The 922,746-nt window shown below is 39.4% G+C and carries 826 protein-coding genes, 5 tRNA genes, 2 other RNA genes, 7 pseudogenes, 1 CRISPR repeat array, 2 riboswitches and 2 other annotated features (2 of these 845 running past the window's edge); of the genes and pseudogenes, 199 read left to right on the plus strand and 641 right to left on the minus strand.

Going from position 1 to position 922,746, the window contains the following annotated elements; all coding sequences use genetic code 11:
* The 4 genes from wecB to A5888_RS02805 form a co-directional block, all read right to left on the minus strand.
* On the minus strand, positions 1–302 hold the 5' end (the start) of the coding sequence (wecB, locus tag A5888_RS02790; RefSeq protein ID WP_086347726.1) for a non-hydrolyzing UDP-N-acetylglucosamine 2-epimerase. The gene continues 796 nt to the left of window position 1, outside the view; the window shows 302 of its 1,098 coding nt (coding positions 1–302); its start codon is at positions 300–302; its stop codon lies beyond the left edge, outside the window.
* Positions 303–444: 142 nt separating this feature from the next.
* Entirely contained in the window at positions 445–783 is a 339-nt protein-coding gene (locus A5888_RS02795; RefSeq protein WP_086347727.1) for a hypothetical protein, read from the minus strand.
* On the minus strand, positions 773–1,657 hold the full coding sequence (locus A5888_RS02800) for a cellulose biosynthesis cyclic di-GMP-binding regulatory protein BcsB (protein ID WP_086347728.1): 885 nt from the start codon (positions 1,655–1,657) through the stop codon (positions 773–775). Before A5888_RS02800 ends, A5888_RS02795 begins: the two co-directional genes overlap by 11 nt.
* The gene (locus A5888_RS02805) at positions 1,630–1,890 is read right to left on the minus strand and encodes a hypothetical protein (RefSeq protein WP_139843796.1); all 261 of its coding nucleotides are present in this window, start codon (positions 1,888–1,890) and stop codon (positions 1,630–1,632) included. The genes A5888_RS02800 and A5888_RS02805 overlap by 28 nt, the downstream gene beginning before the upstream one ends.
* A 362-nt stretch (positions 1,891–2,252) precedes the next feature.
* Here A5888_RS02805 and rpsT point away from each other — a divergent pair, with 362 nt between their 5' ends.
* Positions 2,253–2,507: a 30S ribosomal protein S20 gene (gene rpsT, locus A5888_RS02810; protein WP_086347730.1), complete on the plus strand. Its 255-nt coding sequence runs from the start codon at positions 2,253–2,255 to the stop codon at positions 2,505–2,507.
* Between the two features lie 201 nt (positions 2,508–2,708).
* On the opposite strand, the gene holA is transcribed toward rpsT, so the two are convergent.
* From holA to A5888_RS02830, 4 genes are all read right to left on the minus strand, one after another.
* Positions 2,709–3,740, minus strand: a complete 1,032-nt coding sequence (gene holA / locus A5888_RS02815) for a DNA polymerase III subunit delta (protein ID WP_086347731.1) — start codon at positions 3,738–3,740, stop codon at positions 2,709–2,711.
* A 49-nt stretch (positions 3,741–3,789) separates the two neighbouring features.
* Positions 3,790–6,117: a DNA internalization-related competence protein ComEC/Rec2 gene (locus A5888_RS02820; RefSeq protein ID WP_086347732.1), complete on the minus strand. Its 2,328-nt coding sequence runs from the start codon at positions 6,115–6,117 to the stop codon at positions 3,790–3,792.
* Positions 6,089–6,598, minus strand: coding sequence for a ComE operon protein 2 (locus A5888_RS02825; protein WP_086347733.1), 510 nt, complete (start codon positions 6,596–6,598; stop codon positions 6,089–6,091). Before A5888_RS02825 ends, A5888_RS02820 begins: the two co-directional genes overlap by 29 nt.
* 217 nt (positions 6,599–6,815) lie before the next feature.
* Entirely contained in the window at positions 6,816–7,442 is a 627-nt protein-coding gene (locus A5888_RS02830) for a helix-hairpin-helix domain-containing protein (protein WP_086347734.1), read from the minus strand.
* A gap of 93 nt (positions 7,443–7,535) precedes the next feature.
* Here A5888_RS02830 and A5888_RS02835 point away from each other — a divergent pair, with 93 nt between their 5' ends.
* The 3 genes from A5888_RS02835 to A5888_RS02845 are packed head-to-tail and all read left to right on the plus strand — an operon-like array spanning position 7,536 to position 8,496.
* Positions 7,536–7,658, plus strand: coding sequence for a hypothetical protein (locus tag A5888_RS02835; protein ID WP_283160560.1), 123 nt, complete (start codon positions 7,536–7,538; stop codon positions 7,656–7,658).
* Positions 7,659–7,712: 54 nt separating this feature from the next.
* Positions 7,713–8,078, plus strand: a complete 366-nt coding sequence (locus A5888_RS02840) for a sigma-70 family RNA polymerase sigma factor (protein ID WP_249274432.1) — start codon at positions 7,713–7,715, stop codon at positions 8,076–8,078.
* Positions 8,062–8,496: a hypothetical protein gene (locus tag A5888_RS02845; protein ID WP_086347735.1), complete on the plus strand. Its 435-nt coding sequence runs from the start codon at positions 8,062–8,064 to the stop codon at positions 8,494–8,496. Before A5888_RS02840 ends, A5888_RS02845 begins: the two co-directional genes overlap by 17 nt.
* Before the next feature lie 348 nt (positions 8,497–8,844).
* On the opposite strand, the gene A5888_RS02850 is transcribed toward A5888_RS02845, so the two are convergent.
* The 15 genes from A5888_RS02850 to A5888_RS02920 form a co-directional block, all read right to left on the minus strand.
* Entirely contained in the window at positions 8,845–9,897 is a 1,053-nt protein-coding gene (locus tag A5888_RS02850) for a SepM family pheromone-processing serine protease (protein ID WP_086347737.1), read from the minus strand.
* Entirely contained in the window at positions 9,887–10,381 is a 495-nt protein-coding gene (coaD, locus tag A5888_RS02855) for a pantetheine-phosphate adenylyltransferase (protein WP_086347738.1), read from the minus strand. The genes A5888_RS02850 and coaD overlap by 11 nt, the downstream gene beginning before the upstream one ends.
* The gene (gene rsmD / locus A5888_RS02860) at positions 10,374–10,937 is read right to left on the minus strand and encodes a 16S rRNA (guanine(966)-N(2))-methyltransferase RsmD (protein WP_086347739.1); all 564 of its coding nucleotides are present in this window, start codon (positions 10,935–10,937) and stop codon (positions 10,374–10,376) included. Before rsmD ends, coaD begins: the two co-directional genes overlap by 8 nt.
* Positions 10,938–11,142: 205 nt before the next feature.
* Positions 11,143–11,493, minus strand: coding sequence for a YlbG family protein (locus tag A5888_RS02865; protein WP_086347740.1), 351 nt, complete (start codon positions 11,491–11,493; stop codon positions 11,143–11,145).
* A complete protein-coding gene (locus tag A5888_RS02870; protein ID WP_086347741.1) occupies positions 11,483–11,914 on the minus strand; it encodes a YlbF family regulator in 432 nt (143 codons plus the stop codon). The genes A5888_RS02865 and A5888_RS02870 overlap by 11 nt, the downstream gene beginning before the upstream one ends.
* A 5-nt stretch (positions 11,915–11,919) precedes the next feature.
* Positions 11,920–13,065 (minus strand): CAP-associated domain-containing protein, encoded by a 1,146-nt coding sequence (locus A5888_RS02875; RefSeq protein ID WP_086347742.1) that lies wholly within the window; start codon positions 13,063–13,065, stop codon positions 11,920–11,922.
* Positions 13,066–13,084: 19 nt separating this feature from the next.
* Positions 13,085–16,513, minus strand: coding sequence for a pyruvate carboxylase (locus A5888_RS02880; RefSeq protein WP_086347743.1), 3,429 nt, complete (start codon positions 16,511–16,513; stop codon positions 13,085–13,087).
* Positions 16,514–16,550: 37 nt separating this feature from the next.
* Entirely contained in the window at positions 16,551–17,747 is a 1,197-nt protein-coding gene (locus A5888_RS02885) for an FtsW/RodA/SpoVE family cell cycle protein (RefSeq protein ID WP_086347744.1), read from the minus strand.
* A gap of 3 nt (positions 17,748–17,750) precedes the next feature.
* Entirely contained in the window at positions 17,751–18,053 is a 303-nt protein-coding gene (locus A5888_RS02890; protein ID WP_170924683.1) for a YlaN family protein, read from the minus strand.
* 434 nt (positions 18,054–18,487) lie between these two features.
* A complete protein-coding gene (gene recQ / locus A5888_RS02895; protein WP_086347746.1) occupies positions 18,488–20,260 on the minus strand; it encodes a DNA helicase RecQ in 1,773 nt (590 codons plus the stop codon).
* A gap of 169 nt (positions 20,261–20,429) precedes the next feature.
* Positions 20,430–21,209 (minus strand): ABC transporter ATP-binding protein, encoded by a 780-nt coding sequence (locus A5888_RS02900; protein WP_086347747.1) that lies wholly within the window; start codon positions 21,207–21,209, stop codon positions 20,430–20,432.
* Positions 21,210–22,094: an ABC transporter permease gene (locus tag A5888_RS02905; protein WP_086347748.1), complete on the minus strand. Its 885-nt coding sequence runs from the start codon at positions 22,092–22,094 to the stop codon at positions 21,210–21,212.
* Positions 22,095–22,231: 137 nt separating this feature from the next.
* On the minus strand, positions 22,232–23,230 hold the full coding sequence (trpX, locus tag A5888_RS02910; RefSeq protein ID WP_339101899.1) for a tryptophan ABC transporter substrate-binding protein: 999 nt from the start codon (positions 23,228–23,230) through the stop codon (positions 22,232–22,234).
* 447 nt (positions 23,231–23,677) lie between these two features.
* The gene (locus tag A5888_RS02915; RefSeq protein WP_249274402.1) at positions 23,678–24,256 is read right to left on the minus strand and encodes a GNAT family N-acetyltransferase; all 579 of its coding nucleotides are present in this window, start codon (positions 24,254–24,256) and stop codon (positions 23,678–23,680) included.
* A 123-nt stretch (positions 24,257–24,379) separates the two neighbouring features.
* Positions 24,380–25,054, minus strand: coding sequence for a hypothetical protein (locus tag A5888_RS02920; protein WP_086347750.1), 675 nt, complete (start codon positions 25,052–25,054; stop codon positions 24,380–24,382).
* Positions 25,055–25,455: 401 nt separating this feature from the next.
* On the opposite strand from A5888_RS02920, the gene A5888_RS02925 reads away from it, so the two are divergent.
* Positions 25,456–27,105 carry a phosphoenolpyruvate carboxykinase (ATP) gene (locus tag A5888_RS02925; protein WP_086347751.1) on the plus strand — a complete coding sequence of 550 codons (1,650 nt, stop codon included), beginning with the start codon at positions 25,456–25,458 and terminating at the stop codon, positions 27,103–27,105.
* Between the two features lie 33 nt (positions 27,106–27,138).
* On the opposite strand, the gene A5888_RS02930 is transcribed toward A5888_RS02925, so the two are convergent.
* The 3 genes from A5888_RS02930 to A5888_RS02940 form a co-directional block, all read right to left on the minus strand.
* Complete coding sequence (locus A5888_RS02930) at positions 27,139–27,399, minus strand: hypothetical protein (protein WP_086347752.1); 261 nt, start codon at positions 27,397–27,399, stop codon at positions 27,139–27,141.
* Between the two features lie 52 nt (positions 27,400–27,451).
* Positions 27,452–28,039: a TetR/AcrR family transcriptional regulator gene (locus A5888_RS02935; RefSeq protein WP_086347753.1), complete on the minus strand. Its 588-nt coding sequence runs from the start codon at positions 28,037–28,039 to the stop codon at positions 27,452–27,454.
* 144 nt (positions 28,040–28,183) lie between these two features.
* The gene (locus A5888_RS02940; protein ID WP_339101900.1) at positions 28,184–29,128 is read right to left on the minus strand and encodes a haloacid dehalogenase-like hydrolase; all 945 of its coding nucleotides are present in this window, start codon (positions 29,126–29,128) and stop codon (positions 28,184–28,186) included.
* A 219-nt stretch (positions 29,129–29,347) separates the two neighbouring features.
* On the opposite strand from A5888_RS02940, the gene efbA reads away from it, so the two are divergent.
* Positions 29,348–31,045, plus strand: coding sequence for a fibronectin-binding protein EfbA (gene efbA / locus A5888_RS02945; protein WP_339101901.1), 1,698 nt, complete (start codon positions 29,348–29,350; stop codon positions 31,043–31,045).
* A gap of 60 nt (positions 31,046–31,105) precedes the next feature.
* On the opposite strand, the gene A5888_RS02950 is transcribed toward efbA, so the two are convergent.
* Both A5888_RS02950 and A5888_RS02955 read right to left on the minus strand, forming a co-directional pair.
* Entirely contained in the window at positions 31,106–31,666 is a 561-nt protein-coding gene (locus A5888_RS02950; protein ID WP_086347754.1) for an ECF transporter S component, read from the minus strand.
* A complete protein-coding gene (locus A5888_RS02955) occupies positions 31,653–32,033 on the minus strand; it encodes a DUF4430 domain-containing protein (protein WP_339101902.1) in 381 nt (126 codons plus the stop codon). Before A5888_RS02955 ends, A5888_RS02950 begins: the two co-directional genes overlap by 14 nt.
* Positions 32,034–32,604: 571 nt before the next feature.
* Here A5888_RS02955 and A5888_RS02960 point away from each other — a divergent pair.
* The 4 genes and pseudogenes from A5888_RS02960 to A5888_RS21470 all read left to right on the plus strand — a co-directional run.
* Positions 32,605–32,699 (plus strand) — tRNA-OTHER (locus A5888_RS02960).
* Positions 32,700–33,378: 679 nt separating this feature from the next.
* Positions 33,379–33,672, plus strand: coding sequence for a hypothetical protein (locus A5888_RS02965; RefSeq protein WP_086347759.1), 294 nt, complete (start codon positions 33,379–33,381; stop codon positions 33,670–33,672).
* 563 nt (positions 33,673–34,235) lie between these two features.
* On the plus strand, positions 34,236–34,751 hold the full coding sequence (locus tag A5888_RS02970; protein WP_339101903.1) for a hypothetical protein: 516 nt from the start codon (positions 34,236–34,238) through the stop codon (positions 34,749–34,751).
* Positions 34,752–35,474: 723 nt separating this feature from the next.
* Positions 35,475–35,624, plus strand: a pseudogene (locus tag A5888_RS21470) (tyrosine-type recombinase/integrase); the annotation flags it as partial.
* Between the two features lie 528 nt (positions 35,625–36,152).
* Here A5888_RS21470 and A5888_RS02980 read toward each other — a convergent pair.
* From A5888_RS02980 to A5888_RS02990, 3 genes are all read right to left on the minus strand, one after another.
* Positions 36,153–36,320, minus strand: a complete 168-nt coding sequence (locus A5888_RS02980) for a hypothetical protein (protein WP_212647159.1) — start codon at positions 36,318–36,320, stop codon at positions 36,153–36,155.
* Positions 36,321–36,705: 385 nt separating this feature from the next.
* Positions 36,706–37,104 carry a transcriptional regulator Spx gene (gene spx / locus A5888_RS02985; RefSeq protein WP_339101904.1) on the minus strand — a complete coding sequence of 133 codons (399 nt, stop codon included), beginning with the start codon at positions 37,102–37,104 and terminating at the stop codon, positions 36,706–36,708.
* Between the two features lie 319 nt (positions 37,105–37,423).
* Positions 37,424–37,678, minus strand: a complete 255-nt coding sequence (locus A5888_RS02990) for a hypothetical protein (protein ID WP_339101905.1) — start codon at positions 37,676–37,678, stop codon at positions 37,424–37,426.
* A 180-nt stretch (positions 37,679–37,858) separates the two neighbouring features.
* Here A5888_RS02990 and A5888_RS02995 point away from each other — a divergent pair, with 180 nt between their 5' ends.
* Positions 37,859–38,506, plus strand: a complete 648-nt coding sequence (locus A5888_RS02995) for a DUF998 domain-containing protein (RefSeq protein WP_339101906.1) — start codon at positions 37,859–37,861, stop codon at positions 38,504–38,506.
* A 144-nt stretch (positions 38,507–38,650) separates the two neighbouring features.
* Here the strand turns inward: A5888_RS02995 and A5888_RS03000 are convergent, their stop codons facing one another.
* The gene (locus tag A5888_RS03000; protein ID WP_086347761.1) at positions 38,651–41,416 is read right to left on the minus strand and encodes an ABC transporter permease; all 2,766 of its coding nucleotides are present in this window, start codon (positions 41,414–41,416) and stop codon (positions 38,651–38,653) included.
* A gap of 10 nt (positions 41,417–41,426) precedes the next feature.
* Entirely contained in the window at positions 41,427–42,128 is a 702-nt protein-coding gene (locus A5888_RS03005; protein WP_086347762.1) for an ABC transporter ATP-binding protein, read from the minus strand.
* Positions 42,129–42,258: 130 nt separating this feature from the next.
* Here A5888_RS03005 and A5888_RS03010 point away from each other — a divergent pair, with 130 nt between their 5' ends.
* Positions 42,259–42,840 (plus strand): TetR/AcrR family transcriptional regulator, encoded by a 582-nt coding sequence (locus A5888_RS03010; RefSeq protein ID WP_086347763.1) that lies wholly within the window; start codon positions 42,259–42,261, stop codon positions 42,838–42,840.
* A gap of 114 nt (positions 42,841–42,954) precedes the next feature.
* Here A5888_RS03010 and fucO (A5888_RS03015) read toward each other — a convergent pair whose 3' ends face one another.
* The 7 genes from fucO (A5888_RS03015) to A5888_RS03045 form a co-directional block, all read right to left on the minus strand.
* Positions 42,955–44,106, minus strand: coding sequence for a lactaldehyde reductase (fucO, locus tag A5888_RS03015; RefSeq protein WP_086347764.1), 1,152 nt, complete (start codon positions 44,104–44,106; stop codon positions 42,955–42,957).
* Between the two features lie 134 nt (positions 44,107–44,240).
* The gene (locus A5888_RS03020; RefSeq protein ID WP_086347765.1) at positions 44,241–46,331 is read right to left on the minus strand and encodes a BglG family transcription antiterminator; all 2,091 of its coding nucleotides are present in this window, start codon (positions 46,329–46,331) and stop codon (positions 44,241–44,243) included.
* A gap of 227 nt (positions 46,332–46,558) precedes the next feature.
* A complete protein-coding gene (locus tag A5888_RS03025; protein WP_086347766.1) occupies positions 46,559–47,605 on the minus strand; it encodes a 2-hydroxyacid dehydrogenase in 1,047 nt (348 codons plus the stop codon).
* On the minus strand, positions 47,605–49,026 hold the full coding sequence (locus tag A5888_RS03030) for a PTS galactitol transporter subunit IIC (RefSeq protein ID WP_086347767.1): 1,422 nt from the start codon (positions 49,024–49,026) through the stop codon (positions 47,605–47,607). Before A5888_RS03030 ends, A5888_RS03025 begins: the two co-directional genes overlap by 1 nt.
* A gap of 15 nt (positions 49,027–49,041) precedes the next feature.
* The gene (locus tag A5888_RS03035) at positions 49,042–49,335 is read right to left on the minus strand and encodes a PTS sugar transporter subunit IIB (protein WP_086347768.1); all 294 of its coding nucleotides are present in this window, start codon (positions 49,333–49,335) and stop codon (positions 49,042–49,044) included.
* A gap of 16 nt (positions 49,336–49,351) precedes the next feature.
* Positions 49,352–50,188, minus strand: coding sequence for a rhamnulose-1-phosphate aldolase (gene rhaD / locus A5888_RS03040; RefSeq protein WP_086347769.1), 837 nt, complete (start codon positions 50,186–50,188; stop codon positions 49,352–49,354).
* A gap of 12 nt (positions 50,189–50,200) precedes the next feature.
* A complete protein-coding gene (locus A5888_RS03045) occupies positions 50,201–50,674 on the minus strand; it encodes a PTS sugar transporter subunit IIA (RefSeq protein WP_170924685.1) in 474 nt (157 codons plus the stop codon).
* Positions 50,675–51,018: 344 nt separating this feature from the next.
* Between A5888_RS03045 and A5888_RS03050 the strand changes: the two genes are divergently transcribed.
* On the plus strand, positions 51,019–51,252 hold the full coding sequence (locus A5888_RS03050) for a YtxH domain-containing protein (RefSeq protein ID WP_086347771.1): 234 nt from the start codon (positions 51,019–51,021) through the stop codon (positions 51,250–51,252).
* An 89-nt stretch (positions 51,253–51,341) separates the two neighbouring features.
* On the opposite strand, the gene A5888_RS03055 is transcribed toward A5888_RS03050, so the two are convergent.
* Positions 51,342–53,174: a glycerophosphoryl diester phosphodiesterase membrane domain-containing protein gene (locus A5888_RS03055; protein ID WP_339101907.1), complete on the minus strand. Its 1,833-nt coding sequence runs from the start codon at positions 53,172–53,174 to the stop codon at positions 51,342–51,344.
* 684 nt (positions 53,175–53,858) lie between these two features.
* Here A5888_RS03055 and A5888_RS03060 point away from each other — a divergent pair.
* Entirely contained in the window at positions 53,859–54,671 is an 813-nt protein-coding gene (locus tag A5888_RS03060; RefSeq protein ID WP_086347774.1) for a YdcF family protein, read from the plus strand.
* 142 nt (positions 54,672–54,813) lie between these two features.
* Here the strand turns inward: A5888_RS03060 and A5888_RS03065 are convergent, their stop codons facing one another.
* Positions 54,814–54,978, minus strand: coding sequence for a hypothetical protein (locus tag A5888_RS03065; RefSeq protein WP_170924688.1), 165 nt, complete (start codon positions 54,976–54,978; stop codon positions 54,814–54,816).
* A 154-nt stretch (positions 54,979–55,132) separates the two neighbouring features.
* The gene (locus A5888_RS03070; protein ID WP_086347775.1) at positions 55,133–55,690 is read right to left on the minus strand and encodes a GrpB family protein; all 558 of its coding nucleotides are present in this window, start codon (positions 55,688–55,690) and stop codon (positions 55,133–55,135) included.
* A 241-nt stretch (positions 55,691–55,931) separates the two neighbouring features.
* Here A5888_RS03070 and A5888_RS03075 point away from each other — a divergent pair, with 241 nt between their 5' ends.
* A complete protein-coding gene (locus A5888_RS03075) occupies positions 55,932–57,284 on the plus strand; it encodes a 4Fe-4S dicluster domain-containing protein (protein ID WP_086347776.1) in 1,353 nt (450 codons plus the stop codon).
* Entirely contained in the window at positions 57,281–57,838 is a 558-nt protein-coding gene (locus tag A5888_RS03080; protein WP_086347777.1) for a BMC domain-containing protein, read from the plus strand. Before A5888_RS03075 ends, A5888_RS03080 begins: the two co-directional genes overlap by 4 nt.
* Before the next feature lie 644 nt (positions 57,839–58,482).
* On the opposite strand, the gene A5888_RS03085 is transcribed toward A5888_RS03080, so the two are convergent.
* Entirely contained in the window at positions 58,483–59,085 is a 603-nt protein-coding gene (locus tag A5888_RS03085) for a YitT family protein (RefSeq protein WP_086347778.1), read from the minus strand.
* A 197-nt stretch (positions 59,086–59,282) separates the two neighbouring features.
* Here A5888_RS03085 and A5888_RS03090 point away from each other — a divergent pair, with 197 nt between their 5' ends.
* Entirely contained in the window at positions 59,283–59,663 is a 381-nt protein-coding gene (locus tag A5888_RS03090; protein ID WP_086347779.1) for a hypothetical protein, read from the plus strand.
* An 80-nt stretch (positions 59,664–59,743) separates the two neighbouring features.
* Here the strand turns inward: A5888_RS03090 and A5888_RS03095 are convergent, their stop codons facing one another.
* Positions 59,744–61,525, minus strand: a complete 1,782-nt coding sequence (locus A5888_RS03095) for an ABC transporter ATP-binding protein (RefSeq protein ID WP_086347780.1) — start codon at positions 61,523–61,525, stop codon at positions 59,744–59,746.
* Positions 61,526–63,268, minus strand: coding sequence for an ABC transporter ATP-binding protein (locus tag A5888_RS03100; RefSeq protein WP_086347781.1), 1,743 nt, complete (start codon positions 63,266–63,268; stop codon positions 61,526–61,528). It abuts the gene before it with no gap.
* 150 nt (positions 63,269–63,418) lie between these two features.
* Here A5888_RS03100 and A5888_RS03105 point away from each other — a divergent pair, with 150 nt between their 5' ends.
* The gene (locus tag A5888_RS03105) at positions 63,419–64,240 is read left to right on the plus strand and encodes a helix-turn-helix transcriptional regulator (protein ID WP_086347782.1); all 822 of its coding nucleotides are present in this window, start codon (positions 63,419–63,421) and stop codon (positions 64,238–64,240) included.
* A gap of 157 nt (positions 64,241–64,397) precedes the next feature.
* Here A5888_RS03105 and A5888_RS03110 read toward each other — a convergent pair whose 3' ends face one another.
* The 6 genes from A5888_RS03110 to A5888_RS03135 all read right to left on the minus strand — a co-directional run bounded on the left by A5888_RS03110 (position 64,398) and on the right by A5888_RS03135 (position 70,789).
* Entirely contained in the window at positions 64,398–65,945 is a 1,548-nt protein-coding gene (locus A5888_RS03110; RefSeq protein WP_086347783.1) for a bifunctional metallophosphatase/5'-nucleotidase, read from the minus strand.
* Between the two features lie 110 nt (positions 65,946–66,055).
* Positions 66,056–66,871: a metallophosphoesterase family protein gene (locus tag A5888_RS03115; protein ID WP_086348338.1), complete on the minus strand. Its 816-nt coding sequence runs from the start codon at positions 66,869–66,871 to the stop codon at positions 66,056–66,058.
* 2 nt (positions 66,872–66,873) lie between these two features.
* Positions 66,874–67,656 carry a phosphonate ABC transporter, permease protein PhnE gene (gene phnE, locus A5888_RS03120; RefSeq protein ID WP_086347784.1) on the minus strand — a complete coding sequence of 261 codons (783 nt, stop codon included), beginning with the start codon at positions 67,654–67,656 and terminating at the stop codon, positions 66,874–66,876.
* A complete protein-coding gene (gene phnE, locus A5888_RS03125; RefSeq protein ID WP_086347785.1) occupies positions 67,653–68,432 on the minus strand; it encodes a phosphonate ABC transporter, permease protein PhnE in 780 nt (259 codons plus the stop codon). Before phnE (A5888_RS03125) ends, phnE (A5888_RS03120) begins: the two co-directional genes overlap by 4 nt.
* Positions 68,433–68,434: 2 nt before the next feature.
* Entirely contained in the window at positions 68,435–69,196 is a 762-nt protein-coding gene (gene phnC, locus A5888_RS03130) for a phosphonate ABC transporter ATP-binding protein (RefSeq protein ID WP_086347786.1), read from the minus strand.
* Between the two features lie 666 nt (positions 69,197–69,862).
* Positions 69,863–70,789, minus strand: a complete 927-nt coding sequence (locus tag A5888_RS03135) for a phosphate/phosphite/phosphonate ABC transporter substrate-binding protein (protein ID WP_086347787.1) — start codon at positions 70,787–70,789, stop codon at positions 69,863–69,865.
* Positions 70,790–71,077: 288 nt separating this feature from the next.
* On the opposite strand from A5888_RS03135, the gene A5888_RS03140 reads away from it, so the two are divergent.
* On the plus strand, positions 71,078–71,755 hold the full coding sequence (locus A5888_RS03140; protein ID WP_086347788.1) for a cyclic nucleotide-binding domain-containing protein: 678 nt from the start codon (positions 71,078–71,080) through the stop codon (positions 71,753–71,755).
* Between the two features lie 146 nt (positions 71,756–71,901).
* On the opposite strand, the gene A5888_RS03145 is transcribed toward A5888_RS03140, so the two are convergent.
* A complete protein-coding gene (locus A5888_RS03145; protein ID WP_086347789.1) occupies positions 71,902–72,255 on the minus strand; it encodes a hypothetical protein in 354 nt (117 codons plus the stop codon).
* A gap of 330 nt (positions 72,256–72,585) precedes the next feature.
* Positions 72,586–74,076: a helix-turn-helix domain-containing protein gene (locus A5888_RS03150; RefSeq protein ID WP_086347790.1), complete on the minus strand. Its 1,491-nt coding sequence runs from the start codon at positions 74,074–74,076 to the stop codon at positions 72,586–72,588.
* A 204-nt stretch (positions 74,077–74,280) separates the two neighbouring features.
* On the opposite strand from A5888_RS03150, the gene A5888_RS03155 reads away from it, so the two are divergent.
* Positions 74,281–75,102: a sortase domain-bontaining protein gene (locus A5888_RS03155; protein ID WP_249274404.1), complete on the plus strand. Its 822-nt coding sequence runs from the start codon at positions 74,281–74,283 to the stop codon at positions 75,100–75,102.
* Positions 75,103–75,289: 187 nt separating this feature from the next.
* Here the strand turns inward: A5888_RS03155 and A5888_RS03160 are convergent, their stop codons facing one another.
* The 7 genes from A5888_RS03160 to A5888_RS03190 form a co-directional block, all read right to left on the minus strand.
* On the minus strand, positions 75,290–76,123 hold the full coding sequence (locus tag A5888_RS03160) for a HAMP domain-containing sensor histidine kinase (RefSeq protein ID WP_339101908.1): 834 nt from the start codon (positions 76,121–76,123) through the stop codon (positions 75,290–75,292).
* Between the two features lie 73 nt (positions 76,124–76,196).
* Positions 76,197–76,940 carry an ABC transporter permease gene (locus tag A5888_RS03165; protein ID WP_086347792.1) on the minus strand — a complete coding sequence of 248 codons (744 nt, stop codon included), beginning with the start codon at positions 76,938–76,940 and terminating at the stop codon, positions 76,197–76,199.
* Positions 76,933–77,847 carry an ATP-binding cassette domain-containing protein gene (locus tag A5888_RS03170; RefSeq protein ID WP_086347793.1) on the minus strand — a complete coding sequence of 305 codons (915 nt, stop codon included), beginning with the start codon at positions 77,845–77,847 and terminating at the stop codon, positions 76,933–76,935. The genes A5888_RS03165 and A5888_RS03170 overlap by 8 nt, the downstream gene beginning before the upstream one ends.
* 88 nt (positions 77,848–77,935) lie before the next feature.
* Positions 77,936–78,601 carry a response regulator transcription factor gene (locus A5888_RS03175; RefSeq protein WP_086347794.1) on the minus strand — a complete coding sequence of 222 codons (666 nt, stop codon included), beginning with the start codon at positions 78,599–78,601 and terminating at the stop codon, positions 77,936–77,938.
* Between the two features lie 227 nt (positions 78,602–78,828).
* On the minus strand, positions 78,829–79,575 hold the full coding sequence (locus A5888_RS03180; protein WP_086347795.1) for an SDR family oxidoreductase: 747 nt from the start codon (positions 79,573–79,575) through the stop codon (positions 78,829–78,831).
* Between the two features lie 22 nt (positions 79,576–79,597).
* Entirely contained in the window at positions 79,598–80,125 is a 528-nt protein-coding gene (locus tag A5888_RS03185; protein WP_249274405.1) for a cyclophilin-like fold protein, read from the minus strand.
* Positions 80,126–80,175: 50 nt separating this feature from the next.
* Positions 80,176–80,739 (minus strand): DapH/DapD/GlmU-related protein, encoded by a 564-nt coding sequence (locus A5888_RS03190; RefSeq protein ID WP_086347796.1) that lies wholly within the window; start codon positions 80,737–80,739, stop codon positions 80,176–80,178.
* Positions 80,740–80,849: 110 nt separating this feature from the next.
* Between A5888_RS03190 and A5888_RS03195 the strand changes: the two genes are divergently transcribed.
* Both A5888_RS03195 and A5888_RS03200 read left to right on the plus strand, forming a co-directional pair.
* Entirely contained in the window at positions 80,850–81,716 is an 867-nt protein-coding gene (locus A5888_RS03195) for a LysR family transcriptional regulator (RefSeq protein WP_339101909.1), read from the plus strand.
* A 162-nt stretch (positions 81,717–81,878) separates the two neighbouring features.
* The gene (locus A5888_RS03200) at positions 81,879–82,541 is read left to right on the plus strand and encodes a phage head-tail adapter protein (protein ID WP_086347798.1); all 663 of its coding nucleotides are present in this window, start codon (positions 81,879–81,881) and stop codon (positions 82,539–82,541) included.
* A 184-nt stretch (positions 82,542–82,725) separates the two neighbouring features.
* On the opposite strand, the gene A5888_RS03205 is transcribed toward A5888_RS03200, so the two are convergent.
* Complete coding sequence (locus A5888_RS03205; protein WP_086347799.1) at positions 82,726–83,706, minus strand: DMT family transporter; 981 nt, start codon at positions 83,704–83,706, stop codon at positions 82,726–82,728.
* Positions 83,707–83,993: 287 nt separating this feature from the next.
* Between A5888_RS03205 and A5888_RS03210 the strand changes: the two genes are divergently transcribed.
* The gene (locus A5888_RS03210) at positions 83,994–84,887 is read left to right on the plus strand and encodes a helix-turn-helix transcriptional regulator (RefSeq protein WP_086347800.1); all 894 of its coding nucleotides are present in this window, start codon (positions 83,994–83,996) and stop codon (positions 84,885–84,887) included.
* Between the two features lie 76 nt (positions 84,888–84,963).
* Here the strand turns inward: A5888_RS03210 and A5888_RS03215 are convergent, their stop codons facing one another.
* Entirely contained in the window at positions 84,964–85,962 is a 999-nt protein-coding gene (locus tag A5888_RS03215; protein WP_086347801.1) for an aldo/keto reductase, read from the minus strand.
* 71 nt (positions 85,963–86,033) lie between these two features.
* Between A5888_RS03215 and A5888_RS03220 the strand changes: the two genes are divergently transcribed.
* Positions 86,034–86,456 (plus strand): MerR family transcriptional regulator, encoded by a 423-nt coding sequence (locus tag A5888_RS03220; RefSeq protein WP_086347802.1) that lies wholly within the window; start codon positions 86,034–86,036, stop codon positions 86,454–86,456.
* A 15-nt stretch (positions 86,457–86,471) separates the two neighbouring features.
* Here the strand turns inward: A5888_RS03220 and A5888_RS03225 are convergent, their stop codons facing one another.
* The 13 genes from A5888_RS03225 to A5888_RS03285 all read right to left on the minus strand — a co-directional run bounded on the left by A5888_RS03225 (position 86,472) and on the right by A5888_RS03285 (position 104,655).
* Complete coding sequence (locus A5888_RS03225; RefSeq protein WP_086347803.1) at positions 86,472–87,683, minus strand: glycoside hydrolase family 28 protein; 1,212 nt, start codon at positions 87,681–87,683, stop codon at positions 86,472–86,474.
* Between the two features lie 66 nt (positions 87,684–87,749).
* Positions 87,750–89,342 (minus strand): glycoside hydrolase family 43 protein, encoded by a 1,593-nt coding sequence (locus A5888_RS03230; protein ID WP_170924689.1) that lies wholly within the window; start codon positions 89,340–89,342, stop codon positions 87,750–87,752.
* Positions 89,343–89,415: 73 nt separating this feature from the next.
* On the minus strand, positions 89,416–90,219 hold the full coding sequence (locus A5888_RS03235) for a hypothetical protein (RefSeq protein ID WP_086347804.1): 804 nt from the start codon (positions 90,217–90,219) through the stop codon (positions 89,416–89,418).
* Entirely contained in the window at positions 90,213–92,396 is a 2,184-nt protein-coding gene (locus A5888_RS03240; protein ID WP_086347805.1) for an alpha-galactosidase, read from the minus strand. The genes A5888_RS03235 and A5888_RS03240 overlap by 7 nt, the downstream gene beginning before the upstream one ends.
* Positions 92,397–92,433: 37 nt before the next feature.
* Positions 92,434–93,564 carry a glycoside hydrolase family 88 protein gene (locus A5888_RS03245; RefSeq protein ID WP_249274406.1) on the minus strand — a complete coding sequence of 377 codons (1,131 nt, stop codon included), beginning with the start codon at positions 93,562–93,564 and terminating at the stop codon, positions 92,434–92,436.
* Positions 93,565–93,610: 46 nt separating this feature from the next.
* Positions 93,611–94,021 (minus strand): PTS sugar transporter subunit IIA, encoded by a 411-nt coding sequence (locus A5888_RS03250; RefSeq protein WP_086347806.1) that lies wholly within the window; start codon positions 94,019–94,021, stop codon positions 93,611–93,613.
* Between the two features lie 179 nt (positions 94,022–94,200).
* Positions 94,201–95,043 (minus strand): PTS system mannose/fructose/sorbose family transporter subunit IID, encoded by an 843-nt coding sequence (locus A5888_RS03255; RefSeq protein WP_086347807.1) that lies wholly within the window; start codon positions 95,041–95,043, stop codon positions 94,201–94,203.
* Positions 95,036–95,893 (minus strand): PTS mannose/fructose/sorbose/N-acetylgalactosamine transporter subunit IIC, encoded by an 858-nt coding sequence (locus A5888_RS03260; RefSeq protein ID WP_086347808.1) that lies wholly within the window; start codon positions 95,891–95,893, stop codon positions 95,036–95,038. The genes A5888_RS03255 and A5888_RS03260 overlap by 8 nt, the downstream gene beginning before the upstream one ends.
* A 3-nt stretch (positions 95,894–95,896) precedes the next feature.
* Positions 95,897–96,388: a PTS system mannose/fructose/N-acetylgalactosamine-transporter subunit IIB gene (locus tag A5888_RS03265; protein ID WP_086347809.1), complete on the minus strand. Its 492-nt coding sequence runs from the start codon at positions 96,386–96,388 to the stop codon at positions 95,897–95,899.
* Positions 96,389–96,455: 67 nt separating this feature from the next.
* A complete protein-coding gene (locus tag A5888_RS03270) occupies positions 96,456–97,292 on the minus strand; it encodes a Cof-type HAD-IIB family hydrolase (RefSeq protein WP_170924690.1) in 837 nt (278 codons plus the stop codon).
* A 161-nt stretch (positions 97,293–97,453) separates the two neighbouring features.
* The gene (locus A5888_RS03275) at positions 97,454–100,207 is read right to left on the minus strand and encodes a sigma 54-interacting transcriptional regulator (protein ID WP_086347811.1); all 2,754 of its coding nucleotides are present in this window, start codon (positions 100,205–100,207) and stop codon (positions 97,454–97,456) included.
* A gap of 585 nt (positions 100,208–100,792) precedes the next feature.
* The gene (locus A5888_RS03280; protein WP_086347812.1) at positions 100,793–102,019 is read right to left on the minus strand and encodes an L-lactate MFS transporter; all 1,227 of its coding nucleotides are present in this window, start codon (positions 102,017–102,019) and stop codon (positions 100,793–100,795) included.
* A gap of 605 nt (positions 102,020–102,624) precedes the next feature.
* The gene (locus A5888_RS03285) at positions 102,625–104,655 is read right to left on the minus strand and encodes a penicillin-binding transpeptidase domain-containing protein (RefSeq protein WP_086347813.1); all 2,031 of its coding nucleotides are present in this window, start codon (positions 104,653–104,655) and stop codon (positions 102,625–102,627) included.
* Positions 104,656–105,028: 373 nt separating this feature from the next.
* On the opposite strand from A5888_RS03285, the gene A5888_RS03290 reads away from it, so the two are divergent.
* On the plus strand, positions 105,029–106,075 hold the full coding sequence (locus A5888_RS03290; protein ID WP_086347814.1) for a BtrH N-terminal domain-containing protein: 1,047 nt from the start codon (positions 105,029–105,031) through the stop codon (positions 106,073–106,075).
* 143 nt (positions 106,076–106,218) lie between these two features.
* On the opposite strand, the gene A5888_RS03295 is transcribed toward A5888_RS03290, so the two are convergent.
* From A5888_RS03295 to A5888_RS03370, 16 genes are all read right to left on the minus strand, one after another.
* The gene (locus tag A5888_RS03295; RefSeq protein ID WP_170924691.1) at positions 106,219–106,629 is read right to left on the minus strand and encodes a pyridoxamine 5'-phosphate oxidase family protein; all 411 of its coding nucleotides are present in this window, start codon (positions 106,627–106,629) and stop codon (positions 106,219–106,221) included.
* Between the two features lie 208 nt (positions 106,630–106,837).
* Positions 106,838–109,258, minus strand: a complete 2,421-nt coding sequence (locus tag A5888_RS03300; RefSeq protein ID WP_086347816.1) for a glycoside hydrolase family 2 TIM barrel-domain containing protein — start codon at positions 109,256–109,258, stop codon at positions 106,838–106,840.
* A gap of 37 nt (positions 109,259–109,295) precedes the next feature.
* Complete coding sequence (locus A5888_RS03305; protein ID WP_086347817.1) at positions 109,296–110,999, minus strand: glycoside hydrolase family 3 protein; 1,704 nt, start codon at positions 110,997–110,999, stop codon at positions 109,296–109,298.
* 102 nt (positions 111,000–111,101) lie between these two features.
* Positions 111,102–112,397 carry a PTS sugar transporter subunit IIC gene (locus A5888_RS03310; RefSeq protein WP_086347818.1) on the minus strand — a complete coding sequence of 432 codons (1,296 nt, stop codon included), beginning with the start codon at positions 112,395–112,397 and terminating at the stop codon, positions 111,102–111,104.
* 18 nt (positions 112,398–112,415) lie between these two features.
* Positions 112,416–113,780: a glycoside hydrolase family 1 protein gene (locus A5888_RS03315; protein WP_086347819.1), complete on the minus strand. Its 1,365-nt coding sequence runs from the start codon at positions 113,778–113,780 to the stop codon at positions 112,416–112,418.
* A gap of 113 nt (positions 113,781–113,893) precedes the next feature.
* A complete protein-coding gene (locus tag A5888_RS03320) occupies positions 113,894–114,697 on the minus strand; it encodes a MurR/RpiR family transcriptional regulator (RefSeq protein WP_086347820.1) in 804 nt (267 codons plus the stop codon).
* Between the two features lie 195 nt (positions 114,698–114,892).
* On the minus strand, positions 114,893–115,381 hold the full coding sequence (locus A5888_RS03325) for a hypothetical protein (protein ID WP_212647163.1): 489 nt from the start codon (positions 115,379–115,381) through the stop codon (positions 114,893–114,895).
* A 709-nt stretch (positions 115,382–116,090) separates the two neighbouring features.
* Positions 116,091–117,563, minus strand: coding sequence for a DUF1958 domain-containing protein (locus tag A5888_RS03330; protein WP_249274407.1), 1,473 nt, complete (start codon positions 117,561–117,563; stop codon positions 116,091–116,093).
* Between the two features lie 1,087 nt (positions 117,564–118,650).
* Positions 118,651–120,447, minus strand: coding sequence for a penicillin-binding transpeptidase domain-containing protein (locus A5888_RS03335; protein ID WP_086347821.1), 1,797 nt, complete (start codon positions 120,445–120,447; stop codon positions 118,651–118,653).
* Between the two features lie 248 nt (positions 120,448–120,695).
* Positions 120,696–121,145 carry a GNAT family N-acetyltransferase gene (locus A5888_RS03340; RefSeq protein WP_086347822.1) on the minus strand — a complete coding sequence of 150 codons (450 nt, stop codon included), beginning with the start codon at positions 121,143–121,145 and terminating at the stop codon, positions 120,696–120,698.
* Between the two features lie 239 nt (positions 121,146–121,384).
* Positions 121,385–122,269, minus strand: coding sequence for an ROK family protein (locus A5888_RS03345; RefSeq protein ID WP_170924692.1), 885 nt, complete (start codon positions 122,267–122,269; stop codon positions 121,385–121,387).
* Positions 122,270–122,322: 53 nt separating this feature from the next.
* The gene (locus A5888_RS03350) at positions 122,323–123,885 is read right to left on the minus strand and encodes a family 78 glycoside hydrolase catalytic domain (protein WP_086347824.1); all 1,563 of its coding nucleotides are present in this window, start codon (positions 123,883–123,885) and stop codon (positions 122,323–122,325) included.
* A gap of 7 nt (positions 123,886–123,892) precedes the next feature.
* Positions 123,893–124,531: a hypothetical protein gene (locus tag A5888_RS03355; RefSeq protein WP_086347825.1), complete on the minus strand. Its 639-nt coding sequence runs from the start codon at positions 124,529–124,531 to the stop codon at positions 123,893–123,895.
* 5 nt (positions 124,532–124,536) lie between these two features.
* The gene (locus tag A5888_RS03360) at positions 124,537–125,364 is read right to left on the minus strand and encodes a carbohydrate ABC transporter permease (RefSeq protein ID WP_086347826.1); all 828 of its coding nucleotides are present in this window, start codon (positions 125,362–125,364) and stop codon (positions 124,537–124,539) included.
* Positions 125,361–126,308, minus strand: a complete 948-nt coding sequence (locus tag A5888_RS03365; protein ID WP_212647164.1) for a carbohydrate ABC transporter permease — start codon at positions 126,306–126,308, stop codon at positions 125,361–125,363. The genes A5888_RS03360 and A5888_RS03365 overlap by 4 nt, the downstream gene beginning before the upstream one ends.
* 246 nt (positions 126,309–126,554) lie before the next feature.
* The gene (locus tag A5888_RS03370) at positions 126,555–127,835 is read right to left on the minus strand and encodes an ABC transporter substrate-binding protein (protein WP_086347827.1); all 1,281 of its coding nucleotides are present in this window, start codon (positions 127,833–127,835) and stop codon (positions 126,555–126,557) included.
* Positions 127,836–127,946: 111 nt separating this feature from the next.
* Between A5888_RS03370 and A5888_RS03375 the strand changes: the two genes are divergently transcribed.
* On the plus strand, positions 127,947–129,689 hold the full coding sequence (locus A5888_RS03375) for a sensor histidine kinase (protein WP_086347828.1): 1,743 nt from the start codon (positions 127,947–127,949) through the stop codon (positions 129,687–129,689).
* Positions 129,682–131,139, plus strand: a complete 1,458-nt coding sequence (locus A5888_RS03380; protein WP_339101913.1) for a response regulator transcription factor — start codon at positions 129,682–129,684, stop codon at positions 131,137–131,139. The genes A5888_RS03375 and A5888_RS03380 overlap by 8 nt, the downstream gene beginning before the upstream one ends.
* A 286-nt stretch (positions 131,140–131,425) precedes the next feature.
* Here the strand turns inward: A5888_RS03380 and A5888_RS03385 are convergent, their stop codons facing one another.
* The 3 genes from A5888_RS03385 to A5888_RS03395 are packed head-to-tail and all read right to left on the minus strand — an operon-like array spanning position 131,426 to position 134,496.
* Positions 131,426–132,265, minus strand: a complete 840-nt coding sequence (locus tag A5888_RS03385; RefSeq protein ID WP_170924693.1) for an MBL fold metallo-hydrolase — start codon at positions 132,263–132,265, stop codon at positions 131,426–131,428.
* Entirely contained in the window at positions 132,265–133,077 is an 813-nt protein-coding gene (locus tag A5888_RS03390; RefSeq protein WP_086347831.1) for a ChbG/HpnK family deacetylase, read from the minus strand. Before A5888_RS03390 ends, A5888_RS03385 begins: the two co-directional genes overlap by 1 nt.
* A gap of 12 nt (positions 133,078–133,089) precedes the next feature.
* Positions 133,090–134,496, minus strand: coding sequence for a PTS transporter subunit EIIC (locus tag A5888_RS03395; RefSeq protein ID WP_086347832.1), 1,407 nt, complete (start codon positions 134,494–134,496; stop codon positions 133,090–133,092).
* A 192-nt stretch (positions 134,497–134,688) separates the two neighbouring features.
* Here A5888_RS03395 and A5888_RS03400 point away from each other — a divergent pair, with 192 nt between their 5' ends.
* Positions 134,689–135,402: a GntR family transcriptional regulator gene (locus A5888_RS03400; RefSeq protein WP_339102074.1), complete on the plus strand. Its 714-nt coding sequence runs from the start codon at positions 134,689–134,691 to the stop codon at positions 135,400–135,402.
* A gap of 303 nt (positions 135,403–135,705) precedes the next feature.
* Here the strand turns inward: A5888_RS03400 and A5888_RS03405 are convergent, their stop codons facing one another.
* From A5888_RS03405 to A5888_RS03435, 7 genes and pseudogenes are all read right to left on the minus strand, one after another.
* Entirely contained in the window at positions 135,706–136,617 is a 912-nt protein-coding gene (locus A5888_RS03405; RefSeq protein ID WP_086347833.1) for an alpha/beta hydrolase, read from the minus strand.
* 13 nt (positions 136,618–136,630) lie between these two features.
* Positions 136,631–137,722 carry a GDSL-type esterase/lipase family protein gene (locus A5888_RS03410; RefSeq protein ID WP_170924694.1) on the minus strand — a complete coding sequence of 364 codons (1,092 nt, stop codon included), beginning with the start codon at positions 137,720–137,722 and terminating at the stop codon, positions 136,631–136,633.
* A gap of 224 nt (positions 137,723–137,946) precedes the next feature.
* A complete protein-coding gene (locus tag A5888_RS03415; protein ID WP_086347835.1) occupies positions 137,947–138,825 on the minus strand; it encodes an alpha/beta hydrolase in 879 nt (292 codons plus the stop codon).
* Positions 138,826–139,170: 345 nt separating this feature from the next.
* Positions 139,171–141,003, minus strand: coding sequence for an alpha/beta hydrolase family esterase (locus tag A5888_RS03420; RefSeq protein WP_249274434.1), 1,833 nt, complete (start codon positions 141,001–141,003; stop codon positions 139,171–139,173).
* 73 nt (positions 141,004–141,076) lie between these two features.
* Positions 141,077–142,972: an FAD-dependent oxidoreductase gene (locus tag A5888_RS03425; RefSeq protein WP_086347837.1), complete on the minus strand. Its 1,896-nt coding sequence runs from the start codon at positions 142,970–142,972 to the stop codon at positions 141,077–141,079.
* A gap of 16 nt (positions 142,973–142,988) precedes the next feature.
* Complete coding sequence (locus A5888_RS03430) at positions 142,989–145,586, minus strand: family 78 glycoside hydrolase catalytic domain (protein ID WP_249274435.1); 2,598 nt, start codon at positions 145,584–145,586, stop codon at positions 142,989–142,991.
* Between the two features lie 67 nt (positions 145,587–145,653).
* Positions 145,654–146,943 (minus strand): annotated as a pseudogene (locus A5888_RS03435) (PTS sugar transporter subunit IIC).
* 146 nt (positions 146,944–147,089) lie between these two features.
* On the opposite strand from A5888_RS03435, the gene A5888_RS03440 reads away from it, so the two are divergent.
* From A5888_RS03440 to A5888_RS03450, 3 genes are all read left to right on the plus strand, one after another.
* Positions 147,090–148,085 (plus strand): AraC family transcriptional regulator, encoded by a 996-nt coding sequence (locus A5888_RS03440; RefSeq protein ID WP_086347839.1) that lies wholly within the window; start codon positions 147,090–147,092, stop codon positions 148,083–148,085.
* 434 nt (positions 148,086–148,519) lie between these two features.
* A complete protein-coding gene (locus tag A5888_RS03445; RefSeq protein WP_139843800.1) occupies positions 148,520–149,326 on the plus strand; it encodes a hypothetical protein in 807 nt (268 codons plus the stop codon).
* An 864-nt stretch (positions 149,327–150,190) separates the two neighbouring features.
* Positions 150,191–150,835: a CatB-related O-acetyltransferase gene (locus A5888_RS03450; protein WP_339101915.1), complete on the plus strand. Its 645-nt coding sequence runs from the start codon at positions 150,191–150,193 to the stop codon at positions 150,833–150,835.
* An 843-nt stretch (positions 150,836–151,678) separates the two neighbouring features.
* Here the strand turns inward: A5888_RS03450 and A5888_RS03455 are convergent.
* The 5 genes from A5888_RS03455 to A5888_RS03475 all read right to left on the minus strand — a co-directional run bounded on the left by A5888_RS03455 (position 151,679) and on the right by A5888_RS03475 (position 155,642).
* The gene (locus A5888_RS03455; RefSeq protein WP_086347842.1) at positions 151,679–152,539 is read right to left on the minus strand and encodes an NAD(P)H-binding protein; all 861 of its coding nucleotides are present in this window, start codon (positions 152,537–152,539) and stop codon (positions 151,679–151,681) included.
* Between the two features lie 18 nt (positions 152,540–152,557).
* Positions 152,558–153,010 (minus strand): pyridoxamine 5'-phosphate oxidase family protein, encoded by a 453-nt coding sequence (locus A5888_RS03460; protein WP_086347843.1) that lies wholly within the window; start codon positions 153,008–153,010, stop codon positions 152,558–152,560.
* A gap of 106 nt (positions 153,011–153,116) precedes the next feature.
* Positions 153,117–153,959 (minus strand): SIR2 family NAD-dependent protein deacylase, encoded by an 843-nt coding sequence (locus A5888_RS03465; protein ID WP_086347844.1) that lies wholly within the window; start codon positions 153,957–153,959, stop codon positions 153,117–153,119.
* Positions 153,934–154,716: a protein-ADP-ribose hydrolase gene (locus A5888_RS03470; protein ID WP_339101916.1), complete on the minus strand. Its 783-nt coding sequence runs from the start codon at positions 154,714–154,716 to the stop codon at positions 153,934–153,936. Before A5888_RS03470 ends, A5888_RS03465 begins: the two co-directional genes overlap by 26 nt.
* An 80-nt stretch (positions 154,717–154,796) precedes the next feature.
* Positions 154,797–155,642, minus strand: a complete 846-nt coding sequence (locus tag A5888_RS03475) for an SDR family oxidoreductase (RefSeq protein ID WP_339101917.1) — start codon at positions 155,640–155,642, stop codon at positions 154,797–154,799.
* A gap of 119 nt (positions 155,643–155,761) precedes the next feature.
* On the opposite strand from A5888_RS03475, the gene A5888_RS03480 reads away from it, so the two are divergent.
* Together A5888_RS03480 and A5888_RS03485 are read left to right on the plus strand one after the other, a co-directional pair.
* Positions 155,762–156,229 carry an Rrf2 family transcriptional regulator gene (locus tag A5888_RS03480; protein WP_339101918.1) on the plus strand — a complete coding sequence of 156 codons (468 nt, stop codon included), beginning with the start codon at positions 155,762–155,764 and terminating at the stop codon, positions 156,227–156,229.
* A 345-nt stretch (positions 156,230–156,574) separates the two neighbouring features.
* Entirely contained in the window at positions 156,575–157,147 is a 573-nt protein-coding gene (locus A5888_RS03485; RefSeq protein WP_339101919.1) for a TMEM175 family protein, read from the plus strand.
* A 327-nt stretch (positions 157,148–157,474) separates the two neighbouring features.
* Here the strand turns inward: A5888_RS03485 and rplS are convergent, their stop codons facing one another.
* The 8 genes from rplS to A5888_RS03525 form a co-directional block, all read right to left on the minus strand.
* A complete protein-coding gene (gene rplS / locus A5888_RS03490) occupies positions 157,475–157,822 on the minus strand; it encodes a 50S ribosomal protein L19 (RefSeq protein ID WP_086347846.1) in 348 nt (115 codons plus the stop codon).
* A 269-nt stretch (positions 157,823–158,091) separates the two neighbouring features.
* Positions 158,092–158,904 (minus strand): RnfABCDGE type electron transport complex subunit B, encoded by an 813-nt coding sequence (locus A5888_RS03495; protein WP_086347847.1) that lies wholly within the window; start codon positions 158,902–158,904, stop codon positions 158,092–158,094.
* 17 nt (positions 158,905–158,921) lie between these two features.
* A complete protein-coding gene (locus tag A5888_RS03500) occupies positions 158,922–159,512 on the minus strand; it encodes an electron transport complex protein RnfA (RefSeq protein WP_086347848.1) in 591 nt (196 codons plus the stop codon).
* Positions 159,512–160,201 (minus strand): electron transport complex subunit RsxE, encoded by a 690-nt coding sequence (gene rsxE, locus A5888_RS03505; protein ID WP_086347849.1) that lies wholly within the window; start codon positions 160,199–160,201, stop codon positions 159,512–159,514. Before rsxE ends, A5888_RS03500 begins: the two co-directional genes overlap by 1 nt.
* A 21-nt stretch (positions 160,202–160,222) precedes the next feature.
* Positions 160,223–160,786, minus strand: coding sequence for an FMN-binding protein (locus tag A5888_RS03510; RefSeq protein ID WP_086347850.1), 564 nt, complete (start codon positions 160,784–160,786; stop codon positions 160,223–160,225).
* Positions 160,770–161,735 (minus strand): RnfABCDGE type electron transport complex subunit D, encoded by a 966-nt coding sequence (locus tag A5888_RS03515; protein ID WP_249274410.1) that lies wholly within the window; start codon positions 161,733–161,735, stop codon positions 160,770–160,772. Before A5888_RS03515 ends, A5888_RS03510 begins: the two co-directional genes overlap by 17 nt.
* Positions 161,732–163,060 carry an electron transport complex subunit RsxC gene (gene rsxC, locus A5888_RS03520; protein WP_212647166.1) on the minus strand — a complete coding sequence of 443 codons (1,329 nt, stop codon included), beginning with the start codon at positions 163,058–163,060 and terminating at the stop codon, positions 161,732–161,734. The genes A5888_RS03515 and rsxC (A5888_RS03520) overlap by 4 nt, the downstream gene beginning before the upstream one ends.
* Positions 163,061–163,482: 422 nt before the next feature.
* Entirely contained in the window at positions 163,483–164,559 is a 1,077-nt protein-coding gene (locus tag A5888_RS03525) for a YeiH family protein (protein ID WP_086347851.1), read from the minus strand.
* Between the two features lie 133 nt (positions 164,560–164,692).
* On the opposite strand from A5888_RS03525, the gene A5888_RS03530 reads away from it, so the two are divergent.
* Complete coding sequence (locus A5888_RS03530; RefSeq protein ID WP_249274437.1) at positions 164,693–165,526, plus strand: LysR family transcriptional regulator; 834 nt, start codon at positions 164,693–164,695, stop codon at positions 165,524–165,526.
* 436 nt (positions 165,527–165,962) lie between these two features.
* On the opposite strand, the gene trmD is transcribed toward A5888_RS03530, so the two are convergent.
* Together trmD and rimM are read right to left on the minus strand one after the other, a co-directional pair.
* Complete coding sequence (gene trmD / locus A5888_RS03535; protein ID WP_086347853.1) at positions 165,963–166,700, minus strand: tRNA (guanosine(37)-N1)-methyltransferase TrmD; 738 nt, start codon at positions 166,698–166,700, stop codon at positions 165,963–165,965.
* Positions 166,690–167,214, minus strand: a complete 525-nt coding sequence (gene rimM, locus A5888_RS03540; protein WP_086347854.1) for a ribosome maturation factor RimM — start codon at positions 167,212–167,214, stop codon at positions 166,690–166,692. The genes trmD and rimM overlap by 11 nt, the downstream gene beginning before the upstream one ends.
* Positions 167,215–167,728: 514 nt before the next feature.
* Between rimM and A5888_RS03545 the strand changes: the two genes are divergently transcribed.
* Positions 167,729–168,328 carry a TVP38/TMEM64 family protein gene (locus A5888_RS03545; protein WP_170924696.1) on the plus strand — a complete coding sequence of 200 codons (600 nt, stop codon included), beginning with the start codon at positions 167,729–167,731 and terminating at the stop codon, positions 168,326–168,328.
* 96 nt (positions 168,329–168,424) lie between these two features.
* A complete protein-coding gene (locus tag A5888_RS03550) occupies positions 168,425–170,227 on the plus strand; it encodes a glycerophosphoryl diester phosphodiesterase membrane domain-containing protein (protein WP_086347857.1) in 1,803 nt (600 codons plus the stop codon).
* Positions 170,228–170,319: 92 nt separating this feature from the next.
* Here the strand turns inward: A5888_RS03550 and nth are convergent, their stop codons facing one another.
* The 7 genes from nth to A5888_RS03585 all read right to left on the minus strand — a co-directional run bounded on the left by nth (position 170,320) and on the right by A5888_RS03585 (position 176,161).
* Positions 170,320–170,973, minus strand: coding sequence for an endonuclease III (gene nth, locus A5888_RS03555; RefSeq protein ID WP_086347858.1), 654 nt, complete (start codon positions 170,971–170,973; stop codon positions 170,320–170,322).
* A 10-nt stretch (positions 170,974–170,983) separates the two neighbouring features.
* Entirely contained in the window at positions 170,984–171,700 is a 717-nt protein-coding gene (locus A5888_RS03560) for a DnaD domain protein (RefSeq protein ID WP_086347859.1), read from the minus strand.
* A gap of 92 nt (positions 171,701–171,792) precedes the next feature.
* Positions 171,793–173,292 carry a carboxypeptidase M32 gene (locus A5888_RS03565; protein ID WP_086347860.1) on the minus strand — a complete coding sequence of 500 codons (1,500 nt, stop codon included), beginning with the start codon at positions 173,290–173,292 and terminating at the stop codon, positions 171,793–171,795.
* Between the two features lie 2 nt (positions 173,293–173,294).
* Positions 173,295–174,464 (minus strand): THUMP domain-containing class I SAM-dependent RNA methyltransferase, encoded by a 1,170-nt coding sequence (locus A5888_RS03570; protein WP_086347861.1) that lies wholly within the window; start codon positions 174,462–174,464, stop codon positions 173,295–173,297.
* A 257-nt stretch (positions 174,465–174,721) separates the two neighbouring features.
* Positions 174,722–175,090, minus strand: an RNA gene (gene rnpB / locus A5888_RS03575) — RNase P RNA component class B.
* 23 nt (positions 175,091–175,113) lie between these two features.
* On the minus strand, positions 175,114–175,527 hold the full coding sequence (gene gpsB / locus A5888_RS03580; protein ID WP_086347862.1) for a cell division regulator GpsB: 414 nt from the start codon (positions 175,525–175,527) through the stop codon (positions 175,114–175,116).
* A 94-nt stretch (positions 175,528–175,621) separates the two neighbouring features.
* Positions 175,622–176,161: an SLOG family protein gene (locus A5888_RS03585; RefSeq protein WP_086347863.1), complete on the minus strand. Its 540-nt coding sequence runs from the start codon at positions 176,159–176,161 to the stop codon at positions 175,622–175,624.
* Positions 176,162–176,223: 62 nt separating this feature from the next.
* On the opposite strand from A5888_RS03585, the gene recU reads away from it, so the two are divergent.
* Entirely contained in the window at positions 176,224–176,838 is a 615-nt protein-coding gene (recU, locus tag A5888_RS03590; protein WP_086347864.1) for a Holliday junction resolvase RecU, read from the plus strand.
* 32 nt (positions 176,839–176,870) lie between these two features.
* The gene (locus A5888_RS03595; RefSeq protein WP_086347865.1) at positions 176,871–179,147 is read left to right on the plus strand and encodes a PBP1A family penicillin-binding protein; all 2,277 of its coding nucleotides are present in this window, start codon (positions 176,871–176,873) and stop codon (positions 179,145–179,147) included.
* Positions 179,148–179,305: 158 nt separating this feature from the next.
* Here the strand turns inward: A5888_RS03595 and A5888_RS03600 are convergent, their stop codons facing one another.
* The 6 genes from A5888_RS03600 to rhaB all read right to left on the minus strand — a co-directional run bounded on the left by A5888_RS03600 (position 179,306) and on the right by rhaB (position 186,516).
* Positions 179,306–180,910 (minus strand): CTP synthase, encoded by a 1,605-nt coding sequence (locus tag A5888_RS03600; protein ID WP_086347866.1) that lies wholly within the window; start codon positions 180,908–180,910, stop codon positions 179,306–179,308.
* A 239-nt stretch (positions 180,911–181,149) separates the two neighbouring features.
* Positions 181,150–182,301, minus strand: a complete 1,152-nt coding sequence (gene fucO, locus A5888_RS03605) for a lactaldehyde reductase (protein ID WP_086347867.1) — start codon at positions 182,299–182,301, stop codon at positions 181,150–181,152.
* 263 nt (positions 182,302–182,564) lie between these two features.
* Positions 182,565–182,876: an L-rhamnose mutarotase gene (rhaM, locus tag A5888_RS03610; protein ID WP_086347868.1), complete on the minus strand. Its 312-nt coding sequence runs from the start codon at positions 182,874–182,876 to the stop codon at positions 182,565–182,567.
* A 14-nt stretch (positions 182,877–182,890) separates the two neighbouring features.
* A complete protein-coding gene (gene rhaD / locus A5888_RS03615; RefSeq protein ID WP_086347869.1) occupies positions 182,891–183,718 on the minus strand; it encodes a rhamnulose-1-phosphate aldolase in 828 nt (275 codons plus the stop codon).
* 47 nt (positions 183,719–183,765) lie between these two features.
* Complete coding sequence (rhaA, locus tag A5888_RS03620; protein ID WP_086347870.1) at positions 183,766–185,049, minus strand: L-rhamnose isomerase; 1,284 nt, start codon at positions 185,047–185,049, stop codon at positions 183,766–183,768.
* Positions 185,050–186,516, minus strand: a complete 1,467-nt coding sequence (gene rhaB, locus A5888_RS03625; RefSeq protein ID WP_086347871.1) for a rhamnulokinase — start codon at positions 186,514–186,516, stop codon at positions 185,050–185,052.
* A 634-nt stretch (positions 186,517–187,150) separates the two neighbouring features.
* Between rhaB and A5888_RS03630 the strand changes: the two genes are divergently transcribed.
* The 4 genes from A5888_RS03630 (at position 187,151) to bglX (ending at position 192,605) form a co-directional block, all read left to right on the plus strand.
* The gene (locus A5888_RS03630) at positions 187,151–188,020 is read left to right on the plus strand and encodes a helix-turn-helix domain-containing protein (protein WP_086347872.1); all 870 of its coding nucleotides are present in this window, start codon (positions 187,151–187,153) and stop codon (positions 188,018–188,020) included.
* A gap of 158 nt (positions 188,021–188,178) precedes the next feature.
* Complete coding sequence (locus A5888_RS03635) at positions 188,179–189,000, plus strand: AraC family transcriptional regulator (RefSeq protein WP_339101920.1); 822 nt, start codon at positions 188,179–188,181, stop codon at positions 188,998–189,000.
* A gap of 92 nt (positions 189,001–189,092) precedes the next feature.
* On the plus strand, positions 189,093–190,364 hold the full coding sequence (locus A5888_RS03640; RefSeq protein WP_086347874.1) for a PTS sugar transporter subunit IIC: 1,272 nt from the start codon (positions 189,093–189,095) through the stop codon (positions 190,362–190,364).
* 21 nt (positions 190,365–190,385) lie between these two features.
* On the plus strand, positions 190,386–192,605 hold the full coding sequence (bglX, locus tag A5888_RS03645) for a beta-glucosidase BglX (RefSeq protein ID WP_086347875.1): 2,220 nt from the start codon (positions 190,386–190,388) through the stop codon (positions 192,603–192,605).
* A 120-nt stretch (positions 192,606–192,725) separates the two neighbouring features.
* Positions 192,726–193,148: a CRISPR direct-repeat array (repeat unit 30 nt; unit sequence ATTTACATTACACTCTGTTTAGATTAGAAC).
* 204 nt (positions 193,149–193,352) lie between these two features.
* Here the strand turns inward: bglX and A5888_RS03650 are convergent.
* The 5 genes from A5888_RS03650 to A5888_RS03670 all read right to left on the minus strand — a co-directional run bounded on the left by A5888_RS03650 (position 193,353) and on the right by A5888_RS03670 (position 198,480).
* On the minus strand, positions 193,353–194,183 hold the full coding sequence (locus tag A5888_RS03650) for a sugar phosphate isomerase/epimerase family protein (protein WP_086347876.1): 831 nt from the start codon (positions 194,181–194,183) through the stop codon (positions 193,353–193,355).
* A gap of 211 nt (positions 194,184–194,394) precedes the next feature.
* Positions 194,395–195,690 (minus strand): TRAP transporter large permease, encoded by a 1,296-nt coding sequence (locus tag A5888_RS03655; RefSeq protein WP_086347877.1) that lies wholly within the window; start codon positions 195,688–195,690, stop codon positions 194,395–194,397.
* Between the two features lie 2 nt (positions 195,691–195,692).
* Positions 195,693–196,178 (minus strand): TRAP transporter small permease, encoded by a 486-nt coding sequence (locus A5888_RS03660; protein ID WP_086347878.1) that lies wholly within the window; start codon positions 196,176–196,178, stop codon positions 195,693–195,695.
* A gap of 11 nt (positions 196,179–196,189) precedes the next feature.
* Entirely contained in the window at positions 196,190–197,206 is a 1,017-nt protein-coding gene (locus A5888_RS03665) for a TRAP transporter substrate-binding protein (RefSeq protein ID WP_086347879.1), read from the minus strand.
* 167 nt (positions 197,207–197,373) lie between these two features.
* Positions 197,374–198,480: a glycoside hydrolase family 88/105 protein gene (locus A5888_RS03670; RefSeq protein ID WP_086347880.1), complete on the minus strand. Its 1,107-nt coding sequence runs from the start codon at positions 198,478–198,480 to the stop codon at positions 197,374–197,376.
* Between the two features lie 216 nt (positions 198,481–198,696).
* Between A5888_RS03670 and A5888_RS03675 the strand changes: the two genes are divergently transcribed.
* Positions 198,697–199,593 (plus strand): AraC family transcriptional regulator, encoded by an 897-nt coding sequence (locus tag A5888_RS03675; protein ID WP_422389733.1) that lies wholly within the window; start codon positions 198,697–198,699, stop codon positions 199,591–199,593.
* 227 nt (positions 199,594–199,820) lie between these two features.
* Here the strand turns inward: A5888_RS03675 and A5888_RS03680 are convergent, their stop codons facing one another.
* The 10 genes from A5888_RS03680 to A5888_RS03725 all read right to left on the minus strand — a co-directional run bounded on the left by A5888_RS03680 (position 199,821) and on the right by A5888_RS03725 (position 209,003).
* Entirely contained in the window at positions 199,821–200,624 is an 804-nt protein-coding gene (locus A5888_RS03680; RefSeq protein ID WP_086347881.1) for a gluconate 5-dehydrogenase, read from the minus strand.
* Positions 200,625–200,769: 145 nt separating this feature from the next.
* Positions 200,770–201,609 (minus strand): 5-dehydro-4-deoxy-D-glucuronate isomerase, encoded by an 840-nt coding sequence (gene kduI / locus A5888_RS03685; protein WP_170924697.1) that lies wholly within the window; start codon positions 201,607–201,609, stop codon positions 200,770–200,772.
* 82 nt (positions 201,610–201,691) lie between these two features.
* On the minus strand, positions 201,692–202,702 hold the full coding sequence (locus A5888_RS03690) for a sugar kinase (RefSeq protein WP_086347882.1): 1,011 nt from the start codon (positions 202,700–202,702) through the stop codon (positions 201,692–201,694).
* 2 nt (positions 202,703–202,704) lie between these two features.
* Positions 202,705–203,352, minus strand: coding sequence for a bifunctional 4-hydroxy-2-oxoglutarate aldolase/2-dehydro-3-deoxy-phosphogluconate aldolase (locus A5888_RS03695; protein WP_086347883.1), 648 nt, complete (start codon positions 203,350–203,352; stop codon positions 202,705–202,707).
* A 318-nt stretch (positions 203,353–203,670) separates the two neighbouring features.
* Entirely contained in the window at positions 203,671–204,432 is a 762-nt protein-coding gene (locus A5888_RS03700) for an IclR family transcriptional regulator (protein ID WP_086347884.1), read from the minus strand.
* 229 nt (positions 204,433–204,661) lie between these two features.
* A complete protein-coding gene (rpoE, locus tag A5888_RS03705) occupies positions 204,662–205,282 on the minus strand; it encodes a DNA-directed RNA polymerase subunit delta (RefSeq protein ID WP_339101921.1) in 621 nt (206 codons plus the stop codon).
* 75 nt (positions 205,283–205,357) lie between these two features.
* Positions 205,358–205,792, minus strand: a complete 435-nt coding sequence (locus A5888_RS03710) for a DUF1934 domain-containing protein (RefSeq protein ID WP_086347886.1) — start codon at positions 205,790–205,792, stop codon at positions 205,358–205,360.
* Positions 205,793–206,063: 271 nt separating this feature from the next.
* A complete protein-coding gene (locus A5888_RS03715; RefSeq protein WP_086347887.1) occupies positions 206,064–207,011 on the minus strand; it encodes a sugar-binding transcriptional regulator in 948 nt (315 codons plus the stop codon).
* Position 207,012: 1 nt separating this feature from the next.
* Positions 207,013–207,996 (minus strand): alpha-ketoacid dehydrogenase subunit beta, encoded by a 984-nt coding sequence (locus tag A5888_RS03720; RefSeq protein WP_086347888.1) that lies wholly within the window; start codon positions 207,994–207,996, stop codon positions 207,013–207,015.
* Positions 207,996–209,003, minus strand: a complete 1,008-nt coding sequence (locus tag A5888_RS03725; protein ID WP_249274411.1) for a thiamine pyrophosphate-dependent dehydrogenase E1 component subunit alpha — start codon at positions 209,001–209,003, stop codon at positions 207,996–207,998. Before A5888_RS03725 ends, A5888_RS03720 begins: the two co-directional genes overlap by 1 nt.
* Before the next feature lie 553 nt (positions 209,004–209,556).
* On the opposite strand from A5888_RS03725, the gene A5888_RS03730 reads away from it, so the two are divergent.
* From A5888_RS03730 to yidA, 4 genes are read left to right on the plus strand one after another with little or no spacing between them, the layout of a single operon-like run.
* Entirely contained in the window at positions 209,557–209,916 is a 360-nt protein-coding gene (locus A5888_RS03730) for a hypothetical protein (protein WP_086347889.1), read from the plus strand.
* A complete protein-coding gene (locus A5888_RS03735; RefSeq protein WP_086347890.1) occupies positions 209,909–210,766 on the plus strand; it encodes a lipoate--protein ligase family protein in 858 nt (285 codons plus the stop codon). The genes A5888_RS03730 and A5888_RS03735 overlap by 8 nt, the downstream gene beginning before the upstream one ends.
* Positions 210,766–212,139, plus strand: a complete 1,374-nt coding sequence (locus A5888_RS03740) for an HD domain-containing protein (RefSeq protein ID WP_086347891.1) — start codon at positions 210,766–210,768, stop codon at positions 212,137–212,139. The genes A5888_RS03735 and A5888_RS03740 overlap by 1 nt, the downstream gene beginning before the upstream one ends.
* Before the next feature lie 22 nt (positions 212,140–212,161).
* Positions 212,162–212,977, plus strand: a complete 816-nt coding sequence (yidA, locus tag A5888_RS03745; RefSeq protein ID WP_086347892.1) for a sugar-phosphatase — start codon at positions 212,162–212,164, stop codon at positions 212,975–212,977.
* 60 nt (positions 212,978–213,037) lie between these two features.
* Here the strand turns inward: yidA and A5888_RS03750 are convergent, their stop codons facing one another.
* From A5888_RS03750 to A5888_RS03785, 8 genes are all read right to left on the minus strand, one after another.
* Complete coding sequence (locus A5888_RS03750; RefSeq protein WP_249274412.1) at positions 213,038–215,125, minus strand: BglG family transcription antiterminator; 2,088 nt, start codon at positions 215,123–215,125, stop codon at positions 213,038–213,040.
* 113 nt (positions 215,126–215,238) lie between these two features.
* Complete coding sequence (locus A5888_RS03755) at positions 215,239–215,856, minus strand: ketohydroxyglutarate aldolase (RefSeq protein WP_086347893.1); 618 nt, start codon at positions 215,854–215,856, stop codon at positions 215,239–215,241.
* Between the two features lie 21 nt (positions 215,857–215,877).
* On the minus strand, positions 215,878–216,759 hold the full coding sequence (dapA, locus tag A5888_RS03760; protein ID WP_086347894.1) for a 4-hydroxy-tetrahydrodipicolinate synthase: 882 nt from the start codon (positions 216,757–216,759) through the stop codon (positions 215,878–215,880).
* 15 nt (positions 216,760–216,774) lie between these two features.
* Positions 216,775–217,374: a KpsF/GutQ family sugar-phosphate isomerase gene (locus A5888_RS03765; protein ID WP_086347895.1), complete on the minus strand. Its 600-nt coding sequence runs from the start codon at positions 217,372–217,374 to the stop codon at positions 216,775–216,777.
* Positions 217,375–217,557: 183 nt separating this feature from the next.
* Positions 217,558–218,820 carry a PTS ascorbate transporter subunit IIC gene (locus A5888_RS03770; protein WP_086347896.1) on the minus strand — a complete coding sequence of 421 codons (1,263 nt, stop codon included), beginning with the start codon at positions 218,818–218,820 and terminating at the stop codon, positions 217,558–217,560.
* Between the two features lie 264 nt (positions 218,821–219,084).
* A complete protein-coding gene (locus A5888_RS03775) occupies positions 219,085–219,366 on the minus strand; it encodes a PTS sugar transporter subunit IIB (RefSeq protein ID WP_086347897.1) in 282 nt (93 codons plus the stop codon).
* Entirely contained in the window at positions 219,359–219,826 is a 468-nt protein-coding gene (locus A5888_RS03780) for a PTS sugar transporter subunit IIA (protein WP_086347898.1), read from the minus strand. Before A5888_RS03780 ends, A5888_RS03775 begins: the two co-directional genes overlap by 8 nt.
* 547 nt (positions 219,827–220,373) lie before the next feature.
* The gene (locus tag A5888_RS03785) at positions 220,374–220,823 is read right to left on the minus strand and encodes an NUDIX hydrolase (RefSeq protein WP_086347899.1); all 450 of its coding nucleotides are present in this window, start codon (positions 220,821–220,823) and stop codon (positions 220,374–220,376) included.
* 206 nt (positions 220,824–221,029) lie between these two features.
* On the opposite strand from A5888_RS03785, the gene A5888_RS03790 reads away from it, so the two are divergent.
* Both A5888_RS03790 and A5888_RS03795 read left to right on the plus strand, forming a co-directional pair.
* Positions 221,030–221,407 (plus strand): VOC family protein, encoded by a 378-nt coding sequence (locus A5888_RS03790; RefSeq protein WP_086347900.1) that lies wholly within the window; start codon positions 221,030–221,032, stop codon positions 221,405–221,407.
* A 193-nt stretch (positions 221,408–221,600) separates the two neighbouring features.
* Positions 221,601–222,323, plus strand: a complete 723-nt coding sequence (locus A5888_RS03795) for a gamma-glutamyl-gamma-aminobutyrate hydrolase family protein (RefSeq protein ID WP_086347901.1) — start codon at positions 221,601–221,603, stop codon at positions 222,321–222,323.
* Positions 222,324–222,380: 57 nt separating this feature from the next.
* Here the strand turns inward: A5888_RS03795 and A5888_RS03800 are convergent, their stop codons facing one another.
* Positions 222,381–223,205, minus strand: coding sequence for an aldo/keto reductase (locus tag A5888_RS03800; RefSeq protein WP_086347902.1), 825 nt, complete (start codon positions 223,203–223,205; stop codon positions 222,381–222,383).
* A gap of 178 nt (positions 223,206–223,383) precedes the next feature.
* Positions 223,384–224,394 (minus strand): branched-chain amino acid aminotransferase, encoded by a 1,011-nt coding sequence (locus A5888_RS03805; RefSeq protein ID WP_086347903.1) that lies wholly within the window; start codon positions 224,392–224,394, stop codon positions 223,384–223,386.
* A 149-nt stretch (positions 224,395–224,543) separates the two neighbouring features.
* Here A5888_RS03805 and A5888_RS03810 point away from each other — a divergent pair, with 149 nt between their 5' ends.
* On the plus strand, positions 224,544–225,476 hold the full coding sequence (locus A5888_RS03810; RefSeq protein ID WP_086347904.1) for a mechanosensitive ion channel family protein: 933 nt from the start codon (positions 224,544–224,546) through the stop codon (positions 225,474–225,476).
* A 384-nt stretch (positions 225,477–225,860) separates the two neighbouring features.
* Entirely contained in the window at positions 225,861–226,511 is a 651-nt protein-coding gene (locus A5888_RS03815; protein WP_086347905.1) for a type 1 glutamine amidotransferase family protein, read from the plus strand.
* Between the two features lie 105 nt (positions 226,512–226,616).
* Here A5888_RS03815 and A5888_RS03820 read toward each other — a convergent pair whose 3' ends face one another.
* From A5888_RS03820 to racE, 6 genes are all read right to left on the minus strand, one after another.
* Positions 226,617–227,744, minus strand: coding sequence for an N-acetyldiaminopimelate deacetylase (locus tag A5888_RS03820; protein WP_086347906.1), 1,128 nt, complete (start codon positions 227,742–227,744; stop codon positions 226,617–226,619).
* Positions 227,745–227,918: 174 nt separating this feature from the next.
* Positions 227,919–228,620 (minus strand): 2,3,4,5-tetrahydropyridine-2,6-dicarboxylate N-acetyltransferase, encoded by a 702-nt coding sequence (gene dapD / locus A5888_RS03825; RefSeq protein ID WP_086347907.1) that lies wholly within the window; start codon positions 228,618–228,620, stop codon positions 227,919–227,921.
* Positions 228,621–228,743: 123 nt separating this feature from the next.
* The gene (gene cbpB, locus A5888_RS03830) at positions 228,744–229,238 is read right to left on the minus strand and encodes a cyclic-di-AMP-binding protein CbpB (protein ID WP_086347908.1); all 495 of its coding nucleotides are present in this window, start codon (positions 229,236–229,238) and stop codon (positions 228,744–228,746) included.
* A gap of 368 nt (positions 229,239–229,606) precedes the next feature.
* Positions 229,607–230,122 (minus strand): metallophosphoesterase, encoded by a 516-nt coding sequence (locus A5888_RS03835; RefSeq protein ID WP_086347909.1) that lies wholly within the window; start codon positions 230,120–230,122, stop codon positions 229,607–229,609.
* A complete protein-coding gene (gene rph / locus A5888_RS03840; protein ID WP_086347910.1) occupies positions 230,119–231,477 on the minus strand; it encodes a ribonuclease PH in 1,359 nt (452 codons plus the stop codon). Before rph ends, A5888_RS03835 begins: the two co-directional genes overlap by 4 nt.
* Positions 231,470–232,291, minus strand: coding sequence for a glutamate racemase (gene racE / locus A5888_RS03845; protein ID WP_086348352.1), 822 nt, complete (start codon positions 232,289–232,291; stop codon positions 231,470–231,472). Before racE ends, rph begins: the two co-directional genes overlap by 8 nt.
* An 825-nt stretch (positions 232,292–233,116) precedes the next feature.
* Between racE and A5888_RS03850 the strand changes: the two genes are divergently transcribed.
* The 4 genes from A5888_RS03850 (at position 233,117) to A5888_RS03865 (ending at position 236,170) form a co-directional block, all read left to right on the plus strand.
* Complete coding sequence (locus A5888_RS03850) at positions 233,117–233,848, plus strand: amino acid ABC transporter ATP-binding protein (RefSeq protein WP_086347911.1); 732 nt, start codon at positions 233,117–233,119, stop codon at positions 233,846–233,848.
* A gap of 70 nt (positions 233,849–233,918) precedes the next feature.
* Positions 233,919–234,728, plus strand: a complete 810-nt coding sequence (locus A5888_RS03855; RefSeq protein ID WP_086347912.1) for a transporter substrate-binding domain-containing protein — start codon at positions 233,919–233,921, stop codon at positions 234,726–234,728.
* 45 nt (positions 234,729–234,773) lie between these two features.
* A complete protein-coding gene (locus A5888_RS03860) occupies positions 234,774–235,499 on the plus strand; it encodes an amino acid ABC transporter permease (protein WP_086347913.1) in 726 nt (241 codons plus the stop codon).
* An 11-nt stretch (positions 235,500–235,510) separates the two neighbouring features.
* A complete protein-coding gene (locus A5888_RS03865) occupies positions 235,511–236,170 on the plus strand; it encodes an amino acid ABC transporter permease (protein ID WP_249274413.1) in 660 nt (219 codons plus the stop codon).
* 82 nt (positions 236,171–236,252) lie between these two features.
* Here the strand turns inward: A5888_RS03865 and A5888_RS03870 are convergent, their stop codons facing one another.
* From A5888_RS03870 to A5888_RS03900, 7 genes are all read right to left on the minus strand, one after another.
* Positions 236,253–237,455: an ATP-grasp domain-containing protein gene (locus A5888_RS03870; RefSeq protein WP_086347915.1), complete on the minus strand. Its 1,203-nt coding sequence runs from the start codon at positions 237,453–237,455 to the stop codon at positions 236,253–236,255.
* A 21-nt stretch (positions 237,456–237,476) separates the two neighbouring features.
* On the minus strand, positions 237,477–238,145 hold the full coding sequence (locus A5888_RS03875) for a helix-turn-helix domain-containing protein (protein WP_339101922.1): 669 nt from the start codon (positions 238,143–238,145) through the stop codon (positions 237,477–237,479).
* 184 nt (positions 238,146–238,329) lie between these two features.
* The gene (pheT, locus tag A5888_RS03880; RefSeq protein ID WP_086347917.1) at positions 238,330–240,753 is read right to left on the minus strand and encodes a phenylalanine--tRNA ligase subunit beta; all 2,424 of its coding nucleotides are present in this window, start codon (positions 240,751–240,753) and stop codon (positions 238,330–238,332) included.
* 194 nt (positions 240,754–240,947) lie between these two features.
* A complete protein-coding gene (pheS, locus tag A5888_RS03885) occupies positions 240,948–241,991 on the minus strand; it encodes a phenylalanine--tRNA ligase subunit alpha (protein ID WP_086347918.1) in 1,044 nt (347 codons plus the stop codon).
* Between the two features lie 472 nt (positions 241,992–242,463).
* Positions 242,464–242,808, minus strand: coding sequence for a winged helix-turn-helix transcriptional regulator (locus A5888_RS03890; protein ID WP_086347919.1), 345 nt, complete (start codon positions 242,806–242,808; stop codon positions 242,464–242,466).
* A gap of 106 nt (positions 242,809–242,914) precedes the next feature.
* Positions 242,915–246,712, minus strand: a complete 3,798-nt coding sequence (gene addA / locus A5888_RS03895; RefSeq protein WP_086347920.1) for a helicase-exonuclease AddAB subunit AddA — start codon at positions 246,710–246,712, stop codon at positions 242,915–242,917.
* Positions 246,705–250,280, minus strand: coding sequence for a PD-(D/E)XK nuclease family protein (locus A5888_RS03900; RefSeq protein ID WP_086347921.1), 3,576 nt, complete (start codon positions 250,278–250,280; stop codon positions 246,705–246,707). Before A5888_RS03900 ends, addA begins: the two co-directional genes overlap by 8 nt.
* A gap of 400 nt (positions 250,281–250,680) precedes the next feature.
* Here A5888_RS03900 and A5888_RS03905 point away from each other — a divergent pair, with 400 nt between their 5' ends.
* Positions 250,681–251,967 carry an ISL3 family transposase gene (locus A5888_RS03905; protein WP_086348158.1) on the plus strand — a complete coding sequence of 429 codons (1,287 nt, stop codon included), beginning with the start codon at positions 250,681–250,683 and terminating at the stop codon, positions 251,965–251,967.
* Between the two features lie 361 nt (positions 251,968–252,328).
* On the opposite strand, the gene lepB is transcribed toward A5888_RS03905, so the two are convergent.
* Entirely contained in the window at positions 252,329–252,871 is a 543-nt protein-coding gene (lepB, locus tag A5888_RS03910; protein WP_339102075.1) for a signal peptidase I, read from the minus strand.
* 443 nt (positions 252,872–253,314) lie between these two features.
* Here lepB and A5888_RS03915 point away from each other — a divergent pair, with 443 nt between their 5' ends.
* Entirely contained in the window at positions 253,315–253,983 is a 669-nt protein-coding gene (locus A5888_RS03915; protein WP_339101923.1) for a hypothetical protein, read from the plus strand.
* A gap of 36 nt (positions 253,984–254,019) precedes the next feature.
* Here the strand turns inward: A5888_RS03915 and A5888_RS03920 are convergent, their stop codons facing one another.
* The 10 genes from A5888_RS03920 to A5888_RS03965 form a co-directional block, all read right to left on the minus strand.
* A complete protein-coding gene (locus A5888_RS03920; RefSeq protein ID WP_086347922.1) occupies positions 254,020–254,199 on the minus strand; it encodes a hypothetical protein in 180 nt (59 codons plus the stop codon).
* Between the two features lie 289 nt (positions 254,200–254,488).
* A complete protein-coding gene (locus A5888_RS03925; protein WP_086347923.1) occupies positions 254,489–254,839 on the minus strand; it encodes a hypothetical protein in 351 nt (116 codons plus the stop codon).
* Between the two features lie 27 nt (positions 254,840–254,866).
* A complete protein-coding gene (locus A5888_RS03930) occupies positions 254,867–255,850 on the minus strand; it encodes an ADP-ribosylglycohydrolase family protein (RefSeq protein WP_170924698.1) in 984 nt (327 codons plus the stop codon).
* Between the two features lie 75 nt (positions 255,851–255,925).
* Positions 255,926–256,258 (minus strand): hypothetical protein, encoded by a 333-nt coding sequence (locus A5888_RS03935; protein WP_086347924.1) that lies wholly within the window; start codon positions 256,256–256,258, stop codon positions 255,926–255,928.
* A gap of 39 nt (positions 256,259–256,297) precedes the next feature.
* Positions 256,298–257,260, minus strand: coding sequence for a GNAT family N-acetyltransferase (locus tag A5888_RS03940; RefSeq protein ID WP_086347925.1), 963 nt, complete (start codon positions 257,258–257,260; stop codon positions 256,298–256,300).
* A 193-nt stretch (positions 257,261–257,453) separates the two neighbouring features.
* Entirely contained in the window at positions 257,454–257,966 is a 513-nt protein-coding gene (locus A5888_RS03945) for a hypothetical protein (RefSeq protein ID WP_086347926.1), read from the minus strand.
* A 51-nt stretch (positions 257,967–258,017) separates the two neighbouring features.
* A complete protein-coding gene (locus A5888_RS03950; protein WP_139843804.1) occupies positions 258,018–258,263 on the minus strand; it encodes a DUF1871 family protein in 246 nt (81 codons plus the stop codon).
* Between the two features lie 53 nt (positions 258,264–258,316).
* A complete protein-coding gene (locus A5888_RS03955) occupies positions 258,317–258,607 on the minus strand; it encodes a barstar family protein (protein WP_086347928.1) in 291 nt (96 codons plus the stop codon).
* 467 nt (positions 258,608–259,074) lie between these two features.
* Positions 259,075–259,608: an O-acetyl-ADP-ribose deacetylase gene (locus A5888_RS03960; protein WP_086347929.1), complete on the minus strand. Its 534-nt coding sequence runs from the start codon at positions 259,606–259,608 to the stop codon at positions 259,075–259,077.
* A 56-nt stretch (positions 259,609–259,664) separates the two neighbouring features.
* Positions 259,665–260,432 (minus strand): MurR/RpiR family transcriptional regulator, encoded by a 768-nt coding sequence (locus A5888_RS03965; RefSeq protein WP_086347930.1) that lies wholly within the window; start codon positions 260,430–260,432, stop codon positions 259,665–259,667.
* Positions 260,433–260,598: 166 nt separating this feature from the next.
* On the opposite strand from A5888_RS03965, the gene A5888_RS03970 reads away from it, so the two are divergent.
* From A5888_RS03970 to A5888_RS03980, 3 genes are all read left to right on the plus strand, one after another.
* Positions 260,599–261,981, plus strand: a complete 1,383-nt coding sequence (locus A5888_RS03970) for a glycoside hydrolase family 1 protein (RefSeq protein WP_086347931.1) — start codon at positions 260,599–260,601, stop codon at positions 261,979–261,981.
* Positions 261,982–262,257: 276 nt separating this feature from the next.
* Positions 262,258–263,562 (plus strand): PTS sugar transporter subunit IIC, encoded by a 1,305-nt coding sequence (locus A5888_RS03975; RefSeq protein WP_086348354.1) that lies wholly within the window; start codon positions 262,258–262,260, stop codon positions 263,560–263,562.
* Between the two features lie 78 nt (positions 263,563–263,640).
* Complete coding sequence (locus A5888_RS03980; protein WP_086347932.1) at positions 263,641–263,877, plus strand: hypothetical protein; 237 nt, start codon at positions 263,641–263,643, stop codon at positions 263,875–263,877.
* A 54-nt stretch (positions 263,878–263,931) separates the two neighbouring features.
* Here A5888_RS03980 and A5888_RS03985 read toward each other — a convergent pair whose 3' ends face one another.
* The 25 genes from A5888_RS03985 to A5888_RS04105 form a co-directional block, all read right to left on the minus strand.
* Entirely contained in the window at positions 263,932–264,624 is a 693-nt protein-coding gene (locus tag A5888_RS03985; protein WP_086347933.1) for an endonuclease V, read from the minus strand.
* Positions 264,625–264,713: 89 nt separating this feature from the next.
* Entirely contained in the window at positions 264,714–265,220 is a 507-nt protein-coding gene (locus A5888_RS03990; protein WP_086347934.1) for a DUF2247 family protein, read from the minus strand.
* A gap of 312 nt (positions 265,221–265,532) precedes the next feature.
* On the minus strand, positions 265,533–266,006 hold the full coding sequence (locus A5888_RS03995; RefSeq protein WP_339101925.1) for a hypothetical protein: 474 nt from the start codon (positions 266,004–266,006) through the stop codon (positions 265,533–265,535).
* A gap of 397 nt (positions 266,007–266,403) precedes the next feature.
* Positions 266,404–266,877 carry a hypothetical protein gene (locus A5888_RS04000; protein ID WP_339101926.1) on the minus strand — a complete coding sequence of 158 codons (474 nt, stop codon included), beginning with the start codon at positions 266,875–266,877 and terminating at the stop codon, positions 266,404–266,406.
* A gap of 205 nt (positions 266,878–267,082) precedes the next feature.
* Positions 267,083–267,562, minus strand: a complete 480-nt coding sequence (locus A5888_RS04005) for a hypothetical protein (RefSeq protein ID WP_086347935.1) — start codon at positions 267,560–267,562, stop codon at positions 267,083–267,085.
* Position 267,563: 1 nt separating this feature from the next.
* On the minus strand, positions 267,564–268,871 hold the full coding sequence (locus A5888_RS04010) for a PAAR-like protein (RefSeq protein ID WP_086347936.1): 1,308 nt from the start codon (positions 268,869–268,871) through the stop codon (positions 267,564–267,566).
* Between the two features lie 57 nt (positions 268,872–268,928).
* Entirely contained in the window at positions 268,929–271,844 is a 2,916-nt protein-coding gene (locus A5888_RS04015) for a DUF6531 domain-containing protein (protein WP_339101927.1), read from the minus strand.
* Between the two features lie 42 nt (positions 271,845–271,886).
* On the minus strand, positions 271,887–272,387 hold the full coding sequence (locus A5888_RS04020; protein ID WP_086347937.1) for a hypothetical protein: 501 nt from the start codon (positions 272,385–272,387) through the stop codon (positions 271,887–271,889).
* Complete coding sequence (locus A5888_RS04025; RefSeq protein WP_339101928.1) at positions 272,384–273,481, minus strand: pentapeptide repeat-containing protein; 1,098 nt, start codon at positions 273,479–273,481, stop codon at positions 272,384–272,386. The genes A5888_RS04020 and A5888_RS04025 overlap by 4 nt, the downstream gene beginning before the upstream one ends.
* A gap of 10 nt (positions 273,482–273,491) precedes the next feature.
* Positions 273,492–275,312, minus strand: a complete 1,821-nt coding sequence (locus tag A5888_RS04030) for a contractile injection system protein, VgrG/Pvc8 family (protein ID WP_086347940.1) — start codon at positions 275,310–275,312, stop codon at positions 273,492–273,494.
* On the minus strand, positions 275,296–275,934 hold the full coding sequence (locus A5888_RS04035) for a hypothetical protein (protein ID WP_086347941.1): 639 nt from the start codon (positions 275,932–275,934) through the stop codon (positions 275,296–275,298). The genes A5888_RS04030 and A5888_RS04035 overlap by 17 nt, the downstream gene beginning before the upstream one ends.
* A gap of 18 nt (positions 275,935–275,952) precedes the next feature.
* Positions 275,953–277,440 (minus strand): vWA domain-containing protein, encoded by a 1,488-nt coding sequence (locus A5888_RS04040; RefSeq protein ID WP_170924701.1) that lies wholly within the window; start codon positions 277,438–277,440, stop codon positions 275,953–275,955.
* A gap of 55 nt (positions 277,441–277,495) precedes the next feature.
* Positions 277,496–278,272: a hypothetical protein gene (locus tag A5888_RS04045; RefSeq protein ID WP_086347943.1), complete on the minus strand. Its 777-nt coding sequence runs from the start codon at positions 278,270–278,272 to the stop codon at positions 277,496–277,498.
* Between the two features lie 398 nt (positions 278,273–278,670).
* Entirely contained in the window at positions 278,671–281,586 is a 2,916-nt protein-coding gene (locus A5888_RS04050; protein ID WP_086347944.1) for a hypothetical protein, read from the minus strand.
* 219 nt (positions 281,587–281,805) lie between these two features.
* Entirely contained in the window at positions 281,806–282,264 is a 459-nt protein-coding gene (locus A5888_RS04055; protein WP_086347945.1) for a hypothetical protein, read from the minus strand.
* Between the two features lie 314 nt (positions 282,265–282,578).
* Complete coding sequence (locus A5888_RS04060) at positions 282,579–285,215, minus strand: hypothetical protein (RefSeq protein WP_086347946.1); 2,637 nt, start codon at positions 285,213–285,215, stop codon at positions 282,579–282,581.
* 25 nt (positions 285,216–285,240) lie between these two features.
* Positions 285,241–285,930, minus strand: coding sequence for a hypothetical protein (locus A5888_RS04065; RefSeq protein ID WP_086347947.1), 690 nt, complete (start codon positions 285,928–285,930; stop codon positions 285,241–285,243).
* Positions 285,927–287,192, minus strand: a complete 1,266-nt coding sequence (locus A5888_RS04070; RefSeq protein WP_086347948.1) for a hypothetical protein — start codon at positions 287,190–287,192, stop codon at positions 285,927–285,929. Before A5888_RS04070 ends, A5888_RS04065 begins: the two co-directional genes overlap by 4 nt.
* A 67-nt stretch (positions 287,193–287,259) precedes the next feature.
* The gene (locus A5888_RS04075; protein WP_086347949.1) at positions 287,260–289,107 is read right to left on the minus strand and encodes a PP2C family protein-serine/threonine phosphatase; all 1,848 of its coding nucleotides are present in this window, start codon (positions 289,105–289,107) and stop codon (positions 287,260–287,262) included.
* Between the two features lie 68 nt (positions 289,108–289,175).
* Complete coding sequence (locus tag A5888_RS04080; protein WP_086347950.1) at positions 289,176–289,997, minus strand: hypothetical protein; 822 nt, start codon at positions 289,995–289,997, stop codon at positions 289,176–289,178.
* Between the two features lie 4 nt (positions 289,998–290,001).
* Complete coding sequence (locus A5888_RS04085) at positions 290,002–290,529, minus strand: FHA domain-containing protein (protein ID WP_086347951.1); 528 nt, start codon at positions 290,527–290,529, stop codon at positions 290,002–290,004.
* Positions 290,530–290,558: 29 nt separating this feature from the next.
* Positions 290,559–291,086, minus strand: a complete 528-nt coding sequence (locus A5888_RS04090; RefSeq protein ID WP_339101929.1) for an FHA domain-containing protein — start codon at positions 291,084–291,086, stop codon at positions 290,559–290,561.
* A complete protein-coding gene (locus A5888_RS04095; protein WP_086347953.1) occupies positions 291,086–291,523 on the minus strand; it encodes a J domain-containing protein in 438 nt (145 codons plus the stop codon). Before A5888_RS04095 ends, A5888_RS04090 begins: the two co-directional genes overlap by 1 nt.
* 110 nt (positions 291,524–291,633) lie before the next feature.
* On the minus strand, positions 291,634–292,059 hold the full coding sequence (locus A5888_RS04100; RefSeq protein WP_086347954.1) for a membrane-associated protease 1: 426 nt from the start codon (positions 292,057–292,059) through the stop codon (positions 291,634–291,636).
* A gap of 65 nt (positions 292,060–292,124) precedes the next feature.
* Entirely contained in the window at positions 292,125–294,296 is a 2,172-nt protein-coding gene (locus tag A5888_RS04105; protein ID WP_086347955.1) for a transcriptional regulator, read from the minus strand.
* Between the two features lie 866 nt (positions 294,297–295,162).
* Here A5888_RS04105 and A5888_RS04110 point away from each other — a divergent pair.
* The 3 genes from A5888_RS04110 to A5888_RS04120 all read left to right on the plus strand — a co-directional run bounded on the left by A5888_RS04110 (position 295,163) and on the right by A5888_RS04120 (position 298,164).
* Positions 295,163–296,461, plus strand: coding sequence for a sensor histidine kinase (locus A5888_RS04110; protein WP_086351133.1), 1,299 nt, complete (start codon positions 295,163–295,165; stop codon positions 296,459–296,461).
* A gap of 82 nt (positions 296,462–296,543) precedes the next feature.
* Positions 296,544–297,191 carry a LytTR family DNA-binding domain-containing protein gene (locus tag A5888_RS04115; RefSeq protein WP_339101930.1) on the plus strand — a complete coding sequence of 216 codons (648 nt, stop codon included), beginning with the start codon at positions 296,544–296,546 and terminating at the stop codon, positions 297,189–297,191.
* Positions 297,192–297,450: 259 nt separating this feature from the next.
* Positions 297,451–298,164, plus strand: a complete 714-nt coding sequence (locus A5888_RS04120) for a B3/B4 domain-containing protein (RefSeq protein ID WP_086351135.1) — start codon at positions 297,451–297,453, stop codon at positions 298,162–298,164.
* A 105-nt stretch (positions 298,165–298,269) separates the two neighbouring features.
* Here the strand turns inward: A5888_RS04120 and A5888_RS04125 are convergent, their stop codons facing one another.
* The 4 genes from A5888_RS04125 to A5888_RS04140 all read right to left on the minus strand — a co-directional run bounded on the left by A5888_RS04125 (position 298,270) and on the right by A5888_RS04140 (position 300,753).
* The gene (locus A5888_RS04125) at positions 298,270–298,452 is read right to left on the minus strand and encodes a ribbon-helix-helix domain-containing protein (RefSeq protein WP_086351136.1); all 183 of its coding nucleotides are present in this window, start codon (positions 298,450–298,452) and stop codon (positions 298,270–298,272) included.
* Positions 298,453–298,550: 98 nt separating this feature from the next.
* Complete coding sequence (locus tag A5888_RS04130) at positions 298,551–299,579, minus strand: SPFH domain-containing protein (RefSeq protein WP_086351137.1); 1,029 nt, start codon at positions 299,577–299,579, stop codon at positions 298,551–298,553.
* Positions 299,580–299,791: 212 nt separating this feature from the next.
* The gene (locus tag A5888_RS04135) at positions 299,792–300,181 is read right to left on the minus strand and encodes an SRPBCC family protein (RefSeq protein WP_086347956.1); all 390 of its coding nucleotides are present in this window, start codon (positions 300,179–300,181) and stop codon (positions 299,792–299,794) included.
* Between the two features lie 104 nt (positions 300,182–300,285).
* The gene (locus A5888_RS04140; RefSeq protein WP_086347957.1) at positions 300,286–300,753 is read right to left on the minus strand and encodes a VOC family protein; all 468 of its coding nucleotides are present in this window, start codon (positions 300,751–300,753) and stop codon (positions 300,286–300,288) included.
* Positions 300,754–301,009: 256 nt separating this feature from the next.
* Here A5888_RS04140 and A5888_RS04145 point away from each other — a divergent pair, with 256 nt between their 5' ends.
* The 4 genes from A5888_RS04145 (at position 301,010) to A5888_RS04160 (ending at position 305,854) form a co-directional block, all read left to right on the plus strand.
* Positions 301,010–301,690 carry a response regulator transcription factor gene (locus A5888_RS04145; RefSeq protein ID WP_086347958.1) on the plus strand — a complete coding sequence of 227 codons (681 nt, stop codon included), beginning with the start codon at positions 301,010–301,012 and terminating at the stop codon, positions 301,688–301,690.
* Positions 301,687–302,598, plus strand: a complete 912-nt coding sequence (locus tag A5888_RS04150; protein WP_086347959.1) for a sensor histidine kinase — start codon at positions 301,687–301,689, stop codon at positions 302,596–302,598. Before A5888_RS04145 ends, A5888_RS04150 begins: the two co-directional genes overlap by 4 nt.
* Positions 302,599–302,685: 87 nt before the next feature.
* Entirely contained in the window at positions 302,686–303,357 is a 672-nt protein-coding gene (locus tag A5888_RS04155) for an ABC transporter ATP-binding protein (RefSeq protein WP_086347960.1), read from the plus strand.
* Between the two features lies 1 nt (position 303,358).
* Entirely contained in the window at positions 303,359–305,854 is a 2,496-nt protein-coding gene (locus A5888_RS04160) for an ABC transporter permease (RefSeq protein ID WP_086347961.1), read from the plus strand.
* 266 nt (positions 305,855–306,120) lie between these two features.
* Here A5888_RS04160 and A5888_RS04165 read toward each other — a convergent pair whose 3' ends face one another.
* From A5888_RS04165 to A5888_RS04185, 5 genes are all read right to left on the minus strand, one after another.
* The gene (locus tag A5888_RS04165) at positions 306,121–307,623 is read right to left on the minus strand and encodes a DUF1846 domain-containing protein (RefSeq protein ID WP_086347962.1); all 1,503 of its coding nucleotides are present in this window, start codon (positions 307,621–307,623) and stop codon (positions 306,121–306,123) included.
* Positions 307,624–307,988: 365 nt separating this feature from the next.
* The gene (locus A5888_RS04170; RefSeq protein ID WP_086347963.1) at positions 307,989–310,472 is read right to left on the minus strand and encodes a polysaccharide lyase 8 family protein; all 2,484 of its coding nucleotides are present in this window, start codon (positions 310,470–310,472) and stop codon (positions 307,989–307,991) included.
* Between the two features lie 216 nt (positions 310,473–310,688).
* Complete coding sequence (locus A5888_RS04175) at positions 310,689–311,489, minus strand: PTS system mannose/fructose/sorbose family transporter subunit IID (RefSeq protein WP_170924702.1); 801 nt, start codon at positions 311,487–311,489, stop codon at positions 310,689–310,691.
* Complete coding sequence (locus A5888_RS04180; protein ID WP_086347965.1) at positions 311,482–312,273, minus strand: PTS mannose/fructose/sorbose/N-acetylgalactosamine transporter subunit IIC; 792 nt, start codon at positions 312,271–312,273, stop codon at positions 311,482–311,484. The genes A5888_RS04175 and A5888_RS04180 overlap by 8 nt, the downstream gene beginning before the upstream one ends.
* An 18-nt stretch (positions 312,274–312,291) precedes the next feature.
* Positions 312,292–313,221, minus strand: a complete 930-nt coding sequence (locus A5888_RS04185) for a PTS mannose/fructose/sorbose transporter subunit IIAB (protein WP_086347966.1) — start codon at positions 313,219–313,221, stop codon at positions 312,292–312,294.
* A gap of 238 nt (positions 313,222–313,459) precedes the next feature.
* Between A5888_RS04185 and A5888_RS04190 the strand changes: the two genes are divergently transcribed.
* Positions 313,460–314,167: a GntR family transcriptional regulator gene (locus A5888_RS04190; protein WP_086347967.1), complete on the plus strand. Its 708-nt coding sequence runs from the start codon at positions 313,460–313,462 to the stop codon at positions 314,165–314,167.
* An 18-nt stretch (positions 314,168–314,185) separates the two neighbouring features.
* On the opposite strand, the gene A5888_RS04195 is transcribed toward A5888_RS04190, so the two are convergent.
* The 8 genes from A5888_RS04195 to A5888_RS04230 all read right to left on the minus strand — a co-directional run bounded on the left by A5888_RS04195 (position 314,186) and on the right by A5888_RS04230 (position 324,855).
* Entirely contained in the window at positions 314,186–315,967 is a 1,782-nt protein-coding gene (locus A5888_RS04195; RefSeq protein WP_086347968.1) for a glycoside hydrolase family 35 protein, read from the minus strand.
* Positions 315,968–315,979: 12 nt separating this feature from the next.
* The gene (locus A5888_RS04200; RefSeq protein ID WP_086347969.1) at positions 315,980–317,143 is read right to left on the minus strand and encodes a glycoside hydrolase family 88 protein; all 1,164 of its coding nucleotides are present in this window, start codon (positions 317,141–317,143) and stop codon (positions 315,980–315,982) included.
* A 214-nt stretch (positions 317,144–317,357) separates the two neighbouring features.
* On the minus strand, positions 317,358–318,182 hold the full coding sequence (locus A5888_RS04205) for a hypothetical protein (RefSeq protein ID WP_086347970.1): 825 nt from the start codon (positions 318,180–318,182) through the stop codon (positions 317,358–317,360).
* Positions 318,148–319,914 (minus strand): DUF2264 domain-containing protein, encoded by a 1,767-nt coding sequence (locus tag A5888_RS04210; protein ID WP_086347971.1) that lies wholly within the window; start codon positions 319,912–319,914, stop codon positions 318,148–318,150. Before A5888_RS04210 ends, A5888_RS04205 begins: the two co-directional genes overlap by 35 nt.
* 306 nt (positions 319,915–320,220) lie before the next feature.
* On the minus strand, positions 320,221–321,117 hold the full coding sequence (locus A5888_RS04215; RefSeq protein ID WP_170924703.1) for a D-alanyl-D-alanine carboxypeptidase family protein: 897 nt from the start codon (positions 321,115–321,117) through the stop codon (positions 320,221–320,223).
* A 182-nt stretch (positions 321,118–321,299) separates the two neighbouring features.
* Positions 321,300–322,850: a hypothetical protein gene (locus tag A5888_RS04220; protein ID WP_086347973.1), complete on the minus strand. Its 1,551-nt coding sequence runs from the start codon at positions 322,848–322,850 to the stop codon at positions 321,300–321,302.
* Positions 322,843–323,556: an ABC transporter ATP-binding protein gene (locus tag A5888_RS04225; RefSeq protein WP_422389744.1), complete on the minus strand. Its 714-nt coding sequence runs from the start codon at positions 323,554–323,556 to the stop codon at positions 322,843–322,845. Before A5888_RS04225 ends, A5888_RS04220 begins: the two co-directional genes overlap by 8 nt.
* A 177-nt stretch (positions 323,557–323,733) precedes the next feature.
* A complete protein-coding gene (locus A5888_RS04230) occupies positions 323,734–324,855 on the minus strand; it encodes a helix-turn-helix transcriptional regulator (protein WP_339101932.1) in 1,122 nt (373 codons plus the stop codon).
* Positions 324,856–325,223: 368 nt separating this feature from the next.
* On the opposite strand from A5888_RS04230, the gene A5888_RS04235 reads away from it, so the two are divergent.
* A complete protein-coding gene (locus tag A5888_RS04235; protein WP_339101933.1) occupies positions 325,224–325,991 on the plus strand; it encodes a CAMP factor family pore-forming toxin in 768 nt (255 codons plus the stop codon).
* 108 nt (positions 325,992–326,099) lie between these two features.
* Here A5888_RS04235 and A5888_RS04240 read toward each other — a convergent pair whose 3' ends face one another.
* The 5 genes from A5888_RS04240 to licT all read right to left on the minus strand — a co-directional run bounded on the left by A5888_RS04240 (position 326,100) and on the right by licT (position 332,470).
* The gene (locus tag A5888_RS04240; RefSeq protein ID WP_086347977.1) at positions 326,100–326,924 is read right to left on the minus strand and encodes a hypothetical protein; all 825 of its coding nucleotides are present in this window, start codon (positions 326,922–326,924) and stop codon (positions 326,100–326,102) included.
* Positions 326,925–327,142: 218 nt separating this feature from the next.
* A complete protein-coding gene (locus tag A5888_RS04245; protein WP_086347978.1) occupies positions 327,143–327,946 on the minus strand; it encodes a PrsW family glutamic-type intramembrane protease in 804 nt (267 codons plus the stop codon).
* A 191-nt stretch (positions 327,947–328,137) separates the two neighbouring features.
* Positions 328,138–329,586 (minus strand): glycoside hydrolase family 1 protein, encoded by a 1,449-nt coding sequence (locus A5888_RS04250; RefSeq protein WP_086347979.1) that lies wholly within the window; start codon positions 329,584–329,586, stop codon positions 328,138–328,140.
* 21 nt (positions 329,587–329,607) lie between these two features.
* Positions 329,608–331,491 (minus strand): beta-glucoside-specific PTS transporter subunit IIABC, encoded by a 1,884-nt coding sequence (locus A5888_RS04255; protein WP_086347980.1) that lies wholly within the window; start codon positions 331,489–331,491, stop codon positions 329,608–329,610.
* A gap of 136 nt (positions 331,492–331,627) precedes the next feature.
* On the minus strand, positions 331,628–332,470 hold the full coding sequence (gene licT, locus A5888_RS04260) for a BglG family transcription antiterminator LicT (protein ID WP_086347981.1): 843 nt from the start codon (positions 332,468–332,470) through the stop codon (positions 331,628–331,630).
* Positions 332,471–332,834: 364 nt separating this feature from the next.
* Here licT and A5888_RS04265 point away from each other — a divergent pair, with 364 nt between their 5' ends.
* Entirely contained in the window at positions 332,835–333,212 is a 378-nt protein-coding gene (locus tag A5888_RS04265; RefSeq protein ID WP_086347982.1) for a hypothetical protein, read from the plus strand.
* A 105-nt stretch (positions 333,213–333,317) separates the two neighbouring features.
* Here A5888_RS04265 and A5888_RS04270 read toward each other — a convergent pair whose 3' ends face one another.
* From A5888_RS04270 to A5888_RS04285, 4 genes are all read right to left on the minus strand, one after another.
* Positions 333,318–335,321, minus strand: coding sequence for an ABC transporter permease (locus tag A5888_RS04270; protein WP_170924704.1), 2,004 nt, complete (start codon positions 335,319–335,321; stop codon positions 333,318–333,320).
* Complete coding sequence (locus A5888_RS04275) at positions 335,314–336,069, minus strand: ABC transporter ATP-binding protein (protein WP_086347984.1); 756 nt, start codon at positions 336,067–336,069, stop codon at positions 335,314–335,316. The genes A5888_RS04270 and A5888_RS04275 overlap by 8 nt, the downstream gene beginning before the upstream one ends.
* A 91-nt stretch (positions 336,070–336,160) precedes the next feature.
* Positions 336,161–337,171, minus strand: coding sequence for a sensor histidine kinase (locus tag A5888_RS04280; protein ID WP_086347985.1), 1,011 nt, complete (start codon positions 337,169–337,171; stop codon positions 336,161–336,163).
* Positions 337,168–337,830, minus strand: coding sequence for a response regulator transcription factor (locus A5888_RS04285; protein WP_086347986.1), 663 nt, complete (start codon positions 337,828–337,830; stop codon positions 337,168–337,170). The genes A5888_RS04280 and A5888_RS04285 overlap by 4 nt, the downstream gene beginning before the upstream one ends.
* A gap of 482 nt (positions 337,831–338,312) precedes the next feature.
* Here A5888_RS04285 and fabF point away from each other — a divergent pair, with 482 nt between their 5' ends.
* Positions 338,313–339,551, plus strand: a complete 1,239-nt coding sequence (fabF, locus tag A5888_RS04290) for a beta-ketoacyl-ACP synthase II (protein WP_086347987.1) — start codon at positions 338,313–338,315, stop codon at positions 339,549–339,551.
* A 1-nt stretch (position 339,552) separates the two neighbouring features.
* On the plus strand, positions 339,553–339,987 hold the full coding sequence (gene fabZ, locus A5888_RS04295) for a 3-hydroxyacyl-ACP dehydratase FabZ (protein ID WP_086347988.1): 435 nt from the start codon (positions 339,553–339,555) through the stop codon (positions 339,985–339,987).
* Positions 339,988–340,132: 145 nt separating this feature from the next.
* On the opposite strand, the gene A5888_RS04300 is transcribed toward fabZ, so the two are convergent.
* The 13 genes from A5888_RS04300 to A5888_RS04360 all read right to left on the minus strand — a co-directional run bounded on the left by A5888_RS04300 (position 340,133) and on the right by A5888_RS04360 (position 350,880).
* Entirely contained in the window at positions 340,133–341,383 is a 1,251-nt protein-coding gene (locus tag A5888_RS04300) for an L-lactate MFS transporter (RefSeq protein WP_086347989.1), read from the minus strand.
* A gap of 10 nt (positions 341,384–341,393) precedes the next feature.
* Complete coding sequence (locus A5888_RS04305) at positions 341,394–343,340, minus strand: FAD-dependent oxidoreductase (RefSeq protein WP_086347990.1); 1,947 nt, start codon at positions 343,338–343,340, stop codon at positions 341,394–341,396.
* A gap of 95 nt (positions 343,341–343,435) precedes the next feature.
* Positions 343,436–344,317, minus strand: a complete 882-nt coding sequence (locus A5888_RS04310; protein WP_086347991.1) for a LysR family transcriptional regulator — start codon at positions 344,315–344,317, stop codon at positions 343,436–343,438.
* Between the two features lie 232 nt (positions 344,318–344,549).
* Entirely contained in the window at positions 344,550–344,873 is a 324-nt protein-coding gene (locus A5888_RS04315) for a hypothetical protein (protein ID WP_086347992.1), read from the minus strand.
* 66 nt (positions 344,874–344,939) lie between these two features.
* Positions 344,940–345,272 (minus strand): hypothetical protein, encoded by a 333-nt coding sequence (locus tag A5888_RS04320; RefSeq protein WP_339101934.1) that lies wholly within the window; start codon positions 345,270–345,272, stop codon positions 344,940–344,942.
* Positions 345,273–345,431: 159 nt separating this feature from the next.
* Positions 345,432–345,656, minus strand: a complete 225-nt coding sequence (locus tag A5888_RS04325; RefSeq protein ID WP_339101935.1) for a hypothetical protein — start codon at positions 345,654–345,656, stop codon at positions 345,432–345,434.
* Positions 345,657–345,686: 30 nt separating this feature from the next.
* A complete protein-coding gene (locus tag A5888_RS04330) occupies positions 345,687–346,145 on the minus strand; it encodes a hypothetical protein (RefSeq protein WP_339101936.1) in 459 nt (152 codons plus the stop codon).
* A 268-nt stretch (positions 346,146–346,413) separates the two neighbouring features.
* The gene (locus A5888_RS04335; RefSeq protein WP_339101937.1) at positions 346,414–347,013 is read right to left on the minus strand and encodes a recombinase family protein; all 600 of its coding nucleotides are present in this window, start codon (positions 347,011–347,013) and stop codon (positions 346,414–346,416) included.
* 351 nt (positions 347,014–347,364) lie between these two features.
* Positions 347,365–348,279: an amidase domain-containing protein gene (locus A5888_RS04340; RefSeq protein WP_339101938.1), complete on the minus strand. Its 915-nt coding sequence runs from the start codon at positions 348,277–348,279 to the stop codon at positions 347,365–347,367.
* Between the two features lie 101 nt (positions 348,280–348,380).
* Positions 348,381–348,653, minus strand: coding sequence for a hypothetical protein (locus A5888_RS04345; RefSeq protein ID WP_339101939.1), 273 nt, complete (start codon positions 348,651–348,653; stop codon positions 348,381–348,383).
* Positions 348,654–348,880: 227 nt separating this feature from the next.
* Complete coding sequence (locus A5888_RS04350) at positions 348,881–349,210, minus strand: hypothetical protein (protein WP_086347993.1); 330 nt, start codon at positions 349,208–349,210, stop codon at positions 348,881–348,883.
* 85 nt (positions 349,211–349,295) lie between these two features.
* Positions 349,296–350,369 (minus strand): hypothetical protein, encoded by a 1,074-nt coding sequence (locus A5888_RS04355; RefSeq protein ID WP_339101940.1) that lies wholly within the window; start codon positions 350,367–350,369, stop codon positions 349,296–349,298.
* Positions 350,370–350,373: 4 nt separating this feature from the next.
* On the minus strand, positions 350,374–350,880 hold the full coding sequence (locus A5888_RS04360) for an RNA polymerase sigma factor (RefSeq protein WP_339101941.1): 507 nt from the start codon (positions 350,878–350,880) through the stop codon (positions 350,374–350,376).
* Between the two features lie 215 nt (positions 350,881–351,095).
* Between A5888_RS04360 and A5888_RS04365 the strand changes: the two genes are divergently transcribed.
* From A5888_RS04365 to A5888_RS04375, 3 genes are all read left to right on the plus strand, one after another.
* Entirely contained in the window at positions 351,096–351,746 is a 651-nt protein-coding gene (locus A5888_RS04365; protein ID WP_339101943.1) for a hypothetical protein, read from the plus strand.
* Positions 351,747–352,281: 535 nt separating this feature from the next.
* Entirely contained in the window at positions 352,282–352,971 is a 690-nt protein-coding gene (locus A5888_RS04370) for a toll/interleukin-1 receptor domain-containing protein (RefSeq protein ID WP_339101944.1), read from the plus strand.
* 256 nt (positions 352,972–353,227) lie between these two features.
* A complete protein-coding gene (locus A5888_RS04375; RefSeq protein WP_339101946.1) occupies positions 353,228–353,494 on the plus strand; it encodes a hypothetical protein in 267 nt (88 codons plus the stop codon).
* A 490-nt stretch (positions 353,495–353,984) separates the two neighbouring features.
* Here A5888_RS04375 and A5888_RS04380 read toward each other — a convergent pair whose 3' ends face one another.
* The gene (locus tag A5888_RS04380; RefSeq protein ID WP_086348003.1) at positions 353,985–354,755 is read right to left on the minus strand and encodes a carbonic anhydrase; all 771 of its coding nucleotides are present in this window, start codon (positions 354,753–354,755) and stop codon (positions 353,985–353,987) included.
* 197 nt (positions 354,756–354,952) lie between these two features.
* Here A5888_RS04380 and A5888_RS21475 point away from each other — a divergent pair, with 197 nt between their 5' ends.
* The 4 genes from A5888_RS21475 (at position 354,953) to A5888_RS04400 (ending at position 357,483) form a co-directional block, all read left to right on the plus strand.
* Entirely contained in the window at positions 354,953–355,066 is a 114-nt protein-coding gene (locus tag A5888_RS21475; protein WP_422389745.1) for a conjugal transfer protein, read from the plus strand.
* Between the two features lie 79 nt (positions 355,067–355,145).
* Positions 355,146–355,766, plus strand: a complete 621-nt coding sequence (locus A5888_RS04390; RefSeq protein WP_339101947.1) for a Crp/Fnr family transcriptional regulator — start codon at positions 355,146–355,148, stop codon at positions 355,764–355,766.
* A gap of 270 nt (positions 355,767–356,036) precedes the next feature.
* Positions 356,037–356,963 (plus strand): hypothetical protein, encoded by a 927-nt coding sequence (locus A5888_RS04395; protein ID WP_339101949.1) that lies wholly within the window; start codon positions 356,037–356,039, stop codon positions 356,961–356,963.
* A 13-nt stretch (positions 356,964–356,976) separates the two neighbouring features.
* The gene (locus A5888_RS04400) at positions 356,977–357,483 is read left to right on the plus strand and encodes a GNAT family N-acetyltransferase (RefSeq protein ID WP_086347995.1); all 507 of its coding nucleotides are present in this window, start codon (positions 356,977–356,979) and stop codon (positions 357,481–357,483) included.
* Positions 357,484–357,904: 421 nt separating this feature from the next.
* Here the strand turns inward: A5888_RS04400 and A5888_RS04405 are convergent, their stop codons facing one another.
* From A5888_RS04405 to A5888_RS04425, 5 genes are all read right to left on the minus strand, one after another.
* A complete protein-coding gene (locus A5888_RS04405; RefSeq protein WP_086347997.1) occupies positions 357,905–358,576 on the minus strand; it encodes a methyltransferase family protein in 672 nt (223 codons plus the stop codon).
* A 182-nt stretch (positions 358,577–358,758) separates the two neighbouring features.
* Positions 358,759–359,856: a glycerol dehydrogenase gene (locus A5888_RS04410; RefSeq protein ID WP_086347998.1), complete on the minus strand. Its 1,098-nt coding sequence runs from the start codon at positions 359,854–359,856 to the stop codon at positions 358,759–358,761.
* Between the two features lie 23 nt (positions 359,857–359,879).
* The gene (locus tag A5888_RS04415) at positions 359,880–360,560 is read right to left on the minus strand and encodes a fructose-6-phosphate aldolase (protein WP_086347999.1); all 681 of its coding nucleotides are present in this window, start codon (positions 360,558–360,560) and stop codon (positions 359,880–359,882) included.
* 50 nt (positions 360,561–360,610) lie between these two features.
* On the minus strand, positions 360,611–363,052 hold the full coding sequence (locus A5888_RS04420) for a glycyl radical protein (RefSeq protein ID WP_086348000.1): 2,442 nt from the start codon (positions 363,050–363,052) through the stop codon (positions 360,611–360,613).
* A 291-nt stretch (positions 363,053–363,343) separates the two neighbouring features.
* The gene (locus tag A5888_RS04425; protein ID WP_086348001.1) at positions 363,344–364,087 is read right to left on the minus strand and encodes a DeoR/GlpR family DNA-binding transcription regulator; all 744 of its coding nucleotides are present in this window, start codon (positions 364,085–364,087) and stop codon (positions 363,344–363,346) included.
* A 148-nt stretch (positions 364,088–364,235) separates the two neighbouring features.
* On the opposite strand from A5888_RS04425, the gene A5888_RS04430 reads away from it, so the two are divergent.
* Positions 364,236–365,012, plus strand: a complete 777-nt coding sequence (locus tag A5888_RS04430; protein WP_086348002.1) for a glycyl-radical enzyme activating protein — start codon at positions 364,236–364,238, stop codon at positions 365,010–365,012.
* A gap of 72 nt (positions 365,013–365,084) precedes the next feature.
* On the opposite strand, the gene A5888_RS04435 is transcribed toward A5888_RS04430, so the two are convergent.
* The 12 genes from A5888_RS04435 to A5888_RS04490 all read right to left on the minus strand — a co-directional run bounded on the left by A5888_RS04435 (position 365,085) and on the right by A5888_RS04490 (position 378,581).
* Positions 365,085–366,146, minus strand: a complete 1,062-nt coding sequence (locus A5888_RS04435; RefSeq protein ID WP_086348004.1) for a PTS fructose transporter subunit IIC — start codon at positions 366,144–366,146, stop codon at positions 365,085–365,087.
* 22 nt (positions 366,147–366,168) lie between these two features.
* A complete protein-coding gene (locus A5888_RS04440; protein ID WP_086348005.1) occupies positions 366,169–367,146 on the minus strand; it encodes an ROK family protein in 978 nt (325 codons plus the stop codon).
* Between the two features lie 16 nt (positions 367,147–367,162).
* Positions 367,163–369,223, minus strand: a complete 2,061-nt coding sequence (gene ptsG / locus A5888_RS04445; RefSeq protein ID WP_339101954.1) for a glucose-specific PTS transporter subunit IIBC — start codon at positions 369,221–369,223, stop codon at positions 367,163–367,165.
* A 25-nt stretch (positions 369,224–369,248) separates the two neighbouring features.
* Positions 369,249–369,668: a hypothetical protein gene (locus tag A5888_RS04450; RefSeq protein WP_086348006.1), complete on the minus strand. Its 420-nt coding sequence runs from the start codon at positions 369,666–369,668 to the stop codon at positions 369,249–369,251.
* 325 nt (positions 369,669–369,993) lie between these two features.
* Positions 369,994–370,956 carry a sugar-binding transcriptional regulator gene (locus A5888_RS04455; protein WP_339101956.1) on the minus strand — a complete coding sequence of 321 codons (963 nt, stop codon included), beginning with the start codon at positions 370,954–370,956 and terminating at the stop codon, positions 369,994–369,996.
* A gap of 170 nt (positions 370,957–371,126) precedes the next feature.
* Entirely contained in the window at positions 371,127–373,124 is a 1,998-nt protein-coding gene (gene tkt, locus A5888_RS04460; protein WP_086348007.1) for a transketolase, read from the minus strand.
* Between the two features lie 175 nt (positions 373,125–373,299).
* Positions 373,300–373,989, minus strand: a complete 690-nt coding sequence (gene alsE / locus A5888_RS04465; RefSeq protein ID WP_086348008.1) for a D-allulose 6-phosphate 3-epimerase — start codon at positions 373,987–373,989, stop codon at positions 373,300–373,302.
* Between the two features lie 509 nt (positions 373,990–374,498).
* Positions 374,499–375,599: a PTS fructose transporter subunit IIC gene (locus A5888_RS04470; RefSeq protein WP_086348009.1), complete on the minus strand. Its 1,101-nt coding sequence runs from the start codon at positions 375,597–375,599 to the stop codon at positions 374,499–374,501.
* A gap of 276 nt (positions 375,600–375,875) precedes the next feature.
* Positions 375,876–376,325 (minus strand): fructose PTS transporter subunit IIA, encoded by a 450-nt coding sequence (locus A5888_RS04475; RefSeq protein ID WP_086348010.1) that lies wholly within the window; start codon positions 376,323–376,325, stop codon positions 375,876–375,878.
* A 25-nt stretch (positions 376,326–376,350) separates the two neighbouring features.
* Complete coding sequence (locus A5888_RS04480) at positions 376,351–376,665, minus strand: PTS fructose transporter subunit IIB (RefSeq protein ID WP_086348011.1); 315 nt, start codon at positions 376,663–376,665, stop codon at positions 376,351–376,353.
* A 13-nt stretch (positions 376,666–376,678) separates the two neighbouring features.
* On the minus strand, positions 376,679–377,101 hold the full coding sequence (locus A5888_RS04485; protein WP_086348012.1) for a PTS sugar transporter subunit IIA: 423 nt from the start codon (positions 377,099–377,101) through the stop codon (positions 376,679–376,681).
* Positions 377,091–378,581, minus strand: coding sequence for a BglG family transcription antiterminator (locus A5888_RS04490; RefSeq protein ID WP_086348013.1), 1,491 nt, complete (start codon positions 378,579–378,581; stop codon positions 377,091–377,093). The genes A5888_RS04485 and A5888_RS04490 overlap by 11 nt, the downstream gene beginning before the upstream one ends.
* A 392-nt stretch (positions 378,582–378,973) precedes the next feature.
* Between A5888_RS04490 and A5888_RS04495 the strand changes: the two genes are divergently transcribed.
* Positions 378,974–379,810, plus strand: a complete 837-nt coding sequence (locus A5888_RS04495) for an SDR family oxidoreductase (RefSeq protein WP_086348014.1) — start codon at positions 378,974–378,976, stop codon at positions 379,808–379,810.
* A gap of 128 nt (positions 379,811–379,938) precedes the next feature.
* On the opposite strand, the gene A5888_RS04500 is transcribed toward A5888_RS04495, so the two are convergent.
* Genes A5888_RS04500 through A5888_RS04530 form a run of 7 tightly spaced genes read right to left on the minus strand, consistent with a single transcriptional unit; the run spans position 379,939 to position 388,079 of the window.
* Positions 379,939–381,261 carry a PTS sugar transporter subunit IIC gene (locus A5888_RS04500; RefSeq protein ID WP_086348015.1) on the minus strand — a complete coding sequence of 441 codons (1,323 nt, stop codon included), beginning with the start codon at positions 381,259–381,261 and terminating at the stop codon, positions 379,939–379,941.
* 12 nt (positions 381,262–381,273) lie between these two features.
* A complete protein-coding gene (locus A5888_RS04505; RefSeq protein WP_086348016.1) occupies positions 381,274–382,548 on the minus strand; it encodes a DUF4038 domain-containing protein in 1,275 nt (424 codons plus the stop codon).
* Positions 382,523–383,431: an alpha/beta hydrolase gene (locus A5888_RS04510; protein WP_086348017.1), complete on the minus strand. Its 909-nt coding sequence runs from the start codon at positions 383,429–383,431 to the stop codon at positions 382,523–382,525. The genes A5888_RS04505 and A5888_RS04510 overlap by 26 nt, the downstream gene beginning before the upstream one ends.
* Before the next feature lie 15 nt (positions 383,432–383,446).
* Positions 383,447–384,904 carry an FGGY-family carbohydrate kinase gene (locus tag A5888_RS04515; RefSeq protein WP_086348018.1) on the minus strand — a complete coding sequence of 486 codons (1,458 nt, stop codon included), beginning with the start codon at positions 384,902–384,904 and terminating at the stop codon, positions 383,447–383,449.
* 1 nt (position 384,905) lies between these two features.
* On the minus strand, positions 384,906–385,847 hold the full coding sequence (locus A5888_RS04520; protein ID WP_086348019.1) for a transketolase family protein: 942 nt from the start codon (positions 385,845–385,847) through the stop codon (positions 384,906–384,908).
* Complete coding sequence (locus tag A5888_RS04525) at positions 385,834–386,670, minus strand: transketolase (RefSeq protein WP_086348020.1); 837 nt, start codon at positions 386,668–386,670, stop codon at positions 385,834–385,836. The genes A5888_RS04520 and A5888_RS04525 overlap by 14 nt, the downstream gene beginning before the upstream one ends.
* A gap of 2 nt (positions 386,671–386,672) precedes the next feature.
* Positions 386,673–388,079, minus strand: a complete 1,407-nt coding sequence (locus A5888_RS04530; protein ID WP_086348021.1) for an L-fucose/L-arabinose isomerase family protein — start codon at positions 388,077–388,079, stop codon at positions 386,673–386,675.
* A gap of 272 nt (positions 388,080–388,351) precedes the next feature.
* Between A5888_RS04530 and A5888_RS04535 the strand changes: the two genes are divergently transcribed.
* The 3 genes from A5888_RS04535 (at position 388,352) to A5888_RS04545 (ending at position 392,080) form a co-directional block, all read left to right on the plus strand.
* Entirely contained in the window at positions 388,352–389,374 is a 1,023-nt protein-coding gene (locus tag A5888_RS04535; protein WP_086348022.1) for a LacI family DNA-binding transcriptional regulator, read from the plus strand.
* Between the two features lie 436 nt (positions 389,375–389,810).
* A complete protein-coding gene (locus A5888_RS04540) occupies positions 389,811–391,082 on the plus strand; it encodes a RidA family protein (RefSeq protein WP_086348023.1) in 1,272 nt (423 codons plus the stop codon).
* A gap of 314 nt (positions 391,083–391,396) precedes the next feature.
* Positions 391,397–392,080, plus strand: coding sequence for a phosphoribosylaminoimidazolesuccinocarboxamide synthase (locus A5888_RS04545; protein WP_086348024.1), 684 nt, complete (start codon positions 391,397–391,399; stop codon positions 392,078–392,080).
* Positions 392,081–392,152: 72 nt separating this feature from the next.
* On the opposite strand, the gene A5888_RS04550 is transcribed toward A5888_RS04545, so the two are convergent.
* The 4 genes from A5888_RS04550 to lepA form a co-directional block, all read right to left on the minus strand.
* Positions 392,153–392,887 (minus strand): GntR family transcriptional regulator, encoded by a 735-nt coding sequence (locus tag A5888_RS04550; protein WP_249274415.1) that lies wholly within the window; start codon positions 392,885–392,887, stop codon positions 392,153–392,155.
* An 80-nt stretch (positions 392,888–392,967) separates the two neighbouring features.
* Positions 392,968–394,323, minus strand: a complete 1,356-nt coding sequence (gene celB / locus A5888_RS04555; RefSeq protein WP_086348025.1) for a PTS cellobiose transporter subunit IIC — start codon at positions 394,321–394,323, stop codon at positions 392,968–392,970.
* 6 nt (positions 394,324–394,329) lie between these two features.
* Positions 394,330–394,827, minus strand: coding sequence for a hypothetical protein (locus tag A5888_RS04560; RefSeq protein ID WP_086348026.1), 498 nt, complete (start codon positions 394,825–394,827; stop codon positions 394,330–394,332).
* Between the two features lie 371 nt (positions 394,828–395,198).
* Positions 395,199–397,034: a translation elongation factor 4 gene (lepA, locus tag A5888_RS04565; protein WP_086348027.1), complete on the minus strand. Its 1,836-nt coding sequence runs from the start codon at positions 397,032–397,034 to the stop codon at positions 395,199–395,201.
* Positions 397,035–397,320: 286 nt separating this feature from the next.
* On the opposite strand from lepA, the gene A5888_RS04570 reads away from it, so the two are divergent.
* From A5888_RS04570 to A5888_RS04595, 6 genes are all read left to right on the plus strand, one after another.
* Positions 397,321–398,541 (plus strand): GNAT family N-acetyltransferase, encoded by a 1,221-nt coding sequence (locus A5888_RS04570; protein ID WP_086348028.1) that lies wholly within the window; start codon positions 397,321–397,323, stop codon positions 398,539–398,541.
* 62 nt (positions 398,542–398,603) lie between these two features.
* Complete coding sequence (locus tag A5888_RS04575) at positions 398,604–399,104, plus strand: AAA family ATPase (protein ID WP_086348029.1); 501 nt, start codon at positions 398,604–398,606, stop codon at positions 399,102–399,104.
* Between the two features lie 19 nt (positions 399,105–399,123).
* On the plus strand, positions 399,124–399,603 hold the full coding sequence (locus tag A5888_RS04580) for a nucleoside 2-deoxyribosyltransferase (RefSeq protein ID WP_086348030.1): 480 nt from the start codon (positions 399,124–399,126) through the stop codon (positions 399,601–399,603).
* A gap of 26 nt (positions 399,604–399,629) precedes the next feature.
* Entirely contained in the window at positions 399,630–400,307 is a 678-nt protein-coding gene (locus tag A5888_RS04585) for a hypothetical protein (RefSeq protein ID WP_086348031.1), read from the plus strand.
* Between the two features lie 394 nt (positions 400,308–400,701).
* Positions 400,702–401,646 (plus strand): alpha/beta hydrolase, encoded by a 945-nt coding sequence (locus A5888_RS04590; RefSeq protein WP_086348032.1) that lies wholly within the window; start codon positions 400,702–400,704, stop codon positions 401,644–401,646.
* A gap of 154 nt (positions 401,647–401,800) precedes the next feature.
* Positions 401,801–402,151, plus strand: coding sequence for a hypothetical protein (locus tag A5888_RS04595; protein ID WP_086348033.1), 351 nt, complete (start codon positions 401,801–401,803; stop codon positions 402,149–402,151).
* Between the two features lie 122 nt (positions 402,152–402,273).
* Here the strand turns inward: A5888_RS04595 and A5888_RS04600 are convergent, their stop codons facing one another.
* On the minus strand, positions 402,274–403,293 hold the full coding sequence (locus A5888_RS04600) for a hypothetical protein (protein WP_086348034.1): 1,020 nt from the start codon (positions 403,291–403,293) through the stop codon (positions 402,274–402,276).
* Between the two features lie 494 nt (positions 403,294–403,787).
* Here A5888_RS04600 and A5888_RS04605 point away from each other — a divergent pair, with 494 nt between their 5' ends.
* Together A5888_RS04605 and A5888_RS04610 are read left to right on the plus strand one after the other, a co-directional pair.
* On the plus strand, positions 403,788–405,143 hold the full coding sequence (locus A5888_RS04605) for an MATE family efflux transporter (RefSeq protein ID WP_086348035.1): 1,356 nt from the start codon (positions 403,788–403,790) through the stop codon (positions 405,141–405,143).
* 91 nt (positions 405,144–405,234) lie between these two features.
* Complete coding sequence (locus A5888_RS04610; RefSeq protein WP_086348036.1) at positions 405,235–405,681, plus strand: hypothetical protein; 447 nt, start codon at positions 405,235–405,237, stop codon at positions 405,679–405,681.
* A gap of 53 nt (positions 405,682–405,734) precedes the next feature.
* Here A5888_RS04610 and A5888_RS04615 read toward each other — a convergent pair whose 3' ends face one another.
* Positions 405,735–406,664: a TMEM175 family protein gene (locus tag A5888_RS04615; RefSeq protein WP_086348037.1), complete on the minus strand. Its 930-nt coding sequence runs from the start codon at positions 406,662–406,664 to the stop codon at positions 405,735–405,737.
* Positions 406,665–407,024: 360 nt separating this feature from the next.
* On the opposite strand from A5888_RS04615, the gene A5888_RS04620 reads away from it, so the two are divergent.
* Positions 407,025–408,311 (plus strand): ISL3 family transposase, encoded by a 1,287-nt coding sequence (locus tag A5888_RS04620; RefSeq protein WP_086348038.1) that lies wholly within the window; start codon positions 407,025–407,027, stop codon positions 408,309–408,311.
* A gap of 275 nt (positions 408,312–408,586) precedes the next feature.
* Here A5888_RS04620 and clpB read toward each other — a convergent pair whose 3' ends face one another.
* The 11 genes from clpB to A5888_RS04675 form a co-directional block, all read right to left on the minus strand.
* Complete coding sequence (gene clpB, locus A5888_RS04625) at positions 408,587–411,205, minus strand: ATP-dependent chaperone ClpB (protein WP_086348039.1); 2,619 nt, start codon at positions 411,203–411,205, stop codon at positions 408,587–408,589.
* A gap of 433 nt (positions 411,206–411,638) precedes the next feature.
* The gene (locus tag A5888_RS04630; protein ID WP_086348040.1) at positions 411,639–412,115 is read right to left on the minus strand and encodes a hypothetical protein; all 477 of its coding nucleotides are present in this window, start codon (positions 412,113–412,115) and stop codon (positions 411,639–411,641) included.
* 159 nt (positions 412,116–412,274) lie between these two features.
* Entirely contained in the window at positions 412,275–413,204 is a 930-nt protein-coding gene (dnaI, locus tag A5888_RS04635) for a primosomal protein DnaI (RefSeq protein ID WP_086348041.1), read from the minus strand.
* 2 nt (positions 413,205–413,206) lie between these two features.
* Entirely contained in the window at positions 413,207–414,616 is a 1,410-nt protein-coding gene (locus A5888_RS04640) for a replication initiation and membrane attachment family protein (protein WP_086348042.1), read from the minus strand.
* A gap of 12 nt (positions 414,617–414,628) precedes the next feature.
* Positions 414,629–415,114: a transcriptional regulator NrdR gene (gene nrdR / locus A5888_RS04645; protein WP_086348043.1), complete on the minus strand. Its 486-nt coding sequence runs from the start codon at positions 415,112–415,114 to the stop codon at positions 414,629–414,631.
* 150 nt (positions 415,115–415,264) lie between these two features.
* Positions 415,265–415,855 carry a dephospho-CoA kinase gene (gene coaE, locus A5888_RS04650; protein ID WP_086348044.1) on the minus strand — a complete coding sequence of 197 codons (591 nt, stop codon included), beginning with the start codon at positions 415,853–415,855 and terminating at the stop codon, positions 415,265–415,267.
* Positions 415,852–416,697 carry a DNA-formamidopyrimidine glycosylase gene (mutM, locus tag A5888_RS04655; protein WP_086348045.1) on the minus strand — a complete coding sequence of 282 codons (846 nt, stop codon included), beginning with the start codon at positions 416,695–416,697 and terminating at the stop codon, positions 415,852–415,854. Before mutM ends, coaE begins: the two co-directional genes overlap by 4 nt.
* 131 nt (positions 416,698–416,828) lie before the next feature.
* Positions 416,829–419,474 (minus strand): DNA polymerase I, encoded by a 2,646-nt coding sequence (polA, locus tag A5888_RS04660; RefSeq protein ID WP_086348046.1) that lies wholly within the window; start codon positions 419,472–419,474, stop codon positions 416,829–416,831.
* 1,120 nt (positions 419,475–420,594) lie between these two features.
* Entirely contained in the window at positions 420,595–421,302 is a 708-nt protein-coding gene (locus A5888_RS04665; protein ID WP_086348047.1) for a hypothetical protein, read from the minus strand.
* A 16-nt stretch (positions 421,303–421,318) separates the two neighbouring features.
* Positions 421,319–422,230 (minus strand): aldo/keto reductase, encoded by a 912-nt coding sequence (locus A5888_RS04670; protein ID WP_086348048.1) that lies wholly within the window; start codon positions 422,228–422,230, stop codon positions 421,319–421,321.
* A gap of 59 nt (positions 422,231–422,289) precedes the next feature.
* Positions 422,290–423,759, minus strand: a complete 1,470-nt coding sequence (locus A5888_RS04675) for a helix-turn-helix domain-containing protein (protein WP_339101963.1) — start codon at positions 423,757–423,759, stop codon at positions 422,290–422,292.
* Between the two features lie 390 nt (positions 423,760–424,149).
* Between A5888_RS04675 and A5888_RS04680 the strand changes: the two genes are divergently transcribed.
* On the plus strand, positions 424,150–425,436 hold the full coding sequence (locus A5888_RS04680; protein ID WP_339101964.1) for an ISL3 family transposase: 1,287 nt from the start codon (positions 424,150–424,152) through the stop codon (positions 425,434–425,436).
* A gap of 384 nt (positions 425,437–425,820) precedes the next feature.
* On the opposite strand, the gene A5888_RS04685 is transcribed toward A5888_RS04680, so the two are convergent.
* Together A5888_RS04685 and A5888_RS04690 are read right to left on the minus strand one after the other, a co-directional pair.
* The gene (locus A5888_RS04685; RefSeq protein WP_086348050.1) at positions 425,821–427,917 is read right to left on the minus strand and encodes a heavy metal translocating P-type ATPase; all 2,097 of its coding nucleotides are present in this window, start codon (positions 427,915–427,917) and stop codon (positions 425,821–425,823) included.
* A 105-nt stretch (positions 427,918–428,022) separates the two neighbouring features.
* Entirely contained in the window at positions 428,023–428,586 is a 564-nt protein-coding gene (locus A5888_RS04690; RefSeq protein ID WP_339101966.1) for a hypothetical protein, read from the minus strand.
* Between the two features lie 222 nt (positions 428,587–428,808).
* Between A5888_RS04690 and A5888_RS04695 the strand changes: the two genes are divergently transcribed.
* The 3 genes from A5888_RS04695 (at position 428,809) to A5888_RS21480 (ending at position 431,555) form a co-directional block, all read left to right on the plus strand.
* Complete coding sequence (locus A5888_RS04695; RefSeq protein ID WP_086348051.1) at positions 428,809–429,405, plus strand: helix-turn-helix domain-containing protein; 597 nt, start codon at positions 428,809–428,811, stop codon at positions 429,403–429,405.
* A gap of 408 nt (positions 429,406–429,813) precedes the next feature.
* On the plus strand, positions 429,814–431,127 hold the full coding sequence (locus tag A5888_RS04700) for a murein hydrolase activator EnvC family protein (protein WP_339101968.1): 1,314 nt from the start codon (positions 429,814–429,816) through the stop codon (positions 431,125–431,127).
* A 143-nt stretch (positions 431,128–431,270) separates the two neighbouring features.
* Positions 431,271–431,555: a GNAT family N-acetyltransferase gene (locus A5888_RS21480; protein ID WP_422389746.1), complete on the plus strand. Its 285-nt coding sequence runs from the start codon at positions 431,271–431,273 to the stop codon at positions 431,553–431,555.
* Between the two features lie 410 nt (positions 431,556–431,965).
* Here A5888_RS21480 and A5888_RS04705 read toward each other — a convergent pair whose 3' ends face one another.
* Positions 431,966–432,202 (minus strand): hypothetical protein, encoded by a 237-nt coding sequence (locus A5888_RS04705; RefSeq protein ID WP_339101969.1) that lies wholly within the window; start codon positions 432,200–432,202, stop codon positions 431,966–431,968.
* Positions 432,203–432,261: 59 nt separating this feature from the next.
* The gene (locus A5888_RS04710; RefSeq protein ID WP_202063182.1) at positions 432,262–432,462 is read right to left on the minus strand and encodes a cold-shock protein; all 201 of its coding nucleotides are present in this window, start codon (positions 432,460–432,462) and stop codon (positions 432,262–432,264) included.
* 347 nt (positions 432,463–432,809) lie between these two features.
* Between A5888_RS04710 and A5888_RS04715 the strand changes: the two genes are divergently transcribed.
* The 3 genes from A5888_RS04715 to A5888_RS04725 all read left to right on the plus strand — a co-directional run bounded on the left by A5888_RS04715 (position 432,810) and on the right by A5888_RS04725 (position 434,362).
* Positions 432,810–433,004 carry a hypothetical protein gene (locus A5888_RS04715; protein ID WP_339101971.1) on the plus strand — a complete coding sequence of 65 codons (195 nt, stop codon included), beginning with the start codon at positions 432,810–432,812 and terminating at the stop codon, positions 433,002–433,004.
* A 187-nt stretch (positions 433,005–433,191) separates the two neighbouring features.
* Entirely contained in the window at positions 433,192–433,758 is a 567-nt protein-coding gene (locus A5888_RS04720; protein WP_339101972.1) for a DUF4950 domain-containing protein, read from the plus strand.
* Between the two features lie 184 nt (positions 433,759–433,942).
* On the plus strand, positions 433,943–434,362 hold the full coding sequence (locus A5888_RS04725) for a GNAT family N-acetyltransferase (protein WP_086348053.1): 420 nt from the start codon (positions 433,943–433,945) through the stop codon (positions 434,360–434,362).
* Between the two features lie 464 nt (positions 434,363–434,826).
* Here A5888_RS04725 and A5888_RS04730 read toward each other — a convergent pair whose 3' ends face one another.
* From A5888_RS04730 to A5888_RS04770, 9 genes and pseudogenes are all read right to left on the minus strand, one after another.
* Positions 434,827–435,594: a hypothetical protein gene (locus A5888_RS04730; RefSeq protein ID WP_339101973.1), complete on the minus strand. Its 768-nt coding sequence runs from the start codon at positions 435,592–435,594 to the stop codon at positions 434,827–434,829.
* 1,085 nt (positions 435,595–436,679) lie between these two features.
* The gene (locus tag A5888_RS04735; RefSeq protein ID WP_339101974.1) at positions 436,680–437,696 is read right to left on the minus strand and encodes a hypothetical protein; all 1,017 of its coding nucleotides are present in this window, start codon (positions 437,694–437,696) and stop codon (positions 436,680–436,682) included.
* Between the two features lie 17 nt (positions 437,697–437,713).
* A complete protein-coding gene (locus A5888_RS04740; protein ID WP_139843809.1) occupies positions 437,714–438,163 on the minus strand; it encodes a hypothetical protein in 450 nt (149 codons plus the stop codon).
* 129 nt (positions 438,164–438,292) lie between these two features.
* On the minus strand, positions 438,293–438,706 hold the full coding sequence (locus A5888_RS04745; RefSeq protein WP_422389747.1) for a lytic exoenzyme target recognition domain-containing protein: 414 nt from the start codon (positions 438,704–438,706) through the stop codon (positions 438,293–438,295).
* Positions 438,692–439,507: pseudogene (locus A5888_RS04750) on the minus strand (peptidoglycan amidohydrolase family protein); the annotation flags it as partial. The gene A5888_RS04745 and the pseudogene A5888_RS04750, both read right to left, overlap by 15 nt.
* A 191-nt stretch (positions 439,508–439,698) precedes the next feature.
* Positions 439,699–440,055, minus strand: a pseudogene (locus A5888_RS04755) (hypothetical protein); the annotation flags it as partial.
* Positions 440,045–440,538, minus strand: a pseudogene (locus tag A5888_RS04760) (terminase large subunit domain-containing protein); the annotation flags it as partial. The pseudogenes A5888_RS04760 and A5888_RS04755, both read right to left, overlap by 11 nt.
* Before the next feature lie 267 nt (positions 440,539–440,805).
* A pseudogene (locus A5888_RS04765) lies at positions 440,806–441,012 on the minus strand (antA/AntB antirepressor family protein); the annotation flags it as partial.
* An 11-nt stretch (positions 441,013–441,023) separates the two neighbouring features.
* Positions 441,024–441,206, minus strand: a complete 183-nt coding sequence (locus A5888_RS04770; RefSeq protein WP_086348058.1) for a hypothetical protein — start codon at positions 441,204–441,206, stop codon at positions 441,024–441,026.
* Between the two features lie 119 nt (positions 441,207–441,325).
* On the opposite strand from A5888_RS04770, the gene A5888_RS04775 reads away from it, so the two are divergent.
* From A5888_RS04775 to A5888_RS04785, 3 genes are all read left to right on the plus strand, one after another.
* Positions 441,326–442,843 carry an XRE family transcriptional regulator gene (locus A5888_RS04775; protein WP_086348059.1) on the plus strand — a complete coding sequence of 506 codons (1,518 nt, stop codon included), beginning with the start codon at positions 441,326–441,328 and terminating at the stop codon, positions 442,841–442,843.
* Positions 442,844–442,944: 101 nt separating this feature from the next.
* Positions 442,945–443,889, plus strand: coding sequence for an exonuclease domain-containing protein (locus tag A5888_RS04780; protein WP_170924706.1), 945 nt, complete (start codon positions 442,945–442,947; stop codon positions 443,887–443,889).
* Positions 443,890–443,948: 59 nt separating this feature from the next.
* Positions 443,949–445,094, plus strand: coding sequence for a tyrosine-type recombinase/integrase (locus A5888_RS04785; RefSeq protein WP_086348061.1), 1,146 nt, complete (start codon positions 443,949–443,951; stop codon positions 445,092–445,094).
* Positions 445,095–445,184: 90 nt separating this feature from the next.
* On the opposite strand, the gene ssrA is transcribed toward A5888_RS04785, so the two are convergent.
* The 6 genes from ssrA to A5888_RS04815 form a co-directional block, all read right to left on the minus strand.
* Positions 445,185–445,551, minus strand: a transfer-messenger RNA (tmRNA) gene (gene ssrA / locus A5888_RS04790).
* A gap of 353 nt (positions 445,552–445,904) precedes the next feature.
* On the minus strand, positions 445,905–447,023 hold the full coding sequence (locus tag A5888_RS04795; protein ID WP_086348062.1) for an aminotransferase: 1,119 nt from the start codon (positions 447,021–447,023) through the stop codon (positions 445,905–445,907).
* A 15-nt stretch (positions 447,024–447,038) separates the two neighbouring features.
* Positions 447,039–448,460, minus strand: a complete 1,422-nt coding sequence (arcD, locus tag A5888_RS04800; protein WP_086348063.1) for an arginine-ornithine antiporter — start codon at positions 448,458–448,460, stop codon at positions 447,039–447,041.
* A 683-nt stretch (positions 448,461–449,143) separates the two neighbouring features.
* On the minus strand, positions 449,144–449,566 hold the full coding sequence (locus tag A5888_RS04805; protein WP_086348065.1) for a VOC family protein: 423 nt from the start codon (positions 449,564–449,566) through the stop codon (positions 449,144–449,146).
* A 77-nt stretch (positions 449,567–449,643) separates the two neighbouring features.
* Positions 449,644–450,120, minus strand: coding sequence for a GAF domain-containing protein (locus A5888_RS04810; protein ID WP_086348066.1), 477 nt, complete (start codon positions 450,118–450,120; stop codon positions 449,644–449,646).
* Between the two features lie 118 nt (positions 450,121–450,238).
* Entirely contained in the window at positions 450,239–450,676 is a 438-nt protein-coding gene (locus tag A5888_RS04815) for an EbsA family protein (protein ID WP_339101975.1), read from the minus strand.
* A gap of 82 nt (positions 450,677–450,758) precedes the next feature.
* Here A5888_RS04815 and A5888_RS04820 point away from each other — a divergent pair, with 82 nt between their 5' ends.
* On the plus strand, positions 450,759–451,184 hold the full coding sequence (locus tag A5888_RS04820; protein WP_086348067.1) for a ribonuclease HI family protein: 426 nt from the start codon (positions 450,759–450,761) through the stop codon (positions 451,182–451,184).
* Positions 451,185–451,215: 31 nt separating this feature from the next.
* On the opposite strand, the gene ybaK is transcribed toward A5888_RS04820, so the two are convergent.
* Together ybaK and A5888_RS04830 are read right to left on the minus strand one after the other, a co-directional pair.
* Positions 451,216–451,710, minus strand: coding sequence for a Cys-tRNA(Pro) deacylase (ybaK, locus tag A5888_RS04825; protein WP_086348068.1), 495 nt, complete (start codon positions 451,708–451,710; stop codon positions 451,216–451,218).
* A gap of 122 nt (positions 451,711–451,832) precedes the next feature.
* Positions 451,833–453,005, minus strand: coding sequence for a class I SAM-dependent rRNA methyltransferase (locus A5888_RS04830; protein ID WP_086348069.1), 1,173 nt, complete (start codon positions 453,003–453,005; stop codon positions 451,833–451,835).
* A 465-nt stretch (positions 453,006–453,470) separates the two neighbouring features.
* On the opposite strand from A5888_RS04830, the gene A5888_RS04835 reads away from it, so the two are divergent.
* The 4 genes from A5888_RS04835 to A5888_RS04850 all read left to right on the plus strand — a co-directional run bounded on the left by A5888_RS04835 (position 453,471) and on the right by A5888_RS04850 (position 458,532).
* On the plus strand, positions 453,471–455,585 hold the full coding sequence (locus A5888_RS04835; RefSeq protein WP_086348070.1) for an LTA synthase family protein: 2,115 nt from the start codon (positions 453,471–453,473) through the stop codon (positions 455,583–455,585).
* A 211-nt stretch (positions 455,586–455,796) separates the two neighbouring features.
* A complete protein-coding gene (locus A5888_RS04840; protein WP_086348071.1) occupies positions 455,797–456,501 on the plus strand; it encodes an FtsX-like permease family protein in 705 nt (234 codons plus the stop codon).
* A gap of 4 nt (positions 456,502–456,505) precedes the next feature.
* The gene (locus A5888_RS04845) at positions 456,506–457,051 is read left to right on the plus strand and encodes a hypothetical protein (protein WP_086348072.1); all 546 of its coding nucleotides are present in this window, start codon (positions 456,506–456,508) and stop codon (positions 457,049–457,051) included.
* A gap of 263 nt (positions 457,052–457,314) precedes the next feature.
* A complete protein-coding gene (locus A5888_RS04850) occupies positions 457,315–458,532 on the plus strand; it encodes an IS110 family transposase (protein WP_086348073.1) in 1,218 nt (405 codons plus the stop codon).
* 655 nt (positions 458,533–459,187) lie between these two features.
* Here A5888_RS04850 and A5888_RS04855 read toward each other — a convergent pair.
* From A5888_RS04855 to A5888_RS04865, 3 genes are all read right to left on the minus strand, one after another.
* Positions 459,188–460,654, minus strand: a complete 1,467-nt coding sequence (locus tag A5888_RS04855; protein ID WP_086348074.1) for a sensor histidine kinase — start codon at positions 460,652–460,654, stop codon at positions 459,188–459,190.
* A complete protein-coding gene (locus tag A5888_RS04860; protein ID WP_086348075.1) occupies positions 460,651–461,370 on the minus strand; it encodes a response regulator transcription factor in 720 nt (239 codons plus the stop codon). The genes A5888_RS04855 and A5888_RS04860 overlap by 4 nt, the downstream gene beginning before the upstream one ends.
* Before the next feature lie 242 nt (positions 461,371–461,612).
* A complete protein-coding gene (locus A5888_RS04865) occupies positions 461,613–461,801 on the minus strand; it encodes a hypothetical protein (RefSeq protein WP_086348356.1) in 189 nt (62 codons plus the stop codon).
* A 189-nt stretch (positions 461,802–461,990) separates the two neighbouring features.
* Between A5888_RS04865 and A5888_RS04870 the strand changes: the two genes are divergently transcribed.
* Both A5888_RS04870 and A5888_RS04875 read left to right on the plus strand, forming a co-directional pair.
* Positions 461,991–462,752, plus strand: coding sequence for a threonine/serine exporter family protein (locus A5888_RS04870; protein ID WP_086348076.1), 762 nt, complete (start codon positions 461,991–461,993; stop codon positions 462,750–462,752).
* A gap of 12 nt (positions 462,753–462,764) precedes the next feature.
* Positions 462,765–463,214 (plus strand): threonine/serine exporter family protein, encoded by a 450-nt coding sequence (locus A5888_RS04875; protein WP_086348077.1) that lies wholly within the window; start codon positions 462,765–462,767, stop codon positions 463,212–463,214.
* 87 nt (positions 463,215–463,301) lie between these two features.
* On the opposite strand, the gene A5888_RS04880 is transcribed toward A5888_RS04875, so the two are convergent.
* The 15 genes from A5888_RS04880 to A5888_RS04950 form a co-directional block, all read right to left on the minus strand.
* Positions 463,302–463,784: an SRPBCC domain-containing protein gene (locus A5888_RS04880; protein WP_086348078.1), complete on the minus strand. Its 483-nt coding sequence runs from the start codon at positions 463,782–463,784 to the stop codon at positions 463,302–463,304.
* Between the two features lie 237 nt (positions 463,785–464,021).
* The gene (locus tag A5888_RS04885) at positions 464,022–464,477 is read right to left on the minus strand and encodes a hypothetical protein (protein ID WP_139843811.1); all 456 of its coding nucleotides are present in this window, start codon (positions 464,475–464,477) and stop codon (positions 464,022–464,024) included.
* A 218-nt stretch (positions 464,478–464,695) separates the two neighbouring features.
* Positions 464,696–466,537, minus strand: coding sequence for a translational GTPase TypA (gene typA / locus A5888_RS04890; protein WP_086348080.1), 1,842 nt, complete (start codon positions 466,535–466,537; stop codon positions 464,696–464,698).
* Between the two features lie 155 nt (positions 466,538–466,692).
* Positions 466,693–467,472, minus strand: a complete 780-nt coding sequence (locus tag A5888_RS04895) for an inositol monophosphatase family protein (RefSeq protein WP_086348081.1) — start codon at positions 467,470–467,472, stop codon at positions 466,693–466,695.
* A gap of 5 nt (positions 467,473–467,477) precedes the next feature.
* Positions 467,478–467,753 carry a UPF0223 family protein gene (locus tag A5888_RS04900; RefSeq protein ID WP_086348082.1) on the minus strand — a complete coding sequence of 92 codons (276 nt, stop codon included), beginning with the start codon at positions 467,751–467,753 and terminating at the stop codon, positions 467,478–467,480.
* 57 nt (positions 467,754–467,810) lie between these two features.
* A complete protein-coding gene (locus tag A5888_RS04905) occupies positions 467,811–469,085 on the minus strand; it encodes a voltage-gated chloride channel family protein (protein ID WP_086348083.1) in 1,275 nt (424 codons plus the stop codon).
* A gap of 60 nt (positions 469,086–469,145) precedes the next feature.
* Positions 469,146–469,216, minus strand: a riboswitch (Fluoride riboswitch).
* 118 nt (positions 469,217–469,334) lie between these two features.
* The gene (locus A5888_RS04910; protein WP_086348084.1) at positions 469,335–470,651 is read right to left on the minus strand and encodes a phosphodiester glycosidase family protein; all 1,317 of its coding nucleotides are present in this window, start codon (positions 470,649–470,651) and stop codon (positions 469,335–469,337) included.
* Positions 470,652–470,827: 176 nt separating this feature from the next.
* A complete protein-coding gene (locus tag A5888_RS04915; protein ID WP_086348085.1) occupies positions 470,828–471,331 on the minus strand; it encodes an HD domain-containing protein in 504 nt (167 codons plus the stop codon).
* 162 nt (positions 471,332–471,493) lie between these two features.
* On the minus strand, positions 471,494–472,021 hold the full coding sequence (locus A5888_RS04920) for a GrpB family protein (RefSeq protein ID WP_086348086.1): 528 nt from the start codon (positions 472,019–472,021) through the stop codon (positions 471,494–471,496).
* Positions 472,022–472,099: 78 nt separating this feature from the next.
* Complete coding sequence (locus A5888_RS04925; RefSeq protein ID WP_086348087.1) at positions 472,100–472,786, minus strand: M23 family metallopeptidase; 687 nt, start codon at positions 472,784–472,786, stop codon at positions 472,100–472,102.
* An 11-nt stretch (positions 472,787–472,797) separates the two neighbouring features.
* Positions 472,798–473,430, minus strand: a complete 633-nt coding sequence (locus A5888_RS04930) for a TetR/AcrR family transcriptional regulator (RefSeq protein ID WP_086348088.1) — start codon at positions 473,428–473,430, stop codon at positions 472,798–472,800.
* Between the two features lie 214 nt (positions 473,431–473,644).
* On the minus strand, positions 473,645–473,872 hold the full coding sequence (locus A5888_RS04935; protein ID WP_086348089.1) for a hypothetical protein: 228 nt from the start codon (positions 473,870–473,872) through the stop codon (positions 473,645–473,647).
* A gap of 45 nt (positions 473,873–473,917) precedes the next feature.
* Positions 473,918–475,609, minus strand: a complete 1,692-nt coding sequence (gene argS / locus A5888_RS04940) for an arginine--tRNA ligase (RefSeq protein ID WP_086348090.1) — start codon at positions 475,607–475,609, stop codon at positions 473,918–473,920.
* Positions 475,610–476,085: 476 nt separating this feature from the next.
* Positions 476,086–478,371, minus strand: coding sequence for a glycoside hydrolase family 65 protein (locus tag A5888_RS04945; RefSeq protein ID WP_086348091.1), 2,286 nt, complete (start codon positions 478,369–478,371; stop codon positions 476,086–476,088).
* Positions 478,372–478,443: 72 nt separating this feature from the next.
* Entirely contained in the window at positions 478,444–479,283 is an 840-nt protein-coding gene (locus A5888_RS04950; protein WP_086348092.1) for a helix-turn-helix domain-containing protein, read from the minus strand.
* Between the two features lie 232 nt (positions 479,284–479,515).
* Here A5888_RS04950 and A5888_RS04955 point away from each other — a divergent pair, with 232 nt between their 5' ends.
* The 4 genes from A5888_RS04955 to A5888_RS04970 all read left to right on the plus strand — a co-directional run bounded on the left by A5888_RS04955 (position 479,516) and on the right by A5888_RS04970 (position 484,438).
* Entirely contained in the window at positions 479,516–480,676 is a 1,161-nt protein-coding gene (locus A5888_RS04955) for a galactokinase (protein WP_086348093.1), read from the plus strand.
* Between the two features lie 272 nt (positions 480,677–480,948).
* A complete protein-coding gene (galE, locus tag A5888_RS04960; RefSeq protein WP_086348094.1) occupies positions 480,949–481,944 on the plus strand; it encodes a UDP-glucose 4-epimerase GalE in 996 nt (331 codons plus the stop codon).
* 4 nt (positions 481,945–481,948) lie between these two features.
* The gene (gene galT, locus A5888_RS04965) at positions 481,949–483,430 is read left to right on the plus strand and encodes a UDP-glucose--hexose-1-phosphate uridylyltransferase (RefSeq protein ID WP_086348095.1); all 1,482 of its coding nucleotides are present in this window, start codon (positions 481,949–481,951) and stop codon (positions 483,428–483,430) included.
* 15 nt (positions 483,431–483,445) lie between these two features.
* Entirely contained in the window at positions 483,446–484,438 is a 993-nt protein-coding gene (locus tag A5888_RS04970; RefSeq protein ID WP_086348096.1) for a LacI family DNA-binding transcriptional regulator, read from the plus strand.
* 98 nt (positions 484,439–484,536) lie between these two features.
* Here the strand turns inward: A5888_RS04970 and tsaD are convergent, their stop codons facing one another.
* The 4 genes from tsaD to tsaB all read right to left on the minus strand — a co-directional run bounded on the left by tsaD (position 484,537) and on the right by tsaB (position 487,372).
* Positions 484,537–485,556 carry a tRNA (adenosine(37)-N6)-threonylcarbamoyltransferase complex transferase subunit TsaD gene (gene tsaD / locus A5888_RS04975; protein ID WP_086348097.1) on the minus strand — a complete coding sequence of 340 codons (1,020 nt, stop codon included), beginning with the start codon at positions 485,554–485,556 and terminating at the stop codon, positions 484,537–484,539.
* A 115-nt stretch (positions 485,557–485,671) separates the two neighbouring features.
* Complete coding sequence (gene rimI / locus A5888_RS04980) at positions 485,672–486,118, minus strand: ribosomal protein S18-alanine N-acetyltransferase (protein ID WP_086348098.1); 447 nt, start codon at positions 486,116–486,118, stop codon at positions 485,672–485,674.
* Positions 486,115–486,672 (minus strand): ribosomal protein S18-alanine N-acetyltransferase, encoded by a 558-nt coding sequence (gene rimI, locus A5888_RS04985; RefSeq protein ID WP_086348357.1) that lies wholly within the window; start codon positions 486,670–486,672, stop codon positions 486,115–486,117. Before rimI (A5888_RS04985) ends, rimI (A5888_RS04980) begins: the two co-directional genes overlap by 4 nt.
* Complete coding sequence (gene tsaB, locus A5888_RS04990) at positions 486,647–487,372, minus strand: tRNA (adenosine(37)-N6)-threonylcarbamoyltransferase complex dimerization subunit type 1 TsaB (RefSeq protein ID WP_086348099.1); 726 nt, start codon at positions 487,370–487,372, stop codon at positions 486,647–486,649. The genes rimI (A5888_RS04985) and tsaB overlap by 26 nt, the downstream gene beginning before the upstream one ends.
* A gap of 187 nt (positions 487,373–487,559) precedes the next feature.
* On the opposite strand from tsaB, the gene A5888_RS04995 reads away from it, so the two are divergent.
* From A5888_RS04995 to A5888_RS05005, 3 genes are all read left to right on the plus strand, one after another.
* Positions 487,560–488,837 (plus strand): SPFH domain-containing protein, encoded by a 1,278-nt coding sequence (locus A5888_RS04995; RefSeq protein WP_086348100.1) that lies wholly within the window; start codon positions 487,560–487,562, stop codon positions 488,835–488,837.
* 199 nt (positions 488,838–489,036) lie between these two features.
* A complete protein-coding gene (locus A5888_RS05000) occupies positions 489,037–490,143 on the plus strand; it encodes an ATP-binding protein (protein WP_086348101.1) in 1,107 nt (368 codons plus the stop codon).
* Positions 490,140–490,958 (plus strand): TPM domain-containing protein, encoded by an 819-nt coding sequence (locus A5888_RS05005; protein ID WP_086348102.1) that lies wholly within the window; start codon positions 490,140–490,142, stop codon positions 490,956–490,958. The genes A5888_RS05000 and A5888_RS05005 overlap by 4 nt, the downstream gene beginning before the upstream one ends.
* A gap of 55 nt (positions 490,959–491,013) precedes the next feature.
* Here A5888_RS05005 and A5888_RS05010 read toward each other — a convergent pair whose 3' ends face one another.
* The 8 genes from A5888_RS05010 to A5888_RS05045 form a co-directional block, all read right to left on the minus strand.
* Positions 491,014–492,243 (minus strand): zinc-binding dehydrogenase, encoded by a 1,230-nt coding sequence (locus A5888_RS05010; RefSeq protein ID WP_086348103.1) that lies wholly within the window; start codon positions 492,241–492,243, stop codon positions 491,014–491,016.
* Between the two features lie 105 nt (positions 492,244–492,348).
* Positions 492,349–493,209: a mannose/fructose/sorbose PTS transporter subunit IID gene (locus A5888_RS05015; RefSeq protein ID WP_086348104.1), complete on the minus strand. Its 861-nt coding sequence runs from the start codon at positions 493,207–493,209 to the stop codon at positions 492,349–492,351.
* Between the two features lie 11 nt (positions 493,210–493,220).
* The gene (locus A5888_RS05020; protein ID WP_086348105.1) at positions 493,221–494,033 is read right to left on the minus strand and encodes a PTS mannose/fructose/sorbose transporter subunit IIC; all 813 of its coding nucleotides are present in this window, start codon (positions 494,031–494,033) and stop codon (positions 493,221–493,223) included.
* Positions 494,034–494,047: 14 nt separating this feature from the next.
* Entirely contained in the window at positions 494,048–494,536 is a 489-nt protein-coding gene (locus A5888_RS05025) for a mannose/fructose/sorbose PTS transporter subunit IIB (protein ID WP_086348106.1), read from the minus strand.
* Positions 494,537–494,950, minus strand: coding sequence for a PTS sugar transporter subunit IIA (locus A5888_RS05030; protein WP_086348107.1), 414 nt, complete (start codon positions 494,948–494,950; stop codon positions 494,537–494,539).
* 9 nt (positions 494,951–494,959) lie between these two features.
* Positions 494,960–495,754 carry an SDR family oxidoreductase gene (locus A5888_RS05035; protein ID WP_086348108.1) on the minus strand — a complete coding sequence of 265 codons (795 nt, stop codon included), beginning with the start codon at positions 495,752–495,754 and terminating at the stop codon, positions 494,960–494,962.
* A 220-nt stretch (positions 495,755–495,974) separates the two neighbouring features.
* Positions 495,975–496,045, minus strand: a tRNA-Cys gene (locus tag A5888_RS05040).
* A 245-nt stretch (positions 496,046–496,290) separates the two neighbouring features.
* Positions 496,291–497,232 (minus strand): sugar-binding transcriptional regulator, encoded by a 942-nt coding sequence (locus tag A5888_RS05045; RefSeq protein ID WP_086348109.1) that lies wholly within the window; start codon positions 497,230–497,232, stop codon positions 496,291–496,293.
* A gap of 197 nt (positions 497,233–497,429) precedes the next feature.
* Here A5888_RS05045 and A5888_RS05050 point away from each other — a divergent pair, with 197 nt between their 5' ends.
* The 3 genes from A5888_RS05050 (at position 497,430) to A5888_RS05060 (ending at position 500,369) form a co-directional block, all read left to right on the plus strand.
* Positions 497,430–498,278 carry a MerR family transcriptional regulator gene (locus A5888_RS05050; RefSeq protein ID WP_086348110.1) on the plus strand — a complete coding sequence of 283 codons (849 nt, stop codon included), beginning with the start codon at positions 497,430–497,432 and terminating at the stop codon, positions 498,276–498,278.
* 500 nt (positions 498,279–498,778) lie between these two features.
* Positions 498,779–499,252 (plus strand): GNAT family N-acetyltransferase, encoded by a 474-nt coding sequence (locus tag A5888_RS05055; protein WP_170924707.1) that lies wholly within the window; start codon positions 498,779–498,781, stop codon positions 499,250–499,252.
* 190 nt (positions 499,253–499,442) lie between these two features.
* Positions 499,443–500,369 carry an oligosaccharide biosynthesis protein Alg14 gene (locus tag A5888_RS05060; RefSeq protein ID WP_249274417.1) on the plus strand — a complete coding sequence of 309 codons (927 nt, stop codon included), beginning with the start codon at positions 499,443–499,445 and terminating at the stop codon, positions 500,367–500,369.
* Between the two features lie 41 nt (positions 500,370–500,410).
* On the opposite strand, the gene A5888_RS05065 is transcribed toward A5888_RS05060, so the two are convergent.
* Positions 500,411–500,893, minus strand: a complete 483-nt coding sequence (locus A5888_RS05065; protein ID WP_086348112.1) for a SprT family protein — start codon at positions 500,891–500,893, stop codon at positions 500,411–500,413.
* 1 nt (position 500,894) lies between these two features.
* Complete coding sequence (locus tag A5888_RS05070; protein WP_086348113.1) at positions 500,895–503,087, minus strand: Tex family protein; 2,193 nt, start codon at positions 503,085–503,087, stop codon at positions 500,895–500,897.
* 379 nt (positions 503,088–503,466) lie between these two features.
* On the opposite strand from A5888_RS05070, the gene A5888_RS05075 reads away from it, so the two are divergent.
* Positions 503,467–503,760 carry a hypothetical protein gene (locus tag A5888_RS05075; RefSeq protein WP_249274418.1) on the plus strand — a complete coding sequence of 98 codons (294 nt, stop codon included), beginning with the start codon at positions 503,467–503,469 and terminating at the stop codon, positions 503,758–503,760.
* A gap of 489 nt (positions 503,761–504,249) precedes the next feature.
* On the opposite strand, the gene A5888_RS05080 is transcribed toward A5888_RS05075, so the two are convergent.
* The 3 genes from A5888_RS05080 to A5888_RS05090 form a co-directional block, all read right to left on the minus strand.
* Positions 504,250–504,984 carry a metallophosphoesterase gene (locus A5888_RS05080; protein WP_086348114.1) on the minus strand — a complete coding sequence of 245 codons (735 nt, stop codon included), beginning with the start codon at positions 504,982–504,984 and terminating at the stop codon, positions 504,250–504,252.
* 133 nt (positions 504,985–505,117) lie between these two features.
* Positions 505,118–505,525, minus strand: a complete 408-nt coding sequence (locus A5888_RS05085; protein ID WP_086348115.1) for an EVE domain-containing protein — start codon at positions 505,523–505,525, stop codon at positions 505,118–505,120.
* 8 nt (positions 505,526–505,533) lie between these two features.
* Positions 505,534–505,956 carry a pyridoxamine 5'-phosphate oxidase family protein gene (locus A5888_RS05090; RefSeq protein ID WP_086348116.1) on the minus strand — a complete coding sequence of 141 codons (423 nt, stop codon included), beginning with the start codon at positions 505,954–505,956 and terminating at the stop codon, positions 505,534–505,536.
* 163 nt (positions 505,957–506,119) lie between these two features.
* Between A5888_RS05090 and A5888_RS05095 the strand changes: the two genes are divergently transcribed.
* Both A5888_RS05095 and A5888_RS05100 read left to right on the plus strand, forming a co-directional pair.
* Positions 506,120–507,058, plus strand: a complete 939-nt coding sequence (locus A5888_RS05095; RefSeq protein WP_086348117.1) for a helix-turn-helix transcriptional regulator — start codon at positions 506,120–506,122, stop codon at positions 507,056–507,058.
* Positions 507,059–507,219: 161 nt separating this feature from the next.
* Positions 507,220–507,783, plus strand: a complete 564-nt coding sequence (locus A5888_RS05100) for a YdeI/OmpD-associated family protein (protein WP_086348118.1) — start codon at positions 507,220–507,222, stop codon at positions 507,781–507,783.
* A gap of 128 nt (positions 507,784–507,911) precedes the next feature.
* On the opposite strand, the gene A5888_RS05105 is transcribed toward A5888_RS05100, so the two are convergent.
* The 40 genes from A5888_RS05105 to A5888_RS05300 all read right to left on the minus strand — a co-directional run bounded on the left by A5888_RS05105 (position 507,912) and on the right by A5888_RS05300 (position 552,505).
* The gene (locus tag A5888_RS05105) at positions 507,912–508,484 is read right to left on the minus strand and encodes a GNAT family N-acetyltransferase (protein WP_086348119.1); all 573 of its coding nucleotides are present in this window, start codon (positions 508,482–508,484) and stop codon (positions 507,912–507,914) included.
* 243 nt (positions 508,485–508,727) lie between these two features.
* Positions 508,728–508,892: a hypothetical protein gene (locus A5888_RS05110; RefSeq protein WP_170924708.1), complete on the minus strand. Its 165-nt coding sequence runs from the start codon at positions 508,890–508,892 to the stop codon at positions 508,728–508,730.
* Between the two features lie 17 nt (positions 508,893–508,909).
* Entirely contained in the window at positions 508,910–509,335 is a 426-nt protein-coding gene (locus tag A5888_RS05115; RefSeq protein WP_086348120.1) for a GNAT family N-acetyltransferase, read from the minus strand.
* 63 nt (positions 509,336–509,398) lie between these two features.
* Positions 509,399–510,121: a MarR family winged helix-turn-helix transcriptional regulator gene (locus tag A5888_RS05120; RefSeq protein WP_086348121.1), complete on the minus strand. Its 723-nt coding sequence runs from the start codon at positions 510,119–510,121 to the stop codon at positions 509,399–509,401.
* Positions 510,122–510,475: 354 nt separating this feature from the next.
* Complete coding sequence (locus tag A5888_RS05125; protein WP_086348122.1) at positions 510,476–511,435, minus strand: transketolase family protein; 960 nt, start codon at positions 511,433–511,435, stop codon at positions 510,476–510,478.
* The gene (locus A5888_RS05130; protein WP_086348358.1) at positions 511,428–512,288 is read right to left on the minus strand and encodes a transketolase; all 861 of its coding nucleotides are present in this window, start codon (positions 512,286–512,288) and stop codon (positions 511,428–511,430) included. The genes A5888_RS05125 and A5888_RS05130 overlap by 8 nt, the downstream gene beginning before the upstream one ends.
* A gap of 36 nt (positions 512,289–512,324) precedes the next feature.
* Positions 512,325–513,686 (minus strand): PTS ascorbate transporter subunit IIC, encoded by a 1,362-nt coding sequence (locus tag A5888_RS05135; protein WP_086348123.1) that lies wholly within the window; start codon positions 513,684–513,686, stop codon positions 512,325–512,327.
* Between the two features lie 22 nt (positions 513,687–513,708).
* The gene (locus A5888_RS05140) at positions 513,709–513,990 is read right to left on the minus strand and encodes a PTS sugar transporter subunit IIB (RefSeq protein WP_086348124.1); all 282 of its coding nucleotides are present in this window, start codon (positions 513,988–513,990) and stop codon (positions 513,709–513,711) included.
* Between the two features lies 1 nt (position 513,991).
* Positions 513,992–516,037, minus strand: a complete 2,046-nt coding sequence (locus A5888_RS05145; protein WP_086348125.1) for a BglG family transcription antiterminator — start codon at positions 516,035–516,037, stop codon at positions 513,992–513,994.
* 330 nt (positions 516,038–516,367) lie between these two features.
* The gene (dnaJ, locus tag A5888_RS05150; RefSeq protein ID WP_086348126.1) at positions 516,368–517,540 is read right to left on the minus strand and encodes a molecular chaperone DnaJ; all 1,173 of its coding nucleotides are present in this window, start codon (positions 517,538–517,540) and stop codon (positions 516,368–516,370) included.
* Between the two features lie 301 nt (positions 517,541–517,841).
* Positions 517,842–519,671: a molecular chaperone DnaK gene (gene dnaK / locus A5888_RS05155; protein WP_086348127.1), complete on the minus strand. Its 1,830-nt coding sequence runs from the start codon at positions 519,669–519,671 to the stop codon at positions 517,842–517,844.
* Positions 519,672–519,734: 63 nt separating this feature from the next.
* Positions 519,735–520,262 carry a nucleotide exchange factor GrpE gene (grpE, locus tag A5888_RS05160; RefSeq protein WP_249274420.1) on the minus strand — a complete coding sequence of 176 codons (528 nt, stop codon included), beginning with the start codon at positions 520,260–520,262 and terminating at the stop codon, positions 519,735–519,737.
* A gap of 62 nt (positions 520,263–520,324) precedes the next feature.
* Positions 520,325–521,368: a heat-inducible transcriptional repressor HrcA gene (gene hrcA, locus A5888_RS05165; protein WP_086348129.1), complete on the minus strand. Its 1,044-nt coding sequence runs from the start codon at positions 521,366–521,368 to the stop codon at positions 520,325–520,327.
* 144 nt (positions 521,369–521,512) lie between these two features.
* The gene (gene hemW / locus A5888_RS05170; RefSeq protein ID WP_086348130.1) at positions 521,513–522,679 is read right to left on the minus strand and encodes a radical SAM family heme chaperone HemW; all 1,167 of its coding nucleotides are present in this window, start codon (positions 522,677–522,679) and stop codon (positions 521,513–521,515) included.
* A gap of 301 nt (positions 522,680–522,980) precedes the next feature.
* Positions 522,981–523,472, minus strand: coding sequence for a YbhB/YbcL family Raf kinase inhibitor-like protein (locus tag A5888_RS05175; protein WP_170924709.1), 492 nt, complete (start codon positions 523,470–523,472; stop codon positions 522,981–522,983).
* 53 nt (positions 523,473–523,525) lie between these two features.
* Positions 523,526–524,071, minus strand: coding sequence for a DUF1697 domain-containing protein (locus tag A5888_RS05180; RefSeq protein WP_086348132.1), 546 nt, complete (start codon positions 524,069–524,071; stop codon positions 523,526–523,528).
* A 345-nt stretch (positions 524,072–524,416) separates the two neighbouring features.
* Positions 524,417–524,953 (minus strand): PIN domain-containing protein, encoded by a 537-nt coding sequence (locus A5888_RS05185; protein WP_339101976.1) that lies wholly within the window; start codon positions 524,951–524,953, stop codon positions 524,417–524,419.
* Between the two features lie 508 nt (positions 524,954–525,461).
* Positions 525,462–525,797, minus strand: coding sequence for a DUF7006 family protein (locus A5888_RS05190; protein WP_086348133.1), 336 nt, complete (start codon positions 525,795–525,797; stop codon positions 525,462–525,464).
* 4 nt (positions 525,798–525,801) lie between these two features.
* Positions 525,802–529,701 carry a pectate lyase-like adhesive domain-containing protein gene (locus tag A5888_RS05195; RefSeq protein ID WP_086348134.1) on the minus strand — a complete coding sequence of 1,300 codons (3,900 nt, stop codon included), beginning with the start codon at positions 529,699–529,701 and terminating at the stop codon, positions 525,802–525,804.
* 145 nt (positions 529,702–529,846) lie between these two features.
* Positions 529,847–530,464 (minus strand): hypothetical protein, encoded by a 618-nt coding sequence (locus A5888_RS05200; protein WP_086348135.1) that lies wholly within the window; start codon positions 530,462–530,464, stop codon positions 529,847–529,849.
* Positions 530,457–531,071 carry a hypothetical protein gene (locus A5888_RS05205; protein WP_086348136.1) on the minus strand — a complete coding sequence of 205 codons (615 nt, stop codon included), beginning with the start codon at positions 531,069–531,071 and terminating at the stop codon, positions 530,457–530,459. The genes A5888_RS05200 and A5888_RS05205 overlap by 8 nt, the downstream gene beginning before the upstream one ends.
* 3 nt (positions 531,072–531,074) lie before the next feature.
* Positions 531,075–532,109 carry a type IV pilus biogenesis protein PilM gene (gene pilM / locus A5888_RS05210; RefSeq protein WP_086348137.1) on the minus strand — a complete coding sequence of 345 codons (1,035 nt, stop codon included), beginning with the start codon at positions 532,107–532,109 and terminating at the stop codon, positions 531,075–531,077.
* A 44-nt stretch (positions 532,110–532,153) separates the two neighbouring features.
* Positions 532,154–532,900, minus strand: coding sequence for a prepilin peptidase (locus A5888_RS05215; RefSeq protein WP_086348138.1), 747 nt, complete (start codon positions 532,898–532,900; stop codon positions 532,154–532,156).
* Between the two features lie 38 nt (positions 532,901–532,938).
* Positions 532,939–533,415, minus strand: coding sequence for a type II secretion system protein (locus A5888_RS05220; protein WP_086348139.1), 477 nt, complete (start codon positions 533,413–533,415; stop codon positions 532,939–532,941).
* A 160-nt stretch (positions 533,416–533,575) separates the two neighbouring features.
* Entirely contained in the window at positions 533,576–534,787 is a 1,212-nt protein-coding gene (locus A5888_RS05225) for a type II secretion system F family protein (RefSeq protein WP_086348140.1), read from the minus strand.
* On the minus strand, positions 534,787–535,989 hold the full coding sequence (locus A5888_RS05230) for a type IV pilus twitching motility protein PilT (RefSeq protein ID WP_086348141.1): 1,203 nt from the start codon (positions 535,987–535,989) through the stop codon (positions 534,787–534,789). The genes A5888_RS05225 and A5888_RS05230 overlap by 1 nt, the downstream gene beginning before the upstream one ends.
* A 28-nt stretch (positions 535,990–536,017) precedes the next feature.
* Entirely contained in the window at positions 536,018–537,580 is a 1,563-nt protein-coding gene (locus A5888_RS05235; protein ID WP_249274421.1) for a GspE/PulE family protein, read from the minus strand.
* A 73-nt stretch (positions 537,581–537,653) separates the two neighbouring features.
* Positions 537,654–539,654: a hypothetical protein gene (locus A5888_RS05240; RefSeq protein WP_086348142.1), complete on the minus strand. Its 2,001-nt coding sequence runs from the start codon at positions 539,652–539,654 to the stop codon at positions 537,654–537,656.
* The gene (locus A5888_RS05245; RefSeq protein ID WP_086348143.1) at positions 539,641–540,330 is read right to left on the minus strand and encodes a hypothetical protein; all 690 of its coding nucleotides are present in this window, start codon (positions 540,328–540,330) and stop codon (positions 539,641–539,643) included. The genes A5888_RS05240 and A5888_RS05245 overlap by 14 nt, the downstream gene beginning before the upstream one ends.
* Positions 540,331–540,340: 10 nt before the next feature.
* Entirely contained in the window at positions 540,341–541,042 is a 702-nt protein-coding gene (locus A5888_RS05250; RefSeq protein ID WP_170924710.1) for a type IV pilus modification PilV family protein, read from the minus strand.
* 56 nt (positions 541,043–541,098) lie between these two features.
* The gene (locus A5888_RS05255; RefSeq protein ID WP_086348145.1) at positions 541,099–542,364 is read right to left on the minus strand and encodes a glucosaminidase domain-containing protein; all 1,266 of its coding nucleotides are present in this window, start codon (positions 542,362–542,364) and stop codon (positions 541,099–541,101) included.
* Positions 542,357–542,662, minus strand: a complete 306-nt coding sequence (locus A5888_RS05260; RefSeq protein ID WP_086348146.1) for a hypothetical protein — start codon at positions 542,660–542,662, stop codon at positions 542,357–542,359. The genes A5888_RS05255 and A5888_RS05260 overlap by 8 nt, the downstream gene beginning before the upstream one ends.
* 179 nt (positions 542,663–542,841) lie before the next feature.
* On the minus strand, positions 542,842–543,555 hold the full coding sequence (locus A5888_RS05265; RefSeq protein ID WP_086348147.1) for a helix-turn-helix domain-containing protein: 714 nt from the start codon (positions 543,553–543,555) through the stop codon (positions 542,842–542,844).
* 46 nt (positions 543,556–543,601) lie between these two features.
* On the minus strand, positions 543,602–544,828 hold the full coding sequence (locus A5888_RS05270; RefSeq protein ID WP_086348148.1) for a hypothetical protein: 1,227 nt from the start codon (positions 544,826–544,828) through the stop codon (positions 543,602–543,604).
* Positions 544,758–545,690 (minus strand): hypothetical protein, encoded by a 933-nt coding sequence (locus A5888_RS05275; RefSeq protein WP_086348149.1) that lies wholly within the window; start codon positions 545,688–545,690, stop codon positions 544,758–544,760. Before A5888_RS05275 ends, A5888_RS05270 begins: the two co-directional genes overlap by 71 nt.
* A gap of 220 nt (positions 545,691–545,910) precedes the next feature.
* Positions 545,911–547,026 carry a tyrosine-type recombinase/integrase gene (locus A5888_RS05280; RefSeq protein WP_086348150.1) on the minus strand — a complete coding sequence of 372 codons (1,116 nt, stop codon included), beginning with the start codon at positions 547,024–547,026 and terminating at the stop codon, positions 545,911–545,913.
* Between the two features lie 652 nt (positions 547,027–547,678).
* Positions 547,679–549,085: a PTS transporter subunit EIIC gene (locus A5888_RS05285; protein ID WP_086348151.1), complete on the minus strand. Its 1,407-nt coding sequence runs from the start codon at positions 549,083–549,085 to the stop codon at positions 547,679–547,681.
* A 42-nt stretch (positions 549,086–549,127) separates the two neighbouring features.
* Entirely contained in the window at positions 549,128–550,561 is a 1,434-nt protein-coding gene (locus A5888_RS05290; RefSeq protein WP_339101977.1) for a family 1 glycosylhydrolase, read from the minus strand.
* Positions 550,562–550,796: 235 nt separating this feature from the next.
* Positions 550,797–551,498, minus strand: a complete 702-nt coding sequence (locus tag A5888_RS05295) for an alpha/beta hydrolase (protein ID WP_212647170.1) — start codon at positions 551,496–551,498, stop codon at positions 550,797–550,799.
* A gap of 149 nt (positions 551,499–551,647) precedes the next feature.
* The gene (locus tag A5888_RS05300) at positions 551,648–552,505 is read right to left on the minus strand and encodes an AraC family transcriptional regulator (RefSeq protein WP_086348153.1); all 858 of its coding nucleotides are present in this window, start codon (positions 552,503–552,505) and stop codon (positions 551,648–551,650) included.
* Positions 552,506–552,726: 221 nt separating this feature from the next.
* Here A5888_RS05300 and A5888_RS05305 point away from each other — a divergent pair, with 221 nt between their 5' ends.
* Positions 552,727–552,912 (plus strand): hypothetical protein, encoded by a 186-nt coding sequence (locus A5888_RS05305; protein WP_086348154.1) that lies wholly within the window; start codon positions 552,727–552,729, stop codon positions 552,910–552,912.
* Positions 552,861–553,327 (plus strand): annotated as a pseudogene (locus A5888_RS21485) (DUF3885 domain-containing protein). Before A5888_RS05305 ends, A5888_RS21485 begins: the two are co-directional and overlap by 52 nt.
* A gap of 114 nt (positions 553,328–553,441) precedes the next feature.
* Here the strand turns inward: A5888_RS21485 and ribF are convergent.
* The 4 genes from ribF to A5888_RS05325 form a co-directional block, all read right to left on the minus strand.
* Positions 553,442–554,389 (minus strand): riboflavin biosynthesis protein RibF, encoded by a 948-nt coding sequence (ribF, locus tag A5888_RS05310; RefSeq protein WP_086348363.1) that lies wholly within the window; start codon positions 554,387–554,389, stop codon positions 553,442–553,444.
* 19 nt (positions 554,390–554,408) lie between these two features.
* Entirely contained in the window at positions 554,409–555,329 is a 921-nt protein-coding gene (gene truB / locus A5888_RS05315) for a tRNA pseudouridine(55) synthase TruB (RefSeq protein ID WP_086348155.1), read from the minus strand.
* 238 nt (positions 555,330–555,567) lie between these two features.
* Positions 555,568–556,917 carry a DEAD/DEAH box helicase gene (locus A5888_RS05320; RefSeq protein WP_086348156.1) on the minus strand — a complete coding sequence of 450 codons (1,350 nt, stop codon included), beginning with the start codon at positions 556,915–556,917 and terminating at the stop codon, positions 555,568–555,570.
* 61 nt (positions 556,918–556,978) lie between these two features.
* The gene (locus A5888_RS05325) at positions 556,979–558,160 is read right to left on the minus strand and encodes a VanZ family protein (RefSeq protein WP_086348157.1); all 1,182 of its coding nucleotides are present in this window, start codon (positions 558,158–558,160) and stop codon (positions 556,979–556,981) included.
* Between the two features lie 286 nt (positions 558,161–558,446).
* Between A5888_RS05325 and A5888_RS05330 the strand changes: the two genes are divergently transcribed.
* Both A5888_RS05330 and A5888_RS05335 read left to right on the plus strand, forming a co-directional pair.
* Entirely contained in the window at positions 558,447–558,779 is a 333-nt protein-coding gene (locus tag A5888_RS05330) for a hypothetical protein (protein ID WP_339101978.1), read from the plus strand.
* Between the two features lie 171 nt (positions 558,780–558,950).
* Positions 558,951–560,237: an ISL3 family transposase gene (locus A5888_RS05335; protein WP_086348158.1), complete on the plus strand. Its 1,287-nt coding sequence runs from the start codon at positions 558,951–558,953 to the stop codon at positions 560,235–560,237.
* A 289-nt stretch (positions 560,238–560,526) separates the two neighbouring features.
* Here the strand turns inward: A5888_RS05335 and A5888_RS05340 are convergent, their stop codons facing one another.
* The 5 genes from A5888_RS05340 to A5888_RS05360 form a co-directional block, all read right to left on the minus strand.
* On the minus strand, positions 560,527–560,868 hold the full coding sequence (locus A5888_RS05340) for a zinc ribbon domain-containing protein YjdM (RefSeq protein WP_086348159.1): 342 nt from the start codon (positions 560,866–560,868) through the stop codon (positions 560,527–560,529).
* A 1,029-nt stretch (positions 560,869–561,897) separates the two neighbouring features.
* Positions 561,898–562,860 (minus strand): DHH family phosphoesterase, encoded by a 963-nt coding sequence (locus tag A5888_RS05345; protein ID WP_086348160.1) that lies wholly within the window; start codon positions 562,858–562,860, stop codon positions 561,898–561,900.
* Positions 562,861–562,872: 12 nt separating this feature from the next.
* A complete protein-coding gene (locus A5888_RS05350; protein WP_086348161.1) occupies positions 562,873–564,207 on the minus strand; it encodes a DRTGG domain-containing protein in 1,335 nt (444 codons plus the stop codon).
* A 9-nt stretch (positions 564,208–564,216) separates the two neighbouring features.
* Positions 564,217–564,897 carry a metal-dependent hydrolase gene (locus tag A5888_RS05355; protein ID WP_086348162.1) on the minus strand — a complete coding sequence of 227 codons (681 nt, stop codon included), beginning with the start codon at positions 564,895–564,897 and terminating at the stop codon, positions 564,217–564,219.
* A 206-nt stretch (positions 564,898–565,103) separates the two neighbouring features.
* Positions 565,104–565,703: a TetR/AcrR family transcriptional regulator gene (locus tag A5888_RS05360; RefSeq protein ID WP_249274422.1), complete on the minus strand. Its 600-nt coding sequence runs from the start codon at positions 565,701–565,703 to the stop codon at positions 565,104–565,106.
* A gap of 1,116 nt (positions 565,704–566,819) precedes the next feature.
* On the opposite strand from A5888_RS05360, the gene A5888_RS05365 reads away from it, so the two are divergent.
* From A5888_RS05365 to A5888_RS05385, 5 genes are all read left to right on the plus strand, one after another.
* Positions 566,820–567,950, plus strand: coding sequence for a hypothetical protein (locus A5888_RS05365; RefSeq protein WP_086348164.1), 1,131 nt, complete (start codon positions 566,820–566,822; stop codon positions 567,948–567,950).
* Positions 567,951–568,222: 272 nt separating this feature from the next.
* Positions 568,223–568,624 carry a hypothetical protein gene (locus tag A5888_RS05370; RefSeq protein ID WP_086348165.1) on the plus strand — a complete coding sequence of 134 codons (402 nt, stop codon included), beginning with the start codon at positions 568,223–568,225 and terminating at the stop codon, positions 568,622–568,624.
* A 490-nt stretch (positions 568,625–569,114) separates the two neighbouring features.
* Entirely contained in the window at positions 569,115–569,315 is a 201-nt protein-coding gene (locus tag A5888_RS05375) for a cold-shock protein (RefSeq protein WP_086275065.1), read from the plus strand.
* Between the two features lie 263 nt (positions 569,316–569,578).
* Entirely contained in the window at positions 569,579–570,883 is a 1,305-nt protein-coding gene (gene rsxC / locus A5888_RS05380) for an electron transport complex subunit RsxC (protein WP_086348166.1), read from the plus strand.
* A gap of 8 nt (positions 570,884–570,891) precedes the next feature.
* Positions 570,892–571,893: an RnfABCDGE type electron transport complex subunit D gene (locus A5888_RS05385; RefSeq protein WP_086348167.1), complete on the plus strand. Its 1,002-nt coding sequence runs from the start codon at positions 570,892–570,894 to the stop codon at positions 571,891–571,893.
* Positions 571,894–572,032: 139 nt separating this feature from the next.
* On the opposite strand, the gene icd is transcribed toward A5888_RS05385, so the two are convergent.
* From icd to A5888_RS05415, 6 genes are all read right to left on the minus strand, one after another.
* Positions 572,033–573,295 (minus strand): NADP-dependent isocitrate dehydrogenase, encoded by a 1,263-nt coding sequence (gene icd, locus A5888_RS05390; RefSeq protein ID WP_212647182.1) that lies wholly within the window; start codon positions 573,293–573,295, stop codon positions 572,033–572,035.
* Positions 573,296–573,315: 20 nt separating this feature from the next.
* Positions 573,316–574,458: a citrate/2-methylcitrate synthase gene (locus A5888_RS05395; RefSeq protein ID WP_086348169.1), complete on the minus strand. Its 1,143-nt coding sequence runs from the start codon at positions 574,456–574,458 to the stop codon at positions 573,316–573,318.
* Between the two features lie 13 nt (positions 574,459–574,471).
* Positions 574,472–577,174, minus strand: coding sequence for an aconitate hydratase AcnA (gene acnA, locus A5888_RS05400; RefSeq protein WP_283160580.1), 2,703 nt, complete (start codon positions 577,172–577,174; stop codon positions 574,472–574,474).
* 447 nt (positions 577,175–577,621) lie between these two features.
* Positions 577,622–578,158, minus strand: a complete 537-nt coding sequence (locus tag A5888_RS05405; protein ID WP_086348171.1) for a GNAT family N-acetyltransferase — start codon at positions 578,156–578,158, stop codon at positions 577,622–577,624.
* Between the two features lie 276 nt (positions 578,159–578,434).
* Positions 578,435–578,878 (minus strand): hypothetical protein, encoded by a 444-nt coding sequence (locus A5888_RS05410; RefSeq protein WP_086348172.1) that lies wholly within the window; start codon positions 578,876–578,878, stop codon positions 578,435–578,437.
* A 209-nt stretch (positions 578,879–579,087) separates the two neighbouring features.
* On the minus strand, positions 579,088–579,468 hold the full coding sequence (locus A5888_RS05415; protein ID WP_086348173.1) for a PH domain-containing protein: 381 nt from the start codon (positions 579,466–579,468) through the stop codon (positions 579,088–579,090).
* Between the two features lie 213 nt (positions 579,469–579,681).
* Between A5888_RS05415 and A5888_RS05420 the strand changes: the two genes are divergently transcribed.
* Both A5888_RS05420 and A5888_RS05425 read left to right on the plus strand, forming a co-directional pair.
* Positions 579,682–580,905, plus strand: a complete 1,224-nt coding sequence (locus tag A5888_RS05420; RefSeq protein WP_086348174.1) for a YdcF family protein — start codon at positions 579,682–579,684, stop codon at positions 580,903–580,905.
* A 239-nt stretch (positions 580,906–581,144) separates the two neighbouring features.
* Complete coding sequence (locus A5888_RS05425) at positions 581,145–581,582, plus strand: hypothetical protein (protein WP_086348175.1); 438 nt, start codon at positions 581,145–581,147, stop codon at positions 581,580–581,582.
* Between the two features lie 210 nt (positions 581,583–581,792).
* Here the strand turns inward: A5888_RS05425 and lpdA are convergent, their stop codons facing one another.
* The 5 genes from lpdA to mgtA form a co-directional block, all read right to left on the minus strand.
* Positions 581,793–583,199, minus strand: a complete 1,407-nt coding sequence (gene lpdA, locus A5888_RS05430) for a dihydrolipoyl dehydrogenase (protein WP_086348176.1) — start codon at positions 583,197–583,199, stop codon at positions 581,793–581,795.
* Positions 583,200–583,206: 7 nt separating this feature from the next.
* Positions 583,207–584,847 (minus strand): dihydrolipoyllysine-residue acetyltransferase, encoded by a 1,641-nt coding sequence (locus tag A5888_RS05435; RefSeq protein WP_086348177.1) that lies wholly within the window; start codon positions 584,845–584,847, stop codon positions 583,207–583,209.
* Positions 584,848–584,871: 24 nt separating this feature from the next.
* The gene (locus tag A5888_RS05440) at positions 584,872–585,849 is read right to left on the minus strand and encodes an alpha-ketoacid dehydrogenase subunit beta (protein ID WP_086348178.1); all 978 of its coding nucleotides are present in this window, start codon (positions 585,847–585,849) and stop codon (positions 584,872–584,874) included.
* Between the two features lie 2 nt (positions 585,850–585,851).
* Entirely contained in the window at positions 585,852–586,961 is a 1,110-nt protein-coding gene (gene pdhA / locus A5888_RS05445; protein WP_086348179.1) for a pyruvate dehydrogenase (acetyl-transferring) E1 component subunit alpha, read from the minus strand.
* Positions 586,962–587,524: 563 nt separating this feature from the next.
* The gene (gene mgtA / locus A5888_RS05450; RefSeq protein ID WP_086348180.1) at positions 587,525–590,137 is read right to left on the minus strand and encodes a magnesium-translocating P-type ATPase; all 2,613 of its coding nucleotides are present in this window, start codon (positions 590,135–590,137) and stop codon (positions 587,525–587,527) included.
* A 239-nt stretch (positions 590,138–590,376) separates the two neighbouring features.
* Positions 590,377–590,545: riboswitch (M-box (ykoK) riboswitch) on the minus strand.
* Between the two features lie 382 nt (positions 590,546–590,927).
* Between mgtA and A5888_RS05455 the strand changes: the two genes are divergently transcribed.
* Positions 590,928–592,298: a DUF3329 domain-containing protein gene (locus A5888_RS05455; protein WP_339101979.1), complete on the plus strand. Its 1,371-nt coding sequence runs from the start codon at positions 590,928–590,930 to the stop codon at positions 592,296–592,298.
* A 204-nt stretch (positions 592,299–592,502) separates the two neighbouring features.
* Here A5888_RS05455 and trxB read toward each other — a convergent pair whose 3' ends face one another.
* The 8 genes from trxB to A5888_RS05495 all read right to left on the minus strand — a co-directional run bounded on the left by trxB (position 592,503) and on the right by A5888_RS05495 (position 600,744).
* Positions 592,503–593,438 carry a thioredoxin-disulfide reductase gene (gene trxB / locus A5888_RS05460; RefSeq protein WP_086348364.1) on the minus strand — a complete coding sequence of 312 codons (936 nt, stop codon included), beginning with the start codon at positions 593,436–593,438 and terminating at the stop codon, positions 592,503–592,505.
* 223 nt (positions 593,439–593,661) lie between these two features.
* The gene (locus A5888_RS05465) at positions 593,662–594,237 is read right to left on the minus strand and encodes a GNAT family N-acetyltransferase (RefSeq protein ID WP_212647172.1); all 576 of its coding nucleotides are present in this window, start codon (positions 594,235–594,237) and stop codon (positions 593,662–593,664) included.
* Between the two features lie 103 nt (positions 594,238–594,340).
* Positions 594,341–596,122 carry an ABC transporter ATP-binding protein gene (locus A5888_RS05470; protein WP_086348181.1) on the minus strand — a complete coding sequence of 594 codons (1,782 nt, stop codon included), beginning with the start codon at positions 596,120–596,122 and terminating at the stop codon, positions 594,341–594,343.
* Positions 596,122–597,873: an ABC transporter ATP-binding protein gene (locus A5888_RS05475; RefSeq protein ID WP_086348182.1), complete on the minus strand. Its 1,752-nt coding sequence runs from the start codon at positions 597,871–597,873 to the stop codon at positions 596,122–596,124. Before A5888_RS05475 ends, A5888_RS05470 begins: the two co-directional genes overlap by 1 nt.
* Before the next feature lie 192 nt (positions 597,874–598,065).
* On the minus strand, positions 598,066–598,287 hold the full coding sequence (locus A5888_RS05480; RefSeq protein ID WP_086348183.1) for a YneF family protein: 222 nt from the start codon (positions 598,285–598,287) through the stop codon (positions 598,066–598,068).
* Between the two features lie 266 nt (positions 598,288–598,553).
* Positions 598,554–599,444 (minus strand): deoxyribonuclease IV, encoded by an 891-nt coding sequence (locus A5888_RS05485; protein ID WP_086348184.1) that lies wholly within the window; start codon positions 599,442–599,444, stop codon positions 598,554–598,556.
* A gap of 170 nt (positions 599,445–599,614) precedes the next feature.
* Positions 599,615–600,067 carry a DUF1801 domain-containing protein gene (locus A5888_RS05490; RefSeq protein ID WP_086348185.1) on the minus strand — a complete coding sequence of 151 codons (453 nt, stop codon included), beginning with the start codon at positions 600,065–600,067 and terminating at the stop codon, positions 599,615–599,617.
* Positions 600,064–600,744: a YdeI/OmpD-associated family protein gene (locus A5888_RS05495; protein WP_086348186.1), complete on the minus strand. Its 681-nt coding sequence runs from the start codon at positions 600,742–600,744 to the stop codon at positions 600,064–600,066. Before A5888_RS05495 ends, A5888_RS05490 begins: the two co-directional genes overlap by 4 nt.
* Before the next feature lie 305 nt (positions 600,745–601,049).
* Between A5888_RS05495 and A5888_RS05500 the strand changes: the two genes are divergently transcribed.
* Positions 601,050–601,388 carry an iron chaperone gene (locus A5888_RS05500; protein ID WP_086348187.1) on the plus strand — a complete coding sequence of 113 codons (339 nt, stop codon included), beginning with the start codon at positions 601,050–601,052 and terminating at the stop codon, positions 601,386–601,388.
* 254 nt (positions 601,389–601,642) lie between these two features.
* Here A5888_RS05500 and tyrS read toward each other — a convergent pair whose 3' ends face one another.
* Positions 601,643–602,905: a tyrosine--tRNA ligase gene (gene tyrS / locus A5888_RS05505; protein ID WP_086348188.1), complete on the minus strand. Its 1,263-nt coding sequence runs from the start codon at positions 602,903–602,905 to the stop codon at positions 601,643–601,645.
* 205 nt (positions 602,906–603,110) lie between these two features.
* On the opposite strand from tyrS, the gene A5888_RS05510 reads away from it, so the two are divergent.
* Positions 603,111–605,702, plus strand: a complete 2,592-nt coding sequence (locus A5888_RS05510; RefSeq protein ID WP_086348189.1) for a transglycosylase domain-containing protein — start codon at positions 603,111–603,113, stop codon at positions 605,700–605,702.
* A 94-nt stretch (positions 605,703–605,796) separates the two neighbouring features.
* Here A5888_RS05510 and ccpA read toward each other — a convergent pair whose 3' ends face one another.
* Positions 605,797–606,798: a catabolite control protein A gene (gene ccpA, locus A5888_RS05515; RefSeq protein WP_086348190.1), complete on the minus strand. Its 1,002-nt coding sequence runs from the start codon at positions 606,796–606,798 to the stop codon at positions 605,797–605,799.
* 211 nt (positions 606,799–607,009) lie between these two features.
* Here ccpA and A5888_RS05520 point away from each other — a divergent pair, with 211 nt between their 5' ends.
* Positions 607,010–608,110, plus strand: coding sequence for a M24 family metallopeptidase (locus A5888_RS05520; protein ID WP_086348191.1), 1,101 nt, complete (start codon positions 607,010–607,012; stop codon positions 608,108–608,110).
* 60 nt (positions 608,111–608,170) lie between these two features.
* Here the strand turns inward: A5888_RS05520 and A5888_RS05525 are convergent, their stop codons facing one another.
* The 6 genes from A5888_RS05525 to hprK all read right to left on the minus strand — a co-directional run bounded on the left by A5888_RS05525 (position 608,171) and on the right by hprK (position 613,311).
* Positions 608,171–608,746 (minus strand): YtxH domain-containing protein, encoded by a 576-nt coding sequence (locus tag A5888_RS05525; protein ID WP_086348192.1) that lies wholly within the window; start codon positions 608,744–608,746, stop codon positions 608,171–608,173.
* A gap of 26 nt (positions 608,747–608,772) precedes the next feature.
* Positions 608,773–609,192 (minus strand): DUF948 domain-containing protein, encoded by a 420-nt coding sequence (locus A5888_RS05530; RefSeq protein WP_086348193.1) that lies wholly within the window; start codon positions 609,190–609,192, stop codon positions 608,773–608,775.
* Between the two features lie 358 nt (positions 609,193–609,550).
* Complete coding sequence (galU, locus tag A5888_RS05535; protein ID WP_086348366.1) at positions 609,551–610,459, minus strand: UTP--glucose-1-phosphate uridylyltransferase GalU; 909 nt, start codon at positions 610,457–610,459, stop codon at positions 609,551–609,553.
* 13 nt (positions 610,460–610,472) lie between these two features.
* Positions 610,473–611,483 (minus strand): NAD(P)H-dependent glycerol-3-phosphate dehydrogenase, encoded by a 1,011-nt coding sequence (locus A5888_RS05540; RefSeq protein ID WP_086348194.1) that lies wholly within the window; start codon positions 611,481–611,483, stop codon positions 610,473–610,475.
* A 44-nt stretch (positions 611,484–611,527) separates the two neighbouring features.
* On the minus strand, positions 611,528–612,364 hold the full coding sequence (lgt, locus tag A5888_RS05545) for a prolipoprotein diacylglyceryl transferase (protein ID WP_086348195.1): 837 nt from the start codon (positions 612,362–612,364) through the stop codon (positions 611,528–611,530).
* Positions 612,365–612,375: 11 nt separating this feature from the next.
* Positions 612,376–613,311 (minus strand): HPr(Ser) kinase/phosphatase, encoded by a 936-nt coding sequence (gene hprK, locus A5888_RS05550; protein WP_086348196.1) that lies wholly within the window; start codon positions 613,309–613,311, stop codon positions 612,376–612,378.
* 221 nt (positions 613,312–613,532) lie between these two features.
* On the opposite strand from hprK, the gene A5888_RS05555 reads away from it, so the two are divergent.
* Positions 613,533–614,435 carry an excinuclease ABC subunit UvrC gene (locus tag A5888_RS05555; RefSeq protein WP_170924711.1) on the plus strand — a complete coding sequence of 301 codons (903 nt, stop codon included), beginning with the start codon at positions 613,533–613,535 and terminating at the stop codon, positions 614,433–614,435.
* Positions 614,436–614,467: 32 nt separating this feature from the next.
* Here the strand turns inward: A5888_RS05555 and A5888_RS05560 are convergent, their stop codons facing one another.
* The 10 genes from A5888_RS05560 to cls form a co-directional block, all read right to left on the minus strand.
* A complete protein-coding gene (locus A5888_RS05560) occupies positions 614,468–614,824 on the minus strand; it encodes a phage holin family protein (RefSeq protein WP_086348198.1) in 357 nt (118 codons plus the stop codon).
* Complete coding sequence (locus A5888_RS05565; RefSeq protein ID WP_086348367.1) at positions 614,824–615,135, minus strand: PspC domain-containing protein; 312 nt, start codon at positions 615,133–615,135, stop codon at positions 614,824–614,826. Before A5888_RS05565 ends, A5888_RS05560 begins: the two co-directional genes overlap by 1 nt.
* Positions 615,136–615,297: 162 nt before the next feature.
* The gene (liaX, locus tag A5888_RS05570) at positions 615,298–616,908 is read right to left on the minus strand and encodes a daptomycin-sensing surface protein LiaX (protein WP_086348199.1); all 1,611 of its coding nucleotides are present in this window, start codon (positions 616,906–616,908) and stop codon (positions 615,298–615,300) included.
* A 263-nt stretch (positions 616,909–617,171) separates the two neighbouring features.
* Positions 617,172–617,843: a phosphate signaling complex protein PhoU gene (gene phoU / locus A5888_RS05575; protein ID WP_086348368.1), complete on the minus strand. Its 672-nt coding sequence runs from the start codon at positions 617,841–617,843 to the stop codon at positions 617,172–617,174.
* A gap of 124 nt (positions 617,844–617,967) precedes the next feature.
* The gene (gene pstB, locus A5888_RS05580; protein ID WP_086348200.1) at positions 617,968–618,726 is read right to left on the minus strand and encodes a phosphate ABC transporter ATP-binding protein PstB; all 759 of its coding nucleotides are present in this window, start codon (positions 618,724–618,726) and stop codon (positions 617,968–617,970) included.
* A 10-nt stretch (positions 618,727–618,736) separates the two neighbouring features.
* Positions 618,737–619,546 carry a phosphate ABC transporter ATP-binding protein PstB gene (gene pstB / locus A5888_RS05585; protein ID WP_086348201.1) on the minus strand — a complete coding sequence of 270 codons (810 nt, stop codon included), beginning with the start codon at positions 619,544–619,546 and terminating at the stop codon, positions 618,737–618,739.
* A 17-nt stretch (positions 619,547–619,563) separates the two neighbouring features.
* Positions 619,564–620,448, minus strand: a complete 885-nt coding sequence (gene pstA, locus A5888_RS05590; protein WP_086348202.1) for a phosphate ABC transporter permease PstA — start codon at positions 620,446–620,448, stop codon at positions 619,564–619,566.
* Positions 620,448–621,368, minus strand: a complete 921-nt coding sequence (gene pstC / locus A5888_RS05595; RefSeq protein ID WP_086348203.1) for a phosphate ABC transporter permease subunit PstC — start codon at positions 621,366–621,368, stop codon at positions 620,448–620,450. Before pstC ends, pstA begins: the two co-directional genes overlap by 1 nt.
* 116 nt (positions 621,369–621,484) lie before the next feature.
* Positions 621,485–622,342: a phosphate ABC transporter substrate-binding protein PstS gene (locus tag A5888_RS05600; protein WP_086348204.1), complete on the minus strand. Its 858-nt coding sequence runs from the start codon at positions 622,340–622,342 to the stop codon at positions 621,485–621,487.
* Between the two features lie 160 nt (positions 622,343–622,502).
* On the minus strand, positions 622,503–623,951 hold the full coding sequence (cls, locus tag A5888_RS05605) for a cardiolipin synthase (protein ID WP_086348205.1): 1,449 nt from the start codon (positions 623,949–623,951) through the stop codon (positions 622,503–622,505).
* Between the two features lie 388 nt (positions 623,952–624,339).
* Between cls and A5888_RS05610 the strand changes: the two genes are divergently transcribed.
* Positions 624,340–625,626 (plus strand): ISL3 family transposase, encoded by a 1,287-nt coding sequence (locus tag A5888_RS05610; protein WP_086348158.1) that lies wholly within the window; start codon positions 624,340–624,342, stop codon positions 625,624–625,626.
* A gap of 287 nt (positions 625,627–625,913) precedes the next feature.
* Here the strand turns inward: A5888_RS05610 and ftsX are convergent, their stop codons facing one another.
* From ftsX to A5888_RS05650, 8 genes are all read right to left on the minus strand, one after another.
* The gene (gene ftsX / locus A5888_RS05615; RefSeq protein WP_086348206.1) at positions 625,914–626,798 is read right to left on the minus strand and encodes a permease-like cell division protein FtsX; all 885 of its coding nucleotides are present in this window, start codon (positions 626,796–626,798) and stop codon (positions 625,914–625,916) included.
* A complete protein-coding gene (gene ftsE, locus A5888_RS05620) occupies positions 626,791–627,477 on the minus strand; it encodes a cell division ATP-binding protein FtsE (protein ID WP_086348207.1) in 687 nt (228 codons plus the stop codon). Before ftsE ends, ftsX begins: the two co-directional genes overlap by 8 nt.
* A gap of 106 nt (positions 627,478–627,583) precedes the next feature.
* Positions 627,584–628,682 (minus strand): peptide chain release factor 2 gene (prfB, locus tag A5888_RS05625; protein WP_139843812.1). Its coding sequence is split into 2 segments (ribosomal slippage): positions 627,584–628,609 and positions 628,611–628,682, totalling 1,098 coding nucleotides; the frame shifts between segments, so codons are not numbered across the junction.
* A 205-nt stretch (positions 628,683–628,887) separates the two neighbouring features.
* Positions 628,888–631,416: a preprotein translocase subunit SecA gene (gene secA / locus A5888_RS05630; RefSeq protein WP_086348209.1), complete on the minus strand. Its 2,529-nt coding sequence runs from the start codon at positions 631,414–631,416 to the stop codon at positions 628,888–628,890.
* A 366-nt stretch (positions 631,417–631,782) separates the two neighbouring features.
* Entirely contained in the window at positions 631,783–632,334 is a 552-nt protein-coding gene (hpf, locus tag A5888_RS05635) for a ribosome hibernation-promoting factor, HPF/YfiA family (protein WP_086348210.1), read from the minus strand.
* 139 nt (positions 632,335–632,473) lie between these two features.
* A complete protein-coding gene (locus A5888_RS05640; RefSeq protein WP_249274423.1) occupies positions 632,474–632,905 on the minus strand; it encodes a ComF family protein in 432 nt (143 codons plus the stop codon).
* A 220-nt stretch (positions 632,906–633,125) separates the two neighbouring features.
* Positions 633,126–634,472 (minus strand): DEAD/DEAH box helicase, encoded by a 1,347-nt coding sequence (locus A5888_RS05645; protein ID WP_086348212.1) that lies wholly within the window; start codon positions 634,470–634,472, stop codon positions 633,126–633,128.
* An 83-nt stretch (positions 634,473–634,555) separates the two neighbouring features.
* Entirely contained in the window at positions 634,556–634,858 is a 303-nt protein-coding gene (locus tag A5888_RS05650; protein WP_086348213.1) for a DUF7662 domain-containing protein, read from the minus strand.
* Between the two features lie 147 nt (positions 634,859–635,005).
* Here A5888_RS05650 and A5888_RS05655 point away from each other — a divergent pair, with 147 nt between their 5' ends.
* Positions 635,006–635,656 (plus strand): YigZ family protein, encoded by a 651-nt coding sequence (locus A5888_RS05655; protein ID WP_086348214.1) that lies wholly within the window; start codon positions 635,006–635,008, stop codon positions 635,654–635,656.
* A gap of 25 nt (positions 635,657–635,681) precedes the next feature.
* Here A5888_RS05655 and A5888_RS05660 read toward each other — a convergent pair whose 3' ends face one another.
* From A5888_RS05660 to A5888_RS05670, 3 genes are all read right to left on the minus strand, one after another.
* On the minus strand, positions 635,682–636,152 hold the full coding sequence (locus A5888_RS05660; protein WP_086348215.1) for a GNAT family N-acetyltransferase: 471 nt from the start codon (positions 636,150–636,152) through the stop codon (positions 635,682–635,684).
* Positions 636,153–636,278: 126 nt separating this feature from the next.
* Positions 636,279–636,986, minus strand: a complete 708-nt coding sequence (locus tag A5888_RS05665) for a GntR family transcriptional regulator (protein ID WP_086348216.1) — start codon at positions 636,984–636,986, stop codon at positions 636,279–636,281.
* A gap of 308 nt (positions 636,987–637,294) precedes the next feature.
* Positions 637,295–641,539 carry a 2-hydroxyacyl-CoA dehydratase gene (locus tag A5888_RS05670; protein ID WP_086348217.1) on the minus strand — a complete coding sequence of 1,415 codons (4,245 nt, stop codon included), beginning with the start codon at positions 641,537–641,539 and terminating at the stop codon, positions 637,295–637,297.
* Positions 641,540–641,732: 193 nt separating this feature from the next.
* Between A5888_RS05670 and A5888_RS05675 the strand changes: the two genes are divergently transcribed.
* Positions 641,733–642,338: a TetR/AcrR family transcriptional regulator gene (locus A5888_RS05675; protein ID WP_086348218.1), complete on the plus strand. Its 606-nt coding sequence runs from the start codon at positions 641,733–641,735 to the stop codon at positions 642,336–642,338.
* A gap of 69 nt (positions 642,339–642,407) precedes the next feature.
* Here A5888_RS05675 and A5888_RS05680 read toward each other — a convergent pair whose 3' ends face one another.
* From A5888_RS05680 to yidD, 15 genes are all read right to left on the minus strand, one after another.
* On the minus strand, positions 642,408–642,560 hold the full coding sequence (locus A5888_RS05680) for a hypothetical protein (RefSeq protein WP_170924712.1): 153 nt from the start codon (positions 642,558–642,560) through the stop codon (positions 642,408–642,410).
* 91 nt (positions 642,561–642,651) lie between these two features.
* Positions 642,652–642,723, minus strand: a tRNA-Gln gene (locus tag A5888_RS05685).
* An 11-nt stretch (positions 642,724–642,734) separates the two neighbouring features.
* Positions 642,735–642,815: transfer RNA gene (locus A5888_RS05690), tRNA-Tyr, on the minus strand.
* 83 nt (positions 642,816–642,898) lie between these two features.
* On the minus strand, positions 642,899–643,132 hold the full coding sequence (locus A5888_RS05695; protein WP_086348219.1) for a DUF2969 domain-containing protein: 234 nt from the start codon (positions 643,130–643,132) through the stop codon (positions 642,899–642,901).
* Positions 643,133–643,339: 207 nt separating this feature from the next.
* On the minus strand, positions 643,340–644,194 hold the full coding sequence (locus A5888_RS05700) for a hypothetical protein (protein WP_086348220.1): 855 nt from the start codon (positions 644,192–644,194) through the stop codon (positions 643,340–643,342).
* Between the two features lie 18 nt (positions 644,195–644,212).
* The gene (locus A5888_RS05705; protein WP_086348221.1) at positions 644,213–644,896 is read right to left on the minus strand and encodes a class D sortase; all 684 of its coding nucleotides are present in this window, start codon (positions 644,894–644,896) and stop codon (positions 644,213–644,215) included.
* Position 644,897: 1 nt separating this feature from the next.
* On the minus strand, positions 644,898–645,476 hold the full coding sequence (locus A5888_RS05710; protein WP_086348222.1) for a hypothetical protein: 579 nt from the start codon (positions 645,474–645,476) through the stop codon (positions 644,898–644,900).
* Positions 645,477–645,646: 170 nt separating this feature from the next.
* On the minus strand, positions 645,647–646,303 hold the full coding sequence (locus A5888_RS05715; protein WP_086348223.1) for a CBS and ACT domain-containing protein: 657 nt from the start codon (positions 646,301–646,303) through the stop codon (positions 645,647–645,649).
* A gap of 3 nt (positions 646,304–646,306) precedes the next feature.
* Positions 646,307–647,008, minus strand: a complete 702-nt coding sequence (locus A5888_RS05720; protein ID WP_086348224.1) for an ABC transporter ATP-binding protein — start codon at positions 647,006–647,008, stop codon at positions 646,307–646,309.
* Positions 647,008–647,784 carry an ABC transporter ATP-binding protein gene (locus A5888_RS05725; protein WP_086348225.1) on the minus strand — a complete coding sequence of 259 codons (777 nt, stop codon included), beginning with the start codon at positions 647,782–647,784 and terminating at the stop codon, positions 647,008–647,010. Before A5888_RS05725 ends, A5888_RS05720 begins: the two co-directional genes overlap by 1 nt.
* A complete protein-coding gene (locus tag A5888_RS05730) occupies positions 647,765–648,733 on the minus strand; it encodes a branched-chain amino acid ABC transporter permease (protein ID WP_086348226.1) in 969 nt (322 codons plus the stop codon). Before A5888_RS05730 ends, A5888_RS05725 begins: the two co-directional genes overlap by 20 nt.
* Before the next feature lie 10 nt (positions 648,734–648,743).
* A complete protein-coding gene (locus A5888_RS05735; protein WP_086348369.1) occupies positions 648,744–649,622 on the minus strand; it encodes a branched-chain amino acid ABC transporter permease in 879 nt (292 codons plus the stop codon).
* Between the two features lie 276 nt (positions 649,623–649,898).
* Positions 649,899–651,071 carry an ABC transporter substrate-binding protein gene (locus tag A5888_RS05740; RefSeq protein ID WP_086348227.1) on the minus strand — a complete coding sequence of 391 codons (1,173 nt, stop codon included), beginning with the start codon at positions 651,069–651,071 and terminating at the stop codon, positions 649,899–649,901.
* A 399-nt stretch (positions 651,072–651,470) separates the two neighbouring features.
* A complete protein-coding gene (locus A5888_RS05745) occupies positions 651,471–652,340 on the minus strand; it encodes an ROK family protein (protein ID WP_086348228.1) in 870 nt (289 codons plus the stop codon).
* Between the two features lie 19 nt (positions 652,341–652,359).
* Entirely contained in the window at positions 652,360–652,644 is a 285-nt protein-coding gene (gene yidD / locus A5888_RS05750; RefSeq protein WP_086348229.1) for a membrane protein insertion efficiency factor YidD, read from the minus strand.
* A 130-nt stretch (positions 652,645–652,774) separates the two neighbouring features.
* On the opposite strand from yidD, the gene A5888_RS05755 reads away from it, so the two are divergent.
* Both A5888_RS05755 and A5888_RS05760 read left to right on the plus strand, forming a co-directional pair.
* Complete coding sequence (locus A5888_RS05755) at positions 652,775–652,915, plus strand: SPJ_0845 family protein (protein WP_086348230.1); 141 nt, start codon at positions 652,775–652,777, stop codon at positions 652,913–652,915.
* A 296-nt stretch (positions 652,916–653,211) separates the two neighbouring features.
* Entirely contained in the window at positions 653,212–654,420 is a 1,209-nt protein-coding gene (locus tag A5888_RS05760) for an esterase/lipase family protein (protein WP_086348233.1), read from the plus strand.
* Between the two features lie 90 nt (positions 654,421–654,510).
* Here A5888_RS05760 and yihA read toward each other — a convergent pair whose 3' ends face one another.
* Both yihA and clpX read right to left on the minus strand, forming a co-directional pair.
* Complete coding sequence (gene yihA, locus A5888_RS05765; RefSeq protein ID WP_086348234.1) at positions 654,511–655,092, minus strand: ribosome biogenesis GTP-binding protein YihA/YsxC; 582 nt, start codon at positions 655,090–655,092, stop codon at positions 654,511–654,513.
* Positions 655,093–655,390: 298 nt separating this feature from the next.
* Positions 655,391–656,641, minus strand: a complete 1,251-nt coding sequence (gene clpX / locus A5888_RS05770) for an ATP-dependent Clp protease ATP-binding subunit ClpX (RefSeq protein ID WP_086348235.1) — start codon at positions 656,639–656,641, stop codon at positions 655,391–655,393.
* A gap of 485 nt (positions 656,642–657,126) precedes the next feature.
* Between clpX and A5888_RS05775 the strand changes: the two genes are divergently transcribed.
* On the plus strand, positions 657,127–658,158 hold the full coding sequence (locus A5888_RS05775) for a lactonase family protein (protein ID WP_086348236.1): 1,032 nt from the start codon (positions 657,127–657,129) through the stop codon (positions 658,156–658,158).
* 47 nt (positions 658,159–658,205) lie between these two features.
* Here the strand turns inward: A5888_RS05775 and A5888_RS05780 are convergent, their stop codons facing one another.
* Positions 658,206–659,456: a DUF3114 domain-containing protein gene (locus A5888_RS05780; protein WP_086348237.1), complete on the minus strand. Its 1,251-nt coding sequence runs from the start codon at positions 659,454–659,456 to the stop codon at positions 658,206–658,208.
* A 223-nt stretch (positions 659,457–659,679) separates the two neighbouring features.
* Here A5888_RS05780 and A5888_RS05785 point away from each other — a divergent pair, with 223 nt between their 5' ends.
* Together A5888_RS05785 and A5888_RS05790 are read left to right on the plus strand one after the other, a co-directional pair.
* A complete protein-coding gene (locus A5888_RS05785) occupies positions 659,680–660,504 on the plus strand; it encodes an ATP-binding cassette domain-containing protein (RefSeq protein WP_170924713.1) in 825 nt (274 codons plus the stop codon).
* Complete coding sequence (locus A5888_RS05790) at positions 660,488–661,219, plus strand: hypothetical protein (RefSeq protein ID WP_086348232.1); 732 nt, start codon at positions 660,488–660,490, stop codon at positions 661,217–661,219. The genes A5888_RS05785 and A5888_RS05790 overlap by 17 nt, the downstream gene beginning before the upstream one ends.
* A gap of 405 nt (positions 661,220–661,624) precedes the next feature.
* Here A5888_RS05790 and A5888_RS05795 read toward each other — a convergent pair whose 3' ends face one another.
* The 15 genes from A5888_RS05795 to A5888_RS05865 form a co-directional block, all read right to left on the minus strand.
* The gene (locus A5888_RS05795) at positions 661,625–662,449 is read right to left on the minus strand and encodes a prenyltransferase (RefSeq protein WP_212647183.1); all 825 of its coding nucleotides are present in this window, start codon (positions 662,447–662,449) and stop codon (positions 661,625–661,627) included.
* Between the two features lie 48 nt (positions 662,450–662,497).
* The gene (locus tag A5888_RS05800; protein ID WP_086348240.1) at positions 662,498–663,583 is read right to left on the minus strand and encodes a threonine aldolase family protein; all 1,086 of its coding nucleotides are present in this window, start codon (positions 663,581–663,583) and stop codon (positions 662,498–662,500) included.
* A gap of 101 nt (positions 663,584–663,684) precedes the next feature.
* The gene (locus A5888_RS05805) at positions 663,685–664,518 is read right to left on the minus strand and encodes a Cof-type HAD-IIB family hydrolase (protein WP_086348241.1); all 834 of its coding nucleotides are present in this window, start codon (positions 664,516–664,518) and stop codon (positions 663,685–663,687) included.
* Between the two features lie 498 nt (positions 664,519–665,016).
* Entirely contained in the window at positions 665,017–667,950 is a 2,934-nt protein-coding gene (locus A5888_RS05810) for a right-handed parallel beta-helix repeat-containing protein (protein ID WP_170924714.1), read from the minus strand.
* Between the two features lie 206 nt (positions 667,951–668,156).
* On the minus strand, positions 668,157–669,458 hold the full coding sequence (locus tag A5888_RS05815) for an MFS transporter (RefSeq protein ID WP_086348243.1): 1,302 nt from the start codon (positions 669,456–669,458) through the stop codon (positions 668,157–668,159).
* 379 nt (positions 669,459–669,837) lie between these two features.
* A complete protein-coding gene (gene essC / locus A5888_RS05820; protein ID WP_086348244.1) occupies positions 669,838–674,295 on the minus strand; it encodes a type VII secretion protein EssC in 4,458 nt (1,485 codons plus the stop codon).
* Complete coding sequence (gene essB / locus A5888_RS05825; RefSeq protein WP_086348245.1) at positions 674,296–675,552, minus strand: type VII secretion protein EssB; 1,257 nt, start codon at positions 675,550–675,552, stop codon at positions 674,296–674,298.
* Positions 675,539–675,814, minus strand: coding sequence for an EsaB/YukD family protein (locus tag A5888_RS05830; protein ID WP_086348246.1), 276 nt, complete (start codon positions 675,812–675,814; stop codon positions 675,539–675,541). Before A5888_RS05830 ends, essB begins: the two co-directional genes overlap by 14 nt.
* On the minus strand, positions 675,814–676,278 hold the full coding sequence (locus A5888_RS05835; RefSeq protein ID WP_086348247.1) for a hypothetical protein: 465 nt from the start codon (positions 676,276–676,278) through the stop codon (positions 675,814–675,816). Before A5888_RS05835 ends, A5888_RS05830 begins: the two co-directional genes overlap by 1 nt.
* Positions 676,275–679,853, minus strand: coding sequence for a type VII secretion protein EsaA (esaA, locus tag A5888_RS05840; RefSeq protein ID WP_170924715.1), 3,579 nt, complete (start codon positions 679,851–679,853; stop codon positions 676,275–676,277). Before esaA ends, A5888_RS05835 begins: the two co-directional genes overlap by 4 nt.
* A gap of 137 nt (positions 679,854–679,990) precedes the next feature.
* Positions 679,991–680,287 (minus strand): WXG100 family type VII secretion target, encoded by a 297-nt coding sequence (locus A5888_RS05845; RefSeq protein WP_086348249.1) that lies wholly within the window; start codon positions 680,285–680,287, stop codon positions 679,991–679,993.
* Positions 680,288–680,766: 479 nt separating this feature from the next.
* Positions 680,767–681,873: a hypothetical protein gene (locus tag A5888_RS05850; RefSeq protein WP_086348250.1), complete on the minus strand. Its 1,107-nt coding sequence runs from the start codon at positions 681,871–681,873 to the stop codon at positions 680,767–680,769.
* Positions 681,874–682,038: 165 nt separating this feature from the next.
* A complete protein-coding gene (locus tag A5888_RS05855) occupies positions 682,039–683,349 on the minus strand; it encodes a PTS sugar transporter subunit IIC (RefSeq protein WP_086348251.1) in 1,311 nt (436 codons plus the stop codon).
* Positions 683,350–683,878: 529 nt separating this feature from the next.
* Positions 683,879–686,269, minus strand: a complete 2,391-nt coding sequence (locus A5888_RS05860) for a glycoside hydrolase family 9 protein (protein WP_086348253.1) — start codon at positions 686,267–686,269, stop codon at positions 683,879–683,881.
* Positions 686,262–687,224, minus strand: coding sequence for an ROK family protein (locus A5888_RS05865; protein ID WP_086348254.1), 963 nt, complete (start codon positions 687,222–687,224; stop codon positions 686,262–686,264). The genes A5888_RS05860 and A5888_RS05865 overlap by 8 nt, the downstream gene beginning before the upstream one ends.
* A gap of 185 nt (positions 687,225–687,409) precedes the next feature.
* Here A5888_RS05865 and A5888_RS05870 point away from each other — a divergent pair, with 185 nt between their 5' ends.
* The 6 genes from A5888_RS05870 (at position 687,410) to A5888_RS05895 (ending at position 691,935) form a co-directional block, all read left to right on the plus strand.
* Positions 687,410–688,468 (plus strand): LacI family DNA-binding transcriptional regulator, encoded by a 1,059-nt coding sequence (locus tag A5888_RS05870; protein WP_086348255.1) that lies wholly within the window; start codon positions 687,410–687,412, stop codon positions 688,466–688,468.
* A gap of 3 nt (positions 688,469–688,471) precedes the next feature.
* Entirely contained in the window at positions 688,472–689,281 is an 810-nt protein-coding gene (locus A5888_RS05875) for an HAD family hydrolase (protein WP_086348256.1), read from the plus strand.
* A gap of 61 nt (positions 689,282–689,342) precedes the next feature.
* On the plus strand, positions 689,343–690,443 hold the full coding sequence (locus tag A5888_RS05880) for an SIS domain-containing protein (protein WP_086348257.1): 1,101 nt from the start codon (positions 689,343–689,345) through the stop codon (positions 690,441–690,443).
* Positions 690,444–690,608: 165 nt separating this feature from the next.
* Positions 690,609–690,875, plus strand: a complete 267-nt coding sequence (locus A5888_RS05885) for a hypothetical protein (RefSeq protein ID WP_086348258.1) — start codon at positions 690,609–690,611, stop codon at positions 690,873–690,875.
* Positions 690,876–690,914: 39 nt separating this feature from the next.
* Entirely contained in the window at positions 690,915–691,484 is a 570-nt protein-coding gene (locus A5888_RS05890; protein ID WP_086348259.1) for a GNAT family N-acetyltransferase, read from the plus strand.
* On the plus strand, positions 691,456–691,935 hold the full coding sequence (locus A5888_RS05895; RefSeq protein ID WP_086348260.1) for a DNA-deoxyinosine glycosylase: 480 nt from the start codon (positions 691,456–691,458) through the stop codon (positions 691,933–691,935). The genes A5888_RS05890 and A5888_RS05895 overlap by 29 nt, the downstream gene beginning before the upstream one ends.
* A 48-nt stretch (positions 691,936–691,983) precedes the next feature.
* Here A5888_RS05895 and A5888_RS05900 read toward each other — a convergent pair whose 3' ends face one another.
* The 8 genes from A5888_RS05900 to A5888_RS05935 form a co-directional block, all read right to left on the minus strand.
* The gene (locus A5888_RS05900; RefSeq protein WP_086348261.1) at positions 691,984–692,724 is read right to left on the minus strand and encodes a cyclase family protein; all 741 of its coding nucleotides are present in this window, start codon (positions 692,722–692,724) and stop codon (positions 691,984–691,986) included.
* Positions 692,725–692,735: 11 nt separating this feature from the next.
* Positions 692,736–693,842, minus strand: coding sequence for a 5-methyltetrahydropteroyltriglutamate--homocysteine S-methyltransferase (locus A5888_RS05905; RefSeq protein ID WP_086348262.1), 1,107 nt, complete (start codon positions 693,840–693,842; stop codon positions 692,736–692,738).
* A gap of 58 nt (positions 693,843–693,900) precedes the next feature.
* Positions 693,901–694,146 (minus strand) — a binding site (T-box leader).
* Positions 694,147–694,254: 108 nt separating this feature from the next.
* A complete protein-coding gene (locus tag A5888_RS05910) occupies positions 694,255–694,716 on the minus strand; it encodes a phage tail protein (protein ID WP_086348263.1) in 462 nt (153 codons plus the stop codon).
* A gap of 135 nt (positions 694,717–694,851) precedes the next feature.
* Positions 694,852–695,385 carry a TetR family transcriptional regulator gene (locus A5888_RS05915; RefSeq protein ID WP_170924716.1) on the minus strand — a complete coding sequence of 178 codons (534 nt, stop codon included), beginning with the start codon at positions 695,383–695,385 and terminating at the stop codon, positions 694,852–694,854.
* 63 nt (positions 695,386–695,448) lie between these two features.
* A complete protein-coding gene (locus tag A5888_RS05920) occupies positions 695,449–695,748 on the minus strand; it encodes a hypothetical protein (RefSeq protein WP_086348265.1) in 300 nt (99 codons plus the stop codon).
* Positions 695,749–695,761: 13 nt separating this feature from the next.
* Positions 695,762–697,567, minus strand: a complete 1,806-nt coding sequence (locus tag A5888_RS05925) for an ABC transporter ATP-binding protein (protein WP_422389734.1) — start codon at positions 697,565–697,567, stop codon at positions 695,762–695,764.
* Positions 697,560–699,323, minus strand: coding sequence for an ABC transporter ATP-binding protein (locus A5888_RS05930; RefSeq protein ID WP_086348266.1), 1,764 nt, complete (start codon positions 699,321–699,323; stop codon positions 697,560–697,562). The genes A5888_RS05925 and A5888_RS05930 overlap by 8 nt, the downstream gene beginning before the upstream one ends.
* 82 nt (positions 699,324–699,405) lie before the next feature.
* On the minus strand, positions 699,406–699,843 hold the full coding sequence (locus A5888_RS05935) for a MarR family winged helix-turn-helix transcriptional regulator (RefSeq protein ID WP_249274424.1): 438 nt from the start codon (positions 699,841–699,843) through the stop codon (positions 699,406–699,408).
* Positions 699,844–700,226: 383 nt separating this feature from the next.
* Here A5888_RS05935 and A5888_RS05940 point away from each other — a divergent pair, with 383 nt between their 5' ends.
* The 5 genes from A5888_RS05940 to A5888_RS05960 all read left to right on the plus strand — a co-directional run bounded on the left by A5888_RS05940 (position 700,227) and on the right by A5888_RS05960 (position 705,636).
* Entirely contained in the window at positions 700,227–700,901 is a 675-nt protein-coding gene (locus A5888_RS05940; protein ID WP_086348267.1) for a response regulator transcription factor, read from the plus strand.
* Position 700,902: 1 nt separating this feature from the next.
* Positions 700,903–701,910, plus strand: a complete 1,008-nt coding sequence (locus tag A5888_RS05945) for a sensor histidine kinase (protein ID WP_086348268.1) — start codon at positions 700,903–700,905, stop codon at positions 701,908–701,910.
* A gap of 133 nt (positions 701,911–702,043) precedes the next feature.
* Positions 702,044–702,727: an ABC transporter ATP-binding protein gene (locus A5888_RS05950; RefSeq protein ID WP_086348372.1), complete on the plus strand. Its 684-nt coding sequence runs from the start codon at positions 702,044–702,046 to the stop codon at positions 702,725–702,727.
* Positions 702,724–705,270, plus strand: coding sequence for an ABC transporter permease (locus A5888_RS05955; RefSeq protein WP_086348269.1), 2,547 nt, complete (start codon positions 702,724–702,726; stop codon positions 705,268–705,270). Before A5888_RS05950 ends, A5888_RS05955 begins: the two co-directional genes overlap by 4 nt.
* 138 nt (positions 705,271–705,408) lie before the next feature.
* Positions 705,409–705,636 (plus strand): hypothetical protein, encoded by a 228-nt coding sequence (locus A5888_RS05960; protein ID WP_086348270.1) that lies wholly within the window; start codon positions 705,409–705,411, stop codon positions 705,634–705,636.
* A gap of 53 nt (positions 705,637–705,689) precedes the next feature.
* Here the strand turns inward: A5888_RS05960 and A5888_RS05965 are convergent, their stop codons facing one another.
* The 8 genes from A5888_RS05965 to A5888_RS06000 form a co-directional block, all read right to left on the minus strand.
* Positions 705,690–706,466, minus strand: coding sequence for a sulfite exporter TauE/SafE family protein (locus tag A5888_RS05965; protein ID WP_086348271.1), 777 nt, complete (start codon positions 706,464–706,466; stop codon positions 705,690–705,692).
* Entirely contained in the window at positions 706,466–707,578 is a 1,113-nt protein-coding gene (locus A5888_RS05970) for a radical SAM/SPASM domain-containing protein (protein ID WP_086348272.1), read from the minus strand. Before A5888_RS05970 ends, A5888_RS05965 begins: the two co-directional genes overlap by 1 nt.
* Before the next feature lie 110 nt (positions 707,579–707,688).
* Complete coding sequence (locus A5888_RS05975; protein WP_086348273.1) at positions 707,689–708,561, minus strand: ROK family protein; 873 nt, start codon at positions 708,559–708,561, stop codon at positions 707,689–707,691.
* Positions 708,562–708,580: 19 nt separating this feature from the next.
* Positions 708,581–709,879 carry a glycoside hydrolase family 125 protein gene (locus A5888_RS05980; protein WP_086348274.1) on the minus strand — a complete coding sequence of 433 codons (1,299 nt, stop codon included), beginning with the start codon at positions 709,877–709,879 and terminating at the stop codon, positions 708,581–708,583.
* Positions 709,880–709,989: 110 nt separating this feature from the next.
* Complete coding sequence (locus A5888_RS05985) at positions 709,990–711,474, minus strand: sulfatase-like hydrolase/transferase (protein ID WP_086348275.1); 1,485 nt, start codon at positions 711,472–711,474, stop codon at positions 709,990–709,992.
* 52 nt (positions 711,475–711,526) lie between these two features.
* Complete coding sequence (locus A5888_RS05990; protein ID WP_086348276.1) at positions 711,527–712,774, minus strand: ABC transporter substrate-binding protein; 1,248 nt, start codon at positions 712,772–712,774, stop codon at positions 711,527–711,529.
* Between the two features lie 21 nt (positions 712,775–712,795).
* Positions 712,796–713,665 (minus strand): carbohydrate ABC transporter permease, encoded by an 870-nt coding sequence (locus tag A5888_RS05995; RefSeq protein ID WP_086348277.1) that lies wholly within the window; start codon positions 713,663–713,665, stop codon positions 712,796–712,798.
* Between the two features lie 15 nt (positions 713,666–713,680).
* Complete coding sequence (locus A5888_RS06000; protein WP_339102077.1) at positions 713,681–714,571, minus strand: sugar ABC transporter permease; 891 nt, start codon at positions 714,569–714,571, stop codon at positions 713,681–713,683.
* A gap of 372 nt (positions 714,572–714,943) precedes the next feature.
* Between A5888_RS06000 and A5888_RS06005 the strand changes: the two genes are divergently transcribed.
* A complete protein-coding gene (locus A5888_RS06005) occupies positions 714,944–716,029 on the plus strand; it encodes a LacI family DNA-binding transcriptional regulator (protein WP_086348279.1) in 1,086 nt (361 codons plus the stop codon).
* 304 nt (positions 716,030–716,333) lie between these two features.
* On the opposite strand, the gene A5888_RS06010 is transcribed toward A5888_RS06005, so the two are convergent.
* The 11 genes from A5888_RS06010 to A5888_RS06060 form a co-directional block, all read right to left on the minus strand.
* Positions 716,334–717,620: an ISL3 family transposase gene (locus A5888_RS06010; protein ID WP_086347253.1), complete on the minus strand. Its 1,287-nt coding sequence runs from the start codon at positions 717,618–717,620 to the stop codon at positions 716,334–716,336.
* A gap of 292 nt (positions 717,621–717,912) precedes the next feature.
* A complete protein-coding gene (locus A5888_RS06015; RefSeq protein ID WP_212647175.1) occupies positions 717,913–718,584 on the minus strand; it encodes a hypothetical protein in 672 nt (223 codons plus the stop codon).
* A gap of 170 nt (positions 718,585–718,754) precedes the next feature.
* Complete coding sequence (locus A5888_RS06020; protein WP_086348281.1) at positions 718,755–719,330, minus strand: GNAT family N-acetyltransferase; 576 nt, start codon at positions 719,328–719,330, stop codon at positions 718,755–718,757.
* Between the two features lie 290 nt (positions 719,331–719,620).
* Complete coding sequence (locus A5888_RS06025) at positions 719,621–720,763, minus strand: peptidoglycan-binding protein (protein WP_086348282.1); 1,143 nt, start codon at positions 720,761–720,763, stop codon at positions 719,621–719,623.
* A 268-nt stretch (positions 720,764–721,031) separates the two neighbouring features.
* Complete coding sequence (locus A5888_RS06030) at positions 721,032–722,870, minus strand: ABC transporter ATP-binding protein (RefSeq protein ID WP_086348283.1); 1,839 nt, start codon at positions 722,868–722,870, stop codon at positions 721,032–721,034.
* 15 nt (positions 722,871–722,885) lie between these two features.
* Positions 722,886–725,267, minus strand: coding sequence for an ABC transporter ATP-binding protein (locus A5888_RS06035; protein WP_086348284.1), 2,382 nt, complete (start codon positions 725,265–725,267; stop codon positions 722,886–722,888).
* On the minus strand, positions 725,267–725,713 hold the full coding sequence (locus A5888_RS06040) for a MarR family winged helix-turn-helix transcriptional regulator (protein WP_086348285.1): 447 nt from the start codon (positions 725,711–725,713) through the stop codon (positions 725,267–725,269). The genes A5888_RS06035 and A5888_RS06040 overlap by 1 nt, the downstream gene beginning before the upstream one ends.
* Before the next feature lie 381 nt (positions 725,714–726,094).
* Positions 726,095–726,937 (minus strand): carbohydrate ABC transporter permease, encoded by an 843-nt coding sequence (locus tag A5888_RS06045; protein WP_086351149.1) that lies wholly within the window; start codon positions 726,935–726,937, stop codon positions 726,095–726,097.
* Between the two features lie 17 nt (positions 726,938–726,954).
* Entirely contained in the window at positions 726,955–727,872 is a 918-nt protein-coding gene (locus tag A5888_RS06050) for a carbohydrate ABC transporter permease (RefSeq protein WP_086351150.1), read from the minus strand.
* A 208-nt stretch (positions 727,873–728,080) separates the two neighbouring features.
* Positions 728,081–729,343: an ABC transporter substrate-binding protein gene (locus A5888_RS06055; protein ID WP_086351151.1), complete on the minus strand. Its 1,263-nt coding sequence runs from the start codon at positions 729,341–729,343 to the stop codon at positions 728,081–728,083.
* 24 nt (positions 729,344–729,367) lie between these two features.
* The gene (locus A5888_RS06060; RefSeq protein WP_339101981.1) at positions 729,368–730,870 is read right to left on the minus strand and encodes an alpha-N-arabinofuranosidase; all 1,503 of its coding nucleotides are present in this window, start codon (positions 730,868–730,870) and stop codon (positions 729,368–729,370) included.
* Between the two features lie 132 nt (positions 730,871–731,002).
* Here A5888_RS06060 and A5888_RS06065 point away from each other — a divergent pair, with 132 nt between their 5' ends.
* Positions 731,003–731,875, plus strand: coding sequence for a helix-turn-helix transcriptional regulator (locus A5888_RS06065; protein WP_086348286.1), 873 nt, complete (start codon positions 731,003–731,005; stop codon positions 731,873–731,875).
* A gap of 58 nt (positions 731,876–731,933) precedes the next feature.
* Here the strand turns inward: A5888_RS06065 and A5888_RS06070 are convergent, their stop codons facing one another.
* Together A5888_RS06070 and A5888_RS06075 are read right to left on the minus strand one after the other, a co-directional pair.
* Positions 731,934–734,288: a hypothetical protein gene (locus tag A5888_RS06070; protein ID WP_086348287.1), complete on the minus strand. Its 2,355-nt coding sequence runs from the start codon at positions 734,286–734,288 to the stop codon at positions 731,934–731,936.
* Between the two features lie 199 nt (positions 734,289–734,487).
* Positions 734,488–735,522, minus strand: coding sequence for an SDR family oxidoreductase (locus A5888_RS06075; RefSeq protein ID WP_086348288.1), 1,035 nt, complete (start codon positions 735,520–735,522; stop codon positions 734,488–734,490).
* Positions 735,523–735,639: 117 nt separating this feature from the next.
* On the opposite strand from A5888_RS06075, the gene A5888_RS06080 reads away from it, so the two are divergent.
* Positions 735,640–736,077 (plus strand): MerR family transcriptional regulator, encoded by a 438-nt coding sequence (locus A5888_RS06080; RefSeq protein WP_086348289.1) that lies wholly within the window; start codon positions 735,640–735,642, stop codon positions 736,075–736,077.
* Between the two features lie 43 nt (positions 736,078–736,120).
* Here A5888_RS06080 and msrA read toward each other — a convergent pair whose 3' ends face one another.
* The 3 genes from msrA to A5888_RS06095 form a co-directional block, all read right to left on the minus strand.
* Positions 736,121–736,927, minus strand: a complete 807-nt coding sequence (gene msrA, locus A5888_RS06085; protein ID WP_086348290.1) for a peptide-methionine (S)-S-oxide reductase MsrA — start codon at positions 736,925–736,927, stop codon at positions 736,121–736,123.
* A 237-nt stretch (positions 736,928–737,164) separates the two neighbouring features.
* Positions 737,165–738,778, minus strand: a complete 1,614-nt coding sequence (locus A5888_RS06090; protein ID WP_086348291.1) for an ABC transporter permease — start codon at positions 738,776–738,778, stop codon at positions 737,165–737,167.
* A 23-nt stretch (positions 738,779–738,801) separates the two neighbouring features.
* Complete coding sequence (locus A5888_RS06095; protein WP_086348292.1) at positions 738,802–739,683, minus strand: ABC transporter ATP-binding protein; 882 nt, start codon at positions 739,681–739,683, stop codon at positions 738,802–738,804.
* A 322-nt stretch (positions 739,684–740,005) separates the two neighbouring features.
* Between A5888_RS06095 and A5888_RS06100 the strand changes: the two genes are divergently transcribed.
* A complete protein-coding gene (locus A5888_RS06100) occupies positions 740,006–740,599 on the plus strand; it encodes a TetR/AcrR family transcriptional regulator (RefSeq protein WP_086348293.1) in 594 nt (197 codons plus the stop codon).
* A gap of 137 nt (positions 740,600–740,736) precedes the next feature.
* Here the strand turns inward: A5888_RS06100 and A5888_RS06105 are convergent, their stop codons facing one another.
* Positions 740,737–742,257, minus strand: coding sequence for a hypothetical protein (locus tag A5888_RS06105; RefSeq protein ID WP_212647176.1), 1,521 nt, complete (start codon positions 742,255–742,257; stop codon positions 740,737–740,739).
* A gap of 294 nt (positions 742,258–742,551) precedes the next feature.
* On the opposite strand from A5888_RS06105, the gene A5888_RS06110 reads away from it, so the two are divergent.
* Together A5888_RS06110 and A5888_RS06115 are read left to right on the plus strand one after the other, a co-directional pair.
* Positions 742,552–743,691 carry a restriction endonuclease subunit S gene (locus A5888_RS06110; protein ID WP_339101982.1) on the plus strand — a complete coding sequence of 380 codons (1,140 nt, stop codon included), beginning with the start codon at positions 742,552–742,554 and terminating at the stop codon, positions 743,689–743,691.
* A gap of 90 nt (positions 743,692–743,781) precedes the next feature.
* Positions 743,782–744,711 carry a site-specific integrase gene (locus A5888_RS06115; protein ID WP_339101983.1) on the plus strand — a complete coding sequence of 310 codons (930 nt, stop codon included), beginning with the start codon at positions 743,782–743,784 and terminating at the stop codon, positions 744,709–744,711.
* 340 nt (positions 744,712–745,051) lie between these two features.
* On the opposite strand, the gene A5888_RS06120 is transcribed toward A5888_RS06115, so the two are convergent.
* Genes A5888_RS06120 through A5888_RS06130 form a run of 3 tightly spaced genes read right to left on the minus strand, consistent with a single transcriptional unit; the run spans position 745,052 to position 750,796 of the window.
* Positions 745,052–746,197 (minus strand): restriction endonuclease subunit S, encoded by a 1,146-nt coding sequence (locus A5888_RS06120; RefSeq protein ID WP_339101984.1) that lies wholly within the window; start codon positions 746,195–746,197, stop codon positions 745,052–745,054.
* A complete protein-coding gene (locus tag A5888_RS06125; protein WP_086348294.1) occupies positions 746,194–747,783 on the minus strand; it encodes a type I restriction-modification system subunit M in 1,590 nt (529 codons plus the stop codon). Before A5888_RS06125 ends, A5888_RS06120 begins: the two co-directional genes overlap by 4 nt.
* A gap of 31 nt (positions 747,784–747,814) precedes the next feature.
* Positions 747,815–750,796, minus strand: a complete 2,982-nt coding sequence (locus A5888_RS06130) for a type I restriction endonuclease subunit R (protein ID WP_086348295.1) — start codon at positions 750,794–750,796, stop codon at positions 747,815–747,817.
* A gap of 238 nt (positions 750,797–751,034) precedes the next feature.
* Here A5888_RS06130 and istA point away from each other — a divergent pair, with 238 nt between their 5' ends.
* The 4 genes from istA to A5888_RS06150 all read left to right on the plus strand — a co-directional run bounded on the left by istA (position 751,035) and on the right by A5888_RS06150 (position 754,495).
* Positions 751,035–752,489 (plus strand): IS21 family transposase, encoded by a 1,455-nt coding sequence (gene istA / locus A5888_RS06135; RefSeq protein WP_086348506.1) that lies wholly within the window; start codon positions 751,035–751,037, stop codon positions 752,487–752,489.
* Positions 752,486–753,217, plus strand: coding sequence for an IS21-like element helper ATPase IstB (gene istB, locus A5888_RS06140; protein WP_086347227.1), 732 nt, complete (start codon positions 752,486–752,488; stop codon positions 753,215–753,217). Before istA ends, istB begins: the two co-directional genes overlap by 4 nt.
* Before the next feature lie 604 nt (positions 753,218–753,821).
* Positions 753,822–754,004 (plus strand): type II toxin-antitoxin system HicA family toxin, encoded by a 183-nt coding sequence (locus tag A5888_RS06145; protein WP_086348296.1) that lies wholly within the window; start codon positions 753,822–753,824, stop codon positions 754,002–754,004.
* Positions 754,005–754,039: 35 nt separating this feature from the next.
* Positions 754,040–754,495: a type II toxin-antitoxin system HicB family antitoxin gene (locus tag A5888_RS06150; RefSeq protein ID WP_086348297.1), complete on the plus strand. Its 456-nt coding sequence runs from the start codon at positions 754,040–754,042 to the stop codon at positions 754,493–754,495.
* A 530-nt stretch (positions 754,496–755,025) separates the two neighbouring features.
* Here A5888_RS06150 and A5888_RS06155 read toward each other — a convergent pair.
* From A5888_RS06155 to A5888_RS06180, 6 genes are read right to left on the minus strand one after another with little or no spacing between them, the layout of a single operon-like run.
* Positions 755,026–757,593 (minus strand): hypothetical protein, encoded by a 2,568-nt coding sequence (locus A5888_RS06155; protein ID WP_086348298.1) that lies wholly within the window; start codon positions 757,591–757,593, stop codon positions 755,026–755,028.
* A gap of 26 nt (positions 757,594–757,619) precedes the next feature.
* Positions 757,620–758,447 (minus strand): carbohydrate ABC transporter permease, encoded by an 828-nt coding sequence (locus A5888_RS06160; RefSeq protein WP_170924717.1) that lies wholly within the window; start codon positions 758,445–758,447, stop codon positions 757,620–757,622.
* The gene (locus A5888_RS06165) at positions 758,434–759,360 is read right to left on the minus strand and encodes a carbohydrate ABC transporter permease (RefSeq protein ID WP_086348300.1); all 927 of its coding nucleotides are present in this window, start codon (positions 759,358–759,360) and stop codon (positions 758,434–758,436) included. The genes A5888_RS06160 and A5888_RS06165 overlap by 14 nt, the downstream gene beginning before the upstream one ends.
* A 19-nt stretch (positions 759,361–759,379) precedes the next feature.
* Entirely contained in the window at positions 759,380–760,612 is a 1,233-nt protein-coding gene (locus A5888_RS06170; RefSeq protein ID WP_086348301.1) for an ABC transporter substrate-binding protein, read from the minus strand.
* Positions 760,596–761,522 carry an ROK family protein gene (locus tag A5888_RS06175; protein WP_086348302.1) on the minus strand — a complete coding sequence of 309 codons (927 nt, stop codon included), beginning with the start codon at positions 761,520–761,522 and terminating at the stop codon, positions 760,596–760,598. The genes A5888_RS06170 and A5888_RS06175 overlap by 17 nt, the downstream gene beginning before the upstream one ends.
* A 15-nt stretch (positions 761,523–761,537) precedes the next feature.
* Positions 761,538–763,235 carry a class I mannose-6-phosphate isomerase gene (locus tag A5888_RS06180; protein ID WP_086348303.1) on the minus strand — a complete coding sequence of 566 codons (1,698 nt, stop codon included), beginning with the start codon at positions 763,233–763,235 and terminating at the stop codon, positions 761,538–761,540.
* A gap of 135 nt (positions 763,236–763,370) precedes the next feature.
* On the opposite strand from A5888_RS06180, the gene A5888_RS06185 reads away from it, so the two are divergent.
* Positions 763,371–764,093 (plus strand): GntR family transcriptional regulator, encoded by a 723-nt coding sequence (locus A5888_RS06185; RefSeq protein ID WP_339101986.1) that lies wholly within the window; start codon positions 763,371–763,373, stop codon positions 764,091–764,093.
* Between the two features lie 292 nt (positions 764,094–764,385).
* Here A5888_RS06185 and tnpA read toward each other — a convergent pair whose 3' ends face one another.
* The gene (gene tnpA / locus A5888_RS06190; protein WP_339101987.1) at positions 764,386–764,859 is read right to left on the minus strand and encodes an IS200/IS605 family transposase; all 474 of its coding nucleotides are present in this window, start codon (positions 764,857–764,859) and stop codon (positions 764,386–764,388) included.
* A 395-nt stretch (positions 764,860–765,254) separates the two neighbouring features.
* On the opposite strand from tnpA, the gene A5888_RS06195 reads away from it, so the two are divergent.
* Positions 765,255–765,377 (plus strand): hypothetical protein, encoded by a 123-nt coding sequence (locus A5888_RS06195; protein ID WP_269160903.1) that lies wholly within the window; start codon positions 765,255–765,257, stop codon positions 765,375–765,377.
* A gap of 19 nt (positions 765,378–765,396) precedes the next feature.
* Here A5888_RS06195 and A5888_RS06200 read toward each other — a convergent pair whose 3' ends face one another.
* From A5888_RS06200 to A5888_RS06220, 5 genes are all read right to left on the minus strand, one after another.
* Positions 765,397–766,719, minus strand: a complete 1,323-nt coding sequence (locus A5888_RS06200) for an ATP-binding protein (protein WP_339101988.1) — start codon at positions 766,717–766,719, stop codon at positions 765,397–765,399.
* A gap of 45 nt (positions 766,720–766,764) precedes the next feature.
* Positions 766,765–767,433 carry a hypothetical protein gene (locus A5888_RS06205; protein ID WP_339101989.1) on the minus strand — a complete coding sequence of 223 codons (669 nt, stop codon included), beginning with the start codon at positions 767,431–767,433 and terminating at the stop codon, positions 766,765–766,767.
* 448 nt (positions 767,434–767,881) lie between these two features.
* Positions 767,882–768,109 (minus strand): hypothetical protein, encoded by a 228-nt coding sequence (locus A5888_RS06210; RefSeq protein WP_339101990.1) that lies wholly within the window; start codon positions 768,107–768,109, stop codon positions 767,882–767,884.
* Positions 768,102–768,584, minus strand: coding sequence for a hypothetical protein (locus tag A5888_RS06215; RefSeq protein ID WP_339101991.1), 483 nt, complete (start codon positions 768,582–768,584; stop codon positions 768,102–768,104). The genes A5888_RS06210 and A5888_RS06215 overlap by 8 nt, the downstream gene beginning before the upstream one ends.
* Before the next feature lie 320 nt (positions 768,585–768,904).
* Entirely contained in the window at positions 768,905–769,114 is a 210-nt protein-coding gene (locus A5888_RS06220; protein WP_339101992.1) for a helix-turn-helix transcriptional regulator, read from the minus strand.
* A gap of 129 nt (positions 769,115–769,243) precedes the next feature.
* On the opposite strand from A5888_RS06220, the gene A5888_RS06225 reads away from it, so the two are divergent.
* A complete protein-coding gene (locus A5888_RS06225; protein ID WP_339101993.1) occupies positions 769,244–769,576 on the plus strand; it encodes a helix-turn-helix transcriptional regulator in 333 nt (110 codons plus the stop codon).
* Between the two features lie 48 nt (positions 769,577–769,624).
* On the opposite strand, the gene A5888_RS06230 is transcribed toward A5888_RS06225, so the two are convergent.
* Both A5888_RS06230 and A5888_RS06235 read right to left on the minus strand, forming a co-directional pair.
* The gene (locus tag A5888_RS06230; RefSeq protein ID WP_339101994.1) at positions 769,625–771,028 is read right to left on the minus strand and encodes a DNA primase; all 1,404 of its coding nucleotides are present in this window, start codon (positions 771,026–771,028) and stop codon (positions 769,625–769,627) included.
* Positions 771,029–771,093: 65 nt separating this feature from the next.
* Positions 771,094–771,372: a helix-turn-helix domain-containing protein gene (locus A5888_RS06235; protein WP_339101995.1), complete on the minus strand. Its 279-nt coding sequence runs from the start codon at positions 771,370–771,372 to the stop codon at positions 771,094–771,096.
* Between the two features lie 301 nt (positions 771,373–771,673).
* Here A5888_RS06235 and A5888_RS06240 point away from each other — a divergent pair, with 301 nt between their 5' ends.
* A complete protein-coding gene (locus A5888_RS06240; protein WP_339101996.1) occupies positions 771,674–772,363 on the plus strand; it encodes a helix-turn-helix transcriptional regulator in 690 nt (229 codons plus the stop codon).
* A gap of 68 nt (positions 772,364–772,431) precedes the next feature.
* Positions 772,432–773,568 carry a tyrosine-type recombinase/integrase gene (locus A5888_RS06245; RefSeq protein WP_339101997.1) on the plus strand — a complete coding sequence of 379 codons (1,137 nt, stop codon included), beginning with the start codon at positions 772,432–772,434 and terminating at the stop codon, positions 773,566–773,568.
* 100 nt (positions 773,569–773,668) lie between these two features.
* Here the strand turns inward: A5888_RS06245 and sufB are convergent, their stop codons facing one another.
* The 14 genes from sufB to A5888_RS06315 form a co-directional block, all read right to left on the minus strand.
* A complete protein-coding gene (gene sufB, locus A5888_RS06250; RefSeq protein ID WP_086350226.1) occupies positions 773,669–775,063 on the minus strand; it encodes a Fe-S cluster assembly protein SufB in 1,395 nt (464 codons plus the stop codon).
* A gap of 83 nt (positions 775,064–775,146) precedes the next feature.
* Complete coding sequence (sufU, locus tag A5888_RS06255) at positions 775,147–775,608, minus strand: Fe-S cluster assembly sulfur transfer protein SufU (RefSeq protein WP_086350228.1); 462 nt, start codon at positions 775,606–775,608, stop codon at positions 775,147–775,149.
* Complete coding sequence (locus A5888_RS06260; protein ID WP_086350229.1) at positions 775,595–776,830, minus strand: cysteine desulfurase; 1,236 nt, start codon at positions 776,828–776,830, stop codon at positions 775,595–775,597. The genes sufU and A5888_RS06260 overlap by 14 nt, the downstream gene beginning before the upstream one ends.
* On the minus strand, positions 776,827–778,113 hold the full coding sequence (sufD, locus tag A5888_RS06265; RefSeq protein WP_086350231.1) for a Fe-S cluster assembly protein SufD: 1,287 nt from the start codon (positions 778,111–778,113) through the stop codon (positions 776,827–776,829). Before sufD ends, A5888_RS06260 begins: the two co-directional genes overlap by 4 nt.
* A gap of 14 nt (positions 778,114–778,127) precedes the next feature.
* On the minus strand, positions 778,128–778,901 hold the full coding sequence (sufC, locus tag A5888_RS06270) for a Fe-S cluster assembly ATPase SufC (RefSeq protein WP_086350233.1): 774 nt from the start codon (positions 778,899–778,901) through the stop codon (positions 778,128–778,130).
* Positions 778,902–779,266: 365 nt separating this feature from the next.
* On the minus strand, positions 779,267–780,301 hold the full coding sequence (locus A5888_RS06275; protein ID WP_086350234.1) for an amidase family protein: 1,035 nt from the start codon (positions 780,299–780,301) through the stop codon (positions 779,267–779,269).
* 156 nt (positions 780,302–780,457) lie between these two features.
* Complete coding sequence (locus tag A5888_RS06280; RefSeq protein WP_086350236.1) at positions 780,458–781,672, minus strand: phosphopentomutase; 1,215 nt, start codon at positions 781,670–781,672, stop codon at positions 780,458–780,460.
* A 5-nt stretch (positions 781,673–781,677) separates the two neighbouring features.
* Positions 781,678–782,829: a YhfX family PLP-dependent enzyme gene (locus A5888_RS06285; protein ID WP_086350238.1), complete on the minus strand. Its 1,152-nt coding sequence runs from the start codon at positions 782,827–782,829 to the stop codon at positions 781,678–781,680.
* 8 nt (positions 782,830–782,837) lie between these two features.
* Entirely contained in the window at positions 782,838–783,188 is a 351-nt protein-coding gene (locus A5888_RS06290) for a PRD domain-containing protein (protein ID WP_086350239.1), read from the minus strand.
* An 11-nt stretch (positions 783,189–783,199) separates the two neighbouring features.
* Positions 783,200–784,123 carry a GntR family transcriptional regulator YhfZ gene (gene yhfZ, locus A5888_RS06295; protein ID WP_086350240.1) on the minus strand — a complete coding sequence of 308 codons (924 nt, stop codon included), beginning with the start codon at positions 784,121–784,123 and terminating at the stop codon, positions 783,200–783,202.
* 21 nt (positions 784,124–784,144) lie between these two features.
* Positions 784,145–785,236 (minus strand): PLP-dependent transferase, encoded by a 1,092-nt coding sequence (locus A5888_RS06300; RefSeq protein ID WP_086350241.1) that lies wholly within the window; start codon positions 785,234–785,236, stop codon positions 784,145–784,147.
* A 58-nt stretch (positions 785,237–785,294) separates the two neighbouring features.
* A complete protein-coding gene (locus tag A5888_RS06305) occupies positions 785,295–786,179 on the minus strand; it encodes a phosphotriesterase family protein (RefSeq protein WP_086350242.1) in 885 nt (294 codons plus the stop codon).
* Positions 786,180–786,200: 21 nt separating this feature from the next.
* Positions 786,201–787,511 (minus strand): YhfT family protein, encoded by a 1,311-nt coding sequence (locus tag A5888_RS06310; RefSeq protein ID WP_086350243.1) that lies wholly within the window; start codon positions 787,509–787,511, stop codon positions 786,201–786,203.
* Positions 787,512–787,526: 15 nt separating this feature from the next.
* Positions 787,527–787,895, minus strand: coding sequence for a DUF2620 domain-containing protein (locus A5888_RS06315; RefSeq protein WP_086350244.1), 369 nt, complete (start codon positions 787,893–787,895; stop codon positions 787,527–787,529).
* Positions 787,896–788,260: 365 nt separating this feature from the next.
* On the opposite strand from A5888_RS06315, the gene A5888_RS06320 reads away from it, so the two are divergent.
* The gene (locus A5888_RS06320) at positions 788,261–789,145 is read left to right on the plus strand and encodes a hypothetical protein (RefSeq protein ID WP_086350245.1); all 885 of its coding nucleotides are present in this window, start codon (positions 788,261–788,263) and stop codon (positions 789,143–789,145) included.
* A gap of 58 nt (positions 789,146–789,203) precedes the next feature.
* Here the strand turns inward: A5888_RS06320 and A5888_RS06325 are convergent, their stop codons facing one another.
* From A5888_RS06325 to A5888_RS06430, 22 genes are all read right to left on the minus strand, one after another.
* The gene (locus A5888_RS06325; RefSeq protein WP_086350246.1) at positions 789,204–790,049 is read right to left on the minus strand and encodes a MetQ/NlpA family ABC transporter substrate-binding protein; all 846 of its coding nucleotides are present in this window, start codon (positions 790,047–790,049) and stop codon (positions 789,204–789,206) included.
* An 18-nt stretch (positions 790,050–790,067) separates the two neighbouring features.
* On the minus strand, positions 790,068–790,754 hold the full coding sequence (locus tag A5888_RS06330) for a methionine ABC transporter permease (RefSeq protein ID WP_086350247.1): 687 nt from the start codon (positions 790,752–790,754) through the stop codon (positions 790,068–790,070).
* On the minus strand, positions 790,747–791,781 hold the full coding sequence (locus tag A5888_RS06335) for a methionine ABC transporter ATP-binding protein (RefSeq protein ID WP_086350529.1): 1,035 nt from the start codon (positions 791,779–791,781) through the stop codon (positions 790,747–790,749). Before A5888_RS06335 ends, A5888_RS06330 begins: the two co-directional genes overlap by 8 nt.
* A 99-nt stretch (positions 791,782–791,880) precedes the next feature.
* Positions 791,881–792,150, minus strand: a binding site (T-box leader).
* 60 nt (positions 792,151–792,210) lie between these two features.
* The gene (locus A5888_RS06340; RefSeq protein ID WP_170924851.1) at positions 792,211–792,531 is read right to left on the minus strand and encodes a glycine cleavage system protein H; all 321 of its coding nucleotides are present in this window, start codon (positions 792,529–792,531) and stop codon (positions 792,211–792,213) included.
* Positions 792,528–792,887, minus strand: a complete 360-nt coding sequence (locus A5888_RS06345; RefSeq protein WP_170924852.1) for an arsenate reductase family protein — start codon at positions 792,885–792,887, stop codon at positions 792,528–792,530. The genes A5888_RS06340 and A5888_RS06345 overlap by 4 nt, the downstream gene beginning before the upstream one ends.
* A gap of 25 nt (positions 792,888–792,912) precedes the next feature.
* A complete protein-coding gene (locus tag A5888_RS06350; protein ID WP_086350248.1) occupies positions 792,913–794,091 on the minus strand; it encodes an FtsW/RodA/SpoVE family cell cycle protein in 1,179 nt (392 codons plus the stop codon).
* A gap of 455 nt (positions 794,092–794,546) precedes the next feature.
* Positions 794,547–795,371, minus strand: a complete 825-nt coding sequence (locus A5888_RS06355; protein WP_086350249.1) for a peptidoglycan amidohydrolase family protein — start codon at positions 795,369–795,371, stop codon at positions 794,547–794,549.
* Positions 795,361–795,606, minus strand: a complete 246-nt coding sequence (locus tag A5888_RS06360; RefSeq protein ID WP_086350250.1) for a phage holin — start codon at positions 795,604–795,606, stop codon at positions 795,361–795,363. The genes A5888_RS06355 and A5888_RS06360 overlap by 11 nt, the downstream gene beginning before the upstream one ends.
* A 2-nt stretch (positions 795,607–795,608) precedes the next feature.
* Positions 795,609–795,938 (minus strand): hypothetical protein, encoded by a 330-nt coding sequence (locus tag A5888_RS06365; RefSeq protein ID WP_086350251.1) that lies wholly within the window; start codon positions 795,936–795,938, stop codon positions 795,609–795,611.
* 19 nt (positions 795,939–795,957) lie between these two features.
* On the minus strand, positions 795,958–796,917 hold the full coding sequence (locus tag A5888_RS06370; protein WP_086350252.1) for a hypothetical protein: 960 nt from the start codon (positions 796,915–796,917) through the stop codon (positions 795,958–795,960).
* A gap of 18 nt (positions 796,918–796,935) precedes the next feature.
* Positions 796,936–798,411: a hypothetical protein gene (locus A5888_RS06375; RefSeq protein ID WP_086350253.1), complete on the minus strand. Its 1,476-nt coding sequence runs from the start codon at positions 798,409–798,411 to the stop codon at positions 796,936–796,938.
* A complete protein-coding gene (locus A5888_RS06380) occupies positions 798,408–798,887 on the minus strand; it encodes a hypothetical protein (RefSeq protein WP_086350254.1) in 480 nt (159 codons plus the stop codon). The genes A5888_RS06375 and A5888_RS06380 overlap by 4 nt, the downstream gene beginning before the upstream one ends.
* A complete protein-coding gene (locus tag A5888_RS06385; RefSeq protein ID WP_086350255.1) occupies positions 798,877–799,068 on the minus strand; it encodes a hypothetical protein in 192 nt (63 codons plus the stop codon). The genes A5888_RS06380 and A5888_RS06385 overlap by 11 nt, the downstream gene beginning before the upstream one ends.
* Before the next feature lie 4 nt (positions 799,069–799,072).
* The gene (locus A5888_RS06390) at positions 799,073–799,735 is read right to left on the minus strand and encodes a hypothetical protein (RefSeq protein WP_249274525.1); all 663 of its coding nucleotides are present in this window, start codon (positions 799,733–799,735) and stop codon (positions 799,073–799,075) included.
* Positions 799,732–802,314, minus strand: coding sequence for a phage tail tip lysozyme (locus tag A5888_RS06395; protein ID WP_086350256.1), 2,583 nt, complete (start codon positions 802,312–802,314; stop codon positions 799,732–799,734). The genes A5888_RS06390 and A5888_RS06395 overlap by 4 nt, the downstream gene beginning before the upstream one ends.
* Before the next feature lie 13 nt (positions 802,315–802,327).
* A complete protein-coding gene (locus A5888_RS06400; protein WP_086350257.1) occupies positions 802,328–803,248 on the minus strand; it encodes a hypothetical protein in 921 nt (306 codons plus the stop codon).
* A 126-nt stretch (positions 803,249–803,374) separates the two neighbouring features.
* Positions 803,375–804,292: a hypothetical protein gene (locus A5888_RS06405; RefSeq protein WP_086350258.1), complete on the minus strand. Its 918-nt coding sequence runs from the start codon at positions 804,290–804,292 to the stop codon at positions 803,375–803,377.
* A gap of 459 nt (positions 804,293–804,751) precedes the next feature.
* On the minus strand, positions 804,752–805,522 hold the full coding sequence (locus A5888_RS06410) for a hypothetical protein (RefSeq protein ID WP_086350260.1): 771 nt from the start codon (positions 805,520–805,522) through the stop codon (positions 804,752–804,754).
* 2 nt (positions 805,523–805,524) lie between these two features.
* Positions 805,525–806,130, minus strand: coding sequence for a hypothetical protein (locus A5888_RS06415; protein ID WP_086350261.1), 606 nt, complete (start codon positions 806,128–806,130; stop codon positions 805,525–805,527).
* 245 nt (positions 806,131–806,375) lie between these two features.
* Entirely contained in the window at positions 806,376–807,458 is a 1,083-nt protein-coding gene (locus A5888_RS06420) for a hypothetical protein (protein ID WP_086350262.1), read from the minus strand.
* A 254-nt stretch (positions 807,459–807,712) separates the two neighbouring features.
* Positions 807,713–808,192 carry a hypothetical protein gene (locus A5888_RS06425; protein ID WP_339101998.1) on the minus strand — a complete coding sequence of 160 codons (480 nt, stop codon included), beginning with the start codon at positions 808,190–808,192 and terminating at the stop codon, positions 807,713–807,715.
* Between the two features lie 232 nt (positions 808,193–808,424).
* On the minus strand, positions 808,425–808,901 hold the full coding sequence (locus A5888_RS06430) for a hypothetical protein (protein WP_339101999.1): 477 nt from the start codon (positions 808,899–808,901) through the stop codon (positions 808,425–808,427).
* 292 nt (positions 808,902–809,193) lie between these two features.
* Here A5888_RS06430 and A5888_RS06435 point away from each other — a divergent pair, with 292 nt between their 5' ends.
* Positions 809,194–810,474 (plus strand): IS110 family transposase, encoded by a 1,281-nt coding sequence (locus A5888_RS06435; protein ID WP_086349540.1) that lies wholly within the window; start codon positions 809,194–809,196, stop codon positions 810,472–810,474.
* A gap of 325 nt (positions 810,475–810,799) precedes the next feature.
* Here A5888_RS06435 and A5888_RS06440 read toward each other — a convergent pair whose 3' ends face one another.
* The 4 genes from A5888_RS06440 to A5888_RS06455 all read right to left on the minus strand — a co-directional run bounded on the left by A5888_RS06440 (position 810,800) and on the right by A5888_RS06455 (position 818,090).
* A complete protein-coding gene (locus A5888_RS06440; protein ID WP_339102000.1) occupies positions 810,800–811,312 on the minus strand; it encodes a hypothetical protein in 513 nt (170 codons plus the stop codon).
* 226 nt (positions 811,313–811,538) lie between these two features.
* Entirely contained in the window at positions 811,539–812,033 is a 495-nt protein-coding gene (locus A5888_RS06445; RefSeq protein WP_339102001.1) for a hypothetical protein, read from the minus strand.
* A gap of 233 nt (positions 812,034–812,266) precedes the next feature.
* On the minus strand, positions 812,267–812,773 hold the full coding sequence (locus tag A5888_RS06450) for a hypothetical protein (RefSeq protein ID WP_339102002.1): 507 nt from the start codon (positions 812,771–812,773) through the stop codon (positions 812,267–812,269).
* Between the two features lie 121 nt (positions 812,774–812,894).
* Positions 812,895–818,090 carry a hypothetical protein gene (locus tag A5888_RS06455; RefSeq protein WP_339102003.1) on the minus strand — a complete coding sequence of 1,732 codons (5,196 nt, stop codon included), beginning with the start codon at positions 818,088–818,090 and terminating at the stop codon, positions 812,895–812,897.
* A 211-nt stretch (positions 818,091–818,301) separates the two neighbouring features.
* Here A5888_RS06455 and A5888_RS06460 point away from each other — a divergent pair, with 211 nt between their 5' ends.
* Complete coding sequence (locus A5888_RS06460; RefSeq protein ID WP_339102004.1) at positions 818,302–819,039, plus strand: hypothetical protein; 738 nt, start codon at positions 818,302–818,304, stop codon at positions 819,037–819,039.
* A gap of 387 nt (positions 819,040–819,426) precedes the next feature.
* On the opposite strand, the gene A5888_RS06465 is transcribed toward A5888_RS06460, so the two are convergent.
* The 11 genes from A5888_RS06465 to A5888_RS06515 all read right to left on the minus strand — a co-directional run bounded on the left by A5888_RS06465 (position 819,427) and on the right by A5888_RS06515 (position 825,514).
* The gene (locus A5888_RS06465) at positions 819,427–819,741 is read right to left on the minus strand and encodes a hypothetical protein (RefSeq protein ID WP_249274526.1); all 315 of its coding nucleotides are present in this window, start codon (positions 819,739–819,741) and stop codon (positions 819,427–819,429) included.
* Positions 819,738–820,295, minus strand: coding sequence for a hypothetical protein (locus A5888_RS06470; RefSeq protein ID WP_086350266.1), 558 nt, complete (start codon positions 820,293–820,295; stop codon positions 819,738–819,740). The genes A5888_RS06465 and A5888_RS06470 overlap by 4 nt, the downstream gene beginning before the upstream one ends.
* A 129-nt stretch (positions 820,296–820,424) precedes the next feature.
* A complete protein-coding gene (locus A5888_RS06475) occupies positions 820,425–821,744 on the minus strand; it encodes a hypothetical protein (RefSeq protein ID WP_086350267.1) in 1,320 nt (439 codons plus the stop codon).
* Positions 821,745–821,760: 16 nt separating this feature from the next.
* On the minus strand, positions 821,761–821,904 hold the full coding sequence (locus tag A5888_RS06480; RefSeq protein ID WP_170924854.1) for a hypothetical protein: 144 nt from the start codon (positions 821,902–821,904) through the stop codon (positions 821,761–821,763).
* A 295-nt stretch (positions 821,905–822,199) separates the two neighbouring features.
* A complete protein-coding gene (locus A5888_RS06485) occupies positions 822,200–822,442 on the minus strand; it encodes a hypothetical protein (protein WP_086350268.1) in 243 nt (80 codons plus the stop codon).
* A 28-nt stretch (positions 822,443–822,470) separates the two neighbouring features.
* Entirely contained in the window at positions 822,471–822,776 is a 306-nt protein-coding gene (locus tag A5888_RS06490; RefSeq protein ID WP_086350269.1) for a hypothetical protein, read from the minus strand.
* Positions 822,777–823,904: 1,128 nt separating this feature from the next.
* Entirely contained in the window at positions 823,905–824,324 is a 420-nt protein-coding gene (locus A5888_RS06495) for a lipase chaperone (protein ID WP_086350270.1), read from the minus strand.
* Between the two features lie 136 nt (positions 824,325–824,460).
* Complete coding sequence (locus A5888_RS06500) at positions 824,461–824,805, minus strand: hypothetical protein (RefSeq protein WP_086350271.1); 345 nt, start codon at positions 824,803–824,805, stop codon at positions 824,461–824,463.
* Positions 824,806–824,845: 40 nt separating this feature from the next.
* Positions 824,846–824,992, minus strand: a complete 147-nt coding sequence (locus A5888_RS06505) for a hypothetical protein (RefSeq protein WP_170924855.1) — start codon at positions 824,990–824,992, stop codon at positions 824,846–824,848.
* Entirely contained in the window at positions 824,993–825,241 is a 249-nt protein-coding gene (locus A5888_RS06510) for a hypothetical protein (protein WP_086350272.1), read from the minus strand.
* A 39-nt stretch (positions 825,242–825,280) separates the two neighbouring features.
* On the minus strand, positions 825,281–825,514 hold the full coding sequence (locus A5888_RS06515; protein ID WP_339102005.1) for a hypothetical protein: 234 nt from the start codon (positions 825,512–825,514) through the stop codon (positions 825,281–825,283).
* Positions 825,515–825,665: 151 nt separating this feature from the next.
* On the opposite strand from A5888_RS06515, the gene A5888_RS06520 reads away from it, so the two are divergent.
* The 3 genes from A5888_RS06520 to A5888_RS06530 all read left to right on the plus strand — a co-directional run bounded on the left by A5888_RS06520 (position 825,666) and on the right by A5888_RS06530 (position 827,521).
* A complete protein-coding gene (locus A5888_RS06520; protein WP_086350274.1) occupies positions 825,666–826,055 on the plus strand; it encodes a helix-turn-helix domain-containing protein in 390 nt (129 codons plus the stop codon).
* A gap of 404 nt (positions 826,056–826,459) precedes the next feature.
* Complete coding sequence (locus A5888_RS06525) at positions 826,460–826,822, plus strand: helix-turn-helix transcriptional regulator (RefSeq protein WP_339102006.1); 363 nt, start codon at positions 826,460–826,462, stop codon at positions 826,820–826,822.
* A 12-nt stretch (positions 826,823–826,834) separates the two neighbouring features.
* Positions 826,835–827,521 (plus strand): ImmA/IrrE family metallo-endopeptidase, encoded by a 687-nt coding sequence (locus A5888_RS06530; RefSeq protein ID WP_086350275.1) that lies wholly within the window; start codon positions 826,835–826,837, stop codon positions 827,519–827,521.
* A gap of 641 nt (positions 827,522–828,162) precedes the next feature.
* Here A5888_RS06530 and A5888_RS06535 read toward each other — a convergent pair.
* From A5888_RS06535 to A5888_RS06575, 9 genes are all read right to left on the minus strand, one after another.
* Positions 828,163–828,235: transfer RNA gene (locus tag A5888_RS06535), tRNA-Thr, on the minus strand.
* 157 nt (positions 828,236–828,392) lie between these two features.
* Positions 828,393–829,022, minus strand: coding sequence for a uracil phosphoribosyltransferase (gene upp, locus A5888_RS06540; protein WP_086350276.1), 630 nt, complete (start codon positions 829,020–829,022; stop codon positions 828,393–828,395).
* A gap of 182 nt (positions 829,023–829,204) precedes the next feature.
* On the minus strand, positions 829,205–829,621 hold the full coding sequence (locus A5888_RS06545; protein ID WP_086350277.1) for a PTS sugar transporter subunit IIA: 417 nt from the start codon (positions 829,619–829,621) through the stop codon (positions 829,205–829,207).
* 19 nt (positions 829,622–829,640) lie between these two features.
* A complete protein-coding gene (locus A5888_RS06550; protein WP_086350278.1) occupies positions 829,641–830,624 on the minus strand; it encodes a serine hydrolase domain-containing protein in 984 nt (327 codons plus the stop codon).
* Entirely contained in the window at positions 830,625–831,524 is a 900-nt protein-coding gene (murQ, locus tag A5888_RS06555; RefSeq protein ID WP_086350279.1) for an N-acetylmuramic acid 6-phosphate etherase, read from the minus strand.
* 4 nt (positions 831,525–831,528) lie between these two features.
* Positions 831,529–832,380 carry a MurR/RpiR family transcriptional regulator gene (locus tag A5888_RS06560; RefSeq protein ID WP_086350280.1) on the minus strand — a complete coding sequence of 284 codons (852 nt, stop codon included), beginning with the start codon at positions 832,378–832,380 and terminating at the stop codon, positions 831,529–831,531.
* Positions 832,381–832,399: 19 nt separating this feature from the next.
* A complete protein-coding gene (locus A5888_RS06565; RefSeq protein WP_086350281.1) occupies positions 832,400–832,876 on the minus strand; it encodes a PTS system mannose/fructose/N-acetylgalactosamine-transporter subunit IIB in 477 nt (158 codons plus the stop codon).
* Between the two features lie 213 nt (positions 832,877–833,089).
* Positions 833,090–833,908: a PTS system mannose/fructose/sorbose family transporter subunit IID gene (locus tag A5888_RS06570; protein WP_086350282.1), complete on the minus strand. Its 819-nt coding sequence runs from the start codon at positions 833,906–833,908 to the stop codon at positions 833,090–833,092.
* Positions 833,901–834,698, minus strand: a complete 798-nt coding sequence (locus tag A5888_RS06575; RefSeq protein ID WP_086350283.1) for a PTS mannose/fructose/sorbose/N-acetylgalactosamine transporter subunit IIC — start codon at positions 834,696–834,698, stop codon at positions 833,901–833,903. The genes A5888_RS06570 and A5888_RS06575 overlap by 8 nt, the downstream gene beginning before the upstream one ends.
* A 280-nt stretch (positions 834,699–834,978) precedes the next feature.
* Between A5888_RS06575 and A5888_RS06580 the strand changes: the two genes are divergently transcribed.
* Positions 834,979–835,761 carry a sulfite exporter TauE/SafE family protein gene (locus A5888_RS06580; RefSeq protein WP_339102007.1) on the plus strand — a complete coding sequence of 261 codons (783 nt, stop codon included), beginning with the start codon at positions 834,979–834,981 and terminating at the stop codon, positions 835,759–835,761.
* 47 nt (positions 835,762–835,808) lie between these two features.
* Here the strand turns inward: A5888_RS06580 and A5888_RS06585 are convergent, their stop codons facing one another.
* The 7 genes from A5888_RS06585 to A5888_RS06615 all read right to left on the minus strand — a co-directional run bounded on the left by A5888_RS06585 (position 835,809) and on the right by A5888_RS06615 (position 843,829).
* The gene (locus A5888_RS06585; protein WP_339102008.1) at positions 835,809–836,771 is read right to left on the minus strand and encodes a helix-turn-helix domain-containing protein; all 963 of its coding nucleotides are present in this window, start codon (positions 836,769–836,771) and stop codon (positions 835,809–835,811) included.
* Positions 836,772–837,636: 865 nt separating this feature from the next.
* Positions 837,637–838,875 (minus strand): serine hydroxymethyltransferase, encoded by a 1,239-nt coding sequence (gene glyA, locus A5888_RS06590; protein ID WP_086350284.1) that lies wholly within the window; start codon positions 838,873–838,875, stop codon positions 837,637–837,639.
* 72 nt (positions 838,876–838,947) lie between these two features.
* A complete protein-coding gene (locus tag A5888_RS06595) occupies positions 838,948–839,973 on the minus strand; it encodes an L-threonylcarbamoyladenylate synthase (protein ID WP_086350285.1) in 1,026 nt (341 codons plus the stop codon).
* A gap of 26 nt (positions 839,974–839,999) precedes the next feature.
* On the minus strand, positions 840,000–840,833 hold the full coding sequence (gene prmC, locus A5888_RS06600; RefSeq protein WP_086350286.1) for a peptide chain release factor N(5)-glutamine methyltransferase: 834 nt from the start codon (positions 840,831–840,833) through the stop codon (positions 840,000–840,002).
* Complete coding sequence (gene prfA / locus A5888_RS06605; protein WP_086350287.1) at positions 840,826–841,899, minus strand: peptide chain release factor 1; 1,074 nt, start codon at positions 841,897–841,899, stop codon at positions 840,826–840,828. The genes prmC and prfA overlap by 8 nt, the downstream gene beginning before the upstream one ends.
* 613 nt (positions 841,900–842,512) lie before the next feature.
* The gene (locus A5888_RS06610; protein WP_086350288.1) at positions 842,513–843,088 is read right to left on the minus strand and encodes a thymidine kinase; all 576 of its coding nucleotides are present in this window, start codon (positions 843,086–843,088) and stop codon (positions 842,513–842,515) included.
* A 204-nt stretch (positions 843,089–843,292) separates the two neighbouring features.
* Complete coding sequence (locus A5888_RS06615) at positions 843,293–843,829, minus strand: helix-turn-helix domain-containing protein (protein WP_086350289.1); 537 nt, start codon at positions 843,827–843,829, stop codon at positions 843,293–843,295.
* 333 nt (positions 843,830–844,162) lie between these two features.
* Between A5888_RS06615 and A5888_RS06620 the strand changes: the two genes are divergently transcribed.
* The 3 genes from A5888_RS06620 (at position 844,163) to A5888_RS06630 (ending at position 847,902) form a co-directional block, all read left to right on the plus strand.
* Complete coding sequence (locus A5888_RS06620) at positions 844,163–845,563, plus strand: TrkH family potassium uptake protein (protein ID WP_086350290.1); 1,401 nt, start codon at positions 844,163–844,165, stop codon at positions 845,561–845,563.
* A gap of 313 nt (positions 845,564–845,876) precedes the next feature.
* Positions 845,877–847,229 (plus strand): Mur ligase family protein, encoded by a 1,353-nt coding sequence (locus A5888_RS06625; RefSeq protein WP_086350291.1) that lies wholly within the window; start codon positions 845,877–845,879, stop codon positions 847,227–847,229.
* Complete coding sequence (locus A5888_RS06630; protein WP_086350292.1) at positions 847,222–847,902, plus strand: type 1 glutamine amidotransferase; 681 nt, start codon at positions 847,222–847,224, stop codon at positions 847,900–847,902. The genes A5888_RS06625 and A5888_RS06630 overlap by 8 nt, the downstream gene beginning before the upstream one ends.
* 306 nt (positions 847,903–848,208) lie before the next feature.
* On the opposite strand, the gene manA is transcribed toward A5888_RS06630, so the two are convergent.
* The 5 genes from manA to A5888_RS06655 all read right to left on the minus strand — a co-directional run bounded on the left by manA (position 848,209) and on the right by A5888_RS06655 (position 852,786).
* Positions 848,209–849,183, minus strand: a complete 975-nt coding sequence (gene manA, locus A5888_RS06635) for a mannose-6-phosphate isomerase, class I (protein ID WP_086350293.1) — start codon at positions 849,181–849,183, stop codon at positions 848,209–848,211.
* Positions 849,184–849,191: 8 nt separating this feature from the next.
* On the minus strand, positions 849,192–850,256 hold the full coding sequence (locus A5888_RS06640; protein WP_086350294.1) for a serine hydrolase domain-containing protein: 1,065 nt from the start codon (positions 850,254–850,256) through the stop codon (positions 849,192–849,194).
* Between the two features lie 11 nt (positions 850,257–850,267).
* Positions 850,268–851,050 (minus strand): VOC family protein, encoded by a 783-nt coding sequence (locus A5888_RS06645; protein ID WP_339102009.1) that lies wholly within the window; start codon positions 851,048–851,050, stop codon positions 850,268–850,270.
* 302 nt (positions 851,051–851,352) lie between these two features.
* Positions 851,353–852,006: an HAD family hydrolase gene (locus tag A5888_RS06650; RefSeq protein ID WP_086350296.1), complete on the minus strand. Its 654-nt coding sequence runs from the start codon at positions 852,004–852,006 to the stop codon at positions 851,353–851,355.
* 186 nt (positions 852,007–852,192) lie between these two features.
* Positions 852,193–852,786, minus strand: a complete 594-nt coding sequence (locus tag A5888_RS06655) for a guanylate kinase (protein ID WP_086350297.1) — start codon at positions 852,784–852,786, stop codon at positions 852,193–852,195.
* A gap of 313 nt (positions 852,787–853,099) precedes the next feature.
* Here A5888_RS06655 and A5888_RS06660 point away from each other — a divergent pair, with 313 nt between their 5' ends.
* A complete protein-coding gene (locus A5888_RS06660) occupies positions 853,100–853,720 on the plus strand; it encodes an FMN-dependent NADH-azoreductase (protein ID WP_086350298.1) in 621 nt (206 codons plus the stop codon).
* 293 nt (positions 853,721–854,013) lie between these two features.
* On the opposite strand, the gene A5888_RS06665 is transcribed toward A5888_RS06660, so the two are convergent.
* The 25 genes from A5888_RS06665 to A5888_RS06785 form a co-directional block, all read right to left on the minus strand.
* Entirely contained in the window at positions 854,014–855,189 is a 1,176-nt protein-coding gene (locus tag A5888_RS06665; RefSeq protein WP_086350299.1) for an AI-2E family transporter, read from the minus strand.
* A 13-nt stretch (positions 855,190–855,202) separates the two neighbouring features.
* Positions 855,203–855,556, minus strand: coding sequence for a PTS glucitol/sorbitol transporter subunit IIA (locus A5888_RS06670; protein ID WP_086350300.1), 354 nt, complete (start codon positions 855,554–855,556; stop codon positions 855,203–855,205).
* A gap of 624 nt (positions 855,557–856,180) precedes the next feature.
* Positions 856,181–856,357, minus strand: coding sequence for a DNA-directed RNA polymerase subunit beta (locus A5888_RS06675; RefSeq protein WP_086350301.1), 177 nt, complete (start codon positions 856,355–856,357; stop codon positions 856,181–856,183).
* A 17-nt stretch (positions 856,358–856,374) separates the two neighbouring features.
* Positions 856,375–857,673 carry a UDP-N-acetylglucosamine 1-carboxyvinyltransferase gene (gene murA, locus A5888_RS06680; RefSeq protein WP_086350302.1) on the minus strand — a complete coding sequence of 433 codons (1,299 nt, stop codon included), beginning with the start codon at positions 857,671–857,673 and terminating at the stop codon, positions 856,375–856,377.
* Positions 857,674–857,776: 103 nt separating this feature from the next.
* Positions 857,777–858,013, minus strand: a complete 237-nt coding sequence (locus A5888_RS06685; RefSeq protein ID WP_086350303.1) for a DUF1146 family protein — start codon at positions 858,011–858,013, stop codon at positions 857,777–857,779.
* 498 nt (positions 858,014–858,511) lie between these two features.
* Complete coding sequence (locus tag A5888_RS06690) at positions 858,512–858,934, minus strand: F0F1 ATP synthase subunit epsilon (RefSeq protein WP_086350304.1); 423 nt, start codon at positions 858,932–858,934, stop codon at positions 858,512–858,514.
* 13 nt (positions 858,935–858,947) lie between these two features.
* Positions 858,948–860,354: a F0F1 ATP synthase subunit beta gene (gene atpD / locus A5888_RS06695; RefSeq protein WP_086350305.1), complete on the minus strand. Its 1,407-nt coding sequence runs from the start codon at positions 860,352–860,354 to the stop codon at positions 858,948–858,950.
* A gap of 268 nt (positions 860,355–860,622) precedes the next feature.
* Positions 860,623–861,537: a F0F1 ATP synthase subunit gamma gene (locus A5888_RS06700; protein ID WP_086350306.1), complete on the minus strand. Its 915-nt coding sequence runs from the start codon at positions 861,535–861,537 to the stop codon at positions 860,623–860,625.
* 14 nt (positions 861,538–861,551) lie between these two features.
* Complete coding sequence (atpA, locus tag A5888_RS06705) at positions 861,552–863,111, minus strand: F0F1 ATP synthase subunit alpha (RefSeq protein ID WP_086350307.1); 1,560 nt, start codon at positions 863,109–863,111, stop codon at positions 861,552–861,554.
* A gap of 28 nt (positions 863,112–863,139) precedes the next feature.
* Positions 863,140–863,682 (minus strand): ATP synthase F1 subunit delta, encoded by a 543-nt coding sequence (atpH, locus tag A5888_RS06710; RefSeq protein WP_086350308.1) that lies wholly within the window; start codon positions 863,680–863,682, stop codon positions 863,140–863,142.
* Entirely contained in the window at positions 863,669–864,196 is a 528-nt protein-coding gene (gene atpF, locus A5888_RS06715) for a F0F1 ATP synthase subunit B (protein WP_086350309.1), read from the minus strand. The genes atpH and atpF overlap by 14 nt, the downstream gene beginning before the upstream one ends.
* 146 nt (positions 864,197–864,342) lie before the next feature.
* Complete coding sequence (gene atpE, locus A5888_RS06720; RefSeq protein WP_086350310.1) at positions 864,343–864,564, minus strand: F0F1 ATP synthase subunit C; 222 nt, start codon at positions 864,562–864,564, stop codon at positions 864,343–864,345.
* Between the two features lie 52 nt (positions 864,565–864,616).
* The gene (gene atpB / locus A5888_RS06725) at positions 864,617–865,333 is read right to left on the minus strand and encodes a F0F1 ATP synthase subunit A (RefSeq protein WP_086350311.1); all 717 of its coding nucleotides are present in this window, start codon (positions 865,331–865,333) and stop codon (positions 864,617–864,619) included.
* 785 nt (positions 865,334–866,118) lie between these two features.
* A complete protein-coding gene (locus A5888_RS06730) occupies positions 866,119–867,399 on the minus strand; it encodes a trypsin-like serine protease (protein ID WP_086350313.1) in 1,281 nt (426 codons plus the stop codon).
* A 276-nt stretch (positions 867,400–867,675) separates the two neighbouring features.
* Positions 867,676–868,140: an SsrA-binding protein SmpB gene (gene smpB / locus A5888_RS06735; protein ID WP_086350314.1), complete on the minus strand. Its 465-nt coding sequence runs from the start codon at positions 868,138–868,140 to the stop codon at positions 867,676–867,678.
* A gap of 15 nt (positions 868,141–868,155) precedes the next feature.
* Positions 868,156–870,540 (minus strand): ribonuclease R, encoded by a 2,385-nt coding sequence (rnr, locus tag A5888_RS06740; protein WP_086350315.1) that lies wholly within the window; start codon positions 870,538–870,540, stop codon positions 868,156–868,158.
* Positions 870,540–871,313, minus strand: a complete 774-nt coding sequence (locus A5888_RS06745; protein ID WP_170924856.1) for an alpha/beta hydrolase — start codon at positions 871,311–871,313, stop codon at positions 870,540–870,542. The genes rnr and A5888_RS06745 overlap by 1 nt, the downstream gene beginning before the upstream one ends.
* Positions 871,314–871,510: 197 nt before the next feature.
* Positions 871,511–871,747, minus strand: a complete 237-nt coding sequence (secG, locus tag A5888_RS06750) for a preprotein translocase subunit SecG (protein WP_086350317.1) — start codon at positions 871,745–871,747, stop codon at positions 871,511–871,513.
* A 181-nt stretch (positions 871,748–871,928) separates the two neighbouring features.
* Complete coding sequence (locus A5888_RS06755) at positions 871,929–872,420, minus strand: hypothetical protein (RefSeq protein ID WP_339102010.1); 492 nt, start codon at positions 872,418–872,420, stop codon at positions 871,929–871,931.
* Positions 872,421–872,700: 280 nt separating this feature from the next.
* Positions 872,701–872,976: a GNAT family N-acetyltransferase gene (locus A5888_RS06760; RefSeq protein WP_086350319.1), complete on the minus strand. Its 276-nt coding sequence runs from the start codon at positions 872,974–872,976 to the stop codon at positions 872,701–872,703.
* 2 nt (positions 872,977–872,978) lie between these two features.
* Positions 872,979–873,251 (minus strand): (4Fe-4S)-binding protein, encoded by a 273-nt coding sequence (locus A5888_RS06765; protein WP_086350320.1) that lies wholly within the window; start codon positions 873,249–873,251, stop codon positions 872,979–872,981.
* 231 nt (positions 873,252–873,482) lie between these two features.
* A complete protein-coding gene (gene nadE / locus A5888_RS06770) occupies positions 873,483–874,310 on the minus strand; it encodes an ammonia-dependent NAD(+) synthetase (RefSeq protein ID WP_086350321.1) in 828 nt (275 codons plus the stop codon).
* 15 nt (positions 874,311–874,325) lie between these two features.
* Complete coding sequence (locus tag A5888_RS06775; protein WP_086350322.1) at positions 874,326–875,801, minus strand: nicotinate phosphoribosyltransferase; 1,476 nt, start codon at positions 875,799–875,801, stop codon at positions 874,326–874,328.
* A gap of 447 nt (positions 875,802–876,248) precedes the next feature.
* Entirely contained in the window at positions 876,249–876,875 is a 627-nt protein-coding gene (locus tag A5888_RS06780; protein WP_086350323.1) for a response regulator, read from the minus strand.
* The gene (locus A5888_RS06785) at positions 876,872–877,981 is read right to left on the minus strand and encodes a sensor histidine kinase (RefSeq protein WP_086350324.1); all 1,110 of its coding nucleotides are present in this window, start codon (positions 877,979–877,981) and stop codon (positions 876,872–876,874) included. Before A5888_RS06785 ends, A5888_RS06780 begins: the two co-directional genes overlap by 4 nt.
* Positions 877,982–878,403: 422 nt before the next feature.
* Here A5888_RS06785 and A5888_RS06790 point away from each other — a divergent pair, with 422 nt between their 5' ends.
* The 3 genes from A5888_RS06790 to A5888_RS06800 all read left to right on the plus strand — a co-directional run bounded on the left by A5888_RS06790 (position 878,404) and on the right by A5888_RS06800 (position 881,726).
* On the plus strand, positions 878,404–879,339 hold the full coding sequence (locus A5888_RS06790) for an ABC transporter ATP-binding protein (protein WP_086350325.1): 936 nt from the start codon (positions 878,404–878,406) through the stop codon (positions 879,337–879,339).
* A 70-nt stretch (positions 879,340–879,409) separates the two neighbouring features.
* Positions 879,410–880,552 (plus strand): ABC transporter permease, encoded by a 1,143-nt coding sequence (locus A5888_RS06795; protein WP_086350326.1) that lies wholly within the window; start codon positions 879,410–879,412, stop codon positions 880,550–880,552.
* Positions 880,539–881,726: an ABC transporter permease gene (locus tag A5888_RS06800; protein ID WP_170924857.1), complete on the plus strand. Its 1,188-nt coding sequence runs from the start codon at positions 880,539–880,541 to the stop codon at positions 881,724–881,726. The genes A5888_RS06795 and A5888_RS06800 overlap by 14 nt, the downstream gene beginning before the upstream one ends.
* A 99-nt stretch (positions 881,727–881,825) precedes the next feature.
* Here A5888_RS06800 and A5888_RS06805 read toward each other — a convergent pair whose 3' ends face one another.
* Positions 881,826–883,499 carry a hypothetical protein gene (locus A5888_RS06805; protein ID WP_212647222.1) on the minus strand — a complete coding sequence of 558 codons (1,674 nt, stop codon included), beginning with the start codon at positions 883,497–883,499 and terminating at the stop codon, positions 881,826–881,828.
* A gap of 378 nt (positions 883,500–883,877) precedes the next feature.
* Entirely contained in the window at positions 883,878–884,231 is a 354-nt protein-coding gene (locus tag A5888_RS06810) for a DUF1827 family protein (protein ID WP_086350328.1), read from the minus strand.
* Positions 884,232–884,392: 161 nt separating this feature from the next.
* On the opposite strand from A5888_RS06810, the gene A5888_RS06815 reads away from it, so the two are divergent.
* Positions 884,393–885,151, plus strand: a complete 759-nt coding sequence (locus A5888_RS06815) for a MerR family transcriptional regulator (RefSeq protein WP_086350329.1) — start codon at positions 884,393–884,395, stop codon at positions 885,149–885,151.
* Positions 885,152–885,226: 75 nt separating this feature from the next.
* On the opposite strand, the gene A5888_RS06820 is transcribed toward A5888_RS06815, so the two are convergent.
* The 4 genes from A5888_RS06820 to A5888_RS06835 form a co-directional block, all read right to left on the minus strand.
* Positions 885,227–887,230 carry a HelD family protein gene (locus A5888_RS06820; protein ID WP_086350330.1) on the minus strand — a complete coding sequence of 668 codons (2,004 nt, stop codon included), beginning with the start codon at positions 887,228–887,230 and terminating at the stop codon, positions 885,227–885,229.
* Positions 887,231–887,298: 68 nt separating this feature from the next.
* Positions 887,299–887,667, minus strand: a complete 369-nt coding sequence (locus A5888_RS06825) for a MerR family transcriptional regulator (protein ID WP_086350331.1) — start codon at positions 887,665–887,667, stop codon at positions 887,299–887,301.
* A gap of 158 nt (positions 887,668–887,825) precedes the next feature.
* Positions 887,826–888,542 carry an ABC transporter permease gene (locus A5888_RS06830; RefSeq protein ID WP_086350332.1) on the minus strand — a complete coding sequence of 239 codons (717 nt, stop codon included), beginning with the start codon at positions 888,540–888,542 and terminating at the stop codon, positions 887,826–887,828.
* 1 nt (position 888,543) lies between these two features.
* Positions 888,544–889,275: an ABC transporter ATP-binding protein gene (locus A5888_RS06835; protein ID WP_086350333.1), complete on the minus strand. Its 732-nt coding sequence runs from the start codon at positions 889,273–889,275 to the stop codon at positions 888,544–888,546.
* A gap of 191 nt (positions 889,276–889,466) precedes the next feature.
* Between A5888_RS06835 and A5888_RS06840 the strand changes: the two genes are divergently transcribed.
* Positions 889,467–890,243 carry a MerR family transcriptional regulator gene (locus A5888_RS06840; RefSeq protein ID WP_249274527.1) on the plus strand — a complete coding sequence of 259 codons (777 nt, stop codon included), beginning with the start codon at positions 889,467–889,469 and terminating at the stop codon, positions 890,241–890,243.
* A gap of 188 nt (positions 890,244–890,431) precedes the next feature.
* Here A5888_RS06840 and A5888_RS06845 read toward each other — a convergent pair whose 3' ends face one another.
* On the minus strand, positions 890,432–891,289 hold the full coding sequence (locus tag A5888_RS06845) for an HAD-IIB family hydrolase (protein ID WP_086350334.1): 858 nt from the start codon (positions 891,287–891,289) through the stop codon (positions 890,432–890,434).
* Positions 891,290–891,524: 235 nt separating this feature from the next.
* Between A5888_RS06845 and A5888_RS06850 the strand changes: the two genes are divergently transcribed.
* Positions 891,525–892,283, plus strand: coding sequence for a TraX family protein (locus tag A5888_RS06850; RefSeq protein ID WP_086350335.1), 759 nt, complete (start codon positions 891,525–891,527; stop codon positions 892,281–892,283).
* 132 nt (positions 892,284–892,415) lie between these two features.
* The gene (locus tag A5888_RS06855) at positions 892,416–892,643 is read left to right on the plus strand and encodes a hypothetical protein (protein ID WP_086350336.1); all 228 of its coding nucleotides are present in this window, start codon (positions 892,416–892,418) and stop codon (positions 892,641–892,643) included.
* Between the two features lie 89 nt (positions 892,644–892,732).
* Here A5888_RS06855 and A5888_RS06860 read toward each other — a convergent pair whose 3' ends face one another.
* The 12 genes from A5888_RS06860 to A5888_RS06915 form a co-directional block, all read right to left on the minus strand.
* Positions 892,733–893,698, minus strand: coding sequence for a D-2-hydroxyacid dehydrogenase (locus A5888_RS06860; protein ID WP_086350337.1), 966 nt, complete (start codon positions 893,696–893,698; stop codon positions 892,733–892,735).
* Position 893,699: 1 nt separating this feature from the next.
* A complete protein-coding gene (locus A5888_RS06865) occupies positions 893,700–895,016 on the minus strand; it encodes an APC family permease (RefSeq protein ID WP_086350338.1) in 1,317 nt (438 codons plus the stop codon).
* 247 nt (positions 895,017–895,263) lie between these two features.
* The gene (locus A5888_RS06870; RefSeq protein WP_249274534.1) at positions 895,264–896,748 is read right to left on the minus strand and encodes a response regulator transcription factor; all 1,485 of its coding nucleotides are present in this window, start codon (positions 896,746–896,748) and stop codon (positions 895,264–895,266) included.
* On the minus strand, positions 896,748–898,481 hold the full coding sequence (locus A5888_RS06875) for a sensor histidine kinase (protein WP_086350339.1): 1,734 nt from the start codon (positions 898,479–898,481) through the stop codon (positions 896,748–896,750). The genes A5888_RS06870 and A5888_RS06875 overlap by 1 nt, the downstream gene beginning before the upstream one ends.
* Positions 898,471–899,085, minus strand: a complete 615-nt coding sequence (locus tag A5888_RS06880) for a YesL family protein (protein ID WP_086350340.1) — start codon at positions 899,083–899,085, stop codon at positions 898,471–898,473. Before A5888_RS06880 ends, A5888_RS06875 begins: the two co-directional genes overlap by 11 nt.
* A gap of 200 nt (positions 899,086–899,285) precedes the next feature.
* Positions 899,286–900,758, minus strand: coding sequence for an ABC transporter substrate-binding protein (locus A5888_RS06885; protein ID WP_086350341.1), 1,473 nt, complete (start codon positions 900,756–900,758; stop codon positions 899,286–899,288).
* A gap of 120 nt (positions 900,759–900,878) precedes the next feature.
* Positions 900,879–901,802 (minus strand): carbohydrate ABC transporter permease, encoded by a 924-nt coding sequence (locus tag A5888_RS06890; protein ID WP_086350342.1) that lies wholly within the window; start codon positions 901,800–901,802, stop codon positions 900,879–900,881.
* Positions 901,803–901,815: 13 nt separating this feature from the next.
* Positions 901,816–902,754: an ABC transporter permease gene (locus A5888_RS06895; RefSeq protein WP_086350343.1), complete on the minus strand. Its 939-nt coding sequence runs from the start codon at positions 902,752–902,754 to the stop codon at positions 901,816–901,818.
* A gap of 623 nt (positions 902,755–903,377) precedes the next feature.
* Positions 903,378–904,775 (minus strand): glycoside hydrolase family 1 protein, encoded by a 1,398-nt coding sequence (locus A5888_RS06900; RefSeq protein WP_086350344.1) that lies wholly within the window; start codon positions 904,773–904,775, stop codon positions 903,378–903,380.
* 93 nt (positions 904,776–904,868) lie between these two features.
* Positions 904,869–905,729, minus strand: a complete 861-nt coding sequence (locus A5888_RS06905) for an ROK family protein (protein ID WP_086350345.1) — start codon at positions 905,727–905,729, stop codon at positions 904,869–904,871.
* Entirely contained in the window at positions 905,729–908,410 is a 2,682-nt protein-coding gene (locus A5888_RS06910; protein ID WP_086350346.1) for an alpha-mannosidase, read from the minus strand. Before A5888_RS06910 ends, A5888_RS06905 begins: the two co-directional genes overlap by 1 nt.
* A gap of 31 nt (positions 908,411–908,441) precedes the next feature.
* Entirely contained in the window at positions 908,442–909,731 is a 1,290-nt protein-coding gene (locus A5888_RS06915) for a glycoside hydrolase family 125 protein (protein WP_086350347.1), read from the minus strand.
* Between the two features lie 165 nt (positions 909,732–909,896).
* Between A5888_RS06915 and A5888_RS06920 the strand changes: the two genes are divergently transcribed.
* The 3 genes from A5888_RS06920 to A5888_RS06930 all read left to right on the plus strand — a co-directional run bounded on the left by A5888_RS06920 (position 909,897) and on the right by A5888_RS06930 (position 913,768).
* Entirely contained in the window at positions 909,897–910,925 is a 1,029-nt protein-coding gene (locus A5888_RS06920; RefSeq protein WP_086350348.1) for a GntR family transcriptional regulator, read from the plus strand.
* Positions 910,926–910,940: 15 nt separating this feature from the next.
* Positions 910,941–913,079: a GH92 family glycosyl hydrolase gene (locus tag A5888_RS06925; protein ID WP_086350349.1), complete on the plus strand. Its 2,139-nt coding sequence runs from the start codon at positions 910,941–910,943 to the stop codon at positions 913,077–913,079.
* 257 nt (positions 913,080–913,336) lie between these two features.
* Positions 913,337–913,768: a hypothetical protein gene (locus tag A5888_RS06930; RefSeq protein ID WP_086350350.1), complete on the plus strand. Its 432-nt coding sequence runs from the start codon at positions 913,337–913,339 to the stop codon at positions 913,766–913,768.
* Positions 913,769–913,909: 141 nt separating this feature from the next.
* On the opposite strand, the gene groL is transcribed toward A5888_RS06930, so the two are convergent.
* Both groL and groES read right to left on the minus strand, forming a co-directional pair.
* On the minus strand, positions 913,910–915,538 hold the full coding sequence (groL, locus tag A5888_RS06935; RefSeq protein WP_086350351.1) for a chaperonin GroEL: 1,629 nt from the start codon (positions 915,536–915,538) through the stop codon (positions 913,910–913,912).
* 58 nt (positions 915,539–915,596) lie between these two features.
* On the minus strand, positions 915,597–915,881 hold the full coding sequence (gene groES / locus A5888_RS06940; RefSeq protein ID WP_086350352.1) for a co-chaperone GroES: 285 nt from the start codon (positions 915,879–915,881) through the stop codon (positions 915,597–915,599).
* Between the two features lie 316 nt (positions 915,882–916,197).
* On the opposite strand from groES, the gene A5888_RS06945 reads away from it, so the two are divergent.
* Together A5888_RS06945 and A5888_RS06950 are read left to right on the plus strand one after the other, a co-directional pair.
* A complete protein-coding gene (locus A5888_RS06945; protein ID WP_170924858.1) occupies positions 916,198–916,371 on the plus strand; it encodes a hypothetical protein in 174 nt (57 codons plus the stop codon).
* Between the two features lie 162 nt (positions 916,372–916,533).
* Positions 916,534–917,199: a CPBP family intramembrane glutamic endopeptidase gene (locus tag A5888_RS06950; protein ID WP_086350353.1), complete on the plus strand. Its 666-nt coding sequence runs from the start codon at positions 916,534–916,536 to the stop codon at positions 917,197–917,199.
* A gap of 67 nt (positions 917,200–917,266) precedes the next feature.
* On the opposite strand, the gene A5888_RS06955 is transcribed toward A5888_RS06950, so the two are convergent.
* Entirely contained in the window at positions 917,267–917,926 is a 660-nt protein-coding gene (locus A5888_RS06955) for a redox-sensing transcriptional repressor Rex (RefSeq protein WP_086350354.1), read from the minus strand.
* 197 nt (positions 917,927–918,123) lie between these two features.
* Here A5888_RS06955 and A5888_RS06960 point away from each other — a divergent pair, with 197 nt between their 5' ends.
* The 3 genes from A5888_RS06960 (at position 918,124) to A5888_RS06970 (ending at position 922,393) form a co-directional block, all read left to right on the plus strand.
* Positions 918,124–920,058: an ABC-F family ATP-binding cassette domain-containing protein gene (locus A5888_RS06960; protein WP_086350355.1), complete on the plus strand. Its 1,935-nt coding sequence runs from the start codon at positions 918,124–918,126 to the stop codon at positions 920,056–920,058.
* 167 nt (positions 920,059–920,225) lie between these two features.
* Positions 920,226–921,002: a DeoR/GlpR family DNA-binding transcription regulator gene (locus A5888_RS06965; RefSeq protein WP_086350356.1), complete on the plus strand. Its 777-nt coding sequence runs from the start codon at positions 920,226–920,228 to the stop codon at positions 921,000–921,002.
* Positions 920,999–922,393, plus strand: a complete 1,395-nt coding sequence (locus A5888_RS06970; RefSeq protein ID WP_170924859.1) for a M24 family metallopeptidase — start codon at positions 920,999–921,001, stop codon at positions 922,391–922,393. The genes A5888_RS06965 and A5888_RS06970 overlap by 4 nt, the downstream gene beginning before the upstream one ends.
* Before the next feature lie 67 nt (positions 922,394–922,460).
* Here A5888_RS06970 and A5888_RS06975 read toward each other — a convergent pair whose 3' ends face one another.
* Positions 922,461–922,746, minus strand: partial view of a choline/carnitine O-acyltransferase gene (locus A5888_RS06975; RefSeq protein WP_086350358.1) — the end only. The gene runs 1,481 nt beyond the window's last position; 286 of the gene's 1,767 nt are visible here — the last part of the coding sequence; the start codon falls outside the window, past its right edge — the gene reads right to left on this strand; it ends in the stop codon at positions 922,461–922,463.

The raw sequence follows: 922,746 nt of genomic DNA on the forward strand, positions 1-922,746 counted from the left end.
AAGGTTGTAGTTGTGTCTCCATGAACCAAAACAACGTCTGGTTTTTCCAGCTCAAGTATGTCTTTTATGTTCAATAAAATAGCGCTTGTTACATCAAAAAGCGTTTGGTTTTCTTTCATTATCGCCAAATCATAGTCGGGCTCGACATTGAATACCTTCAACACCTGATCCAACATTTCTCGATGCTGCCCAGTGACACAAACCTTGACTTCGAAAGCCCTTCGTTTCTTCAGTTCATTGACCAAAGGACACATTTTGATTGCTTCTGGTCTTGTACCAAAAACAACAACGATTTTTTTCATCTCTGCCCACTCCCTATCTTCAGATTCTTCTACTAGTATTACTTTTTTTCATGACTTTTTCAACTTTTTCTATTAATAAATAATAGACAAGCCCTTCATTCATCGGTTTAGCGTTGAACAGCTACTTTATCGCTGCTACACATCATATTGAAGCTCTCGAAACCCTGCAGATAAGCACACATAAAATAGGTGGTACGATCACCAAAAAAATGTAACCTAAGGAAAAAACATCACCATACATACTGATATAGAAAACATACCCTAGTTGGGCAAAGAAAAATAACAGATTAAAAATCAAGCCCGTCACAATATTAATGAAATACGTAATGATTACAAGGATAAACGTGACCATCAAGCAAATCAAATTAAAGAAAAAAGTATTTGGCCCAACAGCCATAAATACAGCTGTCAGAAGTACGACTGTCAAAAACCCCAGCAATGAGAGATCCATGATCACGCTTCGATTCTTACTATTGATCATTCTGTTCGCCCCCCTTTTCTTTCGCAGTCGGTGTTGGGTAGTAGCGCTTGATAACAAAGTATAGAACTAAAACAACTATTACTACTGCCAGAACAAAGACTATTCCGTAAATTACCGCATCCTTCTGACTGATAATCCTTGAAAGAACAGACTCATCTTCATCTGCAGAAGCTTCTTTTTTGAAGCGGTAATCATAGCGACGGTAATTCGCATCAACTACCACAGCATCCCCTTGATAAATCGACGCGTTCGCCTGTGATTTTAGCTGAGTAGAAGCCAGATAGACCGCTTCGGAATCGACCCCTGTTAAAACAAGAGAAACAGCATCTCTATTGTAAGGAGAAAATAGCAATTGCGCCGTTCCTATGCTCTTTCCATAATCGGATTCAATGCTCAACTTTTCATTCGAAATAAATGTGTCAAAATCATCCGAATACTGGAAATAAAGATGTTCATTTAGTTTCTTAATCAACGAATTGTCCTTTGGCGTACCGAGAACAATCAGGTTATGAGAAACCAGTTCATTTTTATTGGGTTCATTTCTATAAAAAGTAATATCTCCCGTGTTACTTTGGGTATAGTTTCCAAGTAAATTAAGAACATTTGTCAAAGCTTTAAAATAATCGGTAGTCAATTTTTCAGGTAAAACTATCCCCAAATCCGCGTAAGTCTGATTTTGAATAGAGATGTTCAGATAATTTGAAAAGATAGCTTCATCTTGAAACGGCTGCGTAAATGTATGGTTGCTCTGTTGCTCTGTTCTTCTGTTTCTGCATGAACTACCTCCGGAATGCCTATCAATAAACAAGCCACTATAAATACAAGTATTTTTTTCATCGTCTTCCCTCACTTGAAGCGTTCTGTTTTGTACCATTTTGTTGCATTCTCTTTATGAAAAACCTTTTCTTTGATATACATAAACATACCATAGGCTACAACGTTTTGCTGCTCTTCATCAGGCAGATAGTTCGTGATGATATTCCCATCCTTCATCAGCTTCTGTTGAATAAATGTTTTCAAGATGGAGCGGCGGTTTTTATTTTCAGCATCAGAGCGTCCCGTTTTTATTAAAAAATCTTCTGGATTATCCGTCATTACTTTTTTCACACTTTCATCAATTGATGATACCTCTACAGTTGTTTTTTGATTGCTGCGCCAAAAAAAAAGCCCCCTGCCCCAGCTAATATAACAACAATAAAAAAACAATCCACTTTTTCATACAGCCTCATACCTTCACAATAGTTTTCTCCATTCTACAATCATGTGTTCTTTTTTACTAATAATACTACCTAACGAAGGATTAAAAATAACCACACCAAAACACTCGATAGAAAAACAAATTAACTGTTAAGGAAAAAATCTTGTCATCTTTTATTGCAATGACTGAGCGGATTCGGTATAATGATTACTGTTGAATTACATTTTGGCTAACCAAGATGTAAGACCTTATTTTATCGGAGGTGAAAGAAATGCCAAATATTGAATCTGCAATCAAACGTGTACGTACTAATGCAAACGCGAATGCTAAAAATTCATCTCAAACAAACGCTATGCGTACAGCTATCAAAAAATTTGAAGAAGCTGTAGCTGCTGGAGCTGACAATGTAGATGCACTTTATAAAGACGCTGTAAAAGCTGTTGATATGGCTGAAACTAAAGGTTTAATCCATAAAAACAAAGCGAACCGCGATAAATCTCGCTTGAGCAAACAATTAGTTAAATAATTGACTTTGTAGAAGCTGACTTCTGTCAGCTTCTTTTTTGCACAAAAAGAAAAAAGACTGAACCAGAAGCTACTCCTAAATCATCGGAAGTGCATCTGGTTCAATCTTTATATTCACGACTAGAGTACGAACAAAGCATCTTATTGTTCTACCTACTCTTTTTTATTATTCATAAATAGCCATTAATTCTTTGCTCCATGTTCAGCGCTGTTTTTGACCGGAAATTTTTAGTATGAATAGCTCAAACAACAGCTCTTTATCCATTTTCCCTGTCTTTACCAAGAAATCATTTTCGACCAATTCATCAAAAATTTTTTCCAGCCGAGCTAGCTCAAATCGTTTGCTTTGTTGCATCCCAAGTTTGATACGATACGGATGAATACTCAACGCTTCGGCAATATTTGCTTGCTGATACCCCAGCTGTGCCAAAATCTTGATTTGTAATAGTAAGCGAAGCTGACTTAATAAGATTGCTGACAGCTTGATCGTCTCTTCTCCCTGTAAAAGTAAATCCTCATAGGTTTGAAGTGCTTTTCCGCTATTCCCTGAAAGAATTTCGGCACTCAGGTCAAACACATTGTGCTCCAACGATTTAGGAACTAATGCTTCAACCGTTGTCAAAGCAATTCGTTTCTCCTCAGATGAAAACAAATACAGCTTTTGTAACTCTCCCATGACCTTCGTTAGCTGGAAATCAGATAAATGAAGCAGCAAATCAAATGCCTTCGGCTCTATCTCATAGCCTTCATTTTGTATTGCTTGTTGCACATATGTCCTCAATGCTTTTTCATCCATCGGCGAAACATCAACGACTACCGCTGATTTTTTCAAAAGCTTTGTGACTTTTTTTCTTTCATCAAGCTTTTCCACTGCTGCATGGAAAACAACAATGGTCGATTCTGATGGCTGTTCTAGATACGCTGTCAGCTCTTTCATGTCGTGCTCGAGACCATTTGATTTTTTTTCACTGGTCAAGAAATAAGGATTCTCGATAAATACCAAGCGATGGTCGCCAAAAAAGGGTAATGTCTCGGCTTCTCCCAAAGCGACAGAAAGAGTTGTCTCCTCCATGTCATAAGAAGTCACATTGAATTCATCATCACCCGGTTCAAAAAGCTGAGACAGTAATTCTGTCTTAAATAGCTCACTAAGGTAAATCTCTGTTCCTAAAACCAGATAAACCGGAGCAATTTTTTTCTCTCTAATGTCTTTCAAAACTGTCTGCAAACTCATGTGATCCCTCTTTTCTCCTATCCATCCTACCATTACTGTGAAACAAAATCTAGTCAGAATCTAAAATCGTTTGAGCTTCTGATAAGGCTATAAATGGCAGCCATTCATAGTAAATCATACCAGATTCAGCTGTCTGAAAAACGGCTACATCACTCTCTGATAAAGTAGCCAATGTTTCACTATGCGGGTGGCCAAAACGATTGTTTCTCCCACTGGAAATAATTGCCTGCTTTGGTTTCAACTGTGTGATGAACGCTTTGCTTGTAGATGTCTTGCTCCCGTGATGCGCAATCTTCAAAATATCGACCGGCAGCTGCGGGTATTTTCTTATCAATTCCAACTCCCCTGTTTCCTCTAGATCTCCTGTAAACAGAAAATTAGCGGCGGCTATCTTCGTATGAATAACTAAAGAATCGTTGTTGCCGCCCTCTCCCACGGACGATGGCGATAACACACGAAGCTGGAAAAGGCTATCGATCTTCTCTCCTGCTAGTATCGGTGAAACTTCCGTTCCCCTCTGAGCAAGCTGCTGCAACATATTTAGAAAAGGCACATCAGCCTCTGCTCCTTTTGGGAAATAGACCTGCTTAATAAACACCTTATCACTAATAGAAAGAAGATCACCCATGTGGTCTGTATCTGCATGAGTGATAATAACCTTATCTAAATTGTCTATCCCCCTACTTTTCAAGAAAGGAAGGACCGTATAGTCTGCATTATTTTTCTTGTTTTTCCGCTCTCGCCATTCCTCTTTAGAAAAATCTAGCTTCCCACCTGTATCGATCAATATGGTTTCTCCATGAAACGGCGCCTGAATCAAAATACTATCTCCCTGACCTACGTCGATATAAGCGATAATTCCCTTTTGTAGCACGTATTTCTGATTAATGAGCAGGAGCAATATCCCCAAGAAAATGACTGAACGTTGCCATTTCTTTTCTAAAAAAAGCAACACTAAAAAGATCAATAAGAACTCAATGATAAATAGCCCCGTAGAAATATGCCCTATCGTCGCAGAAAAAGGATTCATTCTTCCCAGCCAATGAAAAAAGTCGTTCAAAATCTGAAGGAGCTTCTCCATCAACGGTTCTGCCAAGGGCACTCTTATAAAAAAGGACGAAACAAATAAAATCGTCAAATTGGGCAACAATACCTTTTCAAATAAAGGAAGGAGAAGAAAGGTTAACACAATCCCAACCGGCTTCCAATCATAGGAACTAACAGCAAGTATGGGTAACGTAAAGATAGACAGCAACATAGAAAAACATAACTGCTGAACAGACCGTTGCTTTATCCCATTCAATGCTGGACCAATGAATAAAATGAAGAAAGAAAGTGAATAGCTGTACTGTCCTGCTAATGTGAACAAGGAAAACGGCTGGCAGATAACACCACAAAAAAGTGTCAGACTCCAAGTATCTAGTGATGAGAACTTCAATTGAAAACGTCTGTTGCATTCTGAAATATTTGTTTGAAGCAAGGAACGACTCACACTTATTGAGAAGCCTGTAAGCCCACCAAAAATAAAAGACAGCACCAGCTGCAGCCAAAACCATTGTTCGATCGTTACGCCCAATTTTAAAGCAATAAGGCGAAAGAACTGAAAGAAGAACACCACATGCATCCCAGATAAACTAAATAAATGAAGAATTCCCAACTGGTTGAATGTATCAGTCAACTCAGAATCGGCACTCTGTTCTCCTAGCAAAAGAATCTGGATATAGGTCGCTATTGCAGGTGAAAATTTCCGTTCGCAATACAGTAATAGGCGTCTTCTAACAATCGACAGATGCGTAATAACATCATACCAAGATACCTTTCTTACTTTTAAATCATGAAAAGACTCAATCGTCAGAATTTGATTGATGCTACTATTTCTTAAATTGCTTCGATAATCAAACCCATTCAAGTTCGTTTTCACTGAAGGTCGTTCTAAAACACCCGAAACAGTAGCTAGAAGCGCTTGATCAACATTCTGCCACCTCGTCTGCTCTTCTTCCGATCCAAGAGAGTAGACAGCCCGCACACGCTGTCTACTATCATCAAGGTAGACATGCCCCTCCAATTGCAGATAATCACCATCAACTTTGATATTATCTGTATCTACTTGAAAAGCAAGCATCTTTACAGGTCCAGAATTTAGCGTCTCCGGATATTCCTTCAAGCGTACAAAAACTGCACAAAATAACACCAACAGGCTGAATACAATCGCCCAAATGATTAAATCTCGGCGCTCTGTTTTAAACAAGCGAATGAGGCAAATTAACCAGAATAAACCTGTCACACCATTAAAATTCAAAACAATACAATGGGTGGCAATAGCAAAAAGAACTGGAAAAAAACAAAAGTTAGTCAGTTTCTGAAATTGGTGTCTCACCTAAGCTGCTTTCTTCTTCTCCAAGTTGAAGCTCAGAAAAATATTTTTTGGATAAGGTCACCTTATCAGCTGTAGCTCCAGCTTTAGATATTAACTCGACGGCATAAGGATCATTTCGATAATCCTTTAAATAGTGAATCTTTTTGATCCCAGCCTGCAGAATCATTTTCGTGCATTGTAAACAAGGGAAATGTGTTACATAGATTTCTGCTCCATCTGTTGGGATACCAAATTTCGCACATTGCAAAACTGCATTCATTTCTGCATGAATCGTTCGAACACAATGTCCATCCACAACATAACAATCCTCATCAATACAATGAACATCCCCGCTGACAGAACCATTGTAGCCTCCGGCAATGATTCGCTTATCGCGGACGATTGTTGCTCCAACCTCCAAACGGGTGCATGTGCTTCTTAATGCCAACAGCACACTTTGTGCCATGAAATACTGATCCCAAGGAATACGTTCTAAAGTCATTTATTTTCTCCTTATCATCTCTAGGAACAGGTTCAAATCAATTGCCCCTTTCCAGAATTTAATCACTCAGTTGCGCAAGTTCTTTACACTCACCAAATAAAGACATGCCTTCATCCTCTTTGAAGGAGGAATGTTTTATTTTAAATGAAAAAGTGAGTTATACAAATAGTACGTGAATTCAAAATTGCCGTCAATAGCCTTTCCAAAATAAATGATCCTAAGAAACACAAATAAACTCTCTGAGCTTTTCAACAGTCTTTTCACCAAAACCAGAAATCAGCGCTAAATCCTCGACAGCAGTGAACTTACCATGTACTTCTCTATAGCTGATAATTTCCTGAGCCTTTTTTTGACCGATGCCCGACAAGGTCATCAGCTCTTGCTCTGTTGCAGTATTCAAATTGATTTTTCCGGAATCCACTCCTTTTTCAGAAAACTGTTCAACTGGTACAGCATCTGTCTCTTCCCCTATTTCTGGAACGTAAATAACCATTTGATCTTCTACTTTCTGAGAAAAATTGATTTTGTTTTCATCTGCCAGTTCCGTCACTCCGCCTGCCAGCTCCAACACATCCCAGACTCTCATCTCTGCTTCAACAGGGTAGATTCCCGGTTTCATAATTGCTCCCTTAACATCTACATACATAGATTTCAGCGCCTCCTCTGAGCTCGCTGTCAGCAGATTGTCCTCGCTTATCGTAGAAGAAGTAAGCCACTCCTCTGAGGTTGCCTCCGGCATTCTATTTGAAGCAAGGATAAACCGTAAACAAAAAAAGGCAATAAGAGTAACAATCAAAAAAACGCTTATCAGCCAGTAGCGATAGTGCATTATTTTCTCTTTCATTTCTTTCCTCCTAAAATATACTACGCAAAATTTTTCTAAAAGATAGAAAATTGGTTTCTTCAACGTATAATATTATGAGAGAGGGGGAATAGCATGGATGATACGATTGTCAAATTATTGAAAAATCGGGACTATAAAGGATTGGAATTGTTGATTGATCACTTGGGAAATGACATTATAAAGACGATTTGTGCCGTGTTAAACCGCCCGGAGTAGTATAGCTATCATAAAGATACAGAAAATGAAGTTTTTTATAGTCTATGGAAAAATATTTCCCAATTTGATGCAGCTAAAAGTAGTTTGAAAACGTGGACACTTACCATTGCACGAAATGCGAGTATTGATAAAAAAAGACAGATCCTTCGAAAACAAGATATTCTACCTCTTGATCAAGCAAAAGAACAGGCAACCTATGACCGATATTTGGAAAAAGAACAATTTTTAGTATTGATTGGCTCATTAAGTGCGGAAGATCAATTGATTTTCTTAAACCACTATTTCTATAAAGAAACACCGCAAGAAATTTCAACCTTATTAAGCATAGATGTCTCTCAGGTATATAATCATCTATCAAGAGGCCGAAAAAAATTAAAAGCTGTATTGGAAAAGGAGGGGTATAATGGGGAATACTTTTAGAAAAAATACTAGAGACATAAATCAGACATACCTAAACAAAACTAACGAGGACCTGACAAAAAAACAAAAAAAAGCACTTTTTCAGCAAACTAAAATGTATATCTTTTTGCAGGAACTTCTTGAATCACTGGAAGAAAATCATTTAGGAAGTAATGAAGTGATCCGCTCTATCTTACCATTGACAACAGACGGGGCAAATTTGTCTTTTATGAATACAGGTATCATGGGTCTTTATCATCCCAAAAGTGAAAAAGCGAGGCAATATGTGAAAGATTTTCATGATTTACGAGGCAATAGATTATTTGTTTTTACCGATCAACGTATCATTTTTATGACGATTATTGAATACATTGACCTATTTGGATTGGTCCAGTGGATTCCCTCCTACTCGCAAAAAAATGTACACATACTTCATTGATTTTGAATGTGAAAACGCCATTTTCTCCGAGCTATTCAGTGAAACGGATGGGGAGATCATTCTAGAACGACTAAAAGAAATTGAAGAAAAGAACTCGATTACTATTTCCCAACAGGTTTATCGTCAAAGAAGATTTGATTCATTGCTGAATAATCCATTGTTCAGTTACAGAGTGACTAAGTTTATCTCTTTCGGGTTGATTCTATTATTCTTACTCTTTTTTATCGGTTTATTTTTTGACTTTGGACCATTTACACATTATTTAAATCGTTGATAAAATATCCTAACTACATTTCTCTCAAAGAATAGACCGTCGAACAGCTCTCTTTTGTCCGACGGTCTATCTCTTTATTTTTCCTCTAGCTTATCTAAATAATCTAACGCATCCTGTACAGTTTTTACAGGAACGATTTTCATTTTCGTATTGATTTTCTTTCCAGCTGCTACAGCTTCTTCGTAATTTGTTTTGATATCTGGGTTCTCTTTTCTAATTTCATCGGAAATTTCGTCGTCCGGAGCAAAAAATATTTCTGCGCCGTTTTGGCTAGCTGTAACGATTTTTTTGTCAATACCGCCAATTCTTCCAACCACTCCTTCAGAGTTGATCGTTCCAGTCCCGGCAATCTCGTGACCCTTTCGAATATTCTTTCCTGTCAACAGTTCATAGGTTTCCAGTGTAAACATCAACCCGGCAGACGGTCCGCCGATACTACCAGCATCAATTTCTACAGAAACATCCGAAGATATTTCGGTATGATCTGTCAATCCAATGCCGATTCCAGGTTTTTTAGTCGAAAGCTCAATCAGCTTCCCAGTGGCTTCTCTTTCTTCTCCATTATGGGTAAAAGACACAGTCACTTCTTCCCCAACCTTTTTACTCTTTATATAGTTGACAAGTTCTTCACTGCTTTTAAATGTTTTTCCATCCGCGCCGGTGACCGTATCTCCTACTTTGATCTTTCCTTTAAAATCCGACTTTTCATCGATCGTCAAAACATAAACACCTTTAAATGCCATTTCATAGTCAACACCCGCCAGTTTCATGGCTTGCTCAATAGCAGCATTCTGCGAGGAATCCATGTAATATTTTTGGATTTGCTCATATTCCTCGTTGGTGCTGCCCCCCATTAAGTCCTCTTTACTGATGAGCTCATTGAAATCTGAAAAATGAGCAAAGAGCGCAGAGGCAAGTGTTGCCTTTTTTACACCTACAGTCGTCAAATAGAAACCACCTGAGGACTTATCGGTTTTTCCATCTACAGTCACAAAATCTTTTAGATTCTCTGTTGAACCCGGCCCTTCAATATAGTAAGGAATCCTAATAACAAAGACCAAAATAAATGCAGCAATCAGAAGATAAGGAATAAATGTTTTAAGTGAATATTTTCTTTTACTCTCCATGCGACAACCCTCTATTTTGCAAGGCTTGATTGACAGCTTCCGGTAAATACTCGGAAACATCTCCACCAAACGCTAAAATTTCTTTCAAAATACTTGAGCTGATATGCCCATATTTTTCATCTGCCAGCAGAAAAATCGTGTCCATCGCTGTATCCAAATGGCGATTCATCAAAGCAATATTTTTTTCATATTCGTAATCCTGCGTGTTCCGAATCCCACGAATCAAGAACTTCGCACCCAGCTCCTGTGCAACCTCCACAGTCAGTTTACGCTCTTGTTGAAGAACGTCTACATTTCCAAGATGCGTCGTCGCCTCGCGAATCATCTTTTCTTTTTCAGCCGCATCAAATAGAGCCTTTTTTGTGGTATTTGTAAAGACACCAATGATTACCCGATCAAAAATCAGCGCAGCTCGTTCAACGGTATTCAGATGCCCCATCGTGAATGGATCGAAGCTGCCAGGAAAAAGAGCAATTTTAGTCATCAGATTCGTCCCTTCTGTAAATCGTGATTTGAGTGATTCCGTAAACTGTTTCCTTCGCTTTATATAAGAAACCAATTTCCTCTGGTAGGTTGACCATTTTATCCGTCTCACAAACTATAACACTTCGATCCGTCAGCATATGATTTTTCTCCATCATTTCTAGCTGTTTTTCGATTTTTTGCTGCGCATATGGCGGGTCTAAAAGGACAATATCAAATGTTTTTCCTTCCTCAGAAAATGCCTCAAGTGCCTTATCTGCATCCATTTTTTTTATCGTGAATTTCTCTGGTTCTTTTGTAACTGCAATATTTTCCTTGATTACTTTCAGTGCCGCAAAGTTTTTTTCAATACAAAATGCGTGTCTGGCCCCTCGAGACACTGCTTCAATAGCTAAGCCTCCACTACCAGAATATAAATCCAACACGCTTTCTTCATCAAAATAAGGACCGATCATATTAAAGATGGATTCTTTGACCTTGTCCGTTGTTGGTCGAGTATTTTCACCATCTAACGCTTTTAAACGACGACCTCTATATTCTCCTGCAACTACCCGCATACGTTTCACTCCTACTCACTATTGGTATCTTCAATGCCTCAACAACATACCAAAAATTTGCTATTATTCCCCAGATTATTATGTTTGTGTACCAAATCACTCTTATACCTATTCAATAGTCCTATTTTATCCTCAGTTCATGGAAAAAAGATGAAAAATGTTTGAAATTCCTCCACATTCTTCATCTTCTCATCTTAAACTATGATCAAACGTTTTCTGCCAAACGAATCTGAGTATTGATTTCTTCTACTTCAAATCCTTCTTCCTCTACATATTGGTAAGCTGCTTTCGTACCAATCTTCTCAGCAAAATTCATTTCCACATCCGGACGATAAGAACGTTCTACCTTACGAACAAAATGCAGGCTGTTGATTTTTTCTTCCGCAGTCTCAATGTTTTCTTCATTCATATACAAAACGACATACTTCATTCTTCTGGAAACATACTGAATAAATCCATGACGCTTCAGTGTTTTCAACTGCTTTAACGAATAGACCCATACCACTATTGATCTTCGTTTTTGAATAATCAATTCTTTTTCCTCATCAACTTGCATGACAACTACCCCCGCATCCATGGTTATTTCCTTTTGTAAAGAATGGATTTCCAGCATCTACTTTGATGTCTTCGGAAATCGTCTTTGCTATCGCAGTACTGACAATATCAAGAATATCCTGCACCTCTGTCTCTGATACTCTAAAATCAGCGACTTCTTCGCACATATCCAGTTGTCTTTTAGCCTGTCTCAACGCTCGTTGCTTCGTTCTAAAGTCAGGCGCATGAGAACCATAATTCTCAATCCGCTCAAATTCTTTTTTTGATGTTAAAAAGTTGACCAGCTTTGTCTGCACACTTTCTGAACATCTCATTTTTTCTTTATTCCTTTTATATTGATCCACAGTTTGACTACTCAATACTGTCTGAATCAATAGTTCTGTTTGATCTTCTATATCAAAAAGTGATTCATTCACTATCATTTTATCTACCTACTATCCTCTGTTTCTTCTGTAATATTTTCAACAGCCTGTATTAAGACTAACACATCCTCTTTAGAAAAAGCAACGCCAATGGCTTCATTTTCATCCCTAGAAAAGCGGGAGTAGTATGCGCTGTCTGAAAACCAATAAAGTGCTGTAAATGAAAGGTCATAAACAGGTGTCATAAAAATCCCCTGAGATTTACGTAAATCCAACTCACTTTTGGCAAGCATTGATTCAAATTCTGAATTTGTGAAAATAAAAGAAGTGGCAATTTCGCCTAAACTCTCACTTTTCACGCGAGACAATGACTCTAGCCGCTCAACGGAAAGAAAATCTACCGCATTTTCTTCATAGAACTTCTCTTCATAAAATTGATAGAGCTGTTCTGCATTTTTTTCAGCAGATATATGGAAAGAATAAGCGGGCAATGCCTCGTTTATTCGAATCATATTGATCATACGAATCATTGTTTTTTGTTTCTCGTCAATCATTTCAGGTAACAAATCACTGATTGTGATCGGCAATGCTTCTCCGGCTATCAGCTGATACGGCATGACCGTCAACAAGTATTCTTTGGATAAATAAACTACACCAGACAGAACATCTTTTCCTTGCGCAAAGAAGAGCACCGCAAACGTTTCGTTATCAAAAGCAAATAGCGGTCGATAATTCATGTCCTCCTCCATCAATTCAACAGAATAGGCCATATCCTTATAGCCTATTTCAAAATTTGAAAAAACCGTGGTGATATCAGATACCTCAGAAAGAGTCATCCCTATTTCAAACGGGTGCATAGCCTCTGTTGTATTAAAGGCCTTTACTGCACATATCTTCTTATCCTTCACACTTACTTCCATATATTCACTATCTTCTTCACCAAATGTCCAAAGCTCATAACCTAGTCCAGTATCATAAGACGTCAGTGGTTCTCCAAACACATCGGTAAATTCATTGATTTTTTTTCCTATGTATAGAGCATACCCGGAAGCGGGCAGCTCTTCATGTGGCAATGCCGTATGAAAGACATCTGCTCTGTTAATGTCCTCTATGTCGATCTCAGCTTTTTCAGGAGGAAAAAATACAGGTTGAAGATAGCCAATGACCAATACCGAAATGAGTACTGCTAAAAAAGCTAAAAATCGTTTCATTTGTTCCTCCTGATTCACCTTATTTTTCTGTTAATTCAATCAATAGGTCCCCAGAACTGATGGGTTCTCCTTCAGTCACATAAATATGGTCAACCGTTCCGTCAAAATGAGCATCCAGACTGGTCTCCATCTTCATCGCCTCAGTGATCATCAGCGGATCACCTTTTTTGACCTTGTCTCCTTTTTTAACCAGTATTTGTAAGACTGATCCGGACATCGTTGCACCAACCTGCCCTTTGTTCGTTGGTTCCGCTTTACGCTTCGTCTGAACACTGGATATGATTGAACGATCTTTGATGACAACTTCTCGTCTTTGTCCATTTAGGTTGAAGAAAAGCGTACGATTTCCTTCAATATCTGGTTCACCAACTTCGTCAAGACGAATAATCAAGGTCTTTCCCTTTTCGATCTGTACTTCCACTGACTCCCCTAAGCGAATGCCGTGGAAGAATGTCGGTGTATCCAATAACGTAACATCTCCATATGTTTGATACGATGTTCGATAATCAAGAAAAACTTGTGGGTACATCAAGTAGCTCAGTACCTCTTCCTGTTTTGGCTCATAGCCGATTTTCTCTGCCAGCTCTTTACGAACTTGATCAAAATCAACGGGTGCTGCCAAGCTTCCTGGTCGCTCTGTAAATGCTGGTCGTCCTTTAAGAATAACTTTTTGCAGTTCTTTAGGAAACCCGCCTACAGGCTGACCTAGATCTCCTTGGAAAAACGTCACGACAGATTCCGGGAAGCTTAATTCGCCACCACGATCGTAAATGTCTTGCTCTGTCAAATCATTTTGAACCATAAACAACGCCATATCTCCAACTACTTTAGAAGACGGTGTTACTTTGATGATGTCGCCAAACATCAAATTCACTGTTCTGTACATTTTTTTGATATCATCCCATTGATCCCCAAGGCCAATAGCTTTTGCTTGCTGCTGTAAATTGGAATACTGACCACCAGGCATCTCATGCATGTAGACCTCTGTTTGAGGGGCATTCAGCCCGTTTTCAAATGGCGTATAATACATCCGCACATCTTCCCAGTAATGATTGATTTTTTGCGCATTGTCTACATCAATGTCAGGCGTACGTGCCCCATTGACCAGTGCGTAATACAAGCTCGTCATACTTGGCTGACTAGTCGCTCCACTCATAGCGCTCGCAGCCACATCAACAATGTCAACACCTGCTTTTGTTGCCGCAGAATAAGTGATGATCCCATTCCCACTTGTATCATGGGTATGAAGATGGATAGGGATATTCACAGTATCTTTCAATTCACTGATCAGGCGGTATGCAGCCTGAGGTTTCAGTAAGCCAGCCATGTCTTTGATTGCAATGATATGACTACCTAGTTGTTCCAACTCTTTTGCCATATCTTTGTAATATTGAACATTGTATTTTGCTCTCTCCGGATCATTGATATCCCCAGTATAGCAAATTGCTGCTTCTGCAATTTTCCCTGAATCACGAACCGCTTGAATACTTTTTTCCATTTGAGGAATCCAGTTCAAGCTATCAAATATCCGGAATACATCGATCCCCTGAGTCGCAGCCTCCTTAATGAATTCTGCAATCACGTTATCGGGGTAATTCTGATAACCAACAGCATTAGAACCTCTAAATAGCATTTGGAACAGCATATTTGGCATCAATTTTCTTAGTTTTCTCAACCGCTGCCAAGGATCTTCATTTAAGAAACGGTAGGCAACATCAAAGGTTGCTCCGCCCCACATCTCACTGGAGAAAAGCTCTGGAAGTCCTTCTGCTGTCAGCTGTGCGATTTCTTTAAAATCTTGCGTCCTCACTCGGGTTGCAAGTAAGCTTTGATGAGCATCTCTAAAAGTTGTATCTGTCAATAGAACATTTTCTTGTTCTTTGACCCATGTAGCTACTGCATCTGCTCCTTTTTCATCAAGAATATTTTTAGCTGTCACAATATCCTTTTTCACAGCAAGTGTCTTTGGCACTCTAGGTAGTTCAAAGAATTTTTTCGTCGTCTTTTCAATGCCTGGAAAGCCATTAACTGTCACTTCTCCGATAAACTTCATTGTTTTATTTCCGCGGTCTCGCACCTTTGGAAATTCGAACAAGTCAGGTGTGTTATCAATAAATGTTGTATTCGCTTCACCAGAAATAAAGACCGGATGACTAACAACATTCTGTAGAAATGGAATATTCGTCTTGACCCCTCTCACACGGAATTCCTTCAAGCAGCGTTGCATTTTCTGCACCGCCTTTTCAAAGCTAAAGCCATGTGTACACACCTTAACAAGCAAAGAATCAAAGTAAGGCGTGACTGCGTAACCAGAATAAGCATTTCCCACGTCTAAACGAACACCAAAACCACCTGGCGAGCGGTAGGTATCGATTTTCCCTGTATCAGGCATAAACTGATTCAACGGGTCTTCCGTTGTGATCCTGCATTGGATTGCAGCACCATTCAATGTCAGATCCTTTTGTTGCGGAATCTGCATCTCTTTATGCATATCCATTCCTTGTGCAATTTGAAGCTGTGAAACGACAATGTCGATATCCGTGATCATTTCCGTAATCGTATGCTCTACCTGAACACGAGGATTGACTTCAATAAAATAGAAACGATCCCCTTCAACCAGGAACTCTACCGTTCCGGCGTTCACATAACCAACATGGCGCATCAATTGAACTGCTGCATCACAGATTTCATGACGCATCTTCTCATCCATTGAAACGCAAGGCGCTACTTCGACTACTTTTTGATGACGTCGTTGAACAGAGCAATCTCGCTCAAATAAATGAATCACATTGCCATGTTGATCCCCTAAGATTTGAACCTCTATATGTTTAGGATTTGAAATGTATTTTTCTACATAAACTTCGTCTGAACCAAACGCAGCTTTTGCTTCACTTTTTGCTCGATCATACCCTTCACGTGCTTCCTTTTCATCATGCGCAACACGCATACCACGTCCGCCGCCGCCCAAGGCCGCTTTGATCATGACAGGAAACCCATGGCTTTCTGCAAAGCTCAGAACCTCATCCACAGTATCGACAGGTCCATCAGAACCTGGAATAGAAGAGATCCCTGCAGCTACAGCAGCTTCTTTTGCCTTTATCTTATCTCCAAAAATATCCAAATGGTGGGATTTAGGTCCGATAAATGTTATACCTTCTTCTTCACAACGTTGTGCAAATTCAAGGTTTTCAGATAGAAAACCATATCCCGGATGAATTGCATCAGCGCCACATTTCTTAGCGATACTCAAAATACCTTCAATATCCAAGTATGCCTCAATTGGTTTCTTCCCTTTTCCGGCTAGATAAGCTTCATCAGCTTTAAAGCGATGGACAGAATATTCATCTTCTGCCGCATACACTGCTACTGTTCTGATACCCAGCTCAGTACACGCTCGAAAAATACGTACGGCGATTTCGCCTCGGTTTGCTACTAAAACTTTCTTCATTTTCCCACTCCTACCTCTTAATTTTTACCTTCAGTAATTATCTATCAGTTTCAATCATCTGATATTCGTCAACAAGTCTCTGTCTTTTTTCATCGGCACTGATATTCAATACAAAGCCAATTGAGACAGAAATAATCAATAAGCTGTTCCCGCCATGACTTAGGAATGGGAATGTAATACCTGTCAAAGGAATAATCCCTGTAATCCCGCCCAGATTGATGAAAACCTGGATTAGCAACATTGCTCCAATACCTATACACAGTAAGGAGTTAAACGGCTTTCTAGAACGAACGCCAACTAAAATAATACGTGCTATCAAGAAAAATAGAATGACAAGGATGATCAATGAAACAATTAATCCTAGTTCTTCCACTGTAATTGCAAAAATAAAGTCAGAATGAGCCTCTGGTAGAAATCCTTTTTTCTGGATGCTGTTCCCCAGACCTCGACCAAACCAACCACCGTTGCTTATAGCATAATATGAATTTACTAACTGGTGTCCTGTATCTCGTTCATCAATAAAGGGATTTAAAAACACTTCAAACCGCTTATAAACATATTGGAGATTTGCCGGAATAAAGCTTCCTTTAGTGAGTAGCAATGCTTCTATAAAACCAATACTTCCTAAAATCCCTAGACCACCAAACAAATACGTGTACATATAATTAATTCCACTTGATAATAGCATGACCATTGCAATCAACGTCAACACTGCCGCATTTCCCAAATCGGGTTGGATAACGACTAGAAAAATCAAAAAGCCAACTAGCAGCATGGGCCGCAGTACAGCCTTTTTAAATTCTCTATCAATGTATTTTTGTCTCCTTGCCAAAATATAAGCCAAGTACCAAATAACCATAATTTTCAGGTATTCCGCCGGTTGCATAGAGAAGCCACCGATTCTGATCCAGCCTTGAGCACCATTGATCGTGACCCCAAGATTTGTGAAACGAACAGCTAGCAATAAGGCTGAAATAACAGCAATTGCTAACATAATAAACCCTTTATTCTGGTAAACAGATGTTTTCATTTTATAAATGAAGAACATCGCAACAAGGCTTAACACCCAAAATTGCAACTGATTAATGACCATTCCTGCAGCAGGCAGTCCCTTACTCATTTGATTAGCTGAAGTTGAGCTGTAAACCATAATCAAGCCTACACAGCTTAAAATCAAATAGGGAATCAAAATACTGTAGTCAAGCAAATGCCTCTTCTTTACTTTCTTTGGCAAAGCTTAAACCTCCTTGCCACTCTCTTTTTTATCTTGTGTTTCTTCGTATACTTCAGTATATAAACGATTAAGTTCTTTTTCCAAATTACTCAATAGCTGATGTCCTTCTTTTGAGCTCAAGATTCCAAGACGAATAGCATAGGTCATTTGTCTTGAAAAACCATACATTTGTGTATCTACCACTTCTTCAAATGCTTTACATTGAGAGATACAGAGACTGTTCTTTTGGTTGCGGATCAACATTTTGATTCTGTCCGCGTCTTCTTTCAGCAGTTCTAATGCAAACTCTTTTGAAATAGGTTCCATCTGTATTCAACCTCCTATCTTAATTAAACAATTATAGCATATTTTCTAACTTTATTAATAGAAATTTTCTGAAAATCAATGGACTAAACCAATTTTTAATTTTCATAATTGTTTGCTTCGCAAAAATACGGATGTCTTCGCGTCTGAATGTACTTTTTTTCAACTTCTTGGGTAATATTCCTAAAAAATCAATTGTAAATTATCACTGAAGCCAAGTAGTACCAACACAGTCACACTAAACAATAGGGCGAAACTCACAAAAATTACTTTATAAATTTTTGTTGAATTCCATTTTATTGCCAAAGGAGCCACTTCTATCTCACCATTTATTCCGTTTTAGATGCACAGAAAGTATGGGGGTTGACCTATGTTCCATGTGCTTTTCCTTTAACCCATAGTAGCAAATTTTGACATTTTCTGCATGGTATTCTATCTTACTGTTTTTGTGCTGAACGGTATTCCTCGATTGCAGATAGAAAAATCTCACCATACTTATCCAATTTGTTTTGCCCCACACCTTTGACCTGCAGTAGCTCGATTGGATTTTTAGGTAGCTTCTCACAGAATTCCTTCAAGGTACTGTCAGAAAAAATCAAATATGGCGGAACATTCTCATTTTGGGCAATATCCAATCGCAACGCACGCAGTGTTTCAAATAATTGATCATCAACTGCCAATCTTCTAATTTTCTGATCTTCTTTTCGATACACTTCCTGTTTTCCAAGTAGCACCTCAATGCCTGATCCGGAAACTGAAAGCAAAGGAAATTGCCCATCTGACGGAGTCAAATAGCGTTCTGCAGTTAGATAGTCAATGAGCTGACTGACTTCCTTTTGTGTACGATCCTTCATCAAACCATAAGTAGGTAATCGATCAAACTTCCATTGATCGATTTTCTGATCCTTTGAACCAGTCAATACCTTGGCTACAAGCCCTTTTCCAAAATGCTCGCCCATTCGTTTCACACAGGATAAAACCTTTTGTGCGTCCACGGTTATTTCAACAAGGTCTCGATCATCCAGACAGTTCGAACACTGACCGCAATCTGTCCCCTTTTCACCGAAATATCGAAGAATGAACTTTTGCAAACAAACCTGTGCATTCGCGTATTGGGACATTTCCCGAAGCTTCATATATTCTTTTTGCTTATACTCGATAGGGGAATCTGATTGATCAATAAAGTATTGCTGAACCTGTAAATCCTGAGGCGCATAAAAAAGCACAGCATCACTTGGCAGACCGTCTCTTCCGGCACGACCTGCTTCCTGATAATAAGATTCAATATTTCCTGGTATTTGTGCATGAATAACAAACCGTACATTACTTTTATTGATCCCCATTCCAAAGGCATTTGTTGCCACCATCACTTGTACTTCATCAAACAAAAACTGCTCTTGATTCTGATTTCGAAGACTCTCGTTCATCCCACCATGATACATCCCGACAGCATGATTCTTACTTTTTAACAAATGATAAATACGCTCAACTTCTTTTCTTGTACTGGCATAAATAATTCCGGATTGATTCTTGTTCATTTTCAAATATTCCAAAAGAAAAACGTCTTTATTTTGATCTTTTATCACTTGAAAGGATAGATTTTCTCTAGCAAAACCTGTCTTTATTTCATTGTTTTCCGGAATATCCAATTGCGCTATTATGTCTTCAGCTACTTGAGGTGTAGCTGTAGCTGTCAATGCAATGATTGTCGGCGTTTGCTGAAACTTGCGAATAACCTCTGCCATTCGTAAATAGCTTGGGCGAAAATCGTGTCCCCATTGTGAAATACAGTGGGCTTCATCTACAGCTAATAAATCGATATCGATGTGCATCAGAAGCTGTTGGAATTCAAAGGATTCTAAACGTTCCGGCGCTATATAAAGCAACTTAATTTTCTTATCTACAGCTAGTTGAATTCGCTGGTTGATTTCTTGAGAGGATAAGGTGCTATTAATAAACGTTGCCGGAATTCCCATCAAACTGAGAGCATCCACCTGGTCCTTCATCAGAGAAATCAAAGGTGAAACAACGAGCGTTAAATTGTCCATTAAAAGGGCCGGCAATTGGTAACAGATCGATTTCCCACCACCTGTGGGCATGATTCCCAGCACATTTTCTTTATTTAATATATGGTCAATGATTTCCTTTTGACCTGTTCGAAATTCTTCATATCCAAATACTTCTTTTAATACCTTTTGACTGTCGACCATGAATACTGTCTCCTATCCTTTTCACTGTTAGCCATTTTAACACGAGAAGAACTTTTCATTCAAGGGAACACTGAAAACAGTGATGGAAACTTCCATATAAATAGAAAAAACTAGAAAAATCAGGTCATTCTCGACTGATTTTTCCAGTTAACATCAATAATTGATAGGGTTATTCAACGGCCAGTTCTTCTCCATCTTCAAAGAACATCAGGAGATCCTGTAAACTAAGACTAGCTTTTTCTTCATTTTTCAAGTCTTTGACAATCCGGCCTTTCTGCATAACGATCAACCGATTGCCATATTTCAGGGCATCCTCCATGCGGTGAGTAATCATCAAGCAAGTCAAATTCCCATCTTGAATCCTTTGGTCCGTCAGCTTCATCAGCTGCTTCGAGGTCTTTGGGTCCAAGGCTGCTGTATGCTCATCCAATAATAGCAAACGCGGCTTCGTTAGTGTAGCCATTAATAAGCTCAAGGCTTGTCTTTGCCCCCCGGAAAGATGACCCGTCGGCGTATCCAGGTGTTCTTCAAGCCCATTTCCGACCTCACTACATATTTCTTCGAACAAAGCACGCTGCTCATTCAATTTTCGCGGTTTTAATGATCGTCGCTGCCCTCGATACAAAGCTAGGAGTAAATTTTCTGCTACCGTCATCCGTGGTGCAGTTCCTTGCTTAGGATCTTGGAATACTCTAGAGAAATAATGTGCGCGCTTCTCTTCAGAATAGGAAGTGATCTCTTTTCCATCAATGATGATTTTCCCATCCGTTAGGCCCAAGGTTCCTGAAATACTATTGAACAGCGTGCTTTTTCCGGCACCATTCCCACCCAATACAGTGATAAAATCTCCTTCTTGAATATCAAGGGACACATCATTCAAAATAACTTTCTTTTCGTTCATCCCGTTATCAATAATTTTTTTAGCGTGGCTGATTTGCAAAACAGTCATCTATCTCTCCTCCTTTCCAGAAAATCCTCTGAGATTCAATGCTTTTCTTAGCTGAGGAATCATCAGACAAACGGCTAAAATTGCTGCAGAGAAGATTTTCAAATAAGTGGTATCGAATCCAAGCTTAATCACTGCCAAAATTAGCAACTGATAGATAATGCTTCCAATCACGATTGCCACCAAGCGTTCTGCAAATGTCAGTTCTCCAAAGAGCACCTCACCAATGATAATAGAAGCCAAGCCAATCACGATCACTCCGATCCCTTTATTGACGTCTGCATACCCATCATTTTGAGCAATCAATGCACCTGAGAGGGCAATGATGCCATTTGAAAGTGTCAGCCCCAAAATCTTCATCGTATCTGTCTTGATTCCGATCGAACGTGCCATATCTTCATTATCCCCTGTAGCGATATACGCTTGTCCAAGAACTGTATTGAAGAAAAAGAGCAGCAATCCGATGATCAATGCTAAAACAATGACTCCTAAAAAGATAATATCAAAATAATTAGGTAATTTTAATGAAGAAAAGATATCCTGTATCTTTGGTTGATTTAATAAAGATAGATTCGGTGTTCGCATTACATAAAGAATCACTGAATTTAGTCCGGACATTACCAGTATTCCAGATAAAATTACCGGGATTTTTCCTTTGGTAAAGAGCAAGCCAGTAACCAATCCTGCCCCCATGCCCGCAAGAACACCTAGTATCGTTGCTACTATAGGAGATACACCATGTGTAATGGCTGTCACACAAACCGCACCACCAAGAGGAAATGATCCCTCTGTTGTCATATCGGGAAAGTTTAAAATCCGATACGTCATAAATATTCCTAATCCCAAAATCGCCCACAGCATGCCTTGCCCTATCGCTGAAACAATCATTTTATCCACTCCTGTCATTTTCTATTTATCTCGAACTATTTTTTCTCTTATAAACAACTGTTTCAAAAACAGCTCCACTTCATTTCTTTAGCACACCATACATATTCTTTTTTTTAATATTTGGAATAATTTTCGTCTTAATCTGATCCTGTTCCGACAAGCTTCGCTTCACTCAAAATATCCTCCGGAACAGTTATACCCAGTTTCTTCGCCTGCGCTTCATTGATGATAATGTCTCCTGTTTCAAAGGTATAGATAGGTGTAGTTGCTGGATCTGATTTCCCAGATAAAATATCAGCAGCCATTTTCCCAGTTTGTATCCCTAACTCATATTGATTGATGCCCACAGTTGCCAAACCACCTTCTTCGACCATTGTGTCAACGGAAGGGATAATTGGTGTTTTTGTTTTATCCGCTTCATTGACTACAGTCTGCATGGCATTCGCAATCGTGTTATCTGTAGGAATATAAATAACATCCACTTCACTGGACATTACTTGAACAGTTTGCGCAATCTCGTTACTAGAAGGAACAACATAAGATTTCACTGTAAGTCCAAGTGCCTTCGCCGCTTTTTCAGCTTCGGCTGCCTGATATTTTGAGTTTTCTTCCGCGGAGGAGTATAGAATCCCAACAGAAGCTGCTTTTGGCAATAGCTTAACAGCTAAATCAAATTGTGCTTCCACAGGTGATTTATCACTTACCCCTGTGATATTTCTACCTGGTTTTTCATTTGACTCTACTAAACCGGCACTTACCGGATCCGTAATTGCACCTAATACAATCGGTAGTTTACTCGTACTATTCGCTAATGCTTGTGCAGCAGGTGTCGCAATTCCGATCAATACATCTGATTGCTTATCGATCAGCTGTTGACTCATCGTTGAGAGCTTACTTTGATCTGCTTGACCGTTTTGAAAAACAATCGTCATATTCTCCCCATCTTTATAGCCGCTTTCCTTTAATCCATCTTGAATCCCTCGATAGATTTCATCTAAAGCCGGATGACTGACAAACTGTAACACCCCAACAGTTGGTCGATCTTCCTTTACCTCCTCGTTTTTTTCTGTAAAAAATGAAACAATCAAAAATAGAACAAGGACAGTGAGTACTGCTAATAATTTCTTTGATTTCATTATTTTCCCTCCTATGCTGAATAAGTGCTCATTATTTTTCTTATCAATTATTATATTAATTACACAAAAAGAACAGTGACGGACTCATAGGAGTGGTCACTGCTCTTACACAAAAACCACATAGATAGTTATCTATGTGGTTTGATATCTTAATCAATCAAAAGAACCAGCATAGATACAAATTTTAGAATCCATCATTTGTCTTCTAAAGCTGTATCTATGAAGAATCATACATACAACTTATCTACGCCAGTTTTGCCATGTTTGGTTTTTTAGGTTAGATAATTGTTTCATGTCTGATTCCTCCTGTTATTTTTTCGTTAAACGTAGTCTACACCTAAGTAAATAGTCCTGTCAAGAAAATTCTGAAAACTAACACATATTTTTTATCATTTCCATCGCAGGATCTTGCTGGTAACAAAATAAGAGAGTCCACATCAAGTGAACCTATTTTCTCGGAGATACGTTCAATCGTTTCCGATAGCTCCAACTATTTTTATGTTCCTTGAACGGATAAAATTTCAAGCTGGTAAACATCTTTTGTGACGCTTTATTCCAATTGAAAATCTCGCTTACAAACATAGTGTCCCAGCCGTTTTTCCTTGCTCTATAAATAAAGTATTTGGTAACCTCACGACCAATATGACGATTACGATACTTTTGATCTATAACGATCGCATAGTCATTTTTTGCAAGCCAGACATCTCCGATCGTTCGATAAAAACCATCTGTTAAATACTCTATATAAAATAGCTCACCATGCTTGTTTTGCCAGTCATACATCTGTATGATCTTTTCTCTATCATAAGTTATAGGTTTGCCGACAATACTCTTCATACTCTTTTCATCCTGATACCAAGCCACAGATTCTTCTCTCATCTGGTCAAAAGCAACCAATCGCAATCGCTCATTCAGACAGATTGTTTTCTTTTTAGACCACTTGAAAGAGGGCTCCTGCTTCTTTGCCGGACCCCTCTTTCTATTAAATAACACTGCTGCCTTCTTCTTCCAATCAATAACGATCACGAGAATTCCTTCTTACATAAACAGGGACCGGTGCAGGCTTCCTATTTGCGTTCATTATTAGATAAAAGATACTTAAAGCGAATAAAATCATCGTTCTCATCTTAATCCCTTCTTTCCGTCAGCTTACTGAATTGTCTGTAATTTCTCTTGATGTAACTGCTCCTCATTTGGTGCAACTTCACCTGTTTCTTGCGGCGCATTCTCTTGTGGTGTCGTATCCTGTGTTTCTGTCGGCGTTTGCTCTTGGGTTGCAGGATCTACAGCAGCTAAAGGCAGCTCATTCAACTTAGGAATAAATGCTGTTTTCACATCCATGCTCTCATCGACAGTAAAGCGATTTTTCTCTTTTCCACCTTCAAAAAAGATGACTGTAATTTCATCCTTTTTTACATTATACTTCTTTTCTGTATTTGCTGCATCATATACGATTGGGTAAATGGTCATACTCCGGCTGAATGACTGCATTGTTGGCTCATCCTTGAATAAGGAAATCAACTGATCATATTTTTTTCCACTTGGCACGGCGAACATTACGGTTGCAGCTCGACTCTCTTTGATTTCTTTATCGATTGTTTTTGAATCAGCGAATTTTACTTTTTTTGTTGAAAATGCCACATCTACCAATGAATTGATCTGTGATGAACGAATGTTGGCTTGTGCGCGCGGAATAATCAGAATAAGCGCTAAAACCACGACAACTGCTGCAATTCCCACTCGTAGCAACAATTGTTGCTGTTTATTCAATGTACTTCCTGTATTTTTTGGTTCATTAGTATTTCCTTGTGGCTTCTTTTCCAATATTTTCTCTCCTTATTTCCAGAACAATTGATTATTATGATTGTTCCGTCTTTCTCTTCGGTTCCTCAACATCAGCTGCTGAACTTCCCGCATAATATTTTCCTTATCTCTCCTCTATTATACTAATAGATTCTTTTTTTGCCTAGCAAAACTGATGAAATTCGTTATAGAAAACGCATTCAATATAAAAACAACTATGGTACACTATAGAAAACGAATATGAAAGTCAGCAAGTTCACACTTGAGGCAATTTGGGTGAAAAAAAGCGATATCCATGATTGCATGTTCAATAGTACACATATTTCTTCTTTCGTCTATTCTTAGAAGGACTATCTTTCGCATGTCTTCCCTTCAAAAAGCTAGTACATACTAGTAAACAATAAAAGTCAGGAGTGTTGTTTATGAGTTCAATCAAGCAGTTTTCCCACAAGGAGATCAACAAATCAAATCCACTTTTTTCTCCTGTAAGAAATACCCTGGAAACCATGTTTTATGGAAACAATGTTTCCTTTATCCAATCCATCGCAGAAGCTTATCAGCTAGCGAAGATGGCATCCAGAACCATAGTGACCGATCTTTTCGTTTGTCAGCCGGAACTACTTGGACTGCCAACAGACAGTCGTGTTTTAGTCACAAATGACGGCTCTGTTGTTGGTAGAACGGCCACTGCGCGTCGCATTATTGGACAGCCTGGGGTCGATGAGAACTATTACAGTGGGATATTACGGGAAGCTATGTATCAACTTTCAAAAAAGAAAACCCGCGCAGCGACAATTGGTATTGGGTTATCAGGCGACTTTATGCTCCGTGGACATCTTATGCTGCCAGAAGGATTTGAAGGAAATCTTTATTCCTATTTGTTAAATTTCCAATTTTTTGATACTGCTTTTCATAAGAAATTTGTTGCTTCTACTGCTTATAACGAAGGCGATCTTTATATTGTAGCTGATCCTGATTGGGTCCATCCTGATTTCCCGCAAGGACTTGTCCTTATCGATCCGCTTCACAATTCTGCGGCTATTTTGGGTTTACGGTATTTTGGAGAATTGAAAAAGGCTACCTTGAGCTTGACTTGGGCTGCTGCACATCGTAACGGCTTCATCGCTTGTCATGGAGGGATGAAGCAATACGAAAAAGAAGACAGCACCTATACCATGGCTGCCTTCGGTCTATCAGGTTCTGGAAAATCAACGATTACATTGGCAAAGCACCACAACGAACAAGCTGTTACTGTATTACATGATGATGCTTTTATCATCTCCAAGGAAAATGGCTCATCTATAGCACTTGAGCCTTCCTATTTTGATAAGACGCAGGACTATCCTATGAGTGATCCTGCCGTCACTTACTTTCTGACCTGTCAAAATATCGGGGTTACCTTGGACGATGAAAACAATAAGGTGCTGGTTACAGAAGACATTCGAAACGGAAATGGACGCACGGTAAAATCTTCGCTTTCTACGCCGAATCGAAAAAATCATCTAACGGAAAAAATCGATGCTGTATACTGGATCATGAAAGACGATAGCTTGCCACCTGTTGTTAAAATTGAGGACCCGGTTTTAGCTGCATTGTTTGGTGTAACCTTGGCAACAAAACGATCCAGCGCTGAAAATCTCAGTATCGCTTTTGATCAAGAGCAGCTAGTGATCGAGCCCTTCGCTAATCCTTTTCGCTGTTATCCTTTAGCAGAAGATTACGAAGACTTTTTAGCACTTTTCCAAAAGGGAACCGACTGTTATATTTTGAATACCGGTTATTTTAACGGCGTAAAAATTCAACCGACAGAAACCTTAAGCAGCATAGATAAAATTGTAGAACAACAAGCAACGTTTCTCTCATTTGGTTCATTCGATTCTATGAGTTACTTACCTGTAAATGAGCACATCCCAGACTTTAGCAATCCTCATTATCTGGAAAAGATAAGACAGCGATTGACTGCTCGTTTAGATTTTATCAAAAAGCAACAGACAAGTTTTGAAGGTTACAACGCACTCCCTAATGAAGCTGAATCCGCTCTTTCTGCGTTAATCACTAAAATCGATCAATAGAATTTAGTAAATCAAAAAAACTGCGGTTAAAAATCAATCGCAGTTTTTTGATTCATTATGTGAAACTACTGCGCCGGCAATACTTGCTGCGCCTAAAATCAATGTCCATTTATGTGGACTTAACAACCCATAGGCTACCAGACCTACCCCAATAATGCTATTTGTCGTTGCGCTCATGCGCATTGACCGTTTACTTGGTTTAGGTAAGGTTATCTCAATTCCAGAGGTCGCTTCTATCAGCTTCTCTGTTGATCCTAATACCTTATGAAGCATTGGTTTTTCCTGTTTTGTCATCTTCTCTTTCCTCCTAAATATAAAATAAATTCAACGGTAATCAGTTTTCTTATCACTTAAACAACGCATCCATTACATTACTCACTAGAAACTCAAATACCCATCCCGAATCATATGGCGCACGCTTTTTCAGTTCTACTGTATACAAAAGTGTATTGATGACCTCATATACTTTTTCTTGATCGATCTTAAATGTTAAATTGGAGGCATCAACCATTTCAAAGAAAAATGCCTTACTATCAAATTGCATTTCATCTACACGATCTTTTGGTATTTTATTTAAAAAAGCCATAAAATCAGGGGAACCTAAATCATAAAGAAATGGCGCTCGCTCAAATTCCTGAAAATGCCATTTTAATGCGGCTGCAAATCCCTCTTTGCTTCTGTTAGTCTGGATGATTTCCATGATTTTTTGTTTCAAATGAGTCCTGACTCGTACCAGTGTTTCACAGAAGAAATCTTCTTTCGAAGAAAAAAGCAGATAAAATGCCCCGGCAGAAATACCCACTGCCGAAGTAAGCTCCCCAATACTGGTTTTTTTGTACCCGAATAAAGCCCAGCGCTTTTCGCATTCTATGCAAAGCTTTTCTCTTAAAACAGTCTTTTCTTCCTCAGAAAAGCCTTTGGGTCCTCTTGCCAAATCGTCCCCTCCTTTATTATGAACGAAATTATTTTTTTATTCATAATAATTATACAACAGTTATTATTCTTGTCAATAAAAAAAGAATCACCTGACGAAAAGCCGTCTTTCGGTGATTCTTTTCTCACAGTGCTCTCTCTATTTTTAGCGGTTGACCGAACGAGCCATGCGATTGATAGTATGACGCATCCCACGAATCGCTACAGACATTTCATAAATATTTTCAGCAGGTGCCAGACCACCATAGCCTGCATCACCGATATGTTGAATATCTACGCCACAGATTTTGTTGATTAACGCGATTTGTCGAATTGTTTCTTTATTGGCACTTTCCTGACTTGTTCCAATGGCAGACATCGTCAGCAGATCATATTTTTTCGCAATCGCTACAGCTTCTTTTAGATTATCCTCTGTAAAGCCTTGAACAGTACCAACAGCTGGCAGAAGTAGAATGTCTGCACCAGCTTTGGCATAATCTTCTACTGCCTCAGTTGAGACTACAGGTTCATCTGACCCGGCACTGTGCATCTTCCCAGCGATTATTAATCCAGAGAAATTCTCTTTTGCTACCGCTACAGCCTTAGCTATCTCTTTGTTCGTTACACCTGTTCCAGGGTTACCAGTCAAACAAATGAAGTCAAAACCTAGTTCCTCCGCTTTTTGAATCGCTTCTTTCGAACTTATTCTTCCTTTAGAGATTTCTAATTTTTCACTGAACATTGCAGATTGCTCATCAACAGGCTCTAAATTCACGCCTACTGGACGACCAACAAGTTTTTTTAATTCAGCAACTGGATTCTCTTTATTTTTTTCAGGATGCTGAAGATACTCCATCAATTTTTCGATACTCATTCCCGGCAATCCCTGAATGATTGGATTGAAACAATCAAAAACATTCAGTAAAATCAAGTCTGCACCGAATGCAGTCGCAACTTCTGCGTTGGTGATATCTCCCGCTTGAGGAGACGCCATCACAACATTCTCAGATAAAATCGTCCGACCTTCACTCGCTTTAATTGATTGCTTCAGCTCTTGTGCTGACATTTGAGCAACCTCACTATAACTTGCACTGATTAATCGTTTTACCATTTGTTAGCCTCCTAAAAATTTGTCTATACCTATTATACTCTATCCAACAAATAAAACGAAAGCAGAAACGGAAAATAATTATTTTTCTTTGGTTTTAGCATCTTGTCAGTTTAAAGGCATAGCATTTTTCTGCCGCGTAAATTATGAGTATTTTCTTTATTATTGATTTCTTATTCGTTATAATGAAACTATTATGGACTATAGAAATGAGGGAATATCATGTCCTTTGATGGAGTTTTTACCCATTCAATCATCACTGAACTATCGGAACAATTAGTTTCCGGGAGAATATCGAAGATTCACCAACCTTATGAAAATGAGGTTGTTTTAGTTATTCGTTCCAAAGGAAAGAACCACAAACTACTTCTTTCCGCACATCCAAGCTATGCTAGGATCCAATTAACTGAGATGGTTTATGCCAATCCGGATAATCCGCCAAATTTTGTGATGATGCTGCGGAAATTCTTAGATGGGGCAATTTTAGAATCCATCAAGCAAATTGAGAATGATCGTATCATCCATTTTTCCTTTAACAAACGCGATGAACTGGGAGACTTGCAGAATATCCTTCTAATCGTTGAATTGATGGGACGTCATAGCACGATTGTTTTAATGAATAAGGAAACCGGAAAAATTCTTGATGCAATCAAGCATATTGGGAGCTCTCAAAACAGCTATCGTTCGCTACTTCCTGGCGTTGATTATCTCGCACCTCCAGCAAAAGACCAACCAAACCCTTTTCATGTTTCCAAAGAAAAAGTATTTGAGTTACTCTCTACTGCTGATGAAATAAATAGCGGATATTTACAACAAACCTTTCAAGGACTAGGTAGAGACACAGCTGAGGAATTAGCCTTTCGTTTAAATGAACAGCCAAGTAGAAAAATTCCTGTTTGGGAGGATTTTTGGAAGGAACTGATCAAACAACCGAATCCAACACTTACGCAAACAAATAAAAAAGAATTTTTTACTCCCATTGCGTATCACACATTGAGTGGAGAAAAAACAAGCTTCGCTTCATTGAGTCAGTTATTAGATGCTTTCTATAGTGGGAAAGCGGAGAAAGACCGTGTGAAGCAACAAGGCGGCGAGCTGATTCGAAAAATCGAGAATGAACTGAAAAAAAATCAATCGAAGCTTTCAAAACTGAGAAACACGCTGGATGATACAGAGAATGCTGAGTTTTATCGAAGAAACGGTGAGCTGCTAACTACATTCATGGCGCAAGTACCAAAAGGGGCTTCTGAGGTAACGCTCGAGAACTATTATGAAGAAAATCAGCCTATCCTCATCAAGTTACGACCTGCATTGACGCCTAATCAAAATGCTCAAAAGTATTTTCAAAAATACCAAAAATTGAAAAATGCTGTACGGATCGTTCAAGCGCAAATCGAGCAAACAGAGCAGGAAATTACCTATCTTGAGTCGGTTCTGTCACAGCTGGAACTGGCTAGTCCGATTGATCTTAGCATTATTAGAGAAGAATTGATCAGCCAAGGCTATGTAAAAAAACAAAAAAGCAAGAAACAGAAAAAAGAAAAGCCCAGCAAACCAGAAGCCTTTCTTTCTTCCGAGGGAGATACCATTTTAGTTGGTAGAAACAATCTGCAAAATGATCAACTGACACTCAAAACAGCTAAAAAAACAGACTATTGGCTCCATGCCAAGGATATTCCAGGATCACACGTCATTATCAAAAACCCTGATCCTTCAGAAAAAACACTCTTCGAAGCAGCCTTACTAGCGGCCTATTATTCAAAATTCCGCTTATCTGCTCAAGTCCCAGTCGACTATGTTCAGGTCAAGCATGTGCATAAACCGAATGGTGCCAAACCTGGATATGTGATTTACGAAAACCAGAAAACACTTTATGTCACACCCGATGAAGAAGCGATTCAACAGCTGAAACAAACATAAAACACGACTTTATCAAATGGGCGGTTAGATAGAGAAAAACACGACGAATGCAGGAAACCTTTATTTCCCATTATTCGTTGTGTTTTTTTGATTCAACTCACTGTTTTCTAATAATCGTTGAAAAATAGGTGTAAGCAAAAAGAAAAAGACAACATTCCCTATAGCGTGTAAAAAATCAAAGGTCAAGCCTTGAAGATAGTAAGGAAAAAACGCTGGCATTCCATAAATCTGAACATCAATGATTGAAATGACGAAGCCATAAAAGAATCCTGCGAAAAAGCTAAACATCACTTGTACAAAGAACGAGCGACTAAGTACCGGTATCTTAAGTAACCCACTGAACAAGAGCAATAGCGAAGCATAACTCAATAGCTGTGCAATCGTCCATACACCCATCCCCATGTATAAATTGGTAATAATGACAGAAAGCAAACTGACGATCAAGCCTCTCCTAAGCCCAAAATGACTTGTTATAATCAAAAATATTGCGGTCATCGGTTGAACATTTGGAATCGGTTGAAAGAGGATTCGTCCGATAACACAGGCTGCCACAAGTAACGCCAGATAAGCCAGCTCTTTGACTGAAAAGCTCATTTTTTCCGGAGACTCAGAATTTTTCATAGGTGAATTCAATTTGATCCCCCTGTTTCAGATTCGTTTCGTTGGCACCGGTATTGATCATTTCATTATTGATTCTATACACCCAGTAATAACCCTGTGCTTCATCTTGAGTGATTCCATCTATAGAAGTAATCATACCCTTTTCTTCTTTCAAGTCGAATTGTTCCTTCATCGCTTCCATCAAGGTTGTTTCTTCCGTTGTAGAAAACTCTTTTTCTTCAATTACTTCACTGCCTTTTATCAATGAGACGGTCACTTCTATGGCTTTGTTCGAGCTTGTATCTGACGTATTTTTAGTAGCTGAACACCCACTGATAAAGGATAAGCTTAAAACCAGAACACTCGAAAATCCTATCAATTTTTTCATTCCTATTCTCCTAATTTCTTCTATAGGCTTAAGTAAAAGTCCTTTTCTTACAGTTCAAACGTATACCTTTTTCCTATAGATTCTATTTGTGTAAACCTTATTTAGTGTACCATAGCCATTAGAATTGTTCATTTCATCTATATCAGGATGTCCTTTTCCATTTTATTATGACAAGAGAACCAACTATCGATTAATAGATAAAGACTTGTTTCATACTCTTTACTTCTTTTTAATCACTTTCACAATTCCTTCATGAAAAGTATTTTTTTCTTCTTACTTTTTTATGTTCCATTTAACTTGTAACAGTTATGATGAACTCAGCAAACAAGAAAGGGGCTGTTTCAAGGAATTGGATTTTCATTTTTGGGTTTTGTCTTCAAGGTCTACAAAGAAAGCCAAAAGCAAAACCCTGATTACTAAACAGGAAAGCAGTCAACATGTTTCGTTCCGACAAATGAACAAAAACAAAAGCAGATACTCACTATTATCAGCTATTTGAAAAATCGGAACGAAACACACTACTGCTTTATACAATCAAAAAATAAGCTTTTGCTTTTTCTTATATTATTAAGTGGATGAACGTGGTGTTTCAACTCTCCTGAGGCTTAACAGATGTTTATTCTCAATCCATAGATAGAGGTGTAGGTTCGAATCCTACCGTCCACGTAAAACACCCTTTTAAATTAAGGGTTTAACATATATTTGCCCAAATTAAGAAAACTTATATAAACTAGGAAGGATGATGCTCATGAAATTAATACTAAGTGTTGGCTCTCTGATTTTAATCGCTGCATTCGCTTTAACTAGAAAACATAATTACGCATATGCAAAAGTTACAAATCGATAACTAGATATCTAAAAGAGTCCTACTATCAACATAGTATGGGCTTTTTTTAGTAAATGCAACATTGTCTTCCTTACCGTGAATATTTTCTTTTCATAAACTATCCTCTTTAACTCTCAACAAAACGAATGAATGTTCTTACAATCATTTTTAAGGTGATTTTATGAGATATGTAAAAACTATTCATCTCAAAAAAGGCAACAGCTTATACTTATTTCTACAAAATGGAAGTTCATCCGTTTCGTCGTTTATCAGCGAATAGATTCAAAATCGATGATACTTACTATCAAATCTGGACTTTCAACTTTAAAACTGAAAGGAACTACATTGCTACTTTCCCTGTCACTCGTGCTGACCATTTTCATATATTTGAACTGGCGATTGAGGAAACAGGACACACACAATTCAAAAGAGAAAGTAAGCTATCAGATTTTTCAACTACAAAAATTATGCGATATAGCGATCTAAGAGAAGAGATATTCAAGAAAGAAGGTATTTCATATGAATAAAAGAGCTGCTACCGGTATTGCAGATAAAATCAGACTCGTTTCTGCATTTCCTGAGATGTTAGTAAGATTTACACTCCACACTCATAACGAGAACATCAACTGCTTTGTTGCACGTCGTGACTTAGCTAACTTGATAATGTTCTTAGATGATAATACTTTCGAATTGTCAGTGTTCGGACACTACAACAGTAGAAATCAATTAATCATTGAGAAATTCGCTGTTAGAAATCCAAACAGCTTTATAAGGGAATTTGTGAGTAAGCCTTTCAAAGCGATTGCTCAATGAACCTGATAGATGAATACGAGGCTCATTTGATTAGCTATGAGGAGTTTCAACATCATTTATGGGAATCAGGACAACAATTGATAAACGCAGTAGGTCTTGAGAAGTTTATCTTCTATTTAAATGCTAAAGAAAACCAGTACTTTAAAAAAGAGGAAATAAAGAGATCCTGAAACTCACTTGAGTAACAGGTCCTCTTTTATTTTCTACAGTTATTTCACAATAAATTAACGATTTTTGACAACTGATGTCGGTGCAAACAAAATACAATTTTTGTTTGTGCTTTTTTTATGTACACATTCGTTCTTAAACTAAAATACACATTCTTTCAAAAAGAACATCAATTTCTAAACTTTCATATTTTTCGAAAATCAATTTATTTGTTATTCAAAACAAATAGTCAAAATAAACATATTTTATTGGTTAAACTGATAAAAAAATACAAATATCCTAACAACTAAACAGCACAACATATATAACATTTGTTATATTTTAACCTTCCAAAAGAGCATAAGAAAACGCTTTTATGGTAAAATTCAATTATAAAAAGTAAAGGATGTGTAATTATGAAGAAAGTGAAAGTTTTATTGATGGGGTTCCTTATGGTAATTGCGTTTTCTGTATTCTTTTCTAGCAAAGCAGAAGCTGATATAAATGGGGGCGGGCCTGTATATAGGCTATATAATCCAAAAAACGGCGATCATCTGTATACTCAATTCGAAAGTGAAAGAGATCATTTAGTAAGAAACGAATGGAGAAATGAAACATATGGAAAAACAAATTTTTATTTTCTTTCTGCACAAATGTATACTTCAAGAAAACAGGCTTGGCGACTGTACAATCCCAAAATGGATAGGCATATGCTAACCACTGATTCATCCGAACGAGCTCATTTAGTAAAGAACGGTTGGAACAGTGAAAGTACTGCAATGTTTATGGTTTACACATTTGGCGAACCTATATATAGAATGTATAACCCTAATAATCCTGCCTGGGTTTATGTGCGCTCCGCTGAGGCAAATAATCTTGTCAGAGCGGGCTGGCAAAGACAACGAATTGAGTTTTATGTAGAACCTATGTAATCTGTTTGTGGTATAAAATCCCTGTTGTTCATTAAGAGTGACAGGGATTTTTATTTTTACTTACTTTAGCTGTCCTCTTTTATGTATCTATAAGTAACATTGACCAACTTAAAAAAACATCCATTCTTCCCAGCTCCTTGTAATTATTATATTACAAGAATACATTAATATAAATCAATAATCTACAATTATTTATAAATAACCATATTATTATTGCGAGAATAGAACAATACCGATCACAGACTGTTGTAAAAGTGTAGTTTAAACAAGGAAGGATGATGGCCCTCCCTTCTGGAATAAGTTTATTTTCAATCTGCGAGCGACGTAAGTTAAACATCGAAAGAGCTTTTCTTGTTTTGTGCGATCTCCCGTGATGTTTAAACTTTTCCATACTATCATAATAACAGCGATTTCCTTTCTTGTACGCCTCAGCGAATTCAATCAAGGCAATAGCTTTCATTTTCTCAATGTTCTTATCTGAGTAATTCAGTGCCATGCCTATCTAGCACACAGAACGTTTCTCAGCATCACAATACGAGTAATAGAGTATTTGGATTGACAGAGAATTGGAAAAACTTGGGATTATAAGCATTCAAAAAGTTTTTCAACTACTAAAACTGAATCTAGCATTCGTACTCTATCAATCCATTCAGAAACAATGAGATTATTGAAAGAATACCTTAAGTCAAACCGCTTAACAAACTCATTTTTACGGACAGCTCTTTGACACCCATCTCTTCAAATGCAGCAAATAAGGCATTAAAAAAAGCGCTTAAGCGTGCCGGTATAGATAGAGATCTCACTTTTCATGGTTTAAGACACACTCATGGCAGTTTACTGCTTTTATATGATACAAACCTATTCTACGTTTCTAAACGCTTAGGACATGCAACAATGGAAACGACAGCAAATATATACTCTCAACTAACAAAAGAACTTAACGAGAAGGGAAATCATGTTTCAGAAGAAGTCATGGGAAATATGTATCATGCCCAAAATATTGCCCAAAAATAATTGATTTGAGGTAAATACAGATAAACTGAAAGTCTAATCTTACAGTTATTCTAAAGTCTTATAAACCATGAATAAGTTTACCGTCCACGTATCCCCTATTTTTTTATAGGGTTTATCATATAGTTACTCTTAACAAAGTTAACTCTCTTAAATCAGAAAGGATGATTGCCAATGAAAGTACTACTTACTGCTGGTTCCCTCATTTCAATCGCAGCTATTACAGCCATTACACTGAACAGAAAACACAGTTATGCGTATGCAAGAGTGTCGCATCGTTAAAGCATAGACCAGCCTGAACGGGTTGGTCTTTTTATTGCTCCCGTTCCTCAACTGTTCTGAGCTACTCCAACCAATTTTTCACCTTATATTTCATAGTGGGCTGTTTTATCAAGGCATTTCCAGCAAGTAATTCACTTCGGCTCTAATTTCCGGTTCGATTTCTTCAAATCCTTCCTTCAATTTGTCAAAGCTATCGACGCCATAATCTGTTAATAATTGAAGTGCTGATTCTTTCACCACCAAGCTATTTGACGCCAGTATAACCTCTTCCAACAAGCTATTTATGTCTTTTTTATAAGCTAACCTATATCCAAACCACGGATCTAAGTATCTATCTAAGCAAAAAAGAAGGCGTTTCTTCTCCTTTGAAGTCCCATGCTCAAGTACTTTTTAGATTGCCTCTATTCCTGCTTCAACGATTCTCATCTCGTACTCTGAATAAGTAGTGTCCCCTCTTTCCTTCATAAAAAAACATCTCATTGTTTCCTTTTCACATAAAATTATAGCAGAAATTACTCGTCCCTCCATGCTTTCACTCAAAAACAGCAAGTATCGTTCTCGCTGATTATATAGATTACGAATACCAACACGAAAAAGTAAAAATTTTTCAAAAAAAATAGTAAAAAAGAAGGCCTCAGCAGCCTCCTTTATTTCTTTAATTTTATAATCCTGTCAGTAACAAGGCGTGTGTGAGTTCCTGTTTCCTAACATTTTTAGGTAGGAACACACGAATTTCGTCTTCGTTGAATCCAACCTGCATCCGGTAATCATCCAAAATGATTGGACGTCTCAAAATTGATGGCTCTTCTTTGATCAGCTCAATCAACTCACTTATAGATAATTGACTGATTTTATCCTCGTAATCTCGGTAAATATTCGAACGTTTTGAAAGGATATCCTCCGTCCCATTTTCAGTCATTTGAAGCATCTTCCTTAATTCATTATCCGTAAGCGCCTCATTGAAAAAATTCTTTTCTTTGAACGGAATTTGATGCGAAGCAAACCATTTCTTTGCTTTTCTTGATGATGTACTGCTTGGGGAAGTGTACACTTTGATCATAACTATCTCTCCTTAGATTTCATATTTCATTATAAATTCTATCCTTTTTTCATAATCCAAGCAAAAGATTTGTTTTACATTCCTTTTTGTGAAAAAATAATTTAAATTAAATATTTTCCTAACTTAATATTTGAAATATAATTTTAATCATAGAAAAATTCAAGCTGATTTCTTTCTAGCAACTTCTCTCACTTTCATTTTCTCTTACGTTATTCCTTTCAAAGCCAGTATCTTATATTTTTTTCCTACTTTTTTCCATCAGAGCTTACAAAAAAGCACAAGCAAAAATAGCTTGTGCAAAATAATTCAAATTCATTTTTTATCGCGATTGATAATAATGTGATTTTATAATCTTACGAATAATCAGAACTAACCAGACGATGGTAACTGGAATCAACCCGATTCCTATAACTAAGGGAATCCAGCCAACAAATAATAAAGGAAGCCCATACTCATAAGTTCCAGCCAAGGCACCTCCCCAATAGATGCTGTAACCAAAAGAAATTAATCCGTATGTCAGCTTACCAAGGACCAATACACCTATCAACGAAAACCACAACTTCTTTTCTTTCACCACTTTTCCTCCATCAATTAATCTATCATTCTATTATAGCAATTTTTTTACTGACACTGCATCCCCTTTTTTCTTAGGTAGCTTAAAAGAAAATATCTCTCATATAAGAATCCTTTCACGTGTGAAAATCGCAAAACCATATTACAATAAACACGACTAGTTAGAAAAGAGGCAACAATTATGACATTTCTAAAAAAATACGGCTTTTATTTTATGGTACTGGCAATTCTAAGTGAGTTGATCCTTCCTTTTATTTTAGGTAGCTTTTATCTAAATTACGACTCCTTTACTATGTTAATCAGTTCTTTTGGAGAAGACGGCAGCCCTGTGAAGCTGGCTTTTAAGATTTGGGTGAGCATTAATGGGGTTCTTTTCTTGCTGGCAATCCCTAGCTTTTATCAGCGTTTCAAGCAAACTTCTAGACCATTAGCTAAATGGTTATCTATTATGATTGCGGCTTTCGGTATTGGAGATTGTATTATCACGGGTCTGTTCGATCAATCAACCAACCATTCCGAGATAGATATCGAAGGTATGATTCACAACTATGCTTCCGGAATAGGCTTTGTGGCGTTACTGATAGGAACTGCGTTACTATTTAGGCTATATTCCTTAGAAAATAAGCATTTTATGGTAACGATCATTCCAATTATTTTCATTATCTCATTATTATTTATGTTGCTTTTTGCACTCCCAAAGATCCCTATACTTAATCAGGTTCATGTGCCTTATCGCGGCTTATGGCAAAGAGGCAATTTACTTTTTCTCTATTTACCCTTCCTTTTTGTTGCATTAGAAGGCCTTTTCACTAGAATCGAGAATCGGTGAAAAAGCCTTCTTTTTTATTAATTCAATATAACCTCAGATGATTTTTTGGTAGTTCGATTATAGGATGGTTATTGAACACTCTTGCCTTATTAAAAATTAAAAGACAGCGACGCCTTTATTAATGACGTCGCTGTCTATTCTAGTTTAATCAATAGATTTCAAAGCATCCAGCATGTTGACAGATTTGATTTTACGATGCATCACACCCATGATAATAAACGTGATAGCTAGCGTAATCACTGCCGAAAGAATAAAGTTCATGCCCATCAGCTCCGGATTAAACATAGCTTCGTCTGGTGGGAGAGAAACCATGATAAAGCTGTGTAAAAAGAACCCCAACACATAGCCTACCAAGGTGCCAAAAATTGATAGAATAATCGTCTCTCTATAAATATACAAAGTGACCTCTTTATCATAGAATCCCAGAACCTTGATGGTAGAAAGCTCTCTGATTCGTTCAGATACATTGATGTTGGTTAGGTTATATATAACCACTACCGCCAACAGAATTGCACAAACGATCAATACAACAATCACACTATTCAAGCCATCCATAACTGCAGCAATTTTTCCACTCAATTCTTTGGATTGAACCACGCCTTTCACACCGTCAATATCCATTAGCTCAGTTGCCATCTGATCACTGTTAGATGCCGAGCGATCATCCAATGTCATCAGCTTTCCATTCGTGTTCAGCTCCCTTTCGAAAGCCTCAGCATAAGCGGTACTACCCATAAAAATATAATGGCCCATGTACATCTCAGATATATCTGAAACAAGAAATTCCCTGTTGATTTGCTCGTCGTCCTGAACAATAACTGAATCGCCACGCTCGACATCAAGCAATTTCGCAAGTTTTTCAGAAAGTATTACACCTTTATTAGACAGCGATATTGTTTTTTCGGTTGTACGCTCTCTCAATTTTACGAACTTGGAAAAGTTGTCCGGATTGTCCGAAGCAAGCAAGGTAATAGACTGCTTATCATCGTTCTCTCCTGCAACGACAGAGACTTCTTCATATCGAACATCCGCCGATTCCATTTTCTCAGCAATCTTTTTCTCCGATAATTTCTGGTCAATATCTTCTTCTTCATCGTATATAGTAATCAAATCATAATTGATTACTTCGCCAAACTGCTTATCAACGATGCCTGATAATGAATCTCTAATCCCGAAGCCAGTAATCAGTAATGCCGTACAGCCAGCAACACCGATGATCGTCATAAACATTCTTTTTTTATAGCGAAACAGGTTACGCGCTGTTACTTTATAAGTAAAGCTCATTCTGTTCCAAATCGGCTTGATTCGCTCTAATAGAATCCGGGCACCGGCTTTTGGTGGTTTAGGTAAAAGCAGACTTGCTGTTCGTTCCTTTAGCTCTCCTGTAGCAAGCAAATACGCTGGAACAACGGTACATATGACTGCTGTCAAGACCGCAAGCACTGTATATTTCAAGGAAAAGAGCAACATGATTTCAGAAAATGTAGATGTCGCAGCATACGCATTGAAAATAACGATTGGCAATAATGTATGACCCAATAAGGTCCCTGCTATTGCACCTAGACTGCTTGGAATTAGTCCATATACAACAAATTTTTTCTTGATGTCTCGGTTGCTGTAACCTAATGCTTTTAGCGTCCCCATATTAATCCGCTGTTCATCCACAAACCGAGTCATTGTTGTTAAACTGACTAAAGCAGCTATCGCAAATAGAAAGACAGGAAACACATTCGACAGAATATCGATCCGCTGTGAATTTTCTAAATATTGCTTGTACCCTGGATTTTCCTTACGATCATTAACCGTATACACAGGTGCCGCCAAATCTTCCAAGTCTGCTTGTCGATCAGAAAGCTCCTTTTCTCCATCTGCGATTTCTGTTTCAGCCTCAGATTTTTTCTTATTAAACGCAGCCAATTGCTCATTATACGTTGCTTCTTGAGAGGCAATTTCTTGACTAAAATTCGCATATTGCTGTTGCAGTTCCGGTATGCCAAGGCTGAGGCTGCTTTCACTTTCTGTAAGCTGCTCTTTTGCTGCATCAATTTGCTCACGTGCCTCTACAAGCTTTGTTTCAGCCTCCAACAGCTCATTCTTTACATCAGTGATTTCTTGGTAGCTGTTGTCGATCAATTTCTGCTTTTCAGTTTTCAGATCCGTCAACCGTTGTGAGGGACGGTTGGCTGTGAGCTGCTCAATATCTTCCTTGTGCCTTCCACTAATTTCATTATAGTCATCACTGTAGGCATCTATTTTTTGCATATCTGTAAAGGATAGTCTGGCGATCATGAACAGCTCTGAATCGAATACTTCTGGGAGAACAACCCCATAGCTGTCCAACTGCCCTCGACCGACAGTCGTTTGACCAATGGAAGTCTTATCGATGAGTTCACTGGATTTGACAAATCCAGTGATTTTGAATGTTTCTTGTTTCAAAATGGTTTCATCATCTGCATTTTTTTCTTCCGAGAAATGGATCTCATCACCAAGCTTATAATCTTTCTGTTGTTGATAATCCACAGCGATCTCATCATCTCGAGAAGGCAGCTCTCCTTCTACAACTTCATATTTTGACAAATTTTTGGGAGCAGAGAAAATTCGAAAGCTTGTATCTGTATTTTTCACAACAACATCTTTCAAATAGCCAAACTCTATCTCATCCAGCTGTTCTGCCTTCTTCAAGGTCTCTTGATCCTCTTCATCTAACCCCCATGTTGACGTAACTGTCAGAAAGGCCAACTGGTTCTCTGCATAGAAATTTTCTGCAGTCGTCCGCATATCCGGCCCGGTCACTTTCAATCCTACAAAGGCAAATGCCCCTAGCAGCATCAAACTAAAAATAGATAAAAATCGCCCATAAGAGCCTGCAATCGATCGTCGGATATCTTTCCATAGCTGTTTCTTCTTCATACTCTGCCACCTACCATTCAATATTCTCGATCAGCTCAGGATGTGTATTGACCTCTATCGTTTTCGCTTGACCATCATGCATATGAATCACTCGATCTGCAATCGGCGCAATCGCTGCATTATGGGTAACAATAACCACTGTTGCCCCTTTTTTTCTGCTCATATCCTGTAGAATTTGCAGCACCTGCTTGCCGGTTTCATAATCCAAAGCCCCTGTTGGTTCGTCACACAATAATAGCTTCGGGTTCTTCGCTACAGCACGAGCAATTGCAACACGTTGCTGCTCACCACCTGAGAGCTGTGCCGGAAAATTATTGATACGTTCACCAAGTCCGACTTCTTTCAATGTTTCTTCCGCATCCAATGCCTCTTCAACGATTTCAGAAGCTAACTCCACATTTTCTTTTGAGGTCAAGTTTGTGACCAAATTATAAAATTGAAAGATGAAGCCTACATCTGTTCGTCGGTAAGCGATTCGTTCCTTCGATGAGTAGTCAGAAATTTTCTGCCCATCAATCAGAACTGTTCCCCCATCATTTGTATCCATTCCACCAAGAATATTCAATACAGTGGATTTTCCAGCACCCGAAGCGCCTAATATTACGACTAGTTCGCCCTTTTCAATAGCAAACGTCACCCCATTATTTGCAGTGACAATTGTATCACCGACTTGATAACGCTTGTAGCTTTCGATCATTTCTATATATGACATAGCCTTTCCTCCTTAAATGAACAACGCGTTGATTTAAATATAGGAATATTGTAGAATGAATGCAGAAAGAATTCAATAAACAGTTTTTCGAAGTCTGTTCATTTAATTGCCACAGAAAGGGAGTGACACCATGCCCAGCCTAAGAAACACAGAGACAAAGGCATTAATAAAAAAAGCATTTACGCAACTACTGTCGGAAAAGGGAATTGAAGGGTTGACTGTAAGTGATATCACGAGAACCGCTGGAATCAATAGAGGGACCTTCTATTTACATTACCTTGATAAATACGACCTTCTTGGCAAAGTTGAGACAGATATTCTTTCTCACTTACGAGGAATCTTCAATAAACATGGGAACACGGACGATCCGATGGAGCTGATCCCTTACGAAGCGATATTGGAAGCGCTGAATTATGTTTTAACAGAATTTGAGCTGATCAAAGCATTGATCGGTAAGGGTGGCGATAAGAAATTCATCGATACCTTCAAAGACTTAGTTGAAGAAACCATCAAAGATAAAATCAAAAAAGCTGATTTTTTAAGCTGTGATCATGAAGGCTTACCAAAAGTATACGCTCACGAAATCCTCTTATCCAGCATTGTTTCAGTGATTTTATTGTGGATCGAACGAGATGCGAAAGAATCTCCTGAAGAAATCGCGAAAATCATCAATCAGACAAAACAGCTGTCACCGATTACGTTGCTAAAGTAGATCCCGCTTTTGTTGGGTTCATTAAATTGAACTAAGCAGAAAACCAGATACACACGTTGTTTCTCGAAACACTTACGTTTGAGAAGCTCCGGTATATCTGGTTTTTTTGTTGTACTACATCAAACTTTGATACAAGGCAATGATCTCTTCTACTGACGCATCACGTGGATTCCCCGGAGAACATACATCCTTGAACGCATCCTCTGCGATTTGTGACAGGTCTTCTGCTTTTACCCCCAGCTCTGAAATCGTTGCCGGAATGCCGACATCTTTGCTTAGCTGGTCGATCGCTTCACACGCTGCATCACGTACCGCTTCGATGCTCATCGTTTCTGCACCTTCCAAGCCTAACGCAAACGCAATCTCACGGTATTTCTCACCAGTAAAGTCCTTGTTGAATTTCATGACTGTTGGCAACAGCGACGCACAGGCCACGCCATGAGGAATGTTGTACCACGCACTCAGTGGATGTGCCATGCCATGAACTAAGCCTAAGCCGACATTTGAGAAGCCCATTCCAGCGATATATTGGCCTAATGCCATATCTTCTCTTCCTGTTTGATCGCCATTTACAGAGGCTCTCAAGGAACGACCAATGATTTCAATTGCTTTGATATGCAGCGTATCGGTCATTTCCCACGCTCCCTTGGTAATGAAGCCTTCGATTGCATGCGTCATCGCATCCATTCCTGTTGCTGCAGCCAAGGCTTTGGGCATCCCCATCATCATGTCGCTATCTACGAAAGCCACAATCGGGATATCATGAGGGTCAACACACACGAATTTACGATGGTTTTCTTCATCTGTGATCACATAATTGATCGTTACTTCTGCTGCGGTCCCTGAAGTGGTTGGGACTGCGAGAATCGGCAGACAGGGATTTTTCGTCTCTGCTACGCCTTCCAGACTACGGACATCCGCAAACTCAGGATTTGTCACAATGATTCCAATGGCTTTTGCTGTATCGATCGGTGAACCTCCACCAATCGCAATAATACAATCTGCTCCGGCCTCTTTGACTGCCGCAACACCGTCTGTTACGTTTTTGATCGTTGGATTTGGCACGATACCATCATAAGTACTATATTCAATTCCAGCTTCGTCTAATAAAGCTGTGACCTTCGTCGCTACATCAAATTTAATCAAGTCCTTGTCCGTGATCACGATTGCCTTTTTAAAGCCGCGTTTCTTGAACTCTCCTGTAATCTCAGCAATTGCTCCTTTACCAAAATAAGATGTTTCGTTTAATACCATTCTGTTTGCCATGTATAAACCTCTTTCTTCATTATTATTTCACTGTAACCAATACCAATTGAATAAACAGAGTTATTCCATCAGACAAAAAATTGACTCTTCCCTATCAGCGCTCTTTCAAATCTACTTGCTCTTTCGACAAAAAACTAGTTGACTAAGGGGGTTGTTCCCTCACTTCCCATTAATGCTTTATAAAACAACTCATATATTTCCTGTTCATATTTCACTGTTAACAGCTGCTCTCTGAATGTTTGGTCGTTGACTAAATTGTATAAGGAAGTTACTGCATTTAAATGGCTTTTTTTATCCTTAGGTGCAATCATGACCAAAATGCGGACAGATAATTTAGTCGAAAAAGGAATAGGCTGTTTCACTCTCAGTAACGACATCCCGAGCTTATAGACACCGTCTTCCGGTGCTGCATGTGGAATCGCTACCTCTGGGGCAATGACAAAATACGGGTATTCAGGATCGTAGTTTTGAATAATCGTTTCCAAATATTTTTCGTTGATAAAACCATTTTGAAGTAACGGTTTCCCACATAAACGAATCGCTTCTGCAAAGAGTAGCGGCTGGTTATAAATCTGAATATGCTGTTGCGGCAAAAGAGGAACTAAGTCCGTTTTTTCTTTAAAAAGATTCGTTAGCTGTCCTTCTTTTTCTTGGAAAAACAGTTGCTCCAGCTCCTCCTTCAACAACAGTTGCGAGTGAACCGTTGCATGCCTTTCAATGACTGCAACTAGCTTATCCATACTGACTTGATTTCCTGACCCAAGATACGTCTGGCGGCCAAAAATCTCCGTCTCTACTTTATATTTCAGCAGCTGCTTTTCCTCTTCTGTCAGAAAATGCTTGATAAAGAAGGAAGGAATATCCGTATCTACAGCAACTGTCGAAAAAATGATGTCTACTTTTGGGTCAAACTCATAAAACTCTCGTAATGAGAGATAGCGAATAAAACAGATTTCCGGTAATAGCTCCTTCAAATTTTCCAGTAAGAGCCGTGAAACTGAAACGCCATGCATACAAACCACAACAGCCGTTTTTTTCTCCTGCTCATGAAACTTATCTCCCTTTAAAAAGCTTAGAAAAATAATTAAGAGATAGGCCAACTCTTCCTCCATGAATTCAATAGTCAGATGCTGCTCGATTGGTTGCACTGCCTTCTTTACAATAGAGTAAAATTCTTGATATTCTTTTTGGATCGAACAAGAAAGCTCGTTCTCATCAGGAACACCAAAGCGAATCCGATAACTTGCCGGTACAATATGCTGATAGAGGATATCACACAATTCCTGTTTATTTTCAAAAAAAGTAATGCTTGATTTTTCAAATCGATCGATGCTTGTTTTTATCGCTTGTTGGAGGGCCTCATCCTTCCTAAAAGACGTTCGTTTCACAACATTGATGCTTAAAATATGCATGGTGATAAAGCGTAGCTCTTGATTGCATCTCACTTGTTTTCCAGTTGCATAAAGCTCGGCAAACAAATCTGAAACGACGCTGTATGTCTCTTGATTCAGCAGCTTTCCATACCGATCGATCGTCGCCGTATCAATGGACTCGTTTAAAGAAAATCGCTGGATAGATAGGTAAATAATCATGCTGAGATAGGCGATCTTCATTTCTGAGAAAAACAACTGAAGCTTATTTTCAAGCTGCGCAATTCTTTGGTGGATCGTGTGCAATAGTTGTGTGTCAATTGTCAGCAAAGTCTTGAACACAGACAGCGAGTATTCTTTTTCAATTTCTCCTTTTACCAGATACAACCATAACTTGCGAATGTTGATTTCCTGTCCAACCAAAAAATACCCTTTTGTTCGTGTTGACTTCATCTTTAAGCCTCGTTCGGGCAACCAGCTATTCACGATTTTCATATCAGCTAAAATAGTATTTCGACTCACACTCAGTTTGTCAGCTAGATTTCCCAAGGTCATGTTCTCATATAAAATAATCAAAAAAACGATATACTGCTGCCGCTCATCGCTTTGAAGACGGGGCAAGGATGCCCTGTTTTCTAAGATAGATCGCTTCTGCTCTCGGCTTAATACCAGCAGGTAGCGATGATTTTCTTTTTTTATCAACGGCAGCTGCTTTTCACTCAGATGATCATTGATTTTTTTCACTCGATAATCCAGTTGGCTTTTACTCAAACCCAGCTCATCCATCAAACGACGGGAAGAAACATCGTTACCCTGCAATACCCGCTCAATCACTTGTTTCATCATTGAATCCATAGTCAAGCTCCTTTTTTTAGAAAATCAGTGAAACAGTTATCTAGCTTCTACATTTTATCGATAGTGATTCGTTTCAACTGTTGTCAGTATGAAAAGAGACAGTTAAAAAATGCCATTCCTTTCTCAACGGTATAAAGCTTTTGCATTCCTACTTGAAAAACCAAGCAGACTACAAGAAATATTCTTTCTCATAGTCACAAGGTTCTTTCTTTTTTCTTACTGATTCGTTATAATTTAATCAGCATATCACTTATGCCAAGTTTAAAATACGCATTGATCACGTCTCGTAACAAATATGGAGATTTTGGAATTGCATCGATCGTGTCGCCTGCTATATGTGGGGTGAGAGTCACATTATCTAGCTGTAATAAAGGATCATCCTTTTGGATCGGTTCTTTCCATATTACATCTAAGGCGGCACCGGCAATTCTTTTTTCCTTTAGAGCCTTGATCAGTGCGTTTTTATCTAATACGGCAGCTCTCGCTGTATTTATCAAATATGCGCTCGGCTTCATCAAAGATAATAGATGATCACTGACCATGTTTGTTGTCTCCGGTGTGACCCGCATATGCAGAGAAATCACATCTGCTTCCGCAAATACTTCTTCCAACTCTTTGAAGGTCACAATTAAGCCCTCTTTTTTTATTTTCTCCTGATCGACAAATGGATCGTAGGCGATAACCTCTACGCCCAAGGCATTTAGTCGTTTCACTACGAGCTTACCGATATAGCCTAACCCTATCAAACCCACTGTTAAATTACTCAATGTGGTTTTATATAAATCATTAGGGAATGCCTTTGTCCATTTTCCAGTCATAACGTCTTTATGTCCGCGAGCAATATTTCTTGTCTCTGTATAAATTAACCCGACCGTGAAATCTGCAACTGGTTCTGCATTACGAATAACATGGAGCAACGGGATGTTCTTTTCTTTTACGGTTTCCACAGCAATATGCTCTAAACCGCCGCGACACGTACCTATCAGCTTTAAATTTGGTGCATTTTCCAACATCTCTTTTGAAACAGGTGCGATATGCACCAACAGATACTCTGCATCCTCCATCGCTTCGACGACACCATCTGGGACGTCCACTGCCTCAGGTCCCCCGTTTTCAATGAGCAGGATTTTCTCCTGAAACTGATCCTTGGTCAAATCTGCATGCCAATTGAATGCTACTACCTCGATATCTGTACCCAATTCTAATTGCTGCGCTGCTTCTTTCAATGTTTCACTGCTTACCAAGCGGTCACCGACAACGACTACTTTTGTCATTATGCTGCCTCCTCTTCTAGCGTCATCTGAGCATTTGCTTCCAACTCAGCTTGTCTTTCTAAATAATCATGAATGGCTTCTCTTTTTGTTCGAACAAAGACATACATCACAATATAGACAACAACCGATAAACCGATCCAAATAGGATTTTGGGTCATAAAAATCAAGAACAGTCCACCCATGATATGATTTGTCATTACAGCAAAGCTACAAATGAGCAACGCTCCTTCCGGCAAGTTGACACCAACATCCAGAGCTACATCGGTAAAGATTGGCGCAACGGCTGTGATCATATAAAGACCGCCAACACACCAAATCGTTCCTGAAATCAGTGATTTAAAAATATTGCCATTTGAAACACAGATAATCAATTCTATCATATATGGAATCGCTATCAAATCAACCATCGGTAAGGTTTCATTCCCCGGTAAAATGATGGCCATAACTAAGATGATCGGCATCAACAGCATCCCTGTCAGTAATGTTGCTGTTTCACCATAGCCTGCAGCATCATTGATTGCCAAATACCAGACACGGTCCTTGCCGCCTGTTTTAGCTGTTCGTTTTGACGCATCTGTAATAGTTGTGAACGCTGAAGCAAATATCCCGGCAATTTTTGGAAAGATTGCCATAATGGCTGCCGTTGCAATCCCTACTGTTACGATTTCACCCCAGCCTTCCATTGTATTCAAACGCATGAAGTTACCGGCAAACCCCAGCAACAGTCCCAGCATAAAGCCCAGAGACGTTGGTTCGCCCAAAAAGCCCAGCTTGTCCTGTATTTTTTCAGGGTTCCATTGTACTTTATTCGCACCAAGCTTCGTTAAGATCCAATCCATCCCAATCGCTAAAGGAACGGAGCAAATATGGTGAGGGGCGGTCATCGTACATTTCGGGTAGCCATAATAGGTTGACCAACGCTTTGCCACGATTTCAGAAAAGACAAGGCTGTACATATTAGACAATACCATCAAACCAATTGCTAACCACAGATTGCCCGTTGCAATATACAGCATCGATCCCCACAGCATAAATGAAAAGTTATTCCATAAATCAGAGGGCATGAAGATGTTGGTATATTTCAAAACAAAGAGAATCAGCTGTAACACCAATCCTAACCCTAAAAAGATCATCCCAACTTGAGTCGAATATGCCACTACACTTGTTGCTTGCCAACCCGTATCGAGAATGCGAAGGTTCACGCCGGTTTCCTCGACCATCCGCTGAACAACCGGTGTAACAATTGGTGAATAGGCACCGATGATCATATTAAAACCAGTCAATCCAATCCCTGCATTCAGCGCAGCTGTAAAAGCCTTTTTCGGTTTTACCTTCATGATCAGCGCAATAAAGAAAATAATAACTGGAACGACGATCGCCGCTCCAAAAGACTCCATGATACTAGATAATAGTTCTAACAAGGTTTCCTCCCCCTTTTATAATGTTTTTACTGTCGCCAGCAGCTCTTCATAAAACTCATCTTCCTCCATCCCCGTCAATAAACCGACAGAGTTGATCGTAGGAACTTCATATTTTCCTTTCAAGGGGCTTGTATGAACAATCAAATCCCACTGACCAGAAGCCAGTTCACCTTCTACACCACCAGGATTTACCTCCACAGTCTTTGCTCTATAGCCGTTTTCCTCCAAAAAATCCTTAACTTTTCCAGCAACCATTGAACTTGTCACTGTTCCCGATCCACAGACTGAAATGACATTAACTCTTTTCATTTTTGCTTCCTCCTATCTATTTTCTTGGTGCTAAAATGCCGTCTTTTGGTACTACACCGAAGCGATCCGCCAAATCCCAAAGCTGCTGATCCGTGATTTTCTGAACGATGCCTGTAGGTGTAGAAATTGCACGCATATAAATATCCGCCGCTTTTTCCGCTGTTTCAACCAACCCAAAGGCATCATCCATTGATTGACCCGCGCCCATGATTCCATGATGGGGCCATACAACGATACGAGAATACTCCATCTTCTCAGCAGAAGCCTCGCCTAATTCAACTGTTCCTGCGACCATCCAAGGCAGTACAGCCACACCATCTGGGAAAACAACCAAGCACTCTGTAATCATTTCCCATAATGATTTCGTAAATGTATCCTCATCAAGCTCATGGACAAAGGTCATCGCTGAAATGGCGATTGAATGCGTATGAAGAATGACACGATGTTCAGAATCTTGTTTCAATCTCACGGCATGACATTTCAAGTGAGATGCCAGTTCGCTTGTTGGGACACCGCCTGTTTCCAAGCCCCAAAGAATTTGGTATTTCTTCCCTTGTTGGTCTATTTTTAAAATGACCAAGTTATCCGCTGGATTTTGCCAAACATTTTTAAAGTATTTTCCGGAACCTGAAACAAGAAAAATCATTCCGGCCAGTTCAGGAATTTCGAAACCTAAATCAACCTCAGCCAAAACTCTGTCTGTGTCAAGATAGAACTGTACCTCTGCTTCATCCAAACGATAGCTGATGTTGCCGCCATTTCGTTCTGCCCAACCATTGTTCCATAAATTTCTTGTTGCTTCACACATTTCTTTAATAAACGGTGCTTCATAAATATTGTGAATCTTTCCCATTAGTAAAAACTCCTATCCATTATTGATATAGTATTGCTTGACAATTGCATACATTTCTTTTTCTGAGACATCCTCAGATAGTTGGTTCATCGTTCCTTCATCCGAAAACATGGCCATCAGATTTTGCAGTAAAACCAGCTGCTGCTCTCCCTTTTCAAAGCCCAAAACAAAGGTATAATGCACCTCTACTTTTTCATCGACTGAACCCATCTGCCCAAACTGGATGGGCTTTTTCAATTTCGTAATAAAAATAAACGGTTTTTTTATATGCTGAGGATCTGTATGAGGAATGGCAACACCCATAAAATGTGTTTTCAAGCCTGTTGGGTAGTCCTTCTCTCGTTCCTTCAAAGCATCGAAAAAGCTTTCTTCCACGTAATCCTTTTGCTTTAGCTTCTGAAAGATATAAGAAAAGAATTCATCCTGGCCTCCTTCTACGTCAATGATATCTGCCAAATCCTCACTAAAATACTCATCAATCGTCATTCGTTTTCCCTCCTTTCTTTCCTTTGTTATCCATAGTATATAAAATTCCATCCTCGAAATGTTATCGCTTTCATCACAATTTTTATTTTTTTCCCGTTGTTTACTTGGCTCATGTCAACTAGATGTCTGAATCCACTCATACTCTAATGATAGTAGTAATCACTTGCTGTAAGGCTATTTCCAACTAAAGTCTGAGAAATTTGACGAATAACTTAGGGCTGCGGATGGATGAAAGCGCATAGCAATTTCTATAGAATAAATGGTGAGGATATGGCATGTCTCACAAATTCAGAAACGACTGAGTTATTCAGAGATGTCACAAAAACAAGATGGAGGAAAATGAAATGAGAAGATCAAAGAATAGACTATTTTGGGGTGTTGCACTATTAGGATTAATTTGCTTGGCAGGAGTAAATCATATGACTCGCCCAGCAGACTGGCGCGAAAGAACCCGCCAAGAAATAAGAGAAGCCGCGAAAGAAATCAAAGAAGAGACAAAAGAGTTAAGTGACTCATTAAAACATTCCTTTAAATCAGGAAGAAACAATATAAAAGAAGGGTTGAAAGAACTACGTTAAATTCTAAAATGAACCGTCCAAAGGTAGTCTATTGCTCTACCTTTGGACGGTTCATTTTTATGACAAGCTTCCATTTAGACCTGAAAAAATCATTCGATGGCTTTCCTTGCCTCTTTTGGTAAATCGGTAATGATCCCAATCACCCCATCATTGACATAATTACTGACAGCAAGTGGATCATTAACTGTCCAAACATAGACAGAAACCCAGCCGCGTCCACATTCTTGAATCATCTTCTTGGTAACCATCGATTCTTCGACCGACAAAAAGTCTACCTCTAAATCAATGATTTTATCTGTATTCAAGACGCCGATACTTCCATAGGTTGTATAACCAATCAAGTAATCCGGGTAATCCTTTTTCATTTTCTTAATATAGGAAAAATCCATTGCTTGAAAAATACAGCTTTTTTTTGCTTGATTCTCTTCAACAACTTCCATGACACGCGACACTAAATCTACTTTTTCATGACCATGACTTTTATATTCGATCAACAACTTGATTTTCTTATCGGTATATTTGATGACTTCATCAAGTGTTGCTATTTTGCCTTCGTATTCATTTTGAGACAATGTTAGGCTTTGTAATTCTTTTGCTGTTAAATCATACACGTTTTTATTTACACCAGCTAAACGCGTGAGATTTTCATCATGAATAACCATAGGGATGGAATCCTTCGACAATAGAATATCGATTTCAACATAATCTGCTTTCGCATCAATTGCTCCGTCGATCGCTTCGAACGTATTTTCCACTCCGGTTAAGCTGCCTCTATGCCCAATAATGATGGGTTCTTCTTGTGGTGCTCCGCCAATGCTATTGATAAATAACCATACTACAATGATTCCCGTAATGACTTTTATTTTTTTATGATGCTTTTGATAAAAAACTTTTTGATTTAACCAAGCTCTCAATGAAATCAGCTTCCGTTTTAACCATCCATATACCTTGATGGAATGGTCATAGGTTTTCTGTAACTGTTCGTCCACTTCCGGTAACCGTCCCTCTTCTATGTAAACAAGGGGAGCTGTTCCCAAATAGATGTAGACAATCCAAGCATAAAGCACGATTGGATAGAGCACCTTCAAGAGCAATAAGAGCAACTGAAAAATTGTTGTAGGATTGATTGCCACAAATTGAAAAATATCCCAAACTGTATCAAGTACCGGAATAGTAAATAGATAGTCCTGCGCTACCTCCGGCAAGTACACTCCGATAAAATGGATCAATAAAAAAAGAATTCCTATGCCCGCTAACGCCTTCCACTGATGCCTTATAATAGAGCCGTTCGCCTTTACTGCACCAAAAAAATTCCTCTTCTCCAAAACAAAACTAGGCAAAGAAAAAATCAATAACCAAGCAAGACAAAAAATTAACCCATAAAAAATCAGAACAGCAGCATTACCCATTGCTGTTTTTTGCAGCTCTCCAGTGATGAAGTTTGGAACAACAAAGTGAGGGAATATAGAAGAAGCAATCCCCACCCTTGCTATCGGTAAAATCACTAACATATATAGGCCGAACCCTAACGTACCTATATGCTTCAGTTGTCGAAGCTTGGTCAATGACACTTTCATCACATGTTCCAAATCGGTATTTTTACCAATCCACGCATAATAAACCAATAAGGTCACAACAGAAAGTTCAAAGTAAATACCCACACTCACAACTCCGAAAAGCAGAATACTACCTATTATCCCAGACCAGCTGGTAAAAAAATAGAGAATCCCTTCATTAAAAACGATCTCTTTGTCATTCAACTCAAGCATCAGCTCAATAAAAGCTTGAATCATAGGAATTCCAACCAGTACGACTAATAGTTTATAAACGAATTCAAAAATAAAAAGCTGTGGTAAGCATTTTTTTATTAAATCCCTCAACGTCGGCTTTTCTTTTTCTCTTTCAGATAGCTGTTTGTTCATTTTAGCTTTCACTCCCCATTTTGCATACCGTACATAAAACAACATACCCTTTCATGTATCAGTCCCTAAAAAACATATGTTATTTTTAGGTAACTCTATAGTACGCTAACTGTAAGGCTTCTTCAATCTAAAATGACTATAAAATAACTAAATATTTATTGATGAATCCCTCTCTATTTATCCTGCCTATTTATTACTATAAATTGATATATAGAAAAAAAGAAGTATTCTAACTAAAAAAAAAGACCCTGACAGAAATCTATCATAGCCTTCAAAATAGAAACAATCACCTTTGTTTGTTGGTGGAAACGCTTGAAGAAGGTGCTTCTTGATTTTCACTTATAAAAACAAAAAAAACTACCTCTTTTCAGAGATAGTTAAAAGGAGTATTACTCAAAAGAGTAATATGAAAAATAAAAAGGTTGTTGTTGGTAATTTCATAATATCAGAATGAGAATATTTGTCAACTGCTAATTGTCTTTTTTGCTCAAATTTTGTTCAGAAAATATCGAAACAAGAAAAAGAGCCCGCTTTTTCCTTCTTAATTACCTATTTTATCCTCAATTTTCTTAGAATAAATTACTTTAACTGATTTTCTACTGAATGATTGAATCAAATTAAAAAAAGCCGTCTCCATTTTTACTTGTCTTTCCCCTTCGCTAACTGCTATTATTAATAGAGAAAATGAAGAGAAAAGCTGGTGATTTCGTGAAGCCGACAACTGTAAACAATATCAATATCTTAAGTGCTTTTTGCGGAAAAAGAGACTTGGATTCTCTTGAAAAAAAGGAACTGGAGCTGAAATATGGGATCAAACAAGTCGATGTACTTGTTCTCTTTGGCGGGAGTGTTCTTGCAGGTGGGGATGTCCTCGCAGAGGCAATCAAAAATCAGATTGCCAAGCGATATATTATTGTTGGGGGGCACGGGCATACCACCGATGGATTGCGCAATGAGATTCAGATGTATTTGCCTGTTTTAGACCAAATAGATCAGTTATCCGAAGCGGAGCTCTTTAATATGTATTTGAAAAGCAACTATGGTTATGAAGCAGATTATCTGGAAACTAGGTCAACTAATTGTGGCAATAACGTCACCTATCTTCTTGATTTACTGGAACAAGAAGCGATTCCTTTTGATTCAATTATCTTGATACAGGATGCTGCTATGCAACAGCGTATGGATGCAACCTTTAAAAAGTTCAATGATTCCGCTACTGTTATCAATTATGCGGCTTATCAAGCGAGGGTCAAAAGTGAACATCTACAGTTGGCTTATAAGAAAAATATTATGGGCATGTGGACAATCGAACGTTATATTTCTCTCCTTATGGGTGAAATTCCCAGATTAACTGATGATAAAAACGGCTATGGCCCCAATGGGAAAAACTTTCTTGCACATGTAGATATCCCAGAAGAAGTCTCCCGTGCCTTTTCAGAACTCCAGCTAGATTTTCCGGATGCAGTTCGTGTGGCAAACCCAGATTTTTCTTCCTAATAGAATTTCAAAAACACGTAAACGACTTGCTTAAACAGCTGGCCTTTCACGTGTTTTTCTATTTCCCTGCAACATAGTAACTCATTGGCATCGAACAATAAAAAGTAGTTGCTGATGGTCACTTAGTGACCGAAGCTTAGCACTATTTCTTAAATAGTTCCTTCAATGCCCCTATCAAAAAGCCCGTTCTACGTGCTTCCTCTTCTTTTTCCCTTGGTGTTTTTTTTCTTGTTGCTGCTTTCTTTCCAGTCCTTAGCTCCTTGGACGCTTGCGCCCAATTTTTCACAAATCGATTTCTATTTGCCATTGACTGACTCTCCCCCTTTTGCATACAAAAACTCGTCATTTACACTTTCCCACCTCAACAAAATCGTTGAATAGTCAGCACGTATTTTCTTTCTATTATCTTCTGAAATAGGAGCAGACCAGCCTTTGCTTACCTCTTTTTTCAATCCGTTCATTTAGATAGCCTGTGTTTTAGCTACAGCTGTCCACTTTTTTATAAAGTCGCCTTTTGCATTCGTATAGCCATCTCGGTCATGTTCAAATTCTTTGCTTAGTCTAATTTTCAACGCTTCATATTCTGCTGCTATAGCAGGATGAATATTGAGATAGTCTCTGAAAAGGACCTCCTCGTTATCTCCGAGAAATCGCAGATGGATATGGTAGACTTTTTCTGCAAAGCCAGAGGTTGTATAGCCCTTATTTAACGATATCCGCTCATTTTCAGCTGACATGATTCTATAGTCATGCGTCGCCAAAATATCCGCGATTTTTGTCATTTCAAGCTCAACGGGTAATTCAACTAACACATCCACAATATTTTTTGCCATGATACCATCGATAGCCGTACTCCCAATATGGTGAATTGAATAGGAGGCATCGTTTGGCAGCAATACAGATAATTCCTGCACTATTTCTTCGTACCACTCCTGCCACACTTCTTTTTCCTTTACCAAAGAAATTGGAAATAATTGCCAAAGTTCTTCCAGTGTCATCTCAGATAAATCTTTTCCCATCTCGTTCACCACCCTCTTTTTTAGTATAACACCTAATCGAACTTTCGAATATCTGTAGACTTCCCCACCCACTAGATTGAAAAATCATGACTAGATAATTGCATTATTTTGTCATCTCAAGACTCTATATTGGACTTATTTGTGAACCATTCGTTGACCAATTGTTTTTCTCCTTTATTTCAAGTAAATTAATACTTATAGTGACAGCGTTTTCTTTCGTTGTATTAAATGGAGGTCTATTATGCTATTAGAACAAATAACTGAGGCGGGGATCGTTGGATGCGGCGGTGCAGGTTTTCCTACTGCAGTCAAGCTCAACGCCAAAGCAGAGTATCTGATCGTCAATGCTGCGGAATGTGAACCGCTGTTAAAAACGGATCATTATATCATGAATCAATTTGCAGATGAATGTATTGAAGCTATCTACGCAGTTGGAAAAGCGATTCAAGCGGACTCAATCATTATTGCAACCAAAGCGCACTATTTCAAAGAGATTGCAGCACTAAACACAGCAATTCAGCGTGTGGGAGTGCCGATTTCAATTTTTGAAATGGACAATTTCTATCCTGCCGGAGATGAGCAGGTCATGGTCTATGAAGTGACAGGCAGAGTCGTTGAACCAGGTGGGATTCCTTTAAGCGTAGGATGTATCGTTTCGAATATCGCAACCATGTTGAATATTTATCAAGCTGCCCAAGGTACACCTGTTACACATAAGTATTTGACAGTTACTGGTGCGGTCGCTAGGCCCACGATTCTTCATGTGCCGATCGGTACTTCCTTTACAGAGTGCCTCCGTCTCGCCGGCGGCAGTATTATCCCTTCCTTTATGTATATCAACGGCGGCCCAATGATGGGCAAAGCCGGAAAACAAGAAGATTTTGACCAGCAATTAGTGACAAAAACAACGTCCGGAATCATCATCTTGGAACCGCGGGATTTCATCCACGAGCTGCTAGAAAAAGACCTCAAACAAGTCATCAACACCGCACGCTCGTCCTGTATTCAATGCCGACTTTGTACAGAGCTATGTCCTCGTTTTCAACTGGGCCATCCCATCCATCCCCATCGTGTGATGCGCCATTTAGCGATTACTGAAATGCCGGAGGATATCGAAGACGACCCGATTTGGCAGGAAGCCTTACTTTGCTGCGAATGCGGAGTCTGTGAGGTCGTTGCCTGTCCGATGGGCTTGATGCCTCGCCAGGTAAACACTTACGTAAAAAAGAAGCTGGCAGAAAAGGGCATTCGTCGAACCGCAACAAATGTAGCCTGTACACCAGCACCTTTGAGAGAGTATCAAAAAGTACCTCCGAGAAATATTTTGCTGAAAAACGGACTTAAAGAATATGAAGGACTTCAAATCAATGACTGTATCAGCTATGAGCCGGAAAAAGTAACGATTCCGCTCGCTATGCACATTGGTGCACCGTCCATACCGACAGTGACCCTTGCTCAGACCGTTACTGTTGGTACTATTATCGCTACTGTCCCAGAAAAATCATTGGGGGCACAAATACATGCGAGTATCAGCGGCACTGTGACAGCTATCAGTGACCAGCAGATCACTATTGAAAGGATGAGTACACGATGAAGCAAATGGATACAATTGGTTTTTTAGAACTGAATAGTATTGCCAAAGGAATTGAAACTGTTGATTCTATGCTGAAGGCCGCTGACACTCAGCTGATCATGGCAAAAGCAAGCTGTCCCGGGAAATATTACACCATGATTTGCGGCAAAGTAGATGCTGTTGAGCGTTCGATCGAAACCGGAATGTCAATTGGCGGCAGATATGTAGTCGGGCATTTAGTGATTGCCCGCATTCATCCTGAGGTGGTACGAGCGATTAATATGTCTCGTATTCCAGATCAGATTCATGCACTTGGTGTCATTGAATACTACTCTGCTAGTGGTTCGATCATCGCTGCAGACTTTGCAGTAAAGGCTGCAGATATTCAACTGATTTCCATTCAATTAGGAACAGGTATTGCGGGCAAATCCTTTGTTGTTTTCACAGGCGACGTTGCTTCAGTGACTGAAGCCGTCGCTGCTGGAGTTGAAGGAGCTAAAGATGAAGCTGTATTGATCAATAAGCTTGTACTTCCTAATCCAAGCAAAGAGCTTATCGACAGTTTGATTCAATAATCCTAGGAATAAACGCTTTATTGAAAAGAGCTAAATAGGATACAAAAAAGAGTCCGGGACATAAATAAATTTCCGGACTTTTAGCATGCCTAATTCCGAATAAACGGTGGATCAGAAAAGCGGTTCAAATGTCCTGCTTTGCCTCGAGTTGCCAGTTCTACTTTTCTTATTTGCTAGATAGGCTAGACATTCTTTCCACCATTCATCTACTTGAAAATTAGTAGACTGGAAAGATAATAGTAGAATGGTATGCGTAAGGATAGTTAAAGGAATTTGAGAAAATTCCTCCCTTAATAAGAATTAGCTAATCGCAGAGGCAGCAACTACTAGCAGCGAGCTGCGTCGATGTCCGCTCAACACTCGTAGGCCCTAAACTGCGACGAGCCACAAGCGAGAATGCATCAGTGGTAAACCACTGTGTTTCAAGGCTCTTCGACAATAAGCCGAAATTGTTGAGAATCACTAGTTTGTACGCAAAATAGATGATGAACAATACCTACTTGGTTAGCAAAAATTTGTGGAACAATTTTCGTAAATTCCGTCTTATTGCTTAGAATCACTGTGACTGCTCTTTCGAGCAGAACAGATGATGAAAAGTACCTACTTTTGGTGCTTGAAGCTAACCGCTTCGGTCCCAACCTCTTTCATTTAGAGATGCCTTTCTTCTTACTACCTACCTCTTGGAATTGAAGCATTTTTCTCATAAAAAAAGCAATCAAATAAATCGAGATAGCAGACACAAGGGCCGCTTGAAAACCAAAAACCAACTGATTTAAAAAGATAATAATAAGATTTGTCAGAAAGACCCCTGTTGCGCGATCTATACCAAAATAGCGATTGAAAATCAACGGAGGCACTGTTACGCCACCATTGGAAGCACCGATTTGATACAAAATAAATATTCCCAAGCTAAACAAGAAGCTGCCCATGATCAATGCTACTCCGAAAAAGCGTGTCACAGCAAAAACCGGAACACTGTTCAAGATAATAGGAAACAGCAAACTACCTACCAATGTTTTTAAGAAGACCTCTCTTTCCAAAAATAGAAAGGCCAAACAGAGCATACTCACATTTACGCCCCAAACAACGATCGTGCGATCTATGAATAGCAAGGTTTCAATAAGATAGCCGATAGACCCTACTCCAGCTGAAGCAATACTATGGGGAAGTAGAAAAAAGTTTAATCCTATAGTGATAATGAGAATACCTGCAAGTATTCCCGGAAATTTTTTCAGCTCAGCCTTCATTCGATCCCCTCTTTCTAAAAATAACGCGTCTTTTCAACTTACTTTAACAGAAGTTTACTCCTTAGGAATGCCAACTTTTTCATAGCAGTATGAAAAGAATGATTGCTGAGAATAAAAAAAGGTCAGTTATGTAAGACCATCTACGTAAGTAACGTTTCCCTCTGATATGCTTGATTGAAATCAGGAGGAGTGATACCATGCGGCAACAAGAAATAGACTTCATTTCTTTTTGTAGAGGTGAAAGAAAAAAACAGTATGCATTAACTAGAAACTACGATCAGGTAGAAAAAATATTCCAACCAGTATTTGAGAAAAAAAGAAGCGAATTAAAACAGCAGATCCATTCTATTTCAAAAGAAAACTTTCACGACCAACTCATCAAAATTATTCGATTAGACGCTGAGCTAGTACAAATTATGCGTATGCTTGTCTTATTTGAGGATGAAAATTTGACAGAAACATTCATGTTTAAACAATTAAACGATTTTGCTATCCATGATTATTATCAGTTTCTCCAGACCCCTCACGCAGTCGATCAAACGAGTCTGCTTTACCCCACTATAGCGTGGGATCGGTAGCTATTGATGCCACTAAAACAAAAAAAGAAGCGTCTGAGTTATGAAAACCTCAGATACTTCTTCTTTTTATTTTGTCTATTTCAGCCTACTTGCAATAAATCATATTGAGACTGATAAAGATGATGATACAAACCTTTTTGAGCCATCAGCTCCTCGTGAGTTCCTGCCTCAGCAATTTGCCCGCCATCGACATAAAAAATCATTGAGCTGTTTTTAATCGTCGATAAGCGATGGGCGATAATGAAGGAGGTTCTATCCTTTAGCAGTTCCTGCAATCCCTCTTGCAGCAATGTCTCTGTTTTCGTATCAATGCTTGAGGTCGCCTCATCCAGTATCAAAATTTTAGGATTCGCCAGCAAAGCCCTGGCAAAGGAGATCAGCTGCCGCTGACCGGCTGATAAGGTGCTGCCTCGCTCCTCCACCACTGTCTGATAGCCATCCTTCAAGTCTTTGATAAATGCATGTGCTCGAACAATTTTTGCTGCTTGAATCACTTCGTCTTCCGTTGCATCCAACTTACCATAACGGATATTCTCATAAATCGTACCGGAAAAAACAAAGGTATCTTGTAGCATGACACCCATCTGCTTTCGTAGCGAAGCCAATGTTACCTCACGAACATCGTGACCATCAACAGTGACTTTGCCCTCATTGACATCATAAAAGCGACTGAGTAAATTAATGATTGTTGATTTACCGGCACCTGTTGGCCCGACCAATGCAATACTCTGTCCGGGCATGACCTCAAAGCTAACATCCGTCAGAATGTTTTTCCCTGGTTCATATCGAAATGTTACGTGATCAAAGGCTACCTGCCCTGAGATTGTCGGCAAGTTTTTGGCATCTGGCAAATCTTGAATATCAGGTACTTCATCTAATGTTTCAAAAATCCTTTCTAAATAGGCCGTCGCTGTAATTAATGAATTATAAAAATTTCCAATATTGATAACCGGATTCCAAAAATTGTTGATGTACCCGATAAAGGCAATCAAGGTTCCTGTACTGACCGAAACACCCACCTGACGAATTCCAATAAAATAGATCAAGCAGGTCGTCATGACAGCAATATTTTGAACACCGGGCCACAGTAAGAATTGAATTTTCACAGCCTTCATCCAAGAGCTTCGGTATTCCTCACTTACTTCATTGAAAATCTGAAAATTTTCCTTTTCTCGCGCAAAGGATTGAGTAATTTTGATTCCTGAAATACTTTCATGGATGTATGCATTCAGATTAGACTGCTTATTACTGAGTACCTGATACGCTTTTCGTTGCTTCGTTGTAATGACCATAACAATTACAAATAGCAACGGAAGCAGCACTAAGCTATACAAGGTCAGCTTAACATCGATAAAGAACATGAAGATCAACGTAATGATGACATTAAAAATATCAGAGATCAGATTGATCAGCCCGTTACTCAACAAATCACTCAACGTATTGATATAATTCACGACGCGAATCAAAATTTTTCCATGTGGGCGATTATCAAAGTAGGAGAATGGCAGTCGTTGCAGCTGTTCAAAAATGGAAGACCGCATATCTTTCAAAATATCCTGACCAATTTCCGTAATTGCATGAATACGATAGCGCAATAGCCATCCCATAATAATTAGTGACACTAGAAATACCCCACTCAACAGCCAGAGCAATGAGCTATTTTTTTGAGGTAAGGCCTCATCGATCGCAAGCTTCGTAAAATACGGGCCTAGCATGCCTAATACGTTAGCAACAATAATTGCAAGTAGTACTTTTCCTATCGCCTGTTTGTGCGGTTGGATGTAGGCTGCAACTCGCTTATAATGTCCCCAATTGAATTCCTCTTTTAGTGTTTCATCCTCATCAAAACGATTTCGTGCCACTTAGCTCACCTCCTGCTTTTCTATACCCAGCTGCTTCTTATACACCTCGTAATACTGGCCTTTTTGTGCAATTAGCTGCTGATGGGTTCCTTGCTCGACGACATGTCCTTTTTCCATCATCAGGATCATATCCGCTTCCCGTACAGATGAAATCCGATGAGCAATAATAAAGGTCGTCTTTGCCTCAGTCAGCTTTGTAAGTTCTTTTTGAATCTTGGATTCTGTCTCCATATCAACTGCCGATGTCGTATCATCCAGAATTAGAATAGCCGGGTCCTTTGCCAAAGCCCGTGCCAGTGAAATCCGTTGCTTCTGTCCTCCGGATAGACCCACACCTCGTTCTCCAACAACCGTGGCATATCCTTCCGGCATTTTTGAGATGAAATTATGTGCATCGGCAATTTCTGCCATTTGCTGAATATAGTCTGTTTCTGCAAATGGGTTACCAAAAGCGATATTGTCTTCAATCGTGTTAGAAAATAGAAAAACATCCTGCATAACCATAGAAATACTCTCTCTCAGCTGACGAACAGGGTACGAGCGCGCATCCTTACCATCAATCAAAACCTGCCCTTCTGTCGGATCATAAAAGCGCCCGACCAAATTGACCAGTGTCGTTTTTCCAGCGCCTGTTTCCCCTAGAATACCAATTGTCTGACCTGGTTGAATATCAAAGGACACATCACTTAAAACATTTGTATTAGGATCATCCGAAAAATGGAATGAAACATGTTGAAATGAAACAAAGCCTTGAATCTTTTCTTCTGTTGATCGAATTTCAACAGGAATCTGCGGTTCAGTATTGAGCATCTGACGAATTTTGATGCATGCTGCAGAGAAGCGTTGGGCATCATTGATCAGCCAACCACTCATTCGCATCGGTTGATTCAGCATCCATAAAAAACCATTGAAGGCGATCAACTCACCCAATGTTAATTTACCTTGAATCACAAATAGGCCGCCCAGCAACAACGCAATCACGTTCAAACTGCCTGCCAGACCATCCAGCCAAGGTAGATACGTACCTGACACTCTCGCAGCCGCCATATTCTGCTGCTTGTAGTCCTCATTATGGGTATTGAATTTCTCAATTTCATACGCTTCTCGTGCAAAAGCTTTGACCACACGGTTGCCGCCGATATTTTCTTCAACCATCGAGTTCAAGCGGGAAAAGCTTTCACGAATATCAAAAAAGACCGGATGTGCTTTTCTTGCCATGTTTTTCGTCAAAATGAAAATCAGCGGTGTAACTGCAACTAGTGCCAGCATTAATGGTAAACTGATGCTGCCCATCACAACGACTGCACAAGTGAACCATAGGATACACTCTAAAATGTTATACACGACCCACGAAACAAAGTGGCGGATCGCATCCGTGTCCCCTGTCATACGCGCCATGATGTCTCCCACTCTCGTATGATTGAAAAAATCAAAATCCAACTCCTGTAGCTTTTGGTACATGTCCTGACGCAGTTCAAATAGTGTGTTCTGCCCAATTCGTTCAAACATCATCTGATACGCATAGCGGATTATCGTTCGAAACAATGTGATCCCTACCATGACCCCTAAAAGTGGTACGAGAAGTTCTGCTTTTTTCTGTGTGATGACTTGGTCTACGATTTGTCCAGCGACCAACGGATTGACAACAATCAATCCTGCATTCAATAAAAGTAATATAAGAGCTAGAACAGCTTTACTGCCGTATTTTCGCGCATACTGCCAAATCCATTGATAATTATTCATTTTCTCCCTCCTGACATTCAAATTCCAACAAATAAATAGGTTGCTTATTGACTCATTCGAAGTATAGAATAGTCTTCAAGGAAGTAAAATGAAATGGTCATTATTACTCAAAATGATGGATAATATTACTAGAAAACACGGAGGGTTCACATGGCTTATACAAATGTTCAGTTATTCAATCCTGACATTCTTTATGCCTTTGATCCTTGGAATGATGCCACACATTATTCCAAGAAACATGCGCATGAGTTCATGGAAATCAGTATTATTTTAGAAGGAGAAACAGACTACGTGATCGAAGACGAGGCCATTCGTCTTGGCCCCGGTCGAATCATGCTCTTCAATCCGGGGGTTCAACACTCAGAATCTCAAGCAGAGGGTACTTATTCTCATCAGTTGCATATCGGAATCAATAATGTTTCACTGGATGGCTTGCCCAGAAACCACTTTCCTAATAAAAAAGCATTGATCGATCTCGGTGAATATCATAGTCAGTTTCTGGAAAAAGCGTGGCGACTGGCTCAGGAATTCAATGATCGAAGGGCAGAATTTCAATTGATGGGGAAAGCTCTAGTGATTGAGATGCTCGTGTTGATCCTGCGAAGCCTTGATCAAAAACGGGAAGAAATCATTCCCCAAACACTCTCAAATTCTGCCAAACGCAAACAAAATCTAGTTAATCAGACCATCTATTTTTTAGAAAACTGCTACACTGAAGAGATCACACTCGAACAATTAGCGACGACCTTTTATGTCAGCCCCACTCATTTATCAAAGGTTTTCAAAGAAGTCACCGGTAGTAGTCCTATCAATTACTTGATTCAAATTCGGTTGAAGCATGCAAAAAATCTATTGGAAAGTGAAGCAATGACTAGCATCAAAGAAGTCGCTCAAACAGTGGGATACGAAGATGCCTATCATTTTAGTAAGCTCTTTAAAAAATATTACGGGATATCGCCCTCAAAGGTTTAAGCGTTGCCCCAGATAATGAATTATCCTACCTATGTTTCTTTGAAAGACATACAACAAAGCTATGCAAAAAAACAATGACGGCCGCAAACAAATGGCTGTTCATTGTTTTTTTGAAGTGTCACTTTTTAGCGATAAGCCGCTCAGAAAAAAATGGCTGCTACATAATCACTTGAAAATTCTGATTTGTTTCTGCTTGAATCACCGGGTGCTGTTTTAGATAGTCTGCAATCAATTCGGTCATATCGATTTGAATTTCCCGTATTATTTTCTCCGCTGTAAACATCGAGTAGTTTCCACCACCAACTGCACGGTATTGATTCGTAACGACCTCCAGCTCTTGTTCTGGCTGAATCACCTCATCCTGAAACAACAGGCGTGTGATGCGTTGCCCTTCTGGCTTACTAACATCAATGGTATAGTCGATTCCTTCATATATGTCATAATTATAATATTGTGGTTTGGGGTCAATAAAGGCTGGGTTAAAAACGATTTTGTCATCCACGACCGCCAAATATTTTGCAGTTTGCTCTAATGCTGCGCGCAACTCTGCTCCAGTGACTTTCACAACAGCTAAGGTATTTGGATAAACATAGTTTGTGATGATATCACGCATCGTGATGCTTTCATTGAACCCTTTTCCTTCATTATTGAATAATGCTGTGCCAGATATCGCAGCACCACTGGCTGATAGCTGTACCCGATTAATGAATTCTATATAAGGATGTTCAACTATTCGGGCCTGCATCGGATCAATGATCGTCATATTGCCTGTAACCTTCCCCAATGGCTGGTCCAGCCATTCTTCCAAGTCCGCCTCAAGTGCTTCTGCAAGTGCCAGAATTTCTGGGTCAGCAGCCGCCTCAGCAACCGAATGAAGCCGGGCATCCGCTTCTGTAATAGCGACCTGACCGTCTCTTTTTTCAACGGTCAACTGGATTTCACCTATATGACTGCCGCGATATCCTGGCTGAACAACAGGGACGCCATTGACAACTGCAGCAATTTCTCGATGTTGATGTCCCGTAAATAGCGCATCAATACCAGCAACTTCGTGCAACAATTCATAGCCTTCGTTTTCCCCGGTCAGTAATTCGGTTGCTTCTCCTGTCTCAAGATTCTTTTCAAAGCCGCCATGATAGCTCACTACGACGATATCCGCCTGCTTTCTCAGATCGGGAATAATTTTTTGCGCTGTTGTTACGACAGATTCAAATCGCAGCCCCTGAATAGAAGCTGGATGTTCCCAATGTGGAATATATTGTGTCACTAACCCTAAAACAGCAATTTTGATTCCTGCTTTTTCAATGATTGTATAGCCTTTGCCAAAATAAGGCTGTCCTTCTTCATTCAGAATATTAGCGGCCAGAACGGGTGCATTATAATTGTCGATCACTTTTTTCAAATAATCCAACCCATAATTGAACTCATGATTCCCTAGTACTTGCACATCATACGACATCGCATTGATGACACCAGTCAATTCGCTCACCCGTTGTTGATTTTTTGCAGCATAATAGCTTAGCGGAGAGCCTTGAATAAAATCCCCATTCTCAATCATGATTACCGGACCATTGTTTTTTTCTTTTAATTCTTTTAGCTTTGCTGCGACTTTTGCAGCACCTATGCCTAAATTATACTCATCCGCATAATTTGTTGGCGACACATAACCATGTATATCACTTGTTTCAAAAAAGGTAAGCTTCATTTTTTACTACTCCTTTTTAAATACGTCTATTATGATCGCTTAATAAAAAAGAGCGGGCAATGCAGCCTCCCGCCTCTTTTTATACACATGTATTTGCAGAACTGATAGAATTAGTCATCGAGTCCGCTTCCCATATCCAGTACCTTCAATACTTGTCCTGAAAAATTTGTTTCAGAGCTTTGGTGCAGCATCTTCCCTTGTTCAAAATGATATAGATTGTACCCATAACACTCTTCAAAACGAACGATTCCTTCGCCTAGATCCTCTCCGGCAAAGGACATACTCGCAACAGTAAAATACGGAATCCCATTGATATTCCCTATGAAGGAATGATGGGTATGTCCATTTAAAATGCAGAGGATATTCGAAGAAGCAAGTAAGGTCAAAAATCGCTCAGCTCCCGGCCAGTTCGCTATGCTGCTTTGGTAAGACAGTAAATGGTGGTGTGTTACTAAAATAATCGGCTCATTGCCTAACTCTGCCAATGTTTTTTCTAACCACTGAAACTGCTCTTCATCCACTACACCATCTGCCTGCCCATAAGAGGAATTATCAAAGGATACTATGGTAAAATCCGGATACTTCCTCACTTGATTGTAAGGAAGATCAGAAGCTGCTTCTTCGCACCAGCCTATCCGAAAATTCCTTTTAATATCATGATTCCCTAGAGTAACAACGATCGCTGTATCACCGAGAACAGACTGTAACCAGTTTCTTAAAAAACGGTAGTCCTCAACCTCGCCATCATCTGTTAGGTCACCACTGATAATCACAAGATCGATCGTTTCTTGTTGTAGAACCCGTTGCAAACACTGCTCCAGCTGAATCAATGGGCTCTTCATTTTTGCCAGCATTCCCTTATAACCTTCGTCACAAGCTTCGTATTCTCTACGAAAATGTATATCTGATATATGCAATAAATTCATTTTCATCTCAATTTCTTTCTTATTATTCCCGTCACCTGATCCAAAAGGAACACGGTGATTACAACACCAATCAAAATAATACTTACTTTGCTCCACGTACGAGTCTGAATGGCAAAAATCAATGGTGCACCGATCCCACCAGCACCTACCAATCCAAGAGTAGCGGCACTTCTGACCGCAATCTCAAAATGGTTTAACGCAAGTGAGCTATATATCGGCAGCAAATGAGGCACTCTTACAAAGAAAATGGTTTGCCAGAAGTTCGCACCAATTGCTTCTGCTTCCTCAACTAAGTCCTCATTCATTGCTTCCATTTCCTCAGTAAATAGCTTTCCAAGCATCCCTACTTGATGAATACCGATAGCCATGACTCCGGCAAATGGTCCCGGACCAACTACCTTTACGAAAATAATTGCAAAAACTAGTTCCGGAAATGCGCGTAACACATTGCAAACAAATTTCCCTATTTTCGTCACCCATGGATAATTTTCCCACAAATTTACTGCACTAAGCAGTGTCAGAGGAAGAGCTAAAACAGTTGCCAACATGGTACCTAGACAAGCAATACCAATTGTCAACAGCAGTAGACTAACGAGATCCTCTCCACTTCCGTCATAGAAAAAGCGCCAATCTGGCTGACTTAATCCCCGCAAAACATCCAGTCCCATAGAAACAGAGAAGGTGCTTAATCCAGAATAATCAATACTCAAAGCAGACCAAACCAGCAAAACAAGCAATAGTCCTAAAAAGCCCCACGTTTTTTTACTTACCTCACGGAGTATCATAAAAAGGACCTCCTAACTCGTTCACTTAATTTATCGACAATCGATACAGTCACTAATATCGTCAAAATAATGATCGACACACGTTCATATTTTAATAGTGCCAAAGAAGAATTTAAAATCACTCCAATCCCTCCAGCACCAACATAACCAAGGACCGTTGAAGCCCGTACATTTACTTCAAACGCATAAAAAGCATAGCTGGCAAATTGACTCATCACCTGTGGCGCAACGGACCAAATGGCAATTTGTAATTTGTTCGCCCCCACCGCAGCGGCTGCTTCAATAGGACCAAAATCGATGGTCTCGATGGCTTGAAACATCAACTGTGACACCATACCAAAAGTAAAAACAGCAATCGTCAATACCCCGGTCGCCTCGCCAATACCAAAAACAGCAACGAACAATGCTGCCAAAAGTAACGTAGGAATCGTCCGAACTACTCCTAAAAAAAAGCGGAAAATCGTTGATACCCAGCGATTTTCTGTGATAGTTGTTGTCGCAAGAAAGCTTACCGGTATCGCAATAAGCACACCAATCGTTGTCCCAAGTAAAGACATCTGTAGTGTCTTGATCATAGGAGCAATCAGCTTGTTCAAGTAACTAAACTCAGGATGCACAAAGCGTGATAAAAAAGCGGTGACTTGACTAGAGTTTGTGAATACTTTTGAAAAATCAGCCCCTGTGATCCGCATGCTGCTAAAAAAGCAAGCCAGCAAAATAATTAGAAGCAGCAGGTGCTTATACCAGTTGAAATGAACCGTCTCTTTCAATTTCACAGTTATTCCCCTGCCCTTTCTTCAAAGATCGCTTTACCATAGATTTCTTCTAATCGTTCATCTGTTAAAGCGACAGGTGAACCGTCGAAAACTATCTCTCCGGCTTTCAAAGCAATGACTCGTGTGGAAAATTCACGGGCAAGCGGGACCGAATGAAGATTGACAATAACTGTTTTATTCGTCGTTTGATTGATCGTTTTCAAGTCCTGCATGACCTTTTGGGTAGTGATTGGGTCTAATGAAGCAACAGGCTCATCTGCTAAAATGATAGATGCTTGCTGAACTAAAGCTCGAGCAATGGAGACCCGTTGTTGTTGTCCACCACTCAATTCATCGCTACGAGAATGCAGCTTATCTGATAATCCAACTGTTTCCAAAGCATCTTTTGTCCGTTGGTAATCTTCAGCTGTGAATAAACCGAAAATACTTTTTAAGGTTGTATAATAACCCAATCGTCCAGATAAAACGTTTTTCTGAACGGTACTGCGTCTCACAAGGTTAAAGCTTTGTGAAATTAGGCCGATCTGCCGGCGAAGTAAGCGTAGCTCCTTTTTACCGGCACGAGTAATTGACATCCCATCGATCCGGATATCCCCTTCTGTAATCGGAACCAGTCGATTGATCGAACGCAGCAGTGTACTCTTTCCTGCACCGCTTAGCCCAATAATAGAAACGAACTCACCCGCTTCAATCGTCAAATTAATATTTTGTAATCCTTTTACCCCATTGGGATAAACTTTCGAAACATTCTCAAAAATAATCATTAGCTATCTCCATTTTTAACGACAAGGTCGGAACAGAAGTGTTCAGTGTCAAGCACCAAAAGTAGGTATTGTTCATCAGCTATTTTGCTTACAAACTAGTGATTCTCAACACTTACAGGAACTTAACTGTGACGAGTTGCCAGTTCCACTAATATAGGATTTTCTAGTGGAATGGTATGTCCAACGACAATACCATGAATTTGTAAAAATTCATTTCCTAACAGGAGTTAACCGTATTTAACAAGAAAACAATTTCGACTTATTATCGAAGAGTCTTGAAACACAGTGGTTTACCACTGATGCCTTCTCGCTTGTGGCTCGTCGCAGTTTAGGGCCTACGAGTGTTGAGCGGACATTGACGTAGCTCGCTGCTGATAGTTGCTGCCTCTGCGATTAGCTAATTCCTATTAAGGGAGGAATTTTCTCAAATTCCTTTAACTATCCTTACGCATACCATTCTACTATTATCTTTCCAGTCCACTAATTTTCATGTAGATGAATGGTGGAAAGAATGTCTAGCCTATCTAGAAAATAAGAAAAGTAGAACTGGCAACTCGAGGCAACGCAGGGCACTTGAACCGCTTTTCTGTCCCGCCGTTTATTCGGTTTTAGGTGTATAAAGGAGTGTGGGATTGGGTTATATGCCCCACACTCCTCTCCAAACTCTTATTCTGCTGCTTTTTCAGTATATTCTCTGATAGTGTCATACGCGGAGTCGGCGGCCTCTTCGTACCCCTGATGCCCCCACAATGACATAGCTTCTGCGCCATCTTCGTCATCTTTCATTCCAAGAAAGACTTCTTTGATTTCTTCTTTCAGTTTGTCATCCATCTTCGGCTGTACTGCAATAGCATCATTCGGGATATCTCCTTCAGTAAGATAAAGCACTTTTAATTCTTTGAACAAATCATTATCAGAGAAGCTTGATCCAAAAACATTTCTTGCTCCTTCGAATACAAAAGCCGCATCCATCTGTCCGTTTAATACAGCGGTGATCTCACTTGGAATATCATTAACAGTTGTCAAGGTTGCATCTGTCGTTGGATCCACACCAGCATCCTTTAGCTCTGCAACGGGATAGATATAACCGCTTGCTGAATTTGGACTTAGCGTGGCAATCTTCTTCCCTTTTAAATCCGTTAGCTTGTTCAACCCACTATCCTCACGAACCAAAATTTCTCCTTTGAAGGTATTCGTCAATTCACCCTCTAATGGTAAGCCTGTTTTTTGATCGTAATCGCCAAGCTGAGAGGTCAAAATTGCTTCAGCTGCATCCATATCCTTCGCTTGAACATAGGCAGCCGGTGGCATGATCCCCACATCAACTTGCCCGGAAGACATCGCTTCAACGATGGTAGAATAGTCTGTTGCCAGAGTTACTTCCACTTCACGATCCAGCTTTTTAGAAAGATATTCAGCAAATGGTTTTGCTTTCGCTTCCATCGTGCCATCATTATTCGTTGGTACAAATTGAACGACTAGCTTTTCTTTTGCAGCCTCATCAGATTTGCCTGAATTACCTGAACCACATCCAGTTAATGCTGCTAACAACATAACACCCATAAACCCTTTTACCAATTGCTTGAACTGCATCTTTTCTCCTCCTAGGAAATTAATTTCTTTTTATATGAATACCGATAAACAGTCTTTCTTATATTATGTACACTTTTCAGCCTACATAAGTAGAAGAGAGAAAAATAGTTAACAGGTTTCATATCGTACGTCTAAATAATAGCAAGGATTTAAAATTTTGGAAGTGACTTGTGTCCTATTTTACACAATTTTCACAAACAATTTACGAAAACTGTCGAATATCGTTCGTGTTGAGTGAGGAGAGATTCTACGTTATAATAAAGCAAAATACATAGGGAGTGGCTGTTCATGAAAAAAATAAAGAACGACGAACGCTTAGCAGCTTACATAAAAAATCATGATTTACAATCTTATATGGATACAGACCTTTTAGCTATGTCTTCTCTATATTCATTTGAAAAAGAAGACCATCTTATCCATGCGGAAACAGCTTCGGATTTTCTTTATTTCTTAGTCGATGGTGTTGTGATGGTCTACTCCTACACCTCCGGTACACAAAATATTTGTATTGATTATACAAAACCCGGCACCCCTCTTGGAGAAGCATCTTCTTTGTGGGGGTTGCTGCCTAAAAGCAGCGTGAAGGCCGTAACACCATGTGTCTGTGTCGCAGTTCCATTGAATCAACACAGAAAAACGTTACAACGGGATGTTCGGTTTTTACAAAATATCTGTCAAATCCTGAGCTATCGTCTAAATTCAGGAATCAATCTAGCCAATTCGTTAACAGAGCCTGTCGAAACGCGCTTAGCAAAATTCATTTTGACTCACCACAAAGAAGGAGTCTTCTCTTTTCAGCTGACGACCTGTGCAGCGATCTTAAATGTGAGCTATCGTCACCTTTTACGAACAATTACTAGCTTTCGTGATGCTGGAATTCTTGAAAAGAAAAAGAACACTTATTTAATTCAAGACATGAGTGAATTAGAAAAGCTAGCCGAAAACATGAGCCAGATAAAAAAATAGTAGGCATAGACGTTAAAAAAAAGAAACAAGCTCTTGTTGAAAAGCAACTGTACACTCCAATTCAGAGACTACTCTTAATAGATGGATTCACATAAAAAAACAAACACCGGCCTCAAATTAAGTGCCGGTGTTTTATAATGATTGTCTTAATAGTTTTCTATAGCTAAGATCGTTTCATCATCATGAACGGTCAAAAATACTTTCTGCTGGTACTTATCCGATAACTCTTTGATGGAATCAACGAGGTGATGTTCACAGTTTACGTACAAAACGATCGCCTCAAAACGACCCCGAATCGATTGCATAAATTGCTCTACACCTTTGAGCAGATCGTCTGACTCCAATGTTTCATAGGCATGCATCTGTTTTCCGCGTACAAAATTATGAGGAATGCCGCCTTTTTGACTGACAATTGCCACCTTGTTTCCAGAGTGTTCCTTTTTTACTAAGTCCCAAATATTTTCAATCTTTCTTGAATCGTTTCCTTTAACTATGATCATGTCTATTCTCCTTCATCTTTTATTCATTCGCGAATAAGACACAAAGAAGCCTCATGACGACTGGCACTTCCGTGTGTCCAGCTCATTCATGCAAGATAATCCCCTCCCAATAGCATAACTCTCTCAACCATAACATAGAAAAATTAAAAAGCAATAGGTTGTGACAAAAGTATACCCAACTCCAAGAACCCGAATAAACGGTGTTCCCAAAGCAATCTCAAAAAGCTTAACAAGCCCACAAAGTATGATACCGATTCACCTTTAATGAAGTCTCACTTCTTAAAGATCCTTTGATATATTTCTAGACATGACTCTTCATTCGACAACCAATCATTGTTGCAAATAAGGTATATCCTTTGGCAATATCAGACGTGCTCGGTCAATGAAATCACGTAGATCATTCAAATCTTTGGATGACAATACATCTTCAACAACAATCAACTGTGTTTCCGGTAGATTGTCCGGCGAAAAATTAGCAACATATAAATCTGTACTCCCCTTCGCCATACTCATTCCTTCAAACAATGCGTGCTCCAGATAGGACACAGCAATTTTTTTCTGAAACGCACTGTTTAATTGATTAACCAACGATCGCGCATGCTCACGCCCTAGATCACTCATAACCAACACGGTAACGGTTTTCCGTAAGCTGTCCATATGGGTAGGCAAATCTTCCCAATAAATCATGACCTCATGGAGCATCTCATCCAGATACAAGCTTTTCCATGGAAACCGTTGCTGCTCCTCTGCTGTATCTAAGAGCTTCTCCACGATTGCTGTAAAAACAACATAGTTTTGACGAATCGATTTACTTGAATAGGAAAAACGATCATAAATCATATACTTTTTATAAGGATACATTTTATGAAGGGCATAAATATTCTGAAACAAGCGAGTGATTTTTCGTTGACTCCTTAAGGTGATTGAAATCGTCAAGCTTTGCTGTATAGTTTGGACAAACATCTGACCGGTTTCTTTAATTTTTTGCTTTTCCTGCATAGAATCCCAGCCGAAATTCCACCAAAAGAATGTATAGATAAAATCCTCATATCTGAACTCAGGTATATCTCCAGGATGAACTCCTGTAAAAGCATATATCTCTGCTTGGTATCCGAGCAATTGCTCTTGTTCCTTCAAAAGCTCTTCACGATCCTGCTGAGGAATCTGCACATAATAGCCCTGTTGCTGCCGAATAATCGTTACTGCAATAGAAAAAACAAGATGAATCACTTGGATATCCGTCAAATCAAGCTGAAACTGATGATCGATTTTCCGAACAAAATCTAAGATTTTTTCTTTGTCCAGAGAAAATGGCCAGTAATGAATACCGTAGACCTCAAGAAAATATGCGGCAAAAAAATACCGAATCTGCCGTTCTTTTTTACCAGATAAATAGAATGGTTTTTGTGATAATTTTAAGTTTCGATCTCTTAGCGAAATATTTATTTTTTTCGTCAAGCGGTATAACGTCGATTTGCTCATAAACATCTTCTCTTCGAAATACTCTGACTCATGATTTGGATGAAAAAAAACTGCCTCTAATAACGTAAACGCCGGTGCCTCCTTGATAATTTCTGCATAAATATCATGAATGGAGTGATGGGGCGCTGTAATCATCTTAATGCCGCTCTTCTTCGATGTCTCGATCGTCAGATAATCTCCCCAGCGTTCTTCCAAATACTGGCAGTCCAAAAACAGAGTCTTGACAGAACAGTCTAAACTCTTGGCAAGCTTTTCTGAAGTCAACCAATCTGTTGCACTATACAAATCATTCAATAGTAGTACGCGACGATTCATTTCATTTGATAATAGACGCTCCATTTCCTTTCTCTCCCTTACTTCAACTTTTTCCAAGTCTATAGTAAAACATGAACACCCCTTAGTATAACAATAATTATACCATTTTCTGCTCCTTTCTATAAACAGGGAATTAGGTGAAATCGGGCAAAATCATTATGATGAAGTTGTGAAAGCAAGAGTCACATTTATCGATAGATGATGATCTCACCAATTGGAGGGATTCTCATGAAAAAAAGAACATGGACATTATTATTACCAATAGGAGTGGCTGTTTTACTAAGCGGCGCCGCATTTTTCGATCATACGATTGCAGCAGAAAATACAGAGATGATTCAATCAACGGTGGAAGAAATGGCTTCTCAAGAAAAAACAGGTGCATCAGCAACAGAAACGAGCTCTTCTGAAGCGAAAAAAGCAAGTACTGAATCCACAAGAAACTCTACTGAAAGTGAAGATTCTGTAGCACCAGAACCTGTCTCTGCAGAAGTCTCCGCTCCTGTAGAAGCAGCACCAGTAGCGGAAGAACCTGCCATAGAACCCGTAGCTACACCAGCAGAAACAGAAGTCATTTCAAATGACTTAACTGCTGAACAACCAGCTGCAGCTGCGGAAACCAGCACTGCACAAGCTTACCAAGCAATGACACTTTATATCGCCGGACAAGCGATTCCTTATCAAAACGGTGGAACAGGTAGTGGTCAAGGAATCATTGACAGCAATCCCAACGGCGTTGCTGCTACATGGGGCGGTGCGCCCATTCAATCCGGAGACGATGGCTTGAACACCCATATTATCGGACACAATCCTGGTGCGTTCTCTGCACTGTTTAGTGTAGGAGGCGGTAGCCAGATCGTTGTCACTGATAGCGCCGGAACACCTACTACTTACACCGTTCAATCCGTCATGCAGGTAGATGACTATGGTAAAGAAATAGGATCTGGACAAGATGTCTGGGATCTGACTGTTGGTACAGGCGGTGGTGAACGAATCACGTTACAGACTTGTATTAATGATGATGTGAATCTATTTGTTTTAGCTTATAAATAAAATGTGCGAATGCATTGAAATATAAAACAAAAAGGCAAGGTCCGTCTGATGGTGGTCCTTGCCTTCTTGCTATTTCCAATGACTCGTCATCACCCTTTCCTCGATAGCATCTAATAGCTGTGACCAATACCCTTGCTAACAGAATAATCTTGCCCTCTTCACTTGGGTGCAATTGAATAACTTACTCCTAACTTTCCGGAAATCGTACACAGATACTCAGCTTATTTTCCTCATATTCAGCAGAAATTTGACCATTCATTTGTTCTACAAAAGTACGGGCAATTCCCAATCCCAGACCAGTCGCATACTTTGCAGTATTAACTGTGTAGAAACGATCAAACAGCTTACCTACCTGAACAGCATCCAAAGCAGTGGTTGTATTCGTAAAAGTAAGCTCTCCCGTTTCCAATAATGTAATCATTAAATCTCCATCACTATATTTGACTGCATTATTTAAAAGGTTGGCGACCATCCGAGAAAGCAAAGTTCGTGGTAGACAGCGACTCACTTTCTGCTCCGGCAAGTGAATAACCGGCTCAATGCCTCGTTCTTTGAGTACACCATAAAAGGCGGCGATACTCTCTTCCAAGATATCATTGAGTATGACCCTTTCCTTCGTTGCCTCATTTTCGGAGCTGATAATCACAGAGTAACTAAAAAGCTCCTCTGTCAGCGTTTCCATCATATTTACTCTATTCCTGATAATCTCGAGGTAACGAGTAACATTAGCTGCTTTCTCTTCAGTTTCCAAAAGCTCAAGATACCCACAAATGGCGGTGAGCGGCGTACGTAAATCATGTGAAATATTGGTCACAGCTTCCTTGAGTTCCCGGTCCTTACTTAAGTATTCCTGTCGCTGTTTACGCACTATCCGAAGTTGGTGGTTCAGCGCATTAGCTAACCGTTTTACTTGTTTATCACCCGTAGACACAGAAAGAAGCGTATTGGATTGTGTTGATACAAGAGTACTAAGCTCCTGACTGATTTCATTCAGATTTTTTTTCAAAAGACTATTTTTCAACGCAAGAACACCTACGATAACCAGTAAAACAACACACAGGATTAAAGAAAGGGACAACTTTTTTCACCAGCCTTTATTTTAAATCTTTTTTATTGAAAATGACCATGCCGCTTCCTGTGAGGATAATGGATAGCAGCAAGGAATATACACTAAGTTTCAACAATACCTCCGTTCCAACTGCCATCATTTGGAAGGTCTGTCCAAATGGGTTGACGTCCAACAAAAACTGAAAGATAGCCATTTCCAGCTCTGAAAGAAAACCGGGTTGGGATAATGAGTAACAAAGTAAACCACCAAATAGTAATAGAAACGCAGTCAGTATAGAAAAAATCGATGTTTTCGCTTTACTTGATGAAAGGAGACCAATCAGCGTGAAAATCGCACTATATAACACGCAGGCCAACCAGCCCACAAGTCCAGCCAAAACAATTTGACCAATTGGGCTATCTATCGATGCCTGTGTGAAAAGGATAAACAGACCTCCTGTAACAAACCAAGCAAAATACACAATCGTGATGGCCGTGATTGCTGTAACCAGACTTGCCAAATAAATATGGCTTCTCTTGTGCCCAACAACAATCTTATTGCGAATCGTTCCATCATTGTATTCGGTCCCTAAAAATAGACTTAGGAAAACAGAGGTGACTATTCCGATGATTTGCAAGGACATGAATAAAAGGATATCCATGCGTATAGACTCCTGTCCCAATATAAGAATACCCAAGAAGCTCTCCAGAAGAACCATGAAAGCAATTGTCATCCAAAAAGAAGAAGTGAGCCGCAAACGACTTAAATTAGCAGATATCAATCTATACATAGCTGCCACCTCCGATAAGATTCATATAGTAGCTTTCCAGATTCTCATCGCGTTCACTCATAGTGATGATCTCGCCATTCAATTTTTCCAAAGCGGCCGCTAATTGTGAAACATTTACCTTTGCATAAATATCTGCCTGAACAGTCGAAAGGATTTTATAATCGATGTGCATTTCGTCTAACACTCTTGCAAGGAGCATTGTATCATTTACTTCTATTCGAACACATTTCCGACTGACTGCCTGTAATTCTGCAGCATCCATTTCCTTAACAATTTTCCCTTCATGAATAAATCCATAATGTGTGGCAAGCTTGGACAGTTCATTTAACATGTGGCTTGAAATCAATACTGTTATTTGCTGTTTTTGGTTAAGCGTCAAAATCAATTCACGGATTTCAATGATTCCCCCAGGATCCAGTCCGTTTACTGGTTCATCTAATATCAAAAAATCCGGATCACCAACAAGCGCTATAGCAATCCCCAATCGTTGACGCATCCCCAGAGAAAAATCCTTTGCCTTCTTTTTCCCGGTATTCTCCAGTCCTACTAATTTCAAAATATCTAGTAAGCCTTCAAAGGAAGGCAGACCCAAGATAAGGTATTGCTGTTTCAAGTTTTCTTCAGCTGTTAAATCAAGATAAATCGACGGTGTTTCCACTACTGCGCCAATCCGCCTTCTAGCTTTGAACACTTCATCTTCCGTACTCTTTTTTCCATAAAGCGTATAGGTCCCGGAAGATGCCTGCTGCAATCCGCAAATCAAACGAATCAAGGTTGTTTTCCCCGCGCCATTTTTGCCTACAAAGCCATAAATCGCCCCTTTCGGTACATTCATTGATACACCGGTCAATACTTTAAATGTTCCGTACTCCTTAAATAATTGATGGGTTTGAAGCACATAATCCATCTATTTCGCCTCCTTTAGTTGATACTTGTATTCTAATGAAAAACTGTAAAGAAAGCGGTAAAGAAAATAGTAAAGAAAAGGTAAATATTTACTCTGCTTGCAATTTGAACCCAATCCCCCAGACGGCCTCGATATACTCCTTACCAGTCACTTCCCGAAGCTTTTTACGTAAGTTGCTGATATGCATCTTGAGCGAACTTTCTGTGCCATCCGGCGTATCACCACTTATCCGTTCCAACAGAAGTGATTTTGTCAGAACCTGTGTGGGATTTTGCATCAACAGCTTTAAGATCGCAAATTCTGTACGCGTGATTCGTAATTCGGTGTCGTCAACTGTTAATTTACGGTTGTTGCAATCAAGTCTCAATTCTCTAAAAGTTAAGAATGAGCTTGTGTTGATTTGTGCTGTCTGTCGAAGTTGTACAGCAATTCGCGCCAACAACTCTTTTCCATTAAAAGGTTTCGTCACATAATCTGCTGCACCATCCAATAATAGGCTGACTTTGCTATCTATGCCTATTTTCGCACTGACAACGATCACGGGAATTCCCTTAAGCTTCGGTAAGACCTCTTCCCCGTTCAATCCCGGAAGCATTAAGTCAAGCAAAATAAGGTCTGGCGCAGATTGCGCCAACAGTAGCAAAGCCTCCGTTCCTGAATACGCACGTGACACACTGTACCCTGCTTGCGTAAGCATTTCTTCAAGCAGATTGCTAATATGTATATCATCATCAATAACCAGTATATTTTTCACTTGCTATTCCCCATTCCCACTAAGCATTTCAATAAATAAACCATCTGTAATCAGAAAACTCATCTTAATCATAAGCCAGTTTATCCATATGGTTGTCCTTTTTTGAAGAAAAATAGTCATTTCTTAACCTTTCATACGCACTAGCGTGAATCAAATACACACCTAACTAAAAAATAGTCGCATCCTTTTTTACGGGATACGGCTATTTTTAGTCACTCCTTAGTTTCTTACCACGGTTGCGTTGTTGGTCCTACAGTAAATTCGCTAACATTCACATCTTTCGGCTGGTCGATTGCATAGGCAACAATGCTGGCGATTCGATCCGGTGTAATCCCATGTTGCTGATACAGGCTAGTCATTCCTTCTGCTGTTTCCTTATCTGTAATCGTATCTAACAGCTCTGTATTGATTGCAGCCGGATAGATAGTTGCTGTTCGAATATTGGTTCCTTCCTGTGCGGATTCTATCCGCAAGACCTCCATCAAATCACGAACGGCCCATTTCGTTGCGCCATAAACCCCGCTGCCAGGATAAGCCTTGAGTCCTGCAACAGAAGATGTGGTAATCACATGTCCCGATTTTTGTTCAACAAAGAATGGCAGAACAGCAGCTAGCCCATTTAGGACCCCTTTGATATTGATATCGATCATCTGATCCCACTCCTCAACCTTTAGAGCAGATAGCGGAGAACTCGGCATGATGCCGGCATTTAGAAAAATAACATCGACTTTTCCGTAGGTTGTTTTGGCAAATTCCACTAAACGTTGATTGTCTTCCTGTTTTGTCACATCTGTTACTTGATAAGCAGCTTCACCAGACTGTTGCTTGATATCCTCAACTATTTTACTGAGCTTTTCTTCTCTGCGTGCTGCAAGGACCAATTTAGCGCCTTTTTCCGCTAACAGTCTAGCAGTTGCTTCTCCAATTCCTGATGATGCACCTGTAATTATAACAACTTTGTCTTTAATAGCCATTTCTATCTCTCCTCATATATGTTTATTCTATGTGTAACTGTATCGTATCTCTATCCTTAAGAAAATCCAATGCATCGGCTTCTCTAATTTTTCCTATTCGAGTGTAGACGTAATCTGTAGCAAAGCTTTCATAAAAAATCACTAGACAATCCGTACCAAACAGCAGTACATCTCCTTTTTCGATCCATCCGATCGTTTCTGGTGCTGTAGGCAACTCCTCTGATAAATAGACATATTTCTCATTTCGATGTAAATCTTCCATTGATAAAGAAATTGGAAGCATTTCTTCCAGCGTCTTCGCAGTCTCAGTTGAGACCATATCCAGTTGAAAAACTTTTTCTTCGATTCTCAAATGTTTTGTGGTCATTTGCGCCGCTTCTTTCTCTTGATTCATCGATTGTCGAAACATGGTTGATGCTTCAGTTGATTCTGAAACTAGTGGTTCTAAGCTATTTGTCGTATAACTCGATGTGCAGCCAACAAAAATGAAACTGCCAGCTAGAAGTAGGAATGGAAATATTTGACGTATACTAGCTTTTGATTGATTCATTTCTTGCCTTCCTCACTCTCTCTGTTCGAGCTTTTAAGCTGTACACTTTGCTAATCGACTTTGCGCATTTCTTTTGCCGGACTACCAGCCACGATCACATTATCAGGAACATCCCTTGTTACTGTAGAATCCGCTGCTATCACCGAATTCTCTCCCACAGTGATCCCCGGCAGAATAGTCACATTGGCACCGATCCACGCATTTTTCTTGATCAAAATAGGTGCAACACTCAGACCGCGACGTTTTTCAGGCGCTAGCAAATGATTGACCGTGATCAGTCGTGCACTCGGACCAATCAATACATGGTCTTCGATTGTGATTCCACCTAAATCAACAAAGGTAACATTTTTATTGATGAAGACATCTTTTCCAAGTTTGATATGTCTGCCAAAGTCACTATAGAAAGGTTGTGAAACAGTTGTTGATGCATCGATTTTCTGACCAGTGATCGTTTCAAGATAACGCAGCATTTCTTCATTGGTATGATAGTGCGTGTTGATTTCTACCAATAAGCGTTCATTGTTTAGCTTTACTAAGTGAAGCTCCTTATTCAAGTGTGAATCAGGTAGGATCTCTTTATCGAGCAACCGCTGCTGCAAACTAAAATCTGTCATTTCGTTTCCTCCCTTGTTTTACTAGCCTAATTATACAAAAATCCGTTATACTTAACTAATACTTATATAGAATAGCCAACTATAATAAAAAACTATAGGAAGTGATATAAATGGAATTGAGAGTGTTAAACTATTTTTTAACGGTTGCTCGAGAAAAAACAATCAGTAAAGCGGCTGAAGCGCTCCACCTTTCCCAACCAACCCTATCAAAACAGCTAAAGGAGCTTGAAGAAGAGCTTGGTGTGACCCTATTTACACGAGGAAATCGGGCAATCACATTAACCGAAGAAGGCATTTATCTGGCAAATAAAGGAAAAGAAATCTTATCCTTGATCGATGCAACCACTGCAAATCTGATGTCAGAAGATGTAATCAGTGGTGAAATAGCCATCGGAGGCGGTGAGACACAATCGTTTGAGTTTGTAGCTCTTCTTTTACAGGAGCTAAGAGAAAAACACCCGGATATCAACCTTCGCCTTTATAGTGGAAATGCAGATGATGTACTGGAGAAAATAGACAAAGGCTTACTGGATTTCGGTCTCATCATCGATCCTGTTGAAAAGCAAAAATATGAATACCTTCGATTGCCCTTATCAGACCACTGGGGCATATTAGTAAACAAGCAGCATCCATTAGCGCAAAAAGAAACAGTGACGCCGAAAGACATTCGCAATACGCCACTATTAGTCTCCAATCAATCCATGGTTGATAATCAGCTGTCTGAATGGCTGGGTGGGAATCTCGATCATCTTACCGTTATTGGAACATACAACTTACTATACAATGCTTCAGTATTGGTCAAACAAAACGTCGCCAGCGCGCTATGTATTGATGGGATCGTTGCAACAGAAAATACTAATTTATCCTTCATCCCTTTCTCACCGCCTTTGACTGCATCCATTAATATCATTTGGAAGAAAAATCAGATTTTTTCGAATGCAGCTAAAGCTTTTTTACAATTATTGCAGGCGGATTGACTCGTAACGCAAAAGCTGGTTTTGGGAAATCATTGGCTTCCCAAGGTCTAGGAAAAATCAATTTTGATTATGCTGTGCTAAATTTTTTATAAAAAGTCAAGACTGTTCCTTTGATTGACACATGCTATACTTTACTAAATGAATCATTACGAGGTGGGGAAAATGAACAAGGAATGGTCTGTGCAGCATAAAATCATACAAAACCAATTGAAAAAAGAACAAACATTTGACGCCGGTATTCGTACACTTTTGGACCTGCGCCACGAGTTGATGGAGGTATTATATCAGCTTAAAGCTGAGCTTGTCGAAGAGGATTTCCACGCGATCCCTTTTATCAATGCCAAGGGGTATCATAACAAAACGATTGCTTACTCTATCTGGCATATTTTTAGAATAGAAGATATTGCGGCACATTCACTTATTAATGGCGATGAGCAGATTTTCTTTGCCAAAAATTATAAGGAACGTATTGGGGCACCCATTATTACAACAGGAAATGAGCTAGTAAAGCAGCAGATTGCAGATTTTTCTGAGACATTAGACTTGGAGGAATTGTATCAGTACAGCGCAGAGGTAAAAGAAAGCACTGATACTATCCTGAAAAAGCTTGCTTATTCCGACTCGAAGCGGAAAATGACAGATGAACATAAAGCTCATCTCAAGGCTTTACAGGTGGTTAGTAGGAATGAAGAGGCGGCTTGGCTCATAGACTATTGGTGTAAAAAAGATGTTAAGGGCTTGATTCAAATGCCTTTTTCACGTCATTGGATCATGCATATTCAAGCCAGCCAGCGCATTCAAGATAAACTCTATCCAAACAAGTAACGATATATTTAATAAACGACAAGCAAGAAGCTTATTGCCACTTCTTGCTTGTCGTTTCTATAAAAACTGCGTACTCAAATCGATCAAAAGTATATTACGTGAAAATGCTGATATATGATCAAAGAGGTCGAGACAGAAGTGTTTAGCTTCAAGCAATAAGACGGAATTCACGAAAATTGCCTCATCACAAATTTTTGTTGAATTTCGACTTATTGTCGAAGAAGTTGCTTCTGTCTCGCCGTTTATTCGGTTTTGGGTGTATAAAGGAGGGTGGAATTAGGTTATATGTCCCACACTCTTCATGTGGTTCCTCTTCCGGCTGGCTTTTTATCTTTCTATCAACGAAACTAAGCAACGTAACAGCTATCAACACAAGGGCGATACCCAATAATTCCAGAAAGCCAAAGCTCTTACCAAAAATCATGACCGCCAGTAAAGAGGCAACTAATGGTTCTAATGCGGTCAATACACTAGCAAGCGGTGCTTCGATGTATGCCATACTGGATAAATATGAAATAAAAGCGACTGCTGTACCTAAAACAATAATGCCCAAAAGCAGTAGAATACTAGGGAGGGTCACTTCAATGCTCAACTGCCAAAATGGATGAATGAACTGAAACGCAAGACCGCCAAATAACATGCCCCATCCGACAATCACAGGGGAACCATATTTTTTTAACAACATACGCGGTTGTACAGTATAAAACGCCGCACCAAACGCTGAAGCTCCTCCTATCAATAGCCCTAAAATAGAAAATACACTAGCTGAGCCAGTAGTTAAAATCAGCATCACACCAAAAAAAGTCAAGAAGATCAGGAAAATTTCAACAACATTCAGCTTATTTTCTTTTCTCAAAAGTAAATAAAAATAAATCACGATCGGTGATGTAAATTGAAGAATCGTCGCTAATGAAGCCCCATTGATAGCGATGGATTTAAAAAAGAAAAATTGACAACCGACCATCCCAACAATTCCAAATAATAGCAGAGAGATGGTATCAGATTTATTCTGAAATACAGCAAAAATTTTTTCCTTGCGTACAATCGTGGTATACAGCAAAATAAGCATACCCGCAAACAGCATCCGCATACTGACCAATGCTTCTGAGCTGATTGAATAATACCGAAATAGAATATCCGCAAATGTATCTGATATCCCCCACATACAGCCTCCTAAGGAAGCAAGAAAGATCCCTTTCACCTTATGACTCACAAGCCTCACCAACCCTTTTTGTATTTCTCTATCAAGTAATCGTTTGTCTCAACTTATTTAGCTAATTCTTTATAATAGAATAATAGATGATTCCAGATGACTATTCTATCTGATTTCACTTCAAAAATATCAGATTTATGTAAATATACATTGCGTGTAAACTATGCTATTCTCTATTTAACAATAGTTTAGTCAGTCTGAACTATCAAATTACTTTATGATTTAAAGGAGGTATCGCTTTGGAAAATAGCATTGCGAAAAGTATTCTACAAGGCCAAATAACACAGCTTGAGGTCGATGACCAGTCCAAGGAGCATATTACTTATGCATCTCCTGATTTTCCGTTATCGATTTTCACCCAGGAATACAGCCATTCAAAAATGGACATCATCCCCTTTCATTGGCATCCTGAATTACAACTGACATGGGTTTATCGGGGATGTCTTGCTTACACGATCAACGGGGAAAGCTTTGTGATCGACCGTTCAGAAGTAGTCATCATCAATAGAGAACAGCTACATAGTTCCGCAACTGTGACCCAAGATGCAGCTACCTTATGTATCAACTTTGATCGTTCTATTTTCAGCCCGGCTATATTGGAAAATTACTTACTCCTTTTAATCGAAAATCCAGCATTCACTCATGCAATAGTTCCTCTTTCGAAGGAACAAAAAGAGCGATTAGAGAACTACCTTGAGAAACAAGAAACTACTGCTCTATACTTCTCTGTCAGCAATACCCTTGCACTACTATTCGAAGATATTTTGGCTCATTTTGATCTATCTACAACCTATCCGGTCAGTGATGATTTAGAATTATTCAATCAATTATTGCGATACATGGAGAACCATTTCTATGATCCAGTAACTATTACTGAGCTATCAACCTATGCATTGATAAATAAAAATAAATGCAATGATATCTTCAAAAAATATACCTCCTATTCTCCAATAAGCTATCTTAACCGTTATCGCCTAAACATTGCTAAACAGAAATTATTGACCTCTGACGCATCAATTTCTCAGATAGCTGAATCCGTAGGCTTTCCCCAAGTCAGTTACTTTATTGAACGATTCAAAAAAAACTATCAGCTATCTCCCCTTCAATATCGGAAGAAATATAAAGCTGAATAGGCTTCAGTATATAAAAAGAGTATTACGCTGTCGCAACGTAATACTCCTTGGTTTCAAAAGGGTTTAGCAAAGTAGATTATCCCACATATTCAGATAGTACTGCTTCGATTTCTTTCAATTCTTCTCCAGAAAAATCAAGATTGTCCAAGGCCTTCAAATTATCCTCTAGCTGACTCAAACGGGAGGCACCAATTAGGACACTGGCAACTGTTTGCTGACGTAGATTCCAAGCCAATGCCATTTCAGCAAGTGTCTGGTACCGCTCTTTGGCAATCGTATTCAACTTCGTAGCTAGTTGAATCGTTGGCTCTACATTTTCTGCTGAAAGGAAACGACTATCGGATCTGGCAGCACGCGAATCTGTTGGGATACCATTCAAATAGCGATCAGTCAAAATCCCCTGAGCCAACGGGCTAAACACAATAGCACCCATTCCTTCTTCTGCCAGCACATCAGTCAAGCCGTCTTCGATCCAGCGATCCAACATATTATAACGTGGTTGATGGATAATGAATGGTGTGCCCATTTTTTTGAAAAGTGCTGCAATTTTTTTTGTTTGCTCAGCTGAATAATTAGAAACACCTACATACAGAGCCTTTCCTTGTCTTACTAATAAATCCAATGTATGAGCAGTTTCCTCTAATGGGGTATCCGGGTCCGGACGGTGATGATAAAAAATATCGACATAATCCAATCCTAAACGCTGTAAGCTCTGGTCACAACTGGCAACTAAATACTTTTTAGACCCCCATTCGCCGTAAGGACCATCCCACATATCAAAGCCTGCTTTTGAAGAAACAATCAGCTCATCCCGATAGCTGCTCAGCTCTTCTTTCAATATTCGACCAAAATTCTTCTCTGCTGAACCATAAGGAGGTCCATAATTATTTGCTAGATCAAAATGAGTGATCCCTCTATCAAATGCGCCCAGCACGATTTCCTTTTGGTTCGTCATTGGATCGACATCCCCGAAATTATGCCATAAGCCTAAAGAAACTGCCGGAAGTTTTAATCCGGACTTGCCAACTCGACGATACTCCATGTGTTCATAACGTTTTTCATTTGCTTGATACATTCTCTTCACCTCTTTACAAGAGCATAACACTTCAAGTACACTTGAAGTAAAGTAGAAAAGAGGAATGACTGATGAAAACTTATTCAATCAGAGAATTATCTGAGTTATTTGCTTTACCAGCCTCCACCTTGCGTTATTATGAAGAAGTCGGCTTATTGACTGATATTAAACGCGATGGAAAGCACCGAGTCTATGAGGAATGTCACTTTCATCGATTAAAGGCATTATGCTGTTTCAAGGAAACGGGTATGTCGATTGCTCAACTACAGACCTTTTTCTCTTATGAAAAGGATACAAATAAAAACGAGGAGATGGTCGAGCTTTTAGCCGAACACACGGAGAAAGTCTCCGCCCAAATCGAGAATCTTCAAAAAAATATGCAGCATGTGCAACGCAAGCTCGCTTTCTATCAGGACATCTGCCAAGCTAAGCAAGCGCAGCAACCCTTGCCTGAGTGGGATGAATACAGAGATAAAGTGTTTCCAAGGATTTGATTTTCTATGGGACCTCTAGGTCCTGGCTGACCATTTGAAAGTAGTCACCCCTTCACATATGATGCGATTGCTACCGCAAATAATCGTTGTCTCTTGCATGAAATCAACATTGTCTACTTCCAGTTCTATTGAGTCATCAATTTCCAAAAAGGGAAGGATTGACGGATGATCAAGTGTGCTATTTTGAATGATCAATCGACCTTGCTCTCCGTTTCCTTTAAAAATGGAGGTCTTCCTCATATTGGAGATTGTAGTGTCCCTGATAGTTAATGATTTTAGTGGAACATGGTTCTGCATCAACGTTTTTTTCCCATAATCATAGACAAAAAGCTTTTCTGCATCATCAATTTTGCAGTCGCAAATGGAAATATTCTCCGCTTGACCAGCGATCATATCCGCATCTATTGAGTAAAATTTGAAAAAAGCGTGCGTATAGTAACTGTTTTCTGATAGATGAGGATATTTCCCCGGTCCAAGAAATGTACATCCCTCAAAGCTCAGATTTTGACCGCCCAATCGTAGGCTGTTACATGCTGTATTCAGTTGACACTTTCGAACAACTAGGTTCTTGATATCATATCCTGCAAAGCAGTCATCGCCTGTCTCTACTATACAGTCGCTAACCTGTATGTTCTGAGAATGATGAAAATTGAACCCATCATGACCGGCTTTGATAGTCAATCCATTGATTTCTATTCCATCACAGCCATCAAGCGTGTGACTCCAATTGGCACTATTCTGAAATGTATAACCCTCTAGCTTCAGATTTTTCACACCGGACATAATGATTCCCATCGGTCCACGAAACTGTTCTTCCCCATTGGCATCGAAAGTATCTTGTCCATCGATTTTCGCCCCAGATTCTCCAATAATCGTGATATTTTCCTCTTGAAATGCTGTGATCATTCCATAAAAATAGTAGTCTGGTAAATGCCATTCTTTTTTATAAAACGGATCATGAAGATAGGCAATCGTCGTTGGAACGTTAAAATCTTCATAGTCATTCTTGTTTTTACTTCCTATCAAACAAGCATTCTTTTCCAGATATAACGTAATATTTGAATACAATCTTAAAGAGCCGATGAGGTAGTTCCCCTCTGGAATACGGACTTCACCACCTCCTACTTTGACGCACCAATCGATTGCCGACTGGATTGCTTGTGTTTGTAGTATCTCTGTTGACGAAATCGCTCCAAAATCATGAACACTAACAACTACATGCCTCATTTTTTCCTCCTCACTTCGTTCTCTAGTCTGCTATTTCAAAAAATAGACAGCCGCAAAAATAATTCTTTAATGTTTTTCCTGATAGCTGAAATAATCAAACTCTGCGTATGAACTATGATCATCCATATCCTGCGCACAAATTCCAACCATTGCTCCTGTGAAAGCTAACTTTCCATTCGCCTTGATATAATCATCGCTCAAACGGTCTGCAGCAACGACCTCACCAATTTTTCGTAACGTCTCATCCTCCGCTAAGCCAAAATAGAACTGAGCGTGTTCTCTATCAACTCGAACAGCCAACCTGATGTCCTCATCTGAAGAAATTGGAATACGTTCTGAGGCATAGCGAAAGCGATTGATTTCTGCTGTTTCCACCTGAATGTACTTCTGTCCAAGCGTCTCATCATAAGATACATGGAGATAATGCCAGTTTTCTGTATCATAATATAAAACCAAGCCCGCCAACTGTTGAAAGCTTTTTGGCTGGAACGTCATTTTCGTCTCAGCGTAAAATGCCATATGCTGCCAACGTCTGGCAATCAAGGTTTGACGATGCACGCTGCTCAAGCTCTGTTCTCCGTAAAGTCGAAGCCAACCAGGACGCTCGTTTAGACTTGTTGCTTCACTAAATGGACGACGTAAAGATTTAAACGTTTTAGGCAACTCCTTCTCTTCAAAATCGGTAAAGCTACTGAAATCATTCTGCTGGATCACACCTACACCAATACTTGGTCTTTCCACCTGCACATCCGGATACATCGTTCCATTTGCTAATCGAGGCCAATCATCGATCCATTCAAGCTTTTGTAATGCAGTTTCTCTACCTAAGGGGCAATACCCCCTCTTCGTCAGTGGTCGAGCGCAAATGTGAACGATATACCATTCTTCTTCACTGATCTCTACAAATGAGGCATGCCCACTTTTTTGTAGTGGATTGTCGGGATCAGTTTTTGTTGTCAGTAATGGATGATATGGAGAAATCTGATACGGACCCATCAATTCTTTTGAGCGACAAATCGTCGCAGCATGAGAATACCCTGTTCCTCCAGCGGCACATAAAAGATAATACCAACCATTTCGTTTTAATAGCTGAGGTCCTTCACAAACGCCTAAATCAGTTCCATCATAAAAATGGCGTCGCTCTCCTACCAGTTTCATACACTGCGTGTCAAATTCCTGAATAACCAATCCAGAAAAATTCGGCTTTTCCAAACGATGATCGAACAGCATGCTCATAATATAATGCTTGCCATCGTCATCATGAAAAAAGGCCGGATCAAACCCACTGGCTGTTACAAAAACCGGCTTTCCCCAATCACCATTGATCTGTTCACTACTCATGACATAGTTCAAGGTATCTTTGAATGCTGTTCCAGTCTTCACATCTGTTATCAATAGCCAGAATCGTCCCTCCGAATAGCTCAGATGTGGTGCCCAGATGCTGCCGGAATTATAATTGCCGATCAAATTTGCCTGATCTACAGTCTGCAACGGCTCTGCAATCAGTTGCCAATCCACTAAATCGCGTGAATGATAGATCTCAACACCTGGCATCCACTCAAAGGTCGAAGTTGCCATATAGTAGTCCTCATCCACTTTTACCACACTGGCATCTGGATGAAACCCACGTAAAATCGGATTCATGATTCTGTTTGTCATTACAATCACCTCCTCATTCTTAATAATCAACGCTTCAAAGCCAAACACAGCTATTTTTTATTTACTGATTCTCTTATCGTTGTTCTTCAACTTCCATACCGAATATTTCTAGCTGTGTCAGTGCCGGAAACGGTGACTCATCCTGATGCTTGATTAAGTTTTTTAAAATGACCCGTGTTGTTTCTATTTTTGAGAAAGAGAAATATTGACGATCTACCTTATTTGTCAGTTTTAACTGCTGCTGTTTTTCTCCATCAAATACCAGTGTTGCTTCTGTCCAGTAGCTGTCATGGGGATAATCCGCACGTAAAATCAGTGCCACTTTATCAAGCCGTACCTTACGTCCAAAATCAATCGTAAGCTGTGCATCTGCTTGTTGGTTGATACCCCAAGATTGATAAGGAAACGAGCCATGACTCTCGTTTGCAATCAGCCCATCAATCGCATTTCGAGCAAAAAAAGTCGAATCATTTCGTGTTTCCACATTCGCGAAAGCATGAGGATAGGCCTGTGATTGTTGCTTTTGGTCATGAGCATTGAAGGCTAAGTTACGATAGCCATTGACCTCATCCTCTCGAGGAAGCCACGCTCTAATATAATGACGGGTGCCGCTAAATACTTTCGGTGAGTATGCTCTACGCAGCTCCTCGGATAAGACCACTGGAAATTCCCAACGCTTCTCTTTCAGATAAAGCAAGCTTGGTGCGAGTGCTTCATCTACCTGAACCCAAACAAAGCAATCGACTTTCGACGTTTCCAAAATGATTGTGTCTCCGGGCTCATAAACTCTATTTTTGAAAGCCAAATAGGCTTCTTGCTCATGCGCTCGTTCACTGACACTTTCCCCGTCCTTGTTCAATAATTTCAGTGTCAACATAACGGTTGCTCCTTTTTTATTTTCTCTAATCGCCACTGCGTAGCAAAAAAATCCTCTGAGGGTCTTGGCACCGCTAACCCAATCGACATCAGTTCTGCACCTGTCCTTACGACCCGATCGATCTGATAATGAGCATGAGGCTCTAAACCAAGCAGCTTCAACCTTTTGGGTATAGTATTAGGCTTAGATAAGCAGTTGATGTGGGTGACAATACTAGCGCCAGTTTGATCATTGATTTTTTGCCAAGCAACCTCATTCTTCGGATCATAAACAGCTAATCGTATCTGTCGGCCAAACTGCAATGTCTGTCGATCCTTCTTATATTGTGCGATAATTGCTGATAATTTCTGCTTTTCCGTAGCTGTCAGCTTCATCAAATCTAGCTCCAATCCGAAATTCCCTTGTTGAGCTACAGCAGCTCGACTAGCAAGTGGTGTATAGCGTCCTACCTGATGGTTCGGACTTGCTGAGATATGCCCGCCCATTGTCACCGGAGGATAAATCAATGACGTTCCCTGTTGGATACTCAAGCGAGCAATGGGGTCCGTATCATCACTGGTCCATATTTGCGGCGTATAATAGAGCATTCCTAAATCAAAACGCCCACCACCTCCTGCGCAGCTTTCAAAGAGCACTTTTGGATGACGCTTGGTTATCTCCTCTAAAACATGATAAAGCCCCAAAATATAGCGATGAGAAAATTCCGGTTGTCGTTCCGGTGATAATGTTGAGGAATAGTTATCCGTAATATTGCGATTCATATCCCATTTGATATAGTCAATGGGATGATTTACCAACAGCTCATCTATTGTTTGAATCAAATAATTTTGAACATCGTTTTTGGTCAAATCCAACACATATTGATGACGAACGGACTGCGGTTTGCGATTTGGCACCTGGATTGCCCAATCTGGATGCTGTCGATACAGCTGGCTATTTTCAGAAATCATTTCCGGTTCAAGCCACAGCCCGAATTTTAACCCCAATTGATGAATATCAGAAATCAGTGCAAGCAGATCACCACCCAATTTTTCCTCATTCGGGTACCAATCCCCTAATGAGCTAGTTTCATCCTCTCTGTTACCAAACCAGCCATCATCTAACACAAACAGCTCCGCCCCAACCTCGGCAGCTTCTCCAGCTAATGAAAGAAGCTTCTCTCGGTCATAATCAAAATATGTAGCCTCCCAATTATTGATTATTATTGGTCGCTCTTGTTGCTTCAGAGGACTTTGAATTACACAGTCTTGAACAAACCGATGGAAAAGCTGACTTAGTTGGTTCAACCCTTGATCCGTGTAGAGAAAAACAGCCTCTGGGGATTGAAAGCTTTTTCCTGGAAGCAGCTCCCAAGAGAATTCAAACGGATGGATTCCCAATTGTAACCGTGTATTTTGGTGCATATCGACTTCTGCAGTCGCTTTAAAGTTGCCACTGTAAATCAAGGCAGTGCCAATGACCTCCCCAACCTGTTCAGTTGCTTGTGGAGAAGCCAATGCGACAAATGGATTTTGCCCATGACCACTAGCCCCTCTTCTGCTTTCTGTTCCTTGAAAGCCCTGAGTCAACGGTCGTCGATTGAGTTGGTTTTCTCTACCCCAAGCACCATTCAGTGTAATCAAGTTCCATTGATCTGTTAAAAGACTCAAATGTAACGAAGATAACTCTTGAAGAACGACTGGCTGGCCGGATAAATTATGATACTCTACTGATTGAGAAAATACATCTTGCTCAATAAAGGCGGTGAATTTCAAATATAACTGATTTTTTGTTAGCGTGTCTTCTAAAACAACGACCAAGTAACGAACATTCGAGGAACAAGAAAAGGGGAGACCCTTAATTTCTTCTTTTTCTGATTCATAACGATGAGAAAGATAACGAAAATCAGAAATTCGACTCCCATCGCCATAAACCTCCTGATGGGCAGGTAGTCCTAGGTCTGGATTACCGAATCCCGGATAGATCAAGGGCATTTGTTCCAGCTTATAATCTTTGATACGATCAGCATCCGCTAAATAACTAGCCCGTGGAATTTCTGAAATCAAATAGCTCAAGTCAGTAGTCGGAATTTTTTTTCCTAGATAAGCTAGTACTACATGTCCAGTTTCTAAAACAACGAGACTAAGCTGCGTATTTTCGGTCTTTAAATGTAACGTTTCTAAGCCTTTGACATTCATCTCATGACACCCTTTCCTCTTCCAAGTTATTCTCCTACTACCAAATCAAGAAATCCTTATCTAGCAAACGTAAAACAGCTTCAACAAAATAGTAATCCGAATAAATGATCGGCACCTCTGTCCAATTTTCAGAATGATAGTCTCCCGTAGCTCCATCAATCAAGCCATCTTTTGCTTTATCCCAAATCGCATAGCTACCTTCCGTCGCTTTCAGAATGTTCAGTGCTGCTTCGCTATATAAATCTTTTTCATACTCGCCAACATGCTTGGCAATTTCTAACAAACCACAGGCAGCACATAAGCCAGCAGAGGTATCAATCATGACAGGTTCTTTTGGTGCGCGAAAATCAACAACAGGTATCCAGCCCGTCTTAGATACTTCTGAGATAAAGTAATGAGCCACTTTTTTTGCCGTATCTAAGTAGTCCATTTTCCCCGTATGCAGATAGCTTAATGCAAAACCATAGATCGCCCATGACTGTCCCCTAGACCAAGAAGAGCCTGACGCGTACCCTTGTCCACCAGGGGTTTCCAATAATTCTCCAGTCATCGGATCGAACACACCTATATGATTCACTGAGCCATCTGGTCGGACAATCGCTGACATGACCTTATCCGCATGATCTTCTGCGATAAAACCAAAGCGAGGATCACCAAGCGTTTCCTTTGCCCAGTACAAAAGTGGAATATTCAACATGGAATCAACAATGACCCAACCGGAACGATCACGATTCCACGAACGAATAAACTTTCCTTTGGGGTTATAACGACCTGCCAAAAGATGAGCGGCATGAAGCCCCCTAGCTTTTGATCGTTCATTTTCAGTCAGCCGAAAATTTGCTACTGCTGTGTGTAGCCACATAAAGCCGACATCATGGTGGAGCCCTGTATAAATATCAAAAGCTTGATCCAATCGTTCTTCATTTGCTTGTGCTGTTTGCTTATAAATTTCTTTTCCTGTTGCATGATACATCTGCCACATCATGCCAGACCAAAAACCGTTGGTCCACCAAACCGGATCAGATTCCCCCATATCTTCCTCATACTTACCGGAAATCCCATCAGGTATGTAAGGAATTCGATCGCCTAAACGCTCTGCTTCCAGGGTCAGCTTGTGATCGATTTTCTCAAAAATTGCTTTTGCCCATTGCTGTTCCTTATTGATCAATGTACTCTCTCCTTCTATTTGATAATTTCTGTCATTTACTTCTAGCTTAAAAGAAATCACTATCGGTTTCTTTTTGGATCGGTGAGACTGTCACAATTTTCATGCTTTGTCGTGTTCTCTCAACCAAGGAATCAATTGCTTGTTCTTCCGTTACTTGAGAAATAATGATTTCCATCGCAAGAGGGAGATTGACCCCTGTTATAAGAACCACATTTTTCATGGTCGTTAGTCGCATTGCTGAATTACAGACACTACCTCCGGCAATGTCCCCTAAAATCACAGCCTCAGTTTCATCGCTAAGCTGTGATTCGATTTCAGCAATAATATCGTCCGGATGTTCACCTGGCATGAGTCCGTAAGCCCATAAATTATCTTGTTTTCCAACAATCATTTCCAACGCTTTTTTCAAACCAAAAGCAAATTCATTATGAGATATCAAAAAGTATTTTTTATTCATTCGTCGCCCTCATTTCCTTAATATCATTTGTCTATAAGCAAAAAGCGTGCCATTTTCTGTCGAACAAGTTATCTGTCTGATTTCCTTATTATTCCATTCGTTTTCCGTAGAACTTTAAGAAAAAAGAAAAGAGTCAGCCAGATCGACTTATCTGTCGAACCGACTCAACTCTTTCATTTTTAACCAGCAATTCCTAAAACAGTCATCAAAATCGCCAGAACAAACATTGCAACTAGTGCACGAACCGGACGATTGTACTTTCTAAGGTATGCAAAACAAATCATCGTGATTCCTAATGGCAACAAGCCGGGCATAATTGAATCAAAGACATTTTGCAGATTAAATGTCGTTCCTGACAATTCAGCCGTAAATGTTGTTTTGAAGGTGACAAATTGTGCAGTCATTGCCCCAGTCATAATCAACCCAAGAACTGCTGCACCTTTCGTGATTGCTGCAAAGGTACCAGATCGCATTGCCTCAGAGATAAATTGTCCACCTGCTTTATACCCAATGACCGTTGTGTACCACCGAATCAACATATTCGGAACATTCACGATCAATAGAAACAGAATCGGGCCCAAAATATTCCCCTGCTCGCTTAAGCCAAGCGCCACACCTGTTGCAATGACCCGCAAGACCGATAAATAAATGGCGTCGCCGATACCAGCCAAAGGGCCCATCAATGACGTTTTCAATGCCGAAATTGCTGTCGTATCAAAGCTTTTCCCTTCATCAAGTAATTGTTTATTCTCTTCTTCCATTGATAAATTCAAGGCTGAAATGAATCCGTTCATTGCCGGAGCTGTATTGAAAAAATCTAACTGTCGTCCCATCGCTTCATAAAATTCTGGTGTATCCTTCCCGTAAACCTTCTGTAAAAACGGGGCCATCAGCCAACCGTATGTGATCCCTTGTTGCTTCGTATAGCTTGTACAAAACATCAGATACTGATTACGCCAAAACATTTTTGATACCGTTTTTCGCTCATCTTTTGTCAGCTTAAACATTTCATTTTTAGTCATTGAAGAAATCCTCCTCATCGTTCCCCGTCTCACTCATGTTATTCATCGCTGTATTCGTTGCCTGTTTGTTGCTTTTAAGCTCTGACATAACAACTAGTGCTGCGACAATAAATCCTACAAATGCGATTTGCACCAAGCTCAAGATACTTGAAGATTGTGTTGTGATCACACCGTCTTTCACCTCTGTGACTTTTTGGTAAAAGAAGAATGCACCTAACGCAAAGCCTAAGAAATAATAAGGCGCAAGTGATTTCTGCCATAACATTTTCAATAGTAGGGCAAGGCCAATTGCAGGAAGCATCGTAGAAGCGACCGTCATCGAGCTTTGTACCCATTCAGGCAGCCAATCCACAAAGGCTTTGACCGCATCTGAGCCTACCAGAATAACAATGAAACCTAGTAAAAAGTAAACCAATTCAAAGCCCCAAAACTGCAAGTTCCACAATCGATTAAAGCCTTTATAATTCTTATCTTGAATGTACTTTTCAAAACGCGGAACCAACGAAGTAATGACCATTTTCATAACAGAATATAATAATGTTCCTAGCATAGAAATAGGTACAGCAAGGGCAATCGCTACGTTCAAATCAGAGCCAACGATCATCGCAAAAGCCGCACCAAAGATTGAGCCTAGTGTGATATCAGAAGGCATTACTCCACCTAAGCTGACATTTCCAAGGAAAATCAACTCCAACTGAGCACCCATAACGATCCCTTCTGTCGGATGACCCAATAAAAATCCTAAAAGTGCCACAATAAAAATGGGGCGAGCAAGCTGCGTAGAACCCCACCAATCGACAAATTTGGCAAAAGCAACAACAAATCCTACAATTAATGCATTCACTAACATTTTTTATCCCCCGATCAATTGTTTTAGCGATTGTGGTGCATCATCCGGTAATGGTTGATAATTAAAATCATGTCCTCCTGAGAAAACAGTTCTCAGTACTTCTTTATCCGCTTCTGACAAATAAACAGTTTCAGTAATTTTTTCTTTATCTGATAATGTTCCACCAATCCGTCCATAATTTGCCATATTTAAGGTTGGCGTTTTTTCTTCCAAATGGGGCAACAAACCTGCAACATACACTGGATCATTCGTCACCACTAAAATTTTTAAGCTTTTCGAACGTGGATCATTTAAAATACTGATTGCTTTCTCAAGTGATAATACAGCAACTTTAACCCCTGATGGCGCAGCCATTTTTAATGCACTTACCTGAATTTCATTTTGAGCAATTGAATCACTCACCACGATGATACGACTAATTCCCAATTGCTTTGACCACTTCACCGCTACTTGTCCGTGGACTAGACGATCATCAATACGAATCATTGAAATCATTTGTTCCTCTCCTCCTTTGTTCTTCCCTTTACTTATAAGCAAGTATCATGCCAATATTCTGTCGAAACTACGGTGTTTCTGAAAAATCAGTAGATATCTGCAAGTTTCTTAGTATTTCTGCTACACCATTCTGGTCATTTGTCAAAGTGACGTGATTCGCTACATCTTTCACATGAGGTGCTGCATTGCCCATTGCAATTCCTAAACCGCTTTTTAGCAGCATTTCGATATCATTTTCCTGATCTCCGATAGCAATCGTTTCCTGTAATGAGATCCCCAGATGATTAGCAAGATATTCGAGCGCCCACCCTTTGTTGATTCCGTCCGACATATATTCTATATAATAAGTATCGGAAAAAATTGTGTCGATCCCAATCTCTGCCAAAGCTTTTTTAAGCTCATGTAGCTTCTCTCTATTACGATTTGTAAAAGCTGCTTTTAAATAAGTTGTGGATGTATCCATTAGCTTTTCTGTCATATCCTGTATCGACAGTCTTTGTAAATCTGGTCTTTCGATGAAAAATTCTTGTACCAGCTCAGTCCCATCATCCACAACGACTCGATCACTTTGGTGTTCATTACTGGCAATAAAGGTTACTCCCAGCTTTTGAGTAACCTGAAAAGCGCGTGCAAGCTTTTCTTTATCAAGTATGCTTCGTCTCAACTCTTTCTGCTCACCATACCTATCTACTTCAATAATATAAGTGCCATTCAATGCCAATATATATGCTGAGATACCAAGCTGAGACACGATTTCTTTTGCTGAAACAACTGAACGCCCCGTTGCAATCACTATCTTTGCTCCTGCTTTTTCTGTGGCACGAACCGCTTTTACATTCTCTTTTGAAAGCTTATGTTGACTGTTTAGCAGCGTGCCATCTAGATCGATTGCGACTAATTTCATTTTTTCACCTCCTGCTTTATATAAAGCAAGAACTGTGCCAACTTGTGTCTGTATAAGCAAACTTAAGAGTGAAAAAGAAGTAGTATACCTCAAGCAAAAGGAAGTCTGAATCGTTGTCCAGACTTCCTTCATAAATTCCCAAGAGTTCATCCACTCCATTATCAATTATCGTAGATAATGTCATAGAGATAATTCAGCTCATATTCACTGATTTTAATACTGTATGAGATTTCGACAATTTCTAATGCTTCAGCAATAATTTGTAGTATTTCTCGTCGTCCCGCATCAGCCATCCCTTGGTAGGTCAACACTTCTTGATTTCGAATCAATCGTTCAACCAGACTTGCGATATGAACATACACTATTGCCTTTTTGCTATTAGTCAATTCGATTTTCAATCTTCGTTCCATTATCTCTATGGCTTCATCAATATAAGCAATCACTCGCTTCACATCAAGAATCGTAATAGCAGAGAGTAAACGCTCGATCGATAAATTCCGAACCAAATTGTTGTTGATTTCTCGTCTGACCTGTTCATCTTGAATACCATGAAAGATTTTATCTACGCTTTCATGTCCTTGACCGGAAATCAAATCCTCAAAAGCAACAAACGCTACTTCAGCAATCCCCGGATCGGCCGTTCCGACAATTCCCTGGATATCATACTGCTTGAATAAAGTATTCTCACTACCATACTTTTTTAAATAGTGATAATCTACAGCTTCTACTTGATAGCCAAGTGATTCTGGTAAGCTGCTCTCCAAGAATTCTTTCAGCTGCTGCGCTGCACCTAAACCTGTATGGCAAACAGTAATAATCAACGGTTGTTTTGCGATAGCTGGGTAGACGACTTTGTAATCCATATGAATCGCTTCGCTCAATCGCTCACCAATCACTTCAAAATCTATCCCCTTTTTGATCATTTCTGCGGTAAAAAGCGCTTGTTGTGTCGTCACATTATTGATAATGAGCATTGGTCCGGTCAGCTCGTCTTCAAGACTTTCAGTCAATGCCATCAAAGAGCCCATATCTGCCAAAATCACCAACCCTTTGCTACAGTCATTACTACGGATATAATGACGCATATATTCTTCCACCTTATCCAAATGAACATTGAAGGGCATATCAAACGAATCAAACAAATGCTCTTCCATAAAGCGGTTGACTACATCGGCAATACTACTGGCCGTTGAAAAGCCGTGTGCTAGAATCACACTACGAATCTCCGGTTTTCTCACCTCGAGATCCAGACCTTTCAAATAGAAGGCCAGTAAAATCTTTTCAGATTCATTCAGCACTACATCAAGCTTTGACTCAATCAACTCCAGTAACGCGTTGAGTATCTTTTGTTCCATCAATAGATTGACCAGAATAAAATCCTGAATGGTTTCCAGCATTTTGGGCTTAAAACTTAGCAGTTCAACAGAAAAGCTATTGCGTTTATATAAGTAACTCGTCAGCGCTACAATTGAGTTCCCACTAATACGGACAAAGAAATTGGTTTCGAGAAAGCTGACCAGTTCTTTGATGGTACTTCGCAACAGCTTCAAGGTATGGCCTTCTTTCCCATCCTCGTAGACCAACTTCTCAATCACCGTACTAACTTCTCTGGCAAGCTGTTGAATAACCTCTTCAGCTGTCATGCGTTGCTGCTGATAGTGCTCAAATACGCGTTCAACAACTTTGAAAATACTTTTAAACATCAAGGTGTCCGCATTTTCCGTTCGCATAAAATCATTGACCTCACTTTGAGGTTCGATCAGAATATCCTGCTTTTCAGTTGAATCAATTTCCTTCAGCGCCAAAAATTTTGACAGTAGACTACTTTCCAAAATTTCAGCATTTATAGTAATTAGTGCCCCACTGTTCGCCTGTTTACTATAGGCATTTGCGCAAATAATTTTGATTAGGTTTTTCAACTCTCCGACATTGTCGCGGTAAGTCAATGCCAACAATCGATTCATGATCCAAGGTGTGATCAGAAGTGGGCGATCAAATTTTCGACTTTCTCGAATAAAGAAGGTATAAATGTATTCCATTGTTTCCTGCTTTGTTCGTTCCTGTAATGTAGGGATGTTGATGGTTATTGGCACACGTCGGGTGAATGTTCGTAAAAAATTAGCATGAATATCTTCTGTCGTCGCAAAAACTAGACGAACCTTAGATTTTCTTCTTCGATTGTTCTCGCCAAGTCGCGAAAAGCTTTGCGTATCCATGAAGGTAAACAGTTTCTCTTGGCTTTCCGGCGAAAGGCGGTGACACTCATCCAAAAACAAGATACCACCATCTGCAGCTTCAAGCAGTCCGACATTATCTTCGTCAGCTCCTGTAAAAGCTCCTTTTTTATAGCCAAAAAGAATACTACTCAACAACTCTTGGTTATGATAATACTGCGCACAGTTCAGCTCTAAGAAAGGCGCATCCGATGCAATCAACTGTTGATCAACAGAAAACGCATAGGTTTTTCTTGCCAATAAACTTTTACCCACACCAGTATCTCCATAAAAAATCATCGGCAGCCCAATTCCCGGATAAAACATAGAAGACTTGATCTGGTCAATAGCTGGCTGCAAGCTGGAAAAAGCCCCAATCACATCGTCAAATACATGACTTTCCACAGACGCTTCTCCCCTTCCTTTTTCCTTGAGGAGCTGCTCCAGACTCTCGTATATCTCATGATGCACCGGAAAAAATTTTTCTTCAAATACTGCCTTATGAAAGTAAATTGCCGGACGGCTCTTCACTTTGAATGCCAGCTGCTCTCGAATAAATTCATTCAAATATTGACTTGCCGTGTTTCGCTGAATACCAACTTCTTCACAAATCCCTTCGGTCGTCAGTCGATCATCGGCAGAAACTTTGGATAGTTCTTTTGTCGCTTGCTCCAATGCGTGTAATATTTCCTGTTTCGACATGGTTCTCCTCCTGATTTTCACTCTAATTATACTAAAGGCGTTGCTACAAACAAGTTTTTTTTCACAACAGCTATAAACATTTTGCGCACCTCTGCTTCGTGATAACAGGAATCAAGATATCCCTATCAAAAAGTCAGCGATCTCAGAACGAGAGGATTTAAAAAAGGAAATTTTTGATTATCAACTCGATCTACTTCTCTTTTTTATAAGCAAGAATCATACCAATAATGTGTCGAAGAGAAGTTTCGTACTTTGTTCCCTGTTTTACAAAAGAACAAGTACCAAAATACTGGATTCGACCGTTACTTGTTAGTAAGGATACATGATGCTTGAGTAAGAAGCAGATGAGACAAACTAATTTTTAATCTGCCATTAATCTGTCGAAGGTTGACTATTTATGTATGAAAGCCAGGAGAAGCTTATCTAATTTTATATTGGTTTCTATATTATTTAGCTGAAAACACGCGGTATAAAAAAACTTCTTTCAATCAGAAAGTGGCAATCACCATTTTTCTAATGAAAGAAGTTCTTATTTTGATACAAGTCAATCAAAACCTTATTCCATACTTTGTTGATTTTTATCTACTACTTTTGCGCAAGCTTTCTACGCATAATCAATGATACTGTAAACGCAATTGCTGACAAAATAATGAAAATCAACAAAGTTGTCGTGTATCCGTCTGTCATCTGCTTAACAGTAGACAATAATACAGGTCCGACGACGCCAGCTGCTGCCCAGGCTGTCAAAATATAGCCGTGGATCGCGCCGACCTCTTTCATTCCGAAAACATCACCAATGTATGCTGGAATTATTGAGAAGCCAGCGCCATAACAGGTCATGATGATGCAAACCAATGCCGCAAAGAATAGTGCCGAGCTTGAAAAATACAGTGCAGTCAATGCTAAAGCATTGACGACAAAAATGGTAGAATACACTATCGGTCGGCCAAATTTATCAGAAATCGTTGCCCAGAACAAACGACCCAAGCCGTTGAAAATACCCATGATCCCAACCATAGCAGCAGCCATGGGACCTGACATCCCAGTCATTTCCTGTGCCATTGGTGATGCAGCAGATACAATCCCGATACCACAAGTGATATTTAGGAACAGCATGATCCACAGCATCCAAAATTTCTGTGTTCGAATAGCTTCATTGGCAGTAAGCCCATCTGAAGCTTCTATCTTTTTACCGGAAAATTCTTTCTTCTCTTCAGTCATACCAGCCGGCGTCCAGCCTACAGGTGGTTTTTCAAGGTAGCGTGACGCAAGAAACATCACACAAAAATACATTGCGCCCAAAATATAAAAAGTATTGGAAATCCCTACTTTACCCATCAAAAATTGTGCAATCGGACTGGTGATCAGCGAAGCAAAACCAAAGCCCATGATCGCCAAGCCAGTAGCTAAGCCTCTTCTATCTGGAAACCAGCGAATCATTGTAGATACAGGCGTCACATACCCTGAACCTAAACCAATTCCGCCAATAAGACCATATGTCACATATAGTAACGGCAGTGACTGAAGCTGAATTGCCAGGCCTGTTGATGCAATACCGACACCAAAGAAAATGGAGGCCACAGTTCCGGTCGTTTTAGGACCAAAACGCTCAACAAATTTCCCCATAAATGCAGCAGATATACCCAGACAAAAAATGGCTATACTGAAAGCAAACGAAATGGAGGTCGGTGACCACCCTGTCAATTCATTGATTGGTTTCGTATAAATGCTCCAAGCATACGCAGACCCTATCGACAAGTGTACAGATACGCCTGCCAGCGCAATAAGCCACCGGTTTTTCACTTTACTCACTTAACTCTCTCCTCATCATCATAGCGGCATACAGATTGTAAATGTTATATTCTAAAATCATGCAACATAATTACACGATCGATCAAAACTCTATCCATTCGTATGTCTTCTATTCATTATCAATTTTTATACTGCTTTATGGAACAACCTCGATTTATTGTTCCAAAGAAAAAATAGAAGCGCTTACCAGATTTCTTTGGCAGCTTCCTCCTCATTACTTATTCTCTATCAGCAAATACCCCCTCAATAGTTTTTCACTATTCATTTGTTTGCACAAATGTCATAAATCCCCATTCTCTGATATCGACCATAGAAGCCCCCTTTTATATAACAATTATTATTTAACATTCATTGTACCAGTACAGGTAAATAAGTCAAATACAAAAATACTGTTTTAAAGGGATTCTCAAACGATATTGACAGTCCTGACTGTGTGACTTGAACCTTCAATATAAGAATACTTTTTCTCTTATATAGACCAAACAATGAAGTTTTCTCTGCTCTCTCTTATTTCTTATCAAAAAAAGATAGGACCATCATCGAAATGAATGTGTCCTATCTTACAAACCAAAATAACTAACAAAACTTATTCTATTACTGATCCATTACTTATAGTGCTGCTCCAAATATTGAACTAGACTTCCTGCTTTCTCTGTTGCAGTTCCGTTGTCTCTTGAGTTTTCAGACATGATCAATCCCATAAAGTTACGATTATTCACATCGAAAAATAGTAAGAAGCTATTTTCTGTCCCCAAGGTATCCTGCTTTTCTTTTATTTCAGCTGTTCCTGTTTTCGCAGCCAAAGTGAAATCAGGATTGTTCAAGCTATACACATAGCCTTCCGGTGAAGCGACACTATCGATCAAGTCGTTCAGTACCGTATTTGCAGCATCTGAACTAACTACATCTTTTTTCGTTTTTACCTCTTGGTCCTTTACGATTTGAGGATAAACAATTGCACCGTCATTCATAAACACGCTATACATTGCCAGTTGAGAAATTGGCGAAATCATCAGCTCGCCCTGTCCGTACGCTGTATCTGCTAAATGAATCTCTGAATTGAAGGTCGCTTCATTGGATATACTCGCAGGCTCAACGTAAATTGGCAAATCCAGTTCTTCGCCAAAAATGAACTTATTCAGTCCGTTACGAAATACCTCTTCCCCCATCTCCAAGCTTTTTTGTGCAAAGAAAATATTATCTGAATAGACCAATGCCTTTTTCAAATCAACAACCGGCGTTTCCTTTACTCGAGTCGTCCAGAATCCGCCCCAGCTTTCATCCTTTTGCCATTTCAGTCCGTCGATATTTCTTTCTTCTGTCGTCGTGATGTGCCCTGAGTCCAAACCTATCGCAGCCGTAATCGTTTTGAAGGTCGAGCCGGGAGCATATCGATTAGCAAAACGTGCCATAAAAGGTAAATTCGTATCATCCGCATAGCTCTTATAGTCCGCTTCCGAAATACCTAAGACCATTTTATTCGGATTATAGGAAGGCGCACCTGTTGCAACCAGCAACTCTCCCGTTTTAGGGCTTGAAATTACAGCTGTTGCAGGCTTTCCGCCTAAAGAATCATAAGCGATCTTCTGCGCTTCGCTATCGATCGTCAAAGTAATCGTCGCAGGCTCTATTCGCTCTGCTTTTAAAAGAGTTTTCTTCACTAGTCCGTCTTTATCAACAATATCGATACTTGCTCCATCTTTTCCCCTCAGCTGTTCGTCAAAAGCTGCCTCCAACCCTGATTTCCCAATCGAATGATTTTCCGACAACTCCGGATTCTTCTCAATATCTTCTGCGCTGACTTTACCAACATAGCCTAATAGATGAGCCGTCGCTTCGCCAAAGGGATAATGCCGCTGATTTGTACGACCGATGACCGCGCCTGCCGGTAAAGAAGCAACCTCGGCAGCGCTCAGTTCATTTTCCAATGTCTTGATCGGTACAAATAAATCCTCTTTTACCCACGCCTGATTCAATTTCTCATTGATGATCTCTGTTGAAACGCTGAATTTTTCACTTATCGCCTGTATATTTTGCTCTCGCTCAGCACCTTCACCTAGCTGTCCTGTGGTTATTCCTAGCTGCTGATAGTCGTAGTTCTCAGCAAGCTTCACACCATTTCTATCCAGTATTTCTCCCCGTGCTACTTCATCTGTCGCAACTTTGACTGTATCATCTTCCTCCATCTCCGGAAATAGCAACGACGGCTTCCAATCAAAAGAGTAGCTCGTTTCATTTTTATTCATGGCAACTGTGTATTTTTCTGTAGTGATCTCTCCAAATTCTGTATCCAGCTTTAGCTCATAAGAAATCTCATAACTATCGCCTTCTTTTTTATTTGTCGAGACATTTTCAACTGCTATCTTATTTACACCAATTCCTGTAAAAACATTCGTATATCTTTGTGCTACATCTTCTTTTGTTGTTGCCAGATCAGCGAATGACTTTTCTGAAAAAAGCGCACTATACTTAGAAAAATCCTGTTTTGTTAATGCTGCTGTGTATTTATCTACTGCGCTGCTTACTTTCTTTTTCTCTTGTTGATCCTTCACTACAAAATAACCTGCCACTGAGCAAGCAATGATACCAACAGTGACAACGCCAATAATTACCTTCTTATTTCTTATTCCCGCCATGCCAGTTCTCCTTTTCATTAGCCCAATAATATAAATGTAATTGCTTCCTTCTATAGTTTACAGTGTTACTGTACGTAAGAAAAGCTTAGCGAATAAAAAGTTATCATTTATTTAGTAGATTCTTAAGGTTCTGATAAAATCAGCTGTTTTATCGTCTGAAAAAAATGATTACAGCATTATATAAAGACTACGGTCTATTCATTTGTTCAAACAAAAAATGCTGTATTGTCAACATCCGTATATTTATGTATCAGCTTTTTTTCTTTCATATCTCAAGCCGCTATTTCCCCTTGACTCTCTCCTTACGTATGAGTTTATACTAAATTTACAGAGCAGCTGGCTGTATCAACTACTATTTTTGGAGGGTATCACGATGAAACATATTATAGAAAATTTTACACCAACCGGTGGACAACATTGCATTACCCACGCACTAAAGCAATTATTTAGTTACCATCATTGTCCTCTTTCCGAAGAAATGCTTTTCGGATTAGCTGAAGGGCTCGATTTTACGTATATCAATCTGCAGCATTCACCAATGGTCTCAGGTCGTTCGAAAATTCTTGAGTTTGAAAAGAAATTAGCTGCTAATTTAGGACTTTCTTTGACTGTTCGAAAACCAAAAAATAATGAACGAGCTTTTGAAGAGGCGCAAAAAAGTATCCTTGCAAATCAGCCAGTGCTAATTTATACCGATATGGCTTTTCTTCCTTATTTTGCACTGGATGAAAACACTCACTTTGGTGGACACGCCGTTATTCTAGCCGGTTTTGATGACAGAGAAAACGTCTTTTATCTGAGTGATCGTGATAACTCTGATTTCCCTATCCGGACTCCGAAAGGCCAGATGAACAACGACTATCATCGGATTTCTTATGAGGATCTCGCTCTTGCCAGAGGGAGCAATTATCGCCCTTTTCCGGCAAATAATAAGAGTATTCGCTTTGATTTTTCAAATTACCAGCCTCCGAGAAAAGAACCAATCACTATCGCCATAAAAAACACTATTGAAAAAATGCTATACCCAGCCGCAAAATTAAAAGGCGTACAAGGTATTGAAAAGTTCTCCAAGCAGATTCTTAGCTGGAAAAAATTTGACGATGATAAGCTACGAACAGCCGGAGCAACCAACTATTTCCAAATCAATAAGGATGGCGGAACCGGAGGCGGAATTTTCCGAAATTTATTTGGCAAATTTCTACTGGAGGTCGCCCCGACTCTTGAGAATCATGAACTAGAAATAATCGGAGCAGCCTTTACTGAGCTTGCTGCTCTCTGGGACGACCTCGCAGATACTATGTGGACACTACATACAACCGCAGATCGTGCACTACTTCCCACTATGTCCGAAGGAATCCAACAGTTGTATAGGACAGAGGTTAAGCTATTAGTAGCATTGGAGAAGAGCATTAGCCTGTAATGAAACGAACTAAAAAACAAGCGTCCACCAGTTACTTCCGGTAGACGCTTGTTCCTCGTTTCTATAGAAAATGAAAATTCAATGATATTCTTAGTGATTACCTAGGTTCGATCAAAAAAACCACTAAACAGAACTCAGCATTTTCAAAGGTTATCTTCAATTTGCTCAAAGTCTGTCACTCCATTTTGATGTACCTTCGCTGTGTAAACATCAAAAGAAACAATGACAGGATTCTTATGATCCAATAATTTTTGATAATCATTTAGTCTGTCTTCGATCACTGTATACCCATCGATTGGATGGATCGAGAAGACCCCTTTTAGTAATAAGCTTTGATGCTCTGCTTCATTGTAACAACAAACATTCCCTTTACTGTCCTGCTTAATATTCTTTACCGTACCGCCGTCTCCATCTACATAGAACTTCAGCGTATAAAAATCAAGTCTGGCAATTGGCTTCGATACAACAATCGTATTTGGAAAACCATTTCTATCAATAGTGGAGAGCAAAAAAGAACTACTACTTTCTATCAGCTTGCGAATTTCTTCAATCACAATTGCTTCCCCCTTGATGTTTTTCTTCATTATACACAATACGATAAGAATGCGATACAATAATCAACTTCACATATCCATCAATCAGACATATTATAAGTTCACACTAACACAGAAAGAGAAATAGTTGTTTTCATCGTACATCTACCTACAAAATTGAAGCCCAAAATTTATTTTACCATCATCGCCAATGTTAACACTAGAAATATCATTTATTATCACTTACTTTCAACCAAGTGCTCAATTCTGGCTCTATTCCCTCATCTTCCTGAACAATCACCATCAGCTTTCCGGAAAACAGGCATTTTTCTTGTATATTATACCCCGATAAATCAGCTGGATTTCCATTGGCTAGGCCAATAATCGTTCCGCCGCTTACTGAAACCACTACCTCAGACTCTGCTGTCGGTACAAAATTTCCTGCTCGATCCACACCATTGATTTCAAATAACCTATATTTTTCACCGCTATAGCGTTCATTGATCGTCACATCTGCTATTCGTCCACTCGTTATCCTGAAATCTTCAACACGCTGATTCGCAGCATAGCCTACAGCTTTCAAGCAACCCGCTTCAAAGGGAACCTGCCATGTCGTATACTCTTTTCCTGCTTGTTTTTTCCCATAGCTTTTCTCATTGATAAACAGCTCAACCTCCGGGCAATTTGAGAATACCCGAACTTCTGTCCGACCATCCTCAGTCAAAATTAATCCTTCTATATTCCAATGAGGCATGACATGAATCATCGGTGTAGCTGACCATTTCGATTGGTAATAGTAAAAATAATCCTTCTCGAATCCAACTGTATCGGTAATACCAAACTGCGAGCTGATACCCGGCCATGAAAACGGTGCAGGTTCACCATAATAATCCATAAACGTCCATAAAAAAACACCGCCCATAAAAGGATACTTTTCCAAAAACTGCATAACCTCTTCCGGATATGCCGTACCACCAACTCCCGGCTCTCCTCGTTTTCGCTCCCCAGGAAGCACCATCGAATACAACGAACCAAAATTGGAGGTCTGACAATTTTCACCAGCATCTTTATACTTTCCTCTAGTTGAAAAATAGGAAGCACTTTCCGTGCTGAGGTAAGCGTATTTCGGATGCTTTTCCTTTACTGCGATTAAGCCCGTTCCATTAACTCCGGCTTCCGGATAGTTTACACCCTTGATGTCAAAGTTGCTCATATAGCTTTCGTTCACGACACCCTCCGGATTCAGCAGCTCAGCAGAGACGATCAGACTTTGTGTGGTTGCTTTACGGAGAACCGCTGTTAACCTTCGAGCGATTCGATCAGCAAGTGGTGTATTGCCGATCACCTCTTCATTGCAAAGCGACCAAAAACAAACAGAAGGATGATTGCGTGTCTGCTTGACCATTTTTTCCAGTTCAGCGACCCGCCATTCACTGGATTCAAGAATTCGGTTTTCATTCATTACAATCATTCCCAGTTCATCACACAGCTCTAACAATTCTTTCGATGCAAAATGATGCGCGCTGCGATAGGCGTTTACACCCATCTCTTTCATTTTTAAAAGCTTGTAACGCAAGATGTCTTTGTTCAGCGCGACCCCCACACCACCAAAATCTTGATGCTCACAGACACCTCTCAGCTCTGTTCGTTGTCCGTTTAGATAGAAACCAGTTGTCGTATAGTCGATCGTTCGGATGCCAAATGTTTGTCGATATATATCGACCACTTGATTTTCCAACAACAATTGGATTTCAGCAGTGTATAAATGAGGCGACTGTACAGACCACAGCTTGGGCTCACTCACTGTTTGAGAGTAGGTAAAATCTGTTGTGGTCAATGCCTCAAGTGTAAAATCGAATCCCTCTGTTTGACCAACAACACTAGCTCTGACACGTAGATTCCGTTGATCGATAAAGCTTTGATTGGTGACTCCAAGCGTAATTTTCAGCTGCGCTTGGTGCTCTGTTATGGCAGTGGTTTCTATGAACGTCTCAAGTCGGTCGATTCGAATTTCCGGTAAAAATTCTAAAAAGACCTCTTTATAGATACCGGCACCTTCATACCACCACCCCTCGGCTCCCGTTGTTGTATCCACTTTTACCAACAAAACATTGGTCCCTTCTTCTCCATATCGGACCAGTTCTGTGATATCAAACGAGAAGTCTGAATAGCCGCTATAATGATCGCCCAGAAATACGCCATTCAGCCATACAGAAGCCATTCGCATCACACCCATAAAATGGATAAAGACCTGTTTATCGGCTACCTGCTCTTCGTCTAATGTGAAGGTTTTACGATAATAGCCGATACCATCAGGCTTAGAACCACTCATCAACAGTGCCGGCTCATTGACGTAAAGAAGCTCATTCTTCCAGTCATGAGGCAAATCGACCATCGTCCATTTCTCAGCAATACTGCCAGTCAGCTTTGTCCCCGCCAGTATTTCCAGTCCCTTGTCACGTTCACCTTGTGCAATCAAGCGTAAGAAATGCTCTCCACCTGCTCCGGTTAGAACCACTTCGCCCTCTTCATTCGTAAGAGGTGCCGTTAGTCCGCCAATCGCCGCAGCTTTTCTAACAGTTTTCATAGGCTCCTCAATTGCACCTAAATGAAATTGCCAGCCCTCATTTAACAACTGCTTTGTTCTCATTTTTCTTTCCCCTCTCTTTTCTCGTTTCATCTCTTGCTCAAAACTGCGATAAAAACTCCCCACAAAAAGGATCGATTGGACTGATCCCTTCAAAGGCCTCTTGACCAGTGATTTTTCTGACTGTTGCTTCAATCGTTGCCGGATTTCCCGTATAGGCATTGATAAATGTTGAAACATAAGGGATGTCAAATAGATGATACGGATTTGCAGTGGAAATAAAAACCGTCGGAATATCCTTTTCATACCAAGGTGCGTTAGCAGCCATCAAATGATTCCAGCTTAATCGTGTAACAGTTTGATTGCTTGCTGTTTCGATATTGGCAACATACAAGGCCAAATCAAATTTATTTTGGAGGTCTTCGATTCCTTCCTCAAACACCTCATGAAAATCCAGCTTTTTATTGTCATAAAGCTGTACCTCAAAGCCTGCTTCCTCTAGCTGACGTTTAAAAAGCGGCCCAACTTTTCCCCCTTCTTTAAAGCCCCCATCGTCTAAATCGCCAAGAACAACTAACCGAATCCTAGGATAGCGTTGTGGTGATATCGGTAAATACTGTTCACGATCCTTGACCAGTGTAACCGATTGTTTCGCTATGGCTTGCGCTACCTGTTGATGTCCTTTTACATCCAACTTAGAGGGTGCCTCAGAATCAGCAAGTCGCTCACTTTCGTCAGACAATACACCTTGCGCCAGCTTTGTTGCCAAGATTCGGGTAACGGCCTCCTCCAATCGTTCCATACTAAGCCGACCATCTTCCAGCGCCGCATAAATCGCTTGATAATCCTCGTCAATATTCTTATTAAAAAGCAACATATCGATTCCGGCGTTAATAGTGGTTACCAATAGCTCGCTACGAGACATGATCGTCGTGTAGCCCAACATCGGAGTCGCATCTGTGATAGCAAGACCATTGAACCCCAGTTTTTCTCTGAGTAATCCCTCCACCAATAATTTGGAACAAGAGGCCGGTAGCAGTTCGCTATCTTTGATTTTGGGCGAAAGCTTCCGTTCCCATGCTGGCTGATAAATATGTCCCACCATGATACAGCTGACGCCTGTTTGAATAAAGTCATGATAAAGCTTCCCGTAGCTGTCCATCCACTCCTCCGCAGAAAGCGAATTGACCGAACTCAATAGATGCTGATCTCTTTCATCTACCCCATCTCCTGGAAAATGCTTGATGACCGAAAGAATGCCGTTGTCTGAAAACCCTCTGATTTGTTCCTGTGCCATCACTCGTACCCTCTCAGAATTATCTCCAAAGGTTCGTGTATTTGTAATAGGATTTCTGAAATTGTAATCAATATCAACGATTGGTGCAAATGCCATATTAACGCCTACTTGATGAGCTTCAGCGCCAGCAACATGGCCTAGATGATACGCATTTTCCGGATTATTTGTTGCAGCAATTTGCAGCGGCATCCCAACCCAGGTTCCCTCTGTAACAATTCCATTTCCACCAGACTCTATATTAGCAGCGATAAACATCGGAATTGAACTGGCAGTTTGCGCTGTATCAATTTGACGTTTGATTTTTTTATACGTAGCAGGACGATACATCATTCCTCCCGGCTGATATTTTTGAACAAAAGCCGCAATATCCACCATTGATTCATCCTGCCCAATGACAAAAAAGAGCTGGCCAATTTTCTCTCTGACAGTCATCGTTCTAACCATTTGTTTGATTTTCATTGTTTGACCCTTCTTTAAATGATATGGTGCCTTCATTAATTCAACCATGTGTATTCCTCCTGCACTCTTCTTAATGAAATGAGCGCAAGACGATGCATTGTGCCTTGCGCTCATCCCTATTATTTTGTTATGTCCTAACCGCTCTTTTAGCTATTGCTGCACCGCTTCTTCCTGTGCTAGATTTTCTTCCTTCACAGCTTGATTGTCTAGTGTTTTAAAGAATGGGAAGTAAATCAGCATGGATATCGCTGTTGCAAACAGTTCATATATACCAAATGAAAGACTGCCTTGAACCAGCCCATGAACAAGTGGCGGTAGAGCCCCTGCACCCAAGATGCCTATTGGTGCTGTGATAATTCCCAAAGAAATCAATGCATACCCAAGCGCAGTGATTACTAATGGTGTTAATAAGAACGGCACAAGCAGCATCACATTCAGCATGATCGGCATTCCAAAGACGACAGGCTCGTTGACACCAAATAAGCCGCTAGGAAATACAATTTTAGAGAACGCTTTGTATCGTTTACTTTTTGAGAAAAAGAACATGTTCGTCACTAGTCCAATCGTCGCACCGCTTCCTCCCAAACAAGCCAAATCATATAATCCAAAGTTGATTGCATTTGGTACCGCTTCGCCCGCAGCTACAGCGGCGCTATTGTCAGCTAAATAACCTAAGAAAATAGGCATCAGGATCGGTAACACGGTCATTGATCCATGAATACCGAAAAACCATAATAAGTTAGAAACTAGAATTAGAATCAAAAAGGCTGGCAATGAGCCTGTTAACGACTGTAAGGGTTCTTGAAGTAGCGTATAAATGAAATCCGTCGCTGTATCAAAGCTAGATAAGCTAAACAGAAGCTTGACGATGCCAAAGAATGTAGCGATCACTACAGCAGGAATCAATGAAGTAAACGACTTCGTTACCATTTCCGGAACCCCTTCCGGCATCTTGATCGTAAAGTTCCTATTAACAAACACCTTCATCAGTTGAATCGTGATCAACGAGACAAAGATTGCCACAAAGACGCCTTTAGCTCCTAGGTAACTGGTATTGAGAAACGCAGTTCTTTCTTCCGGATTTTCAGTAAGTGGACTCAATAACAGAAAACTGACCAATGAAATCAAGCCTGTTCCCAAGGCCTGTTCCTTAATACCAAAAATTCCTGCACCGCAATAAGCTATACTAAATGCCATATATAGTCCTAAAAGATCGATCGTAAACGCTGGAATATAGTTCAACACGGTGCCAATATTGGTACTGACTAAGAAATTCTGATAGGGTTCCCAACTAAAGCTAGAGATAACTGTAAAGATAGACCCCAACATAATGACACCCAATAAGGACATCGACCCCGTACTCACACTTTTCAAATATCTATTGGAAGAGATTTTATTAGCAACTGGAATAAAGCGTTTTTCCATAAAACGAATAAATGCATTCATTAGACTTGCTCCTTTTTATTAGTAATTTTCTTTTATTTTTTTCTGGTACCAGTAGTAACTGTCTTTAGGAATTCTGCGACATTCTTTCACATCTGTATCGGTTCGATCCACATAAATCAGACCATACCGTTTTTTGAAGCCTTGATGGGAGCTGACCAAATCTAATAAGGACCAAGGACTATACCCTAACAAAGGATAGCCTTCTTCGATAAAGCGTTCACATTGCTTGATATGCTGGTTTAAATAATCGATGCGGTAGTCATCATGAACCGTTCCATCTTCCAACACATCAGAAAAAGCAAGACCATTTTCAGTGACGATCATCGGCAATTTGTATTTTTCATAAATAGCTCGCATCCCAATATACAGACCTTCCGGATCAATACCAAATTCCATCCATTTTGTTTTAACTAAATGCGGGTTATTCCCCAAAGTAAATAACTCATTACGATAAAAAGGTGGCAGTTTGCTTGTATCTTCACCTTTTTCAACTGCGCGGATACAGGTACTGCAATAATAATTGATCCCGATGATATCAGGCTTGTTACTCTTTAGAATGAGTCGATCTTCTGGCTTTGTTTTCGGAAACCAGCCCTTAGTATGCAGATAATTGCTATAGCTTTTAGGATACTCGCCGTTCATTGACATATCAAGGAAACAATTTTGCAAAAAATCCTCTGCGTTTTTTGAAGCCAAAATATTTTCCGGTGAGGGGCTTTCTGGGTAAACGACTTGCATCGAACAAACCGGTCCGATTTTTCCATCCTTTACGATTTCTCTAAACCGCTGTATCGCTTTTTTCTCTGCTAAAGACATGTGATAGCTCATTTGATACATCTGTTTCATTTTTTCGTCCACGTCTGTTTCATGGTTACCATTCAAATCTGAGGCCGCACTGACAATCAGCTGTTCATTGATCGTTCCCCATAGCTTCACTCGATCTCCGAAATTTTGAAAGCAAACTTCTGCATAATCCACAAACCGATCGACGCATTCTCTTGATTTCCAACCACCAAAGGCTGTAACAAAGGCTTGCGGCATTTCAAAATGATAAAGTGTAGGAAACGGGGTAATCCCTTTCCCTATACACGCATCAATCAATTGATTATAAAACTGAATCCCTTCTTGATTCGGTTCCATTCCTTCTCCCATTACCCGTGTCCAGTTGAACGAAAAACGATAAAGATTGATTCCCAACTCTTCCATGAGCGCAATATCCTCTAACATATGATAGTAATGATCTGAGGCAATTTTTGAATCAGCGATCCCATCAGGTACATTTCGGACATCGGTTGTCGCCACGCCCTTTCCTCCTTCACCGAAACCTCCTTCTACTTGAAATGCTGAGGTTGAAGCGCCCCAGTAAAAATCTTTTTTTCCCATTCGTACATCCGTCCTTTCTTTATAAGAAAACGATACCATGATTGATTTACTCGGACGACAGCAAAACAAGACCTCTGGTTTCAAATCCAGAGGCCTTGTTTCAAAATATGAAACTATGTCGTTAAATAAATATTTCGCATATAATAATAAATCAACAGCTCCATCATATATAAGATAGAAATTCGCCCTTCCGTATTATCATTGATTTCTCCGCAAACAACGATTTCATCTGCACTTCGCTCAATGATTGGCGAATTTTTGAAAGTAAATGCAATAATGGTGACATTCTTTTTCTTTAACGCAGAAATAACTTTTTCACTAAAATAGAAGAAACCGCCCTCCATTGAAAAAATCAGCGCCAAACCGTTTGGTTGGATATTTTCCACGAGTTCTAATTGCTCCTCCATCGTAAAGCCCATTTGGATAAGCTTATCCATACTTGCCATTTTACTTTGAAAATGTTGCCCCATAAAAGCCGCAAACTCCAAGCCTAATACAGCCACATTCTCTGCCGAATGAATCGCCGACACGATTGTTTCAATTTGTGAAACTGCGACATGCTTCTTCACATATAGCAAATTAGTGAGAATGTTTTCCGTATAGTCATTGATAAACTCAGCTGTTTCTCCTTCAGAGGGCTGCACCAGCTTTTTCGAATAGTCACTGACAATATCGATCTCCTTTTCGACCGCGCTCTTGAACTCTGTATAAGAAGAGAAATCGATTAAACGGATAAAACGTGAAATAGCTGACGTAGAGACAAAGCATTTCTCCGACAAATCATAAATCGTCATCTGAGGAATTTCCGTAAAGTTTTTTAGAATTGCTTGTGCAATAAAGTAATTGTTGTCCTGCTTCTTTTGATTATTTATATAACGCAGTACAATACTTCTGACAGAGGTCCCTCGATTATCCAACCTCTCCACCTCCAAAATGTATTCTCTCCTAAATATACAATGAAAAAAGTGAGATTTAAAGCCTTATCTCTATTTCATGAAAAATTCAAACAGGAAATGTAGGTGCGCTCATGAGAATTCAAACAGAAAAAAGACCTCTGTAAGAGATCTTTAGACTGTTAAAATATGAATTTATTGGACATAACTTTTCTGCCGCTATGAAACTGACTTACGCACAGAAACCTCTGCACAGACTAGATCAGCTATATGTTTCGCACTTTCATTCGTTAGCAGAAAAAACATTCCGGCATTCCGGCATTTTTTATGTATATCTCCATTCAAGACATAAACAAAACCTTTAACACAGGTAGGGCTACAAGCACTAGGGTCAATAAGTCTCTTGCAGTCACGAGAAGCAGTCATTTTATTCTGCATATCAGCAGGCAAAGAAGCGATTATGTCCTCATACTTGCTTGCATGATCCCCATAAACTCTTGCCAAAATACCTGACTTGCGAAATACCCAATTCATGACTGTTTTTTTCTTCAGTTGGTATGAAGCAGTATAACCGCTTTTTACTTCTTTAATTACAAGGTCACATCCCTGTTTAATAAGTATGTTATTAAGCTTCTCCACAAACCTTTGGTGTTCCGGCGCAACTGCCAGTAAAAAGTCTTTAAATGCCCCCTTTTCTTTTGCCATCATATTTTCCCATCCTCAAATTTTAATTTAGTAAATTGTAGCATGGTTAAAAGCGAAAGAACAATTTTGAATAATTATTACTGTTCTTTATAGTTTGATTTTGTCTACAGTCTGAAGGCCTCAATTAAGAGGCCTATACTATTTAGCTATTTCACTTTTGCATTTTGGGCATCGAAACACCCATTTATCTCCGTTTCGCTTACATGACACCACATCAATCTCTCGAGAAATAGCATTCCTAGATTTTTGTACTTCAAAAAGGTTGACTCCAGTAAAATTATGTCCACAATTACATTTAATTTCCATGCACATCAAATCCTTCTTTTTTTGATTTGATTATACCACCAAATGAAAGCGTTTCAAACATAATTTTTAATCAAATTATAATCTTTAGATTAGAAATAGTTATAGCTTCAACTTGAATAAAGAAATTGAATACACTAACAGTGACTTATTGAAGATGAAATGCTTTCTTTACAGCTAAAAAACAATTAATTGAACACTAAAAAAACTAGTTAACATCAGCTAAAGTAAAATATGCCAGGCATCTCTTTCTGTGTATTCTTCAACAAAAAACTTCTGATTTAGTAGTAGCCGTTGGATCTGGCCTCTGCTAAATCAGAAGAAATTCTTTTTATTCGAGCAGTGACTTTTGTTGGTTTAGCTGAATAAAGGATTACTATTAGTACAAATAATAGCTTTATACTAGTGCTTAATGCAACAAATTATTGAAAATGAACCAGATAATACCACCAAGAATACTTGCTGCTCCTAAAAGTCGACCAATTAATTTAAATCGTGAGTTTTTACGCCGTCTGCGAGAATAGCTTCCATCCTTCGAGGTTGAACGCATCGACTGAGCAATTAATAATAGAATGCCCCCTAAAACAACCAATGCCACACTTATAGCATTTTCAATAGTTAGTAAATCTGTTAACTTAGATTTTGAAGCGGGCTTTGCGACACTTTCTTTTGAATCAGAAGCTGTTGGCTCACCCTTGTCCTCTGCAAGTGGTTGGTACGTAATTGCTAATGTTTGTAGCTTATCCGAAACGATTTGCAGACCGTTATCAACAATCATTTGATTATCCGCTACTCTTAAATTTGGTGTACTACCCTTCTTGGCAACACCATATAAATCTTGATCCAAGGTAACTTTTTGTCCATCCACTTCATGCAAACCAGCTGGTACTAGCTTTTGGTACTCATATTCTGCAAACATTTTTTCCAGCAACGCATTTCCGAAAGGATGACGATAATATTCTCCATCTTGATCAGACCAGTCACCTACACCCATGATGACCTCGATCAATCGAGTCTCGCCACGCTTGGCCGTAGCAATATAGTTAAATCCAGCAGCCGGACTAGACCCCGTTTTCAGTCCATCAACACCTTCTACCCCGTATTGAGCTCCCGGAATGGAATAATTATACGTTTCAAAAGTCTCTTCATAAGGTGTTCCTTCCATCGTCTTGACAACTGGTTGACTGGTAAATTCAAGAACCTCAGGATAATTGTTGATCAAATGATAAGTCATTATCGCTAAATCACGAGCAGTTGTCTGGTTTCCTGTAGATTGATCATAGCCTTCCGGGGTGTAGTAGCCCATAAAGCTTTGAGCAGAAGCCCCACTACAATTGAAGAATTTCGTATTCGTCATGCCCAACTCTTGTGCCTTCGCATTCATCCTATCGATAAATGCACCGGCATTTTGCTCAGAAATCTGATTTGCCAACATCACTGTAGCGACATTCGATGATGGCACTGTCACCATATAAAGAAGATCACGGACTGGATAAGCAACTCCGGCAACAATATCATTATTGCTTATTTCAAAAATTTGACCAATTGCCTGATCCGTCTCACTAGCAACAATTTCTGTTTCCATGGACAACTGTCCTTGCTTAATTGCCTCCAAAACTAAATAAACCGTCATCATCTTCGTAATGCTGGCTGGGTCACGAATTTCATCCGGTTGATTCGCCCATAAAATCTGACCATTACTGCCATCAATCACAATCGCTGCTTTCGGCTTATTAATATCCAAAACATCGTAGCCTGCCTGTCGAGTGATATCTAAAATATCCTCAAACTCTTCTCCGTGTACAGGTATAGGCAGAGCTAATAGAATCAAACTAACAATAACAACATAAAACACCCAAAAACCATTTCTTATTTTTTTCAAACTGACTCTCCTTTTATTTTTTGTGGAAAGTAGCCAAGTAATTGTCTACTTTCTTCATTTTGGTGGTTCGATGTCCATTATTCTAGCATTCTTAGTAAAAGAATAATGGCTCTCCTTTTATTTTTTGTAGCAAGCAGTCAAGTAATTGTCTACTTTCTTCAGTTTGGTGGTTCGATGTCCATTATTCTAGCATTCTTAGTAAAAGAATAATGGCTCTCCTTTTATTTTTTGTAGCAAGTAGTCAAGTAATTGCCGGCTTGCTTCATTTTCATGGTCCGATAGCTATTTCCCTAGAGTTCTTGGTAAAAGGGAAATAGTCCTCCTTTTATTTTTTGTAGCAAGCAGTCAAGTAATTGTCTACTTTCTTCAGTTTGGTGGTTCGATGTCCATTATTCTAGCATTCTTAGTAAAAGAATAATAACTTTCCTTTTATTTATTGTGGAAAGCAGTCAAGTAATTGCCGGCTTGCTTCATTTTCGTGGTCCGATAGCTATTTCCCTAGGGTTCTTGGTAAAAGGGAAATAGTCCTCCTTTTATTTTTTGTGGAAAGTAGCCAAGTAATTGTCTACTTTCTTCATTTTGGTGGTTCGATGTCCATTATTCTAGCATTCTTGATAAAAGAATAATGGCTCTCCTTTTATTTTTTGTAGCAAGCAGTCAAGTAATTGCCGGCTTGCTTCATTTTCATGGTTCGATAGCTATTTCCCTAGGATTCTTGGTAAAAGGGAAATAGTTCTCCTTTATATTTGTTGAGAAAAGTGGTCAGGTAGCCGGTTACTTTTTTACGTTTATCCTTTGTATCCATTATTTTTGTATTCTTGATAAACGAATTGCTAACTCATTTATACTATATCGAGCAAAAAAACTCACTTATTAGTTTAGCATATTCCGTATGATAATAGAACATGGTTTTAGCCAAAAATCCACTAGAATATCAGAAAAAATGAGCTAAAAAGAACAACATTGTGATTCGAATTTCTATTAAAAATATCCTTTTTCATTCTTGAGGATGTCTATTTTTCTTAGGTATTCAACACAACTAGACGATCTCGGTATGTTGTCTCTATCATTTACTTTAAAGGAAGATTTAATGATTCTCTCTGAGAGTCATAGCACGTGTCAACAATTGATTAGAAACAGTTGAAATAATATCATTTGCTGTTGTGCCATCTAAAGTCGGTGCTTTGATTGTCATATAAAAAATGTATTTAGGATTTTCTCTTGGCGCAATTTGCACTACAGAGTGAAGGTAGCTTTGTTTGTTGTAAATACCGTTTTCGGAGAATTCGGCTGTTCCGGTTTTAGCAGCAGTGCTTATTCCATCAATAGCGTACTGTTTCCCCGTTCCATATTCAGAATCATTGACCACATCGCCCATGTATTCTAACACCTTGTTTGAAACCTCTTTTGAGATTGGTGTTCCCACAATTTCCGGATTAGTAACCTCTTCCGTGCCATCCGGATAAATGATCTTGTCTATCAAATAGGGCTTCATCATATTCCCATCATTTGCTATTGCTGTGTAGGCTTGCTGCATCTGTAAATGTGTTACCCCAATTGCCTGACCGTAAGAGGTCATTGCTCTGTCAACCGGTGTTCCAGTCTGAATTGTACCAGAAAGTTCATTAGTCACTTTAATATCTGTCGGTTTCAAAAAGCCAAATGCCTGAATATACTCTTGCCATTTTTCCGGCATACGCTCTTCAAGCGTAACCATACCAACATTACTTGACCAAGCCAGTGCTTGTCGAAAGGTCATTTCCCCTTTTCCCTCACCATTATTCCAATCATTAATTAAAACATCATAGAACTCTAAATCCCCTGAAAGAAAGCGTTCATTCTCATCATAGATCCCTTCCGACATTGCTGCAGCAATTGTAAAAGGCTTCATCGTTGATCCAGGTTCATACTCATCCTCTGTCAATAGGTTCAGCCATATCGCACTTTCTTCATCTAATCCTTTTAATGTTTCCGGTTCAAAGGTTGGTCGTTGTGACAAGGCTAATAGTTTGCCCGTCTCAGCTTCCATTAAGCTTGCTGTAATTAGTTGAGGTTCATATTTTTCTGTTGTTTCTTGTAATAGCTCCTCCAGCTTAAGCTGCAAAATACTATCTATAGTCGTGACGATCTTAGCACCGTCTTGAGCAGGCTCTATCACTTGCTCTGTTCCCGGTATGCTGTTTTGATTTTTATCTTTTTTATAAATTACGGAGCCTTCCTTTCCCTTTAGTACCTCATCATAAGTCGCTTCAATCCCCATCATCCCTATTTCTTCTTGTTCCACTATGCTTGTATAGCCCAAAAAGTAAGAAGCGAATCGGCCATTTAGATATAAACGCTTTTTGCCTTCTCTAAAGTAAATACCAGAAATCTCTTTTTTCTCCAACTCATCCTCGATTTTATTTTTTACCTCAAAGTTAAGGCCGTTTCCTTTCTCGCCAAACTCCACCGTTGTAATCAGCTTTCCCTCTTCATTCTTTTGAGGAGTCAGCTGCTTTAAAACCAAATTTTTTTCAATCAGAGCTTGCTCATGAAGAATAGTCGCAATTGCTTCTTTATGTTCTTCTTGCACGTATAATTTTGTGCCATCTACTTGTACATACTCTTCATCTAATACCGCATACACAGAAAATGAAACAGAGTCTTCCGCCAATATATTGCCAGAAGCATCTAAAATACTCCCTCTTTTCGCTGAAATCTTATCCATCCCATTATATAAATCTTTCGTTTTTTCTTTTAAAGATACCCCTGCAACCTTCCCGCTACCAACGATCTTGATCAACCGACCAGCGACTAAGGCAAACACCAACAACGTAGCCCCTAATAAAATAATTCCTACCATCTTCCTATTTTTCTGTGGGCTATACTTATTTTTCAGTTTCATCCATACACCTCTAACCTTTTTATTTTCATTCACTTTTTTTAGGGCTTATTTCTATTCTATCATTAACTACAAGGGAAAGAACACCTCAAAATAGTAGTCATTTCCAGAATATTCTATTATTGATCGACAGCCAAAAAGTTATATAAAAACATCCTCTGAATTTTTATAGCGAATGACACACAAATAAGCAGGTCTCAAAATCAGAGAGACCTGCTGTCAATTTTTCTTCTGTTCTATAGACGTACTGTCTAAATATTCCTTAGTTCTTTTCTATAAACAACCATTCTTCGTCCAAAAATATCTTCTGCTTCACCTATTTTTTTATAATCCATCCGCTCATATAACCCTTGATGCTGAGAAACGATGTATACTTTTGAAAAACCGGCTACTATCAATTGCTCTTCTGCTTTAGAAACTAAAGCTTGACTAAGGTGCTGTCCTCTATACTTTGGATCAACATAAACAGTTGCAATATATGGCGTGTATGTCAACGTTTCTACGATATCCTGCTTCACATACGAGCAAAAACCAGCCAACTCCTCTTGATCGAATACAGCAATAACGCCTTCCCAATCATTAAAGGCCTCTTTGCGCATAGTACCTGCTAAATAATGAGCAGCTTCCCATTCTTTTTCATCGATCTTTTTAGCTATACTCTGCCAAGCTTGATCCTTCGGTCGAACATTCTGCCAGTCCATTTTTGCTTATCTCTCCTTTGTTACTCTCTCTGTCATTCATTTAATCATACACCTGACTAAGAGTGGATAACTAATGAAAAGCATACAGTTCGTCCCAATCAAGATGTCTTTCATAAGGCGAACGACAGCACCTCCATTCCACCTAATAAACGGGATTAAGAAACTTGATTCGTTCACATGTTTCTCACAAAGAATAGGAGTGGAAACTAAAAAGGCAATGTGCATGTTCTCCAACGAACTTACCTATCATGATGTTCATTCACTAACTCATAAATCGCACCCAGTAAGTTGGATTTATTAGCAAAGCAACAGGGTTCAATGTCTATCTCCGATAACGTTTTCTTCATCAAAGGATTGTTCTCTCTAATTTTCAAATACTGTTTATTGACTTCCTTTAGCAATAACGGCTGTGAGCTGATCCCTCCGCCAATTACCACTTTTTCACTATCTAATACCGCTTGAAGATTAATGACTAAACCAGCGATTTTGCGGCAATATTCCTCAAATAAAGAAAGGATTTTCGGATTCTTTTTTTCCAATTCAGCAAATACAAGCCGACCATCATGCTCATTCGTATTTCCCAGTATACGGCATGCCTGTTTAACAAATTTTACAGCAGAAAGAGAGGCACCGACCAACGGGTAGTTGTCTGCTCCATCTGAACTATTTACCATAAAACTCAACTCACCTGCTTGAAAGTGGCTCCCGTTCAACAATCTCCCATCAACAATAATACCGCCACCAACACCAGTACCCAGAACAATGGCTGCACCATTGCGAATGTTCCTAAGATTTCCCAGCCAAAGCTCTGCAAGAACAGCCGCTTTTCCATCATTCAATACACAACAAGGCAACTGATAATGTTCTTCTATATATTGCTTGAGTGATAGACCGTGTAGATAGGGAAGTGATCCGCCATAAGAAATTTCTCCTGTCTGACCATTGATTTTCCCAGGACAGCTGATTCCAACCCCAGAAAAGGAGACAGCTGTTGTCTTTAATAAGTGATCAATTAATGCATAGAGCGCTGCAGCATCTTTGGGTGTCTCGATTTTATCGGTCGTCCTTATCTTTCCTTCTTGATCGATGATGGCAGATTTAGTAAATGTTCCACCAATATCCAAACTTAAGTAGTTATCCAGTAGGAGTCACTTCCTTTCTCCTCAAAAAAATTCCTTCATTCAAACTCGTACGTTCTTAATAAATAACATGGCGTACAGCTCCATGCATGGCAATAGCTGTTGATCATTGCATCTCCATAGGGGGATAGATCAGGTGCTTCAGGATTGTACACCTCCCAAAATGTATCAGCCCCCGCATGGATCATGCCGCCCCAATAGCTTTTCAGTAGTTCAACTGCTTGTTGTTGAAAGCCTTCTTGGAACAGTGCCTCTACGTAGTGATGATACATATAAGGGGTGTTACAGCCAACCATCTTATTAGCTCTCTCTAAGGTTTTAATCAGCACACTCCTTCTAAATGTCTCATCCCCTACCTCAGCTAGGACCATCCAAGTTTGAGAGGCAATGGATCGTTGGTTGGTCTTAGGATCAATAAATAATTGTTGCTCCTCTTGATAATACTCCTTCAAAGCATACTGTTCCAGAAGTTCTATTAAGCAATTCGTCTCAGCAAATAAGTCTTTGTCTCTTTTTAGTTCTGCTAATTTTCTTAACTTTTTATAGGAATAGATAAAAATCCCTTGAATCGCTACTTGTTTATCCAGCTCATCATTCCAATCAATAAATGCCCACCAGCCCGAAGGAGGTTCCACCTTTCCAGAGGAGTGTATCGCTTTTTGTAGTAAGCTTCCCTGTGCAACAGCGATTGGATAAAGTTCGTCTAAGGTTTCAGCATCCTGTGTTTCTTGGAAGTACTGCAACAGCGTATCAATGAAAAATAGACTATAGTCAGCTAGAAATGTATCATCCGGAATCAATACCGGTTCCGTAAAAACATTAGCAGAAACTTGTCCCTCATCCGTCGTTTTTGCAGCAAAAAGATAGAGGCATTTTTTTACCAGTTCCGTGGCATGAAAAGTTTTATAGTTAGCTAAGGCTTGTAACCGCAGATCCCCTAACCATAAACGCCGATCCCGCTTTGGCCCATCCTCGAAAACCTCCTGCATACATTGCGCCAACGTTTTTTGAGCTACTAAATCAATTTTTTTCAGCAATTCATCCTCTGTTTCCAACGACTTGAATGCATCCGGATCAGCAGAGCTTTCCGTTTTACAGGTCAACGATAACCAGATATGGTATTTAGGTGACGTATCTATCACTTCTATTTTAGCAAAACGAAAAGCGAAGCGGCGTTTCAACTCCAAAGTACTTGGTAAAACATCCAATGTTAACAGCTCTTCTTGAAGCCACGAAGAACTCAGTTCCCCATGATAGCTTTCAAAAGGCCGCTGGACCTCTTCCAGTGTTTCTCCAAAAGAGAGCTTTAGCTTCACTGGTGCATCAGGCGGACTCCCTACAGAGCGAATCGATAAAGAAACACGTCCTACACAATGGTCTCCAAAATCAAGAATCGTTGTACTTTTGCGCTGTAGCTCCAGACCCGTCGCAGAATCATAATGAAGCCCTTTTTCCGAAAGTCGATTTACGGTAGATTCAATAGCATAAGCTTTGTTTGGTGCCACTGTTCGATGGTATTTTTCTATAGGGATCTGAGTCAATTTTTGCATAAATAGCTCGTTAGTGGTAAATGAAATATCCGTATTTTTTTGAAACTCCATTCTATTTCTATCCCTTCCTCGGTTTAATAAAAAATCTGTACATGATTTCTAGCAAGACGCCAAAAATGAAAATGATCATTGTAAAAGAAAGCCGGAACCCACTGAACAAGCTCAGGACAATCATCACTAACAATAGGCTATTTTTCCCCGCATTGGGCAAGAAAGAGGCAATTAGCTTTTCGATCAAGGATGATTTCTTATAGTGCAATCCGTTGCGCAACAAATTGATAAACAAAAGTCCTTCACAGACAAGCAATACAATGTTTAAACTATAAAAAATGATAGTCAGCGGGCTATTGATCGTTGAAGCGTACAATGCCGTGAGTGTCAAAAACACTGCAGCTACTAGGCTTCCCCAGATGCGGTACTCGTTCCTAAGTGTGAAACGAAGTTCCCGAAAGTATGTAGCAGCCAACTTGACTTCCCTGCCCGCTTTTAGCTCACCGATAGCACGAAGTAACGCAAGTAAACTAGGAATAAGCGGCAAACTGACCACAAAATACAACGGAAAAAAAATAACTTGAAAATCAATAAAGAAAAAAATTTGAAAAAAGAAACTGTTGGTGATCAAAAAAAGTGTATTAAGCAAAATGATGTGATAAACCGTATCAAATATAGTTAATAGCTTACTAATTTTCTCTGTCATAGAAATCAGCCTTTCACTGCACCGGCAGAAATACCACTTACAAAGTATTTTTGCAGTAGAGAGAATAGAAGAATCAAAGGTATTGCGCATAAGATACATGCCGCAAAGAGAATACTCCACTGTGCCGGATTCTCTTTATCCCCTAAAAAGTTCAACATCGTAACCGGTAAACTCATCTCTGATTGCTTGTTAACAAAAATCAGCGGATAGAAATAGTCATTCCAAATCCAAATGCCTTGCGTAATGACAACGGAAACAGTTGCCGGAGCCAGCAACGGAAAGACGATTCGGAAAAAACGTGTGAACAAATTTGCCCCATCAAGATAGGCAGATTCTTCGATTTCAACAGGAACGGTTCTCATAAAGCCAGTGTAGAGAAATGTTGAAAAAGGAATACTACAGGTGATAAACATGATCATCGGTGTAAAACGTGTGCTTGGAATACCCAGTGTACTGAAAACCTGGGCAATTGGAATAACGACCATTTGCCCTGGTATGACCAAACCGGAGATAAACAAAATATATAGAAACTTGCTTAATTTTCCATTGATTCTCCCCAAAGGATACGCCGCCATCGAAGCCAGCAAGACAACCACGAACACACTTCCTAACGTAGTGATTAAACTATTAAAAAACGATGAGCCAAAGTTCATCTTTTGAAAAGCCGTTGTGTAGCTTTCCAGAGTAAATGCTGAGAACAATTCCAATGGTGAGGATGTGTCTCCCGGGGCTTTGAAAGAAGTGGATAATGCGATAAGAAGTGGAGCCAAAGTAATGATTAGAAATGCGATAATCCCACCATGTATCGCAAGTTTACTAAGTTTATCCTTCATTCCATTTCCCTCTCTTTCTTATTCATAACTACCAATAGTATTGCAGTGATCAAAATAATCACCACAAATGAAACAACTGAAAACGCCGCGGCTTTCCCAAACTGCTGCTCTGTAAAAGCCATCTTATAGATGGAGAACATCAATGTGTTGGTGGAGTCTCCCGGTCCACCATTCGTCATAATGAATGGATAGTCGAAGGACTTTAAGCCATTAATGACAGATAAAATAATATTTATTGTGATCGATGGCGCCAACAATGGAATTTTTACATAGCGGATCAGCTGAAGCTCTTTACAACCGTCCATCCTAGCTGATTCAAGAACAGAATCATCGATCGTCTGTAAGCCAGCAAGATAAATAATCATTGTCTGTCCGACATTTTTCCAAATATCAACAATGGTGATACCATATAGCGCTTTGCCATAATCTCCAAGAATGTTGAAGCTGCTGCCATCCATTCCAAAGAAATCCATCACAGAAGCGATCAGCCCTGCTTGTGGCATATATACGTAGCTCCAGATAAACCCAATAACAATCGCACTGAACAGCGCCGGAATATACGCAGCTGAACGGTAAAAGCCCATCCCCTTTATTTTACTGTTCAATGCAAATGCCAAAAGTAGTGCTAATACGTTTCCACCAATAACCAGCAATGCCGTATAAATCAATGTATTTTTTATTGAACTTGTTAAGATACCTGATTCAAAAATCGTAGAAAAATTACTAAACCCGACATTGTTATAATTTTGGTTAAATCCATTAAAATCTGTCACACTGTATGTAAACAACTTTAAAAATGGCCAAATCCAAAAGATACCAAAAATGACCAGTGCCGGAATAACAAATAGGAATAATCGGTTATTCATGACTAACGATTGGTTCTTTTTGAAAAAAGAAACGCGACTACGCTTCTCTACCTTCACTTCTTCATTGCGAAGCTCCATTTTATCCACCCTTTCTTGTTAACGGAGGTTGGGACAGAAGCGCTAAGATCAAGCACTAAAACTGACATTCACGAAAATAGTGCCACAAATTTTTCTGACTTTCGATTTAGTGTCGAAGGAGCTGCTTCTGCCCCACCGTTTATTCGTCTTTAGGTTTAGAGAGCGCACTGGACTTGAGTTATGTCCCACGCTCGAAGACTCGCCACTCAATATTATTTACTTTTTAGCAAGTCTTCTCTCGCTATTTTATTGCTTCAGTTCATCAAATTTCTTCTGCATTGCTTCCGCCATCTCTTTCGGAGTCACTTTGTCGGTCCCAATCATTTCACTGAATTTCGCCTGCATTTCTGTTTCTGTCCCGGAAGGCCAAGCTTGGTTACACCAATAGAACGAACGCCCTTCTTCAAATGCCGGAAGTACTTCACTAAATACATCGTTACTCAGTTCAACGCCCTTATATGTGGTAAAAGAGGTAGCCGTTTGTATCCATGCATCAAATAATTCTGATTCCCCATCTGTCATCTGATTGAATACATCCTTAAGCAGTTCCTTATGCTCACTCTTTGCACTCATCGCAAAACCAGCACCCGTAGCTGCCGCAATATATGTCTCACCAGAATCATTTGCCGGTAATCCCATAAAGCCTAAGTCAAAATCCATATTTTCGAACGCGGGATAACTGAAGTCGCCATCAAAAATCATCGCTGCTTCTTGATCCTTAAAGGTCTGTTGGGCCTGTGGTTGTCCCAATCCTAATGAATTACTGCTAACATAGCCTTTATCATATAATTCCTTATACATCGTAATTGTCTTGATCCACTCCGGATCAGTAAAGCTTGTATCGCCTGTATATAATTTTTCGTCGAATGCTGCATTTTCAGGATATACTTGATTGGCTGCAACTTGATACATCCCGAACTGAATCATGTAGGAATCCTTGTCGCCCATCACGATAGGCGTCACACCGGCTGCTTTTAATTTTTCACACGCATCCAAAAATTCTTGCCAATTGGTTGGCAGTTCGATATTATTTTTGCTGAAAATATCTTTGTTGTACCAAGTACCCAAGACACCAATTGTGCTGGAAAGCGCGTAAGGCTTACCCTCGTAAGACATATCCTCTTTTCCTTGGTCAACTAGCTTATCCCAATTTTCCAAATCCGATAAATCTTCAATATATCCAGCTTTGGCCATTTCCTCTACAGAGCTGGCACTCGCTTTTTTAGGCTGAACAAGAAACAGGTCAGGCGCTTGTCCCGTTGATAGTTTACTTTTCAAAGCAGTATAGTATTGATCATCTGGTAACAGTGTGGTTTCAATCGTATAATCAGGGTATTTCTTTTCCACTAATTCTTTAAATGATTCCAGAAAAACGCCCTGCGTTCCATCTTTTACACCAGATGCCATGACTGTAATTGTCTTGTCACTACTAGCTCCCCCGGAGTCCTCTGTTCCGCCGCCTCCACACGCCGATAGTAAAAATAATGCTGCCGATGCCGCTAACACTGTACGAAGAATCTTTTTCATTTTTTAAGTCCCTCACTTTCTTTATAGTCCTATCATACGCAAAATGAAGTTATCTTTTTTTGTATTTCGTGGTATACTTTTTTTGGATATTTAACGAACGGGGGACATCAAGTGAGCATAAACAGACAATTACGTTTCTCCACCTTTTTTATCACAGGATTTGCTTTGCTGTTGATCAGCTTGCTTTCTTATTGGACATTCTTTCAATCTTCCTACAACGAATTGAAAGCGAATACAATCAATTCGTTGAATCGAAGTGCTTCTACCATTGAACAACGAATCAATGAACTTGATATCTTAACGGAAAAAGCCCAATTCTTCTCAAAAAATTCCTATGATTTGATGTCGGATCTACGTAAATACGCTGTTGGCTCTGACTTTTCCAATGAGGAGCTATTTAACTCTGAGCAAGAGATAAAAGGTATTTTCCGAACATTGATTTATCGTATGGATCAGCTAAATTTTCTGGCAATTGCCTTGCCAAATGGACGGATTATTTCGTATTCAAACACACAAAAAGACTTTTCTTACGGCTATGATCCTCTACAAGCACAATGGTACCAACAAGCACTTGCGGCAAAAGGTGCATTGAATATTTCGGCAATCGAAGATGAATCGATCATTGTCAATGGTGGTGAAGAACGAACCCTCCTTTTTTCCAGAGCGATCTATGATTTTTACTCAAAGGAGTTCTTAGGTATCTTTGTTGTGAACTGTGAACCTTCATTTTTTGATTTTATTTCAAAGGATTTCCCAGATAAAATCAGCGGCTTTCAGCTGATGGACAAACAAAATGACACAATCTTTTACGAGGCGAATCCCATGGTTGATACTCAGCCAAAGGATATGGTCAGCAAAACGATCAACGCGAACAGGCAACCACTAAAATTATCCGTTTCAGTGGATAATCAAGAATACGTTCAGCTTCTTTGGACCACCTTACGGAATATGGCCTTGATTTTTATTGGTATTCTTCTCTTGAGCTTGCTTATTTCCTATCGATTTGCCAATCTCTTTACTGCGCCCATCGTCAAGCTCTCAAAAATAATGCGCCAGCGCTCTCAAGAAGACATCATTTTTGATACGCAAGATGATGAGCAAAGAAACGATGAAATTGGTATTCTCTATCAGGAATACCAACAGATGCTTCGAGCAATCAAGCAATATACCCAAGAACAGATCAACTTTGAACAATCCTTACTAAAATCAGAGCTGAATGTCTACAAAAACCAAATCGACTCTCATTTCCTATACAACACGTTGGAGTCGATCAATTCGTTGGCCGAGATTGAAGAAATTGACGAGATTTCCACAATGACTCTGTCCCTATCTAACATGTTTCGCTATGCATCAAATGGCTTCGTGAATGAAGCGACCCTTGCTGACGAGTTGCATAACGTGGAGGATTATCTAAATATCCAAGAAATCCGTTTTCAGAAAAAAATCGACTACTTAGTTATTAATAACAGTGACAATTTACTACAGGCCCATATCCCTAAAGTCATCATTCAACCACTCGTGGAAAATGCGATTTATCATGGCTTGAGCAAAGGCGGGATCGACGGGAAAATCCGACTATTTATTTCTAAAACGAAGAATACCGTTCTGATTCGAGTGTATGATGATGGTCTGGGGATGGATGAATATACATTAGCACAAATCACCAACAATCTGGCTGATGCAACAGATATTGTTAGAAAACGAACCAATCATATTGGTTTGATAAATATTGAAGCACGGATAAAAAATACGTATGGCAATGACTATGGGTTAGCGATTTTCAGCAAACCAGGACAAGGAACCTTCGTTGAATTGAGATTGCCGATCTTATTGAAAGGAGAAAACGATGTATAATTTTTTACTTGTAGATGATGAAGCATTGATCCGAAAAGGAACATTGAAAAAAATAGAAAAATTGGATTTACCCATTCGTTGTGCAGCTGAGGCGGCAAACGGAAAAGAAGCGATTGCTCTATTAGAAACCGAGACCATTGACTTCATCATTACAGATATGGACATGCCCGAAATAGATGGTATTGCCCTACTCGATCATTTAAAAATCAACTTTCCCCTACTCCCAATTATCGTCATAAGTGGGTATGAAAACTTTGACTACGTAAAAAAAGCGTTGCAAGCCAACGCCATTAATTATATTCTGAAGCCCTTCAGCAAGGAGGATATTTTGAAAGCCCTCAACGAAGCATTAGCGAAACTGGATTCCAGCGTCGCTTCAAAGGAAAATGAAGAGGAAATGATTCTCAATACAATTCTTGGTCATAAAACACAGCTGGCTATAAATGCTTTGACTGCTAAAATCAAGCCTGGAAAAAGCTATCTACTCGTACTAGTATCCCTTAGCGAAAAGGACGCTCTTCCTACGAATGCCATTAAGCAGCTGGCAATTTTTGTTGCTCCAATAAAAGCAGAAGCACAGCTTTTTATTGCCGTTATTGAACAAACCAATCTTCCCGCTTTACTTGAACAGGTCGCAGACAATGGCCTGTTAGGTATCAGTAAAGAAGTCATTGATTTTTCGGAGATTCATCACTATTATCTGCAATGTATCGATGCTCTCAATACTCGAACAGCAACTTCTTCAAATGCAGCGACATTTATAGATGAGTCATTTAAAACAGGAACCTACACTTTTGAAAAAACAGCCGAAATAATGTATTTGATTGAAGCTGGAAAAGCGGTGGATCTGCAGGAAAAGCTAACTGAGTATTTTCAGCATCTAATAGAATCCCAAAATCCGTCGTTATATACGCTCAAACAGATTGGTCTGTCACTCATTGAAAAATCAAAGAATTTACTAGATGACTTTTATCATACAAAGAGCAACTATACGTTTCCCGAAGTCTTTAAGGAAGTGATGGAACAACACTTTATTTTTCCAGAGGTCCTCTCCTACTTCATCAACTTTCTGAGTACAATCGCTAAAGGAATGGCTTATGAAAAGGTTTATGCATCCAATGATATTATTGAAAATATTCAAACCTATCTGAAAAAACATTATAAAGATCCTATTAATCTCGATTTATTAGCCGATTTGTTTTACATCAATCAATCCTACCTGTCTTCCCTATTCAAAGAGAGAACAGGCAGCAAATATATCGATTACTTGAATCAATTACGGATTGAGGAAGCAAAAATAATGCTTAGCAATACAGATAGAAAGTCTGGATTAATTGCAAAATCGGTCGGCTATGAAAACGAAAAATATTTTTTCAGAGTGTTCAAAAAATATACCAACACAACACCCGAACAGTACCGGCTAGAGCATAAAACAAAGAAAAAAACATAGCAGCTCTATGTAAATTTCATTTCTGTAAAATATGCCTATCAATTTTGAACAACATTTCCCGGATAATTGTTATATAATTTTACTTGCTAAGAAACCCTTAGTATATGTGTGTGGACTCCTTCCTAAGAGGAGTCCTATTTATTTTTTATAAGAGTTATTTAAAGACGATTTGAAATAACTGACTTACAGCTGTATTTAATAACAGCAAAAAATACTAAGCCAAAAATGAACATCCTTTTCTTTAATAAAAGATGTTTTTTTGGCTTAGTACTACGTATTTAGACTACTAATTCGTTTCACGAATGCCATCTAACAACTGATCATTCCTGTAAGAAATTTTTGCGTTCTCTTTCGAATAAAACAAGATTTCATTCACACTCTGATTTGTCAAATCGCTTGTCTTCCCAAGTTCAATCAGCTCACTCACACACTCAAGATATTTCTCTACCCATTCAATTGTCAACGGGCTTAGTTGATGCCCCGAGAATAGTCGATACTCAGGTGTCATCGCAGAATGAATGACTTCTAGGCTTTGTTTGTAAACGTTGATAGTTGTTGCCTCAGCAAAATGCATTAATACGCCCATTTCACAGACCATGTCCCCCGTGTAAATGACCTTTTTATCTACGTCAACCAGAGAGATACACCCTTGAGTATGTCCCGGTGTCTCAATGACCTTGAGCTTTCGTGTGCCAAGATCAACAACCATTCCCTCAGTTAATGGCTTCAAAGCAACAGTCTGATTGATCGTTTGAAACTGTTTTATTGCAAAAGCTTCCGCTTTATCCGGATCATTTTGTTTCATTTCTTCATACTGTCGTTTGAAAAATTCTCTTCTAAATTCTGCTGAGGAATGCAGATGATATAAATCAACGTCTCTCGGATGAAGCATTACCTCTTCAAATTGTTGATCATTACCAATATGATCGATATGACCATGCGTATGAATGACCACGATTGGTTTATCCGTTATAAGGCTAACAAATGCTTGTAGAGTCTCCTCTTCAAGACCTGTATCGATCAATGCTGCCTTATGCTCACCAACAAGAAGATAATTGTGTATGGAAGATTGACCTTCTCCACGAGTGATCAGCCAAGTGTTTTCATCAAGTTCTTTTGCCTTCACTATTCCCCCACCTCCTGTGATAGCTTAGTAAGATGTTTTTCGGCATAGTCGTAGGAAACACGCATGATTTGGTTTTTATCACACCATTCGTCGAGTTTGCCAGACATCAACAGCTCATATTCATTTGCTCGATATTTCCCTACCATTCCAATAACTGATTGACTATTAGCAAAGGATAACGCTTCACGACTTGGGGTCATTGGATGCATTAAAGTCAGTCGATAATCCTCAGTTAAACCCTCAAGCCATTCCGTCCAAAGCTTCAGCCCTACTTCTATCGAAGGATAACTATGCGGCCCTAATTTCTGCTTTAAATCATACCAATCAAGATGATTGATCAATCCTTTTCTATTCGCCCATTCTTTTAGGATAGGGATTAACTCTGGATAATACATCTCTGGCATCATATGCGTGTCAAAGTAACTGATTTTTAATCCAAACTTCGTTAATTGATCCAGCTGTGCATTAAATTCTGTTACTACCTCATCAGGATCGATGCTCTGATTTAGCAAACCAAATTTAGGTGGAAAAACCCCATTCTCCCCGATCAATGAAGGAATTCGGGACGTATCTGACATTGGGAACCATTTCAGATATGTCCATTCAGCGGTCAGAGTACCATGCATACCGATTGAAAAATCACGAGTTGGCAAAGACTTTAAAAGCTCTGCTCCTGATTCCATCATCGGGCCAACCGCCATACAGGAGACATTTTTAATGTAATCCTTCTCTTTTAACACTTGGTATATCGCCTGATTTGAAGCGTTACTTGATCCAAAATCATCGGATCTGGTGATTAGTTTTGAAATCATTCCATTCACTACCTATTCAAAAGTTTCTTGTTCTTTCTCTTTAAAACCAAGTACCCAGACGAGGGCAAACGTCACAACAAAGGCAATACTGCACCCAATAATGGCATTAATAAAATTGGCTGAGTCTTCATGAATGAAGCCGGCCAAAATAAAAATATTTGATCCTGTTAAGGCATATGCTTTAACATGCATGAAACCCATATACACAGCCCCACAAAATGCACCAATAGCTTGTGCAGCGAAAGGCTTGATATAAGGAATCATTACGCCATATAGTGTAGGCTCAGCAACGCCACCAACAACTTGCAAAACAAAGCTAGAAAGGCCTAAGCTACGATTGGCTGTTTGTTTCGCCTTCAAACCGAAAGCTAGAGCCGTTGCTGCAATGGAGACTACTACAGGGGCAACAGCTACGAAAACCACTTCATCGTATCCGTTAGCAGTTAGAGTAACCAATACCGCCATATTGATAGCATGGTGCATACCTGTGACAATCAATAGAGCAAAGACAGCAGCAATCAAACCGATCCCAAACGGACCGAAAACTTGATGCGTCCACAGTAGAAAGGCGCTAATATAGTTTCCTAGGATACTCCCTAAAGGCCCTAAAACCACCAATGCCAAAGGTACCATAACCAAAACAGTAAGAACTGGAACAAAAATCATTTTGAAACTGCTCGGAATGTAGTTGTCGAAAAAGACTTCGACATACGACATGACCCAAACAATTAGAATGATTGGAATTACTGTACTAGCATAATTGACTGGGGTAATTGGTAGTCCATAGACACTAAGTGCTGTCCCAGCAGTAACGCTTTCTACAAAGGCTGGTGAAATCAGGATACTCCCCATCAGCATACCGAGAAGAGGATTGGCCTTAAACTTCTTGGCACTAGTGTAGCCTAGAAAGACTGGTAAAAAATAGAATCCTGCGTCACCTACGAAATTGAGCACTTGATAGGTGCCGCTTTCCAGTGAAAGTACACCAATCAAACTAGGACCCAGCAGCATTAGAACCATCTTGATCATTCCGGCACAGATGATTGCTGGTAAAGCTGGAGTAATACTCCCTACTAAAGCATCTAAAATACCACTCCCAATTGATTTCAGTGTCATTTTTTTCTTAGGTGAGTGATCACTTTTGGTATCAGCATCACCACTGTCCAGCTCGCTTTCAAGCTTCAATTTATTGAAGACCACACCGACCTCCGGACCAATAATTACCTGGTATTGATCACCTGTCTTTTGAAAACCTAATGTGCCGGGGATACTTTTAATTTTTTCCAGCTCCACCTTACTATCATCTTTTAAAATAAAGCGTAAGCGAGTGACACAGTGAAAAGCAGTCGCAATATTTTCTTTCCCACCAATCGCTTCTAAAGTACGGTCTGCAATTTGTTGCGCTTGTTTCTCTTGCATAAATGATTCCTCCCTAGTACAACCTCTTATAAAAAACGGAATTAAAGCTAACGTTAGAAACCCCTTACACACATTATATATTTGTTTAAACAAATATTCAATAGTAAATTAACCATTTATTTCAATTATTTGTTCAAACACATTGGTTTAATATGATATAATAGATTATGCAAGGAGGGATTTTTTTTGGCAGTGAACAAATTTTTTGATATCTATACACAGCTTAAAGAAGAAGTCAGAGAAGGTATCTACAATGATACCATGTTGTTACCTACTGAATTAGAATTGGTCGGCCGCTTCAAAACTAGCCGAAATACCATTCGTCGTGCGATTGCACAGTTAAACGCTGAAGGATTAGTTTATAGTGTTAAAGGCCGAGGTGTTGTTATTTTAGAGACGTCAAAAGTAGACAAAGTTTTTTTCAAAACCGGAAACTTTCATGGCTTGAAAGAGCTTTCCAATTATAATGAAATAAGCACCTCCTCCAAACTAATTGATTTTAAAGAATTAACTGTTTCTGAGGAGCTGGCAAAAGTCATTTCATTTCATGAAGGAGAGCGAATTTATAAAATCAGTCGTTTAAGGGTCATTAACGGTGCATCGATGATGTATGACACTAGTTACTTCAAAAAAAGTATCTTGGGCCCTATTGATGAGAAAATTGCAGCAGGCTCGATTTATGAATATATCGATCAAAAATTAGAGTTTAAAATTGTTGCATCTAAATCAATTATGAAAGTCGTCTCAGCAAAAGCAGCTGATTTTGAAAATCTAGATCTAGGTGAAAACAATTGCGTGGGAGAAATTGAGAATATTGCTTATACAGATAATGGTCGCCTCTTTGAACATACGTTTATTCGCTATATTCCTAACGAATATGTTATGGTTTCCTTCGCTCAACGATGAGACTTGAACGCTAAACCTCAATAATCATACTCTATAGAAAAAAGGCAATTACGAGAAATGAAGTGACACCAAAAAAGTCTAACTTTTTGAGGTCGATACAACGCTTCTTCTTAGTTGCCTTTTTTGTTTTATAGCTTTTTACCAAATCAATTTGACGCAGTGTGTAGATTTTATTCAGATTATTGACATACAGACTGGATCAGCAACAATCCCAGTCAATCCCTTCAATGAAAAGCATCCTCATTTCCTACAGAATCAGCCTTCTAGTTATTTGCAGAAAACTATGGCTGCTCTGTTCTCCCCTCAACATGACTTTTCAGCAAGGAAATCTGCTATTTGCTTCAAGCTTTCTTTGGTGCATGACCGACTATAGTCAACCATAAACCCATGAACAGCGTCTTCTCGCTCTTTATCAAAAAATACTTTTGTGACTGGTACGTTCATTTCCTCAAGACGTTTTGCAAATTCTAACGTTTGAGATTTATGCAGTCCATCTATTTCACCTGAAAGTAAAATGCTTCGAGGAAATTGTTCATTCACGTAATAAATCGGTGATGCCTCGATCATCAAGTCACGGTCTTTTTCATCGTCCATAGTACCTAAAAATGATTCGTAGCTCACTTTTATAAACGGAAACGTTGCATACTTCGCACTGAGAAAATCATAGGCTCCGTAAAATAAAACCATTCCGGCAATCTGCTCTTTATCTAATGGCGGCTCAACACCAAACACTGCCGCTGCTTTAGGATTTGTACATACATTCGCTACAGTAGAAGCCAGGTGCGCGCCGCCCGAATCTCCTGATAGAAAAAGTTTTTGTGGATCTCCTCCATAGTTTCCTATATTCTCTTTGATCCATTTGAAAGCCTCAAAGACAATTTTTTCTTGTTCAGGATGAGGAGCTTTAGGTGCTAATGTATAATTGATCGCAACACTGACATACCCTTTAGAAGCGATGAACTCACAATAGCCGATGTTGTCATCCTTATCTCCAAGCGTCCACCCTCCACCATGAATTTGCACAAAGACTGGGTAATTTCCTTTTCTATCTGGTGTATAAATATCAAGAACTTGCTTTTTATCTCCTTTATCGGCATAGCTCACATTCCTAATTTTTTCAACAGGACTAGTGATTGGAAAAGATTGATTGTATTTGCTTCGGTTAACACTCATAAGTTGATACAGCATTTTTGTTAACATAATGGTCAATTTCATCGTTCGCACACCCTTACTCTATTTTCAGCAATTCTGCTATCTGCTCTGCCATATAAGCGCCGATTTTTGTGCCGCCTTCCTCAGAAAAATGTAAATGGTCTCCCGAGTCATAATATTCTGCTAACCTACGAGGATCTGATCTATCACAAACATATTGGTCCAGATCGATCATTTTTTCATTTTTCCTGATCCATCGATTGATTTCTTCTCGAATCAACTCTTTCTCCGGCGACCAAGCTTCGACTTCACGAGAAACTGCCCCTTTGAATGGTGTCAATGTGACAAGAATAGGCTGAATTCCAGCAACGATCGTCTCATTTTTGATTCGTTCTAAAGCTGTAATAGCTTTTATGGCCGTTGGCAGTTCATCCATGTTTGTGGCCCTGACTTGATAAAGATCATTATCTCCAATCATTACCACCACAACATCTGGTCGGTAATTGACTAAATGGCTAAAACGTTCAACTGCCGCTTGTCCAAAGCTGTTGTTCCATTCAGAATCTGATGTCCCCGGTAAAAGCAATCGGTTTCCGGAAATCCCTTCATTAATTGCCGTAACCCCTTCCATATGGTCATACAGCCATTGCGTAGCTGAATCCGTATAATAACCTTGATTAGTCAAAGAATCACCAAAGAAGGCAACAGTGATGCCTTTTGTTTCCGTCAGAAGAGCTACCGTAGTGATTCCATAAACAAAGTTCATATCAAGATCAGCTACATTCGTTTGAAATATCTTATCCGAGAATGTGTGAGCGGAGGTCGCTAAATGATTGGAGTTATTCTTTATCTCCAGCTCGAGATACAAAGATGATTTCAATGGCACGTCAATTTTTGAAAAATCAGACCATAGCGATTGTCCAGCGGGAATTTCGAATGAATCCTGATTATTCAACGTAATTGGACTAGCATTAACCATTTCCGGATCTGTTGAGATTCTAGCACGGATAACCTTCATACTCTCATGATCGTATTTGTTTGAAAATTCTACACGAGCGCCTTTACCAGAAATATTTTGTTTGATAGTCATTTTTTCGATTCTATCGTTGGGTTTAAAATTTAGATTTCCATAGTTAGAAAAGACTTGATGCCAAATCATTCGAAACATATTTATCATTCCTTTACATAGGTATAAACCAAAGAGAGTGGGTCAAAAATACTCTATTTCATTCCGAACGCCTTCGAAAAATCAGCTCTTAGAACGAGCTTAGAATAGAGTTTCTACGGTTCTTTTACTACTACGACTTTGGGAACATGCAGAGAGCAGCCCATCATTTCGTCGTGTTACAAATATCAAACGATTTTTGAGTGCTCATCTCCCATTCGCTAAAATCACTTGACCAACGACTTGAAGAAAGCAAGAATTGGTTGAATGTTTTCTTTTTCTAAAAATTCAGGTCCTCCTCCTGCATGACCTGTTTCAGGCATAAGATCAAGAATAACCTTTTCTTCACCAATTTCTTTTATCAAGCTTCGGGCAAAATTAATCGATTGTTCAACCGGTACAGCCGGGTCCATTGTACCATGCTGAATATAGAATGGCGGAGCAGCATCGGTGATCACATAGTCGATGTTCGCTTCTTTTGCTGCAGCGACGTTAATTGCTGGATCAAAGCCTAAATACTCAACCATCGTATCACGATTTTGCTTGATATAGTCGGGAGCGATTGCTTCAAAAATTTCAAGATACGCAGCTTCATTACTAAAGTCAAGTAACGGACATAATGCAGCAACCCCTTTGACTGGTTCTCCTTTAGCTACATTACGCAACGATACTTGGGACACTAGATTGCCACCTGCTGAGGTACCATAAAGAAAAACATTTTCATTATCCAGTTTAAATTGTGCTGCATTCTTTTTTATAAAGGCTAATGCCTCTGTTAAATCGTCAATAGGATCCATTCGTTTAATGTTTGGCAGTAGACGGTAGTTTACAGAAACAAGAGCAAAACCTTCTTGTAATGCGAAGAAGCCAGGATAAAGATGCCAATCCCGTTTATCACAGTAGGCAAAGCCGCCTCCATGAACTAAAACCACAACAGGAAATGGTCCCTCTCCTTCGGGAAGATAAACGTCAAACTTTTGAAGTTCGTGATCGCCATAGCAAATATCAAGTTGTTTATTCTTGATCCAGTCGATTTGAGGAATCACTTTCTTGTCAATAATAGATACCCATTCAGGTACAAAATTTGTGTCCAGTAAGCTTCTCATCGGTATAACCTCTTTCTGTATTTGACTTTACAGCTCCTATATTAACTTATACGTTTATGATAAATTTGTTTAAACACATTGTCAATAGTTATTTAATAAACTCAACCTACTCCGGGTACAATCTAAGCAATCGTTATAAAACGTTTACCTTATTCGATGACTGTATTAAATGAGTCTGTGACACCTCGCTTTCACACTCCGTCTACTTGGTCTTTGTTCTACTATATAAAGAACCTGCAAGAACTTTTCTAAGTATCTCGCAGGTCTATCTCTGATTTATACTGATCATCCAGCTTCGACTAATGAAGTCAAGCTACCAAACACATCGTTCCTCAATTATGCGCCTTATTTCTTTTTGTACTTGTATATTACAGCACCAGCAATGACAGCGATTACTACAACAATCACTAAAACGATGTTAATAAATTTACTCTCGCTTTTATCAGCTGTTGAAGCAACATTACCAGTTGGAGAATCATTGAATTCCAATGAACCATCGGTAGTATTTCTTTTGTATTGCTGGAAAAATGCCCAAACAAATGCAGCTTCAGGACGATAGTTCCAATGCGCCAAATCCTTAATTGCTACTAACTCAATGAGCGTTTGGTCATCATCAGTTGTGAGTGTTCCAGATAAAATATCTTTATTGCCTAGTTTGGTTTCCTTTTGGTTTGTCATTTTTACACCATAATAGGGATTTAATGCCAAATCAGGTTCTTCAGAAATTTCGAGTTGGTTGATTCTTTGATATGCCTGAATAAACTCAAACATCGATACATTTGGATCATCAAAGAAAATATTCGGCATACCATTCGGGCTACTACCATCTACTGGAATCATTTGGAAAAAGTCGTGATCCCCGCATATATAGAGATAAGGTACTTGCCCACCGCTATATTTTTCTGAAATAGCGGTCAGTTCCTCTTTATCGACACCAGGCGACGAAATCGATGCGGCGGCAGCAAAAATTTCTGAATATTTTGCTCCCCATAAAGCCGCTTTAGAACCACCTGCTGATAAACCAGTTATATAGACTTGACTAGGATCGATTTGAGGATATTTCTCTTTCAGCATATCTATCAGTGACAAAATACCTGCTTCCCCTAATCCATCGTTTCCTGAAAAATTGTCTGCCTTATCTTGCCATTCCGGAGAGACGACAATCAAACCTTCGCTTGCTGCAAGCTCTACCCAACCACTTGTATCGCCTTGTATCCGTGGATCATTTCCAAAACCATGTAAGGTTACGACAAGTGGGATGCTATCCTTCTCCTTTATTTTGGCGGGTATGTATTCATACCAAGTATACTCGCCCTTACCTTCTATCGGTTCTTTTTCCATTTGATTGTACGTAACATCCAATGCTTCAAAATCGATAACCGGCTCTAAATCATAATCACTGGTAATTTGCGTAACATCTGCCATATAGAATTCTGTTGTTTTGTTATGCATTCGGTAATTTTTTGAAAGAACCTTATTCCAAGCATTGCTAAATGCTTCTGCTAAAGTTTCTTCCTTTTGTGACACGATGACTTGCTGAAGCTCCGCCTTTGAATTCGCGTAATACTTAAATTCTTTCTCCTCTTCCACTAGCTCACTCTCATTTGCTTGAGTATATAATTCGGCTACTTGGTCTGATGAGTTACTAACATAGGCTGGAACTGGAGAATGGATTGCGCTATCCTCACCCACTGTCCCGCCAATAGTCATTACACCTGCCACCGGATACATCAAATCTGCCAATTCTTCATTGACAAAAGTTGCTCCTTGATCGATGCCAATAATTTTTATGTTTGAAACGCCATTCGGCACGCCATGAGTACTAGCTAATAATTGAAGAAATGCTTTGCTATCTTCTTGTGTGTACTCTTTTTTGTCTAAAGGATTTACCACATAAATTTGAGCAGCCCATTCTTCAACCACTTGCTCCATTTCTAATTGGGCAATCAATTCATCTGCCTGCTCAGCAGTAATATTTCCCGCATAGATGTAGAAAGTAGGGCTCAAAATGGAAGAACGCGAACTGGTATGACCATGTTCACTCGCATCATAGAAAGAGTAAGTAATAGCCTTATTTTTCTCATCATTTTTTTGCACTGTTTTGATTTTTTCTGCATGTCCAACCATCGGAAAAATCAATAAACCAAGTAACAAAGAGCTGATCAAGAGCGCCATCATTTTTTTCAATCAAATCACTCCTTTAATTTTATACATATATCTCCGTTTCATTTCTTCAACTTTCTATTCTCTATCAATAATCAAACAGATTTTGAACAACAGTATAGCCTTCGAAAGTTGCATCCATAATCTTACCTATACGATTGCAATCGCCAAGCATGACCGTCTGTTCTGCGATACCATAGAATGTTTCCGCTAGATTTCGCTCCGGCCTAAGTCCGGTACAGACAATTAAGTTATCAAAAGGAATATGTTGCTCTACTCCTTCTTTGGACGCCACAATACAGGAATCTTTTTCTATTTTTTTACAGATCGTTTCCAGTAGAACATTTAAGGTTTCTGCTTGATTTATTTTTTGTCTTAACGCAATTTTGTACAATTCATTTCCTTGTGCAGCCAGTTCATTATTCATCTCTACAATTGTGACAGCTTTATGATGAACCAACGCTAGTTCCATGCCAATCTCAGCACCGATTGTTCCACCACCAAGGATAACGATGTTTTCGCCCAGTTCTTTTTCATTCTCAATTGATTGAATACCTGTCACGACATTCTCACCATCGATTCCCGAAATCGGTGGAACTATTTCTCGTCCACCAACTGCTACGATAAGAGCATCTGGATTAAACTGTCTGATATTTTTCGGAGTTGCCTCAAAGTTCAGTCGAACATTTACCTTTGATTTACCTATTTGTACTTTATAAAATTCCAATAAACGAGCAATCTCAATTTTAAAATGTTCTTTTGCGACATATTTTAGTTGTCCACCTAGCGCATCGCTTTTCTCTAAAAGAGTCACCCGATGTCCTACTTTATCAGCAGTGATTGCCGCATTTATACCGGCTGGGCCGCCACCAATGATGACAATATTTTTAACTATTTTTGTGGGTTTTACTTCTTTGGCTACAAATGTTTCATTATTGTATCTTGGATTAACTGAACACCCAACATTTTTATGATTCGTCGCAATATGGTAGCACTGTAAGCAGCGAATGCACCCATGAATGTCTTCCGGATGCCCTGCTAATGCCTTCTTCGGCCAATCCGGATCTGCTACGAAGCTCCGACCAAAAGCAACCATATCTACGACTCCTTTTGCAATCAAATTGTTGGCCTCTTCCGGAGAAAGTACCGCACCAACAACGCTCACCGGAATGTTGACACGCTGTTTCACTTCTTTTGCCCATTCCACATTAGGCATAAGTGGTTCGAAATTCGTTGTCGCCATGTGTACATTTGCTTCACGATTCATATCAAGTCCTGCTGAAATTTGAACCATATCAATATACTTTTCTGCTAGTTGAATGAAGGCCACAACATCTTCAAATTCGATCGATCCGTCTACCCACTCATACGCACTGATTCTCATATCGATTGGAAACTCTTTCCCAACTGCCGCTCGGACTGTTTCCAATATCTTTAGTGGAAACTTGGCACGATTTTCAAAGCTGCCACCATATTCGTCCTCACGATGGTTAAAGTAAGGGGAAAGGAACTGTGCTGGCAGCCAGCCATGACCAAAGTGCATGAAAATAGTATCGAAACCAAGTTCTTTTGCTTCTTTTGCAGTATCGTAGTAATAATTTAGCGTTTCCTCCATCATCGCTTCATCCATTGCTCGCACTTCAATACCATCTTCTCGTACATAAGCTGATGGACCCTTGGCATATTCATAACATCTAGCTTCTCTGCCCCCATGAAAAATTTCAATAGAAGCCTTGGCACCTGCCTGTTGAATTTTCAAAATTTTCCTGCGTGTTTCTTCGTATTCGTACTTACTGAAAACAGACAGCTCATCCGGGCTTTTAAAGCTAGAACGATAGGGTTCCACAATCGTGTGCCCCGCAATGACGATCCCGGCGCCACCCAAAGCTTTTTCTTCAAAAGTATTGTTGAGTGGTGCTGCGACAATTCTGTTTTTGACCATCATTGTGTTGATTTTGATTGGTGAAAATAATTCTTTAAACATTCCCGGTAGTCTCCCTTCAGTTTTTTATTTCAAACGTGATTATTTTATATTCATCCTTCTCTTTCAAATGAAGCTTACTGGATCGATGCTTTTGACTAACTTTTTCTATATAAGCCAGTTCGTTTGGGATTTCCACCACTATCTTTGTCTGTTGTTGATTCTCCTTTTTCCAGTTTATCGTCACTTTTCCCATCGGTGTTTTGAGGCTTCCACTTACCCAGTCGATCGGTAAATCAACAGCTGGATCAATGATTAATTGTTTATTTTCAATCCTCAGTCCCAGTAAAGAGGAGACAAACCAACTGGAATAGGAGGAAAACATGGCATGGTTTAAAGAACCCGGTTGTGTCTTTTGTTGACCGGGAACACTAAAATATTCTGCTAAAGCCAGATTTCCATTTTTTAACATATCCTGATAGCTTGGGCCCTCTTGGCGAAGTAACCAATCATAGATTAAGCGATTCTCACCGATTTCTGAAAACAGTTCATAGGCCCAAGACATACCAAAAATCCCAAAAGAAAAAATAGTCCCATTCTCCCTAATTTTTTTGATCAGATGACGAATTCGCTTGTCTCTGTCCTCTCCTGAAATCAGCCCTGCTTGAATGGCAAATATATCACTAGAGATTTTCCCACTAGAAAAATTACCCGTCTCCCTATTGAATTCTTTCAACAATTCACTTTTAGCAATCGCTATTTTTTCTTTTACTCCATCTAAATGGCTGGTTGAGCAAATTCCTTCATCCATTAACTCAAGGTATTCATTCAACAAGATCACATACATACATCCCGAACAGAAAGACTGATCTGGTGATGAAATGACCCACCCCTCTTCTTTTCCATCAACAGAGCCCCAGTCCCCCAAACAACACGAGCGAATCATTGAAAAATCAAAACATAATAAATACTGCAAATGTTTTTCCAACTGAGCTTGATACTGTTTGACGAAATCTGCTTCTTGATAGGTCGTGGACAAGGCTTTAGCAAGTGTGGGTAAAACCAATTGCCAACCTAATGATCCTGCTTTATTGGATGTACCATTCGTCATAATTCCTATGAAAGGTGCAGTTTGCGGGATACCACCATCCGCTATTTGAGCATCTACAAAATCTAGAAAAACCTTTTTAGCAAACTCTTTTATATCACTCGTCGCAATATGAGAAGATAGAAGTGCCACGATATCCCCGCCATAACCAAAGCGTTCTCGTGTGCAATCCTCAAAATAGGCGTGCATGTTATTTTGGCGTGTATTTATTCCTGCTTGCCACAGCTGATTCAAGTCTTCTGAAGATGAATCGAAGTCAACCAGTAGTTCTACATCTGAAAATAGGCGATAGGCAATTACATTTTCTAATGGAAGTTTCGTGAACTCAGATGTTCCTTTCACAAAAACATATCTAAAGGAATGATAGGTGTATTGATTACTAAAATGCAAAGGGGTTAATTTTTCCTTCATTACTTTGTCTGTTTGAATGACTGGACTTTCTGGTTCCCGGTCACTTGTTTTTACGCCATATTTCCCACTGATCGTTGTTCCATAAGCCGGATTTCCTTTATCATCGGTCACTTCTGCGTAGCTTAGTTCAATACATCCGATCGTTTCAGCGGCTAAATCAAACGCAATTTGTCCGCTAATAATCTGTCCAAAATCGATAATCCAGCCATCTGCAAGCCTATCGAATGAAACTGGCAGAATTTTTTCTTTCCGGACAATTTTTGGAATAAAGCTTGGAACCAGTTTTCCCGTCGGACCAGGAATACACACCGTCTGTTTTCGAACATTGTCAGCTGGTTGAACATTGTCTGTGAATACTTCACCTACAAAGAGATTGTTTTGCAGAAATTGCCCACATGAACTTTCCCACTCGGCATCTGAGAGGATATGTATGGACTGATTTGTTGTTGTCAGTTGGATATCACAAATCATCGTCGGCTTACCAATAGAAAGCTGTTTTCGAATATTGTACTTACCCAAAATCAAAATTGGTGCAGGATTATACCAGCCATTTGCCAATTCAACCGTAAATTCATTCGTTCCTTCCGTCAGGAAGCTTTCTATTTGATAGGTATCGTAATAAACTCTCTGGTCATAGCTGGTGACATCTGAATTCAAATACGCATCTGAAACCCGTTGCCCATTTATTCGCAATGTATAATAGCCCAAACCGCAAATATCAATGAACGCTGATTCGATCGTTTCTTTGACCACCACTTGCTTTTTCAAAATTATCGTTGGCTTATCATCAAAATACACGTGTTCTTTTTCAATAGGATTATCCAACCTTGTAATCCAGTTCGCAAGATTGAGATCATGGTTTTGAGTATAGAAATTCATCGTTTCCTGCACAATTTTTTGATTGCTGTTATAAACACTTAGTTTTACCGAATATTTCTTTCGTGCGAAGTGTCTAGGTAGCACGATTGATTGGCTTTGTCGCCTTGAAACCTCTTCAAAATCAAAAATGCACTGCTCCTTTTCATCAAAGACTTCCAATCTATAGCTTGTTTGCTTTGCCGCTTTCCACGTAACTGAAATCGCCTCATTTAGGTCGACATTTATCGGCGTTGATTGACCGTTAATTTCTAATCGACTATTGCTCAACATTTTCACCACTTTCAACAAAATTGTCTACTCACGATCATTTCTATCAGAGACAAATGACTGTGAATAGACAACTTTTTTATTCTGTAATTGCTCCTTGTTCTTCTTGATAGATTTTTTTATCAACCATTTTCACAAATGGAATCCATAGTAGTACACACACAATCAATTGAACCAATTGAAGCACGGCTCCCCAGATACTTCCGGTTACAAAGTACCCGCTAATCAAAATTGGTGTCGTCCACGGCAATTGTGCAACACCCGTAGGAATCGGTACTAATCCTAGTGCAAAAGCAGCATAGGCGATAACTGTACTCACTGCATTTCCTAAACAGAATGGAATGATATAGCTCACGTTCAGCATTAACGGAACACCGAACAATGTGGGCTCACCAATATTGAATATATAAGGTGGACCTGCTATTTTACCAACCTCTTTATACTGACGACTTTTTGCTATGAGGATAATTGCAATAATGGACCCTATAATACCGATTGACGTAAAATGGTTCTTAAACCCCATATTGATAATGTTCTGAGGAACTTCTCCTGCAATCGTAGCTGCTCTGTTTTGATCTTCCAATACCTAATGGATCGGGTCTGTCACGGCTTGAACGATCGAACTACCATGTAATCCAAAGAACCATAAGAATTGTTCAAAAATCTTGATGAAAACCATGCCGAACAATGAACCACCAACCATGGTCAACGGAATACCTAACGTACCATTAATCAACGCCATCGCTTCCGTGTTCAAACCAACTTCCAACATGAGACGAACAATAAAGAACAGTGTCACCACAATAAATGAAGGAATGATCGATTCAAAAGGTTTAGATACTGCGGGTGGAACAGTGCCGGGCATTTTTATCTTGATGTCTTTTTCGTCAATTTTCTTATAAACAAGCACCGTTACAATACTGACAATAATTCCTAAAAACATCGCTTGTGCACCAATTTTCGTCATGTTAATGAAGCTTCCTGTTTCATTAACATCAAGTGGCGTTAAGAGTAAAAATGATACGAGTGCCGTTAAAATACACTGCAATACATCTGTTTCTAACTTTTCCGCCAAGCTTTTTGCTAAGGAAATGACAACGATCAAGCCGCCAATGGCAATGGTCGCATTATTCACATAAAGTAATTTATCCACCCATGTTGGGCCAAAAATAGACGTAATAAAATCTGTCACCTGTACAATTGGAAAAAATGCAATAATTAGGAAAATGGACCCAATAAAGGTGAATGGCATATAAGCAAGCATTGCATCACGAATTGCCGTTACGTAAATATTTCTATTTACTTTGTCAGCAAAAATTCCTAGTTTATCTTGAAACTTATCACTGAAGGTCATCTTTTTGTCATTCATAATTTTCTCCTTTGACTTTTTTTGCTAAATAGACTAGTATTCTGGTAGCGCCACCATAATTATATTATAGGGCATTGAGCGATAGATACAATGACCATTCATATCCTGATTACTGACCATTTATTACTTGTTAGAAAGGAGATACAATGAATAAACAACAGATAAGAGAATTTCTTTTTACATACACGGATACAGAGCGCAAACATATCAATCAGCAGGACGATCCATTTCATTTACAAGAGAATGAACGGATTTCATACAATAAAACGTTGGCGTACGCCATCTCAAAAAATGAAAAGATAACCGACTTTTTAAATGATAGTCAGCTTTTACTAGTGAAGCATGCGCGATTTTCACCTATGCCTCCACATGCTCATGATTACATCGAGATGTGCTATGTGTATTCCGGAAAAATAGATATGATCATCAACTCTGAGGAAATTTCTTTGAACCAAGGTGATTTTTGTCTATTGGATACTGGAGTTATCCATCAGATTCTTGATACTGGGGAAGACGATATCCTTATCAATTTCCTAATAAAAAAAGAGTATTTCTCCACCAAAATGTTGAGTCAAATCGCACATAATGATACGCTCTCAAAATTTGTTATCGATGCACTTTCCGAGGACCAAAAACACAATCAGTTTATTGTCTTTGAAACAGTGAATAACGAATTCATAGAAGATGCCGTCATTGGGATTTTATCTCATTATTTAGGACCTTCCTTTTTTTCGAAGGAGATCATTGATTCTTATATGCTCATTATTTTTTCCGAATTATTACGGTCATTTCATGAAAAAAAAGCCCAATACTATCAAGAAAACAATCAACTATATATCGGAAACATTCTAAGCTATATTGAAAAAAGGCAAGGAAATTGTACCTTAAATGACCTTGCCGAAGCATTCAATTTTAACAGCAACTACCTTAGTCGCTTCATCAAGAAAAACGCGGGCAAATCATTTATCGATCTTGTCCAAGAAATTCGTTTGACCCACGCTACGACCTTACTAAGAAACACGGACCTACCAATTGAAAAGATCATCCAACAAGCCGGCTATAGAAACATCAATTTCTTTTATAAGAAATTCCAAGATATCTATCATGAGTCACCGAAGGAATATCGGAAAAAGTTTCAATAGTTAGTTGATTGGGGTTAGGATGCATCTCAAGAGCTCATAGGAATCTAAGCTCTTGATTTATTTCAGATGATCAAGCAATACCCACTCAGTGCTTGAAGTTAACCCCTCTTGGTCCAATCTTTCTTTCCATTTTATGGGTCCCAACCATTACAAGCAAAATAAATACCATCACTTCAGATTTCTTTTGCTGCAAAAGATTCTTGGTCTTCAATTATTTTGCACCATTCCCATTACGATTGGCGTCCAACTGGTTGAACTATTTCTAAATCACTTTCTCCATCGCCAAATACTGAGGATGCTCATATAGGGATTTTTAATTCTATAAACCTAGGCAATTGCTACTCTTAAGGCATTACCATGGGAGGAAATGCTCTTAACCAGACCTTCTCTAGCTGCCGTGGTAAACTGAGAGAGTAGATGGGAGATGAATGATTGTGAAAAAAGATCGACAACAGCTCTTCTTTATCTTTTTATTGTTTGTTCTATTTGCTTTAACAAATTTGCTACTGCTATTTTTAGGCGAATCACCTCGTGGAATATTGTTGAACCTCATCGCCGGCTTAGCCTTTACCCCTGTAGAAATTTACGCTACTGTGTTTTTTTTGGAAAATTTTTTACGAAAACGAGAAGAAAAAATAGAAGAACTACGAGAAGATACCGACTATTTTTCAATAGCCAAGGAGGATCAACTGCAGCTTATTTGGACAATCAAATATTGCTTGCTGGAAAATTTCTCAACAAAGAACTATGAAGATGTCGATAGCGCTTTTTATAACTTATATATGGATCGTGAAAATGCTCTTTCTGCTGAATTCTGGAAAAATGCTTTATTAGAGGAGCACTTGACTCCTTCTGTTAAAAAATATAATCTAAACCTCATTGGAAAAGATACCTCTTACCATTCAGCTTTAGAGCTTTCAACAGAAATTGGGGATTATATTCGGACAGAGATCACTGATTTTTACGCTATTTACTTAAAGTTTATCCCTTTAGATATCTTCAAAGAGCTTCATGGTATTTATAAGTCAATTGAAGTCAGCGTTTTGTTCAGTGACAATGCCTATCTTCTTCAACACAAACAAGAATTGATAGAAAAACAAAAGAAAAAAGAACTTCAGCCGGAAGAATACGAGAAATTGGCTCAACTCTCTCAAAACCTATTAGTAGATATCTATCAGCATATGCAAAACATCTCTGCAATGACACTGGAACATCATACGAAGTTGTTGGAGGATCAATAGTTTTACATAATATAAAAACAACCAACAGAATAGTAAGACACCTGCAAAAATAAATTGAGGCGTCTTACTATTGTTGTTTCTTCTTCTCTATGGCAAACACTTTTGGTATTTGCTTTTTATTTCAGATATCACATGTCAGCAATCACCAAGATAAATAATTCCGCTCGGTTAAGAAAATTTCGTTTATACAGTAATCCCTCCAGCTATGAGTAGTTACCTAATTTCATCAGCTGATTGGTATCGTTTAATCCTAACTCCTAATTTTCAACATCACGATAGCTCTTGCTTACTTTGGTCAACACTCTAAATCTGAAAGGTTTTTTCTGAAAATAATTACAGTCTTCTTTATTTACTGTCCTTGTTCTACTTAAAATCGTTTGGAAAATAGACCGCCCTTTTTATTTTGGTAACAATAAATCTGTCTATCAACCCGTAAATATAGTTAAATTATATACATACTCTAACTTGTGGTGGCAATCTTCCAAAATTTCATCTGCTTTAATCGGTTGTTCTCTAGTATTACTAGCTCCTGAAAAAAAAATACACAGTTAATTGTGTTCAAATATGAAAAGGAATTTTTGGAAACTGTAGGCACTTAAGCCAGTCTCCATATCTTTCATAGAACTATGTCTGTTTTTCATAGCCTCGTTCCTGAATTTTTATCCGAGTTTAGGATAAACCATCAATACATTCTAGTGAAAATCAAATGAAATGTTGCTTCAATATCGCTGAGGTAGAGAGAGGTTGCAATGCATTCGGAAATCTATTACCATAAACCTACGAGGAAGGTGATCAATGTGAAATGTTGCATTGTATTTTCTGAGATAGTCTTTTAAAACGAATACTAAAAAAGGTGGAAGCAATATGACTATTTCAGATAAAAAAATATATCCAAGAACAAATGATTTAGAAACAGTGTATTTAAAAAATGTTATTACAAAACCAAATATCAACGTTGGAGCATATACATTCTATAATGATTCTGCTAAAAATCCATCAGATTTCGAAAAGAATAATGTATTGTACCATTATCCATATGTGAATCATGATACGTTAGAAATTGGGAAGTTCTGTTCCATAGCAAGCGGAGCAAAATTTATTTTCAACAGTGCCAATCATGCACTTGGTTCACTTTCAACCTATCCTTTTCCCATTTTCTTTGAAGAATGGCAGCTGCAGGCGGAAGATATCTCTTCTGCTTGGGATAACAAAGGGGATATCATTATAGGTAATGATGTTTGGATTGGTTATGAAGCGGTCATTCTTGCAGGCGTTCATATTGGCAACGGCGCAATTATTGGCGCCAGATCAGTAGTGACCAAAGATGTGCCTCCTTATTCAATTGTCGGAGGGGCACCAGCCAAACAAATCAGACAGCGATTTGATGCGGAAACGATTAAACAGCTCGAAGCGCTTCAATGGTGGGATTGGTCTGTTGAGAAAATTGTAGAAAATATTTCGTTTATTCAGACAGGGGATATTGGTAAACTGAAACTAAGTATCAAATAGAGATAATGATAGTAGAAAATAATGGTACCTTGTCAAAATATTATAAAGTCGGATAAAATCACAAAAACCCCTTGATTTTTCAAGGGGTTAAATTTCGGTATATTACTGTTGCTATTTTATATACATGTCCAAGACGCGCTTTCGAACATCCTCCAACAAATAATACTCTTACCTGGCTATATGTCTGGCTAAGTATGTGTAATACGATTTGTTGATTCCTCATAGATGCTCCTTTTTTCTGCGCTATCATTTCGTAGGAAAAAAACAGCCTAAATGACACAAAAAATTAAAATAGGTTAAAAACATCCTAGCCTTACTATAAAAATCAAAAAATGCATTTTCTAATTACAGCATTCTTTTTTAACTTTCAGAAATCTACAACAACTTTTCGAAGTTTCTTTGTATTAAATGTAAATGAAACTGGTCGGCGTCATAGAACTGTAAAAAATTGAAATCCATTGATAAACTCTTCCGTTGAGCAAGTTTGTTTATGAGTTCGTGCTAAAACGTCATTTTTTGATTTAAATGGCACAGTTTCTTTCGACTTATTTGGCGCGACACAAAAATAATGTTTATCAAATAGCTATTTTTCTGTCAAAAGTCACTAAAGATGGACGATTTTGTCATTCACAAGAAAAATTACCACACGTTTGGATACAAAGTCTCTGAATGATTTTTTTGTTATATGCAGAATGGATGTACTTAAGGACTTGCCTCAAATACATCCATTTAACATAGTCCTTTTTTAACAGAGATACTATTATTAATATCCCACTTGTTCAAGTTTGGATCAAACATTATGGATCCTTTGAGATTTCCAATATCAGCCAGCCCCGTTTTTGTTTATCTCTTACTATTTTTTTGTAAAAATTGCTCCATTCCCATAGGTGCATGACCCGTAATTTTTTCGAAGTCAGTCGTAACTTCACTTAACATTCCCAAAGCTCCACCCTGATACATAGAAGCTAATTCTTTTCCATCACCATCGCCCTTGTAAATTTCCACAAATTCATCTAAGGTGACTGGTTGATACCCAATATCTTTCCCTGTTACTTCACTCATTACACGACCCAGCTCTACCATAGAATAATTTTTTTCTTGACTCAATAGGTATATTTGTCCGTTGTCTCTTAAATGGGGCTGAATGGCTAATCTTGCTAATGCTTCTGCACTGTCATCCAAAGTAATAAAAGACAATTTTTCATACCCGATTGGATAAATAATATTTTTCCGCTCAATTAATTCTGGCAGATATGGAACCAGTGGGTCTGCGTATAATGAATTTTTGACAATGGCATAATCAAGGTCCAACCCTGCCAAACGTCTTGGAGCATAACCATAATACGGAGACATGGTGAAGGGATTGCTTTCCTGATCTGCAAAAAAACTAACAAAAATAACTTTCTTCACTTTTGACGTTTTCATTGCACTGAGCGTATTTTCCAGTTCCACCACTCGTTGAAGAACATCGTAGGTTTTACTTGGTACATAGATTAATAGATCAATTCCCTGCAAGGCCGTGGCCATATTGTTTACATCAGAATAATCTGCCTCTCGAACAGAAATACCTTGTTCTCTTAGCTTCTCTGCTTTTGATAATGTATGTACAAGTGCAAAAACATCCTCTACTCCTACTAACTTCACCAATTCCTTCACAATTCTACTACCTAAATTTCCTGTAGCTCCTGTTACTGCATAATTCAAGCTGCTCCCTCTTTTCCTTTATTCGTTGATGACGAAGCTATTTTGATAGATTGGTTTTGTTCCCAAATCAAAGACAGAAACCGTTCCTTTATAAACTTCAAATACACGCAAAATTTTCTTGCTTTCCTCCGTCTCATAAATTTCATTCATATACGCATTTTTATCAAAAATCTCATCCAGATATTTTGTCCCTACTTCTCTTACTTCTCCATTGACGGTTATCGAAACAGAAGACATTGAGTCCTCCCCTTTCATTCCAGTAATTGAAACATAAGGCTTTTCCAATAACTGAATATAAAAAGGTTTTGTCGTGGCAGTCAAAAAATAAAGTTTATTTTCTTTTACCAGCATAATATCAATCACACGAGACATCGGTTTTCCATCATTATCTACCGTCGAAAACACCGTAGAATGGATTTCCTCATTCAGAAACTGCAAATAATCTTCTATTTTCATCTGTTCATGCTTCATTTGGTTATCACTCCCGTTAGTATAGTTTATAAGCACACTGAATACTAATATTAGAGATAAAAGTGCAATGATCACATTCTTTTTCATTCTGTTGTATTCAGCCCTTCTACAAATTTACGATTTTTTCTAAAATTTGCCGGATATCTCCCTGCAGGTCAATTGTTTGTTCTTTGATTTCATCCGGTACTACCAGCTGCTCCTGATTAAAATAAACATAGGATGCCTTATCATTCTGATAGGTCATTTTCCAGAAAGGATACTTAATGATAACCGGTGTATTGTACCCCACTCCCAATTCGAGAAACAAAATCTCTTTCCCTTTGTTTTCTTCTAAAAAATTTTGGTAACGCTTCTGAGCTTGCTGCCAACCATTATCTTCAACAAAATACTGATCAACCCGAAGATCAACCGCAAATGGCTCTCCACATTTGGGACAGTGAGGAACCAGCCAACTCGGAATTTTAAAATCTTGTTGATACTCAACCATTTTATTGATGATTGATTCATTTTCATACGTTTTTTTATGGCAGGCTTTAGAACATTGAAATAATCCATAATCTCCTTGCGTATAAAATAGTCGTTCTTTATCAAATCCTGCTTTTTGAAATTGATGATCGACATTCGTAGTTATGACAAAATAATTATTCTTCTTTAGAAGTTTCAACAAGTCTTTATAAGGCTGCCCTATTTCTAGAGCATAGCGATTATAGTAAATGTGTTTACTCCAATAAGCCCAATATTCTTCCAAGGAATCAAAGGGGTAAAATCCAGCAGAGTACATATCTGAAAAATGATAGTGTGAAATGAAATCGTCAAACAGCTCTTCAAATCTCGGCCCTGAATATGTGATGCCTGCTGCTGCTGATAATCCTGATCCAGCACCGATAACTATTGCTTCAGCCGTACTTAACAAGTCAACCGTTTTAGCTAATTTTTTGTAGATAGTCATGATATAACTCCTTATCTGTATCGTTAAAAACATTAAAGATGACCTTTAAATGACTGGATTTTTCCTTGATAAATTTTTGTACAGTTGTTATGGCAATCTTCGCAGCCAAATCATTTGGAAATCTAAATTCTCCCGTTGAGATACAGCAAAAAGCTAACGTTTCCAGCCCCATTTCCTGTGCTTTAGCCAACACACTTTCATAACATTGGGCCAATTGCTCTTCATTTTTTTCAGTTACCACACCCGAAACGATCGGTCCTACCGTATGAAATACATAGTGTGCCGGCAGATTATAGCCAAATGTTACTTTTACTTTTCCTGTTTCTTCCGCTTCTTTTTGTTCCTCCATTAAATCAAAACAGGCCAATCGTAATTGAACACCGGCTGCTGAATGAATTGCATTATCAATGCAACGATGTAATGGGACAAAACAACCTAATAGTTGGTTATTTGCAGCATTCACAATTCCATCAACAGCCAATAATGTAATATCGCCTTGCCATAAAAATAAATTTTGCGAATAAGAGGAGCTATCAGATAACCTGAACACTTGTTTTGCCGATAGCTGTTTTTGCAAATAACTATTTTGAATAACTAGAAATTCCTCATCGATTGGTTCAGGAGCTCTGACATTCATCAAGCTACGAAATAAAGCTCTCTTATCATCAATCGAAACAGGTACAACTAAGTCTCTATATGACTGATTTTCTTCTATCAAATAATCAATCAACCATGACAACTGTTTCTCTTCTCCCATTTCCTATACCAACCTTTCATATTAAAATAAAAACTCCCCGAATTGCAGCTTATATAAGCAATGGGGAGTTTTATCGGTTTTTAGCTCAACAGCTCTCTCAATCCGGCTTCCAGACTTGTCAGAGGTTTACCTAATGCTTTTTCGAAGTCGTCAGAAATAACATCTAATTGATTATTTTTTATATCATATTGGAAGGACAGGAACATTTCTGCCACTGGTTGAGGCAGACCTCCAGCAACTAAATTGTCAATGAATCCCTGATCATCTGATTGCACAATGTCAAACTCTTTGCCAGTTGCTTTTCTCAATGATTCTGCTAGAACATCATAAGTTACAGGAGTTCCTGATAGCTCAAGAATGGAAGGATAATCAGTGCCTGAGACAGCTTTTGCGGCAACTTCAGCATACTCACGCTTTAATGCCCAACCCGTTTTGCCATTTTCTGCTGCATAGACAAATTTTCCGCCATTTAATGCAGCACCAACGATTGGCATTTCGTTTTCTAAATACCAGTTATTGCGTAAAAATGTATGAGTAATCCCTGCTTCTTCAATTAATTTCTCTGTAAAAATATGATCAGCTGCCAAAGGGCTTACTGCTTTATCCGCTCCTGCAAAACTAGTATATGCAATATAAGAAATCCCTGCTTCTTTTGCAGCTTTCACTACGTTGCCATGTTCTTCCTGACGATTGCCAGGTGCACCTGAAACAAATAATAATCGATCTATTCCCTGTAAGGCCTTTTTCATTGATTCTGCATCAGCATAGTCACCAATTCTCACATTAAAACCTGCTTCTTTCAATGCAGCCCCCTTTTCCTCACTGCGAACTAAAGCATAGATATCAGAAACCGGAACAAGTTCTTTCAAGAACTTTAAAGCATATCCACCAAATCCACCTGTTGCACCTGTAACTAAATAAGTCAATGAAACCACTCCTCTAATTTTAATTTATACAGAATTTAGCTGTACATTTATAATTTACACCTTTATAATAAACAGTATGGTAAGATAAGTCAAGAAAGAAATGTGAAAGGAAGAAAAAAATGAAGTACTCCATACAATTCAGTGATGCTATCCATATTTTGGCATATATTGAGATTTATAAAGATACCAGCTACCTATCAAGTGAGATGATAGCTAGTAGTGTAGAAACAAATCCAGCAAATGTTAGACGAATCATGAGCAACTTAAAAAAATCAAATCTAATTATTACTCAGACTGGAAAACCAAAACCTGCGCTTGCAAGAAATCCTAAAGAAATATCCCTGTTGGATATCTACAAAAGTATCGAAGGAAATACTAATCTGATACAAGTTGATCCGAAAACGAATCCAGATTGTATTATTGGAGCCAATATTCAAGCTGTTTTAGCAAACAATTATGAAACATTGCAAAAGAAAGTAGAAGCAGAAATGGCCAACATTACACTAGATACATTAATACATGATATTTCCGTACTTGAGCTTAAAAACAGACCGGAAAACAAGGAATTATTAAAAGAGTATTTGTAATTCCTTCACAAGTCAGCCGCGCCTGAGAAAAATCTTATAAATACTCTTAAAATAATCTTCCTATTTTGTTCTAAAGCTAAACAATAGTGATACTTTCCTTTAATCAAGAAACATGCTCTTCCTCGCTTTTATTTGCATGAGTCAGTAGTAAAAGATAATTAAAATCCTCTTTTTCTGACGTAGGTTAAGGTATAATCCACTGTTACTGACAATTTTGAATATAGACTATGTTCAAGCAAGGAAAGAATCATTTAGCCATGATTCATAAAAAAAAGCGTAATATTTTTCTTTTCAATTTTTTTTATTTACTATTAGATTCATAAAGTGAAGAAAAGAGTTGGTTTTATGAAAAGTAGAATAGAAGCTTCGAGTGATGCTGTGATTGCCATAGTCGTAACAATTTTGGTTTTGGAGTTCAAATCACCGGACAGTCCAGATATTCGTTTAGTGTTCGATGAATGGCAGAGCTTTTTAGTTTATGTGGTTAGTTTTCTGTTGATATTCATAACTTGGTATGATCACTATCTACTATTCAAACTATCAGAGAAGATGTCTAAGAAAATTTTTTGGAGCAATGGCATTTGGCTCTTTTTTCTATCTCTAATCCCTTTTACAACCTCTTTTGCTGGAAAATTCCCGACGTATCGAGGAGCGTCATTACTCTACCTGGCGAATACCTTTTTGTGGGTAGTTAGCTATATTTATTTGAGTTATGCATTAGCTGAGTCGAACCCTGTGAATGCAAAACGAATCAAAGCAATCGGTTTTTTGAATAAACAAGATTTCACTATTTTTGTTGGAGGCGGCTTGCTTTCATTCATCATTAGTTGGTATTTCCCTATTTTTACTTGGATTGTGCTATTTTTTGCTGGAATATTTACAATCGTTTTTAATCGTAACGGGCATGCAACGATTTAGTTTTTTTATTGACGAAAGCACATTTTTCATTTCGATAAATAGCATTTTTCCAAATTTGTAAATCGATCTATTGATAACAGAGTAAAGCAAGAGCTATTAAATTTGTATTAAAACATTTGAACCTAAGAGCACCCCCTAATTTGATTAGGTCGATGCTTTCATTTTAACGAGAGTGTTCTTTTTTATAGACAAGAACGGCAATGAATTCATTTTTTCTGAACGCATTGCCGTCTTCTATTTTTAACTCATGTCCCGAATGCTTTCAGAACATACAACAAAAAACCCCTTGATTTCTCAAGGGGTTCAATCTCATTCGATAATAATGAATTAACGACGGATTTCTTTGATACGAGCTGCTTTTCCGTGTAATGCACGTAGGTAGTACAATTTTGCACGACGTACTTTACCGTAGCGAACTACTTCGATTTGCGCAACACGTGGAGTGTGTAATGGGAATGTACGTTCCACACCTACACCGCCAGACATTTTACGTACTGTGTAAGTCTCGCTGATTCCAGCTCCGCGGCGTTTGATTACAACACCTTCAAAAATCTGGATACGTTCACGAGTACCTTCGACAACTTTCGCGTGAACACGTACTGTGTCCCCTGGGCGAAACGCTGGAATGTCAGAACGTAGTTGTTCCTTTGTTAATTCTTCGATCAATGGATTCATTTTATCCTTCTCCTTATACAAAACATTCTTATGAGCAATCTGTCACAGCGGAATATCGTAATAGATGAGCACTTTTGCACTCACCAAATCATTTTAGCACAGACCATTTTTACTGTAAAGGAAATTTTCTTTATATCCCAGATAAACCCTGCATTTATAGTATTTCCTATAATTATTATAATCATTTTTACATTATCTATGCATTTGACCTCATGAATGTCAGTGATAGCTAAAACGCAGACTACTCTCTCTCAGCCTATTCAAAGCTCCTAGCCTGCTTTAGCACATGTTCCTACTTCTACGATACAGTTTTGCGGGCACACCTCAATACAATTCCCGCAATTTGTACATAACTCTGGATCGATCACTGCCAATGAATCCTCCATTGTAATTGCTTCAACCGGACAGCTTCGAACACATTTATTGCAGGAAATACAGCCGACTTCGCAAAGCTTCTTGACCGCTCCGCCACGATCATGATTCGCACAGACAACAGCCGAGGTTTCTGCCGCTGGAAGCATACGAATCAGCAGTTTTGGACACGCTTCAATACACTTTAAGCAACCCACGCAGTTAGCTTCATCCACTATAGCGACGCCGTCTACAACATGAATTGCATCATACGCACAGACAGCAACACAATCGCCATAGCCCATACAGCCTGACTGACAACTGCTTGGACCGCCAAAGATCTGGCTGGCACCGTAGCAAGTCTCCGCCCCTGTATAATTCATTTTCTCTTTCGTATGGCTACAGGTTCCATTACAATGAACAAAGGCAGCGGTTCGGCGATACTCTCCAACAGCAGTGCCTAAAATTTCAGATAAACGCGTTTGGACATCGATTCCACCAGGTGTACACAGAGTGGCACCCGCTTCTTCACCAGCCATCGCTTTTGCATACCCATCACAGCCTGTAAATCCACAGGCCCCACAGTTGATGCCTGGAAGAATTTCTCTCAACGCCTCTTCTTTCTTATCTGCAGGCTTATCAAAGATAATCGTAGCGATCGACAAGCCCACTCCTGAAATCAACCCTATTCCTGACACAATAAGGATAGGTGCAATAATACTTTCTAGCATAGTCTTCCCTCTCTCTACTAATTGAACAGTCCTTCTGCCAGACCGGCAAAACCAAGGAAGGACAGAGAAACAATGGCAGCGGAAACAAGTGTGATCGGCATCCCTTTTAAGGCTTCTGGAATATCATTTCCTTCCAATCGTTGTCGGACACCGGCAAAGATGACCATTGCGAGCAAAAAGCCTAAGCCACCCGCAAAAGCGTTAACGATTGCTTGTAAAAAGGTATAATTCTTTGCATGATGAAGCAATGTGACACCTAACACCGCGCAGTTTGTTGTAATCAACGGTAAGTATATGCCTAACGCATTATAAAGTGATTCCATGTAGCGTTTCAGCAAAATTTCCACTAGCTGAACAAGAGCAGCTATTCCTAAAATAAAGACGATCGTCTGCAAGTAATCCAATCCCATAGGAACGAGTATCCATGTATAAATTGGATAAGTGACTAATGTCGAAATGACCATCACAAAGGTCACGGCTAAAGACATCCCTACCGCTGTATCCAACTTCTTAGAAACACCAAGGAATGGACAGATACCCAAAAACTGTGCCAAAACAAAATTATCTGTTAAAATACCAGCGACTAAGATTGTCAGCATCATCTGCATTAGCGTTCTCCCCCTTCCTCTTCAATTTCACATGAGTCAACGCTTGGACAAGCCTCTGCAATAGGGCAAGCTGAGCAATCCAACTCTCTCCCTTTTTGTTCACCAAGCTTATTAACGAGCATGATCAACATTCCGAACACAAAAAACCCGCCAGGTGGCAACAGCATCACCGTCATTGGGGTGATAAAGTTAGACGTAACGGCAAACCCAAGTATCGTCCCACTGCCAAGCAACTCGCGAATCCCGCCCATGAGCAGCAATGCAGAAGTAAAACCGACACCCATACCCAAGCCATCTAAAGCCGAATGCACGACTGTATTATTTTTTGCGAAAGCTTCTGCCCGACCTAGAATGATACAATTTACAACAATCAATGGTAAATAAATACCCAAGGTCGCATCCAAAGCGGGGGCCAACGCTTTGATCAGCAGCTGAACAACCGTTACAAAACCAGCAATAATCGTGATAAATGCCGGAATCCGCACACGGTCAGGAATGACTTTTCGCAAGGAAGAAATCACCACATTTGAGCCTAACAAAACAACGGTCGCAGCAATCCCCATCCCTAAGCCATTCATAGCGGAAGTCGTTACTGCTAATGCCGGACAAGTACCTAAAACCAGCTTTAATACGGGATTTTCTTGAATAATTCCTTTAGTAAAAATAGGTAGTAATTTTGGTTTTTCCAACAGATTTCCCTCACTTTCTCATTACTCCACTGAATCGATATAGGTTCGATATAAGTTCATGGCCTCGCTTACTGCGTCTGCCACTGCTGTCGAAGACTTTGTTGCCCCGGTTACTGCTTCAATCTCATTCTTTGACCTAGCTGCTGTTTTCGTGACTATCGGTGGTTCTGTCACACCTTTGAACTGCTTGCTAAAGGAAGGCTCTGCCACATTCTGTCCTAATCCGGGTGTCTCACTCGAACAGTCCAAAATCTCAACACCTACGACTTGCTCCTCCGAAATACCGCTCATTACGCTGATCATGCTTCCATAACCATACGCTTCTGTAACAAAGATATAGCCCAATGTTTTACCACTTTCATCTAGTGCAAGATACGCTTGCTCTCCCTCTTCTACAGGTAATTCCTCGTAGGTGTCTGCTTTGATGATCCGACTCATGGATTCCTGTTGCTTCAGCCATTCCTGTTCTGCAATCTTATCTTTGAAAGCAGCCCTTGTTCCCGAAACAGTTAGTGTCACGACAAAGCAGATGATCAGCAAACAAACTGTACCTGAAATCACGGCTCGACTATTTGACTGTTTCATTTACATCCCCTCGCTTTTCCCCAAATGCTTTTGGTATCGTCAAGGTATCAATGTGTGGTACTAAAATATTCATCAGTAAAATGGCATACGAAACACCTTCCGGCAAAGAAGCATAAAAACGAATGAGAACGGTGATCAAGCCACAGCCGACAGAGAAAATGATTTTGCCCTTCGTCGTAATTGGCGACGTTGTGTAATCGGTCGCCATGAAAATAGCTCCTAAAAGTAGCCCACCGGACAATATTTGATACACTGGATCACCACCGAGAATAAAGCTCAATACTGCAACTGTTCCGATGAAGCATAACGGAATCAAAGGGGTAATTACTTTTCTGAAAATCAAATATAAACCACCTAAAATGAGAGCAATGGCACAAGTTTCCCCCAGACTTCCTGTTCGAATTCCTAAAAACATATCTGTGATAGAAGGAAGCTTTCCTTCTGCTGCATCGGCAAAATAAGTAGCTGCAGATATGGCGTCCGTTGAATCAGCTAAATAGTAAAAAGGTTCCTTCCAGACATTCATCTGAGAGGCAAAAGACATGAGTAAAACGATTCTTGCTGTGATTGCCGGATTAACAAAATTTTGCCCGACACCACCAAAGAATTGCTTCACAATAATAATAGCAATAGCTCCGCCTAACGCAGCCATCCAAAAAGGCAACGTCACAGACAAGTTCAAGGCCAACAAAATGCCAGTGACAACAGCTGTCAAATCACCAATGCTTTGCGGTCGTTTCAGTAACCGTCGAAATACATATTCACTTAGAACACAAGAAAGAGTTGTCACGACAATTAGAAAGATCGCTCTGAAACCAAAAATAATTCCTGAAGCAATAATTGCAGGAACCAATGCAATGATCACATCTAGCATGATGCTCCTACTCGTTCGGCCACTATGAAGGTGAGGAGAAACCGAAACCTTTAGCATTTCTGTCGATTGATTCATTTTCCAGTTCTCCCTTCCAACATTTTTCCTTGCTTCATGTATTGTACTAATTTTCGACCGGATGGACAGACAAAAGAACAACATCCGCATTCCATACAAGCTGAAGCATTCAATTTTTTCAACATCTCCTTGTCCTCCATTTTTACCGCTCGCTCTATTTGAAGCGGCAATAAGGACATAGGACAAGCAGTCACACAACGTCCACAACGAATACAAGGAGATTCTTCCGGCAGTGCATGACTTTCGCCTAATGCAATCAACGCATTGTTTTGTTTGGTGATAGGAATATCTAAGGTGTACTGAGCAATCCCCATCATAGGACCTCCTAAAATAAGCTTGTCAGGAGTCTGAGAAAAACCGTCACAAAAATCAACGATATCCTTAAGTGAAGTACCTAATGGAACAGAAACATTCTGAGGAGAAACAAAGCAGTCGCCTGCTACAGTGATTCTTTTTCGGGTCAATGGCATGCCTGTTTCTAAATAATGCTCAAGTAGAGAAACCGTAGAGACATTCAATACAAGACAGCCTGCCTGTGCAGGAAGCTTACCCTTTCCTACTTTCCTACCTGTTGTTGCATAGATCAGCATCTTCTCAGCACCTTGAGGGTATTTCGTTGGAAGTGTCATTATCTCGATTTGTGCGGATGTATCTGATCTATTTTCCAAACACGCACGAATTACTTTTACTGCCTCTGGTTTATTTTCTTCAATTCCAATAATTGCTTTTTCAATGCCTAAATATTTCATGACTGTTTCTATACCGGCAAGAATACGCGCTGGAAATTCGATCATTTCCCGATAATCAGAGGTAATATACGGTTCGCATTCTGCGCCATTGATCACTAGCCGATCAATTGGATGGTTTTCTTTGTTTGCTAGCTTTACATGCAATGGAAAGCCAGCTCCACCAATTCCGACCAAACCACTATCATAAGCAGCTTGCAGCAGCTCATCCTTGCTCGTTACAGCAATCGGCTTTAAGTCTGGATCCGGGGTATTCATGTCATCATTCTCAATATGAATGGCTTCACACATCTTTCCGTTTGACAGTAAAATGGGCTTTATATTTTTTACTTTACCAGAAACCGAAGCATGGATCGGTGCTGATACATAAGCAGTGGATCGTCCAATCACTTGACCAACCTTAACTAGATCCTTTTTTTTGACTATCGGTTGACACGCCCCACCAATGTGTTGTTGCATGGGAATGATGACCATAGAAGGTTCATTAATGATAGCGGTTACATTATCAGCCGTATCTTTTTTATGGGAAAGACTAATCCCTCCTCGAAACTTTGCAAACACTTGAACAATTTTACTCACATTCAAACCTCCTTAGTTGATAAAAAAAGAGTCAACGACCTAAAGATTGTGAAAATATTTTTTTAGTTTAAAATTTTATAATTATTACATGTCCCATTCACCTATTGAAAAATAATAATCAAACCAATTAAACCCTCTATTTCATTATACTTTTCTATTCTTAATTAAACAATAATATTTTCAATAAAATACATCAAAAACTGAAAACTCATGAGCAAACATAAAAATTATTTTCACAATCTATAGTTAGTATCATTAATTGAATCACAAAAAAAGTTTGACGAATCACTTACTGGATTAACAGTGATAAGCATCCATCAAACTGGTATTATTTTATCAAAACTTATTAAGTTGATTTATTCTATCAAAAAATCTAGCCATTTTTTGAACTACTTATAATCAGATAGTCAATGAGTATCGAACTACCCTTTCAACAAAAGAAAAATCAATAGGATTGCGCCAATCGTTTGAAAGGCTCCTACAGAAAGACCATAAATCATGAATTTCGATCCTTCCTTCAAGAATTTTTTTAAGTTCAAGCGCAATCCGATGGCCGCCAGTGCCGTTACTTCACACCAACCACTGATAAAGTGAGCAGATTCTGATAAAAATTCTGGAATGTGAAAGAGGCTATTCACAATACAAACAATTAGAAAGCCTGTGACATACCATGGTAAGCTTTTCTTTTTAGCAGTACGACCAACTGTAGCTTCATGCGTAGTTTTAGTTCGAGAGACCATTTTTTCAAAAATAAAGACAACAACGACCAATAGTAGAATACGCATAATCTTAAATAGCATGGCGAATTGAACAACCGTTTCATCTAACAGACTTGCCCCCGCGACAACCTGCCCAACAGATTGCAATGTTCCACCAAGTAACGCACTTTTAGCAATAAGATCTGTTTCAAATAAGGCCAGTCCAATAAACGGCAAGGTCAACATCATGATTGTTCCCAGCAAATTGACTAGCGTAATAATCTGTCCTTTTTCCTCATCCTTCGCACCAATAACTGGTGCAATCGAAGCAATCGCCGAAGAACCACAGACAGCATTCCCACCGGCCATCATTAATGCCATTGATTGGTTAAAGCCCAGATGTTTTCCCATCCTGTAAGTAAACAAGATAGTACCTGACATCAGGATGACAATAAAAATTGCTCCTTTGAGGCCCATCTCAGCAACGGTTTGAAAGGTCACCGTCGCACCTAATAATACGACTGAGATTTCCAACAGCCTACTCTCAGAAAATTTCGTTCCTTTCTCAAATCGTTCTTGATGTCCCATCGCATTTCCTAAAACGATCCCTAAAAGAATCGCTATCGTCGCGCCACCTAGTTGAGGCAAAAAAATAGCCAGCCCTTTACTGATCAAAGCAACAAAAAAAGATAAACTCACTCCCGAAACAAATGAATTTTTAGTAATAGATTCAAACAATTGACGAAGCTTCACTTTATTTCCCCCTTCTACTGTATAAAAATCGTTCACTACTTGATTCATCTAATCACCTGTCTATCCCACGATGAATCGAACGATCACTTATTTACTTTGCTTCACACAAGCTATTATACACCTCACTTTTCATTCTTTTTATTTATTGTTATGATAGTTAATATTAAAAAAACAGATGGAAGTGATTTCTTTGTTTAAATTACTGGAAACATTTAAAACAGTTTATGAGACACTAAATTTTTCAGAGGCGGCAGAAATTCTTTTCGTTTCTCAACCTACAGTATCTGCTCAGATCAAGCAACTGGAAAATGAGTTGGAAACCTCGCTTTTTTCAAGAAACGGAAAAAAGAAAATCATTCCTACCCCTCAAGCTGAACTACTGTATAAGCAGTCCTTAAACATTCTTGAAGAATGGGAGACAACAAAACAGCTAGTTGTGAATCAAGCAACTTTTAAGGAAACAGTAAAAATTGCTGCTTCACTGACCTTTGGAATGAAAATTTTGCCGGAACTTCTTAAGGAGCTGCTGGCTATCTTTCCAATGATCGACTTCAAAGTGACGCTCTGCAATTCACTGGACGTACTGAATGCCATGAACAAGCATGAGGCTGATCTTGGTTTTATTGAAATGCCTCTGCAAACAGGTACTCTAAAACGGACAACCTTAATGTCAGATGTGCTTGTGGCTGCGGGAGACCCAAATGAAGAGTTATGGTTGATTCGAGAATCGACATCGGGTGTCTATCATTACACAAAACGTTACTTTGAAGAAAATAATATTACCGGACCGTTTTTAGAAATCAACAGCAATGAATTGATTTCGAAGCTGCTGCGAATGGGGATCGGTCGCTCAATCATTTCAGCTTTAGAAACAGACGGCCTCCATACTGAGCCGTTAACGGAAAATTATGAACGGAACTTCTATCTTCTTGAAAGAGATGCCCATGAATCAGAAACCATTGCTCAATGCGCTCGTTTCATCACACGGTGGGTTAACCAAAAATATAACGACTGATTTCTCTTCAAAAGCAAAATCAGAATCATTTGGGAACCTGAAGATCGTGATTTTTCTTAAGTGGTAAAAAGTGTGTCTATTCGCAAACAGCTGCTTTAAAAGCACCGTATATTCAGTTTCAAGACTCTGGGACCAACTTGTGTCAGCGTTTCATGCTCGTTGATTTCACAGCATTAGAAATTTCCTATATACATCAGCTTCAACATGATTTTTTTGACTTATGAACGTAAAAAGTGTGTGGGACATAACTCAATCCCACACACCTCTATACATCTAAAACCGAATAAACGGTGGGACAGAAGCAACTTCTTCGACAATAAGTCAAAATTCAACAAAAATTTGTGATGCAATTTTCGTGAATTCCGCCTTATTGCTTGAAGCTGAACACTTCTGTCCCAACCTCAAAACAGTCATGCTCTTTTAGAGACACTCCTATTTAGGCTTCTTCTCTTTTTATTTCATCCAACATCTTCTTCATTTGATCTGTCAGTTCTAATTTCTCAAGCATATCAGGTCTTCGTAAATAGGTCCGACGAAGCGATTCCTTTAACTGCCATTCTTCGATCAGCTTATGATTGCCATTCATCAGTACTTCCGGCACCATCATCCCGTTAAACTCAGCAGGGCGTGTATACTGTGGATGTTCCAACAACCCAGTAGAGTGAGAATCCGTCTGGGCAGAAAGATTGTTTCCTAACACCTCAGGCAATAAACGAACCGTAGCATCCACCATGACCATCGCTCCCAACTCACCGCCAGTCAGCACGTAATCTCCTAATGACACTTCATCAGTCACCAACTGTCGAATTCGTTCATCATAGCCCTCGTAATGCCCACAAATGAACACTAAGTGTTCTTCTTTTGAAAACTCCTCTGCCATCCTTTGATCAAACTGTTTCCCGGCAGGGTCTAACAGAATCACGCGTTTCTTTGTTTCAGGCGCTTGCTTCTCGATTGCTTCCATTGCCGAAAAAATCGGCTGTGCTTTCAATAACATCCCCGCACCGCCGCCATATGGATAATCATCGACTGTTTGATGCTTATTATCTGAGTAATCTCGAAAATTATATACCTGAATAGCCAACAGTTCTTTTTCAACTGCTTTTCCTATGATCGATTCCCCAAGAGGTCCTTCAAACATTCTTGGAAACAACGTCAGAATGTCAATCTTCATCGTCAATCAATCCTTCTGGAATTTCTACAATAACCTGTTCGTTCGTCAAGTCAACTTTCTTGATCACTGATTCAATATATGGAAGCAGCACGTCTTTCTTCTTAACTCGTTGAACGACCCAGACATCGTTGGCACCAGGTGAGAGAATTTCTTTTATTTTCCCTAGCTCATTTCCCTCTTCATCAACGACCTTCAAGCCAATGATTTCATGATAATAGAACTCATTATTTTTAAGCGAGCCAACCTGATCCTTCTCAATTTTCAAGATGCCGTCACGGTATTTTTCAACATCATTGATGTTCGGATGCTCTTCAAAGCTTACAATATCGAAATTTTTATGCTTTCTATGACTTTTTATCACAAGCTGATTTGGCTGTTTTCCATCCTGAAACAGGGTCAGTACAGAACCCTTTTTGTAACGAAGCTCCGGAAAATCTGTTTGAGAGATGACCCGTACTTCCCCCTTGAGCCCTTGAGTGTTAACAATTTTTCCTACATTTAAATATTCAACCATGTAAAGACCTCATTTCATTCATAATCTTTTTTATTTTATCATTTTTCTCCATTGAATACTACAAACGAATAAAACCAGATGTGACAAAGCTGTTCGCCTGATTTTTTCTCGTTTTTACTATAATTCCTCAGCACAAAATATAAGGGTGTGACATTAGCCTCAATCCCATGTTTCAGAAGCAGCTTCTGTTACAAGCTCACTTACTCCCGTTACCACTGGATTCTCTCATTTTTATTTCTCTTCATTTTGCGGAGAATCTTAAAATTTCATTTTTCAGGCTAAAGTTTGATGTACGGGATGAAAAAACAGGCTATAATAAACGTGTAAATGCGACAAGAGAAGTAGTTGTTACTATTCAAGCAGCAAAATCTTTTGTCTGTGCCCTACATTACGCTTCCTTACAATATTGTTATTCATTTTATATGCGAAACAATGATAGAATAAATGTAGCTTCAACAGAACTAGTTAAGTTACTTGAATAGATTGAAATTACAACTACAAGGGGATGAAACAGATGAGTATTGCTCTTTCAAGAAAGATTATCCAAATGGTTTCCTTCATAGGAATCGTTGCTACTATAATCGTAACTATCTACTTTTTAAAACTGGGGGTTTTCCAAGATACAAACGCCTTGAGAGGCTTGGTTGGAGATTCTGTTATCCTCGGACCGGTGATTTTTATGTTCATTCAAATCATTCAAGTCGTAATCCCGATTATTCCAGGTGGGATTAGTTGTGCCGCAGGCGTTCTGATTTTTGGTCCGGTTGCCGGTTTCATTTACAACTATGTTGGCATCGCAATTGGCTCTGTTATCATTTTCATGTTAAGTAAAAAATATGGTAAACCACTAGTACTTAGCTTGATTAGTGACAAAACCTATAACAAATACATTGGCTGGCTAGACAATGAAAATCGGTTTGAACGATTGTTTATTCTAGCAATTCTGTTCCCATTCTCGCCAGATGATGCTCTTTGCTTATTAGCTGGGTTGACGAAGATGTCTCTTAAAAAATTCACAGCCATCATCATTTTAGGAAAACCATTGTCCATCGCTATTTATAGCTTGGCACTGATCTACGGCGGTTCTTTCCTGAACTCTTTATTAGGCTTTTAGACCAGAAATCTTTATAATGAAACTAAGGTCGGGACGTTATTCTGTCCCGACTTTTTCAATCCATGAATAATGAAATAACAGATAGGATGAACCACGATGAATTATTTTAAAAACAGTCTAGTAAATATTATTGATTTTTTGAAGAGCACCACTGCCTATTTTCGTGATGTGTTACTGCTTCACGGCTTTATGCTCTTTATTTTACTCCCGTTTCTTTCGAGCCTAACACGTTTTATTCTACGTCAAGGAAAAATCGATTATCTATCCTACGATTCTATCGGAATTATTTTGAGCAAGCATCCCGCTGTACTCATTGCACTGCTGCTTGTTCTGGTAGCCATTCTGATCAGTGTCTTTGTAGAATTTACCTTCCTCCTTTTGAGTGTCTTCTTTATCAAAAAGAAAGAGCCGATTTCTTTGAAGCAGCTACTGGTCGGAACAATCAGTCAGCTGAAAAAAGTGAAACCAAGTACGATTCTTTTCTTTCTATTTTATTTCTTTCTCGTACTACCTTTGAGCGGGTTAAGCTTTAACTCTGATTTGCTTTCTAAAATAAAAATCCCAGCGTTTATCTTGGATTATATTTTTGCTAATCGTGTAATTATTATCGCTTCTGTGATTGTCGTTTATCTCCTATTGATTTATCTCTCTATCCGACTAATCTTTGCGCTACCAGAGATGATTCTAAGAGATTTGAGCTTTAAGGATGCGGTAAAAGAGAGCTGGAGCAGCACCAAGGGGCAGTTTCTAAAGGTACTTGGACAGTTCATTTTTATTGGTGGAACGATCTTAGTAGTCGCTGCTCTAGGTTATTCCCTGATTTTTCTTGCTCAAGCGGGAATAGAAGCCTATTTACCATCCTATGCACTCACCGGAGCAGTCGCCGCAATGACTTTGCTTCAAGCTATGTTTTTACTGAACATTGTATTATCGACCGTTGGGATTTTTTATATCACGATTGATTTTATGGATGATGAGGGCTTTCTCCCTGATCTTCCTTCTTGGTACAAAAGAGAAGAAGCCTTACCAGGCAAACCTTGGACATTTGGTAAAGTTGCGGGCTTTGCTTTCATAGCAACCCTTTTTGGTATCGGTGTCGGAACTTACAACACCAATTACTTGAGTAATTATTCCATTAAGAAGCCCTTGACGATTTCTCATCGCGGCGTAGATAATAGCAATAGCGTACAAAACAGCCTAGATGCTCTAAGAAAAACAAGCAAGTTAAACCCTTCGTATATTGAAATGGACATTCAAGAAACAAAGGATACGCAATTTGTCGTCATGCACGATTTCAATCTAAAAAAACTAACTGGGGTAAATAAACGACCAAACCAATTGACTCTAGCCGAACTTGAACAGCTGACTGCCAAAGAAAATGGCATGGAAGAAGCCGTTGTTTCTTTTGACGACTATCTGAGTGAGGCAAAAAAACTGGAGCAACCACTTTTGATTGAAATTAAAGCAACACCTCAAGACAGCCCGGATATGGTCGATCGTTTTGTCGCCAAGTATGGCGAAACGATTCTAGCAGAAAAACATATTCTTCATACCTTGACCTTTGATGTTGCAACAAAGCTGAAGGAACTGGAACCTCGATTTTATGTTGGGTATATCCTGCCTTTCAATATCGTAGGTCCGCCTATATCAACCGTTGACTTCTTTACAATGGAATTCACGACCCTGAATAGAAACTTCATTGACGCTGCTCATAACGACGGGAAAAAGGTCTATGCATGGACGGTAAATGATGAAGACACGATGACACGTATGATGTTCTACGGAGTTGATGGAATCATTACGGATTACATGGAGCTTTTAAATGATACAATCAAAACTGATTTGAAGGAACCAACCTATTCTGACAAGCTCTTTTACTTTGTTACAGGAATTGGGTAATCTGAGCAAGCAACACCTTCAAGCGAACGTATGAAATAAAAAAGACCTTCTGATGATCAACAGCTTTTGCTGACTATCAGAAGGTTTTTTCACTAGTTATTTTTCCCTTGCATCCGACTCTTACCGTCCTGACACATATAAAGCAACGGACAAATCTCACATTTTGGATTTCTTGCCAGACAATGGTATCGGCCAAAGAAAATCATCGTATGATGGGTTTTTACCCACAGTTCCTTAGGTACTTTCTTCATCAAGGTTTCTTCGACCTGAGTTACATTGGCATCTAGCTTACAGATACGCAATCGTTTGGAGACACGTTCAACATGGGTATCAACAGCAATCGCAGGTTCTCCAAATGCATCACCCATAACAACATTTGCTGTCTTTCGGCCTACGCCCGGCAGAGTAATCAACTCTTCTCGTGTTTTAGGCACCTCTCCCCCAAAACGTTCAATCAGCTGTGCTGCACAAGCCTTGATATTCTTACCTTTGTTACGATACAGACCGATCGTTTTGATTTTATCGATCAAGTCATCTAATGGCGCGGCAGCCATTGCTTCCGGAGTTGGATAAGCTGCAAATAATGCCGGTGTCGCTTTGTTGACCGACACATCGGTTGCCTGAGCACTGAGAATGACAGCAATCAGAAGTTCAAAAGGATTTTTATGCTGCAATTCCCCTACAGCTTCCGGAAACATCTCATACATGATCGTAATAGCTTCCATTGTTTTTTCTTTTGAAATCATATGAACCCTCCTATTCACTGTCCTCAGGATTCAACCAGTTATGCAAGGTCACTCGTGGCAGTTCCTCCTGTGTCTGACTTTCTTCCTCAATTTCCTTTTGAAGCAACGCTTGTTTGCGTTTCTTCTGATCATCAGCAACCTGTTCTTTCGTTGTGATGTTTTTTCTTTCCCAAGCCAAAAGAATTCTATCAATGTACTTCAAGCTATATGCTTGATTCAACACAGCCTCTTTTAGTGCCAGACGAATCAGCTCTGGTTTATAGCTGTCTGTTTCCAACCACTGACCAATCATTTCCAATTCTATTGGAGACAGCGGTCGAGAGAACTCCTTTTCAAAGCCCTGATAAAGCTCTTTGATCGCTTCTTCCTCTGTTTGCAGCTGCTTTTGAACTGTTTGCTTTTTCTGAACAGCTTCTATCTTCTGAAAGATTGGCAGCAAATCATAAGAATCCATCATCTGTCCCTGTTCGTTCTGCTTGGTATCAATTCGAACACAGCCTTTGATTACTAGCTCATTCAACAAGCGATAGATTGCTTCCTTGGGTTTCCCCATGATCTCACTGATTGCCATGAGATCCGGAAACAAATCTCCTTTGGACTGGGAACGATACAGCTGCAGCCAGAAAAGAAACTCTTCATCACTTAACCCGATTTTCTGGTAATGTTCAATTACCAGATTGGAAATCGTTGTTTCACCGGCTTCTAAATACTCTTGAATTGACAGCATGACCGCTCATTCCCCTCTTATACATTTATTCAGCAGTTTTACCGCTTCTTCTTCAACTCTCTCCAAGCTTCTTTTCAGTAAACCAACAGAAATTATTCTTTTATTTGATACACATCAAAATATACGGATTTCATATAGTCAATCAAGTAGCTTGACCGCAACGCTTCACCCGTTGCATTGACAATTAACTCATTTGGCTTCTTAGAAGCACCATAACGGTGAATTTTTTCTGTCATCCAATTGTAAATCGGCGCATAGTTATCTGACAAAAGAACATCGTCCATATTTATTTCTTGCTTCAACGTATGGTTCAATTGCGCTGCATACATATACCCTAGAGCATAAGATGGGAAGTAACCAAAGCTTCCGCCGGACCAGTGGACATCTTGAAGGATGCCTTCCAAATCATTTTCAGGACGAATCCCCAAATACTCTTCATACTTATCTGCCCAGATTTTTGGCAGCTCCTCCAAAGAAACTTCTTCATTGAAAATCATTTTTTCTATCTCATAGCGAATGATAATGTGCAACGGATAGGTCAGACTATCGGCTTCGATACGAATCAAGCTAGCTTTGGTTTCTTTCAAGCCTCTATAAAATGTATCAAAATCAATATCATCAAAAGTACCCTCTGTATATTTTTGGAACAGCGGGTATTGTTTTTTCCAGAAGCTTCTATTGCTACCTAAAATGATTTCATTAAAGAGTGACTGAGATTCATGGATCCCCATAGAAGCACCTGTTGATAATGGTGTGTAGTCGTATTTAGGATCGATGTTCTGCTCATAAATACCATGACCGGCTTCATGAATAACACCAAAAACAGCCATCGAGAAATTGTTCTCATCCCAACGTGTCGTAATCCGTGCATCGTTTCTGTTCAAATCCAGCATAAATGGATGAACTGTGTCGTCCAGACGACCTTTTGAGAAATCATAGCCTAATTGCTGAGCTACATCAATGACAAATCGTTTCTGTTGTTCTTTCGAAACATGACGCGATAGAAAATCAGTGCGAGGAACTGTCCCTTTTTCTGCAATCTCTTGTCTGATAGTCATAATCCCAGTCTTCAGCTCTGAAAATAGCTGATCCAACTTCTCAACAGTTAATCCTGGTTCATATTGATTCAGTAATACATCATAGGGCGTCTTTTCTTCTTTTTGCCAATGAGGGATGAACTCCTTCAAAAAACTAATCAGATTCCCAATCGCTGTTTTCATCTCAGCAAAGTCTTTCTTGTCTCTCGCATTCAACCACGCCGTATGCGCCTTAGAAATTTCTCCATGATAGGCTTCCATTTTCTCTGGTGCAATACTATAGTTGCGCTCATACTCTTCCTTGACCTCATTGAATACTTCACTGCCAACCTCAGATAACTCATCAGGATGTTCAGAAAAATAGGCAACCGCCTCTTGGATGACCGGACCCGTATTTTTTTCGAAAGCCAGCTTGTTCAAATAACCGACAACATCGCCTCGAAAACTACTTGATACATCCGGCATTCCTGTCTGTCCATCCCACTCCAACAGTCCTAATGCCTGATTCAGCATATCGATTTCTTTTATCTCTCTTAGAAATGATGTTTCATTCATGATTATCCCTCGTTTTCTGTTCTTGGTTTTCTCGGTGGGCGCTGCCCCCAAAATTGGAATAGATCTGTTCGCATAGCACCGTTATAAAGCTTTCTCTTCTTCGTTGCTTTTTCCCCATAATATTGCTCAAAGGTTAAATCACTCGTCAGGATATATTTACTCCAGGTTTTCAACGGACGGAAGACCTGTCCCATTTCTTTATATAGTTCTCTTACTGTTTCTTCATCGCCTAGACGTTCACCATAAGGAGGATTAGCCACAATGACGCCATACTCTTTATCCGTAGAAAAATCCTTGAGTGCCAGCTGTTTAAATTGGATTGAATCGCCTAAGCCGATTTCCTCCGCATTTGCTCGTGCAATTTCAATCATTCTGCCATTGATATCTGAACCGGTAATATCCAATACAACATCGTAATCCGCTTGCTCTTCTGCTTCAGCGCGCACTTTTTCGATGACGGATGGATCGAACCAATCCCATGCTTCAAACGCAAATTCACGATTGAAGCCCGGTGCGATATTATGTCCCATTAACGCGGCTTCGATACAGAGTGTACCCGAACCACAAACCGGATCATAAAACGGACGATCTTTCCGCCAATTCGTCAGCGTGACCAATGCTGCAGCCATGTTCTCTTTCAAAGGTGCACCACCTTTCTCCAAACGATAGCCGCGTTTAAAGAGACTTGGTCCCGTTGTATCAAGCGTGATCATTACATGGTCTTTTAATAAAGCAACTTCCAATTGGAAGAAGGCACCACTCTCTGGCAACGGAACACTGGCCGGACGATGGTATACCTCACGCAATCGATTAACGATTGCACGCTTCGTGATTGCCTGACAATCCGGCGTGCTGTATAGTTTTGATTTAATCGATTTTCCTGCTACAGGAAATTCTGCATCAAATGGCAGGAAATCCTCCCAGGGCAATGCCTTAACCTGTTCAAATAACTCATCAAAACTGTAAGCATCGAATTCACCAACGACAATTTTGACACGGTCCGCTGTTCTCAGCCATAGATTTGCAGTCGCGATGGTTTCCATAGTTCCTTCAAAACGTGCTCGACCATTTTCTACCTGACACGGAATCCCGAGATCCTTTAATTCTTTTCCGACCAATGCCTCAAGTCCACTGGCTGCGGTTGCAACAAGCTGGTATTTTTTTTCCGTCATATTTGTTCTCCTATCTGTTTATTGATTCTTGCCATTACGTCTATGTAATGAAGCATCATTATTTATTTGTCTCTTCTATGTTACCTATTCACTGATACTAAACGTAAAGCTTAAGCAACGAATACACCATGAACAGTTCTTCGCCAATGATGACCATTTTGAAGCAGCAGGAGATGTACACTCTTGCTCCAATCATCCCTATTCGTAAAAAAAGCCTTCACAACAATGTTGGAAGGTCAGCCTGATTGCCTGTAATTTTCTATAAGCCATGTTCTGTATCAGAATTTTCTCAGGTAAAAAAACTGATGGTTACCATCTATCTGCAGAAGTATTCTGCCTCTCCTACTCGTTCATTTCCTTTAGAAGAGTGCCCCTACCAAAATTTGGGTTGCTCGCTCGAGGGGTTTACCGCGTTCCACCAGTACGGTTTCCCGTACTGCTTCGTCACTGTGGCACTTTCAAGGATACTCAGACATAGCCGAAGCCTTAGCCGTTTTTTCCTGCCGTTACTCTGAAAGAGTACCTTAGCTTATGGTTTCGCTAAGCACGAACACTACAGACATCTCAGTCTGTGCGAGCATGGACTTTCCTCAGCCTGATTACTCAGACCGCGGTAACCCGAAAATTACAGGAATCTTATCCTAAAAAATTAAAATTGACGTGTTTCAGAATTATCAGCTTGTTGCTGAGGTGCTGGTTCATACGATGGTGCAGCTGCACGTGTTGGTGCCGGCGTGTCATCTAGTTTTTTACCAAAGACTTCTCTTTCAAGATTAGACAATCTCTTCAAAATATCAAAGTTTGTCACCGCTGCACTCTTAGGAGCTTCTTGCATACCAGCGCTTCTTGAAGGCATTGTTTGTGATACCTTAGATGCTTGCTCAAGCTTTGCAGTCAATCGACTGTTTTCTTCTTGCAAAGCCAAAATATCTTTATTGAATGCCTCATAGTCTTTAATGACGTTGTCTAAAAACTCATCTACTTCGATTGGATCGTAACCACGCATTTTTGATTTAAATTCTTTTTGTAAGATTTCCTTTGGGTTGTATATTAAATTTGCCATATCTACACCTCATTATATTCTTTACTCGTTATCCCAATTCATAATTCAACATTTTCATTGTATCTAAAAATAGCCGGAAAATCAAACAGATTCTTTATTCATGAGAAAAATTTTGTAAATCGTCCATGGAAATTAATCGATTTTCATAAAAGTGCGTTTCTGAAAAGGCTTCCGCTTCCTGTAGAAAGAACATGTTCTTTCCCGGATACTCTTTATCATAGATCATCAACGCTGCTTGAGAGTGCTCTAAAATGAATTTCGTGTGCCCTTTTAGCTGGGCAGGAGACTGATATGGCTTACGGCTAACAAAATCAACATAATCCGCTTGCCTTACTATTTTTTCTAATAATAGCTTATTTTTCTCGTTCCAGTTCTCTCCGAATCCCTGAAAAGGAAACAAAATGCCTAATTTGACCTCATACTCCTTTTTCATTTCAGCAATAACCTCGCCAGCCCAAAGCTCTGTCCCAAGATTTCCGGCAATTAAAAACCACTCGACACCTTCTTCAAGAAAATTAATCAATTCACTTTTTAACACTTTTTTAATAACCGCTACTTTTGGATCATTTTCTTGGAAAACATTCAACTCAAAGCTACGATATCCCGTGACAAAAACTGTTTTTACGACTTCCATAAGACTTTCCTTTTCTTTCATGTACATTTTTTGATATAATATTCGCTAGGAGTGTGATAAATATGGTTTTTCATTATCCAAATGGAACCCCCTTTAACAATAATGAAGCATTGAAGAAGAAAAAACAAGAAAAAAAGAAGTCAATCGATTTTGGTAAGCGGGGCATGGATTTTGAAGAGGAGATCAATCAGAGCAATAGCTTCTATTTGAACCGTGGACTCGCAGTCATCCATAAAAAGCCTACTCCTGTTCAAATCGTAAAGGTGGATTATCCACGTAGAAGTGCTGCTGTTATAAAGGAAGCGTATTTTAGACAAGCTTCCACTACAGACTATAATGGTGTCTATAACGGTCTCTATTTAGACTTCGAAGCAAAGGAAACAAAAAATAAAACATCTTTTCCTTTCAAAAATTTTCATGAGCATCAAATCATTCATATGAAGCAATGTATTGCACAGCAGGGAATTTGTTTTGTTCTGCTGTGGTTTTCATCTTTAAACCGTTGCTTTTTTCTAAGCGGTGAGCGCCTGATTCATTACTGGTCAGAGCAACAAACTGGAAAAAAATCTCTGCACCTAAGTACGTTGGAAACAGAAGGAATCGAGATCAGTATTGGTCTGGCACCTAGAGTCCCTTATCTGGAAGCAGTTGATAAATATATTCGAACAATGAAGTGAAACATGTTCAAACAAAAAGGAGCAATTAAAATATGGCAAGCGAATTCGGGACACGATCCCAAAAACATGGTAATTTCTCACCAACAGAAACCCCTGGTGGAACGGGAAAACCAAAAAAGAAAAAAAGCATTTTTGTGAAAATATTAATCGGTCTTGTTGCGTTGGGTTTCATCGGGCTTTTAAGTGGTGTCGGTCTCTTCTGGTTTTATGCAAAAGACGCGCCGGAGCTTGATGAATCCAGATTAAGCGATACAGTTTCTTCTAAACTTTACGATATCAACAATGAAGTTTTCGAAGACCTAGGATCGGAAAAACGTGAAATCATTCAGCCAAACGATGTGCCTCAGCTATTGAAGGATGCCGTTGTATCCGTCGAGGATAAACGTTTCTATAAGCATAATGGCGTCGATCCAATTCGAATCGCCGGCTCTCTTTTCTCAAATCTAAAAACCGGTGGTCTGCAAGGTGGTAGTACGCTGACCCAGCAGCTGATCAAGCTCTCCTTTTTCTCAACAAAGGCTTCTGACCAAACGTTGAAAAGAAAAGCACAAGAAGCTTGGATGGCCTTAGAATTAGAGCGAGAAAATTCAAAATCAGAAATCCTTACCTATTATATAAATAAAGTGTATATGGCAAATGGCGTTTATGGTATGGAGACGGCTTCACAAACCTATTTTGGTAAACCTTTGGCAGAATTAAACCTACCACAAACTGCTCTTCTTGCTGGTATGCCACAAGCACCGAATGATTACGATCCTTATACCAGCCCTGAATTGGCGAAAGAGCGACGCGATGTCGTCCTTTTAACAATGAAACAAAATGAAAAAATCACAGAGGATGAATACAATCAAGCGGTTGCTGCACCCGTTGAAGATGGGTTACAACCACTTAACCAAACAACAGCCGATCGTAAGGTCATCGATAACTATGTAACAGAGGTCATTGCAGAGGTTGAAGAAAAGACTGGGAAAAACGTTTATACTGATGGGTTAGACATCTATACGAATCTGGATATGAAGGCCCAAAAATATCTATTTGATATTATCAATACAGATCAGTATGTAGAATATCCTGATGCAGATATGCAAGTTGCCTCGACTGTTATTGATGTCAAAACCGGGCAAGTGAAGGCGCAAATTGGCCGACGAAACATCCCTGATGACGCACAGTTAACGAACAATCTTGCAGTTAATACCGGAAGAGATATTGGCTCAACTATGAAACCAATGGTTGATTATGGTCCTGCAATTGAATACCTGGATTATTCTACAGGGAAAATATTGGTTGATAAGCCGACAACTTATGCTGGAACCTCTACTTCTGTATACAACTCAGACCTGCTTTATTCTGGTGCTATGACGATGCGAAAAGCCATCGTCTACTCAAGAAATACAACAGCGGTCCAAACCTTTGATGCTGTTGGTGGAGAAAAAGCTGCTGAATTCTTAAAAGGACTCGGGATTGAATTCAATCCTATTGAGCAAGCCAACGCAATTTCAAGTAATACCAGCGATTTAGGTGATGGAAAATATGGCGTTTCTTCATTAAAGCTGGCGGCAGCCTATGCGGCATTTGGTAATGGTGGAACCTATAACAAACCTTATTATGTCAGTAAAGTCGTCTATCAAGATGATTCTGTCGATGAGTTTACTACTGAAAGTTCACGAGCAATGAAAGACTCTACTGCCTATATGATGACAGACATGTTGAAAGACGTGATTACTGAGGGATACAACAACGCAGCGATCGATGGACTGATTCAAGCAGGTAAAACCGGAACCTCTAACTATTCTGATGAAGACCTTGTACGAATGGGTAGAGTCGGAGAAACAGAAATCGCTCCTGACAGCAGCTTTGTTGGATACAGTACACATTATGCTATTTCTGTTTGGACGGGATATGAGGAGCGCGATACCCCAATTCCTTCTGAATATTGGGGCACTGCCTCTGATATCTACCGAGAAATGATGCTTTACCTTTCTCAAAATGTACCAAACGATGATTGGGAAATGCCTGACAGCGTGGTTCGTATTGGTTCTGAACTGTATGTCAAAGGCGCGCAGACACAAGTACCGGTTTATACGAGTGAACTACCTGCGAGCACATTCAGTTCTGAATCCAGTGTTGAGAGCTCATCTAGTTCATCCAGTTCAAGCACTTCAGTAGAACCAACGCCGACTCCAACTCCGGAGCCGTCATCTGAAGAACCTGAACCAGAGCCATCGTCTGAAGAACCGCCCGCATCAAGCGAGGAACCTGAACCAGAGCCAACACCTGATCCGACACCAACTCCTACTCCAACACCTTGACGGATCAGCAGGAATTAAGAATTAGAAAAACCTCTGAGGCACTTCTTTTGAACGTGTTTCAGAGGTTTTTGTCATGCAAAAAACACATCTAGCCTCAATTAGCTAGATGTGCATTCATTTTTCAATCACGTGATTTCCTTATTGACCTATCAGCGTTGCTATTTCTGATTTTCTAAAGCGGCACCAACAAATCCTTTGATTAGTAGCTGTGGACGGTTGGGACGGGATATCAATTCTGGATGGAATTGACAGCCAACAAAGAATTTCTTTTCAGGTATTTCAACGATTTCAACTAAGCGGTTGTCTGGCGACACGCCTGAGAATACCAGTCCGTTATCTTCAAAAAGCTGACGGTATTTATTGTTGAACTCATAGCGGTGACGGTGGCGTTCTTGTACAACCTCTTGTTCACCATATGCCTGTGCTGTTACACTGCCCTTTTTCAACTTACATGGATATAAGCCCAAACGAAGTGTACCACCGAGGTTTTCAATATTTTCCTGATCAGCCATTAGATCAATGATATTGTTTGTGATATCCGGATTTGTTTCAGCAGATCCGGCATCTTCCAAGCCAACGACATTACGTGCAAACTCCACACAGGCCATCTGCATACCCAAGCAGATACCCAAGAATGGCACATCTTTTTCACGCGCATAACGGATCGCCTCGATCTTACCCTCGATCCCACGGTCACCAAAACCACCGGGAACTAAGATGCCATCTGCTTCACCAAGAAGCTCGTCTACATTTTCTGCAGTAACGTTTTGCGAATCGACCCAGTTAATGTCGATATCTGAATCAAACGCAAAGCCCGCGTGTTTCAGTGATTCAACCACTGAAAGATAAGCGTCAGGCAATTCAACATATTTTCCAACCAAAGCAATGGTTGTTTTCTTCTTCAGATTTAACACTTTTTCTTCTAATGCACGCCAGTCTTCCATATCTGCCTGCGGAACATCTAATTTCAAATGATCACAGACGATCTGATCCATATTCTGCGCTTGTAAAGCTAAAGGAATAGAGTAAAGTGTCTCCACATCTCTGGACTCAATAACTGCTTCTGGTGCAACATCACAGAATTGTGCCAATTTGTTCTTTGTGTTTTGAGATACTGGAAGCTCTGTTCTAACAACCAAAATATTCGGTTGAATCCCTAAACTACGCAGCTCTTTTACACTATGTTGTGTTGGCTTTGTTTTCATTTCTCCTGCTGCTTTTAAATAAGGAATCAAGGTCGTATGGATGTACATCACGTTATCCGCACCAACATCAGCCTTCATTTGGCGTAGTGCTTCAAGAAATGGCAATGATTCGATATCCCCTACGGTTCCACCAACCTCAGTGATGATGATATCAGAATCCGTCATCTTTGCTGCACGCATGATTTTTTCTTTGATTTCATTCGTAATATGAGGAATCACCTGTACCGTTGCACCAAGATATTCCCCTTTGCGTTCTTTTCTTAACACTTCTGAATAAATTTTTCCTGTTGTTACATTTGAATACTTGTTCAAATTGATATCGATGAACCGCTCGTAGTGACCCAAATCCAAATCAGTTTCAGCGCCATCATCTGTAACAAACACTTCTCCGTGCTGGTAGGGACTCATTGTTCCCGGGTCCACATTAATATATGGATCAAACTTTTGAATCGTTACTTTCAAGCCACGATTTTTCAATAAGCGTCCGAGAGAGGCAGCTACAATCCCTTTTCCGATTGAAGAAACAACGCCGCCGGTAACAAAAATATATTTTGTCATAATTACAAAAACCCCTTCGTATAAGTTATTTAGAGAGAACATTGAATAAATTTACTCTTATAAAAAAAGAAAACGCCCCTATCCAAAAGAATAGGGAGCGAGTAACATTCAAATTCTGACCTTTTAAAAGGTGCCCAAGTAGTATAATACAAGCAAAAGCTTTCAAGGTCAAGTGATAATATGAAGATAACGTTTTCGATTAATCATCATCTCATTTTAAGTAAAACTAGCTTCGCTTCTTACATCAAACTTTGATACAAGGCAATGATCTCTTCTACTGACGCATCCCGCGGATTTCCCGGAGAACACACATCCTTGAACGCATCCTCTGCGATTTGCGGCAGGTCTTCTGCTTTTACCCCCAGCTCTGAAATCGTTGCCGGAATGCCGACATCCTTGCTTAGCTGATCGATCGCTTCACACGCTGCATCACGTACCGCTTCGATGCTCATCGTTTCTGCACCTTCCAAGCCTAACGCAAACGCAATCTCACGGTATTTCTCACCAGTAAAGTCCTTGTTGAATTTCATGACTGTTGGCAACAGCGACGCACAGGCCACGCCATGAGGAATGTTGTACCACGCACTCAGTGGATGTGCCATGCCATGAACTAAGCCTAAGCCGACATTTGAGAAGCCCATTCCAGCGATATATTGGCCTAATGCCATATCTTCTCTTCCTGCTTGATCGCCATTTACAGAGGCTCTCAAGGAACGACCAATGATTTCAATTGCTTTGATATGCAGCATATCGGTCATTTCCCACGCTCCCTTGGTAATGAAGCCTTCGATTGCATGCGTCATCGCATCCATTCCTGTTGCTGCAGCCAAGGCTTTGGGCATCCCCATCATCATGTCGCTATCTACGAAAGCCACAATCGGGATATCATGAGGGTCAACACACACGAATTTACGATGGTTTTCTTCATCTGTGATGACATAATTGATCGTTACTTCTGCTGCGGTCCCTGAAGTGGTTGGGACTGCGAGAATCGGCAGACATGGATTTTTGGTATCCGCCACCCCTTCCAGACTTCGGACATCCGCAAACTCAGGATTTGTCACAATGATTCCAATGGCTTTCGCTGTATCGATCGGTGATCCTCCACCAATCGCAATAATACAATCTGCTCCGGCCTCTTTGACTGCTGCAACACCATCTGTCACATTTTTGATGGTCGGATTTGGCACAATACCATCATAAGTACTATATTCAATTCCAGCTTCGTCTAATAAAGCTGTGACCTTCGTCGCTACGTCAAATTTGATCAAGTCCTTGTCCGTGATCACGATCGCTTTTTTAAAGCCGCGTTTCTTGAACTCTCCTGTAATCTCAGTGATTGCTCCTTTACCAAAATACGATGTTTCGTTTAATACCATTCTGTTTGCCATGTATCCTTTTCCTCCTCATGTGTTCTTTTTCACAAATATATTTTAAGTAATGAGAGCATAATTTCTGCTCTTATTACTTAAGTGTTAAACTTTATATAGTCTTCATGCATTCTCAACAGCATTTTTGTAAGCGCTACATACCATTTATTTCAGCTTACCATACTTCTATTGTTGGAAACATGTCCGTTTAATAAAAAGTCCCTCTATCTTCCTATTAAATAGACTAAATGTCTTCTTCAAAAATATGCTGACTATCTCTCAGTCTACAATTCAAAAACAGGTACTAAATCAACAGCTACCGGTGAATGATCTGGATTCGTCTCCATGACATCCTCCATGTAATCCCACCATTTTTTATTGATTTCAGTCTGAGCGGTTTGAGACCAACGCTCTTCATCTTGAATTTCAAGATACCCAAACAGTGTACTTGTCTCTGGATCAAGGAAAATGGAATAGCTTAGTGCGCCATGTTCTTTTAGCATTTGCTCCATCTTCGGCCATAGTTCATCATGACGTCTCTTATACTCCTCATGCTTCTCTGGATAGACCTTCATTCTCACAGCTTTTTTTATCATTTTGGCTTGTACTCCTATTTAGCTTTCAGATAGCCAGCTTTCGGTTCAACACCAAAAGCATCCGCTAATGCCCAGAGATTTTCATCGGTGATGGTTTGCTTTACACCACCTTGAGCACAGACATACGTATACACTTCCGCTGCTTTTTCTGCTGTCTCGATCAAACCAAATACTTCATCCATGTCCTTACCGGCACCGTAAATACCGTGCTGAGGCCATAAAACTAAGCGAGTTTCTTTCATTTTGGCAGCAGTCGCTTCGCCGATCTCATTTGTTCCGGGAACCAACCAAGGAATGATTGAAACGCCTTCCGGAAAGACGACCAGACATTCCGTACACATTTGCCATAATGTACGTGTAAATGCTTTTTCGTCTAAATCATGCGTAAAGCTCATTGCCAATAAATGACTAGCATGGTTGTGCATGATGATACGGTTTTCAGGATCGACTTCCAGACGAGCAATATGACTCATGAAATGGCTTGGCAACTCACTTGTTGGTACCGCGCCATACTCTAATCCCCATAAAAGCTCAACGGCTTTTCCATCTTGGCTTACTCGTACAACACCTAAATTTTCTGAAGGAGCATCACACACATTTTTGAAGTATTTTCCTGAACCGGTAACAATAAAGTATTTTCCGGCAAGCTTGCTTCCATCAAAAATCATCGGAATCGTTCTTACTACATTTTCCGGATCAAGAAACGGCAAGATTTCTTCCTCATTCAATAGGTAGGAAATATTTCCTCCGTTACGCTCATCCCAGCCCAAGCGATAAAGATTAGCCGTTGTAGCTACCATTTCTTGCACAAAAGGTGCTTGTAAAATATCTAATTTTTTCATTATTCGATCACTCTCTCCTCAGTCATTCGGTTCTATTCAACAGCTGTTTAAGAAAAACGGCAGCTGTCTTTTCCAGTTGATGCTTCGCGTTTGCCCAAAATTCCCTGCTCATATTCTTTGATTTGCGGTAACCAGTCCAACCCAACTGGAACACCCTTCGATTCACAGTAATAATTCCAAACATCTGCAAATGGGAAATCCTTCAATTCTTCGATCATTGCTAAACGTGTTGTAAAATCTCCTGACAATTCGATTTCTTTTAGTGATTCAATCGGTTCAAGCATCGCCTTCAAGATTGCTTTCTGCGTATTTCGGGTACCAATGACCCAAGCAGCGACACGGTTAATTGTGGCATCAAAGAAGTCTAAACCAATATTGGTCATCGGTAGTAAATCATTACGAACCAATTCTCTGCCGATCTCTTGAAGCTCATCATCCATGATTACCACATGATCGCTATCCCAACGAATCGGACGACTGACATGCAATAAGATTCCTTCGCTGAATAAAGACAGTGAAGATAATTTATTTGAAATCACTTCTGTTGGATGGAAATGTCCGGCATCCAGACAAACTAGTTTGTTGCGTGTTAAGCCGTAACCCATATAAAACTCATGGGAACCTACCGTGTACGCTTCCGCACCAATTCCAAACAACTTGCTTTCTACTGCATCTAAGGTATAGTTTTCATCTAATTTTTCAGAGAAAATTTCATCTAAAGATTCCATCAATCTTTTTCTTGGTGCAAGACGATCGATTGGATTGTCCTTGAAACCATCTGGTACCCAGAAGTTATTGACGCAAACTTGACCTAACTCTTTCCCAAAATATTCCGCTACTTTTCTTGAGCGTTTTCCATGTTCGATCCAGAAATCACGAACCTCTTTATCTGCTGAAGCTAATGTAAAACCGTCCTTGTACATTGGGTGTGAAAAGAATGTCGGATTAAAATCTAGGCCTAAACCTTGCTCTTTTGCCCAAGAAACCCATTTTTCAAAATGTTTTGGCTCGATTTCATTTAAATCCACCTGTTCTTCTGTATCAAGGTAGATAGCATGTAGATTCAATTTATGATTCCCTGGGATCATTGCGTAGGCTTGCTCAAGATCACTCCGCAATTCTTCAGGAGTGCGAGCTGCGCCCGGGTAATTTCCGGTTACTGAAATACCACCGGACAATTCTGCATCACTTAAAAATCCTTTGACATCATCCCCTTGCCAGACATGCATAGAGATTTTGACATCCTCCATTTTTTTCATTACTGCATCTGTATCAACACCAAGTGCTGCGTACTTTTTTTTTGCCTCTTCATATCTTTGTTTAACTGTCATTTAACTGTTCGCTCCCTTTAAGAATTTTTTATAGTTATCGATTATTGTTCTATCAAATGTCTCCGGTTGATGTATTGAAATATCAAAGGAATGTTGAATAACTTTTCGTGCTTCCTTCAAATCTGCGAAAACACCTGTTGTGATCATTTGTAATAAAATATTTCCAATAGCTGTTGCTTCTCCCGGGCCTGCTTCAACTGTGATGCCCGCAATATTGGCTGCCAGCTGATTTAAGAAACGGTTATTCGAGCCTCCTCCGACAATATGCATCTTATCGATTTTACGCCCTGTTCCTGTCAATTGTTCCATTTTTTCAAGCTCGACTGCATAGCACAGAGCTAAATTATCATAGATACAGCGTGCCAGTTCTCCTGCTGTTTGTGGAACCTTCTGCTCTGTTTTTTCGCAATACCCTTGAATCGCTTCGATCATGTTTTCCGGATTAAGGAAGCTCGGGTCATTGACATCAATAAACTGTTGGAATGCCGGCGTTGCTGCAGCCATCTCTGCTAACTCAGCATAGCTGTAACGATATTCTTGCATACGAGCAACTTCCTGAATCAACCACATTCCCATGATATTCTTCAAGAATCGAATGGTATTGTGTGCACCCCATTCATTGGTGTAATTTTCAAAAAAGGCTTCCCTCGATACATTGAACAAGGTGGTTTCAATCCCCAACAGTGACCAAGTGCCGCTGCTGATATAAGCCCAATCGTCTCCCTCACCCGGTGTTCCGATTACCGCCGAAGCAGTGTCATGTGTGGCAACAGTGATAAATGTTGCTTCCGGCAAATCAAAATCCGAGAACTTGTCCCTCTGTAAGCTACCCAAGATTGTCCCGGAATCAGTCAATGGCGGTAGTTGCTCCTTTTGGATGCCTGCAAGTGTCAGCAGTTCTTCATCCCAGTTCTGTGAATCAGGATTTAGCAACTGCATCGTTGAAGCATTGGTCTTTTCTGTTACTGCCTTTCCAGTAAAAACATACCCCAGATAATCTGGAATCAGCAATAACATTTCAGCAGCAGCTAGCTTCTCTTGTTTTTCCACAAATAACTGAAAAATCGTATTAAAAGGTTGGATTTGAATTCCTGTCTTTTCATACAGCTTCTCTAAAGAACACGTTTCTGAAAATTTACTTACAGCCATCTCTGTTCGTGCATCTCGATAAGAAATCGGTTCTTCCAATAACTCACCCATTTGATCGATCAAACAATAATCAACTGCCCAAGTATCAATTCCAACATAGCATTTTGTAATTCCAGATTTTTTTAGCTTTTCCAAGCCTATCAAGATTTCCTTGGTCAATCGGTTGATATCCCAGCGGTCATGTTCATCCTTCATACGAAAACCGTTTTTGAAGCGATGAATCTCCTCTAATGTGATTTGTCCATTTGGCTGAAGCTCACTTCTCATCAAACGTCCGCTAGAAGCACCGATATCCACAGCAATATAGGTTTCTGTCATTTTCCCACCCTCTGTTTCACTTTTTTGATAAAAAATGAAGCGATATCATTTCTTTTGAATAAATCGTTATGAATAACTGATTACAAAGTAATGATAGTCTCTATCCAACACTTTTACATCACACATTTTTGATATATAATTGCACTATATTGGTATATAATTTCGAAGTTGGCCCAGAAGCGTTAAGTATCAAGCACTAGGTAGATATCCTGCATCATCTGCTCTGATAAGTCACTCACAGTGATTTACGCCAATAGGATGCTATTCACGGAAATGACAAGAAACATAGAATGTTCCATTCCGATGTTGATTGATTCCCGCTTGGTGCTCCACCAATTTTTGCCGATCAAGTAGCTATTATTCCTCATCTATTCTGCATACAAATCAGTGATTCTCAACACTTTCAACCTATCGTCGAAGAACCTTGAAACATAGTTGATGCATTCTCGCTTGTGACGAGTCACTGTTTAGGGCCTATGTTTATTGAGCGGATATTGATGTAGTTTTTTACTAAAATTGCTTCTGTCTACCGTTTTTTCAGGCTTAGTCATAGATTGAGCGTAGGACTTGAGCGATGTCCAACTCACACTTCTACGATAAATCCCCTACAAAAAACAGAGAAAGGAATCAACGTATGAGCTATTGGGAAAAAGCAAATCATTCATGGAGCCCGGACTCCACACGTTACATCGATACACCCGACCAAAGAAGCAAAGAACTCTTTTACTACGTGCAGGAGATCGGCCACTTCAAAGCCCACCGTCCTTACTATACAGAAAGAGCAAATCTTCCTTCTTTTTTGATGAAATTTACGCATTCGGGTGAGGGACGACTGGTCTATAATAATCAGAAATTTTTAATCAAATCCGGTGATATCTTCTTCATTGACTGTCGGGAATACCAGCATTATCAAACAGTTAGTGATGAACCTTGGGAAATGGATTGGGTTCATTTTTTTGGTGGCACCTCCGAAGCGTTTTATCAGGAATTTATGAAAAATGGATCAAATGTCTTTCACACAACGACAGCACCTTTGGAGAATCCGATTCATCTGATCGTTAACCAACTACTGCTCTTGCAAGAAAGCCAACATGCACAAACTGACTACCAAAGCTCTGTGTTACTTCATCAACTACTAAACGAGCTGCTGCTTCAAAAAAATCAATTGGATTTCACCTACGAAGAAATCCCAGATCATGTATTGGCAATGAAGGACTTTCTTGATCAGCATTTCAAGGAAATCATTACGATGGAGCAGCTGGAAAAACTGTTTCATGTGAATAAATACCAGCTGAACAAAGACTTTTCACGTTACATTGGTCAGCCGCCTATCAATTATCAAATCAACAAAAAAATATCTTATGCGAAAGACCTCCTGCGCTATTCAAACCAATCCATCAAAGAGATTGCACTTGAAATTGGTATGGATAACTTTGCCTATTTCAGCCGACTATTTAAAAAAAGAACTGGGCTCTCACCAAGTGTCTATAGAAAAATAGGTTAACAGCAGACTTTACATTTGTTTAGACCATTCAATTATTTGATAATAGAAGAAGCAAAACTACTGATTTAGAGAGGAAAACAATTAGCATTGCCAATGATTGTTCTACCCTCTAATTATTTTTCTGCATAATTTTATCCATTCATCAGGAGGTCCTATAAATGAAGCACGAAAAAATTATCCCTAGTAAAAAATATCCCTTTAAAATATTTGAATTCCATTCTCGAGATACTGAAAGACTGATACTCCCTCATTGGCACAGCAGTATGGAATTACTTTTTTGTTTAAGCGGTCTACTAGAAATCAGATACCCTCAATCTGTTCATCAAGTCCGGAAGAAGCATCTTTTTCTGATCAACAACAATATCATCCATTCAACCAAAACACCTGAGCCCAGTCAGGTATTCGTTATTCAGTTTCCTTTAACCTTTATTAAGCGAATCACCGAGGAAACGTATGCTCAGTCGATTTATTTTGAGAAAGATTTATCAGAAAATGCAGAACTGATCAAACTAGTCAAAGAGATTCGTATGATTTACCAACAGGATAGTATCGCAAGCCGTGCGCTGGTAATGAGTAAAGTTTACGAAATCCTCTCGATTTTGCTGACAGCTTTTACTATCCCAACAGTCGAAATTAAAGAGATTCGTTCTGTTAAAAATCTAGCTCAGCTCGATCAAATCAATCAGTTTATAGAAAAAAATCATAATCGAAATCTAACCTTAGAAGAAGTTGCTACAGCATTTAATTACAATACTTCCTATTTTTCAAGATATTATAAACAGTTCATGGGTATCACCTTCCTGGCCTATTTGCGGTCGGTCCGTTTAGATAAGGCCTATTCTATGCTGAGAGATACAGATTTGACCATTTTATCTATTTCCAATGAATGCGGATTCGGAAATGTAAAATCCTTTTATCTCGCGTTTAAAGAAGAATACGGTCTTTCTCCAAAGCAATACCGGCAAACATATTTAAAGTAAAAATATGACCGATTTTTCGTAAAAATCCGAAAAGAAAAGTTAAGCGCTTCCGAATATAATACAAGTATCAAAGCGAAAAGGAGAGGTTCATTTTGAAAGCAAAAATCAGTCACTTATTTGATCGGTTGAGTCCCTTTTTCGATAAAATGGGAAACAGTCCGTATCTAAAAGCAATCTCAGGAGCAATGATGGCAACCTTGGGCCCGGTACTTATCGGATCAATCGCCGTGTTGTTAATGATATTGCCCGCTTCATTACCATTTCTATCATTTTTAGGAGATTTTTCAGATTTATTTGTAAAATTGAATACAGTCACAATTGGTGCCATGGCTCTTTATGTAGTTGTGTTGATGGCCTATCAGCTCGTAAGAAATCTTGATGAACACGAAGACGGGATTTCTGCAGGTATTATTTCTTTATTATGTTTTCTGATCATCACACCACTTGGGATTACTACAGATGAGGTAGCAGCTATACCCACTACTTGGCTAGGTGCGCCCGGCGTTTTCTCTGCTATGTTTGTAGGACTAGTCAGCGCTCGTCTATATCTAGGCATCAAGCGAAAAGGCTGGACAATTAAGATGCCTGAAGGTGTGCCGCCAATGGTAACAAAAGTATTTGAGTCCATTCTTCCTACAATTTTGATTGGATTAGTATTTATTCTTATTTCTTCACTGTTTGAAATGACTTCATTTGGAAATATGCATGAATTTGTCTACACAATCATTCAAAAACCGCTACAAGGAATTGGCGGATCGATCGGAGCAGTCATTCTTATCTCCTTGATTCAGCAAATCCTATGGTTCTTTGGGATTCATGGAACAAACGTTGTTATGCCCATCGTTACGGCCTTATGGATGGCAATGGATGTGGAGAATTTGAATGCAGTCGCTGCAGGTCAGACACCACCAAACATCACCGGTCTAGCCTTTTTCAATATTATCACTTGGGGTGGTATGGCCCTTGGCTTAGTACTTTTAATGCTACGAGCAAAAAGTAAGCAATTTCGAGAAGTCGGAAAAGTATCTATCGTCCCTGCGTTGTTTGGCATTACGGAACCAGTTATTTTCGGGACACCCCTCGTTTTAAATTTCAGATTAGCCGTCCCTTTCATTACAAATAACTCGATTGCATTATTATTAGCTTATCTGTTGACCAAGTCTGGTTTAGTTGCACATTTCTCTGGTGTACAGGCAATTTTTGGTTTACCTATCGGTTTTCATGCCGCTGTCCAAGGAAGTATTTCCATCATTCTCTTACAGCTCTTTATCCAATTGATTTTATCTCCCTTGCTTTGGTACCCATGGTTCAAAGCGATGGATAACGAAACCTATCGCTTAGAACAAGAAGCCGAAAAAGAATAATCATAACCGGGAGGCCTTATCATGAAAGAAGAAAAATTACAGGAGCTGCTCCATTCCTTGACATGGACAGAAAAAGTCGGGCAGCTCGTTCAATTGTCCGGGGAGTTCTTTAATACCTCTGCATTGACTGTCGGTCCTCAACAAAAGCTGGGTATTTCAGATGATATCCTAAAAAATGTCGGTTCCGTCTTGAATGTTGCCGGCGCAATTAAAACCAGTGAAATCCAACAACAGTACCTTGAAAACTCCAACCATAAGATCCCTTTACTGTTTATGGCAGATATCATCTATGGCTATCGCACTGTCTTCCCTATTCCACTTGGACTAGGCGCAACGTGGAATCCCGAGCTTATAGAGGAAGCCTATACAGTGATCGGCAAGGAATCTCAAGCCGGTGGGGCCCATGTAACCTTTGCTCCGATGGTTGATTTGGTCAGAGATGCACGTTGGGGGCGTTGCTTGGAATCTACTGGCGAGGACAGCCTGCTAAATTCAGCCTTTGCTTCATCCATGGTCCGTGGTCTTCAAAAGGATTTGGATAAGCAAAAAGGAATCGCTTCTTGCGTGAAGCACTTTGCTGCTTATGGTGCAGCCGAAGCTGGGAGAGAATACAACACTGTTGATATGTCTGAAAGAAAATTACGACAAGACTACCTTCCAAGCTACAAAGCAGCGATAGATGCCGGTTGCAAAATGGTCATGACTTCATTCAATACCTATGATGGGGTTCCTGTTACCGGAAATGAATTCATTTTAAAAGATATCCTGCGCGATGAATGGGGCTTTGACGGGGTGCTCATTTCTGATTATGCAGCAGTCAGAGAACTAATCGATCATGGCATTGCTGAAGACAATAAAGAAGCCGCTTATCTAGCGATCAAAGCGACAAATGATATTGATATGAAATCGCCCTGTTACGCTAATGAATTACAACCTTTACTCAATGAAGGTCGTATTGATGGCGCTTTAATCGACCAAGCTGTTCTTCGCGTATTAAAGCTCAAAAATGACCTTGGACTTTTCGATGATCCGTATAGAGGAACAAATGAAGTGATAGAAAAAGAAACACTACTTAAAGAAGAGCATCGGACACTAGCAAAACAAGTAACGGCCGAATCAATTGTATTATTAAAAAACGACAATGAGCTTCTGCCACTTGATCCTCAAGCTAATGAAAAAATCTTGTTGGTTGGGCCTTATGGAGACAATCAAGAACTCATTGGTTTATGGGCAGTTCATGGCAAAACTACGGATACAATTTCCATCAAAACAGGAATCGAAGCTTATCTCAAACCAGAAAACTTTCAGGTCGAAAAAGGTTGTGATATGCTGGAAAGCTATGAATTTTTAGGAGAATTCGGTGCCACAAAAGATATGATCGACAGCTTGTCTATGTCTGACAAGGAAAAAGCCCAATATTTGACTCAAGCGCTAACTGCGGCAGAAAAAGCAGACATCATCATTTTTGCGATGGGTGAACATACTATGCAAAGTGGTGAAGCTGGTAGTCGTACGGACATACGTCTTCCTCAGATTCAACGAGATTTCATGAAACAATTAGTGAAGCTTGGTAAAAAGACGGTCTTGTTATCCATCAGTGGTCGCCCTCTTATTCTGACAGAAGAAGCGGACACAATCGATGCCATCTTACAGGTCTGGTTCCCGGGAACCGAAGGCGGACATGCAATTGCTGATATCCTATTTGGGAAATCTAATCCATCCGGACGATTAAGCATGAGCTTCCCCTATTCTGTTGGACAGTTACCCATTTATTACAATGAGTTCAAAACAGGACGTCCGTTGACTAGCTCGACACATTCCGGTCGCTTTGTTTCTAAATATCTTGACAGCCCAAACACACCACTTTTCCCATTTGGTTATGGACTGAGCTACAGTGATATTCAATACACTGAGCTGACAGTGAGTGATACAATAATGACCGACGAGCTAACTATCAGCGTACAAATCAAGAACAACTCCACAAGAGATTGCTTGGAAACCGTCCAGCTTTATATCCAAGATGTTGTCGGTTCAGTTGTTCGACCTGTTAAGGAATTAAAACAATTCAAGAAAATAACAGTAGCCGGAAACAGCACAACTACTGTATCATTCACATTAACTAGAGACGAATTAAATTATTATACTCGCTCAATGCACTACGCTGTCGAGAATGGCACATTCCTTGTTTTCGTTGGTCCAAATAGTCAAGATACACTGGAAGCCTCATTTGAATTAGTTTAAAATACGTAAACGAGCCTTGCATCGAAAAAATGCAAGGCTCGTTTTTTATTCGTTTTTATGCTTGTACACTTTGCTTAGAAAAAAACGAAGTCCGGAAGTAAAAGACGATATCGTAGTGGAATTTACATTACACAATATTTAGATTAGAACCTCGGAGGACAACCAGTTAGAGATTACAGCTAAAACATTTACATTACACTCTGTTTAGATTAGAACCACACGATTTCAGCAAGGTTGGGACATGCTGATGTATTTACATTACACTCTGTTTAGATTAGAACGAGGAGTATGTAGCTCGAAATAAACGTTTTTCGTATTTACATTACACTCTGTTTAGATTAGAACAAAATATCTTCTAATCCACTGTTTAGAGACACCCGTATTTACATTACATTCTGTTTAGATTAGAACATGTATGCTGGAATGCTTATTATTGCATTAGCTGCATTTACATTACATTCTGTTTAGATTAGAACGCTTATAGGAGATATTTATTGTTTTTCATCAATTTTCATTTACATTACATTCTGTTTAGATTAGAACCCCACTCCATTTTCTCCCTTGTGTAGCAAGGGATTGAGGGGCCATTTCTGTCGACCCCTCATTATTTCTCTTCTTCTTAACTTATTTTATCCAATCAATTGAGCAAAAGTCAATGCTATCAAGCTTTTTTCTATCTGTCGATCTCCCCGTATTTTTACACGATTGGAGTTCGACAGATATGTTATTCTCAAAATCATTTCCTTCTTACAATGTCTCGATCAGTTTCTTCGCTTGAGCGATTTTCTCATCTTTCGTTTCTTCCAACACAATGTTGATCAAAGGCTTGTTCTTATTGATAATGTCCAACATGCCTTTGACATCCATCAAACCTTCACCAACAGCAGTTGGAACGATCTTCCCCTCTTCTATCACAAAATCCTTCAAATGAATGGCTACAATTTTTTCACCGAAAAGGTCAAACGCTTCTTGCAGAATCTTTGTTTGATCTTTGTAATTATCTGCTGTGATCAAGTTGGTTGCATCCAAAATCACACCCAAATAATCGGAATCGATGCGTTGAACAAGTACATTCATTTTTTCTACGGAATAAACTGGATGATTCAAGCCTGGTTCGATACCGACCATCATGCCATATTTCTCACCACAGTCTACTAATCGTTGGATTGAGACAACCGCTTTTTCAAATGCTTCTTCTGTAAAGTTTTTTTCCGTATAAATGATTTCTTCTAAAACATTCCCTGTTTCTGAAGCAACCATCGAAGCCCCAAAATACTTTGCATATTTTAGATAGCTTTCAAATTTCTGTAAAGCTTCTTCACGTATCACTTCATCGGGATGAATCATATTGATATAGCAGCTCAAAATGGCAATCTGCACCTCTTGTTTCATAAATGTATTTTTCATATAAGTACCAAAGCCCGGTGACAGATGCTCTTTGCCACTCGGCAGTTCAGGGAACGACATAGCTAAAGCGAGTTGAACATTGCTGATTCCAACTGCTTTTATTTTTTCAGGTAATTCAGTATAGGTATGATTTCCTGATATATCATGCCCTCTAACGGTTAAATTATACAAATCGACACTCCTCTTCGTTTTCATTACTTTCTGATTATAAAATAGGAAACAGGCTGCTGACAATCAATGATTATCAGTAGCCCTGCTTCTTTATTTTTTAACTGTTAACTGTTTGACCTCCCCCTTTGATCTATAGAAAACTGCCTTCTCTGGTTATTCTATCGTTTTTCGTGAAAGTTTGGGGTGATCACGAAAAACTGATTTTATGTGATTAAGAAGCGAGATTTGGCAGCCACATAACAACATCTGGGAAATAGGTAATCAAGAGTAATACTGCTAAGATAGCAATATAGAATGGGACGAGGGGCTTGAGCATCTGTTCTGCTTTGACCCCACCGACACTGGCTCCAACATACAGCCCTGAACCAACTGGCGGTGTGATCGAACCCACACATAAGTTCATGATTGCGAACAATCCGAAATGAACAGGATCAACACCAACACTCGTTACAACCGGTAAGAAAATCGGTGTAAAGATCATGATTGCCGGACCAACATCCATAAACATTCCTACAATCAGCAACACAATATTTACTAACAATAAGATAATGATTTTATTATCTGTCAAACCTAGGATCGCTGCGCTGATCGCCTGTGGAATCCCTGTAAAGGCCATCGCAAATGACATCATGGAAGATGTTGCCAATAAGAAAGCAATCGTACCTGTAGTTAATACAGCATCTTTTAGCATTCTCGGAATATCCTTAACAGTCACTGTCTTATAGAAGAAAATTGCGATAAACAGTGAGTAAGCGACAGCAATCGCTGATGCTTCAATTGCTGTAAATAAACCAGACAAAATCCCGCCGATGATGATAACAATCAGCATGACACTTGGTAATGCCTCTTTCAAAACAGTTCCAACTGAACCTAGTTCTGAACGACTAATTGTTTTGTAGTTATTTCTCTTTGCATGTACAAACGCGACAAACATGATACTTAATGCCCATAATGCCCCTACTAAATAACCACCTAAAAATAGAGAAGAAATCGATGCTCCACTGGCAACCAATGAATACATGATAAACGCAGTACTTGGAGGAATAACCATTCCTGTCGGTGCCGAAGCAATATTGGCAGCTGTCGCAAATTTACGATCATAGCCGGCTTTGACCTGTTGAGGAATCAATACGCCACCAATTGCTGTTGAAGCTGCAATCGCTGAACTGGACATTGAACCAAACAAAGCATTACCCAGAATATTCGTATGTGCTAATCCGCCTGGCACACGGCCAACAAACAACATGGCGAAATTCACGAGCTTTTCAGCGATTCCGCCGCCATTCATAATAATCCCCGAGAGGACAAAGAACGGAATGGCTACTAAAGAGAAACTATTTAAACTGGACACCATTTTCTGTGCAGAGGTAAAGACTGCAATATCAAATGGAACAACTAACAACAACGTTGCGATCGAGGAAACAGCTACACTGATTGCAATAGGCATTCCCAAAATCAACAATATGGCAAAAACGATGAATAAAATCAGACCTGCTTCTAACGCCATATCTACCCCTCCTGTTCACTTTCTTCTTTGACCGGCTGTTCCAATAGGTTCAGCAGACTGTAGATAAACATAATAACTCCTGATACAGGAACAGCTAGATAGACATACCCCATCGGAATAGAAAGGGATGGTGAAATCTGTCCCATTGTTACAGTTACTGCTTTCCAGCCTCCAAAAACCATGATAACTGCTGCGAACACTAAGAATAAGACCTGTACAACAATTTCTAACAACCGTTTATTGCTTCCACTAAGGTGATCACTCAGCATAGTTACAGCTAAATGGCTTCTTTTCCCAACAACGTAGGCAGAAGCCAGCATTGACAACCAGACTAAGCCAAAACGAACAAGTTCTTCTGTTACGGTATTCGGACTATTCAATACAGTTCTGGTAAATACTTGATAAAGAACGACCAGAATCATCACTGTCAAAAGAACAGAACCGAAAATCTCCAAAAATTTATCTAAAGCATTTCTTACTGCTTTCATTCTTACTCCCCCTACTCCATTTCATCCGCTACAGCACGAATCTTCGCATAAAGCTCGCTGTAATTCTCGTCATTCTTGAACTGATCATGCAACGGCTGAACCGCTTCTTGGAAAGGTGTGCTGTCAACATCGTTGTAGACAACGCCGTATTCTTTTTCCGCAATCGCCTTTTCTTCTTCGACCGCTTTTTTGAACACTTCCTTTTCAAATTCTGTCGATTCTTTCGCCGCATCAACGATTGCTTCATATTGTTCATCTGAAAGGCGTTCTTTCACACTATCATTCATGATTACAATATCAGGAACACGTGTATGCTCGTCATAAGAGTAATATTTCGCCACGCCACCATGACCAGCTGTGTGCAGTACAAATTCATTGTTTTCTGCTCCATTGATTAGATTAGACTGTAACGAGGTGTATACCTCAGAGCTTCCCATAGGAACAGGTGAGCCGCCTAACAATTCAACCATCTTGATTGCGGTTTCACTTTGCATAACACGAATTTTTTTCCCTTTTAAATCAGCTGGGCTATTGACTGGCCCCTCTGTCATGTAAAAGCTTCGCTGACCTGAATCATAGTAAGTCAATCCAACGAACCCTAACTCTTCTGTAGAGTTATAGATGCCATCCATGATCTCTTCATCTTCCATCACTTCAAAAAAGTGTTCTTCATGATCAAAGATATACGGAACTGCGAAAATGGAGTAATCTTTTGAGAAGCTTTCCAACGCAGACCCGCTGACTTTTGTAAAATCAATCCCACCAGTCTGAGTCAACTCAATCAATTCTGTTTCTCCACCAAGCTGTCCATCCGGGAAATATTCAATGGTTACTTTTCCATCTGTTTTTTCTTCAACTAACCTGCCAAATTCATTCATCGAATCAATAACAGGCTGACTATTGCTGGCATATGCATAGCGTAAGATGATTTTTCCGTCTGAAGCTGCATCTGAACTACTGCAACCACTTAACAAGGCCAATCCAGCTGCTGAAAGCATTAATCCAGAAATAACATGTCTTTTCTTCATTCTTTTTCCTCCTGGTTTTTCTATTTGCATAATTGCTTCATTTTCTTCTTGAAATGTTGCTTACAACTAACACCCCATGACGTCATTTCAATAACGGTCAGGTCTATCAGCTATGACACAACAGGTCACAGCTGATGAAAACCGTACCCTATTTCTATTTGATTGTTTTAGCAATAAGAAACAAGTAATTCTGTCAGGCATAGAATGGTTAATGATTGTCCATAAGGCATTGCTGTCATGCCAATATTTTTGTAGAAGTCTAAATCATCACCCATCCCTGTTCCGATAGAGACATGCTGCACTTCCCCTTTGTCATCGATTTCTTCCAAAAGTCCAGCCATTGCTTTGTAAGCAACCTCTTCGTACTCACTGCTGATATATTTTTTGTGAACAGCTTTCAAGATACCGTAAGCAAACCCAGCTGTTGCAGAAGATTCCAGATAAGAGCTTGGATCATTCAATAATGTATGCCACAAGCCTGATTCATGTTGATATTTCGCTAGAGAAGCAACTTGAGCGTTCAATGTATTGATCAAGAAATCTCTCAGTCCGTCTCCTTTAGGAAGCTCAAGGATTTCAATGATTTCAGGAATAGCAATCGTAATCCAACAATTTCCTCTAGCCCATAACGCTTCCGCGTAGTTATGATTGCCTTCAAACGTCCAACCGTGATACCACAAGCCCGTCTTCTTATCCATCAAGTATTTGATATGAATCAGGAATTGATGTCTTGCTTCTTCCAGATATTCCGGACGATTTAGTAATTTACCGATTTTAGCCAAAGGTAAAACGGTCATCATCAATGTATCATCCCAAAGTTGATTTGTATTTGGCGGACCATAGGTAGCATGTTGTAAGCCATTCTCATTTGTTCTAGGCATATCATGCATTACCCATTCTGCCCATTGTTCTAGGTACGGTACATATTTTGAGTCCTTTGTATCTTCATAGAGATACGCCATTGTCAATAACGGAGCCATCGTATTGACGTTTTTCGGTGGAGCGCCTTCTTTCATACGGCCGTCAAACCAATCATTGACGACCTTCAATGCTTTTTCATTTTTTGTGATTCGATAATTTTTGTACATACCATATAAACCAACACCCTGTGGCCAGTTCCAAATTGTCCAGCTTTTATCGTCAACCTTCAACCCATCGAAGTCCAAGAGAAATTCTCCGCTGTTATCTTTGATCGTTGTCAGATTGTTGATCATCAAATCTATTTTCTCTTCTACTGTTTCTTTCGGCACGAATAATTCTTGTTTAATAATCATTTTGTCATTCAATCTCCTTTAGCATTTATACTATTCTCGAGTTTTATTTCAAAGCGCTTTCAATCTTTTATCATGTTCTTAGTTTAACAATATATCAAAAATGAATATATAGTAAAAATTGCCTAATTACTGTCAAAAATTGCACATAAAGCCTTTTCATTCTATTTTTGGTGTATTATAGTTAGCATAGAAATGATTATTTAGGAGGATATTTTGATGAAAGAGTCAACATTGCTCAACACTTCACTAGTGAACACCATGCTATCTAATGACTATGAACTCTTCCATGTAAAGGATTTCGTGATTCAAGAGAAAACGCTTTATCACTACCATGACTTCTATGAGATACATTGCACATTATCAGGAACAGCAGAATTCTATTTAGATGGAAAACAGTATCTTTTGAAGCCTGGTTCTGTTATTTTTATCCATAATTTAGACTTACATCGCATTGTCAAACAGGACTCAGAAATTTTTGAACGTGTCTACATGTTCATCACACCAAGCTTCTTACGAAACCGATCGAGTAAATATACAAATTTAGAGCGCTGCTTCCACCCTACCGGTACGACAAAAAGCAAAATCATCCAGACAGATCCAGAACGGCTAAGATACTATCTTTCATTGATTGAGGCACCGGCTGATAAAAAAATTTACGGAATGGATTTAATGTATGAGCAGCAGTTCATCAATTTCTTAATTTATTTGAATAAGCTAGTGATGAGTGAGGAGAAAGAGGTACAACCGAAAGAAATTATGGAAAACAGCTTGATTGAAGAGTTGATGGTTTACGTTTCAGAAAACTTAGAGGCCTCGTTGACCCTTGAGGATGTCGCGAAAAAATTCTTTGTCAGCAAATACTATATTGCCCGGACGTTCAAAAGTACGACCGGTTTTACGTTTCACAGCTATGTCTTGAAAAAGAGATTGCTGTATGCAAAACAACTGTTAGTGACCTATAAAAATTCAAATGAAATCTATTTACAATGCGGCTTCAAGTCCTATCCTCATTTTCTCAAATGCTTTAAAAAGGAGTTCGGACTGACACCAAAAGAATATTTGAAAAAGCATCAGAATCAGGAAATCATCTTTTTCGACCACCATCAATCCTAAACAAGATTACAGTTCATGAGCTGGAATAAATAGCAGATCTAGATACATCAACCGGCTTCTTGAATCTATTAGCTGGTTGGTGTATATTTCTGCACATATTCTTTCTTCTCTTATCGCCTAAACAAAAAAGCGGGTTCTACTTCACTCACGCATGTGAAGCAGAACCCTTTATATTATACTTAGGAATTTTTTATATACAGTTATTTACTTAGGAGGCCTTTAAAGACTTAAGGTTGTTTTCCGATGTATGCTAGGATTCCTCCATCAACATACAAGATGTGTCCATTCACGAAATCTGAAGCTTTTGAAGCTAAGAAGACTGCTGGTCCAGCTAAATCATCCGGTGTACCCCAACGAGCTGCCGGCGTACGTCCAACGATAAACTGATCGAATGGGTGACGAGAACCGTCTGCCTGTTCTTCACGCAATGGAGCCGTTTGTGGTGTTGCAATATAACCAGGGCCAATGCCGTTACATTGGATGTTGTACTCGCCATATTCAGAAGCAATGTTCTTCGTCAACATTTTCAGTCCGCCTTTAGCAGCTGCATAAGCACTGACTGTTTCGCGACCAAGTTCACTCATCATTGAACAAATATTAATGATTTTCCCACTGTTTTGTTCCATCATACCAGGGAGAACAGCTTTAGCCATAATGAATGGACCATTCAAGTCGATATCGATGACTTGACGGAAATCGGCTGCAGCCATTTCATGCATTGGTGTACGCTTGATGATGCCCGCATTGTTCACAAGAATATCGATTACGCCAACCTCTTCTTTGATTTGTTTCACCATTGCTTGTACTTGCTCTTCATTGGTTACGTCACAAACATAACCTTTTGCATCAATACCAGCCTTTTTATAGTTCTCAACGCCATCATTCACTGATTGTTGATCAATGTTATTGAAGACGATTGTAGCACCTGCCGCTGCCAATGAGCTGGCAATTTCAAATCCAATTCCATATACTGCTCCAGTAACCAGAGCAATTTTTCCGTCTAAGCGGAAGTTATCCATAGTAAAATCCATGAGTTCATTCTCCTCTTCATTTTTATTTGTCTAACATCATGAACTAGCTCCTCTCAGCAATAAGTTGAAATTGTCTCATGGTAAAGGACACCATGTGGCAATTCCCCCTTATTGTTTGGGAGCTGTCGAGTTCATTCAGCTTTTCTTATTTCAATTGATCCATTGGTACCATATCCATATCTGTATAGGTGATGTTTTCGCCACACATTGCCCAGATAAACGAGTAATTACTTGTTCCAACACCTGAGTGAATAGACCAGCTTGGTGAAATTGCTGCTTGTTCATTGCCCAATACCAAGTGTTTTGTTTCGTCTGGTTTACCCATCATATGGAATACGCGAGTATCTTGTTCCATGTCAAAGTATACATATGCTTCCATACGACGTTCATGCGTGTGGCAAGGCATTGTATTCCATGAGCTGCCTGGTTCTAAGATTGTGTAGCCCATTTGTAGTTGACAGCTTTCACACACATTTGGGTGAATGTATTGATAAATTTTACGCTCATTCAATGTCAGGGGCTCACCAGTTTCCATTGGCTTAATATCATCGATACTGATTTTCACATTTGGGTATTTGTGATGCGCCGGCGCAGAGCTGATGTAAAATTTTGCAGGGTTCTCAGGATTTTCGGAAGAGAAAACAACATGACGTGTTTCTTTACCGATATAATATCCGTCTTGTTTTTTCATTGCTTCTTTTTGTCCATCGATTTCGATGAAGCCTGGTCCACCAATGTTGATTACACCCAACTCGCGACGCTCTAAGAAATAATCTACACCTAATTCTTTATCTAATACAATTTCTAACGCTTCCTTTGCAGGAGTTACGCCACCGAAGATCATACGGTCATTGTGTGTATACGTTAAAGTAATCGTACCCGGTACAAAAACCTTCTCTACTAAAAATTCGTCTCTCAGCTGCTCTGTTGAATAGTGACGGATATCCTCCGGACTGTGTGTGTAACGTGTTTCCATGTTTTGCATAGTAATGGTGCTCCTCTCTATTTTTGACATGATCGAAACAATTGTTTCAACCACCTAACTCTATTTTTTGATAATGACTAGATCAACGAATGATCTTTCCTGAACCCATAGCCAAAAAGCTTTCAACTTCCTGTTGACTAAATTGATTGCAATCGCCATGCACTGTATGCTTCAGGGCAGAGGCCGCTGTTGCAAAGTCAATTACTTTCTGATAGTCTTCCTTATTCAACAGACCGTGCAGAACGCCCCCTGCAAAAGCATCTCCACCGCCAACACGATCAACGATTGGATCGATCAAATGGCATTGGGATTCATAATAATTGCCTTCCGCCCAAAGTGTACCGATCAAATCATTGGCACTGGCAGAATGAACCTTACGTTTGGTTGAATAAAAAACAGAAATGTTTGGGTATTTCTTTTGCATTTCTTGGTAGTAATAGGTTGTTTCCTCATCTTCAGAAGTTCCGTTATACGCCGGAACTTCGAGAAAATGCTGTGCATCCAGTTTTCCAGCTGAACAATAGTCTACAAATGGTAAGATAGCACGAATCGTTTCTCCCGCTTCCTTTTGGCTCCATAGCTTTCCACGATAATTGACATCAAAACTAATTAGACAGCCAGCTTGCTTCGCTGTTTTGATCAATTCAAGGGTCAGCTTTTTCCACGCTTCAGACAACGCAGGCGTAATACCTGAAATATGGAAAATATCACATCCTGCAAACATTTGTGTCAGATCCCATTCAGCTGTTTCCATCACGGCAAAGCTTGAGCCGGCCCGATCATAAATAACACTTGCTGCACGTTCGCCAATTCCCGCTTCAAGGTAATAAGACCCCAGACGAGGTCCACCTTTTAGCAAATAGCTTGTATCGACACCGTAACGATTGAGATGCTTCTTCACCGCTTCACCCAATGCGTTATCCGGAACTTTACTGGCAAATGCTACTTGATGACCATAGTTTGATAGGGAAACAGCGACATTTGCTTCGCCACCACCATAATGAGCTGTGAATGTTTCAGTTTGTGCGATACGTGTGCCACATTCAGTAGAAAAGCGCAGCATGATTTCTCCTAAAGTTACTACTTTCCCCATGGCTATGCTCCTTTTATTTCATGGAACTTCGCCATATATTGCGCAGCCACCTCTGTTACTTTATCGAAATCACCGACAGCAGCCGGTGCCAATAAATTACCACCTACACCTACTGTAATGACACCCGCTTTGAACCATTCGTCCATATTATCCAAGCTCACGCCACCTGTTGGCATGATATTCAAATGAGGCATTGGTGCTTTGAAAGCAGAAATGATGCTTGGACCATAGGCGCTTCCCGGGAATAACTTGATAATGTCTACTCCGCTCTTCAATGCTTCCTTCATTTCAGTGATCGTCATACATCCAGGCAGATAAGGAATCTGATACAAATTACAAATTTCTGCTGTTTCACGATCGAAGGTTGGACTCACAATATAATCTGCTCCAGCCATGATAGCCAAACGTGCAGTCACTGCATCTAAAACCGTACCGGCACCGATAACAACTTCCGGTTGGTCTTTGTAGAACTCTGCCAGCTCTCTGATTACTTCATCAGCCCGAGGCACTGTGAATGTCAGCTCCAATCCATGCATGCCGCCTTTTACGATTGCATGACTTGCTTTGATTGCCTCTTCTTTGTCTTTCCCACGAACAACAGCAATAACACCAGCTGTTTCCAATCGTTGAAGAATATTTACTTTTTTCAAGCACACCACTCTTTTCTTATTTGGAAATTTTATTTTATTATTAGGAAATTTATACTTTCATTATACATAGAAAATAAGAAATTGCAAACGTTTTTTAGGAAGATTTTACTCAAAAACAACAAAAAAAGAGCAGATTATTTCCTCTATGGTATTTCTCCTGAAAAGTGAGCAAAGGAATGATTCAAAAGAAAGAAACATTATTGGATTGTTAATGTCCGAGTTCACGCGTTTTTTCGCGCGAATGTATAGTATTTCGCCGCTCTTACTCACAAAAAAAACGGAAAAACAGTTGGTTCCTGTTTTCCCGTTTTATTCGTTTCACTTGTTTGTTAGCACCTGTTCAAGCTCTTTTTTAGTTTTTAATACTGCTTGAATAATCAGTTCTTTATTCTTTTCATTCAACCGATATTTAGGCATACTGACACTAAATGCACCAATGATTTGATCCTCTTTTTCAATAGAGGCCCCGATACAAAAGATGTCCATTTCCATTTCTTCATCATCAAACGCTACATCCGTTTTTTGGATTTCCTCTAGTTCTTTGGCCAGTCTAAGCGGATTCGTAATTGTATTTTCCGTATACGGTGTCAACACATGGCTGTCCAAATAAGCTTCAAACTCAGGCTGAGCAAACTTCGCCAACACTGCTTTTCCCATTGCCGAACTATACAACGGGCGAGTAATCCCCACCTTCGAAGACATCCGAATCGTCTGATGCTTTGGCTCAAGCTTATTGATATACAATATTTCATTATCATTCAAGATACCGAGATGAATCGTTTCATCGATCGTCTGTTGCAGGCTCTCTAAATAAGGATAAGTGATCTCAGCCAAATCAAGCTGTTCCAATCGTTGGTTTGCATAGCGAATCAATTTCGAACCTAGGCGATAGCTTTTGTCCTCATTTTTTTGAACATAACCGATCAGCACAAGCGTATCAAGAATCTTGATGGTTGTTGATGCCGTCATTTCGGTACTATTCGCGATTTCTTGTAGAGAATGATTGGGATGCTCTGATAAATGATCCATAATTTTTGCTGCTTTGATCAGCACAGTACCATAAGGTTTCGCTTCTGCCATCTCCCTCATCCTTTCTATATAAGAAATTATATAATATAAATAAGAAAAATCAACTGTTAATTCTTAATTTTTAGTGGATACATCCATTTTTCACGATTTCTCGTTACTTTTAAGAAGAAATATATTCCTTTGTTGAAACTATCCATACATCAACTGATGTAAAAACAGAAAAAAGCTGAGACAACCTGTGTCCCAGCTTCACTATTCTGCCTACACTTGCTAACGCTGACTATTCTTCTTCAGACTTGTACTCTTCTTCTTCCTCGTCCTCATCATCAAAATCACTGTCAACATCTTCATCGTCGATGATTGTCAATTCTTCCAATTCATCGTCTTCTTCATCTTCATCTGCACCGATTTCCTGCAGATCACTGTTATATGCTTTGATTTCTTCATCTTCGTCTTCTTCGTCATCATATAGATCTTCATCATCGTCAGCAGTCAATTCTGCATCTTCCGGATCATCATCATTGTAATCAATGACATCCTCATCATTTGTACTCATGATGAACGCATTGACTTTTTTACGTTTTCTACGACGTGGTGTTTCATCTTCGTCTTCATCAAGGCCATGTGTTACTTCTTCATCGATTGAATCGATTGGATACCATGAACGGAGGCCCCACTGATTGTCCCCTAAAGAGATGAAACTTCCATCAATATTCAGGTCAGTATAAAATTGCGCTAAAGAATCGCGGATGTTGCCATCAGACGTTCCAAGATAGTTTTGGATTTCATTTACCAAGTCTGAGAAATCCATGACATCTCCCTTTTGCTCTAAAATTGCATGGGCAACTTCAATCATGGATAATTCGCTCTTGTTCAATCCTTCAAATACATTAATTTCCAAGTAGTACACGTCCTTTCACAGTCTACACTTTATCATACAAAATCACACCAGAAAAAGCAATTGATTCTTTTACAATTATGCAGTAAATTCCAACTCTAAATGGTATTCTCCAACTCTTTCACTTTGAGAATAAAGATCGTAGTCAATAACGATCGATCCTGAAACAGGCTGGTCCTTCAGGCTAAATCTCAAGTTATGTGTAAATGTAGTGATTTCAAAGAGTCCATAAGGTGTCCGATATGTAGTTTCCAGCCGCTCGCGATAGCCAAATTTTAAGCGCATCCGCAACTCTCCTGAGCGAATCAGTTGAATTTTCCCATCTGGTTCGACTTTGATAGTTACAGGTGTTTCCTGGCCTTCTTCCAGCACTTCTTTATAGCGGATATAAAGTGTATCGCCAATCTTTACGATTTGACCAGTCAAGTCAAAGAAGAAATCTTTCGTTTCTCCCCCTTGCTTTACTTCTGTTTTCAATTGAATAGAAACATCTGTTCCTTGTGTTAAATCCATGATAATAAACCTCCTTTTACCTATTGAAACCTGAACTGCTTGTATTCGGTTCCTTCTATATGACTATCCGCCGCTTTCATATGGCGACAGAGAGTTACTCATAGTGTTTGCGCAGCCTCACAAGGCAGCCTGAGCGTTGCAACTTCTTCAAATACCAGAGCCTCAGTTGCTACTCAATAAATGTTTAGCAATGAACACAATTTATTTACTGATATATTGTAGTGTACTTCTTATTGGATTTCAAGTTTTCCCTACCCAATTTTCTCAGTCTTCACATCGCAAGCAATGCTTCGGCGGCAATTTGATCTGTGACTAAAATCGAACAGTAGTTGCCCATTAACAACGGATGGATACTTTCCGCTTTTTCTTTCCCACTGCCGATCACCATGACTTTAGGAATACCCGTTAGGTCTTCCACCTTTATTCCAAGCATGCGTCTACTAATTGTATTGTTCACTGTTTGACCATTTTTGTCAAATAATGATGCTACTGCATCACCTTTGATGCTGTCTTGCTTGATGTTCAACATATTCTGTTCATCAAAATAACCTAACTCGTTCCAAGTTGAGTGCTTTGTTGGATTTCCCACACCAATAATTGCCAAGTCAACCTTCATTGCATGATTCATTGCGGTTTGCAGCATCTCACTTTTGTTTAGGACATCCGCCAACTCTCCACTTTCTGCTAATGCCGGAAAATAGGCATACTGACAACGACAATTCAGCTTTTCAGATAAACGAAAAGCCAAATGATTCGTATCATAGTACAAATGTTCACTGGATACACCGCCAACAAGCGGACACACATCAATCATTGGAAACGAATAAAAAGGCAGTGCATCGATCACATCTGCCAATGTAGTCCCCCAAGATAAGCCAATGGACATATTCGGTTCTAAAATGCTTCCCAAATAATCAGCAGCTACTTCACTGACTTTTCTTTTTATTTTCAATTCAGGACTATAATCATTGTCAGGAACAATGATCACTTCATCCAACTGATAGCGGTCAGCCAGCTCTAAGCTGAGCTTGACCGCGTATGCAGAGTCATCGTGAATCGATACCTTGACGATACCGTCCTCTTTTGCCTGTTGCAGCATTTTGGAAATCACCGGACGGGAAATGGACATTTTTCTGGCAATTTCTGCCTGTGTCAGTCCAGTATCATAATAAAGGGTCGCAACCTTCAATAATTTCCGACGATCTTCACTGATTCTCATGTTATCCCTCTTTCATCATTTGTCTGACTGCCTGAACAATCGTTTCTACTTGCGGTGTCGCCATTTCTTCAAGGATTCGCTGAGCCGGCATTGGGACAAATTCACCTCCAAGTCGAACAATTGGGTGAAGCAACTGTCTGCTGATTTCGGATTCAGCAATCACCGCGGCAAGCTCTGCGCTGAATCCGCTATTCTTGACTGCTTCTGTCGCAACGATTACGCGCTTATTTTTTGCGACAGAAGACAAAATCGTCTCTTTATCCAAGGGGACTAAAGTCCGCGGATCAATGACCTCCAAGCTCATTCCTTCTTTTTCTAAAATCGTAGCGGCCTCCAACGCCTTCTCTACCATAATTCCCGTCGCAACTATAGTTACATCTTGGCCTTCATGTTTAATAGCTGCTTTGCCGATCGGCAGAGTATACTTCGCTTCAGGTACGTCCATTTCTGTCTTATAAAGTAGTTTATGTTCATAGAACATCACAGGATTCTCGTCTTCGATTGCGGCATGAAGCAAGCCCTTTGCATCATAGGCATTCGACGGTTGAATCACCTTTAATCCGGGAATATGTGCCATCCAGTTTTCCAAACTTTGAGAATGCTGTGCTGCTGCACCGGTACCAGAGCCTCCGGCAGTGCGCATCACCATTGGAACACTGGCTTTCCCTCCATACATATAATGAATTTTCGCTGCTTGGTTAACTAGCTGGTCCATAGCAACCGTAATAAAATCAGAAAATTGCAGTTCCATAATCGGTCGCATTCCAGTCATTGCCGCTCCCACAGCTACACCAGCTATAGCACTCTCAGAGATTGGTGTTTCTCGAACTCGCTCTGCACCATATTTTTCTTGCAGCCCTTGAGTTGCACCAAAACCGCCACCATAAACACCAATGTCTTCCCCTAATAAAAATACCTTTGGGTCAGCTTGTAGCGCTTCATCTAGTGCTTCATTTACTGCTTCCAGATAGGTAATAGATCGCATCAAGCCTGACCTCCTTCTTTATAGACATCCATCCAAAGTTCTTCTGGAGTAGGCTCAGGGTCAGTCAATACAGAACGAACCATTTTATCCGTCTCATAACGAACAGTTGAAGCTATTTCTTCTAACTCAGCTTTTTCAGCTAAATTTTCTTTTACTATATAATGTTCCAATCGCAAGATAGGATCATGGTTTTCCATCCAATAGCGGCATTCCTCTTCCGAACGATAAACCAATTTGTCTGATTTTGAGTGGCCTTTATAACGATACGTGATTGCTTCGATCAAGGTTGGGCCACCGCCTCTGCGAGCCTTCTCAACTGCTGCACCGACCGCTTGATTGACTTCAAATAAATCATTGCCATCAATCGTTACTCCCTCGATTCCATAGCTCTTACTACGCTCAGATAAACGATCGATATTGATCATTCGCTCAATAGCACTACTCATTCCATACTGATTATTTTCAATCAGATAAACGACCGGCAGCTGCCAGATAGAAGCCAAGTTCAGCGCTTCATGGAAGCTTCCTTCATTGGTCGCACCGTCTCCGGCGTAACAAAGAACCACCTGCTCTGTATGGTTCATCTTTGCACTAAGAGCTGCACCGGCAGCAATAGGAAAGTTGCCGCCAACAATACCGTTCGACCCAAGATTCCCTACATCAAGATCAGCAATATGCATGCTGCCGCCTTTCCCTTTGTTTGTCCCGGTTTTCTTTCCAAGCATTTCGGCGAACATCGCGCGACGATCCGTTCCCTTGGCAATCGCATGTCCATGATTGCGATGAGTAGATAACATCCAATCACTCTCTCTTAACATCCCTGCTCCACCGACCGCAGTTGCTTCCTGTCCGATACATAAATGCATCGTGCCATACATTTTTCCTTTATCAAATAGTTCTTGAATAGCTTCTTCAAAAACACGTATTTCCCACATCTCTTTATATGCTTTCAAAATATTCACAGGATAGACATCTGCATTTTTTGATTGACCCATTAGATATACCATAATTAATCTCCTCATATTCTCTGACATTAAGACACTGTGACACCTGTCAAGCGGATGCTTCAACGCCCATTTTAGACGTTGTGACTAAGCAGCAATTCTTAGAACCCTCTTCTCCAGTCAAACAACGCCATCACATGAATAGGCTTTGTCACAAACTTAATGTCCTTTGATGTTTAGATAACCGATTCATCGCTCTTTTTGCGGCTATTACTCATAAAAGCTTCTATTCTGATATCACCGCATTTAAATCATAACGGCTTCATTTTTTTCTGTGCTATATAAAGCTCGCCAAATAAATGCTTTTTAACGCTCTTAACACAGATAGCTCTATTGTTAAAGTAACAAAATACGTCAGTCGTTTTTACATTTGTTCTCCATAAAATCATTTGTAAACAGTCATGTAAACATTTTATAACATTACTCTTGTACTTGCAACCATAAAAAAGCATTTAATCCAATTCTATGGAAAAAATAAAACTTTCTTTAGACTTTCTAGTTTTCTTACGTAACTTTTGCTATAAATAGTTTATAATAGATTACGGGGGTGGAAGCAATGTTGTTTCATGATGAGGAAGCAATGCTTTTTTGTATGCATTGTCAAAAAGAGACACTTCACGACATTCAGTATATGAATGAAGTCATTTCAAGTATCGAGTGTGAAGAATGTCATAGTCAAATGAGCATCGATGTTGATGCGATGAAAGAATTTTATCATTACTTGTATGAACGTCTGATTTCCAAACCTGGACGTTTATCCGAAGAAGCACGAAAAGATTTCAGTAAATTCCTTTCTTCAATGCCCATGAGACTCATCAGTAAACCAGTCCGGTTTACCAATGAGTATTCGCAAATGAATAAGGAAGTCAAAGATTATGTGTCTAAAGGCAAACAGGATGATGAACCAGATGAATGAATTGGCTCAGTTTTATTCTGAAAAAAATGTCCTATTATTGAATCAGGAACTTCTGACAGCAGAGGACAAATTAGCACCTTTTGCTTTAACAGATGCATTGGTTGCTTTTTCAGAGCAGCACCAGCAACCGATTTTGCATTTCTGGCAACTAGATCAGACTATGATATTAGGGATGAAGGATACCCGTGTCCCTTTTCTTTCTGATGGGCTATCTTCTCTGAGAAACAATGGCTATGATGCGGTTGTCCGTAACTCAGGAGGTTTAGGAGTCATCGCTGACAAAGGGACCTTGAATGCTTCACTGATTCTTCCACAGCCTTCCGATCATAAATTTACGATCGATGAAGGCTATATTTTTATGTGGCAATGGATTCGATTAGCTTTCGAACAAAGTGGAAAAGACATTGAGGCCTACGAGATCAGTACCTCCTATTGTCCAGGCACCTTTGATTTAAGTATCGGAGGGAAAAAATTTGCTGGAATTGCTCAACGTAGAGTAAAAAACGGATTGGCTATTATGGCGTACCTTAGTATTGAAGGTGAGCAGCAGCTCCGCGGAGAAACCGTTCAGGAATTTTATCGTTCAGGATTGAAAAACGAGTTCGGGACAAACGGCTATCCGGCTGTTGACCCTACTGTCATGAAAAATCTAGCAAGCTTGTTAGAGATACCTTTGACTATAAAAACAGCAAAAGAAAGATTATTGACAGCTTTTCAAGCCGCTGCCAATCTGACCATAGAAAAGCGAGGACTTTCTGACTGGATGGTTCTTCCTACATTCAAACAGGATTACCTCAAACAATTAGAAAAAATGCGCCAGCGAAATCAGCAGCTTAAGGAGGATCACTAATGACATATTCTTATAAAAATCAGTATTTACCGATTGAAAAAGTCTTTCGCGATCCAGTCCACAACTATATCCATGTGCAGCATCAAGTGATTTTGGACCTAATTGACTCCGCAGAGTTTCAACGCTTACGTAGAATCAAGCAGTTGGGAACCTCTTCTCTGACCTTTCATGGGGCAGAGCATAGTCGATTTGCTCACTCTCTTGGCGTGTATGAAATAACCAGAAGAATTTGTGATATTTTTCAACGAAATTATTCTTCTGAACAGCTAGGAGAAGATGGCTGGAATGATGAGGAACGGCTTGTTGCATTATGTGCAGCCTTACTGCATGATGTCGGACATGGACCATACTCTCATACCTTCGAACACATTTTCCAGACAGATCACGAAAAATTCACAGTAGCAATTATTACTTCACCGGAGACTGAGGTCTTTCAGATTTTGAATCGCGTTTCAGCGGATTTTCCTGAAAAAGTTGCCAGTGTGATCACGAAAGAGTACCCAAATCCTCAGGTTGTTCAAATGATTTCAAGTCAGATTGATGCGGATCGCATGGACTACCTTTTACGGGATGCTTATTTTACCGGTACAGAGTACGGAACGTTTGATTTAACCCGGATTTTGAGAGTGATTCGCCCGTATAAAGGCGGGATTGCTTTTACTATGAATGGAATGCATGCAGTTGAGGACTATATTGTTAGTCGTTATCAGATGTATGTCCAGGTCTATTTCCATCCCGTTTCCAGAGGAATGGAAGTGATTCTTGACCATTTGCTCCATCGAGCAAAAGAGCTTTATGAAGAACAACCAGAGGATTATCTGCTTCATTCCAGACTATTGGTCCCTTTTTTTAAAGGAAGCTATACACTTCAAGAATACTTAAGATTGGACGATGGTGTTTTAAGTACGTATTTCACTCAATGGAGTGAGCTTGGAGATTCTGTTCTGACAGATTTAACGAAGCGATTTTTGATGCGTAAACCATTAAAGTCAGCCAAATTTTCAAAAGAGAGTGATAAGAAAATCATTGAACATTTGACAACGCTCATTGAAAAAGTTGGCTTCAATCCAAAATATTATACCGCGATCAATTCAAGCTATGATCTTCCCTATGACTTTTATCGTCCGGAAAAGAACAGTCACCGAACACAGATAGAAATCATCCAGAAGGACGGCACCTTAGTAGAGTTGTCTAAAGTCAGTCAGCTCGTTGCTGCTCTGGCGGGACAAGGACAGGGAGATCAACGGTTCTACTTCCCGAAAGAAATGCTGCAGCCGACAAAGGAACAGCATTTGGATCTATTCGAAGAGACCTATAGAGAATTTCAGTCGTTCATCCGTAACGGCGCAATCATCGAACAGACAGACAATTAAGCACAGGAGGCAATTGAACATTATGGCAATTAAACTAGTAGCAATCGACATTGACGGCACACTGCTGGATTCCAACCGAAACCTGACTGGCGGCGTAAAAGAAGCGGTCAGAAAAGCAAACGAACAAGGTGTCTACATCGTATTATGTACAGGCCGCCCGTTACCGGGGGTAGAACCGATTCTTAAGGAACTGGATCTTTATAAAGAAAATGATTATGTCATCACCTATAACGGTTCATTGGTTCAAGCAACAAAATCTAAGGAGGTTATTTCTCAATACACGCTTCCTTATGAAGACTTTTTAGATATTGAATTGATGTCTCGAAAAGTTGGCAGTCATTTACACATGAGTGATGAGCACTCAATTTATACCTTCAACAGAGATATTGGAAAATACACTGTTCATGAAGCTTATCTAGTAGATATGCCGCTAAGATATCGCACAGTAGAAGAAATCACGCCAGATATCAATGTCATCAAAATGATGATGATCGATGAGCCTGAGATCCTAGATGTTGCTATCAGTAAAATCCCGGATAGCTTCAAAGAAAAATATACGACTGTTAAAAGTACAGAATTCTATTATGAAATTCTAAACAAAGAAGCAAGCAAAGGAGCCGCTCTTCAGAAGCTGGCTGCCCATCTGAATATTCCGATTGAAGAAACAATGGCAATCGGCGACAATGAAAACGACCTGTCTATGATTGAAGTAGCCGGTGTAGGAGCTGCAATGGGCAATGCAACAGAATCAATCAAGGACGCAGCAGATATCTTATTAGGAACTAATGATAAAGATGGTGTCGCAGAAGCGTTGAATAATTATGTATTGAACGATTAATAGAAAAGAAGGTCACGAAGTAAGAGGCATTTCGTGACCTTCTTTTTTTATAGCAAAACCTCAATCTTCACTATGCAAAAGCTCCGATTGTTTGCATATATACGCATAAATCTTCTGAGGATCACTCGTAGAATCCAGCAATTCATAGAAATGCTGATCATCTAATAAATTCACCAGTTCAGCCATCGCGTTCAAATGACGATTGTTTCTTGGCGCAGACAAGCAAAATATATATTTGACCGGATCGTTTTCTTTACTGCCAAAAATGATGGGATAATCCAATACTGTGATACTGATACCTAAATCCAATGCTCCTTCTTCCGGACGGGCGTGCGGTAGTGCTACATGCTTGGCAATAACCATGTATGGTCCCTCATCTTTTGCAGTTTGGATCATTGTCTCTATATAGTCACGACTGATTTTTCGATTTTTCAACAACGGAGCAGCCGAAAGTCGGATAGCCTCCTCCCAGTTTCCTGCCTTTACATTGGTCTGGATCATGTCCGGAGCTGTAATCTGATCTAAGCGTGGACCCTCATCAGGCACCTCTACTGAGGGCTCTTCCCCTTGAATCAAGTAATCGGCCAGCTCCTTTTCAAGCCCATCCCTATTCTCAATCTGGCCATATTTATCAATGATCGTCAACAACTTGTCCACTCGAGGTATTTTAAAATTGAAATTACCAATATGGGTATAGACATCACTGATTAATCGATATTTTTCTGTTGTGCTCATAATTGGGCTTACGACATACACCAACTTTTTTGTATAAAACAGACGCACATTCGGAACAGTGGAGAAAATCAAATCATATGAATCATCCAGAGTTTCTACTTTATTCGTCTCAACAGGTCCAATAAATGACAGCTCCGGAAACAGAGCTTTCAATTCAGTATAAAGAATGGATGAGCTACCAATACCATTGGGACAAACGATCAATGCGACCTTTTTAGAATACTGGCGGTCTTCTGCGCTTGAACAGAGAGAGGCAAAATGCATGGTCAAAAAAGCAACTTCATCTTCCGGAACAGGTTCTTCAAATAGAGAGGCAATCGGCTTCAACGCTTCCTCCACAATCCCATATAATTCGTTGTACTCTTCCTTGATTTTCACATTTAAAGGATTAATAATCGGCAGCTTGAACAGCAATCGATAATAGGCTGGCCGAAAATGAGCATACAGTTGACGTACTACCTTTTCTTCATCCGAAAAACGAATACCCGATAACGCTTCAAAACGGATACTGATTCGTTTAACCAAATCCATGATCGTTTCATAATCCTTTGTCATTTTATCCGGTTTTCCAATCGAAAGACCTAAGATCCACGAGCAAACATATAGAATAGCTTCTTGATTGGAAATGCCATAGCTTTTTAGCAGTTCATCGGAAAATTGGTATTCCTTCATAGGAATCATCGCAGCTGCTTTGTATTGCTTCTCAGTAACTAGCTCCTCAGAAGAAATACGCTGTTTCAAGAAAATGAACGTATAAATGAATTCCGTCAGACGGTTTTCTACAAATGTGATCGAGTACTTCTCCAGCTTTTCTTCTACCAACTGTTTCGTTTCCTTGAAATCTGCTAGATCATTTTTTTCAATAAATAGATCATAAATGAAGGTAGACTGATGTTCCGTGAAATCCCAAAGAATCATCTTCATTAGGTAATAACGGATACTTGCTTCACTGCCGACAAGATGGTACCCCATTTTCCTTGAATACTCGACTGAAATAGCTTGTTGGGCCAACTCCATATTCAACTTTTTTAAGTCATTGATGATCGTCGTTTTCCCGACACCGAAAGCATCAACGAAATGGTTCACAGAAAAATAGTCCTCATAAAAATAGAATAAGAGCAAAAATAAGTATTTGATTCGTTCTTCACTGTTCATCCAATAATCTTTGGCAGGAAGCCGTTTTTCAAGATGTGTAAAAAAATGTTCTCTGTTTTTCTCGGACACGACAATTCGATTATTCTCGATTTTGAGCGGCATCTCGCCATTTTCACTTAGCCATTCATTGATCTTGTCTAAGGAATACTCCAATTGCCTTCTGGTAAGCTTCGTCTGAGTTTCCAATTCTTCCACATTATGTATCGATCGTTCAAGCAAATAGTTTACTACCCTTCTCCCCCGTTCGTCACTAATCATTGGTGCACCTCCTTTGCTTTTTTCATTATAATCAGGGTCTACCTGAAAAGCTAGTCTTGATTTTGACTACTGGAAAAGAATGACCTCTCCCAGCAGCCCAATCGTATTTTCATCTAAGAAAAAGCTGCTTTCAGCGCTTTGGCATTCGCTGCAATTTCTTCAACCGTTCCCTTCGTTAATAGACTTCCCACGCCAATACAGTCGATGGCTGTTTCTGCCCAGGTTTTGACATTTGCCAAAGTGACTCCACCAGATGATAAAATCGGCATATACGGCAATGGAGTTTTTAGTGTCGGCACCAGACTTGATCCGTAGTAACCAGATATCGGAAAGGCTTTGATCATAGCCGCTCCTGCTTCCATCGCCTCAACCATCTCTGTCATACTGGTACAGCCAGGCATGTAAGGAATCTGGTACCTGTTACACAAGCGGCAAACTTCTTCCTTGTAATTCGGTGCAATCACAAACTTTGCTCCGGACAGTATCGCCAATCGGGCGGTTTCACTATCTAACACAGTTCCGGCACCTATTACCAACCGATCACCATATCGTTCGTTAAGCGCGGCGATCACTTCACCGGCATTAGGTAATGTATAGCTGATTTCCAGACAATCCACGCCGCCAGCCAAACACCCTTCCGCGATCTCTACCGCACGTTCAATTGTTTCTACACGGACGATTGCCATGATTTTCGTTTTTAAAATACGAGCCAATATGTTGTTTCGATACATCAAATCCCTCTCCTTCATTCGTTATTCTTCATAGTGCATTTTCATTACTGATTCAACCTGCTGAAGAGACGCAGGTGATAGTGGTTGAACGGGTAATCTCGCACCGCCAACATCAATTCCTCTTATTCCAACAGCAGCCTTGAGAACAGACGGGATCGTTCCTAGCTTCAGGACTGTTCGAAAAGGGTCGATTCGTTGTTGCATCGCTTCCGCCTCTTCTAATTCCCCATCCTTCCAAAGCTGGTAGATAGCCTTGTCAATTTCAGGAAGTGCATTAGATGTAGCTGCAACAGCCCCCGTAGCACCAGATTTTAATCCTGATAAAATCAGTGAATCCGAACCAGATAGAACATTAAAGGTTTGCCCTTTTGCTGCATGAATATAGCTCACCATATTCTCCAACTTACCGCTGCTATCTTTGATTCCGGAAATATTTTCATGTCTGGCTAGAACCGTAACAGCTTCTTTGGTAATATTCACTCCTGTATTTTTCGGGATATTATACATCAGAACAGGAATCGTTACCGCATCGGCAATCGATGTATAATGAGCCACTAGCTCATGCTCTGTTGGTGGAACGAAATATGGAGAAATGACAGATAAAGCATCTGCACCCAATTGCTCCATTTGTTTTGACAGAGTAATGACTTGCTTTGTACTATTACCGCCCGTCCCAACATAGACTGGAACCTGACCGCTGACTTCATCAATCACATATTGTGCAAATGTCAGCTTTTCTTTTTCCTCTAAAACATGAAACTCTCCGTTCGTTCCTAAAATAAACAATCCGTCGATCCCTTTTCCAAGTAAATAACGGATCAAGTCCTTCGTTCCTTGCTCACTTATTTCTCCTCTAGCATCAAAAGGTGTGACCATCGCTGTAATGATTCCCTTTATTTCCAACTGATTCCCTCCTATTCATTTTTCTGAAACGAGTGATTTCCCTAAAGTGCCGCCCGGATGCCACTGAACATATTCTCTTAACGTCAATTTTTTCGCTTCCTGAAGCAATATACTTAAGGATTGTAGAACAAATACTTCAATGATGATCGACGCTCTTGGCGGTTTATTTAAGCTATCGCCTTCCTGCTCAACTTTTGCAAACAGAACACAGTCACTGTTTTTTGAGAGCCACGACTCTTCGCCTCCTGTAACTGAAATAATTCTTGCTCCGTTGTTTTTTAAGGTCGTGATTGTTCGTTTCAGTTCTTCCGTCTCTCCGCTATTGGAAATGGAAATAACGATATCATTTGGCATAACCTGCCCTGATGATCCATGAATCGCCTCGGTCGCATCTAAAAAGTATGCCGGCGTTCCTACAGAGGAAAATAGGGAAGCAATATACTCTGCCACATGGCCCGGTTTGCCAATCCCAGTGATGTGAACGCGACCACCCTTTTTTTCGGCTTCCAGAACCATGTCTTTTGCTTTATGCAGTTGCTCCGCCGAAACATCCTGCATAAATCGTTGAATTTCTTCCGAGGTTGTATCAAAAAAGCTTTTCAGTGTTTGATCCATCGTTTTTCTCCTTTACTTGAAAGGCTGAAAGAATGAGGCTGTGACAAAGTTACTCCATATTGCAAGCTTTGCATAAGAATGAAAAGGTTTCTTTTACTTTAAAATGCTAAATCAACCGTCTATCACAGCGTTCATTTCTGACAGCCTTGTGGCTTTTAATCCTATTTTTCTTCCATCAATTATCTAAAATGAGAACAAGCTTAAAATCTTTTCAAGGAAAATCCCTACAACGTTATAGTCAATATTTGGGAAGGTAGAGCCCTCTAAGCCCATACTTCCATAGACTGGATAAAGAATGGTTGGTAAGAAGGCCAATAGTAAGCCGATGACAAATGAACCTACTACAGCACCACGCCAACCACCTGTTGAATTCCCAAACACACCTGCGGTCCCGCCTGAGAAAAAGCAAATGTGCGCAGCTGGAATGATCACAACCGGAAATTTGAAAATAACCATGATTGCTACACCTAGTAGTCCAGCAGCATAAGAAGAAAGGAAACCTACAATAACAGCCGTTGGTGCATACGGAAAGACAGTTGGAACATCCAACGCAGGACGTGAATTTGGAATGAATTTTTCAGAAATCGATACGAAAGCTGCTGTGATTTCAGCAAGAAACATCCGAACACCTGTCATTAAGATCGACATCCCAGCAGTAAATGTGAACGCCTGAATCATTGGAAATACCAGCCAATGTGTTGTTCCCGCAAGCTCCTGTGTTACATCACGCCCAGCCTTTAACGCAGAAACATAGAAAAGAATCAGCATGATAACTGCAACACCCATTAGAAAATCTCTGAAGAAGGATAACCATTTAGGGAAATTGATATGCTCTGTACTTTTATCTTCATGTTTGCTGAATAATTTTCCAATGTAGCCTGAAAGTGAATACCCAATCATATTAAAGTGACCGATTGCTGCATCGTCACTACCCGTGATCTTACGCATGAAGGGCTGACAAAGCTGAGGCAGCGCTGCTGAACAAAAACCTAAAATCAACCCGCCGGCAATAATTGCAGCAATATCAGAAATGCCATGGGACTTGAGAATCAAGGATAGGACACAGGCAAAGAACAAGCTATGACCCGTCGTGAAGAAAATATTTTTCATCGGTGTGATTCGTGCAAATACTAAGTTCATCACGAACCCTAAAATCAATGTACAAGACGTTACCAACGCATATTGATCCTGCGCCATGGCTGTTGCCGCCTCAGGTGAAGCTACAACACCAACAATATTGAATCCTGTCTGAAACAGCTTATTGAAATTCTGCAATGCGCCGGTCATCAAGCTTCCACCGGCACTAAACACCATAAAACCAATGATGGTCTTAAATGTACCGGTCAACACCTCTGTCCCGGTTTTACGCTGAGCAACTAATCCTATAAGAGCTACAATCCCTAATAAAACTGCCGGGGTACTTAAAAAACTAATAATAAAATCCATGGTGTTCCTCCTTGTATTTGTTGGCAAGACAAAGCAGCTGATGGCTTTGTTCTTTCATTTTGGTCATCTGTTAACTAAAGTAGATCAAGTGTGATGCTTTGTCTCAAGAATCCCAGCATAGTGCATAGCATAAAGACATTTATCTACTCTAATTGTTCAAAAAACAGGACTTCCTTTATGTTTTTGAGGAAACCACTCAAACGATTTACCGGTTTCCTCAAGCCTTTAAAATTTTCAAAATACGATCTCTTTTGCTTACACTGTTTAGTTTTGTTCAAGAAATGCAGATAACTTGGTTTGAATTTCATTTTTATCGACAATATTGTTGATCCCAATGATTGTTTGCTTCAGCCCTTTCGTACTCAGTTCTTCTGCAACATCTGATAATGTGATCAATAGGTCGCCATTGAACCCATGAACTGCATCCAATGAAGAATGCTCCACCTCGATAGGAAATTGATTTTCTTTTATTACCTGTTCTGTTTTGATCTTTAACATTAAACTTGAGCCTACACCTGCACGGCAGGCAATTAGAGCTTTATGCATAGTTGTCTCCTCCTTGTTCGTTACTTTTGATATACGTCAAGATTTCAGCAGGCGATTCCGCTGAATCCAATAGGTGATAAAAATCATCATTACTCAGTAAATCAACGAGTTCAGCCATTGATCCAAGATGTGATTCACTGTCAGTAGCGCTCATACAAAATAAATATTTGACTGGATCATTGGCTTGATTCCCAAAAGCAATCGGCCTTTTCAACGTTGCGATTCCCATCGCCAGATCCAATGCGCCAAATTCTGAAGGGGCATGAGGCAATGCAACATGTTTTGTGATGACAATATAAGGACCTGTGTCCCGAGCAATCTCGATAATTTTATCCACATATCCTTGTGTCATTTTCCCTCCTATTACCAGAGGTTCTGCGGATTGCCTGACTGCTTCTTCCCAGCTGCTGACCTCTATGTTCAGCTGTATAAATTCTTCGTTAATCATTTCACTTAACAATATGCAACACCTCTTTCAAAAATACTCAAGCGTACGACTTGTATCGAAATCCTTATAAATAATCGCTCTTCTGACAAGAGAAGCTTGAGTAAAATAATGTTTACTCATTTATTTAATCGGTTTCTATAGTTAAACTATAGTATGGAAAGAAAGCATTTTCAAACTGTTTTGACAGCTCTTTTTGTAGCTTGCTGCCACAAACATTGTTCTATAATTCAGTGGAAAAAGACGAAATTTTGACAAAAACAACCAAGTGATACGTAAATGATAAAAAAACATGTCATAATCGAACAATTCCTATACCTTCTACTCACTAAATGTTTTTGCAACTAATTGATGGTCGGTGTCAACTTGCTTCATTTTCTATTTATTTTCATTTTTTCTGAATCATTTCACTATCTCTTTCATTCTCTTTTTACCCTACTGCATAGACTCATTACATTTCTCCCGTTTATTTCTGTTTAACTCATAGAAGAGAACAACAAAAAAGACATCCATTCAATTATGAATAAATGTCTCTTTATTTTTGTTTCTCAATCATTTTTTATTAAGATTTTAACTGCTGTTGCCAGACTTTAACAGCCCATTTATGACTGCCGCGTTTTAACAACTCAATTCCTTCATCAATACTGACCCAACGGATCGTATTGCATTTTTCCAACGGCTCACAGACTTGAGTCCAACTGGCCGCAACAAAAAAATAGCCGGGGTTATGATAATCCGTCGCACGATGTCTTGAATGGAAGTATTCATCTGCCTGTCCAAGATAACAGTCGATCACAACTTCGATCCCAAGCTCTTCAAGCATCTCTCGAGCAATAGCTTGTTCTTTTGTTTCATCCTTCTCAATTTCTCCACCGGGAAGAAAATAAGCCCCATTTGGTGCCTGAACCAATACCATTTCTTGTAAGTTATTTCTGGTGACAATAATATACGCACCCAATCGCTTTTTATAGTCCCTTTGGTTTAACTTTTCTCCAAAAGTAGGGATTTCCATATGAACAACTCCTTTAAATCTCTTTAATTTTACATGAGAATATTCTAATAAACAAGTATAAAAAAAGAAGCTCCACTTTTTTATCCAGCAAATACAGCCTCTACTATTTACCTAGCACAAAATACTTATCATTTTCAATTGTCTATGCTAGTATTGAATGGAAAGATGTTCATTTTATATGAGCAGAATGAAAGGATGATTTATTGATGAAAATGGCACACACTTGTGTTCGTGTAAAGGATTTGGATGCTTCATTGACTTTTTACCAGGAGGCTTTCGGGTTTGAAGAGAGTCGCAGAAGAGATTTTCCTGAACATAAATTTACATTGGTTTATTTAACTCTACCAGGAGACGAGTACGAATTAGAATTAACGTATAACTATGATCATGAAGCGTACGATCTTGGAAACGGCTATGGGCATATTGCAATCAGTACAGATGAAATCGAAACGTTGCATGAAAAACAAAAAACTGCCGGTTTTAATGTAACTGATATGAAGGGACTTCCAGGAACACCACCTTCTTACTACTTCATCACTGATCCAGACGGTTACAAAGTAGAAGTTATCCGCACAAAATACTGAGCATAGGAATTCAAAGCTGGGGCAGTTATTTTGCCCCATTTTTTTATGACTCTATTTAGCTAGTAAAGCTTATCTATAGATTAAAAAGAAATAACTGCTAGAATAAAATCAGGATTTAGGTCCTACTGGTTTTTAAAGGAGCAATTCTACCCATTTTTAAGAACCATTATAACAACTAAAAAGGAGGACGATCATGTCTAAACCCATTATCGGAATTGCCGGAAACCAACTGGTACACGCCGTTGAAACTTTTAATGGCAATCAAGTTTCGTATACACCTCAAGGATTCGTCACAGCTGTTCAGCAGACTGGTGGAATGCCGCTGATCATTCCGATCGGAGCACCTGAAACTGCTGCGGATTATATCACTCAAATCGACAAATTACTTCTTGCAGGGGGACAGGATGTATCTCCGGACTTTTATGGCGAAGAGCCACATCCCAAGCTCGAGGAAACAAATAGAAACAGAGATGCATTTGAACTAGCACTGATTGAAGAAGCAATCAAACAAAAAAAACCTGTTTTCGCAGTATGTCGCGGCATGCAGCTGTTGAATGTTGCATTGGGAGGTACACTTTATCAGGATCTTTCTCAATATTCTGAATGGAAAGTGAAACACGGACAACAACCAACTGCACCAGGATTCCCGACGCATTCAATTACCATTGAAAACAACACGATTTTGAATCAGTTATTTGGTGACACCTATCAGGTAAATTCGTATCATCATCAAGCAATACGCAGAATTTCTACTCAGCTGAGCGCTACCGCCTATTCATCTGACGGTCTGGTAGAGGGTGTAGAAGCTAAAAATCCTGAACAACGATTATTAGGTGTACAATGGCATCCTGAACTGATTTTCCATAATGACACCAAAGAATTGGAACTGTTTCGTTATTTTGTTGATCAACTTTAAAAGCAAACAACCACTCCTCCTTACATTACATCGGAGAAGCGGTTGTTTATTTTTTAATTAAAAGTCGAAGCTATCAGGGTTTGAGCCTAATCGTTCATCACTGTTCAGCTGATTGATCGCAGCAATGTCTTCACTGCTTAGCTCAAAATCAAAAACATCAAAGTTTTCTTTGATTCGTTGTTCATGTACTGATTTAGGAATGACTATAATGTCATTTTGCAGGTGCCAACGAATAATCACTTGAGCAGCAGTTTTGCCATATTTATTTCCTATTTCCACCAAAACAGGCTCTTTGAGAATCGTTCCTTGTCCAAGAGGAGACCATGCTTCTACTGCGATATCTTCCTGTTCCAAATACGCTCTCAAAGGTTCCTGTGTCAGTGTCGGATGAATCTCAATTTGATCCACCATCGGTTTCACTTTAGCAGTAGTTAACAAATCTTCTAAATGATGCTTATGGAAATTAGATACTCCAATGGCTTTTGCTCGCCCACTCGCGTAAATTTCTTCCATCGCTCTCCATGAATCCTTATACTTATCTTTAACCGGCCAATGGATCAAGTACAGGTCAACATAATCCAAGCCGAGTTTGTTCAAACTTACCTCAAAAGCTTTCAGTGCAGAATCATAGCCTTGATCTTCATTCCAAAGCTTGGTTGTAACAAAAATTTCTTCTCTTGGAACACCTGATTGCCGAATTCCTTCGCCTACACCCTCTTCATTTTTATAGACAGCAGCTGTATCAATCAAGCGGTAGCCTGCCTGTAGAGCCCATTTTACAGAATCAATGACCTGATTGCCATCCTCTACTCGCCAAACACCTAATCCTAAACGGGGAATCTCATTACCATTTGCCAGTTTCTTTGTTTTTTCAAATGCCATTATACTACTTCACCCTTTCTAGAAATTCATTACTCTTTTATTATACGCCAAAAATAGGATTTCATGAAAAATTTTGTTTAATGGTTCTCACTTTTCGTCCTTCTTGTAATCAGATTACACGCATTTTCTTTTCCATATAAAAAGACTGATGACAAAGTGCCACCAGTCTTTTTTTTATTTAAACTTTTTGAATCCAGCCTTCCGGTGCTTCTACGTCACCAAACTGAATCCCAGTCAACTCATCATAAAGCTTTTGCGTCACCGGACCTACTTCTGTCTCACTATAAAACACGTGGAAAGAATCAAAGGTCTGAATTCCACCAATTGGCGAAATCACGGCTGCCGTTCCACAAGCTCCCGCTTCTGTGTACTGATCTAGCTGATCTAAGTAAACATCCCCTTCAATAACTTCCAAGCCTAAACGATGCTCCGCTAAATATAGGAGGGAATACTTGGTAATGCTTGGCAAGATCGATGGAGAAAGTGGTGTAACAAATTGGTTCTCCTTTGTGATCCCGAAGAAATTCGCAGAACCAACCTCTTCAATTTTTGTATGGGTTGCCGGATCTAAATAGATACAGTCAGAAAAATGTCTGTCATGCGCTTCTTGTCCCGGATATAAACTAGCAGCATAATTTCCACCAACCTTGATTGCTCCTGTTCCCTGAGGTGCAGCACGGTCATAATCTGAAACGATAAAGTTTGTCGGTGTCAAACCACCTTTGAAATAGGCGCCAACCGGCGTACAGAAGACTGTAAAGAGATACTCCGGTGCCGGATTCACTCCGACTCCTTCACCTATCCCGATCAGTAAAGGACGAATATAAAGTGTTGCCCCTGTGCCGTATGGGGGAACGTATTCTTCATTCGCTTTCACGACCTCTTTGACCGCGTGGATAAATTTTTCTTCTGGTATTTGTGCCATCAGCAGGCGTTCCGCACTGCGATTCATACGTCTCGCATTCTCTTCTACCCGAAAGAGATTGATTGAACCATCCTTACAACGATAAGCTTTCAATCCCTCAAAACTTTGCTGTCCGTAATGAAGTGCTGCAGAGCCCTCGTGTATATGAAGTGTATTATCTTCTGTTAGTGTGCCTTCGTCCCATTCACCATCCTTCCAGATTGATAGGTAGCGATATGGTGTTTTGATATAATTAAATCCTAGATTATCCCAATCGATCATCATGTGATCCCCCTTCATTTTTCTGATTATTGTACCATACTATTTCTTTAGTTGTTAGAATTTTTTGAAAATTTCAATGAATAATACATCAAAACTGGCTAGAATTCCATTTTTTAGGTAAAATAAAGGAAATGCTTTAAAAGGGTGATCATATGTTTTTGCTACAACAATCTACATCTACACTAGAATCTACGCTTGATTCCTCTGTAGGGGACTTAACTCAAGAAACCGTAAAAAAAGTCAATGCTTTCCAGCGTTATTGGGCTTCGATCAATTGGGATCAAATCACAACATTCATTATCGAAAAGGCCATTTATATTCTATTTCTATTCCTACTCTTTGCTTTGATTAATAAGATAGGGAAAAGCTTGATCAATCATTTATACAAAAGCCAAATCAGTAAACGGCAGACCATCAGTGACAGTCGCGTCAGTACGCTTCATCTGCTAACACGAAATGCTTTTCAATATACCCTATTCTTTTTCTTCCTATACTCATTGCTGAGTGTTTTAGGTGTTCCAATTGGTTCGCTTTTAGCTGGAGCAGGAATTGCCGGTGTAGCGATTGGTTTGGGCGCACAAGGCTTTATGAATGATATCATTACGGGTTTTTTCATCATCTTGGAACAGCAGATGGACGTTGGCGATTATATCCGCTTAATTGCATTGGATATTGAAGGGACAGTTACTTCAATCGGCTTGAGAACAACACAGCTGAAATCGTTGGATGGGACAGTCCATTTTATCCCAAACAGGAATATTACGACTATCAGCAACCTTTCACGTTCCAATATCCAAGTGATCGTTGATATTCGCATAATCCCGGAGGAGGGCATCGAGAAAATACAGGAAATTCTGTCAGAGGTCAACCAACGCTTAGCCGATAAACACAAAGAGGATATTCAAAGTGGTCCTACGCTTTTTGGAATGGTTGATTTAGGAAATGGTAATTTTGCTGTTCGAACAACGATGTATGTGCTCAATGGTAAGCAAGCGGTCATTAAAGAAGATTTTCTGGCCCAGTCCGTTACAGCACTTTCCGCTGAAAGTTTTACGATTCCCAATACACCGATTGTTATGCCTTAATTCAATTCTAAACAAAGCCCAGTTAGTACTATAAAAAAAGGTGCTATGTAACTACACGCTAAGATGTATTAGTACAAAGCAACCTCTTTCAAAACTACGTTTTTAAGTTATACTTTTTCCTCTATTGATCCTTTTGATTGGTCTTAGGTATGTTATCTAAGAGTAATCAAAAGGTTTTTTATTTGATTCTCGCCAAATAAAGTTTTGAACAAATGCATCATTTTTACACCATTAGTGGTAAGCGTACGAAAGTTCTTCTATTTTCATAAAGTAACTATCTTTCAAAAGTTTTTTTATAATTTTCCTATTGTTGCCATACTGCTGTCAACAATCTGTTGCTATAATGAACTAGTAATTATCTAACAATGAAATGGGGAAAAATTTATGTTTACAATCTATATTTATATTCTTGATACTTTAGCTGACTGGGAAATGGGGCATGTTATTTCAGAACTAAACTCTCGTCGTTTTTTCAAAAAAGAGGCCCAACAATTAACCATAAAAACAGTTAGCTACTCAAAAGAACCCATCACTACAATGGGTGGTGTAACAATCATTCCTGATTGCCTTGTTGATGATATTACAACAAACGAAACAAGCATGTTGCTATTGCCGGGTGCAGATACCTGGAACGATCCAAAGCATCAGGCTATTATTGAAAAAGCAGCTGAATTTCTTTCTGCTGGCTCTATCGTTGGTGCAATCTGTGGGGCTACTGTCGCGCTCGCTAGCTCAGGACTACTAGATAATCGTTCACACACAAGCAATGGGGCAGGATTTCTGGAAATGGTTTCTCCAAGCTACAAAGGGACCAGCTTCTATATAGACGAAGCATCAGTAGCGGATAATAATCTTATTACGGCAAGCTCTACTGGCGCTTTATTATGGACAAGACAAATTATCGAACAATTAGATGTTTTCCAATCGGATACACTAGAGTATTGGTATCAGTATTTTAGCACAGGCAAAGCTGAACATTTCTTTGCCCTGATGCACACTTTACCAATCAACGATGAAAGTAAATCTATTTCCTAAAAATAATGTATCACGTAAAAACAGCTAACGATTAATGGTCGTTAGCTGTTTTTATAGGATAGCAAGTCATTTATATCTGATTTGAATACCGCCCATCTCTATTGATTAGTCGTCCAAAGATTTGAGAAATGTCCCAACCTGTTCAACCGCAAATGGTAAAGCAGCTTCATCAGGATCAAATTTTTCTGAATGCAGGCCATATAAGCTATCAACACCTAACCAAAACATTGTTCCAGGAACCTTGGAGAGCAAATAGCCGAAATCCTCACCAGTCATCGCAACCGGTGCTTCTTCAAATGCTACGGCAGGATTCTCCTCCATAAAATGAATGAATTTTTCTGTTGTCTCCTTATCATTCACTACCGGCAGATAGCCTTTTTGATCCAGAACTACTTCTACTTCACAATTGAAGGAATAGCTGATTCCTTTCGCCAGCTCTCGGATTCTTCGCTGTGTCAGCTGATTCGTTTCCTCTGTCAACGTTCGAATGGTTCCGGTAATGCTCGCTTCTCCTGCAATAGCATTGTTTACTGTCCCAGCATTGAAGGTTCCAAAGGTTACAACTCCGCCCTCTACGGGATTGACGTTTCGACTAATGATCGTCTGAGCTTGCTGCACAAAGCTGACTGCGGCAATGATCATATCATTGGATTCATTCGGAAAAGCAGCATGTCCACTCTTTCCTGTGAAATATACCCGAACTTCACAGGTTGCCGCGAACAATGTCCCCGGCCTTGTTGTGATTTTCCCTACCGGAAGCTCCGGATTGACATGCAGAGCATAAAACTCATCCGGCAACCAATCACCAAAAGCCCCGTGTTCATACATCAGCATGCCTCCTGCTTCATTTTCTTCAGCAGGCTGGAACAAAAAGAGATAGTTATTCTTTGGCTGCTTCTCAGACAACTTCTCCAAGAGTCCCAAGCCGATCGTCATATGAAAATCATGACCACAAGCGTGCATTTGACCTTCATGCACAGACTTAAATCCTGATTCTACTGCCTCTGTAATCGGCAGTCCGTCAATATCTGCACGCCAGCCAATCGTTTTTTCCGGATCAACGCCTTGTACAAACACTAAAGTTCCGGTTTGCCAACATTTAATTTCGATATAGTCCTTTTTTATTCGTCCAATTTCATCCAATAAATAGCTTTGCGTCTTAACTTCCTTCAAGCCTATCTCAGGGATTTGATGAAGCGCCCTTCTTATTTCACTCAATCTTTCCTGTATCATTTCTTATGATCTCCCATTCCATTTTTCACTTTTCAAGTAGAATACACCAAAAAACCAAGAAAAGAAAGCTTACAAGCAAACAGAAACATTCTCTGGATTCCCATGATTTCACAAAGCCTATGGAAACTCATTTTTGCCTTATCGCTTGACTCTCTCATCTCAGTTTTTCACTGATTATAATTTACGTAATTCGTCCATCATATTGGTTTTGCCTTTTGTTTTTTCATCAATATCCTTGATTTTTCTAGCAGGCACTCCAGCAACCACAGTATTTGGTGCTACATCATCAACGACTATTGCCCCTGCGGCCACTACTGCTCCTTTACCGACACGAATTCCTTCCAATACAACTGCATTGGCACCGATCAATACATTATCTTCAATAACAACAGGCTCAGCACTCGGCGGCTCAATGACCCCCGCCAACACAGTTCCGGCTCCAATGTGGCAATTCTTACCCACAGTCGCTCTGCCCCCAAGAATAGCGCCCATATCGATCATTGAGCCTTCACCGATGACAGCACCGATATTGATGATAGCCCCCATCATGATTACCGCATGGTCGCCGATTTCCACTTGGTCACGAATGATTGCTCCCGGTTCGATTCGAGCATTGATCTCTTTTGTATCAAGCAATGGAATCGCAGAATTTCGGCTGTCGTTTTCCACAACATAATCTGCAATCACAGATTTATTCTCTTCTAAAAAAGCGTTGATTTCTGCCCATTCACCGAACAGCGTCCCTGTTTTACAGTTTGTAAACGCCTTAATTGATTCAGGATATTCCAGCCCTTTCAATTGACCCTTCAAGGTCACTTTCACTGGTGTCTTTTTTGTTGCGTTCCCGATATAACTAATAATTTCATATGCATCCATCGCAGTAACTCCCTTCAATTTCTACCAAATATAAATAAGACGAAATAGTTCACTCACCCAGCTATCTATTTCGTCGATTTATATAGCATATCAAAAATTCAGTAAAATGTGAACACAGGTGTTTTAAATCGCTTGGTTCTCCTGTGTTTCATCTACTTTTGGTAGAACAAGGTTGTGTTTTTCCAGCTCATGGGCCATATGATTGATGGCTTTCAGTAGTTCTTTTCTCGTAATGATTCCCTTGAAGCACTGATTATCATCAACAACTGGAAGAAACGGCGAATCTACAAGTAAATGCAGCACATCCTCCAAATCCCAATCCTCGCCAACAACCGTCACGCCCACTTCCATAACATCAGCAACAGTGAACTCCTGCAGTTTTTCTAAGTCGATTTCAGTCAAATCAAACATTTTATCTACAACATCCGCCAGACTGATCAGCCCAACAAATCGATCGCCTTTATCTAAAACAGGGATTTTTGAATATCTTACTTGTGATAACACCAGTAACGCATGATTCAACGGATTCAAACACATCACGTTTGCAACATTTTCAGCTGGTATCATAAATGTATCTTGTTTCTCCATTAATAATTCTTTTACAGCATTTCCAATCATTGGAGTGCCTCCATTTCGTTTTTTCACTACATTCTTTATTGTACAGAAAAGACGCTCGAATGTCTCTAAATTCGCAGTTTTTTCATAATAGTTTAAAAAATTTTACATTTAAGTTCGCCTTATTTTTCTGGGATAGTTAGTAAAGATGTTTCCGCTTTCATTTCCGCAGTAAAAAAGCCCCACACATGGTACAGAACTCAGATTCTATGCTCCATCTGTCCCTAAATCCAAATAAACGGTGGGAGAGAAGCAACTTCTTCGACAATAAGCTGAAATTCAGCAAAAATTTGTAATGAAGCAATTTTCGTGAATTCCAGCTTATTGCTTGAAGCTTAACGCTTCTGCCCCAACCTCAAGGAACAAATTCTTTATTTTGAAAATTTGAAATGAAGTTCTTTGACTGGTTCAAATGTTCGATCATAATATTGTACGTCGAACTTCTCCTTTGCGCTTTCAATGATCGCATAGGATTGTATTTGGATAGGACCACGCGGTTGGCGAATGCTTCCTGGATTCAAAAAGAGACATCCTTGATGCATCTCACAACCAATTTCATGTGTATGCCCAAACAAAGCAATTGTTGCACCCACCTCTTCTGCTTGCAAGCCCAGCTGTGTCAAACCAAAACGAACATTCGACAAATGACCATGCGTCATGAAAACTACATCTTCACCTGTATCTTTTACAGCCGTTTCAGGATAGCCTGGACCGTAATCACAATTTCCTTTTACAGCAGCAGTAAAGTCATCCCATAGATGATCTGTTGCTTCTAACTCAGAATCACCGCAGTGAAACATTGCATCAACTTTCCCTTTATAATGATCGACCAATTGTACCAGAATATCTCGATCACCATGATTATCACTTACAACTAGATACTTCATTCTGCCGCCTCCTGTCCATTCAACCAGCTTTCCCATTCTTTTTTCAGCTTTTCAACTGCTTTGCCTCGGTGACTGATTTTGTTCTTCACTTCTCTTGGAAGCTCGGCAGAAGTTTTTCCTTCTTCCGGAACGTAGAATAACGGATCGTAACCAAAGCCATTGTCCCCACGAGGAATTGTTCCGATAAGCCCTTCCCAATCTCCTTCGACAACGAGACTCTCTTTATGAGGAGCGGCAAAAACTAATGTACAATGGAATCGAGCGGTTCGCTCCTCTTTAGGAATTTCCGTTAACTCATGAAGCAACTTGGCATTATTGGCAGCATCACTTTTAGGTTCGCCGGCAAAACGAGCAGAATAAATCCCCGGCATCCCCCCTAACGCATCAACAATCAAGCCTGAATCATCTGCAAGAACAGGCTGTTGCAGGATCGCTGCAATCGTTTCAGCTTTTAAGCGCGCATTTTCCTCAAAGGTCGTTCCTGTTTCTTCTACTTCCGGCAGTTCAGGATAATCGAGTAAGGTTTTCACCTGATACCCTTTGGCACCAAAGAGCTCCTTGAACTCTGCTGCTTTCCCGGCATTTCCTGTTGCAATCACAATTGTATTTTCTTCTGTCTTATGTTCAGCAAAGGAAGCCAATAACGTATTCTTTTGCTCTGCAATCAATTCACTGATCCCACTCTTTCCATAAAACAGCATAGCATTCAATTCGTCTCCTGAAAAAGTCGCTTCTTCTCCTGTACCTTGGATTTCCACAAACTCTCCTGACTCCGTCATCACGATATTCATATCGACCTTTGCAGCAAAATCTTCTTGATAGTCCAAGTCTAATACACAGTCACCTGATGGCAATATCCCAACACTGACAGCTGCTAAGTGTTCCTTAATCGGATCTTCTGTCAATACGCCTTTGACCATCAGTTTTTCGACGGCTAACTTCATTGCTGTAAACGCACCTGTAATACTTGCTGTTCTTGTTCCGCCATCTGCCTGGATAACATCACAATCAACAACAATGCTTCGTTCACCAAGCTTCTCCAAGTCAATTACGGCACGAAGAGATCGGCCAATCAATCGCTGAATTTCCATCGTTCTTCCTGATAGCTTTCCTTTCGCACTTTCACGAATATTTCTAGTGTTCGTTGCTCGTGGCAGCATACTGTATTCTGCTGTGACCCAACCTGTTCCCTGACCACGTAAAAAAGGCGGAACCTTTTCTTCTACAGTTGCTGAACAAATCACTTTTGTATCGCCAAAAGAAATCACAACTGACCCTTCCGGATGCTTGAACACATTGGTCTCTATTGTTACATTTCGTAATTGTTTTGGACTTCTTCCATCATGTCTAATCACTAACATTTCCCCCTATTTTCGCATGTTCTACATTGATTGTTTCCAGCTCAAGCCAATCATTGGCTATTTCCTTGAACATATTTGCTGAGCCTGTGGTATAAAATTCATTGATCGGCGCAATCTTTTTCGGTTCTGCCGCCAAGTTAAAGTAGTCCAACAAAACACTAACTTCACTGATTGTTTCTGCGCCTGAATCAATTAGCTTGATTTGACTGCCCATTTCATTTTGAATCAGCGGTCTTAATAAAGGATAGTGAGTACACCCTAAAATAAGGGTATCCAATCCTGTTCTAGTTTTTAGTGGTCTTAGCGTCTCAGACACCACCTTTTTCGCAACAGATGAACGATATTCGCTACTCTCTACGATCGGTACAAACTTTGGACAAGCTAAGCTCTGTACCTCAACAGAAGGAACCTTACTTTTTAATGCTTCTTTATATGAGCCACTTTTTATAGTTCCTAATGTCCCGATAACGCCAATCTGATTGGTCTTCGTTGCTTTCAAAGCGGCTCTTGAACCAGGTAGAATAACGCCCACCACTGGTATATCCAGCCTATCCTTGATTTCATCCAGAGCAACTGCAGTAGCTGTGTTGCATGCGATCACCAGCATCTTAATATTTTTCTTCAATAGGAAAGAACTCATTTCCCACGTAAACTGAACAACTTGTTCTGCTGGTCTAGGGCCGTACGGGCACCTCGCTGTATCGCCTAAGTAAATCAGATGTTCATTCGGCAGCTGCTTTAATGCTTCCTTGACCACCGTCAAACCACCAACACCTGAATCTATAAAACCAATTGCTCCATTATTCACACTTATCAAACCTTTATAGTTTATTTCAATACACTTATTTTCTACTTTTTCTAAGACTTTTTCAAGTCTTATTCCTTTTCTTATAAACCACTTATCAATTACCTATACTCGCTAAATTAGAGTTTTTTACAAAAAACTAGCATTCGACCGAAACATATGTTATAATTTCTAACATTAACAAAAGAAAAGAATTATTATAAATGGATTAAAGTTTAGGTATAAATGTTTTTACAATACGAAAAACAAGGTAGATATTACTCAATTACTTGATTTATCTGCTATTCCTTTCGCTAATCCACCTATTTCTTTTATGAAAATAGGACTTAGCAATTCTATTTTTCTTTTTCCGACAGGTATTCTCTACATACTATAGCATATGATGGGACATAACCAGACATGTGAAACTTTTTCTCTATACAAAAAAATTTCATGTCCAAATGAAACAACTCATCATCATGCTTACCACCTAAACAGAGCATCCGCACTCTCCATACTTAAATGATGTCCTCTATCAGGAACATCCATCATGTAAATGAATGGTATGAAATCATTCACTGCACAAAATATGCTTGGACTCTCCATAACAATGATGGCGATTCTTTTCCTTGCTATTTTCGCGCATAAAATCAGCTGTTATCTTTACAAACAACAGCATTTCTTTTACTGATTTCATCATATTCATTTACCTTCACTATTCGTTAAAAGAGAACCTGCATTCCCTGTTTTAACGCTACAGGAATGAAACAATCGGATCATAAAAAACGAGGAAACCGTCTAACTGGAAAAGATACAGACTGGTTCCATCATTAAAAAAGGAGCGCGACTATGATATCTTTGGAACATGTAAACAAATATTTCGGCGACCACCACGTACTAAAAGACATCTCATTAACAGCAGACCATGGAGAAAAAATTGTCATTATCGGACCATCCGGTTCTGGTAAAAGTACCTTGATTCGCTGTATCAATCGCTTGGAAAAAGTAACCGACGGAAAAATAACGGTCGATGGTGTGGATATCACTGAACCTAAGGCACCCATTCAGCAAATCCGGCAAAAGGTTGCGATGGTCTTTCAAAATTTCAATCTCTATGCCCATAAAACAATTATTGAAAATCTGACCCTTGCCCCTATAAAGGTCAAAGGTGTCAGTAAAGAAGAAGCCACTCGCACAGGTATGGAATATCTGGAAAGAGTCGGTTTAGCAGATAAAGCAAAAGCCTATCCGGCACAGCTTTCCGGTGGACAACAGCAACGGGTAGCAATCGCTCGAACATTGAACATGCACCCGGAGGTCATTCTTTTTGACGAACCGACTTCGGCTCTTGATCCGGAAATGATCCAGGAAGTATTAGACGTTATGGTTGATTTGTCTAAGCAAAACATCACGATGATCTGCGTGACACATGAAATGGGCTTTGCCCGTCAAGTGGCAGACAGAGTCATCTTCATGGATGATGGACAAATCGTCGAAACAGGAACACCTGAACATTTCTTTACTAATACACAAAACGAACGTGCGAAAGAATTTTTGAGTAAAATCATCCATAATTCGTAGGTGGGAATATGCACAGCTTATAAAACTATGCTCGACTATAAATAAAATGACTATATTGGGAGGAAAATCTATGAAAAGCATGAAAAAACTAATTGGCGGGTTATCATTATTGGCAGTATTGGGACTATTTACAGCATGTGGCGGCAGCGAAGATGCAGCAACATCAAGCGGCTCAGCCCTTGATAAAATCAAAGAAGCCGGCGTTATAAAAGTTGGAATCAAAGAAGATATTCCAAACTTTGGCTACATGAATCCTGATTCAAATAAGAATGAGGGAATGGAGCCTGATATTGCACGTAAAATTGCAAAGGAACTGACAGGCAGCGAAGATAATGTCGAGTTTGTTGGTGTAACAGCTAAGACACGTGGACCGCTATTAGATAACGGAGAGTTGGATATGGTCATCGCGACATTTACCATTACTGATGAAAGAAAAGAAACCTATAACTTTACTACCCCTTACTATCAAGATGAAGTTGGCTTCCTAGTAAGAAAAGAAGATGGTTTTACTGATACTGCTAGCTTAGATGGAAAAACTATTGGAGTTGCGCAATCCGCAACAACAAAAGACGCAATCATTGCTGAAGGTGAAAAAATAGGTGGAATCACGTTTAAATTCCAAGAGCTTGGCTCTTATCCAGAATTGAAAACGGCACTGACTTCTAAGCGAATCGATGCTTTTTCTGTCGATAAATCGATTCTAAGCGGATATGTAGATGAAAAAACAGAAATCCTTGCAGACGGTTTCTCTCCGCAGGAATATGGTGTTGCAACGAAAAAATCAAATAGTGATTTAAATGATAAGCTGGATGAATTGATCAAAAAATGGGAAGACGATGGTTCTCTAGAAGAAATTTATAAAACTTGGAATTTGGATTAACCTCTCTAATTCTACTGTACAATAAAAGAAATTAGGAGGGATTTTATGTCATTTTTAGCTACGGCCTCCTGGCTAGATGAAGGGCCATTTGCTCTTCATCGCTGGCGAGCGCTTTTAACAGATTGGCGACTGTTCGCGGATGCTTTTCTGTATACGATCATGATTTCAATTGGCGCACTTGCGCTCGCTCTTATTCTCGGCATCCTTTTTGGAAGCATGTCTACCACACACAATAAGCTGCTAAAAGCTATTAGTCGGGTGTATGTTGAAATTTTTCAAAACACGCCACTCTTGATCCAGTTTGTAGTTGTCTACTACGGATTTCCATTGATTCAAGTTAACGGGCAACCAATTTTTGTTTTTTCAGCAGCCACAACAGCCATTCTATGTGTTGGTCTATACCATGGGGCTTACATTGCCGAGGTCGTCCGTTCAGGAATCGGTGCTGTACCAAAAGGCCAGTTTGAAGCAGCCTATTCACAGGGCTTTACTTACAGTGAAACTATGCGTTATGTCATTTTACCGCAAGCTTGGAAAATCATGTTACCGCCATTGACAAATCAATTAGTAAATTTAATTAAGAATACAGCTACTGTAGCGATTATCTCTGGTGCAGATGTTATGTTTGCAGCAAACAGCTGGTCTTCTGCTAATTTGAATTACATTCCGGCCTTCACATTAGCCGGCCTGCTCTACTTCATTCTTTGTTTTCCGTTGGCAACCTTTGCACGTAGAATGGAAGAAAAAAACAAGAAAGCCTATAGCAGATAAGGGGGTAAATGATGTCAGAACAAATCAGTCAAATTTTTACAGCAAATAACATGAAGTTCCTTTTTGATGGTCTGAAGCTTACTTTGTATATCTCATTTATCGCTATTGTATTGAGTACCATTTTTGGAACGATTTTAGCTGTTTTTCGAAATCAAAAGCGAGGCCCTTTAAAGATCCTCGCAAGCATTTATATTGAAATCGTCCGTAACATTCCAAACTTACTTTGGATTTATGTCATCTTTTTGATTTTCAAAATCAAGTCAACTCCCGCAGGCATTGTCAGCTTTACTGTCTTTACTTCGGCGGCACTTGCTGAAATCATTCGTGGTGGTCTAAACGGTGTAGATACGGGACAAAAAGAAGCTGCTCGTTCTCAGGGCTTCAGTAAATTTCAAATCATTTGGTACATCGTACTGCCTCAAGCAATCAGAAATGTATTGCCGGCAATCGTTTCTCAGTTTGTAACGGTTATCAAAGATACCAGCTTCTTGTACTCCGTTATTGCCTTACAGGAGCTTTTCGGGAAATCCTATATCCTTATGGGCCGTTATGGACAAACGGGGCAAGTATTTACAATCTACGGCATCGTTGCTCTTATATACTTCACCATCAACTTTGCAATTTCACAATTCTCAAGATGGTTGTCGCGTAACTGGGCAAAGGGGTATTAATAATCAATAAAGATGAATAGCTACCAAAAGTTGATTTCAACCTTTGGTAGCTATTCATCTTTATGCTATTTTTTCCTATACATTATGAACCTTCCAACATTTCTCTTAACTTTATAATCGTGTCTCTATCGATTTGATAATGAGCAACTGCATCCTCTGTCATGCGCTTTACATCTGTTGGCTGTACCAACAAACGGATAAATCCTACAGCTAGAGGAATCACACTCTTCCAATCCTTCCAAATCGGCGTTAACACTTCGGTGCTATCCTTTCTCTCTGCTAAATGAAATATACAGTCAAAAAAGGTTTTCAGAATTTTTCTTCTTTTTCCTGTTTGCTCTGCACAGCCCATAAGCAATCCTAAGGTGCTATGTGTTTTTATCCCCGATCGTCCGACAAGAAGATTCGGTAAGGTAGGTTTGGCGCGTGTTAAATCTATTAAAATCAGAGGGAAGTTAATACCCGCTGCTGCCGCATTTCCAGGCTCTACCATTCTAGGATTACATTCGATAAAATAAAAACCGCTTTCATTTTTTATGAAGTCAAACGTGATTCCTCCATTCCATTCAATAGTTTCCCCAATTTTACTAACCGATTCTATAAACGGTGAACTATCGATACTGATTCTGGCAGCTGCTGATCCCCCAACCCCTGTGCCAATCTTCAAACTTGAGTGTATTGCTATCAATTTTCCTTTTTGGAAAGCCGCTTGCACTTGGCCGTAATCTCCATCAATATTTTCCTGTACCATCAGTTCGTCAGGCGTTGCATTCTCAAAAAAATGCAATGCTTGAGCCATTTCTGACTCACTCTTGACCTTTAGAACACCACGTCCTGCGGTTCCATAGTTGGCTTTGACCCAACTTGGATATAAAGTGAAGTTTTTATTTTCAGGGTATAAGCACCAGCTTGGTTGAGAGATTTCCAGCTTGTCTAATAGACGAGCAAAAGAAATTTTCCCCTGAACCTGTTCATAGGATTCGGGGGAAGAAATCAGTAAGGGTAAAGATTTTATCCTTTCCTTTCCCCAAGATAACAGCCATCCTTCTTCATGTATTGGTAATACGACTGTATAGTTTCCCGTATCATTCAGCGTCATTATTTGATTAAGATAAGCTCTTATATCATTTGATGCATTTCCTTGAATATAGTTTCTACAAAATTTACTGAAACGACTGATCCCATATTTAGAAGAGCTGAAAATATCTATTTCACTATTCTTTCCTAAAACAGTCACTGTTTCTCTAGAAGTCAAACTTGCCCCATCTAATAGTAAAATCTTCATGCTGATTTCCTCCCTCCATGATCATTCTCTCACCAGATATGCATGTTCAAAAGTATCAACTAACACTGCTACTACAAGCGATGTATCTATCTCTTCTATCTCAAAAGAGTCGTATTTCTTATGGATCGTCAATCGAGAAATACTATCAATGACAAGTTCAACATGACAATCCAAGTGTTCTATTTTGCGGAAAACTGCATTGTCTATTTGTTTAGCGAAGAATTGATGCACATAGGAAAATAATTTCTTCCGATATAGCTGATAATAGTCAGTCATTTTTTTATCAACCTTCTGATTCTTTTCAATCAGTAAAAAGAATTTTCCATACTTATCCATGAGCCTCACAAGTAATTCAATGATTGACGCTAATTCAATGTTTTCACCTAATATTTCCCGTTCCATCAGCTGATCTATCTGTTGAAACTTTTCTAGAATTACTTGATGTTGTTTCGATATGTCGGAAAAATTGATAGGGTATTGCGATACCAGTAAATCTTTTCGTTCCTCATCTAAAAGTGCTATAGGTATCGTTATCCAAATGTCTTCTTTGCTTTGAAAATATTTATAAATTGACCCTGTAGCAATTTCTGCTTTCTCAGCGATATCTTTGATTTTAGTTAATTGAAACCCCTTAGTGATAAATAAAAAAGCTGCTGCATCAATTATTTCATCCAAATGATCTTTCTTCATGAAAAAAACTCCTTTCAATTACCGAAAATGAATGAACCGTTCATTCACAATTATAGATTAACATTTAATCGATTCCAAATCAACAAATATTTAGCACGAAAACAAAGGAAAACTAAAAAAAGACCATTCAAAATATGAATAGTCTTTCTTTAAGCATTTTCTGTTATTATAAGGCTATCGTCTCTTAACGAACCTCTGCACTTAATTTTTCAACCAGTGCTTTTTCAATTTTCTTCATTGCACCATTAATCTCTTCATCAACTAAAGTTGCTTCAGAATTAGCAAATGTCAGGCTATAAGCCATTGACTTCATGCCATCCTCAATGTTATCTCCTTGATAGACATCGAACAAATGCACCTGCTTCAAGAAACGTCCGGCATGACTCCAAATACACTCTGTCAGCTCTTGATTGGTCACGTCTTCCTTAACAAGCAATGCAATGTCTCGATTGACTTCCGGGAATTTCGACACAGTTTCGAAAACAAACGGTTCTTTCTCTCCATTCAATAAGCCATGCAGATTCAATTCAGCGACATACACTTGCGGAATATCGTATGCCTTTGCTGTCAAAGGATGGATTTGTCCGACAAAGCCGATCACGTCATCGTTCAATTTGATATATGCCGTTCTGCCAGGGTGCATTTCCTTCATCTCTTGTGTCGCTTCATAAGTGATGACACCTTGATAGCCAGTCGCTTCAAACAGATGATCCATGATACCTTTGATCGTGTAAAAATCAACGGCCTCGGCTTTTGTCTGCCAATCTTTCTCTTCGCGATTTCCTGTTAACGCTAAAGCTAGATGATTTTCTTCATATGGTAAATCCTTTAATGGATCATTGTCCTGATAGAAAACATGACCCACTTCGTATAAAGCTATATTGCTGTTTTTACGAGCAACATTGTAGTTCACATCATCCAACAAGCCTGAAATCAAATTCATTCTTAAAACAGAACGCTCTTCACTCATTGGCCAACTTAGTCTTGTAGCCTTACTTTTTCTCATAGAGAATTGAGCAGCTTTTTCTTCCGTAGTCAACGCGTAGCTGATAGCTTCACTGACACCGTAACCTTCTAGCATGCCTTTCATATTACGTACAAAACGCTGTGTATCTGTTAAACTTCCAGCAACAGTTTCTCCCTTTGGTAAAGTAGAAGGCAATTTATCATAGCCGTAAATTCTGGCAATTTCTTCAATCAAATCTGCTTCAATCGTAATATCCCATCTTCTTGAAGGAACTGAAACGGTATAAACACCTGCCGCCACAGTATACTCAAACCCAAGGGCTGTAAAAATTTCTGCAACGTCTGCTTCTGTCAAATCGGTACCTAAATATTCATTGGCACGATCAACAGATACACTGACAGAAACAGGAGAAACAACCAACTCACTTCCAGTACTTTCTCCGGAAACTACTGTCCCACCAGAAAGCTCCGCAATCATTGCTGCCGCAGCGGCTCCTGCCTCACTGACAGTCCCTTTATTGATACCTTTTTCAAAGCGACTAGATGATTCACTACGTAAATTGAACTGTTTGGACGTTTTTCGGATAGATAGACTATTGAATAAAGCTGACTCCAAAGCCACAGTCGTCGTCCCGTCGGTAATTTCAGAATCCGCTCCCCCCATTACACCAGCCAAGGCAACAGGTACTTCGCCATTTGTGATTACAATGTTTTCAGGTGAAAGCTTACGCGTTTCCCCATCTAAAGTAACAAGCTCTTCCGTGTCGTTACTGCGTCGAACCAAAATATTTTTACTACCAAGTTTATCATAATCAAATGCATGTAATGGCTGACCGAAAAGCAACAAAATATAGTTTGTCACATCCACTACATTGTTGATTGGACGAATCCCCTCGTTCATAAGACGCGTTTGCAGCCAAAGAGGACTCTCTTGAATTTTTACGTTTTTGATAATTCGAATTTGGTATGTCGGAGCATCCGATTCATCTTGAACCTCAACAGAGATATAATCGGTTGCTTTTTCAGTTGTGTCTTCCTGCAAATTAATTTCTTTAAATTTTGGTGTTTGACGATAAATCGCTCCTGCTTCGTACGCAACCCCTCTCATGCTCAATGCATCTGCACGGTTTGGCGTGATCGATAATTCAATAATCGAATCATCCATATCCAAATAAGAGAAGACATCCTCTCCATTTACGGCATCCTGAGGCATATAGTAAATACCATCAGCATATGCTTTTGGAATCACGTTGTCTGAGTAACCAAGCTCTTGAAGAGAGCAAATCATCCCATTCGAAACTTGACCTCTCATTTTGCCTTTTTTGATTTTTTGATTGCCTGTAATTCTTGATCCAGGAAGCGCAACAATCACTTTGATCCCAGCTTTTACATTAGGTGCTCCGCAAACAATTTGAGACAGCTCATCTTCACCGATGTCTACTTGACAGATCGACAGATGATCAGAATCAGGATGAGGCACACATTCCTTTACTTCACCGACAACGATTTTTTTCAAGCCTTCTTCCGGCACTTCAATTCCTTCGACTTCAATACCCGTCACTGACATTGTATCCGCCAGTTCTTTGGGTGTTACTTTTGACAAGTCTAAATATTCACTTAGCCATTTATATGAAACTAACATTCGTCATAACTCCTTTACAATTTTTGTTGAAACAAGGCAGGTAACTGTCTTGTTTCTTCTTTTTGGAGGTCCGATGTCCTCTATCTCTAGGTTCTTTTCTATACCAGAATAGAGGCGCTCCTTTACGTTTGTGGTAGAAACAGGTCAAGTTATTGTCTTGTTTTCCATTCACTCTTTGCTCTTTTATCTATCGTCTACTGCTCTTTGAACTGATTCAAGAAGCGTAGGTCGTTTTGATAGAAGTTACGAATGTCATTTACACCGTAACGCAGCATTGCAACACGATCGGGGCCTAAGCCAAAAGCAAAACCTGTGTACTCTTCTGGATCGATTCCTGACATTTTCAATACATCTGGATGGACCATACCAGCGCCTAGAATTTCTATCCAGCCTGTGTGTTTACATACGTTACAGCCCTTACCACCACATTTAAAACAGCTTACATCTACTTCTACAGATGGCTCAGTAAATGGGAAGTAGCTTGGACGAAGACGAATCTTACGGTCAGCGCCAAACATTTTCTTCATAACAACTTCTAGTGTCCCTTTCAAATCACCCATTGTAATGTTTTTATCAATAACCAATCCCTCGATTTGATGGAATTGGTGACTATGTGTCGCATCGTCGGTATCTCTACGGAAAACTTTTCCTGGTGAAATCATGCGTAATGCGCCTTTAGAAAAGTCATGTTTTTCCATTGTTCTTGCTTGAACCGGAGAAGTGTGTGTACGAATCAGAATCTCATCTGAAATATAAAAGGTATCCTGCATATCTCTTGCTGGATGATCCTTCGGCAGGTTCATTCGTTCGAAGTTATAATGATCAGATTCCACTTCATAGCCTTCAACGATTTGATAGCCCATCCCCACAAAAATATCTTCAATTTCTTCCATTACTTGTGACAGGATATGTCTTGTGCCACGCGTCATTTGTTCGCCTGGAAGCGTCACATCGATTGTTTCCTGTGCTAGTGAAGCATTCATTGCTTCCGCCTCCAATACTTCTTTGCGTTCTTCGATCGCCTGATTCAATTGGTCTCTGATCTCATTGGCAAAGCTTCCGACAACTGGACGTTCTTCAGCTGAAAGATCTTTCATCCCTCTTAGTACTTCAGTGATCGGCCCTTTTTTCCCCAGTGTTTCTACACGAATTTGATTCAGTGTTTTCAGATCATCTGACTGATTGATCTTTAAAAGTGTTTCTTCTTTCAACACTTCAAGCTGTGTCTGTAATGACATAATATTCTCCCTTTCTTTTTATAAGTCCTCTGTAGTCAAATACCCACAGTAATAATCCCTTTTTCGACTCATTTTCTTAACCAAAGCTGGCAAAATGATAGAGCATGGGGCTGTGACAGTAGCATGTCTCAGTCTCTTAAAAGCGGATAAACGGTGTTCCAGAAGTAACTTCTATCACAACCGCTTTCCAATAAAAACAAAAAAACCCGTTCCTAAAAAAGGAACGAGCTCTCGTGGTACCATCCTCATTCACAGTGAAAAAACACTGTGCACTCTATTTTTTAACGACAACTGCCGGTCAAGTCAACCAAGACGAAACAAACTCCGGAAGTGAAATGTTCATTTTTCGATTTCGTGACCTGCTTTCAGTCTATGACAGGTTTTCCCTTTTACGAATCAGCCAAATTACTTGCTTCCATCAACGTTCTTAATTATTCAATTGACTCTAGTGTACAAGAACTTCCGAATTTGGTCAACCGCATTCTTCCTCGGTCACCCATTTTTCTGCCCAAACCTGCAGCTGATTCATTGCCAGCTTCAAATCCTGACCTTTATCTGTCAGAAAATATTCTAACCTAGCTGAATCCTCACAACGTGCAGCTCTCGCAACGATTTGCTCTCGTTCCAATTCGCGCAACCGTTCAACAAGCAAGCGGTCACTTAACATTGGAATCTTGTTCTTCAGTTCACCAAAACGCTGAGGTCCATCTTCCAGCAACACATCAATGATCAAGCCGTTCCATTTCTTACCTAGAATGCTGAATGCTTTTTCAAACTTGGGACACAAAGAAAAGTTGGTTGTTTTTACTTGTTCCATTTTTCCTCACCTCATGGCATGAGTATAGCACAGAACTTACTATTTGTAAGTTCATCTGCTTTCTATTTTTCATTTTTTTAATCTACTAAGAATGCAATGATTCAAATTATTTCTTAATAGGAATCATTTCTCCAGTTACCATGTCAATAATTATCTCTGCAAGCAGTAACACCATATAAACATGAGTTACTGGTTTGTCGATCGTTAAGGACAACGCTTGCTTATACAGCTTCAATTGACCTCGATAACGTTTGACGATTTTCTCAAGCTCAGATGGATCATTCACATTTCTTATATAATCTGTCTTATAATCGAACAAAATACACTCTTCATCCAACTCGATATAGCCATCTATGATTCCGTGGATAAGCAGTTCATCGTCAGACTTTTCGGGATAATCTTTAATGATTTCTTCTGCATCAAGCAGCATCGAAAAAGGCTGCTCTCTTCTCACTCGATCAGGATGAGCCAAAAGCATTCGTCCTAACTCAGATTGAAAGAAATCTAAAATTTTAGTCAAATCGATACGACTTCCAGTTTTTTCAGCAATCAGCTTTTGAGAAACCAGTTCGTCTAAGAGCGCCTGTAGACTTTCCAAGGTAGGTTCTTTTGATAAATCAATCAGCTGTAAAAGATGGTGTGTTGCTGTACCGATCTCTACAGCTGCCGGTTGCTGAACTTCCTGTAGGAAGCTTGGTCTACTCAATTCCTGACTTGCCATACGGTGCACGATGCCTTGAGTACTTCGTGCCTGACTATCTCCGATTTCTAACTTACCGATTGAACGATCATCCGGATCTTCAAAAATGCGCTTGATCTCTGAAACAGATTGATAATTCGTTGTTTGAGCTGCAAGCTGATAAGGATAATCAAAATTCAATCGTTTCAAGCCTCTAGTCAATAATACCTGATCCTCTTTTTCAGATGATTGAACTGGAGCTGTTTCTATATCAGCACTTTGCTGAAGCATAGAAAAGCCGGTCTCCATTTGTTGATCATCCATAAAGGAAATCGTAAATCGACCTGGATGGTTCTGTAATTCTGTTACCTTAGATGCTTGATAAAAATCATTGAATTTCTCTGCATCGTTATGTCGAATCAGTGTCATACCGATCCAATTCATCAAGCTGCTTTTTCCTTGCAGTCGACTTTCCTGAGGCAGTACGAGTGTCTCCACATCTTTTGCCTTGCCCCATTCCTTCCAAGCTGCTTCGCGGTCATTATAAGAACCAATCAAAATCAATTTTTGCTCTGCCCGTGTCAGCCCGACATACAGTTTACGCATTTCTTCTGAGAGAAGCTTATTCATCTTGATTTGTTTTAATGCAAGATAAGGTAATGTATCATACAAAATACGCGTCTCTTCTTCAAGAAAACGAATTCCCGCACCTAAACGATCATCAAAAATACATCGTTCTTTCAAATCAGATAGATTAAATTCTTTGGTCATATCCAATAGGAAAACAACTGGAAACTCCAGTCCTTTACTGGCATGGATCGTCATGACCCTCACGGCATTTTCATCCTCAAGAATCACAGGCTCTGCTAAATCCTTATCTTTTTCCTGCATTTTTTCGATAAAACGAATGAACTGAAACAGCCCTCGGAAGCTAGTCTTCTCATAGTTTGCGGCTCTATCGACTAACGCATACAGGTTGGCCTGTCTTTGTTGTCCAGCCGGCATACCTCCAACATAATCAAGGTATGCTGTGTCTTGATAGATTTTCCAAATCAACTCAGACAAACTGACTCTGCGAGCCAGCTCGCGCCACAGTTCTAATTGATCAGCAAACGCTCGCGTTTTATCTATTGTTTTTTGGACATTGTTCGACGGTTTTGTCTGCTTATTGAATGCTAGAAAAGCTTCATAATATAATCCTTCTTTTTTAGCAAGACGAACGTTGACAAGTTCAGTTTCTTTGAGTCCAACCATTGGTGAGCGTAAAACAGCAGCCAACGGAATATCCTGATAAGGATTGTCAATGAGTTGAAGCAACGAAATCATCGTGCGAATTTCAGTTGCTTGGAAATAGTTCTGAGCATCATTGACTTGTAACGGAATATCAAAGCGTTTGAAAATATCTAGAATGGTCAAATTATTTTTCTTTGTAGGTGTCAACAGAACAATATCTTGGTAACGTACCGGACGACTTTCCTTTAGCTTTTTATCGTAAATTAGGTAGCCTCGGTCAATCAGTTCACGTATTTTCAGCGCGGTCATATGCAGTTCGCCTTCGGTTTTATCCTCGATTTGCAGCTCTGGATCTAACAAAAAGCCGTCTTCTACTTCTTGACTCTTTTTCTTTTCATAAATCAGCACTTCTGTCGTATAGTCATCTGCTTCTAAAAACTGATGAAAGCCGTTGACAAGCTGTGCATCTTTATCATAAGGAATCTGCCCAACTCGTTCATCCATCAACTGCTCGAAAACCAAATTGGTGAAATCAAGGACGTTGGAACGAGAACGGAAATTTTCTGCTAAAACGATGCGTTTCCCATCTTCTTGCTGTCCGTAACGCGTATATTTCTCAATGAAAAGACTTGGGTCCGCTAGACGGAATGAGTAAATCGACTGCTTGACATCACCCACCATAAAAAGGTTGCCCTCATTGTTTTCCGGACGACGCAACCAGAAAAGAATACTTTCCTGCAAACGGTTGATATCTTGGTATTCATCTACAAGCACTTCATCAAATTTACTACGGAAATAAGTTGATGCCTCTGTCGGAAGCCACTCACTACCTTCTCGGTTAGAAAGAATCGCTAAGGTAAAGTGTTCTAAATCGTTAAAGTCCACCAACCCTTTGCGCAGTTTTTCATTTCCGTAATCAGTCATAAACTGCTTGCCGACCTCGGCCATATTCCGAACGACAACCGCTGCTTGATCCATGATTTCTTTCATTTTTTTAGGAGCCAGAGTAAAAAGCGATGCGGTGATTTCTTTTAACGTTTTTTTATTCTGTTCACGAAGAGCCTTGATTTGTTCCATAACTTCTTTCAGCTCAGGAACCCTGACTGTCGGAAAACGATCAAAGCCCAGCACTTCTGTCAGCTGGTATGCTGCTTCTAATTCATTATCGGATAATCGTTGGCAAAATTGCTTCGTCCAATCCAGCTCTTTTTGGGCTAACGCAGCAACTTTCTCCATTTTTTCCTGACCGACAGAAAGCTCTAACATCTTTTCATATCTGTCAATGGTCATTTGTAAGCTTTCAATTGCCGGAGGCTTCAAAGTATCCTGATACAAAGACGACTCTCCGATGTCTCCATCGATTTGATAGGATTTAGGCAGATCGATCAACCATTCTTCCGGATCGGGATTAGCTTTGGCAAACTCATATAACGAGAACACCAGATTCGTCAGCCCATCATCTGTCCGATCATTGGAGAAGTTACTTGTCAATTGATAAAAGGATTCTTCTTCCTGCTCATAAAGTCGTTCTCTTAAATCATCCCAGACATCCTCTTTTAGCAACAGCATCTCTGTCTCATCTGTCAAAAGACGAAACACCGGGTCCATATCAATCAGATAGTAAAAACGGCGAATTACTGAGAGACAAAAGGAGTGCAGCGTACTGATACTGGCAGTTGGCAGTAACGAAAGCTGACGAACAAAATGCTGCTTCTGTTGTGGGTCTGTTTCTTGCGTCAGCGCCTTTTGCAGCTCTGCTTGAATCCGTTCCTTCATCTCTCTGGCCGCAGCTTCTGTATAGGTTACAACAAGCAAGCGATCAATATCCGTACCACTCTTGATTTTCTCAATCACTCGACGAACCAAAACCGTCGTTTTTCCGGAACCGGCTGAAGCAGAGACCAGTATATTCTGCCCCTCATCAAAAATTGCCTGCCACTGGTTATCGGTAAATAACTCATGGGGCGGTCTCAATGGAATATTTTTACTCATTCTCAGACTCCCCCTCATCCTCTTCGTTTCTCATTCGATCAAATATTTCTTGTTTCCCCATCGATTCTATCCGATGGTAGTCGTTTTCTTTTAGCATCACATCAAAAGTACAGACACTACGGAAGGGGCAATACTTACAGGCAATCCGCTCTTTTCCTTGATAGGCTGGATCAAGGTTCACTTCTCCACTGATCATTTTATTACCAGCTTCTGTAAATTTATTCCGATTATGTCTTCGCAAGGTATCAAATTCTTCGATCGTCACGAACTTATCGTCTTGTCTTCTTCCTGGTTTGATGATTTCCTTCGCAGATTCCTCAATAGGGAAAACGAGCGAGCTTTGCTTCGGTTCTAAAGAGCGATCCAAGTGTTCTAAAATTTTCGGATCATTTAACAGTAAACCATCAAACTGAAATTTCTTTAGCAGTTGCTTCTCTTGTTGCTCCTCCCCATCAAAACCCAAGATTGGATTATGAACATGGAGGTACAAGGAACCTGCTGCCTTGGCCTCTTGCCCGACTAAGTCGACTGCATCCATCAACGCGACATCGAGATATGTCAGCATTTGCATTGCTAATCCATAGTAAGCTTCTGTCAGATTGAATTTTCGATGACTAGATTTATAGTCAATGACACCCAGATAGGTTTCACCATCAATTGATAGCTGGTCGACCCGATCGATTTTCCCACGAACACTGATCTGTCCGTTATTTTGTAACGGCAGCTCCAAGCCGCGAATGCCCTTTTTCCCAGCAATTTGGCCAAACAAGACCTCTGTCTGAACAGTTGAAAGTCCACTCCGTTCACTTTGTTGCTTCAATGCCCAGCTCACCTTTTTAATGGTTTGACGCAGCTGATACCGAATAAAATTCATACGATGTGAAGAATCAAGAATACCAAATCGCTGATCACCTAGCACATTGATCAACACTTCTTCTGCTACCTCGTTCAGCTGTGCATCTGTCAATTCTGAAAGCTGCTGATTATTCTTTATCAATACCTTGAAAAGCTGATCCAACGCTTCATGGAAGAATTCCCCGGTCGCCGCCGATGAAAGCCCAAATACATCCCGTTCTCTTAGCCGCAAGCCAAACCTTGAAAAATACTGGTACTGGCATCTGTAAAAACTCTCTACACGAGAGACAGAGGTGTAAATATGCTTGCCATAGACCTCTTCAGCCAACTCTGGTCCCAATGATTCAGGAATGTTTTTATGATTTAAGCTTTCAAAAATCTGAGCTGCTAATGGAGCCAACGGCTGATTGCTTAAAGAACGCTCAAGCATGTGCCAAAAACCAGATAGTCCTTGCTGTGTCTCGTTTCTTTGTCGTTTCAGATTCGTTAAATCCCCGATCAAGGTGCGATAGGTTCCTACGTGCTGCAAACTAGTCTGTTCATCATCAGCAATACTCAAACTGTTTTTAAAAATAAACGATAGCTTTAAATTTTTCCGTAGTATCGATAAGTAGGAAGATGGCTTGACGTCATGTGCCGTATCTGACATCCTTGGATAGGTCAAATACAGCTTTTCAGAAGCGGATAATAACATGATATAAGCTGTATACGGCTCTTGTGCCATTCGCTGACCCACACCTTGCAAAAAGAATTTTCCCTCTGATAATCCGTCATTCATCCGACTTCTTTCCTCATCCGAAAGCAAGGTTTTATTCTCAACTTTTTTTGGAAAGACCTGATCTGTCAGCCCTAGAGCAAAAGTGATTTTGGCTTGCCCAGACTGTAGGGTGTCAATAGGACGAATTTGGACTTGGTCGATCGCTGTTGGTATCTTACTATAACGCAATCCTTCTAATCCACTAGAGAAAATTTCTTGAAAACTGTCAAACTCAAATACTTCATCTTTATAAATCATGACATATTCATCTAGTAACGCCATCAATGCATCCCAAGTCTGCTCGTGGTTTCGCGCTTCCTCCAGCTCACCTGCAGCGATCGCCTGATTCCGCCACATTCTCATCTGTTCCTCGACACCACTACTAATCAAAAATCGGTAAAAGATTGCCGCTGCTTCTTCTCCATTACCAGCTTCTTTAAGCGCTGAAAAAAGCGCTGGGAGAATGTCCCGTACGGCATGTCTGACCTCATTGGATTCTCGCTCTAATACAGTCGTCTCATCCTGTTTCTCTTCCTCGAAATCATAGCGAATAAACGTCCAATCCTTTTCTCTTGTCCAGTGACTACCTTCATAACCATACGCTAGAATGATATTTTCTGTAATATCTATTTTCCGTCGCCAATCATCCCGTTCAGCGCGCCAATCCATTTCATCTGAATAAATCGCTCCTGGAAGGAACAGCTCTGTTCTCAAAAAGCGCAGGACATCCCGGTACCGAAAATGATAATTGTCGATTGCGAATAGTGAATGGATCAATTCAACTAATGGGTGTTGCTCCATAGACATATCTTGATCGATATAAATAGGAATATCATGCAGCTTAAAGATTGGTTTTAAAATAGGCTGGTAGCTATCGAAATCTCTAGTTGCAATTTGAATATCCTTATAACGATACCCTTCTTCCACAACCAGTCGACGAATTTCCTTCGCTATCGAAGCAAGCTCTTCTTTTGGTGTTTCAGCACACCATAATTGGATATCCTCTGCTTCTGCTAATGAGGGGCCGTTCTTGTAAAAGTGTTTCCGTGTTTGCAGCCAAAAATCGCCAAGCTGTGTGATTTCCTTTGATTGAATCAACGGGTGGCTCTTTTCAACATGATCGTTCAGTACAGCTACTTGAGATTGTCTTGCCAGCTGATAAAGTTGAAAATACGTGCTTCCTGTTTCAAAAAACAAATCTACTCCTTCAGGCTTCCTATCTGGATAAGGATGGTCTAATGTCAACGCAATTTTTACTTCAGCACCTTGTTCCATAAGTGTTTGAAGCAATAACTGTTCCTTTGCGTTAAATCGATTATAGCCACTCAAGACAAATAGGACATTGCCTAAATCTTTCGTCTTCAAGTAAGAGCTCAAGACTGTCAAATACTCGGTTTCATTGATTCCATGTCTTTGAAGCTCCCCCTCAAATGCCGCAAAAAGCCATTGGATATCTTCCAGCTTTCGCGCCATATCTTGATCATCGGGTGATTGATCGTCAGTAGCAATAGCTGCCAGATCTGACAGCTCAACATTGCCTTCCTTCATCTCCTGATATAACGCATAAAGCTGCTGAATAAATCCGGATTTATTGATTTCTCCACGAAAAACAGTTAATCTCTCCTCGTTTTCACTCAAAATCTTCCGGAAGATCATTGCCGCACCTACCTCAGACAACTGGTCTTGCTGATAATAGTGTGTATGCTGTAAAAAATACCATGCAAGTCGCTGGAAACTGAATACCTGTAAACGCATCGTTGCCATCATGTTATCCGTAACAGTCATTTTTTTCTTGATTTCTTTTAAGAAAAGAACTTCCTTTTCAAACTTGATATTATTGGGAACCAGATAAAATACTTCATTATTCGAATCGGCATCTAACCATTCAGATGCTTTATCCACCAATATTTTCTCCAGATTTTTTTCTCCAGTTCCTCGAATAAATTGTAGCGACATGTTCCCACATCCTTTCCATTTCTTTTATATTCTACTGATAAATAGCGAAAGCTAACGCTTTAACTATTTCATAAGATACATACAAACATAAGTAAATTTTTTTTCTGGCAAAGTACAAGCAGCCTATTCTTCTTGAAGGGATCATCTATTATTTTTGAATCAACGAATCGGTCAAAGTATGATCTCAACCTTTTTACTCACTATAAATCATTATAATCGTGACCAACGATTTCCACCACAAAAACCTGTTTAATTTGGTTCTATAATATTTTGTGTTGGTGGAAATTCCTAAAGGAAAAACCACCAGCACTTTTTTGAGTGGTCAAACACAAAAAAGGAACAACAAACTGATAAAATGAAATCGACAAAAACCACAAATCATCAGAAAGGTTGTTCCTCTATGGATAAGAATACCAGATTATTGCTTGGACTAACAGATAAACATCTCTCCTTTGGAGAGGATTGGCTTGAATACAGTCATTCAAAAGGTGTTAAGGCTCAGGTCATCAAAGCAACACTTACGTATATACCTACACATTGTAGAAACTGTGGCATTAAAAATCAAGGACAGATCATCAAAAACGGTTACCATCGGACATATACTCAATTACCTGTTTTTAATGGTCGCTTGACATTATTGGAGCTGAAACGTTCACGCTTTCGTTGTCATGAGTGTCACGCTACTTTTCATGCTCAAACAGAGTTAGTTGAAGAGCATCATCATTTATCGAAGCAGCTCTGTCTCCAAATCATGCTTGATTTAAAGAAAAATGTTTCTAGGAAAGAGATTGCCCAAAAACATTTCGTTTCAGACGTGACGGTTCTTCGCTTAATGGAAGAGCTAGCTACTTCTTATTCTCCAAACTGGCGATTTCTTCCAAAAATTTTATGTATTGATGAATTCAAATCAATGAAATCTTGTGAAGGAGCCATGAGTTTTATTTGTGTTAATGGAGAAACCAACAAGATTCTTGAAGTCCTTGAAGACCGACGGTTAACACACTTAACCCGACACTTTATGCGTTACACAAAAGAAGCTCGAGAAAACGTAAAGTACCTGGTCATGGACATGAATGCGAGCTATGATCAATTACTCAAGTCTGTGTTTCCAAATGCCCAACTCGTCACTGACCGATTCCACATTGTCCAACAGATGAATCGAGCGTTAAATCAACTGCGGATAAAGACAATGAATGCCTTTCGGCATTCCTCACCGCTAGAACAGAAGCAATATCGTCGACTCAAACGGTATTGGAAGTTACTCTTAAAAGATTCCTCTGAGCTTGATAGTCAACATCGTCCCTATCATTCACTGTTCAAACGTCCATTAACTCAAACAGATATTGTCGATGAATTACTCAGCTATGATTCAACCTTGCGCATTGCTTACGATACTGTTCAGTTTCTCAAATATGCCTTTACTCATCGAGACGCCAAGCGTTTCTTTGAAGAACTTGATACACTAGATCCCCGACTGCCTTTCTGGTTCAAAAAGAAATTGAGATTCTTCAAGAAGCACAGACAAGGAATTACCAATGCTTTCAGTTTTTCTTTTTCTAATGGCATTACAGAAGGGTTGAACAACAAGATTAAGGTAATCAAACGAGTGGCTTATGGCTACCGCAATTTCTATCATTTTCGTTCACGTATTTACATTGTTCAAGGTCTTGTTTTTTCTCAAGATTAAAAGGGGGCTCACAACCAATATCTCTGCAGCTATAAAGGTAAATCGGGAATTAGTAGCTGTTATCCAAGTACATGTACAGCTACTTTGACTCGATTTAGGAATGGAATTGGCGCTTTTTGCCAAGTCGCTTCCGGCCAGCTGCCCAGATAATTGGCAGAAGTCCTCCTATTTCTAAAAAAGAACTTGAAACAAAACCAGAATGTCTCTGATTTTTATTCCAAGTTCTACGATTTTATTCAGTTTTTTGTCCTACCAACACAAATTGACATAGAACCTTTAATTTCAGCGTAACGAACTTTTTTTCAAAAAAATAAAAAGCTAGGACATGCTATCCCAGCTTTATTTTTTACTTTATCAGAATTTAAATTGTGCCAAAACGATCTAAGGGCCATAAAACAAATTTGACATCACCCAAGATTTTATCTTCGTTGACAAACCCAATCATTCGTCCGTCTTTGGAATTTCTGCGGTTATCTCCCAAAACAAAGTATTCACCCTCTGGAACTTTTTGAGCGCCTATTTCCTCTAAAGAAAAGTTATAGGTCAGCGGACCGCCGTCCGTCAACGCAGCTTTGAACTCATCTAAATAGGGTTCATCTGTTTCTTTTCCGTCAATATACAATACATCATTTTTATACTCAATCGTTTCACCCGGTAAGCCGATTACCCGTTTGATGTAGTTCTTGTTTGGCTCATCCGGAGCTGGAAAAGTCACAATATCAAAACGTTCGATCTTCGTATTTTTAAATGCGATTACTCGTTCTCCATCAGCCAATGTCGGGTCCATAGAATGTCCCTTCACGACTACCGGAGTAAACACAAATTGTCTAAGTAAAAATAGGACTGCGGCAAGTCCGACAAAAAATAGGATAGTTTTTAACATCTCTTTTGATTTCAATAGTATTCCTCCAAAAAGCTTGCTTAATACAGTTTACCACAACCAATTTATCTATCCAAACATAATTGATCGTATTTATAAATAATTAACTTTGAATAGACGCCTAAAAAATCTGCTTTTTCGATGATAAAATCAATCAATAAGATATTAGAACATACAATACGTGAGGGAGCGTCTCTTTACTTCTAAATAGTACAGCTATTGAAATGCCTTGATTGCTTAGCGTCATATCATTTCATTACTATATAAAAGAAATACCATACATTTTTTTCTTCTATTAGCCAAGCATTTTACTAAAATGCTTAAGACTTTGAAATTTTCCTGTAAAAAGGATGACGGAAAAAGAAACATTTGATAAACTGTATAAATACGAATAAAGAAGCAAGAACGAAGAGAAGTACTATTCCTTTTTGCTCTATATAAAAAATCAAATGACTAGGGAGGTCACCATGTTTATATCTTTTGGCCAGTACATCGGGCTGATTATCCTAACGATCATCATGATCGGTTTGATTATTTACTTAACCTTAACTGGAGATAAGGATCAAAAGCAATCAAAGCTCAAAAAGAAAGTCGAAGAGCAAATTGCCCAGACTGCTACACCAGCCACATCTCAAGATCAAAGTTTTGTTTATCTAAATAATACAGATGCATCGTCCACTCAGACAGAGGAATCAAACACTTATTCTTCAAACCAAGATGCTTACTATACAAATCAGACAACAAATAATTATCAAGATACTTACGGCGAACAAAACAATGGCTATAACTACGATCAAAACTACCAAGAGCCAAATTATTATCAAAACGACAATCAGTATAACGAAAATCAATCGCAAGATAATACCTATTCACAGCCTGACTATTATCAAGAAAATGCGAATGGTTATCCTGTAGAAAACAATTCGTACACAAATAATCTGGAAAACTCGCAACAGAACACATACCAAGATCCGTCAACTGACTATTATTCACAAAATGAATATGCCAATGACTACACGAATCAACCTGAGTCCTACACAGAGCAATCAACTAATACGTATCAACAACCAGAGCAAGCACCAGAGCAAGAAAGTGCTTCTTCGGAAGAAAAGAATACGCAAGATAATAAAGAATGAAAAAATCCTTGAAGCCGCACAGCTTCAAGGATTTTTTCATTCTTTATTATACAGACTTCGACCATTTCCCGGTAATTCCTCTTCAAACCCACAAGCGATGACAACCTGCCATCCTTCCTCTCGTAAACAACAAAATAAACGAGCAATCATTTCCTTATACTTTTTGACAGATGCTTCTTTAGGGATATCAACATCTAAGAAATAAGGAAAATACAAAAAATCAGCACAAGGTTGTGACAGAAGCGGTTAGCTTCAAGCACTAAGCCGGAAATTCACAAAAATTTATGAAGCAATTTTGGGAATTTCCGGCTTAGTGTCGAAGGAGCTGCTTCGGGAACACCGTCTATCCAATTTCAAACGGTTGATTATCGTAAACTATCAAATGTCCAATTGAACCACCGACTGATTTTATCAGCAATGACTCTTTTAGATACTGAGGTTTGAATAAATATTTTACACTAAAAATCCATCACTTCCCCCTTAATTGCAAGTAGGCAATCGCTTCTCAATAGTCAAAAGTAGGAACTACAATAAAGCCAATCCGCTGCTCCTCCAACTTTTCTTTGACCGCTAGTACCTCTGTTGCCAGCCCTTTAAAAATTAGGTACTCGCTTGCATCACATGTTTTTTTCACTTGAAGAACATTCATTCCGGAAATTTTCGCTACAACAAGAAGCTGTTTAAAGTGCAACTGCTGGTCCTTCTCCAGATATAATGTGTAAATAGTCGTATCTTCTTCAAGAGATGAAATGGACGTTGTTGCTACGCTCCATTCACAGCTTATACAAGAAATTACATATGTTTTTTGTCCTTGAATCCTTGCTTTTACTGTACCCCCGCATTCCGGACAAGTCATCTTTTCTCCATCGCCTCTCATCAAACATTAAACACAAAGTTTCACTAATTGCTGAATACGTGTATCTAAAATTTCCTTGTTCGCAATAACTTCCAACCATTCTTTAGGGATCGCCTGATAGGTATAATACAGACCAGCAAGACTTCCAGTGATTGCACCGATTGTATCTGTGTCTTCGCCCAAATTCACCGCGACCAATACAGCCTCTTTATAAGAACTCGTCGTTCCCAGACACCAAATTGCTGCTTCTAAGCTATCAATTACATATCCACTAGAACGAATCTGATTCTCTGGTATCTCAAAAAAGTTCTCTTGAAAGATACGTGAATAGTGCACCAGTTCTTTTATATAGTCATCCGTCTCAGAAAGATACTCTGAGAAACACTGCTCAACAAGCGGCAATGACTGTTTCAATGAATGGCCGGCACTCATATTTCTCAACAATTCGATATAAATGAGTGAACCGACGATTGAGCGAGGATGGGCATGAGTGATTTCGGAATAACTTTTCACCACCTCTACCCTCCTTTGAAACGATTCTTCTTTCTGTAAAATAAAAACAAGAGGAGAGATTCGCATCAATGCTCCATTGCCATTTTCACGTTCTCCTGTTCCACCGCATTTCTCGGCAGGTACGCCTTTTTTGAAGCGTTCGATCGCTTCAACTGTTGTGATACCAATATCAAACATTTCATTAAAAGGTGTTAGATACCCTTCATCTCGGTAACGAACAAACTTATCCATTAAGGTGCTTATATTGCCTGACTCTACCAAATTTTCAATCAGACAAAACGTCAACGAAGTATCATCCGACCAAGTCCCCGGCGGTTGATTATACGTGCCATAACCAATCATTTCATTGACCAAAAACGTCCCTCTTTTTTTAAACTCGACAGGAACACCTAAACAATCACCAACGATAAACCCATACAGCACAGATTCGATTTGATTTTTTCTATTCAGATCCATTTTCTTGCTATCATCTGCAACTCTAATCAACTCATTTTCCATTCCTTTTCCTCCTCTATAAAACATAGTTAGTAAGCTTCAACTTGCGTATAGTTTCACTCTCTTTTGGTATACGCATCAGCCAATAAAAATACGCAGCTCTTTTTCAGTGAATATCTCTTCTATCGCTTTTATGACCTGATTCACACGCAAACCCAACCATTGCGCCCTCTCTTGATCAGCAATAGTAGTCAAGAACCACTCTTTCACTTTTTCGAGTTCTTGTATGATTAACGGTCCCTGTTCATAACCGAACACTACCCCAAATTGAAAATGCTGTACCCATTCCAGCTCTAGCTGTTTTGCTGCATTTTGCCATTCGTCTTCAAAAGTTCGTTCAGTAGCCACAGGTACATAAAGTCGATCCTCAGCATCCGTTCTCGGATTATCGATCATTAATGCGACGGACATTTTCCAGGTCTCCTTTAATTAGTAACTTCTCTTTCCTTATCATTTTTCTTTTACAATTGGCTCAATCTCTCTAATCATAGAAAAAAGGATCGGCTCAAAATGCTTATCCCAGAATAGGCGAGCATTTATATTTGCTGTGCCATGCTCAACATGAAGCCACTCTACACCAGCCTCCATACTATCTGCTTCTGCAAAATGCAGCAGCCTTTGAGCAACACCCAAATTACGAAATTCAGGTTTCACGTAGATATCTCCAACATCGTATAGCATCACCTCAGAGAAAATAGGGTCTTCATTCTTCGAAGCATCAAGCATTCCAATGATTTCACCATTTGCTCGTGCAACATAAAATCGGCTTTCTTCTGTCAAAATATATGCCATAAAGCTCTCATCTGTAAATTCTGTTCCTGGATAAAAAACAGGCGAGCTTTGCAAATGTCTTATTAGCTTATGGTACATGGAGAGGATCGTTTCTTGTTCGTTTTTGATTTCATTTGTCGAAAGTCTAGTACAAATTACATCGGGATTCTTAGAAAAATCTACATAGTTGTTTTTTCTAATTGCTTCAAGGCTGATTAAACCAAACTGTTCATAGAAAAGAGCCTTCACTAATTCAGTGTCATTTTCAAAAACCTTCATTTCATAATTTGTTTTTAGATTCTCAGAAAGCTCCACATCCAAATGCTTTTTTAGCAATAGCTGCAACACAGTTATTCGGTCACAACCTTCTTTTATACCTAGACCAAACGCAGGGATATATACATGCTTGACAGCGTCCTCTTTCCAGATGTGCCCTTCAATTAAAAAACCTAGAATTTCATTCTCTTTTTCTGCTACATATCCTTTCCCGCTTTCGCAAATCGAAGTCAGTAATCCTATCACTGCGGTTTCGCTTGTCTCAGGATACCCCACAATTCTTTCTGACACTCCTTTTTTAAAAGAAGCTTGAGCTATTTCAATACATTCATTTCTATCTGAAGCTGTTATATTACGAATAATCATTGATTATTGTCCTCCTCGCTTAAAACAGAGATTTCTTCTTTTTATACGATTTAGCTGAAAAAACTAAATCTTCAAACCAAATTGATGCAACCGCTATCTTAAGGAAATAACTTCCACATCATTTACTACTCTGTCTCTTCCATTTTACCAAAAAAAGCCGGGAGTGGACGATCTTTATCCCACTCTCGACTAACTATTCTAACGTGAAAAGAACGCTTTCCGGTCGTTCTACTTTTCTATGTTCTTTCAAATTTTCTTCCCAATAGTCCTTTTGACTATCGCTACCGCTTCCAATGCCTTGAAGGAATGAAGGATCAAGAAAAATATGTTGCCCACTTCTCAGCCATAAACTCAACGCAACACAGGTAATTTGCACTTCTGAAACGTTTAAATCATAAACAACTATTTTAATGATTTCATTGGTTTGACTATCTGGGACATCCAAAATCAAGTCACCAGCTCTGGAAATCCCCGCAAACATGTCCTCATCGATCTCAAAGTCGTGTTTGACTGAGTCAACGATCTTAAGCTGTAATCTCGAATATTGTTCAATTGATAGGCATTCAAGAAATCCAGAAGCAAACTCAAAATAAAGGAACCGTAAGTCTGGACAAAATTCCAATTGACCATCCACTTCATCAATAAAGCCCGTCAAATAAACTTCTTTAAGCCTGTTGCCTTTCACTAACTGTATGATTCGATCCATCCTATGAACCACCACTTTTCTAAAATTTAATCATTTCCTTGTAAATGAGAACTAAGGCAAACTTTGTATTATCTGCCTTGCAATAAGCTTCTTCTCCGCTTGACTGTTTGAGATACCAAATGCAGTATTAAAAATAGTGTTTATTGCTTTGTCCAACTCTTGCTCACTAATGTCAGGCTGCTGTTCCAATACTTTCATGATTCTTTTTATTTCAATACTATACTCATCCTCCGGTGCATGAGGAAGCAAGCCGATTGGATTCCACTCATTGATGACTTTCTCAATTTTTTTGTACATAAATGCTCCCCTTTCTTTGTTTTCTTCCTTCTCATTTTCTACATCATTTCTTTTCAATTGTATATTACTTCTGTTTTCCACTCTGGGTGCTTGTGATTAAAATCCGCCAAAATTCGTTTAAGATACTCTGCTTCCTCAGGTAGGTTTTGTACAAACGCTTGCCAATTTTTAAAAACTATTTTTTCCGGCAGCTCAACTAGTCCTGTGATTGCATCCCAAAAGGCAGCCCAATTTTTACCATAGAAATCGGGAAATGCCAACGCTTCTTTTAGAGTTACATGAAGTGCCACACGACTAGTTATTTTTTCAACATCAATAAAAACGAGTTTTTTTCTAGCTTCCATTATCTTTCCCCTATCTGCATGATTAAACAGCAGAAACAGTTAGCTAGACCATTTCTGCTGCACTCCTTTTTTACAGGGCGCTCATTTTCACATTCTCAGAAAAGAGTAGGTTTTTTTGTTTGCTGTAGACGCCCTTACAAGACACACTTTGTCTATTTTAAGTAGATAGATTGGTAGTTGGTTTGCTGTTTGTGTCTTTAAAAGTAACACAGGAATCGAACCTGTAAGCTGTTCCGTTACCGTCTCAGCTTGTTGACCAATAAACAAGTTACCTGATGAGTCTTATTATAGGAAAGATCCACTCATTCATCTTTTAAAAAAGGTTGCGCAAAGTCGAAATGGCAAAAAAAGACGAAAAAAATTGGCTGTTGTTTCCCAATTCTTTTCGTCTATAGGCTGAGAGATCAACCGACTATTACTATTTAGTAGTCAATCTGGCTTGGTAAAAACAATATTTACAGTGATATCTAAAGCTCAACGATTATAGATGGCTCATTGATCTTTTTCAATAAATCCGAATAATGCGTATAATTCAATTGATCATTACAGATAAAAATGACTTTTTCTAACTTACTGGTTTCATTGGCGTACCTCACAACTGTTTCTATTGCCGTTTTTGCTGCAAGGTCCAAAGGAAAGCGATACCTCCCTGTACTGATACATGGAAAAGCAATTGACTGAAAGCCATTTTTTTCTGCCAACTCCAAACTATTAAAATAGCAATCCCGTAACAGCTCTTTTTCCCCCTTACTTCCACCATTCCAAACTGGTCCAACAGTATGAATGACGTGTTTAGCGGGCAGGTTGTAGCCCTTTGTCAGCTTCGCTTCACCAGTACGACAACCATTCAGTGTTCTGCATTCTTCTAATAATTTCTTGCCGGCAGCTCGATGAATCGCTCCATCGACACCCCCACCGCCTAATAAGGAACTATTGGCTGCATTCACAAGTGCATCTACTGATAATTGAGCAATATCTCCTAAAAGCACTGTTATCTTCATCGTATCCCCCTTACTTTATGTGGCGTTCAAACCCTGACTTGACGTTTCACTATTGACTAGATATTTTTGCGCAGTCTCAGGCGCTTGGCAATTTTTTCGATTAGAAAGAGAGCTGGCAGCTGAGAGGTCAGCTCGATCGTCTTATCATGATTGTCACTTGTTTTATAAATCGTCTCTCGGTTAATCGTATAAGGAATATTCAAATCAGACATGCGACTAATCGTTGAGCTGTCACTATTTGTAATCGAAATAATCGGACATTTTTTTGTATTTAATCGTTTGATGTAATGGATGATTTCCTTTGTCTCTCCAGTAACGGATAGCGCAATGATACAGGTATTCTGCAAGACATCATCCGGAAACCATTCGATCGGATAGTTTGATGGGTCCTCAATCCGCAAGGCTGTTTGAGATAAATTCGTGAAATATAAGGTGCCATATCCAGCAATCATTTCTGACGAACCGGAGCCAAGAAACAACACCAGCCCTTTGTCACAAAGAATATCTACAGCTTTTTCTATCTTATCTCTCAAGAAGGGCTCATTCACTCGCTCAAGAAAATGAATATATTGTGTCTCATCGACATCCGCAACTTGGGCTTTATGAAGCGAATCTGCGTAAAGCTGTAATTTCACTTTGAATTCCGCAAATCCACTACATTCAAATTTATGGCAAAAGCGCTGAATGCTGGCTGTACTAGTGTGTGTTTCCTCGGCAAGATCCCTAATTCGCATATAAGAGACTGATTTAAGATTTGTTGCGATATAATGGTAGATCTCGTATTCTAACGGGTTCAATTCAGGAATGTAATCTAAAAAAAGCATGCTCGTCCCCCCTTGTCACAGGCTGTGACAAATTTGTCAAAAATATCAACCTGTCGATACAAATGACAACAGATTGTAAGCGCATAACATTATGAAATCAATGATGCTATACTCCATTATAGAGGGCGCTTACACAAACTGCAATACACAATCAAGGAGGAACAACATGACAATTGACTTTCCGAAATCCTTCTTCTGGGGAGCTGCCAGTAGTGCCACCCAGGCTGAAGGTCGAGAAAAAAATGATGGCAAAGGAGAAAACATCTGGGACTATTCATCCAAGGAATTCAACTTCCGTTTTTACGATGGCGTAACCACAGAGCATACCTCCTATTTCTATCGAGATTTTAAAGAAGACATTCAACGAATGAAAGAGATCGGCTTCAATTCCTTTCGAACCTCTATTTCCTGGTCCAGATTATTTCCTGACGGAATTGGGGAACTCAATCAAAAAGGCGTCGATTTTTACAATCAAATGATCGATGAACTACTAGCACAGGGAATCGAACCCTTCATTAATCTTTATCATTTTGACATGCCGATGAAGCTGCAGGAAATCGGGGGCTTTGAAAATCGCGAAGTCATTCAAGCCTATGCCATCTATGCAAAAACCTGCTTTAAGCTGTTTGGTGATCGGGTAAAATACTGGTTTACATTCAATGAACCAATGATTCCAGCTGAAGCCGGCTATCTCCATGACCGTCATTACCCTTACATCGTTGACTTCAAAAGAGCCGCAACGGTACTACACCATATTGTTCTCGCTCATTGTGAAGCAGTCAAAATATACCGTGAGTTGAAGCTTTCAGGAAAAATCGGCATCATCATGGATGTGCTCCCTGTCTATCCACGCAGTCAAAACCCTGCGGATTTACAAGCCGCAGAAATGGCGGATCTTTTCTATACGAAAAGTATCAACGACGCCATCCTAAAAGGGCAGTATCCGGTTCAGTTAAAAGAGATCCTCCAGAAATATGACCAGATGCCTGAGGTGACAACGACCGATACTACTCTTATTGCTTCAACAAAAATCGATCTTTTGGGGATCAATTATTACCGTCCACGTAGAGTAATGGCGAAGGAGTGTTTGCCGAATCCGAAAGGGGTCTTCTCACCGGAATGGTTCTTTGACAATTATGAAATGCCGAATCGTAGGATGAACACGTCGAGAGGAATCGAGATTTATCCAAAAGGAATCTACGACATCGCTAAGAAAATTCAAAATGAATATGGCAATATCGACTGGTTCGTTTCTGAAAATGGGATCGGTATTCAAGGGGAAGAGCAGTTTATCAAAGATGGTATGGTACAAGATGACTACCGGATTGATTTTCTTAAAGAGCATTTGACTTATTTGAATCAGGCAATGAATGAAGGCGCTAATTGCTTAGGTTATCATATGTGGACCTTTGTGGATTGTTGGTCTTGGGGCAATGCGTATAAGAACCGCTACGGCTTCTACCGCTTAGATGTCGAAACAGGAGAAAAAACCTGCAAGAAATCTGGAAAATGGTTTAAGCAAGTCACAGAAGAACATGGATTTGAATGAAGTAGTATAACGAAGAGAGTAGACAACCATACTAGTTTCTTCAATGATTAAAAAGAAAGACTGTTACTCTTTTGTAGGAAGCTTTAAAAGTAATGAATAACGAACCACCAAAACGAGGAAAGTAGGCGAACCTGACCACCTTCCTCAACAAATAAAAGGAGGACCATTACTCTTTTATAGGAACCTCTAGAAGTAATGGATAGCGGACCTCTAAAATAGAGAAAGTAGTCGAACTCGCCTACTTTCTACAACAATCAAAAGGAGCGATACCACATGATGAACGTTTTTGATAATCTTGCTACAAAGCTGTTACCAATTGCAAACGCTATTGGTAACCAGAGACATTTGCAAGCAATTCGAAATGGACTGATTTCTATTCTGCCACTAACAATCGTCGGCTCATTTTTCACGATATTGCTGAATCTGCCCATTGATGGCTACTCAGAAATGATTGCCCCCTATATCCAAGCGCTGGATGTCCCCTTCCGTTTTACGGTTGGCTTGATGTCTCTTTATGCTTCATTTACAATTGGTGCATTTTTAGGAAATACCTATAAGCTGGATAAAATCACAAGTGGATTTCTGTCCATGCTTGCCACATTGCTGATGGTGGTTCCAGTGAATATCCAAGAAGGAATCGATACAGTTGGCAATGCAGTTACTGCCGGTCGTTATATCCCAATCACACCACTAGGCTCTCAAGGCCTTTTCGGCGCAATTGTCGCGGCACTTATCTCTGTTGAAATTTATCGTTTCACGAAAGAAAAGAATTTGGAAATCAAGATGCCTGAAGGGGTACCACCCGTTGTCGGTGAATCCTTCGCGGCGCTATTGCCAACATTGATCGTTATTCTATTATTTTGGATTCCCAGACATTTCTTGAATTTCAACTTGAATGAATTACTGAGTTTGGCAATTTCACCGCTAAAAGGCTTTCTTACCGGAAACAATCTGTTTGGCGGCGTCATCACTCAGTTTATGATTTGTCTGTTCTGGGCATTAGGGATTCACGGCCATGCCGTACTTGGTCCAGTGATCCGTCCTTTTTGGGATCAAGCGATCATCGAAAATGCAGAACTGTTTCAAAATGGCGTGAGTGCTTTTGACTTACCTAATCTTTTTACTGAACAATTTTACCAATGGTATGCTCAAATGGGCGGTACTGGATCAACGCTTGCCCTTGTTGTATTATTCCTGTTCTCTCGCTCAAAATACTTGAAGCAATTAGGACGACTCTCTATCCTTCCGGGAATTTTCAACATCAACGAACCAGTGATTTTTGGCGCACCAATCGTTATGAACCCACTCTTGGCTATTCCATTTATTTTGGTTCCTATTGTGAATACCATCCTCGTTTACATTGTAACGATTCTTGGTTGGATGCCAAAAATGATGGTCAAACCACCCTTTTCAATTCCAGCTCCGCTGGGTGCTCTGATTACTTCAAACTGGAACTGGGTTGCCTGTGTCATGGTATTTGTCTGCTTCGCTGTTTCTTTGATGATCTATTACCCTTTCTTCAAAGCATTTGAAAAAATGCAGGTAGAGCAAGAATCAGCAGCAGATACAACACTTGACTAATTGCCTTGGCATTGCTGAAAATGTCGTATGCGCTAAACTGAATCTTTCAAATCTATTTAATAAATAGGAGGATTTTCTATGAATTATTTATTATATGCCAGTGTTATCTTTCTAGCTCACTTTCTCTTCAATCGCTATCAAAAACGGATTACACTGTCTTTTGGTAAGATTTTAGGCTTAACGATTTTGCTATTACTTTTCTCAGCAGTCATCAGTACAATCATCGGAACACTGGTACCGATCATTCTCAGCACTCTTGTGACTGCGGTGCTATTACAGAATACTTATCTACGCAATCTCAAAATAAGTAAATAGTCATCATAAAAAACCTGTGGCATCGTTCTTCTAAGCGCCACAGGTTCTGCTTTTTTATAGAGATTTTATAGAGCTGTACTCTTTCCTCTTTGTATGTGTTTCCAAATCAGCATAGCGAGTGGTGATAGGTAACCGACTTTCTTTCTCGACAAAATGCATGGTGATTGCTTTTGCTGTTTCTAACTCGATTCCATTGCCGCAGGAAATATAGATAGGTTTGACATTTTTTCTGGTTCTTAACACCAAACCATATTCTTCTCCACCAACTTGGATAGATTCAGATGCACCAACCTCATCCTTCGGCATATTAACTATTGCCTTTTCAATTTTAAAGTATGTCTTAGCTACTCCGATCGTTGGCTTATTTAAATAAAAAGATGCGTGCGTTGCTATGCCCATATGTCGAGAATGCAGATACCCATTTCCATCAAACATATATAGGTCTGGTGATTGTTGAAGCTTTTCAACTGTTTTTAAAACCAACGGCAGCTCTCTAAATGCTAAAAATCCAGGAATATATGGGACCATTATTTCTCCATGATAATCGACTTTTTCAATAATTTCTTTCGTCTGATAATCTACAACTACGATGCAACATACACCATACTCTTTTCCGGCTTCTGTCCAATAGGCAAGATCAACTCCCGCAACTAAGCGGAGAGCATTTAATTTAAATGTATTTTTTAACGATATTTCTGACAACCACTTTTCTTGTTCTTTTCTAAATTCACTCTCTATATTAGACATCTCTACTCAAACTTCCTTATCATTTTTGTCAAACTAAATAATTTGTTTCTAATGTTTCCGCCCAAAGCTAAACATTCTGCAGATTCAAATCATCTTATTTGCTCACAATTTCCTTTTAACTCGCTGATTAACTTCGTCTTCTCAGATCTCAAAAAATCATAGAACCTATTTACCATATCTTGGTTTGTCGAAGCAAATTCTTGTGGCATATATGGGATAAAGCTTGCCATTTCTTCTGGGTAATCATGGTCATCATAAAACTTTGTAATCTCTTCTAACAGTTCTTTTTCATCTAGATTTTTTTCTTTTAGATCAGTTAAATGGATCAAGCGCAGTTTTCGCTCTTCTTGCTTTATCTCTTCCACTTTTAAATTCGGAAAAAAACTATTTTTTATGTCAGACAATACCTGATCCAAATCATTAGAATCTACTTGCCACGCTAAATCGCAAATTATTTCGCTATCGTCCCCCTTTTCCATCAGCTCTACAGCGTAGTCTGAAATGGCTTCTTCGGTAAGAAAAAATTGAGTGATACCCACGTAAATAGTCTTCCAACTATACTTTAGTCCTCTTTTTCTAAAATCTGCTAATTTCAACGTATTTTCCTCTATCTTTCTATAGTTAGCATTGACTCTATAGTGATCTCTATCCAGAAAAGAAATTTATATAGCCAATGCAATGTTTTGCTCGTTAACCACTTGATTACTTTATAAAACACTCGTTATTCTAAATCTAGTATTTATTATTTCTCGCCTGTTGTCCAGCATTTTTTTTGGGGGAATCTCTTGTAATTCTTCTCTATATAACCACAAATGTTTACTTAAAACTTATTTCAATACTTCACTCTCTATGGAATATAAAAAATGGTATCAGTTAATGCAACCAATACCATTCCGTAAATCTATCCATTATTTTTCATTTTCCTCTGGTTCATTTGGCTCTACCCAGATAGCATTTCGTTCTAACGGTCCACCACATTTTCGACAGCATACTTGTTCCAATTTGCTTGCTTCTCTCATAAGTTCAATATCGTTTGATAAAAATTCGTATAAATGCGGTAGTGTTGGGTTCGCTATAGTTCCAAGCCAGTCGCAATTTTTGCAAACTGTATTTTCTAATGCTATTCTTTGCCAACCCTTAGGTAACTCATAAAACAATATTGGATCCCAATAATAGGAATCTTTTCCAGATTGTCTTTTTTTAATACCACATATAAAATCATCAGCTGCTTCAGCAAACCTTACCTTACCATCAGTGAGCTTATACATAAAAGACTCATAGTTTATACCCTTGTACTCTCCTAGCTGTAGTATTTCTTCCCATAGTCTTAAGTCCAACAATTCAAATTCTTCGCTACAATTTATAAACTTCCTAGTTTCCATTTTCTTTTGCTCCTATTCCATGAATAATTAAGTATTCGCTCTCTGTTGATCCAGATAATGTCTGAAGAAGTAAGTCTTTCTTCGGAACTTTAATCTCAAAAACTATTCCATTCTTACCTGCGTAAAACTGAGCCCTACTTTTATCTGCGGTAAAAGAGACCATGCTTTTCTCTAAACCAAATCCTGTTCTTAATTCTGTTCCAAAAGCCCCATGTGCTTGAATATACTCACCTAAACTACTATACCATATCGAATGTTACCGACCATAAACCGTTTAAAAATTTCTCAGTATTATATCTGCATTACAATTATTATTATATTAAAGACAGTTTGATAATTTAAAGTCTAAGAAATGGTATCAGTTGATGCAACCAATACCATTTTGTAAACCTATCCATTATTTTTCATTTTCCTCTGGTTCATATGGCTCCACCCAAATAGCTTCTCGCTCTAATGGACCACCACATTTTGGGCATCTTACTTGTTCCAATTTACTTGCTTCTCTAGCTAATTCAAATCTATTTGGAAGAAAAAAATATAAATCTACTAATCCTGGATCAGCAATCTCGCCCATCCAATCACAGTTTCTACATTTTGTTGTTTCTAAGTTTACTCGTTGCCCCCCTTGTGGTAGATGATAGAACAATATCGGATCCCAATAATAAGATTTATTTCCAGATTGTCTCTTTTTTATGCCACATAAAAAATTATCATTTCTTTCAGAAAATCTAACTTTATAATCCGTATATTTACACGTTACAGAATCATATTTTACCCTCTTGTACTCTCCTAGTTGTACTATTTCTTCCCATAGTCTTAAGTCCAACAATTCAAATTCTTCGCCACAATTCATAAACTTCTTAGTTTCCATTTTGTTTTGCTCCTACTTCATCTTCACCCGCTTCTTCAAAGGAAGAACCTTTACCCGGTTTTTGAAGATGTTTCCATATTCTTTCCAATTCAAGTTAACCATATTGTCACTTCAATCTTAAAATCTTTACTTTTTTTTCAATATGTAAGCTCTGTAAAAAATGGTATCAGCTTAGACAGCCAATACCATTCCATGAATCTATCCATTATTTTTCATTTCCCTCTGGTTCATATGGCTCTACCCAGATAGCGTCTTGATTTAATGGGCCACCACATTTGGGACATCTTACTTGTTCCAATTTACTTGCTTCTCTCGCCAACTCAAATCTATTTGGAAGAAAAAAATATAGATCTACTACTCCTGGATTTGCAAGTCTTCCCAGCCAATCACAATTTTTACAAATCGTGTTTTCTAATTTCACGCGTTGCCAACCTTTAGATAGTCGATAGAATAGTATAGGCTCCCAAGTATACCCACGTTTTACAAAACGCCTTTTGATTATACCGCATTTGAAACCATCATATTTTTCTGCAAATCTCACTTGCCCATCGGTAAAATCAATGACAAAAGACGAGAAGTATTCCACACCTTTATATTCTTTAGTTACTAGAATTTTCTCCCATAACTTTATATCTAACAAATCATACTCTTCCCCACAATTTAGAAAAGGTTCAGCCTCACTCATTTCATTTCCCTCCAATTCCATTTATTATCAAATATTCGCTTTCTCCAGCTCCATCTAATGTTTGAGGAAGCAAACCATTTTTTTGAACCTTAACCTCAACAACTATTCCCTTTTCTCCAGCATAAAACAAAGCCATATTTTTATCAGCAGTAAAAGATACCATACTTCTTTCTAAACCAAAATCTTTCGGTAGTTCGATACCAAACCCACCATGAGCTTGAATATATTGATCAAGATCATTGTACCATATTGGAAGCCATTGCTCATGAACAATTTGAGAGTTTTTTATTGCTATATCTATATTAGAATTATTTTCAAGATATGCTCTTATTCCAGCATCACTCAAGATTACTCCAGTTTCTTCAAATATCTGCCTTTCCATCATACGATCCGTCCCCCTATACAAAGTCATGTACTCATCTGCCATAATCGACTGCTTTTGCGTGGTAGGGGGTGTTTTCTTGTTCCCCCCAGAATAGCCATACTCATATCGAGCACCATAGTACCCAGCAACCATATATGGTGTTATCCAACCTGCTAAGGATGACAATCGATCGTACCATTTCAGTTCTTCTCCGGTAAAATAATTTTTCCCGGTTATCGCCTGATACATCACTACTTCTTCGTACGAAGGGATCTCTCCTGATTTTTCAAACTGATACTTACTTAAGACATCTCGAACAAACTCATTATACATTCGAGTTGCTGTGTAATCCTCACCAGTAGCTCCCGTCCCTTTTAGCCACATCCAGATAGTCTCATTACCGGCTATAGTAATGCTACCGTATCTTTTATCCGCCAAATATTCATAAATATCTGCAACCTTTTGCAAATCACCAAGACTGCCTAAACCACCAGTCTGTCCATTGGAAGTTACCGTTATTGTATCAGGTTTTCCTGCCTCTTCACAAGTCAAGCGACAATTGGCGTGAAGCGCATCTTTCGTTCCAATTGTCGTTTTACTGTCTCCACCTGTCCATTTGTCTTTGAGTTTTGGCTTGCACTTTCCTTGTGCAGGACCTGCTTTTCCTTCTTTTTTCAGTTTTTCTTTTTCTTTTTTTAATAGCTTCTCACAGACACCAAAATCTTTTTCCTTGATTTCTGTATCATTTATAGTCAAAGTAATATCTGACCCAACAGAGTTTCCAGCTCCACTACCCGAGCTTAACAAAGTGGCAGGCTTATTACCAAGCTCACATTCCACTGTTGCTCCATCTACAACTAACAAAGCCGCTTCTAATTGTTGCTTAGTAACTGCTAAGTCAAAGGTTTTACTAAAACTATTCATCGCATCAGTCAAATTGACCAACTTCTTCACTCCTTATACACAACTACACCTTTATACAACAACTCGCTCTTTTTACTGCTATCTATTAAAATAATTATTCATCCTACAACGAATATTTTCTTCTAGTAATTCTTCTAAAAGTAAAATCCCAAACTCTTCTAGTCCACTGATCCCCTGCTCTGGAATAATTGCCAGTTTTAAATCAACTGCCTCTTCATTCTCATATTCTTTTGCGATATTTTTCAAAAAGAAGCGTTTCGCAAACATTGTCAGGAAGATGTTTTGTTTCTCAAAAAAAGCTAGATTGTTTGATGATTCTAATGGATTTTTTTCTAAAGATGCCTTTGAGAGCTGGATAAAGGAAAAGTGATTTAACATGCCTTTTACGTTGTTAATAGAGAAGTTATTAGAATAATTTTCTTGTGCTGATGGCTGTAATTTTTGATAAGAGTAATAAACACCTGTATTGGGTAGGTGTACTTCCTTTACAGTTTTCAATGCACATCCTATGATGACAGCTTCATTCTCCAGCATCTCCTTCCTGAAGATCTCAGTTTGATTTCCTTTGCCATCTTCAATGTAACAATTACCAATGGTTAGATTGTTTTTCATAAGTAGTTGCTTCGATTCATACTCGCTACACCAATGGATTATCTCCATTTTATTTTCTTCAAGAATGACAATTTCAAAAATTATTCGATCTTGAGCCCAGACATATATTGACAGCGCCTCTGCAGAATATACTTCAATTAACCGACCGAAGCAGTCATATTGGAATACAACAGGTTTATTGTTTTTATCATCTGCAATCGAGAGTAATCCCGATCCATAAAACACTGGCTTTTTCAATGACCTCTTCTCCAATACCTTTTCTTGATTTTCCGGTATAACAGTTACTGTTACTTCTTTGCTCTTATTCTCCAAAACATAATGACTCGATTCCGTATCTTTAACTTGAATTTTTATAGGTTCGTGCTTAGTTGGATTGCTTTTCACTACTCTTTGTGTCCCTTGCTTCCAGTAGTATTCTTTCAGAAGTTGCCCTATAATCAATGTATCTATGTTATCGTCTCTATCATATTTATAAAAAGTTGGAACCTTCATCATTTTTAAATCTTCAAAAGAGATTCTTTCCCCAGCCATTTGATGCGATTGATTGTAGGTCATTTCTAATTTACTCGATAGATTAGCAGCTGAACGTATTTGGCCAAACGCATCATATTCATACCGTTCCCAGGTCTTATCGCTAAAAATAATTTCCAGAATATTTCCGAGATGATTGTAATCTGCAACTAGCCACTCTTCCTCCGAATAAAGAACTTTGCTGACTCGCCCCTGCAAATTATACTCAAATTTCCGATGCCCGGATTCCCTTGAAATCTCTTCAATAATCTGTCCTGCTTCGTTTCGAATAATACTCAAAACCGTTTCATTACTGTCTTTCATTCTGAGAAGTCTGCCATTGAAATCGTGGGAAAGACGAAAGGTCTTATGACCATTTTTAAGCATTGTAACCTTGCCATTTTTATCATAGCTAAGCGAAAGAACTATATCTGGTGTTGCAAGTTCCACAATTTGATCCGCCGTATTATACTTATATTTTCTAAATAATTGATTATTTCTATTTATTACAAGTAACCGATTCCTTTTGTCGTACAAGTACGAAAAGAACTCTTCCTTATCTCCACTAACCCTTCTTTTCTGAATGATTAACCCTAAAGAATTATAAGAAATCGAAACCTCTACATCTTTTTCTTTTACATAACTAACTCGTCCAAATTCATCTGATTCAATAATTTTAGGCTGATAAAAATCACTTCTATATTTCTCTTTTTCATCTGGTGGCGGAGCAGCTAAGGTCCCGTCCTCTTCGTAACGATAGCTTTCCTTCTGACCATCGTTACTCTCTTTCTCAACTAACCAACCACGCTCATCATAGATATAGCTCATGATTCGACCTTCAGCTGATTGAAACCGAGTAATCAAGTTCTGCTTATTATAAAAATAACGTTCGAAACCACCTTGGGCGAAAGCGATTTCTTCTACAAGCCCCATTTTGTTATAACGGTACTTCGTCTGCCCGCCATAATAGTCCGTCACAAGATTATAGCCTTGATCTTGGTGGTACTCGATCCATCCTTCTTGAATATGACCGTCTCCCCAGGTATGTGTTACCCGTCCCAAGTCATCATATTGCCAATGGAATTTCATCCCATTTTTATCTTTCCGTTGAACCATCAGATAATTATCATCATAGGTGAATGTCACAGCGTATCCATCTACATCTGTTACAGAGATCAAATTCCCCATTTCTGAATAATCATAGTAGCTTACGACTGAGTCATTTACTGACAGAGACTGAATAAAGCCCAATAAATTATAGTTAACTATAAAAATTTGCTGATTCGAATCAATAAGTTGTTTCAAGCGTCCCTGTTCATCGTATAAAAGTTGCAGCTTAAATCCTGATTGGTTGCTGATTTCACTCATGTTATATAGCATTGGATTCTGTTTGTTTGGAACAAAACGGCATATCTGCCCTTGCTCTGCTTTTTTTAAAATATATTCCTTTTGTTCACAAATTAAGTGTAGTTTACTTGCTGTATCGAAATGTTCTAAATCATCAAATAACCATGGAAATTCTGTTTTTTGACCGTTTCCATCAATATGAAAGAGCAATTGATTTTCTGCATCAATTTCCAAATGTTCATCATAAATAAACAGAATCCGATTACCTAAAGAGCCAACCCAGTTACTATTACTTGTCCATTTCCAAGACCAATTGAGAGGAATTTGCCCTTTCGTTTCAAAATCTGTTTGATGGTACGTATAAGCCCCACTTATCAAATCAACTGGATCAAATCCAAAATGACGTTGTTCAGATTTTAGTTGATGCGTGCTAACTCTTTTCTCTTTTTTTACCGTGTCATCAAGAAAACGAAACCCTCTCTTCAGTTCTTTATACCTTTTACTTTTTTCATTCTTACGCTTCATTGTTACATTCCTCCTTTCTTAAAAATGGATTTTCGCCAACAATCACTCTTCAAGCCTCACCTCTTCTCCCACAAACCCATTCAATCCTCGTCTAAGCAGACTTTCCATAACGTCTAAACTGACGATCCAGCAATCTTCCGGCAGACCTTGAACGGAGAAAAATTTTTCGTAGATGATGCGTTCTTTCTTTAGCACCAAGGTCTCTACTATTCCTTGATTATCAAAAATTGTTTCGGGATGCAGACAATCAACTCCCCTAGGCTTGACTGCCCAATAGAATAAGTCTCTTTCCAGTTGAGAGCTACTCACCGTCACAAACTTTTTTGGTGGAGTCTTTGTATAGATGTTTATTGTATTTAGAAATTCCTCCGATATTATAGGAAAGGGTTCATGAAAATAATCGGTGATGCTCTCTATCTGTAAAGTTTTGGTAATAGCATTAAGTCCATCTTTGAAAATAATCTCCTTATAATCTTCCGGTAGATAGTCAAAGCTCAGGATATTTTTTTTGACTTGTTTTGGTTTGATTTGATAATAGATCATCGACTCACCCACTCAATTTCAGCTCGTTGTTTTTGTGACAAAGCAAGATACTTCTTCTCTGACTCAAAGAATTTCGTCCCATTCATTTTGGCACCCAAAAACACAGCTCCCTGTATTTTTGCTCCTCGAAAATCTGTATTCGTAAGGTTTGCGTAAGAAAAGTCCGTACCAAAAAAGCAAGGAATTGCCTCTATCCCCAAAGCAACAGCTCCTTTTACAAATCGAAAATCAGCATTGGAACAATCCGCTGAACGAAAGCTTGCGTCTTGAAGGTAGCTCCCGCTGAAATCACTATCAGACAAGGAACAATGTTCGAAACGACTCCCTACTAACAGACTCTCTCTAAACAATGCTTGTTCAAAATGACAAGATTCAAAATGTGCCCAAGTGATCACTTCTTTACTAAAATCAAATTGATCAAAAATAATCTTCTGAAAAATTTTATATTCATCAAAATCGAGTTGTCCCCCGACTTTTAATTGATCTACCACTGTTTGTGAGAGACCTTCTTCTTGCCATTCCATAATGCGTTCACTCGCATCCTTATACTCTCCTGCATATACATAGAGACTTTTACCTGTGACGATACCTTCGAATAACTGTTTTCCTCTCTCTCGAAATAGATAACGGAGTAAGGCAATAAAATACTGATGAAATACATCGTAGTAGCTACTCAGAAAATAATTTGTTTGCTTCTGTAAATGAGGATTTTGGCACGCATTGATTTCTTCTTCTAACCGACTTTTGAATGCTTTCAGATAGGGAGATAACCAATCGAATTGAATAACTGATTCTGCCTGTTTCGGACTGTAGTACCATTGTTTTCCATAGCTGTGGATTTCATAACAAAGACGCTCGTCAAAAAGATATGGCGCTCGTAACCATGAGAATACAAAAAAAGAAGTTGGCGATGCCTGTCCTACTCGTTGCTGCTCTTGAAGATCAGTAAAGAAAGGTTGCAGCTTCTTCTCCAAATATACGATCAACTCATTTTTTTCCTGACGAAATGCCTCATCTAGTTCTTGGATAAGTGATTTAACTAAAGGCTCGACAAACTCTAATTGAAATACTTTTATTGGTTCAGTCACAATCATCTTTGTTCTCCTAATTCATTTTGATTTCGCTACCATTCAACACGATTTTGTCATTGACAGAAATCGTATTACCGCCAGAGCTGATATTCACACTATCTGAAGCATCCATGACAACATTTCTCCCCTTCAAGCTCAACGCGCCACCAGCAGTCACACTAACATTTCCACTACTTGTGATATTGATTCCCTCACCATCGTTCAGAATGATCTCAACACCATTGCCGACGATCGTGATTTTGTTTGGTTCCAATGTAATAGTTTTTCCAAATTTATTTCTTAGCGTTTTGATTGCCGGATCTAATCCGCTTGCTGAATCATCGTCTGTTCGAACTGTCGACATCGCAACGGCATCTTTTTCATCTCGAGTTGGATAATATAAGCGAACCAGTTCGCCCACTTCGGGCATCATATACCAGCCTACATTGTCATCAGAGGTATAGTTTGTAGAATAAGGAAACCAATATGCTGCTGCATTCCGACCTTGGTCTATCGCTAGATCCAACAATACTTTATCTCCTGCTACAGATTTCACTGTTCCATTGATCGAACTACCTATCAGCTGTTCATTGTATTCCTTTTCTACCAAAACACCTTGAGCCTTTGTCAAGATATAATGATTCTGCAACGCGCCTCGTTCAATGACACGTATCAGGTCAATAATCTGCCATTCTTCATCTAGAAACCTCACTTTATCCCCTAAAATAAAAACTTGATTCGTTTTCACTTTATAACGAAGAAATGCTTGTTCGTTCGCAGTTATGCCTTGATTGTCTCGAATCTGACGGTAACCAGCCAAGTCTTTTTCTATTTGAAAATCTGCTGAATGTACTTCCCCGGCGACAGAAGCATTAGGTAAACCAAAATAGAATTTCGGGGTATTGTATTGATCAATCGCTACTAATTGACGATTAAAATGAGAAGCTAAACGCTTAATAAAAGCCCAATCTGTCTCATCAAACTGTGTCAAAAATTGATTCACAGTCTGTCCATTGGAGACTGTATCCAGAAATCCAGCGCCATTGTAGCTCCCTAATACCTGACTGACGATCTGTTCATAGCTCTGCGTCTTGAGTTGAAATGAGCGTCGTTTTCTTTTGATATCCATTAAATAGGTATGAGAATAGCTTTCCCCGTGGATATAATAGACATCACCTTCATTAATCAGCTCTATAGAAACAGCAATTCCTTCATAAAAAGAAAAGGTCTGTCCGGCTTCAGTTCGTTTGGAAATACTGATAGGAAGTAAACTGTCTTGCAACTGCAAAATTCGGTTCGCTTCTTCTTTAGAGACAACGCCTTTAAACTCAGCTATGCCATGCTCTCCTTGAGAGTGACTGATTTTCAGCTCCAATAAAGAAAGAATTTTGAAAGGCTTGATCTGAATGTTTTCGCTTAAAATCTGATCTCCTTTTGTTGTGACACGATAGAAACGCATGCTCTTTTCAATCATTTGGTGCCCTTCTACTCCTGACGTTGAAAATGCACTAGTAGGTCGAGTGAGTTGTTCTTTTACTGAAGAAGTTGGACGTTTCACCTTCTCTTTATCCTTCGTTTTTTCTGCTGGAATGATTCTATATGCATCTTTACTGTCAAAATTAAACGTTGCCATTCGATTCTGTTTTAACGGATTTCTGTTATTACTGTTCAATGGTTTAGCAGGACTTTCCTTCGTTTTTATTGGATTCGGTATTATTTCAGCAAAAGTACTTTTATCTGCCTTGAAGGACTGACTATTCATCATAGAACGGTCATTCCTATTCCTCTCACTGCTGTCTACCTTTTTCGTTTCTTGTTGATCTATCTTTTTCCATAGTTTAGTTTTCTTCGTCATCTACTCTTTCCCCCTCTAATGTATTTTCAATCGTCCGTAACATCGCTTCACAAACTGGTCCCCACACTTCTCCGCCATCCTTAGGACAGGTATAAGAGAAAAAGGCAGGTTCGTTTTGAGCAAGAACGATTCCGAAAAATAAGTACAATTCTCCATCCAAGCTAACGGTTTCACTATCAAAATAGCTGTAAAATAGACCGTCTTCTTCTCCGGTTCCCTCATTTAACAGAACCATTTCCGGGTGTATTTTTTTGAGTCCACTGATGACACCATTAGCAAATCCAGCAAACTGAGATTCATCGATTTTTTCGTCTAAACGGTTAAATGTAATATCATGAAGTCCAAAATCAATAGTAAAAATATAGTCTGGTCTCTGCGTATACGGATATTTTTGTTCTATTTCTTCTTGGTCCATCAAATCATATTCTTCAGGAATAAATACAAGAAAAGTATCTAGCTGCATTCTCTTAAAAGAAAATTGCTGTTCGCCAATATGAATAGATGCACCTTCTTTAAGCGTTTCTATAAAATTCTCCACATCTAATTGTTCACGCCATTGCTTTCGTTGTTCTTGCAATACCATTAATTGTTCCATTAGCGCGATCTCACGATCCTGTTCCATCCTTTTCCCTCCCTCGTCTTATATACTCTTCTTTCTAATGTGAAGATCTATTTCCAGTTCATCCTGTTTAAAAATCAGATAGGCTCCTTGTCGAACACTTAAGGTGACCCAAACCCCTTTTGGTATTTCTCTTCCCTGTTGAATCCCTTCAACAGAACCTCTAATTCTCATTTTTAATGTATTTTCTACACCTACCTGAAACTGGACCTTTTTACTGTCAGGCATTTTCTCACGAATTTCTTCTTCATAGAGCAAATCATAAAGAGTGACTGTTTTTTGCCTTTGAAAAATATTAGCCGGCCAATTCTGAATCGGAATATCTTCTTGATCGAATGCTTTCGTGAAGCATCCTTCCAGAGCATCTGCAAAGAAATATTCTACTTGTTTTTCCTCAGTAGGATGCTTACGTTTGAATAAAAAGAACATGATACTTCCTCCTATAATCAAGCCAATCGCTACAAGTATGCTATAAAAAAGAGTTTGTTTTTCCAGAGGCTTCTTTTGTAGTTTTTTCTCGCTTGTATGCAGCTTGATTTTAGTCGTTGCTTCTGCTGGGTTATTGGATTCGGTTTGATAGTTGAATACATACTCCGTTTTTGTTGGATTCCTAAGAGTAATGACTAGTTGATTTCCCTTACCATCAATCGAAACGTCTTTTTCTTCTTGTGTATTTTGCTCGCTTGCTTCAGCGGTCTGCTTGATTTCAGATATCTCGTCATCTGCTTTCAGAGTAACGACAATCTCTTTTATTGGCTGTTTTTGATTTTTAGGTACTGGAACAGCTAATGTAAAAACTTTCTTTTTTTGCTCCAACTGTTCGACTTCCTGCTGATACTTTTCAGCAATTTTTTTCGTCTGCAGCTCATAGATTTCATTGACTACTCGTTGTAATTCTTCAGTAGTCTGAACACTATATGTCCGTCCACCTGTTTGACCGGCCCATTGATTCATCGGCCCCTTATCACGGTATTCTAGCTCACTATATTGGATAACATACAGTGGACATTCCAATGTATCCAAAGCTTGACGAACATCTAAATTGATTGCCTCCTGATTACGATTGGGGTTTCCACTATCGACTTCTGTGTCTCCATCAGAAAGAAGGATAATCATTCCTTGTCCTGTTTTTGCTTGCGACACTTTCATGATTCGCTGTGCTGTCTTTAGACCTAAACCGACATCCGTTCCTTTGATAGGTGTTACTGCCTTGATTTCCTCCATCCATTGATCTAAAAGCTCTGGCTTGTTGAGCTCAGTCAGATTTTGATCCTTCACAATACTATCGTTGTAAAGAACATACCCTAATCGATTTTTTCCATTAATACTCTTTGAGCCTAGTAATTGAATCGCTTCAAAAATATGCTTTTCAGGATCATGGGAAGCCATAGAGTAGCTCACATCTGCAACAAATAGAATATCTTGTTCCTTCTCCTCACCATACGCCCACTCATTTCCAAAAATTAATCCGGAAATCAGAAACAAAAGAACTATTATTGCCTTCTTCATTTTCATCCTCCTTACATGTGCTACTGAATTTTATGCCTTAACGTCTTCAAAATAGTTAATCAACAATCAATTTACGATTCTTTCTCTGCTGATTGACCTCTTGGTTTCGATTTCTTTTTATATCTAGAAGAATACGGTTCAACTGGTGATGGACTACTTCTGCTGTCGTCTTTTCAGTTGTCTCTTTCAACCGCTGTTGAATATAATACATAAGTGCTTTCTCGCCTATCACGCCATTATTTTGCAAAGCCTGCAGGCAGAAAGATTGATCTAACGGATGCTGACTATTCAATTCCTGAACATAATGACAAAATAGTTGAATCATCGTTGGTGACAATGCGTACTCCTTATGACGTGCCACGCATTGATAGACTGTATTCACTGTATTGTATTCTGTTACCAAGTCTTCAAAGCTTTGATACTCTTTTCGCAAATACGCACCTTTTTTCAGCTTAAATCGCATCAACTCCCAGCTAGATTCTCGATTAGCTTCCTGACTTGTTAATTCAATAGCCGCTTCTTTAAGGGAAATATCCGTTGACTCCTGATTTTCAGGTACGGTTATATTTAGGAACATCAATCTGTCTGTAGCAAAATAGGGAATTGCTAGTGCTTCATCCAATACAAGGATATATTTGCCTACTTTCAATATTCCAGGCTGCACAACAATTCGTTCATTTTCGATCAACAGTTCAAAGCCTTGAAGAATACCGGAATTATAGCCAACAAAAGAGGTCTGAATGAATGATAGAGGGGTGTCTCTAAGCGCCTCCAACATCGCTATTTTTAAAATTCGACCTTTTTGGAAAATAGGATACTTTAGTTGAAACATGGTAACCTCCTTAAAATATGTCTGTGTATTTCTTTAGCAGTGAATAGATAAAAACACGAAATAGATACATTTACAAAACTAAAAGAAATAAATACTTTACTATAAAATACCAGAATTAACAGGCTAACTATCTACATAGCTCCCATTGAATTCTGGAATCACAATTTTTTTTGTTTCCAGCAATGAAAAAAAGACAAACTTACGTCAGATTTCCCAATGGAGCTACACATTTTGATAATCAGCTATTTTGGACAATAATATACGGTCTTTTTGACTGTAAAAATCCATCAATAAGCAAAATTTATTTCTGTCTTTTTGCAGCCAATTTTTATCCTTCTCTGCATGATTTTACTTAACTGATCTATAGCTGCTTTTGTATTTGCGCTATACTTATTACACTATTTGAAATGAGCATATTCCTTTGACACTTTTTCATAAGGTGTTTCCTCATGCAGGTTCATGGAAGCTTGATTATTGAAAATGGGGAGCTTCCAATCAACCTCTATTACCTCTGTATTCGATAAATCCAAAGGTCGTACCATTCGATTGTGTGAAAAATTTGATGAAACAGATAGCTGATCTGTATTTGTACTGCCGACTGCTGCGAAAATTCCAGTAGTAGAAGACGTAGTTGTCTTGTAATCTGTCTTATTTCCTAAGGCAGCTCCATTCATAGAGGTTGCCATTCTATTAAACGGTTGCATATTTCCCGGTTGTACAATTGTGTTTGTACTAGAGTTAGCCTTATTAGTTCCTATTGCAGTGGTGGATAAGCGATTAAATGAAGCTTGCCTTGTCAGCAATCCCTTAGTTGTAATATTCTCTACGTACTTCTTGCTTTTCTGTTGGTTACTTTGCTTCACAAATTGCCCCGCTTTAGCTGTGATTTGTGCAACAGGACTGATAGATGAGCTGGCACCTTTATTTACGACACCAAAACCGCCACCAGCGCTTGCTCCACCACTTCCACCAGCACCGCTTTTTGCCAAAGAGCCATTTTTAGCTGGTCGAATAGCATTCATTGTTGCAGATTGGTTACTTTTTATTTTTGTGTCAACCTTTTGCCAGCTAGCTGCTGAGGTTTGAACGGCTTTAGCTAGTTGGTTTTTATCAGTTTTAGAAGAAGCGACTTTTTTTGAGCTGATCTTCGGTCTCTGATCAGCTGTTGCCAGTTTCTTTTTCAACAGAGAATTACCAAAAATACTTCTATCTGATGCAGATGAATGTCCAACTGGCTGACTATTCTCTGTTTGTAGCGAAAAGCTATTAGCTGATACCTGATTAACTGCTACCTCTTTGTTGTTTTTAACTAATCGATTATCAAACGACTTAGCTCCTTGTGTTAACTCGGAGCGATTGCTAGTTCCTTTTGGTAGATTACTTTGTAAATTTGCAGTAGTACTTGATGAATTAAAAGGTTTAATGACTGATGAACAATCACTCATCCTATCAATCTTCGATTTATTTTCAGTCTGTCGCGTTTCTCGCGTCATTTGCATCCGATTTCCATTAGGTGTTACTTGTATTGGCAGCGGCAGCTTATGAAGAGTTCCTCTCTCCCATGACTTAGCCCTTTTCTTAGACGGGTTAAGTGTTTGCTTCCTCAAATTGCCACGGAAGTTCCCAGTGTTTTTTATGGCTACTTGTTTATTTGTATCTTTCTCCTTTGATCTTGATTTCATTGTTTTTGTTGCACTAACACTTTGAAAAACACTAGTGGCTATAAGTGTGGCACGTGATTGAAATTTCTTCTCAGGAGCTCCTTGAGAACTTAATAGAGGTGGTATGACACTAAGGGCTTGTTGCGTAATAGCAACTGCATCCACATCTTGTATTGACTGAGTAGCAACTTTTCGTTTTTTCCGTCTATTTTTTCCATTTCCCTCTAATGATTTATGTACTGCCTTTACGCCAGAGCCTCCTGTATATTGCAAATCAGGACTAGCTAGCTGAATATCTGAGGCAATAGCAATCGAACTGATACTTTTCCCCTGCAACGTGACGCCACTATCACCAGTCACCGAAATTGATTGTCCGCCCGCCAAGCTAACATTTCCTGATGCATGCATATTGATAGAGCTGGGACTACTTATAGCAATGTTGCTGCTATCGGTCATTGTGATTGCTAGCCCTTCTTTAGAAATAATTGATAGATTATTTGTTGCTAATGAGATGTTCTTTCCTTGAACATTACTTAAAATTTTTGTGGACGGATCACCCATTTCATCACTGTATGAATCGGGATTCACACGGATACCTTGTGTCGCCATTGCTTGACTCTCGTCTGTTGTTGGAAAATATATCTTGACCCGTGAACCGATTTCCGGCATATAATAAGAGATGTTGCTTCCCTCTGTCACATAAGGCAACCAGACTGCTTCATTTTTTCGTTGTTCTTTATCAATGGATAGATGAACCTTAACCATATGCCCCTGAACCGCCAACACTTGCCCTTCAAGTGTCAAGCCGACGCCTTCAATTCGCTCCAGCCAACGATTTTTTAAAGAAGCCATTGGAACGGCTCGGTAAGAAAACTGTAGAATTCCCCTTTGGAGCTGAGCCTTCTTTTCCATAACGATGTAGTTTATTCCTTTGTAATTGACATAATCGCCTAAAAAAGCTTCATTCATAGTGGAAAATGTCAGTTCCTGAAAATCCTTAAGTCCAATTGCTTCAAAATTCTGATTATTCTCTTGGAAACTTCGATAACCTTTTCCCATAGTAAATTGCGTTTCAGGCAAAGATAGAGGCTTTCCATCCTTCAATCCCGTCCAAAAACGAGGTCTTCCTTCTTCAACATCCGGAACCAAAAACGTCTTATTTCGAGCCGCCAACCGCTTCAGCAATTCCCAATCCGTTTCATCGTATTGAAGGATCATCTGACCGGTTGTCCGACTAAGGCTATCCACATTGATCATTTGACTATTCGCATAGCTCTTCAGAACACTCCCATACAAGCGTTGATACGACCAGCTGATATTCTGAAAAGAACGTTCTTTTCGTTTGATATCCAGCTGTTTTGTACCGGAGATCACCTTTAGGCTCGCACGCCAGACTTGATTGGTTTGAAAAATACGGATTGTATCGATCATGCCAACAAACAACGAGGCCTTATTCTCACTGTTTTCAAGACAAATCACTTCGTTTTCTATGGAAGTATTCATTAGTTTTCTTGCAGCAGCTTCCTCAAGACTGAGGTCGATCGTCATTGTTGCATGTTGGTTGATTGTTTGAAAATAGGTCACTGCTTCGATGTGCAGATACGGAAATCCACACCTCAGTTTCATGTTCGAAAAGCTGATTGTCTGACTCATAGGCTCACTCCTCTGTATGGCATCTTATTAGTGTATTTATCGCTTGTGATTGGTTTACGATCAAGGCACAGCTTCCTTTTATCTCACCAATTATTTTTTAAGAAAAATCTGATACTCGTTTTCATCAACTGCTTCAACTACCTCGTTTACCTCATGCTTCGATCATATCCAGCTTATTCCACTTGCTGCTTGACTTTCTGGTAACAAAAACGCAGCGAATTAGTCTGTTGTTTCTGTTTGAACTGGATATACTTCCTTATCGAAAAGATGAAAATATTGTTTCGTTTCTGTTTTTGGTAAGCTTACGCCAAACCAAAGCAAGCCGGCAGCACTGATGGCTGTTTTTGCTAAAGTAGCCGGGATTCCAAAAATTGCTAATTGAAGGATGAATTGTAAAATATTTAATCCGTAAACTACCTTTAGTCGTTGATACATCGCTGGTGTTTCTTTCAGGAGACAGGATTCTCCAGAAAATTTAATAATGATAGTAAATAGTAAAAAAAGAGCTCCGATAATACTTACAGAACCATATTGGATGCCATCAAAGATAGCCCCTCCTAAAGCAATGATCGTTATGATTCCGTCCAACGCCCACCATAAGCTGACCAAGCGAATCCCTCTCGGCAATTTGATCCTAGCTACTTCTTCATTCGTTATCTCTTTGTTTGTTTTTTCCATTTCCATAAACTCCTTTTATTTAGCTGACTCCTTTTTACATTTTTCTTATTGGATAGTTTACTGACAAGTCATCACAGGTTTCCTTTTTTAATTGACCCTTTCTGTCAGAATCAGCCCCAGCTTTTACCCTTATCACTTCTAAAAACCTAGCTTCTTCAAAGCATCCTGGATTTGCCTGTTTCTTTGAATTTCTTCTTCATTTCAGATCTATTTGGTTTGCATATCCAAATTTTTGTGCTTATTTTACACGTATTGAACTGCTTAATCGTTGGATCGAGCTGAAATCAAATGGAGCCTGTAAAAAGGATAGTTTCTCATTTCCTGCCATCAAAAAAATTGATTTCCCAGCTTTCATTTTCAAAGGCGAAAAATTGTTCTCCTCCGCGATACAAGCTGCCCTCTTTGCGCGTGATCGGCAAAACATAAAAGCCCCAGCTGTTTTCGTTGGCATAAACGAAAAATTTGATTTCCTCATTTTCGATAGTATCGACGTCGTCCTGACGAATGTAGCGGGTATAGCTTGTATTGATTTCCTGATAGGTCACTGGTACGTAGCGCTCTGTTTTATTGTGGTACAAGAAGCTAGTATGGGCCTCCTCTCCATCGCTGCGAAGGTAAAAGCGAACCTCTTTCACGTTATAGTCTTTAGAGATAAAGCCGCTGACTTGCGTGAGCTTGTCCTTGCGTAAAAGCAATTGAATGATTTCTCCGTGATGATCCAAAGCGTAGACTGTATAAGGAATTTCTGGAATCGCATTGATCAGCTTCGGCCGAATCACAGCTGTCTTACAAGATTCCAAGTAGCGGATCGAGCCATTTAAGCAAGATAGCTTCAGATCCATCAACGGGTTCTCCTTTTGGCGAAACTCAATGTTTTTCCCAGCAATGAATTCCTTCAGCGCTTCTCTGAACAACGGGATTTTACAGGACTGTCCAGTCATTTTGATGATAGAAAAATTCTGCAGCTCCCCCCTTTCATACAGCTCTTCAAAGAATTTTTTGACAATAGAATAGATGTCTCCTCGAATCAGGCTATTGATCTCATTTCGATTGATACTCATTTCCGGAATCTGATACACATAATCCAGCCTGCCCTTGTCAAACAGTGATAGCTTGAAGCTTTTACTATCATCCACTATTGATTCGCCAGAGTATTGTTTCGAGCTCCCCATATTCAGCTGCCATGTATCTGACAATTCAAAAAAGCGATGTTTGATTGTTTCTGCAAGCTTCCAAAGGAAATAATAGTTATTTTGTACTCGTTTATACATGTCGTAATTTTGGTTGCGGTAAGCACTGAATTGAGTTGGAAGCAATTGTTCGGCTTCTTGATAGATGGCTTCAAACTGCTGGTAGAAAGCGTCACGTCCATACCCATCAATGTAGCGATAGCTGTCATTCATATCTCCCGGAAACCACTCATCGACTCGAGCAAATGCTTCCTTTTGGTAATACGCCGCAAATCTAATTTTCAGAAGTTGCAAAATACGATAGGTTAGATTGTTCCCGCCAAAATTGACATCCCCATTTTCAAAGGTCGTTTGAATCGTCACCTCATAAGAAACTCGACTGTCTTCAATTTTGAAAATACAAGAAGACAAATCTGTAGTTCCCCCTCCACAATCGAAGATCAACGCTTGGTACTCTTCTCCATCCATAAAGTTCTTTTGATCGATCTGATTGGCTATCGTGTTGTAAAGCACTGAAATGCCTTCGTCCAAGGCTTTTTGGTGCTCGATTTGATACGTTGGAAACAGTTCACGAAACATCGTAATAAATTGATGCTTCATTTTTACCGGGCTAGACACATGAAGATGGGTAAAGCGGCACTTGAATTGCTGCTCAGCATGCTGGATCATATATGTAATAAATGCTTGGATAATGGCTCCTCTAGTCACAGATGCGGTGTTTCCAATCAGGTCTACAACAGTCTCTGTGCGATCGTACGAGTGGACCCAACGTTTCAGCTCATAAAATGTCGTGCCAAAATGTTCATCGATACGTGAAACGCTGTCCCCATTCAGTGCCTGATAGCCAAACTGATAGGTCACGTCCTTTTCGGATGAACAGCTGCTTATCCCAGCAACAGTAGGCAAAAGCGGAGACCAGCTGCTTTCACTTGCATAGGTCGTGCTAGTTTCAAAGGTCACATAATTGATCTTATCCTGTTGCAAGCTGCCATTTAACAGCTCATGCGTGTTCATCAACTCTTGATAGTCACTGCCGATATAAACACCGGCTGTAGAATTACTTGTGCCAAAATCGATAGCCAGGACTTGATCCGTCTGCGGTACCTCCAGAATCTCTAAATCCAGTAACGGGACATCAAAATAATCGACCGGGGCATTCAACATCTGTTCATGCCCCATATATACATCAAAGAGATACTCTGATTCCAACGGTTTAAAATAAAGCAAATGGTATACCTTATTTCTTGAAGGCTCGATTTTCATTCCTTTGTTCATGCATAAAGCAAACCGCTGATTCGTCTCATCCACTGCACGCAGGTTGAAAATGCCGCATAGCTCTCGTTGATCATTGATCAACAAAACATTCGATGTCTGCAAAAATGGCGATGACGTTTCGACAATATATTGATCTCTTGCCTCTACTGCCAAGCATTCATATACAGTTAGCTTTGCCGGATTAAGGATGGTGTCTCTCTTCGTCAGCTCATTGCCAAGATGTCTGTCCACTAGCTTCTTTACTCGTGAATAACCAGCCTCATCAGGGGACAGAATCAAGGTGTCTTCATTCAAGCCGCGAAAATGCAGAATGGTTTCGATAAAACGCTCCCGGTCTAAGGTACTGGCAATTCCCTTGACTAATTTTTCCTTATAGCAAATGTCCCGCAGCTGTAAAGTCGTTAGGCGTTCAAGAGACTGTCTTGAATAACGATTAAGGTTTCTTTTTTGATAGACTTTTTCTAAATGTGACTGATACAAACTCATTGCTTACACCTCTTGGATTAGTTGATTAGAATAGAACCAGTTCGTCGATTTTCATAAAAGCATCCACGGCTAGAATACCGATCATATGCTCATAATAAATGGCTAAAGAAAATTTAAAGGGCAAAAACAACTCCTTCAGCACAGCAATTTTCTTCTCCTCTAGTGCCGTTTTCCTTATTTGTAAAAAAATCGTCAGCTCATTTTTTTCGTTCAAATGAACAAATTGAATGGCTTTTGGGTAAACATATTGAATGGTTTCCTTAAAAATTAGAATCCCTTGATTGGTCTGGTAAAGTCGTAACAAATTTTGGGCAATATGCTTTTGTTCCAAAAAGGAAAAATGCGCATAATTTTTTTGAACCAGATGCCCAAATAAACCCTTACGGATATCTTCCTGAACAAAAGAAATCTGATATTCTTTCTTATTCATTCCCTGATTCGCATCTAATCGAGCTATATAATGGAAAAACAAGTCAAAAAGAATACGTTTTACTTCTTGATTGTCATGATCATCTGGTAGAAACATCTGGTTAAAGATCTTAGAAAAGCGATAATAGGGATTGATTTCAACTTCCTGATCGATGTCGTGCCCATTTAAGTGCTCAAAATTCACCTCTAGGTAAGGAGAAAAACGTTTCGGGTAGCAATAATTGATCTCCGCTTCAGTTAGTTGATTTTGATTGGCTTTAACGACCAACTCCCACAAATAATTCATAGCAGCTCTCCCAGACAAGTAAACTCCGGAAAATGAAGCTGGATTTCGGAGACTAAAAAGCTCAACTCATCTCTTGTCGTTAGGCCTTGTTTTTTTGTAGTAAAAGATAAGAGCATCGGTGTTCGATGGACTTCTTCTCGGATATAATCCTTTAAAAATGTGTTCACCTCATAGGTCTCTTTTATTGGCGGCAGCTGCTCCAATAGTTCAATTTTTTCCAATGAAAAATTTGCCATCATAGAGTATGTGTTAATAATTCTGGAAATTTCACACATCGATCGAACGGTAAAATTTTCTCTTCGGGCAAAACGATCCGTGAAAAAATCCTGCTTATGATTGCTTTGTAAATCAAGTGCTTCTACTCGTTCGCCCAGCTGTAAGAATTGGTAAATCTGCCAACTCAATACCTTTTCATTTGGTGAGATGACCGTCAATGAATCGATTGATTTTCTGACATAATTGATGTTTGCTGCCTTAGTGTCCACTAGATAGCCATGATTGATGCCATATTTTTCAATATTTATGGTATGTTGGTAATTGATGTGGTCTCTCGCAGGCACTGCGAAACTCTCATTACGTATTTCCAGTAAACGGACATTCCACAAGGGTACATGATCAATTTTCTGATAAGGCTCCATTTCCTGTAGATCAAAGCTGATTTTTTTGACCTTTTCCCCCTCAGCTAAGGTCAGATTTTCAATCAAATGAACCCCAATGAACTTATAAATATATGGATGAAGAATGGTCTTCCATGCTAGACTATTATCTGTAAAATTGATGTACATCTGTTCGAGCTTCTCTAAGTAACCACTGTAGGGCTTGATTTTAAAATCGACAGGGTAGGTTTCTTGATTAGTTTCAACCGTTCCTTTAAATACTCGCTCGCGACACTCACGCATAAATTTTTGAAATTGAAGATAGTCACACGCAAGATAAACCTTGGAAATCAATACCTCCGGCGTAGACTGGATCGCTTCTGTCAGCTGCTCCATTTCTTCAAACTCTCGTAAATCATTTTCGTCTATCGGAAAAAAGAAATCGGCGATTGGATCTACCTCATCTTTCGGGAGAATGTGGTAATACACATCAAATTGATCCGTATGGTCTTCGATTTCATTGAAAACCTGCTGCTGAATCGCTTCAAACTGATCCTCGGTATATTCCACCAATCCATTGAACACACCATTGATTATCTGTTTTAAGAGCTTACGGTCATTCAAATCATCGATTCGATCCAGACGACTTTTCAATAAATCCTTCATTCACACATCCTCCTTCTTTAGAAAATTGACGACATCTTATTTTGATGAAAACTTGCCTCTTCATGGGTCAATTGCTCCATGCTCCGGCATTCTGGTTCTGTTGCGGTTGTGCTTGAGCGGCTTGAGCCGCTTCTGCTTCCTGCGCCGCTTTTTCAGCCTCTTCCTGAGCTGTTTTTGCCGCGGCTTTCAGCCCAAGAGCTGTCTCGATTTTTCGTTCTACCTGCAGCACTCTGGTATTATTATTTGCCTCTTGGAAAATCAGCTGTGCCCCGCGATAGTACTCGACAGCTAAATCATATTCTGATTTTCCTAAGGCTGTATCGCCCTGTGCTTCCAGACTGATCGCTACATCTTCCTGTTTGGCATTCTCTGCCTTGCTTTGCTCCGCACGAATTTTTTCCGCCTGCGCACGCATTTGACTGGCTTTATCCGAGAACCCGGCAGCATCATATTGATCGGCAATACCATCATAGCGATCCGCTAAATCTTTATCTTCGCCATTTTCTCCTGCTTGCTCTGCTTCGCTCGCTGCTTTATCTGCTTCTGCTTTCGTTGCATCCTTATTCGCTAAATCTTGCTTCGAACGAGCAGTATCCAGCTTCACGTTCAGATCCTTGACCTTATTTTGATCCCCCAATTCAACAGCAGCCAGCTTCGCTTCCTGATAAGAAGCGATTGCCGCTTCATACTGCTCTGCCTCCAGCTGCGTATCGCCCAGCTTTTCAAGGTCGTTGATATAGACCTTCTTTTTGAAATAGTCCAAATGCGTGTTCACGTATTCCAAGCTAAAAATGCTTAGCACTTTTTCATGATCGACTAAGTAATCTCGGGCAGATGTATAGCGTTTTTTCGCTGTATCGATATCCTCTTTTTCCGCACTGGCATCGCCATCTACTAAAAACTGAGACATTTTTTCTTTTTTATCCAAACGTTTCAACGGATAATTATTGACCTTTTCCCGCTCCTTAATTGCGGCAGCATAGCTTTCTAGCGCCCGTTTGTAGTTTTCCTCTACAACAAAATTATCTGCCTTTCGTTCAACAGAAAGCACCTTTTGAATCTGCTCCTCACGCTTCACTCTGTTCCGATGGGCAACAAATAACAGGATGCTAATGACGATGACAATCGGTAAGGCTATGAGTAAAATCTTTTTGGCTTTCTTCCACCCATCCTTATTTTTCACAAACAGCTTGTTGATCATCACGATCGCTGCTGAATAGTTACTTAACTGGTCTGGCTGTTTACTCAGAAGCAAGTCTTCCAGATTGTCGATTACCTCCTGAGAGCTTTTGGCTTCATGAAGCGCGTCTAAAATCTCTATATCTGTGATATACTCCCACATGCCTACAGTCGTAAGGACCAGAGTATCCATCTCGTGCAATTTTCTTTTTTCAGATATGAACGGCTTCAATCGTCTGGCCATCCCCAAATAGCTGGTTAAATTATTTCGTTCTTCAAAACCAAGAGAGCGATCCAACGGAAAGACTTCCTGATCAACCAATTCCTGATAATAGCTTTGATCTTTACTGGCAAAACGAATTTTTCCGTTGTAGACACATTGCAAATGAACATTACCGGCACTGGCCCAGCGAACATTCATATAATCCGAAACAACGATCATGATGCTGGCTTGAAGGTGATCGCGAACACTGTCACTGATCAGAACATCATGCGCTTCTTTGATCAACTCCATCATTATTTTTCTCGACATACCAGGGTTGATAATAAAGGAATTTAAAACAGATTTTACTGCCAGTTCCGCACTATTCGCACTTTCACTATCATCGATTCCTGAGGCCATTACCCAGCAAGCGAAATCATTTTCTTCTACAAAAGCGAAATAATCCTTATTGTCCAGCCGTCTGCCTGATTCGGATAAATAACAGGTTTTAAAATTACTATTTTCTTTCCTCACGATTTAACTCCTTCACTCTTTTCCCAGCTGGTGGTTCTTTTTTACCTCTCACCATCCAACGACCTACTTTATGAAAACCATCTGAATTTTTCGATTGCTAAAAATTTCACCGGTTCTGTCTTGTTGTGTTTTTTTTGCAGGCTCAATTGAATATCCACAACGATTTCAGTTAGTTTCTTTGATTGGTTCAACAACGCTTCCTTTTCGATTTGCGAAAGCAGCTCATCTACCTGATGGTTACACAAAAATAGCTGATCTCTACGTTTCAACGAAATCGCCTGTTGACTCATTTCGATTTTTTTAAGATTTTCAAAGCCCAAATAGCTCGTTAATTCATTTCTCAAGGTATTCCCTTGAACTCTGTTTTCTGAAATCTGACCAGATAAAATCTTCTCTCGTAAACGGTACTTATATAAATCTCTTTGGTTCAGCCTGGTCAACTTCTCTCGATTTAAGTAAATAGAGATATTTCCTGAGCTAGCCCAATAAAGTTTTTGATTTGTTATGTAAACAAGCCCCAATGAACAGCCGCCGCTCTGTGCATTACTATGTTCACTAATTTTTTTATGGCTTTCTAAAAAACAGCGTTTTATAAAATCCTGAGGCGCTTCAAAGCTTTCCTTCTTTTCAAAAAAATCCAAAATGATTTTTTCTGCTAGCTGAGAAGATTGGTCTCCAACCCCCGTTGGCCCCACACCAGCTGTTAAAAATGCTAAGAAACCCTGCTCATTTTCTACAAAAGTTGTCACATCAACGCTTTCCTGACTTTGAATAGAGCGACCTGCACCAACCATTTTTTTATGCTGGATACGAGCCAGCCAAATCCTAAGAAGAAGAAGTAAGCCAATGAGTGAAACCAACAGCACTAATGGATCATTTAGTTTCATCATTTGTTCAATCCTCTGATTTCAAGCTTTCCCATTCAAAATGTTCTCCACATAAAGGAATAAATAGAAACTGGCTGTTTCCAAGCTGGATGACATCATATGGATTCAACTCCACCGGTGTATAGACCGCTTCATTATTCAAATAAACCAGTCCTTGTGAATCCCCTGGTAGAATCAATGTACTTCTTTTTAAAGGATCGTAAGCTACGATGGCATGGTTTCTCCGAGCAATGCGATTGTCTCCCAAAATTTGGATTTGCATATCATCGGAACGACCAATAAAGTTTTTCTCTGCCATGATACGGTAGTCTCGTCCCATTTGAGGTCCCTTGATACATACCAACCAGCCCACGACCGGATCGATCAACTCAAGCTCATCCATGTATTCGCTCTCTTCATCAAATGTGGCATCCGTGGCATCTGCCGTCTTTTTCGATGTGTCCTCCTTTACATGCATATTGCAGTAAGGACAAATATTCCCATATCTTCTGGAACTAAAAATGTGCCCATTTCCACAACGAATCAATCCACCCATTCTCTCCAACTCCATTCTTCTTTGTTCTTTTATTGAATAATCAATTTTGTTTTTCCAATATAAATCCAATCGTTTTTCTTCAGCTTGTATGGTTGATTTTTCAATTTATAGATATCTGCTTCTATTTCTGATTTGACTCCTGTCCCATTCCGACTCCCTAAATCCTCCAAATACCATTCCCCCTCAACAAGGTTCATAATGGCGTGTTCTCGGGCAATCAGTACAGCATATTCCGTCTCGCCTAAATCAATATCTACGGACTGATTCTTATAAGTTTTTCCAATAACCAACGATTGCTCTCCGGCGATATGCCAATTTTTTTTCACTTCTCCGGCATCATTGACTAGCATCAGATGGTTGACTGCTGCTCTTTTCGGAAACAGCTTTCTGTTCTTAAAACCGTACCAATAAATAAAAAGAATAATAGCAAACACTGTACAGCCTAAAAGAGAAAATACTGTCCACGATGGATACTTGTAGTAAAATGCGATGAAGCACGCTGCTGATAATAACAGGAGAATACTGATTTCTAAAATGACTACTTGTTTTTGTCTCATCACTTACCTCTTTTTTTACCAGTAAAATAATTTTCAAACATAGCGGCAGCATTCAAGGTTTCCTTGGATGTTGCCTTCTTTATTTTCTGACCATTTTCTCGAAAACCAAAAAACTGCTCGAAATCTGATGTTGCTCGGTAAAAGCGTTCACGTTCTTCTTGAGAAAATGAGTTGTCTTCTGTTTTTGTTTGTTGTTCAGTCCAATGCTCCGCTGATTGTGTATTACTTTGACGCATCCGCTGCTGGTCATACAGCTTTCGTTTTTCTACGTCACTCAAGACTTGATAAGCTTCAGATACCTGCAAAAATTTGGCTTCTGCTTCTTTATCTCCAGGATTTCTATCTGGATGAAGCTTTTTTGCAAGTTGACGGTAGGCTTGCTTGATTTCCTTTGAATCCGCCTGTGGTGAAACGTTTAATAGTTGATAATAGTCCAATCCCTTTTCTCCTTTCAGCAAATGAAGAAGAGGCTGAGACCAAACTAGATCTCAGCCTCTCAATCAGATCAAGCCTTGCTCATACAAGCAGCAGCTTATTCTGTTTAGGATTACATTCCGTATCCGCCTTCTAGCTTCACATTCGCAATCTTATCTTTCTTCTGTTTCACACGAAGTGTGAACTCTCCAATTCCTTCTGTGTTGCCGAAGTCCTCAATGTAATCTACGACAAATGCATTTGGGAAATTGATTTGACGGACAACTTGCTCCGCACTGATCACTGATACAACTAAATTACGGTAAGAGTCCGCTGCCTCTGCAGGTACTACAGACCATTTAGCAATATTTAACGTACTGTCAGCAGCTTCGCCACCGATGGCAGTCAAGATTTTCCCACGAATAACCAGGGATGTCCCAACATCTGTACTACGTGCATTTGAATCATTTGGCGTATCCATTTCAAATTGAACAGATAAAATATGCTCAATTCCTAAATCAATTTTGTCCGGTCCTTCGACCATTAGTTTGAAACCCATTCGTTCCAACTCCTTCTATTTTTATTTATTACATTATCGAGAATTTTCTCTCAAAGTAACCATGATCAGACTGCCGCATTGACGGTTTTATTTACTTCAACTTCCAGATTTTTCACATTTCCATTGAACATTAAATTGACACGGCAGCGATTTGTTTCTTCATTGATCAAGTAGTCGACATCATCGCCATCTTGAATCACTGAATTGACAAATCCTTTTTGTTCCATCCAACGACTTCTCGTACTCTCAGGATTGTTACTAAAGAAATGCATGATGTTATCCATCTTGAAGTCATTACTTTGGAATCTTAACAATCGCTCGACATACGTACTCACCAAAGTCTTATATGTTTCTTCAAATCCATTAGCACCTTCGTTCAAGCTCCTCGCCTTATAGACAGTCACATTGTTGATTTCTCTATTTTTATAGCTGGCATTTTCAGAAGCAAAACAGAAACCAAAGTTTGTTCGATTGATTTCATTTTTCACATTGTTAGTAAAGCCACTGATTTCCTTGGTCAATGTTGTCAAGGTATGAAGCGAATGATCACGTGCTTCGATGTCATAACGAACACCAGGCATATCCTTCAACACACGATCAAAATGGGTATTCAGATAACTTGGGCATTGACATGCGGCAGTGGTTCCTGCAGCAATATACGCAGCACCAACATATACACCCTCTAACCAAAGCTTCATCATGTCTTCCTTTTCTTTAGAAAGCATCGCGGCATTTTCACCTGCAACCACCATCTTGCTATCAAGAAGAACACCGGATTTATTTTTTGGTATGATCGTGAAATTCGGATAACAAGGAACCGCAAAGGCACTATACTCTTTCTTCATTAACGGCTTACAATGCTCAATGTATTTACTGACTCCATTAGTTGCTAGATCATCAAAGGTCGTTTCTTCTCCGGTCTCAAAGCTGAAATACAACTGGACGTTGTAGTCCTTCAACAGATTAAGCAGAATCGCAAGAGATTCCATCGTATTATCATTACTTTTCTCGATCTTCGCATTCCCTTTAAATCGGTGACGTGACAAATTGACTTCGCTACCACTCGCTAAAGCGATGTTTGCAGCAATCCCCATCCAGATTGTATTTTCAAAATCATTCTTGCTATTGACGGTATTCAAATATTTTTCCAGACGAACAATATTGCTGGATTTTGTCAGCATTTCCAGTCTTGTATTCGTTATTAGTAGCGTCGGCTGCATTTCTTTGTTCTTAGATTGGTACTGGTCAAAGAATAATTTCACTCCAACGATTTTTTCAATCAATGGTTTTACTACTTTCACAAACTCTGATTTTGATTCTTTATAGAAGTTGAGGTAATTATTGAAGTTATTTACTTCAAGACCATAATTGATTTCCGCTTGAGCATCCATAGGTAGTGGACAGAAGGTACGAACAACTAAGTCCATTACATAATCGTTACTTTCTTCTGAAACAGCTTCGTAATCCTCTTTAAAGAATAGAGACAGCTCTTGAGAATTATTTCCTTCTGTAAGGGCAAGCTCTGTGGTTTGCTCTTTTGGCGCTTCAATAATTTTCAATTCTCCATTTTCAGCCATCGTTAGTTTTCCAAGCGTCACCTGCTCCGGTTCACCACCATCTTCGGGCTGGCCCAATAGTAACCGTGTTTTTATATCTTCGATTGCTAACGGCAGCATCGCCATAACATTGTTGTAATTTCCGGAAGCCATTTCAAACTTCTCATTCAATTTGTCGCCAACATCCAGCTTCTTCGGATCTTCTTCCTCTAAGCCTTCATACTGGTCATATAAATAATGAATTTCTTTCCGTACCTGACGGATGTCATCCATCACTTTTTTAGGTGAAATCATGGTTGTAATATTTTCGAAATTGAAGTCGCTGTTTTTCAGGCCGTTCGCATTTTTCGCATCTAGCATCGTAATGATCATTTTGACAAAATCATTTTCTTCGTTAATGGGGATTTCCGTGATACTATCCTCAGGAATTCCTTCCGGCTTTGTTAACGTATAGATGATTCGGCCATTGGCACTATTGAAGAAGGAGTAAACAGTTGGTGAGAATTTTTTCATGAACTCATCAAAACTGCTGACGACCAGCTTCTCGTTAATTTCTTTGACTTTATCATCGCTTAAACTGTCAATTCCTTTTACTTCACCAACTAACGTCAGCAAGTCAGGTTTTTCAGGGTTGATTTCCTGAAAATCAATGGTTCTATTGGTCTGCTCAATAATCTTCATTTTTTTCCTCCATTATTGATAAAACTAGTTATAATTTTATGCCTTTTTATAAATTGAAGATTATCATATTTTTAACAAAAAAAAACAAATTTACCCTAACTTGTCATCTAACAGACCTAAAATGCATTTTCCTACAAAATTACAATCCACGTTTCTCTTCTAAAAACCCTTTCTTCCTACATTCTTTATTTATTCAATTTTTTTATGATTCCAGAAATGCACTCGAAACACCCTTAAATGCACTTTATCCGCTTTATTTTTTATAAAATGTCATTTATAATAATAGAAACATCATAATTTTATGCGATATATATATAAACCAATCTCTAATGTAAAGTTATTTGTTTTTCCGGGTGAAATAGATAAATCTCTTTCTTTATTTTCAAAATAAAATAAGAAAAATTTCATTTATTTTAGTTGTGGTACCTAGAGGAATGAGTAACAAATGAAAAGTAGCAATTAGAGGCTGACTTTAATTATTAGGTCATGAATAAAAAAATAGTGGGCAGATACTTGTGGTTAAACCCTTAGGAATATCTGACCACCCTCCCATGATAAGAGCTGGTTGTCTTTTAATTAGTGTGTAAAATAAGTTTTCTGGTTCGTTGTACGCTACACTCATCTACCAAAAACTCCTCTTATCTTTTTAGATATACCTAGTATTGGAACTATATTTCGCAAATAAAAATGATGTTTGGTTTGTTGTTAGAAATAAAAAGGAGAGAAATTTACATGAACATTTTAAAACACCTATTGACCCCTCATCACAAAAGGAAAAGTAACTGTCACTTCGCAGCTAAAAACATAGAAAAAAACTTTTCTATAGTTGGTATTTGTTCCTTGCAACGTAAAAACGAAACAGTAAAATGGATACAACATTAGCCATTCTGCTGATAGAATTATGCTTGGTTTATCTATTTTTTCCTCGAATAAAATTATTCGGCTATTCACAAAGAAATACACTCATCATATACTTCGGCATCCTACTTTTCTCAAACCTAGGACTTATTGCCGTTGATGATCTTTTAAGTATCTTTGTACTTTTCTTTGCTTGTTTTCTCTTGAATAAACTTGGCTACCTACCGCATTCCTATGTACACTTAGGATTAATAGTTTTTTGCATGTTCGTCTTGTTGCTGATTCTATCTTTTCAAGTGCATAAGTTTTTATCGTTTATTTGGGTATACCCAAATAAACTAGCTAATAGGTATATTATTGTACTCACTAGAATGAGTGTAGGTATTATTCCGCTTTTGTTCTCTCTTGTACAGTCAACAAAGTATGGTTGGATTCGTCGTTTCGAGAAAGGACTCCTACGGGTTGTCCGCACTCTTTTTTTGAGTCCGTTTCACTTGTTGTCTATCTCGTTAGTCGGCACAGCACTTTGCTCGCTTTTTTCTTTTGCCAATAAAATAACACCAGTTTTCTATCTCTTTTTTTTATCATTGCTGGTGATAGTGAGCTTGAGAAGTGATACAAAGAAAATACAGCATGATTCTGATAGAAAAAGGATAGAAACAGATGGCCTTAAGCTTTATTCAGCAACTTTAGAAAACTCACTTTTAGATTTACAAGGATTTCGACATGATTATTTGAATATATTGTCTAGCTTGGAACACGCAATCTATGAAGAAAACATGGATGAATTAAAGCATATTTACGAACAAATTATTTTACCAACAAGAAAGCAACTCACTGAAAACAAGGACTTTCTTTTACAACTCAATGTGCTTGAGCCTGAATTAAAGGCACTACTTGCTAAAAAAATAGTCGAAACAATCGAAAAAAAAATAACGATTAGACTTTCTGTCTTAACCGATCTAAAAAAATGTCCCATTGATTCTCTTGATCTCATCAGAATTTTTTCTATCCTACTGGATAATGCGATTGAAGAAGCTGAAAAATCGGAAAATGGCTCTATTTATTTGTCTTTGTCAGAAAATAGCTGCGGCTATCAACTAGAGATTACTAATAGCTTGCATAGCGACATCACAAATATTCAGTTACTTGCTTCAAAAAATTATTCTACTAAATCGAAGCATTCAGGTTTGGGGCTAACCATTTTAGCTAACCTATTGAGTAAATACCCTTTCACTTCTTTAAAAACAAGTATTTCTGATGATAGATTTACGCAAAGTATTTCAATTTTTTTAAAGGAGAATTAATTGTATGAACGTTTTCGTTTTGGAAGACCAGCTCTATCACCATAATCGGATTGCGTCTCTCCTCAGTAAACTGCAGAGGCAGATGAATTTCATGTTTTCCAGCTTAAACTATTTTGAATCTACTGAAGCTTTTCTTGCAAATAAAGGACTTTTCACAGAGTATGATATTTTTATTTTAGATATAGAAATCCTAGGTGACAAAAAGGCTGGTCTTAAGTTGGCAGCCACCATTCGCAGAGAATTTAAACAAGCTACCATTATCTTTTTAACAGCCTATGGTATGTTAATGAAAGAAACCTTTTTATACCGCATATTTGCCTTAGACTTCATTGAAAAAAATTTATCTGATGAGCTGCTCCTACAACGCCTATGTGATTGTATCCAGTATGTAAAACAGGGGCAGGATAACACCAATGCGGAAGAGCTTTTTATCTTTTCAAATAAATATGCACAAATCAAGTTACCAAAAAATGATATTCTTTATTTTGAAACACTGCCTTATAAGCACAAGATTCGATTAATCGCTAAGAATGAGGTTCTTGACTTTACAAGTAGTCTAAATGAAATAGAAAACCTCGATTCCTCATTTGTCCGTTGCCACAAAGCATTTGTTGTTAACTGGGCGAACGTTGTGACCCTTGATAAATCAGAAAAACTACTTTATTTATCGGGAAACCACAGCTGTCCAATCTCCAGAGCCAACTACAAGAAAATCGTGCAAATGTTTTGAAAGAAAACAGCAGGCACAAAAACTAACATTTTTTTATCAGCTAAAGCTATAAAGGAAAAACAATCAAAAAAAGCAGGAATGATTATTTTCATTCCCTGCTTTTTTGATTGTTGCTCGTTTGCCTAAGTTCAACACTATTCAAAATTGCTTATATCTTTCCTGTTTCCTTCCAAAAAACGATTTCTTCAGAAGCATTTTCATTCCACATTGCCTTCTTTCTTAGAAACCGATACAATCATCATAGAGGAGGTTGATCACAATGAAAAAAGCGATCATCAACAAGGAGTTTTGGGCCATTTTCCCAGAAGCTCAAATCAATTTTTTAGTTATAAAAAATATCGATAACCATATCAAAGAAGCAGACACATCGTATTTTACCGAGTTACTAAGTCATGCTGGAAAAGATGCTGAACAGTTTCTAACGGAGGAGACTTTCAGTGATAACGCTGTTGTCGCTCAGTGGCGTGAGGCATTCAGCAAATTCAAAACGAAAAAAGGCGCACGGTCTTCCATTGAAGCCTTATTGAAAAGGGTAAGTCAGCAACGAGAGTTCCGTCCAATCAATCCTCTTGTTGATATCTACAACAGTATCTCTTTAAAATACGGCGTGCCTAGCGGTGGTGAAGATATCGATAAAATAGAAGGAAATTTATCTTTAGGAAAAGCTCAGGGCGGTGAAAACTTCTTTCCGCTTGGTGCTGAGAAAGATGCGCCAGCCTTACCAGAAGAGCTTATTTACTTTGATGATAATGGTGCGATTTGCAGATGCCTCAACTGGCGCGAAGCTCAACGGACGATGCTGACTGAGGAAACGAAAAATGCCATTCTTGTCATCGAATCTGTGAACGAAGAGCAACGCGAACGAGCAAATCAGGCAATCGAAGAACTGAAGAATCTAGTAGATGACTATTTCAATACAAACAGTATCGCTTATACTGTATCTGAACAAGCAGCAGAAATTGAAATCGGCTAAAGAAAGCAACGAGCACAATGAAAAAAATCCCCGTTAGACGTCATTTTTACAGCTGACATTTAACGGGGATTCTATTATCTGGAAACACTTATAGAAACAGGTTTCCTACTCTTTCTTCTCTTTTGTATCGGTGCCTTTTCGCTTTTTGACGGCCTCCGTTAATAGGTATTCTATTTGCCCATTCACACTGCGGAATTCATCCTCCGCCCATGCTGCTAACTCGTTATATAGTGCGGTAGAAAGGCGCAGCGGTACTTGTTTTTTTGTTTTCTGCTCTTTTCCTTCCATGATAACAATCCTCTCCGCAGAAGCTGTAACAATTATATCATAGCTTCCAAAATCTGACGAAACGGTGCTCTCAGAGCCGCCGCTTTTATCACAACTTCCTAGTACAACGAGCCACTATTTACGATAGGCTGAGCATCTCGATTCCCACAAAGAACGACCATTAGATTGCTGACCATCGCAGCCTTACGTTCATCATCCAATTCGACGATTTCCTGTTCACTCAGTTTTTCTAGTGCCATTTCTACCATTCCAACAGCTCCTTCAACGATCAGTTGACGAGCATCCACAACAGCAGAGGCTTGTTGACGTTGCAGCATTGCAGCCGCAATTTCAGGGGCATAAGCCAAATGAGTGATACGAGCTTCGGTGATTTCCAGACCAGCTACAGTTACTTTTGACTGGATCTCTTCGGTTAAACGATTACTGATTTCCTGACTTGAACCACGAAGACTTTTTTCATTGGCATCTTCATTGTCTGCCGCATCATAGGAATACAAACGTACGATATTTCTCAGTGCTGAATCACACTGGATCGACAAATATTCCGTAAAATTATCAACATCGAACATTGCTTTTGCTGTATCTGCCACTCGCCAGATAACGACAATACTGATGATAATTGGATTCCCCAGTTTGTCATTGACTTTCTGTTTGTTGTTGCTCAATGCCATTGTTTTTAATGACAGCTTGCGTGATGCTCGTTGTTGATGGGCATTGGCGCCTTTAGCTGTTGTTTCCGGCTCTAGAGCAGGTGCATTTTCAGCAGAAGATAAAGCTGTTGGCATTGGTACAGCAGTTGTGAAAGGGTTGACGAAATAAAAACCTTCGCCCTTCAATGTCCCAACATAGCGTCCAAACAACGTCATGACCATTGCTTCGTTAGGTCGAATAACTTTAAGACCCATAAACAAAAGTGGCATAGGTATACACCAGTAAAAGATACTCAGTCCCAACAACGTACCACCTAATGCAAACGACTCACTATCCAGATAAACAACACTGAATATAAACGCAGCAATCGATAAAACAATGCCTAAAAGATTCAATAACAGCATTGGCATACCACTCATTGCTTTTAATCGAACCTCCTGTGAAGGTGCTTTACTTTCCAATTTTTGATTTTCCATTTTTCTCCATCCTCCTAATGATATCAAATTGATATCACTTAAATATTACAATAATATTACCAGATAAATAACTGAATGTCAAAGAAGTGTTGTAACTATTTTTTTCTATATGAAAATCCGTTGCTCTCTAACTGATCAATCACACCAGCTTTATAACAACGGATTCTTTTCTTTCTATATATGTTCATTCAATGGAATACTTTTTTGTTCTCCTAAATTACAGCCCGGAGATCCTTCATGTATTGTGCCTGTTGCTTTTTTAGATAGGCTTTAACAAAGGGCTTCATCCACAGTTTTTTCGCTGTCACATTTTCAGTGAACACAATTTCAGTTTTCTCTCCTTTTCGGGAAAACGACCCTGTCCAGCTCCCCTTAATGTTGTCGTTTTCTAAATCAAAGGACCAATAGTTAAGATAGTCTGTTGCAGTAATCGTGAATGTTGTTGTATAACCTTCTGGTGTATATTCAATGAACTTCGTATTGCTGATAATTTCTACTCTATCTAAATCACTTCGCCAGGAATAATCCGTAAGCGATGTAACGATGGACCAAATCTGCTCAATCTCACAATCAAAAACGGCTTTCACTGTAGCTGTTGCCATCTTGTACCTCCTATAAAATTATTTCTAAATACGAATACTTCTATAAATAACTTCTAACAGTGTAATCAGAACACTCTGTCTTTTCAACATGCCTCAGCTAATCATTATCCTTGAATAATTTTTTCAACCATTCCTTTTTTCATATAGGTTTTCTCAACTAGCTCGTCTACAGTCAGCCCCTCATTATACAGGCGTTTGACCATTACTTTCAAGTCTTCCCCCACTTCAACAATGTGTCCATCTGGATCATATACCCGAACGACCTTCTGGCCCCACGGCATAATTAAATCTGAACCGACCATTTCAACATTTTTTGTCTTAAGTCGTTCTAAAAAGCCATCGAAGTTCTCTTCTTCAAAGTACATTTCCGTGACATTGCCGCGATAGCTGAAAAAATCCTGTTCACAATTGGTAAAAGCCATCCATGAGCTTTCGGTTTGAAGTCCCATTCCTCCAGTTAATGTCACATTTTCTCCCAGATCAGCGATCACTCTTACTCCAATAGTCTGTGTATAAAATGCTTTTGATTTTTCTATATCCTTTACAACCAGCATTGGTCCTCTAAATTTCATCGATTTTCCTCCTATATTCCTATTTCCATCTATTATACCAAAGGAAGAAAAAGCAAATCGCACACTTTCTGCCCAAAAATGAATGGTACTCATTCCTATGTCATACAGCCAGCTTTCATTGCTCCTGTTTTAGAACAGCAACATCGCTTAATTGTTCTATGACTTTCTACAAAACTCACGCAAGCTAGAAAAAGGTACTTTCCATCCCTTGAAAATATTGTATGATAAAAGAAAGACAATCGAAAGGACTATCCGTATGAAAAATATTCTACTATTAGAAGACGACAGTGCACTAAGAAAAGGAATCGTCTTATCCCTATCGGATGAACGCTATCACTTTATCGAGTGCTGTACCATTCAAGAAGCACGTGAGCATCTCCAACAAAAAAAAGTGTTTGACCTTTTTTTACTGGATGTGCAGTTACCAGATGGAAATGGTTTTGACTTCTGTCAAGAGCTTCGAGCTGCGCTGCAAACGCCCATCATCATGCTGACTGCCAATGATTCCGAGTTTGATATCGTCACTGGATTTGCTTCAGGAGCAGATGATTATATTACAAAACCATTCAACCTCTCCATCTTACGCGCAAGGGTTGCCGCGGTGTTGAGACGGACTGGTGGGATGGTTTCTATTTATGAACAAAACGGTTTTGTGTTCGATTTTGAACAAATGATCGTGAAAAAAGACTCTGTCTCGATGGACTTTAGTAAAACAGAGCTTCGCTTGCTCAAATTATTTGTTAGTAATCCCAATCGAATCTTGACCCGAGAGCAGCTAGTTGACGCATTATGGTCGATCGATGCCAATTTTGTAGATAAAAATGCCCTATCAGTGACAATCAACCGCCTACGAAAAAAGCTTGAAACAAACACGACAAAACCAACGTTTCTAAAAACTGTCTACGGTATTGGCTATCGTTGGGAAGTGAAGCTATGAGCGTCCTTTCTCTCGGTGGAATGATAACTCTTTGGATCCTCGCAAGCGCTATTGCTGTTTTTGGGATCGTTCAACGCTATCAAGCAAAAAAAGTGATGGCACGTTTGGACCACACATTAGAAAAAGCAATCGCAGGAGAACCACTCCAAGCTCACTTTAATGAGGCCTATACATCAAAAATCGAGGAGCAACTCCAGCAATTTTTAGCGATTCAACAGCAACAAACTGAAAAGAGTCAGACAGAAAAAATCGCTGTTAAGCAGTTGATCGCCAATATCAGCCACCAAACCAAAACACCATTGGCTAATATTCTTTTGTACAATCAACTGATAACAGAAAAATCACAGGAACCCCAAATACAGGCATTCTCAGCTGAAATCATGCGTCAATCTGAAAAAATGCAGTTTTTCATTGAACGTTTGACAAAAGCTGCTTATTTAGAAGACGACCTGATTCAGTTAACGAAAAGTGAACAAGCGGTGATGTCGTTATTGACTGAAGCTGTAGATTCTGTCAAAGCGAAAGCCGAAGAAAAGCAAATCAAGCTAGACTTACAAGCGACCTCCCTCTCTATCTTCTACGATTTTCGTTGGACTTTGGAAGCTGTCGTGAATGTCTTGGATAACGCGATCAAATACTCCCCACCCCACACAACTATCACCATTAACTGCGAAAGCTATGAGTTTTTCTTCCGAATCACAATCTCAGATGAAGGGCCAGGCATTCGGGAAGAAGAACAAGCGCAAGTCTTTGAACGATTTTATCGCGGAAAAGCTGCTCAAGCATCAGAAGGTCTAGGCATTGGTTTATTTCTGGTAAGAGAAATCCTTTTTGGTCAAGGAGGCTTTGTCAAGCTGGCAACGAACAAAAAACAAGGAACCGCTGTTAGTTTATTTTTGCCAAAATAGAATCTTGCATGATTGTTAGATTTAAGAAAGAAGTCTGAAAGAATGATTCTGTATCTTAGAGTTATCAAAAGTTAAGGAGAATGAAAAATGGATAGTTTAAGAGCAGAACATCTAAAGAAATATTATGGGAATGAGAAAACACGGGTCAAAGCATTGGATGATGTCTCTCTCGTTGTTACTCAAGGAGAGTTTGTTGCGGTCGTCGGAACATCCGGTAGTGGAAAATCCACACTCCTACATATGTTAGGCGGACTGGATCGATTGACAGAAGGAAAAATCTGGATCGATCAACAGGATATTTCTCAGCTATCAGAGGATGAGCTGACTATTTTTCGAAGACGGCGTATCGGATTTATCTTTCAAAGCTTTCATCTGCTACCTCTAATGAACGTCTACGAGAACATCGTTTTACCTATTGAGCTAGATGGCGGGACAATTGATGAAGCATACATTGATGCAGTGTTGCATACATTGAACTTAACTGAAAAGAAGTTTGAACAGCCAAACAATCTTTCTGGAGGACAGCAACAGCGTGTAGCGATTGCCAGAGCGTTGGCTGCCAAGCCTTCGATTGTGCTGGCTGATGAACCAACAGGGAATTTGGATAGTAAGACGACGATCGATGTTCTCGGTCTTTTGAAAACAACAAGCGAACGTTTTAATCAAACCATCGTCATGATCACCCATGATGAAGAAATTGCCCAGCTTGCTCATCGTATCATTCGTATTGAAGACGGCAAAGTGATTGGTGGTGTCTAAGATGATACAGGTGAATAACAGAAAAATCATCCGTAAGCTGGCACACGATCAATTGAAAGGGCAAAAAACTCGTAGCATTCTGTTGACCCTAGCCATTTTTTTATCGGCATTTATGTTGACGACCGTCTGCAGCTTGGGAGTTACCTACTATACCTCGCTCACAGATTTTAACCTCTCAATCAATGGCAGTGATTATGATGGCTTGATCAGCGGTCCTACGCCAGAGCAAATTGAAGCAGCTAAATCATTGCCCGAGGTTACTCATGCCGGGATTATGGTCGGCTGTGTAACCATTACCGAGTATAATGAAATGCCTGTATCTACAGCACTTGCTTGGTCAGACGAAACCAATTGGTCCATCCAATTGAAGCCGGCCTTTAAATCGTTGGAAGGAAACTATCCGGAAAAGCGAAATGATGTGCTCCTTTCCAAAGTCGCGTTGAAAAAAATGGGTATCACTGACCCAAAGCTAGGAATGTCTCTTGATCTAACATTTGCTGCCTACGATGGGATAAAACAGGAAACCTTTGTCTTATCCGGCTATTTTAACGATTACTCTAATAAAGATCGCGGCTTCATTTCAAAAGTCTTCAATGAAGCTTATGGTACTGCTACAGATGATTTGGATCGCGGACGTCTTTATCTTAATTTCACAACCCCTTTTATCAGCGAAAACAGAGTGCGTGAGATGGAAAAACAATTGAAATTAGGTGATTACCAAAGGCTTTATACAGATACTGAACGCGGTGGTATTATAATGCAAATGCTACTGGCCCTTGCATTGGTCGTCTTATTGATCATGTTGACAGCTTACTTGCTGATCCACAACATTTTATTGATTTCTATTAGCAAGGACATTCGATTCTACGGTCTTCTAAAGACGATTGGAACGACCACTAAACAACTTAAGCGAATGGTTTATCGTCAGGTCTTTGTGTTAACTGTTATCGGGCTTTCTCTAGGGTTATTCTTAGGTGGGCTAGTCTCACAGCGACTTGTACCGAGCATGTTGTCAGCTTTGTCCGTCTATGATATCCCCATGACAACCAGTTTCCATTATTCGATCTATCTTATTGCAGCATTATTTGTATTACTTACTGTTTTCAGCAGCAGCTATCAACCTGCTAAGCTTGCCGCCGCCATTTCTCCTATTGAAGCAGCTACTTATGAAGGCAGCCGACAACGTAAAAAGCAGAAAGCATCTAAAAATGGTAGTAAGATCTGGGGGATGGCGCTAAACAATATTTTTCGAAACAGAGTACAGGCTTTCCTTGTATTCTTATCACTCTTTGTCGGAGTCACGTCCTTCATGGCTGTTGTCACGATCATTTCAGGAAATGAAGCAGATAAAATTTTGAATACACTCGACCTTCCGGATATGGCGTTGATCAACAAAACCTCGGGCGAGGACGAGCAGACACATCTCTTCACAGATGAGACTTTAGCTGAGATTTCCGCTATTAAAGGGGTAGCAACTATTTATCCGATTACAGCAGTTACTGTACCAATTGAAAAACAAACGGTTTTCACGCCCTATTATGAGCAAGCCTTCGATAGGTTCTATCAATATGAGTTTGAGAAGGGGATGGAAGAAATGGAGGCGTATCCGAAGAATTTTAGGTTGACTTTTATCGGAATTGATGATGAACACTTTGATAAGCTGGCCAAAACACAGCCACTCACCATTGACCGGGAAGCATTTATTGCCGGAGATGTTGGAATCCTCCATACACTTCCCTTATTAGCAGATTCGTTAAGCGGGGTACTCTCTCAAGAAATCAGCTATCCGGCATTTGATGATACTCAAGAGATAACTGTTGGCGCCATAGAAGAACGTCTCGTTTCTGCCCAATATAGCGAATTCTATCCAGAACTGATTGTGTCTAACCGTTTTCTTAAACGAATGATGGAAAATGGCGCATTTGAGGCTCATGAAAAAATGCATGGGAAAACACCGTTTATCGACCATTTAGACATCCAATTTAAAGAGACCTATGATCGAAAAACTGATCAAGCGATCTTACATTTGATTCAAGAAAATAAGTATATCGATCATGAATCAAAAATCAGCCGCTATGACAATATGAAGCAGTCTGAAACACAGCTTATCTTTATTGGAGGAAGCGTCGCCTTTATTCTCGCCTTTCTAGGTTTAATGAATTACATCAACTTGATGGCTACAAGTATCAACAGTCGGTTGAAGGAATTTGCCATCCTCCAAAGTATTGGCATGACAACGAAACAGCTTAGAAAAATGCTGCTTTTGGAAGGCTTAGGCTACAGCTTGATTTCTCTGTTACTGACCACAACGTTTGGTCTGGGTATCACCTACGCAATTTTTACTGCGACCAATGAATATGGTGTACCCTTTGAAATCCCTTGGCTTTTTGTTAGCATCATCTACGCTGTCGCTCTTTTGATCTGCCTCAGCATTCCGTTGCTTACACTTAACTATTTCAAACAAAGTAGCATTGTTGATAAACTAAAAAAGGACTAAACTGATTGCTTTTATACGCAAGCTAGCCCAGCAAGTGATACTGGGCCGTATGCGCGACGGGTAGGCGTTAGAGCAACTAATTAGAGTGAACTAGCGGAATCCTCAAAATTAACCTAAAAGTGAACCTCAATAAGCGAGCGACCTACAAGCCGCTCCTGTCAGTTTTATACTGAGAGGAAATGGCATATAGGTCGCTTGCTTGCGCTTCTATTCAGTTCGGCGGCAATACTACTATTTAGTATTTGATCCGCTTTTTTGGTATTCTCTTATTGATGATACAGTTGCTCAGATGGGTAAGCCGCTGTAGAAGTAATATCAATGCCCAGTTTTCTTAGGACCTGTTCATTATTTTTGCTTAATATAACAGTCGAATGGGCTTGCGCATCCTCTAGCTCTACCAGCTTTTCATACGCTCGTTGTGCGGTCGGATTTGTAACTGCGCTAATAGCCAACGCGATTAGGACTTCGCTGACATCAAGAGAATGATCCTTCATATGCATCTCATTTTTCTTCAGCTTTTGAATCGTCTCAAGAGTAATTGGTGATAATAAATGGATATCATCGTCAATTTTTGCCAGTGCTTTTACTGCATTCAAAATAACAGAAGCCGGTGCCTCCATTAAAGGGGTTGCTCTTCCTGTGATGATTTCCTTTGATGGTAATTCCAAAGCAATAACCGCTGCCGGATCTTTCGTCAATGATTCAAACTTCTCTGCATAGGCATGTGCCGGAGCAACTACTTTCCGATCTTCCGGCTTTAAGCCAACCTCTTCCATAATCAGGCTGATTCGATTCACGGCTTCTTCATTAACCAATCCCTTTTTGAAATCACATTCCGTCTGAAAATAACGGCGAATGATTTCTTGCCGAGCTGCCTCTTGAATCACCTCATCATTGATAATACCTGCCTCAATTCTGTTAACGCCCATATCTGTCGGAGATTTATAAATGGATTCCTGATTCGTGATTTTTTCAATGATTCGTTTGATGACCGGAAATGTCTCGATATCCCGATTGTAGTTGACTGCCATCTCTCCATAATAATCTAAATGGAAAGAATCGATCATGTTTACATCGCCTAAATCCACTGTGGCAGCTTCATATGCGATATTCAATGGATGCTTCAAGGGAACATTCCACACAGGAAACGTCTCAAATTTCGAATACCCTGCCGCATGCCCTTTTTTACTTTCATGATAAAGCTGATTCAAACAGGTAGCCAGCTTGCCACTTCCAGGACCAGGTGCCGTTACAATTACAATCGGTTTTTCCGTTTTAATGTATTCATTTTTGCCGAAGCCTTCGTTCGACACAATTTTTTCAACATTCAATGGATAATTTTCAATCGCTTCATGCTTGTATACTTTGATATTTCTGCGTTCCAGCTTATTGATGAACACTTCTGTTGCTGGCTGATTGTTATAGCGGGTGATTACAACACTATTGACCAGTAACCCATAACCTCTCAGCTCATCGATCAGACGTAAAATGTCCATATCATACGTGATTCCATAATCGCCACGGATCTTATTCCGCTCAATATCTCCAGCATACAAGCAAATCAGGATCTCCGCCTGATCTTTCAGCTTTTGCAAAAGCTTTACCTTGGCGTCTTCTTGAAAGCCCGGCAACACACGTTTTGCATGCTTATCATCCACTAATTTTCCACCAAATTCCAGATACAGCTTATCGTATTGATTTACCCGTTCTAAAATGTACTGAGATTGTTCTGTAAGATATTTTTCCGAATCAAATCCAATTTCTCTCACCAAGACTCCTCCTTATAGTTGAGACTGTCTCTTATCTATACCCTGAGCCAGTTTCCTTGCGAGGCTCGTTCTTCTCATTCCAAAAAAATAAGAATCGCACCTTCTATCCTCGACCATTCCATAACATTCTTCCATTAATCGATGCATTCGTCAATAAAAAACTTCACTAAAATCCTTGAATCACAAAATTTCAGCAAAATGCCCGAATTCTTTTTCTTTCATAGTGTTCGAGTAACATAAAAAAGAAATTCGATCGTTGTCAAAAGGACAAAGCGATCGAATTTCCAGACAAACAATCTATCGCCTGAAATGCACAAGCTCTTTATTGGTAATCCATAACCTAGTTCTTCTAAAACAAGTTTGGTTTATTCCACAACAATCTGTTTGCTGTCGCCGTTTCTGTTTAGGAAATCGATGGTAAAAATATCTTGGGAACTATCATAGGTGATCCCTTCACTCATTGTCAGAATCTCTGCATAATCTTTCGGAAGCTTTATTTGCATCTTCACATTGGATTGTGTCGGTTCAGACAAGACATACGCCTTTTTTACGCCTACTTCTTGCTTCACTAAAGATACTGGTTTATCCGAGCTGATTCCAGCCACTGTCCCACCATCGGCTTTCCAGATATTGATCCCTGTATATCCTTGCTCCTTCAGCGTGACCGCCTGAATATTGGCAGAGTTTTCCAAGATTTTTACTGGTTTTTCTTCAGCATAGGTCTTTAGCTGTGCTTCATCGATTCCTGGTAGAACGACGTACGCGTACGTTGCACCGGAAGGCTGTGAGCCATGATTAATCAAAAACTTCCGATACTCGCCTGTATAAACATCATTGCTTGGAAATGCCTCATTGATTTCTCGGTACGTACCCGTCCGTGTCTCACTGACTACATCAACCATTTCTTCATTCGGGAAGTAATAGCCAATCGAAGCAGTGGCATGATCTGAGTTCAAAAGCAGCCACTCTTTTCGACTTTTTTCTATCGGTTCAGTAATCGCCCCAACATTTGAGAGAACTTGATACTCATAGGCCTCATTTAACAGACGATTGTCAACTACCGTTTCTATAGAAGCAGTGGTATTCCCTGTTATCCCAGCTCCTAAAGCAACGATCTGGCCATCAAGAACAAACCATGATTTTTTCCCTTGCAGATTCATCGGTAAAACCTGTCCGTTATTCTTCGTACCCGCTTTGTTTAGCGCCATTCCGATAACTGCTTGATCATCCAGCGCAACGCCTCCGACCCATTTTTCTTTCGACGTCACTGTTGTAAATGCAGAAATTTCATCCTGTAAAGAAACGGTGTCAACAGTGGTTCCCGGTAATCGATAGGGATCGACTGTCGGCCAATAAGCTTGATTAAATTGCACCTCATCATCATTATAGAGGTACAGCATACCATCAGCCGTATGCCAGCCTCGTTTATTTTCCTTATTCCCAGCTTCAAAAGAAGAAACACGATTAGAATACATGCTCAGACTTGCCATATAACTCGACGTTCTTTGAACAAATCGATCCATTGATGCATATAGTTTCGTTCCAACAAATGGCAACTGATTTCCAATAACAGAAGAATCTTCAAATAGGGAGAGTGTCATCAACAGGTCATTATAGTCTCTTGTATTGGTTAAATAGTACGCTGGATTTTCGTTCATCCAGTATTTTACTGCTTCCTTTAGCTTCTTTTGACTTTCTTGCGGTGCAAATTTCGCCACGATCAGTAAATTATACATGGTTGTCGAGCCATACCCGGTTTTGGTTTTTGAAGGCGCTCTGGAAATTGAACGTCCATTCACTCCTGGCAACATCTCACCTTGATAGATCAACGGCAGAAACGCTCGTTCGACATTTTCAACAAAAGCCTGAATAACCTCAGGTGCCATCTCAAACTCTGAATCTTGTGTAATGCTAAGGATTTGCCCTACCCCTTTTACTAGGACATTCCCATAAGAACCAGTATACGGGATCGTGTTATGCTGAATAAATGACCCATCCGCGTAAAATCCGTCTCCTTTAGTTACTAATTCAAACACATCAACTATACTTTCCGATGCCTGACGAATCTTTGCAGCATCCTGCTGTAAAATCCCCAACCCCAACACTGTTTGTGCCAAATCTGTTCGATTCGCGCCAGAAGTTACAAAGTTGGGAATAAAAGCGAGATCGATGAAAACACCCTGTGGTTTTGTGTAAAGCTGCTTAAACGGGTCAGGAACATAGCCGCTGATCGCTTCTGTATATGTCTGCATTTTCCCGGCAGACAACTCGTCTCCAAGGACCATCAAAATACTGGTAAATTTCTGTGGAACCCCAATTTGCCAATCCCACCAATTGCCATGATACTTCTTTCCATCATAGCCCTTTTTGGTAACCATAAAATCCAAGCCCTCTTCAATTGCCGAAAGAACAGTTGCATCCTCATAGAAGCTAGTCCCTTTCGTTCCATAGGCTAACGCCAGCTTTTGAAGCTTAGTAAATTGAGTCGTCAGATCAGCAGAAGCTGTATTCCCTGCTTCAAGAGGCCAAAGATAAGTCCGATCCGGACTCTTATCCATTTTCTGATATAAATCCTCCGCAGCTGATGAAAGTGTTTGGACATAATTGACGATTTCGGGGGTACCTTCATCATACTGATCAGAAACCAGCTGCGCTCGCCATTTCTGTTGAAGCTCTTGATAGCTTGATGCCCCTTCTTGATAAGTCTGGTCCATAATTTGCTCCGCATTCACTTGAATCGGATAGTCGAACGTTTCTTCTGCTGATACAACTGTACCGTTCGAAAGAGCCGCTCCTGCCAAGATAGAACAACCAATAAATAAGATAGCGCTTTTGTAACCTGTTGTCATTTTTCCACGTCCTCTTCATTTAATTGTTTCCCCTATTCCCCGTTACTTAGCTGCTCAGCCCGACCACTTCTTTCACTCCTCCTTCCAAGACCGGCAACCGATTATCAAAACCTCAAACTACTGATCCAATACAGTAGTTTGGAGACGTACGCCAGATTATTTCACAAAAAAACTGTAGAATTCACAAAGAATGTATTCTACAGCTTTTCTCTCACATTACCCTAATATACCTAATGCGCTAAGCACGATAGACAGAATCAAAATCAACCAGATTACGCGTGTTGAATTCAATTTTTTCTGTCCCAACATCCAGTAAGTCAGCATTACCAATAGGATTGGAACTAATGATGGCAGGATTGCATCCAATGTATCTTGAATAACCAATTCTACGCCATCTTTTTTATAAACAAATGGAACCGTCGCTTTTACTACAGATGGAATCAAAGCCCCGATAACAGTAACTCCAAGAACAGTTGCCGCATTTGTAAAGGCAGCCAATTTATCCTTCAAAGTCGTGACTAGCTTCACACCTTGTTTGTAGCCTAGCGGCAGTAGAGCCGCGCGTCCAAACAGCAAAGCGATATTAGCAATGATCCAAATAACACACCCTACAACAGAGCCATTTTGTGCCAATGTACCGGCAATCGACCCAAAAATCGTTCCCCAAATGACATGGAATAAAGAATCACCTACACCAGCCAGAGAACCCATCAAAGCTGTTTTCAAAGCAACGATCGTGTCTTTCGCTTTGTAACCATCTTGTTCCTCGATTGCTACATCGATCCCCATGATCAAATTACCAAAAATTGCGTTAGTATTAAAAAACTGATTGTGCGTACGGAGCATATCTTGTAACTGTGTTTCATCATGGCCATAGAATTTTTTCAGCACAGGTAAGATACCATATAGATACCCGGTACTCATCATCCGTTCATAGTTCCAGTTCAATTGACTTCCCAAAATATAGCGCCAACTGATGGCATTTAATTCCTTCGTCGTTAATTTTTGATTACTCATCCCCGTCATATCCTCCTTCAAAAGTTTCTGAGCCTGAAGCTGATTGTGTCACAGGCTTCGCACTGTCGCGTTTGAAAACCAACATCGCTGCGACTACACCAATAATTGAAACACCTAGCATCGGTACTTGTAGATAGGCAGCTAAAAAGAAACCTAGTAATAAATACGGAATGTATTGTTTGGTTGGTAAGTAGCGAAGTAAGATCGCCACACCGACTACTGGTAGAACGCCACCAGCTGTTTTCAGTCCTGTCATCAGCCATTCCGGCGTGTTTTCAGTGATTGTTGTTACTGCCGCATCACCAACCAGAAGCATCAGAAGGATTGGAATGGCACGAGATAATCCCCATAGGAACGAACCTGATAAAACGAAACGCGGGATACGATTGACCTGCATGTTGTCGATGGCTTTATCTACACGGTGTAACAGATAAACATTACAAAAACGTGCAACAACATCCAGTTGAAGCATCAGCAGAGAAACGGGAACAGCTAAACCAATGCCATATTCTGCCCCTTTTCCGGAAATCACTGCAAACGCAGTCCCCATTACAGCACCTGTGAAATAATCTGGTACTGAGGCACCACCAAAGGCTGCAATCCCAAGGCGCATTAGCTGTAATGTTCCTCCGACCATCAAGCCTGTCTTGATATCCCCCATGATCATTCCTGAAATCATTCCGGCTATTGCCGGCTGTGTCAAAGTATTTGAAATAAGTGAGTCATTGATTGCAATAAATGCATAAACCGTAATAAGAATGATTTGATACGCAGCTAAATGCATGATGTTTTCCTCCTGAAATTAATTTCTTAGCTTATCCATAAAATCGATTGATGGATCGTTTGGTACAAGTTGCGCGGTGATTTTTACACCTTTTGAAGTGATGACTTCAAAGACCTGTTCTTCTTCTTTCAGCACCTGAATACTCTTTGTCACTTCTCTGGCGCCTTCTTTGTAGCTCATATTCCCAACATTCACAGTTTCCAGCATTCCCCCTGCTTCCAGATATCTCAGAACATCGGTCGGATTCTTGAATAGTAAAAATAGTCTTTGCTTCCCATACTTTCCTTTTTGAATGTTCTCTGCTGCTTCTGCTACAGGTAATACAGATAAACGCATAGATGTTGGCGCTGCCATTCGAAGCGATGATTTTTGCAAAGGATCAGCTGCTGCTTCATCATTGGCAACAATAATACGCTGTGTATCCAAACTTGTTGACCAAATACCAGCCACTTGACCATGAATCAACCGCTCATCGATTCTAACATTTACAAGATTGGCCTTTCCTTCATACGCCTCGTAGTTAGACAAATCTACTTCTGTTGACTGCCCATCGGTAGACGCTTGATCTACTTGCTTCATTTTTGCTTTAACGTCTATCAAACTGTCTTTTGAGAGCTTCACTAACTCTTCCGCAGTGATTTGTGGATTGACAGCCGCCTCGATGACTAAAGGAAGTGACATCCCCGCAACGATTTCGACCTGTTCATTGTCTAAAAAGTTTTTTACCGCCACATTACACGGGGTTCCACCAGCCAAATCTGCAATAATCAACGTTTTCCCGTTAAGGGCTTTCATTTCCGCCAATAAATCATTTTCAAACTGGATATTGTCTCCATCCGGTTTCAGTGAAACAATACTAACTTGTTCCTGTCGACCAACAATCATTTCCAGACTGCTTTTGACCCCCTCAGCCATTTTGCCATGACTGATCAATAAAATATTTCTCACTCGTTTTCCCTCCTTAAGTGTCGATTGTTTTCACTTAACATGTTATATCGCTTACAAACATACTATATCACATGTTAATTCATCCGTAAACCTAATATCTTAATATATTGAATTTTTCTTGAAATTTTAGTTACACGTTATTATATTTTAGAATGGCGTAAAAATAAAGCGATTGCTAAAGTTAAGTTGACATGTTATCCTTGGATAGACAATAGTTATAGAATTGGAGGAACTTTTTGTGATCCCTAAATATGAACAAATCAAACAAGATCTTTTACGTGAAATCAAAAACCATACATTTATTCCTGGCGATAAGTTTTATTCTGAAGCAGATATTAAACGAAATTATTCTGTTAGCTCGATCACAGCTGTCAAAGCATTGAACGAGCTGACCAATGCGGGTTATCTCTACCGTGTTCAAGGAAAAGGAACCTTTGTGTCTAAATCAAAAATTTCTCAAAGTGTGAAATTCTCCGATATCGAGCTGCATGCTATCGATACAGAAAAAGTTGAGGTTCTTTCCGTTAAGGAGGAGCAAGAACCGGCAATTTTGAAAGAACTGGGGTTGCCAAGCAATAGCTCTTATTACAAAATCATCCGTGTTCGCTCATTTGATGCCGTTCCTTTTCTCATTCATATTACTCACTTACCAAAAAAGCTGGTCAAAGAACCGATTTCGGATGATCTCTCTATCTATTCCAGTATTTATGAACGTGTCCGTAAGGATTTTGGTATTGACCTGTTTTCATTATCCTCTACTGAAACAAACGAAATCGTCTTTCCAGATGATCCTGAGTTATTGAATTTACTAAATCTAAGCTTCAGAGAGCCGGCGGTTAAACAAGTGAAGCACTCTTACCTGCCTGATCGAAGTGTAGCGGAGTATATCATCAGCTACAAGCATTGGAAATACTTTAAAACCAAAATAGAAGTAGAAGCTGAATAGGCTTCTACTTCTATTTATTTATACGTTAAAAGTCGGTACAGCCGAAAAGCTCAATTGGTGAATTTCAACACCTTCTGTTTCAAAAATTACAAACTCATTCTGTCCATTTTTCAGTAACTCTTTAGGACAGTATAATGAAGTATTTGGTCCGCAATTCCAGTAACGCCCCAGATTGAACCCATTCACACAGATGATCCCCTTTCCATAGTCAGAGCAATCAATAAACGTATCTTCTACTTCGTTTAATTCAACCATTATTTGATAAAAAGATGGTTGCTTCGGGTTACTACCTGCTTGATAGTCGATTTTTTCCAACTGTTCCTTGTTCAGCATTAGTGGATACTGTTTATACCCTTGATGAAAGTGGATATCCTGCATGATCCCGCCTCGTATTCCTTTTGACTGCGTTGGACTATTCAATTTGAAGCCATAGTTTACTCGTCCTAAGTTTTCAACCAATACGTCTAGTTCCATAACCTCTTGTTTCATCTGCCCACTGATCAACAGCTCTTCACCCACAGTTGCTTGATACTGCGTGACCTGATGCTCTCTGTCTACAAAGATGTGCAAACGATCGCTCGCCTCTACAAGCTTCAATTTGCTTTCATGGTGGTAGTTTTTGAGCGTTGCTGAATACAGCATATACCCGTAACCGGTCCCCGCTTCTTCCATTGTTAATGGATAAGCACTTTCTTTCGCATCTATCAATTGATCCTTGATTTGAAATAGAGACACGTTAGCTGAAACTGGATATGTACCCAAGTCAATCGGATTTTTTTGACGGGGCTCCGCTTGCCATACATCAGGGCAAACCTCTTTGATCGCCTTTTGTACCGTAAAATATTTCTCTGTTGGTTGCCCCCATTCCGTCAGCAACGCATCATAGTCATAGCTAGTCACTTGGGGCAAGTCAGTTGTTCCTCTAGCAGAACAGCCATTATAAAAGCCAAAGTTTGTCCCTCCGTGGAACATGTACAAATTCAAAGAGCCCAGCTCCAGCATTTCTTTTACCTCTGCTGCTAAGTCTGCTGCCTCTCGTTTGATGATTGGCTCATTCCAACGATTGAACCAGCCGTCCCAATACTCCATACACATAATCGGCCATTTTTTTCCGTATCTTGCCATAAAATTTTTCAAAACCGCTGCATTCTCTTTCGAGTGGCTACCAAAGTTTCCCGTAACAAAGACGTCGTCTTCAATCAATGTCCCTGCATCCAAAACTTCCTCCCATGCACCATCGGAAGTGAACAAAGGGACATCCACACCAAATTCTTCCATCAATGCTCTAGTTTGTCTAAGATAGTCTTTTTCCATCCCATATGAACCATACTCGTTTTCAATCTGCATCATGATCACAGGACCACCATGTGTGATTTGTAGTGGAACAAGCCTCGGTATTAGTACCTGAAAATAATTACGAACCTTCGCCATGAAACGTGGATCAGTCGATCGCAGCCGTATCCCTTTTTCTTTCAACAACCAGGCAGGCAATCCACCAAACTCCCACTCTGCACAGATATAGACAGAAGGGCGCAGAATGACCATTAAGCCCATTTTCTCTGCTACTGCAACAAAGTCATTAATATTTTTCATGCCCTCAAAATCGAATTGCCCTTCGATCGGCTCATGAATATTCCATGGAATATACGTCTCGACTGTATTTGCACCCAAGGCTTTCAAATTATACAAGCTATCTTCCCACTGTGCAGGCGTCATGCGAAAATAATGAATCGCACCACTAATCAACTTGGTTGGCTGACCATCCACTAAAAAATCTTCTTTTATTTCAAACGTCTTCATGCGTCTCTCTCCTCACCAATATCTCTTCCATTCCGGTTTTGCTAATCGAGTCAATGCTTCCAAATAGAAATAATCTCCCCATAAGTTTGGCTCATCGATTCCTTTGCCTTCAGCATGCGCATACACACCATGCAAAAGCAGTCCTTCGTTTTCAGGAGAATATTTTGCTGAATATAACTCGCCCAACTGATAAATCATCCCAGCGGCAATCGCTTTTGCCTCTGGATAAGCAGCCATTTTTTCAGCTTCCAACAACCCACAAGCAGCAATAGCTAAGGCTGAGCTGTCTTTATCTGATGGCTCTTCATCGTTGAAGTCAAAATCCCAATACGGAACTAAATCTGCCGGGAGCTGTTCAAGAAAGACATCTACGATTTTTTGATAAATTTTTGGAACAGATTGGGAACCTAAACAGCTTTCATTCAGTGGGATGCCTAAAACTGCCCAGCTTTGTCCTCTTGCCCAAATCGAATCGTCACTATTTCCTTGATGCGTCGCTCCATAGGTTGGTTTTCCACTTTCAGAATCAAAATAATACGTATGATACGTCGTGGCGTTTTCTCTTATTACAGTGTTTAGTACTGTTCGGTAATGGGCTTCAGCAACCTCTGCATAGGCTGAATTTCCAGAAATTTTTGCTGCTTCAAAAAGCAAAGGAAGATTGATCAATGAATCGATGATCAATCGATATTCTTTGGGGTCGCCATAGGCTCCCCACGCCTGAATGAAGCTGCCTTGCTCTTGAAAACGAGCCATTAATACATCTGCCGCCTGTATAATTTCCTGTTTACAGGTTTCATCCCCAGTAATGCGATAGCCGGCACCTGCTGAAAGACTATATAAAAAACCAATGTCATGATGATCTAAAACAAAATGATCATCTAAGCGTTGCTGAAAGCTTTGAATGTTCTCCATCGCTCTGTCTAGGAAATCCTGTCCACCAGTCCATTCATAAGCAAGCCATAACATCCCTGTCCAAAAACCATTGGTCCAATCATCATTGGCCTTAATCCGGTATTTTCCATTTGTTGCAGAGGCTGAAGGAAAATCGGTGCCGAAACGCTCCATATTTTTCTCGATTTGCTGAATACAGAAATCGATTTGAGCTGTTAACCAGCTTGTTGTTGCCTTTTCACCTAAATCAATCAATCGTCTTTTATTCTTTTCAAGAGTCATTTACCCAGCTCCTTAACTTGTTAACATATTAACTTAAACTTATTATAGCCTAAAAGAAGAAAAAAAGCGAATGTTCTTTGAAAACGATTGATTAATGTCGTTCCAGACACATTATCTTGATAGAGAGTATGTTCTAAAATACATGATTTAGCCTATAAAAAAGAGCTTGGCGTACTGCACCAAACTCTCCATTTTTTTATTTTTTAATTACAGTTTATTCTTTACCAAATACTTCAATTTGTGTCAATGCAGGGAAAGGAGATTCGTCGTCGGCCTTTATCAGCGCTTTCAATGTAATCGACTCTGTTTCCTTTTCCGGAAAGCGAACTTCTTGAAAATCAAGCGAGTTCGTCGTTGGTACCGTCAACTCTTCGCCATCAGAAAACTTCAAGGTCACTTCTGTCCAATAACTATCATGAGGATAATCAGCTCTGAAAAGCAGACGAACCCAATCTACCTTGACCTTCCGCCCAAAGTCAATTGTTAAAGCAGCGTCCTTCTGCTGGTTGATTCCCCATGAAGCAAAAGGATACGAGCCGTGTGAAAGATGTCCGAATTTTCCATCGATTGCATTCTTCGCAAAAAATACTGCCTCTCCTCTTGTCTCCACATTGGCATGCGCATGCGGAAAGACACCGGAGGCTTCTTTTTGATCATGCGAGTTAGCAGAGAGGTTTTGGTACCCAGCCACTTCAAACTCATGAGCCTTTCGAACCATCAGGTGGTGTCTTTGAGATTTAAACGCCGTATCTACTGAAGCGGTTCCTTCTTCTTTTGTTGTAGGAATCTGATACTCCCATGTTTTTTGCGGAAAATAGATCAAGGCAGGTGCCAATGTTTCATCTAACTGCACAACAAAATAACGATCAGATTCCTCCGTTGTTACAACAATCTTGTCTCCCGCTTCATAGCTGTAATCCTTGATTGCCAAAACAGCCATTTCATCTCCCTTTGCCATAAACGCCTCATGGGCTTTTTCATGATCGATCCTTCCTGTAATTGGTTCATTTTGCTTGTTTTTCAATTCTATTTTTATCATTTATACGCTTCCTTTCTTTATCAACTGTTCCACCCACCAAAGAAATCAAGCGATGGGTGCCAGCAGGTAGTGCCTTTTTTAGACAGGGTAAACTTGTTCTTTGGAAAAATAGAGAGGTATTGACCTCCGGACGAATAATTGCAGCTTCATCATAACCTTCGATGCCAATAATCTGTGAGGTCAGTCCATCTTCGCTAATAAAAGCTGTGTTCCCTTGAACAACTCCTTGGAAGTCTTGCCCGGTAATACCAAGACTAAATCCGCCCTCTCTCAGCTCCAAGGCATGCAAGGTATCAATTTCGTGTACCCGTACATGCCACTCGCCAAATGGATAAATCTCTGTAGATATTTTTACGCCAGAAAACGGAGACCACTCATGTGTGATTCTATTTTCGGAAAACTCAAACGTAGTTGTCTCTCTTTTCGTACGAAAATAACGGCCATCAATCGAAACAGCCAGCGTATTATCAAACGCCCCTTCCTCGTACGAAACCCCTGCTTTCGGAACACTGAACCCAAACTTGGTTGAATACACAAATTTACTATATTTTGCTTCCGCATGTGCTTGCCCCTCAACCAACATACCGACCGGATAGCCAAGTACATGGTGACTTTCTTTGGCATGGCAAAAGACCATCTGTCCATTCTTTATTAATTTTTCGGGCATTCTTTTTACCGCTAAAGGTTTCGCTTGCCAAAACGGATGCTTGTCTGGTACTGCCAGCAGTAAGAATGTCTTTAGCGCCCAATAAGGGGAACCAGACGCATTGTAGCCCTCAGCCATCACCAGATTCTCATAATGGTAACCGATTGAAAGACGACCATCAAAAGTAAAAATGGGGTGAGTCACCCAATTACTCAAATGGCTCGAGAGAATTGTTTTTATCTCGCCCCAAGGACGCGCTTCGACATCCGCAAATACCAAAGCTGAGAAAAATGCTCCTTGAGCAAAACGATAGGTTAGGCTTCGACCATATGGAAGAGCCTCACCCGCTTCATCAAAATAGTAAATGAAATCCTGCGCAAAGCGTTTTGCCCGCTCCACAAATCGTTGAGACCAAGTAGGATCTTCTTCTTTCATGTAGACAGAATAAATCAAGCCATAATAATGAAAAGCAAAAGGAACATAATAATCTCTCTGGGTTGTTTTTCCATCCACATACCAACCTTCCCCCACATACATGGAATCAATCAGCTGCAGCTCTTGCTCCAATGCTTTGCGATCCAAGGGGGCACCGCAGTGAAACAACGCAACACGAATCAACACTTTGAAAAAGGTCCAATTATTTTTAGGTATTTTCCGCTCCAACGCTTGCTTCATCCACGAAGCAAGGTTTTGTTGCTGATGATGAGAAAGCTTCTCCCAGACATATTCTCTATGCAATAATAGCGTTAACGACAATGCTGCCATTTCCACGATATACTGATCATAATTTTCAACAGTTCCCCAGTATTGCTCGTTCATCGGATCGGTTCCAATCGAAAGCTTCTGCAGGTATGCCTCTCTTAACGCATCATCCTCTCTATATGTCCAGTAAGGGGCAATCCCCCACAACGGCCTGATAAGCGCTTCCATATCTGAGCGCTTCTGATCATAGACTGCACCACTACTCCCGAGGTGAACTCCCGGTGCTTCTGCTGTAATCATCTCATTTCTTAATGGACGAAGCAAGCATTCCAATGCTTCTGCATAATCTTTTCTTGTTAAAAATCGATTCTCATGAATAGACATCTCTTGTCCTCCTTCATTTACAGAAAAGAATAACAAGAGTGCATTTGGTTTTCAAGAGATTTTTTCTAATCAAATGAAAATCAGCTGTGTAAATTTTAATAAACAAAAAACAAGTTACCCTCTATTTTTCTTAGAAGAGTAAGGAAAACAAGAGGGATAGACAGATTAAAAAATAGAATCCTTTTAATACTTAATATAAATTACATGAAAATTAAAGGAGAATCCTATCGCATAGGTCAAAAACTTTTTTATTATCTTTCTTTAACTACTTCTTTCCCTCAAACAATTTGCTTAGCTAAATTTGACTTAAATCTGATTATACAATAAGCGACTTTCGATAATATTGAACTGTTCTGTCAGACTGTCGCCTTTGCTTCCAGCCAGTACTAATAAGTATTCTTCCCCATTTATATCTGCCAAGCTCGCCAAACATAAGCCGGCAGCGACTGTATACCCTGTTTTCCCACCAAGGATACGTCCATTTCTTAGGTCTAGCGACTCATCTCGACTGATGATCGTACTTGTAAAACTCAGACCCTCTACATGTAGATTTGTTCCTTGTGTTTGATAAGATAACGTAGTGAAAAGTTGATAAAAAAACTCATTTCGCAGTGCGTACTCTAGCAAGAGCATGATATCTCCAACACTTGAATAATGTGCTTGCTCATCCATTCCAGTAGCGTTAGAAAAGTGTGTATTCGTCATACCTAAAGCTGTTGCCACTTCGTTCATCCCCTGTACAAAAGCTTCTTCACTGCCACTAAGTGCTTGTACAGCAGTCAATGCGGCATCCGCTCCTGAAGGAAGCATAATCCCATAAAGCAGCTCACGATAACTGAGGACTTCTCCTTGAAGCAATCCCGCTGTAGCTAATCCTTGCTCCTCAATCTCCTGAAAAATGGCCATCGGCACTTCGACTAGTTGATCCAGATTCTCCACATGCTCGATTATATAGAGAGCAGTCATGATTTTTGTCATAGAAGCCACAGCTATCTTTTCATCTTGCTTTTTACTTTTCACTACCTGCCCTTCTCTTTTTTTCAGCACATAATTTTTTCCTGAAATCGGTTCGCCTTGTTCCTGTACAAACGGCAATGCGCTGCTGTCTGCCAAACCGCGGAACAAAAAGAAATTGACCACGATCAACAGACCAATCAACGCGAAAAGAATGGTTATATTTTTTCTAAATTTACTTTTTTTCATCATTAAACCTCCCTGCACATTTATTTAATCATGTACAGGAAGGCGATGTTTTAATATTCACTTAGCGATGCCTTAAGAAATCTTAAGGAGTATAGATTGGAGGAAGTCGTTTTTTATATAAAACGTCACATTTTGTGCTTTCACTGGATTAAGTGCCTGTCTCTCAGCTATAATCAATCCTTTTATCCGATAAATACATTCTTCTTTCTTAATGAGCGCCAGCAAAGTACACTAATCAAAAGAAAGAGGATACTAATTGAAATAACTGAAATCGCTGGATTATTTATCAAAACCGCACTTCCTAGAGCAAACGTAATAGAAACGAAACCGATGAGCATCGTTACGAGCACAGGTAAACCTTGCTTAATGACCTGCTGTTCATTCAGCCAAGAGAAATTCGGGTACAATTGATTGAGCTTCAAACTTACAGTTAGAATAAACACGCAAAAACAGGTTGGTAGTAATACGAGTAAAAATGCGGAAAGCAAGGACTGTTCAAAAGTAAAAATCAACGCAACGCAACCAATCCAAAGTGGTGGTAAAAAAAGTAAAAAGCTTAGAATGAGCTTCGCACCATATATTTTTACAGTTGAAATCGGCAAGCTGGCATACAACCAACGATTTTTTCCTTCCATACTGATCGCCGCACTTGTTGGTGTAGCGATACCTAAAAAGAAACAGGCAGCATAAGGTAACCAAGGAATTGCTTGAGTAATTGTAAAACCAGCTGGAAGTGCTGCTGTCATCTGATCCAATACAAAAGGAAGACTCAAGGCTGCCACCAGAAACATGATGACCCCAAGGATTGTATTCGTAACATACAGCGCGCTTGAAAAGTATAGTCGAGCTTCCCGGCTAAGCAAGCTGAAAAAGACCCTTCGCTGCTTAAATTTTTCGATTGCAAACACACTTTTCTTCGTACGTAACGTTAATTTTGTATTAATCTGTAAATAATAATGTGTAAGCACAAGCCAAAATGCTAGAGCACTTACGGTAGATAGCGCAATATAGGCTAAAAGAAATAATGGTTGCCCCGCAAACCCATTTCGAATCAGTACAAGCAATGGATATCCTTGTTCCAGATGATTCAAGCTTTGCTTAAGCAATTGGCTCATTTCATTATTTGTATAATTAGTCAATGACAGCGACCCCAACATAAGCCCGATCACAAGCCCTATGCTCAACAAAACAACTATTAGCTGTTGATATCTGAAGTTTGCAGCAATCAATGAAATCACTGTCGTTAACAAAATACCCAGTATCAACGGGAGCAGCGGAATAAATGGCACAAGAAAAATTGCACCCAACACGGCCCAATAATTTTGGATATGCCAACAATACAGTAACATCGCCGGAATATTCGCCAAAAAACTAAACAGCAAGTTTAACAGATAAAGACCGAATATTTTACTGGTTATAATGACTTTTATAGAAATTGGCAAAGACATCAAAACATCAAAATCACGATAACCAAAAAGATGATTACTGCCTTTCATAAAGGTCAAAACAAGACAGATGACAGAGGATAAAAAGACCATCACAGTTGGGATATAACTTGCCAAATCCAGCTGAATCAACATAAAGGCAATACCCAACAAATAACTAAGAGCTAGCAGGACTAATAGAACAGCGCCTATCCACACACCAAGCTGCTTCTTTTTACTTTGATGGCGTAATTTGTTAAGTCCATACCCTCTCAATTGGAGCTGCACAAGGGCTTTAAACTCATTCACCTCCAACCACCTCCAAGAATACTTCTTCAAGGCTGCGATCGCCACGAACCTCTTTCGTTGTCCCGCATTTCTTCAATTGCCCATGATCGATCAGGGCAATTTTATTACACAGATTTTCAGCCACCTCAAGGACATGCGTTGAGAAGAAGACCGCACCACCGGCTTCACAAAGCTCATGAAGCATTTGCTTCACATGATACGTCGCCTCCGGATCTAAGCCAACGAAAGGCTCATCCATGATCAACAGCTTTGGCTGATGGACGAAAGCCCCAATAAGTGCCAGTTTTTGCTTCATCCCATGAGAGTAGGTACTGATCAAATTACCTAGCTGATCTGTTAATGAGAGCCGTTGAGAAAAACTCTGGATTCGCTTTTGTCGTAATTCTGTCGACACACCAAAAATATCAGCAATAAAATTGATGTATTGGTAACCCGTCAAATAATCGTATAAATCTGGATTGTCCGGTAAGTAAGCCATCTGCTTTTTACATTCCAGCGGTTCTTTTACTATGTCATGTCCGTCAATCAGGATTTCTCCTTGATCAAAATGAAGCGCGCCTACAACGGATTTCAGCGTTGTGGTTTTCCCCGCACCATTGTGTCCGATAAAGCCAAATATATCTCCCGCCTCAACAGATAAGCTAATCCCATCAACAGCGACGAAACCGCCGGAATAAATTTTAGTTACTTCTTTAATTGATAAAATAGTCATAACAACAACCCCTTTGATAAACAATTTCGATACTAAATCTCTTGTCTCTATTATAGAAATTATTTTTAACAGAAGCAAAGGAGTTGCAGGAAACTAACAAGAATAAAAGTTTCCTGTTGCGATACCTTGGAAGGCGAAAATAGTTTATCAAGTAGAAAAAACTGAGGCTATTCACGCATTTTCTTCTTTTAATCGCAGGAGTTGATCGTGGATTTTTTTGAATGTTTCTTCTTCTTGAAACACTAAAAACTGGGGATTACCTAAAACATAATCAATTAAATCGATTGGAACTAAGGTAGACTCTCTCGGCAGTTGATTGCCTGTTTCCAAGACATCAAACCATTGATCTATCTGATCAAAATAATGATCGCCATGAAGCGTCAAAGGAAATTGCGTTTGTGTCAATACATCGGTAAAGTCTTCGAGCAGCCTCAATGCCTGCTTATCCCTCATTTGAGCTAAACCAAAGGCAGCCGACAACTGAAAATTCATCAACAAAACCGGATTCAGCTGTTTCAAATCAAAGGCTTCTGCAAATAGTTTCCCTCTGCGAATCGTCTCCTTAAATTTTTCCGGTGCCTCAAGCAACAATTGAAGATAGTTAGTAAGCAGACTCATTATCACACCCAAATATTGGAATAGAGCACTTTGAAGGATTTCGACTGCTCGCTGATTTTCCCCTTTTATCTGAAAAGCCCCCGCAATCAAACTTTCTACCGGAAAACTAACTGGAACAGATTCGCCTAAAATAGCGAGCACTTGATCTGCCTGTTGCATAGTTAATAAGGTATATGCCTCAAGCTTTGTTGCTTGAATAATTAGTTCCGGCTCCTTTGACTGTGTTCGAACATGAACAAACCACTCGCGTGCTTCCACCACATACAGTTGTTCCTTTTCTTCCTTACTCTCACCTGGCAACTGATCAAAATGATTCAACAACAACTGTCCCATTTGTAAGACGAATGAATGGCAAGAATAGTAACGATGAACAAAGCTTCTGATAGAAGTTAAGACCTCTTCAGCCGGCTTTGATTCAAAGGAATTTTTTAATGAAGTATAAATATGTTGGATTTCTTTATTTGTCAATTGAGGCTCGTAATTCAACAGGGAATCAATGCTTACGTCAAAATAGGCAGCCAACAATGGCAGTAAAGTAATATCTGGATAAGTCAAGCCGGTCTCCCATTTTGACACAGCTGCTTTAGAAACACCGACAAATTCTGCCAGCTCTTGTTGTGTGATTTTTTTCTCTTTTCTTTTCTCAGAAATAACCGAACCAAGATTCATTTTCATCCTCGCACATCCTTTCAGTTTACTATTTTACGTTTTTTTTTATTTAGCTTCAATAGCAGCATATCTCTTAAAGCGATTCATAATCAACCAAAAGAATACCTTTATACATTGATTTTCTAAAACCATCATTTCCTATTTCTTACTATATTTAACATTTGAAAAACAGTGTAAAAACTAAATAAAAGAGAAAGAATCATTTCATATTCACTAGAAAGAAACAAACATAATGTAATGATTGTTTTCAGATACAGATTATATACAGACAACATATAGTTATCTAAATGTAAGAAAAACTTGATTTAAATGACCTTTTCGCCTATAATTACCCTTTATAGAAAAAAATCACTAAATAGAAAGAGGAGATTTAAATGAAAAAAGTAACATTAGTAAGTGCATTGGCATTGACATTATTGGGGGCAAGTGTCATTGGCATAGCAGGCGATTCGGCTTATGCACAAACACAAGAAATCAGCCAAAGTACTACAACAGCAGTTCAGAACGAGAAAGCAAAGTTAGATGAGTTAGAAGAGAAAGTAGCTGGTACGGCATTTGAAGAAGCTTTCAATCAATTGGTTCCAGTGTTGAATACTCTTGAAAAAGATCTGACTGCATCATCAAGCAATGCTCGTTTCAATCCTGTAACTATCTATGATCTTGATAGCATCGGTGTACGTTTACAGCTAATCACTGAAATCAGTAATGCCATTGCATTCTCTGTGGAACAGCTAGATAATAAAGTAGAGCAAGCTCATCGCGAATTAGGCGTAGAAATTACTAAGGCTGTTATTGCAGTTGCCGATCCTTTTGCCTCTGTATCAAAACTTGAACAGCAAATTATTTCTCTAAAACAATTGATGGAGAAGGTACTTACTTATCCTGATTTGGATTTAGACGCGAAAGCAACACATGTTGTCAAACAAAAACTAGATGCTGCTATCTGGGCAACTCGTTTTGAACGTGACAAAAAAGTGTTGGGAAAAGTTCCCTTTGCCGTTTACAATGATTTAAACAAGGTAATCACAAAAGCAGTTGGTGTTCAGCTTAGTTTGAAATCAACAGTCAGAGATGTAAATACTGCAATTGCTAATCTCGAAAAAGCTTTAGCTACTGCTATAAGCTACACAACAACAAAATAGTTTTTACTATACAAAGAGCAGCACAGATTCGACCTGTGCTGCTTTTTTGTAATAAATCACTAAGAGAAGCAACAATAATTTTTACTCTTCTTTTCCCTTACCTAGTTATCACTCATCATATGCGTTGAAACTCTTCAAATCCTCGATTTGTCGCTGGTACGCTTCTTTTCCATCGGGTAACAAGTTCAGCAGCTGTTCTAATGCGGCTAACGTTCTTTGCTTAAGAAGAGAACTGATCCCTCCTGTGATTTTTATCAAACCAAATCCGACTGCTATTGTTATTTGGCTTGATTCAAAAATATCTACTTCATTTTCAGAAATAAATGATGCGTCAGTCACTGTTTTCAAAGGGTCCATATAATCAAGTCCCCATGATTTTGAGATAAACATAGGAAGACTGTCAAAATCTTCCAGCTCATCATCCTCAATCAATTTTCTTTCTAACATATATAAGGTATCATTTCCTGTATCATTCCCAAACGGCGCATAGTCATCGGTGCTATCATAATACAAGTCATTGATAAAGTGATTGACAAAGAATGGATGTGACGTTTCTTTTGCCACACCTTCGTCTTCCCTATCATCAAAATAATAGATGATTTCAGCTGTCACGTCTCGCCAGCCCTCTCTGTCAGGGAGTATGCCTGAAAAATAATCTAAGAATAGCTTTTGGCATACTTCTATGTCGTCTGTCTCTTTGCGGAACTGCTGAAGTGTTCCTCCTCGATCAAACTGAATCTCAACAATATACACACCTTCACCACGTGCCAGTTGAATAAAGGGGCTGTCTTCGAGCATCGGTGTTGCTTCCAGTATCAATATGTGAAATTTTCCTGCATCTAATCCTTCAAAGGCTGTTGCGATCGTTTCAGGGGTTACAGGCTCGATCAATTCATGCTCGTTAAATAGCTCAAAGCTTCTCTTTTCTTTCATAAGTGTGCTCCTGACTTTTCGTTTTAGGATTGATTATATTTTATCTCTTACGAAACAATCAACCTCTTCTAGTATCATAACAAAGAAAGAATCCTCAAGCTAGATTCTCTTTCGAAGATGTAGCACTGTACCTTCTATTGCCTTCATAAAACCTAATAAAAAGGCTGTGCAAGGTTCTTTTATCCCCCTGTTCAGCCAGTCGTTTTCTATAATTATCTTTACTGTAAAAACACCTTTTTTCGGTCTGCTTCTATAAATTGGATCATTTGAATAATGATCATGATCGTCACCGCTGACAAAACAGCACTGACTACTGGCAAATCGTTGATTGGAGAATTCCAGATAAAATGCATACTTATCGGAGAAACAAGCCACAATCCTTTCGTCCTCTTATGAATTGTTTGATTTTTGGAAAGTACACAGAATATTGCTACTGTAAATATACAAGTCAAGGACCAATGAGAGCTGATACTACCTGAAATACGATCGATAGTTGTTGGTACAATCTTTTGAAATGAATCCAATGCTGCCTCAATAATATACGATATATCTTCGATGATCTGAAAGCCCAAGCCAACACTGACTCCAACTACAAAAGCTGATTGAATATTTCTTTGATTTAGCAAATATAGAATAATAAGTGCACAGCACAGCTTGATCGTTTCTTCAACAAAAGGCGCAGTCAAAGCTGCAGACCAGTCTTCCAATGCCTTGGAGTTACCGAATATCCGTTTGATTCCCTCCAGCAAGTAATCATTGCCATAGCCTGCCAGCCAACCAGTAGCATATGCGCCACTGACGATCGATAATGAGATGATATATTTGGGTACCTTCCATCGTCCTGCGACTATTACCAACAGAGAACAGATTGGAATAATGTAAACTGCCAGTAACGCGAGGCTACTTAGAAACTCTAAATATTTCCCTGTAGATAGCTCTAATCCGGATAAGCTGCTAAGCTCATACTCTACTCCAATTGCTATGGATAATAAAATGAAAAATAATAGACTATTTCTTTTCATATTCTATTCCCCCTCTTCATGTCCAACAGTCAAAAGTAAGTAGGCCATTGATTCTTTTCCATATTCAACTATAGCATGATTTGCTTTATGAGAAAAATAATATCCTACTTGATCAAAAAAACGCTTGGAGCTTTCATTGTTGTGCGAAAGCTTCAAGCGTCTCATGCTATTTTTTCTGAATATTTTTTAGCCTAAGCTAGATTCTTTCCATTTGACTCAATAACTTGCTTGTACCAGTCAAACGATTTTTTCTTATAACGATTCATCGTTCCTTCACCTTTATCATCTAAATCGACGTAGATAAAGCCGTAGCGTTTGCTCATCTCACCAGTAGAAGCACTAACTAGATCGATACAGCCCCAAGGTGTGTAGCCCATTAGGTCCACACCATCTTCAATGGCTTTTTCCATCGCCTGAATATGCTGGCGCAAGTAATCGATGCGGTAATCATCCGCCACATAGAAATTTTCGTCAACCTTATCAATGGCTCCCAAGCCGTTTTCAACGATAAACAACGGTTTTTGGTAGCGATCATACAACTCATCTAAAGCAATCCGCAAACCTTCCGGATCGATCTGCCAGCCCCATTCACTCGCTTCAAGGAATGGATTGCGTACACCACCAAGTAAATTGCCGCCTACCTCTTCACTTTGTTCCGTAATTGTCACTGCTGTTGACATATAGTAACTAAAGCCAATATAATCAACTGGATATTTTTTTAACAGCTCCAAATCACCATCAAGGATTTCCAGCTTGTCAGCATCCACACCATATTTATTGAAAATGCGGCTAGTGTAGGCTGGGTACTCTCCTCGAACCTGTACGTCTGTACAGAAAAAATTGAACTCTTGATTTTGCTCCAAAGTAGCCATCTGATTAACAGGATTCGCATCCAAGCTATATGTTGTAGCATAGATAATCATACAGCCAATCTGCAAGTCAGAGTCAAGCTCATGACCGATCTTAACTGCCAGACTACTCGCGACAAATTGATTGTGCCATGCTTGGAACAGATTTTGTTTGTCTCCGGCACCCGTTTGCTTGATCAGCCCTTGGCTCAATACAGGCATATGGAAAGCAGAATTGATTTCATTAAAAGTCATCCAGTATTTTACTTTTTGGTGGAAACGTGTCAGTACGACCTTTGCATAACGCTCAAAAAATGCAATCAGCTGACGATTTTTCCACCCACCATATGCTACTGCCAAGTTCAGAGGAAGTTCATAATGAGAAATCGTAATGACAGGCTCGATATTATACTTCAAGCACTCATCGATCATCTCCTCATAAAAAGCTAAGCCCGCTTCATTTGGTTCTAATTCATCCCCTTGTGGAAAGATACGTGCCCAAGCAATAGAAAAACGGTAACACTTAAAGCCCATTTCCGCAAATAGCTTGATATCTTCCTTAAAGCGATAATAATGATCGATCCCACGATGATTGGGGTAAACATACTTGTCTTCATCGATCGACCAGTCAAACGCCTCACTGCTCAACACAGCTAGACGTTCTTTTCCGCCCGGCATTGCATCTGCTACGGAAAGACCTTTACCTGCTTCACGATAGCCACCTTCCAATTGATTGGCGGCAGTTGCTCCGCCCCATAAAAAGCCTTCAGGAAAACCAGTGATTTTTTTCATGCGTCATTTCCTCCACTTCTGTTATTTGACTACTACTAGAAAATCTTCGCCATGCAAAACATTTTCCTGTGATAAATCCAATACATCCAGAAAATCATTGCTATTTGTTACAACAATCGGTGTTTCTACAGAATAGCCTTTCCCTGTGATCAGTGCTGCATCAAATTTGACCAAAAGATCTCCTTTAGTAATTTTATCACCTGTTTTTACAAAAGTCTCAAAACCTACGCCATTTAGTTCTACTGTATCCATACCAATATGGATCAATAGCTCGATCCCTTCTTTTGAAGTAATACCGATTGCGTGACCTGTCGGGAAGATCGTTGTGATTTCTCCATCAATTGGTGCATAGACACTACCGTCGTTTGGACGAATCGCCAAGCCTTTCCCCATTGCACCAGAAGCGAAAACATCATCCTTTACGTCTGAAAGGGGAAGAATATCTCCACTGATTGGGCTTGCTAAAACGATTTTTTGTTCACCAAGAGTTGCTGTTCCTTTTTTCAATTCATCTTCCTTTACCTCAGCCGCATCTGCTTGTACAGGATCATCAAAGCCTAATACATATGTTAGAACAAACGCTAAAATAATCGCAATCCCAGTTCCGATGGCTGCTGAAACAACACCAGAGGTATCATTTGTTCCAGGAGCAATAAAGCCCGGTAAGCTAAAGACACTAACTAAACCAAATACATAGTTCTTTGCCCCACTGAATGCCACAAAAGCGCCACCAACTGCACCACCGATACAAGCTGCAATAAATGGTTTTTTCAATGGCAAGGTTACACCGTACACCGCTGGTTCAGTAATACCAAAAATAGAAGTCAGGGCTGCAGATAATGACAAACCTTTCAGCTTCACATCTTTACTCTTCAAGAAGACAGCCAAGGCTGCGCCACCTTGAGCCATAACTGCCGGTAAAAGCATAGGCATCATAGAGTCGATCCCACCGCCTGCTTCTGACAGATTCAGCATCATGATCGGCACAAAGCCCCAATGCATCCCGAACATAACAAACACTTGCCACAAACCACCCATAACAGCTCCGGCCAATAGCGGACTCAAACCGTAAATAGAATTGTACGCACCACCAAGAAGATTTCCTGCTACTGTCCCGATCGGTCCAATCAAAATAAACGTCAGTGGTGTCATCACTAAGAAAACTGCCAAAGGAACAACGATGATCTGTAAAGCATTAGGAATCACCTTTTTAAAGAAACGCTCAACATATTGCATAACAAAGACTGCTAAAATAATCGGAATAACCGAAGAAGTATAACCGCTGGCACCTAAGATAACTGGAATACCAAAGAAGCTTAGCTCAGTTCCCGCCAATGCATTGATACTTGGATGAACCAACGCCATTGCCAGACAGACGGCCAAAAACTGGTTTGTATTGAATTTTTTTGCAGCAGTGAATGCAAGCAAAATAGGTAAGTAGGTAAAGATTCCATCTGCAACAGCAAACAATACCAGATATGCACCTGAATCAGCCGCTAACCAGCCCATCGTTAATGCAAGTGTCAGGAACCCCTTCAAAACCCCGGCACCGGCCATTGCACCCAAGAATGGTGTAAAAATAGAAGAAATAATATCAATCAGCTGATTAAAAATATTGCCCTTTGGTGCATCTGATTTTTCGTCTGTTTCATTGCCTAAGCTACTTTGTGCCAATAGCTCTTTATAGACATCACTGACATGACTGCCGATAACCACTTGATACTGCCCACCACTTTGAACGACCTGAATAACATCCGGATCATTCTTCAATTCCTCTGTTGCCGCAGCGCTTTCATCTTTCAAATTAAAGCGCAGACGTGTTGCACAGTGAACAACACTGTTGACATTTTTTTCTCCGCCGACAAGCGAAAGAACACGCTTAGCTGTTTCTTGATTTTTACTCATTTTTTTCCCTCTTTCCATTTTTATATATAAGAAAAACCCAAATTGAAAAAATAGCAGTACAAAACAGTGTTGTACTCACTTATCTTTTCAATCCGGGTTTAGCCTGCATTACCAGTAACAATCCTATGATTGAGTGTTATTCATTTTTTTCGCCAACCAGCCGTTGAATATGGATGGTTAGGTATGTCTGTTCTGCTTTGCCGACAGGCTTATCATACTTTGTGATCAAATATTGATTGATACGCTGTACTGCCTGAAAGGCTTTAGGATATTTCGACTGAATCAGCTCATACAAGAACTCGTCCTCATCACCGTTCAGTTCATTCTTTAAGTATCGTTGACTAAAAAATTGTAAATGGGTGACCATTCTCTGGTAGTTCAAAGAATCTTCATCAAAAGGTAATCCAAAGTATCTGCTGATGATCGTCAAAACGTTCCCAACAATTTCCGTTGCCGTCATTGTTTCTTCCATCGAATTATTGCCTTGCTCTGCATTTACAATATGAAAAGCGATAAATCCAGCTTCATCATCAGCAAAAGAGACTTTAAACTCTTCATTGATCAACTGAATCCCTTGTCTCGCGATTTCAAATTCTTTTGGATAAAACTTACGTGTTTCATATTTCAATGGATTAGGTAATTCTATGCCCTCTTTTGCACGAGCAATTGCATAATGAATGTGATCCGTCAATGTCAGATAGATATTGGATGAAAGCTCTGTACCTAACTTTTCTTCAGCCAGATCAACAATTTTTTTTGCAACCTCAACTTCTTCAGAAGGTAAATCAGAAAATACCTGCTGAAATTGAGTGGATAAAACAGAATCTTTCAGTATAAATTCTTTTTCAACAAATTCCTGTTGAATCTCATCACCGACTCTTTTCTTAAAGGCCAACCCTCGACCCATATAGACTGTCTCTTCGCCTGAGCTGTTTCGCGCCATCACTACATTGTTATTCAAAATTTTTTCAATAATCATAATGAACGCTCCTCACTCCAAAATAAAAAAACCTAGAATCCGCCTACTGCTCCGACCAAATAAAGTCTACATAAGTTGATTCTGGTTTTGCCTGCCTAACAGTAACAATCCATTAACGTAATCAGAATACCACGTATTTTTTGAATTGACAAGCCGTAAAAACGATTTTATTGATTTTTCTGAAAACCCTGTCATAAAGAAAATAATAACGATTGTTATAAAACTATCTACCGATGATACAAACATATGCTATATTTAAAGAAGGATGACAGACCTTAACTAAATCGAGCGACTTCATAGTCTGTAATCATCCTTTGTTGGTAATATAACACTATACGAAACAACAAATAAAGGAGGAAAAATAATGATTATCACACTCATCGGAAGTACGTTACTTGGCTTAGTGGCTGCTCTTTATGCTCTACTTGCTTTAGGATTTCCACTAGGAGAATTTGCTATGGGCGGAGCAGATCGAATCATGCCCAAAAAGAAAAGAATCGCGTGTGCACTCTCTATACCGATCCAACTTTTTGCAGCGCTTGTTCTTTTACAGGCGGGTGGTCACCTATCTATCGGTTTACCAAGTACAGTAGCTAAAAATATCTGTATCGGCTTTGGCATCTACTTTGGATTTAACGTGTCGATGAATCTGATGTCTAAAAACAACAAGGAGCGATTTGTTATGACGCCACTCGCTGCAATAACAGCCTTTAGCCTTTTATATACAGCTTTTCAGATGTAACATTTTTCATTATACAACCGTAAAAGAGGCAAGAAGGGTGCGATTACCATTATTCCTTGCCTCTTTTTTATATAGAGAGAAATGCTAATAAATTCTGTATAATACTTATTTCTCCACAGCTCTAACAAAGCTGATGTAGGTGATCATGAAGTAAATCAGGAAAATCGCGCTAAACATGACCAAAGCAATCAGGTAATAATAAATTCCCGGTGTGCTCAATCCTGTGTAGTACGCAAAGTTTTCACTAGCAAATACACCTGTGAATGCGCTGATAACAGCGGCCATTACAACCGGACACAAATAATAAAGCCCCAGCTGTTTCAGTATCACGCGATTTCTTTCCCGACGATTCATCCCAAGATTTTTTAATATTTGGTATCGGTATTTGTATTTTGCCGCATCTGAAAGCTGTTGAATCGCCAAAATACTCATAGCAACGACTAAGAAGACGATGCCGACATACCCCAGAGTAAAACTGGCCCCAGTGGTCACACTATCCAGCTCAGCAATCAGACTTTCCCTTACCAAAATCGGTGTGCTGAAGGTAATCAACTGCTCACTGCTTGTTCCATATTTGATAGCCAAAAGCTTATCCTCTATATCACCATCTTGCAAATAACCGGAATTCTTTTCTAACGCCTGTTCAATCTCATACATCGAATCACTGTCTGCATTTGCAGCAAAAATACTGAAATATGGTGTTAGTATAGCTTCACTTGCATCAGGTACGACAAGAATATAATCGGCCCCATTCATACCACTTTGACTGAAAGGATCGGTAATAACAGCTTGACAAGAAAAGGAGTTTCCACTGATAAGAAGGTCGTGATTCTCACTATATTCAGAAAAAGTCTTTGCCAGCTTTTCTTTTCCCTGAATCAGGTACTTCCCTTCCTCCAGCTGAACGGCTTCAAATCCTGCCATCCTTCTCAATTGATTATAATCAGATAACAACATATACGTATCATAATCAAAATAAGCACTACGGCCTTCTGAATCATAGGCTCCTTTGACGTTTTCATATAAATATGTGTTCAACTCTTTCTTCTGCGCATTTTCATAGATATGGTAAATATGCGTCTCTTCTATCTCACCATATTTTTCAATGATCGCCTGTTGCTCACTAAAATCAGTTGTTACATGATCCTTTAAATAAAAAATATCAATAGCCATGAGGTTCCCATCAAACACTTCTTTTTGATAGCCTGAAAACAAGAGGACAAACATCCAGCTTAAAATAGTCGCAGCAAATAAAATCGTCAATGTTCCCATGGTAAAACGCATCGTCTTTATTTTGGAAGCTAGCTGTCTGAAAATAAAGATGCTGGCTCCCCTTTTTATCCCAGGTCCTTTCTTTTGGATATAGCTGGTCAGATAACCGGACATTCCGATGAACAAGCCATAAATTGCAACAAACAACCCTAATAACAAAGACCAAATCGTCTGAACATTCGCCTGTCCTGTATAAACAATCAAGTGAAAAAGAACCAGATAAACGAGACTGATATAAAACAAGCTTTTGCGCTTCGTACTGCCTTCATTGTTGCTCTCCAAATACAGTAAATCACGAATCTCCATCTTTTTAAACTTTCGATTGATGCGTAACAGTGCTAAGCCATATGCAACACTATACACTGAAATAGTTAGTAGATAAGTATAGATGTTGATGTCGACCACATAGTGATACTGCGAATCAAAAACAGCAAAAAAAATGTTGATCAATGCAATATGCAGTAAGTATCCTGGTAATATCCCCAGCAGAAAAGTCAAACCGCCCAAAAGGATATGCTCACGTTTGAACATCCTTGCAACTTGCCGTTTGTCCATTCCAATCAATAGATAGGTTCCAAACTCTTTGCTTCGTCGTTCCAGCATAAAGTTAATGATATATTTTGTCAGCCAAATAACGATCAATATAATAAAAAAGGTCGCCAATCCTACGAAAACTGCAATAGAAGTAATCTCGTTCAGCAGCGTTTTGATAGAGTCAGAAAAGATCAACCCATTGAAGGCAAACATCAAGGACGAGATGATCGTCATCGTAATAATATAGACAAGGTAATCTTTTATAGAACGTCGTGCATTTCTTAGAGACAGTTTGTTAAGCATGACCATCGCCTCCAATGACCGCCAACACATCAAGAATCACATTTAAAAATTCTCGTCTTGTCTGCTCCCCTTTGTATAGTTCTTGAAATACCTCCCCATCATTAAGAAATAAAATACGATTGCAATAGCTGGCGCTAAAAGCATCATGCGTCACCATCAGGATGGTTGCATCCATCTCTTTGTTCATTTTTTCCATCGTTTCCAGCAGCATAGCAGAAGATTTCGAATCCAAAGCACCTGTCGGTTCATCTGCCAAAATCAGCTTTGCATCCGTGATCAATGCTCTGGCACAGGCACAACGCTGCTTTTGTCCTCCGGAAACTTCATAAGGAAATTTGTCTCTGAACTCATAAATACCCAACTGCTTCATCATTACTTCAGCTGTATTTCGTTTCGTTTTATTTTCTTGTAAACTCAAAGCCAATGTAATGTTTTCTTCAAGAGTCAGTGTGTCCAATAGGTTGAAATCCTGAAAAATAAACCCTAGATTTTCCTTGCGAAACTTTGCCAGTCGATCCTCATCAAACTGCGTGATGTCTTCCTTGTTAAAGAAAATATGACCGGCACTCACACGGTCGATCGTCGCCAGCATATTCAAAAGCGTTGTCTTTCCGCTCCCGCTGGTTCCCATGATCCCTGTAAATTCACCTTCGCTTACAGAAAAACTCACACGATTCAACGCCTTAGTCGTACTTCCTTTGTTGCCGTAATATTTTTCTACATTATCGATTTTTATTAGTTCGTTCATTTTCAGCATCCTTCCTTTGCGAGATATCCCTTTATGGATCAAGTATATTCCTAATCAAACTTCGGAGGTATTGCTCTTGATTTCATTAAAGTTACAACTCTGAAAGATAACTGTTTTTCGGAAAAGCAATCACAATTTCTGTATAGTCATTTTCAACAGAGTCTCCAGTGATCGTTACACCTAACTTGGCACATAACTTCTTACACAGGTACAAACCAAAACCAGTCGCTTTTCCACTCTCTCGACCGTTCGTTCCTGTAAAGCCTTTGTCAAAAATTCGCGGTAGTTCATGCGGTTTTATGCCAATACCGTCATCTTTGATAACCAACTTTGTTTGATTCTTCATCGACAGTGTCGTGAAGGAAAGACTGCCGGTCCCTTGTTTTTTGTATTTGACAGCATTGACAATCAGTTGATTGATGATAAAGGCCATCCATTTTTTATCTGTATGTACATGATCGTCACAGTTGATTGTGATGTTCATCTGATTTTGAATAAGCAGGTACTTGTTCTTTTTAATCAGCTCACTGATAATTTCCTGTAAGCTGACCTCCTTAATCAAGTAATCTTGATGGACATAGTCACTTCGAGCATAAAATAGGGCTTGATCAACCTGATTCTCCAAATCCAGTAGATGCGTTTGAATTTTCGCTGCGGATTCCTTTGCTAATTCAGCTGTTATCAGATGCAGACTAGTCAACGGCAGCTTCACCTCGTGAATCCAGGCCTCAATGAATTCTTTGTACTCATTTTGCTCTTCTTCGAGCCGAATAATAGCTTCCATCGCAGAGGTGTTCGACTTTCTAATAATCTCCTTGTAAAGCTCGTCCTCCCAGCGCCACGTCTTTTCCAACAGCTCATGGATCAGATATGGCTTATCCAGTTGATTCATCTGCTCCATGATCGTTTTGAAATATCGTTTTCTCTTGTAGTAATCTATCCCGTAAAAAACACTTAAAACAAGCAACCAAAATAGACCGATCAAGAGAACTGTCAATAGGGTATTCCCCACCATCAAGAGATAGAAAGTCAAGAATAGCAGACTGGAAAAATTGAGGAGTAGGACCAGTGACTTGTCCTGCAAATAATGAAAAATACTCATATTTTATAGCCCACTCCTCTTTTCGTTTGAATAAAGTCGGTCAGTCCCAGATTTTCAAGCTTGTTTCGTAGCCTTGTCATGTTGACACTTAACGCATTATCGTCAATAAACACATCGTTATCCCAAAGATAAACAATGATATCCATTCGCGGAATCACTTCTTCTTTGCGCTGGAATAAATAATGCAACAGCTTGAATTCTGTTTTTGTCAGCTCTGCTTCTATACCGTTGAAATGAACTTTATACGTACTGATATTCAAGGTCAGTTCTTTATGTGTTAACTCAAAGGACTCATTTTTTTGGATCGTTCGTTTCAAAACTGCCTGAATCCGCGCTAAAAGTAAGGATGGGGTATAGGGCTTTGTAATAAAATCATCCCCACCCATCAAGATGCAGTCCAGCTCTGTCAGCACATTGTTGTCACTTGTTAAAAAAATCACCGGAACAGTCGATACCTGTCGCAGCTCTCGACAAATAACCTGACCATCCTGACCAGGTAAATTCAAATCTAATAGCACCAAGTCAGGCACACACGCCGTAATTTGCGCTGTCACCTGTTCAAAAGTTTCAATGACTGACACCTCGTAAAATGCATGCTCCAGCAGCTGCCTCAACTCATTTCGTACATTCTTTTCGTCTTCTATAATTAAGATTTTCATAATTCCCCTCGCTTCAGTCACAGACAATCGGGAATGTTTTCATAGAAAATTTCTTCTTTTTTCCCTTCGATTTCCGTGGTCTTCTCTTCATTATAGCATGGAATAAAGTGAGAGAAGGAGACGGGTTTGACACTCTTTTCTTTAGACTTTAAGACGTTAGGATATAGGTGATTTCATCCCTATCAATAACAACTGTTTTTATAATAATTTTTGTTTGTGAAATAGATAATAATCGTAACTGTTCATAAAACCACAGAATAACTTTAAGTTGACGAATAAAATGACAACTGGTATTATCTGTTTGAGAATGATAATACCATTCCATAATTGAGAATCAAAGAAAAGAGACAGACATTTTCGAATGTCTGCATTATTAACTACAATACTTTGAAAGTCAAACTATTTTGCTTTAACTTATCAAAAAAGTATTTGTTAATAACACATTCATTACTTTGATAATCAAAGTAACTAGGAGGAATTAGATGAAGCGGGTAGTCATAACCGGCCTGGGAGCAGTAACTCCCCTCGGTAATACAGTAAAAGAATATTGGCAACGCCTGAAAAGCGGTGAACTAGGCATTGGAAAAATCACAAAATTTATTTCTGAGGAAATCGGCGTCTCTTTAACCGGTGAAGTAAAAGATTTTGATCCGAGCCATGTATTAGATCGAAAAGAACAGAAACGGATGGACTTATTCTCGCAATATGGCTTAACAGCTGCTTTAGAAGCTTGGGAAATGAGTGGTTTGACAGATGCCTCGATCGACCCTAAACGGTTGGGTGTTATTGTCGGCAGCGGCATTGGAGGCATGACGACCCTCCAAGACCAAGTTCGCGTGATGGACAACAAAGGCCCAAAACGTGTTACCCCATTTTTTGTTCCTATGGTCATTGCAAACATGGCATCTGGAAATATCTCTATTCGTCTAGGCGCCAAAGGCACTTCACAGACGATTGTCACAGCTTGCGCTTCCGCAACTAATGCAATAGGTGAAGCGTTTCGGGCAATCAAGTATGGAACAGCAGATATCATGGTAACAGGTGGAACTGAAGCGACGATCTGTGAAATCGGTATCGCCGGCTTTGCCGCATTGAATGCGTTGAATACAACAGATGATCCGACACGTGCTTCGATTCCTTTCGATAAAGAGCGCAAGGGCTTTGTGATGGGTGAAGGTGCGGGTATGCTTGTATTGGAAGAACTGGAACACGCGAAAAAGCGCGGCGCTACTATTTTAGGTGAAATCGTTGGGTATGGCAGCAACTGTGATGCCAGTCATATGACGGCACCACTAAAAGATGGCAGTGGTGCAGCAGATGCGATGCTGATGGCCATAAACGAAGCAGGAATAACAGCGGAAAACATTGGCTATATCAATGCCCATGGCACATCTACACCAGCAAATGATGCGGCTGAAACCACAGCGATCAAACGTGTATTTGGCGCGCAAGCAGCTCAAGTCCCTATTTCAAGTACAAAAAGTATGACTGGTCACCTTTTAGGAGCTGCTGGCGGAATTGAAGCAATTGCCTGTGTGAAAACATTACAAGAGGGTCTTGCCCATCCAACTATCGGTTATGAAGTACCCGATCCTGAATGCGATTTAGACTATTTAACGGAGGGTGCTCGTACTGTTCAAGCTGAATATGCAATCAGCAATTCATTCGGATTCGGCGGTCACAATGCCGTAATTTGCTTAAAGAAATGGAGAGACGAATAAGATGGAAAAAGTAATGACTGTAACAGAAATTATGGATTTGATTCCTAATAGATACCCAATTTGTTTTATTGACTATGTGGATGAAATCATTACAGATAAGAAGATTGTCGCAACCAAGAATGTGACGATCAATGAAGAATTTTTCCAAGGACATTTCCCTGGAAATCCAACGATGCCAGGTGTTCTAATTATCGAAGCACTTGCGCAGGTAGGTTCTATTTTGATTTTGAAAATGGATCGATTCAAGGGAGAAACTGCCTATATAGGAGGCATCAACAAAGCGAAATTCCGACAAAAGGTCGTTCCCGGTGATGTCTTGAAGCTTCATTTTGAGATCGTAAAAATGCGTGATTTCGTTGGAATCGGTCAGGCAACTGCTTATGTAGACGATAAAAAAGTTTGTGAATGCGAGCTGACATTTATCGTAGGTAGATAATTAATTCAATTTGCCTTTCAATTAGATAGTTGCTAACAGCTTCTATCCCCTTTAGCAAAAGAGTTCTTTTATACCACAAAAAAGTCGGAAGTGGCTGCCTTAAATCACGCAGCTACTTCCGATTTTCATTTTATTTCAAGCTAATTTAAATTGTCTCTTCTATTCCCTGACTTTTTTTGCTCATGACCTTATATACACCACATAACAGCAAACCAGCAATATTTAGCGCAGCTGCAATCAGGAAAGCATTTTGATAAGAACCATCCTGCTGTAAAACACTTCGCATGACCGTTGGGCCAAAATAGCCCGCTAATGCAAAGCCAATAAACATTATGCCATAATTGACACTATTGTTCTTCCCACCAAACTGATCTGCGGTAAACCCAGGGAAAATCCCCATAAAGGCGCCAAAACAACTTCCCACAATAGATACACCCACATAAAACAAAATGGTTGCGCCTTCTACTGTAAAATAGAGACAGGTAACGCCTACAATCGAAAACAAGCAAGCAATCAGCAATGTATTGATGCGACCGATCCGGTCAGACAAGTAACCAGCGATGATTCGACCAAAGGAATTGAAAAGTGCAAGAATAGATACTGCTGAACTGGCAGCTAGCATATCCAAGCCTACCATACTTTGAGCAATTCCGGAGGCTTGAGAAATCACCATCATTCCACTAAATGCGCCACAGGTCAGTAAAATGATCATCACATAAAACACAGGTGTCTGCATCATTTGGCGCCAATTTTTATCTTGGCTGTTTGCCTGTCCCCCCATTTTAGGCGGCTGCCAACCGGCCGGAGTATATCCCTCTGGCGGACGACTGACAAAGAATGAACAGCCTAAAATCAAAACTAGAAAAACACCACCAATCAGCTTGAAGGCTGTTGTCGCACTTGATTGTTCAACGATCAAGGTTACTAGAGGGGATATCACAACAGCGCTTAATCCATAAACCGCTGTGGCAAGACCACCGACTAGTCCACGCTTGTCTGGGAAATATTTAACAACAGTAGAAATCGTGCAGCCATATGCCATCCCCAAGCCCAAACCGCTGACCAAGCCATAACTTACTAATAAAAATCCGACACTGCCAGCAAAACCGGATAAAACCAAACCGCCTGCAAACAGAAAACCACCAATAAAAATAACATTTCTAGGACCAAAGCGGTCGTTAAACCAACCACCGGTAATCATGGTAATCGGACCAACAGAATTTGCTACCGTGTAAACCAATGCTAAGTCAGCAGAAGTGACGGAGGCACCCGTTAATGTCGTTAAATACTCTGCCATTGAGGAAGCAAATACACTCCATGAATAGATAGAGCCTAAGCAAAGATTGATAATACAACAAGCAATTAAAACCAGCCATCTTTTTTTCTCAATAGTCATTGTGCCCCTCCTAAATATCCATCGCAGCATGATAGCCTTGATAAACCGCAGTAGTAATCGTTGATGCTCGTACAACATCGCCTATTTCAACAACATACGGAGCTGCGTCGATCAACTCTTCTGCGACTGAACGGTTTGGACGCTGACCAACGGCAACCACCACTGATTCTGCTGGAATCAATACTTCGTTGCCTTCTGGATCTTTACACACAAGACCTTCTGACGTGATTTTCATTCCTTGATAACCTGTCTTGATCGTCACATCTTTTGCTAGTTCTTGAAGAAGCAAGGGACGATAACGAACATTGGCATCCGGTGCTACTTCTGCTCTCATTTCAACAACAGTCGCTTTTTTTCCTTGGCGAGCAAAATGAACAGCCGCTTCACAACCTGCTAGTCCGCCTCCCAAGACAACAACTGTATCCTTTATTTTGTTCGTTTGCTTATGATAATCGTTGATCAACACAACATTTTCCCCTGAAATCCCTTCAATAGCTGGAATAATTGGTGAGGAGCCAGCCGCTACAATCAACGCATCCGGTGCTTCCGCTTCAACGATTTTCTTAGTTGCCGGTGTATTCAAACGAATAGTCACGCCAAGATTTTCCGCTTGTTTGGCAAAAGTTTGTCCTAATTGATACATCTCATACTTAAATGGAATCGCTTCTTCACAATTCAGAATTCCACCAAGTTCATTTTCCTTCTCAAACAGGATAACTTCGTGTCCACGCTGAGCAGCAGTCTTAGCAGCCTCCAAGCCGCCCGGTCCACCTCCGACAACAACGACCTTTTTCTTTTGTGGGGCAAGACCAATCTCTGACCCTTCCAATTCCCGACCAATCAATGGATTAACAGTACACCGGCGAGTCGTCGTCTGCGCGCGTTCTGCCATACAAACAAAACAGCGTAAACAATGAACAATATCTTCTTCCTTGTTTTCCATGACTTTTCTTGGTAAAAACGGATCAGCTAACAATGCGCGTGCCATTTCCACTATGTCTGCTTTTCCAGAAGCTATGATTTCTTCCATATGCTCCGGATCATTTAATCCACCGATTGTTGCAACTGGTTTCGATACATGCTTCTTGATTTCAGCAGCTAAATAAACATTCGTTCCATGTTCTGTAAACATGGATGGATGTGTAATACCAAAGGTCCCTTGATATGTTCCAGCAGATACATGAATCAAGTCCACGTAATCCTCAACCATTTTGGCAATCTTAACCCCTTCGTCTAGCTCATAGCCGCCCTCAACAAATTCCGATCCGCTCATTCGGAACTCAATAGGGAAGCCTTCGCCAACTGCATTTCTGACACTTGTCAACACTTCAATGGCAAAACGACAGCGGTTTTCCAAACTTCCACTGTACTGATCGTCTCGTTTATTGAAAAGTGGTGAAAGGAATTGATTGATCAACCAGCCATGACCGCCATGCACCATCACCATTTCAAAGCCGGCCCGTTTCGCTAAGCCTGCTGCTTCTCCATAAGCAGCAACGATTTCATCGATTTTTTCCTGAGTCAAAGGTTGAACCTTGACACCATCTGCTCGAACAGCTGGTGAAACACCCCATTGTGCTAAAGATTGTTTCTTATTTTTATCAGCCAAATAAGTACCGGCAAATTGTCCGGAATGTGACAGCTCGACACTTGGAATCGATCCATGACGTCGAATGCCATCTGCAGTATAAGTCGCACTTGCCAATGATCCAGGGATACTCAAGTCCAGATGATACGCATGGGAACCGTCTGTTTCCCCGTGTACCATTACTTCTGAGACCGTCACCGCGCCGGCTCCCCCTTTTGCACGCAACTCATAAAATGCTTTTGAAGCTGGTCCGATACAGAAATCAGCAGTAATATCAGTCCCTCCCATCGGGGCCGAAAACATTCGGTTTCTAAAATTCACCTTCCCAATTTGAATCGGTTTTGATAGATGAGGATATTTTCTTTTCATAACTCCACTCCTTGCTTGTTAAATACTTAACAATATTTTCACTTTAACAATAGCATAGAAATGGTTCTGTTCCGTAACAACAAAAACAATGTACCTTACCGCTTTTCGTTACAATCAAGTAAGTGTTTTTTTAGTAATTCAACATGTTGAAACTTCTCAACAGACTGAGGATAAATCATGTATATATCCCAGTTTATAGGATATTCGAGAGGGATCAAACGTAAGTCATTCATCTCAAAATCATCCACCGAAAAATCAAGAACAATTCCTATTCCCTGCTTGCTTTGGCATAATTTATAAAGTAGGTGACTATCCTCGGTTAATCCAACAATCGATACTTCTATGTTATGTTTTTCACAATATTTTTTAAACTCATGATAGATTCGATAATTTTGGTTTAGGATAACAATGCGCTCATTTTCTAAGTCTCTTGGCGTGATCCTTTCTTTCATGTATAAAGGATGTCCATTGTATACCAGCACTCTAGTATCCTTTCTAGCAATAAAGACCTCTTCCACACCTTCCAGTTCAGTTTTTCCAATCACTAGTCCAGCATTTGCCTGACGCATATGAATGTTGCTTTTTACCTTGTCATTTGCCATTTCACTCCACGATATTTCAATTTCCTGATGTGCATTGATAAAATCAGCAATTTCACCAAAAGGCAGTGCATTAAGTGAACCTCTGGCACAATGAAGGGTCAATTTATTCTCTCGTTCATTTTCTCGTTGGATCGCCGCATCAATAATGCCGAACTGCTCCAATAATTCTTGGCTATGCTCATAAAGAATATCTGCGCTTCGCAACGGAGCGACACCTTTCGCACTCCGTAAAAAAAGTGAGGTATTTAGCTCATTTTCCAACTTATTGATGATCCTGCCAACTCCTTGTGCAGTCAGATACAGCTCTTTTGCAGCTTGATTCATACTTTTCAACTGATAAACCTTTTGGAAACACTTTAGTTCCTCAAAATTCATTTTTCCACTCCTTTTAGATATTCTTTCTTTATCCTATGATTCTTGTTCGATTTCTCTACTTATAATTATACCTGATGCCTCACATGATAACCTATTCTAACAGAAACATACAAATAAGATCGAGATTATGATGATACTCTTTCATGCACTGATGAGCTTTAGTTTATCTGAAGAACGTTCTATTACTTTTGAAATTCCTCTAGACTCATCGTTTTTGAGAATACAAATTGGTTTATACGGGATCAAAAGGATTTTCATTAGAAACTATTTCCTGTATTATGACTAATGGATCTGAAATCAGTTCATATTTTTCATCCTCTGGGTAAGTAACAGCGATTTCAGGATTATTTCCAGCAAAGTATTTCATGGACTCCATATCTTCCCATATCGAACATAAAAAGAAATGGCAGTATTCTCCTTGATCAACAACTTTTAAAAAGGTGTTTAAGTTCCCTCTCGTATTTTTTGTTTCTTCCACTCCAGTGATTAATTCATATTCATAAAATCCTTGTTTGTGCTTTATTGGGACAGCTCCATGCCATGTTCTTGAAATCATTTTTTCTCCTTCCTTCTTATCGTTTTTGGTTTTGGATCATGCTGCTGGTCCAGCTGCCAGATTCGATTACTGATCGTTTTTGATAATTTCTTCTATATGCTTTAGTACGTCTACCAGAACCTCACCTGTCCATCCTTCTTCTTCTTCAGAACCATCCAGTCTAGTAGTAGTTTTAAAATTTTTTTTAAATGCATTCAATCCATACTTTTCATGATTCTTTTTACCCGTCACCATTCCTAAATTATCATTACTTCCAAATTTATAATATATATTGTATCCATTTTCATCATTCAATGAACCTTTATATCTATCTGTTTTCAAAAAATTATACTCAGAAAAATCCTTACATATTCCTTTCATCAATTCTATTATGTGTAATTCATTTTCAGAATGTTCCATAATACTACTCCTCCTTCAGTTACTGATCGTTTCTAAGAAGCCGAACTATTCTCAGCTTCAGGGAATTTCACAGTTCGTCTTTATAAAAATTCTCCTGGAAGATCCGCAGCTGCTTCCGGAGAATTTTCTTCCATTTTACGAACGATCCTTTTTGAGAAACTAATTTCTATTTTGAAATTCTAGCACGATTAGTCCACCTTGAAACAAAATAATAATTATTACACCAACAAAACTTAGAGTGGCTGAAGATAAGAGCAAAAGAAAATTTATTACAACCGCTGCTGACTGAATGACTATACCCTTATTATTGTTGTTCAATTTATAGCCATAATAACTACCTGTAACACCTAAAGTAATTGAAACTATAAATAGTACTAAATTCATTTTAATAACTCCTCCTATTGATTGATTTTCTTACGGTTTCATGTTGTTCTCTATAAATGAAAATTCTTCTGGCTTATTTTTTTCAAGTATTCTCTTTGCTACATTCGCGTTACCATATTTCTTAGAATAATCTTCAATATAATGTACGAAAAAATCTACAGGCTCTTTTTCTTTTTGAACATCCAAATAGCTCCCTTTTCGTACTACAACTATTAAATCATCAAATTTTTGTGAATCATTTATAATTATGTTTGTACGTATTTTGGAATCAAATAGCTTTACCTCTACCTTTTTCCCCTCTTTTTTTCCATCAAATCCTTCATTCCTCTTATTTTTTTCTAACACCAAATCTTTATGGATCTGGCAAGCTATCCATTCACCAATAGCACCACTTCCATTTCTATTTTGAACTACACCTTCGAGTTCATCTAATGCATCAAAATATTTTTTTACTATTTCCATTTCATTCTTCTTAACACGTTTTGCCATTTTTTCCTCCTAACCAGTTCTAATGCATGCAGCATTGACAATATATCATTTATAAATTACCATTAAAGTAGTTATTACTCTACTCAAACTGAGTAATACTCCTTTTTGGCTGTCTCAATTTTGAGAGAGCCTTTTTCTGTTCTCAAAAACGACGTTTTTGAGAACATTCCCTCAGAGTTATCAACCTTAGTTGCTCGAAATGAGCTTAGAATCCTTCTCTCACAAACGTAAGTTTACGAAATTTTGATAATGCTATAAGTTTTGGTCACTATTCCAGCTGCTTCCTTATTTTATAGATAGTTGGTCGCGACACGCCTGTTTCTTCTGAGATCCTTTTTATTGGACGCCCATCTTCTAACATTTCTAGAATTTTGAAATACGTTATTCTCTTTTGTGGATCTTTTGCATCATGAGTATATGTTGTCGGTCTGCCCTTATATACCCCTTTTTCCTTAGCAATCTCTATTCCTTGTCTCTGCCGTTCTCTAATCGACCGACGTTCGCTTTCTGCCTGGTACTTGTATAATTCCAGAATTAAATTATTCAGCAGCTGGCGTAAGTTTTCATCTTGTATATCTTTAAAAGAAGGAAGGTTGAGAATTTGGACAGTCACTCTTTCCTTCTTTAGAGTATCCATTGTTTCTGTCAATTCTCTACTATTCCTTCCCAGCCGGTCCAATTCTGTTACAACAACGATATCGCCTTTTCTAATATATTTAAGCAGCTCTTGAAATTTTGGCCGGTTGGTATCTTTCCCACTTAACTTGTCTTCAAAAATCAGATCCACATTTTCAGCTTTTAATTTTTCATGCTGACGATCAAATTTTTGATCCTTGGTCGATACTCTGACATATCCGATTTTTGCCATTTTTTATCCCTCAATTTCAAACTATTTATTTTACACTTAAATTTTACATTAGAAAGACTGATATAGCAATGCTGCCAACAGCAAAATATGAGTATACCCTATTTTTACATAGAAAGGATAAATTAAAAGGATTATTCTATCCTTTCTGTTTACACCCATACACTTCATCCTGACACTTGCAAAGGTTGTCCCTCACTTGTCACATTTATGACGCTAAGTTTTGATCTGCCAGCAGCTTTACTTCTGTTGCTAGATTTTCTTCTACTCATACTCTTAAGTTTTGATAGCTTATTAAATTGAAAAATAGGTAAATGATCATTAAAAAACAATCATTTACCTATTTTTTTTAAGTTAAAATCTCAATACAATAAATGAAGAGTAACTATCTGTATTTATACTATTCCAACTAGTATCTTTACGATCTGTTGTATGTTGTGTAATATACGCTGTATTTCCAGATTTTTTGCTTACATAAGCTATGTGAGTAATTTGGAATGTATTCTTCTTAAAGTAGCCAACAAAGTCACCTTCACGAACATATCCTTGTGCTTCATTTTTTGTTGTAAATTGACGAGTGCTACATCCATCTGTAGTCCAAAACACAATAAAATTGTGTGCTAGTTTCCAGGGAGAAGAAGCGGTTACTCCTGCTGTGTGCGTCCAAGTCATTCCACTAGCATTTGCAGAGTTTCTTAACCCTTTATCACCATAGAAAGCTATTTGTGAAGCAAAGTTGGTACAATCGCTTTCGTATAATGGAAAAAGTACATTTCTTCTGTTCCACCAGTCTCTAGCATATTTGGTTGCATTAGTTACATTAAAGCCAGCTCTCGCCATTCTTGGTTTCACAGTATTCTCTGTTCCTAAAATTAGAGAAATATTTTCTGTTCTTATGTCGTTAAACGTTCTTTCCAATAGATATTCCTTTTCATGCAACAATGCTACTATCTCTTCATCAGTAGGTTCCACGGGAACAAGGGCAGCAATTCTTGTCAAATAGATAGAGGCGAATTCACTATACATTGCATTTTCTTCCCCTGAATTGCCTAATGTTAGATTGCCTGCTTCGATTGCTCCTAAAACATTGAAATATTCTCCCTCTAGCTGAGTATCAAATTCTTGGCCAATGTTCTCTTTAATCGCTGAAAGCAAATCCTTCTGGGCATTTTCTAATGTTATTTCCAAATTGAAATCAATTTCATTTTCTTGAATTTCTTCTTTTACTGCCGTAACTATATCTGTTCCGTCTATTTCATCTGCTGACACAGACGTAGCTCCAACAATACTAAAAGTGAATACCCCCAACACAATTGTACAATACTTAACAATGTTCCTTTTCATAATCAAATCCACACTCCTTATTTTTATTAAACTTCCCCATCATATTCTGCAAAATATAAGATACCATATTTTTTTACACGGTATGTTTTCAGCTCTGCTAAAGTTTCTTCCTCTATCGGTGCAGGGGAAATAACGAATAAATCATCACTGATTTTTTCAACTTTTGAATTCATTCCTACATCAAAAAATCCAGAAGAAAAAACTTCTGTTCGAACAGCAATAACAGGGTCTTTATGGACATACCAAAAAAGGAGAATAGAAAGAAATGCCAATACTGCTACAAATCTTTTTAATTTCATAAATACACCTTCTTGCAAAATATTAGTTAAAGTTAACTAATTATACTTTATAAATCGCTTAATTTCAATATTTTTATCTTTTTAAATAGTTATTAGGTCTCAAAAATATATTTTTATTTCTCTATTCCTTTTTATTAAAAATCCTAAGTTTTGATAGCTTATAAACAATAAAAGAATGAGCAAAATTCAAATTTACTCATTCTAATGGATCTACCTTGCCAATATGATTATTTTCCTGATTGTTCTTTAAGTACTTTTACAGCAAACTCCAACCCTTCAATAAATGTTTCTAATTCCGTGTCCCCACCTAGTTCAATTTCTACTGCACTTACAGTTCCATATACATCCTTTTTTACGTCAGCTTCTAAATCGGTAGCAGCTAAATCTCTAATAGCGAAGTATGTTCGACCTCCATGACCAGTGTCGCCACCTCGGTATCCAGTTGTACCAACTTCAACTTGTAGTATATTTGCATTAGTTATTTCTAGTACTTTTGTTGATACTTGTTTTCCATTAACATTTTTTCTAGAAGAACTTAGATCATGATTTTTATTCATTTCTGTCACTCCCATATACTGTTTTAATTAACTACACATTAATTATAGCTCAAATAGAAAAAAGTTCACAATAGCGATTTTTTCATTAATTATGAACATCAAAATGACCAATTTCATTAATTGCATTTCCAGTATACTGATCAATTTCGTTAACTTGTACCTGGAATGTGGACGATTTATCTAGTATACTCAAATTGAAAACGATAGTCATTTCTCCGGAATCTTCATCATAAACTTCAGAAAAAAGACTTTCTTGCGCACTTTCTCCATCTTTATATAAATCGACTCTTATTAAATGATTATTCCTTAATGAAGTATTAAAGTTCACAGTTGTTTGCAAAGCATCGCTGTGTGCTTCTATATTAGTGATATTTGCTACATTACTTATTTTGGGAACACCTATTTGAGATAACAATTTGTTTTCAATATTAAAAGACCAGTCTCCTTCGTATTCTAAAGCAGACTCAACACCAAATGGTTTTTTTTCTAAATCTGATAATGCATTCCTTTTTGCTTCCTCAAATTCATCTCTATCTTGCCACCATAATTTATAAATATGTAGAATTAAATTAGCATCATTCGGAATTTTTTTACTCATGGAACTAGCGATTACAGAACCATAAAATGTATTTCCTTCTAAACGAAAAGTTGATTTAAATGCCATCCCTCCATTCAAGTCTTTATCATCTTCTTCAGTCTTGAGACCAAAGTCAATAAATTGGGCATCTGATCCTGACTTCATTTCTTTTTTCAGCAGCTCCAATAACTCCTCACTTTTAATTTCAAATTGGTAGTCAAACGCATATTTTTGGTTTGTTGAAACAAATTTAGTTAATGATATTGTAATGCCATTTTGGCTGCTTTCCGAATTTTGCTTAATAGGTACCTTTTTATCCTCTGTGATAGATACAGCCAAATCTTGACTAATTCCGAACACATTCTTTATTGCAGTAGTAACATCTGAATTCATCATTAAAAACAATATAATCAATATTACTGAAGATAATGTAATGACATATTTTCTATACTTTTTAGCAAAACTATTGTCCTGTTCAATTTCATAATTAAGAATTTTACTTCTGTGTTTCGCTATTTCTTTCTTCACTTCTTCTGGAACCACACTTTCTTCCTTAAGAAAATCGAGATTATCTTTTTTCATTTTGTCAATCCTCCAATAAACATTTTAATTTTTGTCTCCCACGTGAAAGTCTCGTCTTTACGGTGTTTTGTGGAACATCCAATTGGTAGGCAATCTCTGTAATAGTAAAACCCACATAGTAATATAAAACAATTGGAATTAGATATATTTCTGGTAATTTATGAAGCATCTCATTCATGTGCAATTTTTCATGCACCTTTTCTTCATAATTTCCATAGCTATCGTTAAATTCAATAACTTTATCTTTTTTTCTTAAAATTTTCTTAGCACTATTTATCATAATTTTAAAGAACCATGTATTAAATGCTGTTTCATTTTTCAAATTTGATATTTTTTTCCAAGCTATAATTTCTGTTTCTTGTATGCAATCTACGACGTCTTCATTATTTTGGAGTAATTTATACGCCGAATTATAGAGTACTTCTTCATAGGATTCACAAAGTTTTATAAAAGCTGCAGCATCCCCGTTTTTCGCCCTCTTAACCAACATAATTTGTAAAGTTTTTTCCATAACTTCCTCCTTCCTTTATTACCTATTAGAGTCATTTTTTTTAGAAAAGGTTTCAATTTTTTTTATTTATTACTTAAAATCCCTTTGACACATCCATATTATTTATGAAACATAGTATCCTAAAAAGTCGAATAAAATTACTAAATGCATTAATATTATATAGACATCTTTATACGATATAGTGTATCATTATTTCAGAAAGGAAGTGTTAGATTTTGAAAAAATTGTTATTGGTAGTTGCTTTTAGTTTGTTTAGTTTTACTCTCATGTCAAGTAGTGCACAGGCCGCATCTTTCGAAGATATGAAGGAACATGTACAATCAGGTGAAGGGGCAATTTTCAACCCTATATCAGAAGAAATTATGACCGAAGACGACGCATTGGATTATATTGAATTCATTGAATCTAAACAAGAAAATCTGAATACTACAGAAGTGTTACCAGAAGTAAACATCGCTGCATTTGAAGCTGTAACTGATCCAGAAGATATACAATCAAGTGATATTTTTGATGATATAACAGCCTCTATGATTCAGCCATTTGGGGCTCATGTACCAACACAGTTTTATGACTTAGTGGGACCTATCTATCCATCAAATGGGTTTTCTGGTTCTGGATGGAGATACAGCGGCTTTCATTTCAGATTTAGAGACTACGCTGCTAACCCCTATTTTGGTGTAAGAGCTGAAAAGGATTCTTTCTATTTTAATAATCGTAGAAATGGCGACAACCGTGGTCTAGCCAGATATGTAATTCCAGCAAATGGACAGTTCTTGTACTATTCTTCAAGTTTCAATGGATATACATTAAATGGGTTCTTTTCAACTCTTGATCCTGTTTCAGGATCGAGATACTTTATCTATTAATAACAGTAAACTTAATATTTACAATCATTATTTGAGCTCTCAAAAGAAGTTTTTAGAGCTCTTTTTTTACTCATTAAAATGTTCATTATCTTACATGAAAAAATGATATTAGAAACTATCCGGTTTCACTATACTTTTTCCAGCTCTCACAAATCCTCATTTTTGAGAATCAATTTTTTTTACTTAAAACTAACTTCCGGTTTATCTTTTAACATATCCATTAAATGAACATAGATTATTTTACGAGTTATTGAACAGCATATTTGATCAAATCAATGGAAATTTTTGAAAAATAAAAAATGTCCAGAAAATAACCATTTTCTGGACACTCTCTGTTAACCTTTTCTTAAATAAAAAACTAGTCAATGTAATTTCTTTAATTAGTAAATAAAAATAATGAGTTTCCGATAATTATGTTCTATGATAATGAAACATCGTCTAATATTGGTATTCTATTCCAGATTGAAGTGTAGTTAAATTAATGCTAGAATTAATTTAACTAATACATGTATTTATATTTTGGAGGCGAAAAATAATGGCACAATGTACAGCACCGGTTCACGGGCACCGCACAGAGAGTGGAAGAGCTGCATGCCCTGTATGTGGGGGACGTGGTAGAAGCTACAACTATTACTCTTCAGATTCTCCGACCTACTACACACCTTCTACAAGTCGAAGTTCCAACAGTAGCCAACGAAACAAGAAAGCACGTTGGGCTTCGTCTGGTTCCACTATCTTATACACCCCTGAAGAAATTCGGACACTCACTCCAGTACGACAAAAAGTTGAGGAGAGATCGGAACTGCCCGACTTACGAGATGTTTTTCTTTGCCATGCTTGGGACGATCGCAAATATGCTGCAAAAGAACTACATGATTTACTAGAAAAAAAAGGTGTATCTGTTTGGTTCAGTGAAAAGGATGTCCTTTTAGGTTCACCTTTACTTCGTGAAATTGATAAAGGGTTAGTGAAGTCTCGTGTTGGTATTGTTTTAGTTACTCCTTTATTTCTAAAGCGCATCAAAGGAGAAGGCGTGGCAGATAAAGAACTTTCAGCCTTATTAGCTCGTGATTTACTTGTTCCGATTGTTCATAATACAACCTATGAGGAATTGCGGGAAGTAAGTCCACTACTTGGTTCAAGAAGTGGCTTGAGTACTATTGAGGAGTCAATGGAAGAAATTGCAGCGAAATTAGCAGAGTTAGTTACTCCAGAAACAATATAGAAATTTGTACAAAAGACAGATTCGAGTTAGAATCTGTCTTTTTTTTAACTATAGAATATAATCTGTTCGATTTAAAGATTAGCAATGGAATCTGCCATTTATCGAAATAAAAATCGTGCCATTTAAATCAAAAAATGACAAGATAAGTAACTAAAAAAGAAAACAATCTCTATTTGGATAAAAATCCTTCCATTTATAGACGAAGTGTTGTATTACGTATATAATGAATGAAATAAATTAAACAGGAGGTAACAATATGAAATTGAAAAGGGGAATACTTATCTTATTAACAACAATCACTCTTGGTGCATCTATAAGCTTAGTTCCAGTTGGTGATAACACTACTGCTGAAGCTACTTCACGTCCATATCAAACTTGGACAACAATTAAGGGAAACTGTTGTCCAAATCCCACTCGATCAGGTACTTTATCAAATGGTGAGACTTACTTTCTATACTTGATAGATTACTATTATTCTAATGGGTACACTCATGCTTATTACTCTGGTTATTATTATTACTAATAAGAATTACATTCGAAATTAATAGTATAAAGAAGGGATTCTCCTCTCATTAGAATTAGGAGAATACCTTCTTTATAATGAAAATCCTCTCATTTCTAAAAATCGTCATCCCTGGTAAATTTTGATCTCACCTTTCTTGCCTCCAAAACCCTCATTTTTGAAAATCATTATTTTGCATCCGAACTATCTTCAGATTGTAAGCAACTGCATGAAAAATTCCCTATACTCTAATTTCACAGAGGAAAAACGAAACTCTCTTATCACAAAGCTACTTCTCTTTATGCTCATGTCTTGTTTAAAGATATAATCTCCAGTTAGCACCCTGCCAAAAACTCCAAACGACCCAAAAATAATGTTCCAGCAACCCGAAATATAAGCATTCCAACAAAATATCTTTTTTTCAATCCATCCTCCTCAACTTATTAAAAAATGGGTTCAACTATATACAAATACTACCTCTCAATTATAAATAAAGCTTTTTCTATCTTTTTTACTCCGAATACTTCAAAATCACACGATCATTTAGCGGTTGAACTTCTCGATTATTATGCGAGTAAAGTTCTTTAAAAGATTCGATTTGTTCAGTAGAAACCTGTACTGGATTTTCCAATACATACCATTCCACGTTTTCATTTAAAGGCGGCGTAGTCAATGAACCTAAATAATGATAATAGCTTTTATTGCTTGGCAGCATATCGTCTAAATCAGTGATTGGATCGTCCTTTTCATTGTGGACATCATCCAACACTTCCTGAAAGCCTTTATTCTCTTTCCCTTCTTCAAAAAAGACACCGACAACTGCGATTCGTCCATCCTGTGCAGTGTGAACAAAATGGGCCTCCATCGGGTAGTGCTCTCCATCTACAGTATGTTCACTTTGCGCGTGAAAATGAAATTGCGTCAATGTGAAATTTCTACCGTTGATTTGTGCCTTACCACCATCGGACACTTGAATACTGTGCCCATTGTTTTCTACACTGCTCACGTCTGCATCGTAATCCAATGCCAGGGTTCCCGTGTCTTCAGTCATCGCTTCTGCTTTCGCTGTCGGAATATCGATCGGTGATTGCATTTGTCCTGCGGTGAATTCCCACTCTTCCTGATTGTCATAATCAATGTGTTCACCAGAAGCTTTTGATTCTGTCGTACTTGTCTCACTGGTCTCACTTGATTTTTCTGTTTGGCTTTGATTATTGGCTGTACAACCGCTGACCACCAAACCAACACTAAATAAAACAGCGAACTTACTTAATCTTTTCACTACATCTCTTCCCTTCAACAGTAACAATTGTTCAACAAGCTAACTATTCCATTTTGTTTTTCATTCATTTAGATGATACCACCAGACAAAATCGTTTTCTAGTTTAATTTTAAAAATATACTAAGTAATCAAGTACTTGATGTAATTATGTATTTGTGGAACTTATGAATCCTGTTTATACACAAGTTAACAATCAAATGAACGCTATTGTAACAGTGAAATACCTTGATAAGGAAACCACAGTTACACAGCTTTCCCAGTTTGAGCTTACTTTGCAAAAAAATGACAACTGGAAAATAATAATGGAATAGTATATATTTTTTTACTATCTAACCTAACTAATTGAAAGATGATATAATTTAATCAAAGATTTGGTAAGGAGGGATGAATGTGCATTTAATTGATTTTATGAATGAAGATATTAAAAAGAAGCTTGTTAAAAAAACGTATAAAAAGAAAGAGACTATTCTTTTTGCTGAGCAAGAAAATGAATATGTAATTCTTATGATTGACGGTATTGCAGAAGCATTCATCTTAAACGTGAAAGGAAACATCTCAACTATTCATCTTTATAGAAGTGGTAGTTTTTTTGGAGAAATGGAACAATTTAATGATGGAAAAAAACCCGTTGAAATTGTCGCTTTCACAGATTGTAATGTATATAAACTTCATAGAAATGATTTTTTAAACTGGTTAAAGGGAGATTTTGAAGCTACGAAATTTCTGATTCGAGAAATAACTAGTAAATTAGTTGTGAATGCTGAATTAATTGAAGAATTATCCTCTTTAAGTGTTAAAGAACGACTTCTGAGGTGTATATCCTTACATTATTATAGAAATGAATTAAATCTGCTTACCAAAAAACAGCTTGCTAGTGAAGTAAACGCTCCAATTAGAAGCATTAATCGTGCTATAAATGAATGTGTACAAGAACATCTCATTGCTTATGAAAACAAAAGATTTAGTGTAATTAATCAGCGCGAGGTATTAAAGAATCTTCCTACAACATAAGTATAATTTCAAAAAGAGGTTGGGACCGAAGCGGTTAGCTTCAAGCAATAAGCCGAAATTTACGAAAATTGCTCCACAAATTTTTGCTAAATTCCGGCTTATTGTCGAAGAAGTTGCTTCTGTCCCACCGTTTATTCGAGTTTAGATACGCTAAGTATCTGGGCATTTAATTTATGTCTCAGATACTTTTTCATTTTGGGTCAAACGACCTAGATTAGTTGTTGTAACCATTCTATAATTATTTTGAAAGTAACAGTATGGAGGATAACTATGAGTGATATTTTAAGTAGAATTACAAATAAAATTGGGGATAAGAATATAGTTGATAAGTTATCAGCTCTATCAAAATCAGATTTGAACTCACTTCTATTAGAAGTGTTTGATAGACAAGCAAATACTTTAACTGCAACTGATATTCTAAAGTCATACCAACTAAATAGATTTACCATCCCTAGCAGTATAGATCCAAAAGAAATTCATGCTTTGGAATCAAAATTATTGAGAAAGGCATTCAATATGGATATCAAGACGATTATGCTTTCTCCCTCTGCTCCATTAGGTAGCTGTAGCGTTTTTGGCTCCGTAGATCAATATAACGTAGTGAGTGCTCTACGAGGGACAGAAATACTTGCAGACCCTTCAAATATGTTGGCAATAATTATTGCTGATAAATTAAAAAGAAAAGAAGAAAATAATACCATACCTATCCACATGGCTGCTACTGCTAGGGCAATAAGAGCACAAAATGTTGTAGGTAAAGGTTTATATTCACATTTTGGCTTATATTGTATGGTTTCGTCTGGTATAGATACAGGGTCTTACACTTGTGAAAAAATGTTGTTAGAAAAGCACTTGAACTATTATAAAGATATATTAAGTGAAATAGAAAATGTTCGTTTCTCTGTTATTCTACGCAAAAGAAACGGATACAAAGATAATGACGGATTTTTCGACAGAATGGTTGAAACTATCAAATTTATTTTTCCTAATATAGAGTTATCCATTCATAATGATGATGTTGATAATAATTATTATAAAGGTATCAATTTCAAATTATCGGTCAAACAAGGAAATGAAACCGTTGAAATGGTTGACGGTGGATTTGTTGACTGGACGTATCAAATGCTTGGAAATAAAAAAGAACGCTGTTTGATAAGTGGTATTGGCTTAGAAAGATTTCTGGCAGCTGTTTCATAAAAGGAGAAGAAAAATGGAACTTATAGAGTGGAATTATGCTTATATTACCGATTTAGTTGAGTTTGCAAATGATAAAGAAATTGCAAAGAATCTTCGTGACAACTTTCCCCACCCTTATACGGAGCAGAACGCTAGGGATTTTATTAGTTTTTGTTTGACAACTCCAGATGATAAGCAACTTAGCTATGCTATTTTTTATCAAGAAAGGGCTATTGGAGGTATCAGCCTAACATTTGAAGAAGATACCTCTATTAATAAAAATGCTGAATTAGGTTACTGGCTTGCTAGGAACTATTGGGGCAAAGGGATAACAACAAATGCAGTAAAAGAAATATGCAAAATCGCCTTTGAAAAATACAACCTTAGCAAAATTCATGCTAGTGTATATTCCTACAATAGAGGGTCAAGTAAAGTATTGGAAAAATGTGGTTTTAAAATTGAAGAATACTGTCACAATTCCATAATAAAGAACAGAAACAGGATTGAGTGCCATGTCTATAGCTTAATTCGACCGCAATAGTATTTATTAGAATTAACCTACTTTTTAATAACAGAATAAGTTTTTCCCTCTATTAATTTCTTATGCATCTTTGTATTTTTATGAAAAGCTGGCCAATGCATATTTCCATAAATCAATATGGCGGTGGTTTACAACCAATATAAATTAAATACGTTTTAAAGAATACACATTTTTGCCCTATAGGAGAGTGTGTATTTTTTCTCTTTTTTGAAATTTATCGAAGATTCAACGCCCTCCCATTATGATAGGAGTAAGCAAGGTTATTTAACTCCTTGTAGATACAGGGTATATCAACATTTACCAACTTATGAAAAGATAATCAATTTAATATAAGTTTTTATAGATAAAAAAATACAGACACACATCGATCGACATGGTGTCTGTACTTCTTCGTTTTCATATTCATTAAGCCTCACTTCTTTTACCAGATAAACGGGAGCAATCGGTAACGTACCTTTTGCTTGTATTGTGCATAACCAGGTAGATCCTGTTCAAGCACTTGCTCTTCATTTCTGATTCTTTTTACTACTAACAAAGGGTACAGCAGAAAGATCAAAAATGCAGGAACCGACCCTAAAACAAGTGGCATTGCCAAAAAAAGAATGATCGTCGCTGTATACATTGGGTGTCTGACGATCCCATACAAGCCTGTATCGATTACTTGTTGATTTTCCTGTACTTCAATTGTTCGTGACAGATACATGTTTTCACGCATGACCTCCGCATACATTCCATAAGCAGCCAATAGCAGAACAGCCGCAAGAATGATCAACCATAAAGGTAAGGGACTCCAACCAAATCGATAATCCAAGCCTGCGATAATAAATCCAGTGACAAACATCAGCAATGACAGAGAAACCACCTGCTTTTGTTCCGTTTGTTTTTCTTTTGTATTCAAACGTTTGGCTAAGAGCTCCGGAGCCTTGATCCACAACACGATGCCTAGTAATAGCATAGGAATGAACAGCACGCCGATCAACAACCATGCATTCCAGAAATAGATCGTCCCAGCCGGAAGAAACAAAAGCAGACTGATTACCGCCAACCCCAAAAGAAATTTGATTAGTGTTTGAAGCAGAAGTTTCCTGTTCATAGCAATCACCTCAATCAGCTTTTTCTCAACTATAACAAAATTGGCATAGATAAGATAGACGGAGCATGAGGAGTTGAGGATGGACAAAAAAATTGATCGATCCTATAGCTTTTATAGGAATCGATCAATTTGAATAAACTTGTTTCTTACTAATGATCGTAGTTAAAGGATAAATTTCTGCTTCATCCAGCTAATGAACAGACGTAAGCATCCACTGCAAACAAGGCATCTGTCACATCTTCTGCTGTAAAATCGGCAGCCATCTGATGAATCGTTTCACCCTCTTGTGTGGCCAGTTTTCCAACTTTTAGTAGTTCGTCATAAGAAATATCGGCTAGTTTCAATGCTTTTAATGTTGTTGGTAATTCCAGCGCTTGATAAAAGGAGATGAACTGATCGATCATTTCTTTCGGTTTGTTTTCTAGGAACAGTTGGGTTAAGGTACCATATGCAACCTTTTCCCCATGAGTCAAGGTATGAATATCGCCATGCAGGGCTGTAAAGCCATTATGAATTGCATGAGCTGCTGCCAGACCGCAGCTTTCAAACCCAATCCCACTAAGAAGCGTATTTGCCTCTACAACTGCTTCCAAAGCCGGTGTGACAACTTTTGCTCGACATGCTTCCATCGCTTGTAATCCGTTGGCAAACAAAACTCTTTCACATTTTTCTGCAATCGCTTCTGCTGCTAAAGTTGGTGCAGCACCGCCCATAGTTTTCCCATGAGAGGAGATGATCGAGCGCCCTTCCACCCATGTTGCTAAGGCATCTGCAATACCAGATGCAAGAAGTCGACAAGGTGCTTTGGAAATGACTGCCGTATCAACCAGAACCAATTCAGGATTCTTTTTGTAAAACAGATATTGTTCAAAGACGCCCTCTTCCGAGTATATTACAGATAAGGCAGAAGTCGGTGCATCCGTTGAAGCGATGGTTGGAACTACGGCAACCGGTACATTCAATGTATCACTGATCGCCTTTGCAGCATCGATGGTCTTTCCGCCTCCTAGACCAATGACCACATCACACTGATTTTTACGCCCAACCTCACTCACTCGGCTGATTTCTGTCGTAGAAGCTTCACCGTTGAATGGAACACGCGTAGCCGTCAACCCGCCATTCTCTAAATCTTTGTAAAATACTTCTCCCACAATTTCCCAAACAATGTCATCGCATAAGAGAAGTGCCTTGCTTCCTAATGCTTTGATATGTGAAATCCCAGTGGATAAAACATTTTTTCCTTGAACATATTTGGCCGGACTTGCAAAAATTTTTTCCATAATAAACCTCCCAATAGTAGTGATTATAGTGAAGAAATAGACGTTCCTTCACCAAAACTTGCTTCCCAATCTAACGTAAAGTCAGCAACTGCTTTTTCAATAGATGGCATATCGAACGCTTGTCCAATAATATCAACGCCCATTGTAGCTGCTTGTGCACCACATTCCAATGCTGCATTGACTTGTCCAACATTTTTAAAGCTGGCAGCAAGAATCTTTGTGTGGCTGTTGGTACGTGCGATTTCTTTTGCCATTTCAGAAACAGCTTCTCTGGGATCGATATTTAGATTCTCCATCCGATTGAAGTAAGGGGCGATATAATCAGCACCAGCTGCAATAGCTAAATATGCTTGAAATTTTGTGTAAATCGCTGTTGCAGTCACATTGATTTCTCGTCTCTTCAGCTCCTTGATTACCTTCAAGCCAACTTCACTTACTGGAACCTTGATAAATACCTGTGCATCGATTTTTTCTAAAATCGTCTCTGCATCTTTGATCATTCCCTCGTAATCACTTGCAACGACCTGTACATGCAATGTTTTATCCATCCCGATAATTTCTCTGATTTGATTCATATGAGAAAAGAAATCGATTTTCCCTTCTTTTTTTACAATAGAAGGATTAGAGGTCACACCTGCTAACGGAAGTATCTGTTCATATTTTTTTATTTCATCAATATTCGCTGTATCTAACATAAATTCCATTGTTTACACTTCACTTTCCTCTTTAGTTTCATTAAAATGACATTTGCTTTTTACAATACATGCTCTGTTCGTTCGATAATATCGTCCTGCGTCGCTTTTGATAAGACATTGAAAAATGCGGAATATCCAGCCACACGAACAATTAAATCTCTGTGTTTTTCAGGATTTTTTTGTGCATCGATCAGTGTGTCGCGAGAGACAACGTTGTATTGAATATGATACCCATGCAACTTATTGAAAAATGCACGAAGCATCATGATGAGCTTTTGTTTATCTTCTTCTTTTGCCAAAGTTTGCGGGTTCACTTTTTGATTTAGCAATACACCACCGATGATTTCGTCTGTTCTCAATTTGGACACAGATTTCAATACAGATGTTGGTCCATTTTTATCCATATTATGAGAGGGAGAACAACCTTCTGCAAGAGGAACCCAGGCATTACGTCCATCTGGTGTTGCCATCGTTCCTTTCCCTTGCCCGACATTCGCAGAGATAGATGATGTTCCTGAGTAACGAGTACCACCAATAGGTCCACGACCAAAACGTGTACTCGGATATTTTTTCACTTCTTCGATATAGCTGTCGTAAGCTTTTGTCACCAACTGATCTGTATAGTCATCATCATTCCCGTATTTAGGAACATCATGAAGGATCATTTGTTGGATTTCTTTACTGCGTTCACTCGCGTAATCCGTCATTAAGGCTTCCCATAGCTCCTCTTGAGTGACTTTTTCTTCCTCAAACACTAATTTTTTGATTGCTGCCAGAGAATCCGCAAGATTGGCGATCCCCACCTGTAGACCGGAAATGAAGTCATACACCGCTCCACCTTCTTTCAAGGTTTTCCCTCGACCAATACAATCCTCTGTTAAAGCGGAGCATAAGATATCCGGAACATCACGTTCAAGACCTAAATCAATGGCATTCTCGACGATGACACTCATACGCGTCAATTCACGTACAGTTTTATCCCAAACATCCTGCAGCTCTTCAAAAGATTTCATTTCTTTAAAGTGCCCATATCCTTTTACAAAACGTTTCCCTGAAACAGGATCAATGCCGTCATTCATTGCGATCATCAGTATTTTAGGGAAATTCATGTAACTCATCCCAGTACATCGATAGCCCCACTTACCAGGGACAGCCGTTTCTACACAGCCAATTGCACTATAGTCGTAAGCATCTTCTTCTGTGACACCGATGCGAATAAATGAAGGAATGATGATCTCATCATTGTTGAAAGCCGGCATACCAAAGCCCAGTTTCATTACTTCAATACACTCATTCATAAATCGACTGTCTAAGCCAGAATGATAGCGAACACTCAAGTTCGGCTGCGGCAATTTTGTTTGAGCAACACTGCGTAATACAAGATACGATAAATCATTTACTGCATCCTTCTTATCTTTCGTTTGCCCACCGATCGTAACATTTTGGTAAAGAGGGCTTCCTGCACTACTGAATGTATGCGCCTGACTTCGTACCTTATTGATCGTCAATGTCTTGATCCAAAGATTTGTCAATAATTCAACAGCCTTCTCTTCCGTGATAGTTCCTTTTTCCAAATCAGATTTCAGATATGGATACATATATTGATCAAAACGTCCATATGACAAAGAATGCCCATTGGATTCAATCTGCAAGATAAGCTGGATAAACCAAACCGATTGAACAGCCTCAAGAAATGTTTCGGCTGGTTGATTTGGGACTTTTGCACAAACTCGGCTGATTTCCAACAACTCAGCTTTTCTTGTAGGCGAGGCTTGTTCAGCTAACTCTTTGGCTAATTCTGAAAAACGCTCTGCATAAGTCTTTACAGCATCCAAAACAATCAGTATAGCATTATAAAATTGGTATTTATCAATGCTTTCCGGCTCCGTCAAATCCAACGCTGCTTTTTCTTTAAGAGTCCGTTCTTTATACCCAGCAAGACCTACTTCAAGCACTGTTCTGTAATCCACAGCTAAGTGAGCATCCCCAGAATTCATTTTCCCTTCCATTCCAAAAAATCCTGTTTCCATAAATACAGAGACCTCATCAGGAAGTAATGCACCAGCTTTTGCTCTAAGATTATTATTTTCCCAAAAATCAGCAATGGAACGCAGGTCATCTTTCGTCTGTTCTGTGATATAGAAGACATCTCCATCTCTTTTCTCAAAGAGATCCAATTCATTAAGAACAAATTCTAATGTATACTCCGGAAAAATTGGCGCATCTTTATTTGAAGCTGCTTGGTTACCGACGATCATCGTTTCATCCTCAATATAAATCGACATTTTTTCTAAAATATTTTTCAGCATCAACGCTCGCTTCATAACACTTGGCTGGTTTAGGTGCTCTTTATACGCTTCGGTAGCCAATAATGCTCTTTCGGCACAAATATACGGTTTTTTATTGAGTACCGACTCACGGTACTCATTCATTCGATGGGTCAACTGTCCAAAATACGGCTGGTCACTTACATGCTCTCTTGTCTTCATTTGAGTATTCATAATAGCCCTCCTGTTTTTTCGTTCGTAATTAAATAATGTTTCTTTCGTAAAAATCATAACATATATGAATAAATGTCGTCAATATAAACAAGGCAATAAAAAAAAATAAACCAAAAATGCACATACGTGCATTTTTGGTTTACGTTCATAGAAAAAAGACGAGAGCTAACCTATTCACCTTCAAGTAATACAATACTTCTGACCTACTATTTCTTCGATTTTAGATAGTAAAAGTAGCTTGGTTAGGTTGCGCGTTCCACTCACCTTAGCTTCTAGACTGAGTTGGTTCGTTTAAACAGTAACTACTTCGATATTTCTTTGTTTTAAAAAGGAGCGTGTCTCCTTAGGAATACCTGAATCAGTGAACACCTTGCTTATTTCATCAAATCCAAATTCTGAAATGACCCCGTTTTGCATAAATTTACTGGAGTCTGTTAAAACAATCGTTTGATTGGCTGCTGTAGCCAGCGTTCGGGTTGTATCACATCTTGTGATATCACTTCCTGTAAAGCCTCTCTTCTGATCGAAACCGTCAATCCCAACAAACAATTTATCAACAAAAAATTCACTGATTACTTGTTTGACTAAAGGTCCAACATTGACTTGAGATTCCTTTTGGTATTCTCCGCCAATCAGAATAACCTTCACCGAATCTGCTTTTCTTACATAAGAAGCAATAAAGCAAGAATTTGTAATGATCGTTATATCACTTCTATTGAACGCCAGCTCTTCAGCTAGTAAAGCACAGGTAGAGCCCGATTCAATCATGATCACGTCACCATCATTAACGATTTTACTGGCTTCAACCGCTATTTTCATTTTAAGATCATAATTTTGAGCAAGTCTATAATTAATGTCATCTGAATTATTTAGTAAAGCATATCCATGTTGTCTATGCAATAATCCTCTTGATTCAAGCTTATCAAGGTCTTTTCGAATGGTTACTTTTGACACATTCAGCAACTCAGAAAGCTCGTTGACTTCTATTTTTTTCTTTTGGCTTACGATAGCAATAATTTCCTCTTCTCTTGACATACGCTACCTCCTTATCTCTAACAGATTACCATACTTTTCCTATTCCAACAATATTTAAAACTGGAAAATAGTTTCGTACGTAATTAATACCATTTACGTAAGATTATTTTTCTGGTAAAATACAAGTGAATAAGAAAGGAGCTTCACAATGATCGATAAAGCATGTATATTCAATATCCAAAAATTTAGTATCCATGATGGTCCCGGGATTCGTACTGTGGTATTTTTTAAAGGCTGTCCCTTGAGATGTTTTTGGTGTTCCAATCCTGAATCTCAAGATGGAAAACCGGAAAAGATGTGGGACAATCAAAAGAAGGAATTTACAACTGTAGGGGAATATAAATCTATGGAAGCTATCATAGATGAAGTAATGAAAGATGAAGTATTTTATGAAGAATCAGGTGGCGGTGTCACGCTTTCAGGTGGAGAAGTCCTTTATCAAGCTGAGTTTGCTACAGAGCTGTTGCGTCAATTGAGGGAAAAAGGAATTCACACAGCTAGTGAAACAACGGGTTTTGCAAAGGAAGCCGTGTTCAAAAAATATATCGACCAAGTAGATATGCTTTATTTCGATGTAAAGCATCACGACGAAGCAAAGCATAGAGAAGGGACGGGTGTTCCATTAGCACCAATAGTAAATAATTTATCCTACGCATTAAAGGAACATGACAACTTAATCGTTCGGATTCCGGTAATACCTGCTTTTAATGATGGGATCGAAAATGCAAAGGCCTTCGCAGCATTCTTCAACAAACTTGGAATAACCAAGGCTGAGTTACTTCCCTTTCATCAATTTGGTGAAAAAAAATATGCTTTTTTAGTAAGAGATTACACCATGCAGGATATTCCTCAGCTACATACAGAAGAATTAGATTATTTTAAAACTATTTTTGAAGAACACAACATTTCCTGTCATGTTCATTAAATAGTGTAAAAAATTTTCTTATATAAATAAGTAGGGACCAGGACACGCGAATGTCTTAGTCCCTTTCTTCGTTTAATTAGCCATTTCTGCTTCTGCTTTCGTTTCACTTATTTCCTTTTTTGTTATTCCTAATATAACTACCCCAACTGTAACACCGAGTACGACCGAAATGACAAATCCAAATGGATTGGCATTTAATGGTAAGATGAAAAAACCACCGAATGGTGCCATCACTGAACATTTCAATAGGACAGAACCGCCGCCAGCAATAGCTGAACCTAGCATACATGCCCCACCAACTCTCAGTGGATCTTTCAAAAGAAAGGGGATTCCGCCTTCAGAGATTCCGGCCAAACCCATGATAATGTTCGTAATACCTTGACCACGTTCTTCATCGGTAAATTTCTTTTTGAAGATCAGTGAAGAGATTCCAGTCACATATGGGGGAATTAACGCACCGGCTAAAACTGCAGACATCAAGACATACTGACCATTAGCTAAGGCTGCTGTTGCAAACAAATACGCAGTTTTATTAATAGGCCCGCCCATATCGGCTGATTGCATCAATCCTAAAATAGCACCTAATATAATTTGACTGGAGCCATTCATGGATTGCAAACCTGAATTCATCAATAGGTTTAATTTTCCTATAACGGGCTCTACCAAGAATTGTGCTACCAAAGCAGTAGAAATGACCGAAATAAGTGGTATGATCAATAAATCTTTAAGAATAGTGAAGTTTTCCGGGAGCTTAGCCAATATTTTTTGCAGAAAAATAACCAAATATCCAACTACAAAGCCTAGAAGTAAGGCTCCAAGAAAACTGGAATCGCCATCTCGACATAAAGCTCCGGCCATCAATGCCGCGGGAATTGCTGCTATTCCACCAATATAAAAAGCAATTCCTGCACAAAATACCGGTAACATGAAGCTAAACATGGCATTGCCATTGTTGTTAAAAAATGCTGCTAACGGCAAATTTGTTCCGTACGTCTCCGGATTAATGGATAGATCATCAAGTAAAAAACTTACGCCCAGCATAATTCCTCCTGCCACCACACAAGGCAGCATGTAATTTACGCCTGACAAAATCGACTCAAGAAACTGATTTTTCTTTTTTTCAGTTGACTCCATTGCAAATCCTCCAATCATTTATTTAGATGCTGCTTTGCTCTAAAGCAATTAGCTCCGTACTGCAGTTTGGGCATAGGATTGCGTTATGCTCCTCATACTCATCCGCTTTTTCAATATATTCTTCAAAGAAGTGATACAAGGCTCCATAGAGATTCGCATCATTATTCAATTTAGAGTTTTCGATCACCGGCATGAGCAAATACATTGGATTTTCTTTATAGATTTTTTTTACTTCGTTCATAATTTGATTTCTTACGAGCGGTTGAGCACTCACCCCTCCACAGATAATGAAACGCTCAGGATCAAGGATATATTGAAGACTTATAATCATCCTTGCTATTTTATGGCAGTACGCTGTGAAAATCTTCCATGATTCACGATTTTCTGCGTGGATATATTCGAAGACCACTCGACCATCTGTATCAGCTGACAGGCCATTTACTTCTGCGATTTGTCCAATCATTTTTGGTGCACACGCATCAAAGCCGCACATTTTATATACGCCTGGTTCCTTTGTTGGATCTCCTACCATGTAGCTTACTTCGCCCGCAGAGAAATGTTTCCCTCGATGAAGCTTCCCATCGATCACAATTCCTCCACCTATTGCGCTTCCAAGAACCATGATCACAGCGTGCTTGGACTCATTTACTCCACCACGCCATAATTCTGCAAGTGCAGCTGCTTTGCCATCATTTTCAATCGAAACTGGTACGTTGAATTTTTCTATAAATTTTTGCTTTAAATTTACTTCATGCAGATAAGTCAGACAACCGCCATAGTAGACGACCCCTTGATAGGAGTCGACCACACCGGGACAACAAATAGAGATCCCCCTCACTTCATATTCTTCATATCGCTCGATTATGGTATACATTTCAACCAGCAAATCATTTAAAGAACTTGGAGGAGTTGGAAACTTCCCTTGGATAAAGATATTTCCTGATTTATCTAAGATAGCGTATTTTACGAATGTTCCACCAATGTCAAAAACCATGTACATTTTCTCTCACTCCTTCTTAAGCTAAATCAACGATCGCTGACTGATTTGCAGAAACTGATTCTCCTGAAATAATTTTAATTTCTTTATTAACAAGGTTCGTGAATGCAATAATCGTCATCGTGTTTTTTTCTTGTTCTTTTAAGTAATCAAAATCAACAATGAAAAGCTTTTGACCTTTATGAATCTGATCTCCTTCATTAACCAATACTTGAAATCCTTCCCCTTTAAGAGCAACAGTATCCAAACCGACATGGACTATCAGTTCGATTCCGCAATCAGTTTTTAAGCCCACCGCGTGTTGTGTAGGAAAAACATTTACAACTGTTCCATCAATTGGAGAAACAATAACTTTGTCTTCAGGAATAATAGCAAAGCCATCACCCATCATTTTTTGTGAAAATACCGGATCTGGAACGTCACTCATAGGAATAATTTTTCCTGCTACCGGAGAAACTATCTTATCTTTGAGGGCTGCACAAGCGTTTTGAAGCTGGATTTCTACCGGTTGCTCGACCGTAACATTTTTTTGCAGTTCGCTTTCAGCGGGTCTCTCCATGTTAGAATCAATGATTTCATTGATTGTAGTCGCATAGATATCCGATTTTGCGCCGAAAATTGCTTGGAATCCATCGCCGACATGAACAACGCCTACTGCACCAAGTCTTTTCAGTGCGGCTTCATCGACAATAGAATTATCTACCAAAATCGTTCTCAAACGAGTGATGCAAGCTTCTACAGAGCGAAGATTTGCTTTTCCTCCCAACGCATCAATGATGTTCCAGCTGACTGCCAGATTATCTCCGTTAGCTGTGACTCCACCCGTGTCTTCATCTGTATTTTCCTCACGTCCCGGTGTTGGTAAATTCAGCTTCACGATCATAAATCGAAAAACAACATAATAGATTACTGCAAAAGCAGCGCCCACAGGGATGACCAACCACCAGGCTGTACGATTGACTAAAACACCAAATAATATGTAATCGATCAACCCACCGGACAATGTCATACCGATTTTAACTTGCAATAGATTCATCACTGCAAAGGAAACACCTGCCAACAAACAGTGGATTCCATAAAGTGCAGGGGCAATAAATAAGAACGAAAATTCAAGTGGTTCAGTAATTCCAGTCAAAAATGCTGTCAAAGCACCTGATAGCAAAATTCCACTCGCCAGCAATTTACGTTCAGGCTTGGCTTCTTTATACATTGCATAAGCAGCTGCCGGTAAACCAAACATCATGAATGGGAATTTTCCTGTCATAAAGGCACCTGCGGTCAAAGTAACACCATCACGCATCTGTTGGAAGAAAATCTGTTGATCGCCATGGATGATAGCGCCTGATGCTGAGGTATAAGAACCAAACTGGAACCAGAATGGCGCATAAAACACATGATGCAAACCAAATGGAATCATCGCTCGTTCAATAACACCAAATATAAATACTGCCAATGTTTGATTGGCTTCGATCACTGTTGCGGAAAAACCGTTCAAGCCATCCTGAATCGGCGGCCAGATGAAACAAAGAACGCCTGCTACAAGCAAAGAAAATACAGCTGTTACCATTGGGACGAAACGTTTACCCGAAAAGAATCCTAGATATGGCGGCAGTTCGATCTTGTAGAACTTATTGAAACAGTTAGCAGCGATCACACCTGCAACAATCCCTCCGAACACACCGGTTTGAAGCGTGGGAATTCCCAATACGGTAGCGTATTTCTGCCCATTTTCAGCGACCATTTCTGGGGTGATGCCCAATACTGCCCCCATAGCCATATTCATCATCAAGTAGCCCACGACACCAGCAAGTGCTGCACTACCATCATTTTTAGCAAGACCTATCGATACAGCAATGGCAAAGAGTAAAGGCAGATTTCCAAAAATAATCGAACCCGACTGCTCCATCACATCTGCAATAACTTGAAACCAGTCAGCCTGCAAAAAAGGAAATTGATTCAATACTGTTTCCTGATGAAACAAATTTCCAAAAGCCAACAAGATACCAGCGGCCGGCAAGGTTGCAACTGGCAGCATCAAAGACTTTCCTACCTTTTGTAAAATACCAAATAATTTTTTCATGATTCTTTCCATCCCTTTCTATAAATCATTTTGACTCCTGATTGATCATTACTCGTGAAAACAACTGGTCTCCAATGGTCGCACCATCTTTTCTCCAGATAAGAAAAAATAGATTTACAGCCAATGGGATACCTAAAAGTACAATATTCAGTAATAATTGCGAGAAAAAGCGCAAAACTAATACAATGACCTGTTGGCTAGTGCTACTTTTCACAAAGCTATAAACAAGACCGTTCATTTTCATACCTAAGGTTTGTTTGTTTAGATAGAACGGAACCAAGATATAATTGATCGAACCACCAATCATCAAGCCTGCAAAAAAAGAAATTTCTGAACTGACTCCTAGCTGTAAACAGCCATAAAGTATGATTCGAACAAAGATAGAAAAAATAAACATATCTGTGATTGCAGCAAAAATTTTTCTAACCTTTATACTTCTCTTCATAAAAAAACCTCCTGACATTCTTTCGAAAGATTTTTAACGTCTTTCGTAAGTAAAAAATTATCATTTGAAAGCGATTTCGTCAACGCCTTTTGTGAAACTAACTAGAAAAATGCACATTCGTGCTAGTTTGAGATTTTTCCAGAAATTTCTGCTTTGCACACTTGTGCTCTGCATTACAATCAATTGACTAAAACAATTTTTAGGAAAATTCAGAAGCTAGAAAACTGTTTATTTTCGTAGAGAGAAGTGGGTTTAATAGAACAAAAAAAGCACTGTTGATCATTCGACCATAGATACTATGGTGACGAATGATCGACAGTGCTTTTTAAAATGAGTAGTCATTATCTAGCTGCAATATTTCAATGATTGTTTCCCTATCGCTCACCAAACAATTAATGTACTTTTTTCGAATCATTGCTAGTAGAGCTTGGGCTTTTTTAGAACCTCTAGCTATAGCCACAGATTTTGAAACCTGAGCTATTTTTTCCAACGATATTCCGATCGTCCTCTTTTGCAGCTCGCTGTGAACTAGATTGCCTTCGCGATCAAAAAAGCGACAGGAGCATTCACCAATAGCCTGCTCCCTTTCTAAAATATAGTAATCCTCTTTTGTTAACAAATCCCGCCATTGGCTATCGCTTTCATCCAAGCTGCCACCTACACCAACTATAGCGACATCCAGAGTTTGCCAATACTCAAGCGTATCTTCAAAATACTTGGACTGAAGGATTCCCTGTGCCAGCTTTTCTGATTCTTGTACGACCGTTGCGTTTACAAAAGAACTCTTGCCATAAAATTTTCTGGCCATCTCATAGACTAATGTATTTACGTGATACCTTGAATTGATGTGACTTGGGCCTCCCGCTAAAGGAAAAAAGATGGTATTTTCTACGTGCCTACTTTCCAGCTTTTCAATCATTTTACTTAAAGTAGAGCCCCATGAGATACCAACCTTTTGATTATCCGTAATGATAGCTCGAATAAAATCAGCTGCCGAATCAGCCAAGGCCTCATTCTTCGCGTCCTCAGTGTCATATTGATTATTCATCGAGATATCAACATGGAGTAAATCATATTTTTTTCTAAAATATTCTTCTAAAGCAAAAAGAGTGGAGTCAAATCCTAAAATATCGATTTTTACGATGCCTTCTCGCTTCGCCTGAGCCAGCATGCGGCTGATCGTTGTTCGATAAATACCCAACATTTTTGAAATTTCAGCTTGTGTTTTATTATCGACATAATAAAGATAAGCTACCTTCGCCAACAGTTTTTTTCTCTTATCGTTCATCGCTTCTCCTTTCAACTACTCTCTTCATTGCCATTCTATCATGTTTTATAGCTATAACAAACAGATATTTTCTTACGTAACAAAAATATCATTCTTTCGAAAAAAACTGCAACTAGTTATACTCGAAAAAAATACCACCACAGTTAGTTCTGTGATAGTATTTTTTCATTTTATATAATTTTATTATAAGCAGCTTTTACCATCTCCACAGTAAAGCCGTACTCTTTAATGATCGTATCCCCTGGTGCACTAGTACCAAAGCGATCAATCGATATAATCGCCCCTTCACTACCGACATAACGTTCCCAGCCAAAGCCAGATGCCATCTCAATGGATACACGCTTTTTGACAGCTTTTGGAAGTACAGCTTCTTTATAACTGTCAGGCTGTTTCTCAAATAAATCAAAGCTTGGTAAAGAAACGACAGAAACATCTTTGCCTTCTTTTGCCAATGCTTTTTGTGTCTCGATCGCCAAAGTGACTTCTGAACCGGTAGCAATCAAAATCCCTTCCGGCATCTCACCTTTTTGAGATGAAATCACATACCCGCCTTTTTCGACAGTCACATCAGCAGCTTCATTCGTTCCTTCAATAACAGGAAGATTCTGACGACTCAGAACCAATACAGTTGGCTTGTCAGCAGTTTTCATCGCAATCCTCCATGCTGCTCTAGTTTCATTGCCATCAGCAGGACGAATGACCTGTACATTCGGCATACACCGCAAGCTCGCCAATTGCTCGATTGGCTCATGAGTAGGTCCATCCTCTCCTACTGCAACTGAATCATGAGTCAAAACATAAACTACTGGAGCCTGCTGAAGCGCGGACAGACGAACAGCTGGACGCAAGTAATCTGTAAACACGAAAAATGTTCCGCCATACACTTTTGTGCCACCATGCAGCTGAATCCCATTCATTGCTGCAGCCATCGCAAACTCACGAACACCAAACCAAATGTTGCGTCCTTCATATCGTCCGGGCTCAAAATCCTTTTCTGCTGCGACCATCGTATTGTTCGAGCCTGAAAGATCGGCAGAGCCACCCCAAAAATAAGGAACAGCTTTTGATAACGCCTGAATCATTTCTTTACTGGAAACCCGACTGGCCTGGCTAGTGCCTACTTCATAGTGAGGTAATTCAGCCGCCCAATCAGCAGGAAGCTCTCCGGAAAACGCTTGAGTGATCTGCTGTGCCAGCTCAGGATACTCCTCTGCATACGCGTTGAACCGCTCCCGCCAAGCTGCTTCCGCTCGCTCCCCTTCTTCGATCATAGTCTCAGTGAAGCGCTGCTTCGCCGCTTCCGGCACTGAGAACGCCGGTTGCTCCCAGCCATAGGTCGCTTTCGCTGTTGAAATCCCTTCAGCCCCCAAGGGTGCTCCATGAACCGCTGATGTCCCTTGATTTGGTGCGCCATAGCCAATAACAGTTTTTACCTCGATCAATGTCGGCTTCTCCGTTTCAGCCTTAGCTGCCTCGATCGCTTTTGAAATAGCTTCAAGGTTGTTGCCATCCTTTACAAGGATATGCTGCCACCCATACGCTTCAAATCGTCCCCCTACATTCTCAGTAAAGGCTTTAGACGTCGGCCCATCCAATGAAATATCATTAGAATCATAAAGAACGACCAGCTTTCCTAGCTTCATATGTCCTGCCATTGAAGCCGCCTCCTGAGAAACGCCTTCCATCAAATCGCCATCACCACATAACGCATAGGTGTGATGATCGATAATCGCATGATTTTGTCTGTTATAGGTTGCAGCTAAATGCGCTTCAGCCATTGCCATACCGACAGCCATTGCGATTCCTTGCCCCAATGGTCCAGTCGTAGCTTCAACGCCATCCGTATGATGAACCTCCGGATGCCCAGGTGTTTTACTCCCCCATTGACGGAAGCTTTTTAAATCCTCCATTGTGACATTATACCCTGAGCAGTACAGCAAACTATAAAGCAAAGCCGAGCCATGTCCAGCCGATAAAACAAAACGGTCCCGATCGACCCATTTCGTTGAAGTCTTCGGGTTCACTTTCAAGTGCTTGGTCCATAAAGCATAAGCGATTGGAGCTGCTCCCATAGGCAGCCCAGGATGACCAGAATTAGCAGCTTGGATCGCATCAATGCTTAATGTTCGTAGTGTATTAACTCCTAGTTCGTCAATTGTATCAAACATAATTTTCCTCCATAAAAACAATCGGGGCAACATACGCTCCTTCGGAAATCACGAGCTCTACTCTTTGGTTTTCCTCTCCATACAGCTCTATTCTGAAGAAACAGTATCTGCCCCATCATTTATTTTTTTGTCAGCTGATGAACACCTACCTCATTTTTTCCATTAATCAGCTGGTCTATTTCACTAATTTCCCTGTCATTTCCTCGTAATCCTTGACCATGATCGCCCAAGCTTTTGAAATATTCTCGTCTAGCCCGAACAACCCACTGCGCCCTACGATATAAATATCCGGACCGGCTGCATCGATTCGTTTGAAGGATTTCCGGTTGGAAGAACCATCCATCTCGATCACATAATTATAGTCTTTTTCTTCACGCAGCTCTCTCAATGCAACGATTTTATCTAGCGTACTCTCTATGAAGCGTTGTCCGGCAAAACCCGGATCGATTGTCATGATCGTGATTTTATCCACTAATTCGATATAAGGGAAAATCGCTTCGATCGGTGTTTCCGGATTCAATACGATCCCAGCCTTCAAGCCTGCATCATGGATCTGATCGATTAGTCGGAATGCCAGACCATCCAACACTTCTGCATGCATACAAATCCATTCACAGTTTAAATCGATCAACTGCTGTACCCACATACTTGGATTTGTCACCATCAAATGTGCGGACATTGGCAAAGTCGTTATTTTACGAAGTTCCTCGATAAACCAAGGAGATAGTGTGATATTCGGCACATAATGTCCGTCCATGATATCGATATGGTATGAATCGACATGATCATTCAAAAAGGTGATTTGTTCTTTAAACTTATCTAAGTCCATCGTCATCAATGATGGGGAAAATTCTACTTTATTCATGTTCGTCCTCGCTTCTTACTGTTAAATTTTTTTCGTGTTTCCCTGATCTTTCGATAATCGATTCATTGTTCTTTGGTTTAAACAGTGTCCTCAAAACAGCTACTAGCAGCGAGCTGTGTCGATGTCCGCTAAGCACCAGTGGTAAACCACTATGTTTCAAGGCTCTTCGACAATAAATCGAAAATTCACAAAAATTTTCGAAACACCAAGTAGGAATCAATCAACATCGGAATGGTACATTCCGTGTTTCTTGTCATTTTCGGAATTTCCGACTTATTTATTCTCGCTGAGCACAGTTAACTCCTGTTAGGAAATGAATTTGTACAAATTCATTGGATTGTCGTTGCACATACCATTCCACTTTCTTACTTCTATCAAAAGTTTCTTGTATCTGCGAGTCGTTTATCCTTCGATTCTCGATACAAACGCGTTTCAATTAGGCGCGTTGGCAACTCGTCACAGTTTAGGTCCTACAAGTGCTTAAAGCTGAGCACCTTAGTCACAACCTCTTAAAAGATTTGGATATCGTCCAAATTGATGTCTTCTTCTTCTTTCTCTACGATATTCTCCATATCTTCCGCGGAAACATTCTTCTTGATAACGGCTAAAACAAGAGCTGTAACGATCACATTGACCACTATTGCAATGACACCTGCCCATGGCTTAGACATCGTTGGAATCATTAGAACACCACCGAATGGTACTGTTGCATCTGCACCAAGAATCATTGTTGTAGCACCACCGGCAAAACCACCGATTGCAGTTGCTACGACTCCTCGAACGATATCATTCATTACTAACGGGATAACGCCTTCAACAATGTTGATGACACCCATTGGTACTGCGGATTTCAAGGTTTCAACTTCCACTTTGGTATAGATATTTTTGCCAAATAGCTTAGCGATGAAATAAGCTAAACCAAAGCCGATCGGTGTTGCTGTATTGACCAATTGTAATGCAGTGATCGGTCCATTCAGCCCTTCTGCCTGCATTGTCAAAACAAAGGCGAATACTGTTTTGTTGATCGGTCCGCCATAATCGACACCACTCAATAGACCAATGACTCCACCAAAAATCAACAGAGAAGAGTTACCCAACCCATCTAAGAAGTTCGTCAATAGAGAAGTCAGCCCAGCAATCGGTGCACCAATGATGTAAACCATGATCAAGCCACCTAAAATCGATGAAATAAATGGAATGATCAGTGTCGGCATCAAGCCTTTGGCCCAGTTTGGAACCTTTACATAGTTTAAAATTGCTATTACAAGATAACCAGCCAGATAACCGCCTAAGATTCCGCCAATAAATCCGGCACCAATGGCATTTGCTGTCAAGCCGATGATGAAGCCTGGTGCGATCCCAGGTTTTCCACCAATAGAAAAGGAAATACCTGTCGCGATAACTACTGGAAGCAGCCCTAATCCAGCGCCACCCATAGTTGCCAAGGCATCCCAAATCGAGAATTCCCCTTGAACCAGCTGTCCTTGACTAGTACCACCAAATGCCATACCAATGGCAATCAAAAATCCGGCACCGCAGACAATCGGAATCAAATAGGAAATCGCTGTCAATAAATGCCCCTTCAAATTCAATTCTTTTATTTTTTTCATTCTTATATCCTCCTAGTCCTGTGTTCAACAATGTTTCTTTCAATCGATCTGCTTCGTTCTGTTGCTTTGATCAACGACCGAAATCTGCAGCCTTCAGCCGATAGATCAATACTTAAGCCTCGTTTATTCGTCGACAAACAGAAGCTCTCTTCTAGCAGGATCGATACTTTCCAACGATCCGATTTCATGATCGTTTATCCCATGTATTTTCTGACACTGTTTCAGCATTTGTTACTCAGCGCCAGTCCACATAGGTACAGTTGATTCACTGCATTCTTAAGAAAAAGCAGTAACAACATCCTCTGGTTTTTCTGCGTGGAGCAGATTGCTGACGACCTCATCATTTCCAAGCTTTCTCGCAAATAATGCCAAAAGCTTCAAATGACTGTTCGCCCCTTCATTGTCATTTCCGACAGCAAAAAGGATGATCCCTTTTACCCCGTTGCCGTCCAGCGATTCCCAAGGAATTTCTTCTTTTGAGATACCGATCGCTACACCAATTTTATCGACAAAAGCACTTTTACCGTGAGGGATAGCAATATAGTTGCCGATTCCCGTCTGCCCTTCTGCTTCACGTGCATAAATATCTTTGATAAATCCATCTATCTCTGAGATATAGCCATTTACCAATAGTTCATTCGCCAGCTCATGCAAAGCTTCGTCTTTTGTCTTCGCATTCATCTTCGTTTTTACTGTATTCAAATCAACGATATCTTGTACTTCCATTCTTCATTCTCCTCTACTCGGCTCTTTATCCCTGTTCGACAACTTCCTTTGCCTTTTCGATCAGTTTATTCGGTGATTTTACAGCGACCTCTGTCGGCACCTGAATCACACGTTTATCATCAAAACGTTCACGACCGGAGATTTTTACATCTACTGCCAAAATCACGATGTCTGCCTGATCGATTTCTTCCTGTGTCAATTCATTCTCGATGCCGATCGTTCCTTGTGTTTCCACCTTCATCTCAAAGCCGGCCTTTTTGGCTGCATTCTCTAATTTTTCCTGCGCAATATATGTGTGTGCGATTCCTACTGTACACGCTGCTACTCCAACTATTTTCATGTTGTTTCCTCCTCTAAAATTCTCTTATTTTTTTGTAAAACGACGCAAGTTCTTTTTCATTTGCTAAATCTTCAAGATACTCTTCATCGGCTAATGTTCGTGTAAACCGAGTGATTTGTTGTTTGATTTCCTGTTCCTCATCAGACTTTAGAAGAATGGCAATTGCCAGCTTAACTTTTCCCGTTGCTTCATCCCAATCAATCGGTTCTTCTAATGAAATAAATAGGATTTGACTCTTTTCAACCTTGTCACTTTCTAAATGAGGCAAGATGATCTGATCTGCAATCAATGTACTTCCTACCGTTTCTCTGTTGACCAAAAGCTCTGTCAACAGCTCTTGCTCTACCCCATTCGCCTGACCTGCAATAAAATGAAACAGCTCCGCTTTACTGCTGACCCTACTATCTAAAAAAACCTGAATAAATTTATCGTTCATTGTAAATCTCCTCGATTTTCTTCTGTAGTCTGTTCTGGTCATCCGCAGTAAACATCGCACTCACTAATAAATACGGAATTGGGATCGCATCACTAAGCATGATCGTCGATAAAATCAAGGCTACATCCGGGTATTTATCAGAAAAGTTCTTTGCATCTCTGGACGCCAGTACATCAACGATCTCCAGCTCCGGAAATTTTCTCTCCACCTTTACCTTCAGCAATTCAGATGTACCAACGCCAGTCGTACACATGATGACTGTTCGGATCGGCAGCTGATTCGTCTCAATGATTCGAGCAAAGTATAACGTAATAAAGCCATTTTCGTCTTCATTGATAGGCGGTAGCTTGAACTTGTCACTGATCACTGCAGATACCTGCTCTACTTGGAAAAAGATCGTGTCATAGGTCATTTTTATCTGACTAAGCAAGCTATTTTTCACCTTGATTCCATGTCGCAGACGATTCAGCATCGGCTTGATATGATTCGCCAAATCAAGGAAAATCGATTCATTTTTGATTGGAATATTCAAGCGAACGGCCATCTCATCCAGATAAAGCTGAGTGATGGTCATGACCTCCGGTGAAAAGCTGGTGATTCGACCAAAGCTGCCCTGCATTCTGGAAGAAACCAAGTATTGATACAAGTAATGTGTCTCACTTTCCGGCATTTCCTCCATCAGATACTTCTCTATATTTCGAATCGTCGCTTTGGCAACCTTATACAGTGGCAAATCCTTTTCACCGTTTTTCAACTCTTCAAACCAATTTTTACTTCGTTCAGATAAGGTCGCACTACCGACCTTTCTCGAACGGCTGATCAGAATATACAAATGAGAGAAAATATTCACGTTGTAAGGATACGGAATCGTAATCTCCAGTTGCTTTTCCATGTGTCTCAGCTGTTCCAAAATAAATAATACATCGTAATTATTGAAATTCAGGTCTTCATTGGTCCGCAAATCATCAATATCAATAATGTTCAGCATCTGAATCCGATCAGAAATTGCCTTTCTGATATCGGCTTCTTCTCCTTTGATAGCGACGGTTCGCTTTTTTCTTTCTAAACGCAAGCTGTATTTCTGTAGCTGTTCACTGATGTATTGTTCATCGTTGAAAATGACACTTTCTCCTACATAGTATTCCTCGTACAGATCATAGACATTTTTAGCTTTGGGTGAAGAAAGCAATAGCTCCTCCATGATGCGGTTGCGTCGTTCAGCAGGTGAAAAGTGGCTTTTTTTGCTGAGCTGAATCCTATTTTGTCCAATAAATTTTTCGTTATCTAGCTTATATCCTCTTCCCTTCTCAGATAAGATAAGCATGCCGTCGGAATAATCATCGTTTATTTTTTTCACTAAACGGTAGACTGTCTTCTGAGAAGTAGCCAGCATCTCTGCCAGTTCCTCTGACGTCACATACTCTTGGTTTTTCGAGAGAAACAGCAATAGCTTTTGTTCGCGGTCTTTTTTTGAACTCACAGCTATCCCTCCTTTGATAGTTTTATCATAACCGATAGTTTAGAAAACGCTTCACTTAAAAGTGACCGTTGCAATGGACACTTTTTACTCGTTCATAAAAAAAGCAGCTGTGACATGCTATGTATTATTTCTTTTATCCTTAGAACTGCTTGACTTGAGCGTCACGCTGCACTCCCTTATTGTATTTCCAATAGGGAGCAGTTACAAGCTTTGACTTTTTGACATTGGGTACATTCAACGGTTGTTTTATTGTGCAAGTATCTAGCTTCCTTTATATAAAAAATGACTGAACACAGTGAGACAGGAAATTCTTTTCATTTTTTTATTGACTTGGAGTTTACTCAAAGGATTATGATTTAGGCAGATAAAAACCAACGAGGAGGACAAAGAATATGACACAACAGACATGGTTGATTACAGGTATAAGCAGCGGCTTTGGTTTAGAAATGACCAAGCAGCTATTGGAAAAAGGAGAAAAAGTCATTGGGACTGTGCGACAAGATAAAAATGTGCAAGACTTGCTGACGCAATACCCGGATACCTTCTATTGCGAATTTTTAGATGTCACTGATGTCCCTTCAATAGAAGAGCTAGTACAACGAATCATCCAAGCACACGGTACGATCGATGCAGCTGTAAGTAATGCCGGATACGGACTATTCGGTGCTGCCGAGGAATTATCTAATGAACAAATCGAGCAAATCATCGCCACGAATTTGACAGGATCGATTCAGTTCATTCGAGCAATCATCCCATCTATGCGAAAAAATCGAGCAGGACGAATCATCCAGCTTTCCTCTTATGGCGGGCAGGTCGCATTCGCCGGCAACTCCCTTTATCATGCAACCAAATGGGGGATCGAAGGCTTCTGCGAAGCAGTCGCTCAGGAGTTAGCCCCCTTTGGTGTCGGCTTGACGATCGTAGAACCCGGTGGAGCCAGAACAGAATTTCGCTATGGAAGTGCACAGGTGGCTCAGTTGATATCCGAGTATGACAATACTCCAGCTCATTCTTTCTTATCCATGCTTGACCCTACTAATGGACTTGCGGCAGGAGATCCTAAAAAAATGGCTGCTCGTATTATAGAAAGTGCCTCGATCACACCTGCACCATTACGGCTAGTATTAGGATCACAGGCGTTAGACAGTACGATCGTTGCATTGGAAAAAAGAGTTGCTGATTTCAAGACACAAACCGAGTTGGCAGCCTCAACAGATTTTGCTGACTGATCGCCATAAGTGACTAAAAAACAATAAAGGAACTTTACCCGTATACCAGTTTCAATAGAAAAACACACTGGACAATAGTTCTTGTCCAATGTGTTTTTTGGCTATTTTTAGCAACTCTCTATTTTTCCTTATACTGTTTCCCCATCAGCAGTCAGCTTGCCGCCTTCTGTTTCAGCCGCTTCCATCGCTTCTGCCTGCTCTTCACTTTTTACTTTCTCCTTATCCATGACTTTTACAAATGGCAGATACAACAGACAGCCTGCCAATACACAAATGATTTGCAGTAAGGCAATTTGCCAACCGCCTGCTAAAAAGCCGTTCAAAAAAATCGGTGTGCCGAATGGTACTTGAATACCACTCAATCTAGGGAACAAGCCACTCCAAATCGCCAGATAAGCAACTAAGGTCTGAACAAGTGGTGTCAAAATGAATGGAATCGCCATAATCGGGTTCAAAATCAGCGGCAATCCGAAAATCATTGGTTCATTGATGGTGAACATTCCTGGTACAGCACTTAGATTGGCGACTGTTCTTGACTGCTTCGACTTCGCCAACAATAAAATCACAATGATCAGAGACAGGGTACCTCCTGCTCCTCCGATACCGGCAAACAAATCATAGAAGGATTTGCTCAAGATGTTCGGCAGCTCTGAACGAGCGACACCTGATGCTAATGCATCCATATTTTGAACATCCATCGGTAGATACAACGCTGTGATGAAACTTCCAACAACCAATGAACCATGGATTCCAAAGAACCACAGAACCATTTGAATCAAGACGATGAAAACCAATGAGCCTACGCTGGAAGACAAGCTTTGCAATGGAGAAGCCAACAGCTGATACACAAAATCTGAGAAGGAGCCATACGCCGTAAAGCTGAATAACCAGCTGATGATGATTGCAATAAACCCGACAATGATGGCTGGAATCAAACCGGCAAACGTATCCGTCACAAACTGCGGAACACCGGCTGGCATCTTGATCGAAATATTTTTTTCCAAAATCAGGCAATAAATTCGGGCAAAAACAAGTCCACAGATCATCGCTGTAAATAAGCCTTCAGCACCTAGCTTACTCATATCCAATGTTGTTGTTTCCTCTAACGTCGTCAAAGGGGTCATCATCAAAAAGGCAAACAACGAAACGATTCCTGCCGGTACAGCAGATTGATTGAACTCTGTTGCCAAACGGTGGCCCACCAGAAAAGCGGCGTACACTGAGATAACACCCACAGTCATACTATAGCCGACAGAAAGGTAGCCGCCAAGATTGATGGACGTGATGAAGTTCTTCCAGCCTTCAATCGGCAGTACAGCCAGCAGTAATGCGATCGATCCAATGATGTTGATTGGCAAGGTGGCCATCAAACCATTCGAAATAGCTTTTAAATATCTATTATTCGAGATTTTATCCGCAAAAGCTAAAACATTATCCATATATTTATCCATTTTTTTCACTCCTTATTTCTGTGCAATAATCAGGACATCTTCCAAACAACAGTGTGCTCTAAACAACGTTTCATTTCCTGTAACTTCGTAGCATGGCTTCAATAAACGATTTTCTTTCAAGTCGATCAATGTGAGCTGATACTCAGATAGATCAACACTAAGCTTGATCGTTGTATTACTTGGGATATAGATAAGGTAATGTGTGTCGTTGGCTGTTTTCGCCAGACGAATCTGCTCATCCCCTTTTACCAGCTGTTCATTACAAGGTGCTAGATTTTCGATATGCAATAAATCAAATAACTGCTTCATAAATCCATAATCATTGGCTCCGGGAAATTGTAAGGCTTCCTGCCAAGCCATCGGACTGTCAAACGCTTCCCCGATATCTTCAGCAAAGACGGCTGAATCTCTATGCCAGCTCCAAATCCCATGGGCGCCATAGGTAATTCCTGCACAACCACCGGACAAGACAGACTGCCATGCTGCTTTCCGAACATCTCTTTGGCTGAATCGTCCATACACTTGTCTTGCAAAGCCCATTTGCTCATAGCAAGGCTCCGAATTGATGATGGGTCGCTGTCGTCCCAACTGATAAAAATGCTCCGCAAGTACATAGGGAATATTCGGAAAAGAACTATTATGGCCGGACTGATACAGATAAAAATCTAAATGTTTGATGATTTCCTCCGGTATTTCCTGTAAACGTCCTTTTATATGAATCGTTTTCAAAGTATTGACTGAATGCTTTTCAAAAAAATCAAACGCCTCCAAATAGGTATCAATGGTCGCCTGTGTTGGAAAGTCTGTGTCTCCTCCAATAAAGTAGATAGGATCGAAGGAATCAAAGGTTGCAATCACTTTCTCAAAATACTGTTGACGGTTTTCTTTTGGAAGGATGTTCTTTCCTTTATCCAGCTCACTGGCCCAAGTTCCTGAGACATAGTTTGACCACAAGACAACTAATGCCAAGGTAAAGCCATGCTCTTGTGCGATTCGACAAAGTGTTTGAGCTCGTTCAAAGTATCGGTCCTCCCAGACAGAAAAATCATAGCAGCCATTTTTTTGTTGGAAAGGCAGCAAATCAAATGCACCGTGACTGCGATCCCATTGCGGTAGAATATTGATCTGCAATGTATTGAAGCCCTGTGACTGTCTTTTCTTTAGGTAAACGAGCCACTCTTCTTCCTTAATACTGGTAAAAGCACTCCAGCAAGTATCTGCCAGATAGAAAAAATGCTCGCCTTCACGAAGTAAGGTACGATTATTCGCGCTGATTTCTAGTTTCATCACACGCACTCCTTTCTTTATTTTCATGATCGATATATGGCCGCAGCCAGCCCTCACATAACTCAAACCATTTTGCGACATGGTTATTCAAATGACTGGGTTTTCTTGCTGTCGTTCGATCCCCTAAAGCTAACCCATGCTCACCTTTTTCAAACACATGCATTTCAAAAGGGATAGCCGCTTCATTTAAAGCCTGTCCCAATTGCAACGAATGAGCTACTTCTACTAGCTTGTCTTCTGTCGTATGCCAAATGAACATCGGTGGTGTCTGTTCATCGATATGGGTGAGAATATTTAGAGTACTTATCGCTTCCTCTGAGGGTTCCCTTTCTCCGAAAAATCGTTCATTGGCAGTCAACGGTTGTGAAATCAGCGATGCGCCAAACCCAAAATCATCTATTGAAAATGCTTTTTCCTGATAAACCAACGGATAGCCGACAATGGCTAAATCAATCTTCAAGCGTTCACTTGAAACACCAACTCTTTCAGCTAGATTCAAATCATTCCAGCGTGTTGCCAGCTGTAAAGCCAAATGCCCTCCTGCTGAAAAACCGCAAATTAGTACATTCTCTTCATCTATCAACCACTCCTCCGTTCGTTCACGAATATAATTGACTGTTTGAGCCGCTTCGATCAAAGCGTTATCAGGAATATTTTTTACCTTATCACCTGTTGTATACCATAGAACAACACTATTCAAACCGATACTATTGAATTTCAGTGCAATCACTTCCGCTTCTCTGTCACTGGTAAAGGCATAGCCGCCACCCGGACAGACAATAACGATCGGTCGTTTCTTACCACGATTATATTCCTTAGAATTATGAAGTAAATACGTATCAAAATAGGCCGTGTCGTTGATTCTTATTCTTTTCGTCTGCATAGACACCTTCCTCTCCTATTCGCCTGATTCTCCGTCACTATCACTGAGCTCTTGCTCAATCAACCGCTTCCATTTTTGGTAAGTCCCATATACCTCTTTTTGTTTTATGGATGGTTGAAATCTTTCCTGTGGGATTTCCCATTGGATAGTGGGCTCAGCCAGCATTGCTACACCCAATGCCGAAAATTCCTCCACTTCGCTTACGATAACTTCCTTATTTAATAATGTCGCCAGCAAGCTCATTAAAGGTCTGTTTTTAGATACACCACCATCAATAAATACTTGATTGATAGGTTGATTGGAGACCTCCTCCATCACATCAAGTACTGCTTTGATTTGAAAAATGATACTTTCGAGAACTGCCCGCAGCAGCTCTTCTTGTGTCGTCGTTCGTGTGATACCATTAAACGCAGCTGTCTCTGTATTCTTCCAAAAAGGAGCGCCTAAGCCCTGCAATGCCGGAATAAAAAAGACAGACTCTTCTTTACGCTTTAATAATACCTTATTACACCGCTCAGAGATATCATCTGTTGCAGTGATTGCTTGGGAAAACCAGTTGATTGCATCACCACAGGAACGAATGATTCCTTCTAAAGCATAGGCCTCGTCCTTTTTCTGCTGCCACGCTGTCGTCGTTAAAATCCGAAGGTCCCTCAGGCTATTTTGCTTATTGATTTGCATCATGACAGAACATCCCGTACCCATTGTGATTTTCACATCGCCAAATGCTCTACAGCCTTCACCCAGCAATGCCGCCTGCGAATCTGCCATAACACCGATGATGGGGATTCCTTGATACGCACCAAATACGCTATCTGCTTTTCTGATTTCGGGAAGGTCTTTGTGATCGATACTAAAAAGTTGGAGTAGCTCATCATCCCATGTCTTGGTGTTGATATTGTATAACAATGTACGACAGGCATTGCTGGCATCCGTTGCAAAAACAGCGCCTTCCGTCAGCTTCCAGATCAGCCAACTGTCGATCGTACCTATGGCCAGCTCACCGGTTCCAGATTTTTCTGCAACTTCCGGAAGCTCATCATACAGCCATTTGACCTTAGTCCCTGAAAAATAAGGATCGATCCGTAAACCAGTTTTTTGATTGATCAGTTCTTCCATTCCTTGTTCGATCAATGACTCACAAAGTGCAGCGCTTCGATTGCACTGCCAGACGATTGCATTGTAAATCGGCTCGCCTGTTGTCTTATCCCATGCCAAGATCGTTTCCCGTTGATTGGTGATTGATAATGCTGAAATATCTGAATATTCCAAGCTGTTTTCCTGAAAGAGCAACGTCAGCAATGCCTCCACATTATCCCAGATTTCGAGCGGGTCATGCTCGACCCACCCGTTCTGAGGATAAAATTGTTTATGCTTTTTATCGTAGCGCTGCACTATCCTGCCATCTTTCAATAGCAACAGCTTCGTTCCTGAGGTACTCTGATCAAGGACCATCTGATAGTTTCTTGCCATATCAGCCACCAATGAATTCGCTGGCTGTTTTAGTCAACGATTTCCCATCTAAGCCGTAATAACGGAATAACTCTGGTCCCGAACCTGTAATCAACGCTTCATCTGGAAAAGCGACGATTTTCTGCTTGATGCCCGTTTCCTCTGATAACGCTTCGGCCACTGCTGCCCCGAGCCCGTTATACAAGCTGTGTTCCTCCACTGTAATGACATAGCCTGTTTTTTTAGCGCTCTGAAGAACAGCCAAAGTATCAAATGGTTTCAAGGAATGAACATTCAGAACCTCTGCTTCAATGCCTTGGACCTTCAATAATCCTGCTGCATCCATTGCCTGTCTTACTGTCTCACCTGTTGCAATGAATGTGACATCTTTTCCTTCGACCATCGTCACAGCCTTACCGATTTCAAACGTATAATTCAGTCCTTCATAGCAATCCTGAACTGGATTGCGACCTAAACGGATGTAAGCCGGCAGCTCTGAATCAACTAAAGCTTGAAACATGCGAACCGTTTCAAATCGATCGGCCGGCTGCAGGACCTGTAAATTAGGGATCGCACGTGTCACGGCAATATCCTGTAATGAATGATGACTCATCCCTAACGCTCCATAGCTGACACCACCGCTGATACCTACCAGCTTCACATTTTTATTAGAATAAGCAACATCCACTTTGATCTGCTCGATACTCCGCATACTTAGAAAGCATGCCGGAGAAGCTACGAAGGGATGCTTGCCCATATGAGCCAGTCCTGCAGCAATACTGACGATATTCTGTTCTGCAATACCAACCTCCACTAGCTGCTCCGGCAGTTCTTGTCCAAACGCCCCAAGTGAAGCTGAGCCCCGAGAATCACTGGTCAAAACCAGTAAAGACGGATCTAGCTTGGCTGCTTCGATCAAGACCTCACACATTGCTTGCTTATTTGCTGTATTATTTTTCTCCATGGATCAACACCTCCATTTGCTGATCAAGCTCTGCTAACGCTTTTGTCAGCTGTTCTTCTGTCGGCACCTTATGATGCCAGCCGGCTTGATCTTCCGCTTCCGAGAAGCCTTTGCCCTTGATCGTTTTCGCAAGGATCATTTTAGGTTTTCCAGGCTGATTGGGTTCAGAAAGTACCCGTACAAGCTCAGTCATGTCATTCCCATCTAGCACCTGTACATCCCATCCAAAGGCGCGCCATTTCTCATCTAATGGTTCGATCGACATAACATCTTCTGATCGCCCGCTAATTTGTAATCCATTCCGATCGATAATCGCTGTCAAATTATCCAGTTGATAATTTGCTGCGGCCATCGCACCTTCCCAGACAGAACCCTCGGCAAGCTCCCCATCACCTAACAAGGTATACGTGTGATACTTTTTTTTATCCATTTTTCCAGCTAAAGCAATCCCTACAGATACCGGTAGACCATGCCCAAGAGAGCCTGTGTTCATTTCAACGCCGTCCACCTTATTATTGGGATGACCGATGAGACGAGAACCAAAGCTCGAAAAGGACTGCAGCTCCTCTTTGCTCAAAAAACCTTTATCCGCAAGCACTGCCCACAACACCTCTGCTGCGTGCCCTTTGCTTTGGATATATTGATCTCGATCAGCCATTTCCGGCTGATTTGGATCGACAGTCATAATATGATAATAAAGAGCTACCAGAATGTCTGTACAAGATAAATCAGAACCTGTGTGTCCTGTTTTTGCTTTGTAAATCAGTTGAAGGACATCCTTTCGAATCTCGATCGCTTTCTTTTTCAGCTCAATGATTTCCATCTTTAGTCTCCTCTCAAATAAGCTTTGACTTCTTCTTCGATTGGATCATAAAAATCTGGTTGAATCCCTAAATACTTGCTGGCTTCATATAAAATCGGCACAACATTTTTTCTTACTGCCGCCACATGATGGATATACGGCCCTTCTACCAGCTTGAATTCCAATCGATTCAGATTCTCAAATTCTAAATAAAGATAGGTCCCTTGATTATAGGGTCCATCGATCCCTTTTCCAGTTCCCATCAAAAGAGAATAGTCCCCATGGTCCCCATCAAAACGGCACAAGGTATACTCATCTTTGATTGCACGAAACGCTACAGAACCAGGATAGTCAAAAACGAAATGGCGTGGCGGTAAAATGGGCGTTGTTTCTGCCGTTGAGTAGGCAAAAACACCTAAATGCTGCAGCAGCTCCCCATTCTCATTCTCCGGATGACGACAATTCACATCTGCGAAGATTGCTCGATGCTCTCCAAGTGATGCTGCCTCGATCAACAATTCCGAAATAGCGCCATGAACATCCGTCTCACAAACAAAAGGAATGCCCTCTTCTTGAAGTAATGACAGCGATGCATACGGCAATATGCCGATTTCATCCTGCAGTGCCGTCCAGCATTGAATAACTCCGGCATTACAACCATATGCCGTACAAAGATTTTGCAACGCTACCTTTAAAGCTGCGACCATTTCCAGCTCTTCCTCCGTGATTTGCACCTCCGTATTTTTCTTGAAGTAATCGATCACAGCTGCGATTTTTTCATACTCCTCTGTCTTAGTCCGTTCAATCTCTTGGACAACTTCCTTAATTGGAACTGGAGAAAGTGAAATATTGAAGCGTTCCAATAGCTCGCCTTCATTACAGATCACTGTCCAAAAATCAAAAGGCCGCGGACCAACCTGCAAAATCCTCGTTGCTCTGAAGGTTTTCACTACATTACATACCTTGATGAAATCGTTCAGGCCTCGTTCGAACTCAGGCGTATCGATATCAGAGTTCTTGATATAGGTAAATGGGACATTGAACCTTCGCAAAACCTTGCCGATCGCAAACAATCCACATTGTGTATCTCTCAAGCGTGAGCCGTCTTCTGCCGGTGTTTCGTCCTTCGGTCCCCATAACAGTACCGGAACATCAAGCTTTTTAGCCAGACGGGCACAGGCATATTCCGTCCCAAAATTCTCATTGGCCAAAAATAGGCCATCGACACCTTCTGCCTTAAACTTCGCTGCGATTTTTTCTACCCCTTCATCATCGTAAAGTAAACCGTCCTGATTGATGTCTTGAATATCGATATAGGAAATGCCCATATCCTCCATTTTTTTTCGTGTTAAATCTGCATATTCAATGGCTGCTTCCGCACTGAATAAGTTTCTTCTTGTCGGGGCAAAACCGATCGTGACTTTATCCATTCTTTCCAACTCCATTCCAACGATAATAATTATGAAACGCTTTCTTCAAAATCAGAATAGCATCGTTCAACTGAACAAACAATAAATAAAACGAAATTTTATTAAAAATAATTTTTAGTTTACTAAACTAAGTGTTTTATCGCCTTATCTAACGAATAAAAATCCGAAATTAGCGATATACTGTTAGAGATAACTAAAATAGATAAACTATTCTACTAAATTTATTTGCTTGTTTTTCGGTTGTATGATAAATTGAACATGCGGAGGAATGAATGATGAAATTAGAAGATGTAGCTAGACTCGCTAAGGTATCAAAATCAGCTGCTTCTCTGGCATTGAATGGAAAGCCGGGAGTAAGTGATGAAACAAGACAATATATCTTGGAGATTGCTGAAAAATATGACTACAGTCCATTAAGAAAACGAACAAAAAAAGAAGAACACAAATTGAAGATTCGCTTTATCGCCTGTACTAATGAGGATGTCGTTCCTGAAAATTATGATCAGCTGCCTTTTTTCAAAGAGTTGTTGTCCTATATTTCCACTGAAATAGGAGCAAAAGGACATGTTTTAACGACCAACAGCATGCCGAAGGAGCTCCTTTTCAACGAGCTTTCTAAAATTGAAGAACATGATACCAGCGATGGCATCATCATTTTAGGAACCAACCTTACAGCTTCTCACATCAAGACGGTCAATGAACATTTTGATAATCTGGTTATTCTCGATACACAATGCAGCAGTCTTGATTGTAATACGATTACGATGAATAATTTTCTCGGTGCTTATGATGCAACACAACATCTGCTGGAAATGGGGCATCGAAAGATCGGTTATATCAAGGGCATTCAACGAATCAATAACTTTTATGATCGCAGACGTGGCTTTAAAGCAGCAGTCAGCTCTTTTGGGCTCTCCCCTGCAGATATGCCTAAATTCTATTTGCCTGGGATGGAAATCAATCCGATTCAAAACAAACAGGAGCAATTTTTGGAATTCATCCAGAATATCACTGCTGTCTTTTGTGAAGATGACTATATTGCGATTAGCGTAATCAAAACATTGTCCAAATTGGGCATCAACGTACCGGAAAAGCTTTCTGTCATCGGCTTTGATGATATCTCTGAAAGCCGAGTGATCACACCAGAGCTGACAACTGTCCATGTGCCAATCAAAGAAATAGCTCAAGAAGCCATTTCTTTGATTGAACAGGGAACAACAACATCGCTAGTAAAAAAACAGCTCTTCCTCAACACAAAGCTTGTGTGTCGGGATTCTGTGAGAAAGCTGAATTGATCCGAGATAGAGCGCAATTCCAAAAAAAACTCTTGCTACAGACTAAAAAGCTGTGGCAGGAGTTTTTTTTGGAGTATAACGATCTGTTCGTTCATCCAGTTTCGCCGTTTCAGTATGATTTCTCATTGACCAAAACAATACAATCAGGCAATTGCTGTGTTCCACCATTTTTCCTGCAGTATGACATATCAACTGAGTCTTGGAACGTCAACTCACTTGCGTAGAATTTAACATAACTAATGACGATTTTCCCACAGCCAGCTATCGATGATTTTCACGTTAATTATCCTGCCGATCCGTCATAATAAAAAAAGTTTTCCAAACGCTTAAAAAAACCTTTAAAAACAACAATGAAAGCGCTTGACTAAACTCATGCAATAGATTAGACTTTTATCTTGAACGACAAATAAAATGATAATCAAAGGAGTACACAAGTATGACAAAAGATAACATCGTATTAGCGAGAAACACGGATAAAGCACCTCACCATCCTCTAGCTTCCCAAACGGTCGCATTCTCTCACTATAATAATTTTTCAGCTCAATTACCTTTAGATCCAGAGACTGGTAAATTAGTAGACGGCGGGATTAAAGGGCAAGCGGAGCAATGCTTCAAAAATATTCAAGCAATCATAAATAGCATCGATCATGTAATGAGTGATATCATCAGAATCACTGTATTTGTGACAGACATTAAGAATGTCGAGGTTGTAGATGAGGTCTATAAAACATTTTTCACAACCTATCTCCCTTCACGAACGGTCGTTGCAGTCGCTGCTTTACCCATGAATGCTCTTGTTCAAATCGAAGCTCTGGTTTCAAATGGTGAGGGGACGATCCCTAATGCGCCACAGGCTGGAGACCTGATAAAGCTGACGAACAATACAAATAAAGCGCCAGTTAATGCTCTTTCTACGCAGACAGTTTCTTTTTCTCACTACAATAATCTTTCTGCCCAGTTACCGATCGATCCTAAAACAAACAGGCTAGTCGTTGGCGGCATCAGAGAACAGACCAGTCAATGCTTGAAAAATATTAAGACGATTTTAGAAAGCATTGATGTGCCATTTGATGATATTGTTAAAATTACTATTTTTGTAAAAAAACTTGCTGATATTGATGTTGTAGACGATGTGTATAAGACATTTTTCCCTGATTCAGCAATTGCCAGAGCGGTAGCCTATGTTCCAGCACGATCTGTTGTTACAGCCGCTGCTTTACCTATGGATGCTTTGGTGCAAATCGAAGCCGTGGTTTCGCATGGTGATGGTACTCCTCCACAAGCAATTGAGGATAGACATGGCCTTATCATTGAAGCCAACAATACAAAAGCGGCACCTGCTAGCTCTCTCTCTACACAAACAGTCGCTTTTTCTCACTATAATAATATCTCAGCTCAACTGCCTATAGATGCACAAACTGGTGAGCTCGTAGCTGATAGTATCAAAGAGCAAACAGAGCAATGCCTGAGAAATATCCAAGCGATTATCGAGAGTGTTGATCATGTTTTGGAGGATTTAGTGAAGGTAAATATCTATCTTAAAGATATCGCAGACCTTACTGCAGTGGATGAAGTTTATGGCACCTTTTTCCCTAATGGCACACCTGCCAGAAGAGTCGTAGCTGTCTCTGAGTTACCTAAAAATGCGTTGATCCAAATCGAAGCAATTGCCGGAAATGCGGAAGGAACTCCGCCGATCGTAAAATAGAAAATCAAAACTCCCAGTTATGATGTCAGCGAGAAATCACTGGCATCTTCTTTTATGACACTGTATAGAAAATACGTCTTTTCTTTCTTCAAAACAAATCGTATGAACTCTGCTTTGAAACAATTCTATCGAACGGAAAACACGAACAATAACAATATTTCTAAACATTTAATACGATTTAACCATATATAAAAAGCTAAACACGAACTTTATTCATTTTTTAAATACCAAAAGACGAAAAATAATCGACAGTTAAAATATCCAATGGTATCATTAGTGAAAACACTAGAAATTTTAGAGAAGGCGGGAAAAGCATGAAGGAATTGTACGACGGCAAAACAAAAACAGTCTTACTAGATGAAGAAAACAAAGAGGTTTACTTATTATTTAAGGATAGCGCAACTGGTGAAGATGGCGTCTTCGATCCAGGCTCCAACACGGTCGGCGGCAGCGTTGACGGCAAAGGAAAGGTTGGCTTGACTATTTCCAAATACTTTTTTGAATTGATGGAAAAAAATGGTATTCCTACTCACTACTTAGATGCAGATATTGAAAAAGGAATAATGAAGGTTCGCCAACTGACTGTTCCAAATCTAGAATTTGTTTTACGTTATTTCACAGCAGGTAGTATGTGTCGCCGTTTCACTTTACCGGAAGGACTCCCTTTTGACCCGCCTTATTTGGAAGTGACTTTGAAGGATGATGAACAGGGCGACCCATTGATAACTGACCGCTTATGCCAGATGAAAGACATTTTAAAGCCAAGGCAATATGATGAAGGTTTAAATATTTTAACTAAAGTCGGTGTTGTTCTTAAGGATGCTTTAGCTGAAATGAAACTGACCCTAATTGATTTCAAAATTGAAATTGGTTATGATGCAGATGGAAAAATGTATGTCGTTGATGAAATCACACCTGATATTTGGCGTGTCAAAGATGAAAATGGCAACATTCCCAACCAAATCGACTGTGCACAATTGATTTTGGATAAAATTTAAACGACATAAATTAAGGATGGAACAAACACTCGCAAGTGTTTGCTCCATCCTCTTTCACTAACCAATCTTATATCAATACGTCTTTTTGAACATGAACAATTCTGCTTTACGGTAGTCATAGTAAATTTTTGAAAAAGCCAACAATTTTCCTGAACTCAAAAAGGTATCATCCCTTACTACTAAAGTAGGCGCACCAACTGGTAAGTTGAAAAAACTCGCGCCCGGCTCAGAAAGTTCTTCACTACTGATGACCTTATCTATAAAACCAATCTTGATCTCTTTATCCTGTTCAAAATAATTGAACACCGAATCATATAAGGAGTCTTCTGGAATCTCTTTGATGACAGACTGCAAATAATACGATTTTTCAACCAAATAAGGCGCACCGTCAAGAGCTCTGAAACGTTCAATCTCAATAAGCGGCACATCATGCGGAATGTTTCCATTTTTAGGAAGAAAATCGGCCTCTCCAACACTGACAATTCGCTGACTAGCCTTGACTGTTTCAATTGTATGCCCTGGGCGAGCGATTTCTTCTGTAATCCCCAGGTTATTTTGCATATTTTTGATTGTTTCATGGCGCTCAGGACGAACAAAAGAGCCAATGCCTTGAGATTGATAAATGAATCCCATATCTCCTAATTGTGCCAAAGCTTGTCGTAAAGCATAACGTGATACTTTATAATAAGCCATCAATTGATGCTCACTTGGCAACTTGCCATTTTCATCTGCTAATGTGCCCTCTTGAATTTCAGTTGCTATTTCTGCGACCAGCGTTTTAATATCAATTGGTTTCTTGCGCTCCACTTCGAACACTCCTTTTCAGACTATGATTACCCTCATATCTTATATTAAACCAATCATACCAAACTCTCAATCGTATATTTCTAATTGATAGCTTTCGCTTTTTCCTGTTCGTCATGATACAATTTTCCATCATAAAATTTAATGAATGGGAACCAAATAAGAAAGGCAACCAATGCACAGATAACGGCTAAGAGAAACGCCCGCCAATCCCCACCTGAACCAATAAACCCTGATAGTCCCATAGGTGTTGGCCAAGCAACTTGGGCAATTGGCGGATTCACCAATCCTAGTTTAATAGCAAAGTAAGCGACTGACATCGAACTCATAGGTGCCAAGAAGAAAGGTATCGCCGTATATGGGTTATAAACGACTGGCATCCCAAACAAGATCGGCTCATTGATATTAAATAAAGAAGGTACTACCGCAGCTTTACCTAGCGCACTCAATTGTGCTGATTTTGCAAAAAATGTGATGAAAATAACCATCCCCAAGGTAGCACCAGACCCGCCGATTGTAACAAAGCTGTTGTTAAATTCTCCGGCAAATGGCAAGTTCGCTCCAGCTTGATTTTCAACCATATTAGATAAAACAATCGGTGTCAAAAATGACGTAACGATCGTCGCTCCATGAATACCTACGATCCAAAGTGCATGCATCAAGAAGTAAATAACTAGCAAACCAATCCATGTATTTGTCAAATTCGTTACAAAACCAAATGGTACCGCAATTACTTTAAAAATATCCGTTCCAGCAGCAATCAGCAACCCATTGATAACAATCACCGTCAATGCGATGAGAACGGTTGGAATTAGAGCAGTAAATGAATTGGAAACACCTGTCGGAACAGTCTCAGGCATCTTGATCACCCATTTACGTTTTACGCACAACACATAAATTTTCACAGCTATAATCGACATAATGATCGCCGTGAAGATCCCTGTTGTTCCCAGACGAGTCACGCCTCCAGCCATTGACCACCCATCGATAATTTTTTGATCATCAGTAACCACGTTTACTAATGTAGCGACTCCACCTTCAAAAATCAATTCTGGTAAGCACATAAAGAAAGCCATCATTGACAATAATGCACCATTCATTGGATTCAGATTGATTTTTTCCTCTTGTGCTTGAATCTTTGTATATTCATAACCAAATACAATACAGAAATATAAAGCCAGAATCCCCATGGTTGCCATATTTGCTAACATATATAAGCTTTCAATACGTGCAAATGAAACATCCCAAATCCCTTGTAGTGCTGGAAAACTTTGTGGTAATACAGCAATAATCAAGAACATTGAGCCCACTATTGTAAATGGAATTGATGCCATCCCTGCAGCCATCACGCCACGTACAATTCTTAATTGAGATAATTTTCCCATCGGTCCCATTAAATAGTTATTCAAAAATTTAAATAATTTGTTTTCTGATTCCATTTTCTATCACCCTTCTTTACGTACACTTTTTTCAAACACAGCCATATGTTTCAAATAAGCATCTTTATTGTGTTCAATTTGCCATATGCGCCATTCCACAAAACCACCAACAATACTTCCTATAGTAAGTAACAGAAGAAGCAACCCACGCCCACTACTATTAAGAAAAGGAAATAATACCTGCTGATAGCCAAATAGAATCATTAGCATAGCCAATAAATTACTAAATATCTGTATAGCATAACCTGCTTTAGTTACAAGTAACGTACTAGAAGGCTGCCAATACTTCCTTGTTTGTTCAATAATGATAGCGATATCAATTAGTAATAACCCTAACGGCATCATTATCCCCATAGTTAAATTCGAAAAAGATAATATACTCCAATATAGATTGATAAAGAAAAAAATTGCAGTAAGATAACGAAATAGTAGGAAGCGATTAAAGTGAATGCTTCTAAGTTTGGTTTGTTGGATATTTTCTGATTTGATTGCTGTACTTTTCATGCTTTGTCTGTTCCTTTCGCGTACTTACGGGTATTGATTTAATGCTATATTTTATATCTCACCCCTCTCTTTTGCTTGCAATGACTTGCAAAAACAACTTGTTCGAACAAGTGAATATTAACACAGTATTTTCCATTTGTAAACGCATACGTATTCGGCAATAAGATATTTTTTAATTATTATCTTGTTTTTTTCGTAAGTCAGCATTTACAAAAAAATGTAATTTAATCGAAATTGAACTAGCCCTTTTCAAGTTTTTACTTGTACCTACGACTTTATTAAACTTCAATGTTCTTTTCCAGCATCTCTATTATCAAATCACTCCACAAAAAAAGTACCCCCTTTCGGAGATACTTTTACACGACCATGTCTTATTTCTTCGGTTCATCCTCGTCCATTTTCAGTACGGCCATGAAGGCTTCCTGCGGTACTTCAACAGATCCAATCTGCTTCATCCGCTTCTTCCCTTCTTTTTGCTTCTCTAATAGCTTACGCTTACGGGAAACATCCCCGCCATAACACTTCGCCAATACGTTTTTACGCAAAGCTTTGATATCGGAACGGGCAACGATTTTCTGTCCGATCGCGGCTTGGATCGGCACCTCGAATTGTTGACGAGGAATCAGCTTCCGCAGCTTTTCAACGATTGCTTTTCCACGTTCATACGCAAAGTCTCTGTGGACGATAAAGCTCAGCGCATCCACTTTCTCTGCATTTAAAAGAATATCCATCTTCACTAGACGACTGGTACGATAATCGCTCATTTCATAATCCAGTGACGCATAGCCTTTCGTACTTGATTTCAGCTTGTCAAAGAAATCAAAGACGATTTCTGATAGTGGAATATAATACACCACATTTACACGATAATCATCCAGATAATCCATTGTGATGAACTCACCACGTTTTCTCTGTGAAAGCTCCATAACTGCACCAACATAGTCATTTGGTACCATGATCTGTGCTTTTACATAAGGCTCCTCCACTGAGTCGATCACACCCGGATCAGGGAAATCTGCCGGATTATCTACTACTACCAGCGAGCCATCTGTCTTGTTCACATGATAGATAACAGACGGTGCTGTTGTGATCAGTTCAAGATTGAATTCTCTTTCCAATCGTTCTTGAATAACATCCATATGCAATAACCCTAAGAAACCACAGCGAAAGCCAAAGCCTAAGGCCTGTGATGTTTCCGGTTCAAACTGCAATGCCGCATCATTTAACTGCAGCTTTTCAAGTGCTTCTCTCAAATCGTTATAACGAGAATTATCGATTGGGTACAACCCACAATAGACCATCGGATTCATTTTCCGATACCCATCCAGCGCTTCTTCTGCTGGATTTTCGGCTAAGGTAACAGTATCCCCAACACGCGTATCTTGTACGGTTTTGATACTGGCAGTAATGTACCCAACATCGCCTACCATCAGAAAATCTCTGGCGACCCCTTTTGGTGAGAACACACCAACCTCAGTAACATCAAAGGTTTTTCCGTTACTCATCATCTGAATTTTATCGCCTGGCTTTACTACGCCGTCCATGATACGGACATTCAATACAACGCCACGATAGCTGTCATAAACAGAGTCAAAAATCAACGCTTTTAATGGTGCTTCAACATCGCCTGCTGGTGCCGGAACATATTCTACGACCTGTTCAAGAATATCTTCAATTCCAATTCCTGCTTTAGCACTGGCAAGAACCGCTTCACTGGCATCGATCCCGATCACGTCCTCGATTTCCTGACGGACACGCTCCGGGTCAGCTGCAGGTAAATCGATTTTATTAATGACTGGTAAAATTTCTAAATCATTATCTAGCGCTAAATACACATTGGCAAGGGTTTGTGCTTCGATTCCTTGAGCTGCATCGACAACTAGAACAGCTCCTTCACAAGCAGCCAAACTACGCGACACTTCATAAGTAAAATCGACGTGTCCCGGTGTGTCAATCAAGTGAAAAATGTATGTTTCTCCATCCTTCGCTGTGTAAGTCAGCTCAACGGCATTCAGTTTGATGGTGATTCCACGTTCCCGCTCAAGATCCATCGAGTCCAGCAATTGTGCCTGCATTTCACGAGAAGTGACCGTGTTTGTTTTTTCTAGTATTCTATCAGCAAGCGTCGATTTCCCATGATCGATATGCGCGATAATGGAAAAATTACGAATTTTCTCCTGCCGTTTTTTCATATCATTTATATTCATTGTCTTCCTCATTTCTTTTCAATCAGCAATTCTCATTATAACAAGGTTTTTTGCAGATTTAAAGAACTTTCATCAAATGAAGCGATGATACAATAAGAATCCGTTTTTCTTCCTAGAATAAAGCGAACTTACTGAGAAAGATAGCTGCTCCTCCCTTTCTTCCTTTACTTTTTTACACTATTAGTAGATTTTTCCGCACAGTCTTTTAAAACCCTAGTCCATCCCTGTATGTTTTCTTATTTTTTGATATACTTGTTATAAAATATGAAAAATGGAGAGGAAAAAAATGGATCAGAACGAATTTCGAAAACAATTGGAGCTGAAGCCTGTTGGTGAAGAATACCTTGATCAGTTCAATGAGCTGCTCAGCTATGTCTTCCAATTTACAGAATCTGATCTGGAGGAAAGCGGCTTTGACAACAAACGAGAATTTGTCCGTTCAAAACGACCGATTCTGGAACTGTCCAAGGTGTTTGGCTGGTTTCACGAGAATAAACTGATTTCACAGATATCGATCTATCCTTGTCGGGTAAATATTCACGGAACGATTTACGAAATGGGTGGGATCACAGGAGTGGGCACCTATCCTGAATATGCTAATCATGGACTGATGCAAGATTTAATCCATGTTGCATTGAAAACCATGAAAGAAGAAAAGCAGTGGATCTCCTATTTATATCCCTACAGTATTCCTTACTATCGCCGAAAAGGCTGGGAAATCATGTCGGATAAGCTGTCCTTCAAAATTCGGGATACTCAGCTGCCAAAAACAATTGATGTGCCAGGAATGGTCGAACGAGCAGCTGTCGATCATGAGGATGTCTTTACAGTTTATGACCAGTTCGCTCTGCAGAATCATGGTGCGATGATTCGCAGTAAATTCAACTGGAAGGAATACTGGCGCTTTGAAAATGAAGAGGAACGAACAGCAGCCATCTATTACAACGCAGAGCAGCAGCCTACTGGTGTCTTGTTTTATTGGGTAGCCGAGGAGGTTTTTCACATCAAGGAAATGTTTTATCTGGACCAAGAGGCCAGAAACGGATTATGGAATTTCATCACTGCCCACTTTTCTATGATTTACTGGGCGCAAGGAAGTATCTATAAAAACGAACCGCTGGCCTTTCTTTTGGAGGATAGCCAAATCGAAGAAAAGATCGAGCCTTATTTCATGGCACGCATCGTCGATGTCAAAGGATTTCTTGCTTCCTATCCGTTCAAACGAACGACAGAACCTTTTCATTTCATTGTTGAAGATCCTGTGGCAGAATGGAACAATGGTATTTTTTCGTTGGCATGGGAGGAAAATGGTCTATTAACAGTCAGTGACCAGCCTATCGGTCAGTCTGTCAGCTTGAACATTCAGACGTTGACCTGTTTGTTTATGAATTACCGCAGACCGAATTATCTTTATCGGATCGAGCGCTTGAAAACAGATCAGGAGACATTGGATGCATTGGAACGAATCCTGCCAGATCAGGAAGCCTACTTTAGTGATGATTTCTAAGGTCTGACTAAAAAGATCAACAGCAGTATTTTCCGCCACATCTAAATCGAAGGAGCAAGCAAATGAAACAGATTATATTTATCGGAGGCCCCATGGGCATCGGCAAAACTGCCGTCAGTAAAAGACTAGTAAAAATACTGGACCATTCAGTCTTCCTTGACGGTGACTGGTGTTGGGATCTCCATCCTTTTGTTGCGAATGACGAGAACAAACAGATGGTTTTAAAGAATATCATCTTCTTGCTTAATTCCTTTTTAGAAAACACGACGATTCAAACCATCGTATTTTGTTGGGTCATGCATGAACAGTCCATCATTGATGAACTGCTCGCCGGTTTGACTGAGCCTTTCTTATTTCATTCTTTCTCGCTAATCAGTGATGAACAGACATTAGCCGCACATTTTATGGCAGATGTCCATCAAGGGTTACGTAATTCAGAGAGATTGGAAAATAGTCTTGCAAGACTACCCCTTTATCAAAAACTTGACACAATCTGTATCGACACCTCCGCTTTATCTATAGAAGAAACAGCGGATCAATTATTACATCTTATTTCAACTTAATTTTGGGAGGATATCTATAATGAAAATTTATTTCGCCGGTCCAATGTTTGCTAAGGCTGATTTACTTTATAATGAATATTTGGTAAAAGAAATACGTGCATTGGATGAACAGCTTGATGTATACTTACCTCAAGAAAACGAGGCTATCAACGATAAGGCAGCTTATGCCGACAGTAAGATGATTGCTCTGGCAGACACGGAGAAGGTGCTCGAAAGTGATCTCTTGGTTGCTGTTCTGGATGGCTTGACTATTGATGCCGGAGTAGCCTCAGAAATAGGCGTAGCTTATGCCAAAGGAATCCCTGTATTAGCCTTGTACACAGATACCCGTCAGCAAGGAGCAGATAATTCACAAAAACTGGCTGCGCTTCAAGAAACAGCCGAAAATCAATTTCACTACCTAAATCTTTATACAGTAGGCTTGGTTAAGCTAAATGGTGCAGTATTCAATACCGAAGCGGCATTTTTAGAAGCAATACAGGAATTTATTGAAAAATAATCATTCACTATTCAGGAGGAGAAAAAATGAAGTTACAATTTGAGGACAAACAGGAACGAGTCGCCTTCTTCTTCCTGCTAATTTTCGGAGTCATCACGTTAGGCGTAAATATTGTTAAGATGTTTATCATGGAACCGGTCAGCCAATATCAGCTATTGACAGTAGAAATGATTGCTGGTATCGCTATTATTTTTCTACCGTTTGTCTTTACTCGTTTTACCGGACTGGTTTTTCCGAAAGTCGTTCGCTTATACTACTGGTTCTTTTTATGGATCTCAGTCTTTTTAGGAACAGGTCTGCGAATGATTATCGTGATTCCATTCTGGGATAAGATTCTTCATGCGGTCAGCCCGATCTTATTGGTTGCAGTTGGATATGCATTGATTGGTTACTATATGAAGGACAGTGATTTCGCAAAAGTCAGTCCTTGGCTATTCATCGTGATGGGCTTTGCTTTTGCAGGGCTGTGTGGCGTCTTCTGGGAATTCTGGGAATTCCTGTGTGACAGTATTGGAAATATGAATCTGCAACGCTACATGACCGAAGCTGGTCAGCCTTATATCGGGCGTGAAGCACTGATGGATACCATGGGCGACCTTCTGACAAACACTTTAGGTGCATTGATTTTGACCGTTTATAGCTTTACTCAACGCCATAAACCGGAATATTTTAAATCCTATGCTTTTAGAAAAAAGGAGAAGTAAAAACTTCTTTTTCTGTAAAGCTTCTTCTATTGATCGATCCGCAAAACATCTATTTTATAGATGTGCGGATCGTTTTTTTATTGCTGTAATAGCACATCTCATCTGATACAACTTTTTCCCTTTTACCATCATCCCCTTCGAAAACTATTCTCAGTTTCAAGCCCGGTTTTTGATAAGTAAACGAACAGACTGTCTACCAATAATTAACTTTAAAAAAAGGATAATCTCTCTTTAAATAACAAAAAAACTAAATATCTTCCGCTTTATTTGCAAAAATTTTTATATCTTTCAAATATTATTTTATACCATTTTATTAAGTTTTATTAACTAAATATAGATATTTATTCAAAAGAATGATAGAATGTAAGCAATTCCAAAACAAAGGAGCGTTTCTATGATAAAAAAACATGATTACCATCCAGATTTTGATAAAATAAGTGAGGAGTATGCCTTCCTAAATACGGCAACTATTGAGGATTATGCAGCATTGAATGTAGAGTTGCGCAAATTATGGGCAGCTAACGAAAGCGATGATGAAGTAAAGATCACTAAAACACAGTTTGAAAGCTCTGATGGCTATATGTGTGACATTCAAATCATTGAACCGCACACATTGGTAGATACTAAGGATGCCCCTTGTCTATTGTATTATCATGCTGGTGCATTTTTAATGACAGGTATGGCTCACCACATTGGTTTACTGCGTGAATATGCATTGAAAATTCCTTGCAAGGTCATCTATGTCGACTATCGCTTGTTACCAGAGCATCCATTCCCGGCAGCATTGACCGATTGCTATTCTCTTTTGGAATGGGCTGTAAAAAATGCAGAGACACTTGGCATCGATACGAATCGAATCGCTATCGGTGGCGACAGTGCTGGTGGTTGTATGACGGCAGCTGTTGCTCAAATGGCAAGAGATAAAAATGGACCATCGATCGTTGGCCAAATGATGTGCTTCCCAACAACAGATGCACGTATGAATACAGAATCAATGAAGGCATTCACGGACACACCTATTTGGAATTCTACACTTTCCGATAGTATGTGGGCACTTTATTTGAAAAATGGTGACTTTGGTACACCTCAGTATGTTTCTCCTGTCGAAGCAGAATCATTTGAAAACCTGCCTAAAGCGTATATGGAAACAGCAGAATTCGACTGTCTACGAGACGAAGGACGTAACTACGCACTGGCAATGAAAGAAGCTGGCGTACCCGTTCAATTGAACGAAACAAAACGAACGATTCATTGCTATGATGCTGAACCAAACAGCAGCCTTACGCAAGAAAATATTGCGAAAAGAATCGACTTCTTAAAGAGCGTTCTATACAACTAATTCCGATAATTGATCTAGCTAAAACCAGTGAGGACCGAAGTAGTCTTTGCTGGTTTTTCCTATGAATGAGCCTCTCCATCATTCGATCTATTCTTGACCACGCAATCTACCAAGTGCTAAACTAAAAGGAAATAAAGCAAAAAGGAGTGATAAAATGGCAGATTTGTTTATGAAAAAGGGATTGTTGGTAAGAGATGTACTAGGCTCATATAAAAATGGTGACGTTTACAAAAAGGATGGCGTTTCTAAAAAACGACTAGGTCATTATAAGAATGGTGAAATCTATACGAAGGAAACACTTTTCTCAAGAGACGTTGTTGCTTACTACAAAGACCATGAACTCTATAAGAAAAAAGGGTTACTCTCAAAAGAAATCCTCGCCTATTATAAAAGAGGAAGAATTTATAAAAAAACCGGTCTACTCTCTGAAGAGGTACTTGCCTACTACGATGAAAAAAATGAAGAAGGTGCGGCAGCTGCGGCTTTCTTCTTGTTGAAGCTATAAAAAAGCCTGAATCCTATGTTTCAAACAAAAGTCGCTCAAGCCTTTGTTTTATTCATTTGATTCAAGCTTTTTTCTCTATTTAAAGTAATTGAACCATTTCATGCGCTAGTCCATCAAACAACTCATGAAATAATTTTAGCAACAGCTTCAGTAAAAAGTTGATCTTTCCGCTTGGTCGACATTTCAAATAAATTCGTAGCATGAATCAATGGATTAACCTGAACCTCTTTGCCCTCTTTTTTAAGACTTTCAGTCAGCTCATCAATCAGGCTGTCTCCTTTTCCATAGGAACCACAAACAATGGTGCGAATCCGATCGATCAGTCGCTCCTCCTCACACCCTAAAAACAACAGATGTTGTTGCGTCAATCGCTCATGCTTTTTATAATCATCCAAAAGATTGACAATCGTCCAATCAGGCCATAGTATCTGTAACTGCTCATCAGAAATTTCCGATGAATCAGCCAGCCAATAAAATAGCGTACGACTCGCACAGTCCATATGAATACCTGCTCGAGCAAAATCCGGATAACTTTCTGTAGATAAATCTGGAAACTCAAAATGAACTTGTCCTTCATAGTTTTCTACCACTGTTATAAGTATTTCTCCGGAATTTAGCACCTTACTACCAGCATCGTAGCCGTATAGAGGATAGATCAGCAATGTCCCCTGATCAACAATACTCAGAGCACCTTCCAACTCCTTTCCATCCCCGCAATCGAAACATTCCTTCCACTCTACATTACGAGGTGAAGCACTTGATTCATTAAGCTCCTCAATTTTACTGTACCCCACATATTCCGCTAAATCCAGCACACCATGATGGGCCCACTTGATCAGATATTCTGGCCACATCTCTGATAGCAGTTTCAAATATGTATTGCGAAGGTGAATATCATAAAAAATATCCTCTCCTCCAAAGAACAACAATACCTTCAAATCTAAATCAATGACTGCGCCCCCCTCACACCAAACTGTGTCCAGCCAATATTCTTCTCCTGATTTTTCATGATTTTTGAAAAAAGTAACCGCCTTTTCCGGCCCCCAAAACAAATACGCATCCAATGAGTTCGCTGCCCAATGATCATAATACAGTGTGTACTCACTGTTCTCCATAATAATCAAATTCGCTCGTTGTCCCATATTATTCTCTCCATCTGCCCCTACTCAAAATAGAATATTTATACTAAGGGATTTTTTTGTCTACAACTGTTATGTCCTCACAAAAACAGCAGTCTATATTTACTATAAATAATGATAACAAATAAAAAGAGAAAGAAATAGGAAAAAAGTACTTTGCTGATATTGATGTTATCAAACAAAGTACTTCTATTAATTGATTCATCAAGGCTTAAATTCAATAATCTGTTTTTAGTTTAGCAGAAGCTCTAACTCGTGCTCCCTGACGAACAATCAACTTTGGTAAAAACAATTCTTTATTAAAGAACACTATCAATCCAGCATAAATGAAGATTACTGCAGTTTGAATACAGCTGGTAAACTCGGTCATCTGTGTCGATGTTTGCATAAAATTCAGAAAAAAGAACGCCCTTTCATTTCTCATCTTGACGAGGCTACAGACTAATGCTAGACTTTAAAAGAACGTAAGTTCGATTAAAAAAGGATTGAGGAGTATTATGGAAAAGGACTTAACACGAGGAGAACCAATTAGAAAAATTTTATGGTTCATGGTACCAATTTTCATTGGTAATTTGTTTCAACAATTTTATAATTTTGCAGATACGATGATCGTCGGCCGTCTGCTTGGTGTAAGTGAATTGGCTGCTGTGGGCGCAACAGGAAGTCTGATGTTTGTTGTACTAGGCTTTACGCAAGGTTGCGGAGCAGGATTTTCAATTATTTTATCTCAGCATTTTGGTAGTAAAAATGAGAAAAAAGTCAAGGAAAGCTTTGCGGTTAGTATTTTACTGAGCTTGTTTATTGCGGTTGTTGTTACTGTGATCAGCTTTCTATCTATCCGACCACTCCTTACTTTTATGCAGACGCCACCAGAAATCATGGAGCTGTCTTATCAATACTTATCCGTTATCTATTTAGGAAGTATCGCCCCTTTTGCATTTAATCTATTAAGTAATATGCTGCGAGCCTTAGGTGACAGTCGAACCCCCCTCTATTTTCTGATCGTTGCTTCTATATTGAATGTCTTTTTGGATTGGTTTCTTATCCAAATCATTCCAATGGGGGTTCGTGGTGCCGCAATTGCAACAGTCATTGCCCAAGTTATTGCTGCAATGGGTTGCGCATGGTTCATCAAATACCGCTTTCCTTTACTGCAAATCAGGAAAAAAGATTTCAAGATGGAACAACAGGAAGTACGTAGGCAACTTGCTTTAGGCATTCCGATGGGCTTTCAGTATTCCATTATTGGCCTGGGACAAGTCGCATTACAATATTCCCTAAATCAATTAGGTACGGCAGCAGTTGCCGCATTTACTGCAGCAGGAAAAATTGAGTTTTTCTCATCCATGCCTGTTCAGGCGTTGGGAACTGCTCTCGCTACCTTTGCCGGACAAAATCTGGGGGCAAAAAAAATCGAACGCATCCGCTACGCCTTCAAGAGACTTCTTTTCATTTCATTGGTTATTGCCATAGTGATGGGGGCAATCAACTGGCTGTTCGGAGCTGAGCTGATTGGTCTGTTTGTCAATCGCAGTGAAAATGAGGTCATTGATCTAGGCATTCAAGTTCTACAAGTCAACGGTTTGAGTTACTGGCTACTTTCGATCCTGTTCATTTGCCGTTTTACACTTCAAGGCCTGGGACAAAGTCTCATTCCTACAGTATCAGGGGTGATGGAATTGATCAGTCGTTTTGTCGCGGCCTTTCTTCTGTCCGGACAGTTTGGTTTCTTCGGATTGACTTTAGCAAATCCGTTAGCATGGTTACTTGCCGCAGTTCCACTCTCGGTTGCCTGTTTCCTAACCTTCCGTCAACTAAAATCCGTTGAAGTCGGTTCCTTATCTGTTGAATGATCACTGAATTGCTGGATGTTTCAACCATCAATAATAACCACATAATTTTATTATCTGCTTGAGTATTTAACTATTAAAAGGAGGCTCTATCATGGGTGAGTGCAAGGAATGCTACAGTAAAAATAACAGAATTACTCCGTTAAGTGGTGTGAGAGATTGCTTAGAAAATCATGATCAGTATATTTGTGGAAGTTGTGGCCGTTGTATTTGTATTCAAAAAGATGAAAAACGCGGGGTACAACGTTGGTACTTTCCCTTCCGCTCTCTTGAAATAGCGATTCTTTATTTGAGAACAGCGGATGTTTCTGAAAAAAGAGCGTGTGGTATTTATTGTCTCACTGATAAAAATGGGCGGGAGTCCTTCAAAATTTTTCCAACTAGAGATGCACTTAATAGTTATCTGCATAAAAACAAGAATAAGGAATGTTTTGATAATGTCCCTATCTACCAAGTCACACCATATCAAACATTTACAGACACAGAAATTCGTAGATTAACTGCTGAAGAAGTCAATCAGTATTTAACAGAAATCAGTTAAAAACAAGCCCATAAATCAGTACATTGAACTGATTTATGGGCTTGTTTTTTAGTTTATTTACCTCTTGAATGATTGATTCGCTCATTGGTTCTATTTCTTATTCGCTGGATTTTCTGTTGTTCCATCAGCAGACGTTGTTTTTCTCTTTCAAAGCGCTGCTTTTCTGATGGATTCGCTGCGTTTTTTATTTTTTCATCCAACGCTTCAGATTGCCTTTCCAGCTCATTTTTCCATTGATCATTGAAGTTGACCCACCACTGTTGCTTGTCTGTCTTACTTTTCGAGTCATCGCCCAGAGAAGAACGCAGTAGTTCCATATACTTTCGAACATTACTCCCGCGATCCCTTCGTAGATCATCAACATAGTAATCTTTTTGTTCCTCATTCATTTGTGACACATAACGGTCTTCTTCTTTATCGATAATATTTTGCATAAAGCCAATGATTGGCAATGCCAAATAAACAACTAAACCTAATCTAGGCGAGAAATAAGCGATCACTAGCAGAACCAAACGGAACCCCAGTAAGACCTTCTGCCGCTTATTTTCACGTTGGCGGAAAAATTCAGGCATTCGATCTTTCTCTTCTATTTGTTTCCCTAAAGAATAAACAAGACGTGTCCATAAAAATGTCACAATAAAGCTCAGGATTCCATAGAAAAAAACGACCTGTCGATTTGTATCTTCAATCAACAATCGAGTAAATGTAGGAACTAAGGATAGCGTAAAAAGAAATAGCATATAGATAACAAAATCCTTGTTTTTTACCTTTTTGATTTGATTAAATTTTTGTGCTCCTTGATACCACAAATCAGCAACGAAACAGAAGCTGATAAAATAGATACCAATGGAGCGAAAAAGGATGTACATATCTACTTCACCCGCCGCTGAGAGCTTGATGGGTAACTCCAACACAATGATCGTAATAATTATTGCAATAATTGCATCTCCAAACGCAACGATTCTCTCCTTCATTTTTTCCATGCTTACGCTCCCCTTCAACCAATAGTCAATTTAACTTTAAAGATTTTTAGTAGTATTAATCATTTGTCGCAGCATTCTTCTCACTACGATTCTACAGTTTCAAGTATAGCACGATTACAAACCAGTGCCATTTGTTATGCCTTCTCAAAATGATACAAAAAAGAGCTTAAGATAACACTCAAATGAATGCTTCCTAAGCTCTACTGTTAGTTATTTGGGTTCTATAATATATTGTGTTGGTGGAAAATCCTTAAGGAAAATCTACCAACACTTTTTAAGTGTTTAAACACCAAAAAGGAACAACAAACTGATAAAATGAAATCGACCAAAATCACAAATCATCAGAAAGGTTGTTCCTCTATGGATAAGAATACCAGATTATTGCTTGGACTAACAGATAAACATCTCTCCTTTGGAGAGGATTGGCTTGAATACAGACACCTAAAAGGGGTTGAAGCTCAGGTCATCAAAGCAACACTTACGTATATACCTACACATTGCAAAAACTGTGGGATAAAAAATCAAGGGCAGATCATCAAAAATGGTTACCATCGGACACACACTCAATTACCTGCATTTAATGGTCGTCTGACTTTATTGGAACTGAGACGTTCGCGCTTTCGTTGTCATGAGTGTCACTCAACTTTTCACGCTCAGACAGAGTTAGTTGAAGAACACCATCATTTATCAAAGCAACTCTGTCTCCAAATCATACTTGATTTAAAGAAAAATGTTTCTAGGAAAGAGATTGCCCAAAAACATTTCGTTTCAGACGTGACGGTTCTTCGCTTAATGGAGGAGCTAGCTGCTTCTTATTCTCCAAATTGGCGATTTCTTCCAAAGATTTTATGTATTGATGAATTCCAATCAATGAAATCTTGCGAAGGGGCCATGAGTTTTATTTGTGTTAATGGAGAAACCAACAAGATTCTTGAAGTACTTGAAGACCGTCGACTGACGCACTTAACCCGACACTTTATGCGATACACAAAAGAAGCCCGAGAAAACGTAAAGTACCTAGTCATGGACATGAATGCGAGCTATGATCAATTACTCAAGTCCGTGTTTCCAAATGCCCAACTCGTTACTGACCGATTTCACATTGTCCAACAAATGAATCGAGCATTAAATCAACTACGGATAAAGACAATGAATGCCTTTCGGCATTCCTCACCACAAGAACAGAAGCAATACCGTCGACTCAAACGGTATTGGAAGTTACTTCTAAAAGATTCAGTTGAATTGGATAGTCAACATCGTCCCTATCATTCACTATTCAAACGTCCATTAACTCAGACAGACATTGTCGATGAATTACTTAGCTACGATTCAACCTTGCGTATTGCTTACGATACCATTCAGTTTCTTAAATATGCCTTTACTCATCGCGAAGCTAAGCGTTTCTTTGAAGAACTTGATACACTAGATCCCCGACTGCCTTTCTGGTTCAAAAAGAAGTTGAGATTCTTCAAGAAGCACAAGCAAGGAATTACCAATGCGTTCAGTTTTTCTTTTTCTAATGGGATTACAGAAGGGTTGAATAACAAGATTAAGGTAATCAAACGGATTGCTTATGGCTACCGTAATTTCTATCATTTTCGTTCTCGTATTTATATTATTCAAGGTCTTGTTTTTTCTCAAGATTAAAAGGAGGCTCACAACCAATATCTCTGCAGCTATAAAGGTAAATCGGGAATTAGTAGCTGTTATCCAAGTACATGTACAGCTACTTTGACTCGATTTAGGAATGGAATTGGCACTTTTTGCCAAGTCGCTTCCGGCCAGCTGCCCAGATAATTGGCAGAGGTCCTCCTATTTCTAAAAAGAACTTGAAACAAAACCAGAATATCTCTGATTTTTATTCCAAGTTCTATGATTTTATTCAGTTTTTTGTCCTACCAACACAAATTGACATAGAACCGTTATTTGGTGACAACGACTTCTTCAATCGCTTCATTTTCAAAAACTAACTGATCATTTAGCAATGTAACAGTCACTTTCGTTTTTGGCATAACTCGGCCTGACACAATTTCCTTCGCCAATGGTGTTTCGACTTCTTTTGTCAGGAATCGTTTTAATGGCCGTGCGCCATATGCCGGATCATACGCTTGCTGCGCAATCCAATTCTTCGCATCATCGGAAATCACCAACTCGATTTCCTGATGTTCCAAACGTTTGGATAGCTGAGCCGTCATCTTCATGATGATTCCTTTAACATTATCCAAGCTCAATGGCGTGAACAAGATCGTATCATCAATTCTATTCAAGAATTCCGGCTTGAAATTGCCTCTTAGAATGGTTCTGACCTGTTCTTCTACAACTTCCGGTATCTCACCATCAGCAGTCACTCCTTCTAGCAAAAGCTGTGACCCAATATTACTGGTCATGATCAGAACAGTATTTTTGAAATCTACCACTCTTCCTTTAGAGTCAGTCAAGCGACCATCATCTAGCACTTGAAGCAGAATATTGAACACATCAGGATGTGCTTTTTCAATCTCATCCAGCAAAACGATTGTGTAAGGATTTCTGCGTACAGCCTCCGTTAGCTGACCGCCTTCCTCATACCCTACATAGCCTGGAGGCGCACCGACCAAACGAGAAACACTATGCTTCTCCATATATTCGCTCATATCGATACGAACCATATGATCTTCTGAATCAAATAAGTTTTCTGCCAAGGCTTTAGCAAGTTCTGTTTTACCTACACCCGTTGGACCAAGGAATAAGAACGAGCCCAACGGTCTGTTTGGATCTTGAAGTCCTGCTCGGGAGCGAATCACTGCATCACTGACAGCGTCAACTGCTTCATGTTGACCAATCACCCGTTTATGAAGCGTCTCATTCAGCTTCATTAATTTTTCCCGTTCGCCTTCAACCAACTTCGTTACTGGAATTCCAGTTAACCGTCCAACAACCATCGCAATCTCATTTTCCGTCACAGCTTCCTGCACCATTTTGACGTTGTTCGATTGATTCTTCTCTTCCAGTTCCTTCAGTTCGTTTTCCAAATCCGGAATCGTTCCATGCCGTAAGACAGCTGCTCGCTCCAAATCATAGTTGTTTTCTGCATCCTCTAGCTCATGCTTTGCTTTATCGATTTCTGCACGCTTGTTGCTGACAGCGTTGGCTTCCTCTTTTTCTGTCTCCCACTGCAGCTTCATACTATTGGCTTCTTCTCTCAAATCCGCCAGCTCTTCTTGGAGATTACTCAGACGTTTTTTACTAGCATCATCTGATTCTTTTTTCAACGCAGCTTCTTCGATCTCCAGCTGCATCAAACGCCGCGTCACTTGATCCAACTCTGTCGGCATTGAATTCATTTCTACTCGAATCGTTGCACTCGCTTCATCCACTAAATCAATTGCTTTATCCGGTAAAAACCGGTCTGTGATATAACGATCTGAGAGAGTCGCCGCTGCAACTAAAGCATTGTCATGGATGTTTACCCTGTGATGGATTTCAAAGCGTTCTTTCAAGCCTCTCAAAATACTGATTGTATCTTCAACCGTCGGCTCTTTCACCAACACCTTTTGGAAACGACGTTCCAACGCTTTGTCCTTTTCCATGTATTGACGGTACTCATCAAGAGTTGTCGCACCAATCAAATGTAACTCGCCACGAGCAAGCATTGGCTTCAAGAGATTTCCGGCATCCATACTGCCTTCCGTCTTTCCTGCGCCAACAATATTATGAATCTCATCAATGAAAAGAATGATACGGCCATCACTCTTTTTCACTTCCTTCAAAACACCCTTTAATCGTTCTTCGAACTCTCCACGGAATTTAGCCCCGGCAATCAGCGCACCCATATCTAAAGAAAAAATGGTCTTATCTTTCAAGTTTTCGGGTACATCCTTACGCACGATCCGCTGCGCTAAGCCTTCAACGATTGCGGTCTTACCGACACCTGGTTCACCCATCAAAACAGGGTTGTTCTTCGTTTTTCTGGATAAAATACGGATCACATCACGGATTTCCTCGTCACGACCAATGATTGGATCTTGTTTGCCACTTCTGACCTGTTGAACCAAGTCCACACCATATTTTTCCAATGCTTTATATTGTTCTTCCTGATTTTGAGAAGTCACTTTTTCCCCACCTCTCATATCTTCAATATTTTTTCTCAATTCTTTTTCTGTTATTCCCTGACGTTGCAAATATTTCGTCAATCGATAATTTTTCAGCTTCATCAGCGCCAATACAACAATTTCTGTTGAAAGAAATTCATCTTGAAAGGCTTCTCTCAATTTATCCCCTTCGCTGAACAAGCTAAACAAATTCTGACTCATTGTCTGACCATACTGAACATTTCCACCCTCAATACTTGGGTATTCATCCAGTGCCAAATCGACCTCTCGTTCAAAAGCATCGACATCCAAGCCGGCATCCGTATAAAAGTTACGTACAAAATGATTGGGCTGTAAAAATATTTTCCACAGGTGAGCTATATCTATTTCCTGGTGACGACGGGTAACAGCGATCTGTTGTGCTTCAGCAATTGCTTCCTGCAAAGTCGTAGTCATTTTTTCAATCTTCATAAAGGTTTCCTCCTAAACATGGTGATCTATATTCATTCTATAACATTTCCTATTCTTCAATTTAAACAAAGGGATAGCTAGTATAAACCTATCACTTCTACAAAATTTTCGTTTGACTATCTTCGATTTTATTATGAGCTTCTCTCCCATAAAATTCAAAGATAATGAATGTTTATGATTAAATTATACCCAATTGGTCAGTAAAGGTCAAACGTTATCTACTCTTTTTTTCATCCTTCTTTTCCACTCGCTCATCATTGATTTCCCTGCTATCCAGTGTAACAAATCCTTTCTTAATAAAAATCAGTCTGCAGGACTAAAACAAGTCATTTAGTACATTCTTTTGCTCTTGCTTGATTATGCACCACTGTTAATGCAAAAAAAGACTGCCGATACTCAGTTTGTTTTACTAAGTATCGACGGTCCTATCTATTTACTCTTCTACTTTTTCAATTAACGTGATGGAATTCCCCGGTATTTGAGGCGGAATCGACATCGTCATTATCGGCAATTCCGCTAATGTGAAACGAATCTTATCACCGGATTTTAATTGCTCCACTGTTAACCCTTCAGCTAATTGCTTTTCTTGCGCATTCAATATCACGCCATTATTTTGAAAATTCGGCAACATTTCTTCCGGATCGGAAACGGCTCCTATTTCATGTAAGGTTATCCGTATACTGCCATCACTTTCCGTTTCAGTAGCATCTTCTGCTAATACACCCGTAAAGACAGAAGCTTCAGATACTTCATCCCCTGATCCAGATGTACTATTTGTCGATTGGTTCGTTGATTGTTCTGTCGACATATTCGTCTCACTACTTTCCTTAGTGTTATTCTTTTGTTGCCCACACGCACCAAGTAAAACAAGCATAGTAGCAGCTGCAATAACCATTTTCAATTTCTTCATACTTCCACTCTCCCACTTTTTGTTATTATAAGAACTAACACTAGTTTAAAAGGAAATCCCACTCATGTAAATCAACACGCTGGAATGTTAAAGAAAATTAATCAAAATTTTGAAAAAGGCAGCACAAGATATTTTTCTATCTTGCACTGCCTTTCATTTTTAACCATTCCTACGGTCTTGTCCACTCAAGGTAATTTCCTTCGCCAAATAACGGATACGCTCCATCAGACGCTTCGCCTTCAAAGGTTCCTGTTCACCACGTTGAGATATGGTCAAGTGCTCCTCTAAAGCTCTCATATCCAAATTGGAGGAGAAGAAGGTTACCAACTGCTCCTGCATACGGTACTGGAGAATCACACTTAACACATCATCTCTAATCCAGCTCGTCATTGATTCAGCACCAATATCATCGATCATCAAAACTGGTGCTTTCTTTACCGCATCGAGTTTTACACCCACAAGATCTTTGGCAATCGCCTGCTTCATCTCAACAGTAAATGTTGGAAAATGAATGATCGTTGTCAAAACGCCATCTTTCGCCAACTCATTGGCCACTGCACCTAAAAGGTAGGATTTCCCTACACCAAAGGTTCCTTGTAAATATAGCCCTTTATGAAACTCACGAGGATTGGATACATACGCATCAATAAATTTTGTTGCTTCGCTTAATGCTTCAAAACGTCCACTTGACGATCGGTCAAATTTAGCAAAAGTAGCTTGACGAACATCTTTAGGCATCGTTACTGCACTGACACGTTTGCGCAATTCTTCCTCTTTCTGTTTTGCAATAAGTATCTCAGTCGGAACATATGTGACGTCAATATAATGGAAATTCAAGGTCAATCTAGGTTCATAGCCAGGTGCAATCATTGAAGGATCGTTCAAATGAAACTTCTTTTTCTCCTGTACAAACTCATACAGCTTTGAATAACTCTTCTCAATATCCTCATCTGTCAGTTGCTCTCGATGATCGGCAATGAATTTTTTTACATCTGAATCATCCATCACAGTTTGAATCAACTCGTTAAAACGATCATTCAGTTCTCTGCTTCGGATGATTTTTGACATTTCTTTTCCTACATCTTCCATTATCACTCACCTCGTCTCCGTAAAAATTCTTCCATTTCTCTATCCAGCTTTTCCTGTACTTCTTTTGACAATTTTTCTTCCGGCACTGGATTATCGACCCAATCCGGCAGCTTTTCCTGTCGCACGACTTGCTGGCGTTTATTCGATGAAAAGTTTTTGTTCTGTCGTTTCTTTTGATTGTCTGCTTGTTTTTCTTTTAGATACGTCATCGCTTTTTCCGGTGAAAAAATCCCTTTTTTCGCCCAGTCATTGGCAATGGTATTGACATAACTGCTTGTGAGAGTCGGCTGTTTTTGGATGATCAGCACATACGAAATCAAGATATTGATCACACTATTTGGTAAGCCGGAACGCTTAACCAGATTTTCAACGATCCTCTCTTCTTGTCCTGTCCCAAATCCGCCAGTTTCTTTCTGAACAGCTGCTAAATACCGCAACGGAGGAATACTTTCACTATCAATGATTGAACGAATATCAGCATCTGAAAACCCATCTTTTTTCAATGAATTAAAACGATAAGAACGTTGCTCCTCCTCTGTCAAAGCAACCTGTTCATTTCTTCGTACTTGGCTGTGCTTTTGTTGTCGATTCTCACGATACGAACGATCAACAACCTGTCGCAAAGCTCTTCGATTGATTTCATTGGTATGGTAATCAAAAGAGGATTTTACAAATTCCAACATTTCCAACTCATCTGTTCCGTACATGCGGTTATAAAGGTAGATTTCTTCTTTCAAACCATTAGCGTCTTTAGGCAGCTTAAGACCAAAATGTTCGAGCTGCAATAGAAAGAAGTCCCAGTCAAACAACGTAGGATCAACGACCGAAAGCGTTCGTTTGGTCACAGGATCATCAAAGGCGCTTTTGATAGCTTGCAAGCGAGAACCTTCTGTAATTAGCTGTTCCTCTCTGAACGAATAAACCTCTTTAAACCCAGAGGAAATATTTTCATAGCCGTTCAACGGGAAATATTCTGGTCGGAAGCGATCAAACAATTGATCGAATTTCTTTTCTCCAACCCGATTAAAAAGCGTCAATGACAGAATTTCATCTTTAAAAAAACTTTCCGTGTTTTCCGGTTGATTCAAACGATATATATAAGTCAAACCTAACTCAGGTTCTTCTTTAACAAAGGTATCCAGTAATCCGATACCTTCTAATTTGGCCCGTGCTTCTTCTAGCTGTCGACTCCCCATATCCAATAATAGAATCAGGTCCTTATGAAACAACGCTTCACTTAAGCCTGAGGAATGAACTTCTGACAGTAGAGTTAAAAACAGACTATACGCACTAGCGCCTACAATTGGCTGGTATAAAAAAGTTAAAATTTCTTTTTCCTGATCAGAAAAAGGACGATTGACTAATACCTTAAACACCTGTTTTGGTTGGATCTCTTTCCTGTTGTTTTTCACGGAAAGACCTCCCTATTCTTGCTCCGCATCTTTTTTCTCAGAATTCGCCTTATCAACGATTTCCTGCAATTCCTTCAAGAATACACTCATATCCTTGAACTGACGATATACGCTGGCAAAACGAATGTAAGAAATCTCATCTAAAGTAACCAGATCCTCCATCACATACTCACCGATTAATGTTGTGGACACTTCATTTTCGCCCAATTCTCGTACACGATTCTCCACATTATCAACGATTTTTACCATTTGTTCCATAGTAACAGGTCTCTTCTCCGCTGAACGAATCAACCCTCTCAAAATTTTCTCTCTATTGAATTCTTCACGATCACCATTTTTCTTAATGACTAACAGGGGAGCTGCTTCGATCCGTTCGAATGTCGTGAAACGATTATGACAACTCTCGCACTCTCTTCTTCTTCTAATGGCTCTTCCATCATCAGCCTGACGACTGTCGATTACTCTGGAATTGTTATGATGACATCTTGGACAACGCACAGTGATCACCTCGTTTTTATTTATTTTAGTAGTAGTTATATTATAACATGAAACATTTGATATACCAGTGATTCAAAGGGATTTCTTCCTACCTGAGCTTTCAAGACAAGAGAAGCGATTCTCCTAGCAAAAAATCACCTTTCTTCTCTATTATTTTTTCTTTTTTAACCAATCATGAACTTGATTTTCCAACTGTACCATTGTTCCTTGATTATCAAATACAACATCGGCTTTTGCTTTTTTTAGCTCAATTGATTCCTGACTTTTTACTCGCTGGATTGCTTCCGCTTCAGTCAATGCATCTCTTTTCATCAGCCGTTTAACTTGTAAAGACTCTGGGATATAGACGACTGCCACCTGATCTACATGGCATTCATACCCTTGCTCATATAAAAGTGGAATATCTGCGATTACCAGGTCACTTTCTTTTGTCGCTAACTGGATGTCACCAATTATAGCTTCTTCTAAAAATGGCGCTAATAATTGATTTAATTTTTCTCGCTGTTTCTCATCAGAAAAGATCAATTTTCCTAATGCTTTTCGGTTCAACGAACCATCTGAGTTCAGCATCTCCTCACCAAACACATTGACAATGGCTTGTAGTCCAGGTGTTCCTGGCTCTACGACTCTACGAGCGATTTGATCAGAATCAACGATTGGATAACCGGCTTTTCTAAACACCTCTACAGCAGTACTTTTACCAGTTGCAATACTACCTGTTACTCCCAATATTAGAGTCATTTGGTCTTCCTCACTTTCACTCTTTGACAGTTTGGACAAAAGTGCGTACCACGTTGAGCCACTTTTATTTTTTGAATCGGTGTTCCGCAACGAAGACATGGTTCTCCTGTTTGCCCATATGCATGAAGAGAAATCTGAAATTTCCCAGCTTCTCCCAATGCATTCAAATAGCTGCGAATCGTCGTGCCGCCAGCTTCCACTGCACGTGCCAACACATCAATGATCGCTTGATATAGAAGTTCGGTCTCTTTTTTTGTCAATGTGTTTGCGGGCTGCTCCGGATGTATTTTCGATTCCCATAACGCCTCATCTACATAGATATTTCCCAGCCCAGTGACAAGTTTTTGATCCAACAAAAGTGGCTTGATTGCTTTATGGTGCTTTTTCAGATTGGTTTGAAATGGTTGCAATAGAAACATTTCTGGAATTGGTTCGGGTCCTAATGCTAAAATCCCTTTGTATTCATTTGATTTGTCCTTTTCAACAAGAACCATTCGACCAAATTTTCGTACATCCAAATAGCGTAGCTCGGTATCATCTGTAAAGGTAAAGCGGACATGCGTATGTTTCATCACAGGATCATTTTTAGATTCATGAAATTCATATTTTCCCTCCATCCGAAGATGGGAAACCATATCAAAATCTGTCAGCTTGAAAATCAAAAATTTCCCTCGCCGTTCCATTTTTTCTATCGTTTGCCCTTGAAGAGAGAGCGAAAATAATTCTTTTTCCGGCTGTTCGATAATCCTTCCCCACAGCACCTCTACCGATGCTATCGTCTTACCAGTAACCAATTTCTCCAACCCTTTTCGAACTGTTTCTACCTCTGGTAATTCTGGCATATTCTCTGCCTCCAATCCGTTGTCTTCTTTATATGATTTACTCAAAATGCTTTTTTATTCATACTAAGTAAAGCTGCAAAATGGGACATTAGCCGAATTGCTAACATCCCACTGTACTTCTTTACTATTACTTATTTCGCTTCATACCATGTCTTCCCCCAGCTACTGTCTGTAACTAGCGGCACATGAAGACTTACAGCATTTTCCATTTCCTCTTTAACAATTTCCTCCAGTTTTTTCAGTTCCGCTTCCGGCACTTCAAAAACCAGCTCATCGTGAACCTGTAACAGCATGGTTGCTTCAAGATTTTCTCTCTTCAAGCGGTCTGCCATATTAATCATCGCCAACTTCAAAATATCAGCTGCGCTTCCCTGAATCGGCGTGTTGATGGCTGTTCTCTCGGCGAAAGACCGAAGATTGAAATTGCGTGAATTGATATCATTCAAGTAACGTCTACGATGATACAAGGTCTCAACATAGCCCTTGTCTTTCGCTTCACGTACGATTTCTTCCATATATTTTTTGACCCCTGGATATTTTTCGAAATAGGTGTCAATATACTGCTGCGCCTGTTTTCGAGTGATACCCAAATTTTGGGAAAGTCCATAATCACTAATACCATAAACAATACCAAAGTTTACAGCCTTAGCCTGACGACGCATATTCGGTGTCACATCTTCTGCTTTTTCCAAGCCAAATACTCGCATAGCTGTGCTGGCATGGATATCCTGTCCCTCAATAAATGCTTGCTTCAAATGCTCATCATCTGAAATATGCGCTAATACACGTAACTCGATTTGAGAATAATCCGAAGAAAAAATCAACCAATTTTCATCTCTTGGTACAAAGGCTTGACGAATTTTACGCCCTTCATCCAAACGAATCGGAATATTTTGCAAGTTTGGATCGACAGAACTCAAGCGCCCAGTCTGAGTTAATGTTTGAACATAACGCGTGTGGATCTTGTTGTCTGGTTGAATAACCTTCAGTAAGCCTTCAATATATGTTGATTGAATTTTGGCAATTTGTCTGTATGTCAAAATATCTTCAACGATTGGTGCTTGTTCCTTCAACTGTTCCAGTACATCTACAGCTGTTGAATAGCCAGTCTTTGTTTTCTTGATAACTGGAAGCCCCATTTTTTCAAATAGGATAACTCCAAGCTGCTTCGGTGAATTCAGATTGAATTCTTCTCCAGCTTCTCCATAGATTTTTTGTTCAATCTGAGTAAGACGCTCAGAAAATTCTTGCCCCATTTCTCTCAGACGCTGTGCATCTACTCGGATACCTGTTATTTCCATGTCCCCCAAAATTTTAGACAATGGCAACTCCATTTTATAGAAAAGATCAGCTTGATCCTTTTCAGCCAACTCTTTGTCCAGCTTATTCGATAAGATTGTAATTGCCTTTACTTTTCTAGCTAAGTGGCTGAAGAATTTTTCTTCATCTTCCGGCAAACCTTTTTTGGCGCCTTTACCGTAAACTGCTTCATCAGATTGGATATCGGTATAGCCATAATGCTGTGCCACACCTTCAATATCAGCATTGTTGTCGTTAGTGTCCAGTAAATAAGCGGCTAACAAAACATCAAAAGTGACACCTTGCATTTTACCAGTATAGCGATTCAAGGCAACATATGTCCGTTTCATGTCGTAAACTTTTTTCTTGTAGCTATCTGATAGCAGCCAATCAGTAAATGCAGGTGCTTCAAACAAGGACAAATCATTTGTTGTATAAATCTGGTGGTCATTTCCCCACGCCACGCCAACGATCGGTGACGTATGATAATTATCCTCCATCATTTCCACGTAGAGAGCCATATCATCCGTAAACATTTCTTTAGTAAAGTCATTCACTACCTTAAAGTGAACATCCTCCATCGGCTGAACCTCTTCCTCTATGTTCAGCTTACTCAAGAACTGTTTGAATTCCATTTCTTTATAGAAAGGAACGAGCTTATCCAAATCTTTTCCTTCATATTTTAAGCTATTTATATCAACATCAACTGGCGCATTTACCTCGATAGTTGCCAATCGTGTGGACATAAAGGCGTTCTCTTTATCATTGATCAGATTTTCTTTCATCTTGCTCTTTTTCATTTCATCTATATGCTCATAAACGCCTTCAACAGAGCCGTATTCCTTCAATAGCTTGATTGCTGTTTTCTCGCCAATTTTTGTTACACCTGGAATGTTGTCTGAAGTATCACCAGCCAAGCCTTTCATATCAATAATTTGAAGAGGTGTCAGACCATCATATTTTTCAGCAACATACTCAGGGGTATAAGATTCAATGTCACTAACCCCTTTTACCGTGATATCCACTTTAACTGAATCAGTTGTAAGCTGAGTTAAATCTCGATCTCCGGAAAGAACGACAACATCAAATTCTTCTTTTGGTACCTTGTTTGCCAAAGTACCAATGATATCATCTGCTTCATAATTATCTAATTCATAATATTGAACACCTAAACCTGTCAATAGTTCGCGAATATAAGGCATCTGCTCCTTAAACTCACCCGGTGTTTTCGAACGACCTGCTTTATACTCCGCATAAAACTCCGTTCGAAATGTTGTTTTACCAGCATCAAAAGCAACCAATACATGTGTAGGTTGTTCTTTAGCCATCACATTTTCAAACATTGTATGGAAAGCATATATTGCATTTGTGTGTAGCCCATTCTTATTTACAAATCGATCTAATGAATTGTGTAGCGCGAAAAATGCTCGAAAAGCCACGCTATTTCCATCTACTAATAATAATTTATTTTTTGCCATGTGCGCACTCCTTTTATTTGTGGAGGAAAAGAAAAAAGTGATTTCTTCTTTTCTCCATTTTGTTGGTCCGATGTCCATTATTCTAGCATTCTTAATAAAAGAATAATGGCTCTCCTTGTTAGTTGTGGTAGAAACAAGCTAGGTAACTTTCTTGTTTCTCTATTCTGGTGGTCCGATGTCCTCTACTTCTAGGTTTTTATGTGTGCCAGAGTAGTGGCTCTCCTTTTGGTTGTTGAAGTAAAGAAGAAAGTGATTTCTTCTTTTCCTCCATTTTGGTGGTCCGATGTCCATTATTCTAGCATTCTTAATAAAAGAATAATGGCTCTCCTTGTTAGTTGTGGTAGAAACAAGCTAGGTAACTTTCTTGTTTCTCTATTCTGGTGGTCCGATGTCCTCTACTTCTAGGTTTTTATGTGTGCCAGAGTAGTGGCTCTCCTTTTGGTTGTTGAAGTAAAGAAGAAAGTGATTTCTTCTTTTCCTCCATTTTGGTGGTCCGATGTCCATTATTCTAGCATTCTTAATAAAAGAATAATGGCTCTCCTTGTTAGTTGTGGTAGAAACAAGCTAGGTAACTTTCTTGTTTCTCTATTCTGGTGGTCCGATGTCCTCTACTTCTAGGTTTTTGTACTTACCAGAGTAGAGGCCCTCCTTTTGGTTGTTGAAAAAAATGATGAAAGGTATATCTTCATTTTTTTCTGCTATCTTACTTTTTGATTCTCCTTAAGAAATAGCTGATTAGTATCAAGTAAAACTCTTCTCTGTTCGTAATCAGACTCTGTTTCATTTTAACAAATATTGGCAGAAATTGCAGTAAGAAGAGTTCCTTTCTACAAAACATGATTTTTAATTTCACGTAGAATAGGAATTTTTTTCTTATTTCATAAACGCACTGTTTCAAATCATAAGGGACGCAAAAAAAGAATCTCTGAAGCCCACACATTAGCTAAAGAGATTCTTTATTTTAGACCACTACAGTTTAGGAGTACTGCGTTAGTCATTGGAGTTCACACAAAATGAAATTCACACTTAATTTCATTTTCTTATTTGATTACATTCTACCGCCCAATTTTGAATTTTTTATGACCGAAAATTTTTCATTCTGTAAACTTTTAACGATAGATCAATGTCTTTTTGAAATAACGATCGTTCTTTCTATTTCCCGTTGTATCGCTTGTTCGGGGAACTCCTTGCTTATTGCAGCTAATGTTTTTTCGACAAAAGCATATGGAAATGCTGAACTGAAAATAACAAACTTCCATACAAAAAGCTTATCCGTCTTGTATTTTAGATAGTACACTTTAGCTCTTTCATAATTAGAGATTGTCTGAAGCGTGGGATTATTGGCAATCAAATACCCTAATCCATCTATCATTTCTCCGGTGTATTCTTTTTGGTTAAGATTATCTAATAAAATATCCGCTACAGATAGATCCATACGACCAAAGGTACGAGCAATAATTCCTCGAGGCAAAGGATAACACTTCTTTTTCGATGTTTTCGCATCTGTAAGTGAGCGATACTGATTGTTCCCCAGTTTATTTAGATAAGGGATCATCGCATGAACTGTAAGAGTATCTCCTTTAGCCAAGGCATCACATATTTCTATACGAGTGTAGAGCTTTTTTTCAATGCACAAATGTTCCAACAGTCTCTCAGCTGTACCAGCCAATAGAATATAGTATGTGCCTAGACAACGTGCTGCGATGGATCGTTGCACAGGGTCAGAGCTACTTAATTGTGTGAATAAATCATTTTTCTCAAGCTTTTCAAGAACCGTTTCTTTTGGTAGAAAGCCTCGAGAGGAAAGTTGTTGCTGTGAAGATTTCATTTGTGTCTCCTATTCATTAAGGTAAGATATTGCCTGCCGCAAGGTAAATCGCATACCAGTCTTCACGACTTAATACGATTTCTGATGCCTTGGCGATCTCTTCAATCCGACCAAGATTCATCGTTCCAGCAATGACCTGCATGTTTGCAGGATGTCGTAAAATCCAAGCCGTAGCAAGCCCTGTCGGCGTTGTGTTATATTTTTCAGCGACTTCTTCCATTTTTTTATTCAGTTCCGGGAATTTTTCATTGCCAAGGAACACACCTTCAAAGAAGCCATATTGGTATGGTGACCATGCTTGGATGGTCATTTTCTTTAAACGAGAATAGTCGAGAACGCTCCCGTCATGGTCGAAACTTCCTGTGTCGGTCATATTGACATGAATCCCTTGATCTACCATCTCTGTATGCTTGATACCAAACTGCAATTGGTTAGCTACCAATGGTTGCTTCACTGCAGTTTTCAATAATTCGATTTGCATTGGTTTCTGGTTACTTACACCAAAATATTTCACTTTTCCTTGTTGCTCCAACTGATCGAAAGCGGCCGCAACCTCTTCCGGCTCTACTAATGTATCTGGGCGATGGAGAAGTAACGCATCAACATAGTCAACACCTAATCGCTTCAAACTTTCTTCTACAGAAGTAACAATATGTTCCTTTGAAAAGTCAAACATCCCTTTACGAATACCACATTTTGTTTGAAGAATAATATCATCTCTGGAAATACTGCTATCTCTCAATGCTTTACCGAAAATCGTTTCGCATTCGCCGCCGCCATATATATCTGCGTGATCATAAAAATCAATCCCCTGATCAAAAGCTGTCTCCAACACACGTTGAGGATCTTCCGCATTATTCATTCGCATACATCCCAAAATAACTGAAGCTGCATTCAAATCGCTTGTACCAAACTGAATTTTTTTCATCAAAAAGCCTCCCATTCATTAATACATCTATTCTATCATAAAAAGCTGAAAGGGTTTTATTATATCCCTGATAAAATCTGCTCTAATTGCTTCAAAAGAACCTCCTCAGGTATTTCCGGAATCGTCAGCACAGGGCAGTGCACGTCTTGTTCTATAAAAAACGGATGGATTAAGTTAGTTAAAATCACATCTGCATTTTTATATTCACTATAGATTTTCCCTTCAACGAAACGGATGTTTTTTCTATTTTTGAAATGCGATGCTATCGTCTTTGTTAACTGTTTTTTCTGCTCCTGTTTCCAATTCAATACGAGATAAATATTTTTTTGTGGTTCGATTGACACTGGCGAAAGCATTTCGGAAAAAATAAAAAAATACCGGAAAAGAAACTGTAATTTCGTTATTCGTTGAAAATGCAAATTTTCTTTTTTGACCTTTTGAAAGCCATCACTCAACTTATGAAACAAGACTGGGTAAGTGCTGAAGGATTGCTCTATTAGCGAGATATCCTCATATAGCATAGTGCTTATCAGGTCATAATATAAATGGAAGCTTAATAAGGATGTGTACACGTCCTTATCAAAAAGAAAATCACATTCTTTAAAACTACTCTTTAGTAATTCTGCCCCATAAGAGGTTTGGATGTAGGCGGTTGTTTTGTTTATATAATTTTCATGGATAAATTTTTCTTTTATCCTTTGATTGAAATTGTCAGAAAACTTTGCTTGGACCATCAGAAATAAGTACATATATTCTTCAGTGGAAAGAGCCATTCCTGTTCTTTGTTTTAACTGAGACAATAAAGAAGCAAAAAGCGAACTATTTAAACAATAGCTTCTGTGTGATTCATTGAATACCACAGATTTCCTCCTGTTGATTCGATCAAGTTGAATAGAAATAATCGAAAACAACTGTTGTTCCTGCAAAAAGTTTAACCTCATATGAAAAAACAAAACAATCTTTCGATAAACGAACTCTGCTTCTTCAGAAAAAGAAGAGTACTCACTTTCATCAAGAGGATACGAAGTGATTTGGTAAAATTGATGTATAAATTCTCTTATTTGCACCTCTTCACCTGTTAACTCAAATGTATTCCGCCGCAATGTCAGCTGTAAGGGCTGAAGCCATCGCCTAATCCTTGTCACTCTCTTTTTTACCTGTGGAATACTCTCTTTCAATTGAGCTGAAAACTCTTTGATTGTAAAATTGTTGCGAATGATTCTATTAAGCATTGTTATTGCTGGAGATCTTTGAATCAAGCAAATACGAAGTTTCTCCAAATACCACGGATTCTCCATCTCCAAGGTTAGACTATCCCGTCCCTGAACAGATAAAACCAACTGTCTACTCAAATGATAGTCACTAACTAGGTGTCGTAATTTCCCTACATATTTTGTAAGTGTTTTTACGTGTACTGATAATCTATCAGCAAGCTTCTTAAGTGATACCCTTCTTGATTGTTGACGAAGAAACGTCACTATTTCCAACATTTTTCTTGTTTCAAAATCTAATATTTCTGTTATGTCCATAAAAATCCCCACATTTTATTTATCAATTCTAAGACATGTTCAAAAAATTTCGTGGTAGTCAAAATTCTCAAGAAGTAAGTGATTAAATAGAGACTATTTAGAAAGACAACATAACTTATGTCGTAACCTAAGCGAGTATTTCTGATATGGTCTGAAAAATTTTTAAACATGCCCTTACTATAGATTACTCCAAAATTAGTATTTTCTCTTTTTTTTAATAAAAAAAAGAGAGATTAACACAATAATGGTTCTATAATATTTTGTGTTGGTGGAAATTCCTAAAGGAAAAACCACCAGCACTTTTTTGAGTGGTCAAACACAAAAAAGGAACAACAAACTGATAAAATGAAATCGACAAAAACCACAAATCATCAGAAAGGTTGTTCCTCTATGGATAAGAATACCAGATTATTGCTTGGACTAACAGATAAACATCTCTCCTTTGGAGAGGATTGGCTTGAATACAGTCATTCAAAAGGTGTTAAGGCTCAGGTCATCAAAGCAACACTTACGTATATACCTACACATTGTAGAAACTGTGGCATTAAAAATCAAGGACAGATCATCAAAAACGGTTACCATCGGACATATACTCAATTACCTGTTTTTAATGGTCGCTTGACATTATTGGAGCTGAAACGTTCACGCTTTCGTTGTCATGAGTGTCACGCTACTTTTCATGCTCAAACAGAGTTAGTTGAAGAGCATCATCATTTATCGAAGCAGCTCTGTCTCCAAATCATGCTTGATTTAAAGAAAAATGTTTCTAGGAAAGAGATTGCCCAAAAACATTTCGTTTCAGACGTGACGGTTCTTCGCTTAATGGAAGAGCTAGCTACTTCTTATTCTCCAAACTGGCGATTTCTTCCAAAAATTTTATGTATTGATGAATTCAAATCAATGAAATCTTGTGAAGGAGCCATGAGTTTTATTTGTGTTAATGGAGAAACCAACAAGATTCTTGAAGTCCTTGAAGACCGACGGTTAACACACTTAACCCGACACTTTATGCGTTACACAAAAGAAGCTCGAGAAAACGTAAAGTACCTGGTCATGGACATGAATGCGAGCTATGATCAATTACTCAAGTCTGTGTTTCCAAATGCCCAACTCGTCACTGACCGATTCCACATTGTCCAACAGATGAATCGAGCGTTAAATCAACTGCGGATAAAGACAATGAATGCCTTTCGGCATTCCTCACCGCTAGAACAGAAGCAATATCGTCGACTCAAACGGTATTGGAAGTTACTCTTAAAAGATTCCTCTGAGCTTGATAGTCAACATCGTCCCTATCATTCACTGCTCAAACGTCCATTAACTCAAACAGATATTGTCGATGAATTACTCAGCTATGATTCAACCTTGCGCATTGCTTACGATACTGTTCAGTTTCTCAAATATGCCTTTACTCATCGAGACGCCAAGCGTTTCTTTGAAGAACTTGATACACTAGATCCCCGACTGCCTTTCTGGTTCAAAAAGAAATTGAGATTCTTCAAGAAGCACAGACAAGGAATTACCAATGCGTTCAGTTTTTCTTTTTCTAATGGCATTACAGAAGGGTTGAACAACAAGATTAAGGTAATCAAACGAGTGGCTTATGGCTACCGCAATTTCTATCATTTTCGTTCACGTATTTACATTGTTCAAGGTCTTGTTTTTTCTCAAGATTAAAAGGGGGCTCACAACCAATATCTCTGCAGCTATAAAGGTAAATCGGGAATTAGTAGCTGTTATCCAAGTACATGTACAGCTACTTTGACTCGATTTAGGAATGGAATTGGCGCTTTTTGCCAAGTCGCTTCCGGCCAGCTGCCCAGATAATTGGCAGAAGTCCTCCTATTTCTAAAAAAGAACTTGAAACAAAACCAGAATGTCTCTGATTTTTATTCCAAGTTCTACGATTTTATTCAGTTTTTTGTCCTACCAACACAAATTGACATAGAACCACAATAATCAAAGTGAAAATTGTATTAATCTCTAAAAAAATTCAAATTTCGTATCGCAGTCCTTCGCAAAGACTAGTCAAACATCATGGATAATTACTTTCTGCCTTATCTATTCTCCCTTGATTCTCAATGTCATGGCATTAGATGCAACAATAATTGTGCTTAGGGACATCAACACAGCACCAATTGCCGGATTCAAGATAAAGCCAATCGGCGCTAATATTCCTGCTGCTAAAGGAATAGCCAATATATTATACCCTGCTCCCCACCATAAATTTTGAATCATCTTTTTTCTCGTTTGCTTTGCAAGATCCAAAAATCTTAAGATGTCTATAGGATCACTATCAGCAAGAACAATATCAGCTGACTCAATTGCTACATCCGTACCTGCACCTATCGCTACACCTATCGTTGCTCTTGCAAGACTCGGTGCATCATTGATTCCATCCCCCACCATCATTACTTTTTCGTTTTTTGCTAAATACTTTTTAACTTTTTCTTCCTTATTTTCCGGCAACAACTCGCTGTAGAACTCGGTAATTCCTAAATAATCGGCCACAGATGCAGCTGCTGTTTGATTGTCTCCGGTAAGCATGACAGGAATAATTTCTTGCTTTTTAAGTTCAGTGATAAATGCCTTAGCCTGAGGTTTTATCTTATCGCCCAGAGCGATTAAAGCTACAAGCTGATTATCAATAATTAAGTAACTTAGTGTATTTCCCTGCTGCAAATAGCTTTCTTTTCTTGTAGCTTCTACATCTAAGTTTAAACGATTAACTTCTTTTTCATTAACAATTTTCACTTGTTTATTATTGATTTGACCAATTAAACCTATTCCTGAAAGACTTTGTAGTTCCTCCACCTTGTATGGTTCAATTTGCTTTGCTTCGATATAGTTCATAATCCCTAGCGCTAATGGGTGATTGGCATTTGCCTCCAAAGCTCCAATATATTTGAGTACTTCATCTTCATTATAAGCACTGTCAAAAACATCAAGTCCTGTCACAGTGAATTTTCCTTCTGTTAATGTACCTGTTTTATCTAGTAATATATAGCGAAGATTCTCTGTCTGTTCCATTGCATTTCGATTTTTTATCAAAAGACCATGTCTGGCTCCAATGGATGTGGAACGTGCGATAACCAATGGAATTGCCAATCCTAACGCATGAGGACAAGCAATGATAAAAACTGTGACCATCCGTTCAAATGCCATACTTAGATCGCCAGTCAACAAGAGCCAAAGAAGGAATGCCCCGATCCCCACCGCTAGCGCAATGTAGAAAAGCCAGCGTGCAACCTTATCAGAAAGTGACTCAAGCTTTGATTTATCTGACTGAGCCTGTTGTACCAACTGCATGACTTTTGATAAGTAGCCTGATTCACCCACTCCTGTCACTTCGATTTCAATCGTTCCACTACCGTTGATAGCTCCACCAATGATGGTATCTCCTTTGTGCTTCATAACCATTTTCGATTCACCTGTTACCATAGACTCATCTACGGAAGTAGCGCCGGAAATGATTTTTCCATCAGCAGGAATTTTATCTCCTGAACGAATAATCAAATGGTCTTTTTCTTGCACTTCGTTGATAGAAACCTCCTCTTCACCATTTGCAGACAATCGTTTCACCGTATCCGGTAGAAGAGCAGCCATTTTATCAAGGGCATCACCAGCATTTGATATCGCGTTCATTTCTAACCAATGCCCTAGAAGCATAATAACGATCAATGTTGCCAATTCCCAGAAAAAATCCATAATATGATTATGTGGATATAAATGATTCATGGCAAAAGCATATAGACTATATAAGTAAGCGACTGTTATCCCCATAGAAATCAACGTCATCATTGCAGGCGCTCGTTGCTCTAATTCCATTTTTGCACCTGATAAAAATGGCTTTCCTCCATAGAAAAATAAAACGGTTGCCAAAACAAGCACAAGCCAATCTGAACCTGGAAACGTAAACTGAAACGGTAAATCAACACCCATCATAGGTGATAGAAAAATGATAGGCGTAGCTAGAATCAGTGAAAGCCAAAATTTTTGTTTAAAATTCCCCATATGCATGGAGTGATCCATACCAGTCATACCATGCCCACCTGAGTGGTCATGCATTGGATGTTCGTGTTCTTTCATGGAATGGTTCATCTCCCCATGTTCCATCTCCATTTTCTCATGCTCCATATGCATATCCTCTTTTTTCATAGTAAGCCATCCTTCCTTTCGTCTTGATTTGAAAGACTTTTCTCACTCAATTACAGGATAGCATAAGATTAAAATCCTTCACACTAATTCACTCCTACATTATTATTACTGCTTGATACAGGAACGTAATTCCCAGAGAAGATGATTTCTTATGTAGGAAGAGAATCGCAGAAGCTTTTGTCTCCAAAAATAGATTGGGTATAGCCGCACTTTAGATGTCGAAACAAGCTCATCATACATCTGTCCAACTGCTTTTCGGTCTTGCTTGTATTTCTTTCTAAAGCCTCCTGTCAAACTATAAAAAATTTCAAACCCAGCTGTCTTTTCTGAGGTAGAAGGTGCCGTTCTTAACAGCTGATTTCTCTTTTTCCTCATACTAAGTAAAATTTGTTCCCTTATTGGTTCATCAGCAACTTTCTTAATAAGTAATACACAGAATCGTCTATACTCTACTTTGACAATGTGCTTATACATGCTACAAGCATAATCCATTCCTCTATAGAATATCGTCGCACTGAACATTCTATTAACTACTTGCTCGTATTCCTGAATATACAAATCAAAAATTACTTCCTCTGAACAATCGGTTGGTATTCGTTTTGATAATTCATTTAGCATTCTATAGACCTGCTGTCGATTTCTCTCTTCAATCGTTGCTATCTTTTTCATAAGCCCTCCTATTTAATGAATAAATTTCGGTAAATTTACTATAAAGAAATAATTCGAATTAAATCCTTTTTCATATTCTACCAAAAAATAAATGAATAAATTTCGGTAAAACCATCTTATCACTAAAAGGAAAAAGACTCAAGAGAAAATGAATAAAAAACGGGATGAATTTATGAACGTTTTATGGTATATTATAAAAAACACATTTAAGGAGGAACATCTGTGTCTGTTAATCTGATTGAAGTCGGAAATCGCATAAAACATATTCGAAAAAAACACAATTATTCAATGGCCGCTTTCGCTAAATTAGTAGGAAATTCCAGTGCTAGTACTGTGAACAACTGGGAAAAGGGGAACAATCTGCCAAAAGCGGATCGTTTGGAAAAAATTGCTCTTTTAGGCAATACTAGTTCAGATTGGATCAAGTATGGCGACTTTAATGCGTACATTCAAACACTTCTGAATAACTCTGCAACAATCACCCAACTTTCTGATAAAGAACTGGACCAATTGAGTAGGCATCTCCAAAAAAAAGATATCTCTTATGAAGATGATGTCCAAATACTAATAGAAGCCAAAAATGAATTTCCGAAACTGTTTGCTCATCGCTATGAGGAAGCGGTTCAGGAATCAACTGCATTGATTGCCGAAGAAGAACCACTTTATCTTGTTGAAAAAGAAAACGATTATCGGGATCATCTACTTCCCCTTATTGATGAACTGGCTAGCAAATCAACCTACTTTAGCTTATTAACTAAGACTGCTCATCTTCTTATCAACGAGGATGTAGAAACGATTTCATTTCTTGAGGGAAAATAGCTTAAATAAAAAGGAAGTTGATTTTGGCGTGTGGGACAAAGCTCAAGCTCGAATAGACGGCGGTAATAAGCAACTATTAGCAGCGAGCTGGGGCGAGGTCCGCCCAACACTCGGAGGGTATAAACTGCGACGAACTCCAAACAAAAATGCATTAGTGGTACGTTACTATGTTTCAAGACTCTTCTACAATCCAACTGTTTTCTTTGTTCAAATTTTTAAATGCCATTATCTTATGTTACAATAATGTTTTCTCTTTGCATTCTGATTAAAAAAGGGTAAAGAGGATTCTTTTTTTCTTAATCTATTGTATACTTGTACTTAGGTTTCATTCATTGTTCCTTAATGATTTGACAAGAAATTATAAAAGAATAGTTGACTATTTATCAATAAAAAAGTGAGGATTACGGTTTGAAGAAAAAATTAATTTTGACTCTTTCATTTGTTTTGCTACTTGGTAGTGCACCAATTTCTGCCTTTGCTGAAACAATTGACGAAAAAATCGAAGCACAGAATCAAAAAATCAATGACATCATCAGCACCCAAGAAGATGCTAAAGCATACAAAAATGAATTAGAAGCTGAGATCAGTGCTTTGGAAGAAGAGTACAACACTGTATTGAATGAGAAGCAAGGTGTTGAACAAAAAATCAATGATTTAAACACAGAAATCACTGACCTCGAAAAGAAAATAGAGAAGCGAAATGATCAATTAAATGCACAAGCTCGTGCAACACAGACAGGACAAGATACGTCTATTCTTTCTGTCATGCTGAATGCTACGTCTATTTCTGACGCGATTTCAAAAGTTTTAGCTGTTAATACGATCGTCAGTGCCAATAATGACATTATCAAAGCTCAACAGACAGACAAAGAAGAATTGAATACATTAAAAGACTCTTTAGTGCAACAAGCAAAAGTTTTAGAAGAAAAAACAACTGCTTTAGCTGAGCAAGAGGAACAATTAGCTCAGGCAAAACTTGATCAAGAGGTTAAATTGAACGAGTTGGCAGCTAGTCTTTCAAAAGAAACTGCCGAGAAAGAACAGTTTGAACAGCAAAAAGCGGAAGCTGAACGAAAAAGACAAGAAGAGCTGAAAGCTATTGAAGAAAGAAAACAAAAAATGGCTGAAGCACAAGCTTTAGCTGAAAAAGAAGAAAAAGAACGTTTGGCTCTGGAAGCGGCTAAAACAGCTGCAGCCGAAAAAGAAGCAGCCGAAGCAACCCAAGCACCTGTAGAAACTGCAGATGTAGAAACTGATAGTACAGAGGATGTTGTTTCAGTTCCTGAAACCTCAATCACTACCCCTGAAGCACCTGTGGACACAAGCAGTGGTTGGGGATTACCTGTCAGTAGCGTTATTGTGACAAGTGGTTTTGGTTACCGTGAAGATCCTACAGGTATTTCCGGAACTTTCCACGAAGGAATCGATTTTGGCGGAAGCTCCTCAACAGTAATTATGGCTGTTAAATCTGGGACAATTGCAGATGCGGGTTACGATGGGATGTCTGGAAATTATGTCATCATTGACCATGGAGATGGCTATTACTCTCTTTATGCCCATCTAAGTAGTGCAACTGTTAGCACTGGACAGGCTGTTTCAAAAGGCCAACAGGTCGGCTTTATGGGAACAACTGGAAATTCAACAGGCGTCCATCTTCACTTCGGAATTTCTACCGGACTTTGGTCAGGATATGTAAATCCAGCGCCCCTATTAGGAATATAAAATAAATCAGCTGAAGCTTGGAACTTACCCATTTTGCTTCAGCTGATTTTTGTTTTTGGTTCAGATGAAAAAAATCTTCTCTATGTTCCTTCTGCAGAGCTAATATATTTTAATAAGCACATCAATACTGACTTATGATTGAAATGTTCTTTCTTGATCCTGCTTTTCATAAAAAAGGATACAGTGTAGAAATCCTTCCTTTTCTTGTTAAGAATCACTCCACCTGTTCCGTTGATGTCAATAAACAGAACATTTCTGCTACTCAATTTTATAGAAAAAATGGGTTTGAAGTTGTTCGGGAAATGCAGATTGACGGACTAGGTTCCCCCTTATCCGATGCTACATATAAGGCGATCGTAGTAATCCATAGCAAAAAAACCGAGATGATTCTGTATAATCATCTCGGTTTCCTCATGGTCGGTACATAAAAAGTAGCACTTCTACCCTTCAAGAAGATGCCACGTTAGGAACAGATAGTGCTGATCAATCTATATCATTCCCCTGTACTCAACTTCAGAAAGATATCTTCAAAAATCTCTCTTCACATAAATATTAACAAAGATCATATAAAAAATAAATATTTATTTACAAAAAATAATCTTTTCGGCAAAGATACACCCATTTTTCATACAAAAAATTAAATAATCTCATTTATTCTAATAGAAATTTGATTTAACACCCATTTATACGGGGATTTATACAATAAATCAGTTTTTTTAGAAAATCTTTCTTTTAAACTAAAAAAACTACTCAAAGAGCTATAAGTAGTTTTTCAAAGAGTATGAGTATTTTCTGTTTTGTCTTTTCAACTATAATTGCTAAACAAATCAGAACAAACTTATCGTCGCTGTAGCTCACTATAATTGATGACTGTTCGGTCTTCTGAATGAGAGAACTCATCGACAAAATCAATTTCCACAACAGCTGCATATTCCAATTTTTTGACAATTGTTCCTGTTCGGCTTTCATTTTTATAGATAAATGAAACGGACTGATCGATATCAAACGACTTTTTTATTTCCGAATCTTCTTTGCTTTTTTTTCCATACGCTCTAGTTGGTTTTGATTCAGACATGCTTAGCCCCCCTTTATATAGAAAAACAGCCCAGAAGGCTGTTTTTTGACGAGTGTTAACTAGTTTTTGACAATATTAACTGCTTGAGGACCTCTTTGTCCATCTTCTAAGTCATAAGTAACTTTTTGACCTTCATCAAGAGATTTGAATCCATCTCCTTGAATAGCTGAAAAATGAGCAAAAACGTCTGTACCGTCTTCTCCAGTAATAAAGCCAAACCCTTTATCTGCATTAAACCATTTCACTGTTCCTGTATTCATAAAATAAATCCTCCAAGTGCTTCTTGCACAAATTATTTGCAATATGTTCGCGATAATGTAAAAGGAATTATTCTAGAATACTCGTCAGGATAAGGCCGATTAAATTAATCAAGAATGATACTACTCTTCTATGCTATCACACTTCAAACCTAAAGTACAATTTGAATCTCTAACAATCAACGTTTTATTTTCCCTTCTAAAATCTTTCATTTTATCACTCTTTTTTCTTAGAAAATCAGAAACAACTATGGATTTTTTTCAAAATGCTCTAATCTTCTCTCCATTTCATTAAGCTGTAGACTTTTCCCCCAGATTTTGCTACGCTAGTCACATAAAGGGGTGGAAATATGAGAACGTTTTTTAAGTGGGTATTTTTAGTTTTAGCAATTTTTTTATTGGTTTTAGTCTTTCCGGCGATTGTTGACGTTATTCCTGTATTTTTTGATGATACTGCTTATAATTTTGGCCAATTTCTTGTTTATTTAGGCATTCCAGCCTTGTTGTTTTATCTCTTTTTGCGATTATCAGAAAAGAAAAGATAGAAGATTGCTCTACTACATCGTTTCCTACAAGTTAATGAATATTATAGAAATAAGTTTGGCCAAAATTACCAAAAAGTAGACTATTGATGTATACTTTTACCAAAGACAACAGATGAATGGTCGCTCCTTCAAACACATACTTGGAAGAATGGTAAAAATCATTAGCCACAATGAAACGGGGTATTCTATGAAAAAAATTTGGTCATTATTCATTTTCAAACTTGGAAGAGATAGAAAATTTCGAAATGATACAATTTTACTGTCATTATCGATCATTATACTGTTACTATTTGCCGGATCAATGGTTATTTTCAATCCCCAGAAACAACAAGCAGAGAAGCTAGAAGGACAGCCGAATTCGTCTAAAAATAGGAGTGAGTCTAGCACCTCTTCCAGCAATTCTCAGCAAACTACTGTCAGTAGTGCAGTTGAAACGTCCAGTTCTTCAGAGGAATCGCAGCCATCAATCGAGGAATTTTCTGGTGGTTGGGGGATTTCGCAAATAGAAAACATCTTTTTTATAAATGCTGACATGTCCATATCAACTATTGCTTTAGATGGTACTGTAGCAACTATTCCTATGGAGAACCTTTCCTTATATTACACTGAGGATGGAAGAAGTGCCCTCTCCTATGTTGAAAACGACGTTCAAAAAGAATGGATCAAAACAGCAGAGGGTACTCTAACAAGCAGAGATCAGATTTTTCAATCACTCGGAGATTTGACAATCGAACAATATCTCAATGGGAATTAATCAAAGAAGCAGAGACACTGGAGCCATTTTATGCTTTAGTGTCTTTTTCATATTTATTGAAAGACGGTCTTTCATTTTCTATAAATAAGCATTTATAATTCGCTATCATCTGCGAAAGAACGCACATGGTAAAATGAGGATCTATGATAAAGAACTTTTCCCATCAAACTATAAGGAGATTTACATGAAAACTGAACAACTAAGAAAAGAAGATATCCTACAATACAAAATCCTAATTGATGCGTGTTTTGGAAACAGTAACCCAATAGATTCGTATAATCGGTATGAAGAAAATTCCCCCTATACCATTTGGGTTGTAAAAGATAAGGGAGTTATCGTTGGCAGTATTACTCAATATTCCATCGACCTGTTTACTTTTTCATTTCAACCATGCTTAATGCTGTTTAATGTTGCTGTAAAAAAGGAATACAGAAAGCAGAAAATTGCCCAAACACTTCTAGAAAAAATAATCGAAAAAGGGCGTGATGATGGCTATCGTTCTATCAACCTGACCTGCTTAGATGATGCCTTCCCTGCTCATTACTTATATGAGCACGTAGGATTTAAGCGCACTAACAGTCTAAAATACTCACTCGAGCTGTAAAATTATTTCTTAGTTCATTATTTTTTAGACCAAGCTCCAATAGCAACGACATAATAGCTAATTGCTTGCAAGCTACACCGGAATCAAAATGGCTTTTAATACAAAAAAGCAGACAGTAGAAACACTGTACAATCCCCTGTACAATCACGTTTCTACTGTCTTACATTAAAAAACTTATGGAGACGGCGGGATTAGAAAATCCAATTTCACCCTTCATCATTAAATTTCATTATCAATGAAACCAGCTATTTTATCATTTCGATGATATCATCAAGTTTCACTCTATTGAATGTAAATCGTATTCAATATCGTATTCAATCAATTCCCATAAGCGTAGGGCGCTCATACATAACACAACGATGGAAATCATCATGTCAAGCATATAACTATTTAATAACTCATCTATAAATCAATTGGCTATAGTAACCTTATACTATCATTTCAACTTCTGATACATTTTCAGACTAGACATACTGCACTAACAATTGAATTGCTAACGCGAAGCTTAAAAAGAGTAAAAATAGAACTGCAAGCATCCTTTTTACGAAAAATGAGATTTTCCAAATATTATTGCCTACTATGAATTGAAACATTAAAGATTCCACATAAGCTGAAATCAAATACAAAATCACGAATATATAAATAGAATCTAAACCGCTTATTTCTTTGGGAACTTGTAGTATAGAACTTCCTATGTTGAATACAGATATCAAAAAAATAACTAAAGGAAATAGAAAAAATTCGATTCCCCTTATCATTTTACTAAGAACGTCCTCTTCATGACCTCCATTTTTTATTTTTCTTACATATCGTTGATATACGTATCTAAAATATAGTGAAATTGAATACGAACAAACAACTATTATGCTAATGCGAATGGCGTAATCAACTGATTCAACCTTTTTAAAGTAAACTAAAAAGAGCATTATAACTGGTAATGTTATTAAAAAGAACTTATTATAGCCCTTTAACCTTGAGAGATTCTCTTTAAAATGCTCATCTTTTATTTTATATTCTTGATGTTTTTTTACAACTACAGATTGCTGAATTTGAGTTGCATTAATATTTATAGCTGAGTTATCACCTTGTGTAGTTATATTACTAAATCTTTGATCTTGATCATTTATTGATTGTTCTGTCTTTTCTATAGCTTTCTTTTCTTCAAATACACCTAAGATTGTTGTAAATAAAGTTATAGCTGCACTAATTAAAGTTAAAATGGGTTCAATCACTTTCGACTCTCCTTATTTTTTACTTAATCATACCAGGAGTAATAAAAAATAGCTATAGTATTCAGTAAAGAGTCAATCAAAACAGATAACCAGTTATAACACGATCATTTAGCGCTTTCTGTTGACCATAAATTTTACATATGCTATATTTTATTTAACTAGAAGGGTGTATCCCTATCTCGTGGCAAAAATAAGAACCGTTTCCATTTATAAAATGGGAAACGATAACTACTATTATATAGTGGGTATCTCGGCTCTGTTTGAAATTAAATAGAAAAGTAAGAAACTTTAAGCTTTTTTGTTGATTTCAGATAGAACTCGAGATACCCACTATTTTTCTTTATTAAGGAGGAAAAAAATGAATATTATTCCTATCTTGGCTTTACTAGTCCAAACCAGTAACTTTATTCTTCTACTTATTAAATTTATCCGTGAATCAAAAATAAAATAATACCTACTCCCTTCTAGTTAAACTAAGTCTTGCTCCTTGATTGGGGCATGGCTTTTTTAGCAAATGGTTCAAACCCATCTGTTTTAAATCTTGGGTATCAGCCAGCTCGACACCTAGCAACGAGGGAACTTTAAAATACCATCGTTCCCAACGATCTGGGAAATCACTCAGCGCAATTTTGCTCTCGGCTCAATGTGCCAACGGGCGCACCTTAAGATACACCTGTTTCTTGAGCTGTTAGTCATTTTTGACTAACCAATCCAATATTGGCTTCGTTAAGATATTCACTCAATCCATTTTTGGCTTCGGCTATTCGGCGGCGCAATTTTGTGCTCTCCACATTTTTGTGGTGGGCTATTTTAGGACTGCGTACGAAATTCTTCGCCTGTAAGCTAACCCAATATTTTCGATGGAATCGATTTAACCGACCTCATAGCTTCGCTATCACACAGAGTGATAACAACCGTAGTTGTAGCTACACTTGCCATAACGCAAATCTGCGTTTTCATAAATATCGGACGGATTTCAAATCCAAGCGTAACAAAAATCCCTGTCACTCCATTTTTAAGAGTAATAGGGATTTTCTATTTTTTTACAACTATTTTACAATACTAATCTAAAATATGAAATTATCTTACTTAAATGAATTAACTATTGTATATCTCAATTTTACAAATCTAGACGTCTTGCCATCCTCGGAAATATTTGAATTGATCCCAATTATACGGTTAGAATTATCAAATACGGGACCACCACTCATTCCGCCTCGCAAAGGCATTATACTCCATGTAGCTTCATATATATTTCCATAAAAAAGGGTTGAGGTCCTTAGTTGTCCCACCGCTTTAGAAAATGAGACTTCATTGACTCCACCATTATATCCATAAGATGTACCACTAACACTTTGAGGTACTGTTCCAGTATGCAATTTTAAGTTTGCCGGTGCTGTACCAAAAGATAACTTGGCTTTAATATGTCCAAAATCAGATCCCCAAGCCTTGTGGTAGTCCGGAGTGTCTGTCCAAGCTGAATTAGTTGATAAAGAAGTCACTCCATAAAGTGCTTTAGTATTTATTCCGCCATTGGCAGACCTAGTGCAGCCAAATAATATGCTCCCTTGACCCGCCCAGCCGTATCCATTTGCTCGATCATAAACAACATGTCCTGCAGTTCCGAATACATTATCAGAAACTTTAAATACAGTTCCTGAGGCATGTTTTACCACACCGTTACTCAAAAACCAATAAAGTTTTACTTTTCCAATACTACTATTTGGAGTTCCTGTAGTTGGAACTCCTGCAAAACTTCTAGATAGCAAGTTTCCGCCATCTAATGGTAATTCTCCAAAAGACTCTTCAAAACTAATTTCTTCAGTATTAGTTTCATCATTGATATCAACTATTTTTACTTTTCCATCATAATCTGGGTACTTCTCTTTGTATGCATCCTTAATCGTTTGATCCCATTGTTCTCCATCAATATGAATACTTTGATCACCACTTCTAGTTCTGATACTTGATATGCTGTCACTAAAATCAATTTGTTCTGGAACATTATTTTCTACATTTTCATCAACACTATTAGCATAAGCATTATTACTAAATAATATTTGAACCATAACACAAATCACTAAAACTGTACTTTTTTTCATTCTTACTCTCCATTCTTTCAATAGATATAACTGACTTCAAAAGACAAAATCTCATCCAGATTAGATTCCTTTTGATAGTAAAAAATTATTTTCATTTCTGTTCCAATTTCCGGCTCTGGGGTGATTGCTGCTAAGTCATAAGAAAGATCGTATTCTATTTGTTCTTTACTCTGAATACCCGAACTAAAAGCTAAAAGTCCTTTGTTTATCCAAACTTTTATCCATTTTCCTTCTGCTTTAATAAAATATTCTGTATCACTATCCAGTAGCGTAATCAGCTCAGATGATATATTGCAAATTGAAATTTCATTCTTTCTCACAACATATTTAACATCTCCAACCTGAGTGTTGACAGAATTAGAATTACCACTAACTTCAATTTCACTCTCCTTTTCCTGTTCATTCCCTTTTTCTGTATTATCACACCCAACTAACAACACAGCTAATAGAATAATCATACGCTTCACAAAATCACCCAATTCAAATAATTTAATAATCTAAAGATAACATATATGCACTTTTATGGATATATTTTTTTAAATTCTACCTCAGTTGGTTTTTAGTTCAACAAAGCGAGGAAATCAGCTTGAAACGTTTTATCCATAAATTAAATGCTTCTTATCCCAGGCACTGAGCCACACACGGCCGCCGTTTCTAAACTGTACCGGCAACCAATAGTAGTTGCCACTGCCCTTTTGAGTTTCTCCAACGTTGTTCACATTGATTTCTGGAATAATGAAGTAGCTACCTTTTGAAGTAATCTGGTTAGCAGTAATATTTCCTTTTGCATCAGTTAAAGTGATATCACCACAAGCAATACCGTTATCAGTCCAGTCAAACTCTACCGGCACAAGGTTATTACAGCAAACTTGCCAAATGCCATTGACGAATTGCAGATCATCTACACGATAAACTTTGTTTCCTTTCGTATTAGGTATATTAGGAAGTACATTTGTGTTCGTTTCTCCGCCGTTTATATTTGCTTCCCCACTACCACTGTACCTATAAATCGTGACTACAGGCTTCCTGTTGAATCCCCAAATCACATCGTGATCGTTTATCGTAATCCCATTGTAGCCGAAGTTGCAATGAATAATTAAATCTGTTGCAGACTCTAGTTTTTCATCCATGAAACCAAATTGGGTATTTACTTCCCCAATTGCTTCTCCTACTGTCTGTAACTCCAAATGGGTGTTACCAGCGACGTTCTCAAACGATTCCGCTAATCGATCGGCTTGTTCTCCTGTAGCTCCTGTTTTTACAATGATTGTGTCTAGCGCTTCATCGACTTCGCTAAACGCTGCCAAGGATGCTGCGCCGATCCCAACGATGCCAGCTGAAAGAATACTAAGCTTTTCTCCTACGCCTTTTACTTTTTCGCCAGCATCCTCAATTTTTTGGAGTTTTTCAGCAGTATCGACAGATAAATTTCCTTGTTCTTGCAGCGCTTCGTTGGTTTGTTCCAAAGCTGAACGAAGTTTATTTTCGCCTGTCTCAGAATTAAGCAGCTGCTTATATAATTTTTGCGATTGCTCTGAGTATTCGCCAGTCTCTCGGACTGATTTCTCATACTCTTCACGGAGCAAAGCTGTCCGACGTTCCGCAAGCCCTAGCTGTTTCTCTAGCTTTTCCTTTGTTGCTCTCAGCTTTTCTGTTGCAGTTGCATCACTATCCATTGCAGAAACATGTCGTTTATACTCTGCAGCAGCTAAATTCATTTCATTATTGATTTGTTTAACTGTCTTTGCATACTCAACTTGTCCGTCCATCCGGAAATTGAGAACTACATCCGACTCATTACCACTAGCCATTCAATTCCCTCCTTCCTACCAAAACGGACTCTTGTCTAGCGTGAGTGTTTCCGGTTGTTCGAAATCAGTGTCGCTCTCTAAATATTGTATATAAGATTTTAGCCACAAATTCGGTGTAGACTTCAAAAAGAAACCCTCACTCCAATTTAAAAGAGTGACGGCCACATAAAGGTAGAACGCCCATGGCGTTCCTATCTCTTGTATTTTTTCTTTTTGCTTCCCTTTTTGCTTTGTTTCTGAAAGTCTTGTGGCTTCTTCGATTTTTTTAAGTCTTCCACCTGAAATGCCTGATTTGTAAAAATTTCCATGCAAGTCGCATATACCTTCAATACATCGTTTCCCATGCCTAGTAATGCCATGATGGTCTCCACATTTTCTTCAAGTCCTCCGGTTCGTAGCATTCCATAAATAAGAGACCTCATTATTTTCAAATCTCCGGAAGCCAGACTACCAGACGTAAGACGACCACTTGATTTCTCAAGCATGGCATTCATGTCTTTTTCAAAAATAGAATAATCGCCAGCGTAACAATCCGCAATAAATTCCATTCGGTTCGTAAATCAAAACGAAAACAGAATCGTTATCGTCTCGCTTAAGAACTTCTTTCGCTTCTCTATATACACGCATCCCAACGCTGCTACTACCTTTTCCGGCTGTTGATATATTGAAAAGCAATGGCTCTGATAGTGATATTTGAGCTGATTTAAAATTATCGTATTGTTCCATTTTTTCTTGTTTGTGTAGTTCATCATTCAAAACAAAAAAGGATTTGATCCCTCGATGTTGTCGATGCTCTTCGATTGAACAATGAATCTGTTTTGGTATGCCATCCCTTGATAATTGTAGTCATAAGTAACGCTAGCTACAGTACCTTTAGCACCTCTATAAATTTTTGTTCCTTCGGTTAAAATCGGGTTGTTCATGATTGTACTTGCGAAGGGCTTCGCTGAATACTGCGCCTGTGCAAAATCAGAAGCACAAGCATAGCAATCGATAGATAGCGCGCCTTCTCCATACATCGCATAACCTAAGCAACTGTTCGTACTGCCTCTTACAGCATCCGTAAATAGCGCTTTAGGCTTCATCTCAGCATTTTCTAGTTGTAATCGTTCTTTTTCTTCTGCCTCATCTGCTGCTAATCTCAAAGCTTCTGCAAGCGTCGTGGGTATTGAATGTTGTTGCTTGTTATGTTGCTTCTCGATTTCAATAAAATACCGGCGTGTATCTCGCCCTTTTTGTGTGTTTTCGGTCATAGCCATTTCTTTAGCGGTGTCTATCGTTAGAGCATGATCAGTAATTTCAGTGAATGGATTTTTAGGATTATTGGTTGGTCTTTTTTGACTAACCAATACAAAGTCAGTATTTTCAATAAATCCATATTTTTCTATTTTTCGTTCAATCCATTTGGTGTATTGTGTTTTCACCATCAAACCTTCATGTAACTCTCGACCACTTACTAACAAATCGCCGTTTTCATCTGTAGTCACTTTAATTATTTCATTCATTCTTATTCCTCCTATCTGATTTTGTAATAAGAAATAATGTCCGTCATTTGTTTCAAGTGCTTATCCGGATTGTTCAAAATCTTTCTTAGATACTGCTCTGTAATACCCAACGCACTAGCAACATCAGGTATATCCCATCCGTTCTTTCTAAAGTGTGCTAGAATCTTCTGTTGTGTTTCCTGAGTGTTCGCCATTTTTTCACTCCTTTCTTTTTTTGCAAAACAAGTTTAACAACTGCTTTCTATACTACGTTGACAAAAATAGAGTTTTATTCTATGTTTTTTCTTGTCGACTTAGAAAGGTTGACTTATCAATGAATCCATACGAAAAAATTAGAGAATTAACAAGGGAACGCGGACTTTCTGTAAGAGAATTGGAAAAAAGATTAGGTTTCTCCAACGGGTATTTCAGTAAGTGGAAAAACGTATCACCTAACTCGGAAGGACTACAAAAGGTCGCTGATTATTTCGACGTGTCAGTAGACTATCTTCTAGGACGTACCGATAATCAAGTAACTCAAAAAGAATCGTCTCAAACTAAACCAAAAGTAAAAATCTTATCTCGAAAAATGGAGAACCTTGATGATTCTCAATTAGATGCTTTAGATGGGTTGATTGATCAATTTTTCGATAAAAATTTGGTAAAGGTTCTGATGACAATTAAGAAGCCAGATTATAACACAGCCACTTTCATTGCACACAGAGTTTTCGGTTCTTTCACTGATTGTTCTTTTCCAGTCAATATTCTTCAATTATGCAATAACCTTTATAAAACCAAGTTAGCTACATATGAAGAATTTGCAGATGAAATAGGTAAAAGTATTGATTATGTAGCTAAAACTATCGGTAAAAACAATGATGCATTTACGCTCAACCGGGGTGGAGAATTTATTATAGTTTTCAATGATGATATAGTTGACAATGTTGTGAAACGTATTCGCTTTTCAATAGCACATGAAGTCGGGCATATCATGTTAAGTCATTTCAATGATGGAGATTTAGTTTTAACTCGAGGTGGCTTAACAGAAGAAAAATACAAAGTATTAGAAATTGAAGCTGATAAATTTGCTCAAGAATTATTGTTGCCCACATTTCTTGTCAACGAAGACAGTTCAATTGAAACCTTAAGTAAAACTTTTGATGTTAGTAAACAAGTTGCGAAAATCGCTCTTAATGCCAAACAAAAATACCCTTGGATAAAAGCAACGTTACCCTATAGAGCGCTTTTTAGAAGCAAACAAAATCGAATAAAATTCATTTCGTTGAAAAGCGCACGTCTAATTGAAGCTAGAGACTCCATGAATTTTCATTCATTTATTCAACGACTATGGATAAAGCCGAATTACTATTTTTGCATTCATTGTAAAAATGTGGACAAAACATTGGAAACAGAAGTATTTTATTGTCCAATTTGCGGGTCTAAAGAATTGGAAGTCGTTTCAGAAAAAAACTATTTTTTATTTCACGAACAGAAAGAGAGAGAAATGATGTCCTATTCATCTTTAGAAGTAGATAATGAAGGTAGATTAACAGAAAATTGCCCAATATGTAGCAATGATCATGTAAGTGATAACTATTGTTCCGTTTGTGGTATTGGAGTTATTAATTCATGTTCAGGAATGAGAAAAACCAATGATAATTGGAATAATGGCTATGAGGAAGAAGAAGCCTGTGAAGGTCCGTTGTTGGGCTCTGATAGATACTGCCCAAAATGTGGCTGCGAGTCAACATTCTCCTTTAACGGACTACTTAAACCTTGGGACTATGTATCAACCAATCCTTCTGCTTCAACATTTCAGATTGATATCGCAGATGATCAATTACCCTTCTAAAAAGCAAACTAACCAGCACCACGAATGCTAGTTAGCCTAATGTCCTCATTTTCATGAGTATTGATATAAATACATTATATCATAGAAATGAGGGCTCATATATGTCAATTAGTTTTGTAGCGATCGATTTCGAAACTGCCAATAGTAAACGTGCATCAGCTTGTTCAGTGGGATTAGTAAAAGTAATCAACGGTCAAATAGTAGATACTTTCTACAGCTTGATTGATCCTGAAGATGATTTTGATGATTTCAATATCATAATTCATGGAATTCTACCAGATGATGTGATTAACTCGCCTACATATCCATCAATAATAAAAAGTATAGAACGTTTCTCAGAGGACTTGCCCTTGGTAGCCCATTATGCTCCTTTTGATATGGGAGTTATTAGAGATTCCAACGATCGTTATGATATTGACGATTTTACAGCGAAATATATTGATAGCTATTACCTTTCTCGATTCTTAATTAGCACAATCAGTTATAAATTAAGGGATATAGCTACCTTGATAGGAGAACAGTTTCAGCACCACAATGCTTTAGAAGATGCCAGAATGGCGGCAATGCTTATCCTTTATCTTTGTAAACAGCATAATCTTTCTTATTTAAATGAACTGATGGATGTTGCACAGTATAAGAAATTCGGTGTCGTTGAAGGGAAAGAAGGTTCGGGCTTTAGGAGAGCTAAAGCTAGACGGAATAAACAGTCAAAATTAAGTAACGCTGACATTAAACAACTTGTTTCTTCAATTGATAAAGAAACCTTAGATGCCAGCCATCCTTTCTTTGAAAAAAACGCTTGTTTTACCGGAAAGTTGGAAAGTTTAACTCGCCTCGAGGGTATGACACTATTTGCACAAGTAGGCGGATTCCCTGAAAAAGGTGTTACACAGAAAACTAACTATCTAATTATGGGAGAACAAGATATGCGGATTGTTGGATCAGAGGGGAAATCTTCTAAAATAAAAAAGGCTGAGTCATTGTTGGCAAGAGGGCAAGATATACAATTACTAGGAGAAATGGATTTTCTGAAAATGATCGATTAAACAACTGAAAAATACTCCTCCCAAACCAGCGCCCCACGCTTGCTACGGAGGGAAAACAAATGGCAACAATCAAACAATATACGAAAAAAGATGGTTCTAAGGCTTGGCAGTTTCAAACCTATCTAGGTATCAACCAAGCAACTGGAAAAGAAATACGAACAACTAGACGAGGTTTTGGCACAAAAAAAGAAGCCCAACTGGAGCTTAACAGGCTCCTTGTGGACTTTGAGAAGAATGGACTACAGAAAAAAGAGAAAATCACATATCAAGAATTATACGATGAGTGGATTCTTCAGTATAAGAATACCGTAAAAGAAAGTACATTTGTTAAAACTAAGCGAATATTTGAAAACCATATACTTCCCTATTTTGGAGATATGCGAATGGAAAGTATTGAGATTAAGCATTGCCAGAAAGCTATAAATTTGTGGTCTAAGAATCTCAAACGATTTAAGATGGTTATGAATTACTCTGGAATGATATTTGATTATGCTATTCGTATTGGTTTGATCAGTCTGAACCCTACAAAACTTGTAACTAGGCCAGTGATTAAAGAGGTGATCGAGGAAAAAGAAGCAAACTTCTATACCAAAGAAGAATTGACACTTTTTTTCAACTGCTTAGAAAAGGAAAATGAGCCAAAAATCTATTCATTATTCCGTGTATTAGCTTTTACCGGAATGAGAAAAGGAGAAGCATTGGCTCTTACGTGGAATGATATAAACTTTGAGCAGCAAACTATTACCATCAGCAAAACTTTAACTCGTGGTGAAGAGTCTAAACTCATCATTCAAACACCGAAAACAGGCAATTCTAAGCGTGTTGTTAGCATAGATGATAAAACCCTTACCATCTTAAAACAATGGCGGAAAACGCAAAAGAAGCAGTATTTTTTTCTAGGATATAACACAATAAAAAAAGATCAGCTTCTTTTTAGTAATCTTCAAAATGATTATCTGCAACCTACCGTAACCCGAAAATATATAAAACAAGTCTGCAGCAAATATGACCTTAAGGAGATTACTACTCACGGTTTTAGACACACTCATTGTAGTTTACTATTTGAATCCGGCGCATCGATCAAAGAGGTACAGGATCGTTTAGGACACTCTGATATTCAGACAACAATGAATATCTATGCTCATGTTACGCAAGACACCAAAGAGAAAACTGCTAAACTATTTGCTAATTATGTTGGTATCTAAACTAATCGTATTCAAAACAAAAAAGCAGACAGTAGAAACACTGTACAATCCCCTGTACAATCACGTTTCTACTGTCTTACATTAAAAAACTTATGGAGACGGCGGGAGTCGAACCCGCGTCCAAACACATTGTCACTTAAACTTCTACGCTCATAGTCATACTATTTTAAGCTTCGCGCAAATCCATGCCGCATAACAGGCCCGAACTTTTGCTAGTCTGATGATCTCTTCTAAATTCTACAGACGGAAAAATTTAGCGTATCCCACTAATTTTGAGACCCTTACTTGAGCACATGGGCGATGCCAAGAGGATCTTCACCCGCTGGTTTTACGCAGCTAGAGCGAAAGTATTGTTATTGTTTTTAGCAGTTATATTTAACTGTAACGTTTTTACGTAGACGTAACCTACGAAGCGCAATTCAAGCTCAACTATGCCTGTCGAATCCGTAACGCCCCCAGAAAAATTGGTGCTACAATAGTATAACATAATTTCTAAGACAGATAAAGAACTACTCCTTATTTTCATCTGTTGATACAAAAAAGAGATAACACACTTGCTTTTCTAAACTGACGAGAAAACCTCTTGATTAAGCATAACATTTCCCTACTTAAATCAGCTAAATGATTGAATGCTAGTTTATCGTTGATTCTCCTCTTTTACTACAAAAAAACTTCCTCAAACACCAGATTATTCTCTACTGTTTAGGAAGTTTTTCTCTTATTGATTCTTTGTCGATTGTGTATTAAGTCAACATCTGCCCTGCTTGCTACTTCATAGTAATTATTGAATCCACATCCCTTTATACAAGACTAATCAAACTTTCTCAAATAGCCTGATAACAATTCTAATGCGGTATGCAGCGTTTCTTCCTTACAGCAATAGCCTAAGCGAGCATAGCCCGGCAAGTCGAAAGCAGTGCCGGGAACCAAAAGTACACCTGTTGCTTCTAACAGATCAATACAAAATGAAGGGTCATCCTGCGGAATATCCAACTTAATGAACGAAGTAGAGACGTAGTGCGGAGAGACCAATGTCACACGTGGTTCCTGTGCGATCCATTTATTCAATATGGCCAAATTATCCACTACGATTTTTTTATTTCTTTCTATTATCTTCTCTTTATTCCGCAGTGCATGAACAGCCAAATCATCTGAAATCACGCCACCACAAATCATCGTATAATCTCGATATTTTCGAAAAAGCTCTGCAATTTCACTACTAGAGGCTGTCCAGCCAATTCGAATGCCCGGAACAGAATACGTTTTTGACAGAGAATTAGTTGCAATTCCTTTTTCGTACAAATCAACAATAGAGACAAACTCTCCATCTCCAGCCAGTGGTGCGTATACCTCATCTACTACAATATAAGCGTCAACTTCTTTTGCCATTGCAACAATGTTCTGCAAACTGGTCTTATCAAGCAATGTTCCTGTTGGATTATTAGCACTATTCAAACAGATCATTTTTGTATTTGGTCGAATTTTTGACTTTAGCAGGTTTAAATCTAACTGCCATTGGTCCTCCTCTTTAAGCTCAACAAAATCAACGACAGCCCCCAGAGATTTCGGGATATCATATAATTGCTGATAGGTAGGAAGCATCGATACGACATGATCCCCGGGCTCTATTAAAGCAAAGAGAGCCAGCAGATTCGCTCCTGTCGCGCCGTTTGTCTGCAAAATATTTTCAGGTGCGACATTTTCATACAAAGAGGCGACTAGTTCTTTAAATGTATCTGATCCTTCGATCCACCCATAGTCTAAAGGTTGCTCACTCAATTTTTCAAAATATTCCGTCACCGAAGTGCCATCTAAACCAATCAATTCTTTTAATGTCAATGCTTCTATCGAGCTTTGAGAAATATCATATTTTGCTTTCTTTTCCCATGTATTTAACCATTCTTCAACACCAAAATTAGCAATTTGCATAATCTTCCCTCCGTTTTAAATTGAAATCATTCCTGTTGCAAGCATGACAATTGATACTACCGCTGCCGCAGCGATACAACCCATGACCATTTTTTCTTTGCCACCTACTGCATAAGATTTCTCCTGACAAGCTTTAAGATAGAAATAAAAACCTGGAATATAAGCGATGCTACACAGCAATATATAAGAAAACCCAGCCAAGGTTATTCCGATTATCTGAAAAGCAGTTGCTAAGACACCAATTATCAGCTGTTTCGTATCCTTTTGTTGGTGTGAATAGATGATTTGATATAGTCCTACGAGCAGATAACAGATTAAAATAGCTGCTGTACACAAAGAATAAGCAAATTGATAGGCATAATCGGTTACTAAAAAGGTTAAAAGAAATAAGTTCGTTAGACCTGCTGTTAAAAATAATGAATAGCTAGGTGCTTCTTTTTTATTCACATCGCCCCATTTTTTTGGCAACATACCATCACGAGCCATCAACATTGTTGTTTCTGCCGGAAGCATCGTCCAAGACAGCCAGCACCCAATAATAGAAACAATCAATCCAATGTTGATGACAGCTGCGCCCCACCCGCCGACAATATATCTCAAAATATTGGCCATCGCAGGTTGAGAAATTTCCGCTAGTTCGGTCTGACTCATTACGCCATAAGGTAATAGTGATGCCAAAATATAGATGAACAGTAAAACTAATAACCCCATAATCGATGCTTGCTGCGCATCAGAGCGTTTTTCTGCACGGTTTGCCAACACACTGGCTCCTTCGATACCAACAAAAACCCACATCATTACCATTAAACATCCTTTGATTTGGTCCCAAAGACCACTTGTATTACCTGCAGTACTACCTAAATTTTCTGCTACATTTCCCCAAAAATCTGCCGTAAAAATCCCTGCGTTAAATGCAACAATAGTTATGATCAAAAATAGAAATAACGGCACCAACTTACAGATAGTCACTACAGTATTAATAAAGCTGGCACTCTCAATCCCATTGTTCACTAGTAACGTCAACACCCAAATGAAGACACTGGCAAGCATAATGGATGGGATATTTTGCCCTCCCTTAAACACAGGTAAAAATTCTCCTAAAGCACTCATCAACATCGTAGCAAAGGCTACATTCCCTAACCATGCTGATAACCAATACCCCCAGCCGCTAATGAAACCTCCCAGCTTTCCAAATCCGGCTTCTGCATAACCAAATATCCCTCCATCTAAGTCAGGTCTTTTGGCACCTAGATTGTTTAGAGATAATACAAGAGCCAATATTCCAATTCCCACGATTACCCACGCCACAATCGCCGGTCCCGGAGCAGCTGAACCAGCTAAATCGCTTGTAATTCCAAATACGCCACTTCCTATGGACGAGCTGACAACGAGTGCAACCAAGCCCATTTTACTAATGCCTTTTCGCTTTTCTTCCATCTGTTTCTCCCCTCAAAACTTCATTTTGTACACGCTTTCATATTTGTCGAAAATATTGTAGCATGTCAAAAATTGCATCGAAGAGAAAATCATCACACTTAAAATGCTTGATAATACAAACGTGTTTGAAGAATAGTATGAATTTTCACTATTTTCACACAACCATTCATTCAACCCCAAAATGGCTGCATAAAAGCGATAATTTAAGTATAAAAATTCTTTTTTTACTTAAATCATCGCTAAAATAATATTTATTCAATAAATTCTTTCTTCTTCAGGTTACGTTGTATAGAGAAAATAGTGATATATAAGGAATTCATACAGAAAAAAGGAAAGAGATCATGAGAAAACATGCAGACCATTCGATTATTTTTGAATATTCTGTCAATATCTTTTTTTATGAATTCTAATAATTTAATGAGAAAAGAGGTTGGAAAGTCATTTCTCTCATGGAATGGGCGAACTGCATTCTATCATAAAAGCATCATTCGATTACATAGGTTGAGGTTTTCCTTAGTCATTCAGTCTTCGAAGCTTAGGTTATTGACTTTCTTTATCAATCCGAGTAATGCACTTTTCATAATTAATTGGAGCACTCTTTTAACTAAAAAAGCTATTGAACAACACAGCCTTATTCAAGCGCTGTATCGTTCAATAGCTTATGTGTTCCATGTTATTTAGAATCAGCCTTCTTTATAATAAGAAAACATCCAATTTGTTCCAAATTTATCTGTGACCATACCATATTTTTTAGTCCAGAACGTTGGTCCCAAAGGCATAGTAACTGTTCCTTCTTCTGCAAGTAATCCAAACTGACGATCGATTTGGGCCTCATCATCCGTGCTGACTACTAGAGACACATTATTTCCTTTTACTAAAGGTTGTCCCATACCATCCGGCACATCGGAAAACATGACGTATGTTCCTTCAATGATCATACTAGCGTTCAATATCAGGTCCTTCATTTCTTCAGAAACAGGATGCTCAGAGTCTTCCGGCATATCTCCAAATGTCATAATATTCGTTGTAGAGGTTTCAAAAACTTTTTCATAAAACGTAATTGCTTCTGCTGCTTCATTTTTGAAATTCAAGTACACTTCCATCATTGTTCCATCCTCTCTAATTGTTTTCTAGATTATCTCATGAAGAAAGGAACCATGCGAAGCATCTGCATCTTGATTCGTTAAAAATCTGATTGACCAATCAGGACCTCGGCAAATTTTTCTAGATATTCCTGATCGATCGCGTCATAGCTCGATGTTACCCCGCTGTCAATATCCAGCACACCAAGAAGGACTCCGTCTTTGACCATTGGCACAACAATTTCAGACATCGCTGCGGAATCACAGGAAATATAATTCTCATGGGTTTTGACATTATCAACAATCAGTGTTTCTTGCTTTTCTGCTGATTCTCCACAAACCCCTTTTCCCATACTGATTCTAGTACAGGAAACCTTCCCTTGAAACGGGCCTAATACAAGCTCATCTCCATTATATAAATAATAGCCTGCAAAAACCGTTTCCGGTAACGCATCCGCTAATAAAGCAGATGAATTGGCTAGATTTGCTATTTTGTCGTGCTCAATCTCTGTTAGCCCTTGTAGCTGCATGATCATCAGCTCATAGGTATCTCGTTTATGCTTCTCACTTCTCCACATTTTACCCTATCCCTTCATTCTTTTTACATTTTTTCTATAATAGCTTATTTTCTATAAAAATAAAAGGCGTACAGAAAATGAATACCTCATTTCCATACACCTAAACAATCCCAACATATCAATGATCCCCTAATTTCAACTGATCATTATAACTAATTCTATCAACTAATTCTCTTTCCTTAAGGGCTTGGATCAATCCCTCTTTCTGCTTTTTCGGCATGATAAAAATCCGCGAACCAGAAGTAAATTCCTCCGAAACAATCTCAATACTTTTTGTTCCAACAGTTACTGTCTGTATCTTCTCAAAACGAAGTTCCTTTTTTCGAAAGGGTAGTGAGTAGTGAATCATCAGCCCTTTGTCCGTCAATTTGAAATAACGATTGAGCCCCAATAAAGCAAAAATGAAAAAAACAGCCAGTACAATATTACTCACCAAATAAGGTCTTGTATACTCTAATGTCAAAATCAAACTCATGAATAATATGGCGAATGTGCAGGACCATGAAATAATGGCCGTTGATAATTCCGGCTGCCAATGATATTTTTTTTGTTTCATATAGCGACCCCTTACCTGAAAATTCATATGATATAATAGTAGCACACTTGTGCGACAAACAGAAAAATTAAAGGAGAAAATTATGTTACGAGTTTATGTCGACGCTGCAACAAAAGGAAATCCCGGTCCGAGCGGTGGGGGAATCGTTGTCACTGGAATGATTGAAGACACCGCCATACATGAACAGCTTCATTTTCCATTGGGAAATTGTTCAAATCATGAAGCGGAATTTAAAATTCTCCTGACTGCTTTAGACTGGTTGATCGAACATAGTTATACAGAAACGACCATCCTTATCCATTCGGATAGTAAAGTCACTGTCCAGACAATTGATAAAAACTATACTGGAAATCCAACCTTCCAACCCTATCTAAGTAGATTCCAAGAATTGGAAAAAGAGTTTTCTATGCTTCTTGTTCAATGGATTCCAGAAAGTAAGAACAAAGGCGCTGATAATTTGGCGCGACAAGCCTTAAGAAAATTTTTGAAAGATCGCGAAAAAACGTAGGCACCTACCCAGTTACCTCAAGATATATCTGTTATTCTCCTTCTGAAGTAATATCGGCAACTGTTCCTTTTGTCAGCTGAACGATTGCCAAGGGCTCCAACTCCATTTGTAGCCCTCTCTGTCCTGCCGAAACAATAATTTTTTCATAGTTGTCAGACTCACTGGCAAGATACGTAGGGAACAGCTTTTTCATGCCAATCGGCGAACAACCTCCTCGAATATAGCCTGTCGTAGCCTCCAACTCTCTTAAATGGAGCATTTCAACCTTTTTATTTCCACTCGCTTTTGCTAATTTCTTCAGATCAAGCTCCTTTGTCCCTGGAATAACCGCCACAATCGGTCCCGTCTTGTTCCCTACGGCAACCAACGTCTTGAATATCTTGTTTTCGTCTACACCTAATAATTGAGAAACACTATCTGTTCCAAGGTGTTCCTCTGTCCAAGGAAATTCATATTCTTGATACGTCACTTTCCTTTGCTCCACAATTCTCATTGCGTTTGTTTTATGTTTTTTCTTTTTGACCATGTTCTCACCTCTCAACTAAAGCCCTATTCCTATAGAAATCGCAAAGTGAAGCGATTAGACAGCAAGTTGTTTAAACAGCATTTGTCCTACATCACGTCGTAGATTTGATAACCCCAAGCGGCTCATTTTTCTATTTCCAAAAATAATACTTTGAGATAATTCCCTTCCGAAAACTGTGCGTTTACTTTGAAATCAGCAGGAAGTTGATAAATTTTTTCTATTTTATAAGAGACATTTTTAGCAATCAACGCTTCTGTCACGATCTTTTTAAATTTTGCCAAAGAAAGATTTGCTGCATTGGTCGACGCAATAATTGAGCCTTTAGCAGATAAAATATCGACAGACTGTTCAATCAGCTCCCCATAGTTTTTCGCCACAGTGAATACTTTCTTCTTGTTTCTTGCAAAGCTTGGTGGGTCAAGAACGATACAGTCATAGGACAGCTCTTTTCGTTTAGCATATTTGAAAAACTCAAATGTGTCCATCACAACGATTTTTTGCTGATCAGTTGACAACTGATTCACTTTAAATTGTTCTGTTGTTTTCGCAAAGCTACGTTTCGCCAAATCAACACTAGTTGTTTCATAAGAGCCGCCCATTGCCGCAGCAACCGAAAAGGCTCCTGTGTAACTGAACATATTCAATAGGCTTTTGCCACAGGCGTACCCATTGATTAACTCATTTCTAACTTCTTTTTGATCAAGAAAGATCCCTGTCATCAACCCTTCATTTAAATAGGTTGCATAAGACACGCCGTTTTCAGTAACTAAGAGTGGCCCCTGTGCTTTTCCTCCATACAGGTGCTGAGATTCAGGAAGTCTATTTGCTGAAAAGCGAATTTTTTCATACGCTCCAGCGATTTCTCCATAAACCTGTTTGAAACTATTCACAATTAGCTCACGATGCTTATAAATGGTCTCGTTATACCATGAAAAAACAGCAAAATCGTTGTATCGATCAATTGTCAAACCACCACAACCATCCCCTTCACCATTAAAAAGCCGATACGCCGAAGTCGTTGTATCTTTGTCATAGGAATGACGTTCTTCCTTGGATTCTCGAAATAACCGTTCAAAAAAAATGGCCGTTATTTCCTCCTTCCAGCTTAATAACCAACCGATCCCCTTGTTTTGTTTTGCTAAATAGCCATAAGCAATAAATCGCCCTGAAGTATCTGCAAATTCTACCCAATCACTAGGAAATTCTGTTGGAACTTTCTGTATATCTTCTTCCTGTATCAGTGGATAACCACTGTGAAATCTTGCCGCTGCTTGCTTCGTCACTTGAATTTTCACGTATTCTTCTCCCGCTTCTCTCTAATCTTGTTCTAGTAAATAGATCGCAGTATGAAGTATATCAAAAAATTCTTACAGTGACAAAAGAACCTTGTTTTATTGATTTGTTAAGCTCGAGCTTATGAAACATCTGCTGGCAGCTTCACTCTATTTCCCTTATGCACATAAATCACTATTATTCTCAGCCGTAAGTCTATTTGAACCATTGTTTTCTACTACTCAAAATACTAAATATTTTCCTGTTTTTTTGAAAATCTATGTATATTTATCCTAATTCTACATAGCGTAGTCTATTCTTTTTCAAAGATTCTTAAGGATTCTCAAAATTCCTAACAAAACGCATGAATAACTCCAGTGGATAATTGACAGCACCTGACTGACAAGGTAAAATTACATGTATGCAATTTACTATTTTCATGAAAACATGTTCTGTTTTTTCGAACGTAGTGTTGGAAAGGAATTATTATGTTAAAAAAAATTAAAATACCGAACTTTTTAAACACCAGATTGGGTTTATTTTCTACTGTAGGAGTGCTGCTTTGGCTGAAGAACCTTTTAGCCTATATGACAGATTTTCACTTAAGACTTGAAAATATCAATGAGTACATCATACTTCTGATTAATCCGATTGCGACCACTTTCTTTTTACTGGCGATTGCTCTTTATGTCCGTAAAACAAAACGTGCCTATGTCACAATGATGATTATCTATATTCTTATGACATTGCTCTTGTTTTCGAATATTGTTTACTATCGTGAATTTACAGATTTCATTACAGTAAATACGATGCTTGGCGCCAGCAAGGTTGCCAGTGGTCTCGGTGAAAGTGCTTTGCGCTTATTCAGACCGTATGATTTCATTTACTGGATCGATGTTCTTATTGTTGGTGGTCTGTTGATTTCTAAAAAAATCAAAATGGATGACAAGCCGATTCGCGCAAGAGTTGCTGTATCGATCAGCTTAGTTTCAGCTTTATTCTTTCTCTTCAACTTGTTTCTTGCTGAAACAGAACGTCCTCAATTGCTTGGAAGAGAATTTTCTCGTGATTACATTGTAAAATTTCTTGGTCTAAATGCTTTTACCGTTTACGATGGAGTAAAAACATATCAAACGAACCAAGTCAGAGCCGAGGCTAGTGACAGCGATATGCTAGCTGTTGAGGACTATGTGAAGGAACATTATGCAGCACCGAATGATGAAACGTTTGGTATTGCAAAAGGAAAAAATGTCATTTATATCCATTTAGAAAGCTTACAACAATTTGTGATTGATTATAAATTGAAGGATGAAAATGGTGTTGAGCACGAAGTGACGCCATTCTTAAACAGTTTGTTCCACAACAATAGTACTTTCAGTTTTGAAAACTTTTTCCATCAAGTAGGACAGGGAAAAACAAGTGATGCAGAAACCTTGTTCGAAAATTCATTGTTTGGCCTAAGTCAAGGCTCTCTGTTTACTCAAATTGGCGGAAAAAATACCTTTGAAGCAGCACCAACAATTCTTGATCAAACACAAGGATATACAAGCGCTGTTTTCCACGGAAATGCCGGTAACTTCTGGAATAGAAATGAAACATATAAAAATCTTGGCTATGATTATTTCTTTGATGCTAGCTACTATGATGTGAATGATGACAACTCATTCCAATATGGACTGCATGACAAACCTTTCTTTGAACAATCTGTTCAATATTTGGAGCGTCTGCAGCAGCCGTTCTATTCAAAATTCTTAGCTGTATCAAACCATTACCCTTACTCGCAGTTTACTAATGAAGAAGGTGGATTTCCAATTGCCAACACTTCTGACGAAACAATCAACGGTTACTTTGCTACAGCAAACTACCTTGATAAATCTGTTGAAGAATTTTTCAACTATTTAAAAGCTTCCGGGCTATATGAAAATTCTGTGATTGTTCTTTATGGCGATCACTATGGGATTTCTTCTTCAAGAACACAAAATCTTGCAGAGCTTCTTGGAAAATCAAAAGCAAGCTGGAATGATTTTGATAACGCCCAACTACAGCGAGTTCCTTATATGATTCATGTTCCAGGTCAGGAAAATGGTGGGATTAACTCTACGTATGGTGGTCAAGTTGACGCCTTACCTACCCTACTTCACCTATTGGGCGTAGATTCAGAAAATTATATCTTGCTTGGTCAAGATTTATTCTCTAAAGAAAATGATCAACTAGTAGCATTCCGAAATGGTAACTATGTTTCTAAGAAATATACAATGCTTGGTTCTAATATCTATGAAACAGCGACCGGTCGTCTGATCGATTCTCCTTCTGAAGAAATACAGCAAGAAGCAGAGACATTAAAAGACGCTGTTGCTACTCAGTTAAGTATGTCAGATGAAATCAACACAGGCGACTTGCTTCGTTTCTACACAGGTAGCGGTCTTAAAGCTGTAGATCCATCGATTTACAATTATAAAAATCAGCTGCAACAGTTGATTGATATTGAAAAAGAAAAAGGCGCTGATTCTACAAGTGTTTATAACAAAAACAACAACCAAACAACTGTAGGAGATTATCAAACAAATACCTATCAAGGCTACGAAAACACTAGCGGTCAATAATAATTTGAAAGAAGCTTGGAGCAAATGATTACTCCAAGCTTCTTTTTTGGCCTTAAGGAAACAAGAATCATCTTTTACCAATTCTACCTCAGTCAAATGTGCACAAAATTTTTCAACTTTATCGAAACTCTCACGCTTTTTTGTCAGTTCTTCATAATTAATTCATATTCTTTTTTTATAATTTTACTACAGGTAATCAAAGAGGTGAGAAATGTTGAAAAGCCTTCACTATGCTTTTGCTGATTTATATTACTACAAAAAGTCGACTCTTATTACAACAATCATGTTCTCCATTTTTTTACTAACATTGAACGTGATACGTAATCTGATCGATCTTAACAAATTCTGGATCAGCCAACTGGCAGAGTACGGTTCAGAAGAGAAGATGCTCCAATCCTATCAGAATTGGAACTCCATCTACTCAACCTTTTACATAGGCAGCATCATTCTTTTTGCTGCAGTTATCAGCATTGTTTTCTATTTTGGAATCAATGAACGAAAATCTCTAGTTCAAAAATGTCGACTTCTCGGCTTTTCAAAAATGTATATCTTGAAACAGGTATTAGTGGAAGTATTGATTATTACACTAGTTGCAACACTAATTGTCAGTTCATTTTTACTGATTTTTCAAAACGTGTACGAATCTGTATTGATTCATGTCCATTCTTTAGCTGAGGCTGAATCTCCATTAATAACTGGATCGCTTATTGTTACTGAAAATATCCCTGCATCAACTATTGGTGCCGATTATCAAACTGCTGGATTGTTTTCGTTTGATTTACAGCGTTTTTCTTTGATTGATATCTTTGCTAAGTTTAATAGAAACATTGCTGTTCTTATCGGAATCACACTGTTTACGGCTGCACTTTTCACGATTTGTGTCGTTCGTAAATCAAAAGTTACTTTTAGGAAGTGATGACTTGAATACTATTGGAAATTTTCAAACTGTTCTCCATCAAATCAATGCGTTGGACGAACATAAAGTTTTTGCAGTTCTCAAAGAAAAGGATCAGATACTTGAGGAGCTACCAGATTTTGTTGAAAATATCCTTCAGCAAAGTCATATGAAAGACATAGGCTTTCTACTGGATGATGCCGCGTTTTTCCCATCCTATTCAACCGTAGATAATCTTTTCATCTGCAGCTCTATCAAAGAAAGAGAACGAAAAATGATCCTCAAAGAATGGGCTGCATTTTTAAATATACCTATGTTTACTTTTTCAGATTCCTTTGACACGCTATCAACGTTTCAACAGGTCAAGCTCCAACTGATGCAGCTTGTTTTAGCTAATAAAAAGAAAATTATTTTAGCGAATGATTTCTCCAAGCTCAGTGTTTATGAGAAACAACAGCTATTTCCTTTGTTGAACGAGCTGGCTACAAAATACTCCATTTCTTTATGGCTGATCACTGATGATCAAAAAATCGCTGATAGCCCTTATTTTGATAAAGTAACCTTTTCTTAAAGAGTAAACATACTAAGATTAGTGGGTAAGATATTCGACGGAATAGCTTACCCACTATTTTCTATTTATAGCGTATAGTGGGAGTGAAAGGAAGCTCGGACATGACCTCGTGGACTTCGAGTCCGAAGTGCAAAATGAGCTCCTTCACTGACATTTTAGAATCTGGTTTAAGTATGTTGGGACTCCGAGTCCGTGTAAAGGAAAGTAGAATTGAAATGGTTCAGTGAAGGTCTTTCTATAAAAAGAGAAGGAGAGAAAAAACTATGTCATCTATTTTAGCTTTTGATGTATCAAAAGGAGAAAGTTACAAAGCACTCTATCAGGACAACTTTTGCTTATCTGAGGGAAAAGTAGTTCACAATCAAGAAGGATTTCAGCTGCTATTAGAGGAAATTCAGACCTTACCAGAGGTCCCTGAAATTGTTTTTGAAGCAACAGGTATCTACTCACGTCCCTTAGAAAAGTTTTGTCAGGATAATAAACTGACCTACTGCCTTCTAAATCCTTTAGAAGCAAAAAAACAGATGGAGGAAGGCTCGCTTCGTAGCTGGAAAACGGATAAATTTGATGCTCATAAACTGGCTCAAACTCATTGTAAAAATAGACGCCAACCAAAGCTACACCAACAAGCAATCTATCTCGAACTACGAGAACTTGCCCGCTTCTATCAGGAAATTGAGACGAAAATCAGTCATGTTCGTATGAATCTTCATAATGCTCTTCAATTGACTTTTCCTGAATTGGAACAGTTCTTTTCCAGCCGTATCACTCCCTATGCCTTATCCCTGATTGAATGTTTTCCACATCCTGCCTTCGTTCTCGCTTCCAGTCGAACAAAAATCAAAAATCGATTGATGAAAACAACGAGGAAACGAATTTCTGAAAATAGGGCTTGGCAGAAAGCTGACCAGATTTTCATTTACGCCTCAAACTCTTATCCAGCTGTTGAGTCCAATAGTGTTCTCTGTCAGAAAGTCATTTACTATGCCCAGCTTCTTCAGGACCTATTAGAACAGAAAAATAAATTGATGGAACAAATGATGAACGCTGCTCATCCTCTTGAAGAATTTGAGTTGTATCAGACGATTCCAGGAATTGGTGCGCCAACGGCTGCACTTCTGATTGGAGAATTAGGCGATATTCGATGTTTCTCTACATCAAACAAACTCAATGCATTTGTCGGGATTGATATCCGGCGGTTTCAATCTGGATCATATATAGGAAAGGATCATATCAATAAAAGAGGGAATCCAAAGGGGCGAAAGATTCTTTACTTTACTATTCGTAATATGATTCGACAACAACACGCCGCCTCCAATCATATCGTCGACTATTATTATAAATTAAAAAAGCAACCCCTTCCTAAAATGGAAAAGGTTGCCACAGTTGCCTGCATGAACAAGCTCCTGAAGTGTATGCATTCCATGGTTAGGAATCATACAAGGTACGCTTATGCGTATACGGCCTCCAACGACCAATAAGGACGAGTCCTTATTCTAAAATTATAGCACAAACTAGATGAAAAATTCAGAGATCCATCTAGTTTATTTAGTGTACTTTCAGATAGTTCTTCACTTCTTTAAAAACTATAAGGAATTTGTTTCCACTTTCCCCTTGACTAATCGTAGGAAAGAGGTTGTGACAGAAGTGGTCAGCTTCAAGCAATAAGGCGGAAATTCCGAAAATTGTCCCATAAATTTTTGTTAATTTTCGACTTATTGTCGAAAAGCCTTGAAACACAGTGGTTTACCACTGATGTTGAGCGGACATCGACGCAGCTCGCTGCTAGTAGCTGCTTTTGGAACACCGTTTATTCGGTTTAAAAGGTCTGAGGCATACTAATGTCTCAGACCCTTTTTTGCGTTCCATAATAACTGTGTTGATCCCATATCCATCAATCTCCTCTAAGCTTTGACACACACAAGGAATCGCTCATAAAAATAAATGAGCTAAGATTGTAGACTATCAGAGAGCTTTATTGCTACAGATAAATACTGCTGAATAGTACTTAGACTGACCATCAAAAACCTTTATTTTGGAAAAACTGGCAAAGTTTCGATTTCTCTAATTACTATTAGAAAAAGCTTGAACTAAAAACAGAAAAATTCTGATTTTTTAGCTCAAGCTTAGTGATTTCTATTCTTTTATTTCCACATCTGGGAAAGTGATTGTAAAGGTTGTTCCCTTATTCAGCTCACTCTCTACAGAAATATTTCCTTTATGAAGTCGAACGAGCTGCTGAACGATTGGCAGACCAAGTCCAGACTCTCCATACTTCGTATTCTTTCTTGAAGGATCAGCTTTATAATAGCGATCCCATATGTTTACCAATTGTTCTTCACTCATCCCAATGCCCGTATCCGAAATCCTGATAATTGTTTCAAGATACCCCTTCTCCACTTGAACACGAATATCCCCATCCTTAGTAAATTGGATGGCATTTTGGAGAATGTTAACAACGATTTGAACAAAACGGTCATAATCTGCATAAACCTCTACAGAATCCACTGCATCTAAATACAAAGTATCACCCGCTGCTTCAGCTTTCTTATTCAATTGAGTAAAAATATTTTTGATTGTTTCAACAGCATCGAATTTTTTTACAACGATACTGATTTGGTTCGTCCGTATTTTTTCATAATCCAGATTCTCATTGACCAGGCGAATCAAACGCGCCGTTTCATTCTGCATTAGCTTCAACGCATTCGCTTTTTGATTTTCAGGAATGGCATCATACTCCAAGCCTTCCAAAAGACCATTGATTGTTGTCAATGGTGTGCGCATTTCATGAGAGGCATCAGCCATAAACTGTCTGCGTCGCTCCTCCTGCCGCTCGATCTCCAACTGTGATTCTGCCAGTGATTCTGCCATTTTATTGAAATCTTCCGCTAAATCGTCAAACTCATCCTTATCATGAACATCCAATTTGATATCAAAGTTTCCACTAGTGATCTCTCTGGTTGCTTTACGCATCCGATTGATACGCTTCACCTGGAATGCTGCCAGACCATAGCTGACAAATAATGCGATCACACTGGAAATCAAGAAGCCTTTAAACAAATTCGAGGTTACTTGAGCGACACTGTCTGACACATTTTTTGCCGGTTGTGTAGCAACAAGGTAGCCAACCAAATTCTGGCTTTCCGAACCATTATAAGAAATCGACAACATAACTGGTGAAAGAACATACGAAGTTGCTTTTTCTTTGCCATAAAGATCCTTGTCGATAGTTTTGTAGACCCGTTCACCTTTAGATAAAACTTTAAATTCTTTTTCTGAAATCGAAAAATCCAAGGGTTCCTCCGTTGCCTGAGGAAATTGCTGATTCATATCTACATCGAAATAGACAAATTGCACATTTTGATTTTTTAAAATTCCTTCTGTTAATTCAAAGGCAGCATTCACTCTCATCTGTTCAGTAGGTAAGCTGTTATTAAAATATGACTTTGCTCGTAATGCCTCTTCTGCATAGCCATATAGCCGTTCATAATTATCTTCCTGCATCGTTGTTTTCGTCAATTGCGTAAATGACGTCCCAACAATAACAATAATCAAAATAATGATCCCCCAAAAAGCTAGTAGCTGCTGATACAAATATTTCATGAAGAAACACCAGAGTCGTCAAATTTGTACCCAACGCCCCAAACAGTCTGAATCACTTGTGGACCTACTTTTTCGATTTTTTGTCTCAGTTTTTTTATATGAGCATCGACTGTTCGCTCATCACCAAAGTATTGATAATCCCAAACCATTTCCAAAAGCTGTTCTCTTGAAAATACTTGACGTGGTTTTTTGGCCAGCGTATATAGAAGGTCAAATTCTTTTGGTGTCAAGCCTTCAATCAACTGATCATCCAAATAGGTTTCTCTGGTTTTGGTATTCATTTTAAAATGCTTCGTCACCACATCGAAAGCCTCATCTGATTGCTCATCTTCTCCCGCGTGATCGACCAGCTCAGAACGTCTATGTAAGGCTTTCATTCTAGCTATCAGCGTCAACGGACTGAACGGCTTAGTGACATAATCATCCGCGCCCATTTCCAGACCGATTACTTGATCACTTTCAGAATCTCTGGCTGTCAGCATAATAATCGGTACCGTATTAGAAGCCTTCCTAATTTCCCGACAAACGGCCATTCCGTCCATCGACGGCAGATTTAGATCAAGTGTGATCATGTCCCATTTTTCCGGACTTTCCATAAATGTGTCTAAGCCCTTCTTCCCATCATACTCAAAAACGGCTTCCCAGCCTTCATTCAGGAAAAACATCTGCATCATTTCTGAAACAGACTCATTATCTTCTATCATTAATACATTCATAATCGTTCCTCATTCCTTTACCAACCATATTTATATTCTACGAACCGCGCAAATTGCTCACTATACGAAAAGGGGCTCTCGCCTTTCATAACACTGAAAATTTTTCTTTATTGCTTCTTATTCGTATTCACCTATAAGTATACTCTAAAAAATGCGCCACTCCAATAAATTCTATTTTTCTTCAAGAAAGGTTTGCCATTTATTCATGATTCACCATGATTTTCGAACAAAAAAACCAACCTCTATTTAGAAGTCGGAATTTTTCTCTTCTTTCGGTTTTGATAAAAACAAATTGCTCCACCTGTCAGTTGCACTAGCAAAACAGCACCCAGTAACAGACTCAAGAAGAAATGCTCCTGAAGAAGCGACCTCCTAAGTAAAACCACTACAATCAAGCTGCTTGCCGAATACAATGACCATTGTTTGTCCATGTCCAAAAGACCCCTTTGATTTATTACGTCAAGCATAGGACTTTTCTTACTAAAAATCAAGTGAATAAAGGAAAATCATTGTATACATTAAAAAAATCTCATGGTTCTCAGGAGGTCTTCTTTGGTTCCACTCAGCTGCAAAAAATGGTAAACTGATTCTGTTATTAATTACAAATCGTAGAGGTCATTATGGAAAAAACAATAAATTATGAAATACAGCTCTTGTTTGATTGCTGTCTAACAGCAGGAAGGATCATGATGGAAAATGGTTCTGAGGTTTACCGAACAGAGGATACAATGAATCGCATCGCAGCAAATGCCGGTTATTCTGACAGTGTGACCCACGTTACCGTAACAGGTATTTTTATGGGCTTTCGGTCGGTGCCTTATACTCAATTGGAAAACATTCGGGAACGCAGTATGAACTTAGAAAAAGTTGCTGCTGTCAATCATCTCTCGAGACAGTATGAGAAAAAGGAGCTCTCTTTGGCTGAGCTGCATCAACAACTAAAAAAAGTAGATGTAGAGACGCCTAGCTTTCCTATCACACTTCAAATTTTTACTGCCGGCATCGTCAGTTGCACACTGATGTATATTTTCAGCGGTTCAATGAACGATTTTGTTGCTGCTTTCTTTGTCGGTATGCTGGGCTTTACTGTTTCCTATTTAATCAAGAAGTATTTAAAAATGAAATTCATGGATGACTTCGTTGCCTCTGTCATCATTGGTCTTTCGGCATACTCACTCGTTAAGCTGAATCTTGCTGTCAATATGGACAATATCATTATTGGCTCGGTGATGCCTCTTGTGCCCGGAGTAGCAATCACTAATGCATTTCGGGATATATTATCCGGACATCTGATCAGTGGCATGGCACGAACGACAGAAGCCTTATTTGTTGCCGGATCGATTGGCATCGGTATCGCAATGGTCTTTATTCTATTTTTATAGGGAGAACAACAGATGAACATTCTTTTACAATTCTTATTTAGCTATTTGGGGACCGTGGCTTTCGGCGTAATCACAAATATTCCGAGGAAAGCACTGAATGTCTGTGGTATCACGGGTGCACTTGGCTGGATGATTTTTATTCTTACTCGTAATCTTGAGGTTGGTGACGAATTTGCCAATTTCTTCAGTGCCCTTTGCATTGGCTTACTCAGCATTTATTTTTCCAGAAAAAAGAAAATGCCTACGATCATTTTCAATATCCCGAGTCTTGTTCCATTAGTCCCAGGTGGTCCGGCCTATCAGGCAGTTAGAAATTTTGTTTTGGATAACTATATCTCAGGTCTCCACAGTACAATGACTGTAATCATGACTGCTGGATCGATCGCCGCAGGATTTATGGTCACAAGTATGGTGGAAAAGCTGCTGAAACGAATGGCTGCTAAAAAGCATCGATCCATATAGAGGATAGTACCAAACAATAAAAAACATGTGAATCGTTTGCCTTTTTAAGCGGTTCACATGTTTTAGCTTTTATTAAAGTCATTAGGTCTATTTATCGAGCTTCCGCTGTTCTTCCATCATTCGTCGCATTTCTTCTGCCTTTTGCTTGATACAATCCGCAGTAAAAATCACTTCTTTTCCTTCGGCTGCTCCCTTCAACCTTCTCAATTCATAATGCCACCCGGCAATATCCTGATAAAGATTTGGAAAGCTATCCGGTAGAATTTCCAGAAAGTCCAGATTCGTTTCATTTGGTATGTTCTCTTTCAAGCGAAAGCTGATTTCTCCTGAATCCCACATCAACTTGAAGTAGGTGGGTTTATCATAGGCTAAAACATCCATTTCAGCTTTGAATCCATCGGCCTTAAATGTCAGAACATTCTTTTCAGTGAGATGTTCCGCATCTAATTCCGGAAACCATTTAGCCAGTCCCTCTGTTGTTGTCAGCAACTGCCAAACCTTGGAAACAGAGGTATGAATCACTAATTCCTGTTGGAAAAATATCTTGTTTTCTTGATGATAAAGCTTCATACATTCTCCCCCTTTTTTCTCTACCCATCATAACACAATCTATTCCCAGTCAGCAGTGGAAGGCATTGCCAATAAGATCAACAGAATCTTCTAGAAGATTGATCGGTCAAAATTTATTTAAACTTATCAATACTATATAAGCAACAAGTCACTCAGCTATGCAAATAATCGTTCTTATAGTTCAAAAGTTTTTCCAGTATTGTCTATTCAACATTTACTTATAGCGTTTGACTCACTTTATTTTTTAAGCAGAAAGCGCGCAGTGATTTCAATGGTATTATCTGGCTTTGAGCCATCATAATAATTAACATCTGTTGTTTCCGCAGTAACACGAATCACTAAAACGCCTCCCTCTCTCTCTAAAACTTCCATCTGATTCTTCCTCATAGGCTGATGCGCACAATAATACATCAGAGCGTCACTTTCATTCTCTTTGTTCTGGTTTTCCATAATGAATCCTGCTTTTACATCCTCTTTGTTAAGAGTTGCCGCGTAAAAAGAAATATCCAGATTTGGCTCTGCATCTAAGCTTTTAGTATCCTCGTTCAAATTTTCTCCTGGGCCACACGCAATTTCTAGCCATAAGGAATAAGGATCGTCCCATGTACCATCTCCATCTAAAATGCGCCATGTTGCATTTTTTACCGGATAAATTTCTTCTCCGCAAAATCGTTTTAAAATGAGCTTATTCACCTTCATCCTCCTTTCCTCTTTCAGATCCAGTTAATTATTCAAAATAAATAGATTGCATAATCCGTTCACCGTCACAAATTTTTATGCTCTTACTAACAATGGTGCTATACTCTTCGCTATAAATCAACAGCTTTTTTGATTTATTACAGGATCCGTTCAAAAAAAGAACAGTACAGCGGATCACTCCAACCTGTACTGTTCCCATTTATTTAACTGAATTAATCAGCTTTTTTCTTTTTCTTACTTGCTTTTTCACGTTCATTTTTGTTCAGGATCTGTTTACGCAGACGAATACTTTCAGGTGTTACTTCGCAATACTCATCTTCATTTAGAAATTCTAATGATTCTTCCAAAGTCAACAGCTTAGGACGTTTGATAACAGAAGTTTGATCTTTATTCGCTGAACGAACGTTTGTCATTTGTTTTGCTTTTGTAATATTTACAGTCAAGTCATTGTCACGGTTATTTTCACCGATGATCATACCTTCGTACACTTCAGTACCAGGCTCTACAAACACTGTACCACGTTCTTCAATACTCATGATACTGTAAGTAGTTGCTTTACCTGTATCAATAGAAACCAATGCGCCTTGATGACGTCCGCCAATTGTACCTTGAATCATTGGCAGATATTGATCGAAGGTGTGGTGCATGATTCCGTATCCTCTTGTCATAGAAAGGAATTCTGTTGTATAACCAATCAAGCCACGTGCAGGTGCAAGGAAAATCAGACGAATCTGTCCATTCCCAGTATGGATCATATCCTGCATTTCACCTTTACGTTGACTCAATGATTCAATGATACTTCCCATATATTCTTCTGGTGTATCGATTTGAACACGTTCAAACGGCTCGCATTTCACGCCTTCAATCTCACGTTCGATAACTTCCGGACGGGATACTTGCAGCTCATAGCCTTCACGACGCATATTCTCAATAAGAATAGACAAGTGAAGCTCACCACGACCTGAAACAGTCCAAGCATCTGGAGAATCTGTAGGGTCAACACGTAGAGAAACATCTGTTTGAAGCTGAGACATCAAGCGTTCTTCGATTTTTCTAGAGGTAACAAATTTTCCTTCTCTCCCGGCGAACGGTGAGTTGTTTACAAGGAAAGTCATTTGCAATGTTGGTTCGTCAATATGCAGAATTGGTAAGCCATCTTGATGATCGACCGGTGTTACAGTTTCACCAACAAAGATATCTTCCATTCCGGAAACAGCAATCAAATCGCCGGCTTTCGCTTCTTCGATTTCAAGTCGTTGTAGACCGAAGAAACCGAATAATTTCGTTACACGGAATTTCTTCACGCTGCCATCAAGCTTCATCAAAGCAACCTGATCGCCAACTTTTACTGTTCCGCGGAAGACACGGCCAATACCGATACGTCCAACATAATCGTTATAATCAAGTAGTGAAACTTGGAATTGTAAAGGCTCATCGCTATTATCAACTGGAGCAGGGATGTGCTCAATAATTGTATCAAAAATCGGGCTCATTGTTTTTTCTTGGTTTGCAGGATCATCTGACAAGCTTGATGTTCCATTGATTGCTGAAGTGTAGATTACTGGGAATTCCAATTGGTCTTCATCAGCACCTAATTCGATAAATAACTCAAGCACTTCATCTACTACGTGCTCTGGGCGCGCAGAAGGCTTGTCGATTTTATTTACTACTACGATTGGAGTCAAATGCTGTTCCAATGCCTTTTTCAATACAAAACGAGTCTGTGGCATTGTTCCTTCATAGGCATCAACAACCAAAAGAACACCGTCTACCATTTTCATGATACGTTCTACTTCTCCACCGAAGTCCGCGTGTCCAGGTGTGTCCATGATATTGACTCTTGTTCCTTGATAGTCAACAGCTGTATTTTTCGCCAAGATCGTAATCCCACGTTCTTTTTCAATTGCATTTGAGTCCATCGCACGTTCCTGTAATTGCGTATGTCCATCTAATGTATCTGATTGTTTCAATAATTCGTCTACTAATGTTGTTTTTCCGTGGTCAACGTGGGCAATAATTGCGACGTTACGGATATCATTTCTATAATTTACCATTGTTTGCTCCTTATCCATTGCTTACTGTGCCTGTTCATCTAAATCCGACTGTTTATTATAACAAATTTTTTTCATGAAATATAGTCTAAAGTTTTCATAAACCATGAAAACCTCAGACTATTTCGCATTTTTTTGTAAATTGAGGTCTTTTTCTCTTAGAAGCTGCCGGTTTTCTTGAACATTTCAACGATTTCTTGATGTGCATCCGGCTGAGCGGCAATAAAATGTTCTCGTTCATCAAACGAAAGACTTTCTCCTGTGAGTGTTGTTGCACGAAATCCAAAGGCTTCAATCAGTGCCATACCTGGTGCGTAATCCCACGGTGCAAGATTTGACACATAGGCAATATGATTCCCTTTTAGCAAAGCGATCATTTCCAAGCCAGCACAGCCGCTGACCCGAATGCCCATACTTGCATTAGCTATCTCTCTTGACCCATGGACATTTTCACCAAACATGTATGCGTTGAATCCTAACAATCCGTCACTAAGCTTGGAAGGCTGAGGACATTGCAGCTTCTCTTCGTTTCTGAAAACGCCGATTTCTTTACCGCCCCAATATAGCTCGCCACGCATAACATCATAAACAAAACCAAGCTTGCCAACGCCATCTTCAAAAATCCCGAGCATAATACAAAAGTTTTCCTGCTCCATCACAAAGTTCATCGTGCCATCGATAGGATCGATGATCCATACACGTCCGTCCATAGAATCAATCGTATTGTAGCCCGTTTCTTCTCCTAATATTTTGTCATTCGGATAGACCCGCTGAATTTTTTGTATCAGAAGCTGTTGGGTTTCTTCATCTATGTTTGTCACTAAATCCGTTCGATTTGATTTTTCTTTGATTTCCAAGGTATTGTTCAAGCTCGTTTTAATAAACTCTCCTGCCTCGTTCAACCAGTTTTTTACTTCCTCCACATTTACGATCTGCATGTCCTTTATCTCCCTATCTTTAATCTGCCTGTCTCTCTTTTCTTGGCTTCCTGCACTGTTCGATACAAGGAATAACCAGAAGCTTTTTCAAACTCATTGCCTAAGCGTTTTTCTTCACCAATGCTTTTGACAACTTGCTTAAATTTTTTGTAGGCGTCTAAAAACGCTTCTGTTTGAATACCTGATTCATTTGCCTGCTCTAACGCAGACCATAGATTTGTCACAATCACCATCTCTTCTGTTGTCCAGTCTAAATCTAATGGATATTGATAATCTTTCATAGTTTCACCTCGTCTCTTCTAGTGTAGCACAAGTAGAATAGAGCTGAAAGTATTCGCCTATGAATCTCTGCTTGTTCGCTTACTCTTCCAGCTGTCATAGATTGGCAGCACGACTCTTCCTTTTTCTAATGTTATCTCCTGCGCAGCATAGATCCCACTATTTCCTGAACACATGTAACTGATAATACAGATCATCAAAAGAAAGACTGCCGACTGACTGCCAAATAGCTCAACACCCATAATAAAGCAAGCAATTGGTGTATTGGTTGCACCTGAGAAGACTCCTATAAAACCCAATCCAGCTAAAAATGGTACTGAAAGCTGAAGGAGTGGCGCAAGCGTACTGCCTAGTGTCGCACCAATTTCAAACAATGGTGTTACCTCACCACCTTGATACCCAGCACCTAGTGAAAGAATTGTAAAGAACAACTTTCCGATAAAATCAAAAGGCTCGGCATTTCCTGAAAAAGCATCTGTTAGTAAAGGTAAACTCAGTCCCAAATAGCGTTGTGTGCCTAAAAACAAAGCAGCAGCAACGACTATCGCACCACCAAATATATTTCGTAAAACCGGATTTGCTATCCAGTTACTATAGGTTTTCTTTAGAAAAACAATAGATCGACTAAAAACCCAGCCAATCAAACCAAAACAGATACCGGCTAAGACTATTTTTAAAAAGACCTGAACAGACCACTCAGGTACAGCCCCCATCGCGTAATGCGTGTGGCTCACTCCATACATTTCCGTAACAATATTCGCAAAAAAAGCGGAAAAAAAACTGGGGAAAATTGCTTCTGAGCGAAGCTTTCCTAAAGCAAGTACTTCCAGTCCGAAGATCGTTCCTGCCAATGGAGTGCCGAATACCGAGCTAAAGCCGGCACTAATACCGGAAATAAGGATGATCTCACGTTCATAACCAGATAAACGGAAACCTCTTCCGACAGAATCAGCAACAGCTCCACCCATTTGAACAGCAGTACCTTCACGACCTACAGAACCGCCAAACAAATGCGTTGTGATTGTTCCGAATAACGTCAATGGAATCAAGCGTAAGGGGATTGTTTCGTCTCCACCGTTCGCCTGACGAATAACTAAATTGTTTCCGCCAGCAGCATTTTTCCCATAGTGGGTGTACAGATACGCAAAAATTCCTCCACTAACCGGCAACAAGAATAACAGCCAGCGATGTGATTCACGATAAGCAGAAACCCATGCTAAGCTATTTAAAAAGAAGGCTGATAACGACCCCATAATCCCTCCGATTATCAATGCGATAATCATCCATTTCCCCATATAGATTCCTGTCAGAAGTAGTTTATTTTTTCTATCCATACTCTTTCTCTCCCCTTTTAAGCAAAATGAAAACGCCTACCAAACGAGAGGTTCTTCCCTTGTTTGGTAGGCGTCATCAATTTATTCCTCAAAATAAATATTTATCGGCGAACACCATCGCCCTCATAGACTATTTAACTGAATCTAATTTAGCATAAAGCCAATGATTAGACAATCGATATACCTCAAAATTTCTTCTAGAAAAAAACTGAACTTATTCTTTAGTCCATCAACTTTTTCAAAAAACAATTATACAGCGAACCACTCGGACCATTCACCCAAAATTTTAACACGCTTTTTCACTCCGTCTTCTGCTCTAAGAGAGTATGCAACCTGTATTGCACTTCGGGTATTCAACTCACGATGAGTAATCGCCCAATGGTTCCCGTTCTTTGGAGAATTTAAGGTTTCCATATTTGCCCAATACTCTCCATTTCCACTGATTTCATCCAAATCATGTATAACAATTGATTGTGTATAGTTTTTCGCCAAAGTTCCTTCGCTAAGCGAAATTCTATTGTCACGAATCGTCAAAATTCGCTTATTATTTGCGTAATCCTGAAAAGCAAAGGTGATACCATTATCCGTATTTTTTAAGGCAAACATTCGGGCAAACAGCTTATCATCCAATTGAAACCCTAATCCAAGATACCTCATATTTCCACTAGCCAGAGTTTTCGTATTCAAATTGAAATCTACTGTATAATCAATTGTCACACCATTTTCTACTTTCGCAGAAAGGTCAGTTAAATCTTTTGTAACTAGCCCTAGATCATGCCCTAAATTCGCTATTTGTGCATCACATGGCGTATCTACCGAAGAAGGCACATAGAGAAAATCAGCAACCTGTCTTTCTTGAGTGCCATGTCCATCAACAGGGCGATTAATCAGTCGGTTTCGAACAACCGTTTGTGCTGAACCGCCACCATCAAGCATGTATAAAAACTGAATTTTCCTTTCTTTTATCAGCATTTCAGCAACACTCACTGCATTCATGCCTGGCTGTTCTTTCATTCTCCCATTGCATGTAAAAAATCCTATTCGACCATTTTCATATTGATAAATCAGTTGCAATGGATTTATTACCTCTGGAGCTGTTACAATCGCATAATCATCCAGTATCTTTTTGTCAACCAGCTTTCCATCCAACACAAGAGGGCAAAACCCTATCAGCGATTCAGTCAAACCAAAATCTAACAATTCTTTCGCCGTTTTCTGTGGCTCATGGGCTGATAAATTTCCATTCCCATCAATGCCTAAATACCAACGATTCAAATTATTGGGTAATTTATCAAATACTACCTCTCCTTCATGAATATTTATCCCTCTTGGTTGTAATAACCCTGTTGAAGTAATTTGTGCTGTCGATGCGTTGGTAACTAAACTCGTTGCATTTCTTCCAGCAAACCCTCGAGCAGTTTCTCCACTGTTCATCCCAGGTTTATCATAAGCAAACCCCCGTTGCAATCTTTCATCCGTTTCAACTAAAAAATATTTTGTTCCGTTTTCAGCTTCAAACATTTGTACATCAATATTCTTAAATGGTTTTTCGTTACTACTACTCATTTATATTTCCTCATTTCTCTTTTGATAAAATGAGTATATAAGAATATGCTGTACCAAAACTCCCAAAAAACTGGCTTTTTCCTCTCACTTTACAAGAAAAAAACATTAGAATCTACTTTCCTAACAAAAAAAATTCAGAGCAAAAGAGGGGGTCTCTGCTCTGAATCGTATAAACTTTATTGGACAGGTTCTTTACTGAAACGCTGTTGCCACTTTCCTCTTACAGAAGCAAAAAGCGGTGTTGATGCTTCTTTGATTGCGCAATATTTGTCAACCATTGTAACAATGTAGCTTTCTTTGTATTTTGGCGGAGCAATCGTTGCCCCCCACATATGTTTGATGATGATATCACGTTCCAAATCAGACAGCTCAGTCAGCTTTTCTGCATTTTTCACGGCAATTCTCGGGTGCATGTATGCATGAGAACCTTCATCAAATTTTGTTGTACGCCAATCATAATAGAACAGGTCATGTAACAACCCTGCTCTTGCTGTCGCACGAGCATCACCATTCCATTTTTTAGCCAGCTTGTAACTGTAATAAGAAACACTGATGGAATGTTCTAAACGTGTTGAATTCATATGCTGAATATAATTCCCTAACCTTTGCACTTCCTCAGTTGCTAGTAAGTCTTCTACATAAGACATGTATTCTTTATCTTCAGTCCATTTTTCTGTCATAGATATGGGTGCCACCTTTTATAAGTAGTTAAGCGTTAAGCTTGTGAAAAGTATAGCACCCTTTTTTTAAAAATTCTAGATTTTTTATAGGACGTAAACAAAGCTTAATATTTGTAATCAAAGACGTTGACAGATACAATCATACCAATTTTCAAACAATTGTTATTTATTTTGCCAAAGCCATTTCAATGCTGCTTTTTCTACATTTTTCACAAACTCATCTTTAGCATCGCAGTATCCCTCAATATCTTCAGGATTCGCCGATGCAGCCAAAAATTTTACCTGCCCATATTCTTCAGCAATTTCCGGATGCACACGTAAATAATCCCGAAAAGCTACATGGCGTCCTAGCTCATAGAGACTATCATATTGATACGCATGAATATGATGGGTATGCTTATCGCCACCTTTCGGATAGTACCTACGCCTAGCCAGTCCATATTCTCCCCAGCTTTCATACCCCAATTTCAACATCTTCGCCTGATGCTCATCCAGTGCTTCAATATTGCTAACAACCAACGCCATATCTATGACCGGCTTCGCTGCCAATCCAGGCACCGACGTACTGCCAATATGCAACACCTCAATAACCAGCTCCTTTGGAAAATTCTCTAAAAGCTGCTTTCTCTCTTCTTCAAATTGCTTCGGCCACATGGGATCATACGAAACCACTTCAATCTTTCGAACCATACCTTTCCCTCCTAAAAAAATCGATTATTACAATATATCATGTAACACCAGAGGGAGCAATGGATTTTTACATTCTGATCACTTAATAAATCTGATTCTATCGGTTTCTGAGGGGAGCTGATCCCGTACGATCTGCCAAGTCCCATTCCGATAAACTTCATATTGTTCAAACAGAAAAGGAATACCTTTAGAAGTAGCAATGTCTTCACTATCCATGAGCTGAAAATGGAGATGGGGTGACGTCGAATTACCTGAGTGACCTACTTTTCCTAAATAGGTCCCCTTTTCAATTTCTTGATTCTCCGTCACAGCAATCGAATCTTTTTGTAAATGCGCAAAGGCCATATACCCTTGCTTTCCATATTCAATGACAATAAAATTCCCAGCAATTTTGCTATACGCATCCCTTTTTTCATTAAAGAAAAGAGCATTTTTTATCGCTATGATTGAATCGACTAACCAATGAACAATTCTTCGTTCACGAACCCCATCTTCCACCATAATCACCTTGCCATCACAAGGTGCATAAATAGGCTCTCCCCAACAATAACAATCTTTCAAAGGCACACCAAACAGTAAATATCGAATTGAACTAAGTTGATGGAAAGGTTTTGATTTCTTTTTATAATTAACCTGTAAAAAATCAACTGCATACCTCAAGCCCAATCGGTTTGTTCCATGGCTAGGTATTTGCTTTTTAGGCGTCGTCGGTGTTTGCCATTCTCCGCGCAAAGGAAATTCAATCACAACAGGCTTTCTATTCATTTCTTTCCTCCTCACGACTGCTCATAGTTCTCTTTGTAATAAACGCTGCTCAAATCATCAAAATACGTATCGATCTCCTCAATTACCTCACCATAATCAATACTGTCTCGATCAGTTCCTCTTATCTTTAGCAAAAGCTGCTCAGTAAAACCAATATTCCCCCAAAATATCAGTTCCTTGTATCGCTTAAGCGTTATCCCTTCACGAAATTTCGATTCATCGATTGACTGAAACAGTGTATCGTAGCACAACAGCTTCTCATCTTTTGCTTTTTCCTCTAGCTTCTCGTTAACTGCTTCAGATTTGGTTACTTCTGATTGTTCATTGAATTCAAAAATCCAAGGATAGGTTTTTCTCAACTCAATTTGCAAAACATATGATTGCCGTAATCTCTTAAAAAGATCCTTTTCAGAAAAATCCATTTTTTCCACATAGTTTTTATTGAGTTGATTCATACAGTAACCAACAAGGTATAGAAAAAACTCTTCCTTATTCTTCACATAATGAAACATCAGAGCTTTAGAGATTTCAGCTTCTTTTGCAATGATATTCGTAGATGCTTTGTCATATCCATTTCGCGCAAATTCTTTGAAACCAGCATTTATTAAGGACAATTTTCTATCTGCTTCTAAATTTTCTATCATTACTGACCTCCCTCCTTTTAATCAATATTATGGGAAAACCTACCTCATTGACCTATCAGGTAAATAAGATTATACACTCGTTTACCTAATAGGTCAACAAGTGCTTTATACTACACAGCAAAAACAGGACAATCATCATCGATTGTCCTGCTTTTTTGTCTAACTACAATTAGCAATTCAGAACTGCCTAAGCTACTTGTATGCCTGCTTCTGTTTATTTCTGTGACTGAAAGTGTGCCATTGCCTGTTTCACTTCTTCAATCGCTTCTGGCTTCAGATAAGAGAAAACCTTCTGATTGAACTCAGCGAAAAATTCAGGTGTCTGTCCGCCAGTGGCTGCTTTTTGAAAAGCATCTGCCAACACCAGCTTCATTTCCTCCATATGCTCCTCTTTGGAACGTTCCAGCATAAACTCATAGAATTTTACTTGACCTGCGTTCATTCTATTCCTCCATCCTTTTTCAATCCTTCTCTTAATACTATCTAATTACATTTCATCCGGTGCATGCAGACCTAGAAGACGTAGATCTTCCTTCAACAGAACGGTCAGAGCATAAACTAAGGCTAAACGTGATTCCTTCTGCTCATCGTCCACGAGAATCTTCACATGTGCATAATACTTATTAAAGGCTTGTGCCAGCTGAATTGCATGCTTCGCAATAACAGATGGTTCATATTTTTCTGCTGCTTGAAGTACTGTATCAGGAAATTTCTGCAACATCTTAACAATTTCCCAACTCTCTTTGTCATCTAAATGATAGTTAACTGATGCATCAGGAGTGAAGTTGCCTTTTCTTAAAATACTCATCGCACGAGCATGAGCATATTGAACATAAGGGCCTGTTTCGCCTTCAAATCGAACGACTTCATCCAGTACAAAGTCAAAGTTGTTCAAACGATCATTTTTCAAATCATGGAAAATAACCGCGCCGATCCCTACTTGCTTCGCTACTTCTTCACGATTTTCAAGTGATGGGTTCTTTTCAGCGATTTGTTGCTCCGCCGATTGAACAGCTTCATTCAGCACTTCTTCCAACAAAACGATTTTCCCTTTACGTGTGGAAAGCTTCTTCCCACCTTGTGTAATCAAGCCAAATGGAATATGGTGCATATCATCTGACCAGTCAAAGCCTAGCTTCGTCAATACAGCCTTCAATTGCTTGAAATGGACAGTCTGTTCATTTCCTACAACATACAAGGATTGAGCAAAGTTATAGGTTTTCTTACGGTAAAGAGCAGCAGCCAGATCTCTGGTAATGTACAATGTTGCTCCATCTGATTTACGAATTAATGCCGGATTCAAATCGTAATCAGTCAGATCAACGATTTCTGCTCCTTCATTTTGCTTCAGTAGGTGTTTTTCTTCGAGAAGAGTGATTACTTCATCCATCTTATCGTTGAAAAAGGCTTCCCCATTGAATGAATCAAAAGTAACACCCAACATATCATAGATTTTGTTGAATTCTGTCAAGGATTCATCTCTGAACCATTGCCAAAGCTGAGTCGATTCTTCGTCGCCCTCTTCCAGCTTCTTGAACCAAGCTCTTGCTTCGTCCTCCAGCTCAGGCGCTTCCTCTGCTTCTTCATGAAACTGTACATATAAACGCAAAAGCTCGGTAATTGGTTCTTTTTGAACAGCTTCTTCAGAACCCCATTTTTTATAGGCAACGATCAATTTCCCAAACTGTGTGCCCCAATCGCCTAGATGGTTGATTTTTACTGGTTGATAGCCAATTTTTTCAAAAATAAAAGCGATGGAATTTCCGATAACGGTTGAACGCAGATGCCCCATTGAAATTGGCTTAGCGATATTCGGAGAAGACATATCGATTGTCACATTGCTGTTGTTACCGATCGAAGCATCTCCATAATGATTTTTCTGTGTAACGATTTCTTTGATAACCGCACCACTGACTACTTCTTTATTCATGAAGAAGTTTAGGTATGGACCAACAACTTCGATTTTTTCAAAGGAAGAGGGATCGATTTTTTCTGCCAAGTCAGCCGCTATTTGCTGTGGCGCTTTTCGGAAAATCTTCGCCAGTGAGAATGCTGGAAATGCAACATCTCCGTGATCAGATGACTTAGGATTTTCTAGCAACTGTACGACTTGATCAAGGGACAAGTCATCCTTAACAACAGCATAAATTGCTTCTGCGACGATGTTTTTATTGTTCATAATTGACCTCCTAAAAATAATAATAAAAAAAAACGCCCCTAACCATCGATAATACGATGATTAGAGACGAGAAATTCCCGCGGTACCACTCTACTTATCTGCCAATTATCCAGCAGATCTGCTCAAATCTGATAACGGTCGATCGACCGGCCATTTAGGCTTCAACAAAGTGCGCTTCCCTCTACTCAATCATTTTCGGCTTCCACCCTCCCGAAATCGCTACGATGATTTTAAGTACGGTACTCTCTTTGCGTATTACTTATCTATCTTTCGTGAGTATATCAAAATTTTTCTGGTTTGACTAGTGATTCTGTAATTATTTCATTTTCCTCACTTCATTGTAATATAAAAAGTGCTCACTAGGAGGTATAACCTGTTTCAAGAAAGTCGCACCAATAGACTACTTATAGATTTTCTCTATAGTTGCGGCTAAAGCAATAAGCTAAAAACAAATCCAGTGAACAGATAGAAAAATACTACTGCTCTTTTCTATACGGGATCTCCCACTCATTTTCTGACGATACAATCCCCTGCTGCCCATAAACGGTAACATCTACAGCTGCTCCTTCTTCCAGAGAAAGACAGATTCTTTCTTTATCAATCGTAATATGCAACAAACTGCCTTGATACATAACTGAGAAATGACAATTACTCCATTTTTCCGGCAAGCGCGGTGTCAGCTCCAGAAAGTCTTCTCGAATCCGCAATCCGGCAAAACCAAAGACCAGGCCTAAATACGTACCACCCATATTGGCGGCATGAATGCCATCCTGCGTATTGTGGTGGGAATTTGTGATATCTATTTTGGATGATTCGTCGAAATAGTGATAGGCCTTCTCTACCTCTCCGATCTGATTCGCTACAATACTAAATATACAGGAGGACAAAGAAGAATCATGTGTCGTACGTTTTTCGTAATAGGCGTAGCCTCGTTTGAGTGCCTCTTCATCAAATGCTTGATCGTGCAGAAAATAAGCCAGTACTAAATCTGCCTGTTTACACACTTGGTGTCTGTACAAATAGAGCGGATGATAATGTAACAATAATGGAAATTTTTCTTTTGGTAATTCTTCGATTGGTAAAATCGGTTTTTCCAAGAAACTGTCATCCTGTGCATGGATCTGCAGTTCATCTGAATAGGGTAGATACATTGCATCCGCTGCTGCTTGATAGGCGGTCATTTCCTCATCTGTCACGCCAAGCTGTTCAATAAATAGCGCATTTTTTTCTTTTAACAATGGGTAGAGTTTTACCAGCCAACGCAATTGGTATTGAACAGACTGGTTGGTGTAGTAATTATTATTGACCACACATGTATATTCATCTGGTCCCGTCATGCAGTTAAGAACGAATCGTGTTCCTTCATAATGCCCAACATCTAGCCAAAGACGACTAGTTTCAATCAGAATTTCACCACCATAGTTCAACAAGCAGTCGATATCTCCCGTCGCATGATAATACTGGATGATTGAATAGGCAATGTCGCTATTGATATGGTATTGGGCTGTTCCTGAAGGATAATACCCGGAGGACTCTGTTCCGGAAATGGTCCGCCACGGGAATAGTGCACCTTGTTTATGTCCTAATGTTCGTGCATTTTCACGAGCTTTATCCAAAATCATATAGCGAAATTCAATCAATTTGCTGGCAATTTCAGGATAGGTTAAGGTAAAAAAGGGCATCATATAGATTTCCGTATCCCAAAAGTAATGGCCTTCGTATCCTTCTCCACTCAATCCCTTCGCTGCAATATTAGAAATACCATCTTTTCCAGCTGACTGAATCAAACTGTACAGGCTATAGTTTAGCGATTCATTGAGTAGCGGATCGCCGCCAACGGATAGCTCGGCCCGCTGCCAGAATTTTTGTAGATACTCTTCTTGTACTCGATACCACTCCATCAACGTTTTTTCGCGAACCTTAGCCAGCAGATCAGCACCAGCCTTTTCCAACTCATATCTTCTTGAATCTATGAAGAGGCTGTATTTGATTATACTCGCTGTTTCCCCCGACTTTATTTGACCATCATAGACAACAGAGATACTTTCACTTTCTTCAACTGCTCCTAGTTCTAACTGAGGGGAGGCTTCATGAAAAACGAGTGTTTGAACTGCGAGGTTTGATGTTTTTGTCACAGCAGTGATTTTGGAAACGGCCTGTTCTTCTTCATAAATCGTCTCTGCAACAGATAAATAGTCCTCGGTTTCCGCAGCCATCCTCGGGTCATCAGGGTTCACAAAATTATGTGCTGTCCCATGGTGCTCAGACACAATAGAGAGAGTTCCTTCAAAATCATGGGAGGTTATCTTTATCTCTATCGTAAACAATGGCAGCAACACAAAGGATGTCATTCTACGATAGCTGACAGTCACTTCCTTGCCTTGCTCATTCTTCCAGATAAATTGACGCGAAGCAGTTCCTTTTTCCATGTCCAATACACGGCACATCTCACGAACACCTTGGCTGAAAGCAGTCACTTCTTCACCATCAAGGTACAGATGCACGCTCTGAGTATCAGCCACATTCAAGATGACCTCTTTCTTGTTAGGAAATCCATACAGCTGTTCGGCCTGTTTCATTTCTGCAACATCATAAACACCATTGATATATTGCCCTCGGCTGGAAATATAGTCCATTGGATAGCCCTCTTCGAAATTACCACGAACGCCAATATAGCCGTTGGCTGTATGAAAAAGGGTTTCTTGAAGTCTCAACTCCTCGTTGGTTAGAGGAAAATCCTTCTTGATCATTTGCTTACTCATTTCTGTACACCTCTCTCTTCTTTGGTTTCAGTGTACCATTAGCCAGCCTTCGATTTCTTTCTAAATCTTCTTCTATTTATGTCGATTTCTTCTCTTCATTTGATATTCCTTTGGAGTCATTTGATAGGATTTTTTAAAACTATGAATATATGAATGAATACTGGTAAACCCATTATCAATTGCAATATCAGTGACTGTTTTATCCGTTAATTGAAGCTCATTGATCGATTTTCTCAAACGAAAATCAAGTAAATATTGATAAAAACTTCTTTTCATCGTCATAGTAAAGAGCTTAGAAAAATAAGACACCGAATATCCAGCTGTCGCAGCAGCCTGTTCTAGTGTTAGTGGTTGTTGATACGATTGCTCAATCAAGTCCAGTACCGTTGACAACCGTTCCTTAATCTCAAATAGTCGTGTTTCTTCTTCCACCGATACACGTGTCTCCCGATAGAGTTGCATGAGTAGCTTAAGTAGCAATGACACGATTTCCGCCTCATGATAGACCTCTTTCTGTTCATAAAGACGACCTATTTCTGTTATGTAGCCTATCAACTCAGCTTTATTTTTCTGAACCAAAACTGGATCGAATTTTCCTTTATCATGCTCCGGGAACCATGCTTGAATGAAATCAGAAGGAATCAGCAAGGTAATTCCATTCATTTCGTCATTTGATGCAACAGCAAATATCTGGTGGATTTCCCTACTATTAATCACTGTTAGATCCCCTTTTTCCATCACCTGTTTGTGTCCTTCTACTTCAAGACCAACTCTTCCTGACGCCACAAATAAGATTTCCACGCTTCGGTGCCAGTGGACGGGCGAAGTTAGTTCTGGTCCATTGAGCTGTTGGTTCCATATTTTTATCGGCAGCAGAGGGTTGTCACTCTGAACATATTCATGGATCGCCATTTTTTCACCTCTTGATCTATCATTCCAATTCTCTTAATAAGTATAACTTATTTGATTGAAAAATGTTTTATATCTCTAAATTTTTTGAAGCGAGTAAGCCGATCTGTATGCTTAAAAATTGAGTCATCCTTACTTTTATCTTGCACAATTTAAAACGCTTCCTTTTCCACTTGAAATCATTCAGTAAATGTTTTACAATATATTTACTAAATAATTTACTGGAGGTTTTTTTATGGAAGCACAGCTGCAGCAAAACTATACAACACAATTCGGCTCAGAAAATGGACAGGCATACTTCGCTCCCGGACGGATCAACTTAATTGGTGAGCACACCGATTACAATGGTGGCCATGTTTTTCCAGCAGCGATCACAATTGGCACTTATGGTATCGCTGAAAAAAGAGACGATCGCAAGATTCGCCTTTATTCTGAAAATTTTGCAGCATTGGGCATCATCGAATTTGATCTGGATGATTTATCTTACCAAAAAGAACATGATTGGACGAACTATCCCAAAGGCATGATTCGTTATCTGCTCGAACAAGGATTGCCGATCGATCATGGTATGAATATTCTATTTTATGGAACAATCCCTAACGGTGCCGGACTCTCCTCTTCTGCTTCCATTGAATTATTGACCGGAGTGATTTTAAAAGATTTGTTTGATTTAGATGTAGATATGCTGACGCTTGTAAAAACCGGAAAGCGTGTTGAAAATGAGTTTATTGGTGTCAATTCAGGTATTATGGATCAGTTTGCTATTGGTATGGGGAAAAAGGACCAAGCAATATTACTAGATACCAATACATTAAAATATGAACTGATACCTGCTGTTTTTGGTGATTATGTGGTTGCTATCATGAATACCAACAAACGAAGAGAACTGGCAGATTCCAAATATAACGAGCGACGAGCGGAATGCGAAGAAGCTTTACGCCGCTTGCAAACACAGTTAGACATCCATTCTCTTGGCGAATTGGATGAAGCAACCTTTGAAGAAAATCTACAGTTGATTGCTGATGAGACTTTGATCAAACGGGCAAGACATGCCGTGACTGAAAACCAACGAACGATGAAAGCGAAAAAAGCCTTGCAAAATGGTGATTTGACAGCTTTCGGTCAATTATTGAATGATTCCCATCGATCCCTTCAAATGGATTACGAGGTAACAGGTATTGAATTGGACAAGTTGGTCGAAGCTGCTCAAAAACAACCAGGTGTTCTTGGCGCGCGTATGACTGGTGCCGGTTTTGGTGGCTGTGCGATTGCGTTAGTAAAAGAAGATGCATTGGATACCTTTATAGACACCGTTGGAAAAGAGTACCAAGACGCGATAGGCTATGCCGCAGACTTCTATAAAGCACATATTGATGATGGGGCGAGAAAGCTATAATTCTATGATACACTAATTAAATAACCTTTAATTACATCTACCGAAGACAAGTTACGCTCTTCTTTTAGTAGATGAGGTTGTGACAGAAGTGGTCAGCTTCAAGCAATAAGGCGGAAATTCCGAAAATTGTCCCATAAATTTTTGCGAATTTTCGACTTATTGTCGAAAAAGCTGCTTCTGGAACACCGTTTATTCGGTTTAAAAGGGCTGAGGCATACTAATGTCTCAGCCCCAAACAATAACTATAAAATGAATGTGTAGGAGGAAAAAACATGACTGTTTTAGTTTTAGGCGGTGCCGGATACATTGGTTCCCATGCCGTACGTCAGTTGATTGAAAAAAAATACAGAGTTGTCGTTATTGATAATCTGTTGACCGGACATAGAAAAGCAGTACACCCTGATGCTGTATTTTACGAGGGAGACATCCGAGATAAAGTATTTATGGAACGTGTCTTCAAAAAAGAAGCCATCGACAGCGTGATTCATTTTGCTGCTAGCTCATTAGTCGGAGAATCAGTAGAAAAACCACTGAAATATTTCAATAATAATGTCTATGGGATGGAAATTCTTTTAGAGGTCATGGAAGCATATAATGTCAAAAAAATCGTTTTCTCCAGCACTGCCGCAACCTATGGAGAGCCTGATAAATCACCAATCGATGAAAGCTTTCCGACCAATCCCAAAAATCCTTACGGCGAAAGTAAGCTGATTATGGAAAAAATGATGAAGTGGTGTGATAATGCCTATGATATGCACTATGTTGCTTTGCGCTACTTCAACGTAGCTGGAGCTGCCGCTGATGCATCAATCGGCGAAGACCATACACCGGAAACACACCTAGTGCCAATTATTCTTCAAGTTGCTTTAGGCCAACGGGAACAGCTGTCTATCTTTGGTGATGACTACGAGACACCGGACGGTACGTGCATTCGAGACTATGTTCATGTAGAGGATTTGATCGCTGCCCATATTCTGGCATTAGAATATCTGGCTGCTGGAAATGAAAGTAATGTTTTCAACCTCGGAAGCAGTCAAGGGTTTTCCGTGAAAGAAATGCTAGATGCGGCTCGTGAAGTTACAGGAAAAGAAATCCCCGCAGTCATCGCTCCACGACGTGCCGGTGACCCAAGTACACTTGTTGCTTCCAGTGCAAAGGCGGCAGAAATATTAAAATGGCAACCTCGTTATACAAATATCAAAGAAATCATCGAAACAGCCTGGAACTGGCATACAAGTCATCCTAACGGCTATCAAGAACAGGAGTGAAACCATGTCAATCAGTCAGACAATCAAAGCTTTTGCTGATTTGGCTATTAAAAGCGGCGGCTGGAAAGAATTAGACCGCGTATACTTGGAAAACAGGATACTCGGGATGATCGGAGAAGATGCCCTTGATTCTACAGAGCAGCATGATACTGTTGCCGGGCTTGACCTCATTGATGCGCTGATGACACAAGCAAAGGACAACAACGTCATTGGCTCTCTACAAGCAGATTATGATATATTAGAGGCACAATTAACAGATTTACTGACGCCCTCTCCATCAGCTGTCAACGAACAGTTTTACCAGCTTTATAGCGACAGTCCTACAGCGGCAACCGATTACTTTTATCAATTATGCAAAAATAACAACTATATCAAAACGAAGGCAATCGCACAAAATATCGTATTTCCGACCGAAAGTGATTATGGGACTTTAGAAATTACGATCAATCTTTCCAGACCTGAGAAAGATCCTAAACAGATTGCAGCAGAAAGAAATAGCCTTTCGGTCGACTATCCGAAATGTCTTCTCTGCATGGAAAATGAAGGCTATAGAGGGCGAATCAATCATCCAGCTCGAACGAATCATCGAATCATTCGGATGTCTGTCAATGGTGAGCCTTGGGGATTCCAATACTCTCCCTATGCTTACTACAATGAGCATGCCATCATCTTATCCGAAGAACATCGCCCGATGAAAATCTCAAAAGAGACATTTCAACGATTGCTGAACATTACTGAGGTTCTCCCTCACTATTTCGTTGGTTCAAACGCGGATTTACCAATCGTTGGCGGTTCGATCCTTTCTCATGACCATTATCAGGGGGGACGTCATACCTTCGCTATGGCTGAAGCTGAAATTGAAGCCCCCTTTGTACTAAACGGATTCGAAACGATTCGTGCCGGTATCGTCAAATGGCCGATGTCCGTCATTCGCTTACAAGGAACACGTGTGGATGAACTGACTGAAGCAGCAGATTTGATCTTAGATAAATGGCGGAATTATTCTGATGAAACGGTTCAGGTCAGTGCCTACTCAGAGGATGGCACACCGCACCACACAGTCACACCTATCGCGCGTCGGAACGGTGAGCTGTTTGAACTTGATTTGGTGTTGCGTGATAACAATACCTCAGAGGAATATCCGGATGGTATTTTCCATCCTCATAAAGATGTCCACCACATCAAAAAAGAAAACATTGGATTGATTGAAGTGATGGGTCTTGCTGTACTGCCTCCTCGATTGGCCAATGAGCTAAAAGAGGTTGAACAGTTTTTGTTAGACCAAGAGCATGATATGGCTGATCACCACAAAGAATGGGCGGAGCAGCTAAAAGCAACACAGCCGATCACTGAAGAAACTGTTTCAACAATCATTCACGAGGCTGTCGGAAAAGTGTTTGAACGGGTATTGGTAGATGCTGGTGTCTTCAAACGAGATACGCAAGGACAGCAAGCATTTCAACGATTTATTGATTACTTACAGTAAAAGGGGGCGAAGCTTATCGCTACGATCAAAGATATTGCCCAACTCGCAGGCGTCTCTCCGGCCACAGTCTCTCGTGTATTAAATTATGATCAGGAGCTATCCGTAGGAGATGAGACAAAGAAAAAAATCTTTGAAACCGCCGAAGAGCTGAACTATACGAAGTTTAAAAAGAACCAGCCACTCGAGAAACAAACAATCCGACTGGTTCAATGGTTCAATGATCAAGAAGAGCTGGCAGATATCTATTACCTGTCCATTCGTCTTGGGATTGAGCATAAAGCAGAAGAGCTTGGCTATACATTATTCAAAGAGCCGCTAGATCAACTGACAGACAAAGCGGCAGATGGAACGATTGCTTTAGGAAAATTTGATCAAAAACAAATCGAGTCCCTTAGCAAACTCAAAGGAAAACTACTTTTCACTGATTTTGATGCCTCTGCCGTTGGATTCGATTCCTTAGTTATTGATTTTTCTCAAAGTGTTGACCTCGTTTTAGAACAGCTTTTGAAAGAGGGCCACCAGCAGATCGGTATTCTCACAGGGGTCGAACACACGAAGGGATCAGAACAACCTTTAGCCGATCCTCGTTACGACCTATTCAAGCAGAAAATGACTGAAATGAAACTTTTTAATGAAGAATTTGTTATCAAGGCTCCTTTTTCTGTTGAAAGTGGCTATCAAGAAATGTTGAACTTTCTTGATAGCGGACACCCTCTTCCTGATGCGCTTTTTGCTTCCAGCGATGCACTGGCGATCGGTGCGATGCGTGCATTACAAGAGCGAGGCATTCAAATTCCCAATGATTTATCTATCATCGGCTTTAATGATGTCAGTGTTGCCAAATATGTCTCTCCCCCACTATCAACAATCAAGGTCTACACCGAATGGATGGGGGAACTGGCGGTCAGTACAGTGGCAGAATTAATCAAAGAAGAAGCCCCTGTTCCTCGAAAAATCATGCTCGCAACAGAGCTGATCAATCGGTCATCAACTAAGAGAATCCGCTGACACACCTAGAAAATGACTAGCTTTTAACTCTGAAATAAAAATACAAAAAAAGACACGCTGATTGAGTCAAAAAATCAGCGTGTCTCTCTTGTATCTTTTCATTCAAAGCTTAATCCCGGTACGGCATTCAGATAGTAATCAGCTGTCCGTCCCTTCTGCAGCTCAATGTGTGCGGCTGCACCGATCATGGCCGCATTGTCTCCACATAATTTCAGCGGAGGAATAATCAACTGAACCTCTGGTAATTCCTCAGAAACCATCTTCGCCAAGGCGTCCCTCAACCCTCTATTCGCTGCGACCCCACCAGCAACAATCAATTGCTTCACAGGATATTCCCGACATGCTCGCAGTGTTTTAGCAGTCAGTACATCGATCACACTCGCCTGAAAGCTCGCTGCCAAATCTTTTTTATCCAACAGTTCCTCACGCTGCTCAGCATTATGAACAGTGTTGATAAATGAACTTTTCAAGCCGCTGAAACTGAAATCATAATTCTCTTCTTTCATCATCGCTCGAGGGAAATGGAACGTATCTTGTCCGAGATGAGCCAATTCATCGATTTCTTTTCCACTTGGGTACGCAAGTCCTAATACTCGACCAACCTTATCGTATGCTTCACCTGCCGCATCGTCACGAGTTTCTCCAATGATCTGGTAGGAGCCATCCTCTTTCATATAAACGAGCTCCGTATGCCCTCCACTTACCAAAAGGGCCATTAAAGGAAATTCCAGCGGCGCAACCAAACGTGCCGCATAAATATGTCCGGCCATATGATTCACCGGAATCAATGGTAAATCGTGCGCCCAAGCAAAAGCTTTGGCAGCTGAAACCCCGATCAGCAAGGCCCCAACCAGTCCCGGCCCATAGGTTACTGCTACTGCCGAAAGCGCATCAGCACTGACATTTGCTTCCTGTAAAGCCTCTTCGATACACAGAGTGATTTGCTCCACATGATGCCGACTGGCCACTTCAGGGACCACGCCGCCAAATCGACGATGACTCTTGATTTGAGAAGCAATGATGTTTGAAAGGATCTCACTGCCATTTCGTATCACTGCAACACTCGTTTCATCACAGCTGCTTTCAATAGCCAACAGCAGTTCATTTTCTTTTTCCATATTAGCGAGTCAATCCTTTCATTATCGATATAAATAAGTCTTTTTCATAGCGCTAGTTGCTCTATCAATAACTACTTTTTCAAGCTGTTAGTCAGCCAACTAAGCTTTCTTCATTTTATAAAATCAGTTCCATCACCCAACCATCCTCCTGCGGATGATGGTAGTACTTTTTTCGTTTATGAATACATTGGAAACCTAATTTTTCATACAAGGTTCGAGCGCCCTGATTCGATTCACGTACCTCCAAAAGCAGTCGTACAAACTCCTTTTTACGCCAGTAATTGATTGCTTCTTCCAACATCTGTCGCCCATATCCATACTGTTGACTGTCCTTATCAATCACAATATGAGAGATGTCCAGTTCATCTAACACCTGATAATAGCTGATAAAACCAAGCCAATGATTCTCCCTCATAAAAGTCAGGTAGTGACTATTCTCCTGAACGATATCTTGTCTGAACTGCTCCAACGACCACGGCGATCCATGCAAATAGCTTCGTTCACTAATTTGCCACAGCTTCTCTGCCCAGCCAGCATCTTGCTTATTCAGCTCGTTTATCATTGATCGTCATCCAAAAGTTTGATCATTTCCAATGCATCTTCCCCATCATCATAATACGCTTGGGTGATTTTGCTGGAAATAAAGCCGGCTTTTCGATACACACTCTGTGCATGTTTGTTGCTCAAGCGAACCTCCAGCGATACTCTCGTACAATTATGGCTTTCAGAAAATTCAAAGGCTTCATTTAAAAGGTATGTCCCGAGTCCTTTTCCTTGTCCTTTTGCTGCAACAGCAACATTTGTGATGTGTCCGTCGAAGTCAATGACTCGACAACCAATAAATCCAATCGTCTGCCCTTCCTTTTCAGCAAGGATATACAAATGCGGATTTTTAGAGCTGAGCTCTGATAAAAATGCCGATCTGGTCCAAGGTAATTCACCCTCGTACACCTCTCGTTCAATAGACAATAAATCTTTAATATCATCTGGTGTGATTTCTCTCAAAACATACGCATCATTGTCAATGGTAACGGATCGCTCTGTATAACTGGTCCACTTTTTCTTTTTCCCAAATAATTTCCGGATAGAATCAAATTTTTTCAACGTAGTTTTCATCTCCCAAAGCATGTTCTTTTAGCCAGTTCTCTTCTGCCTCCACTCTTTTTAAATAATGAGGGAGAAACGAATGAATCTCTTTTTCAGGTGTACCAACTGCGCCTAATTGAGCTAATACAGCACCAGATGGAATCTGCCATTGTGGTTGTTCATTGATCACTGCATTCGGTAATTTTTCTTCAATCAATGCTCGGAATTTTTCAACATCCTCGCCTACAAAATAAATAGAAGGATACGCCATTAAACGATCAAGCCACACCTCCATTGAAGTATGATGATCTGAAACGATTGTCTCCCATTGCTTTTGGTCTGTATTATAGTGATAGGCGCCCGTATACACATTATTTCTACGCGCATCAAACAGCGGAACGATCAAACTCTCTACATTTACACATCCGGCAGCCAATGTCAGCAGACTAGATACCCCTACAAGCTCCTTTTTGAGCGTATAAGCAAGTGTCTTTGCTGTTGTCACGCCAATTCTAAGTCCTGTATATGAGCCCGGCCCCTGAGCAACGACGATTCGATCCAAGTCGGTCGGTTTCAACTGACTTGCTTTCATCAACTCTGTAACGGCAGGCATCAATGTCATACTATGATTTTTCTTTGTTGTACTTGTATATTCTCCAAGAATTCTATTTTCTTCCATAACAGCCACAGATAATGTCTGATTGGAGGTATCGATAGCTAAAATGCGCACAAAAAAACCAGCCTTTCCCTTTCTTTTGTCGACTTATTGTAGCACATTTTCATGCCAAGGTAAAAACCGAAAATCGTTTATTCTCTTCCTAGGGTAGTTTCCATCCTTAATTTCCTACCAAAGTATTATTCTTCCTATAAAAACCTATGGTATAATACGATTACATTCATTTAAAGGAGGAAATAAAATGGGTATTATCAAATCAGCTTTAGGCGCTGTGACTGGTGGAATTGGTCGGGCAGCGATAGATTCTGTATCTGGAGGCTTGGCAGATCAGTGGATCGAGGTCATCGAACCTGAGGAAATGTCAGCTACAACAGTGATGACTAAAGGGGTTTTTGTTAAGAGAGACGACAAACGCGGTTCAAATAAAAAGTCTACAACTGATGTGATTACAGATGGTTCTGTTATTCACGTCTATCCGAACATGATGATGATTCTTGTTGATGGTGGGAAAATCATCGATTATTCAGCAGAAGAAGGATACTATACAGTCAAAAATGACTCTGCTCCCTCTCTGTTCAATGGTAGTCTGAAAGATGCAGTTGCTGAAACCTTCAATCGGGTCAAATTCAGCGGAACAACGCCTCAAAAGCAACAGGTTTTCTATATCAATTTGCAGGAAATCAAAGGGCTCAAATTTGGCACAGCTACTCCAATCAACTATTTTGATAATTTTTATAATGCCGAGCTATTTCTTAGAGCACACGGAACCTATTCTGTAAAAATAACTGATCCATTACTATTCTTTACAAACGCTGTTCCACGTGACAAAAATCAGGTCGATATGAATGATATCAATGAGCAATATTTGGCAGAATTTCTGACCGCATTACAGGCTTCAATAAATAAAATGTCTGCCGATGGCGAACGAATTTCTTATGTTCCATCAAAAAGTATGGAGTTAAGCAGCTATCTATCAAATGTGTTGGATGACAGCTGGCGCTCTTTACGAGGAATCGAAATCGTCTCAGCGGCAGTTGCCAGCATTTCTTATACAGATGATTCAACGAAGCTGATCAATATGAGAAACCAAGGCGCTATGCTTGGCGACCCTAGCGTACGTGAAGGCTATGTCCAAGGTGCTATGGCACGTGGAATGGAAGAAGCTGGTAAAAACCCAGGTGGTGCAACAGCTGGATTTATGGGTGTTGGTATGGGCATGAATACCAGCGGCAACTTCTTCGGACAAGCATCACAGACGAACCAGCAGCAGATGCAGCAACAACAAGCACAGCAAAATCAAACTGCTGGTGCTGGCAGTGAGGACGGTTGGAAATGCCCGCAATGTGGCACAGAGAATCACGGTAAGTTCTGTTCAAACTGCGGAACATCTAAGCCAGAAGAAAACAAGCCAAAACTGGAAATGAAATGTGCAGATTGCGGTGAAGTCGTTGACCTATCTAACGGCATCCCTAAATTCTGTCCAAATTGCGGCAAACCATTCCAAGGTGTTCCTTTATAACCACTAAAACAACTGAAAAGAAAAGTCAGACCGCTTGCTCTTATTGATTTTCTGAATGAATAAGAGCAGCGCTCTTGAAGAAACCAAGTACCTACTGTCCACACTCTGTTTATTGGTACGTGTGAACCGTTCATACTTGTTTCTATTTTTTTATCGTGACTGTTCTTTTCCCATTTAATAGAAGGAGAAAAATAAAAAGATGGATAGTACCTTTACACACAAATGTCCCAATTGTAGCGGCCCTCTTCACTTTGATCCTAAAGATCAGAAGTTTCATTGCGAATACTGCTTGAGCATCTTTTCAGAGGAGCAGCTAACTGCTTTCGCTCAAGCTCAGAAAGAAGCGCATTTACAAGAAGAGCCTCAACCCACTACAGCGACTGAAGAAACTATGCAAGAAAGTACAATAGAACAATCCGCTTCCGGCGAGATGGAGGTTTTCCTCTGCTCAAGCTGTGGTGCAGAAATCGTAACTGACGCAACAACCGCAGCAACCTACTGTTATTTCTGTCACAACCCTGTGGTTCTATCAGGCAGGATCAGCGGCAAATTTTTACCAGACAAAGTTCTTCCTTTTGCGATCGAAAAAGAAGAAGCAGTCAAACAGTTTCTCGCTTGGACCAAGAAGAAATGGTTCATTCCAAAAGACTTTTTCAATAAAGCCCAAATCGAGAAGTTGACAGGTGTTTACTTTCCTTACTGGTCTGTTGATTCAGAAGTTAGTGGTGAGATGGATGCTGAAGGCGTGACGCTTCGTGTTTGGCGAACTGGTGATACTGAGTATACAGAAACCAAGCAATATGCTGTTCGTCGCAAGGGAAAAATTTCCTTTAAAGAACTGATCAAAAATGCCCTGTCTAAAAACGTTCAGCAAAAAATGGTTGAAGGGGTTCAACCTTTTGCTATGGACAAAGCAGTTGATTTCAAATCCCAATATCTGGCAGGCTTCCAAGCAGAAAAACGAGATATTGAGTTTGAAGCCTTGAAAAATGAAGTACAACAGGAACTTAAGAACTACTCCCAATCCTTGCTGGAAAACTCTGCAACTGGATACACCAGTCTTTCTAAGGTTCGAGCAAACATTACGATAGATGGACAAAAGCCAAACTATGTGTTATTGCCAATTTGGCTGGTGACTTACAATAATCGTTCCGGCGATGATAAAGTCTACTATTACGCGATGAATGGGCAAAGCGGTAAGGTCAATGGCGAACTGCCGATTAGTTATAAACGTCTGGGAATGATGGGCGGCATCATTTTTGCCGTACTTCTGGTTCTCTTCTTGATTGGGGGATACATGGTATGAGAAAACGATATGCCTTATTAGCCATTGCTTTGTTTAGCTTTCTTTTCGCTCTCCCTTCTCTAGCTTATGCTTCAGACAACACTGTAGATGATCAAGCCGGGTTGTTTTCTTCAAGTGAGATTCAGCAATTGAACGAAAAAGCAGCTGTAATTGAGAAGAAATCAAAAGCGCAGGTCTTCATTGTCACAACAGATAACAGTGACAAAGATCCGTATAAATTTGCAGATTATTATTTATTAGACACCATTGGTAAAGATGAGAATGGGATCATTTTCTATATTGATATGAACAATCGCGAGTTCGTCATTTCCAGATCCGGAAATATGATCGATTACCTGAATGATAAGCGAACAGAGAGTGCATTAGATGATATTGAATACTTTATGAGCGATCAAAATTATTTCGGTGCGGCGGATAGCTATCTGACTAGCGTCAGCACATTCTTTGATAAAGGTGTACCAAAAGGCCATTATCGGATTGATTCAGAAACTGGAAAGATAACTTATTACAAGTCACTGACTACTGGTGAGATCATTCTTTCTATTGTTGGAGCAGCATTAATTGCTGGTGGATTCGTCCTCTTCTCCATTTCAAGGTATAAATTGAAATTTGGTGGTGGATATAACTACCCAGTATATGAAAAATCTTCCTTGCAATTAACTGAGAAAGAAGATCGTTTTGTTAATTCCTTTGTCACGACCAGACACATTCCAAGAAATAATTCCGGCGGTGGAGGTTCTGGCGGCGGAAGCGGCGGAAGTACTACTCACACGACCGGCGGTGGAACATTCAGCAGTAGTGGTCGAGGATTTTAAGCAACTTTTCCTTAGTCAAAAACAGCGTTTGAGCTTCTGGCCCAAACGCTGTTTTTTAAATTTCCGGAAAGTTGGTCAATACATAGTCCTCGGCTTCTTTTGACCAGATGCCATCGGTCTTGCTGACGATTTCCGCCAATTCTTTATTTAGTTGAGTCAAGTCATTCAACTCAGTTCTTTCAAACTCTTTATGTGTATAAACCAGCTTCTTCCCGCCACCGATTTCAGGCTGTTTCAACGTTGTTTCTCCTACAGCATTCAGCCCTAAAATATGTGTGACAACATTGGCAACATGTACTTTCTTACTCTCAATAAGAGCAACGGCTTTTCTCATATCTTCTGTGTTGCCACCGGAGGTTCCTACATAATGTGTGAAGGAATAATGCAGATCGTAAAAATTAACAGGTGCCGAAAATTCTTTGTCTTGCGGTCCCGCGAAAAAGTTTAAGCAGCCATCAGGATTCAATAATGCTGAAGCGTCTGTCAATACTTGCGCAACAGGGATCATGACGAAAATATCATCAAATTTGCCATCAATTGCTTTTTGCAGACGTTCCACTTGGTTCGCTTCATCCTTTACGTTGATATACAAAACTTCAATACCATTTTGGCTTGGATATAATGTTTCTGCACGGCGCAGCTTGTCTTCGTTGACATCTGTTACGACAATTTTTTTCGGTTTCCGTTCACCATGAAGCGCATAATCAATAGCCAGCAAGCCCATAGGCCCTGTGCCCCCCATAATCAGTAAAGCCCCATCCTCTTTGATGCCCATTTCATGTTCATAGCTGTTTTCTATTAGATGAAAATTTGCCTCAAAGGCACCGATCACACAAGAAAGCGGCTCGATCAATGACCCTTCAAAATAAGTTTCCCCATTGTAGGGAATCAAGCAATCTTGCTCCATCACGTCTTTGGATAAAATGATATACGTGGCATCTCCCCCTGTATAAGCATAGGAATAACCTGGACAGTCTGGTCGATCCGTCAGCTGTAAATTTGCCTGAACGACATATTTCTCCCCTACCTTAAATTTGTCCTGCCATTTAGCACCAACTTCAAGGATTTCTCCACAAAACTCATGTCCAACAATAATCGGATTATCCGCAAGGTCATTCGGTGCTTTTTTATGATCCGCCCCTTGATTTGCCAGCTTCCACGTGGACATACAAATACTATCTGTAATAACAGAGGCTAAAATCTCGTCCTCCTTGATTGTAGGAAGCTCAAACTCTTCCAATCGTAAATCCTTTTTCCCGTATAATCGAACAGCTTTTGTCTTCATGATTTTCTGTATCCCCTTTTCTAATTTATCAAAGCCGATTACTGATCATTGCTCTTTCAGTAGCAACTCTTTCTTTCACGATTGCATCATGCCCTTAAGCTATTTTTACTGAAAAATTCCCAGACCATAGCCGGCAATCCCTACCGCAAATAGAATGAAAATCAACAGAATCGGACTAACCTTCTTCTTCAACAGCTTCATCATCAACAAAGTCAAACCAAGCGCCAACAAGCCCGGAACCAAATCATCCAAAATATTTTGAACCGTGGTGATAACCGTTGCACCATCCGCTCCCGGTGTTTCAGAAACGACTAGCGGAACATTGATCGTCGTCCATTTCGTAACTAATACTCCCATGATGAACAAGCCTAAAATCGTTGCCCCCTCTGTCAGCTTCTGTAATAGATTACCTGACAAATCCTGAACAATATCCAAGCCTTTTTTAAAGCCATAGGTCAGGCCAAACCATTTCATCGCCAAACGAACCAGATTGAATGCGACAAAGAAGAAAATCGGGCCAAGAACACTGCCATTCAGCGCTAATGAAGCGCCAACTGCAGCTGCGATCGGTCTTAATGTCCCCCAAACCAATGGATCGCCAACACCAGCCAAAGGCCCCATCAAACCGACCTTTAGACTATTGATTGTACCGTCATCGATTTCCGCACCACCGGCTCTTGCTTCTTCCATAGCAATCGTTACACCAATGACCGGTCCACAGACAGCCGGTGTTGTATTGAAAAATGTCAAATGACGCTTCAATGCTTCTGCTTGCTCTTCCTTCGTTTTATAAACTCTTTTGATCGTCGGAATCATATCCACACAAAATGCCAAGGCATGGATACGCTCGTAGTTGAAAGAAGCCTGTTGAAAATTTGAAAAAACGAAGGTTGTCATCAAGTCTTTTTTTGTAATCAATGATTGTGTCTGTTTTTCAGCTATTTCTGTTGTACTTACTGTCTCCATTTTGCTCCTCCTTAATCATCCAGCTCATCATCTGCTACAAATCCTGCAGTTGCCAGATTTCCTGTTTCTGATTCTAGTGGTTGCTTTTTAAAATTAGGATTCAACTGTACATAAATCAACGCTGTAATCAACCCGACCACACCAAATGAAAGTAGACTGAATTCCAAGTAACCACCTAATACAAATCCCAGATAGAAAAATGGCATCAAGTATTTGACACTCATCATATTTAAAACCATGGCATAACCGACTACAACGATAAAGCCTCCTGCAACGGCTAGACCACCTGTTACCACATCTGGAATCATCGACAGCATCGTATTGACCATTTCTGCACTAACAAACATTGCGACGATAGTAGCCGGAATTGCCACACGCAAGGCTTGGACAAATAACGCACTGAAATGAAGGAAAATAATTTTATTGAATGCCGCTTTTTCTGCTTCACGATCCGCCGCGTGCTGAAACGCGACCGTGATTGTTCGAGCAATAACTGTAAGTACTTGACCAGCTGCTGCAACCGGCAATGCAATCGCGATCCCGGCTTGAATGTCCTGCTGACCAACGACTACAAGAATCGTGGAAATAATACTGGCCAAGGCCGAATCGGGCGATTGAGCTGCACCAATATTCATCCAACCTAACGCAATTAACTCCAATGTCCCACCAAGAATAATACCTGTTGTCAAATCACCTAATATCAATCCAATAACTGTACAAGCAATCAACGGACGATGCGTTTGAAATTCATCTAAAACACTTCCCATACCTGAAATAGCCGAAAAAATAAAAATCAGTATAATCTGAATCACTGAAAGTTCCATTTATGCTCCTCCTTTTACACCACAGCTTCATTGAGCTTTGCTTCGAAATCCAGTTTAGAATCCGTTGCAACCACCCGACAATCCAGCTCCACACCCTGTTCCTTTAATTGCTTAAACGCTCGAATATCTTGATCGTTCACAGAAATTGCTTTCGTAATTTGAACTTTTCCAGTTTTGAACTGCATCCCACCTATGTTGATCGATTGCAACGGGACTCCTGCTTGCACCATTTCAAGAACCTCTGTCGGATTGGTAAATAGATAAAAAACTGTGTCTGTTGCATATTTAGGATTGTTATATACTTTGACAGCTTTTTCCACATCGACAATGTTCACTTTGATTCCCGGCGGTGCAGCTTGTTTGACCAATGTTTTACGAATCGTATCCTCATTCACTTCTTTACTGACGACAATGATCCTTTCTGCGCCTGCTTCCTTTGCCCAGACAGTTGCAACCTGTCCATGAATGAGACGATCATCAATTCTAGCTAATCTGATGTCCATTTATAACTCCTCCTCTTCCTCTATCAATTCTCCACTGAAGCATTGAACCGTTTGTGCTGCCAATTCTTTCATTTTGCATGCGATTTCATTTATTGATTCAGTCTCAATGAGACTGGCTGCTTCTAAGACAAGGGGCAGCGACATTCCTGAAATAACTTGAATCTCTCTCTCTTCTTTTAAAGCAATACTGCAGCTTGCATTATAGGGTGTCCCACAAAAAAGATCGGCCATGATCAAGGTAGGTTCATCGATAGCATTCAACGTTGACTTCAACTTGCTTTCAAGACTTTCCAATCCATCTTGTTTTTCAAATACAACAGGATGAAAGCGATTATTTTCCCCAAAGATCATTTCCAGAGAGTTTTTCATTTCTATTGCTAAAAATCCATGCGCAACTAAGATTATTTGAGCCATTTTTTTCTCCTATCCTCTGGTTTTTCCACCGGCAACATTGATTGTGACACCGCTGATATAGCTGGCTTTGTCAGAAATCAGATAAGCAACCGCATCAGCAATTTCGGTCAGTCGACCACTTCGACCTAACGGAATCGTGCTTGTTTGGCTATATCCTTTGCGAATATCCTCGACGGTCTTCCCTCTTGTGTACGCCAAAGCTGTTTCGTAGTTCAACGTTCTGAGTCCCGTTTCTTCCATGATTCCCGGTGCAATTCCGACAACACGTATGCCTTCTTTGCCAAGCTCTTTAGCCCATGATCGAGTAAAGCTATTGACAGCTGCCTTCGTAGCGGCATAGCAGCTCTGACCTTCCGAGCCTTCCAGACCAGCTTCTGATGACATATTGATAATTACACCGGATTTTTGCTTCAACATGATTTTTCCAACGAGCTGGCTAGCCAGATAAACCCCTTTTTGGTTGATATTTGTCATTCGTTCAAATAGTGCATCCGTCAGCTCGTACTCACTCTCGATTTCTTTGTCTGCCAATAAAGCAGGCGCATTGACTCCGGCATTATTTACCAAAGCATCGATTTTTCCGTATTTATTCATAGCAAAATTTACTAAGCCTTCAACAGATTCTCTGGATGTTACATCTGTTTGAACAAAATCCAGATTTGGATGTTTCAGCTTTCCTTCATTGATGTCACCATTTACAACGAATACACCAAGCTGACATAATTCTTCTGCAACTGCTGCGCCAATGCCTGATGAAGCACCTGTCACAATTACCACTTTATCTTTGATATTCAACCAATCCATCTCTCATTCAGCCTCTTTTCACATTTGATATTTCTAATTAACATTTGTGATATCACAAATTCATTATATGTATATGCTTTCACAATGTCAACAACTTTCTGCACATTTGTTTAATTATAATCACAAACGTTAAAAACCTCTAGTTGATCTATACAATCTGTACAAATCAACTAGAGGATAAAAAATTATGTGTACTTCCTATTTTTATTGAAATAATCAAAGGCGGTAACCGGATTTGAACCGATGCTAAAGGTTTTGCAGACCTCTGCCTTACCACTTGGCTATACCGCCATTTTTTAGAATCTCATAGAAAACAGCCCGTGTATTTCTACTACTGAATTCTATTATAACTCGCTTACTACTTCTTTATATTATCAGGTAATGCATGCAAGAAAATTCGGAAAACATTCGAATATGATTTTTGATTTGCCTTTCAGAGCATTTGAATCTTGGGTCAAACGACAAAAAAGCCTGGATTTCCAGACTTTTATATAACGCTTTTCGATAAAAAAGAATGAACAGCTTTTTCTGCGTGCTCAATCCAACGAAAGGATCTCACGAGCGGTTTCTTCGGTAGTAACCAAGGTTGTCAATATTTCCCCTTTTAATGCGGCATGAATACTCCGAACTTTTTCCTTTGACTCAGCAATGCCTATTCGCTGAGGAACTCTCTTTAACTGCTCCATCGACAAGCCAATGATTCGATCATCCAGAGTGCTTTTTACTGCAACACCTTCCTTATCGAAAAATCGAGAGAGCACATCTCCAACAATCCCTTTCGTCTCTAAATCTTTCGCCTCTTCCCCATAAAACCCCTGCCAAACATCATTGGCACTTAAGCTAGGACTTCCAATACCAAACACAGCAATCTCCAGTTCTTGCCAAAGCTTGGAGAGTTCCTGATTAAACGAATTTTTCATCAAAGCAGTTCGTAACTCAGCGGTTTCTGTGATTGCCGGCGAATCGATCATAAGAGCGGCACAGCTAAGCTTTTTGGAAGCGGCATAAGCAATCGTATTCACATGATATTCACTGGCTAACTTACCGGACGGTCCGCCTATCATTGGCAAGCAAAGAACATTTTTCAATTCCTTTGTGCTCATTTCTTCCACCATCGCCGCTAACGCATGTCCCCAGGAAAAACCAACTTTCATTCCATCTTGTACATAGTTTAGAAAGTAATCACCCGCAGCTTTTCCAAGAAAATGTTCCTTCTGCTGTCGACTCAGTTCAGAGGCAACTGGAATAACCACGGCTTTTTCTAAACCAAATCGTTGTTCTAAGGTTTGCTCCAACGAATAGCTAGCCGATTTATCATAATTGATCGTGATCTGAACCACGCCTTCCTCTCTGGAACGCTTCAGTAAACGGCTGATTGTTGTACGATGGATATTCAGCTCTTTGGCGATCTGGCTTTGATTTTTATCTTCCTGATAATACATCTCAGCAATTCTTATCAATAATTTTTCTTCATCCATAATTAGGCTCCTTTGTTATCTGAACAAACTATATCATACTATTCACATTCGTGAAAGAAGAATATCATTTGTACTTTATTTTTATAGTCGTCAACGATTCAATGGTGCAAAATTTTTTCCGAAAATACTTTACTTTGAAGCTACTTAATAGTTTATTATGAGGATATCAATTGATACGTAACTAAAGGAGCCTTTTTATGAATATTGCGCAATTTTCAAAAATCAGCGGTGTCCCTGTCAGTACGCTTCATTATTATGACAAGCTCGCTCTCTTTTCACCAGCTGAAAAAAATGACCAAAATGGGTATCGTGATTATACAGCTGAACAACTGTCTGAGTTGAATAAAATTTTGACTCTTAGAGATTCTGGGATCAAGTTAGATGCGATTAAAGCAATACTTTCGAAGCAACCAGATATCACTTATCTGTCTCAGATGCTTGAAGAGAATATCGCGCTACTCGAAGATGAAGTAATTGATCGAAGAAACCGCATCCAAAGAATACAAACCGATTTATTTTTATTGAAGAACGGAGGAATCCCACTAATGAATGAAATCATCATTAAACAGATTGAACCTATTCATGGTGTCAGTATACGACGCAGCTACAAGAAAAATGATCCTAATCAAACCTTCGATGCATTTTGTGAAGAAATTTGGCAGGAGCTTGAGGAGAAAATTCAAAAATATAACATTTCGTTGACAACACCTTGTATGACTCGCTACTTTGAAGGACTTTTCTTTGACCCATCCAGCTCGTTAATCGACCTTGAAATTATTGAGCCTGTCATAAAACCGATACCGCTTAAACACTCAGAGCCTCTTCAAATGATTACATTACCTGGGCAAACAGTGGTCAGTGCTATTCATCACGGCTCGTTGTCTGAGATTGGGGATACCTTTGACAAGATGATGGTTTGGCTCAAAACAAATCATTATGAAGTAAATGGACCTATCAGAGAAATTTATCATCGAGTGGAAACAGATCCTTTAGCTGATCAAGCAACACCTGTCACCGAACTGCAGATTCCGATTACAGACGGATAAACGGAGCTTGATCCGGATGTAGCTACATCCGGATCACTGTTTATCTAGTGTTTAAAGGCTGAGGCATACTTATGTCATAGCTGCCTTTACAGTTAAAATAAACTCTTTTCACATTTCTTCTCTAAACCATAAATTTTTTATGATAAGATATATTCATAATGTAAGCGAGTTGTTGTATATGGTATTTTCCCTTTGGCTGTTCTAATTTCACCATCATAGTATGTTGTTGGTTCTCTTAGCCAAAAATGAGAGAAAACTGAATGAAAGACGTTATTCACTACTCTTTGTTTGTTCATAATAGTTTTAGTCATCACCACTTTTCTTGGGATAATACGTCTATTTCTTTTCTCTCTTTCCAGACTCATCGAACCGTTTTTAGATTTAATTCGAAGGTTGGAGTAAGTACCATACCGCACTGCTTATATACAGATAACAAAATTAATGGTTATGCTCATCGCTTCGCAGAGATGGCCCTATTCCATTATTTAGTAGGAGGAGTCATGAAATTAGTAGAAATGTCTGAGATAGAGTTTCTCAGTTATATTGATGCTGCTATTGATAGCTACACCAAAGAGCTTATAAACAGCAAGCGTTTTCCCACAGAAAAGGAAGCAAATGATTTTGCTATGTGGGAATACAAAGAAGATATATTTAAAGAAGGGTACCATACAGAGCATACGTTTGTTTTCAATTTAGTTGCTGAAAAGAAAACTGTGGGGATTATTTGGATATTGATGGAGAATGGGATAGCATTTATTGGCGACTTTCTGGTTTACCCAGAATGCCAAGGTCAAGGTTTCGGCTCTAGTGCATTAAACCAAATTGAGTCAATTGCACAGTCGAAAGGGGCGACTGCTATTCGCTTGGGTGTGTTCAAGCATAATTCACTTGCCCAGAAACTCTATCGTAAAAACGGTTATGCCACTTATAAAGAGCGAGAAACAAATTATATTTTAGAAAAAGCGTTAAGATGATTAACCCCTTAATAATTTCAGGAGCCGCATTAAACTCATGTGCTTGCTCCTGATTTTTTTATGTAGTCAATAAATAGAATGAATTTTCTGAAAGTTTGTGCAATTATTTTCAAGCAAAATAAGTTTTTATTTTTTTTGATCGTGGTACTATAGTCAAAACTATTATCTTATGGAAAGCGAGGAAAGAATCATGAACAATCGAACGACGCTACTAGTTGCTAAAGATGAGCATTTGTATTTCTTTGATACGTTGTCTGATATCGATGTTATTGCTGGTCACCAACTGCTTCGCGCTCCTTGGGATAAAACAAACTGGGAAGAAAAATTGGCTCAGTATTCTCTGATTGTTTTCCTTGATTATGGCTTTGAACCGAAAATGGCTGAAGTCATTCGTCCCTACACACAAGCAAAGCTGGTTCTTTTTTTCTGGAACCACATGACCAAAGAAAAAATCCAACTGTTGTACAGAACGCAGGCTGAATCATATATCGATGCTTACTATACCTTCGATCCTTTGGAGGCACAGGAATTCCACTTAAATCATAATTCAACGTTTTATTCCAGACAAATGTTGCTTCCTGATAAAGAAATCAAACGAGACCTCTTCTTCGGTGCTTCGGATAACGGTCGAAAAGAAATGGCTCAATCGCTTTTGATGATTTTTAATTACCTAAAGCTTGATACGCATTACTTTATTCTAAATGGTCGAGGCAATGATCAAAAAGGCTATTTGTCCTATAAAGACTATTTGAGTTATGTCGCTGAAAGTAAAGGAATCTTGGAAATCATGCGTCCGGGGCAAACCGGCATTACACTGCGTTCCCTTGAATCTCTTTTCTTTAAGAAAAAATTAGTAACAACAAACAAAAAAATCCGTCACTATCATTTTTATAATCCGGAGAATATTTTTATTATCGGTGAAGAAGATTTTGCTCGCCTTCCTGAATTTCTAAATTCACCCTATCAAGATACAATGGACGATTTACTGGCGTTCTATAGTGAAGACCAATGGATGAAGCGATTCTTTGCAGATGATGCGAGCTCTTTTGGCGATCAGGAATATCGCTCTCAGATTTTCAATCATGATTACACAAGCGACAGACTATTCTCTGCTTAACACAAAAAATGAACGTTGCCGAAAATGGCAACGTTCATTTTTCATTTCTTTTCCGTGACCAGCTTCAGCTTGCCACGGCAGCTACCGCAGACATAACGGCTAACATTGATTCGTCGTTTTCTTCTGATCATTGAACCACAGCTCTGACATTGGTAAGAATGATAAGATGTTTCCTTGTCTATTAACGGTTGAACATAGCGACTGCCGCCAGTTTGAGCTAACAATTGCTTAAACTCTTTGTCTTTATGCTGATAGCCCCTCTTCTCCAAATGAAGATGATAGTGACATAGCTCATGTTTGATCACACCAATCAGTTCATCCAAGCCATACTTTTCAACGACCTTTGGATTAAAATCGATATCATGACTACCAAGGTGATAGCGCCCGCCTGTCGTTTTTAGCCGAGCATTATAATAGGCTCGATGAAGAAATGGCTTCCCAAAAAAACGTAGAGAGATATCTTCTACCAATAGCTGCAGCTGTTTCTCTGAAAGTAGATCAGCAGCTGTTATTGAAACAGACATGCTATTTCTTCTCTTTCACAGTTGGAAGCATAGTCAAACTGATTCGTCCTTTTTTCAAGTCGATGGCTTCTACCCAAACAGTGACTACATCACCAACTGCCACAACATCTGTTGGATGCTTGACAAAGCGATTGCTCAATTTAGATATATGCACCAGACCGTCCTGTTTTACGCCGATATCTACAAACGCACCAAAGTCAATAACATTACGAATTGTTCCTTGAAGCTCCATTCCTGGTTTTAAATCCTCCATAGAAAGGACGTCTTTTCGTAAAAGTGGTGCAGACATCTCATCTCGCATATCTCTTCCCGGCTGAGCCAAAGAAGATAGAATGTCTTTTAATGTCTCTGTGCCGACAGACAATTCTTCTTTCAGTTCTGTCAGCTTCAAGGCTTTGATTTTCTCTGTTGTTTCAGCAGTTCCCAGCTCTTTCAAGGCGACATCCGCTTTTTCTAAAACAGCTTTTGCCGTATCATAGCTTTCCGGATGGATACCTGTATTATCCAATACATTTTTTCCATCTGGAATACGCAAGAAGCCAATTGCTTGCTCATAAGCTTTCGGTCCTAAGCGGGGAACCTTCTTGATTTGGTTTCGTGCAGTGAACTCACCATTTTCATCTCGATAAGCAACAAGATTATGGGCAGTTGTTTTGTTCAATCCAGAGATATATTGCAATAGCTGTGGACTCGCTGTATTCACATCCACGCCGACTTGGTTTACTGCCGTTTCCACAACAAAGCTTAGCTGCTCAGCTAGTCTCTTCTGGGACACATCATGCTGATACTGGCCTACTCCGACAGCCTTTGGATCGATTTTAACTAACTCAGCTAATGGGTCTTGCAGTCTACGAGCAATGCTGACTGCGCTTCGCTCTTCAACTTGAAGATTCGGAAATTCTGTTCGTGCTACCTCACTGGCAGAGTAAACGGAAGCCCCCGCTTCATTAACAATCACGTAAAATACTTCCTGTGATAGCTGCTTCAACTGCTCAGAAACAAACTGCTCAGATTCACGACTCGCCGTGCCATTTCCAATCGCAACCATCTCTACACCATACTGCTCGATCAGCTTGCGTAATGCCGGTCCCGCTGCCGCTCTCTTTTCTCCGGAAGCTGGCTTATGCGGATAAATCACTTGGATTGCCAATACTTTTCCAGTTGGATCGACGATGGCCAATTTACAACCTGTACGGTACGCCGGGTCAAAGCCCAACACAACTTTTCCTTTCAAAGGTGGTTGTAATAATAAGTTACGCAAGTTTTCACCAAATATTTTTATTGCCTGCTCATCTGCCTGCTCCGTCAGCTCATTGCGGATTTCGCGCTCGATTGCCGGTCCTATGAATCGCTTATAGCTATCTTGATACGCTGCTTCAATGTAAGAAACAGAAATGGAGTGTTGTTTTTTGCCAATCAGCTGTCTGTTAAAATACTCTTGGATTTTCTGCTCATCAACCAATAAAGAGATTTTCAAAATGTCTTCTTTCTCTCCTCGATTCGTTGCTAGCACGCGGTGGGAAACCATCTTACCGACAGGCTCTGAAAAGTCATAGTACATGCCATAAACTTCTTTTTCGTCTTTCTCCGCATTTTTTACACTGCTGACATATTGGCCTTTATTAAAGGTGTAATCTCTGATCCATTTACGGAATTTCGCGTCATCACTGATTCGCTCCGCCAGAATTTCATGTGCCCCCAGCAATGCTTCTTCTGCTGAAGCTACTTCTTTTTCATCATTTATATACGTTTTGGCCTCAGCCAACACATCGCCTTTTTCAGGTAGTTCAGCCAGCCAGTCCGCTAATGGTTCCAGCCCCTTCTCTTTGGCAATCGTTGCTTTCGTCCGTCGTTTTTGCTTATATGGTCGATACAGATCTTCCACCTGCTGCATTTTGGTCGCAGACAAAATATCCTTTTTCAATTCATCTGTCAGTTTTCCTTGTTCAGCAATTAGACGTTGAACTTCTTCTTTTCGTTTTTCAAGGTTGCCCAGATAGGTATAGCGTTCTTCGATTTCTCTGATTTGCACCTCATCCAGACTACCGGTCATTTCTTTCCGATATCGTGCGATAAAAGGAACAGTATTCCCTTCGCCTAAAAGCGTCAATACTGTTGTAATCTGATTCGGGCGATACCCAGTTAATTCTTTTTGAAGCAGATTCACTACTTCCTGATTATAAATCTCAGCCATTTTTTCAACCTCTTTCTTTAGCATACCTGTCCATTTTAGCACAGTCTGCTCTTTTTTAGAAAAGCAAAATAAGGAAGTTTGGAAAAACTACAAAGGGACACTCTAAATTATTGCTAAACCTATGATATGCGATTGAAATAACAGGTAGCAAACTTGGAAACTACGTCTGAATTTTTAGATCATGACTGATACATGTAGTAGCAATTATAGGAGGAATTTTATAGTACACACCATCACAAAAGTGAGTTAGATATATACTTTTTTTCGTGCAAACATTTTTTAACTAACCCTTATGCTGAGAACTAATTTTCAGGTTCATTTTTTCTGTATTCTGAGTATGGTATACTTTAACCTACAATTTATGTTAGGGGACACTTTTATGAACAATTCAACACTTCTAAAACGATTCATTCAATCTGCTGCTGTTTTCTATCTCACGTTCTTCACTGCTCTCTTAATCGGTCAATTTCTTTTACCTGAGGGCTTCTTAAGAGCTTACAATACTGGCGGAAACATCACTTTTTCTTCAGATATTTTTTTCAGTACGCTGCAGATTTTTCTGTTTAATTTGCTGTCTGTTTTAGCAATAGTTGTTGCTAACCTATTTTCAAAAAGGAAGACATCCGAACAAGAGTATACGGGTTCTGGCTTCCTTGTTCTTTTTGTACTATGAACAATTTTTGGATTGACTTTAGGGTCTAACTCGTTTGGGATAGTTAGAGATAATGCTGCTCTATCACAAAAATTATTAGATCTTTTTAGAGTGACCCAATATTCTGCATTATGGGAATTTTCAGCGTTGATTCTAATAAACAGTGCTACAATAGATAAAGGACTTCTTTTAACCACAGGGAAAAAGACTGAAGTACGGTCTTTTAGAAAAATAAGCTACTCTTCTTCTGAAATGAAGATTTTACTTCTTGCATTAATCTTCCTTCTTATAGGTGCTATCGTAGAAAGTCATTTATTAATAAAATAGTCATTTGATTATGAAAACGCACATATCGCTATATAAAAAGCTTGGAAAACAACGACGCAATCTGATGTCGTAGCTTTCCAAGCTTTCTTTTTTTCTAACCTGTTGTGAGTTACTAAGTTCCCGTTTGAATATACCTTTGTTATTAAGCTCAGCCTTTTGATCGAAATCGCACGATTCAAAGACTTAAAAATCCGGTTGCCAAGGTCCATTCATATTCTGGTATTCAATATCCTGTACAATTCCTGTCTTATCGAAGATAACGCCATGAACAGAACCACCAAAAACTGCACCGCCATCAATGCCGATCTTACCATCCGATAACCACAGGTCCGTTGTTTGCATATCACCATGCAACATCGGTGTGATTGTATGACCGAAAACGATTGTTTTTCCCGTATTATTCTTTCCTTGATGGAACGCGTCTCTAATCCAGATAAAATCATGTGGACTCGTATCATGCCAATCCTTTTTCAGTAAATCCACCCCAGCATGCACGAAGATATAGTCTTCCCATTCATAATATAGCGGGCGTTGAACCAGAAATTCCACTAATTCAGAATAACGACTGCGAATCATCATGGCGATTTCTGTTGGCGAATACTCTTCTGTTGCACCTTTGTGAAGCAGGCTCTCCATCGTTTCTTTGCCACCGTTTCTAACATAGCCCGGATACCAGTCCTCAGGATTTTGTAAGAACTGTAGAAAATATTCTTCATGGTTTCCGCGAAGATAAATTGCCCCATGTTCTTCAGCTAGTTTCTTGCCAAGTAAAAAGCAGTCCTTGCTCTTTTTCCCTCGATCGTTCAAATCACCAATCAAAACCAGTTGATGTTTTGTCTCATCATAAAAATCAACTAACTGCTGAAACAGCTCATATTCTCCATGGATATCACTGATGGCATAAACGTATTCTTTCATTTAAAACACCTCTATTCTTTCCAGCTTCTATTGCTATCAGTATACCTCACTTTTGAAAAAAAAATAAATGATGAATAAATAAAACAGGCACATTCGTTTCAGTTTTTACCGAATACAAATGCACCTGATACTGTTAGTTCTCGATCATAGGAAAAGCAATAAGCTCAAAAAGTTCCTCTGGAATTTCAAAATGGCCAAACCGAAGCTTTGAGCGATATTCCTGCCAAATTGGAAATCTATTAATAGAATCCAAAGAAAGTGGGCAAGTGACATCTAGAAAAGCGATATTCTTTCTATACGGGATAAATCCGGGAAACATCTCAACTGGATAAGCCTCACCAGTCAATACCTGACCAACTGCCATAAATTTCTGATAACGTTCATTGGTTTTCAATTTCTTTTTAGGCGCGTAATAAATCAACCAATCTCCCGCCTTCATTCTATTTAACGGTGCACCTTTTCCATGGCAGAGCTGGGCAAACCCACCAACAATACCTATTTCTACATGTTCCTTTGAGGCAACACCTATCCAATAGTTCATTTCATTCTCTACACTGCAACATTTTCTCTAAAAGTCATACCGGAAATTACTGTCGCCTGATCAAAACCAATCTCATAAACCTGTAATTGTTCGGCACCAGATTCAATGATTTCTGCATAAAACGGCATTTTAGCGACCCATGCTTCAGCCAGATCCTGTAAAGATTGCTCACTCGGCTTAGCGATCCCTTTCAACACACGAACATGGTCACTTTCATCCCCTTTGATTACGGTAGTAAACGAGACTTTTGGATTTTTTTGAAGCTCCGCTACCTTTTCATTTCCTTTGAAGGTTGAAAAGTAAACAACCTTTCGTTCTGGGTCATAAAGGAAGTTGACAATCCTTACATTTGGCTGTCCCTCTACACTTGTTGCTAACGCGATTTCCTGTTGCTGGGCCATCATTTCTTTAAACATATTTTCTGCATTCATTCTTATTCCTCCTACTAATGTAATTGCCTGTTACAAGATAATCTTATCAAAAGAACCTTGACAACTATTTGTCAGGGTTCTATGCTTTTAATAAAGAAATATCATTTTTTAGGATAAATCGTTTCATTACATAATAAGACCACTACACGAAAGGAGAACCTAGATGAAAAGTGAACGGCTATTGGCTATCACGATGATGCTTTTAGAACAAGAACAAATCAGCGCACCTAAACTCGCTGAACTATTTGAAGTCTCTGTTCGCACCATTTACAGAGATATCGAGTCGCTGAGTCAGGCGGGGATTCCGGTTGTTGCCTTTCCCGGAAGTAAAGGCGGTATTCGAATCATGGAAAATTATAAAATCGATCAACGGTTCTTCACAACCTCTGATTTAATTTCTCTTTTGACCAGTCTTAACAGCATGCATAAGCACATGAACAGCAAGCAAACTGCATACACTATAGAAAAGTTGAAAGCTCTAGTTCCAAAGAAAATGGAAAAAGAAGTCGCATTAAAAACGGATCAACTGATCATTGATCTCTCTCCTTGGATTCAAAACGGACAAGCTGGTGCTTCTATCGACTTGATCCAACAGGCACTTGATAATCAAAATGCTTTGTCTATCGACTATGAAAATCGAGCGGGCCAATATTCCAGTCGAGTGATCGAACCCTATCGGCTGATTTTAAAGGAAAGCAGCTGGTATACCCAAGCCTTTTGTTTAGAAAAACAAGAATTCCGGATTTTCAAAATATCCAGAATGAAGAACATCCAACAAACCAATCACCTCTCTGACCAACGAACACCTCCTCCAGTTACTTTTGGGAGAGATACCAGTGGGAGAACAGCATTTATCACCCTGTCATTGGAAGTCGATTACTCTGTGAAGGATCAGCTATCTGAGCGGTTCAATGATTTAGCGTTTATTCCACAAAAACATTCGGATCGTTACCTTGTTGAATTTCCTTACTTCATTCCTGATGAATTTGGCTATCATCTTCTTTTGGGATTTGGCACTCGCTGCAAATGCTTGGCACCTGACACTATCCGCGAAGAGCTGGTCAAAAGATTGAAAGAAATGCTAGATTTTTACGAAGTATAGGATACTGAGACTCGAAAATCAGCTTCCAGTTTAACGACTGATTGGTTGATTTTTTCTTCATGTAAAAATCTCCTCTATATTTTCAGTTTAATTATTCGTATAATAAATGAATAGGAGTTAGCAAGAAAAAACAGATGGTTGACATTTAAGGAGGGAAAGATATGAGAGAACCATTACAATTTGGAACACGAGAAGCGTTTAGAAGCTGGCTGGCCGACAATAGCCAAACCAGTGAAGGTGTTTGGTTGTTATTTGGAAAATCCAAGGAAGTTGTAACGCTCAAAGCCGGAGAAGCTTTAGAAGAAGCGCTTTGCTTTGGCTGGATTGATGGGTTGATGAAAAAGGTCGACGAGCATTCGTACATCAAATATTTCGCTGCTCGAAGAAAAGACAGCAAATGGTCTGTGAAAAACAAATCGCTTGTTGAGAAGCTGGAAAAAAATGGACAAATGACCGATTTAGGTCGAGCAAAGGTAACCGAAGCAAAGAAAAATGGGCAATGGGATAATGCGACCAAGCCCTCAGATATTACTAATGAGCAGATTGCCACTGTAGCTGACCTGCTTTTGGAAAATGAGCTAGCACATACCAATTTTCAAGCCATGTCTCCCTCTGTCAGAAAAACCTATACTCGAGCCTATCTTGATGCGAAAACAGATGCTGGTCGAGCAAAACGTCTGACTTGGATGATCGATCGTTTGGAAAAGAATCTAAAACCAATGTAACCTTTATAGAGAAAAAAGAACGACGCTTCTCCAGTGACAAAAGAGTCTGACTTTTAAAGGTCAGCTCAATCCTACTGCGAAGCTCCGTTCTTTTTTGTTAGATGGTTCCGTGCTCAAAACAGTCTATCTCACAGCCCCAACTGTTTTGTCATTACAGCAGTGTTTTCCTCCCCATAATCCCCACTTCCATATAGTGAAACAAAATCCGGTAGCAAAAACTCAAACATTGCTTTCTCGGACTGTTTAAATCCAGCTTTTTCATAAGAACGGATGGCCCTCTTATTTTTAGCTGACGGTGCAATAATCAGCTTTTTAATACTCAATGTTTCATTCAAGTATTCACCAAGCAACATCAACGCCTCCGTACCGTAGCCCTTTCCACAATTGGCCTCACTATTCATCCAAATATCCAGCTCTGCAAATGAGGGCTTCAAATGAAACGCAGAATAACTGATAAATCCGACAGGTACACCTTGAGCTATAATCATGTAGCCTCTGCCTTCGTTAGGCTTCTCACCAGTAAAATAATACTCTTCGTAATATTCTGCGCAAAATTCTTCATAGGTTGCTATTGTTTTTTCAGGATAATCCGGTGGCCCGGAATGAGCCCTTGTTGTTTCCGATTGAAAACACCAGTCATAGACGTCCTGCCTATCTGCCAAGGTTGCTGGAACCAGTCTGATCCTCTTTCCCTTTATCATTTTTTCTCTCCTTTCATTTACCAACATATGACCTCGAACATGGATCCGAACAGCTCATTCGACAACAAACTTCTGCTCTTACATATTTCATGTTATTCCGATCCTCGAGACAGGAAATATTTTGTTTCTCTTCTTTTCATTCATTATATCAAAAAAGCACTGCTGGATACTGCCTATCCGCTACAATGCTTTCTCTTTATTGACGTAACTTACTTCGGTAATTCTTTGATAGTTATTCATCCTTTAATAGTAGCCAGAATAACTGTTTTGTTGAGCGGCTAAGCCAAAGGTCTCTGCAAATAGTTTTGCTTTGGCATCAAATTCTATCTTTTTCTTTTCCAATTCCAATCTGGAAAGTGTACTCGTTTCTTTGATTACTTTTTTTGAGTTTTCAATAATTTCTTTCATATTCATTCCTCCTCATATCAAGAATAGGCTTCTTCTGACAATCTTTTTCCCATCCAAAAAAAATTGATATCATGCTTTTTGAACGGAAAAAGTAAAATACGGTAATCCCGTTTCATATAAAAAATACTGGCGTTTTTTCTCCCTGTTAAAATGATGACGGAATGCCCTTGTTCCATTGCATACGCTTCGCAATGATCCAATAACTGATTACCAACTCGTTTTCCTTGAAATTCAGGCGCTACTGCAACCTGACGAACTCTTGCAAAATTGAATGGATAAAGCTGAATAGAGGCCGTACCAATCACTTTTCCATCTTCGACAGCTACATAGGTTGTCCATTTTTTCTCTTGTTTCCTATTGATCTTGCTTCCCAACACCTGCTTACGAAGAGTCATTGCTTCATATGCATTCGGGCTGGATTCTTTTGCTAGTTGAATATTCATCCTCAGACCTCCATCCTTTGTATAGGGGCACACCACTTTTTCAGCAGCTCTTTTTACTCACGCTTACCAGTTATCCCACTCACTGTCTTCTCGTTTGTCAAAATGGTCAGAGCAATTATTCTTTTCTTTGCTGCCATCTGAATAGAACCCTTCGAAATCCTTACGATTAAAACCACCGCGACGATCAAACTGACGGCGCATAGCATGCTTCATTTCTCTCATCTCTCTTTTGAATTCTCTCCGTTCCTGTGCAGACATACTGTGATAGTCCTTGCCGGCGAATTCTTTCATGAACTGCTCACGGAAATCCTTCATTGATCCCAGCATTTCAAAAGGCAACTTAGGAAAATCAGAAAACTCGCAGAAATCTTCTCCCCAACCATTTTGTATCTTGTTCAACAGTTGATTCAACTCTGCTTGCTCTTCATCCGATAAACCAGCAAAAAATTCTTCTGAACGATCTTGCTTTTGTTTCATAGGGCTTGCTTTCGCACGGCCTTTTTCCGTGATAAACACTTGTTTGATTCGTTTATCATTCGGATCTTCTCGACGCTCGATTTCACCACGTTGCGCTAGTTTATTTAAAATTTCTGTCAACGAGCTAGGACGAATATCTAATAGCTCGGCCAAGACACCTTGAGTCATTCCATCTTCTTCAAGTAAAAGGTCCAATACCAGCTGTTGCGTAGGAGCTTTTTTCTTTAGCATCGCAGTATTGATCAATCGACTCCCTGCTGTTCCTACAATCGATAAATTTTTCAATAGCTCTTTCGTATAGTCGCTCATGATTGTTCCTACTTTCTCTATTTTTTTGCTTATTTACTCACTCCATTACTTAGGTACCTAAACTTTATATTCGAATTATAATTCGGTACCTAACTATTGTCAATAGAAATGAATAAAAAAAGTTTGTGTTTAACTTTTCTTATACTTTTTAAACAAAAAAAGACAGCAAAAAAGCGAGGTTGGGACAGAAGTGTTAAGCTTCAAGCAATAAGATGGAATTCACGAAAATTGCTTCACAAATTTTTGCTGAATTTCAGCTTATTGTCGAAGAAGTTGCTTCTGTTCCACCGTTTATTCGGGTTTAGATACAGAACAAGCGTAGGACTTGAGTTATGTCCCACGCTCACTATTCTCCTATTTCCCTAAAGACAAACGGATTTTATTTTTGATTTGCTCAGCAGTCAGTCCGTATGCTTTCTGAAGATACTCCGGCGTTCCAACTTGTCCAAATTGTTCATCTACGCCAATGCGCAACAATGGAATAGCGAAGTTCTCTTCTGCCAACACTTCAGCAACTGCACTACCTAAACCACCTGTAATCGAGTGATTTTCAATTGTCACGATGCTTCTTTTATTCTGTCCTTCTTCAATAATCAGCTGTCGGTCAAGCGGTTTGATCGTAAACATATCGATCACTTCACAGCTGATCCCCTCTTCTCCTAATTCTTCTGAAACTGTCAGTGCTTCTGAAACCAGCTGACCTGCTGCCAGAATCAAAACATCGTCTCCTTTTGTTAGGATATTTCCTTTTCCGAGCTGGAATGTTGTTCCTTCTGCATAGATATTCTGAACACTTTTCCTGTTTCCTCTCACGTAATGAATCCCTTGATGCTTACTGAATTCTTTGATGATCCACTTCATTTGAACGGCATCTGCTGCATCACAGACCACAGAATTAGGAATCGCTCGAAGCAGCGCCACGTCCTCCCAAGTCGTATGTGTCCCTCCGTTATGTCCGACAGCAAATCCAGGGTCCGAGCCATAAATATTTATCGTATTTTTTGAATAACCACCGGATAAAAACAGCTGATCAAACACTCGTCTGGTCGCAAATGGGCCAAAAGTATGAACAAAAGGGGTGTAACCAGCCAAGTTTAACCCGGCGGCAACTCCGACCATATTGGCCTCTGCGATCCCAACATTGATAAACCGCTTCGGATCAGCAGCAGCCAGCTTGTTCCAGCCGCTGGCTGCACCTAGATCTGCTTCTAATGCCACGACACGTTCATTTTCAGCCATCAGCTCCTCGATTGCTGAAACAACACAACCACGCAGCTCCGGTCCCATTTCTCTTTTTTCGTCTAGCTCAACCATTCCTTGTCATCTCCTTGATCTCCTCTTCCAGCTTAACCAGTGCTTTCTCAGCAGCTTGATTGACTTCTTCAGTGTTGAATTTCACAGAATGATTATCTGCCATCTGTTCGAAATACGGGATTCCTTGCCCTTTAGTGGCGTCCAAAATAATACAAACCGCTTGATTTGACATCAATTTACACTGTTGGATTGCCTGATTGATTGCTGATAAACTATCACCTTTGACTTTTTCTACGTGAAAACCAAAAGCCTTCATTTTCTCTGCTATGTCAAATGGATTCAATATATCCAGTGTTTTACCATCTAGCTGCTTTTTATTTTCATCAATGACTACCAGACAATTATCGAGTCTTGCGTGTGCGATATATTGAAACGCCTCCCAACACTGCCCTTCGTTCAACTCACCATCACCAACAATTAAATAAACATAATTGTTTTTCTGCGACAACTTTAAACCTGTAGCAATTCCAGCTGCTACAGAAGTTCCTTGTCCTAGCGAACCTGTTGTGGCATCAACACCCGGCGTTTTATTCCTGTCCGGATGAGAAGGTAAACTCGTCCCGCCTTCGTTAAGCGTTCGTAAATGAGCCCGATCAAAATATCCAGTATTAGCCAATGCACTATATAAAGCAACTCCGGCATGCCCCTTTGAGAGTACCAATCGATCTCGTTCCTCCCATAAAGGATTATTGGGATCAATAGCCATCTGTTTTCCATATAGCACTGCCAGCAATTCGACAATCGACAACGATCCGCCTAAATGCCCTTGTCCCATATGCTTGATAGATGCTAAGGTATCATATCTGATTTTTTTTGCTAGTAAATCCAGCTGTTGCCATTCCATTTCTGCCATCACACCTGTTGTCATTTTTGTACTCCTTCTCATACATTATTCTGAAGCTGCTTCTGTATTCTTTTTTCCGAAAAGAGTAAGACCTAGTAATACGGCCAAAACAGCAATGATTCCACCAATGACTAGCATCTGTCCACCATTATTCGCTAGATTCCCAAGGAAAATCCCTGTCACGCCATAATCAGTATCCGAGAAGGTCGACCCTTGAAACCCAAGATCTCCCATGACCGGCATAAGCAAGATTGGCATGAAGCTGATGATAATACCATGAATAAATGAACCAATAACAGCTCCTCTGACACCGCCTGTTGCATTGCCATATACACCCGCTGTAGCACCACAGAAAAAGTGCGGAACAACACCTGGGATAATCACTGTCGTACCAGTCATGACCATAATTGCCAGGCTGACGATCCCACCAACAAAGCTCGTTAAAAAGCCAATCAAAACAGCATTAGGAGCATAGGGAAAGACGATTGGACAATCCAAGGCTGGAATTGAATTCGGTACTAGCTTTTCAGATATTCCTTTGAACGCCGGAACGATTTCCGCAAGGATCAAGCGAACACCTGCTAGAATAACAAACACACCTGCCGCAAATGAGCCTGCCTGCTGTAAAGAATAAATGATGTAATTCATTCCACCACTCAGGTTTTCACTCACAAAGTCATTCCCGGCAAAGAGAGCGACAATCACATAAACAACTGCCATAGTCAGTGTAATACTTACTGTCGAATCTCTTAGGAAAGAAAGGCCCTTAGGAAAGTTGATGTCTTCTGTTGATTTTTCTTTATTCCCAACATACTTACCAATCAAGCCACTCAAAGCATAACCAAAATTCCCTGTGTGTCCCAACGCAACAGAATCATTTTTAGTAATTTGACGGGTAAACGGCTGAGCAATTGCCGGAAAAATCGTGTTTGCCAGCCCCAATGCCAGACCTCCAAACAAGACTAACATAATAGTGTTCATGCCGGTCACGCTCAAAATAACAGCTATCATGCAAGCCATATAAAGTGTCGCATGCCCAGTTAGATAAATGTACTTGTATCGGGTAATTCGTGCAATCAGGATATTGAATACCATCCCAGTCAACATAATAAGTGCTGTATATGTGCCGTATTTTGTCAATGCCAGAGCGACAATTGCTTCATTGTTTGGGACCACACCTTGCATATTGAAGGCTGCCTGAAACATCTCGCCAAACGGTGCCAATGAGCCTTCAATCACCCCTGCTCCAGCTGTGACGACCAAGAACCCAACAAAGGTCTTGATTCCCCCTTTCACCGTTGAAGCCAAATCCTTTTTCTGCAGTACATTCCCCAAAACTGCAATCAATGCAACCAGCAATGCCGGTGTACTGGCAATATCAATTAAAATATCTAAAATATTATCCATTTTTTTGTCCTCCTTTAATGTGCTATAGCAGTCCCTTTTCTCTACAAACTGTAGTCACTTTTTCCTTTAGCTCATCCATATCGATGATGCTGTTCAAGACAATGACTTCTCCTAAATGCGTCGCACTATCTGCTAGATCGCCACCGACAAAAAATACATCAGCCAACTCCGGTGTTGCACTCCCCATATCATAATGCGAAACCTCGACACCACTTACTCCAAGTTCGTTTAATACTGTATTGATATTCATTTCCACCATAAAGCTTGATCCTAATCCTGACCCACACACTGCTGCAAATTTCATTTTATTCCTCTCCTTCTGCTAAAATTTTTAGAATACTTGCTTTTGTATCTGCTTGAAGCAAGGCTTGCAATCGTTCTTTATTCGACAGAATTTTCGTCAAGCTTGCTAACGCCTTCAAATGCATTTCATTATCCACTGCTGCCAGACAAATGAACAGTTGAATCGGATGCTTCTCATCATCCATCAGTAAAATCGGTTTTTGTACCTTCAACAGGGACATCCCTAACTCTTTTACACCATCCTCCGGACGTGCATGGGGTAAAGCAACACCTTCTCCGATATGAATAAACGGTCCATGCTTCTTTACTTTATCAATCATCGCAGCCACATATCGTTGCTCTATTTTGTTCTTTTTCAACGGCTGAGCGGCATAATCGATTGCTTCCTCCCAGTTCATCGAAACATCTGATAATTGGATCATATCTTCTGTAAGTAACTCAGATAACATCGGTCGATCATCTTCCCTTCTCTTCATCTCTTTGTTCATTTTTTTCTGTACGATTTTATAAAGCTTTTCTTTTGTTACACCTGTTTTCAGTAAAACATGAGGAAACAGGATATCAATAATTTCATCTACGGAAGGGATCAAGGTTTTCTGAAAAAGAAACGCTTCCTGTACTTCTCTCATTAATATGTTTTTTTCCAATTGCGACATGATCGGATTAATCACATAGACCTTTTTCTCTGTCTTTATAGGAACACTGGAAAAAATCAAATCGATTTCTTCATGACTCTCTGTTTCACTATAGGCATCTAGCGTACTTATTTCAGAAAAATCAATTTGTGGAAACAGCTCTTGAAGCTCCGTTTTCATGATCATCGAAGAGCTGATCCCACTTGGACAAAGAATCAATCCTTTCAACTGCACATTCTGTTTCATAGACTTTCGGCTTCGAATTGCACCGCCAAACAATACGGTAAAGTACCCTGTTTCCTCCATTGGGATTTTTTTCTGCACAAGATTTTCTAATGGAAATAAGCTTCTCTTTGTGAGCTCGAATATTTCATGGTACTGTACAACAATTTCGTCAATCAATACATTATTCAACGGCAACCCGAACTTGATTCGAAAATAGGCCGGCACCAGATGATAAAATAAATCCAACAACAATTTTCTATACTCCTGAAATTCCACCGCCGCTAAACGCTCTACTTCATGAATGATTTTTCCAGAACACTCCAATAGAAACTCTAATGATGTATCTTGTATTTCTCCTTGAACAACAGTCATGAAAAGAACCGTAATGTAGAGCTTTTCCATCTCTTCATTTCGAATATCTGAAAATTCCAGCAGAAATTGTTCCGAAGCACGATAAGCAATCAAGGTCTTTACCATCTGTTGCTCCTCTTCCTCAAATCGTATTTCATGCCTGCTCATTCGACCAACCAAATAAGAAATAAAATAGACCATTTCATCAAACCTGCTTGGCACAAGAACCAAGCTATACTGTTGGATGGTCCGAGAAAAACGTTGGCGGATATCAATATAGTAGTCAAATGAAACAGTTAACAGTCCTTTGTACAGCAAGCGTTTTCCATTTGTACACGCCATAAGCTTACCTAATAACACATACGCCATTGTTCTAACCGCTGCTTCATCTCCTGCTAGAAAGAAGCCTTCCCGTCTTGAATACTCTAAAGAAATCGCGCGTCCTTCAAGAAACTTCCTTAGCTTTTTTACATCTGCTAAAATCGTATTTTTACTGACCATAAAGAATTCCTGAAAATAGAATACAGACAATTCTTCAAAGCCGCTGAAGGTCAGAAAATAGATCATTGCTTGTCGTTCTTGCTCGGAATAAATTAACTCCTCTTCTCTTTGACCAAAAATGAGCGCCAGCCAGTTTTTTGTTGATATCAAGGGTACCCTGACTGTATTTTCTGTAAGCTCGATCTCTTCATCCAGTATTTCCTTTGCTAAACAACTTAACTTATTCAATTCAGTGGAAAGTTCTTCTCTTTTCATGCCAGTTATTGCAGAGGCTTCTTCAAGAGATAGTAGCTGATTTTCTGACGACATAATATAACTAATTCTGTAATCCATCATTATCCTTCCTCCTCCTTTACTATATAATGTGCTGCTCTAAATGCACAGAACAATTGGGTACAACTACAATGTGCCTTTTTCATTTGACTAGACCGTTGAATAAAAAATAACACATAAAAATCCTGTTAAATCTTTTTTAATCCCAAATCGGTAATCCCTCCAAGTGTGAATACCCTTTCATTCTAATGTATTATAGCTACTCCTTCCTGCCATTTTCATCATCAAAACAATTCAAAATAAAAAAACAAGAGCTTAGGATTCGAATATCAGCCTAATCTCTTGTTTTGTGTCTATTGAATGAGCAAGCAAACCTTGTTCACTTTTCACCCATTATTTTCTTTTTTTACTTCCAAAAGCATCTTTCATTTTATCAAAAAAACCTTCTTCTTGCTGTTCATTGATTTCCTGACCACCTGCTTTAGCAAAGGCACGCAACGCTTCTCTTTGCTCCTCATTCAGGTTTTTCGGTGTAATCAATTTGACCTTCACGTGTTGATCGCCAGTAGCACCGCCTCTCAAACGAGGAGCTCCTTTACCTTTCAAACGGAAGTTTGTTGCAGTTTGCGTACCAGCAGGGATTTTCAGCTTCACATCCCCATGAACAGTTGGTACTTGAACCTCATCACCTAACGCTGCTTGTACAAAGCTTAATGGCAATTCATAATAGATTTCTGAACCGTCTCTATCGAAAATATTGCTTTCCTCGACATTGAAGACAACATACAGATCTCCATAAGGTCCACCATTCATTCCCGCTTCCCCTTGGTTAGCTAAACGCATTTGTTGGCCATCTTCCACACCCGCAGGAACATTGACTTTCACACGGTGTGCTTTCTTTTCGTGACCTGAACCATGACATGTTGGACAAGGATCTTTGATTTCTTTCCCTGTACCTCGACAAACATCACAGGTTTGACGACTCATTACACGACCAAGTGGCGTTTGACGTTCCACGTTGATCGATCCAGAACCATGACATTTATGGCAGGTTTCTGGCTGAGTACCTGGCTTGGCTCCATTACCATGACAAGTACCACAAACATCTTCACGTTTGTATTTGATTTCTTTTTCTATACCAAAAATCGCTTCTTCAAATTTCAACTGGATCGTATATTGCAAATCAGATCCTTGTCTAGGAGCAGTCGGATCAACTGTACGTCCGCCACCGCCGCCAAAAAATGAATCAAAGATATCTTCAAAACCACCAAAACCGCCACCGCCGCTGAATCCACCGCCGCCAAAACCACCAAAGCCGCCTGCACCGCCGCCATAGCTAGGATCTGTTCCAGCATGTCCATACTGATCATAGGCTGCTTTCTTCTGAGGGTCACTTAAGACCTCATAAGCTTCTGTCAGTTCCTTGAACTTCGTCTCAGCATCTGCATCCTTATTGATATCTGGATGGTATTTTTTGGAAAGCTTCCGATAAGCTTTTTTTATTTCATCATCTGAAGCACCTTTAGATAACCCCAGCACTTCATAGTAATCTCTCTTTGTAGCCATTGGCTTCCCTCCAACTTGTAATTCCATTAAGACTGAATCACTTGCTTCAATCTTTTTTGTCCTTTGAATGAACATTGTTCCAAAAGCAACATCTTACAACAAAAGTATCGTTGTAATCATAACACAATTCAGGTAAAACCTAAATACATTTATGTAAAAAACAAGGTCAAGAACCTCTTAAGGTCGCTTTTTATTCACTGATCAAGCCATACTGCATGACAAGAAAATGACGGGACAGAAGCAGCTATTACACTTCTGTCCCGCCCACTTTCCTAATCAGGACTTGTTCCTTTTTTAGGAATTAGTCTTCGTCTTTTTCGACTTCTTCAAAGTCAGCATCTACGACATCATCAGCTCCGCCTTGTGCTGCTTCAGGATTTTCTTGTGCTTGCTGCTGTGCTGCTTGTTCGTAAAGTTTTACAGAAAGGTTTTGAACGATTTCGTTCAATGCGTCACGTTTCGTCTTCATCAGCTCGATATCATTTGCTTCAACAGCGGCTTTCAATTCATCACGTGCTTCTTCTGCTTTTGTCACGTCTTCAGCATCTACTTTTCCTTCAAGCTCTTTCAATGTTTTATCAACAGTGAACAACAATGCATCTACGTCATTGCGAAGGTCAACTTCTTCTTTACGTTGTTTATCTGCTTCAGCATTTGCTTCCGCATCTTTAACCATGCGTTCGATCTCCTCATCAGATAAACCTGAAGATGATTTGATTGTGATTGTTTGTTCCTTTTGAGTACCTAAATCTTTAGCACGTACGTTTACAATACCGTTTTTATCGATATCGAAGCTTACTTCGATTTGAGGTACGCCACGTGGTGCTGGCGGAATATCTGTTAATTGGAATCTTCCTAATGTTTTATTGTCTGCTGCCATAGGACGTTCCCCTTGCAGGACATGGATATCTACTGCCGGCTGGTTATCCGCTGCTGTAGAGAATACTTGAGATTTACTTGTTGGGATTGTTGTATTACGATCGATCAATTTAGTAAAGACACTACCCATTGTTTCGATACCAAGTGATAATGGTGTTACGTCCAATAGTACAACGTCTTTCACATCACCTGTGATAACGCCCCCTTGGATTGCCGCACCCATTGCTACAACTTCATCCGGGTTTACTGATTTGTTTGGTTCTTTGTTTGTTTCCTTACGTACTGCTTCAACAACAGCAGGAATACGTGTAGAACCACCAACTAGGATTACTTCATCGATATCAGAAGCATTCAAATCAGCATCTTTCAACGCTTGACGAACTGGAATTTTTGTACGTTCTACAAGATCAGCTGTCAATTCATCAAATTTCGCACGAGTCAAGTTCATTTCTAAATGTAAAGGACCAGCGTCGCCAGCTGTGATAAACGGTAAGCTGATTTGTGTGCTTGTTACACCTGACAAATCTTTTTTCGCTTTTTCAGCAGCATCTTTCAGACGTTGCAAGGCCATCTTATCTTGACCAAGATCAATGCCGTTTTCTTTTTTGAACTCAGCAACCATGTAATCAATGATCTTGTTATCAAAATCATCCCCACCAAGGTTGTTATCGCCTGAAGTAGACAATACATCGAATACGCCGTCTCCTAATTCAAGGATCGATACGTCAAATGTACCACCACCCAAGTCAAATACAAGGATTTTTTCTTCTTTATCTGTTTTGTCTAGCCCATAAGCTAATGCTGCTGCAGTTGGCTCGTTGACGATACGTTCAACTTCCAAACCGGCAATTTTACCAGCATCTTTCGTTGCTTGACGTTGTGCATCATTGAAGTAAGCCGGTACTGTAATAACCGCTTTTTCAACTTTTTCTCCCAGATATTCTTCTGCAAAGCCTTTAAGATATTGTAAAACCATTGCAGAGATTTCTTGAGGTGTATATGTTTTTCCGTCTGCTTCTACTTTATAGCCAGCTTCACCCATGTAACGTTTGATAGATGAAACAGTATGAGGGTTTGTCACTGCCTGACGTTTTGCTACTTCCCCTACTTGAATTTCGCCATTTTTGAATGATACTACTGAAGGAGTTGTACGGTTTCCTTCCGGATTTGCAATAATTTTTGCTTCTCCGCCTTCTAAAACAGCTACTGCTGAGTTTGTTGTACCTAAGTCAATACCGATTATTTTACTCATGTTTATTATCTCCTGTCTTCTTTTTTTATAGTTTGTCTATCTAAATTTCTGCTATAAGCCATTCTATTGTGCTACAACGACCATGCTGGCACGTAAAATACGATCCTGTAATTTGTAGCCCTTTTGCAGAACTTCTACGATCGTATCTGATTCGACACCCTCGCCTGCAGGGACAGTTTGAACTGCCTGATGTAGATTAGGATCAAAAGCTGCACCGACAGCAGGAATTTCTTCAATTCCTTCTTCCTTCAATGCATTCAGCAAATTTTCATGAACCATAGAGATACCTTTTTTCAAGCTAGCTCCTTGTTCATCATCTACTTCGATTGCCATCGCGCGTTCCAAATTATCCATTGCCGGCAAAATCTTCTTCCCTAAATCCTGAGATCTATAGCGAACCAAAAGCTCACGTTCGTTTTTGAAACGATTGCTCATATTAGCGATTTCCGCTCGTGCACGTAAGAATTTATCTTCCATTTCATTCAATTCATTTTTCAGCGTATCCGTTTCTGACAGTGTTTCTGTCTCGTCCACGTTTTCTGTCTGATCCTGAATATCATCTTTTACTTCTTCTTGTTTTTCATTATCCAATCTTGCAACTTCCCTTCTCATTTCGTAGAATCATTTTTATCTTTAAGAATAGCACCAAGGCGTTATCCATCAAGAAATCTATAGTAAGAACCTAACTGTGATGCCAGTTCATTTCTGAATACATCGACCAGACTGAACATTTTAGAATAAGGCATACTGGTTGGTCCCAACAAAGCAATAGTTCCTTTCCCATGTCCGACAACTTCATAGGTTGCTGTGATCATGCTCATATTATCCAGCAGATCATTGCCAATTTCCGAACCAATTTTGAAGCTGATGGGTACAGCGGAGTCGCCTGAGATATCCAGCAGATGAGTCAGCTCTTCTGTGTTCTTCATAAATGAATAAACAGACTTCAACTGTTTGTTATCCAATCCGCCATCAAAATCCAACAGATTCAATCGACCGCTCACATATACTTTTTCTTCAAAAATGTGTCCCAGCATCGAATCAAATAAATTCATCATCCCTTCCGGTGTTTGGAAATATCTATGCAAGATCATAGGTATCTCTGTTCTCAATCGGTGATAAACAGTCAGCAAGGGTTGCCCCACTAACTTATCATTGATGATTTTGGTCATCTTTTCTAAGTCTTCGCTAGTAACAGATGTTGGTATAGCAAACACTTGATTTTCAACATTGCCTTTATCCGTTACAATAATAGCAATTATCTGCCGATCATTCAAAGGAACCATCCGAAATCCTGTTAGTTTTCTTTCTTTCACTTCCGGTCCCAACGAAAAAGCGGTATAGCTAGTCAACTCAGATAAAATTTTAGCTGATTGTTCGATGATGTCATTGATTTCACGAAATTCAGTACCAAATGATTGACGGATAAGATTCACTTCTCCGGAATCTACTTCCGCCGGTTTCAACAGATGATCTACATAGTAGCGATACCCCGCCATAGACGGAACTCTTCCAGAAGAAGAATGGGTCTTCAATAGCAGACCATGCTCCTCTAAAGCTTTCATCTCATTGCGAATCGTTGCAGAACTGGACTTGACTCCATCCTCCATCAATTTCTTCGAACCTACAGGTGTCCCTGTTGTTGTGTAATGTTGGATGATAAGTCTCAATATTTCGTTTTGTCTTTCTGTAAGCATAATTACCACCCTCCATTAGCACTCTTATCTAATGAGTGCTAACACAAGTATAAATATAGCAAGTCCTGTTAGAATTGTCAAGAAAAAAACAGTAATTTTAGCACTCTTTATAGTCGAGTGCTAAAAATTACTGTTTTAGCCTTTTTATTCATCTAGTAGGAAGGATTCAAAGACTTCGTTTCCTATATATAATCCCTTTTCAGTTAAGCTAAAATACTTTTCTGATTCTGCAAGCAACCCTTCTGCTTTCAATTTTTCAAGCACAGGACCATAGACCTGTGCAATAGTTGTTTGAAATTTTTCTTCAAATCGCTCTTTACTGACACCAGCCAATTTCCGCAAGCCTAGAAACATTTCTTCCTCGATTTGATTGGCTCTGGTCAATTGCTCTGTTTCCAGTACAGGTAGCTTGCCCTCTCTTAGCGGTTGCAGATAATGTTGAATCGGTCCAAAGTTGCGGTAACGAGCATCCCCAAGATAGCCACTTGCTCCTGCACCAAAACCATAATAATGTTCATTATTCCAATAAACCAGATTATGCTGACTCTCTTTTCCATCCAAAGCAAAGTTGCTTACTTCATATTGATGTCTGCCCGTTTTCGCCATTTGCTCGATAGTTGCTTCAAACATGCCAGCCTCAGTATCTTCATCTGGCAATTCCAAGCGCCCTTGTCGGACCCAGTTCATAAACATCGTCTTATTTTCAAGAATCAAAGAGTACAAGGAATAATGAGGCAAATCCAATTCAATTGCCTTTTGTAAGGTATCTTGAAAGCCCTCCACCGTTTGCCCGGGAAGTGCATAAATCAAATCAATACTAACATTTTCAAAATTTTCTTTTTCCAGAAAACGCATAGTCTCATAGACATCCGCTGCCGTATGCTTGCGACCGATTTTTTTCAGCAATCGATCATCAAATGTTTGCACACCCATTGATAAGCGATTGACGCCATAGTTCTTCATGACTTTCAGTTTATCCTGAGTTAAATCACCTGGATTTGCTTCTACAGTAAATTCTCGTTTGTCATCAAATGGCAATAGCTCTCTTACACCCGATAGCAAACGATCCAATTGAGCTGCATTTAGGGACGTTGGTGTTCCACCGCCTATATAAATAGTTTCCATCTGTTTTTCTGGATGCTTAGCTGTGGTTAGCTGAATCTCTTTCAACAGGGCTTCAATATATTCATCAACTGGCTGTCCTTCAAGAAAAACTTTATTAAAATCACAGTAAAAGCAGATATGCTCACAAAATGGGATGTGAATATAAGCAGAAACTTTGCTGTTTGTCATTTTGTTCGTTTCGATCATTTCATCATTTCCTTTGAGTTCAATAGGTAATTACCAAACCATATGTTTCTTGCTATAAGGTTTGTTGCTTGGGCGTATCTTTTTAGTCGGTCTATGGATAGCAGAATATAGCTATATAGAGCCCTGATATCCATTAGCCAGTTTAACATACTTTCATTTGATGGGGTAGAAAAAAAGAAACCTCTCATTTCTAACACTTCATGACAATATAAAAAGAAAAAACACCAATTCTTGATGCTTTTTCACTTACTTGCTTCATATAATAATAGTAGAAATGTCATTAACAACGAATCAAACCCGCTTATTGATTTTTAAAAATGCCCGTGATACTACTTTCCTGAAGTATATGACCAACCATAGCATCCAGAAGCTTTTTCTTCTTGGCATCGCTACTCAAATCAAGCATGGCATCCAAAATATAAACATTGAAACGATAGCGATGGCTATTTTTTATGATTTTGGGTGGTTTCGGTCCACGATACTCGTGCTTGCCATAAGCAATGCCTTGAATCGCGCCATGAAGAGAATCAACGATTTTTCCAGAAGGGATGTTCTCAGGAATGTCAGACATAACAGGAATATTCCAAATCAGCCAATGAGGAAAGGCCTTAATCATCGGAATATCTAAATCTTCCATAATAATCGCAATGGATCGAGCGTCGCTAGAAATATTTTGCAACGTTAATGGTGGTGACTGATCACTTCCGTAGCCAGTGTACTCCAAAGGCATCGTTCCAGTATCTACAAAAGCACTGCTTTTGATTATCAGATTTTCTTTTTTTGAACGCACCATAAATTCCTCCTTCTTTCATTCACTAAATTCCATCACATCATACTTATAACGAATCATTTATTCGCTAATAAAAGCAGCTTGTTTATCGTATTCGCTGTTCGAATCGTCACATGATTATTTACCGAAGAACTGGCAATTTTTGACCATCTGGTTTTGGTAAATGTCTTCCGAGGCGCTGACCAAAAAATAATATTCTTATGATGAGCAATCTTTTCATACTCTGGTTTTATTTCACCAACAGCCGCAAACACTTCTTCTGCTCGAATCGGCGGAATCAAAAAAATGGCATAATGAATGATTTCCTTATTCGTATCTCCCCACCAATCTGGGGCATGAGTCAACGTCTCTGTCAAATCGTCTATAGGTACAACGGCAACAGGAATATCCAGCATAAAAGTATCTGTCATGATCGCTTCACAAATCGTGATCAACTCATCTATAGCATGACTTTCACTTGAGAAAGCTACATTTCCACTATTGATATAAGTAACAACATCACTAAACCCATTTTCTTCAAAGGCACGCTTCAGTATCGGCATTGCTACTTTATTTTTACCGCCAACGTTAATCCCACGTAAAAGTGCAACATATTTTCTCATTAGAAACACCTCTCTATAATCTACGTTTATCTATTAATAGTAACAAAAAACGCACTTATAGAATACCCTTTCAAAAAAATTTAATTTATATCAAGCAAACATATGTAGCTCAGTTTTTCAGCTTTTTTCTTATAGTCATTAAAGTTCATAGACATCTAGATTTCCACATCTGAATGCTGCGTATCTTTCAAATAAAGACTACTCAATTACTTTTGAGTAGCCTTTATTACTTTCCTATATTTAAATTTGTTTCCCTCTTAGAGTCAAGCTTGAAAAAAGAAAAAGTAAAACAATATTGTTCTTCGGACATGAATGTATTTAAACTATTGGCTCTGTTTCAAAACATTAGTTGCTTCTCAAATATGGTTTAGCTGTTTTATAGATTTGCTTTCCAGATTCCCCAAAAGCTATAGACAACTTATTATGAATATCACACAGCTTTTTCATATGAAGAATTCGAATTATTTCAGTTGAATGTTCCTTATATATTTTCGAAAACTGTTTGCTTAGTTTCTCATCCAATTCATTAGCTATCACAGTAGATTTTCTATTAATTGTTATCTTTACATCTCTTTTTTTCCAAAAGTTTATAAGACAATCAAAACCGTGATCTTCGCTAACAATAATATACTTTTGTTGTTTCTCATTTTCATTTTTTGCGATTAAATAACCTAAGTAACTACTTAATTGAAAATCCAATGCATTTTTTCCGGCAACTACCTTGAAGAAAACTATATTTGACGTTCCTATTGATGCCAGTGCATCCAAGCTGATTTTCGCATCTCTTGTATAAAAGATGGTAATGTAATCCTTTGATGTTATTTCTTGAAGCTTAGTCAGATGTCTTTCTGAAATATTTTCATAGTCAATTAAATAATGCATATTTTCTCCTTTTTTATTCTCTGAATCGTCTTGCTAAAAATCTTTTAAATTTAAGCCGCTGGTTAACTATTCTGAAAAGATATACAGTACCAATAATATCTTCATGTAGTTTTCTTGCAAAAAGTAATCACTGGCTAATTTTTCATAATGTTCATTTCTTTTGGAACAACGAACGTATCTCACTAAATACTGGCGTTTCATAGACAAATATCCTTACTAGGGTATTTGTTCCTGAATTTGGTTCATGCTTTTACATAAATTATCGTATCTATTCTTATTTTCTTTAAAAGAAAAATTCTTTAAATCAAATAAGTAATATTACTTTTCAATGTTGGCTAATCTCATTTAGGTTTTCTTTCCCTAATCTTTTATATTTTCTTAACAGTAAACAAAGCGGGTAACTGATTATCTGCGTAATTGCATTGATTTCAGCTACCCGTTTCATCTAACTATCCATTTTTACCGTTACAACTATCCCCGCATTTTAATGTTTTCTTATCAACAACATCTAACGTATCATATAAAGCAGTGAATTTTTTCCATACTCTGTTGGAAACGGAAGCTTCTCCAAGTAGGATCGTTTATATTCGCCTTCTATACAATCGATTACCTCTACACTGGTTTCGAACCACAAATCCTCTGTATGCTCTAAAAAGAAAAACAGTAATTGGCATTTTTCATCGATTCCCTGAAGGATTGAAAGGCTTTTTGAAAAATTATCTGCGTTAATTTTTTCTACTAGCTCTATTGCTTGTTCCTGTAGCTTTTCATAATATTTCCGTAGTGTATGGTCGATCTCCCCTGCATAAATGTTTGTCAATTCAAGTTCCCATGAAAAAGCCATTTTCTCACTCCTGATCCGTTACAAAGTCCCAATCATTGTTCCAATAGACCCATTTATCTCCACTACCGTCATTATATTTCACAGATATTTTATTTCTAATGTCGTCAATAGGGATATCTAGTTGTTTTGAATCCGTTGTTTTTTTCAACGGAACCGTATAGGATTTATATTTTTTTCCATCCATGTAAACAGTAAATTCAGTAACATTGGAGTAAAAGACCTTAAGGCGCTGATTTACAACTGATAGATAAACGGATTCACCCGTTTCTTTTTTCACTCCCGGTACAACAAGTACATCGTCTGTCGCTGATAATTTTTTATGATTATGCGCATCATTTGGGGGTCCAACGATAAATGGTTCCTCCAAAGTTGAATCGCCCACTACAGTTGCGGTTGTCGTGATCGCTTGACTATCCTCCTTAACAATGGCACTTAAACTAAAGGAGGCGATATTCCCAGGCTTCAACTCTGATTTCAAATAAACGTCAATCGTTTTTTCTGCGGCATTGTAGCTATAAGAATCGACCGATGCGTTATTCAGCAACCTATCAAAGCTATCATATTGAAGCTGATCCGACAGTGTTACGGTTACTTTCAAATTTTTCACAGGATCTCTGCCAGAATCTCTGTTGTCTCCACTTTTAACTGTTATCTCGTAAAGTAACTGATTTCCCTCGGTTAGAATTGGTACATCATCTTCATTACGATCAAAGCCTTCCGGAACCTCTATGGTAATTTCAGGTGTAGAAGGTGCTGCAGCTGTGACTTCAAAATATAAAGAGGGTGTAAAACGATCCTCTCCAACAGCATCGTGATACCCCGTATAGCTGTCATAACTGAGGGCAGATGGGTTGATATTCCCAAAAATTCCATTCGGTGCAGTTGTGTAGGTTTCCGGTACATCACCTATGATCCCTTCAATTTCTGCTATGTCCTTCGCAAAAATCTCAATAGTTTCTCCAACAAGAAGATACTCAGATAAATCAAAGACCCATTTCTTTTTTGAAGTGGACGATTCTGACGCTGCCTCACTGACTGAAGTGATTTCCTTATACAGTAAATTTCCAGAAGAATCCGTCAAAAATTGATTGTCCTTCTTCGCAAAAATAAATAATTTATCGACCATTCTCTGATCTCGTTCATCCCATAAATCGACGGTTCCAGTCAGTTGTTTTGTCGTGTCTGTTACTTTCCCTGCATCAGATGCCAGAGTTAGAGGTGGTGTGACATCTTGCACCACCACAGTCTCAACTTGAATATCTTCAGGAAGGCTATGGATATTCTGACTAGAGGTAGCATCATCTGAGCCACCTCGATAAGCAGCTGTCACGCGAACCTGATCGCCCGCGCTTAAAAAGCTACTGAGCTCCCAATCAAAGATCCCCCCTCTTGCTTCTTCGCCATAAATAGCCACACCAGGTAGGGTGTCATTTTTCCCTTTTGTCGGTACAATCGTCGTTTCTTTTTCCGTACCATCTGCAGCTAAGACTTGAATCTGAACCCAGACCTCTTCTTCCCAAGCATCCCGAGTCTCACTACTATCGTCCGAGTAAGGAACAGTCACATGTCCATAAATATGCTTATCTGCGTTGGTCGGGACTCTCAGTTCATCAACAACTGCTCGATAATTATTCCCGGTCATTCGCGTGTATTTGTCTGCCCCCTCATAATTGGTTGAATTGAATTGATTCGGAAATTCAGAATAGGCAATCGTACCAAAATTCCTTCCAGTCAGTTCATAGCCGATTTTACTCCAAAAAACATCCGGATTAGCATCTAAGTCAACACCATTCTTCTTTTTCCAAACAGAAAGACTTACTTTTTTTGAAGCAAAAATCTGATTTGTTCCAGAGCTTCCTGTAGAGAAGACCTGACCACCATTCACACGATTATTCCTGAAATCGTAAAAAATCGGCTCATCAACTTGGATATCTATCCTCGAAGCGCCCGCATGAACAACTCCTCGATTCTCAGCATAGGTCGTTCCTTCCATACGAAAAGTTGAATCTTTTCCGATCGTAAATTGAAAATTACCACTCAATGCTTCAATCGCCGGACCATTATCAGATTTTGCGTAGATCGTACTACTTGCATCCTCTACTTCAAAATAAGATACACCACCACTATCAACAGTAAACTGAATGGCTTGTTGTCCACCAGTATCTCCACCGTTTTGTGCACGATTTGTTCCTTCTTTGATAATATTTACTTTACCGCCTGATTTAGCGATAAAACTATTGTTTTTTCCGTAAAGCCTTACGGCTGCTGCAGCTCCTGAATGTTTGATGACATTCATCTCTGCCTTATTTGTGACAGAAAAGGTTTGCGCACCTACTAATCGAAAACGTAGGGTAGCACAATAATTGTGCGCTTCTCCATCTGCCTCCAGATTCAAAATACTACCTTCACCATCCAAATTGAAAATCCCATCTTTCACTTGATTGACAAAAGCAGAGGTCGTTTTAGGATTTTCCTTTGCCGCTTCAGAGCTAGATGCTTGCGCATAGGCACTCACTTTCGCCCCTCTCAACACCTCTGTTTTGGAATCTCTGCCATCTTTCGCACTTCCTTGTAAAGTGATCACACCACCATCAGAACCATAAAAAGTTCCTTTAGATGTCGCAACCAGCTCCGTTCCTTCATCAACAACAGAAAAGACGATTACATTGTTGTCCCCTTCTGTGTTTGCCCAAACAGCTTGCCGCAGTTCACTGGAAAGCTTGACCTTCGATCCCTGGTCTACCGTCAACGATGTCTCAACAGATGAAGTCCCTGGTAGTAAACGGATGATGGCGTGTGCAGCGGTAATCACGACATCTGCCCCATTCGTGATATGAACATTGGCTGCACAAATAACACCTTTCGAACTACTTAAGCTTGGAACCGTTTTATGGCTGTACCACCAAAAATAGCCCTGAATTTCAACATTACCACGAGGAACAGCAAGAAAATACGAGCCTGCTGTCCCTATCTGTTCATAGGAACCCTCAATATTCTCGAGTTTAACGGACCAATAGAGTGAAACTGAGGAACTCGAAGCAGAGATAAACCCATCCTTTTTCGCGGAATAATTGACAGAAAGGTTGACTAGTTCAAAGGTACAATCCACTTTTTTTGTATCGCCCAGAGTAAAAGCTGTACTTGCTGTTGTCGTTAACCCAAAGCCTTTTCCATCAATGGTCAGATTTCTTGTTATATTCGCCAATTTAGTACTGGTTGCAACAATATTCGCTGAAAACTCAATTCGCGAAATCGCAGTATTATTAACCGCTGCAATCAGCTCCTGATAGTTGCTTACAATAGCTGTTCCTGCTTGACCATCATCCAACAAGAGAAATTGCTCCACATTCGTTCTTGCTGTCAAGTCAACAAGCTGCGCTTTGCTGTCAGCAGGTACCAATCGACTTTTTTTCTTTGAAACAGATGCAGCTTCTTTCAACTCTTCTCCATCGTTTTCTGAAATAGTAATAGTATGCTTTTTAACTACCTTTCCATTTCGAACCACTTGAAAGGTCTGCTTTCCAGTTTCTAAAATCGGAACAGGAAGTGCTACTCGAACTTTTTTATTAGTCGGTTTGATTTTAAGTTGTACGCCGGTTTCTTCATCCGAGACTGCCTCAAGTTCGACCTCATCCGATTGAAAATCTTCCAGTGTTTCCATTGATACCGACATGGCATCGGTTGATTGAAAAAGAATGGTTTCCTCTTTTGGTTGATCAATGTCGATGTTCACAAAATAATGACTTTTCTCTTCATCATAGTCACTTGAGAGAATATATGTATTTTTCCCCAGATCACCCAAAAAATTTATAATAAGAAAAACCAGCAACCCCAGTGCAAACACGCTGCTGCCTACAACAGCAAGAAATTTTGGCTGAATAAAACGCTTATGAGACTTTTTCATCATTACCAACTCCATTATATCAAGATGAGGGGCGCTCTTTTTCAAAGCGTCCCTTTAGTGCAATAACTTCTTTTTCTTGGCCCCACCAGAATGCTCTTTTACTCTTGACTATAAGGAAGAGCAATAGCTTATAGTGCCATGTTCATTAGTCGATTCCTTTTCCAGTTTCTGCATAAGACACATAATACATTTGTAAAACGATACTAGCTGAAAAAGCATAACTGTCCTCTCCTACTGAATCTGGATTGCAGCGATAGGTCACTTGTTCGATTTTCGTAAAGCGGTTCATTGTTTCCAATGCTTTAACAAAATTCAATAGGTCCTGTTCTTCAGAAGCTAGAACATCGAACCCAACAGTCGTGTTTCGCAATTGCTTCGGGTCAGTTCCTTGTACTCCTTCCTCATTGTTGGGAAAAATTGTTTCATTTTCAAATGAAACATGTTGAAAGGATACATTTATTGATTCATCTAGTTGCTTCAAACGATCAAAATACTCTTGCAGCTGAATACCATTAGGAATGATTGGTTCATTCTTAACCAGATCCGATTCCAACAATGAAGGCAAATCTTTCACCGTTCTCAGTAATGCCTCTTCCTGAATGATTTCCTGCTTCACGGATTTCAGTTTCTGCGTCATTGTTCCCAGCTCTTTTCGACTTGGTTCGATAGCTAGAAACCAACCACCAACACTTAGCGATACACCTAGGATTAAAATCAACCCTGCAATGATAATATGTTTTCGGGTAAATAAAACTTTATTCATCCGTCGCCTCCTCTGCTTTGGCTACCATCGGCACTTCAGCTTTTTTTAGTCGAATCACAAAATCTGACTCTGTATAGTCATTGTCCCGATTCATCGCTACTGGTTGACAATCATATACCCACTCTATTCTTTCGATTCGCTCTTTAAAGCTCGGAGAATTGGTAAATAAGTCGCCTCTAAATTTTACTGCGATCGAAGGAAGAAGCTCAGTTCCATCATCTCCTACTAATAGTTGATTGTTTGCTTCTGTTTCATCCACCAGATAGATGTCATAATTGATGAGTGTGAGCGATAGCTCTCTAGCCGCTTCACCAACGGCAGTCATGATTGGCTCCATCAGCTTTTGCTCACCTTTTAGAACTTCGATAAACTCCTGCATATCCTTTGATTGCTCCTTTTGAAGCTCAGCAACATTATTTTCCAATCCGATCTTTTCTAGTTGAGACAGTTGGACTGCATTTGTATATGTCTTTACCTGTGTTTTAAAAAACAAATGGGCAATTAGAAAGGCAACGATCAAAATGGCATATAAGATTGCTGCCAGAACAATAATTACTTCCATTGCTCTGTTTTTTATAAATTTTTTCGGTAGTAAATTAATATTCATCCATCAAACCTCTTTCATCGACAGACCCGCAGATAACAAAAAGCGTTCCGGCAAACGTTTCTGATTGGCTAATCGTAGTGGGGACTGCAAGTCTTTTACCGGTAAGTCGTTGGTTGCCTGAATGATCTCAACCACTTCTTCCGAAAGCATCGGGTGACCACCCACGACATAAATCTGTACCAGTTCTTTTCCCGGAGATATTTCCGTTTCAAAGTAGCGAATGACATTATGGATCGTCATCCCTAGCTTTTCCAGCTCTTCTAGCTCGACAGATGGGTTGAATTCTGTTTTTACACTCTGATCTTTTTCGATATACCGCCAGTTCACTTGATTATATTCTTCATATTGCACATAGACAGGTACCAATTGTTCAAAAATCGTAATGGTTGCTGTACCAGAATCTAACTCTACTAATAAAAAGTTTTGTGCCCAGTTGATCCGTTTTTGCAACACACGTGTATAGGCTAAAGAGCTGCAGTCTACACCAATCAGCTGTCCTCCACTTCGTTGAATCAGATAACCTATTTCCTCCAAAATGGGTTCTGAAGTGATAACTACGGGAACTTTTCCATTGACTGCAAATCGGTTCCGCTGAATTTTCACCGCACGTCTGTCTTTCTTTTCCGGCTGCTGTTTGCTTCGCTTCTTCGGCAATTTCTTTTTGCTTTGCTGTTCTAGGATCAACAAATCAAAAATAGGGTTTTCAAATGGAAGCGCAATCGAATCGCCCAACTCAAAATACAAGAATTCCCGAATTTCTTTTTCATTTTTTAAATTGCCTAAAGGAATCTGTCGAATCAATAGCTTGCCGTTCATCACAGAAATGATAAATTCCGGGTTTCTCATATGTACTTCTGCAGCCACTTGCTGCAGCGTATGAATAAATTCTTCGGGATTTCTTACTTTCCCATCCTTGAAAATAGAACCATTAACCACTTTTTCGCCAAAAACAAATTGACCATTTTTTACTGTACAATACCTTAAAACATTCTTTTGTATATCAATGCCGATTGGCGTATGCTTTTTCTTTCCAAACATCTCACTACCTGCCTTTTTTCAAAATAAATGCACGATTCATTCAGTTACATCGCTGAAATCAAATACACGAGCATCGTACCAATTGCTATAAATGGGCCAAATGGAATAAACTTCTGTCTTTCTTTTTTATAAATAGACCAGATAACAGAAAAAATAAGTGCAAGAACTGCGGATAAAAATAATGATAGAAAAACTTGTAGCGGACCCACGAAAATTCCTAATACAGCAAAAAGCTTGATGTCCCCTCCACCCATGCCATTTTTACTAACTTCTCCTAAAATATACAGTGGAACAAAGCCAACGAGAAAACCAGCCAGCGGATACCACCAAAAATCATTTTGAAAAATGAGAGTTCTTTCTAATATGGCTGCAATAAAAAACGGCAGCAGTACTTTATTGGGAATGACCTGATACAACGCATCCGATACACTGATGATCAATAACAAAGAGAGCATTGTCCAGCCCACCAGTACCTCTGGTGATAGGTCGAAGACGAGCGCAGTAAGCATAAACAACAAACCAGAAAGCCCTTCAAAAACAGGGGCACTCACCCCTATTTTTGAAGCACAGTATTTGCATTTCCCTTTCAAGAAAACATATGAAACAATTGGAATCAGCTGCCACCAGGCTAGTTCTTGCTGACAGTTTTCACAATGAGAGCGTCCCAACAATGTCTCTTTTCTAGGAATACGAAACCCAGCAACCATGAAGAACGAGCCCAGACACATTCCTATGATAAATATATAACAATAAACGATTCTTGCAGGTATTGTATAACTCAATATATTCATAAAAAACTCCTTCTTCATAGTTGCTTGATTTTAAACTACTAGTTGAATTTCAATGAGTCACGTGTCAATGCATTAATCGTAGCTGATGTGCTACCAGCAGCAACTGCTGCAGAATTTGTCTTAGAACCAGCATTTACTTGATTGGCAGGTACTTCCATTGTTAATGTTCCACTTGCATCAACTGTAAACATGATTTTAGTAGTATCTACCCATGTAGAGCCAGGCGTTTCCAGATACTTATCATCAATAACATTTTTCAAGCTAAATGGTGCAGTAATTGGTGTTGATGGGCTAGACTGATATAATTTAGCCGCATTCATCGCTTGCTGAATATCTGCAACTGCAGCATCTTCTCTTGAGTTTTGAATCACATTGCCAATTGCTACTAAACCAATTCCTGAAATGATCGCTAAGATTACTACCGTTGCCAATAACTCGATTAGCGTCATCCCTCTTTCATCTTTTAATAGGCGACTCATTCTGCTTTCTTCTTGTAACACTAAAACTTCTGACATTTTTTTGTTCTCCTCCTGTTGTTTCCTTTTTTAAATATCTATATTAGCTGGGTGTCTAGGTTCCAGTTAATAGCCATTAAAATCACTAATTTACTTTGTAAGATCTGATCGAAGAATACATTCTTTGTTCTTTGATCTAATCAGTTTCTCTAAGTATCGATTACCCTTGAATGGATCCATATACTGAGAACATCGGAATCATGATCGCTGCTATGATAAAACCTACGATACCACTAATAATCAACATAACTAACGGCTCCATGATCGTCTTGATACGCACACTCATCTCATCAGCTTCAGCCTCAAAAATTTTACTGAGCTTTTCCAACATATCTTCAAGTGAGCCGGTATTCTCTCCGATTTTCACCATTTGTGTCGCTAATATAGGTACTGCCCAGTTCTGTGAGAACACATTACTCAGACGTCCCCCTTGCTCCACCTCTATTTCACACTGCATCGCCATATTTTGAATGAATTGATTATTGACGACTTCCTTACTCATAGATAGCGCAGTAACCATTGGGACAGAGCTTGACAGTAAAGAAGATAAGGTCGTCATAAAAACGGAAAAGTAGCTTTTTTGAATAAGCTCGCCAAAAATAGGAACCTTTAGCAAGAATGTATCGTACTGCAATCGAAATGCCGGATTCTTTTTTCCAAGAAACAGTCCCAACCAAATCAAAAAGATAACTAATACAATGATCAACCCTTTTGTTTGAAGAAACTCACTGATTTTCATCGTAATTTTGGTAATAGCCGGTAATTCTGCACCAAAGCTTTCAAACACACTCACAAACATTGGAACGATTGAAATCATCAGGAAAATCCCTACACCAACAGAAGCAATCAGCATGATAATTGGATAAATCATTGCAGTAATGATACTGTTGCGATTCGCAGAGCTTTTTTCGTAGTATTTGGCCATCTGTTGCAGATTCTTTTCTAATGAACCAGACATCTCTGCAACAGCAATAACATTCACCAACAAAGGTGGAAATGAGTTGGGATGTTTTCTATAGCTGTCTGACAACGTATGGCCAGCCTCAAGATCTAGCTTCACCTCAGTCAGTACTTTTTTAAAGGTTTTATCCTGTTGCTGTTCCTCCAACATACTCGCTGCCTCAAGAACCGTTATCCCCGCATTGATCAATGTCGAATACTGCTGCAAATAAGCAACAAGTACTTTCAAACTGGTTTTTGAAAAAATAGCCAGCTCTTTATTTGCCACGGTTTCTTTTTGTTCGACTAACGAGATTGGCTTTATGTGCTTTTTCTTCAATAGATTTCCGGCTTCTATTACAGAGTTTGCACGAATACTGCCGCGAGATTTTTCACCTGTGTAAGTCATTCCTTGATAAGTAAACAATGCCACTAGAAATCACTTCCTTCTTCAAGATAGCTCGCTGCAACGTCTGCATCGACACGCCCCGATTGAATCAGTCGGGTAATCGAATTGCTCATCGTGTGCATCCCGTCATTTTTTCCCATTTGCAGCATATTGTTGATTTGATGGGTTTTCCCCGAACGAATAATACTAGCAATCCCCTTTTTGTTGACCAACATCTCTGTGGCAGCAACTCGCCCTTTCCCATCACGCGTTGGCAACAGCCGTTGCGATAAAATACCCACTAACGCACCTGCTAGCTGCGTCCGTACTTGCGACTGCTGCTCCGATGGAAATACATCAACAATCCGTTCAATCGTCGAAGGTGCGCTGGACGTGTGTAAGGTCCCTAACACTAAATGACCGGTTTCGGCAGCTGTCAAAGCAATTGAAATCGTCTCAAAATCCCGCATTTCTCCAACCAGAATTACATCCGGATCTTGTCGAAGTGCTGCCCGTAAACCATTGGAAAAGGATTCCGTGTCACGTCCGACTTCTCTTTGAGAAATGATACTTTTCTTATGTTTATGCACATACTCGACGGGGTCTTCCAACGTCAGTACATGCGTCTTTTTCGAATCATTGAGATAATCCAGCATAGCTGCCAAAGTTGTTGATTTCCCTGAACCAGTAGGCCCTGTTACTAGGAACAACCCTTGGCTTTTGTGAATCATTCGACGTAGCACATCTGGTACCCCTAACGAATCAAGTGTGGGGATATCAATTGGAATTTGCCTAAGAGCAATTGCTACTGCATCAAGCTGCTTGAAAATATTCACCCGAAAACGGCTGACATCTTTCAGTTCATATGCCAAGTCAACTTCACCGGCTCGATTAAATTCTTCCCATTGCTTTTCGGTACAAATACTCTTGCCCATGGCAGCAATCCGATCCGAGGTTAACATGGGAGTTCCCTCGATTGGCTGCAACCCACCATGTAATCGATACATGGGTGGAATGTTTTCAATTAAGTGAATATCCGATACCTTCAGCTCTACCGCACGTTTCAGCCAGCTATCAAGCTCCTGTTTTGGTGTTGTTCGTTCGGTATATGACTCTTTTCGTCGACGATCTTCCGAAGGCTCTGCTGATTCCGTGCGACGTGGACGATAGGATTGACGTGGACTCAAAAAATCGTCCAACTCCTTATCCCGATATCTTTTGGAACGTCTTTTTTCCTCTTCTCTCATTACTCTTTGTCCCCATTCATAAAATCTACTATTCTTCTACAGCCACTTTTAATACTTCATCAATCGTGGTATAGCCAGCCATTACCTTCGCCAATCCGTCGTTGATTAGAAATTTCATGCCTAGTTTCTGAACATATTCCTGCAGCTCATCATTTGTAGCCTGTCTAGTGATCATCCGTCTCATTTCCGGAGTGACGACCAATAACTCTTGGACGGCCATTCTCCCTTGATACCCGGTGTACCCACATTTTGCACAACCGGCACCTTTAGCTAAACGTGTAGCATGCAAGTTATACTCTTCTAAAAATGCCGCTTCTCTACTGGTAATACGTTCCTCTGTTTTACAGCTAGAACAAATTGTTCGCACCAGCCGTTGCGCCAATACACCAGCTAAGGAATTCGCAACCAGAAAAGAATCTACCCCCATATCTACTAAGCGATTGACTGTGCTGACAGAATCATTGGTATGCAGTGTAGATAAAACCAAATGCCCAGTCATAGAAGCTCGTATGGCAATCTCAGCGGTCTCCCCATCACGGATTTCACCGACCATAACAATATTCGGATCCTGTCGCAAAATGGACCGTAAGCCACTGGCAAAAGATAGTCCGATACTGCTATTTACTGCTACCTGATTGATTCCTTCTAACTGATATTCCACCGGATCTTCTACTGTGATGATATTGACATTCGGCTGATTCAGTTCTCCTAAAGCAGCATAAAGTGTGGATGATTTCCCGGAACCAGTTGGTCCTGTAACCAGAAGGATGCCATGGGGCTGTTTTAAGAGCTTACGAAAATCTGCCAGCATCTTTGGATCAAACTTAAAATCTTCCAGTTTTCGAATACCAATAGAACGGTCCAAAACCCGAATAACGATTTTTTCGCCATGAATTGTTGGCAACACCGATACCCGCAAATCAATAATTTTATGTCCGTTCTTCAACATAGCACGCCCATCCTGTGGTACGCGGGTCTCTGTGATATCTAAAGAAGAAATGATCTTCACTCTGGAAGTAACTGCTGATTGGACATTTTTAGGGAGTATCTTTAATTCTTTCATTTCTCCATCTGTTCGAATACGAACAGCTAGATATTTTTCCTGCGGATCAAAATGGATATCACTTGCTCGTCGGTCAATAGCATCTTGAAGCAACGTACTCACTAGCTTGATGATTGGTGAATCATCATTACCAGATTCATGTATCGCTGTCCCAGTCAGCTCCGGCATATCTGCTTCAAACAAGCCATCAATGTTGATATCAGAAGGATAATCACGCACAATTAATTGTTGAATGTCTGCTTCATTAGCCTTGACCGGCTCAATCAATAATCCCGTGATCAAGCGCAGTTCGTTTAGTACTGCATAGTCCCCAGGGTTGCCCATCGCAACAGTCAACCGATTCCTCTGCCTCTTTACAGGAAATACACTATATTCCTTCGCAAAGCTTCTTGGAATGAGTTCTAACAGTTGTTTGTCCAAAGTCATCTTGAAAATATCCAGAGGCTGACTTACCGATACTCGCTTTTCTCTGCTACTTTTGTCTGGTTTATACTTATATCTTCCGCTTAATCGCTCTTCGTCCCTCAACCAGCTTCCTCCTTTCTGGAATGTCGCCTAATTAAAAGCAATTTGTTCGTTATGGTCAATGCTCTTTCCACGCTTAATAGTCAATTGTTTTTATATAATCAAATGTTCTTGAAATCACTTGGATCGCATCCTTATTTGAGGTGTTCACAGGCATTACGATAACTACCTGACCATCACTGGCAGCTTGGGCATCTACAAAACTGTTGACCACCTCAATAGGTATACTTTTGCTGCGTAAATCCGTTTCAAGCTCTAACGCATCTCCGCGATTGAATGGTTGAATAATCAACTTACCATTCAACTGACTTCGACTGACACTGTAGTCAATAAAGCTTGTGTCAAACAACGCTAACTCCGGTAATGTTTTCAAGGAAAGGTACGACCCTTTTTGAATGTCCAAATTGAATGGCTCAACTCCTGTATAATCCAGCTCCATGCATGCGCCATTTTTTATGGTGATACTATTCCAGGATTCCTTGTCTTTATAAAATCCTGAGAAGGTTGCCCCGCCATCCTCTGTCAATGCTTTTCTCCGCTCAGTTTTTGGTGAATCAATAAAGCTCTTTCCAGAAACGGTCAGCTTCGTATCAGAACCATCCAATGTGAGCTTAGAAGGAGTATTAGGATGCGTAAACTCGCCGCTTTCTTGAAAATAAGAGAAGCCCTCTTCTCCTGTTCCACTAGATAACATCGCATTGGTCAATAAAAAGTTGCCTGCCACTGATACATTTCGATGATCCTCTAACTCTGAATGAAGGCTGGCATTCTCACTTACCGGACCTGAATATAGGTTGCTGCTCGCTACAACCAGCGAACCTTTCAAAAAGTCATTCCACATGCTATCTTTTGGATTCTTTTTTCCAGACTCTGTTGCGTAATTAGCAAAAGAGAAGGTTTCAGACCCGGATATTTTTCCTATAGCAACGTCCCCTTTGGCAAAGAGCACACCTTCAGACGATACATTTTCTTTCTTTACAACATTGGTATTGTTCAATAGCAAGTTACCGGTATCAAACTGCCCTACATCTAAAATCAATCGAGATTGTGCTTTTGGCAAATCAATAAGCGTCCCGATCTTAGCCGTGATATGTCCCACTTGTAAATAATTCACAAGTGGTGCTGTATCCGTTGAATTACGCAGCACGAACAGATTGTCCGTTTCAAGCTGACTGCCAGAGGTTCCTTTAGCAGTTACGCCATTTTCCAAGAAAAAGGAACCGGCAAACGTAACATCACGAATCGTTTTATCTCCATTGGAAAAGTCCAAGTAAGAGCCATCCTGCACATCCATAACTAGTCCGTTGACTGCACCAAATCTGAAAGCCGAATAGTTGTTATAGGACGCATAATCAAATAATTGTCTGTCCGTCTGATACCGATAGATTCGATCAAACTTCCTCATCCATTCATCCGCTGAAATTGCCTGTGCACTATTAGGAAGATAGTACGAATAGAAAACATTGCGCCAAACATCCAATGCCAGGATTTCTTCATTCACATCAGCTTCATCCCACTGTATCTCATAGTTATACTCACACTTTGCAGTCGTGGTAGATTGGCTTCCATTCTTTTCTTCTGTAGTCTCTACCTTGATTGGAAAAACTAGTGCCACATTGGTAACTTTATCCAGAGAGACTGTTGACTTTTTCCAGCCATAATTCCCTAATTCTGTATCTAAGACATACGGCAGTACTTTTGTCACTTGAAGCTCGCTACTACTGAAGGATACGCGGTAAGAAAACTGTTGATCACTTCCTATGTCTTCAGCGGTCAACTCGAAATCATTCACCCAACTCTTCACTAGATTTCTAATGATTACTTCATCCGTTCCAAAATTGATCCCTGCTCCTAGCTCCGCTAGCTCTGTCTCCATTTTCTTTTTGATCTTATTGCTGGCCTCTTGTAGGGCATATTCCTCAACATCCTTTACTCGCTTGAATGTATCTACTTGTTCCACTTGGAAGAAAACTGTTCTGGCCAGAATAAAAATAGCACCAATGATTAGATTGACTAGCACGATTGCACCTAATGCGTATAACAGTGCATAGCCGGATTCATTTTTACCATCTTCCATTTCCCGGAACCTCCCCACTTGCCTTTTCATCATCTCTATAAGTCAATACAAATTTTCTGCTGTACACAATGCTGTCCTCATTTTCCTGCAGCAACTCCTCAATCGCCCAAAGCCCAGTTTCCGATGTATAATAACCATCGAAGGCAATATCCTTTTTATAAAAGAGGATCACGCCACTGGTTTGAATGCTGAATGTGTCACGATAATTGGGTGTAGCATAAATTGTTTTCGTTTGTTCGTTTTCATTTTTCTGCTGAATCAATTTGATTTTGATAGTCTTATCTTTTACTTGATAGCCTTGTGCTCGCTGATTTGTTGTATCTAAAATATCTGAAAGATAAAGTGGGTTCTGTCCCTGTGCCAGTGGTTGGATTTCTGCTAAACGATCTTCCGAAAGAGCCTTCACAATATGTGCATCTACCCAATTGCTGCTATTGAACTTGCCACGGTAGCCCGCCTTTTCATAAATGTTTTCGATCGTGCTGATACTTTCCATCTGTGCAACCATTCCATTTGCGGTTTGCTGGATAGCCACCTGTTGCCCTTGTACCTCTGAAGTTTTGGCAATACTAAACAATACCCCACCGAATAATAGAGAAGCTAAGCCAAAAAGAATGATTGCACCAAGCAGCTCGACCAAAGATAAGCCACGCTCGTTATTTAGCAACTTTTTCACTGTTCTCCTCCTATGATTCAGCAACCCAATTGATATAGGTTTCTGTTAATAGATTGCCCTTTATTCTGTCATAGACCTGAATCGTTAGTCCTACACCATCTGTTCGTGGATTATATGCCTGTATCCCTTCTTTTCGACGCACGACTACTTTCACTAAATAGTCAGTTTCTTCACCGGAACGATCGATATACTGTCCTAAATAAAGTTGGTTCTCACTGCTTCGTAATGCTTCCGGTAAAAATTCTGGCTCCGTCAGTCGATACTTGATTTTTTGAATAAATACACCACGTTCAGAATCGTTAACAGGCACTTCAAGTTCTCCATATTTGGCTCGACCGATCCCTGAATCTTTTTGAATCCCGGAATTATCTAAGATCAGATGCTCTCTCCGCTCCGTCTGCTCTGCTGTTAATGCACTAGATGTTTCAACAAATACAAACGTGTTCAAATTCGCGACATCCTGTATCTGCGCTTTATATAGCAGCCACTCCTTCACATCTTCCCGAGCAAAAATTGCTTCTTCCTTTTTCGTATTAAGCTGAATCGCTTGGTTATTTTGATAAATCAATGACGCAATAAAAAGGAAGCACACCCCTAAAATGACAATCGCAAAAAGAACTTCTAACAATGAAAATCCGTGCTCATCTAAACACATTCTTTTCAGCTTTTCTCCATATATTCTTTTTACAGAATAACGCTTATGCTTTTTCATCATGATCCATCTCGAACCTTTCGGGCTTGCTAGCACTGCTCATTTGACATACCTTGCTACTCATCTTCAGCCACCGGGGACATCCCCACTCCTTTTATCGGAGTAGAAATATTTTGATTGCCATGAATCTCTTTTACAGGTTGTTTAAAGATGGATAATTTCTCTTCTACCCAGCTCCTGATCGTATAGGTTTTCTTTTCTTTTTTCTCTGTTGTACTTGCAGTTGTAGACTCTGTTTCTTTTTCAAAACTGTAGCTTGTCGCTGATTTTTTCCCTTTAGCGGCAGTTGAAGACTCAACTGTCTTTGATTCAGTCTTTTTAGTGGCCGAAGCCTTTGTTCCCGGTTTAACGTCATACTGCGTTAAATCATAGGCTTCGATCAGTGCATTCAATTTACTACCATACTGAGTATCCGTTGCATAACGACCTGTTAAGAAGGCTGTCACGTCTTTATAGTTCTCAGTAGTTGATTTCCACGTTTTTTTGTAAAAATCTTTATTTCCATCGATCCCATTTTTCAATAGTTTGGCATAATCCTCCAATGACTCTTTGTAGCTTGGGTATTTTCTAAAGCTGGCAGTGATCGTATATAGACTGCCGCTGCCGTTATCTTCTTGTGTCGAAAAACTCACACTTTTTCCGTTAAAGCTGCCCTTCACCCCAAACAAATTGTAATTGGGTGGACTTGAGAGACTGCTGCTGCCAGAGCCGGTCTCCAATATTGCCTGACTGATCATAACAGATGCATATAGCTCATTTTCCCATGCAATCTCCTGTGCAAACGCACTGATTGAAGCAATGAACTCTCCTGTGCTTTGGTTTTTTACCACTGAAAATTGGTAGTTTTCTTCGACAGTCTCCGTTTCAGCTATACCTGGGAAATGTTCCGCCATTTCTTCCGTAAAGGCTGCTGCTTTTTCTTCCTGAGCAGACTCAGCCTGTTGTCCGACAATAACTTGCCCTGTAAGCCCTGGCGAACTAATCTCTGGCTGTGGCTGCTCGTCACTACTTTCAGTTGGAATGATAGGAGTTGAACTCTCACTGCTCTCTGTACTTGAGTACCCTGTATCAGTATCCTCAGTTGTAGCTGATGAGTTATATTCCACCGAGCTTTCACTCGTTGTTTCATCTAAAGACATATCTAACGAAGAACTATCTAAATAGTATTCTTGCTCTGCTCTTTCAGTTGTCTCGTTTAATGATTCATCCGTATCATTTGATTGCTCCATCGCCATTAACTGCCCCGGATTTACCTTTATCGCTACTGCAAGGACGCTACTGCATAGCAACAGACCTACTATATATTTTGTCTTTCTAGTCATAAAATGATTGCTCTCCCCTCAAATATTGCTGTCGTTCTCTGCTTACTCTTATTCTGGTCGCTTGCGCTTCCTTCCAGATATACCGTTGATAATGACAAGCATTCATTCGGAAAAAAATCATCAGCATCACAAGTAGCATCAATAATATTAAATGAGCGAGTGTCATCTTCTCTTGAAAATCAGTAAAATAGCAAAAGAAAAAGGCGATACCGAAGATGAGTAACAGGACACAAGAAGCAATAAAATGAATCCTATATAACAAGGTATAGCGCCTAAAATCTGAATTACGCTTGTGCATAGTAAAAGAACACTCTCCTTCTTGTTTTTTGATCACATGCTGTCTTATTACTGATAAAAAGACGATGTATACATAGTAACCTTTATATTGACAGAATTTTCAAATAATTGAACTCGGTCAAAAACCTATATGGTCCCTTACATTCCGCATATCAACTAAGAACACCTATCTGTAAACGATCATTCTATTTCTATATCTAACATATACCCTTTTGCCCAAACCGTACGAACGATGTCTGAACTACTAGAATTGGTACTCTTCTTAATTTTTCTTCTTAAGTAACAGACCAAATTAGCCAGACGTGCGCGATAAGAGTCCACTTCTTCTTCCTGCCAAATAAAATTTTTAAGCTCTTCATAGCCAAATACTTTTCCGCGTTCACTACCAAGGATAACAAGCAAGCGATATTCCAGCTTAGTCAAGGGAATCTCTATACTATCTGCAATCCGAATACTTCGATTTTCTTCGTAAATATGGAGTAACTCGGTCGGTTGTTCCTTCGACTGAATCGCGTTGTTTGTTGCCTTTCCATCATGATGACTAACGCTATTATGTATAATGAGTTCAAGCTCTGTCGGTGTGCAGTCATTAGAAATATTTCCATGCATACCTAACTTTAAATAGACTAAACGATTAAGCTCTACGATTCGATTTGAAAAAGTCCAAATAAAAGCGTTCGTTTTTTCTTTTATTTGAAAAACCAAATTACAGATTTCCCAAAGAACAACTTCACTTTCTTCTTGAAAATGAAGGATTACCGCATCCACTTCATCTCCCGCATCAAGCAACTCTTCTGGTTCCATCAGATGAACATCGTACTGGTTTGCTCGCAATTCATTTATATACCTATCATCTATCTTTCCATTAATGTTGACTATACTAACTGTGTACATCCAAGTCACCTCTATCCATTTCTCTATTTAATTACTTCAAAAATAGTTACGAACTTCCAAAAACTCTATAATTTTTCTTGAAGACTTCCTCTTTCTTAAATTGCTCTTGTTTACTTTCCTGCTTTTTTTCTGGCTGAATAGCCTGTGCATCAATTATTTTTCTTAAAAAATAATTTTCTCCTTGCAGCAAGTCAAAATAAGCGGCTTTGCTGACTAAGCTGTTGTAATCTGGTTGCGCTATTTTGACATAAGGGGAGCGAAACCACGGAGATTGATTGATGAGTACACGCATATCGATCGCACGGCATTCGTCCATCACCATATAAATATCACTGTCAAAGATCATTTCCTTTAACGGTCTTAAATGTTCTTCTTTGTACACCGTTGCATTTTCAAAAGCAGAAGTTTCGGCAGCTTGCTTGACGAGTTCTTTATTAATTTCCCACAGTTTTTCCAAGTACCTCGCTTTTTGTTTCAAGTAAGAATACTCTCGTAAACTAATTTGTAAAAATTTCGAGTTTTTTTTCTCTTCTGATTTTTGTAGATAACTGATGCTAGAATCAATGACTGTCTGTTCTAACTTTTCTATTAGAAGCTCCAGCCTTTCATTCGCAATACGCATCCGTTCTTTCGTATAATTGCTTCGTTTTGCTTCTTCTTTATAAACCAATAACTGGTTTTCCAAGCTAGCTGTTTCATCTGAAAACTGGAGCTGCTTTGGCCGTACTTCTTTTTGGAAAGACTGTTTTTCTTCCGTTCTATGTACTGACTGAAAATCGAGTAATTTCTTTACTGCAATTTGCTGTTCTATTTCGCGACACAGTACTTTTACTGCTTCTTTTATTGGAAAAAATAATTGCTGTTGAATACTGGCTTGTAGCTGTATATCAAAGGGGAATCCCTCTTCTCGATAAACAATGGGAACAAACTCAATGTAATACCTTTGTCGCCCATGCTTTTTCACTTCTCTTTTACAGCTCACCCAGGCAAACTGAGGGAGCAGAACTGCCAATTCCTGCAGAACCCGCTCCCATTTTAATTCCCCTGATATTATTGAAATCTCCATATGGCAGACAGCTGTCATGACCTCAAACATTGCTTTAAAGCGCGCATTGACCTGTTCGTACTCACACTTCCCCTTGAGCTGCCTTCCCAAATGAAGTTTTTCACAAATTAAACAAACTTCTTCCAACGTTTCTCGTTTATAAAGAAGCTCGTCTGTTAACGGGGCTGATGTCGGGTAAATGGTCACTTGCAGTTCTTTTCTCTTCATTAGTGAATTTCCCTCCCCGTATTTCTAGCTGGCCAACTCTTTCTGCACTCGCGATTAGTCTATCAAAAGTGTGATTGGATTCTTTTTTCATTTCTACCAATCTTTCACGATATTTCTCGGCTTCCTGCTTAACCATGTGTAGTTCCATTGCAGATTCTGCCAAAACTTTTCGAGCATCGGCTTCAGCTGTTTCACGAATTTGTTCGCCTTCCCATTGCGCTCGGGCAATAACTTCGCGCTGTTGTTCCTTCGTCTCAATAATAATATTTGCCAAATCATTTTTTAAGACATCCTGTTGTTGAAGCTGCTTTTGCAACTCACTGATTTGTTGATTTTGATCAATAATCTTATTTTCATAGGTCCGCTTCACAGAATCCACCTGATTGTCTTGCTTTCTCACCTGTTGTTTGCGATCTGCAAGCTCATCTTCCAACTGCTCTATATGATTCTTGTATTCTCTTAAAACTGCATCGGAGTCACTTCTTATTTGAGCGATTTCATCCTCTAATTGTCTTCTTAGCTCAATAGAAGCTGTTTCAGCAACGTTTTCTTTTTCAGCTAATAAATTTGTGACTTTATAAAGTTCCTCTTGCTTTTCTTCTAGCTGATCTGTCAATCGCTCAACAGTTTCTTCCAAATGATCGATCTCGTGCTTCAATTCTTCCTCTTCACGGCGAGAATCCAACGGATCTTCATAGCGCTGATAGCCCTCTCGCTCTTTCTTTTTTTTAGCAGTCATTTGTGGGCGATCATTGTATTCTTCTTCCTCATAATCCGTGTATTCATCATAATCTTCTTCATCTTCATAAATGTACACTTCATCGTACTCCTGATCGTCTTTACGTTTTCCTAATCCAAACATGTCTATCACTGCTCCAATCCAGTACTTATTTTATTTTTTCTTCATTTCTGCAAATCAGACATTTAGCAACTTTGATTCAATAAATTTTTAAATAAGTTCTTTGATACATTCCCAGTTCAATTAGTTGACAACTTTCTTAATTCAACTAAAATTGAGAAAAAAGTTCGTACCGTCAATGGTAGCAAGTGATTCGAAGAAAATTGACCACTTTTCTGACGTGCTATAATGACTCGTAAAACATTGTATCCAAGGTTGCCATCGCTACTCTTCTGGTTTCCATTAGCGAGTCTGTATAAGTATCTAACGTCATTTTTACTGACTGATGGCCAAGTATCTTGCTTAAACTGGCTATGTCGATATCTTTCTCTATACATCTAGTTGCGAAGGTATGTCTTAAAATATGAAATTTTACATTGTCCAAACCAGCAGCTTTCAGATTTTTTTTGAAATGGTTTGTAATGGTACGTGGCTCCAACAAACCTTGACCATTCCCAATCACATACTCTGAGGTTGCTTCTTTGCTTTTTTCAAGCAAATAATTTTTTAAATTATAGGCCAAAGGAATTTGCCGAATCGAGTAGCTCGATTTAGGACTACCTTCAATTACTTTCGTTTTAGATAGCTGTGATGACTCATCAAGTACTCTTGACACCGTTCGCTGGACATAAATCAACTCATTGTCAAAATCGATATCAGACCATCGCAAACCGCTGATTTCTCCAATCCTCATTCCTGAGTAGAGAGAAAGGATGACTGGTGAACAGCCTCTTTCATGAAACGCCACGATCTCCAAACGCTTTTGTTGGGCGATCGTCAATGCATGAACCTCCCTTTTTCTCATCTTTGGTAATTCAACGAAATCACAGGGATTCTCTGAGATATACGCATGCTTTTTTGCATCATTCAATGATTTTTTTACAATATTAAAGACATTTTTGATCGACCCAGCAGTTAATTCCTTCTGTAATCCATAGATAAAATTCTGTATATCCTTTGTCTGTAGCTTCGTAAGTGGATAATTTCCCAAGCGAGGTAGAATATGTTTTTTGATTAAACGGTAATAATTTGAATATGTTGTTGGTTTTACTTTGTTTTTTACTTGCGTGGTTGCCCAATACTGTAGCCAATCCGCAAAAGAACCATAATATGGATTAAGAGGCCCACTTTTTTCCAATCTCTTTGCTTTTACTTGAATCAGTTTTTCTTTTACTTCTGTATATTTCTTTCCATAAACAGAGCCGTAGACGATTTTCCCGCTGGTTGTCCGCATCTTAATATAACGTCCTTCCCAGCGTCCATCTTTTCTTTTATAAATATTTTCACCCTTTTTCGCCAAAATAATCGCGTCCTTTCTCCATATTCGTTTGACAATCTTTTTGACGGCTTATTCCATAATTTTCACATCATTTCTGCATTTTATTTGAATTTCGTTTCTTTTTTTAGATCGAAGTAAGCATAAAAAAATATTTATGAGATTTTCTTGACATAAAATAAACGGATTGTTAGAATGATATTGTCATAAGATGAGCAAATCATGAAAACCAATAAAAATAAACTGTCAATTCAATATTTTTTATTTCTCAATTTTAGTTGAATTAAGAAAGTATATAGCTATATTTTTTTGCTATTTTCAACTAATAATCTAACACAAAATTCTCATACAACATAATTAAAATAACATACTGAATCTAATAATTGTTAAAAAATTCGAAATTCATCAAAAGAAAATAGATATTTTTTATTTTCTATTTCAATTTCTTTTTTGCTGTAAAAGATACTTTATTTTTTGAATATCACGAAAAAATAACACGAGCCGTCAGACGATTTTTTCGCAAAGTTTTTTCAGCTAAGAATACCAAATAAATACGACCCAGACTTTCCTTAATTTTAGGAAAATCCGGGTCGTATTTATTTGCTTGTATAAGTCTGAAATAACAAAATGCTCAGACTATTTAATTACCATAAAATCGTAAGAGGTTGGACACGATTTATCTTGCCGCTTCCATAGAAACTGTCGAAGTGGTCATTTCTGCTTGCGTTTCTTCCTTTTGCAAAATCCACGTTAAGATGAACGACAGGACCGTCGATACAAGCATCATAATGATTCCTGCAGCGATGTTAGCTGTCCCTTTGTCTCCTGAAAACCCTAGTATTGCCATCAAGCTATTTTGTGGAACATATAAAGTCACATGCATGATTCCGGCAAAACAACCAGCTACTCCTGCACTGATACAAGCTGCAATCAACGGCTTCTTGAATTTCATTGTTACACCATACAGTGCCGGCTCTGTAATCCCCATGATGGCAGAGATTCCGGCTGCAGTCGCCACAGTTTTCAGACTCTTATCCTTTGACTTCAAAGCCACAGCTAGGGTCGCTCCCCCTTGGGCAAGATTCGCGCAAACCTGAGCAACAAGAATCAGTGACTCTGTCCCTGTTGCAGCAAAAGAAGCAACAAAAATCGGCGTCAAGGCATGATGCATCCCTGTCATAACGATGAATGGCATGGCAGCCGCCAACAAAGCCACCATGATGAAGCCAAGCTGCCCTTGCATCAGCTCGATAAACCAAGCCAGTCCTTTTCCTGCATAGTTACCCAATGGACCAATGACGATCAATGCCAAAGGTGCCGAAATCAATAGAACAAGCGTTGGGTTCAAAAGAATTTTTAGTGCTTTTGGTGTGAGCTTGTCTACGCCCTTTTCAATGTATGACATCGCCCATATCGTCAGAAGAGCGGGAATCACCGAAGCGGCGTAGCTGATACCTTGAATTGGCATACCAATAAAAGAAATTGATTCTCCTGAAGTCACCCACGAAGTAAAGTTCGGGTGTAGAAAAATGCCGACCACAACAACTGCTATAGAAGTATTGACTTTAAACTTACGAGAAGCAAAAACGGCCAAGAGAATCGGCATAAAATAAAATGCGCCATCTCCAATAAAATCTAATACGCGATAGGTCGATGATTCGTTTGACAACCAGTGAAACGTCGTTCCTAGAGAAAGAATAACCTTAATCATTCCGGCTGCGGTCAATGCCGGAATCATCGGTGTCATACAGCCAGTGATTGTATCAACTACTTTATCTAAAACAGAGGCGGAGGTCGATGCTGACTTTTCTTGTTCCACTTCCTGATCCCCGTTAACGATCCCCTCTTCAAGAACTGCCTGAAAAACGGTAGCAACGTGGCTGCCAATAATGACTTGATATTGGGTCGGTGTTGGATTCACACCAACAACACCCTCAATCGTTTTCAGCTGTTGCTCGTCCACTCGCTGGTCATCCACCAATGAAAATCTAAGTCTCGTAGCACAGTGAACCACAGAATAAATATTTTCGCTGCCCCCAAGTGCAGCAATGATCGTTCTTGCCAATTCTTTATTTTTACTCATTTTAAATCGCTCCTTTTGCGAATGTTTGCAGTTGCTTTACTATTAGTCAAATACGGTGGTTCCTTTTGATTCAATGACATCTTTATAAAAATAATAGCTGGTCTTTTTATAGCGTTTGCCAGATCCATGCCCATTGTCATCCTGATCTACATATACGACACCATAGCGTTTACTGATTCGTCCCTCGCTAACACTTGGTAAATCAATGATTCCCCACATCATATATCCCATTAACTCAACACCGTCTTCTCTTATCGCAAGGATCATGTTTTTAATATGTTCCTTCAGGTAATCCACACGATAGGGGTCGTCGATCGTTCCATCTAAAAAGGTGTCCTGAGTGCCAAAACCATTTTCTACAATAAAAAGTGGTTTGTGGTATCTTTCATAGAGCTGATTCAAGGTGATCCTTAAGCCGACAGGGTCATTCTGCCAGACACTTTTACTTTCAGGTAAATAGGGATTTCTCAGCGTTACAAAACCATTGGTTGCAACAGTCTCTTTTCCCTCTGTTTCAGCCGCTGTACAGGCACTTGAATAGTAACTAAATGAAACAAAATCAACAGTATTTCTCTTTAATAATAGTTGTTCTTCGTGTGTGATATGCACCTGTATCCCTTGCTTTTCAAAGAAATGGGCCGTATGCGCCGGGTAGCTGCCAAAGACTTGAACGTCTGAGAACATCAAGTTTTCCTGTTCATGCTTCAACGCCGCAAAAACATCCGCCGGGCTACAAGTGTAGGCATAGGTTTTTCCAGCCGCCAACATCGCACCAAATTGATTAGCCCCATTTATTTTTTTACCAGCTTGGATCGTCAACGCATTTGCCAGCAATTGATGATGTCCTGCTTGATACTGCAAAGAACGGTTATCCTGGTCCTCTTCAAACAGTAAACCACCGCCAATAAAGGGGATATGCAGAACCATATTCATCTCATTAAACGGAATCCAATACTTGATTCTGCCATCAAAATAAGCCATGATCGTTTTTGTATAATGAACATAGTAATCGATCACTTCCCTTGCTGCCCAACCATTATATGCTTCCACAAGATGGAGTGGGATTTCAAAGTGGCTCAAAGTTACAATCGGCTCGATATTGTATTTTTCCAACTCCTGTAATAATCGATCATAGTAGTCCAACCCAGCTTGATTTGGTGCTCCCTCATTTCCTTTTGGAAAAATGCGCGACCATGAAATCGAAAAGCGAAAACTATTAATACCCAATTCGCTCAATAACTTGATATCTTCCCCATACGTGTTGTAAAAGTCGATACCGATTCTACCTGGATAAACTTCTTGTGTACGTGTTGTCAGAATGTTCTCTTTTCGATTCTTAAAAACCGGCTTCAATCGCTCCTCATTCAAAGGCAACTGATCAAAATTAGATGGACCTCTCCCATCACTCGTATAATTCCCTTCACATTGTGCTGCTGAAACCGCTCCACCCCAAAAAAATTCATTTGTCATTTCCATAGTCTTAATACCTCTCAAAAATAGCTATTTTTTTTATGATATTCTCTTTTCATTTGTTTCGTTCGTCGACGATACAATCATAATAACGGATTATCAACCGTTTTCATTCCCATAAAATTGTCTTATTATTCTCAAATATTGCGCTTTACTCTCATTAGAAAGCACACTTTCTTACATGATTTTTTCACTAAAAAAACTGAACAGCCGGTTTCTCAAACGGCTGTTCAGCTTCTTCCTAACTATTCATTTCATGATTTAACCAGTTATTTATAAATGCCAACTGTTCCTCCGTATGAAACCAATGCTCCCCTTGTTCCATCACAGTCAGCTTACAGTGAAATTTCTCGGAAAACTGCTCCACTAACGCACGTTCAGTTAAATCATCCTTATCCCCATACAAGATTGCAGTTGGATTTGTCCAGTCATCGATTGGCTGCTGCTGCGCGAAGATTAAATATTCCCATGACAATTCCTGTCCAAAATCGGTTTGAATGATTTGCTCCTGTTCCAACCTTTCTTCTGAAACATTTGACCAACGCATCATATTTTCTATCAACTGCTTCATATCCAAAATTGGAGAAACAAACAGGCTTTGCTCAAGCTTTTTATCCGCAAATGCAAGCATGCTAAACCATGCTCCAATACTATTTGCTCTCAAGCTGATTTGATCCCATTGCGCTTGCATATACATCCAAACTTTTTGAAGCTCAGGGACCACGATCCATGGAACAAAGCCTCTCTCACTCTTTCTCTGACCATGCTCAGGCAGATCAACGCTTAATACTTGCCATCCCTTAGCTGTTGCTTTTTCTGCCAATCGCTCTGCTTCTTCCTTGTACCCATTTTGGCCATGAACGAATAAAAATACTTTACTAGACTTCGCTCCATAAATGATTGCCGGCACCTGATCTATCTCAACGATTTTCTTTTCCATCATCGCTCATTCCATCTCCTTGGTTTTAGTACTACTACTCAAAACAGACCTCTCTGTCTCTCACAAATTAGTAGGATGTACTGGTTATTACTCACTATTTTTCGCTCTGTTCCTCTCTTCATCGTGCTGTTCCTGTCCTCCGTATACTATTCTTATTGAATCCCCATTCTTTTTCGATAATCTAAAGGAGGCAATGTCATGGAACGCTTAAACAAACGATAGAAGGTTTTATCACTCTCGAAGCCCACCTCTGAAATAATCTCAGAAACATTTTTATCACTATTGATTAACAGCCATTTCGCTTTGTCTATACGATAATCATTCAAAAAAGTAATAAACGTTTTTCCTGTATTTTTCTTAAAAAAACGCGTGAAGTAAAAAGGACTGTAGCCGACCTTGGCCGCAGCATCTTGAAGGGTGATATGCTGTTGATAGTGTCCCTCAACGTAACGAAAAACCATATCCAGCTTTTCAAGAATTTCATTATTTTTGATGCCATTGATTTCCTGAATCACTTTATTTTTCCCTTTTGGCAGTTCTCTAATACACAACACTGCCAGTTGAAAAATGGCTGACTTGATCGCATATTGATACCCCTTTTTCTGCTCTTGATTCTCAAGATAAACCGCTTCTAATATTTTTCGTACCTTCTTTTGATGGGATTCCTGCCATTGTGTGCTTAAAGGTAAAATGTTCGGGAAGCTATGGGAAATATCTGCCTGCTCCACACTCACTGAGGAAAAAAAGCTGAAATCAAATTGATAAACCAAGCGCTCGCTTCCCGGAGAAGCCAACACATAATGGATATCACCACTATTAATAAATACGATTCCCCCTTCAGATAGCATGTAGGGTTCATCGTTGATTCCTAATGTGATTGTTCCTTTCGTCACGTAAATCAGTTCCAGCTCACGATGCCAATGAGGCGTCGTTAAAATATCGCCGTCATTCACCAACACCCGAAATGGAAACTCTTTATCTAATTTCGGCATCTCCAAATAAATCGCCATTATTCTAGCCTCCAATCGTACTAACCCACTTCTCACTCGATTATTTTAATCTACAGTGCTTTTCCTATATATTCTTCGAAATGTAGCAGATTGTCAAATCGATTGTTATTTGTAAATCAAAAAGCACCGCCAAATAGTTCTCTGAAATATTCCAATTGAGATTGTTCGTTTCCTCCTCCTTTGATACAATCAAAGCAAATAAGAAATGAACGGTTGGGAAGGTGAAGATTATAGTCGACGAGCTGAAAGAACTATTTCGAGAAAAGCATCATACTTATAAACAAAAATACAATCTTCGTTTAGAGCTAACAAAAGATTTTAGTCGTGGCGCGATTCGTGCAATCAATGACATTTATTGGCTGCCAAAAGCGATTGTGGAAGACATTTTTTTGAAGAAGATACTCTGACAATAGGAGTCATAATACCTGAATATGGAAAAGTAACTCGTTTTCAAAAATTTTTAAAGAGAAATAAAATCCGACATATCGACTATTTTATTACCGATGCCTTCAACGACTATTATGAAGGGACGACCGGCATTTTGCTGCTGACCATCGAGCGCAAGGATCTTTATCTGAATAAATTGATCACCGCCTGTCTTTACTCCGATTTTTACGGGGTAAATCCGTTGGTCCCTCGAATCAGTGAACGTATTTTTATCTATAATCCAACAAAAAAATATTATTTCACCTCTACGATGATCGTGGTTGTGACATTTGGTCCCCTGACAAAGAAACAGCAGCATTCTATTATCAGAACTATCAGAAGCATATCTTAGCGTATGACAGAGAAGAAATCGCTAGCTGGTTCACTGAAGAATAGATATTTTCTATCTAAAAAGACCTGATTGCTGCTTTTTTGCAGCGATCAGGTCCATTTTTTATAGTAAACAATCTGTTATTCCTATCTTGAAAAGTGGGCTACTCCGCAAAAAATCTATTCAGAGTGTCCCTCAAAATAAGTTGCCGTATCCACCTCATCCTGTTTCAGTTGCTCAATCAGCTTCGCAGCGCCTTCAAATTTCACCTGATCTCGAAGATAGTGATTCCAACGAACAATCGTCTGTTCCCCATAAATATCTCTCTTGAAATCAAGAATATAAACCTCGACCGTCAACTCACGGCCTTCACCGAAGGTATCGTTATGTCCAATCGAGCCCATGCCGATATACCACTTTTCACCAATTTTGATTTGAACAGCATAAACACCGATCCTTGGTAAACGAACGGTACTTTTCACTCGGATATTGGCTGTTGGGAAACCAAGCTCACGCCCCCGTGCATCGCCATGAACCACGGTACCCTCTGTTTCATAGACATAGCCAAGAAGCTCCGTCACTTCTTCCATATTTCCGCTATCCATCATTTCACGAATTCTCGTGGAGCTGATTTTTTCTCCATCCATTTCTTCTTTTTGAACAGTCACGATTTCAAATCTGCTCTGTGCATATTCCGGAAAATGGGCCACATCAGCAATATCTTTGGGTCCATACGTATAGTCAAATCCTGAAACTGCTACTTTTCCGTGCAAAGCAACAATATATTGATCGACGAAATCCTGTGGTGGAAGCTTCGCAAAATCAGAAGTAAAATCAATAATATAGAGAATATCAACACCCAGATCTGCCATATGTTCTTCTTTTTGCTTCAGACTAGTTAAATATTTCATCGCATGCGGTTCGATTTTCTGAAAAACAATGGATGGATGATGATTGAACGTCATTACTGCCAGCTTTAATCCCTTTTCCTTTGCAAGCTTTTTCCCTGTTTCAATTACTTTTTTATGGCCTTGATGAACCCCATCAAAAAAACCTAAAACCATTACTACATCATCCGCTGGTATTTGTGCTGGATCATAGGGATGACGAATGGAAATAATTTTCATCATGCAAAACTTCTTTCTATTAGTTATTTCTAAGTACTTTACTTGGTTTCAACACTCCTGATTTTTCCGGATGCTGCTGATAGAGACTGACAACCAATCCCTGATAATATAATGCAATCAAACTTTCTAACGGTTCAGACAAGCCCAATTCTTTTTGTGACAGAAAAACACCATTTTTAACCCGGCTGTACTGCTCATCAGTCAAATCAAACTTAGGAAAACCTGACACCGCAACTTCGATTGGCAATAAGACATCTTTGATCGCTTCTTGTTCCATCTTTTCTGCAACCTCAGCCAAGGTCACACACTGCTCCTTATTTAGACCGCCGCTGCCTGTTCGAACCAACTCAGACATGTGGGCAGGTACACCCAATACCTTTCCGGTATCAACAGATAACGTACGGACATAGGTTCCTTTGCCGCAGACGACCTTGAAGCTCCAGCTTTGCGTTCCTTGCTCCATATCAAAAACAGGCTGACTGGTTCGCTCAAACGAGTAGATCATCGCCGTTCTTTGTGGTCGTTCAACTTCTTCACCATTTCTGGCATATTCATAAAGTCGCTTTCCATTGACCTTAACAGCCGAGAACATTGGTGGAACCTGAGTAATTTCCCCCGTCATCTGTGCCATCGCCTGATCGATTTCTTCTAAAGAAAACGGCTGGCTCAGCTTTTCTTGTTCAACGATTTCGCCGCTAACATCTTCAGTAGTCGTCGAAAAACCTAAAGTTATTTCGCCTTCATAGGTTTTCCCTGAATCTACCATATACTCAATTACTTTCGTTCCTTTGCCAATGCAAATCGGCAGCACACCGGAAACATCTGGGTCTAAGGTGCCCCCATGACCAATTTTTTTTGTATGTAATATTTTACGTAATTTAAAGACACAGTCGTGACTGGTCATTCCTTTTTCTTTCCATAAAGGCAGGATTCCGTCCATCTCTTTTCCTCCATTTTCATACTAACTTGGTTATTATAGCACAGAACCCGAAGAGAAACATTCTGGAAAATCACTCAGATTCTTTGGAGCCCGTCAAAAAAAGCCAACTATTTTCTTAACAATTTTAGCAGATAGATTCTCTAAATCAGAAAAAGTCTGGGACATCTGCCAATTGACAATATCCCAGACCTACACAGATGGTTCATCAGGTCATAGCCCCAATGCAATCCTCCAAGTTCTATTGATTCGAGTTTTTCTTCGATTTTCTTGCAGTACGCGTTTGCTGTCTACGTTCTACTTTACGCTTCTGCTTGTTGTTGTCCGCAATCGCCCAGTTGATCTTTTTCTTGTATCCCGGTTTGATTTTCTTCTTTTTCTTCTTCATCAAACCAATCAATGTCGGATCAAGCTCATCCTTCGATTTCGTCCGCTTTGTTCGACGGTTACGATCATAGGTTTCTACGATCTCTCCATCTTTGATTTCCTTCGGATAGAACTTAACACCCAACTGCTCGATTTGAGAAATCATCAAATCATCTGCGGGATCATAAAGTGTGATTGCTGTTCCATCCAAGCCATTTCTTCCAGTTCGACCGACACGATGAATGAAGAAATCCAGTTCAGCAGGAATTTCCGCATTGATGACATGAGACACACCTTCAATATCGATTCCTCGTGCAGCTAAATCTGTCGCAACAACATATTGATACTCCAAATTCTGCACCTGACGCATCACTCGTTTACGTTCTCTTGGTGTGATATCTCCATGAATCTTTGCAACTTTCAAGCCTTGCTTCTTCAGATATTCTGTAATTTCATCTACTCGTTGTTTTGTATTCGCAAAAACAATAGCCAAATAGGGATGACCAATTGTCAACAGCTGATAAATCAGACGATTTTTATCTTTTCCTTTTGTTGAAATCAACCAATTACCAATCGATTCAGAAATGATTGTCTTTGGCTTGATATGCTCGACGACTGGATTCTCCATATATTTCTTAAGAAACGGTTTTAGTTTCTCAGGAATAGTTGCGGAAAATACCAACATTTGCAGATGTGCAGGCAATCGCCCGGCAATCTGATCCACTTCCTCCAAGAAGCCCATATCCAACGTCATATCTGCTTCATCGACAACAAAAAAAGCTGCTGTATGAACCTTTAGCGCCTGTTCATTAATCAAATCCAAAATACGTCCCGGTGTTCCTATTACTACGTGGGGCTGCTGTTTTTCAAGCTTGCCGATCTGACGTTTCTTATCTGTTCCACCAACAAAGTTCGATACCCGTATTTCAGGCTGACTGAACTGTGCAATTTGACTGGCTTCTCGATAAATCTGATCTGCCAACTCCCTACTTGGTGCCGTAATGACCAAACTGACTTCATCTACTGTTGGGTCGATTTTATCCATCAATGGCAATAAAAAGGTATGTGTCTTTCCACTACCAGTCTGTGACTGACCAATCACGCTTTTTCCCTTTTTAATTACGGGAATCAACTTTTCCTGCACCTCTGTTGGCGTTTTAAATCCTTTATCTTCGATCGCCTTCATAATAAAAGGCTGAAATTGAAACTGTTCAAACGAACTCATTTGCCCACCTCTTTTCTCTCTTGTATATAAGTCCTCAAGCATTATAACATAAAATAGCGTCTTACTCCTCGCTTTTTTCAAACTTTTCCTTTACTTCAATTGTACTGACTGTATAGGTATGACTTGCTTTTTCGTAAAACAATCTCCTCCTCTTACGTAAGACTGAATAGCCAATATTGATTACAAACAATGTATTTAGGAGGAAACAGAAAATCGTCAAAATCAAACTGACAATTTGCAGCCAGCGGTTAGTTGAGTTCAGCCAGTTCGCTGCGTAGGCTAAAAAAGCAGAGGTAAGACCGAAAATATAATAGAAATAGCCATATCGTAAAAACAACGCTCGAAACCGAAGCTTCGATTGCCCTTCTTCTACAACTCTGATTCGAACAAATTTTTTCCCTAGAGTCTGTCCATTTGTCCAAGTAGGAATCACCATAAAAACGAAGAAAACAGTTAAAAAGAAAAACCACCTACTATCAAAAACGTGCGATTGATCATCCCATGCCCGAAATTGCGGAACAAAGCGAAGCGGAATCTCAATCATGAATGTTACCAACCAAATCATTATCCAGTCGATCATAAAAGCCGTAAAACGACGAAAAATCGTAACATCCTGCCCTTTTCTATACGCTGCCTCATCAATATCGGTCCTGGTAGGTAGTAGAAAGGTAAGAACTGGCGTAACCGCATAACCGATCATCGCTCCCAGTGTATTATTGATTAAATCATTCACATCTGCTAGTCGATAAGGTCGAGGATAAATGAAGTACAATCCGCTAAGCTGTGTCAGCTCAAAAAAGAGCGATAATAGAAATCCGGATAAAACAACTTTCTTGAATGATAACTTGAAATAATACCTCAGATAAATACCAAATGGCACCAATAACAATATATTGAACAGAGGTTCTAAAACCACTCCTTGCTTAAGTGCAGGTATATACGTACTCGAATCTCCTAAAACAAGTGTCGTGTCCTTCAGAAAACGAACCACCGTATAAAAAGGACGCAGTTCTATAATTTGACTCGTATAATTGGCTACGTCTGCACGAGGCGGCAACGGTAAAATAATCAGAAAATAGGCACATAGTAAATAGAACACAAAGGAATACAGAATAATGGCTCTACGAAACAAAAATGTCCCATATTTTCGGTAATCGTAAAGAATAAAAATAAATGAAATGGCAAACGCTAAAAATGGAAAAACAATAATTGCTGTTCTGATTGGTCCTTCATATGCGCTCATGCTCACCCTCCGTTTCTAATAAAATAAAACCAGCAAAATCAATGACCCTAAAGCTATCTAACTAAGAGAATCAGCTGCTCTTCAGAAATCTTTCTCTTTGTCAGCTTTTTCATCGCCAACTCCTCTCCTCAGTCTAGTAGAAAAACTGAAATTTGTCATTTCAAGTGATCAACAAATAGAAAGTAATTTTTGAAAAATAGACCATTTACAGGTATGATAAAGGAGTAGTTATTTTTTGAAGAACTGCCCTGTCTATACGCTATCTTCTATGCAAGGAGGGAAAAACATGCTTAATGGTTATTTTGCTTTTGGTGTTCCGCTATTTTTAATTATTCTCTACCTTATTTTTGAATGGATCAGAAAAAAATCACAGGTTCAATATTATATAGGATTTGTTCTATTGCTGATTGCTTCCTTCATGACCGTTTTCAGCTTTCAAGTGCTCCAAGAATTCTGGTCAGCCGATGCACGACTAGATCTACAGCTTAATTACTCTCCAGATATTTTATGGATTCCTCTAATTGCCGGAATTCTGCTTGTTATCTTAAACTGTTGGCGCGGAATCAAACGGATTTATCAATTCCAGCAAGAAAGAAAGCAGCAGCACATAGAAAAATAAAAAGAAATCCGTGACTGGATTTCTTTTGGTTCTATAATATTTTGTGTTGGTGGAAATTCCTAAAGGAAAAACCACCAGCACTTTTTTGAGTGGTCAAACACAAAAAAGGAACAACAAACTGATAAAATGAAATCGTCTAAAACCACAAATCATCAGAAAGGTTGTTCCTCTATGGATAAGAATACCAGATTATTGCTTGGACTAACAGATAAACATCTCTCCTTTGGAGAGGATTGGCTTGAATACAGTCATTCAAAAGGTGTTAAGGCTCAGGTCATCAAAGCAACACTTACGTATATACCTACACATTGTAGAAACTGTGGCATTAAAAATCAAGGACAGATCATCAAAAACGGTTACCATCGGACATATACTCAATTACCTGTTTTTAATGGTCGCTTGACATTATTGGAGCTGAAACGTTCACGCTTTCGTTGTCATGAGTGTCACGCTACTTTTCATGCTCAAACAGAGTTAGTTGAAGAGCATCATCATTTATCGAAGCAGCTCTGTCTCCAAATCATGCTTGATTTAAAGAAAAATGTTTCTAGGAAAGAGATTGCCCAAAAACATTTCGTTTCAGACGTGACGGTTCTTCGCTTAATGGAAGAGCTAGCTACTTCTTATTCTCCAAACTGGCGATTTCTTCCAAAAATTTTATGTATTGATGAATTCAAATCAATGAAATCTTGTGAAGGAGCCATGAGTTTTATTTGTGTTAATGGAGAAACCAACAAGATTCTTGAAGTCCTTGAAGACCGACGGTTAACACACTTAACCCGACACTTTATGCGTTACACAAAAGAAGCTCGAGAAAACGTAAAGTACCTGGTCATGGACATGAATGCGAGCTATGATCAATTACTCAAGTCTGTGTTTCCAAATGCCCAACTCGTCACTGACCGATTCCACATTGTCCAACAGATGAATCGAGCGTTAAATCAACTGCGGATAAAGACAATGAATGCCTTTCGGCATTCCTCACCGCTAGAACAGAAGCAATATCGTCGACTCAAACGGTATTGGAAGTTACTCTTAAAAGATTCCTCTGAGCTTGATAGTCAACATCGTCCCTATCATTCACTGTTCAAACGTCCATTAACTCAAACAGATATTGTCGATGAATTACTCAGCTATGATTCAACCTTGCGCATTGCTTACGATACTGTTCAGTTTCTCAAATATGCCTTTACTCATCGAGACGCCAAGCGTTTCTTTGAAGAACTTGATACACTAGATCCCCGACTGCCTTTCTGGTTCAAAAAGAAATTGAGATTCTTCAAGAAGCACAGACAAGGAATTACCAATGCTTTCAGTTTTTCTTTTTCTAATGGCATTACAGAAGGGTTGAACAACAAGATTAAGGTAATCAAACGAGTGGCTTATGGCTACCGCAATTTCTATCATTTTCGTTCACGTATTTACATTGTTCAAGGTCTTGTTTTTTCTCAAGATTAAAAGGGGGCTCACAACCAATATCTCTGCAGCTATAAAGGTAAATCGGGAATTAGTAGCTGTTATCCAAGTACATGTACAGCTACTTTGACTCGATTTAGGAATGGAATTGGCGCTTTTTGCCAAGTCGCTTCCGGCCAGCTGCCCAGATAATTGGCAGAAGTCCTCCTATTTCTAAAAAAGAACTTGAAACAAAACCAGAATGTCTCTGATTTTTATTCCAAGTTCTACGATTTTATTCAGTTTTTTGTCCTACCAACACAAATTGACATAGAACCTTTCTTTTTTTGTCTTATGCTTTTTTAACAAATTCTGATTTTAGCTTCATTGGGCCAAATCCATCAACCTTACAGTCGATGTTGTGTCCATCACTACTTTCAACCAAACGGATATTTTTGACTTTCGTTCCTTGTTTGATTGCACCACTTGCACCCTTGACCTTCAAATCTTTGATAACAGTTACTGTATCGCCATCAGCTAACAGATTCCCGTTAGAGTCCTTAACCGCTGAGTTATCCTCCTCTACGGCATCTCCTGGTGTCCATTCGTGCCCACATTCCGGACAAATCATCATTCCCCGATCTTCATATGTATACGTTGATCCGCATTCCGGACAATTTGGTAAAGTTTCCATGTTCGTTCTCCTTTATAGTTTAATGATAGAAACAGCCAAGTAATTGTCTGTTTCTTTGATTCTGGTGGTCCGATATCCAGCATCTCTAGAGGGTCTAGTAACAGAATGCTGGTTCTCCTTTATAGTTTAATGATAGAAACAGCCAAGTAATTGTCTGTTTCTTTGATTCTGGTGGTCCGATATCCAGCATCTCTAGAGGGTCTAGTAACAGAATGCTGGTTCTCCTTTATTGTTTAATGATAGAAACAGTCAGGTAATTGTCTGTTTCTTTGATTCTAGTGGTCCGATATCCAGCATTTCTAGAGGGTCTAGTAACAGAATGCTGGTTCTCCTTTATTGTTTAATGATAGAAACAGTCAGGTAATTGTCTGTTTCTTTGATTCTAGTGGTCCGATATCCAGCATTTCTAGAGGGTCTAGTAACAGAATGCTGGTTCTCCTTTATAGTTTAATGATAGAAACAGTCAAGTAATTGTCTGTTTCTTTGATTCTAGTGGTCCGATATCCAGCATCTCTAGAGGGTCTAGTAACAGAATGCTAGTTCTCCTTTATTGTTTAATGATAGAAACAGTCAAGTAATTGTCTGTTTCTTTGATTCTGGTGGTCCGATATCCAGCATTTCTAGAGGGTCTAGTAACAGAATGCTGGTTCTCCTTTATTGTTTAATGATAGAAACAGCCAAGTAACCGTCTATTTCTTTGATTCTAGTGGTTCGATAGCCAATGCTTTTCCAAGTAGACGCATTTGCCTCGAGTACTCGCAGAGGCAATAAAACTAGATATAGTGTAATGCTTTGTCTCGAGGATCGCAGTTTTATGAGAACCGCAGAGACACTTGTCTTACACAGTTTAATAGTAGGATACTAGTTTCCCTGTATTTTATGGCAACATCTTTTTTATTTTAGCGTATTTCATTCAAAAAGAAAAGAGGGTTTGGTTCTTTACAAATGAATAAAAAAAGAAGTGATCAGCGGAATTTCTCAAGGCCATCACTTCTATACTTTTTCTTCTATTCATTTATTCCAATTAGATTATTCCACGACTTCTTGAATAAAATTCTGGCAGGCTTGTTGGATTTCTGCATAAATTTCACGCACCTCATCCATATCTCTGGCGTTTGCCCCACTTGCCAACGGATGTCCGCCGCCATGATGACGCTTAGCAATTTCATTGATCACAGGACCTTTGGAACGCAAACGTACCCGGTAATATCCTTCTGGTTGCTGAACGAACAGCCCCCAAGCCAACACTTCGTCAATCGTACCTGGCAACGGAACAACTGAAGCTGTTTCTGAATCAACAATCCCGTACTCCGTAAGCATCTCATGAGAAATCAGCACTTTTCCGGCGCCGTCTGCATCTACCTCAAGATTTTGGTAGACATACCCAGCCAGCTTAGCCACAGACATTGATATTTGTTCCAGCTCTCGATTCAACGCAGTTGCATCGAAATCACAGCCTCGTAATACTGCCGCAACCTCTAGTGTATGGGAAGTCGTAGCCGGGTACAGAAATCTACCTGTATCGCCAACAATCCCCCCGTACAGTAATCTTGCTGCGTTATCTGTAAGAGTCAGCTCATCCTCGAACATCAAATAAAAATCCATAATCATCTCACTACAGCTACTAGCCTTAGTATTTACCCAGACCAAATCACCGTATGGTTCATCATTTGGGTGATGATCGATTTTGATCAGTTTTTCCCCTAGAGCATAACGGTTATCACTAATACGGGGAGAGTTCGCAGTGTCTGTAACAATAACCAATGCCCCCTGATAAACGCTGTCCTCTACCTCTTCCATTAGTGCCAGAAATTCCAAGCCCTCTACCGGACCACCGACCTGATAGATATTCTTTTCCGGAAAGCTTGCGCGAAGAATTTCCGCTAATCCAACTTGAGAGCCAAGAGCATCTGGATCTGGTCGTTGATGACGATGAATAATAATTGTTTCATATTTTTTAATCATTGAGAGAATATCATTTCTCACACTCATTCTTTCTTCCTCCTACGAACGCTCCATTACTTGACAGACAACAATGGCTTTCGCTACCAAAGCATTTTCCAAGTAAATTTCCACATCTAATTTTGCGGAACGTCTTCCCAGTTCCAAAATTCTTGGACGAATATCCAAGTCGCTTTCTAATTGAATCAAGCGTAAATAATAAAGATTTACCTGTTCAATCAATACATTTCTCTTTTGATTCACAATCATCGTCCGCTGTGTCACATTCGAAACAATTTCACTCAATACACCAAAAGAAATCGTCCCTACACCATTGACCATCTGTGGTGTCACATGGAAGGTAAAGGATGGTGTTTCTAGCTTTCCTTTTTCCTGACCTTGGTCCTCTGAAATAATGACCTCTCCGGAAATTTGATCAGAAATGGTATCTGCAATCTGTGTTTGTCGCTGCACGAGCTGCATGGCTTTCATGACGTCCTGCCGTGAAACCAAGCCAACTAAAGAAAAATCATCTTCCACAACGGGCATGACTTCCAGTCCATCCCAAATCATTTGATGGCTGACACTGGCAACACTCATTGTTTTTTTTACAACGATCGGTTCTTTGGTCATCACCTTATCAATAGTCGTCACATCGTTCTTGCCAATAACATCCTTTGCTGTAATGATTCCCACCAGGCGCATATTTTTATTTACAACCGGAAAACGGGAATGAGAGGTCTCCTCAGACATTTTCTGATAATCCGCAATAGTATTTGTACTACTCAAATAATTCGTCTTATCAAGGGTTGTATAGATGTCGCTAACTAACATAATATCCTTTTTAATCAACTGGTCGCTCAACGCGCGGTTGATCATAGTGGCTACAGTAAACGTATCATAGGTCGTACGCAAAACAGGCATTTCCAGCTCATCTGCCAGCTTTTCAATTTCTTCGTCTGTATCAAACCCTCCGGTGATCAAAACTGCTGCACCATTTTCCAGCGCAAGCTTCTGCACTTCATGTCGATTTCCGACAATCATCAATGAGCCCGGCGTGATATAGCGAACCATAGCTTTCTTAGTCATGGCACCAATAACGAATTTATTTAACACCTTATCTAATCCGGAAGAACCGCCTAAGACATCCCCTTCAATAATTCGGACAACCTCGCCAAATGTTAGTTTTTCTATATGTTTTTTTAATTTGCGTTCGATTCGAATCGTTCCTACACGTTGGATCGTAGAGACCAGTCCGATATTCTCGGCATCCTTGATTGCTCTATATGCCGTACCTTCGCTAACTCCTAAATTCTTTGCAATGCTTCTAACTGAAATCCTATCCCCAATCGGCAGGCTTTCAATATGCTGTAAGATTTGATCATGTTTTGTTGCCATAGTAGCCTCCTATAGTTCTATACTGTCACCAACCAGCATGACTTTACCTGTCCCTGTTCTCAATCGATCAACAAAAGCTGACGCATCCTGACGAATCAAATCGAATGTGTTGTAATGAATCGGCACTACTGTTTTCGCTTGAATATACTCAGCCGCAATCCCAGCTTCTTCTGGTCCCATAGTAAAATTATCGCCAATTGGAAGAAATGCCATATCGATATCATAAAAAACATTCAATAATTTCATATCTGTAAACAATGCTGTATCTCCTGCGTGATAAATCGTCTTACCCTCTGCTTGAAAAATGATTCCCGCCGGTTCGCCCATATAAAGTGTCTCACCTTGATAATCATAGCCAGAGCTGTGCAAGGCCGGAACCAGCTGAACCCGACCGAAAGAAAAATCATGCTTACCACCAAGGTTCATCCCATGGCTTGAAATCCCCTGTTTCTCAACAAAGTTCGCAATCTCGACTATCCCAACGACCAACGCCTCATTCTTTTTGGCGATTGACACGGTGTCACCTACATGATCATCATGACCATGTGTTACAAGAATCACATCTGTTTTTACTTTCTCAGCGATCAAATCACTGACTGGATTTCCAGTAATAAATGGATCGATCAAAAGATTCGTTCCATCTGCTAATTGTATTTCTATACATGAATGTCCATGGTATATCAGCTTCATTATTCTGCCTCCTTGTTCAACCAAAAACATCAACTAAACGGATTCCTGTTCATCTCTTCTTTGTAAATTATAGCAGAAAAGAGCAAATTTTAGTACAGTTTTTGATTTACAGTATAACAGTTGCTTCCTAAGCAAAAAAATAAACAACCACGCTCGCGTAAATTCCGCTCGTGTGGTTGTCTATTTTACTTATTGAAAATACATTATCATTCCGCTTCAATTCGTTCAAATATATGAATCGGTGACGAGGTCATACATTCTGCTAAAAGCTGAGAGACTTCCTCTGGTGATTGCTCTGCACCTTCTCGAATCCATTTCTTCACTATAGCGATTGCTCCAGAAAAGACAAACTCCAATTGAAAATCCTCAGAAACAGAGAGTTGCTTTTTTATTTTCCCTCTAACTACATCTGTATAGACTTTCTCAAGTCGTTCAATAAAGTGTGTATCACCATTTTCTCCTAAAAAAATCTGTGCAACTTCTTTTCGTTCATATAAAAAGTTCATTAACTGCAGACACGCACTACGAAATAATTCTTCCAAGGATACGGACTGATGCACTTGCTTCTCTATAAGCGAAACACCAATGTATTTTGTAACGATCGTCTCAAAATTCTGATAAATGTCTTCTTGGACTTCTTCCAACACCGCATACTTATCAGGATAATGTAAATAGAAGGTGCCACGATTTATTTCAGCTTCTCGTGCCAGCTGTGCCACTGTCATCTTCTCAAAACCATTGTCCCTCATCAATCTCATAAAAACAGCGATGATATGCTCTTTCGTTTGTTCAGTTTTCGTTGACATAGGGCCTCCTTAAATTTTCTTATCCATTCAGCTATGATTCCTTGAATAAGTAAGAAAAGCGATTCGTTGATTTTCTTCATGATAAAGTAAGAAAGACAAGAAATCAACAGTGTGTTGAGAAAAAGGATTTTTATTTAGCTGATTTGTTAATACTGGCGTTGCGTGCTTTCATTTTCTTGCAGTCTGATTTCATACTATTGAGACCGACCGATGCCTCCCCTACCTGCTTCCTCTGTGTTATAATTTAATCAAACATATGAAGAAGGTGCGTTTAAATGAACATTAGCCTAAATTTATTCCTAGCTTTCCTATTGCTCGCCTATCCAACCTTTGCACTACCTAGCATTTTTCGCTCAAAAAAAGAAAAAGGGAAATATTTTTCTGATTCAAGACTTATCATTTCAAAATATCAAGGAAATGGAAACAGCTTGAATATGCATAATATTTTTGGCTTCTTTTTGACTCTCATTCTAGGTCTAACATTTCTGGTTACAAGCTTGATTGCTTTACTCCCATAATTTCTCTTCTCCATGATTCTAGCTCATGTAAATTAACCCACTTCTGAATATACAAACAAATGTACTTAAAAAGTACCTCTCAATTAAATTGATGGAAATGAAATGTGTTAGACTCAGTAATGAATTGTCTACTGAAAAAAATGAGGAATAACCTTAACAGAATAATTGACAACGAAGTTTGTATTCTTATTGAAAAAAGCTACTATTTTTGTTCTTTCCTTAAATAAAATAAAAAACCACCACATCGGGTAATGTGGTGGAAATGAAGGTTGTTATTTACTCTTGGTAGGAGTAAGTATGAAAAACCAATTCGGGATAATTGGCATACACCCATTTTAGTACAGATTGAAACAGCAAACATGAGGAAGCTCTATGGATTTATTAAAATTTCCATGAGAAAACCTGAATTATCCCCTATTTACCGCTAATCATATCATTTCAAACATTCACCTCCTTGTGCTACACTTTTTATATATAAATCCTGCTAAATAACGAAGAGATAAAATGTTTTTCTTAGCCATTCGTATATTCTTCTTTTGAAGAACCCATTTAACAGGAAATATAGACAGAAAACGTTTCACTATAGGAGGAATTGATTATGCCAGATAATGGAAAAACTCGTTTCAATGAATTATTCTCAGATGAAATTCAAGGTCCTTTTGTCACGTTTGTTTTGAATACCCATGTTGCTCATCAAGATATCAGTAAAGATATTCTTGCTTTCAAAAACCTTGCCAAAGCAGCGAAAATAAGATTCGAAAAACGATTCGCTGATTTTGACTGGGCACCTTTTCAGAAAAAAATCAACGATCTGGAAGCTGATGCAGCCTTCTGGAGAAACACAACGAAAAGCATTACCATTATTTTTACACAGGACGAAACATTCTTATATAGATTGAATGTGCCAGTGGATAATCAGTATTATGTGGGCAAAAAACCTTATCTACTTGGTATCATCAAAGATCAGCAGTTTACTTACGATTACTATCTCCTGGCTCTTAATAGAGACTCCATGTCATTGTATCTTGTCGAAGGTCCAAACGTAACTGCAGTGACACTTCCAGAGGATGCACCAACTGATTTAGTCAGTGCGCTTGGAGATGAACTAACTGGCGGGAACTTAAACTATACGACTGGCTCAGGTTCCGGCTATAACGGTTCAGGAAAAGAAGGCGTTACCTATCATGGTGTCAGTACCAAGGATGAAGAAGTGGAAATTGATTGGGTCAACTATTATCAAGCGATCGATGCCTACTTCAAGGATACCTTTGAAAATCCTAAAAAATTACCGATTTTCCTTTATGCATTGCCTGAAAATCAAACAATGTTCAAAAAAATAGCAAAAAATCCTTATCTGAATACAAATGTAGCAGTATCAGCCTCACCTGCTCAAGTCTCTATCAAAGAAATAAAATTAGGGGCTGAAAAAATCAGTCAAGAATTAGAAAAATTGGAAACTGACTCTTATAACGAACTGTTGGATAAAAAATTCGTTGATCAGCTCGTTGACATTGTCCCTGCTGCAAGTGAAGGACGACTGTCTCACTTTTTTATCGCTACATCGAATTTTGTCAATGAAACAACTGAGATGTCATCTTTAGAATTTGATCGGAGAAAGCTGCTAAATAATACTGCTTACGCCGTGATTCAAACAGGAGGCAAAGTGTTCGTCCTTGACCAACAGGCGGCCCCCGACGAAAAATCATTAGCAGGCATTTTAAGATACTGATAGTTTTAATACAAATCGAAAAAAACACAAAGCCGATGGATTCATTCAATCAGCTTTGTGTTTTTTTCGATTGCGTTCATCCCTAAACGACTATTTCAGCTACCTAAAGAATCATTTTTGATATTCAAAAGCCCAGCATTCTATGATAAAGTTAAAGAACACAATTTGGCAAAATACTTGCTAAGTAAAAAGGATTGTTAGAACAGACAGAAGCGACTGAATTTATTTTCATGAGTTTTTGCTGTTAAAGGTTGAAAGGGGTAAGAAGTAAAATGAATAACTCAAACAAATATAGTAGGAAAGAGCCTAAACCACCAAATTTTTTCATCGGAATGGGCCTTCTGGCAATTGGCCTGTTTCTGTTTTTTAATCAGCTGACAGTCAGCTCTTCATGGTTCAGTTACAGCATGTTCCGAGTCGGTGGTTTTGGTGTATCTAACGGTTGGACAGTCATCCCATTGGTTATTGGTATTGTTATGATTTTCAACAACACCAAATCGATCATCGGTAAAATTTTAGCGATACTCGGGATAGCTCTCATTATTGTCAGTATTGTTACAACGGTTCACATTCGCTTATCCAGAACCTCACTATTTTCTTATATATTGATGCTTACCTTCATCATCGGTGGCGCTAACCTTATGTTTAAGTCACTGACGTTAAAACGAAAATAAAAAGGATCCATAAAATAGACGTACCCACAATACTTATCCAAGCATTGTGGGCACTTTTTTGATTAAGTTCATTAAAATACTTTGTTAGTTAGAAAATCGGGTAAAACTATCTATTAGCGGTCAGCTGATCACTCTCATCTAAACAATCTGAACCCTTCCTACTTTCAAATCTATGCAGCTCCAAGACTGCGCCTTCGGAATAGATTTCTTAAAGATGATCACTGCTCCGCTTTCATATTCAAACGCTTAATGTATAAATAGTATAACATAGATTTTTTTGATATAAAGAATATTTATTTACACTAATGAAAAAATTAATAATTGGTCTATTTACTATGCAAATGAGAAAATTTATGTTATAGTAATAAATGTAGTTTTTGTTCGGTAATATATGTGTAGTTGTTTCATTGTTATAGTAAACATCCTCCACATTTTCACCTTTCAAGTAATTGCAAAATAATTTTTTGAAACATAAGGAGGATTTTCTATCATGGAAACAGGTACAGTAAAATGGTTTAACTCAGACAAAGGTTTTGGATTTATCACTGCTGAAAACGGAAACGACGTATTCGTTCATTTCTCAGCTATCCAAGGCGACGGATTCAAAACTTTAGAAGAAGGTCAAGCAGTTACTTTCGACATCGAAGACGGACAACGCGGACCTCAAGCAACTAACGTAAACAAAGCTTAATTCAAATTAAACTTTTAGCCTGACTTCGGTCAGGCTTTTTTTTTGCTAAGAAACTATAAATTAGCCTCGTCCTTCTTTTCCTATCCTAATGCTCATCCTTTTTCTCTTCTACCTCCAAACCATGCCCCCTCACTTAACTAAACACTTGATAACCCCACTAGTTAAGCGGACAATCTAAGGAACTAGTACTAGATACCATATCTTTTTTTACTTTAAATAGGTCATGTTATACTAAAATTACAATGAATATTGGAGGAAGTGAGATGATAAAATCGTTCAGAGGTGGGTTAGATCTTCACCACGATGATGTATTACAGTTACGGGGAATCGATGCCTATAAAGAGGTGGAAGCAATCCATCCGAAAAAAGTATATATTCCTGTCCAGCAACACATCGGTGACGCTTCAGAAGTAATTGTTACAGTTGGCGAAAAAGTAGCAATCGGACAAACGATAGCAACAACGGGAGATGGTTTAGGAGCCCATATCCATGCGAGTGTTTCAGGAAAAGTCACTGCTATTAGAAATATCGACCAAGGGCAAGGCGATGAAGTACGCTGTGTCATAATCAAAAACGATTTTCAAGAAACTTATATGGAAAACGCCCCTCTTTTAACGCATACGCCTACCAAGAAAATGATTGTTGACCTTGTAGAAGCAGCAGGAGTAGTCGGTCTGGGTGGGGCTACTTTTCCCAGTCATGTCAAACTGAACCCTAAAGAAACGATTCACACGTGCATTTTTAATGGAGCAGAATGTGAACCTTTGTTGATGGCAGATGCAGCCTTAATGGCTACACAAGGTGAAAAGCTGTTGAAAGGATGTCAGCTTGTTTTAAAAGCTACAGGTGCAGATGAAGGCATCATTGTCATTGAAGATGATAAACAGGAAGCAATCTCAATAATGACTGAGTGGTGCAAAGATACATCAAATCTCAACGTATTAGAAGTTCCATCTATTTACCCGCAGGGAAGCACCGAGTTATTGTTTAAGGCTGTATCAGGCTTAGAAGAGCCAGTTGGTGGTTCTACTAGAGACTTGGGTTATCTAGTCATCAATGTTGCTACGACCGTCGCCGTTTATGAAGCAGTCGCATTCGGTGCCCCTTTAAGTCATCGGATTTGTTCGGTAGTTGGAGATGTAAAAAAGCAAAAGAATGTCTATTTTCCGATAGGAACAACTGTGAACGACATGATTGAATTTTGTGGTGGGTTTGATGGTCGTCCTTCCAAGGTCATTACGGGTGGGTTTATGATGGGACAAACAGTCGATACCCTAGATGCCTCTTTAACAAAAGCTGCCAATGGCCTGATCGTAATCAATGAAACACATGACAGAGACAGCACGCCAAGTCCATGTATCAATTGTGCCCGATGTGTCAATGTCTGTCCCATTGGGTTATTGCCACATCAGTTGGAGAAGAACTACTTGAAGAAAAATTGGAAACGAATGAAAAAATTATATGCGGATCGCTGTATCAATTGCGGATGCTGCACCTATATTTGTCCAGCGCGTCGACATCTGGCAGAGCATATTGTTGCCGGACAGAAAGTTATTAAAGAAAGGTAGTGAGGACAATGAAACCTAATCAATCACTCGAGTCGATTCGCAGTAAACGGTACCCAATGATGGAAGCTTCTCCGCATTTATTGTTTCAGGAAAAAACTGAACATCTTATGAATCTGGTTTTGCTTGCACTCCTGCCAAGCATCGTTGCTTCCATCCTCTTCTATGGTCTGCCCTCTCTTTTACTGTATATCATTACGCTTATTACGTGTATCTTATCAGAATTCATTTGGTTTAAGCTACGAAATCAATCTATACCAAAAGATCGCTCTGTCTTAGTGACGGCGGTCTTATTAGCAATGAGTTTACCGCCAAGTGTTCCGTTATGGTACCCCATAGTAGGCGGAAGTATCGCAATCCTATTATCTAAGGAGCTTTTCGGAGGTATCGGACGAAATCTATTGAATCCTGCTTTAGCAGGAAGAGCTGTACTACGCTTGCTTTTTGTTCAGGAAATGTCCGCAAATGTGCTGCCACAGCCGTTGTTCTCTACAAGCGGATTAGATGTCGTTTCTTCTGCGACCCCCTTGATGACTGCAGAATCTGGACAGAGTTTGTCAAAGACTCAAATGCTTGATAGCCTTATAGGATTGATTCCCGGAAAAAATGCTGAGACAGCAGCCCTTTTGTTACTGCTAGGAGGCTTGTTTCTTCTTTATAAAAAAGTGATTACATGGCAGATTCCTTTTTCCATGCTCGGAACGATCGCTATTTTGGCTTTCATCGCAGGAGACGGGAACCTGACTATTGCTTTTGCTCATCTATTCGGCGGAGCTACAATGTTAGGCGTATTCTTTATGGCGACAGATTACAGTACCTCCCCCACCACGTCAAAAGGACAGATCCTATATGGTGTTTGTTGCGGTGCTCTATTGATGGCTTGGCGCCTGTTTACTTCTATGCCGGAAGGAATGACCTTTATTCTATTGATCATGAACTGCTTTGTTCCATTGATCGACTACCTAATCATCCCAAAAGCCTATGGGCAACCTATAAAACAAAAACAGAACTAATGTGACTTTGTGTTGGGCGAAAGCAATACTATTGTATTTGATATTTTCTTCTTGATAAACACTAAAAGGCAACAGAAAAGAGTGGTTCTACCTGTGAGATGCAGATAGAACCATCACTCATTTTCATTGCCTTTTTATTCTATATTTCGCTGTTCTTTTGAATAAGTCCAACAAGTAATTCGCCAAATTCTGAACATTTCAGCTTTTCTGCCTGTTCCATCTGATCAGCAAAATCTTGCGTGACCGTTTTATTTCGAATTGCTTCTGCAATACTCTCTGTAATGAGAGTTGCCGCTTCTCCCCAGCCTAAATAATCAAAGAGCAACGCTCCCGACAACAACAAAGAGGAAGGGTTCAACTGATCCAATCCGGCGTACTCCGGTGCAGTTCCATGTGTTGCTTCAAAAATAGCATGACCAGATTGCAGATTCATATTGGCCCCTGGCGCAATTCCTATACCGCCTACCTGAGCAGCTAAGGCATCCGAGATATAATCGCCATTCAGATTCAAGGTTGCAATAACATCATACTGCTCCGGATGAATCAAAATCTCCTGCAGGAATATATCAGCAATTCGATCCTTAATAATCACTTTTCCCTCTTGTTCAGCCTTTGCCAATGCCTGATCCGCTTTAGCAGCGCCTACCTCTTTTTTGATTGACAAGTAAGTTGACCAAGTAAAGACATGCTCACCAAATTCCTGTTCAGCCAGGTCATAGCCCCATTGCTTGAAACCACCCTCTGTAAACTTCATGATATTTCCTTTATGAACAAGCGTGACTGATTTTCTTTTTTGATCGATAGCTTGTTGGATTGCTGCCCGAACTAGTCTTTGAGTCCCATCTTTTGACACTGGTTTTATCCCAATAGCAGAGGTCTCTGGAAAACGGATTTTCTCGCTTCCAAGCTCATTTTTCAAAAATGAAATAAGCTTCTGTGCTTCTTCACTTTCTGCCGGAAACTCGATGCCAGCATAAATATCTTCTGTGTTTTCTCGAAATATCTGCATGTCTGTCCGTTCCGGATGCTTCAAAGGAGACGGCACACCTTCAAAATAACGAACAGGACGATAACAAATATATAGGTCCAGCTCTTGACGTAAGGTCACATTCAGAGAACGAAAGCCACCACCAATTGGCGTTGTCAATGGACCTTTGATTGCGACTAAATGCGTGCGAATTGTTTCAAGTGTTTCCTCAGGCAGCCAGCTCCCAGTTTCATTGAACGCTTTCTCACCAGCCAAAATCTCTTTCCACATAACCCGCCGTTTCCCCTGATAAGCCTTCTCTACAGCAGCATCAAACACTTTTCTGCTGGCTGCCCATATTTCGGGACCAATCCCATCGCCTTCAATAAATGGGATGATCGGTTGCTCCGGCACCTGTATTTTTCCATCTTTCATTGTAAGCTGTCCTTCTTGATTCAAGCTTCCATTCCCCCCTGCTCCCTTGATTTGACCGGGTACTGTTCATGCTTCTCTCCCACATAAAGAGATCTTGGTCGAATCAAACAATCTTCATTTTTTTGCTCATAAATGTGACCTAACCACCCGGAAACCCTACTCATCGCAAATAGCAAGGTGAATAAATCACTGTCTATACCAAGGCAATGATAAACGGTAGCTGAATAGAAATCGACATTAGGGATCAACCCCTTTTTCTCTTTCAAGTATTGTTCGATCTGGCAAGAAAGGAAGTACCACTGTTGCTTACCAGTCGTTGTCGTTAGCTCCTGCGCCATACGTTTTAAATGTTTTTTCCGCGGATCTTCTATTTTGTAAACACGATGACCAAAGCCCATGACCTTCTCTTTACGATCCATTTTCTGATCAAGATACTCTTCAACCGGTATTTCTCCTTCATCAATCTCGCGAAGCATATCGAACACTTTTTCATTGGCTCCACCATGAAGTGGGCCTTTCAAAGAGCCGATTGCCGCTGTGATGCAAGAATAAACATCGGATAGCGTAGACGCACAGACACGCGCTGTAAAGGTGCTAGCATTAAAATCATGGTCTGCATGGAGAACAAGCGAACGATTCATTGCCTTTACCTGTTCTTCATCAGGCATTTCTCCCGTCAGCATATACAGAAAATTCGCTGCGATAGGCGTCCCGTCTTGTTTAGGAGGAATTGGATCAAGTCCTCGTCGTAGTCGTGCGTAAGCAGCAATAATCGTTGGCATCTTCGCTTGGATCGCGATACTCTGGCTATAAATGGCTTCACGATCTGTTTCCTCTGCATCCGGATCAAAAACCCCCAGAAGAGAAATCGTTGAACGAAGTACACTCATCGGATGAAGGTTCTCACGGGTCTGAATCTTCAAGCTGGTAATGATTGTGTCTGAAACCGGCATCTGCGCATAAAGAACCTGTTGAAAAGCTGCCAGCTCTTCCAAGCTAGGTACTTGTAAATACCACAGCAAATAAATAACTTCTTCAAAAGGAATTTCTTTCTCGATCAATTCATCAATATTATATCCGGCAAACAACAGTTGGTTATCTACGATCGCGCTGATTTTTGTTTCAGAAACGATCACGCCGTCCAGTCCTTTATGAACCTTCATTTGTGTTCCTCCCTTACCTTTGATTGCTTGCAGCTTCTCTGAAAAGTTTTTTTCGAATAACCATCGGTAGAATTCCACCGTGTCGATAATAGCTGATATCCACAGCTGAATCAAAACGGACGATTGCTGAAAACTCGATGATTTCTCCCGTTTCCTTATGTGCATGTACAACAACCTCGTCACCCACAGCAACATCATCTTTCAACAAAATATCAAATCGTTCTGTGCCATTTAAGCCCAATGTATCCGAATCTTCCCCAGCTTTATATTGCAACGGGACAATCCCCATCATCACCAAGTTAGAGCGATGAATACGCTCATAGCTTTTAGCTATCACTGCTTGAACACCTAATAGTTGGACTCCTTTAGCCGCCCAATCACGAGACGAACCCATGCCGTAATCTTCTCCGGCAAGAATAATCGTTCCCATTCCCTGCTCTTTATAGTTCATAGCTGCATCATAAATCGACAAGGTGTCTCCTGTCGGAAAATACTTCGTGTAGCCTCCTTCAATTTCCGGAACCAGCTGATTTCGGATACGAATGTTGGCTAAGGTTCCTCGCATCATTACTTCATGATGCCCTCGTCTGGAACCGTAAGAATTAAAGTCACGTACTGCTGCTCCATGCTCCGTCAAATAACAGCCGGCTGGGCTAGTCCTCTGAATAATCCCTGCTGGTGAAATATGATCTGTCGTCACAGAATCTCCAAACTTCGCAAGAACGGACAACCCTGCCAATCCTTTAATAGGATTTATTTCAATGCCCATTCCATCCAAGTAAGGTGGATTAGCAATATAAGTAGAGCTACCTTCCCATTCATATAATGGTGTCGGTTCAGAATGAAAGTTGTTCCATTCTTCATTGGCATCAAACACTTCCTGATAATGTGTTTGGAACAACTCCGGTGTTACCCATGAATCGACATACTCGCGAATTTCTTCTTCCTCCGGCCAAATATCTTTCAGAAATACCGGACTGCCCGTTTGGTCATAGCCCAGCGGCTCAGTGATCAAATCAATATCCGTTGTTCCAGCAAGTGCATAGAGAACAACTAAAGGCGGAGAAGCCAAATAGTTCGCTTTAACCAACGGATGAATTCTTCCTTCAAAATTTCGATTCCCACTTAATACACCGGATAACAGCAACTCTTCTTTTTCCATGACTGCTTCAATTTCTTCTCTCAGACTTCCGGAATTACCAATACAAGTCGTGCAGCCATAACCAACCACATAAAACCCAAGCTGCTCCAGATAAGGCAATAAGCCTGCATCCTCTAAGTAAGCTGTAACAACCTTTGATCCAGGGGCAAGTGAAGCTTTGACAAACTTAGGAACAGTCAACCCTTTTTCAACAGCCTTTTTCGCAACCAATCCGGCACTTAGCATGACATGAGGATTTGACGTATTTGTACAAGATGTGATTGCTGCAATCGCAACTGCACCATCTTTTAAATCATACGTTTCACCATCCAATGTTACGCGAATCGCTTCTTCTTTTTTCTCAATCGCATTTGAATCAAGAAGTGTGTTTGCTGATTTAAATGTTCGTTCAAAGGATTCTTTCATTTGTGCTAACGGAATGAGGTCTTGTGGTCTCTTTGGACCGGCCAGATTCGGCTGGATATCACTTAAATCGATTTCTACCGTTTTTGAATAACCGATAGCATCTTCCGGGGAATAATAGAGATGATTTTCTTTCAGGTAGGCTTGTGTTACCGCAATAGCTTCCGGTTCTCTTCCAGTCAGCTTCAAATAGCGAATTGTTTCATCGTCAACTGGGAAAAAACCACAGGTAGCGCCATACTCTGGGGCCATATTGGCAATCGTTGCACGATCTGCCAATGACAAAGATTGAAGACCTTCGCCCAAAAATTCAACAAATTTTCCAACAACCTTGGTCTCTCTCAATACTTGTGTGACCTTTAGGGCTAAGTCAGTCGCAGTCGCACCTTTTGCCAGCTGATTGACCAAACGAACACCAATCACTTCAGGTACAGGGAAGTAAGAAGGCTCTCCCAACATACACGCCTCTGCTTCTATGCCACCGACACCCCAGCCAAGAACGCCGAGGCCATTGACCATTGTCGTATGTGAGTCTGTTCCCACTAAAGTGTCTGGGTATACATCTATTGTTTGTTCATCGATTTTTTTCTGAATCACTACATCCGCCAGATACTCAATGTTTACTTGATGAACAATGCCTGTTGCCGGAGGTACCACCCGATAGTTATCAAAAGCAGTCTGTGCCCAATTCAAAAATTTGTAGCGCTCTTGATTTCTCTGGAATTCCATTTTCATATTGCGCTCTAACGCATATTTATTTCCGGCTACATCTACTTGTACAGAATGATCGATGACCAGATCAACTGGGATTTCAGGATTGATGTTCTGAGGATCGCCGCCAAAGGCTGCATAAGTCTCACGTAGAGAAGCCAAATCAACAACGACAGGTACACCAGTAAAATCCTGTAAAATGACACGTGCCGGCTTGAAAGGTACCTCTCCGCTCACTGGTTTCTCTGGATTCCAAAAGGCTAACGAACGAATGTGATCGTCCGTAATCTCAAAATCATTTTTCTGGCGAATCAATCCTTCCAGCAATACTCGAATACTATATGGTAGCTTCGAAAGGGTAATGCCATATTCATCTTCCAACGAAGCCAATGAATCATAGCGATACTTTCTACCATTCAACTCAAAGAAGCGTTTACTCAACACCCAACTCCTCCTTCTCTCTATTTTCTCATTTTTTTCTAATTTTCAGTTATTATACCTACTTAAAAATAAAATGTAAACACTTTAGGCTTTATCGCACTGGTTTAGATATGACATATCCCTCACATAAAAATGTCAGAAACGCTTTAGATTTAATAGTTATTTATTCTTTCCCGTTGCAATTGATCATACGTCTCCCAATGAAACTCATTGTTTTTTAATCATTTTCACATATTACATCGAATGAAGAGAGATAGAGAAAATATCGAAAAAATGAAGCCGTTTTCTTCCATCTGTATGTTTTTGAATAATTCACTGTTAAATAACAGCCTAGCCATTGTACCTGTAATATAAACAAAAAAGTCAAGTACAGCTTGCTAAAGCAACCCGTACTCGACGTTCGTTTATCCTATTCTATTAGATAAGTTCCTTTGTTACCTAAAACTATTACCAATATTCAGGAAGCATAAAAGCTTCAGAGCATTGAATCTGTCCTTCATAGCTGCTAATTTTTCCTTCAGCCAATAAATCCATGACCATCCAAGCATCCTCTAATCCCTTTTTTGTAGGGTATGGCGGAAGAAAACCCTGAGGTAACGCCGGTCTAAACCCATGCCTTGGATAATACTCGATATGCCCTAAAACAAAAACAAGATCGGTTCCCATATCCTTTAGCCTTGTTAGTCCCGCTTCAATCAATTGACCACCAATTCCTTGTTTTTGATAGTCCGGAATGACAGCTAACGGACCCAAAATCATGACCGATAGCTCTTCAGCACCGACCAACCTCCCTTTTGTAAACAAAATATGGCCAACAGCTTGCTGCTCATCAAAGGCCAATAGAGACACGATTGGTTTCGAGGTAGGATCAGCAACCAGTTTCTCTACTAAGATCGCCTCATCTGTTTCTCCAAAAGCTTGTTCTTCAACAGTATAAATTACTTCTTTATCCTTGCTACTCGCTTCTTTTATCCGACTGTTCATTTCTTCCACTCTCCTCGTTGATTATCTATGAGAAAAGCCTACTACCGACAATAAACATAAGTTTTTCAAACAAAAGCCTCCTTTGATCCTCTACATGAATTGCACAAGAATCAATAGTTCTGAAAAAATAGGTACTTGCTTGTAAAAGTAAACAATGAAGTGCACTTTCACGATCCTTTATTTTGTCCAATTCATCTATCTACTATTATAAAAGGAACACGATACAGAAACAACAGTCGCTATGAAAATCATTTTTACGCAACGAACAGTAAGCCATTAAATATGTTGGTGAATCAATACCAATGCTGTTCCAGCTAAGCCAGATATCTCAGACAGGATAGTCGGCTCAATTGATCTTTCCATATTTTCAATGCGAAACGCATAACGGGCAAAACTACATGGCCATGAGTAATGTAGTTGACTAAGCATCATTATCCTTTTACAACAAGGAACGACGATATACAGATTCTCAAAATTAACTGAATGACAGCGCTCCATCTCATCGCCCCACCATTCAGTGATATTTTTACCACAATAGGAACACCGAACCTGAGAAAAATTTTGTCCACAGTCAATGAAACGAATTTGATCAAAGGCCTCATACGTGATATGGAGCTCTGGCAGTATGCTTCCAAGAGTAGCGATTATCTGCATCGCAACCGACTCGGATAACTGATGCTTCGGATCAGAAGAACTAATATAGGTATATTGATCTGACAATTTTATTCTCCTCTCATTATAATAGACTATTGCCACTGCAAATGAAGTGACCTCTATCTAAAAGAGAAAAGGGCACGCTCATAGAATTAAGGTTACATACTAAATCAAAATAAGCCGAGCTACACAAAGGCTCATGACAAAAGCTTTGTATAGCGCGGCATATTTCATCAAACAGCAACCTTTTGATTCAGACCTTAAAACACCCGTTACTATCTTAAAACAGCTGTTGCCAGTGCTCGCTGCACTTCCAGAATATTCTTATCTTTACCAAACTGTAGAACTTCTGCCGGTTCTATACTTCCGGAAATCCAGATGTTTAATTCAGAATCTAAATCAAAATGCCCAGATGTTTCTACTGAAAATCTTGAAATAGAACGATAAGGGATACATTTGTACTCCGTCTTTTTCCCTGTCATCCCTTGCTTATCAATCAAGATCAACCGTTTATCTGTAAAAACAACCATGTCTCTGATCAGTTTATAAGCAAGCTCCACATGCTCTCCGGGAGCTAAAAAATCCTTTAATTTATCCTCTACTTTTTCTGTTGAATGTGCTGAAGCATTTCCTATCATTCCACTAAACAAGCCCATTTCTACTTCCTCCTTGATATTAGTAAATCAATTATAGCAAATCCACAGATGCAGGGCAAAGTTCATTTTGCACAGGTTATGCTGCGCTCAAAAGTCTATAACCCTCTCAGTATTGACTGAACCACCACATCCGACATCAGTAGATTTTGTTATCTTTTCCAGACTTTTTTCGCTATACTAAGTGTATAGTTCATTTTTAAAGGGGTTATCTATATGAAGGTTCATTTTGAAATGTCATTATTTATTCTTTATTTTTTGGGTTTGCTTCTGATTCCTTTATGGAACAGAACACGAAAGGTCAAAGGCAATTGGTTCCTTTATGAGCTTGCTTGGACAGGCGTTTGTTTTATCCTCTATTTGCTTAATCTGGAGATTAAAAGCGGCAGCTATTTTGTTGCTATTCCGCTGATTTTTTTAGGAGGATTTCTATATCTCTACAAAAAGGAAAAACGGCGACTTCGCAACGGGCTGTTTTTCAATATTTTCCTTATTAGTTTTGGCGGTTACCTTGGCTTACTGGCCATCAACACACAGGATTATCTACTGATTCTGTTTCTTGTAGGCGTACTTGCTATTCTCTTTCTGTTAGCATTGGTTGGGTTATATGCACTGATCATCTTTCTCTATTGGAACGCTTTGATCGTTTGGCGAAAGGAAGGCCATTCATTGGCAAATCTTCTAACACTGTTTCTGGCAACTGGATTGACAGGTCTCCTAATACTGGATTATGTTTCAGGCCATTTTTTACCTGATTGGCTAGCATCGATTTTTTCTATATTTCCAGTAATATTGGCTTACTTTGCTATTGTTTTTTACAATTTTCTAACCATTTCCATTATTTACCAGTTCAACAGACCCAAGTATACACAAGACTACATCATTGTTTTAGGCGCAGGATTGATAGATGGAAAGCGTGTCCCTCCGTTGTTAGGAAATCGGATTGAAAAAGCGATGTATTTCTATAACAAACAAATTAAAAAAACAGAAAAGGTCCCTAAAATCATCATGTCTGGCGGAAAAGGCGATGATGAGCATTTAGCAGAAGGATTGGCAATGAAGCAATATGCCATAGAAAAAGGCATTCCTGAAACCAATATTCTGGTAGAAGCAAATTCTGTCAACACCTTGGAAAATATGCGTTTCTCAAAAGAAATCATGGAAGAAGACTTTGGAAGCAGTAACTATCAAGCAATATTTACAACCAATAATTTCCATCTATTTCGTGCTGGACTTTTTGCTCGCGAAGCAGGTTTGAAAGCGGACGGCATCGGGGCTAAAACCGCCTTTTACTTTCTACCAAATGCCTTCTTACGAGAGTTTGCGGCAATCGTATTAATGCGAAAAAGAAGACATATCATGGTCTGTGCGACAATCGTTGGTGTGTACTTACTATTTGCTCTTTTACAGCTAGTTCTCGGCTCATTAACCGGAATGTAGTGTAGCATAAGAAAAGTTAAACAAAAACAGCTAAGAGAGACCGTTACCCTTACGGATTTTCTTAACTGTTTTTTTATTAGTATAAACTGCTACATATCAGCTATTATGTTTAAAAACATTCGCGTACAGATTTTTTTACTCAAAAAATCCGTTTCCTCCTTCAAGAAAGAAGGCGAATCTACTGAATTGATATGGTATACTTTTTATGTAACAAACAATAGATAAAAGGGGTTAGTACAATGAAAAAGATTTTAGGACTGGGCGTTATTTTGGTAAGTACCATGGTATTGAGTGCATGCGGTAGTAAGGTTTCTCAAAAAACATTACAAGAAAATGACTGGGTTGTTGAGCTGACAGACGAAGCTGACGAGGTTGGCATGGAGATGACCGCGAAGTTTGATGAGGAAAACATGACCTTGAAGCCAAAAATGACCACTGAGACCAGCTCAGATAGTGCTGAAACAGCGGAGGAGATTGGCAAAGCTATTGGGGAAAACCTTGTCAACAGCATGTCCTTTGATGTTGAGTACACATTAGAAGGAGAGACAATCCATTTGAAAAATGATTTGCTTGGATTGGATGACGATTACACCGTTTCTAAGGATGGAAAAAAAGTTGTTTTCGCCTCTGAAGACGATGAGGAAAAGAAACTTGTATTGGTACCAGTAGAAGAATAAAAAGTAATCTGCTTACTAAAAAAAACATCTGTTGTTCACGAGACTTTTTCAGCAGCCTCGTTGTTCACAGGTGTTTTTTTAGTTTCCACTCGTTCTTCCACTTAATGCTTATAAATAGTTAAAAAGCTTTCCTGCAATTAAATAAGAAAACAAATAAAAAACCGAGCATGGCCAGCTCGGTTTTTCTGTGTGACAAAATATATGATATGCTTAAATGTGGATTGGCAAACCTAAAGCCAATTCAGAAGCATCCATAACGATTTCACCTAAAGATGGGTGAGGATGGATCGTCAAAGCGATATCTTCGGCATTCATGCCTGATTCAATAGCAAGAGCCATTTCAGAAATCATATCACTTGCACCGACACCGGCAATTTGAGCACCGATAATCACATTATCCTCAACAGTCGTTACTAAGCGAACAAATCCTTCTGTTTTACCAAGAGAAATTGCGCGACCGTTTCCGGCAAACGGGAATTTGAAGCCTTTTGCTTCTATTCCTGCTTCTTTCGCTTCTGCAACAGTCATCCCAACAGATGCTAATTCAGGATCTGTAAAAGCTACTGCCGGCATTGCTTTGTAATCAACTGCTACTTTTTTACCGGAAATTGCTTCTGCAGCAACTTTGGCTTCATAGCTTGCTTTATGAGCAAGAGCAGCGCCTGGAACGATGTCCCCGATTGCAAAAATGTTTGATACATTTGTGCGTCCTTGCTTGTCGACATTGATCAGTCCGCGTTCGCCAACTTCAACACCCGCTTGCTCAAGACCCAAATCATCTGTATTAGCACGACGTCCAACTGTAACCATCACATAGTCCGCTGTAACAGATTCTTCTTTTCCGTCTACTTCATATTTAACAGTCACACTGTCACCATTATCTACTGCTTCTTTTGCCATAGCAGAAGTAACGATCTTCACACCTTTTTTCTCAAAATCATCTACCACAATTTTGACCATGTCTTTTTCATACGTTGGCAAAATAGATGGACTGCCTTCAAGAATAGTCACTTCAGAACCAAGGTTGGCATATGCGCCACCAAGCTCAGCCCCAATGACACCGCCACCGATGATCACAAATTTTTCAGGTACTTCTTTCAAATTCAAGCCACCTGTTGAATCAAGTACACGTCCGCCGAATTTGAAACCTGGGATTTCAATCGGACGAGAACCTGTAGCCACAATCGCATTGTTGAAAGAATACGTTTGTGCAGAATCAGGATGGATTACACGCAAAGTATGGTCATCAACGAAAAATGCTTCGCCTTCTATAATTTCAACTTTATGCTTTTTCAAAAGCATACCAACACCGGAAGTCAACGACTTAACAACCTTGTTGTCTTTCCATTCCTGTGTTTTCGTGAAGTCTATTGACACATTTTCAGTTGTCACACCAAACAATGTTGAATCCAATGATTCTTGGTAATGATGTCCTGCAGCAATTAATGCTTTCGAAGGAATACATCCTACATTCAGACACACTCCGCCGATAAATTCACGTTCGATAATGGCAACTTTCTGTCCCATTTCAGCAGCGCGGATGGCAGCAACATAGCCGCCAGGTCCCGCACCGATTATAACTGTATCTAATTCAATGGCAAAATCTCCTACTACCATTTGTCAATCATCCTTCCATCAATAGTAATTCAGGGTCAGCCAATAAGCGTTTGATGTTGTTCATCGCTTTTTGAGCTGTTGCGCCATCGACGATACGGTGGTCAAAGCTCAATGACAATTTCATGACACGTCCGACAACGATTTCGCCATCAGCATTCACTACAGGCTGTTGAGCAATTGTACCAACACCTAAGATAGCAACCTCAGGGTAGTTGATTACCGGAGTAAACCAGCCGCCACCTACTGAACCAATATTACTGATTGTAATTGAACCATCACGCATATCTTGTGCAGATAGTTTTCCATCATGTGCAAGAGCTGCTTTTTCATTGATTTCATCAGCAATCGCGAACATGCTCTTCATATTTGCATTCTTCACATTTGGTACATACAACCCTTGATCTGTATCTGTTGCAATACCAATGTTGAAGTAATTTTTATAAACGATTTCCTGTTTTGCATCGTCAATCGACGCGTTCAGAACAGGGAATTTTTGAACAGTTGATGTCAATGCTTTGACAACATATGGTAAGAACGTTAATTTGGTACCATTTGCTGCAGCAACATCTTTGAATTTCTTACGGTGATCCCAAAGCTTAGATACTTCCACTTCATCATGCAAAGTCACATGAGGAGCAGTATGCTTGCTGTTAACCATTGCTTTTGCAATTGCTTTACGCATTGGTGTCAACGCTTCACGTGTTTCCATTTCACCAAGATTTGATGTAAATGGTTGTGCTGGTTTAGCTGGCGCTGCCGGTGTACTTGCTGTAGCTGTTGGCGCTGCTTCTTGGGTTGCTTCTGTAGAAACAGATGCTGCCGGAGCTGAACCACCATTGGTCAAGAAGTTGTCAATATCTTCTTTCACTACACGTCCACCTTTTCCAGTTGGTGCAACTTGTGAGATATCTACATCCTTCTCACGAGCGTATTGTCGAACAGAAGGCATTGCCAAAACACGTTTGTTTGGATCTGCCGCTGCTACAACACCTGCTGAGCCAGAAGCCGGTGCACTTGCAGCTGCCTCTGCTTTCGCTGGCGCTGCTGCACTACTTGAAGGTGCAGAGTTATGTCCGGGTGCATCGATTTCTACCAATACATCCCCAACATTTGCGACAGTTCCTTCAGAAACAACGATGTTTTTCACTGTTCCTGTTACTGGTGATGGAATTTCTTCTACTGATTTATCATTTTGTACTTCCAATAAAGTATCATCTTCATTGATCGTATCCCCAGCTTTTACAAACCATTTTACGATCTCGCCTTCTGCAATTCCTTCACCGATGTCCGGTAATTTGAATTGGAAAACTCCTTCTGAAGAACCTGCTGAAGCTTCAGGAACTGCTGCTGGTTGGGCAGGTGTTTGTTCCTGCGCAGCCACACCGCTATCTCCTTCGTTGTCTTCGTGTCCGGGTGCATCGATTTCTACCAATACATCCCCAACATTAGCCACTGTCCCTTCAGGAACAACAATACTCTTCACTATTCCTGTTACTGGTGACGGAATTTCTTCTACTGATTTATCATTTTGTACTTCTAATAAAGTATCATCTTCATTGATTGTATCGCCAGGCTGTACGAACCATTTTACGATTTCGCCTTCCGCGATCCCTTCACCGATATCCGGTAATTTAAATTGATAAGCCATCGTTTTTCTTCCCTTCTTTACTCATTAAAATGCAGCGATTTCTTTCACTTTTGCTTCGATATCTGAAGCATTCGGCAACCAAATATTTTCCGCTTGACCAAATGGGAAGATGGTATCTGGTGCTGATACGCGGCCAATTGGTGCTTGTAGTGAGAGAATAGAACGTTCTGAAATTTCTGAAACAACCTGTGCAGCTACACCGGCTTGTCTCTGAGCTTCCTGAACGACAACAACACGGCCTGTTTTTTCAACAGAGGCAATGATTGTTTCAACATCAAGTGGCGCAACTGTACGTAAATCGATGATCTCTACAGAAATATCTTCTTTTGCTAAGTTATCTGCTGCTTTGATTGCTTCACGAACCATCGCACCATAAGTGATGATTGAAACATCTGTTCCTTCACGAGTCACAGCTGCTTTGTCCAATGGTACTTCGTATGCTTCATCTGGCACTTCCTCACGGAACGAACGGTATAATTTCATGTGCTCAAGGAATACAACTGGGTCATTGCTGCGAATAGAAGAAATCAGCAAGCCTTTTGCATCATACGGGTTAGACGGAATAACGACACGTAAACCAGGTGATTGAGCCATCAAGCCCTCTAAGTTATCTGAGTGAAGCTCAGGTGTATGCACACCACCACCAAATGGTGAACGGATAGTTACAGGAATATTTCTTGTGCCGCTCATACGGTAACGAGTACGAGCCATTTGTGCAACAACTGCATCCATTGTTTCAAAGATAAATCCAAAGAACTGGATTTCCGGTACTGGACGATAACCTTCAAGAGCTAACCCGAATGCCAGTCCGCCGATTCCTGATTCAGCCAAAGGAGTATCGAAGACACGGTCTTCGCCGAATTTTTCTTGTAAACCTTCTGTCGCACGGAATACACCGCCGTTTTTACCAACATCTTCACCGAAAACCAATACGTTTTCGTCATTCTCTAACTCAAGAGCTAGGGCATCAGTAATAGCTTGGATCATTGTTTTTTGTGCCATGATTATTTCGACTCCTTCGCTTCGTAGATTGCAATCTGTTCTTTAATACTTTGTGGTTGGACTTCAAACATGTTTTTCAAGAAGTGAGAAACTTTTTGTTTGCCAACTTTATCTGCTTCAGAAATCGCATTTTTGATTTCTTCTTTCGTGTCTTCAATAACTTTTTCTTCTTTTTCTTCTGACCATAAGCCTTTTTCAGTAAGATAGTTACGGAAACGAACCAATGGATCTTTTTGTTGCCATTCATCATCCATTTCTTTCGAACGGTAACGTGTTGGGTCATCCCCAGATAAGGTATGCGGACCATAACGGTAAGTTAATGTTTCAATCAACACAGGACCATTTCCCGCTGCTGCCCAGTCACGTGCTTCTTTAGCAACTGTATATACAGCTAATGGGTCCATTCCATCTACTTGGATACCAGGGATTCCAGCTGCAACGGCTTTTTGAGCCAATGTTTTAGCTGCTGATTGCTTTTCACGTGGTGTAGAAATCGCAAAACCATTGTTTTGGATAAAAAATACACCATTTGCCTGAAATGCTCCGGCAAAGTTGATTGCTTCATAGAAATCTCCTTGTGAAGAACCACCGTCACCTGTATAAGTGAAGACAACATTTTTCTTGCCACGTTTTTTCATGCCCAAAGCAACACCAGCTGCTTGGATATATTGCGCACCAATAATGATTTGTGGAGGCAATGCACGTAAGTCTTCTGCGTACATATTTCCGCCTGCATGTCCTCTAGACCATAAGAACGCTTCTTTTAATGGAAGACCATGCTGAACCAATTGAGGAACATCACGGTACCCAGGTAATAGATAATCTTCTTTTTCCATTGCAAAATGACTTGCCAGCTGACTCGCTTCTTGTCCAGCTGTTGGTGCGTAGAATCCTAGACGTCCTTGACGGTTCAAGGCTGTTGAACGTTGGTCCAATACTCTTGACCAAACCATACGTGTCATCAAATCTACTAACTGTTCATCTGATAAATCCGGAATCAAATCTTTATTTACTACTTTTCCATCCTTATCTAGTGCTTGATAGGTAGGAAACTCTGCGTTGACCTCATTCATCAATTGGTTGAAGTCAATAGGTTTTTGCTTGTTTGCCATTTTGTCACACAATCCTCTCTATTAACGATTCTTTTATTCAAAAAAATGAAACAGCAATTAAAACTGTATCACTTTCTCGATTACATATACAAATTATCATTAAATCTCAAAAAGAGCAAGTAAAAGAACTTGGTTTATTTTTAAAAAGCAAGCTACTCATAGAACCTTTTAAACGCACTAATAGTGATGGAAATCACAATCAAAAAATTGCTTCAGTCTGTTTTACAGCTGTTTCTATATTATTTTAATATCTGTTATATTGTTTTTTAAGATTTTGTATAACAGTTTAGTGCCTGTTTTACTTATTCATTCTTATTGTACTTGTTCAATCCTTAACTTGCCAATGATACCCCTTCCAAAATCATCTTACTTTTATCAATAATTTTCAAAATTTCGAAAAAAATTGATACTATTAAACATTCCTTTCTCACTAAAGTACGAGGTCAGGCTGTTGGTGAAACATTATCAATTTGAGCCCTCATTTTTTCATTAATAGCAAAAAAATAGAGAAGACGAGGGAACAGAAAATCATCCGGTTCCCTCGTCTTCTCTTGCTTATTCACTTAAATCCATTCTTTGGTTATATGGATATATAATCGTTTCGCAAATTCTACTGCAATCAAGTACAATACAATGATTGCAACAAACCAGCCCCAATAAGCAGTAGGTAGTGCGGTAAATTCAAAGACAGATCTTATTGGTGTCAAGACAATTACGATCCCCATAAGAATCGCGCCTAAGCTTGTCAACAGAACCGGAGCAGAAGCAATACTTTGAATAAATGGCAACTTTCTTGTCCGTACCATATGAACGACCAAGGTTTGACTTACCAAACCGACCACGAACCAACCTGTTTGGAACAAGCTTTGGTTGGCAATCGTATTCGCACCAAACACGAACCACATGACCAGATAGGTCATGATATCGAAAATACTGCTGACTGGACCAATGCACAGTGTGAATTTCGCCATACTTTTTATTTCCCAACGTACAGGTTTCAACAGTTCTTCTTCATCCACATTATCCCAAGGAATCGTCAACTGAGCCACATCATAAATCAGGTTTTGGATCAGCAGTTGAATAGATAACATTGGTAAAAACGGTAAGAACGCACTGGCAACCAAGATAGAGAACACATTCCCAAAGTTTGAGCTGATTGTGATCTTGATGTATTTCATCATGTTACTGAAGACTTTCCTTCCTTCAATAACGCCTGCTTCCAACACATTTAGGCTCTTCTCTAATAAGATAATAGAGCTTGCATCCTTGGTAATATCTGCTGCTGTATCCACTGAAATCCCAACATCTGCTTTACGCAATGCAGGTGCATCATTGATTCCATCACCCATAAACCCTACCGTATGACCATTCTTTTGCAGCGTTTCAATGATTCTTGATTTTTGCATAGGGTTTAGCTTCGCAAAGAGGTTCGTCATTTCCACTTCTTCTTCTAATTGTTCGTCGGACATCTCATCGATTTCAGTTCCTAAAACAACATGAGAAACCTCGATTCCTACATCCCCACAAACCTTTTTAGCAACGATATCGTTATCTCCTGTCAGCACCTTTACATTAACGCCATGCTCATGAAGGGATTTGATCGCTGTAATAGCAGATTTCTTCGCTGGATCTAAGAAGCCCATAAAACCAATCAAAGTCATATTCTTTTCGTCATCAGTACTATAGATTGCTTCGTTATGCACATCTTTTTTCACTGCAACTGCGATTACACGCATGCCTTGCTCGTTCATTCGGCGATTGACATCTCGCATTTTTTGGCGTAGTTCAGCAGTCAGCGGAACGATTTGTCCATCAATTTCAGCATGCGTACACACCTCTTCCATCTCTTCCACTGCACCTTTTGTTACCATGAATTGGTGCCCATCGGCATTTACAACCACCGTCAGTCGTCTCCGAGAAAAGTCAAACGGTATCTCATCCAGTTTAGCTATTGATTTAAAAGGTGTTTCACGCTCATTTTCTGCGTAAAAGTTGATTACCGCAATATCCATTAGGTTCTTCCAACCAGTTTGATAATGTGAGTTTAAAAATGCCATATCTAAAACTTGGTCATTTTCAATCCCTAAAGGATTCAAGTGTTGTACGAGTACGACTCTATCTTCCGTGATTGTGCCAGTTTTATCTGTACATAGAACATCCATGCCACCTAAATTTTGGATAGATGGCAACTCTTTTACAATAACTTTATGCTTCGATAAGCTCAGTGCACCTTTTGCAAGGTTACTTGTCACGATCATCGGCAACATTTCAGGTGTTAAGCCGACAGCGACTGCAATTGCGAAGAAAAAGGCTTCACTCCACTCCCCTTTTGTCAGACCATTGATCAAGAAAACAATTGGAAATAGGACCATGACCATTCGCAGCAAGAATTTACTGACCTTTGTCAATCCAATATCAAACGATGTTTTTCCTCGTTGTGTCGTAGCATTCTTAGCAATATCTCCAAAGAACGTGTTCTGGCCGGTTTTCAATATAATTGCTTTTCCCTGACCACTTAATACATCGGTTCCCATAAATACTAGGTCCTGCATATCTAAAGCCGATATATCCTGCTGATTCTTTTCAACACCGGCATCGACAAATTTTTCGACAGGCATTGATTCTCCTGTCAACGAAGACTGGTTGATAAACAAATCCTTCGTCCAAATCAGCACAGCATCTGCCGGAATCATATCGCCTGTTGCCAACGTAATGATATCTCCCGGAACCACTTCATCCATCGGAATTTCTCTCGTTACGCCCTCTCTGGTTACTGCTGTCGTATTTTCAATCAGTTCTTTCAATGCCAAGCTGGCTTTTTGTGAACGATATTCTTGGATAAACGTGATGACAACACTAGCCAAAATCATCAATCCCATTACAATTGCTGCTTCAAAGTCCTTAGTTAGTGCGGATACAATCATCAATAATGCCAGTACATAAACAAATGGATCTTTGAATGCTTCAAGGAACATCAACACAGCAGGTGTCGGTTTTTGAGCAGATATCTCGTTCGGACCATATTCCTCCAAACGTTTTTCTGCATCTTCTTCAGACAATCCTTTCTCAGATGTCCGCAATTCCATCATCAATTCTCTTTCAGACAGCAGAGCTAATTTCTTTAGCTCTTGTTCTTTTGTTCCTTTTCTAATTTCTGTTAATTTTTTATTCATCATGATACTTTCCCCCCGTATTTTACCTGACGGAGAAAGGAAACATTCTATCTATCCAGCCAGGTAAAGATTATTTTTGCTTCGCCTCTGATGTGGGTCTTCCATGATAATCTTCCTCTCTGTACGCTTATTTAAAAATCAAATATTCTGAAAATCATTTATGCAGTCTTTCGTAGCTTTTCAAAAAACAAACGAAAAAACCGCACACTCAACAACAGAGTATGCGGCATTAAAAGGCATAATTATCTTCTCCATCGTTGAGCTTTAGCACTATAGGGCGTAGATAATTTCTTATCAGCTACATTATGGATGACCTTCACGACCATCCCTGTTCAACCAACTAAGAGTCTCTCGATTCTTTCGCGGCAGCAGCATATGTCCATATAGGAGCCTCACCTAACAATTCATCTATTCAATTCTTCAATCAAATTCATAATAAATGATTCTCTAATAAAAGTCAAAACAAATACAACCGTTTTTTTATTTTTTTCATTGTTATTGATTCGCTATTTATGACAAGCATCGATTTAGAGTGATTACAAATTTCCTTTAACCATTATATATAATTTTAAATATTCTTGTTATATTTATTCGATAAAACAATTAGATAAAATTGTTAAAAAGACAAAAAAATAGTTAGAATGCTAAAGGATATATGCTAAAATAAATGGTGGTATTCATCTCCATCCTACCAATAAGAATGGAGAAGTTAAATCAATTTACTCAAAATGCCATTCTAGTTATTGAAAAATGATATTTATGCTCACTATTTATAAGGAGAGAAAAAAATAAAATGAACAGACGTTCACGTCACCACATACAAGAGCAGAAACAAGGTAACTCTAGCCTATATATTATCAGTGTTATTGCCTTTATTTTTCTATTTATTCTTAACTCAATTACTTGGTATACATCAGATGATTATATTTACCATTTTTTTTACCAAGATTTCATGCCCAATAGTGCAACAAAAGAAATTACAGGACTATGGGATTTGCTTCATTCCCAATGGAATCATTACTTGACATGGAACGGACGCTTTGTTGGACATACATTAGTACAGCTCTTCATGCAGTTTGACAAAGTTTATTTTAATATTATCAATAGTATTGCATTCATCCTATTAGCATTAGTCATTACTGCTATCGTGTCCAATTATAGAAATAGCAAAATCACAGGTTTTCATTTTGCTATTACTTTAATTCTCCTTTGGTTCTTTATTCCCGAGTTTGGAAAAACAGTACTTTGGGTTTCCGGATCAGGAAATTACTTATGGACAGCCTTGATATATTGCTCAGTTATCCTGTTCTTTCTAATAAATAACAATAAAAAGAGCAGTTGGATGTTATGTTTAATCGCGTTTACTTTTTCATTTTTTGCAGGAGCGACGAATGAGAACTCTGGTCCCGCAGCTATTAGTATTTTGGGTATCTTTTTTTTATTTAATTATTTTGACAATTATAAAATAAGGTTTTGGCAGTTAGGTTGCATTATTACTGGATTTGTTGGAAGTTATGTATTGATACAATCACCTGGAGCAAAAAATAGAAGTGATATAAATATTGATTGGTCTCAAATAAAACATTCTATATCTCAATTACAAAAATGCTATTTTGAACATTTAAACTTGTTACTGATAATTTTTTTCTTACTCTTCTTAGTTTTAATCCTACGGAAGATGATTAAAAAAAATGACTTGATATTCCTCTTCGCATTTTTAATCGGATCTGCTGCTTCACTTTATTCTTTAGCATTGTCAGACCAATACCCATTGAGAACACTTTTTGGCTCTGTTGTTTTTTTGATTATTGCCACAATATATTTAGTAGATATCCTATTAAACTATTACAAAAATCACGTTATCTTTTCTAGAAAACTAAAAGCAATATTCCTTATTTTGTGCATAGTCCCATTCTTAGTATCATATAGTTACGTTTTCATTGATAATTATAATACCTATAAAACAGTAATACGGGGTGTAAAAATAGTAGAGACTAGCGATCCCGATAGTCATGTGATTATTTCAATTCACAAGCAAACTGACAATCTATATAATGCTTACAATGGAACAAATAATTTGTCCGAATCTCCTGATGCTTGGTTCAATAGTTGGATGGCTAAGTACTACGGAGTAAAATCAATTGAGGGACGAGTAGAAGAATGATTTACTCAGCCTCTCTTTAATTTTTAGCTTTTGAAATCAAACAGACTTGTTTTCTCTCTTACTCTGAAATAAGTGAAAAAACAAGTCTATTTCTTTTAGATTAGCATACAACATATCTTTATATACACAGGACATAATTATAGTACCATTAGATCAAAAAAATCCATTCACCTAGATTATCTCTAAGTAAATGAATTTTTCTATTTATTCACTAACTGTTGCTTCTTCTTTCAGAGACTCAAGGTAATTGTATACCTGTTGTCCGGCAATACCACCCTCACCAACAGCTGTTGTGATTTGACGTAGTGTTTTTTCACGAACATCGCCGATTGCATATACACCTGGTATTGCAGTTCTCATTTCTTGATCAGTGATGATCCAGCCTTCTTCATTCGTGATGCCACTGTTTCTGAACGGTTCTGTCAGCGGATCTAAGCCCACGTAGATGAACACGCCGTCAGCAGCGACTTCTTTCACAGTCTCTGTTTTAACGTTCTTCAATTGTACGCCTGTAACAACCATGTCGTTACCCACGATTTCTTCCAGAACAGTATCCCACTCGAAAGCAATTTTTTCGTTTGCAAATGCACGATCCTGAATGATTTTTTGGGCACGCAGCTCATCTCTACGATGGACAATCGTTACTTTTGATGCAAACTGAGTCAAATAAATGGCTTCTTCAACGGCTGAATCGCCGCCACCAATGACCATCAACTGTTTATTCCGGAAGAACGCACCGTCACAAACTGCACAATAAGAAACGCCACGGCCCGCATATTCTTCTTCTCCTGCAACACCTAGTTTTCTATGAACACAGCCTGTTGCAATGATTACAGATTTCCCTTGATAGGTCGTGTCTTCACAGATGATTTCCTTGTAACTGCCATGATCCTTGATATCCTGAACCATACCATAGACATTTTCTGTGCCAAATTTTTCTACACTTTCATACATTTTCATCGATAAATCGGGACCCATGATCGAATCAAAGCCTGGATAATTTTCGATTTCAGCAGTATTGTTCATCTGCCCACCAGGAACACCTCTTTCAATCATCAAAACAGATAAGTTTGAACGGGAGGCATAAAGTGCTGCTGTCATTCCAGCAGGGCCTGCACCGATTATAATTACATCATACATCATTCATCTTCCTCTTCTCTTTATAAAAGTGTTCGCGCGATTTTCTCACACTCACTTGCTTAGTTTGCACAATATAGCTCTCTATCAAAATAAGATTTCACTATGTACTCTTGAAACAAAGCTAAAACAACAAAGCAATTTAGTCTCTTAATCAAGTATATTCACTTTACAACCTAACTACTTGATTGTCTACTTTTCTGCCTAAGTATTGACCTATCCTATCTTACCATATTTCGTTTATTTTGGAATTCATTTTTTTAGATTTGAGTGCAGCATCTACCTTTTGCTTCCAGCGCTCTTTGGTAAATAAATAGTCATAAGAGTCGAATCGCTGATTTAAAGATTCAGAGAAAAACTCACCTTCCTGTTCAAATAAAAATCCACACTTTTCAATCACTCGTTTAGAGGCACTATTTTGTTGGAAACAGCATGCATATACAAAATGAATACCATTGGAAAATAAATGATCTAGCATCGCCTCAATCACCTCAGTCATGATTCCTTTATTTTGATGGTCAGGGTGTAGCACAAACCCTAGCTCTTTTGTGTCTGCTCTCCCTGCCTCAGAATCGTTATGGACAGAAATATGTCCGATCACTTCTTGCTCCCGTAGACTAAAAATCGCATATACCTGATTATTCTTTAAAAAATTGGTCAGCATTTGCTGGGTCTCTTCCAGCGATTCATGATGCCTCCAACCAGCACTTTCGCCAATACCAACTAGCTTTGCATAAGCATGCAAAGGGAACAAATCGGCCCTCTGAAAATGTCTTAAAATCGTTCGCTCTGTAGTAATCACTACCGACCCTCCCATCATTAATAAAAAGCTGACAGCCAAGTTGCAATCCGTCTCATATCCGACACGATCGCTCCTCTGCTGTCAGCTAAATAGATATCTTCTATTATACTTCGCTATTCTGTAATTTGTACATATCTGCATAGAGTCCTTGTTCTGCCAGCAGCATTTCATGACTTCCCTGTTCAACAATGTTTCCTTTTTCAAGAACCAAAATCAGATCAGCATCACGGATTGTCGAAAGTCGATGGGCAATGGCAATCGTTGTTCTACCTTGTCTCATATTAGCAAGGCCTTCTTGAATCAAGCCCTCTGTCTCTGTGTCAATATTGGCTGTCGCCTCATCCAATACTAAAATTTTTGGATCGGTGACCATGGTTCGAGCGAAGGAAATCAATTGACGTTGTCCACTAGAATAGCTGGCGCCACGCTCGATCACTTTCGCCTGATAACGTTTAGGTAATGTTTCAATGAACTTGTCTGCTTGAACAAAGCGAGCTGCTTCTCTGATTTGTTCATCTGTAATACTCGGATTCAGCATTCGAATATTCCCCGCAATATCGCCATAAAACATGAACGCATCTTGAAGGACCAGCCCCATTTTTTCGCGCAGCTCAGTCATCGGATACTCACGAATGTCACGATCATCAATCAATATCTCGCCCTCATAAAATTCATAGAAACGCATCAACACATTGATAATCGAGCTTTTCCCACTTCCGGTATGACCAACCAACGCAATTGTTTCGCCAGGATTTGCAATAAAGCTAATATTTTTTAACACGTAATTTGTGCCATCATAAGAGAAGCTGACATCTCGAAACTCAATTTTCCCTCGTTTTATTTCTCCAGTTGCCTTGTCATCCTGTTGCGGTGTCAGTTCCTCTGTATCAAAGATTTTTAAGATCCGACTGCCTGCAACTATTCCATCGGTGAATATACTTAAGAAATCCATCATTTGAGTCATTGGTTGAAAGAATGCTTGTACATAAGTCACAAAAGCATAAACCAGCCCCACTTTGATTGGTGATTCCAACGCATCAAATCCAAAGAGGGTCAAAACAGCAGACACCGCCAGAGCATAAAGTAAATTGATGATTGGGCTTAGCAACAAAGAGTTTACACGAATCATCGCAAGCTTTGTTTGCAGATATTCTTCATTCGTCGTTTCAAATTCACTCTCCAAACGCTTTTCTTGACGGAATTGTTGGATGATCTGCATGCCTGATATATACTCATTCAGCTTCGTATTCAGCTGACTCAGTTTTTCCCGCATATTTCGGTAAATACGTGAGCTAAATTTTTGATAATAACCAATGACTGCCAGCAGAATTGGCAGAAACACTAGCACACACAGGGCAATTTTTTTGTCGATCTGAAACATCCCCACAAATGAGGAGAGTACAGCAAAAACACCCGTTAAAACCATTAAAAAGACATACCAGAATTCAAAAAGCGTCTCTGTGTCATTTGTTACTCGTGAAACGATCGATCCGGCAGGCGTCTGATCAAAATAGCGCATCCCCAATGTTTGTAATTTCTCAAACAACTTTACGCGGATGTATTGATACGTTTTCAGTGAAGCCATCGAATACAAGAACCACTGGAAAAACCAGATGATACTCTTCACAATAATCCCAAACAAATACATCCCTGCGAACCAATAGATGATTTGGCTTGTCGCAGTTTTGGACGTCAAATAGTTATCCATTAACGTCTGGATGATTCTTGGCAAAATCGCATTGATTACCGATAAGACAAAAGCGAACCCAATTGCTGCCGCAAAGGTTGTTCGAAAGGGTTTAGCATACTTAAATAAGCGCTTCACGATCGTTACCTGCTCTTTCACAGGGATCGATTTCGTCCATGCCGACTGTTGTTCTTCCATTAAGCTTCACTCCCTTCTATTTTCGCTTCCAGCTGTTGCTTGTCCCACATTCGCTTGTACCAGCCGTTAGCTGATAACAGCTCTTTATGCGAGCCGCGCTCAATGATTCGCCCTTCATCCAAAACGATGATATCCTCAGCATGCATCACACTGCTAAGACGATGTGCAGAAATAATCGTCGTTTTATTCTTTCTTGCAGCCTTCAGATTCGTCAAAATCGCTTCCTCGGTTTTCGCATCGACTGCTGATAGCGCATCATCTAAAATCAACAACTCCGGATCGATAATTGCTGCTCTGGCAATTGATAGTCGTTGTCGCTGACCTCCTGATAGAGAAACCCCACGTTCACCAACCATCGTATCATAGCCGTCAGCAAAGCCTTTGATATCTTCATCGATATAAGCAGTCTTCGCAGCTTTCTCTACAGCTTCCTGTGGCAGGTTTGGTGCAGCGAATCGAATATTATCCCGAACCGACATTGAAAACAGGAAATGATCCTGAGGTACATAACCGATTCCCGTAAGCAGCGCGTCCAAAGAATAGTCCTTGATGTCATGGCCGCCCATTTGAATCGCTCCTTGATAATGGTCATATTCTCTCATCAACAGTTTTATTACTGTCGTCTTTCCAGCACCTGTTTTCCCTACGATTCCTAATGTTTCTCCCTCATTGATCGAAAAGTTGATATCCTCCAACGCTGAGTCTTCCTCTTTCGGATAGCTGAAGGAAGAAACTGCCATAGTCAACGTCCCTTTCGCAGGTGTTTGAATCGCATCTTTTTTCTCAATGATATGGGTCTTTTCATGCAACAGCTCATTCACTCGATCATAGCTGGCATTCCCACGCTCTAACACATTGAACAGCCGACCAATCGCAAACATCGGCCAAACCAGCATACCGATATAACTAATAAAAGAAACCAACTGACCAATTGAAATCGTTCCATCCATAATGAAATTCCCACCAACAATGATCGTCAAAACATAAGAAATGCCAATGATCAACGTAATAAATGGATCAAACAACGCATCTAAAAGGTTCACACGTTTATTTTTTATGATTGCATCCTCTATTTTTTCAGTAAAATCCTGAATATCTTCTTTTTCCTGACCAAAGGTTTTGATGACCTTCATGCCAGTAATACTCTCTTGCGTCTTATCATTGATTGTTGAGAAAGCCGCTTGCGAATCTCGAAACGCATCATGAAGCTTCGAACCAATGATTCGAGACATGACTGCCAAGAGCGGTAACGGAATCAACGCAATCAAGGTCAGACGCCAATCAACGAACAAAATCATCGCAATGATCGTACTGCCGCCTGTGATAAATGAATCAGCAAAGGTCAGGATCCCTGCACCTGCTACATTCTGGATCGCATTTAAGTCATTCGTCGCATGGGCCATCAAATCTCCTGTACGATGATTTTGGTAGAAGATACTGTCCATTCGAGTAAAATGATGAAACAGCTGCCTCCGCAAGTCTTTTTCCAGATTTGCCGCACTTCCCCAAATGTACTTCCGCCAAATATAACGAAAAATATACTGTGCGATTGCTGCAGTTAATAAGACACCTACCCAAAAAAGGATACGGGTAAAGGTAAACTCCTCACTTGCAATAATATCTACGACAACCCCAATTACTTTTGGTGGGATCAATTGAACAATTGCTACCATGACTAGAGCAAAAACACCGATCACATAACTTCTTTTTTCTTTCTTAAAAAACCAGCCTAACTTTCTAAAAACAGACATCTGTTTTCCCCCTTCTACAAAACACTTACTTTCTTCGGCTTATCACCTGTTCCAATAGTTTTTCTTTCATTTTAAAAGCTCCTTTACTAGGATATTTCTGAACTTCGCAGACAACCTATCCTCATTTTTTAGACACAAAAAAACGGGCAAAAAAATCTGCCCGTTGTGCTCGAAATTGTGATGATAGGAAGACTACTTGTCTCCTTGGTTTTTCATCTGTTGCATCATTTGACGAATCTTCTTCTCAGAAGGCTTCTGTCCCATTGATGCCATCATCATTCGTAACATATCCTCATTAACGGGAGGATTCTTTTTGAGATGGTCCTGCATTGCTTTACGGGCAAGGAAAAATCCGCCTACCGCACCTGCGATCAAAGCGATAACTGCGATTAAAACTACTACTCCTGTTGACATACTAAATCTCTCCTTTCCATCTTAAAAGCGAATGAGTACTGTTTTTCTTTTGAAAAGCGAAAAACATTGCTATCCATTACAAGCTTTAATTTTTTAAATAGTTTATTGTAGATGCAATTCTCTTTTAATTGCTCTCAAGAAAACATTTTACTAGAAACACCACAAAAAGAAAAGGCATTTTAAAAGATTCCTCAAAAGAAATTTTTAAAACACCTTGATTCAAATTTTTTCCTTGCTTATTTATACATGCTCTACACAACAATTGCTTATTGTGCTTCGATTTTTTCCAATAGTTCCGGATCAAATGTACCTGCAGCAAACCTTTCGATTTCAAATCCATAAGGGGCTTTCTTATTCTTTTTGTCCTCACCAACATAAGGTGTCTCCAAAATTTTTGGCAATTCAATCAGCTTATCATGGTGGACAATCTTGTTCAACGCCTCAAAGCCAATCATACCAAAGCCAATGTTGGCGTGGCGATCCTTATGAGAAGCCATTGGATTTTTTGAGTCATTGACATGAATGACCTTCAAACGATCCAATCCGATGATTCGATCAAACTCCTCCAACACGCCATCAAAGTCTTCTTTGACATTATAACCAGCATCATTCGTATGACAGGTATCAAAAGTCACAGATAGCTTTTCATTCAAGGTTACCCCTTCGATGATTGTTGCCAGCTCTTCAAATGTACGTCCAAGCTCTGTTCCCTTGCCAGCCATCGTTTCTAGCGCAATTTGCGGAATTTGGTCTTTGGAAAGAACCTCATCCAATCCTTTGATAATTTGTTTTAACCCTGCATCTACTCCAGCCCCTACATGAGCCCCTGGGTGTAACGTAATTTGCGTGGCACCTAAAGCTTGTGCCCGTTGGATTTCCTGACGTAGAAATTCTGTAGCAAAGCCAAAATTTTCAGGCTTGATTGTGTTGCCAAGATTAATGATATATGGCGCATGAACTACAATATTACTGATGCCATGCTCCTTCATAAACGCTTTCCCCGCCTCAATATTCAGTTCCTCGATCGGTTTACGTCTTGTATTTTGGGGCGCCCCCGTATAAATCATAAATGTTGATGCTTTGTAGCTGGCTGCCTCTTCAGCAGCACCTAGCAACATTTTTTTACCGCTCATACTAACATGTGATCCAATTAACATCTTGTTCCTCCTTAATTCTCATCCTTTTCAGAGTACGGGAAAATCTAGCAAAAGACAATCTTTTTGCTTTTATATAAAACATAATAAGACAGATCTACTAATCTCACAATCCTCCACTAGTAAATCATTTATTGATTTCTAATCATCCGATCATTACCAATCAACTGTACTCAAGACTTTTTCTTTACTGCAAACTTCTCATATTGGCTGATCCATTCTTCCATGGTTATCTTAGTAGCTAGTTCGCCCAAAAGCTCATAAGGAATGGTTTTAGGATTAGTGAATCGAATACAGCTTTTCCCCATATTCAGCTTTGTCGGCATTTGCTTCTGGTATTCCTCTTGAAACCATGTAAGCAGCTCTTTGTTTCCCATCAATCCCATATGATATAGGGAAAGATGCCTTTTTTGAGCAGCTACACTGATAAAAGGAAGCCCCTCATCTTGCCTTCCAAGATAGCCGTTCGGGAACTCTGTCAATGGGACAATAAATGTTGGCATATCATACTGCCAAACTAATTCAAAGCCAGTTGGAATTTTTTGTTTTAGAAGTGTCAAAAGCCTCTTGTATGACTCCTGCCATTTAGGATCGATTTCTTGCATATATTCTTCTATATTATTCATTGATTTTCCTCTCGAGCGATAGACTGTCGATACAGTTCTTTTGATTTGAAGCCTTGTTCTAAAAGACGAATCATCTCTGCTTTTCTTTTTTCCTGTGTAGCTACTTGCTTCGCACTGAATATATATTGCGCCCAGCCTCTTTGATAGCCTGGAGTCAACGTCGAAAACACCTTTGCAGCTTTAGGATTCTCAGCAACTACCTCTTCAATTTTTGGAACAAGCGTAGTATAATCATGAACCGTTTGACTTTTCGTCTTCACCGTACTCTTTTTCACCGCATTCTTGATGCCGACAATCGTGAACACCTCATCAAGGCTGACCATTCTATTGAACTTTAACGATGTTCCTTCAATGTAGCCGTCGTCCTCATTTACACGCAGTGCGGGGAAAATTTCATCACGATGAATATAAGTATCATACTTTTTATTTCCTTTTTTAGGATAAGCAACATATAAAAGCCCCTCTTCATTCAACGCATTTTTCTCCTTAACATGACCTACCAGCTGTTTAAATTCTTCTATATCTTTGACAAATGCAAGAATCAAATCAACCTTTTGGTCAGACCATGCTGTTTCTTCAAATGATAGATCAGAGAAGTACTCAGCAGAAGGACGATTCAAAATCATTTTCTTTTTGTATGTTGCTAATTGTAGTTTATCAGTAATTGAACGAACCATATGCTTCTCTCCCCATTTTCTTATATTACGCTTTCAGTTTATCATTTTCTCGTTCGTGAAACCATTATGAATCACCTGAAGCTATTGAAACATCAAGAGAATGAGAGAATGAGCATCTCTTTAAAGCAAACTATTACGTCTTCCTTCTAAGTTGAATCATTGTCTCCATTGAAAGAAAGAATCCTCCACAGCAATTTCTATGAAAACACGGTATACTGTAAGAAGCAGCACATGGTGGACATTTTTTATAAGTTATTTTTAATACTGACTCTAAATAAACGAGCCTCTATGAAAGGGAGAACCTAATGAATTCAATAGAAAAATATATCCAAGAAGCACCAGTTGAAAGAAGAGCTACACTAACAGAGCTTTATCATTTCATCCAAAAGACAGTGCCCGAAGCTGAAGAAAAAATATCGTATGGTATGCCGACCTTTTATCTAAAAGGAAACCTTGTTCATTTTTCCATCGCAAAAAACCATATTGGCTTTTATCCCACACCATCAGCTGTAACAGCCTTTCAAGACAGGCTTACAAGCTACAAGACATCCAAAGGAGCCATCCAGTTCCCTTTAGACAAAGAGCTGCCGTGGCCATTAATTCGTGACATTGTGCTATTTAGAAAGAATGAAAATCTCAATTGACCGGAACCTAGCTTTTCGTACGCTCTGCTTCCTTGCTACTACTCTTAGAAGCTTTCGCATGATGTATTCATTATCTATCATAGCGTTTTTCTTGGATGCTTGCCCATAGTCCAAAGATTCGAATGTAGGAATGAATGATATGAGACAAAAAATGGGCCTACCAAGATATAAGGAAGTAACTTCAGCCAAGTTTTAATCAGATAAAAAGAACAGGACTGACCATATAAAAATGATCCTTCCTGTTCTTTATGTTTTTAGTATTTTAGCAAGAAATATTTTTTCTTTCCTCTACGAACAACAGTAAATTGTCCTTCGATCTTGTCAGCATCAGACAGCTCTGCAGCGACATCTTGCATTCGCTCGCCATTGATGTAAATTGCACCATTCTGCACATCTTCTCTAGCTTGACGTTTAGAGGGTTCAATTTTTGCGGCAATAAGCAATTCAACGATGTTCAATGAATCTTCTTTTTGTACTTCATAAGAAGGAACATCCTTAAAGCCTTGAAGGATCTCTTGCGCATTTAGCTCTTTGATTTCTCCGCTGAACAATGCTTTTGAAATTTTTACCGCTTGCTCATACGCCTCTGCTCCATGAACCAAGGTTGTTACTTCTTTTGCCAAGGCCTTTTGAGCCGCACGTTTTTCCGGCGCTTCTGTGAACTCTTTTTCAATTTCAGCAATTTCTTCCATTGTCAAGAAAGTAAAGTATTTCAGGAATTTCATTGCATCTCGGTCATCTGTATTGATCCAAAACTGGTAAAACTCATAAGGAGAGGTTTTGTCTGCATCTAACCAAACCGCATTTCCTTCTGTCTTTCCAAATTTTGTACCATCAGCCTTCGTAATCAAAGGCATGGTCAAACCAAAGCCTTGCACTTCTTTTTCACGACGTAGCAACTCGATTCCAGAGGTAATGTTCCCCCATTGGTCGCTTCCGCCAAGCTGCAACAAGCAACCTTGTGTTTCATATAATTTTAAGAAATCATAGGCTTGAAGCAACTGATAAGCAAACTCCGTATAAGAGATCCCCGTTTCAATTCGACGCTTCACGCTCTCTTTACTCATCATATAATTGATGGTAAAGTTTTTCCCTACATCTCTCAAGAAATCGATTAGAGAGATTTCTCCTAACCAATCATAGTTATTTGCTAGGATTGCCGGATTTGTTTCATCTTCAAAATCAATAAAGCGAGAAAGCTGACCCTTGATACTATCAGACCAGTTCTTCACAGTATCTAGCGTATTCAAGCTACGCTCCGCATCCTTGAAAGATGGATCGCCAATCATCCCTGTGCCGCCACCTACTAAAGCAATCGGTACATGGCCATTCAGCTGAAAACGTCGTAACATCAAAATCGGCAATAAATGGCCGATATGTAAACTGTCAGCTGTCGGGTCAAACCCAATATAAAGCTTGACAGACTCTTCATTCAATTGTTTTTTTAACGCTTCTTCATCGGTCGTTTGATGAACGAGACCGCGTGCCTTCAGCTCATCAAAAAAATCTGTGCTCATTTCTTTTCCTCCCGGACTCATTTTCACGGAGCAATTGCCCTGTCTTCTCATATTAACTGATTCACAGGTCAAATAAAAGATAAAACCTAGCTTTTTCTTCAAGAAATTAAAGATTTTACGATAAAAACCGGAACAACTGTTCATTACTCGTTTTTTTTGCTATAATATCACGGAATATACGAATTGACATACTGAGGTGAAGTTTTTGGACAATCAACAAAATTCGAATCAAAAGAACCATGATTCTCATAAGCTACTCGACAAAAAGAAGACATTCTTTACACTTAATGTCATTATACGGGTGTTAAAAGCTCTTGTTCTATTTGCTGTTATTGCACTCATTTTAGGTGGCTCATTAGGGCTGGGAGTCGGTATGGGATACTTTGCTTCATTAGTAGAAGGAACAGATCCTCCAACGCAAGAAGAGCTACAAAAAGAAATCAGTGACATCACAGAAGTTTCCAAAATGACTTATGCTGATGGCTCTACGATTTCAGCAATCAAATCTGATTTGATTCGAACACGTGTAGATGGTGAGCATATTTCTCAGCTTTTGAAAAATGCAGTGATCGCCACAGAAGATGAATATTTCGAGGAGCATGACGGTGTTGTTCCTAAGGCATTAATCCGTGCTTTACTTTCTGACGTAGCCGGGATTGGCGGCTCTTCTGGGGGCTCAACCTTGACACAGCAGTTGGTAAAACAACAGATACTGACAGACGAAACAACCTTCAAACGAAAAGCGAACGAGATTTTACTCGCTTATCGTATTGAAAATTTCTTTAGTAAAGATGAGATATTAACTACCTATTTAAATGTTTCCCCATTTGGTAGAAACAATAAAGGTGAAAATATTGCTGGTGTAGAGGAAGCAGCCAAAGGACTTTTTGGTAAAAGCGCAAACGATCTAACCTTACCGCAAGCCGCTTTCATTGCAGGGCTGCCTCAAAGTCCGATTGTTTACACGCCTTATCTTAATACGGGAGAGTTGAAGGAAGATGTATCTGCAGGTATGGCTCGAAAAGACGATGTTCTCTTCAATATGTATCGTGAAAAAATGATTACTAAAGAAGAGTATGACGCAGCAAAAAGCTACGACCTAGCTCAGGACTTTCTACCTAGCGCACAGGCCAATACAACAACCGAAGGCTTCTTATACTATACCGTATTGAATCAAGCAGTTGATGTTATCATGGATATGAACATTGAGAAAGCCGGAGTGAATAGAGCTGAGCTGGATCAAGTGGGACTGGATCAGTACGAGGAACAAGCGCGAAGACAAATTGAGAATCGCGGCTATACGATTGAATCAACAATCGATCCGACTGTATACAATACGATGCAGGAAGCGGTTGCCAACTATGGCTATCTGTTAGATGATGGCTACGCGGCTACATCAGTAGAAACCGGAAATATTCTGATGGACAACCGAACAGGTAAAATCATCGGCTTCGTAGCTGGGCGTAATTACGATATCAATCAAAATAACCATGCGTTCGATACAGAGCGTCAGGTAGGATCGACAATCAAACCGATTTCGGTTTATGGTCCGGCAATCGATCAGGGAATGATCGGTTCGGAAAGCCGACTGGCCAATTATCCAACGAAGTATAAAACGGGTGGCGTGCTTGAAAATGCAACAAATGCAGGAACAAACACCTTTGACACTGTCCGTACTTCACTGGAATGGTCCTACAATATTCCAGTCGTCAATTTAAATAATGCAATGAAGGAACAAATGGGTGACGACAACTTCTCTTATAATAATTATTTAAGCAAGATGAACTATCCTGCGGATGAACGCTGGTCCTATGAATCGGCACCTCTAGGCTCTGTGGAAGCATCTGTTTATACACAAACAAATGGTTTCCAAGCACTTGCCAACGGCGGCGTCTACCAAAAAGGTTATATGATCGAAAAAATCATCGACAATGACGGAAATGTCATTTATCAGCATCAAGAAACACCCGTACAGGTATATTCTCCTGCAACAGCATCAATTATGAATGATTTGATGCGTTCCGTACTGGATTCTAAAATCACGACACCTTTCAAAGACGTGATTACCGGTTTGAACCCGCAACTGGCAAGCGTAGACTTCGTAGGGAAAACCGGTACGACAAATGATTATAGAGATGCTTGGCTGGTAGTCTCCAACCCTAGCATCACCATCAGCTCTTGGAGCGGTTACGATGAAAATAGTATAATGAGTCCCGACAGCGGTATTCAAAACAGCACGTACCTTGCCTATCTGACGAATGCCATCTATACGGTCAGACCAGATTTATTCAATGCAGAGGAACGCTTCACACTTACAGATGACGTCATCCAAGCCAATGTATCTAAACTAACGGGCGATAAAGACGGTGGCTTCACATACAACAATATTCGATACAGTGTTTCCGGCGGAACAGTTGTTTCTTATTTTGCTAAAAATGGGCCGGCAGATAGTCAGTATAAATTTGGTTATGGTGGAACAGATGCCAATTACCAAGCGTATTGGAGTAAGTATCTCTCTACTAAACCAGCAAGCTCTTCCGGTTCATCTGGTTCATCTAGATCAGGAAGTTCGAATACAAATAACAATAACAACAGTAACAATAATAGCAACAATACGGGAACTGCTGGTGGAAATACCAATACAGATCCAGAGCCAGATCCAAACACTGACACAGATAACAACAATAATAATGAAAATAACAACAATGAAACACCTCCTGAAGAAAACAATAATGGTGGCGACACCTCAGAAGAAGAAACACCTCAAGGGTCGGTTGAACCAACACCATCAGACTAGCAAAAAAAGGAGCAGATATCCGTCTGCTCCTTTTTTTTACTCTATTCCATATAAAATAGACATCCAGCTCTTGCAAGCAGAATGTCCATCTATATTACTTCGTTGAACCCTTTTTCTCAATACCATAAGGAAGCACAACAGTTTTATCTTCGATTTCTTCTTTATTCATCAATTTAGTCAGTAGACGCATCGCTACTGCACCAATATCATATAAAGGCTGAGTCACACTTGTAAGCTTTGGACGAGCAACATCTGTCAGTAATGAATTATTACTTGTGATGATCTCAAACTCTTCCGGTACTTTGACACCGGCATCCAGCATGCCATCTAGCAAGCCAATCGCCAATTCATCATCTGTAACAACAGCAGCAGTCGCTCCACTGTTACGAATCCGTTCAGCAAGATTGATACCATCCTTAAATCGGTATTCTGCTTCGAAAATCAAGCCTTCACTGTAAGTCAGACCATTTTCTGAAAGAGCTTCTTTGTAGCCGCTCATTCTATTTTTGCCATTGATAGGATCGATCAATGCACCGCTGATAAACGCAATTTTCTTATTGCCATTTTTAGCAAGAATATCTGTTGCATCTTTTGTTGCAGCACTATAATCAATGTTTACACTACCAACCTGCTCATCAGGATCAATAGAACCAGCTAAAACGACAGGTGTTTTAGAACGTGAGAATTCACCACGGATCTCATCAGTGATATGGTGTCCCATAAAAATGATGCCATCCACTTGCTTCGCAAGCAGGTTATTCAACACATTGACTTCCTTCTGATCATTTCCATCAGAGTTCGCTAGAATAATATTGTATTTATACATTGTTGCAACATCATCGATCCCTCTTGCCAATGAAGAGAAAAAGATATTGCTGACATCAGGAATAATCACTCCGACAGTTGTTGTTTTCTTACTTGCCAGTCCTCGAGCAACAGCATTTGGGCGATAATCCAAGCGGTCAATGACTTCCAGTACTTTCTTTCTGGTTGCCGGCTTAACGTTTGGATTACCATTCACTACGCGGGAAACGGTTGCCATTGATACATCTGCTTCACGAGCAACATCATAAATTGTAATCGTTTGTTTTTCCATGGTTTCTCTCCTAGAATTTATATTAGTTTTCGTTTTCAGAAAACTTCATTTACATTTCTTATCTAGGATAGCAGAGTTAAATTTATTTTGCAACCGTTTTTATACCATTTTCATGAAATTTAGCATTTCTATTTTCAAAAGGAAAAAAACTGATTTTCATGGTATGATAAATAAAACAAATTTGCAGCTTCATATAGAAAGAAGGATGGTCATGAATCAACAAAAAATCAATGAACTAAAACAATGGATGAAAGAGGAAAAAATCGATCTTACATATATTAGCGATCCTCATCATATTGCCTATTTTTCCGGTTACGAGAGTGATCCCCATGAGCGTGTGTTGGCGCTCTTCATTTCTTTAGAAAGTGAACCATTTCTTTTTACTCCGGCTCTTGAAGTTGAGGATGCACAAAACAGTATGTGGGATTATCCAGTTTATGGGTACATGGATGGAGAAAATCCATGGGAAAAAATCGCTCAGCACATCAAAAAAAATGGCCTCCCCAAGCGTATAGCTACAGAAAAAGAATACTTATCTATTGCTCGTTTTGAAGCACTTCGCTTCTACTTCCCAGCTGCAGATATTTCAACAAATGCAACACCTATCGTTGAAAAGCTTCAATTGATTAAAACAGAAGCTGAGATCAATCTCCTACTTGAAGCTGGTAATTGGGCAGATGTCGCTTTCGAAATTGGATTTCAAGCGGTTGCTGAAGGGGCTGCTGAACAAGAAATCATTGCTGAAATCGAATATCAATTAAAACGAAAAGGCGTCCGCTCCATGAGCTTTGACACCCTTGTATTGACAGGAAAAAATGCCGCCAGTCCGCATGGTACACCAGGAGCAGCAACAGTGACTTCCGGCGACCTTGTCCTGTTTGATTTAGGTGTTGTTTGGAAAGGGTATTGCAGTGATGCAACTCGAACTGTCGCTTATCAAGAGCCTACAGCCTTCCAGAAAGAAATCTATGCCATTGTCCTTGAGGCACAGTTAGCGGCTACAGCAGCTGTTAAACCAGGAATAACAGCAGGTGAACTTGATCAAATCGCTCGTTCAATAATTGAAGAAGCTGGCTATGGTGAATACTTCAATCATCGCTTAGGACACGGGATCGGCACAACTGTGCATGAATTTCCTTCCTTAATCACAGGAAACGACCTAGTGATTGAACAAGGGATGTGCTTCTCTATGGAACCTGGTATTTATATCCCTGGGAAAGTCGGTGTCCGTATCGAAGATTGTGTTCATGTGACAGCAAACGGCTGTGAAGCCTTTACTAAAACACCAAAAGAACTGCAAATACTTGGATAAACACAAACAGCTAGTTGGAAACCTTGGTTTCCAACTAGCTGTTTCTTTATTACTATTTACTTACTTCACAACTTCATCTGCCGCATTTTTAATATCTTTTTTAGCTTCTTCTACTTTCTCAGGTACATCAGCAGTTGCAGCTTTTGCTTCTGCCTTACCTTCTGAAACAATCTCTTTTGCCTTTTCAGCAGAATCTTTAACATCGATAAAAATATCATCTGAAGTATCTTCTGCTATATCTGCAAACTCATCCATTTCATCAGATAATTCATTTTTAGTTTTCTTAAAACGACTGGAGAGATCATCCGTCTGTTTACGCAGTGTTTCAAGTACTGATCCGGAAACATCCTGTGCTCGATTAAATGAATCTTTTGAGCGCTCCTTGATATTTCCAGCTAAACCACTTGCTTGTCCACCAAAAGAATCTGCTTTATCCTTTGCAATAGAAGATAGCTCATCGCCTTTTTCTTTTGCATACTCTGTGTAATCAGATGCTTTATCTTTGAATTGATCTGCTTGCTCAGCCAAATCCTTTCGTAACTCTTTTCCGGATTTTGGTGCCAATAACAAAGCTGCAACTGCGGCGGCTGTTCCGCCGATAACTGCTCCTAATAGAAATCTACTTTTCTTTGCCATTTGATCATTCCTCCAAGTTTTATATACTATTTATTTTTTGAACGCATTGCTCGAAAAGCGGCGCCGCCTACTTTTCCAACTACTCCTGCTTTAGAAGTTGCTTTTCCAGCTGAGCCAATCTTACTCACCAGATTTTTACTGGAATGATTCAGCTCAGAAACACTGTCACTTAAATCAGCTACTGCATGGAATAAAGGATCAATGGTTGCTACCTTTTGATTGACATCATTCAGAAGATCGTTACTCTTCACAAGCAGTCCCTCTACCTGTTTTGTCAAAATGTCTACATCATTTGTAACAACCGAAATCGTTTTGTTTGCTTTGTCTACTGTTTTAGTTACCTGATCAACGGTCTTGGAAATTTTCCATAGGACCAAGGCAATGAACACAACCAACACAGCAAATGCCGAAGCTGCAATCAGCCCTGCAATTTCTCCACCTGTCATATCATTTCTCCTTTCAACATCCATTTTAATTAGAATAACATTTGATGTGTTTTTCTACAAATGTTTCATCATGAGCCTCTTTCCTAACAGCGTTGCTAAAAACTTCGTTGCAAGGAATTCATCAACCTATTGATTCAACTGTCTCATATCAAGCCAAGTGATTTCAAACCATTCCATAGGATGGTCCCACTACTGTAGATAATCAAACGAAATCCTCTCTCGTTTACCTGAAATAATTATACCAATTTACTGCGTTTCTCTCTACTGAAAAACTTGTCACTTTTTTTACACCAATAAAGGAAAAGCCTGGGATTTTGTTCTTGTCCCAGACTCTACATCACAAAAGATGCCAGTTTACTTAACTATTTTTTTCCTTCGCTACCTGTTCTTGCTCTGCCTTCAACTGCTGACCAAGCTCAATCAAATAGGCTTTAAGATTATCTTTGACCTCTGGGTGTGTCAAGCCATATTCAATACTTGTTTTCATAAAGCCAAACTTGTCACCAACATCAAACCGTTGTCCCGTAAAGGTTCTTGCAAATACTCTCTGCGTTTTGTTCAATGTATCGATCGCATCAGTCAACTGAATTTCTCCACCCGCACCAGGTGCTTGATTTTCTAAAATATTGAAGATTTCCGGTGTCAACAAGTATCGACCGATGATTGCCAAATCACTTGGTGCATCTTCTGGATTTGGTTTTTCAACAAAATTCTTCACATTATAGAGGCCTTTGCTCACTTCTGTTTCTGGATTGATGATCCCATATTTTGATGTTTCTTCATGTGGCACTTCCATTACTGCAAGTGTCGCTGCATGTGTTTTTTCATAATCATTGATCAATTGCTTAGATAATGGAATCTTGTCTTCCATGATGTCATCACCCAGCATTACGATAAATGGCTCATTACCGACAAAAGCTTTCGCCTGTAAAACAGCATGACCCAAGCCTTTTGGATGAGATTGACGAATAAAATGCAGATTTACATCTGTTGTTTCTTCAACAAGCTTTAGCAATTCCGTCTTATTCTTTTCTTTTAAGTTTGTTTCCAACTCGATATTTGAATCAAAATGATCTTCGATTGGCCGTTTTGCTTTCCCAGTAACAATTAAAATATCTTCAATACCGGAGGCTAAAGCTTCTTCAACAATAAACTGAATCGTTGGTTTGTCTACAATCGGAAGCATTTCCTTTGCCATTGCCTTTGTAGCAGGTAAAAATCTTGTTCCTAACCCCGCCGCAGGAATGATTGCCTTTTTTACTTTCATTTTGCTTTCTCCTTTAGAATTCATTTTCTGTCTTCCCATCTCTTAGCATAATATCTTTTGCTGCTTGTTTCACATCTTTTTTCTCATAAAGGACTTGGTAAATGGCTTCTGTAATTGGCATTTCAATATTCATTTGTTCTGCCAATTCATAAGCAGCTTTCGTTGTCGAGACACCTTCGACGATCATGCCCATATTTTCCAGTACTTCATCCAAATCATGGCCTTCACCTAAAAGATTCCCAGCTCGCCAATTACGTGAATGGACACTTGTACAGGTCACAATAAGGTCTCCTACACCGCTCAACCCAATGAAGGTCAACGGATTAGCACCCATTGCAACACCGAGGCGGCTGATTTCAGCCAGACCACGTGTCATGATCGCTGCTTTGGCATTATCGCCAAAACCAAGGCCATGGATTGCACCGGCACCTAACGCGATGATATTTTTCAACGCCGCACCAGTTTCAACACCAACGACATCCTCATTTGTATAAATCCTAAAATAGTTATTCATGAATAAATTCTGCACATATTCTGCATTTTCAAGCACTTCACTAGCTGCCGTTATTGTTGTGATATCATGAACAGCCACTTCTTCTGCGTGGCTTGGGCCAGAGAGTACTACTACACCTTTGCGTTTATCTGCAGGAATCTCTTCCATTAATACCTCTGAAATACGTTTATGCGTTCCTTGCTCCAAGCCTTTTGAAGCATGAATGATCAACGGTTGATTTTTGCATAATGCAGTAAACTCTTTTGCTACCGAACGCATTGCTTTCGTAGGAACAACGAATAAAACTGCATCAACCTGATCAATACATTCTTCCATTGTTTTCGTTCCTTTGATTGATTCAGGTAGAACCAAATCTGGAAGATAGCGCTTATTTGTGTGAAATTGATTGATTTCATCGATCTGCTCTTCTACATTCCCCCAGATACGAACGTCATGTCCATTTTCTGCTAAAACCTGTGCCAGTGCAGTCCCCCATGAACCCGGACCTAAAACAGCTATTTTTTGTTTCATTATGTCTGTCTCCTCCTAAAATGAATACGTCATTTATTGCTCAGCTATGTCGTTTTGTTTCTTTCTACACGCTTTTGATTTCTGTTATAAAAAGCGATTTTTGGATTCTTTCTTCGAATAAACAAAACCACTATCGCACCGAAAAACAGTACAAGCGAGAGTAGTTGTGACACACGAAGTAACCCAAAAATATACAAACTATCTGTTCGCAGGCCTTCAATAAAGAAGCGCCCAAACGAATACCAGATAATATACAATAGAAAGACTTCACCCTCTTTCAGAAAGTTCTCTTTCCTACGAAGAAGGACTAACACAATGAATCCGAGTACGTTCCAAGCCGATTCATATAGAAAAGTTGGTTGTCGGAAAATACCATCGATCTCCATATTGTCAATAATGAAATTGGGCAAATGAAGACTCTCCAGAAAATTCCTAGTTGTATCAGGGCCGTAAGCCTCATGATTCATAAAATTCCCCCAACGGCCGATTGCTTGCGCTAATATGACACTTGGCGCAGCAATGTCCAAAAAGGTCCATGTAGAAATGAAATGATGTCGGGTGAACAACAGTAAGGCGATTCCTCCGCCAATTAGTCCCCCATAAATCGCTAAACCACCATTTCTGGTCAGAAAAATATCAATTGGATTCTCTATATAATCCTGCCATTCAAAAGCAACATAGTACAACCTGGCGCCGATGATTGCACTAGGCAATCCCCAAATCATGAAATCAATAACATCATCTGATTTCAGACCAACACGTACAGCTTCTCTACTACTTAGCCACACAGCTAAAATAATCCCCGAAACAATGATTACTGCATACCAATAGACAGAAATCCCGAACAAACGAAAAGCGATTGGGCTAACTTGAGCCAGCATGACTACTCCACCTACATTCCTGAATTTTCTTCAATTAATTGGGTTAGTCTATTTTCAAATTCCTGTGTTGCGTCGTACCCCATGCTTTTCGCACGAAAGTTCATTGCGGCAACTTCAATAATGATCGCTACATTTCGACCGGTTTTTACTGGAATTCGGATTTGCGGCACATCCACATTTCCGATTTCTACTACCGCATCATCACTGCCTAGACGATCATATTGTTTGTTCTTTGCCCAGGCTTCTAGATAAACAACTAATTGAACTTGCATTGAACCTCTTACGGCACTCGCACCAAAAAGATTCATTACATCTATAATACCTATTCCTCGGATTTCAATCAAATGTTGCAGAATTTTTGGTGGCTCACCTATCAACGTCAGTTCATCCTGTTGATGAACATCTACTCGATCATCAGCGATCAATCGATGCCCTCTTTGAATCAGCTCAAGAGCCGTTTCACTTTTTCCAATTCCACTGTCTCCCTGAATCAGTACGCCCAACCCATAAACATCCACTAGCACTCCGTGAACACTGGTACGGGTAGCCAACTGATCATCAAGAAAACTAGATATCTCCCCTAATAAACGAGAAGTTGAAATTGGCGAACGTAAAATAGCCAGACTTTTTTCCTTCGCTGCCTGGATCATTTCTTCTGGCACATCAAGCCCACGTGAAATAATAAATGCCGGCGTATCATCTGAACACATGCGACGCATGACTAACAGACGTTCTTCCGGGATCATTCGCTCAGCAAATGCAATTTCTTTATTTCCAAACAGTTGTAACCGATCATGAGAATAGTAGCTGAAATAACCAGTCAACTCAAGACCGGGACGCGAAATATCTCCTGTCGTAATTTCTTTATCTAATGCCTCTTCTGTGGCGAACACGGTCTCCAAAGAAAGCTTTTCCACCAACTGACGTATTTTCACTGTTTCTGACATAAAACCTGACTCATTCCTTTCCTGTCTCCGCTTTATTTTATCATTTCAGACAGTAAGTTTCTACACTTATTCCTTTTTCCCTCACAAATATGGCTATCTTGACTATTTTACTGTGCAATGTATACTTATGGTACTTTTATAGAAATCGAGTGTACTATATGATGAACGAAAAACTGAAAATAAAAGCACGGTCTTTGCCTCTATCTCCAGGCGTTTATCTCATGCGAGACAAGACGGGAACGATTCTTTATATAGGGAAAGCAAAAAAACTAAAAGAACGTGTCAGCAGCTACTTTATCAACAACAAAAGCCATTCGTCGAAAACCAAGAGAATGCTTCTGCACCTAGCAACATTTGATACCATTCAAACAGAGACTGAGCTAGATGCCTTGCTTCTCGAATGCCGGTTGATTCAACAACATCGACCCATGTATAATCGCCAAATGAATGCCTTTGAACGCTACAGCTATATGAATATTTCAGTAGAGAAAATGAGGCTTAGCCTGTCTATCACTACCTTGCCTTCGGGGAACTATTCCTTTGGTCCCTACACAGTCTATCGGAAATTGCCGGAAATCAAAGACATACTCGATAAACTTTATGCACTCAAACCAAATGATTTATGGCAACAGCTCTATGCACAGCCAACAGAACCTGAAAATAAAGAAGTCGTATTAGCAGAGCTCCTTCAGGCATTTACAGGTGATTCTGAGCAGCTCGAAAAGCGAATAACCTCTAAGATGCTGGAATTCTCTGAAAATCTGCACTTCATCCAAGCGGCTCAATGGCGGGATGATTTAACCATGGTTCATCTTTTTTTTCAAAAACATTCCCAACTATTGCTTCATCCAATCAGTCAGAAAGAATGGCATGCTTTGTGGCTCCCAAGTGTAGACGGGCAGAAATGTTACCTAATTTACCAAGGTCTTGTTGTCATAGAAAAAAATTTCCCTGCACTTTTAACGAGAAATAAGCGGACCTTGCATAAGCTTGGAAAAGAACTGATCCCTACTTCTGTCCAAACAATCGATTCTTTTTCTAAAGAACAAATCGATTTTATTAACATTCTTCATGTTTATTTGCAACGAACAACAGATTATCACCTGTTTTCTATAAAAAAATAGATAGGCAGACCGGCTAAATACCGGCTGTCTATCTATTCTTCTTTGTTCAAATTGTGTTCACTAACTACTGCATTCACAAGGGACATGATGACAGCCATCAGAATCGCTGCCCCAAAGCCGGAAAAACCAAAATTCATCTCTCCCACAAAGAAGGAGGTCATCTTCAAAATCATCGCATTCACTACAAAGCTGAACAAACCAAATGTTATCAGAGTAAATGGTAATGATAAAAGGGTCAATATTGGCTTCACAAGCATGTTCAGTACAGATAAAACGAACGCTGCGACAATAGCTATCCCCAAACTTTTTACATGAATCATATCTGGGAAAATCACTGCCAGAGAAACGAACGTCAGAGTGTTAACGACCAGACGTTGAAAGTAGGTCATTAAAAGTCACTCCAGTCTTCGTCGTCAACTTTTTCTGCTTGTTTTCGCTGTGCTTTATACGGGTTCTCATTTCTAGTATTTTGATTGTAATTGTCATATGGGTTGTGGTTTCTTCTGTTCTTTCGGCCAGAAGGCATTACGATAGCCAAAATGATGTATACCAAGAAGCCAGGGAACGCAGCTGAGAAGAAGCTGATGATCACAAACAATACACGAACGATTGTAGGATCGATACCAAGCCATTCTGCAATACCAGCTAATGAACCAGTCAGTACTATGTTATCAGGAGATTTAGCCAATCTTTTTTTCATGTTAATTTCACCTCTTACTCTAAGTAGTTTTTTCATTTGATTAAAGAATACAGCTCTTTCAGAAATAGAATGGATGTTCTTAAAATTGTGATAAACCATTTTCAGATTATCCATTCTATTTCTTGGAGCTATCCACCTTTAGCGAGATCTCGTTCTACACACTTATTTGTCTGTGTCTTTCAAATAAATGTTTCCTGTTGTTGTAGATGCATTGATCTGCGCCATTTTTTCATCATTCACGCGTCGGAATTGAAGCAATTGATTGGTCCGATCTTTCTTCTCACGAATCACTTCGTAATCTGACAAGCGACTATTGATACTTCCTAAGCTTGTTTTAACAGTTCCCTCTGCACCAATGGTTTCAGGTAATGCAATTTTCACATTTCCGTTAACAGAGCTTGCTTCGATCTTTCTTAATGTATCTTCTTTCGCAGTGATTCGAACATCACCATTGATTAAAGAGACAGACATATTTTGTGGTGTTGCCAGTACAGTAACCGTACCATTTACAGTTTCGATTACGTTATCAAGAATCTCACCTTTGATAATCTTGATATCTCCATTGACACCTTCGACTTCAAGCATCGTTGCATCAATTGAGTTAAATGTGATTGAGCCGTTCGTTGATTTTGTGTAAACATCTTTCGCTTTCAGCTCTTCAACATTGATATTGCCATTCAATAATTTAACTGATACATGGTCGTACGTACGTGCTGGTAAGTAGAATACCAAATCAGCTCTTACACGCTTGTTAGGGATTTGGAATGAAATAACTTCTTCATCCACATCAATTTGACTTCTTTCAAGGAATGCTTCTAACGGTGTATCTGCATCCATCTTGCCATAAAGCTTGATTTTCCCTTCAACTTTCAAATCTTCTTTGTCCCAAGTTTTGAAAACAATGTTGCCGTTTGCTACTTTTACATCGATCAAGCTTGCTTCAACATCTGGATAATTGAATTCATGATCGAATTTGGTTGTAGCTACACCAGGTACTCGGAAATTGATATCCTTCCATTCCACATTATCATTCACTGTATCACTAATCGTGCTGAATGTTTTCTTCAAGAATGAGCCTAATTGTGAGCCGGCTTCACTCATTTTTTCCCCAACCTGGTTCAAGGTATCTGTTGCTTGATCTTTCCAGTCATCTGGAATATCAAATTTAGAAGTGACATGATCTTTTGTTTCAGACCATTGTTCTTTACGAATATTTTTCAATTCTGCTTCTAATGCAATTTTTTCTTGGTTTTGATCTGCCAAAGCATCTTCCAAGTTTTTCAATTCTTCTTCTAATGTAGCCCGTGTTTCACGCTCTTCTTCTGAAAGCTCACCCAATTCTTCTTTGGTATTAAGTTCCATCAGAGATTCTTGTGTTTCTTTGATTTCTTCTTTGATTCCTACGATTTCAGCATTGATCTCATCTAGCTCAACAGATGTATGATTCGCTTTTGTTGCTAAATCATCCAAAATCTTTTCAAGATTTTTACGATCTGCTTCGGAGCTTTCTTTTGCTTGTTCTTCGAATGAGTCAGCCGCACTTTTTTCTGTATGTACAGTTTTTTCATGTGCTTCCAGCTCGTCTACTAAATCAGCTACCGCATCTTTTTCTTTTGAATCAACAGTTGTCGTTGTTACATCTACTTCATCGGCAGCCTTTTTGATTTGTTTCTCATCTTTTTCAGTTGCCAGATTTTCTAATAGGACCAAGGCTTCCTCCGATGTCAGGATTCCTTTTTTTACTAAATCCAATACTCGTTCTCTTTCTTTCATGGAAATTGCCTCCTTAGCAAATTTTTCACCCTAAGGTGTTTTCCTTACATGTATTATTATGCCTTCTTTTTCGTTTTTTGTCATAGGACTTAAGAATGAATTTTAACTCGTTCTCAAGGACAGCCTCAAAAAAACCAGTGTTTATGCTTTTATCTTATTTAGTATTGCCCATTTCGTCAACTGATGCCTCTTTTATAGCAATAGTAAAAAACAGAAGATAGAAAACCGCTTGTTTTCGGTTTCCTATCTTCTGCTAGTTCTATTTATTCGTTGTGATTTGTGTTCAGCTCAGTGATTTTTCCTGTAGCTAGATAAACGATCCACTCACAAATATTCGTGACATAATCCCCAATGCGTTCCAAATAAGTCGCCACGTGAAGATAATCCGTACCACTAATCACTGTCTCCGGATTCGATTTCATACTTTCAATGGAATTATTATAGATACTATTGAAGTACTCATTCACACGGTCATCCATTTTTGCTATCATTCGCGCATCTTTTTCATCCGTTTTTACATAAGCAATCAATACATTATCAACCATTTTCTTCACATAATCAGACATGTCCGAAATTTCTTTTTCTATTTCAGGGATTCTGGTCTCCCCTTTTAATCGAATCGTTGATTTAGAAATGGACACAGCATGATCAGCCATTCGTTCTAAATCAGAACTGGCTTTTAACACAGTGATAATCATTCGCAAGTCCGTCGTTACTGGCTGCTGCAACGCAATCATCTCAAAACTTTTCTTTTCAAGCGCTACTTCCATATCATTAATTTCTGTATCGCGCTCAATCACTTCATTTGCAATATGCTTGTCGTGATCAATATAGGCACGAACAGATTTATGGACAGCACTACTCACCATCATTCCCATTTCATAAAACTGATTGTGCAGATTTAGTAATTCTTCTTCAAATTGGCTACGCAACATCATATACCTTCCTCCTCAAATCTTTTAAGTATGAAGTTTTTATCTTACTCTCAATCCTTACCTATTGCTCTACTTGCAGTAGCAAGTATCTTTCACAACAATACAAACAGCAAGGATAAAGCGATCAACCGAATTTTCCAGAAATATAATCTTCTGTTTCCTGCTTTTTCGGATTTAAAAAGATTTTCTTCGTATCATTAAATTCTATCAGTTCACCCTGTAAAAAGAAAGCCGTTTTATCAGATATACGTGACGCCTGAGACATATTATGGGTCACCATAATCATTGTATATTGTTCTTTCAGTGTTAACAGCATATTTTCTATTTTTCCACTGGAAATCGGGTCTAAGGCACTAGTTGGTTCATCCAATAAAATAATTTCCGGATCGACAGCTAATACCCGTGCAATACATACACGTTGCTGTTGTCCACCTGAGAGTGATAGCGCACTCTTATGCAGCTTGTCTTTCACATCATCCCAGACTGAAGCAGCCTTCAAACGCGTCTCTACTACTTCGTCCATGACCTGTTTGTCCTTTTCACCCTTCAATCTCAATCCATAAACAACATTTTCATAAATGGAGAACGGGAACGGGTTGGGTTGTTGGAAAACCATGCCGATTTCTTTACGCAGCTCAACAGTATCCGTTTTAGGACCATAGATATCTTTGCCTTTGTACATCACGCTTCCAGTAATCGTCACTCCCGGAATCAAATCGTTCATTCGATTCAGTGAACGAAGATAGGTGGATTTCCCACAGCCGGATGGTCCGATCATTGCAGTGATTTCTCCTTGATTGATTGAAAGATCGATCCCTTTCAACGCTTCTTTCTTTCCATAATATAAATGCAGATCTTTTGATGAAATAATCTCTTTTGCCATCATTTTCCTCCTAACCAAAATGCCCGGAAACATAATCTTCTGTCGCCTGTATTTTTGGTCGTGTAAAGATTTTACGTGTTTCGTCATATTCAATCACTTTTCCTAAATAGAAAAATGCAGTATGGTCACTGATACGCGCTGCTTGTTGCATGTTATGCGTTACAATAATGATCGTGTAATCATCCTTCAAGCTGACCAATGTTTCTTCCACCTTACCGGTTGAAATTGGGTCTAACGCGCTGGCTGGTTCATCCAAAAGCAAGATATCCGGCTTCATCGCAATCGCTCGAGCTATACATAGCCTTTGCTGCTGTCCCCCAGAAAGAGCCAATGCACTTTTAGACAGATTGTCTTTCACCTGGTCCCATAAAGCAGCTTGCTTCAAGCTAGTTTCTACAATTTCATCCAGTTTGTTCTTATCTTTTTCTCCATGCTGCTTCAACGCAAAGGTGATATTCTCATAAATGGATTTACTGAACGGATTTGGCCGTTGAAACACCATGCCGATACGCTTGCGCATTTCATAAACATCGACCTGCTTGCTGTTTACATCTACACCCTTGTACATGATTTTACCGGTTATTTTTGTGTTAGCTATGCTATCGTTCATTCGGTTCAATGAACGAAGATACGTTGACTTTCCACAACCAGATGGTCCAATCAAAGCAGTGATCTTGCTTTTTTCAAATTGCAAATCAACGCCCTTTATTGCTTCATTGTCCCCATACCAGACATGCAGATCTTCAGTATGAAGAGCAACAGGTGTCTTTTCAGGATCCAATTGTATAATATTTGTATCATTCAAATTATATTCTTTCATAATGTTTACCCCTAACGTTAGGCTGATGTCAATCGCTTATGCAGACGGTTACCAATGAAACGGGCACCGAAGTTGAATAGAAGAACCACAATGATCAGAACAGCAGAAGCACCTGCTGACACTGCCGGTCCATCCGGCATCGTTCCTTCTGTATTCACTTTCCAAATATGAACTGCCAAGGTTTCCGCCTGTCTGAAAATACTGATTGGACTGGATACGCTCAATGGATTCCAGTTGCTAAAGTCTAAAGCTGGTGCGCTTTGGCCTGCTGTGTAAATCAGGGCAGCCGCTTCACCAAAAATACGCCCGGAACTTAAGATGACTCCTGTCAAAATACCAGGCATCGCTTCAGGTATGATTACCTTTTTAACGGTTTCCCATCGAGACAGTCCTAATGCCAGTCCAGCCTCACGTTGTGTAAAATGAACCGCTTTTAACGATTCCTCTACATTTCTTGTCAACAATGGCAGATTGAAAAAAGTCAGTGCCAATGCGCCGGAAATGATTGAAAAGCCATATCCGATTTGTACAACAAAAATCAGAAATCCGAACAAACCAACGACAACAGAAGGTAGGGAACTCAGGATTTCAATGGATGTACGAATCACATCAGTCAACCAATTTTTCTTCGCATATTCAGATAAATAAATCCCTGCACCTAGAGAAATAGGTAAGCTGATAAGCATAGTGATGAACAACAAATAGATAGAGTTAAATAATTGAATTCCGATACCACCACCTGCTTGATAGGCTTTCGATGGCTTCGTCAGAAAATCCCAAGAGATATGAGGAATACCTCGAAGTAAAATATATCCTAACAAGGCAGCTAAAATTAAAACAATAATACCCGATACTCCATAGAGTACGCTCGTAGCTACCTTATCCGCTTTTTTCGCATTCATTATTTCAGCGCCCCTCTCTTGCCTATAATTCGAATAACAACATTAAACAGCAATGACATCAATAGCAAAATCAACGCCAGAGACCACAATACATTATTTTCTACCGTGCCCATGATTGTATTCCCGATTCCCATTGTCAAAATACTTGTCAATGTAGATGCTGGTGTTGTCATTCCTGTTGGCATTACAGCTGCATTTCCGATAACCATTTGAATAGCCAACGCTTCACCAAAGGCTCTTGCCATACCGAATACTACTGCTGTCAGAATCCCGGGAACGGCAGCTCTGAGAACAACCTTGTAGATTGTCTGCCAACGAGTCGCACCTAGAGCCAGCGACGCTTCTCTGTAATGACGTGGGACAGATTTTAGCGCATCCACCGTCATCGTTGTAACCGTTGGAAGAATCATGACAAAAAGTACGAATGTCCCCGCCAAGATACCAAAACCTGTTCCTCCAAAAATCGAACGAACGAAAGGTACGATGACTGTCAAACCAATAAAACCGTATACTACGGAAGGAATCCCTACTAACAACTCAATTACTGGTTGCAGAATTTTTGATCCTTTTTTAGGAGAGATTTCAGTCATAAAGACCGCCGCTCCAATAGCGAAAGGTGTTGCAACGATTGCAGATAGAAATGTAACAATAAATGATCCGGCAATCATCGGAAGCGCTCCTACTAATGGTTTGCCATTTGATCCTGCTTCACTTGGATTCCAATCCGTCCCAAACAGAAAATCAAAAACATTTATCTTATCTACAAAAAATGTGGCCAAGCCTTTGCTGGCTACAAAGTAGAAAATGGAAAGGACAACCAGAACGATGAGAGCGATACAGACAAAGCTGATCAATTTCCCTCTTTGTTCCATTTTTGCCCGTTTAGATTTTGTCAGTAATTGTTTTTGCACATCTTCCAAAAAAAACTCCTCCTTGAGCAATAGTTCAGATAGGTTTAAGTCTACGCGTTAAATTTCAATTTGCGTTTAATAACATGTAAATGTTGAGTTAAGTTTGTAAATTTTGTGTAAAGGCGTTACTGATTGATAAGATTTCCTTCCCAATCCCGCTCTACCTTCATATTTGATACAGGAATATAACCAAGTTGCTCAATAATTTCTCCTTGTACTTGGTCAGAAAGCATAAACGCCAAAAAGTCTTTTGTCAGCTCTTTGGGTTCCCCTAAGGTATACATATGTTCATAAGACCAAACTTTCCAATCATTCGTTGTTACGTTCTCATCTGTAGGTTCTACACCATCTATTTTCAAGGTGGCTACATCTTTACTTACATAGGAAAATGCTGTGTAGCTAATAGCTCCCGGTGTATCTGATACAATTGAGCGGACCATCCCGCTAGAATCTTGTTCCTGTGCACGAATAGCCGTTTTTCCATCCAGTACCCATTTTTCAAAGGTCGCACGTGTTCCACTTCCGGAAGCGCGATTCAATATGACGATCTTAATATCCTTACCGCCTACTTCGCTCCAGTTCGTAATTTCACCAAGAAAAATCTTTCTTAAATTTTCTAACGAAATATCTGTCACACCCACGCCTTTGTTTACAATTGGGGTGATCCCAGCTACTGCAACTTTATGATCGACCAGTTTATCTGCGTTGATTCCGCTCTTCTCCTCAGCAAATAAATCAGAATTGCCAATCTCCACGGCACCAGTTTGAACCTGGCTCAATCCTGTTCCACTTCCGCCTCCCTGAACATTGACGAATTTCCCAGGATACTTACTTTGATACGCTTCACTTGCAGTTTCAACTAACGGCTGCAAGGCAGAAGAACCGACAGCTGTGATCGATTCACCTCGGTCTATCCAGCTAGCACAGCCAGATAACATCAACACACTGACAAAACTAAAAAGAATGAATAATTTCGTTTTCATTTTCTCCACAATCCTCCAAATCATTTGAATCAAATTCATTTTAACATTAAGCCTTGTGCTTGAGAATCAAATTACCTCAACTTTTCCGCCGATGCTGCGTTTGACTGTATAAAATAACAAAGAAACGGAAATTCAATTACGAATTTCCGTTTCTGGGACTTTATAATAATGGCGATATCAAACGTGCCAAACCTTCTTTCAGCTTAATCCAAAAGCCTCTGGCATCGTATTTTTCCTGTGTAAGCAAGTGAGATACTTGAGAATCTTCATAAAAAGAATCTCTGACTTTTTCAGAAAACTCTTCATCGTAAATGATCGTATTAACTTCAAAATCGAGCCTGAAGGAACGAACATCGATGTTTGCTGAACCTACAGAAACAATACCACCGTCAACAATCATTGTTTTCGCGTGAATAAAACCATTTTCATAGGTTTCAATAATTGCTCCATACTCTAAAAGCTCTGCTGCAAAGGAGTATGTCGCCCAATAAACGAGCATATGATCCGGTTTATTGGGAATCTGAATCCGTACTTTTACACCAGACAGCAACGCCAGCTTGATTGCTTCATGGATAGATTCATCCGGAATGTAGTAGGGCGTTTGAATCAATATCTCCTTTTTAGCAATTGAAATCATCTTCAAATAAGCCATTTTAATCTGCTCATGTTCAGAATCTGGACCACTTGTCACAACCTGAACGGCTTTTTTACCAACCGATGTGATTGGCGGAAAATAGGCTTCTGTATAGCTCAGCTCTTCTGTATGCTGGGAATTCCAATCCATCAAGAACCTATTTTGCAAGCTATATACTGCATCACCACAAATACGCAGATGATTATCTCTCCAATAGCCGAATTTCTTCACGATTCCTAAATACTCATCCCCGACATTAAACCCACCGGTATAGCCAATAATACCATCAATCACAACAATTTTTCTATGATTGCGGTAATTGATTCGCGGATTTAAATAGGGAACAAACAACGGGAAGAAAAATGCTACTTCACCGCTTGCGGCCGTCAATTCCTCAAAAAACTTCATATTCACTTGGGTTGAGCCCCACGCATCAAGCAGTAAACGAACCTTGACTCCACGCTTCGCGGCAGCAACTAATTCAGCACGTAGCTCCTTGCCTAACGCATCACCTCGGTAGATGTAGTACTCCATATGCACATGGTCTTTTGCATTTCTAATATCTTGAATTAAGGCATCAAACTTTTCTCGACCATCCGTGTAAAGAACGACATCATTGTTCGTTGTATACATAGAGCTTTCAAACATCGTCAACATATAAATCAGTTGTTTGGGTTCGACCTCACCTGTTGGAGGATGCGGAAATAGGCCCCGCTGCAACGCTTTTTTCTCATTTTCTATCTCGGCGTTCATCCCGATTTTAGCCTGCATCTTCATATCAAAAATCTTATCTTTCGAAATTCCTCTACCTAAGAAGAAATAGAGAAAGAAGCCAACAATTGGAACAAATAATAGCACAAGTAACCACGCCCATGTTTGCGCCGTCTGTTTTCGCTCACGAAAAACAATGATTGCTGACAACAGGATATTGGCTATATAAATAATAACGAAAAAATTATCAATAAAAAAACTCATCTCTCCACCTCAACCTCACACTTTTCCATAATAGTAAGAATAGCGAACTTATTCAAAGAAGTAAAGGAAAAAGAGAATACCAAAAAGTAGAATCAGTTTATACGTCTCCAAATAACCGCACTATCAACGAGAAAAAGATACTCAGTTACTATCTAAATTCTCAATTTTTTGCAATAATTTAAAATAGCTATCTTACACACTCAAATAAAAAAAGAGTGCAGGAATCCCCACACTCATTTGTTTTGGTTCTACAATATATTGTGTTGGTGGAAATTCCTAAAGGAAAACTCACCAGCATTTTTTTGAGTGTTCAAACACAAAAAAGGAACAACAAACTGATAAAATGAAATCGACAAAAACCACAAATCATCAGAAAGGTTGTTCCTCTATGGATAAGAATACCAGATTATTGCTTGGACTAACAGATAAACATCTCTCCTTTGGAGAGGATTGGCTTGAATACAGTCATTCAAAAGGTGTTAAGGCTCAGGTCATCAAAGCAACACTTACGTATATACCTACACATTGTAGAAACTGTGGCATTAAAAATCAAGGACAGATCATCAAAAACGGTTACCATCGGACATATACTCAATTACCTGTTTTTAATGGTCGCTTGACATTATTGGAGCTGAAACGTTCACGCTTTCGTTGTCATGAGTGTCACGCTACTTTTCATGCTCAAACAGAGTTAGTTGAAGAGCATCATCATTTATCGAAGCAGCTCTGTCTCCAAATCATGCTTGATTTAAAGAAAAATGTTTCTAGGAAAGAGATTGCCCAAAAACATTTCGTTTCAGACGTGACGGTTCTTCGCTTAATGGAAGAGCTAGCTACTTCTTATTCTCCAAACTGGCGATTTCTTCCAAAAATTTTATGTATTGATGAATTCAAATCAATGAAATCTTGTGAAGGAGCCATGAGTTTTATTTGTGTTAATGGAGAAACCAACAAGATTCTTGAAGTCCTTGAAGACCGACGGTTAACACACTTAACCCGACACTTTATGCGTTACACAAAAGAAGCTCGAGAAAACGTAAAGTACCTGGTCATGGACATGAATGCGAGCTATGATCAATTACTCAAGTCTGTGTTTCCAAATGCCCAACTCGTCACTGACCGATTCCACATTGTCCAACAGATGAATCGAGCGTTAAATCAACTGCGGATAAAGACAATGAATGCCTTTCGGCATTCCTCACCGCTAGAACAGAAGCAATATCGTCGACTCAAACGGTATTGGAAGTTACTCTTAAAAGATTCCTCTGAGCTTGATAGTCAACATCGTCCCTATCATTCACTGTTCAAACGTCCATTAACTCAAACAGATATTGTCGATGAATTACTCAGCTATGATTCAACCTTGCGCATTGCTTACGATACTGTTCAGTTTCTCAAATATGCCTTTACTCATCGAGACGCCAAGCGTTTCTTTGAAGAACTTGATACACTAGATCCCCGACTGCCTTTCTGGTTCAAAAAGAAATTGAGATTCTTCAAGAAGCACAGACAAGGAATTACCAATGCTTTCAGTTTTTCTTTTTCTAATGGCATTACAGAAGGGTTGAACAACAAGATTAAGGTAATCAAACGAGTGGCTTATGGCTACCGCAATTTCTATCATTTTCGTTCACGTATTTACATTGTTCAAGGTCTTGTTTTTTCTCAAGATTAAAAGGGGGCTCACAACCAATATCTCTGCAGCTATAAAGGTAAATCGGGAATTAGTAGCTGTTATCCAAGTACATGTACAGCTACTTTGACTCGATTTAGGAATGGAATTGGCGCTTTTTGCCAAGTCGCTTCCGGCCAGCTGCCCAGATAATTGGCAGAAGTCCTCCTATTTCTAAAAAAGAACTTGAAACAAAACCAGAATGTCTCTGATTTTTATTCCAAGTTCTACGATTTTATTCAGTTTTTTGTCCTACCAACACAAATTGACATAGAACCTTTGTTTTCTGCTTATATTTTCAAGAAACGACGCATAGAAATCACAGACCCTACCGATCCAATGACAACTCCAATACCGACCATTAATAAGTTTAATTGCCATAAAAAGTCCTCTGGTCTCAGCATAGAATAGTTTGAACGCAATAACTGCAAATTCAAAATATTGAAGGCGTAATGATATCCAATCGACATTAAGATCATTGGAACAATCGCTCCAAGCAAACCGATCCAAGCTCCTTCAAGGAAGAACGGCCAACGAATATAGCCATTTTTCGCTCCAACAAGTCGCATGATTTGAATCTCTCTTTGTCTGGAAAGAATCGTGATACGAATTGTATTGGAAATCAAGAATACTGCTACAAACAGTAACAAGCCTGCTGCTGCCAGACCCCAAGTTCTAACTGTTTCAGCTAGTTGGAAAATCTTATCGGAAGACAAGCCACCATAATCTGCTTTAAAGACATTCTGCAGCTTTCCTGCTTCTTCTGACATTTTCTTTGTCTGTTCAGGCTCTTTCGCACTTAGATAGTACACATCATATAACGGGTTGCTGTCTCCTTCGAAAAGGTTCCATGCATCACCCATTTGGTCCTGAATTTTTTTTAATTGTTGGTCCTTGTTGGAATACGAGATAGAATCAACATTCTTGATCTCTCTCAATTCACTTTCTAAAGCCTGCATCTCTTCAGCTGTTGTACCGATATCAACAAAAACTGATACCGTTACATTATCAGATATATCCTTTGCCAATTTTGTGGCATTGAAAATAACTGCCATGAAAATACCTACAAGTATAAGTGTGATCGTTACAGCACTTGTTGAAGCTATTGTCATCCAGCCGTTTCGTTTCAAACTTTTTATACTCTCTAATAAATGAGTAAAAAATGTTCTAATCATCGTAGCCGTATTCCCCTTCCGCTTGATCTCGAATGATTCGTCCGTTTTCTATTGCAATTACCCGATGACGAATCGTATTCACGATTGTACTATTATGTGTTGCCATTACAACCGTTGTTCCCTGAGCATTAATCCGATCCAATAGCTTCATGATTTCCCAGGAATTTTCCGGATCAAGGTTTCCCGTTGGTTCATCGGCAATCAGCACTTTCGGCATATTTACAATCGCTCTAGCGATGGACACACGTTGCTGCTCCCCACCAGAAAGCTCACTTGGAAACACCCGTACTTTATGTTTCAAACCGACCAGATCCAACACTTCCATTACGCGCTTTTTGACTTCACGCGGTTTTTTCCCGATTACTTGCATCGCATACGCGACATTCTCATAAACAGTTTTCTTGCTCAATAGTTTGTAATCCTGAAACACGATTCCTATTTCTCTTCGCAGATATGGAACTTCTTTGTTTTTGATTTTGATCAAATCATGTCCTGCGACCCTCAATCGACCTTTTGTCGCTTGCTCTTCACGGTACATCAATTTGATAAATGTGGACTTTCCGGCACCGGAGGGACCTACCACATAGACAAACTCACCTGGTTTTATTTCTATTGAAAGATTTCTAATAGCAGTTGTACCATTAGAGTATTTCTTCATTACATCTTTCATCTCAATCATGATGTTTTCTCTCCATCTCCATAATAAAATCATTGTTTATTATAGCATTAATTTGTTTCAGTCTTCTTTCAAGACTTTACAGTTATATTTCATTTCCGTGAATGGCTCAGATTTTCATTTTTAAGTAAGCATCAATAAAACCATCGATATCGCCATCCATAACTGCTTGCACATTCCCAGTCTCAAAATTTGTACGGTGATCCTTAACCATTGAATAGGGATGAAAAACATAAGAACGAATTTGAGAACCCCAGCCAATTTCTAACTGTTCGCCTCGAATGCTTGCTGCTTCTTGTTCCTTTTTCTCTAATTCCAACTGATAAAGTTTGGCTTTCAGCATGGACATTGCCTGTTCTCTATTTTTTAGCTGTGATCGCTGTGCCTGACTGGCAACGACTGTTCCAGTAGGTATGTGTGTAATCCGAACAGCTGAATCGGTTTTATTGATATGCTGACCACCGGCACCACTGGCACGATAAGTATCAACTTTCAAATCATCCGCGTTGATTTCTACTTCAACTGTATCATCAAGCTCAGGCATAACATCTACCGAACAGAAAGAAGTATGTCGACGCTTCGCAGAATCAAACGGAGAGATTCTGACCAAACGATGCACTCCTTTTTCTGATTTCAAGTAGCCAAACGCATTATACCCTTTTATTTCAAGCGTTACACTCTTTATCCCGGCTTCATCTCCGGATTGATAATCCAATGTCTCCACTTGGAACCCATGGCTTTCTGCCCAACGTGTATACATGCGAAGAAGCATACTGCCCCAGTCCTGCGACTCTGTTCCGCCTGCACCTGGATGAAGTTCAATTATCGCATTGTTTTTATCATACGGTTCATTCAGTAATAGAGATAACTCATAGCTTGAAAGCTTTTCAGAAAGCAGCTTTAAGCGTTCAACTAGTTCCTCTTGAATTTCTGCATCAAATTCTTCTTGCTGCATTTCACTCATTACTTCCAATTCTTCAAGCTCTTCTGAAAATTGATTGAATTGTTGGAACTTCTCTTTGTATACATTGGTCTCATTGATTAGTTTCTGTGCATCTTCTGTATTATCCCAGAAACCTGGTTCAGCCATTCGATGCTCAGCCTCAGCAATATCCTCTTCCAACTGATCTAAGTCAAAGAGACCCCCTAAAACTATTTATTTTTTCATTCATTTCACCTAATGCGTGACGAATTTCTGCATTCTCCATTAATTGAAACATTCCTTTCTTTACTAAGAAGTAGTTGCCCTTGTTCTTTTTCTAATAAAACCCAAGATACATGATGCGCTTCAGAAAATCAATGATAAAACATAAGCTTTATATTTTCTCAAAGCATTGATTTTGAACTGCTAACGAAAGAGCGTGGGATACAAATGAGACCCCACGCTCGTTCTAATCACAAAACGTCTAAATATTAGACATTTTTACCATGACAATTTTTAAATTTCTTACCGCTTCCGCATGGACATGGATCATTACGACCAACCTTGTCTACTTTAACAGGTGTTCTCTTAGCAGAAGTATTGCTTTGTTCCTCTACTGTCTCACCCGGATGGCTTGCTTCGCCTTGAGCTACTTGTTCTCTCTGTACATTCTGACGAATTTCAGATTTCAAGAACAGACGTGTCGCTTCAAATTCGATTGCACCAATCATATCTTCAAACATCTTGTATCCTTCAGTCTGATACTCGACCAATGGATTATTTTGACCGTAAGCACGCAATCCAACTGATTGGCGAAGTTGATCCATAGCATCGATATGGTCGGTCCATTTCGTATCAACCACACGTAGTATAACAACTTTTTGGAACTCAAGCATTTGCTCAGGACCATTCAATTGGCTTGCTTTTGTTTCATAAACATCCTTGGCAGCAGCATATAAATATTCTTTAATCTGCTCAGGTGTTTTACCTTTAATATCGTCAACTGAAATTGCATCTTCGTGAAGGATTGCAGACCCGGCGAAATCAACGATTCCATCCAGATTCCAGTTTTCTTTTTCAAGCTGTGTATGACTGTCCACAACACGACCAATCGTGCGTTTGATCATGTTCATCAATACTTCAGTTAAATCATTTTCTTCCATAATGACTTCTTGACGTTGTGCATAGACTACTTCACGCTGTTCACGCATTACATCGTCATATTGCAAGACATTTTTACGTGTATCGTAGTTATTTCCTTCTACACGTTTCTGTGCAGATTCAACTTGTCTTGACAACATTTTACTTTGAATCACTGCGTCTTCTTCTTCAATCTTCATGCGATCAAGGAAAACTTTGATGCGGTCCGTACCAAAACGTTTCATTAATTCATCTTCTAAAGAAAGATAGAATTGTGATACCCCAGGATCTCCCTGACGACCTGAACGTCCACGCAACTGATTATCAATACGACGAGATTCGTGACGTTCTGTACCAATAACAGCCAACCCGCCAAGCTCTACTACTCCCAGACCGAGCTTGATATCTGTACCACGACCAGCCATATTGGTAGCGATCGTCACAGCACCCTTTTGACCGGCGTTCATGATGATTTCAGCTTCTTTAAAGTGGTTTTTCGCATTCAATACTTCATGCGGCACTTTTTCTTTATTTAATAGATTAGATAACAGTTCAGAAGTTTCAACAGCTACTGTACCAACCAATACAGGTTGTCCATTATGGTAGCGCTCTTTGATATCCTGAACAACTGCTCTAAACTTGCTTTCTAATGTTGGATACAACAAATCCGGACGATCGTCACGAACGATTGGACGGTTTGTAGGAATTTGAATAACCTGAATGTTGTATATTTCACGGAACTCTTCTTCTTCTGTTTTCGCTGTCCCTGTCATACCTGACAGTTTTTTATACATACGGAAGTAGTTCTGGAATGTAATTGTTGCCATTGTTTTTGATTCATCTTCGATCTCAACGCCTTCTTTGGCTTCGATCGCCTGATGCAACCCATCAGAATAACGACGACCATCCATGATACGTCCTGTAAATTGATCGACAATCAGTACTTTTCCTTCTTGCACTACATAATCAATGTCACGAAGCATGATGTAGTTCGCACGTAAAGCTTGCTCCATGTGATGAGTTAATGCAGTATTTTCGATTTCATACAGGTTTTCCAAGCCAAATGCTTCTTCGGCTTTTTCCATACCCGCTTCAGTCAAATTGATTGTTTTCGATTGAACATCGATTTTATAATCTTCTTCTTCTTTTAATCTCTTAACTAAGTTATCTGTACGAGTATACAAAGCCGTTGATTTCTCAGCTTGGCCGGAAATAATCAATGGTGTACGTGCTTCATCGATCAAGATAGAATCCACTTCATCGACGATCGCGTAGTTAAGCGGACGTTGAACCATTTGATTTCTATACACAACCATATTATCTCTCAGATAATCAAACCCAAGTTCGTTATTCGTGCTGTATGTAATATCTGAATTATACGCTGCACGTTTTTCTTCCGGTGTTTTTGAGTTGATGTTCAGGCCAACGCTTAGTCCAAGGAAATTGTACAAATCACCCATTTCACTTGAGTCACGTGTTGCCAAATATTCATTAACTGTTACTACGTGGACACCTTCACCAGAAAGAGCATTCAGGTAAACCGGCATTGTCGCTGTTAAGGTTTTCCCTTCACCTGTTCTCATTTCAGGGATATTACCATCATGAAGAACGATACCACCCATTAACTGCACGCGGTAAGGATACAAGCCAAGAACCCGTTTTGCACCTTCACGAACGACCGCAAAAGCTTCCGGTAGTAGCTGGTCAAGTGTTTCTCCTTTTTGATAGCGGGCTTTGAACTCGTCTGTTTTTCCTTTAAGTTCTTCGTCGCTTAGCTGTTCCATTGCTGATGCGTAAGTGTCGATCTTATCAGCTATCACTTCAAGCCGCTTCAATTCCTTTTTATCGTTTTCAATCATTTTTCTAAGAAAATTTGCCATTGTTTAAGTGTTCCTTTCAATTAACTCTATTTATTTTTTCGTCGAATTACACAATCATTTTAATACAGAATGTACAATCATCCTTCTTATTTTATCATTACTTCATAAGAAAGGAAATAACTTCTGCTAACAATTACTTAATTTCTTTCTATGTACGTGTAATGAAAACACAGACACGGTTGTCCATTTCCATTACATTTCAATTTATAGTCGAACAAAAGGCAGAACAGAAGCTACTCACTTGGAAGCAGTTAGAAATTTATCGAAAACCACTAGTGTCGTTTTCGTAAATCTCTTTCTATTTCGCAAAGCTGAGTCCTTCTGTTCCGACCTCGACTATTATTCATTCTGAATTATCGGATTGATCTAGTCTGTTTCGATCAAACCGTATTTGCCATCTTTACGGCGATAAACAATACTTGTTCCATTTGTTTCAGAATCTTCGAAAATGAAGAAGTTATGACCAAGCATGTTCATCTGTAAAACTGCTTCTTCACTATCCATTGGTTTCAGTGAAAGGCGTTTTGTACGTACGATATCTAGTTCAGAAGTTTCTTCTGCTGTATCATCTTCTGTAAAGAAAGATACAGCTTTCACAGAACCAGTACCTGTTTCACGTGATTTACGATTGATTTTTGTTTTGAATTTACGGATTTGACGTTCTAATTTGTCGACTACCAAATCAACACTTGCATAAAGATCAGGAGAAGTTTCTTCTGCTCTCAATACCAAGTATGGAAGAGGAATAGTCACTTCAACCTTCGCTGTTTTTTCAGTATATACTTTCAAATTCACGTAAACTGTCGCTTCCGGTGAATCACTGAAATATCTTTCCAGTTTCTTAACCTTTTTCTCTACGTAATCACGAATTGCCTCTGTTACTTCAATATTTTCTCCGCGTACATTATATCTAAACATAACAATTGCCCCTTTCATCTACCACTAAAGAAAGAATAAGAGGACCACTCTCTTACTCTCTCTTCTTAACTCTATTATAGCTAACAATTATCTATTTGCCAACAATATTGACAATCAAATTTTACTATATTTATTCAAATTAGCGAGCTAAAGAAAATGTTTTCAGTGTTTTGACAGGAATCTTCAATAAAATTTCCGACGCAAAAAAAAGAGTTCTTCCTGTCGTATATATATCATCGACCAGCAGTACCTTACGATTCGCTAAAATTTGCTTATTCATTGGACAAAGTTCGAACGGCTGATTTCCAGATAAACGTTCTTGTCGCGTCTTCTTTGATTGCGGCTGATCGTGTCCAGTCCGCTTTAGACAATTCGTATAAGAAATACCTGCGCCATTCAGTAACCCTTCCACTTGATTGAAGCCTCGTTCTGCCAAGCGGCGTTCCGATAGTGGGATAGGAACGATTATAGTGTCCTTTTCCTTTTGAAGGTGCTTTGCCAAATGCTGCGAAAAACTATGACGCAACAGATAATTTCCTTTAAACTTATATTCTTCAAACCATTGTTTCATTTCTTCATCATAATGAAACAGCGCGCTGTGTTGAAAGGAGTAATCAGGGTATTTTTTCTGCCAGAGAAGGCAATCATTGCAAAAAGCCACCTTACATTCTCGGCTGCAGCCTCTGCATAAAAAGCGTTCATCCAAAAGACAGAACTTCTTTTGACAGCTTGGACATAATTCACAAGAAATGATTGGTTTAAAGGATAAGAGCTCACGAATAGAAAGTATTCTACTTATTTTCTGATTGCAATACACGCAGTTCATCAACCAATCCCCTTTCTTCAGCGAGTCGATTCATTTTTTTGATCTGACTTACTGCCTGCTTGATTTGATCCGTTTTTCCATCATGAAGGAACCAGACTTCCCCATTTGTATATTGATTTTTCCTATCGACTCTTCCCGCAATTTGTACCAACACAGATTCTGAAAACACCGAATGCTCTGCTCCGATAACAATGACCGATATTCGATCAAATGTTACACCACGCTCTAAAATAGTCGTCGTTAAAAAGAGGCGGAATTTTTTTTCTCGCATCTGCATCACTTTTTCAGTACGTTCTTCATCTTTTGAATGAACAGAAGCAACTGGAATGTCAGACAACTGAGTTGTAAGCAATTCATAAAAATTGTTCAATACAGCAATGCTCGGACAAAATAACAAGACATCATTTTTCTTCATCAATGTATGAATACATCGGACAAGTGGTTTAGGCAGCTTTTTCTGTTCTAACTTTTTGCGCCAATAAAAGCATCCCTTTAGCTTAGGGACTGGTAATTTTCTACGATGATATCTCGCTGGAAGAACTGTCAGCCCCAATTGTCCGGTCTTTACTTGCTGAAGTAGTTGCTTGGTTGGTGTTGCAGTCAGATAGATCAAGGCCGCAGATGTTTTCACGGCATGCTCAGCCGCATACTGCAAAAATGGCTCATTCACATAAGGAAAGGCATCTACTTCATCAATAATCAGCACATCAAACGCTTGATAGAAGCGCAACAGCTGATGGGTCGTGCATAACACAAACTTGGTATATCGGTAAGTTTCTTCGGAATCGCCATACAAAAGCGATAGCTCTTCTTCAGGAAAAACTGCCTTAAGACGAGGATATAACTCCAAACAAACATCTACTCTAGGTGATGCAAAGCCAACACGTTCCCCTCTACTTAATGATGTGTAAATCGTTTCAAAAAGCATCTCCGTTTTTCCGGCACCGGTCACTGCCCAGATCATCCCTTTCTTTTTCTCTGCAGCAACTGATCGAAGCCAATCCGAAGCATTTTGCTGTCCAGCTGTCAGGGTTCCCCTCCAGCCAAACAACACACGCCGTCTAGTAGCCCTCATCTCTGGTACATGATAGAAGTATTCTTCAGTATCCACTCGCCCCAATTGAATACATGCTGGACAAAAATAACGATTTCCACCTAAATTTGCCTCATCCAATGAATGAACACTACCACACCTTTTACAGCAAACTGTCTCTGCTTCTATTTTCATTGCCGGAAATCGAATAGCTGTTGAAAAATCGATCCCCTCCGGCACTTCCTTTCGCATGACTTTTCTACCTGTTAATTCGTTCATTTGATCTCCCATAACTATTATTCGCAAAAATAACGAAAATCACAAAAAAAGAATCAACACAAGGCTGATTCTTTCGTCTGTTTTTATAGAAGAGACTCTTTGAAAAGTCCATTTGATTTCAATAGCTTGTTAAATACGATAAACTCTTTTTCTAAATTTACCTGTACCACTTGATAGCCTGCATTTAGCCAACCATATGCGCCCTTCTCGGGATGCTTGTAATCATTTGCCCACCAATCTGTATCGGTTCTAGCAGTTACGGGCAATCCGGAGTAAGGAAACAATAATTCGTCAAACTGGGTAAAAGTTAACGTTACTTGAGAACCGCCATTTTCCCTTAAATAGTGGGTCACATGATTGTATTTTTTCGAGCGTTCCTTTACCATTGAATCCCCTCCTTGTTTATTACCATTATCTCATAAACCAGCGAACTTTCAACTGTCGTGCCAAGAACTTTTTAAGGTTTCAAGTTGCTTAACAGATTCTTTTTTCCTATACTGGTAGTAATGAAGATAAAAGAAAAGGAAGAGACGATGATCGATCATTATTTTACTATTTCTCAAGATGGACAGCATGAAATCGAAATCAAAAAATCGAGATTCATTTGTTTTATGAAGCGAGTCTATACAGAGGAAGAAGCAAAGGCATTTATTGCTGAGACAAAGAAAGCGCATTGGAAGGCCAATCATAACTGCAGTGCATTCATTCTTGGCGACCATAGTGAGATCCAACGAAGCAGCGATGATGGTGAGCCCAGTGGTACAGCTGGTATCCCCATGCTTGAGGTACTGAAAAAACAAGAATTGATTAACATCGTGGCTGTAGTCACTCGTTACTTTGGAGGGACAAAGTTAGGTGCAGGCGGCTTGATTCGTGCATATAGTCATGCGGTATCAGAAGCTATCGAAGCCATTGGACTGGTGGAGGGAAAACTCCAACAAGAAGTAACTTTGATAATTGACTACCCACAGCTTGGAAAGCTTCAAAATTTTTTGGAAGCAAGCCTGTATACAACGAAGGATACGTTATTCACGGAAAAAATCACTGTTATATGTCTGGTTGATGAAGAAAAAGTCGCTCATTTCATTGAGGAGATAACAGAATTATTGAGTGGACAATTTATCTACGAAGAAGGAAGTAGTAGCTACCACGAAATTCCTATAGCGTCAAAAAAGAATCGTTGACCTTAAGCCAACGATTCTTTTTCATCTATTTTTTTAGAACATACAGCTCATTTTCCTCATCGAACCTATAATTATTCGCTAAAAGTACGCCACAGGAAGCCAAATTTTCCGGTTCCGGCTGTACGATTATCCGTTCACAGTCGCTCAACTGCATGATCTGCGCGGTCAAGCAAGCAACAATTTGCTTACCCAGACCTTTGCCCACATATGCCTTTTCACCAATCATATAGTCAATACTATATGTTCCAGTCAGCGGCTGCGTACCATGCCAGTCCTCTCCACTATCTGAAAACAGGTAGTATTGGCAAAAACCAATGGGGGTTCCTTTATGAACAACAATAAGATGATGCAGAAACTGAAATTCCTGATTACGGGTGTTGACCTCTAAAAGCCAGTCTTCCGGATCATGATACCATTTGGCAACATGCGGCTCTTCAAGCCAACCTTCAAACCGTATCAAATCAGCATCCATTAATTTTCTTAATTCCAAAGTCATTTCTTTTCCTCCGATTTTTTGATTTTTCCAACGTAAGAAAAATCAATTCGGCGGGCCTCGAATGCTTAGTGAGTCATCAGATTAGCAAGGATAGCGAATTCTCATGATAACCCCTCCTTCAACAGCTCATTTTTCCAAATAAAATTCAAAGCGGTTGCCCGCATATTGTGTTCGTACATATTCAAAAGGTTTGCCATCCTCAAGATAAGAAATTTGGCGAAGACGTAGAATCGCTTCACCTCTCTTGATTTCAAGATACTCAGATATTTGTTCAGATGCCAACATAGCTGAAATCGTTTGATTGGCTTGCCCAATTTTGTACCCGCCCTTTTCTTCAAGCGTCTTATAAAGAGACTGACTAATCTCTGATTTACTATATTTATCAATAAGAGAATAGGGAATACTCGCTACTTCGAAACAAATTGGGACATTGTCTGCATAACGGATTCGTTCCATGCGTAAAATCGATTCATCTTCAGATAGTTGAAGCTTTTCCAACTCACTGGAGCTAGGATGTGTAATAAAATAAGAAACTGTCTTGCTGGATGGTTTACGATTTTGAGAAACCATGATTTCGGTAAAACTTGTCGTACCAATCATTTTCTCCTGGACCTTCTGTCTTGCAACATAGGTTCCTGACCCAATTTTTCTTTCTAATATTCCTTCATCCGCCAATGTCTGAATTGCTTGACGAAGTGTCATACGGCTAACCTTGAACTGTACAGCTAGCTCTCGTTCAGATGGCAGGCGATCACCAATTGCCCATAAACCCTTTTCAATATCTTCCTTGATTTTGTCATGTATTTGTAAATAAATCGGTAAAGATGATGTCATCTGCTCCCCTCCTCATTTCGTTGTTTCTCTAATTATAACTGGTATATACCTTATTAACAAGTCTCTTTTATGCTATAAAAGGAAAAAGGCTGTATCTGGCTACTTTGGTCTAACTAATAGATAAAGCAAATTTCACGTTCTCTCTATCACGTAATCAACCAATCTGCTCCTATGCATGATTTAAAAAAAGAGCAAACGGCCAATCGCTCCGCTCACTCTTTTCGTACGTAGTTCCAATAATTTGTTTAGAACAACATTAATTTCCTTATACATCTAACCCATTCCAGCGAATTAAGAGTGCCAAACTATTAAGAATGTACCTCTTCTTTCATCATCTTGTTAGCAGTTGCCATCATAAGACGAATCCGATTCAATTGATTCACTAAAGATACCCCAGGATCGTAATCTACAGCTGCGATATTCGCCTTAGGGTATTGATGTCTAAGCTCTTTGATTACCCCTTTACCAACGACATGGTTTGGCAAACAACCAAAGGGCTGCATACAAACGATATTATTGACACCAGTTTTCAACAGCTCGATCATTTCCCCTGTCAGGAACCAACCTTCTCCAGTATGGTTTCCGATAGAGAGAACCTTCCCAGCATCTTCAGCCAACTCATAAATCGACGTGATTCCATCAAAACGGGCAGAGTTTCTCAACGCTTTATCCATCGGCTTTTCAACCATCTCGATCATCCGAATAGCAAATTCTGCAATTCGTTTACTCTTCTTGGACATGCCTAGGTTTTCATATTTGAATATCTGATTATACAAAGAATAGTTCATGAAACCGACGATATCCGGCACAACGGCTTCGGCTCCCTCCGCTTCTAACAGACGGACAATATCATTATTTGCAGTCGGTGAATACTTTACAAGAATCTCTCCAACGACACCAACTTTTGGTTTTTCAATATCCAGTAATGGAACTTCATCAAATGCTTTGATGATTTTCTTCATATTTCGGTTGAACTGAGTCAGAGAACCGTTACGAATGTTCTTTTCAATCTTCTTCAACCATTCCTCGTGCATACGATCGATCATTCCCGGCTCTGTTTCATATGGCCGAGTCCGATAAACCACTCGCTCAAACAAATCCCCATATAAGAAGGAGATTGCTACTCGCTTCAACATCGGTAAGGTGAATTTGAAGCCTGGGCTAGATTCCACTCCTTTATTCCCCATAGAAACCGAAACAACCGGAACTTGAGGGAAGCCAGCATCATTCAGCGCTTTACGTAACAACGGAATATAGTTTGTCGCTCTACAGCCTCCGCCAGTTTGTGTCATCATTACACTGACATTATTTAAATCATAGTCACCACTTTGAAGTGCTTCGACCAGCTGACCAATCGAAATGATTGCAGGATAACAAGAATCATTGTTGACGTATTTCAGTCCTACATTGATAGCTTCGCGGTCTTCTGCCGGTAGACACACCACATTATAGCCAGACGCCTTCAATGCTAAATCAACCAGTCCAGTCTGATGGATCGGACTAAGCATTGGCAATAACAACGTATGGTCTTTCTTCATTTGTTTCGTGAAAATAATTTTTTCCTGTGATTCTTCCTTGATTTTCGGTTCAAACCCACGACGGTCTCTTTCGCCTACCGCTGCTTTCAAGGAGCGTAAACGAATTCGGATTGCACCTAGATTTGATCCTTCATCGATTTTTAAGACAGTGTAAATTTTTCCATGCTGTTCCATGATTTCTTCCACCTGATCGGTTGTCACAGCATCCAAGCCGCAGCCAAAAGAATTCAATTGAACCAATTCCAGATTTTTTGATTTTGCCACAACTTTTGCTGCTGCGTAGAGTCTTGAGTGATAGACCCACTGATTGACCACGCGTAAATTATTGATATCTCCCAAATGAGAAATGCTGTCCTCTGTTAATACATGAAACCCTTCCTGTGTGATCACATCAGCGATTCCATGATTGATCTCAGGGTCCAAATGATAGGGGCGTCCAGATAAAACAACACCCTTTTGCCCTTTTTGGTTGAGCATCATCAGTGTTTCTTCACCCTTATTGCGGATATCTTCTTTAAAGTTTTCCAACTCTTCGTAGCCATGATGCAACGCTTTTTGAATTTCTTCTTTGGTAATACCCAAATCCTGAAATGTAACGGCCAAAACATCTGCTACAGATGCTTCGTTGGCAAGATTGATGTATGGATTACGATAATCGACCTTCCCTTCGCGGATATCATCCACATTGTTTCGAATAACATCTGGATAGCTTTGCACGATTGGACAGTTAAAATGGTTGTCCGCTTTTATATCCTCTTGCCTTTCGAATACAACACCTGGGTAAAAAATCATTGGAATCCCTTTGTCGATCATCGCTTGAATATGGCCATGTGTGATTTTCGCCGGATAGCAGGCGGTATCACTTGGAATCGTCTCCATCCCTTGTTCATATAGCTCTTTATTCGAACGTGGCGACAGTTCCACTCGATACCCTAAATCTGTAAAGAAAGTAAACCACAACGGGTAATTCTCATACATATTTAAAACACGTGGAATCCCAACAGTTCCTCTCACTGCATCTTTTTCTTTCAATGGACGATACTTGAACAGACGACGGTATTTATAATCGATTAAATTGACTTTACGATCTTCCCGCTTGATCTTGATTCTAGCTCCTCGTTCACAACGATTTCCCGTAGTGAATTGGCGGCCATCAGAAAAGATAGTCACAGTCATCATACAGTTGTTCTCACAAAGACCGCAATGGGTAAACTCTTTTTCTGAAGTAAAGGTATCGAGCTCTTCCAATGAAAGCAGCTCTGTTTCTTCACCTAGTTCATAATTTTCTAACGCAATCAACGCTGAGCCATATGCACCCATCAAGCCGGCAATCGAAGGTCGAACGACTTCTCGCCCACTAATCATTTCAAACGCTCGCAATACAGCTTCATTATAAAATGTGCCGCCCTGACAGACGATTTTCTCGCCCATTTCTTCCGGACGACGAACTTTGATTACTTTATAAATGGCATTTTTAATAACAGAATAAGACAACCCTGCTGAAATATCTCCAACAGATGCGCCTTCTTTTTGAACCTGCTTCACTTTAGAGTTCATGAAGACTGTACAGCGAGAACCCAAATCTACCGGTCCTCTTGATTCCAAAGCAGCCAATGCAAAGTCCTTTACATCATAGTTCAGCGATTTAGCAAATGTTTCAATAAATGAGCCGCAGCCGGAAGAACAGGCTTCGTTCAACTGAATGGAAGACAATACGCCTTCTTTGATTGTCATTGCCTTCATATCCTGACCACCGATATCAAGAATGAAATCGACCCCCGGTTGAAAATGGTCGGCCGCTTTATAATGAGCCATTGTTTCCACTTCGCCGATATCCACCTTCAATGCATTCTTGATCAAATGCTCGCCATAACCGGTAACTGCAGATTTCCCAATAAATACTCCCTCAGGAAGCTGACTGTATAAGTCTTTTAATACTTCCATCGTGGTTTCAAGCGGCTGCCCCTGATTGTTTCCATAGAATGAAAATAGCAGATTCCCTTCTTCATCGATCAAGGTTACTTTCGTCGTGGTCGATCCGGCATCGATCCCCAAGAATGCGGCACCTTTATGGTCAGCAAGCTTTTTTTCTTTTGCTTGTGCTTGATTATGACGAGCTCTAAATTCTTTTAGCTCCTCATCATTATTAAACAAAGGCTCCAACGTATCTGTTGGTTTCAGCTGTTCACTGTCTCCTCCTATCAATCGATTGATGATGGCATCCAAATTCGTTTCTTCCGCATCCTCTGAGTATATTGCCGCGCCCAATGCAACAAATAGTTGTGGATTTTCAGGAAAAATGACATCTTCCGGTTGAACATCCAATGTTTCAATAAAACGCTTGCGCAGTTCAGACATAAAGAACAACGGACCACCTAAAAAGGCAATCTTACCTTTGATTTTTCTTCCCGCCGCAAGACCGGCAATCGTCTGGTTAACTACAGCTTGAAAAATACTTGCTGCGATATCTTCCTTCGCCGCTCCTTCGTTGATCAAAGGTTGAACATCCGTTTTAGCAAACACACCACATCTGGATGCAATAGGATAAAGGGTCTGATAGTTTTTAGCCAACTCATTCACACCATTGGCATCGGTTTTCAACAACACAGCCATTTGATCGATAAATGCTCCGGTTCCGCCGGCACAGCTCCCGTTCATCCTCTGTTCCAACGCGCCTTCAAAAAAGGTGATCTTGGCATCCTCACCACCTAGTTCAATTGCGACATCCGTTTCAGGAATGATTTCCTCCACTGTTCTTGTACAAGCAATCACTTCCTGAACGAAAGGAATCTCTAATACATCAGAAAGACCCATCCCACCAGATCCGGTGATCATCATTGATAAAGGGGTTTTTCCCCCTAAAATTTCTTTTGCCTCATTTAGTACTCGTTCAGCTGCAGCTTTTACATCCGAGTAATGGCGTTCATATTTTGCATATTTCGTTTGATTTTTTTCATCGATGATTACTAATTTTACGGTTGTTGAACCAACATCGATCCCCGCTCTTAGTTTCATTGTTGACCTCCACTTCTAAGAGAAACATTTCACAATCGACAACACACTGTTGATTAACTGACATTGTGTTTGTTATAATACTTATGTCTATTTTAGGAAGAAATAAATTTTTTTGCAACAAGCAAAAGTACCTTTTTTGTGAGATAAGCAACAAACCAATTCAGATTGTCGTTTTTAGAAAGGATTTTTTCAAATGAAAAAGAAAGATCTACGCGTTATGCGGACACACAAGATGATTATTGAAGCCTTTTTCTACTTAGTTGAAGAGAAAGGGTTTGATGCGATAACTGTTCAGGAAATTGCCGATCGAGCGATGATCAATCGTGCGACATTCTATGCTCATTTCAAAGACAAACAGGATCTCTATGATCAAATTTTCGATTTTGCTGTCAAAGCGTTCACTTCAGTTGTGGATGCAGATAAGACTATCCGAGGAAATCGACTTGAAGTTAAAAAGATTGAAGTATTGCTTACACAAATCTATAACAATATTCATAAGAATAAAAACTTTTTCCTGACCATCATGGACGGTAGCTCCAATGAAACCTTACGCCGGAAGCTTGCTGATATTCTCTATGAAAAATATGCGGATACATTTGCTCAGTTAAAGATTACAGAAAATGATATTGAGGTGCCAATAGATTTTATTATTGAGTATATGACATCCATTTTTATCGGTACGCTTCATTGGTGGGTAACCAGTGATACAGATATGACGCCTAACCATTTAGCCAGGCTCGTTATCAAGCTTGTCGGTAACGGTCATTTGACTGTTCTCGGTATCGAGATAGAGAAATAGAGAAATAAAAAATGGTCTCCTTTCTTCATTGAAATGAAGGGGAGACCATTTTGCTATTTTTCGTTACATTTATCTGTTCTTAGCGCGCCATTTTTTATTGTGTGCTGTTTTTCTATCGGAAGTTATTTTATTCCCTAAACCAAGTGTCACATTGTACTTTTTTTGCTTCGATAAATCATACAATCTTTCTGCAGTATCAGTAATTTTTTCTTTTAATTTCATACAATCTCTCTCCTCTGATTTTTTCATAGAAATAGGAACATTAATAATATAAAAACAGAGCTGCTCACTCATCATGAACAACTCTTACAGACTGGGGTAGCTGGATTCGAACCAACGAGTGACGGAGTCAAAGTCCGTTGCCTTACCACTTGGCTATACCCCAAAATAAAAAAATGGAGGAGAGTGGATTCGAACCACTGAACCCTAAGGAACGGATTTACAGTCCGTCGCGTTTAGCCACTTCGCTACTCCTCCAAGAGGTTTCTTAAAAACCTGACTTACTTATAATACAAAATTTTTTCTGTAAATGCAAGTGTTATTTTAAATTTTTTTCACTTTTATTCTGCCAGGTTCCATTGCCGAATAATCGTCTCAATTCCCTCTTCAACAGACTTAACTGTTCCCGAGCTTTCGCCACTCATTTCAAGAGAAAACTTTTTACTGTCTTTCGGAATGATTCGTCCGATTTCTTTCTTTCCAATTAGCATCTTTGTTACAGTCACTTGCTGACCATCAACCTTCTGCTGTTCCTCTTCTATTCTTACTTCAATATCTTTATTCTTTTTTGACATTTCTATCCCTCCAAAACTACATCTTACCATAAAATCCTAGAAAGTTTTTTAAATAAGAGCAACTCATCCCTTTGTTCATCTTTTCAAAGGTTGTTTGATTTTTTTCGAAAATAAGACGAATCATCTTTAAACAGTGCCATTTTTAACCTATAAAAATGAAAAAGTCAGATAGTTCGCCTTACTTTTGAAGTTAATTATGTTTCTCTCCTATTGTCGAAATAATCGTCTTCTCTGATACTCACTCAGGAAAGCGAAAAGAATCCCCAGTACTACAGCAACCAGCCCCATAAAAATGAACATCCATAAAAAACTGGATAAGTAGGCTTGAACAAAATCATACATTGCTTTAGACTGAATCCCTAAACGCTTCAAGCTTCCCGAAAGAAAAATCACGGTTGGAAAAGTCAGCATCAACAAACCACTTCCAGCAAAAATATACTCCAGATAGCGGAGCAATCGATGCAAATAGCCGCGTAATGATTTAAATAGGATAATACTAAGCAGAACACAAAGAACCCCGCATACAGCCATAAATAATAACAGCTTTGATTTGTAAGCAATAACTCGTTGTGTAAACGAAATCAGAAACGGTAACTCAATGTACCCATCATAAATCTCGACAGAACGATCCGCAAGTGTTTGAATAGAGGCTTCTGTTTCTGCGGTTACCTCAATATTATTTTCAGCTGCATATTGCTTGATTTTAGTTAGAATAGATTCATTGATCTTTGGTCCGTTGACCACACTAAAGGTTTCCTTTGGATTATACATTGCAGTAAAATAAGCGTTCACATCTTCTTTTACATAGTCTTCAGAGACAGCTTCAGCTAATACTCCGGCTGGAATATTACTTCCCAAAGCACTATTCTCGATTTGACGATTGATCTCCTCTGTCAGCAAAGAATAATAGTCAGATTTTTCCGCTTGCTTATCCATGTAAGAGCTGCTGAACAAGGTCAAATATAGGCTTAATAGAAGCAGGAAAGAAGCCAAAAAGACTGAGGAGAGAAACGCCAAAAATAAACGGGAAAGATTTTTCCCTATTGATTTTCTTTTTTTCATTCAGTTATACTCCCCTATCTATATACTTTCATCTATGATTGGACCGGAAACGTAATCGGCAAATACAAAAACACGGTCATCTGCCCAACCGATCGCATCTAAAGGATAGCAAGTATACAAAATCAAGGATCGTTTCGATTTATCGCCAAGACGCTCATTAATTACCGGATCACTTTTTGTGGAGACCTTCTTCTCTGTCACTTGATAAGTATAATCTCCATAATGTGTGTTGATAACTATCTGATCTCCTTGCTCCAAATAATAAATTTGTCCGAAAGAAGGTCTGTTATGTCCGCCAATCAGTGTTGTTCCCAAATCTCCTGGAATCATACTACCGATATACTGCCCGGAGCCCAGACTTAAAATTTCTTCGCTATCACCATAAAACAATGGTTCATTAATTCCAACTTTTTCAATAACCACTTGACCAAACTGGTCGCCAGAGACAGGATAAACCATCTCAGATGAAGCAATTTTTCCTGCTTCATTGACAGCTTTCTCTTTGGCTGCTTGATCTGTTGTAGAAAAGAGGTCATTCGTTTTGGTATCGAAAGACGGCGCATCATTTAATAAAATGAGCTGGACCGCTGAAGAGGCAAAATTAATGACAGGTGCACCAATGATATAAATGATAAGATAGCCGAAAAGCATAAAGAGAAGAGGCATATAGATAAATGCCCCTACCCTCTTGAATTTCTTCATATTAAGCTAGTTTACGTTTTCTACTTACAAATGCCGCACCTGCAGCAGCTGCCAGTAAAGAACCAAAAGTGATTCCGCTCAACGCATAGTTCACTCCTGTGTTTTTCACAGCACTTCCAGATTGGTAAACCTGTTTGCCGTTCGCATCAGTAATCAATACGGATGTGTATGCGCCTCCGCTACCAAAAGTGATTTTCACTCCTACAGCATTTCCAGCAGCAACCACATAGTTTTTCAACTGATCGATAACACTAGTTGGAAGCAAGCGCAATGCTGCAGCCAAAGTAGTTACGTTCGTTGTATCAACGTCCTGTGAGCCAACCAACGCAACAGCAGCACGAATATTCTTCAGTGCTTCTTCTACTTGTGCATCAGTCAATGCTACACGTTTCAGATGGTTTTCCGCTGCATTGATTTCAGCAGCTTCAAAATAAAATTTCTTACCGCCAATCGTTGCACCAGCATTCAACTCATCAAGGATCTTTTGTTCATTAGCTGCAATCGCGCCATCTGCTGAAGCCGGCATAGCCAGTCCAAGAGTAACAACGACTGCAATAATGATCCCTAAGATTTTTTTCATTAGTATCCTCCTATCTTTTAAAATTTATAATCAATCGTAAGCTACCAGGATAGCAACCCACAATAAATTATACGTTTTCAACTTTACGACAGATAAACAATATCCCAAATCTAAAATTAGCACACCCACATTTAATAGTCAAATCATTTTGTCTATTCTCTGGGAAAACCTTACCCTTCTCTTTTTGTTACCAAAGTTGCTTCGAACACATCGTAGCCGGCAGCTGTCAGTGTTTGTCGAATTTTATCCGCTTCTCGACTCTCGATCTGCAATTCAATAATGGTCTCCAATTCCTTGCGGTTCACTACAACCGTCAAGATACTGTAGTCATTTTCAGCCAGTAATTGTGTGATCGCGGCAAGAATTCCTTTATGATCCTCCGGAATCCGAAGCTGGATCCGTGTACCACCGTCATTGTAGCCTGTGATTTTCAAGAAGGCATCAAAAATATCATTATTTGTAATGATACCAATCAGCTCATTCTGATTATCAACAACCGGTAACACACCGATATTGTTTTTCCTCATTTTGTAGATGCCATCTTCCAGTAAATAATCGGGAGCAATTGTTTGTACGTCTTTTATCATTATATCTGCTGCCGTCGTTTTATTCAAAAGATAGTTCACTTCATAGACACTTAGGCTCGTTGCCTGAGATGGCATGGCCGCCTGAATGGTCCCTTCAGTCAGCAACCCGACTAATCGTTCATTCTCTACAACGGGTAATCGATGGATATCATTTTTTCTCATCAAATCAACTGCATCGAAAATTTTTATATCAGGCTGGACAACGACCAGATTTTTCGTCATAAAATCTCTTATACTCATTTCTTAGCCTCCCAAATATGCTTTCTTCACTTCTTCATCGTCAATCAAATCTTTCCCGGAACCGCTCAGAACGATATTCCCAGTTTCCAAAACGTAGCCTCTGTCAGCAATCGACAGTGCCATCTTTGCGTTTTGCTCAATTAGCAGAATAGTTGTTCCTTGTTTATTGATTTCTTGAATGATATTGAATATCTCCTGGATAAAAATCGGTGCTAATCCCATTGATGGCTCATCAAGAAGAAGGAGTTTAGGCTTAGACATCAATGCGCGTCCCATCGCCAGCATTTGTTGCTCCCCACCGGAAAGTGTCGCTGCATCTTGGTTTCTTCGTTCTTTTAAGATTGGGAAGCGTTCAAAAATCATATCATATTCCTTTTTAAACTCCTTATCCTTCCGTAAAAAAGCACCCATTTCCAAATTTTCCTGTACAGTTAATCCAGAAAATACATGGCGTCCTTCGGGTACCTGACATAGCCCAGAGGCCACGATCTTCTGCGGCATCGTCTTATGGATCTCGTTCCCTTCAAAGGTAATTTTCCCACTTGACGGTCGATTCAAGCCAGAAATTGTTCGTAGGATCGTTGTTTTCCCGGCACCATTCGCACCAATCAACGAAACGATTTCTCCCTGTTCTACATGGAAGCTAACATCTCTTACTGCTTGGATCATGCCATAATGCACAGATAGATTCTCAATTTTCAACATTACAGCTCACCTCCCAGATAGGCTTCGATTACTTTCGGGTTGTTACGGATTTCTTCCGGCTCACCCTCTGCAATGATCCGACCATATTCTAAAACATAGATTCGCTGACAAACCTCCATGACGAGACTCATGTCATGTTCGATCAACAAAATAGTGATTTGGAATTCTTTCTGAATTTTTCTGATCAATTCCGTCAAATCTGCCGTTTCCTGTGGATTCATTCCTGCAGCCGGCTCATCAAGAAAGAGCACTTTCGGCTCTGTCGCCAATGCTCGAACAATCTCCAACCGTCGTTGCTCTCCATAAGGTAAGTTTTTCGCTAAATGTTCTGATTTGTCTTCCATACCAAAAATCGCCAGTAATTCTTTTACTTTTTTACGCAACACTTCTTCTTTTTTATAAAACTTTGGTAAGCGTAAAATACTAGAGAAGATTCCCTCTTTATTTTTGCTGTTCATTGCAATTAACACGTTGTCCATTACAGTAAGGTCCTTGAACAGTCGAATATTTTGAAAGGTTCGACTCAATCCCATATCCGCAATTTTATACGGCTTCATTCCATTAAGCGTTTGACGTTTCCCTAGTACGTCCAATTCAACGGTTCCTTCACTAGGCTCATAAACACCCGTCAATAAATTAAAGAGTGTTGTTTTTCCAGCACCGTTCGGTCCAATTAGGCCAATCAGCTCATTTGCTTCCAGATTCAAATTGACATTCGATACAGCTGCCAGACCACCAAAATTCTTCGTTAAGCTTTTAACTTCCAATAGAGGCATTTGAGTCATCCCCCTTTTTATTCAATAGTCGTTTGACAGAAAATTCCCATGTTCCAAGTAGTCCACCTGGTTTAAAAATCATGATGATGATCAATGCCAATGCATAGATGATCATGCGCAGTTCTCCAAAATTTTGAAGATACATATTCATAAAGCCCAATGCAATAGCTGCAATCACAGTTCCCGTTACACTACCGATCCCTCCGAATACAACAATGATCAAAATATCGATCGATTTCATAAAGCCAAAATCCTTTGGTGCAATTGTTTGAATATAGCTTCCGTACAAACCACCTGCCACACTGGCAGTCATCGCACCGATGACAAAGGCTAAAACCTTATATTTGGTCGTATTGACACCCATTGATTCTGCTGCGATCTCATCTTCTCTGATAGCCATTGTTGCTCTTCCTGAACCGCTATGAATATAATTCACCACAATTAGTATCGTCACGACAACAAAACCAAAAACCATCGACCAGTTAACAAAAGGAGGAATACCAAAAATCCCTGCCGGACCATTTGTAATATCTCTCATGTTAATAATGACGATTCGGATAATTTCTGAAACACCTAAAGTTGCAATTGCTAGATAGTCACCTTTCAAGCGTAGCGTTGGAATACCAACAATTAAAGCAACCAATCCGGAAAGCGCAATTCCTAAAAGCAAGCCGCTGAAAAAACCACCCATTGTCGGATTTTTTACAGACACGATAGCTGTACAATACGCACCTATTGCCATAAAACCCGCGTGCCCTAATGAAAACTGACCTGAAAAACCAATGATCAGATTTAGTCCTAAAGCAAGAATAATGTTGATGCCAATAGTGATAAGTGTATTCTCTGTATACAGATTCACAGCACCCATAATATATGCTGCATAAATCGCGCCATAAACAGCAAGGGCGATCAGCAACCAAATTAGATTATATTTCATATTTTTTTTCATTGCTTATCACCTACACTTTCTCTTTGATATTCTTCCCAAGAATCCCTGCCGGACGGATCAACAGGATCACAATCAACAGCGCGTAAACTACAGCGTCTTTGTAATCAGAAAAGCCTAGTGCCACTGCTGCTGTTTCCAATAGCCCAATCACAAAACCACCGATTGCAGCACCCGGGATAATCCCGATACCACCAACTACCGCCGCGACAAAGGATTTCAATCCAGGGACAACGCCCATCATTGGATCGATGGAATTGTAGTACAAACCAATCAACATACCTGCTGCCGCCGCCAGTGCTGAACCTAGTGCAAAGGTAAAGGAAATCGTCCGATTCACATTGATTCCCATCAATTGCGCAGCATCTGGATCTACACTCACTGCTCGCATCGCTTTCCCCATCTTGCTCTTTTTAACAATGATTTGTAATAAAATCATCAAGAACAAGGAAACAAATAGAATGATCAACTGAATATTCGAAACTTCAATAAACCCAAGTTTATAGGTCTCCAGCTTGATTGCTTGTGGAAATGCCCGCGGATCAGATTTGACCATCTGAATCATGACATTTTGCAAAAGGAACGATACACCGATCGCGGTGATCAGTGCTGCGATCCTTGTCGATTTTCGCAAAGGACGATAAGCTAAAAACTCTATGACAACTCCAATGACAGCTGCACATGCCATAGAAAGAATTAGCGCCGGGAAAAAGCCCAGCTTGAAATTATTAATAAAAAAGTAACCCATGAACGCACCCAACATATAGACTTCTCCATGAGCAAAGTTAATCAATTTTATAATGCCGTATACCATTGTGTAACCAAGGGCTAGTAGAGCGTAAATACTCCCTAGAAACAGCCCATTTATCAACTGCTGGATAAACATTTCCAGTGCCATTTTCATCACATCCAATTTAAATTTATTGAGAATAAAAGAGGGGCCGATACGCTCATTTCCTTTCATGATCAGTCAACGTAAGAAACTGTGTGCTATGTACAGAAAACTGAAACAAAGAAGCTGTACGTCTCTATCATAAAAGCAGAATCTACTAGTAGACTTTCGATTCTATCCTGCAGTTTATTCAATAAGTAGAAAGAAAAAGTAAAATGGCTGAAATCATTGTTGGTCCCAGCCATTTTAGTTCTTCTCAAAATTCTTTTATTAAGGTTATGGGTTAACAGGTTCAGCTGATGTTTCTTTGCCTTCTGTAAGCCCAAGTACTACTGCTGACTTCTCAGGATTATGGTTCTTATCCATACTCATCACACCTGTTACACCTTCAAAGTCTTTCAATTCAGCTAATCCTTTTGTGATGCTTGCAGAATCTGCAGAATCTTGATCTTCAATCGCTTGTTTTAACATATAAACAGAATCATAAGCAAGTGCATTGAAAGCAGATGGCTGTTTACCATATTTTTCTTTGAACGCAGCTACAAATGGTTCTACTTTATCCGTTGCAGGTGCCTTCTCTGAGAAGTGACCTGTATAGTAGACATCATTGACATTTTGAGCACCGGCAATTTCAACTAATTTTTCATCACCGAAGCCGTCTGCACCAATGATTGGTTTATCGATACCCATTTCTCTTGCCTGCTTGATAATCAAACCAGCTTCTGTATAGTAACCAGGAACATAGATGACATCATAATCCAGACCTTTGATTTTTGTCAATAACGCTTGGAAGTCTTTATCGCCTGCAGTAAAGTTTTCTTCCTTAACAATTTCGCCTTTATAGGTGTCTTTAAAGGAATCCGCAAGGCCAATTGCGTAATCACTTGATTTGTCACCAAGAAGAACCACCTTTTCTGCTTTCAAATTGTCTTGTGCAAAGTTTGCTAGGATAACCCCTTGGAATGTATCTTGGAAACAAGCTCTAAATACAAATTCCTGTACTTTATCATTAGCAGTTGTGATACTGTCATCTGTCCCAGATGGAGTAATCAGCGGTACGCTTGCTTTTGTCATATTTGGAATCGTTGCTTTCGTTGCACCAGAAGTTGCTGGTCCAATGACTGCGACTACTTTATCTTCATTCGTTAAATTAGAAGCTACTGATGCCGCCTCACTATTCTCAGATTTGTTATCCTTCGAAATTAACTCTAATTTTTTACCTAAGACGCCCCCAGCTTCGTTGATTTCTTCAACTGCTAGTTCAATTCCTTCTTTTTCAGCATTCCCATAAGCGGATACACCACCGGAAAGCTCCATATTCATGCCGACTTTGATCGTATCGCCTTCCGCCTTATTCCCTGCGTCTGCTCCACCACCACCGCTTGTCGCTGTTGGCCCACAGGCTGCCAATAAGAACAAACTGGCAAATAAATAACTAAATTTTTTCATCAAAATACCCCCTCATTCTTTTTGCAACATATCGAGTCGTATCTGAAATTTGTTAAGGCATTCGATAATTGCATTAAAATCACAAACATATTTAGCCATAACATTTTCATAACTTCCCTAAATAGTATGTATACAAATATAATAAAAAAGGAGATTCTTGTCAATAAATTTTCAGAAAATTTCTATAATTCAAAACAATCAGTTTTTTATAAGCTGATTACGCGAACAAAAAGAATGAAAAATATCACTATAGAAACCTATTTTCGTTTTATTTAATAATAATTAAAGTTTTAAGCACTCTCATCACGTTTACTAAAAATGAATTTATTGACTTGATAGCATTAAAAAAAAGCCCCAAAATCGACTGATTTTAAGGCTTCATTCTGTAAGGATTTTCAATTATTGTTTATGGGCAATAAAGTTCGCTGCTGCCCCGACCAAATTCGCATCATTTCGGTAGTTACAAATAACAATCTCGGGAACAAAATCTTTCAAGCCAAAGTGCTCTAATTTTTTCTTCATTCTCTGATTGATTTCATCCAGCAAACCTTCTTTAGCGGAAACACCGCCACCTAATACGATGACTTCCGGATCCAAAGAAAACTGGATACCGAAAAGCCCTTGAGTCAGATACTCATAAAAATTCTCTACCTCTTCCGTAGCTAGCGTATCGCCCTCTTTTGCCAAGCGGAACACATCTTCGCCAGAGAAGGTCTCATGCGCCACGCCTTTTCGGTCACAATAACGCCACGCCATCTGCACTGCTGTACCTAGATTGCTGAATGTTTTGCCATCGTTTAAAAACATTAAACCGAATTCTCCACCATAAAGGTGTGCCCCTTTGACGATCTCACCTTTATGAAAGACTGCGCCGCCTATTCCAGTACCAATAACTACAAAAGCAACTTCTTTTTTGCCTTTCGCAGCTCCTTCGTATATTTCAGCCATGCCAGCACAATTCGCATCATTCTCAATAGTCACTGGAAGTTGGAACAGATTTTCCAATTCATCATAAATATCAAAATGATGAATATATGGAATCGCAGATATGCCTAAGATTTGTCTCTTTCGTTCATCTACAACACCTGGTGCACTGAGCGCAACGCCCTCAATAGAAAATGCCGAGTTCGTTTTGACCTCCATTAAGGCCTTCTTCATATCTTCCCATGTTTTTGGGGTTGAAAATTTTCCAGTTTCGTGAAGCCCGTTTTGCTCCCAAACCCCATATTTTACTGCAGATCCACCTAAATCAAACGCTAAAATCGCCATAATACTCCGCCTTTTATCTCTATTTTTTATATCTCCGATAATTATATGGTCCGTGATATTCTTCATCTGGATTTCTTCGCAAGCTAAATTTCAGCGGCACATAATCAATACCGCCTTTTACAAAAGGATGGCAACGTAAAATCCTGCCAATGCCCATTGCGCCACCTTTCAGCCCACCATGTGTCTGGACTGCATCCATCATATATTGAGAGCAGGTAGGATGATACCGGCATCTTTGACCTAGTGCCGGTGAAATAAATCGCTGATAGAATTTCACCAGTGAAATAATCAATTTTCCAAGCATTCTTTTCCTTCTCCTCTTTCCTATTCGACAAAACTATATCGTTTTTCTTAAAGGATTGCAAGGTTTCAAATACAAAGCTGTAAAAATCATTAAAAAAATGCTAAAATAAGTGGGAATGGAGGGATGAGACATGGGATTGAAATTTGAAAGTTCGGACGATTTGGATAAGCTTTTTGAATCCTTCGCCATTGACCCTAAGGCTAAAGAGAAGCCTAAAAAAGAAGAAGAAAATACTGATGAACTAAAAAATAAAAATAAAGAAGAAAAATAACCTTATCCCTCAGTAAGTCATATAATAAGGCTATATTTCGAAACCAAGCTTGAATCTGCTGAAAAATACCTTGCTATTTCAGTAGATTCAGGCTTATTTTTTAGGAACGCCCATCCTTACCAGTGAATGGGTATCTATTATTTTTTTATAGTAGTTTCATACTTGGCTTCACTCCTCACACTTAATTCAATTCTAACAAAAAGAAATTTTTAATTTCCAAAACAACCAATAAAGGTTATAATAAACAACGAAATGTATGGTAAACATTTCAAAAATATTGGTTTTGGAGGAAAAAAATGAAAAAGAAAACAATGTATCATTTACTTGTGGGGATTTGTTTATTTGTAGGGATTGGTCTTTTCCAATCGGAGGAAGTACATGGCGAAAATAAAGAGCCTCATATTTTTGTTCACGGACTGGTTGGTTTCGGTCCTGATGAGCTTAAACCTTTTCCGATTACTTATTGGGGCGGTTTCTCTACAATCCTAGGGGAGCTCAATACGAAAGGATATCCTAGTATGGAAGCTGTTGTGAGTCCTTTTGGAAGCAATTGGGACCGTGCAGTAGAGCTGTATTATTACATCAAAGGCGGAACTGTTGATTACGGCGCTGCGCATGCCCAAAAGCACGGTCACGCACGTTATGGAAGAACGTATAATGGACTTTATCCTCAATGGGATGGTCAAAGTAAAATTCATTTGATTGGACACAGCCAAGGTGGGCAAACCAGTCGACTGCTTGAAACATTATTGCGAGAAGGCTCTTCAGAAGAGCAAGCGTTCGCTGCAGCAAGTGGAGTAGAAGTTTCAGAGCTGTTTAAAGGGAAAAAGGAATGGGTTCACAGCATCACTACATTAGGTACCCCGCATAACGGAACAAGATTAGCTGATATTGCCAAGCCGCTGATCAGCGATCTCATTTATGGGCTAGCAACAGCTACTGGAAGCAGTTCAATTAATATTCCTTATGATTTCAAAATGGATCAATGGGGATTGCGTCAGCAAACTGGTGAAAGTAATAGAGCTTATATGAAACGTGTATTGGAAAGTAATATTTGGAACAATAGTCAGGATGTTGCTCTGCATGACTTGTCCATAGCAGGTGCTGACACAATCAATCAAACAACAAATTTAGCAGATAATGTCTATTATTTCTCGTTTGCAGGGGATGCTACCTATAGATCAGGTGTGAGCAAAAATTACCTCCCTTCAATTACTATGTCACCACTGTTCACGATTCCATCAATGATTTTAGGAAAAACAGGAACAACCGAATGGCGTGCAAACGATGGACTGGTTCTCGTCATTTCAGCCACAGCACCATTCACGCAAAAAAGTAAGGCGGCAGATAATATCGTAGAACCAGGTATTTGGTACGTTGAACCTGTCATCAAAGGGTGGGATCATATCGACTTCATCGGGCAGGATTATTTACAAGCCCCGCTACTAAGAAAAAGTGTTCGAAACTTTTATGAGAAAATCGTTTTGAGAAACTATACCTTGTAATCGTTTCTCAAATACTAAAAAAGGAATTAGTGGTATGCCGATCGCTTGGTCAGCATCCCTCTAATTCCTTTTTTGCTTTTCATAAGTAACTTACAGATATTTTTCAATAGCCTTCCATGCTTCTACTTTGCCCATTTTTGTTTCTGATGAAAATAGAATAAAATCATCCGTTGGATCGAAGTTCATGGCTTTTTTGACTATACTCTCGTGCTTGTTCCATTTGCTGCGGGGAATCTTATCCGCTTTTGTTGCCACAACGATCACCGGAAGATCATAATATTTTAGAAACTCATACATTTGAATATCTTCTTTGGTTGGCGGATGACGAAGATCGACTAAAGAGACGACGGCACGAAGCTGTTCTCTTTTTGTCATGTAGGTTTCGATCATTTTCCCCCATTTTGCTCGCTCTGTCTTAGATACTTTAGCATACCCATACCCAGGTACATCGACAAAATGAAGCGCATCTTCAATCAAATAGAAGTTTAATGTCTGTGTTTTTCCCGGTTTACCTGAAGTCCGTGCCAGATTTTTTCGATTGATCAACGTATTGATAAAGGATGACTTCCCTACATTCGAACGTCCGGCAAGGGCAATCTCCGGTAACTGTGTTTCCGGATACTGTGCCGGTGACACAGCACTGATCACGATTTCTGCATTATGTACATTCATTTTTATTTCCTCCTTTTTCAGCTCTACTACTTTTCATTCTATCGTAGAACGGAAGCTGGTGTGTTTCATAATAAGATATTGTCATAAAAAAGTCGGGGCTCATACCTTTACAGATATTGCGTCCCGACCTATCATTTCCATTCATACTAATTGAATGTTCGCTAGAACCTCAATTTTTTACTCAGAATTCGATAAAGCAGTGCGTTCGATGTCTCTCTTTTTGTCAGCACTTTTCCTAATAGATAAGGTTCTGATCCGCATGTGCGACTCGAATCCTTTGTCAAATAACATCAGTATATCAGCCGGCTTTTTTATCCTTTTTATCGTAGATGATTGCCGGTTTTCCTTTGCCTTCAACAGCCAACTCAGTAATGATGACTTTCTTGATTGTTTCATCTGAAGGAATATCAAACATGACATCCATCATGATTCCCTCGATGATCGAACGTAGGCCACGGGCACCAGTATTTCTCTCAATTGCTTTTTGAGCAATTCCGCGTAATGCATCTTCTTCAAACTCCAACTCTGTATTATCTAAAGATAAAAGCTTTTGGTATTGTTTGACCAACGCATTTTTAGGTTCTTTCAAAATACGAACCAAGTCATCCACTGTTAGTTTTTCCAACGCAGCAGTAACTGGCAAACGTCCAATAAACTCTGGAATCAAACCAAATTTCAGCAGATCCTCTGGAATAATTTGTTGCATGACACTTTGGTCTTCAGATAGTTTACTGTTATTCGTACCGAAACCAATCGTTTTATCTCCTAAGCGATTTTTGACGATTGTTTCAATTCCGTCAAACGCCCCACCAACAAGAAACAAAATATTGGTTGTGTCGATTTGGATGAACTCTTGATGCGGATGCTTACGTCCACCTTGAGGAGGGACACTGGCTACAGTCCCTTCCAAAATTTTCAGTAAGGCCTGTTGCACGCCTTCACCAGACACATCTCTTGTGATCGATACATTTTCACTTTTACGAGCAATTTTATCGATTTCATCAATGTAGATGATTCCTTTTTCAGCTCGTTCCACATTATAGTCTGCAGACTGCAAAAGCTTCAATAAAATATTTTCTACGTCTTCACCGACATAACCGGCTTCTGTCAGACTCGTTGCATCTGCGATAGCAAATGGAACATTCAACGTTTTAGCTAACGTCTGAGCCAAAAATGTCTTCCCGGAACCTGTAGGCCCAATCAAGCAGATGTTGCTTTTTTGTAGCTCTACATCGTCTGAACTAGTATTATCCGTGTGATTTACTCGTTTATAGTGATTGTAAACAGCAACTGAAAGAGCCCTCTTAGCTTGTTCTTGCCCTATCACATATTGATCTAAAACATCCAAAATTTCTTGGGGTTTAGGAACATCCGTTAATTCACGTACAGCTTCGTCATAAAATTCTTCGTCAATAATCTCTTTGCACAGGTCGATACATTCATTACAAATATATACGCCCGGTCCTGCTACGATCTTCTTCACTTCTTCTTGCGTTTTTCCGCAGAAAGAACAACGAACAGGTCCATTATTATTTGTATTGTCGTACACGTACGTTCCTCCTTAAACTCGAAAGTAACTGCAAGTACAGTCTTAAGAAATCATATCACAAAGCAGAAAAAAATGCGAACTTTGAAAATCAATTTTTAATATTATATCGGTTATTTTGTTAATAACTCAGTCATGCTCTTTTACTCTCAAGGATTTGACAGTAAGTCTTTATTAAAAATGGAGGAATCTGATGCTATGAACAACGCTTTTTCACGCACATAAAGTCCGCTTATATGTGTAATTATAGAAGTTGCCGGTTCATTTCCCATACACATTCATCCACTCACTTCTGCTCTCGATACCCCTAAATGAATTTGTTGCAACTGTCTTCACTTTTTCTGATGCAAAGCTTCCCCATTTCCGAATAAAAACAATATATTTTTGTTATATCAAAGGGCAGCTGTTTGTTCTTATTCTTTTCAATTTCCTCTTTATGTTATACTGTAAACGTAGGTTTCAATTATCAATTAATGGAGGGTACATGTATGTCAGAAAAGATTATATTAGGGTCATATACACGAAGAGTCAGCAAAGGAATCCATGAAATCGTGTTAGATACTGAAAAGGGAGAGCTTTTAAAAGCAGAACTGATTGTAGAAGCGAAAGGTCCTACTTATGTCACACAAAGCAATGCAGGAAATTTATATTCTGTTATTGAAGTAGGCGAAGAAGGCGGTGCGGGTTCTTTTAAGACGACTGCTGATAATACAGTTGAATTACTGAATACAGTAACTGAAAAAGGCGCGCCTCACTGTTATGTAGCAGTAGACGAAGAACGTCAATTAATGTATGGTGCGAACTATCACCGCGGGATGGTTTATAGTCATCGCATTTTGGAAGATGGCTCACTTGAGCTTGCAGATAAAATCACACATGATGAAGCAACTGGTCCTCACGAAAACCAAAACAATGCCCATGTGCATTATACTGATTTAACGCCTGATAAACGTCTGGCCGTATGTGATTTGGGAACAGACCGCGTCTATACGTATGATGTTGCTGCAGATGGCAAGCTGACAGAAAAGGCGCAATATGTTGCTGAGCCTGGTACAGGTCCTCGTCATTTAGTTTTTCATCCAAATGACCAATTCGCTTACCTATTCGGTGAGCTGGATAATACAGTGACTGTCCTTGCTTATGAGGCTGCGGATGGTACCTTTACACAAAAACAAAAAGTATCGACATTACCGGAAGATTTCACAGAATTCAGTGGCGGAGCGGCGATTCGAATTTCTAAAGATGGTCGTTTCCTTTATGCATCGAATCGTGGGCATAATTCACTTGCGGTGTATGCTGTTACTGAAAACGGCAGCAAAATTGAGCTGATCCAACTGATTTCAACAGAAGGTGATTTCCCAAGAGACTTTGACTTAAACGCTACAGATGAGTATCTTGTGGCTGCCAATCAAAATACTGATAATCTAACCCTTTACAGTCGAGATAAAGAGACAGGTTTACTGACGATGATTCAAAAAGATGTGTACGCGCCAGAATGTGTTTGTGTGTATTTTAAATAAGCAGCAAAAAATCTTTCCTTGAGGCCTGACCTCTATGGAAAGATTTTTTATTTTCTGCGAAACAAATGCTTTATTCTCCAGATAACATCCAAAAACCGTTCGAAGAGACGGCCGGAATAATTATCCCCTTTATCTGAGAAATAGTCATAGTTGAGTTCAGGTGTCTGCTCATTTTTTTGTTCAGGTGTAATCCATTTTCTACTGGCTCCAGTGGCCTTTCGTTCTTTTAAGGAGACTATTTCGTCACATGTACCATACAAGCCATGTCGTCCGACTTCCTTCCGGAGCGTTGGATCAAGCTTACCTGGCGGTCGGATATCTAACTGCTTATGGATCTCATCATTTCGAGTAGCGTAATTAAACGACTCTCCATTCATCAACTGCGCTTCAAAATAAGCCGCACGATTTCTGAAATGCTGTTGATAGTATTGCAAATCGCTGTGGTAACCACCAGCCTCTGAATTTTCCTTCAATACATTCCATTGACTGACAAAACTCCCTTTTCGGTCAAGAATAAACTCAGAGTGAAAATAAACTGTTCTCTTCTTATTTTCATTGCCTTTTACACGATCCTGATAGGCCTCGCCAGTAATCAATTTATTGTGATAACGGGCAGGTTCACGTTCAAGTCGTCGACCAGCCAATCCGAAAGGTGCTGGTGCTTTTACATAAGCCGCTAATGCTTGCTCATCTGTCATATCTGTTTTTTTGAAATGAGTACGTATATATTGAATATTTTGACGGTCGATATACATTCTCAATTGATGGATCGAGCGATTGGTCAACTCTTTGAACGGGTATGCGAGTTGAACTGTTTTGGCTACTGTTCGCCAGAATGTTGCATGTGGTGCTAAACATTCATCGAAAGAGCGAGCCCCCAATAGCTGAAGCATACCGTTTTCATCAATCTCCCCACCTAAATGTTTCAGTAACAGCTGCAGTCGTTTTTTCGCCTGCACTTCAGTTAACTTCTCCAGCTCATCTCTACCCCATGCAGTAAAAAGCTGCTCATATAATGGACTCCCCACCTTTTGAAGCTGTAGCTCTGTACTTTGAAACATCTCTATTAATGAAGCCAGATCAGTTATTGGCTCTAACTGTTTTGCCAGGTATTGATCGTAGGCAGCTACTGCCAAAGGATCCCAGTCCATTTCCGACAAGCAGGATTCATGCGCCAGAAGCTGCTCCTGTAAGTCGAGCGTTTCACCAGATTGTGCCTTCTGCGAAAGAACTGCTACGCATGCACTCAACTGGCCATTATTCTTTTCCTGTTGCTCTCTAAGAACATATTTGGTCATTTCTAGTCAGTCCCTGCTTTTGCTTCTTTTTTCTTGAATAATTGTACCATTAAACCCTTAGAAATAGCTTCTATTTTCAATGAAAAAAATGGGTCAGCTCCTGCTTTAGGTCGAATGATGTGGTCAAAAATATTATTTTCAAAAAAGAAGATGAGAGCAAGGAAAGATATGCTACACTTAGAAAGTGACTATTTACAACAAGAAGACAGAATGGAGGCTTACTGTGGAAGAAATCATTCGAATAGAAAAACTAACAAAAAAATATAATAAAAACACTCTCTTTGAAGCGGTTGATTTATCCATTTTCAAAGGACAGTCTGTTGCATTTACCGGCAGAAACGGCAGTGGAAAAAGTACTTTGCTAAAAATGATTGCTGGGCTGACTACCCTTACATCAGGTAGCATTCATTGCAATACGCAGCACTTGATCCACTATATTCCCGAGCATTTTCCCAAAAGTAAACTAACTGCTCATCGCTATCTTTGTGCCATGGGGAAAATCGATGGCTGTTCTGCAACTGAAATAGAAAAGCAAATTGCTCAACTTGCAGAAGATTTTTTTCTGACAGAAATGCTTCATACACCGCTTCATTTTCTATCCAAAGGCACCCTTCAAAAAATTGGTGTTATGCAGGCGTTGCTAAAGGAGCCTGACATCTTGCTTTTGGATGAACCCTTATCAGGTCAGGACGAACGGTCTCAACAAGTATTTATCTCAAAGATGAAACAGCTTTTAGAAAAGCAGGTCACTATCATCATGTCTTGTCATGAAAAGCATCTAATTCAGGCACTTTCAGATACGGCTTATCGAATCGATAATAATCGAATCCTACCTGTAGCAATCAGCAGCTTCGCTACTGACTCAATGTTTCGTCTGACATTCATTGACGAGGGCCAAGGTATCCTACCCGATATCCCTTACTCAATTGATCGATCCGGTAATCAAATCCAGCTATCTGTCTCGGCAAATCAAACCAATCGTCTCATTCGGGTTATGCTTGATAACCACTGGACATTAAGGGGGATGTACGATGAGAACACTCACTAATTTACTTAGCTATCACCGGCTTTCTTATTTCAAATCATCCAAATTTTTAATGCCACTGGTTTGGCTACTGTTGCTTCAGCTGGGCATTTATACGACCCCTCGTCCAATTGGGCTGATGGACAGTATTTTCATGTCTTGTATGTATACATTTTTGATTGCTCTGTGGGTAGGTCTCTCTTATAATACCTTGGAGAATGAGGTCGGGGAGCAGTTGATGATTTTACGTATTAAAAGTGACTCGCTCTATTATGTCAGCTGCTCCTTGTTTCTTCTGCTACTAAGTATTGGTATCGGCTTGATTTCTGCCATCGCACCACTGATTGCTGCTATAGTCAGTCAGCAAACCCTATTTGATCGTCCTTTTGAAGCAAATGACTTTTTCTGTGGGCTGTTACTGCTAGTAGCTTGTGCCTTTTCAGGTAGCGCACTTGGCTCTTTGCTTCATCCAAGAATTCTAAAGGACAAAAAGTTGATTCTACTCGTTGCGCTATTTCTAGTTGTTTTCGTCCACGCCAGACTAGCAATGATCAAAGAGCTTCCTTGGTTGAAATTCATCCTCTGGCTTGTGCCGCCAGTCGCTGATATATCAACACGATATCCAGTCAGCACAGCTTTTTCACTCACTATTACACTCCAACTTTTTAGCGTACTGATGTTTTATGGTTTCGCCTTTTCAACAATAAGAACTGGGCTGCTGAAAAAAATAAAATTTTGATCGCTCAACTTGTGTTGTCCAAGTGCGATACAAAAGTGCCATGAGAATCTCATAGGTTTTTCTTACTGGTGACGAGCTGCCACTATGCTTCAATTAGATGCTCTTGTAGCAAGAAAAAAGTGATAGACGACTCACTGTTCCAAAAATTCTTGAGATATAAGTTGACCGGCGAGAAGTTAGGTGAGACGACATGTTTATAAAGTAAAAAAATCATTTCTTATGAGTATACACATTGCTTGATTCTATTAAAAAATAAGTACATCGCTTTTATGACAATGATATCCATTAAAAGTCATTTCTGTTTGCTACAAATTTTTCCAGACATAATCTAAAAACAGCCCGAAGAAAACAGAACGAATACTCGTCTGCTTTCTTTGGGCCGCTTCATTTTAGCACCAACCTTGCTTAGTTCAAATTTCTCAGTATTTCCTGATAGCGCTCAGTTGCTAAGATACTTGGTTCACCTTTTTTACAAAATGAGAGCTTCTCTAGTTTCTTATTGTTTCGCGTAACAACAATCTGTCCTTCCTCCATCGTGCTTTGCAAAGCGGACAAAGCTTCTAAAAATCGCTCATCCTTCTTTGCCTTTTCGTAAAAAGACAGGATATAGACGTAATAGAACAAATTATACGTACGAAACGGATACTCCGGCTGCATAAACAACGTGCCTATCCCATAATGACAAGGGCCGATGGGTCTCTTGATCCGCCAATGCTCCAAGAGTAATTCCACGGCCTTATCCAGTGTCTGCTCTTGATTAAGATACTCGGTAAAACGAAAGGCACTCAAACCAGTCAATGTTGGTCCGGGATTTGCATAAAGCGTCTCTTCACCTCTACCATAGCTGAACTTATTACAGCGCCAACCACCTAATTCATACTGCGTTGCGAGTAAGTGTTGAAAGGTTGCTTTCACTCGTTCATCTTCCCCGTAGCCCATATGACAAAGCGTATTTGCTGCATTAACAGTCTGACATGGTAAAATTGCACCTTTCCCTGTCAGCTGAAATCGTCCATCCTCACGCCATGTGCTGAAAATCAATTCCGCTGTTTCTTCAATGATCGAATCTGAGCGATCCATACCTAGCTCTGTCAGAAGCATCATACTTTCCAACGTTGAAAATGGTGCGCCTTTGATTAGCTTTTTATCCTCAGTCGTCCAATAGTCGGCACCCAAATCGTAGCGGTGTGACAGAATCGCTTCAGCATCCTTTTCGTATCCCTTTTTTATTGCCATATTTTTTCTCCTTCTAGCCAAACAAGCTTATCTGTTTCAGCTTTAAGAGGATTCCCTCATTCTTTGATCCAAGACCAGAAATACTTGCTTTAACTTCTCTTCCGGTACTTCTTTAAACGCATCGCCAAGTGATAATTCAAAGGAACAAGTGGTGTCGCCTTTATCCACTAACATGCCTGTAAAACCAATGCCATATTCTTCGTGAAGAGCCGAAAGCAGTGCTGCCATCTCCTCTTTTGATTTTGAAAAATGAACATGAAACATGTTTGTTACGGGAACCTCTGGAAGCGTCTGAACACCCGAACAGCGATTGAATTGCTCAGCTACTTTTTTTGCCGTTTCATAGTACGTTGCCATGTTTCCAATTCGTTGGTCGTAATAATAATCAGAAGATACCACATATGGGTACAAGCTGATCAAATCACCACCATGTCGTCTTTTCCATATTTTCGATTCATCAATAAAAGATTGCTCACCTGCTAAGATTGCGCCAGCAATACCGCCCAACCCTTTGTAGAACGAAACATACACACTATCAAATAGCGAGCAAATCTCTGCTGCTGTTCGCTCATAATAAGGCAAACACTCCCACAAGCGTGCACCGTCTAAATGCACCTTTATCCCATTTTCTCTACAAAAATCAGTAATCTCTTGCAACTCATCAAAAGTCGGAAGCTGTCCGCCAATATCCCTTTGGGGTAATTCTAAAAGCAGACAAGCAATCGGTTCTTCTATCTCCTGTATGTCCGTTAATGTCACTAGACGTTCTTGGCTTCCCAGTAAAATAGGACGAATCTGATGCAGTTCCTTCAAGCCATCTTCTTCATGAATTTCTAAATGAGAGAACGGATGATAAGCAACCGTTTTATTGTTTTTTTGGTCTGTCCAGATTCGCAATGCAATCTGTTGGGCCATAGTTCCACTTGGGAAAAAGACTGCCGCTTCTTTTCCAAGCACCTGTGCCATTTTTGCCTGAAAGGCTTCAATCACTTCGCCGTTACCATACATGTCACTTTCTATCTGACCTTCAACATCCGAAAATGCCTGTTTCAGACTATCAATAGTACGATCTCCATGGTTTCCTAATTTATAGGCTGTTTCTTTCCAACTTTTTTCCAATTCACCCATCGTTTCAGATCACCTCTTCATTTTTTCTTATTTAACATTAACTGATCAATCTTTATCTGTTTAAAAGAAATGTCCCGTTCAATCTCTCTAGATATGAGTGATTATAAGTATTTCTCCAACATCACAGCAATTCCATCATTATTATTAGAAAGTGTGATTTCATCCGCGGCTGCTTTCAAAGCATCGACCGCATTTTCCATTGCCACACCAACTCCAGCGTATTCAATAATCGACTGATCGTTATGTCCATCCCCAAAAGAAATGATTTCATGCGCTTGAATCCCGAAATCTGGCAAAACACTATCCAGCGCTTTCGCTTTATCGATCCCTTTATCTGTGAATTCAAAATAAACAGGTGCTGTAAACATCGCATTCAACTGTCCTTCGAACGGTTCCTTTATTTTCTGATGATTTTCCTGTAAGTATTCCGGATCACCAGCAATCAATATTTTATTCAAAGAAAAGTCAACAAAGGCTGCCAAATCATCGATTTCACATAATTTAAAGTTGCCACCTCTGGATTCATATTCAATGATATTAAACTCCCCTGTCGGAAGGGTCACAATGTTATCAAAAACGTCATTGACATACAAATAATCCTCTTTATCGATCATTGGTTTTACATCAAACTGCTTCAAATGCTCAAGAATTGCTTTGCTGTCTTCTACAGAAATTGCTTGATTAAACAAAATTTCATCTGTTTTGCAATCGACAACACAGGCACCATTAAAGGAAACAATGAAGCCTTCATATTTGTCCATCTGTAACTCTTCAACATGCTTTTTCATTCCGGTTGTCGGGCGTCCCGATGCCAAAATCACCTTGATTCCCTGTTTCTGTGCATCAATAAGTGCCTGTTTTGTTTTAGCAGTTATCTCTTTTTCGTCGTTCAACAATGTTCCATCAATATCTAATATAATTGCTTTAATTGTCATTTACTCGACTCCTTTATTTGTGAATAGAAACTCATTCATTTCATGATTTTTCTTTTTTTGCAACACCATACTGGTTTCTCTGATTCAAACAAGATTTCGATCACGCCTCTTAATGTAAACTGGCAATCTATTTCCTTGTCTCTTCATCTAAGTATAATTTATTACACTAGAAATATCTATAATGAAAAAGCTTACAACCTGATACAATCAAACGAAGCATAGAATAATTCCGTAGAAATTGTTGCATTTATAGGAGATAGTTGAAAGACCTTATCTATGTACCCTTCAAAGCCAGTTATACTACTTATAAAAATAGATGTAAGAGCAAATCAATAGAACGATTTGCTCCTACACCTTTTTTTATTGAGGTTTGTCTAAGAAATTTAGAGGCAAAAGAAACCTCGTCTCATGCTCATAAAAGTCAGCGAGTACGTATCAGACGATTCGCCCCATAAAATTTGCTACCAAAATTTTCAGATAAACTCTAGTCACAGGTGGTTACACCTGATGACGTTTTTTCGACCAGTACAGGATAAGTGAGCCAATCAATACGAGTACCCCTGCTGAGCCAAAAATCATATTTCTAAATTCACCCGTCTGTGGCAAGCCACTGCCATCTGATTTGTTGCCTGTTGGCTTATTCGCTGATGAATCTGAACTGTCCACTGATTCAGAATCTGTCGTCGTATCTGTAGTTGTGCTCGTATCTGAAGAATCATCCGTTTCTCCTGTTCCAGACACATCATAGACAGGATATGCAGAGTTTGGCGAAGTCATTTCGTTAAATACCGCACCAACTCCTTCTGCCAACGTTTCGGCAGAGTAGTTTTTGACCTGCATCAATCCGTGCACATTGATACTACCATTACTGTAGCGTGTAATTGGCTGCTCTGTTGGGAGATTACTTTCTACTGCTGTTGTCACGCTCTCAAACCATGATTCTTGAACCGCATGCTCGGCTATATTTGATGAATTGCGAAGCGTCACTGGATTCCAGTAATAATTCGTTACACCATAAACCTGATCTTCCTCTTGCTTTCTCAGTTCTAGCTTCTCAGCGACTTCGAGGCCGGTGGTTCTGAATGAGAGAATACCCTTTGCAAAATAATTCGTAGTATCAGATGATGTTGTAAATAGCGCTACATTGTGTGATTGGTTATTAAACGAAGTGCTACTATTAACAATGATATCCGTACCACTATTGGAGTCGATTCCTTTTCCTAGGTTTTCAAATGTTAAGCTGTTGATTAGTTCGTGGTCACCCGGTAAAGAAGAGCCACCCATCTTAAATCCATTGCCGTTCCCTGTTTTAGATGGATCATTTGCCAACCAGCCATTTCGGTAAGCCACGGAGTTTTTGATTGTTACTTTTCCGATGCTTCCAGTCTCATTTTTCGCAAATAAATCCCACCCATCATCTGCATTGTGATAGGCGATACATCCATCAAAAACATTTCCCGGACCTGTCGTGATTTTTGCGGCAAAGCCATCTGCATCCTCAAAACCAGTATCAGCATTTTCATATGAGGTACAGTTTTTGATTGTGTTATAAGAGGGCCATTCGTTGATTGTATCAGATGCTGACCCGCTGATTTGAATGCCGGTATTTCCATTCCGATAAGTATGAAGATCCTCCAGCCAGTTGTGATGACCTGCAACCTCTATCCCTTTAGATAAGTCAGAAGAGCCTGTTACATCGAAACCACGATAAATCCAGTAGTTGCCCCAGTGAGAAAGCCCACTTCCTTTACCTGTGAAATCAATCACCGGACGAAGCCCTACTTCATTCTTCTCTGCAACCAGAGTAATCGGCTGTTCCGCCGTACCGTCTGTTCCCTTGTGGATCGTCAGCTGCTTATCAAAAGCATAGTTTCCTACTGCCAAAACAATAGTCATACCCGGCTTCGCATAACTCAGAGCTGTCTTCAATGCCAGTGGTTCCTCAACCGTACCCGCACCATTTTCAGTTCCCTCCGGTGTTACATATACAGTTGACCTCAGCTCTTGGTAAGTTACCTGATGCTCAATGATCGCTTCATCGTAGTTACTCATCGCCATATACTCTCCGGGCACATAGGTTTTATCCGGTGTGAAAACTGCTTCAAAATTCGTCACTGCTTTCGTCAGTTCAACTGGAACAATAACTTCTTTGTTGGCAGCCACCGCTACACCATTTCCTGCCTCAAAGACTTCTTTTGTCTCTTTATCACGAAGAACCAACGATCCGTCTGTATTCGCTTTGAAACGCAAATCATATTCTTTAGTTCCACTTTCCTTACTTGAAGAAATGCTGTAAACAGGATCGATTTTGGCAATTGGACGTTCTTCCGGTTCCGGATCATCAGCCGGATCAGTATAAGTCATCTCGATTCCACTGACCGTGATGTCCATATTCCGTGCCGTCGCAAAGCCTACACAGACATTCTCTTGATCCAGTACAAACATTGATTCCCAATCCCAAAGTACATCACGAACTGTTTTTCCTGATGCGCCTGTATAATAGGCCTCAAAACCACTATTCGTCTTTTTCATCGTAAAATCAAAGGTCGTCAAATTACCAATGGTTACAGCACCAACCTCAGATTCTGCATTACCCATCACATTATACGTGCCAGCTTCCAGTTTTTTTTCTGCAGCTGATGTTTCTAACGGAAAATAACTAGTCGCTACGGAACCTACCTCCGGAGGATTTAGTGGATCACCAGTGACACCAATGACTGACCTCGCACCTAACCCTAATTTCATCGCATATTTCGTTCCATTTCCAGTTGTTACTTGGTTGTTTTCAGCATCCCAAATATATTCCAATCTACTTCCCAAGATGGAATAAGAATTTGAATAATGGCTACGATCATACATGGTTTCTGATGGTACCGCATCTCTGACCATCAACGCAAAGCCTTCTTGACCGTTTGTATACTTCCAAGTGTTGACTGTAATTTTTCCAGATAATGAAAAGTTTTTTTCCTTAGGTACTTGAGTATAGTAGTAAGCCAGTCCATCTGTTCCACTAATCAAAAATTTCCCGCCATTATCCTTGCTTTTGATGTGCACGGTCTTTTCATCAATCACATCAATACTTGTTTTTGCTTCATTCGTACTTTCCCCAAAAAAAATCGACTGCCACTCTCCCAATACCTTGGGTTCAACCATTGACACAACATCTTCCACTACCTTTTCAGAATTATTGTTTTCGCCTGAATCCTTCGATTCGCTCACATCTGTTGGGTCCGTTTCTTTCAAATCCTGACTTTCTATTTCAGAAGAAAACACTGTATCGCCAAAAATGTTCACGTGAACATTTTCTTCCGAAAAAGAACTTTCTGTTGTAGCAGTGTGCTCTGTTTCAGTTGCTGCAACAGTCAAAGGTAGCGACAAAGAGGCTGTACAATAGGACAATACAACAATTTTCCGAATAAACTTTCCTGCCAAATCACTCATCTCCCTAATAAAAATATAAAAGCGCTTTCCTTTATTAATATCTCAAAACAAACACAAAAAGTCAAGTATTCTTAAAACGCTTGTTATTTTCCTGTGCTTTAAATAAAAAAACTTATATAGAAAAAGACAACCGAGCGAAACAATTTTATCTTGCTCCGTCCGGCTGCGATTCGTTAAAAACAGTAATTAATTACTAGTTAGCTTTCTTCTTGCTCTGTTGATAGGGCATCGACTTTCGATTTATTCTCATTCAGTTTTTGCTGCAGCTCTTTATCATAATTTCGAGCAACTGGAATGAGAAGATTGACCAGTCCACAAATAAGTGTTCCTACACCAGCGATAATGAACATCTTTTCAACACCGATTCTATCTGCCAAAGGACCGGCAAAGATTAGACCAACAGGGCCGGTAATACTCATCAAGGAATTCAATACGCCCATGATACGTCCCAAATATTTGGGCTCATAGCTTTGCTGAATCATAGCCATCAACAATGTATTGAAATACGGTGTTGCAAATCCAGCAGCAGCATTCAAAGTTGCAAAAAGGAGAAAGCCCATACTAGTTGGTGGCATTAAACCACTGGCACCAATAGTAAGACCAATTACCAGATAAGCAATCAGCACTGGTTTCATGCGATTCTTCCAATTACCAAAGATACCGATGACTGTTCCACCAGCTAGCATCCCAGCTGCATAAATCACTTCGATCAATCCAGCTTGCCCGACGGTACCATTAAAATAATTCATCGTCATCAAGGGATACAAGCTTGCGGCAGGCATAAAAATCAAGGTAAACGCAGCACCTATGAGCGTAATATACCAAAGTCCCTTATTTTCAATCAGCTTTTTAAAACCAAAAACTGTATCTGCCATCAAATGAACGCGTTCCCCTTCTGATGGAATATGCGGAATTTTGATAAAAATCAACAATCCTACGCCGATTACAGCACCCAAAACATCAAGGAGAATCAGAAAGTTCATCGGAATCACGGAAAAAAGAAAGGCACCTAGAGCTGGAGCAATAATGAAATTGGCTGATTGCACCATACCAAACTGCCCATTTACCTTTGTCAGTTCTTCTTCAGGCACCATAGTTGGTAAGATAGACTGGATCGTTGGCATCTGAAAGGTCTGAGCTATTGAGCGTATCAGCAACGACACATATACAAGCCATAAAGGAAAATCAGAGGCTAGTGTCCCGGCAATCGATAAAATCAAAGCAAAAATTGCAACGATAATATCAGTGACCATCAGTAGTTTTTTCTTGTTTAATCGATCAATAAACGGACCGGCAAAGGGACTAAGCACGACCATCGGAATCATTCCGAGTAATGTGGCAATACTTAAAACTGTTGCTGAGCCTGTTGCTTTTGTCAGATACCAAATGATCGCATATTGGACGATCATACTTGTTATTCCAGATAGAAATTGGCCTGTAAGAAATAAATAGAAATTTCTTCTCCAATTTCTCATTTCCATTGTTGGTTGTTCATTCATAAAAACACTCCTGTTTTATCGTTTTATTTAGGAAATTTTTGACTTTTTCTTCCTAATTTGGAGTGCCCCCAAAAAAAGAAGAGGTTATACTGTTCTCATGCGAATGGAGTCGATATTGGCTTTCATAATAAATAGCATGTCAGACTCTCCTTTCCTTGATTGTTCTTACGCTTGATCATATCATTATTTTTGGCAAAAAAGCAAAAGTTCAAGCAATTATTCTACCTACTAAATTTAGAAATCTTACTATATACCTAAAAATTTCAATGGATACCCCTTGATACACATAAAGAATAATTTTTCTTCTCATCTAACAACGATAGTTTGATGCTATTTGTGGAGCCCTTTCATATTTTCATTTCAATAACTTACCTATTTCCTAGCAATTGAGATGCTTAAACTTTATAAACTGTTTTTCTATTAAATAATGAGCGCTATCAGATTCCAGCTCCGGTTCTCTCGATAGATATGGTTTTTCTGAAAATTCCTGATCTGATACTCGCATAGCAAATATAGCCGACTTGATCAACTCTTTGTAATGTTTTGGTAAGCCTATTCTGGTTTTTGCCATATATTGATGATCACCGGCGACAATAAAATAGACACCTGTTTGCTCTGTTGCTGAAAACAGTATTCTCAGTTCCTCTTCGGTCAATTGAGTTGTTGTTTCGAAGCTCTTCATATCTGTAATATAAATCAACCACTTTGGCTGACCGAAAAACCCAGATTTTTTTCTCGTAGCAATTTCCATAAGTATCTCCTGTTTGATTGTCGAAAACCTTTCTTGTTCAACTATTTGTAGGTGGTCTATAGACTCACTTTTCCCGCAAATATCCCCTGAATCAATAATTAATGTATTATATTTTCCAGCGATCAATTTTATAGAAGCTAAAACAGAAAGTTTAAGTGGTAAAAACGTCTTTCTTTGTTCACCGATTATTGCAAGATTCCCATATTCAACTATATCAAATGCAACGACACTGACGTCTTCACAGTTCACTCCTAATGGCAGCACACCTGTTTCTGCCAATTGTGAGGTTTGCTTTTCTCTTCTAAACGTCCTGAAATCTAGTATTTCCGGTACCATTGGTATCTCTTCCGGTCTCCTACCTGTCCAATGAGCATCCATTTCGGCAATCTCTTGTTGAATTGTTTCGATGATTTGCAGGGTATCTTCACCAGCTGCTGGCAGGGCAGCTTGGAAGAGCCGTGGTTCATCCAGCTTGATCAAACCACGCCCCGGCAGATCATCGATAGTTAGAGTGGTTCTGCCGACAATCGAGCGAGGCTCGGCATCATCGATCATTTTCAGGGCGATTTGTAGCTTGATGTTGCCGGACACGTTCATTCGTATCGCATTTTGACGACCTGCTGACAGCAACAAGCGGATACCGATACTGGTGCCTTCACGGGCTACCTGAGTGGTGATCTTGTCTAGCATCTCTTCAAATTTCGCCCCCTTCATTCCTTCATAACCATCTAGCAGAATCAAAATGATTGGCTCTTCTTTGCCGCTGGCTTTTTCGTACATCTCCAATGTTGCAACAGAAAACTCACTCAACAGCTTCTTTCGACGCTTCAGCTCGTCATTGATGAGACGGACAAACTTCGCGATTTTCTCTTCTTCATCACTTGTCATTGTATCGGCAACATGCGGTAGACGCTTCAACGGCAACAAACCATTCGTCCCAAAATCAAGCAGGTACGCATGTAAACGCTCAGGACTGTGCACACGTGCCAGATCCATCACAACACTCTGCATGAAGGTACTCTTGCCGTACCCTGGACTACTGAACACCGCCAAATGACCATCGTTGGTCAAATCGAGCTTCAACGTTTCCTGTGCCTGCATACTCGGAATATCTACGATACCAATCGTTGGTACAAGCTTTTGCTTATCAGTCACCCATTGTTCCTTAAAATCGACGTTGTTCAAGTCTGTGACAACGATGTGCTCCTCCAACGGCGGCAGCCATGGCCGTGGCAACGGCGTGATATTCTCCTGCTCCGCTACAGCATGGATACCCTCTATGATCGCATCCAGCTCTGTCGGAATCTGCTTCACCCTATCAACGTTTTCCAGACCGCTCAAATCTTCACTTAAGATTTCGTATTGCCCCAGCTCGTTGACTAGATAGATTGTCTTGTCTTTGATCTGCTGATCGTCCTTATTCGGTTGATAATCCGCGCCACTCCACGCACTTTGGAACAGCTCGTAGATTTCATTGTTCCCTACCTGCAGATAGGTCCGTCCGACTTGCGTAATTTCTGCCGCATCCGGTGTTTTCAGCATTTCCATACTATCCGCCTTATCGGCAACCTTCAAGCAAAGCTTGAATTTCGAGTTACTCCAAATCTGATCATTGACCACACCCGATGGTTTTTGAGTTGACAAAATCAGGTGAATACCTAATGAACGACCGATACGAGCAGTAGAAACCAGCTCTTTCATAAATTCAGGCTGTTCTGATTTCAACTCGGCAAACTCATCACTGATCAGGAACAAATGAGGCATTGGTTCTAAAACTTCGCGACTCTTATACAACTTCTGGTATTGATTAATGTGATTGACATTATTTTCTGAGAACAGACGTTGGCGACGCTTCAGCTCAGCATGGATAGAAATCAGCGCCCGCATACTTTGTGCGCTATCCAAGTTGGTGATACTTCCCAATAAATGTGGCAGATTTCTGAACAGGTTTGCCATTCCCCCACCCTTGTAATCAATAAGTAAGAATGCAACATCATACGGATGGAAATTCACTGCCAGACTCAAAATATAACTCTGCACGATCTCTGATTTCCCTGAACCAGTCGTACCGGCAATCAAGCCATGCGGCCCATGTGCTTTCTCATGGAGATTCAGCATCACGATATCCTCTTTACCTCGTAGTCCCAAAGGCACAGCCAATGTCTTATGCGGCGAATTCTGTGCCCAACGCTGTGCCACATTGAACTCGTGGAAGGTCTCTATGCCATACATCTCAAGGAATGTCACCGATTCTGGAATACTTGGTTTCAAATTCTGCAAATGATTCAATGGTGCCAGTAATCGTGGCAACACCTCTTTATCAAAGTCACCAGGAAAATGATCTAGTTGAAATGTCGTATTTTTCAGCTGACCCTTTTCCAGTAAAAGGACCCCTGTATTTCTGTCTCTGATATCAATAACTGTTTGGATGTTGTCTGACAGACTACTCATCACATCTTCTACAAAAATCACGCTGCAGCTTAGCTCACTTGGGTCTTCATTGAAAAACTCCATGATCACATGATCAAGGATCAATTTTTTATCGGTGAGCAACACGACATAATGTGGCGTAAACAATGCACTATCCCGACTGTTGCCATTTTCTGCCAGCGCATTTTTACGGCTTTTCAGAATTTGGTTCAAGCTGTTCAACACCTGATCCCGACTACCTTGATTGTAAACACAGCCACGAACATTCACGTCCTGTAATTTGGCATGAGGCAGCCAACGCAGCCATTCCCACTGCTCTTTTTCGTTTTCAGGAAAAATGGAGATAAACTGCAAGTCATGATAGCTATGGAATAACGATAGCTGATTGACTAACAAATGCAGTTGCTCCAACACGAAGTTTCTCGGCCCGATATAACCGACCGGTCCATTTACCAAATTCGCCAAAATCGGCATGCCATCCAGCTCCAAGCTCTTCGTATAAAGCTCATAACCCAATTCCTCTATGTGATCTGTTTCTTTGCCGCGTTCTTTATTTGAATAATCAATAGAACTAGTGCTGGGTACTCTTCCCAAGCCTAAACGATAGTATAAGAAATCAAAATGCAATGCTGTTTTTTCATAGACACGAGGACTGTATGTCTTCCCCATTTCCAACAACTCAGTAATGCATGGGTAATGATAATACTGTCCTTGTCGTTGCTTTTCATTTATCTGATACAGCTCAACAGCCTTATCAACTAAGTACTCATTGTATTGAATCTCACGGTCGATCAGACTCTGCTTGTGTTCCTTTTTATTTTTGAAAAAGCTCTGAGTCGAGAAGGTCAGCGTCATCAAAGTAGTTGTTCCACTAGCTATAACAAACAGCATATTAGAACGTAGCAGTGCCATTACTGCCGTCACAGCAAGCATCGCTAGTGGTGGCAGAATTATTTTGACTAGCTGCTCTTTCGGTTCAGCCCTTGGCTCACTTGGTGCATGGATCATTACCTTCTCTTCCGGTTCACGGTAAATGATCCGGGGCGAACGATGGAAGTCCGGATATTCCTCATACATCTCATAACGGGAGCGGTAAATCTCACAAAGAGTAGAATCAACCACCGTTCCTCTCGTCGCATGGATTTCCTGAGAGAAGACTTTCAAGGTATGTCTGCCGAAGGAAAGCTCGTCCCCTTTTTCCAGTAAATAGTCAGCTTCGGTCATCTTCTTGTTGTTCAGCGTTACGTTTCCTTCTAAAAGAAGCAGCTGCCAGTTTTCACCGGATTTCTTCATAATTGCGGAGAAATGCTTCTCAACGAGGGCCAACGAACCACCACGGTCATAGCCAATGATCAGCTCTTTTTTATCCAACAAATCAAAGATCATGTTTTTTTGAACAGGCGTGATCAATAAGCTTAATTTCTGTTTATCATTTAGAGAGACAGCTATAGCTTCATCAATAGCTAGCTTTTGTTTGGTCTCATCTTGTTTCAAGTACCAACCATCTTCATAGGAGACAATCAATTTCTTTCCTTGTGACAATGGCATATGCAATGCTGCCTGATTGTCATTGGAAATAAGTTGTTCCTGTTCTTGATCTAGAAGCAGCTGATAGCGATAGCCTTCGAAATAGATAATGGCCTGCAGTTTATCCATCTAGTTTCCCTCCTGCTGGGAAGTCCCTGTCGTTTCTACAGTTGCTTCACCAGTAGTAGCAATTATTTCTGCAGCTTCCTCTATGCTGGTATTCCGTTTGTCTCTATATTTTTCGTAGTCACTTTCAAGTGTATTGATTGTTTCTTCCTTCTCAGTCCCTGAAAGATTGGCATCATTTCGTACCTGTTCGATTTTCTGAGTGATTCCATATAGAATCAAATCTAAATCTTCCAGTTTTTTCGCGATATCCAACGCTTCATCCAAATTCCCGCGACCATTTTCGATCCAGTAATCCAAATAATTTTTATCGGAACGCAAGGTGACGTTATTCAAAATAACTGTTTTCTGCTTGTCCTGCAGGGCCTCCCCCTGAACAAAGCTGTAGGCTAATTCATATTTCTGTGTATAGGGAACATCTTTGGTTTTGACTGGCTCAAGAGTCGAAATGACACCTTCGTAGTCATTTTTCAAGAAAGCTGCATCTGTATCCTGCATCCGATCCATAAACGGAATACGGAAGAACGTCAGATAACCCAAAGGAACTACCAAGATAACTGCCAATATAGACATCCAGATAGACAATTGCTTGATCAAAGTAAATTGTCGCTTGCTTACTTTTCTAGTTGTCCGTTCCACCACAGTGACTGTTTGCTCATAGCTTGTTATCAGATACTGATGAATTTCTTCAAACGTAGCCAAATTGATAATCGTTTGGATAAACTTGGAGCCCTTCTTGATAGCCAATTGCCCCTCATAAAGAGTTGAGAAATCTTGATTCTTCTCAAACAGAGCGATAATCAGACTCTTATATTGGCGAAGCAATAGCTCTTCGCTGATTACTTGAGGTGGCATTTTCCCTTCTAACCCACGATAAGCAATTATCGGTACTAAATTATAATCAAATAAAATATTTTCCGGATGGATGAAGAAAGTCAGCGGAAGGTTCAATAGCTGCTTCACTTCCATCATATTCGCCATCGCTCTCAATTTGTCTTCCTTCGGGCGCACACTTAGCTCCATAAAGCTGATAGTTTCCTTTGGCAGAAAATAAGTAAAGGTCACCTTATCTTCCTCCCAATAGATATCTGTCGCCATCAGTAAAGGATGTGCAATCTTTAACAGTGCCAAGTCTTTTTCTTCACCGACCTGCACCTCTGATTTACGCAGCGAAAGCAGCCATTCAGCGATTGATTTTTCAAATTCATAGGTATGATTTTCAATGGTTATGGTTGCTGATGCACCCTTAGACGATTCCATATACTTGCTCCTCCAGCACCTCTATTATGTCTCCATCAGTTATCGGGTAATCCTTGATTCTCTGTTCTTCACTCAGTAAGATCCCCTTATTTAACACCTTCAACTGATATTTATTCAATCCTTTGTTTCTTCCAAAAATTTGATTCAACTCTCGAATGAAACGATAAGCAGTGATGTTGCTAGGAATACGCAAATCGACTATTTTCCCGCGATTATCACTGCATACCAATGTAATATTTATGTGCTCCTTATTGTCTGCCATTACACTACCCTCTTTTTTCTTCTAGGGTGAAATAAAGACAGTGCGACTCCTGTCAGCAAAGCTGTCCCCACTATCAAAGGCCAGAAAGAAAAAGACGGTGATGAAACTGCAGCAGCAGTTTCATCCAATTGTGCCACCTTAACTTTCTTCCCTACAGCGAATAAGTTCCCTGTATCGATTTCTTTCACTGCCGTCACTTCCATCAAAAAGTATTTTGACTGTTCCTGTTCGTTTTTCTTTTCCTTTATCCTTTTTGCATGTTCGGCTTTTGCCATCATCTCAGAATCAAATAAACGATCTTCGGTAATAAAGCTCTGGACCTTATTATTGGCCCCCTGCTCCTTATTCAAACGACCTGTTTTTAGATCAAAATTATTATCCAACAAGGTTTCTTTTGCCGAAGCATTCCCACTGAATAGAAGCAAGCTGCTTCCTGCCAAAATAACAATCAACCATTTCTTCATTTCTTTACCACTTCTCTTGCTTTTTTACCTGGTTTCCAAATGAAAATATTGACTATCGCTAAAGCAACGATGCTCAGCAAATATAAAAGAATATTGCTGCCATCCAACGAATGATTTGAAAGAATAGCCGATAGATTGTGCTCGCCGATCGATAATGGATTGATTCGCCTGATGAAGCCTACCAACGGATTATTTCCCTTAGTTTTTCCAATAGCATTTGTTATAAACACATAACTTACGAATAGAAACAAATTCAAAGCAAAACCGGCAATATGAAACTGCTTCATTGCATAGTGATTCATCAGTGAGAAAATCAACATGAACATCAGAACCATCACGAGCCACATGATTTGTACTTCTTTCATTACTGCTAACTCACTGATACTCAAAAGGGCTAAAACAAGTCCAACAACCATAGCACTTACGCTAAGCAATAATGTCTCAACAATATTATCTTTAAGCCACAGCTGTTCCCGCTTAAATTTATCTTTGATTTTGCGTATAACAGGCTGTGTAGCAAACAGATAAGCAAGGAACAGACTCAATGTGAACATGATCAATATCCACGTAAATGGCTGGTTGACCTCTGTCGTTTGAATCGTTGCCTCTGCATTTCCTGTTACTGGATTGGCAATAAATTGCAGCAATGAATTATTGGGCACTCCATCCTGATAAGCATTGTTCAATACCTTCATAAAAGCATCCACAAAATTGGAATTATCTGCCAATTCAACAGTCAAATCCTCCATGATTTGCTCCGCATTTGCTGACAGCTCTTCACTGTTCTGTTGTGCATTCTCTACTCCCTTATTGAAGGAATCAAAGACCCCCTTCACCTCATCAGCTTGTTCAATGTTTTGTAGAGAAGATTCCCTGACCCTTTCAGACTGAGAAAGAATCGTCTTCAATGTTTCATATACTGCACTGACTTCTGAATCCATCTGACTATTCATGGCACTGACTAAACTCTCACTTGAAGTCAAATCCTGACTCGTTTCCTGCCATGTATTCAGTAATTCAATTTGTTCTGTTACAGAAGCATTCAACATACTCGTATTCTCTTGCGTCTGCGCAAGAGTTGCATGAACCACTGCATTCTTATCTTCAATCGATAGCACCAAAGTCTGCAGTTGATGTAGTTGCTGCCACTGCTTGTCAAAATCTCCATCGGTATTCATAAAGGACTGGTTCAAAACAGTCTTGAATACATCTGTCAGCTCTATATCCAAGAACGTATGAAATGCAATGAACGGGTAATCACTATATTCTTCCAGTTCCTTATCCACTGTCTTATACAATTCCAAAATTTTTCCAATTTCCTCAGAATACACTCTTTTTGCATCCTGATAGTCTTTATTAAGAAAAGCTGAGACATCCAACGGATAGGTAATGGTCACATAATATCCCTCTTGCTCACCTTCTGCTTTTGGTGACCTTTGCTCATCCGGCAGTATTGGGGTACGCTCCCTCTCATAAGCTGATGCGGGCAGGTCGGAATACTCGGTATCATCTTCTAGCGGTTCTTCTGAAGCCACAGAACTTTCTTTTGTTTCCGTAACGTCCTTCTCCGTATGTTCTGATTCAATGATATTTTCTGAATTTGAAGTAGAGGTTAATGATTCGACAACCAGTGTTTTCTCTGCTGTTCGAGTCACTCGTAACGGCGTAGAAACCCCTTCACCATCAGAATCAAGCGTTATTTTAGCTTGTGATACTTTTATTTGTATGTTTGGGGTTTCCTTACTTTCATCATAATCTGTAACAAAATCATAGGGAATTTTGATTATTGTTGCACTCGTTGCGTTTTTGACCCTATACTCCAGCCAGTTATCATTTGTACCACCTGTTACAAGTCCGATATAGTCAGCTCCTGTAGGAAATTGAGATAGTTCAATAGCTGCATTTGGTTCGATATAGATAGCTGCTTGATCCTCCATATTTTTCCATTGAAGGACAATTTCATGACTCGTGTTTACAGCCGTATCTCTTTCTAATTCCAAGTTAGTATATGCTTTTTGAAGAGTGTCATAATAGCTATTGCTACCAGTGTCAACCTCCGCATTATCTTCTGAAAATTGCAGCTGTGGTACCCCGATGTAGGGATTGTTCCAATCCGCGGGAGCATAATGGACATCATTTTGATTATTTATTTCACCATTGATCGCTGTAACTTTCGTGTTAATCCCATCCAAATAGTCTTCAATTTTAAGCAGTGGATGATCTGCTATATTCTTCAATGAACCATCTTGCGGATGCCAATATGCATAAGGAGCATTTAAATAATTAAAAATTTCAGCTGTTGCTGTAGAAGTAGACCCGACAAAATTATCGACATCCCTCAATGGTAGTAAATCTAAACGATCTTGCATTTTCTGTACATACCTCTTATTGAAGCCTTCAATCTGATCAAAGTATTCTTTTACAGCTTCTCCCATCCCTTCATCTGGAATAGTAGAAGCCATCTCATATTTTTTTCTGATTACATCTCGTAAAGTAATACCTGGTGCTTGTTCTCCTTCTTTCAGTGGGTAGCCGAGAGATGAATAAAATTGGGTTTCATATTTTTCAAAATACTTATCCCTTAAACCTTCCAGTTCTTCAATCTGCTTCGTTATATCTTGTTTCGATTGCTCAAAATCCCCAGTCAAACCAGACATCTGTTGGAAGTATTGGCCCTCCTCCTGAGAACTGAATTGTTGAGCAAAATAATCATTTAAACAACTGATAGTAGATATTAAACTACTCGTTTCTGAACTTATGATACTACTGTCTAACGAAAGAAGAATTTCCAAAAATTCCTCATAGGTAAGCTTTCCCTCGACTCGTTGCTGAAGCAGTTGCTCCAAGACAGTCGAATAATCTTTATGACTATCTACCAATGAACCAGTACTATCTGAAAAGCTGCCTAGCAAACTAGTAAGTAAATCATTAGACTGCAAAGCACTGTTAGATTGGCTAGTCAATGCCGGAAGATAAGTTTTGAAATTGACTGTCGGCTGGTATAAGTTATCCTGAAAATTCCCCACTAACTCTGTTTGGTTCGTGTATACCTTTTCGATATTTTGTTGTGCTGTATACAAGTTATCAATAATGCTAACAATATACATATCAACAAGCTGTTGGTTCAAACCATTTACAATACTTCGGCCAACACTTCTGGACTCATTTTCCAAGGTGCTGTTGCCATTGGCGTTTATCTTATAATTGATTTGAAGTTTTTCCGGAGAAACACTATCTAGTTCCATTAGCTTTGCGGAAAACATACTGGGGATAGTAATCAATAAATTGTATGTCCCATTCTTCAACCCACTTTCCCCGATACCACGAGTTACAGTAAACCACTGATGATCTGTGTCCTTCTCGATTTTCTTGACGTAATCGACACCTAAGTTGTACACTTTTCCGTTACGAGTTACACCTACATCCTCATTGACCAAAGCTATGTTCAGTCTGGTCTCTTCTTCTTTGTTCGCTGATATATCTGTATAATCTCGATTCATTACTATAAAGGCTACAATCAGAACAACAACCATCCAGACTGACTTCAAAATATAATAAAGTTTTCTATTGCTCATTTCCATGCTCCTATTTCGACAGACTTCCTTTATATGTCAAATCTATTTTTCTGAACCTTTTACTTATAAAACAATAAAAAAGAATAGGTGAGGCAAAAACCCTTCGCTATTCTTCTTGGTCTTTAGACTGATTTGTCTTATTGAAAACCAAATACACCAGAAAGCTCTGAGTCTGTTTGCTCCACGATTTCTGCCGCCTTTTCTAACTGCACGTTGATTTGTACTAGCAATTCAGAGAATTCTGTTACTTTTGGTTTTAATGCTTCAAACTGGTCATTAAAGCGTGTAGATGCTTCTCCTTTCCACCCATCTAGTATTTGTTGCTGTGTAGCTGTTAACGAATGCAATACTTCATTTACAGACTCAGAACCTTCGATGTATTTTTTTGCTTGCACACGCAGCTCGGCAGGGTGCATAGTAATTTGATCAGCCATTTTTTATTCCTCCAATTTTTTAGTAATAAGATATTTAATAAATGTTCCATTTATTGCGGGAAAGCAACCATCCTCTTATTGTTATCTATCCTTCGCGAATACATTTTTATCTCGACAATCGACTGGTTTTAGTTATGCTGACTATCTTCTTTTCCTAAGCCTCCCTTACAGGTCCCTATTTTTTCTACTGCATATCTGTCGATTTCTTGTTGAGTAACCTATCAGCAGGTTCTCTAAATATAATTACGCCAAATAATAAAAAAAGTTTTATTATTCCTATTAAAGTTTTTCTAAAGCTTGTATCACAAGTTCAAACAATATTGAAAAATCGTTGATGATTTAATGGCCTTACATATATCGAAAAATATGCTTCGTATAACGAATAGCCATACACCAGTTAGCAAAATCAGCTCATAATAATTTTGACCCAACAAAAAAGCAGTAATTCTCTTTCGTAAGTAGAGGATCACTGCTTTTTTCTATTCTATTAATGTATTTTCTTCCTGTTGAAAAGACTCTTCCAACAGTTGTTCCAGCCATTCGATTTCATCTAATCCTAGTTTTGCACTTGCTAGATTAGGCGCTTTTTCATATAATGCTTTCCCTTGATCCAAAAGCATTTCAGCTCTCTCATAGTCTCCTTCAACAAAGCCATAATAAGCAGCCTCCAACGCTCTATTTCCCATAAGCGGTTGCTTCAAGCTTGCTTTCACACTCTTATCTTGCCATAGCTGAGGAATCCATTCATCGTCACTTTCCTGCGTACAAAGCCACATCAACATAGTCTTCTTCAGTTCTATTTGATAAATAGGAAGCAACTCATCCTGCCGCTCCCACATTTCCTCCAATAATTCTTCATATCCAGCCAAATCCCTTTGTTCAAATAGAAGGCCTAGTTGTAAAAATGTCTGATAATCATTAAAATAAGTTCTTTTTGGGATTGCCGGCACTGTTTCAAAATACTTTTCAGGCAAATCAATATGTGTTTTCCCTAGACTGAACTGATAATTAGCATCCATTTGTAAATAAAATAAGAATGCCTGTTCTTGACTTGAAGAAGCCATTCGAAGTGTTGCACCATCATTGAAGCCCATGGGAATACCGTTTGTCACTGCAAAAAACAGACCAACAGTAACAAAAATCATTGCACTTAGAGAATTGGGCGTAAACAAAACACCGATCACTACACTGAAAATCAGGTTTGCCAATACTCCGCCCATCAGATACAATCGAAACGGAAAATGCCCATTTTTATATGGCGGTGGTGCCATCAGACATTGCCCTAAAGTTCCCAGCACCTTATGGCGACGGAAAACAATTTTTCCATTCTCTTGCCAAACCCACATGAAGGAAAATAGTCGAAAGCTCACCATCTTATAGCCTGTCAATAACCCAAATACGGCATGACCTGCTTCATGTATAAAAATTTGAACAATAAACCATAGTATCAAAAATAGGAAGAGTTGAATAAACGTCAGCGTAGTTACTTCACCTCTGCTAAGTGTTTTTCCAAGAAAATAGCCAAAAACACCGCCAATTATGGCCATCAGCAAAATATTCGCAAGCTGTTTTATTACCTTTTTCATTTCAAGCCTCCTTTAGCTACCTTATATTTTAGCGGAAACAACAGAAAAATAACAGATGCAATTTAGACAAAAAGAAGAGCAACACAGCGGCTACTCTTCTTTCAAATTTACAATTAACGTTTTTTGAAGCTGCTAGTCTATTTTTTAGAGAGAACTATGAATCAATTACACATTCGTTTCCATCTTATTTGAAACGATAACAAACGGCATATAGATCAACGTACCCACAACAATGATTACGATTTGCAGGATAGCTGCTCTGAAATCACCGGCAGTTGCCAGATAACCGGAAAGTACCGGCGGTGTCACCCAAGGAATCAAAATGTATGTTGGCGTCACTAAGCTTAAGCTTGTTGCGAAGTACGCTAGTAAAGTTGAAACCATAGGAACAATACAGAATGGGATTGCATATACTGGGTTGAATACAATCGGTAGTCCAAACATCATAGGTTCACTGATATTGAATAGGCTGGAAACACCACCAAGCTTGGCAATCATTCGTTGGTCTTCTCTTTTAGAAAATAGTAGAACAGCAATAACCAGACAAATCATCGTTCCGCCCCCCCCCATGTATACATAGGCGTCTAAAAATGGCTGAGTTACGATATTTGGTGCTGCTGATCCAGCATTGATTGCTTCCACATTTTGCTGTAAAGAAGTTAATAGGATTGGGCCCGATATCGCACCGAATACGAATGCTCCGTGAATACCAAAGATAAAAACAAAGGTTGAAAGAAATACATAAAGCAAAATTCCCGGTAAGGTTTGGAAGCCTCCAACTAAAGGTGCTTGTAAAATGTTGACAACAATTTCCGGAATCGTTAAACCTGTAACAGTTCGAAGCACTACCTCACCAATCGCAAAAAGACTGATTGCGATAAATGCTGGAATCAAGCTATTGAAGGATTTGGCAATTGCCGGTGGCACACTTTCCGGCATTTTTATTTTTAAGCGACTATTTGCGGATAGCTTCACAACGAGCGGTACACTGATCAATGCAGCCAAAATTCCTAAAAGCATTGCGGAAGCGCTTGTATAAGTTTGTGTCAATGTACCGGAAGTTTGAATCTCAGTGCCATCAAATCCAGTAATGTTAATAATATTTGGAACCAAGCAAACATAGCTGGCTAGAGCAACGATCCCTTCCAAGGCCCCATCTGAATCATACGAGCGAGCCAATCGTACGCCAATTAGAAACGTTACCATAATTCCCAAAATACCAAGTGTTCCATTATATGCCTGCACACAAATTTCAGAAATCATTTCGCGTCCCGGTATTCCCCGTAAAAGCCCTGTGTTCTCTGTTAACAGGACATTATTGACAAGCAGGAAAAATGCGGCTGTAATAGTGATCGGAATCGTACTGGCAAAAGCATCACGAATAGCACCAATAAATCTGTTTGTGGCTACTTTGTTCGCGTATAAAGCAATTTTTTCCCCTAATGCTTCTTTGTTGAAACTACTGTCTTTCATCATGATTTGTTCTCCTTTTCTTTATTGATGAAAGTAGGCAAGTCATTGCCCACTTTCTCCATTCTAGCGGTCCGATAGCCAGTTCCCTAGTGTACTTGATGAAAGGGAAATGGTTCTCCTTTTCTTTGTTGAGGAAACTACTCAAGTATTTGATCAGTTTCTCCATTCTGATGGTCCGATGTCCTCTATCTCTAGGTTCTTGTTTGCTCCAGAATAAAGGCTCTCCTTTTCTTTATTGATGAAAGTAGGCAAGTCATTGCCCACTTTCTCCATTCTAGTGGTCCGATAGCCAGTTCCCTAGTGTACTTGATGAAAGGGAAATGGTTCTCCTTTTATCTGCTGGGGAAACTGCTCAAGTATTTGTCCAGTTTCTCCATTTTGGTGGTCCGATAGCCTCTATCTCTAGGTTCTTGTTTGCTCCAGAGTAGAGGTTCTCCTTTTCTCTGTTGAGGAAACTGCTCAAGGGTTTGATTAGTTTCATCTTTTTTATCTGATGTTCGTTTCTTTTACTGTCTACGGTTAGACGGTCTTATTACCTTCTCGTGTCATTTTCATAGTTAATCAGTTCTGCTGTCAGCGAAAGCCATTTTCCTGCTACGCCAACCCAAACTTCTTTATAGGTTGCATTATTGAACTGTGGCCAATAGGGCTGATCTTCATCCCCAAAAGTCTGCATTCCAACAGGCATTTCTCCAGTGATTTCACCTGATGAAACAGAATATTGTTGTGGATAATTATATCCTTCACCATAAACCATCGATTGCCCAAATGGATTTTTTCCAACCATCCATTGAAGCTGCTGATGCCCTCTATCCAGTAATGTCTGGTTATTTATCAGCCGACCGATTATAGCAGCTGATTTTCCCATAGAGAGTAAAATCGCATTGTTTCCTCGGAAAGAGAACCAGATTGGAAAACGTTTGATATAAAGTCCTTTCCCGATCTCAATCCCTTGTTTTAATTGTTTTTGATAACTTTCTTCTGCTTCATCACTTACTAAAAGATGCTGCTTGTAAAAACTTTCCTTGTCCTGCCACTCATCTTCGCGATAAATCCCACTGGCAAACATCGGATAAGGTTCTGTAAAGGCAGCCAAATATTCCAGATATGCCCCATACTCTCTTGCCGCTTGAACCCACTCTCCATATTTTTGATGAACAGGAAAGGCCGTCATCATTTCTTCAAAGGCTTGCGCATAGAGATGCTCTCTGGCTTGATGATTGAAATGCTGGAATACACGTCGTTTGTCGTCTCGATAAAACATTCCTTTGAGTAAGGTTCCATCAGTTAACAGCAACCCCTCTTTTTCCTGACACTGTTGTAGTTCATCAAAGCAACGAACTGCCTCTTCTTGGTACCGATCTTCTGTAAAAAGTTGATACATCAGCGCAGATGTCCATGCCATCGTCGCTAAAAATGTACTTTTTGATGTGCTATATGTGTGCTCCCAAAAAATCGGTTCATGAATAAATCCAGTTTTTTCAAAACCTGCCATGGCATAGTCATAGTCTTCCTTCACGACTTGTAAAAGTGTTTCTTTTAGGGGATGCCCTTCCGGTAATACGGTGATTATCTTTGCTAATAGACCCGTAATCAGAAAATTATCATACGGACTATTATGAATTCGTGGGACTGCATCATCCATGTTACCGATTCGGTTGTCCGTCCAGCGTGTAACACCCACACTCGTCATTCGATCGCCTTCATCTAATCTTGTTTTCAGAATAAAGTCGATGCCCCATTCTCCTTCTTCAAGCAATCGGATCGAAAGCAACTCATTTTCTTTCACTGCATCCGCCGCTTCGAATAAGCTTGCAGTAACTTCCGCTGTTTGAATCAATTGCTGAGAAAGATCGCCTGCATCATGCCAGCCGCCACTAAAATTGACTAAGGTTCCTTTATACTCTGTTGTCAGATCCTCATGACAGGTTCCATGAATCCCATGAACCGGGCAACCACAGCGTTCACAAAAGATGAAATTCAAAGATTTCCATACAGAAGAAGTAGTCAATGTCGAAAAATCATCAATCAGAAATGGCGGTGTTTTTACTTCACCGATCTGTAGGAAATATGTCCCTGTTTCTTTCACTTCAGAAAAATCCAATAGGCCAAACGAACCAGTTTCCGTTTCGATTACAAGAATTTCTTTTTCTACTACCAGTTGATCCCCGTTTTCAGCTCTTACTTCAAATATACACTCGGAAAAATCTTCTTTATTGATAATTGCTGTTTTTTTAAATGTCGAATGATACCCAATGTGAGAGTAGATGATTTCTTTTCTTGGTGCTTGCCACCCTTTAGCAGAAGTATTTTTCCTATTTTCTTCCAGATAAAGATCACTGATCGTATAGTGGAGCTGTCCAGCTAAATTCGAATAGGAACCATTTGCCCCTGAAAAAATACGAATTCCTGTTACGGTATCTCTTGGAAGGTTACTGATATCAAGAACATAAGTATGTTTTTCCTGTCCTTCTAGATTGATCACGTGCGTTCCTTCTCTGTTATAGATATCTGGAATCTTGATTTCTCCATCATTTTCAAGTGTGATGGTGATCGTTGGATTGATGACATTTTTACATTCAGCAGCAACACATAATTTGATCTGTGTATAGTCTGTCCAATCTTCTCGATCGATTGCAAGACGTGCACCGACTTCACCAAAATTAACATAGTCACCATCTTCAGGTGCACCATCCGGCCATGAGTCGTAGCGAGTATCACTGATCAATGTCACAAAGGAACGATTAGCTTCCAACCTGCCTCTCCCAAAATGCTGCCACTGAACATTTTCCGATACTAGTGTACGGCGTTGAACGATTTCTTCTTTTTCCAACTGCTGTTTTTCATAGGAACGGCTATGATCCAATGGTAATGGACGATGAATATAGCCAGATGCTTTCAACTGTTTCTCCATATCATGCATCCTTTCTTTCTCCTTTCTGATTTATAAATACCAAAGCTGCAGCCCCCTTCAGCGCAACAACATTTGGGTCTAACTCCGTCACAGAAAATCCTTTTGTCACAAATCGAATTGTCTTCTCATTTAGTAACGTTACCAAATGATTCAAAAACCATCCGTCATTCATCACTCCTCCACCGAAAACCACCGCTTCCGGATCACTGACACGAACTAAATTCATTGTTAAAGCTGCGGCAGCTTTCAAAGCTTGATTCACCACTCTCTTTGCCAAAGGATCATTTTTTTCATAGGCGAGAACAAGCTCATAAAATGGCACTCTTTCCGAAGTATTTATAGGCAAACAAGTATCCGGATACTCCGCAGCAAATTTTACCATCTGATTGTGCATTCCCAATCCGGATGAAAAAAGTTCAACACAGCCCTGTCTTCCGCAAAGACAACGATCTTCACTATTCATATCGACAACCATATGCCCAACTTCACCAGCGTTAGAATGCCCCCCAACAATCAATCGACCATCTGTTATCACTCTTCCGGCGATTCCAGTTCCAATATTTATATAAACAAAATTTTGGGTTTCTCTTCCCTTGCCCAGCATGTTCTCAGCTAAAGCAGCTCCTGAAACATCATTGGTCAGCCAACAAGGCAGCTGGAATTGTTCTGCTAACTCATCTGCCAGACTTGTCGGTTCTGACAAACCAGGTCGGATCTCAAACCACTCACCTGTTTCAGTATTTACTCTTCCGACCACACATACACCAATACCAATTAATTGGCCTTTGATTGTCTGATGTGAAAGAAAATCGGTGATTGCTTCTTTTATTTTTTCAGCAGCAGCTTGCATGCTTGTAACATTGGATGGATACTTTTGGCTAGATAGAACCTGCCCATCCTCAGTAACTTCCCCCACTAATATCTTTGTTCCGCCTAAATCAACGGCTAACACTGTCTGTGTCACTCGACTCACCTCAATCAATTTGATAACGTTACCAAATATATCTATTATGTTTTCGCTTTCACGAGTATCATACATCCTTGATAAGTAGTCTGTCAATACTAAATATATAAATTTAGTAACGTTACCAAAAATTATTGCTTTTTATTCAAACCTAACATAAACTAAGATATGAGGAGGTCTTTTGCATGAAAAAAAATATTACGATCAAAGAAATTGCTAAAAAAAGCGGCGTTTCAGTTTCTACTGTCTCTCGCGTTTTAAATAATCATCCATCTGTTTCTCCTGTGAAGCGTGCAAAGGTTCAGGCAATCATCGAAGAAGAAGGCTTTCAGCCAAGTATGCTGGCTCGAGGAATGGTTTCCAATCAAACAAAGACCTTAGCAGTCGTCGTTTCGGATATCACCAATCCCTATTTCACCTCACTTGTATCCGAAATTGAGTTAGCCAGCCAAGATCAGCATTACTCACTTTTGCTATTCAATACAATGACTGCGGGCCATAAAAGAAAAGCAGACAGCAGCTTTTCTGAGAAGGACACCTTCAATACGATTCTTGAAAAGAAAGTAGATGGCGTATTGATACTCGGGGGTGAAATCGATAGAGATGAACCTAATCCGGATTATCTAAATGCATTGAACCAGCTGAACAAGCAAATTCCTGTGTTGATCGTCGGTCAGGCGCAAGAAAATTGTACGTGTTCATTTTTAGAGCGCGATTTAGAAAAAGGTGTCTTCTTGGCTATGCAGCATTTATTAGCACTGGGGTATCGTCGGATCGGCTTTGTTGGAGGTGAAGCTGGTGTTAAGATCACTACACAAAGAGTTCAGGCATTTGAAAAAGCATTATCTTTATATAGTACCTTTGACCCTACACTCCTCTATTTGAGTGACTTTTACACAGAAGATGGCTACCAAAGTATGACAAAGATTATTCAAGAGCAAGAAACCATGCCTGATGCAGTCTTAGCAATCAATGACCGCGTAGCAATCGGTGCCTTTCGTGCGCTGAAGGATCAAGGACTATCTTGCCCAGAAGATATTGCTATTGCCAGCTGTGATGCATTCCCGGATGGTGAATATCAAATTCCGAGAATTACAACAATCAATCAGCACAACCAAATATTAGGTCAATTAGCTGTGAAAAGACTATTGAAATTGATCAATGAGGAACCCCTAGGCACGATCGACCTACATTCCCCAGATTTGATTATTCGCGAGTCTTGCGGCATTCAAAGGAGAACATAGAACATGGACAAACATCTTATTTTTATGGACATAGACGGTACATTAGTAAGCAGAGATCAAAAAATCTCCACAAAAACCCGATCCGTCATTTCAGAGCTTCAAAAAGACGGGCATCAATTTTATGTGGCAACTGGCAGAAAATATTCTTCTGCCATTGATGTTGCAAAGCGGCTTACACCTGAAACAAAAGTCGTTGCCTCGAATGGCAGTATCTATTCAGTCAATGACACACTGCATAAAAAACAGCTGTCTCGAGATGCTCTGGCAGCTATTTACGAAACAGTTTTTCAGAAGAAAATCCCCCTATTCTTTTTTGGCGAGCATACTGTTTTTTACACGGAGGAGCTGCCTGAATATCTTCAAAAGAGTGACCAATCCAGGGTCAGTGCCAGTGGAGAAGAAGATTTTCTATTCATTGATTCAATTGACACGCTTCTCTCTATGAGTACTCGAATCGTGAACGGCATCATCATTGCAGATGATCGTCAAGACGAGCTTAACAGTATCAAGGCTGAGTTGGCAGAAAGGGAACTGCTTTCCTTGTCGTCTTCTCATCCTAACAATATTGAATTGATTCCTAAAGGTGTCAATAAAGCAACGGCTATACAGGAGATTCAAAAAGAATTGTCTGTGCCGAAAGAGAAAATCATCAGCTTTGGTGATGGTATGAACGATTTGGAGATGCTGCAAGCCTCAGGGGTTAGTGTGGCAATGGGCAATGCAGTAGATGAATTAAAACAAGAGGCAAAATTTATCACAGATGCCAACACAGAGGACGGTATCGCTAATTTTTTGATCAACTATTTCGATTGAGAATAAAGCCGCGAAATCACACGAGCCGTTTTCCAACTAATAAAAAGGAGCTAGATAAACCATGACAAAACCAACGATGCTTTCCTACATCATGGAAGAACAAAGTACATTAACTGATATCATTGGTAAATATCCTGAAAATATCGATCAAGCACTGGTAGGTCTTGCCATCGATGCAGAGAATTGGCTGGTCCTTGGCACAGGGTCAAGTATCAACGCCGCGCACAGTGCTAAATACTATATCGAAAAAGTAGCAGATATCAAGTTATCGATCGAAGAGCCTTACAATTTTACACACTATGAAAAAATCGATCCGGCACTTCAAGTCGTGTTAGGGATTTCCCAAAGTGGGCAAAGTACCTCAACAATCGAAGCCATTAACAAAATTACCGCTCATCATCCTGTGCACACGATGGCAGTCACAAGTATTCCGGATAGTGAGATCACCAAGAAAACGACGACGACACTGGATATTCTTTCCGGTCGTGAACGGGTTGGCTATGTCACACTCGGTTTCTCTGCAACGGTTCTTGCACTCATGCTTTTAGGCCTTAGAACCGGTGTCAAAAAGGGCTTGATTTCTACAGAAAAAGAACAATCTGAGTTAGCAGAATTTTTGGCAATAACTGCCCGTTTTAACGAAACAATCACAAAAACAACGACCTTCTTTGAAAAACATCGACAAGATTTTAAAGATGCACCTCGCTTTACTTCTATTGCCTATGGTCCAGCTGTCGGAACAGCCATGGAAATGGAGACGAAGTTTTCAGAAACGATTCGCGTCCCTTCCCAAGGAGTGGAACTCGAAGCCTTTATGCATGGACCGTATCTTGAAATCAATCCAGAGCACCGCTTATTCTTTCTTGATACACCGGCAAAGCCGGAAATCATTGAAAAAGCTGGTTTGCTAAAAGCATATGAACAGCGCCATACAGAACATGTCTTTACTATTTCTCTACGAATGGAGGAATCCGATGACGATTCGGTGTTAGCTCTAGGTGACTATGAGGACGAACTCAAAGCGCCATATCTGGCAATCCTTCCCTTCCAAGTCTTTTGCTGGTATATTTCTCGGGAAAAGGGAATTGATATCACTCAACGAATCTTTACTGATTTTTCTCAAGCAGTCAAAAGTAAAACAACCGTTCAAGATTATGTGTGACCTTTTCACTCGTATTGAGCAAAGAGCTACCTATTTTACACCGGTGATCAAGCATTCCAGCAGATCACTGGTGTTTCTTTCTTCTCCCCTCTTCTGAAAGCTTGTCTCTCTATAATTTCACGTGCTATACTTTCTATATAAGCTTGAAAGATTGGAGTGATTCTTATGACACTTGACACTATTCGTTTTCTTACTACTATCGGTTTTGTTTCTACTGGTATTGTATTGTTGCTCGCTTTGCTTATCAAGTATGTAACTAGCGGCCTATTTCTTTCCAGAACACCCCAACGTTTTATCCAAGACAAAGAAAATCCTTATTATGCGAATGAAAGAAAGTTTGGCTACGCGTTCAGTTCTTGGGCACTCCATTATATCCCTGCTCTTTGCCTAGCTTGCCTCATTCTTTTGCTTTTTTCATTCATTGTTGGATAAATTATTCCCGCTAAAAAAATTAGTAATGGAGGCTGTAAATTGAACTATAAGAGACTCGAACAACACACATTGACTCCCCAACTATTTAGCACATTTATTCGGCATCAGGAGGTTACACATTGTTGGCGATATACAGAGGACAAATGGCAAATTGTTCCCGTTACTTTTACCGAAGACTGGGGATTGGAAGAATATACTCAATTATGTAGCTATTTGAAACAAACACTTAAAAGTGGTGGATTTGTTTTAGGGGCTTTTACAGAGGGACACCGACTAAAAGGATTTGTCAGTGTTGAAGGGGCACCATTTGGCAGTCAAAACCAATACCTTGATTTATCTTCCCTCCATGTTTCAGAGGATGCACGCGGACAAAAAATAGGGCAATCACTCTTTTTAGCTGCTGCTGATTTTGCTGCAGAACAAGGGGTTGAAAAATTATATATATCGAGTCATTCGGCCGTAGAAACACAGGCTTTCTATGCTTCACTTGGGTGTGTTGACGCTACAGAGCCTTCTACTTCGCACTTAGAAAATGAACCTTATGACCGTCAGCTAGAATATCATTTAGGAGAGAGGATAAATGAAAAAAGGCTTAGCACCGATTGTTGACCAACAGACAGAAGTCCTTATTTTAGGAAGCGGACCCAGTGACCGTAGTATTGCTTTACAGCAATACTACGGAAATAGAGGCAATCAATTTTGGAAAGTTGTTTTTGGTGCCTTGAAACAAATTGATCCAATCAATTATACAGAGAGAATCGCCTTACTCAAAGCAAATCATATCGGCTTGTGGGATGTTTATGGCGCCTTTGACCGACAAGGGAGTATGGATACCAATTATAAAGAAACCCAGCTAAATGATTTTTCAGAAATTCTTACTTTGGCCTCTCTAAAAAAAATTATCGCCAATGGAAATGAATCTTTTCGAATCATTGAAAAGCATGCGTTATTTCCTGAGCTGCCTGTTGAAAAATGCTCCTCTACAAGTGGCGCAAATAATGGGCGACAGGTACAACGCAAAGCAGAATGGGAGAGCGCATTGGCCTTTTTAACACAATAAGAGAGAAAATAAGGCATTTAAATGCCTTATTTTCTCTCTTTTGGTTACTCAATTGGGAACAATAGCGAACGCTCGAATATTGAAGCCGGGCGCTCGTTTGATCTTCGGAACACCAAGTACAATTGCGGCACCGACGGCTGGAACCTCTGACAAATTTGTCAGCACCTCGACTTGAAATTTGTCCTGTGAAAGCCAATAAAGTTCACCGATCAATCCCCCATTAGCCGTACACGCTACAGCAGAATCTGTATCCAACGTCTCATGTCCAATCGCTTGAACGTTTCTTTGCTCGTGGAGAAACTGCAATGCTTCTAACGACCAACCAGGCGTATGGGCTTGTCCCTGTTCATCTCGATTATAAAAATCATCGTGGTTTTCCCAGCGCTTGGACCAGTCACTGGCAAAAGCAACAAAGCTTTCTGCAGGAATCGCGCCGTGCTTGTCTTCAAATGCATGAATATCGGCAACCGAAAGCTCATAATCATGATTAGCTGCCACTTCTGTTTCTTTATGCAAAACAATCAATGGCAATACCAGCTCTTTCAATTCCAGCTCTTCCAAATGACGTTTCCCTGAGGCGAAATGGCTGGGCGCATCGATATGAGTCCCATATTGTGTAACCAAATTATATTCTTTTGCAAAAAATCCATGTTCCTCAACAGTAAACAAGGTCTTCTCGGTCAATGGCTTGAAGGACGCAAAATAGGGAATCTCTCCTGAAACCTCATGCGTCAAATCGATCCATTTTTGCTGCTTCAAAAATGTGATACTTTCTAAAATTGTCGTCATAGACGCACCCCCTAGTCGTTCGGCCAAACCTCTTTTGCTACCTCTACAACCAATTTCAACTTCGCCCATTGGTCCGCTTCACTCACTTTATTGCCTTCATGTGTTGAAGAAAACCCACATTGTGGACTTAGACACAATTGATCCAATGGCACATACTGAGAAGCCTCCTTGATTCGGTTCTTCAACAGCTCTTTACTTTCTAATTCTGGTGTTTTGGTTGTTACCAATCCCAAAACTACCCGTTGATCTTTGATATTTTTCAACGGTTCAAAACTGCCTGACCGTTCGTCATCAAACTCAAGGAAGAACCCATCGAATGCCGTGATTGCTAAAAGTCTCTCCGCAATAAGATCATAGGAACCGTCATATAGCCAATGGGATTGAAAATTCCCTTTACAGAAATGGAAGGTTACTGCTAAATCAGCAGGTTTGTTTGCTAAGATCGCCTCGGTAATATCGCCAAATTCTTGGATAAGCTCATCCGGATCATAGCCATTCTGTTCGATCATCCCACGAAAACGTGCATCAAATAGTCCACCCCAGCTAGTATCATCCAATTGCAGATAGCGACAGCCCGCCGCATAAAACGCTTCAATCGCCTCTTGGTAGGTAGTGATCAAGTCCTGAATAAAGTCAGCCTTTTTCTCATACGCAGGTTTTTCATGATACTGCTTAGATAAAATAAAGGAATCCAAATAGATCATATTTGGTCCGGGAATCGTTTGTTTGGCAATCGCTTCTCCCGCATGTTCTTTCGTAAATTTGAAATGTGACAGGAATGGATGTGCCGAGTTAAATGACAGCTTATCACTGACAAATGTCCCCTGTGCTTCTGTTGTTAATCCAAAAGCTGTTGTTTCAAAATCATAAACTGTAATACCATTCAGCCCTGCAATAAAATCTAAATGCCACCAACGGCGACGAAACTCTCCATCTGTAACCGCAAGCAACCCGACTTCCTTTTGTTTTTCAATAATTTTGATGATTTCTTGATCTTCGACCTTCGTCAAATCCTCTTTTGAAATATTGCCTTGTTTAAATTGTTCCCGCGCTTCTTTTAGTGCTGTCGGACGTAGCAAGCTCCCTACTTGATCCCAGCGAAAGGGGATAGTTGTCATGTGTTTTCCTCCTCTATTTTTGTTGATAAAAAAAAGCCCTTAGACATCGTAAAAGATCTCTAAGGACATATAGATATGTGTTACCACCTTATTTCGCAGCCGTTTCACAATTGCTGCCTCATTCAGTACCCAACGCAAGGTTGGAGACTAGTGTTCATTAACGGAACAAACCGTACCTTCTTAAATCATTCAGAAGATCCACTCAAAAGCCATTTTCAAAATAAGCATATCTCGTCCTTTTTCAGCTGTCAGGACTCTCTGTTGGAGAAGGCATTATTTTTACTTTCTTTCTCATTGTGTTTTAATATTCGTTTCACTCAATATAGCAAACAAACCAAGCGCTTGTCAATGTCATTCGAAAAAAGAACCGAGGCAACCAAGTATTTTGATTGCTTCGGACTCTGCTTCTGCTTTAGTAGCTTCCTTTTATCACAAAATAATAGCCGCGGATTACACCTGCCAGCTTAGATTTTTGGCGGGCAAACTTGAATTTCCCTTCCAGCTCTGTCGGTACCTCCATCCCTTCTGAAAGCTTGAAGCCAACTGCTCGCTTGCCTTCGTCTGATAGGCTGTACATTACATTGACAGACAGACCGTTTTCATAAAACACATAAGAAAATCTTGTCCCCTCTGCCTCAAAATCAGTTACTTCCAGTGGTTTATAAGGAAAGTGCAGCTCTCTTTCTTGTAAAATTTTTTCGATCCACGCCAGTGTTTCCGGTGCTTCATCGGCAGGAACGGTGACAAATTCATGTTTGTATTTGTTCCAAAAATATCTTGCTTCATTTGCACGAAGTCCGGCCAATGCATCAGCAAATGGAGAACTTTCCAAGCCAACCGTTGATACTTCTTTAAAATCTACTTTATACGACATACTAGTCCCCTCTTCTATGTTTTATATAGTAAGTATAATCAGAGAAGAAGAAACTACAAAAGAATAGGTTCTGAAATTGGTACCAAACATAAATTAGCTAAGAAAATGTACGTATGCTCTCACTTATTATGATTTTCAAAAGGATTCATCTTTAGCAATCAATGCTTGAAACAGAGTCAGTGTTTCAATGGTCTTCTTTTTGTTTGCCACAGGTGCTTCTGCTCTCATCCATCTTTCGATAATCCCAGCCATCGCTTCTGCACAACCTATCAATGTCAGTTCATTGTCCGCAAAGCTCTGAGTATAGTTTTCCAGCAATTGATCAGCAAAAATCTGCTTTATCTTTTCTCTGACCCATTGATTTTCTTCTCTGTTCAGCAGATTCTTCAAAATAGCTCCTGCCCCATCTAGCTCATCAAGAAACTTCGTCCAATTGCTAATGGATAGCGATGTGCCAAAAGTCCTACTACACATATCATTGAACCAGCTAAACTGTTCATCCAACAGACTATATTTATCAAGATAATAGATATAGAACGTGTTTCTACTGATTCCAGCCTCCTCCGAAAGCTTGGTCACAGAAATTTCTTCAAAGGTATGTTCCTGAAGCAACACCTCAAAGGCATGAAGAATCAACTTCTTCGATTTTACAGTACGTAGATCTCCCACGACATTTTCACCTTCTTTGGGTGTATCCAAGACGTTAATACAATCAATTTTTTAAGATACACATTAATTAAGATTTTGATCGACTAATTGACAGTCATTGATACGCATGAATCGAAAAATCTCTCCCGGAAGCTCTTTCCAATAACGAACCAGCTTTTGAAAAAGACTTGCTTCTGCGGTCATCTCATATTCTGTGACAGTCACGCCAAAGTTTTTTCGCGTTTCTCTTTTAGCTTCTTCCTCGAAGACTTTCAATGCTTGTTGCTTCTGACTCTCCACAGCTAGTGTGTCGATTTCTAGATAGGAGCCTTCGATTTTTTTCACTCGCTCTATAAAATAGAGTGTTTGAGTCTCGGTACTCATCGTTTCACCTTCTTCATCCAAATTTTTCTGTATGTTTCATTTCTATTTTTTCAAACTGGCTATTATATAAATCGGCATAAAATCCTTGTTGCCCGATCAACTCATCGTGGGAGCCTTTCTCAATGATATTCCCCTCTTTCATTACCAAAATCAAATCAGCATTACGAATCGTAGATAGGCGATGGGCAATAACAAAGGATGTTCGACCTTCCATCAGACGATCCATCGCTTTTTGTATCAGTTCTTCAGTCCGTGTATCAACGGAACTGGTTGCTTCATCCAAAATCAACATCGGTGCGTCCTTGATCAACGCTCGAGCAATCGTCAACAGTTGTTTCTGTCCAACTGAAAGAGAAACACTATCATCTAAAACAGTCTCGTAACCGTTTGGTAAGGTGCGAATAAAATGATCGATTCCAACCGCTTTACACGCAGCTATTACCCGCTCCTGACTGACACCCGATTGGTTGTAAATCAAATTTTCAGTTATCGTTCCTTCAAACAACCATGTATCCTGCAGCACCATACAGAATTGATCATGAACTTCCTCGCGTGTCATACTCGCTATCGGTACACCATCGATCGTGATTTGCCCTTGATTGATTTCATAAAATTTCATCAACAAGTTGACAATCGTTGTTTTCCCTGCACCGGTCGGACCGACAATCGCAATCTTTTGACCTACTCGTGCTTCAGCAGAAAAGTTTTTAATGATTGTTTTGGACGCGTCATAGCCAAAGCTGACATTTGAAAATGTGACATTTCCTGTTACGCTCTTCAATTGAACTGCTTTGTCTGTTTCGTCCTCCATCTCTTCCTCATCTAAAAACTCAAAAACCCGAAACATCGCTGCACCTGCTGATTGCAAACTGGAAACAGCTTGAGCTAATTGCCCTAAAGGCTGTGAAAACAGACGAACATAAACCATAAAAGCCACAATCACACCAAATGTAATTTGTCCATTTAGTGCTAGAATAGCACCGACAACACATACTGCAACATAACCAAAATTACCAATAAAGCCCATCAGCGGTTGCATGATTCCTGATAAAAACTGTGATTTCCACACACTGCCATGCAGCTTATCATTTAACTCAGTAAATGTAGCAGACATATTTTCCGCTGCGCTATATGACGTGATGACATTGTGTCCGGAGTAAGCCTCTTCAACAAAGCTGTTGACCTCAGCCAAATTATTTTGTTGTCCATCAAAGTGCACTTGCGACTTCTTCATAATGATCATCATCAAAGCAAAACCAAGCAGTACTGAAACGACAGCCGTCAAACACAAAATCGGGTTTGATTTAACCATCATGAACAGACAACCAATAAATAGAGTAATAGATGGAACAAGCGAGCCCAGACTTTGGTTCAGTGACTGACCAACCGTATCTAAGTCATTCGTTACCCGACTCAACGTATCGCCTTGACTATGAGAATCAAAATAGCTTAATGGAATTTTATTGATTTTTGCGGAGATTTGCTCTCTGAGTTTCTTTGAAAAGCGCTGCGTAACAGTTGCCATAATGTAACCTTGTCCGTATGACATCAAAATCCCAATACCATAAATGATTGCCAGTGACAAACAAATACTGCTAATTTGCTCCAAATCGATCGAGCTCTGTAACCCTACGGTGATTAAATCTGTGATCTCGCTCAATTTGTCTGGCCCGATGATCGATGTGATGCTGCCAATGACTGCCAAAATAACTGCTATGGCAAATGGGACTGTATACTCGGAGGCATACTTTTTAATATTGTTCATAAAATTAGAGGTCTTCTTTTCTTCTACATGCGTTTCTGTTAATGTACTATCCATTCGCTAATTCCTCCTTTGAAAGCTGTGAATAAGCAATTTCCTGATATACTCTATTGGTTTTTAAGAGTGATTGATGCGTCCCTTGCCCGACGACCGTTCCTTCATCCAATACAAGAATCTCATCGGCATCCATAATCGTGCTGATTCGCTGGGCAACAATCAGCTTCGTCGCGTCCTTGACCTTTTCAGCCAATACGTCTCTCAGCTTTTTATCTGTCTTATAATCCAACGCGGAGAAGGAATCATCAAAAATCAAGAATTCCGGCTCTCGTGCCACTGCTCGAGCAATCGCCAAACGTTGCTTCTGACCACCGGAAAAGTTTGTGCCATTTTGGGCAACATGACTGTCCAAACGATCTTTTTCTCCCTCAACAAAATCTTTCGCCTGTGCAATTTCTAACGCTTGGTTTATTTTCTCATCATTTAAGGGAGACGCACTACTCTGACCAAAATCGACATTGGAACGAATGGTCCCACTGAACAAGACAGCCTTCTGAGGAATATAACCGATTTTATCGTTCAAATCCTGATGGCTGTACTCCTGAATGTTTTTTCCATCGACGGTTATCGTTCCTTCTGTCACATCATAGAAACGTGGAATCAGATTTACGATCGTACTTTTCCCACTACCCGTTGAACCGATAAAAGCGATTGTTTCTCCTTTATTTGCCTTGAAGCTGACATTTTTGATGACAGCCTCTGACGCATTTGGATAAGTGAAAGACACATTTGAAAACTCGATCGCTCCTTCACCGACGCCGGCTTGACCGCTGTCTTCCGGAAATTGAATCGAGGGTTCCATATCCAGCACCTCATTGATCCGTTTAGCTGAGACCAGTGCCCGTGGCAAAATTAGAAAAATAATCGTCATCAGCATAAAGCCCATCACGACTTGCATCGCATAGGAAGAGAATACGACCATATCACTAAACAAGGTGATTTTCATTGCGCCATCCGCTGCATCGATCAGGTAAGCACCGATCCAATAAACAGCCAATGTCAGTCCACTTGAAACGAGAGTCATCCCCGGACTCATGATCGCCATCATCCGATTCGTAAATAAATTGACCTGTGTCATTTCTTCGTTGGCTCCTTCGAACTTATCGTTTTGATAGTCTTCAGCATTATACGCCCGAACGACACGTAAACCTGTAAGGTTCTCTCTAGTGATACTGTTCAGCTTGTCCGTCAAGCCTTGAACAACCGTGAATTTCGGTTGAACGATCGTCAAAATGATTGTCAGCATAGCTAAAAGTACTACGACCGCCACCCCTGTTGATACCGTCCACTCCCAGTTTTTATTGGCAATTTTCATGATGGCCCAAACCGCAGTGATTGGTCCTTTAATCGAAACTTGTAAGCCCATTGCTACCACTTGTTGAATTTGAGTAATATCATTCGTTGTTCGAGTAATCAAGCTTGGAATTGAAAACTTATTCAACTCATCGGTTGAATAATCCATGACACGATGGTACACGTCCTCTCGCAAGCGACTGGTCAAGCTTCCGGCAATTCGTGCGACAAAATACCCAACAACCACCGATGAAGCAAAGCTTAAAAGTGATAGCAAAACCATCATCATTCCCGGTTGCATGATATCAGAAATGACTGTATCCGGCATTTGTAGCTGGCTCGTTACCTCCGACATGTAATCAGGAATCTTCAATTCCAGCCAGACCTGTACCACAATGAATGCTACACTGACCAGAACCAATAGTCGTTCCTTTATTGTTGTTTTCTTAAGTATCTTTATCATAAAAAATCCTCCTGTTGTTAATGGTTACCCTGCTAACTATATATCGAAAGAAAAATCTGACGATAAAAGCTGTCAGATCGGCTTAACTTTGAATATTCTTTTTTAGCTTTTCAATCGTGTGGATAAATGACTGAAGTTCTTCCTCAGAAATATTCTGCGTTAGACGTTCCTCCAGATTGGTCACAAACTGCTCCACTTTTTTCATATTCTCCATTGCTAATTCTGTAACGATGAGCCGTTTAAAACGCTTGTCCTTCGCTGAAGGAACAATTGTAATGAACCCATTTCTTTCCATTCGTTTTACCAGACGACTCGCTGTCGGCTTGCGAATAGATAACTCTTTTTCCAAATCCTTCTGATAAATTTCCCTGTCCAGATTTTCGCTTAAAAAGCCTAGTGCCCACGCTTGAGGACCTCTCATCTTCTTCAATTCAGAATCGGGTCCTTGCTTTTCTATATAGCGCCCAATCAGAATAGACAATTCACGGATTTCAAACCCCAATGTACCGTGCGGTTTCAAGATGATCCCTCCTTAATAAAATTAATAGTTGTCGTGCTAACTATAAGTAGAATACGACATTTTTTTTTACCTGTCAACCATTTTTATTCGTTTGTGTATTTGCTTAAACGAGGTTTAACTACTGAAATTATACAATTATTATTTGCAGACTCTGGCACTAAATAGAGGAACCCAAAATTAAAAGACTTTTCTCATGTTTCTATAGGTAGGGAGAATAGCTTTTGATTAGAAAACCGCACGATGTCATTCCAATTCTTCCTAAAATTATTTCTCTTCACGAATCAAAGATATGATAGACTTATGACGTAACGTATCTGAGAGAGTTAACGCTCATAGCCATCTTAGACACAGACAAAGATGCTTTCATCCTTGGAGGGATAAATATGAAAAGAATACTCGTTATTGAAGACGATAGAGATATTGCTAAAAATTTAGATAGATTACTACAAAAACATGGATACAGCGTTTTGGCTGTTCACACACAAAAAACAGCACTTGATTTATTACATGAACAATCCTTTGATTTGGCATTGATTGATATCGGTTTACCCGATGGTAATGGCTATGCTGTTGGCACAAGCATTAAGAATCTGGATAAACCATTCCCTTTTCTATTTCTGACTGCCATGGATGACGAGGCCAGTGTGGTGACTGGCTTAGAGCTGGGTGGAGAAGACTACATCATCAAACCCTTTCGACCAATGGAGTTGATTTCCCGTATCAAAACAGCACTGAGACGGAATGAAAAGGATCAATCCGAATACCTTATAGATAATCTGGTCATTGACACCATGCGAGGGACCGTCCATAAAGGGGGACAGGAAATTTTCCTATCGGCTTTAGAATATAGGTTATTATTGATATTTGTGAACAATAATGGACAAATCCTTTCCAGAGATCAACTACAACAGCACATTTGGGACATCGCCGGTGATTTTGTCAACGATAATACCATGACCGTCTATATCAAACGATTACGGGAAAAAATTGAGGATGATCCGCAAAAACCGACGAAAATAAAAACCATTCGCGGCTTAGGCTATAAACTGGAGGTTTAATGTGAAATATCTACGAAATAAAGAAGAGCGAATATTCTTTTTCATTCTGAGTATTCTCGCAGCGGCGGCCGTATTCAGTAATTTTCTAATCAACCGCACAGCAGGAATAATCACACTTCTTATTTGTCTGAGCTTTTTTGGAGGAATCTTCTGCTATAACAAAAACAGGTACCGCCGAATCGAAGAGCTGACAAATCAAATCGATGAGCTTCTTCACGGCGCACAGTTGCCTGTGCTTCAAGCAGAGGAGGGTGAATTAGCCATCTTATCCAGTCAGATTCAAAAAATGACGATACGATTGCAGGAACAAAGTCGTTCGCTTCAAAAAGAAAAAGCACACCTTTCTTCTTCCCTGACAGATATTGCCCATCAGTTAAGAACACCTCTGACAACACTGACAATGATCGGTGATTTTCTAAGTGATCCTGAGCTAGATGAGCAGCGGCGAATGTCTCTGGCACGGGAACTTCTAAGTATGCTAAAGCGAATCGACCAGCTGATCACGATTCTTTTAAAAATTGCAAAATTAGAAGGACAAACGGTTCAATATCAGCCGCAAATCATCCCTTTGAAAAAACTATTGTCCGACGCGCTTCAGCCATTTTTGATTCCGATGGAGCTGAAGGATATATCGGTTCAGCTCGTTGGAGATGAGACGATCCAGTTATTGACAGACTCGACATGGACGCAAGAAGCTGTTGGAAACATTATAAAAAATTGCATTGAGCATTCAGAGAGCGGCAGTCATCTAATCCTTGCCTATGAACAAAACGCTCTTTATACCGAGCTCACCATTTCAGATACGGGAACAGGGATTGATGAGGAAGATCTACCTCACATATTTGAACGCTTTTACCAAGGGAAAAACCATCATAAAAACAGCTTTGGCGTCGGTCTATCCTTAGCACGGATGATTATTACACAGCAAGGTGGAAACCTCACTGCAAAAAATAAACTCTCCGGCGGGGCAGAATTCACGATTCGATTTTATAGAGATATGCTTAAATGACGAAATTGTCATTTTCCAGTCACGGGACAGTCATTCTCATTCAGTAGAATAGAGACAAGTACTAGGAGTTGGTTGAAAATTCAGCGCTAGCCGAACCTTTCAGACACTCTTAAGAGAAAGTGTTGTGACATATATGAAAATATTGGAAGTTAAAAATCTAACAAAGGTTTATGGAAAAGGAGACAATCAGGTAACCGCTCTGGATAATATTTCGTTTACAGTTGAGAAAGGGCAGTTTGTCGCTATTATTGGCCCCTCAGGCTCTGGAAAATCCACCTTACTTCATTTGCTCGGCGGTGTCGATGAACCTTCCTCCGGAAAAGTATACATCAACAAAACTGATGTCTATGAGCAAAATGCAGAGCAGCTAGCGATTTTTCGGCGTCGTGAAGTGGGATTGATTTACCAATTTTATAATTTACTACCCGTCTTGACTGTCGTTGAGAACATCACCTTACCTGTTTTACTGGATGGACGAAAAGTAAATAAAAAGCGCTTGAAAGAGCTAATAGGGGTTCTGAATCTAAAAGACCGTAAAAACCATCTGCCAAATGAGCTTTCCGGTGGTCAACAGCAACGGGTATCGATTGGTCGTGCCTTAATGAATGCTCCGGCACTTGTTTTAGCCGATGAACCTACAGGAAATCTTGATAGTAAAAATGGACAGGAAATCCTACAGCTGTTGCGGCGATCCAATCAGGAATACAATCAAACGATGATTGTCATTACCCATGATGAGAATATTGCGTTACAGGCTGACCGCATCATAAAAATTGAAGATGGCCGCATCACACAGGATGAGGTGATCCGACCATGAACATCCTGAATAAAATCACACTGGCAAATTTGAAAAAGAATAAAGCCCGAACTTTAGTCACGATCATTGGTGTCATTTTATCCGTGGCAATGGTCACTGCCGTCACAACCAGTATTGTTTCCCTGCAAAATCATATGGTGAAAAATACGATTGCTTCGACAGGAAACTGGCAGATTCGATTCCTTGATCTTTCAAAAAAAACAGCCGATACAATCAAGCAGGATGAAGACGTAGCACAGACCTTTACGACAAAAAAGTTTGGCTATTCACCGTTATTGAATACTAAAAGCTCTGAGGATTCTTTTTTGAGTATCGAAGGCTACAGTCAAGAAGCATTTGATGAGTTACCTTACACTCTTTCTCAAGGAACGCTACCAAAAAACGAACAGGAGATCCTGTTACCAATCAATTACCAAACTACGCTTGAAACACCCTATAAAATCGGTGATACCATTACCTTGAAGTTCGGACAGGAACCGATTATTGCGGATAGTGACACCCACGAAGCCATTGATCCTCAAGTCTATCAGACATCAGAGGAACAAACCTATCGAGTGGTCGGTTTTATTGAATGGGGTATTGACAAAATTTATTCTGAGCCGTGTTATTTCGCTGTCACCGGACTCACTGACACAGCGTCTGCAGTTACTCAATATGCAGCGCTCAAAAAACCGAAAAATATCTATGATTTTTCCAAGAGATACGCTGACTTAAACTACCAACACAACCGTTCTCTTTTACAATCTCTAGGTATTACAGGAAACGATTCTTTTCGACAAATGTCCTTCTATCTAGGGGCAATCTTGATTCTTCTGATCGGTACAGGCTCTGTTCTATTGATCAATAACTCTTTTGCAATTTCAATCAATGAACGCCTTAAACAGTTTGGTGTACTTTCCTCTGTTGGGGCAACAAAGAAACAGCTACGAACTTCCGTGCTGTTTGAAGGAACAGTCATTGGTTTGATTGGCATTCCGATCGGCTTACTTTCAGGAATTCTAGGTTTGCTGATTACGTTCAAGCTCTTAGAAGGTCGATTCGATGCCTTCGGTCAAGCCAGTACACTAGACCTAAGCTTTTCATGGCAAACTATCGCCCTCTCTATCGTGATCAGTATCGTAACGATTTATATCTCTGCTTATCTGCCAGCTCGAAAAGCCCTGAAAAAATCAATTATTTCTTCGATCAGACAAGCGGATCAGATAAAGCTGACTGGCAAAAAAGTACGGACGCCGCAACTAATTCAAAAATTATTTGGATTTGAAGCCACGATTGCCTTAAAGAACTTTAAGCGAAATAAAAAAGCCTATAGAAGTACGATCATTTCATTGTTTGTTAGTATTGTCCTATTCATCTCAACAGCTTCCTTTAGTATGTATTTAACTAGTGGTGTGAATCAAAGTATGGATATTTCAAGCGCCGATGTCACTTACACCAGTTATGGAGGAATGAATAAGGAGCAGGCCGACGAATTATTCACACTGGTCACTGATATTCCTGAAGCAGAAGAAACTGCCGTACAGAGGATGGCTTATTTTTCAGTAGATTTATCCAAGATAGCCCTGCGAAAAGAATACTCAGACTATTTGAAAACAGAAGATCCTGACTATAAAAAACAACTAAAAACAGCCCCTCTTTCTGTACAAATAATTGATGAAGAAACCTTTAAAGCTTATTTAAAAGAACAAAACTTAGCAGAAGCTGATTATCTAAAATCAGATGATCCAGCTATTCTGGCAATTCAAACAATTAATCAATTTGATTCAACTTCTCGACGGATCATCCACTTTGATATGTTTGAATCAAAGGAACCAATGACACTTGATCTCTTGCGTTACACAGCAGATGGAAGTGAGTCTACAGGAAAAAAGCTGACAATCTCTACTTATGTCGACCAAGGACCGCAACTGCTGTCAAGCTCCTACTCACATGGCTTGACCGTACTAATCCCTGAAAGCCAAGCGTCTCTCATCCCAAAACCTGAGAACGATGACTATTTCACTTTTGCATTTAAAACAGATGATTCCAAAGCATTAGTTGAAAAGCTTTCCGCTATTTTACAGCAGCAGAATTTGCCGGTAGATCGTGGCTTAACAGATGTAGCTTCTTATCAAGAATCCGATAGAAATATGCTCTTTATCGTCAATGTTTTCTCCTATGGCTTCATCATCCTGATGACTCTGATCACCATTGCCAATGTCTTCAACACGATTTCAACAAGTATTCAACTACGCAAAAGAGAACTGGCGATGTTGGAATCTGTTGGTATGACTGAAAAGAGTATCAATAAAATGATGCGCTTTGAATGTTTGTATTACGGCTTCAAGTCTCTCCTGTATGGCTTACCGGTCGCTTTTGGCATCACCTATTTGATTTATACAAGTATGGATCTCGCCATTGATCAGCCATTCCAACTACCAGTTACAAGCATTCTGATCAGCATTTGCAGTGTCTTTCTAATTGTTTTCATCACGATGCTCTACTCTGTTCACAAGCTTCGAAAGGTCAATATCATTGACGCTTTGCGAACAGAAGTGGTCTAAAAAAATCTCTTTCCGAAATGTAAATCATCGGAAAGAGATTTTTTGCTTTCTTCAAACTAAACACCCGACTAGTCCCTACTATTGTTCCATTCCTCATTCAAGTGTATACTATACCTAACAATAAAAAGGGGGATCTTCATGATGAATTCTAGTTTTTTACTCGCTTTTTCTCCTTTTAAACTTTTATATATTCTATGTATGTTTTTCTTATTATTGATCGCGATAGCTGCCCATAAAGAAAAGCGAGAAAAGCTGTTTGTCGTCACGCTCTTGTTCATGCTTTCTCTCAGTCTTTTCTATTCGGTTGGTCAAACAATCGTTGATTTTTTCATAAATTTTAAAGAAGCCTTTCGCGGAATCGGTTGATTTGTGCAACATTGCTCCTTCCATTTCAATTTACATATGCTGTCCTTCATTGTCTAAAGCAACTGCCAGCCATTGTATAGATTGATAAACAAGACAAAGAGAACCACGCCTTGAAAGACCTGCTTCACTTTTTCAGAAGGCAGTAAATGACTGACTTTCGCACCTAACGATCCACCAATTATCGCTGCTGGAACGACAAACAACAGCATCGTCAAATCATACTGAGCAAAGCCTGCTGTTACTGCAATTGTCAGCAATTTAGATAGCTGAGAAAAAAAGATCGTTCCAATCGAATAAACAGTTGCCTCTTTGATTGGTAAGCCAAACAGCAACATCAACAAAGAGACATTTATCGGTCCACCGCCAATCCCCAGTAAACTGGCTAAAAAGCCCAGCAACAGGCCGCACATCAGTTGCCAACCAACATGCTTTAGCTGATAATTTTTCCAATTATATTTCGTATAGAAAAAGGCAAACAATAAGGTGATGATCGTCACCCCTATCTGAACGAGCTGGACGCCGCGTTCTTCCTGAAACAGCTGCAAAAAGTAGTCGAATGTCAGATTCCCACCAATGCCGCCCATTACCGCCCCCAAAGAAATCCAGCTTAGCATCCGCCAATCCAGTTGAACACCATTTTTTAGCTGCCGCCAGGTAGAGACAAACGACATGGTAAACACCGCAACGCTGGAGTAAAAGGAGATGCTAACAACTGTATCAGCATGGATAAAATCCAAAACAGGTTTGATAATTACCCCACCACCCATTCCGGAAACTGCACCAATAGTATTGGCAATAATGATTACAAAAAAATAGAGTATACCCGTCACTAATGATCACCCTCCAATAATTGTAGGATCGTCTCGATCTTTGGAACAAAGCTTTTCAGGACGGCTTGATACCCACAAAACGTCTCTTCTCTATCTACATAGACGACCTCTTTCATTCGTTTACAACCACCACGACAAGCCTTAAAAAATGGGCAACTTTCGCAATAAGAAGATAACTTTTCTTTAGAGCACAAAAATTCTCGCGATCGTTTCTGTTCAAACAGCTCCCGCAAGGTCTGTTCTTGAATATAACCCAAGCGATACTCATCCAAAACATAAAAATCACAGGGATAGACTGAACCATCCGCTTCGATGACATACTGAATCTGACAATTGCCTAGCATTCCACAAGCGCTGACCGTTCGCTTGACTAGTAAATTAATCAAGTCGTCAAATAGCTTTATACTGATATAATTTCCTTCTTTCAACTCCCGTAGCCAAAGCTTGAGCAGCTGCTGATAAAAGTTGGCAAACCGTTTTGGTGTCAACGCATAACTATCTTTTTCCGTCTCATCCAGACTTGCTAAGCAAGGAATAAACTGTATGTATTGAATGTTTTCATCTTTAATAAATTGAAAGACTTTTTTGGCTTCTTTTGCCAATGGATTTGTCAGTACACAAAGAACATTGTAGTCTATTTCATATGTATCAAACAGTCGCTTGGTCTCCAACACCCGTCGAAAGGTTCCTCGTCCTTTGGAGTCCAGCCGATTCATGTCATGATACAACGGATGACCATCGATCGATAAACCTACCAAAAAATCATGATTCTTAAAAAAAGCGCACCATTTTTCATCGATCAACATACCATTTGTCTGGATCGTGTAATGAACAGCGACGCTCTTTTCTTGTATTTCTGTAAGAGAAATAATGTGCTCAAAATAAGCAAGACCTGCTATCGTTGGCTCGCCACCTTGAAAAGCCAAGGTCAGCTGATCGCCGTCTTCAAGCTCTTTATAAATAGAAGCAAGCATTTGCTCTGCAGTTTCCGGAAGCATTCGACCAAATGAACGAACCTCTCGCATAGAACTGACGTCTGCATAAAAGCAATACGAACAACGAATATTACAAAGCGCAGATGCAGGTTTGATTAAAACAGACAGATGCTTCATCACACCTTCCCCTTTCACAAATTTAGTCGCCGTTGCTCCCGCATTCCGCAAGCAGTCGGCGACATTTATTTAGATACTCCATTGATATAGTTACAACTAGCTGCTATTTTCTATTCAGAAGTATTTTTTGCCGCATTTTTGGCCAGTAACAGGCTTCCATAAATCCCACTCTGGTTCGGCAATCCCCATTCGACAATATAGTCTTCTATAGGCGGAGTCAACACATAGCTGTTCATTTGCTCAACAAAAGACGCTCTAATTTGATGAAGCAAGTGCGGTTGGTTCATGACGCCACCACCCAACACAATGACCTCTGGCGAAAATGTCAAGGTATAGGTCATGAGCGCCTGTGCAATATAATAGGCTTGAATCGCCCAAATCTCATGATCAGCAGAGATAGCCGTTCCTTCGATCCCTGTCCGTCCTTTCAAAGATGGTCCTGCTGCCAACCCTTCCAGACAATCCTGATGGTACGGACAGCCGCCAGCATAAGTATCTTCTTTATGACGTTTCACATGGATATGCCCCATTTCCGGGTGTGAAAAACCTGAAAACGGTTGCCCATTCGTAACAAACCCACCACCAATACCTGTTCCGACCGTTAAATAAACACAGCTGTTTTGCTCCTTAGCAGCACCTAGCTTAAGTTCTCCTAAAGCTGCCGCGTTTACATCTGTTGTCCAGCCTATCGGGAGCGCATATTGTTCTTTTAACATACCCAGTAAATCAGTATTTGTCCATCCTTTTTTGGGTGTCGTCAGAATATGCCCATACTCGGCTTTTTCAGGATCGATCCCAATAGGGCCAAACGAGCCGACACCCAAGGAAATCAAGGGGTATTGATCAAAAAACTGGGTCACCTGTCGCAATGTTTCGATGGGCGTTGTAGTAGGGATACTGATCTGGTCGATAATTGATAATGCCCCATCTGACACTGCACAGACAAATTTTGTCCCACCGGCCTCTATTCCTCCATAATACATTTTTTTACTCCTTTTTCACCTATTTTTCTACCCGAATGTCGAAGTAATCCATCAGCAATTCGCAAAACATCATATTGGCCCAAGAGAACCATTCCCGCGTATAGCTTTCCGGTGCATCTACATCAAAGGATTCGTGCATCAAATTTGTTCCGGCATCCGTCGCTGTCAACAGGTTCAAAATTCGTTCCTTCTCACGCTTGTTATCCGATGTCAAGCCTTCCATAGAAAGAGCAATTGGCCAGATATAATTAGGTGGTGTATGAGAAGAACCTATCCCCTTAGCATATGTGCCCTCATAATAATAAGGATTTTCCTTACTCAAAATGGTTCGTCTGGTTTCTTGATAGATTGGATCGTCTGATGAAATATACCCTAAATAAGGTGCGGACATCAAGTTTGGAACATTGCTGTCATCCATTACGACTGCTCGTCCGGCTCCATCTGCTTCATACGCAAATACTTTCTCGCCGCTTTGATTTAATGTGATGCCATACGTTTCGATCCCTTCTTGAATAGCTTCTTTTAGTTTTTTAGCAGCTGCTACTATGTTCGGATCAGACAATATCTGTGTAAATATTTCCTCCAGATAGCCCAGAACTACGACTGCAAACATATTCGAAGGAACAAGATACCCATAAATACACGCATCATCACTCGGCCTGAAACCAGACCAAGTCATGCCACAAGGTGTAACCTCTGCCCCTCGCCCTGAGCGAATCAATGTATCCTCCGGCCTGCTTCCTCCAACGATATCCCGTTCAAAGGTATAAGTCGAATGCTGATGATCCTGCTCTAAAGCAAAGACCTCAAGGATTTTTTTAACTCCTTGCACAAACTGTTCATCGAATTGCTCAACACAGCCTGTATTCTTATATAAAAGATAGGCAAGCTGAATTGGGTAACATAACGAATCTATTTCGTATTTTCTTTCCCATATCCAATCCTTCATGTCTGTGTGGTCTTCCTGATGTCCGGCGCCATTTGGTCCTTCATTAAAAGCATTTGCATATGGATCGATCGTGATATAGAAAAACTGTCTTTTTACCAATCCGGCGATCATTGCTGCCAGCTCCGGATCTTCTTTAGCAATCACCAAATACGGTCTAACCTGCGCTGTGGAATCTCTTAGCCACATCGCCGGAATATCACCCGTAAGAACAAACGTCGTTCCATCCGATTGCTTATTTACAGTTGTCAACAAAGTGTTGGCAAAGGCTGCATTAAAATTTTTGGCCCAATCTTCATGGGTAGTTTCACATTTTTCCGTAATTGCCGCCATGAATTGCTTAACTGACAACGGAATCTCTTTATATGCCATTTATTACTCTCCTAAAACAGTTTTTGCTATATAGAAAGTGTTGCGGCAGCTAGGATTTTCTTACTCTTTAGCATTGAATCCTTCCTACCGCGACCAACTTCCTATCTAAATTACCTTCTTCTCAATTGACGGAATTCAAAAATCAGATTGTCTTGATTTTCCTCCATCCATTTTTCCAGCTCGCCTTGTAATTCCTCAACCTTTTCAGGTTGTTCATCAATCAAATTTATCAGCTCTCCCGGGTCCCCTGCTAAATCATATAGCTCATCGATATCGCCAGAGTTGAAAACATACTTCCAGCTCTCCTTACGAAGCATCCGTTGTGAAAACATAAGACTACCGATCCCCGAGCACTCCACAACAATAGATTCTCTAACAGTCTGTTGCTCCTCTGCTAAGATAGGCATCAGAGAGTAGCCATCTCTCTGTACCTTACTTCGTTCCCAACCGGCAGCTTCAAGAATCGTACTATATAAATCACAAAGATTGACCAGTGCTGGAGTGCGTTTTTGCTCTTCCTGCTGTGGTGATTTGATAAGCATAGGAATACTGACGATTTCTTCATACATGAAAATTGCTTTATCACAGAGTCCATCGTGAATACCTAACGATTCTCCATGATCCGAAATGAAGACAATCAAGGTATCTTCATACAATTGATTCTCTTTCAAATAATCGATCAACCGGCCAATTTGATAATCAATATTTGTCATGTTGGCATAGTAATGTTTGAGATAAGGCTCAAACTCTTTCCACGATGTGTCATTTGCCCGCTTGACATCATGGATTTTTGGTTTATTGTCACTGTCTCCCTGATAGTTCTGCCAAGGTTCGATCGTGACGTCCCGATACAGATCCAGAAACTCTGTCGGGGCATAATAAGGTTCATGGGGCCCCCAGAAATTCAGTTGAAAGAACCACGGATCATCCTTTTCTTTAAACTGATCCAACCAATGCTTACTGCGTTCAACTAAATAATGCTCAATTGTTGAAGACAAGCCGCTAGTGATTTCCCCAGCTTCATGGCCCATATAATTACCGGAAACGATATTCTCAATTTTGACTTCCAGCTCGTTGTCCTTCAAATATTGACGATATTCCGGATAAATATAACCACCCAAACCATGCCCTGGGAAATCATCTCCCTGATATCCTACGGTTGTCGGACCTGCTTTTTCATGGGTATCCAGCTCCGCGAATTGAATTGTTCCCATATAGCGTTGAATATACTCATCTTTTCGAACATTCTCTGCTCCTGTTCCAAGATGCCATTTTCCAGTATAGCCAATTTGATAGCCGGCTGTTTCCAAGCGTCGACTCAAAAGCTCCGGGCTATCCGGCAACTCCTGTACCATATTTCCATAATTATAAGAATTCGTCAGCATTCCATGATGCATTGGATACAGCCCCGTCTGCATTGAACCACGTGCCGGTGTACAAATCGGACAGGTTGTATACGCATTTTCAAAAACAAGAGACTGCTCAGCCAGTTCATCTAAAGAAGGAGTTTGGCACAGCGATTCTCCATAAGCTGATAGTGTATCCTTCCGTTGCTGATCCGTTACAATAAATAATATATTTGGCTTTTTACTCATAGCGACCTCCAAATAAAGCGTTTTTTTCTGTTCCCTTTGATCTTTTTGTACACTAATTTTCTTCGAGAACTTTATTTCCTTCTTCTTCCGCTGCTTTCAGTGCTTCATCTGCTGAAATTTTCCCAGCAACAAAATTTTCAAATTGCGGACGGCAGCATAATTTTTCTACATTTGAATAACCTAATAATGATGGACGTGTGCGTGCATAATCCATAGCTTTCGCAAATGGTGCATACCGCTCTACTTCCTGTAATTCTTGGAGTGCATCTTTTCTTCCCGGCAGATAGTCAGAAACCTCAGTGAAATCCTTTTGAATTTTTGCATCTCCGGTCCACCATTTGATGAAGTTCCAAGCCGCTTCCTTGTCGCCGCTTTTTTCAGGAATTACCAGACCATAGCCACCCATTGTTGCACCTGTATCACCATTGTCTCCTCGCAGTGGCTCAACTACACCATAATCCAGTCCGTCCACATCGTCATAGTTTTTCATCATCGTTGTCGTGTTATACATCATTGCCACTTTACCTGCTGCAAATTGATCCGTCGAACCATTGAAGCCCAGCTGATAAACCTTTGAATCATTCAAGATATCATCCCAGAAATCAAGAACCGCTTTTCCGTGTTCGTCATTGAAAGCAGTGACATCCTTCTTCTCATCGACCATCCAGCCACCAGCCTGCTGAATCCACATATTGAATAGCCCTACATCATCTAAAGAAAAACCAGCCTGAGTCAATGTATTGCCGTCCCATTTTGTTGTTGCTTTCGCAACCTTCAGCATTTCTGCCCAAGTTGTCGGCGGCTCCACTCCCGCTTCTTTAAGCAAGGCCTTATTGTAATAGAGGCAACGATTATCAACCAGCACAGGAAGCCCATATTGATTGTCATCAAAACTCATTTCTTCCGTTGCTGCATCCACAAAATCATCCAAGGCGATATCATCCTTTTCGATGTACTCATTCAGCGGCAACAAAACATTTTTCTGGGCATAGGTAGAAGTTCTAAACCGATCCCAAAGAATCACATCGGGAAGCTCTCCACCAAGTGTTCCTGTCATCAGCTTTTCTTCCACATTTTCCTGAACGACATATTTCAGCTCATACTCTTCCTGAGATTCGTTATACCAGTCAACCAAGGTATCGATTTGTTCTTCATAGGTTCCACTTAAGGAACCCCACATGATCAACTCTTTCTTTTCATCACTTTTCGGTTCTGCAGCATCTTCTTTTCCTGACCCACATCCTGCAAACAATGTGCATGCACTTATCGCAGCGAGCGTCAACCATACTTTCTTTTTCATTCCATTCTCTCCTATCATTCATTATTTAATACCAGATTCAGCAATCCCCTGAACATAATATTTTTGAGCAAACATAAATAGTAAAATACTTGGGATCATAGACACGATCGTCCCAGCCATCAACGGACCAAAATCCGTCGTAAAATCATATTTAAATGCGGCAAGCCCTACTTGAACCGTTTTCATTTTTTCAGAATTCATAACGATCAACGGCCACATAAACTGATTCCATCTTGCTTGAAAGGTCATAATCCCCAATGTCGCCATCGGTGCAAACGTCAATGGGAAATAAACCTTCATAAAAATTTGAAATTCTGATGCACCATCTATCCTGGCTGCCTCGTATAAAGAGTCCGGTAATTGCTCATAAAACTGGCGCATGAAAAAGATAGCCAATGCACCCGCGGCACCTGGTAGTAAAATCGACCAGTAGGAATTGATCAAACCAAGGCCTCCTTGTCCGGTGATGTCATTTCCTCCCGCAAGTGGAAAACCGCGCAAGACCATAAAGTTCGGAATCATTGTCACAATACTCGGAATCATCATGGTCATCAGAAAAATGATATAGATGATTTTCTTTCCACGAAACTCCAGCTTGGCAAACGCATAGCCAGCTAAGGAACCGAAGAAAAGGTTCGTGACTACACCACCTAATGATACGATCAATGAATTTTTTAAATAAGTCATAAACGGCATCTTGTTAAAAACCTCTGCATAGTTGTCCAGTGTGAATGTTTCAGGAATAAAGTTCATTCCTCCAGACAATATCTCACTTCCGGTTTTTAATGATGTCGAAATCGTCCATACAAACGGTAGTACAGTTGTTATACTGACTAAAATGACTGTCACATACCACAAGCAATTTTGAAGACTTTTTCTTTTTATTGTCAATTTTCCTGTCACCTCTTATCCGTTCTCATTATTCGTGACTTTCGTGTTAATCATTGCAAAGACAAAAATCACCACAAACAATACCATCGACATGGCCGATGCGTACCCCATTTTTAAAGACCCAAAGCCTTCGTTGTAGATATAATAAACAATCGTTATCGTAGCATTCCCCGGTCCACCTTGTGTCAGCATATAGGCTTGGTCGAACACTTGAAAAGCGCCAATCAATAACTGTGTTACGACCAAAAAGGTCACCTTAGATAATTGAGGTCTTGTGATAGACCAGAATTTTTGGAACGCGTTTGCCCCTTCAATATCCGCTGCCTCATATAATGCTGGATTAATCCCTTGCAGACCGGCAAGAAAAATCATCATGTTAGCTCCCATGCCCATCCAAACACTCATGATAACAATGGCCAGCATCGCCCACTGAGAATCATATAACCAAGCCGGACCGGCAACACCAAACATCCCTAAAATCTTATTGAAGAGTCCCATTTGCGGATTCAACAGCCAATACCAGATCGTCCCTGTAGCTACACTGGAACATAATGCCGGGATATAGAAGAACGTCCGAAACATTGATACCGCTTTCTTTTTTGTGTTTAAAAGCATGGCTGCCCCCAATGAGGTAAGCAATCCTAAAGGAACATATAGTGCGGTATAAACCAGCGTATTTTTAAGTGCGATACCAAAATACTTATCATCTAAGATCTTTGAATAGTTTTCAAGCCCTAGCCATTTCGGAGCAGCAACCACACTATAATCAGTAAAGCTGTAATAGATGGCCATAAAAATCGGAATGATATTAAAAAATAATAATAGAATGACCGGCACTAAAATGAACAAATAAGCCATATTACTGCTTCGCGATTTTCTCTTCCTCTTCTTTTTGTTTGCCTTCATACTCGAACTCGTCATTTCCATAAAAAAACCTCCTTTCGCCCACATTATAATATACACATTAAACCCGTGTCAACAATATATTAAATATAACATATTTAATATACATAATTAAAGAGGAGAGCATTAAAATTCTATGATACCAAAGAAATAGTTTCCCATGAAATCAGCCATTTTTGTATTTATTTATCTATTTTGATAAATAGTTTCATGAATTCCTTGTATCACACTGAGCATAAATACTATTGTACATAATTACTATACGCATTAATTTCATTAATACTCTTAATTATATATATAATTTGACTATAATACCTTTTTTTATTATCATTAAAGAGGATTAATGTAAGTTATTAAAAGGGAGGGGAGACTTTTATGACAGCCATCTATAAAAAAATATATTCGGAAATAAAACAAAAAATAACTACTGGTGATTACGAGGTGGGAGAGAAGCTCCCAACGGACAAAGAACTAGCTGAGACATATGGTACGAGTGTCATGACCGTCAGCAAGGCTCTGAATTTATTAAAAAATGAACAGTTGATTTCCAGAAAACCTAAGCTGGGCTCTGTTATTCTACATCATCAAGAATCCACCCAAGAAGTTAGACGAATCGGTTTTGTTATTACTGATTTCGGTGACGTTTTTGGAACTGAGATACTAAAAGGGGTCCTTTCATCCGATAAAGATGTGGAAATCGTTCTCAAAATTTCTCATGGAAATGTAGAGCTTGAGGAAAGATGTATTATGGAGCTATTAGATTTAAAAGTTTCCGGAATCATTTTGCTGCCTTGTTCGACAAAATTTATCTCATCGATCGTATTGAATCTGGTCAGCAAAAATTTCCCACTCGTTGTGCTTGATCGCCCGGTTGATTATATCCCGGCTTCCAGTATTGAAAGTGGTAATAAGCAAGGCATGCTTCTCGCAATGAACCATCTTTTTGAAAATGGACACGAGAACATTGCACTGATCAGTTCATCAGATTACGTAAAAAGTGTCTCTGATCGAATCGAAGGCTATGTCTATTCCTTTTTGACTAGGGAAAAGAAAACCAATGAATCCTATATTTTGAGCAATATTGATTCCACCCTACTCAATTCTGATCACAGCGCTGAAAAAGATATCGAGAGGATCGCCGCCTTTTTGGAAGAGCATCCGGAATTGACGGCCATCGTAACCACAGAATACTCGATTGCCAATCTGCTCTACCGTGTTCTAAAAGAAAAAGGGCTTTCTGTTCCTGACGACCTATCGATCATCTGCTTTGATAGTCCTGAGACCAAGTACTTCCATGAGCTTTACTTTACCCATGTGAAGCAGCAACAGTTCAATATGGGACAACAGGCTGTGGACTTGGTTCTGCGAAATGATGAAACCATTCAAAAAATTGTTCTTGATTGTGAGTTGGTTGAAGGGAACTCTGTCCGAAATATAACTAGTAGTAAATCAAAGAACTGAGTGACAGTTACTGCTTCCCGTTATATTGAGGTTCTATGTCAATTTGTGTTGGTAGGACAAAAAACTGAATAAAATCGTAGAACTTGGAATAAAAATCAGAGACATTCTGGTTTTGTTTCAAGTTCTTTTTTAGAAATAGGAGGACTTCTGCCAATTATCTGGGCAGCTGGCCGGAAGCGACTTGGCAAAAAGCGCCAATTCCATTCCTAAATCGAGTCAAAGTAGCTGTACATGTACTTGGATAACAGCTACTAATTCCCGATTTACCTTTATAGCTGCAGAGATATTGGTTGTGAGCCTCCTTTTAATCTTGAGAAAAAACAAGACCTTGAACAATGTAAATACGTGAACGAAAATGATAGAAATTGCGGTAGCCATAAGCCACTCGTTTGATTACCTTAATCTTGTTGTTCAACCCTTCTGTAATGCCATTAGAAAAAGAAAAACTGAACGCATTGGTAATTCCTTGTCTGTGCTTCTTGAAGAATCTCAATTTCTTTTTGAACCAGAAAGGCAGTCGGGGATCTAGTGTATCAAGTTCTTCAAAGAAACGCTTGGCGTCTCGATGAGTAAAGGCATATTTGAGAAATTGAACAGTATCGTAAGCAATGCGCAAGGTTGAATCATAGCTGAGTAATTCATCGACAATATCTGTTTGAGTTAATGGACGTTTGAACAGTGAATGATAGGGACGATGTTGACTATCAAGTTCAGAGGAATCTTTTAAGAGTAACTTCCAATACCGTTTGAGTCGACGATATTGCTTCTGTTCTAGCGGTGAGGAATGCCGAAAGGCATTCATTGTCTTTATCCGCAGTTGATTTAACGCTCGATTCATCTGTTGGACAATGTGGAATCGGTCAGTGACGAGTTGGGCATTTGGAAACACAGACTTGAGTAATTGATCATAGCTCGCATTCATGTCCATGACCAGGTACTTTACGTTTTCTCGAGCTTCTTTTGTGTAACGCATAAAGTGTCGGGTTAAGTGTGTTAACCGTCGGTCTTCAAGGACTTCAAGAATCTTGTTGGTTTCTCCATTAACACAAATAAAACTCATGGCTCCTTCACAAGATTTCATTGATTTGAATTCATCAATACATAAAATTTTTGGAAGAAATCGCCAGTTTGGAGAATAAGAAGTAGCTAGCTCTTCCATTAAGCGAAGAACCGTCACGTCTGAAACGAAATGTTTTTGGGCAATCTCTTTCCTAGAAACATTTTTCTTTAAATCAAGCATGATTTGGAGACAGAGCTGCTTCGATAAATGATGATGCTCTTCAACTAACTCTGTTTGAGCGTGAAAAGTAGCGTGACACTCATGACAACGAAAGCGTGAACGTTTCAGCTCCAATAATGTCAAGCGACCATTAAAAACAGGTAATTGAGTATATGTCCGATGGTAACCGTTTTTGATGATCTGTCCTTGATTTTTAATGCCACAGTTTCTACAATGTGTAGGTATATACGTAAGTGTTGCTTTGATGACCTGAGCCTTAACACCTTTTGAATGACTGTATTCAAGCCAATTCTCTCCAAAGGAGAGATGTTTATCTGTTAGTCCAAGCAATAATCTGGTATTCTTATCCATAGAGGAACAACCTTTCTGATGATTTGTGGTTTTAGACGATTTCATTTTATCAGTTTGTTGTTCCTTTTTTGTGTTTGAACACTCAAAAAAATGCTGGTGAGTTTTCCTTTAGGAATTTCCACCAACACAATATATTGTAGAACCTATATTGATCCTAGTTACATGACAAAAATACCAGTTAAAGCACAATGCTCTAGCTGGTATTTTTATTTTTTATGAAAAGCGATTAGTCGGCCTCCACACCGAGGCACTTTGATACTTATGTTTACAGTCAAACACATTAAAAACAGCACTAGTTTTCGCCCAATAAGCGACTTTGGATTTTCTCTTGTCTTTTCTGATGAAGATACCCAATAGCGACAACAATTAATGTCCCTGCCAGATTGACCATGATGTCCTGCATCGTATCACTTAAGGCTTCATGCCCTGCAAGAATCTCACCCTCTACTGTCATAAATTTCTGCATATTGGTCTTTAAAATATGATCGGCTAAATACTCATAGACCTCCCATAGCACCCCACAGGTCGTCGCAAAACAGAAAGCAAACAGGCTGACAAAAAAAGGACTGAGGCGAACGGTATTTCGCTTGCTCCTACTGATAAAATCAACAATCAAAAAGCCTAATGCACTAAGCATCCCTGCACTGAAACCATGAAGGATCATGTCCCAAAATGGGATCTTATAATAGAAATTCTGTACCTCACCTAGATAAATCGCGCAAAACAGAAAAATAAAGTAGATGATCTCCATCAAATCAGGAATATCGATTCCATACATTTTCTCAACTCGATAAGGGATAAATATAACGATCATCCCTACAACACATTGCAAAATCATCAACACATAGTCACTTTTTACCAATTCATATTCCTTATTGGAACTGCCAGATGATGCACTTTGAAACATAATTATCGCATAAACAACCGAAACTGCCAGTAGACAAAATACGATGATAAAAATCAAATTTTTTCGTTTATCCAGCCTTGATTTCTTCTTATCGATGGATCATTCACTCCTTTTCTATTTTCTCTATTCAATGATAGCACACTTAGACAACGGAAAAAATCTCATTACGCATTTCACCTTATTCTTGTGTTGTTTTCCAAAACGTAGAAACCATCTGTATCTCTTCCCTATTTTTGCTGATTCTGCTCCTCAATGACCGTCAACGCTTTCGAGTAATCCTCATTTTTACTGCCATCAATATTATCTGGAATCAATACATAACCGAACCTTTGATAGAGCTTAATGGCTACGTGGCTCCAAGTTTGAGTATGCAAATAAACCGTTTTTTCAGGCTCAAGCTCAGAAAAGCGTGCCGTTACATTTGCCACGAGCGCTGCAGCAAGACCATTTCCTTGGTACTCCGGTTTGACTGCCAACCAATGCAACAACGGAACAGACTGACCATTCACAGCCTTCCACCAAGCTGTACAGGTCGCTACCTTCTCGCCTCTATCATTTTCCACAAACAGCATCCGCTGAGTCAGCTGTTCAGGAAACGGAGCGAAGGCTTTGTCAAAATAGGCCAATGCCTCCTGTTCCTCTGAAAACTCCAACACAGCAGTTTCAATCTGCGCCCACTCTGCTTCGTCGCCTTCCTGATAAAAAGCAAAATGAAAGCCGTCCGGCAAGCTCACTGATTGTACTGATTCAGAAACCGGACGTGCCATCCATACCTCATAATAAGGGATCGTTTTATCTAGCATTTTTTTCGTCTCCTCTCATCTTTTTTAGACTTACATTCAGTATACACTGCTTCTCCGTTTTCTTAAAAAAACACGTGAGCAAGATAGCTAAAAAAGTAGGAAAGCACTCCCCTTTCAATTATCTCCTGACAAAAAAAGGACTGTGACATTAATGCCTCAGTCCTTTAAAACTAGTTAGACGGTGTTCCAGAAGCAGCTTCTGTCACAACCTCCTCATTTATTCATAATTAGGAAAACACACGATTTGACTACAGTTTAAAGCATTAGTTAGACGCTTTTCTTACAGCCTCTTATTTCACTGCTTTCATTGCATCAATAACTGCTTGCAGGTAGCCTGATGTGTCAGAGAAGGTTGCTCCTGTCACGACATCTGCCGGGCTATCATCTTCACCTAAAGCATCCAGTTCTTTTACTGAAGCTTCTAGCTCAGAAACAGTTTTTCCTAGAGCAAATTCAGCGATTGCATCCATGCTGTCTGCCCAATCTTGAGACGCGCCACCTTTATCTGCCATCAGTTTAGAGTATGCGTCATTGTTCGCTTCTTTTGAAGACAATACTAAGCCTTCTTGAACATCTGCCCCAAAGTCAGCATCAGAATTTGGCACACCGCCAAATGATGCTGGATCAACGTATTGGAATTCATCCAATGAAACAGCCGCCAATTTATCACCATCTAAAGCTACAGTTGTCACAGAGAATGATTTATCTCCATGAGGTGCACCCAATACTTGTGCTTCTTTCAAGTCTTCTGTAGAAGTCTTGATTCCTGTAGAAATTGCTCCTTTGGTTGCTGCATCAATGATTGCTTGCAAGTAGCCTGATGTATCAGAGAAGGTTGCTCCTGTCACAACATCTGCTGGACTGTCATCTTCACCCAAAGCATCTAATTCTTTCACAGTATCTTCCAATTCTGATACTGTTTTGCCTACAGCAAATGCAGTAATAGCATCCATGCTTTCCGCCCAGCCTTGAGACGCGCCACCTTTATCTGCCATCATTTCTGAATAAGCTTTATCATTTTCACGTTTGCTAGACAATACTGTATCTGTTGGATAGTTTTCGCCAAATGCACCATCAGAGTTCGGTACGCCAGTAAAATCATCTGGAGAAACATATTGGAATTCATCTAATTGAACAGCTAAAATTTTATCACCGTTCATTGTCACGTTCGTTACAGCAAAGGATTTTGTCCCATGTGGTGCTGTAAGTAATTGTCTCATATACACTGTGCCTTCAGCTGGTGCTGAATCTTTTGTACTACCGTCTGCGATAGTTACATCCGCTGCTGCAGTGCTACTGCTTTCTGTTGTAGCGGAACTGCTTTGTGCTGTTGAAGAACTTGAGCTTGCAGTTTCTTTTTTGTCATCCGCGGAACAACCAGTAGCCGCTAATAATGCCAATAAAATTGCTGTTGTTAAAGTAATCTTTTTCATATAATATTGCCCCCTAAAATAATTATATTACCATTGTTCATTATATCACATTAAGATAACAGCCTCTACTATCTTTAAAGCGTTTTCTCTATTTGAAAAATGATTTCTAAAAATAACAGAATTTACCGAATTTTCTGTCAACTTCCACAACCCACTATCCATCGTATTTCTTACCTGTTGTTCATCTATTTAAACAGCTAGAAGGTACAAATAAAAAGAAAAAAAGAACTGCAAAATAACACAGTTCTTTTTTCTTTTCACGTTTTATTTATTCTGTTAGTTCTTCAAATTGCGAGTTATAGAGTGACGCATAGAAGCCACCTTGTTCAAGCAATTCTTCGTGTGTTCCCTGTTCCTTGATATCGCCACCCTGCATATAAAGAATCTTATCTGCATCCTTGATAGTTGATAGACGATGGGCGATAACGAATGACGTCCGGCCTGCCATCAGGTTATTCATTGCTTCCTGAATCATTCCTTCTGTCCTTGTATCTACGGAGGAAGTAGCTTCATCCAAAATCAGGATCGGTTTATCCGCTAAAATCGCACGAGCGATTGTCAACAGTTGCTTCTGACCTTGAGAAATATTGGATGATTCTTCATTCAGCTCCATCTCATACCCACCAGGTAATGTTTGAATAAAGTGATGAACATGGGCTGCTTTTGCCGCAGCATAAACTTCTTCATCTGTCGCATCCAAACGACCATATCGCAAGTTTTCCATGATTGTTCCTTTGAACAGCCAAGTGTCCTGCAAGACCATCCCAATATTCTGACGAAGATCCGCACGATTAAAATCTTTGATATTGTGCCCATCGATTTTGATAGCACCTGAATTGACATCGTAAAAGCGCATCAGTAATTTTACCATTGTCGTCTTACCGGCACCCGTTGGACCAACAATCGCAACTGTTTGTCCTGGATCGACATGCGTACTGAAGTCGTTAATAACGATTTTATCCGGTGTATAGCCAAAATGAACATGATCAAAATCGACCATCCCTTGGGCTTTGTCGATCTTCACTGGATTTTCAACCGTTTGATCTTCTTCCTCTTCTTCCAAGAATTCAAAGACACGTTCTGCAGCTGCTGCCATGGATTGCAGCATATTTGATACCTGTGCCAATTGAGCAATTGGTTGTGTCAAGTTACGCACGTATTGGATAAACGCTTGAATATCCCCAACTGTGATTGACCCATTATATGCCATGATCCCACCGAAGATTGCTACGGCAACATAGCCAAGGTTTCCAACAAAGTTCATGATTGGCTGCATCAAACCAGAAAGAAATTGTGATTTCCATGCAGATTTGAACAAGACATCATTTTGCTTTTTAAATTCATTCAGCGAATTCTCTTCATCATTAAACAGACGAACAATATTGTACCCACCGATTGTTTCTTCTACTTTACCATTGATGACCCCAAGGTATTCTTGTTGGGTCTTAAAGTATTTTTGTGAGTTTTTTACAACGATCATAATCAAAATAAATGAAATCGGTACGATCAAAACAGCGATACCTGTCATTTTAACAGAAATCGATAGCATCATAACGATGACACCGACGATTGTAAATACAGAGGTGATCAACTGTGTGATCGACTGGTTCAGTGATTGCCCCAAGGTATCCACATCATTGGTGATACGTGACAAAACTTCCCCTGTTGTCCGACTTTCAAAATAGTTCATCGGCATGCGATCGATTTTTTCGGAAATCTCTTTACGCATACGATACGTAATTTTCTGAGAAATCGTAGACATGATCCAGCCTTGCATAATTCCAAACAGTGCTGCTACAAGATAGAGTCCCAACATGAAAAGAAGAATACCGCCAACTTTTTCAAAGTCGATTCCACCTGTTCCCTGATATTTCTTGATCAAGCCATCAAATAATTCTGTAATAGCGGATGATAAGATTTTCGGTCCCCATATATTAAATACTGTTGAGGCAGCAGCAAAGATCATTACAAAGAAAACGGGTATTTTATATGCTCCAATATAGGAAACCAATTTCTTGATCGTCCCTTTGAAGTCTTTCGCTTTTTCAACTGGAGCAATTTGTCCAGGACCGCCGCCGCGAGGGCGTTTTTGTTTTTCTTCTGCCATTCTGTTTGCTCCTCCCTACTCAGCTTCTTCTATGCCTAATTCAGCATTGCTCAATTGTGACTGGGCAATTTCCTGATAGACTTTTGATGATTGCATCAAATCTTCGTGTGTTCCTTGAGCAACTACGCGTCCTTCATCCAGTACAATGATATTGTCCGCATGAATGATGGTAGAGATTTTTTGGGCAACGATGATTTGTGTTGCTTCTTTGATATTTTCAGCCAAAGCTTTACGTAGCGCCACATCGGTCTTATTATCAAGTGCAGAGAAAGAATCATCGAAAATCAATATTTTCGGATTTTTCGCCAAAGCTCGAGCGATCGAAAGACGTTGCTTCTGTCCACCGGAAACATTCGTTCCACCTTGAGAAATTTCACGACTGTAGCCTTTTTCATCCGAATCGATGAACTCTTCGGCTTGAGCAATTTTAGCTGCTTTCTTCATCTGTTCATCTGGAATATCCGCATCTCCAAACTTGATATTTGACGCAATATCTCCTGAGAACAAAATCCCTTTTTGCGGCACAAAGCCCATAATGGCATGCAGCTTGTGTTGACTCATTTCACGAACATCTATACCATCGATCGTAATCCGTCCACCTGTCACATCAAAGAGACGCGGAATCAGATTGACGATCGTTGACTTACCTGAACCGGTCGAACCGATCAACGCAGTGGTTTTCCCTGGCTCAGCAGTAAAGTTGATATGATGCAAGACATCTTCATCTGCATCACCATAGCGGAATTGTACGCCTTCAAACTTCACTTTTCCTTTAAAGTCATGGTCATCTTTTGGTTGTTCCGGATCAACAATTGTCGGTACTGTATCAAGAACTTCTTCTACACGTCCAGCAGCAACATTGGCACGAGGAAGAATGATCGAAACCATTGACAGCATCATGAATGCCATAACGATCTGCATGGTATACGTGATAAATGCCATCATATCCCCAACCTGCAACTGACCAGTATCCATGTTATGTCCACCGACCCAAACGATCAGAACAGAAATCCCATTCATCATCAGCATCATTACCGGCATCATGATAGACATAGCACGATTGACAAATAATTGTGTTTTCATTAAATCTGTATTCGCCACATCAAAACGTTTCTCTTCAAATTTTTCACGTGAGAACGCACGAATAACAGGCAATCCAGTAATAATTTCACGAGAAACCAGATTCACTCTATCGACCAAGTTCTGTAACGCTTTGAACTTAGGCATAGTAAATAGTAATAACGTCATAACTAACACTAGGACTGCGACAACAGCTACACCAACGATCCAACCCATGCCGGTCCCTGTGCGATATACTTCGTAGATTCCGCCAATACCCAGAATCGGTGCATAAAGAACCATACGCATGATCATAACGATCCCCATTTGCATTTGTTGGATATCGTTCGTATTACGAGTGATCAATGACGCTGGCGAGAATTTCTCCATCTCAGTATTTGAAAACTGTAATGTACGTTCATATTGACCAACACGCAGGTTACGTCCAACAGCAGCAGCTACTAATGAAGCAATCAATCCAACAATGATAGCTGCGACAGCAGAAATCAACGTCAACATAATCATTTTAGACCCTTTTTGGATCATATAGTCGGTTTGAATTTGTTGGACATTCATATCCAATGCTTTATATTCAGCTAAGGTCAGTTGGATACCGACTGTTTTCATGGAATCTGCGCCAAGATCACCTAAGCTCTCTTCTGTTTCTTTACGAGCAGCTTTCACTTTATCCGGCAATGCATCCATTGTTGCAGTAATTGAATCCGCCAGCTTTTGTGCTTCTTCACCTTTTGCCTGTGCTTCAGCTGCCAATGTTTGTGCTTCGGCACCTTTCGCTGCAGCTGTTTGCATATCAGTAGCTGTAGCGGCTGCTTCTCCAGCTGCCTTTGCCTGTTCTCCTAGAGCGGCTGCTTCTTCGCCCAGCTTCTTCGCTTTTTCGCCATCTTCTCCAACAGCTTTATAGGCTTCTATCACACCTTTGGCTTCACTAGCAGTAGTAGAATCCTTCGATTGAGAGGACGCTAACATCATCATTGGCAAATTGAAAATATCCGCCAATTTTTCTTTTGTCATTCCATCCTGAAGCTTCAGCTTGTAAACTTCAACTTCTTTACCATCGATCTTTTCAGTTGTCAGTTTGTAATTGTCTTCAACCTTTTGCTTTTCTTCATCGGTCATGAACATCTCAATCCCCTGAAGCGTTGTTTTCCTGATTTTTTCAGGAGTGGAGATTTCAAGACCTCCTTGTTGAATACCGACATCGACGATATCTGATGTCAAACTTGGTAAGCTCAAATCACTATATGCCTGCACAACTAACAGCGCAACAACGGCGATGACGGCATACCAGTATTTGCCAAGATATTTAAAAATCTTCACTATTGGTCACCTTCCTCTTTCAGGGATAATTTTTGGGAGCATTCTACAAATCTCGCAGTCATTTCGATAAATGTTTTCGTATCTGCTTCTCCCATCAATTCAAATACTTGAATGATTTTATCACGCATTTCTTTCTTTTCCTCATGCGCCATCTTCATTCCGCACTTTGTCAGTGTAACATTGATCCTCCGACGATCCGTCGGGTCCATATCACGAACGATCATCCCCTTCTTCTCTAAGCTGCCTAAAACGACAGCAATACGGGCACTGGACAAATTGAGCGATTCAGCTAAATGCTTAGGGCTGGTCGGTTCACCTGATCGAGCAAGAAACTTAATAACGATGCTTTCACCTTTGTTGCTTTTCTCTATTTTACTGAATGCACCATTACGATTTTGAAGCATTAATCGAACGAGCTCCTGCTCGGCTTCCTCTGCGAATGACATAGAGCTTCCCCCTTCTTCCAAGATAATTCCCAAAAATCACTAACACTGTTAGTAACTAATGCTGTTCGATATTAACGCATATAGCTGTTGAAGTCAACACCCTTGCTTCAAGAATACGCTTTAATGGGAAAAATCTTAAGAAAGTGTTATAAATATCGATTGTTATCTTAACTGGTTACTGTAAGCAAAACACTTCCATAGAATAACAATACTAACATAAAGATATTTATAAATCACTAATTAAAACACAAAACAACCTCAAACACTGTAAGTATGTTTGAGGTCAATGATTAGCTGATCGATTATTTAATTGCATTTTTAGAAGCTGTAAAAAGCCTCATACAGACCTAAGTCCAGCTTAACTATTTTAGAAGAATCTTATTAATCCTTCATCCCAGAGGTTTTTATCCCTGCAACCAAATGTCTGGAAGCAAACATATAGAGAATCATCGGTGGAATCGCCATGATCATTGCAAAGGCCATTTGCATATTCCACGCTGTCTGATTTTGCCCGCCTTCGATCTTAAAGGCATTCAACGCACCTAGGGTCAAGGGCTTCAGATTTTCTGAATCAATAAAGATCAAAGGTTGGAATAGCTCGTTCCACCAGAAAATCGTAGACAGCACACCCACTGTGATAAAAATTGGTTTTGCCAACGGTGCGATCACCTTCGTGAAAACCTGTATTCTGGAGCAACCATCCAGCATCGCCGATTCATCAATACTTTTAGGAATCGTTTTGAAGAACTGACGGAATAAAAAGACATTATACGGATAGGCGAAGAAGCTCGGCACGATCATCGGCAGGAAGCTATCTAACCAACCAAAAGTTCTAAACAATAGAAACTGAGGAATAACCAATGTTACTGTCGGAACCATCATTGTTGCCAGGATCATTCCAAAGACGACGCCTTTGCCCTTGAACTCCATCCGCGCCAACGGATAAGCTACAATTGAACTAGAGACCAATGTTCCAATGGTATTTCCAACAATCAGAACCAAACTGTTTTTGAGATACTCCAACGCATTACTCTTCTTGATCACATCAATATAGTTTTGCCATTGAGGCTCAGAAGGGAATATCTGAGGCGGGAACTCGCTGATTCCGTTCAATGTCTTTAATGAGTTGGAAAATATCCAAAATATCGGGAAAAACATTAGGATGGCGAAAAAGATCAAAATGCCATACTGTAATAGTTTTACTGCTTTCGAATCATAATTCATGCTCTTTTTCACCTTCCTTATCCATAATTGACTTTGTCATCCGATAATTTAAACTGGAGAATAGATATCACCGCGACAATGATAAACATAATGAATGCCAACGTTGAAGCTGTCCCCATATCAAACTGTTTAAAGGCTTTTTCATAGATCAACAGACTCAACACCTTCGTCGCATTCCCCGGACCGCCACCAGTCAGCGGGAATAGAAGCGTAAATGCACCATTGAATGAATTGACTGTCGCTACTACCGTATTGAACAATAGAATGGGTGAAATCGATGGCAAGGTAACATTTTTAAACCGTTGCCACGCATTTGCGCCATCCAGATGAGCTGCTTCATACAGCTCAATCGGCACCTCTTTCAAGCTGGAGTTGAAAATCAACATCATTTGCCCAGTCGAGAAGGTAAACACACTAGCGATCCCGACAACGACCCAAACGAGGTTCGCATCGCCCAGCCAGTTCGGACCGGTGATCCCTACTGTAGAAAGAAAATAATTGACTACGCCTAACTGATTGTTGAACATCAAGATAAAGCAGCTTGTCATAACAACCGATGGCATAACTGCGGGAACAAAATAGAAGAATTGGAAAATGCCGATAAAACGTACCTTGAAATTCAATAATACTGCCAAAAACAGAGAAGCGCTGACGGTCACAAACACATTCAATAGTGTGAATAGAAAGGTTATCTTCAATGTGTTGAGAAAATCAGAACTGCCGCTGAACAACTGTTGGTAATTTTCAAGTCCGACGAACTTCGGTTGCCCCAGCAAATTCCATTTCGTCAAGCTCAATAAAAATGAAAGTAAAATCGGTCCGCCTGTAAAGAAAATGAACCCGATGACCCAAGGAGACAAAAATCCATAGGCGGTCAGCGTATCTTTTAGGCTCTGCCTATTTTTTGCTTTTTTACCTTTAGATAAATTTTTCATAGCAACCTCTCTTTTCTTTTTTAGGGAAAAGGCCCGTTCTTCGACCAACATTTCCGTTCCCTACAACTTTTGCTAAATGATACAACTAGCTTCTTACCTACCATTTAAAGCAATATGCTCATGGACAAGCCATACAGGATGCGCCATTTGTGATGGATCGACGCTCCTGTAAGTACTCGTCACCAGAAAAAAACTTTGTCATGATCTTCTATTGATTATCTTTTATTTCTTGGTTCGCATTTGGGATATACTTATCAAAAATATCGTCCATCTCAGTTGTACCTAAAAGATACGCATCAAATTGATTCACCAGATTGGTTGTTGAAGCCGCGTTGATCAGTACATACCCAAACTCCCCTTCTTCTCCGGCACGTTCAATGACTTCCCAATTCGATGGGCCATTTTTGCCTTCTTTCTTATATGCCCCTTGCTCTGCAATTGATTTTAATGCCGACGGATTTGAGCCCCATTCAGAGTTCAAGGTCTGACCTTTTTCACTCATCATGAATTCAATAAATTTCCATGCTTCATCCGGATGCTTGCTGGCTGCATTGATCGTATAGAAACCGGTGTGTAACGAGTTATACGCACGTTCGCCTTTTGGCAATGTTTCGATATCCCAGTTGAATTCTGCATCTCGGTAATTTAGAATCTGCCAGCTGCCTGTACGTGTCATTGCCGCTTGACCAGAAGAGAACAAATCTGCAACAGAATCTCCGGCAGATGGTTCAGGACTGACCTTCAACTCATTCGTCAATTTATCCTGATACTCAAGCGCACTCTTCAAGCCATCGCCCAAATCCAGCTGTCCATTTTTCACTACAGCGTCGCCACCCTGTCCTGCAAGCGACCACCACAAGCCACGGAATGTCAATGCATCCGCTCCCCATTGGGTTGTTTTCCCACCTTCTGAAACAGTAAGCTTTTGTGCTGCTTTCTCAAAATCATCCCAGGTCCAATCCTTTGTTGGGTAGTCTACACCAGCCGCATCAAACATATCTTTGTTATAGAATAATATCTCAGAAGCATACGCCCATGGCAGACCATAATTCCCACCAGTTTCTTCATTCAACGCTTGAACAGCAGGAATAAAGTCATCTGTATCGATTTTGTCTGTATCTGCTAAATAATCCTCTAAAGAAATGATAGAGCCAGAATCGGCAAATTTCGGCAGGTCCGTTTCAAAGGAAAGAATAACGTCTGGCGCTGTTCCACCAACGAGCATTTGATTGATTTTTTGTGAGTAATCGGAATCCGGTATTTGAACTAGCTCGATTTCAATATTCGGGTTCTCTTTATTAAATTCTTCGATGATATTGTCGGGAAATTTATCCCATGCAGAGAATTTGATTTTTACTTTTCCATCGTCAGACCCTGAACTTGCTTTGTCATTCGATCCGCCACAGCCAGCTAGTAATCCCAAACCTGCAACAACTGCCAACAACCCCACTGTTACTTTTTTCCACATCATTTCCATCACCTTTCCAGTTCTCTTTTATTGCTTCGTTTTTACACGAAGCATATTCCACGACAGCGCCGGTAATTTTACGTCTATACCGTTGTCCGTCATTGCTACTTGCTCATTTTTGACAGGCTTCACTTGCTCCTGTCCCTTTGTATTGGTTGCTTTCAGCTCATGTCCCGCTATGGTTGAACACTCAACGACTGAGTGAAGCTTATACCCTTGCAAATCCAATTCAAGTGTCATTTCTTCCTCTAGCGACCGATTGACTGCAAAAATAGTCAACTCATTTCGTTCTTCATTTTCTACTACAATGCTTTCTAAATAAGGAACATTTGAAAAATCCTTGGAATCGTAACTGTCAGAGCGCACATTCGTCACTAGCGCTTTGCCTCTGCCAAAAGTCGATACCTGTTGAAATGGATAAAAAATTGTCTGTCGCCAGCTCTCCCCTCCTGTTTCAGTCATGATCGGTGCAATCACATTGACCAGTTGAGCCAGACAGGCAATTTTTACACGGTCACTATTTTTTAACAGTGTGATCAGCAGACAACCAAATGCCAAAGCGTCCTCAAAATTATAAATATCCTCCAGCACCGGACGGGCAACCTGCCATTTTTCAATCTGTTCGTCCGTATCTAACGTGTGGTACCAAATGTTCCATTCATCAAATGCAAGATTCAAGGTCTTTTCTATTTTCTTTCTGGCTTTGACAGAATCACAGATAGCGATCACCCCTTTGATAAAGCGATCCATATCCAACGATTTTGCCAAATAATTTTCAATATCATTCTCCGGATTTCCGTAATACATGTGCAAAGATAGATAGTCGACATGCTCATACGTATGCTCTAACACGGTTTGTTCCCAGCTGCCAAAAGTCGGAAGCGTACTGATCGATGTCCCACATACAACCAGCTCGATCGTTTCATCAACCAGCTTCATGACCTTGGCTGTCTCAGAAGCTAAACGGCCATATTCTTCTGCCGTTTTCGCACCGATTTGCCATGATCCATCCATTTCATTACCAAGACACCATGTTTTGATATTGAAAGGTTTCTGTGCGCCATGTTCTTTTCTTAAATCGCTCCAATAGGTACCACCCGGAAAATTACAATATTCCACCAGATTTCTGGCTGCATCGATGCCTCTTGTCCCAAGATTGACACCCATATCTACGTCTATTTCCAGCTCATTCGCCCATTGCATGAACTCATGCAGACCAATTTCATTTGTTTCGATCGTCTGCCACGCTAAATCAAGCCTTCTCGGTCTTTTTTCAACAGGGCCGATACCATCTTCCCACTTATAGCCGGAAAGAAAATTCCCACCCGGGTATCGGACCAGAGGCACATTTAATTCCTTGACCAAAGCCTTTACATCTTCTCTAAACCCATAGTTATCTGACATAGGATGCTCCGGATCAAAGATACCGCCATAAACGGCTCTACCCATATGTTCAATAAATGATCCATAGAGACGATCATCTATCTCACCGACTATATTTCCTTTATTTATAAGCACTCTAGCCTTCACATGACTCCCCCTTATTCGGTTCAGCAATTGCAATTTCTGCTTTATTTACGTATATTATAATATGTAATCGCTTTAATGTTTTATAAAAATCAAACTACAATTTATAATATTCCACACTAAAGGAGGAGAAAAATGAATCCTATACCGATTCTCTCCATGATCATCCCGCCGTTTCCAACATTTATTGAAGGGAATTTCACTTCATATTCTGCCGGACAACAGCACCCCAATCGAAACAATCTGCCTTATTTTGATTTACTATTTGTTTTGAAAGGATCACTCTACATCACAGAAGAAACGACGGATTATGAAATTCGGAAGGGAGAAATGCTGGTGCTGGCGCCTTTCCTCCATCATTTCTCCACTAAACCATGCACAGAGGATACTGATTTTTATTGGCTCCACTTTCATTATGATGGGCATTGGGAAGCGCTCGAACATCCTATTCAGCTTAATTCTGACGTTATCATGCCTGAGCTGCACTACCACAATGAAGACTACACGTTGCATCTAAAAAAATACCAAAAGCTTTCCGATTCAAAATTCATATACGCACTACTTGACCGCCTGTTATTGGGAACTGTTGGAGAGAAAAAATCGATTGTCTTCTGGGACAATCAAAAACGATTTTCTCAGCTTTTGAAATCGTTGGAGGAACAAAGTTACTCCAAAACCAGCGTGATTGATTTGGCGGAAAATATTGAGCTGTACATCAAGCAAAATTACGCAAAGGAAATCACGAATGCGACATTATCCAAGCATTTTCACTTTCACGAGAATTACCTCGTTCGTTCCATGAAACAAGTCTTTCAGTGTACACCGTTAGAATATTTATCTAATTATAGACTGGATAAAGCCACCAGCTATCTGATCAAAACCAACCTGTCTATGACAGATATCTCGATAAAATGCGGCTTTAACAATTCCGCTTATTTTTCACTCTGCTTCAAAAAGAAATACGCCATGTCACCACTGAATTATCGCAGAGCCCATTCCGGAAAATAGAATGAAACAGGACAGAGATCACACCATGTAGCGGTGAATCCCTGTCCTGTTTTTTTGATTAACTGCTTTCTGAATTTCCTCTGTCACTCCCGCTTTCTAATTGCCTACTCAAAATCGCTTTTTTCCCATCACCTTCCAACCGTTGGAGCTCTCCTCCAGTTAGAAAAAGAATGTTCTTCGGGTATGGCGCATAGCTTGTAATAATCCTTTCCTTGTCTCTTGCTTCGATTTTCCCGTTCACTACCTTCAATGTCTGCTCTTCATCGTAATAAACATACGCATTTTGACCAAATCGATCCAGGTAAGCCACCAGCTCTTCCCCCATATCCCAGTCACTTGTCTGTTGTGAGTTCTCATCAAAAATCTGGGCGAAAATCCCGCCATCCTTCGCAAATGTCTCTTGCCCAAATCGATTTCGAGACAAATCGACACGGTTATCATGAGGGCTTGTGACTGCATACGTCGAAACAGCTTCCCCAGCTTGAATTTTGGTCGTGGTGGTCGAATGATGGTCGTAACAGTATAGAACGCCAACGAATGCCCGATAGCTTGCTTCCAGATAGCGCGGATCTTTCACTGCATGAAAAACATCCAAGGCTGCTGCCGCAGTGATCCCGCCCCATAGAGAATGAATCATGTAAGCCAACGCTTCCCACCAGCGGTCCGGATTTTGTGCTCGAAAGTCATTGCTGAAGCCAATGTTTGCCAGTAACAGCTCGCCATAACGAAGACAGTTTGTCGTGTAGCCGGCATTAGCCAGTGCAGCTGCCGCCGGACCAAAGCCGGCATTATCAAAATAGTGCTCTGTCATTACAGCCTTCAAGCTGGTTTTGTCTTCTAAAATCTCAAATAAATTATTCTCCCACAAGCTTTTCAGCTTCGTGTGATCCCCAATTGCTCGTTGCTCCAGCTGTTCAATCAACTCATTGATATACAAGAAAAACACGCCTAGCATCTCTGATTCTTCCTTCGCTCGTAAGCTATCATGACACTCCGGATTTATACGCAGCTCAACGACTTGTGCCGCCCATGTCAAATATGTATCGGCGCGTTGCTCATGAAGTAGCTGATCTGGAAACAGCGAAAGTAAATACAGCACATGTCCCAAATACTCAAAATCCATCACGCGGTAAAATGATCCATAGATATTTCTCGGCTTCTTGAAATCACCATGATCAAACCATTTGTTCATCACATATTGATTGATACTCCTCTCCACCATGTGGATCTCTTCAGGCTTCGGTTCAGCCAGCAAATTCTTTTTCAAGATAAGCGAAAGCTTTCCTAACGACTCCCCTTGATTCGATACAGGGGAAAACGCATGGGCTTCCTCCACTCCATAGGAATGCTCACAAAGATAACTAACTCGTTCTTCCACTACCTTACGGATATCCTCCATCACATTGAGGATCAACTGATCCTTCTTCCCATCCGCAAACTCGACCACCAAGCGATGCTCTCCACAGAGTTCGGCTATACCAGACACTAGCTTTCCGTCACTCACAGACAATTCTTTTCGCTGGAGCTTGCCATCAGCCTGCCACTCGATCATTGCTCGAACAACTACAGAGCCAGATATACGGATGTCAAAAGCTTCGCCAACCGGTATTCGCTCTGGAAAATCAATTTTGGGATGTCCCAGCTCTTGCCCTTGCGTGAAAAAGTCCTGCTGATCAGCCACTTCGTTGAGCTGATACTGCCATATCTTCGAACCTCCTGCCTCAACAATTACTTCTTTACCAGGATAAACCCAATCCTTTTCATTTGACCTATTCTTGCCGGAAAGAATCATTTTATGATAAATCAGTCCATCCAATGAAGGCGAAATATCTTCAAAGAATTTGTTTTGAAATTCACAATAGCTGCCCACCGAAAGAATCTCCCCAGCCAGTTGGTACATCCCCAAGCTACTGTCTTCACTGCTTCTTCTCATCACCGCAATTTTCGAAAAATCAGGTGAAAGAGATGGGAATACCGCCGCTGACTGATGCACATTTCTTCGAATGGATGGATCCCTGAACATGATATAACTAAAAGGAATCCACACAGAAAATTCTTGCAGCTTCAATGGAAGTGACCGTTCATTAATGAACTCGATCGACCAACGAATCACTTCCGAATCAGAGAGATCAAACACTTGAAGCAACTGAAAGTCATTGAAATCATATTGGATAGACAACCGCTCTTCTTGTCTTTCTATCTCCGGCTTTAGATAGGCACTATTATAAATTTTGTCTTCTATTTTTATGATGAAATTTCCAAAGAGCTTGTCTTTGCTGTAATAATCAACTTCATTCAAATAATCTTCTGTTATCACCCAGTTCATGCGATAAGGGTCTGCGTTCATTTGAAGCAAATCAACGGTTCCCTGCTCCGTGACATTCAGAGTAAATATTCTATTTTTAATTACCATACTATCCACTCCCGCTACTTTTGTACCCATAGTACAATACCGAGGAACGAAATAATTATGTTTTTCCAACTAGTTTTATAACGATTCCACACAAAGTTGCTAGGACATAACTCAACTCCTGCGCCTTGTCTATACATAACCAAATAAACGGTAGGACAGAAGCAACTTCTTCTGTCCTACCGTTTATTTTTCTCGTTGGTCAATCAACTAACCCATATTTTATTAGACTATCAACAGCTGCTAATGTCGCCTGCTCCTTGTTCGAGATCGGTGTCCAGCCTAACATTTTTTTCGCCTTTTCATTGCTGACATTACGATTCATTTCTAAGAAAAGCTTGCCTTCCCTTGCTTGTTTATTAACCAATGCCCCCGCTTCAATAAGCGCATCAGGTATTTTCTTTGTCGGTACTTTGGACGCCAGCTGAGGACGCTCGTTTCGAATCAGCTCTGCAATCTCCTTCATCGAAATCTGTCCATCCGCAGAAGCTATAAAACGCTGACCATTCGCCTCAGGAGAAAGCATTGCTCGAATATGCAAATCCGCTACATCGCGGACATCCACAACATTCAGCGGAATATCTGCAATTCTCTTAGTCGAACCATTCAGTAAGCCTTTCAATAAATCAAAGCTGCCGGAAACATGATTCGTTAAAGACGGGCCAAAGATCGCTACAGGATTGATCGTCGCAAACTCCAGTTGCCCACCTTCCGTTTCGATATAAGACCAGGCAGCCCTTTCAGCAAGCAACTTGGATTTTTCATACGCAGACAAGCCCGGTTCATTTTCATCTGTCCAATCCTCTTCAGTGGTAATTACTTGAGGTCCATTTTTCTTACTGAAGCCCACTGCACCAAAGTTCGAAGTCATGACAACTCGTTTTACCTTGCTGTGATTTGCTGCCTTCAAAATGCGAATGATCCCATCTATCGCAGGTCGAATCACTTCTTGTTCGTCTTTGGGTATATCAAAAAATACAGGGGAAGCAACGCTCAGCACATACTCGCACTCATCCATCGCCGCATCCCAGCCCTCATCCTTCGATAGATTGGCCTCCGCAAAGGATAAATTTTCAAGCATCGAAGCACCATTTTTTCTTAACACTTCAACAACCGTAGATTTACTCTTAAGTGATCGAACAGTCGTCTTAACGGAATAGCCCTTCTGCAGCAATTGAAAAATGATTTGCATGCCGACAAAACCAGTCCCACCAGTAACTAAAACTTTCTTTTGCATATCTATTTCCTCCTAGATTGATCATTAGTTGTAAAGTAATTCTCTTTACCGTATAGTTAGTCTAAACCCTAGAGTATAGTCGAGGGAAAGCGTTTTGTTCAAAAAAGGAGAAAAAAGATGACTTATACCATAAAAGAAGTATCTGAAATATTTGATTTATCCATTTATACATTGCGTTATTATGACAAACAGGGGCTTTTACCCTTCGTCTCAAAGAATAAATCGGGTTACCGAGAATTCACGGATGCTGATCTAGGCTTCATCCATACGATTTGCTGTCTGAAAAACACCGGTATGGCGATCAAGGACATTCGTACCTATATCGCTTACTGCATGGAAGGAACCACAACAATCGAGAAACGGGAACAGCTACTCTCCAAGCATCGGGAACAAGTTCTTCAAGAAATCAGCCATTTAGAAAGCAATTTAAAAGAAATCGATCGTAAGCTAGATGTCTACTCTGCACCAAACGCTGTCGAAATCATCAGTGCTCAACGACGCTTTTCCAGCCTTGAAAAAGAAAAAAACGCCCTTCCAAATCCATTTATCGATTAAATGGCTTGCGAATAACTACAGCGCTTTTCCTGTCTATTTAGACCTATTTGAATTTTCCCTTTAGCTGTTGAAATGTCAACAGCTGATGACGAGCTCGTTGAATCTGTTTGTATCTTTTCGGTTGTTTTTTGTAAAATTGCTGATGATAGTTTTCCGCCGGCCAAAAGGTCTCTGCAGCTCGAATCTCCGTCACGATCGGTTGTTTGTATTTTCCCGAATCAATGAGCTGTTGCTTCGATTCCTCAGCAATTTTGCGTTGCTGTTCATTCTGAACAAAAATTATTGGACGATACTGGCTGCCTCGATCCTGAAATTGGCCTAAAGCATCCGTCGGATCGGTGAGCTGCCAATATAGCGTAACAAGCTTCTCATAGCTGATGACGCGTGTATCAAAAATGATCTCCACCGCCTCGACATGTCCTGTGTAGCCGCCACTTACTTGATCATACGTTGGCTTCTCGACATCCCCACCTGTATAGCCAGACAACACAGAGACGATTCCCTTCTTCAGCTCAAACGGCTCGACCATACACCAAAAACAGCCGCCGGCAAACACTGCGACCTCCTGATGCAGAGGATCACTCACCTCATGCCCAACAGAATCATTCGTTTCTTCTGATGAATCATCCGTCAGCTTCAAATAGAAATCCGTCATATCCGGTGTCAGATTATTTCGAAGCGCAAGTGGACGCAAAGCAGCTTCCAACTTCCCCAACTCATTTTTGATAGCCGCATCACTTTCTATCGCATTCTTTGCCGTAACGAGCTGCGTTCGTTCCCATTCACGAGTACCGGGATTGAGAATCAGATTATAGATGTCATTTAGTAAGTCTTGTGAGCTGTTAGACATAGAGTAGGCTCCCTTTCATTCCTAGAATACTTAGTTATCTGAAACTTACCATAATTTTCCTGAACAAGCGAAGCATTGATTTCCATAGAACAACGATCAAAACTGGAAGTGCCTTGGATAAAAAAGAGAAGAGTGTGGGACATAACTCAATCCTACACTCTTCTCTATACACCTAAAACCGAATAAACGGTGGGACAGAAGCAGCTTCTTCTCCTAATTTTCATTTTCTTACTTCAGCTATGCGCCTTCCACCAAATCACGTCGCTTATAGCCTAGATAGCCAATAAACATCAACCCTATACTGATTACCGTAATCACGACAAAGACAATTCCATCAAACTCTTCCATTGGCATCCGAGGAATCCAGCTTTGAATAGCCGTTTTAGCAAACCAATCGGGTAAATCAAGGATGCCGCCAAAATAGTTCAGAGCAAACGAGTAACCCAGATAGGCATAGACAGCTTTTCCAAGCTTTGGAAGCCAGCCTAACACCAAAGCCGCAAGCCCAATATAAAACAGAACAGACGGCAGAATATTATATCCGGCAGCTAAAAAATCCAGCAAATCCATTGTCGATTTATTTTCCATTGCAGCAATCGCTGCCCCGCCTAGTCCAGCTGAAGCTAAGCCAATCCCGACCACACCGGTCAAAATAGCTAAAACAACAGTTGTCCAATATAGCTGAGCTCGGGTAACCTTTGTTGCATACAGCTGACTGAGGTGTAATCGGATTTCCTCCGCGAACAGCTTATTGATGACCGCAATCGGTAAAATCGTTACTAAACCGATCATCACCATCATAATCGTTCCTGTAAAGGATTCTTCGATCGATACACCGGATTGCGTAAACATTTGCTTCATCAATTCATTACTACCAAGAAACACCTGCATATCTCCATAAATCGATCCATAGGCCGCACCCATGATCACAAAGGCGACTAGCCAGCCAATGATCACTCCTTTGTTGAGCTTAAAAATCAATCCGGGAACAGATAATAACGATTTTCTAGCAGTCGCTCTACCTTCTCGTTCTGGGAGGTAGCCAGCCCCCATATCTCGGTGCCCCTCTAGTATGAAAGAAATCAAGAGTAACACACCGCTGAAAATCACCGCAAAAAGCAGTGGCATCCAGTCATTCTTAGTAAACGGATGGGTCAGATAAATCCACCCCATCGGGTTAATTATCGAAAGCTCCGCATTAGAGACATCTGTCCCCACGCGTGCAATATATAGCAGCCCCACAAGCCCTAAGGTTGCTCCGGTTGCCCCAGTGGATGTTGACATGAGCTGTGCCATCACAAGCGCAAGCACACCACCAACGATACCAGCCATCGCAATCGATGCGCCAAACAAGAACGCCCCCTGTGCATCAATCGTTTTTACGCCAAAGCTCGTCATGATACCGCCAATAAAGAGCCCCAATAAAACATTGATCACAGTTATCTCTGTAACCACTGCCAGCGAATTCGCTTGACGCCCTACCCGAAAAGAGCGAACCAATTCTGTCAGTCCCAGCTCCTCTTCCTTTCGCGTATGACTAACAACATGGAGTGCCGAAACAATCATTGCAAACAAGCCGCAAAACAACAGCATTTCCTGCGCATACATGGCTCCCAATGTATAATCAGCGCCAGACGTGATTGGGGTTGGGCCAACCATTGAAATCATTGCCGGATTCTGCATCGTTTCAAACATTCCTAACAAGCCTTGCCCCTTACCGATTTCTTCAAACGCCGGAACAAATGCTCCGGAAAACAGGCCTAAGCCCAAAATCCAAACGATTATTTTTTTCCAATCACGCTTCACATATTGAATAAACAATACACCCCAACGGGCAAATTTCTCATTCATTTTATTTTCCTCCGTTCCGACAATCAACCTTCATAATGACGCAAGAACAAATCTTCCAGCGTTGGCGGCACAGATTCAAATTTTTTGACACCTAGCTTCGTTGCTTCAATCAAAATAGCATTCATCGCTTCATTATCAGCAGAAAACGTTGCTTTGCCTTCCTTTTGGACAAAATCATGAACACCTGAAACAGCTGCCATCTCTGCAACATCACCTTCAGTCACCAATGTTACTGTGGAGCGGGTCAAATGCCGCAGCTCATCCAAGGTTCCTGTTTCTACGACTTTTCCTTGTCGGATAATGACGACCTTATCGGCCAACCGTTCTACCTCACTCAAGATATGAGAAGACAGTAGAATCGCTTTACCTGCCTTTTTAATTGCTTCTATTTCCTCTTGAAAAACAGCCTCCATCAGCGGGTCCAAGCCAGATGTCGGCTCATCCAGAATATACAAATCGGATTCAACAGATAGTGCCGCAATTAATCCTACCTTCTGACGATTTCCTTTAGAATAGCCCTTGGCCTTTTTCTTTGGATCAAGCTCAAATCGTTTGATCAAATAATCTCGTTTTGTCTTGCTCCCTCTACCATGAAGCTTCATAAACAAATCGATGATCTCGCCACCTGTCAGGCTGCCCCACAACGCAATATCCCCCGGAACATAAGAAATTCGCTTATGAATTTCCAAGCTGTCCTTCCAGACATCCTTTCCGAAAATGTTCACCTCACCCTTATTTCGGTTGATGATTCCTAGTAGCGTCCGAATCGTGGTCGATTTTCCAGCCCCATTCGGTCCAATGAACCCAACGACCTCGCCAGCATTCACTGTGAATGACACGTCACTCAAAGCCTGAAACTTACCAAATTTTTTCTGCAAGCCCTGTACTCTTACAATTTCTGTCATGATATTGAAACTCCTTCTTCTTCTGACATCATTTCATAACGTGCTTTCCAGTCCAAAACAAAACTTGATCCTTCATTTTATGAACGCATACTTAAGCCAAGGTTCACAACACACTGATTTATGCTTCATTTCAAACCAAAGTTCATTTACACCTCCAATAATAGCCCTTTCTAATCGGGTGGTCAACGAAAAGCTGCTATAGTTTTGAACTCATCGTCGATTGTCAGTTCATATTTATTGGTATATAATATAGGAAGATAAAATTACGAACTTAGTACAGAAAAAAGTTCATATAAACCCGAATAAAAGGCAGGTCTTACAGATGAATGGTTTTGAACGTAGAACAGAAGAAAAAAAATCTCAGGTATTACAAGCAGCCTTTGAGCTAATGAATACAGACCATGGAATTGAAAACCTAACCATTGATGAAGTTTCTAAAAAAGCGAACGTAGGAAAAACCTCCATTTTTACCTATTTCGGTAACAAAGAAAAACTCATCCACGAAGTATTCATACACTCTATCGAAGAAATGAGCAACAAAGCTAAAAAGCTGATGGCTGAGAACCGCCCCTTCGAAGAAACGCTGATCGCAATGAGCCAAAATAAAATCGATTACCTCGAAAAAATCAATCCACAGTTCTATCTGGATCTAATGAAATACTTCACTGAAAAAGGAGACAACGGGTTTACTCGAATGATGGAAGAATACACAAAACAGAGCTTCAACATTATGCTGGATCTGTTTCATCGCGGACGAAAAGAAGGCAAAGTCGATCTAAAATACTCGGACGAATTCCTAATGCTCTATTTCCAAGCCATCATTGAAGGAATTTCCAACCCGCAAATATACGAAAGAATCCTGCCCTACACAGCAGAATGGACAGAAGTTCTGGTAAAAGGAATTGCACCTCGGTAGGGGTGGGGATGTATTGTAATTGACGAAAAAACGAGGACGAAACAGATTGTTTCGAACTCGTTTTTTTCATATCGTTCTGTTTAATCATAGTTCATCAACCATCATTTACACATAGATGAACTTCCAATTGAAAACTATCAATACTCAACAGTTGATAATTCTAAATTCTCTTCATTCGATAAGTCTTGAAGTGTTTCAAGAGCCAAAACCATTCCTTTAAACATCTGTTCTTCCTCCGGAATAGATATTTTCTCTCTCTTCGACACTTGCTCTTCAAAAAATGGTGTTAAGAATGTTAATGCGAACTTACTCTTATCTTCTGAAGCAAACATATCCTTCAACAGACCACCAGTAAGCTTCTTCTCCAGACTATCCATCAGTGCTTCAACTTCATTCATATTTAGCAAATAATCAACTGTCAAAAGCTTAAATTGCTCTTCCAAAAGTCTAACCATTTCCTTCGCATCATCCTCAATAAATGCACCTGTTACCGCATTAGAGATACCACCAGCAGCAGCTCCACCTAATAAAACACCACCAATACCTCCAACTGCTACACCAACCGCTCCCCCAATAATAGTTCCTACTACAGGAATAACAGAGCCGATAGTAGCACCAGCGGCGGCTGCAGCGGTAGTTCCAGCAGTCCATCCTGCCATGCCACCACCAATTGATGCAGCTGTATTCGTCACGTTTTTAAATAGCTGACCTCCTGAAATCCTGCCACGAAAAATGTTGACTACATCTCCAGTGGAAAGAAGTGCACCAGTGATAACTCCAGTTATGACATTACTTCTAAGTAACTTCGCCGCACTTTTCATAGCTGCAGCACCATAAATATTTTGACCACTTCTCAACGCATTTACAAGATACGCTGATGCTTTCGGTCCAATCATTGTCACAATCGCCTCACTACTGGAGACCATTGCGCTATTTAGTCCTGCTTTAGACAACTGACTCGCCACTACACTTGAAACAATACTTAGACCACCTATTTTTATTCCCGAAATAGCAGAATTTCTAAGGGCAATATCATATTCTTCGCCATTCCAGACAGAAAGAGCAAAAGATAAGGTTGCTGATATACCAAAAGCACTTGCCCCTATAAACACACCATTTGCCATGTCGAACTTGAGTGAATCGATATTCCCTGCTTTAGTCACATTAATTGCTTGCTGCCTGGTGAATGGACTTTGTTTAATAATTTCTTTAGCTTGTGCAGGGTCAGTGACTCCTCGCAGCTGTCCGGCTTTGATTCTATTTTCCATCGCTTGAACCGCTGCTTCATATTTATCAAAAGGAACTTCTATTTTCATAGGCTGTCCGTCTTTCGAATAATACTTAAATTCCTGATTTTGAAAGCATTCTTGAATACACTTCGATCCTGTACGACAAAATTTTGTCTGAATTTCTACTCCATCAACCAGTCGATCAGCGCCATGTTTACTATTGTCAGCCCCCACAAGTGTAGCCTTTTTTCCATGAAACAAGTCATGTAAATGATTCATATCTTCTGCAGCAAATCCATGCCCCTTATTATTCGCAGTATACTTATTATGATTGTACATATTGCCACTTGAACTTACATTGGAAAACGTTGTTGCCGCTTGTTCACTCGCAGATAACTTACTCTTTTCCTTTTTTTCATTTCTCTCCATATGATTACCCCCAATTATAGCAAAACAGATCAAATCTTATATTTAGATTATACCATCTGTCTACATGTTTTACTTTAGTGACTTTTGAGATTTATGGGTTTAAAGAAATATTACTCTTTCCTGACAATTGTTTTGATAATGTAAATCTCTAGTTTACTGTCATAAACTAGCTATTTTTAGGAATTCAATGATTCAGATACACTCTTTAAACTCTATGGAAGAATCAAATGAAATGCTATGTTCTATTGCCTATATCTACACTTTGATTTGTTTAGATATTTAGTGATTTAATTGGTGATTCAAACTTGGGAACAGCGTGAGTTGGGGGAAGTTGTGAACTTTTTAAATGGAAAAGCATATAAACAACAAGAACTACTTGATTCAGGTAAGTATAGAGTTTTAAGAGTCGGCAACTTTAATACCAATGATAGATGGTATTATTCAGATCTAGAGTTAGAGGAAAATAAGTATGCAAATAATGGGGATCTTTTATATTTATGGGCGACTAATTTTGGACCTGAGATATGGAATGAAGAACGTGTAATCTATCATTATCATATTTGGAAGTTGCAATTATTATCAAATGAACTTGATAAACAGTACCTATATACTTGGCTATTAACTGATAAAGAGAGAATAAAACAAGCTACAAATGGAACAACAATGGTACACGTTACAAAAGGAAATATGGAGCAAAGAGAGTTCCAGTATCCAACAGATATAGTAGAACAACAAAAATTAGGTTCTTTCTTCAAGCAACTCGACAATACTATCGCTCTTCATCTGGGTAAGGTAGATGCTCTAAAACAGATCAAGAAAGGCTTTCTACAACAGTTATTTCCGAGAAATGGTAAGAATGTGCCTGGGGTGAGGTTTGCTGATTTTGAAGAAGAATGGGAACAGCGTAAGTTAGGAGAAGACATAAATTTTTTAAATGGACGAGCATATAAACAAAATGAATTACTTGATGAAGGAAAGTATAGAGTTTTACGAGTTGGAAATTTCAACACTAATGATTCTTGGTACTATTCTAACTTGGAATTAGATGGAAGTAAGTATGCTAATAAAGGAGATTTACTATATTTATGGGCAACAAACTTTGGTCCCGAAATTTGGAAACAAGAAAAAGTAATCTATCATTATCATATATGGAAGCTTGAGTTAATTAATGACAATGTAGATCAACAATACTTATATACTTGGCTTGAAACTGATAAAGAACGTATCAAGCAAAATACCAACGGAACTACTATGGTTCATGTGACAAAAGGAAATATGGAGCAGCGAGAATTTCAACTTCCATTAAACATAATTGAACAGCAAAAAATTAGTGCTTTCTTTAATCAACTAGATGATATTATCACTCTTTATCAATATAAATTGGAGCAGCTCAAAATTTTAAAAAAAAGCTATCTACAAAATATGTTCATCTAAATAAACATTTACACGTAAACTAACTCCTTGGATAATAATTAAAGATGAGATGATTCACTCATCTATCTATTTACTATCTAGGAGGTTTCTATGAGAACAAAAAGAAGAAAAGAACAAATGTTTCATGAGTATTTTAAAGAATGGGTGGAGTTGTATAAAGTTGGAGCTATTAGGTCTATTACTCTTCAGAAGTATTATGTAACCGAGCAAAAATTAATAGAGCTTGTTCCTACTCTAAAATTAGAGGAGCTTGATCGATATAGTTATCAGCAACTATTGAATGACTATGCACTTACTCATGAGAAACAGACTACAATGGACTTTCATCATCATTTAAAAGGAGCCATTTTAGATGCTGTCGATGAAGGGATTATTACTCAAAATCCCACAAGAAAAATTGTGATTAAAGGAAAAACCCCTCGACCCAAAAAAGCAAAATTTCTAAATCAATTTGAAGTACAAGCCTTATTGAAAGAGTTGAACTTAGCAGAAGATATTAATTGGGATTGGTTTATCTTATTAATTGTTAAAACTGGCCTTCGTTTCTCAGAAGCATTAGCATTAACACCTTTGGATTTTGACTTTTCTAAACAAAAAATAGTAATCAATAAAACTTGGAATTATAAAAAGACAAATGGTTCTTTCCAACCAACAAAAAATGAATCTTCAAATAGGAGGATTCAGATTGACTGGCAGTTGGCCATGCAGTTCTCTCAATTGATTAAAATGAAAGAACAAGACAAGCCGATTTTTGTTAAAAATAGAGTATTTAATTCGACGATTAATAATCGGTTAAAAGTACTATGTAATAGTGCAAATATACCAGTCATTACTGTTCATAGTTTACGACATACTCACGCTTCATTACTATTATTTGCGGGTGTGTCGATTGCTAGTGTTGCAAATAGATTAGGACATTCTAGTATGACCACAACTCAAGAAACATATCTTCACATTATTCAAGAGTTGGAAAATCAAGACAACGATAAAATTATACGACATTTATCATTGTTAATGTAATAAAACCATTCCCGTCTATTTTTACTGGCACTTTATCATAGTCGGACTGATAGTGTCACCCAAGAGCGTTGAAAAAGGAAAGTATTCTCTTTCACATCAAGGTTTTTGGTTTAATGGGGCTGTGACATAACTCATTATGAGAGCCAATCAAAAAGAGAAGCGAATCAAAAAATTGTAAAATTATTTTTTGATTCGCTTCTCTTTTTTGATAATTTTAGTCGGTTTCAATCACTAAAGTGATTGGAATAAGAAACCTTCCCTGTACATGGAAGAAGTAGCTTTAGCGATAAAACTCATTTCGATATACCAGCTATTTTACTACAAATTGATGGGAAATATTTTATATGAACATATTTTGTAGATAGGATTTTTTTAGAGTTTTGAGTTGTTCTACTCTTTTTTGTTGGATAAAGATGCTATCATCAATTTTTTTTATGAAAATACCAATTTCTAATTGTTCTTCTAAACTAGGCATTAGAATTTCAAGATTCATTAAAATATTAGCATTTAATTTTGCACGACCACCACCAACTAAAAATGGTTCTATATTTGTATTTTGCAAGGAATACATTAAAAATATACTATCTGATTTTTTTTCTTTTGCTTGTAAAACATGAGCATGATTATTGACCCAAACTTTCCCTTTAACATAACGCACAGGATAGTTCACCAAATCATTAGCACCATCTTCTGCAACGAGAATAAATTCTCCATCATGTGTGAAACCTTCCACATAGTCTTGAATTCCATTTGCACCATAATACGGAGTTGTACCAGTTACTCTATTAGAAGCAGTAATAGGTATTCTAAGGTTATCATGTCTACTTGAAACTTCCCCTAACTTACACTGCTCCCACTCATCATGAAAATCAGTAAACCTCACCCCAGGCACATTCTTACCATTTCTCGGAAATAACTGTTGTAGAAAGCCTTTCTTGATCTGTTTTAGAGCATCTACCTTACCCAGATGAAGAGCGATAGTATTGTCGAGTTGCTTGAAGTAGGAGCCAATCTTTTTTTGTTCCTTTTCTTTTGGAATGAAAATTTTTGCTTCTTTGATATCATTCGAATTGATACTTTCAAATGTTGATCCTGTACTTAATTTATTCCAATATCCATTTTGTTTCATCTTTCCGAGCGATTGAAAAACAAATTCATTTCCTTTTATTCCAGCTACGCCTCGACCTAAAACCACTTCAAAATCAGTTTTTCCAATATCTCCAACAGGAGCTCGCACACTTAAAATTAAATCTCCTCTTCTAGCTTCTTTAGTCACTTGAGTTGTCCAAACTCTTGGAACAACTCGACCATTTTTCATGTCAGCATTACCTTGAACAAGAATATAATCATCTGGATTGTCAGTATAATTTTCACTACTAGGTGATTGCCCCATAGTAATCTCAACAATTTCTCCTAGCTCACGCTGTTCCCAATCGTCAGAAAAGCCTTTAAATCGCAGTTTAGGTGTTCTATCCTGCCCCTTCATCGGAACACGTCCTTTGTTGCTTCAATCAAGTCTTTTGTTTCTGGTGTAACCGCTAGCTCGTCTAGCATCGATAAGAACTCTGCTTCTGTTTGTTGGATTTCAGCATTCAATTTAACTATTTCTTGACTGACCTCAACAATATCAATTGGCTCTTCCTCTTCAAATGTATCAACATAACGAGGAATATTTAAGTTATACTCGTTCTCTTTAATCTCATCTAATGTTGCAATATGGGAATACTTCTCGATTTCTTTGCGATTAGTCACAGTATCAACAATTTTTTTAACATCATCTGGACGTAACTGATTTTGCTTTTTCAGTTTCTCAAAATCTTTACTTGCATCAATAAATAAAATATCCGAAGCAACACGATTTTTTCTTAAAATCAATACACAAACAGGAATAGATGTATTTAAAAATAGTTTATCCGGGAAACCAATAACAGTTTCAATCTGATGTTTATCAATGAGCGCTTTACGAATGCGCCCTTCAGCAGCTCCACGGAACAAAACACCATGAGGTAAGATAATTGCCATCCGCCCATCGTCTTCCAGATGATACAAACAATGTAATAAGAACGCATAGTCAGCCTTTGTTTTAGGTGCTACGCCATATTCTCGCCAACGCTGATCGTCTTCACGGTCTTTGCTATCCCAATGAGCTGAATACGGTGGATTCGCCATTACAGCATCAAACATTCTCGGGGTGTCCTTACCTTCTATAACACCATCTGGCCAATCACTTTCAAGAGTATCTGCATGGTTTACATTGATATCGTTATACTCTACGCCATGCATCATCAAATTCATTCGTGCCAAACGATAAGGAGTAGCATCCTTTTCTTGTCCAAAATATTTTATCATGCCACGTTTATGTGAATTTTTCATATAACTTGCTGTTGTAAGTAGAAGTGAACCAGAGCCCACTGTTGGATCATAGATGGAGAAACGCTCTTTGCCTTCACGACCAAATGTTAAAATTTGAGCCATTACATCAGTAATTTCCTTTGGTGTATAGTACTGTCCCATGTCAGATGCCAATACAGTAGCAAATTGGCGAACTAAATATTCATAAATATCTGAGACAGTATCACCACCATCTGATAAATCAAATTCAGGAGTCGATAACAACTCAATCATAGATATCATCACACTAGCGCGAGCTTGTGCATTCGCACCTAGGTCAGCACTATCAAAACGCATACCGTCGAAGATACCATCAAAATCTGCTTTTGCTTCAAATGCGATTTGTTGGTTAAAATGACCAAATGCATTCGTCATTAACCCAATATTGAATTTATCCTCATCAATTGCCATTTTCCAATCTACGAAAAAATCCTTCGGTTGAATTGCATACCCTAGATTCTTTTGCATATACTCTAACGCTCTAGCAGGATCTTGAGCATAGATATTTTCCCACGTTTCGCCACGCAACACACTTTCTAACCAACGTGTTGCTTTTTCAGATAGATATTTATAAAACAAGATCCCGAAAATGTAATCCTTATATGCCGTTAGTCCAATTTGACCGCGGGTTTGATTGAGCATTGCCCACATTTTTGTTTGTTGTTCTTTTGATAATGCCATGAGTCCTTCTTTCCAATAGAAACAGCTATTTTTATAGTTTGTCAAAAAAATCCATTAAAGATTCTTCGAATTCCGAGGCGCCAAAAAAGCCAATATCTTCCTCTTTCTCGATTTCTCGAACAATCTCGGACAGTTCAGGAGTATCTATGAGCGTCTGCCCAGGTAAATACAAATCAAACGCTTCTACGATTCGATTACCATTAACGTTTTGATTTGCTGACCAACGACGAATTTTCAGCTCTTGGCGTTCCGTACGATATTTTTTTCTTGTCTCTTCAAGAGAGTCACTTGTAAAGTGTTTCGTAATCGTACCTGCCTCGATATCGTCAACAATCTCATGGATTTCTTCACGACTTTCCTCACTCATTGGTATAATGTGCTTATCAATTGCATCTTTATTCGATTCCGTCGTCTCATCTATGAAGGTATTCAGAAGTTCTACCAACATGTCATAGTCAATAATTTCATGATCAAAAAACTTTATCCCCACTTTAATTTCAGTGAGGTCAGGGCGCTCCTTTTCTGGTAATCGCTCTCTAGCATCATTTAGTCGAGCTTGTAAAGCCCCAAATTCCTCACTATTTGAAATATCTAGTCGAACCATCTTACCTGTCGGATTGCGCTGGTCATCTAACTCTTCAATCTCGCTTCCTAGTTCGTATCCCTGGCTTACTAATTGTTGAATTTTATTTTGTGTAGCTAAGCCAAAATTCACAAATTCCTTCAGATCATTTTCCCCACGAGGAATTTGACTAAAATCATCACCAGATAGTTCTTTTAATCGAGCAACAGCTTCTGCCAAGTCATTAATTTGGTGGCTCTGTGGTGCAGCTAAAATGTCATCATTGTCTAGATTATTCGATTTTTCTGTATCATTTTCCGCTTCTTGAAGTGTATCGTTTCCACCTCTTGTATAAATGCGCAAAGCATTTTCTACAAACTCTTGCATCTCATCACCTTGACGATAAAAACGAACTTTACCATGAGGCTTGCTATTTCGATCATAGGTTCTGTTGGTTCTTGACATCGCTTGGATGAGCATTCCCTCTTTTAGACGCTTATCCATATAAATCATATTCACAAATTTAGAATCAAACCCCGTCAGTAATTGATCGGAGACTATGACTAAATCTAATCGGTCTTCATCCTTGCCTTGATTGTAAGGTTTTTTACGTGCCAAACGCTTTGTAATGTCTAACATATAGGCTCTAGCGGGATCATTTGCATTCAAAATACTCGGAACATTGAATGTTTCTGTATATTCCTTAATGGCTTTCTTGAGGGCTTCATTTTGCTCTTTTGTACCAGACTCATTCGACTCATCACGAGAAAATGTCATTGCCACCTTAAGATGCGGTGCTTTCTCTTTAAAAATATTATAGTAGTGAACAACAGCTTGCTTACCGGATACTGCAAGCATAGCTTGAAATGCATTTTCCTCACGTCGCCCTGCAATCAGAGCCCCACTAGATGTTTTTTTCCAATTATCAAGTATATCTTGTACAACTTCTTCACGGTACACAACACTCTGATATACTTCTCTTTCGTACTCTTTTTCTGAAAATTTATTCTCAGGATGTTCAACAACCCAATGAGGTTTAAAGTAAGTTACATCGAATCCAAGTACATTTCCATCGCCTATCGCATCCTTAATAGTATACATATGCAAACGATTACCGAAAATATCATGTGTAGAGATATCCCTAGTTGTCTTAACATCATTAATTTCATCACTATAAAAGTTGGGAGTTCCAGTGAAACCAAACCAAGTAGTCTTTTTAAATGCATCTTTGATTAGACCAACTGATTCACCACTTGCACTTCGATGAGCCTCATCCATGATAATCACATTCCAATCATCATTTTTCAGTCCTTGTTTCACCGCTTTTGTTAATCCCTGCACAGAAATGAGCAAAATTTGTGATGCCCCTCTATGCTTTAGCTCTCTTCTCAATTCTCGACCATTGACCTTCTTAATTCGATTTTTAAAATGCACGTAAGCAAAATCTTTGAAATTTTCAAGTGTTTGATCAATTAAGTCTACGCGATCTACAATAAATAACACATTGCGAACTCTTGGAGCTGAGGCCAATAATTGAGCCACCTTGAACGACGTGACAGTTTTCCCCGACCCGGTTGTATGCCAAATATAGCCTCCTTCTTTTTCTACCAATCCATTTTGTTCCATTTCTTTCATACGCTGGATAATTTTGCGTGTCGCTTGAATTTGGTAACTACGCATAACCATTAAATTATCGTTTGATGCATCTGGAATCATATTAACCGTGACCAAACGGTGCAATGCGGGAATACTCATCACTTGATGCGCAAACTCAAAAGCATCAGTAACATCCTTATTATTTTCGTCACGCCAACCAAATACAAATGTTTTGTTGTAATGATCAAAGGCATTTGGTCGAGCAAAATAATGTGCAGAATGTTGACTCATGATAAATTGGACTTGCACAAACGCAAACAGACCTACATATAACCCGTCGCCATGATAGCCTTTCAGCTGTTCAAATCCATGCCATTGATTTTGCAAGTGCTCATCCTTTTCTTCGATATGTGCAACCGGAATTCCATTGATTAGTAAAGCAACATCTATAATACGCTTTGTACTCAATCCCTTAGGCAAGTTATCGAACCTTATTTGGTTAACAATTTCATAGCGAGAGCGTCCACCTGCCACATCATCTTCATAAAAAATTTCAACTTCCAAACTCGAACCATCATCACGCGTAATTGGAATCGAGCCTACTCCACCTGCTCCCACCAAAAGAAGTTGAGCATCGTAAGGCGTTCGAATACGTTGCAACTCTTGAAGAATCAAGCCAAATTCAATATCAGATAGTGGCGTGCCATTTAACTTATGTGCATTCTTTTCATTTAGAATCTCCCGCCAATGTTCCTCAAGTTTTTTTATGCTAACATTTGAAAACTCTTTGTTGTATGTCCAACCCTCAGTTTCAAGCTTTCTAATTAAAGCCTCCTCAAATTTCGCTTCTGCCAATTAGATACTTCCTTTCACTATCCCTATATAGTATTTTTGTAAAAATTTTTTCTTAACAGTTCGAACTTACGCTCTATTTCAACGTAAGCATTCATAGGCTAATTATATCACTGGTGTTTATGCTAGTTTAAAAAGGGGCCACTTTTCATAGAAACGATGGTTGAAAAAGGGACCACTACTAACTCACAATAAGTAAAGAATCAATTTACTTATTGGAGGTCTTGGAGTGATAACTTTTATGGATAAATTAACAATCATTCGTCTGCTGGAAGGTGGCCGTTCTCAACGTTCTGTTGCGAAAGAACTGGGTCTCAATCGAAAAACTGTTGGTCGTTACTGGCGGCAGTATCAAGCAGCACAACGATCATTGGAACAAGATCCTGCCAATCCGATAAAAAAAGAGCAGTTAACGGCTCCACCAACTTATCAAACAGAGAATAGGCAACCTAGAAAATATACACCTGAAATCGACCAACGGGTCGAAGAAATTCTCGCATTTGATCAATTAAAAGCCAAACAGCTTGGTCCTCATAAACAACGATTGACCACTGTAGCGATTCACGAAATGTTGGTATCAGAAGGGTTTGATATTGGACAGAGTACATTACGTCCATATATTCGAGAAAAACTTCAAGCAAAAAAAGAGGCGTATATCAAGCAGCTTTACCCATTGGGTTATCGAACCGAGTTTGATTTTGGTGAAGTAAAATGTCTGATCAACCAACAAAAGAGAACATTGACGATCGCGGTATTCTCTTGCCCAGCTTCTGGTTACCGCTGGGGAAAGCTCTATGAATCTGCCAACCAACAGGTTTTCTTGGATGCCCATATTTGTTTCTTTGAACAGCTTCAGGGTGTTTACTCTACGGTTGTTTATGACAATATGCGAAACGTAGTGAAACGCTTTGTCGGCCGACATGAGAAGGAACTCAATGACGAGTTAGTGAAAATGGCTCTTTATTATCGCTTTGAGCCAGTGGTGACCAATCCCTTCAGCGGCCATGAAAAGGGACACGTAGAGAAAAGTGTGCAGGTTTTACGCCGAAAAGCGTTCACAAAACAGTATGAGTTTGAATCGATTGGACATGCCCAAAAACATTTAGATCAAGCTATACTTGAATTAAACTTAGACTCGACGATCGCTGTGGAACAGGCACAATTACAGCCGCTCCGAGGATTTTATGACTACGGTATCACTACAAAGCAAACCGTAGATAAATATAGTTTTGTCCATGTGAATGGCAACTACTATTCCGTTCCAGATTATCTGGTTGGTCAGAAAGTCATCGTGAAACGTTATCTCAATGAACTGAAAATTGTCGGTTCCAGCCAGATTATCGCGACACACCTTATTCAGAAGGGAGAAAAGCAATACTCGATCGATATTCGTCATTATTTAACGACTTTTTTACGGAAGCCTAAGTCATTGGAACACTCGCTTGTTTTGAAGAAGACACCTAAGTTGCGGCATTGTTTTCTTCAGTATTATCAAAAGACCCCGCGTAGATTTCTTCAATTTATTGAAAATCATTTAAGTATCTCTTTGGATCAATTGATCATCCAGTTAGAAGAAGAAGCGTTGAAAGACCATAAGGTCTCTAAAACACCACCTAGTCGAGCGGTAAATGAAGCGAGAAACCAACTGCAGGAATATAATCTGATCCACCAAGTGAGAAAGGCGGCCAATAAATGATCGAAGCATATGCCAAGCAATTAAAATTACCTTATCTGAAGAAAAACTATTCCACTTTACTCCAGCAAGCGATCGACCTGGATCAAAATTTTGAGGAGTTTCTTACACAGCTGCTTACGTTAGAGATTGAACAGCGGCAAAACAATCGGATTCAAACACTGATTCGTCAATCAAAATTGCCAAGTAAAGTGACGTTCGATGACTACATGGACAGTCATTTAGAAGTGAAAATGAAGAAACAAATCAAAGAGTTGAAAACATTACGATTCATCGATCAAAAAGAGAATCTTATTTTAATGGGCAATCCTGGCGTTGGGAAAACCCATTTAGCAACTGTTCTCGGAATGGAAGCCTGTCTTTCCGGAAAAAGTGTCCTCTTTACGAATATCCCTAACTTGGTCATCGAACTAAAAGAATCCATGAGTGCGAACCAGTTGAATTTTTATAAGCGCCGGTTTGGCAAATACGACTTAGTTATTCTAGATGAATTAGGTTATGTGTCATTTGATCAAATAGGAAGCGAGATTCTCTTTAATCTTCTCTCGAATCGAACGACTGCCGGCTCGATGATCATCACGACGAACCTGTCCTTCGATCGCTGGGAAGAAACCTTTAAAGATCCAATGCTTACAGCAGCAATGGTGGACCGTTTGGCCCATCGGGCTCATGTGTTGGATCTCAGTGGTCCATCTTTTCGTGTAGAAGATACAAAGAAATGGCTAAACTAATTTTTGGCCCCTTTTTGAATCATCCAGTGGCCCCTTTTTCAGTTGCGTTTAACAACTGGTAAGTAATTTCTAACAGCGTCATTTTTACTTATTTTTTAAGTGGAATGATCCATTGTTTCATACTAAAAAACATCTATAGATCGCTCTAGCTCTGTTTACGAATAGAGTAGGCTTGGAACGGACTCTGTCGAGTTTTGCTATCTAATTATCACAATCTTAAAATTTACCATTTTCCATTTCACAACAATTAACATGATTTTACAGAGAATTTCAAATAAAAAAAGCTGGAAATATCTTTAAAAAGACATTCCTAGCTCTCATATAAACATGACTAATAACATTTAAAAAAAGGTTGACAATATATGCACTACCTAGATAAGTAGTTAGATAATACAACATTCAAATTCAATTGGCTCTAGGACTTTGTAAAAATGTCACGGCCTCCTAATAGATTTAGTACAACAATATTTAGAAATAAAAGGATACTTATTATCCTGCTTGAGAAAGCTAATTAAGAAAAATATTACTCTTGACATTATCTCCTCTCTTGACAAACACGTGTTGCACGTATAAAATATTGAATGTCAGGAGGTATATGCACAAAATGCCAATGACACAAAAGGAGATGGTCAAATTACTCAAATCCGCTGGTTGGATAAAAACCAAAGGAGGGAAAGGCTCCCATATAAAAATGGAAAAGGCTGGTAGAAGACCTATCACAGTTCCGCATGGTGAATTGAATAAGTACACCGAAGCCGGAATAAAAAAGGATGCTGGGCTAAAGTAGCCCCTCCTTTGATGAATAAGAAAGGAGATTTTCGCATGTTAGTTAGTTATCCCGCGCTCTTTTATTATGATGATACTGAAGAAACTAATGCAAAATTCTTTGTGTCGTTCCCGGATTTCCCAGGATATGCTGGAACACAAGGTGAAGATATACCTGATGCGATGTATATGTCAGCTGATTGGTTAGGTATCGTCTTAGCTGATGCTATCGAAAATGGACGTGAAATAGTTACACCAACACCAATCAATAAACTGTCACTTGTAGGTAACAATCCATTTAAAGATGATGAAGAAATGCGCTTAGTTTACGATCCAGAAAACTCTTTTATATCAATGGTTACTGTGGATGTCTCTAAATACCTCGGTAATCAAGAACCTATAAAGAAAACTCTTACCATTCCAAAATGGGCAGATAAGTTGGGGAGAGAAATGCATCTAAACTTTTCTAAAACCCTTACCGATGCCATTGCTGATAAAAAAATGAATGTATAAAATTAACCCCAGCACTTTTTTGGCGCTGGGGCTTTTAACATTCCTTTTCTCATTTTTATTGGTCTAAATCATTTTCAGCATTCGTGCTGTTTTCCTTCTTTCAAAAAAAGAACTTAAAACAAAATCAGAGATTTCTCTGTTTTTTGTTTCAAGTCCTTCGATTCCATTCAGTTTTTTGTCCTACCAACACAATTTGACATAGAACCCTAAATCAAAGAGGAGCATCATGGCCATTTATTACTCAAAAAAACATTTAATTCAACATTAACAAACTAATAATCCTCAATCAAAAATACTCTAATAAAACAATAAATCTCACCATTTGAAAAGAAAAATGAAACTTGATTCAATCACACCAGAACCAACCTATCAATGCTTTTAAGTTTTAATAGCTTCTCCTGACAAAAAAGAGCACATGATAAAACAACTGTTTCTTTAGTGATATATGCACGCTTATCTACTCCGTTCATGGTCAATTTTTATTCATCAACCTTATCAAAACTATTCAGATGGCTCGTTGATTTTTAAGCTTATCTCATGATCAACTGAAAATAACCAAAACAATTAGCTACTACAGGTAGAATAATAGTTTCATCGATCGAAAATTGTCGCTTCTCTCTTCCAGCCAAATCTGTCTCTCTCAGACTCATAATTTTGTCAGCTGTATTTGTAAGTTTTACTTGCCCAGATTCTTTTTTATAGTTTTTAACAAACAGCTGAATGGTATGTTTGTCTATTTTTTCAATCGAAAGAATTTGTGTATTCTGGCATTCTAATTCAATTGGGAGCTGGAAACTTTCTGATTTTACTGCCCAGCTGTATTCAACAGGGTGATTCATTTGTACACCTAATGCGACTTGCTCTTCTTCAGAGTAGGTTCTGAAAGGCTTGATCAAATAATTATGCTCGATTTCACTGTCATCGGATGCAGCAAAATTAGTATCCCAATAGTTATTATAAATCCACGAAAGAAACATCGGCTTTTCAGTTCTGGATACTTCTTTACTTTCTCGACCAAAGGAAAAGCCATTCATTTGAACTAATGGTGCATCTGAATTTGCAAAATACATTCCCTGATTCTCATCATAAAATGCCATACTGCTGCCCAATGTCACCCAATCTTTACTGACTGCACCGATCTGCTCTTCATCTAGTTTACACAAAGTATCTGCTGATTCAAAAACAGCTGTCCACTGCTGGTTTAGTGAAGTAGGTATGATCAAATAATGAGCTGTCGGTAAGGTTGTTGGGTTTCGCTTCACCCTTATAGATACATTGATGGTTCCATCTTCATCATTCAGTGTGATTTTTCTTTTCAGCCAAGCAATACTGCTATGTCCGCATTTGTAGGTGGTTTCAATCACTAAATGTCCATTCCATTCATAAGTTGCCGTTTCAACTTCTCCTATATATTTTTCGCGAATTGCTTGCCACTCATGATTCCAAACACTGATCGAATAGTTGGCTAATTCGATATCTCTTGGGAAAAAAGTCGCTCGTTCTTCATTATTCTTTGTTCCATCAATTGTCTCTACAACTAAATCAAAAAATCCATAATCATCACTAGCGATGATATCCATTTTCATCGCTTTAGAATAAAGTTGGTTAATTTTTCCTTTTTCATCGATCTTTAAGACAAAGCTCTCAGTTTCATAGCTTTTCTCTCCACAAATCACCTTTTTTTCCAGCTGTCGAATATGAAATTTTTCCACTGGAATCATCATTGACTGGTAGGGTGCCAGATCAATTTTCGGACCATAACATAATTCATCTGCAGCCGTTTCTCCATGCAGATATAGGTTTGACTTAAAAGAAGATAAAAATGGTCGATTTTCAAGTATTGCTTTTGGAATCTGAGTCTCTACTTTTTGTGGAAATGAACTTGTATTTGTTACAGTCAGATAATGGATTGTTTCATTTTGATCCATCACCTGTTGATAGGAATCAATGCTCTTATTGAGAAGAAAAGCACTCTGTGCCACAGCATCAAAACAATAACTCGCTTTTTTCACTTTTCCTGCAACTGCTTGGAAAGAATCTGGTTCTGTCACTGAATTAGCGGCTCCCCAAGTATGCTCGTTATATAATAGAGAATTCAACAACGCTGACTCTTTGACTCGCTGATACTGCTTATTGCTCTCTGTTGCAAAGGCTTCAAAGAGAGCTGCCTTTTTTATATTTTGATTGGCTATTTTGTTATACTTTACTTCATATGGTGTACTGCCGGCTCCAAAATTCCAGAAATCAGTCCAATCCCCTTTAACCGTTTCTGTTACTGAATCCTGCGACACAATGCTATACAGGATTTCAGGTGTAATAAACTTTATTTTGTAGTCGGGTATTTGCTCATTAAATGCTCGGACTAAATCAAACAATGCGCAATCCGGTGAATTATTATCCAACAGCGGTGGATTGGTCGCCGTCAATACCGCATAGTCTTTGTCGTACCCCTTTTCTTCCAAATGCGCCGTATAAGTAATGATTCCCTTTTTCATCACTTCAATATCTCGCTGATCCGTTTTTAAAAATTGACTGAATAGTGAATAATGTTCTCCTAAAAAACTTACTATTTTTCTGCTACTTGGCGTTTCCCAATGAAAAGCTTTAGGCCGTGGAAAAGGAATCCCACCGAAATGAATATTTTCACCAGTCAAATAAAAATTTACGTCGGCATCCAATAAAATATCACCAAATGACCACGGCTGCCCATTGATATCATGGTTGATCGCTGTAGTGATCTTTATATCGAGTTGCTGTTCAATTCTTTTTTTATATTCCAACAGTTTCTTTAATTGATACCCGTCATTTAATGGCGTCGTATGCATCGGTAAAGCGGCTACAGAAATCAAGCCTTTTTTGATCAGCTCTTTTAGCTGTTGCTGCTCTTCAACAGTCGCATCATCCAACCAATTCAATAATGGCAGAGTCGCTTCGATCGTCCAACGAAACGGATTATCTTCCTGCTTGTATTTATCACATAGCTTGATTCCTTGTGAAATATACTCTTCCTGATGCTCCAAGATCAACTCCTGCGGGTGTGTATAGCCCAGATCAAAATGGCTATGGTGAATACAATAAATTGTTTTGATTTTGCTCATCTTTCTTTAAACTCCAATCATTAAATTTATCCTTTAACTGCACCATTCATAAAACCTGATAGAACCTTTCTTGAAAAAATAACGAATAGAATCAAGATTGGGATCGTGGCTAATACGGAGGCAGCCAGAGCACTATCCATGTTGTTAAACAGATTATTGGTATATTTAACAACTAGTAACGGGACAGTCTTTTTTGTGTCTGTTTGTAAGAAAATCAGTGGAATAAAAAATTGATTCCAAATATTTACAGAGCTGATGATACACACAGAAAAGACGACTGGTTTGGCCATTGGAAACATGATCCGCAAAAAAATCGTTAATTCTCCTGCACCATCCAATGTAGCCGCTTCATAAAGCTCATCAGGGAGTTTACTGAAAAATTCAGTCAACATCAATACAGGCATACTGATCGCTGTTCCCAAAATAAGAACAACACTGGTATACGAATCCATCAAACCAACATTTTTTATCAATAGAAAAATCGGGACGATCCCCAATTGTACCGGAAACATCATACCTATCAAGAAAAATACCCGTAGGAAACGATTTCCTCTAAACGTATAGCGACCTAAACCGTACGCGACAAACGAAGCTAGAAAGACTAACAAAACCACTGAGAAAGCAAGAATAATGACACTGTTAAGAAAATATTTTTCAAAATGGTCATTCACAAACAGCTTAATATAGTTTTGAACAGTGAAGCCTTTCGGCAATCCTAAAGTATTTGTCATAAAATCGCTTTTCTCGCGAAATGAATTATATAGAAGATACCCAAGAATGAAAATGATGAATGCAGCAGCCAGCCACATGATCTTATTGATGATTTTTTCCACTATCCCTTTATGCTTTCCCATCATCCTCATCCTTTCTCATCATGAAATACATTTGCAATGAAGCAACTATAAAGATAATCAAGAATAGGACACAAGCAATCGTGGTCCCCATTCCCATTGAATTTTCTGAAAGGTTGCCTCCTAACGGATTATTATCGCCAAACGCAATTCGATAGAAAAACAGACTGACTACATCTACACTACCGTTTACGCCACCCGATACACCACCTAAAATGTAACTATAGTCAAAAATCGTCATAGCAGTGATATAAGAGATCAGCGCTAAATTCAAAATAGTATTTTTGATTTGCGGGATAACGATCAGCCATAATCGTTTCCAATACCCTGCTCCCTCCATATAAGCCGCTTCGATACTATCCTCGGAAATCATATTCATCGCAGCAATAAAATACATCATTCCCACACCAAAACCAGCCCAGGAAATCATGAGCCAAACAACATAGATTCCCACACTGGGCATTCCCAGCCAAGGCTGAGCTAACGAACTTAGCCCAACCTTGTTCAACAGCTCATTGATCAATCCGATATTCGCATCCAGTAATAACGTAAACAGAAAAACAATTACTGGTGTTGAAATGAATTGCGGCGAGAAAATAACCGTCCGCAAGACCCCATGCCCAGTCGTCTTTGAATAAATCATATAAGCAAAAGCAATTTGTAATGGGAGCATGATCAAGACTGTCAAAATGAAAATAATCAAGCTATGCTTTAAGGCATTTGTCAGCTGATTCAACAAAATCGGATTAGAAAACAGCTCTTTGTAATTATCAAATCCAACAAATAGCTGCTCACCGATTCCGTTCCATTTAAAGAAACTGATTTTCGCCGCTGAAAAAATCGGATAGATGACAAAGAGACAGTAAAAGATAAAACCTGGAGCGATAAACCATAGGAATGCCCTCTTTTGTTTCATAAAACATCTTCCTTTACTTTTATTTCTCCAATTCAGCCTTTAACAGGTCAATTGCTTCATCTGGTGTAATCGTTCCCTGCATCAAATCTGGCAAAATAGAAGTTAGCAGCAAATCTTGTGGTTTAGAGCTTTCTGATGCTACCTGAGACAATTTATTATAGATATTTACTCCGACCTCATCAAAATCAGCCAGTTCAGAAACTCTGTCATCTTTCGGCTCAATATCATCTAGCATCGGCACTTCTCCAGTAGCATCTTCAATGATTTGCTGTGCCTCTTTGCTGTTTAGAAATTCAACATATTTTGTTGCTGCTTCCGGATGCTTGGTTTTCTTAGAAATTGCATACGTATTGATGTTGTTAGGACCGGACTGTGCATATTTCTTTCCATCTTTGCCCGGCAATACGAATGTCCCCACATTTAGACCGCTTTCAAAATATGATTTACTATTCCAGGTACCGTCAGGGATCATCGCTGCTTTTCCATTGGTAAACAGTAATTTCGCCCCATTTCCATCTGTTGAAACAAAATCCTTTCCAAAGACACCCGCTTTACTATAGTCATAGAAATTTTCAAACACTGTCTTCAATTCATCAAAAGTCGCTGAACTTTTATCTGTAACGATACTGTCGATATCCTTACTAGCCAAGCTCGCTGCCGTTGTCTGAATATACCAATAACGGTCAAAATCCCCATTTCCTCCTAATGCAATCGGAGCAGTATCTGTCTCTTTTAGTTTATTTACAACTTGGTCAAACGCTTCCCAAGTTGTTGGAACTTCTAAATCGTTCTCTTCAAATATATCCACATTGTAGTAATAGGTTACATATGAGATAAAGGAAGGCAGAGAAGAATATATTTTACCATCCACCGTTGCATATTCGATTGCCTCATCTGAAAAACGATCATAGTTCAGCCCTTCGATCGGTAATAGATACCCATTGTTCGCCATTTCAGCCATTTTAGTCGATTTGTTGCCCTGGACCCAGAACAAATCAGGTAATGAATCTGATTGCAACGCTACATTTATTGAGTCTAACGTACCGGAGTATTGATAATTGATCTTGATATCCGGATTTGCTTTAACAAACGCTTCATTGACCTTTGTAAAAGCCTCTTCCTGCATTGCCTGGTTATCGGCATCTCCCCATATCGTCAGCTCTACCTGTTCTTTCCCTTCCTTTGCTCCGCCACATCCAGCCAAGGCCAATAATCCAACCGTTCCCATAATCAGTTTAGTAATTTTTTTCATCGGTTTTCTCTCCTTCTTTTAGTATAAATAATCCCTCTAAGGTTCTTAAGGTTGTGTCTTCACTGACTCTCAACGTTATCTGCTGCTCTTGTTTTCCAAGAGCCTTTCGTAATCCACCTTCAAAATAAGTAAAGCTTTTACTGATTTGTCCTCCAAATGTGATTTCATCCGGCTTGCAGCTCGAAATATATGGTTTGATTGCCTGACCCAGATATTCACCAAAAAACTGAAAAACAGTTCGTGCAGTTTCAGCTCCTTCTTTCGCCTGTTTGTACAGCTCTGCGCCAGATAACGCGTCGAGATAATAGACGTCAATAATTTTTTCCAGCCCTCTAGCTGAAGCATAATCATCAATGATGCTCTCTTTGAACGGCTGATCGTATATCATTCCCGATTCAGGAATACCTCTTGCTCCGGCAACGATTTTCTGTTGATCGATAAAGGTCGATCCTAATCCTGTACCGATCGTAAAATAGGCACCTCTATTTACCTTTGAATAGTGATTTTCACCAAAAGCAAAGGCTTCGGCATCATTTTTAAAAAAGATAGCTGCATGTCGGATTTGCTCATTTTCTTTTTTCATCTGTATTTTTTTTAGTTCTGCTAAAAGGTTGATTCCGTATAGTTGATTGAATTTTCCCAACCCTTTGATCAAACTAATTCCTTTTTCGTAATCAAATGGTCCTGGAAAAGCGATAGCAATAGTATCTACTATCCATTCACTTTCACTGTATTCAAACAATAAATTCGTAAAAATCGTGTCAAAATTCTCTAAAATCATTGCTTTTGTTTCATCTGATCGAGCCGGATAATAATGGATTTCCGTGTACTTATCTTTGAATTCATTTGAAAATAGCGCACCTTTGATATAGGTTCCTCCCACATCTAAACAGATCGAAATCTTTTTCATTGTTCAAACATCCTTTTATCTAATATAGGCTTTCATCACTTTTACTGTTTGCCCATCCACAGGTGTTAATAAATAATCACCAATGATCTCAGGAATAATAAATGTCTCACCATAATAAATATCAAATGGCTCAAATTTACCGTCTGGCGATGTAACAACTATCTGCTCTCCTTCCACTAGATTTAACATATTTACACTGGATTCTGTCCGTAAAGAAATAGTTTTTGAAAAGGTCAGCCGTCTGGTTTCAATCGCTTCTAACACATGTAAGCCTGTTTTTTCTTCTAAAAAGCCTTCCTCTTTTTGGATAACTGTCACTGCATTGATCAATTCCCTTTTGGCGAAGGTTTCATTAAAATCTGTATTGATCACTTGTTCTCCATGATCAATTGAAATAGGTCTTGGTTTTCCGTCTAAATCTAACCTTCCCCAGTCCCAAAGCTTAAACGTAAATCGATTTGGCGTGGCACTGATTTCCAACACTACGCAATTTTTGCCACTAGAGTGTACTGTGCCAGCAGGTATCAAGAAATGATCATGTTTTTTCACAGAAAATTTATTTACATATCTTTCTTCATCGAAGGTGCCTGTTTCTTGCGCTTTTTTGAGAGCAGAGATCATTCCATTTTTGTCTACTTCATCCTTAACACCCAGATAAACAACAGCATCTTCTTTACAATCCAAGATATAGTAGCTTTCATCTTGTGTATATTTTGCGCCAAATTTCCGATAGGCGTAATCAAGAGTTGGATGTACCTGTAAACTTAGATTCTGCCCATCGATCGTGTCCAAATAATCAAAACGAATCGGGAAATCTCTGCCAAAACGGCCATATACCTTTTCGCCCAGCAATTCTTCAGGATAGCTGTTCACCAAAAGCTGAGCCGGCATCTCAAATTCGAACTCACCGATTTTCGCCAGAATGCTATTTTCCTCTGGTACGCCATCAAAGCTCCAGCCCAGGTTCGGCTGATTTGCCCCCACATCAAACTTTTCCTGCATCCAATTGCCGCCCCAAACACCTGGATCGAAATAGGGAACTAAGCGAAAGGGTTGATGAATAAAGGCACTCAACACCTTCTCTAAATCAGACTCGTGGATCATCTTCAAGCTACGATGATCTGTTCCATCTAAGTAATAATCACAGCTCTTCACCAGCTCTCTTCTTCGAAAATCTGCTGCCGGCCAATCAAAATAATAGGCGCGCTTTAATTTTTCAGCGAATGATTCTTCCCTAAATCCTTGCCAATTCATCAAGCCTTCTTTATAGCGCAGCTGTACTTCCCATCTAGTAATGTCGACATAAGCAAGAACCTCATAATCGAGCACATCTGCGGCACCCACACCGATAACGATTACTTTCTCTCCTCCCTTGTTTAATTCCCGCTGTTGACGAATCTTTTCATAATCAAAAAACTCAGAAAAATCTTTGTGAGAAAAACGTCCAAATGCTTGATCGTCTGTCAAGTCCTCTTGAAGCGCTGCCATGATTCGAGCTGGTGACCAATAAAGTTCATCCGTATCGATTATCTTATACTCCGAAAAATTTTGCTGTACTTCTTCTATCAAACAGGACTTATCCACTCCCGGGTAAGTTTCAATCGCAAGCCTGTCAACAGCATTTCCTTTGGTAAGTTTGGAAAGAATTTCATTTTTTTCATTTATTAGCTCTATAGGTTCCTTAATCGTTACATTAGGTCTTTTCCTGTACATGCTCATTCTCCTTGCTCTAATGTTATGACAATAGTATAATGCATATATAAAACGCTTTCAATGGCATTTTATGTATATTTTAATCCCTTTGAAATCAGTGTTTTTCTATCAATGTTATAACATTAGGAGGCCATAATGGGTACAGAAAACCAACCACTCTATGTACAAGTTGCAGATGAAATGAGAAACAATATCCGAATTGAGAAATGGCAGGAAGGACATAAAATCCCTACAGAGTTCGAGCTATGTGATATCTTCCATGTCAGTCGAATCACGATACGAAAAGCGATTGAAGAATTGGTCCGAGAAAAGCTGTTGGTGAGAAAAAAACCAGTAGGGACATTTGTTGCGGAGAGAAAGTTAGTCGATGATAAGCAAAATTATACAATTGTTAAAAGCTTTACAAATGAAATGAAAGAATTAGGAATCAAATTTGAAACACTTAAAGTAAACGTCATTGTTTCACATGCGGATCATACCATTGCCAATTTTTTGAACATTACTCCCGGTGAAAAAGTTATTATCTTAAAAAGACTTCGCGGAAATAAAGGCAAGCCGATCGGTTACTTTATTACATACTTCAAGCATGAAGAGCATTTTTCATTGAACACAAATGATTATAAGTATTCGTTTTATGACTATCTAAACTCATTGGATATCCATATTACTAGCAATCAGGAAGTTGTTGAATCTGTTTTACCTACAAAAGAAATCGCTACAATCCTAAAGGTCAGCAATGGTACACCTTTACTAAAAAGATGCCGTTTTACCTCTGATGCCTATAAAAATTTTTATGAGTACACAGAATGCTACTATATTGGCAATGAATATAAATACTTTATTGATTTCACTCGGTAATACATATTCTTAAAATAAGGATATAAAAACACTATGAATATCTATACTCATGTGACTCCTAATAAAATTAAAGAGATTGGTAAACAGTTCGCAAACTATGTTAACTTTTAAAACGAATCGTATTCAAAATCGTATTCATTGTTTAATTATAGAATCAAAACCTCCAGTGTGAACTGGAGGTTTGCTCTGCGGCTGTGAGCCTCTATTACCGGCCAGAGCCTGAAAGGCTCACTGAAGAAAAGGTCTCCCACGTGCACCACATTTACTCACAGCTCCTTAAAGGAGCTCTTTTCTATTTCTTCCGATTTTCTTTTCCTGTAAACGGATCAACCTCTTCGAATAAAGTTAACTGATCTGCTACGAAGTCCTCTTGAAGTTGATTACGAATATATTCCTCTATCTGCTTCTTGTTTCTCCCTACCGTATCCACATAGTATCCTCGACACCAAAACTTTCGATTGCCATAGCGATACTTTAAATTGGCATGTCTGTCGAAAATCATTAAGCTACTTTTTCCTTTTAAATAGCCCATAAATTGAGAGATACCCAATTTTGGTGGTATGCTCACTAGCATATGAACATGATCTTTACAGGCATTTGCTTCAATGATTTCTACACCTTTTCTTTCACATAGTTCTCTGAGTATTTCACCTATACTTGTCTTGTATTTTCCATAAATAATTTGCCTTCTGTATTTTGGTGCGAATACCAAATGATACTTACATTTCCATACAGTGTGTGATAAACTTTCGTTAACCTTTTTCATAAAGGTACCTCCTAAACTTTTTGATGTGGTGGTCGGGAAACCAACTTCATCTTAACAGTTTGGGAGGCTTTTTTACTACCACGCTGGAAGCTCTCCGGAACCCCTAGCATAGCTAGGTTTTTTCAGAACATATAAAAAAATAAGCTAGAAATGCTGTAAAATCAACATTTCTAGCTTAAAGCGTAGGTCTACCCCACAGACCCTTCCATATAGATTTTAAGATAACACACCGAATCAACCTGAAACAAACAAGGAGAATCCTACCATTACTACAAAATATTAAGCGCATATGACTACAATAGAATACAAAATCGGCTGGTCAAAATCTGGTCAGCATAAAATTATTTTTCATTGTATAATAGATATAAATATTGATTTGAAAGGATGAACAAATTATGTCACATAAACCAAAAGAAAATCCACGCCCATCTAAACCAAATCCTTTAAATGAAGGAAGAGATATAAAACTTCCGACTCCGAATACCGGAGAACTGAAATCACCGATTAAAAAGAAATAGCCTCACAGCTGTTTCTTTTTTATTCTTTAAAATTACGCCACTCATCTAGCCAATCAACCAGCATTTTACCTATTTTAAGTTTTCTTGTAATTTCATCAAAGTTTGGGTTAGTAGGACTAGAAAAATTAACGACTAGCTCTGGATTATCTCGGAGTTTAGAAGAAATATATTCCGTTCCAGATGGGTCTCCATACAATTCATATTTTTCAACGATTGTATTATCAAATCGCTTCAATGCTTCACCATGCATTGATTGTCTCAATAGTCTATTTTCTGTGAATCCCCTCTCTTCAACAAATTGCATAAACTCTGCACATTCAGTGTCATCTTTAAATAATGGTATCACACGTAAAAACATCTGCTTAGCCTCATTCGAGTAATTCCCGCTCCAATATGAAATTACAAATTCAAACAGAAGATAACGAAAGCTGCTTTTTATAAAGTAAGGTTTTATCCAAAACTCCGGTGGAATTACTTTTGTTCTCCCCTTATCAATACTCTCAATTAGACTAGAAAATAGAGGTACATCCCTATAATAAAGTGTAGCTTTTTCATCTGAATGGAAGTCTGTATGGCAGCTTGTATTACAAAATGCGTACAAATAATAAAAAGGGTCACCTAGTGATTCATCATTAATATCCTTGGGTGGAGTAAATTCCTCATCTTCTTCTATTTCTGTATTAGTAAAATGTACAGTGTAATCCGGATTTTGTTTATAGTAAAAGAAGAATCGGGTGATTCCCGATTTATCTGATTCACCGTCCACTCTCTCCCAATTTTCTAAATCTATTAGATAGTTTTTTGCTCTCTGTGATGGATTATATAGTAATCCAAATCTTCGTTTCCACAATATTTCAGTATCGTACAAATTAGCTGTGTCGGTTTTAGGTGTATTTGTATCACCTTTACGAGTATAGATATTCCCTTTATAGAGTATACCTTGTTCTTTATATTTATAATCCTCTAGTAAATAAAACGGGGTATTATCACTTTGTTTGATGATTATAACATCAACATTTTCATCAAAAATAGAAACAGTCTTGACATATATTTCCGGAATATTCCCTCCAGCCCATTTTGGTTTTTTGCGAATTAAATCAATAACTTGTTGTTGATTCTTTCGTTTCTCGTCATTACGAACTCCGGCAATTTCATTCGTTTCATCTTTGACTCCGATTATAATATACGCATCTCTATTAGCCGGGCTGTTAGCCATACATATAATGTCATGTAACAAATCAATATTTTTAGAATACCATTGCTGTTTAAAATCCCAATAATCACCTTCTGTCCCAAGCTCAATTAATTCTAAAATTTCGATACTTAAATCTTCTGTATTCATTGAAATCCCACCTTTAATTCTATTTTTAATAAATGCACCTTCATTCTAGCCACTCATGTCTTCATTAAATATGAATATTATTAAATTTCTGTCAAAGTCAAAATAGATATGTTTTCTGTCTTTAGTATAGTGCTCACCATTGAATAGAGCTCTAACCTCTTTGTATTTGAAATCTTCCTCAGTACTAAAAGTATTAGGAGAAATAGACATTTTAAATGAACCCTCAGTTACAGATAATCGTTCTAAAATACCGCTCTCTACAAAAGTTTTCTTATCATCATTTTTAAATATGTACACTGAGTTATAAGGAAACGTCGGATTCTGTATAAGATGTTCAATAGTTGGTTTGTTTGTAGTGTATGGTACCAAATCTTTATCTAGTTTCTTTTCAATGGAAGTATTCACTTCCTTCAATGCCCGAGGATAAACAAAGTAAGTTAATAAAAAGCTGACTATACATGCCACTAGAAATAAGATCACCGCACCATAAATACTAAGTTTAAAAAAATCAATTTTTTTATTTAAAATTTTATCAAATGATAAATACATCAAAAAAATGGAGAAGCCCATATTAAGTAAAGATAGTGCACCTAAAACTACAACTTTTTCATCTTTTTTATCTTTATCAAAATACACTAATCCTATTTTGCTCAAATACCAATATGACATGAAGCCCGGTATTCCTGTAGCAATTATGGTTAAGAATAAATTCATACAATGACCTCCTCTTTGTTTTCAAATCTCCAGCATTGAATGACTGCTCTAATTATAGCAAAGATTAGATAAAAGCTCTCATCTTCAACTGAACTATTACTAATTATTAGCTCTTATAACTCTTCCATATATCTCGTTGTAACTGATTGCTTGTCCATCCATAAATATTGTTTTCCCTTGTTCGACATAGTTTGAAAAGTCAATATCAATGAGGTTCAAGACAAGTTACATGGGAACAGGAATTAAGAAATAGCTAGTTTAAATACTCATCTAAGTTCAACTAAAATCAATAAGACGGAGTCAGAAATGGAGTCAAGAAATACCCGCTGAGAAAATAAAGAACATTGGAAGAATAATATCTTTCAATGTTCCTCTATTGATTATATTTAACTAAATATAGCCCACTCAAAATCTTCTTTGCAAAGCTCTTTCTTAGCTGTCCTCTGTACTATTCATCTTTGATTATTTCGTTAGTATCTCTGATGTTCCGCTCATACTGCTTTAAAAACCAAGCTCTTCCAACAAGAAGGAAAATGATAAAAGGTATAGTTGACCATAGCCCCATAAAGAATGCAAGCATAACTGAGAAACCTATAACGAGCTGTAAACTAATTTTCTTATAACGGTTCATATGGTAAGCTAGTTGGCTTTCTGTAACTCTATTCTCTTCATCCATGTGTCTTGTCCTTGCCTTTCTTCTGTTGTATATGAGTTATTACACCTATTCCGATTAAAGCGAGTATACACACTTGTAAGAAACTTATATCGCTTTTATTAACCTTTTTACCGACTATCTGCTGTGAGGTGTAACCTCCATCATTAGATATAAGTAAGTAAAGTATTTCATCTTTTACGGTGTCCGTTTTCTCTGAGATACTAGCCATCATTAAAACGCCGTCTTTTTCTGCTTCAATCATCGGCATATTATCATCGGTTTTACCGTGTGTATATGGTAACTCATTTAAATTGTCCCCAGAATGGATTTGTATAGCCTTTTTAGTAATAGTAATGTCTAACCGATATCCTTGGTCGGTGTAGGCTTCCCATTTACCTATAAACTTATTATTTCCACACGATGTTAGCACTAATAGTATTACTATTAGCCCCATACTCATCATTAATTTTTTTTGCTTTGTCACAACTAATTGCATTCTCCTTATCCTCCCTGATTTCAACTATAAATGAAACATTGCATATAGCTATTTCTAAAAAAAACAGTACTATTTAGTGATATAAAACGGTCAAAAATGCCGGAAAACTCCTTTATTGGCTGTTACTATCTGAAACGAATAAAACATTGCTATATCAACATTTATAGATGATATTTCTGTTTCATTTCAGATACAAATAAATATAGTCGGATTCCAAAAAACAAAAAAAACACACCCCGAGTAGTTGTTCTCCAGTTGTTAGGGGTGTATAAAGTACGGTCAAAATACTACGGGGTGGGGTTATCCTTTACATTTAATTATTATACTTTGTTAAATTCCTCATAGAAAAGCTCATCTATTGGTACTTCTAAAATACCGGACAATAGCTTCATTTGATGAGGCTTTGGAATTGTCCGTCCAGTTTGCCAAGAGCTGATACACTGTTGTGTTACACCCATCTTTTCAGCCATCTCACTTTGAGAAATCCTTTTCGCTTCCCTATACTGACTAAGCCTACTAGTCTTCTTCATCTGCTCACTCCTTAGCACCATTATAAACAACAACTTGATGTATTTCAACTCATTATGTGGTTTTCCATTGTTTATTATCAATACAAATACAACGTGTTGTTGTAATATAACAAAGGAGAGGTGTATTTAATGAAACAAAAGCAATATGCTAAAACGATTAGGGAGAGACGGCGTGCTTTAGGTTGGACGCAGAAGCAGCTAGCTAAGAGAATTCATTCAACACAACAGGCAATTACACGATGGGAGACCTCTGTAACTGAACCTAGTTTAGAAAGCCTCACAGCCCTCTCAAAAGCTCTAGGAACCCCTGTTAGCCACTTTTTGGATAAAGATGTAGTTGAATCCGAAGAAGAATTTCTTGCCCTCTACCGCTCTTTAAATGCCGAAGATACACAACGAACTATTAGCTATATGAAACTTCTAAAAAAGCAAGAAATTGAAAGAACAACTTTTAAGCCATAACAAAAAGCCGGAGTATCCTTATCTGATTGGATACCCGGCTTTACTTTTTTAAAGATAATAGATGATTTTATCTTGTTTATTCTCCATCACTGCTAATTCCTCTTTGTCATAAAGACTTGCCCTCACTGTTTCCAAGGAAAGTTCTCCTTCACTCTTTATGGTGTAGGATACTCCGTCACCTTTTTCTGCCTGAATTAGCATTCTATACTTGTTAGGCTTCTTACACATGTTTCCACCAGAATTATCTCGACTAACAATCTCTAAAATACCAAGTTCTTCAAGGTATTGAATATACGTTAGAACTCGTGTACGATTTTTACCAATACCATGCCTTTCCATCGAGCTATATGGAAAATAAAATACTCCGTCATCATCGGCGTACAACTTAGAATGAACTAACATACTGAACGCAAGTCGTAAATGGTGCGTACGCTTCACTTTTTCTAAAAGTAAATCAATCTCATTTTTGTATAATGAAATTTCTTTTTTTCTACCAATAATTTTATAATCACGGTCATATACAAGACGGACAACCCGACTCGTTTCTTTTTTCAGCCTAGTTAAAGACTTTGAAGAAATATAGCATCTTGTTTCATTGTTCGCAAGAGTATTTTCTATAATTTCAAAAATAACCGACCGTGTTCCAGTTTCTGAATATCCTTGTTCTTTTAGCCAGATAGCTCCTCTGAAAGTAAAAGCATCTCTCGAATTAGATCGTATCAAGTGACCGGTATTAAAAACTTCTGCTACTTCTTTTTGAGAAAAGTTTACCTCATTGAAAAAACCAGTATTCTTATTACTAATGTTCTTCTTAATGTCTACTGATTTATTACAATCATTAAGAATTGATTCTTTAAACTCATCCAGGCTCATTTGTTTGATAGATAAAATGTGATTGTAAGGAAGTGGCTCTAATGTCTGATTATTTACATAACAACATAGAACCCTGCTTTTTCTATGAAATCCCATAGGAAGCTTAACCCCGTAACTTGTTGTCGGACGTCGTTCAATTCTCTTAGTTGTTTCTCCGAGATACTCTAATACTTCAAAATAAAAAGCTTCGAGTTCTTTCTCTCTGATAACATCATCAAAGTATAAATCAACATGATAACCTTTTAGCCCACTTATTGAAACATGGATATCTCCTAAAGAAATACCATATATGTCAATTAAGCAATCGACTAAGTTTAATGTCGTCTGCCGGCAATCATGGACATCCAAAATATCCACATCAAAAGTTAAAAATTTAGTTAGCCCTCCATCTCCCAGCCGAACACCTATAGTCTTTTTATGCTTTAGATGCTTTGCAACTACTCCATCGGATAAGGTGTACCACACCGTCCTGTAAGTGACTGCTTCTCCTTTACCATATTGCTCTAAGTAGCTTTTTCTATTGGTAATAAATAGAGTATTTATCTTCTCTATTATAAGTTTTTCAATATGGGTTTCCATTGTGTATTCTCCTTCGTATTTTGTGATTGAGTGCATTAGAGATATTATGTTACTCTTTAATATCTCTACACTCGATTCGCTTCCATGAATTTATCAATATCAGACTTTTTCAGTCTAGTGACACTCTCAATTTTCATGACGGGTAGTCCGTACTGAGAAATATACTTTTTAAGTGTTCCTTTTGAGATTCCAAGATAATCACTAGCTTGCTGATAACTCATATACTCCGGATAAACACAAAAAACGCCCCCTTCAAAAGCAGATTTTAACTCAGTACTGATTATTTCTCTCACTTGTCCTTCAACTTGTGCGGAAACAATTTGATCAATACTTATTGCCGTCATACCCCTTCCTCCTTTCGTGGTTGGAAGTTTTTGCATCAAAAATAAGAGGTGAGAAAATTATCTCTCCATTCATTTCAAAACAAAAATATCCGATTTCCACGAACCGAGTAGGATAAGCTACTAAAATCACGCTGTTAGGTTCGTTATTAGGTGATAGATTGTTGAAAAGATTATATATTAATCCTTCTGTTTTTATCACAAACTAACTATACACCAAAAAAGAGATGTTTTCAACACTTTTGTAAAACTGTTGAAAATAACCCCTTTTTATTGTATGATTATCAATAGGAGGTAGTTAATTATGAAAAATAGAATAGCATTAACAACCAATGATAGGAAAAAGCGTACTGGTATCGAAATAAAGAAAATACGAAAAAGACTCAAGCTTACTCAACCCGAGTTCGGAAAAATTGTAAATCAAAATGCTGAACCACTTGGCAAAAAAATTATATACGGATGGGAACACGGGCTATTTTATCCTAGTAAAGAGCGCTTTGAACGAATTGCGGAACTTGGTAATACGACTGTAAATGAATTAAAATTCGGCACTCTTGAAGATTACATAATGGGATTAATAGTATATCGAGATAGCATTATTACTTATCGAGGACAGGATGACATATCGTTATTCGACTACCTTGAGGAATCTGATTTTCAGGAATTTAGAAATTATTGGAAAGACATTTTTCCTAGTATGGATGATAAAACCAAATATGAAGTTGCAAAAAATACCACTGTTTTATCAATAGAAGAAGGTCTAACTCATTATGATTTGATTGAAATAGCAAAAAATTTTTTAAGCTACATTGAAAACGATGCTGCCGACGACATTATTACTTTGACTAATTCTATAAAAAGAAGCCTAGACTGGTTTTACGAAGACAGAGAAGAAAATACAACCGGCTATGCTGAATTGAGGATAGCTATGAATCAATTAGAAGAAAAACTAGACAGTATTAATAAAGAATATAGTAAGTACTGGAAAAAATAAACTTAAAGGAGGTGATGCTAAAAACGGTAGGTTCTCCTTTATAACTGAAAAATAAGGAGACGATGGTAATGGCAAAGATATCAAAATACAAGAAGAAAAATGGTCAAATAGCATGGATGTATAAAGGTCATATTGCAACTGACCCAAGAACCGGTGAAAAAATTAGTACAACTAGACGTGGTTTTAGCACCAAGCCAGAAGCTCAAAAAGCACTAGACGAGCATATCTATACTATTAAATATGGTCGAAAAAAGAAAGAAGAAGATATGACTTTTAGTGATCTGTACGAGGAATGGATTGAACACCAGCGTGGAAGTGTAAAGCCTTCTACAGTTGCTATATCTGTCCGCTACGCAAAGAATCAAATATTACCTGAATTCGGTAAACTCAAATTAGCTGATATTTCTGTTTCTTACTGCCAAAAAGTTGTTAATCAATGGCACAATGATTATGAAAGCTACGACTATATGAGAAAACAGACGGCACAAATTTTGGGCTATGGTGTTTCGATGGAGTATATTGAAAATAACCCTATGAGAAAAACCCTCCTCCCACGTAAAAAAGAACAGGAGGAAAAGCGTAAATATTATTCTAAAGAAGAATTAAAGGCTTTACTAGATGCCTTTAAAGATTTTGGAAATATGAAGCAATATACTTTCTTTAGACTCTTAGCCTACACCGGTATGCGAAAAAGTGAAGTCCTTGCTCTACAATGGAAGGACATAGATATGTTTAATAAAGAATTGCATGTTGATAAAACTCTCGCTGTAAACGAGCATAATAAAGTCATAATTCAAACACCAAAAACAAAAGCTTCTAGACGTACCATCTCTTTAGACGATCGGACTATTGCTATACTCAATAACTGGCGGGTACAACAAAAAGAAGATTATTTCAAATTGGGATACAATACAAGTTCCGAAGAACAGCATGTATTTACAAGCAAAAAGAATACACTTTATATGCCGAACACAGTGAATGATTGGCTAAGATATATCCTAAAAAAATATGATTTACCTGTTATCACACCGCATGGATTCAGGCATACTCACATTAGCTTGCTATTGGAAGATGGCAGACCTATCAAAGTAGTTCAGCAAAGAGCCGGACATGAAAACAGTAAAGTCACAATGGACATTTATGCTCATATTACAAATAATGCACCAAAAGATGTTGGACAGTCCTTTGCAAATCTGATGGAGTAATTTTGAAAAAGCTGGTCAAAAGCTGGTCAAATTTTAAAATAAGATAAAACAAAAAACTCGAAACGCTATTATATCAACGTTTCGAGCATATATTCAAGTATTAACCTACACTGCCTTCCATCTCATAAGAAATAAGTCTATTCAACTCCACCGCATATTCCATCGGTAGTTCTTTCGTAAATGGTTCCACGAATCCCATGACGATCATCTCAGTCGCTTCAACTTCTGATAGTCCACGGCTCATCAGATAGTACAGCTGCTCTTCGGAGATTTTTGAGACCTTCGCCTCATGCTCCAAAGCCACTTGACTGTTGTGGATCTCATTGAATGGAATCGTGTCGGATTTGGATTTATCATCCATGATGATTGTGTCACACTCGATGTGTGAGATCGATCCAGCACTGTCCTTACCGAAGGTCACTTGACCGCGGTAGTTCACCTCGCCGCCATCTTTAGCGATCGATTTGGAAACGATCGAGCTAGAGGTGTTCGGTGCGTTGTGGATCATTTTTGCTCCTGTGTCCTGCACTTGGTTTTCACCGGCAAAGGCGATAGAAAGCATCGTGCCGCGGGCGCCGCGTCCGTCTAGTTGAACACTTGGGTATTTCATGGTTGTTTTCGCACCAAGGTTCCCATCGATCCATTCAACCGTCGCACCTTCATAGGCTTTCGCACGTTTCGTTACTAGGTTGTAGACATTGTCTGACCAGTTTTGGATCGTTGTGTAACGGCAGTAGGCATTTTTACGTGTATAGATTTCCACGATAGCCGCGTGCAGACTATTACTTGTATAAGTTGGTGCAGTACAGCCTTCTACGTAGTGAACACTGGCATCTTCATCAACAATGATCAATGTCCGTTCGAACTGACCCGTGTTTTCTGCGTTGATTCGGAAGTAAGTCTGTAATGGCACATCGACCTTTACGCCTTTTGGTACGTAGATGAAGGTTCCACCTGACCATACGGCTGAGTTCAGGGCTGCCAGCTTGTTATCTGTTGGCGGAACTAGCTTCGCAAAGTATTCCTTGAATAAGTCAGGGTATTCCTTCAAAGCAGAGTCCGTATCTGTAAAAATGATCCCCAGCTTTTGGAATTCTTCCTTCATGTTGTGGTAGACAACCTCTGATTCATACTGGGCAGAAGCACCCGCCAGATAGGCACGCTCAGCTTCCGGAATCCCGATACGCTCGAAGGTTTCTTTGATTTTATCCGGTACATCGTCCCAGTCACGTGCTGGACGATCACTTGGTTTTTGGTAATATTTGATTGCATTGAAATCGATATCGGACAGATCTGCGCCCCATTTTTGCATCGGCATCTTGTTGAACTGCTCCAATGATTTCAAGCGGAACTCAAGCATCCATTCCGGTTCTTGTTTTACTCGAGATATCTCACGTACGACTTCCTCAGTCAGCCCTTCACCCGTACTGAAAACCGGTTGAACATCATCGTGGAAGCCGAATTTATATTCTTCTAACTCTGGTACGCCGCTCATTGTTTCACGCTCCCTCTTCTAGTATGCTAAGCGGGGAAATGGTTTCCTCGTCAAAATGTATTGATTTGTCTTCGTGCTATTGCCTAGCAGTGCAGTTGACCTGCCGTTCCTTGACCATCGTTCTCAACAGCTTTTTCCAATGCCTTCCAAGCCAGTGTGGCACATTTGATCCGTGCCGGAAACTTACTGACATTTTTCAACATAGAGGCATCGCCCAGCTTCTCATCATCAGGTACTTCGTTGCCTTGCACCAGTTGTGAGAAGGCTTCAGCCAGCTCTTCTGCTTCTGCGACCGATTTGCCGATCACCGCGTCCGTCATCATACTGGCACTCGCTGTACTGATCGAACAGCCGCTGCCGGAAAAAGCAATATCCTTGATGATATCGTCTTGAATATCGACCTGTAGTTCGATTACGTCGCCACAAGTAGGGTTGTTCATTTCGATTTTTTTGCTGGAATCGCCCAGCGTCCCATGATGATGGGGATGGCTGGAATGATCCAATATTACCTGACGGTATAGATTTTCTAATTTAGATAACGCCATCTTGGAAAAACTCCTTCGTTGCCATGATCGCCTCGATCAGACGATCTGCATCTGCTTTTGTATTATAAAGATAAAAACTCGCTCTTGCTGCAGAAGAAACATCCAAATATTTCAGCAGCGGCTGGGCACAATGATGGCCGGCACGTACTGCCAGACCTTCCATATCCAGAGCAGTCGCTACATCATGTGGATGCAGTCCGTCCAGATTAAAGGCGATCACACCTGTATGGTCTTTCGGGTCCTGTGGTCCGTAGACCGTCAGTCCCTCAATTGCTTGTAGCTTCGGCAGCACATAAGCAACAATTTCTGCCTCATGCTGATGAATCTCTTCTAAACCAATGTTCATCAGATACTCTGCCGCTTCACCCAAGGCAATCGCTCCGGCGATATTCGGTGTCCCTGCTTCGAACTTCCAAGGAAGCTCTTTCCAGGTACTATCATAGAGATTCACAAAATCGATCATCTCACCGCCGAATTCAACTGGTTCCATTTTTTCCAACAGCGCGCGTTTTCCATATAATACACCAATTCCAGTTGGTCCGCACATTTTATGTCCGCTGAAAGCAAAGAAATCTGCATCTAGCTCTTGCACGTCAACTGTCATATGCGGTACTGCCTGTGCGCCATCAACGACCATCACAGCGCCATGCGCATGAGCCAGTGCTGCCAACTCTTTTATAGGATTGATCACACCTAAAACATTTGAGACATGGGCAATGGATACAATCTTTGTTTTATCCGTGATTTGTTTTCTGGCACTCTCCATATCCAAATAGCCTTCAGGAGTGATATCGATGTATTTCAACGTTGCTCCCTTGCGAGTAGCCAACTGCTGCCATGGGATGATATTGGAATGATGTTCCATGTACGAGATCACGATTTCATCACCGGCATTTACAGCCAAATCGCCATAGCTCTTAGCTATCCAGTTCAGCCCTGTCGTGGTTCCTCTGGTAAACAGGACCTCTGCGGTTTCTCCCGCATTGATCAGCTTTCTCAGCTTCTCACGTGCGGCTTCATATTCCTTCGTTGCCCGTTCTGCTAAGGTATGGACACCACGATGGACATTCGCATTGTCGTGTTCATAATAATAAGTCAGCTTGTCTAAAACTGCCTTCGGTTTTTGAGTCGTTGCTGCATTATCCAGATATACAAGTGGCTCGTCATTGACTTCTTGAAACAAGATCGGAAACTCTTGACGAATCTTCTCTACATCTATCATGCATTCAACTTCCCTTCGATTACTTCAACAAATTCATCCCGTACTTCCTTGACTGGGATCGCTGTGATCACAGAGCCTAAGAAACCACGAATAACCAAGCGCTCTGCTTCTGCTTTTCGCAGACCACGACTCATCAAGTAGTACATTTCCTCCGGATCGACACGACCAACACTGGCCGCATGTCCTGCCGTTACTTCATTTTCATCGATCAAAAGAATCGGATTGGCATCCCCACGAGCTTTATCAGAAAGCATCAAGACACGGCTTTCCTGCTGTGCATCTGCGCCCTTCGCCCCTTTCAGGATATGACCGATCCCATTGAAGGTCAATGTTCCTCTGTCACGAATAACGCCGTGCTGCAGAATATGACCAATCGAATGAGAAGCTTTATTCGTAACACGAGTATCGATTCCCTGTGTTTGTTTTCCAGCACTGATCGCTACGACCTTGACCTCAGAATGTGAACCTTCGCCCACTAAATCAGAATCAAAATCAGCCACGACATCGCCATCATTCATCACACCTAATGCCCAGTCGATAGAAGCATCACGCATGATATGACCCCGACGATTCATATAAGTAGAAAGGTTTTCACCTAATTGATCAATGGCTGAGTATTTTACTTTCGCACCAGCTTTTGCGATCACTTCAACAATAATATTCGCTGCAGCCTTGTGCTTTTCACCAGCCAACGTCTGATATCTTTCCAGATAACTGATTTCACTATGCTCGTCAGCCACGATCAGCACATGCTTGAAGAATGACTGCTCACTAGATGAATCCTGGAAGAAAAGAGCTTCGATCGGCTCTTCGATCACTACATTTTTCGGTACATATAAGAAAACACCACTGTTCATAAATGCTGCATGGAACGCAGTTAATTTATCTTCATCCACTTGAACAGCTTTGGTCATGTAATATTCTTTCACTAATTCAGGATATTCCTGCATCGCTGAAAAAATATCCGTGAAAATCACGCCTTTGTCTGCCAAATCAACAGACAACTGTTCAAAAATCGTTGCAGTATTTTGCTGAACGATCACTGGATTGTCTTTCATCTCACCAAAATTTGGCACATTTGCAGAAGCAGGTACATAGGCTTCTGTATTTACATTAAATAATGGCCAACGATGAAATTTCACACGCTCGATCATCGGCAGTTCAAGCTCTGTCGCCTTTTCCAAAGCTGAGACGCGTAATTCATTCATCCATGAAGGTTCTTCCATTTGAGCGGAAAAGGCGTTGATTTCGTCAAGATAAGCGTTTGTATTCATATCTTTCATTTACCTTGTCCCCCTTACGCTTCTTCTTCTTTGTATTCAATACCCAATTCTTTACTGATTCCTGCATAGCCTTCCGCTTCCAGACGCTTCGCCAAATCAGCATTGCCTGTCTTCACTACTTTACCGTTCATCATGATATGCACCACATCTGGCGTGATGTAGTTCAATAGACGTTGGTAATGGGTAATGATCAATGAACCAAAGTTTTCACCGCGCATTTCGTTGACACCCTTCGCAACGACTTTCAACGCATCGATATCCAGCCCAGAGTCGATCTCATCTAAAATAGCAAAAGTTGGTTCAAGCATCAACAGCTGCAGGATTTCATTCCGTTTCTTTTCCCCACCGGAAAAGCCTTCGTTCAAGTAACGTTCCGCCATTTCTTCCGGCATATTCAATAAATCCATCTTGCTATCTAATTTCTTCAAGAAATCCATCACAGAGATTTTATTGTCTTCGTCGCGCGTTGCATTGATTGCTGCACGCATGAACTCTGCATTCGTGATTCCCGGAATTTCGCTTGGGTATTGCATCGCCAAAAATAGACCTAAACGTGCGCGCTCATCAACTTCTAGTTCCAGAATATTTTCGCCGTCTAAAAGAATTTCGCCTTCAGTTACTTCATAATTCGGGTTCCCCATGATTGCTGCGGATAATGTTGATTTCCCTGTTCCGTTCGGTCCCATGATCGCGTGGATTTCCCCTGTTTTCATTGTCAGGTCTACGCCCTTCAGGATCTCTTTATCGTCAATTGATACGTGCAGATTTTTGATTTCTAAAACTGACATGCATTGTTCCCTCCAACTTTTAAATTAAAATTTCGTTCTCATTCATTCTATCCTAATTGATAATGAATCGCAATCTCTTTGCCGTCATGATTCGCTATTTTTCATATGTTTGCGCTCTATTCAGAATGCTTAATTATAATATTTATAACTTAAGAAGAAGTTTTGATAGCAAATAATAACTAAACAAAAAATGACAATTAGTTGATTCCTATGGATGATAGCGCTTTTCTAATAAAAACGTGAAATTTTTAGTGAGAACCTCTCCGTAAATGACAAAAAAGAGCTTGGGGTATAACCCAAGCCCACATTCCTTAAGACATCTAAAACCGAATAGCTGAACACTTCTGTCCCGACCTCAATTCACTCTATCCTTCCCCGAATCCTTGCGGGTAATATTCTTCACACTCTGAAAAGTAACGAGCGTAAGGATTGTTCACCTTCGGCCATTGTTCAGCAAGCCGAAATAGCTTGCTGATTTTTTCCGGCGTCGATTCGCAAATCAGCAGACAGCCTACTGCAAATTCTTCCATCGGTATGGTGATCGCTGTTGCATCAAGCATATTGACTACACGCAGAAACCCTTTTTTCCCTTGTCGCTGTTGCTCCTGTGTCCGCTCATCAAAATGCCCTAGGACTGTATCTCCTAACCCGTCAATGTCTATCGGTCCTTCCTTACTAATCAGCACATCGCAGGTTGCCAGCAATTTTTTCAGCTTCGGCATCACCTCATCTCGGCCATCAAATTTAAAAGATAAATCTGCTGTCTCGCATTGCCCTTTCCAAGTATCCATCTCTTCTTTTGAAAAATCTGCAGGATCGTAAATGACTTCTGGGATTTCTTCATCTATCTCTTCATTAATGGGTAACGAGAAATACACGACCTGCTTCAGCAAAGCAAACGCTTCTGTGATAAATCCCAGAGATGGTTGAAAAGCAATACCATCCGTCGATACTTTAGCTGCAAGTTTCTTCCTATTTTCCTGATCCAGCAGTGGACTGATAAAACCGATCAAGTTGACCGCCATTGCCGGAGCCAAGACCGAACCGCCACCATCTGTTCCAATACCGATATCATTGATGCCTAAAAGGACATTGATCGCTGTCCCACTAGATGAACCAGTCATCGGTCGTCCTGTATAAGGGTTTTTCAATTGAATATCCACTGCTCGTCCAGCTACCGAAGCCTTATCCAGAGTATGGAGGTACACATCAATATCCTCCAATGATTGGATAAATGCCGGCGAAATCTGACTACGATTTTTGACTCCCGCATAATAAACAGCTTCGGTCTCTTGAAAATGATCAATAACCATTGGATACACTTTTTCTACAGAATCATAGGGATTTTTTAACGCAATAAAGCTTTTTTTTGCCCCATCTATTGCAGTAGGTTTCTTCATCTGGGCACACTCCATCCTATTTTGTGAACATTCCATACCTACTAAAACAAAAAAGGTCGGAAGATAGCTACTCCTCCGACCTCCTATTTTTGCACTTTCTATTCGCACGTACTAAAAACGTCAATTACTATCGTCGTTTTCAGACCTGACTTAGTTTCAATCAAAAATCTTATTTAAAAATGATGTACCATGCTGTGGTGCAGCAACGTCAAAATACTCTGCAACGGTTGCACCTACATCAGCAAGTGTTTTCCTTTCCCCGATTTGTTTTTTCTCGATGCCTTTACTGTATACCAACAGCGGCACACGCTCTCGTGTGTGATTGCTATGACCGATCGTTGGGTCATTCCCATGATCAGCCATGACGATCAAGACATCGCCCTCTTCTAGCTTAGGAAGCAGTTCTTTGATCCGACGGTCACTGAGCTCCAAGCGGTCTGAGTAACGCATCACATCTTCCGCGTGCCCTGCCAGATCGGTCTCCTGAATATTCAAACAGATAAAGCCATGTTGAATTTCCTGTACTTCCCCAAGCAACGAATCAAATAGCTCATCGCTATCCACACCAGGAAATAAATGACGACTTGCTGTTTGAACAATATCAGCGACCTTGCCAAGTAAAGAAACTGTCACTCCCGCCTTGTCCAAAATCGTCGGTACCTGTACATTCTTATCGATCCCATAGCCTAAATGAACGACTTGATACCCATTATTATAGACACCGGATTCTGGTGCATCCACACCTGCAATTTCGTTATTCTTCACTTTTCGAGCAGCCAACAAATCATTTAAATCCACTTGCTCTCCGCCAAAAGTGATCACCCGCGAGACCTGTACAACTTCACGGACGCAATGCCCGATTTCCTTTAAGGCTTCATAGGAAATCAAATCCAGACAGCCGGTCACATTATAAACCTGACCATAGTCTGTTTCTAAATTATCCCCCACTGTGACACAGTCATTAACAACGAGTATCTTAGGCTCGTCTTCTTGCCCAACGCGACGAACAGAGTAGCCGTGAGCTGCCAGTGCTTCCTCCACGACATCGATTTTTGCATTGAACGGCTGAATCAACGGAATTTTAGGCGTTGTACCCATGATTTCCTGATGTCCAAGGAATGAATCTGCCCCGTGATGTGCCAGATTCGCTGTTCCCCAATTTGCCGTCTCAGAAAATTTATGCTGCTTATATTCTTCACCGATCGCATTCATCAAGCCCAGTGCTTCTAAGGTTGGAAGCTGAATCGTCGGATTTTTCTCTATGATATGCAGTGCTGTATTACTGCCTAGATCCCTTGGTCGAACTTCTTTTACATCAGCCATAGCGCCTACACCATAGCTGTCTAATACGATCACTACAAAACGTCCCATGGGTCTCACCTTCTTATTCTATTTCCTTGACTGTCAAAAATTCCTTCAAGCTTGGGACTACCACTTTGAATACCGGAAACAACTGCTACATCACTTCTGGTAACAAAGATTTGTGTTCGAAACGCTGCGATAACAGTAGCACCGACTTCGTGTTCCTGCTCCGCCTGTAAATAGTAGTCAATGTTTTCCGCTGAGAACGGGATCATTCGATCCAATCGTTCCTCTGTTCCACTGACCAAAATGTTTTCTAAATGTCCTCGGCGATAATAACCACCACCATAAAAATAGCTATGCTGATCTAACGTATGAGAAATTTCGCTGACATAAACCATTGCCGGCACTTCCGGTAAATCCAGCTTGGCATGTAACGGCGTTGTTCCTGTCAATGCGTGACCAGGCTCCCCTTGCGTTCCCCCAAGTTCCTTGATGAACGGAATTGTACGGACACATGTTGCAGAGGGGATATTCAGCTCCAATTGCTCAATGCCATGCTTTGCAAATATCGCTCTGGCCTTCCTGATACTTTCCACATTATGAGTCGGTATCAGTTCCTCTGTTCCATCAAACAAGAAACATGGAAACGACGTTAGACCGGCAAGCTCAATCTGCTTCATTTCGCGACTGGCTTTGATCAGCTCCGGCAGATCAGCCAGATGAAAACCGCCATACTGCCCTTCATAGATTTGGTCGTCAGCCTCTACGATTTTCACCAAAATACGTTGAGTGACGCCTAACTCCTGACAAATAGAATCGATCTTTTTTAACATTTCTAAAGAGTACACAGTCAGATAGTCTGGCCGATGAGCAATGATTTTCTTCAACAAATGAACGGGGACCTGTACCAGATGCCCAACATTTCCAATTGGCAAATCATTGTCGATCATCACCAAAGCTTCTTTAAAATCAACAACGACTGCTTTATCGATGCCAGCTTTTCTAACGGCCTGTGCAACGAGTGGATTGCGACCCAATTGCTTTGTCATATAAAATAAATCAATACCCGACTTCTCAGCCTGCTGCTTCATAACCGCAGCATTCGCCATGATACTGTCTAAATCTAAAATGTAGGTATCCGGTAATATTTGCCCAGATTGATGAAGCTGCTTGGCTACATCAATCAGCTGGGGATTTCTTCTACGTACTACATCTAAAAACATCCAACCCCCTACCCTTCATTCAGCATATTGCATATATGCAGGTAGAAGTAGTCCAGCTCTGAGTCATCAAAATCAATAGCCGCCAGCTCTGAAAGCTCCTGCCATAATGATTGTGAGTGTAAATACTGAGGATCGCTAATGATTTGTTCTTTGATAAACGGCTCAAGCGCATTGACCTTTTCCCCACTTTTCTGACGGGCCGCAGCCATCGCCAAATGAGTCAGGAACACATCCGCCTCTTGCTCCTCTTTAATCACCTGTTTTTCCTTCAGATACTCACACACTGCTAATACATAGTTATGGACCTCCGCATCAATGATGCCGGATTCCTCTAATACAATCAATTTTTGTCTAATCATAGTACCTCCTGCTAGTAGCGGGGAACCATTTCTCCTGCAGTCACCTGTTTTTGAATCAACACGATCTCTTCTTTCAATAAGTTGTTTTTCAAAATTGCCTGCATCGCCTGATCGTCCTTATGACAAATGATCACAGCGGCACTCATATCTTCTTGAATTTGTGATGCTTCCAAAAATTTATAATTCATATTCTGATAGTTTTTATCCACGATTTCATCATAGTTCCAGACTCCAGCGTCGATTTTTTGCTGATTCAAGCCATGGATCAATTGATGCCCGGGCATTTCAATAAGCTCGACCTCAAAGCCGTCTGTCAGTGTCTGTGTCAGAAGCTGTTGGTCATATGAGCTGTAGTCGATCCCGACCTTCATCCCATTTTCTATCTGATTTTTTGAAACATCGGCAAATAAAAGGATATGCTGTGAAAGATAGGTATGTTCCCCAAAATCGCTCACAATTTGAATTGGTTCCTTCTGAGCAATTGCTTCCTTCGCTGCAAAGCGTGAAACAACTGCAAAACGATAGGTTTCTGTACAGATCGAACGAATTCTTTCCTTTGACCCGCGAATATAGGCCATATTTAGTTTAATATTTTGCTGTTCAAACGAGGAATACAATCCTGTTGCAAAGCCTTCATAAAGCCTTGAGTAAGGCAGAGGCATTGTTCCCAGAACAGACTCGGAAACAGCATATTCTTGTAGAATGGAATAATTGATATCAACGAGAAATGTTCCTAAATGTCCTCGGCTCTCGCAAATAATGGCTTGTTTTTCTTTTAAGAAATTCAATGCATTTTGAACTGTTCCTCTTGAAACATTGAATTTCTTTTGGTATTCACTGACGATGGGCAGTTTATCCCCTTTTTTCAGCTGAATCAAATCAGAAGCCAAGTAATTGGTCACGATCCCCTTTTTCTTTAGAAACATCTCATTCATTTTTCCATTCACCCTTTTCTTTTATTTCTCTATCATCGCCTGTTGTAAAATACGAAGAATCGTATCTGCTCCTGCACGCATCGGATTGATTCGAATCATCTGCTCCTCCGCTTGCGGATCGGCTGCTCGAAAGGTTCCGGAAATGCGATAGAACATTGGAACAAATTCATACTTTGATTCTGCACCAACAGGATTTGGTGCAGCCCCTAGCTTCTCAGCGGCTGCAAGAACCTCCTTCGCTATCGGCTGCTTCAATTTGACGATGACAACCTTTGATTGTGCATTGACAATAAAGGCTTCATCTACTCCAGCTATTTCACCACTGTTCAATCGTTGGCAAACTTCTTCACTGACTTTTGCTGACAACGCCAGAGCTACAGGAGCATAAATCATCCCTTGTAAAACGGCAATGCTTTCATGCCCTTGGACCTGACTGCCGCCAGAATAATTTTCCTTACGCAATCGATCAATGTAGCCTTTTTCTCCGACTATACAGCCGATGCCTTCCGGCCCTAATAGCTTAAATGTTGAGAAACAAGCCAGCGTTCCACCGATTTGTGCTCCGATTGCCGGAGTCTTCAATGTTGAATAATTATCATCTGTAATGATTGGAATTTCTTTGTCGACCGCACGTATTGCCGTGATCAGCTCTTCCAAATCATACGAATCATCTAGTTTTTGCCTGGTTACTTGTATTAAAATACCGTCCAGACCGCCAGCAGCAACAGCCTTCTTGGCTGCATCAAGATCATTAAAATCAACTGCTTTTGTCTGAATTCCCATCATTTCGATCGAGGTTTTTGTGGTTGGATAAATTGGTGCCTCATGCACCAGCATAGTTCCGCCAGTTCCTATTGTAGCATGTAATGCCTGTCGAATGGCACTTGTTCCGGCACCTCTGACCAGCATCGCTGCTTCACAGTTAAAAAAGTTTGCCAGCACCTGTTCCACTTTTTTGGTCGTGATCGGTTGGTTCAACCCTTGAATAACGCCCAAATCACCACGAGTCAAAATCTCGGTTCCGGTAAAAACCTTTGTCACCTCGTCCACTAAACGAAACTGCATTTGTGCAGCCTCTTCAACAGTCAAGCTTGCTAATGGATATACATTCATCGTACTTTTCGCTCCTTCATTCGATTCTTTTTTATTCATGCATCAAACAGAGCTGAAGCTATCGCTCTGAAAAGAATCGCTGTGGGTTTGTGACCAACATTTTTTGAATGAAGTCTTCAGATATCCCGTTTTCCTTCATCATTGGAACAAATACATCTAGCAAATAGGAATACCCGATACCTTCTTGATATTCCAAATTCGATTTCCTAGTAATATCCATTGAAAGAAATACCTTGTCTGTATAGCCTGCTGCCTCAATCTGTTGAAGCATCTTTACACGCTCGATATCCGGCAAATAGTTTTCTTTGCCAACGGTATCAAACTCGACATAGACACCTTGCTCCAGCATATGGAGAACATACTCGCCACTGCCATTCAAATCAACATGCCCAATAACGACTTTTGATAAATCCACATCGTTTTCTTTGAAAAACGCCACTTGTTCATGACCAAAGGTTCCGAGTGTTGTATGTGTCGTAATTGGCACGCCTGTTTTCTTTTGTGCAATGACCGCTGCCTGAAAGACCTTTTTCTCTCGCTCTGTCCAACCATCCTTACTTGAACCAATCTCACCGATAATCTGCGCTTTTATCGTCGTATCCGCAATACCTTCTTCTATTTCTTTGACCATCAGCTCTGCCAGCTGTTGGGTGGAATAATCGTCAACAATTTCAGGTAAAAAGCGTTCTGTATAAAAGCCTGTTGCCTGAACAATATTGATTCCGGAAGCCTCTGCTGCTTTCTGTACATACAGGGGATTTCGCTTCATATCCATGACTGTTACATCGACAATATTTCTTACACCTTTAGTATACAATTTTTTGTATTCTTTGACAGTCTCTTCAAAACAATTTAAATTCGTATCATCGATATTTTTTATCCGAGACAGATCGATCGTCGTGTGCTCATGCATATACGTGATTCCTTCTACTAATACCGCCATCTACTTCATCCCTTTCACTACTTAGCCTACCGGTGTGAACAGACCCACTAAATAAAGAATATTTACAATAATACCAAGACTGATTGCTGCTACTGGTCCTACTGCCAAATCAACGATCGGTTTCTTCGCCGTCTTATTCAGTAACGAAAGACCAATTACCCAGAAATAACCAATACCAGGTGCAATCGATTCAGAGGCCATCGCCCCACCAATCAACAACGCAACTTCCAATACCTTATTCATAGATGTTCGAATGTGTTCACCCATTTCACGTACGCCTGGGAAACGATCCAAGCCCTTCGCCATACCACTAAGAAGCATGATTTCTACAAACATAACAGCTGCTCCTGCTACAAAAGCAACAATCGGATTCCCTCTCAATAAAATACCGACAACAAATACAAAGGTTGTCCCTGCAGGACTATATACTCCCGTAACGATCGCTGTAGAAAAGACTAATGGGATAAATCCAATCCCACGCGCGAATGCTGCTAACGCTGCTTCACTAAATTTCCCTTCACTCAAAAGATTCAAAGAGATCGGGTCTCCGGCAATCATTAATAAGCTTGTTGCCGCACTGACCAAACCACCAGTCAATGATAACAAAATCCAGTTTTTCTTGATACGCTGCACCCGCTCAAGGAAAATACTCATCAAGCTCTGATTGGAATCATTTCCATCACTTTTCACCTGAATAGCGAATACGATCATGAAAATCATCCCAACAAGTAAAGACATTCCTTCTGCACTCAGTGTAAAGCTTGTTCCGTTACCGATATTAAAGGTTCCAAACTTTTTCACTGTGAATAACGTCAGCATAGTTGCTAGAAAAGCAATTGCTCCTTTTTTGAAATTATGCTGATGGGCGATCGCCACTGCCGGAAAAATTGAGAAGGCAATAACGACTGGTGATCCTACCATTGATAAAGAATCAAGGAAGTTGATCGGTAGTTTCGCAAACAAATCAACGACTGCCTGTAATCCTAAAACGATGCCCACACCATAAATGGCTCCGACCGCTCCGGAAATGATCATCCCTTTTGTTCCTTCCGGTGACCATGAACCGATAATATCTGTCGCCAATAAAATACTATGCACCAAGATAATTGACGCCCCAATCGATACTGGAATACCAAAACCGATAACCAAGCCGAAGCTTAATGCAAAACTTGTTGCTGCAATTTCTTTTTTTCCGATTTTCCCTTCAAGAAACTCCGGAACGATCGGTCGCAGCCCATCATTAAACACTGCGATTCCACGATTTGCCAGAATCGAACATACGCCTCCCAACAAAGCAATAACAACCAATTCCATTACCTTAGATCCATCCATTTCATTTCCTCCTTGCTATTCTCCCAGTTTTCCCAGCTCATCCATCAAAATCGGTACAACGATTTCTTTATGCTGAGCAGTAAAACCAAACGCTTTCTTGCCATTACGAACACTTTGGCGAATATCTTCTTCATCCATGACTTTTCCCGGCATAGAAACAGTTTCACAATTTTCTCTTCCTAATAAAGCTAATGCCATCGCCAAAGCGCCACCACCACCTGTATTGCATGCACCAAGATAAAAATCTGCCTGACCAGATTTGATCGCCATTGCAGCGTCCAAATCACTTTTCACTTCAGAAGTGAAATTGCCATCTGCATACTTCTCAACTAATGCTTGTACCTCAGCCTTGTCGATCTGTCCGCCAACTACGATTTTCTTCATAAACCATTCCTCCTGATTTAACTATTCTCAAAATACATTTTTTTGTATATTGGTTGGTAAGATTACGAATCGTCTACTATGTTCTACGATCCATTCAAAATACATTTTTTTGTATATTGAGGAATAAAAAATAAAGTATTTATAAATACAATCGAAGTATAAAACATCTACAGCCAAAATGCAACCCTTTTCATGGAAAATAATGAGTTTACTTTGGCCCTATATGAATGACAATTTTTAATATCTAAATAAAATTTAAATCAAACTTATTATCCGAATAAACTTGCAATATACATCTGTAAACGATATTATTACATCCGTAAAAAACACTTTTTCAAACAAAAAGAATACTAAGGAGCTTTTAAATGAATAACGGTTTAACGAAATTTCTCGACTACGGTGAAGGTGAAATTATTACAGACAATTTTGTTATTAAAGATAATTTATTAAAATTTGATGATTTCACATTACAAATCAGTAACGTTTCACATTTGTATGCAGGAAAAAGAATATTAAAAATACCAAATGTTTTATTCATCATTTTTGTTATCTCATTACTTATTGTTTTTGTACAACCCATTATTGGATTAATCGGTATGGCTCTTTCCGGCTATGGGATATTTCGAATCTATCAAAACTATAGTAATAGTAAAATGTATTTACAGTTCAATCTTAACTCAGGTACAAGCTACTTTATCAATTTTAAGGATGAAGAGTTTCTGGATGAGGTACGCGCAATGATAGAAGCCGCTTTTAATAACAAACACATGTCTTCTACCATAAATGTTGCTGAACAAAAAATTATTAATGGAGATCATCACATCGTACAGGGAGATAATGCGAATATCAACTCAGGTACTCAAAAGGACGCTGTTATTAACTCCCATAATTCTGACAGTTTTAATACAACAGATGATCACTCCTCTGTTACTGTAGGAGATATTCAAAATAGTGCTATCCATTCTTCTTCTTTTGGAAATAAGAACACTATTCAAACAGAAACAGAAATCGATGGCTCTTATAACTGGACAGCGATTGAAGCAGCGTTACAAGCAGTAATCGCAACAATAAAAATTGATTCTCCTGTAAAAGTTGCAAGTGTTGAAGCTTTAGCAGCTGCTCAACAAAGAAATGAGAAACAATTTGAAGTAACTGTTAAGAATAATAAAACAGAATTTCTTTCGGATCTATTCCAAAATACTGCCAGTGGCGTTTTAAGCCAGATTGTTTGTACAATTTTAGGCGTTTAATCATGAAAAAATGAAGCACATCATCCTAGTAATAAAAAAGGTGATGTGCTTCTTCTTATTATTTATCTACCGGTTTAACTGAACCATCCCATTTTTCAAGAATCCAATCTTGGATTTCTTTACTATGCAATGCGTCCACTAGCTTTTGAATTGCTTCGCTTTTTTCATCTTCTGAACGAACCGCAATAATATTTACGTATGGTGAGTTATCTGATTCCAGCAATACAGAGTCCTTCACAGGGTTCAAGCCTGCATTATAGGCAAAGTTCGCATTGATTGCTACTAGCTCAGCTTCGTCATTTTGATACGTTGTTGCTAAAAGCTCTGGATTAATGTCATGAACAAATTTCAGATTTTTTGGATTTTTATCGATGTCTTCAAATGTCGCTGTTTCTAAATCAACACCGTCTTTGACTGTCACTAAATCTGCGTCCTGTAAAATTGTGATGATTCGTCCCCAGTCAGATTCTGAATTTGACGTAATCACTGTTGCGCCATCTTTCAAATCCTTGATATCATCGATTTGCTGAGAATATAAGCCCATTGGTTCGATATGAATACCACCTGCATTTGCAAAATCATACCCATTGTCTTTTACCTGCAGATTGAAATATGGAATATGCTGGAAGTAGTTGGCATCGATTTCCCCGTCAGCCAATGCTTTGTTTGGCAAAATATAATCATCAAATTTCTTGATTTCTAAATTGATTCCTTCTTTTTCTAAAATCGGTTTTACTTGTTCCAAAATTTCTGCATGAGGTGTTGGTGATGCTCCGACTGTCAGAACAGTTTTATCGCCTTCCGAAGATTTAGAATCATCTGTACTGCTGTTTCCGCCCCCACATGCTGCCAAACCTAGAGTCAATGCTGCTAATGCTGCTAAACCTACTAATTTTTTCTTCATACTTGATTCCTCCAATTGTTATCGTTTGTCTGTTCGTTTTGCTAAAAAGTCTCCCACACCTTGAACAATAAAAACTATAAGTAAAATAATAACTGTCGCTACAAATGTAACGGTCAGGTTATTCCGTTGATACCCTTCCTGCCAAGCCAGACCACCTAGACCACCGGCACCGATCGCTCCAGCCATCGCTGTAAAACCGATCATTGAAACCGTCGTTACGGTCAAGCCTGAGATCAAAGCAGGAATACTTTCAGGGATGATCACCTTGCGAACGATTTGCCAATAGCTGGCGCCCATCGCTTCTGCGGCTTCAATAACACCTGAATCCACTTCTCTAAAGGCAATCTCTACTAAACGTGCATAGAATGGTGCTGCTGAAAATACAAGTGCCGGAATCGCCGCTTTAGCGCCCAACATTGTTCCCACAAGCACCTTCGTAAATGGAATCAATAATACCATCAAAATCATAAACGGTGTTGATCGGAAAATATTACTGATGATCGACACAACCGTGTATAGGAATTTGGCATACGGTTTATTGTTTTTCCCAGTTGTATAAAGTAATAACCCCAACACCAAGCCGATGACTAAAACACAAACCATAGAAATCACGGTCATATAAATCGTATCTATAAATGCCTGCTGCAACGTCTCCGTGTTGACTTTACTAAAGTCAAAATATGTTTCTGCAAAGCTCTTATCCACGATGGATCACCTCCACCCCTACTTCTTTTTCTTGGAAGAACGCCAATGTCTTTTCAACTTCAGCCTCATCTCCTGTAAGCATCACAGTCAACGAACCGAAAGCTCCTTCTTTTGCTTGTTGGACCTTGCCGTGAACAACATTAATGTCTACAGCGTATTGACGAATTGCTTGAGAAATGACGGGTTCGTTGGCATTCTCGCCTTTGAAAAGCAACGTTGTTACCAGTCCCTTCGGATTTTCTGCAATCAAATCAGATAACAAATCTTCTAAGTCGTCTTCCGGATCGATTTCTCGCTGGACAAAACGCTTCGTCACTTCCTGCTCTGGATGACGGAAAACTGTTAGTACATCGCCTTCTTCAACAATTTTCCCTTGTTCCATGACCGCTACCTTGTTGCAAATTTTTCTGATGACATGCATCTCATGTGTAATCAAGACAATCGTCAAATTCAACTCTTTATTGATTTCCAATAATAAATCCAATACTTCATCTGTTGTCTGCGGGTCCAGCGCACTCGTCGCCTCATCACAAAGTAGGATCTCCGGGTTATTTGCCAACGCTCTGGCAATCCCGACACGCTGTTTTTGTCCACCAGATAACTGACTTGGGTACGCTTTGCCTCGTCCTTCCAGACCAACCAGTTTCAATAATTCCTCTGCTCTCTTCAAGCGTTCCGCTTTAGGTATCCCGACAAGCTCCAACGGCAACATGATATTTTCTAAAATCGTCCGGGACCACAACAAGTTAAAATGCTGAAAGATCATCCCGATTTTCTTTCTGAAATTACGCAACTCACCAGAACCTAATGCAGTGATATCCATATCCTTGATGACTACCTGACCGTCTGTCGGCAGCTCCAAACCATTCAATAAACGTACAAGTGTACTTTTCCCAGCTCCGGAATAACCAACGATTCCATAAATATCGCCCTTTTCAATCGACAGGGAAACATCATTGACCGCTGCGACTGTTCCAGATTTTCCGGCAAACTCCTTTTTGACATGACGTAACTCGATCAAAGCCATGTTTTTCACTCAACTTTCTCTCTTTGTATTCATTTCAATCATTGAACCTAGACAATAAAAAAAACTTCCATCCTCCTACTGATTATAATACATATCAGTAAAAAGGACGAAAGTATCTCTCTCGTGTTACCACCTTTATTCACGCTCACCTCACGATGATCGCCTTAACCAGTACTTGATACAGATCATTGACCCGTCATTATCGTATACTGCGGTGCTATAACGGGCACTCCCGTAATAAGTTCACTGATTGCTCACTTATTCTGCTCTAAGACCATCTTCCATCACAATTTTGTTACCTCTTTTCAGCTAACTGAGGCTCTCTCTTCAAACATCATTATGGTGTACTCTTCTTTTCAGTGCTTTCTGATTTATCAATTGATGAAATTATAGCAATCGAACGATTGACTGTCAACGATTTTCTGCTGATCACTCAGAAACGTCTTCAAAAATCGCCAACCACGCGTGTGAATCATCTGGATTATCTAACAAACTCGGATCTTTATCTGCTGCTGTGTTGACTTCACGAATGGTTCCAGTCAGTGGACTGGAGAACTCGCTGACAGACTTCTCCGCTTCAAGCTCGACAAAAGAATCGCCTTTCGTTAATTTTTGACCCACCTTGGGCAAAGTCAAAAAGCTGATGCTTCCCAGTTCTTCCTGCGCTTCGTTGGTCAATCCAACTTTATAGCCAACAGCTGTTTTTTCTATCCATAAATAATCAACGACTACTCTGTTGTTCTCACTCATTTTTTGAATGCTCCTTCATAATCAGACTCCTTAAAGCCATTTGAAATGAAGTGGCCATCCTTGATTAAGATCGGACGTTTGTTCAGCATACCGTCTTTAGATAGACGTTCACTTGCTTCCTCTACAGAAAAGTCATTCACGATATCTTTCAGATTTTGTTCTCTATAGTGCCCACCACTTGTATTGAAAAAGCGACGAATCGGTAATGGACTTTCATCCATCCATTGTGTTAACTGCTCTTTTGTTGGAGGCGTTTCTATCATATCAACGATTTCATACTCTGCTCCTGCTGCATCCAGCCAAGCTTTTGCTTTCTTACAGGTTGAACATTTCGGATACCAGAAAAATGTGTACATAAATGATTACCTTCTTTCCAAATAATTAGTCAGCGATCCCCGCTTCTTTTTGATACTTCATTGAAAGAATCAATCCGACACCGATCATATTCCCTAGAATAGATGAGCCCCCCTGACTGATAAACGGCAGTGGAATCCCTGTTAAAGGAAGTAGTCCGATATTCGCACCAATATTTTCAAATACGTGGAAAAGAATCATCATAATGATCCCTGTTGCCAGATAAGCATAAAACTCATTGTTCGTTTCAAAGCAGACACGAATCATTCGATAGATCAATATAAAGTATAACAAAATGATAAAACAACTGCCAATGAAACCAAAATTTTCACCAACAACAGTAAAAATCATATCCGATTCTCGAACGGGAACATAGACATCGCTGACATTGAACCCTTTTCCAAACAATCCACCTGATCCAATGGCTGTGATCGCCAACGCCGGTTGAAATGAACGATTTTGATCACTATGAAATGGATTCATCCACAAATCAATACGCTCAAACTGATACGCTTTAAACCCGATTTTATTCAAAAGGTCTCGGCCGGTATCTGTTGTAACCAGATAAATCATTCCGGCTCCTAGAATCAATCCTGCTAAAAATACCGGTAAAATAATTTTCCATGAAATTCCTGACATTAAGAAAACGCCAGCAACGATTGCAATAAAAACAAGCATTGTACCAAAATCTTTTTGCAACAAAATCAGTACGATAACCGGTATCGCTACTAGTGCCATCTTACCAATCAATAGACCGTCTGTCTTCAATGTTCGATCTCGGTATTTGACGTTGTGCATCGTCACAACATACGCCAGCATTAAAATAAAGGCTATTTTCATCAACTCAGAAGGCTGAAAGGTTGTGCCACCAAAGCTGATCCAGTTTTTCGAGCCAGTTTGCTGTTCCAGAAAGGGGTCATAAAATTTTAACAAGAGCCCCATCATCAGTAAGCCGATCCCATAAAATATAGGGGTCAAACGCCAAAGCAGCTTTGAACTGAAATGCATGATAACAATGATACTGACCACACCGATTAGATACCATAATCCTTGCTTGATCAACATCGAGGCAATCTCAGGTCGGTTTGGGTCATGATCCAACGCTACATATAATGAGAGTATTCCTATCAATGATAATAGAAATACCGGTAAAATCACGCCGTAGTCAATACGGTTATCTATCGTTAATTTTTTTGTTTTTTCCATCCGTCATCCCTTTTCCTTAAATCATACGCTCTTTATTATATCTTCCTTATCGTTGAAAAGAAAGTATGGACTGGAGGATTTCGAAAAAACTTTAACTCCTGTGGATCGCAAATAGGAAACACACAACAATGGAAAGAAGCTTGCGACAGTAATACCTTTCTTCACGTACCCGCTTTCTGAAAACAAAAAAAGAGGCAGAACAACGCTTCTATGAAACGTCACTCTACCTCCCTTTTATTCTTCTACTTAAACTTTGTTAATGCTTCTCTCCTCGTCAAACCATTAAACGAATCCTATTTAGCCAGCTATTTAATAAAAGCTATTCATACAATGTCAGGCTGCCCCATTATTTACAAGTCTAGCTATTCACAAAAAAACTACTTATTAGCGAAGCCAGCCCGAAAAGCTAGAATGGTCTAACAATTGGACATACTTTAAGAAAGTAATAGCTGCTTCTACCCATGAAGCAAATGCTTTTTATCCCAGGCACTCAACCAGACTCGTCCACCATTTCTAAACTGTATCGGCAACCAATAATAGTTGCCACTGCCTTTCTGGCTTGATCCAGCACTGTTCACATTGATTTCAGGAATGATGAAATAACTCCCCTTTTTAGTGACTTGATCCGCGAGTACATTTCCGTTTTTATCAGTCAACGTAATGTCCGCACAAGCAATACCGTTCTCAGTCCAGTTAAATTCCGTTGGGACCAAATAATTACAGCGAACTTGCCAAATGCCATTGACATACTGTAAATCATCCACTTGGTACACTTTATTGCCGCTGGAAGCAGCTGTGTTAGGTTTTGTATTTGTCGCTCCATTTTGAATAGTCGTTTCAACAGCTTTAGTAAAGCGATAAATGGTGACCGTCGGCTTTCCATTATGCGACCATAGTGTGTCATGGTCATTTACCGTAATCCCATTATAGCCATAGTTACAGTGGATCATCTGATCTTTAGAATCAATAAAGATTCCCGTATGTCCTGCTGCTCCACCACTGGCACCACGAGTTCCCCAGATAAAGATATCTCCCCGTTTTACATCGTAATACCCCTTTGAATTTGCAGCTACTTTCTTCCATCCTGCCGCTTCTAAATGCCCAAATAAACTATCTGTATTACCCATCATACCGGTCGGTAGAAAACCACCGGCAACTAAAGCGAAATAGACTGCACTAGAGCAGTCATAGCTGTTGGGACCCAAACGGCTGTTCATGGAGTAAGTGACCTTACCTTGGCGGTCACTCATCCATTTGATCATTTGTTCGCTATTCGCCATCTTCTTTCAGCTCCTTCAACCGCTCATCTGCTTCAATTGCAGCTGCAGTAAAGCTGTTATTTTTCCACCATGCTACTGCAGTAGAACCAATGGTGAATAGCAATGAAATAACTTGGTAAAGATCATTCTCAGCAATATCGATCGTTCCTTTACCAAGAATGGCCAGTACTTGATTGATCAAAGCAAGCATTAATACGATCGTCCGTGCGATTGTTTCTGCTGATACTTGTTTCATGTTCATTTCTCCTTTCGAAAGAGTGTTTTGATTTGCTGCTCATGCTTCACGAGCTTCATATTATGATCAACTAGCTTCTCTTCGTGCGTTTCTAATTTTTCTACAACCTCTGAATGCCTTTCATGCGTCCAATTCGTTTCAGAATCAACGATATTGGAAAGATGTGTGATAGCTGCTGATAAGCTATCCAAATTTTGTTTGATTGGATCGGATATATTATCCTTGATCGCTTGATACGCTCTTTTACTGATCCACATCAGCCACGCACTAAAGGTTCCAAATAAACCGATGATCGTAGCAATTTCCGCAATGGTTAATCCAAAAATCCTCATAGTTCACCAACTTCCTTTTTTAAGCTGTTATATATGTCATACTGATACAGTGAGTATTGCCAACTCTAAAGTTATAGGCGGTGCCTATACTCACATCACTTGTATTGACTAACATAATATCGCCATTTGTTTCAATTGTGATTGCTGTATTTGCATAGATCGCTGTGCTTGGATTCTCAGTAACCATGTTTACAGCGATTTTACTACTTGGAAACAGACTAGTATCAGAGATTCCCCCCACTTTCATAACCGCATTCCTTGAGAATGAAAACGTTTGGATGCTCTCCAAATTTACTTGAAAAAATACTGTCCTAGCTTGTTTTACAACGCTCATTTCTTTAATTGAAAAATAACTTGTTTCATTAAAAGAAACGGCATCCGATTTATCCAAATAATCAGCAGATCCTCCGGAAATAACGATATTTCCTGACCCTAACAGTGCCTCTCCATTGATCGTTTTGATCGTCTCTCCTGAAACCAGGACATCCTGCTTCGAACGAAGGTCTGCCGAAATTCGATCATTATCGATCATGATGTTTTCACCCGCAGTCAATCGGTTCTGCTTGCTAGTCCATTCATTCTTTTCTTCTGTACTTACATGGACATTCTCATCATTTATGTGATTTTTTATTACTTCTGACAAATCATCGATTGCTAATTCTTCTTTCAACGCAGCTTTGTCCAGATTCAAATGAACATCATAGGTACCGCTGCCTGACACCTCTATTAATCCATCACTATTACTTACTAGCGTGGGTTGACCACTTCCACCGCTACCAGCAAGATTTAACTGAATAAATCGAGTACCATCATAGGAAAGTACCCAGACACTGTTATTTGGTAAAATGTAAGCATGGTCTCGGTTTGCCTCCTTTATATCTGATAGACTATTTACTGGGACTTCCCAAAGCCCATCATCACAAAATTCTGGAAAACTAGGTGTAGCTGAATCAGAATTACAAATTACTGGTTTTACCATTTTTCTTCCCTCCTAGCTCTAAATAATTTTTTCAATATACGACAGTAAATGCCATTCCGACATACTCTTATCAAGTAAAGAAACAACCTTATAGTAATTCGATTCTTGTGTCGAACTGTAATGAACGTGAATATAGTGCTCATAGACTGAAAGCTTTGCAGAGCCATAGCCTAATCCCAGGTTATCGACATCTAAAATTGGACTGGTCTCACCTGTATTCAACGTAATCAAAGAACTTGTATTCCCACCTGTCTGCAAAGCTGTTGAGTAAAAGGCAGAAAAGTGATAAGCCACTGTGGCCTGCTCTGTATGGTTGTTCGTCACAGTCAAAAGCCATTCATTTCTGCTTGTTTTTGAAAGATTGACTGAAATATGATCTATATTGGTACTATAGGAAGCATCTTCTAGCGGATTTAGCTTGTTGACGATGAAAACTTTTTCTCCACTGCCACCTGAAATAGTGATGTCACCAGTTCCTAGAACACTTTGACCATTGATCGTTTTGATATTCACTCCTGATTCCAATGTATCTTGCTTCTTACTTAAATCAGGCTTATTTTTGATATACCCGACACTAAGCGGCGTGTCATTCTCCCAATCTGGTATAGCATTACGCAAATCATATTTCCATAAAATCAAGCCACTGTTAATTTTATGAATCGATATATATTTTCCTTGTGGGAAGATACTGGAAAGATCAAATTTATACTCCGTCATGAAATTCCAGCTTTGATAGGTGCCTTTGATATGCTCATTATTGAATCTTACTTCAAAAATATTTGACGTATTTCCTTCCAATCGAATGGTAACAACAGATTCTCCATAGCTATCCCAATCGAAATAACGGACGATCGGCAACTCATGGCTTAAGCCTTCCGCGCGAATCTCTTGGCTATCAGAAATAGTGACATATTCTCCTGCTATCAATGCATTTTGCTTGGCATACCATTCCGCCTTTTCTGTCGCTGTCACATGAATGTTCACATTATTCAGATGATCAGTAACTTTCTGACTATCGGTCGATGAAATAACATCGTCAAGAATCGTGATATTTTCACCAGCTATCAATTTATTTTGTTTATCATTCCATGTTGCTTTTTCTGCTACAGTTACGTGTATATCCCTATCACTAACATGCTGTTTCACTTCATCAGATAGCACATCAACTGCCAACGTATTTTTCAACTTTTCCTTATCTAAATCAAGGTGGACCGCATAGGTGCCGCTGCCCGAAACATTGATTAGTCCATCACTGTTCTCTATTTGCGTTGGTTGTCCACCACCACTTCCTCCTTGTAGATTTAGCTGAATAAATCTTTTCCCATCATGACTCAATACCCAGAGTGTATTATCCGGTAAGATATAGGCATGATCGCGATTTGCTTGTTTGATATCTGATAAACTATCTACCGGTACTTCCCAAAGTCCATCATCACAAAATTCAGGCAAAGATGGTTTTTGTTGGTTGGAATTACATATACTTGGCTGTTTCATTCATTTGTTCCTCCTTTCAATATATCTGCGAAGCAAGCCGCGCATTCGGTGACCTCTACGCCTAAAAATTCTGTTACTGATCGAAGAAACAATTTATTTTTCTTCAAGTAACCGGACAAAAGCTGCTCGTCCATGTCACTAGCTTGCCATGCTTCAAAAGCGGTCATCATTGCGATCCCTAAATGTTTGACCGTACACCATTGTTCTTTATCGCCTCTGCCTCCATACAAATCAAAAAGATAAAGCATGTCCCCACGGCGAAGTTCAGCTAAATCATTGATTACTTCCTTTAAGCTATTGATTGCAATAAACTGCTTTTCCAGTACTTGCTCATTATCAATATCAATCAAGCCATTTTCTAGTTCCGACGTTCGCTTTTCTAGTAGTGTTTTCGCATGCATTTCTGCACTAGCGATCTGGACAAAGCTTCTGATTAGATCCTCTGCCAATCCATCTGTTGAATGTTTATTTTCCATCGGTCTCACCCTTTTTTCTATACTTTGAAACTTCTCTCAACATCAAGTTTTTTTTCGTTTGACGTTCATAGTCAATGGAATCACTTTCCGCTTTGAACAAACTGATTACGGTCTGGTAATCAGTCGGATGATTTGCTAAGTGTGCCTGCATTCGTTTTGCCTTTTCATCGTACTTATTCATACCATCACCTGTTCACATGGGAATATTTCAAATAATTTACCAATGTGGCATTAAATATCCCTTTCCCTTTCAGTTCTACTTTTTTGTATCCCGGAGCAAGAATCACGCCTTGTTGCCAAGGATCCAATAATCCAATGATGTCGAGCAAATCATAATTTTTCAGCCCTACTTCGGGAAATACCCCTTCACCATTTATCCATTTTCCAGAATGTTGGGCTTTCAAAAACGGCGTCACATCAATTCCTTCGATCCATATTTCAAACGCCTCCACTTGACTGGTGACTAGAGAAATACCCGCATCTAATGGGTGATTATGTGGAGGGCTGGTATGGCTGTGAGGATTAGGAGAAATAGCTGTTCCAGTTGTGCTTAAAGAAGTACTGTCCAACGTTACTGACGCCGGGCCAGTTGCACCATTTCCAGCAATAGGCATAGCAAATGATTGGACAATGATTTTGAATTCAAATCGTTCATAATACACAATGTCTGGACTTACTGAGATATAAAAAGTGGCAGGATGATTGGTGTCACCTTGCCGTGTAAATTCCATACCGTAAATATCAACAACCTGATTTCTTCTTTGAAGCTGTCCCTGTCGATTTTCCTCTGTCCGATCAGCCACACGCTCTGCTAGCTTGCCTAATGCAGATTCATAAGTTATTCTCATTGCTGACCACTCTCCCTTTCGATTCTAAGGAATTTTTCTAACGTCAGACTGTTGTGTTCCATACCTGTAGAATCAATCTCGTAACTAATATTGGTAATGTAGAACCAGTCATCCATTGTAAGAATTTTCTTCATATATTTTGAGCACTCCGCTACTATCAGCTGCTGATTATCATAAAGTAATCGTACTTTATCTCCGACATTGATATCTTCGGGCAACTCTTCGACGGTAATACTAATTTGATAGCTGCGTCGCGATTGCTTTAATTTTTTTACCGCTGCATCATACGCTGTTTTAGCCGCCTGTACTCGGTCTTCATCTGTAATCGTCTCTTCCTCTTGTTCTGTGTTGAATGGTGCTAAATCATTAAATGAAAAGGAACCCTCGATCGCTTTTCCAGACTCCAAAGCAATGCTCTCTGTATCGATCACTGAATATTCTAAATTAGTATTTGGTGCCAGCTTACTAAATTCAATATAATCATAGCCACGCTCATTATTGATGTTCTTTTTCAAAATCACTACTGGAAATTCCGGGTATTGACCAGCTTTGTCTTCATACATTTCCCGTAGACTCATGCTAGACATACCAGAATCTGATTTTTCTCCATAAACAGTAGCCATATTGATAACATGGGAAAAATCGTGAGTGATTGCAGGTTCAGAAATAATTCGAATATTCTGTCGTGAACTTGGTTTTGTAGAAAAAATATAAGGCTTCTTCTCACCAAAAGAGCCGATTTCTACTGCTCTGCCAAAATGAAAACCCACACGCCAAAACAGATCTGAAGTCAATTCACATGTTTTCTTCAGGCCTTCCAACTTATTCTGTCGACTGTATACATAGTCAACTACTCGCAAAGCAGAATCTTGGAGATAATTCACATTCCAGCCTGGGTAACGAAAATCCAGCGTACTGTAAATATCATTGACTGTTCGATTTTTCGCTGCTAAATTCGTTGAAATCTGTCGATATTCCCATTCAGAAATGACATGTGCCAAACTGACAGATAATGTTTCGTTCTCTTTATCCAGTGAATAGTCGGTCACGATTCCATGAAAGACTTTTTTGTTGATATAAAGCTTGATTTCTTCCCGACCATTAATATAGTCGATATAGTCAATTGGAAGAGTGATTTGAGTAGTGGGAACATACATTAGTTCATTGCTCCAGCTAAGGGTATTTAAAATTTTTGTCCCTCGTTTGATCACCTTACCGCCTTCCAATATTTCAAAAAAGAATTTAGTATTGCTTTTAGCATAAGGGTCGATATCAATATCAAACGCTTGCTCAAAGATAATTATTTTATCAAAAATAAGCTCATCGACCGCCGAGCCATTTGACCGAATCCCTTTTACATAAACCGCTGTATCATTTGGAACTGCGATGCTGACATCAAAACCGGAATTTTCGACCCCAATCACTTTAGGATGTTCTTCCTTTACATCTGGTCGAAGAACGATAGGTGCTTCGACGCGCCCAAGCTCTTCATCTGTTTCTGCATTGATAAAAACAATGGTTTCATTTGCCTTATCAGAGCTAAAATGCCATCCTTGGGCGACGACTTTTCCTTCCTTAATACCAAGAAAATCCAAAGAACCAACATTCGTCATCGTTTCAAAGCTTTCAAAATCATCAAAATCAGAAGGCAAATCACTTAAGAAATTGTGCCAACGCTTTGCTGCATCGATTCGCCTCTGATGATGTTCAGTACCTGCTCGCTCAAAATTTTTCAGAAAAGCTGTTGTTGCTTGTTCTACATCCCCAACATTCTTGAAGCCTTCAACCGACTTTGGTTCAACGGCTCCAATCCACTGACCATTGAACATACCCCAATCGATCAAACGGCTTTGTACTTCCGCACTCGTATAATCACCACTGATTCCAGCTGCTCGAAGCATATTCTGAACATAAGCACGACCATCCCTAGTTAAAGGAGGAACAACTGCTGTACTGGAACCATCCCATTGAACCAATCCATAAGCCGCTCCATTTTTCTGATCGGTATCGGGATCCATCGTTCCTCCCGTCTCAACATCAATATTTCCTAAAATACCTGCAATCGAAATGAAATTATAGCCTAACCCATTCAATACATCAGCAACTGCCCACGCTCTCTTTTCCTCTGGAGTCTTCACCTTTTCAGCTACTGGAACACTACCTGAAGCCGTTGTATTGCGATATACTGTTGCCGGCGGATTCCCGCTATAATTGCGACTGGCTGCGTAATTATCAATCGAAATACCATTCGACCCATAATTACAGTGAATAATCGAGGTGCCATCTACAAAAATACCGGTATGGCCGGCAGCCCCTCCTGAAGCACCTCGACTTCCCCAGACAAAAACATCGCCTCGTTGCGGACTATTTACTTGTTTCCAGCCACTGTTTTCCAGATGACCAAAGAGTGTATCTGTATTTCCCATCGTTCCAGCAGCTAAAAATTCACCGGCAACTAAAGAAAAATAGACAGCCGAGCTGCAGTCATAGCTAGCTGGCCCAAGTCTACTCGCCATGCTGTAAGTCACTTTTCCTTTTCTTTGTTCCATCCAGTTGATCATTGCCTTAATACTTGCCATCTTTATCAGCTCCTTAAATATACGGCGGTAGTGCTACTCGATTATTATTTACAAACTCAATTTGGACATTTGCCCGATCATCCAAGGTACTTGCTGTATTATCATTGAACACTTCACAAAACTGGATTTTACCGCTGCTAGTGCCTGGTGTAACGACACCATTCATGCTAATCGGGATCGTCTTATTGATCGAATCTGTAAAGCTTGCCATTGCATTATGTGTTCGCTGATATATCTGAGTTTCGCTATCATCTTTAACATAGAGATTGATTACAAATGTATTCACGCCACTGACATTATCTGTTGTGTAGCTACATGTATTAATAGTCACACTACGAATCTGCCATTTTGCGTTCAATCCACTTTGCTGTCCCATCCCAAAATTCACTTTTCCAGTCACCTGACCTCGGCCTAAACGCTGCGTATAAGAAGCATTTAGCCAATCAGACCAAACAAACACAAAGTTCCCTGTACTTCGATCGATCGATACACTCATGCCAGGCGTTGAATACTCTATTTGGTAATGGCCGTTTACTTCCCAATTTTGCGCTGCCAATGCATCCAATGCAGCCTCTACCTTTGCCATTTTTTCCCACAGCTTATTGATTGAATCTTCTAGCTCATGGATTTTCACCCATTGGCCACATTCACTACAAATCATCGCTTTATTAAGCAGCTGAAGGTTTGTCATCAATTTAGACATAAATTCTTTCCAATCACAGACATCATATTCAGCCAATGTATCTCCCAACGCACCAAGCAAACAATCATTTAGATCATTTAAATCTTCACAGTTATTATGCAAAACAGGTAATTTAGGATTTAATCCCGTATCCTTCTGCAAACTGTTGCATTCTCTATCGGTAATCCCATTGATAATAAAATTTGCGGCATATTCTTTTAAGTTTTCACATGCTTCACAATGTTCAGCCATTTTTTTCTCTCCTTTTCTAGGTCTCTTCCAACGATCTCTCTACTAAATTACTTATTCCATGAAACGTGCTCTTTGACTGTTGTTTGACTAAGAATAGAGACACGTCACTTATTTATTGAATAGAGTTTATATATATGGAGGAACCGAAGTTTTGTTATTATTGATAAATTTGACTTGACCATCTACAATGCTGCTCAACACTAAGCCTTGATCTTTAAAGGTAAAAATCTGTAGCCAGCCAGTGTCTTGCCCTGGTCCCAAGCTTCCATTCAAATTAATGGGGATCGTTTTATTAAGAGTATCGGAAAAGCTGGTCAAGCTGTTATGTGCTCGTTCATATTCCAAATTCCCACCATTAATTGTTGGCACGTAGAATTTGATAACAAACTCTAAGCTGCGAACATTTAACGTCGTATAAGACACATTACTCAAGGTCACACTTCGCACTTGCCATTTCGCAGTCATTCCATTTTCCTGAGTCATCCCAAAATTGATTTTCCCAGTCAATTTCCCGCGCCCCATAGGGTTTGTGATAACGCCACCACTCATATCCCAATCCGTCCAATTAAATTCAAATTTTCCAGAACGATCGATAGTAATATATAATTCGGGCACCTGCTCTTGAATCACATGACGAGCATCGACTTCCCAGCGTTGAGCGGCCAAGGCATCCAGTGCTTCCTCCACCTTAGCCATTTTCGCCCATAATTTATTGATCGAATCTTCTAGCTCGTGTAACTTGATCCATTGGCCACACTCACTACAGATCATCGCTTTTTGAAGGGTGTATAGATTAGCCATCAGCTCGGCTGCATACTCTTTCCAATGACAGAAATCATAGGCGACCTGTTTGTCATGCAATGACACAAGTAAGCAATCCAACAAATCATTTAGATCCTCGCAATTGGTGTGCAGAACATCTAAATCCGGATTCAATCCTGTGTCATTCTGTAAGCTTTTACACTCCTTATCCGTCACACCATCCGTGAGAATAGTTGGTGCATATTCCTTTAGCATTCCACAAGCGGAACAATAATCAGCCATTCATTTCATCTCCTTTTCCTACCAGAACTTCCTGCTTTTTTAGTTTAGAAGTTCCTTTTTTATTTCTACAACTATGGTAAATAGACAAGAGTATCTCAATTCGCCCTTTGATAAGAATCTCATCAACCAATCTGTCAACTCTAATAAAAAAACAGAAAAGAACAATTTCGTTTCTAACGAAATTCATCACTTTTTCTGCGAAATAATAGTTGATACGTTTTGGATAGAGACAAATAAACACCTCTGGAAATATGCTTCCCAGAGGTGTGTTATACGAATCTTGATTCATTTCTGTTTCAAATATGGCAATCATTAATACTCGCTGCCTATTTCTTGATACTACTATTTTATAACGAAAAGCGAGTCAAAAAATCCGTCTTTCGTTCAGACAGTCTCCACCAAAATACTATTAATAGAAGTTTAATGGAGGCACCTTAAATATGGCATCTATCGTCTGCATCACTCGCCATATATTGATTGACCCTTCCAACGACCAGATTTTCTTATTCGCGAGGTACCAACATTATCTTTACCGGCTTGCGAATAGTTCATCAATGGTATTTCCTGCCATATTCCACCTTTGCGAATCATCCAATAACCTCCGGGATTATTTAACGATTTCCATTTCCCTGACTTTCGAATGGCCATTGGTCGAAAAGCGGGCGGATTAGGGTTATACAGTACAAATCCCGTAACAGTAGTAGAATTGGGATACTCGCCATCAGGATAAGTGATGTTCACTTCTAAAGCCGTTTGCGTTGCCCGAGATTCAGGTGGTATTGTTACAACAAAGGTTTGTGGCGCTCCTGCGCCATTCGTAAATTCATCGATTGTTGAACCGTTGAACGAATAAACTCTGACACCATTGATCCTTATGTCGTAGATTACTCTGAATCCAACAGGGGCAGCATAATCACTTCGTCGACCGGAAAAACATAAAGGTGTAACCGTCACATTGGCAGTTATCGAACCATCCGTATTTTCCGTTTCATTGTTGACAACTACTTCCTGACCAAAAAATCGCGCGGATGCCCAAGGAACGGTTCCCAGGTTCTGACCGTATTGAATATACACGTTATCAGAGTTGATGCTGTAGAAATAGTTTGAAGAATCCAAGCCATCATACCACCAGTTTGATTTTGAATAATTCAAATACCAAGGAGCTACAGCATTCCCCATTGACTTTGAAGATACGTTTGATGATAAATAAAATTGTTTTTCTAATGCCATGGTCATTCACCACCATTGGAATTTTCTAACTCAAGCATGATCTCTTCTCGAAGCTCTTGCTTAAGGCTCTCTTTTAGCTCAGCTAGCAATGCAGCATTGATTCCGCCTGCTAGATCATTTTCAGTTTTGTTCTTATTCGTCTTGATCCAATAATTCCCATCAAGAGAACCACCAAACAAGTTGATATTACCTCCGGCAATCCCCATACCTGGTTTGAAGTCGCCTTCCAGACCACCTTCCCAAACACCGATTTCTTTTAGCTTGTTGATGATCTTGATCAAAGCATCAGTGAGTTGATCGATCGCAGTCCATTGGCCACAATCCGAGCAGATCAGTGCCTTGTTCATAATCATTTGATTGTTGATAAATTCTTCTATGAATTTTTTCAAATCACAGATATCGTAGGCTGGTAAATCTTCCTGTAACCCTCCAATCAGGCAGTCCAGCATATCATTTAAATCCTCACAGTTTGTGTGCAGAACATTTAAGTCAGGGTTGAGTCCAGTGTTATTCTGCAGACTCTTGCATTCTTTGTCTGTTATTCCCTTAAGCATAAAATCTGGTGCGTAGCCTTTTAAATCTTCACACGCTGAACAATAGTTTGTCATTTGTCTCTCTCCTTCGTTTATTGCTATCTATTTATTTTTATTCCTCTAAAACCAATCTGCTCTTCTCCAATAGAGTGACTTGCTTCCATTTGTTGGCATCACACTTACATCGAAACACTCGCTTAGTTTGTTCCAAGCGGCCACGTCTATTGGGTTAGAAAGCAGAAAAGGAACAAGAGCTGCAACCGCTCTTGTTCCAACATTCATTTTTATCCTTTGACATTGAACGATAGTAAATTTACAGCTTAAATCGTCAGTCTATCCACTTTTACATAGACACATGTCATCTTACAGCATTCATTCGTTTCTACGATCAGTCCGTTCATTCCATGATGAACATTGAATCCAAACGTATTTCCTTCTGAGATAACTAGCTGGTTGATATCGATCATTACTTCCGGACAGCATTTATCTGCCAAATAATAGATATCTCCACTTTCGGTCAATGTCAATTTCCCATTGTATTCGCCTAAAATCTGCATTGAATTTCCATTTAGTGTAATTATCGGATCTATCACTGAACCAATCAACGTGATTGTGATTCTGTCACTATCAACTGTTGTATCACTATAGAATTGACCGGCAATAATATCTTTACAACGTTCTTCCTTACAAATTTTATGTCCAAGCATTTTTTCTTCATCCCAGATTTTTTTCCCGGCTTCACAATTATAGATGATCCGATAGCTGTCCCCGCAGTGACTATAGAAATTGAGCGCGACTTCCTTTTTCAGCTCACAAAGAGAATGCTCTGCCTTGAGAAATTCGCATTCACAAAGACATTTCGCGCATGGCTCCTTCGCTGGTTTTGAACAAGAAACACAGCAATCTTGGCACTCATCCACCTCACGAAAATCCAGACACTCGGCAAAATTACACGCACTATAGGGCTGAAGAAAAACCTTTTTCGAGTCGGCCTTATGCCAAATCCCTTCATATAATACAAAATCTAAATCAATATTGACAACATAGCGTTCAGTAGAATACGTTTCACTATAATCCTTCACAAACGCATTGGTCCATAGCAGCTGATCCCCTTCTATCGCCCAAAGCTTTCCGGCGTGCATAATGTTCATAAATACATAATCTTTATAAAATTTTTTCTGTTCACAATCTAATTTTCTAGTATCCAATTTTAGCGTCATACTCAATGACTGCTCTGTAGAAAAATGCTGCCGCGACTTGAATGCAGCATAGCTCCCATGACCAAAACTGTATTCTACAGTCCCGTTCTTGAACCCTCCACCTAAATCTGCGGATTGCAGCATTTCATAATTATCGATCACAAGGTCATTAAATTGGACATATTTTCTTGTTAAAATTGTCATATCCTTCTCCTTTCTTAAAAAGGGTTTATTCAAAATCTTAAGAAAAGCAAAAAGACTGTTCCTCGAAGCAGATCCAAAGTAGCAACGATGGAAAGCAACACTTCCATATATCCAACTATCTTCCGTTCTTCCTAAAACAGCCTCACCTTATTGTTCTATCTTTAGCGCAAACACTATCGTTTCACTTATCTAGTAGCAAAACTACTAATAACAAAAGGAACAAGAGCAGTTGTAGCTCTTGTTCCAAGTTTCAGTTATTTGTTATTATCGTAGTACCATTGAGCGAATTCTAATAGCTCTTGATCTGAATATCCTAGGCTATCTAGCACTTCTGCAAGTTTATCAATATCACTATTACTATCTATCGTAGATTCTACTAACTTTTTCTTTTTTATTTCATAAAACAACCGATCTTGCTTTTCACCACTAATTTTTCCTTTTAGTTCAAGAACTACTTTATAAGTTTCATTGTTACTCTCTTTGAATTCAAACAATAATTCAAAGTAATCATAATCGATGCTCTTTTCCCTAGTCATTGTAACATCGCCAGCATAATCACTATACTTAATTTCTACACCCTTCTCATCTAAATCCTGTTCCATCTTCTCATTATCTTTATTAGAAACTTGCTCCGTAGAATTATTCTTATCGTTCGCATTGTTACCTTCCGATTTACAGGCTGATAACCCAACCGCTATGGTAACTACTAATCCCAACAATATTACTTTCTTCATTTTATTTCCTCCTTTTTACACAACTATTCGTAGTTTAGCATAAAAAATTTACTTAGAGGAAATTAATTTTTATGGAAATGAGTAGAAATAACAGCTTGAAGATTATGAATATAGAAAAGACACATGAATAACCTAGGTTAAGTGATATCAGAAAACAACAGTTTCATTGTCAAAAACTTTTCGAGAAAAGAAAAAACAAGAATCAAAAATAGATTCTTGTTCCAAACATCTACTATTCATTAGTATCATAATACCACCTAGAAAATTCCAACATTTCTTTATCAGAATAACCTAGGCTATCTAACACCTCAGCTAGCTCATCAATATCACTATTGAGTGTAGAGTCCTCCACAATTCTTCCTTTACTCACTTGATAATACAATCTATCCTTAGATTCTCCACTAATACTACCTTTAAGATCAAGTGTTATTCCAAAAATTTTATCTGTATTACCATCAAAATCAATATACAGTTCAAAATACTCATAATCCGTACTTTTCTCTCTAGTAAGAGTTAGATCAGTTCGAGTAGTGCTTATATCAATTTCTACACCCTTCTCATCCAAATCCTGTTCCATCTTCTCATTATCTTTATTAGAAACTTGCTCCGTAGAATTATTCATATCGTTCGCATTGTTACCTTCCGATTTACATGCTGATAATCCAACCGCTATGGTAACTACTAATCCCAACAATACTATTTTCTTCATTCTAACCTCCATCTCGACTCGCTCCGCTCATCGAGTCAAATAGTAATGAAAACTGATGCGGATTTCAGTTTATAATGGAACTAGGAGAGGCACACTACAAAGCACGGTGAGGTAAGTTGTAGGAAACCTCCGGTTTAAACCAGTATTCTAACCAGTGTAAGGCCAGGGCATTCAAGCACAAATGAGTGGAACGTTAGAGTCCGCACACTAATCATTGTTTTAACAACTTCTGTTAAATGCTGCCCCGGCCAGTCACTGCCTCTCCGCTACTTATAGAAAGGGGCGAAGAATCATGAAAGTCGTTTATCCCGTTTGTTGTGGTATTGATGTGCACAAAAGCTTTTTAATAGCTACCGTCATCACCACGAAAGCTGGCGAATTAACGCCGCATTATCAGAAAAAACGATTTTCAACTTTTAACAACCAGATTCTGGCATTGAAAGACTGGCTGTTAGAATGCAAGTGCTACGATGTTTGTATGGAAAGTACCGGTAAGTACTGGGTCCCCGTTTCCAATTTGCTTGAAGACGTGATGAACGTCACGATTGCGAACCCCAAATGGGTTCGTGCAGTAAAAGGAAACAAAGATGATAAGAAGGACTCCAAATGGATTGCCGAACTATTCCGTATGGGATTGGTAAGAGGCAGTTTTATCCCTGAAAAAGATGTTCGAGTCTTGCGTGAGTTTACTCGTTATCGGACCCGATTAGTCAGTCATCGTTCTAGCGAGAAAAATCGACTTCAAAATGCCTTTACCGTTGGTAATGTTGCCATGGACTCTGTAGTTTCTGACATGTTTGGTGTCAGCTCTAAGAGAGTCCGAGATTATTTGATTTCAAGTAAAGCGTTTGATCCGAATCATGTGCTCGACTTGCTTCATGGAAGCATGAAGCCTAAAGGACAGGAGCTCATCCAATCAATTGAAGGTTACTCTTTTACAAATGAACAGATTATTCGAATTCAACTGATTGAAGAACACAAAACTTACCTTGATCACTCGATTAGCTTCCTTGATTACCTATTGGACCAAATGGTTGAACCCTACGAACCAGCTATTCAACTACTAGAGACGATTCCAGGGATTCGTCGCCAATCAGCTATCCAAATTATTTCTGAAATTGGCATTGATATGTCTCAGTTCTCACAGTCAAAAAGATTATGTTGCTGGGCAGGACTTTCTCCTAGTAGTAATGAATCTGCTGGTAAAAAGAAATCTGTCCGCATCTCTCGAGCTGGCGTTTATTTAAAACCAACACTTGTCCAGTGTGCTCACGCTGCGGTAAAAGCGAAAGAGAAGCATCCCTATTACCGTTTAAAATATGAGCGTATTTATAAACGACGAGGTAAAAAGCGCGCGATCATCGCAATCGCTCGGATGATGCTTACAGCTATTTACCATATGCTTTCGACTGGAGAAGTTTGGAATCCGACTGACTTGTATAAGATTGACATGCCAGACAATCTTATTCAAAAGCAGAAAGATAAAGCTCTTAAACAAGCAACCAAACTACTCATTTCAGAAGGTTTATTACCAGATGATTTTGTTAGAAAAGACTTAGCACCACTCATCTAAATAACTTTTTTATCGTCGGACCTGTCGTTTTTGACGTTTATTTGGTGTGCGCTTTATTTATTGGACTGCTTCTTATCCTAGATGGATTAGTTTTCACACTATTTCCTCCTTTTTACACAACTATTCGTAGTTTAGCATAAAATTTTTACTTAGAGAAAATTAATTTTTAAGGAAATGAGTAGAAATAACAGCTTGAAGATTAGGAATATAGAGAAAACGCTCGAATAATCTGGGTTGAGTGATATTGGAAAACAACAGTTTCAATATTAAAACTTTTTGAAAAAAGAAAGAACAAGAGTATTTTTACTCTTGTCCCGAGTTATTATTATTTATTACTATTCCAATACCAGTTGGCAAATTCTAATATTTCTTCATCCGAATAACCAATACTGTCCAAAACATCTGCTAGAGAATTAATATCGGTGTTCATATAAGAAGATTCTACAATTCGATTTTTATTTACATCATAATATAGTAAATCCTTCTTTTTACCATCGATATTACCTTTAAGTTCTAACTGAACCTCCATGACTTCATCAGCTTTTTCACTAAACATAAACCTCATTTGAAAACAGTCTGAATCAATACCTTTTTCTCGGGTGAAATATAAGTAACCATATGTGCTACTCAACATATAATCTATGCCCTTATCACTCAAATCCTTTTCCATTTTCGACATTTTCTCTTCTTCTTTAGTAGCTGAATCTTCTGTACTTTCTTTTGTACTTTGTTCATTTGTTGAAGCAGAACTTTTCTCTGTTTTGTTCCCATTTGATCCACAAGCTACCAAAGTCAGACATGCACCTATTGTTACCAAAGTTAATGCTACTTTTTTCATTTTATTTCCTCCTTTTTACACAACTATTCGTAGTTTAGCATAAAAAATTTACTTAGAGGAAATTAATTTTTAAGGAAATGAGTAGAAATAACAGCTTGAAGATTATGAACATAAAGAAAATACATGAATAATCTAGGTTGAGTGATACCAGAAAACAACAGTTTCATTGCCAAAATTTTTTTGAGAAAAGAAAGAACAAGAATGTTTTCATTCTTGTTCTAAACCATTACTCTTTATTATCATGGTACCATTGAACAAATTCTAATATTTCTTGATCTGAATAATCCAGCTCTTCAAGAATATCAGCAAGCTTATTGATATCAGTGTCCGAACCACTTTTCTCAACTATTCTTCCCTTACTTACACTAAAATACAAAGGATCCTTATCCTTTCCATCAATATTTCCTTTTAGTGTGAGCCTTATTTCAAAAATTTCGTTTGGATTACTTGTAAAGACAAACTTCAAATTGAAATAATCATAATCCATACTTTTTTCTCTGGTAAACCATACATAGCTATGATCACTACCAAATTCAACCTCTACACCTTTTTCACTCAGGTCTTCTTCCATTGCTTCCATCTTCTTATCTTCTTTTGAACTAGAATCTTCTGTACTTTCTACAGTTGAACTGGAAGCTGTTGATTTATTCTCGCTAGTGCCACAGGCTGTCAAAGCTAGACATGCACCTAATGTTACCAAAGTTAATACTACTTTTTTCATCTTATTTCCTCCTTTTTCACACAACTATTCGTAGTTTAGCATAAAAAATTTACTTAGAGGAAATTAATTTTTAAAGAAATGAGTAGAAATAACAGCTTGAAGATTATGAATATAGAGAAAACACATGAATAATCTAGGTTAAGTGATATCGGAAAACAACAATTTCATTGTCGAACTTTTTTTGGGAAAAGAAAGAACAAGAATCAGAAATAGATTCTTGTTCTAAGTAGTTACTATTTATTATTATCATAGTACCATTGAGCAAATTCTAATAGCTCTTGATCTGAATAATTCATGTCTTCTAAAACTTCTGCTATTGCATTAATATCAGTATTCTTATATGATTTTTCAACTATTCGATCGTTACTTACCCCATAGTACAAATAATCCTTCTTTTTACCATCAATATTCCCCATTAACTCAAGCCCTACCTCAAATATTTCATTTTTACTTGTATCAAATTTGAAAACCATTTTAAAATAGTCATAATCTATTCCTTTTTCTCTAGTTAAATATAAATATCCATCTAGATAACTTATTTTAATATTCTTTTCATCTAAACTTTTTTCCATCTGCTCCATCTTTTTTTCTTCTTTAGCAGAGCTATCTTCGGTACTTTCTTTAATACTCTGTTTAGTTGTTGAAACTGAAGTGTTCTCTGTTTTTCCCCCATTTGATCCACAAGCTGAAAGCCCTATTGTAAATACAGCTACAAATACTGCAAATATAATTTTCTTCATTTTATTTCCTCCCAATAGATAAATATTACTAGTTGTAGTTTAACATATATTACCTTTGGAGGAAATTCATTTTTCAAACGAAAATTCATATACCTCAAAAATTAGTCTAACATTCTTCCTGTTATCTCAAATAACGACTTACTCGTTTCATCAAATAATCAGCATTTCCACCAACCACATGTTGAGTAACTCTATTTGCATTGTTTGTTGTGTGATTGATATTATTGACAACTGTTGATACAGCTGGCATCATTCCCTGCATACCGAATCGATTCGTCAATGCTCTAAATGCACCTGGTACATCTAGATTATTTACGCGACTCATAAAATCAAGTCCAAATGATTGAACTGCCGCTTTTCGTTGAACAAACTCGCCTGGAGTTAGCATAGTCGGTATCGTATCGGTTCCCTTTTTCTTAAAAATACTTGCTAAGCCACCAGAAGCAAGATATTGTGGAACTAAACCACCCTTTGCTTGAAAGCCTACCTTAGCTATGTCAAAATCAGGAGTATTTGAACTACCTACTTTAACATATAGCCCTTCAACCGCTGCAGAAAATCCTGCAATTATAGCATTTCCAAGTTCAGCGCCAATATTTCTAAACTTAGTCATCATTGGAGAATCTTTTGTGTTTATTCCATCTACAACTTCCCCTAATTTATCTCCTATACTTGGAATTGCCGCTACTATTGTATCTACCAACCCCTCTTTATAGCCAGTCCCAATTTCTTGGAATTTTGTTATCAACGCTCTTAAATCTACTTCTAATTGCGTAAAATCTTCTTTTACCTTTTCAGCAGGCTTATCATTGTTGTATTGGGACATGATATTCGTTGCAAATCCTTGACCGAACTCTGTAAATTGAGGCAATAACAGTTTCAATTCTTCTGCTAATTTAGTAAATGCATCTGCACTACTAGTAATTGTTTTCGCATTGTTAATGTTTTCTTCATCCATAACAAATGAACTGATTTCAGCTAAACATTGCTTAACAGCCAATGTTTTTGCTTGGAATTCTTCAAGACTTAATAAAGGAACATTTTGAATTGACGTTATCAAACCATTTAGTTGAGTTACTTTTTGAGTAGCATTATCAACCTCAACTTCAAAATTATCTCCTGTTAAAGCTCCGCTATCACCTGAGTTGCCAAAATCTTCTCCAACTTCCTGATCCCCACCACGTTTTCTCACCGGAGTACCACTTGATGTACCATTTCCATAGTCTCCGAGCTTGAACGATGCAACCATTTGAACTGCTTGGCCAACTTTTCCTAGTGTATCAGAAAAATCAGTAGTTGCTTGATCATCAAACTTAAATCCAAGTGCAAGTTCTAATTGGGCTGCCATATCGTTCAATTTAGTCAATTTTTGTACAGCTACTGCAATTGGTGATGTCTTTTCATCCCAAATTCCAAAATCAAAGTCTTCTCCATCATCACCTTTTGGAGTAAAATCAGTCTTCAATACTCGACTGATTCCTTCTTGCATAAGTAGCATCGCTTGTTCAAATCGGTCAAAACTACCCATGTCAAAGCCATAATCTAATGCGATTCTTAATTGTTCGCCCATCCCATTTAGTTTCGTCAATTTATCAATGGCTTGTTGAATATCCTGTTCCATTGACCAAGTCCAATCAGGCATTTCTTTTCGATTACCATTTTCATCTTTGGGAGTAAAGTCTGTACTCATAACCTCTTCAATAGCATCTTTAATACTTTGAACAGTAACCTTGAATCTTCCAACAGCACCATCATCAAATTTGAAGTTCATAATCGTTTCTAAATGTCCAACCAATTGGCTTAGTAAATCAGATTTACTTACCGTATCAGTTAATATTTGACTATCTATTTCCATGCTAACATCAAAATTGTCAAAACTCTTAAGCACATCCTGAATAATCTGCAATTTTGATAAAACTGTTCCATAGTTCAAGGTTGTTTTTTCAATTTTTGCCAACTGGTCAGCAATTTTTACTAAATTAGTCACATAATCCGCAGCTTTTTTAGCAATATCTGTATCAATATCTCCACCATCAAAGAAATTCCCAATATCAGCCCATAAGCCTTTTGTTTTAGTGAAATGTTGGAAGGTATCCTGAAGCATTTTGATTTTTTTCTCAACTGCCTTCGGATCTTTCATATTGAATTTCTCTAGTTCTTGAATAGATTTTGCAACAGATGCCAAATTGCCAATTGCTTTGGCTGCATCTTCACCAATATTTGTATCTACTTTACCGCCAGTAAGAACCTGACCGAATTCTTTTAGGAAGCCAACGCCTTTTTGTAAATACTTAAATACGCCTTGGATTTCATTAATTTTTGTTTCAATATTATCAGGAATCGTAATATCTTCAAATTTTTGAAGTTCTTGCCCAACTTCAGCCAGCTTCATGATTCCTTCGGCTGCAACGGCAGTATTTAATACGCCTACTGCATTTTCAAATAAATCCATTACTCCGCCTAGGTTTGCTTCTGTAAAATAACCGATTGCGGCAGCAATATTTTCTATTTTTCCTTTAATGCCAGATAAATCATCCGGTACATTTTGGTCCATTTGATTGATTGCTTCAGAAACATGGATCAATTCTGCTGCTACTGCGTAAACAGTCGCTAAGCCTGCACCAGCTATCAATGCGCCAATACCAGTAGATACTAGCGCTCCCACCGCTGCTACAATAGCACTCATACCACCAATAGCGATCCCCATAGCTGCCAGCTTTTCAGCAACTTGTTCGATATTGCCCGGTACCTTCTCATCAATTTGTTTCATTGCTTCGGCCGTATCCGTCAACAGACTAACAATCTCACCTATGATCATTAATCCTGCCAGTGCTGCAAGTGGATTGCTTTCTGCAAACTTACCAACTACACCAACCAGTACGCCCATACCGGCTATCGCTATGCCCATACTCGCAAGCTTTTCAACCATCACTTCTAAGTTGGCCGGAACCTTGCTGTTGATTAACGCCATCGCTTCAGCAGCTGTCATCAATTGAGTCGTAATACCTGACATCATCTCTAATCCAGCTTTTGCTTCTTTTGGAAATTTCTTAGCCAATGCCCCAGCTATCGCTACTAAAGCACCCATGCCGACGATGGCAATCCCCATACTCGCTAGTTTAGAAGCCATCGCTCCTAGATCCGAAGGAATGCTTGAAGCAATCATTCCCATGGTTTCGGCTGTTTCCTGTAATAGGATATTGATATCTAGAATTCGGCTAAACCCTTCTTGAATATCATCTGGCAACTTGCTGGCAATAAATCCTAACGCACCCATACCAGCTATCGCTATACCCATACTTGCTAAGCGAGACGCCATTTCACCTAAGTTCGATGGGATTTTTTCTGCAACCATCCCCATCGTTTCGGCTGTTTCCTGTAACAAGATATTGATATCTAAAATTCGGCTAAACCCTTCTTGGATTCCTTCCGGTAGCTTAGTTGCTATTAATCCTAACGCGCCCATACCAGCTATTGCTATACCCATACTTGCCAAACGAGACGCCATTTCGCCTAAGTTTGATGGGATTTTCTCCGCGATCATTCCCATCGTTTCGGCTGTTTCTTGTAGTAGGATATTAATATCTAAAATTCGACTAAAGCCTTCTTGAATTCCTTCCGGTAGCTTAGTCGCTATTAATCCCAGTGCACCCATTCCGGCTATTGCTATACCCATACTTGCCAAACGAGACGCCATTTCACCTAAGTTTGATGGGATTTTCTCTGCGATCATTCCCATCGTTTCGGCTGTTTCTTGTAGTAGGATATTAATATCTAAAATTCGACTAAAGCCTTCTTGAATTCCTTCCGGTAGCTTAGTCGCTATTAATCCCAGTGCACCCATTCCAGCTATTGCTATACCCATACTTGCCAAACGAGACGCCATTTCGCCTAAATCCGCTGGAATTTTCTCTGCGACCATCCCCATGGTTTCGGCTGTTTCTTGTAATAAGATATTGATATCTAAAATCCTACTAAAGCCCTCTTGGATTCCTTCTGGCAGCTTAGATGCTATTAGACCCAAGGCACCCATACCGGCAATTGCTATGCCCATACTTGCCAAACGAGACGTCATTTCACCTAAGTTCGATGGAATTTTCTTTGCGATCATTCCCATCGTTTCAGCTGTTTCTTGTAATAAGATATTGATATCCAGAATTTTATTAAAGCCTTCTTGAATGCCATCAGGAAGCTTCATAGCAATCAAGCCAAGCGCACCCATTCCAACAATCGCTATACCCATACTCGCTAAACGAGACGCCATCTCACCTAGGTTAGATGGAATCTTCTCTGCGATCATTCCCATCGTTTCAGCTGTTTCTTGTAATAGGATATTAATGTCTAGGATTTTACTAAAGCCCTCTTCTGCTCCCTCCGGGATTTTTGAGGCAATGACCACTAAAGCACCCATCCCAACGATGGCAATGCCCATACTTCCTAGTTTAGAAACCATTGCACCAAGGTCAGTCGGTACTTTATCTCCCACGGATTGCAAAGGCTCGGCAGCTTCCTCTAATAGAACGCAAATGTCTCTAATTGCTTGAAACCCTGCTTTGGCTTCTTTTTCACGTCCTGAAGAGAGTGTGCCGGCAACGGCTACAAGAGCCCCCATACCTAGAATTCCTACGCCAATACTTCCTAGCTTGGCTACAATCGCTCCGACATCCGTTGGTACCTTATCACCTACTTCTTTTAGTGATACTGCGGCTTCTTCAAGTAAGCTACTGATTTCTTTGATTGCTGAGAAGCCTGCCGCTGCTGCTTCTGGATTAGAGGCTGAAAAACTTCCAGCTACACCAGCCAACACGCCCATCCCAGCTATGGCGATCCCCATGTTCGCTAATTTTGGCAGCATCGCACTCATGTCACCTGATACTTTTTCGTCAATGGTTTTTAGGGCAGCTGCTCCTATTTCTATGGATTTAGCGGTTTCTTCAATAAATTTTGTACTTTGCTCTCGAATCACATTACCAATATTTTCCAGATCCATTGCGACATTGCCTAAATCTACGGCTACATCTAAAGAAATATCTACACTCTCCATATGCTGTATTGTTTCATTGAGTTGAATCAACTGCATGTTGGTTTCAGTGATATTTTTAGCATCTGTATTAATAACAGCTTTTTTTGAACTGAGATTTTCCAACTGCGTATTCATCGTTTCGATTTCTACGCTAGTTTCTCGCATCGTTTTCATATCCATCTTTACATCAAGTTTTTCCTTATTCAATCGCTTGATTTGAGAAGATATTTGAGCCAGTTCTTTTTCCGTTGCTTTTAAACTTTTTCTATCTATTGCTATTTTTTCTATTGCCACTTTGCCGCCTCCTTTCAAATGTTTAACTATAATTCTTAATTGTAGTGAGTCCTAATTTGTCTATTTTAATTATAATTTTTATCGTTTAATCACTACCAAAGTAAAGATACCTTTAGAAATTTCAAATGTGATAAGCTGTATAAATTATTGATTGTTTATGTTACAATATTTTTGATTAAAAGTACCATTACATCAACAAGGAGTATTTTAAATGAAAAAAATATTTTTACTACTACTATCACTCAATTTACTTTCTGCATGCAGTAATACCAAAGAATCAACAAATTCACAAAAGGAGATATCTGAATCTCTAACGAGTGATGCTTCTAAACAAAATACAGCTAAAACTTTTACTGGTAGAATAACGATCGGTAATGATGGTGACTTACTTGCTGATACGTATGATTTAGTTGCTGTCGGAGCTGGGTATGGTCCTGTTAGTTTATATCTTAATGAAGATGAAGGTTCTTCCTTCCGTAGACACATGGCTTCCACAGAAGGAAAAGAAACTATTGTTTCTTCTGATTTGGAATCCGCTAAGCCAGAATACTATAGCGAAAAAGTACAAGGGCTTGTTCTGCGAGAAGGCTCTGTCATAACAATCCAAGATGTATCCATTGAATTTAGTAAAACCGTTCAATCCAATGATAAAAAAATTCTAACAGGAGACCTTGCAGTTGGAGAAGAAGGAGATTTACTCCCCGGAACTTATAATCTAGTTCCCATTGGAGATGGATACGGTCCAGTCAGTCAATATACATCTGAAGATGAAGGCTCTGTTTTTCGAAAATACATTGCTTCTGTTGAAGCAAAAAAAATCATCCAAAAACTAGAATCAGAAGCAGGCGACCCCAGTAGCTATAGTGAGGAGATTCTAGGACTTATTCTTCACGAGGGTGACACACTTTCTGTTCGTGATGTTTCTGTTGAATTTTCTAAAATAGATTGACATCCTCTTTCAAGAATTAAAACACCTCTAATCAAATCGTTTAGAGGTGTTTTATATTCTTCTATATCTATCTTCGGTCGTTAAAAAAATATCAGCAAAAGATATTGTGGAGTAGCTCATAATAGTAAAAGTTTAGCTAAAATAGGTTCTCAAAGTCAGCGAAATATTCGTTCTAATTTTGATTAATAAATAGATAGTTTTCTTGAAATTGCAAATTTTTGATATTATTTGAATACCAAGAAAATAAAATTAGCCAGATTAATTAAACATCTGACTAGTTTTATGCAAATTTGAATAAATTAAGTTTTAACATATTTATATTTTCATCTTCTTTGGAATTAGTAATTAAATACTATATATTAGTTTTTGATATTTCAAATCTATTCTTTAATCTAAATCTGCTAAATCCTCATTTGTATAAAACAACACAGCATATTCCTTCGGCTTTTTGACCTTTCGTTTGGTCTCATTGCTGAGGGATTTCCATTCCAGAAAATTCTTATAGCTTTCTTCATTGGCATATTGGCCATATGCTACTAATAATTCAGCAACGCCCCAATGATCTAAAATGACATTCGGACGTTGCTTCAAAACTTTTGCTACATAATGAGCCATGTAGGTATAGATGTTCAAGCTGGCAAAAAACGTTTCTGCCTCTACTTCTACAGAAGAGTCATTTTCGCAAGCTCGTCGATAGATCAACCGAAAAAAACATCAGCTTCATTAAAGACTTCTGGGTGTTTATCCATGATCTTATTCAGGTTTTCTATAACAGAAAATGGCAGCATATACTCACCCATCTGATCATCGATCCCTAAGAAGGTTGCAACTAAATTATAAATGGCTAGGTGGATTTCATCTCCCGCATTGACAAAAATGGATAGTAGCTCTTCTTTATTAAATTCTTCTACATCGCCATTCTCTTTCAATTTATTGAAAAACGGAGTGATTTTCATAATTGCATCAACAATTCTCAAATCAGAACGTGGTGTGATCATGATATCAGCAAAAGCAACGCTGAACACATAATATTTGCCAACTTCAACTGCGCCTTCCGGCTTTTGTTCAAAGTGAGACTGAGGAACACGAAATTTCACATTGTATTCGCCTGTTTTCACTTCCGTTTTGTTTGCATCACCTATGACTGATACCTCTTGATCTTTTACAACCGCAAAAGGAGTATCATCCTCACTTACTTTTTTCAATTTATTGCTGATCGTTAAAAAATCAGCAGCTTTCATGCCTTTTTCTTCCATCTCTGTATTCCTCCTGATTTTAAACTGAAGTCGGATCGAAAGTACGACCTTTCAAACCCGCTGTATTATTTTGTAGCAGTAAGACCGGAAATCGACTAATCTCCAGCCTTACAGCCTTCTTACCTTTGATTACTCAGCTACTCGATACATTTCGAAGAAGTTGCCGTTTTTGTCTCGTTGTACAGAAATTGTGAATTCGAAGGTTGTTTCTTCGCCATTCACTGTTCCTGGGAATGATGTGATCAATACATTGTTGTAGATGTAGTGTTGTTTCACACCATCTGTTTGTTCTTGAACGAATGACATACGTACACGACGTTCGTTCAATGATGATTCGCTAGCTACAAAATGTTCAACATCTACTTGTTTAGGGTAGCTGATCAACAATTTTTTCCCAACTAAAGATTGATGGAAAGCGATTTTTCCTGAATCAAGAACGATAAATTGTTTTTCATTGATGTCCATGATCACTGGTGAACTCACACGAGTCAACAATGAATCTGTCACATTACAGCTGTCAGCGATTGCTGCTGTTGTAAAGGCACACTCATCCATGAACATATCTGGTAATTGAATGTAACCATAGTCTTTACCAGGTTCTGCAACTACTTCTTTTTCAGCAGTTTGAACAACCCAGCCGCTTGTCATATGTCCTTTAGACATCAATGGGTTCAGCTTCCAGTAATTCGCTGTTACGCTCTTACCAGTCACTGTTCTTTCGATTGCAATACTTGATGCATCATAGCCAGCACCATAACAGCTTGCTTCAACAGGATCGACTGTTAATTCACCAGCAAACTCATCGATACAGCCGATTTTGATGACATCATTTACTTCAAAGTCTTCTAGGCTGTTGTAAACATAGATAGAAGAGAAGCCGATATCTGATTTGATTGTTGTTTCAGGTGTTACTTCCAGCTTGATGAAGATACCATCAGCTGATTCTTGCCATCCGCCATTTGTAGGGATTTGACCAGTTGGTTTCACTAAATCAACAACTACAGGTTGGAATCCGGCTTCTGTTACTGTGAATGATTGTTCGAAAACATCAGCTTCTGTTTGATTTTTGTTTTTGATATCTGAAATCGTTGTTTTCAGCTCATACGTTCCTGCTGCCGGGAAATGAACGTAATACGTGATGATTCCTGCCGCAAATTCAGTTGCGTCTGCACGCAGTTCAAAGGTTGCTTCAGAAGGAGCGCCCGCAGCGTTCATAACTGTCAAAGTACCGGTATTTTTACAGCCTTCTGCTAGACAATTGAATTTATCTTCCGGAGTGTTGTATACGTTGTATGCTGCTGCTCCATTTTGAGTATAGTAATTCTTTGTGTTGATTTTTACACAGCTGTCAATATCTGTCAGTACTGCAAAATCCACTTCCATTAGTTTGTTTAAGGATTTCATCCCAATTTTAGAAATCAATGTATCATTGCCGCATCTTGTTGTCATTTATTTTTCCTCCTATTTATTGGTTGTTTTGAACGACACGTGCTGCATCTCGTTCATATCTTCCACCATTTTTTTTGTTTAAGACCATTAATTTACGTTGAATAAACGCTTGCTTATCCATCGTTTCTTTTTTAGCAGTCTCTTTCTTTTCTTTTGCCATTGTTCATTCCTCCTGTGGGTTGCCGTTTATCGGCTAATATTTATGAGCAAATCTTTGTCTTTTGCCAAAGATCTGGACATACATTGTTCCTTGGATAGCGTTACACTCTCAGTTGACCAGCCGAGGGAGCTTTCTGTAACGACGATCCACTGGTAATAACACACCAGAATTTGCCGGGAATCATTCAGATTTCAAGCAAGGTTGGTGCTTTTCGACTACTTTCCAACATCCTTAAATAAGCTTGGAAAATTGCCACTTTTCATTAATTGCTTTCAGAATTGCAGATGTAAATTAATCAGCTTTCCTTAAACATTTTGACTGGACTCCCGTTTATACTATAGGTCTGTTCTAGTAGAAATCGTCCATCACTCTCCATAACCTCGTACATTTCACCAGCATAAAAGGTTTTAATCTGACCGCTAGGCAAAACCATTCGGGTTTCACGCTGAAATGTATGATTTGATACTCGTCTGCTTCCACAGGAAGAGCATCCGGATTTCGTTACTTGCTGTTTGATCCCCATAAATTGGATCTTCATATCGCAGCCCTCCAACTCATGTATCGCTTTACTCGTCAATGATTTCAATAACGCAATAGGATAACCTTGTTGTCTTACCTCCACATGATTTACAACGTGTTTCTGTATACACAACACCTGCTGCCTCCAACTGATCTACTAACTGTTTCGAGTAATGCCGTTCAGCCTTCGCTTGCTTCAGTGACCGAATAAACAGCGCATCGTCGCCTAAATCATATTTTGTTCCGGGGGTTAATCGTAAATGGCTGTAAACAGCCGTTCCACCCTCATTACGAACAACATTCAGTGTCATTGCCGTATCGATTCCATCAATTAATTTGAAATAGCTCTTCATTATCGACCTCCACTGCCTTTCACTTTTTTGCTTTGATTATCATCAGCGGGTGAAGCCTTTTTACTTGTTTCAGACTATTCAGAATGTCCGATAGTCCTTCTGCTGCATAAATACTTTTTTATCCAAGCCACCTCACTTTAACGATTTTTATAAATCTGGTAAAAGATTGCCATAGCAAATCTTGATCTATAAAAACGTAGATGAATCTTTTCAACCCTGTTTATTTATTTGAGCTGTTGTAAAAATTCATCTGCCGGAATTGTTTCTGACCTTCATCACAAACTACCATCAAAAAATGAAGCCTGTTGTTTCTCTCTATGAATCATACGAAATAGCTCACTAACCGAAGAGTGAATCCTACTTTTGCAAAGAATTTTACAGATATATAAATCTGTATCCTTGATAGGAAGCCTTTACTTGGTCGTTTCCTTCGTTGCATTCATTGAGAAACAATCTTTTGAAAAAAATGGATGATTTGATAGTCTGTTGTTTCCTTCTCAAGTTCCATTGCTCATGCACCTTCAACTGGAAGTGATTCTCTCATTCGTTTTGGGCTTCCATCAGCCAGTGCAAAAGCAATTATTTCTCGATGAACCTATCTTACAATGGAAACAGACGTTAAAAATCCGAACATCGTCCGTATTCCGTCAGGCTGTATTTCTAGCTGCAGACATTTACTATTGAGGACTCATTATCTGAATTCAATTTTTTATCAAGGAATCCTTGAATCAATCAATAACTTTTTCTTGTCTTACCGGAGACTGTATCGAACCTGTTTCTACGTTCGTCACTCTCTTGATTTGAACGATCTGTGTGCAGTACTCTTTTTCATTGATTGCATCAACAATTTCTTGATGGTACTATCTTATAATGAAAGTCAGCAGTAAAAATTCGGCTATCGTCCGTATTAATTATTAGTATTGATAGGCAGACAACACCGTTTCAACACGAGTAAATTCAACCAGAACGGATAAAGCCTACCCTCTCTTCCTGATAGAAAAGCACTGACTGATGAAATAATTCAGCTGTCCTTCGCTGCTCTTTTTCCAGTCAGTGCTGTACACATTTTCCTGATACTACCATTTTATAGCGGAAAGTGACGTCAAAAATCCGTGAATCGTTCACTTCTCAAATATTCAAATTCAAGTCTCTCGCTACTTCCATAAAAAAATGATCTCTCAGCTCAAATGCCTTTGTTCTTCCCACAAAAATCAAGCCATTCGTGATTAATCCTTGAATCGTATACTTTGGCATCCGACGTATATATAGCTCTTGAATAATAACTCGAGTATCCTCGCAGCAATCCTCCAACAAATTGGCAACAATCCGTCTGTTTCGCTCCAAAGCAGAAAGTCTCTGATCCTGTTCGATTGTTATCATCATATTGACCTGTACATCATAATCTGCTTTGCTTCCCTTGATTCCTGCATTCAAATCATTCTCGCGATAAGGATAACGAAGTTCCTCTTCTCTTTGCTTGATATATTCTTCTATTCTTGGATAGTCCGCTAAAATATCCTTGATATAGTTAAATGTCGATTTTCTCATACCTGTTCTCTCCCTTATCCTTGATACAGATCACATGGCATACCATTTATCTGATTCACTAACTACCTAATTCAAATTTTTGAAATGAAACTAATGACTGGGTTTTCTCATTTGTTTTGAACAACCTCTAAGTTACTTACATGATCGTCTCTGCCAACTCTTGCACCTTTTTGACGACCTCTTCATCCTCCATCCACTGATCCGATTGAATCAAATCATAAATCTGTGCCATTTTAGTCGGCACCCAAGGATCTTTCTTTATGTCCTCATCTATATCTGAAATATCTATTGGCAACGTAGTAAAAAAACTGATACCCAGCTTTTCTTGTATTCCCAAAACTACCGTCAACGAAGGATTCAATTTTTTCTCTGCAGCGAGTTTAGCGTTGGGACCAACTAAATCTTGCCAGTTCAACTCTCTTTCCTGTCTGAAGCTATCTACCGCTTCCCAGAAATCTTCAATAGTCTTTATCGTGTCCATAACCTTCTCCTCTCCATTCTTTTTTATAAAATTCACTGTTTCATTGATTTACAGCTTTGACCTCGTCTAGCTTTTCTTCTTGATTCAGCCGTTCTAAATATTGATAAGCTTCAATCAACGGTTTATGGACTCTGTACCATTCATCTGCTTGCAGCTTCGCTTTATGCAATGCTTCTTTTCTGTCCATTTACTTTTCTCCATTCTCTGTTAAATAATCAATTAGATTGATTAAACGGATAATGATACGGTTTTTAAAGCACTGCCACTTTTTTCGAATTTTTCTTTCCGGTATATTGATACATTCACCAATAATCCAACCAGTAACTAGTGGGTAAACGGTTAGAAAAAACAAATAAGAACTCTTATGAATAATCACAGACCCAACACTTGCTACAACGATTGATAGTGCCAAAGCGATTCTAGTTGTGTACTTCATGCTTTTCCTTCTTTCTAATTATCTATGATTTTTAAAAAATCAAGTTTTCTTGATTTTAAATTTAAAAAAATAACTGCCGATTTCATCACTCTTTATCGCTAAAAGTGAACAGACTTCCTTTATCTGGTACTGCTTAAAAAAGGATTCGCCACTCATGATATTTTGCCATTCTACTTTACTGATACCAACGAGCAAAAAGAATACTGACATTGAATCAACCACACCATCAATCTTCTTCTGCAACAAAGTATAATCAAATTCCACATTTTTCAAATCAAATTCCTCCATAGCTAAAATCAAGTTTTCTTGACAAAAATAGTGTAGCATCTCAAAAAATAATTGTCAAGAAAAACTGTATTTTTTCTTATTTTCTTGATTTCCAATCAAGAATTCTCTATAATTCATAGTAAGGGGGAAGATTTAAATGAAGAAAGTTTCATTTGCTGAACGCTTGCGACAAGCGCTAAATGCAAGAAATATGAAGCAGATCACATTATCTGAAAAAAGTGGTGTTTCACGTTCATTGATCAGTGCTTATCTAAAGGGCAATTATGAAGCCAAGCAGGATAACGTTTATTTTCTTGCTCAAGCTTTGGATGTAAATGAAGCCTGGCTGATGGGATTTGAAGACGTACCAATGGATCGTTCGCCAGAACAACAGATCGATGACTCACTCATTGATGCAGCAAGTGATTTTCTGTTAGATAACACAAACAAATACAATGATTTACTGAAGAAGCTAGTGCAATTAGACAATAAAGATCTTATTGTAGTAGAAAATTTGGTGGATTCCTTATTGAAAATAAAGGACTGAGACAGTATCTACCGATTACTTATGTATTAAGTAATCGGTAGAGGCATGTACAATCAGTTCTTTATTTTCTTTCTTTTTATAGTGAGTAACAATTGATATATTTTTTCCAACAACGTAATGTCTGATAACTCTTCGATGATTTGACAAATTTCTTTTTTATAATCCATAGCATCTATATCCCTTTCTTTTCTCCTTTTTTGGGTCTGATTAAAAGATAGGGTTGATCCAACAACAATACCCCCTTCTTCACAAAAATGTAATTGTCACTTGCGTAATTAGTAATTACGTTTTATAATATAGGTAGCAAATAAAAGGATTTAAGTAATTCTTAATTACATAATAAATTGTAACAGGTAACTAACAATTACGCAAGCCTTTTAAGGAAAAAAAATAAGGAGAAAACAATGAATATTCTAGCATTGAGAATTAAAGAATTGCGAAAAGCAAATAATATGTCTCAAAAAGAATTAGCTGATATCCTAGGAATGAAACGAGAAAATATTTCTAATTACGAACGTGGAGCTATCGTGAATGTTCCTAGTGAGGTACTTGAGAAATTGGCTGATCAGTTCAGTGTATCTATCGATTACCTAATGGGTAGGACGGATAAACCTAATGAAACAGCTGTCGAAGAGGAGTATGCTGATTTATTAATGATGTTTAGAAAAGGAGAAAAGGCTGTTGGTGAAGAAAAGAAAGAGCAGTATAAAAAACAGGTAAAAAACCTGATGAACTATATTGCCCAATCAATGAATGAAGAGGAGTAGGAGTTTAGAATAATGAACGATGCACTGGATATTCGATATTCGTTAACAAATTTGCTGATCAATCAATATATTCTAAAACGTAATCTCGAGCCAATCGACTATACCTTTGACATGTTTGTCAATAATTATTTAGAAAAAGAAAATATTGTCATTGACACAAATATTCCCGTTACTGAAGAAGATTTTTTTCTAGCTGTAACAGTAAAAAAAGGAAAAAAAATCAGAATCTTTATCAATCCCCAAATGTCTAAAAACAGATTTAATTTCAGCATTTGTCATGAAATAAGTCATTGCTATTATGATGTATCCAAAACTGAGGTCTCTCAAATGTTTTTCAATATGGATGAGAATCCTGCTTACTACACCGATGATGAGCTACTAACAGAAGAATTGGCCAACTTAGCAGCAAGTATCATCATGCTTCCTGATATCTCCTTACTGAAAAATCTATATACGACGAAATCATTTTACTCCATTGCTGAAGAGTATAAAATGAGCCGCTCTGCTCTTTGGAGACGACTCGTCAATTTTGGAAAGCTAAAATGTGGGATGCCGGAAGAAATGGCTCAATCTTCGGCTACTCGTCTACAGCAAACAGGTGATAGAGATATTTATCATAAATTCATGTCTACTTGGGGTTCTACTGTAGAAAAACAGATCATTCTAGATTTTGAAAACAGCATCCTTGAGATGGGCTAAAACAGCCTTCACATGATTTCATTCTATCTCTCTTTCTACTGGTCACTCCTGCTTCTCTCATACTTTAGTCTCATTCTTTCAATTGTCAACTTGTGCTATAGTTGAGACAAGAGGTGTTGTAGATGAGAACAGCCAGAAGAATGTTTGGATGGGCGATCGATGTATTGTCCGAGATACTCCTATCCCTATTTTTTAAAACTTCCTGAAAAGGAAGTTTTTTTGTTTCAATAGCCAACAAAAAATTAAATAAACCTCTTTTTGTAAAACACTATAGACAAAAAGATGTTATTATATTATTTTATAGTTACTTTAAGAAAAGGAGTTGTTACTTCATTATGTGTTGTCTTTTATTCTTGCAATATTTACTTAGCTTATTCTGCTGCTTCTAATCAAAAAGTGTTTTCTTCCTAAACCTTCTCCTTTGAGAAGGTTTTTTTATTGATAAGTGAGCTTTGCATATATTTTAAAGCTCACTTATCAATTGCTTCTTCGCAAACAATTGAAACACCCACTCCACTTTCTTCAATTACATAAAAGCTTCAAATTACCTATTTTTAGTAAGTAGGATTTTTTAGTCCCGAAGAAATCAGAGCATTTAAAATACAAAATAAAAAACCCTTATCTATCAAGGGTTTAAGCTATGCCAGCTATAGGGATCGAACCTACGACCTACGCGTTACGAGTGCGTTGCTCTACCAACTGAGCTAAGCTGGCCAGTAACTGAAATTATTATAAGACTCTTTCAAAAAAATGTAAAGTAATGTTTCTATCTTCTCTTCTTTGACGAAAAATGAATCCATTTCCTTTCATCAATATAAACAAACAGCCAGTACGAAGAGATCGTTCTCTTGATACTGGCTGCTCCTATTGCTTATTTTGTACCGAATAAACGGTCTCCGGCATCGCCCAAGCCTGGAACGATATAGCCGTCTTCATTTAGTTTTTCATCTAAAGCAGCTGTATAAATATCAATATCTGGATGTGCTTCTTGCAAAGCTTTTACCCCTTCAGGGGCTGCAACTAAACAAACAAATTTGATATTGCTGCCGCCGCGTTCCTTCAATGAATCAATAGCCATGATTGCTGATCCGCCTGTTGCAAGCATTGGATCGACAACAAATAATTGTCTTGCATCGATGTCTTCAGGCATCTTAACAAAATATTCTACAGGCTCTAGTGTTTCGTGGTCACGGTATAGTCCTACATGACCAACTTTGGCTGCTGGAATCAATTCCAAGATGCCGTCAACCATTCCGATTCCGGCTCTTAAAATAGGAACGATCGCTACTTTTTTCCCAGACAACGTTTTTTGAGTTGTTGGTCCCATAGGTGTTTCGATCACGACATCCTCTAAAGGCATATCTCTTGATACTTCATAAGCCATCAACATGGCGATTTCGTTTACTACCTCACGAAATACTTTAGTTCCGCAATCCTTATCTCTAATGATTGTCAGTTTGTGCTGGATCAATGGATGATCAATTACTTGAAATTTTCCCATGTTCAGTCTCCTTACTATTCATTTTCTGTTGCTGTATGAATTGCACGAAATAATCTATTGCATAAAAAGTACCTATTGCTTTCAGTTTAAAGCAATAGAACTTACTGCCAATAGCATTTATTTCGTCGTATAAATATATTGTAAAACAAAAAAGAGTGATTGACTAGTCAATCACTCAATAATTATTCCTCATATTCATCATCATCTAATTCAAGCAGCTCGATTGCTGCGACAGCATCTTTTCCAATCGGTAAAAGATAGGCAACAAGCTCATCAATATCTTCAATCGGTGAGAGTGCTGCTTCTATCACTAATGCTAAATTCAAGCCTGAAATCACTCGTATATTTTCTCGCGTGCCCATTTCCATCATAGCTGCATTACAAGGTGTACCACCTTTGAGATCCGCAAGTATCAGGACTTGTTCTTCTTCCGTTTTATCCAGAATCGCTTTCAGTTTTTGCTGCGTACCATCTAAGCCGTCATGCTCTTCCATTGATACGACCTCTGCTGCAGCCAGATCACCGGCAATCATTTTTGCAGATTGTAGTGTTTCATAGGCCATTTTTCCATGACTCATCAAAATTATTTTTGGTTTCATTGTTTTGCTCCCTACTTCTCTAAAAATAAGTTGAATAAAGTGCTGCTCTTTCTTTTATAAAGCCATGGTCCTCTCTCGTTGGATGAATCCGATTCGTCAATAAAACAAATCCTTTTTTTCGCTCCATATCCAGTCCAATCGAGGTCCCAGTAAAGCCTGTATGAAACAGGTAAGCGGACTCTAAACCTTGCTTTTGTTCCCAACCATAAGCTCTGCCTTGCACATTTGTACTCCTTACTTTATCAAAAAGTTCGTTGGTAAACAACCTAGCATCCTTTTCCAAATAAGCAGTCACAAATTTATTGATATCCGCCAAGGTAGAAAAAAGTCCAGCACTACTTGCCTCTATTTCTAGCTTATATGCCTTAGAATCGTGGACTTCGCCATGTATAAGACCTCTCTCAACTGTCTGTTCGGTAGGAATTGCTTTACTAGAATCAGACGGATAATAGCTTGTCTCTACCATTCCCAATGGGTGAAAAATATTTGTCTGGAAACTCTGTTCCAATGAACTCCCATCTATTGCCTTGATTATTTCTCCTAGCAAAAGAAAACCTATATCAGAATAAACCGTTTTATATGAGGAATCGTCTATACAGCAGCTCTTAAAGTAAGTATGGAGAAAAGCTTGAGTAAATGTTTCCTTCTCCCGCTTTGAAAAATCTGCTTGAAATCCGCCTTTATGCAACAATAAATCACCTATCGTTATTTTGATTGTTGCAAATTCAGGAATCACCTCATTAACTGGTGACGTAAAGTCTAATCGATCGTCATCAATCAGTTGCAGGATTCGGGTGGTTGTCCCTATTATTTTTGTCAGTGAAGCTATGTCATAGAGTGCTCCTTCTTTGACAAGCTTATCGGAAAATGGCGTACAGACACCCATCCTACCAGCATAATGATTCGCACATCCTTCTGTCGTGACGAACGACCAAGAGGCACCGGGAATAACTTTTTCAGAGACCAATCGATTGATTTTTTTTGAAATCACTTCTGTATACATCTAGTTCATCGCCTTAACCACATCTGAAATTCGGTCGTGTTTTTCGCGTAACGCCTGAATACTCTCATCCAGATTCTTTCCTGTCTCAATCATGACAATCGCTGCTGCTACATGATTTTCGGCGCGTTCCAGATAATTTTCAGCAGTTGCGGCATCCACACCTGTTGCTTCCTGAATAATTGAAATAGAACGCTGTACCAGTTTCAAGTTCGTTGGCTGAACATTGACCATCAAGTTCTGATACACTTTTCCACTTTTGACCATGACTCCCGTTGATAGCATGTTCAAGACCATTTTTTGTGCCGATCCCGACTTCATTCGAGTTGAGCCGGTAATGACTTCAGGGCCTACCAAAGGAGCAATCCCTATCTGTGCAATCTGATTCATCATGCCGCTGTCATTACAGGTAACAGAGATTGTCAGTGCACCGATCTCATTTCCATATTCGATTGCTGCGATTGCATAGGGTGTTCTACCACTAGCTGCAATCGCAATCACGACATCCTGCTTATTTAGTGCTACTTTTTTTAAATCTTCTATTGCTAATTCCTTTGAATCTTCTGCTCCTTCTATTGCGGAGAACATAGCTTCCTGACCACCAGCTAAGAGACCAAACGCTCTCTTTGGTGAGACACTGTATGTTGGGGTCAACTCGATTGCATCTAACGCCCCTAGTCTCCCTGAAGTGCCAGCACCGCAATAAATCAGCCGTCCGCCAGCTAAAAATCGCTCCGTCATTGCCTCAACTGCTGCAGCAATTTCAGGTAATACATTTTCAATAGCCTCAGCTACTTTTTTATCTTCATCATTGATGAGCGTCACCATGTCCAAGGTACTCAACTGATCGATATTCTGACTATGCGGATTTCTTCCTTCCGTTGTCAATTTTGTTATTTCCATCTGGTTACCCTTCTTTCAATCGATTCACTAATGTGTTCGTTTCGATCATTCTGGTCTGGATATCTTCTTCGATTCGATCTTGGATCGAGCCTAAATAAAGAATATCTCCAACAGCCATTGAAGAAGCAATAGAAGAAATTGCACCAATACGAACCAAATGTTCATTGTCCGGAACTATCAATAGCAAGTCACTGATTTGTCGAATTCTTTCCCCATCATTTCTAGTAATAAAAATAATGGGGGTTTGATTTTTCTGAGCAATCTCACAGGCCAGTAACACTTCTTTCGTATGTCCACTATAAGAAACAGCAATCACTACGTCTTCTGTTGTTGAGTAGTTCATAAATTCCAGATTCATATGTGGGTCAAAGTTGAACATTGCTTTTCTGCCTGCCCGATTGAACTTATGGTATAGATTATAAGCAGTCAGTGACGATGCGCCAATCCCTAAAAGATAAATGGTTTGTGCTCCTTTGATCGTATTGATTGCCTGCTCTACCTGTCCTTTGTCCAGAGAATACATCAGATCGTTGACTGTTGTTCCCAACAATAAAGCCACTTTTTCACATAGCTCTTCTATCGAGTCGTCTTTGGAGATGATCGGATCCAAATTCTTTTTATTTTTCTGGTCCCCTTGCTTAGAAGCTATTGAAAGCTTCAGCTCATCCAATCCATCAAAATTGATTGAGCGAGCAAATCGAGTAACCGAAGCCGGAGAGGTCTGACTCCTATCTGCAATCTCACTAGCTGTCATCTTCAACATCTCTGAAGGGTTCTTCAAAATGAAATCGGCTATTTTCTTATTGACCTTTGAAAATTTCTTATAGTTTTGTCGGATCAATGTTTCTGCATCCATTGTCAGACCTCTCTTTCTATCATTTAATGAAGTTTAAAATCGACTCATCTGATTCTGAAGGAACCATCTGTGCGGTAACAGCTGTTCCCCCATCAATGAGTTTTCTAAGAATGGTTATATCTTCGTCCGTCAGCGCAACTGATTTTTTAATTGGCTTGCTGTCGCTTTTTTGAGAAATATTCCCTACATTAAAAGCAGGTAATGGAACATCATTTTCAATCAAATATGCCATATCCGGAATATCTTTCGTAATCAGAAAGACTTTTTCCTCATCATAATTTCCAGCAAGAATCTTTTCGACTGCTTTTCTTTTTGATAGAATCGACAGCTTGACACCCGCAGGCTTAGCCATTTTCAGTGCTGCAATCTGCATTTGATCCTTTACTGCTAAATCATTTACGACCATGATTCTTTGTGCTCCTACTGTATTTGTCCAAACTGTGGCTACTTGTCCATGAATCAAACGTTCGTCCACTCGTGCATGAATAATTGGCATATTAAAACTTCCTTTCATTAGGTTGTATCTGAAACATTCAGTGGAAATAAAATTTTCAGCTACTTCCTAAGTTTATGATAATTATCGTTTGTCTCAAAAATCAACCAGAGGACTTATCCTCTGAATTTCTATGACGTAACTTACTTTTTTTGTATCACAGCTCACTTTTATGAATGCGCTGTTTTTTGTTAGCAGGTTGCTTCATCACCTGTTTTAGAATAGACCACCGATCCATCCAAAGATTCCTTGTAAATTGCCTAAAAGCATACCTAAAAGAATCAAAACGAAAATCAACCGTGTAGAATTCATTTTCTTTTTACCCAATAACCAGTAAGAAAGTCCTACGATCGATAAAGGGACAAGTGCCGGTAAAATCTTATCTAGCATCTCTTGAACGGATAACGTTACCTCACCCATTTTATACGTTATATCTAGTTTATAATTGATAACCGCAGGAATCAACCCACCAACGACTGTCAGACCTAAAATAGCGGCTGCATCTGTGAATATTTTCATTTTATCTGCAAATTCTGTGACCAGCTTTTTCCCCTGGATATACCCCATATACGTAAATTTATAACGGACCCAGATAACAGCCAGACCAGCTATCAAAGGGATGAGCAGTCCCAGTGCTTGTCCACCTTGAGCCATATATGCTGCAATAGAGAAGACGATTGCTCGATAGATAGCGATAAATACTGTATCCCCTACACCCGCAAAAGGCCCCATTAACCCAGTCTTTAATCCGGTAATTGCTGTATCATCATCCGAACCGATTTCTTCTTCAAGCGCCATATTTGCGCCAACAATTAAATTGGACATAGCAGGTGTTGTGTTGAAAAAACCAAGATGTGTTTGAAGTGCTTTCTTCATTTTTTCAGGATCGTTCTTATAAAAACGCTTTAGAGCCGGCATAATGACATAACAATAACCTAAACCCTGCATCTTCTCATAATTCCAGCCCCATTGCAGACTGAATAGATTACGGACAAACACTTTGTTAATATCTTTTTTTGTTAATTTCTCAGTCATCGATCTCTACCTCCTCATCATCTTCATATGCAACAGAAGCTGTTGCTACCGGACGATCGTTTTGGTTCATCACATATAAAGCAGCGAGTGCCAAACCAACCAAAGCTACGCCAAGCACTGAAAAGAACTCTGCAAAATAAGCCATCAATACAAAGCCGATAATAAAATACGGCCAATATTTTTTGATTGGCAGATATCTCATAAGAATCGCGATCCCCATTGCCGGAAGAATCGCACCGGCTGCCTTCAACCCATTCATGACCCAGACCGGAATCATTTCATTGATGATATTTACAACTTGTTCACCAAATGCCAAACCAATAAATACTGGAATTATTCTGGATAGCGTCCAAGGAAAAATCCCCAACACATTACACCGTTCAACGCCCTTATAATTTCCTTCTGCCGCATAACGATCTGCTTTGTGTTGGAAAAATGTATTTGTCATCCTTCCCAAAATATCCAGTTGCGTTAACAACAAACCAATCGGAACAGCAACCCCAATACCATATTCTGCTCCCTTTCCAGAAAGAATAGCATAGGCTGTCCCCATGATTGCCCCAGAAAGAAAATCTGGAACCGTAGCTCCTCCATACGTTGCTACCCCAAGCGTCATCAGCTGAAGAGTGGCACCAATCATTAAGCCCGTTTGCAAGTCACCCATGACCAGTCCCGTGATAGTTGCAGCAAACAATGGTGTGTATGGACCAATCTGAATAGATATCTGATCCAACACACCGACAGCAGTGTACAAACATAAAATTAGAATAATACCAAATGACATTTCCATCATTACTTCCTCCTTGAATACGTTTTCTATTTGGTATCTTCACTATAACACTCAAGAAATGAAATTTCAACAAATAAAACCAAAAACATTTTTATGAAATGATATTTCTTATCTTTATTTTCATGTTATAATAGATGCATAAGGTGAAACCAAAATGAACGTGCTAATAGATTGCTTTACATATCAGAAGTTTTTCTGCAGACACATTTAGTGATTTTTTTTTAGAATAAAGCAGTAAAATGGAAGATAGTATCCTTATAAATGCAAGAGGAGATGTATTATGAAAGTCATTATTATTTATTTTATTACCATATTTTTGTCAAACACTGTTGGTGCAATTTCCGGAATGGGCGGTGGTGTGATTATTAAGCCTGTTTTGGATTTTATTGGCTTGCATTCCTTAAGTGCAATTGCCTTTTACTCAAGTGTTGCTGTTTTTACAATGTCTCTTTCTTCTACTTATAAACAGATAAAAAGCGGTATACAAATCGATTTACAGCAAGCACTGAGTATTTCTCTAGGCTCAATGATCGGTGGTGTGATTGGAGACCAACTGTTGGCGCTGCTTCTGGAATATTTTGGTTCCGATGACCAAGTACAAATCATCCAAACAATCATCATGATCATCACTCTGATTCTCGTACTTCTCTACAATCAATGGGGGAAAAAGCAATATCAGCTTTCCGGTGTTGCCTTTTACTTTTTAACAGGGATTTCTTTAGGATTGCTTTCTACTTTTCTGGGAATCGGAGGCGGACCAATCAATGTCGCTGCGCTGACTCTTCTGTTTGGCATGGACATCAAGCAATCAACTGTTTATTCAATTATCACGATTTTCTTTTCTCAAATCGCGAAGCTGACAGCGATTGGCTTGACTACTGGTTTTCAGGTCTATGATTTATCGATCTTATGGGCCGTTATTCCAGCAGCTTTGTTAGGTGGCTATTGTGGTGGCTTGTTAAGCAGTAAAATGGAAGAGCAGCAGGTGAAGAAGATTTACAGTGCCATCGTCTTACTTGTGCTGTTTATTAATGGCTATAATTTATTTTCCGTACTATCCTAAAAATCACCCTCCTTGTTTGAACAAACTGCTCAAACAAGGAGGGTGATTTACTCGGTCTCCTCTTCCGGACCACGACTGATATCTGCATTGATATCGTAAGTCAGGCTAGATGAAAAATTATGATTACGGATTTCTTCTTTGGGATTACCATGAGTCAGAGTCTGAACCTCTTTACTAAGCTCAGAAGCATAAAACTCTTCGCCCAAATCCTTCAACAGATTGATATAATTGATGATTTTATAGTAATATTCCGGCTTCCCACTTACAATATATTCCAGCAAATTTGCTGTATAGTAAAGATGCAGCTTACTACTGTAATCATTGAACGCTTTTACCTGTTCCTCTGCCAATGCGATATACTTTCTTGCCTCCGCAAACTTTCCTTCATATATTCTTCCTGTAACCAAATTTAGTACCGTATTATGCGCAATCTGCTTTGTTTCAAAATCACGCAGCTCAGCATCCTCCACAGGAATTGCTTTCATGATCAGCGCATCTGCCTGCTCCTCTGAAAACTGGAAAATGAGGTTGCATAAAATAATATAGTCATAGAGGAAATAATACTCTTTTTTAATCAAAAAATCGTAAATCATCTGAATTTCTTCTTGCGTAATTGCCCCTACCTCATCCCAAATTTGGCAAAATCCATTTTTTATAGATATATAATTACTGATGTCTCTTAAGCTCTTCTCTTCCTTAGAAAGTGCTTCCCCATAATAACTCAGCAATTTTGCTTTTTTCTGTTCATCTTCCGGATGATTTCTACAATAATAATACGTATTTCTAAATTCCTGTTGATTGTAATCCTTGTTTAGATTTGCGTAACTAAAAAACTCTCCAGCTTGGATAGACAATTTATTCAAAATCTCTTGTAAATCATTCATTCGAATGGATCGTGTACCGTTTTCTATCCTTGAATAGGCCGACCGATCGATATACTCTGTTGTCATCTCTCGTTGCTTGTATCCTTTTTTTTGTCGTATAAATTTTAATGCTTCACCAACATTCATGTAAACCTCTCCTTTCGTGAAATTATAACACAAGAATTCAGCAAAACTCGTCAACTTTCGGATTTTCACTGAAAAATCCGAACATTCTTGTGTTAAATCAGCATCTCCCTTTTTTATTCTTTCCTGTTCATGCATTGTCTGATAACATTTTATATAAGATACAGTTCTTTTTTATTGATAAAGGATATTTTTGTAGCCCTCTTATCATGAAATAGCTTTTAATTGGTCCGTGATTCTATTATTAAGATAGAGTTGACTGATTCCGTTCAGACAAAAAAATGAGCGGATAAGATAAAAAGATATAACCTACACCCAATAAGAACATAGTAATAATAAATAACAGGAATCATATGATTTTTCCTCTCTATTTTATAGCAAATTTACACTAGGTTGTTTAGGTATAAACGAGTAAATCTGAATGAAAATAGCAATAAAAAAAGACTGTATCTGATGTTGTTGCTGGTTGTCTGGTCAAACAGACGAAAAAGGAAAAGGGAAATGAAAAGTAAACAGGGTTGATCGTTATTAAGGAAGAAGCTGACTGTATAAGTCAAAAAAGAAACGAATCTATGCCCCTCGGATTGCGCTAGGCTAGTTTCTAAAAAAGGAAAGTAGCGTTCATTGATGAAGCAGTGAAGAATCGATAGAGTCGCTGTGCTTTGCATTGAATCAGTAGGGACTGTAACGGGAGTAGCAGTTTTTGCTTGAACCTTGCAACCAGATATTCTTTGATTACACACAGAGTTTAAGCAATTTAGATGCTTTATTTTGTGTCCTTCAGATGAAACAGGAAACTGTATTTACTCAATGATTTCTACAAAAAAAGTGAGACGCTATTCCAATCGAATAGGGCCTCACTTTTTTATTATTTATACAATGGATGTTTTTGCGTAAGTTCTTTCACAGAGCTCTTGACGTCTGCTAAAACTGACTCATTATCATGATTCTTCAATGCTTTGACAATCAGCTTGGCGACTTCTACAGAATCCTCTTCTCTGAACCCTCGCGTAGTAATCGCTGGCGTACCAATACGAATACCACTTGTTTTGAACGGGCTCAACTGTTCAAATGGGATAGAGTTCTTATTAACAGTAATATTTACTGTATCCAAAAGCGCTTCTGCTTCTTTTCCGTTCAATCCAAAGCCAGTGACATCGATCAATAGCAAATGATTATCTGTTGCTCCACTAATCAAACGTGCTTCCGGTGCTTGATTGAACACTTTCGTCATTGCTTTCGCATTTTCTATGACCTGTTCACTGTAATCCTTGAAATCTTGATTTAATGCTTCTTTGAATGCAACTGCTTTACCAGCTATCACATGTTCCAACGGCCCGCCTTGAATTCCCGGGAAGATATTGCTGTTGATTTTTTTCGCCAGCTCTTCGTCATTTGTCAAAATCAAGCCGCCTCGTGGTCCACGTAGCGTTTTATGTGTTGTAGATGTCGTAATATCCGCGAATGGCACTGGATTTGGATGCAGACCAGCTGCCACCAAACCAGCAATATGAGCCATATCCACCATTAATTTTGCTCCGATTTCATCCGCAATTTCACGGAACTTTTCAAAATCAATCGTCCGTGAATAGGCACTTGCTCCGGCAACAATCAGTTTTGGTTGATGCTCTCTTGCTAGAATACGTACGACATTATAGTCGATTACTTCCGTTACAGGATCTACTCCGTAACTGACAAAATTGTAGGTCTTTCCACTAAAGTTTACTGGCGAACCGTGTGTCAGATGTCCCCCAGCAGATAAATCCATCCCCATGACTGTATCTCCCGGTTCGATTAAGGACAAGTATGCCGCTGTATTCGCCTGTGAGCCTGAATGCGGCTGAACATTGGCAAATGCTGCACCAAACAATTCCTTCGCACGATCGATTGCTAAATTCTCAACGATATCGACATATTCACAACCGCCATAATAACGTCGACCAGGATATCCTTCTGCGTATTTATTCGTCAAGATACTTCCCTGAGCAGCCATGACTCCTTCAGAGACAACATTTTCCGAAGCGATCAGCTCCAGATTATTTTCCTGACGCTCTTTTTCTTTTCCAATTGCTTCCCAAACCTCTGGATCAAATTCTTGATAATTCATAGTTGACAACACCTCATTTAATTTCTTGTTTCGATTGTATCATAATTCATACCGCTCTACTTGAAAAAGCGATCAGTTTTTGAAAATTTTTTGATTCGCCGCTTTTTTCAGACGATTCATATAAGCTTCTCCTAATCCGGTTTCGGGAAAAGCTGGCGCAAAAACGACATCTATATCCATTTTATCCAACGCTCGAAGACCTGAGAAAAGATATCTAGCTGCTTGCTCAACGGTATTCTTACCAAAAGAATAGCATTCGACCCGTTGCTCCTCTCCAAAAAGAGACACGATATCCTCTCCGGCAAACAAGCCAACTCTCTTCTTCTGACTTGTAGCCCATTCCACCGCATTATGCCACTCCTCCGGTTCATTCCGTACAATCCATACGGGAACATCGGGAGAATAATGCTTGTATTTCATTCCCGGAGCCTTAGGCGCTTCCTTTTCACTGAGTAAATGCTGATCGATCGCCACAGCCCCAATCACCTTAGTTAAGGCTTCTTTAGTGACCGCACCTGGACGTAGGATTGTCGGCCCAGCAAGTGAATCAGTCAAGTCAAGAACCGTCGATTCCACGCCAATCTCTGCTGCACCACCATCGAGAATCCCAGCAATTTTCCCCTGCAAATCATGATACACATGATCAGCAGTTGTTGGACTCGGTTTTCCCGATGTATTTGCACTGGGACCTACCAAAGGAACACCTGCTTCTTTAATCAGCTCCAAGGTCAATGGATTATTTGGCATTCGAAAGGCAACCGTAGTGAGGCCGCCTGTAACAGCCGACGAAAAAGTCCCCTTCTTCATTGGCACGATCAAGGTCAATGGTCCCGGCCAAAAATGCTGAATCAAACGATCCGCTGCTTCTGGGAGCTCTTCAACGTACTTCTGCATCATCTCTTTACTGCTCACATGAACGATCAATGGATTATCGCTCGGTCGCCCTTTTACTTCATAAACCTGTTTGACTGCTGCTTCTGAGAGGGCATTTGCTCCCAGTCCATAGACCGTTTCTGTAGGAAAAGAGACCAGCTGACCTTGCCTCAAACAAGCCGCTGCTTCTTTGATATCCTTCGCTGTAAATCGTTTTGTCTCCATCTTTCTTCCGCCCTTTCTCATTACTGCTAATCAGCGACGACCATGCGATCATTACCGAAAAGATCCTGCTCGATTCTTACTTTTTTCTCAGGGAAAGCTGCCTCGATCAACGTCTTCACTGCTGCTCCCTGCTGAAAACCAATTTCAAAATATATTTTCCCTTTGGGAGTTAGGCAACGCTTCGCTTCTTCGATTAGCTGTTCATAAATTGCCAACCCTTGCTTTTCAGCAAACAGCGCCATATACGGTTCATATTTTTTCACACTTTCATCCATCAATGCCCACTCATCAGCACTGATATACGGAGGATTAGAGATTAAGATATCAATCGATTGGTCCAGCACTGGAGATAGCCCATTTCCTAAAAAGAATGAAATTTCCGCATGTAAATTTTTTGCATTTTTCTCAGCAACTCGCAACGCACCTTCCGATAGCTCCACTGCCAATACTTGCCATTTCGGATTTGCTAGCTTCAAGCTGATCGCGATCGCACCGGTTCCCGTACCGACATCGACAACGGTCAATGTTTCCTGAGTATTTTCTGTTAGGCAATGCTCGACTAGCTCTTCAGTTTCCGGTCGAGGAATCAGTGTCTCTTGACTGACCATAAAGCGATGCCCGTAAAAATCACTATAGCCTAATAAATACTGAGGCGGTTTATCCTCCATCAGCTTCTCCAAATCAGCAGCTATCTGTTGCTGATCTTCCTGAGACGCTTCATCCTTCATATGCAAAAGCCAGTCTGTCTTAGACCAGTTTTTCCTTTCCAGAAAAAGATAGTGGATCGCATACCCTTCTTTTCCGTTTTCCTCTAAAAAAGAAGAAGCCCGTTTCAGGACTTCAAAATAATTTTTACCCATTCTGCATCTCTTCCAGCTTCGATGTTTGATCATAAAGAACCAAGGCATCAATGATTTCATCCAGCTTTCCAGCAAGAATCTGATCCAGCTTTTGAATCGTCAGACCGATACGATGATCTGTCACACGGTTTTGCGGGAAATTATAGGTACGGATACGCTCCGAACGATCACCTGTTCCTACCGCAGATTTACGATTGGCATCATATTCACTTTGCGCTTCCTGTTGAATGATGTCATACACTCTGGCACGCAGGACCTTCATTGCTTTGTCTCGGTTTTTCAGCTGTGAACGTTCATCCTGCATCGCAACTACAACACCTGTTGGAATGTGCGTTAGACGTACCGCAGAAGCTGTCTTATTGACGTGCTGTCCACCCGCTCCACTAGCATGGTAAATATCTGTACGGATATCCTTATCGGCAATATCGATCTCTACTTCTTCAGCTTCCGGCATCACAACAACAGTCGCTGTCGATGTATGGATTCTCCCCTGTGACTCAGTAGATGGGACACGCTGTACGCGATGCGCACCACTTTCATATTTTAATTTAGAAAAAACATTGTCCCCACTGATCATCATGATTACTTCTTTATATCCACCGATACCCGTGATATTTGCTTCCAATACCTCTGCTCGCCAGCCCTGTGCTTCTGCATACTTTTGATACATATTGAATAAATCTCCAGCAAATAATGCAGCCTCATCGCCACCGGCAGCTCCACGGATTTCCATAATGATATTCTTATCGTCATTTGGATCTTTCGGAAGCAGTAAAATTTTAATTTTTTCTTCCAATACTTCTTTTTCTTTTTTCAGTTCATATAATTCTTCTTTAGCCATTTCTGCCATGTCAGCATCAAGATTCTCTCCTAACATCTCCTCGGCCTCTTTGATGCCATCAATGACCTGTTTATAGCGACGATAAGTCTCTACCGTTTCTCTTGAATTGGCTTCTTCCTTTGATAGCTGCATGAAACGCTTCGTATCAGTGATCACTTCCGGATCGCTCAATAGCTCTCCTAATTCTTCATAGCGATCTTCGATTGATTGTAACTGATCGTACATAATTTCTAACTCCTCTTCTCTGTTGTGGAAACTGCCCAAGTTATTGTCCAGTTTCTCTATTTTAGTGGTCCGATGTCCAGTTCCCTAGTTTACTTGGTCAAAGAGAAATGGCGCTCCTCTTCTCTATTGTGGAAACTGTTCAAGTCATTGTCCAGTTTCTTTATTTTGGTGGTCCGATGTCCAGTTCCCTAGTTTACTTGGTTAAAGGGAAATGGCGCTCCTCTTCTCTGTTGTGGAAACTGCCCAAGTCATTGTCCAGTTTCTTTATTTTGGTGGTCCGATAGCTATTACTTCTAGAGGTTCCTACACTAGAGTAATAGTTCTCCTTTTCTTTGTTGTGGAAACTGCCCAAGTCATTGTCCAGTTTCTTCATTTTGGTGGTCCGATAGCTATTACTTCTAGAGGTTCCTACACTAGAGTAATAGTCCTCCTCTTCTCTATTGTGGAAACTGTTCAAATTATTGTTCAGTTTCTTTATTTTGGTGGTCCGATAGCTATTACTTCTAGAGGTTCCTACACTAGAGTAATAGTCCTCCTCTTCTCTGTTGTGGAAACTGTTCAAATTATTGTTCAGTTTCCATATCATTCCATTGAATGTCGTTTTTTTTCGTCGTTATTCTGAGCCCTCTGGATGGAAATAGTGTTTTCTGCACACTGGATAGTAGGCTTCATTTCCGCCAATTTGAACTTGATCGCCCTCGTAAACGGGTTGACCATCTATATAATGAAGGTTCATTATTGCTTTTTTATGACAGAACCAGCAGATTGTTTTCAACTCTTCGATTTTATCTGCATAAAGCAGTAGGTACTTAGAGCCTTCAAATAATTCATTTCGAAAATCATTTTTCAAACCAAAAGCCATAACTGGAATATTCAAGTCGTCTACGACCCTAGCAAACTCGATGACATGATGCTTACTCAAAAATTGCGATTCATCAACAAGTATACAGTAAGGCTGAACATCTAACGCTTTGACCAACTCATAGACATTTGTCTCTTCAAAAATGGGGGTGGCTTCCCGTTTCAATCCAATTCGACTGGATACCATTCCGATACCATCTCGTGTATCAAGACCACTAGTCATCAAAACAACAGGCTTATCCTGTTCTTCATAGTTATGTGCAACTTTCAAAATCTCAATTGTTTTTCCACTATTCATTGCGCCGTATTTAAAAAATAGTTGTGCCATCTCTCACTGTCACCTTTCATTTCGTTCCTTTCGTATTTTACTATATTTCCGAAGGTTTTTACAGTAGTAAATTCAATGCGCATGTATTCGTTGGATTCTTTTTAAGAAAATTTTCTATACTTATTCATTTTTCAAGAGAAAAAAGAGGAAACTTTCACCTATTCATCAGTGAAAATTTCTCCTCCCTCATCCTATATCTTTACTTTAGCCTTCATCCATTTCAAAATCAAACAATCCTTTGTTTTTCACACCCACAGAATACTCCAACGCGTAAACCGACCTTCCTTGTGACATTGCTTCGCTTATATTCTTTAGCTCTTTCTCTGCATCTGCTCTGTCTTTGTACCACCCTAATGCTACTGAACTGTCACCCCAAAAACTGTGCCCATCTATCCCCATCAGTAAAACCTCGGGATGATACGCTTTTTTCCCTACTACAGGAGACAAAGTAAACTTATAAAATGAAGACATCTTCCCGTCAATTTTACTAATGATCGTAATTTTCTCTTTTCCTTCATTCTTAGTCGACTCCGTTGTTGCTTTTTCTGTCCTGTTATCTAATAAATAATCTGTTGACACCTCAAAGTATTTTGATAATTGCACCAGCTTTTCAAAATCCGGTTGCGATGTGCCATTTTCATATCGAGAAATGGATTGTCTGGAAACATCCAATAGCTCTGATAATTCTTCTTGTGATATCCCTTTTTTTACTCGCAGCTCTTTTAACTTTTCACCAAACATTTTTTTCCTCCGTAGTTTCTTACTTCTAACTATTATAGTAGAGAATCTTTGTAACAGTTACAATGGCTGATTAGTTGCACCTGCGCACATCTTTGTTGCATATCCATAGAATAAGGTATTTCCACATATTTTTCTGTTTTTCTTTTGGTAATTATGTTGTTGTTTAAGAAACAGCATTCAGCTTGCATTACGGACATTCGCTTGAAAAAAATAGTGCGGTATCTCTTTTCTTGCCACCATTTTTATTTAAACGAAATAGCTTCCTCCTTTTTATTCTTCCGTCAACGCGTTTTTCTGCTATACTTGTTCTATTGATATTGTAGGAGGCTTACCATGTTTTTCAGTCGTTTTCTCTGGCGTTCTCAGAAAAAGATCCGCCAGTTCATTCAGGAGCATTTTTCTTCGATTCAGATTATTGTCAGTTACTATATTTTGATGACAATTCTGTCGCTGCTTCTGTTCTACCTACCTTTTTTCAGAGTTCCCGAATCAAAGGTATCCTTTTTAGATATGTTTTTTATGGCCGTCAGTACGGTTAGTGTGACCGGCCTGACGACCTTTGATATTCATACTGTGTTTAATGATCGAGGAATCGTCTTACTTGAAGTACTCTTTCAAGTAGGTGGGTTGGGAATCATGATGATTTCAACCGCTTTTATTATCCTGTCAAAACGCAGAATTACTTTAAAGCAACGCCAATTGATCATGACTGATATGAATCAGCCTAAATTAAGTGGAATCGTACGGCTAATACGAATAACCTTCTCCATCTTGTTATGGTTTCAAGTTATTTTCGGCGCCTTTTTCTCTATCTACTTCTACTTTTCCGGCTATTATGACACGTGGAGAGATGCCATTTTCTATGGTTTTTATCAGTCTATCTCGGCTGTTACCAACTCCGGATTTGACGTGACCGGTGATTCAATCATTCCGTTCGCTGATGATTATCTATTTTTGATCATTATGATGTTCTTGATTTTCATTGGAGGGATCGGCTTTCCTGTGTTGATGGAATTTCGTGAATGGCTATTCTTCAAAAAGAAAAAGCGAGGATTGCCTTTCCGATTTTCGCTCTTCAGCAAGATAGCGATGTTGGCTTTCGTTATTCTGTTCATAGGGGGCACTCTGCTGATCTATATGCTGGAACGTAATCATTTATTTGCGGATATGACAGAAGTCAATCGATGGATAACCTCCATGTTCTATTCCATGACCACTAGAAACGCCGGGCTGCAGATCAATCAGCTAAGTGACTTTCAAGTGACTACATTGATTATTTTTTCTATGCTTATGTTCATCGGCTGTAGCCCAAGCTCTGTTGGTGGTGGTGTGCGGACCACAACCATTGCCATTATTGGCTTGTATCTTTACTCCTTTATCAAAAGTGAGGACAACGTAAATATCTTTGGTCGGCGAATCGATGATGACGATGTTCGAAAATCAGTCGTGGTGTTTATGCTTTCTTTATTGATGTGCTTCTTTTCTGTTGTGTTCCTCTCAGCAACAGAGGATCATTCACTGATTGCCATTATCGTCGAGGTCGCGTCTGCCTTTGGAACGACCGGACTTTCTCTCGGAATCACTGATGATTTGAGCAATGTAGGAAAAATCATGATTTCCCTACTGATGTTCATCGGTCGAATCGGTATGCTTTATACCCTAATGCTGTTCATTCCAAAAGAGACACGAGATTTAGGCTACGAATACCCTTCAGAAAAAATTATTATTGGATAGGATCCGTTAAGAAATAGATATTAAAAAATTATAGTCCCGAGCTTGTATGCAACCACTATAAGCTCGGATTTTTTTATATTTTCCTCCCTCTTAATATATTCTTAAGCACCGATCATTCCTACAGCTTCTCTTGTGTCCTACCTGAGCGTTAGAACAGCCTTACTTTCTCCCATTTCTCCTTGAAAATCACACGCATTCGCTCTCGAGTATTCAAAGACAGCCTACTTTGTCACACTTCTTGAATTATGGTATTATAGGTTGAGTTTAGTCCAATCAACCGTTGATTGTTCACTCTAATGATGGAGGAGATATCATGGGCGTTAGAAGTCACCTTGCTATTCTGGCCGGAAAGACCTCACAATGGGTACTGCAAACTTTCTTCAAAGGCGGCAGCAGTTATCCCGGACAGTTGGCATTAAAAATAGACCCTAAAATTTTAGATACATTAGCAAAAGATTATGAGATTGTTGTCGTAACTGGAACAAATGGAAAAACATTGACAACAGCGTTGACAGTAAACATTCTGAAGCAGGAATTCGATCATGTATTAACAAACCCAACAGGTGCAAATATGGCCCAAGGAATTGTTTCTACTTTTCTTTCCGCTAAAGCAAAAAAAGGGCAGAAGAAATTTGCCGTACTTGAGATTGATGAAGCCAGTCTGAGTACAGTTACAAAATATGTAAAACCAAAGCTATTTCTATTTACCAATATTTTTCGAGATCAGATGGATCGCTATGGAGAGATTTACACTACCTATCGAATGATTGTTGAAGGCGCAGCAGCATCACCGGAGGCGCCAATCATCTGTAACGGAGATTCACCCATTTTTAATTCTGTTGAAACAGTAAACCCAAGAAAATATTACGGGTTTAATCATGAGTCAGATCATGAGCAGTTGGCACATTACAACACAGATGGTGTACTTTGTCCGAAATGTCACCATATTTTACACTATAAAATGATTACTTATGCCAATCTGGGTAAGTACTACTGCCCAAATTGTGATTTCAAACGTCCGGAGCTGGATGTTCAGCTGACTGAAATGACAGCTATGGATAATGTCTCTGCTGCATTCGTAATCGATGGTGGAGCATATGATATTGCGGTGGGTGGTATGTACAATGTTTATAATGCCCTTGCCGCGACAGCTGTTGCTGAACATTACGGCGTGTCGAAAGAAAAAATCAAGTCGGGCTTGAGCTACGATGAAAAAGTATTTGGCAGACAGGAAGTTATTCAAATTGGCGATAAACGCTGTACACTTGTACTGGTAAAAAATCCGGTCGGGATAAATCAGGTTATTGATATGATTGGTTTGTCTCCCTACCCGTTTTCTCTCGTTTCCTTACTGAATGCAAATTACGCAGACGGTATTGATGTTAGCTGGATCTGGGACGGAAATCACGAAGCCTTTGCAGATATGGACATCCCAGCAGTTATTGCCGGTGGTGATCGTCATAAAGATATGGCTCTACGCCTGAAGGTTGCTGGTATTTCTGAGGATAAACTGTCAGAAATCGAAAATCTTGAAGAGGTCATTACAGCAATCAAAAATCTGCCTACGGAACATGTCTACATTTTAGCTACATATACAGCTGTTCTACAGTTACGAAAAGCATTAACTACACAAGGCTATATTCAAGGAGGAATGAACGGTGTCTAAAGAATTACGTGTTTGCCACCTTTATGGAAATCTATTGAATACTTACGGTGATAATGGAAACCTGCTGATGCTGAAGTATCTAGCTGAGCAAAACGGGATTACTTTCCATTCTGAAATCGTCAGCATTTATGAGCCTTTTGATCCAACTAAATATGATTTGGTATTTTTCGGTGGCGGTCAGGATTTCGAGCAGCTGATTGTTTCTCAGGATATCCAATCAAAAAAAGAGGCGCTTACCCAGTTTATCGAAGATGATGGCGTTATTTTAGCCATTTGCGGTGGATTTCAGTTGCTAGGGCACTATTATATTGGTGCGGATGGGCAAAAAATCAAAGGGATCAGCGCATTGGATCACTACACACTTAGTCAGGAAAATAGCCGCTATATTGGCGATATTGTTATTCATAATGAAGAATTCAATGAAACCTACTACGGCTTTGAAAACCACAACGGCCGCACATTCCTTGGCGAAGGAGAACGACCACTTGGTAAAGTTCTCGAAGGAAAAGGGAATAACGCTGAAGACGGCTCTGAAGGAGTCATCTATAAAAATGTTTTCGGCTCTTATTTCCACGGACCGATCCTATCCAGAAACGAAAACCTTGGCATGCGCCTGATCAACACCGCATTAGAAAGAAAATACGGAGAAAAAATGCAGACCGAATGCGTTTAACTAGATATTTTTTCTCCTAAAAAAAGCATCTGCCTTATATATTTCTAAGGCAGATGCTTTTGTATTTCTGTAATATCTCGTAACAGATATATCTATGACTAGCAGCAAAACACTGCGTGTGCAAATTCAAAAGCCTACAGCTTAAAACTATGAAATATTGTAAATCTACTATTAATAGAGGCAACTATTATCATTATTCTTTTAGTCGTTCTCTGAATCATTGTCATAAAACGAAAATCGACTAAATAAAAAACAACATTTGATCCCCAGAAACTAAAGGTTCAAATGTTATTTTTGATTACTCAATTATGCTTTTTCACCAGGTTCTGACGCAATAATTGTCATATCCCCTTCCACACGCCATTTTTCGATATCCGTTGGAAGAATGAAGCTATCGCCCTTCTTCAACTCATAGCTATCGTTTTGTGTTGGATTTTCCTTCTCGATCACCAGACTTCCGGCACCTTCAATAACCGTTGCCAGAGTGTATGGTGCACCCTTTTTCAATTTCAATGATCCTTTTACCAACCATTCGTAAACATTGAAAAATTCTGTTTTCAAGTAAGTCACTACTGTAGACTGCCCTTGATTCTGCTGTTGGATCTCCAGAACAGGCGCCTTGGCAGGAACCGTGGTTACATCAATTGATTGCTGTAAATGCAGCTCTCTTGGATTTCCATTATCATCTTTACGGTCATAGTCATACACTCTATAAGTCGTATCGCTGCTTTGTTGCGTTTCTAAAATCATGATTCCCTTACCGATCGCATGGATCGTCCCACTTGGAACATAGAAAAAGTCGCCTTTTTTAACAGGAACTTTAGTTAATAAATCGTCCCATTTTCCTTCATGGATCATTTCAGCCAGCTCTTCACGTGTTTTTGCGTGATGCCCATAAATGATTGATGCACCTGGTTCAGCATCGATAATGTACCAACATTCTGTTTTTCCAAGCTCTCCCTCATGCGCCAGTCCATACGTATCATCCGGATGGACCTGAACAGACAGATCATCCTCAGCATCAAGAATTTTTATTAGTAATGGGAAAACATCCCCCGTTGCATGACCAAATAACTCCCGATGCTCCGTCCAAAGCTCATCGAGCTTCTTACCGGCAAATTCACCATTGATGACAGTCCCTACACCATGAGGATGCGCACTTATCGCCCAATCTTCACCAATCTTATCACTTGGCAAATCGAACCCAAAAACAGAGTGCAGACGGTTTCCTCCCCAAATTTTTTCTTGGAAAACAGGTTTTAAAAACAGTGGTTGATTCATAGTAATTTTTACTCCTCCCGAAACTTGTATTCATTTGACCACTTTCTATGCTTGGCAGCAGCTTCTATCTTTTCCTCAAGATAAAGCTGTATGAGCTGGTCTCTCTTCTCTATATATTCTGCCCGTCTATCTACAGGATGCACCCGGTTAGATAGAAAAATAAATGCTTCTTGTGACAAAATATCCATCAGAATAAACGTTCCGGTATAGCCCGTATGAAACAAATATACAGCTCCATTAACGTCCGTTTTCAAATCCCAGCCAAGAGAGCGGGCATGATTCTTTGCGAAAGAATGATCCTCCAACAGTGAGAGAATTGTTGCCTCCTGCAGAAAACGGTTATCCTTATAAACACCTTTGTTCAAGTACATAGTTACAAATTTCTCAAGATCTGTCAAGTTGGTAAATAATCCGGCATTTCCTGCATGCTCAGCCAATACAAAGGCTTTTGGATCGTGTGTCTGCCCCCTGATCAGCCCTCTACGCGGATGCAGCTCTGTCGGAACAGTCTGTAATGGATCATCCGGCAGAAAACAGCTATTTGTCATTTCAAGAGGCTGTAATACACGCTCTTCAAATAGCTCAACAGCTGTCTTCTGTAATACTTTTTCCAACATCAAACCTAATAGAATCGTTCCAGTATCCGTGTATTTTGATTCGAACCCCAGCTTATTACCTGCCTCTACTTGGTGATATGCATGGATCAATTCTTTCTGAGACAGGGCATCTCTATTCTCAATATAGGTACTGATGTCTCCTGTATGTGTCAATAAATGACGGATTGTGATCGTCGCGTCTTGAAATGCGGGATAATACTCTTTAAGCGGAGTATCTAATTGTAGTTGTCCCTCTTCCACCAACTGAAGAACAACCGTCGTTGTACAGATCACCTTCGTTAATGAAGCAACATCAAACATGTGCTTTTCTGTCAATGGCTCATTTTGAGGAACAACTTGTGCAAATCCTTTTAGTTGAGTCTCATGCTTCCCTTTTTTTATAAAAGAGAAGGAAACGCTTGGAAAAACACCTTCGGCTAAGTACTGCTCAATCCGTTTTTTTGTTTTTTCATACATATCATTCGTCCTCAAACTCTGTTTTTTGTAAACCACCATTCGATGCCGTTGATATCGAAAACAGTTAAGATAGATCGCTTATTATCAATGAAAAAATCCTGTTTCTTTTGTTCCAAATGGTACATCAGCTTCTCGATTTCTTCGGTTCCATCTAAGTCAACGACAAAAAAGTTCCAACCGAGATCAGCTCGTTGGCCCAAATGTTCTTTTTCCAATAATTGAAAAACAACATCCTGGTCTCCTAATCTCAACGTGGTATCATCCATGCTCGCTAAGCCTAAAACTTTTTCATAAAATTCCTTGCTTGATTGCACATCCAACGTGTTCAGGCTAATTCGAAAAACATTTCCATCATCTTTTTGAAGTGCTTCTGCTTCCTGAAGGTCATCGACAACCGCCTTCTCCGGACTATCCAGCTGATTTTCTTGATAATAGAATTCAATCTCGTTTTCTTCTGGGTCTACAACAATTATTTTTTCCGTACCCTCTTCAGTTTTTTTCCTTTGAATTGGATAGCCATGCTCATTGAAACGTCTAACAAGATCCAACCATTCCACTTCAGAAGGCAAGCAGACAGAAAAGTGAACTGCTGCATGACTGAATGTCTCTCCTTCTTCCAAAATCAACGCCTGAGTCTTCTCTTTATTCGCACTAAAAATGGACAACCCGTTCTCTTCGCTTTTTAGTGTTAAACCAACCATATTTTTATAAAAATCAACCATTTTATCATTATCCTTGATTCTAAATGAAATAGTCTTCAAAGAAGCGTTGTCTGCCAATTTAAACCCCAACATACGCCCTCCTCCTTTCACTCTGATATTCTATTCTATTGTATCACTTGTACCAAAATCAGCAACTAATATAGTCCAACCGAGTATGCTTTTCTTCAACTAGACCAATTGAGTCCATCACCAAAAATGACATACGCTTCTCTCATCAAATAAATCAACTATAGTGACTTTCTCATTGTATTTGCATAACAAAGAAGACAAAACAGAACCCAATTCCCTCTGTTTCGTCCTCGTTTAATAGAATGAGCAGCTCATTCATCCAGCTTTACTTGGCCGTTCCTGTACAGAATAAGCTTAACGACCAACTAAGAAAGCTGCTTTAATCGCTTCACATCAACCTCTCGAAAATCATGGATGATTTCATCAGCCGCTGTCAAATCCTGCGCAGGATAGACTGGGTTTTCAAAACCAATGCAATACATTTCAGCTGCCTTGGCGGCACGACTGCCATTCTTTGTATCCTCAAATACCAATGCATCTTCGGGTGATACCTTCAGAAGCTCAGCTGCCTTTAGAAAAACATCTGGTGCCGGCTTGGAATGAGCGACTTCCTCCCCACTGACAAGAATATCAAAATATTTTTTTATCCCTAAGGCACTCATCGCCCGTTCAATCTCTGCCTTTGGAGAAGACGAGGCTACAGCTAGTTTAAATCCTGCCTCTGATAGTTTTTTTACAACTTCTTTAACATGTGGAATTTCTTTTATCCCATCTCTTTCGATCATCTCTTCTCTTCGTGCATTCATCTCTTGAATGTACGCATCTACTGACAAAGGTAGTCCCAGTTCCTCTTTCATTTTCGTCCACATGAACTCAAAGGTTGTTCCCATAAATTGATATTGGTAGCTAATATCCTTTTCAAAACCAGCATCTTTCAAAAGCGCTGTTTTCGACTCTAAAAAAGTATACTCCGAATCGACTAATACACCGTCCATATCAAAAATCACTGCTTGCTTCATTCTCCCAATCCTTTCATTATTAACTCTTTCAGATTTTTCTCTCTCTCTTAAATTTTGACCTATTGATGACTAAAAGTAAATGGACGATGTGTAAAAATTATCATTTACTTTTCTTTCTCCATAACAAACACCAGTTTGTGAGGCCTATTGCTTCAGTACGTAAAGAGAAAAAGAAGTGAGCAACAGTCAGAACAACTGCTCACTTCTATTTTCATAATGGTCAATGATTGCTTTCAACTCTGTGACTGTTGCCTGTATTTCTCGGTCCCCATCAATAATATGGACATTGGAATATTTCTGAAGCTGTTGCTTGATTTCCATATCCTTTTCATAGATCGCACTTCGTTTCTGTATGGATTCCATAGATTCACTGCGCTTTTTTAAACGCTTCAAAATATTTTCCTTGGAGACATCTAAGAATATTGGAATAACCTGTTCTCCGAATTCCGCACGTATTGCTTCGAATCCCTTTAAGGTCAATACATTATATACACTATGTTTCGTCACTTTTTCCATGACCTCTGCTCGACCAACACCATAGTAGTTATCGTCATATAAGTCATATTCTATTAGCTTCTTCTCTTGAATTAGCTGTTCAAATTGTTCTCGACTGATAAAATAATAATCAACACCATTTTTTTCATTCCAACGTTTCTTTCTGGTTGTAAAAGAAACCAGCTTCTCCTCCCTCGGAAAGGCCAGCTCTGTAATCTTTGTCTTGCCTGAACCACTTGCCCCCATAATAATAAATATTGGATAAACACGCTCTGCCCCAGTCATCCTGTTCCCTCCTTAACACCTGATTCTCATATTACTAGTATGCTTAGCAAGAAGATTCGTTCTGATAAATTTTCTTAATCATAGCATTTTTTTCAGTTTCCTAACACTATTTTTATCGACAGAAATCCTCTATTTTATATGTCTATTTTATTATCAGGCAAATAAATTGATTCTCTTACTTTTTATTAGTAAAATAGTATTGTTTCACTCTACATTCTTGTAGAAAACCACTCAAAATCAAGCTTCCTCTGTCAGTTCTTGAATAGACTGTTAGAAGGAGGACTTCGAATTGGATAGGAAAAGGAGAATATACATGTCAAAATTATTAGTTGTTAAAGCACACCCACTTACAAAAGAGGAGTCACGTTCTGTACGCGCTCTGGATTCATTCTTGGAAGGATACAAAGAAACGCATGCAGATGATCAAATCGATATCCTTGATGTTTATACGGAATCAATTCCTGAAATCGACGAAGAATTACTTTCAGGCTGGAATGCGCTACGTGCCGGTGCAGAGTTCACAAGCCTAAATACTTCCCAACAAGAAAAAATCTCAAAATTCAATGATCTTACAGAACAGTTCTTAGGATCAGATAAAGTAGTTATCGCTAATGCACTGTGGAATTTGAATGTACCTACACGCCTTAAAGCTTGGATCGATACAATCAATGTGGCAGGTAAAACATTTAAGTACACAGAAGAAGGCCCTCAAGGTATGGCTGGCGATAAAACAGTTCTTCATATCCAATCCAACGGTGGCGTGTATGGCGGAAATGATTTTTCTTCTCAATACGTCAAAGGAATCTTTAACTTTATTGGCGTAAACGATGTTCAGCAATTATTCATTGAAGGAATCGACTACGCGCCAGAACGTGCCGATGAACTGATGGGTGAAGCACTAGAAAAAGCAGCAGCACTTGGTAAAAACTTTTAATTTTACAAAGAGGTTGGGCCAGAAGCGTCAAACTTCAAGCAATAAGATGGAATTCACGAAAATTGCTTCAACAAATTTTTGCTGAATTTCAGCTTATTGTCGAAGAGCCTTGAAACACAGTGGTTTACCACTGATGCATTCTCGCTTGTGGCTCGTCGCAGTTTAGGGCCTACGAGTGTTGAGCGGACATCGACGCAGCTCGCTGCTAGTAGTTGCTTCTGTCCCACCGTTTATTCGGGTTTAGATACAGAACAAGCGTGGGACTTGAGTTATGTCCCACGCTCTTTTTTTGCTCATGTTTCTATATCACTTTGTTCATCTTCCTCGTAATACAGGGTAGAAACCTCTTTGTACCATTCAAATACATTCTTTATTACAACTTTCACTGCTGCATACACTGGAATTCCAAGAATCACTCCCGTGATCCCAAACAGCTTCCCAGAAGTCAATAACACTAGTAAAATCGTGACAGGATGGACATCCAGCTGACTGCCTAAAACTAAAGGCGACACCACACGGCCTTCGATCGTTTGCTCAATAATGAAAACAATCAGTACCTGAATCAACAGGACAGGACCACCAACAATCCCAAGGAATACGGCTGGAACCATCGCAAGAAACGATCCAAGATAAGGAATTAGATTCAAAAATCCTGCAATAATTCCTAATGTAATCGAATATTCCAGACCAATCACTGAAAATCCAATGATAAACATGATAGCAACCGCAAAGGCTACAGTCAGCTGTCCTCGAATATAGGAAGAGACCTGTTCATTCATTTCAGACAGTACGCTCAGCGTTGGACGACGCATTTTATTTGGTAAAAATTTAATATAAAACGGTGCCAGCTTTTTCCCATCCTTCAACAAATAGAACAAGATAAACGGCATTGTAAAGATCGCTACCACAACAGATGCAACAGCACCGAAGAAGCTTCCAAGCCCCTGTACGGTTGATGTTGATACATTCTTGATGATTTCACCAAGAGAGTTAACTAGCTTTTCACCCATATCCTCAACAGGTTCTCTCAGCTGGCCAAACAATGGGTCACTCAGTATCTCCTGCATTTTGCTGTCGATCGTATCAACATACTTAGGAAAGTTATTCGCGAAGCTCAACACCTGACTGCGAATTTCGGGAACAATCACAACTACACCCCAAACGATTAGAGCAACGACTACTACAAACAATCCGATGATGCTCCACACTCTTGGCACCTTTTTCTTTTCCAAATAGTCAACAATTGGATTTAATAGATAATACAAAATTCCGGACATAATGATTGGCAGACCGACCACACCAACAAATTGCCAAACTGGCGTAAATAAATGAGAAACCTTTGTAAAAAGCAAAAGAATCAACAGAACCAGTAATACGATCAAAAGCGCGGTCACGACTTGATTGTTCAAAAACCAACGCCAGAACCACGAAAGTCTACTTTCCTTTTTCTCTTGTTGCTCTTGAGACATTCAACCACACTCCTTAACTTATATATTCAATAACAGAGCCCACCTTGACTACCGGTACAGTCGCTGGCGATAAATAAATGCCATTCACTACAGCATCTTCTTCAGGCACTTCTGAAAAGACCAATGTAACGTGAGAGATACTGTTTAAATTAGCATTGGCAAAAGATCCCACATGTTCTACTTGATAAACCCTATCATCGATCTTCAATTGATCCCCTGTTTTTATATTTAGTTCTCCTGATCCTTCAAATTTTTGAATGACCGAATACTCTTTCAGACTCTCCGTTGCCCGTTCACCAAAAAGAATAATCATCGGCTCTTTTCCATCAAGAGCGTGTTCGCCAATTTCAGTAACAGTTGCTTTCATCTACTACTTCCTCCTCTAACTAATATCACTCATTTTGCCCGCAGCAAGTATCTATCGATGCGGTATGATGCCATTTCTTAGGGGCTGTGTCTTTTCTGATCCCCATAATAGGCAATTTGTTCTCTTTCTCAAAATCAAAAAAATAGACTACTGAAAAATGCAAATTCTGCCATAATTGTCAGGTATGCTCTAACTAATTTCAGCTTATTCTACTCGGTTTTCATCATTTTTAGAAAGCGAACATTTTTCTTTCTATGGTACTTTTCATTATAACATACAAAGTATTTTCCAAAGAGTAAATCCATCCCAAAACTAGAAGAACTTGAAGTAAAATTAGAGAATCTCTATTTGTTCCAAGCTCTATGTTTCTATTCTTTTTTTCTACAAACAGGCTTTGCACGTAAAACCAAAATAGAAAAAGACTCCAGCATCTTCTAATCGAAAATACCGAAATCTTCTAAAATCTTAACCATTTGAGTGTCAAAAATCATCGTTTTCATCAGCTGAACATCCACGCAAAATCGGAAAGGTTACAAAGCAAGTTGTTTATGCTTGAAATTCATTACCAACAGCGGAAAACAGCATAACCTCTATCCTAGCCAAATCATCAATCAATGATCTCTATTACTTAAGAAAGTCGAGAATATGAGTCCATACGTCTTTATTAAAAACATCCATTGGATTCCCGCCGCCAACCATTCCGTACCCAATCATCGTACCGGTAACGAACAAAATAAGCACCAACGAAATAACTACTAAAATTTTCAACAATGTCACTATTATATAGCGTGTCGAACTCATGTCTAACTACTCCTATCTTAGTGAACTGCCGAAGCTTGCTTTTCTTCAACAGCACTGTCATTCACACGTTCCACATTTGCCCCTAGGGCTTGCAATTTCTTGTGGAACTCATAATAGCCACGATCCAGATACTCAAGGTGTGAAACACGTGTAACACCTTCAGCACGTAAACCAAGCAGAATCAATGCAGCCGCAGCTCTTAAATCTGTTGCATTAACAGCAGCGCCTTGTAAGCTCTTTCCACCATTAATAATTGCAACATTGCCATCGATTTGAACATCTGCATTCATATGCATCATTTCTTCCAAATGCTGGAAGCGATTTTCAAACACGGTTTCTGTGACAACGCTTGAGCCATTTGCCAAAACCTGCAGTGCAGTTACCTGCGCCTGCATATCTGTCGGAAAACCTGGATGAGGCAAGGTTTTGATATCGGTTGGTTTGATTTCTTTCGGACCAATCACACGAATCCCAGCTTCTTCTTCACGAACGATCGCACCCATCTCTGTTAATTTAGATACCAGTGGACGGTTGTGTTCAATAATTGCTTCTTCAATCAGAACATTTCCTTCTGTCATAGCTGCGGCAACCATGAATGTACCAGCTTCAATACGATCTTGAACAACAGAATGTTCAACCGCGTGCAGCTTATCAACACCTTCGATACGCATCATTTCAGTTCCTGCACCATAGACATGGGCACCCATCTTGTTCAGCACATTCGCCAAATCAACAATTTCAGGCTCTCTAGCCACATTCTCAATGATTGTCGTACCTTTCGCACGAACAGCTGCCATCATAATGTTCTGTGTTGCTCCAACACTAGGAAAATCAAGATAAATCTTGCTTCCCTTCAATTCTTTAGCAATCGCTTCAATATAACCATTCTTTTGAATGATTTCAGCACCTAGTGCCTGAAACCCTTTCAAATGAAGATCGATCGGACGCTTACCAATTGCACAACCACCTGGCATAGCAACCTTTGCATGACCGTTACGAGCCAACAAGGGCCCCATTACAACGATGGATGCTCTCATTTGGCTGACATATTCATAATTTGCTTCAATCCCTAGTGGTTTTGTTGCATCGATCACCACTGTATTGTCTTCTTGATTAAAATCAACATCTACATTTAAGTGTTTAATTACCTGATTCATTGTAAAAACATCCGAAAGAATCGGTACATTTTTTAAAACGGTTGTTCCTTCTTCTGCTAAAAGTGTCGCTGCTAAAATTGGTAACACAGCATTTTTGGCACCTTCAATTTTTACAGTTCCTTTTAATTGGTTACCGCCATGAACAATAATCTGTTCCATTTCGTTCCCTCCAAAAATAAGAATAGGTCTTTCCTACTCAAAATCTTTTCCATTATACCACTATTTTTTATAAATTTGTACAATTTCTTCTTGTTTTTACTCTTTAAGGAAAAATCGATAGAAAAATATTTCGGCATAAAGCAATAAATTCTAAAAAGAATGAGCTTGCAGTATACCCTATAACAATCGATAATAAGATCAATAAAACACGGACTTGTGATACATGGTGTGCTTTAAAGAACTGGTCGATCCTAACTGACTGAATCGCCCAAAAGCTCAAATAAATAAACAGCACATGAGCGATGATCCGAATAAAAGCATCTATTCCATAAAATTGCATAGCCTCTCCCCTTACTCTACTGAATTCAGTCGTTTCTCAACTAACTACAAACGGCTGATTCTTCTGCTTCACTACAGCACAGAAGTTGGAAGTTTTTCTTACTGCTCACTCTTTTGGCAAGCAAAAGTCAGAACTGAACATGCTTCTCATTTTTACAGCCGAATAAACAACGAATCAAGAATTGCAGCATGTATCAAAATAAATGACCATCTATAAATTATAGTGTTAGTGTATCACAAAGAAAAGAAAAATTATAAAAATCGTTCTCGCAGCATCTATATTCACCACAAAAACAGCGTTTTACAACTGACATAAAGATGGATATAAACAACTTTCGATACTTTTATTTTTCTGGACCTATGTAAATAAAAAAGCAATCAAGATACCGACAGAAACGGGCATCCTGATCGCTTCACATTGTGTTACAAACCAGTCAAATGAAAAACTTGACTGCTTTTCTTCAAAAATACATTTTTTTCTCTCATACTTAGATAAAAATCATGTATGCTTGGATACGTTAATGCGATTGATCGCTCTATGCAACGCAACATTCGCCCGTTTCAACGCATCGATATTCTCTTTTTCTTTTGCTTCCTGTATCATTTTTTCTGCCCGCAACTTCGCACGTTCCGCTCTGGAAACATCGATATCCCGTTCTCTCTCAGCACTATCTGCAATGATTGATACAATATTATCTCGGACCTCCATGATTCCGCCATTAACAGCGATCCAGTCCACATGTGTATCTGCATCCGTTCGTTTGACACGAACCTCATCAATTGCTAACGGAACAATGATCGGCGCATGCTTCGGCAAGATTCCGATTTCTCCATCTGTTGTTTTTGCCACAACAATTTTGGCATGGTGATCATAAACCAAACCATCAGGGGTCATTACATTCACAGTTAATATATCTTCCATTCTGCTACGCCTCCTAATAGTTCAGTGTTTTCGCTTTTTCTATAACATCTTCGATTTGGCCGACACTTCTGAACGCTTCTTCAGGCAGTTCGTCATGTTTCCCTTCAAGGATTTCTTTGAAGCCCTTGACTGTTTCTTCAACAGGGACATATGAACCTGGTTGACCTGTAAATTGTTCCGCTACATTGAAGTTTTGAGATAGGAAGAATTGAATACGACGGGCTCTACCTACCAGAACCTTCTCATTGTCAGATAGCTCATCCATCCCTAAAATTGCAATAATATCTTGTAATTCACGGTAACGCTGCAATACATGCTGCACCTCTGTTGCTACTTCATAATGCTCTTGTCCAACAATTTCTGGAGCTAAAGCACTTGAAGAAGACGCCAAAGGATCGACTGCGGGATAAATCCCTTGCTCAGTCAGACGACGTTCCAGATTCGTTGTTGCATCCAAATGGGCGAAGGCTGTCGCCGGAGCTGGATCGGTATAGTCATCGGCTGGTACATAGATGGCTTGAATCGATGTAATCGATCCTTTTTTCGTTGATGTGATCCGCTCTTGTAACTGACCCATTTCTGTCGCCAGCGTTGGCTGGTAACCAACAGCTGAAGGCATACGGCCCAACAAGGCTGATACTTCCGAACCTGCTTGTGTGAATCGGAATATGTTATCAATAAATAGCAATACATCCTGACCTTCAACATCCCTGAAATATTCCGCAATCGTCAAGCCTGTCAACGCCACACGCATACGTGCACCTGGCGGCTCGTTCATCTGACCGAACACCATAGCAGTTTTTTCAATAACGCCGGAATCCTTCATTTCATAGTAAAGATCGTTCCCTTCACGGGTCCGCTCTCCAACACCTGTAAACACGGAAATTCCTCCATGTTCTTGTGCTATGTTGTGGATCAGCTCTTGGATCAATACAGTTTTACCAACACCGGCACCACCGAACAAACCAACTTTACCACCCTTTAAATAAGGAGCCAGTAAATCGATAACTTTGATCCCTGTTTCAAGAATTTCATTACTTGTGCTCAATTCATCAAAAGTAGGGGCTTTTTTGTGGATACCGCTTCTTACTGCATCTTCCGGAAATGGTTCTTCCAAATCGATGGTATCACCCAATACGTTGAACACACGTCCAAGTGTTTCCTTCCCTACAGGAACAGAAATGGGTTTCCCTGTATCAATGACCTCCATACCTCTTTGCAGGCCATCTGTAGATTCCATTGAAATGGTACGGATGATTCCGTCTCCAAGCTCCAACGCTACTTCAAGGACTACTTTTTGTTTGTCTTTGCCGTTTTTGTATACAACTAATGCATTATTTATGTCAGGTAGTGGTTGATCTAAAGAAAACTCAACATCAACAACCGGTCCAATGACTTCAATGATTTTTCCTGAACTCATGTTTTTTCCTCCAGTCTTCCTAAAGTTGTGACAACATTTTTCCACGGAACGAATAACGATAAACGCAACACACTATGTTAGCGCCTCGGTATCTACAGTTCTTGTTCCCCTTTGATCCTCAATACATGAAGTATCTTTGGAATAAGTCTGTCACGACCCTTTCAAGCTACTTGGCGGCAAGAACAGTCCTTACTAACAAGCGTTTGCCAATAATCTGTTACGAATAATTGCAGCTACTTTTTAAGCAACTGTTCCTGTCATTACCATTTTATTCCAGTGCGGCTGCTCCCGCTACGATTTCGGTTATTTCCTGTGTGATCGCACCCTGACGAGCACGGTTGTAGGAAATTGTCAGATCACTGATGATCGTCTTTGCATTATCAGTCGCTGTCTTCATCGCCGTCATACCGGCCGCATGTTCGGCCGTTTTAGCATCAATAATTGCGCCGTAAATCAGACTTTCTGCATATTGCGGCAGCAAATGATCTAGGATTGCTTCTTTTGAAGGTTCCAGAATGTATTCCTGCTCAAAGCCAGTATCTTCATCAGGGTCCAAATCGGAAATTGGAAGCATTTTTTCAACACGAAACTGACTGGTCAATGAATTGATATGATGATTGTAACAAACATACAGCTCATCAAACACTTCACTGTCAAACATTGCTGTAGCAGCTGAAACAATCTTACGAACCTCGTCAAATGACGGTTGGTCAGTCAAGCCTCTCAGCTCATATGCAATGTTATATCCTCTTGTTTTGAAAAAATCTGCACCGACACTGCCGATTGCAATCAAGACATACTCTTCTTGGTTCTCATGATCGTCCTGAAGCATGGTCATTGTCTGCTTTAAAATCGAACTATTATAGCCGCCTACTAGACCTTTATCTGAAGTGATCACAATGTAACCCGTTTTTTTGATTGGTCTGTTCGTCAGCATCGCATGATACTCATTCAATTCAGGATAATTTGGATCATCCGTCAGCTCTTCGAGATCACTCAATTGAGAAGCAACAAGATGCGTCACGATTGAACGAATCTTCGCTGCATACTCTTGAAAATTCTTAGAAGCGACTTCTGATTTTGTGAGCTTCGCAGCAGAGACCATTTGCATCGCTTTCGTGATCTGGCTGGTCTTTTTCGTTGAAGCAATACGTTGTTTGATTTCATTCAATGAAGCGCCCATTTCCATTCACCTCTCTAAGCGTTGGACATCTTTTCTTTCAGCTCTTCAACCGCAGATTTTCCTGTATTGTTTGACGCATTGAAGACCTCTTTAAACTCATTGATTACTGTTTTTAATTTTTCTTCTTCGGGTAAATCCTTCGTTGTGCGAATCTCTTCAAATATCTCCGAATATTTTCCATCAATATAATCGAATAGATCTTCTTCAAAATCCAACACCTTGTCTACGCTGATACTATCAAGCATACCACGAGTCAAGGCAAACAGAATGACAACCTGTTTTTCCACAGCAAGTGGTGCATGCAGTTTTTGCTTCAGTATCTCTACTGTTCGACGACCACGGTTTAGCTTCGCTTGTGTTGCTGCGTCTAAGTCCGAACCGAATTGGGTGAAAGCTTCCAGTTCACGATAACTGGCAAGATCCAGACGCAAAGTACCTGCAACCTTCTTCATTGCCTTTATCTGAGCGGAACCCCCAACACGTGATACAGACAATCCGGCATCTACAGATGGTCGAATCCCTGAATAGAAGAGATCACTTTCCAAGAATATCTGACCGTCAGTGATCGAAATCACGTTCGTTGGGATGTAGGCAGAAATGTCTCCTGCCTGAGTTTCAACAAATGGTAAAGCAGTCATTGAACCGCCACCCAAATCATCACTCAGCTTCGCTGCCCGTTCAAGCAGACGTGAATGCAAGTAGAACACATCCCCAGGATAAGCTTCACGGCCTGGCGGTCTGCGTAATAGTAAAGAAAGTTCACGGTACGCTACAGCTTGTTTTGATAAATCATCAAAAATGATCAAGACATGTTTGCCATTGTACATAAATTCTTCACCCATCGCTGCTCCCGCATATGGCGCGATGAACAATACTGGTGCTGGTTGAGAAGCACTTGCTGTCACAACAATGGTATAATCCATTGCACCAAATTTACGCAATGTTTCCACTTGTGTACGAACAGTTGATTCTTTTTGTCCGATTGCTACATAGATACAAATTACATCTTGACCTTTTTGGTTGATGATCGTATCGATTGCAATAGAAGTCTTCCCAGTTTTACGGTCTCCGATGACTAACTCACGTTGGCCTCGTCCGATTGGAACCAGTGCGTCTATTGCTTTCAAACCAGTTTGCATCGGTTCATTTACAGATTTACGTTGCATAACACCCGGAGCTGCTGCTTCTACAGGTCGTGTTTTGTCTGTCTGGATTTCTCCCAAACCATCTACTGGTTGTCCCAGAGGATTGACAACACGGCCAATCAAAGCTTCTCCTACAGGAACTTCCATGATCTTACCTGTACGTTTGATTTTGTCCCCTTCACGAATCGACTCAAAATCACCTAAAATAATAATTCCGACATCATTGGCTTCCAAATTTTGCGCCATTCCATAGGCACCATTAGAAAACTCCAGCAACTCACCACTCATCGCATTTTCCAATCCATGGGCGCGGGCAATTCCATCCCCCACGTAGGTTACTGTTCCTACTTCCTCAACAGCCAATTCATGTTGGTAATGCTCAATTTGTTCTTTGATTAAAGCACTGATTTCTTCTGCTTTGATGGACATCTGCGTCACCTCTTTATTCTACTAAAGTCTAACTCAATAGTTGTTCTTCTATACTTTTCAGTTGTTTTCTGATACTGCCGTCGATCACTTTATGATTTACGCCAATAATCGCACCGCCTAAAATTTTAGGTTCTATTAGGTTGAGCAAGCTTGCTTTCTCATACCCAAGTAGTTTGGCAGCCTTACTTTCAATTTGCTGATGCTGTTCTTTATTCAACGGCACTGCAGTAACCACTGTGCCAAAAACGACACCTTTATGATCTTCATATCTTCGTTCATACTCATCGATCATCAATAGCATGTCATTCATCCGACTGTAACTATGTACGACGTGAAGAAAATTCTCTATCGTACCAGTGAAGCCTTTGAGCAATTGCTCCATAATTTCGTCTTTTTCATTGGGTTCCAATCGGGCATCACTTAAAATGTCACCGATTCCCGGAACAAGATGATAAACTTCCCTCAATTTCAACAACTGCTGATAAACTTCATCGGTCTCCTGTTTTTCCAGCGCCAGTTCAAACAGGGCTTTTCCGTAACGTCTACCAACCATGTATTTATCTAGTTTCATCAACTTTACCTAAATTGTCGATATAAGAATTGATCAATGCTTCATGTGCATCGGGTGTCAATTCCTTCGTCAATATTTTTTCTGCAATTTGAACAGATAATGCTGCAACATCGCCTTTGATTGCTGCCATTGTCTTATCGTGCTCTTGAGAAATTTCTGCTGTTGCCTTCTTTTTCAACCGAGAGACTTCTTCAGTTGTTTCCATCAATGCTTTTTTGCGGGTTTCATCGCCGCTTTCTTTCGCATTTTTAAGAATTTCAGCAGCTTCAGATTTAGAAGCCAACAGTTTTTCCTGGCGCTGTTTCTCCATTTTTGCAGCTGCGATACGCGACTGCTCTGCAGAATCTAAGTCATTTGCGATTTTATCTTCACGTTGTTTTAATATGTCAGTGATTGCACCCCATGCAAATTTTTTGATCAAAAGCATCAAAATCAAAAATGCACCGGTCACAACAATGATCGTTCCTAATGTTGTACTGGGTGTTGCTTCACCTAAAACAAGATTCGTAAGCATGAAGTTTCGCCGTCCTTTCCTCTGTACGTTCAACAAGATACTTTGGATTTTTTTCCTATTTCTGTCGATCGTTTAGTATTTTACATAAAATAGAAGAAAGCAGTGACGATAGTTTTCACCAAAAGCGTCCTGCCTTCCAAAGTAAATTATCTTAGCACCAATAATAATGCAATAACCACACCTAGAATAGGAACCGCTTCAATCAAGGCTACCCCGATAAACATCGTTGTTCTCAACTGACCAGACATTTCAGGTTGACGTGTCATTGATTCAATCGTTTTTGAAATAACTTTTCCGTTACCATATGCTGCTCCAATTGCTGCTCCAAATACTGCGATCGCTGCTGCGATATAATTTAATCCATCCATTTTCTATTCCTCCTGATTTGTATTGATACATTGTTTTATACTATTCCACTTGCTATTCTTCCACTTCAACTTTATGAGCCATGTATACCATAGATAAAGTCACAAAAATGAAAGCTTGTATCCCACCGATAAACAATGAGAAAGCCAACCAGATCATTTCCAACGGAATCGCCAGAGGAATGACCCAAAAACCAACGCCCGAAACAAGACCGGCAATCAATCCCAGCAACACTTCCCCTGCATAAATATTTCCATATAGACGCAAAGCTAATGTAAGCAGATTCGTAAACTCTTCCATAAATTTGATTGGCATAAGAAATCCGACCGGTTTAAGGAAGCTGTTTTTGAAATACCCAACAAATCCAAATCGACTAATACTGAACCAATGTGTCAGGACGATCATGATCAGTGCCAAAGTCAATGTAACCATAGGGTCTGCTGTGGGACTCTTCCAGTAGGAGTATTCCCCTACAGATACCTTGGTCACCAGTCCGATGACGTTTGCAACCAACACGAATAGAAAAAGAGTGAAGGATAATAAATGAAAATTCGTTACTTCTTTACTAGGCATGTTGTCAGTAATAATTCCACGAACAAAGTCAATAAGGTACTCAATCACATTCTGTTTGCCCTTCGGTTTCAATTGTAAATTCCTTGTACAAAAATAGACAACGGCAAAAACGATCACACAGGTCAGTAAAACCATTAGAACAATTGTTTTGTCAAACCAAATTGGACCGATATTGAAGAGGGGTGTCTTCTCTTCCATTTTTTTCACCTCTTTTCTGCTCAACTGCTTGATGTTTTCTTAAAGTTGTTTTCAACCACAACGTATAATACCACCATCGATCCCGAATTACAAAACATTTTCATGAAAATTTGACACTTTTTCCAATATGACAAAAATCTCATGTCATTTTTCTTTCATCCGGAAAATTGATTGGTTAAAAACGCAGCTGCGATCAATAGTTTTTAAAAACGATGAAGGCTCATCAGTTTCCATTCCACTCTAACAAATTTTTCAAGGAATAGGAAGCAAAGAAGCTAAATATGCGAAAAAGGATATATAACAAACCAAAAATGATTTTTGGCTTATTTTTTATATGAAAACCATAATGAAAAACTTTTGAAAAACACATCAAATCATTATCATTTATCAAATGATGCTTTGAGTAGCCTCTCACATGCCATCATCTTTCGAAATAAATGGCCACAATTCCAGTGCAGCTTGGACTCTCCTCCATTTCAACACATCATTTATCACTGATTCTTTGTCGAAAGTTAAAGCATCCAACTGTCACTCCTTCTCTAAAAAATGCTTTTCTCAGCATAAAATAAATCCCCTCAAAAATGTATGCACTTTCATTTTACCACTATAAGAGAAATGGAACTATTATTATGATTTTCTCTTTATTTGCTGATTACATCTTAAACAAGAGCACAAGACAAAACAGCAATGATTCCCTTTTTTAGGGAATCATTGCCAGTATATATTTGTATTCTGTTGACTCAATTCAAGAGAAAGATGGTACTCTTTTAGTTGCTACTAACTTTTTATTTTTTTATCAGTCTAATCTGAATGGCTTCCATCCTTCTCGCTTCCCCAGTCGTTCCTGCACTCTGCCCATTTCTTACCCATGGGAGCCAGCCCTTATCTTTCACATGTGCTCTGTACTCAATATGATGCGTATTTGCTATCGCACCTGTTAACTTAATTTGAATAGCTTCCATTCTTCGTTTTTGCCCAACAGTTCCTGAAATACCTGTATTGGAAGTCCAGCCGGTCCACCCTGTACTGGCTAAATGCGTTCGGTATTGGACCCCTCCTGAATAGCCATTCAAAGAAATTGTAATAGCCTCCATTTGAAGAGCTTTACCTGTTGAACCTGCCGTTTCTCCATTTGCTTTATTTTTTGTCCAGCCAAGATCTTGAGAATGTGCTTCATAATTAATACCAGTTTTCTTTGAAGCGTCTAACCCATATCTCCAGCAATAAGCCAAATAATATTTATTTCCAGATAAGCGCGGAGCAAAGTTATTCGAGCTATTCTCTCCGGCATTGACTGCAACGACTTGTCTTGAATTCGTATACATCGGGCTTCCACTTGATCCTGGTGTACTATCTAGCCTATGATAGAGGAATGTATCGGCAATGCTGCTAACTGTTCCACTTTGCGTATACATAACTCCATTTTTATCTCCATGGAACCCTGTCAAAGTAACATTCGTAGATGTTGTTACGCTGCTATTTAACCCTAGATATCCTGTTTTCTTTCCAATTTTCGTGTTCAGCTTGATACTACCGATATCATGCTCATTCGAGTATTTCCCATCCGAGTTTGCCCAACCAGAAGTTGTAGAAAATTTTGTTCCATAGGCCTTACCAAACGGAGCAGTACTTCCATTGTAACCTGGGATTACTTCAATAGATTTTGCCCAACCGCCGTACTTCTTGCTGTACACACAGTGACCTGCAGTCAAAACGACATCCTCTGCAATCATACTTCCACTCCCTTGGGTTCTTGCCCCATTTGGAAAGGTAATCGACAAATAAACGATTGTAGAATAAGGATATGACGTAGTATTTCCTACCTTTATTCGATTATCTGATCCGAAAATCGTTCGAGGCTCTGGTAGCTCTCCCGCTACAGCCGGAACTTCACTAGGAATTTGTTCTACATTGATATCATCAAAAGCGTAAATTTCCCCAGTATTAGTGACCACGTCAAATCCAATATTCTCTTCAGCCTGTGCGTTTTCTCCAATAGCGATTCCTCCAACCAATAAACAACAAACAATAAAACCTTTCCCCAAAAGCTTTTTCCACTTTTTCACTTTTACATCCCCTTTGCTCTATTTTTTTGCAATTCATCATTGCACAATCACTATAGCACAAAAACAATTGAATTTTAACTCAAAAAATAAAAAATAGTCGATAAAAAACAATATATTATTCATTTAATGACGTGTATATATTTTCATATAGTAAAAAAAGAAAAAACTGCTATTCTGCATAGATTTAGCAGAATAACAGCTTTCTGTTCTTTTAATGAAGCTTCGCATAGATATATTGAAAGATCGATCTAAAAACTACCTCCTAGATTCTTGAATCTATCGAGCTCTATTTTTCAGTGTACGACTGATTTGACGATCCACTTCTTTTCGTTTCAAGTCTTCACGTTTATCATACTGTCTTTTCCCTTTAGCCAGGCCGATCAAAACCTTCGCAAAGCCGTCCTTGATATAGACTTTTAATGGAACCAAGGTAACTCCAGTATTCTTTGTTTCACCGACCAAGCGACTGATCTGTCTTTTGTGTAATAACAGCTTTCTTGTGCGCAACGGGTCATGATTGAAAATGTTCCCTTGCTCATAAGGGCTGATATGCACATTGTATAGATACGCTTCGCCATTTCTGATTCGTGCAAAGCCATCTTTTAAGTTGATTCGTCCATTACGAATAGATTTGATCTCTGTTCCCTGTAAAACGATCCCAGCCTCTAACGTATCGATGATCGTATAATCATGCCGTGCCTTTCTATTTTGGGCAACTAACTGTCCTTCCCCTTTTGGCATCACAAATTCCTCCGATTACATTTTTTTCTTTTTCTTATTCTTTGTCTTTTTCTTTTTAGCAACTTCTTTGTAAAACGGCTTCTTCCCGCCTTTTTTACCAGTCGCTTTGCCGCCCTTTGCCGGAGAGGCTGGTTTCTTTTCCTGCTGTGCAGACTTTCCATGCCCCTTTTCTTTTCTTCTGCGGCTCTTGCGATTGTTACCGCGTTTTGGTCGTTGGATCTCTAAGCGTTCCAATTCCTCTGCTTCGATCAGCTCAAAATCAATTTCTCTTGTTTCTGGATCGGATTTTACTACTCGGATCAAGACCTTCTGCCCAATTTTCAGCGTTAATCCTGTCCGTTCACCAACCAATGCTAGATGATTTTCAACAAAATGGAAGTAATCCTGCTTCAAATTATTGATATGAACCAAGCCTTCGATCGTGTTCGGCAGTTCAACAAATATTCCGAACTTCGTGACAGAGCTAATGATTCCTTCATACTCTTCATCGATTTTATCAGCCATAAATTCAGCTTTCTTCATGCTATCCACTTCACGTTCCGTTTCGACTGCACGACGTTCCATTTTTGAACTATGGTCTGCAATATCCGGTAACAAGCTATTCCATTTTTCCTGGGTAGCTTCTGATCGATCATTTTCATAGCTGCGAATCAACCGATGAACGATCAAATCAGGATAGCGACGAATAGGAGAAGTAAAGTGTGTATAATATTCAGCAGCCAGTCCATAATGCCCATAGTTATCTTCTGAATAACGAGCCTGTTGCATACTACGTAACAGCATGGTATTAATGACCGCCTCTTCCGGTTTTCCGTCGATCTGATTCAACACACGCTGTAAGTCCTTTGGCGTGATATCCGCTTTTGTTCCTTTGACCAAAATCCCCAGCATGGCAGCGAAGTCAAAGAAACGCTGCATTTTTTCCTCTTTTGGCTGTTCATGGATTCGATAAATGAATGGCAGCTTCAAATCAGTGAAATGCTTGGCAACTGTTTCATTGGCAGCGAGCATAAAGGATTCGATCAATCGTTCACCTACACCGCGCGTACGCATCACGATATCCTGTGGGTGTCCCTCTTCATTCACCAATACTTTGGCTTCACGATCCTCAAAAGAAATCGCCCCTCGGCGTTCTCTCATCTTCTCTAGAATTTCATGGAGCTCAGCCATCTCCTGAAACATTGGAACCAGCTTATTATAACGTGCCATTGTTTCCGGATTCTGTTCTTCTATAATCTCGTTAACAGCTGTATACGTCATTCGTTCCGTTGTCTGAATCACACTCTGAAAAATTTCATGATTTAGGACGGTTCCTTCCGGCGAAATCTCCATTTCGCAGCTCATTGTCAAGCGTGGTACTTTGGGATTCAATGAACAGATACCATTTGATAATCGTTGCGGCAACATCGGAATCACACGGTCTGTTAGATACACACTTGTCCCACGTTCATACGCTTCCTGGTTCATCTGACTTTCTTCAGTGACATAGTATGAAACATCGGCAATATGAACGCCTAAAAAGTAATTACCATTTTTCAGCTTTTCCACAGTCACCGCATCATCAAGATCCTTGGCGTCTTCGCCATCAATTGTCACGATGATTGAATCTCGTAAATCTCTTCGCCCGTTCAGGTCACTATCAGAAATCGTATCCGGCACTTGATCCGCTTCCTCCATCACTTCTTCTGGAAATGCTGTTGGAATACCATGTGCCACGATAATCGACATGATATCCATACCCGGATCATTTTTATGACCGATTACTTTTTTGACCAACCCTTCCAAGCTTTTGGCATAGCCATGTTCAGGATAATGTGTGACCTCAGCAATCACGATACTTCCATCGACAGGACGAATACCTTCTGATGCGATAAAGACACTTAGACCATTAAGCTTCTTATCCTTTGGCAAAACATACCCATACAAATCTGTATTGGCAATTTCCTCTTCATTGTATGCGATGAATTCACCCACAACCTGCGTCACTGCCCGTTCCTTTACTTCTAAAATTTTCCCCTCAGCACCTCGATCAGAAAATGGATCACCTGGTTGAGTGATATCGATCAGCACCTTGTCACCATTCATTGCATAATTCGTGTTTTCCTTAGAAATATACACATCCGGCTCTTCTTCATCAATTGTTACAAAACCAAAGCCTCGCTCATTCCCACGAAACGTTCCTTCTAATGAAATACCAGTCTCAACTAACTTGATTTTTCCTTTTTTATTAAACTCAATGAGTCCTTCTCTTTCTAAAGCTGCTGCCGTCTGTACTAAAAGCTTGAAATCTGCACTCTTTTGCAAGTTCAACCCTTCTGCCAGCTGTTCCATAGAAAAGCTCTTCTTTTTTTGATCCTTCATATAGGAAAGAATCGTTTCCTTGATTGTTTGTTTTGTCATTATATCTCCTCATTCCAAAGCAGTGTATCTAGATAATTGGCAACATCTTGCTCCAGTTCCTTATGTTCTGGTCCAACAGTTAGTACATGGCCACTGTTCGGGTACCAGTTAAATGTAATTTTTGTTTTTGTCAACGCTTCGATCGTTCGAAAAACACCTGTTGCATCAATCATTTCATCCTTGCCTGCTTGTGCGACAAAGACAGGAACATCAATGACATGTAAATGTTCTGCAGTGTTTTCTGCGTATGCTTCAATTTGCTGCAACTGTTGGAATGACGATTCTTTGATCTTTTTCATTCGCTCTGTACGTTCCAATACATCAATTTCAGCTGTTTTCAATACTGCATCAGCATAAATGGAAAAATTTTCCAGTACATTATTTTTAACAGGGTAAATAGGAGAACAGAAGAAGCCGCCACCAACAATTTCTGGCTGTTTTCTTGTCAATAGATTCACTGCGAAAATACCGCCCATTGATAATCCCAAAACAGCAATTTTACGGTAGCCGCGACTTTTTAAAAATTCAACAGCCTGCAGAGCATCCTGCTCCCATTGAGTCACTGTTTCATTCAAAATATCTTCTGGCGAAAGCGTAGCATGCCCAGAAAAAATCGGAGTATAAACGGTATAATTTCTCTTTTCTAAAAAACGGCACAACATACGTACATCGTTGCTGCTGCCAGAATAAGCATGGAATAATATAACAGCTCTCTCTCCACCTTCAACAAACAACGGCTCCGGTAGTTTGATTTTTCTTTTCACAGTCTTCACCTCCGTTTTATTTTATCACACTCTCCCTATAATGCCTTGCGAAAGACAAAGGAAAACTACAAACAAAAAAAGTCTGAAACGATTCTGTAATGAATTCGTCCAGACTTAAAAATCAAAAACAGCCTCTATGAGCAATACCAATCATCTAAAAAAACTTGATGATCAGTAAATATCCTGTCATAGATTGTCTTCTGTACTTACTTCGATGATAAGATTGTTAAAACAAACAATAGAATCATCCAGACAGCACCAATAACTGTAGTTGCTCGTTGCATCACTGCTTCAAACCCACGAGCTTTTTGCTTACCAAAAAGCTTATCCGCACCACCAGTAAAAGCACTTGCTGCACTATTTTGTTTGCTTGGCTGCATTAAAATCGAAATGACCATAACTACTGAAAGAATGATTACAGTCGTTAAAATTAAGTTATACATCTATCCAGACTCCCTTATATACAAATTACATCTATTATACTTTAGCATATTATAACCCCAATTACTAGCCGTAATTTTTGAAAAGCATTCCATTATTTATGCTATTACACAAAAAGACACTGATGATTTTTTTTCCCAGTGTCTTTCTATCTTCCGTCTATTTTTCCTATAAAACTGTTACTTAGTTAATCCCTTCATAAACTACAACAGTTTTACTAATTGTAGACTCAATTGTAGAATATCCGCTCATATATGATGAATCATACGTATAATCAAAAGTTATATGATATTCCTTATAGCGATCAAAATTCAGCGTTCCATTTTCATTTAAAGCATCGTCCTCAGAAACCGCACTCAACACCCCATTTTGCTGATTAATAGCTTGATAAGTTATTTTTAAGTTAGAACTATCTACCTCGTTACCATCTATGCTTTTTACACTTTTTACAATATCTTTTGGTTTAAGTACAGATACCCATTTCCCATTTTCAAAACTTCTTTCATGAGAAACATCAGAATACAGTTCAATACATGCTTGATCAATCGTTTCATACGTCATCACACCGTTGTCACCAACAGTAAACCATTCAGTAGCATGAACAATCAATCCTCCTAAAACAATCGCTCCCATTAGAAGCATCCCACTCAACACAATCAACATTCTTTTTTTCATTTTCCTTCTCCTTTGCATTTTATTTTACCTTTTAAGTCTAACAAAAAAGGACTTTTTAGCAATTTTTTTTAGTTTTAAAAAATGGAAAAAAAACCATTTTTTACTGATAAAAACAACCAATTTTGGTAATGTGGTTTTTTCTGTTTATTCATCACTCATAAGTGTGCCTCTATGTCAGACCGCTAAAAAAGGAATGTACCCATTTAAATCCATAAAAATACCCGAAGCACGTGAAAATTCAACATGCTTCGGGTAGACTCTTTATTTTTAATAATACCAATTATTTTCTCAATACATCGCCATATTCAGGTTTTGTATCAAACTCTTTTTTTGCAAATGGACACAAGGGAATAATTTTTTTGTTTTCTTTACGCGCTTTTTCAACACCGCTCAATACTAACTTTTCAGCTAAGCCTTGACCTCTGTATTTTGGATCGACAAAAGTATGATCAATGATCATCATTTCTTCCCCCGCATTTGACCACGTCATTTCACCGATTTCATCATTACTATCATTAAAAAGCACAAAGCGCTCTTTCTCTTCTTTTATTTCCATCGTTAATTTCCGCCTTTTCTGATATATTTGAGTGCACCACTTGGACAGCTATTAATAACACGAATATCATCCTCAACTGTTCCATTATCTGCGATGATCCACGGACGTCGACCTACTTCAAACACATCCGGATTTCCTCGAACACAGTTTCCTATATGCGCACAGATATCCTTACTATAATAGATATCGATACCTTCACCCACATATTTTCTGTAGCCATTTTCTACTAGCATTTCTTCTGTCACTGCTTTTCCATCGATTTTGCTTCCATCCATCAAATCTACCTCCTTAACCTTCCATGGTAAAATGTCTCCATTTCAGCGCTACTATGTCTTGATTCTATCAAGTAACAGGCTATATTACAAATTATTATCCTTTTGGAACAAGCAGCAGAGCACAGAGAAGTCATTGCACGTGTCACTCTATTTCATTTGGCTCTGAACGTAAAAAGAGAAACGATCTTGGCTGTGAACCTGCCAAACCATTTCTCTCCTATTTTTATTCTGTTATTTCCAAAATTCGTCAAATACTGTAATTGGCAAATGGCGCTTATGCTGCGTTTTGTTATACCAACCTTCAAGCGTTTCCTGTGCCTGTGGAGAAATTTCTTTCCCTTCAAGATAATCGTCGATATCATCGTAGGTCACACCTAAAGCAACCTCATCAGCGATCAATGGTTTTCCATCTTCTAAATCAGCAGTAGGTACTTTCAGATAAAGGGCTTCATCTGCCCCTAAAGCTTTAAGAAGTGCTTTGCCTTGACGCTTATTCAAGCGGAAAAGCGGTAGAATATCAGCTCCGCCATCTCCGAATTTCGTAAAAAATCCCGTGATATTCTCAGCTGCATGATCGGTTCCAATCACAGCACCTGCATTTTCCCCAGCTACAGCATACTGAACGATCATTCGCTGCCGAGCTTTCATATTCCCTTTATTGAAATCACTGATTGATTCACCAGTCACTTCAATCGCTTGAACACACGCATCCACAGCTGGACGAATATCCACTCTTAAGGAGCGATCAGGCTGGATAAATGCCAAGGCCCTTTGTGCATCTTCTTCATCTACTTGAGTACCATAAGGTAGGCGAATGGCAATAAATTGATAAGAAGTATCTTTGGTTTCTGTTCGCATCTCTTCCATTGTCAATTGAGCCAGACGACCAGCAAGACTGGAATCCTGTCCCCCGCTGATTCCCAATACTAGCGTTTTTAAAAATGGATGCTTGTATAGATAAGCCTTCATAAAATCAATACTTTTTCGAATTTCTTCTTGCGGATCGATCGTCGGTTTCACACCTAATTCTTCAATAATCGCTTGCTGCATCGGCTTCATACAACATCCCTCCATTTATTCATTGTTTTCGCTGAACGCCTGAACATCTTTTCTCACTTTTTCCAGTAAACGCATTTTATGGTTCCAACAGTCTGTTGATAAATCGACTGGATATTTTTGCGGATTCAGATCACGCTTATATTCTTCCCAAAGAGAATCAAGATTTTCTTTGGCATAATGCTTGATTTCGTCAAGTGTTGGCAAATCATAGACACGCTTACCATCTACGAAAATTTCCTGTAAGACAGGTCGCGCATCGAAATTACGAACCGTTTTATTGATAAAGGTGTGTACTGGGTGGAACATGAAAATCTCTGCTTCTTTTCTAGGATCCTCGTCCCATAAAGTAACATAATCACCCTCAGATTTTTTATCTGATTTGCGTGTGATGCGCCACACCTGTTTTTTCCCAGGTGTCGTTACTTTCTCGGCATTGCTAGACAGCTTAATTGTATCTTGCATCACACCTTGTTCATCTTCAATAGATACCAGTTTGAAAACAGCACCTAACGCAGGTTGATTGTACGCTGTAATCAGCTTGGTGCCCACACCCCAAACGTCAATCTTCGCTTTTTGCATTTTCAGGTTAAGAATTGTATTTTCATCTAAGTCATTCGAAGCATAGATTTTAGCCTCAGTATAACCAGCTTCATCTAACTGTTCTCTGACACGTTTAGAAATGTACGCCATATCCCCACTGTCGATCCGAACCCCAAGGAAATTGATTTTATCACCCATTTCATTGGCTACACGAATCGCATTTGGCACTCCTGATTTTAAGGTGTCATACGTATCTACAAGAAAGACGCAATCCTTGTGTGTTTTTGCATAAGCAAGAAACGCTTCATAATCATTCCCATACGATTGAACAAGAGAATGTGCATGCGTACCGCTGACAGGAATACCAAAAATCTTACCTGCTCGAACATTACTGGTTGCGTCTGCTCCACCAATAAACGCAGCTCTTGTTCCCCAAATCGCTGCATCTAATTCTTGCGCACGACGTGTACCAAACTCCATCAATGGATCGTCACCAATCACTGACTTTATTTTGGCTGCCTTCGTTGCAATCAAGGTCTGAAAATTCACCATGTTCAGCAAAGCTGTTTCTACTAGCTGACATTGTGCCAAAGGTCCCTCTACTTGAATCAATGGTTCATTATTGAAAACCAAATCGCCTTCAAGCGCGGAACGAACAGTACAGGTAAACTTGAAATCCGCTAAATAGGTAAGAAACTCCTCTGGATAGTCCTCTGCTTCTCTAAGATAGTCAATATCTGAGTTCGAAAAGGTTAGGTTCTCCAAATAATGAACCAACCGCTCCAATCCGGCAAAAATCGCATACCCGTGTCCAAACGGCATTTCTCTGAAATAGCATTCAAACACTGAGTGCAAATCTGCACGACCTAACTCCCAGTATGTCTTCATCATATTGATTTGATAAAGATCCGTGTGTAACGTCAAACTGTCATCTTGATAATTTTTATCCATCTTGAACCCTCGATCCTTTATTTTTAGCACCGGCATTCTTTCATCATAGACTATCCAGCACTTTATTCCCAAAGATATCCCATTTTAACTAAAACACTGTTTAAACATACGGCTCAGGAGAAGTTTCTTCCGGCGTTGGCATTAGGTATCACTCGTATATAAAGTCCCGTGTCTATAGATACTTCAACATACACGCCTTCAACCTATTGTTATTTCAGAAAGAGTTCCTTCCATTTTCAACAATGCTTTCATTTCATTTTATCAAAAAAAGAACAGAAAACCCAATGATTTTGAATCATTCCATTGTTTTTCTGTTCTATACCTAGCGGAATCATCCAATTACATTACAGAATGGAAAGATATATAGGAAGCTTTTCTGATGCTTATTTTTCTAAAAACTTGAAAATATTTCTATTCGATCCTTATATTGTTTATTGAATTATAGAACTAAGTCAACTCTTTATAATAGAATATAGCTAGCTGTGTTCGATCCCTCAACTCAAGCTTTTCCAACAAAACACTGACATAATTGCGTACCGTTCCTTCACTCAAAAATAGCTCTTTTGCGATTTCTTTATTATTCAAACCTTCTGCGATCAAGGATAAGGTCGTTCGCTCTCTTTCTGTCAAATCGATCGCACACCCTTTTTCATTTTTTTCAGTCTGTAAAAGATTAGGAAGCTTGTCTATTACTGCATTTCCGAATACAGACTGACCATTTTTTACTGCTTTAATAGAAGGAACGATTGCGTCCATATTCTGTTTTAGCAGATAACCTTTCACTCCTAACTTCAATGCCTCTACAATGTATTCGTCATCAGAAAAGGTGGTCAGAAGTAGAATCGCTGCTTTTGGCTGCTCCGCTAAAATTGTTCTAGCTGCATCCAAGCCAGTGCTTTCTCCCATTCGAATATCCATCAATAAAATATCCGGTAGCTGTTCTTGGTACAACGCGACAGCTTCCTCTGCAGAATGCCCAATCCCGATTACCTCAATTTCCTGACTGGCTTCAACAATCGTTTTTAATGACGTCGTAACTAAAAAATCATCATCTACTACTACTAATCGAATCATATTGTCTCTCCTTCATACTTAGGGAATATTGCAATCAATGAAAAGCCTTGCTCTGTTTGATGATAATTCAGACGTCCACCAAGTCTTGAAAGACGCTCCTCCATACTAGTCAAACCAATGCCACGCTCTGTGATATCCGTCACTTTTCTTTTCGTACCGTTATCTGAGATTGTCAGCTTATAAAAACCAGGCTGCTGTTTGAAGCTGATCACAGCCTTCTTTGCATTACTATGCTTCATGATATTCGATAAGGCTTCCTTAACAATCATGATACACGCTAGCTTGCACTCTTTATCCAAATATTCAGGCAGCTCATCCGTCAACTCTACCGCACAAAATTGAAAATTTTCCAAAATCTTCTGCATCGCAATCGACAAACGCAAGGATTCATCATGTAAGTCATGGACACTGGAACGAATATTATCCATTCCCTCTGTAACGGTTTCTTTCAATTGATTCAGTGGCGCTTGAAGATTTTCCTGCTGATTGATTGTCTGAATAGCTCCAATTTGAAGTAAACTACTGGACAGCAGATGTCCTACATTGTCATGGATATCCCGAGCGATTCGATTCCGTTCATTTGAAACCTCTAATGAAAGCATCGTCTCCTGACGTTTTTGTCGCTCCTTCTCTTGCTGCTGCAACGAATAGTTTAACGACAACATTTCGTCCTCAAGCAATTGTCTTCGTTCATTCGACTGAATAGCTCCAATATGTCGATGGGCTAAATAGGAAGCAAGAAGGCACAGACCGATAATAAAAGATTTGTTGGTCAGACTAAGCTGGTCATCGGATACTAAGTAAACACTCATCAGACCGGCATTGACAACCGTCACACCATAGCTGGTATCATACATCCCATCATAGAAAAGAAAAGGGATGAAAAAGACATATTCCTTCCACCAATAGGACGCGAGCAAAAGAATGAAGATAGCCACTACAGATAGCTTTGGTTGTTGCAAAACCCAAATAATCATGCTAAATAACAAGGTCAGTAAAATGAAGACCACTCGTTCACTTTGATAAGAATCACTGATCAAAAGCAAGAAGCTAAAAAACAACAGCAGCCCCTTTTCTACAAAATTGCTTGTTCGAAATGTTTCCATTTATCGATTTACTCCTTTAATTTTCTACCAAAATTTTCAACATTGTGACAAATGTCACATTACTTTATGAGAATAGTCACTCATAAATCCACATCCATTCATGTATAGTTACATTATAAATGAAAAAAGAAGAACCTGCGGGATAACTTGGAATGTTTCTTCAAAAAATATATTGGATATGTTTCTTCAAAAATCTAAAGGAGGACTATTGCTCTTTTGCAGGAACCTCTAGAAGCAATAGATATCGAACCACCAAAATAGAGAAACTGGGCAGTTATCTGACTCGTTTCTTCAAAAACACAAAGGAGAACTATTGCTCTTTTGCAGGAATCTCTAGAAGCAATAGATATCGAACCACCAAAATAGAGAAACTGGGCAATTATCTGACTCGTTTCTTCAAAAACACAAAGGAGTTCAAAATCATGATCATCGAAATCAATGACTTAATCAAACGCTATGGAAAGCTTGTTGCCTTGAACCACTTCAATCTTCAAGTAAAAGAAGGAGAGATCCTGGGATTACTTGGACCAAACGGCAGTGGAAAATCAACGGCCATCAATTGTATGCTTTCACTTCTCTCTTACGATAAGGGGGAGATTAAAATATTTGGAAAGGACATGGCACCGGATCAGTATGATATCAAAAAAAGGATCGGTGTTGTTCCTCAGGAAGTAGCGGTTTTTGAAGAGCTGACTGTCATAGAAAATATCGACTATTACTGCGGTCTCTACATCACAGATAAAAAGGAACGAAAACAGCATGTAGAAGATGTGATCCAGCTTGTTGGTTTGGAAGATTTCAAAAAGTTCTTTCCAAAAAAACTGAGTGGCGGGTTAAAACGTCGTTTGAACATTGCTTGCGGTATCGCTCATAAGCCGGAATTGATTTTTCTTGATGAGCCAACTGTTGCGGTCGATCCTCAAAGCCGAAACAAGATTTTAGACAGCATCAAAGAGCTGAACCGACAGGGTGCAACCATTATCTACACGACCCATTATATGGAAGAAGTGGAACAGCTTTGCGATAACATCGTCATTATGGAAAAAGGACAGGTCATCGCTAAAGGAACCAAAGAAGAGCTAAAAGCCATGATTCATATGAATGAAAAGCTAATAATTGAAGTACCTGTTTTCCCTGAATCCGTTAAAGAAAAATTACTTTCCTTACCGGGAATTCTAGATATATCCTATGACAATGCCTACGTAACAATCAATACGGAGGAAACAAAGCGAGTTTTCACACACGTTCTCAAAATTTTGGAGGAAGAACAGCTCGCCTTTGGAAATTTCCAGACACAACAGCCGACACTAAATGATGTATTTCTTGAAATCACTGGTCGTGAGCTACGTGATCAATAGCAACAGATAGATTCGTTTCTTCAAAAATCGCAAAGATGGACGAAACGAACAATAGCAAAGGAGGATAATCATGTTTACACATTTATATATTTACCGGCTGAAGGTTCTATTAAAAAACAAACCTTTGATGTTCTGGACCTTTATGTTCCCAGTCTGTATGGGGATTTTCTTCACTGCTGCTTTCAGTAGTTTAGATGATCAAATCTATTTTGACCAAGTCCCTGTCGGCATCGTACAAGAGGGCGACAATACACAAACAACCATGTTTCTCGAAACAGTGAAGGCTCTTGAAAATGACGGAAAGAAAATGCTTAACCCTGTTTCACTGACAAAAAAACAAGCAGAAAAACAGCTTGAAGATGGCGATATCTATGGCTACTATGTCCTCGCTACTTCCGGTATCAGCTTAAATCTAAATCAACAAGGCATCCAACAAAGCTTGTTAAGTGTTTTTTTAGACCAATTTCAACAAGCACAAAAAACTGTGGCAACACTACAGCAAGAAGCACCTGAACTATTGGCGACTGAGCTGGCCCAATCAATTGGACAACAAGCAAATTTCATTCAAGTAGCGAATAAAACGGCTAGTAAAGGCAGCACAAAAAGCTTTTTCTTCTTCACTCTTGTGGGCATGAGTTGTATGTTTGGTTTCTTTTGGGGCTTATCCAATACAAACGATGAGCAGGCCAATCAGTCAGCGAATGGTATCCGCTTGAGTATGGCACCTCAAAACAAGATGAGCATTGTTTTAGCCAATCTTGCGGCGGCGTTCACGGTATTCATCGTAGAGCTTTACTTGATTCTAGCAATTTTTCATTTTGTTTATCAAGTCGATTTTGGGTCACGGTGGAACCTGATTCTGCTTACCTGTACAATTTCCGCAGTGACAGCAATCGCTATGGGTACGTGTATCGGTAATCTGTTAAAAGGGTCTTTAGATCAGAAAATTTCTTTAGGCGTAACCTTTCAAATTGTCTGCAGCTTCCTTGCCGGGATGATGGTTCCAGATATCAAGTACTTGATAAGTAAGCATATCCCGATTCTGGGACAGATTAATCCAGTCAACTTAGTCAGTGAAAGTCTTTATAAGCTCTATTACTACGAGAACATTGATAGCTTCTACATCAATCTTGTTTGTCTAGCCGTTTTGACGGTTATCTTTGTACTGTTGAGCTTCATGTATGAAAGGAGAGCCCAATATGTCAGTGTTTAAAACCTTCTATTATATTTTAAGAGAAAACAAAATAAGTATTCTTCTTGGTTTTGCGGTAAGTATCGGTATTTCCTTTATGTATGCCGGGAATTTAAACGCCAATGAAAGCTCTTTTTCAGCAACAGAATCAAAAATAGCCCTATTCAATAAGGATGATTCTCCTGAAGCTAGTGCCTTAACAAATTATTTGAAAGATACTATGGACTATGTTCCTTTCAAGGGAAATCAGGAAGCAATCGACGATGCTCTTTATTTCCAGGAACTAAACTATGTAGTAGAAATTCCAAAAGGATTCGGAGCGTCCTTGCAATCAGGAAGCTCTCCTATGAAGCTGGCTGTTCAGGTCAAAGCCGGCAGTTTTAATCAGGTATATGTCGACAATATCATCAATCACTATCTCTCGACTTATCAATTTTATACCGCTGCTTTTCCACAAAAAACAGCAGATGAAATCAGTCAACTGACCATTGAAAATATCACTGAAAAAGGGCAGATTCATTTCGATAAGAACTTTAACCGACTTGAAAAAAACCAAGGAACTGCTGGTGTTTTCAATGTCATTTCTTACGGTTTATTCATGACGATTTTCAGTGGGATCTCGATTGTAAACCTGGCCTTCAACCGTGATGAAATTCAGCGTCGGAATAGCTGTTCACCACTTTCCAAAAAGAGGTTCTCCCGACAATTGATGACCAGCAGTCTCTTATTTTCCGGTACAGTCTGGCTAGCATTTATTACCTATACCCTTGTCTATACTCGAATTGGATTCAACGGCTATACCCCATACTTTTTACTGAACTCACTTCTCTTTTTACTTGCGGTGATCGCCTTCAGTATCTTTATCACTGGGTTAATCAAAAGTCCTGAAATGGTTGGGGCAGTCAACAATACATTTATATTGGGCAGCTCTTTTATTGGAGGGGTTTTCGTCCCTTCTGAGATCCTACCTGATGTGGTAAACAAAGTAGCTTCTTTCACCCCAACCTACTGGTATGTCCGCAACAACGAATTGATTGGCGGCAGTCTAAACCTTGACAGTGCTTTTATGAAGGATTTTCAATTCAACTCGTTCATCTTATTGATATTCGCATTGATTTTCTTCTTGCTTGCCATGTTGACGAAAAAAGAACGTGGCGGGTTGAAGATTTCACTATTCAAAAAAGCAACTGCATAATCATAGAACGACAAAAAAGCAAGATAAGCCTGATATTTCTCTCGGCATTTCCTGCTTTTTTGCTGTTCCAACAGAAGCAAACTTGTTCCTTATTCTCTTCTAGAAATTAGTTTTCACTGCATGTTTCCCCTTTTTAGGAAGAAGTAATCGACGAATCCATACTCCAGTCAATGCAATCCCTGTCAACAGAGACAGCCACACAGAAACTCGCTGGATCATTGTCCCTACATAAGTAACTATAATCTCATGCTCTCCCGCCGGAACATCCATCGTCAAAAATCCGTCCTTTTCATAATAGGAAGTTGCTGTCCCATCAACTGAAGTAGCATAACCGATATAATAAAACTTTGGCAATTGGACAACAGAATCGTTCAACAGCTGGACATTGTACTCACTTGTTTTATAGCTATGCTTCTGCGTCGTATTGGTCAGATAAACAGTTTGATCGATTTTAGGAACAGGATTCATAAAATACGTAGACGTATCTGTATCTTTGACCAGATACTCTCGGCCATGCCCAATCTCACTTTGTTGAAATTCCTCAAAATTTTCATCGGTTATTATAAAGCTGTTTTTACTGCTTGAAATTTCCATCGTGTTCACATTAAAACTATAGGTCAGCAGAAAAATCAATAACGCAGAAAACAGAAAAATAGTTTTTTCCGGTTTATCAATATGTCGAAACAATACCCAAGTTGCAAGTACGCTGCCAAAAAGTGTCACAAAAATCAGCAAGCGCCATTCAAATTGAATAACGGATAAAAAGGTATCTTGAAAAGAAGCCCAAAAGAATAGATTCGTCGATGCGACAATCAAAAGAAGCGTGGTATTCGTCAAAGCTTTAGCAGAATCTGTCAGCTTTTTATAATGAAGCATCGCATAGATGAGGACTCCTAGAATAAAAATCCCAAAATTAGGTTTCAAAGCCTCTGAGGTCTTGCCAATATTTGATAGGCTATTTCCTAATAAATCACCCAATGTGAAATCCAGTCCAATCAACCACAGCTTAGCTTTCGTAAAATTAAAGGTTACCTGCATCGTTTGCTCTAAATAAGGTAGAAAAAACCAAGCAGAGAGAAATGCGCTTGATACCCCTGCCTTTAAAATGGAAATGACCTTTCTTCGATCAAGCAAATGAAAATGAAGAATCAAAAAAATCACGATAAAAATCGTCGCGTAAAAAGCTGTAATCAAATGACTGGCTATCAGCAGACTCATTCCAACAGTCAACAAAAGCCAATTGTCTTTTTCTTTATAAACGATAGCATACACTGCGTATAGAATCATAGGTAGGAAACAAAATGCCAGTGTTTCCCCCAAGGCCCCTCTTATGGACTGATCAATCAATCGATAGGTGGCAGTCGTATATAGAATAGAGAAAAACAATCCTTGATACTTTGAACCGGTCATTGCCTTCATCACTTTATACGCAATCGCCGCAGTCGTAAGGCTGATTAGAAACTGATAGAGAAAAAAGGAGTGGACAAAGCCCATCCCTACCAATCGAAACAACGCAAACGGCAGAGTCAATAACGACGGATAGAACAGGTCTGCTGCATAACCGTAATTGTTTCCCATAGTCGAAAAGAGCCTGGGAAAAAAATCTAGTTGTTTTACTGCTTCATAGTAGCTCTCCAAGCGTGTTCTATGAAAAAAAATATCATCCTGATGATAAATAAAATTATTTAGAAAATACGGAAATAGTGTCAGTAGACTGAAAACAATCAATACCGCAATCACTTTATAATCAACCTTTGCCGCAACCCGTTTCATAAACTTCTCCCTTATACATTTATTCCAACATTAGGTGGTAATACCACTTAAAACTATTTGTACAGAAAATCCTGATTTTTCGACAACTATATAATCTCTTGTCACTTTATCGCAAATCCATCGTATTTTATTCATCGTCAGATGTCAAACCAAACTCGCCATGTAACGTGCAAAAATCAATGTAGAAATTAGAAAAGTATAACTCATGTAGCCAGACAAAAAGAAAAGCAACACGCGTTCAGTCAGATTTCGAGCAACCGAATGAGGATTGCTTAGGATTGACACTATTGGATTTCTTTATCTAAAATTTTATAATTTTCACCGTCAAAAAAATCAAGCCTAAGGAGAAGCTTTCCTCAAGCTTGATTCAGAGATTTCCTAATCAACGACATCTTTTTGGATCAAAATAAGGTCTTTTGCTGAACGAGAAGGTTTGAACCCTTTCTTTTCCATCTTTGCTTTCATATCCAGATAGATAGTCACATCTTCTCTTGTTGCATCCAATAAACGTTTGATCACATAATCGATCTCTTGCTTCGAGATTTTCTTTTTGCTGTTGACCAGGACAATATTGATTTTGTCAAATACATCCATATAAATAACCTGTGTCCGATCCAAAGAATACAGCTTATAATATTTGATTGTTTTTTTCCCTGATAGGTAGCCTGTTACGTTTGGATAAAGTGTGCTTAAATCTAAATTGCTGTGAAGCGGTGTTTCTACTAGTTTCATACAATGCATCCCCTTTGTCATTCTGCTTCTTTCTTGTCATTTAATTCTACTCTTTTTTCGACTATTTTGGAAAAATTTTCTCAATCTTAATTTTTTTTACATATTTACTTGACCTTTACGTTACGTTAAGGTTTATGATAAGGATGTCAGGAGGGAAAACAATGGAGTACACAATCAAAAAACTGGCCCAACTATCTGGAATCAGTACACGAACGTTGCGTTACTATGATGAAATTGAATTATTAAAACCTGCGCGGGTGAATTCATCAGGGTATCGGATTTACGGGAAACAAGAGGTTGACCGTTTACAGCAGATTCTATTCTATCGTTCATTGGATATGAAATTGGATACCATCAAGGAGATATTAGAGCAACAAGAGTTCAATTTCGAGATTGCCTTGGAACAGCACTATCAAGAGTTGACCAAAAAAAGAAGGCAGATCGACCAGCTTCTTCTGACAATCGAAAAATCATTAAGCTATCACAGAGGAGAGATTCAGATGACTGATACAGAAAAATTTGCTGCATTCAAAAAAGAAAAACTAGCAGAAAATGAACAACAATATGGCAGTGAAATTCGAGAAAAATATGGTGAAAAAACCATTGAAGCATCTAACAAAAAATGGAGCAATATGAGTGAAGAAGACTTCCAGGCAATGACACAGACAGAGAATGAACTATTTGCTAACTTGAAAGAATTGGCAAAAACAAACGAGCTTGAGTCAGATACAGCAAAAAAGGTTTATGAAACCCATAAAAAATGGTTGAGCTACACATGGTCAAGCTACTCAGTCGAAGCACATCGTGGATTGGCTGATATGTACACAGCAGATGAGCGCTTTGCTGCTTATTACAATGAACGCGGTGGCGAAAATACTGCCGAGTTGCTTTGTCAGGCAATAAAAAAATACGCAATTTAATACTTTTCCACTCAATTCAAAAAGCATTGCAGATATCCGAAAATGATACCTGCAACGCTTTTTTGTTCCTCTGCGCTAAGCTTTGGTTGTTACTAAAACCGTCAGCTTATGCAGTGCCCGGGAACAACTGGTATAGATGGCATTACTTTTTTCTGTCAGCTGCTTCTCTGTGATATCTGAAAGAATGACTTCGTCAAACTCAAGGCCTTTTGCAAATTGTACCGTAGTGAGGATGATTCCCTCAGCCATTTTAGCGGTCTGTTCACCAAATTTGTTCAACGGATAATCGTTCAATTCCGCCTCAATTACCTCTACCTCTTTCCAGCTTTGACAGATGATGCCACAGGTTTTACGCTCACTGGACAGAAATGCTGCAATCGATTGCCGAATTTCATTTATTTTTTCTTCTGACCCATCAACTGTTTGAACTACGACCGGTTCGCCGTGACGCTTTATGGCTGTCAATTCCTGATTGGTCGTAAAGGCTTTAGCAAACGCAATGATCTCAAAGCTGGAACGATAGCTCATGTGAAATTCTGTTATGCTGCTTTTTGGAAGTAAATGGTTTAAGTCATTTAAAAAGGATGCATTCTCCTCTGTTAAATTTTGATTCACATCTCCGCAAATCGTCTTCTCATTTGGAAAAAGCTGATCCAAGACATAGAATTGCAGCAAGGAATAATCCTGCATTTCATCGATGACCAAATGTTTGATTGTTGACGTCGGTTCGATCCCTTCGATTTTCAGCTTGAATAAAAGATACGGAAACAGATCACAGTAATTCAGATATTCATTTTTGATTGGGCTATGATATATTTCTGGCAGTGTTTCGAGAAAGTCCTCGTATTCCTGTAAGCTATTTTTGAATGCTACACGTTTCTTCAATTGCTGCTCGATTACTTTATTTAATTGCTCTTTTTCCTGCTGCTTTTCCAAGTCTTTTCCTAAAATTTTCGCGATTGTTTTTATCAGTGGAAACAATGCTTGCTCTCGGCTTTGTTCAACAAGTGACTGAATAGCTTCGCGGTCTATCCTTATTCCTTCCGACAGCAGAATATCCTCCGCATACAGGCGAGCTTTCAACGTTTCCAAATGTGTCAGTGCCTTTTCAAAGAATGTTGCTGAGCGTTTGTAGCGGAAATTTTTACTTTTATCTGAGCTTGGATTTTCTAACAGCTCTGTTACTTCTCTTTGTCGACTTGATACACGAATCGACTCATCAATGAATCGTTTGCCCAACATGGTAATATCCACCTGCTGTAAATCTTCTTCCCCCAACTCAGGCAGTACGGTAGAAATGTAGTCGGCGAAAATTCGATTTGGCGATAGAATCAACACATGTTCAGAGGTCAGGGTTTCTCTTTGCCGATAAAGAAGATAGGCTAACCGGTGAAGGGCAATCGAGGTTTTTCCAGAGCCCGCAACACCTTGGATGATCAAATTTTTCGTTTTCAAATTTCGAATAACTTCATTTTGTTCTTTTTGAATCGTGTGGATGATCGTCTTCATTTCATTGGATGTATTCTTACCTAGCTCTTTCAGCAGAAACTCATCATTTAGAGATTCTTCTGTATCCACCATCCATTTTAATTCCTGCCCTTCTATTTCGTATTGTCTTTTTAGCTTGATCGTTCCGGGGAAAGTTTTCCCAAACGATTCATAGGCTGCGGCGCCAAGATTAAAATCATAGTACAAAGAGGAGATCGGTGCACGCCAATCATATATCAGCTGTTCGCCATACTTGTCCGCAAAGCCGAACCGGCCAATATAGAAATCCTCTTGCTCCTTTTCTCCATCGAATTGAAAACCGATTTTAGCAAAGTAAGGCGTCTCTTTCTGGTACTCCAGCTTTTTCAACACACCAGATTCCAATATATTTCTTTTATCAATGTAGTTCATATTTTGATGAAAATTATAGACCTCGTATTTGTCTAGTTCATTTTTATAATCAACTGTGTACTTTTGCATATTTTTGTAACTTTCTTCATTCGAATCAAGCGTCTGCTCCATTACTTTGATCCGTTCTTTAATTGCTACAACCGCATTATTTAGGTATTGCTGTTCTTTTGTGTTCTCCATATCAACTCTCCCCTTTCGTCATACCGATTATAGCAACCACCCGAACCTTGGTGGTATAGTGGAGGGTTCTAATCAACTATTTTTTTACATTGAGAAAGCATACCTGTTAACGCAACAGTTTGGTCAAAATTGAGTGGCTGAGAATCATTTTTTTTCATAATTTCTTTATATAGATTCATTTTCTTTTCGATCAATTTCTGTTGAATACAATAGATTTCTTGCTTGGAAGCAACTAGCACTTCTTCTATCTCCTTTAGTGAAAAGCCCAGCTCTCGAAAAATTGAAATATCCTTCAATCTCTGAATGTTTTTCTCGCTATAATACCGATAACCGGCTTCTGATATTTTATCTGGAACCAGCAGCCCTTCTTTATGGTAATGCCTGAGTGTCTTAATTGTTGTCTTTGTTCGTTTTTGAACCTCATACACTGTATACATCTTTTTCCTCCTTTATTGAAGCATCCTATTTTTCGATAGTATCTGGCTATTGCCATAATCATTTCATGACCGCTTTTTTAAATCAGGACAAGCCTTAAAGGAGCACTTGTCCTGAAGCGAGTGACTAAAGCATATCGTGCTCTGTCTTTATAACCATTCTATTCCCATCGGAAAAAGCGGATAGCAATGAAAAGCCCAATCAAAGAAATCGCTGATAATAGAAGAACAATGTAAGGGATATTTGCTGTTTCGTGAAACGTTATCGCTTTAAGAAGCTTGATTCCTTGAGTCAATGGCATAATATTTGCCGCTTTTTGAAGCCCCTCTGGCAACATTTCATAAGGAACTGTTGCACCGGATAAAAAGAACATGGGAAAGAAAATAGCTGAATTAATGGTTCCAGTCATTTTCTCACTTGGTGACAGACTTGCGACTATCAGACCAATTGCATGAATCGCCGTCATCACTAGCAAGTAGGCTGGGATAAATTGCAACCAAGAGCCCATGTAATGAAAATCAAAGAAAACAACCAGAATCACTAAAAGCAGTAGCATAGACACGATACTGATCGTAAAGCAAAACAGGAGATGAGCAAGCAACAGCTGTAGGGGGCTGATCGGTGTTACTTGATAGCGTTTCAATATCTTCCTCTCTCTATACGAGGATAGCGCCAACGGTAATCCCATCACACCAGCTGAACAGATTCCTACTGTTGAAACTGAAGCAAAATTAAGATTCAATGCTTCATTACTTGAATCCATAAGTGCCATCAACACAACGACCCCAATCGGTACAAAAATACCAAAAATGATTGAAGACATTTCTCTTACAGAAAGTTTAGCCTCCGATTTATATAACAGCCAGAATGTTTTCATTTTATAATTCCTCCCCAATCAAAGATAAAAAGGCTTCATCCATTGTCTCTTTTCCACTTTGACTAATGACTTCAGCAACTGTCCCACTAGCAAGAGCTCGTCCATTTTTGATAATCAAGATCTGATCACACAACTTCTCTACCTCATCCATATAATGGGAAGTCAGGAAAATCGTCACACCACGCTCCTTCAAGAGCAGTAAATACCGCCAAACCTCTCTCCTTGCACTCGGATCAAGTCCAGTCGTCAATTCATCTAGAAAAATGATTTCTGGATTTCCCATGATCGCCAAAATGATACATAGCTTTTGTTTTTCTCCACCTGAAAGAGTAGATAAAAACGCATTGAGCTTTTCTGAAAGACCAAATTCATCCAGCATGTTCTGCCAGTTAATGGGGGTTCGATAGAGCGAATGAGTGATTTCACAAATCTCTTTGACCTTCAATTGACTTTGAAAGGCCGACTCTTGAAACTGAACGCCGACAGATTGAAACAGTTCTTTTCTTTCCTTCAAAGGATTTTTTCCCAATAATCTGATTGTGGCATGGTCATAGCGTTGCGTACCGAGAATGCAATCAATCGTCGTAGATTTTCCCGCCCCATTATGACCTAACAGCCCAAAGATCGTTCCTTTTTTTACGGAAAAGCTTAACTGGTCAACCGCTACTTTTGTTCCAAATGTTTTGACTAAATCTTGTACTACGACCGCTTCATCGCTATCATAATTCTTCATTTTATCTCCTCCTTTTCTTTTCAGAAACAAAGTATAGCCAAAAATCAAAGCTTGGTGGTGTAGTGGAAGGTTTTAAAATCGTCATCAGCGGAGGAATCTGATAAAATGAATTGGCATGACTCATAACGCTTTATAGAGTCCACTCTACAAATACTTATTTGAAGCCTGTTGCTGTTAAGCACTATACAACATTGGAGGTATCTATTATCAAGACATACAAAACCGCAGAGGTCGCAAAAATTGTAGGCCTACATGCCAATACGATACGTCGCTATGAAGAATGGGGCTTGATTCCTACACCAGAACGAGCCGAAAATGGCTATCGGCTCTTTACGGAATACCATATTGAGGTGATTAAAATTGCACGTGTGGCTTTTCAAATTGAAGTCTTGCAATCTGGCTTAAGAAGACAAATGGTTGAGGTAATCAAAGCTCTGGCAACTTATTCGTTCAAGGAAGCGCAGATATTCGTTGATGACTATATTGCAATGGCTGATCAGGAAATCAAGCAAGCAACTGAAGCGATTGACATTGTTGAAAGTAGTCTGGCAGGGAAAAACGAGGCCCTACATGTTGAGCTGACAAGAAGTGAAGCGGCAGATTTTTTATGCATCACGACAGATGCTTTGCGGAATTGGGAGCTGAATGGGCTGCTTTCTGTTCGTCGAATGAGAAATGGTTATCGCGTCTATACAGAAGACGATCTACAACGATTGAAAATTATCCGTACGTTGCGTTCAGCAAAATACTCGCTTGAATCAATTCTGCGTCTGTTAAATGCACTCGACAACAGACAAGCAGCCAATATAAAAGCAATTCTTGATACACCCAACTCTTCTGAAGATATCATCAGCGTCTGCGACAAGCTGCTTACTTCCTTAGAGCAAGCGAAAGCCAATGCACGCAAAATAAAAAAAGAGATTGCTACTCTTGCACAAAACTATGCTGATTCATCCTCAGCTAAATAACTCGCCCCTTCCCGAAAAGTTTAGCGATAACTATTATCGCAAAATTTATGGCGTCATCAGTGTGACTCCTCATACTTCGATAGAACAAAAAAACCGTATACAGAATCCTATCTATAGTCGGCGATTAACCCGATTTTGATAGAAATTTCTGTACACAGTCATTTTTTAAGTTCTAATTATAAAGCTGTTTAAGTAGGCTGGATCAGGTGTTCAAAAATGAATTGTCCAACGCCACCCTCTAAGCAATGAGGCGCAATGATATGGGCCTGTTCTTTTACATTCTCTTGGGCATTTTCTACTGCAACTGCGACATCAACCGTCGCAAGCATGGCTAAATCATTCTCTCCGTCACCAATACCATAGCTTTTTCCATCTGGAAATTCGGCCATAAAATGATTGACTGCATGTCCCTTGCTACTGATTGGATTGACGATTTCCAGACATTGGAAATAGGAAGAGAACACATACGTATCTTCTCCGTTAAGCTCGGTTCTCAGGTAATCCAGCTCTTCATCACTGGCTTCCATAATTTCAATTTTCAGTGCTTTTAATTCAGGATGTTCTTCCAAATAGGCGATAGGATCAGCCACATGAAGACAATCATTCGCAAAAAAATTTTCTTTAAAGTCCATGATTTTCTTTCCCGTTTCCCCCATCACCATCATTTTTTCTCTTAATGCAGAAAAATTCTTTGTATATAGCTCATAGGGCTTCATAATGATGCCTTCATCTGTATGAATAAAATAGAAAACCTCGCGCTGTTCAAGAAAGGCGGCAGCCTCGCGGCATTTTTCCAAAGACAACCAAGCACGATAAATCGGCTCTTCACCCATAAGACGATAGCCGGCACCGTTACTGAAAATCACATCACAGTCACCCTTCAGCATTCCCAAAAGCTCATGAAGCTGCTCATAACCACGCCCGCTGATAAATACAAAATGATCTCCCTGCTTTTGCAACGCTTCTATTGCTTCAAAGTTGATTGCCGGAATATCTCCACCTATATCTTGAAATGTTCCATCAATATCACAAAAAACGACATTCATTTATTTTTCCCCTTTTCTTTCAATTCTCTCCAGTATACCATAATCTAAAAAGAGAATTTATTTTCTCCAAGCAACAAAATTGAACTATGGTAAAATAACAGTTGAGTTATTTTCTACACAAAAACAGTCGAAAGGGCTTCATCCACATACTGAAAAATAGGTATTTTTTCGAAAAAAGCAAAACAGGTAGCTTATGTGGAACGAGTCATTTTTCTAGTAAAAAAGGAGTCCTCTAATGGAAACAAAAAAATTCTTCTCTGGCAGTACCTTAAAATGGATTGCAATTATCACCATGTTCATGGATCATTCTGCAAAGCTGCTTTATGTACCACAGCACTTAATCGATGCCTTTCCTCCTGGAATGGCAGAATTCTATACCCATCTACTCAAGGTATTTGATGTGTTCCTTGTCCTTGGTAGACTAGCCTTTCCTCTATTTTGCTTTTTGCTGGTAGAAGGTTTTATTCATACATCGAATGTCAAAAAATATTTTTTCCGATTGCTACTTTTTGCATTGATCTCAGAAATCCCTTATGATCTGACATTCCAGCTTTCCTATTTTTCTATGGAGAAGCAAAATGTTTTCTTTACGTTATTAATTGGATTGATTGTTCTAATTGGACTGAAAAAATTTGAGGAGCGAACACCAGTAAATCTATTGATTTCGTTGGGAATTATTGGCGTAGGAATTTTTACGGCTGAGTTTCTTCATACAGATTACCGCGGCTGGATCGGTGTCTTAATGATTGCTACTCTGTATATCCTGCGAAAATATCCTCTGATCAAAAGCTTAGCAGGCTGTGCAATTATCTTGCAAAACAGCATTGCAGGCATGTTCTCCTTCATCTTTATCTATTTTTATAATGGCGAAAGAGGGCGACAGTGGAAATACTTATTTTATTGGTTCTACCCGCTTCACCTCTTGTTCCTTTGGTTTATTCAGCAACAGCTGTTATTGCCCTATATTCGTTCTGTTTTTTCAACGATTCCCTGAGCCGATAAACAAGTATCGATTTTCTACAGCTTGGCATAGGCAATCGGCAGCTATTTCCAGCCGTTTATCAAGTTTTATCCCATGTGTATGCTATACTTTTAATAATAAACACTTAAAAAGAGGAGGGAAGATATGAACGTTGCCGAAGCAATCAACACCTATTTCAACAATAAGGACTACACCCATGTCGTAGTGACTTACAAGCTGGGAGAAGGAGATTTTACTGATCAGGTGAAGATCGTCGAACCAGCTGAAATGGTTGGCACTCTTGTGGCTTTAACAGAAAAAAATAAATCTGTGCATTTGATTCCACAGGACAACCTAATCAGGATTTTAGCAACTGCCAGAAAAGGAATTTAAACTCGTTTTTTCATACTAAAATGCCCCTCGCCGAATCACATGGATTCGACGAGGGGCTCTGTTCATTTTCTCTATCTAGGTAAATACATTTATTCGTTCACACGATTTTGCACTGCTCCATTCAAAAAGCTCTGGAAGTTGCTCATTGCAATTTTCATCAGTCGTTCTCTGGTTTCAACCGGCGCCCAAGCAATATGAGGGGTTAAATAACAGTTTTTCGCCTGCAATAAGGGATTATCTGAAGTAATGGGTTCCTTTGAAACCACGTCCGCACCTAAAGCGGCAATTTTGCCACTATTCAATGCCTCTGAAACCTCAGCTTCATCAAGAAGTCCACCACGTGAAGTATTGATCAGAATCACACGATCCTTCATTTGGCTGATTGCTGCTGCATCGATCATTCGCTCTGTCTCCGGCATCTGTGGGATATGCAGGCTGATAATATCTGCCTGCTGATAGAGCTCTTCCAAAGAAACCTGTCGAATCCATCCTGCTTGTGGTTGTTTTGGGCGATGATTATAGTATATGACCTTCAGCTGAAACGCATGGGCAATCTCAGCAACTACATGAGCGATTGTGCCATACCCAACCAAACCTATCGTTTTTCCTGACAGCTCCATTAAGGGCGATTTCCAATACGTAAAATCCTTACTGTTTTGCCAGTCCCCTTGATGTACCGACTGATTATGAAGCCCTACTTGACTGACAATTTCCAAAAGCAACGCAAAAGTAAATTGTGCCACAGCATCCGTGCCGTAGCTTGGAACATTGGTCACCGGAATATTTCTTTTTTGGGCCGCTGCAATATCGACAACATTGTACCCTGTAGCCAAAACACCAATGTATGCAACCGTCGGACAAGCCGCCAATATTTCCTCTGTAATCGGTGTTTTGTTGGTAAAAATCGCCTGAGCTTCACCGATTCGTTCAATGATTTCATTTGTTTCAGTGTATGAGGTACGATCATAGATTACCGTATCTCCCATATTACGTAGCGCTTGCCAACTAATATCCCCGGGATTCAGCGCATAGCCATCTAATACGACAATTTTCATCCTACTCACTCTTTCCTTTCTGATAATAAAATACAGGAATGCCCAAGGCTGTAATTCCAATACCGACCAATGCCAACATCGGTGCAGTAACCATCGTCATGATCAATATGAATCCACCGCCCAACATGGCGATCAAAGGTATAATTGGATATAGCGGAACTTTATAAGGACGTGTCAAACTTGGTTCTCTTTTTCTCAGAAGAATTACACCAAAAAATAATAGCAGGCTAAAAAACCACATAACAAAGACCAACATATCCGTCAACAAATCGAAAGTACCAAAGAACATCATGACACACGCAATTGCCAATTGAACATAGGCAGCAACAAACGGCGCATTTGTTCGCTTCGTCATTCGTCTAAAGGCTTTACTGAATGGCAGCTCATTCTCTAATGCCATAGCATAGGGTACGCGAATTCCTGTCATCGTATACCCATTTAGCGCGCCATAAACAGAAATTAAGATACCAATCGTCACAAGCTTTCCTCCAAAATCACCAAAAATGGCCATAGCAGCTTCGGATGCACTATTCAGATTGCCCGCAATTGAATCAATCGGCAAGGTTTTCAATACAACAAAATTAATCAATACATACACGATCGTTACAAAACTCAATCCAAAGATAATGGCTCTAGGTAAATCCTTTTCAGGACGTTTCATCTCACCTGCGATATTTCCGACACCTAACCAACCATCGTAAGCAAAAAGAGTCGCCAATAATGCCGCACTCACTCCTGCTGCCAGTGATCCACCCGCACCAGAAGAAAAAGTAGTAAAGGAAACCGCAACTTTTCCCGGTGTCAACAACCCGACAATGATGATCAAAGCAATTGGAATCAGCTTGATCGATAAAGTAAATGATTGAACAGTTGTTGCTGCTTTTGTTCCAAGTAAGTTAATTCCCGTTATACTTATTGCTGTTACAATAGACAGTGGCAATAGGCTACCCTCTGCCAGATGAAATAAATTAATCAGCTGTGTAGCAAAAATAATACTCAGTGCAGCGATGTTCGCTGGAAAATAAATGATACTTTGCGCCCATCCTAATAAAAAGGACGGCAGTTTTCCATAAATTCTTTCTATGTAACGAATCGGTCCCCCGGTTTCCGGGATAGCTGTTGCCAGCTCAGCAACTGTCAACCCGCCGCAAATCGTCAAGAACCCTGCCAATAGCCAGACTAATACGGTCAGTCCAGCTGATTGCGTATGCGCTACTACTGCAGCCGCTTTAAAAAATACTCCGGCACCGATCACAGTTCCCATCACTGTTGAAAGAGCACCGAAAAAGGAAATTTCTTTTCTTAACTGGTTTTTCACATAAACACACTCCATTTTCATAATACTCAAAGTATACTGGATAACCAGATGGATTGCCAAGTATGACTTAAAACAAAAATTAATAGAAACGGGACTCTGGCATAAGCATGCCCTAGTCCCTTGAAATTGAATAAAATGTGTTCCCAAAACAGCTTATCGATTATAAGCCAAAAATTTATGAAATTCCGGATTTACTGTATTCTCGTCAATTAAAGAGGTTGGGCTTTTTTTACAACTCCGTTTCATACTATAGCGAATCATACCCTTCTCTATATGTATCGCGAAACTCTTTTGGAGTGATCCCATTCAGCTTTTTGAACATTTTTGAGAAATAATTTGTATTATTGTATCCGATCGCTTCTGAAATTTCATTGATTGTCTGTTGCGTGTGAAGCAACAAGTGTTGGGCTTTCTTGATTCGAACGAGATTCAAATACTGGTTAAAGCTCAACTCCGTTTCCTTTTTAAAGATTTGACCTAAATAGACCACACTTAGATGCAAGGACTCAGCTGCTGATTTCAATGAAATCTCTGCTGTATACTCATTATTGATGATATCAATGGCATGCTGCACTGTTTCCGAGTATCGTTTTTGGTTGTTCTGTTCCTTCGTCTTTTCCAAAATCGAGTCAAACAGACGTCGTAGCTCGACGATCGTATTCCCTTTCCGAATTTCTGCAATAACCGCTTCGTAATCCTCCGCAGATAGAGCAGGAGATTGACGATAAATGTCAGTAAAGAGCAAGAAAGAAATATATTTTACCTGCTCCGGATCAGCCTGTGCCGCCAAAAGCTGATCAAAAATTTTATCCAGCTCCTGACGAATCGTTTTGATATCCCCAATCATCAAAGCCTTATTAAACGAAAGGAATGGTAGCTCTCCTTCTTTATTGACTGTATCAACCTTGATGATTCGTTCACGTGGCAATAAATCCGGATAAAAAGCTTGTAGTGACTGAACCTGTTTAATTTTTTCATAGCTTTTATATAGATTTTCCCATTCTTCGATGGTTTCTCCTACAATAAGCTGCCAATGCTCCCCTGAAAAATGTTGCTCAAGTGCTCGAATCATCAATAGTAATGGTTGACGATCGCCACTGTATATGAGAATCAGTTGCTTCTCATTAAATCTCCCATACACAGCCATCTGCTGTCCCTTAGCCACAAAACGCTCTGCTATGGCTTCCAATATCTCCTTTTCCCCATTGAAAACAACAGGCGTATATGGTGGCAGTGTCCCCGTTGAAAATTGTTTCAACAACCCTTGAAACTCACCATCGTTCAACTCATCATTCAGCCATAGAATCAGCCCGGTTTCTCTATAAAATTCCTTTTGTTCCTTCTGCTGCTGACGCTTTTCCAGCTCAGTGTGTATCTCAAGAACACTTTTTTTCAGCTCTTCTTTATTGACTGGCTTGACTAAGTAATTCTTCACGCCTAACTGCATCCCTTTTTTCACAAAATCAAACTCCTGATAGCCAGACAAGATGATTGTAAAAAACTCCTGCTTTTCCAGCTGAGCCTGTTTTACCAACTCAATGCCACTCATTTCAGGCATGTTGATGTCCGTAATCAGCAAATCAATTTCATGATTTTCAAGATAGCTCAGCGCCTCCGTTGCATTTTTCGCTGTTTTGACTACATCAAAGCCCAACGCTGACCAATCAACAATCATTTTCAAGCCTTCTAAAATCATGTATTCATCGTCTACAAACATTACTTTGTATCGCATCAAGACTTCAACACCTCCTCATCCAATACGATGGTCACCTTGACTCCCTGCCACAGCGTAGAGTCGATTTGTATCTGATAGGCATCTCCGTAAAATCCACGTAATCGTTCATGTACATTTTTCAGCCCAATCGAATTTTGCAGCTCCACTTCTCGATCAGCCAGCTTTTCTTCAATTTCATGTAATTTTTTGGCATCCATCCCTTTTCCATTATCTGACACTTGAATGTGAATTTTGTTAGCAATCAGATAGGCCTTAATACTGATGGCATTGTCATTTCTTCCATAATCGATACCATGTACAAAATAATTTTCAACAAGAGGCTGTATAATAAATTTAGGAATAATCAGCTCTTTCAAACGCTCTTCGATCGTCACGATATAAGCAATTTTATCCGGATAACGCATCTGGTACAGATAAACATATTTTTCACAGAAATCCAATTCCTGCTGCAAGGTCGTCGTTTTTTCCTGTGTCGTATTATTCCGCAATAAAGCAGAAAAGGCGTACACCACATTCGCCAGCTCTTCCTGTTGACGACTCAATGCGTACATCCGAATGTACTCCAAGGTATTGTAAAGAAAATGAGGATTGATTTGTGATTGCAATGCACGCATGTGGGCATCTCGTTGTTTGATCTCCAAGGTATAGATATCCTCGATATAATCATTGATACTCACCGTCATCTGATTGATTGCCTCAGCAATTTCTTTCAGCTCTTGTTGCACATTAGTTGTATCGATCTGCTCCTTGAAATTCCCTTGACTGACTTGCTTTGTCGCCTCGACAATATTCCGTACCTGAGAAGAGTAACGTTTGAATGTTCGATGCAAAACCAGCAACAATAAAGTAATGACCAGAAACCCAAAAAAGAAGATCATTCCGGCAAATGAAAGAATCTCTTGCCAGATTATCTTTTTGCTAAGTAACACTAGAATCGTACGGTCCTCTCGAATTGTCACCTCTTTGACATAGTGATCCTTTTCTAAAAATCCTGGAACCGCTCTGCCCTGCTGCATCTTTTCATCAAGCTTCTTCAACTCTGATTTTGTCATTTGAGCACTATTGCTGTAAAGCCGCTGACCATTGCTGGAATAAATAAAGCTGTCGATCCCTTTTTGCAAATTATCTTGTCCTTGGCTGCCAAGTACCATTGAATCGTCAAATGCGACAAACAGCTGCCCAACAACCTGCGTCAAATTGCCCGGACTGTAAATCGAACGAATCAGATATAGGCTTTCATCCATACTAACGCTGTTGCCTTGTACGTCAACTCCTTGAGGCTGTTTCCTAGTTGCTTTTAGATAATGGTCACTTTCCTCCAGACGGATAGCAATCTCTTTAATTTCTCCATGAGCATTGAACAAGCGAGACAAGGTTGTGGGTACAAAAATATTTTCCCCCGTTGTTCGGTAAAGCTCGTTCGTATACTCAAAATATTCTGCCGGACTCAGATTCAGATAGTTTCTCAATGTCTCAAATTGCCTGTCAGAGTTTGTAAATTCACCTAAGATGTCGGTCATCAATCCGCTTTTTTCCTGTGTATAATTGTCCAACTGAACCCCAGTATTTTCTACCATTTGCCAACTGCTATGAAATCGTTCGATCCCCGTATACAAGCTCAACGCCAACATGATGAACACAGATACCAAAACTAGCAATAAACTGTATAGCTGCATCAGCTGATTGATCAAAAAATCTCTTTTAAAAAAAGCCGCTAGTCTAGCCCTCATAAGTCAGCTTTCCATCAATCAGTTCACGATTTTTTCGACTGGCAAAGGATGCCCAAAGAAGCATCAGGCTAAAGCTGCCAAATAAGAGCAAGCCTTTCATACTAAGGGTAAATAGGACAATACCCACCAATCCAATAATAATTTTAAGAAACACGCCAAAGTTCAGAAAAATACTGACAAAGGAAAGCTTCAGCAGATTAGACAGACTCAGCTCATAGGTCGATTCATTGATCAGCAAATATAAATAGTAAACAAATAGCAATAAACCAACAAAAACCAAAACAAAATCGATGACCAGCCAAAGCAAGCCTTGAATCCCTGTTGAAAGATACAGGTTGTAGCTGATAAGTGCAAGTGATGCTAAAAATAAATAAAAATGACCATTGCCTTTGATAAAGTTGACTTTCCAACGTTGCAAGCCTAATCTCCAGGTAGATTCTCGATAGTTCAATTCATTCTCCTGAATCAGATCACTTATGGTTTGAAGAGCAGGTCCAATCCCTAAAACTACCCCACCAAGAAGCGTAAATGCAATAAACATCAAATTAAGCTTTACAATAGCCCAAATCATTGAAAACCCCTTATCCAATCCAGAGCTGATCATATGTTTTTCCTCCTTCTTTTTTTATGTAAGCATGTCCTGATCAACACGCCTTAGCTGTTGCTATGCTTATTATAACGGTGATCACCATTTTGGCAATCTTTTTGGTTTATGTAGAAAGAGGTTGAGACAATTCATTCTTGATATTGCCTCGACCTCCTAAAAAGCGTTTTCGATATTTCTTTGTTTCAGACTACAACAGACTATTCGTTTGCTTCACGAAATTCATCAAACTGCTTCTGCATTTCATCGCCCACTTTATCCCAACCAGCTGTTTTCAAATCTTCCAACAGTTTAGGAATATTCACTTCAGGATCGATCGTTCCTGTTGCCAAACTAGATTTATAACGATTCATCACATTCGCAATATTTGTAATCTCAGTCTTCACACTATCCGTCTTAAAGTTGAAGCCTAAAATTGGAGAAGCTTTAGAAGCTGCAATGTTTTCATCACGTTCTTTGATCATTTCATCCGTGATCGTATCTTGTGTATAAAGAATCAGGTTGTTTCCTGTATTCCATGCAGCCATATGATTGTTTGGTTTGTAGCCATCCAATAACTTGATTTTTCCATCTTCACCGTCAATTTTCTCCCACGCTTCTCCTTCAACGCCATAGACCAACCCGTTCAGCAACTCTGGATCACTGTTCAGCAAACCAAGAAGCTCCATTGCTTTTTCTTTGTTTTTAGAAACATTTGAGATAACAAAATTGGCCATTTGTGCTTGCGCTGTTGATTTCAGTGGCGTAGTAATCGGGCGTGAAACGAGCTCCTGACCAGCAGCATTGGTTAAAATCGTATCGCCGTAATCCATAGGACCTTGTGTTTCTTCACGCATGAACCATGTGTTTCCTTCTAAAGGAAAACCAGTTGTATTCGTCGCTGCATCTGTCGGAATCAACCCTGCTGTATACCATTTATGCATCAGTTTAAATTTCGCCATTTGATCTTTGTCTGCGTATTGATTGACGATTTTAGTCGAGTCACCATCCAGCTTCACAGCAAATGGGTATTCTTTTCCGATAACGTAATCGAAATCTCCAGACATTTCAAAGGTCTGTCCAATGGCAAACGCCGGAATATTCGGTTCATTTTCATGGAAGGTCGTCAGTGCTTTTTCTGCATCTGCATAAGAATTGATCGAGCTGATATCGATATTGTATTTATCCAGATACTGCTTGTTGAAAGTCAGCATTTGTTGTGCATAGATGTTGCCATTCACAGGAAAACCGTAAAGCTTTCCGTCAATCGTATTTCCTTTGATATAAGCTTCATCTAATTGCTCATATGCTTCTTTCGCGTATTTCGGAGCCAGCTCTGTCAGATCAGCGTATGCTCCTTTTTGTGCATTCGCCACATAATCAGAAGCAAAGGATAAGTCATAATTTTCGCCGGAAGCAATGATCGTGCTCATCTTTTGATTCCAATCGCCCCAACTGATGTATTGCAAATCAATCTTCGCATTGATTTCTTCTTCGATTCGTTTATTGGCAATTTCCATCAGCTTGTCATAATTCTCAGGTTTGTCTCCTACTTGGTACATCAATAATGTTGTTACACCATCCGAATCAGAACCTGAACTACTTGTACTGCTGTCATTTGATCCACAAGCCGCAAGGCCAATCGTCAGTGCTGCTGCACCTGCAAAAGCTACTGTCTTTTTCCACGTTTTCATTCCTATTCCTCCTACTTCATAGTAATCCTGCTAAATAAATAAATGAATGATGCAGTGCTGTTCTTTCCTAATAGCTAGAACGATAAAGCATGTTTCATTAGCAGAAAAATTTGGACCATTTTATTCTTTGACGCCACCGATAGTCAATCCGCCAACAAAGTATCGTTGAAAGAATGGATAAGTGACTGCAATCGGAAGCGTTGAAACCACAACAATTGCCATACGAGCCGATTCACTTGGTAAAGCTGCCAATCCACCTTGAACCTGGGCTGCCATACCGGTACTTTTCGCTAGATAATCCAGATTGTTTTGAATCCTCATAAGCAGTGCCTGTAATGGAACCAGCGAATCCTTCTGAATATATAATAACGCATTGAACCAGTCATTCCAGTAGCCTAATGCCGCAAACAAACTAATCGTTGCGATCCCCGGCACAGCTAATGGTAAAACAATAGAGACAAAAATCCTCAGTTCGCTTGCTCCATCAATCCTTGCAGACTCGATGATGCTATCGGGTACAGTCTTCTTAAAGAAGGTCCGCATAACCAGAATGTTGAACGGTCCTAAAGCTAAAGGAAGGATCAATGCCCAAATCGTGTCTTTCAACTGTAAAAGATTGGTCATGACTAGATAGTTTGCAACCATCCCTGGAGCAAACAGCATCGTGATCAGTGCCACTAAGGTGAAAAAGCGACGAAAAGGGAAATTGGAGCGTGAGATAGCATATGCATAAAGAGATGTCATCGTAGCATTGATCAATGTTCCAAATACGGTGACAAACACAGTGACACCAAACGCTTGAAAAATCTTGCTGCTCATTTGTCCACTGAACAAATAGGTGTAGGCCGCAGTAGAAAATTCACCGGGCCAAAAACGATACCCATTCTCCGCTAAAGAAGTCTCACTAGTCAGTGAAATTACGATTACAAAGAAAAACGGCAAGATACAGGAAATCGCGAAAAGTGCAATTACCACATTAAAAATCAAGTTGACTGCCGGATTAAATGAACGGACTTCAACTTTTTTTACTTTTTTCTTTTTCATGTCAAAGCCCTCCTTAGAATAATGCTGAATCCGGTTCAAGTTTTCGAACAACAAAGTTTGCTGCTAAAAGCAGACAAGCACCAACTACAGACTGGTATAATCCAGCTGCTGCAGTCATACCTAAATCACCGGTAGCAGTCAAACCATTATAGATATACGTATCCAATACAGATGTCACTTGATATAATGCACCGGAATTTTTCGGCACTTGGAAGAACAAACCGAAATCGGCTCGGAAGATTCCTCCGATATTCATAATCAGAAGAACAGACATCATTGGGATCAGCTGCGGAATCGTTACATTTTTGATCTGCTGCCATTTACTGGCACCATCGACCATGGCTGCTTCGTAATAGGTAGGATCGATTCCCATGACTGACGCATAATAGATAATACTGTTATAGCCCAAACTTTTCCAGACATTCAAAACAACAAAAATCAATGGCCACCATTTCGGATCAGCGTACCAATTGATTCCTTCGCCTCCGGCATTCGTTATCCACTGATTCAAGATTCCTTTATCAGGACTCAAGAAGGCATAAACGAAATAAGAAATCACTACCCAAGAAAGAAAATAGGGTAACAAAGACATCGTATGATAGACCTTTACCGCTTTTTTATTTCGCAGTTCACTCATAACAATGGCAAATGCAATCGCAAAAAACAAATTGAATGCCAAGAAAACAATGTTGTAGAGCAATGTGTTTCTCGTGATCAGCCAAGCATCACTGGATGCAAATAGAAACTTGAAATTTTCAAATCCCACCCACGGACTATTACTCAGACTAGCCAGAAAGCCATCTGGAGAAATATGAAAATCCTTGAAGGCTACAACATTTGCCAGAACGGGTATGTAAAAGAAAAAGATAAACCAGATAAATCCCGGCAACGCCATTAGAATAAGTGCTTTAAACTGCCAGACCTTTTGCCAAAAGCCCTTTTTTTTATTCATTTTTTTCGCTCCTTTCGCTAGGTCATATCTGAAAAATCTAGTGTTTCACCTCTTCAGATACTTCCTGATATAAATCCCGTCAACGAAAAGAAAACGATTATCTCCTTTGAAGATACAGATCTTAAAGGACGCTTTTCTTACATAAAATCGCTCATCAGGATTTATATAAAGGATAACGCTTTCAACGAATGGATATAAGAAACAAATTATAGGTCTTTCGCAACAAATTAAAGATAATTGATATATCCAATCCTAAAAAGCTCATTTTCTACTTAAAACGAACCACACTCAATATAAGACTATATAAATATACGCTTTTTTCACGGTTATTATTTAAGCGATTGATTATTTTTCCCTTGTTACGTGTGAGTGCTCAAACAAAAAACGCTTAATGTCGATTCAGAAAAATCAAAATAGACTAGGATTTGTTAAGAAATGAAGGCACTTGATTCAAAAATGCTCTCTATCATTAAAGACAAGTTATCTTAGTATGGCTCCTACACTCCACAAAAAAACCGAAACACATGGAAATTGTTCACATCATTTCCATGTGTTTCGGCTTATTCCTCAGAATCAGTCTCTCTATCTTACTATTGGTCAACCTATGAGGTCAATAACCATTACTACCCTTCAAAACCATTTCTATCAGATACTTGCTTGAACCAGTATCCCGATTTTTTGATTGTACGTTTGCCATCCGCCACCAAATCAACAGAAATGAACCCATAGCGATTCTTATAGGCATTTAACCATGACCAGTTATCCATACATGTCCACATGTGATAGCCTAGGCAGTTTGCCCCTTCTTGCATCGCTTGATGCACATACTTCAAATGCTCTGTGACAAACTCGATGCGGTAATCGTCTTCAATCATTCCTTCTGAGTTCAAGAAACGTTGTTCATCTTCAACACCCATGCCATTTTCTGAAATATAACAAGGAATATTGCCATAGTTATCTCGTAAATTAATCAGAATGTCATAGATTCCTTTTTCATAGATTTCCCAGCCTCGATAAGGATTGATGCGTTTCTCCGGCCAGTCATAGTAGTCAAAATAATCCTCAGGCAATGGCCCATTACTATGATCCACCGCGGATTCTTTCGCCTTCACCCGACGCGGCTGATAGTAATTGACACCTAGAATGTCAACCGTGTTCGCCTTGATGATAGCCAAGTCTTCTTCTTGATAGACAGGTAAAATATCTAAATCTCGGCAAATATTCACTAGCTCAGTTGGAAATGTTCCTTTTACTGCGGGATCAAGAAACGAGCGATTGAAGAATGCATCCGCAATTACTGATGCGTTCACATCCGCCGGATTCGTCTCATCTCTTGGATAGCTTGGTGTCAGATTCAAAATAATCCCAATTTTCCCCTCCGCTTTCAACGAACGATACGCCTTAACAGCTAACGCATTCGATAGCGCTTCATGAAAACCCACCTGTACGGCATGAGCCAGATTGATTTCCGCCGGATAATGCTGCTGATAAAGATACCCCATTTCTACTGGAACGATTGGTTCATTATGAGTGAACCAATGCTTCACTCGGTCACCAAATAACTGAAAACAGGTTTTCGCATAATTCACATAGGCGTCGACTGTTTTACGATCTAGCCAGCCGCCATTTTCCTGCAAAGGCATCGGCATATCAAAATGATACAAATTGATAAACGGCTCGATCCCATTAGCAATCAATTCGTTGATATAGTCATTATAAAACGCAACAGCCTCTTGATTGACTTCCCCTGTCCCCTCCGGAAATAAACGGCTCCATTGAATGGACGTACGGAAGCTGTTGTGTCCAGTTTCTTTCATCAATTGGACATCTTCCTTGTATTTCGTATAAAGCTGAGAGGTTTTTTCGGGGCCAACGCCATTGAAAAATTTTTCCGGGGCAATCTCGTACCAGTAATCCCAAATGTTTTTTCCTCTGCCGTCTCCCGGAACTGTTCCCTCTGTCTGAAGTCCACTAGCTGCAGAGCCCCACCAGAAGTTTTCGGGAAATTGATAAGTTGTCATTGTGCTCCTCCTTATTTTGAAGCGGATCGTTCTTGCTTTTTTGATTCAGATTCATTTTAGCAGAACTTTTCCGTTCCTACACTAAATAACCGTTCAGGCAGTTGCTTCTTTTCCTAATAATAAGCTTCCAATGATCCCGCTTTTGTTTGGCAGGCCCCAACGAACGATGTATTCGCTGACCTCAGGTGATTCCATATACCCAGCCATTTGCTCGACGAATTGTTGACGAATCTTATCCAGTAAATGGTCCTGATTCATTACACCACCACCAAGGATGATCTTTTCCGGTGCCAATGTCAATGTGTAAGTCACCAACGCTTGAGCGATATAGTAGGCTTGCATTTCCCAGACTGGGGCATCTTGTGCCAGGTCCTGCCCTTTGATACCTGTTCGAGCTTCTAGCGATGGACCAGCAGCCAGCCCTTCCAGACAATCCTTGTGGTACGGACACGTTCCTTCATAATAGTCATCCGGATGTCGTTTTACTCGAATGTGCCCCATTTCCGGATGAGCACGACCTTGAAAAATGTTGCCGTCAAGTACAACACCTGCGCCAATCCCTGTGCCTACGGTCAAATAGATACAGCTTGATTTTCCCTCAGCAGCCCCCTGCTTCAGCTCACCGTATGCTGCCGCATTGACATCTGTCGTCCACGCAAATGGAATGGCGTAACGCTTTTTCAAGCTTCCTAAGAAATCAATGTTTGTCCACCCGACCTTCGGCGTCTCCAGAATATAGCCGTAATCATCTTTCTTTGGATCGATACCAATCGGCCCAAAGGACCCGACGCCCAGCGCTTTAAGTGAATAGTGATCAAAAAAACCAAACAGCCGAGCAAGTGTCTCCTCCGGTGTCGTTGTTGGAATTTCAGTCTGAGCAATAATACGCAATTGTTCATCCGCCACCGCACAAACCATCTTAGTCCCACCTGCTTCGATTGCACCAATATACATCAATTTTCCTCCTCAAAGCCAAGCGTACGAATTTCATAAGGCTGCAGTTGATCAGAAATCGACTGTTCCTGTTTTTCTTCAAGCAGGTTCAACAATTGAAGGGTGCAGCCATCCTTTACCACTTGTACATCTGTTGATTCAGCGGCCAGATTATAGCCTCGCAAGACAAGCTGGTTGTCTGCTTTGCGGCGTTTCAATGCTGTTACAGCAAAGGTTTTTCCTTCTGCTGTCAAAAAGTGATGTGTAGGCGCAAGTGTGCCATTTTGATGAGCCAACTGCTTTGCTACAAAGGGGACCTGCAAGCTTTGCGCATGCTTATAGGTCTCATAACGTGTTTCAGCCGCTCCGTGACATTCAATACTATAAGCAAATGTATGTTGACCGAGACACTGTGCCTCCGGTGTTGGGAACCAACCCCAATCACCCAACTCACCTGTACAGCGAATCAAAGTCAAGGCAATCGTATCATCGATGATTTCATATTCATTCAAGCCAAAGTTACCAACGGTTACACCGAAGGCTTCCTCATGAAGATTGACAAAGGCATGCTGATGCTGCGGATTTGTCGGATTTTCCCAATGAATCGACACCTGATTTGGTCGAGTCACCGCTTCATAAATACTGTCTGCCTCATGTGTATCCACTTGTATTCCGGTTGGGAATAGCGCTCGCAGTCGATGATCTTTCACCTGATTATTAATCGTTGTCTCAAAGCCAACATGCTTATTCACACGATCCAACGTAATGATTGTCTGAATTTCAAAGGGTACCAGTTTCTTTGAACGCTGCGCTTGACGGTAACGGAACTCGATAACTGCCTTTTGCTCTTCTTCCAATCGTTCATCTGCTGACTCAGGCACTTCCAATGTTTGAATCAAACAAACTTTTCCTATCACATCTGTATTTTCAACAATTTTCACAGTATGAGGGAAATCGGTTGAAAGAATTGGCTGATCTCCCTCCGGCTGTTTGAAAATATACTCATTGGCAATATCGCCCACATCTTCAAAAACCAATAGATTTTTCAGTGTTCGTCCTGTTTCTTTATCAGAAATAGTCAAGCTGCCGTTCTCTGTAATAGTGACCTTCACCGCTTCATTTTCCATAACCCTGCCATTTTCGGAGACCAGCTTGTTTGTCTCAACACGTGTAGCTCCCTCTACAAGTGCCAATGCTTCCCATGAGAATTCTGCCATATTCGAAATCTCAACGGTCACTGTGACAAAACGTTTCATGAATGGAATGCGGAATGCATCCTTAGGCAACTCATAATCAAAGAGTACTTCTTCTTTACTGATTACTGCATTTACAACATTTCCTGCTTGATCGACCACCTGATAGCTCATCGTCGGACGTTCCTTCAATTCCTGATAAAGCTCTGCTGGAATTCCTTCCTTAAAGGTCTTTCGTTCCAGTTCGATTTCTACCGTTACAGTGCCCGCTCGTTTTAACCCAGCGGTATTAAAAATAACGAAAGGCTTGCTTTGCTTAGGAAATGCAGACGTATCGATTGCAGTAGTCAATTGGCGCAACGCTTCATCCGCAACGAACTTTCCGACCTCATTTGCTTTTTCAAAGCGAGGCATCATTTCTCTATGCACCTCATCCAGTGAGCAGCCGCAAATACTATCATGGGGATGATTTTGCATCAATGTTTTCCAAGCATAATCCAGCATGTCATGGTCGTACTGTCCTGTCAGCTCATAAGCCATCGCTGCAAGCGGCTCGCTTATATTTTCCAGCTGTCTGGAAACCCTTGTATTCCACTGTTTCAAATAAACTCTGGAAGAGGACGTATTAGCCAATGTATACCAGCCGTCTGTCTCTTGACTGGTCAGCTCACCTGTAATTGTGCCAACATCCTTTGGTAAGTCCTGCTGCACTGCCTCCAAGTATTCTGTAAACCCAGCATGTATGAATTCATACTCAGGAAACAATCGATTGGCTGTACGGATAGCTTCTGTAACATCCTTTTGAACAGGCTGATGGTCCACACCGTTCATCATCAAATAATGATTCGTCGATCCATATTTCTCCACATCTGCCAGCTTTTGCTGCCAAAAATGCTTCGCTGCCTCCTCTTCAACAGGAATCTCATTTCCATTAGAGTACCAATTGGCAAATAGCAGCCCGAAAATCTCACTGCCATCCGGCCCTTCCCATAGCATCTCTGAATATTGAGAAGTAAAATGATCATCCGGTAAAACCTCATTGTCAAAGCCTATGGGTTTTACACCACGACCAAACGCAGCGCTTTTCAACCCAGCCTGCAGCATCATTTGCGGTGTCTGTCCCATATTTCCAAAGGTATCCGGGAAATAGCCCAGTGCAACAGGCGTTCCCCACTTCTTACTTTCTTCCATTCCAATCAGCATATTGCGTGTATTCGACTCTGCGCTAATCAGAAAATCATCCTGCAAAATATAGAAAGGGCCAATCTGCAGCTTCCCTTCATCGATTGCTTGTTGAACAGCCGCCCGCTTCTCAGGACGCACTTGTAAATAGTCATCTAAAATAATCGTCTGACCGTCTAAATGAAAGCTTTTGAAGGATGGATCTGTCTCAAATAATTCCAGTAAATCATCCATTAATTCAATCAGGCGCATATGATGCTGCTCATACGCCATATACCACTCACGATCCCAGTGACTATGAGATACGATATACACTTTTTTCTTCATATTTATGCCATTCCTCTCTTTATCCGCCTTCTTATTTTTCCACTCGAAAATCAAAATAATCCATGACTAGTTCACAAAACATCATATTCGCCCAAGAAAACCATTCTCTGGTGTATTGATTTGGATCATTCACATCAAATCCTTCATGCATCAAGTGCGTGCCAGCATCTGTTGCAGTAAGCAAATCTAAAATACGTTCCTTCTCCGCTTTGTCAGAAGTCGTCATTCCTTCCATAGCTAGCGCAATAGGCCAAACATAATTTTCCGGTGTATGTGAGCTGCCAATTCCTTTAGCAAACGTTCCTTCGTAAAAATAAGGGTTTTCCTTACTTAGCAATGTCTGACGAGTATTTTGATAGTATTCCTCTTCCTCTGAAATATAGCCAAGGTAAGGCGCAGCAATCAGGTTTGGCACATTGCTGTCATCCATAACAGTTGCATTTCCTTTTCCATCCACTTCATAAGCAAAGATTTTTTCTCCCTTTTGATTGGTGGTCATCCCATACTCAGAAATTCCTCGTTGAATTTCTGCTTTCAATTTTTGTGCCTGCTTAGCCAAAGCTTCGTCTGCAAGCACCGTAGTAAACAGCTCTTCCAAATAGCCTAAAATAACGACCGCAAACATGTTCGATGGTACTAAATAACCATATTTACAAGCATCGTCACTCGGTCTAAACCCTGACCAAGTCATCCCGGTCGGTACAACCTCTGCTCCTAGTCCATCATTGATCAAGGTATCTTCTGATCTTGTCGTGTCTCGAACAAAGCGATATGGCGAGGTTCTATGATCCTGTTCTGTACGAAATACTGTTAAGATCTTCTTGACACCTTCAACAAAAGCTTCATCGAATTGATCTGTACGCCCAGTGTTTTTATAAAGAAGATACGCCAATTGAACAGGGTAACAAAGTGAATCGATTTCATATTTGCGCTCCCAAATCCAGTCATTCATCTCCGTATGGTCCGATTGATGCCCTGCCCCATTCGCTTCTTCATTGAAAGCATTCGCATAAGGATCTATATTAATAAAATTAAATTGCTTCTTCACCAATCCACAGATCATATCAGCCAGCTCTTCATCTTCTTTGGCAACAACTAAATAAGGACGTACCTGTGCAGTCGAATCACGCAGCCACATCGCCGGAATATCTCCGGTTAACAGGAATGTCGTGCCGTCTGAATGTCGTTTAACAGTTGTTAATAGTGTATTTGCAAAGGCTGCATTGAAGTTTTCCGCCCAATCACTGTGCGCTTCTCCACATTTTTCTGTAATGACTGCCATAAAGTTTTCTACTGAATTAGGTATTTTTTTATATACCATGTTATCACCTATCCTCATAATTTGATATACCATTTTAGCACACTCAGTATACCTCGCTTTTTTATTCATGTCTAGTATTGATTTAAAAATTAAAAGGGTTTTCAAATTTTTAGGGATATGTTATCATCAAAATATGATATATCAACTTAAGAGGTGTAATCGATTATGAAACAACCTTTATACAAAAAGATTTATGGAGATCTCCAACAAATGATTGATTCCGGAACACTGGCCCCGGAAAGTAAACTACCTACAGAAATGGAACTATCTGAAAAATATCAGGTGAGTCGCATCACATCAAAACGAGCACTGACTGAGCTAGAAAGCGAAGGCTATATTTATAGAGAACAAGGGCGCGGCAGCTTTGTTAAAAAGCAACAGACGGAGCATGTCCAGACAGGCAAGATTCTTTTTGTCCTGCCTTTCGCTAATGACCTGTCACTCGGAAATTTTACAGAAGGCATTTATCCGATCATTCAAGAGCATTCCTATGAATTGCTTATGACGCCCTCTGATTATCTGGAACAACGATCTGCTCAGATGATCCTCCAAGAATTTGATGGCTTGATTTACTACGCCGTTACCTCAGAAGCTCAGCTGGATTTGCTATTTGAGTTGGCCGCACTAGATTTCCCTGTAGTGACATTGGATAAGAAACTCTATGATTTTTCTTTTCCGGCCGTCCTTTCCGATAACTTTCAAGGAGGCCAGCTGGCAATCAACCAACTGGTCCACGATGGACATCAGAAAATTGGCTATATTTTTGGAGCAACTCATCACCCTCAATCTGTTAGACAGCGATATCTGGGGTATATCGATGGGTTGAAAAAAAGTGATTTGGCATTTCGGACTAAGCTGGATGACCCAGCTGCGACCATCAAAACAGCTATCACTTATATCCAAGAAAACCAACTGACAGCAGCGATTTGTGAAAATGATCTCGTTGCAATTGAATTGATGAGACAACTGAAGCAAGCGAACTATCAACTTCCAAAAGACTTTTCTATCATTGGATTTGATGATATTCAAGCAGCTTCTTTGATTGATCCTCCATTGACGACCATTGCTCAGAACTTTGCTGAGCTCGGCAAACTTGCTGGCGAAAAAATCCTTGCTTTGATCAAGCAAACAGCGACCCCTGATGAAAAAGTTCCAGTCAAGCTTGTTTTACGACAATCTACTACCAATAAATAAGGAGCTCACTTCGTCATGAAAATTTCAACCATCGATACGCGCCATGGGACAGACAATCAATACAGTTTTTCTCACGGCAATTGTCTACCATATACCGGAGTACCATTTGGTATGAATTACTTTGCCCCACAAACTACCAATCAAAAAGGAAGCTGGTGGTTTCATCCAAACGATCATACTTTCCAAGGCTTTCGACTCACCCATCAGCCTAGTCCGTGGATGGGTGATTTCAGCCAGCTTGTCCTACTCCCTATCAGCGGTGAGCTAAGCGAAAATACCCTCTTCCATGCCCAAAGCTCGTACCGTCCAGAGGAAAGTACCTTTAATCCGGCATGTTTAGAGATTACTAGTTGTCGTTACCAAATCAACTCACAACTAATCCCCAGCATGTATGGTGGATTGCTCTCTCTTTCCGGAAATCAAAAAAATGGCGGATTGGCTTTATCTTTACCAGGCCGTTATGAGCTGAAACAGCTAGATGAGACAACTGTCCTAGGTCAGATCATCAATTACGCCGGCTGTGAAGATGAAGATTTCACTTTCTATTTTGTCCTTCATTTTGAAAGTGAGCTCACGCTCATTGAAGGAGAAACAATAGGCAAAGACGGGTTTGTCATCCTTCGTTTTGGAGATTTATCTGAACAGGAAATTCGTTTCGGCACTTCTTTTATCTCTGCCGATCAAGCACAGCTGAATCTTTCCAGAGAACTGAGCTGGTCAAAAGCTGACTATCTGAATCAGGCACAATCTTCTTGGGAAAAGTATTTGAGCAAAATCGACATTACTCATCACGACAAGCAACAGATAGCAACCTTCTACCATTGCCTGTATCGAACGTTTTTATTCCCGCAGACCTTTTATGAAATGAATGCTGAGAATAAGCCCGTTCATTACGATACCTTCAATAAATGTGTCCGCGAAGGAGTTTTCTATACAAATAATGGCTTTTGGGATACCTTCAGAACTGTTTACCCTCTATACTCGTTGATTGCTACGGATAAATATGGAGAAATGCTGGAAGGCTTTTTGAATAGCTTCAAGGAAACCGGCTTCCTGCCAAAATGGCTTTCTCCCGATGAACGTGGGATGATGCCTGGTACTTTGATCGATGCGGTGATTGCTGACGCGGCTGTAAAGGGGATTCGTTCTGATCTGATGCCTGAATTTCTACATGCAATGAAAAAGGCTGCGACCGACCAAAGCGATCATGCTAACTATGGTCGCCGAGGAACCTATGATTATTTAAAATATGGTTATGTTCCAAGCACCTATCATGAATCAGTCAACCATACCTTAGATTACTGCTACAGCGACTTTTGTATCTATCAGGTTGGATCGGCTCTAAATGATGATAGTGTAGCGGATTACAAAGAGCATGCCAAAAATTATGTCAATATCTTTGATAAAGAAACCGGTTTTATGCGAGCAAAGGATACAGAGGGGCACTTCCGTGAAGACTTTGACTCTCATCGTTGGGGAACAGATTACGCGGAGGGCAGCGCATGGCAAAGCAGCTACGCCGTGTATCACGACTTCGCTGGTTTAATCGACGCTCATGGCGGAAAAGATGCCTATGAGAAAAAATTGATTGAGCTATGCAATCAGAAACCACTTTATAACACAGGTGGCTATGGGTTTGAAATCCATGAAATGAGTGAGATGGCAGCGATTGAATTCGGGCAGGTTGCTTTATCAAATCAGCCTAGTTTCCACTTCCCATACTTATTCAACTATTTAGGTAAACCCGAAATGGCACAACCGATGATCAAGCAGCTAATGACACAATGCTTTAGCGCAACACCGCAAGGCTATCCCGGCGATGAAGATAACGGGAGTATGTCCGGTTGGTTCATTTTCAGCTCGCTAGGCTTCTATCCAGTGACTGCCGGAAGTGGAGAATATGTCATCGGCATTCCATTGTTTGATCAAGCAACACTTCATCTATCAAATGGAAAGACACTGACCATTTCTAGCTCACCAAACCATGTACAACAACAATTTGTTCATGAAATAACACGCAATGAAGACAGCTACACTTCCTTGTTCTTCACTCATGACAATCTCCTTCAAGGCGGCACAATACATTACCAACTTGGAATCGTCCCAAATCCAAGAGATTATGCTGAAAGAGAACTGCCCTTTAGTTTGAAATAAATGAATTAAAACCTCTGTCATGACAAATCTGACGGAGGTTTTTGTTGTGTAGTTGGAGATAAGACCTTGTTTGATGGAACTCAAATAAATTTACATACACCTTATTTAGATTAAAACTAGTTCCATCTATCAAAAGCGTTTAATTCAACATCAACTTGAAATAATCAGTAATTTTTATTTTTAATTCAGTAAATTTTGTTCGACTCAAAGATATTTTTTTTATAATGAGATTAAATAAAAAGAAAAGGAGTTTTGTTATGAAAAAAATTTTGTTCGGTTTCATTTTATTAGGCACTTTCATTGCACCAGTACATTCTCAAGCAGAAACTAAACCGTCGCACTATTCTTATACCCCTGAAATGAATAAAGTGGAGGTAAAAGAAACAGGAGAAATGGTAAGAATTGAAATCGATGAAAACTCATTTATTGAGCTAGATAGTGCTTATAAAGATGTTACTGTTATTTCTAGTAACGACGACCCAACTAATAATTTGAGAAGTGTAACTTACGGAAAAACTATAACATTGACTAGTTCTGTACCTAGCTTTAATAGCACAGCATATTATTCAGAATACAATAATACATTTAAACGTTGGTATGCTGGTACTTTACAGTTTAGAAGTTCTAAATATCAAGGTGGCAAGTACGTTGCTACTTACGGTGGTATACTCATAATGCAAAACTGGTAAAACACTAAAATGGCCCTGTCACTCAAATAAGAGTATGTAGGGCTTTTTCTTTAGCCTTCATTTCCTTTACATCTAGTAATGTGGTGGAAATGTAAGTCATAAAAAAAAGAACCCTGATTTCTCAGGATTCTCAAAGATCTATTACATCATGCCGCCCATACCCATTGATGGGTCCATCGCAGGTGCTGCTACCCCTGCTGGTTCTGGTTTGTCTGCAACAACTGCTTCAGTTGTCAGCAATAATGCTGCAACAGATGCTGCGTTTTGCAGTGCAGAACGTGTTACTTTTGTTGGGTCAACGATTCCGGCTTCTACCATGTTTACCCATTCGCCATTCGCTGCATTGAATCCTGTTCCCAAATCGATATTTTTCAGTTTATCAACAATCACAGAGCCTTCATATCCAGCATTTTCTGCGATTTGACGAATTGGTTCTTCCAATGCACGAATCACGATTTTCACACCTGTTGCTACATCGCCTTCAGCTTCTACTTCAGAAACTTTACCGATTACGTTTACCAGTGCAGTACCACCACCGGATACCATGCCTTCTTCAACAGCGGCACGTGTTGCATTCAACGCATCTTCAATACGTAATTTCAATTCTTTCAACTCAGTTTCTGTTGCAGCACCAACTTTAACTACTGCCACACCACCAGCTAACTTAGCTAGACGTTCTTGTAATTTTTCGCGGTCAAAATCAGATGTTGTATCTGCAATTTGATTTTTAATTAATTGAACACGCGCGTCGATTGCTGCTTTTTCACCAGCACCTTCAACGATTGTTGTGTTGTCTTTATCAACGACGACTTTACTTGCATTTCCAAGGTTTTCAATTGTTGTGTCTTTCAATTCAAGGCCTAAGTCTTCAGTAATCACTGTACCGCCAGTTAATGTAGCGATATCTTCAAGCATTGCTTTACGACGATCGCCGAAACCAGGTGCTTTTACTGCTACTACGTTGAATGTTCCACGGATTTTGTTCAATACTAAGGTTGGTAAGGCTTCTCCGTCTACGTCATCAGCGATAATCAACAATGGACGTGACTGTTGCAGGATTTGTTCCAATAATGGAAGGATGTCCTGAATGTTTGAGATTTTCTTATCGGTAATCAGGATATATGGATTTTCTAAAACAGCTTCCATTTTATCATTGTCTGTAACCATGTATTGAGAAAGATAGCCACGGTCAAACTGCATACCTTCAACCACATCTAGCTCTGTTTCGATCCCTTTAGATTCTTCAATAGTAATAACACCGTCGTTACCTACTTTTTCCATTGCATCAGCGATCAGCTGACCAACTTTTTCAGAACCGGAAGAAACTGCAGCAACCTGTGCAATCGCTTCTTTAGAGTCAACAACGATCGAAATGTTGTGTAGTTCTTCTACAGCTGTTTTTGTTGCCAGTTCAATCCCGCGACGAATGCCTAAAGGATTAGCTCCCGCAGTCACGTTTTTCAGTCCTTCACGAACAATTGCTTGCGTCAAAACAGTTGCTGTTGTTGTTCCGTCACCAGCAATATCATTTGTCTTAGAAGCTACTTCTGAAACAAGCTTTGCGCCCATATTTTCGAAATGATCTTCTAATTCGATTTCTTTTGCGATTGTTACACCATCATTTGTGATCAGTGGTGAACCGTATGATTTTTCTAAAACAACGTTACGTCCCTTTGGTCCTAATGTTACTTTGACTGTATCTGCTAAAATATCTACACCGCGAAGCATTGCTGCACGCGCATCTTCTGCAAATTTGATTTCTTTTGCCATGATTATTTTCCCACCTTATCGTTGATTTTAATTATTAAATACTATGAAATATCGAGTCTTACTCGACGATTGCAATGATATCTTTTCCGGAAACGATCAAATACTCTTTTCCGTCAAATTTAACTTCTGTTCCTGAATACTTTTCAAACATAACTGTATCGCCTTCTTTAACTTCTGCAGGAACTTTTGTACCGTTATCAAGAACACGGCCTTCTCCCACTGCGATGACCGTTCCGTTTTGCGGTTTTTCTTTTGCAGCTGAAGCAAGAACGATGCCTCCTACTGTTTTTTCTTCTTCTTGAGCGACTTCAAGAATCACACGATCGCCTAATGGTTTTAACACAATGAATCCCTCCATAATAAAAATAGTTTAGTTGATTTTAGCACTCTTGCATATAGAGTGCTAACTACACTATTTATAATACTCATTTCTCTTTTGTAATGCAAGTCTTTTGTATGTAAAATCCGTTTTTCTTTAACGGCTTTTAAAAATTATCGTTCTGCTACAACGATTTAACCGCTTCATGGTAGAATAAAACAAAAGACATTCACATAGAAATATCTTGTTCCGCTTATCATTGGACTTTCAGTTACTACTCCTCAGACTATATGCCACACATAAATCAAGCCTATCAAAACCAACGAAGGGAGGAAAAACCATGAAACAACGACTCGCTCAAACATTTATACTCACATTCCTATATTTAGTCGTAGCGAACATCGGAAATTTCTTTTTTGGCGTGGATAAAGCGTTCAACTGGACGACAACTTTATGGGAAGCATTATTCTTTGCCATCTTTATCTTCTTGCTTCTAGGCTATCGAAAAAAATGATTCTCCTTTTATAAAATACTAAGGTGTGTTTTTACTTTGGACATCATTATGGGCAGTGGACACTCTTTTTATGCGTAAAATATTTTACAGAATTTATATACAGAATTTGTTTTCTCTATGCTATAATTTTAGGTAATTGCAAAAATTGAAAGGAGGTTCTCCATGTCTGCAAAAAAGATAAGCATCTCGATGGTCTTGCTTTATCTAGCCGTATATTTATCGCCTATGCTGGTTGCTCCCTTTTCTCAAGATGCTATCATTACAGCATCTACGATCACATATATTTTAGGCGCAGGGCTAATGATTTTTCTTTACTTTAAAGACAAACAACCTACAATGATTGAACAGGAAGGCAAACTGTCTTCTCCTGTCTTTATTCTGCTACTGGGTGTCAGCGGCATTCTGATTGCGATATTTTTACAAGCAATTATCATGGGTATCCAAACAGCAATCACAAATACAGAACCAAGCTCTGAAAATACTGAAAGTATCATTTCCATTATCGTCGATAATAAGCTGTTTATTCTGGCAACTATCATCGGCGGACCAATCATGGAGGAATTTGTTTTCAGACGGTCTTTGACGGATTTATTTACTTTTGAAAAAACCGGTTTTTGGCCGGCAGCCCTTCTCAGCTCTGCACTCTTTTCAATCATCCACTTTGATGGAAACTTTTTTGTCTACTTTTTCCTTGGATTGTTCTTTGCAATCCTCTACAAAATGACTGGAAAAATCTGGACATCGATCATCAGTCATTGTGGAATGAATGCCTTAGTTGTTATCGTTCAATTGATCGTGCATTATGGTATTGTCGAAATACCGAAATAAAGATATTGTTTTTCTACAAGAATATAGACAGTAAAACGGCTGAAGCGAAACGCTTCAGCCGTTTTGATTATTTCTGTTCTTTTTCTTCAGCCACAACAAGATCGTCATTATGCAAGAAGTAAATCAAGGTCTGCAATTCGTTTGTTAGGTCCACATTCTGGATCAATACATCGGAAGGTGCTGCCAGGCGAGCAATCGTAAAGTTTAAAATCCCTTTGATTCCCGCTTCTGCCAATTGATTCACCACATCCTGTGCTTTTCTGGCCGGCAAGGTCAAAATCGCTACTTCGATTTGTTGAATCTTGATTTGCTCAAGCATGTCTTCGATTGGGTAAACGGGCACGCCGTCCACAATTCTACCAACGATATCCTCATTGATATCAAACGCACAGCTTACACGAATACTGTTGCTTTGATGGAATTTATACTTCAATAATGCGCTTCCGAGATTACCAACACCAATCAACGCAACATTCGTCAATTCATCATCATTCAATGTTTTTCCGAAAAAGTTCATCAAGTTCTCAACATCATAGCCGTAGCCACGTTTTCCTAACTCACCAAAGTAAGAAAAATCCCTACGGATCGTTGCACTATCTACTTGAACTGCTTCACTCAACTCTGTTGAAGAAACTTTACTTTTTCCTGCATCGTATAAAATACGTAAATACCTATAATATAAAGGAAGCCGCCGAGCAGTGGCTTTTGGTATCGTTTGTTCTTTCACATTCATACCTCCAACTATTCTATATCTCCACTGTTAATAATAGCAGTTTTGCCTGAGAAAAAGCAATGTTACTGCTCATAAAATCAGAAATATTTCCAAAATGAAACATATTTGCTAACTGTATCATTTTACAGACCTGAATTTTTCTATATTTTATGCTACACTGAGTAGGATTAAAACGAAACGAGGATATAATTATGATTTTATTACAGGCAAATCAAATTGCTCGATACTTTGGAGCTGAGACTTTGTTTGAAAACATACAAATGGAAATTGCGGACAACAGTAGGATTGCGCTTGTTGGCCGCAATGGTGCTGGGAAGTCCACACTGTTGAAAATCATTGCAGGGATCGACCCGGCGGATGCTGGAACTATCGCAAAAAGTAAAACAGCGACACTTGGCTACCTAGCTCAAGATACAGGGCTAGCCTCAGATAAGAATGTCTGGGATGAGATGTTGCAAGCATTTGCCTCAGTCATTGCAATGGAAAATCGAATGCGTGAACTGGAACAGCTGATCAGTCAGGTCGACCCTGAAACAACGGATTATCAAAATCTGATGAAGGAATACGATCGGCTACAACAAGATTTTGCTGACAACAATGGCTATGGAATGGAAAATGAAATTCGCTCTGTTCTACATGGCTTCGGCTTTGATGAAAGCTTTTATGAGCGACCGATCAATGCTTTGTCAGGTGGTCAAAAAACACGTCTAGCTCTAGCCCGTATGCTGTTGCAAAAACCGGATATTTTAATTTTGGATGAGCCGACCAACCACTTAGATATCGAGACGCTCTCGTGGCTTGAAGGCTATTTACCAAACTACTCCGGTGCCCTGCTGATTGTTTCACATGACCGGTACTTTTTGGATAAGGTCGTAACAGAAATTTATGAGCTAAGCAGAAGAAAAATGCATTATTACAAAGGCAATTATTCTAAATACTTGAAACTAAAAGCAGAACAGCTGACAAGCGAATGGAAGGCTTTTGAAAAACAACAAACAGAAATCCATAAGTTAGAGGACTTTGTTGCACGAAATCTGGTGCGTGCTTCTACAACCAAAAGAGCTCAAAGTCGCCGGAAAACATTGGAAAAGATGGAGCGTCTGGATCGACCACAAGGTGATGAAAAATCGGCAAACTTCCTTTTTGGTATCGAAAAAACCTCCGGAAATGTTGTCTTACAGCTAGAAGACGGTGCCATCGGCTATGATGAAACCATTCTCTCCGCTCCTATCAATATGGATGTCCGCCGGCAAGAAGCTATTGCTTTAGTTGGACCAAACGGGATTGGTAAATCCACCCTGTTAAAATCAATTATTGGCAAGCTACCGTTTATTGAAGGAGAGCTTTCACTTGGGACCAATGTATCGATTGGTTATTACGATCAGGAACAAGCAAATCTACATGGAAACAAAACTGTTTTAGCCGAGCTGTGGGACGAACATCCAACCACACCGGAAAAAGAGATTCGCAATGTTTTAGGCAGCTTCCTTTTTAGTGGAAATGATGTAGAAAAAACAATCCCTCTACTAAGTGGTGGGGAAAAGGCTCGGGTCGCACTAGCCAAGCTGTCAATGAACAGGGAAAATTTTCTCATCTTGGATGAACCGACCAATCACCTTGATATCGACAATAAAGAAGTCTTGGAAAATGCCCTGATCGATTATGAGGGAACATTACTTTTCGTTTCCCATGACCGTTACTTCATCAATCGGATTGCAACGAAGGTTATTGAGCTTTCTGAAAATGGTAGTAAGCTGTATTTAGGCGATTATGATTATTATTTGGAAAAGAAAAAAGAAGAAGAAGAACTAGCTGCCTTAGCTGCAGCAGATCAGAAGCAAGCAGAAGTAGTGAATACAACCAAAAATGACTTTTTCTTGAACAAGGAAGCCCAAAAGATCGTACGTAATTTGAAAAGAAAAATCACACAAATCGAAGAAACGCTAGCTGAACTGGACGAATGCATCGATACGCTGGAAGCTGAAATGAGTCGTCCAGAAATGGTGGAGGACCATGTCCAGTTGATGGCTTTGAACAAAGAATTGGAAGAAAAACGCGCAGAGCAAGAGCAACAATTAAATGAGTGGGAAGAGCTAAGCTTAGAGCTGGAAGAAATGGAAGGCTAGCTTCTCAGACATGATTCAACTAGACAATAAAAAAGAAGAAACAGGGACCCCTGACTCACTGCTTCTTCTTTTTTATTGATCACTGATTGCATTTTTTTGCATTATTAAAAATTAAAGTTGCAAAACATTGCACGACATGCTATTTTATTTCTATAGGGGGAATGATTATGCTGATAGAAGAACGGTTAGCGCAGATTCTGGCTATTATTGATAAGGAACAGCGAGCAACCATTGATGAGCTGGCAGAAACGATGCACGTATCGAAGGACACCATCCGAAGAGATTTAATTCGACTTGAACAGCAACAGCTTGTTCGCCGCATCCATGGTGGTGCCGTTTCAACAAAAAAAGAAGCGGTAATCTTTGACTACAATGAGCGTTCACATATGTCGAATGACGTAAAGCAATCAATCGGACGTCAAGTTGCTGAGCTGATTGAAGACGGCTCATCCATACTTTTTGACTCTTCAACAACAGTTGAGGCAGCAATCCTTCCGCTACAACAAAAAAAAATCACAGCTATCACAAATTCATTGACCCATGCGGCAAGGCTAGCTAAAAATGGACAAGCGTCAATTACTCTCCTACCCGGTAATCTACATAAGGAGCAGCTTTTCCTTTCTGGTGCGGAAACTGTATCAGCCATAAAGCAATACATCACAAATTATACATTGTTAGGGGTATTTGCTCTTTCTCCTGAGGGTGTATTTATCCATACACAGGAAGAAGGATTGGTCAAACGGGAAATGGTCAAGCACGGTCAGACGGTCATTGCTTTGGCAGACCATTCTAAAATGGACAAAATCGGTTTTTTCAACATTTGTCCCCTTTCCGACATTGATATCCTGATTACAGACACCATACCAGAAGGCGCATTACTCAAAGAATTAGAAGCAAATAATATAAAAATACTTACAACACTCAAAGGAGACAGAAAATCATGACAAATAAATCAATTCGACTCGGAAAAATCAAACGTCCAACTATATTTCCTGCCGTGGCACCGACTTTATTGACAGATGACACAATGAAAGAACGTCAAGAGAAATTGCTAAACGCGATGAGCAAAGAAAAATTTGATCTGTTAATCATCTATGCAGATAAAGAGCATGGTGGAAATTTCGAATACCTGACTGGTTTCATCCCACGCTTTGAGGAAGGTCTGCTATTAATTGATAACTCTGGAACTTGTACGCTTATTCTTGGGAATGAAAATTTGAAGATGGCTAACTATTCCAGAATCCCAGCTGAACTAAAGCATAGCCCTCTATTTTCATTACCTAATCAACCAATGGATAATGAACAGCCGTTGGAAGAGCTGCTCAAGGAGGCAGGTATCGAGAAGAAAAACAAGATTGGGTTAGTTGGCTGGAAAATGTTTACCACCAAAAACAGCGTATCTTCTCACTATTTTGATCTCCCTTATTTTATTGTCGAAGCAATTAAAAACGCAACAGCCGCTCAGGCAGAGATTAGCAACGGTACCCATCTGTTTGTTGATGGTGATGTCGGCATACGCAGTACGAACAACGCAAACGAAATCGCCCATTATGAATATGGGGCTAACCTTTCCTCTTCCTGTATCTTAGAAGCAATGGACGCTGTAGAAATAGGCGTAGCGGAAACAACCTTGGGAAATCATCTGACTGCTCAAGGTCAACCAAATACAGTCGTATCGATCGCAGCAGTTGGTCAACGATTTGAAAAGGCCAATCTTTATCCAACCAATAAGCAGGCAGCTCTTGGTGACTCACTATCCTTGACTACCGCATTCAAAGGTGGATTATCTAGTCGTACCGGCTTCGTCATCCAATCCGAAGAGCAACTGCCAGACAACCAAAAAGACTATTTGGAACGTCTAGTCAAGCCTTATTTCCGTACCGTTGCCTATTGGTTGGAACACATCAAGATAGGAGTATCTGGCGGTGACTTCTATACGCAGATCGAAGCGATCTTTCCAAAAAAAGACTATCATTGGCATTTGAACCCGGGTCACTTAGTGTCAGATGAGGAATGGATGTCTTCTCCAATTTATCCTGGTTCAACCGAAACATTGAAAAGCGGTATGATACTGCAAATCGATATCATACCATCGGTGAAGGGATATACTGGTGTCAGTGCAGAAGAATGTGTGGCACTAGCTGATCAAGATCTGCAGAACGCCATCCAACAACAATACCCCGAGCTATGGGCGCGTATCCTTGTAAGACGCACCTATCTGGAACAAGAGCTTGGTATCAAGCTAAGTAAGGACATCTTGCCCCTTTCGAATACAGTTGCGTATCTACGCCCCTTTTTCTTGGCTAAAGATACTGCACTGTACCTCGAAAAATAAACCAAAAAAGCGCAAAGGACAACTATCGTCCTTTGCACCTTATTCTATTGAACAACGACTCACGCCACTATTCTCTATCTGTTTGATTGAATAACTTCAGTAGATCCAACAGGTAGAATTCCAGCTGTTGGATCAGCAATTTACCTTCTTCTCGCTGCTCCTTTTTAGAAGAAATAGTGAGCACTATTCTATCTTCTAGTATTCCGTAATACAGCCCAAACCCCTCTTGATCTACCGGACAAAAGCTGAATGACTCCAATAAATCACTGGGAATACCTGTCGTGGAAAGAAAGTTTCTTGTTAATTTTTTGATTGCTTCTGACTGGAAAAAATAGGCTGCGTCAAGCGAATCG

The sequence above is a fragment of the Enterococcus sp. 9E7_DIV0242 genome (genome assembly GCF_002140975.2).
In the GTDB taxonomy this organism is placed as follows: Bacteria; Bacillota; Bacilli; order Lactobacillales; family Enterococcaceae; genus Enterococcus_L; species Enterococcus_L clewellii.

What these genes read in the sequence shown, in the direction of transcription:
- A5888_RS03865 (WP_249274413.1), top strand. Translation starts at nt 235,511, where the DNA reads ATGTCAGAACAAATCAGTCAAATTTTTACAGCAAATAACATGAAGTTC.
- A5888_RS04100 (WP_086347954.1), bottom strand. Translation starts at nt 292,059, where the DNA reads ATGGGTTTCAAACTAATGGTCGAAGGACCGGACAAAATTGATTTAGGA.
- A5888_RS04420 (WP_086348000.1), bottom strand. Translation starts at nt 363,052, where the DNA reads ATGAATACTCAAATGAAGACAAGAGAGCATGTAAGTGACCAGCCGTAT.
- A5888_RS04570 (WP_086348028.1), top strand. Translation starts at nt 397,321, where the DNA reads ATGGATCAGAACGAATTTCGAAAACAATTGGAGCTGAAGCCTGTTGGT.
- bglX (WP_086347875.1), top strand. Translation starts at nt 190,386, where the DNA reads ATGAAAGAAGAAAAATTACAGGAGCTGCTCCATTCCTTGACATGGACA.
- A5888_RS04330 (WP_339101936.1), bottom strand. Translation starts at nt 346,145, where the DNA reads ATGGCAAAACGTGTTAAGAAGAATGAAATGGAAATAGTAAAAAAATAT.
- A5888_RS06615 (WP_086350289.1), bottom strand. Translation starts at nt 843,829, where the DNA reads ATGTTTGGTGAAAAGTTAAAAGAGCTGCGAGTAAAAAAAGGGATATCA.
- A5888_RS02835 (WP_283160560.1), top strand. Translation starts at nt 7,536, where the DNA reads ATGGATGATACGATTGTCAAATTATTGAAAAATCGGGACTATAAAGGA.
- A5888_RS06775 (WP_086350322.1), bottom strand. Translation starts at nt 875,801, where the DNA reads ATGGATAAAAATTATCAAGATGACAGTTTGACGTTACACACGGATCTT.
- A5888_RS03045 (WP_170924685.1), bottom strand. Translation starts at nt 50,674, where the DNA reads ATGACGATTGATGAGTATTTTAGTGAGGATTTGGCAGATATCATTGAC.
- A5888_RS03515 (WP_249274410.1), bottom strand. Translation starts at nt 161,735, where the DNA reads ATGAATCAATCGACAGAAATGCTAAAGGTTTCGGTTTCTCCTCACCTT.
- A5888_RS05670 (WP_086348217.1), bottom strand. Translation starts at nt 641,539, where the DNA reads ATGAAACTAAGAGCGGGGATCGATGTTGGTTCAACAACCGTAAAATTA.
- kduI (WP_170924697.1), bottom strand. Translation starts at nt 201,609, where the DNA reads ATGCAAAACATGGAAACACGTTACACACACAGTCCGGAGGATATCCGT.
- A5888_RS05960 (WP_086348270.1), top strand. Translation starts at nt 705,409, where the DNA reads ATGATGAATTCTAGTTTTTTACTCGCTTTTTCTCCTTTTAAACTTTTA.
- A5888_RS05085 (WP_086348115.1), bottom strand. Translation starts at nt 505,525, where the DNA reads ATGAACTATTGGATAGGTGTTGCCTCAAAGGAACATGTAGAAATAGGT.
- A5888_RS03155 (WP_249274404.1), top strand. Translation starts at nt 74,281, where the DNA reads ATGAAAAAAAGAACATGGACATTATTATTACCAATAGGAGTGGCTGTT.
- A5888_RS04915 (WP_086348085.1), bottom strand. Translation starts at nt 471,331, where the DNA reads ATGACAGAAAAATGGACTGAAGATAAAGAATACATGTCTTATGTAGAA.
- mutM (WP_086348045.1), bottom strand. Translation starts at nt 416,697, where the DNA reads ATGCCAGAATTACCAGAGGTAGAAACAGTTCGAAAAGGGTTGGAGAAA.
- A5888_RS06480 (WP_170924854.1), bottom strand. Translation starts at nt 821,904, where the DNA reads ATGGCAAAAGAAAAGAAAGAGACTGCTAAAAAAGAAACGATGGATAAG.
- rhaM (WP_086347868.1), bottom strand. Translation starts at nt 182,876, where the DNA reads ATGATAAAAAAAGCTGTGAGAATGAAGGTCTATCCAGAGAAGCATGAG.
- A5888_RS04315 (WP_086347992.1), bottom strand. Translation starts at nt 344,873, where the DNA reads ATGATTTCAAGAACATGGCATGGAGCTGTCCCAATAAAGCACAAACAA.
- A5888_RS04400 (WP_086347995.1), top strand. Translation starts at nt 356,977, where the DNA reads ATGGAACTTATAGAGTGGAATTATGCTTATATTACCGATTTAGTTGAG.
- A5888_RS05710 (WP_086348222.1), bottom strand. Translation starts at nt 645,476, where the DNA reads ATGAAAAAAATCTTAGGGATCATTATTGCAGTCGTTGTTACTCTTGGA.
- A5888_RS04705 (WP_339101969.1), bottom strand. Translation starts at nt 432,202, where the DNA reads ATGTCTGAATCAAAACCAACTAGAGCGTATGGAAAAAAAAGCAAAGAA.
- A5888_RS06040 (WP_086348285.1), bottom strand. Translation starts at nt 725,713, where the DNA reads ATGTCATTCGCAGAGGAAGCCGAGCAGGAGCTCGTTCGATTAATGCTT.
- A5888_RS06335 (WP_086350529.1), bottom strand. Translation starts at nt 791,781, where the DNA reads ATGGCTTTGATCGAGTTACGTCATGTCAAAAAGGAGTTTGCCGGAAAA.
- esaA (WP_170924715.1), bottom strand. Translation starts at nt 679,853, where the DNA reads ATGAGCAATAGAAAACTTTATTATATTTTGAAGTCAGTCTGGATGGTT.
- A5888_RS03240 (WP_086347805.1), bottom strand. Translation starts at nt 92,396, where the DNA reads ATGAATGTCAAAGGCTTAGAAACGTTACATTTAAAGACCGAAAATACG.
- licT (WP_086347981.1), bottom strand. Translation starts at nt 332,470, where the DNA reads ATGATTATTGAAAAAATTTTGAATAACAATGTAGTGATGGCGCGAAAC.
- A5888_RS05355 (WP_086348162.1), bottom strand. Translation starts at nt 564,897, where the DNA reads ATGAAGCTGATATACCATGGACATTCATGTATAGAAATACAATTAGCA.
- A5888_RS05370 (WP_086348165.1), top strand. Translation starts at nt 568,223, where the DNA reads ATGAATAACTCAAACAAATATAGTAGGAAAGAGCCTAAACCACCAAAT.
- A5888_RS05925 (WP_422389734.1), bottom strand. Translation starts at nt 697,567, where the DNA reads ATGGATAGTACATTAACAGAAACGCATGTAGAAGAAAAGAAGACCTCT.
- A5888_RS05375 (WP_086275065.1), top strand. Translation starts at nt 569,115, where the DNA reads ATGGAAACAGGTACAGTAAAATGGTTTAACTCAGACAAAGGTTTTGGA.
- A5888_RS03600 (WP_086347866.1), bottom strand. Translation starts at nt 180,910, where the DNA reads ATGACAAAATATATTTTTGTTACCGGCGGCGTTGTTTCTTCAATCGGA.
- A5888_RS05485 (WP_086348184.1), bottom strand. Translation starts at nt 599,444, where the DNA reads ATGTTAATTGGATCACATGTTAGTATGAGCGGTAAAAAAATGTTGCTA.
- A5888_RS06765 (WP_086350320.1), bottom strand. Translation starts at nt 873,251, where the DNA reads ATGGATGGAAGCAAAATCGATGGAAAAGCAGTGACAGAAGAAATGCTA.
- A5888_RS03700 (WP_086347884.1), bottom strand. Translation starts at nt 204,432, where the DNA reads ATGGCAGAAGCGAAACCTTATGGTACTGTGCTGATCAAAGCAGCAAAA.
- A5888_RS05395 (WP_086348169.1), bottom strand. Translation starts at nt 574,458, where the DNA reads ATGAAGGTTCATAAAGGACTGGACGGCGTGATCGTTTCTGAAACAAAA.
- A5888_RS04125 (WP_086351136.1), bottom strand. Translation starts at nt 298,452, where the DNA reads ATGGAAGGAAAAGAGCAGAAAACAAAAAAACAAGTACCGCTGCGCCTT.
- A5888_RS03270 (WP_170924690.1), bottom strand. Translation starts at nt 97,292, where the DNA reads ATGAAATTAGTCGCAATCGATCTAGATGGCACGCTGCTAAACAGTCAA.
- A5888_RS06870 (WP_249274534.1), bottom strand. Translation starts at nt 896,748, where the DNA reads ATGCGATACAAAGTAATGTTTGTAGACGATGAATACATGATTTTAGAA.
- A5888_RS21480 (WP_422389746.1), top strand. Translation starts at nt 431,271, where the DNA reads ATGTTCTTTCTTGATCCTGCTTTTCATAAAAAAGGATACAGTGTAGAA.
- A5888_RS06585 (WP_339102008.1), bottom strand. Translation starts at nt 836,771, where the DNA reads ATGAATGTTGGTGAAGCATTAAAATTTATACGACAAAAAAAAGGATAC.
- rsxC (WP_086348166.1), top strand. Translation starts at nt 569,579, where the DNA reads ATGATAAAATCGTTCAGAGGTGGGTTAGATCTTCACCACGATGATGTA.
- A5888_RS05525 (WP_086348192.1), bottom strand. Translation starts at nt 608,746, where the DNA reads ATGGCAAAGAAAAGTAGATTTCTATTAGGAGCAGTTATCGGCGGAACA.
- A5888_RS04520 (WP_086348019.1), bottom strand. Translation starts at nt 385,847, where the DNA reads ATGGAGAAAAATAATACAGCAAATAAGCAAGCAATGTGTGAGGTCTTG.
- A5888_RS03050 (WP_086347771.1), top strand. Translation starts at nt 51,019, where the DNA reads ATGAGAAGATCAAAGAATAGACTATTTTGGGGTGTTGCACTATTAGGA.
- A5888_RS02900 (WP_086347747.1), bottom strand. Translation starts at nt 21,209, where the DNA reads ATGACTGTTTTGCAAATCAGCCACGCTAAAAAAATTATTGATAACGGG.
- A5888_RS03105 (WP_086347782.1), top strand. Translation starts at nt 63,419, where the DNA reads ATGGCTTATACAAATGTTCAGTTATTCAATCCTGACATTCTTTATGCC.
- A5888_RS04510 (WP_086348017.1), bottom strand. Translation starts at nt 383,431, where the DNA reads ATGCAGACGAAAAGAATAAGAATCAACGACACGGCCTATTTTGATACG.
- A5888_RS06175 (WP_086348302.1), bottom strand. Translation starts at nt 761,522, where the DNA reads ATGAAAAAGATTTCGATCTGTTTAGATGTGGGAGGAACCTATATCAAA.
- A5888_RS03000 (WP_086347761.1), bottom strand. Translation starts at nt 41,416, where the DNA reads ATGAAGAAGAAACAGCTATGGAAAGATATCCGACGATCGATTGCAGGC.
- pdhA (WP_086348179.1), bottom strand. Translation starts at nt 586,961, where the DNA reads ATGGCAAACAAGCAAAAACCTATTGACTTCAACCAATTGATGAATGAG.
- A5888_RS05475 (WP_086348182.1), bottom strand. Translation starts at nt 597,873, where the DNA reads ATGTCTGTTTTTAGAAAGTTAGGCTGGTTTTTTAAGAAAGAAAAAAGA.
- A5888_RS06700 (WP_086350306.1), bottom strand. Translation starts at nt 861,537, where the DNA reads ATGGGCGCTTCATTGAATGAAATCAAACAACGTATTGCTTCAACGAAA.
- murQ (WP_086350279.1), bottom strand. Translation starts at nt 831,524, where the DNA reads ATGGAAATAACAAAATTGACAACGGAAGGAAGAAATCCGCATAGTCAG.
- A5888_RS05145 (WP_086348125.1), bottom strand. Translation starts at nt 516,037, where the DNA reads ATGATGGATTACAGAATTAGTTATATTATGTCGTCAGAAAATCAGCTA.
- A5888_RS03205 (WP_086347799.1), bottom strand. Translation starts at nt 83,706, where the DNA reads ATGTGGGGGATATCAGATACATTTGCGGATATTCTATTTCGGTATTAT.
- A5888_RS05050 (WP_086348110.1), top strand. Translation starts at nt 497,430, where the DNA reads ATGAATATTGCGCAATTTTCAAAAATCAGCGGTGTCCCTGTCAGTACG.
- A5888_RS04250 (WP_086347979.1), bottom strand. Translation starts at nt 329,586, where the DNA reads ATGAAAAAAATCACTGGTTTTCCTGAAGGCTTTTTATGGGGCGGAGCA.
- groL (WP_086350351.1), bottom strand. Translation starts at nt 915,538, where the DNA reads ATGGCAAAAGAAATCAAATTTGCAGAAGATGCGCGTGCAGCAATGCTT.
- A5888_RS03215 (WP_086347801.1), bottom strand. Translation starts at nt 85,962, where the DNA reads ATGTATCAAGCAAATGAAAAACGTTATGAACACATGGAGTATCGTCGA.
- A5888_RS04860 (WP_086348075.1), bottom strand. Translation starts at nt 461,370, where the DNA reads ATGAATGTATTAATGATAGAAGATAATGAGTCTGTTTCAGAAATGATG.
- A5888_RS04835 (WP_086348070.1), top strand. Translation starts at nt 453,471, where the DNA reads ATGTTAAAAAAAATTAAAATACCGAACTTTTTAAACACCAGATTGGGT.
- A5888_RS04815 (WP_339101975.1), bottom strand. Translation starts at nt 450,676, where the DNA reads ATGAAACAAAAAAAATATCATTGGCAGCCGGAATTATCAACGGCCATT.
- A5888_RS06165 (WP_086348300.1), bottom strand. Translation starts at nt 759,360, where the DNA reads ATGAAACAAAAGAGGGCATTCCTATGGTTTATCGCTCCAGGTTTTATC.
- A5888_RS06610 (WP_086350288.1), bottom strand. Translation starts at nt 843,088, where the DNA reads ATGGCACAACTATTTTTTAAATACGGCGCAATGAATAGTGGAAAAACA.
- A5888_RS03180 (WP_086347795.1), bottom strand. Translation starts at nt 79,575, where the DNA reads ATGGCTATTAAAGACAAAGTTGTTATAATTACAGGTGCATCATCAGGA.
- A5888_RS04215 (WP_170924703.1), bottom strand. Translation starts at nt 321,117, where the DNA reads ATGAAAAAAAGTAAATTTAGAAAAAATATAACCATTCTTTTCGCGTTG.
- hemW (WP_086348130.1), bottom strand. Translation starts at nt 522,679, where the DNA reads ATGATCGAAACGAACAAAATGACAAACAGCAAAGTTTCTGCTTATATT.
- A5888_RS04335 (WP_339101937.1), bottom strand. Translation starts at nt 347,013, where the DNA reads ATGGCAAAAATCGGATATGTCAGAGTATCGACCAAGGATCAAAAATTT.
- A5888_RS03815 (WP_086347905.1), top strand. Translation starts at nt 225,861, where the DNA reads ATGTTTACAATCTATATTTATATTCTTGATACTTTAGCTGACTGGGAA.
- A5888_RS03725 (WP_249274411.1), bottom strand. Translation starts at nt 209,003, where the DNA reads ATGGTATATCTAATGGGTCAATCAAAAAATGCAGATGTCTATCCTGTG.
- A5888_RS04710 (WP_202063182.1), bottom strand. Translation starts at nt 432,462, where the DNA reads ATGAATACAGGAACAGTGAAATGGTTTAATGCAGATAAAGGGTTTGGC.
- A5888_RS04665 (WP_086348047.1), bottom strand. Translation starts at nt 421,302, where the DNA reads ATGAAATCTTCACAGCAACAACTTTCCTCTCGAGGCTTTCTACCAAAA.
- pstB (WP_086348200.1), bottom strand. Translation starts at nt 618,726, where the DNA reads ATGGCAAAAGAGATTATTTCATCAAAAGATCTGCATTTATATTATGGA.
- A5888_RS05275 (WP_086348149.1), bottom strand. Translation starts at nt 545,690, where the DNA reads ATGTTTGGATTAGGAAAACGTAAAGACGATCAGGAGTACGATGAAGTG.
- A5888_RS04285 (WP_086347986.1), bottom strand. Translation starts at nt 337,830, where the DNA reads ATGAAAATCTTAATTATAGAAGACGAAAAGAATGTACGAAATGAGTTG.
- atpE (WP_086350310.1), bottom strand. Translation starts at nt 864,564, where the DNA reads ATGGATGGATTAAATTATATCGCAGCAGCGATCGCAGTATTTGGAGCA.
- A5888_RS06690 (WP_086350304.1), bottom strand. Translation starts at nt 858,934, where the DNA reads ATGGAAGATATATTAACTGTGAATGTAATGACCCCTGATGGTTTGGTT.
- A5888_RS04870 (WP_086348076.1), top strand. Translation starts at nt 461,991, where the DNA reads ATGGAAAAAACAATAAATTATGAAATACAGCTCTTGTTTGATTGCTGT.
- A5888_RS06425 (WP_339101998.1), bottom strand. Translation starts at nt 808,192, where the DNA reads ATGAAGAAAGTAATATTGTTGGGATTAGTAGTTACCATAGCGGTTGGG.
- A5888_RS05790 (WP_086348232.1), top strand. Translation starts at nt 660,488, where the DNA reads ATGAGAACACTCACTAATTTACTTAGCTATCACCGGCTTTCTTATTTC.
- A5888_RS03460 (WP_086347843.1), bottom strand. Translation starts at nt 153,010, where the DNA reads ATGAAGCATGAACAGATGAAAATAGAAGATTATTTGCAGTTTCTGAAT.
- ptsG (WP_339101954.1), bottom strand. Translation starts at nt 369,223, where the DNA reads ATGAAAAAATTATTTGGTATTTTACAAAAGGTAGGAAAGTCTTTGATG.
- A5888_RS05405 (WP_086348171.1), bottom strand. Translation starts at nt 578,158, where the DNA reads ATGAACAGTCGGATAAAAGAAGCGAGTAGCAAGGATAAAGAAGTAATT.
- A5888_RS03635 (WP_339101920.1), top strand. Translation starts at nt 188,179, where the DNA reads ATGAAGCACGAAAAAATTATCCCTAGTAAAAAATATCCCTTTAAAATA.
- A5888_RS04715 (WP_339101971.1), top strand. Translation starts at nt 432,810, where the DNA reads ATGAGAACGTTTTTTAAGTGGGTATTTTTAGTTTTAGCAATTTTTTTA.
- A5888_RS04530 (WP_086348021.1), bottom strand. Translation starts at nt 388,079, where the DNA reads ATGGATAAAGTCACGATCGGTTTTGCCCCGACAAGAAGAAACTTATTC.
- A5888_RS03795 (WP_086347901.1), top strand. Translation starts at nt 221,601, where the DNA reads ATGTCTAAACCCATTATCGGAATTGCCGGAAACCAACTGGTACACGCC.
- A5888_RS04105 (WP_086347955.1), bottom strand. Translation starts at nt 294,296, where the DNA reads ATGAAGATTATTGAGCAGACCAATAGAACCATTGATTTTCAGGAAATC.
- A5888_RS03945 (WP_086347926.1), bottom strand. Translation starts at nt 257,966, where the DNA reads ATGGATCGAATCATACAGTTAGTGAAAGGCAACAGGCTTAAAGAAGTT.
- A5888_RS05095 (WP_086348117.1), top strand. Translation starts at nt 506,120, where the DNA reads ATGAAAAGTGAACGGCTATTGGCTATCACGATGATGCTTTTAGAACAA.
- A5888_RS02875 (WP_086347742.1), bottom strand. Translation starts at nt 13,065, where the DNA reads ATGAAACGATTTTTAGCTTTTTTAGCAGTACTCATTTCGGTATTGGTC.
- yhfZ (WP_086350240.1), bottom strand. Translation starts at nt 784,123, where the DNA reads ATGAATGAGATGTTTCTAAAGAAAAAGGGGATCGTGACCAATTACTTG.
- A5888_RS05555 (WP_170924711.1), top strand. Translation starts at nt 613,533, where the DNA reads ATGCGAGACAAGACGGGAACGATTCTTTATATAGGGAAAGCAAAAAAA.
- secA (WP_086348209.1), bottom strand. Translation starts at nt 631,416, where the DNA reads ATGGCAAATTTTCTTAGAAAAATGATTGAAAACGATAAAAAGGAATTG.
- A5888_RS03630 (WP_086347872.1), top strand. Translation starts at nt 187,151, where the DNA reads ATGAGCTATTGGGAAAAAGCAAATCATTCATGGAGCCCGGACTCCACA.
- A5888_RS05855 (WP_086348251.1), bottom strand. Translation starts at nt 683,349, where the DNA reads ATGATGAAAGACAGTAGTTTCAACAAAGAAGCATTAGGGGAAAAAATT.
- A5888_RS06430 (WP_339101999.1), bottom strand. Translation starts at nt 808,901, where the DNA reads ATGAAGAAAATAGTATTGTTGGGATTAGTAGTTACCATAGCGGTTGGA.
- A5888_RS05565 (WP_086348367.1), bottom strand. Translation starts at nt 615,135, where the DNA reads ATGAAAAAAAGATTGGCTAAATCTCCTGATAACATAGTACTGACTGGT.
- A5888_RS03940 (WP_086347925.1), bottom strand. Translation starts at nt 257,260, where the DNA reads ATGATTATTCGTAATATAACAGCTTCAGATAGAAATGAATGTATTGAA.
- A5888_RS03870 (WP_086347915.1), bottom strand. Translation starts at nt 237,455, where the DNA reads ATGAAGATTTTACTATTAGATGGGGCAAGTTTGACTTCTAGAGAAACA.
- A5888_RS06005 (WP_086348279.1), top strand. Translation starts at nt 714,944, where the DNA reads ATGACAGCCATCTATAAAAAAATATATTCGGAAATAAAACAAAAAATA.
- A5888_RS06650 (WP_086350296.1), bottom strand. Translation starts at nt 852,006, where the DNA reads ATGAAGCAAGCAGTGATTTTTGATATGGACGGTGTATTAGTCGATTCG.
- A5888_RS05250 (WP_170924710.1), bottom strand. Translation starts at nt 541,042, where the DNA reads ATGAAAAAGCATAAGCGTTATTCTGTAAAAAGAATATATGGAGAAAAG.
- A5888_RS06965 (WP_086350356.1), top strand. Translation starts at nt 920,226, where the DNA reads ATGCTGATAGAAGAACGGTTAGCGCAGATTCTGGCTATTATTGATAAG.
- A5888_RS03715 (WP_086347887.1), bottom strand. Translation starts at nt 207,011, where the DNA reads ATGAGAATCAGTGAAGATCGTCGGAAATTATTGAAGGTTGCGACCCTT.
- A5888_RS03970 (WP_086347931.1), top strand. Translation starts at nt 260,599, where the DNA reads ATGACAATTGACTTTCCGAAATCCTTCTTCTGGGGAGCTGCCAGTAGT.
- A5888_RS02970 (WP_339101903.1), top strand. Translation starts at nt 34,236, where the DNA reads ATGAAGAAAGTGAAAGTTTTATTGATGGGGTTCCTTATGGTAATTGCG.
- A5888_RS03510 (WP_086347850.1), bottom strand. Translation starts at nt 160,786, where the DNA reads ATGAAACAGTCAAATAGTCGAGCCGTGATTTCAGGTACAGTTTGTTTG.
- A5888_RS04995 (WP_086348100.1), top strand. Translation starts at nt 487,560, where the DNA reads ATGGGTATTATCAAATCAGCTTTAGGCGCTGTGACTGGTGGAATTGGT.
- A5888_RS04875 (WP_086348077.1), top strand. Translation starts at nt 462,765, where the DNA reads ATGAACATTCTTTTACAATTCTTATTTAGCTATTTGGGGACCGTGGCT.
- ftsE (WP_086348207.1), bottom strand. Translation starts at nt 627,477, where the DNA reads ATGATTGAGATGAAAGATGTAATGAAGAAATACTCTAATGGTACAACT.
- A5888_RS06220 (WP_339101992.1), bottom strand. Translation starts at nt 769,114, where the DNA reads ATGAAGAAGACTAGTAGGCTTAGTCAGTATAGGGAAGCGAAAAGGATT.
- A5888_RS03765 (WP_086347895.1), bottom strand. Translation starts at nt 217,374, where the DNA reads ATGGATCAAACACTGAAAAGCTTTTTTGATACAACCTCGGAAGAAATT.
- A5888_RS05980 (WP_086348274.1), bottom strand. Translation starts at nt 709,879, where the DNA reads ATGGCATATAAAGAGATTCCGTTGTCAGTTAAGCAATTCATGGCGGCA.
- A5888_RS06895 (WP_086350343.1), bottom strand. Translation starts at nt 902,754, where the DNA reads ATGAATAAAAAAAAGGGCTTTTGGCAAAAGGTCTGGCAGTTTAAAGCA.
- A5888_RS05755 (WP_086348230.1), top strand. Translation starts at nt 652,775, where the DNA reads ATGGGATTGAAATTTGAAAGTTCGGACGATTTGGATAAGCTTTTTGAA.
- A5888_RS05640 (WP_249274423.1), bottom strand. Translation starts at nt 632,905, where the DNA reads ATGAAACAATGGTTTGAAGAATATAAGTTTAAAGGAAATTATCTGTTG.
- A5888_RS06125 (WP_086348294.1), bottom strand. Translation starts at nt 747,783, where the DNA reads ATGGCATTATCAAAAGAACAACAAACAAAAATGTGGGCAATGCTCAAT.
- A5888_RS03955 (WP_086347928.1), bottom strand. Translation starts at nt 258,607, where the DNA reads ATGGAAGCTAGAAAAAAACTCGTTTTTATTGATGTTGAAAAAATAACT.
- A5888_RS06155 (WP_086348298.1), bottom strand. Translation starts at nt 757,593, where the DNA reads ATGAGCAAAATCAAAACAATTTATTGTATTCACCATAGCCATTTTGAT.
- A5888_RS04395 (WP_339101949.1), top strand. Translation starts at nt 356,037, where the DNA reads ATGAGTGATATTTTAAGTAGAATTACAAATAAAATTGGGGATAAGAAT.
- A5888_RS04085 (WP_086347951.1), bottom strand. Translation starts at nt 290,529, where the DNA reads ATGGGTGGATTGATTCGTTGTGGAAATGGGCACATTTTTAGTTCCAGA.
- A5888_RS06510 (WP_086350272.1), bottom strand. Translation starts at nt 825,241, where the DNA reads ATGAAGTACACAACTAGAATCGCTTTGGCACTATCAATCGTTGTAGCA.
- A5888_RS05035 (WP_086348108.1), bottom strand. Translation starts at nt 495,754, where the DNA reads ATGGATTGGTTGAATATCAAAGATAAAGTGGTAATTGTGACAGGTGCT.
- A5888_RS03495 (WP_086347847.1), bottom strand. Translation starts at nt 158,904, where the DNA reads ATGCTAGAAAGTATTATTGCACCTATCCTTATTGTGTCAGGAATAGGG.
- A5888_RS04500 (WP_086348015.1), bottom strand. Translation starts at nt 381,261, where the DNA reads ATGGATAAATATATGGATAATGTTTTAGCTTTTGCGGATAAAATCTCG.
- yihA (WP_086348234.1), bottom strand. Translation starts at nt 655,092, where the DNA reads ATGAATGTACATAATGCAGAAATCGTGATCAGTGCTGTGTCACCGGCA.
- A5888_RS04785 (WP_086348061.1), top strand. Translation starts at nt 443,949, where the DNA reads ATGGCAACAATCAAACAATATACGAAAAAAGATGGTTCTAAGGCTTGG.
- A5888_RS03985 (WP_086347933.1), bottom strand. Translation starts at nt 264,624, where the DNA reads ATGTCTAATATAGAGAGTGAATTTAGAAAAGAACAAGAAAAGTGGTTG.
- ftsX (WP_086348206.1), bottom strand. Translation starts at nt 626,798, where the DNA reads ATGATTAGAACATTTTTTACTCATTTATTAGAGAGTATAAAAAGTTTG.
- A5888_RS03480 (WP_339101918.1), top strand. Translation starts at nt 155,762, where the DNA reads ATGAAGTACTCCATACAATTCAGTGATGCTATCCATATTTTGGCATAT.
- A5888_RS05215 (WP_086348138.1), bottom strand. Translation starts at nt 532,900, where the DNA reads ATGAATATATTGAGTTATACAATACCTGCAAGAATCGTTTATTGTTAT.
- A5888_RS05780 (WP_086348237.1), bottom strand. Translation starts at nt 659,456, where the DNA reads ATGACCAAATATGTTCTTAGAGAGCAACAGGAAAAGAATAATGGCCAG.
- A5888_RS05860 (WP_086348253.1), bottom strand. Translation starts at nt 686,269, where the DNA reads ATGCATGATATGGAGAAACAGTTGAAAGCATCTGGCTATATTCATCGT.
- A5888_RS05990 (WP_086348276.1), bottom strand. Translation starts at nt 712,774, where the DNA reads ATGAAAAAGAAAGTATGGTTGACGCTCGCTGCGATAAGTGCATGCACA.
- A5888_RS04275 (WP_086347984.1), bottom strand. Translation starts at nt 336,069, where the DNA reads ATGAACGAACTAATAAAAATCGATAATGTAGAAAAATATTACGGCAAC.
- A5888_RS06855 (WP_086350336.1), top strand. Translation starts at nt 892,416, where the DNA reads ATGAACGTTGCCGAAGCAATCAACACCTATTTCAACAATAAGGACTAC.
- A5888_RS04065 (WP_086347947.1), bottom strand. Translation starts at nt 285,930, where the DNA reads ATGAATTATTTGTGGGAGTTGGTCGTTAAAGCCAATCAAAATCAACTA.
- A5888_RS06115 (WP_339101983.1), top strand. Translation starts at nt 743,782, where the DNA reads ATGAGAACAAAAAGAAGAAAAGAACAAATGTTTCATGAGTATTTTAAA.
- A5888_RS06885 (WP_086350341.1), bottom strand. Translation starts at nt 900,758, where the DNA reads ATGAAAACGTGGAAAAAGACAGTAGCTTTTGCAGGTGCAGCAGCACTG.
- A5888_RS03785 (WP_086347899.1), bottom strand. Translation starts at nt 220,823, where the DNA reads ATGGAAATCCCTACTTTTGGAGAAAAGTTAAACCAAAGGGACTATAAA.
- A5888_RS05725 (WP_086348225.1), bottom strand. Translation starts at nt 647,784, where the DNA reads ATGCCTCTATTGGAAGTTAAAAGCTTAACGAAGAATTTTGGTGGTCTG.
- A5888_RS06910 (WP_086350346.1), bottom strand. Translation starts at nt 908,410, where the DNA reads ATGAAGAAAAAAGTGTATATCGTATCTCATAGTCACTGGGATCGTGAG.
- A5888_RS04025 (WP_339101928.1), bottom strand. Translation starts at nt 273,481, where the DNA reads ATGATTGTGACTGAACCAATAAAAGTATTTCAATTAGAGTTTGTCGAG.
- rhaD (WP_086347769.1), bottom strand. Translation starts at nt 50,188, where the DNA reads ATGGGAAAGATTCACAATATTTATGAAGCACCGTTTATTAAAGAAATG.
- sufB (WP_086350226.1), bottom strand. Translation starts at nt 775,063, where the DNA reads ATGAGCGGCGTACCAGAGTTAGAAGAATATAAATTCGGCTTCCACGAT.
- A5888_RS06210 (WP_339101990.1), bottom strand. Translation starts at nt 768,109, where the DNA reads ATGGATGAAGAGAATAGAGTTACAGAAAGCCAACTAGCTTACCATATG.
- pstA (WP_086348202.1), bottom strand. Translation starts at nt 620,448, where the DNA reads ATGAATGCGAAAAAAGCGGATAAGGTAGCTACGAGCGTACTCTATGGA.
- A5888_RS06095 (WP_086348292.1), bottom strand. Translation starts at nt 739,683, where the DNA reads ATGACAGAAATTGTAAGAGTACAGGGCTTGCAGAAAAAATTTGGTAAG.
- A5888_RS05730 (WP_086348226.1), bottom strand. Translation starts at nt 648,733, where the DNA reads ATGAAAAAAAATATGAAATATAATCTAATTTGGTTGCTGATCGCCCTT.
- A5888_RS06665 (WP_086350299.1), bottom strand. Translation starts at nt 855,189, where the DNA reads ATGTCTCAAGAGCAACAAGAGAAAAAGGAAAGTAGACTTTCGTGGTTC.
- A5888_RS05715 (WP_086348223.1), bottom strand. Translation starts at nt 646,303, where the DNA reads ATGAGTATAAGAGATTTTATGACGAAAAATCTGGTCGTTGTCCAGCCT.
- A5888_RS06970 (WP_170924859.1), top strand. Translation starts at nt 920,999, where the DNA reads ATGACAAATAAATCAATTCGACTCGGAAAAATCAAACGTCCAACTATA.
- A5888_RS04270 (WP_170924704.1), bottom strand. Translation starts at nt 335,321, where the DNA reads ATGCTTAACAAACTGTCTCTAAGAAATGCACGACGTTCTATAAAAGAT.
- tsaD (WP_086348097.1), bottom strand. Translation starts at nt 485,556, where the DNA reads ATGGAAAAAGAAAATGAACTGCTGTTGGCTATTGAAAGCAGCTGTGAT.
- A5888_RS06890 (WP_086350342.1), bottom strand. Translation starts at nt 901,802, where the DNA reads ATGAAAAAGAAAAAAGTAAAAAAAGTTGAAGTCCGTTCATTTAATCCG.
- A5888_RS06225 (WP_339101993.1), top strand. Translation starts at nt 769,244, where the DNA reads ATGAAACAAAAGCAATATGCTAAAACGATTAGGGAGAGACGGCGTGCT.
- A5888_RS03465 (WP_086347844.1), bottom strand. Translation starts at nt 153,959, where the DNA reads ATGACTATCTACAAAAAATTAGCTAAAACGGTTGACTTGTTAAGTACG.
- A5888_RS06145 (WP_086348296.1), top strand. Translation starts at nt 753,822, where the DNA reads ATGCCAATGACACAAAAGGAGATGGTCAAATTACTCAAATCCGCTGGT.
- A5888_RS06070 (WP_086348287.1), bottom strand. Translation starts at nt 734,288, where the DNA reads ATGGTAATTAAAAATAGAATATTTACTCTGAATGTCACGGAGCAGGGA.
- A5888_RS04540 (WP_086348023.1), top strand. Translation starts at nt 389,811, where the DNA reads ATGACAAAAGATAACATCGTATTAGCGAGAAACACGGATAAAGCACCT.
- A5888_RS06200 (WP_339101988.1), bottom strand. Translation starts at nt 766,719, where the DNA reads ATGAATACAGAAGATTTAAGTATCGAAATTTTAGAATTAATTGAGCTT.
- A5888_RS03355 (WP_086347825.1), bottom strand. Translation starts at nt 124,531, where the DNA reads ATGACAGAGAAAATTAGTAAGCTATTAACTATATTTGATACGGTTTAT.
- A5888_RS06045 (WP_086351149.1), bottom strand. Translation starts at nt 726,937, where the DNA reads ATGAATTATGATTCGAAAGCAGTAAAACTATTACAGTATGGCATTTTG.
- A5888_RS05870 (WP_086348255.1), top strand. Translation starts at nt 687,410, where the DNA reads ATGAAAAAAAATATTACGATCAAAGAAATTGCTAAAAAAAGCGGCGTT.
- A5888_RS03300 (WP_086347816.1), bottom strand. Translation starts at nt 109,258, where the DNA reads ATGAGAACAAAGCAGTTGTTAAATGAGGGCTGGCAATTTCATTTAGGT.
- A5888_RS04820 (WP_086348067.1), top strand. Translation starts at nt 450,759, where the DNA reads ATGTTACGAGTTTATGTCGACGCTGCAACAAAAGGAAATCCCGGTCCG.
- dnaJ (WP_086348126.1), bottom strand. Translation starts at nt 517,540, where the DNA reads ATGGCTACAAAGAGAGATTACTATGAAGTGCTGGGGTTATCTAAAGGT.
- A5888_RS03690 (WP_086347882.1), bottom strand. Translation starts at nt 202,702, where the DNA reads ATGGGGAAAGTAGTAACTTTAGGAGAAATCATGCTGCGCTTTTCTACT.
- msrA (WP_086348290.1), bottom strand. Translation starts at nt 736,927, where the DNA reads ATGTCTAACAGCTCACAAGACTTACTAAATGACATCTATAATCTGATT.
- A5888_RS05530 (WP_086348193.1), bottom strand. Translation starts at nt 609,192, where the DNA reads ATGACAGGTGGAGAAATTGCAGGGCTGATTGCAGCTTCGGCATTTGCT.
- A5888_RS02880 (WP_086347743.1), bottom strand. Translation starts at nt 16,513, where the DNA reads ATGAAGAAAGTTTTAGTAGCAAACCGAGGCGAAATCGCCGTACGTATT.
- lepA (WP_086348027.1), bottom strand. Translation starts at nt 397,034, where the DNA reads ATGAATATAAATGATATGAAAAAACGGCAGGAGAAAATTCGTAATTTT.
- argS (WP_086348090.1), bottom strand. Translation starts at nt 475,609, where the DNA reads ATGAACAATAAAAACATCGTCGCAGAAGCAATTTATGCTGTTGTTAAG.
- A5888_RS03230 (WP_170924689.1), bottom strand. Translation starts at nt 89,342, where the DNA reads ATGACAAACAGAATCATGAATCCGATTTTACGTGGGTTTCATCCAGAT.
- holA (WP_086347731.1), bottom strand. Translation starts at nt 3,740, where the DNA reads ATGAGTTTGCAGACAGTTTTGAAAGACATTAGAGAGAAAAAAATTGCT.
- A5888_RS03110 (WP_086347783.1), bottom strand. Translation starts at nt 65,945, where the DNA reads ATGAAGCTTACCTTTTTTGAAACAAGTGATATACATGGTTATGTGTCG.
- efbA (WP_339101901.1), top strand. Translation starts at nt 29,348, where the DNA reads ATGTCCTTTGATGGAGTTTTTACCCATTCAATCATCACTGAACTATCG.
- A5888_RS04345 (WP_339101939.1), bottom strand. Translation starts at nt 348,653, where the DNA reads ATGAAATTAAAAAGATTTGTAGCAGTATTGGCATTTCTTTCTATTCTC.
- A5888_RS06050 (WP_086351150.1), bottom strand. Translation starts at nt 727,872, where the DNA reads ATGAAAAATTTATCTAAAGGTAAAAAAGCAAAAAATAGGCAGAGCCTA.
- A5888_RS04255 (WP_086347980.1), bottom strand. Translation starts at nt 331,491, where the DNA reads ATGAGTAAAAATCAAGAAACAGCTAAGCGTGTTCTTTCGCTTGTCGGC.
- A5888_RS03405 (WP_086347833.1), bottom strand. Translation starts at nt 136,617, where the DNA reads ATGAAATTGACCATTATGTTAACAAAAATGCTGTATCAACTTATGAGT.
- truB (WP_086348155.1), bottom strand. Translation starts at nt 555,329, where the DNA reads ATGGACGGAATCCTGCCTTTATGGAAAGAAAAAGGAATGACCAGTCAC.
- A5888_RS02995 (WP_339101906.1), top strand. Translation starts at nt 37,859, where the DNA reads ATGACATTTCTAAAAAAATACGGCTTTTATTTTATGGTACTGGCAATT.
- A5888_RS05850 (WP_086348250.1), bottom strand. Translation starts at nt 681,873, where the DNA reads ATGAAAAAGGTAATAAAACAGCTTGCGAATATTTTGCTGATGGCCATA.
- clpB (WP_086348039.1), bottom strand. Translation starts at nt 411,205, where the DNA reads ATGAAGATTGAAAAAATGACTACGACTTTGCAGGAAGCAATTGCTGAA.
- A5888_RS04155 (WP_086347960.1), top strand. Translation starts at nt 302,686, where the DNA reads ATGGATAGTTTAAGAGCAGAACATCTAAAGAAATATTATGGGAATGAG.
- ccpA (WP_086348190.1), bottom strand. Translation starts at nt 606,798, where the DNA reads ATGGAAAAACAAACGATTACAATTTATGATGTTGCTCGTGAAGCAGAT.
- A5888_RS05490 (WP_086348185.1), bottom strand. Translation starts at nt 600,067, where the DNA reads ATGAATAATATAGAAGAATATATGCAAGAAATCGATCCTAAATGGCAG.
- A5888_RS04175 (WP_170924702.1), bottom strand. Translation starts at nt 311,489, where the DNA reads ATGAGTAATCAAAAATTAACGACGAAGGAATTAAATGCCATCAGTTGG.
- A5888_RS04375 (WP_339101946.1), top strand. Translation starts at nt 353,228, where the DNA reads ATGAAATTGAAAAGGGGAATACTTATCTTATTAACAACAATCACTCTT.
- A5888_RS06660 (WP_086350298.1), top strand. Translation starts at nt 853,100, where the DNA reads ATGTCAAAATTATTAGTTGTTAAAGCACACCCACTTACAAAAGAGGAG.
- A5888_RS06790 (WP_086350325.1), top strand. Translation starts at nt 878,404, where the DNA reads ATGATCATCGAAATCAATGACTTAATCAAACGCTATGGAAAGCTTGTT.
- rnr (WP_086350315.1), bottom strand. Translation starts at nt 870,540, where the DNA reads ATGACAAAACAAACAATCAAGGAAACGATTCTTTCCTATATGAAGGAT.
- A5888_RS03675 (WP_422389733.1), top strand. Translation starts at nt 198,697, where the DNA reads ATGAAAGAGTCAACATTGCTCAACACTTCACTAGTGAACACCATGCTA.
- A5888_RS03500 (WP_086347848.1), bottom strand. Translation starts at nt 159,512, where the DNA reads ATGCAGATGATGCTGACAATCTTAGTCGCTGGTATTTTAACAGATAAT.
- A5888_RS04090 (WP_339101929.1), bottom strand. Translation starts at nt 291,086, where the DNA reads ATGAGACAAAAACAAGTAGTCATTTTAGAAATCAGTATTCTCCTGTTA.
- A5888_RS03655 (WP_086347877.1), bottom strand. Translation starts at nt 195,690, where the DNA reads ATGGCGTTAGAAGCAGGTCTGATTTTATTCATCGTTTTTGCCATATTG.
- smpB (WP_086350314.1), bottom strand. Translation starts at nt 868,140, where the DNA reads ATGCCAAAAGGGGAAGGACAGTTAGTTGCCCAAAATAGAAAGGCACGG.
- A5888_RS03850 (WP_086347911.1), top strand. Translation starts at nt 233,117, where the DNA reads ATGATATCTTTGGAACATGTAAACAAATATTTCGGCGACCACCACGTA.
- A5888_RS06445 (WP_339102001.1), bottom strand. Translation starts at nt 812,033, where the DNA reads ATGAAAAAAGTAGTATTAACTTTGGTAACATTAGGTGCATGTCTAGCT.
- A5888_RS02905 (WP_086347748.1), bottom strand. Translation starts at nt 22,094, where the DNA reads ATGATTGTTTCAGCGATAGGGCAAGGCATGCTGTGGGCGATTTTGGGA.
- prmC (WP_086350286.1), bottom strand. Translation starts at nt 840,833, where the DNA reads ATGGGTAAAAATTATTTTGAAGTCCTGAAACGGGCTTCTTCTTTTTTA.
- A5888_RS04805 (WP_086348065.1), bottom strand. Translation starts at nt 449,566, where the DNA reads ATGATGGAAGTGTACTTGAATTTCAAAAATGAAGCAGCAGAAGCAATT.
- A5888_RS03100 (WP_086347781.1), bottom strand. Translation starts at nt 63,268, where the DNA reads ATGAATAATTATCAATGGATTTGGCAGTATGCGCGAAAATACGGCAGT.
- essB (WP_086348245.1), bottom strand. Translation starts at nt 675,552, where the DNA reads ATGGAATCGTCTAAGGGTGCATCAGCAACCATAACCATTGAAAATCAT.
- A5888_RS04115 (WP_339101930.1), top strand. Translation starts at nt 296,544, where the DNA reads ATGAATTTCATGTTTTCCAGCTTAAACTATTTTGAATCTACTGAAGCT.
- A5888_RS03025 (WP_086347766.1), bottom strand. Translation starts at nt 47,605, where the DNA reads ATGACAAAAGTAGTCGTTGTCGGTGACCGCTTGGTAAGCAGTGAAACA.
- A5888_RS05020 (WP_086348105.1), bottom strand. Translation starts at nt 494,033, where the DNA reads ATGGAACTTTCAGTGATTCAGATTATACTGATTTTTATTTTTTCGGCT.
- A5888_RS05335 (WP_086348158.1), top strand. Translation starts at nt 558,951, where the DNA reads ATGGATAAGAATACCAGATTATTGCTTGGACTAACAGATAAACATCTC.
- atpF (WP_086350309.1), bottom strand. Translation starts at nt 864,196, where the DNA reads ATGCTTACGAATCTTGTTTTAGGTGAAGCAACACCCAGTACAACATTA.
- A5888_RS05845 (WP_086348249.1), bottom strand. Translation starts at nt 680,287, where the DNA reads ATGGCTGATCAAATTACTATGCACCCTGCCGAGCTGCGTGTGCAAGCA.
- A5888_RS06380 (WP_086350254.1), bottom strand. Translation starts at nt 798,887, where the DNA reads ATGGAAAATAAACATTCAACAGATGGATTGGCAGAGGATCTAATCAGA.
- A5888_RS03250 (WP_086347806.1), bottom strand. Translation starts at nt 94,021, where the DNA reads ATGAATAAAAAATACTTTTTGATATCTCATAATGAATTTGCTTTTGGT.
- A5888_RS06285 (WP_086350238.1), bottom strand. Translation starts at nt 782,829, where the DNA reads ATGTTTTTAGATGTAGTACGTAGAAGAAATCCCCAGCTGATTGATGTA.
- A5888_RS06915 (WP_086350347.1), bottom strand. Translation starts at nt 909,731, where the DNA reads ATGGTATATAAAAAAATACCTAATTCAGTAGAAAACTTTATGGCAGTC.
- A5888_RS05105 (WP_086348119.1), bottom strand. Translation starts at nt 508,484, where the DNA reads ATGATAAAGGGAAAGAGGATCAGACTGGTTCCAGCAACCTTGGCAGAT.
- A5888_RS04020 (WP_086347937.1), bottom strand. Translation starts at nt 272,387, where the DNA reads ATGATCTATTATCAAATCAAACCAAAACAAGTCAAAAAAAATATCCTG.
- A5888_RS04265 (WP_086347982.1), top strand. Translation starts at nt 332,835, where the DNA reads ATGATTATCACACTCATCGGAAGTACGTTACTTGGCTTAGTGGCTGCT.
- A5888_RS06490 (WP_086350269.1), bottom strand. Translation starts at nt 822,776, where the DNA reads ATGAAGAGCTATTTCAAATTAATTGATGGAATCGATACGGCAATGACA.
- A5888_RS06020 (WP_086348281.1), bottom strand. Translation starts at nt 719,330, where the DNA reads ATGCTAGATAAAACGATCCCTTATTATGAGGTATGGATGGCACGTCCG.
- A5888_RS04180 (WP_086347965.1), bottom strand. Translation starts at nt 312,273, where the DNA reads ATGCATTTAGCTGCGTATCAAATCATTCTTATTACGGTTTATGCATTT.
- A5888_RS03975 (WP_086348354.1), top strand. Translation starts at nt 262,258, where the DNA reads ATGAACGTTTTTGATAATCTTGCTACAAAGCTGTTACCAATTGCAAAC.
- A5888_RS04865 (WP_086348356.1), bottom strand. Translation starts at nt 461,801, where the DNA reads ATGGACAAACAATGGTCATTGTATTCGGCAAGCAGCTTGATTGTAGTG.
- prfA (WP_086350287.1), bottom strand. Translation starts at nt 841,899, where the DNA reads ATGTACGATCAGTTACAATCAATCGAAGATCGCTATGAAGAATTAGGA.
- A5888_RS03890 (WP_086347919.1), bottom strand. Translation starts at nt 242,808, where the DNA reads ATGGAACAAGTAAAAACAACCAACTTTTCTTTGTGTCCCAAGTTTGAA.
- A5888_RS06390 (WP_249274525.1), bottom strand. Translation starts at nt 799,735, where the DNA reads ATGAGAATAACTTATGAATCTGCATTAGGCAAGCTAGCAGAGCGTGTG.
- A5888_RS03680 (WP_086347881.1), bottom strand. Translation starts at nt 200,624, where the DNA reads ATGGATTTTACTATGGATAACTTCCGCTTAGACGGAAAAATTGCTCTG.
- manA (WP_086350293.1), bottom strand. Translation starts at nt 849,183, where the DNA reads ATGAATCAACCACTGTTTTTAAAACCTGTTTTCCAAGAAAAAATTTGG.
- A5888_RS04370 (WP_339101944.1), top strand. Translation starts at nt 352,282, where the DNA reads ATGGCACAATGTACAGCACCGGTTCACGGGCACCGCACAGAGAGTGGA.
- A5888_RS06360 (WP_086350250.1), bottom strand. Translation starts at nt 795,606, where the DNA reads ATGAAACAAGTATCAGCAGAAACAATCGCACGGACGATCGTATTAATG.
- A5888_RS04505 (WP_086348016.1), bottom strand. Translation starts at nt 382,548, where the DNA reads ATGAAACTAGAAATCAGCGCGAATAATCGTACCTTACTTCGTGAAGGC.
- A5888_RS06620 (WP_086350290.1), top strand. Translation starts at nt 844,163, where the DNA reads ATGTTTTTCAGTCGTTTTCTCTGGCGTTCTCAGAAAAAGATCCGCCAG.
- A5888_RS04000 (WP_339101926.1), bottom strand. Translation starts at nt 266,877, where the DNA reads ATGGAAACTAAGAAGTTTATGAATTGTGGCGAAGAATTTGAATTGTTG.
- atpH (WP_086350308.1), bottom strand. Translation starts at nt 863,682, where the DNA reads ATGAAACTAGATAAATACATGGTTGGTAGACGTTACGGAAAAGCCCTG.
- A5888_RS03925 (WP_086347923.1), bottom strand. Translation starts at nt 254,839, where the DNA reads ATGACTTGTCCGGAATGCGGGGGTACAGTAAAAGCAAGGATTCAAGGA.
- spx (WP_339101904.1), bottom strand. Translation starts at nt 37,104, where the DNA reads ATGATCAAAGTGTACACTTCCCCAAGCAGTACATCATCAAGAAAAGCA.
- A5888_RS06160 (WP_170924717.1), bottom strand. Translation starts at nt 758,447, where the DNA reads ATGGGAAAGCATAAAGGGATAGTGGAAAAAATCATCAATAAGATCATG.
- A5888_RS05060 (WP_249274417.1), top strand. Translation starts at nt 499,443, where the DNA reads ATGAACAATCGAACGACGCTACTAGTTGCTAAAGATGAGCATTTGTAT.
- cbpB (WP_086347908.1), bottom strand. Translation starts at nt 229,238, where the DNA reads ATGATTGGAAATGCTGTAAAAGAATTATTAATGGAGAAACAAGATACA.
- A5888_RS02825 (WP_086347733.1), bottom strand. Translation starts at nt 6,598, where the DNA reads ATGACTTTAGAACGTATTCCTTGGGATCAGTATTTCATGGCACAAAGT.
- A5888_RS03010 (WP_086347763.1), top strand. Translation starts at nt 42,259, where the DNA reads ATGCCCAGCCTAAGAAACACAGAGACAAAGGCATTAATAAAAAAAGCA.
- A5888_RS03470 (WP_339101916.1), bottom strand. Translation starts at nt 154,716, where the DNA reads ATGGGAGAAGAGAAACAGTTGTCATGGTTGATTGATTATTTGATAGAA.
- A5888_RS03165 (WP_086347792.1), bottom strand. Translation starts at nt 76,940, where the DNA reads ATGTATAGATTGATATCTGCTAATTTAAGTCGTTTGCGGCTCACTTCT.
- A5888_RS02830 (WP_086347734.1), bottom strand. Translation starts at nt 7,442, where the DNA reads ATGAAAGAGAAAATAATGCACTATCGCTACTGGCTGATAAGCGTTTTT.
- rpsT (WP_086347730.1), top strand. Translation starts at nt 2,253, where the DNA reads ATGCCAAATATTGAATCTGCAATCAAACGTGTACGTACTAATGCAAAC.
- fucO (WP_086347764.1), bottom strand. Translation starts at nt 44,106, where the DNA reads ATGGCAAACAGAATGGTATTAAACGAAACATCTTATTTTGGTAAAGGA.
- A5888_RS05650 (WP_086348213.1), bottom strand. Translation starts at nt 634,858, where the DNA reads ATGGTAAAGGAACGCTCGAAAAAATACAATCATGTGACCCACTATTTA.
- A5888_RS06945 (WP_170924858.1), top strand. Translation starts at nt 916,198, where the DNA reads ATGAAACAACGACTCGCTCAAACATTTATACTCACATTCCTATATTTA.
- A5888_RS06195 (WP_269160903.1), top strand. Translation starts at nt 765,255, where the DNA reads ATGTCACATAAACCAAAAGAAAATCCACGCCCATCTAAACCAAATCCT.
- A5888_RS03570 (WP_086347861.1), bottom strand. Translation starts at nt 174,464, where the DNA reads ATGACGGAAAAAAAATACCAGCTTGTTGCAACCGCAGCCAGTGGACTT.
- liaX (WP_086348199.1), bottom strand. Translation starts at nt 616,908, where the DNA reads ATGAAAGAAAGAGAACGAGTATTGGATTTAGTAAAAAAAGGAATCCTG.
- A5888_RS05300 (WP_086348153.1), bottom strand. Translation starts at nt 552,505, where the DNA reads ATGGCGATTTATTTGGAGATGCCGAAATTAGATAAAGAGTTTCCATTT.
- A5888_RS05030 (WP_086348107.1), bottom strand. Translation starts at nt 494,950, where the DNA reads ATGGCTCAAATAATCTTAGTTGCGCATGGATTTTTAGCAATAGAAATG.
- ybaK (WP_086348068.1), bottom strand. Translation starts at nt 451,710, where the DNA reads ATGGTCAAAAAGAAAAAACATAAAACAAACGCAATGAGAATTGTGGAG.
- essC (WP_086348244.1), bottom strand. Translation starts at nt 674,295, where the DNA reads ATGGATAAACTGCAGGCCATTATCTATTTCGAAGGCTATCGCTATCAG.
- A5888_RS05185 (WP_339101976.1), bottom strand. Translation starts at nt 524,953, where the DNA reads ATGCATTATTTAATTGACTATGAAAATATTTCAGAAAGACATCTGACT.
- A5888_RS05705 (WP_086348221.1), bottom strand. Translation starts at nt 644,896, where the DNA reads ATGAAGAAATTCAAGAGGGTAGGGGCATTTATCTATATGCCTCTTCTC.
- A5888_RS06485 (WP_086350268.1), bottom strand. Translation starts at nt 822,442, where the DNA reads ATGAAGATCCAATTTATGGGGATCAAACAGCAAGTAACGAAATCCGGA.
- A5888_RS04720 (WP_339101972.1), top strand. Translation starts at nt 433,192, where the DNA reads ATGAAAAAAATTTGGTCATTATTCATTTTCAAACTTGGAAGAGATAGA.
- addA (WP_086347920.1), bottom strand. Translation starts at nt 246,712, where the DNA reads ATGAGTAAAAATATTCCATTGAGACCGCCCCATGAGTTATTTACCGAT.
- A5888_RS06810 (WP_086350328.1), bottom strand. Translation starts at nt 884,231, where the DNA reads ATGAAACTAGTAGAAACACCGCTTCACAGCAATTTAGATTTAAGCACA.
- A5888_RS03770 (WP_086347896.1), bottom strand. Translation starts at nt 218,820, where the DNA reads ATGGATTTTATTATTAGTTTTTTAAGTACCCCGGCAGTTTTATTAGGG.
- A5888_RS06365 (WP_086350251.1), bottom strand. Translation starts at nt 795,938, where the DNA reads ATGAGGATTTTTGGATTAACCATTGCGGAAATTGCTACGATCATCGGT.
- A5888_RS06000 (WP_339102077.1), bottom strand. Translation starts at nt 714,571, where the DNA reads ATGAAGGCAAACAAAAAGAAGAGGAAGAGAAAATCGCGAAGCAGTAAT.
- A5888_RS03140 (WP_086347788.1), top strand. Translation starts at nt 71,078, where the DNA reads ATGAAAAAAATAAAGAACGACGAACGCTTAGCAGCTTACATAAAAAAT.
- A5888_RS03960 (WP_086347929.1), bottom strand. Translation starts at nt 259,608, where the DNA reads ATGAAGATAACAGTGCTTTTAGGAGATATTGCTCAATTATCAGTAGAT.
- tkt (WP_086348007.1), bottom strand. Translation starts at nt 373,124, where the DNA reads ATGTTTGATACAATTGACGAACTAGGAGTTAATACACTACGAACATTA.
- A5888_RS03965 (WP_086347930.1), bottom strand. Translation starts at nt 260,432, where the DNA reads ATGCTTTTTTTAGATTACATTCCTGAATTGAACCCGTTAGAATACGAG.
- A5888_RS04495 (WP_086348014.1), top strand. Translation starts at nt 378,974, where the DNA reads ATGACACAACAGACATGGTTGATTACAGGTATAAGCAGCGGCTTTGGT.
- A5888_RS06370 (WP_086350252.1), bottom strand. Translation starts at nt 796,917, where the DNA reads ATGGTAAAACCAGTAATTTGTAATTCTGATTCAGCTACACCTAGTTTT.
- A5888_RS02925 (WP_086347751.1), top strand. Translation starts at nt 25,456, where the DNA reads ATGAGTTCAATCAAGCAGTTTTCCCACAAGGAGATCAACAAATCAAAT.
- A5888_RS05010 (WP_086348103.1), bottom strand. Translation starts at nt 492,243, where the DNA reads ATGAAGACAAAAGCTGTTCGATTATACGGGAAAAAGGATTTACGATTG.
- cls (WP_086348205.1), bottom strand. Translation starts at nt 623,951, where the DNA reads ATGAGTTTTTTTATTGATAATTTTTTCGTTATTATTTATATAGCCAAT.
- A5888_RS04575 (WP_086348029.1), top strand. Translation starts at nt 398,604, where the DNA reads ATGAAACAGATTATATTTATCGGAGGCCCCATGGGCATCGGCAAAACT.
- A5888_RS03805 (WP_086347903.1), bottom strand. Translation starts at nt 224,394, where the DNA reads ATGATGATCGATTGGGATAATCTAGGATTTAATTATATCAAAACACCA.
- A5888_RS04195 (WP_086347968.1), bottom strand. Translation starts at nt 315,967, where the DNA reads ATGAAGACGTTTGAAATAAAAGAAGATTTTTTAGTGGATGGTCAGCCA.
- A5888_RS05195 (WP_086348134.1), bottom strand. Translation starts at nt 529,701, where the DNA reads ATGAAAAAGTCTCATAAGCGTTTTATTCAGCCAAAATTTCTTGCTGTT.
- A5888_RS05005 (WP_086348102.1), top strand. Translation starts at nt 490,140, where the DNA reads ATGAGAAAACGATATGCCTTATTAGCCATTGCTTTGTTTAGCTTTCTT.
- A5888_RS06260 (WP_086350229.1), bottom strand. Translation starts at nt 776,830, where the DNA reads ATGATAGATGTAGAGAAGATTCGTCAAGAGTTTCCGATCTTGTTTCAA.
- coaE (WP_086348044.1), bottom strand. Translation starts at nt 415,855, where the DNA reads ATGACTCTAATATTGGGAGTAACAGGTAGTATTGCAACTGGTAAAAGT.
- A5888_RS04440 (WP_086348005.1), bottom strand. Translation starts at nt 367,146, where the DNA reads ATGTACATGGTTTTTGACATTGGTGGAACATTCGTAAAATACGCTATC.
- A5888_RS06090 (WP_086348291.1), bottom strand. Translation starts at nt 738,778, where the DNA reads ATGAATGAGAAATTTGCCCGTTGGGGTGTATTGTTTATTCAATATGTG.
- A5888_RS06625 (WP_086350291.1), top strand. Translation starts at nt 845,877, where the DNA reads ATGGGCGTTAGAAGTCACCTTGCTATTCTGGCCGGAAAGACCTCACAA.
- A5888_RS06550 (WP_086350278.1), bottom strand. Translation starts at nt 830,624, where the DNA reads ATGTATACAGAAGTGATTTCAAAAAAAATCAATCGATTGGTCTCTGAA.
- A5888_RS04360 (WP_339101941.1), bottom strand. Translation starts at nt 350,880, where the DNA reads ATGGAAAAAACTTTACAAATTATGTTGGTTAAGAGGGCGAAAAACGGG.
- A5888_RS04055 (WP_086347945.1), bottom strand. Translation starts at nt 282,264, where the DNA reads ATGGAAAAAACAAACAAAGAGATAACGAATGAAGAAGTAGCTAGGATC.
- A5888_RS05000 (WP_086348101.1), top strand. Translation starts at nt 489,037, where the DNA reads ATGGATAGTACCTTTACACACAAATGTCCCAATTGTAGCGGCCCTCTT.
- A5888_RS04240 (WP_086347977.1), bottom strand. Translation starts at nt 326,924, where the DNA reads ATGAAAGAAAAGAGAAGCTTTGAGCTATTTAACGAGCATGAATTGATC.
- A5888_RS05655 (WP_086348214.1), top strand. Translation starts at nt 635,006, where the DNA reads ATGATCGATCATTATTTTACTATTTCTCAAGATGGACAGCATGAAATC.
- A5888_RS03820 (WP_086347906.1), bottom strand. Translation starts at nt 227,744, where the DNA reads ATGATACAGGAAAGATTGAGTGAAATAAGAAGGGCGCTTCATCAAATC.
- A5888_RS05415 (WP_086348173.1), bottom strand. Translation starts at nt 579,468, where the DNA reads ATGGGCTTGTTTAGTGGAATGATAGGAAATGCTTCAGCACATTCAACA.
- A5888_RS03275 (WP_086347811.1), bottom strand. Translation starts at nt 100,207, where the DNA reads ATGTCGAAACAGGAAATATTACACGCATTGGAGCAAGCGACAAAAGAA.
- A5888_RS05240 (WP_086348142.1), bottom strand. Translation starts at nt 539,654, where the DNA reads ATGGAAGATGGTAAAAATGAATCCGGCTATGCACTGTTATACGCATTA.
- A5888_RS06845 (WP_086350334.1), bottom strand. Translation starts at nt 891,289, where the DNA reads ATGAATGTCGTTTTTTGTGATATTGATGGAACATTTCAAGATATAGGT.
- A5888_RS06460 (WP_339102004.1), top strand. Translation starts at nt 818,302, where the DNA reads ATGAAAAAAATATTTTTACTACTACTATCACTCAATTTACTTTCTGCA.
- A5888_RS04005 (WP_086347935.1), bottom strand. Translation starts at nt 267,562, where the DNA reads ATGAGTGAGGCTGAACCTTTTCTAAATTGTGGGGAAGAGTATGATTTG.
- A5888_RS05660 (WP_086348215.1), bottom strand. Translation starts at nt 636,152, where the DNA reads ATGACTTTGGAATTAAGAAAATTAATGGATGCTGATTTGATACGGTTT.
- A5888_RS05940 (WP_086348267.1), top strand. Translation starts at nt 700,227, where the DNA reads ATGAAAAGAATACTCGTTATTGAAGACGATAGAGATATTGCTAAAAAT.
- phoU (WP_086348368.1), bottom strand. Translation starts at nt 617,843, where the DNA reads ATGTTGCGTAGCCAATTTGAAGAAGAATTACTAAATCTGCACAATCAG.
- A5888_RS03730 (WP_086347889.1), top strand. Translation starts at nt 209,557, where the DNA reads ATGTTGTTTCATGATGAGGAAGCAATGCTTTTTTGTATGCATTGTCAA.
- A5888_RS06520 (WP_086350274.1), top strand. Translation starts at nt 825,666, where the DNA reads ATGAAGAAAGTTTCATTTGCTGAACGCTTGCGACAAGCGCTAAATGCA.
- A5888_RS04060 (WP_086347946.1), bottom strand. Translation starts at nt 285,215, where the DNA reads ATGAGTTTGTATCAGTCACATTTAGAAAAAGTCTATCAAAAAAGAAAC.
- galU (WP_086348366.1), bottom strand. Translation starts at nt 610,459, where the DNA reads ATGAAAGTAAAAAAGGCAATCATTCCTGCGGCGGGGTTAGGAACAAGA.
- A5888_RS05520 (WP_086348191.1), top strand. Translation starts at nt 607,010, where the DNA reads ATGAATCAACAAAAAATCAATGAACTAAAACAATGGATGAAAGAGGAA.
- A5888_RS05175 (WP_170924709.1), bottom strand. Translation starts at nt 523,472, where the DNA reads ATGGTGCGTTCAAAAAAAGAAAATCTGATAATCAAAAGCAGTGCTTTT.
- A5888_RS04305 (WP_086347990.1), bottom strand. Translation starts at nt 343,340, where the DNA reads ATGAAAAGAAAATATCCTCATCTATCAAAACCGATTCAAATTGGGAAG.
- A5888_RS05385 (WP_086348167.1), top strand. Translation starts at nt 570,892, where the DNA reads ATGAAACCTAATCAATCACTCGAGTCGATTCGCAGTAAACGGTACCCA.
- A5888_RS05100 (WP_086348118.1), top strand. Translation starts at nt 507,220, where the DNA reads ATGAGAGAACCATTACAATTTGGAACACGAGAAGCGTTTAGAAGCTGG.
- A5888_RS06950 (WP_086350353.1), top strand. Translation starts at nt 916,534, where the DNA reads ATGTCTGCAAAAAAGATAAGCATCTCGATGGTCTTGCTTTATCTAGCC.
- A5888_RS06345 (WP_170924852.1), bottom strand. Translation starts at nt 792,887, where the DNA reads ATGTACACATTTTTCTGGTATCCGAAATGTTCAACCTGTAAGAAAGCA.
- glyA (WP_086350284.1), bottom strand. Translation starts at nt 838,875, where the DNA reads ATGAATTATCAAGAATTTGATCCAGAGGTTTGGGAAGCAATTGGAAAA.
- A5888_RS05495 (WP_086348186.1), bottom strand. Translation starts at nt 600,744, where the DNA reads ATGGTTCGTTCAATTACTGATAAACTACAATTAGCAACATACAAAAAG.
- A5888_RS05885 (WP_086348258.1), top strand. Translation starts at nt 690,609, where the DNA reads ATGACACTTGACACTATTCGTTTTCTTACTACTATCGGTTTTGTTTCT.
- A5888_RS05255 (WP_086348145.1), bottom strand. Translation starts at nt 542,364, where the DNA reads ATGACTAGAAAGACAAAATATATAGTAGGTCTGTTGCTATGCAGTAGC.
- A5888_RS06825 (WP_086350331.1), bottom strand. Translation starts at nt 887,667, where the DNA reads ATGTATACAGTGTATGAGGTTCAAAAACGAACAAAGACAACAATTAAG.
- A5888_RS06310 (WP_086350243.1), bottom strand. Translation starts at nt 787,511, where the DNA reads ATGGATGGATCTAAGGTAATGGAATTGGTTGTTATTGCTTTGTTGGGA.
- A5888_RS06440 (WP_339102000.1), bottom strand. Translation starts at nt 811,312, where the DNA reads ATGAAAAAAGTAGCATTAACTTTGGTAACAATAGGTGCATGTCTGACT.
- A5888_RS04935 (WP_086348089.1), bottom strand. Translation starts at nt 473,872, where the DNA reads ATGAACGCAGGTCAAGTAAAATTCTATGAGTTTATGCTGGAACGTTCC.
- A5888_RS06320 (WP_086350245.1), top strand. Translation starts at nt 788,261, where the DNA reads ATGAATAACGGTTTAACGAAATTTCTCGACTACGGTGAAGGTGAAATT.
- tyrS (WP_086348188.1), bottom strand. Translation starts at nt 602,905, where the DNA reads ATGAGCACAGATTTTTTTGATGAGCTGAAGGCACGCGGTCTCGTTCAT.
- A5888_RS06805 (WP_212647222.1), bottom strand. Translation starts at nt 883,499, where the DNA reads ATGAAACGGGTTGCGGCAAAGGTTGATTATAAAGTGATTGCGGTATTG.
- A5888_RS04235 (WP_339101933.1), top strand. Translation starts at nt 325,224, where the DNA reads ATGAAAAAAGTAACATTAGTAAGTGCATTGGCATTGACATTATTGGGG.
- A5888_RS03660 (WP_086347878.1), bottom strand. Translation starts at nt 196,178, where the DNA reads ATGAAAGCAGTAAGAAATGCTTTAGATAAATTTTTGGAGATTTTCGGT.
- A5888_RS04780 (WP_170924706.1), top strand. Translation starts at nt 442,945, where the DNA reads ATGTCAATTAGTTTTGTAGCGATCGATTTCGAAACTGCCAATAGTAAA.
- A5888_RS05740 (WP_086348227.1), bottom strand. Translation starts at nt 651,071, where the DNA reads ATGAAAAAATTTAGTTATTTATTTGCCAGTTTGTTCTTATTGGCAGCC.
- A5888_RS04130 (WP_086351137.1), bottom strand. Translation starts at nt 299,579, where the DNA reads ATGGAAAATCAAAAATTGGAAAGTAAAGCACCTTCACAGGAGGTTCGA.
- A5888_RS03310 (WP_086347818.1), bottom strand. Translation starts at nt 112,397, where the DNA reads ATGAATGCATTTATTCGTTTTATGGAAAAACGCTTTATTCCAGTTGCT.
- dapD (WP_086347907.1), bottom strand. Translation starts at nt 228,620, where the DNA reads ATGGATGCATATGAAATTATTAGTTATATCGGGAACGCAACAAAAAAG.
- A5888_RS03775 (WP_086347897.1), bottom strand. Translation starts at nt 219,366, where the DNA reads ATGCATAAAGCTCTAATTGCCTGCCGTGCAGGTGTAGGCTCAAGTTTA.
- A5888_RS04925 (WP_086348087.1), bottom strand. Translation starts at nt 472,786, where the DNA reads ATGAATAGAAAGCCTGTTGTGATTGAATTTCCTTTGCGCGGAGAATGG.
- A5888_RS05950 (WP_086348372.1), top strand. Translation starts at nt 702,044, where the DNA reads ATGAAAATATTGGAAGTTAAAAATCTAACAAAGGTTTATGGAAAAGGA.
- A5888_RS02795 (WP_086347727.1), bottom strand. Translation starts at nt 783, where the DNA reads ATGATCAATAGTAAGAATCGAAGCGTGATCATGGATCTCTCATTGCTG.
- A5888_RS04690 (WP_339101966.1), bottom strand. Translation starts at nt 428,586, where the DNA reads ATGAAAAAGATAGCAACGATTGAAGAGAGAAATCGACAGCAGGTCTAT.
- A5888_RS06960 (WP_086350355.1), top strand. Translation starts at nt 918,124, where the DNA reads ATGATTTTATTACAGGCAAATCAAATTGCTCGATACTTTGGAGCTGAG.
- A5888_RS06315 (WP_086350244.1), bottom strand. Translation starts at nt 787,895, where the DNA reads ATGAAGAAAATCGTAGTTGGCGGACAGATCGACAAGGCTGAGGTACAA.
- A5888_RS03900 (WP_086347921.1), bottom strand. Translation starts at nt 250,280, where the DNA reads ATGTCGCTACAATTTATTCGAGGAACTGGAGAAAAAAATCTGGAGAAA.
- A5888_RS05955 (WP_086348269.1), top strand. Translation starts at nt 702,724, where the DNA reads ATGAACATCCTGAATAAAATCACACTGGCAAATTTGAAAAAGAATAAA.
- pstB (WP_086348201.1), bottom strand. Translation starts at nt 619,546, where the DNA reads ATGAAAGAATATAATTTGAATGATACAAATATTATACAATTGGATCCT.
- A5888_RS05180 (WP_086348132.1), bottom strand. Translation starts at nt 524,071, where the DNA reads ATGAGAAAATATGTTGCACTTTTACGTGGGATTAACGTTGGCGGTAAA.
- A5888_RS03135 (WP_086347787.1), bottom strand. Translation starts at nt 70,789, where the DNA reads ATGCAGTTCAAGCAATTGGTAAAAGGGTTTATGGGTGTTATGTTGTTA.
- A5888_RS05830 (WP_086348246.1), bottom strand. Translation starts at nt 675,814, where the DNA reads ATGGCAGACAATAAGGAGCACATAAATATTACATTGGTATGCAGTGAT.
- A5888_RS04950 (WP_086348092.1), bottom strand. Translation starts at nt 479,283, where the DNA reads ATGGCGATCCATGAATATGTTCAGAGTGACAACCCTCTGCTGCCGATA.
- A5888_RS05285 (WP_086348151.1), bottom strand. Translation starts at nt 549,085, where the DNA reads ATGAGTAAAAATAAAGAATTGGCAAGAACGATCATTGCTGCACTTGGG.
- A5888_RS04210 (WP_086347971.1), bottom strand. Translation starts at nt 319,914, where the DNA reads ATGTCTATTCATGAGAATCGATTTTTAACAAGAAAAGATTATGCAGAA.
- A5888_RS05205 (WP_086348136.1), bottom strand. Translation starts at nt 531,071, where the DNA reads ATGAATATTAATTTACTACCGAAAAAATTTATAAAAAACAGAGCAATG.
- A5888_RS04905 (WP_086348083.1), bottom strand. Translation starts at nt 469,085, where the DNA reads ATGGATAGAAAAAATAAACTACTTCTGACAGGAATCTATATGGGGAAA.
- A5888_RS06100 (WP_086348293.1), top strand. Translation starts at nt 740,006, where the DNA reads ATGAATGGTTTTGAACGTAGAACAGAAGAAAAAAAATCTCAGGTATTA.
- A5888_RS03545 (WP_170924696.1), top strand. Translation starts at nt 167,729, where the DNA reads ATGAGTATTGCTCTTTCAAGAAAGATTATCCAAATGGTTTCCTTCATA.
- A5888_RS04135 (WP_086347956.1), bottom strand. Translation starts at nt 300,181, where the DNA reads ATGGCAACAGCTACAGTGAAAGCCGTTTTTGATTGTGAGATTGAGCAG.
- A5888_RS06395 (WP_086350256.1), bottom strand. Translation starts at nt 802,314, where the DNA reads ATGGCAAGTATTAAGGCAATGATCAACTGGATGGAACAAAGAAAAGGA.
- A5888_RS04610 (WP_086348036.1), top strand. Translation starts at nt 405,235, where the DNA reads ATGGGTGAGTGCAAGGAATGCTACAGTAAAAATAACAGAATTACTCCG.
- A5888_RS06420 (WP_086350262.1), bottom strand. Translation starts at nt 807,458, where the DNA reads ATGACAATTTTAACAAGAAAATATGTCCAATTTAATGACCTTGTGATC.
- A5888_RS06240 (WP_339101996.1), top strand. Translation starts at nt 771,674, where the DNA reads ATGAAAAATAGAATAGCATTAACAACCAATGATAGGAAAAAGCGTACT.
- A5888_RS03190 (WP_086347796.1), bottom strand. Translation starts at nt 80,739, where the DNA reads ATGACAGATTTTAGTTTGCAGCAGCGGTTGCTCGATAAAGAGATCCTA.
- A5888_RS06580 (WP_339102007.1), top strand. Translation starts at nt 834,979, where the DNA reads ATGAAAGTCATTATTATTTATTTTATTACCATATTTTTGTCAAACACT.
- A5888_RS03755 (WP_086347893.1), bottom strand. Translation starts at nt 215,856, where the DNA reads ATGTATCGAAACAACATATTGGCTCGTATTTTAAAAACGAAAATCATG.
- fucO (WP_086347867.1), bottom strand. Translation starts at nt 182,301, where the DNA reads ATGGCAAACAGAATGGTATTAAACGAAACATCGTATTTTGGTAAAGGA.
- A5888_RS03170 (WP_086347793.1), bottom strand. Translation starts at nt 77,847, where the DNA reads ATGGATTATGTGCTTCAAACCCATCAATTATTTAAGGAGTACGGAACA.
- coaD (WP_086347738.1), bottom strand. Translation starts at nt 10,381, where the DNA reads ATGACTAAAATTGCTCTTTTTCCTGGCAGCTTCGATCCATTCACGATG.
- icd (WP_212647182.1), bottom strand. Translation starts at nt 573,295, where the DNA reads ATGAAAGATGGAAAAATACAGGTGCCGGAGCAACCGATCATCCCATTT.
- A5888_RS04515 (WP_086348018.1), bottom strand. Translation starts at nt 384,904, where the DNA reads ATGGCAAGAAACTATCAGATGGTCCTTGATCAGAGTACCTCAGGAACG.
- A5888_RS06025 (WP_086348282.1), bottom strand. Translation starts at nt 720,763, where the DNA reads ATGAAAAAGATTACTTTAACAACAGCAATTTTATTGGCATTATTAGCG.
- A5888_RS04245 (WP_086347978.1), bottom strand. Translation starts at nt 327,946, where the DNA reads ATGAAAAGAAATAGTCTATTATTTTTCATTTTATTATCCATAGCAATT.
- tnpA (WP_339101987.1), bottom strand. Translation starts at nt 764,859, where the DNA reads ATGAAAAAGGTTAACGAAAGTTTATCACACACTGTATGGAAATGTAAG.
- A5888_RS05080 (WP_086348114.1), bottom strand. Translation starts at nt 504,984, where the DNA reads ATGAAAGAATACGTTTATGCCATCAGTGATATCCATGGAGAATATGAG.
- A5888_RS03835 (WP_086347909.1), bottom strand. Translation starts at nt 230,122, where the DNA reads ATGAAGTATCTAGTTGTAAGTGATAATCATGGTGATCGAGATATTCTG.
- A5888_RS03220 (WP_086347802.1), top strand. Translation starts at nt 86,034, where the DNA reads ATGAAAACTTATTCAATCAGAGAATTATCTGAGTTATTTGCTTTACCA.
- A5888_RS03595 (WP_086347865.1), top strand. Translation starts at nt 176,871, where the DNA reads ATGGCAAGCGAATTCGGGACACGATCCCAAAAACATGGTAATTTCTCA.
- A5888_RS03365 (WP_212647164.1), bottom strand. Translation starts at nt 126,308, where the DNA reads ATGGAGCTTCGCAATGAAGAAGTGAAGGTAGAGAAGCGTAGTCGCGTT.
- A5888_RS03485 (WP_339101919.1), top strand. Translation starts at nt 156,575, where the DNA reads ATGAAAAGTAGAATAGAAGCTTCGAGTGATGCTGTGATTGCCATAGTC.
- A5888_RS03340 (WP_086347822.1), bottom strand. Translation starts at nt 121,145, where the DNA reads ATGGACTGGCAGAATGTTCGACCGAAGGATCAAGCTTGGCAGAGTATA.
- A5888_RS06505 (WP_170924855.1), bottom strand. Translation starts at nt 824,992, where the DNA reads ATGGACAGAAAAGAAGCATTGCATAAAGCGAAGCTGCAAGCAGATGAA.
- A5888_RS03335 (WP_086347821.1), bottom strand. Translation starts at nt 120,447, where the DNA reads ATGAAACTGAAAAATAAGTATAGCCCACAGAAAAATAGGAAGATGGTA.
- A5888_RS04350 (WP_086347993.1), bottom strand. Translation starts at nt 349,210, where the DNA reads ATGAATAAAAATCATGATCTAAGTTCTTCTAGAAAAAATGTTAATGGA.
- A5888_RS06415 (WP_086350261.1), bottom strand. Translation starts at nt 806,130, where the DNA reads ATGACAAACTATTGTTCAGCGTGTGAAGATTTAAAAGGCTACGCACCA.
- A5888_RS03145 (WP_086347789.1), bottom strand. Translation starts at nt 72,255, where the DNA reads ATGATCATAGTTAAAGGAAACGATTCAAGAAAGATTGAAAATATTTGG.
- A5888_RS06230 (WP_339101994.1), bottom strand. Translation starts at nt 771,028, where the DNA reads ATGGAAACCCATATTGAAAAACTTATAATAGAGAAGATAAATACTCTA.
- A5888_RS04145 (WP_086347958.1), top strand. Translation starts at nt 301,010, where the DNA reads ATGAAAAATATTCTACTATTAGAAGACGACAGTGCACTAAGAAAAGGA.
- A5888_RS04535 (WP_086348022.1), top strand. Translation starts at nt 388,352, where the DNA reads ATGATGAAATTAGAAGATGTAGCTAGACTCGCTAAGGTATCAAAATCA.
- A5888_RS03420 (WP_249274434.1), bottom strand. Translation starts at nt 141,003, where the DNA reads ATGATGGCGCTCTTGATCAGCTCTTTGTTACTTGGTTTATTGATTTTT.
- A5888_RS06385 (WP_086350255.1), bottom strand. Translation starts at nt 799,068, where the DNA reads ATGAATAAGTACGATGAAAAGGCAAAACGAATGCAGGCACACTTAGCA.
- A5888_RS03415 (WP_086347835.1), bottom strand. Translation starts at nt 138,825, where the DNA reads ATGAGAAGCTTACTGGACACAAATTTTGTACCTGAATGGGTATCTATT.
- A5888_RS06495 (WP_086350270.1), bottom strand. Translation starts at nt 824,324, where the DNA reads ATGAGAAAATCGACATTTAACTATATCAAGGATATTTTAGCGGACTAT.
- A5888_RS03665 (WP_086347879.1), bottom strand. Translation starts at nt 197,206, where the DNA reads ATGAAGAAAAGACATGTTATTTCTGGATTAATGCTTTCAGCAGCTGGA.
- A5888_RS06435 (WP_086349540.1), top strand. Translation starts at nt 809,194, where the DNA reads ATGAAAGTCGTTTATCCCGTTTGTTGTGGTATTGATGTGCACAAAAGC.
- rhaB (WP_086347871.1), bottom strand. Translation starts at nt 186,516, where the DNA reads ATGACAGAAACCTATATTGCTGTGGATATCGGTGCTTCTAGCGGACGT.
- A5888_RS05220 (WP_086348139.1), bottom strand. Translation starts at nt 533,415, where the DNA reads ATGTCAGAAGTTTTAGTGTTACAAGAAGAAAGCAGAATGAGTCGCCTA.
- A5888_RS06905 (WP_086350345.1), bottom strand. Translation starts at nt 905,729, where the DNA reads ATGTATATTGGTGCAATCGAAGCAGGTGGGACTAAGATGGTTTGTGCG.
- A5888_RS04435 (WP_086348004.1), bottom strand. Translation starts at nt 366,146, where the DNA reads ATGGAGTCAACTGAAAAAAAGAAAAATCAGTTTCTTGAGTCGATTTTG.
- A5888_RS04585 (WP_086348031.1), top strand. Translation starts at nt 399,630, where the DNA reads ATGAAGTTACAATTTGAGGACAAACAGGAACGAGTCGCCTTCTTCTTC.
- A5888_RS03860 (WP_086347913.1), top strand. Translation starts at nt 234,774, where the DNA reads ATGTCATTTTTAGCTACGGCCTCCTGGCTAGATGAAGGGCCATTTGCT.
- trpX (WP_339101899.1), bottom strand. Translation starts at nt 23,230, where the DNA reads ATGAAATCAAAGAAATTATTAGCAGTACTCACTGTCCTTGTTCTATTT.
- A5888_RS05560 (WP_086348198.1), bottom strand. Translation starts at nt 614,824, where the DNA reads ATGACCTACTTTCAACGTCTGGTCGTTAACACTCTGACGTTCGTTTCT.
- A5888_RS05015 (WP_086348104.1), bottom strand. Translation starts at nt 493,209, where the DNA reads ATGGAGACAGTAAGTACAACAGAAATAGCTGAAAAACAGACACAATCA.
- istA (WP_086348506.1), top strand. Translation starts at nt 751,035, where the DNA reads ATGGATAAATTAACAATCATTCGTCTGCTGGAAGGTGGCCGTTCTCAA.
- A5888_RS06275 (WP_086350234.1), bottom strand. Translation starts at nt 780,301, where the DNA reads ATGAAGAAACCTACTGCAATAGATGGGGCAAAAAAAAGCTTTATTGCG.
- A5888_RS03020 (WP_086347765.1), bottom strand. Translation starts at nt 46,331, where the DNA reads ATGGATTCAATGATGAAACAAGTGATTGAGCGGGTATTGCAGGGTAAC.
- A5888_RS06800 (WP_170924857.1), top strand. Translation starts at nt 880,539, where the DNA reads ATGTCAGTGTTTAAAACCTTCTATTATATTTTAAGAGAAAACAAAATA.
- nth (WP_086347858.1), bottom strand. Translation starts at nt 170,973, where the DNA reads ATGATTTCAAAAGAAAAAACAATGGAAGCTATTACGATCATGTATGAG.
- A5888_RS04480 (WP_086348011.1), bottom strand. Translation starts at nt 376,665, where the DNA reads ATGAAAATAGTTGGAGTAGCAGCGTGTACAGTAGGAATCGCACACACA.
- A5888_RS04560 (WP_086348026.1), bottom strand. Translation starts at nt 394,827, where the DNA reads ATGAAAAGTACAGCAATCAAATCAGAAAATATCCAACAAACCAAACTT.
- A5888_RS05905 (WP_086348262.1), bottom strand. Translation starts at nt 693,842, where the DNA reads ATGACAACTATCCCCTTTCGCTGGGATCAAGTAGGGAGCTTGCTACGT.
- A5888_RS04120 (WP_086351135.1), top strand. Translation starts at nt 297,451, where the DNA reads ATGAAAAAAGCGATCATCAACAAGGAGTTTTGGGCCATTTTCCCAGAA.
- A5888_RS05230 (WP_086348141.1), bottom strand. Translation starts at nt 535,989, where the DNA reads ATGAGAGAAGAGGAAAAAAGACGTTCCAAAAGATATCGGGATAAGGAG.
- A5888_RS04205 (WP_086347970.1), bottom strand. Translation starts at nt 318,182, where the DNA reads ATGATAAAAATAGAATTGAAAAACAAGCAAAATGAACCAATTACAGGA.
- A5888_RS03950 (WP_139843804.1), bottom strand. Translation starts at nt 258,263, where the DNA reads ATGTACAAAAAAATTGAGAAAGTCATCAATGAGTGGAATCCAATCGGC.
- A5888_RS05880 (WP_086348257.1), top strand. Translation starts at nt 689,343, where the DNA reads ATGACAAAACCAACGATGCTTTCCTACATCATGGAAGAACAAAGTACA.
- A5888_RS03070 (WP_086347775.1), bottom strand. Translation starts at nt 55,690, where the DNA reads ATGGGAAAAGATTTATCTGAGATGACACTGGAAGAACTTTGGCAATTA.
- A5888_RS03035 (WP_086347768.1), bottom strand. Translation starts at nt 49,335, where the DNA reads ATGAAAAGAGTTAATGTCATTTCAGTCTGTGGATCGGGAACAGTGACA.
- A5888_RS04580 (WP_086348030.1), top strand. Translation starts at nt 399,124, where the DNA reads ATGAAAATTTATTTCGCCGGTCCAATGTTTGCTAAGGCTGATTTACTT.
- A5888_RS04320 (WP_339101934.1), bottom strand. Translation starts at nt 345,272, where the DNA reads ATGGAACATTCTGAAAATGAATTACACATAATAGAATTGATGAAAGGA.
- A5888_RS03265 (WP_086347809.1), bottom strand. Translation starts at nt 96,388, where the DNA reads ATGATTTCAATGATTCGTATTGATGATCGTCTAGTCCACGGACAAGTA.
- A5888_RS03750 (WP_249274412.1), bottom strand. Translation starts at nt 215,125, where the DNA reads ATGATTAGTGACGAACGGGGGAGAAGGGTAGTAAACTATTTGCTTGAA.
- A5888_RS03085 (WP_086347778.1), bottom strand. Translation starts at nt 59,085, where the DNA reads ATGAAGGCTGAGCTGAAAAAATTTCCGGGAATACTTGCAGGTATTCTC.
- A5888_RS06900 (WP_086350344.1), bottom strand. Translation starts at nt 904,775, where the DNA reads ATGACAACTTATCAATTTCCCGAAAACTTCTGGTGGGGCTCTGCAGCT.
- A5888_RS06565 (WP_086350281.1), bottom strand. Translation starts at nt 832,876, where the DNA reads ATGCCAATTATTCATGCACGAGTGGACGAACGTTTGATTCATGGACAA.
- A5888_RS05130 (WP_086348358.1), bottom strand. Translation starts at nt 512,288, where the DNA reads ATGGCAGAAATGGAATGGCAACAGCTGGATTTACTAGCAAAAAAAATC.
- A5888_RS03260 (WP_086347808.1), bottom strand. Translation starts at nt 95,893, where the DNA reads ATGTTAGTGAATGCATTAATTGTAGGATTTGTTGTTGCTTTTGCCAAA.
- rimM (WP_086347854.1), bottom strand. Translation starts at nt 167,214, where the DNA reads ATGGTTGAATATTTAAATGTAGGAAAAATTGTTAACACTCAAGGGCTC.
- A5888_RS04050 (WP_086347944.1), bottom strand. Translation starts at nt 281,586, where the DNA reads ATGAGTCAGACAATCAGCTTTTCGAACATGAAACTGAGGTGTGGATTT.
- rplS (WP_086347846.1), bottom strand. Translation starts at nt 157,822, where the DNA reads ATGAATCCATTGATCGAAGAATTAACAAAGGAACAACTACGTTCTGAC.
- A5888_RS03790 (WP_086347900.1), top strand. Translation starts at nt 221,030, where the DNA reads ATGAAAATGGCACACACTTGTGTTCGTGTAAAGGATTTGGATGCTTCA.
- A5888_RS02930 (WP_086347752.1), bottom strand. Translation starts at nt 27,399, where the DNA reads ATGACAAAACAGGAAAAACCAATGCTTCATAAGGTATTAGGATCAACA.
- A5888_RS06375 (WP_086350253.1), bottom strand. Translation starts at nt 798,411, where the DNA reads ATGAAACAGCCAAGTATATGTAATTCCAACCAACAAAAACCATCTTTG.
- A5888_RS05065 (WP_086348112.1), bottom strand. Translation starts at nt 500,893, where the DNA reads ATGTCTGTTTCAATAACAGCTGCTGATCTACTTTCAGAGAAACAGCTG.
- A5888_RS05340 (WP_086348159.1), bottom strand. Translation starts at nt 560,868, where the DNA reads ATGGAAACTTTACCAAATTGTCCGGAATGCGGATCAACGTATACATAT.
- A5888_RS05775 (WP_086348236.1), top strand. Translation starts at nt 657,127, where the DNA reads ATGTCAGAAAAGATTATATTAGGGTCATATACACGAAGAGTCAGCAAA.
- A5888_RS04525 (WP_086348020.1), bottom strand. Translation starts at nt 386,670, where the DNA reads ATGGAAATCATTGAGCTGAAAAAGAAAGCGATCGAGATTCGAAAGGAT.
- sufU (WP_086350228.1), bottom strand. Translation starts at nt 775,608, where the DNA reads ATGGCGTTATCTAAATTAGAAAATCTATACCGTCAGGTAATATTGGAT.
- A5888_RS02850 (WP_086347737.1), bottom strand. Translation starts at nt 9,897, where the DNA reads ATGGAGAGTAAAAGAAAATATTCACTTAAAACATTTATTCCTTATCTT.
- typA (WP_086348080.1), bottom strand. Translation starts at nt 466,537, where the DNA reads ATGGTAAATTATAGAAATGATATCCGTAACGTCGCAATTATTGCCCAC.
- A5888_RS04545 (WP_086348024.1), top strand. Translation starts at nt 391,397, where the DNA reads ATGAAGGAATTGTACGACGGCAAAACAAAAACAGTCTTACTAGATGAA.
- A5888_RS03225 (WP_086347803.1), bottom strand. Translation starts at nt 87,683, where the DNA reads ATGAGGCATGTAGTTGTTAGTGTTCATGATTTTGGAGCGATTTCGTCA.
- A5888_RS03560 (WP_086347859.1), bottom strand. Translation starts at nt 171,700, where the DNA reads ATGCTGTCAATTCAAGAGTATTTAGAAGCCGGTGAAACAACGATTTCC.
- A5888_RS05025 (WP_086348106.1), bottom strand. Translation starts at nt 494,536, where the DNA reads ATGGACATCAGATTAGCTAGAATTGATGATCGTCTCATTCATGGACAG.
- A5888_RS02890 (WP_170924683.1), bottom strand. Translation starts at nt 18,053, where the DNA reads ATGGAACCTATTTCAAAAGAGTTTGCATTAGAACTGCTGAAAGAAGAC.
- A5888_RS06475 (WP_086350267.1), bottom strand. Translation starts at nt 821,744, where the DNA reads ATGACAACAAGATGCGGCAATGATACATTGATTTCTAAAATTGGGATG.
- A5888_RS03370 (WP_086347827.1), bottom strand. Translation starts at nt 127,835, where the DNA reads ATGAAAAAGATTCTTCGTACAGTGTTAGCGGCATCGGCAGCATTATTT.
- A5888_RS04735 (WP_339101974.1), bottom strand. Translation starts at nt 437,696, where the DNA reads ATGAAAAAAAGTACAGTTTTAGTGATTTGTGTTATGGTTCAAATATTA.
- A5888_RS05055 (WP_170924707.1), top strand. Translation starts at nt 498,779, where the DNA reads ATGAAATTAGTAGAAATGTCTGAGATAGAGTTTCTCAGTTATATTGAT.
- A5888_RS03325 (WP_212647163.1), bottom strand. Translation starts at nt 115,381, where the DNA reads ATGATGGCAAAAGAAAAGGGGGCATTTAAAGACTTTTTACTGGCAGTT.
- A5888_RS06685 (WP_086350303.1), bottom strand. Translation starts at nt 858,013, where the DNA reads ATGCAATTTTATGGAATAGATGCTTTTATTCGGATCATCGCTCATGTG.
- A5888_RS06010 (WP_086347253.1), bottom strand. Translation starts at nt 717,620, where the DNA reads ATGGATAAGAATACCAGATTATTGCTTGGACTAACAGATAAACATCTC.
- A5888_RS04810 (WP_086348066.1), bottom strand. Translation starts at nt 450,120, where the DNA reads ATGTGGAGAAGTGAGAAGCATAAACGAGATACCTATGAGCTGATGATC.
- A5888_RS05110 (WP_170924708.1), bottom strand. Translation starts at nt 508,892, where the DNA reads ATGAAAGAAATTATTGAAAACTCAAAAAAAGTAATCAAAGAAACGAGT.
- fabZ (WP_086347988.1), top strand. Translation starts at nt 339,553, where the DNA reads ATGGAAAAAGTAATGACTGTAACAGAAATTATGGATTTGATTCCTAAT.
- A5888_RS05675 (WP_086348218.1), top strand. Translation starts at nt 641,733, where the DNA reads ATGAAAAAGAAAGATCTACGCGTTATGCGGACACACAAGATGATTATT.
- rsmD (WP_086347739.1), bottom strand. Translation starts at nt 10,937, where the DNA reads ATGCGGGTAGTTGCAGGAGAATATAGAGGTCGTCGTTTAAAAGCGTTA.
- A5888_RS06075 (WP_086348288.1), bottom strand. Translation starts at nt 735,522, where the DNA reads ATGCAAAAGAAAGTTTTAGTTACTGGTGGGACTGGTTTTGTCGGCATG.
- A5888_RS06450 (WP_339102002.1), bottom strand. Translation starts at nt 812,773, where the DNA reads ATGAAGAAAATTATATTTGCAGTATTTGTAGCTGTATTTACAATAGGG.
- A5888_RS05700 (WP_086348220.1), bottom strand. Translation starts at nt 644,194, where the DNA reads ATGAAAAAAAGAAAATCAATAGGGAAAAATCTTTCCCGTTTATTTTTG.
- A5888_RS04770 (WP_086348058.1), bottom strand. Translation starts at nt 441,206, where the DNA reads ATGGCGAACACTCAGGAAACACAACAGAAGATTCTAGCACACTTTAGA.
- recU (WP_086347864.1), top strand. Translation starts at nt 176,224, where the DNA reads ATGGTTTTTCATTATCCAAATGGAACCCCCTTTAACAATAATGAAGCA.
- A5888_RS06215 (WP_339101991.1), bottom strand. Translation starts at nt 768,584, where the DNA reads ATGCAATTAGTTGTGACAAAGCAAAAAAAATTAATGATGAGTATGGGG.
- hpf (WP_086348210.1), bottom strand. Translation starts at nt 632,334, where the DNA reads ATGTTTAGATATAATGTACGCGGAGAAAATATTGAAGTAACAGAGGCA.
- A5888_RS06560 (WP_086350280.1), bottom strand. Translation starts at nt 832,380, where the DNA reads ATGGATGCAGAAACATTGATCCGACAAAACTATAAGAAATTTTCAAAG.
- A5888_RS04910 (WP_086348084.1), bottom strand. Translation starts at nt 470,651, where the DNA reads ATGAGTAGTAGTAACGAAAAACCATTTAAGAATATTGATGTACAAATG.
- A5888_RS06105 (WP_212647176.1), bottom strand. Translation starts at nt 742,257, where the DNA reads ATGGAGAGAAATGAAAAAAAGGAAAAGAGTAAGTTATCTGCGAGTGAA.
- A5888_RS05330 (WP_339101978.1), top strand. Translation starts at nt 558,447, where the DNA reads ATGCTTAATGGTTATTTTGCTTTTGGTGTTCCGCTATTTTTAATTATT.
- A5888_RS03875 (WP_339101922.1), bottom strand. Translation starts at nt 238,145, where the DNA reads ATGAAGAAAGATCATTTGGATGAAATAATTGATGCAGCAGCTTTTTTA.
- atpB (WP_086350311.1), bottom strand. Translation starts at nt 865,333, where the DNA reads ATGGAAGAGAAGACACCCCTCTTCAATATCGGTCCAATTTGGTTTGAC.
- A5888_RS04150 (WP_086347959.1), top strand. Translation starts at nt 301,687, where the DNA reads ATGAGCGTCCTTTCTCTCGGTGGAATGATAACTCTTTGGATCCTCGCA.
- A5888_RS04080 (WP_086347950.1), bottom strand. Translation starts at nt 289,997, where the DNA reads ATGATGAAACTAAATGATCCATTAGTGCTGTTGGTTTCACTCATTGGC.
- A5888_RS02865 (WP_086347740.1), bottom strand. Translation starts at nt 11,493, where the DNA reads ATGCAAGTTGATGAGGAAAAAGAATTGATTATTCAAAAACGAAGATCA.
- A5888_RS04280 (WP_086347985.1), bottom strand. Translation starts at nt 337,171, where the DNA reads ATGAGTATTTTTCATTATTTGCAGGACAAGTCACTGGTCCTACTCCTC.
- A5888_RS05120 (WP_086348121.1), bottom strand. Translation starts at nt 510,121, where the DNA reads ATGAGCGACTATACGAAAGAGCTATTGAAAAATTTATCGATTGTAGGA.
- A5888_RS03390 (WP_086347831.1), bottom strand. Translation starts at nt 133,077, where the DNA reads ATGATTTCAAAACTAATCACCAGATCCGATGATTTTGGATCAAGTAAC.
- A5888_RS05920 (WP_086348265.1), bottom strand. Translation starts at nt 695,748, where the DNA reads ATGAGTACCGAGACTCAAACACTCTATTTTATAGAGCGAGTGAAAAAA.
- A5888_RS04415 (WP_086347999.1), bottom strand. Translation starts at nt 360,560, where the DNA reads ATGGAATTTATGTTAGATACAGCGAATATTGATGAAATAAAAAAATAT.
- A5888_RS03075 (WP_086347776.1), top strand. Translation starts at nt 55,932, where the DNA reads ATGCTATTAGAACAAATAACTGAGGCGGGGATCGTTGGATGCGGCGGT.
- A5888_RS06880 (WP_086350340.1), bottom strand. Translation starts at nt 899,085, where the DNA reads ATGATCAGCTCTGGATTGGATAAGGGGTTTTCAATGATTTGGGCTATT.
- yidD (WP_086348229.1), bottom strand. Translation starts at nt 652,644, where the DNA reads ATGCTTGGAAAATTGATTATTTCACTGGTGAAATTCTATCAGCGATTT.
- A5888_RS06595 (WP_086350285.1), bottom strand. Translation starts at nt 839,973, where the DNA reads ATGGAGACAAAACGATTTACAGCGAAGGATATCAAAGAAGCAGCGGCT.
- A5888_RS04455 (WP_339101956.1), bottom strand. Translation starts at nt 370,956, where the DNA reads ATGAACGATAAGAGAAAAAAACTGTTGGCGAAGGTAGCTTATCTTTAT.
- trxB (WP_086348364.1), bottom strand. Translation starts at nt 593,438, where the DNA reads ATGTATGATGTAATTATAATCGGTGCAGGCCCTGCTGGAATGACAGCA.
- A5888_RS02845 (WP_086347735.1), top strand. Translation starts at nt 8,062, where the DNA reads ATGGGGAATACTTTTAGAAAAAATACTAGAGACATAAATCAGACATAC.
- A5888_RS05270 (WP_086348148.1), bottom strand. Translation starts at nt 544,828, where the DNA reads ATGAAGAGAAAAGAACTGCAAGTGACCATTTACCCGACATCAGCCCCG.
- istB (WP_086347227.1), top strand. Translation starts at nt 752,486, where the DNA reads ATGATCGAAGCATATGCCAAGCAATTAAAATTACCTTATCTGAAGAAA.
- A5888_RS06185 (WP_339101986.1), top strand. Translation starts at nt 763,371, where the DNA reads ATGGGTACAGAAAACCAACCACTCTATGTACAAGTTGCAGATGAAATG.
- A5888_RS04670 (WP_086348048.1), bottom strand. Translation starts at nt 422,230, where the DNA reads ATGAAAAAAATTCAGTTTGGTACAAGCGATTTGAATGCAGCTTCAGTT.
- A5888_RS05665 (WP_086348216.1), bottom strand. Translation starts at nt 636,986, where the DNA reads ATGACATCATCTTTACCGATTTATTTACAAATACATGACAAAATCAAG.
- A5888_RS05360 (WP_249274422.1), bottom strand. Translation starts at nt 565,703, where the DNA reads ATGTCAACGAAAACTGAACAAACGAAAGAGCATATCATCGCTGTTTTT.
- phnE (WP_086347784.1), bottom strand. Translation starts at nt 67,656, where the DNA reads ATGATACTCCGTGAGGTAAGTAAAAAAACGTGGGGCTTTTTAGGACTA.
- A5888_RS06500 (WP_086350271.1), bottom strand. Translation starts at nt 824,805, where the DNA reads ATGGACACGATAAAGACTATTGAAGATTTCTGGGAAGCGGTAGATAGC.
- A5888_RS05910 (WP_086348263.1), bottom strand. Translation starts at nt 694,716, where the DNA reads ATGTCGTATAAAGTAGATTTTAAAGAAGTATCAACGGTTGGCTTGGAA.
- A5888_RS05265 (WP_086348147.1), bottom strand. Translation starts at nt 543,555, where the DNA reads ATGTACACAGTTAGTATAGTCAACATTAATGGAAAGATAGATGATAGG.
- A5888_RS03235 (WP_086347804.1), bottom strand. Translation starts at nt 90,219, where the DNA reads ATGTTGACACTGAAATTATTGAACAAGGACGGGGAAAGTGTCAGTGAA.
- alsE (WP_086348008.1), bottom strand. Translation starts at nt 373,989, where the DNA reads ATGAATAAAGTAGAATTTTCCCCATCATTGATGACGATGGACTTAGAT.
- A5888_RS05975 (WP_086348273.1), bottom strand. Translation starts at nt 708,561, where the DNA reads ATGTATTATGGAGGAATAGAGGCCGGTGGGACAAAATTTGTCTGTGCA.
- A5888_RS05930 (WP_086348266.1), bottom strand. Translation starts at nt 699,323, where the DNA reads ATGATAAAGATACTTAAGAAAACAACAATAAAGGAACGACTATTGGTT.
- yidA (WP_086347892.1), top strand. Translation starts at nt 212,162, where the DNA reads ATGGCAATTAAACTAGTAGCAATCGACATTGACGGCACACTGCTGGAT.
- A5888_RS03905 (WP_086348158.1), top strand. Translation starts at nt 250,681, where the DNA reads ATGGATAAGAATACCAGATTATTGCTTGGACTAACAGATAAACATCTC.
- A5888_RS05900 (WP_086348261.1), bottom strand. Translation starts at nt 692,724, where the DNA reads ATGACGACAATTTTAGAAAGTATCACATTTTTGAAGCAGCAAAAATGG.
- upp (WP_086350276.1), bottom strand. Translation starts at nt 829,022, where the DNA reads ATGGGAAAATTTCAAGTAATTGATCATCCATTGATCCAGCACAAACTG.
- A5888_RS04170 (WP_086347963.1), bottom strand. Translation starts at nt 310,472, where the DNA reads ATGACAACAGGTTACAAAAGCGCTATCTTATTTATTGGTTGTTCTATC.
- A5888_RS04450 (WP_086348006.1), bottom strand. Translation starts at nt 369,668, where the DNA reads ATGAAGAGAAGTATAAAGGTTAGAAAAATTTTTGCTGCAATCACAGAT.
- A5888_RS05075 (WP_249274418.1), top strand. Translation starts at nt 503,467, where the DNA reads ATGAACAATTCAACACTTCTAAAACGATTCATTCAATCTGCTGCTGTT.
- celB (WP_086348025.1), bottom strand. Translation starts at nt 394,323, where the DNA reads ATGGAATCAGAAAACAAATTATTTAAATTTTTGAATAACTATTTAATG.
- A5888_RS04425 (WP_086348001.1), bottom strand. Translation starts at nt 364,087, where the DNA reads ATGTCAAGAGAAGAGGAAATTATTGCTATCGTAAGCCAAAAGAAAAAA.
- A5888_RS05435 (WP_086348177.1), bottom strand. Translation starts at nt 584,847, where the DNA reads ATGGCTTATCAATTTAAATTACCGGATATCGGTGAAGGGATCGCGGAA.
- A5888_RS06205 (WP_339101989.1), bottom strand. Translation starts at nt 767,433, where the DNA reads ATGAATTTATTCTTAACCATAATTGCTACAGGAATACCGGGCTTCATG.
- lpdA (WP_086348176.1), bottom strand. Translation starts at nt 583,199, where the DNA reads ATGGTAGTAGGAGATTTTGCCATTGAATTAGATACAGTTATAATCGGT.
- A5888_RS06640 (WP_086350294.1), bottom strand. Translation starts at nt 850,256, where the DNA reads ATGTATGAAAAAACAAAAAAACGGATTGAGCAGTACTTAGCCGAAGGT.
- A5888_RS05425 (WP_086348175.1), top strand. Translation starts at nt 581,145, where the DNA reads ATGAAAAAGATTTTAGGACTGGGCGTTATTTTGGTAAGTACCATGGTA.
- A5888_RS04355 (WP_339101940.1), bottom strand. Translation starts at nt 350,369, where the DNA reads ATGAAAAAAGATAATCTCGATTTTCTTAAGGAAGAAAGTGTGGTTCCA.
- A5888_RS05440 (WP_086348178.1), bottom strand. Translation starts at nt 585,849, where the DNA reads ATGGCACAAAAAACAATGATCCAAGCTATTACTGATGCCCTAGCTCTT.
- A5888_RS03810 (WP_086347904.1), top strand. Translation starts at nt 224,544, where the DNA reads ATGTTTTTGCTACAACAATCTACATCTACACTAGAATCTACGCTTGAT.
- A5888_RS02870 (WP_086347741.1), bottom strand. Translation starts at nt 11,914, where the DNA reads ATGATAGTGAATGAATCACTTTTTGATATAGAAGATCAAACAGAACTA.
- A5888_RS03565 (WP_086347860.1), bottom strand. Translation starts at nt 173,292, where the DNA reads ATGAATGAAACATCATTTCTAAGAGAGATAAAAGAAATCGATATGCTG.
- A5888_RS06525 (WP_339102006.1), top strand. Translation starts at nt 826,460, where the DNA reads ATGAATATTCTAGCATTGAGAATTAAAGAATTGCGAAAAGCAAATAAT.
- A5888_RS03450 (WP_339101915.1), top strand. Translation starts at nt 150,191, where the DNA reads ATGACTATTTCAGATAAAAAAATATATCCAAGAACAAATGATTTAGAA.
- A5888_RS03350 (WP_086347824.1), bottom strand. Translation starts at nt 123,885, where the DNA reads ATGGAGTTTCAAAAAAATACGGATATTTCATTTACCACTAACGAGCTA.
- A5888_RS06820 (WP_086350330.1), bottom strand. Translation starts at nt 887,230, where the DNA reads ATGGAGAACACAAAAGAACAGCAATACCTAAATAATGCGGTTGTAGCA.
- hrcA (WP_086348129.1), bottom strand. Translation starts at nt 521,368, where the DNA reads ATGCTTACAGAAAGACAAAACGAAATATTGAGACTTATCATCCAACAT.
- lgt (WP_086348195.1), bottom strand. Translation starts at nt 612,364, where the DNA reads ATGCTGGCTCAAGTTAGCCCAATCGCTTTTCGTTTGTTCGGGATTTCT.
- mgtA (WP_086348180.1), bottom strand. Translation starts at nt 590,137, where the DNA reads ATGATGAATAAAAAATTAACAGAAATTAGAAAAGGAACAAAAGAACAA.
- A5888_RS04880 (WP_086348078.1), bottom strand. Translation starts at nt 463,784, where the DNA reads ATGAAGCTTTATCATCAAGAAAACAAGATATTTTTCCAACAGGAATTA.
- A5888_RS03285 (WP_086347813.1), bottom strand. Translation starts at nt 104,655, where the DNA reads ATGGCGGGAATAAGAAATAAGAAGGTAATTATTGGCGTTGTCACTGTT.
- A5888_RS06530 (WP_086350275.1), top strand. Translation starts at nt 826,835, where the DNA reads ATGAACGATGCACTGGATATTCGATATTCGTTAACAAATTTGCTGATC.
- A5888_RS03115 (WP_086348338.1), bottom strand. Translation starts at nt 66,871, where the DNA reads ATGAATTTATTGCATATATCAGATATACATTTTCGTAGAGAATACGAA.
- A5888_RS05680 (WP_170924712.1), bottom strand. Translation starts at nt 642,560, where the DNA reads ATGAAATTAAAAGAAAAAATTACTGATACTGCAGAAAGATTGTATGAT.
- A5888_RS02955 (WP_339101902.1), bottom strand. Translation starts at nt 32,033, where the DNA reads ATGAAAAAATTGATAGGATTTTCGAGTGTTCTGGTTTTAAGCTTATCC.
- A5888_RS06850 (WP_086350335.1), top strand. Translation starts at nt 891,525, where the DNA reads ATGGAAACAAAAAAATTCTTCTCTGGCAGTACCTTAAAATGGATTGCA.
- A5888_RS06545 (WP_086350277.1), bottom strand. Translation starts at nt 829,621, where the DNA reads ATGAAACCAAAAATAATTTTGATGAGTCATGGAAAAATGGCCTATGAA.
- A5888_RS06655 (WP_086350297.1), bottom strand. Translation starts at nt 852,786, where the DNA reads ATGACTGGGGCAGAGCGTGTTTATCCAATATTTATTATTATGGGGGCA.
- A5888_RS03440 (WP_086347839.1), top strand. Translation starts at nt 147,090, where the DNA reads ATGAATAAACAACAGATAAGAGAATTTCTTTTTACATACACGGATACA.
- A5888_RS05600 (WP_086348204.1), bottom strand. Translation starts at nt 622,342, where the DNA reads ATGAAAACGAAATTATTCATTCTTTTTAGTTTTGTCAGTGTGTTGATG.
- A5888_RS05645 (WP_086348212.1), bottom strand. Translation starts at nt 634,472, where the DNA reads ATGAACGAATTAACAGGTAGAAAAGTCATGCGAAAGGAAGTGCCGGAG.
- A5888_RS05835 (WP_086348247.1), bottom strand. Translation starts at nt 676,278, where the DNA reads ATGAAGAAATGGTTGATTGTTATTTTGGCAGGAAGCAGCTTGCTTCTA.
- A5888_RS06410 (WP_086350260.1), bottom strand. Translation starts at nt 805,522, where the DNA reads ATGGCATTAGAAAAACAATTTTATTTATCATCAAACGTATCTTCAAAG.
- A5888_RS05760 (WP_086348233.1), top strand. Translation starts at nt 653,212, where the DNA reads ATGAAAAAGAAAACAATGTATCATTTACTTGTGGGGATTTGTTTATTT.
- A5888_RS04160 (WP_086347961.1), top strand. Translation starts at nt 303,359, where the DNA reads ATGATACAGGTGAATAACAGAAAAATCATCCGTAAGCTGGCACACGAT.
- A5888_RS06325 (WP_086350246.1), bottom strand. Translation starts at nt 790,049, where the DNA reads ATGAAGAAAAAATTAGTAGGTTTAGCAGCATTAGCAGCATTGACTCTA.
- A5888_RS05295 (WP_212647170.1), bottom strand. Translation starts at nt 551,498, where the DNA reads ATGATGGAAAAGAAAATCGTTGAGATAGATCAGGTGCCGGCAATCATT.
- A5888_RS06860 (WP_086350337.1), bottom strand. Translation starts at nt 893,698, where the DNA reads ATGAAAATTGTCGTATTAGATGGCTATGCGCTGAATCCCGGGGATATT.
- trmD (WP_086347853.1), bottom strand. Translation starts at nt 166,700, where the DNA reads ATGAAGATTGACATTCTGACGTTGTTTCCAAGAATGTTTGAAGGACCT.
- A5888_RS06120 (WP_339101984.1), bottom strand. Translation starts at nt 746,197, where the DNA reads ATGAAGGGGCAGGATAGAACACCTAAACTGCGATTTAAAGGCTTTTCT.
- rimI (WP_086348098.1), bottom strand. Translation starts at nt 486,118, where the DNA reads ATGATAAACGAGCTGAATAAGCAAGATGCTGGCTGGGCAGAGAAGCTG.
- A5888_RS04325 (WP_339101935.1), bottom strand. Translation starts at nt 345,656, where the DNA reads ATGAATTTAGTACTATTTATAGTTTCAATTACTTTAGGTGTTACAGGT.
- pheS (WP_086347918.1), bottom strand. Translation starts at nt 241,991, where the DNA reads ATGTCATTACAGACACAGCTTGAAGTGTTGAAAGAAGAAACACTTTTA.
- A5888_RS04200 (WP_086347969.1), bottom strand. Translation starts at nt 317,143, where the DNA reads ATGACTCTTGAAAAGAATAAAAGACGATTGATTGATTTAGGTGAAAAG.
- atpA (WP_086350307.1), bottom strand. Translation starts at nt 863,111, where the DNA reads ATGTCCATCAAAGCAGAAGAAATCAGTGCTTTAATCAAAGAACAAATT.
- A5888_RS06675 (WP_086350301.1), bottom strand. Translation starts at nt 856,357, where the DNA reads ATGAGTTCGACACGCTATATAATAGTGACATTGTTGAAAATTTTAGTA.
- A5888_RS04410 (WP_086347998.1), bottom strand. Translation starts at nt 359,856, where the DNA reads ATGGAAAAAATTTTTGCAAGTCCGGCCAAATATGTTCAAGGAAAAAAT.
- A5888_RS06755 (WP_339102010.1), bottom strand. Translation starts at nt 872,420, where the DNA reads ATGAAAAAAAGAATGTTGATTGTGTTGAGTGGGATGCTTCTAATGGGA.
- sufD (WP_086350231.1), bottom strand. Translation starts at nt 778,113, where the DNA reads ATGAAAGATATGAATACAAACGCTTATCTTGACGAAATCAACGCCTTT.
- A5888_RS03930 (WP_170924698.1), bottom strand. Translation starts at nt 255,850, where the DNA reads ATGGAAAATGAGTTGATTAGAGTTGCAGATGATAGCAAGAAAATGGAT.
- A5888_RS04430 (WP_086348002.1), top strand. Translation starts at nt 364,236, where the DNA reads ATGATCGATAAAGCATGTATATTCAATATCCAAAAATTTAGTATCCAT.
- A5888_RS03380 (WP_339101913.1), top strand. Translation starts at nt 129,682, where the DNA reads ATGTATAATTTTTTACTTGTAGATGATGAAGCATTGATCCGAAAAGGA.
- A5888_RS04615 (WP_086348037.1), bottom strand. Translation starts at nt 406,664, where the DNA reads ATGGAAAAAATGAAGGAGAGAATCGTTGCGTTTGGAGATGCAATTATT.
- rimI (WP_086348357.1), bottom strand. Translation starts at nt 486,672, where the DNA reads ATGAAAACTACGTTGAAAAAATTTGATTCTATCCGGAAATTATTTGGG.
- A5888_RS05365 (WP_086348164.1), top strand. Translation starts at nt 566,820, where the DNA reads ATGCCAGATAATGGAAAAACTCGTTTCAATGAATTATTCTCAGATGAA.
- A5888_RS03195 (WP_339101909.1), top strand. Translation starts at nt 80,850, where the DNA reads ATGGAATTGAGAGTGTTAAACTATTTTTTAACGGTTGCTCGAGAAAAA.
- A5888_RS06400 (WP_086350257.1), bottom strand. Translation starts at nt 803,248, where the DNA reads ATGGCTGAACATTGTGAAGCATGTGAAAACTTAAAAGAATATGCCGCA.
- A5888_RS04310 (WP_086347991.1), bottom strand. Translation starts at nt 344,317, where the DNA reads ATGAATTTTGAGGAACTAAAGTGTTTCCAAAAGGTTTATCAGTTGAAA.
- nadE (WP_086350321.1), bottom strand. Translation starts at nt 874,310, where the DNA reads ATGAAGCCGATGCAGCAAGCGATTATTGAAGAATTAGGTGTGAAACCG.
- A5888_RS05895 (WP_086348260.1), top strand. Translation starts at nt 691,456, where the DNA reads ATGAAAAAAGGCTTAGCACCGATTGTTGACCAACAGACAGAAGTCCTT.
- A5888_RS04945 (WP_086348091.1), bottom strand. Translation starts at nt 478,371, where the DNA reads ATGAGTAAGCAAATGATCAAGAAGGATTTTCCTCTAACCAACGAGGAG.
- A5888_RS02940 (WP_339101900.1), bottom strand. Translation starts at nt 29,128, where the DNA reads ATGGTAAAACGATTAATCAGTGCAAGTTATAGTGAGGTTGCTCAAATG.
- A5888_RS04230 (WP_339101932.1), bottom strand. Translation starts at nt 324,855, where the DNA reads ATGAAAATGAATCTTGGTTCGGTTATTTCTGAGAAAAGAAAAGAGAAA.
- rhaD (WP_086347869.1), bottom strand. Translation starts at nt 183,718, where the DNA reads ATGAAAAAATTAGATATTTTACAAGCACCTTTTGTGCAAGAAATGGTA.
- A5888_RS06305 (WP_086350242.1), bottom strand. Translation starts at nt 786,179, where the DNA reads ATGGCGGTATTAGTAGAAGGAATCACGTATATGCATGAGCACACGACG.
- A5888_RS06925 (WP_086350349.1), top strand. Translation starts at nt 910,941, where the DNA reads ATGAAAATTTCAACCATCGATACGCGCCATGGGACAGACAATCAATAC.
- arcD (WP_086348063.1), bottom strand. Translation starts at nt 448,460, where the DNA reads ATGGAAGAAAAGCGAAAAGGCATTAGTAAAATGGGCTTGGTTGCACTC.
- A5888_RS06405 (WP_086350258.1), bottom strand. Translation starts at nt 804,292, where the DNA reads ATGGCTGATTATTGTTCCGCTTGTGGAATGCTAAAGGAATATGCACCA.
- A5888_RS06930 (WP_086350350.1), top strand. Translation starts at nt 913,337, where the DNA reads ATGAAAAAAATTTTGTTCGGTTTCATTTTATTAGGCACTTTCATTGCA.
- A5888_RS05115 (WP_086348120.1), bottom strand. Translation starts at nt 509,335, where the DNA reads ATGAATATTCAACTAGCAAAAGAATCCAGCCCGAATGCATATGAAGCA.
- galE (WP_086348094.1), top strand. Translation starts at nt 480,949, where the DNA reads ATGACTGTTTTAGTTTTAGGCGGTGCCGGATACATTGGTTCCCATGCC.
- A5888_RS02800 (WP_086347728.1), bottom strand. Translation starts at nt 1,657, where the DNA reads ATGGTACAAAACAGAACGCTTCAAGTGAGGGAAGACGATGAAAAAAAT.
- A5888_RS06350 (WP_086350248.1), bottom strand. Translation starts at nt 794,091, where the DNA reads ATGGAAAAAACAAAAAAATTAACGATAGATAACCGTATTGACTACGGC.
- A5888_RS05200 (WP_086348135.1), bottom strand. Translation starts at nt 530,464, where the DNA reads ATGAATAAAGTTTTATTTACCCGAAAACATATTATCATTGCAGGGTTG.
- secG (WP_086350317.1), bottom strand. Translation starts at nt 871,747, where the DNA reads ATGTATAACTTAATTTTAACGACTGTAATCATTCTTTCAGTAGTTATG.
- A5888_RS03315 (WP_086347819.1), bottom strand. Translation starts at nt 113,780, where the DNA reads ATGGGAAAAAAAGATTTTTACTGGGGCGCTTCAACCTCAGCATTTCAA.
- A5888_RS06355 (WP_086350249.1), bottom strand. Translation starts at nt 795,371, where the DNA reads ATGGCGAATAGCGAACAAATGATCAAATGGATGAGTGACCGCCAAGGT.
- A5888_RS03735 (WP_086347890.1), top strand. Translation starts at nt 209,909, where the DNA reads ATGAATGAATTGGCTCAGTTTTATTCTGAAAAAAATGTCCTATTATTG.
- A5888_RS04475 (WP_086348010.1), bottom strand. Translation starts at nt 376,325, where the DNA reads ATGGAAGTACAAGATATCGTTGATTTGAATACAGTAAAAACGAAGATG.
- A5888_RS05045 (WP_086348109.1), bottom strand. Translation starts at nt 497,232, where the DNA reads ATGGATGAAGAAAAATTATTGATAAGAATTGCTGAGATGTATTATCAG.
- A5888_RS03305 (WP_086347817.1), bottom strand. Translation starts at nt 110,999, where the DNA reads ATGGTTGAATTAATGAAGGCACCATATCATTTAAAGAAGGGTCAAACA.
- A5888_RS04775 (WP_086348059.1), top strand. Translation starts at nt 441,326, where the DNA reads ATGAATCCATACGAAAAAATTAGAGAATTAACAAGGGAACGCGGACTT.
- A5888_RS03360 (WP_086347826.1), bottom strand. Translation starts at nt 125,364, where the DNA reads ATGAAGGATAAACTTAGTAAACTTGCGATACATGGTGGGATTATCGCA.
- A5888_RS06180 (WP_086348303.1), bottom strand. Translation starts at nt 763,235, where the DNA reads ATGTACAGGAAAAGACCTAATGTAACGATTAAGGAACCTATAGAGCTA.
- A5888_RS03065 (WP_170924688.1), bottom strand. Translation starts at nt 54,978, where the DNA reads ATGGCAAATAGAAATCGATTTGTGAAAAATTGGGCGCAAGCGTCCAAG.
- dnaI (WP_086348041.1), bottom strand. Translation starts at nt 413,204, where the DNA reads ATGGAAGATGTAGGAAAAGAAATGTCAAAAATCATCCGAAGCAGAGAA.
- A5888_RS06030 (WP_086348283.1), bottom strand. Translation starts at nt 722,870, where the DNA reads ATGGCAGAAGAAAAACAAAAACGCCCTCGCGGCGGCGGTCCTGGACAA.
- pheT (WP_086347917.1), bottom strand. Translation starts at nt 240,753, where the DNA reads ATGTTAGTTTCATATAAATGGCTAAGTGAATATTTAGACTTGTCAAAA.
- A5888_RS03425 (WP_086347837.1), bottom strand. Translation starts at nt 142,972, where the DNA reads ATGTTTAAAGAATTATTTTCACCAATCAAAATCAACACAATGATGGTC.
- A5888_RS06830 (WP_086350332.1), bottom strand. Translation starts at nt 888,542, where the DNA reads ATGAAAACATTCTGGCTGTTATATAAATCGGAGGCTAAACTTTCTGTA.
- A5888_RS05135 (WP_086348123.1), bottom strand. Translation starts at nt 513,686, where the DNA reads ATGGATAATATTTTAGATATTTTAATTGATATTGCCAGTACACCGGCA.
- A5888_RS06780 (WP_086350323.1), bottom strand. Translation starts at nt 876,875, where the DNA reads ATGATTCGATTAGTAGTAGTAGATGATGATTTTTTAGTTACGACGTCA.
- A5888_RS03710 (WP_086347886.1), bottom strand. Translation starts at nt 205,792, where the DNA reads ATGGATTTAACACAAGGAACAGATGTTTCTATTCAATTGAAAACAGAA.
- A5888_RS04620 (WP_086348038.1), top strand. Translation starts at nt 407,025, where the DNA reads ATGGATAAGAATACCAGATTATTGCTTGGACTAACAGATAAACATCTC.
- A5888_RS05815 (WP_086348243.1), bottom strand. Translation starts at nt 669,458, where the DNA reads ATGAATGAACAACCAACAATGGAAATGAGAAATTGGAGAAGAAATTTC.
- A5888_RS06055 (WP_086351151.1), bottom strand. Translation starts at nt 729,343, where the DNA reads ATGATGTGGAAAAAAGTAACAGTGGGGTTGTTGGCAGTTGTTGCAGGT.
- A5888_RS02950 (WP_086347754.1), bottom strand. Translation starts at nt 31,666, where the DNA reads ATGAAAAATTCTGAGTCTCCGGAAAAAATGAGCTTTTCAGTCAAAGAG.
- A5888_RS06785 (WP_086350324.1), bottom strand. Translation starts at nt 877,981, where the DNA reads ATGGAAACATTTCGAACAAGCAATTTTGTAGAAAAGGGGCTGCTGTTG.
- A5888_RS05260 (WP_086348146.1), bottom strand. Translation starts at nt 542,662, where the DNA reads ATGCACAAGCGTAATTCAGATTTTAGGCGCTATACCTTGTTATATAGG.
- galT (WP_086348095.1), top strand. Translation starts at nt 481,949, where the DNA reads ATGTCAATCAGTCAGACAATCAAAGCTTTTGCTGATTTGGCTATTAAA.
- A5888_RS06645 (WP_339102009.1), bottom strand. Translation starts at nt 851,050, where the DNA reads ATGTTGGGGTTTAAATTGGCAGACAACGCTTCTTTGAAGACTATTTCA.
- A5888_RS05720 (WP_086348224.1), bottom strand. Translation starts at nt 647,008, where the DNA reads ATGTTGAAAATTGAGAATCTATCTGTGCATTATGGCATGATCCAAGCA.
- A5888_RS04045 (WP_086347943.1), bottom strand. Translation starts at nt 278,272, where the DNA reads ATGTTTCAACTAAAGTATCCTATTTTCCAAAAAGGTCGAATTTTAAAA.
- A5888_RS04840 (WP_086348071.1), top strand. Translation starts at nt 455,797, where the DNA reads ATGTTGAAAAGCCTTCACTATGCTTTTGCTGATTTATATTACTACAAA.
- A5888_RS05800 (WP_086348240.1), bottom strand. Translation starts at nt 663,583, where the DNA reads ATGGGTGAATTGGAAAAAAGTTGGAAAGAAACAGCCTATAAATTAGGA.
- A5888_RS04470 (WP_086348009.1), bottom strand. Translation starts at nt 375,599, where the DNA reads ATGAAAAAAATAAAAGAATTGAATTTGAAGGGGCATTTATTGACAGCG.
- A5888_RS06920 (WP_086350348.1), top strand. Translation starts at nt 909,897, where the DNA reads ATGAAACAACCTTTATACAAAAAGATTTATGGAGATCTCCAACAAATG.
- A5888_RS03005 (WP_086347762.1), bottom strand. Translation starts at nt 42,128, where the DNA reads ATGTCATATATAGAAATGATCGAAAGCTACAAGCGTTATCAAGTCGGT.
- A5888_RS05455 (WP_339101979.1), top strand. Translation starts at nt 590,928, where the DNA reads ATGAACAGACGTTCACGTCACCACATACAAGAGCAGAAACAAGGTAAC.
- A5888_RS05500 (WP_086348187.1), top strand. Translation starts at nt 601,050, where the DNA reads ATGAATTCAATAGAAAAATATATCCAAGAAGCACCAGTTGAAAGAAGA.
- A5888_RS06575 (WP_086350283.1), bottom strand. Translation starts at nt 834,698, where the DNA reads ATGGAAATGTCATTTGGTATTATTCTAATTTTATGTTTGTACACTGCT.
- A5888_RS06795 (WP_086350326.1), top strand. Translation starts at nt 879,410, where the DNA reads ATGTTTACACATTTATATATTTACCGGCTGAAGGTTCTATTAAAAAAC.
- A5888_RS04725 (WP_086348053.1), top strand. Translation starts at nt 433,943, where the DNA reads ATGAAAACTGAACAACTAAGAAAAGAAGATATCCTACAATACAAAATC.
- A5888_RS06875 (WP_086350339.1), bottom strand. Translation starts at nt 898,481, where the DNA reads ATGAGGGCTAGACTAGCGGCTTTTTTTAAAAGAGATTTTTTGATCAAT.
- A5888_RS06065 (WP_086348286.1), top strand. Translation starts at nt 731,003, where the DNA reads ATGAATCCTATACCGATTCTCTCCATGATCATCCCGCCGTTTCCAACA.
- A5888_RS05350 (WP_086348161.1), bottom strand. Translation starts at nt 564,207, where the DNA reads ATGGCAACAAAACATGATCAAATCTTACAGCATATTGAAAGCCTGCCG.
- A5888_RS06080 (WP_086348289.1), top strand. Translation starts at nt 735,640, where the DNA reads ATGACTTATACCATAAAAGAAGTATCTGAAATATTTGATTTATCCATT.
- A5888_RS05190 (WP_086348133.1), bottom strand. Translation starts at nt 525,797, where the DNA reads ATGGCTTTTTCATGGGAACTTGAATTGACAAACATTTATGCAGGGGAG.
- fabF (WP_086347987.1), top strand. Translation starts at nt 338,313, where the DNA reads ATGAAGCGGGTAGTCATAACCGGCCTGGGAGCAGTAACTCCCCTCGGT.
- A5888_RS03525 (WP_086347851.1), bottom strand. Translation starts at nt 164,559, where the DNA reads ATGAATCAAGTAGTGAACGATTTTTATACAGTAGAAGGGGGAAATAAA.
- A5888_RS04040 (WP_170924701.1), bottom strand. Translation starts at nt 277,440, where the DNA reads ATGAAGAAGGCAATAATAGTTCTTTTGTTTCTGATTTCCGGATTAATT.
- A5888_RS04955 (WP_086348093.1), top strand. Translation starts at nt 479,516, where the DNA reads ATGGAAGCACAGCTGCAGCAAAACTATACAACACAATTCGGCTCAGAA.
- gpsB (WP_086347862.1), bottom strand. Translation starts at nt 175,527, where the DNA reads ATGGCAAATTTAATATACAACCCAAAGGAAATCTTACAAAAAGAATTT.
- A5888_RS04685 (WP_086348050.1), bottom strand. Translation starts at nt 427,917, where the DNA reads ATGAAAAAAGAGGATATGCATATGGAGCATGAGAAAATGGAGATGGAA.
- A5888_RS05875 (WP_086348256.1), top strand. Translation starts at nt 688,472, where the DNA reads ATGGACAAACATCTTATTTTTATGGACATAGACGGTACATTAGTAAGC.
- A5888_RS03740 (WP_086347891.1), top strand. Translation starts at nt 210,766, where the DNA reads ATGACATATTCTTATAAAAATCAGTATTTACCGATTGAAAAAGTCTTT.
- A5888_RS04015 (WP_339101927.1), bottom strand. Translation starts at nt 271,844, where the DNA reads ATGAAGCGTAAGAATGAAAAAAGTAAAAGGTATAAAGAACTGAAGAGA.
- A5888_RS05345 (WP_086348160.1), bottom strand. Translation starts at nt 562,860, where the DNA reads ATGAGTGTGAGAAATGATATTCTCTCAATGATTAAAAAATATGAAACA.
- A5888_RS05140 (WP_086348124.1), bottom strand. Translation starts at nt 513,990, where the DNA reads ATGAAATTTGCAGCAGTGTGTGGGTCAGGATTAGGATCAAGCTTTATG.
- A5888_RS04600 (WP_086348034.1), bottom strand. Translation starts at nt 403,293, where the DNA reads ATGGGACAACGAGCGAATTTGATTATTATGGAGAACAGTGAGTACACA.
- A5888_RS03410 (WP_170924694.1), bottom strand. Translation starts at nt 137,722, where the DNA reads ATGTTTCGAATGATTTGGCATCAAGTCTTTTCTAACTATGGAAATCTA.
- atpD (WP_086350305.1), bottom strand. Translation starts at nt 860,354, where the DNA reads ATGAGTTCAGGAAAAATCATTGAAGTCATTGGACCGGTTGTTGATGTT.
- A5888_RS03720 (WP_086347888.1), bottom strand. Translation starts at nt 207,996, where the DNA reads ATGCGATCTATTACCTATCTGGAAGCAGTAAATGAAGCACTAGATGAA.
- A5888_RS04300 (WP_086347989.1), bottom strand. Translation starts at nt 341,383, where the DNA reads ATGACTATTGAGAAAAAAAGATGGCTGGTTTTAATTGCTTGTTGTATT.
- A5888_RS03060 (WP_086347774.1), top strand. Translation starts at nt 53,859, where the DNA reads ATGAAGAGAAAAGCTGGTGATTTCGTGAAGCCGACAACTGTAAACAAT.
- A5888_RS04035 (WP_086347941.1), bottom strand. Translation starts at nt 275,934, where the DNA reads ATGGAACAGGATCGTGAGATCGCGCTAATGGAACAATTAATGGTATTG.
- ribF (WP_086348363.1), bottom strand. Translation starts at nt 554,389, where the DNA reads ATGAAAATTATTTCCATTCGTCATCCCTATGATCCAGCACAAATACCA.
- A5888_RS03255 (WP_086347807.1), bottom strand. Translation starts at nt 95,043, where the DNA reads ATGACTAAAAATGAAATGTTTAAGCTGACAAAAGATGAGCGAAAAACG.
- A5888_RS06170 (WP_086348301.1), bottom strand. Translation starts at nt 760,612, where the DNA reads ATGAAAAAAATTACTAAACTGATTATGGGAACGGTTGGATTATTGGCC.
- A5888_RS06815 (WP_086350329.1), top strand. Translation starts at nt 884,393, where the DNA reads ATGGAGTACACAATCAAAAAACTGGCCCAACTATCTGGAATCAGTACA.
- A5888_RS03995 (WP_339101925.1), bottom strand. Translation starts at nt 266,006, where the DNA reads ATGGAAACTAGGAAGTTTATAAATTGTAGCGAAGAATTTGAATTGTTG.
- A5888_RS21475 (WP_422389745.1), top strand. Translation starts at nt 354,953, where the DNA reads ATGAACGCTATTGTAACAGTGAAATACCTTGATAAGGAAACCACAGTT.
- A5888_RS05325 (WP_086348157.1), bottom strand. Translation starts at nt 558,160, where the DNA reads ATGAGCGCATATGAAGGACCAATCAGAACAGCAATTATTGTTTTTCCA.
- A5888_RS04485 (WP_086348012.1), bottom strand. Translation starts at nt 377,101, where the DNA reads ATGAACGATAAATTTATTCAGGTTTTTTTAGATAGTAGGGTCAGCAGT.
- phnC (WP_086347786.1), bottom strand. Translation starts at nt 69,196, where the DNA reads ATGATTATTTTTGAGAATGTTTCGAAAGTTTATCCCAATGGGGTAAAA.
- A5888_RS04920 (WP_086348086.1), bottom strand. Translation starts at nt 472,021, where the DNA reads ATGGTTCGAAAGATTGAAGTGGTTTCGTATGATCCCATGTGGCCGAAG.
- A5888_RS05320 (WP_086348156.1), bottom strand. Translation starts at nt 556,917, where the DNA reads ATGAGTTCGTTTGAACAGTTTCAATTTCAGCCTTTTATTATGAAGGCG.
- A5888_RS04675 (WP_339101963.1), bottom strand. Translation starts at nt 423,759, where the DNA reads ATGGACATAACAGAAATATTAGATTTTGAAACAAGAAAAATGTTGGAA.
- A5888_RS03200 (WP_086347798.1), top strand. Translation starts at nt 81,879, where the DNA reads ATGAACAAGGAATGGTCTGTGCAGCATAAAATCATACAAAACCAATTG.
- A5888_RS04680 (WP_339101964.1), top strand. Translation starts at nt 424,150, where the DNA reads ATGGATAAGAATACCAGATTATTGCTTGGACTAACAGATAAACATCTC.
- A5888_RS05695 (WP_086348219.1), bottom strand. Translation starts at nt 643,132, where the DNA reads ATGTCAAAAAAGAATAAAGATATTGAAGTAAGAATAGAAGAGGAACAG.
- A5888_RS06150 (WP_086348297.1), top strand. Translation starts at nt 754,040, where the DNA reads ATGTTAGTTAGTTATCCCGCGCTCTTTTATTATGATGATACTGAAGAA.
- A5888_RS06670 (WP_086350300.1), bottom strand. Translation starts at nt 855,556, where the DNA reads ATGAAAGCAACTGTTACTGAAATTGGCGAACACGCTCTTGATGGAAAA.
- A5888_RS03855 (WP_086347912.1), top strand. Translation starts at nt 233,919, where the DNA reads ATGAAAAGCATGAAAAAACTAATTGGCGGGTTATCATTATTGGCAGTA.
- A5888_RS06290 (WP_086350239.1), bottom strand. Translation starts at nt 783,188, where the DNA reads ATGATTAGACAAAAATTGATTGTATTAGAGGAATCCGGCATCATTGAT.
- murA (WP_086350302.1), bottom strand. Translation starts at nt 857,673, where the DNA reads ATGGAACAGATTATTGTTCATGGCGGTAACCAATTAAAAGGAACTGTA.
- A5888_RS06470 (WP_086350266.1), bottom strand. Translation starts at nt 820,295, where the DNA reads ATGGAAGAAAAAGGCATGAAAGCTGCTGATTTTTTAACGATCAGCAAT.
- A5888_RS04850 (WP_086348073.1), top strand. Translation starts at nt 457,315, where the DNA reads ATGTCATCTATTTTAGCTTTTGATGTATCAAAAGGAGAAAGTTACAAA.
- rhaA (WP_086347870.1), bottom strand. Translation starts at nt 185,049, where the DNA reads ATGACAGTTAAACAAAGATATGAAGAGGCAAAAAAAAAGTACGCAGCA.
- A5888_RS04630 (WP_086348040.1), bottom strand. Translation starts at nt 412,115, where the DNA reads ATGAAGAAATTGAAAATGGTTATTGCAGCTGCTACTATGCTTGTTTTA.
- A5888_RS03935 (WP_086347924.1), bottom strand. Translation starts at nt 256,258, where the DNA reads ATGTCCGTCGCATTAATGATCGATAATCCGAGAACGGATGCTGAGGAT.
- A5888_RS04595 (WP_086348033.1), top strand. Translation starts at nt 401,801, where the DNA reads ATGGCAGATTTGTTTATGAAAAAGGGATTGTTGGTAAGAGATGTACTA.
- A5888_RS04590 (WP_086348032.1), top strand. Translation starts at nt 400,702, where the DNA reads ATGATAAAAAAACATGATTACCATCCAGATTTTGATAAAATAAGTGAG.
- A5888_RS05480 (WP_086348183.1), bottom strand. Translation starts at nt 598,287, where the DNA reads ATGTCAACAGGAGTAGTAGTTTTAATCGCAGTTATCGCTTTGATCGCA.
- A5888_RS03080 (WP_086347777.1), top strand. Translation starts at nt 57,281, where the DNA reads ATGAAGCAAATGGATACAATTGGTTTTTTAGAACTGAATAGTATTGCC.
- A5888_RS06570 (WP_086350282.1), bottom strand. Translation starts at nt 833,908, where the DNA reads ATGACTGAGAAATTAACAAAAAAAGATATTAACAAAGTGTTTGTCCGT.
- A5888_RS04895 (WP_086348081.1), bottom strand. Translation starts at nt 467,472, where the DNA reads ATGCAGATCGTAAATGTGGAGGAAGTAAAAAACTGGTTGAACGAGGCA.
- A5888_RS04930 (WP_086348088.1), bottom strand. Translation starts at nt 473,430, where the DNA reads ATGATAGAAAATTTAGAAGCAGATAGAAAATTGTCCTTAATAAATGCT.
- A5888_RS03915 (WP_339101923.1), top strand. Translation starts at nt 253,315, where the DNA reads ATGTTTATATCTTTTGGCCAGTACATCGGGCTGATTATCCTAACGATC.
- A5888_RS03670 (WP_086347880.1), bottom strand. Translation starts at nt 198,480, where the DNA reads ATGATTATTAAACAAGAATTATTCGTGCCGAAAGAAACAGTAGAAGAG.
- A5888_RS06760 (WP_086350319.1), bottom strand. Translation starts at nt 872,976, where the DNA reads ATGGAAATAAAAGAAGAGAAAGAGCGCTTTGTGCTTTTTAATGATAGT.
- A5888_RS03980 (WP_086347932.1), top strand. Translation starts at nt 263,641, where the DNA reads ATGAATTATTTATTATATGCCAGTGTTATCTTTCTAGCTCACTTTCTC.
- A5888_RS05970 (WP_086348272.1), bottom strand. Translation starts at nt 707,578, where the DNA reads ATGAAGCATCTGTCTGTTTTAATCAAACCTGCATCTGCGCTTTGTAAT.
- A5888_RS03150 (WP_086347790.1), bottom strand. Translation starts at nt 74,076, where the DNA reads ATGGAGCGTCTATTATCAAATGAAATGAATCGTCGCGTACTACTATTG.
- A5888_RS06835 (WP_086350333.1), bottom strand. Translation starts at nt 889,275, where the DNA reads ATGAAGAATTATGATAGCGATGAAGCGGTCGTAGTACAAGATTTAGTC.
- hprK (WP_086348196.1), bottom strand. Translation starts at nt 613,311, where the DNA reads ATGTCAGAAACAGTGAAAATACGTCAGTTGGTGGAAAAGCTTTCTTTG.
- A5888_RS05290 (WP_339101977.1), bottom strand. Translation starts at nt 550,561, where the DNA reads ATGGAAATGACAAATGAATTTTTTTGGGGTGGAGCGGTTTCAGCAGCA.
- A5888_RS03090 (WP_086347779.1), top strand. Translation starts at nt 59,283, where the DNA reads ATGCGGCAACAAGAAATAGACTTCATTTCTTTTTGTAGAGGTGAAAGA.
- A5888_RS05745 (WP_086348228.1), bottom strand. Translation starts at nt 652,340, where the DNA reads ATGGCGATTTTAGCGTTTGATTTAGGTGGATCTGCAGTAAAATATGGG.
- A5888_RS04795 (WP_086348062.1), bottom strand. Translation starts at nt 447,023, where the DNA reads ATGCAAATTGCTAATTTTGGTGTTGAAGAATGGTTAAATACATGGGAA.
- sufC (WP_086350233.1), bottom strand. Translation starts at nt 778,901, where the DNA reads ATGTCAGTTTTAGAAATCAAAAATCTGCACGTATCAATTGACGATAAA.
- A5888_RS05470 (WP_086348181.1), bottom strand. Translation starts at nt 596,122, where the DNA reads ATGGAAGAACAACAGTCGGCATGGACGAAATCGATCCCTGTGAAAGAG.
- A5888_RS03800 (WP_086347902.1), bottom strand. Translation starts at nt 223,205, where the DNA reads ATGGCATTTGAAAAAACAAAGAAACTGGCAAATGGTAATGAGATTCCC.
- A5888_RS05985 (WP_086348275.1), bottom strand. Translation starts at nt 711,474, where the DNA reads ATGAGTAAAAAGCCAAATATATTATTTATTGTAACGGATCAGCAACGG.
- A5888_RS05805 (WP_086348241.1), bottom strand. Translation starts at nt 664,518, where the DNA reads ATGACAATTAAAGCAATTATATTAGATATTGATGGAACATTGTTGAAC.
- A5888_RS05090 (WP_086348116.1), bottom strand. Translation starts at nt 505,956, where the DNA reads ATGAATGCAGAAAATATGTTTAAAGAAATGATGGCCCAGCAACAGGAA.
- A5888_RS04855 (WP_086348074.1), bottom strand. Translation starts at nt 460,654, where the DNA reads ATGAAATATTTGTATCAGCAGCTACTAGCTTTTTGGGGGATCATTATT.
- A5888_RS04070 (WP_086347948.1), bottom strand. Translation starts at nt 287,192, where the DNA reads ATGAAGGATTTATTGAAAAGTCGTCTGGATCGAATCGATGATTTGAAT.
- A5888_RS06235 (WP_339101995.1), bottom strand. Translation starts at nt 771,372, where the DNA reads ATGACGGCAATAAGTATTGATCAAATTGTTTCCGCACAAGTTGAAGGA.
- A5888_RS02965 (WP_086347759.1), top strand. Translation starts at nt 33,379, where the DNA reads ATGAATAAAAGAGCTGCTACCGGTATTGCAGATAAAATCAGACTCGTT.
- dnaK (WP_086348127.1), bottom strand. Translation starts at nt 519,671, where the DNA reads ATGAGTAAAATAATCGGTATTGACTTAGGTACAACAAACTCAGCAGTA.
- A5888_RS06245 (WP_339101997.1), top strand. Translation starts at nt 772,432, where the DNA reads ATGGCAAAGATATCAAAATACAAGAAGAAAAATGGTCAAATAGCATGG.
- A5888_RS03585 (WP_086347863.1), bottom strand. Translation starts at nt 176,161, where the DNA reads ATGGAAGTCGTAAAAACAGTTTTTGTCACGGGATATCGTAGCTTTGAG.
- A5888_RS04900 (WP_086348082.1), bottom strand. Translation starts at nt 467,753, where the DNA reads ATGAAAGATTATCAATATCCATTAGATTTAGACTGGACAACAGAAGAG.
- A5888_RS06340 (WP_170924851.1), bottom strand. Translation starts at nt 792,531, where the DNA reads ATGAGTGAGAACAACAGAGTAGTCGTTGATTATTTATGGATAGAAAAA.
- A5888_RS06300 (WP_086350241.1), bottom strand. Translation starts at nt 785,236, where the DNA reads ATGAATGTATATCCATTAGCAAGCTTGACTGTTGAAGAGGCTGCACAA.
- A5888_RS03185 (WP_249274405.1), bottom strand. Translation starts at nt 80,125, where the DNA reads ATGAATCAATCAAAAGCTAGTATACGTCAAATATTTCCATTCCTACTT.
- A5888_RS05610 (WP_086348158.1), top strand. Translation starts at nt 624,340, where the DNA reads ATGGATAAGAATACCAGATTATTGCTTGGACTAACAGATAAACATCTC.
- A5888_RS03290 (WP_086347814.1), top strand. Translation starts at nt 105,029, where the DNA reads ATGAAACATATTATAGAAAATTTTACACCAACCGGTGGACAACATTGC.
- A5888_RS05420 (WP_086348174.1), top strand. Translation starts at nt 579,682, where the DNA reads ATGAAGGTTCATTTTGAAATGTCATTATTTATTCTTTATTTTTTGGGT.
- A5888_RS05540 (WP_086348194.1), bottom strand. Translation starts at nt 611,483, where the DNA reads ATGAAACAAAAAATAGCTGTTTTAGGTCCGGGTTCATGGGGGACTGCA.
- A5888_RS06280 (WP_086350236.1), bottom strand. Translation starts at nt 781,672, where the DNA reads ATGGGACGTTTTGTAGTGATCGTATTAGACAGCTATGGTGTAGGCGCT.
- A5888_RS05070 (WP_086348113.1), bottom strand. Translation starts at nt 503,087, where the DNA reads ATGGCTGAGATTTATAATCAGGAAGTAGTGAATCTGCTTCAAAAAGAA.
- A5888_RS04140 (WP_086347957.1), bottom strand. Translation starts at nt 300,753, where the DNA reads ATGAAATTTAGAGGACCAATGCTGGTTGTAAAGGATATAGAAAAATCA.
- A5888_RS05125 (WP_086348122.1), bottom strand. Translation starts at nt 511,435, where the DNA reads ATGGTTGAGCTAGACGAAAAAAGAGAAATGGGACCGGAGCTGCGTGGT.
- A5888_RS03550 (WP_086347857.1), top strand. Translation starts at nt 168,425, where the DNA reads ATGAATTATTTTAAAAACAGTCTAGTAAATATTATTGATTTTTTGAAG.
- recQ (WP_086347746.1), bottom strand. Translation starts at nt 20,260, where the DNA reads ATGGTCGACAGTCAAAAGGTATTAAAAGAAGTATTTGGATATGAAGAA.
- pilM (WP_086348137.1), bottom strand. Translation starts at nt 532,109, where the DNA reads ATGTTTGGAAAGAAAAAGCATACGCCAATCGGCATTGATATACAAAAG.
- A5888_RS04605 (WP_086348035.1), top strand. Translation starts at nt 403,788, where the DNA reads ATGGAAAAGGACTTAACACGAGGAGAACCAATTAGAAAAATTTTATGG.
- A5888_RS03395 (WP_086347832.1), bottom strand. Translation starts at nt 134,496, where the DNA reads ATGCAAGAGAAACAAGCGCAACAAATTGCAGACCGTACTTTAGAAGCG.
- polA (WP_086348046.1), bottom strand. Translation starts at nt 419,474, where the DNA reads ATGGCAAAAAATAAATTATTATTAGTAGATGGAAATAGCGTGGCTTTT.
- A5888_RS04405 (WP_086347997.1), bottom strand. Translation starts at nt 358,576, where the DNA reads ATGAACAGGAAACTTCTGCTTCAAACACTAATCAAATTTCTTTTGGGG.
- A5888_RS04030 (WP_086347940.1), bottom strand. Translation starts at nt 275,312, where the DNA reads ATGACGAAGAAAACTAAACTATGGAAAAAGATAGATCAACAAGAAACG.
- A5888_RS04110 (WP_086351133.1), top strand. Translation starts at nt 295,163, where the DNA reads ATGGATACAACATTAGCCATTCTGCTGATAGAATTATGCTTGGTTTAT.
- A5888_RS03055 (WP_339101907.1), bottom strand. Translation starts at nt 53,174, where the DNA reads ATGAACAAACAGCTATCTGAAAGAGAAAAAGAAAAGCCGACGTTGAGG.